General features: G+C 49.9%; 831 protein-coding genes, 5 tRNA genes and 7 pseudogenes (2 of these 843 running past the window's edge). 450 read left to right on the top strand and 393 right to left on the bottom strand.

The window, feature by feature from the left end:
- The 4 genes in view from ACS18Q_RS15585 to ACS18Q_RS15600 are tightly spaced (at most 41 nt apart) and all read right to left on the bottom strand, a layout consistent with a single transcriptional unit that may run on beyond the window.
- A protein-coding gene (locus ACS18Q_RS15585; RefSeq protein WP_441257956.1) for a fimbrial protein crosses the window boundary here: on the bottom strand, positions 1 to 540 show its 5' portion. Its footprint begins 3 nt before the window's first position; 540 of the gene's 543 nt are visible here — the first part of the coding sequence; its start codon is at positions 538 to 540; its stop codon lies off the left edge, out of view.
- Entirely contained in the window at positions 482 to 1195 is a 714-nt protein-coding gene (locus ACS18Q_RS15590) for a fimbrial biogenesis chaperone (protein WP_441257957.1), read from the bottom strand. Before ACS18Q_RS15590 ends, ACS18Q_RS15585 begins: the two co-directional genes overlap by 59 nt.
- On the bottom strand, positions 1188 to 3635 hold the full coding sequence (locus ACS18Q_RS15595; protein WP_441257958.1) for a fimbria/pilus outer membrane usher protein: 2448 nt from the start codon (positions 3633 to 3635) through the stop codon (positions 1188 to 1190). The genes ACS18Q_RS15590 and ACS18Q_RS15595 overlap by 8 nt, the downstream gene beginning before the upstream one ends.
- A gap of 41 nt (positions 3636 to 3676) precedes the next feature.
- Positions 3677 to 4228 carry a fimbrial protein gene (locus ACS18Q_RS15600; RefSeq protein WP_148228015.1) on the bottom strand — a complete coding sequence of 184 codons (552 nt, stop codon included), beginning with the start codon at positions 4226 to 4228 and terminating at the stop codon, positions 3677 to 3679.
- A gap of 231 nt (positions 4229 to 4459) precedes the next feature.
- On the opposite strand from ACS18Q_RS15600, the gene ACS18Q_RS15605 reads away from it, so the two are divergent.
- Positions 4460 to 5410, top strand: coding sequence for an OmpA family protein (locus tag ACS18Q_RS15605; RefSeq protein ID WP_441257959.1), 951 nt, complete (start codon positions 4460 to 4462; stop codon positions 5408 to 5410).
- 11 nt (positions 5411 to 5421) lie between these two features.
- Here the strand turns inward: ACS18Q_RS15605 and ACS18Q_RS15610 are convergent, their stop codons facing one another.
- The gene (locus ACS18Q_RS15610; RefSeq protein ID WP_004727224.1) at positions 5422 to 5796 is read right to left on the bottom strand and encodes a rhodanese-like domain-containing protein; all 375 of its coding nucleotides are present in this window, start codon (positions 5794 to 5796) and stop codon (positions 5422 to 5424) included.
- 87 nt (positions 5797 to 5883) lie between these two features.
- Positions 5884 to 6675 (bottom strand): AraC family transcriptional regulator, encoded by a 792-nt coding sequence (locus tag ACS18Q_RS15615; protein WP_075989818.1) that lies wholly within the window; start codon positions 6673 to 6675, stop codon positions 5884 to 5886.
- A 104-nt stretch (positions 6676 to 6779) separates the two neighbouring features.
- On the opposite strand from ACS18Q_RS15615, the gene ACS18Q_RS15620 reads away from it, so the two are divergent.
- Positions 6780 to 7733, top strand: coding sequence for a DMT family transporter (locus ACS18Q_RS15620; protein WP_172562763.1), 954 nt, complete (start codon positions 6780 to 6782; stop codon positions 7731 to 7733).
- 52 nt (positions 7734 to 7785) lie between these two features.
- On the opposite strand, the gene ACS18Q_RS15625 is transcribed toward ACS18Q_RS15620, so the two are convergent.
- Both ACS18Q_RS15625 and ACS18Q_RS15630 read right to left on the bottom strand, forming a co-directional pair.
- Positions 7786 to 8331 (bottom strand): nucleotidyltransferase family protein, encoded by a 546-nt coding sequence (locus tag ACS18Q_RS15625; protein ID WP_441257960.1) that lies wholly within the window; start codon positions 8329 to 8331, stop codon positions 7786 to 7788.
- A 101-nt stretch (positions 8332 to 8432) separates the two neighbouring features.
- Positions 8433 to 9614 (bottom strand): MFS transporter, encoded by a 1182-nt coding sequence (locus ACS18Q_RS15630; RefSeq protein ID WP_154179339.1) that lies wholly within the window; start codon positions 9612 to 9614, stop codon positions 8433 to 8435.
- A gap of 140 nt (positions 9615 to 9754) precedes the next feature.
- On the opposite strand from ACS18Q_RS15630, the gene ACS18Q_RS15635 reads away from it, so the two are divergent.
- From ACS18Q_RS15635 to dkgB, 3 genes are all read left to right on the top strand, one after another.
- The gene (locus ACS18Q_RS15635; RefSeq protein WP_441257961.1) at positions 9755 to 10636 is read left to right on the top strand and encodes a LysR substrate-binding domain-containing protein; all 882 of its coding nucleotides are present in this window, start codon (positions 9755 to 9757) and stop codon (positions 10634 to 10636) included.
- A 149-nt stretch (positions 10637 to 10785) separates the two neighbouring features.
- On the top strand, positions 10786 to 11886 hold the full coding sequence (locus tag ACS18Q_RS15640; protein WP_158141547.1) for an alkene reductase: 1101 nt from the start codon (positions 10786 to 10788) through the stop codon (positions 11884 to 11886).
- A 38-nt stretch (positions 11887 to 11924) separates the two neighbouring features.
- A complete protein-coding gene (dkgB, locus tag ACS18Q_RS15645; RefSeq protein ID WP_004727217.1) occupies positions 11925 to 12725 on the top strand; it encodes a 2,5-didehydrogluconate reductase DkgB in 801 nt (266 codons plus the stop codon).
- Positions 12726 to 12763: 38 nt separating this feature from the next.
- Here dkgB and ACS18Q_RS15650 read toward each other — a convergent pair whose 3' ends face one another.
- From ACS18Q_RS15650 to ACS18Q_RS15680, 7 genes are all read right to left on the bottom strand, one after another.
- On the bottom strand, positions 12764 to 14296 hold the full coding sequence (locus ACS18Q_RS15650) for an EAL domain-containing protein (protein ID WP_441257962.1): 1533 nt from the start codon (positions 14294 to 14296) through the stop codon (positions 12764 to 12766).
- A gap of 133 nt (positions 14297 to 14429) precedes the next feature.
- Entirely contained in the window at positions 14430 to 15089 is a 660-nt protein-coding gene (locus ACS18Q_RS15655) for an HAD family hydrolase (protein WP_238770466.1), read from the bottom strand.
- A complete protein-coding gene (locus ACS18Q_RS15660; protein WP_441257963.1) occupies positions 15090 to 16109 on the bottom strand; it encodes an ABC transporter ATP-binding protein in 1020 nt (339 codons plus the stop codon).
- Complete coding sequence (locus ACS18Q_RS15665) at positions 16106 to 16891, bottom strand: ABC transporter permease (protein ID WP_441257964.1); 786 nt, start codon at positions 16889 to 16891, stop codon at positions 16106 to 16108. The genes ACS18Q_RS15660 and ACS18Q_RS15665 overlap by 4 nt, the downstream gene beginning before the upstream one ends.
- A complete protein-coding gene (locus ACS18Q_RS15670; protein WP_041943453.1) occupies positions 16878 to 17777 on the bottom strand; it encodes an ABC transporter permease in 900 nt (299 codons plus the stop codon). Before ACS18Q_RS15670 ends, ACS18Q_RS15665 begins: the two co-directional genes overlap by 14 nt.
- Positions 17777 to 18583: an alkaline phosphatase family protein gene (locus ACS18Q_RS15675; RefSeq protein WP_158108336.1), complete on the bottom strand. Its 807-nt coding sequence runs from the start codon at positions 18581 to 18583 to the stop codon at positions 17777 to 17779. The genes ACS18Q_RS15670 and ACS18Q_RS15675 overlap by 1 nt, the downstream gene beginning before the upstream one ends.
- Positions 18584 to 18592: 9 nt before the next feature.
- Positions 18593 to 19645, bottom strand: coding sequence for an ABC transporter substrate-binding protein (locus ACS18Q_RS15680; protein WP_004727210.1), 1053 nt, complete (start codon positions 19643 to 19645; stop codon positions 18593 to 18595).
- Between the two features lie 211 nt (positions 19646 to 19856).
- Between ACS18Q_RS15680 and ACS18Q_RS15685 the strand changes: the two genes are divergently transcribed.
- A complete protein-coding gene (locus tag ACS18Q_RS15685; protein ID WP_014257984.1) occupies positions 19857 to 20576 on the top strand; it encodes a UTRA domain-containing protein in 720 nt (239 codons plus the stop codon).
- Positions 20577 to 20602: 26 nt separating this feature from the next.
- Here ACS18Q_RS15685 and ACS18Q_RS15690 read toward each other — a convergent pair whose 3' ends face one another.
- Positions 20603 to 21259, bottom strand: coding sequence for an HAD family hydrolase (locus ACS18Q_RS15690; protein ID WP_158141540.1), 657 nt, complete (start codon positions 21257 to 21259; stop codon positions 20603 to 20605).
- A 282-nt stretch (positions 21260 to 21541) separates the two neighbouring features.
- Here ACS18Q_RS15690 and ACS18Q_RS15695 point away from each other — a divergent pair, with 282 nt between their 5' ends.
- Entirely contained in the window at positions 21542 to 23281 is a 1740-nt protein-coding gene (locus ACS18Q_RS15695) for a SulP family inorganic anion transporter (RefSeq protein ID WP_014257985.1), read from the top strand.
- 58 nt (positions 23282 to 23339) lie between these two features.
- Here ACS18Q_RS15695 and ACS18Q_RS15700 read toward each other — a convergent pair whose 3' ends face one another.
- The 5 genes from ACS18Q_RS15700 to ACS18Q_RS15720 form a co-directional block, all read right to left on the bottom strand.
- Positions 23340 to 23960: a glutathione S-transferase family protein gene (locus tag ACS18Q_RS15700; protein WP_222735801.1), complete on the bottom strand. Its 621-nt coding sequence runs from the start codon at positions 23958 to 23960 to the stop codon at positions 23340 to 23342.
- Positions 23961 to 23970: 10 nt separating this feature from the next.
- Positions 23971 to 25005 carry an NADP-dependent oxidoreductase gene (locus ACS18Q_RS15705; RefSeq protein ID WP_206981134.1) on the bottom strand — a complete coding sequence of 345 codons (1035 nt, stop codon included), beginning with the start codon at positions 25003 to 25005 and terminating at the stop codon, positions 23971 to 23973.
- Between the two features lie 89 nt (positions 25006 to 25094).
- A complete protein-coding gene (locus tag ACS18Q_RS15710; protein ID WP_055464963.1) occupies positions 25095 to 25694 on the bottom strand; it encodes a TetR/AcrR family transcriptional regulator in 600 nt (199 codons plus the stop codon).
- Between the two features lie 136 nt (positions 25695 to 25830).
- A complete protein-coding gene (locus ACS18Q_RS15715) occupies positions 25831 to 27507 on the bottom strand; it encodes a pseudouridine synthase (protein ID WP_441257965.1) in 1677 nt (558 codons plus the stop codon).
- Positions 27508 to 27585: 78 nt separating this feature from the next.
- Positions 27586 to 28431 (bottom strand): DMT family transporter, encoded by an 846-nt coding sequence (locus ACS18Q_RS15720; RefSeq protein ID WP_441257966.1) that lies wholly within the window; start codon positions 28429 to 28431, stop codon positions 27586 to 27588.
- 133 nt (positions 28432 to 28564) lie between these two features.
- Here ACS18Q_RS15720 and dmeF point away from each other — a divergent pair, with 133 nt between their 5' ends.
- Together dmeF and ACS18Q_RS15730 are read left to right on the top strand one after the other, a co-directional pair.
- Complete coding sequence (gene dmeF, locus ACS18Q_RS15725) at positions 28565 to 29509, top strand: CDF family Co(II)/Ni(II) efflux transporter DmeF (RefSeq protein ID WP_441257967.1); 945 nt, start codon at positions 28565 to 28567, stop codon at positions 29507 to 29509.
- Between the two features lie 10 nt (positions 29510 to 29519).
- Positions 29520 to 29936 (top strand): MarR family winged helix-turn-helix transcriptional regulator, encoded by a 417-nt coding sequence (locus tag ACS18Q_RS15730; protein WP_154179316.1) that lies wholly within the window; start codon positions 29520 to 29522, stop codon positions 29934 to 29936.
- Between the two features lie 7 nt (positions 29937 to 29943).
- On the opposite strand, the gene ACS18Q_RS15735 is transcribed toward ACS18Q_RS15730, so the two are convergent.
- Positions 29944 to 30531, bottom strand: a complete 588-nt coding sequence (locus ACS18Q_RS15735; protein ID WP_004727199.1) for a LysE family translocator — start codon at positions 30529 to 30531, stop codon at positions 29944 to 29946.
- Positions 30532 to 30640: 109 nt separating this feature from the next.
- On the opposite strand from ACS18Q_RS15735, the gene ACS18Q_RS15740 reads away from it, so the two are divergent.
- The 20 genes from ACS18Q_RS15740 to ACS18Q_RS15835 all read left to right on the top strand — a co-directional run bounded on the left by ACS18Q_RS15740 (position 30641) and on the right by ACS18Q_RS15835 (position 57687).
- Positions 30641 to 31084: an Lrp/AsnC family transcriptional regulator gene (locus ACS18Q_RS15740; protein ID WP_014257992.1), complete on the top strand. Its 444-nt coding sequence runs from the start codon at positions 30641 to 30643 to the stop codon at positions 31082 to 31084.
- Between the two features lie 423 nt (positions 31085 to 31507).
- Positions 31508 to 31792, top strand: coding sequence for a type VI secretion system PAAR protein (locus tag ACS18Q_RS15745; RefSeq protein ID WP_004727197.1), 285 nt, complete (start codon positions 31508 to 31510; stop codon positions 31790 to 31792).
- Complete coding sequence (locus tag ACS18Q_RS15750) at positions 31776 to 32783, top strand: sel1 repeat family protein (protein ID WP_055465185.1); 1008 nt, start codon at positions 31776 to 31778, stop codon at positions 32781 to 32783. Before ACS18Q_RS15745 ends, ACS18Q_RS15750 begins: the two co-directional genes overlap by 17 nt.
- A gap of 404 nt (positions 32784 to 33187) precedes the next feature.
- Positions 33188 to 33697, top strand: a complete 510-nt coding sequence (gene tssB / locus ACS18Q_RS15755; RefSeq protein WP_004727195.1) for a type VI secretion system contractile sheath small subunit — start codon at positions 33188 to 33190, stop codon at positions 33695 to 33697.
- A 46-nt stretch (positions 33698 to 33743) separates the two neighbouring features.
- Positions 33744 to 35219, top strand: a complete 1476-nt coding sequence (gene tssC / locus ACS18Q_RS15760) for a type VI secretion system contractile sheath large subunit (protein ID WP_004727194.1) — start codon at positions 33744 to 33746, stop codon at positions 35217 to 35219.
- A gap of 2 nt (positions 35220 to 35221) precedes the next feature.
- On the top strand, positions 35222 to 35659 hold the full coding sequence (gene tssE / locus ACS18Q_RS15765) for a type VI secretion system baseplate subunit TssE (RefSeq protein ID WP_004727193.1): 438 nt from the start codon (positions 35222 to 35224) through the stop codon (positions 35657 to 35659).
- A 5-nt stretch (positions 35660 to 35664) separates the two neighbouring features.
- Positions 35665 to 37434 carry a type VI secretion system baseplate subunit TssF gene (gene tssF, locus ACS18Q_RS15770; RefSeq protein ID WP_014257993.1) on the top strand — a complete coding sequence of 590 codons (1770 nt, stop codon included), beginning with the start codon at positions 35665 to 35667 and terminating at the stop codon, positions 37432 to 37434.
- Entirely contained in the window at positions 37398 to 38414 is a 1017-nt protein-coding gene (tssG, locus tag ACS18Q_RS15775; protein ID WP_086027303.1) for a type VI secretion system baseplate subunit TssG, read from the top strand. Before tssF ends, tssG begins: the two co-directional genes overlap by 37 nt.
- 3 nt (positions 38415 to 38417) lie before the next feature.
- Positions 38418 to 39905 carry a type VI secretion system-associated FHA domain protein TagH gene (gene tagH / locus ACS18Q_RS15780; protein WP_143679849.1) on the top strand — a complete coding sequence of 496 codons (1488 nt, stop codon included), beginning with the start codon at positions 38418 to 38420 and terminating at the stop codon, positions 39903 to 39905.
- Positions 39906 to 39907: 2 nt separating this feature from the next.
- Positions 39908 to 40384 carry a type VI secretion system lipoprotein TssJ gene (gene tssJ, locus ACS18Q_RS15785; protein ID WP_004727189.1) on the top strand — a complete coding sequence of 159 codons (477 nt, stop codon included), beginning with the start codon at positions 39908 to 39910 and terminating at the stop codon, positions 40382 to 40384.
- 6 nt (positions 40385 to 40390) lie between these two features.
- Positions 40391 to 41725, top strand: a complete 1335-nt coding sequence (tssK, locus tag ACS18Q_RS15790) for a type VI secretion system baseplate subunit TssK (RefSeq protein WP_004727188.1) — start codon at positions 40391 to 40393, stop codon at positions 41723 to 41725.
- A 2-nt stretch (positions 41726 to 41727) separates the two neighbouring features.
- Positions 41728 to 42501, top strand: a complete 774-nt coding sequence (gene vasF / locus ACS18Q_RS15795) for a type VI protein secretion system protein VasF (protein WP_004727187.1) — start codon at positions 41728 to 41730, stop codon at positions 42499 to 42501.
- A gap of 26 nt (positions 42502 to 42527) precedes the next feature.
- Positions 42528 to 45140, top strand: a complete 2613-nt coding sequence (gene tssH, locus ACS18Q_RS15800) for a type VI secretion system ATPase TssH (RefSeq protein WP_441257968.1) — start codon at positions 42528 to 42530, stop codon at positions 45138 to 45140.
- Positions 45141 to 45142: 2 nt separating this feature from the next.
- Positions 45143 to 46732, top strand: coding sequence for a sigma-54 interaction domain-containing protein (locus ACS18Q_RS15805; protein ID WP_004727185.1), 1590 nt, complete (start codon positions 45143 to 45145; stop codon positions 46730 to 46732).
- Between the two features lie 44 nt (positions 46733 to 46776).
- Complete coding sequence (gene vasI / locus ACS18Q_RS15810) at positions 46777 to 47388, top strand: type VI secretion system-associated protein VasI (RefSeq protein ID WP_441258205.1); 612 nt, start codon at positions 46777 to 46779, stop codon at positions 47386 to 47388.
- 9 nt (positions 47389 to 47397) lie between these two features.
- The gene (tssA, locus tag ACS18Q_RS15815) at positions 47398 to 48798 is read left to right on the top strand and encodes a type VI secretion system protein TssA (protein ID WP_441257969.1); all 1401 of its coding nucleotides are present in this window, start codon (positions 47398 to 47400) and stop codon (positions 48796 to 48798) included.
- A gap of 63 nt (positions 48799 to 48861) precedes the next feature.
- Entirely contained in the window at positions 48862 to 52362 is a 3501-nt protein-coding gene (tssM, locus tag ACS18Q_RS15820; protein WP_441258206.1) for a type VI secretion system membrane subunit TssM, read from the top strand.
- A 52-nt stretch (positions 52363 to 52414) separates the two neighbouring features.
- Entirely contained in the window at positions 52415 to 53692 is a 1278-nt protein-coding gene (locus tag ACS18Q_RS15825; RefSeq protein WP_441257970.1) for a type VI secretion system ImpA family N-terminal domain-containing protein, read from the top strand.
- 186 nt (positions 53693 to 53878) lie between these two features.
- Positions 53879 to 57100, top strand: a complete 3222-nt coding sequence (gene tssI / locus ACS18Q_RS15830; protein ID WP_441257971.1) for a type VI secretion system tip protein TssI/VgrG — start codon at positions 53879 to 53881, stop codon at positions 57098 to 57100.
- A 5-nt stretch (positions 57101 to 57105) separates the two neighbouring features.
- Positions 57106 to 57687: a hypothetical protein gene (locus tag ACS18Q_RS15835; protein WP_441257972.1), complete on the top strand. Its 582-nt coding sequence runs from the start codon at positions 57106 to 57108 to the stop codon at positions 57685 to 57687.
- 103 nt (positions 57688 to 57790) lie between these two features.
- On the opposite strand, the gene ACS18Q_RS15840 is transcribed toward ACS18Q_RS15835, so the two are convergent.
- Positions 57791 to 58054, bottom strand: coding sequence for a DUF3012 domain-containing protein (locus ACS18Q_RS15840; protein ID WP_038152245.1), 264 nt, complete (start codon positions 58052 to 58054; stop codon positions 57791 to 57793).
- Positions 58055 to 58462: 408 nt separating this feature from the next.
- Between ACS18Q_RS15840 and rbsD the strand changes: the two genes are divergently transcribed.
- The 6 genes from rbsD to ACS18Q_RS15870 all read left to right on the top strand — a co-directional run bounded on the left by rbsD (position 58463) and on the right by ACS18Q_RS15870 (position 64447).
- Complete coding sequence (gene rbsD / locus ACS18Q_RS15845; RefSeq protein ID WP_055465188.1) at positions 58463 to 58882, top strand: D-ribose pyranase; 420 nt, start codon at positions 58463 to 58465, stop codon at positions 58880 to 58882.
- 31 nt (positions 58883 to 58913) lie between these two features.
- On the top strand, positions 58914 to 60419 hold the full coding sequence (gene rbsA, locus ACS18Q_RS15850) for a ribose ABC transporter ATP-binding protein RbsA (RefSeq protein WP_441257973.1): 1506 nt from the start codon (positions 58914 to 58916) through the stop codon (positions 60417 to 60419).
- Complete coding sequence (rbsC, locus tag ACS18Q_RS15855; RefSeq protein ID WP_014258007.1) at positions 60416 to 61399, top strand: ribose ABC transporter permease; 984 nt, start codon at positions 60416 to 60418, stop codon at positions 61397 to 61399. The genes rbsA and rbsC overlap by 4 nt, the downstream gene beginning before the upstream one ends.
- A gap of 62 nt (positions 61400 to 61461) precedes the next feature.
- Positions 61462 to 62340, top strand: a complete 879-nt coding sequence (gene rbsB / locus ACS18Q_RS15860; protein WP_004727175.1) for a ribose ABC transporter substrate-binding protein RbsB — start codon at positions 61462 to 61464, stop codon at positions 62338 to 62340.
- Positions 62341 to 62508: 168 nt separating this feature from the next.
- Entirely contained in the window at positions 62509 to 63426 is a 918-nt protein-coding gene (rbsK, locus tag ACS18Q_RS15865) for a ribokinase (RefSeq protein ID WP_158108354.1), read from the top strand.
- Positions 63427 to 63442: 16 nt separating this feature from the next.
- A complete protein-coding gene (locus ACS18Q_RS15870; protein ID WP_441257974.1) occupies positions 63443 to 64447 on the top strand; it encodes a substrate-binding domain-containing protein in 1005 nt (334 codons plus the stop codon).
- Positions 64448 to 64476: 29 nt separating this feature from the next.
- Here the strand turns inward: ACS18Q_RS15870 and ACS18Q_RS15875 are convergent, their stop codons facing one another.
- Positions 64477 to 65397: a LysR family transcriptional regulator gene (locus ACS18Q_RS15875; protein WP_441257975.1), complete on the bottom strand. Its 921-nt coding sequence runs from the start codon at positions 65395 to 65397 to the stop codon at positions 64477 to 64479.
- Between the two features lie 107 nt (positions 65398 to 65504).
- On the opposite strand from ACS18Q_RS15875, the gene xapA reads away from it, so the two are divergent.
- Positions 65505 to 66335, top strand: a complete 831-nt coding sequence (xapA, locus tag ACS18Q_RS15880) for a xanthosine phosphorylase (protein ID WP_185962449.1) — start codon at positions 65505 to 65507, stop codon at positions 66333 to 66335.
- Between the two features lie 119 nt (positions 66336 to 66454).
- Here xapA and glpQ read toward each other — a convergent pair whose 3' ends face one another.
- The 3 genes from glpQ to ACS18Q_RS15895 all read right to left on the bottom strand — a co-directional run bounded on the left by glpQ (position 66455) and on the right by ACS18Q_RS15895 (position 70564).
- Positions 66455 to 67510, bottom strand: coding sequence for a glycerophosphodiester phosphodiesterase (gene glpQ, locus ACS18Q_RS15885; RefSeq protein ID WP_014258011.1), 1056 nt, complete (start codon positions 67508 to 67510; stop codon positions 66455 to 66457).
- A gap of 167 nt (positions 67511 to 67677) precedes the next feature.
- Positions 67678 to 69048: a glycerol-3-phosphate transporter gene (glpT, locus tag ACS18Q_RS15890; RefSeq protein ID WP_004727169.1), complete on the bottom strand. Its 1371-nt coding sequence runs from the start codon at positions 69046 to 69048 to the stop codon at positions 67678 to 67680.
- Between the two features lie 310 nt (positions 69049 to 69358).
- Positions 69359 to 70564: a diguanylate cyclase domain-containing protein gene (locus ACS18Q_RS15895; protein WP_014258012.1), complete on the bottom strand. Its 1206-nt coding sequence runs from the start codon at positions 70562 to 70564 to the stop codon at positions 69359 to 69361.
- Between the two features lie 305 nt (positions 70565 to 70869).
- Between ACS18Q_RS15895 and ACS18Q_RS15900 the strand changes: the two genes are divergently transcribed.
- Positions 70870 to 72435: a methyl-accepting chemotaxis protein gene (locus tag ACS18Q_RS15900; protein ID WP_441257976.1), complete on the top strand. Its 1566-nt coding sequence runs from the start codon at positions 70870 to 70872 to the stop codon at positions 72433 to 72435.
- A 136-nt stretch (positions 72436 to 72571) separates the two neighbouring features.
- Here the strand turns inward: ACS18Q_RS15900 and ACS18Q_RS15905 are convergent, their stop codons facing one another.
- Complete coding sequence (locus ACS18Q_RS15905) at positions 72572 to 72919, bottom strand: DUF3316 domain-containing protein (protein WP_143679862.1); 348 nt, start codon at positions 72917 to 72919, stop codon at positions 72572 to 72574.
- Between the two features lie 555 nt (positions 72920 to 73474).
- On the opposite strand from ACS18Q_RS15905, the gene ACS18Q_RS15910 reads away from it, so the two are divergent.
- The gene (locus tag ACS18Q_RS15910) at positions 73475 to 74596 is read left to right on the top strand and encodes a lytic polysaccharide monooxygenase (protein ID WP_441258207.1); all 1122 of its coding nucleotides are present in this window, start codon (positions 73475 to 73477) and stop codon (positions 74594 to 74596) included.
- A 114-nt stretch (positions 74597 to 74710) separates the two neighbouring features.
- Here the strand turns inward: ACS18Q_RS15910 and ACS18Q_RS15915 are convergent, their stop codons facing one another.
- Together ACS18Q_RS15915 and ACS18Q_RS15920 are read right to left on the bottom strand one after the other, a co-directional pair.
- Positions 74711 to 76783: a sensor histidine kinase gene (locus ACS18Q_RS15915; protein ID WP_441257977.1), complete on the bottom strand. Its 2073-nt coding sequence runs from the start codon at positions 76781 to 76783 to the stop codon at positions 74711 to 74713.
- Positions 76784 to 76846: 63 nt separating this feature from the next.
- Complete coding sequence (locus ACS18Q_RS15920; protein WP_014258017.1) at positions 76847 to 77566, bottom strand: GntR family transcriptional regulator; 720 nt, start codon at positions 77564 to 77566, stop codon at positions 76847 to 76849.
- Between the two features lie 241 nt (positions 77567 to 77807).
- Between ACS18Q_RS15920 and mngA the strand changes: the two genes are divergently transcribed.
- From mngA to manA, 4 genes are all read left to right on the top strand, one after another.
- Positions 77808 to 79745 carry a PTS 2-O-a-mannosyl-D-glycerate transporter subunit IIABC gene (gene mngA, locus ACS18Q_RS15925; RefSeq protein ID WP_238770560.1) on the top strand — a complete coding sequence of 646 codons (1938 nt, stop codon included), beginning with the start codon at positions 77808 to 77810 and terminating at the stop codon, positions 79743 to 79745.
- Positions 79746 to 79880: 135 nt separating this feature from the next.
- Positions 79881 to 82520: a mannosylglycerate hydrolase gene (mngB, locus tag ACS18Q_RS15930; RefSeq protein WP_441257978.1), complete on the top strand. Its 2640-nt coding sequence runs from the start codon at positions 79881 to 79883 to the stop codon at positions 82518 to 82520.
- A gap of 43 nt (positions 82521 to 82563) precedes the next feature.
- Complete coding sequence (locus tag ACS18Q_RS15935; RefSeq protein ID WP_441257979.1) at positions 82564 to 83727, top strand: glycerate kinase; 1164 nt, start codon at positions 82564 to 82566, stop codon at positions 83725 to 83727.
- Positions 83714 to 84901, top strand: a complete 1188-nt coding sequence (gene manA, locus ACS18Q_RS15940; protein WP_441257980.1) for a mannose-6-phosphate isomerase, class I — start codon at positions 83714 to 83716, stop codon at positions 84899 to 84901. Before ACS18Q_RS15935 ends, manA begins: the two co-directional genes overlap by 14 nt.
- 97 nt (positions 84902 to 84998) lie before the next feature.
- Here the strand turns inward: manA and ACS18Q_RS15945 are convergent, their stop codons facing one another.
- The 9 genes from ACS18Q_RS15945 to ACS18Q_RS15985 form a co-directional block, all read right to left on the bottom strand.
- Positions 84999 to 85319, bottom strand: a complete 321-nt coding sequence (locus ACS18Q_RS15945) for a heavy metal-binding domain-containing protein (protein ID WP_004727621.1) — start codon at positions 85317 to 85319, stop codon at positions 84999 to 85001.
- 137 nt (positions 85320 to 85456) lie between these two features.
- Positions 85457 to 86620: an oligogalacturonate lyase family protein gene (locus tag ACS18Q_RS15950; protein WP_041943313.1), complete on the bottom strand. Its 1164-nt coding sequence runs from the start codon at positions 86618 to 86620 to the stop codon at positions 85457 to 85459.
- Between the two features lie 62 nt (positions 86621 to 86682).
- Positions 86683 to 88452 (bottom strand): sodium:solute symporter family protein, encoded by a 1770-nt coding sequence (locus ACS18Q_RS15955; protein ID WP_143679571.1) that lies wholly within the window; start codon positions 88450 to 88452, stop codon positions 86683 to 86685.
- A 377-nt stretch (positions 88453 to 88829) separates the two neighbouring features.
- On the bottom strand, positions 88830 to 90290 hold the full coding sequence (locus ACS18Q_RS15960) for an EmmdR/YeeO family multidrug/toxin efflux MATE transporter (protein WP_140209454.1): 1461 nt from the start codon (positions 90288 to 90290) through the stop codon (positions 88830 to 88832).
- A gap of 33 nt (positions 90291 to 90323) precedes the next feature.
- On the bottom strand, positions 90324 to 91961 hold the full coding sequence (locus ACS18Q_RS15965; RefSeq protein ID WP_441257981.1) for a pectate lyase: 1638 nt from the start codon (positions 91959 to 91961) through the stop codon (positions 90324 to 90326).
- 137 nt (positions 91962 to 92098) lie between these two features.
- Positions 92099 to 93385, bottom strand: a complete 1287-nt coding sequence (locus ACS18Q_RS15970; RefSeq protein WP_004727626.1) for an ABC transporter substrate-binding protein — start codon at positions 93383 to 93385, stop codon at positions 92099 to 92101.
- 22 nt (positions 93386 to 93407) lie between these two features.
- The gene (locus ACS18Q_RS15975) at positions 93408 to 94550 is read right to left on the bottom strand and encodes an ABC transporter ATP-binding protein (RefSeq protein WP_014258025.1); all 1143 of its coding nucleotides are present in this window, start codon (positions 94548 to 94550) and stop codon (positions 93408 to 93410) included.
- Between the two features lie 33 nt (positions 94551 to 94583).
- Positions 94584 to 95495, bottom strand: a complete 912-nt coding sequence (locus tag ACS18Q_RS15980; RefSeq protein WP_143679565.1) for a carbohydrate ABC transporter permease — start codon at positions 95493 to 95495, stop codon at positions 94584 to 94586.
- Between the two features lie 2 nt (positions 95496 to 95497).
- Positions 95498 to 96382 (bottom strand): carbohydrate ABC transporter permease, encoded by an 885-nt coding sequence (locus ACS18Q_RS15985; RefSeq protein WP_004727629.1) that lies wholly within the window; start codon positions 96380 to 96382, stop codon positions 95498 to 95500.
- Between the two features lie 630 nt (positions 96383 to 97012).
- On the opposite strand from ACS18Q_RS15985, the gene ACS18Q_RS15990 reads away from it, so the two are divergent.
- The 4 genes from ACS18Q_RS15990 to ACS18Q_RS16005 all read left to right on the top strand — a co-directional run bounded on the left by ACS18Q_RS15990 (position 97013) and on the right by ACS18Q_RS16005 (position 104901).
- Entirely contained in the window at positions 97013 to 97741 is a 729-nt protein-coding gene (locus ACS18Q_RS15990) for an oligogalacturonate-specific porin KdgM family protein (RefSeq protein ID WP_004727630.1), read from the top strand.
- 88 nt (positions 97742 to 97829) lie between these two features.
- Positions 97830 to 100067 carry a right-handed parallel beta-helix repeat-containing protein gene (locus ACS18Q_RS15995; protein WP_004727631.1) on the top strand — a complete coding sequence of 746 codons (2238 nt, stop codon included), beginning with the start codon at positions 97830 to 97832 and terminating at the stop codon, positions 100065 to 100067.
- A gap of 132 nt (positions 100068 to 100199) precedes the next feature.
- Positions 100200 to 102227, top strand: coding sequence for a methyl-accepting chemotaxis protein (locus ACS18Q_RS16000; protein ID WP_441257982.1), 2028 nt, complete (start codon positions 100200 to 100202; stop codon positions 102225 to 102227).
- Between the two features lie 121 nt (positions 102228 to 102348).
- Positions 102349 to 104901 (top strand): pectinesterase family protein, encoded by a 2553-nt coding sequence (locus tag ACS18Q_RS16005; protein ID WP_441257983.1) that lies wholly within the window; start codon positions 102349 to 102351, stop codon positions 104899 to 104901.
- Between the two features lie 243 nt (positions 104902 to 105144).
- Here ACS18Q_RS16005 and ACS18Q_RS16010 read toward each other — a convergent pair whose 3' ends face one another.
- From ACS18Q_RS16010 to kduD, 16 genes are all read right to left on the bottom strand, one after another.
- Positions 105145 to 105768 (bottom strand): bifunctional 4-hydroxy-2-oxoglutarate aldolase/2-dehydro-3-deoxy-phosphogluconate aldolase, encoded by a 624-nt coding sequence (locus ACS18Q_RS16010; RefSeq protein ID WP_000854585.1) that lies wholly within the window; start codon positions 105766 to 105768, stop codon positions 105145 to 105147.
- Positions 105769 to 105778: 10 nt separating this feature from the next.
- Entirely contained in the window at positions 105779 to 106705 is a 927-nt protein-coding gene (locus tag ACS18Q_RS16015; protein ID WP_004727634.1) for a sugar kinase, read from the bottom strand.
- A 143-nt stretch (positions 106706 to 106848) separates the two neighbouring features.
- The gene (locus ACS18Q_RS16020) at positions 106849 to 107655 is read right to left on the bottom strand and encodes a helix-turn-helix domain-containing protein (protein ID WP_172562797.1); all 807 of its coding nucleotides are present in this window, start codon (positions 107653 to 107655) and stop codon (positions 106849 to 106851) included.
- 168 nt (positions 107656 to 107823) lie between these two features.
- A complete protein-coding gene (gene rhaD / locus ACS18Q_RS16025) occupies positions 107824 to 108648 on the bottom strand; it encodes a rhamnulose-1-phosphate aldolase (protein WP_014258031.1) in 825 nt (274 codons plus the stop codon).
- Positions 108649 to 108670: 22 nt separating this feature from the next.
- Positions 108671 to 109000 carry an L-rhamnose mutarotase gene (rhaM, locus tag ACS18Q_RS16030; protein WP_232281722.1) on the bottom strand — a complete coding sequence of 110 codons (330 nt, stop codon included), beginning with the start codon at positions 108998 to 109000 and terminating at the stop codon, positions 108671 to 108673.
- A 6-nt stretch (positions 109001 to 109006) separates the two neighbouring features.
- On the bottom strand, positions 109007 to 110272 hold the full coding sequence (locus ACS18Q_RS16035; protein ID WP_004727638.1) for an L-rhamnose isomerase: 1266 nt from the start codon (positions 110270 to 110272) through the stop codon (positions 109007 to 109009).
- 10 nt (positions 110273 to 110282) lie between these two features.
- Complete coding sequence (rhaB, locus tag ACS18Q_RS16040; RefSeq protein ID WP_441257984.1) at positions 110283 to 111725, bottom strand: rhamnulokinase; 1443 nt, start codon at positions 111723 to 111725, stop codon at positions 110283 to 110285.
- Between the two features lie 213 nt (positions 111726 to 111938).
- Positions 111939 to 113081 (bottom strand): beta-galactosidase BglB, encoded by a 1143-nt coding sequence (gene bglB, locus ACS18Q_RS16045; protein ID WP_004727640.1) that lies wholly within the window; start codon positions 113079 to 113081, stop codon positions 111939 to 111941.
- 19 nt (positions 113082 to 113100) lie between these two features.
- Positions 113101 to 114408, bottom strand: a complete 1308-nt coding sequence (locus ACS18Q_RS16050; RefSeq protein WP_004727641.1) for a TRAP transporter large permease — start codon at positions 114406 to 114408, stop codon at positions 113101 to 113103.
- Complete coding sequence (locus ACS18Q_RS16055; RefSeq protein WP_238824682.1) at positions 114401 to 114934, bottom strand: TRAP transporter small permease; 534 nt, start codon at positions 114932 to 114934, stop codon at positions 114401 to 114403. The genes ACS18Q_RS16050 and ACS18Q_RS16055 overlap by 8 nt, the downstream gene beginning before the upstream one ends.
- Before the next feature lie 39 nt (positions 114935 to 114973).
- On the bottom strand, positions 114974 to 115966 hold the full coding sequence (locus ACS18Q_RS16060; RefSeq protein ID WP_004727643.1) for a TRAP transporter substrate-binding protein: 993 nt from the start codon (positions 115964 to 115966) through the stop codon (positions 114974 to 114976).
- Positions 115967 to 116221: 255 nt separating this feature from the next.
- Positions 116222 to 117121, bottom strand: a complete 900-nt coding sequence (locus ACS18Q_RS16065) for an alpha/beta hydrolase (RefSeq protein WP_441257985.1) — start codon at positions 117119 to 117121, stop codon at positions 116222 to 116224.
- 113 nt (positions 117122 to 117234) lie between these two features.
- Positions 117235 to 117870, bottom strand: coding sequence for an RpiB/LacA/LacB family sugar-phosphate isomerase (locus ACS18Q_RS16070; RefSeq protein ID WP_000684798.1), 636 nt, complete (start codon positions 117868 to 117870; stop codon positions 117235 to 117237).
- A gap of 49 nt (positions 117871 to 117919) precedes the next feature.
- Complete coding sequence (locus tag ACS18Q_RS16075; protein ID WP_004727645.1) at positions 117920 to 118243, bottom strand: cupin domain-containing protein; 324 nt, start codon at positions 118241 to 118243, stop codon at positions 117920 to 117922.
- Positions 118244 to 118257: 14 nt separating this feature from the next.
- Positions 118258 to 118779, bottom strand: coding sequence for a YgjV family protein (locus ACS18Q_RS16080; RefSeq protein WP_004727646.1), 522 nt, complete (start codon positions 118777 to 118779; stop codon positions 118258 to 118260).
- 22 nt (positions 118780 to 118801) lie between these two features.
- A complete protein-coding gene (gene kduD / locus ACS18Q_RS16085; protein ID WP_004727647.1) occupies positions 118802 to 119563 on the bottom strand; it encodes a 2-dehydro-3-deoxy-D-gluconate 5-dehydrogenase KduD in 762 nt (253 codons plus the stop codon).
- Positions 119564 to 119822: 259 nt separating this feature from the next.
- Between kduD and kdgR the strand changes: the two genes are divergently transcribed.
- From kdgR to ACS18Q_RS16105, 4 genes are all read left to right on the top strand, one after another.
- Entirely contained in the window at positions 119823 to 120605 is a 783-nt protein-coding gene (gene kdgR / locus ACS18Q_RS16090; RefSeq protein WP_004727648.1) for a DNA-binding transcriptional regulator KdgR, read from the top strand.
- Positions 120606 to 120687: 82 nt separating this feature from the next.
- Complete coding sequence (locus tag ACS18Q_RS16095; protein WP_004727649.1) at positions 120688 to 122559, top strand: DUF294 nucleotidyltransferase-like domain-containing protein; 1872 nt, start codon at positions 120688 to 120690, stop codon at positions 122557 to 122559.
- A 4-nt stretch (positions 122560 to 122563) separates the two neighbouring features.
- Complete coding sequence (locus ACS18Q_RS16100) at positions 122564 to 123280, top strand: exonuclease domain-containing protein (protein ID WP_004727650.1); 717 nt, start codon at positions 122564 to 122566, stop codon at positions 123278 to 123280.
- Between the two features lie 111 nt (positions 123281 to 123391).
- A complete protein-coding gene (locus ACS18Q_RS16105; RefSeq protein ID WP_441257986.1) occupies positions 123392 to 124000 on the top strand; it encodes a 2OG-Fe(II) oxygenase in 609 nt (202 codons plus the stop codon).
- A gap of 60 nt (positions 124001 to 124060) precedes the next feature.
- Here ACS18Q_RS16105 and ACS18Q_RS16110 read toward each other — a convergent pair whose 3' ends face one another.
- The 4 genes and pseudogenes from ACS18Q_RS16110 to ACS18Q_RS16125 all read right to left on the bottom strand — a co-directional run bounded on the left by ACS18Q_RS16110 (position 124061) and on the right by ACS18Q_RS16125 (position 126839).
- A complete protein-coding gene (locus ACS18Q_RS16110) occupies positions 124061 to 124312 on the bottom strand; it encodes a Rho-binding antiterminator (RefSeq protein WP_004727652.1) in 252 nt (83 codons plus the stop codon).
- A gap of 3 nt (positions 124313 to 124315) precedes the next feature.
- Positions 124316 to 124849 carry a spermidine N1-acetyltransferase gene (gene speG / locus ACS18Q_RS16115; RefSeq protein ID WP_014258038.1) on the bottom strand — a complete coding sequence of 178 codons (534 nt, stop codon included), beginning with the start codon at positions 124847 to 124849 and terminating at the stop codon, positions 124316 to 124318.
- Between the two features lie 94 nt (positions 124850 to 124943).
- Positions 124944 to 125345 (bottom strand): annotated as a pseudogene (locus tag ACS18Q_RS16120) (DUF2391 family protein); the annotation flags it as partial.
- A gap of 72 nt (positions 125346 to 125417) precedes the next feature.
- Complete coding sequence (locus tag ACS18Q_RS16125) at positions 125418 to 126839, bottom strand: PLP-dependent aminotransferase family protein (RefSeq protein ID WP_441257987.1); 1422 nt, start codon at positions 126837 to 126839, stop codon at positions 125418 to 125420.
- Positions 126840 to 126936: 97 nt separating this feature from the next.
- Here ACS18Q_RS16125 and ACS18Q_RS16130 point away from each other — a divergent pair, with 97 nt between their 5' ends.
- On the top strand, positions 126937 to 127842 hold the full coding sequence (locus ACS18Q_RS16130) for a DMT family transporter (RefSeq protein WP_038151867.1): 906 nt from the start codon (positions 126937 to 126939) through the stop codon (positions 127840 to 127842).
- 94 nt (positions 127843 to 127936) lie between these two features.
- Here the strand turns inward: ACS18Q_RS16130 and ACS18Q_RS16135 are convergent, their stop codons facing one another.
- From ACS18Q_RS16135 to ACS18Q_RS16145, 3 genes are all read right to left on the bottom strand, one after another.
- A complete protein-coding gene (locus ACS18Q_RS16135; protein ID WP_004727657.1) occupies positions 127937 to 128770 on the bottom strand; it encodes a CsgG/HfaB family protein in 834 nt (277 codons plus the stop codon).
- An 18-nt stretch (positions 128771 to 128788) separates the two neighbouring features.
- A complete protein-coding gene (locus ACS18Q_RS16140; RefSeq protein WP_143680084.1) occupies positions 128789 to 129151 on the bottom strand; it encodes a curli assembly protein CsgF in 363 nt (120 codons plus the stop codon).
- Between the two features lie 94 nt (positions 129152 to 129245).
- The gene (locus ACS18Q_RS16145; protein ID WP_238529605.1) at positions 129246 to 129662 is read right to left on the bottom strand and encodes a curli production assembly/transport protein CsgE; all 417 of its coding nucleotides are present in this window, start codon (positions 129660 to 129662) and stop codon (positions 129246 to 129248) included.
- Positions 129663 to 129973: 311 nt separating this feature from the next.
- Here ACS18Q_RS16145 and ACS18Q_RS16150 point away from each other — a divergent pair, with 311 nt between their 5' ends.
- From ACS18Q_RS16150 to ACS18Q_RS16160, 3 genes are all read left to right on the top strand, one after another.
- Positions 129974 to 130624, top strand: coding sequence for a curlin subunit CsgB (locus tag ACS18Q_RS16150; RefSeq protein WP_238795955.1), 651 nt, complete (start codon positions 129974 to 129976; stop codon positions 130622 to 130624).
- A 70-nt stretch (positions 130625 to 130694) separates the two neighbouring features.
- On the top strand, positions 130695 to 131609 hold the full coding sequence (locus ACS18Q_RS16155; protein ID WP_441257988.1) for a curlin: 915 nt from the start codon (positions 130695 to 130697) through the stop codon (positions 131607 to 131609).
- Positions 131610 to 131635: 26 nt separating this feature from the next.
- A complete protein-coding gene (locus tag ACS18Q_RS16160; RefSeq protein WP_441257989.1) occupies positions 131636 to 131992 on the top strand; it encodes a hypothetical protein in 357 nt (118 codons plus the stop codon).
- A 37-nt stretch (positions 131993 to 132029) separates the two neighbouring features.
- Here the strand turns inward: ACS18Q_RS16160 and malK are convergent, their stop codons facing one another.
- Complete coding sequence (malK, locus tag ACS18Q_RS16165) at positions 132030 to 133154, bottom strand: maltose/maltodextrin ABC transporter ATP-binding protein MalK (protein WP_014258045.1); 1125 nt, start codon at positions 133152 to 133154, stop codon at positions 132030 to 132032.
- Positions 133155 to 133892: 738 nt separating this feature from the next.
- Between malK and malE the strand changes: the two genes are divergently transcribed.
- The 3 genes from malE (at position 133893) to malG (ending at position 137632) form a co-directional block, all read left to right on the top strand.
- The gene (gene malE / locus ACS18Q_RS16170; protein ID WP_038152314.1) at positions 133893 to 135074 is read left to right on the top strand and encodes a maltose/maltodextrin ABC transporter substrate-binding protein MalE; all 1182 of its coding nucleotides are present in this window, start codon (positions 133893 to 133895) and stop codon (positions 135072 to 135074) included.
- A gap of 81 nt (positions 135075 to 135155) precedes the next feature.
- Positions 135156 to 136727, top strand: a complete 1572-nt coding sequence (malF, locus tag ACS18Q_RS16175; RefSeq protein ID WP_038151870.1) for a maltose ABC transporter permease MalF — start codon at positions 135156 to 135158, stop codon at positions 136725 to 136727.
- 14 nt (positions 136728 to 136741) lie between these two features.
- The gene (gene malG / locus ACS18Q_RS16180; RefSeq protein WP_004727667.1) at positions 136742 to 137632 is read left to right on the top strand and encodes a maltose ABC transporter permease MalG; all 891 of its coding nucleotides are present in this window, start codon (positions 136742 to 136744) and stop codon (positions 137630 to 137632) included.
- A gap of 336 nt (positions 137633 to 137968) precedes the next feature.
- On the opposite strand, the gene ACS18Q_RS16185 is transcribed toward malG, so the two are convergent.
- Both ACS18Q_RS16185 and ACS18Q_RS16190 read right to left on the bottom strand, forming a co-directional pair.
- Positions 137969 to 138220 carry a hypothetical protein gene (locus ACS18Q_RS16185; RefSeq protein WP_004727668.1) on the bottom strand — a complete coding sequence of 84 codons (252 nt, stop codon included), beginning with the start codon at positions 138218 to 138220 and terminating at the stop codon, positions 137969 to 137971.
- A 201-nt stretch (positions 138221 to 138421) separates the two neighbouring features.
- Positions 138422 to 138913 (bottom strand): acyl-CoA thioesterase, encoded by a 492-nt coding sequence (locus tag ACS18Q_RS16190; protein WP_014258046.1) that lies wholly within the window; start codon positions 138911 to 138913, stop codon positions 138422 to 138424.
- 337 nt (positions 138914 to 139250) lie between these two features.
- Here ACS18Q_RS16190 and ACS18Q_RS16195 point away from each other — a divergent pair, with 337 nt between their 5' ends.
- On the top strand, positions 139251 to 139832 hold the full coding sequence (locus tag ACS18Q_RS16195; protein ID WP_004727670.1) for an acyl-homoserine-lactone synthase: 582 nt from the start codon (positions 139251 to 139253) through the stop codon (positions 139830 to 139832).
- A gap of 1 nt (position 139833) precedes the next feature.
- On the opposite strand, the gene ACS18Q_RS16200 is transcribed toward ACS18Q_RS16195, so the two are convergent.
- The 3 genes from ACS18Q_RS16200 to ACS18Q_RS16210 form a co-directional block, all read right to left on the bottom strand.
- Positions 139834 to 140556, bottom strand: a complete 723-nt coding sequence (locus ACS18Q_RS16200; RefSeq protein WP_154179238.1) for a LuxR family transcriptional regulator — start codon at positions 140554 to 140556, stop codon at positions 139834 to 139836.
- A gap of 144 nt (positions 140557 to 140700) precedes the next feature.
- Positions 140701 to 141462, bottom strand: a complete 762-nt coding sequence (locus ACS18Q_RS16205; RefSeq protein ID WP_441257990.1) for a DeoR/GlpR family transcriptional regulator — start codon at positions 141460 to 141462, stop codon at positions 140701 to 140703.
- Between the two features lie 163 nt (positions 141463 to 141625).
- On the bottom strand, positions 141626 to 142525 hold the full coding sequence (locus tag ACS18Q_RS16210) for a DMT family transporter (RefSeq protein WP_154179236.1): 900 nt from the start codon (positions 142523 to 142525) through the stop codon (positions 141626 to 141628).
- Between the two features lie 99 nt (positions 142526 to 142624).
- On the opposite strand from ACS18Q_RS16210, the gene ACS18Q_RS16215 reads away from it, so the two are divergent.
- Entirely contained in the window at positions 142625 to 143413 is a 789-nt protein-coding gene (locus tag ACS18Q_RS16215; RefSeq protein ID WP_014258049.1) for an AraC family transcriptional regulator, read from the top strand.
- 59 nt (positions 143414 to 143472) lie between these two features.
- Here ACS18Q_RS16215 and ACS18Q_RS16220 read toward each other — a convergent pair whose 3' ends face one another.
- Positions 143473 to 144393, bottom strand: a complete 921-nt coding sequence (locus ACS18Q_RS16220; protein WP_441257991.1) for a M14 family metallopeptidase — start codon at positions 144391 to 144393, stop codon at positions 143473 to 143475.
- Between the two features lie 177 nt (positions 144394 to 144570).
- On the opposite strand from ACS18Q_RS16220, the gene ACS18Q_RS16225 reads away from it, so the two are divergent.
- Positions 144571 to 145479 (top strand): DUF808 domain-containing protein, encoded by a 909-nt coding sequence (locus tag ACS18Q_RS16225; protein ID WP_441257992.1) that lies wholly within the window; start codon positions 144571 to 144573, stop codon positions 145477 to 145479.
- Positions 145480 to 145571: 92 nt separating this feature from the next.
- Positions 145572 to 146705, top strand: a complete 1134-nt coding sequence (gene rlmC, locus ACS18Q_RS16230; protein ID WP_441257993.1) for a 23S rRNA (uracil(747)-C(5))-methyltransferase RlmC — start codon at positions 145572 to 145574, stop codon at positions 146703 to 146705.
- Positions 146706 to 146782: 77 nt separating this feature from the next.
- Here the strand turns inward: rlmC and pyrC are convergent, their stop codons facing one another.
- The gene (pyrC, locus tag ACS18Q_RS16235; protein ID WP_055465010.1) at positions 146783 to 147811 is read right to left on the bottom strand and encodes a dihydroorotase; all 1029 of its coding nucleotides are present in this window, start codon (positions 147809 to 147811) and stop codon (positions 146783 to 146785) included.
- A 255-nt stretch (positions 147812 to 148066) separates the two neighbouring features.
- On the opposite strand from pyrC, the gene ACS18Q_RS16240 reads away from it, so the two are divergent.
- Complete coding sequence (locus ACS18Q_RS16240; RefSeq protein WP_441257994.1) at positions 148067 to 149887, top strand: MOSC N-terminal beta barrel domain-containing protein; 1821 nt, start codon at positions 148067 to 148069, stop codon at positions 149885 to 149887.
- Positions 149888 to 149939: 52 nt separating this feature from the next.
- Here ACS18Q_RS16240 and ACS18Q_RS16245 read toward each other — a convergent pair whose 3' ends face one another.
- Complete coding sequence (locus ACS18Q_RS16245) at positions 149940 to 150548, bottom strand: AraC family transcriptional regulator (protein WP_238771252.1); 609 nt, start codon at positions 150546 to 150548, stop codon at positions 149940 to 149942.
- Between the two features lie 251 nt (positions 150549 to 150799).
- Between ACS18Q_RS16245 and ACS18Q_RS16250 the strand changes: the two genes are divergently transcribed.
- Complete coding sequence (locus ACS18Q_RS16250) at positions 150800 to 151906, top strand: 1-acyl-sn-glycerol-3-phosphate acyltransferase (protein WP_004727681.1); 1107 nt, start codon at positions 150800 to 150802, stop codon at positions 151904 to 151906.
- 66 nt (positions 151907 to 151972) lie between these two features.
- On the opposite strand, the gene ACS18Q_RS16255 is transcribed toward ACS18Q_RS16250, so the two are convergent.
- Positions 151973 to 152572: a hypothetical protein gene (locus ACS18Q_RS16255; protein WP_041943319.1), complete on the bottom strand. Its 600-nt coding sequence runs from the start codon at positions 152570 to 152572 to the stop codon at positions 151973 to 151975.
- Between the two features lie 160 nt (positions 152573 to 152732).
- Positions 152733 to 153035 carry a YfcZ/YiiS family protein gene (locus ACS18Q_RS16260; RefSeq protein WP_004727683.1) on the bottom strand — a complete coding sequence of 101 codons (303 nt, stop codon included), beginning with the start codon at positions 153033 to 153035 and terminating at the stop codon, positions 152733 to 152735.
- 608 nt (positions 153036 to 153643) lie between these two features.
- Between ACS18Q_RS16260 and ACS18Q_RS16265 the strand changes: the two genes are divergently transcribed.
- Positions 153644 to 154105, top strand: a complete 462-nt coding sequence (locus ACS18Q_RS16265; RefSeq protein ID WP_004727684.1) for a TetR family transcriptional regulator — start codon at positions 153644 to 153646, stop codon at positions 154103 to 154105.
- A gap of 80 nt (positions 154106 to 154185) precedes the next feature.
- On the opposite strand, the gene ACS18Q_RS16270 is transcribed toward ACS18Q_RS16265, so the two are convergent.
- Genes ACS18Q_RS16270 through ACS18Q_RS16295 form a run of 6 tightly spaced genes read right to left on the bottom strand, consistent with a single transcriptional unit; the run spans position 154186 to position 158756 of the window.
- A complete protein-coding gene (locus ACS18Q_RS16270) occupies positions 154186 to 154968 on the bottom strand; it encodes a heme ABC transporter ATP-binding protein (protein ID WP_232659421.1) in 783 nt (260 codons plus the stop codon).
- On the bottom strand, positions 154968 to 155963 hold the full coding sequence (locus tag ACS18Q_RS16275) for a FecCD family ABC transporter permease (protein ID WP_441258208.1): 996 nt from the start codon (positions 155961 to 155963) through the stop codon (positions 154968 to 154970). The genes ACS18Q_RS16270 and ACS18Q_RS16275 overlap by 1 nt, the downstream gene beginning before the upstream one ends.
- 42 nt (positions 155964 to 156005) lie before the next feature.
- Complete coding sequence (locus tag ACS18Q_RS16280) at positions 156006 to 156860, bottom strand: heme/hemin ABC transporter substrate-binding protein (RefSeq protein ID WP_014258059.1); 855 nt, start codon at positions 156858 to 156860, stop codon at positions 156006 to 156008.
- A gap of 8 nt (positions 156861 to 156868) precedes the next feature.
- The gene (locus tag ACS18Q_RS16285) at positions 156869 to 157288 is read right to left on the bottom strand and encodes an ExbD/TolR family protein (protein ID WP_441257995.1); all 420 of its coding nucleotides are present in this window, start codon (positions 157286 to 157288) and stop codon (positions 156869 to 156871) included.
- A complete protein-coding gene (locus ACS18Q_RS16290; protein ID WP_238820340.1) occupies positions 157285 to 157977 on the bottom strand; it encodes a MotA/TolQ/ExbB proton channel family protein in 693 nt (230 codons plus the stop codon). The genes ACS18Q_RS16285 and ACS18Q_RS16290 overlap by 4 nt, the downstream gene beginning before the upstream one ends.
- On the bottom strand, positions 157977 to 158756 hold the full coding sequence (locus ACS18Q_RS16295; RefSeq protein WP_441257996.1) for a TonB family protein: 780 nt from the start codon (positions 158754 to 158756) through the stop codon (positions 157977 to 157979). Before ACS18Q_RS16295 ends, ACS18Q_RS16290 begins: the two co-directional genes overlap by 1 nt.
- Positions 158757 to 158922: 166 nt before the next feature.
- On the opposite strand from ACS18Q_RS16295, the gene hutW reads away from it, so the two are divergent.
- The 4 genes from hutW to ACS18Q_RS16315 all read left to right on the top strand — a co-directional run bounded on the left by hutW (position 158923) and on the right by ACS18Q_RS16315 (position 163805).
- Positions 158923 to 160278 carry a heme anaerobic degradation radical SAM methyltransferase ChuW/HutW gene (gene hutW / locus ACS18Q_RS16300; protein WP_172562811.1) on the top strand — a complete coding sequence of 452 codons (1356 nt, stop codon included), beginning with the start codon at positions 158923 to 158925 and terminating at the stop codon, positions 160276 to 160278.
- Between the two features lie 14 nt (positions 160279 to 160292).
- Positions 160293 to 160796, top strand: a complete 504-nt coding sequence (hutX, locus tag ACS18Q_RS16305) for a heme utilization cystosolic carrier protein HutX (RefSeq protein WP_004727692.1) — start codon at positions 160293 to 160295, stop codon at positions 160794 to 160796.
- Positions 160797 to 160819: 23 nt separating this feature from the next.
- Entirely contained in the window at positions 160820 to 161350 is a 531-nt protein-coding gene (hutZ, locus tag ACS18Q_RS16310) for a heme utilization protein HutZ (RefSeq protein WP_014258063.1), read from the top strand.
- 331 nt (positions 161351 to 161681) lie between these two features.
- The gene (locus ACS18Q_RS16315; RefSeq protein WP_238771241.1) at positions 161682 to 163805 is read left to right on the top strand and encodes a methyl-accepting chemotaxis protein; all 2124 of its coding nucleotides are present in this window, start codon (positions 161682 to 161684) and stop codon (positions 163803 to 163805) included.
- Between the two features lie 65 nt (positions 163806 to 163870).
- Here the strand turns inward: ACS18Q_RS16315 and yjeH are convergent, their stop codons facing one another.
- Complete coding sequence (yjeH, locus tag ACS18Q_RS16320) at positions 163871 to 165130, bottom strand: L-methionine/branched-chain amino acid transporter (RefSeq protein ID WP_038151884.1); 1260 nt, start codon at positions 165128 to 165130, stop codon at positions 163871 to 163873.
- Between the two features lie 307 nt (positions 165131 to 165437).
- Here yjeH and ACS18Q_RS16325 point away from each other — a divergent pair, with 307 nt between their 5' ends.
- From ACS18Q_RS16325 to ACS18Q_RS16335, 3 genes are all read left to right on the top strand, one after another.
- Entirely contained in the window at positions 165438 to 165887 is a 450-nt protein-coding gene (locus tag ACS18Q_RS16325) for an Lrp/AsnC family transcriptional regulator (protein ID WP_004727696.1), read from the top strand.
- An 86-nt stretch (positions 165888 to 165973) separates the two neighbouring features.
- The gene (locus tag ACS18Q_RS16330) at positions 165974 to 166900 is read left to right on the top strand and encodes a LysR family transcriptional regulator (RefSeq protein WP_143679521.1); all 927 of its coding nucleotides are present in this window, start codon (positions 165974 to 165976) and stop codon (positions 166898 to 166900) included.
- A gap of 72 nt (positions 166901 to 166972) precedes the next feature.
- Positions 166973 to 167587 (top strand): LysE family translocator, encoded by a 615-nt coding sequence (locus ACS18Q_RS16335; RefSeq protein WP_014258067.1) that lies wholly within the window; start codon positions 166973 to 166975, stop codon positions 167585 to 167587.
- Positions 167588 to 167717: 130 nt separating this feature from the next.
- On the opposite strand, the gene ACS18Q_RS16340 is transcribed toward ACS18Q_RS16335, so the two are convergent.
- Positions 167718 to 167942: a hypothetical protein gene (locus tag ACS18Q_RS16340; protein WP_004727700.1), complete on the bottom strand. Its 225-nt coding sequence runs from the start codon at positions 167940 to 167942 to the stop codon at positions 167718 to 167720.
- Positions 167943 to 168224: 282 nt separating this feature from the next.
- Between ACS18Q_RS16340 and hcp the strand changes: the two genes are divergently transcribed.
- Positions 168225 to 169886 (top strand): hydroxylamine reductase, encoded by a 1662-nt coding sequence (gene hcp / locus ACS18Q_RS16345; protein ID WP_004727701.1) that lies wholly within the window; start codon positions 168225 to 168227, stop codon positions 169884 to 169886.
- Between the two features lie 48 nt (positions 169887 to 169934).
- Positions 169935 to 170978, top strand: a complete 1044-nt coding sequence (locus ACS18Q_RS16350; protein WP_441257997.1) for a 2Fe-2S iron-sulfur cluster-binding protein — start codon at positions 169935 to 169937, stop codon at positions 170976 to 170978.
- 80 nt (positions 170979 to 171058) lie between these two features.
- Here the strand turns inward: ACS18Q_RS16350 and ACS18Q_RS16355 are convergent, their stop codons facing one another.
- The 5 genes from ACS18Q_RS16355 to ACS18Q_RS16375 all read right to left on the bottom strand — a co-directional run bounded on the left by ACS18Q_RS16355 (position 171059) and on the right by ACS18Q_RS16375 (position 179908).
- The gene (locus ACS18Q_RS16355) at positions 171059 to 172555 is read right to left on the bottom strand and encodes an EAL domain-containing protein (protein WP_148228019.1); all 1497 of its coding nucleotides are present in this window, start codon (positions 172553 to 172555) and stop codon (positions 171059 to 171061) included.
- A 429-nt stretch (positions 172556 to 172984) separates the two neighbouring features.
- Positions 172985 to 176164, bottom strand: coding sequence for a DUF748 domain-containing protein (locus ACS18Q_RS16360; RefSeq protein WP_441257998.1), 3180 nt, complete (start codon positions 176162 to 176164; stop codon positions 172985 to 172987).
- A gap of 468 nt (positions 176165 to 176632) precedes the next feature.
- The gene (locus tag ACS18Q_RS16365) at positions 176633 to 178069 is read right to left on the bottom strand and encodes a glyceraldehyde-3-phosphate dehydrogenase (RefSeq protein ID WP_143679513.1); all 1437 of its coding nucleotides are present in this window, start codon (positions 178067 to 178069) and stop codon (positions 176633 to 176635) included.
- A gap of 355 nt (positions 178070 to 178424) precedes the next feature.
- Complete coding sequence (locus tag ACS18Q_RS16370) at positions 178425 to 179468, bottom strand: hypothetical protein (RefSeq protein ID WP_004727706.1); 1044 nt, start codon at positions 179466 to 179468, stop codon at positions 178425 to 178427.
- Positions 179465 to 179908, bottom strand: a complete 444-nt coding sequence (locus ACS18Q_RS16375) for a hypothetical protein (RefSeq protein WP_038151894.1) — start codon at positions 179906 to 179908, stop codon at positions 179465 to 179467. Before ACS18Q_RS16375 ends, ACS18Q_RS16370 begins: the two co-directional genes overlap by 4 nt.
- A gap of 116 nt (positions 179909 to 180024) precedes the next feature.
- Here ACS18Q_RS16375 and ACS18Q_RS16380 point away from each other — a divergent pair, with 116 nt between their 5' ends.
- Positions 180025 to 182685, top strand: a complete 2661-nt coding sequence (locus tag ACS18Q_RS16380; RefSeq protein WP_441257999.1) for an ATP-binding protein — start codon at positions 180025 to 180027, stop codon at positions 182683 to 182685.
- Here the strand turns inward: ACS18Q_RS16380 and ACS18Q_RS16385 are convergent.
- Both ACS18Q_RS16385 and ACS18Q_RS16390 read right to left on the bottom strand, forming a co-directional pair.
- The gene (locus ACS18Q_RS16385; protein ID WP_441258000.1) at positions 182663 to 184477 is read right to left on the bottom strand and encodes a putative bifunctional diguanylate cyclase/phosphodiesterase; all 1815 of its coding nucleotides are present in this window, start codon (positions 184475 to 184477) and stop codon (positions 182663 to 182665) included. The two genes, ACS18Q_RS16380 and ACS18Q_RS16385, sit on opposite strands and share 23 nt — an antisense overlap.
- A 271-nt stretch (positions 184478 to 184748) precedes the next feature.
- Positions 184749 to 185213 (bottom strand): dCMP deaminase family protein, encoded by a 465-nt coding sequence (locus ACS18Q_RS16390; RefSeq protein WP_004727710.1) that lies wholly within the window; start codon positions 185211 to 185213, stop codon positions 184749 to 184751.
- Positions 185214 to 186037: 824 nt separating this feature from the next.
- On the opposite strand from ACS18Q_RS16390, the gene ACS18Q_RS16395 reads away from it, so the two are divergent.
- From ACS18Q_RS16395 to ACS18Q_RS16440, 10 genes are all read left to right on the top strand, one after another.
- Complete coding sequence (locus tag ACS18Q_RS16395) at positions 186038 to 186682, top strand: exopolysaccharide biosynthesis protein (protein ID WP_238529607.1); 645 nt, start codon at positions 186038 to 186040, stop codon at positions 186680 to 186682.
- 34 nt (positions 186683 to 186716) lie between these two features.
- Positions 186717 to 187121 (top strand): OsmC family protein, encoded by a 405-nt coding sequence (locus tag ACS18Q_RS16400; RefSeq protein ID WP_014258077.1) that lies wholly within the window; start codon positions 186717 to 186719, stop codon positions 187119 to 187121.
- Between the two features lie 101 nt (positions 187122 to 187222).
- The gene (locus ACS18Q_RS16405; RefSeq protein WP_441258001.1) at positions 187223 to 187828 is read left to right on the top strand and encodes a DUF1294 domain-containing protein; all 606 of its coding nucleotides are present in this window, start codon (positions 187223 to 187225) and stop codon (positions 187826 to 187828) included.
- Between the two features lie 82 nt (positions 187829 to 187910).
- The gene (locus tag ACS18Q_RS16410; protein WP_238771223.1) at positions 187911 to 188483 is read left to right on the top strand and encodes a sugar O-acetyltransferase; all 573 of its coding nucleotides are present in this window, start codon (positions 187911 to 187913) and stop codon (positions 188481 to 188483) included.
- A 52-nt stretch (positions 188484 to 188535) separates the two neighbouring features.
- Positions 188536 to 189459: an aromatic amino acid DMT transporter YddG gene (gene yddG, locus ACS18Q_RS16415; protein WP_412497415.1), complete on the top strand. Its 924-nt coding sequence runs from the start codon at positions 188536 to 188538 to the stop codon at positions 189457 to 189459.
- 557 nt (positions 189460 to 190016) lie between these two features.
- Positions 190017 to 190403, top strand: coding sequence for a fimbrial protein (locus tag ACS18Q_RS16420; RefSeq protein ID WP_231623321.1), 387 nt, complete (start codon positions 190017 to 190019; stop codon positions 190401 to 190403).
- 79 nt (positions 190404 to 190482) lie between these two features.
- On the top strand, positions 190483 to 191205 hold the full coding sequence (locus tag ACS18Q_RS16425) for a fimbrial biogenesis chaperone (RefSeq protein ID WP_238771217.1): 723 nt from the start codon (positions 190483 to 190485) through the stop codon (positions 191203 to 191205).
- 9 nt (positions 191206 to 191214) lie between these two features.
- Positions 191215 to 194094 carry a fimbria/pilus outer membrane usher protein gene (locus tag ACS18Q_RS16430; protein ID WP_441258002.1) on the top strand — a complete coding sequence of 960 codons (2880 nt, stop codon included), beginning with the start codon at positions 191215 to 191217 and terminating at the stop codon, positions 194092 to 194094.
- Positions 194095 to 195390 carry a fimbrial protein gene (locus ACS18Q_RS16435; protein WP_238820352.1) on the top strand — a complete coding sequence of 432 codons (1296 nt, stop codon included), beginning with the start codon at positions 194095 to 194097 and terminating at the stop codon, positions 195388 to 195390.
- Complete coding sequence (locus tag ACS18Q_RS16440) at positions 195356 to 196075, top strand: fimbrial biogenesis chaperone (protein WP_049781854.1); 720 nt, start codon at positions 195356 to 195358, stop codon at positions 196073 to 196075. Before ACS18Q_RS16435 ends, ACS18Q_RS16440 begins: the two co-directional genes overlap by 35 nt.
- A 109-nt stretch (positions 196076 to 196184) precedes the next feature.
- Here the strand turns inward: ACS18Q_RS16440 and lhgO are convergent, their stop codons facing one another.
- Together lhgO and glaH are read right to left on the bottom strand one after the other, a co-directional pair.
- Entirely contained in the window at positions 196185 to 197420 is a 1236-nt protein-coding gene (gene lhgO, locus ACS18Q_RS16445) for an L-2-hydroxyglutarate oxidase (RefSeq protein WP_143679501.1), read from the bottom strand.
- A 105-nt stretch (positions 197421 to 197525) separates the two neighbouring features.
- Complete coding sequence (gene glaH / locus ACS18Q_RS16450; protein WP_004727728.1) at positions 197526 to 198482, bottom strand: glutarate dioxygenase GlaH; 957 nt, start codon at positions 198480 to 198482, stop codon at positions 197526 to 197528.
- Positions 198483 to 198896: 414 nt separating this feature from the next.
- On the opposite strand from glaH, the gene ACS18Q_RS16455 reads away from it, so the two are divergent.
- Positions 198897 to 199232, top strand: coding sequence for a hypothetical protein (locus tag ACS18Q_RS16455; protein ID WP_441258003.1), 336 nt, complete (start codon positions 198897 to 198899; stop codon positions 199230 to 199232).
- Between the two features lie 106 nt (positions 199233 to 199338).
- Here the strand turns inward: ACS18Q_RS16455 and ACS18Q_RS16460 are convergent, their stop codons facing one another.
- A complete protein-coding gene (locus ACS18Q_RS16460) occupies positions 199339 to 200253 on the bottom strand; it encodes a LysR family transcriptional regulator (protein WP_004727731.1) in 915 nt (304 codons plus the stop codon).
- A 335-nt stretch (positions 200254 to 200588) separates the two neighbouring features.
- Here ACS18Q_RS16460 and arsB point away from each other — a divergent pair, with 335 nt between their 5' ends.
- Positions 200589 to 201614 carry an ACR3 family arsenite efflux transporter gene (gene arsB, locus ACS18Q_RS16465; RefSeq protein ID WP_441258004.1) on the top strand — a complete coding sequence of 342 codons (1026 nt, stop codon included), beginning with the start codon at positions 200589 to 200591 and terminating at the stop codon, positions 201612 to 201614.
- Positions 201615 to 201697: 83 nt separating this feature from the next.
- Here the strand turns inward: arsB and ACS18Q_RS16470 are convergent, their stop codons facing one another.
- The 14 genes from ACS18Q_RS16470 to ACS18Q_RS16535 all read right to left on the bottom strand — a co-directional run bounded on the left by ACS18Q_RS16470 (position 201698) and on the right by ACS18Q_RS16535 (position 213121).
- The gene (locus ACS18Q_RS16470) at positions 201698 to 202138 is read right to left on the bottom strand and encodes a F0F1 ATP synthase subunit epsilon (protein ID WP_004727733.1); all 441 of its coding nucleotides are present in this window, start codon (positions 202136 to 202138) and stop codon (positions 201698 to 201700) included.
- Positions 202139 to 202153: 15 nt separating this feature from the next.
- Positions 202154 to 203536 (bottom strand): F0F1 ATP synthase subunit beta, encoded by a 1383-nt coding sequence (atpD, locus tag ACS18Q_RS16475; protein WP_004727734.1) that lies wholly within the window; start codon positions 203534 to 203536, stop codon positions 202154 to 202156.
- Positions 203537 to 203558: 22 nt separating this feature from the next.
- Positions 203559 to 204419 carry a F0F1 ATP synthase subunit gamma gene (gene atpG / locus ACS18Q_RS16480; RefSeq protein WP_004727735.1) on the bottom strand — a complete coding sequence of 287 codons (861 nt, stop codon included), beginning with the start codon at positions 204417 to 204419 and terminating at the stop codon, positions 203559 to 203561.
- Positions 204420 to 204449: 30 nt separating this feature from the next.
- Positions 204450 to 205985, bottom strand: coding sequence for a F0F1 ATP synthase subunit alpha (gene atpA / locus ACS18Q_RS16485; RefSeq protein WP_004727736.1), 1536 nt, complete (start codon positions 205983 to 205985; stop codon positions 204450 to 204452).
- A gap of 12 nt (positions 205986 to 205997) precedes the next feature.
- Positions 205998 to 206540: a F0F1 ATP synthase subunit delta gene (locus ACS18Q_RS16490; protein WP_004727737.1), complete on the bottom strand. Its 543-nt coding sequence runs from the start codon at positions 206538 to 206540 to the stop codon at positions 205998 to 206000.
- A gap of 8 nt (positions 206541 to 206548) precedes the next feature.
- Entirely contained in the window at positions 206549 to 207019 is a 471-nt protein-coding gene (locus ACS18Q_RS16495; RefSeq protein WP_038151913.1) for a F0F1 ATP synthase subunit B, read from the bottom strand.
- Between the two features lie 44 nt (positions 207020 to 207063).
- Positions 207064 to 207300 (bottom strand): F0F1 ATP synthase subunit C, encoded by a 237-nt coding sequence (atpE, locus tag ACS18Q_RS16500; protein WP_004727739.1) that lies wholly within the window; start codon positions 207298 to 207300, stop codon positions 207064 to 207066.
- Positions 207301 to 207354: 54 nt separating this feature from the next.
- Positions 207355 to 208125, bottom strand: coding sequence for a F0F1 ATP synthase subunit A (atpB, locus tag ACS18Q_RS16505; RefSeq protein ID WP_014258092.1), 771 nt, complete (start codon positions 208123 to 208125; stop codon positions 207355 to 207357).
- A complete protein-coding gene (locus tag ACS18Q_RS16510) occupies positions 208126 to 208524 on the bottom strand; it encodes a hypothetical protein (RefSeq protein WP_004727741.1) in 399 nt (132 codons plus the stop codon).
- 559 nt (positions 208525 to 209083) lie between these two features.
- On the bottom strand, positions 209084 to 209800 hold the full coding sequence (locus ACS18Q_RS16515) for a carbonic anhydrase (protein WP_441258005.1): 717 nt from the start codon (positions 209798 to 209800) through the stop codon (positions 209084 to 209086).
- A gap of 304 nt (positions 209801 to 210104) precedes the next feature.
- Positions 210105 to 210719, bottom strand: a complete 615-nt coding sequence (locus ACS18Q_RS16520) for an outer membrane beta-barrel protein (RefSeq protein ID WP_143679496.1) — start codon at positions 210717 to 210719, stop codon at positions 210105 to 210107.
- A 251-nt stretch (positions 210720 to 210970) separates the two neighbouring features.
- The gene (locus ACS18Q_RS16525) at positions 210971 to 212035 is read right to left on the bottom strand and encodes an NAD(P)H-dependent flavin oxidoreductase (RefSeq protein ID WP_441258006.1); all 1065 of its coding nucleotides are present in this window, start codon (positions 212033 to 212035) and stop codon (positions 210971 to 210973) included.
- A 51-nt stretch (positions 212036 to 212086) separates the two neighbouring features.
- The gene (locus ACS18Q_RS16530) at positions 212087 to 212713 is read right to left on the bottom strand and encodes a LysE family translocator (protein WP_286281059.1); all 627 of its coding nucleotides are present in this window, start codon (positions 212711 to 212713) and stop codon (positions 212087 to 212089) included.
- 219 nt (positions 212714 to 212932) lie between these two features.
- Positions 212933 to 213121, bottom strand: coding sequence for a hypothetical protein (locus ACS18Q_RS16535; protein ID WP_441258007.1), 189 nt, complete (start codon positions 213119 to 213121; stop codon positions 212933 to 212935).
- A gap of 12 nt (positions 213122 to 213133) precedes the next feature.
- Here ACS18Q_RS16535 and ACS18Q_RS16540 point away from each other — a divergent pair, with 12 nt between their 5' ends.
- Positions 213134 to 214372 (top strand): DEAD/DEAH box helicase, encoded by a 1239-nt coding sequence (locus tag ACS18Q_RS16540; RefSeq protein ID WP_441258008.1) that lies wholly within the window; start codon positions 213134 to 213136, stop codon positions 214370 to 214372.
- Between the two features lie 139 nt (positions 214373 to 214511).
- Here the strand turns inward: ACS18Q_RS16540 and ACS18Q_RS16545 are convergent, their stop codons facing one another.
- The 3 genes from ACS18Q_RS16545 to ACS18Q_RS16555 all read right to left on the bottom strand — a co-directional run bounded on the left by ACS18Q_RS16545 (position 214512) and on the right by ACS18Q_RS16555 (position 218325).
- Positions 214512 to 215144, bottom strand: a complete 633-nt coding sequence (locus ACS18Q_RS16545; protein ID WP_004727747.1) for a response regulator — start codon at positions 215142 to 215144, stop codon at positions 214512 to 214514.
- Entirely contained in the window at positions 215141 to 216526 is a 1386-nt protein-coding gene (locus ACS18Q_RS16550) for a sensor histidine kinase (protein WP_158164164.1), read from the bottom strand. The genes ACS18Q_RS16545 and ACS18Q_RS16550 overlap by 4 nt, the downstream gene beginning before the upstream one ends.
- A gap of 254 nt (positions 216527 to 216780) precedes the next feature.
- The gene (locus ACS18Q_RS16555; protein WP_441258009.1) at positions 216781 to 218325 is read right to left on the bottom strand and encodes a methyl-accepting chemotaxis protein; all 1545 of its coding nucleotides are present in this window, start codon (positions 218323 to 218325) and stop codon (positions 216781 to 216783) included.
- Between the two features lie 453 nt (positions 218326 to 218778).
- On the opposite strand from ACS18Q_RS16555, the gene ACS18Q_RS16560 reads away from it, so the two are divergent.
- Both ACS18Q_RS16560 and ACS18Q_RS16565 read left to right on the top strand, forming a co-directional pair.
- Complete coding sequence (locus tag ACS18Q_RS16560) at positions 218779 to 219756, top strand: DUF1852 domain-containing protein (protein ID WP_014258100.1); 978 nt, start codon at positions 218779 to 218781, stop codon at positions 219754 to 219756.
- A 28-nt stretch (positions 219757 to 219784) separates the two neighbouring features.
- Entirely contained in the window at positions 219785 to 220819 is a 1035-nt protein-coding gene (locus ACS18Q_RS16565) for a methionine synthase (protein ID WP_014258101.1), read from the top strand.
- Between the two features lie 93 nt (positions 220820 to 220912).
- On the opposite strand, the gene ACS18Q_RS16570 is transcribed toward ACS18Q_RS16565, so the two are convergent.
- From ACS18Q_RS16570 to ACS18Q_RS16580, 3 genes are all read right to left on the bottom strand, one after another.
- Positions 220913 to 222571: a putative transporter gene (locus ACS18Q_RS16570; protein ID WP_004727753.1), complete on the bottom strand. Its 1659-nt coding sequence runs from the start codon at positions 222569 to 222571 to the stop codon at positions 220913 to 220915.
- A gap of 428 nt (positions 222572 to 222999) precedes the next feature.
- A complete protein-coding gene (catB, locus tag ACS18Q_RS16575; RefSeq protein ID WP_004727754.1) occupies positions 223000 to 223635 on the bottom strand; it encodes a type B chloramphenicol O-acetyltransferase in 636 nt (211 codons plus the stop codon).
- A gap of 75 nt (positions 223636 to 223710) precedes the next feature.
- Complete coding sequence (locus ACS18Q_RS16580; protein WP_283513616.1) at positions 223711 to 224661, bottom strand: ketopantoate reductase family protein; 951 nt, start codon at positions 224659 to 224661, stop codon at positions 223711 to 223713.
- Between the two features lie 122 nt (positions 224662 to 224783).
- Here ACS18Q_RS16580 and thpR point away from each other — a divergent pair, with 122 nt between their 5' ends.
- From thpR to ACS18Q_RS16625, 9 genes are all read left to right on the top strand, one after another.
- Complete coding sequence (gene thpR / locus ACS18Q_RS16585; protein ID WP_441258010.1) at positions 224784 to 225365, top strand: RNA 2',3'-cyclic phosphodiesterase; 582 nt, start codon at positions 224784 to 224786, stop codon at positions 225363 to 225365.
- A gap of 144 nt (positions 225366 to 225509) precedes the next feature.
- Positions 225510 to 225926 carry an Rrf2 family transcriptional regulator gene (locus ACS18Q_RS16590; RefSeq protein WP_081454243.1) on the top strand — a complete coding sequence of 139 codons (417 nt, stop codon included), beginning with the start codon at positions 225510 to 225512 and terminating at the stop codon, positions 225924 to 225926.
- A gap of 98 nt (positions 225927 to 226024) precedes the next feature.
- A complete protein-coding gene (locus ACS18Q_RS16595) occupies positions 226025 to 226459 on the top strand; it encodes a DUF1360 domain-containing protein (protein ID WP_014258105.1) in 435 nt (144 codons plus the stop codon).
- 122 nt (positions 226460 to 226581) lie between these two features.
- On the top strand, positions 226582 to 227082 hold the full coding sequence (locus tag ACS18Q_RS16600; protein WP_441258011.1) for a hypothetical protein: 501 nt from the start codon (positions 226582 to 226584) through the stop codon (positions 227080 to 227082).
- Between the two features lie 128 nt (positions 227083 to 227210).
- Positions 227211 to 227549 (top strand): hypothetical protein, encoded by a 339-nt coding sequence (locus tag ACS18Q_RS16605; protein WP_441258012.1) that lies wholly within the window; start codon positions 227211 to 227213, stop codon positions 227547 to 227549.
- A 76-nt stretch (positions 227550 to 227625) separates the two neighbouring features.
- The gene (locus ACS18Q_RS16610) at positions 227626 to 228213 is read left to right on the top strand and encodes a DUF1294 domain-containing protein (protein ID WP_004727761.1); all 588 of its coding nucleotides are present in this window, start codon (positions 227626 to 227628) and stop codon (positions 228211 to 228213) included.
- Between the two features lie 100 nt (positions 228214 to 228313).
- Positions 228314 to 228589 carry a hypothetical protein gene (locus ACS18Q_RS16615; protein WP_014258108.1) on the top strand — a complete coding sequence of 92 codons (276 nt, stop codon included), beginning with the start codon at positions 228314 to 228316 and terminating at the stop codon, positions 228587 to 228589.
- 189 nt (positions 228590 to 228778) lie between these two features.
- Complete coding sequence (locus ACS18Q_RS16620) at positions 228779 to 229315, top strand: DUF3750 domain-containing protein (RefSeq protein WP_441258013.1); 537 nt, start codon at positions 228779 to 228781, stop codon at positions 229313 to 229315.
- 97 nt (positions 229316 to 229412) lie between these two features.
- Positions 229413 to 229934 carry a DUF2058 domain-containing protein gene (locus ACS18Q_RS16625; RefSeq protein WP_038151923.1) on the top strand — a complete coding sequence of 174 codons (522 nt, stop codon included), beginning with the start codon at positions 229413 to 229415 and terminating at the stop codon, positions 229932 to 229934.
- A gap of 65 nt (positions 229935 to 229999) precedes the next feature.
- Here the strand turns inward: ACS18Q_RS16625 and ACS18Q_RS16630 are convergent, their stop codons facing one another.
- Entirely contained in the window at positions 230000 to 231001 is a 1002-nt protein-coding gene (locus tag ACS18Q_RS16630; RefSeq protein WP_158141474.1) for a phospholipase A, read from the bottom strand.
- A gap of 292 nt (positions 231002 to 231293) precedes the next feature.
- On the opposite strand from ACS18Q_RS16630, the gene ACS18Q_RS16635 reads away from it, so the two are divergent.
- Positions 231294 to 231860, top strand: coding sequence for a hypothetical protein (locus tag ACS18Q_RS16635; protein ID WP_370447179.1), 567 nt, complete (start codon positions 231294 to 231296; stop codon positions 231858 to 231860).
- A gap of 86 nt (positions 231861 to 231946) precedes the next feature.
- Here ACS18Q_RS16635 and ACS18Q_RS16640 read toward each other — a convergent pair whose 3' ends face one another.
- Together ACS18Q_RS16640 and ACS18Q_RS16645 are read right to left on the bottom strand one after the other, a co-directional pair.
- Complete coding sequence (locus tag ACS18Q_RS16640; RefSeq protein ID WP_004727768.1) at positions 231947 to 233611, bottom strand: BCCT family transporter; 1665 nt, start codon at positions 233609 to 233611, stop codon at positions 231947 to 231949.
- Positions 233612 to 234240: 629 nt separating this feature from the next.
- The gene (locus ACS18Q_RS16645; protein WP_441258014.1) at positions 234241 to 235167 is read right to left on the bottom strand and encodes a WYL domain-containing protein; all 927 of its coding nucleotides are present in this window, start codon (positions 235165 to 235167) and stop codon (positions 234241 to 234243) included.
- A 233-nt stretch (positions 235168 to 235400) separates the two neighbouring features.
- Between ACS18Q_RS16645 and ACS18Q_RS16650 the strand changes: the two genes are divergently transcribed.
- Genes ACS18Q_RS16650 through ACS18Q_RS16665 form a run of 4 tightly spaced genes read left to right on the top strand, consistent with a single transcriptional unit; the run spans position 235401 to position 241896 of the window.
- Positions 235401 to 239159, top strand: a complete 3759-nt coding sequence (locus tag ACS18Q_RS16650; protein WP_441258015.1) for an ATP-binding protein — start codon at positions 235401 to 235403, stop codon at positions 239157 to 239159.
- Positions 239156 to 239797 (top strand): condensin complex protein MksE, encoded by a 642-nt coding sequence (locus ACS18Q_RS16655; RefSeq protein ID WP_045401984.1) that lies wholly within the window; start codon positions 239156 to 239158, stop codon positions 239795 to 239797. Before ACS18Q_RS16650 ends, ACS18Q_RS16655 begins: the two co-directional genes overlap by 4 nt.
- Positions 239798 to 241039 (top strand): hypothetical protein, encoded by a 1242-nt coding sequence (locus tag ACS18Q_RS16660; RefSeq protein ID WP_065546502.1) that lies wholly within the window; start codon positions 239798 to 239800, stop codon positions 241037 to 241039.
- Entirely contained in the window at positions 241036 to 241896 is an 861-nt protein-coding gene (locus ACS18Q_RS16665) for a DUF7281 domain-containing protein (RefSeq protein WP_441258016.1), read from the top strand. The genes ACS18Q_RS16660 and ACS18Q_RS16665 overlap by 4 nt, the downstream gene beginning before the upstream one ends.
- Positions 241897 to 241988: 92 nt before the next feature.
- Here ACS18Q_RS16665 and ACS18Q_RS16670 read toward each other — a convergent pair whose 3' ends face one another.
- From ACS18Q_RS16670 to ACS18Q_RS16695, 6 genes are all read right to left on the bottom strand, one after another.
- The gene (locus ACS18Q_RS16670; protein ID WP_129147636.1) at positions 241989 to 242180 is read right to left on the bottom strand and encodes a hypothetical protein; all 192 of its coding nucleotides are present in this window, start codon (positions 242178 to 242180) and stop codon (positions 241989 to 241991) included.
- Positions 242181 to 242185: 5 nt separating this feature from the next.
- Complete coding sequence (locus ACS18Q_RS16675) at positions 242186 to 244027, bottom strand: patatin-like phospholipase family protein (protein WP_129147635.1); 1842 nt, start codon at positions 244025 to 244027, stop codon at positions 242186 to 242188.
- A 289-nt stretch (positions 244028 to 244316) separates the two neighbouring features.
- Positions 244317 to 245449 (bottom strand): IS3 family transposase gene (locus ACS18Q_RS16680; protein ID WP_441258017.1). Its coding sequence is split into 2 segments (ribosomal slippage): positions 244317 to 245212 and positions 245212 to 245449, totalling 1134 coding nucleotides; the frame shifts between segments, so codons are not numbered across the junction.
- Positions 245450 to 245732: 283 nt separating this feature from the next.
- On the bottom strand, positions 245733 to 248597 hold the full coding sequence (gene gcvP / locus ACS18Q_RS16685; protein WP_441258018.1) for an aminomethyl-transferring glycine dehydrogenase: 2865 nt from the start codon (positions 248595 to 248597) through the stop codon (positions 245733 to 245735).
- Between the two features lie 53 nt (positions 248598 to 248650).
- Positions 248651 to 249031, bottom strand: coding sequence for a glycine cleavage system protein GcvH (gene gcvH / locus ACS18Q_RS16690; protein ID WP_004727770.1), 381 nt, complete (start codon positions 249029 to 249031; stop codon positions 248651 to 248653).
- 96 nt (positions 249032 to 249127) lie between these two features.
- Positions 249128 to 250435 (bottom strand): serine hydroxymethyltransferase, encoded by a 1308-nt coding sequence (locus ACS18Q_RS16695; protein WP_004727771.1) that lies wholly within the window; start codon positions 250433 to 250435, stop codon positions 249128 to 249130.
- A gap of 438 nt (positions 250436 to 250873) precedes the next feature.
- On the opposite strand from ACS18Q_RS16695, the gene ACS18Q_RS16700 reads away from it, so the two are divergent.
- From ACS18Q_RS16700 to ACS18Q_RS16710, 3 genes are all read left to right on the top strand, one after another.
- Positions 250874 to 251497 (top strand): helix-turn-helix domain-containing protein, encoded by a 624-nt coding sequence (locus ACS18Q_RS16700; protein WP_238820475.1) that lies wholly within the window; start codon positions 250874 to 250876, stop codon positions 251495 to 251497.
- Positions 251498 to 251799: 302 nt separating this feature from the next.
- Positions 251800 to 252933 carry a glycine cleavage system aminomethyltransferase GcvT gene (gcvT, locus tag ACS18Q_RS16705; protein WP_392442534.1) on the top strand — a complete coding sequence of 378 codons (1134 nt, stop codon included), beginning with the start codon at positions 251800 to 251802 and terminating at the stop codon, positions 252931 to 252933.
- Between the two features lie 154 nt (positions 252934 to 253087).
- Entirely contained in the window at positions 253088 to 254194 is a 1107-nt protein-coding gene (locus ACS18Q_RS16710; protein WP_441258019.1) for a S1 family peptidase, read from the top strand.
- Here the strand turns inward: ACS18Q_RS16710 and ACS18Q_RS16715 are convergent.
- The 4 genes from ACS18Q_RS16715 to ACS18Q_RS16730 all read right to left on the bottom strand — a co-directional run bounded on the left by ACS18Q_RS16715 (position 254121) and on the right by ACS18Q_RS16730 (position 259506).
- Positions 254121 to 255344, bottom strand: a complete 1224-nt coding sequence (locus ACS18Q_RS16715; RefSeq protein ID WP_441258020.1) for a diguanylate cyclase — start codon at positions 255342 to 255344, stop codon at positions 254121 to 254123. The genes ACS18Q_RS16710 and ACS18Q_RS16715 overlap by 74 nt on opposite strands.
- A gap of 223 nt (positions 255345 to 255567) precedes the next feature.
- Positions 255568 to 257283, bottom strand: coding sequence for a sensor domain-containing protein (locus ACS18Q_RS16720; protein ID WP_004727776.1), 1716 nt, complete (start codon positions 257281 to 257283; stop codon positions 255568 to 255570).
- A gap of 321 nt (positions 257284 to 257604) precedes the next feature.
- On the bottom strand, positions 257605 to 258909 hold the full coding sequence (locus ACS18Q_RS16725; protein WP_143679475.1) for an inosine/guanosine kinase: 1305 nt from the start codon (positions 258907 to 258909) through the stop codon (positions 257605 to 257607).
- 120 nt (positions 258910 to 259029) lie between these two features.
- Positions 259030 to 259506, bottom strand: coding sequence for a CreA family protein (locus tag ACS18Q_RS16730; protein ID WP_014258119.1), 477 nt, complete (start codon positions 259504 to 259506; stop codon positions 259030 to 259032).
- A 168-nt stretch (positions 259507 to 259674) separates the two neighbouring features.
- Between ACS18Q_RS16730 and ACS18Q_RS16735 the strand changes: the two genes are divergently transcribed.
- Positions 259675 to 260181, top strand: coding sequence for a hypothetical protein (locus ACS18Q_RS16735; RefSeq protein ID WP_441258021.1), 507 nt, complete (start codon positions 259675 to 259677; stop codon positions 260179 to 260181).
- A gap of 166 nt (positions 260182 to 260347) precedes the next feature.
- On the top strand, positions 260348 to 261004 hold the full coding sequence (locus ACS18Q_RS16740) for an HAD family hydrolase (protein ID WP_441258022.1): 657 nt from the start codon (positions 260348 to 260350) through the stop codon (positions 261002 to 261004).
- Positions 261005 to 261082: 78 nt separating this feature from the next.
- Here ACS18Q_RS16740 and ACS18Q_RS16745 read toward each other — a convergent pair whose 3' ends face one another.
- Positions 261083 to 261298: a hypothetical protein gene (locus ACS18Q_RS16745; protein WP_038151933.1), complete on the bottom strand. Its 216-nt coding sequence runs from the start codon at positions 261296 to 261298 to the stop codon at positions 261083 to 261085.
- Between the two features lie 416 nt (positions 261299 to 261714).
- Between ACS18Q_RS16745 and cutA the strand changes: the two genes are divergently transcribed.
- Positions 261715 to 262050, top strand: coding sequence for a divalent-cation tolerance protein CutA (gene cutA / locus ACS18Q_RS16750; RefSeq protein ID WP_441258023.1), 336 nt, complete (start codon positions 261715 to 261717; stop codon positions 262048 to 262050).
- 148 nt (positions 262051 to 262198) lie between these two features.
- Here the strand turns inward: cutA and ACS18Q_RS16755 are convergent, their stop codons facing one another.
- A complete protein-coding gene (locus ACS18Q_RS16755; protein ID WP_232659465.1) occupies positions 262199 to 262807 on the bottom strand; it encodes a DUF2238 domain-containing protein in 609 nt (202 codons plus the stop codon).
- A gap of 230 nt (positions 262808 to 263037) precedes the next feature.
- Here ACS18Q_RS16755 and ACS18Q_RS16760 point away from each other — a divergent pair, with 230 nt between their 5' ends.
- Positions 263038 to 263877, top strand: coding sequence for an isopenicillin N synthase family dioxygenase (locus ACS18Q_RS16760; protein WP_441258024.1), 840 nt, complete (start codon positions 263038 to 263040; stop codon positions 263875 to 263877).
- 173 nt (positions 263878 to 264050) lie between these two features.
- The gene (locus ACS18Q_RS16765) at positions 264051 to 264674 is read left to right on the top strand and encodes a DNA-J related domain-containing protein (protein ID WP_143679472.1); all 624 of its coding nucleotides are present in this window, start codon (positions 264051 to 264053) and stop codon (positions 264672 to 264674) included.
- Positions 264675 to 264838: 164 nt separating this feature from the next.
- On the opposite strand, the gene ACS18Q_RS16770 is transcribed toward ACS18Q_RS16765, so the two are convergent.
- The 4 genes from ACS18Q_RS16770 to tesA form a co-directional block, all read right to left on the bottom strand.
- Positions 264839 to 266488 carry a P-loop domain-containing protein gene (locus ACS18Q_RS16770; RefSeq protein WP_441258025.1) on the bottom strand — a complete coding sequence of 550 codons (1650 nt, stop codon included), beginning with the start codon at positions 266486 to 266488 and terminating at the stop codon, positions 264839 to 264841.
- A 153-nt stretch (positions 266489 to 266641) separates the two neighbouring features.
- Complete coding sequence (locus ACS18Q_RS16775) at positions 266642 to 268558, bottom strand: sensor domain-containing diguanylate cyclase (protein ID WP_158108807.1); 1917 nt, start codon at positions 268556 to 268558, stop codon at positions 266642 to 266644.
- Positions 268559 to 268753: 195 nt separating this feature from the next.
- A complete protein-coding gene (gene fabV, locus ACS18Q_RS16780) occupies positions 268754 to 269938 on the bottom strand; it encodes an enoyl-ACP reductase FabV (RefSeq protein WP_014258128.1) in 1185 nt (394 codons plus the stop codon).
- A gap of 166 nt (positions 269939 to 270104) precedes the next feature.
- Positions 270105 to 270704 (bottom strand): multifunctional acyl-CoA thioesterase I/protease I/lysophospholipase L1, encoded by a 600-nt coding sequence (gene tesA, locus ACS18Q_RS16785; protein ID WP_041943342.1) that lies wholly within the window; start codon positions 270702 to 270704, stop codon positions 270105 to 270107.
- Here tesA and ACS18Q_RS16790 point away from each other — a divergent pair.
- The 3 genes from ACS18Q_RS16790 (at position 270703) to ACS18Q_RS16800 (ending at position 275619) form a co-directional block, all read left to right on the top strand.
- On the top strand, positions 270703 to 271380 hold the full coding sequence (locus ACS18Q_RS16790) for an ABC transporter ATP-binding protein (protein ID WP_014258130.1): 678 nt from the start codon (positions 270703 to 270705) through the stop codon (positions 271378 to 271380). The genes tesA and ACS18Q_RS16790 overlap by 2 nt on opposite strands.
- A complete protein-coding gene (locus ACS18Q_RS16795; protein ID WP_441258026.1) occupies positions 271377 to 273818 on the top strand; it encodes an ABC transporter permease in 2442 nt (813 codons plus the stop codon). Before ACS18Q_RS16790 ends, ACS18Q_RS16795 begins: the two co-directional genes overlap by 4 nt.
- A 355-nt stretch (positions 273819 to 274173) precedes the next feature.
- Positions 274174 to 275619, top strand: coding sequence for an FAD-dependent oxidoreductase (locus tag ACS18Q_RS16800; RefSeq protein WP_441258209.1), 1446 nt, complete (start codon positions 274174 to 274176; stop codon positions 275617 to 275619).
- 113 nt (positions 275620 to 275732) lie between these two features.
- Here the strand turns inward: ACS18Q_RS16800 and ACS18Q_RS16805 are convergent, their stop codons facing one another.
- Entirely contained in the window at positions 275733 to 276662 is a 930-nt protein-coding gene (locus tag ACS18Q_RS16805; protein ID WP_004727793.1) for a biotin-dependent carboxyltransferase family protein, read from the bottom strand.
- Positions 276659 to 277378, bottom strand: a complete 720-nt coding sequence (locus ACS18Q_RS16810; protein WP_441258027.1) for a 5-oxoprolinase subunit B family protein — start codon at positions 277376 to 277378, stop codon at positions 276659 to 276661. Before ACS18Q_RS16810 ends, ACS18Q_RS16805 begins: the two co-directional genes overlap by 4 nt.
- Positions 277379 to 277448: 70 nt before the next feature.
- Here ACS18Q_RS16810 and ACS18Q_RS16815 point away from each other — a divergent pair, with 70 nt between their 5' ends.
- The 4 genes from ACS18Q_RS16815 to leuE all read left to right on the top strand — a co-directional run bounded on the left by ACS18Q_RS16815 (position 277449) and on the right by leuE (position 281325).
- A complete protein-coding gene (locus ACS18Q_RS16815) occupies positions 277449 to 277676 on the top strand; it encodes a hypothetical protein (protein ID WP_441258028.1) in 228 nt (75 codons plus the stop codon).
- Positions 277677 to 277754: 78 nt separating this feature from the next.
- On the top strand, positions 277755 to 279059 hold the full coding sequence (locus tag ACS18Q_RS16820; protein ID WP_038152347.1) for a TRAP transporter large permease: 1305 nt from the start codon (positions 277755 to 277757) through the stop codon (positions 279057 to 279059).
- A 32-nt stretch (positions 279060 to 279091) separates the two neighbouring features.
- Positions 279092 to 280048, top strand: coding sequence for a TRAP transporter substrate-binding protein (locus ACS18Q_RS16825; protein ID WP_232281729.1), 957 nt, complete (start codon positions 279092 to 279094; stop codon positions 280046 to 280048).
- A gap of 635 nt (positions 280049 to 280683) precedes the next feature.
- On the top strand, positions 280684 to 281325 hold the full coding sequence (leuE, locus tag ACS18Q_RS16830) for a leucine efflux protein LeuE (RefSeq protein ID WP_041943353.1): 642 nt from the start codon (positions 280684 to 280686) through the stop codon (positions 281323 to 281325).
- Positions 281326 to 281400: 75 nt separating this feature from the next.
- Here leuE and ACS18Q_RS16835 read toward each other — a convergent pair whose 3' ends face one another.
- The 10 genes from ACS18Q_RS16835 to proC form a co-directional block, all read right to left on the bottom strand.
- A complete protein-coding gene (locus ACS18Q_RS16835; RefSeq protein ID WP_441258029.1) occupies positions 281401 to 282009 on the bottom strand; it encodes an alpha/beta hydrolase in 609 nt (202 codons plus the stop codon).
- Positions 282010 to 282071: 62 nt separating this feature from the next.
- The gene (locus tag ACS18Q_RS16840; protein ID WP_158108742.1) at positions 282072 to 283031 is read right to left on the bottom strand and encodes a glutathione S-transferase family protein; all 960 of its coding nucleotides are present in this window, start codon (positions 283029 to 283031) and stop codon (positions 282072 to 282074) included.
- A gap of 124 nt (positions 283032 to 283155) precedes the next feature.
- Entirely contained in the window at positions 283156 to 284058 is a 903-nt protein-coding gene (locus ACS18Q_RS16845; RefSeq protein WP_055465158.1) for a LysR family transcriptional regulator, read from the bottom strand.
- Positions 284059 to 284274: 216 nt separating this feature from the next.
- Entirely contained in the window at positions 284275 to 285729 is a 1455-nt protein-coding gene (gene panF / locus ACS18Q_RS16850) for a sodium/pantothenate symporter (RefSeq protein ID WP_441258030.1), read from the bottom strand.
- On the bottom strand, positions 285722 to 286003 hold the full coding sequence (locus tag ACS18Q_RS16855; protein ID WP_004727901.1) for a YhdT family protein: 282 nt from the start codon (positions 286001 to 286003) through the stop codon (positions 285722 to 285724). Before ACS18Q_RS16855 ends, panF begins: the two co-directional genes overlap by 8 nt.
- Positions 286004 to 286182: 179 nt before the next feature.
- Complete coding sequence (locus tag ACS18Q_RS16860; protein WP_441258031.1) at positions 286183 to 287142, bottom strand: ornithine cyclodeaminase family protein; 960 nt, start codon at positions 287140 to 287142, stop codon at positions 286183 to 286185.
- Positions 287143 to 287217: 75 nt separating this feature from the next.
- On the bottom strand, positions 287218 to 288546 hold the full coding sequence (locus ACS18Q_RS16865; RefSeq protein WP_172562896.1) for a TRAP transporter large permease: 1329 nt from the start codon (positions 288544 to 288546) through the stop codon (positions 287218 to 287220).
- A complete protein-coding gene (locus ACS18Q_RS16870; protein WP_004727904.1) occupies positions 288543 to 289046 on the bottom strand; it encodes a TRAP transporter small permease subunit in 504 nt (167 codons plus the stop codon). The genes ACS18Q_RS16865 and ACS18Q_RS16870 overlap by 4 nt, the downstream gene beginning before the upstream one ends.
- Before the next feature lie 68 nt (positions 289047 to 289114).
- The gene (gene dctP, locus ACS18Q_RS16875; protein ID WP_143679405.1) at positions 289115 to 290173 is read right to left on the bottom strand and encodes a TRAP transporter substrate-binding protein DctP; all 1059 of its coding nucleotides are present in this window, start codon (positions 290171 to 290173) and stop codon (positions 289115 to 289117) included.
- A gap of 174 nt (positions 290174 to 290347) precedes the next feature.
- Complete coding sequence (proC, locus tag ACS18Q_RS16880) at positions 290348 to 291178, bottom strand: pyrroline-5-carboxylate reductase (protein ID WP_238771035.1); 831 nt, start codon at positions 291176 to 291178, stop codon at positions 290348 to 290350.
- A gap of 235 nt (positions 291179 to 291413) precedes the next feature.
- On the opposite strand from proC, the gene ACS18Q_RS16885 reads away from it, so the two are divergent.
- The 5 genes from ACS18Q_RS16885 (at position 291414) to ACS18Q_RS16905 (ending at position 296018) form a co-directional block, all read left to right on the top strand.
- Positions 291414 to 292175, top strand: coding sequence for an AraC family transcriptional regulator (locus ACS18Q_RS16885; protein ID WP_232281731.1), 762 nt, complete (start codon positions 291414 to 291416; stop codon positions 292173 to 292175).
- Between the two features lie 113 nt (positions 292176 to 292288).
- Positions 292289 to 293116 (top strand): hypothetical protein, encoded by an 828-nt coding sequence (locus ACS18Q_RS16890; RefSeq protein WP_441258032.1) that lies wholly within the window; start codon positions 292289 to 292291, stop codon positions 293114 to 293116.
- A 29-nt stretch (positions 293117 to 293145) separates the two neighbouring features.
- Positions 293146 to 294216 carry a hypothetical protein gene (locus ACS18Q_RS16895; protein WP_441258033.1) on the top strand — a complete coding sequence of 357 codons (1071 nt, stop codon included), beginning with the start codon at positions 293146 to 293148 and terminating at the stop codon, positions 294214 to 294216.
- 157 nt (positions 294217 to 294373) lie between these two features.
- Positions 294374 to 295378, top strand: coding sequence for a 5'/3'-nucleotidase SurE (locus ACS18Q_RS16900; protein ID WP_143679402.1), 1005 nt, complete (start codon positions 294374 to 294376; stop codon positions 295376 to 295378).
- Between the two features lie 10 nt (positions 295379 to 295388).
- Positions 295389 to 296018, top strand: a complete 630-nt coding sequence (locus ACS18Q_RS16905) for a hypothetical protein (protein WP_441258034.1) — start codon at positions 295389 to 295391, stop codon at positions 296016 to 296018.
- Between the two features lie 130 nt (positions 296019 to 296148).
- Here the strand turns inward: ACS18Q_RS16905 and alr (ACS18Q_RS16910) are convergent, their stop codons facing one another.
- Positions 296149 to 297312, bottom strand: a complete 1164-nt coding sequence (alr, locus tag ACS18Q_RS16910) for an alanine racemase (RefSeq protein ID WP_441258035.1) — start codon at positions 297310 to 297312, stop codon at positions 296149 to 296151.
- Between the two features lie 707 nt (positions 297313 to 298019).
- Between alr (ACS18Q_RS16910) and ACS18Q_RS16915 the strand changes: the two genes are divergently transcribed.
- The 3 genes from ACS18Q_RS16915 to ACS18Q_RS16925 all read left to right on the top strand — a co-directional run bounded on the left by ACS18Q_RS16915 (position 298020) and on the right by ACS18Q_RS16925 (position 300889).
- Positions 298020 to 298958, top strand: a complete 939-nt coding sequence (locus ACS18Q_RS16915; RefSeq protein WP_143679400.1) for a helix-turn-helix domain-containing protein — start codon at positions 298020 to 298022, stop codon at positions 298956 to 298958.
- Positions 298959 to 299125: 167 nt separating this feature from the next.
- The gene (locus ACS18Q_RS16920) at positions 299126 to 300010 is read left to right on the top strand and encodes an arginase family protein (protein ID WP_172562902.1); all 885 of its coding nucleotides are present in this window, start codon (positions 299126 to 299128) and stop codon (positions 300008 to 300010) included.
- A gap of 297 nt (positions 300011 to 300307) precedes the next feature.
- Positions 300308 to 300889, top strand: a complete 582-nt coding sequence (locus ACS18Q_RS16925) for an MCP four helix bundle domain-containing protein (protein WP_238771021.1) — start codon at positions 300308 to 300310, stop codon at positions 300887 to 300889.
- Positions 300890 to 300957: 68 nt separating this feature from the next.
- Here the strand turns inward: ACS18Q_RS16925 and ACS18Q_RS16930 are convergent, their stop codons facing one another.
- The 21 genes and pseudogenes from ACS18Q_RS16930 to ACS18Q_RS17030 all read right to left on the bottom strand — a co-directional run bounded on the left by ACS18Q_RS16930 (position 300958) and on the right by ACS18Q_RS17030 (position 311721).
- Positions 300958 to 302112: a phage integrase Arm DNA-binding domain-containing protein gene (locus tag ACS18Q_RS16930; protein ID WP_441258036.1), complete on the bottom strand. Its 1155-nt coding sequence runs from the start codon at positions 302110 to 302112 to the stop codon at positions 300958 to 300960.
- A complete protein-coding gene (locus tag ACS18Q_RS16935) occupies positions 302102 to 302326 on the bottom strand; it encodes an excisionase (RefSeq protein ID WP_441258037.1) in 225 nt (74 codons plus the stop codon). The genes ACS18Q_RS16930 and ACS18Q_RS16935 overlap by 11 nt, the downstream gene beginning before the upstream one ends.
- Before the next feature lie 47 nt (positions 302327 to 302373).
- A complete protein-coding gene (locus ACS18Q_RS16940) occupies positions 302374 to 302760 on the bottom strand; it encodes a Lar family restriction alleviation protein (protein ID WP_441258038.1) in 387 nt (128 codons plus the stop codon).
- A gap of 45 nt (positions 302761 to 302805) precedes the next feature.
- Positions 302806 to 302982 (bottom strand): DNA translocase FtsK, encoded by a 177-nt coding sequence (locus ACS18Q_RS16945; RefSeq protein ID WP_238779872.1) that lies wholly within the window; start codon positions 302980 to 302982, stop codon positions 302806 to 302808.
- Positions 302983 to 303042: 60 nt separating this feature from the next.
- Positions 303043 to 303936, bottom strand: a pseudogene (gene rdgC / locus ACS18Q_RS16950) (recombination-associated protein RdgC); the annotation flags it as partial.
- Positions 303937 to 304118: 182 nt separating this feature from the next.
- Positions 304119 to 304403: a hypothetical protein gene (locus ACS18Q_RS16955; RefSeq protein ID WP_441258039.1), complete on the bottom strand. Its 285-nt coding sequence runs from the start codon at positions 304401 to 304403 to the stop codon at positions 304119 to 304121.
- 22 nt (positions 304404 to 304425) lie between these two features.
- Complete coding sequence (locus ACS18Q_RS16960) at positions 304426 to 304749, bottom strand: hypothetical protein (RefSeq protein WP_441258040.1); 324 nt, start codon at positions 304747 to 304749, stop codon at positions 304426 to 304428.
- Positions 304746 to 305339 carry a hypothetical protein gene (locus ACS18Q_RS16965; RefSeq protein ID WP_441258041.1) on the bottom strand — a complete coding sequence of 198 codons (594 nt, stop codon included), beginning with the start codon at positions 305337 to 305339 and terminating at the stop codon, positions 304746 to 304748. Before ACS18Q_RS16965 ends, ACS18Q_RS16960 begins: the two co-directional genes overlap by 4 nt.
- Positions 305336 to 305734 carry a zinc-finger-containing protein gene (locus ACS18Q_RS16970; RefSeq protein WP_441258042.1) on the bottom strand — a complete coding sequence of 133 codons (399 nt, stop codon included), beginning with the start codon at positions 305732 to 305734 and terminating at the stop codon, positions 305336 to 305338. The genes ACS18Q_RS16965 and ACS18Q_RS16970 overlap by 4 nt, the downstream gene beginning before the upstream one ends.
- Positions 305731 to 306381, bottom strand: a complete 651-nt coding sequence (locus ACS18Q_RS16975) for a phage N-6-adenine-methyltransferase (protein WP_441258043.1) — start codon at positions 306379 to 306381, stop codon at positions 305731 to 305733. The genes ACS18Q_RS16970 and ACS18Q_RS16975 overlap by 4 nt, the downstream gene beginning before the upstream one ends.
- 2 nt (positions 306382 to 306383) lie before the next feature.
- Positions 306384 to 306638, bottom strand: coding sequence for a hypothetical protein (locus tag ACS18Q_RS16980; protein ID WP_254413758.1), 255 nt, complete (start codon positions 306636 to 306638; stop codon positions 306384 to 306386).
- A gap of 39 nt (positions 306639 to 306677) precedes the next feature.
- Positions 306678 to 306887, bottom strand: coding sequence for a hypothetical protein (locus tag ACS18Q_RS16985; protein WP_441258044.1), 210 nt, complete (start codon positions 306885 to 306887; stop codon positions 306678 to 306680).
- A complete protein-coding gene (locus tag ACS18Q_RS16990; RefSeq protein ID WP_441258045.1) occupies positions 306880 to 307044 on the bottom strand; it encodes a hypothetical protein in 165 nt (54 codons plus the stop codon). Before ACS18Q_RS16990 ends, ACS18Q_RS16985 begins: the two co-directional genes overlap by 8 nt.
- A complete protein-coding gene (locus ACS18Q_RS16995) occupies positions 307034 to 307636 on the bottom strand; it encodes a 3'-5' exonuclease (protein ID WP_441258210.1) in 603 nt (200 codons plus the stop codon). Before ACS18Q_RS16995 ends, ACS18Q_RS16990 begins: the two co-directional genes overlap by 11 nt.
- Positions 307633 to 307902 (bottom strand): hypothetical protein, encoded by a 270-nt coding sequence (locus ACS18Q_RS17000; protein ID WP_441258046.1) that lies wholly within the window; start codon positions 307900 to 307902, stop codon positions 307633 to 307635. Before ACS18Q_RS17000 ends, ACS18Q_RS16995 begins: the two co-directional genes overlap by 4 nt.
- Before the next feature lie 38 nt (positions 307903 to 307940).
- On the bottom strand, positions 307941 to 309053 hold the full coding sequence (locus ACS18Q_RS17005; protein WP_441258047.1) for a hypothetical protein: 1113 nt from the start codon (positions 309051 to 309053) through the stop codon (positions 307941 to 307943).
- Between the two features lie 6 nt (positions 309054 to 309059).
- Positions 309060 to 309983 (bottom strand): Rad52/Rad22 family DNA repair protein, encoded by a 924-nt coding sequence (locus tag ACS18Q_RS17010; protein ID WP_441258048.1) that lies wholly within the window; start codon positions 309981 to 309983, stop codon positions 309060 to 309062.
- Positions 309984 to 309994: 11 nt separating this feature from the next.
- Positions 309995 to 310381 (bottom strand): hypothetical protein, encoded by a 387-nt coding sequence (locus tag ACS18Q_RS17015; protein WP_441258049.1) that lies wholly within the window; start codon positions 310379 to 310381, stop codon positions 309995 to 309997.
- A 134-nt stretch (positions 310382 to 310515) separates the two neighbouring features.
- Complete coding sequence (locus ACS18Q_RS17020; RefSeq protein ID WP_441258050.1) at positions 310516 to 310818, bottom strand: hypothetical protein; 303 nt, start codon at positions 310816 to 310818, stop codon at positions 310516 to 310518.
- A gap of 69 nt (positions 310819 to 310887) precedes the next feature.
- Positions 310888 to 310972: transfer RNA gene (locus ACS18Q_RS17025), tRNA-OTHER, on the bottom strand.
- 302 nt (positions 310973 to 311274) lie between these two features.
- On the bottom strand, positions 311275 to 311721 hold the full coding sequence (locus ACS18Q_RS17030; protein WP_441258051.1) for a hypothetical protein: 447 nt from the start codon (positions 311719 to 311721) through the stop codon (positions 311275 to 311277).
- A 1339-nt stretch (positions 311722 to 313060) separates the two neighbouring features.
- On the opposite strand from ACS18Q_RS17030, the gene ACS18Q_RS17035 reads away from it, so the two are divergent.
- Complete coding sequence (locus ACS18Q_RS17035; RefSeq protein WP_441258052.1) at positions 313061 to 313705, top strand: Rha family transcriptional regulator; 645 nt, start codon at positions 313061 to 313063, stop codon at positions 313703 to 313705.
- 47 nt (positions 313706 to 313752) lie between these two features.
- Here ACS18Q_RS17035 and ACS18Q_RS17040 read toward each other — a convergent pair whose 3' ends face one another.
- Together ACS18Q_RS17040 and ACS18Q_RS17045 are read right to left on the bottom strand one after the other, a co-directional pair.
- Complete coding sequence (locus tag ACS18Q_RS17040; protein ID WP_441258053.1) at positions 313753 to 314310, bottom strand: hypothetical protein; 558 nt, start codon at positions 314308 to 314310, stop codon at positions 313753 to 313755.
- A gap of 22 nt (positions 314311 to 314332) precedes the next feature.
- Complete coding sequence (locus ACS18Q_RS17045; RefSeq protein ID WP_238770985.1) at positions 314333 to 314998, bottom strand: LexA family protein; 666 nt, start codon at positions 314996 to 314998, stop codon at positions 314333 to 314335.
- A gap of 114 nt (positions 314999 to 315112) precedes the next feature.
- Between ACS18Q_RS17045 and ACS18Q_RS17050 the strand changes: the two genes are divergently transcribed.
- From ACS18Q_RS17050 to ACS18Q_RS17250, 41 genes are all read left to right on the top strand, one after another.
- Positions 315113 to 315322: a helix-turn-helix transcriptional regulator gene (locus tag ACS18Q_RS17050; RefSeq protein WP_158142205.1), complete on the top strand. Its 210-nt coding sequence runs from the start codon at positions 315113 to 315115 to the stop codon at positions 315320 to 315322.
- 12 nt (positions 315323 to 315334) lie between these two features.
- Positions 315335 to 316054 carry a helix-turn-helix domain-containing protein gene (locus ACS18Q_RS17055; RefSeq protein WP_441258054.1) on the top strand — a complete coding sequence of 240 codons (720 nt, stop codon included), beginning with the start codon at positions 315335 to 315337 and terminating at the stop codon, positions 316052 to 316054.
- On the top strand, positions 316051 to 316776 hold the full coding sequence (locus tag ACS18Q_RS17060) for an ATP-binding protein (RefSeq protein ID WP_441258055.1): 726 nt from the start codon (positions 316051 to 316053) through the stop codon (positions 316774 to 316776). The genes ACS18Q_RS17055 and ACS18Q_RS17060 overlap by 4 nt, the downstream gene beginning before the upstream one ends.
- 12 nt (positions 316777 to 316788) lie before the next feature.
- A complete protein-coding gene (locus tag ACS18Q_RS17065) occupies positions 316789 to 317010 on the top strand; it encodes a hypothetical protein (protein WP_441258056.1) in 222 nt (73 codons plus the stop codon).
- A 7-nt stretch (positions 317011 to 317017) separates the two neighbouring features.
- Positions 317018 to 317221, top strand: a complete 204-nt coding sequence (locus ACS18Q_RS17070; protein ID WP_238770979.1) for a hypothetical protein — start codon at positions 317018 to 317020, stop codon at positions 317219 to 317221.
- The gene (locus ACS18Q_RS17075) at positions 317221 to 317403 is read left to right on the top strand and encodes a hypothetical protein (protein ID WP_441258057.1); all 183 of its coding nucleotides are present in this window, start codon (positions 317221 to 317223) and stop codon (positions 317401 to 317403) included. The genes ACS18Q_RS17070 and ACS18Q_RS17075 overlap by 1 nt, the downstream gene beginning before the upstream one ends.
- A complete protein-coding gene (locus ACS18Q_RS17080; RefSeq protein ID WP_441258058.1) occupies positions 317396 to 317713 on the top strand; it encodes a hypothetical protein in 318 nt (105 codons plus the stop codon). Before ACS18Q_RS17075 ends, ACS18Q_RS17080 begins: the two co-directional genes overlap by 8 nt.
- Positions 317706 to 318221, top strand: coding sequence for a hypothetical protein (locus ACS18Q_RS17085; protein ID WP_441258059.1), 516 nt, complete (start codon positions 317706 to 317708; stop codon positions 318219 to 318221). The genes ACS18Q_RS17080 and ACS18Q_RS17085 overlap by 8 nt, the downstream gene beginning before the upstream one ends.
- The gene (locus ACS18Q_RS17090; RefSeq protein ID WP_441258211.1) at positions 318179 to 318613 is read left to right on the top strand and encodes a DUF1367 family protein; all 435 of its coding nucleotides are present in this window, start codon (positions 318179 to 318181) and stop codon (positions 318611 to 318613) included. The genes ACS18Q_RS17085 and ACS18Q_RS17090 overlap by 43 nt, the downstream gene beginning before the upstream one ends.
- A 249-nt stretch (positions 318614 to 318862) precedes the next feature.
- A complete protein-coding gene (locus tag ACS18Q_RS17095) occupies positions 318863 to 319153 on the top strand; it encodes a nuclease domain-containing protein (protein ID WP_441258060.1) in 291 nt (96 codons plus the stop codon).
- The gene (locus ACS18Q_RS17100) at positions 319150 to 319557 is read left to right on the top strand and encodes an antiterminator Q family protein (RefSeq protein ID WP_441258061.1); all 408 of its coding nucleotides are present in this window, start codon (positions 319150 to 319152) and stop codon (positions 319555 to 319557) included. The genes ACS18Q_RS17095 and ACS18Q_RS17100 overlap by 4 nt, the downstream gene beginning before the upstream one ends.
- Before the next feature lie 189 nt (positions 319558 to 319746).
- Positions 319747 to 319941, top strand: coding sequence for an HP1 family phage holin (locus tag ACS18Q_RS17105; RefSeq protein ID WP_441258212.1), 195 nt, complete (start codon positions 319747 to 319749; stop codon positions 319939 to 319941).
- On the top strand, positions 319928 to 320518 hold the full coding sequence (locus ACS18Q_RS17110) for a lysozyme (RefSeq protein WP_441258062.1): 591 nt from the start codon (positions 319928 to 319930) through the stop codon (positions 320516 to 320518). The genes ACS18Q_RS17105 and ACS18Q_RS17110 overlap by 14 nt, the downstream gene beginning before the upstream one ends.
- A 61-nt stretch (positions 320519 to 320579) precedes the next feature.
- Positions 320580 to 320936, top strand: coding sequence for a lysis protein (locus ACS18Q_RS17115; protein ID WP_441258063.1), 357 nt, complete (start codon positions 320580 to 320582; stop codon positions 320934 to 320936).
- Between the two features lie 342 nt (positions 320937 to 321278).
- Positions 321279 to 321902 carry a putative metallopeptidase gene (locus ACS18Q_RS17120; protein WP_441258064.1) on the top strand — a complete coding sequence of 208 codons (624 nt, stop codon included), beginning with the start codon at positions 321279 to 321281 and terminating at the stop codon, positions 321900 to 321902.
- 31 nt (positions 321903 to 321933) lie between these two features.
- On the top strand, positions 321934 to 322413 hold the full coding sequence (locus tag ACS18Q_RS17125; protein WP_441258065.1) for a DUF2280 domain-containing protein: 480 nt from the start codon (positions 321934 to 321936) through the stop codon (positions 322411 to 322413).
- On the top strand, positions 322400 to 323878 hold the full coding sequence (locus ACS18Q_RS17130) for a phage terminase large subunit family protein (protein ID WP_432594195.1): 1479 nt from the start codon (positions 322400 to 322402) through the stop codon (positions 323876 to 323878). Before ACS18Q_RS17125 ends, ACS18Q_RS17130 begins: the two co-directional genes overlap by 14 nt.
- Before the next feature lie 229 nt (positions 323879 to 324107).
- Positions 324108 to 325493 carry an anti-CBASS protein Acb1 family protein gene (locus ACS18Q_RS17135; protein ID WP_441258066.1) on the top strand — a complete coding sequence of 462 codons (1386 nt, stop codon included), beginning with the start codon at positions 324108 to 324110 and terminating at the stop codon, positions 325491 to 325493.
- Positions 325456 to 326388, top strand: a complete 933-nt coding sequence (locus ACS18Q_RS17140; RefSeq protein WP_441258067.1) for a phage minor head protein — start codon at positions 325456 to 325458, stop codon at positions 326386 to 326388. The genes ACS18Q_RS17135 and ACS18Q_RS17140 overlap by 38 nt, the downstream gene beginning before the upstream one ends.
- On the top strand, positions 326376 to 327734 hold the full coding sequence (locus ACS18Q_RS17145; RefSeq protein ID WP_441258068.1) for a hypothetical protein: 1359 nt from the start codon (positions 326376 to 326378) through the stop codon (positions 327732 to 327734). Before ACS18Q_RS17140 ends, ACS18Q_RS17145 begins: the two co-directional genes overlap by 13 nt.
- Positions 327735 to 327750: 16 nt before the next feature.
- Entirely contained in the window at positions 327751 to 328179 is a 429-nt protein-coding gene (locus ACS18Q_RS17150; RefSeq protein WP_441258069.1) for a hypothetical protein, read from the top strand.
- A 13-nt stretch (positions 328180 to 328192) separates the two neighbouring features.
- Positions 328193 to 329263: a major capsid protein gene (locus tag ACS18Q_RS17155; protein ID WP_441258070.1), complete on the top strand. Its 1071-nt coding sequence runs from the start codon at positions 328193 to 328195 to the stop codon at positions 329261 to 329263.
- A gap of 11 nt (positions 329264 to 329274) precedes the next feature.
- Positions 329275 to 329544, top strand: a complete 270-nt coding sequence (locus ACS18Q_RS17160; RefSeq protein ID WP_441258071.1) for a hypothetical protein — start codon at positions 329275 to 329277, stop codon at positions 329542 to 329544.
- A 43-nt stretch (positions 329545 to 329587) separates the two neighbouring features.
- Positions 329588 to 329983: a DUF7370 family protein gene (locus ACS18Q_RS17165; RefSeq protein WP_148497431.1), complete on the top strand. Its 396-nt coding sequence runs from the start codon at positions 329588 to 329590 to the stop codon at positions 329981 to 329983.
- Positions 329983 to 330303 carry a hypothetical protein gene (locus tag ACS18Q_RS17170; RefSeq protein WP_222792902.1) on the top strand — a complete coding sequence of 107 codons (321 nt, stop codon included), beginning with the start codon at positions 329983 to 329985 and terminating at the stop codon, positions 330301 to 330303. The genes ACS18Q_RS17165 and ACS18Q_RS17170 overlap by 1 nt, the downstream gene beginning before the upstream one ends.
- Entirely contained in the window at positions 330303 to 330572 is a 270-nt protein-coding gene (locus ACS18Q_RS17175; protein ID WP_254413724.1) for a hypothetical protein, read from the top strand. The genes ACS18Q_RS17170 and ACS18Q_RS17175 overlap by 1 nt, the downstream gene beginning before the upstream one ends.
- On the top strand, positions 330569 to 331411 hold the full coding sequence (locus tag ACS18Q_RS17180; protein ID WP_441258072.1) for a hypothetical protein: 843 nt from the start codon (positions 330569 to 330571) through the stop codon (positions 331409 to 331411). The genes ACS18Q_RS17175 and ACS18Q_RS17180 overlap by 4 nt, the downstream gene beginning before the upstream one ends.
- Positions 331412 to 331414: 3 nt before the next feature.
- Complete coding sequence (locus ACS18Q_RS17185) at positions 331415 to 331852, top strand: hypothetical protein (protein WP_441258073.1); 438 nt, start codon at positions 331415 to 331417, stop codon at positions 331850 to 331852.
- Entirely contained in the window at positions 331845 to 332216 is a 372-nt protein-coding gene (locus ACS18Q_RS17190; protein ID WP_441258074.1) for a hypothetical protein, read from the top strand. The genes ACS18Q_RS17185 and ACS18Q_RS17190 overlap by 8 nt, the downstream gene beginning before the upstream one ends.
- Positions 332217 to 332954, top strand: coding sequence for a phage tail tube protein (locus tag ACS18Q_RS17195; protein ID WP_441258075.1), 738 nt, complete (start codon positions 332217 to 332219; stop codon positions 332952 to 332954).
- A 58-nt stretch (positions 332955 to 333012) separates the two neighbouring features.
- Positions 333013 to 333618, top strand: coding sequence for a DUF6246 family protein (locus ACS18Q_RS17200; RefSeq protein WP_441258076.1), 606 nt, complete (start codon positions 333013 to 333015; stop codon positions 333616 to 333618).
- A 67-nt stretch (positions 333619 to 333685) separates the two neighbouring features.
- Positions 333686 to 334219, top strand: a complete 534-nt coding sequence (locus tag ACS18Q_RS17205) for an Ail/Lom family outer membrane beta-barrel protein (protein WP_441258077.1) — start codon at positions 333686 to 333688, stop codon at positions 334217 to 334219.
- 60 nt (positions 334220 to 334279) lie between these two features.
- On the top strand, positions 334280 to 336493 hold the full coding sequence (locus ACS18Q_RS17210; RefSeq protein ID WP_441258078.1) for a hypothetical protein: 2214 nt from the start codon (positions 334280 to 334282) through the stop codon (positions 336491 to 336493).
- A gap of 7 nt (positions 336494 to 336500) precedes the next feature.
- Positions 336501 to 336857 (top strand): phage tail protein, encoded by a 357-nt coding sequence (locus ACS18Q_RS17215; protein WP_441258079.1) that lies wholly within the window; start codon positions 336501 to 336503, stop codon positions 336855 to 336857.
- Positions 336854 to 337588 carry a phage minor tail protein L gene (locus ACS18Q_RS17220; RefSeq protein ID WP_441258080.1) on the top strand — a complete coding sequence of 245 codons (735 nt, stop codon included), beginning with the start codon at positions 336854 to 336856 and terminating at the stop codon, positions 337586 to 337588. Before ACS18Q_RS17215 ends, ACS18Q_RS17220 begins: the two co-directional genes overlap by 4 nt.
- Positions 337588 to 338364, top strand: a complete 777-nt coding sequence (locus ACS18Q_RS17225; protein ID WP_441258081.1) for a Mov34/MPN/PAD-1 family protein — start codon at positions 337588 to 337590, stop codon at positions 338362 to 338364. The genes ACS18Q_RS17220 and ACS18Q_RS17225 overlap by 1 nt, the downstream gene beginning before the upstream one ends.
- On the top strand, positions 338354 to 338914 hold the full coding sequence (locus ACS18Q_RS17230; RefSeq protein WP_441258082.1) for a tail assembly protein: 561 nt from the start codon (positions 338354 to 338356) through the stop codon (positions 338912 to 338914). The genes ACS18Q_RS17225 and ACS18Q_RS17230 overlap by 11 nt, the downstream gene beginning before the upstream one ends.
- The gene (locus ACS18Q_RS17235; RefSeq protein ID WP_441258083.1) at positions 338911 to 342630 is read left to right on the top strand and encodes a host specificity protein J; all 3720 of its coding nucleotides are present in this window, start codon (positions 338911 to 338913) and stop codon (positions 342628 to 342630) included. The genes ACS18Q_RS17230 and ACS18Q_RS17235 overlap by 4 nt, the downstream gene beginning before the upstream one ends.
- Position 342631: 1 nt before the next feature.
- Positions 342632 to 342814 carry a hypothetical protein gene (locus tag ACS18Q_RS17240; protein ID WP_148497416.1) on the top strand — a complete coding sequence of 61 codons (183 nt, stop codon included), beginning with the start codon at positions 342632 to 342634 and terminating at the stop codon, positions 342812 to 342814.
- A complete protein-coding gene (locus ACS18Q_RS17245) occupies positions 342796 to 344205 on the top strand; it encodes a hypothetical protein (protein WP_441258084.1) in 1410 nt (469 codons plus the stop codon). The genes ACS18Q_RS17240 and ACS18Q_RS17245 overlap by 19 nt, the downstream gene beginning before the upstream one ends.
- A 408-nt stretch (positions 344206 to 344613) precedes the next feature.
- Complete coding sequence (locus tag ACS18Q_RS17250; protein ID WP_238770945.1) at positions 344614 to 345669, top strand: methyl-accepting chemotaxis protein; 1056 nt, start codon at positions 344614 to 344616, stop codon at positions 345667 to 345669.
- A 127-nt stretch (positions 345670 to 345796) separates the two neighbouring features.
- Here the strand turns inward: ACS18Q_RS17250 and ACS18Q_RS17255 are convergent, their stop codons facing one another.
- Positions 345797 to 346657, bottom strand: a complete 861-nt coding sequence (locus ACS18Q_RS17255) for an AraC family transcriptional regulator N-terminal domain-containing protein (protein WP_441258213.1) — start codon at positions 346655 to 346657, stop codon at positions 345797 to 345799.
- A gap of 466 nt (positions 346658 to 347123) precedes the next feature.
- Here ACS18Q_RS17255 and ACS18Q_RS17260 point away from each other — a divergent pair, with 466 nt between their 5' ends.
- The 6 genes from ACS18Q_RS17260 to ACS18Q_RS17285 all read left to right on the top strand — a co-directional run bounded on the left by ACS18Q_RS17260 (position 347124) and on the right by ACS18Q_RS17285 (position 352715).
- Positions 347124 to 347762 carry a carboxymuconolactone decarboxylase family protein gene (locus ACS18Q_RS17260; RefSeq protein ID WP_014258222.1) on the top strand — a complete coding sequence of 213 codons (639 nt, stop codon included), beginning with the start codon at positions 347124 to 347126 and terminating at the stop codon, positions 347760 to 347762.
- A 55-nt stretch (positions 347763 to 347817) separates the two neighbouring features.
- Entirely contained in the window at positions 347818 to 348261 is a 444-nt protein-coding gene (locus ACS18Q_RS17265; protein ID WP_004727921.1) for a cupin domain-containing protein, read from the top strand.
- A 76-nt stretch (positions 348262 to 348337) separates the two neighbouring features.
- The gene (locus ACS18Q_RS17270; protein ID WP_441258085.1) at positions 348338 to 349213 is read left to right on the top strand and encodes a DUF3737 family protein; all 876 of its coding nucleotides are present in this window, start codon (positions 348338 to 348340) and stop codon (positions 349211 to 349213) included.
- Entirely contained in the window at positions 349213 to 350382 is a 1170-nt protein-coding gene (locus ACS18Q_RS17275; protein ID WP_441258086.1) for a MalY/PatB family protein, read from the top strand. Before ACS18Q_RS17270 ends, ACS18Q_RS17275 begins: the two co-directional genes overlap by 1 nt.
- Before the next feature lie 115 nt (positions 350383 to 350497).
- Positions 350498 to 350848, top strand: a complete 351-nt coding sequence (locus ACS18Q_RS17280) for a cyclophilin-like fold protein (protein WP_143680072.1) — start codon at positions 350498 to 350500, stop codon at positions 350846 to 350848.
- A 271-nt stretch (positions 350849 to 351119) separates the two neighbouring features.
- On the top strand, positions 351120 to 352715 hold the full coding sequence (locus ACS18Q_RS17285; RefSeq protein WP_441258087.1) for an ABC-F family ATP-binding cassette domain-containing protein: 1596 nt from the start codon (positions 351120 to 351122) through the stop codon (positions 352713 to 352715).
- Between the two features lie 262 nt (positions 352716 to 352977).
- Here ACS18Q_RS17285 and ACS18Q_RS17290 read toward each other — a convergent pair whose 3' ends face one another.
- Complete coding sequence (locus ACS18Q_RS17290) at positions 352978 to 353967, bottom strand: integron integrase (RefSeq protein ID WP_441258088.1); 990 nt, start codon at positions 353965 to 353967, stop codon at positions 352978 to 352980.
- A 681-nt stretch (positions 353968 to 354648) separates the two neighbouring features.
- On the opposite strand from ACS18Q_RS17290, the gene ACS18Q_RS17295 reads away from it, so the two are divergent.
- From ACS18Q_RS17295 to ACS18Q_RS17550, 52 genes are all read left to right on the top strand, one after another.
- Positions 354649 to 355152, top strand: a complete 504-nt coding sequence (locus ACS18Q_RS17295) for a DUF4236 domain-containing protein (protein WP_206982408.1) — start codon at positions 354649 to 354651, stop codon at positions 355150 to 355152.
- A gap of 559 nt (positions 355153 to 355711) precedes the next feature.
- Positions 355712 to 356647: a hypothetical protein gene (locus tag ACS18Q_RS17300; protein WP_114806963.1), complete on the top strand. Its 936-nt coding sequence runs from the start codon at positions 355712 to 355714 to the stop codon at positions 356645 to 356647.
- A 137-nt stretch (positions 356648 to 356784) separates the two neighbouring features.
- Complete coding sequence (locus tag ACS18Q_RS17305) at positions 356785 to 357537, top strand: hypothetical protein (RefSeq protein ID WP_441258089.1); 753 nt, start codon at positions 356785 to 356787, stop codon at positions 357535 to 357537.
- Between the two features lie 235 nt (positions 357538 to 357772).
- On the top strand, positions 357773 to 358192 hold the full coding sequence (locus ACS18Q_RS17310; RefSeq protein WP_441258090.1) for a hypothetical protein: 420 nt from the start codon (positions 357773 to 357775) through the stop codon (positions 358190 to 358192).
- Between the two features lie 998 nt (positions 358193 to 359190).
- Positions 359191 to 359601 carry a hypothetical protein gene (locus tag ACS18Q_RS17315; protein ID WP_238849052.1) on the top strand — a complete coding sequence of 137 codons (411 nt, stop codon included), beginning with the start codon at positions 359191 to 359193 and terminating at the stop codon, positions 359599 to 359601.
- Between the two features lie 117 nt (positions 359602 to 359718).
- On the top strand, positions 359719 to 360174 hold the full coding sequence (locus ACS18Q_RS17320) for a GNAT family N-acetyltransferase (protein WP_441258091.1): 456 nt from the start codon (positions 359719 to 359721) through the stop codon (positions 360172 to 360174).
- A 139-nt stretch (positions 360175 to 360313) separates the two neighbouring features.
- Positions 360314 to 360772: a GNAT family N-acetyltransferase gene (locus ACS18Q_RS17325; RefSeq protein WP_062907575.1), complete on the top strand. Its 459-nt coding sequence runs from the start codon at positions 360314 to 360316 to the stop codon at positions 360770 to 360772.
- A gap of 575 nt (positions 360773 to 361347) precedes the next feature.
- The gene (locus ACS18Q_RS17330; RefSeq protein WP_062907575.1) at positions 361348 to 361806 is read left to right on the top strand and encodes a GNAT family N-acetyltransferase; all 459 of its coding nucleotides are present in this window, start codon (positions 361348 to 361350) and stop codon (positions 361804 to 361806) included.
- A 161-nt stretch (positions 361807 to 361967) separates the two neighbouring features.
- Positions 361968 to 362540, top strand: a complete 573-nt coding sequence (locus ACS18Q_RS17335) for a hypothetical protein (RefSeq protein WP_441258092.1) — start codon at positions 361968 to 361970, stop codon at positions 362538 to 362540.
- Between the two features lie 109 nt (positions 362541 to 362649).
- A complete protein-coding gene (locus ACS18Q_RS17340) occupies positions 362650 to 363240 on the top strand; it encodes a hypothetical protein (protein ID WP_158108707.1) in 591 nt (196 codons plus the stop codon).
- Positions 363241 to 363818: 578 nt separating this feature from the next.
- Positions 363819 to 364148 (top strand): DHCW motif cupin fold protein, encoded by a 330-nt coding sequence (locus ACS18Q_RS17345; protein WP_441258093.1) that lies wholly within the window; start codon positions 363819 to 363821, stop codon positions 364146 to 364148.
- Positions 364149 to 365148: 1000 nt separating this feature from the next.
- Positions 365149 to 365664, top strand: a complete 516-nt coding sequence (locus tag ACS18Q_RS17350) for a hypothetical protein (protein WP_441258094.1) — start codon at positions 365149 to 365151, stop codon at positions 365662 to 365664.
- A gap of 171 nt (positions 365665 to 365835) precedes the next feature.
- The gene (locus ACS18Q_RS17355; RefSeq protein ID WP_441258214.1) at positions 365836 to 366432 is read left to right on the top strand and encodes a class I SAM-dependent methyltransferase; all 597 of its coding nucleotides are present in this window, start codon (positions 365836 to 365838) and stop codon (positions 366430 to 366432) included.
- 528 nt (positions 366433 to 366960) lie between these two features.
- A complete protein-coding gene (locus ACS18Q_RS17360; protein WP_441258095.1) occupies positions 366961 to 367488 on the top strand; it encodes a hypothetical protein in 528 nt (175 codons plus the stop codon).
- An 895-nt stretch (positions 367489 to 368383) separates the two neighbouring features.
- A complete protein-coding gene (locus ACS18Q_RS17365) occupies positions 368384 to 368914 on the top strand; it encodes a GNAT family N-acetyltransferase (protein WP_441258096.1) in 531 nt (176 codons plus the stop codon).
- Between the two features lie 153 nt (positions 368915 to 369067).
- Positions 369068 to 369445 (top strand): hypothetical protein, encoded by a 378-nt coding sequence (locus tag ACS18Q_RS17370; RefSeq protein WP_441258097.1) that lies wholly within the window; start codon positions 369068 to 369070, stop codon positions 369443 to 369445.
- A 1846-nt stretch (positions 369446 to 371291) separates the two neighbouring features.
- Positions 371292 to 372248, top strand: coding sequence for a hypothetical protein (locus ACS18Q_RS17375; protein ID WP_441258098.1), 957 nt, complete (start codon positions 371292 to 371294; stop codon positions 372246 to 372248).
- 2214 nt (positions 372249 to 374462) lie between these two features.
- Positions 374463 to 374900: a hypothetical protein gene (locus ACS18Q_RS17380; protein WP_025553793.1), complete on the top strand. Its 438-nt coding sequence runs from the start codon at positions 374463 to 374465 to the stop codon at positions 374898 to 374900.
- Positions 374901 to 375089: 189 nt separating this feature from the next.
- On the top strand, positions 375090 to 375866 hold the full coding sequence (locus ACS18Q_RS17385) for a hypothetical protein (RefSeq protein ID WP_148494284.1): 777 nt from the start codon (positions 375090 to 375092) through the stop codon (positions 375864 to 375866).
- Positions 375867 to 376455: 589 nt separating this feature from the next.
- A complete protein-coding gene (locus ACS18Q_RS17390) occupies positions 376456 to 377316 on the top strand; it encodes a hypothetical protein (protein WP_441258099.1) in 861 nt (286 codons plus the stop codon).
- A gap of 639 nt (positions 377317 to 377955) precedes the next feature.
- Entirely contained in the window at positions 377956 to 379296 is a 1341-nt protein-coding gene (locus ACS18Q_RS17395) for a DUF6602 domain-containing protein (protein ID WP_140147868.1), read from the top strand.
- 602 nt (positions 379297 to 379898) lie between these two features.
- Positions 379899 to 380822, top strand: a complete 924-nt coding sequence (locus ACS18Q_RS17400; RefSeq protein WP_441258100.1) for a hypothetical protein — start codon at positions 379899 to 379901, stop codon at positions 380820 to 380822.
- A gap of 561 nt (positions 380823 to 381383) precedes the next feature.
- Entirely contained in the window at positions 381384 to 382190 is an 807-nt protein-coding gene (locus ACS18Q_RS17405) for a DUF5677 domain-containing protein (protein ID WP_441258101.1), read from the top strand.
- A gap of 144 nt (positions 382191 to 382334) precedes the next feature.
- Positions 382335 to 382865, top strand: a complete 531-nt coding sequence (pyrE, locus tag ACS18Q_RS17410; protein ID WP_140250807.1) for an orotate phosphoribosyltransferase — start codon at positions 382335 to 382337, stop codon at positions 382863 to 382865.
- A gap of 142 nt (positions 382866 to 383007) precedes the next feature.
- A complete protein-coding gene (locus ACS18Q_RS17415; RefSeq protein ID WP_441258102.1) occupies positions 383008 to 383862 on the top strand; it encodes a DUF2971 domain-containing protein in 855 nt (284 codons plus the stop codon).
- A gap of 129 nt (positions 383863 to 383991) precedes the next feature.
- Positions 383992 to 384543, top strand: coding sequence for a hypothetical protein (locus tag ACS18Q_RS17420; protein WP_441258103.1), 552 nt, complete (start codon positions 383992 to 383994; stop codon positions 384541 to 384543).
- Positions 384544 to 385122: 579 nt separating this feature from the next.
- A complete protein-coding gene (locus tag ACS18Q_RS17425; protein WP_238809296.1) occupies positions 385123 to 385542 on the top strand; it encodes a GFA family protein in 420 nt (139 codons plus the stop codon).
- A 161-nt stretch (positions 385543 to 385703) separates the two neighbouring features.
- Positions 385704 to 386336 (top strand): hypothetical protein, encoded by a 633-nt coding sequence (locus ACS18Q_RS17430; RefSeq protein WP_021448823.1) that lies wholly within the window; start codon positions 385704 to 385706, stop codon positions 386334 to 386336.
- Positions 386337 to 386339: 3 nt separating this feature from the next.
- Positions 386340 to 387047 carry a PIN domain-containing protein gene (locus tag ACS18Q_RS17435; RefSeq protein WP_021448822.1) on the top strand — a complete coding sequence of 236 codons (708 nt, stop codon included), beginning with the start codon at positions 386340 to 386342 and terminating at the stop codon, positions 387045 to 387047.
- Positions 387048 to 387193: 146 nt separating this feature from the next.
- Positions 387194 to 387691, top strand: a complete 498-nt coding sequence (locus ACS18Q_RS17440) for a hypothetical protein (RefSeq protein WP_441258104.1) — start codon at positions 387194 to 387196, stop codon at positions 387689 to 387691.
- A 155-nt stretch (positions 387692 to 387846) separates the two neighbouring features.
- Positions 387847 to 388347 carry a hypothetical protein gene (locus ACS18Q_RS17445; RefSeq protein WP_441258105.1) on the top strand — a complete coding sequence of 167 codons (501 nt, stop codon included), beginning with the start codon at positions 387847 to 387849 and terminating at the stop codon, positions 388345 to 388347.
- Positions 388348 to 388493: 146 nt separating this feature from the next.
- On the top strand, positions 388494 to 388847 hold the full coding sequence (locus ACS18Q_RS17450; RefSeq protein WP_025555140.1) for a glyoxalase/bleomycin resistance/dioxygenase family protein: 354 nt from the start codon (positions 388494 to 388496) through the stop codon (positions 388845 to 388847).
- 565 nt (positions 388848 to 389412) lie between these two features.
- Positions 389413 to 390138: a hypothetical protein gene (locus ACS18Q_RS17455; protein ID WP_441258106.1), complete on the top strand. Its 726-nt coding sequence runs from the start codon at positions 389413 to 389415 to the stop codon at positions 390136 to 390138.
- A 548-nt stretch (positions 390139 to 390686) separates the two neighbouring features.
- Positions 390687 to 390959 (top strand): hypothetical protein, encoded by a 273-nt coding sequence (locus ACS18Q_RS17460; RefSeq protein WP_441258107.1) that lies wholly within the window; start codon positions 390687 to 390689, stop codon positions 390957 to 390959.
- A 170-nt stretch (positions 390960 to 391129) separates the two neighbouring features.
- The gene (locus tag ACS18Q_RS17465) at positions 391130 to 391555 is read left to right on the top strand and encodes a bifunctional diaminohydroxyphosphoribosylaminopyrimidine deaminase/5-amino-6-(5-phosphoribosylamino)uracil reductase RibD (protein WP_441258108.1); all 426 of its coding nucleotides are present in this window, start codon (positions 391130 to 391132) and stop codon (positions 391553 to 391555) included.
- Between the two features lie 573 nt (positions 391556 to 392128).
- The gene (locus tag ACS18Q_RS17470) at positions 392129 to 392317 is read left to right on the top strand and encodes a hypothetical protein (protein WP_441258109.1); all 189 of its coding nucleotides are present in this window, start codon (positions 392129 to 392131) and stop codon (positions 392315 to 392317) included.
- Complete coding sequence (locus tag ACS18Q_RS17475; RefSeq protein ID WP_441258110.1) at positions 392317 to 393156, top strand: LPO_1073/Vpar_1526 family protein; 840 nt, start codon at positions 392317 to 392319, stop codon at positions 393154 to 393156. Before ACS18Q_RS17470 ends, ACS18Q_RS17475 begins: the two co-directional genes overlap by 1 nt.
- Positions 393157 to 393306: 150 nt before the next feature.
- Positions 393307 to 394872 (top strand): endonuclease NucS domain-containing protein, encoded by a 1566-nt coding sequence (locus tag ACS18Q_RS17480; protein WP_441258111.1) that lies wholly within the window; start codon positions 393307 to 393309, stop codon positions 394870 to 394872.
- A 119-nt stretch (positions 394873 to 394991) separates the two neighbouring features.
- Positions 394992 to 395333 carry an SH3 domain-containing protein gene (locus ACS18Q_RS17485; protein ID WP_069509599.1) on the top strand — a complete coding sequence of 114 codons (342 nt, stop codon included), beginning with the start codon at positions 394992 to 394994 and terminating at the stop codon, positions 395331 to 395333.
- Positions 395334 to 395479: 146 nt separating this feature from the next.
- The gene (locus ACS18Q_RS17490) at positions 395480 to 395905 is read left to right on the top strand and encodes a hypothetical protein (protein WP_031856367.1); all 426 of its coding nucleotides are present in this window, start codon (positions 395480 to 395482) and stop codon (positions 395903 to 395905) included.
- Positions 395906 to 396051: 146 nt separating this feature from the next.
- Positions 396052 to 396957, top strand: coding sequence for an AbiTii domain-containing protein (locus tag ACS18Q_RS17495; protein ID WP_206981329.1), 906 nt, complete (start codon positions 396052 to 396054; stop codon positions 396955 to 396957).
- 518 nt (positions 396958 to 397475) lie between these two features.
- A complete protein-coding gene (locus tag ACS18Q_RS17500) occupies positions 397476 to 397931 on the top strand; it encodes a GNAT family N-acetyltransferase (protein WP_441258091.1) in 456 nt (151 codons plus the stop codon).
- Between the two features lie 639 nt (positions 397932 to 398570).
- Entirely contained in the window at positions 398571 to 399044 is a 474-nt protein-coding gene (locus ACS18Q_RS17505; RefSeq protein WP_140150224.1) for a GNAT family N-acetyltransferase, read from the top strand.
- Positions 399045 to 399156: 112 nt separating this feature from the next.
- On the top strand, positions 399157 to 399591 hold the full coding sequence (locus tag ACS18Q_RS17510) for a hypothetical protein (RefSeq protein WP_287591786.1): 435 nt from the start codon (positions 399157 to 399159) through the stop codon (positions 399589 to 399591).
- Positions 399588 to 399950, top strand: a complete 363-nt coding sequence (locus ACS18Q_RS17515) for a hypothetical protein (RefSeq protein ID WP_287591788.1) — start codon at positions 399588 to 399590, stop codon at positions 399948 to 399950. The genes ACS18Q_RS17510 and ACS18Q_RS17515 overlap by 4 nt, the downstream gene beginning before the upstream one ends.
- Before the next feature lie 511 nt (positions 399951 to 400461).
- Positions 400462 to 400887: an N-acetyltransferase gene (locus tag ACS18Q_RS17520; protein WP_158141991.1), complete on the top strand. Its 426-nt coding sequence runs from the start codon at positions 400462 to 400464 to the stop codon at positions 400885 to 400887.
- 135 nt (positions 400888 to 401022) lie between these two features.
- Positions 401023 to 401760: an SDR family NAD(P)-dependent oxidoreductase gene (locus ACS18Q_RS17525; RefSeq protein WP_441258112.1), complete on the top strand. Its 738-nt coding sequence runs from the start codon at positions 401023 to 401025 to the stop codon at positions 401758 to 401760.
- 236 nt (positions 401761 to 401996) lie between these two features.
- Positions 401997 to 402353: a DUF6404 family protein gene (locus tag ACS18Q_RS17530; protein WP_038152052.1), complete on the top strand. Its 357-nt coding sequence runs from the start codon at positions 401997 to 401999 to the stop codon at positions 402351 to 402353.
- A gap of 91 nt (positions 402354 to 402444) precedes the next feature.
- On the top strand, positions 402445 to 402660 hold the full coding sequence (locus ACS18Q_RS17535) for a DUF6434 domain-containing protein (protein WP_055466952.1): 216 nt from the start codon (positions 402445 to 402447) through the stop codon (positions 402658 to 402660).
- Between the two features lie 173 nt (positions 402661 to 402833).
- Complete coding sequence (locus ACS18Q_RS17540; RefSeq protein ID WP_441258113.1) at positions 402834 to 403355, top strand: GNAT family N-acetyltransferase; 522 nt, start codon at positions 402834 to 402836, stop codon at positions 403353 to 403355.
- 129 nt (positions 403356 to 403484) lie between these two features.
- On the top strand, positions 403485 to 404408 hold the full coding sequence (locus tag ACS18Q_RS17545) for an arginase family protein (RefSeq protein ID WP_395212804.1): 924 nt from the start codon (positions 403485 to 403487) through the stop codon (positions 404406 to 404408).
- A gap of 135 nt (positions 404409 to 404543) precedes the next feature.
- The gene (locus ACS18Q_RS17550) at positions 404544 to 404993 is read left to right on the top strand and encodes a GFA family protein (protein WP_441258114.1); all 450 of its coding nucleotides are present in this window, start codon (positions 404544 to 404546) and stop codon (positions 404991 to 404993) included.
- Between the two features lie 47 nt (positions 404994 to 405040).
- Here ACS18Q_RS17550 and ACS18Q_RS17555 read toward each other — a convergent pair whose 3' ends face one another.
- Complete coding sequence (locus ACS18Q_RS17555) at positions 405041 to 405559, bottom strand: RrF2 family transcriptional regulator (RefSeq protein ID WP_441258115.1); 519 nt, start codon at positions 405557 to 405559, stop codon at positions 405041 to 405043.
- 163 nt (positions 405560 to 405722) lie between these two features.
- On the opposite strand from ACS18Q_RS17555, the gene ACS18Q_RS17560 reads away from it, so the two are divergent.
- Positions 405723 to 406925: an NAD(P)/FAD-dependent oxidoreductase gene (locus ACS18Q_RS17560; protein ID WP_441258116.1), complete on the top strand. Its 1203-nt coding sequence runs from the start codon at positions 405723 to 405725 to the stop codon at positions 406923 to 406925.
- A gap of 92 nt (positions 406926 to 407017) precedes the next feature.
- Here ACS18Q_RS17560 and pdxR read toward each other — a convergent pair whose 3' ends face one another.
- Positions 407018 to 408397, bottom strand: a complete 1380-nt coding sequence (gene pdxR / locus ACS18Q_RS17565; protein ID WP_441258215.1) for a MocR-like pyridoxine biosynthesis transcription factor PdxR — start codon at positions 408395 to 408397, stop codon at positions 407018 to 407020.
- A 109-nt stretch (positions 408398 to 408506) separates the two neighbouring features.
- Here pdxR and ACS18Q_RS17570 point away from each other — a divergent pair, with 109 nt between their 5' ends.
- From ACS18Q_RS17570 to ACS18Q_RS17580, 3 genes are all read left to right on the top strand, one after another.
- Complete coding sequence (locus ACS18Q_RS17570) at positions 408507 to 409124, top strand: FMN-dependent NADH-azoreductase (RefSeq protein WP_143680833.1); 618 nt, start codon at positions 408507 to 408509, stop codon at positions 409122 to 409124.
- 44 nt (positions 409125 to 409168) lie between these two features.
- Positions 409169 to 410248 (top strand): redoxin domain-containing protein, encoded by a 1080-nt coding sequence (locus ACS18Q_RS17575; RefSeq protein WP_441258117.1) that lies wholly within the window; start codon positions 409169 to 409171, stop codon positions 410246 to 410248.
- Between the two features lie 94 nt (positions 410249 to 410342).
- Positions 410343 to 412412: a protein-disulfide reductase DsbD family protein gene (locus ACS18Q_RS17580; RefSeq protein WP_441258118.1), complete on the top strand. Its 2070-nt coding sequence runs from the start codon at positions 410343 to 410345 to the stop codon at positions 412410 to 412412.
- 19 nt (positions 412413 to 412431) lie between these two features.
- Here ACS18Q_RS17580 and ACS18Q_RS17585 read toward each other — a convergent pair whose 3' ends face one another.
- The 3 genes from ACS18Q_RS17585 to ACS18Q_RS17595 form a co-directional block, all read right to left on the bottom strand.
- A complete protein-coding gene (locus ACS18Q_RS17585) occupies positions 412432 to 412833 on the bottom strand; it encodes a hypothetical protein (RefSeq protein ID WP_441258119.1) in 402 nt (133 codons plus the stop codon).
- 90 nt (positions 412834 to 412923) lie between these two features.
- On the bottom strand, positions 412924 to 413457 hold the full coding sequence (locus tag ACS18Q_RS17590; protein ID WP_441258120.1) for a phosphoribosyltransferase: 534 nt from the start codon (positions 413455 to 413457) through the stop codon (positions 412924 to 412926).
- Positions 413454 to 414065 carry a sugar O-acetyltransferase gene (locus ACS18Q_RS17595; protein ID WP_441258121.1) on the bottom strand — a complete coding sequence of 204 codons (612 nt, stop codon included), beginning with the start codon at positions 414063 to 414065 and terminating at the stop codon, positions 413454 to 413456. Before ACS18Q_RS17595 ends, ACS18Q_RS17590 begins: the two co-directional genes overlap by 4 nt.
- 350 nt (positions 414066 to 414415) lie before the next feature.
- Between ACS18Q_RS17595 and ACS18Q_RS17600 the strand changes: the two genes are divergently transcribed.
- Positions 414416 to 415189, top strand: a complete 774-nt coding sequence (locus ACS18Q_RS17600) for a DeoR/GlpR family DNA-binding transcription regulator (RefSeq protein WP_441258122.1) — start codon at positions 414416 to 414418, stop codon at positions 415187 to 415189.
- A gap of 263 nt (positions 415190 to 415452) precedes the next feature.
- Here ACS18Q_RS17600 and ACS18Q_RS17605 read toward each other — a convergent pair whose 3' ends face one another.
- The 5 genes from ACS18Q_RS17605 to ACS18Q_RS17625 form a co-directional block, all read right to left on the bottom strand.
- Positions 415453 to 416022 carry a PqiC family protein gene (locus ACS18Q_RS17605; RefSeq protein WP_154179960.1) on the bottom strand — a complete coding sequence of 190 codons (570 nt, stop codon included), beginning with the start codon at positions 416020 to 416022 and terminating at the stop codon, positions 415453 to 415455.
- Positions 416022 to 417668 carry an intermembrane transport protein PqiB gene (pqiB, locus tag ACS18Q_RS17610; RefSeq protein ID WP_038152070.1) on the bottom strand — a complete coding sequence of 549 codons (1647 nt, stop codon included), beginning with the start codon at positions 417666 to 417668 and terminating at the stop codon, positions 416022 to 416024. The genes ACS18Q_RS17605 and pqiB overlap by 1 nt, the downstream gene beginning before the upstream one ends.
- Positions 417661 to 418983 carry a PqiA/YebS family transporter subunit gene (locus ACS18Q_RS17615; RefSeq protein WP_441258123.1) on the bottom strand — a complete coding sequence of 441 codons (1323 nt, stop codon included), beginning with the start codon at positions 418981 to 418983 and terminating at the stop codon, positions 417661 to 417663. The genes pqiB and ACS18Q_RS17615 overlap by 8 nt, the downstream gene beginning before the upstream one ends.
- 230 nt (positions 418984 to 419213) lie before the next feature.
- Positions 419214 to 420833: an acyl-CoA synthetase gene (locus tag ACS18Q_RS17620; RefSeq protein WP_441258124.1), complete on the bottom strand. Its 1620-nt coding sequence runs from the start codon at positions 420831 to 420833 to the stop codon at positions 419214 to 419216.
- A 335-nt stretch (positions 420834 to 421168) separates the two neighbouring features.
- Positions 421169 to 422131, bottom strand: coding sequence for a LysR family transcriptional regulator (locus ACS18Q_RS17625; protein ID WP_014257171.1), 963 nt, complete (start codon positions 422129 to 422131; stop codon positions 421169 to 421171).
- Positions 422132 to 422282: 151 nt separating this feature from the next.
- Here ACS18Q_RS17625 and ACS18Q_RS17630 point away from each other — a divergent pair, with 151 nt between their 5' ends.
- The 6 genes from ACS18Q_RS17630 (at position 422283) to gabT (ending at position 428830) form a co-directional block, all read left to right on the top strand.
- Positions 422283 to 423722 carry an NAD-dependent succinate-semialdehyde dehydrogenase gene (locus ACS18Q_RS17630; protein WP_441258125.1) on the top strand — a complete coding sequence of 480 codons (1440 nt, stop codon included), beginning with the start codon at positions 422283 to 422285 and terminating at the stop codon, positions 423720 to 423722.
- Positions 423723 to 423993: 271 nt separating this feature from the next.
- Entirely contained in the window at positions 423994 to 425028 is a 1035-nt protein-coding gene (locus ACS18Q_RS17635; RefSeq protein ID WP_238772610.1) for a TRAP transporter substrate-binding protein, read from the top strand.
- 102 nt (positions 425029 to 425130) lie between these two features.
- Positions 425131 to 425706, top strand: coding sequence for a TRAP transporter small permease subunit (locus ACS18Q_RS17640; RefSeq protein ID WP_232659570.1), 576 nt, complete (start codon positions 425131 to 425133; stop codon positions 425704 to 425706).
- Complete coding sequence (locus ACS18Q_RS17645; protein WP_055466970.1) at positions 425703 to 427025, top strand: TRAP transporter large permease; 1323 nt, start codon at positions 425703 to 425705, stop codon at positions 427023 to 427025. Before ACS18Q_RS17640 ends, ACS18Q_RS17645 begins: the two co-directional genes overlap by 4 nt.
- A 1-nt stretch (position 427026) precedes the next feature.
- Positions 427027 to 427479, top strand: a complete 453-nt coding sequence (locus ACS18Q_RS17650; RefSeq protein ID WP_441258126.1) for a universal stress protein — start codon at positions 427027 to 427029, stop codon at positions 427477 to 427479.
- Positions 427480 to 427558: 79 nt separating this feature from the next.
- Positions 427559 to 428830, top strand: a complete 1272-nt coding sequence (gene gabT, locus ACS18Q_RS17655) for a 4-aminobutyrate--2-oxoglutarate transaminase (protein ID WP_441258127.1) — start codon at positions 427559 to 427561, stop codon at positions 428828 to 428830.
- Positions 428831 to 428886: 56 nt separating this feature from the next.
- Here gabT and ACS18Q_RS17660 read toward each other — a convergent pair.
- Together ACS18Q_RS17660 and ACS18Q_RS17665 are read right to left on the bottom strand one after the other, a co-directional pair.
- Positions 428887 to 428977: transfer RNA gene (locus tag ACS18Q_RS17660), tRNA-Ser, on the bottom strand.
- 185 nt (positions 428978 to 429162) lie between these two features.
- The gene (locus ACS18Q_RS17665) at positions 429163 to 430419 is read right to left on the bottom strand and encodes an adenylosuccinate synthetase (RefSeq protein WP_014257177.1); all 1257 of its coding nucleotides are present in this window, start codon (positions 430417 to 430419) and stop codon (positions 429163 to 429165) included.
- Positions 430420 to 430583: 164 nt separating this feature from the next.
- On the opposite strand from ACS18Q_RS17665, the gene ACS18Q_RS17670 reads away from it, so the two are divergent.
- Together ACS18Q_RS17670 and ACS18Q_RS17675 are read left to right on the top strand one after the other, a co-directional pair.
- Positions 430584 to 431471, top strand: coding sequence for a LysR family transcriptional regulator (locus ACS18Q_RS17670; RefSeq protein ID WP_004727965.1), 888 nt, complete (start codon positions 430584 to 430586; stop codon positions 431469 to 431471).
- A gap of 327 nt (positions 431472 to 431798) precedes the next feature.
- Positions 431799 to 432470: a MaoC family dehydratase gene (locus ACS18Q_RS17675; RefSeq protein ID WP_014257178.1), complete on the top strand. Its 672-nt coding sequence runs from the start codon at positions 431799 to 431801 to the stop codon at positions 432468 to 432470.
- A 51-nt stretch (positions 432471 to 432521) separates the two neighbouring features.
- Here the strand turns inward: ACS18Q_RS17675 and ACS18Q_RS17680 are convergent, their stop codons facing one another.
- Entirely contained in the window at positions 432522 to 433346 is an 825-nt protein-coding gene (locus ACS18Q_RS17680) for a phosphate ABC transporter substrate-binding protein (RefSeq protein WP_158108677.1), read from the bottom strand.
- Between the two features lie 216 nt (positions 433347 to 433562).
- On the opposite strand from ACS18Q_RS17680, the gene ACS18Q_RS17685 reads away from it, so the two are divergent.
- Positions 433563 to 433916, top strand: a complete 354-nt coding sequence (locus tag ACS18Q_RS17685) for a DUF3024 domain-containing protein (RefSeq protein ID WP_014257180.1) — start codon at positions 433563 to 433565, stop codon at positions 433914 to 433916.
- 70 nt (positions 433917 to 433986) lie between these two features.
- On the opposite strand, the gene rnb is transcribed toward ACS18Q_RS17685, so the two are convergent.
- Positions 433987 to 435993, bottom strand: a complete 2007-nt coding sequence (gene rnb / locus ACS18Q_RS17690; RefSeq protein WP_395212813.1) for an exoribonuclease II — start codon at positions 435991 to 435993, stop codon at positions 433987 to 433989.
- A gap of 375 nt (positions 435994 to 436368) precedes the next feature.
- Here rnb and ACS18Q_RS17695 point away from each other — a divergent pair, with 375 nt between their 5' ends.
- The 5 genes from ACS18Q_RS17695 to rplT all read left to right on the top strand — a co-directional run bounded on the left by ACS18Q_RS17695 (position 436369) and on the right by rplT (position 441672).
- A complete protein-coding gene (locus ACS18Q_RS17695; RefSeq protein WP_014257182.1) occupies positions 436369 to 438267 on the top strand; it encodes a DEAD/DEAH box helicase in 1899 nt (632 codons plus the stop codon).
- Positions 438268 to 438486: 219 nt separating this feature from the next.
- A complete protein-coding gene (gene thrS, locus ACS18Q_RS17700; RefSeq protein WP_014257183.1) occupies positions 438487 to 440415 on the top strand; it encodes a threonine--tRNA ligase in 1929 nt (642 codons plus the stop codon).
- A 3-nt stretch (positions 440416 to 440418) separates the two neighbouring features.
- Positions 440419 to 440970, top strand: a complete 552-nt coding sequence (infC, locus tag ACS18Q_RS17705) for a translation initiation factor IF-3 (protein WP_081454227.1) — start codon at positions 440419 to 440421, stop codon at positions 440968 to 440970.
- 111 nt (positions 440971 to 441081) lie between these two features.
- A complete protein-coding gene (rpmI, locus tag ACS18Q_RS17710) occupies positions 441082 to 441276 on the top strand; it encodes a 50S ribosomal protein L35 (protein WP_004727973.1) in 195 nt (64 codons plus the stop codon).
- Positions 441277 to 441318: 42 nt separating this feature from the next.
- Positions 441319 to 441672, top strand: a complete 354-nt coding sequence (rplT, locus tag ACS18Q_RS17715; RefSeq protein ID WP_004727974.1) for a 50S ribosomal protein L20 — start codon at positions 441319 to 441321, stop codon at positions 441670 to 441672.
- 317 nt (positions 441673 to 441989) lie between these two features.
- Here the strand turns inward: rplT and ACS18Q_RS17720 are convergent, their stop codons facing one another.
- The gene (locus ACS18Q_RS17720) at positions 441990 to 442808 is read right to left on the bottom strand and encodes an FTR1 family iron permease (RefSeq protein ID WP_441258128.1); all 819 of its coding nucleotides are present in this window, start codon (positions 442806 to 442808) and stop codon (positions 441990 to 441992) included.
- Between the two features lie 13 nt (positions 442809 to 442821).
- Positions 442822 to 443145, bottom strand: coding sequence for a cupredoxin domain-containing protein (locus ACS18Q_RS17725; RefSeq protein ID WP_441258129.1), 324 nt, complete (start codon positions 443143 to 443145; stop codon positions 442822 to 442824).
- 366 nt (positions 443146 to 443511) lie between these two features.
- On the opposite strand from ACS18Q_RS17725, the gene ACS18Q_RS17730 reads away from it, so the two are divergent.
- From ACS18Q_RS17730 to ACS18Q_RS17760, 7 genes are all read left to right on the top strand, one after another.
- A complete protein-coding gene (locus ACS18Q_RS17730) occupies positions 443512 to 443730 on the top strand; it encodes a VF530 family DNA-binding protein (protein WP_004727977.1) in 219 nt (72 codons plus the stop codon).
- A gap of 157 nt (positions 443731 to 443887) precedes the next feature.
- Positions 443888 to 444688: a 2'-5' RNA ligase family protein gene (locus tag ACS18Q_RS17735; RefSeq protein WP_441258130.1), complete on the top strand. Its 801-nt coding sequence runs from the start codon at positions 443888 to 443890 to the stop codon at positions 444686 to 444688.
- Between the two features lie 85 nt (positions 444689 to 444773).
- Positions 444774 to 445241 carry a pyrimidine dimer DNA glycosylase/endonuclease V gene (locus tag ACS18Q_RS17740; RefSeq protein WP_004727979.1) on the top strand — a complete coding sequence of 156 codons (468 nt, stop codon included), beginning with the start codon at positions 444774 to 444776 and terminating at the stop codon, positions 445239 to 445241.
- A gap of 124 nt (positions 445242 to 445365) precedes the next feature.
- On the top strand, positions 445366 to 445539 hold the full coding sequence (locus ACS18Q_RS17745; protein ID WP_004727980.1) for a hypothetical protein: 174 nt from the start codon (positions 445366 to 445368) through the stop codon (positions 445537 to 445539).
- A gap of 110 nt (positions 445540 to 445649) precedes the next feature.
- A complete protein-coding gene (locus tag ACS18Q_RS17750; RefSeq protein ID WP_014257189.1) occupies positions 445650 to 446066 on the top strand; it encodes a GNAT family N-acetyltransferase in 417 nt (138 codons plus the stop codon).
- Between the two features lie 5 nt (positions 446067 to 446071).
- The gene (locus ACS18Q_RS17755; protein WP_082469539.1) at positions 446072 to 446269 is read left to right on the top strand and encodes a DUF1289 domain-containing protein; all 198 of its coding nucleotides are present in this window, start codon (positions 446072 to 446074) and stop codon (positions 446267 to 446269) included.
- 100 nt (positions 446270 to 446369) lie between these two features.
- Positions 446370 to 446645, top strand: a complete 276-nt coding sequence (locus tag ACS18Q_RS17760) for a DUF4242 domain-containing protein (RefSeq protein ID WP_032080379.1) — start codon at positions 446370 to 446372, stop codon at positions 446643 to 446645.
- A gap of 197 nt (positions 446646 to 446842) precedes the next feature.
- On the opposite strand, the gene ACS18Q_RS17765 is transcribed toward ACS18Q_RS17760, so the two are convergent.
- Positions 446843 to 447025, bottom strand: coding sequence for a hypothetical protein (locus ACS18Q_RS17765; RefSeq protein ID WP_004727983.1), 183 nt, complete (start codon positions 447023 to 447025; stop codon positions 446843 to 446845).
- Positions 447026 to 447240: 215 nt separating this feature from the next.
- Here ACS18Q_RS17765 and ACS18Q_RS17770 point away from each other — a divergent pair, with 215 nt between their 5' ends.
- The 6 genes from ACS18Q_RS17770 to ACS18Q_RS17795 all read left to right on the top strand — a co-directional run bounded on the left by ACS18Q_RS17770 (position 447241) and on the right by ACS18Q_RS17795 (position 450736).
- The gene (locus ACS18Q_RS17770; RefSeq protein ID WP_014257191.1) at positions 447241 to 447654 is read left to right on the top strand and encodes a GFA family protein; all 414 of its coding nucleotides are present in this window, start codon (positions 447241 to 447243) and stop codon (positions 447652 to 447654) included.
- A gap of 217 nt (positions 447655 to 447871) precedes the next feature.
- Positions 447872 to 448228 carry a MerR family transcriptional regulator gene (locus tag ACS18Q_RS17775; protein ID WP_238820246.1) on the top strand — a complete coding sequence of 119 codons (357 nt, stop codon included), beginning with the start codon at positions 447872 to 447874 and terminating at the stop codon, positions 448226 to 448228.
- A 56-nt stretch (positions 448229 to 448284) separates the two neighbouring features.
- Positions 448285 to 448668: a carboxymuconolactone decarboxylase family protein gene (locus tag ACS18Q_RS17780; protein WP_154179951.1), complete on the top strand. Its 384-nt coding sequence runs from the start codon at positions 448285 to 448287 to the stop codon at positions 448666 to 448668.
- Positions 448669 to 448696: 28 nt separating this feature from the next.
- A complete protein-coding gene (locus tag ACS18Q_RS17785; protein WP_004727988.1) occupies positions 448697 to 449092 on the top strand; it encodes a GFA family protein in 396 nt (131 codons plus the stop codon).
- Between the two features lie 60 nt (positions 449093 to 449152).
- Positions 449153 to 450058, top strand: a complete 906-nt coding sequence (locus tag ACS18Q_RS17790) for an EamA family transporter (protein ID WP_441258131.1) — start codon at positions 449153 to 449155, stop codon at positions 450056 to 450058.
- Between the two features lie 276 nt (positions 450059 to 450334).
- Complete coding sequence (locus ACS18Q_RS17795; RefSeq protein WP_049781836.1) at positions 450335 to 450736, top strand: hypothetical protein; 402 nt, start codon at positions 450335 to 450337, stop codon at positions 450734 to 450736.
- Positions 450737 to 450866: 130 nt separating this feature from the next.
- On the opposite strand, the gene ACS18Q_RS17800 is transcribed toward ACS18Q_RS17795, so the two are convergent.
- Positions 450867 to 451340, bottom strand: coding sequence for a peroxiredoxin (locus tag ACS18Q_RS17800; RefSeq protein ID WP_004727991.1), 474 nt, complete (start codon positions 451338 to 451340; stop codon positions 450867 to 450869).
- Between the two features lie 261 nt (positions 451341 to 451601).
- Between ACS18Q_RS17800 and ACS18Q_RS17805 the strand changes: the two genes are divergently transcribed.
- From ACS18Q_RS17805 to ACS18Q_RS17845, 9 genes are all read left to right on the top strand, one after another.
- Complete coding sequence (locus ACS18Q_RS17805) at positions 451602 to 452015, top strand: GNAT family N-acetyltransferase (protein WP_441258132.1); 414 nt, start codon at positions 451602 to 451604, stop codon at positions 452013 to 452015.
- Between the two features lie 42 nt (positions 452016 to 452057).
- Positions 452058 to 452687 (top strand): class I SAM-dependent methyltransferase, encoded by a 630-nt coding sequence (locus ACS18Q_RS17810; protein WP_441258216.1) that lies wholly within the window; start codon positions 452058 to 452060, stop codon positions 452685 to 452687.
- A 235-nt stretch (positions 452688 to 452922) separates the two neighbouring features.
- Positions 452923 to 453393 (top strand): GNAT family N-acetyltransferase, encoded by a 471-nt coding sequence (locus ACS18Q_RS17815; RefSeq protein WP_014257198.1) that lies wholly within the window; start codon positions 452923 to 452925, stop codon positions 453391 to 453393.
- An 83-nt stretch (positions 453394 to 453476) separates the two neighbouring features.
- The gene (locus ACS18Q_RS17820) at positions 453477 to 454013 is read left to right on the top strand and encodes a DUF924 family protein (RefSeq protein WP_004727995.1); all 537 of its coding nucleotides are present in this window, start codon (positions 453477 to 453479) and stop codon (positions 454011 to 454013) included.
- A 262-nt stretch (positions 454014 to 454275) separates the two neighbouring features.
- Entirely contained in the window at positions 454276 to 454752 is a 477-nt protein-coding gene (locus ACS18Q_RS17825) for an HAD family hydrolase (RefSeq protein ID WP_154179948.1), read from the top strand.
- 9 nt (positions 454753 to 454761) lie between these two features.
- On the top strand, positions 454762 to 455304 hold the full coding sequence (locus ACS18Q_RS17830; protein WP_158108665.1) for an isochorismatase family protein: 543 nt from the start codon (positions 454762 to 454764) through the stop codon (positions 455302 to 455304).
- Between the two features lie 71 nt (positions 455305 to 455375).
- A complete protein-coding gene (locus ACS18Q_RS17835) occupies positions 455376 to 455858 on the top strand; it encodes a GNAT family N-acetyltransferase (RefSeq protein ID WP_441258217.1) in 483 nt (160 codons plus the stop codon).
- A 132-nt stretch (positions 455859 to 455990) separates the two neighbouring features.
- Complete coding sequence (gene cyaB, locus ACS18Q_RS17840; protein ID WP_143680806.1) at positions 455991 to 456551, top strand: class IV adenylate cyclase; 561 nt, start codon at positions 455991 to 455993, stop codon at positions 456549 to 456551.
- A gap of 32 nt (positions 456552 to 456583) precedes the next feature.
- A complete protein-coding gene (locus ACS18Q_RS17845; RefSeq protein ID WP_143680805.1) occupies positions 456584 to 457315 on the top strand; it encodes a glucose 1-dehydrogenase in 732 nt (243 codons plus the stop codon).
- Here the strand turns inward: ACS18Q_RS17845 and ACS18Q_RS17850 are convergent.
- Positions 457312 to 457998, bottom strand: a complete 687-nt coding sequence (locus ACS18Q_RS17850; protein WP_143680803.1) for a tRNA (adenine(22)-N(1))-methyltransferase — start codon at positions 457996 to 457998, stop codon at positions 457312 to 457314. The two genes, ACS18Q_RS17845 and ACS18Q_RS17850, sit on opposite strands and share 4 nt — an antisense overlap.
- Positions 457999 to 458191: 193 nt before the next feature.
- On the opposite strand from ACS18Q_RS17850, the gene ACS18Q_RS17855 reads away from it, so the two are divergent.
- The 18 genes from ACS18Q_RS17855 to ACS18Q_RS17940 all read left to right on the top strand — a co-directional run bounded on the left by ACS18Q_RS17855 (position 458192) and on the right by ACS18Q_RS17940 (position 468888).
- Complete coding sequence (locus ACS18Q_RS17855) at positions 458192 to 458623, top strand: VOC family protein (protein WP_143680870.1); 432 nt, start codon at positions 458192 to 458194, stop codon at positions 458621 to 458623.
- Positions 458624 to 458725: 102 nt separating this feature from the next.
- On the top strand, positions 458726 to 459235 hold the full coding sequence (locus ACS18Q_RS17860) for a YbaK/EbsC family protein (protein ID WP_143680801.1): 510 nt from the start codon (positions 458726 to 458728) through the stop codon (positions 459233 to 459235).
- On the top strand, positions 459235 to 459615 hold the full coding sequence (locus tag ACS18Q_RS17865; RefSeq protein ID WP_014257207.1) for an STAS/SEC14 domain-containing protein: 381 nt from the start codon (positions 459235 to 459237) through the stop codon (positions 459613 to 459615). Before ACS18Q_RS17860 ends, ACS18Q_RS17865 begins: the two co-directional genes overlap by 1 nt.
- Before the next feature lie 45 nt (positions 459616 to 459660).
- Positions 459661 to 460017, top strand: a complete 357-nt coding sequence (locus ACS18Q_RS17870) for a hypothetical protein (RefSeq protein WP_143680799.1) — start codon at positions 459661 to 459663, stop codon at positions 460015 to 460017.
- Complete coding sequence (locus ACS18Q_RS17875; RefSeq protein ID WP_055466990.1) at positions 460005 to 460439, top strand: MazG nucleotide pyrophosphohydrolase domain-containing protein; 435 nt, start codon at positions 460005 to 460007, stop codon at positions 460437 to 460439. Before ACS18Q_RS17870 ends, ACS18Q_RS17875 begins: the two co-directional genes overlap by 13 nt.
- Positions 460440 to 460573: 134 nt before the next feature.
- Complete coding sequence (locus ACS18Q_RS17880; protein WP_158141950.1) at positions 460574 to 461212, top strand: alanine--tRNA ligase-related protein; 639 nt, start codon at positions 460574 to 460576, stop codon at positions 461210 to 461212.
- Between the two features lie 104 nt (positions 461213 to 461316).
- Positions 461317 to 461667 carry a GlpM family protein gene (locus tag ACS18Q_RS17885; protein WP_004728009.1) on the top strand — a complete coding sequence of 117 codons (351 nt, stop codon included), beginning with the start codon at positions 461317 to 461319 and terminating at the stop codon, positions 461665 to 461667.
- Positions 461668 to 461705: 38 nt separating this feature from the next.
- Complete coding sequence (locus tag ACS18Q_RS17890) at positions 461706 to 462113, top strand: NUDIX hydrolase (protein ID WP_232659588.1); 408 nt, start codon at positions 461706 to 461708, stop codon at positions 462111 to 462113.
- 142 nt (positions 462114 to 462255) lie between these two features.
- Positions 462256 to 462885 (top strand): LysE family translocator, encoded by a 630-nt coding sequence (locus tag ACS18Q_RS17895; protein WP_014257211.1) that lies wholly within the window; start codon positions 462256 to 462258, stop codon positions 462883 to 462885.
- A 17-nt stretch (positions 462886 to 462902) separates the two neighbouring features.
- The gene (locus ACS18Q_RS17900) at positions 462903 to 463370 is read left to right on the top strand and encodes an OsmC family protein (protein WP_143680791.1); all 468 of its coding nucleotides are present in this window, start codon (positions 462903 to 462905) and stop codon (positions 463368 to 463370) included.
- Positions 463371 to 463387: 17 nt separating this feature from the next.
- Entirely contained in the window at positions 463388 to 463969 is a 582-nt protein-coding gene (locus tag ACS18Q_RS17905; RefSeq protein WP_441258133.1) for a DJ-1/PfpI family protein, read from the top strand.
- A 94-nt stretch (positions 463970 to 464063) separates the two neighbouring features.
- Positions 464064 to 464612: a cysteine hydrolase family protein gene (locus ACS18Q_RS17910; RefSeq protein WP_004728015.1), complete on the top strand. Its 549-nt coding sequence runs from the start codon at positions 464064 to 464066 to the stop codon at positions 464610 to 464612.
- A 170-nt stretch (positions 464613 to 464782) separates the two neighbouring features.
- On the top strand, positions 464783 to 465217 hold the full coding sequence (locus ACS18Q_RS17915; protein ID WP_158141947.1) for an excinuclease: 435 nt from the start codon (positions 464783 to 464785) through the stop codon (positions 465215 to 465217).
- Positions 465218 to 465280: 63 nt separating this feature from the next.
- Positions 465281 to 465814, top strand: a complete 534-nt coding sequence (locus ACS18Q_RS17920) for a GNAT family N-acetyltransferase (RefSeq protein WP_038152099.1) — start codon at positions 465281 to 465283, stop codon at positions 465812 to 465814.
- A 31-nt stretch (positions 465815 to 465845) separates the two neighbouring features.
- On the top strand, positions 465846 to 466460 hold the full coding sequence (locus ACS18Q_RS17925; RefSeq protein ID WP_014257217.1) for a LysE family translocator: 615 nt from the start codon (positions 465846 to 465848) through the stop codon (positions 466458 to 466460).
- A 23-nt stretch (positions 466461 to 466483) separates the two neighbouring features.
- Positions 466484 to 467170, top strand: coding sequence for a DUF4336 domain-containing protein (locus ACS18Q_RS17930; RefSeq protein ID WP_441258134.1), 687 nt, complete (start codon positions 466484 to 466486; stop codon positions 467168 to 467170).
- Between the two features lie 27 nt (positions 467171 to 467197).
- On the top strand, positions 467198 to 467839 hold the full coding sequence (locus tag ACS18Q_RS17935; protein ID WP_441258135.1) for an O-methyltransferase: 642 nt from the start codon (positions 467198 to 467200) through the stop codon (positions 467837 to 467839).
- Between the two features lie 80 nt (positions 467840 to 467919).
- Entirely contained in the window at positions 467920 to 468888 is a 969-nt protein-coding gene (locus ACS18Q_RS17940; protein ID WP_441258218.1) for a D-2-hydroxyacid dehydrogenase family protein, read from the top strand.
- Here ACS18Q_RS17940 and ACS18Q_RS17945 read toward each other — a convergent pair whose 3' ends face one another.
- A complete protein-coding gene (locus tag ACS18Q_RS17945) occupies positions 468889 to 469446 on the bottom strand; it encodes a TetR/AcrR family transcriptional regulator (protein ID WP_441258136.1) in 558 nt (185 codons plus the stop codon). It lies immediately after the preceding gene.
- A gap of 100 nt (positions 469447 to 469546) precedes the next feature.
- Here ACS18Q_RS17945 and ACS18Q_RS17950 point away from each other — a divergent pair, with 100 nt between their 5' ends.
- The 3 genes from ACS18Q_RS17950 to ACS18Q_RS17960 all read left to right on the top strand — a co-directional run bounded on the left by ACS18Q_RS17950 (position 469547) and on the right by ACS18Q_RS17960 (position 472291).
- Positions 469547 to 470014, top strand: coding sequence for an HPP family protein (locus tag ACS18Q_RS17950; protein WP_004728023.1), 468 nt, complete (start codon positions 469547 to 469549; stop codon positions 470012 to 470014).
- 161 nt (positions 470015 to 470175) lie between these two features.
- Positions 470176 to 471090 (top strand): LysR family transcriptional regulator, encoded by a 915-nt coding sequence (locus ACS18Q_RS17955; protein WP_441258137.1) that lies wholly within the window; start codon positions 470176 to 470178, stop codon positions 471088 to 471090.
- Between the two features lie 154 nt (positions 471091 to 471244).
- The gene (locus tag ACS18Q_RS17960; RefSeq protein WP_014257224.1) at positions 471245 to 472291 is read left to right on the top strand and encodes an AbrB family transcriptional regulator; all 1047 of its coding nucleotides are present in this window, start codon (positions 471245 to 471247) and stop codon (positions 472289 to 472291) included.
- A gap of 105 nt (positions 472292 to 472396) precedes the next feature.
- Here the strand turns inward: ACS18Q_RS17960 and tkt are convergent, their stop codons facing one another.
- Positions 472397 to 474388: a transketolase gene (tkt, locus tag ACS18Q_RS17965; RefSeq protein ID WP_158141943.1), complete on the bottom strand. Its 1992-nt coding sequence runs from the start codon at positions 474386 to 474388 to the stop codon at positions 472397 to 472399.
- 109 nt (positions 474389 to 474497) lie between these two features.
- Positions 474498 to 475448: a transaldolase gene (gene tal / locus ACS18Q_RS17970; protein WP_014257226.1), complete on the bottom strand. Its 951-nt coding sequence runs from the start codon at positions 475446 to 475448 to the stop codon at positions 474498 to 474500.
- Between the two features lie 452 nt (positions 475449 to 475900).
- On the opposite strand from tal, the gene ACS18Q_RS17975 reads away from it, so the two are divergent.
- Entirely contained in the window at positions 475901 to 476890 is a 990-nt protein-coding gene (locus ACS18Q_RS17975; protein WP_143680407.1) for a sugar-binding transcriptional regulator, read from the top strand.
- Positions 476891 to 476956: 66 nt separating this feature from the next.
- On the opposite strand, the gene ACS18Q_RS17980 is transcribed toward ACS18Q_RS17975, so the two are convergent.
- From ACS18Q_RS17980 to moeA, 3 genes are all read right to left on the bottom strand, one after another.
- Positions 476957 to 477787 carry a sulfurtransferase gene (locus ACS18Q_RS17980; protein ID WP_441258138.1) on the bottom strand — a complete coding sequence of 277 codons (831 nt, stop codon included), beginning with the start codon at positions 477785 to 477787 and terminating at the stop codon, positions 476957 to 476959.
- A 92-nt stretch (positions 477788 to 477879) separates the two neighbouring features.
- Complete coding sequence (moeB, locus tag ACS18Q_RS17985) at positions 477880 to 478632, bottom strand: molybdopterin-synthase adenylyltransferase MoeB (protein WP_055465333.1); 753 nt, start codon at positions 478630 to 478632, stop codon at positions 477880 to 477882.
- An 8-nt stretch (positions 478633 to 478640) separates the two neighbouring features.
- Positions 478641 to 479876 (bottom strand): molybdopterin molybdotransferase MoeA, encoded by a 1236-nt coding sequence (gene moeA / locus ACS18Q_RS17990; protein WP_441258139.1) that lies wholly within the window; start codon positions 479874 to 479876, stop codon positions 478641 to 478643.
- 149 nt (positions 479877 to 480025) lie between these two features.
- Here moeA and folE point away from each other — a divergent pair, with 149 nt between their 5' ends.
- Positions 480026 to 480679 carry a GTP cyclohydrolase I FolE gene (folE, locus tag ACS18Q_RS17995; protein ID WP_038152105.1) on the top strand — a complete coding sequence of 218 codons (654 nt, stop codon included), beginning with the start codon at positions 480026 to 480028 and terminating at the stop codon, positions 480677 to 480679.
- A 264-nt stretch (positions 480680 to 480943) separates the two neighbouring features.
- On the opposite strand, the gene msrB is transcribed toward folE, so the two are convergent.
- The 5 genes and pseudogenes from msrB to ACS18Q_RS18020 form a co-directional block, all read right to left on the bottom strand.
- Complete coding sequence (gene msrB, locus ACS18Q_RS18000; RefSeq protein WP_441258140.1) at positions 480944 to 482074, bottom strand: peptide-methionine (R)-S-oxide reductase MsrB; 1131 nt, start codon at positions 482072 to 482074, stop codon at positions 480944 to 480946.
- A 133-nt stretch (positions 482075 to 482207) separates the two neighbouring features.
- Complete coding sequence (locus ACS18Q_RS18005) at positions 482208 to 483956, bottom strand: formate--tetrahydrofolate ligase (RefSeq protein ID WP_441258141.1); 1749 nt, start codon at positions 483954 to 483956, stop codon at positions 482208 to 482210.
- Between the two features lie 213 nt (positions 483957 to 484169).
- Positions 484170 to 484820 (bottom strand): isoprenoid biosynthesis glyoxalase ElbB, encoded by a 651-nt coding sequence (elbB, locus tag ACS18Q_RS18010; protein WP_055465329.1) that lies wholly within the window; start codon positions 484818 to 484820, stop codon positions 484170 to 484172.
- Between the two features lie 19 nt (positions 484821 to 484839).
- Entirely contained in the window at positions 484840 to 485025 is a 186-nt protein-coding gene (locus ACS18Q_RS18015; RefSeq protein ID WP_014257238.1) for a hypothetical protein, read from the bottom strand.
- 101 nt (positions 485026 to 485126) lie between these two features.
- A pseudogene (locus ACS18Q_RS18020) lies at positions 485127 to 486044 on the bottom strand (LysR family transcriptional regulator).
- Between the two features lie 98 nt (positions 486045 to 486142).
- Between ACS18Q_RS18020 and yjjG the strand changes: the two are divergent.
- On the top strand, positions 486143 to 486817 hold the full coding sequence (gene yjjG, locus ACS18Q_RS18025) for a pyrimidine 5'-nucleotidase (RefSeq protein ID WP_143680414.1): 675 nt from the start codon (positions 486143 to 486145) through the stop codon (positions 486815 to 486817).
- Between the two features lie 45 nt (positions 486818 to 486862).
- Here the strand turns inward: yjjG and rnk are convergent, their stop codons facing one another.
- Positions 486863 to 487270 carry a nucleoside diphosphate kinase regulator gene (gene rnk / locus ACS18Q_RS18030; RefSeq protein WP_004728045.1) on the bottom strand — a complete coding sequence of 136 codons (408 nt, stop codon included), beginning with the start codon at positions 487268 to 487270 and terminating at the stop codon, positions 486863 to 486865.
- Positions 487271 to 487654: 384 nt separating this feature from the next.
- On the opposite strand from rnk, the gene ACS18Q_RS18035 reads away from it, so the two are divergent.
- A complete protein-coding gene (locus ACS18Q_RS18035; RefSeq protein WP_143680415.1) occupies positions 487655 to 488248 on the top strand; it encodes a DUF1294 domain-containing protein in 594 nt (197 codons plus the stop codon).
- Positions 488249 to 488313: 65 nt separating this feature from the next.
- On the opposite strand, the gene phnX is transcribed toward ACS18Q_RS18035, so the two are convergent.
- From phnX to phnW, 3 genes are read right to left on the bottom strand one after another with little or no spacing between them, the layout of a single operon-like run.
- Positions 488314 to 489129 (bottom strand): phosphonoacetaldehyde hydrolase, encoded by an 816-nt coding sequence (gene phnX / locus ACS18Q_RS18040; RefSeq protein WP_441258219.1) that lies wholly within the window; start codon positions 489127 to 489129, stop codon positions 488314 to 488316.
- A 37-nt stretch (positions 489130 to 489166) separates the two neighbouring features.
- Positions 489167 to 490558, bottom strand: a complete 1392-nt coding sequence (locus ACS18Q_RS18045) for an aspartate aminotransferase family protein (RefSeq protein ID WP_441258142.1) — start codon at positions 490556 to 490558, stop codon at positions 489167 to 489169.
- Positions 490555 to 491661 (bottom strand): 2-aminoethylphosphonate--pyruvate transaminase, encoded by a 1107-nt coding sequence (phnW, locus tag ACS18Q_RS18050; RefSeq protein ID WP_441258143.1) that lies wholly within the window; start codon positions 491659 to 491661, stop codon positions 490555 to 490557. Before phnW ends, ACS18Q_RS18045 begins: the two co-directional genes overlap by 4 nt.
- A 256-nt stretch (positions 491662 to 491917) precedes the next feature.
- Here phnW and ACS18Q_RS18055 point away from each other — a divergent pair, with 256 nt between their 5' ends.
- The 6 genes from ACS18Q_RS18055 to ACS18Q_RS18080 all read left to right on the top strand — a co-directional run bounded on the left by ACS18Q_RS18055 (position 491918) and on the right by ACS18Q_RS18080 (position 498939).
- Positions 491918 to 492925 carry a putative 2-aminoethylphosphonate ABC transporter substrate-binding protein gene (locus ACS18Q_RS18055; protein ID WP_315917481.1) on the top strand — a complete coding sequence of 336 codons (1008 nt, stop codon included), beginning with the start codon at positions 491918 to 491920 and terminating at the stop codon, positions 492923 to 492925.
- A gap of 186 nt (positions 492926 to 493111) precedes the next feature.
- A complete protein-coding gene (locus tag ACS18Q_RS18060) occupies positions 493112 to 494212 on the top strand; it encodes a putative 2-aminoethylphosphonate ABC transporter ATP-binding protein (RefSeq protein ID WP_441258144.1) in 1101 nt (366 codons plus the stop codon).
- A gap of 18 nt (positions 494213 to 494230) precedes the next feature.
- Complete coding sequence (locus ACS18Q_RS18065) at positions 494231 to 495937, top strand: putative 2-aminoethylphosphonate ABC transporter permease subunit (protein ID WP_441258145.1); 1707 nt, start codon at positions 494231 to 494233, stop codon at positions 495935 to 495937.
- A gap of 66 nt (positions 495938 to 496003) precedes the next feature.
- Positions 496004 to 496708 (top strand): phosphonate utilization transcriptional regulator PhnR, encoded by a 705-nt coding sequence (gene phnR / locus ACS18Q_RS18070; RefSeq protein WP_004728053.1) that lies wholly within the window; start codon positions 496004 to 496006, stop codon positions 496706 to 496708.
- 64 nt (positions 496709 to 496772) lie between these two features.
- Positions 496773 to 497681, top strand: a complete 909-nt coding sequence (locus ACS18Q_RS18075; RefSeq protein ID WP_441258146.1) for a multidrug transporter — start codon at positions 496773 to 496775, stop codon at positions 497679 to 497681.
- 133 nt (positions 497682 to 497814) lie between these two features.
- Complete coding sequence (locus ACS18Q_RS18080; protein WP_014257249.1) at positions 497815 to 498939, top strand: M14 family metallopeptidase; 1125 nt, start codon at positions 497815 to 497817, stop codon at positions 498937 to 498939.
- A gap of 170 nt (positions 498940 to 499109) precedes the next feature.
- Here the strand turns inward: ACS18Q_RS18080 and ACS18Q_RS18085 are convergent, their stop codons facing one another.
- The gene (locus ACS18Q_RS18085; protein WP_143680424.1) at positions 499110 to 499889 is read right to left on the bottom strand and encodes a siderophore-interacting protein; all 780 of its coding nucleotides are present in this window, start codon (positions 499887 to 499889) and stop codon (positions 499110 to 499112) included.
- Between the two features lie 277 nt (positions 499890 to 500166).
- On the opposite strand from ACS18Q_RS18085, the gene ACS18Q_RS18090 reads away from it, so the two are divergent.
- From ACS18Q_RS18090 to ACS18Q_RS18120, 7 genes are all read left to right on the top strand, one after another.
- The gene (locus tag ACS18Q_RS18090) at positions 500167 to 501024 is read left to right on the top strand and encodes a YdcF family protein (RefSeq protein ID WP_441258147.1); all 858 of its coding nucleotides are present in this window, start codon (positions 500167 to 500169) and stop codon (positions 501022 to 501024) included.
- Positions 501025 to 501212: 188 nt separating this feature from the next.
- Positions 501213 to 502145, top strand: a complete 933-nt coding sequence (locus ACS18Q_RS18095) for an exopolyphosphatase (RefSeq protein ID WP_014257252.1) — start codon at positions 501213 to 501215, stop codon at positions 502143 to 502145.
- 116 nt (positions 502146 to 502261) lie between these two features.
- Positions 502262 to 502780, top strand: a complete 519-nt coding sequence (locus ACS18Q_RS18100) for an NUDIX hydrolase (RefSeq protein ID WP_004728059.1) — start codon at positions 502262 to 502264, stop codon at positions 502778 to 502780.
- Positions 502781 to 503068: 288 nt separating this feature from the next.
- On the top strand, positions 503069 to 504886 hold the full coding sequence (locus ACS18Q_RS18105; protein ID WP_441258148.1) for an extracellular solute-binding protein: 1818 nt from the start codon (positions 503069 to 503071) through the stop codon (positions 504884 to 504886).
- 9 nt (positions 504887 to 504895) lie between these two features.
- Positions 504896 to 505984 (top strand): microcin C ABC transporter permease YejB, encoded by a 1089-nt coding sequence (locus ACS18Q_RS18110; RefSeq protein ID WP_004728061.1) that lies wholly within the window; start codon positions 504896 to 504898, stop codon positions 505982 to 505984.
- On the top strand, positions 505985 to 507028 hold the full coding sequence (locus tag ACS18Q_RS18115) for an ABC transporter permease (RefSeq protein ID WP_441258149.1): 1044 nt from the start codon (positions 505985 to 505987) through the stop codon (positions 507026 to 507028). It abuts the gene before it with no gap.
- Entirely contained in the window at positions 507028 to 508620 is a 1593-nt protein-coding gene (locus tag ACS18Q_RS18120) for an ABC transporter ATP-binding protein (protein ID WP_441258150.1), read from the top strand. Before ACS18Q_RS18115 ends, ACS18Q_RS18120 begins: the two co-directional genes overlap by 1 nt.
- Before the next feature lie 59 nt (positions 508621 to 508679).
- Here the strand turns inward: ACS18Q_RS18120 and ACS18Q_RS18125 are convergent, their stop codons facing one another.
- Complete coding sequence (locus ACS18Q_RS18125) at positions 508680 to 509084, bottom strand: PPC domain-containing DNA-binding protein (RefSeq protein WP_441258151.1); 405 nt, start codon at positions 509082 to 509084, stop codon at positions 508680 to 508682.
- A gap of 30 nt (positions 509085 to 509114) precedes the next feature.
- Positions 509115 to 509693 carry a TetR/AcrR family transcriptional regulator gene (locus tag ACS18Q_RS18130; protein WP_158141924.1) on the bottom strand — a complete coding sequence of 193 codons (579 nt, stop codon included), beginning with the start codon at positions 509691 to 509693 and terminating at the stop codon, positions 509115 to 509117.
- A gap of 99 nt (positions 509694 to 509792) precedes the next feature.
- Between ACS18Q_RS18130 and ACS18Q_RS18135 the strand changes: the two genes are divergently transcribed.
- The 6 genes from ACS18Q_RS18135 (at position 509793) to ACS18Q_RS18160 (ending at position 519122) form a co-directional block, all read left to right on the top strand.
- Positions 509793 to 510404 carry a glutathione S-transferase family protein gene (locus tag ACS18Q_RS18135; RefSeq protein ID WP_004728066.1) on the top strand — a complete coding sequence of 204 codons (612 nt, stop codon included), beginning with the start codon at positions 509793 to 509795 and terminating at the stop codon, positions 510402 to 510404.
- A gap of 219 nt (positions 510405 to 510623) precedes the next feature.
- Positions 510624 to 514298 (top strand): ATP-binding protein, encoded by a 3675-nt coding sequence (locus tag ACS18Q_RS18140; RefSeq protein ID WP_441258152.1) that lies wholly within the window; start codon positions 510624 to 510626, stop codon positions 514296 to 514298.
- Positions 514288 to 515466 carry an EAL domain-containing response regulator gene (locus ACS18Q_RS18145; RefSeq protein ID WP_014257259.1) on the top strand — a complete coding sequence of 393 codons (1179 nt, stop codon included), beginning with the start codon at positions 514288 to 514290 and terminating at the stop codon, positions 515464 to 515466. The genes ACS18Q_RS18140 and ACS18Q_RS18145 overlap by 11 nt, the downstream gene beginning before the upstream one ends.
- The gene (locus ACS18Q_RS18150) at positions 515459 to 516073 is read left to right on the top strand and encodes a response regulator transcription factor (protein ID WP_014257260.1); all 615 of its coding nucleotides are present in this window, start codon (positions 515459 to 515461) and stop codon (positions 516071 to 516073) included. The genes ACS18Q_RS18145 and ACS18Q_RS18150 overlap by 8 nt, the downstream gene beginning before the upstream one ends.
- Before the next feature lie 8 nt (positions 516074 to 516081).
- Entirely contained in the window at positions 516082 to 517458 is a 1377-nt protein-coding gene (locus tag ACS18Q_RS18155; protein ID WP_004728070.1) for a sensor domain-containing diguanylate cyclase, read from the top strand.
- Positions 517459 to 517466: 8 nt separating this feature from the next.
- Positions 517467 to 519122, top strand: coding sequence for a response regulator (locus ACS18Q_RS18160; RefSeq protein WP_256619523.1), 1656 nt, complete (start codon positions 517467 to 517469; stop codon positions 519120 to 519122).
- A gap of 11 nt (positions 519123 to 519133) precedes the next feature.
- Here the strand turns inward: ACS18Q_RS18160 and ACS18Q_RS18165 are convergent, their stop codons facing one another.
- Positions 519134 to 519739: a response regulator transcription factor gene (locus ACS18Q_RS18165; RefSeq protein ID WP_004728072.1), complete on the bottom strand. Its 606-nt coding sequence runs from the start codon at positions 519737 to 519739 to the stop codon at positions 519134 to 519136.
- A 253-nt stretch (positions 519740 to 519992) separates the two neighbouring features.
- Between ACS18Q_RS18165 and ACS18Q_RS18170 the strand changes: the two genes are divergently transcribed.
- Together ACS18Q_RS18170 and ACS18Q_RS18175 are read left to right on the top strand one after the other, a co-directional pair.
- The gene (locus ACS18Q_RS18170; RefSeq protein ID WP_143680431.1) at positions 519993 to 520538 is read left to right on the top strand and encodes an RNA-binding S4 domain-containing protein; all 546 of its coding nucleotides are present in this window, start codon (positions 519993 to 519995) and stop codon (positions 520536 to 520538) included.
- Positions 520539 to 520815: 277 nt separating this feature from the next.
- Positions 520816 to 522684, top strand: a complete 1869-nt coding sequence (locus tag ACS18Q_RS18175) for a methyl-accepting chemotaxis protein (RefSeq protein ID WP_441258153.1) — start codon at positions 520816 to 520818, stop codon at positions 522682 to 522684.
- A 75-nt stretch (positions 522685 to 522759) separates the two neighbouring features.
- Here the strand turns inward: ACS18Q_RS18175 and brnQ are convergent, their stop codons facing one another.
- The 4 genes from brnQ to ACS18Q_RS18195 all read right to left on the bottom strand — a co-directional run bounded on the left by brnQ (position 522760) and on the right by ACS18Q_RS18195 (position 528813).
- Entirely contained in the window at positions 522760 to 524061 is a 1302-nt protein-coding gene (brnQ, locus tag ACS18Q_RS18180) for a branched-chain amino acid transport system II carrier protein (protein WP_394625226.1), read from the bottom strand.
- Positions 524062 to 524541: 480 nt separating this feature from the next.
- A complete protein-coding gene (locus ACS18Q_RS18185; protein WP_158108632.1) occupies positions 524542 to 524730 on the bottom strand; it encodes a hypothetical protein in 189 nt (62 codons plus the stop codon).
- A 39-nt stretch (positions 524731 to 524769) separates the two neighbouring features.
- Positions 524770 to 527133, bottom strand: coding sequence for a fatty acid cis/trans isomerase (locus ACS18Q_RS18190; protein WP_441258154.1), 2364 nt, complete (start codon positions 527131 to 527133; stop codon positions 524770 to 524772).
- Positions 527134 to 527196: 63 nt separating this feature from the next.
- Positions 527197 to 528813, bottom strand: coding sequence for a VRR-NUC domain-containing protein (locus ACS18Q_RS18195; RefSeq protein WP_441258155.1), 1617 nt, complete (start codon positions 528811 to 528813; stop codon positions 527197 to 527199).
- 275 nt (positions 528814 to 529088) lie between these two features.
- On the opposite strand from ACS18Q_RS18195, the gene ACS18Q_RS18200 reads away from it, so the two are divergent.
- The 11 genes from ACS18Q_RS18200 to ACS18Q_RS18250 all read left to right on the top strand — a co-directional run bounded on the left by ACS18Q_RS18200 (position 529089) and on the right by ACS18Q_RS18250 (position 537449).
- Positions 529089 to 529631 (top strand): DUF3332 domain-containing protein, encoded by a 543-nt coding sequence (locus ACS18Q_RS18200; RefSeq protein WP_172563001.1) that lies wholly within the window; start codon positions 529089 to 529091, stop codon positions 529629 to 529631.
- Between the two features lie 291 nt (positions 529632 to 529922).
- Positions 529923 to 529997, top strand: a tRNA-Gly gene (locus tag ACS18Q_RS18205).
- A gap of 951 nt (positions 529998 to 530948) precedes the next feature.
- The gene (locus tag ACS18Q_RS18210; protein ID WP_441258156.1) at positions 530949 to 531440 is read left to right on the top strand and encodes a hypothetical protein; all 492 of its coding nucleotides are present in this window, start codon (positions 530949 to 530951) and stop codon (positions 531438 to 531440) included.
- Entirely contained in the window at positions 531437 to 531793 is a 357-nt protein-coding gene (locus ACS18Q_RS18215) for a hypothetical protein (protein ID WP_441258157.1), read from the top strand. The genes ACS18Q_RS18210 and ACS18Q_RS18215 overlap by 4 nt, the downstream gene beginning before the upstream one ends.
- Positions 531784 to 532476, top strand: a complete 693-nt coding sequence (locus ACS18Q_RS18220; RefSeq protein WP_441258158.1) for a hypothetical protein — start codon at positions 531784 to 531786, stop codon at positions 532474 to 532476. The genes ACS18Q_RS18215 and ACS18Q_RS18220 overlap by 10 nt, the downstream gene beginning before the upstream one ends.
- A 65-nt stretch (positions 532477 to 532541) precedes the next feature.
- Positions 532542 to 533411, top strand: coding sequence for a viperin family antiviral radical SAM protein (locus ACS18Q_RS18225; protein ID WP_441258159.1), 870 nt, complete (start codon positions 532542 to 532544; stop codon positions 533409 to 533411).
- Between the two features lie 89 nt (positions 533412 to 533500).
- A complete protein-coding gene (locus tag ACS18Q_RS18230) occupies positions 533501 to 533704 on the top strand; it encodes a ParE family toxin-like protein (RefSeq protein ID WP_420794686.1) in 204 nt (67 codons plus the stop codon).
- A 393-nt stretch (positions 533705 to 534097) separates the two neighbouring features.
- Positions 534098 to 534820 carry a carboxymuconolactone decarboxylase family protein gene (locus tag ACS18Q_RS18235; RefSeq protein ID WP_441258160.1) on the top strand — a complete coding sequence of 241 codons (723 nt, stop codon included), beginning with the start codon at positions 534098 to 534100 and terminating at the stop codon, positions 534818 to 534820.
- 81 nt (positions 534821 to 534901) lie between these two features.
- Positions 534902 to 535372, top strand: a complete 471-nt coding sequence (locus tag ACS18Q_RS18240; RefSeq protein WP_441258220.1) for a (R)-mandelonitrile lyase — start codon at positions 534902 to 534904, stop codon at positions 535370 to 535372.
- 124 nt (positions 535373 to 535496) lie between these two features.
- Positions 535497 to 536606 (top strand): alpha/beta hydrolase, encoded by a 1110-nt coding sequence (locus ACS18Q_RS18245; protein WP_441258161.1) that lies wholly within the window; start codon positions 535497 to 535499, stop codon positions 536604 to 536606.
- 219 nt (positions 536607 to 536825) lie between these two features.
- Positions 536826 to 537449, top strand: a complete 624-nt coding sequence (locus tag ACS18Q_RS18250; protein WP_441258162.1) for a winged helix-turn-helix domain-containing protein — start codon at positions 536826 to 536828, stop codon at positions 537447 to 537449.
- 75 nt (positions 537450 to 537524) lie between these two features.
- On the opposite strand, the gene ACS18Q_RS18255 is transcribed toward ACS18Q_RS18250, so the two are convergent.
- On the bottom strand, positions 537525 to 538043 hold the full coding sequence (locus tag ACS18Q_RS18255) for an RNA methyltransferase (RefSeq protein ID WP_004728082.1): 519 nt from the start codon (positions 538041 to 538043) through the stop codon (positions 537525 to 537527).
- Positions 538044 to 538268: 225 nt separating this feature from the next.
- Between ACS18Q_RS18255 and ACS18Q_RS18260 the strand changes: the two genes are divergently transcribed.
- The 4 genes from ACS18Q_RS18260 to ACS18Q_RS18275 all read left to right on the top strand — a co-directional run bounded on the left by ACS18Q_RS18260 (position 538269) and on the right by ACS18Q_RS18275 (position 542103).
- A complete protein-coding gene (locus ACS18Q_RS18260; protein WP_441258163.1) occupies positions 538269 to 539381 on the top strand; it encodes a Fic family protein in 1113 nt (370 codons plus the stop codon).
- Positions 539382 to 539629: 248 nt separating this feature from the next.
- Positions 539630 to 540469: a class I SAM-dependent methyltransferase gene (locus ACS18Q_RS18265; protein WP_441258164.1), complete on the top strand. Its 840-nt coding sequence runs from the start codon at positions 539630 to 539632 to the stop codon at positions 540467 to 540469.
- Positions 540470 to 540818: 349 nt separating this feature from the next.
- Entirely contained in the window at positions 540819 to 541262 is a 444-nt protein-coding gene (locus ACS18Q_RS18270; RefSeq protein WP_441258165.1) for a DUF2000 domain-containing protein, read from the top strand.
- Between the two features lie 427 nt (positions 541263 to 541689).
- Complete coding sequence (locus ACS18Q_RS18275) at positions 541690 to 542103, top strand: GNAT family N-acetyltransferase (RefSeq protein WP_441258166.1); 414 nt, start codon at positions 541690 to 541692, stop codon at positions 542101 to 542103.
- A gap of 76 nt (positions 542104 to 542179) precedes the next feature.
- Here ACS18Q_RS18275 and ACS18Q_RS18280 read toward each other — a convergent pair whose 3' ends face one another.
- Complete coding sequence (locus ACS18Q_RS18280) at positions 542180 to 543328, bottom strand: aminotransferase-like domain-containing protein (protein WP_004728089.1); 1149 nt, start codon at positions 543326 to 543328, stop codon at positions 542180 to 542182.
- 110 nt (positions 543329 to 543438) lie between these two features.
- Between ACS18Q_RS18280 and ACS18Q_RS18285 the strand changes: the two genes are divergently transcribed.
- A complete protein-coding gene (locus ACS18Q_RS18285) occupies positions 543439 to 544308 on the top strand; it encodes an AraC family transcriptional regulator (protein ID WP_038152372.1) in 870 nt (289 codons plus the stop codon).
- A 221-nt stretch (positions 544309 to 544529) separates the two neighbouring features.
- Here the strand turns inward: ACS18Q_RS18285 and ACS18Q_RS18290 are convergent, their stop codons facing one another.
- The 5 genes from ACS18Q_RS18290 to ACS18Q_RS18310 all read right to left on the bottom strand — a co-directional run bounded on the left by ACS18Q_RS18290 (position 544530) and on the right by ACS18Q_RS18310 (position 549115).
- Positions 544530 to 545012 carry a peptide-methionine (S)-S-oxide reductase gene (locus ACS18Q_RS18290; RefSeq protein WP_143680441.1) on the bottom strand — a complete coding sequence of 161 codons (483 nt, stop codon included), beginning with the start codon at positions 545010 to 545012 and terminating at the stop codon, positions 544530 to 544532.
- Positions 545013 to 545139: 127 nt separating this feature from the next.
- Positions 545140 to 546525, bottom strand: a complete 1386-nt coding sequence (locus ACS18Q_RS18295; RefSeq protein ID WP_441258167.1) for a uracil-xanthine permease family protein — start codon at positions 546523 to 546525, stop codon at positions 545140 to 545142.
- A 234-nt stretch (positions 546526 to 546759) separates the two neighbouring features.
- The gene (puuE, locus tag ACS18Q_RS18300) at positions 546760 to 547686 is read right to left on the bottom strand and encodes an allantoinase PuuE (protein ID WP_172563010.1); all 927 of its coding nucleotides are present in this window, start codon (positions 547684 to 547686) and stop codon (positions 546760 to 546762) included.
- A gap of 22 nt (positions 547687 to 547708) precedes the next feature.
- On the bottom strand, positions 547709 to 548440 hold the full coding sequence (locus ACS18Q_RS18305; protein WP_441258168.1) for an aspartate/glutamate racemase family protein: 732 nt from the start codon (positions 548438 to 548440) through the stop codon (positions 547709 to 547711).
- Between the two features lie 3 nt (positions 548441 to 548443).
- On the bottom strand, positions 548444 to 549115 hold the full coding sequence (locus ACS18Q_RS18310; protein WP_441258169.1) for a GntR family transcriptional regulator: 672 nt from the start codon (positions 549113 to 549115) through the stop codon (positions 548444 to 548446).
- A gap of 553 nt (positions 549116 to 549668) precedes the next feature.
- Between ACS18Q_RS18310 and ACS18Q_RS18315 the strand changes: the two genes are divergently transcribed.
- The 10 genes from ACS18Q_RS18315 (at position 549669) to ACS18Q_RS18360 (ending at position 559800) form a co-directional block, all read left to right on the top strand.
- Entirely contained in the window at positions 549669 to 550460 is a 792-nt protein-coding gene (locus tag ACS18Q_RS18315; protein ID WP_441258170.1) for a transporter substrate-binding domain-containing protein, read from the top strand.
- Between the two features lie 15 nt (positions 550461 to 550475).
- Complete coding sequence (locus ACS18Q_RS18320; protein ID WP_441258171.1) at positions 550476 to 551144, top strand: amino acid ABC transporter permease; 669 nt, start codon at positions 550476 to 550478, stop codon at positions 551142 to 551144.
- A 12-nt stretch (positions 551145 to 551156) separates the two neighbouring features.
- Positions 551157 to 551807, top strand: coding sequence for an amino acid ABC transporter permease (locus ACS18Q_RS18325; RefSeq protein WP_004728098.1), 651 nt, complete (start codon positions 551157 to 551159; stop codon positions 551805 to 551807).
- Entirely contained in the window at positions 551794 to 552522 is a 729-nt protein-coding gene (locus ACS18Q_RS18330) for an amino acid ABC transporter ATP-binding protein (protein ID WP_441258172.1), read from the top strand. Before ACS18Q_RS18325 ends, ACS18Q_RS18330 begins: the two co-directional genes overlap by 14 nt.
- A gap of 19 nt (positions 552523 to 552541) precedes the next feature.
- The gene (locus ACS18Q_RS18335; protein WP_143680447.1) at positions 552542 to 553360 is read left to right on the top strand and encodes a MurR/RpiR family transcriptional regulator; all 819 of its coding nucleotides are present in this window, start codon (positions 552542 to 552544) and stop codon (positions 553358 to 553360) included.
- Between the two features lie 46 nt (positions 553361 to 553406).
- A complete protein-coding gene (locus ACS18Q_RS18340) occupies positions 553407 to 554405 on the top strand; it encodes a bile acid:sodium symporter family protein (protein WP_441258173.1) in 999 nt (332 codons plus the stop codon).
- A gap of 100 nt (positions 554406 to 554505) precedes the next feature.
- Positions 554506 to 555687 (top strand): amidase, encoded by a 1182-nt coding sequence (locus tag ACS18Q_RS18345; RefSeq protein WP_441258174.1) that lies wholly within the window; start codon positions 554506 to 554508, stop codon positions 555685 to 555687.
- 11 nt (positions 555688 to 555698) lie between these two features.
- Complete coding sequence (locus ACS18Q_RS18350) at positions 555699 to 557264, top strand: gamma-glutamyltransferase family protein (RefSeq protein WP_441258175.1); 1566 nt, start codon at positions 555699 to 555701, stop codon at positions 557262 to 557264.
- 1 nt (position 557265) lies between these two features.
- Complete coding sequence (locus tag ACS18Q_RS18355) at positions 557266 to 558498, top strand: pyridoxal-phosphate-dependent aminotransferase family protein (RefSeq protein ID WP_004728105.1); 1233 nt, start codon at positions 557266 to 557268, stop codon at positions 558496 to 558498.
- A gap of 63 nt (positions 558499 to 558561) precedes the next feature.
- Positions 558562 to 559800 carry an allantoate amidohydrolase gene (locus ACS18Q_RS18360; RefSeq protein WP_441258176.1) on the top strand — a complete coding sequence of 413 codons (1239 nt, stop codon included), beginning with the start codon at positions 558562 to 558564 and terminating at the stop codon, positions 559798 to 559800.
- 83 nt (positions 559801 to 559883) lie between these two features.
- Here ACS18Q_RS18360 and ACS18Q_RS18365 read toward each other — a convergent pair whose 3' ends face one another.
- The gene (locus ACS18Q_RS18365; protein WP_172563018.1) at positions 559884 to 560168 is read right to left on the bottom strand and encodes an EF-hand domain-containing protein; all 285 of its coding nucleotides are present in this window, start codon (positions 560166 to 560168) and stop codon (positions 559884 to 559886) included.
- A 478-nt stretch (positions 560169 to 560646) separates the two neighbouring features.
- Here ACS18Q_RS18365 and ACS18Q_RS18370 point away from each other — a divergent pair, with 478 nt between their 5' ends.
- Complete coding sequence (locus ACS18Q_RS18370; RefSeq protein ID WP_167498033.1) at positions 560647 to 560817, top strand: hypothetical protein; 171 nt, start codon at positions 560647 to 560649, stop codon at positions 560815 to 560817.
- A gap of 114 nt (positions 560818 to 560931) precedes the next feature.
- Here ACS18Q_RS18370 and ACS18Q_RS18375 read toward each other — a convergent pair whose 3' ends face one another.
- From ACS18Q_RS18375 to ACS18Q_RS18425, 11 genes are all read right to left on the bottom strand, one after another.
- On the bottom strand, positions 560932 to 562167 hold the full coding sequence (locus tag ACS18Q_RS18375) for a urate hydroxylase PuuD (protein ID WP_441258177.1): 1236 nt from the start codon (positions 562165 to 562167) through the stop codon (positions 560932 to 560934).
- Positions 562113 to 563495 carry a guanine deaminase gene (gene guaD / locus ACS18Q_RS18380; RefSeq protein WP_441258178.1) on the bottom strand — a complete coding sequence of 461 codons (1383 nt, stop codon included), beginning with the start codon at positions 563493 to 563495 and terminating at the stop codon, positions 562113 to 562115. The genes ACS18Q_RS18375 and guaD overlap by 55 nt, the downstream gene beginning before the upstream one ends.
- Before the next feature lies 1 nt (position 563496).
- Positions 563497 to 563820, bottom strand: a complete 324-nt coding sequence (uraH, locus tag ACS18Q_RS18385; RefSeq protein WP_075989436.1) for a hydroxyisourate hydrolase — start codon at positions 563818 to 563820, stop codon at positions 563497 to 563499.
- Positions 563817 to 564308 carry a 2-oxo-4-hydroxy-4-carboxy-5-ureidoimidazoline decarboxylase gene (locus tag ACS18Q_RS18390; RefSeq protein WP_441258179.1) on the bottom strand — a complete coding sequence of 164 codons (492 nt, stop codon included), beginning with the start codon at positions 564306 to 564308 and terminating at the stop codon, positions 563817 to 563819. Before ACS18Q_RS18390 ends, uraH begins: the two co-directional genes overlap by 4 nt.
- Complete coding sequence (gene xdhC / locus ACS18Q_RS18395; protein ID WP_441258180.1) at positions 564305 to 565186, bottom strand: xanthine dehydrogenase accessory protein XdhC; 882 nt, start codon at positions 565184 to 565186, stop codon at positions 564305 to 564307. Before xdhC ends, ACS18Q_RS18390 begins: the two co-directional genes overlap by 4 nt.
- The gene (gene xdhB, locus ACS18Q_RS18400) at positions 565170 to 567548 is read right to left on the bottom strand and encodes a xanthine dehydrogenase molybdopterin binding subunit (protein WP_441258181.1); all 2379 of its coding nucleotides are present in this window, start codon (positions 567546 to 567548) and stop codon (positions 565170 to 565172) included. Before xdhB ends, xdhC begins: the two co-directional genes overlap by 17 nt.
- Complete coding sequence (xdhA, locus tag ACS18Q_RS18405; RefSeq protein WP_441258182.1) at positions 567541 to 568953, bottom strand: xanthine dehydrogenase small subunit; 1413 nt, start codon at positions 568951 to 568953, stop codon at positions 567541 to 567543. The genes xdhB and xdhA overlap by 8 nt, the downstream gene beginning before the upstream one ends.
- A gap of 96 nt (positions 568954 to 569049) precedes the next feature.
- Positions 569050 to 570126, bottom strand: coding sequence for a BMP family ABC transporter substrate-binding protein (locus ACS18Q_RS18410; protein ID WP_441258183.1), 1077 nt, complete (start codon positions 570124 to 570126; stop codon positions 569050 to 569052).
- 396 nt (positions 570127 to 570522) lie between these two features.
- Entirely contained in the window at positions 570523 to 571452 is a 930-nt protein-coding gene (locus ACS18Q_RS18415) for an ABC transporter permease (RefSeq protein WP_020328574.1), read from the bottom strand.
- The gene (locus ACS18Q_RS18420; RefSeq protein WP_154179891.1) at positions 571452 to 572558 is read right to left on the bottom strand and encodes an ABC transporter permease; all 1107 of its coding nucleotides are present in this window, start codon (positions 572556 to 572558) and stop codon (positions 571452 to 571454) included. Before ACS18Q_RS18420 ends, ACS18Q_RS18415 begins: the two co-directional genes overlap by 1 nt.
- Positions 572551 to 574080: an ABC transporter ATP-binding protein gene (locus ACS18Q_RS18425; protein ID WP_441258184.1), complete on the bottom strand. Its 1530-nt coding sequence runs from the start codon at positions 574078 to 574080 to the stop codon at positions 572551 to 572553. The genes ACS18Q_RS18420 and ACS18Q_RS18425 overlap by 8 nt, the downstream gene beginning before the upstream one ends.
- Positions 574081 to 574297: 217 nt before the next feature.
- Between ACS18Q_RS18425 and ACS18Q_RS18430 the strand changes: the two genes are divergently transcribed.
- Together ACS18Q_RS18430 and ACS18Q_RS18435 are read left to right on the top strand one after the other, a co-directional pair.
- On the top strand, positions 574298 to 574939 hold the full coding sequence (locus tag ACS18Q_RS18430; RefSeq protein WP_004728128.1) for a TetR family transcriptional regulator C-terminal domain-containing protein: 642 nt from the start codon (positions 574298 to 574300) through the stop codon (positions 574937 to 574939).
- Between the two features lie 25 nt (positions 574940 to 574964).
- Positions 574965 to 575825, top strand: coding sequence for a DUF5718 family protein (locus ACS18Q_RS18435; protein WP_441258185.1), 861 nt, complete (start codon positions 574965 to 574967; stop codon positions 575823 to 575825).
- Positions 575826 to 575969: 144 nt separating this feature from the next.
- Here the strand turns inward: ACS18Q_RS18435 and ACS18Q_RS18440 are convergent, their stop codons facing one another.
- Positions 575970 to 577418 carry a sensor domain-containing diguanylate cyclase gene (locus ACS18Q_RS18440; protein WP_238770910.1) on the bottom strand — a complete coding sequence of 483 codons (1449 nt, stop codon included), beginning with the start codon at positions 577416 to 577418 and terminating at the stop codon, positions 575970 to 575972.
- A 268-nt stretch (positions 577419 to 577686) separates the two neighbouring features.
- Here ACS18Q_RS18440 and ACS18Q_RS18445 point away from each other — a divergent pair, with 268 nt between their 5' ends.
- A complete protein-coding gene (locus ACS18Q_RS18445) occupies positions 577687 to 578667 on the top strand; it encodes a Solitary outer membrane autotransporter beta-barrel domain (RefSeq protein WP_004728131.1) in 981 nt (326 codons plus the stop codon).
- On the opposite strand, the gene ACS18Q_RS18450 is transcribed toward ACS18Q_RS18445, so the two are convergent.
- Positions 578664 to 579899 (bottom strand): GGDEF domain-containing protein, encoded by a 1236-nt coding sequence (locus tag ACS18Q_RS18450; RefSeq protein WP_038152123.1) that lies wholly within the window; start codon positions 579897 to 579899, stop codon positions 578664 to 578666. The two genes, ACS18Q_RS18445 and ACS18Q_RS18450, sit on opposite strands and share 4 nt — an antisense overlap.
- Positions 579900 to 580206: 307 nt before the next feature.
- Between ACS18Q_RS18450 and ACS18Q_RS18455 the strand changes: the two genes are divergently transcribed.
- The 10 genes from ACS18Q_RS18455 to ACS18Q_RS18500 all read left to right on the top strand — a co-directional run bounded on the left by ACS18Q_RS18455 (position 580207) and on the right by ACS18Q_RS18500 (position 589884).
- Complete coding sequence (locus ACS18Q_RS18455) at positions 580207 to 580581, top strand: late competence development ComFB family protein (protein WP_055465275.1); 375 nt, start codon at positions 580207 to 580209, stop codon at positions 580579 to 580581.
- A 24-nt stretch (positions 580582 to 580605) separates the two neighbouring features.
- A complete protein-coding gene (locus tag ACS18Q_RS18460; protein WP_004728134.1) occupies positions 580606 to 580884 on the top strand; it encodes an HlyU family transcriptional regulator in 279 nt (92 codons plus the stop codon).
- Positions 580885 to 581180: 296 nt separating this feature from the next.
- Entirely contained in the window at positions 581181 to 582728 is a 1548-nt protein-coding gene (locus ACS18Q_RS18465; RefSeq protein WP_004728135.1) for a Re/Si-specific NAD(P)(+) transhydrogenase subunit alpha, read from the top strand.
- Between the two features lie 11 nt (positions 582729 to 582739).
- Positions 582740 to 584116, top strand: a complete 1377-nt coding sequence (gene pntB / locus ACS18Q_RS18470; RefSeq protein WP_014257312.1) for a Re/Si-specific NAD(P)(+) transhydrogenase subunit beta — start codon at positions 582740 to 582742, stop codon at positions 584114 to 584116.
- Positions 584117 to 584246: 130 nt separating this feature from the next.
- Positions 584247 to 585722 (top strand): sensor histidine kinase VxrA, encoded by a 1476-nt coding sequence (gene vxrA, locus ACS18Q_RS18475; protein WP_014257313.1) that lies wholly within the window; start codon positions 584247 to 584249, stop codon positions 585720 to 585722.
- Positions 585697 to 586356 (top strand): response regulator transcription factor VxrB, encoded by a 660-nt coding sequence (gene vxrB / locus ACS18Q_RS18480; protein ID WP_038152126.1) that lies wholly within the window; start codon positions 585697 to 585699, stop codon positions 586354 to 586356. The genes vxrA and vxrB overlap by 26 nt, the downstream gene beginning before the upstream one ends.
- A 3-nt stretch (positions 586357 to 586359) precedes the next feature.
- Positions 586360 to 587238 carry a DUF2861 family protein gene (locus ACS18Q_RS18485; RefSeq protein ID WP_014257314.1) on the top strand — a complete coding sequence of 293 codons (879 nt, stop codon included), beginning with the start codon at positions 586360 to 586362 and terminating at the stop codon, positions 587236 to 587238.
- Positions 587239 to 587298: 60 nt separating this feature from the next.
- Positions 587299 to 588471, top strand: a complete 1173-nt coding sequence (locus ACS18Q_RS18490) for a conjugal transfer protein TraF (protein ID WP_014257315.1) — start codon at positions 587299 to 587301, stop codon at positions 588469 to 588471.
- A gap of 43 nt (positions 588472 to 588514) precedes the next feature.
- A complete protein-coding gene (locus ACS18Q_RS18495) occupies positions 588515 to 588673 on the top strand; it encodes a YoaH family protein (RefSeq protein ID WP_004728141.1) in 159 nt (52 codons plus the stop codon).
- Positions 588674 to 589266: 593 nt separating this feature from the next.
- Complete coding sequence (locus tag ACS18Q_RS18500; protein ID WP_206981887.1) at positions 589267 to 589884, top strand: hypothetical protein; 618 nt, start codon at positions 589267 to 589269, stop codon at positions 589882 to 589884.
- A 964-nt stretch (positions 589885 to 590848) separates the two neighbouring features.
- On the opposite strand, the gene ACS18Q_RS18505 is transcribed toward ACS18Q_RS18500, so the two are convergent.
- Complete coding sequence (locus ACS18Q_RS18505) at positions 590849 to 591808, bottom strand: hypothetical protein (RefSeq protein ID WP_441258186.1); 960 nt, start codon at positions 591806 to 591808, stop codon at positions 590849 to 590851.
- A complete protein-coding gene (locus tag ACS18Q_RS18510; RefSeq protein WP_100268101.1) occupies positions 591808 to 592014 on the bottom strand; it encodes a hypothetical protein in 207 nt (68 codons plus the stop codon). Before ACS18Q_RS18510 ends, ACS18Q_RS18505 begins: the two co-directional genes overlap by 1 nt.
- 235 nt (positions 592015 to 592249) lie before the next feature.
- On the opposite strand from ACS18Q_RS18510, the gene ACS18Q_RS18515 reads away from it, so the two are divergent.
- Entirely contained in the window at positions 592250 to 593221 is a 972-nt protein-coding gene (locus tag ACS18Q_RS18515) for a hypothetical protein (protein WP_441258187.1), read from the top strand.
- A gap of 36 nt (positions 593222 to 593257) precedes the next feature.
- On the opposite strand, the gene ACS18Q_RS18520 is transcribed toward ACS18Q_RS18515, so the two are convergent.
- The 3 genes from ACS18Q_RS18520 to ACS18Q_RS18530 form a co-directional block, all read right to left on the bottom strand.
- The gene (locus ACS18Q_RS18520) at positions 593258 to 593680 is read right to left on the bottom strand and encodes a DUF3653 domain-containing protein (protein ID WP_441258188.1); all 423 of its coding nucleotides are present in this window, start codon (positions 593678 to 593680) and stop codon (positions 593258 to 593260) included.
- Positions 593681 to 594101: 421 nt separating this feature from the next.
- Positions 594102 to 594413: a stress response translation initiation inhibitor YciH gene (yciH, locus tag ACS18Q_RS18525; RefSeq protein WP_143680482.1), complete on the bottom strand. Its 312-nt coding sequence runs from the start codon at positions 594411 to 594413 to the stop codon at positions 594102 to 594104.
- A gap of 8 nt (positions 594414 to 594421) precedes the next feature.
- Positions 594422 to 594796 (bottom strand): DUF3319 domain-containing protein, encoded by a 375-nt coding sequence (locus tag ACS18Q_RS18530; protein ID WP_038152387.1) that lies wholly within the window; start codon positions 594794 to 594796, stop codon positions 594422 to 594424.
- 101 nt (positions 594797 to 594897) lie between these two features.
- On the opposite strand from ACS18Q_RS18530, the gene ACS18Q_RS18535 reads away from it, so the two are divergent.
- Positions 594898 to 595866, top strand: coding sequence for a tyrosine-type recombinase/integrase (locus ACS18Q_RS18535; RefSeq protein WP_441258189.1), 969 nt, complete (start codon positions 594898 to 594900; stop codon positions 595864 to 595866).
- Here ACS18Q_RS18535 and ACS18Q_RS18540 read toward each other — a convergent pair.
- Together ACS18Q_RS18540 and ACS18Q_RS18545 are read right to left on the bottom strand one after the other, a co-directional pair.
- Positions 595850 to 596854 (bottom strand): D-alanine--D-alanine ligase, encoded by a 1005-nt coding sequence (locus tag ACS18Q_RS18540; RefSeq protein WP_055465272.1) that lies wholly within the window; start codon positions 596852 to 596854, stop codon positions 595850 to 595852. The two genes, ACS18Q_RS18535 and ACS18Q_RS18540, sit on opposite strands and share 17 nt — an antisense overlap.
- A 159-nt stretch (positions 596855 to 597013) precedes the next feature.
- On the bottom strand, positions 597014 to 597598 hold the full coding sequence (locus ACS18Q_RS18545) for an SPOR domain-containing protein (RefSeq protein ID WP_004728146.1): 585 nt from the start codon (positions 597596 to 597598) through the stop codon (positions 597014 to 597016).
- Positions 597599 to 597814: 216 nt separating this feature from the next.
- Between ACS18Q_RS18545 and ACS18Q_RS18550 the strand changes: the two genes are divergently transcribed.
- Entirely contained in the window at positions 597815 to 600502 is a 2688-nt protein-coding gene (locus ACS18Q_RS18550) for a bifunctional acetate--CoA ligase family protein/GNAT family N-acetyltransferase (protein WP_441258190.1), read from the top strand.
- A gap of 50 nt (positions 600503 to 600552) precedes the next feature.
- On the opposite strand, the gene ACS18Q_RS18555 is transcribed toward ACS18Q_RS18550, so the two are convergent.
- Entirely contained in the window at positions 600553 to 601449 is an 897-nt protein-coding gene (locus ACS18Q_RS18555) for a LysR substrate-binding domain-containing protein (protein WP_370447175.1), read from the bottom strand.
- Between the two features lie 244 nt (positions 601450 to 601693).
- On the opposite strand from ACS18Q_RS18555, the gene ACS18Q_RS18560 reads away from it, so the two are divergent.
- Positions 601694 to 603796, top strand: coding sequence for a TonB-dependent hemoglobin/transferrin/lactoferrin family receptor (locus ACS18Q_RS18560; protein ID WP_038152135.1), 2103 nt, complete (start codon positions 601694 to 601696; stop codon positions 603794 to 603796).
- Between the two features lie 371 nt (positions 603797 to 604167).
- On the opposite strand, the gene ACS18Q_RS18565 is transcribed toward ACS18Q_RS18560, so the two are convergent.
- The 4 genes from ACS18Q_RS18565 to ACS18Q_RS18580 all read right to left on the bottom strand — a co-directional run bounded on the left by ACS18Q_RS18565 (position 604168) and on the right by ACS18Q_RS18580 (position 606880).
- On the bottom strand, positions 604168 to 604419 hold the full coding sequence (locus ACS18Q_RS18565) for a hypothetical protein (RefSeq protein WP_441258191.1): 252 nt from the start codon (positions 604417 to 604419) through the stop codon (positions 604168 to 604170).
- Between the two features lies 1 nt (position 604420).
- Positions 604421 to 606112 (bottom strand): SgrR family transcriptional regulator, encoded by a 1692-nt coding sequence (locus ACS18Q_RS18570; protein WP_154179882.1) that lies wholly within the window; start codon positions 606110 to 606112, stop codon positions 604421 to 604423.
- Between the two features lie 81 nt (positions 606113 to 606193).
- Complete coding sequence (locus ACS18Q_RS18575; protein WP_004728152.1) at positions 606194 to 606427, bottom strand: DUF3389 domain-containing protein; 234 nt, start codon at positions 606425 to 606427, stop codon at positions 606194 to 606196.
- On the bottom strand, positions 606428 to 606880 hold the full coding sequence (locus ACS18Q_RS18580; protein ID WP_154179881.1) for a hotdog fold thioesterase: 453 nt from the start codon (positions 606878 to 606880) through the stop codon (positions 606428 to 606430).
- Between the two features lie 172 nt (positions 606881 to 607052).
- Here ACS18Q_RS18580 and ACS18Q_RS18585 point away from each other — a divergent pair, with 172 nt between their 5' ends.
- Positions 607053 to 607841: a M48 family metallopeptidase gene (locus tag ACS18Q_RS18585; RefSeq protein WP_238770901.1), complete on the top strand. Its 789-nt coding sequence runs from the start codon at positions 607053 to 607055 to the stop codon at positions 607839 to 607841.
- Between the two features lie 141 nt (positions 607842 to 607982).
- Positions 607983 to 608549 (top strand): PhnA domain-containing protein, encoded by a 567-nt coding sequence (locus ACS18Q_RS18590; protein ID WP_038152145.1) that lies wholly within the window; start codon positions 607983 to 607985, stop codon positions 608547 to 608549.
- 85 nt (positions 608550 to 608634) lie between these two features.
- Here ACS18Q_RS18590 and ACS18Q_RS18595 read toward each other — a convergent pair whose 3' ends face one another.
- The 3 genes and pseudogenes from ACS18Q_RS18595 to ACS18Q_RS18605 all read right to left on the bottom strand — a co-directional run bounded on the left by ACS18Q_RS18595 (position 608635) and on the right by ACS18Q_RS18605 (position 612364).
- Positions 608635 to 608826: a hypothetical protein gene (locus ACS18Q_RS18595; protein ID WP_004728156.1), complete on the bottom strand. Its 192-nt coding sequence runs from the start codon at positions 608824 to 608826 to the stop codon at positions 608635 to 608637.
- A 403-nt stretch (positions 608827 to 609229) separates the two neighbouring features.
- Positions 609230 to 610189, bottom strand: coding sequence for a TerC/Alx family metal homeostasis membrane protein (locus ACS18Q_RS18600; protein ID WP_041943141.1), 960 nt, complete (start codon positions 610187 to 610189; stop codon positions 609230 to 609232).
- Positions 610190 to 610640: 451 nt separating this feature from the next.
- A pseudogene (locus ACS18Q_RS18605) lies at positions 610641 to 612364 on the bottom strand (bifunctional metallophosphatase/5'-nucleotidase).
- A gap of 266 nt (positions 612365 to 612630) precedes the next feature.
- Here ACS18Q_RS18605 and ACS18Q_RS18610 point away from each other — a divergent pair.
- Positions 612631 to 614262: an ATP-dependent endonuclease gene (locus ACS18Q_RS18610; RefSeq protein ID WP_004728159.1), complete on the top strand. Its 1632-nt coding sequence runs from the start codon at positions 612631 to 612633 to the stop codon at positions 614260 to 614262.
- 244 nt (positions 614263 to 614506) lie between these two features.
- Here ACS18Q_RS18610 and ACS18Q_RS18615 read toward each other — a convergent pair whose 3' ends face one another.
- Complete coding sequence (locus ACS18Q_RS18615) at positions 614507 to 615001, bottom strand: DUF1097 domain-containing protein (RefSeq protein ID WP_158141889.1); 495 nt, start codon at positions 614999 to 615001, stop codon at positions 614507 to 614509.
- A gap of 184 nt (positions 615002 to 615185) precedes the next feature.
- Positions 615186 to 616091: a LysR substrate-binding domain-containing protein gene (locus tag ACS18Q_RS18620; RefSeq protein ID WP_038152153.1), complete on the bottom strand. Its 906-nt coding sequence runs from the start codon at positions 616089 to 616091 to the stop codon at positions 615186 to 615188.
- Positions 616092 to 616307: 216 nt separating this feature from the next.
- On the opposite strand from ACS18Q_RS18620, the gene focA reads away from it, so the two are divergent.
- Positions 616308 to 617759, top strand: coding sequence for a formate transporter FocA (gene focA, locus ACS18Q_RS18625; protein WP_441258192.1), 1452 nt, complete (start codon positions 616308 to 616310; stop codon positions 617757 to 617759).
- Positions 617760 to 617854: 95 nt separating this feature from the next.
- On the opposite strand, the gene ACS18Q_RS18630 is transcribed toward focA, so the two are convergent.
- From ACS18Q_RS18630 to ACS18Q_RS18640, 3 genes are all read right to left on the bottom strand, one after another.
- Entirely contained in the window at positions 617855 to 618424 is a 570-nt protein-coding gene (locus tag ACS18Q_RS18630) for a YceI family protein (RefSeq protein WP_004728163.1), read from the bottom strand.
- Positions 618421 to 618960: a cytochrome b gene (locus ACS18Q_RS18635; protein ID WP_014257336.1), complete on the bottom strand. Its 540-nt coding sequence runs from the start codon at positions 618958 to 618960 to the stop codon at positions 618421 to 618423. The genes ACS18Q_RS18630 and ACS18Q_RS18635 overlap by 4 nt, the downstream gene beginning before the upstream one ends.
- Before the next feature lie 162 nt (positions 618961 to 619122).
- Positions 619123 to 619371, bottom strand: a complete 249-nt coding sequence (locus ACS18Q_RS18640; protein WP_004728165.1) for a DUF2164 domain-containing protein — start codon at positions 619369 to 619371, stop codon at positions 619123 to 619125.
- A 197-nt stretch (positions 619372 to 619568) separates the two neighbouring features.
- Between ACS18Q_RS18640 and ACS18Q_RS18645 the strand changes: the two genes are divergently transcribed.
- From ACS18Q_RS18645 to ACS18Q_RS18655, 3 genes are all read left to right on the top strand, one after another.
- Positions 619569 to 620204, top strand: a complete 636-nt coding sequence (locus ACS18Q_RS18645; RefSeq protein WP_041943411.1) for a hypothetical protein — start codon at positions 619569 to 619571, stop codon at positions 620202 to 620204.
- Positions 620205 to 620370: 166 nt separating this feature from the next.
- Complete coding sequence (locus ACS18Q_RS18650; protein WP_014257338.1) at positions 620371 to 621159, top strand: lipase family protein; 789 nt, start codon at positions 620371 to 620373, stop codon at positions 621157 to 621159.
- A gap of 355 nt (positions 621160 to 621514) precedes the next feature.
- Positions 621515 to 622324 (top strand): EAL domain-containing protein, encoded by an 810-nt coding sequence (locus ACS18Q_RS18655; RefSeq protein ID WP_441258193.1) that lies wholly within the window; start codon positions 621515 to 621517, stop codon positions 622322 to 622324.
- Between the two features lie 165 nt (positions 622325 to 622489).
- On the opposite strand, the gene ACS18Q_RS18660 is transcribed toward ACS18Q_RS18655, so the two are convergent.
- From ACS18Q_RS18660 to ACS18Q_RS18690, 7 genes are all read right to left on the bottom strand, one after another.
- On the bottom strand, positions 622490 to 624442 hold the full coding sequence (locus ACS18Q_RS18660; RefSeq protein WP_441258194.1) for a 7TM diverse intracellular signaling domain-containing protein: 1953 nt from the start codon (positions 624440 to 624442) through the stop codon (positions 622490 to 622492).
- A 239-nt stretch (positions 624443 to 624681) separates the two neighbouring features.
- Positions 624682 to 624996, bottom strand: coding sequence for a cupin domain-containing protein (locus ACS18Q_RS18665; RefSeq protein ID WP_004728170.1), 315 nt, complete (start codon positions 624994 to 624996; stop codon positions 624682 to 624684).
- Positions 624997 to 625138: 142 nt separating this feature from the next.
- Positions 625139 to 627448 (bottom strand): FdhF/YdeP family oxidoreductase, encoded by a 2310-nt coding sequence (locus ACS18Q_RS18670; RefSeq protein WP_441258195.1) that lies wholly within the window; start codon positions 627446 to 627448, stop codon positions 625139 to 625141.
- A 10-nt stretch (positions 627449 to 627458) separates the two neighbouring features.
- Positions 627459 to 628349 (bottom strand): formate dehydrogenase accessory sulfurtransferase FdhD, encoded by an 891-nt coding sequence (locus ACS18Q_RS18675; RefSeq protein ID WP_441258196.1) that lies wholly within the window; start codon positions 628347 to 628349, stop codon positions 627459 to 627461.
- A 325-nt stretch (positions 628350 to 628674) separates the two neighbouring features.
- Positions 628675 to 631098: a sensor histidine kinase gene (locus ACS18Q_RS18680; protein ID WP_441258197.1), complete on the bottom strand. Its 2424-nt coding sequence runs from the start codon at positions 631096 to 631098 to the stop codon at positions 628675 to 628677.
- 35 nt (positions 631099 to 631133) lie between these two features.
- Entirely contained in the window at positions 631134 to 632246 is a 1113-nt protein-coding gene (locus ACS18Q_RS18685; protein ID WP_004728175.1) for a response regulator, read from the bottom strand.
- Between the two features lie 270 nt (positions 632247 to 632516).
- On the bottom strand, positions 632517 to 633914 hold the full coding sequence (locus ACS18Q_RS18690) for an SLC13 family permease (RefSeq protein WP_154179875.1): 1398 nt from the start codon (positions 633912 to 633914) through the stop codon (positions 632517 to 632519).
- 91 nt (positions 633915 to 634005) lie between these two features.
- Here ACS18Q_RS18690 and ACS18Q_RS18695 point away from each other — a divergent pair, with 91 nt between their 5' ends.
- Positions 634006 to 634806 carry an AraC family transcriptional regulator gene (locus ACS18Q_RS18695; RefSeq protein WP_014257346.1) on the top strand — a complete coding sequence of 267 codons (801 nt, stop codon included), beginning with the start codon at positions 634006 to 634008 and terminating at the stop codon, positions 634804 to 634806.
- A 119-nt stretch (positions 634807 to 634925) separates the two neighbouring features.
- Here the strand turns inward: ACS18Q_RS18695 and ACS18Q_RS18700 are convergent, their stop codons facing one another.
- From ACS18Q_RS18700 to ACS18Q_RS18710, 3 genes are all read right to left on the bottom strand, one after another.
- Complete coding sequence (locus ACS18Q_RS18700; RefSeq protein WP_441258198.1) at positions 634926 to 635975, bottom strand: NAD(P)-dependent alcohol dehydrogenase; 1050 nt, start codon at positions 635973 to 635975, stop codon at positions 634926 to 634928.
- 193 nt (positions 635976 to 636168) lie between these two features.
- Positions 636169 to 636909 (bottom strand): SDR family NAD(P)-dependent oxidoreductase, encoded by a 741-nt coding sequence (locus ACS18Q_RS18705; protein WP_441258199.1) that lies wholly within the window; start codon positions 636907 to 636909, stop codon positions 636169 to 636171.
- Between the two features lie 115 nt (positions 636910 to 637024).
- A complete protein-coding gene (locus ACS18Q_RS18710) occupies positions 637025 to 637486 on the bottom strand; it encodes a MarR family winged helix-turn-helix transcriptional regulator (protein ID WP_154179872.1) in 462 nt (153 codons plus the stop codon).
- Positions 637487 to 637705: 219 nt separating this feature from the next.
- Between ACS18Q_RS18710 and ylqF the strand changes: the two genes are divergently transcribed.
- Complete coding sequence (gene ylqF / locus ACS18Q_RS18715) at positions 637706 to 638650, top strand: ribosome biogenesis GTPase YlqF (RefSeq protein ID WP_038152161.1); 945 nt, start codon at positions 637706 to 637708, stop codon at positions 638648 to 638650.
- Between the two features lie 180 nt (positions 638651 to 638830).
- On the opposite strand, the gene ACS18Q_RS18720 is transcribed toward ylqF, so the two are convergent.
- Entirely contained in the window at positions 638831 to 639826 is a 996-nt protein-coding gene (locus tag ACS18Q_RS18720) for a CobW family GTP-binding protein (RefSeq protein WP_441257653.1), read from the bottom strand.
- Positions 639827 to 640296: 470 nt separating this feature from the next.
- Here ACS18Q_RS18720 and clcA point away from each other — a divergent pair, with 470 nt between their 5' ends.
- The 3 genes from clcA (at position 640297) to cqsA (ending at position 644213) form a co-directional block, all read left to right on the top strand.
- Entirely contained in the window at positions 640297 to 641694 is a 1398-nt protein-coding gene (gene clcA, locus ACS18Q_RS18725; RefSeq protein WP_004728183.1) for a H(+)/Cl(-) exchange transporter ClcA, read from the top strand.
- A 160-nt stretch (positions 641695 to 641854) separates the two neighbouring features.
- The gene (locus ACS18Q_RS18730; RefSeq protein WP_004728184.1) at positions 641855 to 642814 is read left to right on the top strand and encodes a TDT family transporter; all 960 of its coding nucleotides are present in this window, start codon (positions 641855 to 641857) and stop codon (positions 642812 to 642814) included.
- Between the two features lie 217 nt (positions 642815 to 643031).
- The gene (gene cqsA / locus ACS18Q_RS18735) at positions 643032 to 644213 is read left to right on the top strand and encodes an alpha-hydroxyketone-type quorum-sensing autoinducer synthase (RefSeq protein ID WP_238810687.1); all 1182 of its coding nucleotides are present in this window, start codon (positions 643032 to 643034) and stop codon (positions 644211 to 644213) included.
- Positions 644214 to 644358: 145 nt separating this feature from the next.
- Here the strand turns inward: cqsA and ACS18Q_RS18740 are convergent.
- The 4 genes and pseudogenes from ACS18Q_RS18740 to cra all read right to left on the bottom strand — a co-directional run bounded on the left by ACS18Q_RS18740 (position 644359) and on the right by cra (position 651903).
- Positions 644359 to 646409 (bottom strand): annotated as a pseudogene (locus ACS18Q_RS18740) (ATP-binding response regulator).
- Positions 646410 to 646548: 139 nt separating this feature from the next.
- Positions 646549 to 649590, bottom strand: coding sequence for an AAA family ATPase (locus ACS18Q_RS18745; protein WP_441257654.1), 3042 nt, complete (start codon positions 649588 to 649590; stop codon positions 646549 to 646551).
- A gap of 3 nt (positions 649591 to 649593) precedes the next feature.
- Entirely contained in the window at positions 649594 to 650736 is a 1143-nt protein-coding gene (locus ACS18Q_RS18750; RefSeq protein WP_441257655.1) for an exonuclease SbcCD subunit D, read from the bottom strand.
- A gap of 186 nt (positions 650737 to 650922) precedes the next feature.
- Positions 650923 to 651903 (bottom strand): catabolite repressor/activator, encoded by a 981-nt coding sequence (gene cra, locus ACS18Q_RS18755; protein ID WP_441257656.1) that lies wholly within the window; start codon positions 651901 to 651903, stop codon positions 650923 to 650925.
- A gap of 335 nt (positions 651904 to 652238) precedes the next feature.
- On the opposite strand from cra, the gene fruB reads away from it, so the two are divergent.
- Genes fruB through fruA form a run of 3 tightly spaced genes read left to right on the top strand, consistent with a single transcriptional unit; the run spans position 652239 to position 656097 of the window.
- Positions 652239 to 653372: a fused PTS fructose transporter subunit IIA/HPr protein gene (fruB, locus tag ACS18Q_RS18760; RefSeq protein WP_441257657.1), complete on the top strand. Its 1134-nt coding sequence runs from the start codon at positions 652239 to 652241 to the stop codon at positions 653370 to 653372.
- Between the two features lie 10 nt (positions 653373 to 653382).
- Entirely contained in the window at positions 653383 to 654336 is a 954-nt protein-coding gene (pfkB, locus tag ACS18Q_RS18765) for a 1-phosphofructokinase (protein WP_004728191.1), read from the top strand.
- Positions 654337 to 654354: 18 nt separating this feature from the next.
- Positions 654355 to 656097: a PTS fructose transporter subunit IIBC gene (gene fruA / locus ACS18Q_RS18770; protein WP_441257658.1), complete on the top strand. Its 1743-nt coding sequence runs from the start codon at positions 654355 to 654357 to the stop codon at positions 656095 to 656097.
- A gap of 170 nt (positions 656098 to 656267) precedes the next feature.
- Here the strand turns inward: fruA and ACS18Q_RS18775 are convergent, their stop codons facing one another.
- The 4 genes from ACS18Q_RS18775 to nrdD form a co-directional block, all read right to left on the bottom strand.
- Positions 656268 to 656918, bottom strand: a complete 651-nt coding sequence (locus ACS18Q_RS18775; RefSeq protein ID WP_158108577.1) for an ATP-dependent zinc protease family protein — start codon at positions 656916 to 656918, stop codon at positions 656268 to 656270.
- A gap of 30 nt (positions 656919 to 656948) precedes the next feature.
- Positions 656949 to 658130, bottom strand: a complete 1182-nt coding sequence (locus ACS18Q_RS18780) for an amino acid aminotransferase (protein WP_014257360.1) — start codon at positions 658128 to 658130, stop codon at positions 656949 to 656951.
- 72 nt (positions 658131 to 658202) lie between these two features.
- Entirely contained in the window at positions 658203 to 658670 is a 468-nt protein-coding gene (gene nrdG, locus ACS18Q_RS18785; RefSeq protein ID WP_004728195.1) for an anaerobic ribonucleoside-triphosphate reductase-activating protein, read from the bottom strand.
- 1 nt (position 658671) lies between these two features.
- Positions 658672 to 660792, bottom strand: a complete 2121-nt coding sequence (nrdD, locus tag ACS18Q_RS18790) for an anaerobic ribonucleoside-triphosphate reductase (protein ID WP_004728196.1) — start codon at positions 660790 to 660792, stop codon at positions 658672 to 658674.
- 293 nt (positions 660793 to 661085) lie between these two features.
- Here nrdD and ACS18Q_RS18795 point away from each other — a divergent pair, with 293 nt between their 5' ends.
- On the top strand, positions 661086 to 661988 hold the full coding sequence (locus ACS18Q_RS18795; RefSeq protein WP_441257659.1) for an endonuclease/exonuclease/phosphatase family protein: 903 nt from the start codon (positions 661086 to 661088) through the stop codon (positions 661986 to 661988).
- 125 nt (positions 661989 to 662113) lie between these two features.
- On the opposite strand, the gene ACS18Q_RS18800 is transcribed toward ACS18Q_RS18795, so the two are convergent.
- From ACS18Q_RS18800 to ACS18Q_RS18820, 5 genes are all read right to left on the bottom strand, one after another.
- Positions 662114 to 665275: an efflux RND transporter permease subunit gene (locus ACS18Q_RS18800; protein WP_441258221.1), complete on the bottom strand. Its 3162-nt coding sequence runs from the start codon at positions 665273 to 665275 to the stop codon at positions 662114 to 662116.
- A gap of 1 nt (position 665276) precedes the next feature.
- Positions 665277 to 666281, bottom strand: coding sequence for an efflux RND transporter periplasmic adaptor subunit (locus ACS18Q_RS18805; protein ID WP_441257660.1), 1005 nt, complete (start codon positions 666279 to 666281; stop codon positions 665277 to 665279).
- A gap of 147 nt (positions 666282 to 666428) precedes the next feature.
- Positions 666429 to 666887 carry a DUF6691 family protein gene (locus ACS18Q_RS18810; protein WP_441257661.1) on the bottom strand — a complete coding sequence of 153 codons (459 nt, stop codon included), beginning with the start codon at positions 666885 to 666887 and terminating at the stop codon, positions 666429 to 666431.
- A 21-nt stretch (positions 666888 to 666908) separates the two neighbouring features.
- Entirely contained in the window at positions 666909 to 667328 is a 420-nt protein-coding gene (locus tag ACS18Q_RS18815) for a YeeE/YedE family protein (RefSeq protein ID WP_154179863.1), read from the bottom strand.
- 35 nt (positions 667329 to 667363) lie between these two features.
- A complete protein-coding gene (locus ACS18Q_RS18820) occupies positions 667364 to 667666 on the bottom strand; it encodes an ArsR/SmtB family transcription factor (RefSeq protein ID WP_004728202.1) in 303 nt (100 codons plus the stop codon).
- Between the two features lie 154 nt (positions 667667 to 667820).
- On the opposite strand from ACS18Q_RS18820, the gene ACS18Q_RS18825 reads away from it, so the two are divergent.
- The 4 genes and pseudogenes from ACS18Q_RS18825 to ACS18Q_RS18840 form a co-directional block, all read left to right on the top strand.
- Positions 667821 to 668006, top strand: a complete 186-nt coding sequence (locus tag ACS18Q_RS18825) for a YgaP family membrane protein (RefSeq protein WP_004728203.1) — start codon at positions 667821 to 667823, stop codon at positions 668004 to 668006.
- Between the two features lie 56 nt (positions 668007 to 668062).
- Positions 668063 to 669766 (top strand): FAD-dependent oxidoreductase, encoded by a 1704-nt coding sequence (locus ACS18Q_RS18830; RefSeq protein ID WP_441257662.1) that lies wholly within the window; start codon positions 668063 to 668065, stop codon positions 669764 to 669766.
- Between the two features lie 315 nt (positions 669767 to 670081).
- A complete protein-coding gene (locus ACS18Q_RS18835) occupies positions 670082 to 670588 on the top strand; it encodes an N-acetyltransferase family protein (protein ID WP_441257663.1) in 507 nt (168 codons plus the stop codon).
- A pseudogene (locus tag ACS18Q_RS18840) lies at positions 670578 to 670667 on the top strand (GNAT family N-acetyltransferase); the annotation flags it as partial. The gene ACS18Q_RS18835 and the pseudogene ACS18Q_RS18840, both read left to right, overlap by 11 nt.
- Before the next feature lie 31 nt (positions 670668 to 670698).
- On the opposite strand, the gene ACS18Q_RS18845 reads toward ACS18Q_RS18840, so the two are convergent.
- From ACS18Q_RS18845 to ACS18Q_RS18875, 7 genes are all read right to left on the bottom strand, one after another.
- Positions 670699 to 671589: an AraC family transcriptional regulator N-terminal domain-containing protein gene (locus tag ACS18Q_RS18845; RefSeq protein ID WP_441257664.1), complete on the bottom strand. Its 891-nt coding sequence runs from the start codon at positions 671587 to 671589 to the stop codon at positions 670699 to 670701.
- On the bottom strand, positions 671576 to 672280 hold the full coding sequence (locus ACS18Q_RS18850) for a flavodoxin family protein (RefSeq protein WP_441257665.1): 705 nt from the start codon (positions 672278 to 672280) through the stop codon (positions 671576 to 671578). The genes ACS18Q_RS18845 and ACS18Q_RS18850 overlap by 14 nt, the downstream gene beginning before the upstream one ends.
- A 75-nt stretch (positions 672281 to 672355) precedes the next feature.
- On the bottom strand, positions 672356 to 673294 hold the full coding sequence (locus ACS18Q_RS18855) for an alpha/beta hydrolase (protein WP_208136966.1): 939 nt from the start codon (positions 673292 to 673294) through the stop codon (positions 672356 to 672358).
- Positions 673295 to 673354: 60 nt separating this feature from the next.
- On the bottom strand, positions 673355 to 674269 hold the full coding sequence (locus tag ACS18Q_RS18860) for an alpha/beta hydrolase (RefSeq protein WP_441257666.1): 915 nt from the start codon (positions 674267 to 674269) through the stop codon (positions 673355 to 673357).
- Positions 674270 to 674678: 409 nt separating this feature from the next.
- Positions 674679 to 675812, bottom strand: a complete 1134-nt coding sequence (locus tag ACS18Q_RS18865; protein ID WP_441257667.1) for an NADH-dependent flavin oxidoreductase — start codon at positions 675810 to 675812, stop codon at positions 674679 to 674681.
- 95 nt (positions 675813 to 675907) lie between these two features.
- Positions 675908 to 676546 carry an SDR family oxidoreductase gene (locus ACS18Q_RS18870; RefSeq protein WP_158141867.1) on the bottom strand — a complete coding sequence of 213 codons (639 nt, stop codon included), beginning with the start codon at positions 676544 to 676546 and terminating at the stop codon, positions 675908 to 675910.
- 50 nt (positions 676547 to 676596) lie between these two features.
- Positions 676597 to 676884 carry a DUF1330 domain-containing protein gene (locus ACS18Q_RS18875; RefSeq protein ID WP_222790420.1) on the bottom strand — a complete coding sequence of 96 codons (288 nt, stop codon included), beginning with the start codon at positions 676882 to 676884 and terminating at the stop codon, positions 676597 to 676599.
- Positions 676885 to 676991: 107 nt separating this feature from the next.
- Here ACS18Q_RS18875 and ACS18Q_RS18880 point away from each other — a divergent pair, with 107 nt between their 5' ends.
- From ACS18Q_RS18880 to ACS18Q_RS18900, 5 genes are all read left to right on the top strand, one after another.
- A complete protein-coding gene (locus ACS18Q_RS18880) occupies positions 676992 to 677915 on the top strand; it encodes a LysR family transcriptional regulator (RefSeq protein ID WP_441257668.1) in 924 nt (307 codons plus the stop codon).
- A 175-nt stretch (positions 677916 to 678090) separates the two neighbouring features.
- Complete coding sequence (locus ACS18Q_RS18885) at positions 678091 to 678555, top strand: MarR family winged helix-turn-helix transcriptional regulator (RefSeq protein ID WP_004728216.1); 465 nt, start codon at positions 678091 to 678093, stop codon at positions 678553 to 678555.
- On the top strand, positions 678552 to 680483 hold the full coding sequence (locus ACS18Q_RS18890; protein WP_441257669.1) for an FUSC family protein: 1932 nt from the start codon (positions 678552 to 678554) through the stop codon (positions 680481 to 680483). The genes ACS18Q_RS18885 and ACS18Q_RS18890 overlap by 4 nt, the downstream gene beginning before the upstream one ends.
- Positions 680476 to 680706: a DUF1656 domain-containing protein gene (locus tag ACS18Q_RS18895; RefSeq protein ID WP_038152173.1), complete on the top strand. Its 231-nt coding sequence runs from the start codon at positions 680476 to 680478 to the stop codon at positions 680704 to 680706. The genes ACS18Q_RS18890 and ACS18Q_RS18895 overlap by 8 nt, the downstream gene beginning before the upstream one ends.
- Complete coding sequence (locus ACS18Q_RS18900; protein ID WP_232658945.1) at positions 680703 to 681578, top strand: efflux RND transporter periplasmic adaptor subunit; 876 nt, start codon at positions 680703 to 680705, stop codon at positions 681576 to 681578. Before ACS18Q_RS18895 ends, ACS18Q_RS18900 begins: the two co-directional genes overlap by 4 nt.
- 271 nt (positions 681579 to 681849) lie before the next feature.
- Here ACS18Q_RS18900 and ACS18Q_RS18905 read toward each other — a convergent pair whose 3' ends face one another.
- The gene (locus tag ACS18Q_RS18905; protein ID WP_441257670.1) at positions 681850 to 682752 is read right to left on the bottom strand and encodes a LysR substrate-binding domain-containing protein; all 903 of its coding nucleotides are present in this window, start codon (positions 682750 to 682752) and stop codon (positions 681850 to 681852) included.
- A 118-nt stretch (positions 682753 to 682870) separates the two neighbouring features.
- Here ACS18Q_RS18905 and ACS18Q_RS18910 point away from each other — a divergent pair, with 118 nt between their 5' ends.
- A complete protein-coding gene (locus ACS18Q_RS18910; protein ID WP_441257671.1) occupies positions 682871 to 683482 on the top strand; it encodes a LysE family translocator in 612 nt (203 codons plus the stop codon).
- Positions 683483 to 683486: 4 nt separating this feature from the next.
- Here ACS18Q_RS18910 and ACS18Q_RS18915 read toward each other — a convergent pair whose 3' ends face one another.
- A complete protein-coding gene (locus ACS18Q_RS18915; protein WP_014257371.1) occupies positions 683487 to 684452 on the bottom strand; it encodes a GGDEF domain-containing response regulator in 966 nt (321 codons plus the stop codon).
- 139 nt (positions 684453 to 684591) lie between these two features.
- Here ACS18Q_RS18915 and ACS18Q_RS18920 point away from each other — a divergent pair, with 139 nt between their 5' ends.
- Both ACS18Q_RS18920 and glpD read left to right on the top strand, forming a co-directional pair.
- Positions 684592 to 685029 (top strand): DUF3069 domain-containing protein, encoded by a 438-nt coding sequence (locus ACS18Q_RS18920; RefSeq protein ID WP_004728222.1) that lies wholly within the window; start codon positions 684592 to 684594, stop codon positions 685027 to 685029.
- Between the two features lie 374 nt (positions 685030 to 685403).
- Positions 685404 to 686954, top strand: a complete 1551-nt coding sequence (gene glpD / locus ACS18Q_RS18925; RefSeq protein ID WP_014257372.1) for a glycerol-3-phosphate dehydrogenase — start codon at positions 685404 to 685406, stop codon at positions 686952 to 686954.
- A gap of 76 nt (positions 686955 to 687030) precedes the next feature.
- Here glpD and ACS18Q_RS18930 read toward each other — a convergent pair whose 3' ends face one another.
- Both ACS18Q_RS18930 and ACS18Q_RS18935 read right to left on the bottom strand, forming a co-directional pair.
- Positions 687031 to 688593 (bottom strand): methyl-accepting chemotaxis protein, encoded by a 1563-nt coding sequence (locus ACS18Q_RS18930; protein WP_441257672.1) that lies wholly within the window; start codon positions 688591 to 688593, stop codon positions 687031 to 687033.
- Positions 688594 to 688804: 211 nt separating this feature from the next.
- Positions 688805 to 689419 carry an OmpA family protein gene (locus ACS18Q_RS18935; protein ID WP_038152398.1) on the bottom strand — a complete coding sequence of 205 codons (615 nt, stop codon included), beginning with the start codon at positions 689417 to 689419 and terminating at the stop codon, positions 688805 to 688807.
- Positions 689420 to 689572: 153 nt separating this feature from the next.
- Between ACS18Q_RS18935 and ACS18Q_RS18940 the strand changes: the two genes are divergently transcribed.
- Both ACS18Q_RS18940 and ACS18Q_RS18945 read left to right on the top strand, forming a co-directional pair.
- Positions 689573 to 690199 (top strand): thioredoxin domain-containing protein, encoded by a 627-nt coding sequence (locus ACS18Q_RS18940; RefSeq protein WP_014257374.1) that lies wholly within the window; start codon positions 689573 to 689575, stop codon positions 690197 to 690199.
- A gap of 15 nt (positions 690200 to 690214) precedes the next feature.
- The gene (locus ACS18Q_RS18945; RefSeq protein ID WP_004728228.1) at positions 690215 to 690688 is read left to right on the top strand and encodes an FKBP-type peptidyl-prolyl cis-trans isomerase; all 474 of its coding nucleotides are present in this window, start codon (positions 690215 to 690217) and stop codon (positions 690686 to 690688) included.
- Positions 690689 to 690782: 94 nt separating this feature from the next.
- Here the strand turns inward: ACS18Q_RS18945 and ACS18Q_RS18950 are convergent, their stop codons facing one another.
- Entirely contained in the window at positions 690783 to 691376 is a 594-nt protein-coding gene (locus ACS18Q_RS18950; RefSeq protein WP_014257376.1) for a beta-phosphoglucomutase family hydrolase, read from the bottom strand.
- Positions 691377 to 691517: 141 nt separating this feature from the next.
- Here ACS18Q_RS18950 and ACS18Q_RS18955 point away from each other — a divergent pair, with 141 nt between their 5' ends.
- Complete coding sequence (locus ACS18Q_RS18955) at positions 691518 to 693278, top strand: methyl-accepting chemotaxis protein (protein ID WP_158141861.1); 1761 nt, start codon at positions 691518 to 691520, stop codon at positions 693276 to 693278.
- A gap of 59 nt (positions 693279 to 693337) precedes the next feature.
- On the opposite strand, the gene ACS18Q_RS18960 is transcribed toward ACS18Q_RS18955, so the two are convergent.
- Together ACS18Q_RS18960 and ACS18Q_RS18965 are read right to left on the bottom strand one after the other, a co-directional pair.
- Entirely contained in the window at positions 693338 to 694507 is a 1170-nt protein-coding gene (locus tag ACS18Q_RS18960) for an MFS transporter (RefSeq protein ID WP_441257673.1), read from the bottom strand.
- A 104-nt stretch (positions 694508 to 694611) separates the two neighbouring features.
- Positions 694612 to 695142, bottom strand: a complete 531-nt coding sequence (locus ACS18Q_RS18965) for a GNAT family N-acetyltransferase (RefSeq protein WP_004728232.1) — start codon at positions 695140 to 695142, stop codon at positions 694612 to 694614.
- Between the two features lie 163 nt (positions 695143 to 695305).
- Here ACS18Q_RS18965 and ACS18Q_RS18970 point away from each other — a divergent pair, with 163 nt between their 5' ends.
- Positions 695306 to 696427 carry an acyl-CoA desaturase gene (locus ACS18Q_RS18970; RefSeq protein ID WP_004728234.1) on the top strand — a complete coding sequence of 374 codons (1122 nt, stop codon included), beginning with the start codon at positions 695306 to 695308 and terminating at the stop codon, positions 696425 to 696427.
- A 295-nt stretch (positions 696428 to 696722) separates the two neighbouring features.
- Positions 696723 to 698090, top strand: a complete 1368-nt coding sequence (gene dcuC, locus ACS18Q_RS18975; protein WP_041943151.1) for an anaerobic C4-dicarboxylate transporter DcuC — start codon at positions 696723 to 696725, stop codon at positions 698088 to 698090.
- Positions 698091 to 698198: 108 nt separating this feature from the next.
- Here dcuC and ACS18Q_RS18980 read toward each other — a convergent pair whose 3' ends face one another.
- Positions 698199 to 698831, bottom strand: coding sequence for a response regulator (locus ACS18Q_RS18980; protein ID WP_041943412.1), 633 nt, complete (start codon positions 698829 to 698831; stop codon positions 698199 to 698201).
- A complete protein-coding gene (narQ, locus tag ACS18Q_RS18985) occupies positions 698818 to 700575 on the bottom strand; it encodes a nitrate/nitrite two-component system sensor histidine kinase NarQ (RefSeq protein ID WP_441257674.1) in 1758 nt (585 codons plus the stop codon). Before narQ ends, ACS18Q_RS18980 begins: the two co-directional genes overlap by 14 nt.
- Before the next feature lie 221 nt (positions 700576 to 700796).
- Between narQ and napF the strand changes: the two genes are divergently transcribed.
- From napF to ACS18Q_RS19015, 6 genes and pseudogenes are all read left to right on the top strand, one after another.
- Positions 700797 to 701279 carry a ferredoxin-type protein NapF gene (gene napF / locus ACS18Q_RS18990; RefSeq protein ID WP_004726694.1) on the top strand — a complete coding sequence of 161 codons (483 nt, stop codon included), beginning with the start codon at positions 700797 to 700799 and terminating at the stop codon, positions 701277 to 701279.
- Positions 701280 to 701294: 15 nt separating this feature from the next.
- On the top strand, positions 701295 to 701600 hold the full coding sequence (locus ACS18Q_RS18995; RefSeq protein WP_004726695.1) for a chaperone NapD: 306 nt from the start codon (positions 701295 to 701297) through the stop codon (positions 701598 to 701600).
- Positions 701597 to 704085, top strand: a pseudogene (gene napA / locus ACS18Q_RS19000) (periplasmic nitrate reductase subunit alpha). Before ACS18Q_RS18995 ends, napA begins: the two are co-directional and overlap by 4 nt.
- Positions 704086 to 704162: 77 nt before the next feature.
- Positions 704163 to 704618, top strand: coding sequence for a nitrate reductase cytochrome c-type subunit (locus ACS18Q_RS19005; RefSeq protein ID WP_004726697.1), 456 nt, complete (start codon positions 704163 to 704165; stop codon positions 704616 to 704618).
- A gap of 30 nt (positions 704619 to 704648) precedes the next feature.
- Positions 704649 to 705224 (top strand): NapC/NirT family cytochrome c, encoded by a 576-nt coding sequence (locus ACS18Q_RS19010; protein ID WP_014257386.1) that lies wholly within the window; start codon positions 704649 to 704651, stop codon positions 705222 to 705224.
- 12 nt (positions 705225 to 705236) lie between these two features.
- Positions 705237 to 705371 carry a TIGR02808 family protein gene (locus ACS18Q_RS19015; protein ID WP_004726699.1) on the top strand — a complete coding sequence of 45 codons (135 nt, stop codon included), beginning with the start codon at positions 705237 to 705239 and terminating at the stop codon, positions 705369 to 705371.
- An 82-nt stretch (positions 705372 to 705453) separates the two neighbouring features.
- On the opposite strand, the gene ACS18Q_RS19020 is transcribed toward ACS18Q_RS19015, so the two are convergent.
- The 10 genes from ACS18Q_RS19020 to ACS18Q_RS19065 form a co-directional block, all read right to left on the bottom strand.
- Positions 705454 to 707124 (bottom strand): ABC transporter substrate-binding protein, encoded by a 1671-nt coding sequence (locus tag ACS18Q_RS19020; RefSeq protein ID WP_441257675.1) that lies wholly within the window; start codon positions 707122 to 707124, stop codon positions 705454 to 705456.
- 63 nt (positions 707125 to 707187) lie between these two features.
- The gene (locus ACS18Q_RS19025) at positions 707188 to 707805 is read right to left on the bottom strand and encodes an outer membrane beta-barrel protein (protein ID WP_154179845.1); all 618 of its coding nucleotides are present in this window, start codon (positions 707803 to 707805) and stop codon (positions 707188 to 707190) included.
- Between the two features lie 202 nt (positions 707806 to 708007).
- Complete coding sequence (gene phaC, locus ACS18Q_RS19030; RefSeq protein ID WP_441257676.1) at positions 708008 to 709786, bottom strand: class I poly(R)-hydroxyalkanoic acid synthase; 1779 nt, start codon at positions 709784 to 709786, stop codon at positions 708008 to 708010.
- Between the two features lie 56 nt (positions 709787 to 709842).
- Positions 709843 to 710190: a phasin family protein gene (locus ACS18Q_RS19035; RefSeq protein ID WP_004726703.1), complete on the bottom strand. Its 348-nt coding sequence runs from the start codon at positions 710188 to 710190 to the stop codon at positions 709843 to 709845.
- A 41-nt stretch (positions 710191 to 710231) separates the two neighbouring features.
- On the bottom strand, positions 710232 to 711437 hold the full coding sequence (locus ACS18Q_RS19040) for an acetyl-CoA C-acetyltransferase (RefSeq protein WP_441257677.1): 1206 nt from the start codon (positions 711435 to 711437) through the stop codon (positions 710232 to 710234).
- Between the two features lie 12 nt (positions 711438 to 711449).
- Positions 711450 to 712190 carry an SDR family oxidoreductase gene (locus ACS18Q_RS19045; RefSeq protein ID WP_004726705.1) on the bottom strand — a complete coding sequence of 247 codons (741 nt, stop codon included), beginning with the start codon at positions 712188 to 712190 and terminating at the stop codon, positions 711450 to 711452.
- Positions 712191 to 712925: 735 nt separating this feature from the next.
- Positions 712926 to 713828, bottom strand: coding sequence for a protein translocase subunit SecF (gene secF, locus ACS18Q_RS19050; RefSeq protein WP_004726706.1), 903 nt, complete (start codon positions 713826 to 713828; stop codon positions 712926 to 712928).
- A 3-nt stretch (positions 713829 to 713831) separates the two neighbouring features.
- Complete coding sequence (secD, locus tag ACS18Q_RS19055; protein ID WP_004726707.1) at positions 713832 to 715667, bottom strand: protein translocase subunit SecD; 1836 nt, start codon at positions 715665 to 715667, stop codon at positions 713832 to 713834.
- A gap of 72 nt (positions 715668 to 715739) precedes the next feature.
- Positions 715740 to 716195 carry a hypothetical protein gene (locus ACS18Q_RS19060; protein WP_004726708.1) on the bottom strand — a complete coding sequence of 152 codons (456 nt, stop codon included), beginning with the start codon at positions 716193 to 716195 and terminating at the stop codon, positions 715740 to 715742.
- Between the two features lie 91 nt (positions 716196 to 716286).
- Positions 716287 to 716955: a hypothetical protein gene (locus tag ACS18Q_RS19065; RefSeq protein WP_238770858.1), complete on the bottom strand. Its 669-nt coding sequence runs from the start codon at positions 716953 to 716955 to the stop codon at positions 716287 to 716289.
- Positions 716956 to 717053: 98 nt separating this feature from the next.
- Between ACS18Q_RS19065 and ACS18Q_RS19070 the strand changes: the two genes are divergently transcribed.
- The 3 genes from ACS18Q_RS19070 to glgC all read left to right on the top strand — a co-directional run bounded on the left by ACS18Q_RS19070 (position 717054) and on the right by glgC (position 721118).
- The gene (locus ACS18Q_RS19070; protein ID WP_441257678.1) at positions 717054 to 717617 is read left to right on the top strand and encodes a hypothetical protein; all 564 of its coding nucleotides are present in this window, start codon (positions 717054 to 717056) and stop codon (positions 717615 to 717617) included.
- 209 nt (positions 717618 to 717826) lie between these two features.
- Entirely contained in the window at positions 717827 to 719710 is a 1884-nt protein-coding gene (locus tag ACS18Q_RS19075; protein WP_441257679.1) for a diguanylate cyclase, read from the top strand.
- Positions 719711 to 719891: 181 nt separating this feature from the next.
- Positions 719892 to 721118 carry a glucose-1-phosphate adenylyltransferase gene (gene glgC, locus ACS18Q_RS19080; protein ID WP_055465214.1) on the top strand — a complete coding sequence of 409 codons (1227 nt, stop codon included), beginning with the start codon at positions 719892 to 719894 and terminating at the stop codon, positions 721116 to 721118.
- A 166-nt stretch (positions 721119 to 721284) separates the two neighbouring features.
- Here glgC and ACS18Q_RS19085 read toward each other — a convergent pair whose 3' ends face one another.
- Positions 721285 to 724431, bottom strand: coding sequence for a chitinase C-terminal domain-containing protein (locus ACS18Q_RS19085; protein ID WP_441257680.1), 3147 nt, complete (start codon positions 724429 to 724431; stop codon positions 721285 to 721287).
- A 354-nt stretch (positions 724432 to 724785) separates the two neighbouring features.
- Positions 724786 to 725673, bottom strand: a complete 888-nt coding sequence (locus ACS18Q_RS19090; RefSeq protein ID WP_004726716.1) for an AraC family transcriptional regulator — start codon at positions 725671 to 725673, stop codon at positions 724786 to 724788.
- Positions 725674 to 725905: 232 nt separating this feature from the next.
- On the opposite strand from ACS18Q_RS19090, the gene ACS18Q_RS19095 reads away from it, so the two are divergent.
- Both ACS18Q_RS19095 and ACS18Q_RS19100 read left to right on the top strand, forming a co-directional pair.
- Positions 725906 to 727054, top strand: coding sequence for an iron-containing alcohol dehydrogenase (locus tag ACS18Q_RS19095; protein ID WP_441257681.1), 1149 nt, complete (start codon positions 725906 to 725908; stop codon positions 727052 to 727054).
- 105 nt (positions 727055 to 727159) lie between these two features.
- Entirely contained in the window at positions 727160 to 727789 is a 630-nt protein-coding gene (locus ACS18Q_RS19100; RefSeq protein ID WP_004726719.1) for a lysoplasmalogenase, read from the top strand.
- A gap of 36 nt (positions 727790 to 727825) precedes the next feature.
- Here the strand turns inward: ACS18Q_RS19100 and torS are convergent, their stop codons facing one another.
- Positions 727826 to 730771: a TMAO reductase system sensor histidine kinase/response regulator TorS gene (gene torS / locus ACS18Q_RS19105; RefSeq protein WP_441257682.1), complete on the bottom strand. Its 2946-nt coding sequence runs from the start codon at positions 730769 to 730771 to the stop codon at positions 727826 to 727828.
- 87 nt (positions 730772 to 730858) lie between these two features.
- Between torS and torT the strand changes: the two genes are divergently transcribed.
- Entirely contained in the window at positions 730859 to 731857 is a 999-nt protein-coding gene (gene torT, locus ACS18Q_RS19110) for a TMAO reductase system periplasmic protein TorT (RefSeq protein WP_441257683.1), read from the top strand.
- Positions 731858 to 731911: 54 nt separating this feature from the next.
- Complete coding sequence (locus ACS18Q_RS19115) at positions 731912 to 732367, top strand: methylglyoxal synthase (protein ID WP_004726723.1); 456 nt, start codon at positions 731912 to 731914, stop codon at positions 732365 to 732367.
- Positions 732368 to 732430: 63 nt separating this feature from the next.
- On the opposite strand, the gene pncA is transcribed toward ACS18Q_RS19115, so the two are convergent.
- The 3 genes from pncA to ACS18Q_RS19130 form a co-directional block, all read right to left on the bottom strand.
- Complete coding sequence (pncA, locus tag ACS18Q_RS19120; protein WP_441257684.1) at positions 732431 to 733057, bottom strand: bifunctional nicotinamidase/pyrazinamidase; 627 nt, start codon at positions 733055 to 733057, stop codon at positions 732431 to 732433.
- Between the two features lie 30 nt (positions 733058 to 733087).
- Entirely contained in the window at positions 733088 to 735151 is a 2064-nt protein-coding gene (gene helD, locus ACS18Q_RS19125) for a DNA helicase IV (protein ID WP_004726727.1), read from the bottom strand.
- 206 nt (positions 735152 to 735357) lie between these two features.
- Positions 735358 to 769413: a VCBS domain-containing protein gene (locus tag ACS18Q_RS19130; protein ID WP_441257685.1), complete on the bottom strand. Its 34056-nt coding sequence runs from the start codon at positions 769411 to 769413 to the stop codon at positions 735358 to 735360.
- A 422-nt stretch (positions 769414 to 769835) separates the two neighbouring features.
- Between ACS18Q_RS19130 and ACS18Q_RS19135 the strand changes: the two genes are divergently transcribed.
- From ACS18Q_RS19135 to ACS18Q_RS19180, 10 genes are all read left to right on the top strand, one after another.
- A complete protein-coding gene (locus ACS18Q_RS19135) occupies positions 769836 to 771149 on the top strand; it encodes a TolC family outer membrane protein (protein ID WP_441257686.1) in 1314 nt (437 codons plus the stop codon).
- Between the two features lie 31 nt (positions 771150 to 771180).
- The gene (locus ACS18Q_RS19140; RefSeq protein WP_370447180.1) at positions 771181 to 771777 is read left to right on the top strand and encodes an OmpA family protein; all 597 of its coding nucleotides are present in this window, start codon (positions 771181 to 771183) and stop codon (positions 771775 to 771777) included.
- Between the two features lie 271 nt (positions 771778 to 772048).
- Positions 772049 to 773440 (top strand): HlyD family type I secretion periplasmic adaptor subunit, encoded by a 1392-nt coding sequence (locus tag ACS18Q_RS19145; protein ID WP_055465610.1) that lies wholly within the window; start codon positions 772049 to 772051, stop codon positions 773438 to 773440.
- Between the two features lie 53 nt (positions 773441 to 773493).
- A complete protein-coding gene (locus ACS18Q_RS19150; RefSeq protein WP_441258222.1) occupies positions 773494 to 774156 on the top strand; it encodes a transglutaminase-like cysteine peptidase in 663 nt (220 codons plus the stop codon).
- A gap of 5 nt (positions 774157 to 774161) precedes the next feature.
- Entirely contained in the window at positions 774162 to 776072 is a 1911-nt protein-coding gene (locus ACS18Q_RS19155) for a bifunctional diguanylate cyclase/phosphodiesterase (protein WP_004726738.1), read from the top strand.
- 11 nt (positions 776073 to 776083) lie between these two features.
- On the top strand, positions 776084 to 778198 hold the full coding sequence (locus ACS18Q_RS19160) for a type I secretion system permease/ATPase (protein WP_041943164.1): 2115 nt from the start codon (positions 776084 to 776086) through the stop codon (positions 778196 to 778198).
- 186 nt (positions 778199 to 778384) lie between these two features.
- On the top strand, positions 778385 to 780538 hold the full coding sequence (yccS, locus tag ACS18Q_RS19165; RefSeq protein WP_014257408.1) for a YccS family putative transporter: 2154 nt from the start codon (positions 778385 to 778387) through the stop codon (positions 780536 to 780538).
- Positions 780539 to 780735: 197 nt separating this feature from the next.
- Entirely contained in the window at positions 780736 to 780897 is a 162-nt protein-coding gene (locus ACS18Q_RS19170; protein WP_004726743.1) for a hypothetical protein, read from the top strand.
- A gap of 57 nt (positions 780898 to 780954) precedes the next feature.
- Positions 780955 to 781239 (top strand): hypothetical protein, encoded by a 285-nt coding sequence (locus tag ACS18Q_RS19175; RefSeq protein WP_441257687.1) that lies wholly within the window; start codon positions 780955 to 780957, stop codon positions 781237 to 781239.
- 121 nt (positions 781240 to 781360) lie between these two features.
- A complete protein-coding gene (locus tag ACS18Q_RS19180; RefSeq protein ID WP_441257688.1) occupies positions 781361 to 782623 on the top strand; it encodes a hydroxymethylglutaryl-CoA reductase in 1263 nt (420 codons plus the stop codon).
- Positions 782624 to 782728: 105 nt separating this feature from the next.
- On the opposite strand, the gene modC is transcribed toward ACS18Q_RS19180, so the two are convergent.
- From modC to ACS18Q_RS19200, 4 genes are read right to left on the bottom strand one after another with little or no spacing between them, the layout of a single operon-like run.
- Positions 782729 to 783838, bottom strand: a complete 1110-nt coding sequence (modC, locus tag ACS18Q_RS19185; protein ID WP_441257689.1) for a molybdenum ABC transporter ATP-binding protein ModC — start codon at positions 783836 to 783838, stop codon at positions 782729 to 782731.
- Positions 783835 to 784545, bottom strand: a complete 711-nt coding sequence (gene modB, locus ACS18Q_RS19190) for a molybdate ABC transporter permease subunit (RefSeq protein WP_004726752.1) — start codon at positions 784543 to 784545, stop codon at positions 783835 to 783837. The genes modC and modB overlap by 4 nt, the downstream gene beginning before the upstream one ends.
- Complete coding sequence (modA, locus tag ACS18Q_RS19195; RefSeq protein WP_014257413.1) at positions 784535 to 785320, bottom strand: molybdate ABC transporter substrate-binding protein; 786 nt, start codon at positions 785318 to 785320, stop codon at positions 784535 to 784537. The genes modB and modA overlap by 11 nt, the downstream gene beginning before the upstream one ends.
- Positions 785317 to 786801, bottom strand: a complete 1485-nt coding sequence (locus ACS18Q_RS19200) for a cobyric acid synthase (protein WP_441257690.1) — start codon at positions 786799 to 786801, stop codon at positions 785317 to 785319. The genes modA and ACS18Q_RS19200 overlap by 4 nt, the downstream gene beginning before the upstream one ends.
- A 165-nt stretch (positions 786802 to 786966) precedes the next feature.
- Between ACS18Q_RS19200 and ACS18Q_RS19205 the strand changes: the two genes are divergently transcribed.
- The 3 genes from ACS18Q_RS19205 to ACS18Q_RS19215 all read left to right on the top strand — a co-directional run bounded on the left by ACS18Q_RS19205 (position 786967) and on the right by ACS18Q_RS19215 (position 788819).
- Positions 786967 to 787338, top strand: coding sequence for a YgiW/YdeI family stress tolerance OB fold protein (locus tag ACS18Q_RS19205; RefSeq protein WP_441257691.1), 372 nt, complete (start codon positions 786967 to 786969; stop codon positions 787336 to 787338).
- A 151-nt stretch (positions 787339 to 787489) separates the two neighbouring features.
- Positions 787490 to 788014: a hypothetical protein gene (locus ACS18Q_RS19210; RefSeq protein WP_004726759.1), complete on the top strand. Its 525-nt coding sequence runs from the start codon at positions 787490 to 787492 to the stop codon at positions 788012 to 788014.
- A 124-nt stretch (positions 788015 to 788138) separates the two neighbouring features.
- Positions 788139 to 788819, top strand: a complete 681-nt coding sequence (locus ACS18Q_RS19215; protein ID WP_004726760.1) for a PilZ domain-containing protein — start codon at positions 788139 to 788141, stop codon at positions 788817 to 788819.
- Here the strand turns inward: ACS18Q_RS19215 and luxQ are convergent.
- The 5 genes from luxQ to ACS18Q_RS19240 all read right to left on the bottom strand — a co-directional run bounded on the left by luxQ (position 788816) and on the right by ACS18Q_RS19240 (position 794107).
- The gene (luxQ, locus tag ACS18Q_RS19220) at positions 788816 to 791392 is read right to left on the bottom strand and encodes a quorum-sensing autoinducer 2 sensor kinase/phosphatase LuxQ (protein WP_441257692.1); all 2577 of its coding nucleotides are present in this window, start codon (positions 791390 to 791392) and stop codon (positions 788816 to 788818) included. The two genes, ACS18Q_RS19215 and luxQ, sit on opposite strands and share 4 nt — an antisense overlap.
- Before the next feature lie 20 nt (positions 791393 to 791412).
- The gene (locus ACS18Q_RS19225) at positions 791413 to 792510 is read right to left on the bottom strand and encodes an autoinducer 2-binding periplasmic protein LuxP (RefSeq protein WP_004726763.1); all 1098 of its coding nucleotides are present in this window, start codon (positions 792508 to 792510) and stop codon (positions 791413 to 791415) included.
- A gap of 419 nt (positions 792511 to 792929) precedes the next feature.
- A complete protein-coding gene (locus ACS18Q_RS19230) occupies positions 792930 to 793220 on the bottom strand; it encodes a GIY-YIG nuclease family protein (RefSeq protein WP_238820806.1) in 291 nt (96 codons plus the stop codon).
- A 10-nt stretch (positions 793221 to 793230) separates the two neighbouring features.
- Positions 793231 to 793866 carry a YceH family protein gene (locus ACS18Q_RS19235; protein WP_004726766.1) on the bottom strand — a complete coding sequence of 212 codons (636 nt, stop codon included), beginning with the start codon at positions 793864 to 793866 and terminating at the stop codon, positions 793231 to 793233.
- 43 nt (positions 793867 to 793909) lie between these two features.
- A complete protein-coding gene (locus ACS18Q_RS19240; protein WP_014257418.1) occupies positions 793910 to 794107 on the bottom strand; it encodes a hypothetical protein in 198 nt (65 codons plus the stop codon).
- A gap of 189 nt (positions 794108 to 794296) precedes the next feature.
- Between ACS18Q_RS19240 and ACS18Q_RS19245 the strand changes: the two genes are divergently transcribed.
- The 3 genes from ACS18Q_RS19245 to ACS18Q_RS19255 all read left to right on the top strand — a co-directional run bounded on the left by ACS18Q_RS19245 (position 794297) and on the right by ACS18Q_RS19255 (position 796917).
- Positions 794297 to 794614 (top strand): DUF496 family protein, encoded by a 318-nt coding sequence (locus ACS18Q_RS19245; protein WP_004726770.1) that lies wholly within the window; start codon positions 794297 to 794299, stop codon positions 794612 to 794614.
- 1228 nt (positions 794615 to 795842) lie between these two features.
- Positions 795843 to 796079: a hypothetical protein gene (locus ACS18Q_RS19250; RefSeq protein WP_238819918.1), complete on the top strand. Its 237-nt coding sequence runs from the start codon at positions 795843 to 795845 to the stop codon at positions 796077 to 796079.
- 577 nt (positions 796080 to 796656) lie between these two features.
- Entirely contained in the window at positions 796657 to 796917 is a 261-nt protein-coding gene (locus ACS18Q_RS19255; protein WP_004726851.1) for a YgjV family protein, read from the top strand.
- A gap of 116 nt (positions 796918 to 797033) precedes the next feature.
- Here the strand turns inward: ACS18Q_RS19255 and glpK are convergent, their stop codons facing one another.
- Together glpK and ACS18Q_RS19265 are read right to left on the bottom strand one after the other, a co-directional pair.
- Entirely contained in the window at positions 797034 to 798554 is a 1521-nt protein-coding gene (gene glpK, locus ACS18Q_RS19260; protein ID WP_143680017.1) for a glycerol kinase GlpK, read from the bottom strand.
- 51 nt (positions 798555 to 798605) lie between these two features.
- Positions 798606 to 799460 (bottom strand): MIP/aquaporin family protein, encoded by an 855-nt coding sequence (locus tag ACS18Q_RS19265; RefSeq protein WP_004726853.1) that lies wholly within the window; start codon positions 799458 to 799460, stop codon positions 798606 to 798608.
- A gap of 534 nt (positions 799461 to 799994) precedes the next feature.
- On the opposite strand from ACS18Q_RS19265, the gene glpA reads away from it, so the two are divergent.
- From glpA to glpC, 3 genes are read left to right on the top strand one after another with little or no spacing between them, the layout of a single operon-like run.
- Positions 799995 to 801665, top strand: a complete 1671-nt coding sequence (glpA, locus tag ACS18Q_RS19270) for an anaerobic glycerol-3-phosphate dehydrogenase subunit A (RefSeq protein ID WP_441257693.1) — start codon at positions 799995 to 799997, stop codon at positions 801663 to 801665.
- Positions 801662 to 802987, top strand: a complete 1326-nt coding sequence (gene glpB, locus ACS18Q_RS19275; protein ID WP_394625120.1) for a glycerol-3-phosphate dehydrogenase subunit GlpB — start codon at positions 801662 to 801664, stop codon at positions 802985 to 802987. Before glpA ends, glpB begins: the two co-directional genes overlap by 4 nt.
- Positions 802984 to 804210 carry an anaerobic glycerol-3-phosphate dehydrogenase subunit GlpC gene (gene glpC, locus ACS18Q_RS19280; RefSeq protein ID WP_004726856.1) on the top strand — a complete coding sequence of 409 codons (1227 nt, stop codon included), beginning with the start codon at positions 802984 to 802986 and terminating at the stop codon, positions 804208 to 804210. The genes glpB and glpC overlap by 4 nt, the downstream gene beginning before the upstream one ends.
- 166 nt (positions 804211 to 804376) lie before the next feature.
- Here glpC and ACS18Q_RS19285 read toward each other — a convergent pair whose 3' ends face one another.
- The 14 genes from ACS18Q_RS19285 to ACS18Q_RS19350 form a co-directional block, all read right to left on the bottom strand.
- The gene (locus tag ACS18Q_RS19285; RefSeq protein WP_143680014.1) at positions 804377 to 805852 is read right to left on the bottom strand and encodes a DUF4832 domain-containing protein; all 1476 of its coding nucleotides are present in this window, start codon (positions 805850 to 805852) and stop codon (positions 804377 to 804379) included.
- A complete protein-coding gene (locus tag ACS18Q_RS19290; protein WP_014257462.1) occupies positions 805849 to 806256 on the bottom strand; it encodes a hypothetical protein in 408 nt (135 codons plus the stop codon). The genes ACS18Q_RS19285 and ACS18Q_RS19290 overlap by 4 nt, the downstream gene beginning before the upstream one ends.
- On the bottom strand, positions 806257 to 807357 hold the full coding sequence (locus ACS18Q_RS19295; protein ID WP_014257463.1) for a glycosyltransferase family 4 protein: 1101 nt from the start codon (positions 807355 to 807357) through the stop codon (positions 806257 to 806259).
- Position 807358: 1 nt separating this feature from the next.
- The gene (locus ACS18Q_RS19300) at positions 807359 to 808570 is read right to left on the bottom strand and encodes a glycosyltransferase family 4 protein (RefSeq protein ID WP_143680013.1); all 1212 of its coding nucleotides are present in this window, start codon (positions 808568 to 808570) and stop codon (positions 807359 to 807361) included.
- Positions 808567 to 809565 (bottom strand): glycosyltransferase, encoded by a 999-nt coding sequence (locus tag ACS18Q_RS19305; protein ID WP_014257464.1) that lies wholly within the window; start codon positions 809563 to 809565, stop codon positions 808567 to 808569. Before ACS18Q_RS19305 ends, ACS18Q_RS19300 begins: the two co-directional genes overlap by 4 nt.
- On the bottom strand, positions 809558 to 810937 hold the full coding sequence (locus tag ACS18Q_RS19310) for a capsular biosynthesis protein (protein ID WP_206980666.1): 1380 nt from the start codon (positions 810935 to 810937) through the stop codon (positions 809558 to 809560). The genes ACS18Q_RS19305 and ACS18Q_RS19310 overlap by 8 nt, the downstream gene beginning before the upstream one ends.
- Entirely contained in the window at positions 810930 to 812162 is a 1233-nt protein-coding gene (locus ACS18Q_RS19315; RefSeq protein WP_154179794.1) for a lipopolysaccharide biosynthesis protein, read from the bottom strand. The genes ACS18Q_RS19310 and ACS18Q_RS19315 overlap by 8 nt, the downstream gene beginning before the upstream one ends.
- A 4-nt stretch (positions 812163 to 812166) precedes the next feature.
- The gene (locus tag ACS18Q_RS19320; RefSeq protein ID WP_441257694.1) at positions 812167 to 814311 is read right to left on the bottom strand and encodes a GumC family protein; all 2145 of its coding nucleotides are present in this window, start codon (positions 814309 to 814311) and stop codon (positions 812167 to 812169) included.
- A gap of 1 nt (position 814312) precedes the next feature.
- Positions 814313 to 814888 carry a polysaccharide biosynthesis/export family protein gene (locus ACS18Q_RS19325; RefSeq protein WP_143680008.1) on the bottom strand — a complete coding sequence of 192 codons (576 nt, stop codon included), beginning with the start codon at positions 814886 to 814888 and terminating at the stop codon, positions 814313 to 814315.
- Positions 814889 to 816175: an outer membrane beta-barrel protein gene (locus tag ACS18Q_RS19330; protein WP_286281891.1), complete on the bottom strand. Its 1287-nt coding sequence runs from the start codon at positions 816173 to 816175 to the stop codon at positions 814889 to 814891. It lies immediately after the preceding gene.
- Positions 816159 to 817574: an undecaprenyl-phosphate glucose phosphotransferase gene (locus tag ACS18Q_RS19335; RefSeq protein ID WP_441257695.1), complete on the bottom strand. Its 1416-nt coding sequence runs from the start codon at positions 817572 to 817574 to the stop codon at positions 816159 to 816161. Before ACS18Q_RS19335 ends, ACS18Q_RS19330 begins: the two co-directional genes overlap by 17 nt.
- A gap of 230 nt (positions 817575 to 817804) precedes the next feature.
- Complete coding sequence (locus ACS18Q_RS19340) at positions 817805 to 820957, bottom strand: efflux RND transporter permease subunit (protein ID WP_441257696.1); 3153 nt, start codon at positions 820955 to 820957, stop codon at positions 817805 to 817807.
- Positions 820958 to 820966: 9 nt separating this feature from the next.
- Positions 820967 to 822088, bottom strand: a complete 1122-nt coding sequence (locus tag ACS18Q_RS19345; protein ID WP_038151608.1) for an efflux RND transporter periplasmic adaptor subunit — start codon at positions 822086 to 822088, stop codon at positions 820967 to 820969.
- Positions 822089 to 822263: 175 nt separating this feature from the next.
- Positions 822264 to 823355, bottom strand: a complete 1092-nt coding sequence (locus ACS18Q_RS19350) for a ketoacyl-ACP synthase III (RefSeq protein WP_143680004.1) — start codon at positions 823353 to 823355, stop codon at positions 822264 to 822266.
- 266 nt (positions 823356 to 823621) lie between these two features.
- Between ACS18Q_RS19350 and trxC the strand changes: the two genes are divergently transcribed.
- Together trxC and ACS18Q_RS19360 are read left to right on the top strand one after the other, a co-directional pair.
- Positions 823622 to 824056 (top strand): thioredoxin TrxC, encoded by a 435-nt coding sequence (gene trxC / locus ACS18Q_RS19355; protein WP_004726871.1) that lies wholly within the window; start codon positions 823622 to 823624, stop codon positions 824054 to 824056.
- Positions 824057 to 824253: 197 nt separating this feature from the next.
- Positions 824254 to 825408 carry an MFS transporter gene (locus ACS18Q_RS19360; protein ID WP_441257697.1) on the top strand — a complete coding sequence of 385 codons (1155 nt, stop codon included), beginning with the start codon at positions 824254 to 824256 and terminating at the stop codon, positions 825406 to 825408.
- 122 nt (positions 825409 to 825530) lie between these two features.
- Here the strand turns inward: ACS18Q_RS19360 and ACS18Q_RS19365 are convergent, their stop codons facing one another.
- Positions 825531 to 825926 (bottom strand): nitrous oxide-stimulated promoter family protein, encoded by a 396-nt coding sequence (locus ACS18Q_RS19365; protein WP_238770069.1) that lies wholly within the window; start codon positions 825924 to 825926, stop codon positions 825531 to 825533.
- A 106-nt stretch (positions 825927 to 826032) separates the two neighbouring features.
- Here ACS18Q_RS19365 and ACS18Q_RS19370 point away from each other — a divergent pair, with 106 nt between their 5' ends.
- On the top strand, positions 826033 to 826212 hold the full coding sequence (locus tag ACS18Q_RS19370) for a DUF2986 domain-containing protein (RefSeq protein ID WP_158141805.1): 180 nt from the start codon (positions 826033 to 826035) through the stop codon (positions 826210 to 826212).
- Here ACS18Q_RS19370 and ACS18Q_RS19375 read toward each other — a convergent pair.
- Positions 826201 to 826674 carry a LabA-like NYN domain-containing protein gene (locus tag ACS18Q_RS19375; RefSeq protein ID WP_004726875.1) on the bottom strand — a complete coding sequence of 158 codons (474 nt, stop codon included), beginning with the start codon at positions 826672 to 826674 and terminating at the stop codon, positions 826201 to 826203. The genes ACS18Q_RS19370 and ACS18Q_RS19375 overlap by 12 nt on opposite strands.
- 200 nt (positions 826675 to 826874) lie before the next feature.
- Here ACS18Q_RS19375 and ACS18Q_RS19380 point away from each other — a divergent pair, with 200 nt between their 5' ends.
- A complete protein-coding gene (locus ACS18Q_RS19380) occupies positions 826875 to 827306 on the top strand; it encodes a DUF4174 domain-containing protein (protein ID WP_154179787.1) in 432 nt (143 codons plus the stop codon).
- Here ACS18Q_RS19380 and cobA read toward each other — a convergent pair whose 3' ends face one another.
- The 4 genes from cobA to nirB form a co-directional block, all read right to left on the bottom strand.
- On the bottom strand, positions 827307 to 828029 hold the full coding sequence (cobA, locus tag ACS18Q_RS19385) for a uroporphyrinogen-III C-methyltransferase (RefSeq protein WP_441257698.1): 723 nt from the start codon (positions 828027 to 828029) through the stop codon (positions 827307 to 827309).
- A 258-nt stretch (positions 828030 to 828287) separates the two neighbouring features.
- The gene (locus ACS18Q_RS19390; protein WP_004726878.1) at positions 828288 to 829100 is read right to left on the bottom strand and encodes a formate/nitrite transporter family protein; all 813 of its coding nucleotides are present in this window, start codon (positions 829098 to 829100) and stop codon (positions 828288 to 828290) included.
- A 161-nt stretch (positions 829101 to 829261) separates the two neighbouring features.
- On the bottom strand, positions 829262 to 829585 hold the full coding sequence (nirD, locus tag ACS18Q_RS19395; RefSeq protein WP_004726879.1) for a nitrite reductase small subunit NirD: 324 nt from the start codon (positions 829583 to 829585) through the stop codon (positions 829262 to 829264).
- A 13-nt stretch (positions 829586 to 829598) separates the two neighbouring features.
- The gene (gene nirB, locus ACS18Q_RS19400; RefSeq protein WP_158141803.1) at positions 829599 to 832160 is read right to left on the bottom strand and encodes a nitrite reductase large subunit NirB; all 2562 of its coding nucleotides are present in this window, start codon (positions 832158 to 832160) and stop codon (positions 829599 to 829601) included.
- A gap of 740 nt (positions 832161 to 832900) precedes the next feature.
- On the opposite strand from nirB, the gene ACS18Q_RS19405 reads away from it, so the two are divergent.
- A complete protein-coding gene (locus ACS18Q_RS19405; RefSeq protein ID WP_041943187.1) occupies positions 832901 to 833086 on the top strand; it encodes a hypothetical protein in 186 nt (61 codons plus the stop codon).
- Between the two features lie 139 nt (positions 833087 to 833225).
- Positions 833226 to 835040: a hypothetical protein gene (locus ACS18Q_RS19410; protein WP_441257699.1), complete on the top strand. Its 1815-nt coding sequence runs from the start codon at positions 833226 to 833228 to the stop codon at positions 835038 to 835040.
- A 120-nt stretch (positions 835041 to 835160) separates the two neighbouring features.
- Here the strand turns inward: ACS18Q_RS19410 and ACS18Q_RS19415 are convergent, their stop codons facing one another.
- The gene (locus ACS18Q_RS19415) at positions 835161 to 837179 is read right to left on the bottom strand and encodes an Ig-like domain-containing protein (RefSeq protein WP_441257700.1); all 2019 of its coding nucleotides are present in this window, start codon (positions 837177 to 837179) and stop codon (positions 835161 to 835163) included.
- A gap of 1509 nt (positions 837180 to 838688) precedes the next feature.
- Between ACS18Q_RS19415 and ACS18Q_RS19420 the strand changes: the two genes are divergently transcribed.
- Positions 838689 to 840275 (top strand): BCCT family transporter, encoded by a 1587-nt coding sequence (locus ACS18Q_RS19420; RefSeq protein ID WP_014257483.1) that lies wholly within the window; start codon positions 838689 to 838691, stop codon positions 840273 to 840275.
- A 59-nt stretch (positions 840276 to 840334) separates the two neighbouring features.
- On the opposite strand, the gene artM is transcribed toward ACS18Q_RS19420, so the two are convergent.
- The 11 genes from artM to ACS18Q_RS19475 all read right to left on the bottom strand — a co-directional run bounded on the left by artM (position 840335) and on the right by ACS18Q_RS19475 (position 851273).
- Positions 840335 to 841003 (bottom strand): arginine ABC transporter permease ArtM, encoded by a 669-nt coding sequence (gene artM / locus ACS18Q_RS19425; protein ID WP_004726885.1) that lies wholly within the window; start codon positions 841001 to 841003, stop codon positions 840335 to 840337.
- Entirely contained in the window at positions 841000 to 841689 is a 690-nt protein-coding gene (artQ, locus tag ACS18Q_RS19430) for an arginine ABC transporter permease ArtQ (protein WP_004726886.1), read from the bottom strand. The genes artM and artQ overlap by 4 nt, the downstream gene beginning before the upstream one ends.
- Position 841690: 1 nt before the next feature.
- Positions 841691 to 842422 (bottom strand): arginine ABC transporter substrate-binding protein, encoded by a 732-nt coding sequence (locus ACS18Q_RS19435; RefSeq protein WP_004726887.1) that lies wholly within the window; start codon positions 842420 to 842422, stop codon positions 841691 to 841693.
- A 49-nt stretch (positions 842423 to 842471) separates the two neighbouring features.
- A complete protein-coding gene (artP, locus tag ACS18Q_RS19440) occupies positions 842472 to 843200 on the bottom strand; it encodes an arginine ABC transporter ATP-binding protein ArtP (RefSeq protein ID WP_086027315.1) in 729 nt (242 codons plus the stop codon).
- Between the two features lie 313 nt (positions 843201 to 843513).
- Positions 843514 to 843587 (bottom strand) — tRNA-Cys (locus ACS18Q_RS19445).
- 22 nt (positions 843588 to 843609) lie between these two features.
- Positions 843610 to 843696: transfer RNA gene (locus ACS18Q_RS19450), tRNA-Leu, on the bottom strand.
- 198 nt (positions 843697 to 843894) lie between these two features.
- Positions 843895 to 846051, bottom strand: coding sequence for a TonB-dependent receptor (locus ACS18Q_RS19455; protein WP_441257701.1), 2157 nt, complete (start codon positions 846049 to 846051; stop codon positions 843895 to 843897).
- Between the two features lie 396 nt (positions 846052 to 846447).
- Complete coding sequence (locus ACS18Q_RS19460) at positions 846448 to 847413, bottom strand: GntR family transcriptional regulator (RefSeq protein ID WP_286281870.1); 966 nt, start codon at positions 847411 to 847413, stop codon at positions 846448 to 846450.
- A gap of 186 nt (positions 847414 to 847599) precedes the next feature.
- Positions 847600 to 849564 (bottom strand): Fe(3+)-hydroxamate ABC transporter permease FhuB, encoded by a 1965-nt coding sequence (gene fhuB / locus ACS18Q_RS19465; RefSeq protein ID WP_441258223.1) that lies wholly within the window; start codon positions 849562 to 849564, stop codon positions 847600 to 847602.
- 30 nt (positions 849565 to 849594) lie between these two features.
- Positions 849595 to 850488, bottom strand: coding sequence for an iron-siderophore ABC transporter substrate-binding protein (locus tag ACS18Q_RS19470; protein ID WP_441257702.1), 894 nt, complete (start codon positions 850486 to 850488; stop codon positions 849595 to 849597).
- Between the two features lie 17 nt (positions 850489 to 850505).
- Positions 850506 to 851273, bottom strand: coding sequence for an ABC transporter ATP-binding protein (locus ACS18Q_RS19475; protein WP_004726895.1), 768 nt, complete (start codon positions 851271 to 851273; stop codon positions 850506 to 850508).
- Between the two features lie 623 nt (positions 851274 to 851896).
- Here ACS18Q_RS19475 and ACS18Q_RS19480 point away from each other — a divergent pair.
- Both ACS18Q_RS19480 and alr (ACS18Q_RS19485) read left to right on the top strand, forming a co-directional pair.
- The gene (locus ACS18Q_RS19480) at positions 851897 to 853528 is read left to right on the top strand and encodes a methyl-accepting chemotaxis protein (RefSeq protein ID WP_014257492.1); all 1632 of its coding nucleotides are present in this window, start codon (positions 851897 to 851899) and stop codon (positions 853526 to 853528) included.
- A 94-nt stretch (positions 853529 to 853622) separates the two neighbouring features.
- Positions 853623 to 854852 carry an alanine racemase gene (gene alr, locus ACS18Q_RS19485; protein ID WP_441257703.1) on the top strand — a complete coding sequence of 410 codons (1230 nt, stop codon included), beginning with the start codon at positions 853623 to 853625 and terminating at the stop codon, positions 854850 to 854852.
- A gap of 43 nt (positions 854853 to 854895) precedes the next feature.
- Here alr (ACS18Q_RS19485) and ACS18Q_RS19490 read toward each other — a convergent pair whose 3' ends face one another.
- The 8 genes from ACS18Q_RS19490 to dalD all read right to left on the bottom strand — a co-directional run bounded on the left by ACS18Q_RS19490 (position 854896) and on the right by dalD (position 864245).
- Positions 854896 to 855828 carry a LysR family transcriptional regulator gene (locus ACS18Q_RS19490; RefSeq protein WP_004726898.1) on the bottom strand — a complete coding sequence of 311 codons (933 nt, stop codon included), beginning with the start codon at positions 855826 to 855828 and terminating at the stop codon, positions 854896 to 854898.
- Between the two features lie 116 nt (positions 855829 to 855944).
- The gene (locus ACS18Q_RS19495; RefSeq protein WP_441257704.1) at positions 855945 to 857468 is read right to left on the bottom strand and encodes a BCCT family transporter; all 1524 of its coding nucleotides are present in this window, start codon (positions 857466 to 857468) and stop codon (positions 855945 to 855947) included.
- A gap of 4 nt (positions 857469 to 857472) precedes the next feature.
- Positions 857473 to 858318 (bottom strand): SDR family oxidoreductase, encoded by an 846-nt coding sequence (locus tag ACS18Q_RS19500; RefSeq protein ID WP_441257705.1) that lies wholly within the window; start codon positions 858316 to 858318, stop codon positions 857473 to 857475.
- Between the two features lie 123 nt (positions 858319 to 858441).
- Positions 858442 to 859101 carry an NAD(P)H-dependent oxidoreductase gene (locus ACS18Q_RS19505; RefSeq protein WP_014257496.1) on the bottom strand — a complete coding sequence of 220 codons (660 nt, stop codon included), beginning with the start codon at positions 859099 to 859101 and terminating at the stop codon, positions 858442 to 858444.
- A gap of 193 nt (positions 859102 to 859294) precedes the next feature.
- The gene (gene hxpB, locus ACS18Q_RS19510) at positions 859295 to 859954 is read right to left on the bottom strand and encodes a hexitol phosphatase HxpB (protein ID WP_222726693.1); all 660 of its coding nucleotides are present in this window, start codon (positions 859952 to 859954) and stop codon (positions 859295 to 859297) included.
- 63 nt (positions 859955 to 860017) lie between these two features.
- Positions 860018 to 861292: an MFS transporter gene (locus ACS18Q_RS19515; protein ID WP_004726903.1), complete on the bottom strand. Its 1275-nt coding sequence runs from the start codon at positions 861290 to 861292 to the stop codon at positions 860018 to 860020.
- Positions 861293 to 861407: 115 nt separating this feature from the next.
- The gene (xylB, locus tag ACS18Q_RS19520) at positions 861408 to 862868 is read right to left on the bottom strand and encodes a xylulokinase (protein WP_441257706.1); all 1461 of its coding nucleotides are present in this window, start codon (positions 862866 to 862868) and stop codon (positions 861408 to 861410) included.
- Positions 862869 to 862877: 9 nt separating this feature from the next.
- Positions 862878 to 864245 carry a D-arabinitol 4-dehydrogenase gene (dalD, locus tag ACS18Q_RS19525; RefSeq protein ID WP_441257707.1) on the bottom strand — a complete coding sequence of 456 codons (1368 nt, stop codon included), beginning with the start codon at positions 864243 to 864245 and terminating at the stop codon, positions 862878 to 862880.
- A 235-nt stretch (positions 864246 to 864480) separates the two neighbouring features.
- On the opposite strand from dalD, the gene ACS18Q_RS19530 reads away from it, so the two are divergent.
- The gene (locus ACS18Q_RS19530; protein WP_055465656.1) at positions 864481 to 865422 is read left to right on the top strand and encodes a sugar-binding transcriptional regulator; all 942 of its coding nucleotides are present in this window, start codon (positions 864481 to 864483) and stop codon (positions 865420 to 865422) included.
- Between the two features lie 51 nt (positions 865423 to 865473).
- Here ACS18Q_RS19530 and cydB read toward each other — a convergent pair whose 3' ends face one another.
- From cydB to ACS18Q_RS19545, 3 genes are all read right to left on the bottom strand, one after another.
- Complete coding sequence (gene cydB / locus ACS18Q_RS19535) at positions 865474 to 866490, bottom strand: cytochrome d ubiquinol oxidase subunit II (protein WP_441257708.1); 1017 nt, start codon at positions 866488 to 866490, stop codon at positions 865474 to 865476.
- A gap of 11 nt (positions 866491 to 866501) precedes the next feature.
- On the bottom strand, positions 866502 to 867866 hold the full coding sequence (locus ACS18Q_RS19540; protein WP_441257709.1) for a cytochrome ubiquinol oxidase subunit I: 1365 nt from the start codon (positions 867864 to 867866) through the stop codon (positions 866502 to 866504).
- A gap of 85 nt (positions 867867 to 867951) precedes the next feature.
- Positions 867952 to 870276, bottom strand: a complete 2325-nt coding sequence (locus tag ACS18Q_RS19545; RefSeq protein ID WP_441257710.1) for an FdhF/YdeP family oxidoreductase — start codon at positions 870274 to 870276, stop codon at positions 867952 to 867954.
- A gap of 751 nt (positions 870277 to 871027) precedes the next feature.
- On the opposite strand from ACS18Q_RS19545, the gene ACS18Q_RS19550 reads away from it, so the two are divergent.
- The 3 genes from ACS18Q_RS19550 (at position 871028) to fdhD (ending at position 873892) form a co-directional block, all read left to right on the top strand.
- Entirely contained in the window at positions 871028 to 871927 is a 900-nt protein-coding gene (locus ACS18Q_RS19550) for a bestrophin family protein (RefSeq protein ID WP_014257506.1), read from the top strand.
- Between the two features lie 187 nt (positions 871928 to 872114).
- On the top strand, positions 872115 to 873017 hold the full coding sequence (locus tag ACS18Q_RS19555) for a LysR family transcriptional regulator (protein ID WP_143679985.1): 903 nt from the start codon (positions 872115 to 872117) through the stop codon (positions 873015 to 873017).
- Between the two features lie 14 nt (positions 873018 to 873031).
- Positions 873032 to 873892, top strand: a complete 861-nt coding sequence (gene fdhD, locus ACS18Q_RS19560; protein ID WP_441257711.1) for a formate dehydrogenase accessory sulfurtransferase FdhD — start codon at positions 873032 to 873034, stop codon at positions 873890 to 873892.
- A 278-nt stretch (positions 873893 to 874170) separates the two neighbouring features.
- Here fdhD and ACS18Q_RS19565 read toward each other — a convergent pair whose 3' ends face one another.
- Together ACS18Q_RS19565 and ACS18Q_RS19570 are read right to left on the bottom strand one after the other, a co-directional pair.
- On the bottom strand, positions 874171 to 874320 hold the full coding sequence (locus tag ACS18Q_RS19565; protein ID WP_004726923.1) for a DUF2474 domain-containing protein: 150 nt from the start codon (positions 874318 to 874320) through the stop codon (positions 874171 to 874173).
- Between the two features lie 204 nt (positions 874321 to 874524).
- Positions 874525 to 875436: a LysR family transcriptional regulator gene (locus ACS18Q_RS19570; protein ID WP_441257712.1), complete on the bottom strand. Its 912-nt coding sequence runs from the start codon at positions 875434 to 875436 to the stop codon at positions 874525 to 874527.
- A gap of 103 nt (positions 875437 to 875539) precedes the next feature.
- Between ACS18Q_RS19570 and ACS18Q_RS19575 the strand changes: the two genes are divergently transcribed.
- Positions 875540 to 876526, top strand: a complete 987-nt coding sequence (locus ACS18Q_RS19575) for an LLM class flavin-dependent oxidoreductase (RefSeq protein ID WP_286281851.1) — start codon at positions 875540 to 875542, stop codon at positions 876524 to 876526.
- An 89-nt stretch (positions 876527 to 876615) separates the two neighbouring features.
- Here ACS18Q_RS19575 and ACS18Q_RS19580 read toward each other — a convergent pair whose 3' ends face one another.
- The 10 genes from ACS18Q_RS19580 to ACS18Q_RS19625 all read right to left on the bottom strand — a co-directional run bounded on the left by ACS18Q_RS19580 (position 876616) and on the right by ACS18Q_RS19625 (position 885893).
- Positions 876616 to 877041, bottom strand: a complete 426-nt coding sequence (locus ACS18Q_RS19580; RefSeq protein WP_441257713.1) for a VOC family protein — start codon at positions 877039 to 877041, stop codon at positions 876616 to 876618.
- Positions 877042 to 877167: 126 nt separating this feature from the next.
- Positions 877168 to 877965, bottom strand: a complete 798-nt coding sequence (locus ACS18Q_RS19585; protein ID WP_004726927.1) for a slipin family protein — start codon at positions 877963 to 877965, stop codon at positions 877168 to 877170.
- A 10-nt stretch (positions 877966 to 877975) separates the two neighbouring features.
- Entirely contained in the window at positions 877976 to 879310 is a 1335-nt protein-coding gene (locus ACS18Q_RS19590; RefSeq protein ID WP_441257714.1) for an NfeD family protein, read from the bottom strand.
- A gap of 68 nt (positions 879311 to 879378) precedes the next feature.
- On the bottom strand, positions 879379 to 879789 hold the full coding sequence (locus ACS18Q_RS19595; RefSeq protein WP_441257715.1) for a DUF2000 family protein: 411 nt from the start codon (positions 879787 to 879789) through the stop codon (positions 879379 to 879381).
- Positions 879790 to 879826: 37 nt separating this feature from the next.
- Positions 879827 to 880426 carry a LysE family translocator gene (locus tag ACS18Q_RS19600; RefSeq protein ID WP_441257716.1) on the bottom strand — a complete coding sequence of 200 codons (600 nt, stop codon included), beginning with the start codon at positions 880424 to 880426 and terminating at the stop codon, positions 879827 to 879829.
- A gap of 57 nt (positions 880427 to 880483) precedes the next feature.
- Complete coding sequence (locus tag ACS18Q_RS19605; RefSeq protein WP_004726931.1) at positions 880484 to 881317, bottom strand: helix-turn-helix domain-containing protein; 834 nt, start codon at positions 881315 to 881317, stop codon at positions 880484 to 880486.
- Positions 881318 to 881501: 184 nt separating this feature from the next.
- Positions 881502 to 881873, bottom strand: coding sequence for an acyl carrier protein (locus ACS18Q_RS19610; RefSeq protein WP_417870422.1), 372 nt, complete (start codon positions 881871 to 881873; stop codon positions 881502 to 881504).
- Positions 881874 to 882091: 218 nt separating this feature from the next.
- A complete protein-coding gene (locus ACS18Q_RS19615; RefSeq protein ID WP_004726934.1) occupies positions 882092 to 883282 on the bottom strand; it encodes an acetate/propionate family kinase in 1191 nt (396 codons plus the stop codon).
- A gap of 275 nt (positions 883283 to 883557) precedes the next feature.
- Positions 883558 to 883860: a DUF2218 domain-containing protein gene (locus ACS18Q_RS19620; protein ID WP_004726935.1), complete on the bottom strand. Its 303-nt coding sequence runs from the start codon at positions 883858 to 883860 to the stop codon at positions 883558 to 883560.
- A 41-nt stretch (positions 883861 to 883901) separates the two neighbouring features.
- Entirely contained in the window at positions 883902 to 885893 is a 1992-nt protein-coding gene (locus ACS18Q_RS19625; RefSeq protein ID WP_238819782.1) for a TonB-dependent siderophore receptor, read from the bottom strand.
- 178 nt (positions 885894 to 886071) lie between these two features.
- On the opposite strand from ACS18Q_RS19625, the gene ACS18Q_RS19630 reads away from it, so the two are divergent.
- Positions 886072 to 887019 (top strand): helix-turn-helix transcriptional regulator, encoded by a 948-nt coding sequence (locus tag ACS18Q_RS19630; protein WP_441257717.1) that lies wholly within the window; start codon positions 886072 to 886074, stop codon positions 887017 to 887019.
- A gap of 31 nt (positions 887020 to 887050) precedes the next feature.
- On the opposite strand, the gene vctC is transcribed toward ACS18Q_RS19630, so the two are convergent.
- From vctC to ACS18Q_RS19655, 5 genes are all read right to left on the bottom strand, one after another.
- Positions 887051 to 887812 carry an iron chelate ABC transporter ATP-binding protein VctC gene (gene vctC, locus ACS18Q_RS19635; RefSeq protein WP_004726938.1) on the bottom strand — a complete coding sequence of 254 codons (762 nt, stop codon included), beginning with the start codon at positions 887810 to 887812 and terminating at the stop codon, positions 887051 to 887053.
- Between the two features lie 2 nt (positions 887813 to 887814).
- Positions 887815 to 888765, bottom strand: coding sequence for an iron chelate uptake ABC transporter permease subunit VctG (gene vctG / locus ACS18Q_RS19640; protein WP_004726939.1), 951 nt, complete (start codon positions 888763 to 888765; stop codon positions 887815 to 887817).
- Positions 888755 to 889693 carry an iron chelate uptake ABC transporter permease subunit VctD gene (gene vctD, locus ACS18Q_RS19645; protein WP_038151623.1) on the bottom strand — a complete coding sequence of 313 codons (939 nt, stop codon included), beginning with the start codon at positions 889691 to 889693 and terminating at the stop codon, positions 888755 to 888757. Before vctD ends, vctG begins: the two co-directional genes overlap by 11 nt.
- A 59-nt stretch (positions 889694 to 889752) precedes the next feature.
- Positions 889753 to 890664: a siderophore ABC transporter substrate-binding protein gene (locus tag ACS18Q_RS19650; RefSeq protein ID WP_014257517.1), complete on the bottom strand. Its 912-nt coding sequence runs from the start codon at positions 890662 to 890664 to the stop codon at positions 889753 to 889755.
- 178 nt (positions 890665 to 890842) lie between these two features.
- Positions 890843 to 891619 carry a class II glutamine amidotransferase gene (locus ACS18Q_RS19655; protein ID WP_158164544.1) on the bottom strand — a complete coding sequence of 259 codons (777 nt, stop codon included), beginning with the start codon at positions 891617 to 891619 and terminating at the stop codon, positions 890843 to 890845.
- Between the two features lie 578 nt (positions 891620 to 892197).
- On the opposite strand from ACS18Q_RS19655, the gene ACS18Q_RS19660 reads away from it, so the two are divergent.
- Entirely contained in the window at positions 892198 to 892470 is a 273-nt protein-coding gene (locus tag ACS18Q_RS19660) for a hypothetical protein (RefSeq protein WP_392441833.1), read from the top strand.
- Between the two features lie 82 nt (positions 892471 to 892552).
- Positions 892553 to 895309: an immune inhibitor A domain-containing protein gene (locus tag ACS18Q_RS19665; protein ID WP_441257718.1), complete on the top strand. Its 2757-nt coding sequence runs from the start codon at positions 892553 to 892555 to the stop codon at positions 895307 to 895309.
- 124 nt (positions 895310 to 895433) lie between these two features.
- Here the strand turns inward: ACS18Q_RS19665 and ACS18Q_RS19670 are convergent, their stop codons facing one another.
- The 4 genes from ACS18Q_RS19670 to ACS18Q_RS19685 form a co-directional block, all read right to left on the bottom strand.
- Positions 895434 to 896288 carry a lipase secretion chaperone gene (locus ACS18Q_RS19670; RefSeq protein ID WP_441257719.1) on the bottom strand — a complete coding sequence of 285 codons (855 nt, stop codon included), beginning with the start codon at positions 896286 to 896288 and terminating at the stop codon, positions 895434 to 895436.
- 9 nt (positions 896289 to 896297) lie between these two features.
- Positions 896298 to 897236: a lipase family alpha/beta hydrolase gene (locus ACS18Q_RS19675; protein WP_441257720.1), complete on the bottom strand. Its 939-nt coding sequence runs from the start codon at positions 897234 to 897236 to the stop codon at positions 896298 to 896300.
- 284 nt (positions 897237 to 897520) lie between these two features.
- Positions 897521 to 899521 carry a methyl-accepting chemotaxis protein gene (locus tag ACS18Q_RS19680; RefSeq protein ID WP_014257523.1) on the bottom strand — a complete coding sequence of 667 codons (2001 nt, stop codon included), beginning with the start codon at positions 899519 to 899521 and terminating at the stop codon, positions 897521 to 897523.
- Positions 899522 to 899645: 124 nt separating this feature from the next.
- The gene (locus ACS18Q_RS19685; RefSeq protein ID WP_038152219.1) at positions 899646 to 900101 is read right to left on the bottom strand and encodes an Lrp/AsnC family transcriptional regulator; all 456 of its coding nucleotides are present in this window, start codon (positions 900099 to 900101) and stop codon (positions 899646 to 899648) included.
- A gap of 174 nt (positions 900102 to 900275) precedes the next feature.
- Between ACS18Q_RS19685 and ACS18Q_RS19690 the strand changes: the two genes are divergently transcribed.
- Positions 900276 to 901205 (top strand): DMT family transporter, encoded by a 930-nt coding sequence (locus ACS18Q_RS19690; protein WP_441257721.1) that lies wholly within the window; start codon positions 900276 to 900278, stop codon positions 901203 to 901205.
- 16 nt (positions 901206 to 901221) lie between these two features.
- Here the strand turns inward: ACS18Q_RS19690 and ACS18Q_RS19695 are convergent, their stop codons facing one another.
- Positions 901222 to 901476 (bottom strand): hypothetical protein, encoded by a 255-nt coding sequence (locus ACS18Q_RS19695; protein WP_004726950.1) that lies wholly within the window; start codon positions 901474 to 901476, stop codon positions 901222 to 901224.
- A 158-nt stretch (positions 901477 to 901634) separates the two neighbouring features.
- Here ACS18Q_RS19695 and ACS18Q_RS19700 point away from each other — a divergent pair, with 158 nt between their 5' ends.
- Complete coding sequence (locus ACS18Q_RS19700) at positions 901635 to 901943, top strand: cysteine-rich CWC family protein (protein ID WP_055465711.1); 309 nt, start codon at positions 901635 to 901637, stop codon at positions 901941 to 901943.
- A 193-nt stretch (positions 901944 to 902136) separates the two neighbouring features.
- Entirely contained in the window at positions 902137 to 903342 is a 1206-nt protein-coding gene (gene emrD, locus ACS18Q_RS19705; protein ID WP_055465712.1) for a multidrug efflux MFS transporter EmrD, read from the top strand.
- A 138-nt stretch (positions 903343 to 903480) separates the two neighbouring features.
- Here the strand turns inward: emrD and ACS18Q_RS19710 are convergent, their stop codons facing one another.
- Positions 903481 to 903825: a HopJ type III effector protein gene (locus tag ACS18Q_RS19710; RefSeq protein WP_014257527.1), complete on the bottom strand. Its 345-nt coding sequence runs from the start codon at positions 903823 to 903825 to the stop codon at positions 903481 to 903483.
- 339 nt (positions 903826 to 904164) lie between these two features.
- On the opposite strand from ACS18Q_RS19710, the gene ACS18Q_RS19715 reads away from it, so the two are divergent.
- Entirely contained in the window at positions 904165 to 906162 is a 1998-nt protein-coding gene (locus tag ACS18Q_RS19715; protein ID WP_441257722.1) for a methyl-accepting chemotaxis protein, read from the top strand.
- A 135-nt stretch (positions 906163 to 906297) separates the two neighbouring features.
- On the opposite strand, the gene ACS18Q_RS19720 is transcribed toward ACS18Q_RS19715, so the two are convergent.
- Both ACS18Q_RS19720 and ACS18Q_RS19725 read right to left on the bottom strand, forming a co-directional pair.
- The gene (locus tag ACS18Q_RS19720) at positions 906298 to 906795 is read right to left on the bottom strand and encodes a hypothetical protein (RefSeq protein ID WP_231623377.1); all 498 of its coding nucleotides are present in this window, start codon (positions 906793 to 906795) and stop codon (positions 906298 to 906300) included.
- 35 nt (positions 906796 to 906830) lie between these two features.
- On the bottom strand, positions 906831 to 907343 hold the full coding sequence (locus tag ACS18Q_RS19725) for a nicotinate-nicotinamide nucleotide adenylyltransferase (protein ID WP_004726956.1): 513 nt from the start codon (positions 907341 to 907343) through the stop codon (positions 906831 to 906833).
- 103 nt (positions 907344 to 907446) lie between these two features.
- Between ACS18Q_RS19725 and nadE the strand changes: the two genes are divergently transcribed.
- Both nadE and ACS18Q_RS19735 read left to right on the top strand, forming a co-directional pair.
- Complete coding sequence (nadE, locus tag ACS18Q_RS19730; protein ID WP_055465714.1) at positions 907447 to 908277, top strand: ammonia-dependent NAD(+) synthetase; 831 nt, start codon at positions 907447 to 907449, stop codon at positions 908275 to 908277.
- Positions 908278 to 908560: 283 nt separating this feature from the next.
- A complete protein-coding gene (locus tag ACS18Q_RS19735) occupies positions 908561 to 909886 on the top strand; it encodes an anaerobic C4-dicarboxylate transporter (RefSeq protein WP_038151633.1) in 1326 nt (441 codons plus the stop codon).
- Positions 909887 to 909984: 98 nt separating this feature from the next.
- Here the strand turns inward: ACS18Q_RS19735 and ACS18Q_RS19740 are convergent, their stop codons facing one another.
- The 3 genes from ACS18Q_RS19740 to ACS18Q_RS19750 all read right to left on the bottom strand — a co-directional run bounded on the left by ACS18Q_RS19740 (position 909985) and on the right by ACS18Q_RS19750 (position 912991).
- A complete protein-coding gene (locus tag ACS18Q_RS19740) occupies positions 909985 to 910755 on the bottom strand; it encodes a LytR/AlgR family response regulator transcription factor (protein ID WP_441258224.1) in 771 nt (256 codons plus the stop codon).
- Positions 910745 to 911797, bottom strand: a complete 1053-nt coding sequence (locus ACS18Q_RS19745) for a sensor histidine kinase (RefSeq protein WP_441257723.1) — start codon at positions 911795 to 911797, stop codon at positions 910745 to 910747. Before ACS18Q_RS19745 ends, ACS18Q_RS19740 begins: the two co-directional genes overlap by 11 nt.
- Positions 911798 to 912082: 285 nt before the next feature.
- The gene (locus ACS18Q_RS19750) at positions 912083 to 912991 is read right to left on the bottom strand and encodes an aldo/keto reductase (RefSeq protein ID WP_158108458.1); all 909 of its coding nucleotides are present in this window, start codon (positions 912989 to 912991) and stop codon (positions 912083 to 912085) included.
- A 97-nt stretch (positions 912992 to 913088) separates the two neighbouring features.
- Between ACS18Q_RS19750 and ACS18Q_RS19755 the strand changes: the two genes are divergently transcribed.
- A complete protein-coding gene (locus ACS18Q_RS19755) occupies positions 913089 to 913508 on the top strand; it encodes an XRE family transcriptional regulator (RefSeq protein ID WP_143679970.1) in 420 nt (139 codons plus the stop codon).
- On the opposite strand, the gene ACS18Q_RS19760 is transcribed toward ACS18Q_RS19755, so the two are convergent.
- On the bottom strand, positions 913477 to 914025 hold the full coding sequence (locus tag ACS18Q_RS19760; protein ID WP_441257724.1) for a hypothetical protein: 549 nt from the start codon (positions 914023 to 914025) through the stop codon (positions 913477 to 913479). The two genes, ACS18Q_RS19755 and ACS18Q_RS19760, sit on opposite strands and share 32 nt — an antisense overlap.
- A 287-nt stretch (positions 914026 to 914312) precedes the next feature.
- Here ACS18Q_RS19760 and ACS18Q_RS19765 point away from each other — a divergent pair, with 287 nt between their 5' ends.
- Complete coding sequence (locus ACS18Q_RS19765) at positions 914313 to 916358, top strand: alpha-amylase (protein WP_432581817.1); 2046 nt, start codon at positions 914313 to 914315, stop codon at positions 916356 to 916358.
- A gap of 77 nt (positions 916359 to 916435) precedes the next feature.
- Here the strand turns inward: ACS18Q_RS19765 and ACS18Q_RS19770 are convergent, their stop codons facing one another.
- Both ACS18Q_RS19770 and ompW read right to left on the bottom strand, forming a co-directional pair.
- Positions 916436 to 918262 (bottom strand): M4 family metallopeptidase, encoded by a 1827-nt coding sequence (locus ACS18Q_RS19770; protein ID WP_441257725.1) that lies wholly within the window; start codon positions 918260 to 918262, stop codon positions 916436 to 916438.
- A gap of 350 nt (positions 918263 to 918612) precedes the next feature.
- Positions 918613 to 919257, bottom strand: coding sequence for an outer membrane protein OmpW (gene ompW / locus ACS18Q_RS19775; protein WP_004726967.1), 645 nt, complete (start codon positions 919255 to 919257; stop codon positions 918613 to 918615).
- Positions 919258 to 919696: 439 nt separating this feature from the next.
- Here ompW and ACS18Q_RS19780 point away from each other — a divergent pair, with 439 nt between their 5' ends.
- From ACS18Q_RS19780 to ACS18Q_RS19790, 3 genes are all read left to right on the top strand, one after another.
- Entirely contained in the window at positions 919697 to 920041 is a 345-nt protein-coding gene (locus ACS18Q_RS19780) for a DUF3316 domain-containing protein (RefSeq protein ID WP_004726968.1), read from the top strand.
- Positions 920042 to 920290: 249 nt separating this feature from the next.
- Entirely contained in the window at positions 920291 to 921694 is a 1404-nt protein-coding gene (locus ACS18Q_RS19785) for an HD-GYP domain-containing protein (protein ID WP_441257726.1), read from the top strand.
- 103 nt (positions 921695 to 921797) lie between these two features.
- Positions 921798 to 922136 (top strand): cytosolic protein, encoded by a 339-nt coding sequence (locus ACS18Q_RS19790; protein WP_441257727.1) that lies wholly within the window; start codon positions 921798 to 921800, stop codon positions 922134 to 922136.
- A gap of 317 nt (positions 922137 to 922453) precedes the next feature.
- Here ACS18Q_RS19790 and ACS18Q_RS19795 read toward each other — a convergent pair whose 3' ends face one another.
- Positions 922454 to 922746, bottom strand: the end of a protein-coding gene (locus ACS18Q_RS19795; RefSeq protein WP_441257728.1) for a cellulase family glycosylhydrolase. Its footprint extends 913 nt past the window's final position; 293 of the gene's 1206 nt are visible here — the last part of the coding sequence; the start codon falls outside the window, past its right edge; its stop codon occupies positions 922454 to 922456.

Here is a 922746-nt window from a genome sequence, read left to right on the forward strand (position 1 = left end):
CTTATACTCTATTACAAATGTGAGTGATGAAGTAAATTCACCACCATGAAAATCACCATTTTTTATGCGTTCAATGTAAGCCTTGTAAAATAAGATATTTGATTGAAAATCTGTTAAATCATTAGGAGTGTTAAATATCACTTCTGATCCGTCGATGTTTTCTAATCCAATCGCTAATCCCTGTAAAGACGTCTCAATCAACTCTGCTGTTTCATTTAAAGTGTTTCCATAAAATATAATATTATCTATGGATTTAGTGTGTTCACAGTTTTGAAATTTTATCTCTATAATTTCAGAATATATTTTTTCTGAATATTCAATTTTTGTATCGGTAAATGGTATATTAATATTCTCACTTTCAGAAAGTAAGGCGCACGTTTCAACAGTGAATTTTCCTTTGAACTCAATCTGAAAATATTCTGTGTCGGCTAAGCATAGATGACTAAAAAAAATATAAATTGAATATATGAAGAATGGAAAATTATTGGACAATTTTGCATTTCCCCCAATTACAAGAAAAAGTCTCTTTTCTTTTTCCACCCCAATCATCAATATAAGTAATAAATAATGTTTTTTTGCTGTCAATGGTTTTCTCTATATCTATAGAAATATTTTCAAATGGTTTTATCATTAAAGCCTTGTCATAAATTATTTTATTTTCATCTTCAATTGAACTAATTGTTATATGAAACGGAGAATTATCTTCTAGCAACATTTTTTGTTCACTAAAATATACGGTGAGTTCATTTAATGGACTATAGTTATCAGTCATCAAACTAGAGATTGATTTTGGTCGATAAAATAATTTTATTCGACTTTGTGTGGATATTTGAAGTACGTTTTCATTTGATGATTTTGGCGGAATTTCCCGAATACTAAGGTACTGAACACTTTCACGATCATTTGGTAAAGATTGACTGTTGATGTCCACAACTCTAAATTTCGTGTCAGATTTTTCGTTAACACGCTGAATTGGAGGGATTGCTGTGAAATAGCGATCTTTTTTAGCGTTTCCATCATCCACCCATGCTTGAACTAAATATGGTGCGTTTTCACTATAATTGTGGATCTTTAAGCTGATGGATTTTTCTCCCTCTAAAAATATAGCTCTAGTTCGATCTATCGCAATCGCTGAATATGAGCAAGGAGAGAAAAATATAGCGCCACACAGGGTGGACATAAATAATTTATTCATGGTTGTTATCTACCTTTCTACAAATATAATATTCTGTAAATATGTTCTCATCCAAATAGATGCGACATCTATTTGTGTTATCTAGATTAACGTATGCATATTCACCAAAATTTATACCAGATACATACGCATTGCCATTCTCAGTAAACATACCCATATATTGACCTTCACCATTTTCAATCACTGATGAAAACGGAACATATGAGCCATTTTCTAGTCGAATGTTGATCATGCCTTTTTGACCATGTAGAACGTCAAACTTATGGTAGGCAATTGCACCATCTGTGAGCGTAAACGTAGATACAGAATTGCTTAATATCTCCGTATTGTCTGGTAAATTATCGACATCGACTGACACTGAACTTCGTTTATAAGCATTGATATTACTAACGATGGCATTTCCTTTTCTATTTGTTGGATTAGATATGCCATTACCATCAATATGAACGTCTTTGCTTTTAGGTGTCGTTACAAAAATTCGACTACTGTTTGCTACGGAATTATTGTGTAGAACTGCCCCATACTTAGTTGCTGTTAGTCCACCTTGAATGTTTATATTCTCTGTTCGAGAATGGTCAGAGTAAGAACTACCATTTATTGCGACTTTGGCCATGGTTGAATCATGTGTGTAGTAACCGGAAATTCCGTTGATATCTCGATTTTTGTTGAGTGTGATGACATAGTTGTCATTATTGTTCCTACTGGAATAACTCGCATTATGTGTCATCTTCCCTGCGTACGAAGAGTTATGGTAAGACATTCGAGCCTTTCCTAGTGGCACAGAGATATTCAAGTAATACCCATTTTCTGAATTTATATCGCTATATGTTCGATAACCAATTAGTGACCAGTTGATGTTTTTTACATCGAACATCTCGGTATAACCAGATATAGAAACACTATATCTTTCATTGGAATCATTATCCCAATATGAGTTTTTGGTATAATCTATAAATGTTGAAAGATTGGATTGATCAAACTGTTTACTTAGCACGATCACATAAGTCTCTTTCTCATTTTTATTGATAATATCTTTGCTTTTTGCACTGATAGCATCAGGCATTGACATGTAGTTCTTGTCTGAAAATTTGTAACCTGCAAATGTTACTTGGCTAGATAAGTCGCTAAATTCTTTTGAATAGTTAATTTTATAAGAATTTCCTTGAGCGTGGGAATGCTGATTAAAAGAATATTTAGAATTTGAATGACTCCAGTCAAAGGAGACCGCTCCTAAATTATCTAAGTCCCAACCAGTGCCAATCGCAAAATTACTATAGTAGTCACTAGCGATGATACCATTGTAAAGTGACCAACCATTGTTAACTCCCCAAGATGTCTCACCAAATAAAAAACCAGATGCTATCTTATTATGCTGATTATCATTGGGTTGCCCCACAGTTAGGTTGTATCGTAGTGTTCCTGGTCGAGTTAAATAAGGTATTGATGATGTATTGTAGGTGAATTCTTGTACACTCCCATCAGCCTCTTCAATTCGAATATCCAGTTTGCCACTGATTTGCCTATCGAGGTCTTCTATTCTAAAGAATCCTTGTGGTACGGTCGTTTCGTAGAGAATTCGATTGTTTTGTGTCACGATCACTTTTGCGTTTGTTTGCGCAAAACCCGATATCACAGGTGCGTAACCACGAAGGTGCGGTGGAATCATGGATTCGTTCGTGGTCAGGCTTATGCCTTGATATAAAAAGTTGTCGAATATTTTTGATGTGAGCGTTGATTCACCAATTGTTACTCGACTTTCAAGTGTTTTGATGTCGGTATAAGCATAATATCGGTTGGCAACTAATCCAGTGTGTTCGCTATTGCCCGAGTTACTGCGTGTTGAAGTTTGCCACTCCGTTCTGAATCGCCAACGGTCGAAATTTAGCCCGGCAACACCATAAGCAGAAGAATTTTTTGATGTTCCGTCGGTGGATTTACGATGGCTAAAGTTAGTATTGTAATCAATGATTAACCCTGTCTCTCCGGTAACCCAGCGTTCCGACGGGTCCCAGTAACTATCACTGTATTCCAAGTTTTGCTTTGGTATCGTTACAGTCAGGCTGTCGTTGACTAGAGATACGTCGGTATGTATATCGAATAGTTCGGAATTCATACATCCTTGCTCATCAAAGATGATCGCATCTTTAATTGTTGTTTTCATTCCAATTAAATCAACGAGTTCATTATCAATGCATACGTAAGTACCCGATATCAATGATTCATAGATATTGATATTAAGCATTCTGGCAGTATTAACATTATTGACATATATACTGAGTTCGTATTTACCAGGAAATATGAAGTTATCTGATTCAAATTTTGAAAAATCAATAGACTGCTTTTCTTCAGTACTGAGCAGATCTAGATTGAACTCAGTTGCCTGAATTATTGGAGCCAATAACGCCAGTATTAGTAACAAACGTGGGTGAATATGTGTCATTGTATAACTCTTATTTATCTGACATCCCTGTCATTTTTTTATTAGTTATATTCTAAGATGAAGTCGGTTACTGCAGTAAAGTTACCGACATTAATTGGTGCAAGTTCAACACCTTCACCGTTAGGGATTTGTACACCTGTCATTTTTGCTTTGAACTTCAGTTCATTGGATCCATCAACAAGATTAATGTTATTGGTCGGCTGACCAAGTGTAATTCTGTCACCTTCAAATTCCATCAGTGCAACGGCAGCGCCTGATGCTGTTCCATTAATTGCGAGAGATTTTTTAGATGTGTCTGCAGGTTCACCCTTAAATGTGACCGTTACATTTTTTATCGTGTCTAGATCACAGCCCTCTAATTTAATAGAAAATGGCACATCCGCTGTTTCACCACCTGACGCCAGAAGTGATTTATTGACCTGACCGAGTGAAATTGTTTGTTCGTCACTTCCTGGTGCGATATAGCAAGGTGCATCAATAATTGCACCAGAGAATGTGATTGTACCCGTTCCCGCGCTTGGATCTGCGACCGCAGTGGTGGATAAAAACACTGAAATAATTGCTGGTAAAATTAATAATTTAGTATGAGTCATATTTATTTTTCTCTAAACACAGTACACATTTTTTGTTGCTTGACTGCTTCCAATTTTAAATTATGTTGTTAAGTGTCTGCCTAACGGTTTTTCATATCCTTACTGGACGAGGATGAATCTTACTGATTGATCTTTGGAAAGGTAGTTAAAGAAAGTTACTTTAAATTATTCAACAAAATCAACTAGTTACGATTTGAATTAATAGTGTATTACTATAGGTAATTTGGTTTTATGTTCCGTTTAGTTTTTTGTTTTTTGTTATTTACATCTTTTTATGTTGAATCTAATACATATATTGGAGGATATGCAGGAAGAAATGCTTCATCTTTTGATGATTGTATTGATTGTGGGAATAGCGGTTATTTACAAGGCGTCGTTGGTGAAGAGTTTTTAGGGTATCTTTCTGCAGAGTTAGGTTTTCATCATTTCAGAAATACCAGTGTTGAATATTTGTCTAATTTGGTGAGCTTTTCAGGAAAAATGTCTATACCTATCAATGATTATATGGACTTCTACACAAGGTTTGGTGTTTATGAACATGACATGGATTTTTCGAAAGGGGGTAGTATTGGACTCGCCTTAAATGTTGATTCAAATGTTAGGTTACATCTTGATAATCAGTACATATTTAAAGGTGATGCTGTTGATGGTCATAAAATGAATATGATATCACTTGGTGTGAATTACTATTTCCCGGTGGACAATCAAGTTGTTACTAGTGATATATTGCAATCGAGACCAGCTGAAATGGTTATTGATAGTAGTCAGGTCGAATTGATGATGAATAATAGCCCCATTGAATATCATATTCCCAAAGATATGTGCGCTGAAAGTATAGAAAACATGCTCTCTGGACAGTACGCCTTCCACTTCGGATTTGATATTCACTATGAGGCACTGGATGATGTTTTTGTTTATTCTAAGGTGATCGATTGTATTTCTAAAGATAGCCGTATAAAAGTGCTTTTGGTCGGTCATGCTGATAATCAAGGCTCAAACCAATATAACTATGCTTTGTCTCTCAGAAGGGCGGTGACTATTTCAAATATTTTAGTGGAGTTAGGTGTCGACCCAGAGCAAATCGTCATTGAAGCCAGAGGCGATTCTGAGCCCATTGCGAATAATGCGATTTTGGAGCAACGGAAGAAAAACCGTAGAGTGGAGATGATTCTGAGTATATAACCACATATGCTTTAATTAAGCGGCGTCAGCTCTAAGCGGGTGTTTTGCATTTCGGTTAGGCCGCCGCCGTTGTGCACGTTGGTAAAGCCTTGTTCTAGCAGCGCTTGCATCGCCATGGCGGAGCGGTTTCCGCTGCGACAATAGACCACGATCGGTTGGTCTTTATCAATCGCCGCAAACCCAGTCGCGACATCACTGAGCGGAATATTGTGGGCGTTCTCCACATGGCCTTCGGCAAACTCATCCGGCGTGCGCACATCGACCACCAAAGCGCCGCTATCAATCATTTGCCATGCCAGTTCAGAGCGCTCAGATGCCAGCAATGGCGCCGCGGGCAGGGCCAAAAGCAGCGCTAAACACGCCGCTTTCCAGTGAAAGGTTGACATACTCTTCTTCCTTGTGAGGTTTCCGATGAGCTGATTATGGGCGATAGCGCGCGGTTTCTCCATGATGCCGATTCCAATTTAGGTTCTTCAGGCCCCGAGATTGCGCCGGTATTCGTCGGGCGTGACGCCCATCAAACGGCGGAACATGGCAATGAAGGCGGACGCGCTGGCGTAGCCGAGATCATGAGCGATGTTCTCCACTTTATCGCCTGCTTCGAGCATTGGCATGGCTTTCACCACGCGCAGGCGCTGACGCCATTCCGACACCGAGATGCCTAAATCGCGCTGAGCGCGGCGCATCAGGGTGCGTTCCGTGGTATGGGCTTGCTTGGCCAATGTTTGCAATGAGGCGTTGCTGGCGGGATCTTGCTCCAGCCACGTCAGTACTTTGCTAAGCAGTGGGTCGGTTGAGGTGGGCAGGTAGCTGCCAATCGGTGTGGCGTGGGTCAGCTGTTCGACCAACACTTGCAACAAGCGAAACTCCTCGTCACGGTAGGGCGGCGTGATTGGCGTTTGACGCAGATGCTCCAGCAGCGCGATCACCAACGGACTGATTTCCAGCGCGCAGGTGTGCTGCGGCATGTGATGGCACAAACTTTCATCCACATACAGCGAACTGTGGCAGGTTTCGTAGCGGTTGAGCCCTTGATGTTCAACATTCGGCGGCAGCCACAAACCATATTGTGATGGTGTCAAATACTGGCGGCTACCCACTTTCACTTCCATCACCCCGCTGAACGAGTAAACGAATTCGCCCCAAGGGTGGCTATGGCGCGGATAGGCCGCATCGGCAGGCATACAAGCAGTGCGAAACACCAATGGCGCAGGCAATGTGGTGCTGAACGGTGGGGTATGCAGCTGTTTGGTTAAAATACTCATGGGTCACTCTGTCACATCAACGCTATGCGTTGTCAGATTCTAGCTATATGTCTGAATCACGACAACGCATAATGTAGCCATCATCAATCATATGGATAACAAGAATGACGTCGCGCAAACCAATCGATGGCATGGCGCTCGGCATCATGGTGGTGTTCTGTTTCACCATGGGCTTGCAGCAAATTGCACTAAAATCCACCGGCAACGACATTGCCCCGATCTTGCAAATTGGGATGCGCTCGGGCATTGCGGCTGTTTTGGTGATGGCGTATGTGTTGCTGCGCGGTAAAAAACTGGTGTTTGCCGATGGTAACTGGAAGCCCGGATTGGCGGTGGGCACCCTGTTTGCACTCGAATACCTGTTTCTTGGCGAAGCGCTGCGTTACACCTCGGCATCGCACGCAGTGATTTTCCTCTATACCTCGCCGGTGTTCAGCGCGTTGATCCTCCATTTTCTGATTGATTCGGAGCGTCTGTCGCCCGTGCAATGGTGTGGCATTTTGCTCGCATTTGCCGGGATTGCGGTGGCGTTTTTGTGGCATCCGGGCGCAGCGGTGTCCACGCAGCCCGACATGCTGTGGGGCGATTTTTTGGCGCTGCTGGCGGGTGTCTCATGGGGATTGACCACGGTGCTGATTCGCAGCTCGAAACTGGCCAATGTCTCTTCCGAGCAAACCTTGCTTTATCAATTGGTGGTGGCGTTTGTGGTGCTGATTGGCGCGGCCATTTGGATGGATCAAACGGCCATCAATCCAACGCCATTGGCGCTCGCCAGTGTCGCGTTTCAAACCTTGATTATTTCGTTTGGCGGCTTTCTGGTTTGGTTCTGGATGCTCAATACGTACATCGCCTCGCGCCTTGGCGTACTGTCGTTTATGACCCCGCTGTATGGCGTGGTGTTGGGCGCATTGATTCTCGGTGAGAAAATCGAAGCGGGATTCTTGTATGGTTCCGTGATGGTGATTGGCGGCATTGTGCTGGTCAGTGGTCATGGCTGGATCAAGCAGCTGCTGACGCGTCGCCGAGTCAGCCTCAACCCCACCATCAAACCCGATTAAGGGATAAACCCGATGAACGGATTGCGCGGCTCACCCATGAGGTGGGCCGTTTTTACTTCACACGCAATTTTGGCCAAATCGTCAGCCAGCGCTTGGTCGCGATTCGCCGCTGAAAGACCTCAGGCTGGGGAAAATCGGGATTGATGCGCACCTGCAACGACCAGTTTTCTTCCAGGCCAAAGGGTGCAAAAAAGTGCAGGTGGCCATCGGCTTCCAGTCGCACGCCGACACACGTTGGCACTTCCACCCAACGGGCAATCCCATCGCCGCAACTGACGTACGGTGCGTACCCCTGTTTGAGGTGCATGCGCGCCTGATTACGCACTTCCCAGCGAATCTCGGGCACCAAGTGATGGAGTTGACGTTGCCACTGCTGCTCGGTATCGAGTGAGCAATCATCACGGTCAAAGTAAACCACATCCACATCGTTGAGTGGCGTCATCTCACGCTTGTCATGCAGCGCATCCCAGATGGCGTTGCGCAGAAATCCGGCGCCGAGATAAGCATCGGGCAGATTGAGCGATTGCACCGCACGCAGGCAGCGCATGCGCAAGTCGTCTTGGCGCAGCAGAGTGTCGGTTCGGCAGAGAGCATTCATCGGGGTAGCCAGTAAAAATACAGAGTGACATTGTAAAACGACGTGGCAGGAAACCAATAAAAAAAGCCCTCAAATGAGGGCTTGGGTTTGATGAATGACCGTTACAGTGAGCGAGCAATCTCGGGTTGACGTTGGTCCAAGCGATGGCTCCAGCGGGTGAGCAGCAACGCGACGGCGACAATGATTGCGCCGACCCATGGCGTGCTCATCAATCCAGATTGTTTCACCACAATACTGCCGCCCCATGAACCGAGCGCAATGCCGACGTTAAAGGCAGCGATGTTCAATCCCGATGCCACATCAACGGCTTTCGGTGTGTAGTGTTCCGCCAGTTTCACCACATACACTTGCAAGCCAGGGACGTTACCGAAAGCGAAAGCACCCCAAATCAGGACCATCAGCACGGCAGCGACAGGGTGCGGCGCAGCAAAGGTGAACAGCAGTAGAATCAGGCTCAAGCCAGCAAAAATGATGGTCAGCGCGCGAGTCGGACCATGTTTGTCGGCCAGTTTGCCACCCCAAATGTTACCCACCGCAACGGAGGCGCCGTACACCAGCATCAAAATACTGATGGTGGTTGACGCAAAACCAGAGACGTTTTCTAGAATTGGCGCGATGAAAGTAAAGGCTGTGAAGGTGCCGCCGTAACCCAGTGCGGTGATGGCAAACACCAGCAGAAGGCGAGGCTGTGCCAGTACTTTGGCCTGCTCGGTCAATGAAGTTCGTGGTGGCTGCGGCAGGTTGCTTGGCACCAAAAATGCGCTTCCGATCAAAGCCAATAGACCCAAAATCGCGACGATCAAAAAGGTGGTTTGCCAACCCAAGGTCTGGCCGATGTAAGTTCCCAGTGGCACACCGGTGACGAGAGCGACGGTCAGGCCGGTAAACATGATTGCAATCGCGCTGGCGGCTTTGTCTTTGGAGACCAGTCCGGTGGCGATGGTGGAACCAATCGAGAAGAACACCCCGTGCGCAAGGCCAGTCAAAATGCGGGCCAGAATCAAGGTGGAGTAACCCGGAGATTGCCAAGCAAGCACGTTGCCGACCACAAATAGTGCCATGACAGACAGCAGGACACGTTTACGGTTCCAGCTACCGGTTAAGGCGGTGAGCACGGGCGCGCCGATGGCGACGCCCAACGCATATAGGCTGACCAGTAAACCGGCCGAAGGGAGTGAGACATTCAGATCATGGGCCATGGTCGGGATCAAGCCGACGATGACAAACTCAGTGGTGCCGATGGCAAACGCACTGAGCGTAAGAGCTAATAGAGCAATGGGCATAACAGTTTCCTCGTTGTGCTTCAGCGTCAGTGACGTGAAGCGAGCTGTGCGATGGCGTGCATTATTCATGAGCTTTTATTTGCGAAAAACGCTAGTATTGGCAAAACAATTTTGTGATTTTTGCAATAAATGGAGTGCGTATGCTGACTCGTTCGGACGATTTGGAAATTCTCATCACGGTGGTAGATAGCGGCAGCTTTTCGCAAGCGGCGGAAGTGATGGATGTGCAGGTGGCGAAAGTGTCGCGTGCCGTCAGTCGGTTGGAGCAGCAACTGAGCATCACGATTTTAAATCGCACCACGCGGCGGCTGGAGCTGACCGAAGAGGGTAAGCGCTTTGTGGAATCGGTACGCGCCGGGTTACAACAGTTGCGTCAGGCCGAAGAGGACATCGTCTCTCGTGGCGAGTTGCCCAAAGGCAAACTACGCGTTGATGCGGCCAGCCCATTTATGCTCCATCAGCTGGCACCCTTGGTGCGTGAATTTCACGCCGCGTATCCCGATATTGATCTGGAACTGACCTCCAACGAAGGCTTTGTCGATTTGTTGGAAAAGCGCACCGATGTGGCGATTCGTATCGGGAAACTCAATGATTCGACTTTGCATGCACGGCCGTTGGGGAAAAGTGCTTTGTATGTTGTGGCGTCGCCGGATTACCTCGCTCAGCGCGGGTTCCCAACCACGCCGCAAGAGTTGCATCAGCACGATATCGTTGGCTTCACCGCGCCACGCACCTTGAATATCTGGCCGCTCAATGGCACCGAGTTTATCGAACCAACGATTGCATGTAGCAGCGGCGAAACAGTGCGTCAGTTGGTGATTGCCGGCAATGGCATTGCCTGTTTGTCGGGCTTTATGGTCAAAGAAGACATCGCCGCCGGGCGTTTGGTGGCGCTGTTGGATTCGCACCGCAAGCTGAATTCGGATCGCGAATTCATCAATGCGGTGTATTACAAATCGTCTAATGTGGCGCGTCGCATTTCGGCCTTCATCGACTTCATTCAACCCAAATTCAACCTCTGACCGCCACTTTTGCAAATCGGACAAAAATGTTTTGTCTGTTTGCGACTTAATTTCATGCTATCAGGCGATTAGCATGGTTCCATCGCTGAGTGACTCTGGTGCGTGACAAACCATCCGAGCCTCTCGCCTGACTCATGAAGGGGAACCGTATGACTAACGCTCTATTCCAACCACTGCAAGTGGGCCGTTTTCGTTTAGCAAATCGCATTGTGATGCCGCCGATGACCCGTTCGCGTGCTTCGCAGCCGGGTGATGTTGCCAATGATATGATGGCAACATACTACGCCCAACGTGCCAGCGCCGGATTGATCATTGGTGAAGGCACCCAAATTTCACCGATGGGCAAAGGTTATGCTTGGACACCGGGGATTTACAGCGACGAGCAAATCGCCGGTTGGCGCAAAGTGACCGACGCCGTGCACGCCGAAGGCGGCTTGATGTTCGCGCAATTGTGGCATGTTGGCCGCGTGACGCACCCTGACAACATCGGCGGCGAGCAGCCGATTTCGGCCTCGCCCATCAAGGCGGAAAACGTCAAAGTCTTCATCGATAACGGCACCGATGCACCGGGATTTGTCGATGTGGTTGAACCGCGCGAAATGACCCATGACGACATCCAACACGTGGTGGCTCAGTTTGGTCAGGCGGCTAAAAATGCGTTGCTGGCGGGCTTTGACGGTATTGAACTGCACGCGGCGAACGGCTACCTGATCAACCAATTCATTGACTCACAATCGAACCATCGCACCGATGAATACGGCGGCAGCTTAACCAACCGCCTGCGCTTTTTAGACGAAGTGGTGACCGCGCTGTGTGACGCGATTGGCGCGGATCGCGTCGGCGTTCGACTGGCGCCTCTGACCACGCTCAATGGTACGGTGGATGATCACCCAGAAGAGACGTACGTGGCGGCAGCCAAACTGCTTAACCAGCACGACATTGCCTATCTGCACATTGCGGAAGCCGACTGGGAAGATGCGCCGCTGATGCCTCAAGACTTTAAACGTGCGCTGCGCGATGTGTTTTCTGGCGCGATTATTTACGCCGGTAAATACACCGCCGAACGCGCTGAACAAGCAGTGCAATCGGGCTTGGCTGATTTGATTGGCTTTGGTCGTCCGTTTGTCGCCAACCCCGATTTACCGGCGCGCATTCAGTTGGGCCAACCGTGGGCAAAACACGACCCAGACACCCTGTTCGGCGGCGCAGAGAAAGGGTTGATCGACTACCCAACCTACAGCGCTGCGTAACGTATACCCATAAAAATGAAGAGAAAGGAAAGTTAACCATGAAGATACCTCAGCTTGGTGCGGGCACCTTCCGCCTGAAAGGGGAAGACGCGTTTCATTCGGTCACCATGGCGCTGGAGGCGGGTTACCGCCACATCGACACTGCGCAGATTTACGGCAACGAAAAAGAAGTGGGTGAAGCGATCGCCGCTTCCGGTGTGGCACGCGAAACGCTGTTTCTGACCACCAAAATCTGGACGGATAAACTGGGTCAAGCGTCCTTCTTGCCAAGCTTGAAACAGAGCCTGAGTGACTTGCAAACCGATTATGTCGATTTACTGCTGATCCACTGGCCGCTCAAAGACAACGCCGTGGCGATGGACGAGTACCTGCAATGCCTCAAAGCTGCGCAGGATCTGGGCCTAGCAAAACAGATTGGTGTGTCGAACTTTACCGTTGCGCAGATGCAACAGGCGATTGAGATCCTTGGTGAAGGCGTGATTTACACCAACCAAGTGGAAGTGCACCCTTACCTGCAAAACCGTGCAGTGGTGGCGTTTTGCCGCGCGCACAACATCATCGTGACTGGCTACATGCCATTTGCTTACGGTGAGGTGCTAAAAGACGCTGTGATTCAAGAGATTGCCGCCGCGCATCAAGCCACACCAGCGCAAGTGGTGCTGGCGTGGATGGCAGCCAACGCGTTTGTCACCATTCCATCGTCGACCAAACGTGCCAATATCGAGAGCAATCTGGCGTATGTGAACGTGACGTTGAGTGACGATGACATGGCGCGCATTGCGACGCTGGATCGCAACCATCGTTTGGCTAATCCAGACTTTGCGCCTGAGTGGGACTAAGCCGCTTGGCAAAAAAACCGGCGTTCTCGCCGGTTTTTTTATGCCGAACGTTCAGGGGCTGCGGACTCAGGGCGCTGAATGTAGTGCAACACTTGCGCAATCGGCATCGGTCGATAATAGACAAACCCTTGAATCAGATAGACGCCCCGCTTGGCTAAATAGGCCACTTGGCTGGTGGTTTCCACGCCTTCGGCAATCACCTCGACGTTGGCTTTGTGGGCTGAGGCGATAATGGATTCAAGGATGTTGCGTTTGATGTCGGTGGTGTCAATCGTATCGATGAACATCTTGTCGATTTTGATGCTGTCGATTTGCAACTGTTGCAGGTAGGAAAACCCGCCGTAGCCCGTGCCGAAATCGTCGATCTTAAAGTGGTAACCGCGTTGAATCAGACGCTGAATCATGTCGTCTGCCATCAGCAGATTTTTGATGGGCTCACGTTCGGTGATTTCAAATTGAATCTGATGGGCATACGGCCAGTTCAGTGCGTTCAACGTGTCGTGCAGGGCGACGGTTTCCACGTGTTCAGCGACCAGATTGATGCTCACCCACTGCTCAGGCTGCAATTTGGGGATGTCCTCCACCACCTGTTGGATCAGCTGTTGGGTAATTTTCATGATCAGCCCAGAGCTTTCGGCAACATGAATAAACTGGCTCGGCGCAATCCATTCATGGCCGCGCTGCCAGCGCAGCAACACTTCAAACCCCACGATGTGCCCTGTGCGGCTGTCAACCACCGGTTGGTAAAACGGCACGAATTCGTCATCCCGAATCGCCATCTCAATCAGCCCTTCAATCGAGTTGCGGTAATGGCGCACCATGAAGTAACCAAACCCCATGACCAGCCCAGCCAGCAGCGACAGCGGCAGCCCCCACATGACCAAACGATGACGCACATACGCGTGCAGTTGCTCGGCGGCCGACAGCGTCATTTCACTGTTCAGTTGGGTATCGTGATTGCTCATGGTCGCGATGATGCGGTTGGATTGCGTGGCGATGGCGGGATCGCCGCGCTCAATGCGCATGTGTTCAAATGCCGAGTCCATAAAACGAAACGTCATATAAAAACAATCGTCACAAGGCGTTTTTAAGAGCTCGCGTCCCCAGCCGCCATACAACACCCAGTAGATGAGGTTGCCGCCTTTTTTGTACATCACCAGCAGTTCGCTCTCACTGTGTTCGTAGGCGGGCGTGGTGGCCATGTAAAATCCCGTGGCGGGAATGCGTACGCCTTCGAGCTCATCGGCAACCAGAGACACGCCCACGGTCGAACAGCTTTTGCCGTTTGCTGTGATGACGCCAATCAGGCGCACATAATGATTGTAATATTTCGGCGCACGCATCAGGTACATGTCGTCCTCGCTGCAATCAAATTGCAGTTGGTCTGCTTGTTCGATCATCATGTGATTGAGCACACGCCCGCGTTCGGCCAGATAGCGACTGACTTCGTCCATTTTATGGTTGAGCAGAAACAGGGAATATTGACGTTCGAGCAGGGGCAGCAGCAATGAAAACATCATCACTGGCAGTAAAATGAGGACGATCACGATTTTCTTTGGCGTGCGCAGCATGCAAAATCTCACCCATGCGTGTGGAATGCTCTCCACTTTAGCACTCAAGAAGATGCATAGGTGAGATTTATGACAGAGAAATGGGCGGCTTTTACCTCAATGTCACGGATGCCGTAACATTGAGGTGGCGGCATTAACCCCAGCGCAACACTTGCCAGTGGGGCTGATGCGCATGCTGCGCGAGGCGTTCACAGGGATTCACCAGATAAGCGAAATCTGCATGTAGGCACAGCGGCAGGTCGTTAATCGAATCGGTGAAAAAATGCAGTTTACCCACGAGCTCGGGATGAGTCAGCAGCCAGTTTTCAAGGCGCGTGACTTTGCCTTCACGATAACTCGGTACGCCGACTATCTCGCTGGTGTAGCGGCCATCACGCACCGCCATATCAATCCCCAACGCATGCTCGACGCCAATTTTGCGTGCCACGGCTTCAACCAGAAAACTGACGGAAGCGGAGATGATCAGCATCGGGATGCCGTCAGCACTTAGCTGCTCAATCAGCACCTTGGCCTGAGGAAACAGGCGCGGCAGAATGCGACTGTCGACGCACGCTTCGACCAGCGCGTGCACTTGTTCGACTGGCAGCGCAAATAGCGGCTGCATGACGTAATCTAGATAATCTTCCATGTCCATTTCGCCGCGTGCATACAGCGACATCAGGTGGCGATCCTGCGCGAGAAAATCTGGGTCGGTGGCAATGCCTTGGTCGACCAGAAATTCGTTCCAGATCATGGCGCAATCGCCGTCAATTAAGGTGTCGTCCATATCAAAGACGTACAGAGGTTGAGACATTTAGGCACTCACAGGTTGAATTTCATTCAGATTAAAACGTAGCTCCAGCGCACTGCCGCTGGGCAACAGACGCTCGGAGGAGCGGTTCAGGGTATCGACCGTCAGTTCGCACGTATCTACAGTCACATGATAACGAATCACGTTCCCCAGCAACTGATGACTTTTGATCACCGCGCGCTGCGGCGCTGAGATGTGCGCGCCATAGTGACGGCCTTGCTCGGCGACATAAATCGACTCGGGACGAATCGCGACTTTCCACGGCGTGTCCAGATTCAATAGCGTTTTCGCCTGCGCGGCATCGACCAGATTGTAGTGACCCATAAAGCCGGCGACAAACTCGTTCGCCGGTTGAGTATAAATCGACTCCGGCGAGCCTTGCTGGACAATTTTTCCCTGATGCATCAGAAAGATGCGATCCGACATCGTCATCGCTTCTTCTTGATCGTGGGTGACGAAAATCGTGGTCAGGTTGAGCTCTTTCTGAATGTCACGAATCTGCTGGCGCAGGTGTTTGCGGATTTTGGCATCCAGCGCGGACAAGGGTTCATCGAGCAGTAAAATCCGCGGTTTCACCACCAACGCGCGCGCCAGGGCGACGCGCTGACGCTGGCCGCCGGAGAGCTGGTGCGGATAGCACTCTTCTTTGCCTTGCAAGGCGACCAGCTCAATCACTTGAGCAACTTCACGGGCCATGGTGGCTTTATCGCATCCTTGCATTTTGAGGCCAAAGCCGATGTTGCCCGCCACAGTCATATTCGGAAACAGCGCATAGGATTGGAACACCATGCCAATGCCGCGCTTTTGCGGTGCGGCGTGGGTGATCTCTTCGCCGCCGACGAAAATCGAGCCGCTGTCGACCGGATTGAGGCCGGCCAGGCTGCGTAGTAGAGTCGATTTTCCACAGCCACTTGGGCCGAGTAGGGTAATGAATTCGCCTTGTTGAATGTCGAACTGAATTGATTCAAATACGGTGTTGTTGCCAAAGCGTTTGGTGAGTTGCTGAACAGAAACGTCACTCATGGTTTTGCTCCCAATCGGCTTGCTAGCCAAGTACAGAAAAAGATAAACAGGAAGTAAGTCATCACTAACGCGGACGTGAAGTGGCCGCTGGTCTGGCGCATGTTATAGAGATAAATTTGCAGCGTTTCATAGCGTGTGCCAACCAGAATATTGGCAAACACAAATTCGCCCAGCAGGAATGAAAACGACAGAAACAGTGACGCCATCAGACCTTTGCGTACATTGGGTAACACGATTTGCAGAAAGGCTTGGGTCGTGCTCGCACCGAGCAGGTGTGCCGCGTCCATCAAATCGCGCAGGTTAATCGCCGAAAAACTGTTGGCCAGCGCGCGGTACATAAACGGTAGCGCGATGGTGAAGTAGGTGCCAATCAGAATCCACGGTGTGCCGACAATTGGCACGGCGCTGTCGGCGTAGAGCTGCAACAGGCCCACTGAAGAGACCACGGGCGGGACGGCGAACGGCAGCAAGATCAGCAGGTTCATCACGCGGTCCAGCTTCGGAAAGTAGTAAAACACCACAAAAATCGCCGGCAAGATCAGCAGCGTGCTGAGCGCTAACGCGGCCACGCACACCAACAGTGAGCGTCCGAAGGCTTCGATAAAGCGGGCATCGCTGAGCAGTTTGAGATACCAGTCGAGGGTAAAGCCGTCTGGCAGAATGGTTGCGCCCCAGCGAGAGGAGAGCGAGTACACTAGCGTAGCGATAATCGGTACCAACATGATGCCGACGATGCCGTACACCACGGTTTTATGATAGAGGCTGTGGTTAGCGTGTTGCATGGTAACTCCTTGCAATCAGCCATTGGTTGATCAGCGTGATGAACGCCAGCAGTGCCATCAACACCACTGAAATTGCGGCCGCAAGATTCGGTTCCAAAAACAGATCGCCTGACACCAGGCTGGCAATGCGCACGGTGATCACGTTGTAGTTGCCGGAAGTGAGTGCATACACACTGGCGTAAGCGCCCATGGCGTTGGCGATGAGAATAATAAAGGTGCCCAGTAGTGCCGGAGACAGCACAGGCAGCGCGATTTTGACCCAATATTGCCAGGTTTTGGCGCCCAGCAGCGCGGCGGCGGCTTGCCAGTCGTCGCTCAACGCATCAAAGGCTGGGTAGAGGAGCAACACCGCCAGCGGGATCTGAAAATAGATGTAAATCGCCATCAGCCCGGATTTGCCGTACAGGTTGAAATCGTCAATCAGGCCGTATTGTTTGAGCAGCAACGTCAGTGCGCCGTTGGTGCCGAGAATGATGATGAAGGCAAACGCCAGCGGGACACCCGCGAAGTTACTGCTCATGTTGGTAAAGGCGATCACTGCATCGCGCAGACGGCCACTGACGCGGCGCAGCGAACTGACCAGCAGCGCCGCAATCGCCAGTCCGACCAGACTTGACCAGACTGAGAGCCATAGACTGTTGCCAAAACCTTGTTGAATAAAGCCGGAATCGAGGATTTCGCGGTAATTGTCCAGCGACCAGTCATCGTCGACCTGAAAGCTGTTGACGCCAACCCAGACCATCGGCGCCAGTTGAAACAGATAGAAAAACAGCGCGAATGGCGAGAGCCACGCCAGCGGCTTAAAACGCTGCCAGGCGTGACGCGGCTGCGATGCTCTGCTGGCGCCATGACTAGCCGCGCGTGAAGAGAGGGTGGAACTGCTCATCATGCTAATACCTGCTGGGCCACGGGCTTGTCGTGTTCAAGGCGCAGCAATTCACACACCGTGCCGCAAATCTCCGTTTGTGCGAGGGTGGCGTCGGCGTGATGGGAAAAGTGTTCGCCGATGACAAACAGCGGTACCTGACGCTCTTCAGCCAGAATTCCGCCGTGTGACAGGTCGTTGTTCATGCCGTGATCGCTGGTCACCATCACCTGATAGCCATCATCTATCCAGCCTTGCAGATAGTTGGCGAGAATCACGTCGGCATGGCGGGCGCTGTTGCGATACTGACGTGAATCGAGGCCAAATTTGTGTCCAGCATCATCGATGTTCATCGGATGAATCAGCAAAAAGTCCGGCTGATGAGACAGGCGCAGATGCTCGGCATCGAGAAATAGCGCTTCATCGGGATAATGGTCCCAGTGGTAAAAGCAGCCGTGCTGAATGTTGAGCGATTCATCATGAGTAAAACGGTCACGCACGGCATCAAAAGGCGCGCGGTTATACAATTCACTGACCCAGTGATACGCGGCCGCGGCGGTGGTTTTGCCCTGCGATTTGGCGAGGCTGAAAATCGAGTCGAAATGCGACAGGCGCACAATCTGGTTGTTGACGATGCCGCTGTCGACCGGACGAACCCCGGTCAGCAAACACTCGTAGAGTGGGCGTGACATCGACGGCAGTTCACATTGTAGGGAGTAAAGTGTGGCGCTTTGCTGCTCAATTAAACCGTTGAGGTAGCCCATGCAATCACGGGCTACCTGATAATTGAGTCCATCAAGCACAACAAGGATCACCTTATTGTTCATGGTCACCTCTTACTGCTGGTGGATGAGGACGTTTTCTTGCCACTGACGCGGCAGTTTACGGGCGGATTTTTCCCAGGCATTGAAGTCCGTGACCGGGTGAACATTCTGGTACTGATCGTTGGCCAGCAGTTTCGCTTTGACTGATTCTGGCAGCTCAATGTTGCTGCGAATCGGACGTGCGTAACCTTGTGCTAGGTTGATTTGGCCTTGGTCACTGAAGATGTACTCACGCGCCAGCTTGGCCGCATTCGGATTCTTCGCATATTTATTGATGAGGGTGGTGTAGCCCGAAATCACCGAACCGTCTTGCGGAATGGTGACCGTAAAGCGGCTGCGATCAATTTGGTCGCGGTAGTTCAGCGCGTTAAAGTCCCACATGATCGCGACTTCCACTTCGCCTTTTTCTAGATTGGCAAGGCTTGGGTCGGTGAACGACAGGCGGCCTTGTTTAGCCAGTTTCGAGAAGAAATCCAGCGCTGGTTTCAGGTTGCTTTCATCACCGCCGTTGGCAAATGCTGCCGCGAGTACCGCGTTGTTGGCCTGAGCCGCGACACCGACATCACCTACGGTCACTTTGTATTGGCCGTTGAGCAGATCTGCCCAAGAGGTTGGCGCTTGCTTGACCAAATTGTTGTTGGTGATAAACGCAATTGTGCCGGTATAAGCGAGTGCCCAGTGGCCATCTTTATCTTTGGCCCAGTTGGGAATGTCGCTCCACGTGGTCGGTTTATACGGCTGAGTGACGCCCTTTTTGACCGCAACGCGGGCAAACGCAAAGCCCACATCACCGATATCGGCGGTCGCGTTTTTCTTTTCCGCTTCGAACTTGGCAATTTCCTGCGCTGAACTCATGTCGGTGTCCTGATGGGTCAGGCCGTAATGGGTGTTCAAGTCATTCCAAGTGTCTTTCCAGTTTGCCCAACTTCCCGGCATGCCGACGCTGTAAACAGCGCCTTCTTTTTTGGCCGCGTCGATCAGCGATTGAATATCGCCGTCTTGGGCGAAAGCGGGCATTGCGAGCGTGGTCGCAAGCAGCGTTGCACTGGTCAGTAACGTTTTCATGGTCTCCATCCTTCTGGACTAGGTCAGTAAGTTTGATTTTTATCCTAGGCAGCGAATGTGACGTTTTGGATGCATCCAGATGACGCTTTTTCGTTAGTTTTATGGCAGTTATGTTTCAGTTGTCTTTGATTAACAGCGGGTTAGCTGTAATAAATTTGTTATGTGCGTTGATTAGTCTGAAAAAAGAGAGACCGTATTGGACTAGATCAGGATGAAGCTACAGGCGACGACCCAACTGGGAAAAATAAAATCCACCCTGCGCGAGCAGATTTGCGGCGGCATCATGAACGACCGGCAAAAATTGCCGTCGGAGCGTGAATTGAGTGAGCTGTTCGAAACGACGCGCATTACCATCAAGGACGCGTTGGTGTCGCTCGAAACCGAAGGGCTGATTTATCGAGAAGAGCGCCGCGGTTGGTTTGTATCGCCAGAACGGGTGCGTTACAACCCGTTGTCGCGTTCACATTTTCATCAGATGGTGCGCGAGCAAGACCGCATCGCGGAAACCAAAGTGCTCAATGTGCGCAGTGTGATGGCCTCGCGCGAGTATGCCAAAGCGATGCAGATCGAACGCATTACGCCGATTCATATTATCGAGCGCTTGCGCTACATCGACGGGCGCGCGGTGTTGTTTGTCGAAAACTGCCTGATTGCGCGTCTGTTTCCCAACATTTTGCAGGAGAATCTGCACGGGTCTTTGACTGGTCTATACGCGGAAAAATATGGTTACCGCACTCAGCGTTCGCGTTTTGACGTCATTCCGACCGCCGCGCCATCACATGTGGCGAAAGCGCTCAATCTTGCCACGGGACAGCCGGTGCTGAAAATTTGCCGAGTGAATTACAAACAGGATGGGGCGATCATGGATTGTGAATTTGAATATTGGCGACCCGATTCGGTGGTGATCACCATCGACAGTTGTGGCGACTGAACATCGCCACACATCGCCAAGGCAAGTTAACGACTCGCTTTTAGCTCCTCTAGCACGTCGCTGAGGGTTGGGCGAATGCGATGACCCAAGGCCACCACGTCGTCACTGGGCATGACCAAATCCGGAATTTGATAAGCAATCATCTTCGCGGCGACTGCCGAGCGCACGCCATTGTTAGAATCTTCAAATGCCAGACACTGCGCTGGTGCAACGTCGAGGCGACTGGCCGCCAGCAAATAGATTTCTGGGTGCGGTTTGCCTTGGCTGACTTCGCAACCGGTCGCCACGGAATCGAAATAGCGATCCAGCCCCGAAAGGCGCAGCTTAATGCTCGCCACATCCCGCTGAGTAGAGGTCGCCACAGCGGTTGGAATGTGCTCCGCTTTGAGCCATTCAAGCAATTCAATCACGCCTTGTTTGACGGGAATCGCTTGATGTTTCACCACGGCGTTATAGCGAGTGCGCCACTCATTGTGCAGTTGCATGTAATCGAGATCCGGCCCGTATCCCGCGCGCAGCGTGGCTTCAATCCCGGCGGCATTGCGACCAATCACCGACAAATATAAATCACGTAAAAACGGTACGCCGACCGCTTGGCAGGCTTGTTCAAAAATTTCTATACAGACGCGCTCGGTGTCGAGCAGCAGCCCATCCATGTCGAAAATAGCAGCTTGGAAGTTCATGGGGTTCATATCGTTGAGGGGCGAATTAGCGGATCATTGTCACACAAAGCGCAGGGGTGCGGCGACTTTTTTCTTGTTTGACGTCACTTTTCTCACGTGGCCAACATGGTAAAAATGCACGACTGTGCTCATTCGCTGAGCGAAAATCAATCCTTTGTAAAATCAGCAAATTAGCAGCGAGAGTTTGCGGTTCTTGAGTTATGCTTAAGTGAGTCGTTTTGCAGGCGCAAAACATGAGTTAGAGGTGATGTGAAGTTGAAATCGGCGTGGATTCGGCAGTGGATGCCGGGATTGTATCAGTTTAAACACTATGAGCGCGCTTGGCTGGTCGATGACGTGCGAGCGGCATTTTCTGTGGTGGCAGTGGCCCTGCCCGTGGCGATTGCGTATGCGCAATTGACCGGGGTATCGGCGATTGTCGGGTTGTATTCGTGTGTGGCACCGATGCTGGTGTACGCGCTGTTTGGTACCTCGCGCCAGTTGATTGTCGGCCCCGATGCTGCGACCTGTGCGGTGGTTGCGGCGGTGGTGGCACCGTTGGCCGCGGGCGACCCAACCAAGCATTGGCAACTGGTCATGACCATGACCGCGATGATGGGCATCTGGTGTATTCTCGCCAGTAAGTTTCGTCTCGGTATTTTGGCGGATTTTCTTTCGCGTCCGATCCTGATGGGGCTGCTCAACGGGGTGGCGTTGACCATCATCGTGGGGCAGTTGAGTAAAGTGTTCGGCGTGAAGTACGAGCAGAGCTACTTGTTGGAACGTTTGGCGGAAGCGCCGCAGCGCTTATTTGATGTGCATTGGCAAACCGTGGTGGTCAGTGTGCTGACGGTGGCAGTCTATTTTGCCTCCAAACGTTTTCGCCCGTCGTGGCCGGCGGCGATGCTGGCGATCATCTCGGCAGGCATCTTGGTGTGGGCGACCCAATTGGATAGCCAAGGCGTGAACGTGGTTGGCCTGATTCAGGGCGGCTTACCGGCGTTTCAAACCCCGACCTTTGACATCGGGATCAGCCGTGAATTGGTGGTTCCTGCACTCAACTTAGCGATGGTGAGCTTTGTGAGTATGATGCTGACCGCGCGCAGTTTTGCGGCCAAAAATGGCTACGATATCGATGCGGACAAAGAGTTTCGAGCGCTGGGGATTGCCAACTTAGCGTCGGCATTTTCACAAGGCTTTGCTATCAGTGGGGCCGATTCCCGCACCGCGGTAAACGACGCCAATGGCGGTAAATCGCAGTTGGTTTCGGTGATTGCGGCAGTGGTGATCGGATTGGTGGCGATCTTCCTTTATCGTCCGCTGCAGTACATTCCAACGGCTGCATTGGGTGTGGTGTTGATCATTGCCTCGACCTCGCTGCTGGATCTCAAAGGGTTGTGGGGGCTGAGAAAGCGCGATAAAGATGCGTTTTATCTGGCGTCGGTGACCTTTATTGCCGTGCTGATTGTCGGCGTGATCCCCGGTATCACGCTGGCGGTGTTGCTCGGATTGTTCCAGTTCTTACGCGTGGTGATGCGACCGAGCGATCAACGCTTGGGGCTGGATAAAGACGGGACGATTCGCACCGTGGATGGCACCGGCAAAGCCACGCCAATTCCTGGCTTGATGCTGTATCGTTTTAACTCGCCGCTGACCTATTTCAATGCGCCGTACTTCAAGCGTCGTCTATTGGAATTGGTGGAAACCAGCGATTCCAGCGTCGACTGTGTGGTGATTGATGCGGTGGCGAGCTTTACGCACCTCGATTTGAGCGTGATGGCGATGTTGGCGGATGTGCAGAACATCCTGAAAAAACGCGGTATTCGTTTAATTCTGGCCGGACGTAAGCGCAGCATGCGTCAATGGTGTGAGTTGAGCGGTGTGCCTGTCGGCGACGGCGGTTTGGTGCTGCGTGCTGATATGTATTTGGCGATCAAACTCAGTGGATGTTACCAACAAGCGGTGGAAGAGGGGCAAGTGCCGCCGGTTCAGAAAGAGCCGGAAGCCGACGCGCTGCCCAAACCGGTGCCCGAAGTGGCGTAAGTTCAAGCATCAAAAGCCTGCCGATTGGCAGGCTTTTTTCATCGCGCTGGTTTCATCATCAAACGCTGAGCGACGCTTCCGTATGATTGGCTTTTTGATAGCCCGGCAGCGTTGCCAAGCCCGCCCAATAGGTTTTGATGTGAGGGAAATGCTCCAACATGCCGCTGGCGTGGACACCTTCGGCAATAAACGACATCATGATGTCTGCGCCGGTCAGTTTGTCGGCCACCAAGTAGCGTTTGCCTTCGAGCTGCGCATTCACATAGCCCAAGACTTTTGCCGCTTCACTGTTGGCATAGCCTTCTAAAAACTGCGTTTTGGCCCCGTCTTTGGCTAAGAACAGTTTGAGCAGCAGCGGCAGGATGCCTGAGCTTTCGGCAAAATGCAGCCATTGCAGGTAGTCGATGTACTCGGCGCTGTCCCGTGCGGGGGCCAGACGTTCCGCGGCAAAGCGTTCAATCAGGTATTCCGTGATCGCGCCTGATTCGGCGATCACGCGTCCGTCGATTTCAATCACCGGTGATTTGCCCAGCGGGTGAACCGCTTTGAGCTCTGGTGGTGCCAGAAAGGTCACGGCATCGCGTTGATAGGGAACAACTTGATAGTCGACGCCCAGCTCTTCTAGCAACCAGATGATGCGCTTGGAACGTGATTGGTTCAGGTGGTGTAATGTGATCATTGTGGGCTCCTTATGATAGCGGTGTGTTGACTTCGATCACCAGCTTGCCGAAGTTTTTCCCTTCCAGCAGACCCATGAACGCGGTTGGCGCTTGCGCCAGTCCTGGTACGATCTGCTCGCGGTATTGCATTTTGCCCTCAGCCAACCATTGGCTCATGTCTTGGGCAAACTCGTTGTAACGATGGCCGTAGTCATCGAAAATAATAAAGCCCTGCATTTTGATGCGTTTGACCAGCAGCATGCCCATGAGGCTCGACAGGCGATCGGGGCCTTCCGGCAACGCAGTAGCGTTGTATTGCGACACCAAGCCGCACAACGGAATACGTGCTTTGGTGTTGAGCAGCGGCATGACTGCATCAAACACTTTGCCACCCACGTTTTCAAAGTAGACATCAATGCCTTGCGGGCAAGCTTGTGCCAACTGCTCAGCGAAATCATCGGCTTTGTGGTCAATACAGGCATCAAAGCCCAGCACGTCAACCGCATGGCGACATTTGTCTTCGCCGCCCGCCACGCCAACCACGCGACAGCCTTTGATTTTACCAATTTGCCCCACGGTCGCCCCGACCGGTCCTGTGGCGGCCGCGACCACAATGGTTTCTCCCGCTTTGGGTTGGCCAATATCCAGTAGCCCCATGTAGGCGGTAAAGCCGGGCATGCCCATGATGCCAAGCGCAAACGAAGGGTGTGTCGGTTGAGTGCCCAGTTTTAACAGGCCGTCGCCGTTGGAAATGGCGTAGCGTTGCCAGCCGGTGTAAGCCAATACCCATTCACCCACGGCAAAATCAGGGTGATGGGACACTTCGACCTGACACACGGTGCCGCCAACCATCACGGCATTGAGCGCGACGGGATCGGCGTAAGACTTGGCATCGCTCATGCGGCCGCGCATATACGGATCCAGTGACAGATAAATGGTGCGCAGCAATACTTCACCCTCACCCGGCTGCGGTTGTGTGACGGTTTCCAAGCGGAAGTCCTGCTTTGTTGGGGCGCCAACCGGACGTGAAGCAAGCACGATGCGTTGGTTCATCAGTTCAGTCATTTCTGGTTTCCTTTTGTGTTTCAATTAGACCAGTCGTCTAGTGTTCGTTGCAAAAAATCCGCTATCGAGATAGCGGTCTTGAATGGTGTTTATCCGTTGAGCGGATTGCCTTTCAGCAATTGCTCGGTGGCCAGTAACGCCTGCTGTAGACTGACGTCATCTTGGCGAATTTTGTTCAGCAAGCTCGCCCCAATCCATAGATTGTAGAGTAACTCGGACGTGAGCTGGCTGTTTTGTACGTGCAATTCACCCGTTTGGATCCCTTGCTCAATACATTCGGCCACGCGGGCCGTGATGGCGTTGGTGCCTTTGAGCAGTGCCAGACGCATCGGTTCAGACAGATCGGCGACTTCTCCTGCCAATTTGACCACCAGACATTTTCCGGCGGAGCAGTTGCAGCTGTTTTGCTCTGTCCAGAAATGCCAGTACCGCATCAATTTCTGATAGTGAGTCCCGCCACTGCCGTTGAACAGGGCGTCGAGTTTGTCGAGGTAATGGGCAAAGTAGGCCTCAATCAATGCCTCGCCAAACTGCTCTTTGGACTTGAAGTAATGATAAAACGACCCCTTAGGCACATCGGCGCTTTTCAGCAGCTCCGACAAGCCGACACAGGTAAAGCCTCGGTTCACCACCAGTTGGTAACCGACTTCTAGAATATGTTGCCGTGTATCGTGTGTTTTTGCGTTCATGAGGTGAAATATAGTGATAATTAGACCAGTCGTCTAGTGTGGGTTGTTGGCATGAGGATGCGCGTCGTGTCAGTGGCGGAATCGCCGCGCAAAAAGGCGGGCGATCACGTCACGAACGACGATGCTCGCGCTGAGATCAGAAATCGGGATCGACCTGAAATGTCATACGCTGCTTGGTGTAGGGGTGATCAAAACTGAGGCTTTCTGCATGTAGATGCAGGCGATTGGCTTTCTCGCCGTACAGATCGTCGCCCAAAATCGGCGTATTGAAGCCTTGCGCATGCGCGCAATGCACGCGCAGCTGATGGGTGCGGCCGGTTTTAGGGGAGAGGTAGACGCGCGTGCGTCCTTGCTCGGTGCCGATCGTCTGCCAGTAAGTTTCGGCGGCTTTGCCGTGCTCAAAACAGACCATTTGACGCGGACGATCGTCTAAGTCTGGACGCAGCGGCAGGGTAATAATGCCTTCACCATGAGCGATTTCACCACTCAGTAGCGCGACATAACGCTTCTCTACACCGCGAGTAATAAACTGTTTCTGCAGGCTTTTATTGGCGCGACGTGTGAGTGCGAAGACCAGTAACCCCGAAGTCGACATATCCAAACGATGCAGCACAAACGGGCCTTCCACCTCGGGAAACTGCTGCTCTAATCGCGTCAGTGCTGAGTCTTTGACGTTCACGCCGGGCACCGAAAGAAACTCCGCCGGTTTGTTGATCACCACAATCGCTTCATCCTGATACACAATCTCGATCTCTTGACCTTCGGCGGGATTGTCCAGCAGCGGATTGTCATCCAGCGCCATGCCACTCAACATGTGACCGAGGATCGGGTGACACTTATTTTGGCAGGCCGGATAGAATTTCTTGTGTTGGCGAATCTCTGATTTGGGAGAGCGTCCCCACCAGAATTCCGCCATCGCAATTGGGGTCAGTTGATGCGTAAACGCATATTGCAGTAGCTTCGGCGCTGCACATTCGCCAGAACCCGCGGGGGGAATTGGATTTGCGGCCAGCGAAAAAATATCATTCAACGATTGCACCTCACCGCGCTGGTTTAAGAAACGATATTGGCCAAACAGCTTTTTCTGCAGTGCTGCCGAGAGCTGCTTGCGCTGCTCTTGCAAGGCGTGCAGCTCGGCGTTTTGCGCCGCTAAGTCGTCCTGTAAGGTGCGAATGCGTTGCTCCCATTGTAGCTTTAATTGCTTGAGCTGGTTTTTCTCCGCCACGCTCTCTTTGGCCAAACGTTCCAGTAGGGGGGTTGAGTCGTTCGAATGGGCGTCGGCATCTGCACGCAACTGTTTACGTTCAGCGCGCGTGTCAATCATGCGCAGGCGCAGCGCTTCTATCTCGGCGTCCGCTTGCTGTTGGCTCTCGGTAAGGCGGCTGCGCAGTTCATCGGCTTGTGTGTTCTGTTTCAGCTCGCGTACTTGCTGATTGATGGCCGCAATCTGGTTGGCTTCGGTGCGAAAGAACGCGTCGTCAGCAAAGCGATCAAACACGGGCGGCACAAAGCCCGGCAAGTGATTTTGCTCGGCCAACTGACCAGAAAACGCCGAGAGATAACCGAGTGCTCCCGTTGGGTTTTTGACCACCAAGACGCCAAACATTTTGCCGTGCGCTCCGGTTTCATCGCCGTCGAGACCAAAAGGGTGCGACCATGCTTGTTGAGTGCTGATGTGGTGCTGTAGCTCCTCGGCGGCAATCACACACAAAGGATGCGGCTCGTAACAAAACGGAAAGGTAAAACGATCCGGCAAAGCGATGGCAGAAACGTCGGCCTGAAAAGGCGTGAAGCAGCGGTTGGTGTGTGACATAGCAAAACAATCGAGTGGAGTAGACGGGCTGAATTGTACTGAGCTGACCTAGAAAAGCCAGCGCAGAATCATCGAGGCTTATTCAGGCTTGCGGGCGACAAACACCAACAAGATGCCGCCGAGAATCATCAGGCTCACCAGTATCAAGCGCAGTGTCATCGGCTCGTTCAATAGCAGGCTGCCCCCGATCAAAGCGATGGCGGGCACCGATAACTGTGCAACGGAGGCTTGCAGCATGGTTAAGCGGCTGATGACCCGATACCAGAGAATATAACCTGCGGCGGATGCCAGACTGCCCGACAACAGCGCAAGCACCACGCCGCGTGTTGAGAGGGCGTCCAGATGAATCATCCAGGGAGACACGAGTAGACACAGCAGGCTTGCTGCCCAAAACCCTTGAGCAATCGCGTGGGTTGGATTGCCGCTGTTGCGCCCAAGTAGCGTGAACACCGCCCATGCAAGGCCAGCGATGATCATCAGCAGTGCGGATATCCAACCGGGTTGTTCAGCGCTGGGCAGCATCAAATAGATAAAGCCGGCGATAGAGATCGCCAGCCCCAGCCATTCCAACGTTCGAATCTTATTGCCTTGCCAACAGTGCGCAGCGAGCAGTGAGAGTTGTACTGTGCCGAAAAGCAGCAGCGCGCCAGTTCCGGCGGATAAGGTCAGATAAGCGATGGAAAAACAGAGCGCGTAGATAAACAGCGATGCGCCGGCTTTGAGGGCGAACGGCAACGAATAGCGACGATGTTCGCGGCGCACGACCATGGCGTGCAAGGCGACTAATGTGATTCCTCCCGAGATCAAGCGCAGCGCCGTGAACGATCCGGCGTCAATGGCGTGTGTTTGTAATGCCAGTCGACACAGAATGGAGTTGGCCGCAAAGGCCATCATGGTGATGACAGTGAGCAGGGCTGGATGCACAGGGAATCCTTGGGGGTTTGGGTGAATGATCTTCACTCCATTTAAGGCGAAAAAACAAAATGGGACAAATGTGTTTTACTTTGATAGTCAAACTAATTACTATTTTGAAAATTTGATTATCAAAGTATCTATCATGCAAACACCTCATTGTCCTCACACTCACACCTTTTCTTATGCCAATGAAAAAGGGGAAAAACGCACGTTGTACGTGCTGTTGTTAACGTTAATCACGATGGCGGCTGAAATCAGTGCTGGGTCGATTTATGGTTCGATGGCGCTGTTGGCAGACGGTTGGCACATGGGCACCCACGCGGCAGCATTCTGCATTACGCTGTTTACGTTTCGCTATGCCCGCAAACATCAGGACTCACGTCAGTACACGTTTGGGACGGGGAAAGTGGGCGTCTTGGGGGGCTACACCAGCGCCATTGGTTTGGGGCTGGTGGCACTGTTTATGTTCGGTGAATCGCTGCATCGCCTGTTCAATCCGTTGTCGATTCAGTTTAATGAAGCGATCGTCGTGGCGGTGATTGGCTTGCTTGTGAATGTCGCCAGTATGTTCTTATTGCACGACCATCACGACCATCACGACCATCACGACCATCACGACCATCACGACCACCATCATCAGCATGACCATGACCATGACCATGAGCATGTTCATGATCATAACCTGACCGCGGCATACATGCATGTGCTGGCCGATGCATTGACTTCGCTGCTTGCCATTGCGGCGTTGATTGTGGGCAAGTACCTCGGCTGGGTGTGGTTAGATCCCATCATGGGGATCGTCGGCGCATTGGTGATCACCAAATGGGCGGTGGGATTGATGAAACAGACCGCCCCGATTTTGCTAGATGCGCACATTGAACGGAATTATGAGCAAAAGCTGTTGACCAAGCTGGCACAAAGCGGCGGCGAGGTGATGGACATTCACATGTGGAAAGTGAGTTCGAGTCACTACGCGGCGACAATCCGCTTGAACAGTGAGGCGAACAAAGATGCGGCGTACTTTAGACAGCAACTGGCCGAGTTTGATAAACTGCACCACCTCACACTTGAGGTGAATTCGAAGTAAAGGCAAACACATGCAACATCTGACTGAACTCAACAACCTGATCACCGAGTTTTACGACAAAATGTCGTCGTGGGAACTGTCGGTGGTGAAAGAAACCGGTTATTCGCTGGCGCAGATCCACACGCTGGAAGTGTTGGGCAGTCATGGTGCCATGCGCATGAAAGAGTTAGCCAATCGCCTGAGTATTACCACGGGTACACTCACCGTACAGGTCGAAAAGCTCGTTCAGGCCGGGTTGATTGAACGTCAGTCTCTGGAAGGAGACCGACGTTCGATTGTGGTCGACTTAACGGCGCAAGGCCACAATGTTTATCGTGAGCACAACGCACTGCACCTTGCACTCACGCAAGAGCTCACCCGTCATTTCTCCGAGCAGCAACATCAGGCGTTAGTCGAGATGCTGACTCAGATGAATCAAGAGTTCTGACCTCGTCTTACCCTATCATCGGGACGGTGGAGAGCAGCAATAAGCCGCCCATGGCGCCGTTAAACCAACGAACATACTTGGGGTGGGTCATCCAGTGACTCAACTGTTTACCCGCCGCCGTCCAAATGCTCACGGATGGAATATTCACGATCGCAAAGACCAACGCGATGAGCAGTAATTGCAGCCAGCTTGCGCTTTGGTTGTAAACGCTGACCGCCGTGAGTGCCATCGACCAACCTTTTGGATTGACCCATTGGAACATCGCTGCGGCCAAAAACGACATCGGCTTGTATTGATGTTCTGGATTGGCTGGCTTGCTGAGTGCGATCTGAATCGCCAGATACACCAGATAGGCCAGACACACGACATGTAGGATCTGTTGCAACAAAGGTGAGGTTTGAAACAAGCCCGTTAATCCAACACCGACCAGCAGCACCATCGCGCTAAACCCAAACGTCACGCCCAACATATGGGGCAACGTGCGCCAAAATCCCACGTTGGCCCCGGATGTCATCAACATGATGTTATTGGGCCCAGGGGTAAAGGTTGAAACAAAAGCGAAAGCCACCAAAGGCCCCCATTGACTGTAATCCATTTGCGGTTACTCATTCCTCATTAAACATGCAAAGATAGTAATGGCCATGAGGCGCAATTTTATGTTTATATTTGTGCTTGAATGAGTTTATTAGCAATGAATGGTGGTTATGGATAAGTTTGACGAAAGAATATTGCGTGAACTGCAATTGGATGGACGAGTCTCAAACGTTGAGTTGGCAGAGCGGGTCGGTTTGTCGCCCTCAGCCACGTTGCGCCGAGTGCAGGAACTTGAACGCCGAAAGGTGATCAAAGGATATCGTGCGGTGTTAGACAAGCCACAACTCAATGTTGGATTTGTCGCCTATGTCTCGATTGGGCTCAATAACCACACGAAAAAGTCACAACGCAGCTTCGAGGAGCATGTGCGCTTTGCGAATGAAGTGGTGGAATGCCACAACATCACCGGCATGAACGAATATTTGTTGCGCGTCGAAACGCAAGACCTCGCGGCGTACAAACGTTTTCATGAAGATGTATTAGGTGAGTGTCAATATGTGCAATCGATTACAACAATGGTGGTTATGGATTCACCCAAAGATGAGCGCCAATAATATTTAGATATAGATTAAGAAGATAATAAAAGAAATTTATATTCAACTGAATGAATTCAATAAAAACGCAGTCATATTATTTTCTAAAAATAATATTTAATGTTCATTCTCAAAAATAAGAAGTTATTAATCGCGATATAAATTCAATCCAGTGACATTTGTTCCCATAAAACGACGATTAAGTGATAGATGTGTTGATTGTATTTATAAATTAGAGTTTTTACTTTATTAAATGTCATTGCTCTGACATTTGTTGCGATGTGAGCAAATTTTCGCGTGGTTTAAGGTAATAAGTTGCTTGCTCTGGGCAAGTAGTTGCCTGGTTTTATGCTGGTTTAACCAGTGACTGGGCTTAAAACAGGTATGTATTTTGCTATTTCTCATATCAGGCGTGTTTAATTATATTTCAGAGAAGAGTTTGTTATGGGAAATGGTATTGTTGTTGGGCATATAGGGACAGCGCATGATGGATTCCCACCGACGCCGGTCACCGCAGGTTCGGGCTCGGTTAAAATCGATGGGATTCCCGCGGCCCGTCAAGGCGATCCGCTGGCTCCGCATGATAAACCTAAAAATCCTTCTCATCCGCGCAGTATTGCCGCGGGCTCTTCAAGTGTCATGATTGATGGCAAACCAGCCGCAAGAGCGGGTGATGCAGTTGACTGTGGTGGCGTGTTGCAAGGTGGTAGCAGTGTCAACATTGGTTAAGTCTTGCCTTGTCTCGCTGGCACTCACTCTTGGCGTCACGAGCTTTACCGCCTTGGGTGAAGCGTACGATGCATCCGCATTAACGGCGCAACAGGCGTTTGAAAATGGCCGTTTGTTGCGTGCTCAATTCAAAAATGTCGAATCAAGACCGTTTCTCAAACATGCCGCCGACAGCGGAAATGCCGATGCGGCTTACCTTTATGCGATGGAGTTATCGAACTACAAAACCACGATCCGTACGCCGCAAGAAGCCCGTGATTACTTGCTTCAAGCTGCGCAAGGCGGTAATCGCCATGCGATGCAGCACCTCTATTTGAATGGGCAGTGGTTGAGTAAAAAAGATCGCCTTGATTGGCAGCAGCAGTATCACGATGCCTTGATTCGCTTAGGGCGCACTGCGCCGGCACAAGCCTTGTTCGAGCTGGCTCAGTATTATCACGCACGCGATAAAGCACTGTCAGAATATTATCTCACCAAGGCGGCTGCCTTTCGTCATCCTCGCGCGTTAATGGAACAGGCGAGGCGTATCGAGCGTGGTGCGGGAACCTATGTGATGCCGGGTGAGCGTGAAACGGTTGTGCGTAAAACGTATTTGGCCGCAGCCGAAACCGGCTATGTGCCTGCGATTCGTGCTTACATTAATTTGCTCGAAGACAAAGGGCGCTACAAAGAAGCGTTTGATTGGCGTAGAAAGGCGTTACAAGCCGGTGATCTGACGTCGCTCGCTGCGCTGGGCTTTATCTATAGTGGCCAAAGTGAAGGGTATCCCTTCATCGAAACCGACTTGGTTTTGGCGAAGGCTTACTTGGATTTGTATATGGAAATGGCTGGAACGGATCGCCTCGAAACCCTTTATTCGACGGTGGCTGAGAGCTACCAACAAATCACACCACGTATTAATGCTGAGCAAGAAAAAGCGGCAGATAAAATTGAATCTTCCCTGAAAAATAGTGTGGATTTTTATAACCATGATCTTTTTTGGGATATTTAGAATTATTTAATATTAGCTACCGATAATACGTGTGAGAGAAGTAAGTATTTTTTGGGTGAAGATCATGTTTTTGCGTTTTTTTGTACAACAAACGCATATTAAATGAATAGAATGTGCCCGCTTCATAATAATTAAAATAAAGAGAGTGGCTAATCTCTTTATTTATCATTTTATAAATAAAAAGTTTAAATGTGAATTTAACTTGCATTCTTTTCGGGCGATTGTGTGGCTGTCATCCAGCGATGCTTCAATTGCCTGCTATCAAGAAGTTATATTTACTCAAATTAAAATAAGAAAATTTAGATATTTCTAATGTGTCGATATTTCTGATAGTTAAAGCAAATTCAGATATTGACGCAGCTATTTCAACGACAACGACTGGCATAGGTATTTGGAGACGTTATATGTCTAAAGAAGGAAGTGTAGCTCCGAAAGAGCGCATTAATATTAAGTATATTCCTGCGACTGGGGATACACAGGCTGAAGTGGAATTGCCATTGAAAACCTTAGTGGTTGGTGATTTCAAAGGTCATTCAGAAGAGACGCCAGTTGAAGAGCGCTCAACCGTTTCTGTGGATAAGAACAACTTTGAAGCGGTGATGCGTGAAAGCAATCTGAAACTGACCACCACCGTGAAGAACAAACTGGGTGAAGATGAGACTGCCGATTTACCGGTTGAGCTGAACTTCAAATCCCTTGCGGATTTCTCCCCAGATTCTGTCGCTTCACAAGTTCCTGAATTAAAAAAATTGATTGAGTTACGCGAGGCGCTCGTCGCGCTGAAAGGCCCGCTGGGTAATATTCCTGCGTTCCGTGAGCGCCTGCAAGATCTGCTGAACTCGGAAGAGTCACGCGAGAAACTGCTGGCAGAACTCAATCTTGTTAGTGAATCAGAAGAAGAAACTCAAGCCTAAGTTGACTTGATACTTTTGTCATTAAATCTTAATCAGGAACAATAAGATGTCTACGACTGAAACGGTACTGGAAAGACCGCAGCTGGCTGAAGGAAGCTTGCTGGACGAAATTATGGCGCAAACCCGAATCGCTCCTAGCGAAGAAGGGTACGATGTTGCGAAAAAAGGGGTGGCTGCATTTATCGAAAATCTGATTGGTGGCAACCAATTGGATGAAGCGGTGAATAAGTCTCTGGTTGACCAAATGTTGGTTGAGCTGGACAAGAAAATCAGCGCACAGATGGATGAAATTCTCCACGATCAGCAATACCAGCAAATGGAATCGGCTTGGCGTGGTCTGAAACTATTCGTGGATCGCACCGATTTCCGTGAAAATAACAAAGTTGAACTGCTGCACGTCACCAAAGAAGAGCTGCTGGAAGACTTTGAATTTGCACCGGACACAACGCAATCTGGCTTGTACAAACACGTTTATTCCTCCGGTTATGGCCAGTTTGGTGGTGAACCGACCGGCGCGATCGTGGGTAACTTCGCATTTACCCCTTCGACGCCAGACATGAAACTGCTGCAATACATGGGTGCCCTCGGCGCGATGGCGCATGCGCCGTTCATCTCCAGCGTGGGCCCCCAATTCTTTGGCATCGATTCATTTGAAGAATTGCCAAACATCAAAGACATCAAGTCAACGTTTGAAAGCCCGAAATACACCAAATGGCGTGCGCTGCGTGAGTCAGAAGACGCGCGTTACATTGGCCTGACGGCGCCTCGTTTCCTGTTGCGTGTTCCTTATGACCCAACAGAAAACCCAATCAAATCATTCAACTATTCAGAGAACGTGAGCCAATCACACGAGCATTACTTATGGGGTAATACGGCGTTTGCATTCGCAACTCGTTTGACAGATAGCTTCGCGAAATACCGCTGGTGTCCAAATATCATTGGTCCACAAAGTGGCGGCGCGGTGGAAGATCTGCCAGTGCACGTATTTGAATCTATGGGTGCGCTACAAAGCAAGATCCCAACGGAAGTGTTGATTACCGACCGTAAAGAATTTGAACTGGCGGAAGAAGGCTTCATTGCCCTGACGATGCGTAAGGGCAGCGACAACGCCGCATTCTTCTCGGCAAACTCCATTCAGAAAGCCAAAATCTTCCCGAACACCAAGGAAGGCAAAGAAGCTGAAACCAACTACAAGTTGGGCACGCAACTGCCTTACATGATGATCATCAACCGCTTGGCGCATTACGTGAAAGTGCTGCAACGTGAACAGATTGGTGCATGGAAAGAGCGCCAAGATCTGGAACGCGAGCTGAACTCGTGGATCAAGCAATACGTTGCGGATCAGGAAAACCCGCCGGCAGACGTACGCAGCCGCCGCCCACTTCGCGCCGCGAAAATCGAGGTGATGGATGTGGAAGGCAATCCAGGTTGGTACCAAGTGTCTCTGGCTGTTCGTCCGCACTTTAAATACATGGGTGCGAACTTCGAACTGTCGCTGGTAGGCCGTCTGGATCAAGCATAGCCATGACTTACATTGCACCTGAAGAGAGTGCATTTGGTGTTGGCTTCTTTGAACGTTTAGAAGCCAATGCTAAACCCATGTCTCTGACCCAAGGGCCAGATGCATGGGATGTACTCGAATCCGTTAAGCGTAATGTGTCCAATATCCTCAATACACGAATCGGTGGTGCGCAAAGCGCGCCGCATCTCGGGTTAGTGGATTTTAACGACGCCACCTTAGAAACCATGGATCTGTCGCTGCGTATCAAACTGGCGATTCAGCATTGTCTGGAACGCTATGAGCCACGTTTAAAGCAGGTACTGGTGCGCGCCGATTCGGACCATTTCAATCCTTTAACGCTGCGTTTCCACATTGTGGCCAGCATTAACTGCGATGCATTGCACAAGAAAGTTCAGTTCAGTCTGTTACTGGATCAAAACAGAAAGTATCGAGTGTTTTAATCACCATGACTCAAGACAAGTATTTCAGGGAAGAGCTCGCTTTTCTTAAAGAGCAGGGGAGAGAATTTACCGAAATTCACCCTCAGCTGTCGCGCTTTCTGCATGGCAGAACAACCGACCCAGACGTAGAGCGTCTGTTGGAAGGCTTTGCGTTCCTGACTGCGCGTCTGCGTGAAAAAGTCGAAGATGAGTTCCCTGAACTGACGCACTCGATCATCAATATGCTGTGGCCGAACTATTTGCGGCCTGTGCCGAGCATGAGCGTGGTGGCCTTTACACCGGACAAAAGTGTCAGTGAAAGACAGACGATTGCTCGCGGCACTCAACTGGATAGCAAACCGGTGTTTGGCACCAAGTGTCATTTCCGAACCTGCCGCGATGTGGCGCTCTATCCGCTTCATTGTCTGGATGCCAACGCGGAACACACGCGTGAAGCCACCATCATTAAGCTGACAATGAAGATGAATGGCGACATCTCAATTGGTGATGCCGAGCTGGGGGATTTGCGTTTTTACCTCGGCGGAGACAAGTACAGTTCGCAAATGTTGTATCTGTGGCTCAATCACTATTTGGAAAAAGTCAGTGTTGAAGTGAATGGGGCCGTCTTTACGCTGCCGCGCAATGCGTTTGCAACCGTGGGCTTTCACAGCGACGAATCGTTATTGCCTTACCCAACCAATGTTTACGAAGGCTACCGCATTTTGCAGGAGTACCTGTCATTTCCGGAAGCGTTCCACTTTTTTGATCTCAAGGGATTGGGGCAAGCACTGCCAAAATCGGTGCACGGCGAATTCACGCTGCACATTCATTTATCCAAAACGTTGCCTGCCGACGTTCGCGTGCGTAAAGACAACTTTCAGCTCTATTGCACGCCGGTGATCAACCTCTTCGAGCATGATGCCGACCCCATCGATCTCAATGGTCGTAAATCGGAATACCGCATTGTGCCATCCAGCCGCTATCCGGCGCATTACGAAGTGTTTAGCGTCGACAGCGTGGTGGGTTGGCAGGACAACAGCCAAGCGGGTCAACGGGTACGTGGCGAAAAGCGCGTGTACTCCTCGTTTGAAAGCTTTCAGCATGAAGTTGAACGCGTGCGCCATCGCCAAGCGCTGTATTACCGCACACGGATTAAAGAAAGCATTCGCGGTGATGGGTTTGACTCGTTTGTGTCCTTTATTCGTGGCGATGAAACCCTGTCGGTTGATGTGGATGAAGCGGTGTCCATCAAACTGACCTGTACCAACCGTTTGTTACCGTTGGAGCTGGGTGTGGGCGACATTTGTGAGCCGACTGACACCTCACCGCCTTACGCGACGTTTCGCAACATCACCGTGCCGTCGCAGTCGCTGCGTCCGGTGCTTGATGGCAGCCTGCTGTGGACACTGATTTCCAACTTGTCACTCAACTACTTGTCGTTGCTATCTAAAGATGCGCTTAGCTGTGTGCTGCGGGCTTACGATTTCCGCGCGTTGGTGGATCGCCAAGCTGAGCGTGTGGCGCGTCTGCGCATGGATGGCATCAGTAAAATCGAATCGCAACCGGTAGACAAAATGCTGCGCGGCTTACCCGTACGCGGCCTGCAATCAACCCTCTACATTGACCAAGCAGGGTTTGGTTCGGAAGGCGATTTGTATCTGTTTGGCACGGTGCTGAGTCATTTCTTTGCGCTCTACGCCAGTATCAATTCGTTTCACGAATTGGTCGTCATCAACGTGAGTAACCAAGAGAAGTACACATGGGGAACACAGACCGGAATGCAGCCGTTGATATGACGGCTGACGGCCAGCTGGTGCCCCAATTGCACTTGCCTGGTGATGTACGTGCTTACAACTTTTACCAGTTGGTTGAGTTGTTGCAAAAACTGCAGCAATTCAACCCTGAATCGGAAGAGTGGGAGCGTCAGTGTCAGTTGGTGTTTAGTGCCAACCCAAGCTTGGGGTTTTCGCCGTCTGATGTGAATTCTCTGCATGAGCGTGACGATGAACGTTTGGTGATGCTGACCAACTTTTTTGGTTTGTCTGGCGCGCAGTCGCCGCTGCCCGGGTTCATCATCGAACAATTGGTCAACGAAGAACCGGGCGGGTTCAAACAACCATTTTTTGACTTTTTTAATAACCGATTGATCAACTTGGTGTACCGCATCTGGCGCAAATATCGTTACTACGTGCGTTTTCAGCCAGATGCGCAAGATGCGTTTTCTACCCAGTTGTTCGCGTTGGTGGGATTGGGTGATACCGACCTGCGCGGCGAGACGCCCATCAACTGGTGCAAGATGCTGGCTTACGCCGGTACCTTGGCAGGACGCAGCCGCTCACCGCAAGTGGTGGCTGGCATCATCGCCCACTGTTTCGATTTGCAAGACGTGAGCATTCGCCAGTGGGTGCGCCGCAAGGTGCAGATCGACAAATCCCAGCAACTGTCGCTGGGACAACAGAATGCTCAACTGGGCGTTGACAGCATGGTGGGTGAATCGGTGATGGACTGCAACGGTAAGTTTGTCATCTGCATTGGAAAGTTATCGCGCGAGCGTTTCGCCGATTTTCTTCCTTCCGGTAAGGAACACCAACCGCTGTGCAAATTAGTCGAATTTATTTTGCGTGAGCAGATGGCCTACGACGTCGAGCTGACCCTAGATGAAGATGAAGCGCCCAAATTGAGCTTGGCGGCCGATAGTGGCGTAGCTCTGGGATGGACTTCGTTTCTGGGAGACAACGCGCAAGACCAACACGTTCTGATTCAAGTGAGGCAATAACAGATGAACGCAATGACTCAGACGTCACTGATCCTTCAAGTGGCCAACGTACAACTGCTCGAATCGGGTTTAACCGCCCAATCGCACTGGACGCCGGATGGCGGCAATATTGGCTCCGAATCATGGGCAACTTGGCGACTCAAAGACGCGCAAGGCCGCGTGAAACCGCAGCATTGTGCCATTGTCTCGATTGATGGCGCGTTTTGTGTGCGTGATTTGTGTGGTGACACCTATGTGAATGGTTCACACATGCCGCTGGGTAAAGATCAGTTGGCAAAGCTGGAGCATCGAGACGAAATCACCGTGGGGCCTTATCAGCTACGAGTTTCGTTTGGTCATGCGGATGAGCACGACCGCAATGCAGGCCCATTGGATGCGATGTTTAAAGCGGATCAGGTCGATCTGCTGGCGGATGACCCCTTCGATGATGAAGCACTAGAAGACGAGGCACCGCTTGCGGCGAATGCTGATCCGCTCTTGGCACTGGATGCGCTACTTGAGGCCAAAGACGACGCCGAAGCGCTGCTGCGCGATGTGGAACGACTAGACGACAGTGACCAGTCGCATGCATTGGTGCCGGAAGAGAACTTGGTGCTTCATGATTTGAAATTTACCCCGCAGGCAGACAGCGAGTACGAAATGACGTCATCCATTCGATTGAAAAAAATTCTGGGCTTTGGCCCGCGTAAAGACGATGCCGCGCAACCGGACATCGCGCCAGCGCATCAGTCTCAGTCACCACAACAAACAACAACAGCACCATCATCACCAATCAACACTCACAACGTATCAGAGGGCTTAACAATGGATGAAAAAGTATTGGATCTTCTTGAAGAAGAAGTCGCCAGAAGTCTGCAACCTGCCAACGCCGACACTGCCACAAGTTCTGCGGGTGGCAAACATTTGCTGACCGGCCCAATGCTGCAGGGGCTGGGGATCGATCTCAGTCAGGACACTGACATGGAACGCATGCACTTCTTGTCTCAGGAATTGGGTGAGTCGCTGCAGGCGTGTGTGAAAGGCTTGCTGGAACTGCATCAACAAGTGAGTGACGGTCGCTTCGGAACCATGAACCGTAACCTGCAACCCATTGAAGATAACCCGCTGCGCTTGGGTCTATCTTATGAACAAACTATTCGCACCATGTACGATGCCGACAAGAGTTTGGTCCACCTCTCTGCACCGGCGGCGATTTCAGAAAGCCTGAAGAACGTCCGCGACCACAACGAAGCGATGCAACACGCCACCTCGGAAGCGCTGAATCAGATTCTGAACGCATTCTCTCCACAAGTGTTGCTGCGCCGCTTCCATCACTACAAACGCAATACAGACACCAGCGCCACCTCGGATGAAGCGTGGGCGTGGAACATGTACTGCAACTACTACCAAGAGCTGACTTCCAACCGTCAACGCGGTTTTGAAAAGCTGTTCTGGGAAATTTTCGAACAGGCTTACGACAAGAAAATTCGTGAGAAGCAACTGGAGCTCTAATCGTGAACAAACTGCTGTTTATGCTGCTTTCGTTGCTGGTATTGACCGCTTGCAGTTCGACGGAACCGTACGAGCCAGCGAAACAGCCGACGAAAGTCACGTTCAGTCTACTCGCTGATGATGGCGTCAACCCCAGTATTTGGGGAGAAGCGTCTCCGGTCGAAATTCAGGTGTTTGAACTCAAAGATGATTCGATGTTCATGTCCGCCGACTACGACCAACTGAAAGCGGATTATAAAAAATCACTGCGCAGCAACTTCGTCAAAAATTACGACTACGTGCTGATGCCGGGCCAGTTCAAGTTTGTGAATGCGTTTGAAGTGGATGAAGAAACAAACTACATCGGTGTGATGGCGCACTTTTCTGATCCGGAAATTAGTGAATGGAAAAAGGCCGTCAAAGTGCTGAACAAAGGCAGGGAATACCACTTGCTGATGTTTTTCAAAGATTACGATGTGAAATTGGATAGGGTGGAATAACAAAAGATGTTTGCGCGTAACCGAGTCATTTGGAATGAGGGGCTATTTATCAAGCCGCAACATTTCCAGCAGCAGCAACGTTATGTGGAGTACCACATCGACGAGCGCATGACCGCTGTCAGCCGTTATCTGTATGGCGTGTCTGAGCTGTCACTCAATCCTGAATATCTGTCGTTTGGTCGCATCGCCATTGAACGCGCAGTCGGCATCATGCCCGATGGCACCGCGTTTCGGATTCCGCAAGAAGATGCGATGCCAGACGCCTTAGAAATCGACGATGCGTCGCTGGCGAACCAACTGGTGTATCTGGCGGTGCCGCTACGCAGTGAATCGCTGATGGAGGTCAACTGGCCGGAAGAGCGAGGCACCGGGCGCTATGTCAGTCGCCGCTTAGAAGTGCGTGACGTGCACACCGTGCAGGGCGATACCACGACCATCGATGTCTCGCCGGTGCGCATGCAACTGATGCTGGAAAAAGAAGATCGCAGTTCATTTGCCTCCATCGCCATTGCGCGCATTTTGGAAAAACGCCCGGACGGCAGCGTGGTCATGGACCCGGATTTCATCCCTTGCCACCTCAACGTGGTCGGCAATGCTGCGCTGCACCGTTTCATCAATGAAATGTCGGGCTTGATGCGCGAGCGCGCCAAGAACATTGCGCAGCGGATCAGCGCGCCATCGCAAGGCGGCGTTGCCGATGTGTCGGACTTTATGTTGTTGCAAGCCCTGAACCGCCTACAGCCACAGATGCAACATCTGGCAGAGCTGCGCAGCCTGCATCCCGAACGTTTGTTTGAATGCTTGGCGTCCGTGTGTGGTGAGTTGGCCACATTTACAGACGAAAGCCGTCTGCCGCCAACGTTGCCAAGTTACAACCACGACATGCCCAGTCAGTCGTTTGGTCCCTTAATTCGCAATCTGCGTCAGAGTTTGAGCGTGGTGCTGGAGCCTCGCGCCGTTTCGATTCAACTGGACAAACGCAAGTACGGCCTGATGGTCGCGCCGGTACACGATCCGCAGTTGATGGACAGCGCCGAATTTATTATTGCGGTGAAAGCACGAATGCCGCTCGACGATCTGCGTCGCCTGTTTACCCAACAGACCAAAGTGTCATCGGTGGAAAAAATTCGCGAACTCATTTCCCTGCAATTGCCAGGTATCCCGTTGATTTCATTGCCAGTGGCGCCTCGTCAGTTGCCATATCACGCGGGATACACCTATTACCAGCTGGATAAAACCAGCCCCGCGTGGGCGATGCTGAATCATTCGAGCGGCTTTGCGTTCCACGTCGCAGCAGCATTTGATGATCTCGACCTGCAATTCTGGGCGATTAGGAGTTAATCATGGCGTTAAGTAAAAAAGAGACCCAATACAGCAGCTTGCTCTTCGATGACGTGCAGCAGATCAACCATGATCAGGACTTCTGGTTCCAGCTGCGTGGCGATAATCCCAATGTGTTGATCGACGCAGCGACGCCGCTGTTTGGCTTGTCACTGCGCGTCCGTTCTTTGGCAGCCTGCGACAACATTGAGCAAATCTACAACCAGACCATTGAAGAGATCAAAGCGATCGAGATTGAGCTGGCTGAACAAGGCTTTGAGCACGCGATTTTGATGGCGTATCGCTACATCCTATGTGCGTTTCTGGATGAAGCGGTGATGGGCACCGAATGGGGTGCATCCAGCGTATGGGCGGAGCATTCCATGTTGTCGCGTTTTCACAATGAAACGTGGGGCGGCGAAAAAGTATTCACGATTCTGAGCCGTTTGGAAGGCGAACCGAAGCGTTATCAGGCGCTGCTGGAATTCATTTATCAATGTTTGGTGTTGGGTTTTGAAGGCAAATACCGCGTGATGGATGGTGGCCAACTGGAACGTGAAAAGGTCATTACCCGTTTGCATGATGTGCTCGCGAGTCTTGAAGAGGAAGAACCGCAGGATCTCACGCGTGCCACCGACCATGTTGTGCGCGCCAAATACAAACTGAGCCGTCAGTTGCCGATTTGGTCGATTTTTGCCGGTTTTGCCCTGCTGTGGGTCGGACTCTTTCTCGGCTATACCTATTTGCTGCACAGCAAATCAAGCGACGTGTTAAATCAACTCAATCAAATACTTTAAAACAATTATAAGGCTAGGTAATCGCTGTGATTCGTATTGAACTACCCACTCTGATTTCAAAATTAAACGCCCAAAGCAAGCTGGCTCTTGAGCAGGCGGCCTCGCTGTGTATCGAACGTCAGCATCCGGAAGTGACGTTTGAACATTATTTGGATGTGCTGACGGACAACCCGTTGTCGGATGTGCGCTTGATTCTGAAACAGGCCAATCTGGAACTGGATACCGTAAAACAAGCTTTGGCCGCCAGCTATGCGCGCGAACAAGTGCTCGATACGTATCCAGCATTTTCCCCCTTGCTGGTCGAGCTGTTGCAAGAAGCATGGCTGCTTTCCACCACCGAACTGGACCAAAGCGAATTGCGCTCGGGTGCAATTTTTCTTGCGGCAATCACACGCGCTGACCGTTATCTGCCTTTCAAACTGATCAGTCTGTTTGAAAGCATTAACCGTGAAAATCTGAAAAAACATTTTGATGTGATTGTGGCTGATTCGGCAGAAACTGAAGTCAGTAAACCCACAGCAACGCAGGGCGCCGCCAATCGTCTGGAAGGGAACAATTCTCCGCTCACCAAGTACTGCACCAACGTGACCGAACAGGCGCGCAATCAAGAACTGGATCCGGTGCTGTGTCGTGAGAACGAACTCAACCTGATGATCGATATTTTGTGCCGCCGCCGCAAAAACAACCCGATTGTGGTCGGGGATGCGGGTGTCGGTAAAAGTGCCATGATTGAAGGTTTGGCGCTGCGTGTGGTCGCAGGCACCGTGCCGACACAGCTCCAAAACGTTGAGCTGCTCTCACTGGATCTCGGTTTGCTGCAAGCGGGTGCTTCGGTGAAAGGGGAGTTTGAGAAACGCTTGAAAGGCGTGATCGATGCGATTAAGAGCTCGCCAAAGCCGGTCATTCTGTTTATCGATGAAGCGCACACCTTGATTGGCTCCGGAAATCAGGAAGGCGGCAGTGACGCGGCAAACTTGCTGAAACCCGCTCTGGCGCGTGGCGAGCTGAGCACCGTCGCGGCGACGACGTGGAAAGAGTACAAAAAATACTTTGAAAAAGATCCGGCACTGACGCGCCGTTTCCAACTGGTGAAGTTAGAAGAACCGACGATTCCCCAAGCGGTCGACATTTTGCGCGGCCTCAACAGTGTGTATGAAAAAGCGCATAACGTGCTGATCACCGATGATGCGTTAAAAGCGGCGGCAGAATTATCCGCGCGCTACATCTCAGGTCGTCAGCTGCCAGATAAAGCGATTGATGTGCTGGACACCGCTTGTGCCCGTATCGCCATCAACATGACCACGCCGCCCAAACGTCTGGCGCTGCTCGAAACTGCGTGTCACCAACGTCAGTTGGAAATTGACATGCTGGAGCGCGCGCAATACCTCGGTCGAGACGTTGATCATGCTCGTCTGGATGAGCTGCGCACTCAGGAACAGGCAGATGAAGCGGAAAAAGCCGCGCTGACCGCAAGCTGGCAGCAACAAAAAGAATTGATTGAGTCGATCATCAGCCTGCGAGCGGAACTCATGGCCATGTCTACGGCAGATGATGTGGAAGAGGATGCCCACGCGGCGCTGCAAGCTGAACTCAACACGCAATATCAAACGCTGGCGGCGATTGCGCACCATGAGCGTTTGATGCACCCCCAAGTCGATGCAGAGCAAATCGCCGAAGTGATTGCCGATTGGACGGGCGTTCCGGTTGATCAAATGAACACCGATGAGCTGCATAAAATTACCCACCTGACTGACATTCTCGGTGCAGCCATCAAAGGCCAAGATACTGCGATTGAGCGTGTCCATCGCCATCTACTGACGGCGCGTGCGGATCTGCGCCGTCCGGGACGTCCGAAAGGCGCTTTCTTGCTGGTGGGGCCGAGTGGCGTGGGTAAAACTGAAACGGTGGTGCAGCTTGCTGAGCAGCTTTATGGCGGCAAGCAATTCCTCACCACCATCAACATGTCGGAATATCAAGAGAAGCATACAGTTTCTCGCCTGATCGGGTCACCGCCAGGCTATGTGGGCTACGGCGAAGGGGGCATCCTGACCGAAGCGATTCGCAAAATGCCGTATTCCGTTGTGCTGCTGGACGAAGTGGAAAAAGCCCACCCTGAAGTACTGAACATCTTTTACCAAGCGTTTGATAAAGGTGAGCTGGCTGATGGCGAAGGACGCTTAATCGACTGCCAAAATATTGTGTTCTTCCTCACCTCGAATCTTGGTTATCAAACCATCGTGGATTTTGCGGACGATCCCAAGGCTCTGGATGAAGCGCTGTACCCCGAATTGGCCGCATTCTTTAAACCTGCGCTGTTGGCGCGTATGGAAGTCATTCCATATATGCCACTCAACAAAGCGATTCTGGCGCTGATCGTCAAAGGCAAACTGGCACGTCTGGAGAAACTGTTCCGCGATCGCTACAACGCTGAGGTGGTGATTGAAGATCGTCTGATTGAAGAGATCTTAAATCGCGCTACGCGCAGCGAAAATGGTGCTCGCATGCTCGAAGCCATCATTGAAGGTCAACTGCTGCCGCCTGTGTCGCTGGCGCTGTTGAATAAACTGGCAGAGAAGCAACCCGTGCATCGCATTCATTTGGATGCTCAGGACGGTGAATTTAAAGGAGAGGTGGCGTAATCATGAGTAACTGGCTCGCGTTCACTGCCGATCTGGTGGGCCTTCGAAAGCCGCACCAGTTGGCGACCCGGTTTGTTGACATCATCGCGCAGGAGCTTGGGCTTTCGAACGCGATGTTGTTGATGCCCAGCTCTGATGGTCGTCTCTTGGTCCCTCATGATGAACGCCTGACCTATTCATGGGCGGTCACCGATTTTGATAATCCGTTTGCGCATGTGCTGCAATCGTCAAAAGCCATGCATCTGACCGCGGAAGAGCTGGTGTTTTGGCAGTCAAACCGCACATTCAGCCAACTGGTGTCAAAAGTGGGAATGTTTGATTCCGTGTGGATTCAACCGTTGCCGATGGGGCATCGCCATGTGCAATCGATTTTGCTGTTGATTGGCGAAAGCCATGTGGTGGCGAACATTTTCCAAGATGATGCCTTCCTGAAATTCATCGATGTGTTCTCGCAGCAGTGGTCACTGCTGCATGACATGGAACGGGAAGAACAAAACCGCCGCGCGCTTAAAGAGTCGCTGTGTGACATTCAACGTGATTCCGTGCAGCGTGTATTGGTGAGCGACCTGTCGCGCAAACTGATTGGCGACAGTGAGGTGATGCAGAAGCTGCGTGAGCAAATCGTCAGTGCAGCCAGCTCTAATTTGTCGGTGATGGTGCAGGGGGAAACGGGTACGGGGAAAGAACTGGCGGCTGAAGCGGTACACGATCTTTCATCACGCAAACATGCGCCGTTTGTGGCCATCAACTGTGCCGCCATTCCCGAAAATTTACTTGAAAGTGAACTGTTTGGGTATTGCAAAGGCGCCTTCTCGGGCGCAGACAGCGATAAGCAAGGACTGATCGCCCAAGCCAACGGTGGCACCTTGTTTCTCGATGAAATCGGCGATATGCCACTGGCGCTGCAAGCAAAGTTGCTGCGGGTGCTGGAGTCGAAAACCTTCCGTCCGGTCGGGGGCAAGCAAGAACTGACATCAGATTTTCGCTTGGTGTCGGCAACGCATGTCAACTTGCTGGATCAGGTGCGTCGCAAAGCGTTTCGTCAGGATCTTTACTATCGTCTGTTCCAGTATCCGATCACCTTGCCACGCCTTGCTTCCCGTCTGGATGATGTGGATTTGCTGGCACAACATTTTGTGCGTGTGTTCAATCAGCAGCACGGCAAAAACATTCGTGGCCTGCACTACAGCGCGATCGATTGCCTCAAACAACATGATTTCCCGGGCAATGTCCGTGAACTCAAGCATCTGATTGAATTTGGCTGCGCGCAAACAGCCGATGGCACGCAGGTTGAAGAGCACTGTTTTACGCACCGCATTGCTTCGATGGCGATGCTATCGCCAGCGGTGTCTGCTCACGATGAGCCCATTATGCCGCAGGCGACTCAACCTCAGCACGCCCGAGCAACGACGGGACAAAACTACTCGGTGATTCACGATCTCAAACAAGCACTGAGCGACTTTGAAGAAAAAATCATTCGCGAACGCCTCAATCACTTTTCGGGTGACCGCGCCAAAGCGGCGCAGAGCCTTGGCATTCCGAAGCGCACCTTGGCGTACAAATGTCAGAAGCTGGAGATTAAGGCGTTATGACAAGATCGCGATATGCATTTCCCTGGGCCAGTGCACTGCTATTGATGCTGTCGGCTTCGGCATGGGCGCAAGAGTCTAATGCGTTGGTGATGCAGGCGGAGCAATGCCGCGCCATCACGGGGCGCTTAGAACGTTTGGCCTGTTTTGACCACGTTTTTCAAACGCCCGTGGATGAAGTGGCGAGCGCCCCTAAGCAGAACGTGCCACCTTCTTGGCAGCGAGCCATGCAAGCCGCTGCAGGCAGTGAAGCGGCGATGGTATTAGTGACTGAAGGGGAAGGCAAAGGCAGCAACGCTTGGATTGCTCTCAAAGCACTCAATCGCACCACACGGTTTGAGCATGATGCAAAACCCGTCCTGATGGTGAGCTGCATTGATAACCTGAGCCGTGTGGAACTGGCGCTGCCAAGCAGTGTGGAAGATGCGCGCATTCAGATATCGGTCGCCAATGCGCCGCCGGAGTATCTGCGCAGTGATGATAACGGTGTCCTGATGTCGTCGGCACGCGGCATTCCTGCCATTGAAATGATGAAATCGATGGCAAGAGAACCGCGTCTGGTACTGCGCTCCAACGCGCCATTTGCGGACGGTTTGCAGTTTGATGCGAGTGAACTTAATGACGCATTGTCAGCACTGCGTGAACGCTGTGGTTGGTAGGAGGCTTGAATGGAATTAACCGAATACCGCCGCTGTGTGGCACTGCCGATTAGCGGAGATAATCCGGTCGGTGAACGTTTGATTGACGATCCCCTGTTCGACTTCATTGAAGATCAGATGATGAAAGTCGGCTCACTGTCGCACAGCAGCGTGCAGTGGGACGAAGTGGAACACAGCGCGCTGAAATTGCTGCAGGACAAGACCAAAGACATCAAGCTGATGGTGTATCTGCTGCAATGTCTCCACAACCAACTTTCGCCTTCCCGCTTTATTCTCTCATTTGAACTGATGAGCGATTTTATGGCGTCTTTCTGGGAAGAGAGTTACCCCGCACCGGGCAAGCGCGGCAATCTGCCAAGACGCAAATTTTTCAGTCAGATTGCGCAGCGTTTTTCGATGGCGACTGAGAAAATCGATTTTAATCAGTTTGATGCGCAGGACCGCCAAGCATTAGGTGAGGCGGTGGATGCGTGGCAAAAAGTCATTGAAGCGCAGGGGCTGAGTTCGGATGTGGTCGAAGCAGTCGCTCGCTCGGTTCAGAGTGAACTGAATAAAGTGGAAGCGCGTCAGCAAGCCGAGCAGCAGCAAACGGCCAAGCCTGCAGATACGCCACGCCCGACCACGGCCAACTCAGCCTTGTCGGTGGATAATTCCAGTGACAAAGCGGCCAAGCAAACGCTGCTCAAAGTCGCGGATTTTCTTGCTGAGCAGGAGTTTGGCATTGCGCTGTCGATTCGCCTGCGCCGCTATGCCGTGTGGGGGACGATTACCACGTTGCCGGATCACAAAGCCGATGGTGAAACCATGCTGCGCGGCATGCAGCAAGACCGAATGAAAGATTATCAGGATCAGATGCGTCATGCGGATCTGACGCTTTGGCGTAAGGTCGAGCAGAGCCTCACGCTCTCCCCGTACTGGTTTGACGGCCAACTGATGAGCTTCACCATTGCACAACACTTGGGTAAAGAGAGCTGGTGCCTAGCCATCACAGAAGAAACGCAGCAATTTCTCGCCCGGATGCCTTCGCTGCTGGAACTCAAATTTAAAGGGGGCGAACCGTTTGTTTCCGACAGCGTGAAGGAATGGCTGGCATCCGCCAACGGCTCGACTGGCGGGCAAAGTGTGGGCGGTGATTGGCAGGAAAAACGCAAAGAAGCGATGGCTTTGGCAAAAGAAGGCGGCATCGCGGTCGCCTTGTCGATGCTCAATGACGGCCTGGTGGCAGCCACGGAGCCGCGCGACAAATTTTACTGGCGGATGCTTTCTGCCGATCTGCTTAACGCCAATCATCTCGATGCGATGGCGAAAGCGCAGTATCAAACCTTACATCATCAAGTCACCACCATGCAGGTTACCGATTGGGAACCGTCGCTGGTGGAACAATTAGAACGATATACAACGTCAGAGTAAACGAAGGACACAATTCACATGTGGAAATTTATTGTTGGAATAGTGAGAAAGCTCAAGCCGGGAATGATGGCTGCTTTGCCGATTTTGCTATTCACCACGTTCATTTTGTTGAACGTCGCAATTTGGTGGGCGGGCCCTTGGCTAGAGGTTTCCGGTCACAAGCCGCTCGAGTCTGTGGGGGCTCGTGCGGTCGCAAGCAGCCTGTTTACTCTGGGCGCATTCGCCGTTTGGGGCTTTTGGCAATGGCGTAAACTGCAAGGCTATCAAGCGCAGCAGAAACGTGATGAGCAACTGCGCCAAGACCCGATTCAGTTATTCGAGGAACGTCAGGAAGTCGAACTGAATCAGGTCATGGTCAACATGAAACAGAACCTCAATAAGCGCAATTATTTGTATGCGCTACCATGGTATCTGGTGTTGGGGCTAGAAAATGCGGGTAAAACCAGCCTGATTAACCGCTCCGGCCAGAAATTTGTGTTCTCGTCGGTGATGCGTGCTTCAGGACAGAAAAGCGAAAACCCATACTCGTTTGATTGGTGGATTGGCGATGAATCGGTGTTGATTGACCCGGATGGTGAGCTGCTGACACAGGGCAATCGCAGTGAAGACAACGACGGAGCGATGGAGCGCCGTTTGTGGCTGCATTTTGTCAATTGGCTGGAGAGAACTCGCAGTCGCCGTCCGCTGAACGGTATTGTATTGGCGTTGGATGTGTCGCACTTGGCGACGGCAACGGCATCGGAGCGTAAAGCCTACGCTAGCCTGCTGCGCGCTCGTCTGCGTGAGCTGATGGAAACTCTTTCAACGCGTTTGCCGGTGTACATTGCGCTGACCAAACTTGACCTTCTGTATGGCTTTGAACCATTTTTCAAACACTACACCAAGAGCCAGCGTGAAGAAGTGCTGGGCTTCACCTTCTCACTGGATTCAATTGATAACTTGGATCACTGGTTGGAAGAGTTTGCCAAAGAATATGCCGAGTTTGTCGAGCGGATTCATGGGGTCTTGCCCCATGCGGTTTCGGCGCCAATGTCGCTGGATGAACGCAATGCCATCTACAGTTTCACGCGCCAGATCTCCGGTTTGAAAGAGATCCTGACGCAATTTTTCCAAGATGCTTTGGCGAGTGATCAGTTCTCCACCTCGGCACTGGTACGTGGGGCTTACTTTACTTCGGTGTATCAACAAGGTGTGCCGACCAACGCGTTCGATGATGCGGCGTCGCGCCGTTACGGGTTATCGCATGCGGTCAATACTGCTCAGCGCGCGAAAAACTCAACCATCTATTTCACCCAAAAGCTGTTCAGTAACATCATTTATCCGGAAGCCGGACTGGCGTCGGATAACTTTCGAATTGCGCGCCAAAAGCGCCGCTTGATTGCGTTGTCGTTCCTCACTTGTTCGATTGCGACTATGCTGCTTGCCGGGACTTGGCATCGTAACTACTTGGCCAACATCAAGCATTCCGATGCGGTGCTAGCGAAGGTGAATCAGTATAACGATCAATACCCGTCCAATGTGTATCTGGCGTCGCAAAAAGATGTGCTGGAGCCGCTGAACAAAATTCGTGAAGCCACGTTGGAGTTTGGTTTCTTCCGTGAAAAACCGCGCTTTATTTCTGATTTTGGCCTGTATCAGGGCCATACCATCGGGCCGATGGTGGAAGCGACGTATTTGAACCTGCTGGAAAGCCGTTTTCTGCCGCTGCTGATGGCGGATGTGGTGGTTGACTTGAATCAGGCGCAAACGGATGAAGAAAAACTGGCGGTGCTGCGCGTGTATCGCATGATGGTAGATAAAAGCGGTCGCTACAAAGATTACGTGATGGATTACTTTGCCAAATATTGGCAGCAGGAGTTCTCAGGTCGCCGTGAAATTCAGGAAGAACTGTTGGGTCACCTCGATTACGCCATGCGTCATACCGATTTAGCGGGTGAGCGTGCGCGCGGCGATAAAGTCGCCAATCAGGTGATGAAGCCGTATGACAATACCATCGCGAATGTGCAACGTGATTTGGGGTCAATGCCAAACGATCAACGTGTTTACCGTAACCTGAAGCTGAATGCGCAAACGGTGCTTGGCCCGGCGATCAACCTGCGTAATCTGGTGGGGCCGGTATTTGACGTGGTGTTTGAAGAGCGCGTGATGAACAGCAGCACGCTGTACATTCCGCAAATGCTCACCAAGCGCGGCTTTGAAGATTACTTTATGCCGCAGTCTGAATCGGTGTCGGAACTGGCATTGATCGACAGTTGGGTTTTAGGGCAGTCGAAGTCGGCGCAGTTCAGTGAAGCGGACAAACAAGCGCTGCGCGATAAGATTCGAAATCTGTACGTTGCGGATTACACCAACACTTGGCGTGCGGCGTTAAATGAAATCGACATGAAATATTTCAGCGATATCAATGATGCCGTCACGGTGCTGGACAACCTGACGGGCAACATCGAACCGCTGCAACGTCTGCTGCGTACACTCGACGATAACACCAAGATGTTTGCCGCCTTGCCAAAAGACGACAGCGCGCAGAAAGAGCTGCTCAAGAGCCCTAAATATAAAGTGGCCTCGATGATCGAAGCGCCGTTCTCCGATTTGAACAACATGATCAAACCTGTTGGCGATAAGCCTGCGTATCTTCATGAAGTGTTGGCATCGGTGGAAGATCTGAAGAATTACCTGAAATCCATTCAGGATGCGCCGGATGTTGGCATGGCAGCACTTGATGCGACTAAGGCGCGAGTGAAGCTCGTCAATGCCGACCCAATCTATACCTTGAAACGCATCGCGTCTGGCCTGCCCAAACCGCTCGATACGATGGTCGCCAAACTGGCGGATGAGAGCTGGTATGTAGTGAAACAAGAGGCGATCAAACACCTCGAAGTGCGTTGGCATGAAGATGTCTACAAGACGTTCGAAGAGAAACTGGCGGGGCGTTATCCGTTTAATGCAGCGTCGAAAAAAGATGCGTCACTGGAAGATTTTGAATCGTTCTTTGCTCCGAATGGTACGTTGGATAGCTTCTACAACAATCAGTTGCGCATGTTCATCGAAGAGAACATCACGGTGAATAACGACGACACCTCGCAGTCGATCATTCGCAAAGACGTGCTCAGTCAGATCAAACAGGCGCAAAAAATCCGTGAAGCCTTCTTTAACCGCAAAGGCATTTTGGATGTCAGCTTCTCAGTTGAACCGCTGCGTTTGAGTGGCAATAAACGCCGCAGTGTATTGAATGTCGATGGTCAATATCTGGCGTATAGCCATGGTCCGCGCGATAGCGTGGAGCTGATTTGGCCAAACACGCTACGGGACTCGGCTGTGTCGAAAGTGACGCTGGTTCCGACCAAAACCAACATGTCACCACGCAGCATCAATATTCAGGGGCCGTGGGCATTCTTCCGCCTGCTTGACCAAGGGGACGTCGTGGCCGCGAGTACCACGTCGGTGGATTACAAATTTGCGGTGGATGGCGGCGATATGATTTACCGCATCAACGCTGAAGCCGATGCCAACCCATTTACGGAACGTCTGTTCAGATCGTTCAAACTGTCTAAAACCTTGTATTAAAAAAATAAAGGAGCGGGTTTCCCGCTCCTGTTGATTTAGGACGACGTTGTACATGTCCAACATTTTATTTATTGATAACGCTTACTACCGTTTGACCAATGACACCGATGCCATTCGTCAACTGGATGTTTACCAGAAAATCAGAGATGAGATTAACCGTCGATTTAATCCGTTAGCGGGGGGAACCGATTGGGAAGTCGTGCGCGAATCTTGTGACGCGTTGGCAAAGCGTGTCGGGCTGGACCTGTTGATGTGCGGTTACTTTGCGGTCGCCAATCTAAAAACGGTGGGATTAGCGGGGTATGCCAACGGGTTGGAATTGCTGAGTGTCAGTTTGAGCAATCAAAGTCAGCCGGATGTGAAAACTGCCAAGATGCGCAAAGAAGTTTTGGATTGGGTCAATGCCCGAGTGGTGCAGGAGCTCAAAGACCTGAAGCCCAACTACGAATCGCTACGCGATTTATATCGTTGCGAACGTTTTTGCGAACGTATCCACCATCAGCTTGAGCGGCAGCAACCGGAGTACTTGGTGGATTTCGAAGGCGTCGGGTTTGCGCTCTTTGAACACATCGACCGCATTGAAACCCAATATCACAGCCTAGTGAAACGGCAACACCAACAGGCGGGGGACGCAGAGCCACAAGTGCTGAGACGAGTGCATCGCATGCGATTGTCGTTGGCCTTTGTGACGGGCTGTATTTTGTCTGTGGGCGTGGCGTGGGGATATCAGGTGATTACGTGGTTCCACACCAGCGATTACGCCACGCGTGTTGAGGTCGCGACGCTGAGCAGTGACGATGCGCGCCGCCATTTTCAACAGTCCGTGTCTGACAATCAAATTGCACGTTGGAAAAACGATCTGGTGCCACTTTATGAGCAATCAATCCGGCAAAAAAGCGCTATTTCGATGGAACAGAGCAAACGCGAAGCGATGCATGAAATGGCAACACTACGCACACTTTATCCAGACGATGAGCAAATTAAAACAAGCGATGAAGCGTTTAGTGCAGCGCAGCAAGCTGCACTGGAGCAAACTGAATTGTTTGTGCAGCGATTTGGTGAAATTCGTACTAAGATGGCCAATATTTCGCTGTTGGCCAAGCGCGAAAAATGGAGTGATTTACAGCGCCAGACCAAATCGTTGGAAGATTTTGCTGTGAGTTTGTCGCCGGTCTATGGCCGGGTCGATTATGTGCAGAATTTGATTAAGCAAGGCGAACTCGAATCGGCGCGCAAAGAGTTGGAGATTCTGAAAACTCGTCTCAATAATTTGAGCTGGACGATGGCTCAACTGGAAGAGTCGTTGAGTGGGCAGCCAATCGCGCAATAGTGCAACAAGACCAAGAAGCAAGAAGTTGCGATAAAAGCAGCTTCTTGCTTGGGGCAGGCAGATAGTTGCCTTAATGAGTGAAGAATCCATTTTAACTCATTGAATATCAATAAAAACAAACTGGCACTGCGCTTGCTGACTATTCGGCGCATCAAGTGAAATCAGTGACATCATAGGAATGGCAGGATGGCGACGTTAAAGTATCAGTTTCATGTGGAAGGTCTGGAGGACGACACGCTGGTGGTGCGTGGGTTCGAGGGGCAGGAGACGCTTTCCAGCGAACGCATGAATGAGCAGTTATTGAATGAACAACCGTGCCACGGGTTTCGTTATGAATTGGCGCTCGCCAGCCGGCTTGCCAATTTAACGCCGGAGATGGTGGTGGATAAAGTCGCGGAGCTGACGCTCTATCGCGACGATGTGCTGGTTCAGCGCGTGAACGGCATCGTGCGCCGCTTTACTCAGGGCGATACCGGCCATCACCACACCTTCTATTCACTCACGTTGGTGCCTGCTTTAGAGCGTTTGTCTCTACGCCACAACAGCCGCATCTTCCAACTCAGCACCGTGCCGGAAATCATCTCCATCCTGCTGCAGGAAATGGGCATCAACGATTACGCCTTTGCGCTGACTCGCGACTGCGCGCAGCGTGAATTCTGCGTTCAGTACCGTGAAACCGACTTAGATTTTCTCCATCGTTTAGCGGCCGAAGAAGGGTTGGTGTACAGCTTCATTCATGAAGAAGGCAAACACACGCTGATATTCAGCGACGCCTCCGACAGCCTACCGAAGCTCGGTGAGCCAATCCCGTATAACACGCTGGCAGGCGGCATGATTGAATCGCCCTACATCTCGGCGCTGAGCGTGCACACCCAATCTGAGGTGAGCCAAACGGCGTTGCAGGATTACAGTTTCAAAAAGCCGACATACGCATTTGCCCAGCAAGCGGTCGGGACCGAAATGGACTACCAGCAGCCAGACTACGAACATTTCGATGCACCGGGGCGGTATAAAGACGATGTTAGCGGTAAAGCATTCGGCCAGATCCGCCTTGATTACCTGCGCCGCAACGCGCACACCGCAACGGGCAAAAGCAACCAGCCGCTGCTGCGTCCGGGCGTGAAGTTTGACCTACAAGAGCATCTCGATGACACCTTAAACCGAGATTGGTTGGTGGTGCGTGTCACCTGCCAAGGTACGCAGCCTCAGGCGCTAGAAGAAGCTGGTGGCAATGGCGCGACCACCTACGCGAACCAATTCTCGCTCATCCCGGCGCATCGCACATGGCGCGCCACGCCGCAAGCCAAACCTCAGGTTGATGGCCCGATGATTGCCACAGTTGTAGGCCCGCAAGGCGAAGAGATCTTCTGTGATGAACACGGCCGCGTCAAACTGCATTTCCCTTGGGATCGCTATTCCAACGGTGATGAGCATAGCTCCTGCTGGGTGCGTGTCTCGCAAGGGTGGGCGGGTAGCCAATACGGCATGATTGCCATTCCGCGCATTGGTCATGAAGTGATTGTGTCGTTTCTCAATGGCGACCCCGACCAACCAATTGTCACCGGTCGTACCTATCACGCCACCAACACTGCGCCGTATACGTTGCCAGACAACAAAACCAAAACTGTGCTGCGCACCGAAACCCATCAAGGGCAGGGCTATAACGAACTCAGTTTTGAAGACCAAGCGGGCAGCGAACAAATTTACCTGCACGCGCAGAAAGACTTTGATGGCCTGATTGAAAACGACCACACCAGCGTCATAAAGCACGACAAACACCTCACGGTGGAGAACGATCGCTTTACTCAGATCAAAAACAATCAACATCTGACGGTGGGCGGCGAAAGCCGCACTAAAATCGTAGCTGACCGTAGTGTTGAGATTGCTGGCGCTTCACAAAACAAAGTCGCGAAGCTGATTGCGGTGCAAGCTGGGCGTGAAATTTCACTGAAAGGTGGCACCAAAATTGTGGTCGAAGCTGGTGCAGAGGTCACCTTAAAGGCTGGAGGAAGTTTTGTGAAGGTCGACGCCGGTGGCGTCCACCTTTCAGGTTCCGCGATTAACCTTAATGCCGGGGGAAGTGCAGGCAGTGGGAGTGGTTATGGCGGCAAGTCCGCCCTGCTTGCCAAGAATCTTGTCAGTTTGGAATCGCCAGCAGAATTGCAACTGGCGGCAATTCAATCCACCCAAGTCGCTGGTGAGGCAAATGTCGTGACCGTGTCTGAACTGGTGGCCCCCGTCTTAGGCGAGGGCGTTCAACAGCAGAGCGCATCATCTCAGGCAGCATCGGGTTCAGCGGTAAATTCAACGCAAGCTGAGCCGCAAGCGGAGAACGACGTTGAATCAACGAAAGAACCTCGACTGAAATCTGATGTGTTGAAACCTTCCGAAACGCTCAATCAATTGGCAGACCGTGAAGTTGCTTCCTACAAAACGGGTTCAAAAGGTCAAGAAGTTGAATTGATTCAGAAGGCACTGATAAAACTGGGGTTTGATCTCGGTACCTACGGCGCCGATGGTAGTTTTGGCAGTACTACGGAACGTCAGGTCAAAATGTTCCAGCAAAGCTATACGCCGTCCCATTCAACACATCCCGACTATAAAGTCGGCAAGGCTGATGGCATTGTGGGTCAAGGAACCTTGCTGGGTTTGGATGAGGCATTGGTTGATGGGTGGGTTTGTGAGCTGATTACTAAAGGTATGTTGGACACTGTTTGTCCAGGTTCGGGAAACGATCAGAGCTTATTGGCAGCATTAAATAAATATTGTCCATTGTACGAGATCAATACGCCTGTTCGAATTAGCCACTTTCTTGCTCAGGTGGCCCATGAAAGTGGTTGCTTTAGTAGTCTTGTTGAAGGCAGCAACTATCAACATATGGCAGCAAAAATCAAATTTTCAAAGTATAGCGCTTACGTAAATTCATTGAAACCTGGATCAGTAAATCGATTTTTACGAGAAGATAATCCGTCAAGATGCAAGCAACCAGATCTGTTTAACTTTGTCTATTCAGATAGCAATGGGAATGGTGATGAAAGCTCAGGGGATGGGTACAAATATCGAGGTAGAGGGCTGATTCAGATTACAGGTAAAGGAAAGTATGAAAAGTTCACGACTACGCACAACGCTAAAAGTACAGATGATCTTCGAGATTTTTCAACGATGCCAGAGTTAGTGTCGGATAATATTGATTATGCTGTAGAATCTGCATGTATGTATTGGCGAAATTGGGGTGCTTTATCTAAGAAGTTTAATGCGAATGGAGACATCAATGTTCTGATAGATAATGCTCCGGATGATATAAAGTTGGTAAGCCAAGCGGTAAATGGTGGAAATTACGGAAGTTCTAATGGATTAGAGGACCGTATGAACAAGTTTGATAAATTAAAAATTTATTTTGGATTGTGAATATTATGAGATATTTATTGCTTTTTATGTCGTTTTTTTCGCCTCTAGTTTTTTCTCAACCTAGTGAAAAAAGTGTTCATAGTTTGATCCAAACATCTTATTTGGAAACAGAACACGAAAATATATCGTCATTTAAACATAATGACTTTGAAGTTTCTTTCGAGAAAAATGGTTTTATCAAAAACGAAGAAGGATTGAATAACGAATCTTTGTCAGTTTTCTACGTTATCGATGGGAAGCAATCTCTCCTATTTCGTCAAGAAGAGTTTAACCCTTATGGACAGAGCGCGTTAGTGCTTACATGTAAAAATGGTGATAAGACAATTTTGTTTGTTCAAACGAGATTTTCTAGCTCCAGTAATATATATCCTTGGTATATTCAATTTACGCCATATATATATGAATATATGAATGGAAAGTTCGAGAGAGATGAAATTAAAGAAAATAAATACTTTTACGGTGATGATTATTTCAATCGCTTAATCATTGACGATGAGCCACCAAAAGTTAATTACCCTTACTATGATGAAAAAAGGGTTTATAAAAGACTTTTTGAAACCCAAGTATGCAATGATTTCGACGACTAAGAATTCCTCCTAGATCTGCGAAGATCGAAGATCCAGCGTGACTCACTCCAAAAAAATCAGACCAATCGGCCTGATTTTTTATTACACGAACGATCTGAATTGATTAAAAGATGCAGTGCTTAGCGTAGGAGGTGGCTTCGTTTGCGGTCCAGTCGCCTTTCGGTTTGGCATCCATACTTTCACACCATTGGGGAGTTCCGATTTCTTCTTGGAACAAGCAGTGTTTCGCAAAATCGACGGCGTTTTGCGCGCTCCATTCATTCTTTGGCTTTTCACGCATATCCTGACACCAGCCAGCGCTGCCGACCTCATTGTCACACGCGGTGAGGGCGAGTGCGCTTAGCATGACCAGTGCAATTTTCTTCATCATAAACAATCCTTTTCCGCTGCAAGTGCTTAATGCGCGTCACTATACCCAAATTGGTTGGAGCTTTGTTAAATCTAGGCCAAATATATGCGCTCGACCAGAGTTTATCGCATGAGGCAGTGGCGGGCTGGAGTGCATGTGAATGCTTATTGGATGTCGGATTCTCCGTCATCGATGCCGATCAAAAAGCGGTCTTGATGATAGAAAACTCAGTGATCACACTCACCCTTTGTTGGCATTGTGAATCAATTTCGGCGATCGAACTCACACTCTGATTTTTACCTTAGTGCAAATCAAAAAACTTGCGTTAGGATTTCATCGAAACGTTTCGATGAGTGTTTTTCTTACTTTTCTGCCCTAGAAAATGCTCGGAAGAAGTCGAACGTGAGCGAACACGAAGGTAAAACGATGAAAAAAAGTACCCTACTTAATGCCGACCTCTCTTATTTGGTCGCGACGCTTGGTCATACCGATGAAATCACCATTTGTGATGCGGGTTTGCCGATTGCTGAAGAGACACAACGTATTGATTTAGCCCTCACACATGGGGTGCCCAGTTTTATGGACACCGTACGCGTGATCTTGTCGGAATCACAAATTGAAGGTGTGGTGCTGGCGGAAGAATTTGCCAAAGTTAGCCCCGCACTACACGCTGCGCTGCTTGACGAGCTGAAAGCCGAAGAAGCACGTTGCAACAAATCCATCGCCATCGCTTACGTCTCTCACGAAGAGTTCAAAGCTCGTACTCATTACAGCCGTGCTGTTGTGAGAACCGGAGAATGCACGCCTTACGCAAACGTGATTTTCCAAGCTGGCGTGGTGTTTTAACGCCACGCTCACACTCGATTGAGGACTGATTATGACTCAACCAATTCTAGCTCTCAGCAACATTGAAAAAGCGTTTCCGGGCGTGAAAGCGCTGGATAAAGCGAGCTTGAACGTCTATCCGGGCCGCGTGATGGCGTTGATGGGCGAAAACGGCGCGGGTAAATCGACGCTGATGAAAGTGCTGACTGGCATCTATACCAAAGATGCTGGCAGCATCGAGTATCAGGGCCAACCAACCAGCTTTAAAGGTCCGCGTGATTCGCAACACGCAGGCATCAGCATCATCCACCAAGAGCTGAACCTGATCCCGGAACTGACGATTGCGGAAAACATCTTTCTGGGGCGTGAAAAAACCAGCGCGCTGGGGCGCATTTTGTGGTCACACATGTATGCTGAAGCCGACAAACTGTTGGCACGTCTGAACGTGAAACACAGTTCGAAAACGTTGCTTGGTGAGCTGAGCCTGGGTGAGCAACAGATGGTGGAAATTGCCAAAGCACTGTCGTTTGAATCCAAAGTGATCATCATGGATGAACCAACGGACGCGCTGACAGACACCGAAACCGAATCGCTGTTTAACGTGATCAACGAATTGCGCGCGCAAGGGTGTGGCATTGTTTACATCTTGCATCGCCTGAAAGAGATTTTTGAGATTTGTGATGACATCACGGTGCTGCGTGATGGCAAATTTATTGGCCAGTGCCGCGTCGCGGATACCAATGAAGACGGCCTGATTGAGATGATGGTCGGCCGCAAGCTCGAAGAACAGTACCCACGCGTCGCCGTGAAACATGGTGACGTGTGTCTTGAGGTGATTGGTCTGACGGGCTCGGGTGTGCACGATGTCAGTTTCACACTCAATCGCGGCGAGATCTTAGGGGTTTCCGGATTGATGGGTGCCGGCCGTACCGAGTTGATGAAAGTGATTTATGGTGCGTTGCCTTCTGAACGGGGCGTGATCAATCTCAACAACCGAACCATTAACCCCGTCAGCCCACAAGATGGACTGGCCAATGGCATCGCGTATATCTCGGAAGACCGCAAAGGCGATGGCTTGATCCTCGGTTTGTCGGTGAAAGAGAACATGTCGCTGTGCGCGCTCGATCAACTGACCAAAGGTGTGCAAATTCAGCACAGCGATGAAGTGATGGCGGTGGAAGATTTCATCAAGCTATTCAACATCAAAACGCCAAGTCGCGATCAAATCATCGGCAATTTGTCTGGCGGTAACCAACAGAAAGTGGCGATCGCCAAAGGGCTGATGACACGTCCAAAGGTATTGATTTTGGATGAACCGACCCGCGGTGTGGATGTCGGCGCGAAGAAAGAAATCTACCAACTGATTAACAAATTTAAAGCCGATGGCATGAGCATCATTTTGGTGTCTTCTGAAATGCCAGAAGTGCTGGGCATGAGCGATCGCATTCTGGTGATGCATGAAGGTCGCATTAGCGGAGAATTCGACGCGAAAGATGCCAACCAAGAAAATCTACTGGCGTGTGCCGTTGGCAAAACGCTGAACGAGGACGCAGCATGAGTACAAAAAGCATGACCAACCCAACCCAAACTGGCGGCAGAAAGCTGCTGAGTAAAGAGTGGCTGATTGAACAGAAATCATTGATTGCACTGCTGTTTCTGATCGTCGTTGTCTCGTTTCTAAACCCGAACTTTTTTACCTTCGATAACCTGATGAACATTCTGCGTCAAACCTCGGTGAATGCGATCATCGCCGTGGGGATGACGCTGGTCATTTTGACTGCGGGCATTGACCTGAGTGTGGGCTCGGTATTGGCATTGTGTGGCGCGTTTGCCGCCAGCCTGATTGCGATGGAAGTGCCCGTGTTGGTGGCAGTACCGACGGCACTGCTCGCAGGCGCGGTACTTGGTGGGATCAGTGGCATCATCATCGCCAAAGGGAAAGTGCAGGCGTTTATCGCCACGTTGGTGACCATGACGTTGCTGCGTGGCGTGACCATGGTGTACACCGATGGTCGTCCTATTTCGACCGGCTTTACCGATACGGCGGATGCATTCGCTTGGTTTGGTACGGGCTACGCGCTGGGCATTCCTGTGCCGGTGTGGATCATGGTGGTGGTGTTTGCGGCGGCTTGGTATCTGCTCAACCACACGCGCTTTGGCCGCTATGTGTATGCGCTGGGCGGTAACGAATCTGCGACACGTTTGTCGGGCATCAACGTGGATCGCGTCAAGATTGGTGTCTACGCCATCTGTGGTCTGCTCTCTGCACTGGCGGGCATCATCGTGACCTCTCGTCTCTCTTCTGCGCAGCCAACTGCGGGGATGGGGTACGAACTGGATGCGATTGCAGCCGTTGTTCTGGGCGGCACCAGCTTGATGGGCGGTAAAGGTCGCATCATGGGCACCCTGATTGGTGCGCTGATTATCGGCTTCCTCAATAACGCATTGAACCTACTCGATGTGTCTTCTTACTACCAGATGATTGCAAAAGCCGTCGTGATTTTGCTCGCGGTACTGGTAGACAACAAAAACAAGTAAACAGTGAAACCGCCGGGTTCAGGATATCCTGACCCGGTCCCCTACAATAAAGGACGATGAACATGAAAAAACTCGCAACTTTAATTTCCGCTGCGCTGCTGTCTACCACCGTTTCTGTGTCAGCACAGGCTCAGGACACGATGGCAATCGTGCTGTCGACGCTGAACAACCCATTTTTTGTGACCATGAAAGACGGCGCTGAAGCGAAAGCGAAAGAGTTGGGGTACAACTTGATCGTGCTGGATTCGCAAAACGACCCAAGTAAAGAGCTGTCGAACATTGAAGATTTGACCGTACGTGGCGTGAAAGCGATTCTGATCAACCCAACCGACTCCGATGCAGTCTCGAACGCGATTCGCATTGCCAACCGCTCGAACATCCCTGTGCTGACACTTGACCGCGGTGCAAGCCGTGGCACCGTGGTGAGCCACATTGCATCTGACAACGTGGTGGGCGGCGAAATGGCCGGTCACTTCATCATGGAAAAAGTGGGCGAAAAAGCCAAAGTGATTCAACTTGAAGGCATTGCCGGTACATCGGCCGCGCGTGAACGTGGTGAAGGCTTCATGAACGCAGTGAAAGGCAGCGAAATGCAACTGCTTGCCAGCCAACCTGCGGATTTCGACCGCACCAAAGGTTTGAACGTGATGGAAAACCTGCTAGCCGCGAACCCAGATGTTCAAGCCGTATTTGCCCAGAATGATGAAATGGCGCTGGGCGCACTGCGTGCAGTTCAAGCATCCGGCAAAAACGTGATGATTGTGGGCTTTGATGGCACAGATGACGGTATCGCTGCCGTGAAACGTGGCAAACTGGCAGCCACTGTGGCGCAGCAACCTGACTTGATTGGTGCGCTGGGCGTGGAAACCGCAGACCACATGCTGAAAGGCGAAACCGTGGATGAGTACATTCCCGTTCCGCTGAAAATTATCGCTGAATAAGCGTCATTTACTGCTCTCTCCAGAGGCTCAGGAGAGAGCAGCGCCTTGCGCCACGCAGGTTGCGCAGGATGATACAGACAGCTTTGACGCTTTGCGTCTCGCGTGAGGCGTCAAATCTCTCTCTATTTCCGTTCCCAATCGATTTTATTCAAACTGAGGATAACCCTTATGAACAAGTTGGTGGTATTAGGTAGTGTCAATGCTGACCATGTTCTTCAAGTGCCTTCTTTTCCTCGCCCCGGCGAGACGCTGCACGGTCGCAACTACCAAGTTATCCCAGGTGGCAAAGGTGCCAACCAAGCGGTCGCCGCCGCGCGCTTAAATGCCGATATCGGCTTCATTGCCTGCGTCGGTGATGACTCATTTGGCATCAACATTCGAGAAAGCTTTAAGCTCGATGGCATGAACATTCGCGGTGTGAAAATGCAGCCGAACTGCCCAACTGGCATTGCGATGATTCAGGTCTCGGACAGCGGCGAAAACAGCATTTGCATTTCTGCTGAAGCGAACGCCAAACTGACCGCTGAAGCAATCGACCCCGATCTGCAACACATTCGTGACGCCAAATACCTGTTAATGCAACTGGAAACGCCGCTTGATGGCATCGTCAAAGCGGCGCAAGTGGCCAAAGAAGCCCGTACCAATGTAATTCTGAACCCTGCGCCCGCACGTGAACTGCCGGATGCCTTATTAAGTTGTGTGGATGTGATCACGCCTAATGAAACCGAAGCGGAAGTGCTGACGGGCATCACGGTGACCGATGACGCGTCTGCGCAATTGGCAGCGGATGCACTGCACCTTAAAGGGATTGAAATTGTCATGATCACGCTGGGTGCAAAAGGCGTGTGGCTGAGCCAGAATGGCCGTGGCACGCTGATCCCGGGGTTCCGCGTTCAGGCAACGGACACAACCGCCGCAGGCGATACCTTTAATGGGGCGCTGGTCACTGGTTTGTTAGAGGAAATGCCTTTAGAATCAGCAATTAAGTTTGCTCATGCGGCGGCAGCCATTTCGGTCACTCGTTTTGGTGCCCAAACTTCCATCCCGAACCGTGAGGAAGTGGACGCGTTTTTGGCCGATCATTAATCAAGGAGACCATGACATGGCAACCATGAAGGATATTGCACGACTTGCCGGCGTATCGACGTCGACCGTCAGCCATGTCATCAACAAGACCCGTTTTGTCAGCGATGAGATCGCCGAACGGGTCAACAAAGCCGCGCAAGACCTCAATTACGCACCGTCTGCACTGGCGCGTAGCCTCAAAATGAACCGCACCAAAACCATCGGTATGCTGGTGACGACCTCCACCAACCCGTTTTTCGGCGAGGTGGTGAAAGGGGTCGAACGCAGTTGTTATCACCAAGGGTACAACCTGATTTTGTGCAATACCGAAGGCGATCACGAACGCATGAAAGCGTCCATCAATACGTTGCTGCAAAAGCGCGTGGATGGGGTGATTTTGATGTGTTCTACGTTGGCGGGCGAGCGCATCGACATGTTCGAGCGTTACCCGGATATTCCGGTGGTGGTGATGGACTGGGGGCCGATGCTGTTTGCCAGTGACAAGATTCAGGACAACTCGCTGCAGGGCGGTTATATGGCAACCAAGCATCTGATTGCCTGCGGCCACACACAGATTGGCTGTATCACGGGGCCGTTGATTCGCCAGCAGGCGCAAATGCGTTATGAAGGCTACAAGCGCGCCATTTTGGAAGCTGGGTTGGCGATTAATCCGCAATGGATTGTCGAAGCCGACTTTGAATGCGAAGGCGGCTACGACGCCATGAACGCCATGATTGCCCGAGGCCCGCTGCCGAGTGCGATTTTTGTCAGCAACGACATGATGGCGATGGGGGCAATTAATGCAGCCAATGAGCAGGGGGTGAGTATTCCCGACGATGTCTCGTTGATTGGTTACGATGACATTCACATCGCAAAATTCATGTCACCTGCGCTGACTACCATTCACCAACCGAAGTATCGTCTTGGCAAGGCGGCGGTGGAAACATTGCTGAAAAAACTCGATAAAGTGACCAATGAGCCGCAAGTGGTGCAATTGGAACCCACGTTGGTGGTGAGAAAAAGCGTGAAACTGCTCAACTAACCGTTCAACCGTTCAACCGTTCAACCGTTCTACAGTTCGCTCGTTCGAGGGGTGAGTAAGGCCTGACTCAACTGGTTTAGCAGCGCGTTCGTCAGAGGGTGTGACGCTTTGGCAGACAGCGCGCAGATATCGGCGCGAATGGTTTCTTTCAATGCGACAAACCGCACGTGCGGCCAAGCTAAGTTGGCGTAACTGGCGGGCACAATCGACAACAATCCGCGGGTGGAAATGACCGCCAGCAGCGTATTGGGCTCCACCACTTCTTGTAAAATTGTCATCTCAAATCCCGCCTGTTGACAGTGCTGACGAATCAGCGCGGTCGAGGCGGAATTCTCTTGGCGCAGCATCACAAATTCTGCATCGCGCAACTCTTGTAGTGAGAGCTGCTTACGTGCTGCCAGCGCGTGCTGTGTCGGCAATGCGACCACCATTTTCTCCTGATACAAACTGCGCGCATGCAGCGGCGCGATCTGCATGGTGTCGGCGTAACGCACCAGTCCGATGTCGATGTGGTGTTGCAGCAGTGCCTGTTTTTGTTTCTCTGGCGACAGCTCCAACAGATTGAGCGTCAAGGTTGGGTGAGTTTGCTGCAACTGATGCAGTGCATCGCCAAATCCTGCCCAGAAAATCGAGCTCATCAAGCCGAGATTCAAGGTCGCCTGCTCTTCGCGCGCACTTTGCGCCACGCGATTGAGCGAGGTTTCCAGCACGTCAAAAATACGCTCACACTCTTGATTGAGCTGTTTGCCCGCGGTGGTTAAGCGCACATTGCGCGTATCGCGTTCAAACAGTATCACGCCCAGCGCTTGCTCCAGCTCTTTAATCTGCGCACTGAGTGGCGATTTGGTGATGTTGAGTTGTTCTGCTGCTTGACTGAATTGTTGGCACTGCGCGACCTGATAGAAATAGCGCAGCATTTTCAATGTAATGCGTTGACTGAGTGGCAACATGACGGGGCTCTGATTGTGCTGAATAATCACATAATTGTGCCAAATTTTGTGATTTTGTCAGCACAGTGATTGCGTTAGAGTGATGCAAACAACATAACGAGGTGAACATCATGTCTGATCCGGTGAATCAAGCTCTGGAAACGATCTACGCGCATAAGCCTGGCTTCAAGCCTCAGGCTGCATTCATTCTTGGCTCTGGTCTTGGCGTGATCGCGGACGAGCTGGAAGACAAAGTGGTGATTCCTTACGAGGCGTTGGCGGGCTTCCCCGTCAGCACGGTCGAAGGACACTCTGGCGAATTGGTGCTGGGCACACTGTTTGGCACACAAGTGGTGTGCATGAAAGGTCGGGGTCACTACTACGAGCACCAAAGCATGAAAGTGATGACCAATCCGGTGCGTACCTTTAAGCGCCTGGGCTGTGAATTCATGCTGGTGACCAATGCTGCGGGCTCACTGCGCCCAGAACGCATTGATGTCGGTTCGCTGGTGGTGTTTACCGATCACATCAACACCATGCCGGAATCGCCAATGACAGGCCCGAATGATGACGCCTACGGTCCCCGCTTCTTTAGCCTTGCCAATGCGTACGATAAAACGCTCCGTGAAGAGGCGCTGGCGGTGGCCAAGGCGCAGAATATTCATCTCAATGAAGGGATTTTTGTCTCTTACACCGGCCCGAACTTTGAGACTGCTGCGGAAATTCGCATGATGCAAATCATCGGCGGAGATGTCGTCGGCATGTCGGTGGTGCCGGAAGTGATCTCGGCCGCGCATTGTGGCTTGCCAGTGCTGGCGGTGTGCGCCATCACCAACATGGCAGAAGGGCTGGGGGATGTGGCGCTGTCTCACGAGCAAACACTGCGCTGCGCAAAACTGGCGGAGAAAGACTTCATCACGTTGATCCAATCTTTTATGCGCCATCATTTTGCCGCGTAATCATCACAGATCGCTTGAAAACGAAAGGGACGATCCATGATCGTCCCTTTTTCTATCCCCAACCCACTTGCTGTGCCGATGGGTTTTGGCTGTCTTTTTTACATTCAGTGCAACGTCAGTTACTGATGATTCAGGAACGACACCGCTTTGTCCGGGAAGTCGGTAAACAGGCCATCGACTTTCACTTGGTTGTAGAACACATCCAGCATGCCATCGAAGTTTTGCGCATACGGTGCGATGCGGCCTTTATCGGCGCGGAAAGTATACGGATGCACCACGAGGCCAGCAGCTTTGGCTTCACCCATCAACGGTTTGATGATGATGTTGTCTTGGGTGCTCTTGTCGTCCACCAGCATCGGTTTCCAAGGGCCGATACCATCGGCGTATTGCGCGACTTGCTTCATGCCGCCCGGCTCAAACATCCAATCGTAGCTGTAAGGTGTCGCGGTATCGCCTTGGTAGGTCATGGTTTCATTCCAGTCGGTGTAAGCCATCAACTGTACCAGATTGAGATCCATTTTCATCGATGGCAACAGCTCATCGTGAATGCGTTTCAGCTCGTTGGCATCAAAACATTGCAGGTAGACTTTGTCGTCTTTGCTGTCGTAGCCGTATTGTTTGAGCACGTTCAATACCGCTTTCGAAATGTCTTTGCCCTCATGGCGATGGAACCACGGCGCTTTGATTTCAGGATAGATGCCGATGTCATAACCGAGCGATTTGTTCAGCCCTTGGATCAGCTCAATCTCTTCTGCAAAGGTGGGCACGGTAAAGCTCGATTTCCACATCGGGAAACGGTCGGGGAATCCAGCCACTTTGTTGCCTTGGTCATCAATGTTGAACCCTTCGGTCACGCGCAGGCTTTTGATTTCGGCCAATGTAAAGTCGATGGCGTAGTAACGGCCATCAGCACGTGCGCGATCTGGAAAACGTTCGGCAACATCGGTGACGCGATCGAGGTAGTGATCGTGCAGCACCACCAATTGGTCATCCTTGGTCATTACCACGTCTTGCTCGATGTAATCGGGTTTCATGCCGTAGGCCAGCGCTTTGGCTGCCAGCGTGTGCTCCGGCAAATAGCCCGATGCGCCACGGTGCGCGATCACTAAAGGGTTGGCGTACACACTGGCACTGCAGGCCAGAGAGAGCAGAGAAAGGGAAAGCATCTTGTTCATGTGGAATCCTTGTGTTTTGTCGAGCGTGGTTAGAAAAAATCGCGCTCTGAATCGGGGGGAAGAGCGCGATGAATGGGGGAGTTAACCACACCGAAATGGAGATAAAATGACACGTTCAAAAACGGGCACCTCAGATGTCGTGCCCGTTTTGCGTGAGGAAGCGTGACTTACGCGACAGCTTCCTTGGCTTCTTTTTCTGCTTTCGCTTTGTGGTGAGCGCGCTCGCCAATCAAAGCGTAAATCAAACAGATGATGGCCGTGATACATGAGCCGACGAGGATAATAAAGCCGCCGTCCCAGCCGAAGTGGTCCACGGTGTAACCCAGAATCGCGTTCGCTGCCACAGCGCCGCCGAGGTAACCAAACAGACCGGTCAGGCCAGCCGCAGTACCGGCCGCTTTCTTCGGAGCCAGTTCCAGCGCGTACAGACCAATCAGCATCACCGGGCCGTAGATCAGGAAGCCGATCGCAACCAGTGCTGCCATGTCAATCGCTGGGTTGCCAGCCGGGTTGAACCAGTAGACAAGAACGGCCAGCAGAACCAGTACCATGAACAGAATGCCCGCAGGTGCACGGCGACCTTTGAACACTTTGTCCGAAATCCAACCACACAGCAGTGTGCCCGGAATGCCTGCCCATTCGTACAGGAAGTACGCCCAAGACGATTTATCCACGGTGAATTCTTTCGCTTCACGCAGGTAGACCGGCGCCCAGTCCAGCACGCCGTAACGGATCAGGTAAACGAACGCGTTGGCAATCGCAATAGACCACAACAGTTTGTTTGAGAACACGTACTTAAAGAAGATCTCTTTGGCCGTCATCTCTTTTTCGTGAGAGGTGTCGTAATCGTCCGGGTAATCGTTTTTGTACTCTTCGATTGGTGGCAGACCACACGATTGCGGCGTATCACGCATGGTAATCCAGATGAAGACTGCAACCAGAACCGCGAAGAAGGCAGGCACGTAGAACGCAGTGCGCCAGTCGTCGTTGAACATCCACAAACCCAGCAGGAAGATAGGACCGATCAGACCGCCACCGACGTTGTGCGCGACGTTCCATACCGAAACGATTTCGCCACGTTCTTTACGCGACCACCAGTGCACCATCGTCCGCCCACAGGCTGGCCAACCCATGCCTTGGAACCAACCGTTCAGGAACAGCAGGATAAACATGGCCGTGATGCTGCCGGTTGCCCATGGCATAAAGCCAAAGCAGAACATGACCAGTGCAGAACACAGCAGGCCGGCACTGAGGAAATAACGAGGATTAGAACGGTCAGACACGCTGCCCATTAAGAATTTAGACAAGCCGTAAGCGATTGAAACCGCGGCCAGTGCGACACCGAGATCGCCGCGGCTGTAGCCTTGCTCGATCAGATATGGCATCGCCAAGCTGAAGTTCTTACGAACCAGATAGTAACCTGCATAGCCTACAAAAATACCGATAAAAAGTTGCCAGCGTAGACGTGTATAAGCGCCCTCAACCCGATCCGGCGATAGCCGTTCGATGTGAGCTTGTGGTTTGAAAATCCCAAACATTGGTGACCTCATTTATTTTGCGATGGTTTTGAAGTGCGAACGAGAAAAATTAGTTTCGTTCGAAATTTCGTGAATTGTTGTTCGAAAGTATTCTTATTTCTGTGATAAATGTTGCATGTGAATTAATTTGAACATAAAAACAAATGATTAGTTTGCAAAATTATTGAGTTGCTTCAAACTTTTTACATAAATTGTGTTTTAGTGAACGCTTATAAATGATTGTTTTTGCTCGAAAAGGCGTAAGTGAAGTGAGGGTATTTTGCTAAAAATACCCATTCGAAAGTTCGTTGCGGGGATAAACGGCGAAAAATTATTCGATGACGAAACCACCTTTGCCGCCAGTTTTGGCTTTGTACATGGCCGCATCGGCGCGCGCTAACCAAGTTTCTTCAGACAGGTGCAGGGCATGATCAAGCAACGTCGCGCCAATACTGCAACTGCATGGAATGGCGTGTCCCTCAATCTCGACGCTGGCTGGCAGGCGATCGAGGATGCGCTGACACACTTCGCGCATGTTCGCGAGCGGATCGTCTAATTCCGTCAGAATGATGGTGAACTCATCGCCCGCCAGGCGTGATACGAAATCTTGCGGGCGAATTGCATCTTGCAGCACGTGGGCGAAAATTTTCAATAAGCCATCGCCGATATGGTGCCCATAACGGTCGTTAGCCAGTTTCAGACCATCCAAATCTAGAAATAGTAACGCTGAGCCGTGCTGTTTATAGCGCAGCACATTGGCGAGCGATTTCATGAAAAAGCTACGGTTGGGCAGGCCAGTGAGCGCATCATGGTAGGCCTTAAATTCTAAGCTGCGCTGAAAGGCGCGCAGTTCAGTGACATCTTGACCGAAGATGTAAAACCCGCCGCGATTCATTTCATCCGGAACCAATTTAAGGTGCAAGACACGCAATTCGTTGGTGAAGAACAGTGTGTTGTCGAAGGTGACGGTTTCGCCTTGGCGTACGCGTTCAATAAACGGGGCACTGTGTGAAAACGATTCGTCGCCAATCAGGTTTTCGATAGTTTCACCAATCACCTGATCCAACGTGGTGTGAAAGTACGCTTCATAGGTTTTATTGGCGTACAGGTAACGATTGTGCGCATCAATCTGGGCAATCAACACCGGCAAGCTATCGACAATGGTGTTGAGGTGCACATTCATGCGCGGGTTGAGTTGTCGGTTGCGACTGATATCTTCGATCACAAATGAGACGTGTTTTTTCTCGTTCTTGTCCACCAAGCTGACTTTGATGATGCACCAGTTGAGGGTATCGGGCGTAAAGCCGTGTTTGATTTCAAAGATGTGCATGACCTGTTTGCCCTGCACCAAATCATCAATGATTTGGGGTACGCTCAATGGCAACGCGAGGTTCATCATCGGGGTGATGTTGTGCTGTTCGTGAAGATGAGTCAATTGGTGAAAACGCTCATTCGCGAGTTCGATCAGGCCATCGAGATCGGTAATCGCGATGCCGGCGGGGGATTGGTCAAAGTAGCACTGTTTCAGCTGATCCATTGGCGCATCCTGAAATGGGTCGTGTGGCATAGGTCAATCACGTCGTCTTTGATGTTGTTTTTGAGGCGTCATCGAAGGACAAGATTGAGTTAAGTTTAATTGATTTACGCTCAGCGCCTGCATTCGTCGGATCGTGCGGCCTGTTTTCTCAAATTAATGTGAGCATATCGCTATAAAAATGTAACATGAAAATAACATGTCTCGTATTTGGTATTAGTGTGACAAGGTATTGATAGAATTGATGTGTGTCAAGATGGCGACAAATTGCGCGTGTTACACCTTTGTTTACGACTCACTTCCGATAAATGAAGAACTTACTCAGCATGGCCGCGACCGAGAATAAAGATTATCCGGAGAATATCAGTTTTATCTCTACCACCCAGCCTTCCAGCCACATTACGTATGCCAACGAGGCGTTTTGCGATATCGCCGAATATTCACTTGATGATCTGCTGACGCAGCCGCATAACATGGTGAGGCACCCAGACATGCCCAAAGCGGCGTTCGAGCAATTGTGGCATTACCTCAACCAAGGACACAGTTGGATGGGGATTGTTAAAAACCGCTGTAAAGGCCCGCGGCACTATTGGGTGTCGGCCTTTGTGACCCCGATAAAAGATACCCAAGGCAACATTGTTGAGCATCAGTCGGTGCGCTCCAAACCCAGCAAAGAACAAATCGCGCGCGCCGAGGCGCTCTATGCCAAACTCAATCAAGGCGAATCGGTGTCCGTGCGACGTTGGCCTGTGATGCGCCTCATGCAAGGGGCAGCGTGGCTTGGCCTGCTGGTGAGCGCCGGTTGGATGTGGCAGCAACATGCTTGGTTGCCGGGCAGCGTGTTGTTGGGCATTCAGCTGAGTGTGTTGCTTGGGCTGAGGCATTTGCACAAACGCCATGCGCAGTTGTCTCAGTTGGCTCGCGAAGCTTACAGCAACCCATTGATGGAAAAAGTGTATACCGGCCATTGCGATGAATGCTCGCCAGTTGAGCTGGCGCTGATGATGCGTAAAGCGGAGCTACGCGCTGTGGTGGCGCGCAGCAGCGAAACTTCGGGACAGATTCTCAAAGATGCGCAGCGTGAATTGGGCAATACGCGGGATATCGAGCAAGCACTGGTGCAGCAATTGCAGGAAACCGAGCAGGTTGCCACTGCGGTGGAAGAGCTAACGCATTCTATCAACGACATTGCCAACAGCGCCTCGGCGGCATCGCAATTGACCGAGATTGCCCAACACGATTCGTTGTGCGGACTGGCGCGGATCCGCGACACCGTGGTGCAAGTGAATGCGCTCGATAGCGAACTGGCCGACAGCCAGACCATTTTGACCACGCTCGCCAAGCATAGCCAGCAAGTGGAAACCATTTTGGATGTCATTTCGGCGATTTCAGAACAGACGAATTTGCTGGCACTTAACGCGGCCATTGAAGCCGCGCGCGCTGGTGAATCGGGGCGCGGGTTTGCGGTGGTGGCGGATGAAGTGCGCCAACTAGCGGCGAAAACAAGTGCGTCAACCAGTGAAATACACACCATGATCGCCGAGCTGCAATCGCTCGCAACCCAAGCGGTGGCTTCCATGCAGCGTGGTTCCGCGCTCTCTTCGGCCTGTAAGCAGGCTGCCGATTCGACGGGTGGGGTGATTCAAGACATTGCGGCCAAGCTGGGACAAGTGACGCTTGAAAGCCAGCAAATCGCGGCGGCGGTAGAGCAACAAGCCAGTGCGACGCGTGAAATTACCGCCAATGCGGTCAACATCAAAACGCTGACGCAGCAGAATTCGGATGCATCGTCGTCATCGGTGCAGCGCACGCATCATCTAGTGCACAATCTCGAGCAACTGCAGCGGTTGATTCATCAGTTTGAGCGCCACTAACTTGAGCGCCATTAGCTTGAACACGATTAACAGCTGATGCCGTGAGGGCGTTCCCACGCGGGGACGTTCGTTGGCAGGCAAACAGGGTGAGCGTGTCACTCACCCTGTTACCTGAACGATGGCGCGGATTGAAGGATTAACTGTTTTTCCCTTCACGCACGGTGTATTGGTAGTCCACATCCACCACGGCGCGATATTGAACTTGACCATCCTGCTTCGCAAAGGATTCAACCTTCACTTCGGCGTCGCTCACTTTCAGTGTGTTTTGGACCAGTTTGGCGTCATACACATTGAGCGCGTTGGCCAGCTCGTTCGACGGCATTTTCTTCAGCGCATCCACCTTGGCAAAGCCGGCATCATACGCTTGTTGTTCCGAGGCATACGCGTGGGTGGTTAGCGTCGTTTCGTGCTCAGTGGTGCCAATGGATGCCCATGCACCAGCACTAAGGGTCATAGTCGTTAAGATCACAAGTGCTTTCTTCATAACTTTTCTCCTGTTGTTGTGCGATATGCACGCATTCATCTTATGAAATCTTCTGTGAGGAGTCCGTCAGCGTGCGTCAGTCTTTGGATAACGTCTGTTTAAGATTTCTGACAAACGCGGATTTGGTGGTGGATTTTTCAACAGTGTGAATTTAATGACCAAAGATTGAACGGCGATTGACCTGCCGCCGACAGGCGAAAGTTTGAAGTGACTCGAAGCGAAATGTGATGACAAGAAATCGCAGACGCCGCTTTGGAAACGACCCATCAGTTTGACGTTCAAATCATGCGAAATCGCCATGGCATGGCCTGTGTGATGACAAATCCTTGCTAGCTTTGTTGAGCCCCTGCGGCGTTCGCATGGGGTCGCTTCAACGTCAGTGAAAAAGGATAAATCATGCAAAAGATGCTTCAACACCATCGTTTACAACACAATCGTTTTCAACACCATCGTTGTAAAAACAACAATCTTCAAAACCATAGGTTTCAAAACAACAGGTTTCAAAACAATCGGCTTCAAAACAAGGTGCTTCAATGCGGGGCGCTTAGCGCCATGATGCTCGCAAGTACGGTTTCGCTGCCGGTTGCCGCCCATGGTTGGGTGGAGTTTCCCAGTGCTCGCCAGAATACTTGTTATCAGGATGGCGGCTTTTGGGACAACACCATCCCTAATGCGGCGTGTCAGGCCGCGTTTGATGAATCGGGCGCGTTTCCGTTTGTACAGCGAAATGAAATTTCAGCCAACGTGCCTAACTATCAGGATATGGCGCATGTGCAAGCCATTGTGCGCGATGGTTCATTGTGTTCGGCGGCGGATAGTGCCAAATCGGGCTTAAACGTTGCGTCACCGGATTGGCAGAAAACCGCCATCACGCTAGATGCAAATCAGCAGATTGAACTGGTGTTCAATGCCACCGCGCCGCACAGCCCGTCCTACTGGCAGTTCTATTTGACGACGCCGGAGTACGATCAGGCGGCCCCGCTCACCTGGGCGGATTTAGAACTGATCGACACCGCAGGCAATGTCGCGGTCGGCGACGATAAAAAATACCGCATTGCGGTGACTTTCCCTGCTGGGCGTAGTGGTGATGCGGTGCTGTATACCCGCTGGCAGCGTGAAGATGCGGCGGGCGAAGGGTTTTACAACTGTAGTGATATCACTTTTGATGGCGGCACGGCACCCACAGATCCGACGCAACCGGCGGATCTGACGGCGCTGGGCTATTTCATTGCGCAGGGTTTCGGCCCGATCGAATCGGGGGATAGCGTGCGTTTTCGCACCTTTGATGCCAATGGCAATGAACAGGTTGACCTCAGCCTCGCCATCTCGGCCAACAACACCGCGACTTGGGCGGCGGAACTGGCAGGGCAATTTAATCAATTGACGAATGGGGCATGGTATATCGGCATCTGGCATGAGGCGATGGGCCACTACATGTTTGACACCACCAACATCTACGCGAATCAGGTGTTGGCGCCGAATGCCACCTTCAGTTATCAGTTATCTCTGATCAAAGGTGAAACGACGCCGCAGACCGGCCCGGACAACGCGTGGCGCAGCGATGCCATCTATAATGCGGGCGATGTGGTCAGCCACAATGGCCGCGAATGGACAGCGCAGTGGTGGACGCAAGGGGATGAACCGGGCACCACCGGCGAGTGGGGCGTTTGGCGTTAACCCAGCCTTGCGTGTTTGATGGATGAAAGAGGTTTGATGAATAAAAAGAGGCGTGAGTGCCTCTTTTTTATGGCCTGATGTTACGTGATGGGAGGTGAGTGCATTTTAGCGGGGTCATGCCGGACCCGGCGGATTGAGGGTCAGCATCACTTCAAACGTCATGCCGCCTTCCGGGTTGTTGACTGCGCGAATGGCGCCTTGCATATCGCGCACGCTGTTGGCGGTGATCGACAGCCCCAAGCCCAATCCTTCGCCCATTTTTTTGCTGGTTTGGAACGGCTCAAAGATAGTGGTGAGTTGCTCTTCTGCAATGCCGCAGCCGTTGTCACGTACACGCAGTAACACGGTGTCTGCATCGACCACTGCACTGATGATCAGTTTGGGGGCTGGCTGCTCTTGCATCGCGTCGAGCGCATTGGTGACTAAATTGCCCAGCACTTGGCGCAGGCGTTGGGCTTCGCCGCGTACCAATGGTAGATCGGATGACATTCGTACGCGCACATCCACGCGTTCCAGACGCGCCTGATGAACGCGCAGGATCTCTTGCAGCGCATCCGGAATGGAGACGGGCGCCAGCGTTTCGGGGCGATTAAAAGCAAACGATTTGAGCTGTGTGGTCATGTTCGCCATGCGATCGATCAGCGTGTGTACCAGCTTCATGTTGGCTTGAGCCAATTGGGTTTCACCGCGCGCCAGCAGCAATTCATTGCTCGACAGCAGGGTGCGCAGCCCCGTCAATGGCTGGTTGAGTTCGTGGGTGATGGCGCTCGACATGCGCCCGAGCGCCGCCATTTTACTGGCCTCAATCAGCTCTTGCTGGGCCGACTTCAGTTCTGCGGTGCGCTCTTCCACTCGGTGTTGCAATGCTTGGTTCGCCGTTTGCAGCGCGATTTCGGCTTTTTTGCGCTTACTGATGTCGAGGATCGTCACCAAATAGTGGCGCTTGTCTTTCCATTGCACGGAGGTGAGCGAGAACAAAATCGGAAACAGGCTGCCGTCGCTACGCCTTGCCATGGTTTCGACGGAGGTGATGTCGGCCAGCTCCTGATTGCGCGCCAAGTTCTCAAGCAGCAGCGGAATGGTGGCATTTGGGTTGCCAATATCAAATAGCTCCCATGCGCGTACGTTTTTCACCATCAACTCCGACAGGCTGAAGTAGCGTTTCGCCATCGGGTTGATCTCTTCAATACGGCCCGTTTCATCGAGCAACAACAACCCGACGTGGGTTTTCTGAATCATGTTGCGTTGGCGCTGCTCAGACTCTTGGACAATGTCTTGCAGTTTGCGCTGGCTGAGCTGTTTTTGGTACTGCTCGTAACGCAGCGTGCCAAGCAGCATCAGCAATAACACCGCCACCACGCAGCTCATGCTGAGCCAATTGACCGTTTGATAGAGCGATTTCATCGGTGTCAGATAGGTCAGCGTCCAGTTTAAATCATCCAACGTGACGGATTGTGCGAGGTACGGATCCGATTGCAAATGCCACTGCACCAAACGCGCGTCGTTGTAGAGATGAATGGGCTGGGCGGCATTGGTGATGTGCGGATGGGCGTTCAGCCAGTCGGCATTGTATTGCGGGCTGCTGGAAAGAAAGTATTGGCCGCTGGCGTTTTGAAATAGGATCAGTTCATCATTGGCAAACCATTGGTCGGCCAGCACGCTGAGGTCAATCTGCACCGCGACGATACCGACAATGTCCAGATCGATGTAGATTGGCGCTGCCAAAAAGTAGATCGGCGTGGCTCCGATGGCTTTGGTGACAATCGAAATCCCTTCGCGTTGCTGGTGAATTTTTGCCACGATCGCATCGCCGTCATGGCCATTCCAGTTTTCGGCGTCTTTGCTCGACACCAACACGTCACCACTCGGCGAGAGCACGTACCACCCTTTGGTGTTGGCGGCTTTATCGAGTTGGCCCAGCGTGGTTTGCATCTCCTCAATTACCGACGCATCGCCGCTGAGCAAGCGTTGGCTGATGGCCTCATTGGTGATGAGATAGGGCAGATGGTAAAAGCGGCGCAGCGTTTGGCGCACATCGCCAATGTAATCCAGCAAGCGCTGCTCACCGTGGCTTTGGGCCTGTTCCAACTGCCACTGCTTGGCAATCGTGGTCGATGCCGTTTTCACCCCCAGAATCAGCAACAGCGCCAATATCACCCATCCCAACTTCTTCTGCGCTAGCGTCATGTATTCACCTGTACTTTCCTTTGTCTTCGGTGTGACAACGTCCAGCGTTCCGCCACACATGCGTCATCCGTGTTTGCGCTTCGCCACTAACGTAAACTTGTATTCTGTTGGGCTGGTGTAGTTTCGGCTGTATTCAAATACCGTTGCATCTTCTAAATATCCGATGGTGCGTTTCTCTATGATGGGAGTGGCAGCATCGATTTTTAACAGCTCTGCGATTTCTTTGGGGGGCAAAATTGGGATGATCTCCTGTTCGCTGCGATCAATGACCAGTTGTTTCTGGTTTTCGATATAGTCGTACTTAGAACCTTGCATCACTTGATAAGTCAGATCGGGAAACAAGTTGGTCGGCATCCAAGTCTCTTCAACGGTGATCGGCGTGTCGTCGATGTAGCGAACTCGTTTGACAAAATAAACGCGCTCACCTTCCCTTATATTGAGATGTTCTGCGATATGCAGAGCTGCTCGTTGAATCTCAAAAGCCACAACGTCACTGTGGGTCACTTTGTTGAGGTGCTCCCACTTTTCAGAAAAGCTACTTTGTTGGTAAATGTCGTAATTGACCTTGTTGGCTTTCACGTAAGTACCGCTGCCTTGCACACTTTCCAGTTCCTCGTTTTCCACTAGCAATTTGATGGCTTGGCGAACGGTTACTCGACTGACTGAAAATGCTTCACGCAACTGTGCTTCTGTTGGCAGGGCTTCACCTACCTTATACTCACCCGAACTGATCTTTTTTCGAATCGCATCAGCGATCTGCCGATACATGGGTAATCTGGCCATACTTTCTCTCAGTAACTGTATGCTTAACAGGGATTTTAACGCGGTCTATCGTCATTTGTATGATACGAAAGTGATTCAATATGACAAGCACGCATTGCGACTTCTGTGATAAATTAAAATACAAATATAATACATATATTAATACAACTGAGATCTTGATCATGGTATCGATGTATTTAAAAGGTATTATTCCATTGTTGTTGGACGGACAACGAATGTAAACGTGACAATGGGACAAATGATGAAACTTACCTCTCTAACCAATCCGTCGCTGATAACATTACAAACGACCTTTGAAAGTCGTGACGCAGCGATTCGTGCACTTGCTGAGATGTTGGATCAGCAGGGAAAATTGCATAACAAAGACGAATATCTACAGGCGGTTTTCGCTCGTGAAACCCAAGGGCCGACAGCACTTGGGGAAGGTTTGGCTGTACCTCATGGTAAAACCGATGCGGTAAAAGAAGCGGCCTTTGCGATAGCGACACTGAAAGATGACCTGAAATGGCAAGGCATAGATGATGAGGAAGATGTCAACCTTATCTTCCTCATCGCGATTCCTAACGCCGAAGCAGGTTCGACCCATATGCATCTGCTGACTGAACTGACCACAACCTTGGTGGATGATGAGGTTCGAGAAGCGGTATTGAATGCTACAAATATAGAACAAATTTTTGAGTTACTTGATAACCAAGCAGAACAGAACAAAGAATCAGAGACTCATCAACTCAAAGATGCGCCTACGATTGTCTGTGTGACAGCGTGTCCGGCAGGGATCGCGCATACCTACATGGCCGCGGAGTATCTCGAAAAAGCAGGTAAAAAGCTGGGTTACAACGTCTCGGTAGAAAAGCAGGGCGCGAATGGTATTGAAGATCGACTGACTGCTGAACAGTTAAATAAAGCAACAGCAGTCGTGTTTGCAGCGGAAGTGGCGATCAAAGAACTGGAGCGTTTTCAGGGTATTCCTCGTGTCGAAGTGCCTGTGGCGGAGCCGATTAAACACGCCGAACGTATTTTGCAAGAAGCGGTTGAAGTGGGCAAATCAGATTCAGGTGCGAATCGCACGGTTGCGAATGACCATCAGCCGAAGAAACTGCCATTAAAAACAGAACTCAAACAGGCGCTGTTATCCGGCATTTCTTATGCCGTCCCGCTGATTGTTGCTGGTGGTACTGTGTTGGCTGTGGCGGTGCTCCTTGCGCAAATGCTTAATTTGCAGGATCTGTATGCAGAGCAAGGCTCGTGGTTATGGATGTATCGACAATTGGGTGGTGGCCTACTGGGGACGTTAATGGTTCCTGTCTTGGCTGCATACACCGCGTACTCTTTGGCGGATAAGCCGGCATTGGGGCCAGGTTTTGCGGCGGGGATTGCTGCCAACCTGATTGGTTCAGGCTTTTTGGGTGGGGTTGTCGGTGGGTTGATCGCTGGTTACGTTATGCGTTGGGTGAAACAAAATGTGCGTTTGACCCCTGCATTCAACGGTTTTCTGACTTTCTATTTGTATCCGGTGATCGGCACTTTAGTGGCTGGTTCGTTGATGCTGTTTGTGATTGGTAAACCGGTTGCTTGGTTGAATCAAGGCCTAACAGACTGGCTAAACAGCATGTCGGGAACCAATGCCTTGTTGCTAGGCGCTGTCATCGGCTTTTTTGTCTCATTTGACCTTGGTGGCCCAGTCAATAAAGCGGCTTATGCTTTCTGTTTGGGGGCGATGGCAAATGGCGTGTATGGCCCTTATGCCATCTTCGGCTCGGTGAAAATGGTGTCCGCGTTTACTGTGACAGCTTCCACTTTACTGGCACCTAAACTGTTTAAAGACTTTGAAATCGAAACGGGCAAATCTACATGGTTGCTCGGTTTGGCGGGGATTACTGAAGGGGCGATTCCTATGGCAATTGAAGACCCTATCCGCGTCATCGGTTCATTCCTATTGGGGTCGGTGGTGACAGGGGCTATGGTCGGTGCGGCTGGCGTTGGTTTGTCTACCCCTGGTGCAGGTATCTTCTCTATCTTCTTGCTTCATGATGCCGGTGTCGGCGCGTTTATGGCGGCGGCCATCTGGTTTGGTGCGGCTATCATCGGTGCCACGATCTCGACATTGACTCTGATTGCATGGCGGGCTCATGCAGTAAAAAAGGGCAAGTTTGCCACTGAAGCTGTCACTCAGAACTAATTGGAGCATGGATTCATTCGCTCAATACCACTGTTGGGCGCAGGATTTCTGCGCCCTAAAATTCGCTCGTGCGAATAGAACAACTCAATTTTTTAATTCATTGATGGCAAGTATTGCCGACTAGGGTAAACCGTTATGACTACATCTCGCGTTCATATCACACCTCACATGCACTGGGATCGTGAATGGTATTTCACGACCGAAGAGTCACGCATTTTGTTGGTGAACAACATGGAAGAAATCATGACTCGTCTGGAAAACGATCCGGACTACAAATATTACGTGCTTGACGGTCAGACCGCTGTACTTGAAGACTACTTCGCGATTAAACCGGAACACAAACAACGTGTAAAATCCTTGGTTGAAGCGGGAAAACTCATTGTTGGGCCTTGGTATTCACAAACCGACACCATGCAAGTGTCTGGTGAGTCGATTGTGCGCAATATGTTGTATGGATTGCGAGATTGTCTGGCATTGGGTGAACCGATGAAAATTGGCTATCTGCCGGACTCGTTCTCAATGAGTTCTCAGCTGCCGGCCATCTATAACGGCTTTGGCATTCAGCGTGCGATGTTCTGGCGCGGTTGTTCTGAGCGCCATGGCACAGATAAAACGGAATTTGTGTGGCAGTCAAACGATGGCAGTGAAGTGACAGCGCAAGTACTGCCGCTCGGGTATGCGATTGGTAAATACCTGCCACAAGATGAAGCAGGCCTGCGTGCTCGCTTGGACAAATATTTCCCTGTGCTGGAAAAACCGTCGGTAACCAAAGATATTTTGCTGCCGAATGGCCATGACCAGATGCCGATTCAAAAAGACATTTTTGAAGTGATGGCAACATTGCGTGAAATCTACCCAGACAAAACATTCCAAATGAGCCGTTTCGAAGAAGTGTTTGAACGCATTGAAGCTGAACGCGAACAACTGGACACCGTGAAAGGTGAGTTTAACGATGGCAAATACATGCGTGTGCACCGCACGATTTCTTCGACTCGCATGGACATCAAGCTGATCCATGCCCAAGTAGAAAACAAGATCGTCAATATTCTTGAACCGTTGGCGTCGATTGCCTGGACTCTGGGCTTTGAGTATCACCACGGTTTGATTGAGAAGATGTGGAAAGAGAGCATGAAGAACCATGCGCACGATTCAATCGGCTGCTGCTGCTCAGACAAAGTGCATGCGGAGATTCTCAATCGTTATATTCTCGCTGACGATATGGCGACCAATCTGATTAATTTCTATAAGCGTAAGATTGTTGACCACATGCCTGCTCGCGAAGGTTGCGATAAATTGGCGCTGTTTAACTTGTCTCCTTATGCTCGCGATGAAGTGATCAATACCACCATTACCATTCGCGCAGAAGATTTCAATCTGTTCGATGAACACGGCACGCCCATTGAATACTTCATTCAGGATCAACGCGTCATTGACCCGGGGAAAATTGACCGCCAGATCGTGCATTACGGAAATTATGATCCGTTCATTGAATATGACATTCAAATCAAACACGCAGTCCCTGCGATGGGCTTTACCACTTTGCATATTCAAGCGCATGAAAAAGGTGTGAAAAAAGTCGCAGAGCAAAAAGACGTTCTGCTGGAAAACGAATATTACCGCATCCATGTGAACAACAACGGCACGTTGAATATCTTCGATAAAGAGACCAAGCATACCTACGCGCAAGTGCTGCGTATTGAAGATGGCTCCGATGATGGTGATGAGTACGATTATTCTCCATCTCGTCACGAATGGCTGTTGTATTCAGATGAATTTAAAGCTGACGTGACTGTAAAACATGAAGGCTTCCAATCTGTTGCAAGCATCATGCTGCGAATGAATGTACCGCAGGATTTGATCGAACGAGAAGCGCGTAGCGGTCAAAACGGTTTCGTGGATGTTGATTGCCAGGTGGTTCTCAAACAGGGTTCGCGCCGCATTGAAGTACGGATGGTGCTGGATAACCAAGCCGATGACCATCGCGTTCGTGTGCTGGTTCCTACGCCGTTTGTGTCTGAAACAGTTGTGGCTGACAACCAATTTGGTTTGATCTCGCGTCCTACCAATGATCCGGAAATGGCCAACTGGGAAGCCGATGGTTGGAAAGAAGCGCCAGTTCCGGTTTACCAACTGATGAACTTTGCTGCACTGGAAGATGCTCAAGGTGGAATGGCAATTATGAGCAATGGTCTACGTGAATTTGAAGTGATTTCCGCTCAAGGTAACGAACAGCGCGATACGTTTGCGCTCACGTTATTGCGTGGGGTCGGTGTGCTGGGCAAAGAGAATTTGTTGCTGCGCCCGGGCCGTCCTTCAGGGATCAAAATTCCAACGCCGGACTCGCAAGTCAGAGGCAAGCTGGTGTGTGAATTTACGCTGTTTGGTTTTGCGGGTAACCACATTGACGCCAATGTGATGGCGGCTGCCCGTGATAATGTGACGCCGATTCAGTGTTACAACAAAATTCCTTACAACGCGATGAAACTCAATGTTGGTGAGCAGAATTTGCCATTGACCCATAGCTTGCTTCGCAAAGATCAACGCGGTGCGGTATTGAGTGTGCTGAAAAAAGCAGAAGACGAAAATGCCTTAATTTTGAGGGTTTATAACCCATCGGAATCGGCCGTGGTTGAAGATGCCGTGCAGATTCATGGTGGAGTGACCTCTTGGCAAGCAGTGAGTTTGGATGAAAAAGCCATCTCGAACGATGTAGATGCTGAGTCGTTTGGTGTGCTCAAACCTTGTCAGGTGAAATCTTTCCGTTTCACGTTGTAACTTTCTGCAATGCCCGCTCTTCGGAGCGGGTAAGGATCCTTTCATGAAAATCGTTATCGCGCCTGATTCTTTCAAAGAGTCCTTGCCTGCACTGGCGGTGTGTCAGTGCATTCAACATGGATTCTCTGCCGTCTTTCCGAATGCTGACTATCATCTGATGCCTTTAGCCGATGGAGGAGAAGGAACGGTCGATGTGCTGTTGCAAGCGCTCAATGGCGAGAAAATCGTCTCTCGGGTTGAGGGGCCGCTCGGCGACATCATCGCTGCCGAATGGGCGCTTTTGGAGAATGGGCGTACAGCTCTCATTGAAATTGCTCAGGCATCCGGGCTCGATAAAGTGCCTATGCAGCAGCGTAATCCATTGATCGCCTCAACCTACGGTACAGGGCAAATCATTCAGCAAGCACTGGATCTCGGTGTGCAAAAAATCCTCATAGGATTAGGCGGCAGTGCGACCAATGATGCTGGCGCTGGGATCATTCAAGCGCTTGGCGGGGTGCTGCGCAAAGCCAACGGAGAAGTCATCGGCCGAGGCGGGCGGGCGCTTGCTGATGTTGCCGAAATAGACCTGACCGCACTCGATGGTCGCTGCGCTCACGTTGACATGGTGATCGCTTGTGATGTGGCGAACCCTTTGACTGGCCCTACAGGAGCCAGCCATATCTTTGGTCCGCAGAAAGGTGCAACGCCAGAGGATGTCGCACAACTGGATGAGGCGTTGACTCACTTTGCTGATGTTGCCGCGAAAAAGTGTGGCACTCATTGCGGCAACATGCCGGGCTTTGGAGCCGCTGGCGGCACACCTCTTGGGCTGTCACTGCTGTTTCCGATGGCGATGAAACCGGGCATTGAGATGGTGTTAGATGCCCTTGATGCAGAGCGCGTTCTGAAAAACGCTGATCTGGTGATTACGGGCGAGGGGCAGATGGATAACCAGACGCTGCAAGGCAAAACCCCGTTTGGTATTGCGCAAAGGGCGAAAAATTTAGGCATTCCGGTGATTGGTATTGCGGGTTCGTTGGGGGCTGAGACGGATGCTCTGAATCTCCATTTTACCGGGGTGTTTGACTCAGTTCGCGCACCGCAATCATTGGAGCAAGTGCTCTCTGAAGCGAGTGAGAACCTACAGCGTATTGCGCGTAATGTCGCGGCGATGCTGAAACTGGGTGCTCACCTGACAGGAGGCCATCGAGATGACACTGTTTAAGCTGGATAATGTCATTCAGAACTATGCTTGGGGGAGCAAAAGTGCGTTGACGAAGATGTTTGGTATCGCCAATCCACAGCAGCAACCTCAGGCCGAAATCTGGATGGGGGCGCACCCCAATGGTTGTGCCAAGGTGCATGGTACGGGCGAGTCGTTGGCGGATCTTCTGGCGAAGAATAACAAACGCTATCTGGGAGCGTACACGGCAGCAAGATTTGCCGAACTGCCTTTTTTGCTCAAAGTGTTATCCGCTGAGGCACCGTTGTCGATTCAGGTTCACCCCAATAAGCGCAATGCGGAAATCGGATTCGAACGCGAAAATCAACAAGGGATTGCGCTGACTTCGCCACAGCGAAACTACAAGGATGCGAATCACAAACCAGAGTTAGTTTACGCGCTCACTTTTTTTCGTGCGATGAATGGTTTTCGTCCGATTCCGGACATCATCGAATTATTTGGTCAGATGAATATTCATGCGTTAGAACAAGATTTGGCGCGGCTTGAGAGCCAGCCAACCAACGCGGGATTAAACGTCTTTTTTACGACGTTAATGACAATGAATGATGAGAGAAAAGCGGAAATATTACAGCAACTTAAACAGTCTATGTTGCGTCCGGCTAAAACGTCGCAACTGCGTGAAGCTTTGCAGTATATCGCAGAGTTTGAGCAGTTGTTTCCCCATGATATCGGCCTGCTTGCGCCGCTGTTTCTCAATACGGTAGAGCTGGCCCCGGGGGAAGCGATGTTCCTGCATGCAGAAACACCCCATGCGTATGTACGAGGAACGGCGTTGGAAATTATGGCTAATTCCGACAACGTACTCCGAGCCGGGTTGACGCCTAAACATATCGACGTTGCAGAGTTGATTCGGAACACCAGCTTTAACCCGATGCATCCACAAGCGATCAAACTGGCTCCGGTTCACAAAGATGGCAAACAAAGCTATCCGGTGCCGGTGGATGATTTTGCCTTCGATATTTTAACGGTGACCGATGAAATCCGAGAGCAGTACATCCGGAGCGCAGAGATCCTATTCTGCATTGACGGACAAGTGAGTGTGACGTGCGAAGAGCAAGAGATTGTGTTGTCGGCGGGTGAGTCGGCATTTATCAGCAATGATGCGTTACGTTTCAGCTATGTTGGCCAGGGAACGCTTGCTCGGGCATACAACTAATCGGTTTTTGTGGCTCAAATACGCACCTAACCTTCGTTAGCCAAGCCCATCTTCGGATGGGCTTTTTTCGGTGTATGAGGTGTGGTCAATCGTAGCGTTAGTCCACAATCACTGCGGTGCCGCTGACCGACACCATCAACATGCCGTTGGTTTTGCCAAACGTTTCGTAATCGAGGTCAATGCCGACCACAGCATTGGCACCCAATTCTGCCGCCCGCGCTTCTAGTTCCTGCAGCGCGATGGTGCGCGCTTTTTGCAGTTCGTGTTCGTAAGTGGCGGAGCGCCCACCCACGATGTCGCGAATGCCTGCAAACATGTCTTTGAAGATATTGGCGCCCATGATGGCTTCGCCCGCAATCACGCCACAATAGCGTACGATGCGTTTGCCTTCGACGTGAGGCGTCGTTGTGATGATCATAATTCTTTCTCGTGTGAATCAGTGAATGCCTGTTAGAAGTGTAACTCAGGCCAGAGTTCCGTGTGTGGGAGAAAAGTGAATAAAAAAAGCCTTCGCAAGATGCGAAGGCTTGTGTGGAGCATTTGGGGGTGGGGAGATTAACGCAGCTCTGCTGGAACGTCAGCGATGTAGATGGCCGGTACGCCTTCGAAATCACTGGTGAACAGCACGCCGGTATCGCCCGGTGTAAATGATGGGTGTGGGTGGGTGATTTGGCGGTCACCATCAAGCACATCCCATGAGGTATTGTGTTTCGCGAGTTTCGCGTAAGACTTGGTTTTGGTGTTCATGATGTACAAGAACGGGTCGTTTTCGATGTCGTAGCTTTCTGCATCTGCAACGTCGACAGGGGCATCACAACCGTCACCGACCATCAAGGTGCCATCGAAGTTACTCATCAGGTGAGAACAAGGTGGCATCACCATCACTTCTTCGTTTTCCAACGTTTCTGGGTTGGCTTTGTAGATCACGCGCTCAGTTTGGCCTTTGAAGTAAGACACATACGCCATCGCGCTGCCATCTGGAATCCAGAATTCGTGCGTGCACGATTCACCCGGCGCGTGTTCTTTGATCATGCGGACGTTCGTGCCGTCTTCGTTCACCAGCCACATACGCGCGTCAACCAAGTCGTGTGGGCCTTCGTGGCAGAAGCCAACCGTTGAGTCATCGAATGGGCGGTAAATAGGGTGGCCCAGCCAAGCGTTTTCTTGGTGGATTACTTCCAGTTCGCCCGTTTGAATGTCGACTTTAATCAGGCGGCAAGTTGGGTTGGTGTGGTAGAACTCGGCAAATTTTTCCCATGAGGTCAGCGGTTGCCAATCACGTTTCAGGATTTCGATACCAACCAGTTTGGTGCATGCAGAGTTTGCCACCCATGTGCCGTAACCTTTCCATTCCTCGTCAACGGTGTAGATGACTTGCTCTTCCAGCGTTTCTAGGTCCACTTTCATCAGGTTCAGTTCGTTTTTCACGTAGAAGAAAGAACGGTCATCGTCTGAAATGAAACCACCGAAGGTGTTGTCGCCTTTGCCTTCTGTCAGCTGTGTTGCTTGTTGCGTGTTCAGATCGGCCAAGTAGTAGTTACGGTTCCCATCGAAGTCACCTGCAAACAGCAGCTTGCTGCCATCTGTGGTAAAGCATTTTTGATAGAAGTAGTTACGGTGACAAATCACGTCGGTTGGGGTTAGACGAGTCACTTTCACTTGGGTGTCGCTGTCGATGAACGATTCGAACGTCAGCTGAATTACATCACCTTTAGCCATAAACATAGCCTCCGAAATAGCACTGCCAACCGGTGAGGATTGGCAGTGAAAACTTAATGAAATCAGTTAGAAGAAATTACGCATTTGTTGTTTGCGTTGTCTAGGCCTGCACTGCGTTTCAGCGCGTAGCCTACGATGGCAATCACCGCCGCACAGCCCAAGAACAACAGGCGTCCCCACATTGGGTTCGGGATGAGAATCATCAGTGACAAACCTGCTGCCATGTACATCACCAACGTACCCAGTTTGTTGCGTTGCATACGGTCAACGATGTCTTGACCTTCTTCAGCCACACACTCGGTGTCGATGTCTTTAAAGAAATCTTGTGTTGATGCGATGTATGGGTCTTTCTCTTCTTTGTAGAACAGTGTGGTCAGACAGAAGAAACCAGCGGTCAGGAACAGGTGAGCGGCGATGGTGATCATCGTGCGCATTTCACCAATTTCACGGCGAGTTAGTTCTTCTAGGCCGAACCAGCTACCCACGTATTCTGGGGTGAAGATTTTCACAACCGACCAAGATACAGCCATACCGAATACAACCGTTGCCCATGGTGCCCATTTTGGCGTTTTACGAATCAGCATACCCAGGAATAGCGGTACTAGAATTGGCGATTGCAGTAGGGTCGCAACTTGCATCATCAGGTCAAACAAGCTCAGGTGTTTCAGTGAGTTGAAGAACTGTGCCATGAAGATAACCAGCAGGCCGTTGATCAAACATGCGATTTGGCCAGCACGTAGCTGCTCTTTATCAGTCGCTTGACCTTTACGCATGATCGGTGCGTAGAAGCTGCGAACAAAGATGCCTGAGTTACGGTTCAGTGCAGAGTCCATTGACGACATGGTTGCTGCGAACAGACCCGCCATCAGAAGACCAACAGTACCCAACGGCATGGTTTCACGAGCAAACACAAGGTAAACCGCATCGCCAGCTTTCGCGCCCAGTGATGAGTATTGTGTTGCTGCATCTGGGTAAAGAATCGCAGAAGCCCATGGTGGAATGAACCAAATCACCGCGCCCACGACCATCATGCCCAAAGCAAGTAGTGCGGCTTTGCTAGCGTTTTTCGAGTCTTTTGCGTTAAGGAAACGGTAAGATTCCTGCATGTTGTTGATACTTTGTAGCTGTTTCACCACAAAGAAGATGAACGTACATACAAGTAGCAACGGATAGTTCATATCCGGGCCCATCATGAAGCCGCCAGGGAAGTTCTCAACGATCTCGCCTGGGCCGCCCACAACAACCAATGCAACCAATGCACACGCCACGGAAATCACGGCAACAACCAGTGTCTGAATAAAGTCAGACGCCACAACGCCCCATGCACCACTCAATAGCGAGATGGCCAGAACCGCAAGACCGGTAATCCAAATGGTGGTGACGATGTCGGCATTAAATACAGCAGACGCGAACACGCCCAGACCGTTAAGCCATACACCAGCGTTGATCACGCTCAGAGGAATGATCACCCAAGTAAAGAACTGTTCGTTCACGCCGCCAAAACGACGTTTTACCGCTTCAGTTGGTGTGTCGACGCGCATTTGACGGAAACGGCGAGCAAAATAGAAGTATGCAAACACATACGCCACCATGTTACCAACAAACACCGCGAGAACCGCGAAGCCGTCGCTGAACGCTTTACCGGCGGCACCGGTGAATGTCCAAGCTGAAAATTGAGTCATAAATGCAGTGGCACCTACCATCCACCAGAGCATTTTACCGCCCCCACGGAAGTAGTCACTGGTACTGTTGCTCGCCATTTTTTTAAATATCAAGCTGATTGCCACCATCAGGGCAAAGTAGCCTGCAATGACTAGATAATCGTATTGCATGTAAACCTCGAAACGCTGTTTTAATTTTCGTGGATTATATGGAAAGAAGTTGAAATGGTATGTGATAAAAATCGAAACAATGGTTCATTTTTTATATTTTTCTCAAATTAGTGATCTGAGTCATACACAAATGGCGCGACGCGTTTGGGGTGTAAGAATTGTCTGAGCCTTGTGCCCCAAGGTTTACCAGCATTTAACATCCAAGAAAAGTAATCCGTCAGCGGTGATCACAAGCGTGAAAAAATTAGCGAACATTGTACGTTTTGAGCGGGTGGCGTGACGCTTGTTTACGTCTGTGGTGCGGCGCAGCATACGCGATGTGGCGAAAAGTTGTGTGTGGCAATGGTTAAAAATGAGGCGCCCAACGGCGCCTTGAGTCAATTCATTCGTTTTTTCTCAGCGGTGAGATAAGCGGTCAGCCAGCGCTGGCTGATCATGCGGTATAAATAGAGCGCGCCGCGCAACCACCAATCGGCAAACATGCCAAGCCAAATGCCGTAAATGCCAAAACCAAAATGAATCCCGAGTAGATATCCCAGCACAATGCGGCATCCCCACATGCTCATGATCGCGGTCCACATGCTGTATTTGACATCTTTGGCGCCTTTGAAGGCTGCCGGTAAGACAAACGATGCAGCCCAAATCGGCATCATTAGGGCGTTGAGGTAAATCAGGTTCACCACCACATCAATCACCGCCGCATCGTCGCTATAAATGGCGCCGATGTTGTGGGCAAAAGGCACAAATGCGATGCCGAGCACGGTCAATGCGCCAGTGGCGAGCAGCAGAATCAGGTGCATTTCTAATCGCGCCACGCGGGTTTGCCCTTGCCCCAAGCGTTTTCCTATCAACACGGTGGCAGCCATGGCGAGTGCGTTACCGGGAATGTTGACAAACAGCAGCACGGAGAAGGTGATGACGTTACCCGCCATCACAATGGTGCCCATGCCTGCGACCATGATTTGGGTGATGAGTTTGCCGATATTAAACATCAGTGATTCGACACTGGCGGGCACCCCAATCACCAAAATTTCGCGCAGTATCAGGCGATTGAATGGTTTAAGGAACGCATTGGCAGGTACACGCAATGAACCGTTGTGGGTGAGCACAAACAGAATCATGCCTGCGCCAATCCAGCGCGCCGCCGTGATGCCAATCCCAGCGCCGATCATACCCAGCCCTTGCCACTGCACTGCGTCGATACCGTAAATTAACGGATAGCTGATCGCGATATTGAAAATGTTCATCAGAATGTTGGTGGTGGCAGGCGAGCGAGAGTTGCCCACGGCGCGCAAAATACCACTGCCAGAGAGCGTGATGGCCAGCGCCGGATAGCTGAGCGCGATAATTTTAAGGTATTGCGCCGCCAAGTCGATCACCTCGGGCTCTGCGCCGTATGCCACAACGGTCAGCACCGATTCGGAGAACAGGAACATCGCGGCGCAGCAGAGCAGGCTCACCAACACACCCAGGTTCATCACTTGGCTGGCCCCAAACAGCGCTTTGGGGCGATCGCGGCGGCCAAAGGCTTGGGCGATCAGAACGGAGCCGCCGAGTGCAATGGCGGTGAGCAGGGACAAAATAATATAGGTCACGCTGTCGGTGATCCCAACCGCGGCTGTGGCGTCTTTGCCAATCCGGCTAACCAGAATGGTGCTGACGATGCCCATCAGCACCACGCACACCAGTTCGATCAGAATGGGCCAAGTAAACGGAAGAATGCTGCGCTGAATAAGCACCCGGTGGCGATAGCGCAATTGCCAACGGCGCCGAAGATACGGCGGTTCGGAGTCAGGCTGGGCAGCCTGCTCCGGTACAGAAGAACATGAGTCAGACAAAGTTCACTTCCATTATTTCAAGAGACGTACCGGTCAGGCCTCTGCGGTCTGATTGTAAATCACGTCGTAGTCGTACACCGTTTTGATCGTGTCACCGATTAAGCGTTCACCATGCAGGTAGCCACCGGTGGAGATCATGACGGGAATGTCGGTGTACACGCCTTGATGCGCGGCTTCGAGGGCCAGCAAGGCATAAGGCAGTGGATCATCGAGTCGAGCATAACGATGGTGCGGTCCGGGTAAGAAGAAGCCGGCATGATAGTGCTGGCTGAGCAGATTTTCTGCGACGCCGTCGGCTAAATGCAACAGTGGTTCCTCTTGGGTGGCTGCGTGTAATTCGAGCAGCGCCATCAGCAGATACGCCGAAGCCAGCGACGTACGCTCACTCACCTGACTTGGGCGCAGTGTGCGTGGGTCGAGTTCACCCAAACCAAAACGTTGCCACATGCGTGCGGTTAAGTCGCGCAGTTGCGCGTCTTCACTTTGCAAGCTGGCGCGGATCAGCGTGAGCAGATAGGCCGGATCGGTTGGTTGGCGAGTTAATGTGGTGCCTTTGTCGCCGTAATACCCATCGCGCACAAAGGTATAGCCCGTCAGGTCTTCACCGCTATTCCACATGGGGATGATTTCGTTGCGCGCTTCATCCCACGCATGGGCGAAGTAAGCGGTGATGCCGTCTATTGCCCATTGGCGCATTTGCGGTTCATTGAGCAGTTTGGCGCATTCGAGGATCGCCAGTGGGTTATCGACCACCACCGGCCAGCTATCGCGAAATAGCACGTTCGCTTCACGCGCGATGTCACCAAATTCGGGGCCGAATTGGCGTTTTGCACGATCCCCAAACCATGAGTAGGTGAGGGTATCGTCGTCTGGAATCGGTTCTCTTTGCCGCGGTGACGAGAACTGATACACCGGCATGCCCGTTTCGGGATGGCGCGCCAACACAAATTGCTGATAGAGGTGTTTGGCCCACACTTTGGCGTGCGCGTCCCCGGTGTAGTGATAATAGTGGCTCGCGGCGTAGATCAAATCAGTGGACGCGTTGACGAACGTCAGCCCAATGGTTTCGGGTAGCGCGGGCCAGCGCGTGGGGTCGACCACAGGTTTGGGCTGATGACGTGCAAACAGATCGGCGGCGTACGGCTGGCCGTATTCACCGTGGCGACTGAGGTCGAGCTTATCCCAATCCGACACATGCGCCGCCCAAAACCCTTTCAGGAAGGTTTCGGTTGTGGCGGGGCTGATCTCATGCAAGAAGGCATAAAACGGGAAATGGTGTTTGAGTTCATGCACGCACTCCTTGCTGGCTGGCCCTTCAATGTTGCCATTTTCCCAGTGTACAAAGCGGTGACCGCCCCAATGGAACAGGCCGCTGGCGTCATCGACATAATGCTCCAGAAAATAACGCGTCACCTTGCTGGCGTGTTCGCGATACTGGTCATCGCCGGTCAGCGTGCTGAGCGCAACGAGGCCACGCAGGAAGTTTTGTTGGCTGGCGAAGTTGCTCATCGGCACGCGCGTGCTATCGGGATACGTCCACGCGACCGGTTTCAACGTTTGGGTGTCGATGCCGTCTGCGAGCAAAGGAGAGGTTGGCGATTGAGCCAATGCACCGAGGCGCTGATAGTATTCGGTTAATAAAGGCAGGTAGGATTTGCGTGTGTACGCCATGACATCACCCCATATTGAAAATAAAAAGGCCCAACATTGGAGATCGGGCAAATAAACAAGGTTAAGCGCCGGGCTTAGCGTTGATTACTTCGTGAAAACAATTCAGCACCCCTTGCGGGGTGCTGGTGGTTGGGTTGTTAGTTCATACGGTTCAGTACACGGTTACCACGACGCAGGAAGTTTTTCGCTGCATCTTCAACCGAGGCACGGCCGTAGTCGAGGCGTTGCATCTCTTCACTAAATAGTTCCATCAACTGTGCGTTGTCGGTGTATGTGGTTGGCATGATCTTCTGTGGAAGCTCTTTTGCCTGCTCATAACCCAGGAACGACAAGCTGTTTGGATCGATGTGACCGCTCTCTTGCAGCGTAGACAGACCCGCGTGGCTCATTGGAATACCACGGGTCAGCCCCAGCGCTTCAATACCCACAGGATCGTTGAGCAGGAAGTTCACCAGTTTGGCCGCTGCATCTGGGTTTTTGGTGTTACGACCGATAGATAACATCATGGATGGGCGTGCCAACAGGCCTGCTTCCACGGCGTTTTCACTCATTGGGTAAGGACCTAACTCCAGTGACATTGGGGGTTGTAGGTTGTCGGCGTATTTCTCAACGGCGGTATCCCACATGTAAAGACCACCGAAACGACCGTCGATCCAAGGGCGCATTTCGTACAAGTTCCCTTTCCCGTAAGAGGCGAACTCTTTGGTTGATGGGAACACGTGGCTGTTGACTTGATCCACATACAGCTGGAAGAACTCCGTCATCTCTTTTTCGTTGAACGCCAGCAGGTTGGTGTCGTGATCGATAATGTCTCGGCCATGTTTTTGGATGTACAGCGAACGGTTCATCGCAAACACGTCACGGGCTTCAATCACCAGTGGGTAATAACCATTGCCCAAGTTCTGTTTGAAGGCTTGGCCTGCTTTCATCAGATCATCCCAAGTTTTTGGATAATCCACGCCTGCTTTCGCCCAAATGTCCTTGTTGTAGTAGAACACGCGTGACGTCATGCTCACCGGCAAACCGTTGATCTTGCTGTTGACGGTGGTCATGTTGATCGCTTGTTGCGGGAACTCGCTGAGCTGCAACGCATCTTTCTTCTGGGTCATGTCATAGAAGCCGCCGCCATCGCGAGAGAAGATAGGCAACCAGTTCCAGTTGGTCTGCATGACGTCTGGCTCAGTGTTCCCTGCGATTTGCGTGGTTAGGCGCGACAAGTGACCATCCCAACCGGTGTATTCCCCTTTCACGACGATGTCTGGGTATTTCTCATGGAATTTTTCCAGCGCTTGTAGGGTTGCTTGGTGGCGGGCGTTGCCACCCCACCAAGACATACGCAGTTCCGTTTGTGCGTAGGCACTGGCAGCCATACCACCTAGCGCAAGCGCAGTCAGCGTTGATAGCAGCGTTCGTTTCATGTTCATAGGGTTTAGCCTCCAAGCTAATTTATTTTTTTAGGGAGATGTTCTTTTCAGTTTCTTTATCGAAAATGTGTGCTTTGTTCATGTCCACCATGAAGCTCACACCGCGTTTCAATTCCATGTTGAGTTTCGCTTTCACATCGTCGATTGGCACACGCGCCGTGAACTCTTCTTTACCCACGCGGAAGTAAACAAACACTTCGTGGCCCATGTTTTCCATACGAATCACGTCACCGATGAGCGATTGCATGCCTTCTGGCACTTCGTCAGTCAGGTTCAGTGTGATGTTGTCTGGGCGAATGCCCAGCACGGTTTTGTTGTAACCGTGGGCTTTGATGTTCGCTGCTTTCTCTGCCGAGATGGTGAGGCGCTGGCCTTCGATCTGCACCGCCAATTCGCCGTCGATGTCTTCGAGTGTGACATCGCGTAGGTTCATTTCTGGTGCGCCGATGAAGCCGGCCACGAACATGTTGACCGGGTTGTTGTACAGCTCATCAGGGGTGTCAACTTGCATGATTTCACCCAGCTTCATGACACAGATGCGATCACCCATGGTCATGGCTTCGGTTTGGTCATGCGTGACGTAAACCGCCGTAGCGGGACGATTTTCCGCTTTCAGGTGCTTGTGCAGATCCGAAATGCGCACGCGCATGGAGGCACGAAGCTTAGCGTCGAGGTTCGAAAGCGGTTCGTCGAATAGGAATACATCCGGTTTTTTCACGATGGCGCGGCCCACGGCCACACGCTGTGCCTGACCACCAGACAACTGGCGAGGCAGACGCTCAAGCAGCTCTTCGATCTCTAGGATCTTGGCGGCTTCGTTCACACGTTGTTCAATTTCTTCTTTAGGCAGCTTTTGCAGCTTCAGACCAAACCCTAAGTTTTCACGCACGGTCATGTGCGGGTACAGGGCGTAGTTCTGGAACACCATCGCGATACCGCGATCTTTCGGTGGCAGGTTGTTCACCACTTTGTTGCCGATGGTGACTTCGCCACCGGTGATGTTTTCCAGACCAGCGAGCATGCGCAGTGTGGTCGATTTCGCACAGCCCGATGGGCCAACGATCACCAGGAATTCACCTTCGTTGATGGTCAGGTCGATGCCGTGTACGGCTTTGAATCCGTTGGAATAGACTTTTTCTAATTTGTTGAATTTCACTTCAGCCATTGTTTTAACTCCAAAACTTGTTTAATTCCAAAATCAGCCTTTAATGCCGCTGCTGGTCACGCCTTCAACGAAGTATTTTTGAGACATAAAGAAGACGATGATTGATGGGATGATGGCGATCGATGCCATGGCCAGAATCTCGTTCCATCGTGCGCCTTCAGTGACGTCGATAGACATTTTCAGAGCCAGTGCAATCGGGTACTTCTCTACGCTCGATACGTAGATCAGTGGGCCAAGGAAGTCGTTCACTGACCACATGAACTGGAACAGTGCAACTGAAATGATGGCCGGACGAATCACCGGAACCACGACGTACCACAACACTTGGAACGAGTTGCAGCCGTCAATCATTGCCGCTTCTTCCATGTCTGTTGGTACGCCACGTAGGAACTGCACCAACATGAAGACGAAGAAACCTTGCGTTGCAAATGCCAGTGGCAGGTACAGCGGTAAGTAGCTGTCTAGCAGACCCATCTCACGGAACATCAGGTACTGAGGAATCAGTAGGACTGACTGAGGTAACAAAATGGTGGCGATCAAAGTCGCGAACCAGAACTTTTTCCACGGAATATCAAAGCGGGCAAAAGCGTAGGCCACGATGGTTGAAGACACCACGGTAAAGAACACTTTTGGCAATACATACAAGAAGGTATTCATGATGTAGTGGCCGAAGGTGTATTCCGTACCGGTTTTCCAACCGTTGATAAAACCTTCCATGCTCCATTCGCTTGGAATGAGGCTCATGGAAGAGAAGATCTCGTGGTTGGGTTTCATTGCCGCAGAGAACATCCACAACAATGGGTAAAGCATCATAATGCCGACGCTGATCAGCACGACGTAACGGATCGTGGCGTTGATCTTCTCGCGGCGCAGTGTACGTTCGTTTTCAACGTTACTGGCGTTAACTTCATTCGCCCCGTTTTGGGCAGTGATGGTTGTAGACATGATTATTTGCCTCCCTTGTCACCGGAGTAGAACACCCAGTATTTTGAAGAACGGAACGTGATGGCGGTGAAAATCGCAACAACGATGAACAACGACCAAGCCAGCGCACTGCCGTAACCCATGTCGAAGAACTTAAACGCGGTTTCGTAGATGTAGAGTGAAATCAGGTACGTTGACTTCATTGGGCCACCACCGGTGACGACATACGGCGCGGTAAACTCTTGGAATGCCTGCGTGGTTTGCATGATGAAGTTGAAGAAAATCACTGGCGTAATCAGTGGCACGGTCACTTTCATGAACATCTGCCATTTGCTCGCACCGTCGATCATCGCGGCTTCATACTGAGATTGCGGTACGTTTTGCAACGCAGCCAAGAAGATCACCATCGCTGAACCGAACTGCCATGCACGCAATAACGTGATAGAGAACAGTGCGAATGCAGGTTCACCCAACCAGTTCACTGGATCAAAACCAATAAAGCCCAGCATGCCGTTCAAGACACCATCGATGGCAAACAAAGCGCGCCATAGAACAGCGATCGCGATACTGCTGCCGAGAATGGAAGGGATGTAGTAAGCGGTGCGGAAAAAGCCGATGCCTTTGAGCTTGAAGTTCAAAATAAAGGCAATAAATAACGCAAACGCCAGTTTGACTGGAATGGTCAAGAAAACGTACGCAAACGTCACGCTCATTGATTTCCAGAATAAATCATCCTCTGTGAGCATGTATCGATAGTTCTCAATGCCGACAAATTCAGGTGCGGTCATTAAGTCGTAATCGGTAAAGCTCATCAGAAATGACGAAACGAAAGGAAAGGCAGTAAACACAATCAACCCGATAATGTAGGGAGAGAGGTATGCCAATCCTAGCTTACGATTTTCATACATTTTCTTGTCCTCGTTAGTTTTATTCACCGAAAAGTAGAAAGCATCGCTCCGAAATCACTCCTCGGTTTCGGTTTTTATTTAACGCCGATAAAATTTTATTTGCCACATGACGTTTTGATAAATGTGATCGGATATTATTATTTTTAAATAAATTAAAATAAAAATGTGAAACAACGTTTTGTTTTGGTGCTGTCATCCTTTTAGATGTGATGTTTGTCGCGTTGTTTGATGGAGATGTGAGAGTTACTTATTTTTATCTATAACTTTTTGTTTTTTATAAGATTAACTTTCGGTCTAAATGGGAGGGATGGGTGTCGGTTTTGATTAAGCGAGTTGAGTGCACTATTGATAAATTTGTTTTTTGATTTAAATCAATATAATTATCATTTTTAAGATTTTGCCGATTTTATTTGTCAGGCTATTCTTACGTTTATTGTGATTCTAAAATTAAATAGATATTTATTTGAACTTAAAAATAAAACGTTATTTCAACTTTGATCACACATATTTGACTCTTTGGCCTTTGCGCAGTTTCATCGATCACACTTTGTCTATTTCTCACTTTTACAATGGAACAGGATTTATAAAATGAAACTCTAAATCCAACAAAACAAAACGGTGTTTCAAATTATGAAAGCTAAAATCCTTACCACTGCCGTCCTTCTTGCACTTACTTCTGCGGCAGCAAGTGCAGCCACCATTAACATTCGTCATGAGTTCTCGCCAGAGCACGGCGATCGCGCTAAGGCCCAACATCGCGACCGTATCGCAGTGAGCCATCGCTTTGACAACGGCATTGGCTTTGAAGTGGAAGCGAAATGGCGCTCCAACCAAAAAGCCAGTGATGAAAATGAGAAAGCATTTGATGAATTCGCAGGTAACGGCCAACAAGCAAACGTGAGCTACCGTTACCGCCTGTCTGACTCATTCACACTGACCCCGCAGTACAAATGGGAATCGAACGACAGCAAAATGGGTAACCAGTTCAACCTGACACTGGGCTACAAAATCAACAGCGACTGGAGCGCGTCATTCCGTCACCGTTACCACTACGAAACCAAACCAAACGTCGATGAAAGCTCACACTACAACCGCTGGACATTCGGCGCGGGCTACACCGGCTTTGATCTGTGGTCACTGGGTGCATCACTGGATTACACCTGGAAACAATCGTCAGACATCGTCTACAAAGATGACAGCCATGGCATCAGTGAAGTGAACTTCACAGCGGAATACCGCGGCCTTGAAAGTGGTTGGCGTCCATTCGGTGAGTTCGGTATGACGCCGTCTCGCAAAGATGATGCCGATGTTGATTCTTACCGCCCACGTTTCCGTGTCGGCATGAAGTACAACTTCTAACACATCGAATTAATCAAAACCTGTCCATAACTCCTCTGGCTCTAAGTGTTCACTCTGAGCCAGCTTTTTTTCTGCTAAAGGTGCTCTGATGAAAAAAACACCCATTGCATTATGCATCGCTTCTGCGCTGGCGCTGTCTGCCTGTTCGACGACTTCTGTTTCACCGGTTTCAAACCTCGATGGTAGCCAGGCAGTTTGGCAAGCGATCACATTTGGTCAGTCGACCGATTTGAACTTCGGTTCGACGATCTTGCCGGAAAAAGTGGGCTTGAACCACGTGGTGGCCAATGGCCAAGAGGTTCAGCCGGGGCCGGTTGCGTCTCAGTTCACCATTGAAAGCCGTGGCGGCAAAATTGCGAACTCGCATGAAGGCGGCACGTTCTATTACACCGAATTACCGACCGATGTGAACTTCACCTTGTCTGCGAACGTGACCATCGACCAACTGGGCCCTGAAACCGGATCAACGCCGAACCGCCAAGAAGGTGCAGGCCTGATGGTGCGCGATATTCTGGGTGAAGCGCGTTTGGATCCACAGCCGCAAGGTTTGGAAGAGTTTCCGGCGGCATCCAACATGGTGATGAACCTCGTGCGTGCGAACAAGAAAGAGCACAACGGGTTAGCCAACATCAATGCGTCTTACCGCGAAGGGATTTACCAACCGTGGGGTACTGCAGGCAACCGCATGACCCACAACGAATTTATCAAAGGCGTGCAGTTTGGCCCGGGTAAAACCTACCACATGACGCTCACGCGAACCGATGACGGCTATGTGGTGAGTTACGATGACGGCACCGTGAAGCAAACTCAGGAAGTGCGCGGCGCGAATGCCAACATCGTGCAGATGCAAGACGGCAAGCACCAATACGTGGGCTTCTTTGCTTCACGCAACGCCAAAATGACAGTCACCGACGTGGCACTGACTTTGTCAAATGCCAACACTGTGGATGCGCCGCGTTACCAAGCGCGCTTGGACAACCCAGTGTTGCAACAAGCTTCGGCGGATCAATCGGCGATCGACAACTACACCGTACAAGCGCGTGCCAACTACAGTGGCACCTTCAGCGTCACGCAAAATGGCCAGCTCTTGGCGGACAAACAAGCGGTATCAGCGGGTGAAATGTTTGGTTTCCCGACCACGCTGACGCAAGCTTCAACCCAATTCAATGTCACGTTTACCCCAATCGAAGGCCCGGATCTTCAGCCGCTCAGTTACCAGCAGAGCGTCGAGAAAGTCGCGGTGAACAACCCGATGGAAATTCGCGTGAATCCAAACGGCACGGATGGCCGCATGACGCTCGATGCTGCGGTGAAACTGCTGCCTCCGGGTGGCACGATTGTGCTGGAAGATGGTGATTACGCCGGTCTGACGCTGCCAGTCTCGGCCAGCGGCACACCAGAGGCGATGAAAACGCTGAAAACTGCGGGCGATCAGGTGCGTTTCGTGGGTGATTACCTTCACCAAGCCAACTACTGGAATGTGTCGAACATTGAAGTGTTTGGGGCGCGCACCATCGTGCATGGCAGCCACAACCACTTCTCCCACATGGTGACACATGGCGCGCCAGACACCGGCTTCCAAATCTCGTCGCCAGAGAAAATCGGCCGTGCGCTGTGGGCAAGCCACAACACAGTGACTGACAGTGAAAGCTTCAACAACATGGATAAGTCACAAATCAACGCCGATGGCTTTGCGGCCAAGATGCGTATTGGTGACGGCAACACCTTCATTCGCTGTGCGTCGCACCACAACATCGACGACGGCTGGGATCTGTTTAACAAAGTGGAAGACGGCGCGAACGGCGTGGTGACCATTTTGGATTCTGTGGCGTACATGAACGGTCAAACCATGGATGTCGAAGCGAAAGGCGGCACTCGCGGAAACGGCTTCAAACTGGGTGGCGAAGGTCTGCCGGTGGCGCACATCGTGAAGAACAGCTTGGCTTACCACAACAACATGGACGGGTTTACCGACAACTTTAACCCAGGCGCGTTGACGTTGGAAAACAACGTGGCGATCGACAACGTACGCTTTAACTACCTGTTCCGTAAGAGCCCTTACGAAAAAGCAGGCAAGCAAGGCACGTTTACGAACAACCAGTCTTACCGCTTCCATGTGACCAGCCAATACAGCGATGTGGTCAACGGTGACACCCTGAAAAACAACCGCTTTATTCGCGATGGCATCACGGTGGATGACCAAGGCAAGGCTGTGGATCTCTCACCGCTAGCAGAGCTGAAAGCGGCTGCGCTGCTAACGGAGACTGAATCGCATCCGGGTCATCAGCAAGTGGAACAGATTCGAAATATCTTAAACATGGACTAATCGTCCTTTTGGAGTGGCTTTCTGTCGGGAGCCACTCTTTTTTTTCGCTTGATTTTTCTTTTGGGTCTTCTGCTCGACGCGTGTTGAGCGGTGAGACACGTATCGCCGTACGTGACGGCGACAGGGACGACTATGAACGCCTTTTTTACGCACCGCAGTGTCGGATTCCAGCTCAAACTGATCATCATGCTCTGCTTGCTGATCGCCTTTAGCGCGATTGCAACACTGGTGTATCGCACCGCCTCTGACATCTTGCTCGACACCCGCTACGACGAGCAACGCTCCAAACTCGAAGCCGTCGCACAAACCATCGGCGGCCAATTCAATGCCTATGTCAACACCACGCATGTGCTCAGTTCAACGTTTGAAAACGGCTATCTGGCTGGGTATGAGATCAGCAATGACGTGATGGCGTTTGCCGGACAACCGATTCGTAACATCCACCTCTACGGGTTACCGCTGGTCAACAATACCGACATCGTGGATATGTTCACGCGCGATACCGGTGCATTTGTCACCCTCTACAGCGCTTCCAACGATCATTGGCTGAGTATCGCCAGTTCGATGCTCGCCAGTGACAATCGCCGACTGATTTTACAACCGCTTGATGCCAAGCATGCGGCCTATGCTGCGCTGCGCCAAGGCAAAGATTTTGTCGAACTCACGCCGGACAACGGGCGTGATTACATCAACTATTACTCGCCATTAAAGGACTCGCAGGGCGATGTCGCGGGGGTATTGAGTGTGGCGCTGCCGGTGGATCAAGCCACGGTCAGCATTCTGACGTCGCTCAAAGCCATTCATTGGGGCACGAGCGGTGAAACTTGGGTGGTGAATGGCGCGCGCGATCGGTTTGGCGAGTTTTTATTGGGCAGCGTGGATGCCCGCGCAGCTTCTCGTTCCATCGTGGCCTATCGCGATGCAAGTGGCGCGATGCCCTTTGCCAATTTGCGTGATGCGCCCCAAGGCCGCGTCAACTTTACCGTCGACGGCGTTCAGCATTATCGACTCTACACCACGGTGCCGGGCTGGAACTGGCTTGTTTTGGGCGGCACTCAGGTGGATGAAATTACCCAAAGTAGTCAGCAGTTACTCACGTTGATCGCCTTGATTTCTTTGCTGGTGGGCGCGCTGACCTATGTGGTGATGAGCGGCGTGATTCATCGCGTGTTGAAACCGCTGGGCCCATTGCGCGTCACGATGGCGAAAATGGCGCAAGGCGAAGTGAGTCTTCATTTGGCGGCGCCCAGTGGCACGTCTCATAACGAAATGGTGTTACTCACTCAAGGGGCCGGGCAGATGGCCCAAGCGCTGAACCAATTGGTGGCGCAGATTCGTGAGACCAGCCAGCGCATCACCGCGCAATCGGTCAGTGTCGCGCGCGACGCGCACACCAATCTGACGCAATCGGAAAGCCAGCAACAGCAGATTGAACAAGTGGTGGCGGCCATTGAACAGATGGCGACCTCCGCCCGCGATTCTGCCCAGCAGATCGACGTGATCGCCGACAATGTTCAGCATGCCAACCGCGATACGCAGCAGGGGCTGGCGGTGGTCGCGACGGTGGGCACGCACGTTGACGAACTGTTGGCGCAATTGACGCGCTCGACCGAGGCGATTCGCCAAGTGGACGAGAACAGCGAGCGGATTCAACAGTTAACCCAAATGATTGATGACATTGCCGAGCAGACCAACTTGTTGGCGCTGAATGCGGCGATTGAAGCCGCGCGCGCCGGTGAGCAGGGGCGCGGCTTTGCGGTCGTGGCCGATGAAGTCCGCACGTTGGCGCATCGCACCCAAAGCTCGGTGCAAAACGTGGTCACCATCATTGATGAATTACGCCGCTCCACGGCGAGTGCTGTGACGCTCACCGAGCAGAGCCAGCGCAAAGTGAGCGAAGTGCAAACGCACTCGGCGCAGGCCGGAACCGCGCTACAGGCGATTGCGTCGCAAGTGGCGTCCATCGCCCAGCAATCGGAGGCCATTGCGGCTGCGGTGGAAGAGCAAGCGCAGGTGTCATCGCAGGTGGCTGACAACGCCAGCCAGATCAGCGAACTCAATGCATTGGGGCGCAGCAGCACGGAGCAAACCGCGCAAAGTGCCGAGCGTTTGCAGCAGGATGCCAGCGCGCTGGAAGCGCAAGTGGCCTATTTCCATTGATGGCTTTGCGCCGATGGAGGCACCTGCATCGTTTTTGATTTCTGTACCACCGCCCAGGTCGGTGTTGTTTGTGAATTTCAACGCCTGTTGGGCGTATCATTCAAATGAAAGGAAGAGAACCATGAATCGTATCAGTCGGTTAGCTATTGGGATTTCGTCGCTGATGTGTGGCAGCGCCAGTGCCGCTATCCCTTTGTATGACGTGGTGGTGGCGAAAGATGGCAGTGGCGACTTCACGTCGGTCCAACAAGCCATTGACGCGGCCCCGCAGAATAATCAGCAATACGTCATCTACATTCGCAAAGGCATTTACCCCGAGCGACTCAATATCACGCGGAACAACCTCTATTTGATCGGCGAAGATCGGGATCGCACCATCATCACCGCATCGTTTGCCAATGGCACGCTCGATGCCAATGGCGTGCGAACGGGCACCGCGGGCAGCCGCACGGTGTACGTCAATGCCCTCGATTTTAAAGCGCGCACGGTCACGATTGAAAATGGCTTTGATTTCAACGCGAACCAAGCCAAAGACGCCAACGACCCCACCAAGTTACGCGACACACAAGCCGTGGCGTTGATGGTGGCGCAAAAAGCAGATCGCGCCCAATTTAAAGATGTGAATCTGGTCGGCTATCAAGACACGCTCTATTTGCGCGGGGGACGCAGCGTGTTTGAAGAATCCGTGATTAGCGGTAACGTCGATTTTATTTTTGGCCACGGCACCGGGTTGTTTAAGTCCACCGAGCTGGTGGCGCGCAACCGCTTTGACGTTGCGCCGGGCACGCCGTATGGCTACATCACCGCGCCGTCCACCAACATTGAGCAACCCTTTGGCTTGGTATTTAAAGATTGCCGTTTGACCAAGGAAGAGGGCGTGCCAGCAGACAGCTACGGTTTAGGGCGTCCTTGGCACCCCACCACCACGTTTGCTGATGGCCGTTACGCGGATCCGAACGCCATTGGTCATGCGGCGTTTATTGATTGCGACATGGACGACCACATTTACGGCTGGGACAAGATGAGCGGTCGCGATATCGATCAACAAACCATCTGGTTCTATCCGCAAGATTCCCGTTTCTGGGAATATGAAAGCCGAGGCCCGGGCGCGGCGTTGGGTGAACAACGCCCACAACTGAAAACGGCGGCACTGAGTCAATACAGCGACGACAAAGTGCTCTCGGGCTGGCAAGCGGATCTGTCGCTGGGGCAAAACAGTGAGTTACACGGCGAAGTGCTACACAACCTGATGCGCTTCCCTGCACAGGTAACCGTGCGTGACAGCGCGGGCAAGCAGCGCCAAACACAAACCGATGCCAAAGGGCGATACCAACTGTCGATTGCGGGCATGACGGGACCGCTGCTGGTCAGTGCCGATGATCGCAGTGGGTCATCGTGCTTGCACAGCGACCAAGTGCGTTCGGTGTGTGCAACGGCGTTGGTGGTGGATTTGAATAACAATGCTGTCTCGACCGGTAACATCAACCCTTTCAGTGATTTACAAGTCTCCAATCTGGCGACGCGAGAAGGCATCGACGGCCCGCAGCATCTGCTGGAACTCGAACGCCTGCCCGCGTTCTCTCGTCAAATCTGGCTTGAGACCAACCAGCAATTTCGTCAGTTGAACGGCGGGCAAGACGCCCTGAATTCCCCCGTGTCGTATGCGCCTACCCTGCATCCACAGATGAAAGCGCTGGCGGACAACGTCGTGCACAACCGCGGCTACAACAGCCGTACGGGGCTGGCGAATCAAGTGGCGTTAACCGACGCTGCATTTCAGCCGATCATCAACCTCAATGCGGTGTCGCAGTATTTGGTGACCGCCGATCAGCTCGCCATGCAGCGTCAGCGCGTTCAAAACGCCGAAACGCGCCTGTTTATTGTTGGGGATTCCACCGCCTCGAATTACGAGCCGGATGTGTTTCCGCGCATGGGATGGGGCCAAGCGTTGGCGGAAAAATTGAGTGACATGCCAAATTTGGCGGTGGTGAATGCGGCGCGCTCTGGGCGCAGCTCGCGTGATTTCATCAACGGCCTGTGGTTAAGCCATCTTGAACCGATGGTGAAAGCGGGCGATTACCTGTTTATTCAGTTTGGTCACAACGATTCGAAGTGTAATCGCGCTGCCAGCGGTCGCGGTGAGGTCGATGTCCTCAATTTGTGTACTTATCCCAACGATACCAATGGTCAGGTGCAGTTTCCGCAAGGCGAAGAGGCTTTGTCGTTCCAACGCTCTTTAGAGCGCTACATTGAGTTTGCGCTGGAACACAACATGCAGCCGGTACTGCTCACTTCTGTGCCGCGTGTGCGTAACGACAGCAATCGTCCCGAGTTACCGCTGACGACGCAGCAGCATGTGACGCGCCAAAACAGCCAACATGGCTTTGAGTTTGTGGGCAGTTACTATCAAACCGTGCTTGATACCGCGCGCTTGCATCAGGTGCCTGTGCTCGATATTCAACAACGAATGATTGAAGCGACAAACCAACAAGGCGATTGGCGTCACCTGTGGTTGGCGGTCGACCCGAACGATTACCCGTATTACCAAGGGCGTACCGGCAGCCTCGATAAGCCCGATACCACGCACTTCCAGCAAGCGGGCGCGCAATTGGTCGCGGAGCTGGTATGGGATGAAATGCGCGCTCAAATCGCCTCGTTCACTGAGAACATCTAAATCGTTGTATCAGCTCAATCGCTGCACCAGTTAGATCGCAGCATCAAATAGTGTCGGGGCTTTGGCCCCGATTTTTTTACCCGTTCGACAGATAAAAAAAAAGCCCATACCGAAGTATGGGCAAACACCTATGCATTCTGACCGCAAACTGGCAGGCATGGATTTCTACCAGTTCGCGAGCAGTCTTGGGCTGCAGGAGTAAAATCAAGGTCGAGATGATGGTCTCGAAAGGATCGGTAAGGATTAAGCGATGATACCGGCGACTTCTTTGACCAGCGCCGCCAGTTCGTCCCATTTTTCGTTGTCGATGAGATCGTTCGGTACCATCCACGTGCCACCACAGGCCAGTACGGCTGGGATCGCAAGGTAATTTTTCACGTTGTTTGGATTCACGCCGCCTGTTGGCATGAAGTTCACTGGGTAAACCGCCGTCAGGGCTTTAAGCATCGCCACGCCGCCTGATGGTTCTGCTGGGAAGAATTTCACTGTTTTCAGGCCCAGTTCCATCGCTTGTTCAACCAAGCTTGGGTTGTTCACGCCAGGGACGATTGCCACGCCACGTTGCTGACAGTATTTCACGGTCGTTGGGTTCAAACCTGGGCTGACGATGAAGTCCACGCCTGCGTCGATCGCTTGATCAACTTGCGCCGTGGTCAGCACGGTGCCTGCGCCAATCAGCATTTCTGGGAACGCTTCGCGCATGTTTTTCATGGCTTGTGCTGCTTGCTCAGTACGGAATGTCACTTCAGCGCATGGCAGGCCGTTTTCAACTAGCACTTGGGCCAGTTTGACGGCTTTGTTTGCATCTTGAATTGCAATCACGGGAACGACTTTGATGTCGCTCAGTTGCTCGTTAAGAGTTTTCATGTGTTCTTCCTTAAATGAGAGGCATAGCATCGCGCGGGATAATGGCCCCACGATGTTGAATGACGGTGCCTGCCAACGTGTGGCCAGCTACCGCAGAGTCGACAGTGCTGCCGCCTGTCAGACGTTTTGCCAGATAACCGGCACTGAATGAGTCGCCCGCTGCGGTGGTATCCACCACGTTGCTGACTTTCACCGCAGGGACGGCGATGAAATCATTGGGGGTCACAACATAGCACTCTTGCGCGCCACGTTTCACGACAATTTCTTTCACGCCGAACGCTTGCGTGCGTTCAATCGCTTGCTGTTCTTCGCTGTCGCCGTATAGCATCACTTCGTCGTCAAATGTCAGGAAAGCGATGTCGGTTAAACGCAGAATGCTGGCGTACATGTCACGTGCTGCATCGAGCGATTCCCACAAGGCTGGGCGGAAGTTGTTATCAAAGGCGACTTTCACCCCATCTTTGCGGCAGAGCGTCAGCAGTTCAACCAATTTTTCGCGGCAATCGGTCGGCAGAATCGCCAAGCTGATGCCACTCAGGTAAATCACTTGGTTCTGGCTCAGCGCGGCTGCAAAGCTTTCCACGGAACCGTCACGCAGCCAGTATTTCGCTGCAGAATCGTTACGCCAGTAGAAGAAGCTGCGTTCACCATCGGGTGCGGTTTCAATCGCGTAAATGCCGGGCAGCTTGTTGTCTGAGATCTGCACCAAGTCGGTATTGAGACCTTCTTGCTGCCAATTGGCCAACATCTCTTTGCTGAACGGATCTTTACCCAGCCCAGTGACGTAAGCGGTTGTGACGCCATGTTGTTGCGTTAAGCGAGACAGGTACAGCGCTGTGTTCAGCGTGTCGCCACCAAAACTTTGCTTGAGTTGATCGTCGGTTTTTTGCAATTCAACCATGCACTCGCCGATAACCGCGACTCGATTCACCTTCATTGGGGTACTCCTCAAAATAATCTGGCGCCATTATGGCAATAAACAAAGACTGAAACAATAAAATTAAAACGATGGTTCATTTAAATTGTGAGTTCAGTCTTTGTTTGCGATTATTCATCGAAGAAAAACCGTTTGAAGGTCGTTTAACGAAATTCAGTGGGGGTTTTGTTGGTGAATCGCTTGAATTTGGTGCTGAAGTAGTTGCTGTCTTTATACCCAACTTGGAATGCAATGTCCGTGACCGAAAGGTCAGAATAGTGCAGCAAGTTCATGGCGTGGTTAATGCGCACGCGATGCACATAGTTGTTGAATGACAAGTTGGTGACTTGTTTGATCCGGCGGCTGAGCGTGCGCGAGGAGATCTCAAATTGATCGGAGATATCGCCCACGTTGAACTCTTCCGCGTAGTTGTTTTGGATCCAATCGATGATCTTCAAAATGCTGTTGTCGGACGCATTGTTGCTTTGCGAAGTGAGGCGTCCGCGAGAAATTTCGACCACCAATTGTTGAAACAGCGCTTCGGTCATCAGGCGAGATTCCACCGAATGCAGGCTGGATTCGTGCTCGATCTGCGCCATCAAGGTGCACACTTTTTTCATGGTTTCGGTACTGATGTACCAACTTTGCTGCGCATCGCTCTCTTTCGGGAGCACGCTTTTCAGCAGGGGAGAATAAGCCAGTTTGTTTTTTTGAAATAAAATATTGGTGAGATGCAGATTGTCCGATTGCTCGAACAAGTGGCGATCTTTGGGTGAAATATAACAAATATAGTTTTGAGCCAAGTTAATCGGGACGTCGTTAAGAATATGCTGACCCGCACCTTTGGTGACGATCATCAGCTCATGAAAGTCATGGCTGTGCTCGGGAAAATCTTCCTGAGGCGCACGCACCTCGGTGCAAATAGTCGCATCTGAATTATTGAAGAAATCATTACAATTTAATTGAAACATAATTTCATTTTCCTTTCTATGCGAAGTAGAAAGTAATGAAAATGCGCATCAAACTCAAGTGAGCGGGATCATAGATATGCCGTTCAATTCGGCCAAGTTTGATAAACGTGATCGGCTTATATGTTTCGCGCCCGTTGAGGTCGGGGGAGGCAACGGGCGCGCATGGGATCAGAGGTTAAACGTCACTTTCAGGTCGTGCATTTGCGCTTCACTGACGCCTTCTGGCACAAAGCCACTGGCCAGACATTTGAGGAACAGCTTCGCGCCTTTATTGGCCACGTCGATGTAATCGAAAGCCGTTAGCGCATCACGTCCGGTTGCCACGGCGCCGTGTTTTTCCCACACCGCCACATCAAACGTGGCCAGTTTGTCACGTGTGCCATCGGCCATTTGTTTGCTGCCGGGCATGCAGTACGGCACGATGCCAATGCCTCTTGGGACGAAGGCGCGAACCTCCGGCAACATTTGCCAGCAAGCGTGCGTGTACGCGAGTTCATTGTGGGCGTAGTCGGCGTGGTGCGACAGCACAATCAGCTCCAGCGGGTGCGTGTGCACCACGCAGCGATCAGGTGAGCCGGCACGCTGTTTGGCCAGAATGATCTCGACGTGCGAAATGAATTCGCTGGTTGGCGCGAAGTTTGGATTGCCGCGGCCACCCCACAGCAGGTGATAGCCTTTCGCTTCATCATCGATGCGCAGCACGCAACCGGCTAATTCTGGGTCACGCAGTTCGCGAATGCGCTCGCCGGTGCCTTTGACGTAGAAGATGTGGCCGGCCGCTTCAAGCGGGAACACATCATCGCCCACCATGGTCAGCGAGCAGTGTGGAAAGTCGTTGAGGTTGGCTGGTACCGGGCCAAAGATTTCGGTGATGTCGACCGAAATGTTGCCGCCGTTGCGCTCTGCCCATTCGCGTTGCCACAAATATTCGGCCACTTCGGAGACTTTGCTGATTTCACGCAGCACCGCTGCGTTAAGGGTAAGTGTGTGCATTTTCTCGTTCCTGAATCGTTGCTTATGCCAAATAGAACATGTCGGTTAATGGGGTCGATTGTGGTGAGCTGTCGTCGTTCACTTCCATCAGCTCTGCCATAAACGACCACCAACGTTGGCAGACTTCGGTGTTTGCAATGGTTTGCCAGCGCGCTTGCGACTCGACTTCGACATACCCGAACAACTGCAAGGTGTCGGGATGAAGGAAAATCGAATAGTTGTGGGCGCCGTGGGCTTTCAGGGTTTGCGCCAACTCCGGCCACAGTTCGTCGTGACGTTGTTGGTACTGCGCCTCAAAGCCCGGCTTTAACTGCATCACAAAGGCCAATCGAGTATGTGATGGGTTCATCATGCGTCCTTAGTCGCGGCCTTGAAGCACAGTCGTTTCGTAATGTTTCACTTGGTTGAGCCAATCTGCGCCCACCGGCACATCGTTGATCAAGCAGTAGTAATCCCACACCGCCGCCCACTGGCTTGAGCGAGATTCTTCCATCAGCGCCAAACGTGAGGTGAAGTCGCGTTGATCTTCGGCTTGCTTGAGCTGTGCATGCGGCTCCAACAGGGCTTTCAACAGCGCTTTACGCATGTTGCGTGTGCCAATTACCCAAGCGGCGATGCGGTTGATGGAGGCATCAAAGAAATCGAGGCCGATGTTGACGCGATCCAGCATTTGATGACGCACGATCTCATTGGCGATGGCTTGTGTTTCATCATCCAGCAGCACCACGTGGTCACTGTCCCAACGAATCGGACGGCTGACGTGCAGCAGGAACTCATTCACGTACAGAGAACATGCGCTGATCTTGTCGCTGATCACTTCGGTTGGGTGGAAGTGGCCGGCATCCAGACACAGCAGGATGTTACGTGTCGCCGCGTAGCCCATGTAGAACTCGTTGCTGCCGACGGTGTAGGCTTCGGTGCCAATGCCAAACAGCTTGCTCTCAACGGCGTCTTTGTGGAAACGAGTGTCGATTGGCTCGGCGATGATTTCATCCAGCGATTCCATCAGGCGTTTGCGTGGACCAAGGCGGTCAAATGGCAAGTCCTTCATGCCATCTGGAACCCAAATGTTCATCACCGATGGGGTGCCCAGCTCTTTGCCGAAGTATTCCGACACGCGACGGCTGGCTTTACAGTGATCAATCCAGAACTGACGAATGGCCGCGTCAGGATGCGACAGCGTCATGCCATCTTCGCTCAATGGGTGAGAGAAGCACGACGGGTTAAAGTCGAGGCCCGTTTGGGTTTGTTTCGCCCATTCCACCCAGTTCGCGAAGTGTTTGGGTTCGATTTTATCGCGCGACACTGGCTGCTCGGCTTCCAGGTAGATGGCGTGCAAGTTCAGGCGTTTTTTACCCGGGATCAGGCGAAATGCCATGTCCAGATCTTGACGCAGCTCTTGCGGCGTTCTGGCGCGGCCAAGGTAGTTGCCGGTTGCTTGAATGCCGCCGCTCAGGGCTTGCTCTGGGTTTTCAAATCCACGGACGTCGTCGCCTTGCCAGCAATGCACGGAAATCGCGATGTCGTTGAGTTGTGCCAGCACGGCCTCGGTGTCGATCCCTTGGTGAGCAAATTGAGTCTTCGCCAATTGGTAAGCGTCATGGATATGTTGAAAGTCTGACATAGTGAAATTCCTAGTAAGTTAATTGCTGAAAGCGCGCGTAAATTTGAGCCATGCCTTTGATTGGCTTTGGCTGGTACTCGTGACAGGTGAAAGAGCGGCGAACGAGGGCGCGTCCTTCTTCGACATGAGCCAAGTCACCATGAGCAATAAGCTGCCCGATCAGATTTCCGATGGCGGATGCTTCAGCCGGGCCTGCGGAAACTGGGGTTTGACATACGTCTGCTGTCAGTTGATTAAGAAACGTGTTGTTGGAACCGCCGCCCACGACCTGAATATGCGTTAACGGGTGTGGGGCCACGCGGTTGAGTTCTTGGAAAACATTGAGGTATTGCAGCGCCAAACTGTCGTAAATGCAGCGAACAATGGCCGCCAGATCCGGCGGTGTGCCCTGACCGGTTTGTTGGCAGAACGCGATGATTTCCGCCTGCATGTCCTCTGGGTTGAGGAAACGAGCATCGTCTGGGTTAATCAGGTACGCAAATGGCGTCGATGCAGCGGCCAGCGTGGCCAGTTCGGCGAAGCTGTAGCTTGGGTTTTGGCGCTGAACGTTTTGAACCAGCCAAAGTCCCATGATGTTCTTCAAAATGCGGTAACGCCCTTCCGCGCCACCTTCGTTGGTGATGTTGGCTTCACGAGTAAAGGTGTTGATGACCGGGCTGTGATGCTCAAAGCCCATCAAAGACCATGTGCCTGAACACAGATACGCGCTGTGGCTGTCTAGCAGCGGCGCGCCAATAACGGCCGAGGCAGTGTCATGGCTGGCAACGGAAACCACTGGAATCGCGTGGTCGCGTACGGTGTACTCGCCGATGACTTGGAACGGTTGCTCGGTTGGGCGAATCCAGTTGCGGTCGATGTTGCAGCATTCAAGCAGCAATGGGCTCCATTGCTGCTGCGCCGCGTTGAGCAGTTGCGTGGTTGATGCGTTGCTGTACTCGAAATGCATGTTGCCAGTCAGGCGGTAGTTGAGGTAATCCGGGATCATCAGCAAGCTGGCGATCGCGTCGCGCTCAGGGCCTTGCAGGCGTTTGTCGACGCTCAATTGGAATAGGGTATTGAACGACAGGAACTGAATACCCGTTTCGGCATACAACTGCTCTTTGGTGAGCGTGTGGGCGAAAAAGTCATTCATGGCATCGCTGGTGCGCGGGTCGCGGTACGACACGGCTTCACCAATGCGTTCGCCTTGGTTGTCGAGTAACACGTAATCGACGCCCCACGTGTCAATGGCCAGTGAATCTGGCACTTGTCCGCCAGCGACCAGTTGGTCGACGCCGTATTGAATTTGGCCGAGCAGTTCGTCGAGGTTCCAACACACCTGCTGGTCGCGTTCAACCAATGTGTTGTTGAAGCGGTGGACTTCGGTCAGTGTGAGCTGCTCAGCGGTGTACTCACCCGCCATCAATCGGCCACTGGATGCGCCGATGTCGACGGCGATAAATAGCTTTGCCATAAATGGCTCCTATCCGTTTCGTATAGGCAAATTATCGGGAAATCGCAGCGGTGAAGACTTAAAAAAACCGCACCCAGACACGCTTGTCTGTCCGTTTTTTCTTAGTGGCGGTGAGTGATATCACACTTAGAGAAACTCAGGTGTGGCGGGGATTTCGCATAAAAAAAGCCCCACCGAAGTGGGGCAAAGCGCGTATCGAGGTTGAACGCAATTTTACAAATAAGTACGGAGGTATTCAGACAAGCAGAGGATGGCCATCGCTTGTCCGTAAGGCATTGATGTCAGTGGGATCTCACGGTAGTAATCGAGGTCAGATCCCATCGCGGTACCGAACGAGACGTTGATCAATTCACCCGCATCGTTGATGTAGTCGCTGATCAGCGCATCGACCGCTTTGTGCGCCATGTCGGCGTATTTCGCATCGATGTAGCGCATGCGTACGGCCTTCAAAATACCGTAGGCAAATCCAGCAGTGGCTGATGCTTCAACGTACGAGTTGCTGTCGTCGAGTAGGGTGTTCCACAAACCGCCTGGCTGTTGGTATTGGGCCAGCGCTTCCACTTGACGATTCAGAATGTGAATCAGGTGGCGGCGGTACGCATCGTGCTCTGGCAGGTTCAGCAGCTCTAGGAAATCAGGAATGACGATCGTCACCCAACTGTTGCCACGTGCCCAACGTGCGTTGGCAAAGTTGTGGTTGCCTTCAAATGTCCAGCCGTGGAACCACACGCCTGTTTCGCGATCGGTCAGGTATTGAATGTGCGTTAGGAACTGGTATTTCGCTTCTTCCACGTACTCTGGGCGATCCAGCAGCAGGCCGATTTTCGTCAGCGGCATCACGCTCATCATCAGCGTGTCATCCCACATTTGCTCTGGGTTTTCGCTGTTGTAGACGATGTGCTGAATACCACCACTTTGGGTGCGCGGCATCTGGTACATCACGTAATCAGCCCATGTTTCCAAGTAAGGAATCAGGGATTGGTCGCCCGTCTCTTCGTAGCGGTACGCCAGCGTTAGGAACGGACACACGGTGTTCACGTTCTTGGTTGCTTGCTCTTCAGCGAAGCGGTCTTCAAACCACTCGTCGATGATGTTTAGCACGTTCAGGTCGTTGGTTTGCTGGTAGTACTTGTACATGCCGTACAGGCCGATGCCATGTGTCCATTCCCAGCCTGCCCAGCCTTTGGTATCAATGGTGCGACCGTCATCCAAGTGCAGCAGAAATTCGCCCGTGTGGTCCTGAATGTTGATCAGGTTATCAATCAAGTTTGTAATTTTATCCACGACAACATGGCGAGGATGAGTGCGCTCTACGCGGCGCAATAGTGAGCTGTGTTTTACTGGAAAAACTTTCATGTTAAATCCTCAAATTCAATTACATGACGCCAAGCAGTTTTGGCAAAAACAGTGTCAGTTGCGGTATGTAGGTGATGAGTAACAGTACGGCGACAATGGACACGTAAAACGGGATCAGGGGTTTAATCAGATTCTCGACCTTCACTTGACCCACGCTGGCACCGACGTACAAGCCGCTCCCCACAGGAGGCGTGATGGTGCCAATCGCCAGGTTGTAAACCATTAGGATGCCGAAGTGGACTGGGTCAACGCCGATCTTTTGCACGATAGGCAGCAGAATCGGGGTGAAAATCAGAATCGCAGGGCCGATGTCCATGAAGGCGCCAACCACCAACAAGAACAGCGTCACGACCAACAGAATCATGGCTGGGTTGTCAGAGATCCCCAGAATCATCTGGCTGAGCGCGGCAGGGATACCGGTCATGGCCATCGCGAACGACATCGCCGAGGAGGTCGCCAGCAAGAACATGATGATGCCGGTCATGACAAACGTTTGGGTCAGCACTTTCGGCATGTCTTTGAGGGTCAGCGTTTTGTACAGGCCCAGTGTCAGGTACACGGTGTAGATGACCGCCACGGCCGAGGCTTCAATCGCAGTAAAGATGCCTTTGACAATACCGCCCACGATGATCACCACCAACAGCAAGCTTGGCAGCGCATCACGCGTTACTTTCCAAGCCACGCCTTTTTGTAGTGAGAAGAAGTTGGTGTAGTTGTTTCGTTTCGCCACGATGTAGGTGACGATCATGCATCCGATGCCCCAAAGGCTACCTGCGACCAAACCGCCCGCAAACAGCGCTGCGATGGAGGTGCCGCCACTGGCCAGCGCATACAGAATGAACGCCGTGGTCGGTGGAATCAGCATGCCGGTCGGCGCCGACGCGATGTTTACCGCAGACGCAAAGTTACGGTTGTATCCTTCTTTGGCCGACATTGGGATCATCACGCCGCCAATCGAGGTCGACGCGGCAATCGCTGAGCCAGACACCGCACCAAACATCATGTTCCCGGCGATGTTGGTGTACGACAGTGAGCCCGGAATGCGACCGGTAAACAACTTCGCAAAGTTCACCAGACGGGTCGCGATGCCACCGTTGTTCATGATCACGCCCGAAAGAATGAAGAACGGGACGGCGAGCAGGGCAAAACTATCCAAACTCGAGAAGACTTTTTGCGCCGTGGTAAACATCGAAATATCAAATGGCAGCACCAACATGATGGTGGCGCTCGACGCCAGCACGATACACAGACCGATAGGGGTGCCTAGGACAAGTAGGACGACAAATATACCAACCAGCATACTGGCTGCAATGATGGGATCAATCATGCTGACCTCCGGCAAGTTTTTGGTTTAGATCGTGATGTTCATCGTGCGCGTGACTGTGTTGCGGTTTACGCACCAAATCGATGATGTTCAACACGCTGTAGACGATGGTGAGCACCCCTGCGATTGGCAGCGCGTAATACACTTTGCCCATCGGCAGTTGCAGCACCGGCGAAATCTGTTGCATCGCGTTGGAGGAGACTTTCCAGCCGCCGATGATCAGCACGTAGATGGAGAACAGAATAAACACCACTTGAATGATGATGTGCCACGAGCTGCGCAGTTGCGGCGGGCATTTGTCAAGAAACAGCGTTAGGGCGATGTGTTCACGTTTGCCGGACACATAGGCCAGACCAATCAGCGACAGCCACACCAGCGCAAAGCGCAGGAACTCTTCTGAAAATGTGCTGGGTGCGTTGAAGATATAACGGCTGATCACCTGCCAACAGGCAACCAAGACCATCACAATCATCAGTCCGCAGCCAAATACTTCTATGGTTCTATCCAACCAGAGTCGAATGTTACGCATGTAGACCTCACAGAAGGTAGAGAGCGTACTCTCTGCCTGTTATTCGTTAGTTAGTTGGTTGATTTGCTGATACAAGGCATAGATTTGCGGCTTGTTTTTCAGCTTGTCGTAAATGGGTTGAACGGCGGCTTTAAAGGGCGCGAGTTCGACCGTATTGAACTGCACGCCAAATTGCGTTTGTGCCAGTTCACGGGTTTTTTCCATTTCGACTTTCCACGCTTGTTTTTCCACTTCGACCGATTCTGTGATGGCCTCTTTTAGGGCCACCAGTTGGTCGGGCGTGAGCTTGCGTTTGGTCAACGTACTCATGATCACGATGTCAGGAATGCGTGTGTGCATGTCGTAACTGTAGAATTTGGCCACTTCACCGTGGCGGGCGATGGTCAGCGCGAATTCGTTGTTTTCTGCGCCGTCAATGATGCCTTGTTGCAGTGAGGTATAGACTTCTGCCTGACCCATGGCGATTGGCGATGCGCCCAGCAGTTTCATGGTTTCAATCGAGGTTTCACTTTGCATCACGCGAATCTTTTTGCCGCGTAGATCCGCCACCGTATTGATTGGGCCGCGCGTCATGTAGAAGCTGCGTGCGCCGGAGTCATACCAACCGACACCGGCAAAGCCTTGTGATTCCGTCGAGCGGTACACTTGGCCCATGATGTCTGGGTTGTCCATGACTTGGTAAAAACGCTCTTCGCTTTCAAACAGGTAAGGGAGGGAAAAGACACCATAAAGGGGTGAAAAGCTTTCAAGTAGACCCGAGGAGACTTTGGTGAGGTCGATGGCGCCGACTTGCGTCATCTCGACCAGTTCACGTTCCCCGCCTAACTGGCCATCGGGGAAAAACTGCACTATGACGCTGCCATTGGTTTTTTCTTCGACGGCTTTGCCAATGTAGTGCAAAGCTTCTTTAACGGGTTGACTGTTTTCTGCGTACGCCAGACGTAAGATCGTGGTGGCATAAGCGGACTGCGAAAAGGGTACCATGATGGCCGAAGCCAATAACCACTTTAAAGCGCTGTGAGGTTTGGACATAAATCCTCCATACACTTGCGTGTGATGTTCCTTGTTATTGAGTAATGACGTCTGTCAGTAGCAGCGTCTGAGTGTTCTTGTAGGGCAGGGATATCTTGGCAGTTTGGCCACTCAGGCACCTTTAAAAATGCGCCAACTTCGTTCAAGAAACGTCGCTTTAATCGTGGAGAGTACGCAGAAAATCACAGTTTTAAGGATTGCATGGCGAAGGTGGGAATTCGGCGCCAATCCATGAATGTGCGCCGAATCAAACCGTTAAGAAAACTGGCTTTGTAACCAACTATCAAGCAGTTGTGGCCAATGCTGCGCGGGGAGTTGCTGCGCGCCGCGTACGCCGAACCCGTGACCGCCGCGTTCAAAAAGATGCAGCTCGGTGGGCACGCGATGCGACTTCAAGGCGTGCCAAAACACCACGCTATTTTCAACCTTGACCGCGGCGTCATCGCTGGCATGCAGTAAAAAGCAGGGGGGCGTGTCGCTGCGCACTTGGGTGTGCAGCGAGTAGTGCTGGCGCGTCTCAGGATTCGGATGTTCGCCCATCAGCTCATGACGTGAACCGGGGTGACCGATGTCATCGTCCATGCTGATCACCGGATACATCAAGGCGGCAAAATCGGGGCGCGCGCTGAACTCATCTGCGGCGTCTTGCGCGGGGTAGACGTTTTGGGTGTGATGGACCGCCAAGGTGCCCGCTGCGTGGCCGCCGGCCGAAAACCCGACGATGCCGACATGGCGCAATCCCCAGCGATCTGCGTGGGCGCGAATGAGCCGAATGGCGCGCTGCGCATCTGCCAGCGGCGCGTGAACACCTTCGGCATGTCCATCGCCCGGCATTCGGTAGGTCATGGCAAACACGGTGTAGCCTTTCTCGCTCATTGCCACCGCGGTGTCCATGCCTTCTTTATCGAACGCCACACGCTGGTAACTGCCGCCGGGCATCACCAACAAGCCAATACCGTTAGATTGCTGCGGTGTGACCACCACCATCTCTGGCATCACAATTTGAGAGACTTCGCGATCGCGAATCACGTCATCGCTGCTGCGCTCGCTAAAGCGCGGTGAAAGCGGCGGCGCCGCGTGAACCGATGGCCACAGCGCCATGACATCGTGGTCGGGAAACCACTGCGTCAGCGAGGTAAATGAAAAATCAGACATATCCAATCCTTGCCGTGTTGAAAGATGATTGATTGTGCCACGAATGGCATAAAAAAAAGCCAGCGAAATCGCTGGCTTTTTGCTTAGTTCCCGATAAATGAGTCAATCAGTGCTTAGTCCAGCAGAGATTGAACGTATTCTGCGATTTCTGGCACTTGGCAGTTGCTGAAGAAACACTCTTGGAAGCGAGCGCCGCCAACAGCGGTTTTCACCAACTCTTGGTCGATTGAACGCAGTGCTTCAACCACGTCTTTTGCGACAGCAAATTTCACTTGAGTCAGGATACCTGCGTTGCGTTGTTGTGGTTCAGCGCGCTCGATTGGGTAACCTTGACCACGTTCACCTGTGAACGCTTTTTCAAAGATGTAACGAACGTTCAGTTCACCCGCCCAGCCGAAGCCTTTTGCGAATGCCAGAGACAGTGCGTTACCGTTGTTGATTTGGTTGAACAGGAATGCGTCTGATGGCTCTAGGCAGTAACCACAGACCACGCCTGGGTGCAGGTTCAGAGACATCATTGCGCCTTGGCCTGTACCACAACCTGAAACCACGAAATCTGCTGCTTTTGAGTTCAGCAGAATGCTTGCCATGATGCCAAGGTGGATGTAAGTCAGGTGATGGTCGTTTTCGTCAGACATACCAACGTTGAAAACGTCGTGACCCAGTGGCGCCGCTACGGTGTTCAGTTCGTTCAGAACCATTGCGTTTTTGCCAGCTTGGCTGTTTTCCATCATCAGTGCAATTTTCATGGAGTTTCTCCTGCGGGGTGACCGCAACAAATAAGTTAAAACAAAATCTTTATTGAATAAAATCTTTGCGCATTGGGGTGAAGTTATCGAGTAACACACCCGCTTTTAGGCAAACGCAGCCGTGCATCACGTTTGGCTCTTTGTACAGCGCATCGCCTGCTTTGACGATTTTGGTTTCATCGCCAATGGTAAATTCGAATTCACCCGACAGCACGTAAGTGAGCTGCTCGTGGGGGTGACTGTGCATCGCGCCAACTGCGCCATCTTCAAAATGCACTTCAACACTCATGATGTTGTCGCTGTAGGCTAGGATCTTGCGTGATACGCCAGCGCCCAGATCTTCCAGTTTTACATCTTGGTTATAGACAAACATAGTGTCCTCTTTGGTTACAGAGTCTGATCAGCCAGTGCGCGTTTTTGTTCACGCACCATACGATAGATGGTCAAGCAGTTCACGGTAATCACCGTCATTTCCAGCAATGTACCACCAATCGAGCCCACCAGAATATTGTTGGTCAGCCAACAACATGCGCCGACAAGAAACGCAATGCGCATCTGAATACCGCGCAACATGAAGATAGCAAATGTACCAATCATGGTGCCGATAACCGGCCACAAATCCCACCAATGGTCAGCAATCGCTAACCCCAATCCCGCTCCAGCGAGCAGGAACAGTGCCGCCACATATTTTGACGAGGTGTAAATGGAGCTGGCTGTCCGCATGGCCGACAGTGCCGCGCTGAGCGCTGACACGGCCGAACCAAGCAAAATAAAATGGAGCAGATGATTGAGATTGAAAACGAACATGACTATTTTCAAACGTCGGTCGTTTTTTTGGTAGAACGTGGAGATGCCTAAACCAAAGCTGACAAAGCCTAATGCTTGCGCCAGAGATAAATCTGCAATCATCGTCTCGGATACTTCTTCGTGATTAACGTGCTAACCAGCCGCCATCCACAGCAATGGTGTAACCATTGATGTAATCAGACGCTTTTGATGCCAAGAACACCACTGGGCCAGCCAAGTCTTCTGGTGTACCCCAACGGTCTGCAGGGATACGCTCAAGGATCGCTTGGTTACGCTCTTCATCAGCACGCAGTGCTGCGGTGTTGTTGGTTGCCATGTAGCCCGGTGCAATCGCGTTCACGTTGATGTTGTGTTTCGCCCATTCGTTTGCCATCAGACGAGTCACACCCATCACGCCGCTTTTTGATGCGGTGTAAGACGGTACACGGATACCACCTTGGTAAGACAGCATTGACGCGATGTTGATGATCTTGCCGCCTTCGCCTTGAGCCATGAACTGTTTCGCCACAGCTTGAGACATGAAGAACACAGACTTGATGTTGATGTTCATCACATCGTCCCAGTCTTTTTCACTGAAGTCGATGGCGTCGTTACGACGAATGATACCTGCGTTGTTCACCAGAATGTCGATACGACCCAGTTCAGTCACCGCGCGGTCAACAATGGATGGGATGTCGTCCAGTGCCATCAGGTTGGCGCGAACGTCGATGAATTTACGACCGGTTTCTGCCATTTTTGCGATGGTTTCAGTTGGCTCAACAATGTTGACACCCACGATGTCACAACCTGCGTTGGCTAGGCCAAGTGCCATGCCCTGACCAAGACCAGTGTCACAACCAGTCACGATAGCAACTTTGCCTTTCAGGTTGAATGAATCAAGAATCATAACGTTTTCCTCAATGGTAGCTGGTATTTGAGTGGCAGCGGATTGGCCATCTCACTTCGTATGTCTGTATCGTGGATCAAAAAGAAACTGAAGGCAATTATTTTTGAAAAGGTGTTTTAAAAATATTGATGGTGATCGTCTTTTTAATGCTCGCAATACTTGCGCGGTTTCAAAATTTTGAAAAGGCTTTTTAAAAATTGTGGTACGAAGAAAGTGAGTGGTTATAATAGGCGGCAATAAAAGATACAAAGGATCAACCATGGAAAAGTCAACTCAACCGGAAGCAGTCTCGTCGGTTTTAAAAGTATTCAGCATTCTGCAAGCGCTGGGTGAACAGAAAGAAATCGGAGTCTCCGAACTGTCTCAACGATTGATGATGTCTAAAGCCACCACTTATCGTTTTCTGCAAACCATGAAATCTATGGGCTATGTGGCTCAGGAAGGGGAAGCGGATAAATACAAACTGACGTTGAAACTGTTTGAACTGGGCGCAAAATCGCTGGAATACGTCGATTTGATTGAACTGGCTGACAAAGAGATGCGCTGCATTTCTGAACAGACCAACGAAGCGTTGCACCTTGGGGCGTTGGATGAAAACGCCATCATTTACGTGCACAAAATCGATTCAGGGTACAACCTGCGCATGCAATCGCGCATTGGTCGTCGTAACCCGCTCTACAGTACCGCGATTGGTAAAGTGCTATTGGCTGAACGTGAAGAACAATTTGTGCGTCACACTTTAGAAGACGTTGAGTTCATCAAGCACACTGACCGTACGCTAGAAAATGTCGACCAACTGTTGGAAGAACTGGCACTGGTTCGCGAGCAACACTACGCGGAAGATAACGAAGAACAAGAACCAGGCCTGCGTTGTATCGCAGCGCCAATCTACGACCGTTTTGGCCGCGTGATTGCCGGGGTTTCGATCTCCTTCCCAACCATTCGCTTTGAGGAAGAACGCTTGCACGAGTACGTGAGCATGTTGCAGACCGCTGGTCGCAATATCTCGCAGCAACTTGGCTACAACAAGTATCCCGCTTAGTCTGAAGTATGAGCAGCCGCAGGGCTGCTTTTTTTAGTCACACTTTTTGTATTGAAACAGCGTTTTGAATTTGGAGGGCATTTTGGGCTCATCATTAACTCCTAACATTTATGACTTTCTTATCAAGCTCGATCCGTTTGATAAGCTGCCCTCCACGATCGTTGCGTCGCTGGCCAATCACGTCAAAGTGCGCTACCTCGCCAAAGGGGAGAAGATTGAATTCAGCGCCCTGTGTGACGACCGCTATCTCTACATTATTCGCACGGGTGCGATTGAGCAGCGCCGCCGCGACGGTGAGTTGCGTGCCCGATTGGGCGAAGAAGATCAGTTTGGCTTTACCTTCTTAGCGCCGCTCAAAGATGCCGAAGACGGCTATCAGGCCGAGGCGATTCAAGACTCGCTGCTCTACCTTGTGCCGCACCGCGATGTGTTGACGGTGTGTCAAGAGCACCCGGAGTTTGCTGATTACTTCGCCTCGCAAGCGCAACTGCGTTTGGTGTCGGCGGTCAACAGCGTGTGCCGCGAAGAAGAGAAGGGCTTGTTCTTTCGCCGTGTGGGTGAAATTGCCAGTGAAAACATCGCCATTGTTGATGAAAACACCGCCATTCAAGAGGTCGCCAGAATCATGTGTGATGATGAGCGCCGCCGCAGCTCGTGCGCGGTGATCACGCGGGGCGGCGACATTGTGGGCATCGTGACCGACCGCGACATGACGCGCAGCGTGGTGGCGTCTGGCATTGATATTCAACAACCCATTCAACGGGTGATGACGCAAAACCCGCAGCTGATTCAGGCTGATGACAAAGTGATTCAGGCCATCTCCATCATGCTGCAATACAACATTCGCTGCCTGCCGGTGGTGCGTGGCAACGACGTGGTGGGCTTGCTGACTACCTCGCATCTGGTGCACAACCATCGCACGCAAGCGCTGTTTTTGATTGAGAAAATCAAATACGCCAGCTCGGTTAATGCGCTGGCGGCGCTGAAAGTCGAGAAACAATCGATTTTCGAATCGCTGGTGGAAAGCGGGGTCAGCGCCGAAATCCAAGGGCGCGTGATGTCGATGATCATGGATGCGTTTACACGCCGTCTGCTGCAAATTACCGAAGAGTTGCTGGGGCCGCCGCCGTGCGAATACGCGTGGGTGGTGGCGGGCTCACATGCGCGCAATGAAGTGCACATGCTGTCTGACCAAGACAGCGCGTTGGTACTGTCGGATGATGTGAAACCCGAACACATGCTCTATTTCACGCATTTGGCGATGCGCGTGTGCAACGGCTTGGCCGCATGCGGTTATCCGCTGTGCGACGGCAAATACATGGCCGCTTCGCCGAAATGGTGTCAGCCACTGAGCGTGTGGAAAGAGTATTACCGCAAATGGGTTGCTAGCCCGGAATACAACAAACTGCTGAGCATCAGCGTGTTTTTAGAAGTGCGTTCAATTTACGGTAACAGCGAGCTGGTTGACCAAATGCAGGCGCATCTGCATCAGTGCATTCAAAACAGCCCGAACTTCTTGCCTGCTTTGGTGACTGACGCCATTGATACGCAGCCGCCGCTCGGGATCTTCAATAATCTGGTGCTGGAAAAGGGCGGCGACAACAGCAACACCCTTAACATCAAAAAGTACGCGCTCAATCTGATCATCGACTTAGCGCGCATTTTCAGCTTGGCGGCGGGCGGCTCGATGACGGGCACCGAAGAGCGTTTTCGTTACGCCGCGCAGCAAGGCAGCATGTCGGAAGACAGCTGTCAGAACATCATCGGCGCCTACAAGTTCATTACCCAAGTGCGTTTCCAACATCAGTTGCAGGCGATTCGGGAAGGAAAAGAGGCAAACAACCACATCGCGCCGGACACGTTTAGCAGCTTTGAACGGAAGCACCTGAAAGATGCGTTTAAGATCATCAGTGAGCTGCAAGACGTGGCGAAATTACGGTTTGTGAAAGGGTAAAACCATGTTGGAAACCATCAAGCGCCACTTTGGGGGCGGCCTGCCCAAATTACAGCAGCAGCATGACGCGCTGGCCGCTCGCGCCGATTGGACGCCGGGGCTGGCGAACTATTTCAGCCAGCCATTACCGGATGTGGACGCGTTGGTTTACCAGCACGATTTACTGGCATTTGATTTTGAAACCTCCGGCGTGGATGCCGGGCACGATCAAATTCTGAGCTTGGGTTGGGTCGGCATGACGCTGGACCAAATCGATGTGGCCGCCAGCGAAGAGATATTCGTGCGTCACCCGGAATTTGTCACCGCTGACTCGGCAGTGATCAACCACATTACGCCGCAAGTGTTGGCACATGGCGTGACGCTGGATGAGGCGATGGATCGGTTGTTTGGTCAATTGGCCGGTAAGATTGCGTTGGTGCACGGGGCGTGCATCGAACGGGCGTTTGTGGCGCAGTACATGCGTGAACGCTTTGCAATCGAACACTTTCCGTGTGTGTGGGTCGACACCTTGCAAATAGAAAAGCAGATGACCTATGCCGGTAAAACCGAGTGTGGCACCAGTTTTCAGCTCAACGATGTGCGCACGCGTTACGCGTTGCCGCAATATAACGCCCATTCCGCAGCCATCGATGCGCTGGCGACGGCGGAATTGTTCACCGCGCAGATGAAATCGCTGTTCAAAAACCACCCGCCCAAAGTATCGAAAATCATGATGCCGTAATGGCGAATTGATTGTTGATAATTATTCTTGTCCTTTAAGACAAACAATCCGATTTGCGGCTTTTTCGCCAGACCTCTATAACGCCTCTTTTTGTCAACGTGCATAACAACTATGGCATTAGATGCGTTATTAGACGCCATCGCGGATCAAGGATGGTTTATTTGGGACGACTTTTTGGCACCCAAGCAGGTGCAGCGTCTCGGCGAATGTGTGCCGGAAACGTGGCATCGTGCTCGCATCGGTCGCCACGACGACGTGCAGCGTGAGGCCACCATTCGAAGCGATAAGATCCAGTGGCTGAGCCAAACCATGGGGCAGCCGATTCAGGATTATCTGGAACGGATGGAGCAGATTCGTCAGACGGTGAACCGCGATTTTTTCCTCGGCCTGTTTGAGTATGAAGCGCATTTTGCCAAATATGAGCAGGGCGATTTCTACAAGAAGCATTTGGATGCGTTTCGCGGCCAAGAAAATCGCAAGCTGACCACGGTGTTCTACATGAATTCTGATTGGCAACCGGCGGATGGTGGCGAGCTGAAACTCTACGATCTCGATGACCATTTGATTGAAACGATTGCGCCTGTGGCGGGGCGTTTGGTGGTGTTTTTGTCGGAGAAATTTCCCCACGAAGTGTTGACCACCAACGCTGAGCGCATCAGCATTGCAGGTTGGTTTCGAACCAATGGTGTGACGGAAAACAAGCTCGACATCGCCAACTGAATCTCGGTGATCACACCCAATACAACGACCGCGATACGGCTTAGCCGTAGCGCGGTTTTTTTATTGCTGCTGAAAGTGAATGTCGCTGAGATGCGGGTTTTCAATCAGAACTTGCATGCGTCGCAGCGTGGCGGTTTCAACCCAACGCTCGCATTCGGCTTGCTGCAGCACCAAACACTCTTGGCGCTCGGCATTGTACCCGGTGCCTTTGGCGATGCCTTGCACCACGTCGCCGTTGAGCAGCGTTACAGCAACCGGAAATTGGTAGACGCAGGCCAGTTCAATGGCGTCGTATTGGCTGCAGGAAATCATCGCTTATTCGTCTTTGTTGATGACTTTGTTGATGTAATCTTCTTGCAGAATGTACATGCGTTTCACGTCGCGGTAGCGACCGTTGATGAAGAACTCCTGCACCAAATGCCCCTCTTCCACAAAGCCGCACGATTCATACAAATGCACCGCTTTTTCGTTCTCGATTGCCACATGCAGGTAGATTTTGTGCAGGTTCAAAATGGTGAACGAATAGTCTAGCGCTTTATTGATCAACGTGCGCGCAAATCCCTTGCCTTGGTGATCCGGCGTGATGATGATTTGAAATTCGGCGCTACGGTGAATGTAGTTGATTTCGATCAGCTCGACGAGGCCAACCAGTTCTTTGTCGTCATTTTCGACCACAAAGCGGCGCTCTGCGTTGTCGTGAATGTGTTTGTTATACAACTCTTCCAGCTCATCAAATGATTCGTAAGGCTCTTCAAACCAGTACGACATGATGTTGCGGTTGTTGTTCAGGTTATGGATAAAACGCAAATCGCCGCGTTCAAGCGCTCTGAGGCTTAATTGATGTTTCATAACGATTCCTGATGTTCTCATCCTGACTCATGATGGGGCGTATCGGATAACGAATATAGCGCCGATTGATGGCAAAACAAGCCGTTACCACGAATTATTCTTTGTCGAAACTGTCGACCACAATGGCGCCCATCGAGGCTGGCATGGCGATGACGATAATGCGCTTGAGCGACACCAGCGGTTCATCCAGCAGCGGCAGTTTATCCAGCGCCAGCAGCACAAACCCGACCACCAAAGCGGTGATGACGTAGGCAATTAAGATGCGAAACACGAACACCGGAATGCGCGCGCGAATGTTGCTTTGAAAGACGCTGCCATAGGCAAAGACGCCCAAGAAACCCAGCGATAGCGTCAGCAATAACAGGAGGTTGGGCAGCGGTAGCGAGGTGCCCAGTTGCCACGCTTCTTCTGAAAACGAGATGGGTACGGCAAGCGCAAATGCGCCCACGCAAACTTGTCCTGCATCTTCCAAATTAAAACTGAATTTCATCGATGTTTTCCCAGGCTGCTGATTCTGTTGCTCTTTTCACTGTACGCTGACTCGGCGCATTTGGCGAGCTTCGCCACGTCAAGATTGCAGTTGCTCGGCGATGAGCGCCGCGAGCACCGTCAAGCTGCGCAGCCACGTTGCGTCATCGTTGAGGGTCGCGACACTAAAGCGAATGCAGTGATTGAACTGGCCTTGGGTGGCAAACAAATGACCGGGTAACAGGCTGATTTTCTTTGCCAAGCAGGCGTGATAAATGTGGTAGGTGTCCACCGTGTGCGGCAACGTCAGCCAACACAGAAACGAGCCGTCCGGGCGCGACAGATGATAGCGCCCGGCCAGTGCAGGCCGTTGCTGAAACGCTTGGTGCAACAAGCGCGCAAAACGCTGTTGCCGTTGCTGATAGACACGGCGCATGCGGGCGAGGTGCGTGCGGTATTTGCCTGTGGTGAGAAATTCGGCCACCGCTGATTGCATTAAATTGAGGCTGCCCATGTTTTCACTCAGCAGTACCTTTTCGATTTGCGGCAAGTAACGACCAGCCACAATCCAACCGATGCGCAGGCGCGAGTCGAGGGTTTTAGACAGCGAGTTGAGGTAAATCACGCGCTCTTCGGTATCAAGCGCTTTGAGGCTGGGAATTGGCTCATCAAACCCTAGGCTGCCAAACACATCATCTTCGATAATGGGCAGCGTGCGCGTCACGGTAAGCAGCGCTTGGCGGTGGCTCAAGGGCATTTGCGCCCCGGTTGGGTTATTGAAATTGGGCGTGACCAACAAGGCCTTGATTGGCCAGCGGGTCACGGCATCTTGCAGAGCGTCGATATCGATGCCGGTGGCGGGATGGCACGCAATTTCAATCACACGCAATCCCAATGATTCCAGCAGCAATAAGGTGCCGAAGTAGCAGGGCGATTCCACCGCGACAATATCGCCGGGCTGCGTCAAGGCGCGCAGTGCCAAACTGATCGCTTGCTGGCCGCCGTGCGTGATGGCGATGTCACTCCGCTGGGCATCGATGCCGAGATCGCGCGTGATTTTGCGCAGTTGGCGCACCAGTTGATCGTGACCCGGTGGCAATTGATAGTGGCAGGGCATGTGGGTTTGTAGGCGACTGTGGCGGCCAATTTCTGCATACAAACTGCGAATGGCGGGCGAATCGGTGTCGGGATGCGCCGAGCCGGCTGGCATGTCGTGTTGAATGATCGGCTGCGTCAAAATGGATTTCGACATCGATAACAAATCAACGCGCGATGGCGCATGGGAAGGTGTCTCGGTTTTCAAGGCCCGTTCAGCTACGCGATACCCCGAGCGCGGCACGGCATAGACCCAGCCTTGCGCTTCCAATTCTTGATACGCACGAATGACGGTGTTTTTGCCAACCCGCTGGCGCTCACTCAATTGCCGAATCGAGGGCAGCTTGTCGTGGGCTTGAAACAGGCCATCTTCCATCGACTGGCGCAGCTGCGCTTCCACATCACTGTATTTGCAATCGTCTTTCATTCTGTACCCATTAAAACGCTATCAACTGTGCCTTTTTAGTTTTTCTGTACCCAACTAAAGTAACGTCATTGTGACTCAGAACTCCAGAGATTTTTCCATGCTTGTCAAAATGATTCCGTTCCTGTTTGTGGTGCTTTGGGCGTCCGGCTTTGTCGGCGCTCGCTTTGGGTTGGCGTACGCGGAGCCCATGACGTTCTTAACCTTGCGGATGGTGTTTAACGTGTTGCTGTTTGCCGGGCTGATTGCTGTGCTCAAACGCCGCGTGCCGACGGGCAAATCGTTCTGGCACTCTTGCGTGACGGGGCTGTTGATTCACGGCCTTTATCTGGGCGGTACGTATCAGGCGATTTACTGGGGCATGCCCGCGGGGCTGACGTCACTGCTGGTGGGCATTCAACCGATTTTGACCGCGCTGCTTTTGGTGTGTATGGCGACCGAGCGTTTGAATCTGGCGCAGTGGGTGGGGTTGGGATTGGGCTTTGCGGGAATTAGTTGTGTGCTGCTGGGGAACATGGAGTGGCAATCGGACGCGCATCAATGGGCGGCGATTGGCATGTGTCTCATCTCATTGACGGGCATTACGCTGGGGACGTTGTATCAGAAGAAGTTTTGTCAGGGCGTAGACTTGATTGGCGGGGCTTTGGTGCAGTATGTGGCGGCGGCCGCGCTACTGATTCCTGCGGCGTTTAGTTTTGAAACCATGCAGGTGGATTGGACGCCAACCTTTATCATGACGCTCGCGTGGCTCGTGGTTGTGTTGTCGTGTATCGCCATTTTGCTGCTGTTGTACATGGTGGAGCACGGCGCTTCATCAAGCGTTGCTTCTGTGTTTTATCTGGTGCCACCGACCACGGCGCTGCAGGCGTGGCTCTGCTTTGGCGAATCGTTTGATGCCCTTGGCGTGCTGGGGTTTGCGATGGCGGCGATGGCAGTCTATCTGGTGGTGAAAAAACCAGTGTTGCTGCGCCGCAACATGCCAGTTGCGCTTCGCCAAGACAGTTAACCGCGGTCGAACACGCACCATTGGCGACTCGATATTCAAAAGCCCCGTGGATACGGGGCTTTGTCGTGATGACTGCTCAAAGAATCGCGGCGGCTTAAAGGATCGCGACCGTTTCATCAGAGTAGCGCTGAATGATCGGGTTCTTGAGCTGCGCTTCATCTGCCGGTTGCCACAAGCCGCGCTTGATGCCATTGACCACCATGTGAATCACCGCGGAATCGATGGCCGACATGATGGCGATATTGACCGGTTCGTTATTGGTGTAGCCTGATTCGAGTTCCAGCAGATCTTGATAAGCGATGTAGCGAAAGACGCTGGCAGAGACCTCTTGCGAAAAAATGGTTTTGCTGGTGGTAACGCTGAGTACGATCTGGCCGGTGCGCACATCCACGGCGCGCAAATTGACCGTCACCTGATCCATGCGATATTGACCGTAAGCCGCAAAGCCAAGATAACCTGCGCCATGGCCACCGGTTTTGAGGTCCGATTCATAGCCGATGATGCCGCCTTCAATCACCAGATTGGCCGATTTGAGCGCCGGTAAGTCGTCGCCAATGTTGGCGGGTGTTTGATCTTTTTTCTGCGCCGCACGAATGATTTTGCGTTCGGTGAGCAGGTTTTGCAGCCCCTCCCGCTCTAAAGGCAAGAACCAACCTGAATCAAGCAGCGCCGTGGTCAACATGGAGGTACCGCCTTGTGGAACCGCCGTAGAGAAACTGCTGTTGGGCGACGATTTGTATTGTCCGGTTTGATCGCGGAAATCGTACACCGACACCATGATTTTGCCTTTGGGCAGTGGTAGCTTCACCAAGTCGTTGTACGTGGGGCCACGCGGTGTCAGGGTCGGTGATTCATCGGCATCGGGAATCGACATCGAATTTGAACACCCCGCCAGCAGCGCAACACACAGCATCAATCCTGTTTTCATGGTCCATGTCATCCTGTGTTACAGCCCAGACACTTGAATGTCGGTGGACTCACCCGTCGCCTTGTCGGTGATGGTGATGGTCAGATAGCCGTCGTTATCGGTGATCACCAAAGAATAATCATTGGTTTCTAGGCTGCCGGCCTCTCCGGTCGCCAAAAGTTGGCTGATGAGGCGCGATTGCAAGCTGGAAGTGAGTGATGAGAGCACCGACGAGGAGCTGGAAGAGCCTGAGCTACCCTCGTAATCGTTGATGGCTTCCGCGCGTGAAAACAGGTGTGTGGTATTGAGCGGGTTACCACCAAAGGTTGGATTGACGGGCTCATAAACCAGAGAAGAGCTGAACGCGGGGGCAGATAGAGTCGTGGCGAACAAGCTGACCATGACTGCGTGAGTCACTCGTGGTGGGAGAACGCGACACCGCGCGCGGCATCCATGTTTTACGCTATTCATTGTGATGTCCTTGTGTGCTTCACTGTTACTGCAATTCGTCGTGGTCGAGATCAAACGTGTCTGAATAGAGCCGTTCTATTTTCCAGCGCAATAAGTAATTACTCACGGTCGCAACGGCGGCTTGTGCTTTCTCTCGGGCTTGTCTGGCGCCGGGCGACAACGTGGTGCGATACACCACTTTCTGTGAGTGCCAAACCGTGATAATGCTGCCTTGTGAGGCGGTTGCTCGCTCCTTCACCGTGAAGTTTTCATTCAGGTCGGGCTGGCTTTCATTCATGTATTTGGAAAATTCCGTATAAAAATTGCTGCCGATGCCTGTCATGGTTCGGTCGATAATGAGGCCGTTCACATCATTCAGATTCAACGAGTCATTACTTTCCAGTTGCTGGCCATTTTCCAAGCTCGCCTGATCCTCAGGATTGGCATGACTTGGAGAACTCATTAACAGAAATATGGCAGAACAGAAGAAAAATACAGAACGTAATATTCTATTTCTCATTGTTGATACCATTATTATTAATGTATTTTATTCAGCGCTAATCATAGGTTTTTATTGCCTGATTAGATATAAACTAAAGTCGTGGTTTTAATATTATTCCTATCATGCGAATGAGTGTTTATTTCCTCATTTTTGAATAACTAAATTATAAAAAAATACTTTCAAATATTAATGTAAAGTTGATGGCTGGATCTCGGTATCGCGATTAATCTATTTCTTCGAGAGCACAATGTTCTCTGCGTAAGGGAGGAAATATGTTCGTCCGTATAACTGCCTACGTCATGATGCTGTTGATGGAGGTCATCGTGTTATTGATGATGTCCAACATGGCTTGGTCGCAAGACCGGAATAATCAAACACACGACGATATTGACACATCCGTCGCGTATTCGTGGGGTGGCACGGCGATCGGTCGCTTCGGTACTGGCATGGGTGATTTAAGTCCTTTCAATGAGTTGGAGGATGTTATCACCGCCGATAACTACGCTGAAGTCTCCATGGAGAATGCGATCGGTGGCGAGGTCACCATTGAACAGTATGGTCGTCAGGCTGGCAACAAAGCGAAAGTTATTCAGCACGACAGCAGAAGAAGTCAGGCAACAATTTGGCAAGAAGGCTCGGCGAACACGGCGTTAATTACCCAAACCGGAAACCAGAATAAAGCAGTCATTGGTCAGAGTGGTTATGGGCATGAAGCGTGGATTAATCAAAACGGGAACTTTAACGTGGCGGCTATTATTCAAACCGGTGCAGCGAGTTCGTTAAGTATTAATCAAACCGGACATAATAACCAAGCTTATATTGTCGATAAAGGTGGCTCTAATTATGGCATCAGTCAAAATGGTAATGACTATCTCGCCATAATTGGTGGTTCAGGGATTAATGTGTACGTCACGCAATACTAATAATAGCGTACGACACGTGTTGTCATTCCCGTCTATTCAAAAGTAACAATATGATATCAAGGAAAATGTCATGAAAACAAAAATTGCTCTATTCATCACCGCAGCGTTGGCATCAGGCAGTGCTTTGGCAAACAATGATGCAACGGCCAATCTTTATTTGACCAACGACTCGGCTGTTACGATTACGCAAGTCTCCTCATCTCAAGGTAACTCGGCGCTGATCGACTCCAGCTTCTCGTCTGGAAACACGCTGTCTGTGTATCAGAATGGCGGTGACAATGCGGCAACGATTCGCGCGTTTGACGTCGACGGCTCTACGCTGGCCATCAACCAAACGGGTGACACCAACACCGGCAGCATCACTGCATTGGGCGCGAAGAACGCGAACTTTTCCATCAATCAAGGCGGTGATTTGAATGATGCCTCGATCAAAACCGACAACTACCATCGTGGTCGCGCATACTCTTACGACAATGACACCGTTTCTGTGGTCCAAAATGGTACGGAAAACACCACCAGTGTTGAACTGAAACGTGGCACCGATGACAGCAACGTCTCATTGGCGGCGTCGGGTTCAGGCAACCAAGCTAACGTGGTGCTCGATTGGGCTGACAGCAGCATGGTGACGGGGAATGTTCAAGGCACTGACAACGTGGCCGATGTGCTGATTGACAGCGGTTACGGCAACGAAGTGGCATTTACGCAAAACGGCACCGCGAACCAACTGGATGTAGACGTGCTTTACAGTGACATCAACACCGTTCACGTCAATCAAACCGGTTCAAATAACGCTGCGGATGTCGACCTGATTGCCAGTGACGACAACGACATTTACGTGACACAAAGCAGCGCCAATGCCGATGCGAACGTATACGTGAACTGGAGTAGCAACAACACCATCAGCGTGGTGCAAACCTACGGGGATACGGCGAACGTGAATCTGGGCTTAAGCCACAACAACACGGTCGCGATCAGCCAGTACTAACGCAGCGCGACAACGGCACGTTGGCTATGACACATCACGAGACAGCGGCGCTATGCGCCGCTTTTTTGCTTCTCTCAACCGCCGCGATGGCGCAAGGGCATGAGATGACACATGTCGCCTTACTGGAGGGGCAATTGCAGGTGGACTGCACCCTCGACGACGAGCACACATTGCACCTGACGGTCGAAAGTCAGGCCAGTTTTTCTGGTTCGGTGAGTGTGGTTTCGGCGTCTGGCAGCCGGATTTTGCATCGCTTGCAAGGGCAAACAACGCTCACCTTAGGCCTTGGGGCGGAGCAGTTACCGCTCACGCTGACGGCGGGCACGATGGCAGGCGAAAGTGAATCCCTCACAATTGGCGCAGAATGCAAAACGGCCCCTTGATGCAAGCGGCCGTTTTTTGTGTGTTGAAAGGTTGCGCTTATTCGCTCAGGAACTCGACGCCTTTCTCTTGGAACAGACGTTGGCACGCGCGGCCATCGCTGTGGAATAGGTGACAACGGTGCGCTGGAATACCGATAGTCAGTGTATCACCCACTTCGATATCGAGCGTGTCTGGTTGGCGGTAGATGATGTCTGAATCAGAACCCTTCACGTTCATGTACACCTGAGTTTCGTTGCCCAGTTTCTCCACAATCATCACTTTGCCTTCGATGCGTGCATCGCCGTCGTCGGCTTCAACCAAGTGTTCAGGACGCACGCCCAAAGACATGCGAGAGCCCGGTGTGACCGTGGTGCCATCCACAGGAATCCAGAATGAGAAGCCATTCGACAAGCTCACTTTTACGCGCTCTTTCTCGGCTTCATCAACCGTCACACTCATGAAGTTCATTTTCGGAGAACCGATGAAACCTGCCACGAAGCGGTTTTGTGGGTAGTGGTATAACTCAAGCGGTTTACCCACTTGTGATACAAAGCCTGCATCGAGGACCACAATCTTATCGGCCATGGTCATCGCTTCGACCTGATCGTGGGTAACGTAAATCATGGTGCAGCCCAGTTTACGTTGCAGTTTGGTGATTTCAGAACGCATCTGAACACGCAGCGCCGCATCCAAGTTAGACAGCGGTTCATCCAGCAGGAAGACATTCGGTTGCGAGACCAATGTACGGCCGATGGCCACACGTTGACGTTGGCCACCAGACAGCGCTTTCGGTTGACGATCCAGCAGGTGGCTCAGTTGAAGAATTTCGGCGGCGTGTTCAACGCGTTTGCTGATTTCTTTCTTATCGGCTTTTGCCAATTTCAGGCCAAACGACATGTTATCGTGCAGGTTGAGGTGCGGGTAGAGTGCGTAAGATTGGAACACCATGCCCACGCCACGTTTGGAGGGTTCGATGTCGTTCATGCGTTGGTCGCCAATGAACAGGTCGCCGGAAGTGATGTCTTCCAAGCCCGCGATACAGCGCAGAAGGGTCGATTTACCACAGCCTGATGGACCGACGAAGACGACAAACTCACCCTCTTTGATGTCCAAATCGACATTCTTAGAAATCAGCACATCGCCGTAAGCTTTACATACATTTTTTAACGTGACACTCGCCATCTAGCTCGTCCTCGGATCAAGATTTTTTAATGATTACTGCTCGTCATTATATGAACTTTTTATAAAAAATGTCTGCGAGCAATAACAGTAGGAATACGTTTTAGGTGAATCAACGCTCTGGTGAGTGTGAATGATTCCGCGGCCAGGCCGCACATACCTTTTATGTTGATGCATCAAAGAGCTGGCAAGTAAGAAAAGAAAGGGTGATGCCTCAGACAAAGGATCTGAAGAAACCATCACCCATCAAAGCCAAGAATCGTTTGCTTCCCCCGACACAGATGCACGTCTCCCCCGTACAATAATTACCACGAACGCACCCTCTGTGACAGCAAACCAATTCGGCGATGCAAGCCAGTATTATCTGACATACTGGAAAGGTTCTTACCATCCACTCTTGGATGTATGCAGTTTCTGTGAATCAGGGAGTGAATACATCCTCCTAATCACTTTTTTTGCAGGGGGAGTAGTCAAGGAGGAGGTGGAGGGGTGAGAGAAACACCAAGTCTGATCGAGTTCAAATTATTGATTGCCATCAACTTGATAATGATCACAAACCTTGTTTTTTTTGTGACTTTTGTCTCGAACTCTCAACGATAGAGATCACGAAAATACGCCATAATGCAAAGGGCGTAGGGAGTAGGAGGATGAGGACGAGCCCGTTTTTTCTGATGATATATGGCGAAATACGGCGAAACCTCATCTGGTGAGCCCTACAACACTAATAAAAAGGATATGAACATGAAAAACGCCCTAAGCACGGTAGCGCTAAGTACTATGGTCGCTCTTGGTTCTTTTGGTGCACACGCTGCTATTCAAGAAGGACAACTGACTATCTGGATCAACGGTGACAAAGGTTACAACGGTCTTGCAGAAGTTGGTAAACAGTTTGAAGCCGACACGGGTATCAAAGTGACCGTGGCGCATCCTGATGGACTACAAGACAAGTTCCCACAAACCGCTGCGACGGGTGATGGTCCTGATATCGTGTTCTGGGCTCACGACCGTTTCGGTGGTTACGCTGAAGCTGGCCTGCTGGCTGAAATCAAGCCATCTCAAAAAGTGAAAGACGGCATCGTTGATTTCGCGTGGGATGCTGTGAAATACAACGGCAAACTGATCGGCTATCCAGTTGCGGTTGAATCGCTATCTCTGATCTACAACAAAGACCTTGTGCCAAACCCACCAAAATCTTGGGAAGAAGTGGCTGCGCTTGACGCGAAACTGAAGAAAAACGGCAAGTCTGCAATCATGTGGAACCTGAAAGAACCGTACTTCACATGGCCTCTGATGGCTGCTGATGGCGGCTACGCATTCAAATACACCTCTGACGGCTACGACGTGAAAGACGCGGGTATCGACAAGAAAGGCGTGAAAGAAGCGATGAGCTTCGTGAAAGGCTTGGTGGACAGCGGCGTGATCTCTGCGGACATGGATTACTCAGTGTCTGAAGCGCAGTTCATCAAAGGCAACACGGCGATGACCATCAATGGTCCTTGGTCTTGGAGCAACATCGACAAATCAGGCGTCAACTACGGTGTCACCACGCTGCCGAAATTCAACGGTCAGTCTTCTAAACCATTCGTGGGTGTATTGACTGCGGGTATCAGCACAGCGTCTCCAAACCGTGATTTGGCTGTTGAATTCATCGAGAACTACCTGTTGACTAACGACGGTCTGCGTGCGATGAACAACGACAAGCCACTGGGCGCGGTTGCACTGAACTCATTCCAACGTGAACTGGATGCAGATGCACGTATCGCAGCGACCATGGATAACGCCATGAACGGTGAAATCATGCCGAACATTCCACAAATGAACGCATTCTGGGGCGCAGCGAAAAACGCCATTATCAACGTCGTTGATGGCCGCCAGACTGTAGACGCTGCTCTGGCAGACGCAGAAAAACAAATGACGAAATAAACCATCCTTCGTCAACTATTTTGAGGAGGGGGCAACCTCTCCTTATTTTCCCATTTTTTTATTTCGCTAGCAGGTTGTTCTATGCAGTCAATTCAAGGTACAGAGGCGATGTCAGCACCAGCAACGACACTCCCGGCCAACAAGCGCGCATTCATCAAATGGGCCGTATTAGGCGCAGTGGGTATCGTGAATGGCTATGCAACGATTCTAATGTATTCCCGCGGTGAGCTGGCTTTTGCTTTGCTGACCCTGATTCTAACCGCTCTTGCGCTCTACATTTTCGGCAGCAAGAAAACATACGCGCATCGTTATATCTATCCAGGTGTCGCCGGGATGATCCTATTCATCCTTTTCCCATTAGCCTATACGGTGAACCTGGCGTTTACCAACTACAGCGCCAAAAACCAACTCTCCTACGAGCGTGCACAATCTGTCCTGATGGACCGTACGTTCCAAAGCGGAGAAAGTTATTCATTTCATCTCTACAGCACAGAAGATGGTTACCGCATCTCGATTGAAGATGGTGACAAACTGTACGCAACCCCGGCGTTCTCTATTACCAATGTGCCTTCGGATCTAGACCTTGCTCCGATTGACGCCATGAGCGGTGAGAAAGAACCGATTAAAACCATCATCAGCAATCGTAGTGCGCTGGGCGGATTGGACTTGCACTTCCCATCGGGCGATGACATTCGCATGAGTGGCCTGCGTAAGTTTGCGGCGGTCGTTCCGCTGTACACCATGCAAGAGGATGGTGAAACGCTTTACAACAACCGCACCGGTGAAACGCTGCGCCCGAATATGGAACTGGGTTTCTACCAGCCAATCGATGAAAACGGCGCGTTTGTGGGCAACACGGTGTCGCCAGGTTTTGTGGTCTCTATCGGAACACACAACTTCGAACGTGTGTGGAAAGATGATGGCATCAAAGAGCCGTTTATCAGCATCTTCATCTGGACGGTTGTGTTCTCCGTGCTGACGGTGATCTTTACGCTCATCATCGGTCTGATTCTGGCGAGTGTGGTGCAGTGGGAAGAGCTGAAAGGCCGCGCGGTATACCGTGTGCTGCTGATTCTGCCTTACGCGGTGCCGGCGTTCATTTCGATTCTGATCTTTAAGGGCTTGTTCAACCAAAGCTTTGGTGAAATCAACATGGTGCTACAAGCGCTGTTTGGGATCAGCCCAGCTTGGTTCTCAGACCCATTCTTGGCGAAATCCATGGTGATGATCGTCAACACGTGGCTGGGTTTCCCTTACATGATGATTCTGTGTATGGGCCTGTTGAAAGCTATTCCGGAAGATTTATACGAAGCGTCAGCGATTGACGGCGCGAACTTTGTGCAGAACTTCAAGAAGATCACGCTGCCTCTGATGATTAAACCGCTGACACCGCTATTGATTGCAAGCTTCGCGTTTAACTTCAACAACTTCGTGATGATCCAATTGTTGACCGCTGGTGGCCCGAACATGATCGGCACCTCGGAGCCAGCAGGTTATACCGACCTTTTGGTGAGCTATACCTACCGTATCGCGTTTGAAGGCGCAGGTGGTCAAGACTTCGGTCTGGCAAGTGCGATTGCAACGCTGATCTTCCTGTTGGTCGGTGCACTGGCACTCATCAACTTACGTTTCACTAAAGTCAGTCAGAATTAAGAGGAGCGACGACGATGGCAATGGTTCAAGGTAAATCGCTCAAGTACCGTGTGTGGGCCACACACATCGCATTGTGGGCATTTTTGTCACTCATCATCTTTCCACTGTTGATGATTGTCGCTATCTCATTTCGTGAAGGTAACTTCGCAACGGGTAGCCTCATTCCAGACAACCCGTCTCTGGAACACTGGAAACTGGCGCTGGGCTTTTCGGTCACCAACGCGGATGGTAGCGTAACACCGCCACCTTTCCCGGTACTGACTTGGTTGTGGAACTCGGTGAAAATCGCGGCAATCTCATCCGTGCTGATTGTGTCGCTGTCGACCACATCGGCTTACGCGTTTGCTCGTATGCGCTTTAAAGGCAAAGAAACCATCCTGAAAGCGATGATGATTTTCCAAATGTTCCCAGCGGTACTGGCGCTGGTGGCTATCTACGCACTGTTTGACAAGCTAGGACAGTACATTCCGTTCCTCGGGTTGAACACGCATGGCGGCCTGATCTTCTCTTACTTAGGCGGTATTGCGCTGCACGTATGGACGATTAAAGGGTACTTTGAAACGATTGATAATTCGCTGGAAGAAGCGGCGGCACTGGATGGTGCAACCCCTTGGCAAGCGTTCAGACTGGTCTTGTTACCGTTGTCTGTGCCGATTCTCGCCGTGGTGTTCATCCTGTCGTTTATCATGGTGGTGGGTGAAGTTCCGGTAGCATCGTTACTACTTTCTGATGTAAACTCGTACACACTCGCGGTTGGTATGCAGCAGTATTTGTACCCTCAGAACTACTTGTGGGGCGACTTCGCGGCAGCGGCAGTCTTGTCTGCACTACCAATCACTATCGTATTCCTGCTTGCACAACGCTGGTTAGTCGGAGGCCTGACAGCTGGTGGTGTCAAAGGATAACAACGATAATGGCGACCGCAAGGTCGCCCATTTTGTCCACCCTTAACACTTTTGGTTTGGCCGCCGATCAGTTAAGAAGGAGACAATTCTGGCGTTACGCATAGCTGGCTGTTAGCTCTATTCCTTACGTATCATGACTAACAGTTTTTGTAACCAAAACCTGAGCTGAGCTCAGGTTTTTTTATGTCTGCCGTTTGGGGTTGGCCTCTTGAGATGACCTTCCATACGGAAACCGATTCAGTATATAGACGGTGTGAATGGACAAAAGGTGAGCGGAAAAGGAGTGCGAGTCAGATCTGAATTGTTGGTGTAAGCGGCGCAAATCCTGCAGAAAAATCAGAACTCACGACTGGACGGCGCGCATCCGATGTATTGCAGCAGTACGTACAGGCTCTCTTGCTGTAGCGCGACTTTACGAAACAGATCGGCAAAGGTGTCATCCCCGCCAAAGCAAGCGTTAATGTAGTGGTTGATTTCGGTGGGTTGATACCCTTCAACATACAGGGTGCGAACCCATTGGTACTCGACGGCTTTTGGATTGGATAAGGTTGTTTCACTGAGAGTGATATCGCTGAGCGTTAATGCCATGGGTCTGTTTTCTCGGTCGTGTCAGGCACACGTTTGCCTGATCATCGCGCATTAAAGCAGAGAAAAATGAACGTTCGATGACAGTGGCCGGTGATTGGCTGCAACAGCGGTTGATTCGAGGGCTGCAGTTGATGGGAAGACTGAGGTTGACAGGAACACAGCGGCTGAAGCGCCGCTGTGACGTAAAGCGGTGCGAAAGGGCTATTTGGCTTTAAGGTATTTCACGTGCGCTTCCATCTCTTCGCCGATCTCGGTGCGCATATTCATCAATCGGACGGCGGAGTTGTGCAGTTCGATGTCTTCTTGCGTGGTGGGGATCCATTCCGGTACTGCGGTGGGTTTACCACTTTCATCCACAGCGACCATGATCACGATGCAATGCGTGGTCAGACGGTTTTTCAACTCTTTTGGATCGCTGGCCTGAACATCAATCGCGATGTGCATGGAGGTTTTGCCGGTGTAAATCACTTTGGCACTCACTTCGACCAAGTTGCCGACATGAATCGGCGCCACAAAACGAATGCCCCCGGCGTAAGCGGTGATGCAGTATTTGCCACTCCAAGCCGCCGAACAGGCGTAGGCCGCCAAGTCGATCCATTTCATCACGGCGCCGCCGTGCACTTTACCACCAAAATTCACATCACCGGGCTCTGCTAAAAAACGCAGAGTAATATCTCGTTTGCCACTGCTCATAGGCTGATCCTTCATTATTCAACACGGACAAGGGATTGTTCTGTACTAATAACGAATCTATAACTTATTCGCAATGTTTTGTTCATTTTGTTTCGCTTTGCCGGTGAAAAAGGCAAGAAAAAACCCCTTTTGCGTGCAACAAAAGGGGTCTCATGTCGGAATGGTACGATTAATTATATTCGGGTGTACCTTAATTTTTAGCCAACTGATTGCTAGTAAATCAGAGGGCCTGATAATAATGTAAACAAGGCTAAGACGTAACTGTTCGATCGGACAGGTTTCCTCATTTAAGAGATTGTTTAGCGTGATTTCTCCATTAACCAATAGGAGAAGTCCGATGAGTATCTCAATCCACAGTTATCAATTCACTACCGTTCCAGCACACGACTACCTGGCGCTGCTTAAACTGCGCTTTAAGGTGTTCTCTGAACGTTTGCATTGGGAGCTGGAAACCCATGAAGGGTTAGAAAGCGACGAGTACGACATTCCAAGTGCCCATTACCTCTATGCAAAAGGGGATGAAGGGCACCTGATTGGCTGCTGGCGCATTTTGCCAACCACAGACAACTACATGCTCAAAGATACCTTTCCGGAGCTTCTGGGTGACGTACAGGCCCCGAAAGGCAAGCGTATTTATGAACTGAGTCGTTTTGCGGTCGACAAAGAGTTTTCGGCGCAATCCGGCGGGGTGAGTAACGTGACGATGAAGATGTTCCAATCGCTCTATCATCACGCGCAGCGTCAAGGCATTGAACGGTATGTGACCGTCACCTCGACTGGTGTAGAAAAGTTGATTAAGCGACTGGGCATTCCGTGTGAGCGGGTGGGGGACAAGCAGGTACACATGCTGGGCGATACGCGCTCCGTGGCGCTGTTGATCCCCATGAACGACCACTATCGCGAGAGTGTGGGCGCTTGATTCAAATGTAAGGATTGATATAGCCACCTAAGATGGCTTTAGTGATAGCTTGGTAGCGATTCGTCGCGCCAAGCTTTTTACAGGCATTGGCGATATGAAATTTCACCGTGCGCTCAGAGGTGTCGATGATCTTGGCAATCTCCCACGCACTTTTCCCTTCTGCTGCCCAAGTGAGGCATTGGTTTTCACGGGCGGTCAATTCAATACGCGGCGCCGCATCTTTGTGGCAGCGTGCGATGTTATGAATGTTGTGCGACAGCAGTGGAATGATCAGTTGCGAGGTTTGAATCGCTTCACTGTTGAGCTCGTAATGGCGCGTATCCGAGGTGGCGAAACTCAACATCCCAAACTCACCGCGCAGGCCGTGAATCGGAATCGAAAACCCTTCTTTTAAGCCGTTAATTCGCGCTTCTTCAAACATTTCGTGCGCTTGATTGGATGCCACGGGAATCTGCGACCATTTAATCGGTAAAAAGTTGGTCATGCTGTATTGCACGATCGGGTCAACGTGCATGAAGCCTGCTTCATCGTATTGTTGACGCCAACTGGCTGGGTAGTTATCCGTGATTAAGGTTTCACTGGTGGTCAGTGTCGGTTGCAATGACAGCCCAAACAAGAAGTATTCGTGGTCGATAATATTATTTAGCGCCGCCAGCGTGCTCTCCAAATTTTCGTAACTGGTGATCACTTGGTTTTCTTGAACAAGGCGGAGAATCTTCTGCATTTAAGGATAATAATCTAAGAGCAATAATGAGATAGTGATATTAATATCAGATAAGCGCGAAAGGCAAGATGACATTAGTCTGATGTCCGGATTTTGTGCGCGGGTGGGCGAAAACGAAAGAAAGCGCGGACTCGCGCTTTCTAATTAAGCCACTTGAATGGTGACTTCGTGCCCTTTCGCAAAATTCGCGATTTCTTTTGGTGGTTCTTGATCGGTGATGATCAAATCCACATCGGCCAGCGTGCCGAGCTTCACCATGGCGTTGCGGCCAAACTTACTGTGATCGACGGCGAGAAAGACACAGCGGCTGTTTTCGATAATGGCACGTTTCACTCGCACTTCATGGTAGTCGAAATCGAGCAGCGAACCGTCGTAGTCGATACCACTGATGCCGAGAATGCCAAAATCAAGCCGGAATTGAGAGATGAAATCGAGCGTGGCTTCCCCCGTGACGCCGCCATCTTTGTTGCGCACTTCACCGCCGGCCAAAATGATACTGAAATCCGGTTTCGCCATCAAAATGGTTGCGACGTTGATGTTGTTGGTCACGATGCGCAAGTTATGGTGTTCGTCCATCAAAGCGCGAGCCACCGCTTCGGGGGTGGTGCCGATGTCGATAAACAGCGTGGTACCGTCGGGAATGTGTTTGACCAGCGCGGAGGCCACTTTCTCTTTTTCGCCTTGCGACGTCACCTGACGTGTGTGATAGGACGAGTTTTCAGAACTGGTTGCAATGGTGGCGCCGCCGTGGTTGCGACGCAATTTGTTGTCATCCGCCAGCTCATTCAGATCACGACGAATGGTTTGTGGGCTTACATTGAATCGTTCAACCAGTTCGTCGGTGCTGACAAACCCTTGGCTTTGAACCAATTCGATGATTTCTTGATGGCGTTTTACCGCTTTCACAGGCATGTCCTTATACATTGAATTGCTACAAGTGTACGGTTTAGCACACTAAATTCAATTGATTAGCGAGAGTTTTACAACGTTGCTGTTCGTTTTAAGCTTCGTTTCACATAAAACGAACATGACCTGCCGTGGCATTTGATGCTCATATGAGCATTCATGCTTACGCCTGCGCTGCGTTTTCAACGGGTTTGATTACTCTGCGACGTACTTTCAGTTGCGACAGAATCACCCCACTGACCACCATCACGCCGCCCAAGACATGATAAACGTGAATCTGTTCGCCCAGCAGCGTGGCCGCTAAGCTGACCGCAACCACGGGCAGCAAGTTCATAAACATAGCGGTGGAATCTGCGCCAATCGCATCGATGGCTTTGATCCACATCCAAGGTGCTAGCAAAGAGGCCGCCACTCCAGCGTAAGCGATCAGCGGCAGTGACCCTTCGGTTGGAAGCAAGTGGTCGCTGGTTAGCCATAAGGGCACCAGCATAATGACCGCACACACGCCTTGCAGGTAGATTAACGTCCAGTTGCTCAATGGCATTTTCCAGCGTTTTAATAGCACGCAGTAAATCGCGTACACCAGCGCCGCCAAGACCATCAAGCCGTCGCCTTGCGTCACGTCTTGGTTGAGAAAGAACAGCACATCGCCCTGACCCAGCATAAATGCCAGCCCTGACAACGAAATCACGCCGCCAACAATACTCAAACCGGAAATGCGTTTGTTCAGCAGCGGCACGCTGATGAACACGCTCATCAATGGCACCAGCGAGGTGATGAGCGACATGTTAGACGCGGTGGTGGTCAACCCAGCGTAATAGCCGAGCGATTGGTTCAGCACCATGCCGAGCAATGCCAAGAAGGCCAATTTCGCTAAATAGGGTTTGATGATGTGACGCTGACGAATCACCGCTGGCAAACAAAACGGCGTTAAAATCAACATGGCTAAAAACCAGCGATAGAAGCTCATCGCACTGGGTTCGATGGTGCTGGCTGCAAGTTTATTGACGATGGAGTTACCACCCCAAATCAGCACAGTAAACAGTGGAAGAAGATAAATCATGTGCGCCTCGTCTCAATTTGCGTCATGGAAACTAGTTTGACAGGTCTATATAATTACATATATCTCTAAAACGACATTGCGAGCGATAGGAAGACAAGTTTGAAAAAACGCGCCAGAAACCTTCATCCATCATTATCAATCGAGCGTGCACCATCTGACGTATTTATGAATTTCGAGGCGTTTTTGTCTAATACCGAAACGCGCGAACACAGCCACCCCTGGGGGCAGGTTCAGCTCATCTCGGGGGGGATTTTGGAGATGGAAGCGGAAGACACGCGCTTTCTGGCGCCGCCACATTTGGCGATTTGGGTGCCAGCCGGTATTCGCCATCGCAGTTACAATCGCAAACCAATCGAGTATTGTTCCCTCAACATTGCTGCGGCGATGACCACCGCTTTTCCCAGCAAAACCAGCCTGATCAAAGTCACGCCAATTGTTTCAGCGATTATTGATGATTTTCGTCAACGGGAAATCAGCGTGGCGGAGGCGCCGCAGGATCTGCGTTTGGTGCAAGTGCTGCTCGATCAGTTGGCAACCCGTGAAACTCAGCACCATTTTCTGCCATCAAGCAGCAATAAGTATTTAGCGCCGATTTTGTCGGCGGTGGAAGAGAACCCGACCGATGACACCAGCTTGCAACAGTGGGCGGAGCGCGTGCACACCACGGAGCGCACCTTGGCGAGGCACTGTCAGGCGGAGTTGGGCATGAGTTTTACCGAGTGGCGACTGCGTGTGCGCTATCTGTATTCGATGGATTTACTGCGCAACGGGCATTCGGTGAAAGAAGTGGCGCTGACGTTGGGGTACAACCAAGCCAGTCCGTTTATTGCGATGTTCAAAAAATACTCCGGGCAGACCCCGGAGCAGTATAAAAACCGTTTGTTGTGATCGCCATAAGGCGCGATACACGGCGGTGTTGGCGTTAAACCTCAGCCAGCACACTCAACTCACTTAATCTGAGTTAACACATAGTCCAGCGCGCCAACAATCGCAGCCACTTGCGCATCGTTACACTCTTCATCGGTAACGCTCGGGCTGTCTGGGTACACTTCGGTGGTGGAGCCATACACACAATTGGTTACGCCGCCGCACAGACCCAGAGCCTTCATCGGATAAAGAATCACGCCGTCTTGCACCACTGCCGAGCCAATGATTTCACCGTTGTTATCAGCTGGCGCGATATGGGTCACTTGGCGCACCGATTGAATGATTGCCGCCTGAAATTCAGGTTGTGGGTTGTCGCTGTCGCCAACGGTGTAAAAGCCATCCGGAATGATGCCGGCGTCATAGGCTATACCATCGCGCGCCGCCAATGCTGGGCGAAACTCACTTTCGTCAGTATCGGTGGTTTCGTGCAAATCAATGTGCATCAAGACGTTTGGTAGCGTCGCCACGAGGGCCATCAGATTCGCGGATTCTTCAGCCGGGGTTTCGGCATAAAACGATCGGTTGGGATCAATCGCATTGGGGTTCCAGCGATTGATCGTCTCGTAACCCCATGGGCTGATACAAGGTGCGGCCACAATATTGACATGAGATTCGTAGCGTTTGGCTTCCGTCGCGAGAAATTTCAGTGCGCCGTGAACGCCACTGGTTTCGTACCCGTGCACGCCACCGGTGATCAAAATGGTCGGCTTATCGGCTTGCCAATCGCGGGTTTTGATGCAAAACAGCGGGAAACGTGCCGGATCGTACGACAGTGCGCCATATTGTTCGACCTCAAAAGCTGAGCGCAATGCTTCAATTTTGGGCACCACTTCACGTTGGTATTCTCGTTTGACGGTGGTTTGTGCGCGCCAAGCTTGGCGTTCAGATTCACCCCAAGGTTGGCCTGGCGTGCCAATGGGGTAGGTGTATGCAGAGTTCATGGACTTTCCCTGTAAGTGGAACAAGCTATGCAGAGTAATCCGCCAACGCCCGGTGTGCAACTGTGGCTCAGGGTGTCGGCGTGTTTTGCGACTTTTCTTGTGGTTATGACTAACCGATTCACCGGGTTAGTGTTACATTTCGTTTCATCGATTCCTGATAACAAAAAGAGACTGTTCATGGCTGGAGCGAGCTTACTGACTTTGTTGGACGATATTGCGACGGTGCTGGATGATGTTGCCGTGATGTCGAAAGTAGCGGCCAAAAAAACCGCAGCGGTACTGGGTGATGATTTGGCGTTGAATGCCCAGCAAGTGTCGGGTGTGACGGCAGAGCGAGAGATCCCGGTGGTGTGGTCAGTGGCCAAAGGATCGTTTCGCAACAAATTCATTTTGGTGCCGGCAGCGCTAATCATCAGTTCAATTGCGCCTTGGCTCATCATGCCGCTACTGCTGCTGGGTGGGTTGTTCCTCTGTTTTGAAGGCGCAGAGAAAGTGCTGGAAAAGCTGTTTCACACGCAGCCGGAGACATCACCGGAAGAAGCCCTAGAAGCATTGGGGCAGCTCAGTTTGGAAGAGTACGAGCAGAAGAAAGTGAAAGGGGCAATCCGCACCGACTTTATTCTGTCGGCCGAAATCATTGTGATTGCGCTGAGCACCGTTCAAGGCAAAGAGATGATGACGCAAATTGTGGTGGTGAGCTTGATTGCCATGATCATGACCGCTGGGGTGTACGGGCTGGTGGCTGGGATCGTCAAGTTGGATGACTTAGGCTTTTATCTTGAACGCAAGTCCAAAGGCCAAGGGTGGCTAGCAAGCGTGGGCGGTGTGTTAGTCAGTTTTGCGCCGAAGTTGATGAAAGCGCTCACCGTGGTCGGCACGGCGGCGATGTTCTTGGTCGGCGGTGGCATTGTGGTGCACAACGTGCCGATGATCCATCACTGGATTGAACCCGTGTTGATGGATTTGCCGAATCTGTCATTGGTGAATTCACTGGTTCCGGTGGTGCTCAATGGCTTGATTGGTCTGGTTGCAGGCTTGGTGATTGTGGCCGTGATGGAAGTTGTGCACAAAGTACGCGACCATTAAATAAATCGTTGTCGTGAAGATAAAACATTTCAATGGTGATTTGTCAGTGAAGGAATAGACTAGCGCTTTTCTTTTTCCGGCAGTCACCCTTTATGCATTGTGAATTCTTTGAACAGCAACGCTGCACGTCTTGCACGCATTGCGCCACGCCTTACGCTTCTCAGGTTGAGATCAAAGATAACCAACTCAAAGCACTGCTGACGAACTTGGCGCCACAACAATGGCTGGCGCCCATGCGCAGTCAAGAAACCGCATTTCGCAATAAAGCCAAAATGGTGGTGCTTGGCGCCGCACATGCGCCGATTCTGGGCATTGAAAGTCAACTTGACGGCGCTGTTTTGTCACTCACGCAGTGCCCACTCTATCCGGCACCCACGCAAGCGTTGCTCGAATATCTGCAGCAATGGATTCGCATTGCGGGAATTCCGCCCTACAACAAAGCCAAGAAAAAGGGCGAACTCAAGTTCATCCTGCTGACTCGTAGCGAACACAACGGCCAGTTCATGCTGCGCTTTGTCAGCCGCAGCTCAGCGGTGCTGCCGCGAATTGAACGCAATTTGCCTGCATTGTTGGCGGCGTTCCCGGCGATTGAAGTCGTATCGGTCAATATTCAGCCCGTGCACATGGCAAGGCTTGAAGGTGAGGAAGAGATTTTTCTCACTGACACGCAAGTGTTGATGGAGCAGTTCAACGATGTGCCGATGGTGATTCGTCCGAAAAGCTTTTTCCAAACCAACCCGCAGGTCGCGTCATCGTTGTACGCCACCGCGCGTCAATGGGTGCGCGAGTTAGCGCCGGCGCACATGTGGGATCTGTTTTGTGGGGTGGGTGGCTTTGCACTGCATTGTGCATCACCCAGCACGGCAGTCACCGGGATTGAGATTGAGCCGGAAGCGATCGCCAGTGCCAAGCGCTCGGCCAGCGCGATGGGGATTGATAATCTCAGCTTCGCGGCGCTCGATTCGGCGCAGTTTTCATTGGGGCAGGACGTGGCGCCGGATTTGGTGTTAGTGAATCCGCCTCGCCGCGGTTTAGGGGATGCGCTGACCCAGCAATTGGCGATGTTGGCCCCGAAACACATCATCTACTCCAGCTGCAATCCATTGACGATGAAAAACGATGTGGAACAACTGACGGAGTATCGCGCGGTGAAGCTGCAATGGTTTGATATGTTCCCGCACACCGATCATGCTGAAGTGTTGCTGTTGCTTGAACGCACTGCCTGAAACGGATTAAAAAAGGAGAGGTGAGCCTCTCCTTTTTTGTGTTTGCCATGCAGCCGTTAACGTCGTGGCTTAGCGGGTTATTTCACCGTCCACTGCACGGCTTCACCAGCGCGGATTGGCACAACGGTTTCGCCGCCAAATGGCATGGATGCCGGGACGTCCCACGCTTGTTTGGTCAGCGTCACGGTGTCGCTGTTGCGCGGCAGGCCGTAGAAATCTGGGCCGTTGTGGCTCGCAAAAGCTTCCAGTTGATCCAGTTTACCTTCCAGTTCAAACACTTCTGCGTACAGTTCTAGCGCGGCGTGCGCTGTGTAAGAGCCCGCGCAGCCACATGCAGCTTCTTTCTTACCTTTGGCGTGTGGCGCCGAGTCGGTGCCGAGGAAGAATTTCTTGCTCCCTGACGTTGCAGCAGCAACCAGCGCATGCTGATGCGTGGCACGTTTTAAAATAGGTAAGCAGTAGAAGTGTGGGCGAATGCCGCCAACCAACATGTGGTTACGGTTAAACAATAAGTGGTGCGCGGTAATAGTCGCGGCCACGTTGTCGCCCGCGTTTTTCACAAATTCGACCGCTTCTGCAGTGGTGATGTGTTCCAACACGATTTTCAGATTGGGGAAATCGTTGACGATGGGTGCCAACACGGTCTCCAGGAACGTCTTTTCACGGTCGAAAATGTCGATGTCGTGCGTGGTCACTTCGCCGTGAACCAGCAGCAACATGCCTTCTTCTTGCATGGCTTGCAGCACTGGGTAGATATTTTTTGCAGACGTCACACCTGAATCTGAGTTGGTTGTGGCACCCGCCGGGTACAATTTCGCAGCAACCACAGCGCCAGAGGCTTTGGCTTTGCGAATCTCTTCAGGGGACGTGTTGTCGGTGAGGTATAGCGCCATTTGAGGTTGAAACTGGCTTTGTGGTTTGGCCGCCATGATGCGTTCGCGGTAGGCGAGGGCCATTTCCGTCGTGGTCACCGGTGGGACAGTATTGGGCATGATTAGCGCGCGTCCGTTGTAACGGCTGATATCGCGCACGGTGTCAGTCAGCACTTCGCCATCGCGAAGGTGAACGTGCCAGTCGTCAGGACGTGTGATCGTTAGAGTTGTCATGAATTGCTCCCACCATGGATTTGTTAAGTGATTGGAGCCAAAACGGCCAGCGATGTCTTCTGCGCAAACGCTTCCGTTTAGGCGACAGGATGATAGAGGAAAAGGGTCGTCATTTCACCCTTTTCTTTGAAAATCGCACCAAATCGCCATTTTCATTAGTTTTGTGTGAGGTGCGGGACGATTGGTATCGCGATTAGTCGCCTGACGATTTTTGTTTTATCATCGTCGAATCATCATCATGCGTAAGGAATTGCAATGTCGTCAGCTCATCTTTCTCAAATTAACGTCTATCCGGTCAAATCCGTCGGAGGCATTGCGCTTTCGAATGCTTGGGTTGAAAAACAGGGCCTGATGTTTGACCGACGCTTCATGGTGGCATTGGCCGACGGCAGTATGGTGACCGCGCGTAAATACCCGAGCATGGTCAAGGTGCGCTCCACCTTAACGCCGGATGGCTTGATTTTTTCTGCGCAGGGGCAGCCGCCTTTGAAACTGCGCTACCAAGATTTCAAAATGCAAGAAGCGCCCGCGCAAGTGTGGAAAGACAACTTCACCGCATACACCACCACCGATGACGCCGATGATTGGTTTAGCGCTGTGTTGGGGCAGCGCGTTGAGCTGCTGTTCAGCGGCGAGCAATCCAACCGTGTGCGTGAGAAAGTGGGCGGCAATGTCAGCTTTGCCGATGGCTACCCACTGCTGGTGATCAGTGAAGGCTCGTTGCAAGAACTCAATCGTCGCAGCCCAGAACAGCACAGCATGGATCAGTTCCGTACCAATTTGGTGGTGTCGGGCACTGAACCGTTTGGCGAAGATGGCTGGAAACGCATTCGCATTGGTGAGGTGGAGTTCGAAGCCGTGAAACCTTGCGAGCGTTGCATTTTGACCACCGTCGACGTACAGAAAGGTGAGTTTCGTCCAACCAAAGAGCCGCTGCGAACCCTATCTCAGTTTCGTGCCAATGAACGCGGGGGCGTATTTTTCGGCCAGAACTTAGTGGCTAAAAATGAAGGCATGATCCGCACGGGTGATGTGGTGGAAGTGCTCGAATATAAAGAGAAAGAGTATTACCCCGACCATGGCCAAAGCCATTACCTGATGACGTGTGTTGAGCGAGAAGAGATTGCGCGAGACTTTGTGACCTTCTGGCTTGAACCGCAACACGGCCAAGCACCGAGTTACCAACCGGGTCAGCACCTGCCGATCGAAGTGGTGGTGGATGGCGAAAATGTCGCGCGCCGCTACACGCTCTCATCCAGCCCCTCACGCCCCGGACGCTTGGCGATTTCGGTGAAACGCATTGATGGCGGGCGAGTGTCCAATTGGTTGGCGGAAAACCTGCAAGTGGGCGATACGCTGTCCACCCAACTGCCGGATGGCAGCTTCCATCTTGAACAAGCGCTGCACCAGCAACCCTTGTTGCTCCTGTCTGCGGGCAGTGGCGTGACACCGATGCTCTCGATGTTGCGTTATTTGGCCGACCACCAGCAAATCAACGATGTGGTGTTCTACCATCAATGCCGCGCGGTGGAAGACATTCCCGTTCGTGAAGAACTGGAACAGCTCAATCGCGAGTTTGACGGATTGAAAGTCTTTATCTCATTGACGCAGCCCCCGGTGGATTGGTTTGGTCTTAAAGGGCGCTTTTCACTGTCGCACTTGAAGCAAGTGCCCAATGTGGCCGCTCGCCAAGTGTTTGTCTGTGGCCCGGATGGGTTTATGCAAAAAGCTAAAAATCTGTTGTTGAAACAAGGATTGCCAGAAGCGGCCTATCATCAGGAAGCGTTTGGTGTGGCGCAGAACGTGACCAAGGCATTTAAAACCCTGCAATTGAGCGTGAACGGCAACGTGTTTGAAGGCAACAACCAAGCGACTTTGCTCGATCAAGCGGAAGCGGCGGGGATTGCGATTGCCAGCAGTTGCCGTGCAGGCTTCTGTGGGTCATGTAAAGTGACCCTCGAATCTGGCCAAGTGCATCAACCGGATGTGCCTGCGCTCCAAGCGCATGAGCGCAACATGGGGGTTGTGCTGGCTTGCTGTTGTATTCCGGAAACGGATATCGAAGTGGTGGACTAATCGTCATAAAAAAAACACCTCCCAATGGGAGGTGTTTTTTTATCAAATCGTCTTATTGGGCGTCGCCTAATACCAGTTGGCACATTTGCTGATATTGCGCGTGATTGCCGGCAAACAGCTCCGCGACAATGGCCTCTTCTTTTCCGCCGGACAAACGGCGTTTCATCGCCTCGCGCACCAACAGCACCCAATGCTGCTCTTTGCTGATGCCGACGTGTTCGGTGACCGACCAATTTGCCAGCGCCTGCATAAACGGCGTGGTGCGCAGCGTCGGTTCAAAGTTTTGCACTTCGGCTTTTAAGACTTGCAGCAAATGCGGATACACTGCGTCTTCGCGTTGAGTGCGACGTAAACGTTCCAGCACGGCCAAACTCAGTGCACTATGGTGTACGAAGCCCGCTTGATGCGGAAAAACATCACGCAAACGGACAGAAAAATCGACGCGGCTGATTTGGGTGTTCGGGAAGAAGGTCAACGCGCATAAACAATCGAGGGGAATCCACACCGCTTGATTCGGTTCCACGGCGTATTCCTGTTTCCCCAATTTGATCAGCACCAGTCCTTGCTCCACATGAATCAAGCTGTGCTTGGTGGCCCGTTTGCGAGACGTGGCTTCTAAATAGGGAAATAAGCACGTTTCTGACTGGATAGCGTAATTCATGGATGGCCTCGAGATAATTTGGGACGCTAAGGGTACCGCTTTCACTCACAAAAGCCAATTCTCTCGCGCTGCAAACAGGCACGTTCAATGCATTACTCAATGGGTTGCATTGAAACACGCGTCGATGTGACGCGTATGGAAACCTTTTTCATTAAAGCTGGTCTGACCTTATGAATTATGTGGTAACGATAGCTGCGACGCTCGATGAGTATGCGTAGAATAGGCCAGCTTTTTATTTGACGTATAAGTATATGACTTCAACAACTGATCCTTTTGTAGACATTCGTCCATACAACGACGATGAGATTCCTGCGGCCCTTGATCGTTTGATCAATGACGAAGAGTTTATTGCTGCCATTTTGCAGCACCGGTTTGAGCGCCAGCCGTCTTGGCTAAAATCTCTGATGGGGCCGTTTGTTAAAGCCTACCTCAAATTTAAATGGGCCAAGCTGACTTCGGTGGAAGCAATTCAACTGGAAGTGAAAAAATACCTCGACCAGACGCTGGAACACACCACGCGTGGCGTGACGTACAGCGGTCTGAATCAGCTCGACAAAAACACCGCTTACCTGTTTGTATCGAACCACCGCGATATTGCGATGGATCCTGCGTTGGTGAACTACGGTCTGCACATCAGCGGTCACCGGACGGTGCGCATCGCCATCGGCGATAACTTACTGAAAAAACCGTGTGCCACTGAGCTGATGAAGCTCAACAAAAGCTTTATCGTTAAACGTTCGGCCAAAGGCCCGCGTGAAATGATGAAAGCACTGGGCACGCTGTCGGGTTACATCAAACACTCGCTCGAAACGGGCAACTCCATCTGGATTGCACAGAAGGAAGGCCGCGCGAAAGATGGCAACGATTTTACTGATCCAGCCATTTTGAAGATGTTCCATGTGGAAGGTCGTAAACAGAAGATTGAGTTTGCGGACTACATTAAGTCGCTGAAAATTGTGCCAGTGTCGATCGCCTACGAAAACGACCCGTGTGACATCGCCAAAGCGCGCGAACTGTACGAGAAAGCCACGCACGGCAAATACGAAAAAGGTGAATTTGAAGATATCGAAAGTATCATTCAAGGCATCGTCGGTGACAAAGGCCGCGTACACGTTGCCTTTGGCCATGTGATTGATCAAACCTTTGACACGCCGGAAGCGTTGGCCGAAGAGATTGATCGTCAGATCCATGAAAACTATCTGCTGTACCCCATCAACCTGTTGGCTGCCGGTGAAGAGAGTGATGAGATCACGCCTGCTGTGCGCGCGAAACTGAATGAGAAATTGGCGCAATTGCCAGAAGGGGCGCACGCGTACTTGCTTGATAGCTACGCCAACCCGGTGCGCAATCGTAAATAACGCGCAGCGTCAGCCTAAAAAAAGAGAAGCCTTAGCTTCTCTTTTTTGTCTTTGGGAACTGGGATGTTAACGGGCGACAGCGCCGCCAAGGGTTAACTTTGTTGGCCATTGGGTGATCTGATTGCCGCCCAGATAGATATTGCCGTGGACGGTCATGGTTTCGGGGAAGGTGGTGATTTGCGAGCCGCCGATAAACAAACTGCCTTGTACGACCAAGCCTTCGGGCAACTTGCTTAATGGTGTGCGAATCACGCTCAGATCGCCTTTTACGGTCAAACGCGGTGGCAGCGTCGCAAGGGGCGTGTCGGTAAAGTTGAGGTAGCCGCCGACGTTAATGCCTGCTGGCCAATTGGTGATCTTCGACCCAAGCAAATTGGCGTAACCACGAATGAATGTGCCTCGTTGGACGCGTGCCAACTGGCTGTTTGATGCATCGAGGCTGCCATTGACTTTGAGCCCGCTGGGCAGGCGGCTAATGCCGGTTTTGGCGATGTTGAGGTTGCCTTTCACCTCCAGACCATCGGGCAGGCTGGTAAATGGCTTATTGCGCAGATCCAAGTTCCCGTAGTTATCGAGATAATTGAGGATATGGTATTGATCCAGCGGGGTTGCCATCAGCGGTATGCTGGGCAAGCACAACATTAAACAAAGCAGCAGTCGCGGCATAGCGGCTTCCGGTAGTTGTCACAATCACGTTGGTTAGTATCGCCAGCATTGCGCGCGGCTTCAATCCCTGTTGCGCGAAAAGGCGAGCAGCGTGGGAAAAGGTCACAAAAAAACGGGCCAGGTCGGCCCGTTCCACAGCATCGGATGCTTGAACTTCGAATTAACGCGCCAGTGAGCGAGTTTTCAATTCGAAAATCAGTTTTTCAGCGCTCACTTCAAACTGAAAGCGGGCGTGCAATTCTTTTGCGTCATCGGCGAGGGGCAGAACTTCGTGTTGCACGTTCTCGTTCACCTGTTTGGCAACAGCGAGGTATTTTTCTAGCTCAGCATTCAGTTGTTCACGGCTGTCAGCGAAGATAGTCACTTCTGCCACATCATCGCCCTCACGGATGATATAACCCATTTCACCGGCCACACCACACGCTTCACACACTTCGGTTTCTACGTAGCTTTCGTTACTCATCTCATAATCCTCTTACAAAAGTTATGGTCATTCTAACCCTGTATGCAACCGTATTCCAGAGTCAGAGCTTGCTGTTTTTGCACTGTTTTACAGTGTGATATTTCGTATCGGGTCACATTTCAATTCTTGCATCATGGCGAATCTCTGGCGGGGAGATGTGATGTGAGTCAATTTTTTGTGAGTTTTAGTGCCATTATTTTGTCATACTGCCACCAATTTCATTGCTATAGCTTATGGATTGTAAGATTATCCTCAATCCAGTTAGCAATATTTTGTCGTCGTTTGATGACGTTTGTTCGGGTGTTTTCATCCATTCAATGAACCCATTCGTGTCGGTCATGGTTCGCATGCGGTCTGTCACGCGGGTGGTCTTAGGGCGCTTGTGTGTTGTCTTGGCAGCAAGGTATAGGGCATTGATAAATAATAAATGATGAATCGACCTCGCGATGTAGCCTGCCACTGTACAGTCATGTTCGTGCAACCATGGCCGTACAGCTATGTTCGTACAGTTATGTTCGTATAGTTAGTAGTCGAGTGCTGGTAGGCTTGTTGCGTGATTTGTCAGCGAATAAAAAACAATATGGGATTACATAAGAAGAGCTTTAACCATGCCAAAGCGTAGTAAAGAAGATACAGAAATCACAATTCAAAAGATCATGGATGCCGTTGTTGATCAACTGTTGCGACTTGGATACGACAAAATGTCATATACCACGCTAAGCCAGCAGACGGGTGTGTCACGCACCGGGATCAGTCACCATTTTCCGAAGAAAACAGATTTCGCCTCCGCGCTCGATGGACGTATTTTTAAAATGTTTATCGATCATCTGGATTTTGATAATGGCACAGACTCGTTCTCATCCAGTTGGGTGAAAGCGTTAGATAACTCGGAATTTATCGCCATCCTTCGTCTGCTGTTCCATCACATTGTGACCACGGAACGTGCAGAGAGCTTTGCATCAAACGGCATTGAACGTTTGTACCGCCTTGCGGATGAAAAGCTGGGTGATGGCAGTGATAAACAGGTTGAGTGGTTGATCGGCAAATCGCTGGTCACCATGAGCCAGTAACCGACCCCATAACTCAAAAGGCCAACTGATGTTGGCCTTTTTCATTTCTGAAAGGTGTCGCGATGAAGAAGGTGTCGCGATTAAGCCGCTGGATAAACCATCGGAAAATCCAATTGCGGATGCGGTGCCACCATTGCGTGATAGCCGTACACCCGTTCGATGAGGTCGCTGCTGAGCGCTTGCCAGGGCGGTGCATCGCACACTAGTTTTCCCTCGTGTAACAGCACCAGACGGTCTGCGTATTGCGACGCGAGGTTGAGGTCGTGCAGCACCACAATCACTGCGCAGGCTTGGGTGCGTGCCAAATCACGCGCAATGCGCAGCGTGTTGTGCTGGTGGGCCAGATCAAGCGCCGAGGTTGGTTCGTCCAACATCAGCACTTTTTGTTCGCCGCTTTGATGCAATTGTGTCAGCACGCGCGCCAAATGCAGCCGCTGCTTTTCACCGCCGGAAAGCGCCGGATAGACGCGCTCGGCAAGATGCACCACATCGGTTTGCGTCATGTAATGACGGGCGAGCTGACGTGTCTCTTGCTTGCTGGCATGGAGAGGAATGGCGCCCAGCTCTACTACTTCTTGCGCGGTAAATGGAAAACTTAGGCTGCTGCTTTGTGGCAGTAGCCCTACATGACGGGCAAGTTCTGCGGGCGACCATTCATGGCGCGCGCGGCCAAAGAAGTGGATCGGTGCGGCGCTGTCGAGTTCGCCGCTGAGCAGTTTCAATAGGGTACTTTTCCCGGCGCCATTAGGGCCGAGCAGCGCGGTGACTTCACCTGCTCGAATCTCAAGATCAATCTCATCAAGCACGGTGCGAGCACCAAACCGAGCGGACAGGCCATGCGCCTGAATGGCAATCGACGACATCAGAACATCTTCCCTTTTTGCTGAAATAGAAGGTAGAGGAAAAAAGGCGCGCCGACCAGAGCGGTGACAATGCCAATCGGCAGTTCGGCTGGTGTCGCGGCAACCCGTGCGACCATATCGGCGATGGTCAATAGCAGCGCGCCAAGCAATGCCGAAACGGGCAGCAGATAACGATGATCCGGCCCCACCAACATGCGCCCCAGGTGCGGGACAACCAAGCCAACAAAGCCAATCATTCCGGCGGCACTGACCGTGACGCCCACACCAACGGCACTGAGGACGATCAGCGCGCGTTTGAGGCGCTGAATTGGAATGCCGAGGTGACGCGCTTCGGATTCGCCAAGCAGGAGCGCGTTCAGCGCCATCGCTCGGCGTGCAAAGTAGAGGTATAGCCCCAGTAACGTCAGTGCGCACAAGGTGATGCTTTGCCAGTTCGCTCCGGCAAAGGAGCCCATGGACCACAAGGTCAAATCGCGCAGCATTTGATCGTCGGCGACATAGTTGAGGTAACCGATGCCCGCTCCGGACACAGCGCTGATCGCGACGCCAGCCAACAGCATGATGGTGACGGAAGTGCCGAATTTATTGGTGCCCAAGCGATAGACGATGATGGTCGTCAACGCGCCGCCGAGAAACGCGCACAAGGGCAGCGTGATTGCATTCATCCAGCGTGCGTCAAAATTCAAGCTGCTGAGGAAGACGATCGCCAGTGCCGCGCCCAGTGACGCGCCCGCCGAGACGCCGATGATGCCCGGCTCTGCCAATGGGTTGCGAAACAGCCCTTGCATCACGGTGCCGCACAGCGCGAGGATTGCGCCAACCAACAAGCACAACAAGGTGCGAGGGAAACGGATTTCGTGGATCACCAAATTGATATGATTGGCGATGGTGTCACTGCGCAGCAGCAAGCTGTGCAGACTGTCGCTGAAACTGATGTCCATTGGACCGACGGTGATCGAATAAAGGGTGGCGATCGCGACGATCAGCCCCAACATCGATGTGGTCACATAAAGCGGAACCTGTCTTAACACGATTGATTAACCTTGTGGGTAGAGCAACGCTTGCAGGCGCTGTGCTTCTTCCAAGCTTTTCAGCCCCAAACCGCCCACGAGGGCATGACCATCGACAGTGACGATGCGTTTGCTTTGGCCCGCGGGTGTGGCGGCCAGCATGGGCATCGCTTTGAGAATGGCGTCCGCGCCGCCCATCTTGTCGTAGCTGCGACCGCTCACCAGAATCACATCCGGTTGCATTTGAACCATGGCTTCCATGGACAGCGGTTTGTAAGCGTTCAAAGTACGAGCCGCCGGGTTCACGCCGCCAGCGAGGGTGATCATCGCATCTGGCACGGTGTCACGCCCGGCCACATTGGCTGCACGTCCTTCGTGGATCAGCAAAAATAGTACCTTTTTGCGCGCAGCTACCTCTGGTTGGTGTGCTTGCAGCGTTTGCAGGGCATCGTCGACTTGTTGTTTCAGCGGCACGGCTGCGTCTTCGGTGTGCGTCAGGCGGGCAATCTGGTCGATACGTTGCAATAATCCCTGCGGCGTTGAATCACTGTTGATGACTTTCACCGCAACGCCAGCCGATTTCAGTTGGTTCAATGTGGTGTCCGGGCCCATTTCGTTGGAACCCAACACTTGCGTCGGCTCAAGCGCCAGCAGCCCTTCGGCGGACAATTGACGATGATAGCCGACTTTCGGCAGCGCCAAGGCGGGCGGTGCAACGCTGGTGACATCAATGCCGACCAATTGCTGCTGTGCACCGAGGGCTAAAATCAGTTCGGTCACGCTGCTGCCAGCGCTGATGATGCGCTCTGCGGCCAAAGTGGGAGTAGAAAAGACGGTGAGTGCCGTGGCTGCCAGCCACACGGCGCGAACAGAGGTTTTCATAACAAATCTCATTCTGTTGAAGGTTTTTCGGTTAAGAGTTGTGTGGCTGGAATGCCGTTGTCTTGTAAGAAGGCCAGCAGCTTGACCAGATGCTGGACTTGCGCATGTTTATCGGCACCAATCACGATCGGGCGCTGATGGTGTTGATGGGCTTCCCGCAAAGCGAGCGTGAAGTTGTGCCAGTCCAGATATGCCTGACCGTCGATGGCCCAATACGGCGCTTCGGCGGTGATGTTGATGGTGAGAGATTGCGACGCCACCGTGGTCACTGCCGCCGAATCGCTGGTGGGTAAACTCACGTCCAGCGAGTCGAGCTTCACCGCGGCGGTGAGCATCAAAAACACCATCACGATGAAAATGATGTCGAGCAGCGGCGTGAGATCCGGCGTTAATCCAAAATCACGTTTATAGGGCGCGCTTTTGATCATGGTGTACTCACTTCAGGTGAAGTGGCGTTGCTGTCTTGCGTGCGGCGCGCATCATGGGTATTGAGGCTGATGCCTTCCAGCCACAGATTGACGTAGTTGAGCGTGTGTTCAAGCTTGGCCATCACTTTGTCGGCCCATAAGCTCAGTAACTGCGCGCCGGCGATGGCGGGCAGCGCAATCATCAACCCCGCAGCGGTGGTGCGCATCGCAATGCCAAGGCCATCGGCCAGATCATTTGGGGTAATGTTGCCACTTGAGGCGGCGACGCCTTTGAACATTTCAATCAGGCCCAGCACAGTGCCGAGCAGACCAATCAACGGGCTGATGACGCCAATGAGCGTCAGCAGACGCAATCCGGCGTTGAGTTGATGACGCTTTTCTTGCAACCAAATGCCCGCCGCATCTTCGCGTAATGCTTTGGGAAACGCATGGTGCGCCAATAGCATTGCGACGGAGCGATATAACAATGGACGCTTGCCTGCCAACGCCTCGGCAAGCGCTTCAAGTTGCGTGGCGTTGGTGGGGGAAATGCCATTCAAGTGACGACGAATCGCCCCTTTTCCGACGCCCAAGCTCAAGATCACCTGAAATGCGCGTTCAGCCAGAATCATGACCGTCAGCGCGGAGCAGATCAGCAGTGGCCAAGTCATCAGGCCGAGTTGTTGTTGTAATTGATGTAGCGGTTCCATTATCCATCCAACCTAAAACGAACGGGGATTTGCACTCGGTGAGCAAGCGCTTCACCGTTGATGATGTGCGGAGAAAACTTCCACTGTTTGATGGCATCCAGAGCGGATTGGTCCAACATCGCAGTACCGGAAGACGAAATTAAAATCTGTTTGATTTGGCGGCCGTGTTCATCGAGCCACACTTCATACGTTGCCACGCCCTCAATGCCCCGTTTTTGCGCCAAGCGCGGATAGCTTGGACGCACCGGGCGAGAGACAAATGACGGGCGATCCACCATCATCGGTGTGGCATTGGCGCCTTGGCTGCTGACGATGGGGGCGGGTTTGCTCGCAGCTACCGGTTCGACGGGCTTTGCGGCGGGCTTGGGCTTCACCGGTTCAGGTTTGGGCGCTGGTGTGGCGATGGGGGCGGTCGATTTAGCCACGGTGTCGGCCGTTGGCTTCGACGGCGTGGGTTTGACGCGCTTCGGCGTGATTTTGGGTGTCGCTTTAGGTATCGCTTTGGGCACTGCGGTGTGTTTCACCACCTTGGCGGGGGATTGCGGCGCAGGTTCCGGTGCGGCTTGCGGCGTTGTTTTGTCTGGCACTGTTTTTTCGACAACGCGTTCCTTCGCTTGCTGCGGTGCGGGCTGCGGGGCGGCGACGAAATTAATGGCGACGGATGTGGACTGATTGCCAGCGGGCATCGCCAGCGCAATGGATTGGTTTGCCACCAACATGAATGCGGCATGCAGTGCAAGAGAAACGCCGCCTGCGACAACATATCTTGGAAAATTCACGTTCAGCTCCAAAGCCTGTGGGTTAGTAAGTTTCAGAATTATCACCCAACATGCAAATAAGATCAATTATCAATTGCATTCTCATTTATCTGTATCTATCATTTTGTCACTTTGTACAGAAGGATGCTCGAGACCAGTCGTATCAAGCATTCGCTAGAGATAATGTATGTTGGATTTAAATAATTTTGATGAATCAATTCTTGGGTTAGAGACCCCAGATCCGCTGCGTTTCGCATTCAAGGCTAAACACTCCGCACACGCGGGTGGCGGCGTGGTGCCTGTGCCGCCGCCATTGGCCCAATCGACGTGGGATCGCATCGCGAATCAAACCACCCACGCCACTCAGCGTTGTTTGTACATTCACGTGCCGTTTTGTCGCGTGCGTTGCACCTTCTGTAACTTTTTTCAGAATGCAGCCAGTCGTGAACTGGTGGACGGCTATTTTGCCGCCTTGATGACCGAGCTACGCGCCAAAGCAGCGTTGCCGTGGACCCAATCGGGCGTGTTTCACGCCGTGTACGTTGGCGGCGGCACGCCGACGGATTTGTCCCCTGCGCAAATTCGTCAGCTCGGACAAGCCATTCGTCACTACTTCCCCCTCAGCAGCGATTGTGAAATCACCCTCGAAGGGCGCACCAACCGCTTTAGCGATGAAATGTTTGATCACGCTTTGGAAGGGGGCTTTAACCGCTTTTCGTTTGGCGTGCAGAGTTTCAATACCTTGGTACGCCGCAGTGCCAAACGCTTGGATGAGCGAGAAACGGTCTTGCAGCGTTTGAGCGACCTCAGTGCTACGCAACAGGCGCCCATCGTGATCGATTTGCTGTACGGCTTGCCGCATCAAACACTGGACGTCTTCGAGCAAGATTTACGTGATTATTTGCAAACTGGCGCGCATGGTGTCGACTTGTACCAACTGGTTGTGGGCGGCTCAGCACCGATGCTCAACTTGGTGGAAAAAGGGCGTTTGCCACCGCCAGCGACCACGCCAGACAAAGCGGCGATGTATGAGCTGGGCGTGAACTTTTTCGCGCGTCATCACCTCAAACCATTAAGTGTGAACCATTGGGCGCGTGACAATCGTGAGCGCAGCCAATACAACTCGCTGGCCAAAACCTATGCGCAAGTGTTGCCGATTGGCTGCGGCGCGGGCGGGAATGTCGGTGGGTATTCACTGATGCAACATCGCCAACTGCCAGCGTATATGGACGCGGTGAAACGAGGCGAAACGCCCATCGCGATGATGTTCGCGCAGCATGCGTTGGAACCGGTATTTGCGACGTTGAAAGCCGGATTTGATGCTGGCGTGGTCGCGCGTTCTGCGTTCCAACAGATTGATGGCGGCGACAGTTTTGACCGGCTCAAACCGCTGTTTGCGCATTGGGCGCAGCGCGGGCTCGTCACCAATGACGATGCGTATCTGGTTCTGACACTGGCGGGGCGCTTTTGGTCCGTCACCTTGGCGCAAGCCTGCATTCAGGTTTTACAAACCAACACGGCGCAACATCGTATTGCGCAATAACCTCGGATAGAACTATGGAATCTCTACAACAGCAAGTGGCGCAGCTACTTGAACAAGAACCCACATTGTTACCTGCGGCGATGGCTGAACGTCTCAATGTGTCTGAATTTGATGTGGTCAACGCGCTGCCAGCAGAGATGGTCGCCGTGTTGGCGGGCAGTGACGCTGAAACCCTGCTGAGCGACATTGCCGATTGGGGCACCGTGACCACCATCGTCCAGTCGTTTGGTTCGATTTTTGAGGTCAAAGCCCCACTACCGAAAGGGAAAATGGCGCGCGGCTACTACAATTTGATGGGGCGTGACGGTCAGCTGCATGGCCACTTGAAGCTCGATACCATTGCGCACATTGCGTTGGTCAGCAAGCCGTTTATGGGACGTGAAAGCCACTACTTTGGCTTTTTCAGCGCGCAGGGCGACAACATTTTTAAGGTGTATTTGGGACGGGACGAAAAGCGTGAGCTGTTATCCGACCAAGTCACTCGCTTTAAAGCATGGCAACAACAACTACAAAAATAATGATCGGTTTGAGGAGAAAGTAAATGGATCAGCAAGTAAAGCAGGAGCGCCTGCAAGGACGTCTGGAGCCGGAAATCCAAGCGTTTCGTCAGGAACGTGCCACGCTGCAACTGGCCACTGTCGATGCAGACGGTCGCCCGAATGTCAGTTACGCCCCGTTTGTGCAAAACCAGGAAGGGTACTTCATTCTGATTTCCCACATTGCCCGTCATGCCCGTAACCTGGATATCAACCCTCAGGTGTCGATCATGATGATCGAAGACGAAAGCGATGCAAAGCAACTCTTTGCGCGTAAACGTCTAACGTTTGATGCGGTTGCCAAAAGTGTTCCTCGTGATGCGGCGTTGTGGCAACAGGTGATTGGTCAAATGAAAGATCGCTTCGGTGAGATCATTGATGGCCTGAGCCAACTCGAAGATTTCACCCTGTACTGCCTAAAACCAGAAAAAGGCCTGTTCGTGAAAGGCTTTGGTCAAGCGTATCAAGTATCTGGCGATGATTTGGTGGACTTTGTTCATCTGCAAGAAGGGCATCGCAAGATCTCAAACGGCTGATCGCGTTGCGCGTCACGGCATCAAAGTAAATCTAAGGGCTGCACATCGCAGCCCTTTTTCATGCCAGATTCACCTGTGGATGTGGGTAAGAAATCGGCATCATCACCAATATAGTGCATTGTGGTACATCATTGTGCATATGATGCATTGGTTTGGTGCAAATTTAAATGAAACAATTCAATAACATAAGAGAGTTGTCCTAGTGACGACGTCAGGATTAGTGAAGTCGTTTTTCGCAGGCGTGAAATTCAGCACAGCGTATTGTTTCTCAATTTTTGGAACGTGCTTTGCATAGTTTAATTGAATAATAATACACATGGATGGTGGATTTATGCAGTTAACGTCGGCGGAGCGAGGATGGCTTCCATGGCTGGGTCAGACCGGAAAATTGGCGATGCGCAAAGCGTGTTTTATGAACCGGAAACGCACCGGATCGCTACAGCAAACCTTTGAAAACATTGCCAACACGCGGGTTCAGATTCTCACCACTTGGGCGGAGAATGAATGGTCATTTCTACACGATGCCGCGCTTTATGTCGCGACCAAATCCCCTCAAGAATATCGAGACACACTCAATCGGTTGCTCAAACGCAGCAGCGACTTGTCTGAGTTGTTTATTGTTTCGCCCGAAGGAAAAATTGTGGACTCCACTTATCCGCCTCAGCAGGGAAAGTCGGTCGTGTCGATGTCCGCGTTACGCACCGGATTGACGCAACCGTTTTTGCACGGGCCTTATCGTGACGATGTTACGTTAGCCATCGGGCCGTCGAGTTCGCTGTTCCATGATGAAGTGACGCTGATGTTCTACCAACCTCTGATCAACGATGGTGTGCAGATTGGCTGTTTGTGTGGCCGCGTACCCAATGATGTGATTGGGGATTTGATTCAACGGGAAGCGGGGCACATCTACAGCGAATCGGGCGATAACTACCTGTTTATGGTGCAATCGCAGTTTGACCCGTCGATTCAACAGGGCGTGGCGCTGTCGCGTTCGCGCTTTGAAGACAACCGTTTTTCTCATGGGGAAAACCTCAAGGAAGGCGTGAACACGCGTTGGGGCGTGGTGAAAGTGCAGCGTCACACTGAATTTGAAATTGTGTTTAACGATCCGGCCACCAACCAATTGCATCCCGGGGTGCGTGAAACAATTAAAAACGGCAGCAACTTGTTTGTCGAATATCCGGGGTATTCGGACTATCGCCACATTCCCGTGATTGGTAAAGGGGTGACGTTCACCATGCCGGGTTCGGTGGATCGTTGGGGCATGATGTGTGAATCGGATCTGGAAGAGGTCTATCGCCATCGCTCGTTGGCACAAACACTCGACCAACAGTTCACGCTGAGTATCTTCGCGCCATTGTTGCTGCCCTTTCTAGTCAGTTACGTGTATCCGCTACAAGAGTGGCAGTTGCTGCTCTTGTCACTGCTGATGGGCGCGCTGGCGGTCGGGCTGTTCCATGGTTTTACCTCGCGGCCGATGGCCAAGCACCTTGAAAGTATGACGCAAGTGATGCAGGTTCTGGCGGAAGGGGATGGCAACTTAACTCGGCGATTGGATGCCAGTCGGTTTAAAGCCGATGAAACAGGCGATTTGGGGCGCTGGACCAACAGTTTTATCGACAGCCTTGAAGGCATCATCAAAGAGTTGGTGTTTGCCAGCCGCGAAGTGCAAAGCGTGTCAGAGTCGATGTTTCGTCGCAGTCAATTGTTGCTGTCGACCAGTGACACCACCGCGACCTCGATCACCGACATGCTGTCTCTGGCTGGGATTCAAAGCCAGGAGATCAACAATGCCAACGACACGGCCAATGAAATGAATGTGTTGATGCAGGAAACGGTCGAAGCGGCGCAGTTGGATTATCAAAAGGCCGCGGAAAGCGCACACGACATCAAAACCATTGTGCAATCGTCGGCGCAGACGGTGAACGAAGTGAACAGCGAAATGCAGAAAATCGGCGGCATTGTCGCGTTGATTACTGAAATTACTGCCCAAACGAACCTGTTGGCGCTCAATGCGGCCATCGAAGCGGCGCGCGCGGGTGAGCACGGTCGCGGATTTTCGGTGGTGGCCGATGAAGTCCGCGTGTTGGCGAATAAAACCTCACAGGCGGCCAACAACATTGGCGACTTGATGAAAGCGCTGCACAGCCAATCGGAGCTGGCGGTGCGTTACATGCAAGAAGGCATCACAAACGTCGAAAATAGCACCCAAATCGTCGATGATTCCGCGCGGAGTGAGCAACTGCGTTCGTCCGTCACGGGGTTGTTTACCTTGATTCAAGGCATTGCGCGCAACAGTGAAGAGCATCGCCAAACCGCCGATTCGGCGCAGCACACCGTGGTGAAATTGCAGGAAGCCTCATCCCAGTTGGCGCGGCGTACCACGTTGATGCAAAACTCATTGCAGCGACTCGACCAACTGGTTGGGCGATTTGAAGTGAGCAAGGCGTCGTAACGGACGCTTCTGGCGCGATCAAAAAAGGCGGGGAGACCCGCCTTTTCACGTTGAATGAGGTTGGCTTATTTCGAGGTTGGGTGCGGCGTGCGCGCCGATTTTTTCCAAGGCACGGCGAGCAGCGCGAAGATGCCGAGCGCATAAAACATTGACCAACCCAAACAGATAAATACACCGGTACACAGCAGCAGCGCGATGGCGGCCAGTACTTTGGCAAAACCGTGCAGCAGTTTGTAGGCGGCGAACATCGCCAACAGGTAAACCAGCACAAAAATGCTGTTGGCCAGTTTCAGGAAGAATTCCAGATTCAATCCAGACCACTGGGCGACGACACAAGAGACCAACAAAATGAGGCCGACGATCCACGTGGCGTGCGCGGGCACGCCGCGGCGTGACAATTTCGCCACAGCACTGTTTGGACGATATTCACGCGCTTGTGTCCACACCATACGCGACAGGCTTTGCGTGTAGAGGTTCACACTGGCAAAGCAGGCGAAAAAACCCACTAGGCTGATCAAAATGGCAGCGTTGGCGCCGAACAGTTGATCGCTCAGCCATGGAATCGATGCGCTATCAAATTGGGGGCTGCCGTAGGCGCCAAATTTCAGGATCACCACCGAGCAGACCCAATAGGTTGCACCGGCGACAAAACAGCCCACCAGAATCGCAATCGGAAAATCGCGTTGCGGATTCTTAAACTCTTCTCCCATGTGCGCGAAAGCTTCAATGCCGACAAAACACCAGAACATGACCCCCAGCGCGGCGCCGATAGGCCACATCGATGCTTGGGTTAACGGTGGCATCTTCAGATCGTCACTGCTGACATCACCGACCACAAAGAAAGAGGCGATCAGCACAAAGATGCTTAACGCGATGACCGTTTGCAGACGGCCGGAGGATTTGGTACCCGCCAAATTGACACCAATCAGCAGCGCGATGGTCAGCGCCTGTGCCAATAAAGGGTGGTCAATCGGAGCGGGTAACAGCTGCTGTAAAAACCCGGCAGCCAAAGCAATTGCTGCGGGAACGCCTACAGGAATGACGCTAACAAAAAGCCAAGCGACCGCGCGCTCTAAGCGGGCGTTAAACGCTTGTCGGACGAAATAGGCTGTGCCACCGGCGTTTGGGTAACGTTTACCCAAGGCGGCAAAGGTCAGGGCGATCGGGCAGATGGCGACAAACAAAATCAACCACGCCCACAACGAGAACTCGCCCGCAATCCCAGCCGCAATGGCAGGAATCATGAATAAGCCCGTCCCCATTAATGTTGTTGAAAGCTGCCCGATACCGGACAAAAGAGTGATGTCTTGTCTGAGTTGCTGCACGTTCTCGTTCCCTGATCTTTATTATGATTCCCTGTCCATTTGGCATTGCACCAACATAGGGCTTATGGGAAAAAGGATACGCTTAAGTTGTTGTTTATGCATCTGCCAAAGTGGCTGGCTTTCACGTCAAATTGACGCATTTTCTTGGCTTTACCGTCATTTTGACGGTTAAAGTATGCGGAAAGTGTGAGAACAAGTAGTCTCACTGGGAAATTTATGTCAAATTAGCGAGGAATCAACAGGATAAGTTGGTGGTTTTTCACCGTGACTGTGCGACGAAAAACCTATTTGTGTGGAAATTATAAAAATGGATAAATTTGACAACCAGATCATCAACTTACTTCGGCGTGATGCGCGAATGTCTGTGAGTGACATCGCACGTGAAGTGAGTCTTTCCCGTTCCGCCATTACGGCCCGAATCAAGAAACTCGAACAGGATAAAGTCATTTTGGGCTACCACGCTCAAGTGGCGCAGCCCGAAACAAATAACAATGTGTGCGCTTACTTCGCGCTGAAGTTTGATACCTCGGCCAGTTTGCATTCGTGTGAGCGGTATGCCGAAAAACTGTATCAACTGCCGGGGATCAAATGGTGCCATGCCATCAGCGGGGAAACCGATTTGATGCTGTATGTGGAAGTGGAGAGCATGGCAGAGCTCAATGCGATTCGCGATGAATTGCAGCTCAACCCGCAACTGCGGAATTTGATGACGCACGCGGTACTCAAAGAGTTTTTCAATACCAAAAAGCAGGTGTGAATGAACGCACAACCGAGTGTGGAACAAGGTGAGCAGGCGATGGCCCGCAACGATGTCTTACCAACCAGCCGACAGGTGAGTGACGTATGAATCACATCAACCTTAATCTACTGCGCTCGCTCAAAGTTCTGCTGGATGAGTGCCACGTTAGCCAAGCCGCCCATAAACTCAACATCACGCAGTCTGCGGTGAGTCGGCAGCTCAGTCAGTTGCGCGAGCTGTTTGCCGATCCGCTGTTGGTGCGTGATGGCAATCAGTTGATCCCGACACCGAAAGCGTTACAGCTTCAAGCCAAACTCGAGCATTGGTTTCTCGAACTCGATGAGCTGATGGTGGAGGCTGAATTTGAACCAGCACAGTGGAAAGGGGAGTTTGTGTTGGCGTCGAGTGACTACGTGGCGCAATTTATCTTGCCAGAGATTGTTGAAGCGATGGCGGTGCAATCGCCGCAGGTGTCGGTCAAATACTCTCTTTGGCAGCCCGACTTACTGCCGCAGATGGCAGAATCCGACATTCAACTTGCCTCCACCATGTCGCCAGAGCCGCCGGTCGGCGTGTCGTCGTTGCTGATTGGCGCCGATTATCCGGTGGTGGCGATGCACAATCAGCATCCGTTGGCCGCGCAAGCCACGCTCACGGTCGACGATTTGCTCGATTACGCGCACATCAAAGTGATTGGCGGCGGCGATAAAGACACCTACATCGATGAAGCGTTGGCCAAATTAGGCCAGCGACGCCGAGTCGCCTTGAAAGTCCCGTTTTTCTCCGCGGCGTTTCGCTCCTTGTGTCTTAGTCAGCATTTGATGGTGGTGCCGGAGCACATTGCCAACAACCTTCAACACCACTATGACGTGGTGTACAAACGCTTGCCCGTGACGACGCCACTGCACAAGTATTGGCTGTTGTGGCATGCCAAATACGACAATCAAGCTTCCCATCAGTGGGCGCGAACGTTAGTCCATGCCATCATGACCGAAACCTCTTATTCGATTGGGTATGATTACAAATCATAGCTTTCATGAGAATTGTTGATTTCAATTAATACGCAAGGCTTGTTAATGTCGTGACTTCACTAAGGAGTTTCTATGACATTCACGGTTTGGCTTTCCCTTCTTACTATCTCAATTTTAGGTGCGATGTCACCGGGCCCAAGCTTGGCAACTGTTGCCAAACATACGCTGGCGGGCGGCCGAAAAAATGGCCTCGCAGCGGCGTGGGCGCATGCGTGCGGGATTGGTTTCTATGCGTTTATCACCTTAATTGGTTTGGCGGTGGTGTTGCATCAATCGCCATTGGTGTTTAAGACCGTGAGTTACGCGGGCGCATTTTATCTGGCGTATTTGGGATTAAACGCCCTGCGTTCGAAAGGCGGTGTGGCAGCGAAATTGGAATCGGGCGAGCGGGTGACGGTGTGGCAATCGGCGCAAGAAGGCCTGATGATTTCACTGCTTAGCCCAAAAATCGCATTGTTCTTCATCGCACTGTTCAGTCAGTACGTGGCTGTTGGCAGCGGTGTGGGCAGTAAAGCGGCGATCGTGATGACGCCGTGGGTCGTTGATGGCCTTTGGTACACCTTGATCACGTTCGTGCTGTCGAGCCCCAAACTGCTGAACAAGTTGCGCGCGAAAGCGGTGGTGATCGACCGTATCTCCGGCGTAGTTTTGATTGCATTGGCTGTGCGTGTGGTGATGACGGTGTAATTGCCCTGGGGTTGCCTTGTCTCGGCACGACCTCCGTTTATCCCAAAGAAAAATTTATTCCAAAAAAATAAGTGATCCCAAAGAAAAAGCCGCTGAGCATGTGATGCCAGCGGCTTTGTTGTGTCTGTGATTACGATGATCGGTGATGGCCGCCGGATACGTCTTCAAACTCGCCATCAATGACATGGCCTGGGTTACCCTGCGCCTGATAAAACGGGCGACGTTTCAGTTGCTTTTCCAGACGTTTTCCTGTGATGACGGCGGCGATAGCCAAGGGAATTGCCAGTAACAGGCTAAACATCAAAGCGAAGAATCCGGTGATCAGAGCCAGTGTGGTGACTAGAAATCGATACATGTTCTGCTCCTCTGTGTCATGAGTGGTTACTCTAACTGGGTCAAGATGAATCAAACATGAACAAGATCATCAAGATATTCAGAATAGGATTCGAGTCATAATGACCTGTTTGAGTGTTTTTACCTGATTTTTGCGTGGTCGAAATGACCTTGTAAAATGTAATGAATATGATAAATAACATATAAATCATATAGATAAAAATTGGCACGCAATATGCCATAAGAGCTGCGGAAAGCATAAATAAGCGAGATAAACTCGCCCTCATCACTCTGGAGCTTCAATATGTTCTGTATTCAATGCGAGCAAACCCTATCTACCCCTGCTGTGAAAGGTTGTGCCTATGCCCAAGGCATGTGTGGCAAAACAGCAGAAGTCTCAGACCTGCAAGACGTGCTGGTGTATTCATTACAGGGTGTCTCATTTTGGGCCAATCTGGGCCGCGCATGCGGTGTGACGATCGACGCGATCGATCAGTGGGCGCCGAAAGCCTTCTTCGCGACGTTGACCAACGTCAACTTCGACCCTGACCGCATTATTGAATTTGCTCAGTTATCTCATCAATACAAACGTCAATTGGAACAACAGGTCCGTGCAGCGGCGACGTTGACTGGCTTTGAGATTCCAACATTGTCAGCGGCGGCTGAGTTTGAACTGCCACAGGACAAAGCGGCGCTGCTGGCATTTGCACCGACGGCGGCGGTGAACCGTGGCAAAGAGAGCCTGCACGAAGACATCATTGGCCTGCGTTTGCTGTGTTTATATGGCCTCAAAGGTGCTGCGGCTTACATGGAACATGCGCGCGTGCTGAGCCAAACCGACGATGCAGTGTACGCGGAATATCACCAGATCATGGCGTGGTTGGGTACGGATCCAACCGACATCGACGCGCTGCTGAAGACTGCGATGCAGATCGGCATGATGAACTACCGCATCATGGAAATGTTGGATAAAGGCGAAACTGAAACCTTTGGTCACCCAGCGCCCAACCAAGTGAACGTGAAACCGGTCAAAGGCAAATGTATTTTGGTGTCTGGCCACGATCTGCATGATCTAGAAAAAATCCTGCAACAAACCGCTGGCAAAGGCATCAATGTGTACACCAATGGTGAAATGCTGCCTGCGCACGGTTATCCAGAATTGAACAAATACCCGCACTTGGTGGGGAACTACGGCAGCGCTTGGCAGAACCAACAAAAAGAGTTTGCTAACTTCCCGGGTGCGATTGTGATGACGTCAAACTGCCTGCTGAACCCGAATGTGGGTCAGTACGCGGATCGCCTGTTTACCCGCAGCATTGTGGGCTGGCCGGGCGTGGCGCATGTGGAAGGGGACGACTTCAGCGCCGTGATCGCGTGTGCGCTGGCGCAACCGGGTTTCCAATATGACGAAATTGAGCACTACATTACCGTTGGTTTTGGTCGCAACGCATTGATGGCGGCAGCGCCTGCGGTGGTTGATCAAGTGAAACAGGGCAACATCAAACACTTCTTCCTGGTCGGCGGGTGTGACGGCGACAAAGCAGAGCGCAGCTACTACACCGACTTTACCGCACAAGCCCCACAAGACAGCGTGATTCTAACGCTGGCATGCGGCAAGTTCCGTTTCAACAAAAATGAATTTGGCGACATCAACGGCATTCCACGTTTGCTCGATGTCGGCCAATGCAACGATGCGTATTCGGCCATTCAGTTGGCATTGGCGCTGGCAAACGAATTTGACTGCGGCGTGAATGACTTGCCGCTGACGTTGGTGCTGTCTTGGTTTGAACAAAAAGCGATTGTGATTTTGCTGACCTTGTTGGCACTGGGCGTGAAAGGCATTTATACCGGCCCAACGGCGCCAGCGTTCCTGACGCCGAACCTGATGGCAGTGCTGCAAGCGCAGTTTGATATGCGCAGCATCACCACAGTCGAAAACGATCTGGCGACCATTCTCGCCGCGTAATCACAATCAGGCCCTGCGTGCAGGGCCTGACAACAAGAGGAGAGCATTATGTCTGCTTGGGCAGAACAGGACATTCTCGAATTGGTGTGCGCGCGTAAATGGATGGAAACGCCAGACTGTGTCAGCTTTGAGCTGGCCTCACCCGATACGGTGGCATTTGATTTCAAACCGGGTCAATTTGCCAGTTTGGGGTTTGAGATTGCCGGTCAAACGGTGTTTCGCGCCTATTCCATCAGCTCGATGCCAACGCAGTCGGTATTGCAATTTACCGTCAAACGCGTGGCGGGCGGTCAAGTGTCGACCCACGTGGTGGAGTCCCTCACTGCGGGGGATGTGATTCGCGTGATGAAGCCGCAAGGGCAATTCAACACGGTCGATTGCCCACCGCGCGAGAAAGTGGTGTTGATCAGCGCTGGGTGTGGCATTACGCCCGTGATGTCGATGGCGCGAACGTGGCTTGCGCAGGGCAACGTGGCGATTGATTTTCTGCATGTGGCGCGCAGCCTCTCGGAAACGATTTATGCGCGCGAATTGCAACAACTGGCCGCGGCTTATCCGCAGTTTCATCTCAAATTATTGCTCAAAGATGCCAGCGGCACTGAACATGCGCAGGGGCGTTTGGATCAAGCGGGGCTGCAACATTTGATTCCCGACCTGCATCAGCGCACGGTTTATTTGTGCGGGCCAGTGGGCTTTATGCAGGATGTCGAGCGTTACTTACAGGCGCTTGAGTTTGACATGCAGCATTTCTACCAAGAGAGCTTTACACCAGTTTACCAAGAGAGCTTGACTTCAGCGGTGACCGAGCCCGTGCCAGTGGGCAATGCGTCGGTTCGAGTACGCGTGGCGGCGTTTGACGCGACAATCGACGCGCCCAGTGAAAGCCTATTGCTCGAAGCGCTGGAAACGGGTCAACTGCCGATTATCGCCGCGTGTCGCAGTGGCATCTGCGGATCGTGCAAATGCCGCGTGACCTCGGGAACGGTTCGCAGTCACAGTCAGGACACCTTAACGGTTGACGAGATTGCGCAGGGATACGTGTTGGCCTGCTCCACGGTGATTGAATCGGACGTTGATGTTGCGCTCAACTAATCAATGTTGTGTCAACTCAAGTCACGCCTACTCAAGTCGCGTCAACGCAATGCGGCGCAGTGACGCCATCAATCGCTGAACTATTGGAGGGCCAGTGACAGCTGGCCTTCATCGCACTGCGTGTGTTGATTCAAAAAGGTGATAAACGCGCACACCGGCAGCGGTTTTGCGTAAAAATAGCCTTGAATGTAGTCCACGCCCAGCTCGCGCAAAATATCGAGCTGTTCCTGTGTTTCCACCCCTTCCACAATCACCTGCATATTCAAGCTCTGTGCGAGTTGCAGCATCGACACCAACAAGTTGTTGAGATGCAGCTCGTGGCCTAAATTCTTCACAAACACGCGGTCGATTTTTAACGTGTCGAAATGGAACTGACGCACGAAATTGAGCCCGGAATACCCCGTGCCAAAATCATCCACCAACAAGCGAATGCCAGACTGAGTCAAACGCTGAAAATTACGTTCAACGATTTTGAGTTCCTGTTCGCTGAAATCGCCATTTTCTGTAATTTCAAATGCGATGTATTCCGCAAAGCTTGGGTTTGCATTCACGCGCTCCACCATGCGATAGGTGAACGCTTCATTGCACATCAAGCTGCGATCAATGTTGACGCCAATGTACTTGCCTTGCATCAGTTCGGCGTTGTTGTCGACCAGTGCCAACGCGCGGTCGATGACAAAATCTGTCAGTTGTTCAATAAAACCCAATCGCTCGGCGAGGGGGATAAATATGGTGGGCGGAATTTGCCCCTGCGTCGGGTGGTTCCAGCGCAGCAAGGCTTCACAGCCAATCACGTGTTGGGTGGAGGCTTTGACGATCGGCTGAAAATAGACATCAAATTGGCGTTCACGCAGTGCATGCAAAATAGAACTTTCTAAGCTTTGTTTTTGCAGCAGTTTTTTGCGCTTGTACAGATATGCAGACAACATCACAAAGTAGATACACAGTAATATCCACGCTTCACTGACAATAAAATGCAGGTAGGTTTTCGGCGTAATATAAAATTCAAGGACCAAAGGAAATACCGAAGACTTAAACTGCAGTGTATTTATTATCTCTTTGATTTCTTTATTTAAAATTTTGTTTTCATAAACTTTAATTTCAAATGGCAGTAGATCTTCATCAATCACATCACTCACAATACGTGTGAGATAACGAGGCGGTATCAACATACTGATACCTTTTAAATCGCTGTTGGCGAAAATATAGATCAGCGAATACGTTTTGGTGATCGCGGTTTTGGTGTACGCCAGTGTTTCGTGTGAAGGGGAGTGCAGGACTCGCTCAAAAATAGACGGATAGATGTTGACGGCGGAATAGCCTTGCGTGCTGGTGCAGTAAATCATCGGTGAATGGTTAAAAATACCGATCTCTTTGGCGTAGTCCGATTGGAACACGCTTTGTCGCAGATGCCCTGCGACCTCTGAACACGGTCGTTCATGTTGCACCAGCGTGATTAACGGTTCTGTTTGCTGACGCGTGTGTTGCAGTGCCTGTTCAATAAATTGGATGGATTCTTTACCTAATCGGTCAAACCGTTGATGGCTATATAAGGCACAAAATAAAGCGTAAGCCAATAAAGCAATCCCGAGCAAAATAACCTGATGTATTAAAGATTGGCGGTCCAATCGTTTTAGGAAATAACTCAGTTTTGTTCGAATTAATTGCATACAGTATCGAATTCCAACTCAGCCTCGTTGCCATGGCGAGTATGTTTGTGTGACGGATGGTTTGACCAGTAACTATTTGCCATATTAGGTATTTTTAATCCGTTAAACGAACGAACATCATCGTCGATACCCATGAAATAGTCAATGTTTCTACTTATTTCTGTTGATGAGTATGCGAGGTAATTAATCAGGATATACTGATATATAATTTATATTATTCTGACATTTTAATAATTATAACATTCAGGTTTTAATTCATTTATTAAATAATATAAACAAAAACTAATAATAAAAACGCCCCGAATGTTCGGGGCGTTTTGTCAGGTTTTACCGGGGTTATTGAGCATCGACCGTGAGGTCTACACCGCTGCTTTCTGTTTTGAGCTGCGTTTTGCTGTCAAGCAGGAACACACGCTCAGGCGCGATGTGTGCTTCATCCACCAGATAGGTTTTCACCGCTTTGGCACGCGCTTCAGCAAGGTTGCCCAACTGCTCTGGTGTGATGGTGGTCGCATTGACCAGTTGGTTGTAGAGTCCCAGCAGCAAGGTGGTTTGGATTTGTTCATCCGTGACCTCTTTGCCTTCTGCGCGTTCGATCAACTGTTGCTCCACTTTGTTTCGCTCTTGGCGAATGCTGAGATCCAGTTGTTTTTTCGCCAACGTTTCTACGGCGTCTGCCAACGGCTCAGAATCGGCAATGCGGCTCGCACTGAAGTTGTCAGGAATGGCTTCAAGGCCACTCTCTTCCAACATCGCTTGCTGCACTTGTTTCTCTGCCAACGCTGTACTGTCGTCGTTTGCAGACACTGACGCCGCAATGCTCAGTTTCAGTTGCGGGCGTGAATCCAGCGCTTGCGCCAGTTTCAGCAAGCGTTCTTGCTCTTCTTTGGACAGTTCATTGTCACCAAATGCAAACGCAATGTGGTTGAGTTCTTCGTCCGAGCCCACCAAGTTCGCCAGCAGTGAGAACGGCGCAGTCACCGCTTTGACGATGATGTTGCTTAGCGCTTTTAGAATCACGCTACCGAAGCTGAAGCTTGGATCTTCGACATCGCCAGACACTTGTACGCCCAAGTCAATCACGCCGTCTTTGTCTTGCAAAATGGCGATCGCAAGGGTCAGCGGCAGGCTGGTGGCCAGATCGGATTCACTGGGTTTACCCAGTTTGAGCTGGTCGATCACCAAATGGTTGTTGCCTTCCAGTTGGTTGTTGTCCAGCTTGTAGTTCAATGCGAGAGACAACTGGCCTTTGTCGATGTAGTAGCCCGCATACGTGCCGGAATATGGGTTCACGGAGGTTAGTTCTACGCTCTTGAAGACCAAATCCAAGTCCAGATACGGTTTTTCAATCAGTGGGTTAATCTCACCTTTTAGCGTCACAGGCGCGTATTTGTCGATTTTACCTTTGATGTCCACTTGCGCTTTGGTGCCCGGTGTGGACGACAAGTGACGGACTGAGCCTTGCAGCGACTCAATGCCAGATGCGAAGTTCGGCGTCAGCGAGTTATCCGCAAAGAAGGCCGACCCGTTGACCAGTTTGACGGCGGCAATATCAATCGCCAGCGGTTTCTGGTTGGCTGGGCTGGTTTTCGTCTTCACCGCCACCGATTTGGCTTGTGGGGCCGACTTCGCTGCGGGCGCTTTGTTTTCTACCACAAGGTTGCCAATGTTGGTGCGTTTATCTTTGGCAATCATCACTTTCGCATAAGGCGCATTGAATGTGATGGTGTTGATTTTGAGCGTATTTTTCTTGGCATCGAAGTTGAGTGCATCGATGTTCATCGCCTGCCATTTGACCAGCGGTTGGTTTTGTACCGTGTCGCGGATCAGCAGGGTGTTGATCGCCGCTGAGCCTTGGTAGCTCGCTTGACCGTTGGCGTCACCGGCATACTTGCCTTGGGTCGAGAACTTGCCTTTGGCCAGCGTGAGGTTCACATACGGCTTGAGGTAAGGCTGCAATTGTGTGAGGTCGAGATCGGTGATCGCCAATTGACCCTGGGCGCTGAGCGCTTTGGCATCGACGCTACCTGAGGTTTTGATTTCGCCACGCGGAGTCTCTGGTTGCGCGCGCGTATTCGAACTGACGGCCAGTGACACATCGTAATCAATGGGCGTGTTGAGATCGCTGATCACCGGACCGGTTTTGATCGACAGCGGGAACACGCGCCAGAAGACGCCGCTACTTTGAACGCTTTCTTTCACGTTGATGTCGGTGTCGGTCATCGCAAATTGGTTTAGGCGCACCAACCAACTTGGCGCGGTGTCATCAGTGCTATTCGCGTTGTCATCAGTACCATTCGCGGTGCCGTTTGCAGAGTCATCGGTGCGAGCCGTGCTCTCCGTGTCGGACTTAGGTTGCGCTGGCGCGTCAGGGGTTTTAGTGCTTGTCGCTTGTTTCGGTTGAAACAGCGTTTGTAGATCCAACCCTTGGCGATCCATTGCTGCATCGACCCACAGTCCGTTGATCTGCACATCGGCAATGTCTACGGTTTGGGTTTCGCTGCTCACCCCAATGCCATGCACGGCCAATGACGGCAGTTTCACCTTCGGTGTTTGCCCATCGCTGATGGTGAGATGATCAAGGTTAAATTGACCGTTGCTCACTTGATAACGCAGCGCGTCGGTTTCGCGATCCAGCTGATAATGAGCGGCGAAGCCAATCGCCCCGTCGGTCACGGACGCTTGCATTTGATCGGCGGTAAATGGCCAGAAGGGCGGTAGTGTTAAACCTTGCAATGCCACGTCACCTTCAACTTTCAGTGGTGCCAATTGGAACTGGCCTTTGAGGGTGAACTGGCTGTTATCCACGCCTCGAATCATGAAGTTGTAATGGTTGGCTGCTGAGGCGAGTTGCAGATTCTTGTCTTGCGCATTTTGCGGCAATGCGAGGCTGTATGCTTGGCTGTCAAACTGTGACAGGTTCAGATTCAGGCCGTCGTAATTGAGCGCTGCACCCGTCACTTCGTCTTTGAAATGAAATTGGCCTTGTGCAATTTCAATGCTGCCGATGCGAAACGCAGGAATGCCAGCATCGTGAGTGTCGGCTTCGTCTTTCGGTGGGTTTTGCGCCGCGTTGGCCTCGACGGTATCAAGGATATCGCTGAAGTTGAATCGCGCGTGTTCTCCTGCGCTCAAACGTTGCAGTGCGATTTTCGGCCCGGTCAAGGTGACGTGATCAACGGTTGGCGTGAATGTGAACAGACTTTTCCAGAAGCTAAATTCGAGCTCCAGACGATCAAATTGCGTGAAAGCGCTCTGCTCATCTGCTTCTTGAATGGCAAACCCATCGATGCGAGCGCGCAATAAGAATGGGTTGATGCTGACCTGCTGCAACACCACGCTACGACCGGTTTGTTGCGTGATGATTTCAGGCGCTTTCGCTTTGAGCACGGCAGGGGTGATTAAACCTAAGGTGACGGCGTAAACGGCATACGCAGACACCGCATAGGTGCCATAGCGTATCGGTTTGGGCGCTTGTTTAAAGCGCTGAGCAAAATGTGACAAGGCGTTTGACATAACAGGGGAGATCCCTTTGTTAACTTCAGTATTTGTCCGTCGCGCGGGCCTCATACCTACAGGCAATACAAAGGCAGTGGGTCAGGCCGGTTGGATGATGCGTCACCACCTTTGCGCGACTGCCGAATGAGGCGTTCCGAACGAGGGCTTCGTTATGATTGTATATCCTAACCCGAGGCTTGAGGAGTCGAGCCAGATTGTGGTCAATCTAGGGGATTAGAACAGCGGTGTTCAGTGTACCTAAATTTGACGCGTATGAATAAGATTCAACACGAATTTATTGTGTATCCAGAGGCAGAGAGTCGCAAGGGAGAGAAAAAGGGCCGCCCACATCAGGTTAGGGCGGCAAGCACGGGGGTGTGTATGCCGTCAGAAGGCGTGTGTCACGCGAGGTATCTGTCGTGAACCGCCTTCTTCAGGATTGGTTGTTATTATGTTGTGGAGTTGAATGTGTTTGTCTTGCGGTGATTAAGCCGCTGGGTACGTTTTGTAGCGCACGCCCATCATCTGTTCCATACAGTGAACCACTTGGCAGCTGTAGCCAAATTCGTTGTCGTACCAAACGTACAGGACGCAGCGATTGCCTTGCGCGATGGTGGCTGCGCCATCGACCACGCCAGCGTGGCGAGAGCCAACCAGATCGGTCGAGACAATTTCAGTGGATTCGGTGTAGTCGATTTGCGCGGCCAGTTTTGAGTTCAGCGCCATCTCACGCAGGTAAGCGTTCAATTCTTCTTTATCGGTCTCTTTTTCAAGGTTCAGGTTCGCCACCGCCATGGAAACGTTGGGTGTCGGAACGCGAATCGAGTTACCCGTCAGTTTGCCAGCCAGTTCAGGCAGCGCTTTGGCAACCGCTTTTGCCGCACCGGTGGACGTCAAAACCATGTTCAGAGATGCTGAACGGCCACGGCGATCGCCGCTATGGAAGTTGTCGATCAGGTTCTGGTCGTTGGTGAACGAGTGAACGGTTTCGATGTGGCCGGAGACCACGCCGTATTTGTCGTGCATTGCTTTTAGCACTGGCGTAATCGCGTTGGTAGTACAGCTAGCGGCAGAAATGATGGTGTCTTCTGGCTGAATGACCGACTCATTCACACCAAACACGACGTTTTTGATGTCGCCTTTGCCTGGCGCCGTCAACAGTACTTTTGCCGCGCCTTGCGAACCCAGGTGTTGGCCCAATCCTTCAGAATCACGCCAAACGCCAGTGTTATCGACAACCAAGGCATCGTGGATGCCGTACGCGGTGTAGTCGACGTCTGCTGGTGAGTTTGCGTAGATGAACTGAATGTAGTTACCGTTTGCAATCAGCGCTTTACGTTCTTCATCGATGATGATGCTGCCATTAAACTGACCGTGTACAGAGTCACGACGCAGCAGGCTAGCGCGTTTTTCGAGGTCACCTTTCTTACCACCGCGAACCACAATCGCACGTAGGCGCAGTGGGTAACCCGGACCGCTTTTTTCGATCAGCAAACGCGCCAACAGACGACCGATGCGGCCGAAACCGTACAGAACCACGTCTTTTGGCTCATTCATGACATCGCCATTCAGCGCGCCTTGCAGCGCCGTGGCGAGAAAATCTTTCAGACCGTGCGCGTCATCATGCGATTGCCAGAATTGGTGTGCCATTTGACCGATATCAACACGACATGGCGACAGGTTCATCTCAGCAAGTTGTTGCACGATCGGCATGGTTTGTTCGAGGGAAAGCGGGGAGCCGGTGTAACGGCGAGCAATACGATGAGTTTTGATGATGTCGATGGTGTCAGCGTTGATCAGTGTTTTACCGAACAGGATCACTTCCACCCCTTTTTGACGATAAAGCTGACCGATGAGGGGAGACATGGATTCAGCAATCGTTTGGCTTGTTTGCCATTCTAGGAGATGTTTCTCTGGACTCATTTTTACTCGGGACCTTTCACGTTTCGTTGAGCTTTTTTGTCCATCGGTAGGGAGATGAACAACAGCGGTTTTGCCCGCAGTTTGGACTGCGTTTGGCATAGGGGGAGTTTGTTATTTTTATGTGGCCGGATTGTAATGGCTAACTGGTTATTCTGCTAGGAAAAATAATGACCAAATTTTTTGCTTTAATTTGGTGATAAACCAGTCAATATATGGGGTGGAGGCCGGTATTTTCACCGATTGACAAATGCAGATAGGCCGACTTATTTCGTGCTAATTTGGTTTCATATCTAGCTTGTCGGTCTTGTTTGCATTATTTGTTTCACAAAAATGTAATATTCATCAAGTTACCCCCTTAAAAGGTAAACGAGATCGCCAAGGAAATAATGTGTGCTTGGGTTTCGATGCCGGTTGCTGGGTTTTGCGCTTTGGTGAAGTGGCCGCTCAACGCATTTTCTGTGCTATTGACCACTTGCCACTCTCCATTGAGCGCGACATTGGGCACAATGTTGTAGCGCAGCCCCACCAGATACGAGTCGTTGTCATACAGTTTTCGCCGTTGTCCGTATTGTAGATAAGGCTGCCATTTCCCAAATTGGCGTGCCAATCCCACGTACCAGTTTGAGTAGAGTTGATCGTCGTAGATGTATTCGGCAAACAGGTGATACGGACCGAGCGCATAGTTCATGCCCAGCGCCAACAAATCCATATCGTAATGCGAGACGTTGTAACCGCCGGTTTGCAGATCCGCTTCACTGGTGAGATACGCCAAACGGAACACGTTATCATCGCGATACCAGTCGACCGTCAAGCCGTAAGCCGCATCAGCATCCAGCGTGTATTGCATGTCGTAAATCTGGTAATCATTTTTACTCGGCAGCGCTGCAAAGGTCGATACCCGCAGTTGTGAGGTGTCGGTGAGCATGGTATTCCACTCAAACGATGCGCCATCATAGTGGGTAATGCCCAGCAAACTGTCGTACACATCTTGGGGTGGCCGAATCCACGGGTAGGCGACCGAGACATAATAATATTCCGACATCATAAACACCGGCAGGCGCAAGCGACCGACTTTCGCGCTATAAGCGCCCCACGCCGATTCCAAATAGGCCCACTCGAGTTCGGGGCTGGAAAAATGATCTTGCGGGCGTTTGACGCCTTGCACCGACGCGCGCCAGCGATCATTGAGGATCCAATCCACTTGCAATCCCAGCGTGGTATCACAATCAAAACACCCGTCGTCATCAATATCCCGATGCACAAAAATCGGCACGGATGTGTCAGATTTGGCGGCAGACACGTTGCCAAACCCACTGACGCGCAGATGTTCCCCGACGTTGATTTGACTCATCGCCAGTGGAGAAAAAAGAATGAAGCCAATGAGAGACGTTGCGTTCATAGTGGTTCCTCACTATTGAAGACATAGATGACATGGACGGAGCCTGTCACCCAACTTGCGGGGATATAAGCGATGCCATTTTTATTGTGGGTGAGCCAAGCGATAACCTCTTGGATGTCGCTCTGTTTCGCCTCGAAAGGTGCTTTGCTGCGGCCAGAAAAAGTCTGCCGCGCCCAGATCGCTTGCATCTGCGCCGGGCTTTTACCGAGAAGGCCGTAATAAAACTGCTGACGCAGGGGGGAGTTCTGCGGCAGGTCGAGCAAGGAGATGTTGATGTCGTCGATGTGGCTCAAGCGGCCGCGGTACAGCATCTTGACTTGGCTGGCTTTGAGGGGCGGCAGGTTGGGATTAAGCGTCACAATGGCGTACGACTCCGGGTACGCGGCGGTACTCCAGAACAGCACAAGGGATGTGATAACCAACCAGACTCGTTTCAGCAAAAACGGTTTTCCTTCACCTAACTGACTCAACTTTCTTGAAATTATGGGCGCAAACGGCACAAACACTGTCTACTCTTTAACCATAGGCTAGGTCTCTTCACATTCAAGGTTAAGGAATGCGCACTGTTTCTCGTTTCTCAATAAAAGCTCGACTGATGCTGCTGTGTCTCATGCCGATGCTGGTGATTGGTTGGGGAACTTGGAATCTGTTCAGCCAATTCCAAACGCAATTGGTCGCTTACCGTGTGATCACCAAAAAAATCGATGCGTTGAATCATCTGACGAACGCGACCCATCTGGCGTACGACATGCTGATCGGGCGCATTCATCAAAACGACGTTCAGCGCTTGCGGATTGCTCTCGACAACGAATTGACCCTCGTTGGCGCCAACATCGATGATCAAAATCTCATGCGCGTGTCCGGGAATTCGGCCTCACTAAGTAGCAGCAACGTCGCAGAGCTAAAAAGCCTCGCCAGCGAAATTGCTTCGGCGACGGTGGCCGAGACCCACGAATACGGCACCTGGACGTTTGATTTGATCTACGAATTGCTCACCGACATTCAAAAGCGTAGCAATCATGAAGCGCCCACCGACATTCATACTTTGGATGTGGTGTATGACGATTTGAGTTGGTTTTTGTACTGGATGCAGCGTGAGGCGTGGTTTATCCGCGACTTATCTCAGACGGACACGCTGACGCCCCAGCAGCTCGGTCAGTATTTCCAAATTGCGGAACGTGAACAGCAGCATCTTGAACGCTTTATTGATACGGGCGCCAGTTCGGTTCAGTTGGATCAGATCGTTAAGCTATTCGCCCAACAAGACTTTCGCCAAGGCGCCATTCTGCGCGACAAGATCCTGCGCCAAGAAGTGACGCCCAGTGAGTTGAGCGGATATGTGCAGACGCTGGAGAATCGCCAAGCGGCGGTGCAGAAGCTGTTTTTGGGCTTTTCCGAACATTTGTCGCAGCAAATTGATCAACAGGTTCGTCAGGAAAGTCAGCGGATCGCCGTGATCAGCGCTGTGGTGGCGGTGGTGTTTGTGCTGCTATTGGTGCTGGGCCTTGGGACGTTTTATCGCATTTCATCCAAGCTCAATCGGATCCTCGCCACCATGGGGCAGCTACGGGACAAGCGCGATAGCGTGAAGCAGATCGCCATTGATGGGAACGATGAGTTCTCCGATTTCGTCGGTAGCCTCAACCACATTATTTTGGAACTCAAAGCGCATGAAGAGCGTTTGATTCACGCCAAAGAAGAAGCGATTGCCGCCAACCGGGCCAAGAGTTCGTTTTTGGCCAATATGTCTCATGAAATTCGCACACCGCTCAACGGCATCATTGGCATGACTGAAATTTTGGCCTCTTCTGGATTAAACGTGAACCAGCAGGACATTTTAGATGACATTGATACCTCATCCCAATCGCTGCTGATACTGCTCAATGACATTCTCGATCTGTCCAAGATTGAGGCGGGCAGCCTGACGTTAAATCCCAATGCGTTCAATTTTGCTGAAATGGTGTACGACACCGTGAATTTGGTGAATGTGAAAGCGATCAGCCAGCACATCGAGTTGGCGATTCAGCTGGACCCTGAGCTGCCGGTGATGGTGGTGGCGGATGAGTATCGGGTGAAACAGATCCTGATGAATTTACTCTCCAATGCGGTGAAGTTTACCCAAGACGGGTATGTGAATGTGGAAGTGAATTATGTCAGTCAAGACACGCCGCTGATTCGCTGTAGCGTCACCGACACCGGTAAAGGCATCGACAAAGACAAGCTGAGCACCATTTTTGACCCCTTTACTCAGGAAGATGGCAGCATTACCCGCCGCTTTGGTGGCACGGGGTTAGGGCTGGCGATTTGCCGCCAGTTATTGGAGTTGATGGATGGCTCGATTCAAGTGCACTCCACCAAAGATTTGGGGAGCCAATTTGAATTCACGGTTCCCGTGACGCTGCCACTCGAGCAGCCAACGCAGCAACCGATGAATCAAACCACGCTGTTTATCTCCAATAATTCCAATTACTCCGCGGCCATTCGCCGAGAGTGCACGCGTTTGGGACTGACCGTGGTGGAAGCATCGACCATTGCTCATATCGAGGACGCTTCAGTAAATCAAGTGGTGAATGTGCTCTATTGCCACAGTTTGACCCACGGCAAGTTATCCGATATCGATGATTTAAAGCAGCGCTTCCCGCACGCTCGGCTCATCATGTTGCAACACCATCTGTTCACGAATAAAGCCGTCGCAGATGCCATTCATGGTCGCATTACGTTGCCATTTTTGGGTCTGAGATTTGAAAAGCTGTTGCGCGAATCGTCGCCAAGTGCGCAGCTCGCGCCCGTGCAGGATGCTCGCCACCCTCGGCCAGCGCAAGAAGAAGAGGAAGCGACAAATCCCCGTATTTTGATTGTCGAGGACAACTTGATGAATCAAAAAATCGCGACCTTCTTTTTAGAAAAAGCCGGGTTAGCCTACGTGATTGTCAGTAACGGTCAGGAAGCGGTGGACATTGTGACCCAAGGCGGCCAGTTTTCTGCGGTACTGATGGATTGCATGATGCCGGTGATGGATGGCTTTACCGCAACACGTAAAATTCGCGAATGGGAGTCGGCGCAGGGGCTGAAAAACATTCCCATCATTGCGCTGACTGCCAGTGTGTTGGATGAAGACATTGCCCACTGTTTTGAAGCGGGCATGGACGCTTATTTGCCGAAGCCGTATAAATCGAAGCAGTTGTTTGACATCTTTACTGAGCTAGAAGTCGCGTAGGTTCGGGGTAATCCATCTGCTCGATGCGTTCAATAAACGCTTTGGCAGGCAGGGGTTTTGAATAGTAATACCCTTGGTACTCGTCGCAGCCTTCAATGGCTAACAGATGCAGTTGATTGTGGTTATTCACCCCTTCTGCCGTCACCACTTTTCCCATATTGTGCCCAAGCTGAATAATGGTACGCACCAGCATGTGATCGTCATGGTTGTTGACACAATTGTCGACGAATGACTTGTCAATTTTCAAGACGTCAATCGGAAGCTGGCTGAGGTAGTTCAGTGAAGAATAAGCCACGCCGAAATCATCAATCGCAATGCGAATTCCAAGGGTGCGCAAGTCCTGACAAGTTTCACTCACGTTCTGTGGTTGCTGCATCAATGTGGTTTCGGTGATCTCCAGTTGCAATAATTTCGGATCCAGATGCGTTTCTCGCAGCGCTTTGGTCACCACATTAAAGATATCGTCGTAGAGAAACTGCACGGTGGAAACATTCACCGCGATGCAGATGTTGTGTCCGGTGATCTGCCACGCTTTGGCTTGCTTGCAAGCTGTCTCAATCACCCAGCGGCCAATCGGAATGATCTGTTGGCTTTTCTCGGCCAAGCCGACAAATTCCTCGGGCGAGATCAATCCTAAATCGGGATGGTGCCAGCGAATCAGCGCTTCGGCGCTGTGTACTTCGCCGGTTTTAATGTCGACTTTGGGTTGGTAGTTCAGGGTTAACTGCTGCTTTTCAATTGCATTGCTGAGTTCGCGTTCCAACTGATAGTTGCGAATGGTTTCACCAATCAGCTCTTCGTCGAAATGTTGAATGATGTTGTTGCCTTTTTGTTTGGCGCGCAGCACGGCAATATCAACGTTACGACACCAAATATCGCTGTCGTGCATTGCATCTTCAAACAGTGCAATCCCGATGCTCATTGTCATGTGGTAGCTGCGGTTGTCGAGCTTAAAGCCTTGGCTGCATGCATCCAAAATGTAATGCGCCACCTGATCCGCGTAGAAACGAATGTCGTACTGGTCTTTCAAAATAATCGCGAACTCATCACCGCTCATGCGGTACAAATCCACCCGTGAAAAATCGAGTCCTTTCAGGCGTTTCGCCAGTTCAAACAGCAGCTTATCGCCTTGCTGGTGGCCCAAGCTGTCGTTGATCAATTTGAAATCGTCGATATCCAGTTGTAGCAGGGCGTAGTGTGTCTCGGTGTCACGCTGACGTTCAAGTGCTTTGGTGTCACGGGTAAACGCCTTGCGGTTTGCCAGTTTGGTGAGAAAGTCGGTGTAGCTGTCGCGGCGATAGCGCTCCAGTTGACGCTGCAATTTCTGTTTGTAATAGACGCCGACGGTCGCAAAAAAGGCAATGGCTGCCAGCTCGACGGCATCTTCTGTAAATTGATAAAACGGCGGCGTGCCGATTTTCTGATATTGCAGGTAACTCCCAATCAGCAAAATGGCAGACATAAATGGCCACAGTGAGCCAGGAAACAGCACCAAATAGGTCAACGGAATCAGAAGAAATGACTCTTCTATGGCGTCGAGCGTGAGCGGCTCAAAATAGCTGCCCACTAAAATGACCGCAATAGACCCCATCGCCGCCAACCGTTTCGTCCAACGATGACGGCTGATCAGCGCGATCAACATCAAGGCCGGGTAGGCATAGTAATATTGCACCGCAGTGTGATGCTCGGTGAGCAAGGTGTAGCTAATGACGGAAACGGAGAGCAGATACAACAACGTAATAACGAAACGCGTACCTAATCCCGAACCTGACTGAATTGACGTCGATGCCATATGGATCCCGTGTGAGTCGCGTTTACGCCGCAAATGAAACCATGTGCAGCAATGATTTTGGATTATGTTTGGAATTGTAGTCCTAGTTCTGTAGGGGCAAAGCCGACTCAAGTCAAAAGCCATCGCTTTATGGACAAAGTTGTGAGGCATTCTCACTAAAGAGACGTATTTAAAAATTCGTTAACTTTTGATGTAGTTCAAAAGGTTGAAAAGTGAGCGTTTTTCGGCGGGATCATGCGCAGTAAAAAGCCCTCCGAATGGAGGGCTGATATTATTTATGGATTTCACTGATGGGTTGAAGCTCGTGAACGGGCAGCCAGTTCACCTTCACGCCCGCTTGCAGGAACATATCCTGACTCACTTTAATTTTGTCCCCCCAGCGAGACAAAAAGTCTGCCGATTGCTCTGGGCAATGCACCGCAGAAATACCAGTTTGAATGATCTTGGCTGCGCAGTTGGGACAAGGGAAATGAGTGACGTAGATTTCACAGCCATCTAGATCGCGCTTGGCAAACAAGATGGCGTTCTCTTCCGCATGCAAGGTTTTGAGATATTTCATATCACGATCGTCGGTGTTGGCACTATCGGAAATGCCATGTGGATAGCCATTAAAGCCGACGGAGACGATACGGTTCTGTTTGGTAATCACGGCCCCAACTTGCGTGGAAGGGTCTTTACTCCACGAGCCAACAAGTTCTGCCATTTGGTAAAAGCGTTGTGCCCATTTAGAAATCATAGGATGGTTTCCTCAACAGAGTTAGCGGTCTATTTTGCCGATTGTGTGATCAAGATGGGTCCTAATATCCTTAATTTACCAAGGTGAGTCTAGGAAAATCTGGGCTTTATCCGCCAATGGAACCCAACTGCTTCCTGATTGCTCGGATTGGGGTGAGATCTGCATCAAACTTTGTGGACTGGGTGTATTTTAGCAATAGGGAATATTTGAGATTCGCTTTGTGAGATGTTTCTTACACGTGTTGTAAGACATTGTCCATTTTTAGTGAAGAGAAAAACGAGTTTGTTTTATTAACCTATTGAAATATATAAATATGATAAAATTTCGCCCACTTTCTTGCTCAGTTGGATGTTGTGAGCCGCTTGCTGAAAATCTCCGATGTCGTAATCTCAAGTTGTCAGCAGGAAGCAGACACGGAACAGGAAAGACCCAAGGACAGGTCATCTTCAGGACGAAGATTCGATGATTCAGGATGAATGATCGGCATGGAAAGTGAAGGACATTAGCTGGAAGCTTGGTAACTAGGATGGTTACAACGGATGGTTAATGGACAACTTAAAGGAATAAGGCGTGAATCTGTCAGGATGACGGATAAGGGACACCGCTAGGAAGGCGATGAAACGGAATGCGCTGAAGGATACAGCAGACTATCAAGGAATAGATGCAGGGAGCACCTATTAGTAGCCGGATTGCTGCGAGTAAGAACTGAACCCCACTAAGCGAAAGCTTAGTGGGGTTTTCTTTTATCTGCGCTGACATAACGTGTGGTTCCTTGTGGCACGTTGTCGTCATGACAATAATCTCGATTGCGTGAGGCGAGAAGGATGAATGATAATGTGCCCATCCGCCTGACGGCGTCAGGCCAACCGAATAATGAGAGCGAACACGACGTGGAGAAAACCTCTGAGTTCTTGCTGAAATCCCTAAAAGGCCACCCCGAACCTTACCTGTCGATAGGCACTTTACTGGAGTTGCTGAGACGACGCTCTTACGGGGCGCTGCTGATCATGCTCAGCTTGGCAGGGCTGATTCCGGGTATCTCTTTTTTTGCCGGATTTGCGATTTTCCTATTGGGGTTGCAGCTTGCTTTGGGGCTACAAGCGCCGCGTTTGCCGCGCCTCATTCAAAAGCGCAAACTGCATCGCCAGAAAACCATTCGCTTCATTGAAGAGTTATTGCCGTGGTTTGAACGTGTGGAACACTACATCAAACCGCGTTGGGCGCCGCTTTCCAATGCGTTGGCGCGCCGCGTGATTGGTCTCATCATCTGCGTGCTGGCGGCGGTCGCTGTACTGCCACTGCCGTTTGTGAACTTTCCACCGAACATTGCCATTATCTTTTTTGCGCTTGGCATCATTGAGCGCGATGGTCTGTTTTTGGTCATTGGTAGCGCGATTAGCGTCCTTGCGTTGTGGGTTGGCTATCTTCTGGTACGTATAGCGATGAACTCGCTGATGCTGGTATTATGACGCCACAATCTTCTGGTTAAGATGAGTAGTCAAAATGGAAGCACAAGTTAAGTGGGTCGAAGCGTTTAAATTTATCGGACAATCTCAATCGGGTCATTCCATCGTGATGGATGGCAGCGGCGGCGCAACAGCGCCAAGTCCGATGGAGATGGTGTTGATGGCGGCAGGTGGTTGCAGCTCGGTTGACGTGGTGGATGGTTTGAAATCAGCGGGCGAGAAAGTGCGCACATGCACGGCGAAGCTGACCACAGAACGTCGCGATACGGCGCCACGGATTTTCACCAAAGTGAACATTCACTTTGCCGTTTCGGGCGACAACCTGAATGAAGCGGTGGTGGCGCGCGTGGCGGCAGATTCGCTAGAGAAATACTGTTCGGTGTGCTTGATGCTGGGCAAAGGGGTCGAGATGACCCACAGTTGGGAAATCATCACCGACTGATGGAAACCGGGCTAACGCCCGGTTTTTTATTGGACGCAATTCGCTGTTCTTGTTGCCTTGGCTATGCTTATAGCACCGTTGATAGAAAACTCAGCAACAACATGGCGATCAAAGGACGAATCACAGAGTGGTATGCCGATAAAGGGTACGGTTACGTCACCTCGGAGGTGGACGCGTTGCGAATCAAATTTTATCAGCGTGATGTGTCCAACTCTGTCGACTTGAGCGGGCATGCCGGGCAAGCCGTACGGTTTCGCCTTGTGCAGGATGATGCCGGGAATCGCCGCGCGACGCATGTGGATGGTGTGCGTGCTTTTCCTTGGGCGTCGCTGTTGGCGATGTGGTTTTTGGCCGCGTTGGTTGGCGGTGTGGTGTATTGGCGTTACCCCGCTGAAGTGGCGTATTGCTATGGTGCGATGAGTGCCGTGCTGTGGTGTATCTACGGCTTCGATAAACGAGCGGAAAAGCGAAAAAAACCGCGCACTGGCGCGTCGGCATTGTTGAGCTTGGCGCTGCTGGGCGGTTGGCCTGGCGCGTTGCTGGGTCAATACCATTTCAACCCACCTCATCGCTCACTTCTTTATCAAATCGTATTGTTTTTCATTGTTTTAGGACATTTTTTCTTGTTGCTCTGGACGCTCACGCCGACGGGAATTCAGGGGCTAGAAAGCGTTATCGCTTCGCTCCTCGCCTTGCGTTGGAAATAGGGGAAAGTCAATTTGAGGCTTTTACTCTTTTTTCTACTAAAAAAGTCGGTACGCTGTGCGAATAGAATGACAGGAGAACACGATGACCGAATTTGAAAAAATGATTGCCGGCCAAGTCTTTGACGGAGAAGACCCGTCGATCGTCACCATTCGCCAACGCGCCACAGCATTGAAACTACGCATCAACCAGTGCATCGATGACAACGAGCGCAACGCGTTGCAACAACAGTTATTCGGCTCGTTTGGCACCGACAGTGTTGTGCAGCCGCCTTTCCATTGTGAATTTGGCCAAACCATTCGCATCGGCCATCACACCTTTCTGAACATGAATGTGGTGATGCTCGACAACGCGCCGATTACGATTGGTGACAACGTACTGATTGGCCCGAGCTGCCAGTTCTACACCGCATCCCACTCGCTGGATTACCGCAGCCGCCGTTTATGGGAGACTGAATCGAAACCGATCGTCGTCGAAGATGATGTGTGGATTGGCGGTCATGTGGTGATTAACCAAGGCGTGACGATTGGCGCCCGTTCTGTGGTCGCAGCCAATTCTGTGGTCAACCAAGATGTGCCACCAGACACGCTGGTGGGCGGCACACCGGCGAAAATCATTCGTCACTTAGCGCGAGAAGAGGACGCTTCTTTCTGCTGACGTTTTCCGCTACAGTGTTGATTCCTTTCATCATTTTTTAGTGGAGTCTGCTTTGTCCCGTCATCGGTATACCCTGTTTGGTATTGCAGCGATTTTGTTATGGGGTTGCCTGATGGGGCTGACTCGCACGGTCGCAGAACAATTCGGCCCGATTGGCGGCGCCGCACTGATTTACAGCGTGGCGTCGCTGTTTCTGCTGATCGTGATGGGCGTTCCTAAAGTTCATCAATTCTCTTTGCGCTATGTGTTGATTGGCGGCGCGCTATTCGTCAGCTACGAAATCTGCTTGGCGCTGGCCCTGGGAATGGCAAACTCCCGCCATCAAGCGCTGGAAATGGCGGTGATCAACTACTTATGGCCAGCTTTGACGGTATTGTTTGCGGTATTGACCAGCCGTCAGCCCGTTAGCGTGTGGGTGTATCCGAGTATTGCGCTCGCCTTTGTTGGCGTGGCTTGGACGATTACCGGCGATCAAGGGCTGTCGTTTACGCTGATTGCAGACAACGTGGCCACCAACCCACTGACGTACGCCATGGCGTTTTTCGGTGCCATCATTTGGGCGGTGTATTGCAACGTCACCAAAATTATTGCCAAAGGCCAGAATGCGATTGGCCTGTTTTTTATCGCGACGGCCAGCGTCTTGTGGTTTCAATATGCCATGAGCGATGAAGGCCCGTTGGTATTCACCGCCTCGGGAACGCTCAGTTTACTTTTGACGGGCGTGGTGATGGGCAGTGGTTATGCCTTGTGGAACGTGGCGATTTTACGCGGCAACATGCTGCTGCTCGCCACCTTATCCTACTTTACCCCCGTGATTTCAACGCTGTTTTCCTCCATGATTCTAGGCGTGATGCTGGGGGCGAGCTTCTGGCAAGGTGTGGCGATGGTGACCATCGGCTCGCTGGTATGCTGGTGGGTCACGCGGGAGCGCGCGACGAAAAAACGCCTCGCGGTGCCACACGAGTCAGCGCTATAAAGCGACTCCTGTGGCTTCAAACTGCGCTGAGCCTTTGCGCAGTTTGCGTCATTCTTCACTGTCTAAATTGCAACGCCATGAAACGTTCAATCACGCGAAAATTATTCGGCGTTGAGGCCTTGACATTTATTGACTCGCTTTGTAAAAAAATAACTTCTCCTCGCTAAATCTATATTCCTCTTTATATTCATTTTTAAACGCCACCCCAATTAAAAAGCCTTATTTATCCTGTGGGAATCGTCTTACACGTTCGCAGGAAGCGGATGACATTATTATTTCTGATTTGTTAATAGACTGTCCCTGTCGCTCAAGTTGTCCCACCTGATTCAGGTGAAGATATTAAAAAATAAATTTAAGGGTCAATTGTAGGACAAAGTCAAAGTCAACCTTCAAATCGGAGAATAGTTATAATGAATAAGGCACTCACACTAACAACACTTGCAGTATTATTCACGCCATCTCTTGTTATGGCAGAAAGCGCAAACACAATTACTTTCCAAGGAGAAGTTGCTGACCAAACTTGTTCTGTCTCAGTGAACGGCAATGCTGAATCTCCTGTGGTCCTGCTACCAACGGTTGCTGCAACAGATTTAACCGATGGTCTTTCGACAGGTACTACAAACTTTTCTCTGGGTGTGACGGGTTGTACTGCGCCAGCATCCAGCCTAAACATCGGCACGGTGTTTGTCGGCAACAACGTTACCGCAGCGGGTAACTTGGGCAACACCGGTACAGCAACCAACGTTGTGCTGCAACTTTTGGAATCTGATACAGCCACTGACGCACTGGATCTAACATCAACGGCCACTGCTGCGGGCTTAGTCCTTGCTGCTGGTGAAACTGAAGCAAGCCACAACTTTGCAGTTCGTTACTTCGCTGAAGGTGGCGATGCGACTGCGGGTACCGTCATCAGCTCGGTGCAATACGCGCTGACTTACCAATAATAATGGTTCTTTGTAATCATTGATAATAATGGCGGAGTGTATATACCTCCGCCAAATAATACTTATCGTGAGGGGATATATGTATTTAGCTCACCGAATAGGTCTAATTATACTGTTGGTTTTTAGCTTTAATTCAGTCGCCAGTGTCGTGATGACAAATACGCGTGTGATTTATTATGAATCGCAGTCTGATAATGGGATGCAATTTTCAAATAAAGATGATTTCCCTTATCTTGTTCAAGTCTGGGTCGACGAAGGCAACCCAAGTTCCACTATCCAAACGCAATCCGATAAATTTTCTGTTGTCCCACCTATCTTTAGAATTGAAGCCAACTCAGGCCAAAGAATCCGAGTATTTAATACCAACAAAGCATTACCCAAAGACCGAGAAAGTGTTTTTTACCTGAATATGGTTCAAATTCCGCCAACCAGCAAAGCGGCGGAAAAAGAAAATAAAATGCTCATTGTTTTAAAAAATAGGGTGAAACTTTTTTATCGTCCGACTGATCTTCAAGATTCGGTCGAAGAGATTGATCGCAATTTATCGTTCTCCGTCAGCAATACCAATGGCTGGCAAGTGGTGGCTCAGAATAACAGTAGCTATCACGTGACCATCAATAACATCGTGCTGAAGTCTGGCGACAAAACGTGGCCAATCGAAAATAGCATGTTGACGCCCAAGTCGATGTTGCATTGGACACTCAACGATTTTGATCCGTCTTTGACGAATTACGAAGTGGACTTTTACCTAATTAATGACTTTGGGGCTCATGTAAAGAAAAGTTACGCCATCAAGTTATAGAAGACAATTATGAAAAAATTGACAAGTCATTTGATCATCAAGGCTGCTATAACATTCTGGGTGCTGACTCCGATTCACTGCGTGGCGGCTGAAACGTATTTCTTTGATGAAAACCTGTTGCTTGGGGATGGTTATAACAGTGAATTGCTGAAAAAAATCAGTAATGGCCCTCAGGCGGAGCCGGGTGTTTATCAGCTCGACGTGTACATCAACGCCTCATTTTATGGCAGCCATGATGTATATCTATTTGTGAGTGATGAGAGCGAGCATGCCCTCAACGCGTGTTTAAGCGGTGAGTTTTATCAACAGGCTGGCGTGTTGCCTGACGTTGTGCGTCAGTCGCAAAGCGCCAATTGTGAAAGCGGCGTGCAGATCGAAGGCGTCACGGAGCACATTGATATCGCCAAATTGAGGCTGAATTTAGGCATTCCCCAAGCTTATTTAGTTCGACATCCACGTGGTTATGTGGATTCATCGCAATGGGATGCGGGTGAACCGGTCTTTTTTAGCAACTACACCTACAACTATTACCATGCCAATTCCAACCATAGTAATGGCCAGGAATTTCGTTCCGATTCCCAATATCTGGGGCTGAGCAGCGGGTTAAATTTAGGGTTGTGGCACCTACGAAATATCTCCAACTATCAGCGTGCCAACAATTCAGGGCAAACGAAAGAGCAGTTCAACTCGATTCGCACTTATCTCTCTCGCCCGGTGTCGCGTTTGAATGGCGAAGTGATTGTCGGGGAAAGTTACACCAGTGGCACATTCCTAGGCAGCATCGGATTTGTGGGGTTGCAGTTTAAATCCGACAGTCGCATGTTGCCGGAATCTCAGCGTGGTTATGCGCCTGTGGTCAATGGGGTTGCTAACTCAACGGCGAAAGTGATTGTTCGTCAGAACGGTCGCGATATTTACCAAACCACAGTGCCAAGAGGGCCTTTCAGCATCAGTGACTTGTATCCCACAAGTTACGAAGGCGACTTAGATGTCGAAGTGATCGAAGCGGATGGATCGAGCAGTCATTTTCAGATTCCATTTAACGCGGTCCCCGGGTCATTGCGCCCTGATCTGCTTCGTTACGACATTTCGGTCGGCCGAACGGACGACACACAAGTCGAGAAGCTGTTTGCGGATTTAACGCTGGAACGGGGTATCAGCAACACCATTACCGGCAACACCGCAGTGCGCCTTTCGGATCACTATTTGGCGATGTCGTTGGGCGGCGTGTATGGCTCGTCATTGGGGGCATTTGGTTCCAACGTGGTGTTTTCGCACAGCGACACGCCCAATGAAAGCGCGGAACAAGGTTGGCGTTTGGGGTTGAACTATAGCCGTTCATTTGGCAGCGGGACGTCAGTCACGCTGGCGGGGTATCGCTACTCAACCGAAGGGTATCGTGAATTGACGGACCACCTCGGGTTAATGGCTTTGGACAGCGACAATACAACGTACGCGTCGACGTCGTTTAACCAGAGTCGTCAGTTTACCCTGACCATGAACCAGAACTTTGGCACCGGAGGGGTTCTGTATCTGTCCGGTTCTAAGACCCAATATCGCGACAATCGAAAGGACAACGATCAGTTCCAAATGGGGTTTTCAAGCCGACTGGGCCGTGTGAACTATGGAGTGACGTATGCGCGCCAGTACATGAGCCGTGGCATTGATCCTTTTTCGGGAGAGAGTTTAGGTCGTGAGAAAGAGGACATTGTCTCATTGAACTTGTCGTTTCCGTTGGGGGCCGCACATGAACGCAATGCGCCAAATATCAACGCCGGTTACACGCATAGCCAGAGTTCTGGCAGCTCGTATTACATGGGCGCATCTGGCGTGCTGGATGACGACGCGACGCTGAGCTACGGGATTTCTGCATCTCACGATGAAAGTACAGATGACACAAACTTAGCCATTTCTGGCCAGAAACGATTGTCGAAAGTGCAGCTGGGCGCGAGCTACAGCCATTCGGATCGCTACCGTCAGTTTGGTGCCAGTGCTCGCGGCGCCTTGGTGCTACACAGCGGCGGTGTGACGGCGGGTCACACGCTCGGAGAGACGTTTGCGATCGTCGAGGCGGAAGGTGCTGAAGGAACCGAAGTGCGTAACTCACAAGGGACGCAAGTCGATAGCCACGGTTATGCGTTGGTGCCGTCTTTGACGCCGTATCGTTACAACAAGGTGACGCTTGGCGCCAGTGGCAGTGAGCAAGTGGAAATTTTGACCAGTGAGAAACAAGTCGCGCCATATGCGGGGTCGGCGGTCAAAGTGACTTATCAAACGCGTTACGGCCAAGCGGTGCTGTTTACGGTCGACGGCGAGCAGGAGATCCCCATGGGGGCAGACGTTTCCAGCCCGTCCGGGCAGAGCCTCGGCATGGTCGGGCAAGCGATGCAAGCCTATGTTCGTCTTGAACAGTTGCAGGGCACGCTACAGGTGACATGGGGTAAAGCGAAAAGCTGTCGCTTTGATTACGACATTCGCGACATCGAGCCTGCCAGCATTCTGTATCAAGACGTGCGTTGTGAGGCGGAAACATCTCCCCTGAACGAGCCACAAGTGAAAGAGCTACAAACCAGCGCCTCTGACACGTTGACGATGATGGCGCCAGCGGCTTCGCTGGCTCCATTACCAGCAGTGACACCGGCTGTCACACCAACACGGATGCGCGGTCAATATTGGGTGGTCGCAGGTGTTTTTGATGAGCTGACGAATGCCAGCGCCCAACTAGAACGATTGTTGGATTACGGATTTTCAACGACCCAGTTAGTTGGTTATCGCAACCGCCATTGGATCATCGTCAATAAATTCTCTGACCTGAAATTGGCGTTTCAACACAAAAACGACGTGCAAAGGTTTGGGGTGGAATCGTATATCAAGGTAGGAGGGGAATAAATGGGAAGCAAACATGTCTATTATTCGGTCTGTGCGTTTGTCTTGCTGTTTTTGGCTGTGGTTGAAGATAGTAACGCAGCCAGTTGTACTCGAATATCCAAGGTTCAGACCGCAGATGAATATGGCAGTTATGGCGCTTGGATTGGTGCTAATGACGTAAATAATGGCCCCCTAAACTTGCCGAGTACAATCAATATTACCGATGAAAACTTCCAATCTAACGGCACCTTGTTGGCGTCTTCGGTGGCGGATTTTGTCACCTATGGCAAACAAAATGGTTACGAGCCAGAGCAGATTTTATTTTCTTGCACGGCAGACAGTGCGGGTCAGTTGTACGAAATATATGCGACGAACGGTGACAGTTCTTACGGCGGGAAATATGAAGATGGTGCTAACTATGGTCTAGATTACGCCTACGCGACTCGCATTGAAAACGTGGTTATTCGAATTACCAATAATGAAACAGGCGAATATTTTAAGAAGAATTGGCAATATCGTGCACTAACCGATCTGGATACCGATGCGTCAGGCAATATCTTGGTCAAGGCGAAAAATTTTGCTGGTGTGACGGTTGAACTTTATCGGATTGGTGAGGAACGTGGTGTCACGGGCACTGGACAGTATACCTACACCCAGCCAGCAGGTTACATTGCGTTTGGTGGCCCGGGTCTCTCTTACCCGGCCGAAGGGTCAGACAGTCAAACGTCCTATCTAGGGTTTTATCAGAATTGGCCAGGAAGTATTAGCTTGTATAAGAATACAAATATACGTCGCTCCAAAGCGTGCCGCTTCAACAGTGTGACGCCCACTGTGTTGTTTCCGACAATTTCCACCGAAGAGATCAACAATGGCGGTTCGCGAACCGCTAACATCGACATCACGTATCAGTGTCAGTCGGGTTACACTGCTGGTGTGAGTGAGGGGCAGAACGCCGTTGGTTTTCAAGTCAGCAGTGGTAGTTATTCGGCGGCGCTGGCCGAAGGGTTGACGACGACAGGTTCAGGCTTAACGTACCTATTGAGCAACCAATATGGCGTGGACAGCAATGTGGCAACGGGCGTGGGGATTCGTTTGGAGCGTGAGGGCACAACCTTAAACTGGTTGAGCGACGCCAACGTCATGACCGGGGGCAATGCCGACGGTTGGTACACACTCAACGGAACACAAGTGGCAACAGGCGATGTGGCAGATAGCTATCAAGAGAGTTTTTCGGCCATTTTGGAAGCGTTACCGGGTCAAACGGCGACCCCAGGGAAAGTCTATGCACAAGCTCAAGTTTTTATTCGCGTTCAGTAGCCTCACCTTGTGGCAAGGCTTGCTGTTTGCCCTGCCTGCGCATGCGGGCGTGACGGCTGAAACATCGCGGGTTGTGTTTAACAGCAGCAAGAAAGAGCAATCGTTGCAGTTGGCCAATCTCAACGCTTATCCCGTCATTGTCCAAACATGGATTGATGACGGCAGTCCGCAATCGACGCCGTCAGATGCTCAATCGCCGTTGATCACCATTCCGCCAGTCTTTCATTTGGCGCCGGGGGAAGAGAAGCCACTGCGAATTATCAACGTCAATCAAGCGCCGCAGGCGGTTCACGATCGCGAGCAGTTGTTCTGGCTGAATATCTATGAAGTGCCGCCCTCGGAAAAGGAGATGGCGTTTCGCTTGCAACTGACGATGCGCACGCAAATGAAAGTGTTCTATCGTCCGCCGGGGCTGAAAAGTAAACTCGCCTCACTCATTGACGAACAAGCGTTTTCGCTGCAACGTCAGCACATGACGATCGACAATCGCTCGCCCTTCTTTGTGACTTACAGCCAATTTGTTTTTGAGCGTGGGTTGGTGCTGCCCGGCGTTATGGTGTCGCCATTTTCGCAAGCCGATGTACTGTTGCCGCCAGCCCATGGGTTAACCGCAGGCGATAACCTCACGTTTTCCTATATTGACGATTGGGGCGACGTCAACGAAGCAACTGCATCACTCAAGTGACGCAGTGAACGCTTCTGCCCTCGACATCAAAACCCCGCGGTCAACGTCACGTTGCGCGGGGTTTTTTATGCTGCGCTTGAATTCACGGAGGTTTCACGTGAGCCGCATTTTAGGCCGCGTCAGACCATGAAGTGCCCGTTTTTTCGGCGACTTTATCGCAAATGTAATGGCCGATGGGAATGGCAGAGGTTGCGGCGGGCGATGGCGCATTGCAAACATGCAGTGAGCGCGGGCTTTCTGCAAACAGAAAGTCATGCACCAGTGAACCATCTTTCATCACGGCTTGGGCGCGAATGCCAGCCGGATAAGGTTGCAAGTCGCTGACCTTCAAGGTGGGGCAATATTTCTGCACCATTTTTAGGTAGCCCGGTTTCCACCACGAATTGAACGTTTCAACCAATCCAGTTTTCAGGTGCTTGCGGGTGACTTTCCAAAATCCGGGGAAGGTGAGCATGTCTTTGATATCCCGCAGCGACAGGTTGATTTTGCCGTAACCTTCTCGCTTCCAGCCTTGCACTGCATTCGGCCCGACCGTGACGCTACCATCAATCATACGTGTTAAATGCACGCCAAGAAACGGTAGGTCAGGATCGGGAATCGGGTAGATCAGGTGATTGACGATGCGGTTGTGTTTCTCTGGTAAACGGTAATATTCGCCGCGATAGGGCACGATCTGAAAATCGGTATCGATGTTGAGCATGCGCGTGATGCGATCGGCCATCAAGCCTGCGCAACTGATTAAGAATTGCGTGCGGAACGTGTGAGATTGATTGCCGATTTGGCAGCGAAGCCTGATCTGCTCGGGAGTTTCTTCGATATCGAGCACTTCGGTTTTTAAGCTCAATTCGCCCCCAATGGCGGTGTATTCGTCGGCCATTTTTTGCGTCACCAAGCGGTAATTGACGATCGCGGTCGATTTGACATAAATCGCGCCGTTGCCGGTGATGTTGGGCTCACGTTGACGCAGTTGTGCTTCGCTCAACAGCTCCGCTTCAATGCCGTTCTGCGCGCAGCGTTCATAGAGTGCTTGCATGCGTTGATATTCCACCGGATTGGTGGAAACCAGCAACTTCCCACACTGTTCATACGGAATGTGGTGTTTTTGACAGAATTGAATCGTCTTTTCGACCCCTTCGCGGCAAAAGCGTGCTTTCAGACTGCCGGGTTGATAATAAACCCCCGCATGAATCACGCCGCTGTTGTGCCCAGTTTGATGCATGGACACGTCATATTCTTTTTCGACCACCAGAACACGCGCGTGGGGATGACGTTGTTTGAGTTGCCACGCGGTGGATATCCCTACAATGCCACCGCCAACAATGACATAGTCGTACGACTGCTCCATGTACAAATCTCCAAATAGCTTGGCCCGTGTCGGACCACGGGCTGATAATTATCGTTGGGTTTGAACAGGCTCGGTATGAGCCTGTGTGCTGCTTGAGGCGGTTGATTAGCGCGAGAAATAACCGCGTTGGCGAAGTAATTCGCGGCTCAGCTCTGGATGCGGCACAAATTTGTCTCGCCCATGCAGCCAGCGATGGTTATGGATCACCAGCATCGAACCGACGTTCACGCGCACATTAAAACATGCGGGATCGTGCTCAAGTGATTCGCCCATTTCATACAGGTACAAGCCTTCACGCACATTTTTCGGCTTGGCAAATTGGTCGATGAACAGCATGTGCGGTTTGCCGTCGGCATCCTCTTCAAAAAAGACGGGGTGCGCAATGTCATAGCCCGTGTTTTTGCTTGGCGGCGCGCCCCACGTGATGTCTTGTTTCGCCATCGGATGGTTGTAGAACTTGCCCAAGTCTTGCCAGTCGTCGAGGTGCAGAAGGAGCGAATCGCCGCCTTCCATGTGGCTTTCATGCATTTTCATCATGAGGACAAAATCAGTACGTTCATTGACGTACGTGCCGTCGTTGTGCAGTTCCATTCGGCGATGTGCTTGGCGTAAATAGCTGTCGCTGTTGTCGACGTTCTTCACCGTGAATCGCGCGTAATACTTGCCGTACATCGCATCGAAGTTAGGCAAACCAATCAGGTGCGAAATAGCGGTCGAGAGTTTGACGAAATAACGGCGTTGCGTTTCGGTATCTTCAAATTCTGCTTGCACGTCTTTGTCGGCTTCCAGCAGAAACGCCCCTTGGTCACGGTCATCAATGATGCGCTTGAGCTGCGAACCCAGTTGGTAATCCGACGCTTTGTCGAGCGCATCGGCGACTGCAAAGCGAAGAAACGGTTTGTATTCGATCGATTGAAGATCCCACTCACACGTCAGGTCATTAAACTTTTCCAATAAGCTGCGTGCCAGTGTTACCACTTGCAGGCGTGGATTGGTTGGGTGCGGTTGTACGGTGAATGCGTGTTGTGCGGTCACTTCGGCGTCTTTTGTTTCCAGTCTCATAGAGTGATTCCTATCCTTTCATGTCAAGAGGGGTTCCGTGTTCGCCTTGTGCTGGAATGAGCTTTCAGCCGTGCAGGCAATTGGGGTAAGCACGCTGCTTTCTTGTTGCGGTTGCTGTTATGAAAAGGTAACTGAATTGTTGTTATATAATCAATATATCGAAAATATAATTTCAATCTATTTAATTGATGATAAATGGCGATGTTGAGGATGAATACGTCGTTTACTCACCATTTATTAATAAAATCGATGTGTTTCATCATCGATTGATATTGAAGCTGCCTGTTTGCAGCTTTTTTTCATCGACATTTATTTGTTGGTCTCTCAAAAGCAGAGATTCGGTTTGTTAGAGTTATTAATGCTGTGTAAAAGCTTTTTTGAGGAACCATACCGATAAAAAATGTGAGGATGAGAATGAAGAACACCATTAAACTGGCGCAAGGCTTCTTCTTAATCCCCATCATGATGGCTCATGGATCACTGATCTGGATGCATGAGTTTGCGTTGGTGCCGTTCGTCCTCTCGGTGGTTTATACGTTGGCGCTCATTGTGTCCTTTGCGGGTAGCATTGAAGGTCGCTTGTTTCATCCCTTGTCCGTTTGGGCGCGAGCGATGTTGTTTATTGGCGCGTTGGCATTGGCCTTGCTCGATAGCGATATGATCAATATCGCTGCAACGATCGGGATTGCGATGATTGCGGCGCTCAATCAACTCAAAGGTCGGCAAGTGCTGAACGCTCGCACAGATTAACGAGCGCCCGAAATAAACCGCAGCCCCTCCGTGTGCTTCACCGAGGGGCTGTTTTTTTTGTGTTGGTTGATGACAGCAAGCTCGCCAGAATCCCGTGCGAGCGGCTTCAAGAAAGCTTGGTGTCTTGAAGGTGGGTTTGATGATGATTCGTCTTGTGCCAATCTTCCATGAATTTCAGGAAAGCACGCGCGGCGTTGGAGAGGTAATGACTGCTTTTCCAGCCGATGCCAAATTCAACTTTGATTGGCGGATTAAACGGCACGCACACCAAGGGTTCATTGTCGTGAATAATGCGTCGCAGGCAGGTGCTAATGCCGATGTCTTTTTTCAATAACGCTTTCACCAATTCAATCAGGTTGGTTTCATAGCGGATATCGGGCGTGATGTTATTATTTCTGCAATAACGACTGATGGCTTCTCGCAATAAATAACCATCCCGAAACAGGATCAGCGGCTGCTGACAAAATTGCTCCAGCGACACTTCGGAACGCTGCGCAAAGGGGTGACTTTTATTCACGCAGGCGACGATTTCTTCCGGGCACAGCGCCACATAGCGAAGTTGCTCGAGGGGTTGGTCGGTTCGAACAAACGCCAGATCCAACGCACCCTCTAGCAGCATTTTTTCCAGTGTCGCCGTGCCATGTTCTTGAATATGGATGCGAATGTTGGGGTAGGTTTCCGTAAACGCTGCTAATGCTTCGGGGAAAAAGTAGGAGCCGAGCATCGCCGACACGCCAAAGTCGATTTTGCCGCGCTCGAGCCCTTTGAGTTCGTCCATTTCAATTTCGGCTAAGGCGACATCTTCCAAAATGCGTCGCGCATGGAATAACAATCGCATGCCATCGGATGTGAGCTGAATCTGGCGATTGGTGCGATTAATCAGTTTCAGGCCAATCTCTTTTTCTAACTTTTGCATGCTGACGCTCAGCGCCGATTGGGCAATATTGAGCTGATCGGCGGTTTTGGTGAAATTGCCATTGGCCGCGAGCGCAACGAAGTATTGAAGGCGTTTCAGTTCCATAATTATATTTTTCGATGAGTAGGGCTATTTTAATCTAATTTATAGATACATCGTCGCAATTCAAACGCGATGAGGCATTTCATGCGCTTAAATGCTCAAGATCAGTGGAGGCTCACAGTTTAGGGGCATCGCTCAAATGTCTTCGGACCCGCATCGAGTCGTTTTACATGCAGCATTTATCGCCTACACGAATGGTGGATTTTAAATATATGAATTTTCATATATATGGCTTTCCATATATTTAAATCGGCGTTAAAGTAGGGCCATGATTGCGATGGCTGTGAACGTCTTTTGGCGTGGTTTCACCGCCAACATCAAGGGGTTTGGAGGATAAAATGGGATTGTTTGAACGGTATCTCACCGTGTGGGTTGGGCTCGCCATTTTGGGCGGGATTGGATTGGGCAGCGTGGCGCCACAAGCGTTTGCGACCCTTGCCAGTGTGGAATGGGCGCACGTGAACATTGTGATGGCGGTGCTGATTTGGTTGATGATTTTTCCGATGATGGTGCAGATTGATTTCTCATCTTTAAAGGATGTGGGCAAGAAACCCAAAGGTTTGGTGCTGACGCTGGTCATCAACTGGCTGATCAAGCCGTTCACCATGGCGTTTTTAGGGTGGTTGTTCTTCAAAGGGCTGTTTGCTGATTGGGTCGACCCGCAAACCGCCAGCGAATACATCGCGGGGATGATTCTACTGGGCGTCGCGCCGTGTACGGCGATGGTGTTTGTGTGGAGCCAACTGACCAAAGGTGATGCGAATTACACCTTGGTGCAGGTGTCCATTAACGACATCATCATGATCTTTGCGTTCGCGCCGATCGCGGGGTTCTTGCTGGGCGTCACGGACATCACCGTGCCATGGAATACCTTGCTGTTGTCGGTGGTGCTGTATGTCTTGATCCCGCTGGTGGCTGGGGCGATTGTGCGACGTCAACTCGAAAAAGGCGGCGATCACACTCGCTTGAACCAGTTCCTTGCCACCATGAAACCGTGGTCGATTGTTGGCTTGTTGGCGACAGTGGTGCTGCTGTTTGGTTTGCAGGCGCCGACGATTTTGGCGCGTCCGGAAGCCATTGCGCTGATTGCCATTCCGCTGCTGATCCAAACCTACGCTATTTTTGCGATTGCGTATTGGGCGGCCAAACGCATGAAGCTGCCTCACAATGTGGCGGCGCCTGCTTGCATGATTGGCACCTCGAATTTCTTTGAATTGGCGGTGGCTGTGGCGGTATCGCTATTTGGCTTGCATTCGGGAGCCGCGCTGGCAACGGTGGTTGGCGTGTTGGTGGAAGTGCCGGTGATGCTCTCACTGGTGTGGTTTGTGAACCGCACGCGCGGCTGGTTTGACGTTGCGGCGTAGTCAGAATGGCGGGTAATAAAAAAGGCACGTCACTCGATGATTCGAAGTGCGCGTGCCTTTTCAGTTGGCTTCCAGCGTTTCGCTTAGCGTCGTGTCTGCATTGCCAGTTCAACGGCGCGTAGCTGTGCCAGCGCTTTGGTCAGTTCAATCTGCGCTTGCGCGAAGCTGATATCATCACCGTGGTGACGAATATTCTCTTCTGCGGCTTTGCGTGCTGATTCAGCACGTGCGCGGTCGATGTCTTTCCCGTGCAATGCGGTATCGGCCAGAACGGTCACGGCATCCGGTTGGACTTCCACCAAACCACCAGAGACATAAATAATCTCTTCTGGTTTGTGCAAGTCACCGACAATACGTGCCACGCCCGGTTTGATCTTACTGATCAGCGGAGAGTGGCCCGGGCGAATGCCGAGCTCACCGTCAGCACCGGCGATGGCCAGGCCATGGGCTGGGCCAGAGTACAACGTGCCTTCGGCACTCACTACGTTCAGTTGAAACGTGTTTTGTGTAACAGCTATCGCCATGTTGCCTCCTGCCAATTAAACTGTTTTGGCTTTTTCAAGTACTTGTTCGATCGTGCCGCAGTACAAGAATGCTTGTTCTGGGATATCGTCGTACTGGCCATCCAGCAACGCTTTGAAACCAGTAATGGTGTCTTTTAGCGGTACAAACACGCCGGATTGACCGGTAAACACTTCCGCCACGTGGTAAGGCTGAGTGAGGAAACGTTCCACTTTACGTGCACGAGACACCAAACGTTTGTCTTCTTCAGACAGCTCATCCATACCCAGAATCGCGATGATGTCTTTCAGCTCTTTGTAGCGTTGCAGCGTCATCTGCACACGTTGAGCCACATCGTAGTGCTCTTGACCCACAATTTGTGGATCCAACTGACGTGAGGTGGAATCCAATGGGTCAATCGCTGGGTACAAACCCAGTGCTGCGATATTACGTGACAGTACAACGGTCGCATCCAAGTGCGCGAAGGTGGTGGCAGGTGATGGGTCGGTCAAGTCATCCGCAGGAACGTATACCGCTTGGATAGACGTGATCGAACCGCTCTTGGTTGAGGTGATGCGTTCTTGCAGCACGCCCATCTCTTCCGCCAAGGTGGGTTGGTAACCTACTGCAGAAGGCATACGACCTAGCAGCGCTGATACTTCGGTACCCGCCAAGGTGTAACGGTAGATGTTATCGACGAACAGCAGCACGTCACGGCCTTCATCACGGAAACGTTCCGCGATGGTCAAACCGGTCAGCGCCACACGCAGACGGTTGCCCGGTGGCTCGTTCATTTGGCCGTACACCATGGCCACTTTGTCCAGAACGCCAGCTTCTTTCATTTCGTAGTAGAAGTCGTTCCCTTCACGGGTTCGTTCACCCACACCGGTAAACACAGACAAACCAGAGTGCGCTTTGGCGATGTTGTTGATGAGTTCCATCATGTTGACGGTTTTACCCACACCCGCACCACCGAACAGACCGATTTTACCGCCTTTAGAGAACGGGCAGATTAAGTCGATGACTTTGATGCCGGTTTCCAGCAGGGCAGTGCTGTTGGCTTGTTCTTCGTAGCTTGGTGCAGCGCGGTGAATGCCGTATTTTGTTTCTTCACCAATCGGACCACATTCGTCGATTGGGTCACCCAGCACGTTCATGATACGGCCAAGTGTTTTTTCGCCAACAGGCACGGTGATTGGGCCGCCAGTGGTTTCACACTGAATGCCACGTTTCAAGCCGTCTGATGAACCCATGGCGATACAACGTACGATACCGCCGCCCATTTGTTGCTGAACTTCCAGTACCAGTGACGAGTTGCCGCCAACCACTTTCAGCGCGTCGTAGACTTTCGGGCCTTGATTCTGCTCGAACTCCACATCAACAACCGCGCCAATCACTTTGACGATTTTGCCAATACTCATAATAAAAACCTCAAATTTCTCTCTAAACCGCCTGGGCGCCTGCAACAATTTCGCTCAGCTCTTGGGTAATCGCAGCTTGACGCGCTTTGTTGTACACCAGTTGCAGGTTCTCAATCAGTTGGCCCGCGTTATCTGTCGCAGCTTTCATGGCCACCATACGCGCGGCCTGTTCACAGGCGATAGTCTCAACCACACCCTGATACACCAGCGATTCCACGTAACGGTGAATCAAATGGTCAAGGATGTCTCGAGGTGATTGTTCGTAGATGTAATCCCAACGACTGTGTTTATCGCGCTCAATATCCTCTTTCGGAAATGGCAGCAGTTGCAGTACGTTTGGTTTTTGCACCATGGTGTTCACAAACTGGTTGAACACCATATACAAACGATCGATTTTGCCTTCGGAGTAGTGCTCCATCATGGCGTTCACGGTACCCAGCATATCTTCCAGTTTTGGCTTGTCGCCCAGACCGGAAGTCTGTGCGATGGATTTACCCATCGATTGGAAAAAGCCAATGGCTTTTGAACCGATCAAGGTGGTATCCACTTCCACGCCTTTGGCGCGCCAATCCTGCATCTCAGTCAGCACCTGTTTGAACAGGTTGGAGTTCAAACCGCCGCACAAGCCGCGGTCTGAAGAGATGATGATGTACGCCACACGTTTGATTTCCCGCTCTTGCAGGAACGGATGGCTGTACTCCAGCGTGCCGGATGATACGTGGCCGATCACTTTGCGCATGTTGATGGCATAAGGACGCGATGCTTCCATGTTGTCCTGTACCTTGCGCATTTTACTCGCGGCCACCATCTGCATCGCGCTGGTGATCTTCTGGGTATTTTGAACACTGGCAATCTTGGTGCGGATCTCTTTCGTATTTGCCATAAAGGCCTCCTACTGAGTGATGCAATACCCTTATTGCAGTGCCATGAACGCTTCCATCAGCGCAAACAACTGACTTTCAATCTCGTTGTTGTAGTCACCGGTTGTATTGATGGTTTGCAGTAGTTCAGCCGCATTGGAGCGAGCGTAAGACAGCAAATCGTCTTCAAACTTAGCGATGTCATGTAGCGCGATGTTGGTCAGGAAACCTTTCTCTGCCGAGAAAATCACTACGGCTTGCTCTGCCACACTCATCGGTGAGTACTGTTTCTGCTTCATCAGCTCAGTCACTTTTTCACCGTGGTCAAGTTGACGACGTGTGGTTTCATCCAAGTCGGAAGAGAATTGAGCAAACGCGGCCAGTTCACGGTACTGCGCCAGTGCGGTACGAATACCACCAGACAGTTTTTTGATGACTTTAGTTTGCGCTGCACCACCCACACGAGATACAGAGATACCTGGGTCAACCGCTGGGCGTAGGCCGGAGTTGAACAATTGGGTTTGCAGGAAGATCTGACCATCCGTAATCGAAATGACGTTGGTTGGTACGAACGCTGACACGTCACCCGCTTGGGTTTCGATGATTGGCAGCGCAGTCAATGAACCGGTTTTGCCTTTCACTTCACCGTTTGTTGCACGTTCTACGTATGCTTCGTTCACGCGTGCTGCACGTTCGAGCAGACGAGAGTGGAGGTAGAACACGTCGCCCGGGAATGCTTCACGGCCTGGTGGGCGTTTCAGCAGCAGGGAGATTTGACGGTAAGCGACCGCTTGTTTAGACAAGTCATCGTAAACGATCAGTGCATCTTCACCACGGTCACGGAAGTATTCGCCCATGGTACAACCGGCGTAAGGTGCCAGGTATTGCAGCGCCGCCGCTTCAGAAGCAGAAGCCACCACGATGATGGTGTTGTCTAACGCGTTGTGCTCGTCAAGTTTACGAACCACGTTGGCAATGGTGGAGGCTTTTTGGCCAATCGCCACGTAGATACATTTCACGCCCAGAGATTTCTGGTTGATGATGGCGTCAATGGCCATCGCGGTTTTACCTGTTTGGCGGTCACCGATGATCAGTTCGCGCTGACCACGGCCGATTGGCACCATGGAGTCCACGGCTTTGTAGCCCGTTTGAATCGGTTGGTCGACCGATTTACGGTCAATAACACCCGGTGCAATCACTTCAACAGGTTCCATGCGATCGAATGTGACCGCACCTTTACCATCGATGGGTTGACCCAGTGTGTTCACCACGCGACCCAGCAGGCCGTTACCCACAGGCACTTCCAGAATGCGGCCGGTGCCTTTGACTTTCATGCCTTCACATAGGTCCGCATAGGGGCCCATGACCACCGCGCCAACTGAGTGACGTTCAAGGTTAAGCGCCAGTGCAAAGCGGTTATCTGGCAGTTCCAGCATTTCACCTTGCATCACGTCAGACAGGCCGTGAATGGTGATGATACCGTCGCTGACAGAGACAATAGAACCTTCGTTACGTGCTTCGCTTTCTAGATCGAAGTTGACGATACGCTGTCTGATTAATTCACTGATTTCGTTTGAATTTAATTGCATTTCTTTACCCCATTACACATGTAGGTTGGTCGAGAGGCGGCCGATATTTGAGATGACGCTGCCATCAAACACGGTTTGGCCGGCTTTAATCACCACACCACCTACCAGGGATGGATCCAGTTGTTGTTCCAGCGTGATGGTTTTACCAAATCGCTGTGTTAATGCTTGAGTCAGCTGTAGCGCTTGCTCATCATCCAACGGCTCGGCCGTACACACTGTCACATTCATGGTTTGTTGGAGTTCCGCCACATAATCACGGAACTGGCTCAGGACTTCGCTCATCGCTTTGAGCCGATGATTCTCTGCCATCACTTTCAGAAAGTTTTGAAAGTACTGGCTCATAAACTCACCGCCCACTTGCAGCATCATCTCCAGCAGCGGCTGTTCAGAGCTGTCATCATCCATCTCATTGAGGATCAGGATGGTGTTGGGTTGAGTCAGAATCATCTCGGCGATGGACAGCATTTGCTGCCATTCGTCCAGCGCGTCGGTTTCTTTGGCGAAATCAAACGCGGCTTTGGCGTAAGGTTGAGCGACGACAGTTAAGTCAGACATGCGTCCTCCTACATTTCACTGATGAATCGGTTCACAAGATCGCGATTCGCAGTGCTGTCGAGATTGCGGCTAATCAGCTTGCTGGCACTTTCGATCACCAAGTCAGCCATTTCCGCTTTCAGTTCCTGACGCAGACGGTTACGTTCGTTGTCGATTTCCGCCTTGCCCTCCGCAATGATGCGGTCTTTTTCTTGTCTGGCGAGTTCCACCGCTTCAGCGACCAATTGGTCCTGACGCTGCTGACCTTGCGCGATGATGGCCTGCGCTTTTTCGCGCGCTTCGGCAATCACTGTGGCGCCGTTGGCTTTCGCCAGCTCAAGTTCTTTTGCGGCTTTGTCTTTCTGAGCCAGACCTTCAGCAATTTCGGCGCGGCGCTCATCCAGTAGTTTGACGAGTGGTGGCCATACGTATTTCATGCAGAGCCACGCGAAGATCACGAACGAAATCGCTTGGCCGAGCATAGTGGCATTGATATTCATAGCACCCTCACATTCATAACGTGTTTTTGACGATTAATTTCGAATTACGCTACGGCGAAGATGATGTATAGACCGATACCGACACCAATCATTGGTACCGCATCCACAAGACCCATCATGATGAAGAACTGGGTACGAAGCATTGGGGTCAAGTCAGGTTGACGCGCGACACCTTCCAGATATTTACCTGCCAGGTTACCGATACCTGCGGCTGCACCCGCGGCACCCAAACCAATCAATAGTGCACCGGCTACATAGAGAACTGCGCTAACGATATCCATAACAACTCCTAGAATTGAATCAACAAGTTAAAATTAAATAAATTAAGAAATAAATTAGTGGTTTTCTTCAACAGCCATCGCCAAATAAACAACGGTCAAAACCATGAATATGAAGGCCTGAAGAACGACGATTAAAATATGGAATAATGCCCATGGAACACTCAGTGCCCATTGCATCCACCATGGCATCAATGCAATCAGAATAAATATCATTTCTCCTGCGTACATGTTGCCGAATAATCGCAAACCTAGTGAGATAGGTTTTGAAATTAACGTTACCAGTTCTAACACAAAGTTAACTGGATATAACAAAGGATGAGAAAAAGGTTGCGTTGTTAACTCTTTAATAAACCCTTTCAGACCTTTGTTTTTTAACGTATAGAAGATCACTAAAACGAATACACCCAAAGCCATCGACATCGTAATATTTACGTCGGCTGACGGTAGGTCTCTAAAGTGACTAATTCCCATCATTCGTGTGACTGCTGGAACTAAATCGACAGGTAATAAATCGATCGCATTCATCAGCAGAACCCAAACAAATATCGTCAGAGCGAGAGGACCAATCAACTTGTCTTTGGCCAGAAAAATCTCACTCACCATGTTGTCCACGAATTCAAAGATTAATTCGATTAAACATTGGAAACGACCCGGTACTTCTTTAGTTCCTTTGCTAACCGCAAAGCGGAACGCCAGAATGAAGGCGAGACCCATCACCCAAACCACGATCATGGAATCGATATTGATGCCCGACCAACCCTCGCCAGAGGTAAGAAAGGTCAGGTGGTGCTCAATGTAATCATGAGCAGATTGAACCTTCTCCATCTATGCTTTCCTTTCGGCCTTGTCTTTGAACATCGGTGTGAAAAAATGCCCAAGCATCGTGACACAGAACGCCAGCAAGACCACAATGTTGCGTAGAGCCATGAATCGAAAGGTCAATACAAACATCAGGATGGTGTATATCACTTTGATATTGCGGCTTAAGTTCATTAAGTCGCGCAAACTCTCCGTAGGTTTGAACTTCGATTTAATGGATGCCAGTAACATTCCGATCAAGGACGGGACCACCGCGATCACGACACCCACAAACGCAGATTCTGCGCTTAATGTGCCGTATCGCACGTACTCAAATCCGATGAATAACAACCCTAGGGCTGCTTGAGCACACAGTATCCGCTTGCCTGCCACCATAATGGCATTGCTGGTAATACTTGCTTCCATAAACCACCTTGTTAATTAAAATTACACTTCAAATTGATAATTAAAATTCACAAAAACCGTTATTTTGTTGAATTTAAAATATTTCGATAATTAAAATTCACAGATTTAAATTTCCGATGATAAATATAATTCACAGAATAATGGTAACCCGAGAAAACAACCTTCTCGTGAGTCCGAAAAAATATACACCCATCATTCGAAAGGTTTGAAGCCTAATAAGCTGAAAATTATCATTTCATTTTTGACGGTTATATTTATTTGTTTTTCAGAAATTTTGGGGATAGATTAAAAAGCAAGTTTGTATCGCAACACAAACATAGCTCTTCACAAGGACGCGACCCCATCGGCTCGAGTTATTATGTGTTGGCAATATGAACCCAAATAAAAGCTAATTTTTTGATTTACCAGAATCCCACTCTAGACCCGTTGTCTAGAGTGGTTTTTTTTATTTGTGTATTTATTAAATTGGTGATTATTTAAACGTAATAAAAATTAATCCCGTGTTTTTATTCACGAGGTTATTCATATTTTTGGATTATTTTAGATTTTTTACCAGCAACTAATTGCTTAATATCAGTCGTGCATGATGCGGCTGAATTGGGCGGTTATTGTGGCCCATGTAGGTGGTCAGCACTGCCTCTTGCTGAGCCGACAAAACTTGCGGCTGTTTCAGCACCAACCAACGAACCCCTTCAGTGCATGGCGGCGTAGTTAACGAGCCATTAAATCGATAATAATCAGCTGCTTGTGGCAATAGTTCACCCACTGAGAATGTCGTACTCAGCGGCTGTAATTGACCCGGTTTCGGCAATGTCGCCGTCAGTTGATTCAGTGCCGTATTCGCTTCACCCACTTCAAACATCACCGCCAACACTGCCAAGTGGCCTTGTGCGTCCGCATTCACAAAATGTGCTTCCATTGGGTATTGATGACTGTTGATGAGGTTTTCAGACGGCGTGTGGAAATGGAACTGCTGCAACGTGAACGTTTTGCCATCCACGGTCAGCGTGTTATCGCCGCTGACACTGGCCTGCAAGGTGTGCCCATTGTTGGTTAACGCAGTGACCGTACCGGTATAATGCACCGTTAACGGGGCCAGTTTGGCGCTGACCGTCTGCGTGATATCGATGGGGCTTTGATTGACCCCAGCGGCGCACACAGACGACACGTTCCCCCAATGCGTCGGGCCATGCTCGCCCTCATATCCCCACTCTGATGCATGCGCATTGACTGCGCACAGTGCGCTCACGGCCATCGCCAGACCTAATGTTTTCATGATACCTCCTTTTATGTGATTGAATTGCCTCGGGTGATTGCGTGATCCCGTGGGCAAACGCTGCATAGTAATGCCCCTTTTTATGCAGGGCGTATGCTGAAACATTAGATTGAGGCGTGAAATTGGAAGGGTGTTCTCAAAGCTTCAAAGATGGGCTGATTTTGGCAGGTTAACGGCAGTTTTTTTATGAATTGTTATTATTTATCAGTGAGATAAATATAAATAAACCTCAAGTTATCGGTTGGCGCGCGTGATGTGTTCATTTTTTGTGTTCGTTTTCTGCGCGCCAAGTCGGTTCACGTGATTAAAAGTGGTAACGGATGCCGGCGTAACCGGTGCTTAATGTGACGTCAAAGTCTTCGACATCGACTTGTGCCGCGCGATAACCCACGTGCAGATCCACATGTTCGTTCAATAACACGCCAAATTCAGCGCCGTATTGGAACGCAGCTTCTGATTTTGAGGCTGAAACACCGTACTGCGTGGCGGTTGCATCCAGATCGATGGTACCCAAACCGGCAATGAGGGCGACGTACAGATCGGCATGATCATATGAAACGATGAATTTTGGACGCACGTTGATGAAAAATGCATCGCCTTCCACGTCAAGTTGGTCGGCAAAATTCACTTCACCGAAATGGCGGTACTCAAGTTCGACCCCCAATTTCACCACTTTGTGGGTGTTAAATTCATAGCCAGCAAGCAGGTTATAACCAAAATCACCGAAATCTCCGGTTTCGTTGGTCGACAAACTGCCGTATTCGATCTCTGCATTGTTGTATACGCCCAGCCCAGCGCCGACGTAAATGGTGCCGTTGGATTTTTCTTTCGTGCGCGGGGTGTCTTCGGTTTGAGCGATGGCGGCAGAGCTGATGCTCAGCATCGCCAGAGCAGACGCGAACCATGGATTGAAGTGCATAGTTTCCTCTGAATAGATTGTGTTTTGGGTGACGACGATGGCGTCATCTATGAAGTGGCGTAACGATAGCATAGCTCTTTGTTGAGTATGCAATTGATTGTTATAAGAATGACTAAGGCAACAGATGGGGTGAACGTCCACGTGGCGTTACAGTGCGTTGTTTTGTAAATAGTGCGTTGTTTTGTAAATGATGTGTGATGGCGATGAGGCAAACAGGTGCAATGCCTCATCGCGGGAGGTGGTTTGGCGCGTTATTGGAGGGGGCACATGCCGCTTTCACTGGCCAGCAACAACGTCAGTTCGGCGGCAGAGATCGCGACGCAGCCTGAGGTGTTCTGACCACACCACAGCGGTGAGAAATCGTCACGGCCGTGAAGTTCGGCCAATGCACGCAGCGCCGACATCTCGGCTGAAGCATAAGGAAACTGCGGTGCCAGCGCAGATAGATAGCCCAAGTCGCGCATGGCTCGGTTGACAATGCCGCGTGCTGGTCGTCCGGAAAACAGATTGGTTAAGGCGGTGTGCTCAGCGCGAGGTGTGGCAATCGCTTGGCGATGGAGTGGGGACGTCTTGGCTTCACTGCACAGCAGATACGCTGTGCCCAGTTGCACCGCTTCAGCGCCCAGTGTCAGCGCTGCTTTGATCCCTCGGCCATCGGTAATGCCCCCAGACGCGATGACCGGAATCCGCACGTTGTGGGCAATTTGTGGCACCAACGCCAAGGTGCCAAGCTGGGTGGTGACGTCATCGGTTAAAAACATACCGCGATGGCCGCCCGCTTCAATACCCTGCGCGATAATGGCATCCGCGCCATGTGCTTCTAGCCACAACGCCTCTTGCAATGTGGTGGCCGAAGACAACACTGCGCAGCCCCACGATTTCACGCGCGTCACTAATTCAGGGCTGGGCAACCCAAAGTGAAAGCTGATCACGCGAGGGTGATACGGCTCAATGGCATCGGCGATGTCATGGCTAAACGGTAAACGGCTGGCGCCGCCGCTGTGATGTTCGGGCGCGCTGCCGAGTTCGTCAAAGTAGGGACGTAGCGTCTCGCGCCACACGCCCTGCTGCTCAGCATCGTGTGGCGGCATGGTATGGCAGAAAAAGTTGAGGTTGAACGCTCTGTCGGTTGCCGCCTGCATCATCTTGATTTCGCTCTCGATTTTATCAGCGCTCAGCATGCCGCAAGGCAGCGAACCCAAGCCTCCGGCGTCACACACCGCGATGGCCAACATGCTATCTTGCACGCCTGCCATCGGGGCTTGAATGATCGGAAACTCGGCCCCTAACAACTCAGTGATCTTTCCTTTATACATCGTGCTTCCTTGATGAAATCGTTAAACGGCAATAGTCAGTCGGGGAGGGCATCAGCGGTCGCTAACGGCGATTTTTCCTGCCAAACCAATTAACAGCACTCCTGAGACACCTTCCAACGTGCGTGAATAACGACTGGCTTTCGGGCTGCTCAGTAACCAGCTTCCGACCGTGGCATACAACACATTGCACAGCGTCGCCAGTAGGCTAAACACTAGGCCGAACGTGAACAGTTGTAGGCTGGCCGAACCGGCCGCAAGGTCGATAAACTGAGGTAAGAAAGATAAAAAGAACAGCGCCACTTTAGGGTTCAGCACGCTGACAATCATGCCTTGCATGAAGATGTTCTGTGGTGCTTGGCTGTGTGTGTCGACGTTGAGCTGGCTGCCGCCTTTCCACATCGCGAGGAGCGATTTCACGCCGAGGTAGATCAAATAAGCAGCACCGAGCCATTTCACGACACTAAATGCCAGCGCAGAGCTTAAGATCAATGCCGACAATCCCAAACAGGCTGCCAGTGTGTGCACCACATAACCGACCCCGAGGCCGAGCGCCGCTTTCATCCCTGCGGCCATCTTGCCTTTCATGGTATTGGATACGATATAAATCACATCGGGGCCGGGGATCAAATTAATCGACAGACAGGCGATCGTAAATAGTAATAACGTGTGGTGTTCCATTCCTAAGCTCCATGTGGTTTGACACCGATTAACGTTGCGTGATGACTGGAAATGAGTCAAATAGATTGTGATTTAGGCGATTGAAACTTTGATAGCAACGACAACATGGTGCATAAAATACGACGCATTGCAGCGCAAAGATCAACGGCTTGCGCAGATGGTTTGGTGTTCGCGGCTGAGAGATGGCTTTGAAGTGCGCTTTCTACCTCAAGGCACAATTTACAATGTAAAACGTACTTGAAAGCGCAGCATTTCGGCGCTGCGCTGTTTTGCTTTGTCACGAATGGCATCGGCGCCGCTGCTTTCAGCGCCTAAAATAGGATGGTTCACCCCATAGATTGTGGTAAAGTCCGCGCCTGCGTTATCCCGCATTTTTATTGTTTCTATTGCCTCTTCAACCCAAAGCACAAGGTGTCGCCAATGCCATTTTCTACTCTCTCATTGAGTTCTGAGCTGATTCACGCACTGCCAAAAGACGTCAAGCAGCCGACCGATATTCAAGCGCTAGCGATTCCCGAACTGCTGGCCGGCAAAGATGTGTTGGCACTGGCGAATACTGGCAGCGGCAAAACGCTCGCTTATGCTTTGCCGTTGTTAGACAAACTCCACGCAAATCCTCAGCAAAAAGCGCTGGTCCTTGTGCCAACGCGTGAGCTGGCAATCCAAGTGAGTGAAGCGATCAATCAAGTTGGTCAAGCATTTGAACTCAACGCCGTGTGTTTGTGTGGCGGCGTTGATAAAGCGCTACAACAGCAGGCGCTCGCGACAAATCCTCATATTTTTGTCGCGACGACTGGTCGTTTGGTTGATCTGGTGAATCACGGCTTGGATTTGAGCCATATTCATACCCTCGTATTGGATGAAGCGGACCGTTTGCTAGACATGGGCTTTTGGCCGGATGTACAAAACATCGCGATGCAAACCGCCAATCAGCGCCAAACGGCAATGTTCTCAGCGACCTTTTCTGAAGCGTTGAAGGAAAAAGCGAAGCAGTTGATGCACGCACCCAAACAGGTGGCCGCGCATCAAGAAAATAGCACCAATCAAGACATCACTGAAACGCTGTTTTTAGTCAATAAAGGTAGTAAAACCAAAGTGTTGATTGAACTTATCCAACAAAATGCTTGGACGCGAGTGTTGGTCTTTATCGGTGCGAAAGAGAACGCCGATGGCTTAGCGAAAAAGCTCAATAAAGCGGGGGTGTCGACCACTGCGCTGCATGGGAATAAGAGTCAAGATGAGCGAGAAGAAGCGCTGGCTCAATTTAAATCCGGTCAGGTCAACGTATTGATCGCCACGGATCTGTTAGCGCGTGGCATTCACATTGAACAGCTGCCGGTTGTGATCAACTTTGAACTGCCCATGCATGCTGAAACATACGTTCACCGAGTGGGGCGTACCGCCCGCGCTGGCGAGCAAGGTGTGGCGATGTCGTTGGTCTGTCATGGTGAAATGAACGCACTGAACGCGATTCGTCATCTCACTCAACGTGCATTACCCGTGCAAGATTTAGCAGGCTTTCCTGTAACAGACAAACCGTCAACAGGTGAGAGCAAACGCGCGCCACGTGATAAAAAGGCCAACCGCCGCACCAACAATAAGAGCAGCATTAAACAGTTTCAGGGGAAGGTGAAACGCCCAGCGCCGAAAAGCAAATAAACGAACAGCCACGCCGCTATGTTTCTACACCTCGAGCTGCCATGCTTCTCCACCTCGAAGTGAGCTGCGTGGCTCTGACTCGGTGGCGATTCAAGTGTCCGGTGCACGGGCACCGAACCACTCAATCGACGGGGATGGGTTATTTCAGCAAGCTGGCGTAGATCTGCAAGCCTTGCGGGGTGAGTGAGTACACTCGGCCGTCTTCTTTGGCAACCAAGCCGCTGTTCACCAATTGACGCAGGTGGAAGTTAAATTTGGTGTGATCTTCAATGCCAACCATGCGGCACAGATCCATAAACTTCACTTTACGATGCAATTTGAGCTGTTTGACCACCGTGCGGCGAATCGGGTTCGACAGCGCGCTGAAAATCTGATCGTGCTCGCTTTCGGCGATGTCCGCTTTCGGTGCGTGCTCTGCGTGGACGCGCTTCAGAGTGACCGATAAAGCCGCGAGATTAAATGGCTTAGTCAGAAACTCATCGGCGCCTTTTTTCATCGCATCAACGGCGATATCGACAGTGGCAAATGCGGTGGTGATGATGATGCCGATGTTTGGCTGCAAACGACGCAGCGACGTTAACGCATCAATGCCCGTCATGCCGCCCATCACGACGTCGAACAGCGCCAAATCAAACGGCTGTTTAGCGGCGATATCGAGCGCGTCTTCGGCGTTGTCACAGGCCGTGACAGCGAACGATTCTAACGTCAGCGCTTCGACCAGCACTTCGCGTAGCTGTGGATCGTCTTCTGCGAGTAACAGTTGTAACGTCATTGCATTTTCCTCGGGATACGAACTTCAACGGTCAGTCCATTATCATGGTTATACAGTAAGAGTTCGCCGTTGTGTTGCGAAATAATTTGTTTGCATAGTGCCAATCCCATGCCCGTACCTTCGCCTTTGGGCTTGGTGGTGAAAAAAGGCTGGGTCGCTTTAGCGAGTAGTGCATCGGGCATGCCGCCACCGCAATCGGTCAACGTCAGGATGGCATTGAGCTTATTTTGAAAGCCTTGAATACGCAGCGATTTGTGGGTTGTGCTCGCATCCACACTGTTGCCAATCAGGTTGGTGAACACTTCTTCGAGCAGGCCTGCATCACCATAAACGCTCAACGTGCTGTCGACATTCACCAAGACATCAAAGCCTTCCAAACGATATTGATTGAGCGACAGCGCTTGATCGACGATTTCGGCCAACCGAACCGGTTGACGATGGATCGCTTTGTGGTGCGCGTAATTGAGCACTTCTTGGCTGATCTCCGCCGCGCGTCCTAAACCGTAACGAATGCGGTCGATTTGGCGTTTGTGATTGCTGTCGTGCGCCAGTTGATGTTCGAGCAAATCGCAGCTCATCAGCGCACTGCTTAAAGGCGTTTTGATCTCATGGGCGATGGCGGAAGTCAGTTCGCCCAACTCGCGCAGTTTGGCATCTTGCAGCGAGAGCTGCAGCGCGGATTGCAATTGCTGATCGTGCTCTTGATCGAACACGCGCATCGCATTCCACAAACTGAGCAAAATCCCATATCCGCACAGCAATCGAATGATCTGCACCCACAACGCCGCGTCGTCGGTCAAAAAGCCGGTGCTAAAGGCATAGGCAATCAGCGCCACCCCCAGCAATTTAAACGCGCCGGGTGAGCCAAATCCTTCAAATTCAACTCGGTCGGCATAACTGTAAACCGCAAGCCCCGCCAATGAGCTAAAGCCCAGCCCCAACACCCAACGAATGTGGTTGCTGGCGTAATGGATAAACACCGGATACGCATAGTGATGATGCAGCCAGTACACACTGACCACAAACACGAACAGAAACAAGACGATGGCTTTTTTGATCAGCGTGATTTGGCGTTGCGACCACATACTCAAAGGCAACATGCGCCAAGCAAAATAGGCCAAAGGCAGAAACGATAAGCCCAGTTTTAACACACGAAAGGTGTCGATGCCGCGTGTCAGAATGAATTCATGTTGATAGAGATCGAAATAAAGTTCAGACCAAATATGAAAGGCGTGGACCAAGCCAAACAGGGCAAAAATAGGCAGTAATTGGGCAATTCGATTGCTACTGTTTTTTAGGTTTCGCGAGAATATGGCGAAAGCGGCGGCGAAAAAAGCCAGCCCTGAAAGCAGATAGAGTTTGAAAATGATGAGCATGTCCATTGCGCGAGTCTAAATGACATAAATGCGACTATCAATTGAGGAAATTGCTCAAAACATCACAGTTAGATTGCAGGAATCGGTATTGTAGCACGCCGCTTGCACAGGCTTGGGGAATTGAGGGGCGGGCAGGGAATTGACCCAGCGGCGTTCGTGACAATCCGCGAGTGGCCACGAACGCTCATGTGTTGCTATCGGTGGACGGGTTCTATCAGGCATCGCGGTGGCACCAAGTCTGCTGCGATGCCAAGGACGTTTTACTTGGGTGGATAGTAGCCAAGGCGCATGCCGCCCCAATGGCGTCCATTCACCATCACCGGCACCGAAATATCATGCATCACTTCGCCCGTGTCGCGTTTATAGGTTTGCAGCAACATGGTTTGCGTGTGCTTGCCGCAGCGCAGGCCGACGCGGTCACCAAAAATTCGTTTGGTGCGATTGCGCGCCATGTCGACTTTGGGATCGCCCGTCAGGGCTTGGCAAAATTGGTTGTTGTGGGTGGGCACGTAACCGTGATCGTCCGTGGCAATGGCGTAAACCATTTCGCGGCGCTGTTGGATGACTGGTTCTTGCAGCTCAGGCAACACGGCATCGCAGTATTGATCAAATGCGGTGTGATATTTGGCCGGCGAAGTATTGGCGATGGGTTGGTGCTGGCGGTCAAACAGTGCCTGTTCGGCGATTTTGCCAGATGCAATATCGGCTTCAAAACGCGCGCCCACGGCTTTCGCCAATCCGGCGGCTAAATCGTAGAACGGACGATGAATACTCTCCTCGAAATGTTCCACCAACACCGCATTGCTGTGTTCGGCGATCTGCATTAATTGCTCGGCTTCGCTTTGTAAATCAGAGAGTTCGTTGTCGCTGTCGGACAGCTCGCCCTGAATGTGTTCAATCGATTCAGCGATTTGGCGCAAGCTGCGTTCGTTGGCAATCACATCCTGGCTGATGCCACTCATTTGCGATTCCACTTCTTGCGATTGGTGGGCGATGCTGTGCAGCCGCTGATTGACACTTTCGACTCGGGTGACACCTTGCTCGACCTTATCGGACAGCGCAGTGATGGTGGCCGTCACTTCCTGCGTCTCATCGAAAATTTGCTGCACAATGCCTGAGACTTCTTCGGTGCTGCGCGAAGTCCGTTCGGCAAGGCTGCGAACTTCATCGGCTACCACCGCAAACCCGCGGCCACTTTCACCAGCCCGCGCCGCTTCAATGGCGGCATTGAGCGCCAAAAGGTTGGTTTGCGCGGCGATGTTTTCAATCACTTCGGCTACCGTTTTGATGCGGTGCACTTGCGCGTCCAACGTTTGAATTTGGGTCACGGACGTCGCCGTTTGCGCGCTGATTTGTTGCATGCCCGCGATGGCGGATTCGAGCTCGCCGCGCCCCGCTTCGCTGGTGTCGCGCATGGTTTGCGTCGCGCTAAGTGCTGATTGCACGCTGGTGGCGGTCACGGCGAGGGTTTCGGTGATCGCATTGGAGGTGTCTGCAATGGTTTGAATGGAGTCGACTTGGCGTGAGGTTTGCGTTTTCACCACATCAATCGCGTACGAGACCTTGGCCGCACTCACGGCGTTGGTGTTGAGTTCGGCGGCAATCAAGGGGGCAATCACCTCCGCCTCGGTTTGAGCTATGTCAGCGTGGGCAGTTGTGTGCCCAACCCGTTGCAACAGCCCCATGATGACGCCGGTGAGAAGAATCAGAGCAGCACTTTCGATGCCGAGCCAAGCGCCACCTGCGGCTGCCAAAATGGCGCAGGCAGCGAGGTTCAAGCCAATACGTTGTTGAGCGGATAGCATACGTTGTCCTAGTCGTTATTATTGTGATTTTTATCCCTGCAGCTCCGTGTTGACGACAACCGTGCCAGCGTTGAAACAGCAGAGTAGCGCCTAAACTATAGCGTGATTTTCATCTGTAGAACGTTGAGCTTGTGCTGCCTTTCACTAAAGTCTAATTGCGCCTCAAAGCAGATATGTTAGGTCGCGATTTGGCGTGCCACCCGCCATTCCGTCTTGTATGCAGACCGTCGAAAACCCAATCATTAATTATTTTCATGTTGAACATGAAGTAATGCCACTTTTATTCATATAACCGCACATGTATAAAAAATACAGCGCTCATAACTCTAAATAATATTGATGGGCTGGTTCATCCAACCCAATCACGCCGCCCACATCGCATAACAACCGTGAAATGGACGAAGCGCAGAAAAGTCACTCAGGTTTAGCTCAGCAATAGGAAGGATGATTACCATGAATACAGGCTTTAAATTTACGATTAACAGTGTGGTCTTTGATGAGAATTATCATCCTTCTGATAGCACACGTATTACCACGAACTTCGCCAACTTGGCGCGCGGCGAAAGCCGTCAGTCGAACCTGCGTAATGCGTTGAAGATGATTGATAACCGCTTCAACGCACTGGCGAACTGGGACAATGCCAGCGGCGATCGTTACTCTGTTGAGCTGGAAATCATCTCGGTAGATTTGGATATCGAAGGCAGCGGCCAAGCATTTCCATCGATTGAAATTCTGAAAACCAACATCCTTGACCACAAAACCAACGAGCGCATTGAAGGCATTGTGGGCAATAACTTCTCCTCTTACGTGCGTGATTATGACTTCAGCGTATTGCTGCTAGAGCACAATAAGAACCAACCGACATTCTCGATTCCAGAAGGCTTTGGCGACCTGCATGGCAAGCTGTTTAAAACGTTTGTGGATTCGCCAACCTACAAAGAAGCGTTTGCTAAACCGCCAGTCATTTGCCTGAGCGTGTCAGACAGCAAAGTCTACGAGCGCACGGAAAATCATCACCCGATTCTGGGCGATGAATACTTGCCAAATGAGTCGTCGCTGACTGAGCAATACTTCAAAAAAATGGGCTTGCAGGTGCGTTACTTCATGCCTGCGAACAGCGCCGCGCCTTTTGCGTTCTTCTTCTTTGGCGATCTGCTGAATGATTACACCAATCTAGAGCTGATCAGCACCATCAGCACCATGGAGACGTTCCAAAAGATCTATCGCCCGGAGATCTACAACGCCAATTCGTCGGCAGGACAACGCTACCAGCCGAACTTAAAGAACCTCGATCATTCCATTACCCAAATCGTGTATGACCGTGCCGAGCGTAGCCAGTTAGCGGTTGAGCAAGGGAAGTTTGCGCACGAACACTTTATCAAGCCGTATCAAACCATTCTTGAACAGTGGTCTGCCAACACACCTTTGTAATTCACTCACATTGATAGAAGCATTGATTATGAAAAAACTACTACCGACTTCAACCGCTGGCAGCCTACCGAAACCGACATGGCTGGCTCAACCGGAAACACTTTGGTCACCTTGGAAACTGCAAGGTCAGGAACTCACCGATGGCAAGCACGACGCACTGCGTGTGTCACTGCAAGAGCAACAACAGTCGGAAATCGACATCGTCAGCGATGGCGAACAGACGCGCCAACACTTTGTGACCACCTTTATTGAACACCTGAGCGGCGTTGATTTTGAGAACCGCAAAACGGTCACCATTCGTAATCGCTATGAGGCGAGTGTGCCAACCGTGGTGGGACCGGTGTCGCGTCAGAAATCGGTGTTTGTTGAAGATGCGAAGTTCCTGCGTCAGCAAACCGACAAGCCGATCAAATGGGCGCTGCCTGGGCCGATGACCATGATCGACACCCTTTATGATGATCACTACAAGAGCCGCGAAAAACTGGCGTGGGAATTTGCCAAAATTCTGAATGAAGAAGCCAAAGAGCTGGAAGCGGCAGGTGTAGACATCATTCAGTTCGATGAACCTGCGTTTAACGTCTTCTTTGATGACGTGAACGAGTGGGGCATTGCGGCGCTGGAGCGTGCGATCGAAGGCCTGAAATGCGAAACCGCGGTGCACATCTGCTACGGCTACGGTATCAAAGCCAACACCGATTGGAAAAAGACGCTCGGGAATGAATGGCGTCAATACGAGGCAGTGTTCCCGAAATTGCAGCAATCGAACATCGATATCATTTCGCTCGAATGTCACAATTCCCGAGTGCCGATCGAACTGCTGGAACTGGTGCGCGGCAAGAAAGTGATGGTGGGAGCGATTGATGTGGCGACCGACACGATTGAAACCCCCGAAGAAGTGGCCGCTACGCTGCGCAAAGCGCTGCAATTTGTTGATGCAGATAAGCTCTACCCATGCACCAACTGCGGCATGGCGCCTTTGTCACGCGACGTTGCTCGCGGCAAGTTAAGCGCACTTAGCGCTGGCGCGGAGATCATTCGCCAAGAGATTTTGGCCAAATCATAAGCGCCTTTGCACGCTGGGATTGAACCAGTGGCTCCGGTGACTGGACATCTCTAGACTGACGACAAAAAAACGGGCCGAAGCCCGTTTTTTTATCTACATACTCCACAGAATCAGTGCGAGGATTTGCGGCGAGAGGATCCTCAAACACATCACCAATGGGTAGACGGTGGCGTAGGCGAGGGCAGACGCACCGCTCTCTTCGTGAATGGCGTTGGCAAAGGCCAGCGCTGGTGGATCGGTCATCGAACCGGCCAGCATGCCGCAGATGGTCAGGTAGTTGATGTGGCCAAGCACGCGAGCGAGAATACCGACGGTAATGAGCGGAATCGCGGTGATCAAGACGCCATAACCCATCCAACTCACGCCGTCGCCTTGCACCAGCGTTTCGACAAAGTTACCGCCGGATTTAAGCCCGACCACGGCCAGAAACAGCACAATGCCGATTTCACGCAGCGCTAAGTTGGCGCTCGGTGGCATAAACCAATACATCTTCCCGATGCTGCCAATCCGAGCGAGGATCAGCGCGACAATTAGCGGGCCGCCCGCCAATCCCAGTTTGATCGCGGCAGGGAAACCCGGTAGATAGAACGGAATCGAACCCAGCAAAACCCCTAAACCGATCCCGACGAACACGGGTAGCATTTGCACCTGTTGCAGCTTTTGGTGGGCGTTACCCACCATGCCGCTAACCGCTTCAATTGCTTCCTGACGGCCAACCAGATTGAGAATGTCACCAAATTGCAGGGTTGAATTGCTGGTGGGCACCAGTTCGATACCCGAACGGTTTAAACGGGACACGACCACGTCGTATTTTTCTTTCAAATCCAGATCGCGCAGCTTCTTGCCGAGCACAATTTCATTGGTGACGACCAAACGTTGCACGCGCAGCGCTGTGCCACGAGTCGACAGCGACGCATCAACTTCTTCCCCAATCACCAACCGCGCTCTTTCGAGGGCGTTTTTGTCGCCTACTAAGTGCAGTAAGTCGTTCACTTCCACGCGTGAATCCGGTTTGGGAACGTGCAGTGTTTCACCCCGTTTGAGGCGCGAACATACAATGTCACCTTCGCTCAGCGCCGGAATATCTTGCAGTTGCAAACCATTCAGATTGGGGTTTTTAACGGCGACGTTGATGGTGTGCAGATTCTCTTTTTTGTGGCCGTTGTGGGTTTCAAACTCGTCCGCTTCACTGTTGACGTTGACGCGGAAAATCATGCGAAGCAGCCACATGGTGATCAAAATGCCGCAGATACCAAATGGGTAGGCGATGGCGTACCCCATGCCGGTGAGGTCGAGTAAGTTGCTCTCTGCACCCAGTTCGGTGAGGATTTGTTGGCCAGCACCGAGGGAGGGCGTGTTGGTGACTGCTCCGGAAAAGACGCCTAACATGACGGGCAGTGGTACATCAAACAGGTAATAAAGCGCAACGCTCACCACGCAACCGAGCAGAACAATGAGGGCCGCAAAGCCGTTGAGTTTGAGCCCGGAACTTCTCAGTGAAGAAAAGAAACCGGGGCCGACCTGAATTCCGATGGTGTAAACAAACAGAATGAGGCCAAACTCCTGAATGAAGTGTAAGGTTTCGTAGTTGAGTTGAACGCCCCAAGAGCCGGTAAAGTGACCGACCAGAATGCCGCCAAACAGCACCCCACCGATCCCCAAACCGACGCCATACACGCGCCAATTCCCAATCCACAGACCCAACACCGCTACCAGCGCAAGAATACTGATAGAGAGTGCGATATCACTCATAGCGAGTCTCCTGATCAATTAAAAATCATGGCGGGCAAACGCGATTGAACAGCAGACAGGGGTAGGCGTAAGAACTGCGAGAGTAAAACTGCAAGCGTGGTTAGGTCTACAGCTGAGGGGTTCAAATACGGAGACTCAATGGCTGTCGTCCGTTTTGTTGTTGCCCTGAACTGATTACCAGTAATACTGCAATGGTGCATAAAAGTTAACCGTGGTTATGCAAAATTGTGCACCTTGGCGGATATTGGTTCGCTGTGATAAATCTTTGTTAATTATAGGTAAATGGCGTTTATAAAAAGGGATGAAAGTGAATAAAATGCGACGTGAATGCCAGCCATAATTAGACAACGAAGTGTGTGAGCGATGACGGTTTTTACGCCGTCATGCGCCGTTGAAAATTGGAAAATTAGAGACAGGTTTTGCGCGGCTTAGTGGTTGCGGATCTTACTTTGCCAGTAGTGGTACAACCCGTCGATGTCGCCGGACGTCAGCAGTTTCATCGCCCCCTTGAGCTGCGCATCTGGCCAATGCCACCATTGCATCTCCAAGAGTGTTTCGATCTGTTCGGGCGTGAAGCGGAAACGAATGTGTTTCGCGGGATTGGAACCGACGATTTCATACGGCGCGACGTTTTTAGTCACCACCGCACGGCTGGCAATTACGGCACCATCGCCAATGGTCACGCCGGGCATGATCATCGCTTCTGAACCAATCCACACATCATTACCAATCACGGTATCGCCAGCGCGAACAAACCCATCGTCGGCATCGGTAAAGGCATCGTCGTCGACATAAAAGAACGGGAAAGTGCTGACCCAATCGGTGCGATGGCCTTGATTGCCTGCCATCATAAAGACTGCACCGGAGCCGATGGCGCAGAACGCGCCGATGATCAGCCGATCCACATCTTCGCGATCGGGGTTTAAATAGCGCACGCAATCGTCGAAGCTGTGGCCGTGATAATAACCGGAGTAATAGCTGTGGCGACCCACGTGAATGTTAGGATTGGTCACCTGTTCGGTGAGCGGTTGACCTGAAAATGGGTTGTCAAAGTAGTTACTCACAACGATTCCTTAAGACGGTTTTAGACGACGGTATTGCGTGGCCGTGCCACTTAACACGTCGGAAAGTGTAAACGATTAAGCTGGCCGTTGACCACTGGCGTGCTGCAACAGTTGGCTTATCAGTTCTGTGGTGACCGCCGGTTCGCCCAATTGGCGACAGTTCTCAATCACTGGGCCACAGATTTCGTGAATCTCCATCGGGCGGCCTTTTTCACGATCGACCAGCATAGAGGTTTTGATCGCATCAAACTGACAAATGAGATCGAACATCGCATCGACGTCTTGCTCGGTCATGGTTACGCCAGCCACACTTGCCGCGCGTGCCGTTTCCTGCATGATGGTGTGAATGGTACGGCGCAGCACCGGATCGCGCGTTACCACGCCAGTGTCTTGCATGGTCAGCGCGGTGATGGGATTGACGGCGTTATTAATCATCAGCTTGCGCCACAAGGCGTAACTCACGTCGTCATACAATTGGTTGGGAATACCCGCGTCAAGGAAGATGGCCGCAAGCTGTTCCAGCCATGGTTGTAGGGCCGGGTTGTGTTGTACGTTGGGCCAGGCGCCAAAATCGATTTGTGCAATGCCTGTCGCTTCCACCACACCGGGGCTGAGCACATGGGCACCAATTTTCACCGCCAAGCCACCAATGGTACGTTCGACGCCGAGCGCCTCGGCAATCACTTGTTCGTTGGTCACGCCGTTTTGAATCGACAACATCGGCACTGAACTGCCCGCCAACCAAGGCTGCATTTGCGCCAAAATCGGTGCGGTTGTGCTGCCTTTTGATGCGAGGATTAGCAGATCGAAGTCCGCTGCGTTCTCCTGCTTGCAAAGGCCCGCGACGTCGGTGGCGTTCACGCGGCCGTCAAACGAGAAATCAGGATGGCTGAGCGACAAGCCTTGGCTTTGCAAGGCATCAAGGTGAGCGCCTCGGGCTACCAAAACCACATCGTGACCAGCATGTAGTAAACGCGCTGCGTAGTAACATCCAATGCCGCCAGCGCCTAAAATCGCGAATTTCAAGGTTCTCCTCCTGAATGACCTTATTTATATTAGAGTCAACAGGTTACCCCTTATCGGAGTATGCGGCCAGCGGTTTCAGTCGACAAAATCTGCTTTAAAACGCCGCAGAAAGGGAGAATAATTTGTCGTCTCTCATTCAGGATCTCAACCCACAGGAGTGGATGATGAATTCGGACTTGCGTTGTTTCTTTGCACTGACCTTTGCAGCCGAGGAAAAAGCCCAGCTTCGCCGCGAGCGCGAGCGGCTCAAAACTCATGCCACGAAAGGGACGTTTACGCACAGCGATAACTTTCATCTCACATTGGAATTCATTGGTGAGGTCGCAAGTGAGCATTTACCCACGCTGAAAGGCTTATTGCATGAGCTTGAATGCGCGCCGATGACACTTCATGTCGACCATCTTGGCCATTTCCATATCAAAGGTCGCCAACTGATTTGGCTGGGTGTGACCCAACAACATGACTTGATGGCTCTGCAAGCAGCGCTACGCATGAAGCTCGCTGACACCCCCTTTCTCCCAGAAAATCGACCTTATGTGCCGCACATTACGTTGGGACGGCACGTGATGCTCGATACCCGTTTGAGCGACATACCGATGGCGCCGTTGACGCTGGTGGTGCATTCCGTCGCATTGATGGAAAGCAAGCATGTTGACAACAAGCTGATCTATGACGTGCTAGAGGAAATTCGTTTGGTCGACTGAGCCGCCCGTATGTACCATGGGTGGCGGTGTGCTGCTTAGTTCTCGCCCTTAGTTTGAGTGCGGCGTCGCTGCAATTGGCCGTTGGTCTTCGTGCGTTGGCTTGTTAAGATGACGACCTCAACCCTGTAACCGATATCCGACCCCATGAGACTAGACAGCCGCCTTTCCCGTGTTTTGCACATCCTTTTGCATTTGGTGAAACAACCAATGACGTCGGAGCAATTTGCGACCATGCTTGGCACCAACGCGGTGGTGATTCGTCGCACAATGGCGGGGCTGCGAGATGCGGGGTATGTGACCTCAACCAAAGGGCAGGGCGGCGGCTGGACATTGTCGTGCGACCTCCAGCGCGTGACCTTACTCGATATCTATCAGGCGGTTGGCGAGCCGAAGATTTTTTCGATCGGCTTTGACAACGTCAACCCCAATTGCGTGGTTGAAAAAGCGGTGAATGCGTCGTTGCGTGATGTGTTGCACGAAGCGGAAGTGCTGCTGCTGACTCGCTTTTCTCAAATCTCTCTGGCGGATCTCAGTCAAGAATTTATCGCGCAACTGGAATAATCCCCGCATCCCCTCTGTTTAAAAAATAACCTTAATTTTTTTGGCGTTGATCTCGTTTATCTCCTAACGTAACATTTTGAGTTACATTAGGAGGCGTCATGATGAATACACTATTTGATCAAGAACTGTTACACGGTGTTTGGGTTTGTTTGGTGCTGGCGATCAGTGCATCGAGCATTTCCATCACCATCACACAAACCGAGTTGTTTGCGCCGCTGCGCGCGTTCACTGAGCGTTTGGGGCACATGATCGGTTACCTGTTTCGCTGTTTTTACTGCATGAGCCACTGGGTGGTGATTGCTGGCGTTGTGGTTTATCAACCGGTGGTGGTGCAAAGCCCGTATTGGCCAGTGGATCTGGTGGTTTCCACGTTTTTTGCCATCACGCTGAGCAGTTTTTTCAGCGGTCTGATGTTTCAGGTGTTTCAGGCGGCGATGGGTAAAAAAATCAAAGAGCTTGAAGTTCAAGCGCTGATGGCGGCTGCGGCCAGCAATACATCCTCGGCCGTCAAGGCGGAGAAGGCTAAGGCATAAATCTGCCTGTTGTGAAAGGAGGCTGTGAGTGCTGTTGAAGCGCGACACGGCCTCCTTGCGTCTCGCGAGTGGTGATTGAACTACACTGTAGAAGGGATTCACCGAAACAAGTGAGAAAGACGATGAACAATTGGATCATGGCAGGGTTGATTGGCTTAACCTGTAGTTTCTCGACGTTGGCCTTGGCAAACCACCACGAAAAAACCGAAGGGATGATGGATGACGACGACATGGGCGCCATGCATCAAACCATGGGCATGTCTGCTGAAGAACGTGAAGCGTACAGGATGAAACTCAACGCGTGCGAAAAAGAGGGCCACAGTACCCAAACGTGTGAAGCGAAGTTAGATCGCAGCCTTGGCAAAGCGGGTTCGATGCATCAAATCGACGAAGACAAAGCCAAATCGATGGACAAAGGAAAGTCCATGGAAAAGGCCAAGTCGATGGATAAAGCGAATGCCAAAGGCATGTCCGCAGAGGAGCGTGAAGCGTACATGACGAAACTCAAAGCGTGTGAGAAAGATGGCCGCAGCGCAAAAGAGTGTCAGGCGAAACTCGATAAACAGATGAACAAAGACAAAATGATGAAAAAAGAGAAGGACAAAAAAGACAAAACCTATTGAGTGTCCATCGGCATCTTGAGGGCGAACATTAGGTTCGCCCTTTGTTTTTCAGTGGCTTAACAATTCATGGATGCCTCATGTCGCCAAGCATGGCACAATGGCGCACTCCATTTTAGGATCACGAGCTCATGAACGATCTCCACCTCTACGTGGCGGCGATGTTGGATTCAACGCCAGCGCTGACGATTGCCGAACGCACCACAAATGAAGACACCACGCAAGACGACCAAGGTGAGCGACTTTACACGCGCGAACAAACCGTGACGTTTACCAATGGTGTGGTGATCCATCAATCGATTGAACAAGCATTCGATGTGCAGCCCAACGATGCCGTGTGCGCCGAATGTTGGATCAGCTATCGTGTCGTGAGCGAGCCGGAAACGATGAATATTACGCCGAAGCGAAAGCATTTTATCAATGCGTGTCAGCAGGCGTTTTGGCTCAACATTCGCAGTGCTCAGCAGTAGTTGCGGGCTGCACTAGCGTTCGAGACGAACTGGTTTAAGCTTATAAAAAATAATCACCGACAGAGAATAAGAATCAGTGAAAGGCAAAATTACGCGTTGGCATGATGACAAAGGGTATGGCTTTATTACGGCGCCGGATGGCAAGAGTAAAATCTTCGTCCACATTTCGGCAGTGAAACATCGCGCCAAACGACTGGCGAAAAACGACACCGTGTCATTCGATGTAGAGCAGGATCGCAAAGGCCGATTGAACGCCGTGAATGTCGAATTGACTGGGGTTAAAGGGCTGTCAGTCACCGCGTTGTTTGGTGGCACGTTTTTGGTGTTTGTGTCGGGTGCCACCGTTCTATTGGGTGGTTCGGTGCTGTTTATTCCGCTTTATTTGGTGATGAGTGTCCTGACGTACATGGCGTATGCCGGCGATAAACGGGCCGCACAGTTGGGCAATTGGCGCACATCAGAAAATACCTTACATGTGTTGGCGCTCGCTGGTGGTTGGCCCGGTGCGTTAATGGCACAAAGCCAGTTGCGGCATAAATCGAAAAAGCAGCCGTTCAAAACCATTCTGTGGCTGACCATTTTCATCAATATGGCCGGCTTTTTCTGGACGTTCTCTCAGCCCGGACATGACGTGATGAACCGTTTGACCCATTTGATTCTCTAGCGCATCGCGCTTAAAGAATGTGCAAAACGCCCGCGCGATATCAATGCAGCGGGCGTTTTGCGTTTGTAGACTGGTGTTTCGATGACCGAGGATCGAAACCGTGAGCGACAACACTATTCAAGACATCATTGCCAGCTTTACTTCCATTGAACAGGCACTGACCTACTTTGAAATCGACTTTGATAGCCGATTTATCGACGAGTATCGTGAACCTCTGGCCAAACGTTTTTATGGCTATTTACTGCTCGAAAAACCGCAGGATTGGTTTGCAGCGCGACGTGCACTGAAAAACGCTTATTGTAAAATTCAACGAGGGCGGTTGGATCCTCACACGCGTTCGGCGTGCCGTGGCTGCACGTCATGCCAGCGTCGCTGAGTGATTTTTCTGCGGAAAGAATGCGGGGGCGATAGACAAGTGACTGGATTGCATTTGCCTTCATGTCCCTCGCGCTGCGTATAGAGTTTGTGGTGAACGTTTTCTCAATCGCTATCGGTTTGATACAGTGACGCGAAGCCAACCAATAGCCAACTAATAGCCAAGCCAAGAATGACAGGGAGTGTGAATATGAAGCGATCGGTCAAGTGGATGTTGCTCGCCACAGGCGCGCTGTTAGGCGCGTGCACGCAGAGCGATTGGCGCACCGCAAGCCGAGAACCGGCAGGCATTGCGCCCGATCCGCAACACAATCGTCAAGCAGTGATTGAATTTTACGCCGCCGATGCGTTTAGTTGGCGCGGTTGGTTTGCTGTGCATACGTGGGTGGCGGTGAAGCCGCACGATGCCGAGCAATACACGGTCTATGAAGTGATTGGCTGGCGAGTGGATCGCGGTCAGCCTGCGCTGTATCAATATCAAACGGCGACGCCGGATCGTTACTGGTATGGCGCGCATCCTGAAAAAGTGTTGTCGATTCAAGGTGAAAAAGCCGAGCAATTAATCCCGAAAGTGCAGGATGTGGTGGCGCTGTATCCGTGGGCCAACGAATACACCTTGTTCCCAGGGCCAAACAGCAATACGTTTCCGGCATGGGTGGGGCGGCAAGTGCCAGAATTGGGGCTAAAAATGCCGTTTCGCGCCATCGGCAGTGGCTATGGCGAGTAAGAATTTCTCCCGAGTGTGAAAGCGGTTCATCAGGCGACTTTATTTGCGTGAGCGGAGCCGATAGAATGCGCAAAAAGCACAGAAAAGTAGACATCTCATGGCAAAACTTACGCTCCAGGAGCAAATGTTAAAAGCGGGCTTGGTGAACGAGAAGAAATTCAAGAAAGTTACCAAAGGCGCGAAAAAATCTCGCGTTCAATCACGCGAAGTCAAAGCGGCGGTTGAAGAGCAAAAGCGTCAGCAGCAAGAGCGTGACAAAGAACTGAATACGCAAAAGAACGAAGCGCGTCTAAGCAAAGAAATTCAGTCGCAAGTGAAGCAACTGATTGAGTTGAACAAGCTCAACACCAAAGATGGCGACATCAAATACAACTTTACCGACGGCACGCTGGTGAAATCGTTGTATGTGACCTCACTGCTGCGCGAGCAATTGATCAAAGGCATTGTGGCAATTGCGCGATACGAAGACACATACGTGATTATTCCAAGCGTTGTCGCCAATAAAATTGCGCAACGTGATGAGCAAACCATCATCGAGCAACAGGTTGCTTCAAGCGACACGGTGGATGAAGACGATCCGTACGCCGACTTCGTCGTACCAGACGATCTCATGTGGTAATTCACCGCATAAAACAGACAGAAGCCCGAGCAATGCTCGGGCTTTTTTATCTTCGTAAAACGGGATTACAGCAGATCGGTAATGGCAATGCCGACACCAAAGCGCTGCTGATTGTGGTTGTAGTCAATCAGGTTTTCGCCATACCCCGTGGAGTATTTCGCGTAGCCGCGCACTTTACCCCAAATCGGGAAGGTCAACCCCAACTCGGCGTAGCCTTTGTGGGTGGCGAAGTTTTCACGTCCGGTAAAGTTCAGGGTGAGGTTGTCCCATTTATACGCGCCCATCAGCTCAAAGTGCCCCATGTAATCCGTGATGTCTGGGTTGTCATCGCCGTTGGGATCATCAGCGCTGGTTTTGTCATTTTCGGGAATGCGCCACCACGGACGCAGGTTGAGCGCCAAACGATTTTTCTCGTAGGCAAATGAGGCATATACGCGGTTCCAACTGCGCGACAAATCTTGTCGTTGGCCGTTGGACTGATGCTCAATACCAAATCCTAACCAGGTGTTCCCGCCCAGCGGTTTCCAACGGGTGGGCGTGAAGTAAAACAGTTCCGGTTGATAATCGGTTTCGCGGAATGGGCGAGAAATCGATTCTGCATACACCTGCCAGTACGAGCGCAGTGTGAAGCCAAAGAACAGGGCATCATCTTCAAACAGCAGATCGGTATAATTGAGTGGCACTTTAAAACTGATTTGAAACTCCGATTCTGCTTTGCGCAGGCCATCTGCCCAACCCGATTCTTCATACGCTTGTCGGTTGATACTATCGGTGTAGACGATGGGTAAAATGTAGTTCATGCGATGCGCGGTCATCACAAAAGGACGAAATTCGGTGCTTTTTTCTGATTCGCGGCGTTGGCTCAATAGGTCTTCTTTCTGCATCTCGGACGGGGTTTCGCTCATCGACTGACAACGCTGACGCACTTGGTTGATGGTCATTTCACCGCTCTGCGATTGGGTGGCCGTCAACAGACATCGGTCATAGTCACTGAGTTCTTGCGCCTTCAATAAAGGCGACGAGAGTAGCGTTGCCGCTAGCAGTGTCGTCTTCATGGTTGCATCCATGTTGCTTCCTTCGCATTCAATTAAGTTCAACCTCGCTATTATAAAGGCGCTTTGAAAGTAGGACGTAAGAGAATTGTTATTCGAGCGCTAAAAACGATAACTGTGCTGCTTTGCCCCGTGATCATCGATGCATGATGTCGCGTGAGGAAACGGCCATCCACAAAAATATCCTGATTGACATCGAGGGTAACCTGCTCGCATCATGCCGGATTACATTTAGCGAACACGTTCAAAACTTCATCACAATGGTCATGTTAGAATGGTGCGCTTGCAGTGGGTTTGAGAAAAAATGATGTCTAAGTTGTTTAAAATAATGGTTTCGGTGAGCGCGGTATTTTTGGTGGGCTTTGGTGTGCTCGCCTTTCATTCCTACCAGTCGCTGACGTTCATGAATCACGGGTTGCGGTGGTTTTGGGTCGACAGCCAACTGATCAGCTTCAACGATCACGCCATGCAAAGCGCCCGTGAACATCATTCCAATCAACTGATTTATCGTCAGGTGGATATCGGCCATCATCTGGCTGTGTTCCTCAACACCACCAACAATGGTTTCTTTTTGTTTACCTTCGTGAAAGATGCGCCGTGTGATGAAAAGTCACCGATTCAAGCCACGTTACAGGTGAATGAGGCGCCCAGCGAAACGGTGAAGTTCATCTGCCAAACAGCCAACAGCGCTGTGTATCGAATTGCCAAACCTGATTTTCATCAGTTGCAGTTAGCCAACAACGATTTTCAGTTTGATCTCAGCGGGGAGTCTTGGGATTTTGACGCGTTGAAGAAAGATGACTACATGCAACGCAATTATCGTTTCTTTCAAAAACACAGCGGTGAAACGGTGTCCCCATGGGATCGGGACTGAGGGCGTTTGATCCTGCGTCTTCGCAGTAGCGCGTTCTCTAGATAAAAAAGAACCCCAAATATTGGGGTTCTTTGCATTAGGGCCGGTTATTTCCCGGGGCGTAGCACCGCTTTTTTCGGCACTGACCGGGGTTCGTCCAGCAAGCCAATGATCAGCGATGCCGTGGCGATCAAAAGCACGATCGTAAATGGGAAGCCCGTGGTTACCGCCATCGCTTGCGCGGCAGCAAGCCCGCCGCCCAGCAACAAGGCAATCGCCACCAAGCCTTCAAACGTACACCAGAAAATACGCTGCGGTGTTGGCGCATCCACTTTACCACCCGCGGCGATGGTGTCGATCACCAGTGAGCCGGAGTCGGCAGATGTGATGAAGAACACCACGACCAGAACGATACCCACGATCGAGGTGATGCTCGACAGCGGCATGATTTCCAGCATTTCAAATAGCTTCAGTGGTAAATCGGCGTTTTTCACCGCTTCGTAGCCTTCATTCACGAATTGGCTGATGGCGGTGCCGCCAAATGCGGTCATCCAGAATACACACACGGCGGATGGCACCAACAGCACACACACGATGAACTCACGCACGGTACGGCCGCGAGAGACGCGAGCGATGAACATGCCAACGAATGGTGACCATGAGATCCACCATGCCCAGTAGAATGATGTCCAACCTTGTGAGAAGTTGACATCAGGTCGTGCGAACGGATTCGACAACGCAGGCAGATTCGTGAGATAAGCGCCGATGTTGTCAAAGAAACCAAGCAAAATCGCCGCCGTTGGGCCTGCAATCACGATAAACAGCAGGAGCAGTGCCGCCAAGCCCATGTTGATTTCAGACAGCAGTTTCACGCCGCCATTCAGGCCAGCGACCACCGAGATCAAGGCAAACGCAGTGATGACCACAATCAACACGATTTGCGTGGTGTCGGTGAGTGGTACACCAAATAGGAAATTTAAGCCTGTTGCTGCTTGCGACGCGCCGTATCCCAACGAGGTGGCAAGGCCAAAGACCGTTGCGATGATCGCCAAAATGTCGATGATATGACCCGTCCAACCCCACACGCGTTCGCCAAACAGCGGATAAAAAATGGAGCGCATGGTCAGGGGCAATCCTTTGTTAAAGGAGAAGATGGCTAAACCCAGAGCCAATAGCGCGTAAATCGCCCACGGGTGAAGTGCCCAGTGGTAAATGGTGGCAGCCATGCCCAGTGAGCGGGCTGCTTCCACATCGCCAATTGCACCTGCGAGCGGCGCCCAGTCGGTGCGTACGCCGTTTTCAAACACCGGACCTGCCAGTGATGTACTGAAGTGCGACATTGGCTCAGACACGCCAAAGAACACCAGACCAATCCCCATGCCAGCGGCAAACAGCATCGCCAACCAGCCCATGTAGCTGTAATCTGGAGTGGCGTCGGTGCCGCCAATGCGCACGCGACCCAATGGTGAAATGGCTAAACCCAAGCAGACGATGACAAAAATGTTGCCGGAAAGAAGGAAAAACCAATCTAAGCTTGAGGTTAACCAAGAGCGCATGTGAACAAACAGAGGCTCTACTTGTTCACGGAAGATTAAGGTTGCGAAGACGAAAATCACGATCGCCAACCCAGAAACCGCAAACACGCGGTTATGAATATCAAGACCAAATGGCCCTACGGACACAATGACATTGTCCTGTCCGACGGTATAGTCGGTGTCTATGGGCGTTGCTTTTCCGCTTGGATGCGGAATGCCGCCATTATTATCACTCATAGTCCTTCCTATTGCTTTGAATGCATTTACATCACATCGTGACCCGTTTGCTGGCCGGGCATGATGCCCCGGTTTTGTGCCACATCTTGGGCAAAATTCAACGAGGGTTCCATGCAGTGAATGAACGCGTAAGCGTTCGTCCAATGTGCACAAATGTGATATTCAACACGGTATTATATAGAATTTCTGAACTTATTTTGAGGGGGAAATGTTTCAGGAGTGTCATTTTATCTTCTCGATACAAGAATTTATCGTTTTCTCGCACGTCGATAACAATCCATCAGGTTGTGTAAAACAACCCATCAAAAAGGCGAACCCTGAGGTTCGCCTTTTGCGTGTACGTGAAAAACTGATCACAGATAACTAATATGGAAACTAGCTAGCTTTCTAAATCAGCCATCTGGAATACTTCTCAAAAATAACCAAGTTGCAAACTCCCACCGCTTAATGGCAAATGAAGCCATCAGGTTTGGTTAACTAAGTTGAAAACTCTCTTTTCAATAGATCTCTCTCATTTAGAGTGATTGTTCAGTTCGTAAAACCCGAACCGTACTTTGCGAACCGCGAATTTGTAATGAGTCAGCCGCTTGTTTGTGTAAACAACTCAATATGCTCAGGGCTCACTTACCTCAAGCTTTATCATCTTTGTTCTGTATAAATCCAGGAACTAAGGCTCGAATAGAGTCAACATGCTCTAGCTCGTGTCTATTCATCAACTGCAAGTTGAAGGCATGCGGCGGCAAAGAAGCGTTAGGCGTACAGTCTACGTGGAGATCATTGAGCACGTAACCAGCTAACGCTTCATTGGTTGTAATGTTTCGCACGTATTGACCCTCCATACCTAGATCAATAGCTAAGTCATTTCTATTTTCATGCTTAGAGTGCGGTGCAACACTTAAGACAACGTCACGGTTCCAAAGAGTATCGTCCTTTATAGTCTTGTCGTATGAGCTGTCAGTTTGCTGAGCCTTAAGAATTCGACTGATTCTAAAGCACAGGAATTTACGTCTTTTGCTGTCCCAAGCACGGATGTGCCAAGCCCCAAGTCCTTTGAATAGAGAATGAGGCGTCAGGGTTCTAGTCTCGGTGCTAGTTGAGGAACTATACAGGACAGAAATACAGCGCTTATTCAGAATCGACCTTGTGACTTGAGAGACGATATCAATAGATAGTGAGTCCAACACTGTTGCAAAGCTGCTTACACCATAAGTTGTAACTGGAATGGAGTTAAGCTCCTGACCCCATGCTATTAACCTCAGAGCTGCTTCTGGGTCATGCTCAAAAGCTGGGCTAAACGATGCTGACCTCATGTATGCTCGCAGGCTTTCGTTGAAAACCGTGTTGTTGGGAAAACGTTCTTTGTAAGCATTAAAAGAGCGGCTTGCTGTTGCAACGGCAATATCACCGTGCTGAATAAGGTCGGAGCGATTCACTTTCCCAAAGAAGCAGAGATAGAAATCAATAAGCCTTAGTCGTTTGGTTTGTGGAGATTCGACACAACGCACAATGATTACCCTTATCAAAATGAACTGTACTAATTTACTATAACGAATCATTTGATTCCAGTGTAATATGATACTAGTTGATTCTTTGACCGCTAGTAGACATGACACATTTGGCTTTTTTGGGTGTTGAGGCATTTCTATCTTAAACGCAGCCTCTTAACTCTGGTGGAAGTTGGAAGCACAAATAATGGACTTACTTAGTGGCAGCCGAGTCAGTAAGTTTGTTGTAGATCATTCACTAACCGAGGGGTTGAGAATATCTCTACCGCACTGTGATGAAAGAAATGAATAAATCTGAAACAAAAAGCTCAAAACTACTAGGGATCGTACTTTTCCACTCCTTTATCCCTGGGAAACTATTCAAGGTCAAGGCTATCGGGCATAGCAACAATACGGGTGATAACGGAGCTGGTAAATCCACGTTGTTAAGCTTACTTCCAGCGTTCTATGGAGCCGATCCGAGTAAGCTGGTGGATAGACAAGCGGATAAAGTTTCCTTTGTTGATTACTACTTGCCCACCCCAAAATCTGTCATCGTGTTCGAATATGAAAAGCTTGGTGAGAGAAAGTGTTCTGTAATGTATCGAAATGGCTCCAGTGTCGCTTATAGGTTTTTGACAGGAGCCGCTGAACAATTGTTTTCTCAGTATTTGTACGACGAGCTAATTAAGCAAGGAAGTGAAGCTCGAACATGGCTTAAAAACCTTGTGTCTCAGTCAATGTCAGTAAGCGCGCAAATTGAAACTAGTGTCGATTACCGCTCAGTAATTCTAAACAATAAAAAGCGTTTGGCCCAAAGACGTAGTACGGGTAAAAACTTAGTTGCAATCGCCCATGAGTACTCGTTGTGTTCTGCGAGCCATAACATGAATCATATCGACATTTTGACGGCGACAATGATGCGCCACAAGAAAATGTTGAGTCGTTTTAAGACGATGATTGTGGATTGTTTCTTGAACAATACATCGATGGACGATGTCCCATACAAGAAAGAGTATATCAACCTAGCAAATAGCCTAGATGTGTTTGTTCAACTAGACACTAAAAAGAGCAAGTTCGATGAAGCAGTTGCAAGTAAAGACAGCCTTGATGAGTACATAAAGCAACTAAACTCCTATCGAGCTCAAATAGCTTCTTATCTGCGTCAACTGGCACTAAATGACACTCAGTTGTCTGACAAAATTCGTTCGCAGAAGGAGTTGCACGGCTCCCTAGTCAGTGAGAGGAAAGATAGACTTCAAAAGCTTGATACTGAGTTAAGCATTCATCGGACTGAGTTTGAAAGGAAATCCAAAGTAGTTGATGCTATTTACAATAAGCGTGACAAGTACGAGAACGAGGATGATATTTTAGAAAAAATCACGCTTTACAATAGCTTGAGTGACTTGCTGAAGGAAGCAGAATCTGCGAGGAAACATTACGACAACTTACTGGAAGATGTAGAAACCGAAGAAAGTACGTTTAACAGTCAGGTACAAAAATTGGAACTCGAATGTGCTAATTTCCGCTCCAGTAAGCAAAAAGAGATCAATAACATACTTAACACTAAGGAAGAGATATTCGAGCAAAAAAACGACCGTTTAGAGGCGATGCAGAGTGACCTCAACCTTCAAAAGAAAAAGTTGCAAGATGAGTTCGATGAACAGTCTGACAAGATAAGACAAGAACAATTCCGACTTGCAATTCTAGAAGGGCAGTCTTTAGAGTTCACACCAGAACAAAAAGGCGAATTACGTAGTCTGGAAAGTGATCTTGAGAGTAAGCGTGAACAACTTAACGCTTCCCACAATGCAGTAATTCATTTGAATGAGCAACTACGTCAGGCAGAGAAAAATCATGAGAGCAGTCTTTCTACTTACCACACATGTACTAGCGAATTAAAAGAAATTTCAGATGAAATAGTTTCTGTTAGTCGTGCATTATTGCCAGCAAAAGGATCGCTCAACGAGTACCTAGATCAAAAAGTGCCTGATTGGCGCGGCAATATAGGCAAAGTAATCACTCCTAGTTTGTTAAATGCGAAAACCTTGAAACCATTTTTCGACCCAGAAGCTACGGAGTCGATTTTTGGTCTTTATTTGGATCTGGATTCAATCGCACTTCCTGATTTTTGTCTGAGTGAAGAGAAGCTTTCAGAGCGATTAGAGACTCTAAAAATCAAGGAGTCAGAAGTAGAAGTTCGACAAGGTAAAGCGAAGAACAGGGCCAAAAGTGATGAGCAAGAAGCAGATAAGCTTCACAAAGAAATAAAAATTCAAAGTCAAAGAACAAAAGTCTTTGAGGAAGAACTGAGCAAGCTCAATCTCCTGAAAGATCAAAAAACAGTCCAGTTTGAAAGTGATGCTGAAAGTCGTACATCTGAAGTTAAGAAACAGAAAAGCGTACTAGAGTCTGAACTTTTTACCATCAAGTCTGAGCTGAAAGAAAAACTTGAAAACGAAGAACAGCGCCATCAACAAGAGCGTGTTCAGGTGAAAGCTAACTTCGATTATCGCTTGTCAGAAGAGGACGCGAAAAAAAGTGCTATTGATGAGCTGATCAAAAATAAAGAAAAGATAACTTCAGACAGAGTTAGTGACTACAAGTTAGCGTTCAACCAAGCCTTGATGAGTAAAGGAGTAGATCCAGTCAGTATCGAAAGAGCCAAGTCGAAGTGGGAATCTCTCGAACGCCAATGTGAGGAAATAAAAACATTTCAAGCTTTAATTCACGACTATGACACTTGGCTAGAATCAGAATGGAAATATATTGATAGCTACAATTCTGAAATTTTGGTTTTAGATCGACAGATCAAGGGAGGTGAAGCGAAGAGAGACGACTATGAGAAGTCGGTAAACAAAAGAATTGATGAAGTATCGTCTTCAATCAAATTAGATGAAGACGATCTCATTACAGTCAAGGAGGCCATAGCGCAGCTTACTACTTGTACTAACAGTTTAGAAAAAGCGGTCGATGAATCAGATTTAGCTAACGTAGAGGATGTCTCTGTAGATTCGGAATTTCATTCTGTTGAGCACGCAGTGAGTCTAGTGACGGATAAAATCACTGCGATTAACACTCTTAAGAAAGAAATCGTTAGTAAAGTAAAAGACGTAAGTAACACAATCTTAGGGTTGGACGACAACAATGAAATAAAGATGATGTGGGAACAGATGCGCTCTGCCACCATGACGAAGCTTTCAGAAAATTATGACTATGCTATCAACTACGATAGTCCTCAATTTTCCCTTGCTTGCTTGGGAGATCTTGAAGAGCTTGTCCTTAACGTGATTCCAGATGTTAAGGATGTTAAAATCGAGACACTTCGTTCAATAGCAACTCAGATTTCTAACTATCACCAAACCCTTAAACAGGTGAATAGTAAAGTAGATTCAGTTTCGAGCACTTTGGACAAGTCGATTGAAACGGGCAATCCTTTCCCTGCTATCGACAGCATACACATCAAACTATCAAGCAAGATACATACTTTTGATCTTTGGAAAGACCTTAATCTATTTAGTGTTGAATTGGATAGATGGTCAGGTGAAACCTCAAGAGGTCTACCTTCCAAAGCGTTTCTTGCTTCCTTCAAGCAACTGTTGTCTTCATTTAAAGAGGCTCAGATATCTAAAAACCTAGAGTCTTTGGTCGAGATGGAGATAACGATTGTTGAGAATGGACGCCCAGCAGTGGTTCGAAATGATGAAGATTTAGAAAAGGTTGGCTCCGAAGGGATTTCCAAACTAGCTATTATCGTTGTTTTCTGTGGGATGACTCGATTCTTGTGTCAGGATGAAGATGTTGCCATTCACTGGCCGCTTGACGAATTAGGGAAAATCTCTATTTCTAACCTGGCTATTTTATTCGACATGATGGCTCAAAAAGGTATTTGCTTATTCACCGCTCAGCCAGATCTGCATCCAGCTACTTATAAGTACTTCGCGACTAAAAATCACATCGTAAAGAATGTAGGTGTCAAATCATTTATTGGTGGACGTAGAAGCAGAGTCAATCCATTGCTTTCTGAGTCGAAACAAAATCAGTCTACGGAGGTGGTTGAATGAATAAGTTTGAATCGGTTTTCCGAATGCTCATGAGTAAAAAAGTGATATGTGAATATGCATCTCCTATTGAGTACACATACTTATCCGATACCAGAAATCGAAGTGACATGAACCAATACTTGTCTCGAATAAGCATGACAACAGTCGAAACACAAGACGGCCTAGGTTTTTACTGTGGATACGAGAACATCGATAACACTCGAAAGAAAAACGAAGTTCTCAAAGACTTTGAAGTTTTTTCGCAGACGATGGAAGGAATAATCGCTTGGCTCAAACTAGCCCGAAATATTGATTCAGACTCCAGACCTATCATGGCTGGTGGTAAGCTTTCGGAGTCAGAGTTACTCGCAGCAATAGAGGAAAGTAACTCACTTCAAAATCAGCTTGATCATATTGCACACAAGCTTAAAAGAGCCCATAAAAGCAAAGAGAGTAAAACGAAGCTGAGGTCGATCTTAGATTATCTTGTCCAAGAAGGATACTTTGTATCTCCATCATCAACTGGTTCTCTCTTTATCGCTACAGCGAAATGGTCATTGCTTTATGAAACTTTGGAGTTTATCGCTATTAATGAAGGGATGCTGGAAAGTGAAGCTGATGGTGGAAATGAATTAGATACTCAAATGGGGTTGATTTAGATGTCTCGACAAGTGGAGTCAAAAGAAGCTGTGCGAGCTTTAAGCACTCATACTGAGGTAGTAGACGAGGCTTGCTATGAGCAAGCTGGAGTACTTCACCATAGTGAAAGCAATAAAGCTGCAATTGCAGCACTTACAAAACATCAGTTGGCATATCACTTAGATGATGAGCATGGAGTCCAAGTTCATTCGTCTGTTAAACGTTTACTCGATAGGGTAACTAGTCGTTATAGATTCAGAGAACGTCATGGTGAGTTTTCTAATCAGATTGAAAACTTGGATTATGCCGTTGACAGTTACCGACGAGTTAAGGACTTCAATGACGATAAAAAACAACACTACTTAGATGAAATTCGAGAGATAACAGTCGAGATAAATGACGCCTTAGTTGAGACCGTATCTTCTTTTCATAGGATCGTTGCGGATGAATTTAGCATGGTCACTGATGTTGATGACAAAATTCGCCAAATCGGTCGATGCAAACGTGAGATCGGTAGAATCAATAGTATCTTCGAGCATTTAAGTGTGAAAAAGCTAAGGGAGTGGGTACAAACTGACATTCACCTTGAGCGAATTCTTTTGAAGCTACTTAAATCTAAAATCGATATAGCATTGAAGGACTTAAATGTATCAAACAAAAAAATGGTCGATATGTTGGCAAAGCTTCAGCGAGATAAGAAATCTTCCAAGCTTAATCGCATTATTGATGTTTTTGCAGCTAAGTTCCAAGATGACAAAACCTTTTCGCCATCTATAGATTCCATTGAATGTTTGCCTGACTGCTTGTCTCAGGTTTCGGAAACAGAAGTACGAGCCTACGGAAATACTAATAGTGACATTCAAGCTGATGACTTAATTGATTTGGCTGTAAGGGCTCTTGCTAGCTGTGAGAGGAAAAAAGGCAGAGCTTCAGATTTAGACAGTATCGAAGTTACGGATGTCCGTGAAGATGAAGAAGAGTTTGAACTAAACGAGGTAGATGAGGCGCTAGAGTTAATGTTTGAGGCAATAAAATCCAACCCTAACATTCTCCCTCTATCTGCTGCGCAAAGCTATACACTGTTTGATCTCGATATAGAACTGGAGGACTGGCTTTTACTGGTCGATGGTTACATTAGTGCGCAAAAAGTCGGTTTGAAGAGTATCGTTCAAGTTAAGGAAGAAAGAGAAGTCGTATTACCTTATGACGGTAATGTGATTATTAGTGATATTGTTTTTGAAACAATCGGAGGTGCTAAATGACGCTACCTCTATCGCTAATTAATGCTGCTAAGAGGATTGTTGTTAATTCGAGGGAGAGGATTCCTGCCAACAAGTCCAATACTGAAGTTTGCAGGCTCGTAGAAGTCGGGGCTGTTAGTGGCAATTCAATTGTTTTATCCCGTTCAGAATTGAGGGAAATTGAAAAGTATTTTACTTCGACATTGGGACAAAATCTTCTGACCTTTCATCAGAGTAGCAACTCTCGGATGGATACTGCACGCCCTGGTATTAGCGAGAAGTCTGCAAAAGGTGGTGTGTTTCAGCAGCTCATTAGCTTAGCTGGTAATGTGAATATCCCTTTAAAGAACCAGCCAGATGTACCAAAAGAAGCTAGGTATGTAGCCTCTGTACAGTTGGATGATCTAGATTTTCCGCGTTTTAGCCGAGTACTTATTATCGAAAATGGCGAGCTAATGGTTCGATGGAAAGACGTTGTACTCTCTTTGCCAGATGAATGGCAATCCGCTGTGCTCGTTTACCGTGGTCACGGAAAAAACCAAAAAGACCTACCGACTCTGATTGAATGCTTTGACAACAATGCCGTTGAAGTAGGCTTTTTCTATGATTACGATCCAGCAGGCTTAGATATGATCGACCAACTAAGTAATGATAAACACTATTGGGTTGTCCCTGACCTAAATCTGGAGTTATTTCGAGGTATCAATAAGCTCGATGAATTTTTGAAACAACTAGATCAGCTTGATAGGCTCAAGAGCAGAGATGTCAGCGCATCAATGCGAGAGCATTTAACCTTCATTGAGAAGAATACACTGGCTATTACGCAAGAGCACTTGATTAACAATGACAGCGTTTTAGTAGTCGAACATATGACCTAGTGATTTTATTGGGCCACTCTGTGGGAAGACGAGGGTGAGGGCTCACCTTCGTCCTTCCGTTAAAACGTAAACAGATAGAGGAGCGACTAAGATTAGCTTTGCTTATTGTTAACGTTTTGAGTTTGGTTGTTAGATATATGGATGATTTCTGGGTTCTCGTCTACTTCTGTTTGTACCAACTCTATTAGTTCATCCAGATTTATTTTTAAATTTTTGATTTTACGGTTGTTTTTAGGTGGAGTCGTTTTTGTTTTCTCTATGCGTTGCATTTCAATACATGTCATAATGATTACTCCCCATTGCTTCCAATTTGAGCCGAAAATTCACTGATCGCAGAGGATGCGATATAACTAAACAAAGATAGCATAGAATCATTGAAGTTATGTTTGTAAAGTGCATCGATCACGTTTCTGTTTTCATCGTACAAAAAATAGTCATCAAAATCAATTGCGAGGACAGCTTTGGGCTTGATCTTGTACTTTTGGGTTTCAGTAAACTTAAATATATGTTCATCCAGCTTTTTGCTACTTCCACGAATCACTCCTTTCTCATTTAGCTCTCTAATGCTAAAGATAGGAATTGTGATGATAACCTTCAACCCTTTCTTTACGAGAGCTTTTCGATTGGAGGTCATGGATAACGCGGACTTCATTTTGCTTGTTAAGTGAGTGCCACCAGGGACGTAATTTTGGTTCAACTCAGGTAAATATATCATAGGTATGCCCGTATTAAGACAAATGCCTGACGCACCTTCATGGTTGTCAAATTCAAGGTGGCGATCTAAGTCACTATCCATATTATAGTGGTAAACGATTTTACTTGTATTCAGATTTTGGTCTACAGAAGCGATTAGACAGGCTCTAGAGTTATCTAGGTTACCTATTTGAGCACCAAGTTCAGCGAACTGATTAAGGACTTTGGAATAAGAGGTTATGAACGATTGACTGACCTTTTGTAACCAATCTTGTGCGTTGGGCTTTGGAAAAAGAGCATAGTTATTTACAAGCGAAAAGCGTGTTTGCTCAAAAGACTTTTCATACAGACTTAATACGTCACTTTTGTTTAGAGAAAACGACAGGGTTTTGACTGTGCCTGTATCAATTTTTATGAGGTTTAGCCCCTTTACACTTATGTTTTCTATAGGGCTTGCCCCCCACAAAGCAGTAATCGCTAAATTCTTGAAGTAAGTTATTGGATTATCTACGTCCTTTCTAACACGAAGAGAAGGGGACAGTTTAATGCCAATGGTGTGTTTCAAGTCATCTAAGAGTAGGTGTTTGCGATAGCTCCAAGCAGGGAAGTTACTTAACATTCCACCATCAACAAATTGGTAAACATTGCCATTGATCTGAATCTTCTTACATTTAAAAAATAGTGGTATAGAAATACTTGCTAAAATACCATCAATTACCTTTACATCTTTAGTTAATTCATTCTCATGAGAGAAGATTGTAATTTCACGAGTACCAATATCTGATGATATAAGCTTGAGGTGTAGATTACTCATTTCGAATAGTTGAGCGAATGTTAAATCTCTGGCTTTAACATTAGTATTGGAAGAGTTGATGAGTGGAGAGTCTTGAATTATTGTTTCAAGCCACTGCTCTATGGACTTGGTGGGTATTAATCCAAACCCCCACATGACAAATGTTGCGGGAATGACCACTGGAATCAGAAGTAGCAAGAATGTCACAATGGTCACGGAGGCAAGTGTAGCTCTTATTACTTTTCTGATGCCTGAATATGGAATTTTTTTACTTAGATTGAACAAAGTCAATTTAGTAAAGAACGCAGCTATCAAGTAAAGTGGGAACGTGAACGATACGAAGTATCCCAAAATTACATACGGCACGATTAACATTACTACTAATTTGATAAACAATGATATATAGCAACTAGTTGAGCTAAGAATTATCGTCTTCAAATTATGTGGTAGTTTACCTGTTTGCGTTTCTGGGTTGTATAGCTCGTCAGCACTATACCCTAATGCAATCATGGTCGCTATGATTGACCCAGCAGATGTCCCTGCTAATTTGTCAATTTTCAAATTATATTGTTCTATAGCCTTGAGTGCGCCGATGTGGGCAATACCTTTTGCTCCACCACCTTCAAAAACAGCATTACATAGCATTGGTTGAATTAACTTCTTGTTACTAAGCCTAATAAGTTGGGGGATGGTACATTGATATGTTATATGTTGCAAAGTGAAGTTGGCGATGTGAGATTGCAATCGAAAGGAACAAGTCGAAAGAGCTACTGATAACTACACCATTGACTTTTGGCTAATTTTTCAAGTTGATATACTGTGTTTGGTTCTGAGAAAAATATTTCAACTAGGTTTTTGTAGCTTTGATGTTCTTAAGCTCTGAACTCAACCAGTCATTGGTGAGTAACTGTCTCTATATTGTTGTGAATCGCCACTACTTCAGTAGACGACTTTTAGACGCTAACGGTGATAGCCCATCATTAGAACTATGCTGTCGTTTCGGGTTGTAAAACATCTCTATATAATTAAACACATCCATCTTTGCGTCGTCCCTGGTCGCATAGATTTTTCGCTTAATTCGTTCACGTTTCAGCAGTTGAAAGAAACTCTCTGCTACCGCGTTATCATGGCAGTTGCCTCGACGGCACATGCTACCTTCCAAACCATGAGCGCTTAGAAACTCACTCCAATCATGGCTCGTGTATTGGCTTCCTTGATCTGAATGAACCAGCACTTTGCCAGCAGGTTTACGACGCCATACCGCCATTAATAAAGCATCTAACGCAAGCTCTTTGGTGATACGACTGCCCATTGACCAACCAATAATTCGTCGTGAGAACAAGTCCATTACAGCGCCAAGATAGAGCCAGCCTTCATGCGTTTTGATGTACGTAATATCCGTTACCCAAGCCGTGTTGGGCGCTAATGGATCGAATTGCCGCTCTAAACGATTTGGCGTAACAACGTGTTGCTCACCACTAGGAGCTCTCGGGTTTCGATAGCCAACTTGCGCTCGCAATCCTGCTCTCTGCATCAAGTGATGCACACGATTAATACCGCATTGCTCGCCAAGATCACGCAGATCTCGATGGAGTTTTCGGTATCCATAGACGCCACCAGACTCAAGCCAACATTGTTTGAGTTGGCCTGTAAGTCGTTCATTGTCACGTTGTCGCTTCGACTTTGCGCAGCTCCTCCACGCGTAATACCCGCTCGGATGAACATCAAACAACTGACACAGATGTCGCACAGAGTGACTGTGATGATGCTCTTGGATAAAGGCGTATCTTACTCGGGGTGGCTTGCGAAGTACGCCGCGGCTTTTTTTAACAGGTCACGTTCTTCAGTAACACGCTTAAGCTCTTTTTGTAATCGTCGAATTTCTGCGGACTCAGCAGACTGCTGAAGGTGTACCTCAGAGTCAGGGCCATAGCGCTTAATCCAGGCGTAAAGACTATGTGTGGTGGTACCTAAACGCTGAGCAACATCAGCAACAGAATGGCCGGCAACAGTGACTTGTTTCACTGCTTCGATTTTGAATTGTTCGGGGTAACGTTTATGGCTCATGGACACCTCTTTTTAGCTAGTTTATCTAACTAAAAGGCGTCTAGGAAATCAGTGGCGATTCAGAGTTTAGAGTCTGGCTGGTTTACTCAAGATGAAATTGAAATGATGTAGCGGGGTTCTATCTACTTGTAATTTGGTGACAGTGATTTCTAGGTGATAGTGACGTGAAAAAGGCGAACCAAACGGTTCGCCTTTTTAATTCAAGTTAGTTTCCAATTTAGTTATCGGTTTCCAACTCGGTTATCACAGTTTCCAACTTGGTTATCTGTGATCAAAAGCGTCATTACTCTTCGTAATTTTCAATGCTCGGGCAAGAGCAAATCAGGTTACGGTCGCCGTAGACGTTGTCGACACGATTGACCGTTGGCCAGTACTTCGAGGCTTTCGCTTGCGCGGAAGGGAAGCAGGCGATCTCGCGCGAGTACGGGTGAACCCATTCGTCGCTTGAAAGGTCAACTTGTGTATGTGGCGCGTTTACCAGTGGGTTGTCTGCCAGTGGCCATACACCCGCATGAACTTGGTTGATCTCTTCGCGAATCGCGATCATCGCATCACAGAAGCGATCCAGCTCCGCAAGATCTTCCGATTCTGTTGGCTCAACCATCAGCGTGCCCGCAACCGGGAACGACATAGTTGGCGCGTGGAAACCGTAGTCCATCAGACGTTTTGCGATGTCTTCTTCGCTAATGCCGGTTTCTTCTTTCAGCGGACGAATGTCGATAATACATTCGTGCGCAACACGGCCATTCGCGCCACGGTACAGAACAGGATAGTGAGGACGCAGACGCTCCATCACGTAGTTCGCATTCAGAATCGCCACTTCAGTCGCGTTGGTCAGGCCTTCTGCGCCCATCATTGCGATGTAAGCCCAAGAGATAGGCAGAATCGAGGCGCTACCCAGATCTGCGGCAGAAACTGCGAAATCTGTGCCTTCCAGGCCGCCTTCAATGTGACCTGGCAGGAATGGCGCCAGATGCGATTTCACACCGATAGGACCCATGCCCGGGCCGCCGCCGCCGTGAGGAATACAGAACGTTTTGTGCAGGTTCAGGTGCGAGACATCAGAGCCGATAAAGCCTGGCGACGTCAGACCAACCTGAGCGTTCATGTTCGCGCCGTCTAGGTAAACCTGACCGCCAGCGGCATGAACCATGTCGCACACCTGACGCACCTGTTCTTCATACACACCGTGTGTCGACGGGTAGGTGATCATGATGGCCGACAGGTTATCTTGGTGTTTCTCGATTTTCTCTGCAAGGTCAGCGATATCTACGTTACCGTTGTCATCACATTTCACCACCACGACTTTCATCGATACCATCGATGCGGTTGCCGGGTTCGTACCGTGCGCAGAGCTTGGGATCAGGCAGACGTTACGATGGCCTTCGCCACGGCTTTGGTGGTAGCGCTGAATCGCAACAAGACCTGCGTATTCGCCAGACGCTCCCGAATTGGGTTGCAGTGAGAACGCATCGTAACCTGTGATTTCACACAGTTTCGCTTTCAGGTCGCTAGCCAGAGCCGCATAACCTGCCGCTTGAGCTTTGGGTGCGAATGGGTGAATGCAGCCAAATTCTGGCCAAGTCACCGGAATCATTTCTGCCGCTGCATTCAGCTTCATGGTACAGCTGCCCAGTGGGATCATGCCGTGCGTCAGAGAGAAGTCTTTGTTTTCCAGTTTTTTCAGGTAACGCATCATTTGCGTTTCGCTGTGGTGCGTGTTGAAGACCGGGTGAGTCAGGTATTCAGACGTACGACGGCAGTTTTCTGGAATCGCAGCAAACTCGTTCGTTTCAATCGACGCCGACAGCGTTTCAACGCTTTCGCTGACGCCGAACACGCCAAACAACGCTTCGATATCGGCGATGCTGGTGGTTTCATCTAAGCTGATGCCCAGTTGAACAGGCAATTTACGCAGGTTGATGTCGGCCTGCTGTGCTTTCTGGTACAGCGCGTCAGTGTTGGCACCTGAATTGATGGTGATGGTGTCGAAGAAGCTGTTGTGCGCCAGTTCGAAGCCCGCTTTGGTCAGGCCAGCGGCCAGAATTGCAGTCAGGTGGTGCGTGCGGCGAGCAATCGTGCGCAGGCCTTCAGCACCGTGGAATACGGCGTAGAATGAGGCCATGTTTGCCAGTAGCGCTTGAGCGGTACAGATGTTGGAGGTCGCTTTCTCGCGGCGAATATGCTGCTCACGCGTTTGCATCGCCATACGCAGGGCTTGGTTGCCTTTGGCATCGATAGATACACCGATGACGCGGCCTGGCATGGTACGTTTGTACGCATCACGCGTTGCCATGAACGCTGCATGCGGACCGCCGTAACCCATCGGCACGCCGAAACGTTGCGCAGAACCGATCACCACGTCTGCGCCCATTTCACCGGCAGGTTTCAGCAGCGTGCTGGCCAGCAGGTCAGTCGCGACTGTCACCAAGGTTTTGTTGGCGTGCGCTTTGTCGATGATGTCCGTCAGATCGCGTACTTCGCCTGTGGTGCTTGGGTATTGCAGTAGCGCACCAAACACGTCTTGTTCTACAAGGCAATCGATTGCGCCAACCTGAACTTCAAAACCCAGGAAAGCCGCACGAGTCTTCACCACTTCGATGGTTTGCGGGTGAACGTCGTCTGCCACGTAGAAGACATTGCTCTTACTCTTACCCGCGCGGTGACACAGTGCCATCGCTTCGGCAGCCGCGGTCGCTTCGTCTAGCAAAGAGGCGTTCGCGATTTCCATCCCGGTCAGATCCATCACCATTTGTTGATAGTTCAGCAGCGATTCAAGACGACCCTGAGAAATTTCTGGTTGGTAAGGCGTATAAGCCGTGTACCAGCCCGGGTTTTCCATCACGTTACGTAGAATGACGTTGGGCGTGAAGGTGTTATAGTAACCCTGACCGATGAAAGTGCGTTTGATTTGGTTTTGTTGTGCGAACGCTTTCATGGCAGTCAGCATGTCGGCTTCGCTTTTCGCTGGCGCAAGGCTCATTGGCTTTTCCAGACGAATGTTCGCTGGAACGGTTTCTGCAATCAGCGCTTCCAAAGAAGCCGCGTTGATTGTGTTGAGCATTTTCGCTTGGTCAGCGGTGTTAGGCCCGTTGTGGCGAGCAACGAACTCATTTTGAGTGCTTAGGCTGTGAAGTAATTCAGTCATTTTCCTTTCCCTTGAAAAAAAGCCGCCCGCAAGGGCAGCTTTATTCTGAGACATTAGTCTTCTTCGATAGAGCTCAGATACTCTTCGGCGTCTTTCAGATCGTCGAGTTCAGCTGCATCAGACAGTTTCACTTTCACAATCCAGCCGCCGTCGTATGGCTGTTCGTTGATTAGCTCTGGGCTATCCTGAAGGTCTTCGTTCACTTCCACAATCACACCAGATACAGGCGCGTAGATGTCAGAAGCTGCTTTTACAGATTCAACCAGTGAGAAGCTTTCGCCTGCATCGCATTCGCTGTCGACTTCGGGTAGTTCAACAAACACAACATCGCCCAGCATTTCCTGAGCGTGCTCAGAGATGCCGATTGTTACTGTACCGTCACCGTTGTCGCGCACCCATTCATGGCTGTCTGTAAACTTCAGTGTTTTGTCCATTGCATAATCTCCAAAATGTATCGAATTTGCTGCTTAAGGTGGGCATCAACGTTGAATTGGGTTTGACGTTGATGCGCCTTGAGCGTCATTAACTGTTTATTGGTAAAGCGGGAAGCGCTGGCATAGCGTCTTCACTTGTTTGCGAACTTGTTGTTCCACATCCGGGTTACCTTCAGGGCTTTCAACTAAGCCATCCAGCACGTCGCCAATCCACTCACCAATGAGTTTAAATTCTTCACGACCGAAACCACGGCTGGTTCCAGCGGGCGTACCTAAACGAATGCCCGAAGTAATCATAGGCTTCTCTTCATCAAAAGGGATGCCATTTTTGTTACATGTGATTCCCGCGCGCTCCAGTGCTTGTTCGACCACGTTGCCTTTCAATCCTTTCGGACGCAGGTCAACCAGCATCAGGTGCGTGTCGGTTCCGCCAGTCACAATGTCACAGCCGCGAGTTTGCAATACTTCAGCCAGAACTTTTGCGTTCTCGATCACCGAATCAATATAACTTGAGAACTCAGGGCCTAGCGCTTCACCAAATGCAACCGCTTTTGCCGCGATGACGTGCATCAGTGGCCCACCTTGCAGGCCAGGGAATACCGCTGAGTTGATCTTCTTAATGATCTCTTCGTGGTTGGTCAGAATCATGCCGCCGCGTGGGCCGCGCAGGGTTTTGTGTGTGGTGGTGGTCACGACATGGGCGTGTGGCAGTGGGCTTGGATGAGCGCCTGTGGCAACCAAGCCGGCGATGTGCGCCATATCAACCATCAACAGCGCGCCGACTTCGTCAGCGATGTCGCGGAATTTTTTGAAATCAATGATGCGTGGAATGGCTGAGCCACCGGCAATAATCAGCTTTGGTTGGCTTTCCAGCGCCAGTTTGCGTACGTCGTCGTAGTTGATTTCCAACGTTGCGCGGTCGACACCGTACTGCACGGCGTTAAACCATTTGCCCGATAAAGCAGGGCGCGCGCCGTGCGTTAAGTGGCCGCCAGCGTCTAGCGACATCCCCATGATGGTGTCGCCCGGTTGCAGCAGCGCCAGCATCACTGCGCCGTTCGCTTGTGCGCCAGAGTGCGGTTGAACGTTGGCATACTCGCAGCCAAACAGCGATTTCGCGCGTTCGATGGCAATGGCTTCAACGCTGTCGACGTGCTCGCAGCCGCCATAGTAACGACGACCCGGATAGCCTTCCGCGTATTTGTTAGTCAGGCAGGTGCCTTGGGCTTGCATGACGGCTTTCGACACGATGTTCTCGGAAGCAATCAGTTCGATTTGTTCGTTTTGACGGGTGTATTCGGCTTGAATGCCGGCAAATACCGCATCGTCCGTAGCAGCGAGGTTCGTGGAGAAGAAGCTCTCCAGGCTGTGATTTTGGTAAGCTTTGTTCACGTTTGCGTTCATGGTAGATGACCTTCCCATAATCTGACGAGCGTTTGAGCGTCTTGCGGCTCGTCGGTCCTTCTTCTTCGATTCTGCCAAAGCAAAATCGTGCATGTGTTGGTTGTTCCTTAATCACGGCTATCGGTTCAATCGCGGGTGAGCCACTGAGGTGACTCGTGGTGATTGCACCGATAACTGACCCCAAAAACAGGGTCCAAACCCGCAGCCAAATGTTAAATCCTTGCCACTTGAACGCGGTAACTTGCATCTCTTCATCTAACAAGGACGTAACATACTCCCTGTGATATGAACAATCAATCAAAAATTTCCTATAGGAAACACGGTTTCGGTTTTTGCTACCTAAAGCACGCTTTATTTCCGATTGTGCTCTTTAATCAATCTGTCGCTTCGTGCAACAATGTTTTTTACGACAGGAAGAATAAATATTCGAGGGAAAGCATGTCAGAAGACATTTATGATGAGTACCCATCATTGACGCTCGCCAAGGAATCCGGCGACCAAACGATCGAACCGCTTAAACTCGGCCAGCGCATTAAAGACATTCGCGCCAAGCTTGGCATCACGCTGGAAGAGGCCAGTCAACGCACGGGGTTGGCACGTTCTACACTCAGCAAAATCGAAAATGAACAGATCTCGCCAACGTTTCAAGCCATGCAGAAACTGGCGCATGGTTTGCAAATTGATATGCCTCAACTCTTTGAGCCGCCTAAAAAAATAATGGCAAGCGGCCGTCGTGATGTGACCAAGAAAGGGCAGGGTAAACCGCATCCAACCCAAACTTATGAACACGAATTGCTAGCGACGCAACTGTCGAATAAAAAGATGATGCCGTTTAAAAGCCGAGTTCGAGCACGTGCATTTGAAGAGTATGGTGACTGGGTTCGCCATGACGGTGAAGAGTTCCTGTTGATCCTCGAAGGTGAGGTGATGTTCTACAGTGAGTTCTATGAACCGGTGTTGCTGGTCGAAGGTGACAGTGTGTATTACGACGCCAACATGGGGCATATGTTGGTTTCGGTGAGTGATGAAGATGCGCTGATCTTGTGGGTCACGGCTAAATAAAGTGAAAAACTGAAAATTTCCTATAGTGAAAGCAACCGTTTGCTTTTTGTTGCGAATTGAAGAAAAATGCGCCGTAGTGATGAGAATGTCGTCAGTGCGGCGTTTTTCTTTTACCGCTTTAAATGTGATTGAGTTGTTAATTATGACAATTCTCACTGTTTTGAACTTGTTAATCCGCTAAAACAAGGGCATCTTTGTTCACTATTGGAAACATGGTTTCCTGATGCGCACTTTTGCGACAGTTTTTGCTAAACACTAGCGGCTACACTCAAAAGACGGAGTCTGGCTTAATGGAGAAGAAAATGACTCAAGAACATGCGACACAAGAACTCCTGATCACACCATTGCACGCGCTTCACGTGGAAGTTGGCGCAAAAATGGTGCCTTTTGCGGGGTACGACATGCCGGTGCAATACGCCTTGGGCGTGAAGAAAGAGCACTTGCACACACGCGAAGCGGCGGGTCTGTTTGACGTTTCACACATGGGTCAGCTTCGTCTGCACGGTGAAGGGGCGGCTGCCGCACTGGAAACGCTTGTTCCGGTTGATGTGGTTGATTTAGCGGAAGGCAAACAACGTTATGCATTCTTCACCAACGAGCAAGGTGGCATTCTGGATGACCTGATGGTGGCGAACTTGGGCGATCACCTGTTTGTGGTGGTGAACGCGGCCTGTAAAGACCAAGACATCAATCACCTGCAGGCGCATTTGCCATCAGGTGTCGAGCTGGAAATCATTGACGACCGCGCGCTGCTGGCGCTGCAAGGCCCGAAAGCGGCTGACGTGCTGGCTCGTCTGCAACCTGCGGTCGCGGATATGCTGTTTATGGATATCCAGCAAGTGCAAATCGATGGCATCGACTGCATCGTAAGCCGCAGTGGTTACACCGGCGAAGATGGTTACGAAATCTCAGTCCCTGCTGACCAAGCCGAAGCGTTGGCTCGCACCTTGACGGCGTTTGAAGAAGTGGAGTGGATCGGCCTCGGCGCACGCGACTCGCTGCGTCTGGAGTGTGGCCTGTGTCTGTATGGTCACGATTTGGATGAAACCACCACACCGGTTGAAGCCAGCCTGCTGTGGGCAATTCAGCCAGTTCGTCGCACGGGCGGCGCGCGTGAAGGTGGCTTCCCAGGTGCGGATATCATTCTGTCGCAAATCGCGACAAAAGATGTGTCGCGCAAACGTGTAGGTCTGGTTGGTCAAACTAAGGCGCCTGTGCGTGAAGGTACCGAACTGTTTGATGCTGATGGCGCAAAAATTGGTCTCGTGACCAGCGGCACTGCCGGGCCAACTGCGGGAATTCCGGTTTCTATGGCGTATGTGCGTGCCGACTTAGCGGCCATTGGGACGGAAGTGTTTGCTGAAGTGCGCGGTAAAATGCTGCCGATGCTGGTGGAAAAAATGCCGTTTGTGCCGCAACGTTACTACCGCGGCTAAGCGATTGAATTTGCGACAACAGCTCCTTTTTAGGGGCTGTTTTTTTATTTATCATGCATACTTTTATTGACGCTTTGACTGGCGCGTAAGGCCAGTGTTGCTGAATGGTACGTATCAAGTACTATCTGAGCAGGTTTACTTTAAGGATATCGACATGACGACATGGAAGGCGTTGGCGGCGCTCACCAGTTTCTTTGCTACTGTACCCGCATTTGCAGCCACGACGGACGTGACCACATACATCGTTAACGGCACCACGACCTCGGTGACGACGTATGACTCGTTTGTCAGCCTGTATTACGACCGCATTGAATACGATGGCGTCTATGGTGTCGGCAGTTATTGCGGCGGCACCATGCTGGATGAGACGCATGTGCTTACGGCCGCACACTGCATCTTTGATGGCTCCGGCAATTTGGATGAAAACTACAATTTGTTTACGGTGGTGGCGCAAACTGACAGTGAATCCGCCTTCCCGAACGGCAATATTGAAACCGTGCGAGCGTCGGAGTTCTATTATCATCCCGGGTATGAAGACTCTTCCACCAACCTGTGGCCGAATGACATTGCGATCATCAAGTTAGAATCGACCCTGAACGTGATTGGCTATACTGATATCCCCAGTGATGACACTTATCGCTTGGGAACAGATAACACAGATAATAATACCAACGACAATGTGTTTGAAGCCGTCGGCCATGGCAATACCAGTACCGGCACCGATGACAGCGACGACCTGCTGGTGACCGACATGAACTATGTTTCGAACGCGACGTGTCAGCTGGATTTGACTGCGCTGACCAGCAAACAGATCTGTTTTGGTGGTGATACCAGCGTGACCACGGGGCTGGACAACGGCACCTGTCAAGGTGACTCGGGCGGCCCTATTTATTGGAATGACAGCGGCACATTAAAACAAGTGGGCATTGTCAGTTTTGGCCCCACCACGTGCGGCAACCCGTGGACCATGTCCAACGCCGATGCAGTATTTACCGAAGTGGTTGACTACACCAGTTGGATCAACAGCGTGCTGGCTGGCAGCGAAACGCCAGATTTTGTGGCCACGGATGACAAACGGGTCGCTTATCTCAATGGAACGACAACATCCGACAGTGGCGGCGGCGGTTCGCTGAACATGGTGAGCTTTGGTGCATTATTGGTTCTGGGATTGTGGCGTGCGCGTCGGGTTAAGCGGCTTCACTCAAAATCGTATTGCGGCCCTGTTCTTTCGCCATATACAACAAACGGTCGGCGTGTTTGATTGCGGCATCCACCGATTCGGTGACGGGCCAAACACCGCCTGAAATCGTCACTTTCGGCGCTTGTACATACAGCGCCACATCCTCGCGAATCCGGTCAAAAATACGCACAGCTTGTTCGGCAGAGTCGGTTTTGATCACTACCACAAACTCTTCACCGCCAAAACGAAACGCATAATCCGATAAGCGAATGCGGCTTTTGATCACAGACGCCACGCGCTTAATCACTTGATCGCCAATGTCATGGCCATATTTATCGTTCACCAACTTGAAGTGATCGATATCCAGAATACACAAATGATACCGGTGATGCGGTTTGAGCTGACGACTGACTTTTTTCAAATAGTGGCGATTGTGCAGCCCGGAAAGCTCGTCGGTGAAGGTGATTTTCGTCAGTTCCTGTTTATCTTTGCGAATGCGATACAGGTAGAGGCTCACGCCCGCTGTGATGCTGCCGAACATCAAAATTAAGTAGAAGTAGGGCGGTACCAGTTCATGGTTATCGACCACTTTGACCAAGTAGGTTTTGCCGTCATTCAGCAGATCGAGTTTGCGGTAGATAAAGCTAAAATCATCGTATTCAAATAAACCGGCAAAGCGGTTGGAGCGTTGTAAATCCTGCCATACATGGGGCAAGCTATCACCCAAATTGCTCAGGCTGTCGATTCCGGTGCGAGAGCTGGAATAGACGGTGCCGAGTTGATTGATGAGCAGGATGTTGTCGCCGCCAATTTCAGAAAATTCATTGAGATCGATCTCCAACACCAGATACCCGATGTGGCGCTGATGGCGATAGATGGCCTTAAACTCGGTGAATACGCCCCATTGCGGCGAGAGCAGCAGTTGCGTTTGCTGGCGATTGAGGCTGCTGTTGTAAAACCGGTTGTAGGTGGTGATCCAACGTTGGTAGCGATACCCCACGGGCGGCGTCTTCGCCACGATCGTCATAGATTTGATCAAGGATTGGGTGGCGAGCAACTGATTGGTGAGATCCAAAAACGGCGCTGGATCGTCAAAATAATGGGTGGCAATGTGCGAGTCACCGATGGCGAGGAAGCTCGACGCTAGGTTGCGTTTGAGGATCAGGGTATTTTCTAACGTTTTGAGTTGCGCGGCGAAGTCGGATTCTTTGTCAGATTTTACGTAGCGCATCGGCGTATTAATCAGGAACACGATGACGAGCGTAAACAGAAGGCATTTAACCTCCAGTTGAAAGGATGATGAGCTGGATATTGGGGTTTGATTGAGGATCATGCGCCTGAAACACTTCCGTATGTTTCGGCGATATTATGGAGCAATCTCACTAAAATCCAGTCACTTAGATGAAGGATTTATGAACATCGCTTTGAATCAGAGCGAGTTCACATCGTGTGGTTTAACCAGTGGTGAGGTTGCTAGACAGTGTGTAACGGCTGGCGCTGGCAAGCGACAGCGGTTTCGAGAACCAGTAGCCCTGCAAATAGGACGCGCCCATTGCGCGAAACTTCCTGAACATGTCACTGTTCTCAATGCCTTCAATCACGATGTCGACGCCTTTGCTGCGACTGAGCTGAATGATGAAGCTCAGGTACTCTTCGGAGGCTTGGTTGGTCAAAGTTTTGGTGGCCATAGAACGATCGATTTTAATTTGATTCAACGGCAAATCGAAAAAGCTGTGAATGGAGCTAAAGCCGGTGCCAAAATCATCCAAAGAGAGCTGAAAGCCCATTTTGCTCAGTGTTTCTAATTGATTGAGCGCATTCTTGTTGCCATCCAAAATCACGGTTTCCGTCAGTTCTAACACGATGGATTGAGGATCAATGCCCGCTTCACTGGCCATCATTTTGATGTTGGAAGGGAAGGTACTATTGAGCAGTTGCAACACCGAAACGTTGATGTTGACGCGAATGTTCACGCCGTTGACTTTGTTGTAGCGGCTGATGAATTCACATGCTTTTTCAAAGACTTGATAACCCAAGTCGGTAATTAACCCCTTCTCTTCGGCCACGGGTATGAATTCGTCGGGGAAAATTTCGCCAAACTCTTTGGAACGCCAACGTACCAGCGCTTCAAAGCTCGATACTTGGCCGCTTTGTGCATTTAAAATGGGTTGGAATTTGACGGAGAGTGAACGCGATTGCAGCGCTTCTTTGAGCCCGCGCTCGATATAGAAGAAGCGATCAACCGCTCGCTGCGTTTTGCCGTTGTAGATTTCAATCCGCGAGCGCTTTTTCTCACCTGCGTACTGACAAGTGCGTGAGGCAATATTGATGATCTGTTCGGCGCTGTACGCATTTGAAAATTCAGGATAGACGCCGATGCTCATGCTGTCGCCAAACAAGTGCCCATGTTCTTGCGCTGATTTTGCGTAGCGATCCAAGATGTCGTGACACAACGCGGTCAGTGCGTCATGGCTGATGTTTTGGCTCAGCAATAGGGCAAAGTCATCGGAGCGAACGCGATAGAATTCGGTGTCAGGATTGGTCACGCTGTTTAGCGCGGAGATCAAATGATGCAAGATGTGCTGCACCACTTCCGTACCGTATTGGTTCAAGTAGGATTTGATGTCGTCAATTTGGATGTAAAGCAAGGTGCCCGACTTTTGGTCGTCGAGTTTAATTTGATCAATATCTTTGAGCAGTTTGGTCGCGTTGGCTAAGCCTGAAACGTTATCGTAAAACGCCGCCTGATTGAGATAAGACTCCATCAACTTCTGATCAGAGATATCCCGATGGCTGCCGACCATAAACGTTTCGCCATCCCGCTGGCAGGTGACGGCGGTGCCTTCAATCCAAACATACTGCCCATTGCTTTTACGTGCTCGGTACTGCGCGGTGGCTCGGCCGATACTCGCAACATGGTGATGCACCCGCGCTTCCAGATCCTCACGATCCTGCGGGTGAACGACAGTGAACCACTCATTCAAAGTGATTGTGGAAGCATTGAAACCAAATTGTTGATAAAAGCCAGGGTTGTAAAATGTCATACAGCCCTGCTCATCCATGTGAAAAATCCCCTCGCTGAATACGTCAAAGATATGCATCAAACGTTTTTGATAGACGTCTGAAAACATATTGATCACGTCTGCGGGTTTTTCCTGCGTCAATGACATATCAATGCACCTAGCTCTACTGAACCATACGGATTCTGAGCACTAAAGTTAAAGCAACAACGTTAAAAAATAAAAGGCGTTGATAACAAAGTTATTAATTTAATTTTCTTTTAGGCGTCAACTATATCTTTTATGAAAGAATGTCTCAATTATGAAATTCCATGTAAATGATAAGCGTGCGTACACCCATACTTTTCAACACATTGAATATCTATTGAGAATGATTTGTGTTAGTCGACTATGTTGAAGCACAAAAAAAGCGGCTTACAAGCCGCTAATCTAATCCATATGAGTGGTGGAATGCCAGTCTTCGTGAACGATTTATCGATCCCAGTAGGTTTCTTCTAGGCTGTCTTCTCGTTCAGGCAGCGCACGTGACAAACGTGGCGAGTGCTGCGTTAACACTTCGTAGCTGACGCGGTTGGCATATTTGCACACTTGCGATAGCGACGAGTAGGTCAAATAGTGTCGATCGTGCTTGGCCGAATTGGGTACATTGCGCAAGTGGTAGCTGTTGGCCGCCATGTCGTGCAGCAATGCCGACAGCGCGCCATCGCCAGCACCGTTGGTGTTTTTGATCTCTAAGGGGCCGCCAAGGTATGGGCCGATGTGAGAATAAACACGCAGTGGCTGCTCGCAGTCTTGCTGACGCATTGCGCGGCTGAATTCGTATTTGTTGAACTCAGCAATATTGCCCGGCAGCAGCGGCAGTTCGGTTTCGCGTTTAGCGGCTTCATCGACATAACCGGCCATGTATAGGCCAACTGGGCCAGCGGTACACAACACCAAATCGACCCATTCGAGCGCTTTATCGGCAGCGAGAAGCGGATCTTTTTCGCCGGTCAGCGCTTCACCTTCTTCTTCATTCATCGCCAAAACGGTGACGTGTTCTTTGAGGTAGTCTTGCCACCATGTTTCATTGCCTTCGATCACGTACTTCGTGCCCAGCGTGAGTACCACCGGCACCGATTTCGCTTTGGCAATTTCAATGGCGCGTTGTACGGCTTGAGGCATCGGATCGTTTGGCTTACCGCGCATCAGATACGAAGAGACCACCAAAGCAGACGCCTTGTCGAATACGTCTTCAGGAATGCTTTCAGGATGCAACTGGTTCATGTGACCTTCGTTGATCGCAAAAGTACGTTCACCATTTTCAGAAATGAGGGTGTAACAACGGCCAATCGGGCCATCCACGGTTTGAAGATGGTTGAGGTTCATGCGTGACGACGTGCGGCACAAATAGCGATACGCGTAAGAGCCAACTTCGACGTTTTTCGACATTACGCCGAGCAGGACCGATTTGCTGTCCGCCAGCACGGAATAGTTGTGCAGGGTGTTGCCAATGGTGTCACCCGGGTATTGGTGTGTGATCAAATTCCGTTCGACCAGTTCTTGGTAAAGCGCGTCGGCTTGACTCTCTTCCAGTACCAGAGAATGTCCTTTACTCAGGCTGTATTTGTCTAAGAATGCATTATCCACGCGCGCTTCAATATCAACGATGGTCTGACCGACACCGACGATCGTAGGGCGATGGAGTAGTGGGGTTTGTTGGATTTGGTTGACCAACGGATCACGGGCGTGCGTCGGAAAATAATGCTTAGATTTGCGCTGTCCAGGAAACTTCATGTGTTAAGTGGGCATTGTGAAAGAATTTTCGCGGATGATATCACAAAAATTTATGCAAAGTTTCATTTTAACGACATAAAAAAGCGACTCAGAACGAGTCGCGGGCATTCATGATGTGCGCTATTTCTCAGCAGTCGCGGGGAAGGCGTTGTAAGCCTTTGTTCCCCAAAGCGGTACAGTCGACAAGCTGTGCTTGAAACTGCCTTCGGTTTCTTTGGTGGTGTAAGAGAGGTAGAGCAGCGTTTGGTTCTCAGCATCGTAGATGCGGCGTACTTTCATGGTTTTGAAGAAAATACTCTTTGATTTCTTAAAGACCACTTCACCTGATTTGCTCTTATCAATCTGCGCGATCATCTCTGGCGTAATGTCGCCGGTTTGACGGCAAGAGATGGAGCTGTCGCTTGGATCTGCAAAGCTCAGATTCGCTTCAATGGAAGCGATGTGACATGTCACACCCGTGACCACATCATCTTTGAGCGAGCCAATCTTAATATCTTTCATGGTAAACATACCCAAGCTGACGTCGCCCACTTCGGAGTTATCACACCCGGCAAGGGCAAGCGCGCTTAAAGAAATTACGGCTAATTTCTTGATCATTTTATTATTCCAACTGTTCACGTTGAGTCCATGATAGCAGTATGTTACGAGAAAGACAGAACCGAATTGTGGTAGACTCTAGGTTTTCGGTGCTGTGACACGATTTCGCCTGCGCGCAATCATCGCCATCTGCACCTGATATTTTGCTAACGATAAGAAGTACGCCTTATGACACCGTCATCTCATGCGATTGTTGAAATCAAAAATCAGTGGCTCTGGAGCCAAGTTGATGTCGAGTATCCGACACCGGAAAGCCTCAAGGGGCGTGCGCTCTATCAAGCCCACACCGCATCTCGCCAGGTTCAACCCTTTGCCAGCCAACCGCAGGGTTCAACGGCACTGGATGACATCTTTCTGGTCGATTTTCACCGCCTGACCATCATGTTTGCACTGCTACAAGCGGCGCAGATGGAGACGGAAGCTGAGCAGAATTTGCTGGTCGAATTCTTCACCCAAATCATCTTCTCCGAGCCTTGCTCGCTGTATGTCGGGTTTGAAAACTCACAGCCAGTGGCGGCCGCGATCGTCACCGCACACGACGACAACGTGTTGGTGTCGGATATCGCACTGAATGCCAATCAAACCTACGCCGATGCCCCTCAGTTTGCCGCGGCCGTGCTGGCGAAGTGGTGCCAAGCCCATGCGTTCGATGGCGAGGCGTTCCTCGAAGTATAAACGTCAATAATGTTGCAGCTTTAAGACAGCTTAGGCCACTCACGTTCAGAAAAGTGATGTTGGTTGGGAAATTGTTTTTCACCATGTGAGAACGGTTTCATTTCCTTCGTTGTGTTATTTCGTCGTGATTGTATGCGTATACACTGCTCGAAAAGGGGGAGCGTATATGACTAACAAAAAAACAAACTGCGTTATTTTTGACTGTGAAGGGACGTTGGTTGACAGCGAGCGTCTTTGTTGCGAAGCCCTTGTTCGAATATTCAATGAGTTAGATGCAAATCTGACGGTGGACGATGTCGCGGATACCTTCGAGGGCGGCAAGATTGCGGACATTCTGACCGCCACATTAGAGCTGGCGTCCATGACTGCGGATTTAGATGTTTTGGAAGCGCGCTACCGCGATGTGTTGGATACGCTGTTCGCTCATGAACTGAAACCGATGGAAGGTGTGTTGTCACTGCTGGAGACGCTGACGCGTCATAATGTGGAGTTCTGCGTGGCCTCAAATGCGCCGCGCAATAAAATCGAAACCACGCTGCAGTTGGCCGGTTTGCTGCCGTATTTCAATGGCAAAGTCTTTTCGGCGTTTGAAGCCAACAGTTGGAAACCTGAACCGGATTTGATTCGCTATTGTGCGATGAATATGGGCTTCATGTTGGATGAGTGCGTGTATGTGGATGACACCGCAAAAGGGGTGGAAGCGGGTGTGCAAGCGGGCGTGACCACGTATCAGTTGGAACCGTTGAGCCCGGCCAACCGCACCACGCACGACGACGTGGTGATCCTCAGTAAATTAGAACAACTCACGGACTATGTCTGTTAAGCGAATGCGACGTGTCAGCGAACAGAGCGACTCGGTGAACACATCGGTTTGTTGAACACTAATAAACGCCGCGCTAGTTTAGTGCATGGTTGGGCGAAGCGAGTGCGTGCGATGTAATGCAGATGAATGATGCAGCAGCATCAATTGCAGTTGAATGCTTTTCAGATGGTCGGTTTTAAATCCGCACTGACCGCAGATAAACTTTTCCCCATCCTCCGACATCAGGTATTCGTCATGTTGGCAAAGTGGACAGCAATCGAGCGATAAAGCATCGGTATGGTTTGATTTTGTCATAATGAACTTACTCAGCAGCGATAAAAGCGTGAATGTTGACCCTTATGGATGAAGCCTTGGCTGCTCGCCGGTGGCGCCATGATGTTGGGTTTCATTTGTTATGCTTCTAGAATAATCGGAATCATGAATCCGTACTGTTACAGTGTTGGGTTTTGTGCTGGTTTTGAGAGTGAATTCATAAATAAATCTGTCATCACACTGAAAAACAACATAGAAATTTATTCTATTTCTAAGGCTGATGGCACTTTTAAAGTTCTGAATGAAAATCATACTGATTCTCAGTGAAAATGACCGCATCGTTGAATGGGGGGATTGAGATCGCAGCGTGGTGGTATAGCACTCTCCGCACTGGCGATTTCGGTATATGCTTTGTGAAGTGATGAGGTTTCGATTGAACTCGATGAGAGGAGAGCACGATGGATAAGCAGGCATTCTGCATGGTTTTGACCACCACCAATCGTCCGGAGAACGCACAGCAAATCACACATAGCCTGCTGTCAAAACAACTGGCGGCGTGCGTGCAGTCCATGCCGATTCAAAGCCACTATCTGTGGAATGGCGAAGTATGCTGTGATGCCGAAATTTTGCTGATCATCAAAACGCGCCAAGCGTGTTATGCCGAGCTTGAACAGGAAATCGCGCAGCTGCATTGTTATGAAGTGCCACAAATTGTCCAAGTGCCGATTGTCGATGGCTTCAATCCATATCTGGCATGGATTGAGCAAAATACACCGACGACAGAAAACCGGTAGCAGGCGAGTCACCCGAACCGATCAGGTCACGTATACAAATCGAGGGGCTCAAGCACATCGAATCACCCAAATAAAAAAGGAGCTTCAGCTCCTTTTTCTATATGCGTTCTATGCGTGTGATTTTCTACACCATACGAGGTATAACCGGTTAAGCCACGGAAAAGCGCTGCGGTTGCATTCGGCACTGCACGCTCATCACGCACAACGCGGTGATCGCCCCCAGTGTGTCGCACAGCATGTCTTTTTGAGCATCCCAAATGTCGCCTTGTGATCCCAAAAACGCGATGCCTTCCTCGCCGCCCGCCAAATCGGCATACCACCATTCGATGATTTCATAGCCAGCGGCAATACTCATGATGCAAAACAGCGCAAACGCTCCTGCGATCCAGCGGTTCGCGAGTTGGCGGCGAATGAGATATTCCGCGATGGGATAAGCATATAAGCCGATCGCAAAGTGTGCGACGCGGTCAAAATTATTGCGTTCAGAGCCAATCAGTTGGTTGAACCAGTTAAACGGGACTTCTGCGAATGTGTATTTTGCGCCAATGGTATGCAGGGTTAACCAAATAAACATCAGCAGGTAGGCCGTTTTACTTAACGTTTGATGGGTGGATGCCCACCAAATGCCGACCAAAATCAGTACGGCGGGCAGAATTTCGGCGATCCATACCGCGCGTGACGATGGGGCAATGGCCGAGAACACAAAGACCACAGCGTAGGCGAGCGTAAAGCCAATCAAACTTTTGGGAAAATTCATTGGGTGATCAATCCTTTTTTAAGTGCTGAGCCTATGGTGCCACTATTATGAACGCTGTTCAATTGTGTTTTTACGCGGGAAAGTCATCTGACGTAAACGTTTACTGTTGAAATTGGCGTGGTTCGCTCAGATTCAGCGCATTCAAAACCGATCATTTCATTAAAGTTTGATTTACCCCATAGTGACTTTTAAAATCCCGCGTTCAATTCTCATAACAAAAAAGTAAAGTCATGAAACTGGACACTGTCGATTATCTTGCTCCGGATGCTGCCGAGCAATTTGTAAAGTCACTGCGCGAAACGGGCTTTGGTGTGCTCAAAAACCACCCGATTCCCAAAGAGCTGGTTGAATCCATCTACGAAAATTGGTACCAATTTTTTACCTCCGCACGTAAAAATGAGTTCCAGTTTAACGTCGATACACAAGACGGTTATTTCCCTCCCAGCGTCTCGGAAGTGGCGAAAGGTCACACCGTGAAAGACATCAAAGAGTACTTTCACGTCTATCCTTGGGGTCAGATCCCGCAAGAGCTGAAAGAACAGATTCTGGACTACTATGACCGTGCGAATGCATTTGCCGCAGAGCTACTGAGCTGGGTGGAAGCACATGCTCCGGCAGACGTGCAGGCGCGTTTTTCGATTGCTCTGTCTGAGATGATCAATGGCAGTGAGAAAACCTTGCTGCGTGTGCTCCATTACCCGCCAATGAGTGGTAATGAAGAGCCGGGCGCAATCCGCGCGGCAGCGCATGAAGACATCAACCTGTTGACGGTGCTTCCTGCGTCGAACGAGCCGGGCTTGCAAGTGATGGGCAGCGATGGCAACTGGATCGATGTTCCTTGTGATTTTGGCAACTTGATCATCAACATCGGTGACATGTTGCAAGAGGCATCGGGCGGTTACTTCCCGTCGACCACGCACCGCGTCATAAACCCAAGTGGTGAGCGCCAAACTCAATCGCGCATTTCTCTGCCGCTGTTCCTGCACCCGAAGCCAGAAGTGGTGTTGTCTGAGCGTTACACAGCGCACAGCTACCTGATGGAACGTTTACGTGAACTGGGCGTGATTTAACCGCGCTCGGTTATCTACCTCAAGGCCAGCCACGTGCTGGCTTTTTTATTGTGTCAACGTTACATCAGAAACAGACGCTAGTTCAAAAACTTGCATCGTGAAACGGAGTGCGACTCGACAAATCGGTCAATTTGGATTTGAATTTAATGCAGGGATTGAAAAACGAGCATCGTATGTCTGATACACAACCGCTGAGCGCGACCTTCCAAACGTACATGGAAAATCCGCTGCTTTGGCCGATTCTGGAAGTGTTGAAACAACAGCCATCGGGCTGGAAAGTTCACACGTTGGCCGCCCATTTGAGCGAACTTGAATTGGTGCCAGTACTCGATGATGCGCCAGAGAAAGACTTGTTTAAACGTAACTTTCTGATCATGAACGCGCTCTATCAGTTGCAGGAAATCTTGTATCCACAAAAATGGTTGCAAGTGGAAGCGATGGACATTGTGTTGATGCCGATGTTTCGCAATGCCAACCATGTTATCGACCCGGATGAGCCTTTGCGCGATTACTACACCAACTGGACCCATTATGAGGCCAGTGAAGGGGAAGTGAAGCGACTGTTGAACGAGTTTTGGACCCGCTATCGTCGGTTTGTCGGGGGGGAAACGGTCAGTCACCTCAATCGTCATGAGGCCTTGCGCTTGTTTGACTTACCGAGCGACGCAACATCGTTTGAGATTCGCAAAACATGGCGCAAACTGGCGCTGCGTTGGCATCCGGACCGTGACAATGGCAACGCCGAGCAGTTTCGTATTTTATGCGCTGCATGGAATGTGTTGCGTCAAGAGTATTAATCTGCTGATTTGAATACCAATCAAAACGCCCGCGACAAGATCTGCGGGCGTTTTTATTGTTTCTCAGCGGCTCTAACGGCTCAGCGGCTCTCGCTTCTCAGCTTTTCGAGGGCACACGTTGGATGCGCTAACGCATCAAAGGCCAGCCGATTTCGCTGAGGCGTTTACGCTTTGAATTGCGATTTGCGCATGCGGTTCAATGCAGCCATGGCATCCAGAATACGTGGCTTGGCCAGATCGCCGTGATTTGGCATCGCGGTGTACCACTGTTCGGTGAGCATTTCTGCCATCTCTTTGGCTGGGTTTTTTGACCAACCTGGCAACTGTGCCAACTGGAACCACAGCCAACCAATTGCGTTCACTTCAGACGCTGATTCCAACTGCTCTAGCGCTGAAATATCTGCAAACTCTTTCCCGAAGCGCAGCGCATCAACGCCTTTTGCGGAGACGCGGAACTTCCCTTCAACCAGCAGTTTTTGTAGCGCGGCACGGTTAAACGAGCGCGGAGGGAAAGTTGCCAGTGGCGTTTCACATTCGTTACGACGGGCCGTTGGGTGCTGAGCGATCACTTGTTGTGCTTTCTCGGTAACGTCGACGGCTTGGTAATCGTGCATTTGAATCACGGTGTCCGCCACATCTAGATAATCGCCTGAGCCGCCCATGACCACCAAAGTTGAAATACCGAGTTCATCACGCAATTGACCGATACGGTCGACTAGCGGCGTGATGGGTTCATCGCCTTTGCTCACCAGCGCTTGCATGCGTTCGTCGCGAATCATAAAGTTGGTGGCAGAGGTATCTTCATCAATCAGCAGCGTGGTCGCGCCAGCTTCGATGGACTCTTGCAACCATGCCGCTTGCGATGTGGAGCCCGATGCGTCTTGCGTGCTGAAATCGCTGGTGTTTTTGCCCATGGGCAGGTGGTTGATGTAGTTGGCCAAATTCAGGTTGTGCACACAGCGACCATCTTCGGCACGAATCTTCATCGCATTGCCATCGGTCACGATGCGCTCACGGCCATCTCCCGGAATGTGGTTGTAAATCGAGCGCTCTAGCGCAGTCAACAGCGTTGATTTCCCGTGGAAACCGCCGCCCACAATTAAGGTGATGCCTTGACGAATCCCCAAACCACGAATCTCACCTTGGTTGGGTGTGGTCAGCGTCACTTCCAGTGCGCTTGGCGCAGTGAAAGGAACGGCGTCTTTCATCGGCAGGTCACAGTTACCAGCAAGGCGTGGTAGCACACTCCCGTTGGCAACAAACGCGACCAAGCCTTGGTCTGCCAGTTGATCGCGCAGAGCGTCCTGATCTTCGATGATCTCACAGTGGTGGATCAGTGCGTCTTTATCCAGCTCACGTTCAATGGTGGCGCGGCGAATGAATTTTGGCATGTGGAACGTCAAGATATTCAGCGCTTTCTTGGCCAAAATATCACGCCCCTCTGCCGGTAAACTCATGCGAAAACGCAGTTCGATTCCGTCATCGGTAAACACCACGGAAGTGCTGTCGAGCACCGTCTGGCCACTGAGCGAAATGGAAATGGAGTTCTCTTGTTTGGCAAATTCAGCAAAGGAACGAGCGATAAAATCACGCGCCGCACGTTGGTAAGACGGCGATTTCTCGCGCAACCAATCAAGGCCGGTGAGCGACCAAGCACGAGTCGCGCGAAGACGAGAGGCCGAAGCGTAAGGATCCGACTGAACGTGATCGATATACAGGGTGTAGTCACCAAAATCATATTGGCCTTTAATTTGCTGATACGCTCGGTAGTTCTGTTTTTCGAGTTTTTTCAGTATAGATGTTAATAGATCCATCTCGTTTATCGCTCATTGAGAAAGAGAAAAGGGGGCGATTATAGGGAGCGCCCACCAGAGAGTAAAGGGATGATAAGCAATTCAAAGCAGTGGGGAAACCTTTAATTGGCTTCCCCCTTGCGTGCGCGAGGGGAACCGAGGCGAGCTGCGAAACTACTTTGATGCTAAATGGGTGTTGCCGCCCAATTTGGCAAAGGAATAACTTTGATTGAGCATCACCAGTTCAAACTCTTCGGTTGGCAATGGGCGTCCGTACAGATACCCCTCAGCGATATCGCACCCCTCTTCAATGAAAAACGTGTCTTGCTCTGGGGTGTCGACGCCTTCAACCCCAACTTGCAAATGCAGTTTCTGCGCAACGTGAATGACTGAACGCAGAATCTCTTCGTCTTCGTCGTTATGGGTGAGTTGCTGCACAAAGGTTTTGTCGAGTTTGATCGCATCAAATGGGTAATGTTTTAAGTGATGGAATGAAGCAAATCCCGATCCAAACTCGCTCAGTGTCAGGTGAACCCCCAGTTGATGTAAGGCGCTGAGTGTGTTGCGCGCGACGACTTCATCGGACAACAAGGCATTTTCGTTGATCTCCAAATCAAGTTGCGCGGGCGGTACATCATGCGCGTTAAGCAAGGCTTCGATCTGTTGGGCCAACTGACCATTTTGTAGCTGACCCGTCGAAATTGCAGCGGTGAGTCGTAGCGAGGGGAAGGAGTGACGCCAGCGGCCGGCCATTTCAATGGTGTGGCGCAGCACAAAGTTACCCACTTCAAACATCAGCCCGTTTTGTTCGGCCATGTTGATGAGCGCTTCATGTGTGACGTCGCCCAGCAGTGGATGGCTCCAACGCAGGACGGTTTGCGCGCCTAACCAACGGCGTGAACGGGGATCCACTTTGGGTTGAAAATAGAGCGCTAAGTCATCATTTTGCAACGCCTGCAACAGGTAACTTTCCAGTGCATTGGCGGACGCCAATTGATCCGCGCTGGATTGAGAATGGTAGTGGAACTGATAGCCGGAATCTTTGCAGGCCAACATGGCTTCGGACGCAAAGTGGATCAGTTCTCCGGCATGAGCGGAGTCGGCATGGGTCGCAATGCCAATGTAGGCGTTGAGGTGAAAGCGTTCTTGCTCAAGTTGAAACTCGGCTTGGTGAATGCCGACCAACCGATGGCACAGCAGCTCCAAACTGTTCTCTAAGGATGGCGCTTTGACCAACAGCACCAAATCGTTGGCGGTGGGGCGCGCCGTGAGGATTTCAATGCCTTCAAAATGCCCAACGCGTTCGCGGTAGCGCTTCAGCACTTTCTCCCAATTTTGATACCCCAAGCGCGATTGCAGATGACGGGCGTTGGCAAAGCCAACATACAGCAGTGCCAAATCGTGATCGCCACGCGTGAGTGCTTTGTCGACTTCACGCTCCAAACCGGAATGATTGAAGAAAGCGGTGCTGGTGTCGTGGTGCAATTGGAACGCGACTAACTGTTCCGCCGCTTTACGCTTGTCAATTTCCTGATTGAGGGAGTAGTTGAGGTCGGCTAAATCTTGGGTGCGAATTTGAATGCGCGCTTGCAGATCATCATTGAGCAGTTTGAGCTTCTGATGTTGGTAAATCACAGTGAGTTGCGATTCGAGCGAAACACGAAAACTTTGCAGCAGCTTGCGATACGTGGGCGTGAAGGCATTCGCTTTATTGTCCAGCACACAGATGGTGCCAAACAGGTCGCCATTGGGCCAACAGACCGGAATCCCGCAATAGGCCACCATGCCGTGAGAAATATCGGGGTTATGACGCCATTTCATGTCGGTTAAGGCATTTGGGATGAGCAGTTCTTGACGTGTTTTGGCCACTGTTTCGCAATACAGGCCTTGGCCGAGGGCTTCGGTATCGCCGCTGCGATACGGCTGTTTGACATTGGTGTTGGCGCAGAAAACTTCGATTTCTTCATCGTGCAGACGCATGATGAGCGCGGCGGGAACCTGGAGGATATCGGCCAACAGATTGACGATGGTTTGCCAGCCACTCAGCATCTCTTGAGGAACAGTTAATGACTGTGTATTGATTTTCGACATACAGCCCATCCTTTGAACGTCGGCGGAACCGCTGAGCGATCCGTGCTCAGCCTTCGTGCGCTGCGTTGTTGCAGCACGTATTTACAGTATATGAACGGGTTGGCAAATCGACAAAAAAAGTCCCGGCAAATGCACGGGACCTTCACAAATTGACAGAAATTGTCGCCGATTCGACATTCGGCTCTGGCGAAGCGTCTAAAAGCGTTCTAGGTCGACGTCAGCATCGTAATCGATGCCGTCAAAACCAAATCCATTCAAACGCAGGAACTCGGCTTTAAAGCCCGCGTAGTCGCCCATTTGTTGGAAGTTGCTGCCATTCATTTCAGCAAGCACTTCGCGCACGCGCTGTTGCGTGTCAGGGTTCAGTTCCCAGTCATCCATACGTACCAGACGCTCACCATCAACAGGCACGCTGGTGTGACTATAGAGTTTGTCACTGAACAAGCGATGCATTTGTTCGATGCATCCTTCGTGTGTGCCTTTTTCTTTCATCACGCGGTACAGCGCCAACATGTATGGGCTTAAGCCGGGAATGAAAACGCTCGCTTTGGTGACCAAGGCTTTACACACGGTGGCGTAGGCACCGCCGTCAAAGTTTGCCAGTTTCAGGTTGAGTGAATGGCTGGTTTGATGCAGATCGATTTTTGCGCGGCCGAGCGTACCATCGAGATAGATCGGGTGCGTGATTGATGGACCCACATACGAAAATGCGATGGTTTTACATCCTGGCGCGATGGACTCGTTGTTGATCAGCGTATCAATCCAGCTTTCCCAATCTTCACCTCCCATCACATGCAGCGTGCTGTCGATCTCTTCATCGTTGGCCGGCTCCAAGGTGGTGTCGACCCATGTGTCGTTTTCCAACACAATCGTCGCGCCAGAAACGGCGTCACCAATCGGTTTGATGGCGGAACGCCAGAATTCATCGCTGCCCGGTTTGCGGCGCATGCCACTGGCAATACTGTAAATCACCAGATCCACTTCACCTTCAAAGTAGGTTTCGATCGCTTCAACGACTTGTTCTCGCACGGCATCGGAAAACACATCGCCGTTGATGTTGACCGCGATGTGGCCTTCACGTTCAGCAAATTTCTTGAACGCCAGATTATTGAAATAGCCAGCGCTGCCCACCCCTTTCTCAGAGGGGCCGCGTTCAAAAGAGACCCCAATCGTGTCGGCGTTGGCACCACCAAACGTGAGTGCAATGCGTGCCGCCAAACCAAAGCCAGAAGAGGCGCCGAGGATCAGAACGCGTTTGGGCCCCTGTGTGATCGGTTTTGCCGATTTAACGTACTCAATTTGTTGTAAAACCGCTTGTTCACAGCCAAGTGGATGAGCGGTGCGGGCCACTACACCCTGAATCACGGGCTCAATGCGCATTGATGATCACCTTTTAAACATTACAGTAGGGGGAGTGTTAACAATATCGTAAAGCTGCGTAAATTTTATTGAGCTAGACCATTAAAAACTGGGATTTTAAGCAGGGAAGGCCAATTCCGCATGGTGTGAACGCCGCGGAATCGGGGAAGAAAAGGTGAAAATAAGATCAGAGCAATGGCGCGAGTTGTTGCGCCATAAAATCGGCGATCCAAGGCTGTGCTTCCGGTTTAGGGTGCAAACCATCGTTCATCATCCATTCGGGTTTAACGATGACTTGTTCTAGAAAAAACGGGATCAGCGGCACGGATTTTTCGTCAGACAGGGTGGGGTACAGTTGGGCGATCGCATCGCTGTAACGCTTGCCATAATTGGGCGGAATGCGAATTTGCATCAGAATAACGTGACTCTTACTGGCCTGAATTTGTTCGATCATCGCGCGTAAATTGTTTTCGACCACTTTGGGAGGAAAGCCGCGTAAACCGTCATTGGCGCCCAGCTCGATCAACACGGTGTCGGGTTGATGTTGTTTCAACAGGGATGGCAAACGGTCAAGGCCATTGCCTGTGGTATCGCCGGAAATACTGCCGTTAACAACCGATACATTTTTGCCGTTTCCCGCCAACGCACTGCTGAGTAAACTGGGCCAAGCTTGCTCAATCGGCATCTGGTAGCCAGCGCTTAAACTATCGCCAAGTATTAAGAGTGTGTTACTACTAGCGCTAGCAGAAAAGAAAAGAACAAGAATCAAGGAAAGTCGTCTCATCATGCAAACACCTGTTATTTCAGCTCAATCGTTATCCAAAGTAGTCTCCACCAATCAGGAGCAATTAACAATCCTTAAAGAGGTGAATCTGCAGATTCATCAGGGGGAAAGTGTTGCCATCGTCGGTACCTCTGGCGCGGGCAAGTCCACGCTGATGACCCTGCTTGCCGGGTTAGATACACCAAGCCACGGAGAAGTTCATCTGCTGGGTAAAGCGCTCTCCGCGTTGGATGACGAAGCGCGCGCGGCCATTCGCAGTGAATCGGTCGGGTTCGTGTTTCAGAGTTTTTTGTTGATCCCGAGCCTGTCGGCTTTGGAGAACGTGACGCTGCCCTGTTTGTTGAAAGGGGAAGCGGAAGATCGCGAGCGAGCGACTGCGCTGCTGACGTCTGTCGGATTGGAACATCGGATTCATCATTCGCCGAGCCAACTGTCCGGTGGCGAGCAACAACGCGTCGCCTTGGCGCGCGCATTCATGATTGGCCCGCAAGTGCTGTTTGCTGATGAGCCAACCGGTAACCTCGATCAAGAGACGGCGGCGAAAGTGATTGATCTGCTCTTTGAACTCAACGCGAAACATGGCACCACGCTGGTGCTCGTCACTCACGATCCAAAACTGGCAGCGCGTTGTGACCGTCGTTTTCACATGCAAGCGGGCATGCTGGAGGAGCGCACATGAGTCAGCATTCGGCCCCTGCGCTTAATCGACGTCTCATTCGTTGGAGTTTGAGCGAGATTCGTCACGGCCAGTTGTGGCCTATTTCTGTCGCGCTGACGCTGATCATCGCATGCGTGTTTGCGCTAACGGCGCTGGCTGGTCGCATGGAACAAGTGGTGGTGAAGCAGGGCAAAGATGCCTTAACTGCGGACAGCGTGTTCGTTTCTGCCAACCCGATTCCGCCCGCGCTGCAAGCGCTGACTGAGCAGCAAGCGTTGACCACATCCACCATGACCCGCTTTGCGACCATGGCCTTTAGCGACAACGGCATGCAGTTGGTGACGGTCAAAGCCGTCGATAGCCATTACCCGATTCGCGGTGAGATGCAGCTTTCCGACGGTCAAACCATCGTTAATCATCTTCAGCCTGGTCAACTGTGGCTCGATGAACGCATTTTTGCTCAGCTTGATGTCGCGATAGGAGACAACGTGACGATTGGCGATGCCGACTTTACGGTGAGTGGACGTATTGTCGAAGAGCCGGGGCTGAGTTTTAACCCCTTTCAACAAATGCCGTCGGTGTTGATTCACCAACAGGACGTGGCCAAAACCGGTGCATTGCAAGTGGGAAGCCGAGTCAGTTACCGCTTGTTTATCAATGGGGAACCGGCGCAAATTGAGGCCTTGAAAAAAGCAACCGAACTGACGCCGAGCGACCGTTGGCGCGATCAAAACAGCGCCAGTCGCACCAACGAGGTGTTTGAACGCACTCAGCAATACCTTTCGCTGACCGTCGCCATCGTCATCATTATGGCCGCGACCACCTTAGTGCTGACGTGTCAGCATTATGTGTCTACGCGTCAACGCACCAGTGCGATGCTCAAAAGTTTGGGCGCCAGCAAGCGTTGGATCTTCCGCTGGTTGGCTGTTCAAGTGTTGATGCTGCTGGGGTTTGCTGCTCTTGCTGGCATCGTAATTGGTGTGGGGCTGGAATATCTGCTGCGGGTGCCGCTGGTGGATCTGCTGCCCAATCCGCTGCCGGGTTATGGTTACAAACCGGTGATGGTTGCGTTGGCATCAAGCGTGTTGATTGCGGTGCCCGCGTTGGGCATTCCGCTGGGGCATCTGCTGAATGTGAATGCCGTGAGTGTGATGCAAGCGACGCAACAACAGCGTCGTCACCGCTGGAATGTGGCGCTGATTCTGGTGCCGCTGGTGCCGATGCTGGCGGTGTACTGGCAAAACCGTTTGGTGTGGATTGTGCTCGCTGGCATCGTGGTGCTGTTTGTGGTCTTGGCGCTGCTGAGTGTGGCGGTGACCAAAGCCCTTGGCCGCCTGCCGTTGAACACCTCGATGAAACTGGCGCTGAGCCGCATCAATCGTTCGAGTGTCGCGACCGGTATTCAGTTTGGCGCGTTGTCGCTGTCGTTGATGCTTTTAGCCGTGATGTGGCTAGTGCGTACTGATCTGCTGTCGGATTGGCAACGCACATTGCCGCCAGATGCCGCGAATGCGTTTGCGCTGAATATTGCATCGTATGAAAAAGAGGCTTATCTCAAAACGCTTGATGACGCTGGCATTGAGCGCTCTCAGGCATTTCCAATCATTCGGGGTCGATTGGCTGATATCAACGGTGTGGATGCCAAAACCCTGACTCAGGGAGAAGAGGGCACTGATGCGTTACGCCGAGAGCTCAACTTCACCTGGGGGGAAACGCTACCGAGCTACAACGAGGTGCTGGATGGTCAATGGACCACGCACGATGGGGTGTCGGTTGAAGAGGATGTGGCGCGCGATCTGGGCTTGAAGATTGGCGATACACTGACGTTTGTGATCAACAGTCAAAAGATTGAAGCGACGGTGAACACCATTCGCCACGTGGAATGGCGTGAAATGAAGCCGAATTTCTATTTCATCTTTACCCCAGATGTCATGAAAGACATCACCGGCAGTTGGCTGGTGAGCTTTCGGGTTGAACCCCAGCATGATGCATTGCTCAACCAATTGTCGCGTAACCACCCGACTGTAAGCTTGATGGATATCCGCTCGATGGGGGCGAAGATCCAAACCTTGCTGACGCAGATCGTTTGGTCGATCACCGTGTTGGCGGCACTGGGCGTGGTGGCCGGTATCTTGTTGATCTTCACGCTGCTGCGCTTGAGTTTGAGCCAGCGCCAGCAAGAGATTCAGCTCTATCGCACGCTGGGGGCGAGCCGTCGCCGCGTCACACGCACCATTTGGGCAGAGTACGGCTTAATGGCACTGATCGCAGGTTTGGTCGCGAGCCTCGGTGCGGACGCCGTGGTGGCAAGCGTGATGAAGTTTGGTTTTGAGCTCACGCCATCTGCGCATTTTGTGATGTGGTTGACGCTTCCTGTGGTGACGTTTTGCACACTTGCTGTGGCTGTGAGCAGTCTCATCAAACGGTTATTAGTTCCTATAAATAAAGCGTTTAATTAGACCTCACTTGAGTAATTAGTTTAGTTATCCACAAAAACAGTGGATAAAGTTTGGGATAACTCAGCCTGTTAATAACTCACAGTTTCGCGCCAGCCCCGTGCCGCCGTAGGATCCAGACCCTGCGTTATGCACAAGGGGCTGAAAACGCGGTTTTGGCAATAATGAGTCAAGCTTTTTTTTGCTTTTTTTGTCTTGATTTGTTCAGAGAGTGATCCAGCTCTATTGATGGGTAGTAACAAAAAAATTGACGACATAAATGAGTCGTTATTGAATGAAGACCGCGTAAAAAATGTGATTTTCATAGCGTTTTACAAGCATTAGAATAAGCAGCGAATAAATGACGATCGGCAGCGACATGTTACAAACAACGCCAAATACCGTGTCACCCAGCGTCGCTATCATTGGTGGTGGTGTTGCGGGGGCGACCGCAGCAGTTCACATGAGTGAGTTAGGACTCAATGTGCTGCTGTTGGAAAAAGGGCCGGGTTTAGTCAATGGCCCTCCTATTTGTCACTTGCATGCAGGCGGCAACTTGTACCGCGAAATTTCTCAGCAGCAGTGCATCGAATTATTAAGACAGTCGATCGAAACCGTTCGGCTGTATCCTCATACGTTGAATAAACGCCCGACAGTGATTGCGGTGCCACATTCGGACCCGGGTCAACCGCAGGACATTTTGCCTCGGCTGGTGGCGATTCAAAGCGCGTATCAGGCGCTGGTGAAAGACGATCCTCGCAATGAGATTCTGGGCGCGCCGCAAGATTACTATCAAACGTTTGAACGTGCGGAGCTGGAAGCGTTAGCAACCCAGGCGCAGCCACACAACCCGACCACCATGGCAGAGTGGTTGATCCCGTTTGCGCAGCATGCGGATCTTTCCGCGCTGAAGTATCCGGTGGTTGCGGTGCAAGAGTACGGCTGGAGCGTGTTTCGCTTAGCGGCCAGTGCGGAATTGGTGCTGGCGTCGCTGAGCAATTGTCAGGTTTTGACCCACGCGACCTTGATCGCATCGGCGTTTGTGGATGGCCAGTGGCAACTGACGTATCAGGATGCCGACGGCCATCAACACCAGTTGGTGTGTGACTATTTGATCAACGCGTGCGGCTTTGAAACTGGAACCGTGGATGACATGACCCATTTCCAGCGTCAGCGATTGGTGGAGTTTAAGGCCGCTTACGTGACGCACTGGCCGCAATGTCAGCAGCAGTGGCCGGAAGTGATCTTCCACGGGCCACGCGGCACGCCGCAAGGTATGGCGCAGCTCACCCCGTATGCAGATGGTGTTTTCCAATTGCACGGCATGACGCAAGGTATCACGCTCTTTGATGATGGCTTGGTGGCGTCCAACGGCATGTCATCACAGCCAGAATTGCCCGAATACTTGACTCACAAGATCACGCAAGGCTGGCAAGCAGATGCGACGCGTGAGCGTACGCAGCGCGCCATTGAACATATGAGTCAGTTTGTGCCCGCGTTTGCTCGAGCCGAAGTGGGCGGAAAGCCGCTATTTGGCGCGCAGCAGATCCCGGGCGATGACGCCACGTTGCGAGCCGCTGATGTGACCTTTGAAGCCCATCATTATGCGCGCATTGAAGTGGTGAAAGGCTCCTCTGCACTTGAAGCGGCGAGAAAAATTGTCTCTGAGTGGCAACTGGCGAATGAAGATGCCACAGCGTCTATTGAGGCGCAGCATCCAGTCAGCATGAGCCTGTCTGCAGCGCAGGTGGAGCGTAAAGCGTTGCAACTGGCGCAAGAACGTGGCTACCCAGCCGCGTTGGCGAAAGTGGTCGGCATGGCGTAGCTTTGCGAGACAAGCTGTGAGAAATATATATAAAAAGCCCTGATTAATCAGGGCTTTTTTGTCGATGTCATGCCGATGTCGCTGTCACTGGGTCGCCAGTCACCGTGAGCCGATCAGTAACCAAAGAAGCGCGCCCATTGGCACCACACATCTTGCAGACCTTCTAAATCTCCTTTCACAAAGCGCACGCTTTGCCCGGGTTTGGCTTGCGCCAATCGCGGCAGATCGATTTTCGCCACGCAGCCTATTTTCGGGTAGCCGCCGAGGGTTTGGCGATCATTTAATAGCACGATGGGTTGTCCGTCGGGAGGAATTTGAATCGCACCCAGCGCAATTCCCTCAGACAAGATCGGTTCGGTGGGCGGAGGCACTTCTGGGCCCGTCAAGCGATAGCCCATGCGGTCGGCGTGCTGACTGACGGTGTAAGTGCGTGTAAAAAAGGTGTGCAAACTCTCTTTGTCAAACCAGTCATTCTGATAGCCTTCAATGACCCGTAACCGCAGCGGCAAGTTGTAATCCGGTTTGAGACGAAACGTCATTTGCAGCGGCTTATTGTCCAACGGATGCGAGTCGAAATAGAGTGCATCACCGGCCAATAGGGCACGCCCGTCGCGATGCAGACCGCCCAAAGTCTCTTTTTTCACCGTCGATACACTGCCCAGATGTTGTTCAACCAAGAAGCCACCGCGCACCGCCAAATAAGCACGCAGGCCATTGCGCGGCAGGGCAAACTTCAGGCGTTGCCCTTTTTGCGCGCGAAATGTACACCAGTTCGTCAACGGTTCGCCATCGAGGGTTGCGGCCAAATCCCCGCCAGTGAGGGCCAATTGACACGGGTGTTGAATCTCAAATTCGGCTTGGCCTAAGGTGATTTCTAAAGTGGGCGCGTTTACCGGGTTACCCAATAAATGGTTCGCCCAACTGTAGGCATAATCATCCACTGGCCCTGATTGCGAGATGCCCAAATGGCTGAGGCCAAAACGGCCGAAATCATGAATCAAACTCAGTTGCCCGGGCTTGATCACGTGAATGCAGGCGTTCATCGTTCACCTCCCGCTTGAAACTGTGCTGGCGCAATGATGCCGCCGAGTGCTAAAAACTCATCACGCGCAATGGCGCGGAATGTCACTTGGCTGCCGATTTCCCAAGGCAGCATAGGTGAGTGGTTGGGCGTGAACAGTGGCAGTGGACAGTTGCCGATGACATTCCATCCGCCCGGTGAAGCGTTCGGGTAGACGGCTGTTTGCTGCTCGGCAATGGCGACGCTACCGGCGGGCAGCGAAAGCCTTGGCGTCGCATGGCGTGGGCGGCGTAATGGCTCGGCCACATCGGTCATAAATGCAAATCCCGGCGCAAATCCGATGGCGCACACGGTATACGTTGGGCGGGTGTGTAGGGCAATCACGTCGTCGACGCTTAACCCTTGCTGCTGATACAGCGCCAAATCCGGGCCAACCTCTGGGTGATAATATACGGGCAGTTCCACCGGCGCCGAAGGTTGCGCATCCGTAAGGCTGGCTTTTTCGACGCACTGAATCACCCGTTTCACGAATGAACTTGGCGCGATACGGTAGGGCAAGTAATCAATCAGAATGGTGGTGTAGGAGGGCGTCACGTTCATCACGTAATCCCCCAGTGTCAGACGAATTCGTTTGGCGATTTCTCCGATGGTGACGGACAACGCGGCATGCGCTTGATGCTCAAAACGAATCAGCAGGCTGTTTTCCGCAACCGGCTCAATGGCGTAATTCAGTCGCAATTAAAATCCTTTTTTTATCTCTCAAGTTGATCGCGAATCTTCGCAATGAGGGCAATGGCTTCGTCATTGGATGCTCTCAACCGTGGCCTTTATTTACGGCGGCTATTTATTGGTGAGTTCGACCATCGCAAACGGGCAAATTTCGCCGGGCATTGTGATTGGCGGTCATCATCTGTTAATTGGCTATGTCTATTTGGTGGTGCCAATTTCTGGCGTGTTGATTACCTATTTTGGTGTTCTGGATATTTTCAGATCGATTTATTTTCTGACTCAAACTCGCAGCGACCACCGCGTATAAAGTCTCGCGTTAGGAACAGACATCATGACATTAACGGATTTGTTATTTTCACAAGAATTCCTGATGAACGCGTCGGATATGTTTTACGATATTTTCCCGGTGATCGTTTTGTTCGGAACATTGGCCGTATTACTGATCTTGGGCGTGCCCATCGCCTTCTCGATCGGACTGGCTGCTTTTCTCACGGTATTTGTCGATTTCCCACTCGATAAAACCGCCATCTTAATTTCCCAAAAACTGGCGAACGGGTTGAACAACTTTGGTTTGTTGGCGCTGCCGTTCTTTATTGTCGCCGGTAACTTAATGAACCGAGGCGGGCTCGCTAGTCGTTTAATCAACTTCGCGATGTTGTTTGGTGGGCGACTGCCGGGCGCACTGTCGCACGTGAACGTGATTGCCAACATGATGTTTGGTGCATTGTCGGGTTCTGCGACCGCATCGGCAGCCGCGGTCGGCGGCATCATGCGTCCCCTGCAAGACAAGCACAAATATCCTGCCGATTTTTCCACCGCGGTGAACGTGTCATCGTGCCCGGCAGGGCTTTTGATCCCGCCATCCAACATTTTGATTTTGTATGCGTTGGTCAGCTCGACCTCGGTGCAGTACCTCTTTATTGCCGGTTACTTGCCCGGCATTTTGATGGGGCTTGGCATCATGGTGGGTATTTTCTTGCTTGGTTCGAAATACAACATTCCGCGCGAAAAATACGAGTTCAACGAAAAAGCCAGTAAGGTCATTTTGGATGCGCTGCCAAGCCTTGGCCTGGTGGTGATCATCATGGGCGGGATTCTGGCGGGGGTGTTTACCGCGACGGAAGCCTCGGCGATTGCGGTGGTGTACAGCTTACTGCTTGGCTTTGCTTATAAAGAGCTGAAAACCGGTGACATCTTTCCGATTTTGGTCGACAGCGTGGTGACGACGTCTATCGTTCTGCTGATGGTGGCCACTTCGTCTGCGATGTCCTGGTCAATGGCGAACGCCGACATTCCCACCTTTATTTCCGACTTCATTTTAGAAGCATCGGAAAACCCAATCATGATCATTTTGCTGATGAACATCATTCTGCTCATCATCGGCACCTTTATGGACATGACGCCGGCGGTTCTGATTTTCACGCCGATCTTCCTGCCTATCGCAACGCAGATGGGCATCGACCCGATTCACTTTGGCATCATCATGGTGTTCAACCTGTGTATCGGGATCTGCACACCGCCAGTTGGCACGGCGCTGTTCGTCGGCTGTAGTGTGTACGACACGAAATTAGGGCAAGTGGTGCCGAAGATGATTCCGCTGTTCCTGATCATGATCATCACGTTAGCGATTGTGACGTTGATCCCTTCTCTTTCTTTATGGTTGCCGCATCTGGCTGGATATAACTATTAAAACCAATAACATAGGACTGTGAAATGAAAACGATGAACAAACTTCTTTTGGCGTGCACGGTATCAACCCTGCTGGGGAGCAACGTGTATGCTGCCACTCTGAAACTGTCGCATGCGCTGCCAACCGAGCACCCGGTTCACCAATCGCTGGAGTATTTTGCGAAAGCGGTGAAGAAAGAGGCCAATGTACGTGTGAAAGTGTACCCAAATGGCACGTTGGGTGATGAATCTGAAGGCTTGCAGATGGTACAAAACGGCACAGTGGCGTTCACGAAAGCCAGCGCGGCGACGCTGAACACCTTTGCGCCGGACTATAAACTGCTGTCGCTGCCTTATCTATATAAAGACCGCGCACAATACGATGCGGTGCTCAACGGCCCGATTGGTGAGGAGATTCTGGCCTCGTCACGCAATGCCGGTTTCATTGGGCTGGCTTTCTTGGATGCGGGCTCGCGCAGTTTCTACACCAGCAAACCCATCAAAACGCCAGATGATTTGAAAGGGATGAAGATTCGCGTGCAGAACTCGGCGCTGTCTATCGATACCATCAAAGCGCTCGGTGGCACGCCGGTGCCACTGCCATACGGCGAGCTATATTCTGCGATGCAACAAGGCGTGGTGGATGGGGCAGAGAACAACGTGCCGTCCTACTACTCATCACGTCACTATGAAGTGAAGAATGTGTTCTCGCGCGACAACCACACCATGGTGCCGGACGTGCTGGTGGTTTCAACCAGCGTGTGGGATTCACTGACCGAGGCGCAGCGTGAAGCCGTGCGCCATGCCGCGAAAGAGACGGTGAAAGTTCAGGAAGAGAACTGGGCGAAATACGTCGAGAAAGCGACGCAGGATTTAACCAATCACAACGTGACGTTTGTGGAGAGCGATATCGCGAAGTTCCAAGCGGCAGTGCAACCGGTATACGACAAGTTCAAGAAAGACAATCCCGATTTGGTGCCATTGCTGGAGCAGATTCAAACCATCAACTAAGAGACCTCGATCTCCTGAAACGAAAAAGGCACTGCAGAGCAGTGCCTTTTCTTTGCGCGTTATTCCTGAATTTAGAAATTAACCCAGGTCAGGCTGAGCATCAGAACGACCAAAGAGGTCGCGGAGAACATTGCCAGCATGCCGAATAACTCGCGAAGGTTGATAGACCAAGATTGTTTTTTATCGTACATAACGTCACCTTAATCGACATAACTAAATGAGATTTCGGTCACACTTTACTCCTCGAAATGATTCAGATCAATAAAATTGCGTAAGTTTCCAACAAAAAGAAGAAAAATCGGCCAATCATTGGCAATAAAGTGTAATTAACTTACGTGAAATCTCCGTCAGTCTGTTGTCCTGTTCCTGAAAACCGGCGTGCCATAAACGGGGGCAAGATGCCGATCAGTGAGCGGAGCGTATGTGTGAGAGGGCATCAGCTAGTCGATAACGGGTGAGCTAGAATGGGGGATTGGGCAAGGTTTTATGACCGATTAAGGCATCACTGGTAGTGTATTTGTCTACGCTATTGGTTAATTGTTTCGTGGTTATTTCTTGTACTCGACTTCATTGAGTATTTGCGTTATACACGATCTTTCAGTTGTAGAATTTGCTGCGGTAATGCGAGGGATAGCATGTTAGAGAGTTTTGGCGTCATTAATATTTGGACCTATATGGTGGGATTAACGATGATTATTCTTGCGCCGGGGCCGAACTCTTTATATGTCCTGAAATCAAGCTCTTCGTTTGGCGTCAAAGCGGGTTATAAAGCGGCATCGGGCGTATTAATTGGCGATGCAGTGCTCATTTTATTGTCATACCTTGGCGTGGCGTCTTTAATTCAAACTTCCCCCGTGTTGTTTACCGTGATTCGTTATTTGGGTGCGGCGTATTTGTTGTATCTCGGCTTGAAGATCCTGCACTCTTTGCTACGTAAAGACGGTGAGGATGAATCGGGCGTGGAGCGTCCGAAGAAAAGCGAACACGTGTTTGCGAAATCCTTATCGTTAAGCCTGACCAATCCGAAAGCGATTCTGTTCTACGTGTCGTTTTTCATCCAGTTTATCGATTACACCTATGATCACACGTGGATTTCATACCTCATTCTGGCCGTGATTCTGGAGATTTTCAGTATTGCCTACTTGAGTGCGCTGATCTTCTTGGGCACATCGCTGACGCAGATGTTTAAGAATAATAAGCGACTGGCACAACTGGGGAACGGTTTATTGGGGATGTTCTTTATGGGCTTTGCGGCGCGACTTGCTAGCCTGAGTTAACGATAGCGAGCGTGTCACGATAAACGACGGGCCTGATGATTTCAGGCCCGTTCTGTTTTTAAGTGCTGGCGATGATCAGGCAAAGCCAAACTGTTGGCGAATAAATGCTGCCGCTTTATCGGCGCCTGCTTGAGAAATCGTGTGTGGAATACCGGGTTCCAAGAACGTGCTGACTTCAACGCCGGCGGCTTCCAGTGTGGCGGCGGCTTTCTCCGTTTCTGAATACGGGATCACCGGATCGCCTTGCCCGTGGATCAGCAGCACCGGCACGTCGCGGTCGATGTCGTAGGGTTGCGGCGAGGACAAACGACCGGAGAAGCCGACAATGGCGCGAACCGGCAGGCGACTGCTGGCCAATACATCCATCGACATGATGGTGCCTTGAGAGAATCCGACCAGAATGATCTCGTCGGTTTGCCAAGAGCCACCGTGTTGCAGCAGCAAATCATTTAACGTTTTATCTAGGGCGACACGGGCATCTTGCACGCGGCTTGGGCGGTTAATTTCGTTGATGCCATCCAAGCTGAACCATTGATAGCCGCCACCGTGATCAAACGGAAAAGGTGCATTCGGCGACAGAAACATCACGCCCGGCATCGATGGCGCCCAGTAATCCCCCAAGCGTTCAAGATCGCTACCGGAGCTGCCAACACCATGCAGCAGAATTACAATTTTCTTTGTCATGTTCATTCCTTACTGACTCACCTTACTGACTCACCTTACTGACTTACGTTGCCACGTGGACCTTACAAACCATACGCTGACATGTCCGGGCCCACCGGCACAATGCCATTTGGGTTGAGCGCTTTAATGGAATAGTAGCCTTGTTTGATGTGGTCGAGGCTGACAGTGCTGCGCACGCCCGGCAAATCCAGCAGGCGTTTGACATACGCGTTTAAGAACGGGTAGTCACGCAACTGGCGTAAGTTACATTTGAAAATGCCATGATACGCAGGGTCAAAACGAATTAACGTGACGAACAGACGAATATCCGCTTCCGTAACGTGTTGACCAGAAAGGTAATCGCGCCCGTCGCTCAGACGATGTTCCAATTGATCGAGCATGCCAAAAACATCGTGGAACGCTTCTTCATAGCTCTCTTGGGTGGTCGCAAAGCCTGCGCGGTACACGCCGTTATTGAGCTTTGGATAGATCTCCGCATTCAGGGCGTCAATCTCTTCACGCAACGCAGACGGATAAAGGTCAACATTTGGGTTAGCCAGTTCTCCGAAGCCGCTGTTGAACATGCGTACGATGTCGGCGGATTCGTTGTTGACGATGGTGCGCGTTTTCTTGTCCCACAGCACAGGCACGGTTGCACGGCCGGTAAAGTGTGGATCGGCATGGGTATAGAGTTGGTGCATCCACTCAAAACCGTTCAGTTCGTCGCGGTCGGCACCCGGGTAATCGCCAAAATGCCAGCCTTCGTCGAGCAGTTGCGGTTCAACCACAGAAACGCTCACGACGTCTTCCAGCCCTTTAAGTTTGCGAGCGATTAAAGTGCGTGATGCCCAAGGACAAATCAAGGCCACGTAAAGGTGATAGCGACCGGGTTCGGCGATAAACTGGGCGCTTTCGCCTGCAGCTAACGATTCCGGGGCAACCACCCAATCACGAAAACTGGATGTTTGGCGCACAAAACCGCCTTTTTTATCTGTCGCTTGTACTGGATGCCACTCTTTTGTCCATTGACCATTCACCAACATGTTTCACCTCAAATCTGTTTTCTTTGCGATGTAGAGACTGTAGCTTACTTCCAAATGAATGATTAGATGGCGATAGTGAAGTTATTTCCTTCCAATATGGAAGAAATGGTGCATACGTCGCTGGTTATTCCCAATCTGCGCCGTTGGCAAAACGGTTAACCAGAAAATCGATGAAGGCTCGGGATGACTGAGCGAGATGTTTGGCAGGCGGGTAGAGCGCATACAGGCCGAGCGGCGGCACTTCGTATTGCTGCAAGATGGCGACCAGTTGTTGCTCTTTGAGCGCTTGGGCCGCAACAAATGTTGGCAGACGCGTGATGCCGAGGTCGGCACAGGCCGCTTTCAAACACACTTCGGCATTGGAAAATTTGAGCCGACCATTCACGGCAAAATCGTGCACATGACCTTGCTCGTTGAGATAGGGCCAATGGTAGGGATCGCGAAAGTTGGTGTCGATAATACAGTGATGCTGCGCTAAATCGCGAATGTGCGTGGGTGTGCCGTGTTGGCTCAGGTAATGAGGGGATGCGAGCGTGATGACGCGCACGTCGCACAGCTTACGTGCAATCAGGCTGCTGTCGTCCAACTTGCCGATGCGCAGCGCCAAATCAAAGCCTTCGTCTACCACGTTCACGCTGCGATCGGAGAATTTGACATCAAGCGTGATGTCGGGAAATTGTTTAGAAAAATCAATCAGGCTCGGTGCCAGTTGGCTTTGGCCAAAGGTCACTGGCGCAGATATACGCAGCCGACCCGAAGGCAAGCGCGAGGCATTGCGAATGGCGTCGTCGAGCGCATCGAGATCGTCCAACACGCGTTTGATGCGCTCGTAATACGCTTGACCGACTTCTGTGGCGGCCAGTGAGCGGGTGGAGCGTTTGACCAGTTGCACGCCCAAGTCTTGCTCTAAGCGTGAAATTAACTTGGATGCCTGACCGCTGCTGATCGCCAAACGTTCAGCCGCTTTGGCAAAACTACCGAGTTCCATGACCGCAACAAACATGCGATCGCATTGCAGCCTATCCATTGTTTATCCTGATTGTTTTCGTCACGAACAGCGTTCATCGCTGCCTGTTTTTATCACTGACTGTTTTCATCATTGATCGGTTTCATCACTGACGGTTTTCATCGCCAGACAGCAAGCTTATGGAGCGCGCGCCGTAAAGGCAATCCGTTTGCAACGATTTGTCTGGGCGCTTCAATAAAAAAGAGCGGCTGGTGGCCGCTCTTCTCAAGGGGGAGTTTAGGATGGCATGGCATCCGGTTGTGGTCTTGGTTTCAGCACACTGCCCGCAATAAATGCCAACAAACCCACCACCAGCGTGGGTACGATGGGGTGCACGCCGCCCAGATTCGGTTTCATCAGCATCAGGCCGATGTAAACCGCAAGCCCGGCCACCATGGAACACAACGCGCCGGCGGCCGACGCTTTTTCCCAATACAAACCGAGCACTAGTGGCCACAGGAATACCGCTTGCAAGCCACCCAATGCAATCAGGTTTAACCACACAATCATGTCCGGCGGGTTGGTTGCTGCAAAAAACACGAGCAACGCAAAAATACCGGTGATCCAGAGCGACATGCGGCTGAGTTTGCGCTCGGCGTGATCTTCTTTCACCACCTGTGGATTGATGTAGTTGATGTAAAGATCTTTGAGTAAGGTTGCAGACGCCTGAATCAACTGCGAGTCAATGGTCGACATGATCGCCGCCATTGGGCCTGCAAGGAAGATGCCTGCGACCATGGGGGGTAAGACAGTCATCATCAACGTCGGCATGATCTGATCTGGGCTGCCCACATCCGGCACAAGCGCGCGCCCCAATGCGCCCGCCATATGAGTGCCGAACATCAGCAGCGCCATCATGATGGTGCTGATCACCATGCCTTTGTGTAGCGACGGACTGTCTTTGTACGACATGCAGCGCACCGCCGCATGTGGCAGACCAATCACACCAAAACAGACCAATACCCAGAAGCTGAGAATAAACGGCTGGCTGAGGAATTGATCGGGGCCATACGGCGTCACCAACGCAGGATCGATCGCATGCAAGCTGGTGATGAGTTCGCCGATGCTCCCCCCGGCGTGCACCACACCAACCAACAAAATGATGGTGCCGATGAGCATCATGATGCCCTGAATGGTGTCAGTGAGCACCACGGCGCGAAATCCGCCAATGGTGGTGTATAAACCGACGGTGCAGGCAAACAACAACAAGCCTTGTTCGTAGGGTAAGCCTGTCACGGTTTGCAGCAAGCGCGCGCCGCCAACAAACTGCACGACCATGGTGCCGAAGAAAGCTAATAGTAACGACAGTGAGGCCAAAATGACCACTGAGCGACTTTTAAAGCGTGCATACAAAATGTCATTGAGGGTCAGCGCGTTGTGTCTGCGTGCTTCTATTGCAAACTTTTTGCCCAGTACGCCCAGTGTCAGCCAGGTTGCCGGTAACTGGATCATCGCCAGTAACACCCATCCCAAGCCCATTTTGTATGCCGCTCCGGGGCCGCCAATAAAGCTGCTGGCACTGGCATAGGTTGCGGCAAGCGTCATCGCCAGCACAAATCCGCCCATGCTGCGGCCGCCCACAAAGTATTCGCTGAGAAAACTGCCATTGGCATAGTGGCGGCGCGTAAAAAATGCGACCGCAAAGACGCCAATCAGGTAAATAACTAAAGGGATAAGAAGTTGACTATTCATTGGATTCGTCAGGATTTACATCTAAGGGAATATCGCGATAAAACACTTTCACCATCACTGCGCACAGCACCGTGAAGACGATTGGGCCAATCACACATGAAAGCAGGAACCAAAGCGGCATGCCGAAATAGAGTTCTGGCATGCTGGTGTCTTGCGGCGGCGCCGAAAACCCGTAGGCGGATACATACCACCAGATGAAATAGCCCACTGCCAGCGCAATGGCTAAAAAAGCCTCACGATGCGCCTGACGATACCTGTTTTTTCTGTTGTCCATAAGTTGTCTCTTGGTCTAGGTACCATACGGAGGTGGGTATGGTATACAAATGTGCCGTCGGGCACAAAAGTTTACTAAACCAAGGTGTTCAGGTTCGGTGAGTGCGAACCGAACCTAAACCAAAAGTGCCACAACAAACACGTACGTCAGCGCATGTGAGGAAAGGGACGGAAGGAAAATCAGTCTTGCGGTAAGTCTTCCCACAATACGATGGCGGCGGCGAGATCTTCCAGTGACGCGCCGACGGATTTAAAGAGGGTTATCTCGTCATCGGAACGGCGACCAAAGACCTCTTGGCGAGTGAGCTGTTCCAAATCACCGTGAATGTCTTCCATCGAGAAATGGCCTTCAGCCATCGCCTGATGCAGATCGCCAGCTTCGCCTTTGGCACCCGCCCAGGTATCGACAAACACCTGACTGCGCGATACGGCGTCGCCATCACATTCGCGCATGTCTTTACGAAAGGCGCCAACTAAATCTAGGTGGCAGCCCGGTTTTAACCATTCACCCTTTACGATCGGTTCTTTGGAGAGCGTCGCGCAACTGATGATGTCAGCCTGTGCGCAGGCGCTGGCCAGATCGCTGACGGCCTCAATCTGCGTGATGGTGGTCGCGGCGCCTTGATAACCCTGATACTCATCAACCATTGCTTTCACTTTGTCAGGATTACGCCCCCAGACCAGCACGCGTTGAATCGGGCGCACAGCCGCGTGCGCTTCGATGAGCATTGGCGCAACTTGGCCGGTGCCGACGATCAATAAAGTTTCTGCATCCGCTTTCGCCAGATAACGCGCCGCCAATGCCGATGCGGCGGCGGTGCGGCGGCGTGTCAGCTCATTGCCAGCAATGCACGCCAGCGTTTGACCATGTTGGCCTTCCGATAACAGATACAAACCGGTAATGGCCGGTAAGCCCACCGATGAGTTTTGGGGAAACACGTTGAGCATTTTCATGCCGATGTACCCCTGCTGCTCCCACGCGGGCATCAGCAACATGGTGGCTTCGCCGTCGGGACGTTCAATGGTGTGATGGTGGCGCGCTGGGGCATTGACCCCCATGCGAAACGTATCATCCAGTTTGTCGATGAGTGTTGTCCACGGCAAATGGCGAGCGACAACGTCGGCTGAGAGAAACTTCATAAAACCTCACAGAGTTAGAACGACTGGCAGCCAGAGCCGCCAGTCAGGGAGAACGCGATTTCTACGCGAGACATCTTATTCCCACGCAGGGCCGCCCATCACATCCGGTAGCCACAGCGCGGTCGCGGGGAAGGCGAGAACTGCGGTGAGCACCAGAAGCTGAATCACGATAAACGGCACCACGCCTGCGTACATGTGACGCAGAGAGATGTCCGGTGGCGTGATGGCGCGCAGATAGAAAATCGAGGGCGCCAGCGGCGGTGTCAGGTAACTGGTTTGCAGAACCACGAGGAACGCCACACAGAACCACACTTCGTCAAACCCAAGCAAGCGTACCACAGGCATGGCGACAGGAATCACGATGAGCACCACTGACATCATGTCGAGTACAAATCCGGCGAGGAACGCGATGATGAGGATCAGTGCCAAAATCGCCCAAGCTTCGAGGCCAGTGCCAAGCAGAACCGATTGTACGGTTGCCATACCCCCTGCGGCGAAGAACACGCCTGCGAACATATTCCCGCCAAGTACAATCAGCAAGATCATCGCTGAGATGTTGACGGTGCTCATCAGCGAGTTCCACATGACTTTAACCGTCAGGTTACGGTAGCTGGCGGCCAGCAGAATCGATCCGAGTGCGCCGCACGCAGCAGCTTCAGTTGGCGTGGCAAGGCCCATCAAAATGGTGCCCAGTACAGCGAAAATGAGAATCGCAGCGGGCAGCAGCGCAGTGAACGTCGCCACCAGTCGGTCTTTGAGGCTGTAGCCTTCGCCATCTTCCACCTGACGCGGCGCCACGGTGGGTTTCAGCCATGACAACATCACCACGTAAAGGATAAACAGCGTGGCCATCATCAAGCCGGGAAGCAGCAGGCCACTAAATAGCTGACCGACGGATACGCCCGCGACAGGGCCAAGTACAATTACGGTAATGGAGGGGGGGATCGCGGTACCCAGTGAGCCACTGGCACAGATCACGCCGGACAACAAACGTTTGTCGTAAGCGTGTTTCATCATGATGGGGATAGCCAGCATGCCAATCACGGCTTCGGTTGCACCTACCACGCCGCTTGCCGCCGCGAAAATGGTGCCCAGCAGAATTGCACCAACCCCAAGGCCGCCGGGCATGCCGTGCGTCCACATGTGGATGGCTTTAAATAGCCGTTCGGCAATGCCGGATTTTTCCAGCATCGCACCCATAAAAATGAACAGGGGAACGGCGGCGAGAATTGAGTTGGTGGCGGTTTCTTCAATTTTGCTCAATAGCTGATATGCCGTTACGTCGCCGAACTGCATCAGGCCGAAAATGGTGGCCACCAAAATCATGGAAAACGCGACCTGAAAACCCGCAAAGATAAACAGAATTAGCAGCGGGAACATCAACAGGGATAAATAATCACTCATACATTTACCTCGTGGCCCAGCGCAATGCGTGCGGACTTCAGCAGTTCCGCCAACACTTGCAGGCTGAGAACAGCCAGACCAATAAACCAAACGCCATACACAGGCCACATCACCGGGTTCCACGCAGAACGGCCGGAACGTTCGCCACTGTCAAAGGCTTCGTAGAAGTAGTGGTACAGCTCCAAGCTGATCCAGCTCACGATGGGTAAAAACATCAAATAGCACAGGCTGCGAATGGTTGCAGTGGCGCGAGGTTTGAGCTTCAGTGTCACCACATCGACACTGACGTGCTGGCCAAGGCGCAATGCATTGGCAAGGCCGAGCATAAAGATTGCGCCCATGACCATGTAACTGATTTCAAACGCCCACAGGGTCGGAGAATCAAAGATATAGCGGCTGAAGACTTCAGTGACGAGCGCACCGATCAGCGGCAATACCAACAGAGCGGCAATCAGCCCGGCAAAGCGGGTAATGGCCTCGATACTGGTAATCAACTTCATAGTGTTAACCTAATTACGATCGAAAAAGAGACCAGACAGCCGCCTTGCGGCGGCTGTGGCAGAGGAGATTAACTTTCGGTCACACCGATTTGCATACGGTATTCAGGCCACAGTTTGATCTGCTCTTTGAACTCACGTTGAGAGGTCAGCACGCGCTTGAACCATGCATTATCGGCTGCATGATCATTTTCCCATTTCTTGGTCTCTTCCAGAATTTGGCTAATGAATTTTGGATCAAGACGAACGATTTCGTTGCTGCCGTTCACCAGTTCTTTGTACGCATCAAGGTCGGCGTAAGACGCAGATAACCATGAATCGAACATAGACAGTTTTGCTGCCTGACGAATCAAGTCTTGTTCTTCAGCGGGCAGTTTATCCCACGCTTTTTGGTTGACCTGACACTCCAGGACGCCACCTGATTGGTGAATCCCTGGCAGGATCACGTATTTCGCCACTTCTTGGAAACCCGTTGGACGGTTCATCTCTGGGCTGCCCCATTCGGCTGCGTCAATCACGCCGCGTTCTAGTGCCGAGTAGATATCGCTGCCCGCCATCACCACGGTCGATGCGCCTAGGCGAGAGGCGATCTCTGCCCATGCACCAGAGGTACGAATGCGCAGACCTTTGAAGTCTTCCAGGGTGCGAACGGGTTTGTTGGAGTGAAGGAAAATTTCGGTGCCAAGAATGGAACAAGGGAAAGCGACCACACCAAATTTCTCTTTACGGTACTGTTCGTATAGCTCGATACCGCCGCCTTTGTACATCCACAACATGAACTCTTCTGGCGTCAGGCCGCTCGAGTGACCCGCCAGCAGCGCTGTCGTTGGATCTTTACCGTAGTCGTAGTTGATGTAGTTGTGGCTGACGGTTGCGACGCCAGATTTCACGGTGTCTGTCACTTTCAGCGCGCTACCCAGAGTACCGCCAGGGAAGACTTTCACCGTGATGTCGCCGTGGGTCAGCTCGCTCACGTTATCGGCGAAGAACTTGGCATCACGTTCTAGCCAAGGGCCACCTGACCACGGTGTTGCCATACGCCATTCATCGGCGTACGCAGCTGACGTCGCCAGTGAAACGCACGCAGCCAGCGCCGCGGTCTTCATGATTTTACGAAGATTTCCTTTCATCTTTACTTAGTCCTTTTACGGGTTGTTGTTTTACCTCGGTTACCGAAGGTTGCGGCATTGGGGCCGCATCTCCCCACTCGTATACAACGCCACTGCAAGTGGGGGAAAGCATGCTGCCTGCCGACGGTGTCGGGTACGTCGGTTATTGGAATACTATTCTGTGAACTATTTCTTTTATTTTTCGCCAAAGAGCGATTGCATCTCTCGGGCGCGATCGGCACAGTCCTGCATGGCTTGTGCAACGATGTCACGAAGCCCTGCAGCTTCGAAAGAGGCGATAGCACGCTCCGTTGAGCCTTGTGGCGACATCACATTACGCATCAATTGTTCCGGTTCATCCTCACCGGTTAATGCCATGGATGCAGCGCCAAGGCCGGTTTGCAGTGCCAGTTTACGCGCGGTGGAACGAGGCAGGCCTTGCTTCACGGCGGCATCTTCCATCGCTTTGAAAAAGAGGAAAAAATATGCAGGTGCGCTGCCCGCGACGGCGGTGGCCGCGTCCATTAAATCTTCATCGGAAAGCCATTCGACAATGCCGGTGCTCGACAGCAGTTGCTCAATTTGCGCGCACTGCGCATCGCTCACCAACGCATTGGCTTTTAATGCGGTCGCGCCGCAACCAATCATGGCAGGGGTGTTTGGCATGGCGCGAACCACCGGTACTTGCTCACCTAACCATGATTGCAGGGAGTCAAGTGGAATCCCTGCCGCGATAGACAGCACCAACGGCGGCACGTCTCGAGCGTCAAGGGTTGGGCGAAGTTCGTCGCACACCATGCGCAGAATTTGTGGTTTTACGGCCAACACCACGATATCGGCTTGCTGGATGGCTGCACAGTTATCGCTGGTGACTTGAATGCCGAAACGGGTGTTGACGGCGTCAAGCATGGCCGTGTCGGGGGATGTCGCGGTGATGTGGTCGGCTGGGTATCCTTGACTGACCAAGCCGCCGACAATTGCGCTGGCCATATTTCCCGCACCAATAAAGGTGATTGTTGCTGTCATTGTTCTTTTTCTTCCTGATTAAAAGCGGTCTCAGCGCATTGTTTCCCTACGCTTGTTCCATTTAAGCAGCTCGGAATGTTGGATTCTTGTTTAAAACTCCTGAGTTTTTGCGCAAATTGCAGCACTTGTTTAACATTTGAAACGCTTCTGAAATATTACTTGTCTTTTAAGTGAGATTTTTGTTATAAGAGAATTATTCTTATTTAACCTGGTCGGACATGTCTCCACGCTCATCATGGCTATTCGCATACGGACGCAAGCACTACAGAACAGTTGCCTTCATCATGACCACGATTACCATCAAATTGTGATTGCGTATCGTGGTGGCGCAGCGTTTGAAGTTCAGGGGCGGGGTGGCCAGGTTGACCCGTTCCACGGTTGCTTGGTTCCCGGAGGCGATGAGCACTTTTACGAAGGGATCGGCGACAACAGCCACATTATTCTCGACATTCCAACCGAACACGTTGGCGTGAAACTCGAACGCCTGTTCGATTCCGCGCAATATTTTGATATCGATTCCGGCCTGCGCTATTTATTAGCGTACATGTACCGTGAGAAAGATGTCTGGGATTCCTATCCCGAAGCCGCGGAAGGGATCACCACCACCTTTCTTTCTAGTTTGCATCAACGCATGTTCAATCAGCAGGACGTCAATTACCTCCATCGTGGTCGTCTCGATTTAGTGGCGATTGATGAATACATTCAACAGCACATTGATGAAGCGTTGCCCACGTCGCGCTTGGCGTCGGTCAGTAACGTCAGCGCCGGGCACTTCCATGAACTGTTTCGTGAAGCGGCAGGCATGACTCCGGGGCAATACCTATTTACCGCGCGCATGAAGCGTGCCCGTCAGATGCTGCAGGACACGCGCCTTCCGTTGATCGAAATTGCCGAAAAAGTGGGCTTTTCCAGCCAAAGTGCATTAACCCACGCGTTTCGCCGTTTTTTTGGTGAAACCCCGGGGCAGGTGCGACGCAAAATGTCGGCGAAGAAATAATCGCAGAACATGCCTCTATTTGCGGTGAACGTCTACAAATTATCGAGGATTGTCATATTAATTTCATAAGCTTGGCGTAATTTCTTCACAAAAAGAAGGAACGTATCGCCGTTATGAATGACGTCATGACGCGGCTCTGGCACCATCCCGCTGCGCCGCGCTGTTACACCCTCGTGAGCTTGCTTTTGTGTGTCGGGCTGATGGCTTGGTTGCAAGCACCAACATTCACCATGCCCCAAACTCTGGCTTTTAATCAGCTATCCTGTTCCGCGGTGCACACCGAACAACGCGCCGACCCAGCGCTGCCCAATTTAACCATATTGATCCCGGCGCACTTCATGGCAAGACCGCTGCTGTCAACGCTGTGCAGTGATCCTATGCTCAATCACCGCTTTCGTGATGTGACCGTGCAGTGGTTGCCACGTGGTGAACTAACGCCACGCATGATCTATCAGCAGGATTTTGATGTGATGTGGGGGCGCGATTATCATCTGGCTGGATTGAGCCCAGACTATCAGCGTTACTACGAGATCCTGCTACGCATGCCTCAATATGATGCGCTGTGGTTTGCCCGCGAGCCCATCACACCGCAATTTCTTGCGACGCATCGTATCGGTCTGCTCAGTGATACCTTCAGTCGCTCTGGCTATCAGTTGCCGGTCCAAGTGCTGGCGCAACTGTCTATTGATATTCATGCTGCCCGTGTCACCCGTTATCCGTCGCGTCAGGCGATGCTTTCTGCGCTCACGAAGGGTGAGGTTGATGTCATTCCGGATACCAATTATAGCCCGCTGTATCAGGGCGATACGTTTTATCAAACGACGATCGCACAGGGCATTTCCGCTGGTGGCTGGTATGTCTCTCGCTCACTGCGCGATGAACCTGTGCTCCACCAATTGAAGTCTCATCTTCACCACGTATTGGCTGCTTTTTCCTCATGATGACGATTCCTTTTTTCCACCGAATGCAGATGGCTCAACTGCTCGGTTTGATTGTGTGTTATTTGCTTTTGTCTCTATTGTTCAGTGCAGTGCTGACTCAGGCTCGCCTGCAACGGGTCATCGATGGGCCGATCCAGTCGGCCCGTAACCAGATTTGGCAAGACAGCGCCGAATTGGGCGAGCAGGCTGAAACCCAAGCGCTGTTTGCGCTGCGAAGCCAAGAGGTACTGAGCCATCTGCAATGGCACAACCCGTTGCAAGTGCTGGCAACGTGCGGGTTCGAGTCTTCAAACTCGGCAACAAACGGGCTGCGATTCCCGATTACGCTTCAGCTGCCATCGCAGGGTGGGGCGCTGCGCCTTGCCATGCAGTGCGATGTGCAGTGGCTGCCATGGGGCTGTCTTGCGCTGTTGGCGGCGGGGCTGACTTCTCTATTGATGCGTTGGCGGCCGCAACCTCTCAGGCCGAGCGATCAGCGTTTGCTGCATCAGTTGTCTCAGCAAGGTGTCGATACCAAGCTCTGGAAGCAAGCGTTGCAGCACTTTCGCGGCTCGGCGCCGAGCGCTGAACCTGATGGCAATTATTTGCTGGCGGTGCTCGCAAGCCGTCAGTCTTCCTACAATATTGAAGACGCGGTTGAACAGCTCAATCAAGCCTCGCAGCCGTTGGCGCTCAAGTTCATCACTCATGACGGTCAACTCCAAGTGCGCCTGAATGCGTTGATGATCCCTTTGTCGGTTACGCCGGCAATTTACTGGTTGTGGTACGCGCAGCGCCGCAAGTGCGAGAGCGATGATGGTTGGGTAAGCAATCCGCCTGCTAACCGTCCGGATGTGCGCAGTGCGCAAAGTTTGATTGCGTTGATGGAGCAATTTGGTGGTCATGGCCGCGCGATCAGCGAGCTTAAACAACATGGTTTGCGAGCCAAAACCCTCGATCAGAACCGTAATAAAATCAAAGAAGCGCTGCTGGGTGTGGTTGGGGAGACGCTTACGGAAGCTTGCGGTTTTGAAAATGGCCGCAAAGATCAAAACGCACAGTCCTGCTACCGTTTAAAGATATCTCCAAATCGGATTAATATTGCTGTCGAAGATTTTTAACTATTTGAAATTTATTGGAAATATTTTAAAGATATCTCTGTCTTGAACCACTAAAAAGTTGTAACCGAAGCGTCATGTTTTTTCGCAAAAGTAACGTCCAGACCGCTCGAACACGGCGTTTGAGCGGAAGACAACACAGTGAAAAAATGGATCAATCATGAAGCAATTCTCAAAAGTCTGCCTGGCGATGGCAGCGTGTGGCGCCCTGACGCTTTCTAACCCATCTTTTGCGCTCAATATTCTGCTGACGAATGACGACAGTTGGGAGACCACCAACATTCAGGTGATGAAAAGTACGCTCGAAGCGGCGGGTCACGATGTGATTATGTCGGCGCCTTGTACCGGACAAAGTGGCAAAGGCGGCGCGATGACGTTCCTCAAACCCGTGTCGGTTGATGAGACCCAGTCGGCGGATCAGGAATATTGTGTCGGTGACACCGATACCTCGGTGGCGTTTTCCAGTTTCGCAGAAGGAACGCCAGTGATGGCGGCGATCTACGGGATTGATGTCGCCGCGCAGGCCGTGTGGGGACAGGATCCAGATCTGGTGATTTCGGGGCCGAATGAAGGGAACAACCTTGGTTATATGAACAACAACTCCGGCACGCTCGGTGCGGCGATGATTTCACTCAGCCGTGGCATTCCGGCTATTGCGGTTAGTGCCAATTCCAATACCGCGTCAGACGCAGAGCAATCACAACTGGTGGCGAACGTGGTGGTTAAGATTGTCGCGCAATTGGTGGCCAATCAACCTTCGGGCCAACCGCTATTGCCTGCTTACACTGGGTTGAACGTCAATACCCCGGAAGAGATGAACAGCACCATGGGCTACAAGTTTACCGATGTGGGCTGGAACGGCGGCGGTGCGCTGCTTAAATTCAGTGATGATTTGTCTACCGATTCTACTGCCCTGTATTACACCATGCAGAGCCTGATTGCGGGCGGCATGACTTCAGAAGAAGCGCAAGCGGCGGCAACGAGCGCCTTATCTGGTAAGCAAGGGCTGACTTTCACCACCGGTGACGCTGGTGACACCAGTGAAGATTCTGAAGGTATCGCGGTTAACGAAGGTTACATCACCATCAGTACCATTGATGGCAACGTGCAGGCGGCGCGCGGCAAAGTCGCGTTGGTTAGCCAGCGCTTGATTGGCTTGGAATAGGGAAGTGGTGATGAAACAGCAACAATGGATGATGGCACTGTGCTGTGTGTTTGCCTTGTGGGGGTGTAAACCCACCGACGACACCATACAAGTGGGAACGTATGAAAGTGTGGTGTGGCGTGATGACACGGTGCCGCTCTCAGCGCAGATTGTGGTGCAGAATTCTACGACGTTACTGACGCTGTGGGATGAACGTGAGCATCAAGCTTCGTATGTGGGTAGCAGCAGTGAAGGTCTGCTGGTATTTTCTGCGGTGGGGTTAAGCTGCGAAATGAGCGCCGCTGCGCTGGTGTGTACCAACAGCAATGGTGAAACGACGTTGTCTCTGGTCTTTGCTGAGAGCGTTGATATTGCCAGCTTTACCGGTACTTATCAGGCGCGTTACAACGACGCACTGCTGCAAATGAACATCGATGACAGCGGCGCACTTACCGTCAGTGGCGCAAGTTGTGAAAGCTTCGGCAGTCTGACCGCGACGACTGAGGTCAATGGCCTGGTGGAGATGCAACTGACGGATGATCAATGCGCTGCAGCAGGGCATGTGAATCTGGTGACGCTGGAAACCGAGAACGAATCGCTGGTCAGCTTGAACATTCAAACCAGTAGCGAGACGTTTCCTCAAGTGTGGGTTCAGATGTAACCTCTTCCCCAAAATGAACGAAAGCTCCCAAATGAACGAAAGCCGCTGGGCAGCGGCTTTCATGGGGTGAGCATGCTTCGTTGGCGATGATGCTTATGGGACGATGAGTGAATTGGGACAGATCGCCTCGCTACAACGAACCTTTCTGATTCAACATACGGGCGGGCGGTGTTTCGCGTTTTGACAACGCTTGCGTCATGTCGATCACCACGCCGTGCGCTTGGTGATAATGGCGGTGGACGCGCGGTGTCAGCTTGATGGTTAGCTCGTAAGGAATGGTGCCAACGTGGTTCGCGATGGTTTCAATGGGCAGGTTTTTCCCCCACATCTCCACCACATCTCCTACTTGATCGGTTGCATCTGGACCTAGGTCGACGGTGATCATATCCATAGAGACACGCCCGACAATAGGCACCAGCCGGCCATTGACAAAGACCGGCGTACCACTTGGTGCGCTGCGTGGGTAACCGTCGCCATACCCCATCGCAATCACACCGATGTGGGTATCTTGTTGCGCGTGCCAAGTTTCGCCATAGCCCACTGGGCGACTGGCCTGATGTTTGCGCACGGCAATCAACCGGGTATTGAGTGTCATGACAGGCACCAGCGCGTGATCGCGGCCCGTGTGTTCGGCACTGGGTGAGATCCCAAACAGGGCAATGCCCGCACGGGCAACGTCGAATTGCGATTCTGGCCAAAACAAAATGCCAGCAGAGTTTGCGATAGTTTTCGGACCATCGTATTGCGCAGTCGCTTGATTGAAACAGGCCAATTGGCGCTGCGTGGTCGGATGGTTGATATCATCAGCGCAGCTAAAGTGGCTGATGAACCCTAACTTTTCGCTCAGCTTGCGCGTACGTTCGATGCGCGATACATATTCGGGCACTTGAAAGGGCTGCACGCCCAAACGGTGCATGCCCGTATCGACTTTCAGCCATACATGAATTGGGTGTACCAGCGTGCTGGTTTCGAGATCGTGTAGCTGTTCTTCACAATGAATGGTGGTGTCGAGTTTGAGCTCGGCGGCGCGTTTCAAATCGTCTGCGCAAAAGCAGCCTTCCAACAACAAAATAGGTTGAGTGATGCCCGCTAGGCGCAGTTCTTCTGCTTCTTCTAAACGTGACACGGCAAAGCGATCAGCATCTGGCAGCGCGCTGGCCAGTTGCACGGCACCATGGCCATACGCGTCACCTTTGATGACCGCCACCACTTGTTGCGAACCGCTTAATGCTTTCAAGCGACGATAGTTGTGTTGGAGCGCGTTGAGATCAATGTGGGCTTGGGCGGTTATCATATGGCTTCCTGCGATTGATGTTGTCTTTAGAACATAACTCCTAGTTGCTGGCTATTATGTAGCAAATTCATTGCTTGTGTTAGTTATTTGTAGATTATGTAACTGTGATGTTGGTGTAATTCTGATTGATTATTCTGTTAAATTTATGTTGATCAATATGCTGTTCTTTGGATGGAATCGGTGCTTATATAAAATTCTAGTGATGGATGAAAAAAAGGAGTTTCATAAATTCCGTGCGGTGAGGCGTTGGCGAATGACGCTTCAACATCTTGGTCTAAGGCATTTGCGCTACTTTGCCGTCTTTTTGCGCAAGGCGTGCATCATTCGAACGTTGTTGGTGATTATTTGTTCTGAGCGAGCGGGCAATGGATCGATTGAATGAAATGAGCGTCGCTGTCGGGCATCGTTTTGTGGTGGGGGATTGGGCTTGAAGATAGTGAAATACGCTGTAAATTGAACATTTCATGAATTTATATAAACCCATGACGAGCACAGATTTGACGTGATTTTCTGCGTGAATTGATGAATGCAGACAAATATGTTGTCAATATGTCGCCTCGCAGCATGAGCGCCAACCTGCTTTGCGCCGCGTAGGTCGATGGAACGATGAGACACACTGGCATATCGCACGAGTAGGACCATCGTTTGGTTCGCGTGCGGCTTAAGGTATTATCGACAGCACACAGGATAAGGGGAAGGAATCGCACGTGGGCAGAAGTTTTTCGACACAAGATGTGAGAGCACAAGAAGGGTTTGCCTACTGGCAACACAACGTGGAACGAACCTTTGCCTCGCCCACCCACAACCGAATGTTGTCTGAGGAGGCGTTCCATGGCGAGCTAGATGTTAAAAGCTTAGGGCGCAGCGCTTTGATCTCGCGCATTCGTTCGACACCGATTGAATATGGCGAGATGGACGACGTCGAATACAGCGACGATTATTTCATCTGTTTATCACTGTGTCCGTTGGCACGCTTGACGCAAGCTGGCGTGACATCAGAGCAGCACGCGGGTGATATCGTGATGTACGACAATCATCAGCCATTTCGTTACACGTTCCCTCAAGGTGACAACCAGATTGTCATTTCCGTGCCGCACGCCCTGGTGCGTGAGCACATCAAGGATTGTGAGGCATGGTTGAATGTCACCTTAAAGCGGGACGCGCCGTTGGTCTCGTTTGTGGCCGCCATGCTTGAACAGGCTTGGTTGACCGAAGAGCAAGAAGAGGTGTTTGGTGATCAAATGTTGCGCGCCATTTTGATGATGCTGGGCACGGCGTTTCAGGCCGCGTCGGGTGACGCCAGCGCATTGGTGCAACGCGACAAGCGAAATAATTTGGCACTTGCGCAGCATTATATTGAGCAGCAGTTGGGCGATCCCGCGTTGAGTGTCGTATCGATTTCAAGCCATTTGCACATGTCGGCGCGCACGCTCAGTCGCTTGTTTGCCAAGCAGAATACGTCGGTGATGCGCTGGGTTTGGCTGCAACGATTAAAAGCGTGTCGTCGTATGTTGCTTACCCATCAAGAGATGGCCATCAGCGATATTGCCTATCAGCAGGGATTTTCAAATCTGCCTCATTTCAACAAACTGTTTAAGGAAAAATACGGCATGACGCCCTCACAAATGCGTGATTCAGCCGCCTAAATTGTCCGTATCAGCACATCGGTTGTCCGGCTCAGAATAACGCACGCCCCCGCAGCGCTTGCATAATTCCTTGTATCGCACCGCACGCAGCTTTTGCCAAATCGTGACGTTCATCTCCGCAAAAACAAACAGCGCGTGTGGCTTTCATATTTATGCAAGGAGTCAAAATGAGCCAATCCAATACGTTGAGACTAATTTTTCCACAGTGGCAAGGGGGCAACAACGAACCCTATTTCTTGGGCGCGCAGTTGTTAAATTGGTTAGCGCCACAACATGACGGGCCGGTTGAAACTGTCGACGTGGCGTTGCCGCAAGGCCAAACGCTGGCAGTGGTGGATGGGGTGCTGGCACGGCCGCAACTGATCCAACAACTCGAAGATGCTCAAGCAAAAATCCAGCGCCATCAACCCGAGCGCATTGTTGTGCTGGGCGGTGATTGCTTGGTCGACTTGGCCCCATTTGCCTACCTGAACGAGAAATATCAGGGCGATTTAGCCATTTTGTGGGTCGATGCGCATCCCGACATCATGACGCCGGCGCAGTTCAGTCATGCGCATGCGATGGTACTGGGCAACCTGCTTGGCCTCGGCGACGCTCAATTTTGTAGTTACGTGGCAAAACCGGTGAACGCTCGCAATGTTTGCTATTTGGGGGTCAATGAGCCGACCAGTTGGGAAGCGCAACAAATGAACGCGTTGGGCTTAGCGAATGTTTCTCCGCAGCAACTGCAAGCAGAGGGGAGCCAGCCGTTGGTTGATTGGTTCCGTTCAACGGGCGCGAAGCATCTTGCCATTCACTTGGATTTGGATGTGCTTGATCCGAATTTGTTCCGTGCGTTGCTGTTCTCCAACGTGGCTGATGATCCGGCGTTATTCGATGGCGTGGCGAAAGGCAAACTGAGCATGACACAAGTGATTGACGCATTGACAGACATGGCGGGGGTGGCTGATGTGGTGGGGTTAGGTATCGCAGAACATCTACCATGGGATGCTTTGGCGCTGAAAACCATGATGGCGCGCTTGCCTCTATTGGGGAATAATGGCTCGCGCTAATGTGGTGTTTAGCATCCATTTGATAGGGTGATAAGACCTGTTCCGTGAGGTGTGACAGTAACACTGCGATCTCGCGCTTCAATCCCTTTTGGCGTGCTTCAAGCCTTGGAATACAAGGGCTAAAGGCTATTGATAATCCACACAATTTGTGAGGTGAAACGAAGTTTCATTATGAAACGTATGTATCTTTCATGAAGTGTGGTTTGCGCAAAAGATTCCCCAAAAAATTCCTTTATAAACTCGGTTTTAGAAGGCGTGCACCGCGCCTTCGCTTAACTGACTTTTGTAAGGGAATATATGATCAGAAACATTCGCATCGGATTAAGAAGTGCCTTGGCGTTTGGTGTGCTAGGTGCTTGTACGCTGATATTGGGGTTATTCTCGGTTTCTCAGCTTTCTCGTCTCAACGACTCAACAGATCAACTGACATTACAACGCATGCCTGCCGTTGCGACGGTAGCCGATTTGCGTCGTGGTATTTTACGAACCCAAGTTGCGGTGAGTGAGCTTTCTGATGCTAAAACTCAGGCGCAGCAAAGTGCAATTCAAACGCGCATGAAAGCGATCATTAAAGATTACGACGCCGCTGAGCTAAAAATGTCGCAGTTGGCGAGTAATGAAGATTCCAGAAACATCTTGAAGGAAGTGACCTTATTGCATGGTCAGTTGACCGATGCGCTGCCACAACTGTTCACGCTGACCGAACAGGGCCTGCTGGACGCCTCTGTCCGTTATCGTGAAGATGTGGTTGTGCCACTGATCGACAAAATTGAAGCGGTACTAGATCGTTACGCACAGTTTCAAATCAAGATGGTCAACATCGACAACGATGCCGCGACCGATACATACCTTGTGGCTCACAATGTAGCTTTGTTTTAACTGATTGATTTAAAAACGGTTATTTTCTTCCCCAAAATCTCCCCAAAATACTTCCCCAAAACTGCGCGTTAATTCGCCGCTTTTGGTGCCACGATGTACGTGTAACTATCCGAGCGATCGTCATTGTACTTGTCGGTCATCGCTTGGTGTTTGTGGCCGAGTATCACCTTAGTGTCGTAGCCAGCATCTCGATAAGTTCGCTCGGCAAATGAACGTAGCTCATGAAACGAAAAAGACGATTCAGCCACTGACTTGCTGCACCCCCGCTTTGCTTCCATGAATGACTTACTCAGCGTTGATAGCGATATCTGATCGCCACGTTTCGCACGCCCGACGTTCTCCGATGAGTGCACCATGTGCTTCGACACTATCCGACTTGATCGGCATTCCTTGATGATTTCCCCAAGCGACTGCCCAAGAAACGGATTAGTCAACGTAAGAGGGAAGGCCAGCTTCGTTTTACCTACTGACTTTTTGAGCGATACGAACAGGTGATCGCCTTTCACGTCACTGAATTTCAGATCGGCAATGTCAGCCCGGCGCAATCCCGTTGTTATGGCCAGCTTAACCGCCATGCGCAGATAGTGCCGAGACTTGAACAGGTCGGTATCCATCAGCTCAATCAAGTCAGATTCGCTCACTCGTTGGCGCTGTGGAGTGAGTTTGATGTTTCGCGTGTGAATGGCAGGGTTAAAGCCCGGTTCAACTTCTCCTGCGTACTGGGCCTCTTTGTACAGGTCAACCCATAGGCTTTTGATATTCGATGCCATCGCCGATTTACCTTCTGATTTGTAAGCGTCGATAACATCAACAATGTCCTTGGTCGATATGTCCTTTATGCCGCGGTTACCGAACCGATCGGCAAACATCTGCGCCAGGTAGTTTTTGTTTTTCAACGTCGATTCTGTCAGTTCGCCAGACTTTGCGCGTTCCTGCTGAATTTTCTGGTACCGGGAAACCCATGACTTAGCCGACAGGCCGACAACCTTAACCGCTTTCGGGTTCTGCTGAATTGTAAAGTTGAGCTGTTCAAGCTTCTGTTCTGCGATCAAGATATTCGCCTGTCTCGCCGCTTCAAATGCCTTATCTCTGTCGCACCCGAGGCCAATCATTTTCCCGGTCAACGGGTGCTTGTATGTGAAATAGGTCTTGCCGTTCCGCTTGTCTGTTTTTTGGTATAGGTTTGCGACATGCTGCTTGTACTTTCTTGGCCTAGCCGCCATTTAAGATCCTCCCCAGCAATGGATTTGATATGTCATGATTGGCCGGTTGCAGTTCCAGAAATTGAGCCTCTGGATCAACTCGCCACCGACCGCCGAACTTAACGGGCTTAGGGTATATCTGGCCGTTTCGTGCGTACAGTGAAAGCGTTGCAGGAGTAGGCACGTATCCAAATTTACTTTGGGCCCATTCTTTGAGTGAAACGTAGGTTGCCATTTCGCCTCCGATAAAAAGGACGCCGAAGAGCCCTATGTTTGATTGGTTTAATTTGAGCTTTTTTGTTTGTCGATCTCCGACAGAAGAGCAAGATATTCATTTCGAAATCTGTGCAAACACTCAGCTTCACCGATGTGTTCATTATCAACATGGGAAGGAAGCCAGATGTCGGTTACTCGCTCAAGGCCTTCAAACAATTTTACCAACTCATCACGTTGCTTAGTGATGGTGGTTGGTTGAACGCCGCCTGCTCTGGCATTCCACTTCTCGAAAGCCTCAATCTTAATCCTGTTAATCTGACTCGTTGTCATCGCTGATAATGTGGATCGCATTACGTCTGCGCCGCAATTAGAGCAGTAAACATGGTACGCTTTTGCTGTTCTACAATGGACTGCCTCACCACCACAAAACGGACACGGTTTTAAATCACTCATCGGCCATTACCTCAAAACAAAGGGCGCATACAGCGCCCGTGGTCGTTACATTTGCAGAACTTCTCGAACACCATTGTGGCCGGGCTTTGAAACCACGCCCATCGATTCCATAGCATCCATGAATCTCGCCGCTTGGTTGTATCCGATCTTGAATTTGCGTTGCAGCGCTGACACCGAGGCTCGGCGGGTTTCTTTGACGAATTCGATAGCCTGTTCGAGCATAGCGGCATCTTTCTTGTGCAAACGCTGTTCGGATTGCTCAATCTCATCATCTACAGAACCAATTCCGCCAAGCACATCAACAAGCGAATTGATAAACGCCAGTACTTCACCGGATGCAAGCGCAAAATCAGCATCCAGACGCGCGGCGCGGTCTTCTCGTGGGATATCTTCGTTTTGGTCAAGAAGCTCATCACAGAACGATACGCGCGCGATTTGCATGGAGTCTTTCAGGACGAAATTGATTCGATCCTGCCAGTTTAATTCAAGCGCGGTGATCACCTTGTTTTCTTCGATGTGCTGGTGGACTGCATCAGAGGTTAACTCTTCGTTTTTGAGTTTAACCGTGCCGCCATCATCAAGGATGGATTTCAGTTCTGCGATATTGCCGACGGTGTATCCGGCCGGAACTTCGCCAGACTTCACCCATTCAGTGAGAGTGGTTTCAACCGCCACTTGCGGAATGAGCGGAACCACTGGCAGGCTACCCATCGTTTTGCGCAGCAGAGCAAGAACATCTTCGGCTTTCTTGTGGCTGGATGCATCAACAACGATAAAGCCACTTTCAGGATAGATAATCACGCTTGTGAACGATTCGCGGACAAATGCGGTTGGCAACTTATCCATAACCACTTCATCGCGAATGTCGTCATTTTCGCGCTTCTTAAGCGGCCGACCTTCTTCCGCTTCCATCACTGCAACGCGCTCATTGACCAGTTTTTTGATGCAGGGTGTCGGAAGTATCTTTTCCTCTTTGCCTGCGCGGATTAGAATTCGGTCACCGCATACATGCGTGAACATTTCACAAGCCGGAAGCGCCGATACCCAGCCGAACTTCTGCTTGTCCTGACTACCGCATGGCGTTAGATTGAATTCGGCCAGTTGTTGCTCAAGCGTGGCAGGGTCGAATTTGATGTCGCGGTTAACGCGATAGATGATGATGTTTTTCGGGAACATGGGTCGTTACCTTCTAAGTTCGCTCAAATCCAGTGCAACGAACAACGATCATTCCATCGCTGTCTTTGCCGATTTGAGGCATGGTTTTAAATTCGGACGGGAAAGGGCAGGTGTGTTTGAATTGAGAGTTCAGGCTTTTGCATGCTGCGCACATGCTGCCCTTTGGTCGGTATGCTTGCTTACTATTCATTTTCCCACCTGTGAGGTGGATTGATGTTTTCAAGGCCGTCTATCTGCATTGAGAGCTGACTGGCATCTTCACGAGAGAACCCGATCTTATTCAGATATTCTGCATTGATGCATTCATCATGATCCCACAGGATTTTGCCAAGCAAGTGCGAAAGGCGCCGAGTGACGTTGTTTTCGTGATAGATTGATGCGGCAACAATTTTCACTTCCTTTCCATTTGCGATCAGCTTTGGGTTAAATGGAAGGTCATTGCCATTTCTTTCTACGATGTAGGTCATGTAACCTTCTGTTGAGTATGGATTAGATTCGCTCATAGAACCCCGCATAAATTTCAGGATGATTGTCAAAAAGCCAAGCGATTGCCGCTTCGCTTACCGCTTGCATTGGCTTGGTTTCTTCATCGCCGCAATCGAGAAAACCATTGTCATGAAGATGATCAATAGCCTCATCAATCGCAATTGAATGCGCCATAGCGCCGTTCTCACGCGCTGCGTTAGACATACCTTCCAAGTATTCACGCAACTCTGCGCGTTTCGATTTAAGAAGGTTGTTTTCGCGCTCAAGCATGGAGGCGTATTCATGCAGCGACTTACAGCCGCGCATGTCTGATAGTGGTGTTGTCATAGCGTCTTGCCTTTTCTTTGTTCTTCGTATTGGTCCCAAGCATCCATATCGCCACCAGCAATAAAGAATTCAATGTTTCCATCGCCTTTATGATCTCTTGCGCTTCCGCCGTATTTGGCGCCGGGAAAGGTGAATTTCGCTACGTTCGTTATCCAAGGATGTCCGCCCTGAAACTCGGTGAATTCCAAATCAGGTCGCAATGATTTTACTTTGTCCTTGAATAGCTCGAACTTATGGTTCCGGTCAGAAACTTCTTTGTCGTGTCCGCACTTGCACTTTTCATTGCAGTACACGCGATCGCCATCAATAACGAGATTTTCCATTGGTCGAAAATCTTCATCTGGAATCCGCTTTCCGCAATGATGGCATTCAAACCACCAGCCAGCATCTAATAGCGCCTGAGTTGGAACCTTTCCAGCTTCCGCGAAGTGGTCGAATTCTGGCGAGCGTTTGCATTCAAGATCTTCGAAATCTTCACCGAGTTCACAGGAACCAAGGCGGCGCGCGGCCAATCCGTGATGGTGAAAAACGACACATGCTTTTGGCGTGGAATCGTCAGTTACCGTCCACGCAACTTGTTTTTTGGTCATAGCGTAATCATCCCTACTGATTGGCGAATTTCTTTCACCTTGTCGATAATCCGATCTGCTTCTTCGGTCGTTTTGATGTGTGCCGTGTGATATTCACGACCAAGAGACTCGCGCAGCATCTTGTAGATGTCACCGCGACGAACTCGGCCTGTTTGCCATATCGGATCAATTAGCTTGTGTATTTGCTGGCGCTTATCTTTTATCGCTGGCGATGGGATAACCCCAAGCGGCTTGGTTCTGTCGGATGTCTTGTGGTGGCACCCAACGCAATGTCCGCAGCTATCACATTTCCAAAATGGAAGGTCGTAAAGGTCAGATCGGTGTGGGTAAATCTCGGAACCGTCCGTTAGTCGAGCTTCGATATCTCGCTCGCAGTTACAGCAGTAAATCTTCATGCCGTCACCTGCTTATTCATCATTTCCAACATAACGTTACCCTGTGCCAATAAGTCGTCACGACTCAGGCGCTCAACAGGGCGTCGTTCCCACTGCCATTCACAGTCAAAAATCATCACAGCCGAAGGGAATCCGGCAGAGCTTGGTTTATCTTTGTCAGTCGCTGGCTTGTACCAGTCCGGCGCTTCAAACGCGACTCGGCCTTCGATGTACTGGATAAAGTCAGCTTTGTCCGTAAACCATTTCTCAGATGTGGCCGCTTTAATCAACAGCATGATTTTTGCGCCTTGGTCGCGCTGTTTTATGCACCATTCAATGATGTGCGTCATGCCAGTGATGTACTGCTCATCATCCATGAATGGTCGGGAGTAGGGAGGGTTACCAAATGCAGCGCTTCCGCCAATGCGCTTAAGGTCGGCCGCAAGGTCTTGCGCTAAGGCGTTATCGCTTGCGGTGTAATAGTTAGGAAGCAGGGCGTTGCAATCGTCAGCAAAGATATCGAGAACGATTGAACCAAGGCGTGGCGAGAAGTAGCTAAACAACCCCCACGCGAGCGCTTTTGGTGTTTGCCACTGGTCGCCTATTTGCTTCAACTGGTGTGATTCTTGGCTCTGAGTTTCAATCAGAGCTTTGGCGTATTGGTTCATTCTCACTCTCTCCCGCGCTGATTAAACTGCGGGTTCTTTCTTCCGCCTTTCGTTGCGTCAGTATTGTGGAAGTAATGAACCGGATGCGTTTCGAGTTCTCCGCGATCAAGTTTTGAATCTTCGATTGCGTTTTCCGCCTGGCGTCGGCGTCTTGCAACATCAATCCGGCGGCGATCTGATGCTGAAACAATCTCGCCAGATTTCGGACGCAGCGCCATAACGCCATCAACTGCATTGGCGATTTCTTCGTTAGTCATGGTCGTTACCTCAAAAAGAAAAGGCGCTGAATGCGCCCGTTAAATTACCTGATAGCCCTGACTTTCCAGCCAAGCCGTCACCGTATCTTTCCCGATGGCACCAAGCAGGAGCCCAGTATTCATATGCTCGGCGGCGTCGTATTCGTTGATAGACTTAACGATGTCCTCAACCGGAACGCCTTCGGCTGAAACTTCAACGCCTTGATGAGTCACTTTGTCAGCAGTGAAGTTGATAGTTTTCTTATTCATGGCTGTATTTCTCCAGTACTTTTCTCGCGTTGGATACTGCATTGCGGGATAGGGTGCCATTCAGCAGAGATTTGAGAGCGGAAACGAGTTCCGCTTTATCACCTTCTGATTGGCTGAGCTTTTTGGTCAGGTTGGCGATAATGTCTTCATTGCTCATCGTTGCCATCCAGATCTTTAATTGCCCAATACACCTCCATGCACGCACGAGCATCTGCCATGGCGGTGTGAGCGTTTTCTAATTTCTTACCAGTGAAGTGCTCATAGGCTTCTTCTAGCTTTGGACTTTTGTAGCCGTAGCGGTTTTTTGGCTCCATCTTCATGATGGGCTTAGCGAGAAGCATGGTGTCGTGATGGTCGTCTTTGTCGGCCCACATATCCATTTTCTCTTCGCTGAAACCGTGGCGTTTCAATCCAATACGGACAATGCGCTGGTCGAATGTTCGGTTATGAGCAACGCGCTCGCCGATACCGCAGCACTCATCAAGCAGCATCTTGATCGCATCTGTTTCCGGAATGCCTTTCTCAAGAGCAATTTCAGTAGTGATGCCGTGGATCGCAGCAACTTCATCAGGAATAGTCCAGCCGTCAGGCTTAACAATTACGTCAATTTCCTTGATGATTTCGCGCGTTTCTGCGTTGCAGACGATGGCACCAAGCTGAACGATATGCGGCTGACTTTCGTCATCGCTAGGGACTTTCCAGTTCGGTAGGCCTGTTGTTTCTGTGTCGTAGAATGTGATTGTTTTTATTGGTCGTTACCTTCGTTAAAAACTTTCTTTTCCCAATCGCTAACGTATTGAGAAAGGTTGTTTGCATTAGCGCATCGTTCAATTTCAGTTCGCTTTGCTCCGGCGTTGAATGCTTCTTTTAGCCATCCAACAAACTCATGAGGCGTTCTGCCGATCAGTGTCGCGTCCCATACGCGTTTAACGAATGAGCTATTTGCTTGAACTCCACCGTGAGGCTTGTAAATCAAGCTTCCGTTTTCGTGTAAATAATATTCACCTTGGACCATGGTCGTTACCTACTAAAGAGGGGCCGAAGCCCCTGTTGTTATTCAGCGATCATTTTCATCGCTTCGCTGTATCCGTCCCAGTTATCAACACCAGCTGCGTAAAGAGCATCAAGCAAGTCAGATTTACGCAATAGCTCGTCGTATTCTGACTTTGCAATCGTGATGGTTTGTTCTGCTTCTGGCTGGAAGGCTTTCACCGGTGCCGATTCAGCTTCGGCCATGACTTGGCGAGCTGTTTCAATTCGTGACGGCTGAGTTTTTACCGATTGGGGTTCCGGCGCTTGAGTTGACTCCGGCTTGCTGATTGCTTCAAGCTGCTTCGCTTGGCTGGACATTACAGAAAGCTGAGAAATGACAACCTTTACCTTTTCCTTTGCCTCTTCTGTGCGGTCCTTAAATTCGCTCTCGTTGATGTCGAAACTTTCAAGACTTGAAATTTTGGCCTCAATCTCTGCTGACGATTTGCCCATGAGGTTCAGTGGGATCATTTGAAGCTTGTTCAGTCGATTATCAATCTCTTGGGACTGTTTAATCTCTAATAGCTGGGCTTCTTGCTTTTTACGCTGTTCTTCCTGAACCAAGAAGATGACGCGATCGTTAAGTGCTTTGATTGCGTCTTTGATTGCTGTCGCGGCGTCTTGAGCGAACTCATCGAAGCCAGACGAAACATCCATGGCTTCCAGCGCTTCAATTTTGCTTGAGCATTCTTCAACTGAGTCAGTTTCAGAAAATTGACCAAGCTGGCGAATGTTCTGGATGCGCAAGTTGATTTCGTCCTTTCGCTCTTGCTCGATGCGGTCTTGTTCTTCCTGCCACTCTTTTCGAGGTTGCAGAACTTCATCACGGGTTACGTCAAGCTTCTCTGTGATGGTTTTTTTGGTCTCATTAACCTTGCTGATCTTGTCTTTGTACTCTTTGACTGCGTCATCACAACATTTCGTTAGAAACGTTTTTGAGCGAGACACCTTGTTGGCCACGCTTCCGATCTCTTTTCGACCTTTGTCTGTCGAAACGTCTGGAATGTGAGACAATGCCAACTTCTGCACTTCTTCAATGATGTGCTCAATGTTGCCGTAGTCGCTTAAAACCTCAATGGCCTTATTTGGCTTCATTGATTCAATCTGTTCAATGGTGATTAGTTCTGTGTTCATTGGTCGCTACCTCTTGGATTTCACTTTTGCAATTCGTTCTTTTGTTAGGCGATCCAGTTCGTCGAATGCTTGCTTGCAATCAAAGTCAAACTGGCTGGTTTTTTGGGTAAGCTCGTTCCTTATCTTCAAAGAGAAATTATTGATCGTGCTTTCCGTTGGAAGCTCAGCAAACATTTTTGCTTCGTTGGTAACCCAAGTTGTTAGCTCAGTAATCTTTCCATCTCGATACTGAGTCAGGTTTGCTGCAATTTCTTCTTTGCGTTTGTCCTTGGCCTTTATGGCTTGTGACTCAAAATCGTCATCCCGATTCACTTGGGCTGCTTGGTATGCGTTTTTGAATGCGGCTCTTAAGTCGTTCATCGTTTCAGATGATTGGATTGCACTGAGGAAAGGCGTGTAATCTTTTTGAGGCACTGCCCATGGCGGAAGATCGGGAGTGCACCAAGAAATGTATCTGGCGTTTTGCTTGTTGCGCTTGTCTGGGTAATGAACGTGCAAGTTTACAGCGTCACGCCGTGTTTTCACCTCTTCACAAACAGCAAATACGGCGTCAAGTTGATAGAGGTAACGACCAATCCCAAGCTGAACCGCTGCGCGTTTCATCGAGTCGGATAGGGCACCCTTTAGTGCTTCGATGTTTGTGTATTCGGCGCCGTCCCACTTTGTGACACTCTTTTCGCCAATAGTAACCGTAATACCGCACAAATATCCCTTTCCGTCAGGGCTTGGTTTGTATGCGTTCTCCCACCCGAATACGCCAAAAACGTCATCAAGGCGTTTCTGAACTGCTCGGCTGGTAATGTATGGGATAACCATGCAGTAAGGGTTTCCTGATGCTGGGAATCCGGCTTGCTGAACTCGCCATTCAACTTCGTCAGGATGGAACGGTTCGGCCAGCTTCCGTTGAACGTCATCAAGTGTTGTGCTCATTGGTCGTTACCTCAGTGGTTTGAGATTTTTAGGTTTTCAAATAGGGTGGCTAAGTGATCTTCGAATTGCTGTTTTTTTTCAGCGAGATATTCGTCTTTTACCGCCGACTCGTGTTCTTGAATAAACCGGTTAAGCAGTTCATGAAAGTTGCTTTGAAAGTTTTCAAGCGGCATGAGCTTGTGACTGCTCATCAATGGATCGAATTGTGTAGCCATAACTTCACGAACTAGGCCTACAATCATTCGGCGCGGCAAGTCTTGCTCAAACATCCAGTCAACAAATGCTGAAATCGTCAGGCCGCAGAAATCACGGTTTGATTTGATGCGGATTAAACCGTTATCGATGTAGGCGTTAAATGCGGATTCTTCGCTTTCTGGAACTAGACTAAGAATATTCATCTGATGTATCCTTTCGGTGTGAGCTGCTTGGTCGCGGCTCGCAGACTGATGACAGTGTTCATTGGTCGTTACCTCTGCCGCTTAGCGGCATGGAGGTTGTTTCTTGGTCGTTACCGCCTCCCCGATAACCCCGCTTATGCGGGGTTTTTGGTTTCTTCGCTATCGTACTTATTGCCACAGAAAGGGCAGTGAGACATTTTGAAGCCGTTTTGCAGGTGCTTCACGTTCTTTGCTGGCTCGCCGCTCTTTTTGAGTGGTCGATACTCTGTGTTCACATAGAGCGCTACTGGTGCTGATGGCTTTCCGCCAAGAAAGAACACGCGATTTTGCCAGTCAACTTTAAGAGAGCCGCTAACCATAGGCGTGTCTTTCATCTGTTCCTTTACTGCTACTTCTACTTTTTCAAGCATTTCATCAAAGCAATTACATTGACTCATTGTCGTTACCTTCTATCTGGTGAAATAAACCCCGCACAGTGGCGGGGTGGTTTGGTCGTTACCCGAATGTGGCACCCCGTAGAGGAATCGAACCTCTCACGTCCTTCCAGCTTTTTACGTACCGACTTAGAAGGTCGGTGCTGGTTTACGGGGCGTATTTTGAAAGCAAACTCTCGTTCCCCATCACCCGATACGTCGGTAAATGGCAGCTATCTAAGTTTGCTTTGAAAATGGTGATACCAGCACCCTGTTAGAACAACTGTCGTCACGTTAGCGCGAGAAGGTGTGTTCTGGTATCGGTTTACTCGGTCTACACAAGGCGGATATTACACATCGTTATTAGAGTTCAGATGCTTTTCCCCAGCCAATCTGGTACTTGCTCACAACAGGATTACTTAGCTCTACCTGTTCGTCCAAATGAGCGTTTCCCTTCGAGGTTCTAACTTACAGACTCGGTTAATGCCCCCACTTTTTGCGCATTGCGCTCCAGCGTGGACTCTTTGTTCTCTTGTCCTTAAGATGATCGCTTATTCTTTTGTTTACCATCGTGTTCGAATCTGGAAAGCGACCACTTTTGTAATGCTTCTTGATGCCTCTAATGCCCATTGGCTTGCGAGATATTGACGTCGGTCTAATCTTCGGTTGTCGTGATTCTTGATAGAAGTTCAACCACCAATGATCGCGCTTCAATTCCCACTCATCCAATATTTCCCAAGGCTTCTTGTTTAGTGCGTGAGCATAATGAACGCAGCGATTAACAACCCATTGGAAGTGCTTATAAAACTCTTCTTTGCTGCGCATTGGTCGCCTTTCGTTTCCAGCTTGTTTAACGTCACGCATATACGCTGCTTTCAGCGATTTGTAGCCATCAGTTTGGCTGAAATATTTCCAATCAACTTTCATGATTTACCTCACATGGCGCAGCGCTTAAAGCGTAGTCTTTCCCACTGTCGTAATGGTCACGAGGTTAAGGAGAGCCTCGCCCATTCCGTCGCATTATTGCTGCCCGTCTACGGCTCAGGCGAATGGATTATTACCTGAGCTTACAGCTTCCAGTCTGGTGAAACTGGCGCGGATTGGCATGGCGACACACCGTTCCCGTCTTGATGCACAAGCATGTCCAGATGCTTTGGTTGAGCTGCCACCATCATAAAAAACACCAGATTCGTTAATTAAGATTAAGCAGCTCACCAAAGAACCCGTTCAACTTGAAACGCCTCTGACCGTCATTACAAGAGGTCAATCAGCTCTATGGGTAGCCAAAGGCGTTTCAAATTGGCTCTGTTTCCAGAGCGAAAAATAATCCGAGATATGTCGTCGTCCTAGTTCGGGATGCCAGCTCTTTTTCAGCGCACTGCCAATGCACTTCACCTGTATGTGATTACTGGACTTACTCCCAACTGAGTAAGTGTTTGCATTTGTACGTGTCGGCTTCACGCCCGATTTATCGGAGTCAGATTTGTTTTCTATCCGCTTATCACAGCAAGAAAACTCGGATTATTGGTTATTCTTTTCTGTCTCTACCACACCGCCGAGACTGGCGGGGCTTATTCACTTATCGGGTCATCCTCTCGGTTAAGCCATCCAGCATGCGCGCTTCCGTTATCTATAGGTTGCGCTGCCCGGTCGCCGCATCGGTGAATAAGGTCTGTTTCAGTGAATTTCTGTCCTCCGTCACTGGTTTACTCGGAGTGACCTAGCCGACAAGTCGGGTAGTCGGGTAGTCGTTCATGGTTCGTGTTGTTAAAGAGCGTATCGGCTAACCGATGAGTCAAATATACGAATCGTACATTTCACTGTCAATACAAAATGTACATTATTTTTTCGATATATACGCAATGTGATGATTCTCACAAATTAAAGGAAATAAAAAACCCGCCGTAGCGAGTGTTTAGATTAAGCAATGCGTTGTAATAACAACTGCCTTTGAGTAATATTGACGAGTGAGTTGCTTGGTCGCGGCTCACAGACTGGTAAATGTGAATTTATTGGTCGTTACCTCTCGGAGGTTGTTTCTTGGTCGTTACCACCTCCCCATCTAGCCCAGCCTCGTGCTGGGCTTTTTGGTTCTTATGGTCGAAAATTGATCATACCTGTTTGCATAGACAGTGATCTGATCTATGATTATCTCTGCCTTTCGGCAACCAGATTCTGAATAAGGGAAACGACCAATTTGCCCGGTGTTCACTTTCTGGAGGTAACGAAGCCAAAAAAATTCACTCAACCAATGAGAGGTGCGATCATGCACATAACAACACGCGACCAAAATCTAACCATGAGCAGCCGCGAGATTGCGGAGTTGACAGGAAGTCGTCACGATAATGTGAAGATTTCCATGGAGAGGATGAAAAATTCAGGTGTAATAGGTTTTACTGCAACGCAGGAAAAGCCCAGCGCACAAGGCGGCAGGCCGCTCACTGTATACAATGTAAACAAGCGTGATAGTTATATCGTCGTAGCCCAACTATCACCAGAATTTACGGCTCGTCTCGTAGACCGATGGCAAGAGCTTGAAGAGGCCAATCAACTACATCTACCTAAAACCTTTTCTGAAGCTTTACAGCTGGCCTCAGATCAAGCGAGACAACTTGAACTAGCAGCTCCAAAAGTTAAGTTTGTAGAGAGTTTGGTTGAACGAAAGTCTTTAATGAATGCCACCCAAATTGCTCAGCAGTTTGGTAAATCTGCTGTATGGCTAAACAAGCAGCTTGAAGATCTTGATGTATACAACAAATCAGTAAAACGCGGGAGAACGTTTCAAAAGTGGTTTGTTGATAGGGGATTTGGTGAAATGAAGCAAACTGAAGTTGGTTATCCTCAAGCTTTGTTCTCTCCGGCTGGTGAAATATGGATTCACCAAAAGTTTGTATCTGAAGGTATTTTATAATTTAGATAGCCTCCCTTCACTCGGGAGGCTGTTTTATTCTATATCCATTATTGGTAGACGGTTCCAGACAATTGGTATTCGCCATTTTTAAACTTAACAAGCATTTCCTTGTATTTCATGGCGTTTTCTCTATCGAAGTAGATAGCATACATGCCCCTTGTGGCAAAACTAGTACCATGATCAACTGAAAGGAAGTGATTAGTCTCGTTTCCACTATGAAATGAATATTCGATGTTGTAGCTCAAGTATTTAGACGGTATTTTGTCAATTTCCTTATCGACCAACTCTCTCCTCTTACTGGCCAACTTCTCCCATTTTAGATATTTATCAACCGCCCCAATGTGCCTGTCTATATTGTCGAGATCTATATATAAAAAATTACTTCCGCTACCATATCGATCAACTCTGACTTCAACTAGTTCAATTCTACCGCCCTCATCATGCGATGATATTTTCGCCCATGTCATTTGAGGCATATATTGATTCGTAATGTCATTATAAACGGCTCCCTGAAAATCAACCCCCATTCTCTGAGTAACACTTGGTACTGAAGAGCAGCCGGAAATCACAATAGAAAGTAATAAAAAAACGAAAAAATTTTTCATAAAATCCCTGTTTTTATGATTGTTAAAACAACTTCAGCTTCGCATCAACAACGACCCCGATAATCTTGCAGTTACCGTTAATGGCTATTGGGAGATAGGTTGGGTTAAGCGGCCTTAGATATTTTTGTCCGGCATCGATGACCAGCTTCTTGAATGTCGCCTCATTCACATCAGTAAGCTTAGCAACAACAAGCGATCCGTTTTGGTGATCTCTCTCTGTATCAACCAAGACCATCGTTCCTTCTGGAAAGCTGACTCCGGTAGCGGATGTCATTGAGTCGCCTTCCACTCGCAGCCAGAAACAGCGCTCACTTGTCCTTTCAGTCGTCTCATACCATTCGCTTATCTCATTGAGCGTGTACGGCTCACAGGCCTCAGTCCAAGCGCCAGCTTGAACAGAACTCAGCACAGGGAACGATTTCTGGTACGTAGGTTGAATGTCAATCTTTGATAGGTTAGACCAACCTTCATCTGGATATTCTAGTGTCCCATCTGAATGCAGAGTTAGCGTATCGAGGTTGAGAACGCTCAATATTTTAGCGATTTGAGTTAGTGACGGCTCTCGTCTTTGATTTAACCAATGCCCCATCCCGCCGGGAGTTACTTCTACCAGCTCAGCGAGTTTTTCTTGGGTCATGCCCACGTCTTTTAGTCTGGCTTTAACCAGATCAGTCCAATTCATCTTCATAACAACCAATGTACAAAATGTATAAAATCAATCAACGCACATTTTGTACATTCTGTTGCTATATATCTATACGTTATGTATATTGATGGTACGGAAAAAATCTGAGGTTTGACAATGCAACAAATTAGAAAGGTAAGAGAGGCTGCGAATATTTCAGTCAAAGACCTTGCGGAAATCATCGGCACGGAGACCGCAGCGGTTTACCACTACGAGTCTGGCCGTAGGACTCCCGATTTCAATCAGTGCTGGAACATCGTTAACGCACTGAATCAGCTCGGTGCAGGTTGTTCTTTTGATGAAGTATTTCCAAACCCAAAGCAGTAGGGGTAACGACCAATGAGCATGGAGTTAATGGTCAAGGCTATGAAGTGCAAAGTGGGGAATCCGCTTAGAAAGCTGGTGCTCATTAAGCTTGCAGATAACGCAAATGACCAAGGCGAGTGCTGGCCTTCATATCAGTACATTGCCGATCAGTGCGAAATAAGCAAGCGCTCTGTGATTAGCCATATTGACGCACTGATAAAGTCCGGATTACTTCGCAAGGAGATTAGAAAAGGCGGCGCTAAAGGTAATGCTTCGAATATCTACATCATCAATTTTGGTGGTGCAGGAGATTCACTAGGGGTAGTGCAGGAGATTCACCACCCTAGTGCAGGAGATGCACTACCCCCTAGTGCAGGAGATGCACCCAGAACCAGTCACTCTATTGAACCAGTCAATGAACCTTTAAAAAGTAAACCAAAAAGTTCAAAGCTGGATTTCTCTGCTTGGCCTTCAGAACCAAGCGAGCAGATTTTCAAAGACTGGAAAGCCATGCGAGACAAAAAACGCGCCCCGATCACTCAGACGGTGATCAATCGCCTTGCATCGAAGCTGGTGGCCGCTGGTAAGCAGTTCGGCATGAGCGTTGATGATGTACTTGGCCTTTGCGTTGAGCGTGGATGGCAGGGGTTTGAGATTGAATGGCTGGCGAATGTGAATCGAGGGAAGCCTCAGGGCGTTAACTATGTCGGCAGCGACTTCACTGGGCCGAAGGGTTGGGAGGAATTCAGGTGACGAGACTGGAAGAAATCAAGCGCCGCGCAGCAACTGGCAACCACAAATACTCGTGGGAAGACCTGAAGCGACTGCGCGAACAGGACGAATCGAAACAGCCGGAGATATTCAAGAAACAGTTTGAAGAACACCGCGCATCACGCACTGTCGGGCGCTCAGGCATCTTGCCAATGCATCAAGGCTGCACGGTTGAGAACTTTGAAATACTCACGCCGGAGCATGCCAAGGCTGTGAAATTCGCAAGATGGTACATCGACAATTTTCACATAAACAACGGGGGAGGGTTCATTTTCGGCGGCAACTCGGGAACGGGGAAAAACCACATGGCCTCAGCAATTTGCAATCAGCTGATGAGCAAGGGCTATTCCTGTTTGGTCATCACGGTAAACGAGCTCATGCAGAAACTTCGCGCTTGCTACAAGAAGGACAGCGAGATAACCGAAGACCAGTTTATTCGCTCCATGATCGGCTTTGACCTGCTGGTACTGGACGAAATCGGGCTTCAACGAAACTCAGACGCAGAAAAGCTGACGCTAAACCAAATCATCGATCAGCGCATCTGCCGATTTAAACCAACTGGCATGCTGACCAACTTGCCAGCCGGTTCGGACAATCCGGACGACCAATCACTCAACTCAGTGCTCGGCGTCCGAATCATGGACCGAATGAGAACCAACGGCGGGAAATGGATCCCGTTCGAATGGCAAAGCTACAGAAAATAGGGGTAACGACCAATGGGTAAACCAATCATCCCAACCAAAAACATCGAAGTCACGACAATGAGCGAAGCTATGCCGTTCTACTACGGCAATCAGTCGAAAGCTTCTCGCATGACGGGAATCAATCGCCGAGTGATCGCCAAGTGCTTGGACAAGCATTCAGATTACGACATCAAACTGCTCGTTGTTCGCGGTGAGGATGGCGAAATCATCCGTTTCGAACCAATTAACTGGTAGGTGCGCTATGAACAAGATTAAAACCCTATCCCTGTTTTTCACGTTCGCAGTCGTTGCTATGACGATCGGTGCCTTTGTTAACAAGCTGGATATTTCGGGCGAATACAAAACGGTCACGGCATACGTTATCGCATGTGCTGTTGCCTATGTGTTTTACGTCATTTCCGGTGAATCAAAGCGCGATGATGCGGATAAGTGGGAGGATGAGTGATGAACAAGGCGCTGAAAACCCTATGGTCTGCTCTGTTGTACGCATTCTGCATTGTTGGCATGTCCGCACTGGTTGGCACTGGATTGATGTATGGAGCATCAAAAGCCAGTCATTTCACAGCGTTACTTGAAGGGAAAGCGCTGGTTATCACTGTGGTTGATTTGGGTGGTGAAGATGATTGAACATTTTCTCTCTGACTACCAATCGCAAATCGAAGCGCTGCAATGGTGGCATGTCGTATTGGGATATCTGTTTGTGTCTGTCGTGAATTCAATTGTAGACAACCGACTCATCGCAATGAAAGAAATTGCAATTGCAGAAGCCGAAAGAGAGCAATCGAAAATATCAGACGCTATTTCGTTGACGCTATTGAACGTATTGCTCGACACCATGGATTACTCATGGCCTACAGTTGGCGCATGGTGGGAGAAAGCAGAATACCGACGCTCTCTTGTGATGGCCAATAGATATCGGAAATCGTGCTATGAATAACTACACCATCGGAATCGATCCGGACTCCAACAAATCAGGCATTGCCGTTTACAAAAACGGCAAGCTCATCCACTGCAAATCCATGACGCTAATGAACTTCATGGATCTGCTTATCGGAATGAAGAAGGAAGGCCATATTCACGCACATATCGAGAACGTGTGCGGAAACAATGCGCGGTTTGCCAAAAGCGGCGTGAAGAACGCGAAAGCAGCGACGGCGGTAAACCGTTCTATCGGCATGGTTCAGCAAGCTCAGCAGGAATTAGAGCGCATGCTTGACCATATTGGGATTGGATACACTCGGCACCGCATAAGCAGCGCTTGGAAGTCTCAGGCTGAAAAGTCTCTGTTTGAGAAAGCAACCGGATGGACAGGGGCAAGTAACGATGACTCTCGATCGGCGGCGTATTTCGGCTTCATCGGATTGGGGGGGGCGCAATGGCAACGCTACACCTTGTTAAAGACATGGGCGGCTTTAAGCCGCTCGGGACTGACGACTCCGACCTGATGAAAAAAATTCCGCTCGGATCTCTTATCGAGTGCGAATACAGCAAGAAGCGCAATCCTAAATTTCATCGCAAGTTTTTCGCGCTATTAAATCTTGGGTTTGAGTATTGGTCACCACCAGAAAAGCAGTGGAAAGGATTCAAAGCTGTGAAGAACTTCGACGTATTTCGTGAGCAGATCACCATCTTGGCTGGTTTCATGGATGTGACCTATAACCTCGACGGAACCGTGAAGGTCAAAGCGAAATCAATCAGCTTTGCCAGCATGGACGACAACGAGTTTGAGCAAGTCTATTCGCGCGTTCTTGATGTTATCTGGAACAAAGTATTGAGCACGGTATTTGAAGACAAGCGCCAGCTTGAGAATGCCGTCAATCAACTGATGGGGTTTTGAGATGAATATGCGAAATATTATCGAAGATGTTTGCACTTGTGGCGAACCGATCAGTGTTGAGATTGGCTGTCATCGAAGAACATTAAGGACAGATGGGAAGCGGCCTTTCTATCCTGATGAAAAGTTACCGGAGGGTTTGGATCCTGAACGATACGATGTTGATGGAATGAGTGTTTTCCGCTGCCGAAAATGTGGGGAGTGTGTTGATGAAACAGTTCCGTCAGCAGCATTCGGAGAGAGGTTGAAAAAATGACGCTGGCCAGAAGTCGTAAAATCATGAACTCAGCCCGTGGCGAAGATTGCACCCTTCGCCTTGTCGGGGTCTGTAATTTCAATCCTGAAACAACTGTCGCTGCGCATGTTGGCGTCCGTCGCGGTATGGGCATCAAGTGCGGAGACAACATGATTGTTTACGCATGCTCGAACTGTCACGCAGTTATTGACTCAGCAGGTCGTGAGCAATACGCCGCAGACAAACTACGTGGAATTGAAGAGACTCAGGAAAAGCTAATCGAAAAAGGACTGATGGTGATCGCATGAGAGACTTATCGACAACACGCAAAATTCTCAGAGCTTGGGGGAGCTGGTCACATAATCACACAAACTGCGATTGGTACCGCGAAGCGCCAGGTATGTCGAATGTGATTCCAGAAGAAGCGAAACCATACTTCGAGACGCTGACGGATGACGACGCGCTGGCCGTGGATAAGATCGTGATGAAGATGTACGACGAGAAGAACCCGCGCCCAATGTCATTCTTCATTCTGAGTTACGTGTACGGCATGAACAACTGCGAAATAGCACGGCGAGCGACTAAGGCCGACAGGAAGAAGTGTTCTGAGGGGAAAGTGCGCAATGCCCTGATGCTGATGGAGACATTTGTTCAAGGGGCTTTGGCTGCTCAAGAAGAGGTTGGGGCAAAGCTAAAATTCTGCTCAGATTGATAAAAAAGCCAAAATAGCTCTATTCGTTACGAATTTTTTGTCATAGTCTGACAGTATCAAAGCTACGGCGGTCGCACTGTCCCGCTGCTATCAAATAAAACAAAGCCCGGCGTTTTCGCTGGGCTTTTTCTTTTTCTCGTCAGTTAATTTTCAGAATAAAGGGCACTCCGACAGGGGGTGGGTATGCGTATGAATGAAAAAATTTCCAGTTCTCTGTCGTATGCGTGGGCGTGGTTTTGCGGGTTATTCGCATGGGTGTCCGGAATCTCTCCGGACTGGTGGACGGTAATCATCGGCGCAATAGGTATGATCATCACTGCGGCGATTAACTGGTACTGGCAGAAGAAGCGATTCAGCGAGGATTACGGAAGTGGGCAAGATTAGCAGCACAGTTAGAGCCTTGGTCGCGTCCGGCGCTTCCGCTCTTGCTATCGCGGCTGCAATGGTGATGCCGTTTGAAGGCGTTGAATACAAACCCTATTACGACGTAGTTGGCGTTCTTACCGTGTGTTACGGGCACACAGGCTCTGACATCATTCCAGAAAAAATATATACCAAGGCAGAGTGTCATCAGCTTCTCGAAGAAGACTTGGCGATTGTTCAGAGAGGTGTCGATCCTTTAATCAAGCCTGCGCTTCCGGAATCGACCAAAGCTGCGCTTTACTCATTCACGTACAACGTCGGTGTTGGTGCGTTTTCTCGATCGACACTGCTGAAAAAGCTAAACGCAGGGCAGATTACTGGAGCCTGCGAAGAGTTACGACGGTGGGTTTACGCTGGTGGCAAGAAGTGGAAAGGCCTCATGAATCGCAGAGAGATTGAGGAAGAGGTGTGCAAGTTTGCGTTTACATCGGTCGATGTCAGGCTTGGGCACTACATTAAACTGAAGGACGCCGGTGAAAATGTTGACGCAATTGAAATCTACACTACTGGCAGTCTTAGCTCTTTTGTTTATCACTAGCGCAACCCTTTACTTGGTTGAGCGTGAACGACTCAAGTCAGCAAGGCTGGAACTTAACCAGATGACAACAGAGCGCGATTCACTCATCGACCTCAACAACAAGCAAATCGCTCAAATCAAATCGTTCAACGAAATCGGGGCAAGGCATGCAGAAGAACTCACAGCGGCGCAGGAAGAAATTGATAATCTGCGCGATCGCCTCGGCTCTGGCCCTGAGCGGGTGTACGTCAAAGCAGATTGTCCAGCAGCAATGCCCGACAAGCCCGGCACCGGAAGCGTGGGCGATGCAACAGCCGCACGACTTACCGAAGCAGCTCAGCAAGATTATCTACGTCTCCGACAAATGATGACGGAGAACCTGCAACAGACCAGATATTTGCAGGACTACATCAAAACCCAATGCCTGGTGAATCAGTGAAAAAGCAGAACCAGAACAAAAAGCACATCAGAGACATGAACCTGCGCAAGCGCGGCAACTCATTCAAGAATCTCCCATGGAGACGCTGAGAGCTTTTCCTTTCGCTACCGAAGGGCTTTCGTTCAATCACTTCTGATAAAGGGGGGTGATCTATCTTGGCAGCTCGGAAATAGACGAGAAGTGCATTAGGCCACGCCGTGAGGTGTCGCCTTGTGTGCGATTTATAAAATTCTGCAAACTGCATTCGTTGAGTGTGTTTTTCAGAGATTTATTCCAGTTTCAATAGTGTGCAGTCTCGGCGCTATCGGGTGTTATACAAAAACGACCAGAGAATTATTCTAAATGACGACCATTGCTAGGCCACTCCCGCCATCGTCGCTGGTTGATGAGCTCAATATCTACACCAAGATAGAGCCAGCCAACGACGTGATGGAATGGGTATCCAGCCAGATACTCAGTCAAGGCGGCGAGCTCTACAACGAAGATCACTTCCATCTCATCGATGCTGATATCAAATTCATGTGGGCATCAAGCACATTCGAGAAGAAAGGGCGGCATGTTCTCGGGCAGTGTGAAGAGGTGATGATTCGCGCCGGCGGCTGGCAAAAGGCCAGAGCAGAGCAGCAGATGGTCGAATGGTTCGGCCATGTCCCGCAATTCATCATCACACTCGCTGCGGATTATTGCTCAGTTTGCACAGACACTGATTTTTGTGCACTGGTTGAACATGAGCTCTACCACATTGCGCAAAAGCTAGATGAGTTCGGAGCGCCCAAGTTCACGCAAGAAGGCCTACCTAAGCTTTGCATTAGAGGCCATGACGTCGAAGAGTTCCATGGAGTTGTAAGGCGTTACGGTGCAACTAGCGATGTGAAAGAAATGATTCAGGCTGCGAGCAAAAGCCCAGAGGTTGGCAAAGCAAACATCGCCAGAGCGTGCGGAACCTGCATTATGAAACTGGCTTAAACGATAGATTGACATATACGGTAATAATTTTATGGCTGCACTGAACAACGAGGTCAAAGCCTTTATCGTGCAAGCCTTGGCTTGTTACGACTCTCTTGAAACAGTCTCATCGTCCGTCAAAGAACAGTTCGGATTAAGCCTAACAAGACAGCAAATTCAATCATACGACCCAACGAAGGCCGCTGGTAAGTCGCTTTCGAAAAAATGGGTTGAGTTGTTCGAAGTCACAAGAGATCGGTTTCAAAACGAAATTTCAGACATCCCGATCGCCAACAAGGCGTATCGACTGCGAACGCTTGATCGCATGGCCGCTCGCGCTGAGACAATGAGAAACTACAATCTCACGGCTCAGTTGATAGAACAGGCCGCAAAAGAGTGTGGCGACTCTTATACGAACAAACAGAAGCATGAGCATTCTGGTGCTGGCGGTGGCCCAATCGAAACACTAACCCTAAGCAAAGACGAATATAAACAAGCTCGGCGGGAGATGTTGGAGGATGACGACTGTTGAGCAAAGGAATTACGCGAGAAAATTAGAGTGCGAAGAAGACGGGCTTTATTTCTCACGGTATTTCTTTAAACAACGCACTGGCGGCAAGATGATTGTCGCGCCTCACCACGAAGTCATTCAAAGAACGCTTGATCGCGTTATCGATGGTGAGATTAACCGCCTGATTATCAACGTTCCGCCCGGGTACACAAAAACAGAGCTGGCAACCATCAATATGATGGGCCGAGGAATAGCGCTTAACAATCGCGCTCGATTCATGCACCTGTCCTACTCGCACAACCTGGCGCTGCTTAACTCATCAACCGCAAGGGGGATGATTAAGTCAAAGGCGTATCAGGCAATGTGGCCGATGAGCTTGCGAGATGACGCAGACAGCAAGGCGATGTGGTGGAATGAGCACGGCGGCGGTGTTTACGCGTCTTCCGCTGCTGGTCAGGTTACTGGCTTTCGTGCTGGACATATGGAGCCAGGTTGGCAGGGTGCGCTAATTATCGACGATCCGGTAAAGCCGGATGATGCATTCTCTGAAGTTGTCAGGGATGGGGTAAATAATCGATTTAACGAAACCATCAAGTCTCGCTTGGCGATAGAAACCACGCCAATGATAGTGATTATGCAGCGCATTCACTACAACGACCTTAGCGGTTATCTGCTGCGTGGCGGATCTGGCGAGGAATGGCATCACTTGAATCTTCCGGTGATTATCGATAACAGCTTGCCTTACGAGGTTATGTACCCGGAGAACACGCACGCGATACCAATAGACCACGGGCTTGATGATGGATGGCTTTGGCCGTTTAAACACAACGAGTCGCACAGGACTGCGCTGTTTTCTCACCGAAGAACTGCAGAAGCGCAGTACATGCAAAGGCCTCGCCGGTTCAACGAGGAAGGAGCGCTTTGGAACGAAGCAATGATCGCGGCAGCACGTGAGCTTCAGATACACCTTGAAAGAACAAGAACCGTCGTCGCAATTGACCCGCAAGCATCAAACAGCGATGAAAGCGATGAAACTGGGATTTCTGTGGCCAGTGCGTACGGCGCAGGCGACAAATCACTGTTTAGTGTTGATGCAGACTACAGCGGTAAGTTCTCTCCGGCGGGGTGGGCTAAAAAAGCGATATTCGCCTACGAAACGCATAATGCTGATTCCATAGTCATTGAAACCAACCAAGGCGGCGACATGGCAGAGGACACGCTCAAGAATGCAGGGTTTAAGGGGCGAATCATCCGTGTCCACGCGAACAAGGGCAAGTTTGCACGCGCTGAGCCAATATCAGCACTGTATGAACAAGGACGCGTCGCGCACTGCGGAAATCTTTATACCCTTGAAAACCAGATGATGGAATACGTTCCAACCACCGCCAAGAAGTCACCAGACAGACTTGACGCTACGGTTTATGCATTGACGGCGCTGGCACTACCACAGGCGCTCGGAATGATGATCCCAAAACGATTGAGATAACCATGGCTTTATTCAAAGTAAAATCGCGCGACGGCTCCGTCTCGCTGATTGTGCGTGCGCGCTGCATTACTTGCGCGAGAGAAACTGCGGTAAACACCTATCCAGCGAGTGAAACACTTCTTTGGCGCGATCCCAACTTATCGAGTGTCGAAGTCATCTATGACACAAACAAAACACTGTATGAACCCAGTGGAAAGCGATGCGTACTTGAACGGACGGAATACAAAACATGAGCGAAAAGTTAGAAATGGCAGTCAATCATGCTCGTATGCTTGCCGCGAATAGCTACCAAAGTAATCCGGTTTCTCGTGCGCGTGAGGCATTGCTTGCGCCGATGGGGATGGACCATAAGCGGTCGTCGGCTTGGTGTGAGTATGGATGGAAGAAAACCATAGACTTTCATGACCTTTACGGCGCATATCGACGCGGTGGTCTGGCGTTCTCTGCCGTAAACAAGCTGGTCAATAAGTGCTGGTCATCTTTCCCCGAAGTTATCGAAGGCGAAGAAAAGGACGAGTCATCGAAATTGACCACGTGGGAGAAGCAGACCAAGAAGGTTTTGACTAAAAAACTATGGTCCGCATTCGCTGAAGCAGACAGGCGCCGACTTGTAGGCCGATATGCTGGCATCTTGATTCACGTTCGTGATAGCAAGAAGTGGAGTGAACCAGTAGGCAGCAGCGGCCATGGTATCGAGAAGTTCACGGTTGCTTGGGCAAACTGCCTGACGGTGAAAGAGTTCGACACCGACATTAACAGCGAGAATTACGGACAGCCAAAAATGTGGTCATATACCGCCACATTGCCCAGTGGCGGAAAACAGTTGTTTGACGTCCATCCGGATCGTGTATTTATCGTCGGTGATTACACGATCGACGCTATCGGGTTTCTTGAGCCGGGATATAACGCACTAACCAATATCGAGAAGGTAGAGGGCGGTTCCGGTGAGTCATTCCTCAAGAATGCTGCGCGCCAGTTAAACGTCAACTTCGATAAAGAGATCGACTTCAACAACCTCGCATCTCTGTACGGAGTCAGCGTTAGTGACCTTCAGGATAAATTCAATGAGGTCGCTGTTGAGGTAAACAAGGGCAATGATGTTCTGATGACAACGCAGGGGGCAACCGTAACGCCTCTTGTCGCCAACATCCCAGACCCAACGCCAACTTATGACATCAACCTTCAAACATTCGCGGCGTCGGTTGATACCCCTAGCCGAATTATCGTTGGTAATCAGCAGGCAGAGCGGTCAAGCACCGAAGATAACAAGTACTTCAACGGAAGATGCCAGTCGCGCAGAGAAATGGATCTGAGTAGCGAAATTGAAGGGCTGGTGGATAAGCTCATTGGCATGGGATCAATCAAGCAGATTAGTGACTTCTCAGTTATTTGGGACGATCTGAATGAGGCGACGCAGAGTGACAAGCTGGCAAACGCAAAAGTCATGACTGAAATCAACGACAAGTCAACATCAAGCGGCGCGCCAATTTTCGGCGATGACGAAATCAGAAACGCTGCTGGGTTTGAGTCGATGGAAGATACCGGCGCTTTGCCAGATACCGACCCGGAGTTAGACAATGGCAACGAAACCGAAGGGGCCGATACTTCCGCGTAATATCGAAGACCCGACTGGAGTCGATCGGCTAGAGCGTGGCGCAATGCTTCGTTACAAGGAAAAGCTATCGAGAATAGGTAGGGAGTACCCAGCGTTAATTCAGAGGCTAAACCCTCAGCTTTCGGTTAATGCTAGGTACACATACGAACTCGATGAAGCAACTCTCAACTACATCTTGTCGCAAGGCAACTTGTTGATTGATGAGATTCTCCTTGAAGGCGGTCAGCAATCACCTTGGCTCTATGAAAAGTACGTGTCAGTAGCTTACCAGCGCGGAACCGGTCAGGAATTCGCCAACCTATCCGCTCAATCACCAGCTTACGCAGCAGAAGTAGAGAGCCTGAGAGAGCTGATTAATTCAGATCCTTACCGGCTTCGCATCGGTTTGGTTAAGTCTCGCGTATTCGAAGAGATGAAAGGTCTGTCGGCAACGGTTAAAGCCGACATGGCCAGAGTTTTAACTGACGGCATCGCGAGAGGCCTGAACCCATCAGAAGTTGCTAGGGCGCTGAAAGTCAGAGCGGGACTTGAAGAGTATCGGGCAAATCGTATCGCTCGGACTGAAATTACCACTGCGTTGCGACGGGCAAGGTGGGATGAATCTGAAAGCGCGCAAGAGCGGTTTGGACTGACGACCATGCAATTACATTTATCAGCCCTGTCACCGACGACGCGAATAACTCATGCGCAGCGGCACGCGAAACTATTCACTGTTGATGAAGTGAGGGATTGGTACGCAATGGGGTCAAACTCGATTAACTGTAAGTGCAGCCAAGTTGCGGTTCTGGTTGACGATGAAGGCAACCCAATCAATGAGAGCATCATTGACCGAGCAGAGAAGATGCTGAAGAAATCAAAATTCGCAACCAATAAAAAATATTCATGCTGCCACTGATGCAGTTAGGGGATGAAATGAAAAAGTCAAAAGTTTCACTTGTCGTTAACTCATCACTCGCGGTCAATCGTGAGTCATGCATTCAAGTGAATGTAACCACTCGCGTTAACAGTCAATCAATCCGTCGAGAGACATACAACAATCGTGAACACTGGGTACTGCCGAGTTACACACTTCCTGCAAACGTGATCATGAATGGCGGCTTATACACGGCAGAGCAAATCGACAAGCACTACCAAGGCCTTGAAGGTACGCTTGCCCCGCTTGGACACCCGACACTTGATGGCGCTTTCATTTCTGCATTTAGCGCAGAAGGCATCAATCAAGGCCACGTCGGCGCGTGGAACCGAAACGTGAAGAAGTCCGGCAACCGCGTCTATGTCGAAAAGTGGGTGGATATTGAAGTCGCCAATCAAAGCGAAAAAGGCAAAGAGCTTATTGAGCGCGTCGAAGCCATTGAGCGCGGCGATGATGTTCCACCGATTCACACCAGTATCGCCGTTTTCCTTGAACAACTTGAGCCAAATGAAGAACAGAAGCAAGCCGGTGCCGAGTGGGTCGCAGACATCAAGGCAGTTGATCATGACGCAATTCTTCTGAATGAAGTTGGCGCAGCAACACCGGAGCAAGGCGTTGGCTTAATGGTCAACGCAGACAAGGCGAAATCACTAAAGCTATCTGCAAACTCTGGTGTGCTCGTCGGTGAAAGCTTTCGAGAACTTGAGCGTCGATTAGAGAAAGCGGCCAAAGATAAATTTGCACCGGGCAATGATGAATACGCATGGGTGGCAGACTTCACAAGCTCTCAGGCGATTGTCATCACCAACGGCGGCAAGGCGAAAGTTTACGGATACAAATCCGAAAGCGGGAAGATTATTTTTGACGACGAAGGCACTGACGTCCAGCGAACTGAATCGTGGGTAAGTGTCGTCGCCAACAAAGTAAAAGGCTTATTCAATCCGCAGGAAAAACCTGCAACAAACCAACAGGAGGGCGACATGCCTTTGACCACAGAAGAGAAACAAGAGCTGATCAGCGAAATTGGCAAGGGATTGGCGGCGAATGTTGCAGAAGCTCTGAAACCAGTTAACGACAAGATCGACGCTCTACAGGCCAACACCGAAAAGCAACTTAAGGTTCTGACTGCCAACCACGACGCAGAAGAAGCGCGCAAGCGTGACGCTGTCTCAAAGCAGTTCGGTGAAGTTGTCGCCAACTCACTGCAAGGTGATGCTCTTGACGAAATGTTCAAGAAATGTGGTTCTGCTGCGCCGCTTGGCACCAATGCGGCAACAGAGCAACCAGAAACCGGCGCTCCTAAGGCCGACGAATACTTTCCACAATAAAAAGGGGTGGTGAACAATGCGCTATCGTCGTATTAACCTAGACGGAAAGTCCGTCACAGAAACGCGCTTGGTTGCTGCTAACACGCTTCCTGGCACTCTCGCAACTATCGACTCTAACGATGCCTTTGCTGTTGCATCGGTTCTGTCTGGTCGAATTTATCTGATGCATCCGGCTGCGCATCAAGGTTTGGGTGTTGCCGATGAAATCCCATCCGGTGATTCAGGTGTCGGTGAGTACGTAGAAGAAGGCCGCGAACTCGGCTTGCTATGCCCTGCAGGCGCGTACAAGAAAGACACGCCGATCAAGCTTGGTACATCTGGCAAAGGCGCGATCGGCGTTGAAGGTACGGACGTCATTATTGGCTACTCTCAGGACGAAGTTACCCTGACAGCCGACGACATCATCCGTGTTCGTTTCCGCAGCGGCGTTGCCGTTACCGCATAACAGGAGAAGGTAAATGTTTTTTACTCGTGAAACACTAGCGGCTAACCGCAACGTTCAAGGTCACTGGGATGACCTGTGGGCGACTCGAAACATGATGAGCGCCAATATGCGATCCATGATCGCAGCCAACCAAGCGCACATGACACCTGAAATGCTTCAAGCTAACGCTGCGGCCGGTTACGCCCGTGAGTTCTGGCAAGAAGTTGACCGCATGGTCGTTCAGTCTCGTGAAGAAACTATCGGCATGGAAATGCTGATGGATTTGCTTGCAATCCAAACCACACTGCCGATCGGGAAAACCGTGAAGTCATACAACATCGTTGGCAACATCGCGGATGACGTTTCAATCACTATCGACGGTCAGGCGCCATTCAGTTTCGATCACACCGATTACGATTCTGACGGCGACCCGGTGCCAGTGTTCCTTGCTGGTTTCGGTGTTAACTGGCGTCACGCTGCTGGCCTAAGCTCAGTTGGCCTTGATTTGGTGCTTGATTCTCAGGCTGCAAAACTCAAGGTGTACAACGAGAAGTTGGTCAGCTATGCGCTTGACGGCGCAGAAGGCGTTAAAGTTGATAGCAAGGCTGGCCAAGGTCTTCGCAATCACCGCAACACCAAGAAGATCAACCTTGGCGCGTCAGGAGCAAATATTGACCTTGTTAATGCAACTGATGCAGAGCTCATCTCTTTCTTCACTGAGGGCGCTTTCTTTACCAATGCTACAGCAAACTACGTAAGCGTATATGATGTGGTATGGGTATCAAATGAGCTTTTTGCTCGCCTTGGTCGCCCATATATTGTTAGCGGCGTCCGCATGGGTACAGTGATGCAAGAAATCCTTTCTCGCAGCAAGATTCGAGAGTTTCGTCCTACCTATGCAATGAGCGGTAACGAGTTCTTGGGCTATGAGCGCAAGCAATCGACGGTGACTCCGCTGATCGGCATGACAACCGGCATTACTCCGCTTCCTCGCCCAATGCCAAACAGCAACTATAACTTCCAGATTATGGGCGCTATGGGTATGCAGGTGAAGAAAGACAACGCAGGCCGTTCAGGTGTTGTCTATGGCGCGGACATGGGCTAAGGGGATAGGCAATGAAATACATCGTTGAAATCCCATGGGTAGGCGTAAAAAAAGGCGATGTCGTTGAATTCGCCAAACTTCACCCTGCGCTGAAAGCTAACGTTAAACCATTGCCCGAAGAGTTGGCTGCGCAGTTGACACCAGCAACGACAGGTGCAACATCTGAAAAGGTCAACATTGATACTTCAGACAAGAAACAAGTAAAGGCAAAGCTTGAAGAACTCGGCATCGAGTTTGACGGACGAGCATCACTTGAAGACTTGGTGAAACTTCTGCCATAACGACTATTGCCCCACTCCGGTGGGGCTTTTTATTGAGGTCATCATGATCACATCAGAACAAGCAAAGCAGTATTTAAAGTCCCAAGGCATCGATACCGATTCAACACCGGATTTCATTATTGATGCATGGGTTGAACAGGCAAACTCTATCCAAGATTGCCTTGATGCAAATTACACCGTGAATACCGCTTTGCTTATTCAATGCTACCTCATCTCACTGCTTGCGTATGCGCAATCAGACCAGATGCTATCTAGCCAAACGGCACCAAGCGGAGCGTCACGCTCGTTCAAGTACAAGAACTTCGCAGACCGTTGGAAAGGGCAATTAAACCTCCTTCGGTCTTTGGACAAAAGCGGGTGCGCTGTTGATTTAATCCCATCGGATCCTACGGTAAGTTCATTTGGTGGGCTATGGGTTGGCAAAGGGGGCTGTCACTAATGTCAAACACTGCCAATTGGTCATACACCAACACAGCGATTGTTCGGCCTCTTGTCAGCTTTGACCAGTGGACGCAGCAGTCAATCTATGGCGATGAATACGAAATAGCGTGTACTTGGGAAGCAAAGTCCGAACAGATGCGAGACAGCAATGGCGCTGAGTTTGTGACTAAAAACATCATCTACACCGAAGATGCTCGGCCAAAACACTTAGACCTCATCAAGCTGAATGGCAAAGACAACTTTGAAGAAATCAGAGATGTCACAGAGTGGGATATGAGCTTTTTTGGTGAGACGCCAGATTACAAGGTGGTGACGTAATGAATGCAAAACACGTTATTGAAGAGGCTATGAACAGGCTTCTCGATGAGCACGACGAAGATCCGCGCTCTCCGCTTATCAGAAATCTTAAACAGATACTCGATGAGCCAGACGTTATTCCCGACACCGAAATCGAACTGACAGCCATCTTGCAGCCGGGTGGCGTTTACAAGGTGCATGATCAGCATGGACGAACGCTAAAAGGCGTCAAGTCGGTCGCAGTATTTCCAGAGCAGGGCGGTCAGACCGTATTTCAGGTGAATCTATGACGCTAATTGTCAATCTTGTTGGTTACGAATACCGGCAGGTTAACTCTGGCCAGCACGGCTCTTTCGTCAACCGAAGCAAGTCGAATACTGTTGAGTTTATCGTCGCAGATTCAAAGCCTGCGCCAGATGAGAAAGGCGATCCGCTTTATCCTATCGAGAAGCAGCGATACCACTTAAACACTGGCGACACTCTTTGGGCACGCTCTGTTTCTGGCGTTGTTCAGATTGGAGTAATTGCCGGCCTTCTGCCAGATGAACAAAGCGGCGACGTTTTCGAGAAAATGAAAACGGGTCAGGGTGCGGTCATTGCGCAGTTTTACCCAGAGGTAAACAAAAAGAAAAAGCTTGAGTGGGAAGCGTCGCGAATTGTTCAGGCCACCAGCGCAGGCGATAAGTTTTACTCGATTATCAAAGTCGGATCTCAATACATCGATCTGAAAGCGCGAGAACTCGGTGCAACCGGAGGCGGGCTAATCGGTCGCGCCTATAAGATTCAGGCGTCTGACGTAACCCTTGGAACGCCGGATAAATGGTACAACTTTCATTCTGCTGGATTTGGTGAGCAGCCAGAAACCGAGTTGTATTCTGGCGCGCAAATAACCTTTGTCACGCCGGTTGCAAATCTTGCTATCGAAACAAACAAGATCACGGCAAACATCAACGCCATCACAAACATTCAGAATCAAGGGAAAGGAATTCCAATCCAACCAATGGGCGGTAACCACATCTATGAGCCTGAGCTTTATATCCTCCTTGAACTTGAATCCTTCGATGCATCCCAGTATCTCGCTGCTAGGCTTGAGATTTACGAGGGACCGCTCGATTACTATCCGGACTGAGTTATGACGATAAAAGGCATTGACGCCGTAAAGGCTGGCTATCAGAGAATCATCGGCACGATTGAAGATGAGCGCACTGAGGCGGCGATATACGCCATTCTTAGCGAAGGCGGTGCAATTGCTCAAACGATGGTGCCAGTTGATACCAGTACGCTAATTAACAGCCAGTACGCGCCGCAATTTGAAAGGCAAGCTGGCGGAATGATTGGTTACATCGGGTATACGGTCAAATACGCCGGTTGGGTTCACGAAATGCCGGGCAAGTTGAAAGGCCTGCCACGCGCTCACTTTGGCGTAACCCGTGAAGGGGTTCAGTTTGGTGGCGGAACGCTACAGGGAAATTACTGGGATCCGGATGCTGAACCGCAATGGCTGACAAAAGGGTTCCAGCAACTGCAACCAAAAATACCGGCGATATTGAAGAGGGTATACCGTGTTTAACGATCTAAAGGCTTGGATTGAGGCGCTGCTCGGAACTGACTACCAGTACTCACAGGGCGCTTGGGTTGAAACCGAATCTCTCGGCTTTGTTTGCTGCATCTTTGGCATGGGTGGCGCTGGTGTTGACATGGATATTCGCAGGCCACGATTCAAAATCATGCTTCTCGGCCATCGGGGCGAAAGAAATCAAGCCAGCAAGCTGCTTGCAGACATTGAAAGCATCATTGATATGTCGATTAATTCCGACCCGCCGTGCGGTGCCGCATCTATAAGAGCAATCACTGAACCGACGGGCCGGGGTACACCGAAGAAAACAGGGCTTGGGTCTCTGTCGATTTTCAAATCATCTACTAGGAGGCCATAAATGGCTTGTAATAAAACGAAATACGTTGGCCGCGACGTAGTGCTTGAATATGCGATTGCTTGTGGCGACGCAGTTCCGGCTTCTGCCGACTGGAAAGTTTTTGGCTCGCTGCGAACCAAAGAATTTAACCTTTCTTGGGACAACACAGACGCCACAGACTCAGACTCTGTTGGCGCGCTGCGTGAAAACTTGGCAACATTCCAAACCTTGACCATTTCAGGTGACGGCGTGTGTAAGGCGTCGGGGGCAAATTCGGCTAACCTAATTGAGATCACTAAACACGTTGCAAAGCCAGACGCAACAGGCGGTCAACCGGTTGCTTGGATGCGCATGACATTCCCTGATCTAACGTTCACCTGTTTCATGCTGTTTTCAACGATGAACCGATCGGCGCCATACGACGACGTAGTTACATTCAGCTTGGAAGCGGCTGCAACTGCTTCTGACTTCGGCTTGATGGTTGAAGATACGCCAGACGTAGACGCGTCAGATCCGGTTTCAGTTGCTGCTTACCCAGAAACACTATCTCTGGCTGTTGGTGAGACGGCGGGTCTTGCTGCGGTGGTTTCCCCTACCAGTGCGCCACAAAGTGTGATTTACGAAACTGATGACCCTCTGATCGCCACCGTAACTCAAAACGGCGTAGTTACTGCAATCGGTTCTGGATCGGCGACCATCACTGTCAAGTCGCCAGTCGATACGCTAATCACTGACACGGTGGCAGTTACCGTCGCCTAATCTCAACTGAAGCCCCGAAAGGGGCTTTAATCAACCAAAGCAGACAGGAAGGTATTAAGTGATACTGACACAGATCGGCGAAATTGGTGTTCATTACAAAGGTCAAACGTTCATTCTAAGACCGTCACTATATGCAATGTCTCAGATTGGTTCGCCGAGAGAGATTATCGATTCGTACGCATTGGTGATGTCAGAATTTTCAGACAAAAAAATGCGATGGAAGCAATTCAGAGAGGCGCTTGCCGTCGTTAACTGTTGCACTGATGATGACTTGTCAGATGTTTTTGGATACCTGAATGAAAAGCGTAAATACGTCAAAAAATCCGCCGCGATGAGCGATATTCTGGCGATTGCTCGCTCTCTTTTGGCACACGGGATTACAGGCGCACAGGAGCCGATAAGGCGGGAAGAGGAAGATCAAAGTACATACACCAGTGAGTTTAAGTCTGATGTTCACGTTAACCTGGCGATGGCGCACCTCGGCGTCTCAGAAAGAGAGGCGTGGAATATGACAATGACCAGTCTGATTGGCGCGATGCGTGCCAAGTTTCCTGAGCCGGAAAGCAACAAGCCGGGAGCGAAAGCTCCGACCAAAGAACAACACGACGCAACGATGGATTGGTTTGAGAAAATCCAACGTAAGCGCGGTCATAAATCAAATTAATTACTCTTCTCTCTGTTAATTCTTGATGTTAGCCTTTATGCATATAAATTTGAGCATGGGAAAATAAATGAAAACGATATCAAAATTTGCGGTGCTTGTTGCTGCATTGGCTAGCCTCTCTGTAAATGCTGAAGAATTCAAGCAAACTGTATCTGCCGGCTATGCGCATTCAAGCGTTGAATGCCTTGGGTATGAGCTTGATGATGATACTGGCGGCTTCAACGTAAAATATCGCATGGAGTTTAATGAAGAGTACGGTTTCATTATTTCGCACACAAAAACCGATTACAACAAGAGCGGAACCTATAGCGGCGTCAACATTGGCGCGTCGCTTGACTATATGTCATTTATGGTCGGCCCAACGTTCAGAGCTAACAAGTACTTTAGCGTTTATCTGATGGCTGGTGGAGCAAAGGGAGAAGCAGAAGCATCAGTGTCATATCTTGGCTCAGCCAAAGATTCTGATACGTCATTTTCTTATGGTGGCGGGCTACAGATCAATGTGAACGAATATTTTGCCATCGATGGTTCGTATGAGTATTCAGAATTCAACGATGTAAAAGTCGGAACGTGGGTTGTAGGAATGGGATTCTCGTTCTAACTAGAACTAACGATTAACAAACCCTGCTTCGGCGGGGTTTTTTTATTGCCCGGAGGGGTCATGGCAATTGATGCAGGTACGGTCTACTACACAGTTGACGCAAAAACACAAAAGGCGATCGACTCTGCGACTGAGATGAAAGACTCACTTGAACAAATGCAAACATCTATGGCTAAGACTGATCTTCAGGCAAGGCAATATACAAAGTCCTTGATTGAAGCGGGCAATAGCGTATCAAAGGCTGGCGTTGTCATCGATCAATTTGGCAATGTGAATGCGGAAGCGACCGCAAAAATGCAAAAGCTGATGGCCATGACCGACTCGCTAAATCAGCGACACATTCAGCTTTCAAAAACAGCTACAGGCGTAAGAGCTGGCCTTGCAGGCATGGGGCGCGGAGCTGGTCAGGCTGGTATCCAATTCCAGCAACTAATCGGGCAGATTCAAGGCGGGCAAGACGTCATGCTTGCGCTTTCACAACAATCTGCCGACTTAGGCTTCGTCCTTGGCGCGCCGCTATTAGGTGCCGTGGTTGGTATTGGCGCTTCTTTGGCTGGGATGCTGCTGCCAAACCTATTTGAAAGCAAAGATGCGATGAAGCTGCTTGAGGATGCCACGGAAGGTGTGCGTGCAGCTATGACGCTATCTGCAACCGGAGTTGACGGCTACTCTCAGAGCATTCAAATACTGGCCAATGCATCTGAAAAACTGGCAAGGATTCAGCTTGCCAACCTAATCGCAGAGCAAGAGCGAGCAATCAGCATCTCAGGTAAAGGCATTACTGATGCGATCAATGACGCATTTGGTGTCGGCGCCAATGTGTATGGGTCTGACATTAAGAACACATTCGGCCAGTATTCTGACGGCTTCGCAAAGCTCGCATACAATGTCAAAAAGTCTGCCATGGACATGGTAAATGCTAACTTCTCGCCAGAAAGCGTTGACGCTTACTCTAAATCACTTAATGAAGCGCAAGCTGCTGGGCTGAGCAATTCAGAAGCAGGGCAAGCGTTAATTTCAACAACAAACAAATATGTCACTGCCGTGCAAGAAGGGAAAATGCGCATCGAGGACATGACAAAACAGCTTGAGTCAAACGCCCTTGAGCTTGATAGCAATGTAAAGTCTATCGACAAATGGACTGAGGCATCTCAACGCCTCGCCGTGCAGTCAGAATCACTCCGCTCTAAGCAACTAGAACTTGAAAAAGCCATTGCGATCAAAAAAGCAACAGAAGAAGGAGCGACTCCAGAAACGATCAAGTCTATGGAGACCTCTTACAACAAGATGATTGCCAATGCCAAAGAGGCCGAATCTGAAAAGGCATTAGCCAAGTCAAAAAGAGACAGAGCCGCAGCAGAAAGGGATTCCAAAAAAGCGTCAAAGGATTTCATCAAGAATTTTGGTGATGAAGATTTCTCAACAAATGCGGATACCGAAGCAACTGGGTTTAGCCGAACCATAACGAGCACATACGACGAAGAAACCGCGCTTGAGAGGCTTGACCGAGAGCGCAACCTGATTCAGATGTACCAAGAGCTTGAGATCGGCGACGCACAAGCACACGCCGATGCAATCAAAGCTATCGATCAGGAAATTGCTGACGAGAAGAAAAAGGCGCTAGATGACCAAGTCAAAGAGCAGCGTAACGCGACAAACGCCCAGTTAAATATTTACAGCCAGTTGTTTAGCGGCATGCAGTCACTTACGTCAAACATGCTTGCCTCAATGGACGAACAGTCAAGCGGTTACAAAGCCATGTTTGCTGTAAATAAGGCGTTCGCAGTTGCTCAGGCAATTGTGTCAGCTGAATTAGCGGCAGCTCAGGTTTTGGCTCACGACGCCGGGATTATGGGGATGAGTGCTGCGGCAACATCAAATGCAATCAGGGCTATGGGTTACGCCTCAGCTGGTGTTATCGCAGGTACGGCGATTGCTGGTGGGCGCTTGTATGGCGGCGCAGTTCAAGCCAACGACATGTACCGAATTAACGAGAACGGGGCGCCGGAAGTGTTCAACGCGGCGAATGGCCAGCAGTATATGTTGCCGAACACGCGTGGCGAAGTCGTGAGCAATAAGGATGCCTCTGGAAGTGGCGGCACCGTCATTCAGGTCAACATTTCAAGCGACGGGTCAGTTTCCACGGACGGCGGTTCGATGATGGCACAATTCGGCAAAGAGATCGGCCAGTTCGTCGATGCCAAGTTCAAGCAACTGCAATCACAGTCAATGCGCCAAGGTGGCGCTCTTTGGCAGTACAAACAGAACGGATGATTCGACTATGCCACAAATATTTGAATGGGCCCCGCTGATTGAAATCTCGGGGTCTTCTTCTTTTCGCGTCTTGTCTGCGCAATTTGGTGACGGGTATTTGCAAGAAGTAGGCGATGGCATCAACACCAAGTCAGATTCATATTCTCTTCAATTCAAAGGCGACTACAGCAAGATAAAGGCGATCATGGACTTTATCGACCAGCATGGCGGATTTATTCCGTTCCACTGGACGCCGAAAGACTATGACGGAGAGATGCTTCTCTGGACATGCCCCGGTTACAGTAAAAGCAACATTTCACACAACGGTCGCTCAACGGGGATTTGGTCGCTGGATTGCACATTCAATCAGAGGTTTGAGCCATGATTCTAGAAGACGTTCAAAAACTTGTGCCGGGAAATCTCATTACGCTTTATGAATTGGATATGACCGAACTTGGTGGCGATATCCAGCGTTTTCACAATTATGACCATTCGATCATCTATTGGCAGGGTAGCGCCTATTACCCATGGGCTATTGAATCGTCAGGATTTGAGCGCACCGGTGATACTCAGCAACCAAACCCCTCTTTATCCGTTGGCAACATTGGCGAGGATGGAGTCGGTAACAAGGTGACAGGCGTTGTCACAGCGCTGTGCTTGGCATTTGATGATCTGGTTGGTGCGAAACTTATTCGTCACCGGACGTTTGCGAAATACCTCGATGCTGAGAACTTTGGCGGCGTGAATCCAACCGCTGACCCTGATGAGCATTTCCCAGTTGAGACGTGGATAGTTAGCCAGAAAGAGCGAGAGACGCCAGAAGCTGTATCGTTTGTTCTTGCCTCCCCGATGTCGCTCGATGGTGTTCAATTGCCTCGCAGGCAGGTGATTGCCAACGTATGCGGCTGGCTTGTGATGGACTCGGCTGGTTACGGCGGATACCGCGGCGCCGGGTGCGGATATACCGGCACGAACTACTTTGACAAAGACGGCAACCCAGTCGCCGATCCATCGCTTGATAAGTGCGGCGGTCGCGTTTCGGATTGCAAGAAGCGCTTTGGTGAAAACTCACCTCTTTCTTACGGGTCATTCCCATCTGCTGACAGGTTAAGCTAATGCGAAAGCACATCAAGAACGCTATCGAGAAGCATGCTATTGCCGATTATCCCCGTGAATGTTGCGGGGTAATTGTTGCGATCGGCGGAAAGCAAAAATACATACCGTGCCGAAACGTTGCTGAAAACAATCTTGATTTCAGACTCTCGGCAGAAGACTACGCCAACGCGTCAGATTTAGGCCAGATTTTATCCATCGTTCATTCGCATATTGATCGCGATGCGCATCCATCTGAGGCAGACAAGGTCAGTTGTGAGCAAACGCAACTACCATGGCATATCGTGTCGGTTAGCCGGGATGCTGCCGAAGAACGCCCAAGCGTAACTCAATGGCATTCATTTGAGCCATCTGGCTATGAAGCGCCGCTCGTTGGTCGCGAGTTTTTCCATGGTTCGCTGGATTGCTACGGCCTAATCCGTGATTTTTACAAGCGCGAGATGGGTATCGACATTCCTGATTTTGAGCGTGATGACTTCTGGTGGCAGAAAGAGCCATCACCAGAGCTTTATCTTGAAAACTTTGGGAAGGCTGGCTTTTACCAAGTTACTGGCCAGCCTAAATTTGGCGACGTAATACTGATGCAGTATCGCAGCGAAAAGACAAATCATGGCGGCGTGTATATCGGCGATTGCACATTGAATACGCAATCTGACCTTCATCAAGTACCAAACGCTATGCTTCACCATCCGATGCCTAGATTATCAGAAAGGGTGGTTTATTCTGGCTATTGGCAGGACGTCACAAGAATGATAGTGAGGTACAAAGATGCAAAATGAAACACCTAGAACAGTGCGCCTTTATGGAAAACTCGGTGCGAAGTTTGGACGTGTTCACCGGTTTGTGTGCAACTCTCCTGCTGAAGCTGTAGCCGCTTTATCTTCAATGATCCCCGGATTCAAGCAAGAGATGATGGAGAGTCGAGATCATGGCGTTGATTACGCCGTATTCATTGGGAAAGAAAATATCACCGAAGACTGCTTGGATGCGCCTGCCGGTGGTCAAGATATTAGGATTGCCCCGATTATTTCCGGCTCAGGCCGCGGCATTCAAGTCATCGCCGGTGTTGCGCTTATGGTTGCATCAATTTGGTATCCGCCACTATTTGCGCCGGGCTTGGCTCTTGCGGTCGGCGGTGCAGTGCAGTACATGGTCAAAGTGCCTGACGGAAACACAGGCACAGAATCAGCAGACAACGGCGCTTCATACAACTTCAACGGCCCAGTCAACGTCACAGCGCAAGGTAACCCCATCCCGGTGCTATATGGCGAGCTAATTACTGGATCGGTAACTGTTTCTGGCGACATGTATTCAGAGAGTCAGCAATGATAAAAACAGAACCAAGAAAAGGCGGCTTTAAGGTATTCGGATCTGGCGGTGGCGGTAAGTCTGGCGGAAGCTCCCGCACGCCAGTTGAAACGCCAGACAGCCTGCACAATATTTCTTACGCGGCTATTCTCGATGTTATTTCCAATGGTGAAGTTTACGGCCCTGCACATCCAAGTCAGCCACTTCGTGATATCTATCTCGATGGAACACCAATCCAAAACGAAGATGGGTCACTGAACTTTCAGAGCGTTGAGTCAGATTACCGAGTAGGCACAATTGACCAAGAGCACATCGCAGGATTTCCCGCATCTGTCAGCGTGACATCTGTTGGAACAGAGATCACCACGTCAACGCCGTGGACGCAGCAGATCAACGGCTCTGAGCTTTCTGCAGTTCGAGTCAGTATCAACGTGCCTCAGTTGCTGAAAACGTATGACTCTGGCGACAACGCTGGCGACCGCGTTGGATACAAGGTTGAATACGCCATCGACATTTCAAGCGGTGGCGGTGCGTTTGAAAACGTGATTACTACCAGCTTTAACGGTAAGACGGTGAACGGGTACACGCGAACTCACCGCATTGAACTCCCTTCTGGAAATTCATACTGGACGGTTAGAGTACGAAGAATCACGGCAGAATCAACCAGCACCACAATACAGGACGCCATCTACCTTGATTCGTATGCAGAAGTCATCGACGGAAAGTTTCGACACCCGATGACAGCGCTGATCGGTGTAAAGATTGATGCGGAGCAATTTCAAAGCATTCCGACCAGGGCGTATCACTGGAAGGGCCGTATTATTCGCGTGCCTTCAAATTACGACCCTGAGACGCGCACCTATTCCGGTGTGTGGGATGGCACATTCAAAAGTGCGTACAGCAATAACCCAGCTTGGGTTTTTTACGACATGCTTACCAATAATCTTTACGGATTGGGCGAGTATATTTCCATAACAGTTCCAAACCGCTATGCTCTATATCAAATTGGAGCCTATTGCGATCAGATGGTCGATGATGGACAGGGCGGTTTAGAGCCAAGATTTGTCTGCAACTGCTACATTCAGTCGGCGCAAGATGCGCTTCGCGTGCTGAACGACTTGTCCAGTATATTCCGCGGCATGGCTTACTGGTCTGATGGTCAAGTAGTCCCAGTGGCTGATATGCCGAGCGATCCGGTTTACAACTACACAAACGCCAACGTCATTGACGGCAAATTCGAATATGCCGGTTCGGATTTAAAGACGCGAAAAACGGTTGCGCTTGTATCGTGGAATGACCCATCGAACTTCTACAAGTCAAAAGTTGAAGTTGTTGAAGATTCAGACGGGATCGCCAGGTATGGAATCCGTAAAACGGAAGTCATCGCTTTTGGTTGCACGTCACGCGGCCAAGCGCAGCGCATAGGGCTTTATCTTCTCTATACATCGAGAATGGAAACTGGCACCGTAGCATTTAGTGTCGGTCTGGATGGGATTATCCCACAGCCGGGCTCTATCATTAAAATTGCCGACAGAAACCGCGCTGGCAGGCAGATCGGAGGGCGAATTAGCCAATCCGGTGCAAACTTCATCGTCACCGATCGGGAGCATCCTGCCAAGATTGGCGACACGATTAACGTCAACCTTCCTTCCGGCGCCAATGAGTCAAAGCTTGTTTCTGGCATTGATGGGAGAAAAATAACCGTTGATTCGGATTTCTCTTCTGAACCGTCAAAACAGTCGGTTTGGTCGATAGACGCCGATGACTTGGTGACGCAACAAGCTCGCGTTATTTCCGTGTCTGAATCTGGTGGCATTCAATATGACGTTAACTGCGTATTCCATCACCCCGGAAAGTTTGCGGCGATTGATAATGGCGTGAGGATCGACCCGCTGCCGGTATCCGTCGTACCGCCAAGAACGCAAAATGCGCCAACCAACATCCAGATCGCACAATTCAACACATTCAAGCAAGGCACCACGCGCCAGAATGCAGAGATTACTTGGGATGCTCCTGAGTATGCAGTTCAGTATGACGTGCAATGGAAGCGTGACAACGGTGATTGGGTGTCAGTTACTCGCACTGGTACGCGCACAATTCAATTGAGCGACATCTTTGCCGGTGAGTACATTGTAAGGGTTCGCGCGATTAACTCTCTCGATGTGCCATCGTTGTGGGCATACTCATCAGCAACTCAGCTTGATGGTATTGTCGGCGCGCCGCCGGCGGTAACAACGCTGTCCGCTACTGGCCAAGTCATGGCAATTACGCTGGAATGGTCTTATCCAGACACGGCAAACATTATCAGCCAAATTGAGATTCGCGCTAGTCTGAACAATGATTTTTCGGCCAGCTATCCTCTGACATTCGCAGCTTACCCGGCAACAACATTTACCGTGAATGGCCTAGGGTATGGAACTGAAATGTGGTTTTGGGCGCGGTTGATTGATAAGAACGGGCTCGCTGGCGAGTGGATGCCACTATCTACCGGTGCGGGAACCTACGGCAAGTCATCAGAAAGCGCATCTGATATCCTTGATTACTTACAAGGGCAGATTAGTGAAAGCGAGTTAGCTCAAAGCTTGACTGATACTATTGATGGAATTGAAATTGACGTTTCAGATCTGTTCGATTCGGTTGCTGCCATAAACTTAGATATCGATGGGGTAAATACTCAAATATCCACAGAAATCCAAGAGAGAACTAGCGCTGACTCAGCCTTAGCAAGTCAAATTGACACGGTAGCCTCTGTAGCTGACGGAAATACTGCCGCTATCCAGACCGAAGCCACAGCGCGAGCCGATGGTGACAGCGCTCTGTCTCAGGAGATCACAACGCTTGCGTCTACTGTTGACGGAAATACTGCCGCGATTCAAACGGAAGCCACAGCGCGAGCCGATGGTGACAGCGCTCTGTCTCAGGAGATCACAACGCTGCAATCTGTAGTTGATGACAATGAAGCGCTAATCCAACAAACGTCACAAGCATTTGCTGATATCGACGGCGCTCTAAACGCAAACTGGCAGGTAAAAACAGAGGTAAGAGCTGATGGGAAAGTAGTTCAGGCTGGTATTGGTCTTGGTGCGTCAATTGGCGCCGATGGGCAAACGCGTTCTGAATTTCTTGTTATGGCCGACACGGTTGGTTTTCTCAATACCATTGATGGCGAAATCCATGCGCCGTTTATTTTCGATACAGTCAATGATACTGCGATTTTGAACGCCGCGATCATTGGTGATGCAACAATTAATTTCGCCAAAATCACTGACACTCTGCAATCTGACGACTGGGATTGGAACGGCGGGGACTTTATTGGGTGGAGGATTGAAAAATCTGGCGACGTCTATTTTGACTCGGGAGTATTTAAAGGGCAAGTTTATGTAGATAACCTAATCGGTGACGTCGTAAAAACTTACGCGTACGAAACAACTCAAACTTCGGCTGCCACGATTACTGCTTACTCAATAGCAATACCTGCAGCAACATATGATAGAACCGTTGTTTGGGGTGAGGTTTTGGCTGGAACTACTGGGTATGCCGACTTCATTCTAAATGGCTCTGTGATTAAAACGATAGCGTTCGGCGGCCTAATTGGGTCATTTTCAACACCCAAGTGGGCTGTAGTTCTTTCGGCAAATACAACGAATACCATAGAGTTAAGGCTTAGAGCAGATCCGTCAGTAGGAACGATGAATATGACTGATTATGCGGGAGTGGTTGTCACTTATAAGGAGTAGCATGAAAACACCACAACAAGAAATCACTGAAATGCTTCTGTCTAATGCTGGCAATCGACTCACCAACGAGCTGATTGCTGGAATGCAAGCAAGAATATTCAAAGTGCTTGACGCCAACAAAATTAAACCGTCGGATCATCCAGACAATAATCAGGAGAGTGAAGAATGTCTTCAATCAGAGTAGTTGGAACATTGGAAGACCCAACCGAAGGCGTTGGGGCCAACGCTGAAATTCGAATTGTTTCAAGAATTCCTTTTGGCAGCACAACAAAGGGTTTCAACAAATCAGAGGTTACAGACGCCAGCGGGAGCTATGACTTCCAGCTTGTCTATGGCCAGCATTTGATTGCCATAAAATACGAGAACACCAGCACGTATGTTACGCAAGGTACGGTATCAGTCGGTGACGGATCTCCAGTTGAGATTGACCTGATTTCCTTGCTCCTTCTTTCGTCTACAGAGCCAACGCCGGATCTTGTTAACCAACTGCAAGAAATCGCAGCAGAGGCTGCATCATCAGCCGGTGAAGCTGAGCAATATAAAAATGACGCCCAGACATCAGCCAGCGAAGCAGCCGCATCAGCGATTACCGCAGCCTCAAACGCTGCGTATATTCAAGCTTTAGAGAATATTTCTGGGTCAAAGTGGACAATCATCATTGATAATTTTGGTAATTCACAAATTGTTCGCAGGATTCCAATCCACACGTTTGAAGATCTGAACATTACAGATTGCCCGTTCACAGGGCCGCTTGATTGCTTCATTCGACAAGACCTGACGTTAAGGCCATATGTTGATGTTCCTGTTTATGAGGCAAGCAATAGCGGGGGTAAAGCAGTATCACAGGCTGGGAAAACTCCGTGGACTAGTATCAATGCGGACAATGCAAGGGCCAGAAGCGAAGAGCTAAACTCAAATTCAGTCATGATCAGCCAAGAAATTTGGGCAATGCTGTGCTGGAATATGATCGCTGGTGGATTCCAACCAAGAGGAAATACTGAATATGGCCGATCTCACTCGAATCCTGACGAATTTGGAAGAAGAGCGGATGGAAGAGTGCCAAATGACAGAAACGGGTCAGCATATACGTTGACAGGAAGTGGCCCTATGGAATGGAGCCATGATGGCACGCCATTTGGCGTAATGGACTTAGTGGGGAACGTATGGGAATGGGTTGATGGCATAAAGATGGTTGACGGCCAATTCATCGTTGCTGAGTATACAGGACAACCAGAGGCAGAGTGGTCTGCAACAGGTGTGTACATTAGTGAAGCGGGGCAATTTACCAACGTTGCGCCATCGACGTTAATCCCAGGAAACCAGATCTGGGGCAGTATGACGAAAGAATCTGGCTATGCTGGCAACGAGCGCTTGCAAAAATTGATGATTGAGCCGATTGCTTGTACTAGCGTGCTAGGCGGTCGTTTTTACTGGAATCTTGATGGCGAGCGCCTCATGATCCGTGGTGGCTACTGGGACGGTGCGCCCGATGCTGGACCAGCGGCGCTGAACTGCAACACTCTTCGTTCGCACACGAGCAGCGGCCGCGGGTTTCGCTCCGCCTTCGTGTCTTGAGTCTTGAGTCTTGATATTTAGTGTTTTGTGTTCTGCGCTATAGCGCAGGTTAATCAGTCGAGTTTTTTATGAATGAATTTAATTACTACTTTAACGGCGTTCGACACACTAGTGTTGATGTTGATTTTTTGAATAAACTAACCAAAAACTGTGAAGATCCGAAAGGCGTCATCGACGGAATATTAGAAAGCAAAGCGCGATTTGATGAGAGTATTGGTGATAACTGATTTCCATTGGTTGCATCAATTTCATCAAATTTAATATTCCCAAAAACTAAAATTAAGCCACCGAAATCATTAGCATTAGACGTCGGTGGCTTAATGTTTAATTTCTACATAAAATCAATACTAACTATTTGTTTTAAATGATAATTCATGAGTTTTTAGTCATCTTCTGGCTCAAAAGCTGGTGTACATCGGCATTGCGCTGACCATTTTGGTGATTGTTGTTCTAGCATACGTTTACAGCCGCAGCCTGATTGTACCTTTGAGCTATGCCGTTGAGGTGGCCAAGCGAATCGCTTCGGGAGATCTGACGCAGCAACTGTCTGATCCACACCGCGATGAAGCCGCGGATATGCTGCGCGCATTGGCCGACATGCAACAACAGCTTGCTAAAGCGATGTCGATGATCGGCGATTCTTCCACTCAGCTTGCCGCGACATCAGAAGAGTTGAGTGTGGTGACGCATCAATCCTCCGTGATTGTGACCCAGCAAAGCGATCAATTGAGCCTGGCGGCAACGGCCGTCAGCGAATTGACTTCGGCGATTGAAGAAGTCGCTCGGACCGCCAGCGCGACCAGTGCGAACGCGGAAGTAATGGACGATAAAACGCAGATCGGCAAATCGAAAATCGTAGAAACGATCAGCGCGCTAGAACTGCTGAAAATGGACATGCAAGATGCGGAAAACAGCGTGTTGGCGCTCTCCGATAACGTAGCCAATATCAGCACCGTGCTGGACGTGATTCGTGCCATTGCTGAACAAACCAACTTGTTGGCACTGAACGCAGCGATTGAAGCGGCGCGCGCCGGAGAAAATGGTCGTGGCTTTGCTGTGGTGGCAGACGAAGTGCGTGCGCTGGCTCACCGGACGCAACAATCCACAGCGGATATTGAAACCATGATTACCGCCGTGAGCTCGGAAACTCGCCAGACTGTGAGCAAAATGGGACACAGCAATGAGCTGGCTAACTCAACCTTAACGGTGGCGAACGATGCCAGTGTGGCATTCGAAGAAATTTCGGTGTTGGTGAGTGAAATCAACGGCCAGAATGCGACCGTCGCCAGTGCTGCTGAAGAGCAAGCTGTCGTGGCACGGGAAGTGGATGAAAACTTGGTGCAGATTAAAGATCTGTCGGTGCAGACCTCGGCGGGGGCGGATCAAACTAAAGCTTCCAGTGAAGAGCTAGCCACTCTGGCTGAGCACCTGAACGAGTTGGTGAGCCGCTTTAAAATTGCTTAATCTGTACGCCTTGTCTCTCTGACATTCTCTCTAAAAGCGGTGGCCTCGCTGTGCTTTTTGGGGAGAATAGATGAGTCAAAAAAGCCGCTGATTGTTCAGCGGCTTCGTGTTGACGGTAGGCGAGAGGTCAGGCGATGTCTGCTTCTCGCAGCGCTTTAATGTCTTTTGAGGGTGGCGCACCAAACAGGCGACTGTATTCTCGGCTGAATTGGGAAGGGCTTTCATAGCCGACGCGGAATGTGGTCTCCATCGCATCGAGATTTTCAGTCAACATCAAACGACGGGCTTCACTCAACCGTAGTTTCTTTTGAAATTGCAGCGGTGTCATCGATGTCATGGTACGAAAGTGGGTGTAAAACGCTGACTTGCTCATTCCGGTGTAAGAGGCCAGCTCACTGACGCTGAGCGGTTTGACGAAGTTGTGTTTCAACCAGTCAATCGCTTTAGAAATTTGATGGCTGTGGCTGCCCGCGGTCACGATCTGGTTGAGACGTGCGCCTTGTTCGGAGGTGAGCAGGCGATAAAAAATCTCTCGCTTAATCACTGGCGCGAGAATCTTGATGCTCGCCGGGTCGTCTTGCAGTGCCATCAGGCGTACAAACGCATCCAATAAGGGTTCTGACAATTCCCCCACCGCAATGCCTTTTTGTGCCGCTTTACTGTGCGGAAAGGCGAGTTCGCTTTCGACGATCAATTGCGAGATCTCATGCAAGTCGATTTCCATCACTAACCCAAGGTACGGCGTCTCTTCTGTGGCTTCAATGATATTGGCGATGATGGGGAGATCAACGGATGAGATCAAAAAATGATTGGCATCGTAAACAAAGTTTTCTTCGCCGAGTAGGACTCGTTTTTTCCCTTGAGCAATCAAGCAGATACTTGATTTGTGCGTGTAGCTGGTTGGCGGTGTCGGGGCGTTCCAATGGCTCAGTCGTACACCGGGAATTTCCGTATCAAACTGATTGGTGTTGTGAGTCCATTTGTCGATTTAGCGAGCAAAAGTTTCGATAGTTTTTGCCATGGAATGGGGTTCTTTCATTGCGGCTCCCGAGATGACCTTGGCGGTCTTTGGCGCGAATTGAATGCTGTAGTTATAACATCAAATCACTTCATGTAAAGAATATCAGGCAAGCCCCTTGGCCGGTCAGAATGCCAGCGATGCCTCACCTGTCTAGCGTGTTGATTCGGTCAAGGCGTGATGCTTTCAATAATATTTAATTATTTATCAACGTATTAAGTTTATTGCTCTCTTGTGGTAGCGGTGGTTTTTCGGTCATCCATTTTCCCATGGCTTGAAGATTGATTGGAGGAATGGGCAATAAATAGCGTTGAATAGGCTAACGTGAAGTCACGAAGAAGGCGTAAATTAGCCTCACGGTTTGGCGAGACACACATCGCTTGTGTTGCTTCTCGCAAACCGATGCCGTGTTTTACCTGCCATACCGGAGATGCCGATGAACCATCCAACTGAACAAGCATTAACAAATCAAGAACGCGCCATACTGCCGATCGCGGCGTTTACCGCCAGCGGGCAGATCGAGTGCCTCAAAAACAGTCTTGAACACGGGTTGGATGCGGGGCTGACGGTCAATGCGATCAAAGCCGTTTTAGTTCAGCTTTATGCATACGCAGGATTTCCACGCAGCCTGAACGGATTAGGGGCGTTCATGGCGGTGCTGGAATCACGCAAACAACGCAGCATTGTGGATGAAAACGGCGAAGACGGCTTGGCGATGGTTCCAGGCGACAGCTTGGCCGTGGGCACGCGTCATCAAACGCAACTGGTGGGTCAAGCGGTCACGGGCGCCTTGTTTGAGTTTGCACCGGCAATTGATGCGTATTTGAAAGCTCACTTGTTTGGCGACATCTTTCAAAGCGATGTATTGAGTTGGAAAGCGCGCGAATTGGCGACCATTGCTGCGTTGGCGAATATGAGTGGCGTGAATGCCCAGCTTCAAGCGCACTATGGCATTGCGATGAACAATGGTGTGACAACGAAGCAACTTGACGAATTTATCGATGTGATTCGCGATACATGCGGAGAACGGGTTGCTGCAAATGCTGCCGACGTGCTCAACGCGGCACGACATTAAACCCGGTATCCCACGCAGATGCGATGAACACAACAAAGAATGATTGGAGTTTACGATGAGTCATGAAGCAAAAACATTGATCCCAGAAGCACTGAAAGCCGGCAATTTTAACGGCAAAGGCATTTTTGATTTTGGTGAAGAGAACGTGGCGTATGCCGACTACTTTACGGGCACCAGCTACCTTGCTTTGCTGAATATCCCGGGGGTGGTTGTGGCCAATGTGACCTTTGAACCGGGTTGCCGTAACTTTTGGCATATTCATCACAAAGGCGGCCAAATCTTGCTGGCGACCGGTGGTCGCGGTTGGTATCAAGAAGCCGGTCAACCAGCACAAGAACTGAACCCTGGCGATGTGGTTCACATTGCACCGGGTACGAAACACTGGCACGGCGCGGCCAAAGACAGCTGGTTTGCTCATGTTGCGGTAGAAATCCCAGCGGAAGGTGCCAGCAACGAATGGTGCGCTCCCGTTTCTGATGAAGAATACAACGCACTGTAAGCGTTAAATTCACATCCCAGCGCCAGCATCCGCCTGGCGCTTTTCTTTCCGAACTCTCGCTAAGCTCAGGTTAATTATGAAAAACGTCATTCAGACTCAAGAGAAAATCTCCGACCGTTTCTACGAAGGCGAACGCCCTTTGTATGCAGCGAGCAACACCTTTTTGCACAAGGTGCGTTTCTATCCGGGCGAATCGGCGATGAAGCACACCCACCACATGACAGCGATGCAGTGCGAATTTATGGGCAAATACCCATTCTGGCACAGCAACCACGTTTTGTTGGAACAAAGTCTGTTCACCGTCTACGCGCGTGCCGCGATTTGGTATACCGACCATCTGACTATGAAAAACTGCGTGGTGGAAGCGCCTAAAATGTTCCGTCGCGTTTCCCATTTACATATCGAAAACTCGCGCTTCCCCAATGCCGGTGAAACGTTGTGGATGTGCAATGATGTGACACTCAACAATGTTGAAATGCGTGGCGCCGATTACGTGTTCATGAACTGTGAAAATGTCGAGATCGACGGTTTTAAATTGCAGGGCAACTACTCATTCCAAGATGCCAAAAACGTCACGATTCGTAACGCATATCTGGATTCAAAAGATGCATTCTGGGGTTCTGAAAACATCACGGTGTACGACAGTGTGCTTGATGGTGAGTACTTGGGCTGGCATTCGAAAAATCTGCGCTTGGTGAATTGCACCATTCGCGGTGAACAACCTTTATGTTATGCGCAGGATTTGGTGATGGAAAACTGCGTGATGGAAGAGACTGATCTCTGTTTTGAGTATGCCACGCTGCACGCGGAGATCGTTTCTGACATGATGAGCGTGAAGAACCCTTTGTCGGGTTACATCAAAGCACGTTCGATCGGCGAAATCATCATTGATGAACATAGCCGCGATCCAAAGGCGTGTATTATCGAAACGCAAACCAAGGCAGGCGCGTAATGAGCACATTCGATTTTGATACCATCATCAATCGACATCACACCGGTAGCGCTAAATGGGACAGTCCCCATGATGAATCGGTGTTACCGATGTGGGTTGCAGACATGGATTTTCGCACCGCTCCGCCCATCATTGATGCGCTGCAACGCCGAGTCGCCCATGGCATCTTTGGGTACGCGAGTGTACCAGATGCGTATTTTCAGGCGGTGATTGACTGGTTTACACGTCGTCACGGATTTGCGATGCAGCGTGAATGGATTTTATACACCTCCGGTGTTGTGCCTGCGTTATCGGCGATATTAAAAGCAGTGACACAGCCCGGCGATGGTGTGATCGTGCAAACGCCTGCGTACAACTGCTTTTTCAGTTCAGTGCGTAACATGCAGTGCCAGCTGGTGGAGAATCCGCTCATTAATCGTGATGGTTTTTATGAAATGGATTTTGATCATCTGGAGAAAGTGGCTGCGCAACCCCACGTAACGGCGATGATTTTGTGTAATCCGCACAATCCGGTTGGCCGTGCGTGGCGTGAGCAAGAGCTACGACGAGTGGGCGAGATCTGCTTTCAACATGGTGTGATGGTGATCAGTGATGAAATTCATTGCGACCTGATGTTCCCGGGGCAAACGCATCAACCGTTTGCAGCATTGGGGGAGGCATTTCTGCGTCACAGTGTCACGACTCATTCACCAAGCAAGTCATTCAATATTGCTGGGCTGCAAATCGCCAATATCATCGCAGCGGATGATCGTATCAGAGCCCGTGTGGATCGCGCGCTTAATATTCACGAAGTGTGTGATGTGAACCCGTTTGGTGTCACCGCATTGATCGCGGCCTACAACGACAGTGAAGCTTGGTTGGATGCGCTGACTGGGTATTTGCATCAGAACTACGAACTGGTACGCGATTTTATCGCCACGCATTTACCGAAGCTTCAACTGACTCAGCAACAAGCGACTTACCTAGCGTGGATTGATTGTCGCAGCCTCGCAATGAGCTCAACACAACTGACGGAAAGACTACGCCGAGAAGGTAAACTGATGCTCAATGCGGGCACGGTGTATGGCGACGCCGGTGAGGGGTATTTGCGCCTCAATATGGCCTGCCCACGTGAGCAATTGATGGATGGACTGAACCGACTGCGCGCGGTGATCAGCCAATTGAACTAGGTGACATTGAATGAGAAAACGCTCACGTTTATTGCGATTTGGGTTGTTTCTACTCAGTACATTGACAATCAAAATGGCGAGCGCGAACATTGCGCTCGGCCAAGGATAACACACCATGAAGATCCGTTTCGTGTTTGACGATCGCACCGTGACCGCAACACTCAACGATTCACCCTCGACGCAGGATTTCCTTCGTCAACTGCCGTTGACCTTTGAACTGGAAGATTACGCGCGTACGGAGAAAATTGCCGATTTGCCCCGTAAACTCACCACCCAAGGCGCGCCATCGGGCACCGCATCTAAAGCTGGTGACATTGCTTATTACGCGCCGTGGGGAAACTTAGTCATATTCTACAAAGACTTTGGTTATGCTTCCGGACTGATCAATTTAGGTCAACTGGATGGTGGCCTGGATCGCTTGACCAGTAACGGCTCAATGAGTGTCACTATCGAACGAGCCGATTAAGGGCACGATGGTATCGGCTTTCAATCGATAGGCACGAAAATCAACTTGACGCAATGACGGCAAGTTGGTTAAGGTTTCGCCATCATTTCTTTCGGAGTTTACGCCAATATGAACAACTAAACCTGTCATCCATGTTTGATTTTATTTTTTGGATACACAGGGTTAGTAGGCGTAGCTCACTTTCCGACATTGCTTGTCATTGCGCGCATCGATTGATGTGTTCAACCGCATTCCGCTACGGCTATTGCCCCTGTCACACAGGAGGCAAACGATGCCATTTTTACAAGCCACTCAAATTAGCTATCAATTCGATAACGGCGACACGCTGTTTCAATCCATCTCGTGTTCTATGACTCAACGCCGTGTGGGGTTGGTCGGGCGAAATGGCGTAGGGAAATCGTTGCTCGCTGCTTTACTATGCGGTGAACGTCAACCTTCAACGGGCCACGTCGTACGGCCCAATTCGGTCGCGTTTTATCGTCAACTGCCGTCTGAATTACGATCAGGCACTTGCACGATTGCGGAGTTTCTCGGGTTGCAAGCCGTTCTTGATGCGCTCAAACGAATTGAATCGGGTGATTGCTCTCAACATGGGTTTGATCTCGTGGGAGATGCGTGGGACCTGCCTGCGAAACTGAACCAACAACTGGTTGCCATGAACTTGCCACCCGATCCAGCCTTTTTATGCGCCAAACTCAGTGGTGGGCAACTTGCTCGGCTTCAATTGTGGCAACTGCTCACGAGCGACGCAGCGCTGCTGATCCTTGATGAGCCATCGAACCACCTCGACACTCAAGCCAAGCAGTGGCTGGTGGATACCATGCGAACATTTTCGGGCGCCATATTGCTTATTAGTCACGACCGTCAGTTGCTGCGTGATATGGACGAAATCTGGGAATTGTCTGGCCTTGGCTTGCGCGTGTTCGGCGGTCATTACGAGAAGTATGCCGAGCAAAAGCGTAGTGAGGTGCAGGCGGTTGAGCGTCAGTTGGCTTGCGTGAGCAAGCAGCAAAAACAACTCGAAGCGCAGGCACAGCGGAATCGCGAAAAGGCAGAGCAACGAGCCGCGCAAGGAAACAAATTGCGCAAAGCGGGCAGTCAGGCCACCATTTTGCTCGATGGTAAAAAAGATAAAGCAACAGCGCGAGCGGCCAATCGCCGCCAGAATGAAGAGCGACGGCAAAGCGATTTGCACGCCAAAGCGCAACGGTTACAGGCGCGAAAGGAGCAACTGAAAGGCCAAATACTCTATTTGACAGGACATTCGCCACAACCCCGCAATGTGATCACGCTTATCGGCGCCGAGTTGATGTTTGGCAACGTGCCCCCTCAAACATTTACGCTGCATGCGAACGACAAAGTTCACCTGACTGGCCGCAATGGTTGCGGCAAATCCACGTTACTCAAAACCTTATTGGGTGACCTCCCGCTGGCAAGCGGTGAGTTGCGATTAAATACCGCGTTGTATTACCTCGACCAACATTTTGGCGCAGTTCGAGACGAGTTATCGGTGTTAGACAATCTGCTGCAACAGTGCGCGGGAATGAAAGAAGGTGATGCGCGTACCGTGTTGGCCGGCATCGGCTTTCGTCATGATCGTGTCTTTTGTCAAGGCAATGTACTGAGTGGTGGCGAGAAGATGAAACTCACGATGCTCATTGCCAGCCATCAGCCCACGCAACCATTTCTGTTGTTGGATGAGCCGGATAACCATCTCGACCTTGATTCCAAACACATGCTAGCACAAGCGCTACAACACTACGCCGGCGGCTTTATTCTGATTAGCCATGACGCAACGTTTGCCCAAGAATCGGGTGTACAACGCGAGATTGTGATGACGTCATTGAGTGAAAGCAGGTCGATTTGAGCGGGTGTATTCATGCGCGATTAGTTATACGCCTCAAATATTCAACGTCGCGGCTCAAACCGCCAATGGACGTTTAGCGTATGCAATCATCTAATTTTAGGTTGCATCGCTTTTCGTTAAGTTACCGCAGGATTGAGGTCGGTATTGTGAGATACACTATGCAGGTAATTGCAACTGTATGGCTTTGGCTCCGGACAAGGTGTGGCGGTAGCGTGCCTAAAATCAAGCAGTCATACCATCAAGTATACCGTTAATCATGCCGTTAAACATTGGGCGATGTGTTGCCAATGAACAAGTTGGATAATGGACTTCTGACGCCGCTGGCCCCGCGTTCGATCACATGCGTGTAAATTTGTGTTGTTTTGACATCAGAATGGCCCAGTTGCTCTTGCACGGTTCGAATGTCGGCCCCCGCTTCGAGTAAGTGTGTGGCAAATGAGTGTCGTAAGGTATGACACGACAACGGCTTCGCAATTTCAGCAGTAAAACGAGCTTTGATTATCGTCTTTTGCAGCGTGGTTTCATGTAGATGATGGCGATACCAAGCCGGCTCGTCGCCATATCGACACAACTGTTTGGCTGGAAAGAGGAATTGCCATTCCAAGCTCTTCGACGCAGACGGATATTTCTCGGCGAGTCGGTTTGGCATTTGGACGCCATCATAATTTGGGTTCAGTTGATCTTGAGTATATAAATGCTTCACGGTCTCGATTTGGAAGCGAAGTAGGGGATGAAGCTCTTTCGCCAGTGTGACGATGCGGCTCTTTCCGCCCTTACTTTGCCAAACCCTGATGGCACCATAGTCGAAATCAATATCTTTAACTCGTAATCTGATGGTTTCCATCAAACGTAACCCGGAACCATACATCAATTGATAAGGCAGTAGTGTCTGCGCTGGAATGGCCGCGAACAGCTTTTTGATCTCCGTTGGTGTGAGAACAACTGGCAGTTTCCGCTGCTTTTTCGAATGGCGGAAGCGCAAATCGATGTCGAGCGGCTTTTTCAAAAACTCTTTATAGAGAAATACCAAAGCGTTCAACGCTAAGTTTTGGGTCGATGCCGCAACTTGTTTGCTGACCACTAGATCTGACAAGAAGGCTTCGACATCGCGGTTACCAAGTTTGTTTGGATGTTGGTTACCATGAAAACGAATGTATTGAACCACCCAGTACAAATAACTTTCAATCGTTTTACGCGCGTAGTGACGTACTTGCATGAACTCAGTCAAACTGGTCAAAAACGGTGATTTCATCTTTATCTCGAATACTGTTTTAATATACAGTTTATTGTAAGCCGACGCGGAAAGGATATTAAATAGACAAAGGCAGCATTTCGTGACTTGTGCAATCCAAAATCAAACTTCTCTCATGCTTGGTTTGTTGGGAGTTACGCATGGTTTGTGAAGTTTGGAAAGAGTAACTTATATAGACAAGTTCGGGGTGAAGCTGTCTGTATAATAATTGTTATGTAGCTTTATAAATTTTGGTGTTTATATCTAGTTGTCTTAGGCAAATGGTTCGCGGATAGTTCATCTATCGCAAAGTGTGGCGAGCATTATATTATCGAAACGTCTGTGTGCAATGTCGGTTCCGTTCGTTAGGTTTTCTCTGCTTAAAAGCGACCTTTGTCGCTGGTCGATTTGAATCCACGGTCGCTGGCCTTTTTGTCTGCCCAAGTTCGTGAACCATTTCAGGTAATTTGTCTGCGGTAAGATTTGTTGCTTGTTCGGCTTTTCTTGGGTGGAAAATTGAAGCTGGAAGGAAGGCTATATAACAAAGCGTTCAAGCGGGACTCATGCCGCGTGGCATTTTTGGTATGCGTTGAGTTTTTGTGGTGAAAGTGGTCTGCGGAAGGTTGGTTTATGCGGCATTCACCCCTTAACGCGGCGTTATGGCTCACACGATATTCAACGTTTGGCTGTCGAGAGGGAATTATGGGATTCAAATTTCGGAAACGTATAAAAATTGCACCAGGACTTCATGTTAACGTTAGTAAAAGTGGTGTTAGCACCTCAATCGGAAAGCCGGGTGCTACGGTGAATGTTGGCAAAAAGGGAGTGAAAACAACGGTAGGAATTCCCGGTTCCGGTCTTTCATATAGTCAGAATTTAACGGGTAGCAGTAATACAAAGGAAGTCTCGTCAAACACTGGTAAAGGTAGTTCCTTATTAGGTAAAACGTTACTAACTATTGTAGCTTTCTTATTAATAGCTAACTTTTTTAGTTCTCCTCCTGAAACAGTCACCTCGTTTAGTACCGTTGAAGTTAAAAGTTTACGTGTAAGAGCTGAACCAACGGCTAACTCACAGGTAATCAATCAAGTGGTTGCTGGGGACAAGGTTGAGGTTATTCAAACAAGTGGCAGTTGGGTGCTTATTAAAGGTAATGGGGCTAAAGGTTGGGTTGCTGCAGAGTACCTTTCAAGTCCAAAGCCATAACAAACGCTTTAAGACGGATTCGCAACGCTCGGCGGTTTTGGTTTGATTTAGCTTTTGTGTTTACGGTGTATTAATTGAGTGTCGTGGTAGCGTTGCTCACCACTTAAGCGGGCGTTATATAGCTTTATAAATTTTGGTGTTTATATCCAGTTGTCTTTGGCAAATGGTTCGTGGACAGTTCGTTTAGCGCAAGGTGTGGCGAGCATTATGTTATCGAAACGTCTACGTGCAATGTCGGTTCTGTTCGTTAGATTTTCTCTACACAAAAGCGATCTTTGTTGCTGGCCGATTTGAATCCACGGACGCTGGTCTTTTTGTCTGTCAAAGTTCGTGAACCATTTCAGGTAATTTGTCTGCGGTAAGATTTGTTGCTTGTTCGGCTTTTCTTAGGTGGTAAATTGAAGCTGAAAGGCAGGCTATATAACAAAGCGTTCAAGCGGGACTCATGCCGCGTGGCATTTTTGGTTTGCGGTGATTGTTGTGGTGAAAGTGGTCTGCGGGAGGTTGGTCTGTACGGCATTCGCCCCTTAACGCGGCGTTATAAACCTATGGAGGAATAGTGGGTAGCAAAATTCCAGAAGCGATTCGAGCGAATGGCACTTTGGTGTCCGCTTTAGGCTTTGAACAACAGCCTTTTGGTAAACTTTATTGCTGCATCGATGGGTGCAGCGCAGAACTTAGCTTTGTCAAAAGGCATAACAGGAAGTATGAGTCAAAAACGGTAGAAATCGCACCTTGTTTTAGACTAAAGAGATATGAGCAACATAGCTTAGGTTGCAAATTTGATTTATCTGGAAGATTAGAACTTGTTGCTAAAAGATCGGACTCTGAAGTATTCAGAGCCGTTTCAGCATCTCAATATGAGTTTCGGTTACACATACTATTGAAAGCCCTATGGGAGTTAACAGATCATCAGGTGAAACGTAAGGGAGCCAGTTGGGGATCTGCAGGTGAACAAGACAAAAAGTATTCAAACAAAGGACGCTTAACAAATTATTTGCGCACACTAAAACAGATACTAGAACTAAGAGAGTTATGTGAAGAAAAAGAAGAACTTTCTTCTTTAGTGACACTTGATTTTAAGGGGCACAAAATACCTTGGAATCAGTTCTTCTTTGATGTCAGTAATTTGTTTGAGTTTTTGAAATTCTATAAACCTGAGCAAACAACACCGCCTTTGGCGATATCAGGGCACATAAAAGAAATTAGCCCACCAACAGAAAAATTTCGATACTATCAAATCAAGTTAGAATCTCCATTCATTGAAGTGAATGAGCAAGGTGTCATAAATAAACCAACACCTGAAATTACAGTTAAAGATCCACGGCTTTTGAAGTACTTTAAAGTTGGGGCTGAGTATATATTTTTTGGTATATGGTACGTTCGAAAAAGATCCAAAAAAGGACGAGGTGAAAATTCCCATATCAAGTGGGTATTTAATAATATAGTTCTCAATATGGCTTATAAAGATCACTTCATCGAAATCGGTTTATAACAAAGCGTTAAAGAGGGACTTGGCACGCGTGGCATTTTTACTATGCGTTGGTTTTTGGTGATTAGGGTGGTATGCGGCAGCTTTGGTATTGCGTGCCTGCGCCCCTTAACGCGGCGTTAGGCCTCTATGGGATATGTATGGAAAAACAATTTACTACTCTTGGAATTTGCCAAGAAAAAGCCCGCAATAAATGTGTAACTCGATCAGAACACGAGCTTTCCGATCTAAATAGGACTTACATTGAAGTATTTCATGCTGTAAGTAATACTTTACATCCAATATGGAATAATTTCGAGCTAATGACTACTACTGATTGGGAAGGTCATGGTCATTTAATTTTAAACAACTCGGGTCTGCCAGGAGTTAGCAACAGAGAAAAATTCGAATCTATCCTATCTGTTTTTACATTGGGTTTGAGTCCAATTAAAACAATGATATTTGAAGGTTCCTATGTTCAATCATGTATATTACTTCGTTCAAGTATAGAAACGATGGTTCAGCTTAAAAAGATCTTAGAAGATAAGTATATAGATAAGCAAACACCTAGAATTTCTAATTTAGATGAAAAACTTCGAAGAATTTATAGTGATTTAACAGGGTTGGCTCACTTGTCTGATAGTGAGTTTCTATCTCATATCACGAAGGGAAGTTATGATAATGGCGAAGCATTGCTGACGCCGTTACTAAGAACTCTTACGCCCCAATTCAACAGTGGCTTGAGTCAATTTCTATTTTCGATTCATATAGTTTGTTCAATAGAAACAATTTTACTGATTGACGAGTATCTAAATGCAAATGTACCTGAGAAGGCAATTGACAGCAGTGTGTTATGTCGTCTGAAAGATCAATGTGTAACAATATGGGTGAAGCACCTCGCGGATGAGGCCTAACAAAGCATTTAAGAGTGATTCGCAACGCTTGGCAGTTTCGCTTCGCTCAAGTATAGCCAAGCGCCGCTCACACCTTAATGCGGCGTTATGTTCACCTAGTACTTTGAATATCCTCACAATTTCTAATGAAAGCATTGAGTTGCGTCCTATATAAGCTTTAGTTTCTGTATTGATATTAGTACTTTAGGCTTAGTTCTAGTGAAGTGTATAAATGTTCATGTATTGGAGGTTACAAATGGAATGGTTAGTGGGCTTAGGCGTTGTTATTTTAGTCGTGTTTATTATTTCATCAGAATTAAAGGCGCGTAAAAAGCGTGCAGCATTGATTGAAACTCTTAAAAGTGAAGGTTTCTCTGAAGATTATAAGATGGTTGGTAGACCTTATGTTGTCTTAGTTGATAAATCTAACCAAATGCTCGCATTTGTAGGTGTGGAAGTTAGTAAAAAAATTGAATTTAGTAAAGTGATCAGCTGGCAGCATACATATACAGAACAGAATAAAACAGTTAACGGGAGACACAAGCACTCACTAATCAATAACAAATTAGAGTTCACGATTAGCGACCCTGATACACCTCTAATTCAAGTGTCGGTTGGTAACTACGAATATGCTAAACAATGGTCAGCAAGATTCTCAGCTTTATTCCAATCCTAGAAAATGAACATAACAAAGCATTTAAGAGTGATTCCCAACGCTTGGCATTTTTCATTCCATCGTTGGGTTTTGTGTTTAAGGTGCTTTGGTTTAGTTTTGTGTTAGCGTTGCTCACACCTTAATGCGGCGTTATGTAGCTTTATAAATATTGGTGTTTATATCCAGTTGTCTTTGGCAAATGGTTCGCGGATAGTTCATCTATCGCTAGGTGTGGCGAGCATTATGTTATCGAAACGTCTGTGTGCAATGTCGGTTCCGTTCGTTAGGTTCTCCCTACGCAAAAGCGATCTTTGTTGCTGGTCAATTTGAATCTACGGGCGCTGGTCTTTTTGTCTACTCAATTTCGTGAACCACTTCAGGTAATTTGGCTGCGGCAAGGTTCGCTGCTTGTTCGGCTTTTCTTGGATGGTAAATTGAAGCTGAAAGGCAGGCTACATAACAAAGCGTTCAAGCGGGACTCATGCCGCGTGGCATTTTTGGTTTGCAGTGATTTTTGTGGTGAAAGCGGTTTGCGGAAGGTTGGTTTTGCGGCATTCGCCCCTTAACGCGGCGTTATATAGCTTTATGAATTTTGGTGTTTATATTCAGTCGTCTTTGGCCAACGGTGCGTAGACGGTTCGTTTGGCGCAAGGTGTGGCGAGCATTATGTTATCGAAATGTCTGCGTGCAATGTCGGTTCCGTTCGTTAGGTTCTCCCAGCACAAAAGCGATCTTTGTCGCTGGTCGATTTGAATCCAAGGGCGCTGGCCGTTTTGCCTACCCAATTTCGTGAACCATTTCAGGTAATTTGGCTGCAGCAAGATTTGCTGCTTGTTCAGCTTTTCTTGGGTGGTAAATTGAAGCTGAAAGGCAGGCTATATAACAAAGCGTTCAAGCGGGACTCATGCCGCGTGGCATTTTTGGTTTGCGGTGAGCTTTGGTTGTGAAAGCTGTCTGCGGAAAGTTGGTTTATGCGGCATTCACCCCTTAACGCGGCGTTAGCTGAAAGAAGATAGAAAATGAGAAACTTAGATATATTTAACTGCGCTGCGCTAGAAATCATGCACACTAGCTTGGAACATTTTCCGAATACTGCAAGCGTAGATCCGAATCTGATTGCAACACGAGTTAGAGATTATTTCACAGATGGCGAAGATAGTGATCTAACAGATAGGGCTTTGTTTACCACTTGCCATGCAACCATAAAGTGGTTAAACCAAGAACGATTTATAATTGTCGAACATGAGTTACTAAGTGGCGTATGCCACATAGTTCTTACACAAAAAGGCTTAAATGCACTAAATTCTGTTCCAAAGTTTGCTGACAGTGAAAGGAAGTCTTTTGGTCAATACTTTATTGAAGGCATAAAGCCTATACCATTTTCCTTAATGGGCAACTTAATGGCTGATTTCTTCAAATCTATCAGCTAACAAAGCGTTCAAGCGGGACTCATGCCGCGTGGCATTTTTGGTATGCGTTGAATTTTTGTGATGAAAGTGGTCTGCGGAAGGTTGGTTTATACGGCATTCACCCCTTAACGCGGCGTTATGAGGCATATGGATATTCAATTAATACAAATAGAAAGTGATGAGTTTGAAAGTCTATTTTCTGTTGTGAAACAGGGGATTTATTCGCATGTCGATGCCGTCTTTGGTTGGTGTGACGAGTTTCAGGCCAATCGTTTAAAAAGTGACTATGAGCCGCATTGGTTTCATTGGGTTTATCTCAATAACACACAAGTTGGAATGCTATGCTTCAAGCCTTACGACAATGCATTTCATGTACATTTACTTATTGTGTTTCCAGAATTTCAAAATCAAAAACTGGGTGAAAGGGTCATGAATATGGTTCAAGAAATAGCGCGAGAGCAAGGGCGTAGTTACGTAACCTTATCAAGCTTTACTCGAAATGAGTCAGCGGTAAGGTTTTATAAATCTCTTGGATATGAGGTGACTGAAAGCGATGAAAACTTCCTTTCTCTGTCGCTTCGAGTTGACTCATAACAAAGCGTTTAAGGCAGATTCGCAACGCGTGGCATTCTCAGTTTAAACTGGCTTTTGTGTTTAAAGTGCAGTGGTTTGGGTCAGGTGGTAGCGTTGCTCACTACTTAACGCGGCGTTATGTGCTTTGGTGGAAATGAATATGGAAATCACAATCAGGCGTATTGAAACAGAAAGCATTGAGGACAAAAGTATATTCGAGACTCTGTTCAAAGAGTATCTGTCTGGATTCTCAGTTGAACTAGATCTCTCAGTAATTGCTCAGCTATTTGCGTTGCCTTATTTCCACGGATTTATCAGTTTTGTCGACAATAAGCCTGCTGGTTTTGCAGTTTGCTTTGAATCGTTCTCAACTTATCGTGCGCAAAGAGTGATGAATATCCATGATTTTATGGTGTCGGACAACTTTCGTGGTAAGGGTGTTGGCAAGGCGCAACTGAACGGTATCGAACAGTATTGTAGTGATAATGATTACCTCAAAATCACATTAGAGGTCGGTGATGATAATTTTGCAGCTAAAAAGCTCTACAGCTCATTGGACTACGAAGATTACAGAGTAGTTTTGAAAGGGCAGCAGCATTGGCAAAAGTACCTCAATTAGCACGCACATAACAAACTGTTCAAGAGGGATTCGCAACGCGTGGCATTTTTACTATGCGTTGGTTTTAGTGTTTAAGGTGGTATGCGGCGGCTTTGGTATTGCGTTGCTCACCCCTTAACAGGGCGTTATATAGCTTTATGAATTTTGGTGTTTATATCCAGTCGTCTTTGGCCAACGGCGCGTAGACGGTTCGTTTGGCGCAAGGTGTGGCGAGCATTATGTTATCGAAATGTCTGCGTGCAATGTCGGTTCTGTTCGTTAGGTTTTCCCAACACAAAAGCGGATCTTTGTTGCTGGTAGATTTGAATCCAAGGGCGCTGGCCGTTTTGCCTACCCAATTTCGTGAACCATTTCAGGTAATTTGGCTGCGGTAAGATTTGTTGCTTTTTCGGCTTTTCCTAGGTGGTAAATTGAAGCTGAAAGGCAGGCTATATAACAAAGCGTTCAAGCGGGACTCATGCCGCGTGGCATTTTTGGTTTGCGGTGAGTTTTGGTGGTGAAAGCGGTTTGCGGAAAGTTGGTTTATGCGGCATTCGCCCCTTAACGCGGCGTTATGTGCTTTGGTGGAAATGAATATGGAAATCACAATCAGGCGTATTGAAACAGAAAGCATTGAGGACAAAAGTATATTCGAGACTCTGTTCAAAGAGTATCTGTCTGGATTCTCAGTTGAACTAGATCTCTCAGTAATTGCTCAGCTATTTGCGTTGCCTTATTTCCACGGATTTATCAGTTTTGTCGACAATAAGCCTGCTGGTTTTGCAGTTTGCTTTGAATCGTTCTCAACTTATCGTGCGCAAAGAGTGATGAATATCCATGATTTTATGGTGTCGGACAACTTTCGTGGTAAGGGTGTTGGCAAGGCGCAACTGAACGGTATCGAACAGTATTGTAGTGATAATGATTACCTCAAAATCACATTAGAGGTCGGTGATGATAATTTTGCAGCTAAAAAGCTCTACAGCTCATTGGACTACGAAGATTACAGAGTAGTTTTGAAAGGGCAGCAGCATTGGCAAAAGTACCTCAATTAGCACGCACATAACAAACTGTTCAAGAGGGATTCGCAACGCGTGGCATTTTTACTATGCGTTGGTTTTAGTGTTTAAGGTGGTATGCGGCGGCTTTGGTATTGCGTTGCTCACCCCTTAACAGGGCGTTATAACTCATTGTCTATTTCGAGGAAGGTATTAAGTTGGATTGGAAAACATTCACAGTTGAAATCGTAAAGGCAGTAGCTTGGCCTTTAGTCGTAGCAGTAATCGCTTTTCAACTGAAAGATAAAATATCGGAGTTGCTACCTCGAATTAAAAAGCTAAAGCATAAAGATACGGAGTTAGAGTTCGCAGAAGGCGTAAGTAAGCTAGTCCGAGAACAAGAAGCTGAAGGCAATAATCAACCAGAGGCCCCCGTAACTAACGAAGTTCAGGAGCGGTATAATTTCTTGTTGAAATTAGCTGATATTTCTCCACGCTCGGCAGTACTAGAAGCATTTCGGGAAATAGAGCATGCATCCGCGTCTACGATATCCAAATTATCAGCAGAACAGTCCGAACACGGTGGTAAATCACCTTTAAGTATGCAAAGACAGTTGTCCGAATTAGCATTGACCAAAAATGAAGTCAAAATGTTTAATCAGCTCAGAGTGTTAAGAAACAAGGCGGCACATGATCGAGATTTTAATCTTCATGGGATGCCTATTGAGGCTTATATAGATCTTTCCTTAAGCTTGGCGAATAGAATTAGTTTGGCGGGAACTGAGTTATAACAAAGCGTTCAAGAGCGATTCCGCAACGCGTGCCAGTTTCGCTTCGCTCACAGTATGGCACGCATTACGTCACGCCTTAACGCGGCGTTAGGTTTTTAAGGAGAGTAAGTTGAGTTCATCTTTTGAGGATTTGGTTGAGCAGTATATATCCACTCTAGATACAGAGATTATCCACTCCTTTAGGAAAATTTTTTCCAGTGCTGTGGACAACGAGTTTTCGAAAATTGATCAAGCACGTGCTGTACACGACGACATGCAATTTATGTCTAAAGAACATAAGCATATGCACAGTTCATGGATTGAAGATGATGCAATTTATATGTTTAGTGTTGTCGACTTGGCTAGCGAGTTGTGCATTTTGGCTCTTTATAAGAAGCTTGAACTTAAGCACAAAGAACTGGTGAGATTTTTCAATCTTACAGATAGCGCAAGAAAAGCCTCTAATTGGGATGTACTAGTGAAATTATTGCCACAAGAGGTAAAAAATCTGCCGGAGTTCGATGCAGTAAACGAGTTGCGGTTGATAAATAATGCCATTAAACATGAAGGTGTAATTAGTCAACAGTTAGCAGAAAATTATCCAGAACATGGTCAATGTGGTGAAGAGTTAACAGACTTAACTGCTTCTTTTGAGCGGTTAGAGCCGGTAGTTTGTAGGTATGTAAATGAACTACATGCAATCTTGAAGTCCAAAACCTAACAAAGCATTTAAGAGGGACAGCCAACGCGTGGCATTTTTATTATGCGTGAGTTTTTGTGATTCCGCTGTTATGCGGTGAGTTGGTAGTAGCGTTGGCTGCCCCTTAATGCGGCGTTATGTAGCTTTATCAATCTTGGTGTTTATATCTAGTTGTCTTTGGCCAACGGCGCGTAGATGGTTAGGTTGGCGCAAAGTGTGGCGAGCATTATGTTATCGAAACGTCTGTGTGCAATGTCGGTTCCGTTCGTTAGGTCTTCCTTACACAAAAGCGATATTTGGCGCTGGTCGATTTGAATCCACAGACGCTGGTCTTTTTGTCTGTCAAAGTTCGTGAACCATTTCAGGTAATTAGGGGGCGGCAAGATTCGCTTCTTGTTCAGCTTCTCTTGGGTGGTAAATTGAATCTGAAAGGCAGGCTACATAACAAAGCGTTCAAGCGGGACTTGGCACGCGTGGCAGTTTTGGTTTGCAGTTTGTTTAGTGATTAAGGCGTAATGCGGTCACGTTTGTAGTGCGTGCCTGCGCCCCTTAACGCGGCGTTATGTGATTTTAGCAATCAATAGGAATGAGTGGGCAATATGGATATTGAGAATATTCCTTTCGGAGTAACTGATTGGAGTAACGTAGAAGCTACGGAACATTTAGGTGAAATGGGAGTTGCCTACTGGCGTACCAAACATTTTGGTCAACTTCGTGTACGGATGGTTGATTATTCTGAAAACTATCTGGCAGATCACTGGTGTTCGAAAGGGCATATTTTGTTTTGTTTGTCAGGTGAACTAACCACTGAACTTGAAGATGGGCGTGTTTTTGTTCTAAAGCCAGGAATGAGTTATCAAGTTGCTGACAACGCTGAGGCTCATCGTTCTTCTACAAAATGTGGGGCTAGGTTGTTTGTAGTTGATTGAAACTACGCACATAACAAAGCGTTCAAGCGGGACTTGGCACGCGTGGCATTTTTGGTTTGCAGTTTGTCTAGTGATTAAGGCGTAATGCGGTTACGTTTGTAGTGCGTGCCTGCGCCCCTTAACGCGGCGTTATATAGCTTTATAAATTTTGGTGTTTATATCCAGTTGTCTCTGGCAAATGGTTCGCGGATGGTTCATTTATCGCAAGGTGTGGCGAGCATTATGTTATCGAAACGTCTGTGTGCAATGTTGCTTCCGTTCGTTAGGTTTTTCCTACTTAAAAGCGATCGTTGTCGCTGATCGATTTGAATCCACGGTCGCTGGCCGTTTTATCTGTCAAAGTTCGTGAACCATTTCAGGTAATTTGGCTGCGGTAAGATTTGTTTCTTGTTCGGCTTTTTTAGGTGGTAAATTGAAGCTGAAAGGCAGGCTATATAACAAAGCGTTCAAGCGGGACTCATGCCGCGTGGCATTTTGGGTTTGCAGTGATTTTAGTGGTGAAAGCGGTTTGCGGAAGGTTGGTTTACACGACATTCGCCCCTTAACGCGGCGTTATATAACTTTATAAATTTTGGTGTTTATATCCAGTTGTCTTAGGCAAATGGTTCGCGGATAGTTCATCTATTGCAAGGTGTGGCGAGCATTATGTTATCGAAACGTCTGCGTGCAATGTCAGTTCCGTTCGTTAGGTTTTATCTGCACAAAAGCGATCTTTGTTGCAGGCCTATTTGAATCCACGGACGCTGGTCTTTTTGTCTGTCAAAGTTCGTGAATCATTTCAGGTAATTTGGCTGCGGCAAGATTCGCTGCTTATTCAGCTTTTCTTGGGTGGCAAATTGAAGCTGAAAGACAGGCTACATAACAAAGCGTTCAAGCGGGACTCATGCCGCGTGGCATTTTTGGTATGCGTTGAGTTTTTGTGGTGAAAGCGGTTTGCGGAAGGTTAGTTTATACGGCATTCACCCCTTAACGCGGCGTTATGTGAAATTTAAGGATAGTTATGAACCAAATTGCGAAGAAATGGGCTGAAATATGGCTAAGCCACTTTCAGATAATCGACATTGATGAAAAAACAAAGCTTTACCATGGCGCACGCTCAGATAGTAAAATAGAGGGACTCAGACCAAATGCGATGTTCACAAGTGGCTTGTTTCGAGCTATAGATTACGCATTTATCCGTGATAATAAAGACTATATAAACAATACAGTTGTTTATGAAAATCGTTTATATCGTTCACTTTTTTGTGTAAGACCTAAAAAGACACTAAGAGTAGTCGAAACTGTAGATTTTAGTTTCCTGAAACTATGTGAAACTTTAAATAAATTAGATCCAAATATTCCAAGTAATGATACTTGGGTTCAAGATGAAAACGGTTTGCTTCTGTGTTTGCAAGGTATTTACGGTTCATTTGATGGAGTGATTTTTAAGTCTACGAAGAAAAGCATGTTACCTTTCGATGAATATATATTTTGGAATGCAACAGAGATGTTTGATGTCACTAGAAGGATAGACTAAATAGTCAACATGGATAATTACACATAACAAACTGTTTAAGAGTGATTCGCAACGCGTGGCATTTTCACTATGCGTTGGTTTTAGTGTTTAAGGTGGTATGCGGTGGCTTTGGTATTGCGTTGCTCACACCTTAACAGGGCGTTATGTACTTTTACGGAAAATCAGAAATTTATGGATGAAAATGCTGAAATTTGGCGTCAGTACTACGAAAAGGCACTATCTCGCCCACATTCAAAACGTACTGAATTTGCTGTCAGACTCAATGAATCAAACCTCAAAGTAGCCACTGACTGTGGTTGTGGAACCGGCAGCGATATCGAATACCTCGTTCAACAGGGTTATCAAGTTCATGGCTTCGATATTAATCCTGATTCAGTCGCTATTTGTAGAGATAGGTTCGGGTCAATGTCATTAGTGGATATTTCAGCGTCCTCGTTTGAGTCGTTCGACTATCCAAAGTCTGGTGTAGTTATCGCAAACTCAAGTTTATTCTTCGCTGACCCAAACCAATTTGCATCGACTTGGAGCAACATCAGATCTTCAATTGAAATCGGTGGGGTGTTTGCTGGTGACTTCATGGGTTTCAAAGACAGTTGGGCTAACAACTATCGTAGCCCTACAACATCGTTGTCGGAATCAGAAGTAAAGGCTCTGTTCTCGGATTTTGAAATAGTTAGGTTCTTTGAACGTGATGAAACAGCGAAAACTTCATTGGGTAGAATGAAGCATTGGCATACATATTCCGTGGTCGCAGTGAAACGTACATAACAAAGCGTTCAAGCGGGACTCATGCCGCGTGGCATTTTTGGTTTGCGGTGAGTTTTGGTGGTGAAAGTGGTCCGCGGAAACTTAGTTTGTGCGGCATTCGCCCCTTAACGCGGCGTTATGTTTAATCACTTAAAATCAATAGCTTGTGTCTTTTCTTTGCTCCCAAAGTCATTCTGTTTTGGTCTTTTAGCAAATTAGTTTCGTTTGACGCTGTTTTCCGAACATTTTCCTCAATCTTTAAGTTAGAACTTCAGTTTTTGTGTTGCCTGTTTTCAAAGTTTAATTTAGTCAACTTTATGATTTGATGCGGTTTTTTAACTTTTGGTTTTGTTTACAAATGTAAGTAGGGTTAAACTTCGGTTCAGTTAAACGTAAGGTGTTGAATCTTAAACATAACAAACAGTTCAAGAGGGATTCAGCACGCGTGGCATTTTTGGTATGCGGTGGTTTCGGTGTTGAAGGGCTATGCGGTAACATCGGTATTGCGTGCTTCACCCCTTAACTGGGCGTTAAATGCTAGGAGGAAAATTGAACATCAGTAAACTAGCAGTAAGTATCTACACGATAGCGAGCATTTTAATTTATGGTGAGATCGTCAACCCTGATTTATTTAATGCTATCGACATAAACTTGGGTATTGTAACTATCAACCAAAATGAGGGTATGGAAGTTACGGAAATTCTGCGGCACCTTGTTGGAGTTCTTTGTATTGCTTTATGCCTCATCAACTTGAAGCTATTTTTATCAAGCTTAAAGCAAGGCTTTAAGAAACATCCCCTGCTAGTTGGCGAAATTAATAGAAAGTTGCAAGCAAAAACGGGGTCAACGACAGATAGAGTTTCAGAAGCCGATATAAAAGGCTTCTTAACTCCAACGGCAAGCACTGGAGCTTGGACCTCCATTGGTGTCGGACACGGAGATATTGGTGTGAAGTTAAGTCGAGCCAATATCTTATTCTGTTTTCTTACTACGCCGATCAGTACACTTTGGCTGTTAAAAGCTGAGTTGCTATTTCCATTATTAGCGGCTTTGTGTGCGTGGTGGGTTAGCATTTAACAAACTGTTCAAGAGGGATTCGCAACGCGTGGCATTTTTACTGTGCGTTGGTTTAAGTGTTTAAGGTGGTATGCGGCGGCTTCGGTATTGCGTTGCTCACCCCTTAACAGGGCGTTATGTAGCTTTATCAATCTTGGTGTTTATATCTAGTTGTCTTTGGCCAACGGCGCGTGGACGGTTCGGTTGCGCAAGGTGTGGCAAGCATTATGTTATCGAAACGTCTGTGTGCAATGTCGGTTCCGTTCGTTAGGTTTTAGCTACACAAAAGCGATCGTTGTCGCTGGTCGATTTGAATCCACGGTCGCTGGTCTTTTTGTCTACCCAATTTCGTGAACCATTTCAGGTAATTTGGCCGCGGCAAGATTGGCAGCTTGTTCAGCTTTTCTTGGGTGGTAAATTGAATCTGAAAGGCAGGCTACATAACAAAGCGTTCAAGCGGGACTCATGCCGCATGGCATTTTTGGTATGCGGTGATTTTTGTAGTGAAAGCGGTCTGCGGAAGGTTGGTTTGTGCGGCATTCACCCCTTAACGCGGCGTTATGTAGCTTTATAAATTTTGGCGTTTATATCCAGTTGTCTTTGGCAAATGGTTTGCGGTTAGTTCGTCTAGCGCAAGGTGTGGCGAGCATTATGTTATCGAAACGTCTGCGTGCAATGTCGGTTCCGTTCGTTAGGTTTCCCCTACACAAAAGCGATCTTTGTCGCTGATTGATTTGAATCCACGGTCGCTGGTCTTTTTGTCTGTCAAAGTTCGTGAACCATTTCAGGTAATTTGGCCGCGGTAAGATTTGTCGCTTGTTCGGCTTTTCTTGGGTGGTTAGATTGAAGCTGAAAGGCAGGCTACATAACAAAGCGTTCAAGCGGGACTCATGCCGCGTGGCATTTTTGGTTTGCGGTGAGTTTTGGTGGTGAAAGTGCTCTGCGGAAACTTGGTATGTGCGGCATTCACCCCTTAACGCGGCGTTATGTGACAGGTATGAGATTCGAACACAAGAAAGTAGAACCAAGCAATATTGATTTTCAGTCACTCGTGGCTGAATTGAACTCATCACTTAGCCAGATCACTAATGATTCTGGCGAAAGCTCGTTTTCATCTGATGCTTTCGATTCGTCGAAAGATGGATGTATTGTGGTCTACCTAAACAAAGTTGCTGTAGCGTGTGGGGTTTTTAGGCACCATCAAAATGAAGTCTGTGAATTAAAGCGAATGTACTCAAACAAACCTGGCGCAGGTAGTTATTTACTCAAACAACTAGAATGTTATGCGGTTGAAAAAGGTTATAAAAAAGCCGTCCTGTCTACACGTAGAATTAACTCAAAAGCGGTGAACTTCTATAAACGTAACTCTTATTCAGAGTCAGGTGCATATGGAAAATACGTTGGTGTAAAACGGTCAATTTGCCTATCAAAGGCTCTAGTCACATAACAAAGCATTTAAGAGGGATTCACAACGCTTGGCAGTTTTGGTTTGAATCAACTTTAGTGTTTACGGCACAATAGCTTAGGTTTGGTCGTGGCGTTGTTCACCCCTTAATGCGGCGTTAGCTGTCATCAGAGTTTTCGTAACAAGGAAAGTATTATGAATCAGATTGAAATCGTTAATAGTCTGTGGTCAAAATTTAGCTCTGGTGACTATGAAGGGGCTAAACCATTATTTAGCAACAAACTGAAAGTTATCTGGCCAACAAGTCGAGAATACTATGAAAGCGTGGAAGAGTTTATTGCTGTAAACGAGGTCTTTGGCAAGGACTGGACGTTTGAAGTTAGGCACATTGAAAGTACGGGTTCGAATAAAGTCATAAGTATTGTTTACGTGGTGAGCCCGTCTTGTCCAAATAGTTTTTATGCCACAAGTGTATTTACATTCACATCTAATCAAATAGATAAAATGGAAACGTACTGGGCATTTGAGGACAGTCAGCCTGAGTGGCGCAAGGAGCTGAGCAAAGTGTACTAAGCAGCTAACAAACTGTTCAAGAGGGATTCGCAACGCGTGGCATTTTTACTTTGCGTTGGTTTAAGTGATTAAGGTGGTATGCAGCGGCTTCGGTATTGCGTTGCTCACCCCTTAACAGGGCGTTATGTAGCTTTATCAATCTTGGTGTTTATATCCAGTTGTCTTAGGCAAATGGTTCGCGGATAGTTCATCTATCGTAAGGTGTGGCGAACATTATGTTATCGAAACGTCTGAGTGCAATGTCGGTTCCGTTCGTTAGGTTTTCGCTACACAAAAGCGATCGTTGTCGCTGGTTGGTTTGAATCCACGGACGCTGGCCGTTTTGCCTACTCAATTTCGTGAACCACTTTGGGTAATTTGGTCACAACAAGATTTGCTGTTTGTTCGGCTTTTTTGGGGTGGTAAATTGAATCTGAAAGGCAGGCTACATAACAAAGCGTTCAAGCGGGACTCATGCCGCGCGGCATTTTTGGTTTGCGGTGAGTTTTTGTGGTGAAAGCGGTTTGCGGAAGGTTGGTTTATACGGCATTCGCCCCTTAACGCGGCGTTATGTAGCTTTATAAATATTGGTGTTTATATCCAGTTGTCTTTGGCAAATGGTTCGCGGATAGTTCATCTATCGCTAGGTGTGGCGAGCATTATGTTATCGAAACGTCTGTGTGCAATGTCGGTTCCGTTCGTTAGGTTCTCCCTACGCAAAAGCGATCTTTGTTGCTGGTCAATTTGAATCTACGGGCGCTGGTCTTTTTGTCTACTCAATTTCGTGAACCACTTCAGGTAATTTGGCTGCGGCAAGGTTCGCTGCTTGTTCGGCTTTTCTTGGATGGTAAATTGAAGCTGAAAGGCAGGCTACATAACAAAGCGTTCAAGCGGGACTCATGCCGCGTGGCATTTTTGGTTTGCAGTGATTTTTGTGGTGAAAGCGGTTTGCGGAAGGTTGGTTTTGCGGCATTCGCCCCTTAACGCGGCGTTATATAGCTTTATGAATTTTGGTGTTTATATTCAGTCGTCTTTGGCCAACGGTGCGTAGACGGTTCGTTTGGCGCAAGGTGTGGCGAGCATTATGTTATCGAAATGTCTGCGTGCAATGTCGGTTCCGTTCGTTAGGTTCTCCCAGCACAAAAGCGATCTTTGTCGCTGGTCGATTTGAATCCAAGGGCGCTGGCCGTTTTGCCTACCCAATTTCGTGAACCATTTCAGGTAATTTGGCTGCAGCAAGATTTGCTGCTTGTTCAGCTTTTCTTGGGTGGTAAATTGAAGCTGAAAGGCAGGCTATATAACAAAGCGTTCAAGCGGGACTCATGCCGCGTGGCATTTTTGGTTTGCGGTGAGCTTTGGTTGTGAAAGCTGTCTGCGGAAAGTTGGTTTATGCGGCATTCACCCCTTAACGCGGCGTTATGTAGCTTTATAAATTTTGGTGTTTATATCCAGTTGTCTTAAGCAAATGGTTCGCGGATAGTTCATCTATCGCAAGGTGTGGCGAGCATTATGTTATCGAAACGTCTGCGTGCAATGTCGGTTCCGTTCGTTAGGTTTTCCCTACACAAAAGCGATATTTGTCGCTGGTTGATTTGAATCCACGGTCGCTGGTCTTTTTGTCTGTCAAAGTTCGTGAACCATTTCAGGTAATTTGGCCGCGGTAAGATTTGTCGCTTGTTCGGCTTTTCTTGGGTGGTTAAATTGAAGCTGAAAGTCAGGCTACATAACAAAGCGTTCAAGAGGGACTCATGCCGTGTGGCATTTTTGGTTTGCGGTGAGTTATGGTGGTGAAAGTGGTCTGCGGAAGGTTGGTTTATGCGGCATTCACCCCTTAACGCGGCGTTAAGCGCTTCACATAGGAGTTAGAATGCAACTTTATCATTATGAACCGTATTATAAGTTCTACCTCGGTACAGAGGAGAGGAATGATATAGATGAAGAAAATGCCAAGAAAGGGTATGGAATACCAGCAGGTTCAACTGTTAAGAAACCACCATTGGAACAGTGCAATGCTGATGAAATTCCCATCTTTGAAAATGATGAGTGGAAAATAGTCAAAGATGATTTTTGGCGACCTACTGTAGAAGAAATTAATTATGATGCAGGACGAAAAATGGACACGTTCCAATATATCGAGCCTAACATGTATGATTTCATGAAATACCCAAGTATGCCTCAACTATGTAACACTGGTTTAGTTGGCATGAGAATTCATCAATCTCTAATTATTATTAACAAAAAATTCCACCAGTGCGTAGAAATGCATCGCCTAATATTGCAAGGTGGCGGGAATAATACTGTTTTTTCGCCAGCTAAGGGGACAGCAACATTTAGCCCTTCGACGATGCATGAGTTTAAGACTGAGATGGAATCAATTATCTTTATCATGCGTAGGGTATTGGATTCATTAGTCCAACTCACAGATCTAATGGTGAATTTTTCATCATTTGAAAAAACTAAAACCCTTGGTCATGAATCCATCGGTTCAGTGCTTTCACCAAAAGCAAAGAGTACACCCGTTAAGGGCATCATTATGGGTAATGAAGAATATGAACAGGACACAACAAATTTCCTAGAAATCTCAAATGATCTGTTCAATGGCTTCAAACATTCACTAATGCATGATGAGTCATTCAGCCAAATTGGTGCTGAACATCCTACATTTGTAGGTTTCCTTGTTAAATATGCAAATCATAAAAAAACTATACATTACCATAATCACAACGCTTACCACCTTATGATGGGATTCCAGGATTGTATCGCTCGGATTTTACGCAACCAAGAAACCTATAGATATAGAACAGCCAAAAAAACCAGCGCTTAACAAAGCGTTAAAGAGGGACTTGGCACGCGTGGCATTTTCAATTTGCGTTGGGTTGAGTGGTTAAGGCGTAATGCGGTCACGTTTGTAGTGCGTGCCTGCGCCCCTTAACGCGGCGTTATATAGCTTTATAAATTTTGGTGTTTATATCCAGTTGTCTCTGGCAAATGGTTCGCGGATGGTTCATTTATCGCAAGGTGTGGCGAGCATTATGTTATCGAAACGTCTGTGTGCAATGTTGCTTCCGTTCGCTAGGTTTTCCTACACAAAAGCGATCTTTGTCGCTGGTCGATTTGAACCCACGGTCGCTGGCCGTTTTATCTGTCAAAGTTCGTGAACTATTTCAGGTAATTTGGCTGCGGTAAGATTTGTTTCTTGTTCGGCTTTTTTTAGGTGGTAAATTGAAGCTGAAAGGCAGGCTATATAACAAAGCGTTCAAGCGGGACTCATGCCGCGTGGCATTTTTAGTTTGCAGTAATTTTAGTGGTGAAAGCGGTTTGCGGAAAGTTGGTTTATACGGCACTCACCCCTTAACGCGGCGTTATGTAGCTTTATCAATCTTGGGGTTTATATCTAGTTGTCTTTGGCCAACGGCGCGTAGACGGTTAGATTGGCGCAAGGTGTGGCGAGCATTATGTTATCGAAACGTCTGTGTGCAATGTCGGTTTCGTTCGTTAGGTTTTCCCTACACAAAAGCGATATTTGTCGCTGGTCGATTTGAATCCACGGGTGCTGGTCTTTTTGTCTGTCAAAGTTCGTGAACCACTTCAGGTAATTTGGACGTTGCAAGATTCGCTGCTTGTTCCGGTTTTCTTGGATGGTAAATTGAAGCTGAAGGTCAGGCTACATAACAAAGCGTTCAAGCGGGACTCATGCCGCGTGGCATTTTTGGTATGCGGTGATTTTTGTAGTGAAAGCGGTCTGCGGAAGGTGGGTTTGTGCGGCATTCACCCCTTAACGCGGCGTTATGTAGCTTTATAAGTATTTGTGCTTATATCCAGTTGTCTTTGGCAAATGGTTCGTGGATAGTGCATCTCTCGCAAGGTGTGGTGAGCATTATGTTATCGAAACGTCTGCGTGCAATGTCGGTTTCGTTCGTTAGGTTTTCCCTACACAAAAACGATCTTTGTCGCTGGTCGATTTGAATCCAAGGGCGCTGGCCGTTTTGTCTCCCCAATTTCGTGAACCACTTTGGGTAATTTGGCTACAGCAAGATTTGCTGTTTGTTCGGCTTTTCTTGGGTGGTAAATTGAATCTGAAAGTCAGGCTACATAACAAAGCGTTCAAGCGGGACTCATGCCGCGTGGCATTTTTGGTTTGCGGAAGGTTGGTTTATACGGCATTCGCCCCTTAACGCGGCGTTATGTAGCTTTATAAATTTTGGTGCTTATATCCAGTTGTCTTTGGCCAACGGTGCGTAGACCGTTCGTTTGGCGCAAGGTGTGGCGAGCATAATGTTATCGAAATGTCTGCGTGCAATGTCGGTTCCGTTTGTTAGGTTCTCCCAACACAAAAGCGATCTTTGTCGCTGGTAGATTTGAATCCACGGTCGCTGGTCTTTTTGTCTGTCAAAGTTCGTGAACTATTTCAGGTCATTTGGCTGCGGCAAGATTCGCTGCTTGTTCAGCTTTTCTTGGGCGGTAAATTGAAGCTGAAAGTTAGGCTACATAACAAAGCGTTCAAGCGGGACTCATGCCGCGCGGCATTTTTGGTTTGCGGTAATTTTGGGGGTGAACGCGCTCTGCGGAAGGTTGGTTTAGGCGGCATTCGCCCCTTAACGCGGCGTTATGTAGCTTTATCAATCTTGGTGTTTATATCTAGTTGTCTTTGGCCAACGGCGCGTAGATGGTTCGTTTGGCGCAAAGTGTGGCGCGCATTATGTTCTCGAAACATCTGCGTGCAATGTCGGTTCCGTTCGTTAGGTTCTCCCTACACAAAAGCGACATTTGTCGCTGGTCGATTTGAATCCACAGGCGCAGGTCTTTTTGTCTACTCAATTTCGTGAACCACTTCAGGTAATTAGGGTGTGGCAAGATTCGCTGCTTGTTCAGCTTTTCTTGGGTGGTAAATTGAAACTGAAGGTCGGCTACATAACAAAGCGTTCAAGCGGGACTCATGCCGCGTGGCATTTTTGGTTTGCGGAAGGTTGGTTTATACGGCATTCGCCCCTTAACGCGGCGTTAAGCCTAATTAGATTAAGTTAAATAAGGAACATTTATGTCAGATTTTTTCAACAAGCTCGATCAAAAGATAAATGAACAGAAACAAAGTCAGCAAAATGCTAAATCAAGGTTGGAAGAACTTAAAGACTTTTTCAAAGTTCAGATTTCAGAACTTGAACCTAGGTTAAATGACTATGTCGAACAGTGTAATAAACGAGATATCAATGCATCGTGTAGCGTTAATGACTATAGTTTTTCTTTCACTTTAGAAAACGCAAATGGTTTTTTCTATACAATAATTTTCCACCAAGATTTTAGTTCTGATCGTTTTCAGTTCACAAAAGAATTTATGAATGATGACCGTAAAAAATATACATCTACAGACGGTATGTCGTATGTAGAAAGTAGTTGGACACAAGAATTGGCAATAAAAAAGGTTGAACAAACGATTGACGACTTTGTGTTCTATGCCCAAAGACATGGTGGTATCTAAAAATTAGGCTTAACAAACTGTTCAAGAGGGATTCGCAACGCGTGGCATTTTCGCTATGCGTTGAATTTAGTGATTAAGGTGGTATGCGGCGGCATCGGTATTGCGTTGCTCACCCCTTAACAGGGCGTTATGTTTTGACGTGGCGTGTTATCTTCATAAAATATAGGAAAAATTTTAGCTGATTGAATTATGAAAGAAATAATTAAAGACTTTGTAAAAGGAAGTCCAACTGAAAAACTCGCAATTGCCTCAAATCTGTCGACTATTTTAGGGGTGTCTATTGCAACTTTTGTTGCCGGCCCATTTCTAAGCGAGTTCGCCAATATGGAGTTTGTGATTAGTGATTTTATCATTGCCATCCTGTTCTACTTTATCTGTTTATGGATTGCTGCTGACTTTGCTTATTCCAGTATTCGGCAATTAATTAAGTATACAGGGGAAAAGAAAACGACTAGTGCTATAGGTACAGTTGTACTTGCTCTTTTCTGTTCATGGCTAGCATTGGTTATCTTCCCTTATGCGAAGTATTACACGGGAAATTTGTTTAATAACAGCTACCTTTTGCCTGCTCCTGCTCAAGATGCAATATTTAATATTTATGATTTTCGTGTTATTGAAGTGGATGATATTTTTACTTATAAAGGTAACGTTAATTTTGAAAAAGGTATCGATGGTTCTGATTATGAACTTGTTGTTTACTCTAAATCGAGTTCAGGTTTCTATGAAATAAAGAATTTAGCAAACAGAGATATCTCTTTTAAATTGAGCACAAGTGGGGATTTTACAATTCCAATTAATGTTAAGTACGACAAGATTAATGAGCCGATTCTTGTTATTTATAGGAATTCTGATTGGTCTCTGTTTGAGTTTTTGAGATCAAATGATGGTTTTCCTCAAAAAATGACTCAGCTACCATCTTCTCAAACTGAAAAAATAAAAGCTTTTGTGTACGAACCTAAAACATAACAAACGCCTCAAGCGGGACTGTCAACGCGTGGAGTTTCTAGTCCCATTGAGCCGTGGTGTTTACGGCTGTTGTGTTTGAGTTTAGTGTAATGCGTTGCCAGCCCCTTAGGCGGGCGTTATGTAGCTTTATAAGTATTGGTGTTTATATCTAGTTGTCTTTGGCCAACGGCGCGTAGATGGTTCGTTTGGCGCAAAGTGTGGCGAGCATTATGTTATCGAAACGTCAGCGTGCAATGTCGGTCCCGTTCGTTAGGTTTTCTCTACACAAAAGCGATCTTTGTTGCTGGCCGATTTGAATCCACGGACGCTGGTCTTTTTGTCTGTCAAAGTTCGTGAACCATTTCAGGTAATTTGTCTGCGGTAAGATTTGTTGCTTGTTCGGCTTTTCTTAGGTGGTAAATTGAAACTGAAGGTCGGGCTACATAACAAAGCGTTCAAGCGGGACTCATGCCGTGTGGCATTTTTGGTACGCGGTGATTTTTGTAGTGAAAGCGGTCTGCGGAAGGTTGGTTTGTGCGGCATTCACCCCTTAACGCGGCGTTAGCTGTCCGAGCCACCCAGCGTTTAGCTCGTAAAATATGGAATGATTATGAATCAAGAAGATCTATCTGTTGGAATTACAGGTTTTATTGACATCCTAGGGTTTGGTGAAAAAGTTAAAAATGCCGAGACAGTAGAAGATATTGAAAATATACGTTCGAGTATCAAGAAGATTCAAAATGAGTTCGACTTTGAAACTGAGGACGAACTAACAGCGGAAGTACAACAACTTAACAGTGCAACTGTCCTCGCTTTTTCTGACTGTGTAGTTGTAAATCTTCCCTTAGAGTCCGAGTCTACAAAATACTCAGGGACTTTTGATCCCATTATGAGTGAGTTAGCTGGTTTTGCATATGCTCAAGGAAACTGTGTTCAGGCCTCACTATTCATCAGAGGAGGGTTAGAGTTAGGATGGTGGTATCAAGAAGGGCATACTCTAATTAGTCAAAGTATGGTTGGTGCAGTTAAGAGAGAAGAAAGCGCTTGTGTTCCAGTGATTGCACTTTGTGAGGAAATATATAAATACTTCTCGGAACATAGTCACAGAGACTTATATAGTGAAGATTATGATCCTATTAGAGGCATGTTTAGAAAGTATACATCAGACAAAGAAGATTTCTTCTATATAGACTACATATCAATATGTGTTGAAGCTTTGGACTGGCATCGATCAACAGAACAAATGAACGCATATCGAAAGGCTTCTCCTGATGAAAAAGATGAGATTATGGCTGCAGGTTATCGTGAAAACGTAGATATATGGCTTTCCACACATGCGAGAAACATCGAGTCTGCGGCCAAATCAGCACCGAATGATAAAGTAAAAGATAAATATAAATGGCTGGCTTCCTACCATAATGATGTAGCTAAAGGTTACAGTACAAATGAAGAGTGTATCTGCCAATTATGAATCAGCTAACAAAGCGCTGCTGACGGACAAATTCTTCGCTACGCTAAAAATTTGCCGCAGAGCGCGGCGTTATATAGCTTTATGAATTTTGGTGTTTATATCCAGTCGTCTTTAGCCAACGGCGTGTAGACGGTTCGTTTGGCGCAAGGTGTGGCGAGCATTATGTTATCTAAACGTCTGTGTGCAATGTCGGTTCCGTTCGGTAGGTTTTCTCTACATAAAAGCGATCTTTGTCGCTGGTCGATTTGAATCTACGGGCGCTGGTCTTTTTGTCTACCCAATTCCGTGAACCACTTCAGGTAATTTGGCTGCGGCAAGATTCGTAACCTGTTCTGCTTTTCTTGGGTGGTAAATTGAATCTGAAAGGCCGGCTACATAACAAAGCGTTCAAGCGGGACTCATGCCGCGTGGCATTTTTGGTATGCGTTGATTTTGTGGTGAAAGCGGTCTGCGGAAGGTTGGTGTGTGCGGCATTCACCCCTTAACGCGGCGTTATATGGTGTCATAAAATAATCAGAAGTATTTAATATGAGAAAGTCACATAAAAATCAGAATATTAGACGGAAGTATTTTGGGGTAACTACTATTCGAGCAGTGGTTCGATCTAAGCGTAATAAGATAATAACGAGAAAGAAAAAAATGGCTGTTCCACAAAGAAGTAATGTAGCAAGTCTATCGGACATTTTGTTAGATATTATTAAGGTAGAAAATGCGAAATATGAAGAGTTTGACTACAATCACAACCCAACTTTGGGTGATATGTATGAGTCGCTAACTGAGCATGTAGTAAAACGGATGTTGCCACCTAACCTAGATTTAAAGATGGTTGGTGGATTTATTTATGACGATAATGGGTACAAGTCAGGTGAAATTGACAGAATGCTAGTCCATGGTGAGGGACGTCAATTTGGGTTCACTGGAAAGTATGAGTACCACATTAAAGATGTACTGGTCGTTTTTGAAGTTAAGAAAACTTTAAACAAAGATGCATTTGAAGATGCGTATCAACATTTGTCTGGGATTACTAGTTCATATTCACAATACTTCGAAAATCATTTAGAAAATGGTGGTAGTATAAATATTGATTATGCTGCTCGTTCATTTGCTCAGTTGACAGGCAAGCCGGCACCTAGTCAGTACTCTGACATTCACTCGATGACTGATGAAGATGCGCTTATCTTTTACACATTGGTTCAAGATACATATTCACCAATTAAAATAATCCATGGTTACAATGGCTATAAGACAGAAAGTGGCCTAAGAAACGTATTTTTGAATTACTTGGAAGACAAACTTAAAGTTCCTGGTTTTGGGGTTCCATACATGCCAAACCTTGTTACTAGTGATAGCTTTTCACTAGCAAAAACGACCGGTATGCCCTTTAAAGCGCCAAGATTTGACGATGGTTTTTGGCCAGTTGTTTGCTCTAGTAGAGATAATGTTGTGTATCTGATGATTGAGGTGATTTGGACCAAAATATCGATCTATTACAATCTAGCTATGCCTTGGGGAGATGACATGGATGCAGATGTTATGGTGAATTTGCTGTCAGGAAAGCTAGTAAAAGACCAAGCTTCTGGTATGTCAGGATGGCAATACTCATCTTTAGACTTAAAGGAAAGTGAACTACGTGACGTGGAAAGGCTAGTACCTTGGGAGCCAGTAATTGTCGATGACTTATTTCACAGCGTCATCCTACAGATAGGAATGTTTGGATACATTGATTCTAATGGAGGCTATGTAGAAGAGCTCAGTACAAGAGCAGGTTTAACATTAGATGATTTTAAGAAAAATTTGGTCGGTACAAATCTAGTTACTATTGACCAATCGGGGAACATACAGTTCATATGGCCAACTCTAATTGTCGCCGATTTAGGCAACAACACTTATGCAATATCGCACGAACGTGGGAAGTTAGAATTGTGGTGTGACAGAAACGATGTTGAAGCCACCTTTTCTTCTTTTATTCGTGTGTCGTAAACACCATATAACAAGCAATTTAAGATGGATTCACAACGCTTGGCACTTTTGCTTCTACTCCAGTTTTAGTGTTTATGGCACAACGCTTTAGGTTTGGGTGGAGGCGTTGTTCACCCCTTAATTGGGCGTTATGTAGCTTTATCAATCTTGGTGTTTATATCTAGTTGTCTTTGGCCAACGGTGCGTAGACGGTTAGGTTGGCGCAAAGTGTGGCGAGCATTATGTTATCGAAACGTCTGTGTGCAATGTCGGTTCCGTTCGTTAGTCTTTCTCTACACAAAAGCGATATTTGGCGCTGGCCGATTTGAATCCACAGGCGCTGGCCGTTTTGCCTGTCCAATTTCGTGAACCACTTCAGGTAATTTGGCTGTGGTAAGATTTGTTGCTTGTTCGGCCTTTCTTGGGTGGTAAATTGAATCCGAAAGGCAGACTACATAACAAAGCGTTCAAGCGGGACTCATGCCGCGTGGCATTTTTGGTGTGCGGTGATTTTTTGTGGTGAAAGTGGTTTGCGGACACTTGGTTTATGCGGCATTCACCCCTTAACGCGGCGTTATGTGCTAGGTCACAATGTATTATAATTAATGAGATAGATAAACCACATGCTTAATTGGTTAAAACTAAACCCTAATTTGGGATTGGATAAACAGCCATTATTTTGGATATCAGTGCTACTGCCTCTTGCGATAGCTGTAGGTTTAGGATTGCCTATTTGGCTAAATTATACACTCGAGTTTTCAGAGGCTGCGTACGTGAGGTTTATGGATATAAGCCGGTTGCCTCTTGCCGTAAGTACTTTATCAATCCCATTAGGTGTACTGATTGGCAGAATTCATGGTACGAAACAAACATCTTTACAGATAGAGAAAGCGAATCTTCAACTTGAAAAATCTCAGCAGCAGTTAGAGCTGACATATAGTGAAAATAGGAAGAAAAATTACCTTGATCACTATGCGCATTTTAAAGAGTTTGTCATCAATATTGACGCTAGTATTTCTGTAGATCGTTTATATCGCCAAATATTTCCCTCTGCCTCATTAACAAATGGAAACCTAGAAGTAGAAAAAGAATACTTCAGTGAATTGTTGTCAAACCTTAGTCGGTCTGTAGGGTTATATAGAAGATTGCGAGAAACAACATTTGAACTATATGACGATGGAGTGCGTGAACTTGCACCGGATGTGCAGCGGGAGTCAGAAGAGCTTGCTATGCAAGTAAACCTAATGTGTATGCTCACCTTTGTTCAAATGTCTGCAATTGATAAATGGGACCAACTAGATTGCAGTGACAAAGCAAAGTCAATAGATTCAAACATTATTTCAACTTTTAGTTATTTACATGCAGCTAATAATGGGCATATGAAAGCAATTAGTCTTCTGTCTAATCTTCTTTTGTTTGTCAATACTCATCACTCAGTTTCTTTTGAATCATGCACTGAGTTTATTGATAAGCTTATCCGTGAAGAAGAAAGCAAAATAATAGATTTTGATGTAGAACATTCAGGTGAGATTTTTGGTTACACTTAATTTTTTGGATTCAAAGCACATAACAAGTTGTTCAAGTGGACGCTAGAGGTGTGGTCGTTTGGATTTGGAAGTTCGGTGGGCTTTGTGAGTTGGTCGAAAGCGCCACTTAACAAGGCGTTATGTAGCTTTATAAATTTTGGTGTTTATATCTAGTTGTCTTAGGCAAATGGTTCGCGGATAGTTCATCTATCGCAAGGTGTGGCGAGCATTATGCTATCGAAACGTCTGTGTGCAATGTCGGTTCCGTTCGTTAGGTTCTTCCTACACAAAAGCGATATTTTTCGCTGGTCGATTTGAATCCACGGACGCTGGTCTTTTTGTCTGTCAAATTCCGTGAACCACTTCAGGTAATTTGGTTGCGGCAAGATTCGCTGCTTTTTCAGCTTTTCTTGGGTGGTAAATTAAAGCTGAAAGGTCAGCTACATAACAAAGCGTTCAAGCGGGACTTGGCACGCGTGGCATTTTGGGTTTGCAGTTTGTTTAGTGATTAAGGCGTAATGCGGTCACGTTTGTAGTGTGTGCCTGCGCCCCTTAACGCGGCGTTAGGCATCAGGAAGTGATATGGACCAATACAGAACGATTGAAGAATATAACGATGTTAAAGATGCTCTGGTAACTATGTGCGGTATGCTACTTTTTGAATTCGCAAAAGAACCTGATCTAAGTATCAAAGATACAATGTTGCGTAACTTTCTTGCCAAAACATCTATGAGTTTGAAGGGCATTTTTGCTTTATGGGAAATCGAAAATTATCAAGATTGTTGGGCTATTTATAGAGCACAAATGGACCGGTTTTTTCATTTAGAGCACATTGCTAAACACGATGAATTTGAGTTATTTGATGATTGGTCTATATACAGGCAATTTCAAGCGCACAACTTAGCAAAAAGTGACAAGAGATTTCCAATTGAGCAAACATCCCAAGTGTACTATTTTAATGACAATTTTGCTGCAAAGGTTAAGTCTGTACAAAAAGCAAAACCTAAATGGAATCGCCCGAAGGCAGAAAGTGTTGCAAAGGAAATCGGAATGGATTTCTTATATAAATTTGGTTATGACCTTGCATCTATGCATGTTCATCCGATGTCAAACGACGGGCAACAAGATTTTTTCACTATTACCGGAATTGAATCCGCAGATAAATTCCCCTCACAAATCGCCGTAATTCACAATTCTATTTTGACAACAACAATGATTGCTCAAAATGTATTCAACTATAGTTCATTTCAATGGCGTGCTGTTCTTTATGATTTTATCGACCACATTAGGGATGCTATTTGTACAGGTGACAAAGAGTATATGTTGACGTATATGAAAATTGTAAAATTCAAACAAGATAGTCAGAGTTTAGCGGTAAAAAATGCCTAACAAACTGTTCAAGAGTGATTCGCAACGCGTGGCATTTTCGGTACGCGTTGCGTTTAGTGTTTAAGGTGGTATGCGGCGGCATGGGTATTGCATTGCTCACACCTTAACATGGCGTTATAACTTATCAACAAGTATGGAGGAAAAATGAACAGGGAAGAGTTGGCTAAAGAAATCTATAATATTTCAAACATTAGAGGCGAGTTTCTACTTCGTTCTGGAGTAACAGCAACAGAGTATTTTGATAAATACCTATTTGAAGCAAATCCGAGAGTATTACGTTCAATAGCGCAGCATCTATCAGCATTGTTACCACAAAAGTTCGATCAACTAGCGGGCCTCGAAATGGGTGGTATCCCAATTGCTACAGCACTTTCGCTTGCTACTGACAATCAAGTGTTGTTTGTTCGAAAAGAAGCTAAATCATATGGTACTTGTAAGTTAGCAGAAGGCGGCGACATTAATGGCAAAGAAGTTGTCATCGTCGAAGATGTTGTTACATCAGGTGGTGCAATTATTGACGCTGTCAAAGCACTTCGCGAGCTAGGAGCGCTGGTAAACCATGTAATATGCGTAATCGACCGAGAAGGTTCAGGGCGATCTAACTTGGAGTCTCTAGGTTTAAACTTTCTCCCGCTTTTCTCAAAGTCAGAGTTAGAGCGAGCAGCTAAGTTATAACAAAGCGTTTAAGAGGGACTTGGCACGCGTGGCATTTTCAATTTGCGGTAAGTTTAGTGGTTAAAGTGTGATGCGGTCACTTTTGTATTGCGTGCCTGCGCCCCTTAACGCGGCGTTAGTTTCTAAAATTGGTACTAAGATTATGGATTCCGATAAGTTTAATAATATAAACTTTGTATATAGGTTCTTTGGAAAAGAGAGACATAACCTTACTGGGTTTAAAGAAGAGTATTTATGGTGTAGTAGACTAGAAGCCTTTAATGATCCATTTGAGAATGTAATTTCAAAGGAAGACTTTGATTTTAAAAATTTCTCCCTTGAGGAAATTAAGGCATTTCTAGAATCCAACCCGCAGATTACATATCGAGATGAAAATAGCAAACAAGAAGCTGATGTTTCATGTTTAGACTTAAGCAAATTGTTAGATAGCCAAATTGAAAACGTATGCAATGACTTGAACGAAGTAACAGTATCAAGTGCAAATACTATTCAAACGTCTAAGTTTCATTGCTTATCGCATGATGCATGCGATCCCAAGCCACTGGATAATCGCTTGCTTTGGTCGCACTATGCAAGTGGTTTGCGAGGTTTTGTAATAGAGTTTGAACTTGACCTGCTATTGAATTCAATGAGTTATGAAAATGGGGATAATTTCTTTGGTTGTCATTTAATTGATTATATGAATACTGACTTTGAAACATTTATTAAGTCAACTATTAAGGATAGATCGACGTTGACGCTTAATGACTTTCTATTTACTAAACATGTTGATTGGGAGTACGAAAATGAATTGCGCCTGATCTCACGTGAAAACAAGCTTAACTACAGCAAGTCGTGTATAAATAGAATTATAGCTGGTGAAAAAATGAGCCTAGGAAATAAAGTCAGGCTTCATAAGATAGCAAAGTCTAAAGGGTTGGACGATAGGCTATTTACTGCATCTATCAGGAGAAGTGATTTCTCGATACAACTTACCCCGTGCAAGCTAAAAAACTAACAATCGCTTCAACCTGACTGCCAACCTATGGCATTTTGGTTCGGTTTGGCTTTTGTGATTACGTTGGTCCGTTTGAGTGCAGTACAGTTGGCAGCAAGTTAAGCGGGCGTTAGCACGAACGAGGAAATAATGAGTTTTCAGACATTTATTAAATCAACCAAAGCGATAATTTCACTTGGAGCATCTACAAATGCTTCTTGTAGAAAAGAAATAATCGACGTAGTCGGTAAATTGAGCGAAGAATTAGTTAGGGCACTGGATTTAGCTGATTCATATCTCGTGGGTGCAAAGTTTTCAATCGACGATAATGAGCTTGCTAGATACTTGGCTGATCTTGATGGTACTCTTATGAATAGTTTCAAAGAACATCATATATGTGCGGGGTTATATCATCTAGCTGACAAATTTGATCAGGTATTTGATCCGACAAGGTTTTCAGTTTCACTATCAAATTACCAAGAGTTGCCCGACCTTATAAATGAACTAAAAAATGGCGAGCAAGTGATCATTGATGACTTGCAAGATTTATCTCACGAATTGAGAAATTACTCTAATGATATTAAGTCTCTCGCTTCCTCTCGTGATGATGTATTGAATGCCGTTGAGTATCATCGAGTTCAATTATCTAAGTACAAAAACCAAGTTAAGACGCAAAGTAGAAATATAATCAAGAAACTTTGAGGTCTCGTGCTAACAAGTTGCTTAAGAGTGATTCGCAACGCATGGCATTTTTACTATGCGTTGGATCATGTGTTTAAGGTGTATGCAGAGGCTTGCTCGTTGCGTTGCTCACACCTTAGCAAAGCGTTATATAGCTTTATAAATTTGGTGTTTATATCCAGTTGTCTTTGGCCAACGGCGCGTGGACGGTTCGGTTGGCACAAGGTGTGGCAAGCATTATGTTATCGAAACTTCTGTGTGCAATGTCGGTTCCGTTCGTTAGGTTTCTCTACGTAAAAGCGATCTTTGTCGCTGGTCGATTTGAATCCACGAGCGCTGGACGTTTTGTCTGTCCAAGTTCGTGAACCACTTCAGGTAATTTGCTTGCGGCAACATTCACTACTTGTTCGGCTTTTCTTAGGTGGTAAATTGAAGCTGAAAGGCGGGCTATATAACAAAGCGTTCAAGCGGGACTTGGCACGCGTGGCATTCTTGGTTTGCAGTTTGTTTAGTGATTAAGGCGTAATGCGGTCACGTTTGTAGTGCGTGCCAACGCCCCTTAACGCGGCGTTATGTGTAATCGAAAGAAAGGAGGCTTTTATGACGAATAAACATCGAGGTTCATGCCTTTGTGGTAGTGTGAAGTATGAGCTTTTAGGTGAGTTCCAGTCTTTCTTTTTATGCCATTGTACTCGTTGCCAAAAGGGTACAGGCTCGGCTCATGGTGCAAATTTGTTTGCTAAAGCTGGCACCTTAACTTGGTTAAACGGTGAAAGTGATGTCAGAACGTATAAGCATCCAAATTCATTTCATGCAAAAAGTTTTTGTTCAAAATGCGGGTCTGCAATCCCAACGTTTGCAGAAAGTATTAACAGCGTAATGGTTCCGGCTGGTAGCCTCGATAGTCCAGTTCCAATTCCGCCTACTGCTAAAATCTTTGTTGGTAGTAGCGCTAAATGGTCTATGAAATTGTGTGATGTACCTAGTTACGAAAGGCTTCCAGAACAAGCTAAGAGCTAAACACATAACAAAGCGTTCAAGCGGGACTCATGCCGCGTGGCATTTTTGGTTTGCGGTGAGTTTTGGTGGTGAAAGTGGTCTGCGGAAGGTTGGTTTATGCGGCATTCACCCCTTAACGCGGCGTTATGCCTTTTGTGGAATTATTAACATTTGGAGTGAAAATGGAAACATTTAAAGATGTCTTTATAAAATTAGGAGATAAATCAATAGTAGAATTTATCTCAAAATTGACAGATAGAACTCAAACCTATTGGAGTCGCTCATATGAAAGTGAAGAAAACTCAAAATATTTAGGGGAAATTGCTTTTAGCTTTAAAAGAGCCGGTGATACCGCCTTGCCTGATGCTGGGTTGAGTATTTTCCAGAAAAATGAAAATACTTGGTATATCCCTAACGTAGTACCTTTAGAAAAAGGGCAGTTAAGCTATAAAGAATATAATGAAATAATTACTGATTTTTATGATTCATGTTTAAAACCAGTAGCTATCGAATTCGATATTGATATTGAGATAACCTCTGATTCGTTAACAGTAGAAGATGTTGTTGGGAAGAACGCTGGAAATTTACTTGAGAGTTTCTCGTTATTAGCAAACAAATCGACAGGAAGCTCACATCCTTGCGATCAGAATAGATGGTTTGCATTTATTGTTGAAACATGTAAAAAAAATCAGTACGTAAATTCATCTGATCTAATTCGTGTGTTATGTAAGCAAGGTTGGAGCGAGAGTTCAGCACAAAAGTTGGTTATAGAATATGAATTCGCAAGAGACTTAATCAAGTACATGGAGCAATGATTCATGTATTTATCAATAACCCAAATCGTCACTGAACTGTTAAAAGACGAACATCCAGTGTTCTTCTTTGATACATGTTCCATACTAGATATTTTAAACTCTCTTCACTTGCAGGGGCTGTCCGACTCCTACGCAAGCAATATGCTAGATCTCATGAAAATTGATGGGGCTTCATGTTGGTTAGTATCTTGCCAGAATGTTCAAGAAGAATGGCAGGATAATATTGAGGTTGTTCTTTCAACTATGGACAAAGAAATCAGAAAGTTAGATCGTAGTGTAAGTTCAACGATTAATGTTACTAACTTAGTTTTAAGCACTAATTACTCTTTACCACCAAAGTTTGCATCTCTTGATTTATCGACGAAAGTAAAATCTTTGTCAGAGAGCTTTCTAAATTCTTGTCGCTGTATTGAAAGGACTAATGATCATACTCTTAAAGCAATGCAACGGGTTCGTAAACTAGAAGCTCCTGCTCGAAAAGGCAAACTTGAGCCAAAAGACTGTGAAATAGTCGAGTGCTTTTTAGAACTATCTAAGGAGTTAAGAGCTCAAGGGTTTAATGACAAAATTATATTTGTTACAGCAAACAAAGATGACTTTGGAACATATAACAACTTGAAGGCACCACTTGATACCCAATTTTCAGTGCATCAAGCATCATTGATAAATAGTATTGAACATGTACTTGCGATAGCAAAGGGACAGGCATAACAAACAATTTAAGAGTGATTCAGCACGCTTGGCATTTTTGGTTTGGCTTTAGTTCAGTGTTTACGGTGGTTAAATGAAGTTCTGTGGTCGCGTGCTTCACACCTTAATTGGGCGTTAGCCTTACATATTAAAACTTGGAGTACATAATGGATTTAGTCGCAATACAGGGAGCAATATCTAGCTTAAAAACGGCAGTAGAGATATCCAAGAGTATCTCAGAAATGAAGTCAGAAGCCGATATACAAAATAAAGTAATCGCTCTCCAAACAGCTCTACTAGAAGCTCAAAGTAATGCTCTGTCGGCAACTGCTGCACAGTTTGAATTACAGGAAAGAATTCGTGAGTTGGAAGGACAGTTACAAGATAAAGGTGACTGGAATCAAACTAAAAACAAATATGTTCTTGTAGCTCCTTGGCGAATTCCATCACAGGTTTACGCTCTAAAACAATCCGAATCGGATGGTGAGCCTGCACACTTCGCCTGTGCTAATTGCTTCTCAAATGGGAAAAAATCGATTCTGAACGCTGTTCAAGGTAGTAGCTTTATCCAATATGTGTGCCCATCTTGCAACGCAAAGTCTGATACAGGGTACAGAGGCATTGGCTCTCCAGAATATGCAGAGTCCTATGCGAATGAAGGCTAACAAAGCATTTAAGAGTGATTCCCAACGCTTGGTAGTTTTCTTTACGTCGTTGGGTTTTGTGTTTACGGTGGTATGGTTAGTTTTAGTGGGAGCGTTGCTCACACCTTAATGCGGCGTTAGCTTTCAAACTCGTTTGTAGTACTAACGAGGCAAATTTGAAGTGGTATTTGTTGGGTGTCAGTGGTGCTTTATTCTCATCGCTGTCGATTTCGGCAAGTGAAAATATACATAGTGTAAATTTTGATCTGTCGTTTTTTTGGGTGACAAAAACCTGTGAAATCACTACAAGCCAAGTGGATGAAATCTCAGATCCTAAGTTGCTTAGTCAGACTCAATCTGGAATAAAATATTTCTCAAAAATTCTCAATCCTACCGTCGCTTGGAAATCAGGTGATACTTATATAACAAATTGTATCGCTGAGTTACCGAATACAATAATCAATAGTGAGTTTGTTGCGTGTTACTCACGTGAGGCACCTATTCGAAAATATGATAAATCAATGTTGCTAAATGCTGAGTTTATCGATGAGTTTTGTTATTCGGAACCGAGTAAGGGTGGCTATTACTTTGAGTATAGAATTGAAACTGACAATGAACAGATTGCCATTGACGCATCTGAACGTGGTCGTTGCAGATATACCTGTATTGTTAAGTAAAGAAAGCTAACAAACAATTTAAGAGGGATTCCCAACGTTTGGCATTTTTGCTTCTACTTCAATTTTAGTGGTTACGGCACAATGCTTTAGGCTGGGTGGTAGCGTTGCTCACCCCTTAATTGGGCGTTAGGTGACAGGAGGAAAACTTGAAACCAATTGCGATTCTTATCCATGTCCCAAATGTCGAAAAGGGACTTGCTTGGTATCAAAATGCGTTTCCTTCTGCGAAACCCATTTACCATCCAGATTCTGACTTTACAGTGCTTGAACTTGAAGGTTTTTCAATCGAAATAGTTCAAGCTGATTCGAAGGTTGGGGTAGGCAAAAGTGGAACAGTTTTATACTGGTCGGTAGTCGAACTTGAGACGTCACTGCAACATTTCCAATCTCTAGGGGCTAAACTTTATCGCGGCCCAATGGCTATTGAAAACGGCTTAGTCATGTGCCAATTGGAAGACCCGTTTGGTAACTTAATTGGCCTACGTAGCACAGTCACCTAACAAAGCGTTCAAGACGGATTCACAACGCTTGGCAGTTTTGGTTTGAATCAGCTTTAGTGTTTACGGCACAATAGTTTAGGTTAAGTGGTCGCGTTGTTCACCACTTAACGCGGCGTTATGTAGCTTTATAAATATTGGGGTTTATATCCAGTTGTCTTAGGCAAATGGTTCGCGGATACTTCATCTATCGCAAGGTGTGGCGAGCATTATGTTATCGAAACTTCTGTGTGCAATGTCGGTTCCGTTCGTTAGGTTCTCCCTACACAAAAGCGATCTTTGTCGCTGGTCGATTTGAATCCACAGACGCTGGTCTTTTTGTCTGTCCAATTTCGTGAACCACTTCAGGTAATTTGGGCGCGGCAAGATTCGCTGCTTGTTCAGCTTTTCTTGGGTGGTAAATTGAAGCTGAAAAGTAGGCTACATAACAAAGCGTTCAAGCGGGACTCATGCCGCGTGGCATTTTTGGTTTGCGGTGAGCTTTGGTGGTGAAAGTGGTCTGCGGAAACTTGGTATGTGCGGCATTCGCCCCTTAACGCGGCGTTAGGTTTAGTTCAAAGGATTGTTAATGAACAAGGTATTTGGAGTTATTTCTTTAGCAGTGGTGGTGTCATTCTTTTTTTTAGTAAGTGTTGCTGGTGAAAACAGTCGTGCAGACGAGATTATAGGTGAATTATTTATCAAGCTTAAGAATGAAGACTTCTCAAGTGAATGCATTAAGGTTGTTGCTGGTAACGACCCAAACTTCGATTCACAGTGTGATCAAGATATGTTTGTTTTCACTGTTAGCTTGCTGAAAAGATTTGATTTACTTGACGGTGGCAACTTTTCCATCAATCTCAAAAAAGAAAATTACTGGTTCCCTTTTACCAATAATCAAGGGATAAGGGTTAGCTTAAACCTGTCACAGACTGAGAAAAGTAGTTTTTTTAAGCTATTAAATGACTTCGACTATGTAACAGATCTATTTGTGATCAAACGGACAGGTTTTAAGTGGCAGATAGATTCAATTACTATAAATGAACCCGAGCTAGCGAAAATTTTCATCGACACTAAGAAGCAAATCGATTTCAAAAAATACCTTGTCCAGTTAGATTCTGGCTACCAGCTAAATGAAATAATCATACATGAAGGGGAATTTACTGATATAGACCGGTTATTACTTAAATTCAGCGTAGAAAAACTACTCAAGTACTTCGAGTCCCAAAAACCTAACAAACTGCTTAAGAGGGATTCGCAATGCGTGGCATTTTCAGCATGCGGTGAGTTTCGTGACTACGATGGTATGCGGTAGCTTTTGCAGTGCATTGCTCACCCCTTAGCAGGGCGTTATGTAGCTTTATAAATTTTGGTGATTATATCCAGGTGTCTTTGGCAAAAGGTGCGCGGATAGTTCATCTATCGTAAGGTATGGCGAGCATTATGTTATCGAAACGTCTGCGTGTAATGTCAGTTCCATTCGTTAGGTTCTCCCTACACAAAAGCGATCTTTGTCGCTGGTTGGTTTGAATCCACGGACGCTGGCCGTTTTGCCTACTCAATTTCGTGAACCACTTTGGGTAATTTGGTCACAACAAGATTTGCTGTTTGTTCGGCTTTTTTGGGGTGGTAAATTGAATCTGAAAGGCAGGCTACATAACAAAGCGTTCAAGCGGGACTCATGCCGCGCGACATTTTTGGTTTGCAGTGATTCTAGTGGTAAAAGCGGTTTGCGGAAGGTTAGTTTATACGGCATTCACCCCTTAACGCGGCGTTATGTGCATGAGCCAAGCTTGATTAAACGATATGTGAATCTATAAGTCTCTGTTTTTATGAATTAATCACGATCATACAGGAAGTGAAATGGACAACTTATTTGAAAGTGTATGGCTTAACTTCGGTGTTTCTCTTCTGATAGCACTTTCAGTGGGCTTTGCCATTGAAGTGTTTTTAAAAAAGGTGTTAAAGCCGAAAGGCTTGTGGTGGGTGTTTATACTGCTCTTTTCAGCATGCATTTTTTTAGTTGCTTCTACTTTGAGTTCCAATGAAAACTTTTTCTATTGGTTTATTTCATCGGCCAAGTGGGCGTTGGCAGGCATTGCAGGTCTTTCGATAGCAAAACTGAGAGAAAGTTAGCGTAAACGTCGCCGATATGCACATAACAAAGCGTTTAAGACGGATTCACAACGCTTGGTATTTTTAGTTTGAATCGGCTTTAGTGTTTACGGCACAATGGGTTAGGTTGGGTGGTTGCGTTGTTCACCACTTAACGCGGCGTTATATGTCCGAAGGAGGAATACGGAAAAATGTCGGAAAAATATATGCTTAGAGCGCTGGAATTATCTAGGAAAGCATTACCTGATTGTGTTCCCAACCCGCCAGTTGGCTGTGTCTTAGTCAAAGATAGCCTCGTGATCTCTGAAGGCTTTACACAAGCTATAGGTGGAAACCATGCAGAAGTTGAAGCACTAAATGGTTACGAAGGTTCAATGGACGGTGTAACAGCTTATGTGACTTTAGAGCCTTGCTCTTTTGTTGGTAGAACTCCGGCTTGTGCAAATACGTTGGTAAAGGCGGGCATAAAGCATGTCGTTGTGTCATTGCTTGACCCCGATGAGCGAAATAGTGGTAAGGGTATTGCTATTCTTGAGCAATCGGGCGTTAAGGTCGATGTGGGTCTCTGCCAAGAGCAAGTTAGTGGTTTCTTAACGCAATATTTGGGTAAGTCGTAAAGGCATATAACAAAGCGTTTAAGACGGATTCACAACGCTTGGCATTTTTAGTTCGAATCAGCTTTAGTGATTATGGCACAATGGTTTAGGTTCAGTGGTCGCGTTGTTCACCACTTAACGCGGCGTTATGTAACTCTATGAATTTTAGTGTTTATATCCAGTTGTCTCTGGCAAATGGTTCGCGGATAGTTCATCTATCGCAAGGTGTGGCGAGCATTATGTTATCGAAACGTCTGCGTGCAATGTCGGTTCTGTTCGTTAGGTTTTCCCTACACAAAAGCGATCTTTGTCGCTGGTCGATTTGAATCCAAGGGCGCTGGACGTTTTGTCTGTCCAAATTCGTGAACCACTTCAGGTAATTTGGTTGCGGCAAGATTCGCTGCTTGTTCAGCTTTTCTTGGGTGGTAAATTAAATCCGAAAGACAGGCTACATAATAAAGCGTTCAAGCGGGACTCATGCCGCGTGGCATTTTTGGTTTGCGGTGAGTTTTGGTGGTGAAAGTGGTCTGCGGAAGGTTGGTTTGTGCAGCATTCACCCCTTAACGCGGCGTTAGCACTCAAGGAGTAATAAATATGATCGAGTTTTTACAAAATAACTATGAGTGGGTCTTTTCTGGCATAGGTTCGAGTATTTTATTTTGGTTTATTGGCTACAAGCAGGGTTATAGCAAAGCTCTTACCCAGAAAATGAAAGTGGGTGATGGTAGTACAGGTATACAAGTCGGTGGCGACATGAATGGAAATATAGGACAAAATAAATAATGTTTGAAAAACAGAAACTAGATGTTGGAGAAAACTCCTCAGCTATTCAAGCCGGTGGTAATGTAACCATTACCCCTTATCAAGAATTGCGAGCAATCTTCTTGGACTTGTTTGAACTTAATTTTCCTAGAATCCAACAAGAAGCGAAAGAGATCGCCGATAGTCGTGTTGAAGCGATGCTCAATCAGCTAAAAAATTCGTTTGAAAAACATAAGGCTGATATTGACCCTAGTAAGTTTTCAGAACCAGCTATGCAGTATGAAATGCAAGCGATGGCTGTTGATGTAGCAAGAAAAGGGGAAAAAAGCAACGTTGATTTATTGTGCGAGTTGTTCTGCACAATGATGGCTAAAGATTGCCCTGAGTTAATTGAACTGATTGCTGCGGAAGCAAGACGGATTTTGCCAAATTTGTCTCAAAAACATGTTAGTTATTTGAGCTTAGAGGTGTTAGTTAATGAAGTTGCTTTTAACGTGAACAACTTGAATGTTATAAACCAAACGCTTACTCAAACTCTGAATCATATTAGCGATTGTTCTCAAATAACTTCGGGAGATTTACAATATATTTCGGTTTCTGGTGCTATAAATACAAGACAAATTAGGCACGTGGGGGTAACTCCTTCATTTTTAAAAGATGTTGTTGAACTGAAAGGCAAAGATGGTAGACAGTTAATTAGTTATGCAAAGGACAATAATTACCATGGTATAGCTCAGCTACAAGAACTGATAGATAAATGTGGAATTGGTCAATTCCATCTGACTGCTGTAGGTAGATTGATTGGCTGGCTTAACCTATCGAAGTTCTCTCAAGTCGATATAAAACAACTCTTCAAATAGAGTGCTAACAAACAATTTAAGAGTGATTCCCCACGCTTGGCATTTTTCGTTTGGGTCTAGTTTAGTGTTTACGGCGCTCAATTTTAGTGTCGTGGTAGCGTGGCTCACACCTTAATTGGGCGTTATATCACATCGTGGCTAGGAAATATCATGAAGATAAAAGAATCAGAAATAAGAGAAAACATAGCAGAATATATAAAAACCCTTGATCCCAACTTAAAAGTTGTGGCGCAGGAGCATTACATAAAAATGCCGAATGGTCGAACTGCTTATGTTGATATATTAGCGAAAGATGAGTTTGGTTGTTTTACTCTAATTGAATTGAAAAAAAGTGATCAGACGGCTAGATCTGCTATTCAACAGTTAATGAAGTATGCAAACATGCTTAAAAACAAGAATAGATTAGAAGAAAGTCAAATTCGATGTGTAGTAATCTCAACCGTTTGGCGAGAACTTGAAGAAGCATTTGATGAATACTCACGGGTTTCTCAATATGAATTTAAAGGCTATAGTATAGTGTACAAGCCTAATGAAGAACCTATATTTCAACAAATTGTCCCTAAATATAATAGTGGTGATCTAAGCCCTTTAAAAAACTTTATTTTCTTTGAGTTCAGTGAACAGAATGAACGTGATAAAGCATATGCTGATTTTACGTCAACATTGGAATCATTACCTTCTTGTAATAGTGTTATTATAAAAATGGACTACACGGGTGGTGATAATAATATTATCCACCCATATGGGTTCTCTTGGTCTATGTTTACGACTGATACCGATAGGTTATATAACGAAATATCTTCACTGCCAGTAAGGGAGCTAAATGACAATCACTTCGATATTGAAGGTATATTGAACTTATGGCAATTGGATGGAGCTGAGTATGAATTAAGAAGTAAAATTTTGCTCGAACAAGTTAGATTGAACTATGGTGTTGGTGAATATACAGGTCTTGCATTACATAGTTTAAATAACACCTTAAGTACATGGAACCATGGTGAGCCTTTAGGCGTTGGAGACATGTTTTCAGATGCTTTATTTGATAGTGATGATATGCTATCGATGGCGTGTGGTTTTACAGGTGATCACCCTTACGGGTTTAACATTAAGACTACGCCATGTAGAGAGTATCAGTTTAATATGGTTAGGAAAAAGCTTAATAAATTTTTATCTGCCAACTATCGATGGTGCAACCAAGTAGACTATATATTAAATACGTTACGAACAAAGGATGTCGCGGATATTAATGTATATAATCCTTTGAATTTTTTTGGCTTAATGTATGACCTTAAAAAACACTCATCTTCTCAAAGGATTCCATATCTTATCATCACAATCGACCGCGAAAATGGCGATAAAGAAGTTTACCAAGGCTTATTGGCTTGGACAGATAAAGAGAGAAATCCTAATAGCGCTAAAGAGGCTGTAATTACAGCCTATGATAGCATCGACAGTTTAAAAGCTCGAATGATATCTCAAGAACTAAATGATTATGATGAGAAATTATCTGAATCATATGGTTTAACGTATGAAGTGGTTACAGAAAAAAATAACACTTTATATAGAATTCAGAATGATGAAAATTCAGGGTACATGGAAATTATTGGCTCTATTAGTACTTTAAATGACTTTGTTAGGGATAATGACAACCTTATTGAAGAGGTTGATTACTTACTTAATAAAGATCCCAGTTCAAATGTAAAAATTACATTTTAGTGCATGTGATATAACAAAGCATTTAAGAGTGATTCGCAACGCTTGGCATTTTCGCTTCGCTCAAGTATAGCCAAGCGTCGCTCACACCTTAATGCGGCGTTATGTACTTTGGAGAAAATATGGAAGTAGTAGCTACTGAAAAACACGTCTCAGAATATCCTAATCCGTTTTATCTAAAACAAGGTGATAAAGTAGCTCTTGGTGCAATTGACGACGAGTTTCCCAATTGGATCTTTATAACCAGTAGCGAAGGGGGGCGGGGTTGGGCTCCAGTTCAATATATCGAAAAGATTGAAGGAATCTCAGAAGGTATTTTGCTTAAAGACTATGACAATGTTGAGCTCAATACAGTCATTGGTGAAAAGCTGTTAGTGCTGTTTGAACTCAATGAGTGGTATCGAGTTTCGAGGTCAACGGGTGAAATTGGTTGGGTACCAGTGCGCTTGGTACAACGTACATAACAAATTGTTCAAGAGGGATTCGCAACGCGTGGCATTTTCACAATGCGTTTGTTTTAGTGTTTAAGGTGGTATGCGGAAGCTTGTGTATTGCGTTGCTCACCCCTTAACGCGGCGTTATGTGCTATCGATAAAAGGAGGTATTGAGTATGAACTCATCTTTAAGTGTGCCAACTGACAACCCGTATAAGTTAATGGCAATTGTTGGTGCTGTTGTTTTCGTATTCAGTCTTTATTTCTTACTTAGCCAAACTTACACATACAACGATATTGTCTTCCAAGCAGCTGAGAAAATTTCGATTATTGAAGCTCAAGATGACTTGCCCGACAGTGTTAAAGAAGACCGTATTGCTATTGAAAATCGGAAAATTGAGATTGTGAGTAAAGATAGGAAATATTTTCCTTATCTTTGTGGCGTGATCGCAGCATTGGGTGGGCTGCTTTGTGGTATTGGGTTCCGGCACTGGATACTTGAAGTTTATCCAGACGAAGAAGCAATGCGAAAAGAGCAGTTGAAAAGTTTACGTTTAGCCAATAGGGCAGCATCAAGAGTTAAGCTGGGAAAACGCACATAACAAAGCATTTAAGAGGGATTCACAACGCTTGGCAGTTTTGGTTTGAACCGGCTTTAGTGTTTACGGCACAATGGCTTAGTTTGGGTGGAATGCGTTGTTCACCCCTTAATGCGGCGTTATGCATTAAATTTAAATTTGGTAGGTGTATGAAATTAATTCAAGAAATTATTGATTTATTAAGTTCTAGTGAAAGAAACTTAAATGTTGCCCTATTAAAGACAAAAGTATTACTTCATCAACTGGGTGAAAGAGAGCTTTCTGAATGGGTAGATAGTGAATTAAAAGGATATAAAGAGCGAAATTTATTACCTGAATATCGAGTACTTCATCTTACCGTAAAAGGAAATGTAACCAATGGGGTATATCGGTATACAAATCAACAAATTCCACTTATGCACTTGGATGAAAAAATTCGAAAAAGGTTAGAAACTAAGTATTTAATGGATAGTATCGCAGTGATTGAACAATATGCATTGCAGTCGGATTTAGGAGTTACAATAGCACCTGAATTTTGTTCCCTATTATCTAAAGGGTTAGATTCCAGTTATGGTGTTGAAAGTGCGTGGGGAGTTCATTCTGCAGGCGCAATGACTCAGGTTTTAACAGAAGTTACGTCTCGGTTATTAGATTTTGTATTGGAACTATCTGAAAAATTTCCGAATGACATGAACTTAGATGAAATGAAAATGAGAGCAAAAGAGGTTGGTGTGTCGGATCTATTTAATAATGCAGTTTTTGGTGACAACGCGACTATTGTTGTTGGTGATTCTAATACTCAGAATGTCAGAAATAATGTTAAAAAAAATGACTTCGACTCACTAGTCAGGGTATTAAAGCACCATAAAGTGAGTGAGAGTGACATAATTTCTCTGCAAAATGCTATAGAAGACGATCGTGAAAGTGTTGAAATTCAATCAGGTTCGTTTGGTAAGTCTGTTTCGAATTGGATCGGTGGAATGGTAACTAAAGCAGCGTCTACGGCATGGGATATTAATATTGGAATCGCTGGTAGTTTACTTGCTACAGCAATTGGTAAGTACTATGGATTTTAATGCATAACAAGGCGAAGCAATTGACAAAATATATGTCACGAATTTTGGTTCCCAAAATATAGCGCCATATATTTTGCAACTGTTCTAAGCGTTATGTAGCTTTATAAATTTTGGTGTTTATATTCAGTTGTCTTTAGCAAATGGTTCGCGGATAGTTCATCTATCGCAAGGTATGGCACGCATTATGTTGTCGAAACGTCTGTGTGCAATGTCGATTCCGTTCGTTAGGTTTTCTCTACGCAAAAGCGATCTCTGTCGCTGGCCGATTTGAATCCACGGACGCTGACATTTTTGTCTACCCAATTTCGTGAACCACTTCAGGCAATTTGGCTGCGGCAAGATTCGCTGCTTGTTCAGTTTTTCTTGGGTGGTAAGTTGAATCTGAAAGGTAGGCTACATAACAAAGCGTTCAAGCGGGACTTGGCACGCGTGGCATTTTTGGTTTGCAGTTTGTTTAGTGATTAAGGCGTAATGCGGTCACGTTTGTAGTGCGTGCCAGTGCCCCTTAACGCGGCGTTATGAGGCATATGGATATTCAATTAATACAAATAGAAAGTGATGAGTTTGAAAGTCTATTTTCTGTTGTGAAACAGGGGATTTATTCGCATGTCGATGCCGTCTTTGGTTGGTGTGACGAGTTTCAGGCCAATCGTTTAAAAAGTGACTATGAGCCGCATTGGTTTCATTGGGTTTATCTCAATAACACACAAGTTGGAATGCTATGCTTCAAGCCTTACGACAATGCATTTCATGTACATTTACTTATTGTGTTTCCAGAATTTCAAAATCAAAAACTGGGTGAAAGGGTCATGAATATGGTTCAAGAAATAGCGCGAGAGCAAGGGCGTAGTTACGTAACCTTATCAAGCTTTACTCGAAATGAGTCAGCGGTAAGGTTTTATAAATCTCTTGGATATGAGGTGACTGAAAGCGATGAAAACTTCCTTTCTCTGTCGCTTCGAGTTGACTCATAACAAAGCGTTTAAGGCAGATTCGCAACGCGTGGCATTCTCAGTTTAAACTGGCTTTTGTGTTTAAAGTGCAGTGGTTTGGGTCAGGTGGTAGCGTTGCTCACTACTTAACGCGGCGTTATGTAGCTTTATAAATATTGGTGTTTATATCCAGTTGCCTTTGGCAAATGGTTCGCAGACAGTTCATCTATCGCAAGGTGTGGCGAGCATTATGTTATCGAAACGTCTGCGTGCAATGTCGATTCCGTTCGTTAGATTTCTCTGCGTAAAAGCGATCTTTGTCGCTGGTAGATTTGACTCCAAGAGCGCTGGCCGTTTTTCCTGCCCAATTTCGTGAACCATTTCAGGTAATTTGGCTGCGGCAAGATTCGCTGCTTGTTCAGCTTTTCTTGGGTGGTTAAATTGAAGCTGAAAGGCAGGCTACATAACAAAGCGTTCAAGCGGGACTCATGCCGCGCGGCATTTTTGGTTTGCAATGTGTTTTGGTGGTGAAAGTGGTCTGCGGAAACTTGGTATGTGCGGCATTCACCCCTTAACGCGGCGTTAGGCATCAATATGCGATTCACTTGTATCTGGTTGTTCTCTGAAAAACAAAGCCAAGGTAGTATGATGAACAAAGTTCGTTAATCATGGGAATACATGATGAATATAGTGAAAGTAAACAATACCAATGCTCATGTTTATGCCAACCTTTACCAAGCGTATGGTGCTGAATTCTCTAGAATCATAGATGATAAGCCTGATGAGAATGGGCTGTTCGAGATTTATCCTCAGCTAAATGGAACAGTCACAGGCTACTTACTCTACATTGATGGACTTCCTGCTGCTTTGACAGCAATAGACGAGAAGTTAACAAAAGAATTCGAAATCTGCGATTTTTATGTTTTACCTTGCTTCCGCAAAAACAAAGTGGGTAAACATTTCATTTTCAGTTTGTTTGAACAACTCGGTGGTTCATGGGAAATCAAGCAGGTCGCTGGTGCCGATCATGCTATCAGTTTCTGGCGTGATGTAGTTGGGGATTACACGTCTGAAAACTATATTGAAGATGTATATGAAGACCACAAGTGGGGGACAGTGACAAGGCAATGTTTCTCGCACGATAAAAATGCCTAACAAAGCATTTAAGAGTGATTCGCAACGCTTGGCAGTTTCGCTTCGCTCAAGTATAGCCAAGCGCCGCTCACACCTTAATGCGGCGTTACAACCACACAATAAGAGAGCCACGATGAATAGCGATCAAGATTTAGAGCCACAAGAAGATGCTCCATCCGCAGGAGGGGATGAAAGTGGTTCTCTTAAAGGTAGTAAGAGACGCAGCTTTACAAAATTAAGGCGAGAGCTCGAAGAAGAGGAGCTGAACTCCCCCGCGGTTCAGAAGCTACTGATCGATGAGATAGAAAGACTTGAAAGAGAAAATATTGACTTGGTCAATTATCAGGATAAGTATTATCAAGTAGACAAAGCTAAGGCAGTTCTTGACCAAAAGCTGAAAACTAGCATTTCACAAGAAATAATATCTGGTGTCTGCATGACGGTTGGAGCAGCATCACTAGGCTACGCTCCTACATTATGGGCTCACCAACCTTCAGGCTGGATTGCGATTATTTTTGGTGGTGTGCTTATTGTAGGCGGCATCATCGCTAAGGCGGTGAAGTCATGAAAATTAAAATACAGTCTATTGCAGACAAAGGTATTTACGAAAAAGAACGATTAGTTATGAAAGTTATTGCGGACTGCGATGTAGGCGACTTTCTCCTTTTGAGGGCTGGCTATCGTGAAGGTTCTGTTACTACTGGTGTTCATAATACATTCTGGTTCCCAGATGAATACGTTGAGGCCGGAGATTTAGTTGTCGTTTATTCGAAATCTGGAAAACAGAATACGAAGCAGCTGAATAGTGGCAAAACTGCTCACTTTTTCTACTGGGGTAGAGATGCCGCGTTATGGAATACCAAATCCAAAGCTCCAGTTTTAATGCACTGTCCGGAATGGGAGAGTGCTGACCCAGAAGAGTTGTAACAAGGCAAGCAAGAAGGACGCGCTAACGCGCGCCTCTTCTTGCGGCGTTATGTAGCTTTCTCAATCTTGGTGTTTATATCTAGTAGTCTTTGGCCAACGGCGCGTGGACGGTTCGGTTGCGCAAGGTGTGGCAAGCATTATGTTATCGAAACCTCTGTGTGCAATGTCGGTTCCGTTCGTTACGTTTTCCCTACACAAAAGCGATCTTTGTCTCTGGTAGATTTGAATCCCAGGGAGCTGGTCTTTTTGTCTACCCAATTTCGTGAACCACTTCAGGTAATTTGGCTGCGGCAAGATTCGCTGTTTGTTCGGCTTTTCTTGGGTGGTAAATTGAAGCTGAAAGACAGGCTACATAACAAAGCGTTCAAGCGGGACTCATGCCGCGTGGCATTTTTGGTATGCGTTGAGTTTTTGTGGTGAAAGCGGTCTGCGAAAGGTTAGTTTGTACGGCATTTACCCGTTAATTGGGCGTTATATTGCCCCGATAAATTCGGCTATTTAGAGCTTTAAAATGATAAGAAAGTACAACGAAAATGACATGGATTCAGTTCTTGAAATTTGGCTTAGTGCGTCAGTTCAAGCTCACGATTTCATCTCGCCTGAGTTCTGGGAATCTCAAGTAGAAAACATGCGTAATATCTACATTCCAGCTTCAGAAACCTACGTTTACGAAGTTGAGTCGAAAGTAGTCGGCTTTTACGCACTATATGAAAATAGCCTAGCTGCTATATTTGTCTCTCCTGAGCTTCAAGGCAAAGGCATTGGTAAGCAACTATTGAGTCATGCTAAAACTCAGAGGGCTGAATTGAGTCTCGCTGTATACAAGGAAAATCAGGCTAGTTATCAATTCTATTTGTCTCAAGGTTTCAAAGTCTTGAGCGAGCAATTGGATGAGCACACTGGACATCCAGAATACACAATGAGTTCGGGCATATAACAAACAGTTCAAGAGGAATTCACAACGTGTGGCATTTTTACTATGCGTTGAATTTAGTGGTCAAGGTGTTATTACGCGCCTCCCCCCTTAACGCGGCGTTAGCTGTCAGTCAGTAAAACAAGAAAGGAGTCTAAAGTGAAAGTAGCATTGGTCACAGGAGGCTCTAGAGGTATAGGGCTGAAAGCTGTTCTGCGATTCGTGGACTTGGGCTATCAAGTGATAACCTGCTCTCGTGCTGAACAGTCATGGATGGAGTCTGTGCATGAATTTCCACAATTAAGCGTTGTGGACTATCAAATTGTAGATATTTCCTCAGAATCTGAGCTTGAAAAGCTATTCGACCATATCAAGAATCAATACGGCTTTTTGGATATCGCGGTGAATAATGCGTCACCGGCTTTGGTATCCGGTGGTCAATTTAAAGAAGTTGACGTTTCTTCTTTACAGGAAACATTGAATGTCGATTTTTGGTCTCATGCCTTGTGCTTAAGGCATGAGTTAAAACTGATGAATGCGGGTTCCGCCATTGTTAACGTCAGCTCTGTGAATGGCCTAAGACCGACACCGAATGCCTCAATGTACAGCGCGTCCAAGCACGCGCTTGAAGGGTTAACCCGTTCTGTTGCTTTAGAATGTATTGGCTCTGGAGTTCGTATTAATGCGGTAGCTCCAGGCGTGACATGGACACCACGATGGGAAAGCAAGCAATTGGACTCACCAAACATTCGCAGTGAAGTTTCAGAGGTGGTACCTATCAAACGCTTTGGTCATGCAGACGAAATCGTTAATGCCATTGAGTTTCTGGTCTCAGACAAAGCCAGCTACATCGTTGGCCACACGCTTGTGGTTGATGGTGGGCTATCCTTGGCATAAAACGAAACGGCTAACAAAGCGTTCAAGCGGGATTGCAACGCTCGGCGTTTTCGGTTTGATTCAGCTTTAGTGATTACGGCAAATGATTTAGGTTGGGTGGTCTGCGATGCTCATTACTTAACGCGCGTTATGGCGCAGTCAGGTTTTGAAGTCAGTCGCAGCACTTCAATCATCATTCTCGATAAATTTTGATAACGCCATAGAATTCCAACTAGCGTATGCATAGTGAGGCGAAGATGGAAAAGGCTGAATTCATTCAAAAACACCTAATTGAAAAGGGTGTCCCAGCAGATTTAACTAAGCCAACAGCGTTTATTTGGTCTAGGTATAAAGACCCTTCCCAAAAGCCTCTAGTTTTTCAATCTCCTGCAAAAATACTCATTACATATGGTTTATTTATGGGGTTATTATGGGGAGCTTTGATGTGGGTATTTTTTTGGCATTCAGAGCCAAATAATTGGGTAGCGTATCTTGTTTCAGCATCTCTATTTGGTCTTTGTATGGGATATATCAACGTATTTCGCACCATGAAGGCTCGAAAGCTTTTGGGCGAAACAAACTGGGAAAATTGGTGTCAGCAACACTACAGGTAAAGTGCCATAACAAAGCGTTCAGCGGAAGGTAGCTTTATACGGAATTCCCCCCCCCTTAACGCGGCGTTATACCAAATGGAGAAATCAGACTATGGCAAAGGTTGATTGGCATAAAAATGACATTGATGACGATACAGTCATTACAGATAGTTACAAGACAACTCAAAACGTTCGTCGTTATTTTAAATCTAAATTTGGTGAGCAATTTAAATTCGACCGAGATTTCATGCAATGGATGAAAAGTTCGGTGGGTTTAACAATGAGTGACGCTTGCCATGAGTGGATGAGGAGACAACATTCAAAGTAGGTCGTGTGAAATTTTGTATAACAAACTGTTCAAGCAGATTCGGTACGCGTGGCATTTTGGGTTTGCAGTTTGTTGAGTGGTTAAGGCGTAATGCAGTCACATTTGTATTGCGTTGCTCACCCCTTATGCGGGTGTTAGTTTGCTACCAAGAATCAAGAGGTTTAGTGTAAGAAATGAAAGTAAGTATTAGACCTGCAAGAGAAAATGAGCTGGATTTTATCCATGCTTTGGTTATCTCAAATGACGAATGGACTAAGTTCAATGGTCCTTATTTTCCATACTCACATCCATCCTTAGAACAGTTTGAAAACGCTTCATTTCAGCGTCTTTTATCGGGCTTAGATTCGCAATTGATTACAGTCGATGATATTCCAGTGGGAATGGTTAGTTGTTACTGGGAATGTGAAGAAACTCGTTGGCTTGAAGCTGGTGTTATTCTTTACGATAAAGAGTATTGGGGTAAAGGCATTGCTGCGTTAGCGATTCCGTTGTGGGTTTCGTATCTGTTCAAAAGTAAGGAAATTGAAAGGGTTGGTTTTACGACTTGGTCGGGTAATCCTCGAATGATGTCATTAGCTTTAAAATTAGGCTTTCAGCAAGAAGCTAGGCTACGAAAAGTCCGCTATTACAATGGCGAGTATTATGATTCCGTCAAATATGGAGTGTTACGTTCTGAGTGGTTAGAACGCAACTAACAAAGCATTCAAGAGGGATTCACAACGCTCGGTGTTGTCAGTTTGAATTAGCTTAAGCGTCTACGACACAATGGTTTCGATGTCCCTTAATGCGGCGGTATACGAAATTAGGTAAGTACAGGAGTACACATGAAAAGACATTTCGACATCATCGGAGCACCTTTCAATCAACTGGGTTTTGTGACAACTCAAGAAAATACGGTTGATGGTCTGCGACGAATGGATGAAATGTCATGGGTAGGCCTTACGGACTGGATCAAAGTTAGAAATGACCGATGGGGTGCTGACATCATTGACCAAGGCGATGTTGTCATCTCCGATGAGGTTCATTCATTGATTTCCTGCGGGAACAAAGATGAAGCATTGCGAGTTTACGCGCACGACCTAACGATAAAGGTGCTGGCAAGTTATAAGAATAATCGGGTCCCCATAACAATTGGTGGCGACCACTCGATAGCGATGGGTACAATTCAAGCAGTGCTAAGCCATTATCAAAAGGGCAAAAATAAAAAAATTGCAATTGTTTGGGTTGATGCTCACGCTGATTGCAACAACACTCGCGACAGCAATTTGCACGGTAAGCCGTTAGCATTATTAATGAATCAATATCCGCACAATGGTTGGTCAATACCTTCTGATATCACTTTAAACCCTCAAGACGTGTTTTATGTGGGCGTCAGAGATTTAATGCCATGTGAACATCAACTCATTCAAAAACTCAATATGACCAGCTTCGACATGATGTGTATCGAACAGCAAGGGTTTCATGTTGTCGTTCGAACCTTAATGGAAAAATTGGAGCGAGCGTATGACGGTATTTACCTGTCATTCGATTACGATGTCTTAGATGGTTCTCTATTTCGAGCATGTGCTACGCCGAATGTTGGTGGTTTAACCGCAAGAGAGGCCCTGTATTTAGTTCATTCAATCGCCTCGAGTGACAAGTTTATTGGAGCAGAGTTTGTTGAATACATGCCCGAACGAGACAGTAGTGGGGTATCCAAGGAGTTGATGGTGAAGCTTGTTGATGCGGCTTGGGGATTTAAGTCGTAGTTTCGTATAACGAATGGCTCAAGGGACTGTTAACGCATGGTGAGTCCCTATGAACTGAGGTCGTTACGGCTGTTGTGGTTGAGTTTTGTGCCCCTTAGGCGGGCTTTATTTACTAGTTAACAAGGATTTATTCAATTGAAAGGAAATTGTTTGTGCGGAGAGATCTCATTTGAGTTGTCAGGCGAACTACCACTCATTTATCAATGTCATTGTTCATTGTGTCGAAAGGTGTCGGGTTCTTCATCCAATTCGGCTTTGATTGTCAAAGCATCAAATTTTAAATGGTGTACTGGCGAGCATCAAATTAAGTCTTTTTCTACTAATTCGGGGTTTAAATCTGAGTTTTGTTCTCAATGTGGTAGTCCTGTACCCAATATCAGCTCGAACGGTGATTCATATTGGGTACCTGCTGGTTTGCTGTCTGACCCTGCCGATACAAAAGTTGCTGCTCATGTGTATGTCGGTTGTCATGCAAGCTGGGATGTGGGGTTCTTAAACGACGGAATTCCGCAATTTGAAACAATGCCAAGTGAACATATGCTCACCGCGTGCTGCGCACGGACACAACACACGACGGAAAGGTAAACACTTGATGAGGTTTAAACGGAGCGCCAAGGGGTTGGGCTCGATGATCAGCCCTTCGTCTCTGTTTTTCGATTCGCACCAATCCACTCTTTGATCTCAACGGCATAGTTATTGTGTGCCTTCACATACATTTGTTTTGAAAGCATTAAGATGGATTGTTCAGCCAAGACTTGCTGCATCTGGTTTTGAGCTTTTCTCATGACCGCATGAATCCCGCACATTCCTTCGCACGCCCATTGGGGCACGTCATCCGTGAAGATATTCATCCGCTGGCGAATTTCTTTACAGTCGAAAATCGACTTCTCACCATCAATCGCAATCGCAATATCAAGCACGCTGATCTCTGCTGGCGACTTGGCGAGCTTATAACCGCCTTTGCGACCTTCAGAACTCTCGACTAACCCCGCTTTTGAGAACTTGGTAAAGATTTTGCCCAAATAATCATACGGGACGCCTTGTAAGTTGGCCGCTTCGCGAACGGACATTTCTCTTGGTTCGCCGTCTTCATCAACCATATTCACCAAACAGTGAATCCCATACTCAACGCCTGAGCTGTAAAAAGCCATGAGTTAACCTCTGATTCTAATGACTTGGCAGTGTAAATCACTCTCTTGCGACAAGCATAAAGAAATCGAGCAAAAAAATAAACTGCGACCAATGTTGTCGCAGTTTATTTTTTCTTGTATGCTGCGCCGAAATGATGAGTCAGAAGTGAACGAGGAATCTCACATGAGCAAAGAAATAGTGATTATTGGCGCCGGTTTTGCGGGCATGTGGGCAGCGCTCAGTGCTGCGCGTTTGGCAAAGTTGAAGCAAGCGGAAGATGTCAGTGTGACGGTCATCGCACCTGTTGCAGAGCTGCGTGTTCGCCCGCGCTTTTATGAATCAAAAGTACAGACACTGGTTTCTCCGTTGATGCCAGTATTTGAGACGATGGGCGTGAAATTCGTTGTTGGGCAGGTCACCAACATTGAATCGGATACCCAACAAGTGGTTTATGTGGATGAAAATCAGCGCTCAGTCACCAAGTACTACGACAGACTTGTGTTAGCTGCTGGTTCGAATCTACGCCGAGATATGGTGAAAGGCATTGCAGAACATGCGTTTGACCTTGACCAAATCGACAGCGCCGCAGTTTTGGAACAGCACATCAACGGCCTGGCAAATCAGCCGTCTTCTCAGGCTCGCAATACCGTTGTGGTTTGTGGTGGGGGATTTACCGGGATTGAAATCGCGACAGAACTGCCTGCCAGACTGAAAGCGCTGTTGGGGGAGAGTGAGCCAGTTCGAGTCATCATCGTGGAGCGCAATGGCCAGATTGGTACCAATTACAGTCAAGCGTTGCAAGATGTCATCAAACAAGCGACAGACGAGCTGGAGATTGAATGGATGCTGAATGCACAGATTGAAGAAATCACTGCACACGGCCTACGACTCTGTTCTGGTGAAGAGATTCAATCCAAGACCGTCATCTGGACCGCTGGCGTCAAAGCGAACGATTTGACGAACGTGTTCGAAAAACAGCAAGGCCCACAGGGCAGGCTACATGTTGAGTCATCGTTGAAAGTGATCAATCAGCCGAACATTTTCGCCACTGGTGATGTGGCTTATGCTGCAACGGATGATAAAGGCAATCATGCATTGATGAGCTGTCAGCATGCGATATTAATGGGTAAATTCGCCGGGCATAATGTCGCCGCGAGCTTACTCGATTGTGATTACTTGCCTTACAAACAAGAAAACTATGTGACGTGTTTGGACCTCGGTTCATGGGGCGCGGTGTTTACTGAAGGCTGGGATCAGAAAGTCAAATCCATCAAAGAAGACGCCAAAAAAATCAAAATCGCCATCACCAATGAACTCATTTACCCGCCAAAAGCAGAACTGGACCTGATCATGGAACAGGCCGATCCGCTTGCCCCTTGGGTATAAGTCACGTTACTACATGGTAAATCACGCAGACAAAACGCCGTGTACGCGTTTTGTCTGGTTTATATTCGATAAACTGAGATAGATGGGGCAGGTTAAAGCAGTGCTTTGAGTCTGAATATCAGTGCGGTGCATTCTTCTTCTGTTTTGATATTGGTGAAGCCGATAATTAGGCCGGGATGAATTGGCGTTGAAGACCACTGCGACAGCGCCTGAGAATAGAGCCCATTACGCAACAGTGTTTTGGCTATCTCGACGTCATCGCAGCTGGAATCGTTGAATTTCAATATCATGTGCATGCCGCCGGGTTGAGGCTCGATGAACACCTTATCTCCCAGATATTGAGCAAATAATCTGGCCGTGAACTCTCTGCGTTTGCGATACAACTTGCGCATCCGTTGAATATGACGACTGAAGTGTCCTTCTTGCATGAAGTTGGCAATGCAGAGTTGGGTTAAGCCAGCGACATTGCCGGCATACAAATCGGAGAGTTGCTCAAAGCGATCCACCAAGTTTTGCGGAACCACAATATAGGCCGTTCTGAGGTTAGGGAATAACACTTTACTGAATGTCCCCGAGTAAATGACCCGGTCTTGGCTATCTAAACTCTTTAATGCGGGCAGCGGCAGGCCGGTGTGGCGGTATTCGCCGTCGTAGTCGTCTTCAATGATCCAGCTGTTCTGGGTGATTGCCCAATCCAATAACATCTGGCGTCGTTGCAGTGACAGCGAGACGCACGTTGGGCTTTGGTGTGCTGGCGTGACAACGAGCGCTTTGATGCCACGATCTTTAGGAATGGTGACGCCGCTGTCATCGACGGGCACAAACGCGGGCGTCAGGCGCTCATTTTCCAGTATCAACTTGGTGAACGGATAACCCGGGTCTTCAACCCCCACTTTGTCATTGACAGAGAGCAAGGCCTTCGTGATCCACTTTAATGAGTTCACATAGCCGGACGTAATAAACACCTGCGTCGGCTGACATTGCACACCGCGATACACGTTCAAATATTGGGCAATCGCAAGTCTCAGTTCTGGCAAGCCATATACAGAAGGATACGTCAGGTTCTCTATCGCGGTATGACGCGCATTTCTTGCGGCCATGCGCGCCCAGCTTTTAAAAGGGAAAGCATCCAGAGCAGGAATGCCAAGCTGAAAAGGGAGGATATCCGTTGTTTGCGGGTCGGCAGAAAAGCCAGGCTGACGCACCGTCACTTCGCTTAAAGACGGCCTCGGTTGTTCGATAACGCTTTGGCTGACTCGTGTTCCCGCTTGCCCGTTGGCTTCGATAAAACCTTCGGATTTCAGAAGGGCGTAGCCTTCTTCCACGCTGCCACGGGATAGTCCCATCTCCTTGGCGAGAGCTCGTGCCGATGGGATTCGCTCACCGGGTTTGAGTACACCTTCTAAAATCGCGCTGTGAATCCGCTTGTAAACCAGCTTGTAGGCAAACAGTTTGTTCTGGCCTTTTTGCATATCCAATTATGGTCCATAAAAATCTTAAACTTATGGCTCTTATTGTAAGCCATATTAGCTTGTAACATCACTACCAATACGGCGTGACTATCGAAGTTTTGGAGACAATATGAAAATACTATTGATTAACAGTAGCCCGAGGCAACAAACATCCTCGACGTATGCCCTTGCGCAATCACTGCTTCAGCGTGTGTCGACGCTGACGCCTGTGAGCGTGACGGAAGAAAACGTGACGCGACTGGCACAGGTGGATAGCGAATATTCGATCTCCGTGGCGAGCATTGAACAGCAGCACGATGAGTCGACGGGCAGCCTGGCTGTATCGAATCGATTGATTGATGATTTAATTGCAGCCGACTTGGTGATCGTGGCGTCTCCGATGCATAACTTCTCTCTGCCTGCCGGGTTAAAAAGCTGGGTGGATCATGTAGTGCGCGCTCAAAAGACGTTCGCCATCACGCCAACCGGAAAATTGGGATTATTAGATGATAAACCGGTGTATGTGCTTATTTCTTCCGGTGGGACGTTTTCAGGAAATAATGCGTATCAACCTGATTTTTTCACACCGTATATGAAAGAAATACTCAGCACGATTGGCATCAACAGTGTCAGTTTCTTTGCAATTGAAAGTACCGTGTCTTCTCATGAGGTGATCGAAAATAATATTGAATTCATTCGTCAAAAACTATTATCGCATCTAGAAGAACACGTCATCAAAACCCAATGATTATCAATTTTCTTACTTAAACCTTTAAAGTCACTTTAAATAGGATGCTCAACATGAAGCCTATACACAAAAAATATTTAAACCTCTTTGTGACGGCGGTATTCAGCCTCGCGCCTTTCTATCAGCAAGCACACGCGGAAGAGATCGACTATGCCGCTGACGGTCAACGTCGTGCTCAGTCGGCGGGCGAATTTTTGGTTGGTAAACCGGCGCCCGAAATGAAAATCACCACTATTGACGGCAGTACGATTGACTTGAGCGAGATGTATGGCAAGAAACCGGTCTATATCAAATTCTGGGCGACATGGTGCATCCCTTGCCGTGAGCAAATGCCCGGGTTTGAAGCCATATACAAGCAATATCACGATCAAATCGAAGTGATATCGGTCAATACGGGCATCAATGACAACCAGCAGTCGGTGAAACCGTTTTTGAAAAAAATGGGGCTGACGATGCCGACGGTGATTGATGATGGAACACTTGCTCGAGCCTTTCAACTGAGAGTGACACCGCAACATGTGTTGATTGATAAACAAGGCCGATTTTCTTACTTTGGTCATGTCGATGACGAAAATTTTCACAACCAACTTGAGCGTGTCATTCACCAGTCTACCGTCCACCAGTCCACCGTCGACAAGGTGAGCATCGCTCACTCGTCGGCACCGGATGCGCATATGTATCAAGTTGGCGACACGCTAAAAAATTTAGCGTTCACCACGATCAATGACAACAACATCGAGTTGAAGTTTGGCGAGGACAATAGCGCCAAAGTCGGGCTGGTCTTTTTTGGCCCCTGGTGCGAATGGTATTTGGAAGAGACCGCGCCGGAATCGTCAAAGGCGTGTACTCAGGTCCGCGAACTGCTAGAGGAGAAATCCAAATCAAACAATATGAAGTGGGTTTCGATCTCTACCAATGTTTGGTCTTCTGTGGCTGAATTGCACGAATATAAAAAGAGTTATGGAACCAGTTTGCCGATTGTATTTGACGGTGATGGGAAACTATTTGAAGCATTTGGCGTGAACCAAATCCCAACCATTATTTTAATGGACAAAAGTGGACGTATTGAATCGAAAGTTTCAGTGCAAGATAGTGAATTTGAAAATGTTTTAACTTCATTGTGAAATTCTAAAATATAAAGTACCCCAAAAAAATGGCTGTTATTTTTATTCAAATGAATCATAACAGCCATTCGTTGAATTATTAGAGATGAAAACCATGAAGTATATTGCTCTTTTCGTCCGTATCATCACGTTTTCCGCTTGGATAATGGCTTCATTTCAAGCGTTGAGTAACCCGAATGATGGCCAAAACTATTTACTGTCTGCTGCCATTATGACGGCGTCTGAACATCCGTCCGCGGGTCAAACACAAACATTAGCGTTAAAAATGACACCACAAGCAGGCTGGCATGGGTATTGGGAAAACCCAGGTGACGCTGGTTTTGCCAATCATTTCAAATGGTCTTTACCGAAAGGCGTGACCGTTGGCGAATTTGCCTACCCGGCGCCAAGCCAACTGCTCACCAGTGGTTTAATGAATTACATCTACCACGGTGAATACGTGTTGTTGGCGCCGCTGACGATCAGTAACGACTATCAAGCTGGCGACTCGGTCGATTTAGCGCTTGAGCTCAATTACTTGGTATGTAACCCAGAAAGTTGTCTACCGGAAAGTCAGTCACTAAGCGTGACGTTGACGGTTGGTGATGGCACGGCAGCGAGCGCCTTGCAAAATCGATTGAATCAGTGGCAAGCGAAAATCCCCAAACCCATGCACGAAACCGGGCAGTTTTACACCAGCAACGAGACGTTGACATTGCGTTTGCCATTACCCGGTTCTTTTTATCTGAACAACGTCGATATGAAGAACGTGCACGTGTACCCAATCATCAACGATTTGATGTCTAACAGCGCCGTTCAACACTTCACGTTAAATGATGATCGCCTGATGATGAGCACGGCGAAAGGCGACGCGGACGGCGATCTGTTTGAAGGCGTTCTCGTGCTCAATAGTGACATATCGTTGCGGTTCAAGGCCGAACGCATCGACGCGTCAAGTGCGTTGTCCGGTCAGCCAGATTCATGGATGAACAATGACATCGCGCTCTCGATGATTGCATTTCTGGGCGCTGTGGCTGGTGGCTTGTTGCTCAACATTATGCCGTGCGTCTTTCCAATCTTGAGCCTGAAAATTCTCAGTATCGCGCATCAGGGTTCTGAAAAAGAAGCCAGAGCCGGTGCACTCGCCTATACGTTCGGCGCGGTCTTGGTGTGCGTGGTGCTGGGGGGCGTCATTCTGGCGCTCAGATCGCTGGGTCATCAAGTCGGATGGGCGTTTCAATTGCAAAGCCCGGTTGTCATCGCGGCGCTGATTCTGTTGATGAATGCGATCGGCTTTAACTTGGCAGGGTTGTATGAGATTGGAACGCTCACTTCGGGGTCGCGCTTGCAAGACGCCAAAGGACCCAAAGGCGATTTTTGGACCGGTGTCCTTGCGGCATTTGTCGCGACGCCTTGTACGGGGCCATTCATGGCCACCGCATTAGGTGCCGCCTTGGTGTTGCCGCTGGTCAGTGCATTGATGATTTTTGCCGGATTAGGTTTTGGTATGGCGTTGCCATTTTTGTTGGTGAGCTTTGTGCCAAGGTTGCGCACAATGCTGCCAAAACCGGGGGGGTGGATGGTCACCGCAAGACGCATTCTAGCACTGCCTATGTTTGTCACGGTGCTGGGGCTGTTATGGATATTGATGCGCCAGACCAGCAGCGATTTCATCTTGTTGGTCATTGCGGCGACTATGCTGTCTACCTTTGGCTTGTGGCTTACCGGTTTATGGCAGGTGTCACAACGCAAAATGCGCTGGTGGCCAGCGATTGTGTTGAGCTTGATGTCGCTGTTGGTGATGGTCTCGTGGGATTCAGAGCCTTTGGCACAGTCTTCTCATCTCGAATCCAATGCTCTACCGTTTGAGCAAGCCAAGTTGGATACGATAAAAGCGGAACACGATGTATTTTTATACTTCACGGCAGATTGGTGTTTGACGTGCAAAGTGAATGAAAAAACCTCGATAGCGCGAGACAGCGTGCAAGCAGCGTTGAAGCAACAGGGCGTGGTCACGATGGTCGGCGATTGGACCCATGGCGACAGTGTCATCACGCAGTTCCTGACACAGCACAAGCGTTCGGGCGTGCCGCTCTATCTGTGGTATCGAAAAGGGGTCGATGCACCAGAGGAGCTGCCTCAGATCCTCACGCCGACAATTCTTCTGAATCAGTTACCTGACTAGCCAAGATGCCAGCGATGGGCTAAACCGGTCTGGAATAGTGTTCTGGCAAGAACCCGTGCCCTTGTTTTTCTGAAAGGTAAACGAGGGCATCAATCACGCGAAGCGGCGTTAACCGCGTTTCTTCTCCGCAGCTTTCCAGTTCAAATGTCAGGTAAAGTTGGTCACGTTCCACTTTGAAAAATAGGTTTCCTTGCGGCGGGCGCTCTTGGGTGAGCGAAAAAACGCCCATGCCAATAAAGTGCGAGCTGCTTCGATTGTCAGTCGCGTAGATATCGCTCTGCAACTTGTGGGCGAGCGTTAAGACATCCAGAAGTAGGTTGATCTGATCGTCAGAAACATTGTCGAGCGCTTGGATATGCGGTTCCTTACAGAACCGCTCTAAATAGCTCATCATTTCATCTATATCGTTGTTAAATAACATGATTGATCGCCTTGAGGGTGAGAGACGCGATTGTAGCGTCAGTTGCCCCACATCTCAAAGCATTCAACGACAACGAGAGGTCAGGCCATTTCACCCCATCGTGGTCTGCTTCACTTTGGCAATAAAAGGCAAGTTTCGCGAGTGGTCATGCCACGGTAAGCCGTAACCCACCAACAGTTCATCGCTATCCATGTCGTACGCAAAATACTGTGACACAGGAATCTCAACACGACTAGGTTTCACAAACAGTGTCGCAATGGCGAGCGATTTTATCGGAAAATGTTCAATGAGGTATGTGCTGAGGCGTTTCATGGTGCCTCCGGATTCAATCGCATCATCGACCAAAATGACATGCTTCCCCGCGATTGGGACATTTTGGTGATACTCAATTTTGGAGCGGTTGTTTCGCTCTCCCGGCGTGTGTGGGCAAGAGATGTAATCCATGCTGATAGGGAAGGACAGTTGTCGCACCAGATCCGCTGTAAATAAAATACCGCCCGGTACCACGGTGATGATCACAGCCTCATCAAATTGTTGATTGAGCTGCTCAGCAACGCGTGTGACGCCAGCTTTGATCTGCGCTTCGCTCAACACCAAGTCACCGATGTAATTATCGTGTGTCATTGCGGGCTCCCAGTTGCTGTGGTGCCAGCGGTCGCATCTTGGGATGTTTGCGTGCATGGAATGTCACGAAGAATGCGAGCTGGATTGCCACCAATCACCACGTTGTCGCCAAAACTCTTGGTGACGACACTGCCCGAGGCGACCACGACGTTATTGCCCAACGTGACGCCGGGATTGATCGTCGCATGCCCACCAATCCAGCAGTTATCGCCGATGTGAATGGGTTTTGCCGATTCGACACCGCTGGCACGTTCAATGGGATCGAGTGGGTGAGTCGCAGTGTAAATGCCAACTTGTGGCCCGAGCATGCAGTTGTCACCAAAATGGACTTCAGCGCAATCTAGAATTACACAGTCATAGTTTGCAAAGAAGTGATCGCCTACCGAGATATTGCAGCCATAGTCACAATAGAAATTTGGATGGATCGAGATATTGCTTCCCACATGACCCAGTAAGTGGTGCAAGATGTTCGCTCGAGTTTCGGCGTCCTCAGCGGAGGCGTGGTTGAATTGATGAAGCCAATTGCGTGCCTGCTCGCGCAGTTGACTCAACTGTTGATCGGCCGGATTGTACAGCGCTCCGGAAAGCATTTTTTCATACTCAGTCATGCTCGATGCCCTTACTTAACCATAAAACGGACGGGTGACATGATGAACGCGTCACGCGAAATAAAGCGTGATTGAGTATACAGAAAAAACAACAAATGAACATAGATAAACATTTTAATGTCCATATGTGTTATTTTTTGATGCGGCGATTGACGCTGATGAGCAAGGAACGACATACAAAAACGCGAGCCGCTACCGTTCGTAGAACGGACGAAAGCAGAATGGACAAAACACGCTGGTCATAGGAACCGCTTGAGGGACGAAAAAGAGATTGTTCACAAGTGAACAGATATGAACATCCACCATGTTCGTTTATACTGGGTCAACTTGCGGCCGACTCGATAACAATTATGGAAAAATTTTCACCAGAAGAACGTCATCAGCTCATTCTCAATTTACTGAACGCGCATCATAAAGTGATGGCAACTGACTTGGCCGCGCAATTGGGCTCAACCGAAGCCACGATTCGTCGGGATTTGCGGTTTCTGGCCAATGAAGGATTGTGCAAGCGCATTCATGGTGGGGCGCTTTCGCTTGTGCCCGCAACGGGGACGCAAGAGCAGCGGTTGGAAAATCGCCATAGCGAAAAGCAGGCGTTAGCACTTGCTGCATTATCCATCATCAAAGCCAATCACGTGATTTTCCTCGATGCGAGTAGCACCCACATGTTGCTCGCCAGTCTGCTGCCCAATACCATGGGCCTGACTGTGGTGACCAATAGCCCGGCGATCGCCATGCGATTACTAGCGCGACAATCGATTCGCACCATCTTGCTTGGGGGAGAGCTGGATGACAGCGTCGGCGGCGCCGTGGACATTACGGCGGTTGAAGCTTTGCAAAAGTTTCGCTTTGACCTCTGTTTCATGGGCATTTGTGGTTGGTCGTCGGAAACCGGATTTAGTGCCATTCATTATCAAGATGCCGAATTTAAACGCCATGTCACCTCGATAGGTGGCGCGATGGTGGCACTGTGCACAGAAGATAAAGCGGAAGCGTTAGCGCCGTACCCGTTTTTGCCATCTGAACGCCTTGATTACCTAGTGTGTTCTCCCAATAGCCACACCATCAGTGACCATTTTCATCAACTCGATTGCACGGTCATCACCAGTCAGCCGGTTGAATAGAATCGGTAAGCGTCCATGCCGCTTCATCCGTTTTTCTAATCAGCCTTGTTATCAATGCATGCGCCGCGAAAATGCATGTGTCGAGAGTGGATTCGGCGTGACAGTGTGACGTGAATGCTTTATGAAGCTCCCACAGCGGGGGATTGAATGTGACGGCAAACTTTGCTGGCAGATCGTTTCGACAATCCGTTACGACAGAAAGGGTGACAAACAAAAAAGGGGAGCATGGCGCTCCCCTGATTGATCATGGTGATGTGGCGATATTATAGCTGTTGCGCGATGGCATCGGTGAGGTCATCGAGACTGGCGGCTAACGCTTCAACCAGCGCATCGTAGCCTTCATCTCGCAGCGGTACGGAGATTTTCACCGGAGCGCGGCGCTTCACTTTGCCATTGGTTTCAATCAACATCCATTCGCCTTCCACTTCTGTATTGCCTTGATAGTTGCCATTAAACTTATTCAAACTCAGTTGCAGTTTGTCGTCACTACTTTGGTCGAGCAGGTTATGAACCGTGACTGGCCAATAATGAGTCTGTTTTTGACGCAAGTCGGCAATGACCCGTTGAGTAATTTGTTCAGACAAATTTTGCGCCCATTGATTGTGTTTGGCCTGAATTACTTGGGATTCTGACGTGCGATATACAATGCCACGATTATTGAGGTAGCTGGCCAATTCGACCGGGCGCACCACCAGTAGTGGACGTTCGGTGACCGCTTCAGCCGTTTGCGTTTGCGATTCCGGTTGCGGTAAAAGATAGAGCGCGCTGGTGATCTCCGGTGCACTGCTGCAGCCTGCCAGCAACGCAGCTGCTAAGAACATGATTCGTCTCATTATTTCTTCCCTCCCACGGGAACCGGATCGTTGACGTCATCCACCCCGAACACCAAGGCGTTTGGTTTGTCGTTCAATTGTTTTAGCACCGGTTTAAATTCAGTCATCACTTTTTCTAGCTCTTTTAATGTCGATTCCATGTCGCTATACATGGTGGAGTTCGGGCCGTAGCCGTCCAACGTTTTTTGCAGTTGTTGCAGGCTTTGGCGAATGTCCGCTGGGATCTGCTGCGTTTCGTTTTGGTTCAGCAGTTTATTGATACTGTTAGCCATTCGTTCCGCCGACGCCAAGGTGCGTTCAGAGGTTTTTAGGGTTTGGTTGAGGGACTCAAGTGTATCTTCCATTGGCAACTTGTTGATCTTGTATAGGAAGTCGTTCACTTGTTTTTGAACCTGCGCAAATCCGCCCCGCATGGTCGGGAAGACAGACAATCCCAAAAACTCACTCGGCTCGTATTTTGCGGCATCAGGATAGAAATCGGTGTCGATATACAGCGCACCGGTAATCAAACTGCCGGTTTTCAATGTGCCCCGCAGGCCTCGTGCAAACTCCAGTTTGAGTTTTTCGCTGTACTCATCCATTGAATCGGTGTGGAAGTGATCGAACAAGCGGCCCAACTCGATACGCACCAAGACCGGAATGCGTTTGACCGAAAAGCTCTCTTCTTGAGTCGGAAAACGCAGAGGCACTTTCATCACCGTACCAATCCGCAAGCCGCGGTATTCAACTGGCGCTTTCTCTTTCAGGCCGCGAATGGATTCATCAAACAGCATCACAAAGTCGATGTATTCATCATAAATTCCTTCACGTAACTGCTTCACATCATCGTAGAGGCGGAAGTTGGTCATATCTTCGGTGAGCGGATCGCCAGAATCCATGCCCGGTACGGAATCAAATGTGACGCCGCCGGTGAGCAGGCTTTCCAGTGAGCCTAATTTGAGCTCAAAGCCTTCCGTATTGAGTTGGAGATCAACGCCAGAGCTGAGCCAAAACTTCGAACGGGTGCGGATTAAACTGTCATAAGGTTTAAAGATAAACAGTTGATACAACGCCTGACGGGTTTCCACATCAAAACTGGTTTTCTCGACGCGTCCAACCGTAAAGCCTTTAAATATAACGGGATCACCCACGCCGAGTTTGCCTGCTTCTCGGTGCGTCAAGACAATACGGCGACCTTCCGCATCCGGGGCGGCGACAGGTGGGACATCCAACACCGTGAAGTGTTCTTTTTCTTCTGCCGACTTACCCGGTTGCAACTGAATGTACGCGCCCGATAGCAAGGTTTCCAAGCCCGAAACGCCATCGCGGCCAATGCGAGGTTTCACGACCCAAAACATGGAATCTTCCCTCAGCATTCGCTCGGCATCTTTGTTCATTTGCGCTTTGGCGATGATGTGGTCGTAATTCTCGCTGAGCGTCACTTGGGTGATAACCCCAACTTTCACGTTCAACGCGCGAATCTCGGTTTTCCCCGCTTCAATCCCATCGGCTGTTGGCAATTGCAACGTGATTTGCGGGCCTGTGCTGCTGATGTACTGAAATAGCATCCAAGCCCCCATGACCAATGCCAGGATAGGAATGATCCAGACAGCAGATATCTGCCGTTGTTGTTTTATTTGAGCGGTTGTTTTGTTCTCATCACTCATAATTGGCTTTCTCTTGTAGGTGTTCAGGCATCGCTTCTGGGACATCACTTTGTGGCTGTTGCCACAATAAACGCGAATCAAAAATCATGGCCGAAAGCATGGTGAGTATGACCACTGCAGCAAACGATAACGCAGCGGGCCCCGGATAAATCGCCATTAGATTTTGCAATTGCACCAGGGCAACCAAAATGGCGACAACAAAAATATCGATCATCGACCAGCGGCCGATAAACTCGGTTAAACGGTATATTTTCAAGCGAGTAATGCTTTCTTCCGGCGGCAGATATTGTGCTTTTTGTGCTTGGAAATAGAGCCACGCAAGGGTCAGCATTTTAGCCATCGGAATAAACACACTGGCAAAGAAAATGACCATGGCGATGGGATACGAGCCCAAATGCCAAAGTAAGATAACCCCTTCGATGATGGTTGACCCTTCGGCGTGCCCCAAACTGACGGTATACATCATTGGATAGAGGTTGGCGGGAATATAGAAAATGACGGACGCAAACAGCAACGCCCATGCTTTTTGTAAGTTGTCGGTTGGGTTGTATTTGTGGAGTGGACTTTGGCAACGCACACAGCGTTTGTCGTCAATGTGGTTGATTTGATGACACGTATGGCAACCGACATGGTTGTGGCTGTGGTGCGTGTCGCCTTCTTTGACATCCGGTAATTCGACGACGGGAATAAAGTGGCCCCACAACCAACTTTTGTCCACCATGGCGATACACTTCACCACCAACAGCGTGTAAACACAAAACGCCCAGAATGAACTTCCCATACCAATATCCGCAAGGGACGCTATTTTGATGAGGCTCACCAATACGCCAATCAAGAACACATCCACCATCAGCCAGGGTTGGACGCGAAACAGAATCCGACACAGGATCTTCGCCATTCGCTGCTGCTTTTTCGATGACACATGGTTGCGTGTTTTCAGCGCTTCAAGGTGGAGAAACAGAATCAAACCGACGTAAATCGCTGGCAAGATGATCACCGTGGCCAGTAGCAGGCTACCCAGCAACACATTTTGAAATTCGGCCAACATTTTTGCAGCATGCAATAAGGTGATCTCTTGAGACAACCCTTTGACACTGAACGACATAAATGGGAAGGAGATGCTCAGTACCAGCATGATCAAGCACGCCGAAGAGACAGCAATGACACTTTGGTAAGGTTTGGCGTTCACTTTTGTCAGCGCATGAGCACAGCGCGGGCATTGCGCTTTTTGCCCTGGTTCAATGTCAGGGATGCGAACCACAAGGCCACACTCTTCACATGAAATCAGCTGACGTGCATTCGGTTGATTACTCATAGAAATGAATCGTAACGCATTAATCCTAAGGATACTCCGCTTTTTACCGCAGAGCGCTCTTCAAAGCAAAGTATTAGACACATTTTGCTTCGGTTTTACCCGTCTTATTAATCTGGGTTATTTGAGAATGGAAAGCGATATTTGGCGGGAATTTATTTCGAGGCGGATGTTTTGTGATGGCTTATTGTTCAGATTCGCGGGAAGCAAGGCTTCCCGCATTGCGTTTGGCGTTAGATGGCTTTTGCCCAGTCGCGAAGGACGTACTTCTGGATTTTCCCGGTCGACGTTTTGGGGAGGTTGGCAAAGACAATCGTCTTCGGTACTTTGAATCCTGCTAAATGTTCGTGGCAGTAATCGATGATCTCTTGTTCTGTTGCGTATTCTGTTTCCTTCAACGTGATAAAAGCACAGGGCGATTCACCCCAGCGTGCATCGGGTTTTGCGACCACGGAGACTTCAAGAATGGCGGGGTGTTTATAAAGCACATCTTCCAGTTCGATGGTGGAAATGTTCTCACCGCCCGAGATGATGATGTCTTTCAAGCGATCTTTGATCTCGATGTAGCCGTTGGGGTGGCAGACGCCTAAGTCACCAGTGTGGAACCAACCCCCGTCAAAGGCTTCGGCGGTTGCATCGGGGTTTTTGAGGTAGCCTTTCATCACGGTGTTGCCGCGCATGAAGATTTCGCCGATGGTTTTGCCATCTTTTGTGACCGGTTGAAAGGTTTGAATATCGGCAACCATCACACCTTCAAGTGTGGGGTAGCGTACACCTTGACGCGATTTCAGCGTGGCTCGCTCTTCAAGGTTGAGGCTATCCCACGCTTCATGCCATGCGCAAACCGTCACTGGGCCATACACTTCCGTTAAGCCATAAACATGCGTGACCTTGATGCCCATTTTTTCGATGTCACCAATGACTTTTGCTGGTGGTGCGGCGCCGGCAACCATGGCATTGACGGGATGGTCAATTGAAGCTTTGGCATCTTCTGGCATGTTGATCAGCCCATTGAGCACAATGGGCGCGCCGCATAAGTGGCTGACTTGATGTTCGCGGATGAGCGTGAGAATTTTCTGCGGGTCCACTCGGCGAAGAAAGACATGTACACCCGCCAAGGCGGTGACTGTCCAGGGATAACACCACCCATTACAATGGAACATGGGCAGCGTCCAAAGATAGACAGGATGATTGCCCATGGACCACGTCATCTGATTTCCGAGTGAGTTTAAGTAAGCACCGCGATGGTGGTAAACCACACCTTTCGGATTGCCGGTGGTTCCCGATGTGTAGTTCAGCGAAATGGCTTGCCATTCGTCCTCGGGCCACTGCCATTCATATGCTGGGTCGCCTTCGGCAAGAAAGGCCTCGTAATCTAACTCGCTGGTGGCTTGTCCTTCACCGTATTCTGGATCGTCCACATCAATCACCAACGGCGGGGTGTCCATGAGCGCCAATGCATGTGCGATCACATCATGGAATTCACGGTCACAGATGAGCACTTTGGCTTCACAGTGGTTCAACATGAACGCGATGGTTTCTGCATCTAACCGAATGTTCAACGTGTTCAAGACAGCGCCGATCATCGGCACTCCAAAGTGGGCTTCCAACATGGCGGGAATATTAGGCAGCATGACCGAAACGGTGTCGCCTTTGCCCACCCCACGGCCTGCAAGCGCGGATGCGAGTTGGCGGCAGCGTTGATACGTTTCGGCCCATGTGCGGCGAATCGTGCCATGAATCACGGCAGGATAATTCGGGTAGATAGCGGCGGTTCGTTCCAAAAAACTCAATGGCGTGAGGGCAATATGATTCACTTCACATTGAGCAAGACCATTCTCGTAGATCGACATTTAAACTCCTTTTCACCCAAAGGGTATTCCATTCCACAATATTGATTTCCAAACAATACCTGCCTGAAAATAACAATTTGTTAACGCGTAATCGGTTATAGCATGTTCATTCGGCGCGGAGTAATAGCCGATAGTCGTAGGGTCGGGGTTGTTGTGTCGGAATGGCTGAGTGGGTGGGCGTATTATTTGGGTGAGTCGTCACGTACAAGCAGCAATTAAGGTGAAAACATCATGCTGAACTGGGGCGTACGACTTAAGACGAAAGGGGGGAGTAAATTTCATCCATCACGTCATAAGCAACGCCCGACAAATCGTTCTATTTTTGTGTTTATTTTTTATATCGATGACGATATTTTCGTGCTATTCATGACACCCCGTGTGTTTTTATTAAGATAAAAGTCTCGCATTGTTTTAATAAATAACGATCGAATTTTATTGGTTGAGTTTGTTTTCTTGGTAATGGCCATGATTTCCAGATGGTAATATTGCGTGGCTGGTGTGATAGCAATCAGTTGGCCGGAATCGACATAGGATTGCGCGTAGTTCTCAGGTAGATAACCAATGAATTTAGAGGACAAAATCAGCGCTAAACGAGATTCATAATTGTAGGCGGTTGCTTTTAAATTCATTTTCGGAAGTTGTGCATTGAGTAACTCTTGGCTTTTGATACCGGCATAAACAACTGGGAAGGCGTTGATGATGTCATCATTCAATTCCTTTTGGGGCATTTGGGCGAGAGGATTGTCGCTGCTTGCATAGAGATAGCAAATATCCGTATAAATGTGCTCATATTCTAAGCCTTCCAGTTCACGGTGAAAGGGGATAAAACCAATATCTGCTTCTTCTTGCAGAACTTTACGTTCTATTTCGGTCATTTTAGCTACGTCAGCATTTAAATAGACCTCGCGAGCGACCTTTGTGAATTGACGAATGACTTCTGGCATATTTGCCCGCGCATCCAAACTGATATTATCACTGAAAAGAACGGTGAGACTTCCCGAAAGTTGTACATCCAAGTGACTGATAATATTTCTAAATCGTTCAAGTTCGCCCAAGAGCTTGACGGTCGCCTCGTACACAACAGCACCTTCTTCCGTTAGCGCAAAGCCTGAGCGCCCACGGCGACATAACGTAAGGTTTAGACGCGATTCTAAATTAGAAATATGAATACTGATTGTAGATCGGCTGATATTGAGTTCAGTCTCTGCTGCGGAAAAACCACCACAATCGGCAACCACTTTAAAAATCTTTAATTGTTTTATTTCATAATCACCGATAGGTGCTGCGTTTTTCATCATTGTTTTATACTCGTAAAACCTTACGTTTATAGAGGTATATTTATATGCCTCAAGAGCTTGTTATGATTTTTGTATCTCGTAGTTATTGTACGCGATGTGTTCTTTTTATCTTTGACACCGTTAATGTTTATAACTTTTAGGAATAAAAATCATGGCAGATTTGGTTTTATCTCGTGGCTTGATCAATGGCGAATGGATTGAAGCGATCGATGGGAAATACGTTGACGTGATAAACCCTTCCACAGGGCAGGTGATCACATCGGTTCCGGATATGGGAGAGAAAGAGTCCGAAGCGGCGGTGATGGCCGCATATAATGCGTTTCAAGATTGGCGCTCGACAACGGCGAAGTATCGCGCTGGGCTGATGAAAAAATGGTTCGACTTAATCGTTGAACATGCCGACCAACTTGCCAAGCTATTGACCACGGAGCAAGGTAAACCCTACAAAGAAGCGTATGGTGAAGTGCTTTACGGCGCTTCGTTTATCGAGTGGTTTGCCGAGGAGGCAAAACGAGTCTACGGCGATGTGATTCCGGCGGCGAACCCTCACAACCGATACATGACGATGAAGCAACCCATCGGCGTGGTCACGGCCATCACGCCTTGGAACTTCCCGGTGGCGATGATTACGCGCAAGGTGGGCCCAGCATTGGCAGCGGGCTGTACGGTGGTGATAAAACCCGGTGAAGACACGCCGCTGTGCGCCTTGGCCATGGCGAAACTTTCAGAGCTGGCTGGTATTCCCAACGGCGTGATTAATGTTGTGACAACGGCGCGTCCCTCGGTTGTCGGCAATGTATTGTGCAGCCATCCATTGGTGCGAAAAGTCTCATTTACCGGCTCGACAGCCGTTGGAAAACTCATTTTGCGACAGGCGGCCGATACGGTGAAAAAGGTCTCTTTAGAGCTGGGGGGAAATGCGCCTTTTATCGTCTTTGATGATGCGGACATCGATAAAGCTGTGTTGGGCGCGGTGATCTCAAAATATCGCAATGCAGGCCAAACGTGCGTGTGTACTAACCGTTTCTACATTCATGAGAAGGTCTACGATGAGTTTATGGACAAATTCACGCGTGCAGTTCAAGCATTATCGATTGGCGATGGACTTCGTGACGGCACAGATATTGGCCCGCTGATTAACCAAAAAGCAATGGATAAAGTTTCAGCGCTAGTCACGACTGCCATTGAACAAGGGGCGAGATTGGTGCTTGGGGGGGAATGTTCCGAATACGGCCGTCAGTTTTACAAACCGACCATCTTGGCGGATGTCACAGAGAACATGGCAATTGCTCATGAAGAACTGTTTGGCCCGATAGCGACCGTGTTTCGCTTTCGTGATGAAGAGGACGTCATTCGCCGTGCAAATGATACGCCCTATGGCTTGGCCGCTTATTTTTATACCCAAGATCATGCAAAAGTATGGCGGATGAGTGAGGCGCTTGAGTATGGCATTTTGGGGATCAATGAAGGCATTATTTCCACAGAAGTTGCGCCGTTTGGCGGTGTGAAAGAATCGGGAAGTGGTCGAGAAGGCTCCAAATATGGCATCGACGACTACTTGGAAATCAAATATTTATGCCATGGCATTTAAATCGGTGTCGTGCCGTTTTTGATATTCATGCTTTCTTAAAGCAGCACCGGAGTGCTGCTTTTTTTGTGCCTAACACAGGCCTCAAGGGGAGTCACATGATGGCTCCCCACTTAGTTTGATGCCAATAAACCTTTAAGTAGAAAAGTTTGAATTTAAAACATGTAAACGAAATGTGATTGTTGTTAATGCAATGACAACTAAGGACGAATCGGTCATCGCTTGTTGTTACTGGCTTAGCCGGAGCAAACAGAATAACGAAAGGAGAAAGTTCATGTTTAAAACCTTAAATAAGTTAAAACAGCGAAGCTTGATGAAAAACATCGCAGTTGGCGCGCTTGCGATATCGAGTACTTTTTTTACTGTTTCTCACGCATACGCAGCAGAGCATAATTGGCGCTTTGTTAATTTATATCCGCGTGGAACCGCATATGGTGAAGTATACAAAGGCTTCGCTGACAACATCGAAGCGATGTCAAACGGACGGATTTCTGTTCAAGTGATGTATGCCGGTGAAGGTGTTGGACAAACAGGCGTATTGGGTTCGGTTAAATCCGGATTGATGACGATGGGGGCGCCTTTTCAACCGATGCATGCCGGAGAGTTTCCCGCCGGTGTGGTTGAAGTCGGTTTACCTGGAATGACCGATGATGTGGGTGAATTAAGTGCTCTGTTCCACGAAAGAGGCTGGGGAGACGTACTCAAAGAAGCCTATGACAAGCAAAATCTCGTTTGGCTCGAACCTTATATTCAACTCCCCGTCTATGTGCTGACCAAAGCGCCGATTAACTCACTTGAAGACTTCAAAGGCATGAAAATTCGTGCACCGGGAGCCTACGGCAAGTTTTTACGTCAACTCGGAGCATCTCCCGCTTCGCTATCGTACAGTGAAATTTATACCAGTTTGGCGACTGGGGTGATCGATGGTTCGATTGGTAGCAATATTATCGACCACCGTGATGGAAACCATGTCGAAGTGGCCAAATACATGTATCGCCTGCCTATCGCGGGTGCACAAACCCTGCCTATCGTCGTCAATAAGAATGCGTGGAATAAACTCAGCGATGACTTGAAAGCAATCGTGCGTGCTGCGAGTGCAGTCCATGCTCGTGAACAGATGACGAAGTCACGTCTGTGGGAATCACAAGCCATTGCAGACATGGAAGCCAAAGGCATGTTATGGAGCCCAGAACCCAGCGAACAGGATGTTGCGACATGGAAAAAAGCGGCTTCAACGCTTTGGGCAGAATACGCAGAGTCCGATCCTTACAGCCAACGCTTGGTGAAGATTGTTCAAAATTCTCAATGAGCCAGTGAATCTGATGATCGACAGCAACCTATCGCGCTCGATCATCAATCAGAGAAGGGGCATCGCCCCCTCTTTCTTGTAACTCTAATAGAGATGGAACTTATGCTGAGTGCTTTACTTGCCAGTTATTGCCAAGGTGTAAACAAAATAGTGCATTGGATAGGCCTTTCAGCGTCTTTTCTGATGCCAATTCTTGCTGCAACTGTTGCCTTTGAAGTTTTCGCGAGGTACGCCTTGGGAAAGCCAACCGTTTGGGCGTATGACGTTTCCCTTTTCTTGTTTGGGTATATCGCGGCTTTAGGTGGCGCTCTGGCTCAACAAAACAAAGCACATATCAATGTGGATGTGTTGTATCTACAGGTCTCTGTGCGTGTTCGTTCGTTGTTTAATCTTGTGTCGTATTCGTTAGCGATCTTTTTTCTTTGGGTTGTGTTGAGTATGGCCATCGGCAAATTGGATGAGGCGATAGAGTTTAATTATCGTCGCCAATCGGAATGGGCCCCTTCAATGGCACATTTCTGGGTCATGCTCGTCGTCGCTTGCAGCTGTTTTATCGCGCAATTGTCCAGCGATATAGTCCAAGATTTATATTACTTAGTGAAGGGCAAATCACTACTCGAACACGAGTCCAATGCGCGCCAGAATTGTGAAACTTTCGTTGAAGTGGAGGACGCATGAGCATTGAAGTCTTAACTTTGTTACTCATTGGATGTGTCATGACCTTCTTTCTGCTCGGGGCGCCTGTGGGGCTCGCGTTAGGCGGCATCGCCATGGGAATGGGGTATATGACGTGGGGGGAAGGCATATTTAACTTAGTTCCCACGACAATAGAGAGTAACTTTTTCAGTTTTGTTCTGCTGGCGATCCCACTCTACATTTATATGGGACAGCTGTTAACGCGTTCAGGGATTGGCGATGCAATGTTCAATGCCAGCCAAATGGTGATTGGCCGCATTCGTGGTTCACTGGCGGTGAGCGTGATCGGGGTGTGCTCCATGATCGGCGCCATGGTTGGCATCATTGGTGCTGGAATCATGACGTCAGGCAGTATTGCGCTCAAACCGATGTTGGAGCGGGGCTATGACAAACGTTTAGCGTTGGGTGTCATTATGGCTGGTGGGGGGCTTGGCATCTTGATTCCACCAAGTATTCCAATGGTGATGTATGCCGCCACAACACAGAATTCCGTCGGGCGTATGTTCTTAGCTGCGATCATTCCTGCCCTAATTTCCATTTTGCTATTGATGGCGTATGTCATTATCAGCTGTAAGATCAATCCCCAAAAAGCCCCGCTTCATACTGGGCATGAAAGTACAATGTCCGGAAAAGAAAAATTGATTACGGCCCGTGATGGATTGTTTTCTCTACTTTTAATTGTGGCGGTACTGGGGAGTATTATTGCGGGTATTGCAACGCCGACGGAGTCGGGCGCTATTGGTGTCGTTGGCGCTATCTTATTGGCGTTCGTTTTTAAGCGTTTTCGGTTTGAAATGTTTAAATCGTCTGGTTTTGAAACAGCGATGCTCGTGAGTGTGTCGATGTGGATCATTTTAGGCGCATCTTTATTTAGCAATTTCCACATGTTGAGTGGGGTGCAAACCATGGTTTCCGAACTCACGGAAGATCTTGGTTTACCACCACTGGGCGTCATTATTCTCATGCAAGTGATTATGTTGTTGCTTGGCTTTATTATTGATGAATTAATCATCGTTTTAATGTGCGCGCCGCTGTTTACGCCAATTGTCGTGTCGTTAGGGTATGATCCAATTTGGTTCGGTATTTTAATGATATTAAATATTGAAATCGCTGTTCAAACACCGCCTTATGGTTTTGCACTGTTTTACCTTAAGGGGATTGCTCCTCCGGATGTGAGCATGATGGATATCTATCGTTCTATTTTGCCATTTATTGCATTAAAACTATGCGTGTTAGTTTTCTGTATGGTATTTCCTGAAGTTGTTATGTGGCTACCCAATATGGTTATGGGAGAGAATTAATATGATATTTAAACGTGTATTAATTCCCATTGATCTTTCCTTCACTGATATGGTGAAGCAGGAAGTGGAGGTGGCCCTTGCGCTCATCGAACCTAGTGGCGTGATCGACATCGTCTATGTCGATGATGCTAAAACGCATCACAGTTTGGCACCAACGGTGTCAGACAGCGTTTTTTCTAAACAACATCAGCATGCATTCGATAGCTTAAAAGAAATACTCAAGCACTGTGTTCCAAGGTCCAATCGGGGATCCGCAATGATTCGCAATGGTGTCGTCGCGGATGAAATATTGAGACAAGCGAAAAAATCCAGTGTTGATGCCATCGTTATGGTCTCAAAATCGCCAAAGCTCAGTTCATATATTAATGGTTCGACGGCTGCAAAAATTGTACGTCACTCAGACTGCTCTGTGTTCGTATTAAAGCATCATGCGGCAACCATGATTGAACGATAAAAGATAAATAGAAATTAATGTATATCTGCTAAATAAAATGGATTTAGTGGAGGGTACTCTCACGTGAAAGGAATGAATCATGAATAATCAGCAATTACATCAAAGAAGAAACCAAGTATTTTCAAATGGGATGGGCGCCTTATATCCCATTTACGTTGCCAAGGCAGAAAATGCTTTAATATGGGATGTGGAAGGAAATAAATACATCGATTTTGCATCGGGTATTGCCGTCAATAACACCGGACATTCCAATAAACGGATTGTTGAAGCCGTCAAAGCGCAACTCGACAATTTCTCGCATACCTGTGCCTTAGTCACGCCATATGAGTCATTTGTGGCGCTGGCAGAAAAACTGACTCAAATTGCGCCCGGGCCTTCAGAGAAAAAGGCCGTCTTTCTTACAACCGGTGCTGAAGCGGTAGAGAATGCGGTAAAAGTTGCGCGGGCCTATACCGGGCGTAGTGGTGTGATTGCGTTCAAAGGTGGATTTCATGGCCGGACGAATTTAACCATTGCACTAACTGGGAAAATTGCACCCTACAAAGCCAGCTTTGGCCCATTTCCCGGTGAGATTTTTCATGCACCATATCCCAATGAACTGCATGGCATTTCGGTTGAACAGAGTTTGCAAGCGCTTGAAGACCTCTTTGCATGTGACATTGAAGCCACGCGCGTTGCGGCAATCATTTTCGAGCCAATTCAAGGGGAAGGTGGATTTTATCAAGCGCCTAAGGCATTTGCGCAGGGCTTACGCGCGCTTTGCGACAAGTATGGCATCATGCTGATTGCGGATGAAATTCAATCAGGCTTTGCTCGTACTGGGAAAATGTTTGCGACGGAGTATTTGGATATTGAGCCGGATCTGATGACCATGGCGAAGGGGATTGCTGGTGGCTTCCCGCTGTCGGCCGTGGTCGGAAAAGCCGATGTCATGAATGCAGCACCTGCGGGTGGCCTTGGTGGAACTTATGCAGGTTCTCCGATGGGATGTGTCGCAGGGCTTGAAGTCTTAAAGATCATTGCAGAAGAAAATTTATGCGATAAAGCACTAAACATTGGTGAAGTTGTGCATGCGCGATTAACAAAGTTACAAACGCTGGTTCCTCAAATCAGTGAAGTTCGCGCACATGGTGCGATGATGGCAATTGAGTTTTCGGACCCTTCATCGGGTCAACCGTTGCAACAGTTCACGAAGTCGATTATTGACAACGCGCAACAACATGGCGTGATCCTTCTCTCTTGCGGAGTGAAAGGCAATGTCATTCGATTGTTACCACCGTTGACCATTGAATTGGATGTGTTGAATGAAGGTCTGGATAAGTTAGAAGCGATTATCAAAGCGCTGGCTTAGTCTTCTTTACGTCGCAAAAAAAAAAAGCCGCTGACGAATCAGCGGCTTTTCGAATGTGGCGGAGAGATAGGGATTTGAACCCTAGGATAGCTATTAACCATCGCCGGTTTTCAAGACCGGTGCTTTCAACCACTCAGCCATCTCTCCGTAAGTGCGAAGAACTATACTCGCGGATAACCATGTTGTAAATACGTCATTGTGCTAACTGACTAGTCTATAACCATTTTTACGAATTTTGTTTTGAAAGCAAGGTTGGCGCGAGGCCGGTGGGGCTGAACACAACAAAAAGGCCGACGTCATCGTCGGCCTTGGCTTGGTTCTTTTGGGGCAGATTAACGCAGAATCATCTGCGCGCGTTCTGGACCCACTGAAATCATTTTCACGGGCACACCCATGAGTGCTTCAACACGCAGTACGTATTTTTGCGCTGCAACTGGCAAGCTTTCAAAGGTGCGACAACCGGTGATGTCTTCGCTCCAGCCTTCCATTTGTTCGTAAACTGGCGCAAGGGCAGACGTTTGTGGCCAAATTGGGTTTTCGCTATGGTCGCCGTCGTAGTTCACGCAGATTTTCAGATCTTGCATGCCGCTTAGGCAGTCCAGTTTAGTCAGTGCAACTTCTGTTGCAGCTTGTAGTTCAACGCCGTTACGTGTTGCCACTGCATCGAAATAACCCATATCACGTGGACGACCCGTGACCGCGCCATATTCATTCGCAGCTTCACGGAAGCTGTCTTGCTCTTCCATGGCGGTGATCAAAGTGCCTGTACCGACAGAAGAGCTGAATGATTTGGCAACCGCAATGATGCGCTCTGGGCGAAGTGCTGGTAAACCACTACCCAAACCTGCGTATGCTGCTGTCACGTTTGAAGAGGTTGTCCATGGGTATTCACCGTAAACGAGGTCACGACCCGCGCCCAATTGGGCTTCAAACAGTAGATTTTCGTCTTTTGCTTGCAGCGCTTTCAATGGCTCGCTGACGTTACAAATCGCATCGCGCCATGGGGCAGAAACTTCCAACAACCAGTCTGTCATTTCTTGTGCGGTTTGCGTAAATTCGAAAGTTGGGTAAAGCGCTTTTAATTGCGGCAGTTTCCAGTCCAGCATGAATTGAATACGTTCACGCAGTACTTCAGGTTGTTTCAACCAACCAACCAGAATCCCTTTCTTCATGACACGGTCACCGTATGCAGGTGCGATGCCTTGACGCGTTGAACCGTAAGCGCCATCACCAAGGCGTAATTCTTCTAGCGTATCTTCCAGTGCGTGAATAGGCAGACACAGCGTGGCGCGGTCTGAAATGCACAGGTTGACGTTCACGCCAGCTTCTTTGACTTCTGCGATTTCTTGAGACAATGGCGCAGGGCTGATCACCATGCCAGGGCCAAGCACCGCAATACAGCCTGGGTTGAACACGCCGCTTGGCAGTTGGTGCAGTTTGAATGTACCAAAATCATTCACAACGGTATGACCGGCGTTATTACCGCCTTGGAAACGGATGCTGGCTGCGGCGCTATCTGCTAAATAGTCCACGATACGGCCTTTACCTTCATCACCCCAGTTAGCACCAACTACAACGATAGACGACATGTTTTGATCTCCTTAAAAGTTACCTTTTTATCCTATGGGGGGATCGGGAATAAGAAAAATTAATAATCATTATGAGCTTGATAAGGAACTCATATCGAGATAATTTGACCGCGTTCAATGATCACACCACCATTTTCGGCATCATAGATGGTTAAGGAGCGGATATGCTGGATCTCAACTGGCTCAACACGTTTGTCACGCTGGCTCGTTTGGAGCACTTTGGCAAGGCGGCCAACGAACTGCACATGACTCAGCCCAACGTGAGCTTACACATCAAACAGCTGGAACAAAGTACGCGCGTCAAACTGATTGAACGTAATCCGTTTCGTCTGACGCAAGCGGGTGAACGCTTGTTGCAAAGTGCGCAAAATACATTGATGGAACTACAAAGCTGTCAGTCGGACCTCAATGCGATTAACGATTTGTGCCAAGGCACGCTCACGATTGCTGCGAGCGATATTATTTCGCGTTGGTTACTGATTGGGCCGTTTCAATCATTTAAAGCCGAGTTTCCCGGTATTGATTTAACGTTGCTGAATACTACATCGACACAGGCGTCAGATTCCGTGAAGAGTGCGAAAGCCGATCTCGGTTTTGTGATGGCGCAAAAGGAGAGTCAACCGCTGCATTTTACGGAGCTGAAACAGGTCACATGGTGCGCGTTAGGAAACGGCCTTGAAGCGTGGCAAAAAGGGGAGCAGGTCGATAACCTTGAAGCGCCGACATTGATTCTTCTGGGTCACGATACGCGAACGCGGGATTTGATGGATCCTGCGCTGCCTGATCTAAAACTGCCCAAGTATCGCATTATGGAAGTCGATAGTGTGGACGCACAGATTGATTGGGCAGAAGCCGGCTTTGGCATCGCGATTGTGCCTGACTTTTCGCTCCATCCGAAGCTCAACCTGCAATCGACGATCACGCCGTTGCCGACATTTCCTTCTGCGAGTTTGGGTTACATTGTGCGCCAAAACCAAGTGTTATCGAAAGCGATTAAGAAGTTACTGCGTTGGGTGGAAGAAGAAATTGTGCGCTCGCCGCATGTTCAGTAAACCAGCAGGTGCGTCAGTGTTGAGCGTGTCATCGACCAACAAAAATAAAGGGCAAAAAATGCCCATTTGGCCAATGTTTGCGCAGTTTTAGCCATCAAAATGCAGAACTTGGGTCGTTAACTGTGTCGAAACTTTGCACAAAAGAATGGTGTATTTACTCTAATTTGTGAAGTGCTAATAAAATAATGTTTTATTGGTAATGTATTGATATATAAAAATAAATTAAGGTTGAGAATACGACTGTACGCCCGAAAGTGTTTGCGACTTACTGTGAAGTACTTCAAAATTAGGACATTAGCATTTCTTCTTAGTTAAGAATGAGGTTTTATGAAAGTCGCGGATCTATTTAAACATCGTGCAGAAAATCTTGTTAAACACGCTGAATTTAAGCAGTGGGTTTCTCCTGCTATGCGTGAATACTGGGACGAATTCTTAGGCAAAGCCAATAATCGCCAGCTGTTCACTTGGGTGAAAGATTTCCATCAGCCGGCAAATGAAGACGTACAAATCCCCGAGCCTATCGTGTTAAAACCCGAAGCGCAGGTGGTGTACGATGAATTGGTGCCACAAATTGGTGACGTGATCCATACCGGTGACTGGATTCTCGTTGATCAGGATCGTATTAACCAATTTGGTGCTGTCACGGAAGATATGCAATGGATTCACACTGACCCAGACAAAGCACAAGCTGAGTCACCATTTAAAACCACCATCGCACACGGTTTTTTAACCTTGGCGTTACTGCCTAAGTTAACCGATAGCGTGGATGCGGATAACTCACTGTTCCCGACCGCAAAGCTGGTAGTGAACATTGGCCTCAACTCTGTACGTTTCCCTTATCCGGTGAAATCTGGCAGCCGAGTTCGCGCAGTGAGTACGTTGTCTAAAGTCACACCGATTAAGAAAGGCCTTGAGATTGAACGTGAAATCAAGGTTGAGATCGAAGGTGTTCGCCGCCCTGGGTGTGTTGTGGTCTCAGTGATTCAACTGCATTTTTAAGTGTGTCGAGCATTAAAAAAGGAGAGCATTGGCTCTCCTTTTTTGTGCCTGTTATTTGTATTCCCCAACGGGAATGTAGCCGTATTCAACGATCAATGCTTTCGCGCGTTCAGAATGCAGAAAGTCGAGGAAGGCTTTGGCTTCTTTGCTGGCTTTCTCGCTGTAATGCAACACCAAAAATGGGCGAGACAAAGCGTATTTGTGTTCGGCAATCGTTTTTGATGTCGCATCGATGCCCTCGAATTGGATCGCTTTGACCGATTTATCGACAGATCCTGTGGACACAAAACCGATGGCTTGCGAGTTGTGATTAATTAGCGTTTTGACCATGCTGTTACTGTTCACCACCAAGTTGTTTGGACTGATATCAGACACCAAACGGTCTTTGATAATTTTGGTCAGCCCCAGTAGGCTTTCGAAACTGTAACGCGTGCCAGAAGAGGCTTCACGCGTAACCACTGCGATTTTTTGGTCGCTACCACCCACTTGTTTCCAGTTGGTTATGGTTCCTTTGTAAATCTCATACAACTGTTCACGCGATAAGTTATTGACAGGGTTGGCGCGGTTAACGATCACGGCGAGGCCATCGTAGGCGAGTAGGAAAGAGTTGAGCGATTCCTCCTCTTCACTTTCGGTGAGGTAACGTGAACTCATGGCGATTTGAGCAACGCCTTTTTTCAGCAATGTAATTCCGGCTGTGGAGCCAACACCTTGAACAGCGACGTAGCTGTTCGGATGAGTGGCATTGTATTCCTCAGCCAATACATCCATGATGCGAGCAACAGATGTAGAACCGGAGACATTAATCTCGCTCGCTTGCGCAAAAGAGGTCAAAAGTGAGAGTGAGCAAAGAGCAGCAAGCGCGACCCGTAGCATAAGTGAACTCCAAAATAGGTAATCGAACAAAGCATTATGTTATGTCGCTTAGATTACAATTTTGTGAATCGTCGTCTTGTGCAAGCCTGATAGTGTGAAATGCCTCCAGTTTAAACGGGATGGGTTATACTCAAAACACATTGAGATCATAGAAAATTCAGTTCTTTCAGGAGATACTGAGTCGGTTAGCTGGTTGAGAAAGGCGTTGAGGGAGTTATGGCGGTCATTAGTTTACTGCAGCGTCAGATAGAGCGAAGAGCGGCACTGGTGTGCGACAATCGAAATCAGAGCTTGCCGGCTGAATTGGGTAAGTCCGGTTTTGAATCCATCGAAAATGGCGTCCAGTTTATGCAGAGCCACTTTAAGTTGGACTCTGCGCATTGCGATTACACCAGCCCAGTGGCGAAAGTGATCTGGGAAGAAGAGTCGAACTTGTGGGCGTTGTATGTGCCATCGGGTTCGGGCGAAACGCCGGAATGGGTTCCGTATCCGTATCTATCCAAAAGTGGTGATTTAACCGCGTTGATTCGAGAAGTGGAAAAGGACCCGAAAGCGTACTTTTGGTCTTGAGGGTTTACGAATCTATTTCAGGCAATAAAAAAGGCATTCATCATGAATGCCTTTTTTGATCGTGTCGCGCTTACGCTTGGCTTGGCTCTTGTGAAGCTTCTGGCGCTTTCGGCGCTTCGGCAAACACTTGCGTTGGTTTGGCCACGACACTGCGGTTTTCTTGGTTCACTTCGGTCAACACGACTTCCAGTGTGTCGCCCAGTTTGTAAACCACATTTTTATCGATAGACACCGTGCCATCTTCGCCGTTGCACTCGATACGTTCTTTGTTGTTGACAATCAATGCGCCAGGAATGAAGGCCATTGCACCGTTCTCAAGCAAACGTACACGCATGCCGGCGCGGTTGATGTCGAAGATTTCCGCAGTAAAGCGTGTCTCTTTTACTGGCTCTTCTGCCAGCGTGCGTGCATACAACCAGTCTGCAACGTTGCGTTCAGCAATCTTGTGGTGTTTACGATGCAGAGCCAACTCTTCGCCCACAGTTTCGTCTGGCTTTTGGACCGATTCTTTACCCAGAATGTGTGCTTTCAGCATTCGGTGGTTGATCATGTCGCCGTATTTACGAATCGGCGACGTCCACGTGGCGTAAACATCAAGGCCCATAGCGAAGTGTGGCAATGGTTGATTGCCGATTTCGCTGTAGCTTTGGCTCTTACGAATGCGGTTGTCCAAGTAAGATGTTTCTTGAGTCGATAACCAACGACGCAGCGCGGCGAAACCTTCTACGGTATTCACGCTCTCTTCGCTGCATTCCGCGCCATGCGAATTCATCAGCGCAACGATATCGGCAACTTTTTCTGGCTTAAAGCCTGCGTGTGTGTTGAATACACCCGTGCCAAACGCCGCTTGCAGTGTTTTACCGGCGCAGATATTCGCGGTGATCATCGATTCTTCAACCAAGCGATTTGCGGTGCGACGCGAGTCGGCATGAATTGCCACTACGTCGTTGTCTTCGCTCAGTTCGAAACGGTAGTCGGGACGATCGGGGAAGACGACCGCGTGTGTTTCACGCCAGTTGGCACGCGCTTGAGAAAACTCGTATAGGTCGCGTACCACTTGCGCGATCTCATCAGTCGGTTGCCAAGCGTCGCTTGAACCGGTTTCTAACCAATCGGATACGTGGTCGTAAACCAGACGCGCGTGCGATTTAATGTTGGCAGCAAAGAAACGAATGTCGTCGCCAATCACGCCATCTTTATCAACGGTGACGGTGCAGCACAGGGCAGGGCGAACTTCGTTTTCGATCAGCGAACAGAGTTCGTCAGCCAGATCGCGTGGCAGCATTGGAATATTGCGCCCCGGTAAATAGATAGTGAAGCCGCGCTCGCGCGCTACTTTGTCCATATCATCTTCTGGGGTGATGTAGGCGGTCGGGTCGGCGATAGCAATGGTCAGGGCGAAGCTGCCATCGTCCAGTTTTTTCGCGTACAGCGCATCGTCCATATCTTTAGTCGATTCGCCATCGATGGTGACAAATGGGACATCTGTCAAATCGACACGCGTGAGATCAGCGTCGTCTTTTAATTCCCAGTGTTCGATACCGGCCGGTTCGCAGTTTGGCAAATCGTTTTCTGCCAGCGTGACCCACCAAGGTGCAATCTTGTCATCGGCGTCAGTGATTTTCTCTGAAATTTCAGCAAAGAAACCATTGTCGTCTTTCAGCGGGTGACGAGTCAGGTGAGCAACGACCCAGTCGCCGTCTTGAAAGTGTTCTGGATTCAAACCCTTTTTCGTTTTTGCCTTGATTGGCATCTTTTTCAATTGTGGGTGATCCGGTGCAACGTTCAGTTTGCCTTTGTGAAGTTTTACGCGGCCAATAAAACGTGTCAGAGATTGTTCGATTAGTTCTTGAGGTTCCGCTACTTCACGCTCTTTCTCTGTGCGGATGATGGCAACCACTTTGTCACCATGCATGCATTTTTTCATGTACGGTGGTGGAATAAAGAAGCTGGTTTTGCTGTCAACTTCGAGGAAACCAAATCCTTTATCGGTCGCTTTAATTTGACCTTCTTTTTTCGGCAGGTTTTCTTGAATCTGTTGCTTTAATTGGGCAAGTAGTGGGTTATCTTGAAACATCTTTTAATATCTGACTCGATTAACTGGGCACACTATAATCATTGACTATGATTATTACTACCGGAAACGTGTATAGCAGTGCCAAATAGACCAGGCTAAATTGCTGATTAAATCAGCGAATTTCTTGGAAATAAGGTGTTTAGCACGTTATTGAGGCGGCATTTTATCACTACTGAGAAAAAATTGTGATGAATTTCAATTTTTTCTAGCTTTTTTTATGTGTTTAGGGAATAATCCGCCTCCCTTAGATGTCCCTAGTGGCTTGATGCTTTTTGATACTCGTCCGCATCTGAACGGATTCAGCAACTTTCTTGGATTAGTTGGAATGGTAAAGCACGTGGGACCTTGGTTATTCATTATTTTAGTGGGATCCCCATGCAAGAATCTGTCATTCAATTCAGTGACTTAGCACTTAACAGTGCCATCCTTTCTGCCCTAACCGATATGGGCTTCGTTTCTCCAACTCCAATTCAGGCTGCTGCAATTCCTCTTCTTCTGGAAGGCCGCGACGCACTAGGTAAAGCACAAACAGGTACGGGTAAAACTGCAGCGTTCTCGCTGCCACTACTGAACAAATTGGATTTGAATCAGTACAAACCGCAAGCAATCGTAATGGCTCCAACTCGCGAACTGGCTATCCAGGTTGCGGCAGAAGTTAAAAATCTGGGCCAAAACATTAAGGGCTTGAAAGTTCTAGAGATCTACGGTGGTGCATCTATCGTTGATCAAATGCGCGCTCTGAAATCTGGCGCACACATCGTTGTGGGTACTCCAGGCCGCGTAAAAGACCTGATCAGCCGTGAACGTCTGCACCTAGACGAATGTCATACATTCGTACTGGATGAAGCAGATGAAATGCTGAAAATGGGCTTCGTTGACGACGTGACTTGGATCATGGAACAAGCACCAGAAACAGCACAACGCGTTCTGTTCTCTGCAACCATGCCACCGATGGTAAAAGACATCGTTGATCGTTTCCTACGTGATCCAGCACGCGTTGACGTTGCCGGTTCAAACCAAACTGTTGCAAAAGTAGAGCAGCAGTACTGGGTTGTAAAAGGCGTAGAGAAAGATGAAGCAATGGCTCGTCTTCTTGAAACTGAAGAAACGGATGCATCAATCGTATTCGTACGTACTCGTCAAGACACCGAGCGCCTAGCGGATTGGTTGTGTGCACGTGGCTTTAAAGCAGCGGCACTGCACGGTGATATTCCTCAGTCTCTGCGTGAGCGCACTGTTGATCACATCAAACAAGGTGTGATTGATATTCTGGTTGCGACTGACGTTGTGGCGCGTGGTCTTGATGTGCCACGTATCACGCACGTATTCAACTACGACATTCCGTTCGATGTAGAATCATACATTCACCGTATCGGTCGTACTGGCCGTGCTGGTCGTAAAGGTAAAGCGATCCTGTTGGTTCGTACTAACCAGATCCGCATGTTGCGTACCATCGAGCGTGTGACACGTTCTTCAATGGAAGAAATCCAACTTCCACACCGCGATAAAGTGGCTGAAGCACGTCTAAGCCAACTGGCGATTGAGCTGGAAGCTGAGAAAGAGCACGCTTCTCTAGAGAAATTTGCTGAGTTGGTTGAGAAACTGCAAGCGTCTCTGGAAATCGATGCAAACACGCTGGCTGCGATTCTGCTGAAACGTCAACAAGGCAAACGTCCTCTGTTCTACGTGGGTGAAGATCCAATGATCGAAGCTGTAGAGCGTGACAAACAGCGTCGTCGTGAACGTCGTGAAAACGGTGGTGATCGTCGTGATGGTCGTCGTGAATATACTGCAAACACAGACTGGGAAACTTACCAGCTGCAAGTAGGCCGTGATCAAGGCGTACAAGTGAAAGACATCGTTGGCGCACTCGCGAACGAACTGGGCCTGACAAAAGGTTCTATCGGCGCGATCAAACTGGCGCAAGGCCACACGTTTGTTCAGCTGCCTAAAACAATGTCTGCAGACGTGACTGGCAAACTACGCAAACTGCGTATTCGTCAGAAAGAAGTTGGTGCTGTTGTGTGTGACTTCGATGACTTCCGCGAATCACGTGGTCGTCGTGATGGCGGTAACCGTCGTGACGGTGGTTTCCGTGGCAACCGTGAAGGCGGAAATCGCGAAGGCGGCCGTCGTGAAGGTGGCTTCCGTGGTAACCGTGAAGGCGGTAGCCGCGAAGGTGGTGAACGTCGTTTCGACCGTAACCGTGGTGGCGATAACCGTGGTAACCACCGTGGTGAACGTGGTCACAGCCGTCGCCGCACTGAAGCATAATTTGCTTGTATCGCGATAAATAAAGAGAGCCCGCATTGTTGATGCGGGTTTTTTCTTTCTCTTGAAATATTCTTACTTTACATTCGTTATGTGAGCTAGGTACAATTCGTTCTCCGTCGATAATCCGGTATTCGTGTTACCGAGTGATCATCGACGGCTCACACTTAAATAAACTGAACATGTGTTGCTTAGTGTGCAACACCACTGTAAGGATATCTCATGCCTATTATTACTCTTCCTGACGGCAGTCAGCGTCAATTTGACAACCCAGTTTCTACTCTAGAAGTGGCACAATCTATCGGTCCTGGTTTGGCGAAAGCCACCATTGCAGGTCGTGTAGATGGTGTTCGTGTTGATGCGTGCGATCTGATCGAAAACGACGCAAGCCTTGAAATCATCACCGCGAAAGACGAAGTAGACGGTTTGGAAATTGTTCGTCACTCTTGTGCTCACTTGCTCGGTCATGCACTGAAGCAACTTTACCCACAAGCGAAAATGGCGATCGGTCCAACCATCGACAACGGCTTCTACTACGACATCGATCTTGAAGAATCTCTGTCACAAGATGACATTGAGAAAATCGAAGCTCGCATGAAAGAGCTGGCGAAAACCAAGTATCAGGTTGTTAAAAAGAAAGTCAGCTGGCAGGAAGCGCGTGACACATTTGAAGCGCGTCAAGAACCATACAAGATGGAAATCTTGGATCAAAACGTCGCTCGCGATGATCGTCCTGGTCTTTACCACCATGAAGAATACATCGACATGTGTCGTGGCCCGCACGTACCACACATGGGCTTCTGCCAACACTTCAAACTGTTGAATGTGGCAGGCGCATACTGGCGTGGCGACAGCAACAATAAGATGCTACAACGTATCTACGGTACAGCTTTCCACGATAAGAAAGCACTTCAAGCTCACCTGACTCGTCTGGAAGAAGCTGCGAAGCGTGACCACCGTAAGATCGGTAAGCAACTTGACCTGTTCCACATGCAGCAAGAAGCACCGGGTATGGTGTTCTGGCACCATAATGGCTGGTCTATCTTCCGTGATTTGGAAGTGTTCATTCGTCACAAACTGAATGAATACGGTTACCAAGAAGTGAAAGGTCCTCTGATGATGGATCGCGTTCTGTGGGAACGTTCAGGTCACTGGGACAAATACGCAGATGCGATGTTTACAACATCCTCTGAGAACCGCGATTACGCGATTAAGCCAATGAACTGTCCAGGTCACGTTCAGATCTTTAACCAAGGTCTGAAATCTTACCGTGATTTGCCGCTGCGTATGGCGGAGTTCGGTTCATGTCACCGTAACGAGCCATCAGGTTCTCTGCACGGTATCATGCGTGTTCGTGGCTTTACTCAAGACGATGCACACATCTTCTGTACTGAAGATCAAATTCAAGAAGAAGTCACATCATGCATCAAGATGGTGTACGACACATACACCACATTTGGTTTTGACAATATCGCAGTGAAACTGTCTACTCGCCCAGAAAAACGCGTAGGTAGTGATGAGATTTGGGACAAATCTGAAGAAGCACTGAAACACTCTCTGGAAGCGATGGGTATCGCATACGAAATCCAAGAAGGAGAGGGTGCATTCTACGGTCCTAAGATCGAATTCACACTGTATGACTGTTTGGACCGTGCATGGCAATGTGGTACTGTACAGCTCGATTTCAACCTGCCAACGCGCTTAGGCGCAACTTACGTCGGTGAAAACAACGAGCGTCTTGTACCTGTGATGATTCACCGTGCGATTTTAGGCTCACTCGAGCGTTTCATCGGTATTCTTATCGAAGAATACGCAGGTTTCTTCCCGACTTGGTTGGCTCCAGAGCAAGCAGTTGTCGTAAATATTACTGACAAACAAGCTGATTACGCTCAGGAAGTGGCTCAAAAGCTACAAAAATGTGGTATTAGAGCAAAAGCGGACTTGAGAAATGAGAAGATAGGCTTTAAAATCCGCGAACACACTCTAAAGCGTGTTCCGTATATGCTGGTTTGTGGCGACCAAGAAATGGAAGCCGGAGAAATCGCAGTACGTACACGTAAAGGTAAAGATCTTGGTAAGTTTAAACTGGATGACTTCGTATCGCATATCCAGACCGAGATTGCTAGCCGTAAGTTAAATCTGGAGGAATAAACTATTAAAGGCGGAAGACGTGGCCAAGTACCGGCCAAACAAAACCAGCACCGTTTGAACGGTGAAATTCGTGGCGTTCGTGAAGTTCGTTTAACAGGCGCTGATGGTGAATCTGTTGGTATCGTTTCGATCCAAGAAGCACTAGCAGCAGCCGAAGAAGCTGGTATGGATCTTGTCGAGATCAGCCCTAACGCCGAGCCACCAGTCTGTCGTGTGATGGACTATGGCAAATTCCTCTTCGAAAAGAGCAAAGCTGCTAAAGAGCAGAAGAAGAAGCAAAAGCAGATCCAGATTAAGGAAGTTAAATTCCGTCCTGGGACTGATATTGGAGACTATCAGGTAAAACTACGCAACCTGACTAGCTTCCTTGAAGAAGGCAACAAAGTGAAGGTAACAATTCGCTTCCGTGGCCGAGAGATGGCTCACCAAGACATCGGTGTTGACGTTCTGAATCGTTTGAAAGAAGACACAGTAGAATTTGCTGTTGTGGAATCTTTCCCAACGAAGATTGAAGGTCGCCAGATGATCATGGTTCTAGCCCCTAAGAAGAAGTAATTAACGGCTTGCAAGTAATCAACCTGGCCGAGTTACTTGAAGTAACGCGGTTGGGTTTATTCGCCCTAATTACGTTGTTTATTAAACTACTACAATGCGGAGTTATTCATCATGCCTAAGATGAAAAACAACAAAGGTGCTGCTAAGCGTTTCAAGAAAACTGCTGGTGGTTTTAAGTTCAAACACGCTACCAAACGTCACATCCTGACTAAGCGTACAACTAAGAACAAACGTCAACTACGTCCAAACTCAATTCTTCCTAAATGTGAAGTTGCGGGTATCGTTCGTTGTCTGCCATACGCTTAATTTGTTTTTAGTTTTTAATTCGTTTAGTTTAGGAGAAGCATAATGCCTCGCGTAAAACGTGGTGTACAAGCTCGTGCACGTCATAAGAAAGTTCTGAAACAAGCTAAAGGTTACTACGGTGCACGTTCACGTGTTTACCGCGTAGCTTTCCAAGCAGTTACCAAAGCTGGTCAATACGCTTACCGTGACCGTCGCGCTAAGAAACGTCAATTCCGTCAACTGTGGATTGCACGTATCAACGCAGCATCTCGTCAAAATGGTCTATCTTACAGCCGTTTCATCAACGGTCTTAAGAAAGCATCTATCGAGATCGACCGTAAGATCCTGGCCGACATCGCAGTATTCGACAAAGCAGCATTTGCTGTTCTTGTAGAAAAAGCGAAAGCTGCTCTGTAATTAGCAGTTCAGGTTTAAGAGGAAGGAGAGCATCTGCTCTCCTTTTTTCTTGCCTGCCATTTCCTCACACACGTGTTTTTGGCCGCCTTGTCATGGACCTTCGTGGTCATCGACGAATCTCGCCCCATTGTTCTGTTTGCCCCATTGTTCTGTTCAAAGTCATGTCTTAAAGTGAGCCAACCCACCTTCAGTTTTTCTGTGTTTGACCAAGGTTTTCGTCCAACCGATTGCACATTCAACGCCCTCAAGATATATACGCTAGCAACAAAAATGGCCCCTCAATCAGGAGCCATAAACATGTGATAAATCGTGAAGCGTTATGCTTTGCTTTGGGTTGGAGCCGAGCGGCTTGCCCAGCGCATGCCTACAGCAATGACGAGAATCGTCACCACATAGAACACTAATTGAATTGCGGTTGGGCGGGCTTGATAACCGACTAAGATATGCAGCAATTGGCCCAGCATTGAACGCTCCGACAAAATCGCATTCGAATTCCACAGTGGCGCCTGCGCGGTGAGGATTCCTGCTTGCATCAAATAACCGGCTGCAGAAGCGGCTAGGCCTGCGGCTAAGAAAAGAATCATCCAGCCTGTGACTCGGAACAACCAACGTGTCGGAATGCGGAGTAACCCAAAATAGAGTAGGGAACCGGCAATTACACCGGCAATGACGCCCAATGCGCCGCCCGTTAGCATGGATAAACCGGAGTCACCTCCCGCGGCAATACCATACAGGAACAGAACCACTTCCGAGCCTTCACGCAGCACCGCTAATCCTGTTGCGACGGAAAGAAAATACAATGGCAGTGAGCCGTCGTTGATTTGCGAACTGACCTGTTTCAAATGGGCAACCAGCTCGCGTGCGTGTTTCGACATCCAGATGTTGTGCCAAGCGAGCATGAGAACTGCGGTGAGCAAGATCCCAGCGTTAAATAGCTCTTGGCCCATGCCTTCGAACGTCGATGCAATGGCGCCAGCAGAAAATGCGACGATCAAAGCACCAAACAAGCCGGCAGTGACACCACCGAAAATCCAACGCGTACGACCGGGTAAGCCTTTTGTTGCGGCCATCAGAATGGTCACAATCAATGCCGCTTCCAACACTTCACGAAAGACGATAATGGCTGAACTCAACATGAGTTGTCCTCGCTTATTTTACAATCAGTGAACCTTGAGCGGTGTCTTCATGGAACTCACCAAAGAATTCGAATTCGCCTGGGCCGAAAGGTCCCACTAAGACGGTGATTTGGCTATTGCCCGCAACCACTTTTTCCGCGTGAAAATCTTCGCCTTCAAACTCTTCGGCCGTATCATCGAGGTTTTTAACGACCAGCTTGACCTGTTGATGCGCTGGAATTTCGAGGTGCACCGGGTTGAACTGATGATCTTTAATGGTGATTTCAAACGTTGGGGTATCAGCCAAAGCCGGTAGGCTCGCGCTCAGCAGAAGTGGGAGAAGAAGGAACTTTTTCATCAATGAATATCTCTGTTACATCAAATAAGAATGGTTATTATATTTATTGTTAGTAAATGTAACAAATGATTTAATTTAGTAAATGCATGGATAAGAGTATGGATGTGCTGAGTTGAATTCGCTGATGCCAATACTGGAGTGACGTGATGTGCGCAATGTGTCGCTTTGTACTGATGCCTCGGCACTGGCACTGGCACTGGCACTGGCGCTGTGGTTTGGTCGGGGCCGCTCTGTTTGAGTCAACGAATGTCGTTACGCCCGTTGGCCGCACATAAAAGACATGGGGTGGACGCGAGGGATCTGTTAGACTGCCGCCTTGCTCCGTAGCATTGCGCTGCGGCTGATTTGACGATTGGAATAGAATTGATGAACCAAGCACAACCGAACAATCCATTGCATGGGTTAACCCTTGAAAAAATCCTCACGCGTTTAGTCGAGCATTATGGTTGGAGCGGGTTGTATCGCGAAGTCCGTGTTAACTGTTTCGATAACGATCCATCAATCAAGTCGTCCTTGAAGTTTCTACGTAAAACGCAATGGGCCAGAGACAAAGTTGAAGCGTTGTACATCAATACGTTCTCCTGATCACGCCCCTGACCTGATTGGTTCAGGCGCGTTGTGGTCTGAATACGCACTTGGTGATGGGGTGGCTGAAAACGATGGCAGTTTGCCGTACAGTTAACGTTGTTGGCTCGTTTGCTTTGTTATGATGACGCCCCGCGAGACGATCTATTGGTTTGTCATGATTGAATCTATCTACCAACACATGTGGGACAACTTTTGTGACGCGATGCGTCATAACCGCTATGTCCAAGACCCTTATCTGACTCATCAAAGCGATACGCGCCGAGGTATAACGGCGTTGGCGTATTTGCACTCCAACAGTCAGTTTCATCACCGACGGGCACCACATGATGAGTCACGACATTATCAGTTAGGGCAGAATCGATTACGGAACGTGTCGCCACTTGAGTGCCTGTCTTTAACGGCAAATATCGAGGCGTTTCTTGACCAAGTTAGAACGCAGGAACCTGAGCAGTATTATTATCCTCAAAATGAACTTCATATCACGCTGTTGTCGGTGATCTCTTGTGTGGCGGGCTTTCAGCTCGCCGATATTGACGTTGCCCGTTACGCTGCGGTTTTTCAACACGCCTTACGTGATATCGAACCCATCGACATTGAATTTCGTGGGGTGACCGCCTCGCCTGAATGCATTGTGATTCAAGGGTTTCCGCAAGGAAACGGGCTGAACGCCTTGCGCGAACGCCTTAGAGATGAACTCCAGCGTTCAGGGTTACCAACGACGGCTGACAGCCGCTACAAACTTGTGACGGCCCATGCGTCTGCTGTGCGTTTTCGCGCGCCTCTCAACGATACCGAGGCGTTGCTTCAACTTTGCCAGCGCTATCGTCACCATGTGTTCGGCCGAATGACACTGTCTGCGTGTGAATTGGTGTTTAACAATTGGTATCAACAGCGCTCCGTCACGCAATCACTCGCGCAGTGCGTGTTGCTGGCTCCCGTTGGCGCCGAAAAATAGAGCAATCAAACTGACGGAGCGATCCCATACGCTGGAATGACGTATTAAGAACGTTTGTAGCATCGGCCAATATGGGAGCCCAAGCGTGAATATCTTTATTTTGGATAACGACATCAAATTGTGCGCGCAATATCATTGCGACCAACATGTGGTGAAAATGATTCTTGAGAGCGTGCAATTGCTATGTACCGCTTTGAACAAGAAGGGATTTGAAACGCCTTATAAATCGACCCATATGAAACATCCGTGTGTATTGTGGGTTGAAGAGTCTTACGACAATTTCCTATGGTTAACGGAGTTAGTGCGCGAGCTGAACGCAGAATATCAGTTCCGGTATGATAAGTCAGCAGACCACAAATCCATGGCAGTATTAGCGCAGATACAGCAGCACACCTATCCGGCGTTGGGCTTGACTGAGTTTGCTCAAGCCATGCCGGATGAATACAAAATACCGGGTGATGCCGTTCATGCGTATCGACGATTCTATGCGGGAGAGAAAATGGGCTTTGCACGTTGGACCAAACGCGAGTTACCGGCGTGGTTGAGCGTGTAAATGCCCGGACGTGAGGAGCATGTTTACCAAAGCGCTAACGTCACGTGAACATTCACCGGACTTTCATTGGTTATAGTTTTCAATATCAAATATCGATATAAAACTCACTAGCGAGTCAGGTCCGATGAAAAACTATCTTTTAATTGCTGCTGTGTCTTTCACCCTGTTTGGCTGCCAACTCACGCGTGTTGAAGGGCGCGTTGATGACGTCGACGTGAAAGTCCATTCTGGTGATTCACACAGCAAGGATCGTGGTCATTTTTGCCCGCCAGGTCAGGCCAAAAAAGGCAACTGCTAAATTGATTTACTCTCAAAAAGCCAGCGTTGATCGTCTGGCTTTTTTTATACGCAGGTGGCATGGTATCTCGATGAATTGCAACGCGAATATAACGTGACCAGGAAGTGAATATGCCAGTGACCATCACCACCACACCAACGGAAGCCGAAATAGAGATCATCCGAAATGGCTTACGTGAACACAATTTTCCTCATTTAGGCGATGTGTACCGTACCGATATTGCCTGTTTCACAGAAGATGAACACGGTGTCAAAACGGGAGGGCTTTATGGTGAAATTTTTGGCCATTGGCTGATGGTGAAGTTTCTTTGGGTCGACAAAAACGGCAAAGGTCGCGGACTGGGCAGCCAATTGTTGTTGCAAGCAGAAGCGTTTGCCCGCGAGAAAGGGTGCCACGCTTGTCTGCTGGATACATTCAGTTTTCAAGCCAAACCGTTTTATGAAAAGCTGGGTTACGAAGTGCAGATGATCCTACACGATCATCCGGTGTCCACTGAACGCTATTATCTGACCAAATCGCTGGTTTAATCGCCATGGCAAACACTGAGCCCGAATCGGCTGTTCCGTCTCCCTGTATCCGTAACTGTTGCCTGGATGATAACGATGTCTGTCTGGGCTGTTTTCGTACACTAGAAGAAATTTTGGCCTGGAACCGATCAAGCGAGCCTGAAAAGGCGGAGATTTTATTGCGCTGTGCTGCCAGGAAACGCGCCAAATTCAACCGCCGTTGAACTATGCCACTATGCGCTCAAGCCTTGCCGTGACTGGTCTGTCAACTGATGAACACGGGATCGCTGGTCTATACTTACCGGGTACAAACAGGAGGTAAGTATGCCTAAATATGTTATTGAACGGGATCTTGCGGGGGCGGGTAGCCTGACGCAGGACGATCTCAGAGCCATTTCACAGAAATCATGTAACGTATTGGAAGTTTTGGGCCCGAGAATTCAGTGGGTTGAGAGCTACGTGACGCCGGATAAAGTGTATTGTGTGTATATTGCACCTGATGAAGCGCTGATTCGCAAGCATGCGGAGATGGGAGAGTTCCCGGTCAGTGCAATCTACCCGGTGAATGCGGTAATTGACCCTACCAGTGCGGAAGCCTGAAAAAAACAGCGACTCATGCAGTGTAATGAGTCGCTGCTATTGAATTATCCATGAAAACCTTACTCCTGTTGGTGTGTTCCGGTTTAGCGCCGATATCATGGATTCCCTAAGAGAGCACCAAGTGCGTTGAGCGTAGAACTTGGTACTCTGTACATCGTGATTTGCAATCATTCCCCGAAGGCAATAAACCCACGTCATCATGAGTCGATGACGAGATTGTTGTTCTCATCTGTGTACAGGCATGCCTGATTGCGTTGGATCAACTGAACGGCATACGAAGGCGACACAGCGTGTAGCTGGCCTTTCATATGAAGTGCTGGTGATTCCCAAGCATCATCTTTGTACATGCCGGTTTGTGTGTACTGAATCAATACTTTCATGGAACTTCCTTACATCATTATCATTATTCGCATTTTTAAAATATGGCGAGAATTTAAGTTGTGCATCTGTTAAAAATGAAACATTATTTTTACCAATTGGCCGTCGCTCATTTTTGTAGGGTGAGTAATGATGACGTGCTACACACTTTCTTTGGTGTTTGAGCTCCGCTTAAACATCGAAAATGCGCTTTAACCTTTATCGATAGGAAATACGTATGGACTACCCAATTGAAGCGTCTTGTCAGTGTGGACAGGTAAGCTACAAACTCTTTACTGCGCCCAAAAAAGTGATCGCGTGTCATTGCCAGGAGTGTCAGAAACTCTCGACGGCACCTTTTAGCGTAACCGCGATGGTTCCTGCAGATGCCATTGAATTTAGTGGCGAGATGAACAAATGGGGGCGAGTTGCGGCCAGCGGAAATCAAAATGACGGCTATTCGTGCAGCACCTGTGGGAATCGCATTTATCAAATCAACCCGGCGCAACCTGAACTGATCAAACTCAAGCTCAAACCGGTGGGTCTCAAAGACGATGCGTTGTTTGAACCCCAAGCTCATGTTTGGGTGAGTGAAAAGCTCAGTTGGGTCGTGCTCCCCGAAGGGGTTCCTGCGTTCGACAAGCAAGTATGAAGCAGGTTGGTTGAGTGACAACGGCGAGGTGAACCGTTCGGTTCACCTCAATGTACGCCGATTCGAAATCATGACCACCAATTCGACGATAAACAACGGTCGCGCTTCTGTCAGGCATCGCGCTCTCGATACCGTGCATTCACAGACCATCGTTGTTTTTCTCACCTCATCTATGAGCAGTGACACTGCGCCCACGATCCGATTGAACGAGGCTCCCATGAATATCAAAGCATTTTCCGAACTCACGGGTTTGAGCGCCTACACGCTGCGCTATTACGAAAAAATCGGACTACTAAAAAATGTCCAGCGCACACCAAGTGGCCGACGTGCCTACACCACGAAAGAGGTTGAATGGGTGCGCTTTATTGTGCGTTTGAAAGAAACTGGAATGCCATTGAGTGACATTTTACGGTATGCAGAGCTACGCGCTTGTGGCACAGTAAGCCACTTTGAGCGCCAACACCTGTTGGAAGAGCATCGAAAACAACTTAAAGCGCATCTTGATGTGCAGCTGAATCACCTGAAAGCGCTGGATACCAAAATTGAATGGTACAAAACGCAGGATGGCCATTGACTTAGAGTGAACTCTAACATGTAAGGTTCTTTTGTTGTCTACACAGGAGAATCAACATGGAACATACACGCTTTGCGGCCGGTTTGGCCAAGCTCAAAGAGATCGATGGTGAAGCTGGTCAGAAGGTGATGGAAAGCTTGCAGGACATCTGCCCGGATTTGGCGCGCTACACGGTTGAGTATCCGTTTGGTGATATTTATCGTCGTGACGGTTTGGATCTGCGGTCGCGTGAAATTGCCACAGTGGCGGCACTCACCGCCCTTGGGCATTGCACGCCGCAATTAAAGGTTCATCTGAATGCTGCATTAAATGTCGGATGTACCGAAGATGAGCTCAAGGAAGTGATTGTCCAGATGTCGGTTTACGCGGGTTTCCCGGCAGCGCTCAACGGCATGTTTGCGTTCAAGGACGTACTGGCGGAGCGAGCATCGCCTCAATAAGCAAGATTTTGGTTCTAAGGAAGGAACAATGATTAAACAAGTTGGCCCAACAACGATTCAGGAAAAGCACCGCGCGACGTGCCATTGTGGGACGGTAGAATTGGAACTCAGCTTACCGAATGGCATCGTGGATCCACGTCGCTGTGATTGTTCGATTTGTCGACGCAAAGGCGCGATTGTCGCTTCCGTCACTTTGGATGCAATACGCATTGTGAAAGGGCAGGAAGCGCTGCGCTTGTACCAGTTCAATACGAACACGGCCAAACACTATTTTTGCTCGGTGTGTGGCATCTATACGCATCATCAGCGCCGGTCTAATCCTCACCAATATGGGTACAATGTCGGTTGTTTGGACGGCGTCAATCCATTCGATTTAGGGGATGTTGTCACCAATGATGGTGTCAACCATCCTGCTGATCGCTAAGTCATCGCGGTGACCCACGTTAAGCGTCACACGCATCTGTTGTAAAGGGACGACACAACTATGGATAGTCGAAGTGTTTTCGCATCACTGCTGGTGGTGCTGATTTGGGGACTCAATTTCTCTGTCATTAAATTTGGCCTAGATGAGTTGCCGCCGATTATGTTTTCGGGGTTACGCTTTCTCATTGTCGCGATTCCAGCGGTGTTTTTTATTCCGTTTCCGAAAACCTCGGTATGGAATGTCATTGGCGTGGGTGTATTTCTCGGCGTCCTTAAATTCAGTTTCTTGTTCGTCGCGATGAAAAGTGATGCTTCTGCTGGCATTTCATCTTTGCTATTGCAGGCGCAAGTGATCTTTACCGTCCTCCTGAGTGTCTTGCTGCTCAAAGAAAAAATCACCAAAGCGCAGTGTTTGGGGATCGCGATTGCGGCAATCGGATTTAGTCTGTTTTTCTTCGCTGCAAACGGCAATGTGACGATGACCGGCGTGACCATGATTTTGTGCGCAGCGCTGTTTTGGTCGATTTCCAACGTGATCATGAAGCGAATTAAAAACGTCAATCTGCTGCATTTTATGGTGTGGGCGAGCCTTGTACCGCCTTTGCCGCTGTTTGCTATTTCGTATCTTCTGGAAACACGTGACCCGTTGGCAGTATTGGCGGCAACCACGGCGCAATCCTGGTGGTCGGTGATCTATGTCGGCTACATTTCCACCTTGGTGGCCTTTGCGATTTGGGGATGGCTTCTCAACCATTATCCTTCGGCTTCGGTGACGCCTTTTGCGTTGCTGATCCCGGTCGTTGGCATGGTCAGTTCTAGCATGCTACTAAATGAAACCATGAGCCATTTAGAAGTTTTAGGGGCGCTACTCATCTTATGCGGGTTATCGGTGTCGGTGCTGGGTGGCATCGTACTGAAAGCCGTTAAACGTGCAAACGCTCAATCGTTATCGAGCGAAAATAATTAAATATTGGGAGATTTAAAGTAAACTTTCTTATTTTTGACTAGACTTAAAACGATGTCTTGTTTCGTATAGGAAATATGAAATAGAGGCACGTTTTTTCTGCCAAAATAATAATAGGACGGCGTTATTTTTATTATCTCTTGTCTTAAAAACAACATGAGTCAAACTTTCTGATAAGGATGTCAATTCAAAATGATATTTATTGTTTCAAATCAAAGTCTATCTACGCTATTGGACTACTCTTTAACCATGTCTTACAGAGATATCCTAGGAGATAGCATGAACATTAAATCAACTTTGCTCTTAGTGGTACTTTTACTTTCTTCTTCAATGGCTTGGGCTGCTAGTTTTACTGGTAACACCGCTGGAACGATTCAATTTCGTGGCGCAGTGAATGAGCCCACTTGCAATGTAACGACGAATGGAATACGTGACTTAACCGTGACGCCGAATGGTATTACGACGAAAGGTGAAGTTGCATATCGCTTGAACAATCATGATATAACCCAATTAACAATGGGGGTATCGGATTGTCACGGATATAAAAGAAATTCAGAAGGTGCTGATGCGTTAACAATAACTGCGCGGCAATCTCAATCCAATAATCTTGGGTATGTTGCCGGAACCGGAATGGTCGTCAGTTATGATGGAAAACACATTGTCACAATCGATTATGAATAATAGGAATTGAACGAGATATACATTTAATTTACTATCTCGGTGTATTATTTAGCATGAGTTATTTATTCAGCTAATAAAAAAAGGAAGGCAGTCAGCCTTCCTTTTTTGTCTCAATTTTTTGTTTCAACGATTACAGCGCTGCAAGAATAGCTTCTGCTTTGCTGACTTCAAATGATTTTGGTGCTTCGACGTTCAATGTGGTGACGACGCCGTTGTCGATGATCATGGCGTAACGCTGTGAACGCACGCCGCCAAATCCAGCGGTGTCCATTTCCAGACCCAGTGCTTTGGTAAAGCTTGCATCGCCGTCCGCCAGCATCATCAACTCAGAGGCATTCTGTGCTTCGCCCCAAGATTTCATGACAAACGCGTCGTTGACTGCAACACATGCGATGATGTCGACGCCTTTGGCTTTCAGTTTATCGGCTTGAACGACGTAACCTGGCAAGTGCTCTTCTGAGCACGTTGGGGTGAAAGCACCAGGTACGGCAAACAGCACCACTTTTTTACCTGCAAACAGTTCGTTCACGTTGTGGTGAACCATACCGTCTTTTGTCAGTTGGCTGAGTGTTGCTTCTGGCAGGTGTTGTCCTTGCTTGATCATGATATTTCCTTCATTTGGATGGAAGTGTTTCCCCGTTCTAAATGATATAGCCACTGGCAGTGCGACGACGTGCCGCACCATGCCGATGTGTTGGGGGAGAGATGGAAGTCTTCTTACAGTCTAGTCTGAATTCATCAATCTAAAAACAGAGAAACATTGGGGATATTGTGATATTTCTTCGATCCTTGGTTGTATGCGCATGGAAGCGGCGCTATGTTGGTAACTCACTGACATAACGCGACTTATCACAAGGAGTGACCCATGCACGTCGACTATCAAACCGGGCGTCCAATCAGCGCTGTTCAATTTATTGCACTGCTCAATGAAACCACGTTAGGGCCACGCCGACCAACGGACGATCGCGCGTGCATTGAAGGCATGTTGGCGCATGCGGATTTGCTTGTCACGGCGTGGATAGGTGAACGATTAGTGGGTGTTGCTCGTTCGGTGACGGATTTTTGCTATTGCTGTTATTTGTCGGATCTTGCCGTGTCGGAGCACATTCAAGCGCAGGGTATCGGCAAGCAGTTGATTGAGCATACGTTTGCCGCGCTAAAGCCCGGTTGCAAACTGATTTTGCTGGCGGCGCCTCAAGCGGTTGAGTATTACCCCAAGATTGGTTTCACTCAACATCACAGTGCATGGGTGATGTCGTCTGCTCAAGAACTGAAATAAAACGGAGGGACAACGTTCGTCAATGAACGGTCTGTGAAGAACATGTACGTACCAACCCCAAAAGCGGATTATGACCCAATTGCTGAAGCGTGGCACCGACTCCGCACGCAACTGCCTCCGCCTGATCTCGCACTGTTTGAGTTATTTCGCTGCTATATTCCGCCACATGGCTGCATCTTGGATTTAGGGTGTGGCCATGGCGTACCGATTGATACCATGATGAACGCGCGTGGTTTTGAGGTAACTGGCGTGGATCGCTCCGAACGGTTGCTCGATCTTGCGCGTTCAGCCATGCCGCAACACCAATGGATTTGCAGCGAGTTGGAATCCTTTGAACTGACCGAACGCTATCATGGTGTGATTATCTGGGACAGCTTGTTTCATCTTTCGCGTCAGGAACACGTGCCACTGCTGCGCAAAGCGTTTCAAGCGCTTGAGCCGGATGGTGTGTTGATTCTATCGAGCGGTGGCAGCGACGATGATCTACCGCCGTTTACGGATGTCATGCTCGGCCATGAGTTTTTTTACGATGCATTTCCTGTTGCCGTGCTGCTGCATCACTGCCGCGAAATAGGATTTCGTATTTTGCGCCATGAATTGGTCAATGAACCCGATGGCGGCCGCGATAAAGGGCGACTGGGCGTCGTGTTGCAAAAACCAGCCACGCCTTGATTGTTCGGTAGGCATGGGGCGGCCTAAAGCGTCCGTGGCTTCGCCTTTTCCCGCACACGGTCTCGGGAGGCTAAGGTAAAGATCATTCTGATGAAAGTGTTGTTTATTCGCTCTCAATCTGTTGGAGCGTCGTAAATTCCCCGCATCGTTTGCCGCAACCTGAGCATTCGGGGTTAATTTAACATCTTGCTTACGTTAGGATATTCGCCATGATTCACCGCGAAAGGACGCGAATATGTTGACGCTCCAGCCCATGTTGCCACAACACCTTGAACAAGTTGCCGAGTTGAAGGTGGCCGATGACCAACTCAAATTTGTCGGTACCATTGACGAGATTCTCGTTAATATCGACGACCAAATTCATCCTCACGTCTTGGTTGCCAATGGCAACGTGGTCGGTTTTTTCCTTATTGATACGACGTACAGCCTGCAATACGACTTTGCTGGTGCGCACAATCTAGGACTGCGTGCGTTTTTTGTGTCGCAACAGGCGCAAGGGAAGGGCTATGGCAAGCAAGCGGCGGCATGCATGAAAACGTATCTGCACAGCAGCTATCCGCAATTTTCGCGCGTTTATCTGACCGTCAATTGCAAAAATCCCGGAGCCCGTCACTGTTATCTTCACGGTGGTTTTGTCGATGACGGCGAATTGTATCTCGGCGGCGCTGCTGGCCCACAACACATCATGCATCTTGATCTATCATGAGAATCTCCGCCGATTTTTCGCGTTTCTTCAATCACTTCCGTCGTCTGCGTATATACTTTTAATTCAACCATAAGGAGCGTGGCATGTATCAAAGTGTTCTGACGTTTTGGTTCAACGAACTGACCCCAGAGATGTGGTGGAAAAAAGAGGTGTCGCTTGATGATCAAGTGCGCGATCGCTTTACGCCGCTGCATGAGCAGGCGGTAAAAGGGGAGCTATTTCATTGGCGACAATGTCCACAGGGGGCTTTGGCGGAAGTCATTGTTCTCGACCAGTTCTCTCGCAACATGTTTCGAGACACGCCCAGAGCATTCGCTCAGGATCCACAAGCGCTCACTTTGGCGCAGTTTGCGATTGAAAAGGGTTTTCACAAGCAGCTCAACAAAACGGAGCAAGTTTTCCTTTATTTGCCATTCATGCACAGTGAATCGCGGTTGATCCACGCCGCCGCGATGGATCTTTACAGTGAATTGGGCGAGCAAGTGAATCTCGATTTTGAAATGCAGCACAAAGCGATCATTGAGCGTTTTGGCCGTTATCCCCATCGAAACGCCATTTTAGGCAGGCCATCGACTGAAGAAGAGCTGGCGTTTCTCAAACAGCCCAACTCCGCATTTTAGGTGGCACCGCGATCGCAATCGGTTCTAGGAAAACAGAAGATTGCTACGCACAAACGAAGCTGGCGTACAGCGAATATAGCCCTGCGGCAATTTAACAAGCGTTCAGTGTGGTTGAGGACGTGGCTTTTGCTGAACTGATGGGGGCGCGGAACGTACAAAGCGATATGGATTCGTTCGAGAAGTCTCTCGATCAGAAAAAATTACAGACGCTGAGCGAGTAAGGGATGCATTGGGTTCAGCGCTCAATTAAGGAAAGGCAAACATGACCTCCATTTATCTATTTGATTGGGGTGATACCTTGATGGTGAACATGCCATCATATCAGGGCAAAATGTGTGATTGGCCGAGTGTGGAAGCTATGCCACAGGCGCTTGAAACCTTAAGAATGCTTAGCCAACACGCGCAGGTTTATGTCGCGACCAATGCTGATGATTCGACCGAAGCGGATATTCAACAGGCGTTTGCACGGGTGGGGTTAGATGACTTCATACAAGGTTATTTTTGCAAACAGACGTTGGGTTTTGCGAAAGGAACGCCCGAATTTTTTGCCACCATTCTTCATCATCTCAACGTACGTGCTGACGCGATCACCATGGTCGGCGATACACTCGAAAAAGACATTTTGCCTGCGTTAGATGCTGGCATGCAGGCGGTTTGGTACAACCCGTCACATCAAATGGCCAGCAAGCCCTATTCAGGGGCGGTCATCCACTCATTGGCAGAACTCATTGAAGAGTAGGGATTCGCGATGCTAGGGAAACACAATACGGGATTGATTGTGGTCGACATTCAGGGCAAGTTGGCGCAAATCGTTCATCAAAGCGAGGCATTGATCCGCAATGTTCGCGCGCTGATTCAAGGCGCGCAGGTGTTGGAACTCCCCATCATTTGGCTTGAGCAAAACGCGGCCAAATTGGGGCAAACGCATCCTGACTTGGCCGAATTGCTGTCGCGCAGCGCCCAACCGATTGAGAAGTTTCATTTCGGCGCGGGTAAAGAGCGCCTTTTTGTGGAAGCGATTCAACAGGCTGGCGCGATAAACTGGTTGGTGTGCGGCATCGAAACGCACATTTGTGTGTATCAAACGGTGTCGGGGCTACTCGCAGAAGGGTTGCATGTTGAAGTGGTACAGGATGCTGTTTCTTCGCGAAGTGAGGCGAATCTTGCCTTGGGGCTGAAGAAAATGGTTCACCAAGGCGCGCAGTTAACGTCGGTGGAAATGTGTTTGTATGAGCTGGTGGAGGATTGCCGCGCCGCAGAATTTAAACCGATTTTACAATTGATTAAGTGAAGCGCGCTGGTGAACATGATGCTTGACGGGATGGATGTTGCGATAAAGAATGTGACCTTCTTTTCGAAGTCATCAAGGACACATCAGCAATGGACATTGCAGTCGATAATCTACAAGAATCTGGCGTTATTCGTTTGTTGGAAGAGCATCTGGCGGACATGTACGCCACATCGCCTCCAGAAAGTGTACACGCGCTGGATGTTGAGGCACTGAAGCACCCATCGATTACATTTTGGGCCGCGAAAGATGATGGCGAAGTGCTTGGTTGCGTCGCGCTGAAAGAGTTGGACGCACAGCATGGAGAAATCAAATCGATGCGAACGGCATCTGCGGCGCGTCATCGCGGCGTGGCCTCGCAGCTGTTGTTACACTTGATCAACGAAGCCAAGGCGCGTGGATATCAAACGTTGAGTCTGGAAACTGGTTCTGAAACGTTTTTTCTGCCAGCGCGCACGCTGTATGAGAAAAACGGTTTTCGCTATTGCGAGCCTTTTGCCAATTACAAACCCGATCCCAACAGCAAATTTATGACCCGTGATCTGACCGAGCAATAAGGATAAGAAGGCTGCAACTCATGCGGCCTTTTTGTTAAGGTGCTGTATTCCTCGGACGCGCGTTTCCTCAATTCTCTCGTTGTACGCACTCAGCCGCGCCGGCTTGCCCGAGTGTGATAGGAGCTTTCATTGATGAGTCAATCCCATTTTTCCGGTCGTTATGAAGTGGAGCTGAAATATCGCATCGCTTCCAAAACGCAGTTTCTTCATCAGCTCAGCCAGATGCCTCATGACGTGATGTTGGAAGACAATCACGAACGTGATGATTATTTCGATACGCCGCAGCGCACGTTGCGTGAGCAACACAAAGCGTTGTGCATTCGTGACATGCAGCCATCAGGCATCCGTTTGTGGATCGTCAAAGGCCCGGGGGATGATTGTTGCCAGGCGACCAATATCACCGATGTGGATACGGCGAAAAACATGCTCATCACCATGGGGTATGAGTGCGTTCTGACAATGCAAAAGACGCGCAGTATCTATTTTGTCGGCGAGTTCCATATCACCGTGGATGTGTTGCCGGGAATTGGCGAGTTTGCTGAGTTTGCAATCATGACCGACGATGAAAGCGCACTTGCGATGTATCGCGCGCAATTGGTTGAGCTGGCTGCGCGGTTTGGTTTAGCAGAACAGGATCGAGAACATCGCGCGTATCGCACGCTGTTTGAACAACATCAAACCCACATGTCCTAGCAAAAATAGAGGGACGAGTTTCAAGGATGAGTATGAATCAAGTCGTTATTGTCACCGGCGGAAGCCGAGGAATTGGTGCCGCAACGTCGCTGTTGCTGGCACAACAAGGATACGCGGTCTGCGTGAACTATCGCGCCAATCGCGCCAGTGCCGACAAGGTGGTCGAAGCCATTACGCAAGCGGGTGGCCGCGCTTTTGCTATGCAAGCGGATATTGCCAAGGAAGAGGACGTTATCGCCTTGTTTACGGCGACGCAGCAGCGTTTTGGGCCTGTGACCCATTTGGTCAATAACGCTGGCATCTTGGACAAACAGAGCCGTTTGGTGGAGATGAGCGTCGCGCGGTTTCGTCATGTGCTGGACACCAATGTCACCGGTTGTTTTCTCTGTTGCAGAGAAGCGCTCAAGCAAATGCCATCCGGCGGTGCAATTGTCAATGTGTCGTCTGCGGCCTCCCGCAGCGGTGCGCCGTTTGAATACATCGACTACGCAGCCTCAAAAGGGGCGATGGATGCTTTGACCAAAGGGTTGTCGCTCGAAGTTGCAGAACAAGGCATTCGCGTGAACGCGGTGCGGCCGGGCTTTATCTATACCGAGATGCACGCCGATGGCGGTGAACCGGGACGCGTGGATCGCTTAGCGCCCAACATTCCGCTTCAGCGTGGTGGTACGCCGGAAGAAGTTGCCAACGCCATCGCATGGTTGTTGTCGGATGAAGCCTCGTATGTGACCGGCTCCTTTATTGATCTGGCGGGTGGACGTTAATTGCCGAGTTGAACGGCCTGATAGGCTGCCAAAATTGGCGCTACTTTTTCAGGCGTGCTCTGCTGCATGCGCGCGTAATGCGCCAGCAACTTGGCATGATAGCGTTGAGCAACGTCGCGATATTCGTTGTTGGGTCGCCAAATTTGCGAGCCGACCATCGAGATTGGGTCATTCACTGGGCTGTCGCTGTTGACGGCCACGTGCAGCACTTCGTAGTAGCGTCGGTTATCTTCCAGCAGCGTTTCAGTGATGCACTGCGCGCCGAGTTGATGTAACTGCTGACGCAACGTGTAAACATGATGCACCGGACACAGTAAAAATTCGATGGACGTGTTGGGGTGGTCGGTTGTCACGCGACTGACCAGCTCCGACATCAAATCACCGCCGACACCGGCAATGATCACTAAATGGGTTCCGGCATAATCAGACAACGGCAAGGCGCCGACATCTTGGCAGTGGGTTTGCCAGTGAAAACCGCTATCTAGTGGAAAATAGTACTCAAGCCGCTGCTGCACCAATGCCATAAGATCGGGCACGATATCCACAAAATGCACATGAGTCTCTGCCATGCGTTGTAGCAATGTCATTCCCAAAAATCCGTGGTCACAGCAACAATCCCAAATGTGGTCATAGTGTTGCGTCACAAGCTTTTCAATGGTCTGCAGGCGTTTACTCAGTTTCATTCATTCACAGCAAAGTCGTTCAAGAGGCGCTATTGTAGAGATTAGTGTGACGTTGGCGAAGTCATTTCTGCTCAAATCAAAAGGATGGTGACAAAGGAGGCCTACGTCGTGGCGATAACTGAGCGAAACGGTCCGCTGCGCTCGTACAAGCGGTTATCGCGAACATGGGAAGCGGAAGTTCTGGAGGCAAATGATGATCAACATTCGTGGCTTGGATCATGTGGTGCTGCGTACCACCAAGCTGGATCAAATGCTGCATTTTTATCAAACCTTACTTGGCTGTCAGCTGGAACGCGAATTGGCGCAGGGGCTTACTCAGCTTCGCGCTGGCAATGCGTTGATCGACATTGTGACGGTGGACAGTGAACTCGGGCAATTGGGCGGCCAAGCGCCACAGCAAAATGGACGCAACGTCGATCATTTCTGTTTGCAGATTACGTCCGTCGATGAAACTGAACTGACGGCATTTCTCGACCGTCACCACATTCCCCATTCTGATTTCGCCGAACGTTATGGCGCGCAAGGCTTTGGTCGCTCGGTGTACCTTGATGACCCTGAAGGCAACGTCGTGGAGCTCAAACCCTATGTTGAAACAAGTGAAGCCAGTGCGATAAACGTTCAGTGACCGATGCGCATTAATCAACGCGAAGCGTACGTTAAACGGGTTGCGGCCGAGTGAGTGGCACGTTATGTTGGTCATTCAATACTAAACAAGGAAGTCAACGTCATGAGTCAGGAACTGAAATCCTCGTCGCAACGTGTGCAGGATTTTCTCTCTCGCCACGGTCAACAATTTGTGGTCAGGCAAATGCCGGCATCCACCCGCACCGCAGCCGAAGCGGCTGAAGCCGTTGGATGCAACATCGGGCAAATTGCCAAATCGCTCATTTTTAAAAACAAAGCGACTGGTGAACCGGTGTTGATCGTCGCCTCGGGTGCAAACATGGTGTGTACACGCAAAGTTGAACAAGCGACGGGCATCAAATTGAGCAAAGCGGACGCGGATTTTGTTCGCGAGAAAGTCGGGTACGCCATTGGTGGTGTGCCGCCGGTCGCCCATCATGCGCAAGTGACGACCATCCTTGACCCATCACTCAAACAGTATGATGCAATTTGGGCGGCCGCTGGCACGCCGAACTCCTTGTTTGAACTACACTCAAACGAGTTGGAACTGCTCACTCAGGGGACTTGGGTCGAACTGGCCAAGTCGCCCCATATTCAGCAAGAGGAGGTGTGATGAGTGTGCAACGACACGGCATTTCGATTGGGTTAGACAGAATCGACGATCAGTTTTTCGTGGTCATCAAAGCGGTGGGAACCCTGACGCATCAAGACTATGAAATCATGACGCCGATGCTTGAGGCGGCGCTGGTCAAAGTGAATGAACCGAAGGTGAAAGTACTGTTTGATGCCACAGCGCTGCACGGCTGGGAACTGCGTGCAGCGTGGGATGATTTTAAGCTCGGCCTCAAATACGGTTCTGACTTCGATAAGATCGCGCTGTATGGTAAGCCCGGTTGGCAAGAGTTAGCGGCCAAGATTGGCAGTTGGTTTATCTCAGGCGACATTCGTTTTTTTGAAGATGAGGCGCAAGCACTTGCATGGTTGGCGTTGTGAATGCAAATTAGCTATGTTCAACCCCAAGCAAAGAGTAGATATTGAGTGAAATTTCAACGTTTTTTAGGGTGTACTTTTCTGGCGCTGATGGCGATGCCAGCATTCAGCGCCACGTTAGAAACGCCGCATTATGTCATCGAAGTGACACCACAATGCGAAGAAGGTAATGTTTCTTGTGACAATGTCACTTACGTTGGGCGTGCAAAAGAGAGTGGTAAGCTGATTGCTCTGAAAGGCGAGACGCTGCACATGATGTGTCAAGATGGCAAAACGCCGTGTCGTTTTCTCGGCTATCACTTTGTGAACGGCAATACCGAATACCAAGTGTTGGAAAACGGTATTTTACGCGTGGTACAAAATGCCAAAGTGATTCTTGAAGAGAGAGGTCAATGGCAACACTAACACAGACGCTGGGCTTGAATGTTGAAGCGTTATTGGCGATTGCGCAGCGTAAAAACCGCATCGATCAATCCAGTGATTGGTTTCATGGCGCGCAAACGTATCTGACGGAAATACATTCAGAACTGCAAGAAGTGCAGGATGAGATTCCGCATCAACGGCGCTGCTTTTTGGAAGAAGAACTGGGGGATGTCTTGTGGGATTATCTCAATCTGTTGCTGTCGCTAGAGCAGGAGAGCGAGATTCAAATGGAAAGCGTGATTGCTCGTGCGTGTCAGAAATATGAGCAGCGCGTGGGAGCCATTGAACAGGGCATTTCCTGGGATGATGTTAAAGCGCAGCAGAAAATGACACTGCAAGCGGAACAGGATGCGTGGGATGCAAAAACAACGTCCGCCGTCGCCGCGACGGTGGAAAGCCGCTAAAGTAAGACGTTGCGAGTCATGATTGCATCACCGTTTTCTAACCCCTATTTTTTCAAAGCATTTTTATCACGCTTATTGATGAAGTATGTTTCATTAAGCATAAGCACAGAAGCGTAACAGAAGAGACACAAGGAATGTGTAAGAAGCAATTTTGGGTCAACCCCTATCAAACGGCGCATTTGACCAAAGTGAGTTGGCTCGAAGGCGATCAGGTCGAGCTGGAAGAAACCATTTTCTATGCTGAATCGGGCGGGCAAGAGAGCGATACGGGCACCATTGCCGGGATCGCTGTACTCAAGGCTGAAAAACAAGGACGCACGATTCGTTACACGCTCGAGCAAACGCCAGCTTTCTCCGTGGGCGAAGAAGTGTGGGTCAAGATTGATTGGCCGCGTCGCTATCAGCTCATGAAACTGCATTTTGCCGCCGAGTTGGTTCTGGAGCTGTTTTACCAGCAGTTTTCAAACGTTGAGAAAATTGGCGCGCACATTTCCCAAGATAAAAGCCGTATCGACTTCTATTGGCCGGAGAGTATTGCGCCGCTGTTGCCGAGTGTGACAGAGCAAGCCAATCACCTGATCGCGCAAGATACGCCAATTCTCAGCGCCTTTTCCGATGAAGCCGAAGAGCGTCGCTATTGGCAAGTGGAAGGCTTTGCCAAAGTGCCGTGTGGCGGGACGCACCTCAAAAGCACCGGTGAAGTGGGGCCGATTCGCCTCAAACGTAAAAACATCGGTGGGGGCAAAGAACGCGTCGAAATCTATCTGACATAAAAACAAAATTCTCACATGATGATAATTTTGTTTTTACATCGTGTCTCATCCCCCTATAGTGAGGTCATACGAATTCAACGCTACTCGGTTATCAGGGATGAACCATGGTCGCTCTATTTTTTAAATGCCTACTTGGCGCATTCGCGGTGTTGCTGATTGCGCTGTTGTCGAAAAGTAAAAGCTTTTTCATTTCCGGTTTGGTGCCGTTGTTTCCGACCTTTGCGCTGATCGCGCACTACATTGTCGGTACCGAGCGAACCATGGATGAACTGCGTGTCACGGCGTTGTTTGGGTTGTATTCGTTGATCCCTTACGGCGCTTATTTGCTCTCGGTGTACTATTTCAGCTACAAATTTAATTTGGTGTGGACGCTCAGCTTAGCCACGCTGGTCTGGATTGCGTTCGCAGGCTTACTGCTGTTGAGCTGGAGTCGTTTTCATCCCAGCATGGCGTGATGGGGCAGTCCCGCAGTCAATCGAAGAAGGAAGTCTCCATGGACGTGTTTGAGTGTGTGTCGTTTATGCTGGTCAACGATGGAAAAATCCTGCTGGAAAAGCGTTCAGCCAGCAAAACGCATGATCCCAATATGGTGGCGATTCCGGGCGGGCACATTGAGGTTGGTGAAAGCCAAACGGATGCTTTGCTCCGCGAGCTGGATGAAGAACTCGCGGTATTGCCACAACAATCGGTCTATCTCTGTTCGTTATATCACCCAACCGGAGAATTACAGTTGCTGCATTACTATGTGATTCCGCAATGGTGCGGCGAGATCGCCTGTCATGAAGCGGAAGCGGTGTTTTGGGCAGACATTGACCCAAGCGCCGTTGAAACGGATGCGGACCGATTGGCAATTCTGGAGTACCAACGCTTGTATGCCAGTGGCGTGTTGTCGCTGCCTTGATGCAGCGTGCGGTATAAATGAATTAACATGGCATCATTTTATGCGTATGGTTGAATTTGCGCGCGTGAATGATTCACCGCATCACATCGGCCATGCCGGCCGAATGAACGTTTGTTAAAACAGACTGGAAAAGGAGTTTCCTATGTCACTCGAAACCTGGATGGTTTTTGCCTTGGCTGTGCTTATTCTCACGGCATCGCCGGGGCCAAGTTCGCTACTCTGTATGACCAAAGGTGTTGTGTCTGGCTGGCGACGGGCGTTTGCTACCGCGCTGGGCAGTTTGACGGCGATTACCGGCATCATGACCTTGTCATTCACCGGCCTTGGGGTGCTCATCGCTTCGTCAGAAGTGATCTTCAATGTTGTTAAATGGTTCGGTGCCGCTTACTTGGCTTACCTTGGCGTGAAAGCGCTGACGTCAAAGCAAGATCAATACGATATGGTCAATGGTGAAGCGAACCAAGTTGCCGGTTACCGCGCGCATTATGTCAGCGGTTTTATTGTCGGTGCCAGTAATCCCAAAGCCATTCTGTTTTTCACTGCACTGTTTCCACAGTTCATTGACCCTCACGCAGCGCTGCTGACTCAATACCTTATTTTTGCCTCAACGTTCATGGTGATGGAGCTATCTTGGCTCTGTGTTTACGCGTATCTCGGGGCAAAATCCTCCACATGGATCCTAGCCAAAGGGCGCGCCAAACTGTTCAACCGCCTTACGGGCGGGGTGTTTGTTGGCGCCGGTGCGTGGCTCTCCACTGTTTCAAGAACCTAAATCGATAGGAGCAATGCATGTCGCAGTACGGCGCAACCGTGAAATGGCAACGTCAGCCAAGCGAAGTGTTTCATGACAACCAATACAGTCGAGGCCATGAATGGCAGTTTGATGGTGGTGTCACGGTACCTGCTTCGGCATCACCTCATATTGTGCCGTTGCCCTTGTCGGTGGCTGAGAATGTCGATCCGGAAGAAGCGATGATTGCGGCATTGTCGAGTTGTCATATGTTGGTGTTTTTGTCGATTGCGGCGAAAAAGCGTTATGTGATCGAATCGTATGAAGATCAGGCCATCGGTACATTGGCGCCCAATCAAGAAGGCAAAACGGCACTCACTCAGGTGGTGTTGCGACCCAAAGTCATCTTCTCAGGAGAGAAGCAACCCAGCGTGGAGATGCTCGAAAAAATGCATCATCAATCGCATGAAAACTGCTTCATCGCGAATTCGGTCAAAACTGAAGTCACCACGCAAATCGTGCTGTAACAGACAAGGATTCAAGGATGAATATCGCCATTTACATTTATGACGAAGCGGAAGTGCTCGACTTTTCTGGTCCATTTGAAGTGCTGAGTACGGCGAAGCGTTTGGCTGGCAACGATTGGCGTGTCTTTTTCGTGGCTCAGCACGACACGTTGGTGAACGCGCGCGGTGGCTATGGCGTCAATCCGCATTACTGCTTCCAGAATCATCCGCCAATTGATGTTTTGATTGTGGTAGGTGGCGTGCACACCGCGGAGTTGAACAAGCCCGAGGTGGTGGACTGGATCCGCGCGGTTGCACGTGACGCAAGCGAAGTGGCCTCGGTGTGTACGGGGGCCTTTCTGCTTGCCAAGGCCGGTGTAGTGACCGATCAATCGGTTACCACACATTGGGAAGATATTGCTGATTTAAAAGCGATGTTTCCAGCGCTGGATGTTCAGGCGGATGTGCGTTGGGTGCGCAGTGGCCACATCACCACGTCGGCTGGCATTTCCGCAGGGATCGACATGAGCCTGTATTTGGTCTCGGTGCTCGACTCAATGGCATTGGCCGAGCGCACGGCGAACCAGATGGAATACGATTGGAACAAAACTCAACAATGAAGGATCGCTTTCGGTGAATTATGCTTGTTGAGAGAAAGTTTCGTCATTTGAACTGCTGTTAGAATGACGACAAAACGAGTCAGAGAGATGTGGTATGAAAAATAAAGCGTTACTGATTATTGATGTTCAGGAATCCCTTTTTGAGCCGGTGCCAAAGCCCTACGCGGCAAAAGATGTTGTGCACAACATCAACACGCTGAGTCATTGGGCAAGGGAGAAAGGCTATCCGGTGATCTTCATTCAACACGAAGAGCCAGAATACCCAGAGCTGAAATACGAGAGTGAAGGGTGGCAACTGCAACATGATTTGAACACCGAAGAGGGGGATCTGTTTGTGCGTAAAACCACGCCGGATTCGTTCCACCACACAGATTTACGTTGCTTGCTGGAAGAGCAGGATATCGATGAATTAGTGATCTGTGGGTACGCTTCTGATTTTTGTGTGGACACCACCACACGTCGCGCTGCGGCATTGGGTTATGCGATTCAACTGGCTACGGATGCGCACACCACGCATGACAAGCCCCATGCCTCTGCCGAACTGATTCGTCATCACCATTCGTTTGTGCTGTCTCATATTTCCAGTTTCCGGGTGCCGATCAAGGCGATGACCACCCTAGAAATTTGCCAAAGTACAGACTAATTCAGGCGTCTTCGTCACTCACGCCGCGTCACGAAAGTGAGACGCTTAGCCTGTCAATGATTTGTCTCATCAATAAGTTGTTTGCAGGCTGGACATTAAATCGATATGGTAGAAGTTTCTTAAGACAACAAGTTTGTTGCCGTTCTACATATTTCATTTCAGGATAAAAAATGAAAAAGATCCTTCCTGCGATTTTATCGACGTTAGTGCTTTGTTCCGCTTCTGCTGTTGCTCGTGATGATGTGGGCAATTACTCGATTCAAGATGCTTTAAACCAAGAGGTTGCCCAAACCAAATTGGGTGATGACGTTCAATTTTTCTTTGGTGATCAAGTGCATCCAGCGGTACTGAAAACGATGGGTGAGTTCAAAACCAACAAGAAAACCAACGCCTTTAACAAAAGCGATGAAGAAGCGTGCCAATGGGTCTTTCTCTCAGCCATGATCGCGCTGAAAGACCGCGCCATCAAAGAAGGTGGTAATGCTGTCGTTAACATCAAATCGAACTACAAAAATAATCTCACGTCCAGTGAAGATACTTTTCAATGTGGTGCTGGCGCTGTGATTGCTGGTGTCGCGCTCACGGGTGAAGTTGTCAAACTGTAACCCGATACGATTGCGAAAGGTGGAGCCCGAATTCGGGCTCTTTTTGTCGCCCAAGGGGGTCTTTTGAAGTTAGTTGCGCCGCACCCGTGCTACGAATCTGCATTTCATATTTTCTATCAAGATTTTGTGCATCATGACCCGGAAAATTCGGCTTACTATGAGCCGAGTCAGCATGCATTTGCTCAATACGTTCAACGGCTCAATGATGAAGCACAAGGGATTGGCTTGCCGACCGGATACGTGCCTTGCAATCATTTCTGGCTGGTGGATGATGCGCATCAAATCTTGGGGGCGATTCGTGTGCGGCACCATATAGAAAATGACTTTCTGCGTGTTGAATGCGGGCATATCGGTTATGACGTTGCTCCATCACAACGACGACAAGGGGTTGGTAGCCATATGCTATCGCTCGCGCTTCGCCAAGCACACGCCTTAGGGATTGAGCGGGCCTTGTTGGTCGCCGATTCAGACAACTGGGCTTCCAGAGGCGTCATCGAAAACAATGGCGGTGTATTTGAAAGCTTGGTTTGGGGAAAGGTCTTTGAGTGCGAATTGGCTCGGTATTGGATTGAAACCTCTGGTTCCGCACCCAACTGATGGATTGATTGACGACGAAGGAGAGGCTGCAATGGAGTATGTATGGGCGACTATTTTGTTTGCGATCGCCTCGTCGGTGACCCCCGGTCCCAACAACATCATGGTGATGACATCAGGACTCAACTTTGGGGTGAAGAAGAGTTTACCTTTGCTGACGGGCATCTGTGTTGGCTTTACCGTCATGTTACTGCTGGTCGGGTTGGGATTTGGCCAGTTGTTTGATCGCTTTCCGCTGTTGCACGTGGTGATTAAATGCGTTGGAACAGCTTACTTGCTCTATCTTGCGGTGTTGATTGCCCGCGCTTCGAATACCATTCAAACCGCTCCCCAAACCCAGCCGTTCGGCTTTCTTAAAGGTGCACTTTTTCAATGGGTGAATGCCAAAGCATGGGTTGTTGCAACCGGTGCAATTGCGGCATTTACCACCGTTGGCGCTAACTTTGTAACTCAGAATCTCATGATTGCTGCGACGTTCTTTGTCGTCTCTTTTCCGTGCGTGGGTGTGTGGTTGCTGTTTGGTTCGCTGTTGAAAAAGTGGTTGCAATCACCAAAGCAAAGACAATGGTTTAACTGGGTCATGGCGGCGTTGCTCGTCGTTTCTGTGATGCCGGTTGTGAGAGAAATTGTGAATCAACTGACGGCGTAACACGCCAACGGAGAGATGCCTGCATGCAAGCCATCGGTGAACAAATTTGGATTGTGGACGGCGATGCCGTGCCTTTTTTTACCTTGCCTTATACCACGCGCATGACGGTGGTTAAACTCAGCAACGACCAACTCTGGATTCATAGCCCGATTCGACTGACGCCCGAGCTGCAACGCGCCATTGATGCTTTGGGCGATGTGGCATTCCTCATCGCGCCCAATCATCTGCATCATTTGTTCGTGCAGGATTGGCAGCTCGCTTATCCTCATGCGTTGACCTACGGCACGCACCAGGTGATCGCAAAACGTCCTGATTTACGCTTTGATGGCGTTTTGGATGCCCAGTTGGACAATCCGTGGGATTCGGACATTCATTACCTGCTGTTTACCGGTTCAAAGGTAATGCAAGAAGCGGTCTTTTTTCATCGTGCCAGTTCAACCCTCATCGTGACCGATCTGATTGAAAACTTTTCACCGCAATCCTTTGGCGGCTGGAAGATGACCTTGGCAAAAGCAGCGGGCGTGGTGGCGCCACACGGCAAAATGCCGCTCGATTGGCGTTTGAGTTTCACGTTCCACAAACGTGAGGCCAAGCAGCACCTTGAGACCATGCTCGCGTGGCAACCGGAGCAAATTGTGATGGCGCATGGTGAATGGATTACTGCGAATGGCTGCGCGTTTTTAAGCCGTTCATTTCATTGGTTGCAATAACGTCAAGCACAATCAGGGAGGTTCACGATGCAAAATAAACTCAGCCCAGCGATGCAAACACTGCTTTGCGAGCTGGAGCAAAAAGGGGCAGACAATGACGCGACTCAAACGGATCGCCAATTCAAATACCTCAATATCACGCGTGATACCGGCGAATTGCTCTATTGGTTGGTCAAAAGCGGTGGGGTAAAGCGTGTTCTCGAACTTGGCACGTCAAACGGCTATTCCACGTTGTGGCTGGCTGCAGCGCTGCCGAATGATGGGCAGATCTTTACGATTGAGCGCAGCGAACACAAGGTGGCGGAAGCACAAGCCAATTTCGCACGAGCTGGTGTTGAGCATGTCATCGACATCTTGGTGGGCGATGTGCTTGAGCAAATCCACAACGTGCCACACGAGCTTGATTTGGTGTTTATGGATACACAGCGCAGCGTCTATCTTCAATTGATTGCACCGGTGCTGGCGCGCTTAAAACCGGGAGGCGTGATTGTGGTGGATAATGCTATTTCACATGCCAGCGAAATCGAATCCTTTGTCGATTATTTTGAGCAACGGGATGAATTTACCACCAGTTTGCTTACCGTTGGCAAAGGGGAATACCTGATCCACAAATCGGCCGATGTATCACCGCATGAACCGATGTCGGCTGAACACGAGCAGACCCGATAACGATCATCTGCTGATCATGACAACGCCAATCTCCACCCTCCAATCATAGGGCGTAGGGCGACACAAACGGATATATGATGATGAAAATCGCGATTCTAGACGACTATCAAGATGTCGTGCGTGAGCTGAAAACCTTCCAACAATTGGCGGGTTATGAGGTGACGGTGTTTAATCACACGTTCGAGAGTGAAGAGGCGCTGGCTTTGGCGTTAGCGCCATTTGATGCTGTGGTGTTGATCCGCGAACGAACGGTGATCACTGAATCGCTGCTTGCGCGTTGTCCGAACTTAAAACTCATCAGTCAAACGGGCAAAGTGAGCAATCATATTGATGTTGCGTTGTGCCACCGATACAACGTTGAAGTGGCGGAAGGGGTTGGCTCGCCAACCGCGCCCGCGGAGCTGTGTTGGTCGCTGATCATGGCTGCTTCGCGTCATCTGCCGCAGTACATCACTCAGTTGCAACAAGGCCATTGGCAACACAATGGGAACTTGGGATTGGGACGGGTGCTTGCAGGGCAGACGCTTGGGCTTTGGGGCTACGGCAAGATCGGCCAAATGATCGCACAATACGCCAAAGTGTTTGGCATGCAGGTTCTGGTGTGGGGCAGTGAGACGTCATGCGCGCTGGCGGGTGAACACGGATTTGTGGCAGCAGAGAGCCAAGCGACGTTCTTTGCGCAATCAGATGTCATTTCGCTCCATTTACGACTCAATGAGGCAACTCGGGGTATTGTGACGTATTCGGATCTCGCGCGAATGAAACCCAATGCACTGTTTGTGAATACCAGCCGCGCTGAGCTGGTGGCACCCGATGCGTTGTATCGTGCAATGACCCAGTGTCCAACTCGGCGAGCCGCGGTGGATGTCTACGAACAAGAGCCATGTGATGCCACGATTCAACCTTTGATTGCGCTCAGCAATGTTCTGTGTACGCCCCATTTAGGATACGTGGAGCGTGAAAGTTACGAGCTCTATTTCAAGCATGCGTTTGCGAACGTAATTGCGTTTGCTCAAGGGCAACCCACCAATCTGGTCGCACACTCGTGATCAACCTAACAACCTAGGCAACATCGTGAGGATCGGTCTGGCGGCGTTCATGTCGCCATTGACCTGCGCTGTCACGATCGCCCCTTCCTTCAATAAGCACACCGTGTCCAACAAATCGGTTTGACGCGCTTGTTCGCCTGTCAGGCAGTGACGCACGATACTTCTAACCTTGGCTTTATGCGCTTGGCAATACGCTGCGAGGGTGGGGTTGTCGTCGCGGTATTCGACAGCGGTATTGATAAAAAAACAGCCGCGAAACGGTTGCAGCGCTGGCACATCGTCGTGAAACCAGCGATCAAGCGCGTGAAACAAGCCTTGCAACGCTTCGATACCCGGGCGCAAATGGGTGACTTCGTGACGTAGCCAATCAAGAAAAATAGTATCTCGGTACTGCAAAGCAGCCAATACCAACTCGTCTTTGCTGCTGAAGTGATGATAGAGCGTTTTTTTCGCAATGCCCGATTGTTTCAATACTTCGTTAATCCCAATCGCTCGAATGCCATGTTGGTAAAACAGCATCAATGCGGTTTGAATCAACTGTTCACGTTTATCACTCATGCTTTGCTCCTGTGTCGACAAAATTGATGTTGACACAGGTAGACAGACTTGTCTATTTTAATTGGGTAGACAGAGTGGTCTACCCACAAGGAGAAATAGAATGAATCATTTGAAGTCCGCTTTATTGGCAGGGTGTGCGGCGACGTGCGCCATCGGGTTACTTTCGTATGCGGATGCATGGAGCAGTGCGGGTTTGTGGTTGATGGCGCCATTCGGAGCCACGGCTGTGTTGGTGTTTGGCGTGCCAGACAGCCCGCTAGCGCAGCCGAAAAATGTGATTTTTGGTCACTTGATTACCGCGACTGTCGGATTGGCGTTCGTCCATGGATTGCCAGTGGAGCCGTGGAGTTTGGCATTGGCAACGGGGCTTGCCATCAGTTTAATGCTCGCCACCAAAACGACGCACCCGCCTGCGGGGGCGAATCCGCTGCTCATCATGCTCACAGCGCAAAGTTGGTCGTTTTTGATCACACCGGTATTGATTGGCGCGGTCGTCATCGTGCTGTGCGGTCAATTGAATCAAGCGTGCAACCGAAAATGGTTGGCTGCTCGTCAAAGCCGTGCTTAAACAGCGCAGTCACCGGGTATGGCCAACCGGTGACTGACGTTTCTTGCGTCGTTGCAGGTCATCCAAGGGGAATTGAAGGCGGTTGATGACTAACTTACGCCTAAAACGTAGAATAATTATCATATATTCTTCGTTTGATAATTTATTGTTATGGTGAGTACATGTTGAATCCTAACTGGCTGATGACGTTTAAAACGTTGATTGAAACCGGCCACTTTACTCAAACCGCTGACAAATTGTTTATGACGCAGCCAGGCGTGAGTCAGCACGTTCGCAAGTTGGAAGAGGCGTGTGGACACGCGTTGATCAAACGCATCAATAAGACGTTTGAAATCACCGAGCAAGGACGGTTGGTGTACGAATATGCCTGCCAGCAAGCGCAAAGCGAGCGGAATCTGTTGATTCAATTGGGTGAAGATGATCCCTTTTCTGGGCGCTACAAGTTGGCGTGTTCCGGTGCGATGGCGTTAACGCTATACCCGCAACTGCTCGATATTCAACAGCGTCATCGCGGCTTGTCGATTGAAGTGGAGGCGGCGCCGAATCAACGCATTATGCGTCAGGTCGAAAGCGGTGAGGCGGATGTCGGTATCGTGACGCACGTACCCAATCAAAGTTTGTTGCAAGTGGAAGAAATAGGCCAAGAGCCGCTGTTCATTGTGGTGCCCAAAGCGTATGAACAAACGCCGAACCTTGCAGAAACGCTGTTGGAACTCGGGTTAGTGAGCCATCCCGATGCGGAACATTATTTGTCGCTGTACTTGTCTCGTTGTGATGACGAGCAGTTGCGACAAGTCGATACTGCCAAGCTTCACGTGAGTAGCTACGTCAATCAGATTAACCAGATTTTGGTGCCAGTGGCGCGAGGCCTTGGCTTTACGTTGTTGCCTAAATCTGCCGTGAGTAGCTTTGTGGATGCAGACCGTATCGCTGTTCTCCAGCGCGAGACGCAGGTGTATGAAACACTGTATCTGATTCACAAACGCCATCGCGTTTTGCCGCAACGGACCACGTATCTTAATCAGGCGTTAAAAAGCTTGCTGTCACCGTGCTTGAGAGACTCGGGGCCAGCATAGTTGTGCCATCGCGATGCAATGTTGCGCTGTTCGGCGTAGAATGACGACGCTGTCTCGCGTCGCCATTGTTCATGCCATGGATAACAGACGCCCATTCTCACCATTGTCTAAGCGGCGGCGCAATCGTTGCCGGTAGTATTAACAAGAGCGAATCATGTTCAAACGATCTTCTATCACCAATCTGGGGCAGATCCTTGTGGTTGCTGCGATGGGTTCCTTGGCTGCACAGTGCTTTACCTTGCCGCTAACGGGGCTATTTTTATCTGCTTTTGTCGTGATTCTTTTGCGAAAGCGGTTTAACCATGCGTTGCGTATTCCACAAACCTTATTGATGTTTATCCAAGTCGTGTTGGGCATCAGTGTTGGTGCGACGATCTCGATTGCCGAGTTAGCTCACACCATCAGCTTGCCGGTCATTTTGGGGTTGATCGTGTGCCTCATGTTGCAAACTGGCGGCAGTTTTTGGTGGTTGCATAAGCGCGAAAAGTGGAGTCCGTTTGAATCGCTTTTGGCGGCAGTACCGGGCGCAATGGCAGCCATTCTGGTGATCAGTGAATCGGAGAGTAAACCGTCACCGAAAGTGGTCTATGCCCATTCGGTACGTTTAATCATCTTGATTGTTCTGGCTGGGGTCATCTCCAGCAATACCGCTGAAGTCGTCAAAGAGAGTGTTGCGCTGAATTTGGAACAATGGAGCGTGCTGGCCGGGATTGTGGCCATCAGTATGGTGAGTGGCAAACTCTCAGTACGTTTCGGCGTGCCTGCGCCTTATATGATTGCTTCCTTGGTGATTGCTGCTGCGTGTAACGGCATCATGGCGCCGGTGACATTAGCGGTTCCAGTGTGGTTGGTGCTGTTTTCTACCGCGTTGCTGGGCGTGTTGATCGGTGCTCGTTTGGCGGAAACCACGTTGCGAGAAGCCGTCTCTTATTCAAAAGCAGGTGTGATGGTGACATTCATTGGCATGTTAGTGGCTGTGATTACGTCTTATATTGCGTCGATTGCGCTGGGGATGCCTTGGTTGGTGATGTTGCTATCTTGGGTGCCGGGCAGCGTGGAAGCCATGACGGCTGTGGCATTGCTGTTAGGGCTGGAGCCTGCGTTTGTGATGGTCAATCACGCGATCCGTTTATTGTTGCTCTATACGTTGCCTGCGTTGTTGAAAAACCAGCTTGAGGCGCTTCGTGACAGCGGACATTAATCGGCTGAGCTATCACACTGCACATAACTAATCCACATACTAAAAAAAACCAGAAAAAAAGCCCCGCTCATTGAGCGGGGCTTTCTGTGTGCGAAATGCTTGAGCTTATGCCAGCAGTTCTTTGGCAGTGTTCACGACGTTTTCAGTGGTGAAACCGAACAGTTTGAACAGCTCGCCAGCCGGCGCAGATTCGCCGAAGGTGGTCATACCGATGATGCGGCCACCAAAGCCAACGTACTTGTACCAGAAGTCGGCAATGCCAGCTTCGATAGCGATACGAGCAGTCACGTCTGCAGGCAGTACGGATTCACGGTACGCAGCGTCTTGTTTGTCGAATGCATCGGTCGATGGCATCGACACCACGCGCACTTGCTTGCCTTCGGCAGTCAGTTGCGCTGCAGCTTCCACCGCCAGCTCGACTTCAGAGCCAGTGGCAATCAGGATCAACTCAGGTTTGCCTGCGCAATCTTTCAGGATGTAGCCACCTTTGGTGATGTTCGCCAGTTGCTCGGCATCACGAGGTTGCTGCGCAAGGTTTTGACGCGAGAAGATCAGTGCAGTTGGCGCGTCTTTACGTTCAATCGCCAGTTTCCAAGCCACGGCTGATTCAACTTGGTCACATGGACGCCATGTGTTCATGTTTGGCGTCAGGCGTAGAGAAGCGATTTGCTCAACCGGTTGGTGCGTTGGGCCATCTTCACCCAGACCAATCGAGTCGTGCGTGTAGACTTGGATGTTTTGAATCTTCATCAGCGCAGCCATACGCATTGCGTTACGCGCGTATTCCATGAACATCAGGAAGGTGGCGCCGTAAGGCACGAAACCGCCGTGCAGTGCGATACCGTTCATGATGGCGGTCATACCAAATTCACGCACGCCGTAGTGGATGTAGTTGCCTGAGAAGTCGCTTGCTTCCAGCGATTTCGAGCCAGACCACATGGTCAGGTTTGACGGTGCAAGGTCTGCAGAGCCGCCCATGAATTCTGGCAGCAGTTTACCAAATGCTTCCAGTGCGTTTTGCGATGCTTTACGTGATGCAATGTTTGCTGGGTTCGCTTGCAGTTCAGCAATGATCGCGCTGCTGGCTTCTTCCCAGTTGGCTGGCATTTCACCCGCTACGCGGCGTTGGTATTCTGCAGCTTCTGCTGGGTAAGCAGCTGCGTAAGCGGCAAATTTCTCATCCCATGCTGATTCTTTGGCTGCGCCAGCTTCTTTGGCATCCCACTCCGCGTAGATGTCGGCAGGGATTTCAAAGGGTGCGTATTCCCAACCCAGGAATTCACGCGCGGCTTTGATTTCGTCAGCGCCCAGAGGAGCACCGTGACAATCGTGTGAACCCGCTTTGTTTGGTGAGCCGAAACCGATGATGGTTTTGGTACAGATCAGCGTTGGACGCGGGTCTGCTTTTGCTGCTTCAATCGCTGCGTTGATGGCATCTGAATCGTGACCGTCAACTGCAGGAATCACATGCCAACCGTAGGCTTCAAAGCGTTTTGGTGTGTCGTCTGAGAACCAGCCTTCTACGTGACCGTCGATCGAGATGCCGTTGTCATCCCAGAATGCGATCAGTTTGCCAAGGCCCAATGTGCCAGCCAGAGAACACGCTTCGTGTGAGATACCTTCCATCAGACAGCCGTCACCCATGAACACATAAGTGAAGTGGTCAACGATGTCGTGGCCCGGTTTGTTGAATTGTGCTGCCAGTGCTTTTTCAGCAATCGCCATACCCACAGCATTGGTGATGCCTTGGCCCAGTGGACCTGTGGTGGTTTCAATGCCCGGTGCGTAACCGTATTCTGGGTGGCCAGGGGTTTTTGAGTGCAGTTGACGGAAGTTTTTCAGATCGTCAATCGACAGATCGTAACCGCTCAGATGCAGCAATGAGTAAATCAGCATCGAGCCGTGGCCGTTCGACAGCACGAAACGGTCGCGGTCTGACCATTTTGGGTTTTGTGGGTTGTGGTTCAAGTGACTGCGCCAAAGTACTTCAGCGATGTCAGCCATACCCATTGGGGCACCCGGGTGGCCAGAGTTAGCTTTTTGTACACCGTCCATGCTCAGTGCACGGATTGCGTTAGCCAGTTGTTTGCGGTTCATAATAGATTCCGTAGTCGTTAGGATTTAAAAATGAATAGTCGAAAATAAATCGGGGAAGCGGGCGCTTCCCCTTGAATTTGATTTCCCTGTACGGGAAGTTGTCGAGCGATTAAAGTTTCGCTGCGATCATGGTTTCCAGTTTGCCTTGGTCTACTGCGAAGTTACGGATACCTTCTGCCAGTTTTTCTACCGCCATTGCATCTTGGTTGTGTTCCCACAGGAATTCAGAGTGAGTCATCGCTGCTGGACGTTCTTGTGTACCTTTCGAATCAACCAGTTTCTCAACCACGTCGCCTTCAGCCGCTTCTAGCTCAGCCAGTAGTGATGGCGCGATAGTCAGGCGGTCACAGCCAGCCAGTTCTAGGATCTCGCCGATGTTACGGAAGCTTGCGCCCATTACTACAGTTTTGTAACCGTGTTGTTTGTAGTAGTTGTAGATTTTAGACACAGACAGTACGCCTGGATCTTCTTGCGCTTCGAAGTCACGACCTTCTTTTGCTTTGTACCAGTCCATGATACGACCAACGAATGGTGAAATCAGGAACACGCCGGCTTCAGCACAAGCACGCGCTTGGGCGAAAGAGAACAGCAGAGTCAGGTTACAGTTGATGCCTTCTTTTTCCAGCACTTCCGCTGCGCGGATGCCTTCCCAAGTAGAAGCCAGTTTGATCAGGATGCGGTCGTTTGAGATGCCTGCATCGTTGTACATTTTGATCAGTTTGCGAGCTTTAACGATGCTGCCTTCAGTATCGTAAGACAGACGTGCATCAACTTCAGTCGAGATACGGCCTGGGATGGTGGTCAGAATTTCTTTACCGATGTTCACTGCCAGCATGTCACACGCTTCTTGAACTTGTTCTGCTTTGTCGCTGGTTTGTGATTTCGCGTATTCGATCGCTTGATCGATCAGTGGGGCATATTCTGCAATTTGAGCGGCTTTAAGAATTAGAGAAGGGTTGGTTGTTGCATCTTCTGGCTGGTATTTTTTGATCGCGTCAATTTCACCAGTATCAGCCACAACAGTTGTTAGTTTACGTAGTTGCTCTAATTTGTTGCTCATTTCGATCGTCCTATTCTTTGGGCTAGGCCAGCGATTCGCTGGGCATTTGCATGCAGGTTAGATAAGCGAATTGCCATGAGATGGCAAGCCTACTTATGACTAACACAATGTTTTTCAGCGACCGAGCAACTGTAGCGAACATTTGCTCGTTCGTTGAGTAAATGATGCATCCATATTTATCCTATCTATGCTGAAAGTCAATCGTGATTTGCCCTTTCTGCCGACTTTTACCCACTAATTTTATCTGACGCCAGCCAAGGCAAATAAAGAAACGTTTGCCTAAGTCTTACCGCACTTTGACAGGCAAAAATATCAGCGAGAATCATGGTGAGAAAATGTATTGGTTGTGAGCAAATGTTGCATTCATTTGGCGCTATAACATATGCTACGTCAATGAGCAGATGCTCAGTATCCGATACCATGCTGAGCAACGTAATGATTGAGAGCGTGACATGAGCGGTTCGAACCAAGATATTTCGGTGGAAAACACCGATTTGCTGACGGAGATTTCCGTTGCCTACTATCAAGATGGGGCAACTCAAGAAGAGATCTCGAAGAAGTTTGCGATTTCGCGTGCCAAAGTGGGGCGCATGCTGAAACAGGCGCGTGATGAGGGCATTGTCGAGATCACCGTGAAATACCATCCGGTGTTCAGTGCCAAGATTGAACAGCGTTTGATTGAACGCTTTGGTGTGAAGCGGGCGTTGGTGGCGCTAGACCAGCCCAACGAAGAGTTGCAGCGCCAACAAGTGTCGGGGTTGGTGTCGAATTACCTTTCCAGCACACTAAAGAATGGCATGGTGGTGAGCATCGGCCAAGGGCGCAACGTGTCTTCGGTGGCGCATCATGTGGGCGTGATTACGCCGCGTGATTGTAAGTTCGTGTGCAGCATCGGCGGCATTCACCCACGCGGGGGGATGTTTAACGCCGACCACATTTGTCGTCAGATGGCGAAGAAGTACGGTGGTACCTCAGAAACCTTGTACGCCCCAGCGTATGCCGAGAACCGCGCGCAGAAACTGGCTTTCATGCAAAACGCCACCGTCAAGCAAACGCTCGATCTGGCGCGCAAAGCAGACATCGCCTTGGTCGGCATTGGTGATATGAGTGAAAACAGCTACATGGTCGATTTGGGCTGGTTTACGCCGGATGAAGTGGTGCAGTCGCGTCTTAAGCAAGGCGTGGTCGGCGATTTCGCAGGATACGACTTCTTTAATGTGCATGGCGAGATTGCCAACACCGTGATGAGCGATCGCGTGATTGGTTTGGGCATTGAAGAATTTCGCCGCATCGCCGAAGTGATCGCGATTGCCGCCGAGAACAGTAAGCCGTTGGCATTGCTTGGTGCACTGCGCACTGGCGCCATCGATGTGATAGCGACCAGCGTGACCAACGCGCTGACGGTGCTCAACTTAGATGAACAGATGCGTGATACTCAATAGTGTGCTGCTATATTCGTCGCGAAATGAAAAGGCCACATGAACGTGGCCTTTTTGCTGTTTGAGAAGTTACTTCTCAATCGGTAAGTCGTGGCGCTGACCCCATTCCGTCCAAGAACCATCGTAGACGGCCAGATTCTGGTAGCCGCAGAGGGTGGCAGCGAGTAATACGATGCAGGCGGTGACACCGGAGCCGCAACTGAACAGATACTCATCGGCTGGACGAATGAGCGCTTGTTGCAAAATTGGTTTCAGCTCCGTTGGTGATTTCATCTGATGACCGTTCATCAGCTCAGCAAACGGCAGACAACATGCACCGGGAATATGACCGCTGCGAATTCCCGGGCGAGGTTCGGCCACTTGTGCCAGAAAACGGGCTTTGGATCGCGCATCGACAGTCAGGCTGCTGTCGTCATCGATTTTGCTTAACACGTAGTTCGCATCGACAAAGAAACGCGGGTCGAGTGTACCGGCAAAGTGACCGGGCGCATATGAATTATCGTAACTTTGGGTGACAGTGTAACCTTGGGCTTTCCATTCAGTCAGTCCGCCATCGAGAATGTAGACGTCATTGTGACCAAATGCTTTAAACATCCACCATGCGCGAGGCGAAGCAAATGTGCCGCTGTTGTCGTACACCACAATAATGGAATCTTGGTGGAGTCCCAGTTGCTGCGCCAGTTCATTAAAGCGCGCTTCCGTGGGCATCATGTGGGGAAGGTCGCATTCAGTGTCGCAAAACACGCTGTCGTAATCGAAACGGCGCGCGCCGGGAATCTTATTGACTTTGTCCTTTTCGGTTTCGCTCGGAATTTGAAAATCAATGCTGGCGTCGAGCACGACTAAGCGTGGATCGTTTTGTTTTTCTGCGAGCCAAGCTGGGGTAACTAATGGCGACATTCCACTTCATCCTGTATTGGGTGTGATGAGTTACGTTACTCAATTCTGGCAAAGAATCCAAATAAAAACAGGCGCTTCATTGCGCCTGTCGATTAGGAGTGACACACCGGACAAGTGGGCAGCTTCATCAGCTTCATTTCACGCCAAGACATGCTCATGGCATCTAACATCAGAATTTTACCGCGAATCGGTGCGCCGTAATTGGCCAGCACTTTGATCGCTTCCATCGCTTGCACGGCGCCAATGATGCCAACCACGGGCGCCATCACGCCAGCTTCGACGCAGCTTAACGCAGCGTTGCCAAACAGGGCGCTCAGGCACTGGTAACAGGGTTCGTCTTCGCTTTGGTAAGTAAACACGCTCACTTGGCCTTCCATACGAATCGCGGCGCCGGAAACCAGTGGGGTTTTGGTTTTAAAGCACAAGCGGTTCAACTGATTACGCGTGTCGACGTTGTCCGAAGCGTCCAACACTAAAGTATGTTGTTCAATCAGGGCTTCCAGCTCGTCGTCGCTCAGGCGCTTGGCGACGGTTTCAATGGTAATGTGCGGGTTGAGTTCTTGCAGCGATTGAGCCGCTGATACCACTTTCAACTGACCGATATTGGCATCATGGTGCAATACCTGACGCTGCAGATTGGAGAGCTCCACGGTGTCATTGTCAATCAGCGTGATTTGACCCACGCCCGCTGTGGCCAGATATTGGCTGGACGCGCAGCCCAAGCCGCCTGCACCGAGGATCAATACGGCACTCTGTTTCAGCGCTTCCTGACCATCAAAATCAAACTGTTTGAGAATGATTTGACGGTTGTAACGCAGCATTTCTGAGTCGCTGAGAATATCCACACAAGCTCCTAGTATAAGGTTGCGTTAAACAGCTGAATGTTGACGGTTTCGCCAGCTTCGACTCGGCCGCGTTCGCGTTCGAGCACCACAAAGCAGTTCGCCAAGCTCATCGAGCGGAATGCGCCGGAGCTTTGGTTTCCAGTGGTTTCAACCACGAACTGACCGTTTTCGATGCGGTAAATGCCGCGTTGGTAATCGGTGCGCCCAGGGGCTTTCTTGAAGGTGGTGCGGGTGATGGCCGGAATTGACTCAGGCGCTGTCCATTCGGAGTGCCCCGACAGTTTTGCCAGCATCGGTTGCACCAGAACGTACATGGTCAGAACCGCGGAGACTGGGTTACCCGGCAGGCCGCAGAACCAAGCGTTTTCCAGTTCGCCAAATGCGAACGGTTTACCCGGTTTAATCGCCAGTTTCCAGAAGCCGATTTGCCCCAGTTGTTCCAGAATATCTTTGGTGTAGTCCGCTTCGCCCACGCTCACACCGCCAGAGGTGACCACCACATCCGCCAAGCTTTGGGCTTTCTCAAACGTGGCTTTTAACGTCTCAGGGCAGTCAGGAATGATGCCGAGATCAATGGCTTCGCAGCCGAAGTTTTCAATCAGCGGCTTAATGCCGTAACGGTTACTATCGTAGATCTGACCTGCATCCAGCGGTTGACCCAGTGGTTTCAACTCGTCACCGGTTGAGAAAAATGCCACTTTCGGTTTGCGATAAACGGTCACATTGGCCACGCCAAGTGTGGCGATCATCGGAATGTCACGGGGTGTGAGGCGCGCGCCTTGATTCAGAACCACATCGCCTTGGTGAATGTCGTCACCGGTCGGACGAATGTTGTCATTCGGTTTGATGTCGGTGTGGCTGAAGGTGACGCCTTGTTCCGACACCGTGGCTTGCTCTTGCATGATCACCGCATCGCAACCGTCCGGAATTTTTGCCCCGGTCATAATGCGCACACAGCTCATGGCTGGCCATTCACCGTCAAAGGGTTGGCCAGCAAACGATTTGCCCGCGACCGGCAGTGGCGTTTGGGTGGCCAATTCGGCGCGGCGCACGGCATAGCCATCCATCGCGGAGTTATCAAACGGCGGCACGTTAATCGGAGAGAGAATATCTTCAGCAAGGACAAAACCGAGTGCGTCGGCAAGGGGAAGCGTCAGTGTGGTTTGAATCGGAGTGATGCGCGAGAGCATTTTGTCCAGCGCGTCTTCAATTGGCATTAAGCCGGGAGCGTCACAACAGCCCATGATGAAATCCTATGGTCTTCATTTTTGAGGAGTACTTTAGCACACAAAGCCCAGTGGCAATAATGTCCACCGATAAAATATGGGTGTAATTATTAAAAAATCCGAGTATCCTTGTCAGCCATCCGAAAGGGTTAATATGAGGTAAGGTAATGTCAGGTTTGAGCGAATCCGCGAAGTTAGTAAAAGATGCGCTGGAACGTCGTGGTTTGGAAACACCAATGCAACCAAACACGATCAGTCGAGATGAGAAAAAAGAACGCATTGAACACCATATGCGTGAAATTCTGACTCTCTTAGGACTGGACCTCACTGACGATAGCCTTGAAGAAACCCCGCATCGAATCTCGAAGATGTACGTCGATGAGATCTTCTCTGGTCTGGATTACCACAACTTCCCGAAAATTACGGTCATCGAAAACAAGATGAACGTGAGCGAAATGGTGCGTGTGAAAGACATTACCGTGACCAGTACCTGTGAGCACCACTTGGTGACCATCGATGGGAAAGCGGCGGTGGCGTATATTCCGCGTGGCAAAATTATCGGCCTGTCGAAAATTAACCGCATTGTGCGTTTCTTTGCGCAGCGCCCGCAGGTGCAAGAGCGTATGACGCAACAAATTCTGGTTGCGCTGCAAACCCTGTTGGAATCAGAAGACGTGGCCGTCACCATCGATGCGACGCACTACTGCGTGAAATCACGTGGTGTGATGGATGCAACTAGCGAAACCACAACCACGGCGCTTGGTGGCATTTTTAAGTCTAACCCCGCAACCCGCGCTGAATTTCTGCACGGCTTGCGGTAAGTACACAAATATTCAATGAAAAAGGACATCCGAGGATGTCCTTTTTTGTCTCTGATAGTCAAGCGAATGGCGCTTTTTACGCTTCACTGGCTTGTGGCATCAACAGCATGTCATGGCCTTCCTGCATCGAGCTTTCATCGTGTGTCGCTTTGAAGTAGATATTACAAGTGCAAGTTGAAACGCCCAGTCAAACACGTGACCGGGCGCTTAGGTATCAACATGCTGCGGTGGTCAATTCATTTGTCACCACATCACGTTCAGTATTTATTTGAACAGTTTCAAGTATTCCCCATAGCCTTGGGCTTGCATCTCCGCTTTAGGCACAAATCGCATCGCAGCGGAGTTCATACAATAGCGCAAACCTGTCGGCGCAGGGCCGTCATTAAACACATGGCCCAAGTGGGATTGACCAAAGCGGCTGCGCACTTCGGTGCGAGTGTAAAACAGGGTGTTGTCGTCTTTGGTCACGATATACGCTGGGTTAATTGGCTTGGTGAAACTGGGCCAACCCGTGCCGGATTTATATTTGTCCGTGGATGAGAACAGCGGCTCGCCGGAAACGATATCGACATAAATGCCTTCCGCTTTGTTATCCCAATACTCGTTTTTAAACGCGTGCTCGGTGCCTTCTTCTTGCGTGACGTAGTACTGTAAATCCGTCAGTTTGGCTCGAATCTCTTTATCCGACGGGCGAGTGTAAGCTTTCGCACTGCGGATGCCTTTGCTTTCATCGATGATTTGGCGCAGCGTTTTGGGGTGTTCAACGCGATCTTCACCAAAAATCGTATCTAAGTACTGATCGCGGCCAGAGGCGTAGCGATAGTATTTGTAGCGCAGGGCGCTCTTTTTGTAGAAATCCTGATGGTACTCTTCAGCAGGCCAGAACTGTTTAAAGGCGATCAGTTCGGTTTTGAGCGGTTTTTTGAAGACACCAGACTCGTCGATCGCTTTCATAAAGCGTTCAGCAATCTGTTTTTGCTGCGCGTTATGATAGAAAATCGCCGGGCGATATTGGTTCCCTCGATCAACAAATGAACCTTGATCGTCGGTGGGGTCGATATGGCGGAAGAAATGGTCCAATACCTGTTCATAGCTGACTTTGTCGGCGTCATACGTGACCTGAATTGATTCAATGTGACCGGTGGAACCTGACGAGACTTGCTTATAGGTCGGATTATCGACATGGCCACCGGAATACCCTGAGACAACGGTAATCACGCCGTCGAGTTTTTCCATGTCAGATTCAGTACACCAAAAGCAGCCACCGGCCAGTGTTGCGACTTCTTCATGACTGGCGTGTTTGCTGGTGGCAGACGTGTCTGCTTGGGAGAAAAACGATACAGAAAGTGGTACGGCGACCAGTAAGGCAAACAAAAATAACGTAATGCGTTTCATGGCGGTTCTTACTCGTTTTGTTGAACGGATATACGAAAAGAACGGCACACGGTCGGAAAAATTTCAAATCGAATGCAAAGAAAAAAGCTTCGCGGTGGCGAAGCTCTTCAATGGGGTGATGTGGCCTGAGTGTTTAACTCAAGCCGATGATGCGGCCTTGGTTGTCGATATCTAGCCCCATAAACGCTGGTTTCTCGGGCAGCCCCGGCATGGTCATCACGTTGCCGCATAAGGCATACACAAATTCCGCGCCTGCGCAGAGTTTCAGCTCGCGAATGGGAACATCAAATCCGCTGGGCGCACCCTTGTGCGCCGAATCTGTGGTGATCGACAGCGGCGTTTTTGCCAAACAGACGGAGAGGTGACCAAACCCGCCAGTTTGTAGCGCTTCAAGCTGTGCATGCGCTTTGTCGCTCAATGTGACGGAGCCTGCGCCGTAGCCCTTTATTGCGACCGCTTTGAGTTTCTCAAGCAACGGGGCGTCGGGTGCATACAGCGGCGTAAAGTGTGCGGATTTACTGCACTGCGTGACCACGTGTTCGGCCAGTTCGCGTGTGCCTTCTCCACCTTTGGCGAATCCTTCCGACAGGGCCACCAGCACATCGTTGGGCAGCGCTTCAATCATCTGTTTGAGCTGCGCCAGCTCTTCATCACTATCTTGCGGAAAGCGGTTAATCGCCACGACCGCAGGAATGCCGTATTTGTTGACGTTGTTGATGTGCCATTTGAGGTTTTCAAAACCCGCGATTAAAGCGTCACGGTCGGGTGTAAACAGGCTTTCAGGGACTGGTTGCCCTGGGCGCAGATCATAATGGCCGGAGTTGGCTTTCAAGCCGCGCAATGTTGCAACGATGACTGCGCAATCAGGCGTTTTGCCCGACGCGCTGGCTTTGATGTTACACGCTTTTTCAAAGCCCATATCAGAGCCGAAACCACCTTCTGTTACGGTGTAGTCGGCGAGGCGTGTGGCGATGTCATCGGCAATGATGGAAGAGTTGCCGTGCGCGATGTTGGCAAATGGACCGGCGTGAATCAGCGTCGGCACGCCTTCCAGAGTTTGCATTAAGGTGGGTTGAATCGCCTCTTTCATGCTGACGGCCATGGCGCCTGCAACTTTCAGATCTTCGGTGGTCACCGGTTGACCATCTAGGTTGTAGCCGACCACGATGTTGCCGATGCGGCGACGCAAGTCTGTGAGATCTTTTGCCAGTGCAAGAATCGCCATCAATTCCGAAGCGGCCGAGATATCAAAGCCGTCTTCACGCTCGTAACCGTTGATGGTTTTGCCGGCTTCATTGCGTCCGACAGTGACCATGCGCAGCGCGCGATCGTTGTGATCCATCACGCGCTTCCAGACAATGCGTTTGGGGTCAAGACGCAGGGCAGGCATGCCTGTTCTTGCTGCAAAATCGTCATACCCGTGGCGCTGCTCGTGGTAGATGCGCGCATCAATCGCTGCGGCGGCGAGGTTGTGCGCGGCCGTCACGGCATGAATATCGCCGGTTAAGTGCAGATTCAGCTCTTCCATCGGTGCAACCTGTGAATAACCGCCACCGGCAGCGCCCCCTTTAACGCCGAAAATCGGCCCCATCGACGGTTGACGAATACAGGCCATCACCGAATGTTGTAAACGAGCCAAACCTTGCGCCAGACCAATCGTGGTGACGGTTTTGCCTTCGCCCAGCGGCGTTGGCGTGATGGCGGTGACCAAAATGAATTTTCCGGCAGGTTGATCGTGTAGGCGGTCGAGACAGTGAAGCGAGACTTTGGCTTTATAACGGCCTTGGCTTTGGAACTCTTCAGGGAGCAGTCCGGCTTGATGGGCGATCTGCTCAATAGCAGTCAACGACGTGGAGCGACAAATTTCGATATCTGGCAGCATAAAACCCTCATCATGGCGATGAAACTGGTTAGGAAAACGTTTGCGTCGCGATAATAGCTTTAAATATGAGCTTGTAAAGGGGAATTATCGAGACGATTGTTTTGCAAGGCCGGAATTCTAAACCATTCCTGATGTTGATCAAACGTCTGCAACGGAATTTGCTGGGGAAGGGTGTAAAGAAAATAGGCGCTGAGCGTCAGCGCCTGCGTGGGATTAGGCAAGCTTGATTAACGCTGCGACAAGGCGATCAATGCCCGCTGCGGCTTGAGAGATGTTTTCAGCCAGCATGTACGCGGGAGTGGACAGGACGTTGTGTTTTTGGTCGAACACAAAGTCGTCGACCGGGCAGGTGACGTGCTCGCCGCCCATTTTACGGAACGCGCTGGCGGTGTCTGGATCGCTGCCGATGGTGCCTTCCACACCATGTTCGTAAATCATGGGAATGATGGTGGGCGCAATGCAAAGGTATGCCGCAGGTTTACCCGCTTGTGCGAAGGCACGACACGCCGTGGCAACGTGGGTGTTGATACTGCATTCAGACCCTTTGAGCGCAAAATCGGTGAGGTTTTTCGCTGCGCCAAAACCACCCGGTAGCAGCAGCGCATCGTAATCGTCCACTTTGAGTTTAGCCACATCTTCAATGTGACCACGGGCAATCCGAGCGGCTTCAACCAACACGTTGCGTTTCTCATCCGTGGCTTCGCCGGTGAGGTGGTTGACCACGTGCATTTGATCAATGTTGGGCGCGAAACAGTGCCAAGTGGCACCATGTTTTTCAATCGCGTGGAGGGCAAGCACCGATTCATGAATTTCGGCGCCATCGAATACACCACATCCACTCAATATCACAGCTACTTTTTTCATCGGTCGGTTCCTTAATCGTCTAAACGGCGGCGTCTTTCTTGCGCTTTCGGCCTGATTCTGCAGGTGATGTTTGCTTATCTTCTAAGTCTAGTTGAGGTGATGATTCATGTTGTTGTTCGTCGTCGCGAATTTCATCATCCGTTTCGGGATAATGCTTCACCACGAAAGGCATCAGCATGACTGAGGAAGGCAAGAAGTGTTTCATCGATGACTCCGACGTTGGGGAAAACACCCGTTATAAGCCCAGCATGAGCCTCGGTCTTTGCGCTAAATCACTGTCCCTTAGTGTTTTCTGAGATTGACTGCTCAGAAGATGCGTTGATCCCAATACGGCTGATCGGTGCCTAGTTTTTCGCTAATGAACTCCATAAAAGCGCGCACTTTGTGCGGCAGATGTTTGCGTTCGGGAAACACGGCGTAAATTGCGTGCTCGGGCAGCGGGTAATCGGTCATGATGGCGTGCAGCTTACCAGCGCGAATGTCTTTACTTACCAAAAAAGTTGGCAGTTGGCCGATGCCCAATCCATCAAGCAGGGCGCGGCGAATCGCTTCGCTGTTGTTGACGCTGAGGTTCCCGGTTGGAATCACTTTGAAATCCGACCCGTTTTGGGTGAAGGTTCATTCGCTGCCCCCTCGAAAGTACGAGTACACCAAGCAGTTGTGTTGCAGTAAATCCGCTGGTTTCTGCGGTGCAGGGTGCCGGCTGAGATAATCAGGTGAGCAGCACAACACGCTACGACAGCGCACTAATCGTTTGGCTACGAGGTTAGAGACTGGCAAATGGCCGATACGAATGGCGAGGTCAAAGCCGCCTTGCACTAAATCGACCATCTGATCTTCCAATTGCAGATCGATTTCGACTTTCGGGTAGCGGGTGAGAAACTCGGCAATGAGGGTCGCGACATGCAACACGCCAAACGACATGGGCGCTGTGATCTTCAGTTTACCTTGGGGTTCACCTTGTAGTTCAGTGACCGCGTCACTGCCTTGCTGTGCAAAGCTCAGTGCTTGGGACACATGGTAATAATAGCGTTCGCCCGCTTCAGTGAGGCTCAGTTTACGCGTGGTGCGGTTGAGCAGGCGAATGCCCAACTCATCTTCAAGTTGCGTCACGCGTTTGCTCACGGCAGACTTGGTGATGCTGAGTTTCTCGGCGGCGCTGGAGAAACTGCCGCATTCTACGACGGCAACGAAAATCGGAATGGCGGCAAATGTGTTATCCATCATTGTTGAGATATTCTTAACAAAAAGTTTCCATTCACAGAGATTAACATCTAACGGAAAACAATCTAGACTGAGCGCGACATTTTGAGGAAACCAACATGAAGTACGATTGGATCTTATTTGACGCTGACGAGACCCTGTTTCATTTCGATGCCTTTCAAGGGATGCAGCTGATGTTCGCGCGCAAAGGCGTGGATTTTACTGAACAAGACTTTCACCACTACCAACAGGTCAACAAGCCGTTGTGGGTGGATTATCAAAACGGCACCATTACCGCGGCCGAGCTCAAGCACATTCGCTTTGAGTCTTGGGCACAAAAACTGGAAACGACCACCGCAGAACTCAATAGTGCGTTTTTGAGCGCAATGGCAGACATTTGTACCTTGCTGCCCGGCGCCAAAGAGCTGATGGAAGCCCTCAAAGGCAAAGCCAAATTGGGCATTATCACCAATGGGTTTACGGAATTACAGGATGTGCGTTTGACCAAAACGGGCATGAAAGACTATTTCGACCACATTGTGATCTCGGAAGAAGTTGGCATTGCGAAACCGGACGCAGGGATTTTCGCACATGCGATGGCGGTGATGGGCAACCCGGAAAAAGCGCGCGTGCTGATGGTGGGGGATAACCCGCATTCAGACATTTTGGGTGGGCTGAATTTTGGGATTGAAACATGCTGGTTGAATGTACATCAGCAGCCAAAACCCGAAGGTATCGATGCACATTATGAAGTGCGTTCACTGCATGAATTGAAAGAGATTCTGATTGCTTAAATCGCTCCTGGTGCAAAGCGAACACTTTGCACCGGATTCCCGCTGTTAACGGTTGAAATCGCCTTCACGTTCAGGCTGATACACCACTTCGATAATCTCAATGGTCTTCTCAGCGCCGCCAGGCATTGGCCATGTTAACGTTTGACCGGCCGCTAATCCCAGCAATGCGCTGCCGACAGGGGCAAAAATCGAAATATCGTCACTATTTTTCACTTCGTGTGGGTAGACCAGATTCTTCTGAATGATCTCGTCTTTTCCGGTGAACTTAAAACGCACCGTTGAGTTCATGCTCACAACATTGTCTGGCATGTCCTGCGGTTCGTTGATGGTTGCTCGGTCGAGTTCATCTTCCAGCTTTTCCAATTCGGGTGACAGTTTGGGCATCTTCTCCAGCAGAGCGCTGATGCGGTCCATGTCCAGAGTTGAAACCACGATGGTATGGTGATTCGGCATTTATTTTCTCCAAAAAGAAATACCGCCCTGACAGGTCAGGGCGGCATAAAACCAACAAGGGTTATCGAATTCATAAGGTGGTAGCTCAAACCTTAGTCTTTGTAATTTAAGAATTCAATCGATATGCACACAGTTTTTAAGTAATAAATTGTGTATGTTTGTAAATAGTGATGTTCTTTTATCCACCCCTTCAGCCCCCCAGCAGAGTGAAGAAAAAGGTGATCCTTGGCTTGATCTTCGTTCTGAGTACTGACTACGCTTTACTTGAGGTCGTGTGAGCGCCCTCAGGAGCTTTGCATCAAACCAATGACTATTCAGCAAAGTGACGGCTAGGCGAAATACGTGCTGCCCTAGTAGACAGGGCGGGATGAGTATGGGTTTAACATGGCTATTTCAGGCAAAATTTCAGAATGGAATGACGCGAAAGGGTACGGCTTTATCACGGTCGATAACTATCGCGGCAAAATCTTCTTTCACATTTCCGATGTGCAAGGTCATGGCCGACGGCCAAAAATCAACGAAGCGGTTCACTTCAAATTGGCAAAAGAGTCCAACGGTTCTTTGCGTGCGATCGACATTGAACGACCGATGGTTTACGGGTTATCTCTCGCTTTGTCAGTGTGGTTCATCACCGTCCTTTTTGCCAGTATTTATCTGGTGAACTACCCGCCAATCATTGTGCTGTTTTACATTCTGATCAGCGCCATCACCTATGTCGTGTATGCGTTTGATAAAAGCGCCATGCTCAACAATGAATGGCGCATTTCGGAATGGTTGTTGCACGCGTTGTCGTTACTGGGAGGCTGGCCGGGCGCGTTGATGGCACAGGCCTTTTTGCGTTTCAAAACGTTAGAACAGCCATTTCGACTGATTTTTTGGCTGACGGCACTGGCGAATTTTTCCGTGTTTTTGTACACCTTAACTGGGCACGGTGCTGCCACGCTCGCGCAGCTGATCGTGCGTTTGCAAGTGTTCTAAGCATAAAGTCTGCGCTTCACATCAACGCGGTTGTGGAAACAAAAAACGGGCCAAGGCCCGTTTTTTTAGGGGCGTTCACCCGCGAGTAATCGGCGTTCGATATCCGCTACCACGGCCGGAAAATCGGCGATGGTGTCAATCAGGTAATGGGGATTGGCTTGTGAGAGTTTGTCGCGAGCGCGAACGCGGGCGGCGTTGAGTGTGGCTTCGTCGGCAGAAAGATACGCTTGTTCGGTGAGTCCCGCTTCGTTGCCCGACAGCAGCAATCCGACCGTCCACATACCGGCGTTGTGGCCTTCATCAATGCCGGGCACCGCATCATCGACTTTGATGCAGGCGCGCACATCCGTCACGCCAAGTTCAATCACATTTTTGAGTGCCATGAACGGCGCAGGGCGACCCCCTTGCGGCAGATCATCGGTTGCGACCACATAATCTGGTTGATAACCGTATGCCTCTGCTGCTGGGATCAACACATCCATCACTTGGCGCGGATAGCCGGAGCAAGAGCCGATTTTGATGCCACGTTGCTTAAGCGCGTTCACCACTTCAATTGCGTGTGGAATCGGCGCGGCGTGATCCGCCACTTTGGCAATTTGCAGCGGCATAAACGCGGCGTAAATGGCATCGATGTCCGCGCTACTCATGGCGCGGCCCATTTGCTGCTCCCAGCGTTGCGTCACGTCCGGCAGTCGGCCAACGGCCTGAATGTGATCCCATTTGCCTAATCCCATGGGCACGCGGGCTTCATCGAGTGAAATTTCAAAATCAAAACCTTGCTGAAAGGCTTCGACGAAAATCGTTGTTGGGGCGAAAGATCCGAAGTCGACAATGGTGCCAGCCCAGTCAAAAATAACGGCTTGAATTGGTGAATGCATGATGGTTTCCTTAAACGGTTTGCTTTATGAACGGTTTGCTTTACGAATGCTTGATGGCGTAGCCAAATGTGGCGCTGATTTCTTGGAGTGCGGATTCGAAGATCGCGAGTGCGTCATCAAGTTCAGCACGCTCGATGACCAGCGGAGGGCTGAGTTGAATCACATTCCCCTGCGACACCTTAAAGCTCAATCCGTGGTTGAGGCAGTGATAGAGCACCGCTTCGGCTTCATCGTATGCGCGCTGTTGGCTGGTGAGGTCTTTCACCAGCTCCACGCCCCACAATAAGCCGATGCCGCGCACATCGCCGATCAACGCATAGCGCTGCTTCATCGCGTGTAGGCGTTGGTGCAAATAGTGGCCGTCGCGTTGTATTTTGCTCAGTAGCTGTTGCTGTTCAATGACTTCGATGGTGGCGAGCGCAGCGGCGCAGCCCAGCGGGCTTTTTTCGTGTGTGTAGTGCCCCAATGACACCGCAGCAGCGGTGTTGTATTGGTCTTTGGTGATCAGCGCCGCCATGGGCATGATGCCGCCGCCCAAACCTTTGCCGATGCACAGGATGTCCGGTTCGATATCAAACGCCTGATGAGTGAACCAGTGGCCGCTGCGTCCCATGCCGTTGGGAATGTCATCAATGATGAGCAACACGCCGTGTTTGTCGCAGATTTCACGCACGCGCTTCCAGTACGCGCGGCTGGGCACTTGCACGTCGGTATTGCGCACCGCTTCAGCGATAAACGCGCCAACGCCGCCTTCTTTTTCAATCACATATTCCAAGTAGTCGGCGTAGTGAACGTCGCTGCCGTCTTCGCGAGGGAAAGCGCCACGGTAGCTCACCGCTGGAGGAATGCGCTCGACGCCCGCCAGCAACGGCCCCATGTTGTGGCGAAAACAGGCTTCGCCGCCAACAGAAATGGCATCCAGTGACGCGCCGTGAAACGCATCCCACAGCGACACGACTTTAAAGTTCTGTGTGACGTGGCGAGCGAGTTTCAGCGCCATGCCAATCACCGAGGTGCCACCAGGGGCAAATAGCACGCGATTGAGTTCACCGCCGCAAATCTCAGTCAGTTTTTCGGCGCATGCCACCGCAATCGGATTGGTAAATCGGCGCGGCGAGAACGCCAAGGTTTGCATTTGCTGAGTCACTTTTTCGAGTACATGCGGGTGGCTATACCCCAGCTGATGCACGTTGTTGCCATGAAAATCGAGATAGCGTTTGCCAGCCAAGTCGTCTAGGTACACATCGCGCGCGGCACCCAGCGCGTTGAGGCACGGTGTCGACATCGCCTGATGAAGAAACACATTCGCATCGCGCTCAAGCAGCGATCGCGTGTCGGGGTGTTGCAGGTTGCGACCCCATTGCTCGCGTGCGGGCGTGGTGTTGATGTCGCCCTCGCTGCGCCAATGAGTTTCGGATTTCGCGTGGCTCATGAGGCTACGTTCCAGTACATGGCGTTTTGCACGGCTTCAATCAGGCGCTCAATGTCGTGTGGATGAACATCCCCGATATTGCCGATGCGAAAACAGTCGGCATGGCTCACTTTCCCCGGATAGATCACAAACCCTTGCGCTTTCAGGCGCTGATAGAATTCGGCAAATTGGTAGTCCGGATGCGTGGGGGAATAGAATGAGGTGATGATGGGCGAATGCAGCGACACATCGAGTAGGGGCGTAAAGCCAAGGGATTGCATGCCGCGCACCAGCGTGGTTTGGTTGGTTTGATAACGCTGGTGACGCGCAGCGATGCCGCCTTCCTGTTCCAGTTCAAGCAGCGCCTGATAAAACGCGCGCACGGTATGAGTTGGCGACGTAAAACGCCATTTGCCGTGGTTTTTCTCCATACACTGCCATTGGTCGTACAAATCGAGGCTCAGTGAACGGGCTTGGCCTTGGCATTGTTCCAGTTCACTCTGCTTGGCAATCACAAATCCAAATCCCGGCACACCTTGAATGCATTTGTTGGCTGAGCTGATCATAAAGTCGATTCCAAGCTCGCCGATATCCATCGGAATGCCACCAAAGCTCGACATCGCATCCACAATCACGGTTTTGCCGTACCTTTTTGCCAGCGCGACGACCTCCGCGATGGGGTTCAACATGCCGGTGGTGGTTTCACAATGCACGATGGCCACATGGGTAATGGTGGCATCTTGCTGAAGGCACGTTTCGATGTGTTCAAGAGACGGTTGCGCAGTTTCACCGGGTGAGACGATGGCACAATCAATGTGCAGGTATGCTGCAATCTGCGCGATTCGGGTGCCGTACGCACCATTATCAACGACCAGCAGCTTGCCGTGTTGGCCTAAGGTGCTGCCGATGGTGGCTTCGACCGACGCGGTGCCGCTGCCTTGCATTAACACTGAGGTGTATCCGCTGTGACGGGTCGCCAACGCCACCAATTTTTGGCGAATCACTTCCACAATGTCTTTGTTGTATTCGTCATCCCACGTACACCAGTCTTTTAACATGGCTTCGCGCACAGTTTCTGTGGTCGACAGGGGGCCAGGGGTGAGCAGCAAGTAGTCGTTTTTCATGTGAACTCCGTTTTGGACTATACCAATAATTTGACGTTACTCTAACAAGGAAAAATCGCTTCGGTAAAGGCAACCAACTCGGATTTCATAAAACTTTAACATCTTCCGTCACGGCTATACGGATCGCCATGCCGCGAATGTAAGTATGAAATGCTCACAAAAATGCCAAATGAACGTCATTGAATCGTCACATAACAGGATTAGCGTAGAAAATAAATCTGGTACATACCAAATTAACTACAACTTGGAGATAACGATGAAAACCCGTTTTATGAAAGGAACTCTGGCTTCACTGGTCGCGTTGTTTGCGGCGCAAGCGTACGCAGCGCAAGAGGTGACGGTGTATACCGCGTTCGAAACCGACATTTTGGCGAAATACAAAACTGCATTTGAAAAAGAGAACCCAGATATCGAAATTAAGTGGGTGCGTGATTCGACCGGTATCATGACGGCCAAGCTATTAGCTGAAAAATCAAACCCACGCGCCGAAGTGGTTTGGGGGCTGGCGGGCTCGTCGATGGCACTGCTGAAAAACGAAGGCATTTTGAAGCCATACACGCCGAAAGGTGCGAATGAACTGCGCGCTAACCTGAATGATCCGCAAGGTCAGCAGGCGTGGTACGGCAATGACGCGTTCTTCAATGCAGTGTGTTTCAACGAAGCGGTTGCCAAACAGTTGAATCTGCCAAAACCAAAAAGTTGGGAAGATCTGACCAAGCCTATTTATAAGGGCCACATCGCGATGCCAAACCCAGCATCTTCGGGCACAGGTTACATGCAGGTGTCGGCTTGGCTGCAAAATATGGGAGAAGATAAAGGTTGGAACTATATGCAGCGTCTGGACCAAAACATCGCGCATTACACCCATTCGGGTTCAAAACCGTGCGTTCAAGCGGGCATGGGTGAAGTGGCGATTGGTATTTCGATGGCAAGTCGCGGCGCGAAGTTGAAAACGCAAGGCGCGCCACTGGATGTCATCATTCCTCAAGGCATCGGCTGGGAATCGGAAGCGGTCGGTCTGGTGAAAGCATCGGATGCGGCAAAACGCGTGGTGGATTGGTCCATCTCCAAAGCAGCCAACGAACTGTACATTGATATGTATCCAGTTGTGGGCCATAAAGATGTCAGCAAAACCGTGGCGAACTATCCGAACGTCGAAAAAGCGATGGCGAAGATGGACTTTGCGCAGATGGGCAACGAGCGCGCCCGCGTGCTAAAAACGTGGTCTGAGAAGTTTGATGCGAAGTCTGAACCTAAATCTTAATGGGTTCGTCAACGCATGATTGAGGAGGCTTTGGCCTCCTTTTTTCGTTTTTTGCGTCACATGTACGGCAATCTTTTGGCTGAATAATCGACTGACACATTCCTGTCATCTCACGTCTATAAAATCGTCACCACAGTGTCATATAGGGATTCTATATTTGGACTATACCAAATTAAGGATCTTGTTATGACCTCACAGCCTTATTTAGAAATTCACAACGTCATCAAACAGTTTGGCCAGTTTACGGCGCTCAAAGGTATCGACCTTCACATTCAGCAAGGAGAGTTTGTCTGCTTTCTTGGCCCCTCGGGCTGTGGCAAAACCACATTGTTGCGTGCCATTGCCGGATTAGACTTACCCACATCGGGCGCCATTTTTCAAAACCAGCACGAGATGACCTTTTTGCCGCCTGAAAAGCGTGATTTCGGCATCGTCTTCCAATCTTACGCGCTGTTTCCCAATTTAACCGTGCAAGAAAACATTGCTATCGGCCTGAAAAATCAGGGACTCTCGACGCGCGAGGCGTTAGAAAAAGTCGATGAGTGGCTGGATACCATCGGTTTGCCAATTTCAGGGCAAAAATTCCCCAATCAACTGTCCGGCGGCCAGCAACAACGTGTCGCGTTGGCGCGTGCATTGGCGCTGTCGCCTGGGCTATTGCTACTGGATGAACCTTTGTCGGCGCTGGATGCCAAAGTTCGCGCCCATCTGCGCGATGAAATTTGCCGTCTGCAACGCAAGCTTGGGATCACCACCATCATGGTGACGCACGATCAGGACGAAGCGTTAACCATGGCCGACCGAATTGTGGTGATGAACCACGGCGTCATTGAGCAGGTTGGCTCGCCTCAAGAGATCTACCAGCAACCGGCCAGCCGATTTGTGGCGCAGTTTGTTGGTCACATGAATTTCATTCCGGCGTCGATGACCACGCCGCTACAAATGCGCGTTGCCGAGTCGCTGATTAGCTTGCCTGCGATTGGCAATGCCAGTGTGCAGCAGGGCGATCACTTTGAACTGGCCGTGCGGCCAGAACAGTTGGCGTTTGTGGAACGCAACAGCAACGCCATGCCGGTGAAGATTGTATCGCTGGAATTTCTGGGGGCATTTTATCGTATTGAGTGCCGTTTTCAGGATGAACCGTCGTTACCAGCGGTACATGTGGACCTCTCGGTGCAACACGTTGTCGATAGCGCGATTCAAGCCGGTGATGTGCGTCATTTGGCGATTCGCGACACCGTGGTTCAGGTCTATCCAACCCGCATGACAACGCGCGATGCTGCCTAAGGTGAGAAAGTGAACGCTATGATTTTATCCAACGCAACCGCCGCCACATCAAGTCGCTGGTGGCAACGCATCAGTCGCGACAACTTGATTTTGGGCGTGACACTGACCGCGCTCTTGTTGTTTATGTGGCTATTCATCTTGATGCCGTTATGGGCCATGTTGGTCAAATCGGTACAAAACCGCGCCGGTGAGTATGTCGGTTTGGCAAACTTTGCGACGTATTTCTCCTCCAACGCTTTGTGGCAGTCGATGGGCAATACGTTCACCGTCGGTGTGCTGGTAACGGTGGTGGTGTCGACGTTGGCATTTGGTTATGCCTACGCGTTAAGCCGTTCGTGCATGCCGATGAAGGGGCTGTTTCAAGTGCTGGGCAGCGCGCCGATTTTGGCGCCTTCGTTGTTGCCCGCGATAAGCCTGATTTTTCTGTTTGGCAATCAGGGCATCTTCAAGTCTTGGCTTGGCGGTGAATCGGTGTATGGATTGATGGGGATTAGCCTTGGGTTGATCTTCTGGACCTTTCCCCATGCCTTGATGATTTTAAATACCTCATTGCGCACGTCTGACGCGCGTTTATACGAAGCGGCGCGCGCGCTGAAAACGCCCGGTTGGAAAACCTTTCTGGTTGTGACGTTGCCCGCCGCCAAATACGGTTTGATCAGCACGCTCATCGTGGTGTTCACGCTGGTGGTGTGTGACTTTGGGGTGCCGAAAGTCATCGGCGGCAGCTACAACGTTTTGGCCACCGACATTTTCAAACAAGTGGTGGGGCAGCAAAACTTTGCCATGGGCGCGGTCACCAGCTTGTTGTTGCTGCTTCCGGCGGCGTTGGCGTTTATCGCCGATCGTTGGGTGCAGAAAAAGCAGAAGACTTTGTTTGATACCCGCTCCGTCGCGTATGTCCCGAGCCCAAATCGCGTGCGTGATTCACTGTGCTTTCTCTATTGCCTGACGGTGTGTGGCGCGATTGTGTTGGTGCTGGGCATGGCGGTGTACGGCTCATTGGTGACGTTCTGGCCATGGAACAAAGCGCTGACGCTCAATAACTACAACTTTGCGGAGATGAGCACCTACGGCTGGAGCCCATATTTCAATTCGCTGATTCTGGCGACCTTTACCGCATTGATTGGCACGGTGGTGATTTTTCTTGGTGCGTATGGCATCGAAAAAGGCCGCGCCTTTGCGCCGGTGCGCCAACTGATGCAGATGCTGAGTGTGGTGCCGATGGCGGTGCCGGGCATGGTGCTGGGGTTGGGATACATTTTCTATTTTAACGATGCCGCCAATCCGCTCAGTGTGCTGTACGGCACCATGGCATTTTTGGTGGTGAACACCATCGTGCATTACTACACCGTGGGGCACATGACGGCGCTGACCGCCCTTAAACAACTGCCCGGGGAAATTGAAGCGACGGCCGCATCGATTAAACTGCCGCAATATCGTTTGCTGTTTAAAGTGACCCTCCCGGTGTGCTTGCCTGCGGTACTGGACATCGCTAGCTATCTGTTTATTAATGCATTGACCACCACTTCTGCGGTAGTATTTCTTTACTCAACAGACACCATCCCGGCATCGGTCTCGGTATTGAATATGGACGATGCAGGGCAAACGGGCGCCGCAGCGGCGATGGCCGTGATGATCATGGGCTCAGCGGCAGGGGCGAAAGTCGTGCATCTGGTGACCGAAAGGCTGCTGACCAAACGCACCCAAGCTTGGCGCAAACGCTAAGCGCTAAGCCCAAAGTTCAAGGTTCAATGACCGCGATTGAGTGATAAACGAGTAATAAGGAATCACGTGCAATACGTAAAAATTAAAGATGCCATCGTGGAGCAAATCGACGCGGGCATGCTCACCCCAAGACAGAAATTACCCGCTGAGCGAAAGTTGGCCGAGTCGTTCGATACCACGCGCGTCACGCTGCGCGAAGCGCTGTCGCTGTTGGAAGCGGAAGGGAAAATTTACCGAGAAGATCGCCGCGGCTGGTTTATCTCACCAGAGACGCTGCGCTACGATCCGTCCCAAACGCTCAATTTCACCAACATGGCATTGGCGCAAAATCGCCAACCGAACACGGAACTCTTGAGCGCCAAAGCGGTGATCGCCAACAAACAGGCGACCAAGTTACTGAACCTCAAACCATTTTCAGATGTGTATCGCGTCGATCGAGTGCGGTATCTGGAAAATCGTCCTGTGGTGTATGTGACCAACTACATTCGCCCGGAACTGTTTCCCAATTTGCTTGATTTCGATTTGTCGAATTCACTGACGGATATCTATCGCGAGCACTTTGGCACCCAGTATCAAACCATTCGTTATCGCATCACGACCAGTTCTTTGTTGGGCGAGACTGCGCAGGCGCTGCGGGCCACCGCGGGCACCCCCGCCATGGTGGTGGAGCGTGTGAACTACAACCAAAATGGCGACTTGATTGACTGCGACATTGAGTATTGGCGTCATGATGCAATTAGCATTGAATCGGTCGCGCAGTTGAGCCGTTAAAAGCAAAACGAACAGGTCTTAGGGCTCCGCACGGAGCCTTTTTCTTCGAAGTAAGGAAGCTGCCATGGACGTCCTAGCGATAGGGTTAGTGGTTTTTTCAGCTGTATTGCACGCAGGCTGGAACATTCTGGGCAAAAGTCACGCTGGTTCAGGCGTCGCGTTTACCATGGCGGCCAGTCTCTCCGCGTGTTTGTTGCTGACGCCGTATCTCATTTGGTATCTCGTGACCGTTGGCTGGACAACGCTACCCCCGGCATTTTGGGGCTTGCTGCTCATCAGCGGCTTGGCGCAGATGGTCTATCTGGTAGGACTGATTGTGGCGTATAGACACGCCGATGTGGGCGTGATTTACCCCATCGCACGCGCACTGCCGGTGATGATGGTCGGCGCGCTCAGCATGTGGCTTGGCCACACCTTAACGCAATTCCAATGGCTTGGTTTTGTACTCATCACGTTGGGATGCATGCTGGTGCCGCTCACGGGGTTTCGTCAGTTTACGCCGCGCTCGTACTTCAATGTCGGGGTGTTGTGGGCCTTGGTGGCGGCACTTGGCACGACGGGCTATTCCGTGATTGATAAAGAGGCACTGCTTTTACTGACTCAAGCCGCAGGCGAAGTGCTGGGCAACTCCTACAGCGCGATTTTTTATCTGGGGGTTCAATTCTGGGCCATGGTGCTGCCGGTGATTTTGTGGTGTGTGGTGACGGGCAACCGTAAAGAGCTACAGCGCGCATGGCAAATCCGTAAAGCCGCGAGTATGGCCGGAGTGATGATGGCGTCGACCTATGGATTGGTGCTGTTTGCCATGACCATGACCGACAACGTCAGCTTAGTCGTGGCGCTGCGCCAAATCAGTATCGTGATGGGCTTGTTCATGGGCGTGTGGTTTCTGGCAGAGAAATGGCACTACACGCGCGGCGCGGGCGTGGTGTTGATCCTCTCCGGGATCGTTTTGACACTGGGCAAAGTATAAACGTCCTCAAAGCGCGTATTCAAACAGTGATTCCTGCCAGCCACCGATTGGAAATGTGCGCAAAGTAATAGGGACGTATTCTCATTTGTGATAGCCTCTGCGCTTCAGTTCAGATTCAATAGGTGAATCCCTCATGAAAATATTCAGCAACTTCGACAGCGGCAGCATTCACGTTGTCAGCGCGGACAACAAAGACGATATTCAACTGAAGATCCCGAACGATAACATGTCGGAGTTCTATCAATGGTTCCACTTTCGTCTCGAAACACAAGCCGAAGCATCGCACACCATCAAACTGCTCGATCTGGCCAAATCGGCGTATCCGGAAGGCTGGCAGGGCTACGATGTGGTGGCGTCTTACGATCGTGAAGAGTGGTTCCGCATTCCGTCTGAATTTGATGGCGACACCCTGACATTCACGGTGATCCCTGAGCGCAGCTCTATCTATTTCGCGTATTTTGCGCCGTACAGCTACGATCGTCACCTTGATCTGCTGCACATGGCGCAAAGCGCGCACTATTGCCAGTTGGAAACGCTGGGTCATACACTCGACGGCAACGACATGAGCTTGCTGACGTTTGGTGAGCCAGATGAAGGCAAAAAGAAAATCTGGGTGATTGCACGCCAGCACCCAGGTGAAACCATGGCCGAATGGTTTGTGGAAGGGATGATTCAGCGTCTGTTGGATGACAACGACACCGTGGCGCGCGCATTGTTGGAAAAAGCGGTGCTGTACGTGGTGCCGAACATGAACCCGGATGGCGGGGTGCGTGGTCACCTGCGCACTAATGCGGTCGGCGTGAACCTCAACCGCGAATGGCAAACGCCATCGATGGAAAAGAGCCCGGAAGTTTACTTGGTGCGTGAGCGCATGCTGCAAACCGGCGTCGACATGTTCCTTGATATCCACGGGGACGAAGCGATTCCATACAACTTTGTGGCTGGTTCTGAAGGCATTCCTTCTTACAATGAAGAACTGGCGGCATTGGAAACGGCATTCAAACAAGCACTGCTGACGATTACGCCAGAGTTTCAAGATGACATCGGCTACGACAAAGACGAAGCGGGCAAAGCGAATCTGACGGTTGGCTCGAATTGGGTTGCCGAGCAATTCCACTGCCTGTCTTACACCGTCGAAATGCCATTTAAAGATCACAATAATCATCCGGATCCGCTATACGGATGGTCGCCAGAACGCAGTGTGCTATTTGGTCAGGACATGCTGGCAGCCGTTCTTGCTGTATCAGATAAGATCTAATTCAAGCCAAATGTTGATATCGAAAGCCAGCGCCATGTCGCTGGCTTTTTTGTCGTTGTTCCTGACATCAACAGGAAGCAGACATAAAAATTAATCGGTAGCAGACATAAAAAATGGCCCGAAGGCCATTGAGGGGGGAAGTGTTGTGACACTTCTTAAGGTTCGGTTGCCTAGCTGTTGGCTTCTGCGTCTTCGCGTTTAATTACTTTGTGACCATCTTCGCTGACGCCGTTTTTCCAGTAGCTGCTGATGTAGATGTGTTCGCGGTCAATCTCTTTCTCATTGCGGAAGTATTGACGCAGCGCGCGCATCGATTCAAATTCACACGCACACCACACCGAACATTGTCCATCAAGCCAAGGCTGCGCTTTCACCGCTTCAACTAACGGCGTGCCAACACTCCAAATGACCTTGACGCCCGCTGGTGCGTTGAGTGCTTGCTTGTCGTCTTCATCGTCGATTTCAATCACTGCGTAACCTTGCGTGTTGGCGCTTAAGTTTTCGAGCGTGACGGAAAGTGCAGGCAGGGCAGTCATGTCGGCTGCCATAAAGACCCAATCTGCTTCGGTATTGAGGCCTTGGCTTTTCCCTGGGCCACCGAGCGAAATGGTATCACCCACTTGAACTTGCTCGGCCCAGCGCGCTGCAAAGCCGCACGATTGGTCTTCTGTAATATGGCGCACAAAGTCGACCACAATGCTGTTGGTTTGTGGGTCAAACTGACGAATGGTGTAGGTGCGCATCAGGGGGCGAGCCTCATCGCCTAGAGTGCTGATATCCGTGCCGCCATCGGGCGTAAACAGCAGTTTGATGTAGCCGCCTTCACTCTCTTTACCAAAGTGAGCGATGGCATCGCCTTGTAGCGTGATGCGTTGGAAATGCTTAGAAATGGTTTGGGAATCTGTGACGGTTAGAGCATGGAAGCTTCGTTTTTGTGGTTTATTTTGCATAGTAGCTCATCAATGTAACGACTTTATATTGGCTGTAACCTTAACGTTAATTGCTGACTTCGGCAATGATAATTGTTGTCATTTACCTAAATTTACACTTAACACCAAATGACCCATTAACAGTCGATATATGACCCATATCGTTTCCATCATTGAACACAATGACACAGCGACTCAACAAGAATTATCTCACAGTGCGCTCGCCAACACGCTGAATATGTTGCACTATCTCAAGGTCTCTACGCCCTCAACGCCTGAAAGGAAGGAAATCGAACCCATGCAACACTCGCTGATTCTGGTGCTCGGAAAACGTTTGGTGAACAACCAGTTAACTGCGGAAGGAGAAAGCCGCGTCCAAGCGCTGGTGGCATGGCTTGCCGCGAAGCAGTTCGCTCATCCAATCATTGGGTTTTGCGGGGGATGTACCGACGGGCAGCAGGTGTCAGAAGCCTCTGCCATGGCTGAAGCCTTTATTCAGCAAAGTCAAAAATTCGGTTTGAACCCGAATGAGATGACGCTGGTGTTGGAGCAAGCATCAACCAATACCATTGAGAACATCGAATGTATGGCGCAAACCCTGAGGGAACAAGGGATCTTTGCCGCAGGCAGTGAGATTGATGTCATTTTTGCCTCGAACGATTATCACCTCAAACGCATTTTTGAAATTCAACGTTTAATGGATGAGCAAGGGTTGCTGCGCGTGCTCAAGCAGCGCTGTGCGGCGCAAGGTTTGACGCTTCATATCGATCCGCAGCTTGAGCATCACATTTTGGCACCGTATCCCCACTGCAGCGATCGCGCGGCGCTGTTTTTATTGATGGACGAAATCACCACCTATCGTGTGTATCTCGAAGGGGTGGTTCGTGGTGTGTTTCAGCGCCCACTCGCTCAGGTTCGTGAGGTGCCGTTCAGCATTGCGGAAAACGCCATCAGCTTGGCACAAACGGTGTGCCAACAACGCGGCGAACACCCTGAGGTATTAACTGCGCTGTTTGATATCGAGCGCGCGATGTTAGACACCGCCCCCGATGCATCAGCAGATGTGGTGCAGCATGCCTTAAGCACGTTGCATCAGAACTTAACCGCTCTCAATCGTCACTTTGACCCCGAGCAGTTGCCTCGAACAACTGTTTAAGGTGTGATCAAGGTTTCAGCTTGTCGAAATTACCCCTTTTGTGACTATTTTCAAATTTGTCAAAAGCGGGATGCTGTCTAGAATTATTTCATGAGGCACTTTGATCTTGGTGCCAAATTTTGACCTTGTTTTTGGTTTCCGCATTGTTTTCACGCGGCAGTGGTGCATGCATTTTAGGGGATCAGCCCATGACAGAGAAACAGTATCGATTGGTGACACGCAGCGATTTCGACGGACTTGTGTGCGCCGTATTACTTAAAAAACTTCAACTCATCAACGACATCAAGTTCGTCCACCCCAAAGACATGCAAGACGGGAAGGTGGAGGTGACGCAGAGTGACATTGTCACTAATTTGCCGTATGTCGGCGATGCTTTCTTGGTGTTTGATCACCATCATTCTGAAACACTGCGCAATGCCGGTGAACGCCATAATCACATTATCGACCCTGACGCGCCATCGGCGGCACGGGTGGTGTGGGAATATTATGGGGGGCTGGACGTGTTTCCCGACCAATGGTTGGAAATGATGGAAGCGGTCGACAAAGGGGATTCTGCGCAGTTTAGCCGCGATGAAGTGTTGGATTCGACAGGCTGGAACCTGCTCAATTTCTTGATGGATGCACGTACCGGGCTGGGGCGGTTCCGCGATTTCCGTATCTCCAATTACAACCTGATGATGGACTTGATCGACTATTGCGCCAATCACACGATTGACCAGATCTTGTCGCTGCCGGATGTGCAAGAGCGCATTGGCTTGTATCGCGACCATGAAAACTTGTTCAAAGAGCAAATTCAACGCTGCGCACGTATTCACGATAACTTGGTGCTGCTTGATTTGACCGATGAAGAGGTGATTTACGCGGGCAACCGCTTTATGGTGTATGCGCTGTTTCCGCAATGCAATATCTCAATACATAAAATGTGGGGCTTTCAAAAGCAGAACATCGTGTTTGCAACCGGAAAATCAATTTTCGATCGCAGCTCGCACACCAATATTGGTGAATTGATGCTGCAATACGGCGGCGGTGGTCATGCGGCGGCGGGAACGTGTCAAATTCCGGTCGAGAAAGCCGAACAGGTGGAGCGCGAATTGATTTTGCAGATCACCAAAGATGGTTAAGCGATCATCAATCCATCATTGGCATGAATACGAATGATGAAAAAAGCCTGCGGCGGCAGGTTTTTTTATGCCTCACTTTGATAAAGTAAGCGCCGAAATTTCTAGAGGGACGCCATATGAGACATTTACATATTGCTACGCATCCGGAAGTGGGGCCACTGAGTCAACACCATATTCTGCAACGCAAAGCCGCACGCGCCATTGTTCTGGATGGCGAAGAGATTCTGATGCTCTATACCGAGCGCTATCACGATTACACCTTGCCGGGCGGCGGCGTGGATGAGCACGAAGACATCCTGCAAGGGTTGGTGCGCGAACTACGAGAAGAGACGGGCGCGCAAAACATTCACAACATCAAAGCCTTTGGCCTCTATGATGAGTTTCGTCCTTGGTACAAGGATGATGCGGACATCCTACACATGGTGTCGTACTGTTTTACCTGCAAAGTGGACCGTGAATTGGGGGAGACCAATTACGAAACCTATGAGATCAATAACGGCATGAAACCGGTTTGGATCAACATTCGTGACGCGATTGCGCACAACGAACAGACCATGGCAAACAGTGACAAAAAAGGCATGAGCATCGAACGCGAAACCTTCTTGCTGCGTTTAATTGCCAAAGAACTGCTCTGATTTTCCCCGCTTTACCCCCATCAACTGCTGAAATCTTTGAACTATGCCGCCGCTTGGCGTGTCTATAAGGTTTCAGCAGTTTCGTAATCGATAAATTTCTCTATACTTACCCAAGTAGCTGAATTATTAATAAGAAATGTACCCGTAGAACCGAGGTGACGATGCGTCGCGCTGTCGGTTCAGTGACGGGAACAAAACCGATGACTTCTCCATCTTGCCAGATTTGTCGCTGAGTCTTGAATTGGCCGCACGGTGGAGCAGCACGACGTTAAGTAGAAGGATTCTTTCATGGGCAAAATCAAACCAATCGCGTTGGGTGTGGCACTCTCTGTCTTTAGCCACGTTTCTCTCGCCAACGTCATCGAAACCACCAGTCTGGTCGGTTTTGGTCAAGCCAAGTACCCCGCTAACTTCACTCACTTTGATTACGTGAATCCCGATGCGCCGAAATACGGCAAAGTCACCTACGGTCAGGTGGGCACGTACGATAACTTTAACCGTTATGCCTCACGTGGTGTGGCGGCCGCAGCCAGCGGCGAACTCTACGATTCATTGATGTTTTCGCCCTCTGATGAAATCGACTCTTACTACCCGCTGATTGCAGAAAAAGTACGCTATTCCGACGATTACACTTGGCTTGAGCTAGACATCAACCCGAAAGCCCGTTTTCAAGATGGTGTCCCTATTACGGCGCACGATGTGGAATTTACCTTCAACAAGTTCATGACCGAAGGCGTTCCGCAATATCGCGTGTATTACAAAGAGATCAAATCGGTGAAGGCGCTGAACGATAAAACCGTGCGCATTGAAATGAGAGAGCCGAACCGAGACAAACTCTTTAGCTTTGCGCAGCAAACGCGTGTGCTGCCCGAGCATTTCTGGAAAGACAAAAGCTTGTCTGAGCCGCTGAATCAACCACCGGTCGGCAGCGGCCCATACCGCGTTGCGGATTTCAAACCGGGGCAGAGTATCACCTACACACTTGATGATAACTATTGGGCAAAATCGCTGCCTGTCAATGTGGGGCGCAATAACTTCAAACAAGTGCAATACGATTATTACCGCGACGATACTGTGATGCTTGAAGCGTTTAAGGCGGGCGAGTTTGATATTCGCCAAGAGAGTCAGGCCAAATTCTGGGCAACGTCTTATACGGGGGTCAACTTCAACAATGGCTTTATCAAAAAAGAAGAGATCCCTCACAACGCACCTGCCGCCACGCAAGGGTTTGTGTTCAATATTCAACGTCCGGTGTTTAGTGATGTACGCGTACGTGAAGCGCTGAACTACGCGATGGATTTTGAATGGATGAACAAAAACATGTTCTACAGCCAGTACACGCGCACACGCAGCTATTTCCAAAACACCGAGTACGAAGCCAAAGGATTACCTGATAAAGCAGAGCTTGCGGTGCTGGATCCGGTCAAAGATAAGATTCCGCCGCGCGTGTTTACCACCGAGTTCCAGCCACCGGTGACCGATGGCAGCGGGCGTATTCGTCCGCAGATGCGTGAAGCGTTTAAGCTGCTGAAAGAGGCGGGTTGGGAGCTGAAAAATAAAGTGATGACCAACGTCCAAACCGGTGAGCCGATGACGTTTGAACTGCTGATTTACAGCCCAACCTCCGAGCGTATTGCAATTCCACTGCAAAAGAACCTCAAGTTGATGGGGATCGACATGAAGATTCGTACCGTCGACACCACTCAATACATCAAACGCCTGCGTGATCGCGATTTCGACATGGTGTCGTCGGCTTATTCTGCCAATCCGTTCCCAAGCCCGAACCTGATGATTGTGTGGAACTCACACTACATCGATTCGACGTACAACACGGCTGGCGTGACCGACCCCGTCATTGATGAATTGACCTTGCAGATTGCGCAGCATCAAGAGGATCCAGAGCAACTAAAATCGCTCGGTAAAGCGTTGGACCGCATTCTGCAATGGAATTTCTACATCATCCCGCAGTGGTACACCAGCATGTACCGTGTTGCCACATGGGATAAGTTTGAACGCCCGGCTAAAATGCCAACCTACGATTTGGGCATTGATACCTGGTGGATCTCACAAGAGAAAGCCCAGAAGTTACCTGAAAAACGTCGCTAAGAGGCAGTTATGGCAGCGTATATTCTTCGCCGTTTGTTGTTGGTGATCCCAACGCTGTGGGCGATCATTACCATTAACTTCTTTATCATTCAGATTGCGCCGGGAGGCCCAGTTGAACAGGCCATCGCCAATCTGGAAGGGCATTCCAACGGCATCATGGAACGCTTTTCGGGCGGTGGTCAGGAAGTCGATATGTCGAAAATCGACAACGGCAGCCCGTCGGGTTACAAAGGTTCGCGTGGGTTGGATCCCGAAGTGGTCGAGGCGATCAAACGTCAGTTCGGGTTTGATAAGCCATTGCATGAACGCTACTTCGACATGCTCAAAAACTACGTGACGTTTAACTTCGGTGAAAGCTTGTTTCGCGGTGGGAACGTCATTGATTTGATTGTCGAGCGCCTGCCGGTCTCCATTTCCCTTGGGTTATGGAGCACGCTCATCATTTACCTGATTTCGATTCCACTCGGCATCATGAAGGCGATTCATCACGGCTCGCGCTTCGATGTGTGGTCGAGCGCGATGGTGATTGTCGGGTACGCGATTCCCGGTTTCTTGTTTGCCATCATTCTGATCATTGTGTTTGCCAGCGGGAACTACTTCAGTTGGTTTCCGCTGCGCGGTTTGGTGTCGGACAACTTCGCGCAGCTGAACTGGTATCAACAGATCATCGATTATTTCTGGCATCTGGCGCTGCCGATTTTCGCCATGGTGATCGGCGGTTTTGCGACCTTGAGTATGCTGACAAAGAACTCGTTTCTGGATGAAATCAACAAGCAATACGTTGTGACCGCGCGCGCCAAAGGGCTCGACGAGCGTCAAATTCTGTATAAGCACGTGTTTCGTAACGCCATGTTGATCATCATTGCTGGTTTTCCGAGCGCGTTTATCAGCATCTTCTTCACCGGTTCGATGTTGATTGAAGTGATGTTTTCGCTCGAAGGCATTGGCCTGCTTGGCTTTGAATCGACCATTCAACGTGATTATCCGGTGGTGTTTAGTTCGCTGTATATCATGACGTTATTGGGCTTGTTGCTCGGCATTATTTCGGATCTCACCTACACCTGGGTTGATCCGCGCATTGATTTTGAGGCCCGTTAAATGGCGCTGTTAAAGAAGAAAGTGAATCCGCTGAATGCTGCGCGCTGGCAGCGGTTTAAATCGAATCGGCGCGGCTTTTATTCGTTGTGGATTTTTGCCCTGCTGTTTTTCATCAGCTTGTTTGCCGAAGGCATCGCCAATGACAAACCGCTGTTTATTTCCTACGACCATCACTGGTATTTCCCGGTGATGGAGCAGTACGCGGAAACCCGTTTTGGCGGCGAGTTTGAAACCGAAGCCGATTACACCGATCCATACGTCGTCGACCTGATTGAAGAGAAAGGGTACATCATTTGGGCGCCGATTCGGTTTAGCTACGACACCATTAACTATGACATCGTTGGCTCTGTTCCTTCGCCCCCCGATGCTGTGAACTGGTTGGGGACCGATGACAAAGGGCGCGATGTGCTGGCGCGTATCATCTATGGTTTTCGTATTTCGGTGTTGTTTGGTTTTGTGTTGACCATCGTTTCGTCGTTCATTGGTGTGGTGGTCGGTGCGACGCAAGGCTATTACGGCGGTTGGTTGGATCTGTTTGGCCAACGCTTTATCGAAGTGTGGTCTGGCATGCCAACGCTGTTCTTGTTGATCATTTTGTCGAGCTTTGTTGAGCCCAATTTTTGGTGGTTGCTGGGCATCATGGTGCTCTTTAGTTGGATGAGCTTGGTGGGCGTGGTGCGCGCCGAGTTTCTGCGTTGTCGTAACTTTGATTATGTTCGCGCAGCGCAAGCGATGGGCGTGAGTGATTCCCGCATCATTCTGCGTCACATGTTGCCGAACGCGATGGTCGCCTCACTGACGATGATGCCGTTTATTCTGTCCGGTTCGGTGACCACGCTGACCTCGCTTGATTTCCTCGGTTTCGGCTTGCCTGTAGGGGCACCGTCGCTGGGGGAACTGTTGGCACAAGGGAAGGCGAATTTGCAGGCGCCTTGGCTTGGCATTTCGGCTTTTGTCGTTTTGTCGTTGATGTTGACGTTATTGGTTTTCGTTGGTGAAGCGGTTCGCGATGCGTTTGACCCACATTTGCAAAGGAGAGGTTAATGAGCGACACATTACTCACGATTGACAACCTCTCGGTCGGTTTTGGGCGCGCTGGCGCGATTGAACCGGTGACGCATCAGGTGTCGTTATCGATTCGAAAAGGGGAAACATTGGCGCTGGTGGGCGAAAGTGGTTCAGGAAAATCGGTGACGGCGAACGCGATATTGAAATTGCTACCCAAAGGTTCGGCGCATTATCTGGCTGGTAAAATCGATTTTGCAGGCATTGACACGCTGGCATGCTCTGAGCGTCAGCTGCGCGGCATTCGCGGTGGCCGAATCGGCATGATCTTCCAAGAGCCGATGGTGTCACTCAATCCGCTGCACAAAATTGGCAAACAGTTGGTGGAAACGTTGGCAATTCATCGCGGTATGCGCCAGAAAAAAGCAGAATCGCTGGCCATCAGTTGGTTGGAAAAAGTGGGGATTCGTAACGCCCACATCAAGATCAACGCCTATCCGCATGAACTTTCTGGCGGTGAGCGTCAACGTGTGATGATTGCGATGGCGCTGATCAACGAACCTGAGCTGCTGATTGCTGACGAGCCGACTACCGCGCTCGACGTGTCGGTGCAGGCGCAAATTCTCGATTTGCTCAAATCACTGCAACACGAATTGGGCATGGCAATGCTGTTTATCACGCACGATCTCAGTATTGTGCGCCGGATTGCTGACCGTGTCGCGGTGATGCAAGACGGGCGTTTGATTGAAGAGAACGAATGCAAAGCGTTGTTTGCGTCGCCGCAGCATCCTTATACCAAACTGCTGATTGAATCGGACCCGCGGGGTTTGCCTGTTGCTGCCGATCATCAAAGCCCAGTGCTACTGAAAACTGATCGGTTGAAAGTGTGGTTTCCCATCACTGGCGGCTTATTTAAGCGTACCGTGAGTCACATCAAAGCCGTGACCGACATGCAGTTTGAGCTGCGCCAAGGGCACTCTATTGGCTTGGTTGGCGAAAGTGGTTCGGGGAAATCCACCACCGGCATGGCGATTTTGAAACTGGTGCACTCAGAAGGCGTGATTGATTACGCAGGGCAGGACATTCAGCAACTTGATCGCAAAGGCATGTTACCGTATCGCAGCAAAATGCAGGTGGTGTTTCAAGACCCATTCTCAGCTTTGAATCCAAGAATGTCGGTTGCTCAGGTGATCGGTGAAGGGCTGCATGTGCACACCGATTTCAGCGATGAACAGATTGATGACGCGATTTGTGAGGCGATGCGCGAAGTGGATTTGGATCCCGAGACGCGTCATCGCTATCCGAATGAGTTTTCTGGTGGCCAGCGCCAGCGCATTGCAATTGCCCGCGCATTAGTGCTCAAACCCGAATTTATTTTGCTGGATGAGCCGACCTCGTCGCTGGATCGCACGGTGCAAGCACAAGTGTTGGATCTCCTAAAATCACTGCAAGAGAAATATGGCCTGACCTATCTGTTTATCAGCCACGATCTGAATGTGGTGAAATCACTGTGCCATTACACCATCGTGATGAAGCAAGGGCAGATTGTCGAACAGGGCGCGACGCAAACCCTGTTCCAGCATCCTAATCACCCTTATACCCAAGAGTTGGTGCGACTCTCGTCGTTCTAATGCTTCGTGTTCAGCCAAAGAAAAGCCCGGTTAATCCGGGCTTTTTGCTGCATGTGACATCAGGTTGACTTGGGGTGAATGGTCAACTCGGTAAAACCGGTGTGCGCATCGTACTCGCGATCAAACGCCAAATCCGGATAGTCGTGCACAATCAACTCCGCCGTGGTGTTGACGAGATTGCCGTCCAGCAAATGACCGCCCAAAACCTTGCCTTGTGAATCAGCGACTGCAATGTGCAGGTGCAGATGATGCGGCGTTAAGGTGCCCATCAGGGAGACAATTTCAAACGGGGCTTGCAGCGATAACGTTGAGGTGCTGTCGGCGAGGCGAATGTTCAGGTGCGATAAACACCCCGCGCATGAGGCAATTGAACCTGCGGTTATACCGTGCGTCTGCACCAATGCTATGATCGATTGTTTTAAATCTGCGCCTTGTGTGAGGCGTGTGGCCCGCACTTTTACCATCTGAATGCCCCTTGGATTGATGAGATTGAATCAGTTGAGTCGAATTAATTGAAGTAGCGCGGCAGTCGCTTGGTCCAAGTCGTCAAAGCGTTTGGCTTTACCCAGCACGCGCATGCCTTGTAGTTGGGTTAGGATCAATTGGGCAAGCGCCTTAGGTTCGACAGCAGGGGAGATCTGTTGGTCGCGCTGCGCATTGTCGATGGCGTGAGCGAGTAGTGCAAGCAGCTCATCAAACAGCATTTGTCCTTTATCCAACACTTTGTCGTCATGGCCTGCATGTTCAACCAGCGCGTTTTGAATGAAGCAGCCGCAACTGCGTTTGCGTTGTAGCGCGGCAAACTGATTGAGGAATGTCTCAATGGCGCTTAGCGACGCACCATCTTTCCGTAACGCGCTCAACCCCGGCAAGGACACGGTGTTGAGGTATTGATCCAACGCTTCGTAGTAAAGGTTCTGTTTATCGCCAAAGGTGTTGTAGAGGCTGAAGCGGTTGATTTGCAGTGCATCCACCAAATCGGAAATCGCCGTATTGGCGTAGCCGCGCTGCCAGAACAGCTCCATGGCCTGAGTCAGTTTCTCATCGCGGTCAAAATTACATTTTCGAGCCATGGATTATTCCCTACAAATTCATTCTTGACTGATCGTTTAGTTAACGGGTAGAGTCTAACCTAAACGATCGTTCTGAAAAAGAGATAAAAGGGAAGTTTTATGAAGCTATACGAAACTGCCGTCACGCCAAGTTGCCGTCGCGTCAGCATTTTTCTTAAAGAGCTGGGTGTGGAAGTTGATCGCGTTGCAATGAATGTACGCGACGGAGAAAATTTGACGGATGCGTTCAAAAATAAGAGCGTGAATGGCAAAGTTCCGATGTTAGAACTGGATGATGGCACGACCTTGTGCGAGAGTGTCGCCATCTGCCGATACTTCGATGAATCGACGCCCAATGAACTGCATTTATTTGGCCGTAGCGCATTGGATAAAGCGCAAGTCGAAATGTGGCATCGCGTGACCGAATTCCAAGGGTTGTATGCGGGTTTTCAGGCGTTTCGTAATCTGTCTGGCATCTACAAAGACCGAGAGCAGTGTGTGTTTGCGTGGGGCGAAGAGAGCAAAGCGCGTGTCGCCAGTTTTCTGCCGCAATTGGATGCGCGTCTCGCGGTATCAACCTATGTGGCAACTGAATACTTCACGATTGTAGACATCACGGCATTTATCTTTATTGGTTTTGCCGAAAAGGCGTTGGAACTCAACCCGTTAGCGCAATACCCAAATATCGCGCGCTGGTTTGAGCAAATTCAACAACGTCCAGCCTTTCAGTAATCTTCTGTCAGAGGTTGTAAGTCGTGTCCTACGGCTTATGACCTTGATCAATGAAACACCGTTTTAAGTCTGAACTTTCTATCAGAATAGTCCTACATTCAAAGAAAATATCCTGTAAATACAGTGCATTAGTCTTTTTGTTTATGGGTACCCACATTTGACATTCTTTCCGTAAATTCTATTCTTGCGCCGTCTGCCAGTTACAACATCGAGACGGAAGTGAAACAACTACTTATCTCCTTAATCATCTCTGCTTTTTCAAGTTCAGCATATTGTTTGAGTATGCCTGCGCTTGCGTTTTCTGCTGGGCAGACGGGAGCGAATTCACTGACCGTGGCGATGTTACAGCATCAATTGGATGGACAAGACCCCTTAAAAGACATCAATACCGATTATATTGAAGCATTAGCGCGCGAGATCGGGTTTACGCCCAAGTACAAGCTGTTTTCGGACATGGCGTCGCTTGAGCGTGCCATCGAGAGCCAAAAAGCGGATGTCGCCGTCGGCGTTTTTGCAGGTGATCGCAGTCATTTGGTTTACAGTGAGCCGCTCTATGCCAGCTCGACCGCCGTGTGGTATCGCAACCAGAACCTTAGCCATTGGGCGCCCGATTCATTGACCTGGGGCTGCATCAAAGGTGCGGTGTATTGCGACCAACTGGCCGACATGGGCTTTTTACACGTCATTGAAGTGCCAGATTTCATTAGCCTGTCGAATGACCTAGAAGATGGCAAAATTGATGCGGTGCTGGAAAGCTACAGCTCGTTGCTGACATCGGTCAAGCATCCGCTGAATACCTTGGGTCAGATTGACCTGCCTGCGTGGGGCAAACCACAGCAGGTGCGTATTGCGGCGTCTTCTCATTTCAAAGCGTTGGTTGAAGAAATCGACAACGTTCTCAGTCGTCAGAGCGAGCAGTCGCTGATACGTTCGTCGAACCCTTATCACCAAGTAGACATGGCGGCGCTGAATTACAAAGACGCCGGCCTGAAACCCATTCGTTATTCCGCGTGGAACGACGCGTATCCGCTGTTTTATCGCAATCGTGATGGCCATTACGGTGGCTACCTGAATGACATGTTGAAACTGATTGAAGCAAGAACCGCGTTCAACTTCGATTACGTGCCTGCAACCGAGGGGTTAGGCCCTGTCGAGATGCTGAAATATGGCGAGATTGACGTGTTACCAATGGTGGTCAAAGGGGTAAACAATCCGAGCTGGATGTATGTGACCGACACCATGATGTCGATCACGTATAACCTCATCGAACTACCGGGCGTGAAGAAAGCGAACGACGCAGAGGTCGGCGTGCTGTTTTCAGACAGCCCGACGTATCAATATGTGAAAGATCAAGTGTTTGGTGAGCATTTGGCGACGTACACCAGCGTGATCTCGCTGATTCACGATCTGGAAGATGGCAAGCTCACTGGTGCGTACATTCGCCACGACATCCTTGAATACCTGCTGTCGCAGCGCGGGGAAGATCGCTTTGTGGTGCACAAAGGCAAAGACAAGGTGATCGAAATCGCGATGGCGATTCGCGGCGACAACACTGAACTCAAAGGCATTCTGGCAGGCATGCTGGCCTCGGTGGATGCCAACGATATCATGCGTCTACAAAACAGCTACAGCCCATTCAACATCGTGTATGGAGTGGATAAATCGCTGGTGGTAACCGGCTCAGCCATTCTGACATCTGTTTTGATGCTGCTAGGGTTCATCGGGTTTCTTTGGAGCAAAAACCTGAAACTGAAAGTCTCGATTCAAGAGCGAGATGCACTGCACAGCAAAGAGCAGTTGGCACTGTTGCAACACGTCATTAATGGGTTACCTAATCGAATTTTTATTCATGACGCAAACTATCAATTGCTGCTGACCAATTGTCAGGGCGCGGGGCCGGGGGCATGTTCACCGTGCAGCATGCGCGCCGATGCAGCGAATGCGGCGTGTTTGGTTGAAAACGTGGCCGAGTTTAATACGGTTCTACAAGGGCAAACGGTGACACGACATGACGTCGATGTGACAGATTGTCCAAGCGGTATGAACACCGTGAATTATCGTCGCACGCAGCTACGAGGCGGGGAAAATGATGAGAAATTCATTCTGACTGTGGTGAACGACATTTCGGCGCAAAAAGAGCAAGAGCGTCATCTGCGTCAGGCAAAAAATGTGGCGCAAAAAGCAGTGCTGTCTCGCGAACGGTTTTTGGCCAGCATGAGCCATGAGCTGAGAACACCGATTGCAGGCATGGTGGGCTTGTTGGAGATGCTGAAAATTCGTGAAACCAATGAAGACACACGACTGATTCTTAATAACGTCATGTCATCGGCGCATCACTTGCACCTGTTGGTCAACGATATTCTCGATTTCTCGAAACTCGAAGCGCAGCAACTCGAACTTGATTCGGTGAAGTGTTACTTGCTGCATGAGATTGGCGAGTTATTGCGTGTGCATTGTACGGCGGCGCGCGAAAAATCACTGGATTTTCACGTGAACTGGACACCGGGCCGAGTGAAGACCGTTATCGTCGATTCGCTCCGCCTGCGTCAGATCATCAATAATTTGCTCTCAAATGCGATCAAATTTACCCAGTCAGGTTTTGTCAGTGTCGATATCGATGTGACAGAGCGTGACATGGTGATGAATATCAGTGACTCCGGCGAGGGCATGTCTCCTGAATTTCTAAAAACTGTCTTCGATCCCTTTGTTCAGGCTGACTCCACGATTGCACGCCGATACGGTGGCACAGGCTTGGGGCTGGCGATTGTGCATGACCTCGTGAAAGTCATGAAAGGGGACATCACCATCGACAGTGAACAAGGAAAAGGCACCAGTATTCAGGTGACCATTCCGATTCAAGTGGAAAGCTATTTTAAAGCACCGTTGTCAGAGACGCCTGTGCACTACCACGGAAGCCATCCTTTGATTGAACAGTGGCTGCGCGCGTGGGGTGTGAAAGCAGAGAACAATGCGTCATCAGGCGGTATTGATGTGTATGACGACGGACAAACCGTGTCGAACGATCGTCCTCGTGATATGACGGTGATCCTGCGCAACAACATGAATGGATTCAGTTTACGTGCCAACAATGTGGTTGAACTGAGCGTGAGCCCATTCTTCCCCGATTTACTACGGAATGTCCTCAAAAACGTCTCTGACAATGAACCCGACGAAGAGGTCGTAACCGGCCAATTGGTCGGCCATATCCTTGTCGCCGAGGACAACCCGATTAACCAACTGGTGATTAGCCGTCAATTGGCGTCTTTTGGCCTGAGTGTGGAGGTGGTGAGCAATGGTCAAGAAGCGTATGACCAAATCAAAAATCACCCTGACCACTTCGATTTACTCCTGACGGATTGTCACATGCCGGTGATGGACGGGTATCAATTGGCAAGTTTAGTGCGCGACCATTTTCCGCAGTTTTCCAACAAAGCCATTATTGGCTGTACCGCGGAAGACTCCCGTGTCGCCAACGAACGTGCATTGCTTTCCGGCTTCGACACGGTGCTTTACAAGCCGTACGGGCTAAATCGCTTATATCAAATTTTGGCGGAATTTCTGCCCAATCGCAGTGACGAGAGCGAATCAAGCTGGTGGCAAGCCTATGAGCCTCAAGACGCGAAAATGTTAGTTGAGGTTTTTATTAGCAGTATGCAAGACGACCTGGGTTCATTGCTGTCCCAACGCATGGATCCCAAACAGGTCAAAAGCTTAGCCCACCGCATTAAAGGTGGCGCGGGCACCGTTGGGGAGCACGACATTCGTTTGGCTGCAGAGCACTTAGAACAGTGCGCGAGCCGTGGTGCTCAAGCGTACGAGACTGAATTGGACCAACTGGTTCAGATCATGACATCGGCGATTCATCGCGCGGAGGAGTGGCTTCATGAACATTGATTCTGCATCTCAACTGGTTTTAGTTGTTGATGATTGCCAACTTCATTGTGGTGTGCTCAAGGTGGTGATCAGCCAGCTTGGCGTCACTCAAATTCATGTGACTCACAATGGCCGTGATGCGCTGGCGCTGTGCGAAAAATTCAATTTCGACTTGATCATTTGTGATCTGGAAATGCCGGAAATGGATGGCTTGGCGCTGCTGAGTGAATTAGCGGAGCGTCAGTATACCGGACGGTTGTGTTTGCTGAGCGGACATGACGAAAACATCCTTAAACTGGCAGCGATGATGTGCCAGCAACTGGGACTGGATTTGGTGGCATCGCTACCCAAACCGGTCACATCGGAGTGCCTGAAATCGGTGTTACAAACCGTAGGTTCCCCAAACACTGAAAAATATTGCCCCAAAACGCTGCCCTCGCTATTTGTTGACGATTTGGATGAGGCATTTGAGCTCGGGCATTTGCGCAATGTGTATCAGCCGCAATGCCGCTTCAAAAATGGTGTGGCTGGTGGCTATGAAGCGCTTATTCGTTGGTATCACCCGGAATATGGCGTGTTAACACCGTATTTGCTGTTGCCACTGATCGAGCAAGCCAATTGGCATAACCGCTTGTTCTTTTATGTATTGCAGCAAGCGCTGAATGATTTTTCGAAAGCGAAGTTTCTCGGAACGGTATCGGTGAACGCAACCCATACAAATTTTGCTGACCCCCAATTTGCAAAACGCGTGTTGGAATGCTGTCGCGAGCGTGGATTTAATCCCAGTCGCCTGATTATCGAGCTGACAGAAATGGAGGTTTATCAATATGACTCGGTCATGGTGGAGAACTTTGCCCGTTTGAGACTCAACGGTGTAGAGCTGGCCATCGACGATTTCGGTGCCGGTTATTCATCGCTGCTGAAATTGGCGGATTTACCGTTTACCGAGATGAAGATTGACCGCGCACTGATTGTGTCTAGCCATAAAGACACACGGAAACGCGCGATACTGAATGTCATCGTGAGAATGGCAAAACAACTAAACATGCGTCTTGTTGCGGAAGGCGTTGAGGATAGTGATACATGGAGGTTTTTGAACCTGCTGGGCATCGACCTATGTCAGGGCTATTACACTGGGAAGCCGCGTCCCATTGAGCATTTTAATGGTAGTGAATTAAGTCATGTATAAAACAACAAAATCTGGTCTTACTGGTTTGGTTCTTGATGACCACCCTTTGGTATGTATGGCGATGAAGCAGATTCTAGACCGCAATCCCCGTTTTACGGAAGTGCTGGTGGAAAGTGATCCTTTCGTTGGAGTTAAAAAACTGCGCCAAACACAAGTAGATTTTCTGATTTTGGATGTCAATCTGGTTAAGCTGGACGGTTTCGAAGTGCTACGCCGGCTGAAACTGCAAGGATTCACAGGTAAGACATTATTTGTATCAGCGAGTGAAAGCCGTTTGTATTCTGAAACCGCAATGCGCGTCGGCGCGGATGGCTACATCAGTAAATCTGAGGATTTATCGATCTTACAAGATGCCGTGGAGTGCATTCTAAATGGTTATAGCTTTTTCAAAGTGACCACCGATACGAAATCCATGGATGTTGAACTGTCGAAACAAGAACTCGCGGTGTTCCGTTTTCTTGTCGATGGTAAAAGTAATAAAGAGATCGCAGAAATATTATCGCTCAGCCCCAAAACGATCAGTACGTATAAAAGCCGTATTCTTGATAAATATCAGGTGAATTCGATTGTTGAACTGATGAGTTTGAATGATAGCGTTATTAACTGAGTTTAGTCATGAAAGACATCAACCGTAAGTATCTTTCAGATATTATAATTCATAGCTTTACGATTAGTCTCGTGGCTTATTTAGTGACTCTGATTATATTTTCAGAGTCCTATTTAGACCGTCGTAATCATGAGTTTGAAAATTTTGTCAATGTGATGGAACAGTACAAACAAACGCTGTTCCTAACCAGCCGTATATTGGAAAATAAAATCCAAGAAACCGACTCGATTAAAAAAACCGATTTAAGTGCATTGAAAGATATTGAAAACCGCAAATACAATCTTCATAAGAATCTTAAACCGACCAACATTGATATTGAATTAGCAAACGAATTTCAATTTCTTGTCTCCACGATGCCGGCCATTTTGCCTCAGGTGGATGTCATGTATTACCGGTCCTATTTGAGCGATATGACATCATCGGACAAAGACGAAGTGTCGATCGTCAAAGAGTGTGGTAGCGATTACGTGTGCACGATCAATGCGCCTGAACGCCGGTTATCAGACCGGATTTTGGTCTCACGTGTTTATCACAAAAAGGGTTCGGATAATCTCTATGTCACGATTTCTAGCCCAGTGTTTTTACACAATTTAATTGTGGGTGATTTAAATATTGACGTGGGCCTCACCCGATTTTTCGATTTGAGCCAGTTAGGAATCAGTTCGCATGTTTTAAATGCGGTCACTTTCAACGAGTTGACTTACGGCAACTCGTTGATGGACCATATTGCGTCGACCAAGGAATACATCGCCGACAATTCAACGGTTTATGTGTATAAAGTGCCATTTGTCTGGATCGTTTTCCGACTCATGTGGTTGTTTGTTGTGATGTGGGTGGGCGTTGCTTACGTCATCTACCTGTTCCGAACACTCAAAATGAACAGGAGCAAACTGTTTGAAGTAGAGTCAAACGTGAAACTGGATGATTTGACCGGTCTGCTCAACCGAAATGTGCTCAAAGATCAGAAATTTTCGGAAGATCTCAAAGCTTTTGGCGCCGCGATCATGGCCATTGACGGGAATAAACTCAAACAAATCAACGACACATACGGCCACCATGTGGGAGACGACGCGATCAAGCAGATTGCTTATGGTATGCGCCAAGTCTTTCGCGAGAACGATTATCTGATTCGAACGGGTGGGGATGAGTTTGTGGCAGTGCTGCCCGGATGTAATCTGGATAACGCAATTATTCTGGCCGAACGTTTGAAAGAAGCGGTCATGGGCACCACGTTTTCGTCATATAAATTAAATGTCAGTATTTCTGTAGGCATCACACTATTAATGAACTCTGAAACATTTGAAGAAGCGTTAAAACGCGCTGATTCTAATTTGTACTCTGAAAAACAATCTAATCCAATACATGCACAAGTGAGCGTTGTGTAAGGGAAGCTATGAATCTGACACCGCAATTATTAAAAGATATTAAAGTACTCGTGGCCGATGATTCCCCTTTGGTATTGTCTAATATTCGACTATTACTGAGAGAAATGGGTTTTGTTTCTGAGAACATATTTACTGCCAAAGATTCAAAAACATTAATTAAGTTATTGGGTGAGGAGACTATCGAACTCATTATTTGCGACTACAATTTTGGCGATGACCTGAATGGAAAGCAGATTTTTGAGGAAATCGAATATCTCGACCTTGTTCCGCCTTGGTGCACATTTATTATGTTGACCGGGGAAAAGCAAATGGAGCGCGTCCGTTCGATTGTTGATTTGGAACCCGACGAATACATCGTTAAACCGTATTCGGTGTTTCTGGTTAAAAATCGAATCTTGCGCGCGTTCGCGCGCAAACTGGTGCTACGTGAACTCTACGAGCTGGATGGATCGAAAGATTATGATGACATTCAGCGCGCATTTGAGTTTGCAGAACAAACGCACCCACAATACAGCTCATTTTTGAAACGCCTGCAGGGCAGTACTTACATTAAGAATGGCTTTGTCGAAGAGGCCAAAACCTTATATGAGCAAAGTTTGAATGAGCAACTTACCATGTGGGCGATTTCCGGCTTTGTTTCTGCCTGCCTGATTTTAGGTGACTACGACAACGCCGCCAAATACATCGCCTTGTGGGACCGCTACAAATTCAATCGCAGCCCCGTTCTGCATGAATGCATGGCCAAGTTGTGTTTGCTCAAAGGGCAGAAAGTCAATGCGCTGAATGAAATCAAATCGGCGTATGATAAAGCGCAGAACATGGACAGGCTTCAGAACTTTGCGCGCGTGTGTGAGTTAAATGGTCAATTCGATAAGGCGCACGAGCTGTTTTCGCAGTATCGCATGATGGCTCAGCGTACGTATCGGGATAGTCTGGTGAACCATGTGCCGGTGATTCGTAATGCGTTATTGAGCATTCAAGAACTCAACGAACAATCGCTACGCAATCTGCGTAACATCAAGCAGGACATGAAACGCTTGGAAGGGCATGAAGAGGTGTTGCCTGAATTGCCGGAATATCTGAACTTGTTTGACATGCATTACGACCTGAATTCTGGCAGTTATAAACTGTTTCGCACCAAGCTGTATCACACGGCCAAGCGCTTTCCGAGTTTTAGTCTTGAGTTGCAACTGTACTGCGCGCAGCTCGCATTGCTGGGGCAACAGGTGGATTTATGTCGATCATTATTGGCAAAAATTCCGGTTCAGCCGATTGATCAAACGGAGTTTGCCTATCTGGTCACTCGCACGCAGCTCCAAGTTTTAAACGAGCAGTGCCAGGCGGAAACCAATCGTTTGGATAACGTGCGACACACCTGGAGCACGCTGAACGAAGATAACCGGATTCAGGGCATCGAGATGGCGTTTACGCAGTATCAAGAGCGCCGACAGTGCCCAAGAATGGCGGTAACGATGCTCAAAGCGATGGAGTTTGGTTTTCCGGTGTCTCTATCGGCAGTGAGCATTCGTAAGTTGATCTTTGAATGTGAGCAGGTTGTGCAAGAGTCATTTGTGTTTAGTCGAGAAGAACGTGCGGATGTGTATCAATCCGCAAATACCGTCAAGAAGCTGTTTAATGATCGTTTGGCGAACGCTGCGCTCTAGCATGTTCGCGATTAAGCCGCAATTTTGGCTTGATTAATCAGCTCGATGACTGATTTCACACCGTATTTAGTAAGAATGCGTGTTTTATACGTGCTGACCGTTTTGCTGCTGATCGACAGCAGTTCCGAGATCTTTTTGTTGGTCATCCCGGCCAGCAAATAGTGGTACACCACGGTTTCTCGCTTAGACAGCTCTGTGCCATCTCTTTCTTTGTTGCGGCTTTCATGTTTAAACACATTGTAGCCGCGCATCACGCTGGTGATTGCTTCCTGAATCACGGGCAGTTCTTCACTTTTCAACAGATAGCCATTCGCACCCAGCTTATGGGTTGCGTTCGAATACATGGCTTTATCGATTGCGCTGATAAACAAAATTTTTCCGGTAAAGCCTTTTGCTCGCAGGCGACGCAAAATGTCGAGCCCGCTGGCATCATATGCTTCGACTTCAAGTAGAACAAAGTTTACTGGGACTTGGCTCACCACGCGATACGCTTCTGCAGCGGACGTCGCAAAGTGAATGTGTTGGAACAAGTTCGTGGATTTCACGATATCTTCAAGAGCGTGCTGCTCTAGGGGATACGGATTGACGATAAGTGCGCGGTTTATAACGTTAGGCATATTAGACTATCCTAGTTATGTTTTCTGATTATGATTGATATGGCACTCCTTCCATTAAACAAAATATTATCCGTGTGCATGCATAGTAATTGGTGAATTGATAAATGAAAAGTCTTGTATATAAGAATTATGTAATTTAGCTACAAATTAGCGAAAACGTTTGTCTGAACGCAAATCGTTCAACGCAAAGGATTACGTTTATTAATCATCGACTGCACGTTACACTAGCGCCAAATGTTGTTGAGACACCGAAATGAATGAATTTGAAACCCCACAGTGGGACGATGAAGAAGTTGAAATTGAAGCGATTGGCATCGAAGTTGATGCTCAGCCGGTTGAATTGTACAAAGTATTAAAGATTGCGAACGTGGTCAGCGGTGGCGGTGAGGCGAAGTATGCCATTGCGGAAGGCTACGTTGCCGTCAATGGTGAGCTTGAAATGCGCAAGCGCCGTAAGCTTTATGATGGCGATTTAGTGGAATTCAACGAAGAGTACTACTTGATTATCTGCGATGCGCCCGTCACTGAAGTGGTAGAGAAGCCCAAAGCGGCCACGCCGCCTGCAGCAAAGAAAGCTTCCGCACCAAAGAAAGCGGCATCACAGAAAGCATCGGCATCTAAGAAAAACGCGCCGAGCAAAAAGTCCAAGAGTCAATCGTCAAGCGGGAAACAATCGAACCACAAATTGTCCCAGTCCGCTCGCAAAGACCCCAAAGCGAAAGGGGCGTCGCAATCGAATGGACAAGATGACACGCCAAAGCACGAGAAGGGCGGTCGCAACGCAATCAGCTTCTTCTAAGCTGCATGCCCGTGACGATCGATATTGTGACGATCAATATTTGATGGTGAACGATAGAAACGTGTAAACGCAGAAAAGAGCCGAAAGGCTCTTTTTTTTCGCCAAGATGAAGGATTTGAGGTAATGCGTATTACCTTGCTTGTAGGGTAATTCTGATAATTTGGTAACACTTGATTGAGAACAATAATTGAATGTGGCGAAGCTTTAAGCTGCGCCCTCTTAAACGGTCTGCTCGTACGTTGTGGCCGTTTTGTATGATCTCAACTTAAGGCATCGAATGAAATTTCAACACAAAATTGTAGCCGCTTCTTCTTTGTTGCTGCTGGTGACCGTCGGACTGATGAGTACCCAACAGTACTTTTTAGTCAAAAAGGAAATGACTTCGCAATACGAACGTAGTGTGAATGAAATTGTGGGGGGGGTGAAAAACACAACCCAGGAAATCTTGGATGCCAAACAATCGTTAGTTAATTACAGTGTCTCGTTGATGGAGCAAAACTTCGACAAAGACGCGATCCTCAATGTGCTGATGCAACCGCAAATCACTCGCACGTTCGGTATTGCGGGCGCTGCATTTGAAGCTGACGGCAGTTATATTTTTAATAACAACAGTCTTAAATTGCCAGCGGCATGGGATCCGAGAACGCGTCCTTGGTATCGCTTGGCGAAACGTGAAAACCGCCTGGTCTTCACTGAACCGTACTTGAATCTAGAAACCCAAGACATGGTGGCATCCATTGCTGTGCCGTTGCGCCAGCAAGGCCATTTTGTCGGCGTAGCCGTGTTTGATATGAATTTGTCGAGCTTGGCTGAGATGATCAACAACGTGGATCTGTTCGGTGCTGGTTACGTGTTCCTTGTGTCGTCGAATGGGATGACCGTGACTCATCCTGAGCAGCAGTACACTGGGCGTCCGATGTCTGAATTTCTGGGTGGCGTCGATGTCACGCAAAATGTGCGTCACGTCATGCTTAACCACGTCAGTCACACGCTAGATTTCAGCAAAATTGAAGGCCATGATTGGTACGTCGGTGCGATTCTGAATGAGCAAATTGCTTATCAACCCGTGCGTGCATTATTGAGCCGCTCACTTTGGTTTGCCGTGTTGGCGGTTGTCGTCAGCATGGGATGTTTGATGATGGTGTTGCGTGCGCTGATGAAGCCGCTTGCTCAAGTTAATGATGCGATTGAAAACGTCGCATCGGGCGAAGGAGACTTGACGCAGCGTCTTCCTACCGATACTGATCAGGAATTTGCTGAGCTGGCAAACAGCTTCAACTTGTTTACCGCGGATCTGCAAAAACGCATTCAAGATACACAGTTGATTGCGCAAGACATTCTAAGCGGCGCACGTATCTCTTCGGAAAACAGTGAGAAAACCGAAACGTCCATTCATTCGCAATTGATCGAACTGGAACAACTGGCGACGGCGATGAATCAAATGACGTCGACCGCGCAGGATGTAGCGAGCAACGCCCAGAACGCAGCAACATCTGCCCGAGAAGCGAAACAAGCGGCTGAACACGGATCAAGTGTCGTGGTCGCCACCACTGAATCGATTGATGAGTTATCTTGCCGTATTGATTCTGCAGTGAACGAAGCGCAGCAATTGGCGATTGCCGCCAATAACATTGAATCGATTTTGAAAGTGATCAGCGATATTTCTGACCAAACCAACTTGCTGGCACTGAATGCGGCGATTGAAGCGGCACGTGCCGGTGAATCTGGCCGCGGCTTTGCGGTGGTTGCTGATGAAGTCCGTTCGCTGGCGCAACGGACACAGCACTCAACGCTGGAAATTCAAGACATGATCTCGCAACTGCAATCAGGCAGTAGCGCGGTGTCTGATGCGATGCGATTGAGCAAAGTGACGGCGGAATCTGCGGTGAAACATGCGCATGAAGCCAATGCGGAAATCAAACGCATTCAGGGGGCGATTATGCAAATCAACGACATGAACACCCAAATCGCGGCGGCGGCGGAAGAGCAAAGCTCGGTGGCGGAAGAGATCAATAACAACACTTATCGAATTAAGGATTTGTCGTCGCAGATTGTGGTTGGTTCGCAAGATGTGCGCACCGCAATGAAGTCGCAGATGGAAAGCATCCATCAACAAGAAGATATTCTGAGCAAATTCAAAGTTTGAGTGCTGCGCTGAACAGAAAAAAGCCCCGAAATTCGGGGCTTTTTGCGTTTTGATAGCGAGCGTTTCACTCAACGATTAGTTGTCGGTGACTGCGCGGGCCATGGCAGGGCGAGCCAATGCACACAGGCCGCTTGCCAGTGCGAGAACCACGGCAGTCGGAACAATCCACCCCGCGTAGTAGGTGTACAGCGGTAAGTATTGGCTCAACACCGCGTCAACGTTGGCAGGCATACTTCCCAAAATATGCAGTGCGTCTAAACCACCAAAAACCAATGCGGTTGCCACTGTTGCCAACACGCCTGACATCGACACCATGCGTTGCAATGGCGCAATAAACAGCAGGGCAATCGCAATCGGGTGCAGTGCGACAACCGCTGGCAACGTAATCGCCAATAGTTGTTCCAAACCGATGTTGGCGACTAAAGCCGAGATGATCATCGTCACCAAAACGCTATTGCGGTACGACACGTTCGTAAACGTACGGCTGTAGAATTCACTGCCCGCTGTCGTTACACCGATGACTGTTGTCAAACAAGCCAAGACCATCACGGCGCCGAGTAACAGTGTGCCAAAGACGCCGAAGTGCTCAGTGGTAAACGTGGTTAAAATGTCACCGCCATTGGTGAATTCACCGCTGCTGGTTGCGCCGATGTAAGCCAAGGCAATATAAACCAGCGCCATCGCAACGGCGTACATCAACGCGGCAATTAAGGTGTACTTGGTGATGGCTTTAGGGTTGTTCACGCCCATGCTTTTAATGGCGCGGAAGATCACCCAACCAAACCCGATGGAACCCAATGCATCCATGGTCATGTACCCTTGCGTCACCCCTTCAGCAAACGCCCCTTTGACATAAGCGCCTGTCGCGGCCGACACACCTTCATTAGGGAAGAATAGGGCAGCCATCGCCATCACAATCAGAATCGTTAACAGTGCAGGCGTTAAGAACTTACCCAAGTTGTCGACCAATTTCCCCGGATACAGCGAGAACAGCACCGCAACCACGCAAAAGACAATCGAAAATGGCACGAGCGCGTGGTCGCCAAAAAATGGGCTGAAACCGAATTGGTACGCCACGGTAATTGCACGGGGAATCACAAATGCAGGACCAATGACGATGAACACCATGATCCAGAATGCAGTGGCTAAGCGGCGCGGCAGCACGGCAGTGAGGTTATCAGAGCCGCCGACCAGAGCGACGATCACCAACGCGAAGGCGGGTAAACCGACACCGGCTAATAGGAAGCCAGCCATGCCTTGAAACAGGTGTTCACCGGCTTGATAGCCCAAAAACGGGGGAAAGATAAGGTTGCCGGCGCCTAAATACATGGCGAAGGTCATAAAGCCCAAAGCGGCGATGTTGCGTGCACTTAACATAGTCTTCCTCAAAGATGTCAGCTTTGAAGTTTCCAGCAAGTGAGTAGTTGAAGACTCTGCCAGTTACTTCTCACTGACAGAAAAATAAAATAGCCTGTCAGCCCCGGTTGAGTTCCAGAGAGAGCAGGAGGAGTAGGTCGGCTGCGATCACTTGTCGGCGACGGTGCTGCGAACAAATTGTGGATGCGATGGCTGACATACAAAATCCTGACTGACAGAAAAATCGGGAGGTGAATCCGCCCTGTGTGAAACTGTTATAAACGGATGCCCTATAACATGGCAACCCTTTAATCAGTGAATGGTGGATATTTCTATTTTTGAGGTTTTATTTGGTATTATCATCTAGAAAACAAACTTTGAAACAAAATGAACCACTTAACATTATTGCAATACAGTGTGTTTTTGGGTCAGGTGATTTCGTTGTGATGTCGGCGCGCAGAGCCGCGAGGGATGAAAAAGGGAGCCATCAGGCTCCCTTCGTTAACGCCAGTCGTCATCCATAAAGGTGCGACCTTCAAGCGAATAGGGGTCTTCGTCAAACGGATGCTCTATTTTTCCCCGTAGGCGTTCGAGCTTTTGCTCCAGCATGTTGACGGTGTCGTAGTCCCCTTCAGAGCAAGCGATATAAATTTGTTGCTCCAATGCATCAATGTTTTCTCGAATGTTCATCTCGCACCTCCTGATGACTAAACGTGAAGTTGAGCGTTTTTATCGATTCTCAAATCTATTGTAGTCAAGTAGACCAAATTCGATAGGTTGATCGTGTCGATACCAAGCGTGAACCTGATCGCTGAACGGCCAGAATTGCGGTGAACTGCGGCGAATCGCGAATCGATCCAATAGCTTGACGTAATCGTCTTCACTGTCGAGGGTTTGCAAACGTTCAACCAATTCCGGAATGTCCTGCTCTTTGAGATTTAGGTACGCAGCCGGATAGCTTCCGATCACCCCGCGAACGATCGTGAGATCATCGTTTTTATAGTCCCGATTGTTCTCTTCATCAAACAAACTCGAGATATTGGTGTGCGCATTTTTGTGCAGCAACGTGAACAGTTGAGGTTGTCCTTGATCCGATTCGATCATGATCATGAGGATTTGCGGAATCGCACGCAGGCCCTCGCCTTTGATTCGGCTGATACTGGCCAGCGCCTGCTCATGTGTTGGCGTGAAGCCTGTATCCACGATGTCGTAGCGCGGCGTCAGAATGGGGGAAACATGCTCACGCAGTTTATCAAACAGCTCTGATTTGTAATCGGTGGTTTGATAGTGCACTTGCGTGGGTTGGTCGAACGGTTTCACGTTGCGCAGCAGATAATCAGAAAACTGCGGGCTTTGATCCGCATACCAGCTCGACATCTCTTGGTGGCGCACATCGCGCGGCAGCAAGGCGACAAAGTTACTTTCACCTTCCATACGCAAGAAGTCCATGAACATACGGGTAATCAGCTGATGACCGAAGTTACCGTAGACATCGAATCCGGCCACCAGCAGGTAGTGAATGCGCTCTAGGAGCGCGTAATCGATCACCCAAGCGGTTTTCGGCTTTTCGCCCACTAAGCCTTGTACCACGGAGGCACTGTCGAAATGGCGGAAAATCGTTAGTGCCGCGCTGTGATTGGTGCCATTACCATCCCAAATCACGTCTGTGGAAAGATGCGTTCCGTTTTTGAACCAGCGGTTTGTGAATTCAGATTTTGCCTCTAGATAGCGCGCCTGCTGCTTCGAAAAGCGTACCCAGTTGCTCAGCGGCAGCGTATTGCTCTCCAGTTCGCCGGGCAGTTTGAGGTTTTCGGCCTGTGAATGATAGAACTCGTTCACTTCGGGCAAATCAGCTTTATCGGGATCAAGGAAGAACACCCAGAAGCGATCGTTGATCACATTCAACGCCAACTGACCACGACAGACCGGCCCTTTGATGTACGCCATGATGGTGTTTTGGGCGTTATCGAGCATGAACTTAAAGCGGGCTTTGACCGGCAGCTCAATGAAGGCGGTCATCGGGTTGGCTGACACTTGTGGATCGTAGCTTGGTAATGCATCAACCGCGTATGGGGCATCGATAAACCACGCTTTCCAATCGTGCATCCGCTTCATGTTGAGCGCAAACGGCATGTGCGTCTTATCGACGATTGTGCCTTGTTCTGGAATCAGGCGATAGTACACGCGATCAACGCCAGGATCATCGTATGGACGGCGCGTGGTAATGCGTTGCACAGGCTCGCCGGGTGGCGTTGCCGAGCGCACCATGCTAAAGAAGCGTGGTCGACCATCGTCGGTCTTGATGTCCGAAAAATAGAGGTGTGACAGGAATAAATGTTCGTAGATGTAGCGCGATGCGAGGCGGTTTTTCAACGCATCAGCATTAAACAGCGCTTCATATCGATTCACCAACGACTGCTCTTCTAATGTTAACGGTACGTGTTCGTTCATCACGGCACCATTTTCAAGCCACGTCATCAGCGTGTTGTATTCGCCTTTCGCTAAGTTTGGCATACCAAAGGGCATGCCCCAATTCGGGTAGTTATGTTGGTATGATTCGTACTCTTCAATTGTGATGCACTGTTGTTCACGATCCGTCGAGAAATCAAAGCCTTCCAATTGATCTTGTTGCGGCAATGGATGCGCTTCTTTCTGTGCTAACAGGCGCGCCATTAACCCCGCTTGCAGGTTGGCTTCTGGCGTTTGGTCGCGTTCATTCAGTACCGGATGAAAATTGAACTTGCGCCACTCTTCGGTCAACTGAGCGTCTTCAAACAGGCGAGTGGGCGTTGCCGCGGTCAAACGGGTGCCTTGGTAGACCATGTCTTTGCTACCGCCCCGATCGATGCCTTCCACCGAGGACATTTTTAACTGACACGGCGCATCATAACAGGCGTGACACACCACGCAGCGTTTGTCGATAATGGGTTTGACTTGGTCGAGAAAGAAGTGGGCTTGTGCAGATGCGATCGGCGCTTGACGATCGCGAACCTCAGCTTTACCAAAGATCTGGTCATAGTTCAGACCCGCGAGAACGGCACAACCCGAGAAGAGGGTGACCAAACCAACAACGAATAATTTACGGAACTTCATTCAGTTATCTTATTGATTAAATTTGCCCTAATTAAAGCAAAGAGCATCGCAGATCACCATCTTTTAGGTGGAATGATTCACGTAACAGACGGAAAAAGGCACGTTTAAGCGGGTAAATTGCGCCATCCAACGCCACTGATTGTCTTGTAATTTATCGCCCGGGCCTTTGACTTCTATCCATTCAAATTGCCCGTCTTTGAACACAATCAAATCGGGCATGCCGTTGCGATAGAGTTTGAGGTCGCTCAATTGAACGCGAAACAGTTCGGCGAGCAGTAACCTTGGCAGCGCTTGGTCGGTTAACGTAAACAAGGTTTCATCACAGTCGGCCCACAACACGAATGGGTTTGCGAAGGCGTATTTTTCTTGCCAGCGTGCCCACAACGGTGCAACGCCACTGCGCGCCAATTGTTCAAAGGCGGCTTGAATCCATGGTTCGCGTTTGGCGATGAAATCGTCGTGATACAAATCCAGCGGTGCGTGTTGATAGCGGTTGAGAAAGGCGCCTTCCACTGGTGCGAATATCGCGTCCCAAAAACAGAGGCCGAAGAGGGTATTGAGAAACTGATTTTCCAGGTAATAGACCTGATAACCCTGTTGCTCGAAGTGAGATTTCACCGCCAGTTCGACCCGCTGCTGAGATAGATCCAGCGTAAGATGCCGCGTTTGATGATTTGGCTTGGCGCTGCGAGGTACGGTTTGACCTTGTAAACGCAACACGCGCTGCTTGAGCTTTTCGGCCACTTCAAATTCGGAATGATTACGTGGCTGAGACAACATATTCGTGACAATGTCACTCATGGTATCCACATCTTGCAGTTTATCCAGAATTCGCGCTTGTCGTTCACGAGTGGGCATGACTTCGGTTTGGCGATAGAGCGCCAAGGCAGCGTCAAACGCACTGTGCCGTTCGTAATCGCGCGCTAACTGATTTATGACATGCTGACGCTTTCGCTCCACATAAGGGTGGTCACAAGCGCTTGGTAGCAACGTCACCCAATCGTCTAGCTCGGAGGGCGTCGGTTTGGGACAGGTTTCGTAATGCGCTTGAATGTGGGTTAAGCGCCGCAGGACATCCACTTGGTCGCGATGCTGAAAGAAGCGGCGTTCGCGGCTGAGTTGATAGTCTTCGAATTGATTCAGGCCAAGGTCGTCGAGTACAAACTGTGAAAAATCTTGATGTGTGTTGGCAAAAAATAGGATCAACAACAGTGCAATCATTTCGCCTTGATTGAGATAGATGACTGTAAACGGCAGTGATACCGGCTGAGTGGGTGGCTCGTCTTGCAGCGCGGCAATCAGGGCCTCTTTTTTCAACTGCTTGGGCAGGTGGGGATAACTGGTGAGGAGCTCAGCTTTGGTCAGTAGCTCACGGGCTAACGTTGCCGCATCGATGTCTGGGTTCAACACCACAAAACCGCTCTCGGACAACTCTTGGCACGCTTGGGCTTGATGGCGGATTTCCCGATATTCAGTTTTGTCACTGCGAAACCAATTGCCTTTGCGTGACAACAAGCGAACCAGCAGACACTGCGCATCGTGGGACAGGCGATCAAAATCGTGCAACCAGCGCTGCTCATCACTGTGCAATAAATCGAAATACCACTCTGTTGCATGAGCGGTCAGCTTCTTAAAGTTCGTCAGGTAATAGTCGTCGGGCAAAACGGGCAGTGTGGGCATGAAGTCTCTGTTGTTCGGCATTGCGCTTAAGGGGTCAGTCATCATAGCGCGTCAGAAGAAGAAGTTCAGCGTGAAATGAGTCGATGGTCTTTGATTTGAACGATTGAAGGTGAGGGCGGTGAACGCCGCACTTTTCATCACCAACACGTTGCATTTGTTCTCAAAGCAGAACCACGGTTCAAAAAAAACACGATTTTCGTGGAAAAACCAAACACATGTATACCTATGGTCTACCTTGAATAAGGGAAACAACAACAAAATCAGTGGTGAAGGATATGAAACGTAAATCGTTAGTGATGGCAATGGCTGTCGGCTTAGGCATTAGCTCTTTAACCGGTTGTATGGGACAAATGGCAACAACGGGTCTTGTGACCAAGTTTAACTTGGAAGTGGTGGATAACCGCTACGGCCGTGAAGGCTTGTTCTTGTTACTCTCGCCGGTGTACGGTATTGCCTCAATTGTCGACCTCTTTATCGTCAATGCCGTGGAGTTCTGGACCGGTACCAACCCCATCTCAGGTAAATCACCTGCAGTGGTCGATAAACCGGCTGATACCATGTTAAAAGTGAACGACAAATTGGATAGCTCGTTGACGGAGACGCCACTCGGCAATCACTCCACCATCAAAGACACCCAATGGAAACAGATTGACGAACACACCATTGAGATGGATGTGACCTACCTCGATGGCACACAAGAAACACTGCGCGGTAAGAAAATGGAAGCGGGCGTGGCGTTTTATGTGAATAACGAATACGTCACGACGGTGTCCAATCAAGAGCTAGAGAACTACGTCGCGACGACGCGTCTGCAATAAACAACGCAGATCATACAGCGAACCCAAAGCCTCCCTGTGGAGGCTTTGATGTTTTTTGAAGAAATAAACAATTTGCCCTGTTGGTGAATGTGGCCGCCATTAGTTGACTAGTTGATGTTGGTGGATGTCGGGTGATGTTGGTTGATAAAACACCAACGTTTCCGCGAAAACGTCCAATTCCTAACTCGCTGATGTACAATTGTTTATTAACTATGCAAACGAACGCAATTTAGTAAAAAAACGGTTTTCTTTTTCTGAGCCTGTGGCATATTAGACCCATCGCTTCGATGCGCGGGCATCGTATAATGGCTATTACCTCAGCCTTCCAAGCTGATGATGCGGGTTCGATTCCCGCTGCCCGCTCCAAGTGCTTTCCTTGATACAACATCCCTAAGTTTTAATCAGTCCCCTCACGCTTCATGGCGTGTTTTGTCGTGTTTAGAGTTCAAGCTATGGGACATCGCTTATTTTGTTGATGGCTAAGTGGCGTTTAGGGGTTAGATGCCGATAAACGAATGCTTTGGCTACTTAACTCGATTGAACTAAGCCAAAATCTACGATTTAACCTGGCCAACACTCTGCTAGTTTGTCCAAACTATAGTTTTATGAACCGTCAAGATAAAGATGTTGAGGTTTTACTTAAAACTAGAATTAGGCGCGATACTGCGTCTAGTCATTGATGTGATTGGCCTCAACGTTGATGGAAGGTCAAGGGATACTGACTGGAAACATAAAGGTTGGCGCGAGCTACATATCGCAGTCGATACTAGTACCCACAAATATTTGTAGTATAGATGCCTAAGTAAAAGAGATACGTCGCAAAATCATGAAGATATAAGTTGATGGTGCTTATTATACAAAGAATTGCCATGATACCATTTGGTTTAAGTGAGCTGTTCGAGTATTTCGCGAAAGAACAGCATTTGGGGAGCTAGAGAATCCTCATAACGACTCCATACGGGATTATTATTTTAATCACTCTCTATCAGAGACGGAAATGTATCTAGCAAAACAGCTACTAGGTGGAAAACTAATCCAGGGAAGTTGATATGCCTAAGCCTCGGAATAAATTTACAACACTTGGACTATCTTTTGTTTCAGGTTTAATCAACATATTTCAGCCATGCATCCTCTCAGAGGTAAGTAACAAAGCCTACGTGATGAACTTTCTCGTAGAATGATACGATGATTCTGCCGAAACTTTGCTAGAACCAATTGTTTAGGTTCGTTAAGAGGCTGTCGATTGGCTAATTTTGCAAAGAAGAATGGAGAGGAAAATGTAGGGTGTATTACTAATAAAATAGTTGGATAGATGATATGAAAAACAATAAATACATAGGTGCGTTAATTTGGAAATGGTTAAAATTCACCGTTAAATGGGTTTGGTTATTAAGTATGTTTGCTCTGGGGGTATCGATATATAAATTTTTGCCACCAGCAATGTTTGAATATTCATATTCAGTGTCAGAATTGGATTTGATCGAAACTCTATTTATTATTTCATTGGTGATGTTTGTATATCACTATATAAAACTTTGTTGCTGCACCGATGCTCCTTTTATTCGTAAACTCATCAGCCCCTGGGTGCATCAAGCTCATGTGATATTAGTTTTTTTTCTTGTAGGGGTGGTCGCAGTTCTGCTTTTTGAGTTCAACATTGATGATTTTAATAAAATGCCATTGATTGATTTAGTCAGTTATGTGCTCATGTCTACGGCACTCCTATACAGCTATAGTCGTTTGAGAAAATATCCACAAAAGGCCGTTATGAAAGTAGCGCCCGTTGTTAATGAAGGGGCAGCGGAATGAAACGTATCCATCTTTTAGCTGGACTTTCTTTGTTATCGGTAGGGCAAATGAGCTATGCCTTTGAACACTCTTCTGCTAAGCCAGGAGATGTTGCGTTTTTAGTATCGTCATGCCAGGAATACATAGAGTTATATAAAAAGAAAGATGAACCACGTTTTGCAGCTTACCTAACTACCTCAAAAGAGGAAAGCTTTCGTGCTGGCTACTGCCTAGGATCTGTAATGCATGCCAATAATACTTGTCGTTATGGGCATAGTACTAATTCAGTCTATCGCTCAGCAGAAGTGATTGCTTCGATTAAAGATAGTTACTATTCAGAAACAAAATTATTGAAAGATATTGTATGCCGTTAGTCAATACCAATCAGGCGGTTCAACAGCTATTTGGGGTTGATGGTAAGCATCTCCGTTCCAAAGCGAACAGTTATTTACGCAATGGTACGATTCCATCATCGGCAGTGGTTGATGATGGATTTTCTGATTCTGAACTGGGGAAGAGAGGTAAAAATCTGCTCAAATCACAAGCAGTTGATTGTTTATTTAATGCCTTAGTCTTGGATGCTTTTTTCAATGATACCAAGTATGTAAAAGATATCTTTGAAAACGAAAAAACGAGAACCAAAGCCGCTAAACTGTGTGAAGAAATCTTATTTGAAGCGCAATCTGTGAATGAAAGAGCAAAGTTGATCAATGAATCACAGCTTTTTCTAATTCAACTTAGTGATGAAAAATTTGAATTACGTGAGAAAAGAATCACTAGCCCGTTTACAGAGCAGCGATTACCGCAGATGGATATCGCAAATACGGGGCTATTGTACCGGTTACTTCGTTCTCAGCGTTTAGCCCTTACCTATAAAGAGTCATTGCTTCTTTGCCTATTGGAAAACGATTTTGTTGGGGCAGTGAATGTTGCTGACCAAATAGATTCGAGACTAATGGCTGAGGACCATCTGTTAGCTACGCTCGTTATACGAGTTCGCCAAGACTTTCAGGAAGCCGAATCTTTTCATTCTTTATTAAGTATCCTGCCTGACTAAATAAACGCTTTTTTGTGCAGTGCACAAATCAACACTACTCCTGACAACCAGAAGGAGTAGTGATTATGAATCATGCAAAACAATTAGTTATCAACTATCACATCACAGAAAAATGTAATTACGACTGTCATTACTGTTACGCAAAGTGGGCAAAACCAAACGAGCTTCATCGAAACATGGCTGACATGAAGTTAATGCTAAGCAGATTAGCCGACTACTTTCTTTCCCCCAATTCCATTCAGCAACAATTGGGTTACCAACGCGTTAGATTGAACTTTGCGGGTGGTGAGCCATTACTGCTAAAGCAACGTTTTATTGAGGCGTTAGACTATGCAAGAGAGCTAGGTTTTGATGTGTCGATAATTACTAACGCTCATTTAATTACTGACGAATTTATTGCTCAGCATTCTCATAAACTTCAAATGTTGGGTATTAGTTACGATGCTTGTAATCCAGAGGTTCAGCAGCAATTAGGGCGTTCGACATCATCAGGTAAGATATTATCTGCAGAACGTCTAGGATCAATTTTTCAGCAAGTAAGAGCGGTTTCCCCTCAGACAGAACTAAAAATTAATACGGTCGTCAATCAATTTAATACTAAGGAAGACTTCAACACTTTAATGGAAACTATTCAGCCTGATAAGTGGAAAGTTTTGCGAGTTTTACCTGTTTTTGATTCTATCCAAACCATTCGCGACGAGCAGTTTGATGCTTTCGTTGAACGTCACCAATCTATATCGCATTTGATGTCAGTTGAGAGTAATGACTCAATGACGAACTCCTACCTAATGCTTAGCCCGGACGGCTCTTTTTTCCAGAATGGTAACGGTTCAGATGGCTATTTTAAGAGTCGTCCTTTGATTTTTACAGAAATAGAAACAGCCTTAGCAGAGACGGGCTTTGACGTTACCAAGTTTGCGCAACGTTATAAGTAGGAGGTGATATGATCTCGAAATATGTAAACGTTAATGGCGACGTTGAAATAGAGCTCGTTGCTTCTAAGGCATCTCCAGTTACCATGGAAATGGCAAAGTTATTGATCATGAAAATATTTAAAGGTGAGGTTCGTCAAGGCACCAGAACTAAAGTGCTACAACGAAATAAAAGGTGGTTGAGCTATAGGATTAACCGACGTTACCGCTTATTAGTTAAGCGTAAGTATTCAATGGTCGGCCCGTACTACTGTATGAGTCATAACGAGTTCGATAAGTGGGTAAATCACCATTAGCTAATGAGAGGTGGAGCAATACTATTCAACGCTCCCTAAACTAATAGATCTCTAAGGTCTGTCAGTAGATCATGGAACATGATTTCTTAGCCAAAGTGTTCGGTCGTTAGGCCGAGCACTTTGAAAGAAAGACTGATTCTATGCTTCATTCAGTTTGGAGTTTTGCTCAACGGGCTCGTATCTGCATCGTTTCCCGTTCGATAGGCTTTCAATGTGCAGGATGTTTATGATTGTAACTTTGTGTTTGCGTTGAATTCATGATTCTCAAAAAAAGATTTGCTCAGGAAGAATAGGCAATAAATAGAAGTTTCTAGGCAATGGTTAGCGCGACCTGCCTTGGTAAATTGGATCACTCATTTCCCGATCCACATTTACTCATGGAAGGTACTTAGAATGTTGAAGCTCACCGGTTTTCGAAAGTTCTGCTCGCTCCTCATGCTGACATTGGCCTGGTGGTCCGCTACCACAAACGCCTCGGCCGCAGATGCGTTGAGTCCCAAAGATCGCGCCTTGATCCCTGTTGCGGCATTTACCGCTAGCGGTGATATCGAACAGCTCAAAGTCAGTTTGAATGAGGCGTTAAATACAGGTTTAACGGTTAACGAACTCAAAGAAGTGTTGGTTCAGTTATACGCGTATGCGGGCTTTCCTCGCAGTTTGAATGGCTTAGCTGCCTTTATGACGGTGCTCGATGAGCGTCAAAGCCAAGGCATTACCGATGTGCAAGGCAAAGCGTCGTCCCCGTTGCCAACCGATGTCTCGTCCTTGGCATTTGGCGCTGCCAACCAAACTCGATTAGTGGGTGCCGAAGTCAAAGGCCCGTTGTTTGATTTCGCGCCGCAAGTGGCTGACTACCTCAAAGCGCATTTGTTTGGCGACATTTTCGAGCGCGATGGGTTGAGCTGGAAACAGCGTGAACTGGCCACCATTGCTGCGTTGGCCAATATGAGCGGCGTCAATAGCCAACTCGCTGCGCACTACACCATCAGCATGAATAACGGCGTGTCACCAGCCGAATTGACGGATTTTATCGCCGTGCTGGATGTGTTGTGTGGTGCTGAGATTGCAGCAAACGCTCAACAGGTTCTGGAACACGTCTTAAAAAACACACCTTAATCGAATCAATCCCAATCCAATGACATCCCCAGTTCAATGATATCCCCAAAGGAGCAGATGATGAACAAAACAACCTCGCTGATGCTTGTGGCAGCAACGACCGTCGGAAGTTTCACGTTCAACAACGCGTATGCTGCAGATGACAATGCGCAGCACGTGTATCGCGCGCAAGATTTGCAATCGTTTGAAGGGCCAGAGAACTTATTCACTGGCAAAGTCCGTGTCGACATACTGTTTCCTGAGAATGAAACCGCTCATTACAGCGCGGCATACGTGACGTTTCAACCCGGCGCTCGAACCGCTTGGCACTCGCACCCGGCCGGTCAGCACATGATTGTGACGCAAGGCGAAGCCTTAACGGGAACACGCGATGGCAAAGTTATCCACTTTCATCAAGGTGAAAGCGTGTGGTGTCCGCCGAATGTTGAACATTGGCACGGCGCAACACCGAATGCGGCCATGACGCACCTGGTGGTGACCGCTTCTGCGGACGGGAAAAATGTGGTGTGGAAAGAGAAAGTCACTGACGAGCAGTATTTGAGTTGGCAATAAACCATAAAGCAAGTTTGGAAGAATAGGCAATAAGTCGAGACAATCTTGCTACAGGTTCAGGGGATTCCTTTGACACAATAGCGCTATCGAAACGCCAATTCACTGTTTTACGGAGACGTTAATCATGACAACACAACGCGAAATGACCGCCGCTGCCAATGCAGAAAAAGCGCCAAATGAAGGACGTCGTGACGTACTCAAATTAACCGGCGCAGGCTTAGTTGCATTAGGAGTAGGCTCAATGACTTCACACAAAGTAATGGCACAAACTGAACTCACCTTAGGTGACGAATGGGATAAAACTTTCGTGAAAAGCGACAAAGTTGACCACAAGAAAGTGACCTTCAAAAACCGTTATGGCATTACGCTCGCGGCCGATGTGTATCAACCGAAACAAACCCATGGCAAACTGGCGGCATTGGTCATCAGTGGCCCCTTTGGCGCGGTGAAAGAGCAGTCTTCCGGTTTGTATGCACAGACCATGGCTGAGCGTGGCTTCCTAACCATTGCCTTTGACCCGTCTTACACTGGTGAAAGTGGCGGCGAACCGCGCAATGTGGCGTCTCCAGACATCAACACTGAGGATTTCAGCGCTGCTGTTGATTTTGTGGGGCTACTGCCGAATGTTGATCGTGAACGTATTGGCGTCATTGGTATTTGTGGCTGGGGTGGCATGGCTCTGAACGCTGTTGCCATCGACAAACGTGTGAAAGCCGTTGTTGCGAGCACCATGTATGACATGACACGCGTGATGTCTAAAGGCTATAACGACAGCGTGACGCTGGAGCAACGCACACAAGCGTTAACGCAACTCGGCCAACAACGTTGGGCAGATGCCGAGCAAGGTGAACCCGCTTATGGCCCAGTATCGCTTGAGTTAAAAGGGGGAGAGCCACAATTTGTGGTGGAGTATGCAGCGTACTACAAATCGCCTGAACGTGGCTTCCATCCACGCGCGGTGAATTCGAACGCGGCTTGGACACTGACCACGCCACTGTCGTTTATGAACATGCCGATTTTGACTTATATCGCCGAGATCTCACCGCGTCCGGTGTTATTCATTCATGGTGAAAATGCGCATTCTCGCTATTTCAGCGAAACCGCGTACGAAGCGGCCGCCCAACCGAAAGAACTGATGATCATTCCGGGGGCAAACCATACCGATTTGTACGATCAAATGGACGTGATCCCGTTCGATAAAATGACGTCATTTTTTCAATCGCATCTTGCATAAAAAATAGGTTAAACTATTGCCAGCTCAAGGCTAGTCAGGTTTTGGCTGGCAATAGTACGAAAGTACCAAATCTAACTCTAATAAAAATAACCTATTCATTTTTCTAATAAAGTCATTCAAGATTCTACACAAATAGCGATATTCTCAAATGGTATGATTCAGTGAATCAAACCTTGAAACAACTTTATGAAAAATACGGTTAGTTGAGGTTGCTATTCAATGGAAACACCTAACGACAAAGTCGTCATCAACTCTCGCTTTCTGTTCGATGCGGTCGAAAAAAGCTTAACGGATGCGTACGACGAAAAAATCATTATTGGCGACAATGAATCCAGAATTCTGACGCTACTGACCAGCCATCCCAACGCGGTGCTGAGTCGAGAAGATATCTATCAACAGGTGTGGGTTGAACGCGGCAATAAAGTTGATGATTCCAGCTTAACGCAGTCTATTTCGTTACTGCGTAAGGTGTTGGGAGATAAGGCCACAAATCCCGAATACATTAAAACAGAAGCGCGCATTGGTTATCGTTTCATTGCGCCAGTCGATCCGGTGTATTCAGTCATTCCACTGGAAGAGTTGGTGGAAGTGGCGGAGCAAAACGTGCAGCCTGCGGCGAATACGCATCAAACGCCGGCTTATCCCGAACAGCGCTACATCAATAGTGAATTTCATCGTGAATTTCGGTTGAACGATGACGAGATGCAGCGTTTTCCGTCAACCCGTTGCTTGTCACAGCTCATCACGCCACTGATGGTCACCTTGATCACGGCGTTATTGCTGCTGGATTTTAATGGCGCGCAAAGCATGCTCTCTTTCCTTTATCGTCGCATTCTTGAGTAGCCATGCAGCAAGTGAAATGAAATCCGCTTGTGTTGATAGCAGATAAACAAAAGGGCCTTTCGGCCCTTTTTCGCTTTACGCGAGCGTTTTGACTTTTAAACGGTTTTTGTTGTCGCGATTGGCCGTGATTTGCGCTTGATCGTCGATCGTACCGAGCGTTTTCGCTAATCGGTCGTACATCACCACATTGACTGTTGCCGCAAGGTTCATGCAGCCGTTTGTTGGAACGTAAACCACGTGATGCGCTTGGTCGACCACGTCTTGTGGCAGCGATCCGTCCTCTGGGCCAAACAGATAAATCGCGTTTTGCGGATGAACAAATTGGGGCAGTGCGGTTGCACCAACCACCAACTCGACACAGACGATCTCAACATCGGGAGCAAGGTCTGCGGTCAGGTCTTCCATTTCCACAAGGGCGATCCGTGCTTTGCTGTTGTGCGTGTCGGTCTGAAATTTCACTGCGCGATTATAACGTGTGCCGTTGTAACGCACTTGTGTTGCGTTGTAGCAACCGGCAGCGCGCATCACTGCGCCGACATTGGTTGGACTTTTCGGATTGCTCAATCCAATGATGACCGTTGATTGTGTTGTCATGACGGGGTTCTACTTCTGTATTGCAATTGGAGCGATTGCTCGCGAATGGCGGGATTATCGCTCTTACGCCCGCGAAGTGCTAGGCCAGATGGCGTTTTACTCATTTGAGAGAGTGAATGAGGCGAATAAAACGACTAAACGAATCACATGATGATTTGATTAAGTGATTTAATCGCATTATATTTTGATGTGAATAACGATAACTTTCGCATCAGAGGTCGCATTATGTGGATTTGGCAGCAGGACAACTGGCCGCACTTCACCTGGGATTCCAACACGATTGCCCCGATGGTGAGACAAACACGTCTGAATCAAGGCATTCTGCTGGGCAAAATCACCAGCCAGTCGCCTGATCAAAAACAGAGCATGCTGGATACCTTACTGGCGAACATCGTGCATTCCAGCGCGATTGAAGGGGAGACCCTCAACGCTTTCTCCGTGCGCTCCTCATTGGCTAACCGACTCGGTTTGACGGAAGAAAGACCGTTTCCTACGACAGAACAAACCGATGGTTTGGCGGAAATCATGCTCGATGCGGTGGAAAATTTGGATGCACCGCTGACATTAGAACGCCTATTGCACTGGCATGATCGATTGTTTCCCGAAGGCTACACGCTGTTTAATCCTGTCGTTGGCGGCCAACTCCGAGGTGATGCGCCGATGCAGGTGGTGTCTGGACGCATTGATAAGCCGACGATCCATTTTGAAGCGCCGGCTCGGGCGCGTTTGGACCAAGAGCTGGCCACGTTCATCGCGTGGTTTAATGACTCAAAACACGAAGCGTCGCTTGATCCACTGATCCGTGCTGCCATCACCCATGTATGGTTTGTGACGCTGCACCCGCTAGATGACGGTAACGGCCGCATCACGCGGTTGCTGACTGACTTGGCGCTGGCGCAAGCTGAACAACAATCGGTGCGCTTTTACGCCATGTCGGTGTGTATTCTTGCTAACCGTAAAAGTTATTACGACATCCTAGAGCAAACGCAAAAAGGCGACTTAGACATCACCGCTTGGCTGGTGTGGTTCTTCAATACATTGGACGAAACCTTTGCCGAGGTACTGAAAGAGATCGATCAAACCCTATTTAAAACTCACTTTTGGCGCAACGTGGATCAAACCAAATTAACCGCCGAGCAAGCCAAAGTGCTCAATCGAATGCTGGATGGCGATTTTGAGCAGGGCATCAACACCTCGCAATACCACAAAGTAGCAAAAGTCAGTAAACCCACCGCAACCCGTCATTTGGCCGCGCTGGTGGAATTGGGTTGCTTAGTCAAATCCGACGCCGGAGGTCGAAGTACTCGATACCAATTAGCGACCTCATACCCAATATAAGTCTTATTTCATTCAATTATATGCCTTGAATTTGATATAGCGTCGACTATTCAAAAGTGGAACTCTGTATAGTAAATGCAAGTGAAAACATGCAGTTAACTATTAAGGTTCTCAATGAATCTCGAGCAATAGGACGCGATGATCAATGAAATGAAAGGTATGAGAGTGTTTGGTCACATCCAAGCGTCGAGGAAACTTTCCTTTGTGCGTGTATGGATAAACAATCGATCAAAATCGGAATGACAAACATGTTTAAAAGAATGAATGAGGCCACTGCGAAACCTAACGTTTGGTCTCAATACACGGCTGACGTGCTGTGGACCGATCGCCATATCGCGCAAAATATGCTTGAATGCCACCTAAACCCGGATCTAAACCTTGCTTCCAGAACGGCGGCTTTCATCAATGACTCTGTGGCGTGGTTGATGCAGGAATTTTTGCTCGATGACTCGTCTCAGGTGATCGATTTTGGCTGTGGTCCGGGGCTGTATACACATCGCCTCAAAGCCAATGGTATTGGAACGGTGGTTGGATTGGATTTTTCTCAAAATTCACTGAACTACGCCATTGAGCAAGCCGAAAAGGCACAGCTCAATATTGAATACCACTACGGAAATTATCTGCAATACCAAGATGCGCGTCAGTTTGACTTGATTACGTTAGTGATGTGCGACTTCTGCGCGCTCAATCCAACTCAGCGGTTGGCTTTACTGCAAAAATTTAAATCGCTACTGAAGCCGAATGGTTCTATTGCGCTTGATGTCTACACAACGACACGTTTTCTAAAACAGCGTGAGTCGTTGTTGCTTGAGAAAAATGCCATGCAGGGCTTCTGGAGCCACAACGATTACTGGTGTATTCAATCTTCCTTCAATTATGACGATGAATCGGTGACGCTTGATCAATATGTCATTGTTGAAGAGGGTAAGACTTGGACTGTTTACAATTGGCTTCAGCATTTTTCAGTTGAGCGCTTGAGTGAAGAATTAGAAGCCGCAGGCCTTGAAATCAAAAAACAGTTCAGTGATTTGAAAGGCACGCCGTTTAGTGACGGCGATGAAATGGCTTTTGTCATCGGTCACAAGTAATTCGTTCTTAGCGGTTTCACGTGAAGGGGCTTTTGGCCCCTTTTTCACGCCGGATTCTATACATGGTTTTGACAAGGGGAAAGATACATCACGTGATAGACTTTCGCTTTAAACCTTGGATAAACTACTGCGATATCAATGTCTCATCGCGTTATTGATGGCATGCTGCGCAGCCGACGCATACCCGTGCCTCAAGCGAATGTCACTCAACCAAGCGTTTTCGGCGGCGGCTTGCACAATTTTCAACGGCGACCCACCATGCAGTTGGCCGTGTTCTCAATACGGGTCTTTTGGGTCGCATATGGTTTCACACCCTTGTGGTGTTCATTGAAAAGAATTAAGGATCGTTATGATTGATTTTTCTACGTTACCTGATGAAAGCTCAAAACGTTTTATCGCGGTATTGAATAAAAAAGTGGAGATGGGACGCCTGTTTAACGCGCTGGGCCACATGACAGCGGGGCTAGTCGGTCAAATTGAAGCGGTCGATGACCTTTGTTTTCTACAATATCAAGATAAAGATGGCGGCACGCATCCGTCCATTTCTCATTATCCTTTCATCGTCTTGAAAGCAGACAACTCTAATAAAATTCGAAAAGTGCGTGAAGAACTACTGCAACGCGGTCTTCCATTCACGGATTTTACAAACACCATGATCGTCGGCTCGTCTGAAGAACAAGTGAATGCGACCGCAGAAACTGCAGAACAGGATCTCGAATACTTTGGTATCTGTATGTTTGGTGATGCCGCTGAGCTGAAAGAGTTCACCGGTAAGTTCAGCTTATTTAAGTAAGGGTGACTGAATCTCGTTGCACCCAAAGCCCGGCATTGACCGGGCTTTTTTACGCGGATAAATCAGCCATTTTAGTATCTGATATCGAAAAAATGGTGATTCCGAAAATTAGCAGACAACATCGTCGAATGGCTTCACAACCTGGCGAGTTAAAGGCGCTGTAAACGCGTTCGCCTTGTGAGATTTCAAACCGTTAGCACGGTGTCACACCAAGCGTGACCGTTTAAGAATCGTTACAAACAATGCGGCATTCTGCGTTCGATGAACATTGACCTTGTTACCACAATCGTTAACTATGTAATTGATTTTACGTCATAAGGAAGTCAATCGTCATCAACAGGTTCAATGGAATTCATGGTGACATTGTCACGTTTCGGTTGTTCACGGGTAACCGGGTTTCGAGATTCAACACAGAGCGAGTAAAGGAATGGCCATAACATACGAAGAGAAAGTCCCAAGCCCTGCAGAATTTTGCGAGATGCGCGTCAAAGCAGGCTTATCCCCAAAGTCGTTACAAGCGGCCACCACTGCACTACCGAATAGTTTGTACGCCGTTGTCATTCGAGATGGCGACGAGTTGATTGCCATGGGGCGCGTGGTCGGTGATGGTGCGTGTAATTTTGAGATTGTCGATGTTGCTGTGGATCCGCATTACCAAGGCAACGGATTTGGACGAGAAATCATGGAATACATCGATCGTTATCTCGCATCCGTGGTGCTGGAAGGATCGTACGTGTCGATGATTGCCGACCGCCCCGAGTTTTATGAAAAACTCGGCTATACGCTGGTGGCGCCGGCAAGTCATGGTATGACGAAAAAGTTTACGCCCCGCACCGCTTAAATCGAGTCTAACACAGACGTTTTGGCACAAAAAAGCCCGGCATTGTCCGGGCTTTTTCATGTGTCATCGCGAACGGTTATAGCGTGCGCAGGACCGACGTCAGGCGCTCGGCGGCATCAGCCAGCTCTTGAGGTGTGGAGTTGGTAAAATTCAAACGTAGTGCGGAAGGGGCGTTATCCGGATTCGGATAGAATACGGGGCTTGGCACCACCGCCACGCCTTTCGCCAGCAGCTGTTTAGCCAGTTCAAACGTGTCGCATTGTGGGATCGTCATCCACACGAACATGCCACCGTCCACCGGGTACACCTCACAGCCAGCCGGCAATTGTTTGTTCAACTCATGGCACAACACTTGGCTGCGAGATTGATACAATTCTCGAATGCGCGTCAGGTGCTCAGGAAACTGCGGATGTTCCAATAGCGCATGCAACAATGCTTGCATCGGTACGCTGGAGTGCAAATCTGCGCCTTGTTTCACTTTGATCATCGGCGTCAGGTATTCGCTGCGGCCAGAGACCGCGCCCAAACGCAGGCCTGGTGATGCAATTTTCGAGAAAGAACGCAGTACGATCGATTTGTTTGGACAAAAATCAGAAACGAGCGGGAAAGCATTACCTTGGAAACGCAACTCGCGGTAAGGCACATCTTCAACCATCACCACATCATATGCTTCGCACAGTGCTGCCACTTTTTGGCGTGTTTCTAACGCCCAGCTAATGCCGGTTGGGTTGTGAAAGTCGGGAACCGCATAGAACATTTTCGGGTGTTGATTGCGGAACACATCTTCCAATTCAGCCAAATCAGGGCCTTGCGGCGTCTGTGTTACCGTCACAATTTCGGCTTCCACCAAACCAAACACCTGCATTGCGCCCAAGTAACTCGGGGCTTCCATCACGACTTTATCGCCAGGGTTGATGTAGGCGCGAGCAATCAAATCGAGGCCTTGTTGAGAACCGGTACACACCATGACATCGTGGGTTGCTGGCAAATCAAAGTACTGTTTCAAAAACGCAATCAGTGGACCATAACCTGCGGTTGCACCATATTGAAAAACCTCAGGTTTTTCTGCAAGACCGGCTAAAGTGTCGCGCATCAGATCGATGGGGAATGTTTTTTCATCTGGCAAACCGCCAGCAAGAGAAATGACGTTTGGATCACTTGCCGCAGCTAAAATTTCACGGATGTAAGAGGACTTGATCTGTTGCAGTGAACGGGCGATTTCCATATGTGCTTCCTGTATTTATGCTTTTTTTATCTTTCGAATAGTACGACTCGTTGCGTATTTTTGTTTGTCCATTTATGCTCAAATACTTGTCCATTTATGCGATCTCAGCGATGAATCAACAGCACGTCTCTCGAATTAACGATATTTTGTATTATATCCATCAAGACATCACCAATGACTTATCCGCTCGACGTCTGGCGGACTTAGCGGCCTATTCAGAACAGCATTTTCATCGTGTATTTAAACAGGTTGTCGGTGAGTCGATTCATCAATACATTCGCCGTACGCGCATGGAGTACGCGGCCAATCAATTAATGTTTGATGACAGCGCCTCGGTGATTGATATCGCCAACAAGTGCGGGTTTAGCTCGCTTTCCTCATTCTCAAAAGCGTTTAAGGCAACGTTCCATATGTCGCCGGGCAATTGGCGACTGGGTGAGCAGCACCTCGACAGTCAACCTTATTTGAAGGATCCCGAAGTGGCGGCGGGCTACAATCGCGTTGCCAACCTCGATCTACCGACACCGAAAATAGTGGAAACCAAAGAGCGTTTCACGGCATACGTGCGCCATCAAGGCTATAACCGTTCGATCCAGCGCGCGTGGTTGGTATTGAAAGCGTGGGCGAAAGAAGAGGGGCGCCCGTTTGATCAGCATTTTGGCCTGCATCACTCCAATCCCGCTTGGGTTGAATTGAATCAATGTCGATACGTGGCATGTTTGGCAATTGAGGAACCACTGAAAGTACGTGGCGTGGTGAATCAAATGACGATTCCGGGCGGGTTACATGCCATGTTCCGGCTGCATGGCGTGTATGGTGAGTTGCTGCCACAAGTGAGCAAAATCTTTGAGCAATGGCTGCCCACCTCGGGTTATAAGCTGCGTTCGACACCCGCTTATGTCCACTATCACAAGAACCATTTTCTGGCTGAAGATGAGCGGTTTGAAATTGACTTCTATCTTCCCATCAGTTTCTTCTGATTCAATTCGCACCTGATTCAATGCGTCATCGACACGCAAAAAAACACGCCAGGGGGCTGGCGTGTACCTAAGAGAAGCGGTGTAAGAAAAGGACATGGACCTTAAATGGAGTAATGCGTAAACAAGACTCGTGTTTAAGCCTTTGTACAGTAACGTCGCCGTCTTACAGAATTGTTGCGGAATGAAGAAGATTTGGATCTCCCTTCGTCGCTAACCAGCTGTTATTGCTTCGGATTGCGATATTTGTGCAGCACATCGAGTGGAATGTGGCAATAATCGCTTGGGAAGCGCGTCAGGCGATCCTGATGTTCATCATCGCTTTTTACGTAGTTTGTCAGCGCCAGCACTTCAACCGCGATGCGGTCGGCATCCGGGCGTTTGGCGATATACTCGGCGGCATGTTTTAGGTGCTGCGGGTTGTGGCTGTAAACGCCAGTGCGATATTTCGGGCCAACATCGATACCTTGTTTGTTGATGCTGTAAGGGTCGATGATTTCAAACAAGTAATCCATCAACTGCGCAATGCTGACTTGCGCGGGATCGAATTGGATGCGCACGCATTCGGCGTAGCCGTCATATTCGCTTTGTGTGGTCTCGGTGGTGCCATTGGCGCGTCCGGCTTCGGTCAGTATCACGCCTGGCAAATGGCGCATAAATTCTTGAACGCCCCACAGGCAGCCGCCCGCAAAATAAATCTCTTCCATTGTTCACATCTACAACGTCATGAATGTGGTGCGACTCTAGCAAATTGACGCGGCGGGAGAAACCCGATCAGACGCAATAAAAAGCCTGCTTGAACGCAGGCTTTGGCAGTATGGGAATCAGGCTGGATCAGCGTTCGCTGACGGCAGCCACTGATGACGCTGATGTGGACGCTGTTTTTGTCTCGTGTTCAGGCAGCACTAAGGTCATTACAATGGCAGCAATGCCACTGGTGGTCACCGGAGAACCAAACACGCTTTGCAGCAACTTGGGCATCGCTTTCATCACATCTGGTACCAGCATCACGCCCAAACCGATCCCGAACGACACAGCCAGAATCATCAGATTACGGCGATCCAAACGCTCACGCGCGATGATTTTAATACCTGCCGCCGCGACGGTACCGAACATCACCAAGGTTGCGCCCCCAATCACGGGTTTGGGAATGGTGGTGAGAATCGCGCCAATCATCGGGAACAACCCCAATACGCACAGGATGAGCGCGACAAAGTAACCCACATAACGGCTGGCGATGCCCGTCAGGTGAATCACGCTATTGTTCTGACTGAACGTGGTGTTTGGAAAGGTGTTGAATACCGCGGCCAGCATCGAGTTCACGCCATCGCCGAGAATGCCGGATTTCACGCGGCTTAAATACGCCGGGCCAGTGACGGGCTGTTTGGTGATCATGCAGTTGGCGGTGATATCGCCGGTCGATTCAATCGCCGTAATCGCATAAATCACGGCAATTGGCACAAACGCGTACCAGTCGAAGTCAAAGCCATATTTGAATGGCACCGGAATACTGACCAACGGCTGCTGAAATGCATGACCCAGATGCACCATGCCCGTGCTGGCGGCGGCCACATAACCCAACACCATGCCGACCAGAATCGAAGAGAGGCGCACCATCAAATGACGAGAGCGGTTAAGCGCAATGATGGTGACTAACACGACGGCGCCGAGCGCTAAGTTGTGCCATTGGCCAAAATCGGGTGCGTTGACGCCGCCGGCTAAATCCGTCATGCCGACTTTAATCAGGGAAATACCGATTGTGGTGACCACAATGCCCGTAACCATCGGCGTGATGATGCGGCGTAACTTGCCAATGCATTGCGAAAGCACAATTTCGATAAATGCCCCAACGAAACAGACGCCAAAGATCAGCGCCAGGATCTCTTCCGGGCCACCGCCTTTGGCTTTGGCGATAAAGCCTGCTGCCAGTACCGAGCTTAAAAACGCGAAGCTGGTGCCTTGCACACAGATCATGCCTGCACCAATTGGCCCAATGCGGCGCGCTTGAATAAACGTCCCGATACCGGACACAATCAGCGCCATGCTGATGAGGTAAGGCACATGATCGCCCAATCCCAACACACCGCCGATAATCAGCGTAGGGGTGATGATTCCGACAAAACTGGCCAGCACATGTTGCAGGCCTGCGTACAGTGCTGCGCCGGGCGTTGGCTTATCGTCGAGCCCGTAAATCAGGTCGTGACTTTCCTTGTGAGACATACTGACTTCCTTGTATACAATATTGTTGACATATTTTTCATCAATACAGCAAACACTATGCCAGTAAATTTCTGACCAGTTAGTCAAGGTAATTCAGCGAGTTAGGCTATCACGCACGAATGTTGGCGCTGAAATGTTGTTCGATTGTGGTGCACTTGCATTAAATTGGGTTGCATAAAAAAACCGCCGGACAGGAAGGGCGTCGCGGCGGTTTGTAAAAACAGAATCAACGGGTTAAGCCGGGTGATGCGCAATCCAGTGACGAGCAATTTGTTCGCGAGTCGCCACCCAAACACCCTCATGCTGCGCGACGTAATCGAGGAATTTCTTTAACGCCATAAAACGACTGGGCTTACCAATGACGCGGCAGTGTAGACCGATCGACATCATTTTGGGTTTCTCGGCACCTTCTGCGTACAAACAGTCAAAGTTCTCCTTGAGATACTGAAAGAACTCTTCCCCGTGACTAAACCCATAAGGGGAGGAAAAACGCATATCGTTGGTATCCAAGGTGTAGGGCACAATCAGATGCGGACGCGTTGAACCGGGATGCTTGTTGTCTGGCACTTGGGTCCAGAACGGCAGGTCGTCCCCGTAGTAATCTGAGTCATACAGCAAACCGTCTTGTTCCGCGACCAATTCGCGGGTGTTGGGGGAATCGCGGCCGGTGTACCAACCGATTGGGCGTTTCCCCGTGAGGGATTCAATCAGCTCGAGCGCCTGATGCATGTGCTGGCGCTCTTGCTCGATCGGCATGTTCTGGTAATGAATCCATTTTAAGCCGTGGCATGCGATTTCGTGCCCGTCTTCTATGAAGGCTTGTGTTACCTCCGGGTTACGCTGTAACGCAGTAGCAATACCAAAAATGGTCAGCGGTAATTCCCGATTTTTAAATTCGTTAAGAATGCGCCACACCCCAGCGCGCGATCCGTATTCGTACAGGGATTCCATGCTCATGTGGCGAGCGGGGAACGGCTCGGCGCCCGCAATTTCCGATAAAAAGGTTTCGGCGTGCGGATCGCCGTGCAAGACGCAGTTTTCTCCGCCTTCTTCGTAGTTCAAGACAAATTGCAGCGCGATTTTTGCGCCGCCTGGCCAGTTGGCATCCGGTACATTGTCGCGGCCGTAGCCGATGTAATCGCGAGGATTTGAGATTTCCATATCGAAGTTCCTTGTCACTGACTTAACGGCTCCAATGTTGATAACGGCCGTGAAATGATTTGTGAAGTGGCGCGGCGTAGTTGCCGCTTTTGGATGTCGTGAGTTTGAGTACGTGTAATGATTCGGCCAATTTGACGGCGGCCGCCACACCATCAATAACCGGCACATTGAGCGCCGCAGAGAGTTCAGCCGCTAAATCAGACATCCCGGCACAGCCGAGCACAATCGCTTCCGCGCCATCTTGACTGATGGCTGCCCGGCACTCTTGCAACAACTGTTGATAGGCCGATGCCTGAATCTGCTCCAGATCCAGCACCGCGATGTCGGTTGCGCGAACGCCTGAGCACAGATGATGGTAGCCGTAACGATGCAGCAGATGCTCCGCTGCGGGCAGCGTGCGCGACATGGTGGTCACCACTCCAAAGCGGTGTGACACTAAGCTTGCCAATTGAAATGCTGCGCCCGCGATGCCGATGACAGGCACTGAAGCCAGTTCGCGCGCGGCATCTATCGCCGGATCGCCAAAACAGGCGATGATATGGGCGTCAACGCCCTCTGCTTCACCTTGTGCAATCACATCGAGCAGCGCGGCGGCGGCAATGGTTTCATCCAAGGCGCATTCGATACTTTCCGGGCCATGCGCTGGATTGCGGGTGATGATCTCACTACTGTATAAACATACAGATTGTGCAGAAAGCGCTATTTTGTCGGTCATGCCCTGACATGTATTGGGGTTGATCAGTTGAATTTTCATTGATTAATCCATTTGCGCGAACAGCGAGTTAAAGTCCACTTGAGCATCCTGTTTGCCGGTTAACGAGATCGACTGTTTGATGTGAAGTAGGTGGTGGCGCATCCACTCTTGTGCTTGGCTGACTTTGCGTTGGTCGAGTAGATCAATCAGCTCAACATGATCGCCACAATCGCAGCTCACACTTTCACGCGTGCCGTAGGCGGCTATCACGAGCGATGAGCGGTAGCACAACTGCTCAATAAACTCTGCCAGTACCTGATTGTTTCCCATACGCGCCAGTTCATAGTGGAACTTCGCCGTCAGTTGAATCGACTTAGAGAGATTGCCTTCATCCTCTGCCTGTTTTTCCAGCGCCACCATGTCACGAAAATGCTGCGCGACTTTCAGATTCCAGTTTTCACTGATTTCAGGCACCAGAAGCGGCTCCAACATAATGCGGCTATCCAACACTTCTTCCGCTTCTTGGCGGCTAGGGCGGTTCACCTGCGCGCCTTTATTGGGCTGAATGACCACAAACCGCTCCAGCGCCAAACGTTGCAGCACTTTTCGAATGCCCGTCCGGCTCACACCGAACGCTTCTGAAAGTTTATCTTCTGGCAGTCTTTCGCCTGGGGGAAGCTGGTGCTCGACGATCGCTTTCAGCATCTTTTGATAAATTTTTTCGTCGTTAGACATACGCACTCTCTTTACTGTTGTATACAACTTACCGTTGCAATATGTATACCATGTTGTGAAAGGTCTACAGGCCAATCAATCCGTCATTCTCAACTTCGAATCGCCAATTTGCTGAAATTTTATGCACTAACATGTGGCGCGCTGAACTTTCGTGGTGCATTCTAAGTCTAGTTCAAAGTGGCTATCATCACCGAAAGCCAGTGATTTCAATACATTTCGATTTTGGCACGCTCCTTGTATTTACGATTGTATACAATGTGAAAACAAGGATGCGACGTGATGAAAAAGGAATTCCCAGTCAGCGATAGACTCGCTAACGCAGATTTGCTTCCGGATAAAGAACAGAAGTGGGGCTGAAACGATTGCACCACCATTGATCGATTTTGCACCAAAAGTTCCACCATAGACGTCATTCTTCAAGGCGTAAACGCCGATGATTATTTCTAAGTTAATAAAATCGTTACGGTTTTTATTTTTATCTTAAGTTGGCGCAATCGTTGCAAATGACTCGATAGATGTTTCAAACGTTTCATTATCGATAAGGAGATTCACAATGAAAATAGTTGCAGCAATGTCGAGTGTGCTCATGTCTGCCAGCCTGTTGTTCGGTGCGACCACCGCGCAAGCCGACCAACTGGAGTCTGTCCAACAGAAAGGGGTGTTGAAAGTTGCGGTTCCCCAAGATTTTCCGCCTTTTGGTTCTGTGGGGACTGACCTCAAGCCTCACGGATACGACATTGATATGGCCGGGTATCTGGCCCAAAAGCTCGATGTCAAACTGGAATTGGTGCCGGTCACCAGTGCGAACCGAATTCCTTACCTGCAAACCGGTAAAGTGGATTTGGTGATTTCGAGCATGGGTAAAAATGTGGAACGTGAAAAAGTGATCAACTTCAGTGCGGCGTATGCGCCTTTCTATCTCGGCGTATTCGGCTCATCGGATGAAGCGGTGACCAGCGCGCAGGATCTGAGCGGCAAAACCATCGGTGTGACACGCGGCTCAGTGGAAGATTTGGAACTGAGCAAGATTGCGCCGAGCGATGCCACGATCAAACGTTTTGAAGATAACAACGCCACGTTGTCCTCATTCCTGTCTGGTCAGGTGAGCCTGATTGCGACCGGTAATCTGGTGGTGACAGAAATCGCAACTCGTTATCCGGCCAAAGCGCCACAAACGAAGTTCCTGCTGAAAAACTCACCGTGTTATGTGGGTGTGATGAAGGGCGAAGACGCACTGCTAAAAGAAGTGAACCGTCTGATCACCGAAGCGAAACAAGACGGTGTGTTGGAAGGCTTCTCGCAAAAATGGCTGAAAGCACCGTTTCCTGCGGATCTGGGTGCGTAACGTGAAGGACGAAGCATGAGCTATCAGTTGGACTTTAGCGGTTTGACGCCTTACCTGCCACAGTTTGTGGCAGGGTTGGGCACCACCGTAGAACTGACCATCATCTCAACCGTTGGCGGACTGTTGCTCGGTACATTGTGTGCGGGCGCAAAAAACAGTCAGGCCAAATGGCTGAAGTTTGTTTGCACCTGCTACATCGAAGTGATCCGTAACACCCCGTTTATCGTGCAGTTGTTCTTTATCTTTTTTGGTCTGCCGGCACTCGGTATCAAACTCAGCGCCTGGCAGGCGGGCGTGATTGCGATGGTGATTAACTTGGGTGCTTATTCGGCGGAAATCATTCGCGCTGGTATCGAAGCGACACCAAAAGGGCAGTGGGAGGCAGGGAAAACTTTGGGATTGACCCGCATGCAGATTTTTACTCGCATTGTGATTCCGCCTGCGTATCAACGTGTTTATCCGGCGCTTGTCAGCCAGTGCATCATTGTGATGTTGGGTTCTGCTGTGGTGTCACAGATTTCGGTGGAAGATCTGACGTTTGCGGCCAACTTCGTCCAGTCGCGCAGTTTTCTGAGTTTTGAATCGTACATGCTGACGGCGGCAATTTATCTGGTGCTTGCGATTGTGATGCGTCAGATGTTTGCGTTCGTGAAGCGTGTCGCGTTTAAGAACCCGTCGTTGTAGGAGAGCGCCACCATGATGCAATTTACCGATTGGGATATTTTTCGCAGCCTATTGATGGCCGCTCGCTGGACCGTCGCACTGTCGCTGATCGCTTTTGTCGGCGGCGGGTTGCTCGGACTGTTGATTACCTTGTTGCGTAGCACGCGACACTCCGTGTTTACCGGCGTCATCAAGCTGTATGTGGAATTGTTTCAGGGCACGCCGCTGCTGATGCAGCTGTTTCTCGCCTTCTTTGGTTTATCCCTCGTGGGCGTGGAAGTCAGTGCCTGGACAGCCGCCGTGTTGTCATTAACGTTATTCAGCAGCGCCTTTTTTCACGATATCTGGCGCGGCTGTATCGAATCACTGCCGAAAGGCCAGTGGGAAGCGTGCCGCACTTTGGGGCTGAGCTATCTGCAAACCATGCGTTACATCATTGCGCCGCAAGCCGCGCGTCTGGCCATTGCGCCAACGGTCGGATTTTCGGTTCAGATTGTTAAAGGCACTGCGCTGGCATCCATCATCGGATTCGTTGAACTGACCAAAGCCGGCACCATGCTCAACAACGCCACATTCCAGCCGTTCAAAGTGTTCGCGCTGGTTGCACTGCTTTACTTTGCCATTTGCTTTCCGCTTTCTGCGTTAGCCCGATATTTGGAGACTCGAAACCATGTCGCTCGTTAGTGTTGAACAAGTCCATAAATATTATGGCGAAAACCACGTCCTGAAAGGAGTCGACTTAAAAATCAACCCGGGTGAAGTGGTGTCGATCATCGGCCGCAGTGGCTCGGGGAAAAGTACGCTGCTGCGCTGTATGAATGGCTTGGAAGATTACCAGGAAGGCGTGATCATTGTAGATAGTCAAGCGGTAGAAAACGACGATTACAAATTGCGCCTTTTGAGCCGCAGTGTGGGCATGGTGTTTCAAAGCTTCAACCTGTTCCCGCACATGACTGTCGGCGAAAACGTGATGCTAGCACCAAAGCTGGTCTTAAAGAAAAGCAGTGAAGCGTGTGAAACACTGGCCCGTGAACTGCTCGAAAAAGTCGGTCTGGCCGATAAGTTTGATGCCTATCCGACCAATCTGTCCGGCGGCCAGCAACAACGCGTGGCGATTGCACGTTCATTAGCCATGAATCCGAAAGTGCTGTTGTGTGATGAAATCACGTCAGCGCTGGATCCGGAGCTGGTTGGCGAAGTGCTGAAAGTGCTAGAACAACTGAAAGCGGAAGGGATGACACTGATTCTGGTGACGCACGAAATGAACTTTGCCCGCGATGTGGGCGACCGCGTGGTGTTCATGAATCAGGGGAAAGTGTGGGAAACCGGGCCGAGTGAAACCGTGTTTGCAGCGCCGCAAACCTCAGAGCTGCAAAGCTTTTTGTCCGCCGTTCGTTAATCATCTTGATGGAGTCAGCATGACCAATACTCACCACTCACTCAGTGAACGAATTACCCAGCAATATTCACGCTTGACCGAAAGCAGCCGTCGAGTGGCAGACTATCTGCAACTGAATCCGGAAAAGATTTTGATGCTGTCGACGGCAGAAATCGCTGAAGCCTGCTCGGTATCGAAAACCAGTGTGAGTCGCTTTATTCGTCAACTGGGTTATGAGGATCATGTTGCACTTCGTCAGGAACTGATGCAGGAGCGAGAAAAGGGGATTCCGGTATTAACATCCAACATCGAAGACCCAGAAATTCAACACGATATGCGCGCCTTAGAACAACTATGGGCACAATTAGCGACGTTGGATGTCTCGGAACTGGTTGAGGCCATCGCCAACGCCAAACGGGTGAAAATCATCGGCTATCGCAACAGTTACCCGCTGGCGATGCATTTTCGTCAGCAACTGATGCAGTGCCGCGCTAACGTGGAACTGCTGCCGTTGCCGGGCCAGACCTTGGGAGAAGATTTGGTCTCGATTGCGGACGACGATTTTGTGATTGTGATTGGTATCCGCAGACGCGTTGCACAGTTTGAAAAGATCATTCATCACCTGAGCGGTAAGCCGTGTTTACTGATCACCGACCAATCCGGTCAGAAGTATGCCGATGCTGTGGCACATTTTTTAGTGTGTCATATGAATAATCAGGCACCTTTGGATAGCTATGCCGTGCCTATGAGCTTAATATCCTATTTGGTTAACAAAGTGTATCGTCACCTCGGACAACATGCCGCCCAGCTGAGTCGCCATATCTCGCACAGTTATGCGCAATTGAACGAAGTGGAATAATTCAAACGTAACATCACACAACATAACAAAGAGCAAAAATAACGACATGAATGTATTAGCAAAAATCAAAAAGGAATGGTTTCTGGTCGGGATGGTGGTTGCCATTCTGCTGGCGACTGTGACGTCTGAATTTGGCCGTTCCGGTGGCATGATCCACTTGGATCAACTGACGGGCGTCGGTGTCGCCATTGTCTTCTTCCTCCACGGTCTTGGGCTTTCGCCTCAAGCGATCAAAGCAGGCGTGACCAACTGGCGTCTACACATTTACATTCAAATCGCGACATTCGTGGTTTACCCGATCCTGTGGGTCATTTTTGGTGAGGCGTTCCTCGCTTATATGCCTGCGGCGCTGGCATTTGGCTTCTGTTATCTACTCGTTCTGCCAAGCACCATTTCGTCATCAGTGGCGATGACCAGTGTCGGCAAAGGGAACGTTCCGGGCGCAATCTTTAACGCATCACTTTCCAGTATTCTTGGCGTGTTCATCACACCACTTTTGATTCAACTTTTTATGGGATTTGAAGGCGTACAACTGGATTTGCTGGACTCGGTGGTCTCGATTTCCAAACTCTTGCTGTTACCGATGATTGTGGGCCAACTCATGCGTCCTTATTTAGTCGCTTGGGTGGATCGTCATAAAGCGGTGGTCAATAAGGTCGACAAATACGTGATTCTTCTCATCGTTTACAACGCCTTCTGTGATTCCGTGGTGAATGGCATTTGGAGCGAGTTCTCGATGGGGTTGCTGATCAGCTCTATTGCGATTTGTACCGTGATTCTGCTGTTTATGGTGCACCTGATTCAATGGGGCGCACGCCGCACCAAATTTACGCTGCCGGATGAAGTGGCGGCTGTGTTCTGTGGGACGAAGAAAACACTGGCCGCGGGCATTCCGATGGCGAAGGTGATTTTCGGCGCGGATCCATCGCTGGGGATGATTTTGCTGCCCATCATGCTGTATCACCCGATTCAGATTTTCTACTGCGCAGTACTGGCGAACCGTTACGCGCGCCAAAGCGAATCCCTGAAGACGGTGACCAACTAAGCAGCATCAGTCGATTCGCTGCAAATCGCTTCAAAAAATCAACAAAAGCTTAGGCGCTGCGGATTCAGCGCCTAAAAGGAACACCACGGAAGGATACAGAATGAGTAAGGACGCTCGTATTTATTGCGCTCAGGGGCCAGACACGCTGCCCGCCACCGCGCAGGGAACGCTCTCTGGCACCCGATTTGTCTTCAAAGATCTATTTGACGTCGAAGGCTACGCCACAGGCGCTGGCAATCCCACTTGGCTGAAAACCCATCAAATTGCGACGGCCACGTCACCACTGATCACCGCGCTGCTCGGTCAAGGCGCTGAATGCGTTGGCCGTGTTCAAACCGACGAGCTGGCATACAGCCTCAATGGTCAGAACAGTCATTACGGCACGCCCATCAATCCGAAAGCGCCGAATTGTATTCCCGGCGGTTCATCCAGTGGCAGCGCGGTCGCAGTGGCGAACAACGATTGCGACTTTGCTATCGGCACCGACACGGGCGGCTCAATCCGCGTGCCGGCCAGCTATTGCGGCTTGTTCGGCTTGCGTCCAACCCTCGGCACGCTTGATCTGTCCCACTGTTTTGAATTAGCGAAAAGTTTCGATACCGCCGGCATTTTCACGCGTGACTTACGCTTGATGCGCAATGTGTGGTCGGTGCTGGCGGCACGTCGTCAATCCGGCGAACGAGTGACGCGCGTTTATCTCGATGCGCAGTGCCAAGCGGTGATGAGCGCCGCTCGTCTTGAACGTTTGAGCCAGCAGTGTCGACGCGCGGGGATTGAGATCATTCAAGGCCATATTCTGGCACAAAATGGCTGGTCACTGACGGACCTGAGCTTACTGTTTCGCACCATTCAAGGTTTTGAAATTATCGAACATCACGATGCGTGGCTCACGCAGTATGGCGACAGTCTGGATCCGGCGATCGGGGAGCGCGTGACATGGGCCAGAACTATCACTTGTGAGCAGTATGACCACGCGAAAGGACGACAACAGGATTTTCAGCAACAGCTACTGACACACCTGAAACAACAGCGTTGCTTGTGGGCAATACCGACCACGCCATCGGGCCCGCCGTCACTGACGATGCCGGCTGATGAACTGGCGGTCTATCGCTCGCAGTTGATGGGGCTGACCAGCCTTGCAGGACTGTCGGGATTACCGCAACTCCATCTGCCCATGGAAGAATTATTAGAAGGCCCGTGCGGTATCTCACTGATGGGTTTGCCTCATCAGGAAGAGACGCTGCTTGTCACGGGTGAAGCCGTTCACAACGGCGCATGTTAAGGAGAACGTGAATGAAGCATCAAACGGCATTTACTGCCCCGCACTTTAAGGCCGCGCAAGTCGGTCAGCAAATTCTCGACGCTGGCGGCACCGCCAGTGAAGCCATGGTCGCTGCTGCCGCGATGATTGCAGTGCAATACCCGCACATGAACGGCATCGGTGGCGACAGTTTTTGGCTGATCGCCAAAGCAGGCCAGACACCCGTTGCCATTGATGGCTGCGGCGCCGCGGCGTTGAATGTGGATGTTGAACACTATCGCGCGCTGGGTGATGAACTGCCATTCAGCGGTGGGGCCTCGGCGATTACTATGGCCGGCACCATTGCAGCGTGGCAAAAAGCGCTGGAAGTAGATGCGGGGACATTGACGTTAACCGAACTGCTGCAACCTGCAATTGATGCCGCCCGTGACGGTGTGGAAGTGACGCAAAGCTTAGTCAACGCCAGCGAAAAAACCTTTGAACGTCTAGCCTCATTGCAAGCTTTTGCGCAGAACTTTCTCAAGCAGGGGCAAACACTCAAAGTCGGCGATACCTTGGTGAACGAGGCGCTGGCCAACACATTACAAGCGCTGGCTGAACGTGGGTTGGATGATTTCTATCGTGGCGAGATCGCCGCCTCCGCAGCGAAAGAGCTGCAAGCCGCAGGCAGTCCGTTGACGTTGGACGACTTTCACGCTCATCAGGCAAAAGTGATGGCTCCGCTCACCGTTAATACCGCAAAAGGGCGCCTATACAACTTTGGCGCGCCCACGCAAGGTGTGGCATCACTGCTGATTCTGGCGATTTACGATCGGCTGGCGTCGCAAGCGCAAAGCGAAGTCGACCACATTCATCTGCTGGTTGAAGCGACCAAACAAGCCTTCATCATTCGCGATCGCGAAGTGTGCGACGAAGAATTTTTAAGCCAGCCGTTGCAGGAATGGCTCATCGACGCCGTTGTCGAGAAATGTGCGGCCAATGTGTCCTTAAATGAGGCGTTGCCTTGGCCGCATCAGGCCAAACCGGGCGATACCATTTGGATGGGCGCCAGCGATCAATACGGCACCATGGTGAGCTTCATTCAAAGCGTGTATTGGGAGTTCGGCTCGGGTGTGTTTTTACCAGAAACGGGCATTTTGTGGAACATTCGCTCGAAGAGCTTCTCGCTCGATGCCCGTCACCACAATGTGTTGGCGCCGGGTAAAAAGCCGTTCCATACCTTGAATCCGGCCTATGCCGAACTCGCCGATGGCCGCCGCATGAGTTACGGCACCATGGGCGGCGAAGGCCAACCACAAACGCAAGCGTGCCTGTTTAGCCGCTACCACTATCAAAATTTCTCGCTCAGTGATGCGATTGCTGCGCCGCGCTGGCTGCTTGGCCGCACATGGGGCAACAGCACTAACAATTTACGACTTGAACAATCGCTGTATGAGCAATATGGCGATGCCTTAAAACAACGTGGCCACGACGTCACCTTTGTGGCCGATTGCAACGAACTCATGGGACACGCTGGCGCAATCATTCTCGATACGCATGGAAAGGCGTGTGCGACCAGCGATCCTCGTAGTGATGGAACCAGTTTACTTGGAGAATAACATGACCGCCCAAAACGAACTTTTTGAAACCTTGAACCCACCACAGCGTCTGCTGATGGGCCCGGGACCAATCAATGCCTACCCACGCGTTCATCAGGCCATTTCTCAGTCTCTGATTGGCCAGTACGATCCGGTCATGACCGGCTACATGAACCAGGTGCAGTCCCTGTATCGCGGTGTTTTCCAGACCCAAAACCAGCAAACCTTGTTGGTGGATGGCACGGCGCGCTCCGGCATTGAAGCGGTATTGGTGTCTGTGTTACAGCCCGGCGACAAGGTGCTGGTGCCGGTGATTGGCCGCTTTGGTCACTTGCTGTGTGAAATAGCACAGCGCGTTGGCGCTGAAGTGAAAACCATCGATATCGAATGGGGGGAAGTGTGCCCGCCGGAAAAAGTCGAAGCGGCAATCAAAGCGTTTCAACCAAAGCTGCTCGCGACCGTGCAAGGCGATACCTCCACCACAATGAATCAGCCGCTCAAAGAGATGGGCGAAATCTGTCAGCGTTATGGCGTGCTGTTCTACTGTGATGCTACCGCGTCAATTGCGGGGAACGATCTTAAAGTCGACGAATGGCATCTGGATGCGGTGTCGGCTGGCTTGCAGAAATGCCTTGGCGGGCCTTCCGGTTCAGCGCCCATTACCTTAAGCGATCGCTGCGCAACCGTGATTAATCGCCGTAAACACGTCGAAGCGGGGATTCGTGCTGACCACCACACTCAAGGCGAAGAGGCGATGATTCAGTCCAACTACTTCGATTTGGCGATGATCATGGATTACTGGGGCCCGGAACGGTTGAACCACCATACGGAAGCGACGTCGATGCTCTATGCCGCACGTGAATGTGCGCGCCTTTTCCTCGAAGAAGGCGCAGACAAGGTGATTGCACGCCATCAACAAGCAGGGGATGCGCTGGCGGCTGGCTTGCGTGCCATGGGGTTGGAATTGTTCGGCAACCAAGCTTACAAAATGAACAACGTGGTCGGCGTCTACATTCCGGCCAATGTGAATGGTGATGCGATTCGTCTGGAGCTGCTGCAACGCTTCGGGATTGAAATTGGCACCTCGTTTGGTCCGCTGCATGGCAAAATTTGGCGCATCGGAACCATGGGATACAACGCCCGCCAAGAATGCGTGCTGGCAACGCTTGCAGCGCTGGAAGCGATTCTGATCAAACACAAAGCAGCGATTGTGCCGGGGCAATCCGTCGTTGCGGCAATGGAATTCTATGCCTAATCACACCAGTCAGGTGGATACAAAATACAACGTGAGTTTGGCGAATCAACGCAAGGAGCGCTGATGATTACAGCAGAAAAAAATACCATGGCGCAGCAGGCGAAAAAGCTGATGGAGCAAGCAGACACGCTGGCTCAATTCAGCGCTGACGAGGGCGCAATCACGCGCGCCTATCTGACGCCTCAGCATCGCGCCGCCCATGACCAGTTGGCGCAATGGATGCGTGATGCGGGCCTTGAAACCTGGCAAGACAGTGTCGGTAATCAGTGGGGGCGTAAAGTGTCCGCCAATCCGACCCAACCGACGCTGATTCTCGGCTCTCATAGTGACACCGTCACTAATGCAGGCAAATATGACGGCAATTTAGGCGTACTGTTGGCCATCGAAACGCTTGCTCAACTGGCGGATGAAGCGTTTCCATTTCATATCGACGTGGTTGCGTTTGCCGATGAAGAAGGCTCCCGTTTTAACACCACGTTAATAGGTTCCAGCGGCGTGGCTGGATGCTTTCATCCGCAATGGCTGGACGTGAAAGATGCTGATGGCATCTCGATGGCAGATGCGATGCGTACGTTTGGCCTGGATCCACAACTGGCTGGCTGCGATGCGCGTTTGGCGGAAGATACGCAGGCGTATCTGGAAGTGCACATTGAGCAAGGCCCAGTATTGGAAGCGGAGAATCTGCCAGTCGGCGTGGTCACCGGGATTGCTGGTGCGAAGCGCTTTCAATGCCAAGTGAAAGGTATGGCGGGCCATGCGGGCACTGTGCCCGTTGAGTTGCGCCATGATGCATTGTGCGGCGCCGCGGCGATGATCACCTGCATCGAGACGTTCGCGCAGCAGCATGGAATTGTGGCGACCGTGGGGCAATGTGACGTGTTGCCGGGCGCAGTGAACGTGATTCCTGGCGACACCCGTTTCACGATTGATATTCGCAGTTTGTCGCAAGCCACATTAGAACTATGCACAGTTGATTTGTTGGCACAGCTTGCAGACATTGCCCGCAATCGCAACTTGGGGTTTGACTACCAAACCATCTACCAAGCGGAAGCGGTGTTGTGCAGTGAGAAGCTTCAGCAACAATGGGCGGATGTGGTCGAAACCGTCACTCAGATCGCGCCCCGTTTTCTACCGAGTGGTGCAGGGCATGACGGGCTGGCGATGACCAAACTCACCGACATTGGCATGCTGTTTGTGCGCTGTGAAAAAGGGATCAGTCACCATCCGCGAGAGCAGGTGATGGAAGCTGATGTGCTGACCGCACTCAACTGCTTTGTTGAGATGGTGAAACGCTTTCGCTAACCGTCATCATCGGATAATTCAACTGAAAGCCCGGTAATAACCGGGCTTTCTCTTTCTCTTTCTATTTCTCTCGCAATCCGATGTCATTCATCGTGGTTTGGACGCTGTGGTGGTCGATGGTTCTTCATAAACGTATCCACTTCGGTTTCGGTTAACTGACCATCACTATTGCTATCCATGTCGCTGAAATCACGCTGCATGGGGCCTTGCACTTCATCTTGTGTCAATACGCCATCGCCGTTGCTGTCCATATCCGAAAAGCTCGGAGGCGGTCCCATCTCCGGGCGATCGCTCGGTTGGTTTTGAGCCATGGCCGACGCCGACAACAAAGTGCAGCCCAATAAGGCAAAAAGCGAAATAGATTTCATGTGTTCGTCCTTCATTGATTGGAATATTGAATGTCGTTCTTATGATTGAACCCAGCATTGGAGCGATGACTGGACAAAGGGTTCGGGACTTTACATTGCTTTACACTTCGCTTAGCCACGCATTGTGCGTGAACATTGAATGCAATAATTCTCAAAACTGATAAATCGTAAATAAGAATGGATTCTATTTGTATTTAGTGGAAAGCCCACAAATATGCGCTAGAGTTTATATCATTCTTCAACAGAGAAGATGAGGGACGGTGGTCACCCGGTGTGAGCAGCACGATGAATTCGTCACGCACTCAAACGATCACGGTGCTCAGTGTGGTTGAGTCACTCTATGAAGCGGGAAAGGCACGAAATTGACACAGTTCAATCGTCTTGATGGGTGTTTTTGAGTGGCAAGCGATCACCATGCTTGAAACGAACGCAACAACGTCAACTGTCTCCATTGGCAATGGAGCGCGAGGCTAGAGTGATGAAAAAGACATACTCCTCTTCAGATTACAGTGAAGGCTTTCTGTTTTCCTACTTTATGCAGTTATTTCCAACCTTCATGATCATTGCGTTGGTGGTGATCGCGCTGTCCAATATGCCGGATTTGTCTCTGGCAGCATTGATTCAGCAGGTCTCCTCGGTGAGCAATTAAGTCACTATTCTGGTCACTTAATTTCTCCTTGAACCCGCCCCGTGGGTTGTCCATCAACGATAAAAAAGCCACTTGGTTCCTCCAAGTGGCTTTTGTTTATCTTCGTCTTTTCAATTAGTTGAGTGCGGACAATGCCTGCTTAAGCTGCTGGCGTTCTTCGTCCGTCATCTGGGTTTTATTGAGAAACGGCATATCTGCGCTGTCTACGGCGCGAGCAATGATGCGTGATTTCCAGCGATCAATGTCCTGCCAGCTATCAAACACCGCGCCACTCGGCGCCACTTTGAAGATGTCGTCCGTTGGCGTGGCACTGTGACACTGGCTGCACCGCTGTTCGATGATCTGCTGCGCAATGTGTTGATCCGCATTGAGCGACGCTGTGATCGTCGCACTGGCAGGCGCAGCTTCACGCGCATTTGATTTCGCCATATGCATCTGTTCGGTCGCTTGCCAGCTAATCACGACGGCCAGAGCAAACATCGCGGCCGCACCAGAAAACATCACGAACGGTTTTTTCTCACCGGCATGTTTGAGGTTGAAGTAGTGACGAATATACGCACTGATCACCAGAATCAGCATTCCCACCAACCAGCTGTGCGCATGTTGATACACCATCGGGTAATGGTTGCTGATCATCAGGAAAATCACCGGCAGTGTGAAGTAGTTGTTGTGAATCGAGCGGCGTTTACCTTCCAGTCCGGGCGCAGGATCGACCGGTTCACCCGCGGCTACTTGCGCAACCATTTTGCGCTGACCCGGAATAATCTTGTGGAAGACGTTATTGACCATAATGGAGCCAATTAATGCCCCCATATGGATGAACGCGCCGCGGCCGCTGAACAGGTGCGTAAATCCATAGAAAAACAGCGCGCCAAAGGCGATTAACGCGCCACTGAACAGCAGCGTATTGCGGCCAAACGGAGAGCGCATCAAGCCCTCATACACCACGACGCCAAGCAAAATACCGCCCACACCCACACCAACCGCTTGCAGCGAGGTGAGTGCCATCACACGTGGGTCGACCAGATACGCTTGCGCGTTGAAGTAATACATCCAAATCAGCAATGCCGAACCCGTCAGCCAGGTCGAATAGGCTTCCCATTTAAACCAATGCAGTTTCTCCGGCATTTTTTCCGGGCCAACCTGATATTTGGCCACTTCATAGAAACCGCCCCCATGTACAGCCCAAAGATCGCCTTTAATACCTTTGTCTTTTTTCCATTGCGGCGGGGTTTCTAAGCTGTTGTCCAGCCACGTGAAATAGAAGCTCGCACCAATCCATGCGATGCCACAAATTACATGAAACCATTTGATGAATAACGCAAACCATTCGTAGAGTTGTGGCCACATAACACCATATCCTTTTGATAGACTAATTTTCCATGAACGTAAGTTCTCTCGATCACTCGCTCATCGCCAAGGGTGATCAGGGCGAAAAGCTGCTCAGACAAATCCTGACAACGCAATGTGCGCTGTTTGAGCATTGGAAATGCAGTGAGATCGAGTTCGATGAAGTCGGCTTCAGTGCCGATGTTAAAATTCCCAATCAGGTGATCGAGTCCCATTGACGCGGCGGCGCCTTGCGTGCAGAGGTAGAGCGATTCAAACGCATCGAGGCTGACGCCTTGCAATTGACAGATTTTGTAGGCATCTGCCTGATTGCGCAGCAGGCTCAAACTGGTGCCGCCCCCCACATCACTGGCAATCGACACCGGAATCCCGGCATCTTTCGCTTTGTCATACGGAAACAGGCCGCTGCCGAGAAAGAGGTTGGAAGACGGGCAGAAGGCGATAGACGCGCCGCTACTGGCCAGCGTTTGTTGTTCACGCTCGCTCAGATGAATCGCATGGCCGAACAGCGCACGGTCGCGTACCAGATGATTGCGTTCATACACCCCCAAATAATCAGCATCGTGCGGATAGAGCTCTTTCACCCACGCCACTTCGTTGATGTTTTCGCTCAAGTGAGTCTGAATGAAGGTGTCCGGATGCTCATCGGCCAACTGTCCGGCTTTTGCCAACTGTTGCGGCGTGCTGGTTGGCGCAAAACGCGGCGTAATTGCGTACAGGGCACGGCCCTGATTGTGCCAGCGTTCGATCAGCGCTTTGCTGTCGCGATACGACGATTCAGGCGTGTCTTGCAGCGCGTCAGGACAGAAGCGATCCATCATCACTTTGCCGCAAACCATGCGCGCATCATATTGCTCGGCTGCTTCAAAAAAGGCGTCCACCGATTGCGGATGCACCGTCGCGTAAACGCTCGCCGTGGTCGTCCCATGCGCAAACAATTGTTGCAGGAAAAATTGCGCCTGAACTTTTGCGTAGTCGTAGTTGGAAAAGCGAAGTTCGGTCGGGAACGTGTAAGTGTTGAGCCAGTCGAGCAGTTGTTTGCCGTAGCTGGCGATGATTTCGACTTGCGGAAAATGCACGTGCGAATCAATCATGCCGGGGATTAATAAGCCGCGATGCTGGACCACGTTGCCCTGGATCAGCAACGCTTTATTGGCCGACACCGAGAAGAACGCTTTCGCATCACCCACATGCCGTATGCGACCATGTTCAATGACTAAAACACCGTCGTTCCAGTATTCATAGTTGTCTTTTGGTGACAATGTCACTTCAGGAAAGTGCAGAATGCTTCCCCGGTGAACTTGCCATGCTGAATTGTCTTTCACCATATTAACTGCCTCGGTAACTCGAGTAGGAATAAGGCGAGAGCAGCAATGGAATGTGATAGTTGCGCGTTTCACTCACCGTGAAATGAACGTCGATCATCGGGAAAAATGCCTGTCCAAATTGCGCCTCACAGTAGGGTTGCACCAAAAATCGTAGCGTGTAGTTGTGCGTATCGAGTGCGACCTCGGCAAATTTGACTCGGCCATCCTGGTCGGTTTGTGCTTCAGCAAGGCACTCAAAACTGCCCAAGCGAAACAGCTTGACGGTAATGTCTGCGGCCGGGCGGCCATTGGCGGTGTCGAGTACATGACAACTTAATTGATTCATAGATACGCTTCCATTCTGATATGACTGATTTTTTGTTGTTCAATTGCAGCTTGTTGCAGCTCTTGTTGGTATGTTCGGTGAATGCGCGCCTTCAGAAGGCCCAGCATGTCGTCGGCACTTTTATTGGTCGCGCAGACAATGAAAATAAAGCCAAACTTCGCGCGGTATTGTTGATTCAACGCCACCAGTTCTTGCAGCGTTTCATTGGACGCCAGCTGAACCTGACCTTGTTCCTTGGCACTCAGCGCTTTACCCTGCGCGTATTTCTTCTCAAGACTTGCCATGTCGCCGATCATCGGGTGTCCGGCAAAGGCTTCCAGCCAATCGGCTTCATCAAGCTGGGCAAACGCGGCATCTGCGGCATCGTTCAATGCCGCGGCCGACGCAAACGGCATCGCCGCCTGCATAAGTTGCTGCCAACGTCTGCTGGTACAAATTTGTGCCAGCTGTTCTTCACTCAAATCGAGTTGATTCAGGGTGGAGTTCATTCGTGCGTTTCCTTGAGTGATTTGCGCGCTTGGTTGGCTTGCTGCCACTGCGCATCACCATTTGATGGCGCTGGTGTTTGATTAGCGAACAGGCCAATCAATTGCGCCGCGATAGATACGGCCACTTGCATTGGTAACTTTCCTTGTACATCTGGGAGGCCGATTGGGCAGGTCAGGGCATCAATCCATGCCGGATTGCTCAGCTGTTCTTTGAGACGAAACTCAAACCGTTGACGCTTGCCTTGCGAACCAATTAAACCCACAAACGCAAAGCGCCGTGCTTCTAGCGCAGACAGCGTTAATTCGAAATCCAACGCGTGATCTTGGGTCATGATGATGAGATAGGCGTTATCGTTCAGGCTGGTCATCGCCTGACGCGGGTCGTCGCAATGGTGTGTTTCGACGCCAAGTTGAGCGAGCGGCGTGAGCCACTCAGCACGGTTATCTACCACTTTCACGTGACACGGTAACTCTGAGAGCACACTCGTCAACGCCCGGCACACATGGCCTGCACCGAAGATGACCACCTGCGGCGTTTGCGTTTGAAAGTACTCGAACATCACTTGCACCGCGCCACCACAACATTGCCCCAAATCTGCTGCGAGAGAAAAGCGTTCAATCGTGACGTCGCTGTGCTTGGCTTTGAGATGTTCACGCGCCAGCGCAATGACTTGAAACTCCAGATTGCCACCGCCTAGGGTGTCAAACTGCGCCGTCTCTGTGATCACCATCTTGGCACCGCTGGTACGTGGCACGGAACCGACATAAGCGACAACCGTTGCGATGCAGTACGCTTCGCCGCGCTGTTCGAGTTGCTGACATGCCGCCAGCCAATTGAGGCCCTGACTTGCCAAAAAGGCGTTATGAGAGAATGACATCGGCGTTCTCCTTCACTGGATGGCTTTCAAGCCACTGCTGTTGATGCTCACAGGCGCTCAAAATCATTTCGCCTGTTGCCGGCGCATGCAGGTGCGGCGCGCAGCGATGCTCAGAAATGGACGCCACTGCATCGTAAATGGCACACCAAACACTGATCGCATGCATGAACGGGGGCTCACCAACGGCTTTCGAGCGATAAATGCTGTGCTCCGGATTGGCTTTGTCATACAGCGCAATCTGCATCTGTTTTGGATAATCGCCAATGGTCGGAATCTTGTAATTCATCGGACTGTTGCTGAGCAGGCGGCCGTCTTTGGCCCACACCAATTCTTCGGTTGTCAGCCAGCCCAATCCCTGAATAAACGCGCCTTCGATCTGGCCGCGGTCAATCGCCGGGTTAAGGCTGCTGCCCACATCATGCAGAATGTCCACGCGATCCACGTGCTGTTCACCCGTCAATGTATCAATGGTGACTTCTGAGCAAGAGGCCCCGAGCGAGAAGTAGAAGAACGGACGACCCGTCGCGGTGGCACGGTCGTAACCGATTTTTGGTGTTTGATAAAAGCCACTGGCCGAGAGCGACACGCGATGCATGTAGGCTTGTTGCACCAGTTCCGCCCAAGAAACAGGGGTCGCGGCACCGACTAAAGTGTCGTTGACGATATCTAGGTCATCGCTGTGATAATGTTCGCGAGCAAACGTCAGTAAACGTTCCTTGATGGTCATCACCGCATTGTGAGCTGCCATCCCATTGAGATCAGCGCCTGAAGAGGCGGCGGTTGGTGAGGTGTTTGGCACTTTGTCGGTGCGCGTTGATGTGACGAGGACTTTATCAAGCGAAATCCCCATCGACTGCGCCACAATCTGCTGAACTTTGGTGTGCAGACCTTGGCCCATTTCCGTCCCGCCGTGCGACACCTGCAACGTGCCATCGGTGTAGATGTGAATCAGCGCGCCCGCTTGGTTGAGGTGAGTAGCGGTAAACGCGATACCGAACTTGATGGGGGTAAGCGCCAGACCTTTTTTCAGCACCGGATTGCGCATGTTCCACTGTTCGATTTCTAAGCGGCGCGCGCGGTAGTCAGCATCAGCTTCTAACTGCTCGATGATGCCGCGCATCTCGTCATACTGCTCCACTTCCATCCCGTATGGCGTGATGTTCTTGCCCGCGCGATACAGGTTGTTCAGGCGCACATCCAGTGCATCGAGTCCGGTGGCTAGCGCCAGTTCCTGCATCGCTTTTTCAATCACGATCATGCCTTGTGGACCACCAAAGCCTCGAAACGCAGTGTGAGAGACCATGTCGGTTTTAAGACGATTACCAACCACCGTGGCCTTGCCGAGGGAATAGGCATTGTCGGCATGGAACATCGCGCGATCGACAATGGCATCCGAAAGATCCGGCGAGTGACCACAGATGCCGTTCACTTCAATACTGGCGGCTTGGATCACGCCTTGTTGGTCCGCCGCAAGTTGATAGCGGTTATAGAAGGGGTGGCGTTTACCCGTAGTCGTCATGTCCACGGCGCGTGGTAAACGCATTTTTACCGCACGTTTGGTGTGAAACGCACCCAGCGCCGCCATACATGCCCATTGCGCAGCCTGACTCTCTTTACCGCCAAATCCGCCGCCCATGCGGCGCATATCGACGGTGACTCGGTTAAAATCAACCGCTAGCACTTCGGCAACCAGCTTTTGGACTTCCGACGGGTTTTGGGTTGAAGAACGCAGAAAGATGCCGCCATCTTCAGTGAGTTCAGCAAGGCTCGCTTGGCCTTCCAGATAAAAGTGCTCCTGACCGCCCACATGTAGGTCGCCATCAAGGTGAATGTCGGCTTGGTCGAACAGCGTCGTATCGGGATTGGGGCCCATTTGATGGCGAGCCAGTAAAGGTTCGTGAAGGCTTGCTTCCGCATAACTTAGAGTGACATTGTCACTTTTTGTGTATTCGACGTTCGCCAGACGAGCCGCTTTCCAGGCCAGTTCATGACTGGTTGCCAGCACCAAAGCGATGGGTTGACCGAAATAACGAATCTCGCCGTTCAGCATCAGCAACGGGTCACCTTTAAAGATGGTTCCGATGTCTTTTTCGCCCGGAATATCATCCGCCGTCAGCACTCGAACAACACCGTCGGCCTGACTGACAGCACTCAGATCCACCGAGCTGACTTGGCCTTTAGCAATCGCGCTGGTGACGACGGCTGCGTGCAAACAACCGCGCGGCGTGGCGTAGTCATCCAGAAACTGCGCTTCACCACTGACTTGTTTTTCGGCACTTTCGTGCTGGTGAGAACGCCCAACCACCTGGAACGCGGGGTGCGGCTGCGTGTGTGAGGATTCAATCGACGTTAACTTACGCATGTTGCACCAACCTTGTTTCAACGTGTTGCGATTCCAGATAAAAGCGTTGCAGCAGGTTTTGTACCAACTTCACTCGATAGTCAGCACTGCCGCGCACATCACTCAGCGGCTGAATGAGTGTGGGGACCAGTGCTTTTGCAGCGTGTACGATGGGCAGTGACAATGGGCGGCCAACGAACACTTTTTCCAGCTCATGCAGTCGCACCGATTTCGCGGCAACCCCGCCTGCTGAAATGATGCAGTGCTTCACTCGTCCATCGGTGGCAATGGTCATATTGATGCCCAGCGTCACGGTCGCAATGTCGTCTTCGTAACGCTTACTGATTTTGTAGATCGCATGATGCTGATTCGGCGCCAAACGCGGCAAGTGAATCGCGCTGATCCATTGATTGGGTTTCAACACCGTTTCGCGATAGCCGGTAATGTAATCTTCGGGTGCAAACAGAATGCGAGTTTCACCATCATCGACTTCAATGCGACCATTGAGGCTGATCAGCAGCGGGGCGATGTCGCCAATCGGCGAGGCATGACCAAGGCTGCCACCGAGCGTTGCGCGGTGACGAATGGTTAAACTGCCCAAACGTTCAATGACTTCATCAGCGGTTGGGAAATGCGCTTTGGCGAACTCGTGAACCTGATTCATCGGCACCGCAGCGCCAATTCGCCAGCCTGACGTGGTTTCAGAAATCCCCAGCAGATCATCCACATGTGAAATATCGATGAGTTTAGGCAGCGACTTCATGTGTTGGGTCACTTCGAGCGATAAATCGGTCCCGCCTGCGATAATTTTGGCATCCGGCATGGCGGCAATCGCTTCAGCCAACGCTTGACGGTTAGCTGGACGCGCGTAATGCGGCTCACTACTTTCGGCCACAGAACCGAGCCAGAGTTTCACGGTTTCGTCATCACGGCTGAGTGGGTCTTCAATTTGGCTGTGAGCAATGGTGTTCGCGGCGTCAATCAGCGGGCCATAGCCTGTGCAGCGGCATAAATTTCCGGCGAGAAAATCGCTGGGGTTTTCGGGAGCCGTTTCTTGTTTTGAAAGGGCGTACAACGACATCACAATCCCCGGCGTGCAAAAGCCACATTGCGTGCCGTGTTTATCGACCACCATTTGCTGAACCGGGTGCAACGCGTCACATTGTTTGAGATGTTCAACAGTCCTGATCTGTTTGCCATGCAGTGCATGAATTGGTGTAATGCAGGCGTTGATCTGACGATAACGAAGGCGCTCAGATTCATCCAGATCGACCATGACGACGGTGCAGGCACCGCAATCGCCACTGGCGCATCCTTCTTTAGAGCCTGTCATCTGTTTTTGTTCGCGCAAATAGTTGAGCAGCATGGTATCCGCCTTGGCCGATTCCACTCTGATCACCTCGCTGTTAATCATGAGCTCTAACATAACTTCCTCTGTCTTTAAAACTTGTCCAATTGGTCAACTTGCTAGGTAAAAAACGGCTCGCGCACCGTGAGCAGGAGACGCGAGCCGGAAGTGAGATTAGTTAGGGATCTTGGCGTCGATACCTTCGACGTACCAGTTCACGCCTGCAAGTTCTTTATCGGTTAGAGAATGACCCGCAGCGATCACGGAATGGCCTTGGTTGTCATTCATCGGGCCGGTAAACGGAACGATAGCGCCAGACTTAATTTTGTCCTCTGTACTGAGTATAGCTTGTTTGATTTCAGCAGGGAGGTCAGGGTTGATTGACACGATCTGCAGTACGTCATCTTTCAAGCCGCCCCAGTAATCCTGTGGCTTCCAGTTTTTATCCATCACACCTTCGACGGTTTTGATGTAGTGCGGCGCCCAGTGGTCACGCACGGAGAACATGTGCGCTTTCGGCGCAAAATGGCTCATGTCAGACGCTTGGCCGATCCCCATCACACCACGTTTTTCAGCGGCAATCAGTGGCGCTGGGCTGTCGGTGTGTTGAATGATGATGTCTGCGCCTTGGTCAATCAGTGCGTTCGCTGCATCCGACTCTTTGCCTGGGTCATACCAAGTGTTGACCCAAACAATTTTCAGTTTGATGTCTGGATTGACGCTCTTCGCGCCCAGATAGGTGGCGTTGATGTCACGAATCACTTCCGGAATCGGGAATGTTGCGATGTAGCCCAGCGTGTTGGTTTTGGTGGCCATCCCCGCAGCGACACCAGAGACATAACGACCTTCATAGGTGCGCAGCACGTACGTGCCCAAGTTTTTATCCATCTTGTAACCGGTGGCGTGCTCAAAGGTCACTTTCGGAAAACGTTTCGCCACTTTCGCCGTTGGGTTCATAAAGCCAAAAGAGGTGGTGAAAATCACGTCATTGCCCGATTTTGCCAACTGCGTGATCACGCGTTCTGCATCCGCGCCTTCCGGTACGTTTTCAACAAATGTGGTTTTGACCTTTCCGCCGAAGTACTTTTCCATTTCGATACGGCCTTGGTCGTGCTCATAGCTCCAACCATGGTCACCAATCGGCCCGACATAGACGAAGCCGACTTTCAGCGGATCATCCGCCAGCGCCGAAGTTGAGAGCAGTGCAGACACAGAAAGTGCCGCAGCCGTCATCCACTGATTTAGTTTCATGAAATTCTCCGTTTTCATTTTATGGTTTGAGTTGAGATTGTTGCTGTTTGAATTAAGGCTTTCGGTTTGCAACGCATCGTTATGAATGGATAAAGCAAAAACTTGACCAATTGGTCGTGTTTTGAAAATTTATTTTTCATTGATAAGAGAAAGCCTTACACAGCAAGGCATCGAAAGAGAAAGACGTGCTTCAAGCAGGGACAACATGCGTTGGACATGATGGGAGAATGCGTAATTTTGGTGCTTAGTGATTCATGATGTGCACACATTTGATGCAGCTTAAATCAGCCGCGATAAAAATAAAAAAAGCCCGCAGTGCGGGCTTCCTCATGTCGTGACGTTTTGGTTTCAATGACAATGGAACGTCATGACGATGGAAACTTCTTGACGATACAACTAGTGACGTTTGGGATCGAATGGCTTGCCTAAACTCATCGGCGTCGCTAGCTTCTGGCGCAGCTCATTTGAACTGAGCAGTACCATCACCACAACTGTTGCCACATATGGCGTCATCGCTAAGAGGTTCGGTGAAATATCCACGCCCACACCTTGCATCATCAAATGCATGATTGAAGTGAAGCCGAACAGATACGCGCCCAAAACCAGATAGCCAATTCGCCACGACGCGAACACTACCAAAGCCAGCGCAATCCAGCCGCGGCCTGCGGTCATGTTCTCCATCCACATTGGCGTGTAGGCGAGGGACATATACGCGCCAGCCAAACCTGCCAGCGCGCCTCCGATTAAGGTGACAATGTAACGAACTTTAATCACCTCAATGCCAAGCGCATTGGCTGAGTGAGGATTTTCGCCAACCGCGCGAATAATCAGCCCCGCACGCGTCTTGTGCAGCACCCACCAAGCGCCAACGACCAACACGAAGCTGAGGTAGACCAGCAAGTCATGATTGAACAGCAATGGGCCAATGAACGGAATGTCACTCAGCAGTGGGATCGGCATCGCTTTGAAGCCGACGATTGTCGAACCGACTAAGCTGCCGCCAAGAAACGCACTGAGACCCGTGCCAAAGATGGTTAATGCCAGCCCAGTCGCCACCTGATTGGTGCTCAGAGTTAAGGTCAGGACGCCAAACAGCAACGCCATCAACATACCAGCCAACATGGCAACCAGAATGCCAACTAATAAACTGCCGGAGAAATAGGCGCCCGCGAAGCCTGCCATCGCGCCCATCAACATCATACCTTCTTGGCCTAAATTCAATACGCCCGTTTTTTCACAAATCAACTCGCCCAATGCGATGATGAGTAACGGGGTTCCAGTTTTCAGTGCCGCAATACACAGCGATTGAATCAATAACGCATCCATTATGCAGCTCCTTTTTCGTCAACAAGTGTGGTTTGAGCGGGCGCCCGTAACGCGCTTTTGGGGACAAAGCGATAGTGAATCAGAAAATCACACGCCAGCAGGAAAAACAGCAGCGTGCCTTGGAAAAGCCCGGTGACCGCAGTTGGTAGTCCGAGTTCGATTTGTGCCAGATCGCTTCCCATATAGAGCGCGCCCATAAATAGCGATGCGACAATCACACTGATCGGATTCAAACGCCCCAAATAGGCCACGATAATGGCTGCGTAGCCATAGCCCGGCGAAACGGACGGCACCAGTTGACCAATCGGGCCCGCGACTTCGGCAGCGCCCGCAAAACCTGCCAATGCGCCAGCAAACAACATCACGCCCCAAACGAGGCGATGCTCTGAAAAACCGGCGTATTTGGCAGCCGCACGCTCAGAACCGAGCACGCGTAATTGAAAGCCGGGCAGGGTTTTGAACAACACAACACCCGAAACCAAAGCAATCACGACCGCAACAATGATCGACGCTGATGCGCGTCCGCTGTCAAACAACGGATGTAGCAGCGCTGCATCGGCAAACATTTGGGATTCAGGAAAGCCAAACCCTTGTGGATCGCGAAGCGGGCCATGCACCGCCCACAGCAGCACATACAAACCGATATAGTTGAGCATGATGGTGGTGAGAATGATGTTGGTGTGAAAACGGCGGTTCAGCCATGTCGGGATTGCAGCCCAGCCAGCGCCTGCAGCCATGCCCGCAATTAAGGTCGCCAGCAGCATACCAATTCCTGAGGTGTCATCGGCGTTCACCGCGACCGCACTTGCCGCCACGGCGCCAATCAATAACTGGCCTTCCGCGCCAATATTCCAGATGTTGGCACGATAACAGAGCGCTAAACCCACGGCACACAGCATCAACGGCGCGGATTTCACCAGTAATTCGCCCAAGTTGTAGCTGTCGGAAAAGGGCATCATCACAAACACTTGAAACGCTTTCACCGGGCTGACGTCTAGCCACACAAACAGCACACTGGAAACAGCGAGCGTTAAGGTCACAGCGATGAACGGCGAGAGCCACATCATCAACTTTGAACTTTCCAGACGAGGTTGCACGTTAAGCATGGGCCACCTCCTGCGACGCCATAAAGCCGCCTGCAATCCACTCACCGATTTGATCAATGGACGTGTCCGCCGTTTTTACCGCCGACGAAACGTGGCCCTCATAAATCGCGGCGAGGCGATCGCAAAGCACGAACAGCTCATCAATATCTTCAGACACCACCAGAATGGCAGCACCTTGGTCGCGCAATGCAATCAACTGTCGATGGATCGCGCTGGCCGCACCAATATCGACGCCCCAAGTCGGGTGCGCACAAATCAACACACGCGGCGCTTGTGCCACTTCACGCCCCATGATGAATTTTTGCAGATTCCCGCCCGACAAACTTTTCGCTTGCGACTGCTCATTGCGACACTTGACCTGATTGGTTTGAATCAGTTTTTGGGCCATGGCTTTGAGTTTGGGAAATTGAATCACACCGCTGCGACAAAGTGAGCGCGCATGCGTCAGCAGGGTATTCTCTTCTAAACTCATCTCCGGCACGGCACCTTGTCCCAAGCGATTGGCCGGGACATAGGCTAAGCCCAGTTGGCGGCGGCGTCCTGCATGCAAATGTCCAATCGGCGTATTTTGCCACTGGATCGCGTCTTTATCGGCGCGCGTGTCTTCGCCGCTCAGCACGGCCAACAAGTCTTCCTGACCATTGCCCGCCACGCCCGCCAAACCAAAGATTTCGCCACTGCGAAGCTCAAGATTAATGTGCTTTAAGCTGCATCCAAACGGATGAGACGGCGCGAGTGACAGATCGACTGTGCGCATCACCACCGCTTCACTGGCAGTTTTTGGGTACGTTTCTGACAATTGGGTTTCATCGCCAACCATCATGCGCGCAATTGAATTGGGCGTTTCGCGGGCAGGGTTGCATTCCCCCGTCACTTTGCCGCCACGCAGTATCACAGCGCGATGACAAAGCGTGGTGACTTCCTTTAGCTTGTGGCTGATGAACAAAATCGCGCAGCCTTCAGACGCCAGTTGATTGAGCACGGTAAACAACCCTTCGATCTCCTGCGGGGCCAGTACCGAGGTTGGCTCATCGAGGATCAGCAGTTTTACGTTCTGAATCAAACAACGCAAAATTTCAACCCGTTGGCGCTCGCCGATACTCAGGCTGTGAACGTAACGATCCGGGTCCACGTGCAACTGATATTGTTCGCTTTTTTCGATAATGGTTTGGCGTAAATCATCCAAAGAGTCGAGAAATTCTTTATCTAGCCCCAACTGGATATTTTCTAACACCGTCAGGGTTTCAAACACAGAGAAGTGCTGGAACACCATGCCAATTCCCATGGCGCGGGCCTGATTGGGGGATGTCATGCTGACTTCATGATTGTTCCATAAAATTGCACCTTCACTGGGTGCGTTGATCCCGTAAATCATTTTCACCAGCGTGGACTTGCCAGCGCCATTTTCACCCAGCAACGCAAGAATTTCGCCGGGAAACAGTTTGAGATTCACTTTGTCATTCGCCACGACACCCGGGAAAAACTTACTGAGATTCCACAGTTCGAGAAGTGGTGTAGTCATGTTGAGCAGATTCCTTTCTATTTTTTTTCGAAAGGGTAAATGCAAAAACTTGACCAAGTGTTCAAATCTTGTCGGGATAAGGCGTGAGGGGGATGGCGTATCACGGTACTGACCCATAAATGTGCAACTGCTTAAAAAGAGTGCATATTTCGACGCTTGACAAGCGGTGCATAAGCATTGATTACTGTAATAAAGGGCCAATATGAAAGGAGTTCACTTGGATACGGAACTGAGACCGCAGAAACGCTCAATCTCCGGAGAAATTCGCCGCCGCAATCAGGAATTAATCTTGCAGGCCGCCGCTGATGAGTTCGTCAAACATGGTTACAAAGGCACATCAGTTCAGGCGATTGCTGACCGAGTGAATTTGCCCAAAGCCAACATTCTGTATTACTTCAAGTCCAAAACCGGGCTGTATAAAGCGTTATTGCAAGACATTCTCACGCTGTGGAATGAAGGTTTTTCAGAAAGTGCCATCGACAGTTCGCCACAAGCGGTGCTGCGCAATTATATCGTCGGCAAAATGCGCTACAGCCGAACGCATCCTCAAGAGTCGAAGATCTTCGCTCAAGAGATTATTCAGGGCGCGCCGGTGATTCGTGATGAAATTCAGTTTCCGGTCGTCAACTGGGCAGCAGGCAAAGCGAGTGTGATCAACGCGTGGGTCGAACAGGGCTTAATTCGCCCGGTTGATCCGTTGCATTTGCTGTTTTTGATTTGGGGCGCGACGCAGTTTTACGCAGACTTTGATACCGAAATTCAGCTCATCAAAGGCGCGCCGATGTCTGAAGAAGAGTTTGAACAGGCGCAGCAGTTTCTGGTTGATGTGATTTTACGCGGCTTAGCCGTGACGTCGTAACGTATAGAACTTCATGGAGGAAGCATTGAGTTCAAATAGTCATCAAAAAGTCCCGTTATTCGGGCTCGGGATCGCCGGTAATTTCGCGGGTCATTTACAGCAAACCGGGGAGGCTAATGCGTTGCAGGGCGCGGTGGATGCCAGTCGCCCGCAGGCACTGTTTCCCTTCTTTGTGCCGAATGCCACGGAACCTTATCTTGCTGTTAATCCGTACTCGTTTGATACCGTATTATTTCCATCGGATGTGAATGCAAAAGTGCAGATGGAGCCCGAAATTGCGCTGGTCGTGACGGTGAAATATCTCGGCACGTCGGTGCTGGGCTTGGTGCCAGAATCGATGACGTTACTCAACGATTTAACCCATCGCAATGCCGTTGTGAGCAAGTTGGCTGAAAAGAAAAACTGGGGCATGGCGTCAAAAGGGATTGCGCCCAACGCTTGGCCATTGAGCAGTTTCAGCGCTGCGGACGGTTTGGGCAAATATCGGTTTTGTAGTTTTCATGCTCGCGATGGACGTTGGGCTGCGTGTGGCCATGATGTGTCGCTGAGCGACTACAGTTATTGCTATGAGCAGTTGATTTCTTGGCTGATTGAACAGATCAATCAGCAGAAAAACGAAGGTGCCTTGCACAGCATCGCGGCGTTACTTGCAGAGGCAGGTTACCCCAAGCGTATGTTGATTTCGTTGGGTTCATCGCGTTATACCGACTATGGCGAGCAACATCACCTGTTGGCTGGTGACGCGTTGTGCGCCGTGTTATACGATTCCAGCCGCATTGATTTGTCGCAGGTGACCGAATTGGTCAAGACAGAGCAGTTTGACGCTTTAAACCAACACCACATCGTGTTGTCACAGCGCTGCTTTGCCAAGGGTGATTCGGATTAACGCCGCCGCGAGCACTGCATCCAAACAACCCTTCAAAAGCAAAGGAGCCAAATGGCTCCTTTTTTACTGCTGCAATGATGTTTACTGCTGCAATGATGTTTGCTACGGCGATAATATTTATGACGGCATCAGATAGCGTTGTGCTTAGGACTTCACGCGATGGCGGCCTTCTTTTTTCGCAGCCAACAGCAGCTTATCGGCCTGTTCAAACGCGGAAACAAAGTTGTCGTTGCTTTTCATTTCGGTCACGCCAAAGCTGCACGTGACAATGTCACCAAAATCATCGATATAGAGATGCCCAATGGCCTGACGCAAACGCTCGGCCACTCGAATCGCACCTGATAAATCATCGCCGGGCAAAAGCAACATGAATTCATCACCGCCAAAGCGACCAATTTTGTCTGACGGTCGAATTTCTTGTTTGACCAAGTTGGCTATCGCAATCAACACTTTGTCGCCGACAATGTGGCCATGGTTGTCATTGATTGCCTTAAAGTTATCGACATCAAACAGCACCATCGAGACCGGCTGGTTGTAGCGGCGCGCGCGTATCACTTCGTCATGCACATTGCGAATGAAGAATTGGCGCGTTTGTACATCCGTCAGAATGTCTTGCTCTGAAAGGCGACGGAGTTTCTGGTTGTCCACCAGAATGTGGGGCACCCACAACCCAAAATAGGTATTGGCGGCGAGCAAATAGATGGTGAATTGATACACCATGGCGCGATCGGAAAGCCCCAAGACATCGACAAACACGGCCGTAAGCGTGCTCAACAGCGCTAAGCTCACGAATGAACGAGTTGCGGTTTCCGTAAACACAATCCACATTTGCGCAATGCCGAGGAAGAAGACCATAAAGACGATTTGCGATGTGGGGTACGCACTCACCAGAATGCTGATCACGAACAATATCGCACTGGCTGTCATCAGTTTATAGATAAACGGCGCTTTGGGCGCATCATCAATCAGCGGTTTGAAATGTTTGGTAATCCAGCGACCTTCTGATGGATAAAATGCCCCCAGCACAGACACTACAATCGGGGTAATCACCACAACGCCAATCAAATCGCCCACCCACCAAGGCACCCAAAGGTCCATGATGTCGCCATACTCAATAATGCCAGTGATCGCGAGCGCCGTAGAACCGCCGACCGCCGCAACCAACGATGAACAGACCGACAGGATCAGAAACGTCAGAATCAGATTGGGGATTTTCACACTATCTTGCTGCGAACTGATCTGTTTGAGGAGCGCAGCGCCGAGCCAATAGGAAAAACTGTGGATCGCGGCAAACAACAACCCGGTTGAAACGAGGGTAGTGAACGGTTGTTGCGAGCCGTACATGCTATTTTCCCAAAAGGTGGCCGCAATCGAACAGAACATGAGAACGGGAAGATAAGACCAGCCCAGGACCAGAAATATCGCAAATGTCACCCCAGCTGGCGGAAACCAAATACTCACGTGGGGTTCATATTCCATCAGCGCAGCAGCGCGCCAAAGGATCAGCCAGGCGAGGGCAATGACAATCGGGCGAAGTGATACAAAGCGCATCCATTTACCATATATCGACGGAACATCTTGATTAACAGCCAAATGTCCTCCTTGACACTCACAACTCAGAGACGGCTTATTTAATACTAGTACTGAACATTCACTCAGTAACTACTTATTGCGTTTTTATTCATTTATATACAAGTTGATTAAGGAAATTTGACACAAATCAAAAGATTGAAGCGATGAATCATATGGAGTGGATCGAGTTCTCAACTGGGCGACATACGGATAAACTTTGATACCGCCCGTGCTCGGGATGAACTAACATAACCGATATATTCAACCGAAGACTGATCACTGGCGACGTATGCTCAATTCCCTTTATCGATTCACCGCAATTAGCGCCCTGTGTTTGTATTCGTCGTGGGGTCATGCCGGGTATGCGTCGATTCAGAATTTTTTGGAAAACAGCTTCGCAGCCACGATTGTGCTGAGCGACAGTGATGTGTTTACCGTGGGGATCAGCGATTTTGACCCCAATGAGTTTCTCAATACGGACAACGAAAACTGGGGCACGGAAGATTCCATCGACAACCGTAAAAAATATGCGGTCTCGACATTGCCGTATACCTTTGAACTGAGCGATCCAGACGCGATAAATCAGCACAGTGTATTGCTGCGATTATCCGGCATGGTGACGGAAGAGACGCTGCAGTTTGCCGCCGATGAGCCCAAAGATGACTTTCGCCAAGTGATTGTTGATTTGTACGCGGCGTATCGCTTTCGCCACACATTCAATGAACATTGGTCGTTTGAACCGGGATTTGGCGTGCATCTGCTGCGCTACGAGAACACGCTTGATTACAACAGCCCGACGGGCAAGCAAGTGGCGCCATATCTCGATAATCTGCTGTTTAACACCACCGCATGGGCGAATGTTTACGAACCGCACTTTAAACTCAAATATCAAGCCGAAGAAAGTTGGGGGCGCTGGAATGTCTCTTCCTCATGGCACTATTTTTACGGCTATGGCTGGGGCGATGCGAACCAAGGGGACATTGGTCATCCAGAAGGGTGGTATATCGCTAACACCATCACAGGCGTCTACGACTTTTCTCAAGTTGGCCGCTCAGTGCAGTCAATCTATTCCAGCTTAAGACGTGTGGATGTAGGGAGTGATATTCAACAACCGCTGGGTACGTCCATGTACTACGAAGCGAGTGTGGGTTGGTTGATGACGCCGCCGTTTGAAATCAGCTTTATCGATAACATCGGGATTGGGTTGTCTCTGAATTACGGCAGTGCATTCAAAGGGGGCAGTATTGTGCTGTTCTTTAATCAGGATTAACCGGCATTTTTCACGCAGTTTCGGCCTGCTTTTTTCGCGGCGTACAAAGCTTGGTCAGCGAACTTCAACGCTTCATTGGGGTCTCGTTGTAAGGTGCTGTCGCACAAACCGATACTCACCGTGATGTTGACCGACATGCGCTTTGAATCCGAGCGCTGTTTGGCGCCATCTTTGTCATTTTTAGGACGAGATTCCAGATTACGAATCACCAAGTCGTACGCTTCGATATCCGCACGTAATAGCTCGAGATAATCCATCGCTTGTTCCGCGGTTTTACCTTTGAACAGCACTGTAAATTCTTCACCGCCGTAGCGATACACCTTTGCACGCCCTTGCACCATGCGCAAACGAGCCGCAACCAACTTCAATACATCATCACCCGTTTCGTGGCCATACGAATCGTTAAAGCTTTTGAAATGGTCCACATCCACCATCGCCACGGTGAACTTGCGGCCTAAGTGGCGCATATCCAATTCTAGTGCATGACGCCCCGGCAACTGCGTCAGTCGGTCGTTAAACGCCATCTCATAGCTGGCCGACAGCAAATACAGGATCAGTAACACACCGGCGAGCGAAAACATCGTGCTCGACACATACTGAATCTGGAAAAATATGAAGGTGTTGGCGGCAAGCAGAATCGAGGTGTAGATCACCACATCCATCAAGCGATTTTTGGTCAATACAAAAATGCTGGTTACCCCGACCAATGCCGCGAGATACAACACCAAAATGAAGGGCAGTTTCGAGACCTGATCGACGGAATAAAGCAGACCTTCACTTAATTGTGCGAAGCCGCCCGATTCGTATTGCGTGATGATGAGAAAACACCACACACCAAACATGGCAAGAATACCCAGATACGTAGCAAAACCACGGCTGAATAAACCGCCATTCTTGAATGCGTAGCTCAACAAACACGCCACGGGGAGCAAAATCGCCAACAGCGATAACTCCAGCAACGTCGATCCTGAGCTGAGTGGGGTTTGTAACCGGTACTGAATGACCCAATAACAGATCAACATCGCGCTGGCGACCATCGCCATACGACTCTGTTTGAACAGATGGGCAATCGCAATCGCCGCGATAAATAGCACGTAAGGAAGATTGCCCGCAAAACCCAAGTTTGAGCGGGTAACCAGAATGACGTTATTCATTCCAAACCACAATGCGCACAGCAAAATGATCGGGAACGCAAACCGAAACCAATACGAGGTAACTAGACTCGATGACATGTTCTAACAACTAGCCATTTGACATAATGACAATTTAAAAAATAGTTATGTGGGCTAGCATACTTCGATTTAATGATTTTCCAAGCCTTTTGCTAAACTTAAGGCGTAAAAGCGAGCGGTTAGCCATAGATTTTATCTAGGATATACGACATTCATTGCCTATCCATTAACTGTTGGCTAGTGTAGCCAGATACCTTATCAGGCCTTGAATACCCTTCAAACCGCTTCATACAGCGAATGCGTTGAGTAATGATGCTGTTGAAGTGGGGGAAGAAAACCGCGAGACTTCGCGATCAGGAGAGTAACGATGCAAATCAGCGTTGATGTTCACAACTACATGGAAACTCTGGTTGGCCAAGTGTTGGCCCAGGACCAATACGTAGACAACTATTCCAACGAGCAACTGGCGGATCTCGCCTGCTTGGCGCTCAGTCAGATTCGTCCGATCTACATTCGTCATGATGTCGATTTCCTGTCGGCACTGCCGGAAGCCCGTTTGGTGGTATTGAAGAAACGGGCGCAGACTGCCGTGCAAGCCGCCGAGTCAATGATCGTGGACGATCGTCGTAAAAATCGTGATGATGACGAGGTTCCGGTGGTGATTGCCCAAACGCGTTTTGATGAAGACGCGGAACTTGAATGGTACGAAAAGCCGATTATCGGGCATAAAAACCAGCATTAAATTGAATTACCCAAAGGAGTTATTGTGGGACTGTTTTCTCGTTTATTTGGCGGTAAGTCAGAAAATCAAATCGAAGTGGTTCAACCGGTTGAATACAAAGGCTTTCTCATTTACCAAGAGCCGATTTCAGAAGGTGGCCAGTATCGCATTGCCGGACGCATCACCAAAGAGGTTGATGGCGAATTGCAAACCCATCGCTTCATTCGTTCAGACGTCGTGCCCAGTAAGGACGACGCCAAAGAATTGATGCTGAAAAAAGCGCAAATGTTCATTGATCAAATGGGTGGAAAGATCTTCTCTTAACTCATCCAGTCGTTGACAGAAATCATAAATAAAAGGGCCATAAGTCGATATGCTGATGGCTCTTTTGTTTTTTTGTGTACTTTGCAAATTCCTGTTTTTATAGATATTTGTCTATACTGGTTTGACCTCTGCTGAGTTGATGTGCTGTTGTATTCCGCGCCTCGGTTCAACAGAATCCTTTACTACCTCACGTAGTAAGCAAAGAAAGTGTGTATTTATATAACAAAGAGCTTGAAGTTAGGTGAGTCGTTAGATAAAAACAGAATAATCATTGTGCCAATAGTCAAGGAACTGCTATGCAAATTGGTGTACCAAAAGAAATACTCGCAGGAGAAACGCGAGTCGCTGCTTCCCCCTCGTCGGTTGAACAGCTCATTAAGCTAGGGTTTGAGGTCGTTATCGAATCTCAGGCAGGATCGCTGGCCAGTTTCGAAGATGCTGCTTATCAAGCAGCGGGCGCGACCATGGCGAGTAAAGATGACGTATGGCAATCGGACATCGTCTTAAAAGTGAATGCACCTGTCAGCAACGAAGAAGTTGATGAAATTTCTTTGCTCAAGGAAGGCGCAACACTAATTAGCTTCATCTGGCCGGCGCAAAATGCTGAACTGATGGAAAAACTCACCGTGAAAAGCATCAACGTGATGGCGATGGATTGCGTGCCACGTATTTCACGCGCTCAAGCGCTGGATGCTTTGTCTTCCATGGCCAATATTGCCGGGTATCGTGCGGTCGTTGAAGCGGCGCATGAATTCGGTCGCTTCTTTACCGGCCAAATCACTGCGGCAGGTAAAGTCCCACCGGCGAAAGTATTCGTTGCGGGTGCTGGCGTTGCTGGCCTTGCGGCGATCGGCGCTGCCGGTAGCCTCGGTGCCATTGTTCGCGCATTCGACGTTCGTCCAGAAGTGAAAGAACAAGTACAGTCGATGGGCGCTGAGTTCCTTGAAGTGGATTACAAGGAAAACTCTGGCTCTGGCGACGGTTACGCAAAAGAGATGTCGGATGACTTCAACAAGAAAGCGGCTGAACTGTACGCCGCGCAAGCGAAAGACGTTGATATCATCATCACCACGGCACTGATCCCTGGCAAACCTGCGCCAAAACTGGTGACCAAGGCGATGGTCGACAGCATGAAGCCGGGTAGTGTGATTGTGGATTTGGCCGCAGCCAACGGCGGTAACTGTGAATACACCGTCAAAGATGAAGTGTTTGTCACCCCCAATGGCGTCAAAGTGATTGGCTACACCGACATGGTTGGTCGTCTGCCAACGCAATCATCTCAGTTGTACGCAACCAACCTTGTAAACCTGCTGAAACTGCTCTGCAAAGAGAAAGACGGCAACATCGATATCAACTTTGATGATGTCGTGTTGCGCGGTGTCACCGTGGTGAAAGCGGGTGAGATTACTTGGCCTGCGCCACCGATTCAGGTGTCAGCGCAACCTCAGCAGCAAGCGAAAGCACAGCCGGTAAAAGAGAAGAAAGAAGAGAAACCTGTTTCACCGGTGAAAAAACTGGTGGGTTTGGCTGTTGGTGTCGGCGCATTTGCGTGGATTGCATCAGTCGCGCCAGCTGCGTTCCTCGGTCACTTTACCGTGTTCGTATTGGCTTGTGTGGTGGGTTACTACGTCGTTTGGAACGTCACGCATTCATTGCATACGCCGCTGATGTCAGTAACCAACGCGATCTCAGGCATTATCGTAGTAGGTGCACTACTGCAAATCGGGCAAGGAAACGGTGCTGTCACTTTCCTTGCATTTATCGCAGTGCTGATTGCAAGCATCAACATCTTTGGTGGCTTTACCGTGACCAAACGTATGCTTGAAATGTTCCGTAAAAACTAAGGGAGTACACAATGTCTGCAGGATTAGTACAAGCGGCGTACATTGTTGCTGCTCTGTTTTTCATTTTAAGTTTGGCAGGTCTGTCGAAGCAGGAGTCTGCGAAGGCAGGTAACTATTACGGTATCGCGGGGATGACCATCGCGTTGCTGGCAACGATCTTCAGCCCAGGTGCTTCAGGCCTCGCGTGGATCATTCTGGCGATGGTGATTGGTGGCGCGATCGGGATGCATTTCGCGAAGAAAGTTGAAATGACCGAAATGCCAGAATTGGTCGCTATTCTTCACAGCTTTGTGGGGATGGCTGCGGTTTTGGTTGGTTACAACAGCTATCTGGATGCGCCAGAAGTGGCCACCCATGCTGAACATGTCATTCACCTTGTTGAAGTCTTTATCGGTGTGTTCATTGGTGCGGTGACGTTTACCGGTTCCATCGTGGCCTTCGGTAAACTGCGTGGCATCATCAAATCATCACCTTTGAATCTACCCCACAAGCATAAGCTGAACCTTGCAGCGCTGGTGATCTCAGCCTTGTTGCTGACTCGCTTTGTTAACGCTGACGGCAGTATGTTTGCGCTGATCGTGATGACACTGATTGCGTTCGCGTTCGGTTACCACTTGGTGGCTTCAATCGGCGGTGCCGATATGCCAGTTGTGGTATCGATGCTGAACTCGTACTCAGGTTGGGCGGCCGCGGCAGCAGGCTTTATGCTGGCAAACGATCTTTTGATCGTGACCGGTGCGCTGGTTGGTTCTTCAGGTGCAATTCTGTCTTACATCATGTGTAAGGCGATGAACCGTTCGTTCATTAGCGTGATCGCAGGTGGCTTTGGCCAAGAAGTTGTGATTAGTTCAGATGAAGAGCAGGGTGAACATCGCGAGATCAACGCTGAAGATGTGGCGGATATGCTGAAAAACTCGAAGTCTGTGATCATCACTCCGGGATACGGTATGGCGGTTGCGCAGGCTCAGTACCCAGTCTTTGAGATCACTGAAAAACTTCGTGCCATGGGTGTTGAAGTGCGATTTGGTATTCACCCGGTAGCGGGCCGTCTGCCTGGTCACATGAACGTACTGTTGGCGGAAGCGAAAGTGCCTTACGACATCGTGTTGGAAATGGATGAGATCAACGATGATTTCTCAGACACCGATACCGTGTTGGTGATTGGCGCGAACGACACCGTGAACCCAGCGGCGCAAGAAGACCCGAACAGCCCAATCGCGGGGATGCCCGTTCTGGAAGTGTGGCACGCACAAAACGTTATCGTATTCAAACGTTCGATGAATACGGGTTACGCGGGTGTGCAAAACCCACTGTTCTTTAAAGAGAACACGTACATGCTGTTTGGCGATGCGAAAGATAGTGTAGACGCCATTTCTAAAGCACTGTAATCTCCGATTCTCAAGACACAAGAAGCCAGCATTTAGCTGGCTTCTTTATTATTCGATGATGCATTATTGACAGCAATATAACACGCCAAATGTATCTTTCTAAGAGAATACGTTATAGTTTTGTAACCCTATGATCTGCCGAAGATTCAAATTGATTAAAGCGATACTAAGAACCCTAGCAGTTTTAGGGCTATTCACATCAACCTCATCTTATGCAGATTCGCTGCCTGAGCGCATCGATCTGTTTGTATCGCTATTTGACTACCAATCGGCCGTTGTATCGTACGACATTCGCGAAATCCAGAATGACTACCCAACACGTCTTCTGACGCCCGATACCATGTTGCCGCAAACCTCCGCTTATCCATTAAAAGATATCCAGCAACTGTATAGTCTGGCTCAAACCTGTACCGGGAAACTACCGCTCAACCCACTGGTCACCGAACCGCTGGTTTTTACACGCGCCATCTGTAAAGGCACGCAGTTACCCATGCGTTGGTTTGCCCGCAGTGCGTTGATTCACCCTGGCGGTGGGACATACGCTTCGCGCTATGCGGAAGTTCACACCGACAAAACGAGCGACCTGCAACAATACATGCACATTCAGGAACGCCCGCAAGCCGAAACCAACACTTTATTGGGCCGTTTACAGAGCATGAATGAAGACACGATGACGGCATTGATCGCCGGCGCCGTTATGTTTGGGGACGATACGGAACTTTGGCTGAGAAAAGGGGACGAATATTACGTTTTCGATGAAGAAACTTGGAATCGAAACGCCAGCAAAGCCGGATTATCGTTTAACATAGTCACTTCAGACAGCACGTGCTTTGTGCAGCGCGGCAACATCTGTTGGGACATTGAAGATCATTCTGATTTGTTACGAATTAGTATGGTCGCTTTGGTGATTGCCAACATACTTTTGGTATTTGGTTGGTCAATTTACCGTTGGAATTCAAAGCGTCAGGACATGAAGAGCCGAATGCTCATTCTGCAAATCCTTACGCATGAGCTACGCACACCGATCGCAAGTCTGTCGTTGACAGTCGAAGGCTTTCGTCGCGAATTTGAACATTTGCCTGAGTCTGTATACGATGAGTTCCGTAGACTGTGTGAAGATTCACGTCGATTAAGGCAATTGGCAGAGGCAAGTAAGGATTATTTGCAATCTGATAACAAACCTCTTGCAACAGACTGGGTTCCGTCCGTTGAAGAGTGGTTACAATACAAGGTTGAAGAGGAATTCGCCGAGCCGGTAGAACTCAAAATTAACGAAGACATTGCAGCCAAACTGAATGTCTACTGGCTGGGGACTTGTGTCGATAATTTAATACGCAACGCGGTCAAATATGGCGTTGCGCCCGTGACATTGGAAGTAATTACTAAATCTAACGCTGTCACAATCAAGGTTACGGACCAAGGAACGCTTACAAATAAGGATTGGCGTCATTTACGCAAGCCATTTGTCAGTAAAAGTGGCTTAGGACTTGGCTTAACTATAGTAGAATCGATGGTCGGGCGAATGGGTGGAACAATGACCCTAATCGGACCGCCGACCACTTTTATATTGGAGATACCCTGTGAAACAGACATTGCTTCTCGTTGAAGATGATAAAAACCTAGCTGACGGACTTCTAGTTAGTTTGGAGCAAGCAGGATATGACTGTTTACATGCAGAGACGATTGCTGGTGTAAAGCAATATTGGGAAAAAGCCGACTTGGTGATTCTTGACCGTCAGTTACCTGATGGCGACTCAGTGCAGCACCTCGCGGATTGGAAGAAACTGAAAGACGTGCCGGTCATTTTGCTGACTGCGCTTGTCACCGTGAAAGATAAAGTGACCGGTTTAGATGCAGGCGCCAACGACTATCTAACAAAACCTTTTGCCGAAGCCGAATTATTTGCCCGCGTGCGCGCTCAGCTTCGTTCTCCTGAAAATGAAGATCAGGATGACAGCAAAGTCGTGACTGCGAATTTAACCATCGATAAAGCCACTCGCGAAGTGTTCTTTAATGGTGAATCGATCACGCTTACACGAACTGAATTCGACCTGCTGCTGTTTTTAGCAAGCAACCTTGGCCGCGTATTTACACGTGATGAACTGCTGGATCATGTGTGGGGTTACAACCATTTCCCAACCACACGTACCGTGGACACCCACGTTTTACAGCTACGCCAAAAACTACCAGGTTTAGAAATTGAAACGCTGCGTGGTGTTGGCTACAAAATGAAAGCGTAACGAATGCGAACAACTGCGTTACTGATGGGCACGCTGCTATGCGTGCCTCTTTCAGCACAAAGTGTAGAGTGGTTTGAGAACAACACACCGCTTACACAAGCTCATCAACATCTGCTCAATAACGATTTAGAGAGCATGTTTGCCTCTCTGGTTGAAGTGTGGCAGCTTGAACACAACAAAAATATCAAATCCCATCTGAATGATCTTCTCGTTCAGTCACTGACGGTCGATTGCGGTAAAGGGTTGGACAGCAAACCTTTTCCAGAATGGATTAAATCGGTGTTGATTCGTCGTATCGACATTCAAAGTCCAGGTCGTGATGCTTACCAAGTTCTTATTGATACCAAAGCGAAGAAGGCGATTGCCGACATTCGTTTAACGCAATGGGTTGATAAACCACTGTCCAATGACAGTACGTTTACTCGCACTGACCGTGACAACGTCACAAGTCAAAACATCTCGTATCTCAAACGCTACAACCTCAATACCAAATTGAACATGGGTCTGTATCGTTTAGACATTACCGCCAACGACCAAGAATCGTGGAGCGCTTGGGTGATTTTTGGTGAACCCAAAGCGAAACAAACCGTACGTTGGGCGTCGAAAGATCAGTGGGTGGTTGAAAAGAACGCGCTGCTTAATCGTTTCTGCCCGCTGCCTAAATTGGGCGTGTCGGTTTTCGATTATGTGGATGGTAAATACAAAGAGATTTGGAATCAGAGCTACGAATCCGATTATCCAACCTCATTGGAACTGAACAATCTTCCTTCCGATCGTTATGTTTTAGCCGTCTCGATGACGCATCAACGGTGGCAAGGGCCCATCACAATTGAGCAATCTCAAGTTATCAGCAAAACATATGACGTTTCTCTAGAGGAATAGCTAAAGATAATAGAGAATATGCCGCTATAAAACGAAACGGAACTTACGGTTTATATCGGCATGAATAACAAACTCAAATTTCTTGCGCTGTCAGTCGCGATTGCCGCGCCCAGTGCCTTTGCAGCAAACTACGCCGTAGAAGCTCGCGGTGATGCCATGGGCGGCGTTGGTGTCGTCTCCGCCAACTACCTCACAGCCCCATTTTATAACCCTGCGATCGTTGCCATTTACCGACGCAATGACGATGCAGGCATGATTCTTCCCAGTATCGGCTTTACCTACAACGACCCCGATCAAATGGTCGATGGCATGGATAACATTTCCAGCATCATCGACAGTGGCGATCTCAATCGCGCTGGCGAATTGCAAACAGCCATGAACGACGTCAGTGGTGACGTTCTTAGCGCCCATCTTGGTGGCGTTGTCGCATTTGGTATCCCAAACCGCTATCTTGCTATGAACATTTTTGGTAAGGCGTATACCGAATCTTTTGCCACCACGAACATCGCAGATTCCTGCCCGAGTTACACAGAAGGCTCGGATGAATGTACCTTTGAGAAAGCGCAAAACAGTACTGTTAACGCAGTGTCCGTCGCCGTGACTGAAGTCGGCATCACGTTTGCGAAATACCAAACGTTCATGGGACAACACATGTCCTTTGGTATCAGCCCGAAACTACAACGCATCTATACCTACGTCTACGAAGCCAGCCTCAACGATTACGATATCAAAGATCTGCGCGAAAACAGCAATGGCGAAACCACGTTTAATATCGATGCCGGTGCACTTTGGTTCTACGGGCCGTTCCGCATCGGTGTGGCCGCGACCAACTTGATCAGCCGAGACATCGAAACGAAAAGCGTCGCGTCTAAAGTGTCAGGGAATCCCAACCTACAATACGCTTATCAAATTCGTCCACAATTTACAGTCGGTGCCGGTTTAGTTGCAGATTACGTCACTTTAAGTGTCGACTACGATATCAATGAAGATCAACGCTACAAAAGTTTTGCCGACAATACACAAATGATTCGTGTTGGTGGCGAAATCGATTTGATGCGCCAACTGAAACTGCGGGCAGGGTATTATAAAAACTTAGCCTATAGCGGTAGTGAAGGGACGGTTACGGCCGGTGTGGGGATCTCGCCACTGAACCTGTTCCAATTGGATATCGGTGCCAGCTACACCAACGAAGATGCCATGGGCGGTTTCATAAACTTCCTTGCGAGTTACTAAACGAACCACTATAGTTGGGCTCCTTAAACAAGGAGCCTTTTTTATGTTTGATGATTTACCCACGCTATCACACGCCGAGCAACAAGCTGCGGTTGAAAAGATTCAGGCCCTGATGTCGCAAGGCATAAGCACCGCAGAAGCAATCAAAATCATTGCTCAGGAAATACGACAACAACAAGCAGAGCAACAAACCAAAGAATAGGGCACGTCAGTGCTCTTTTTTTTTGCCTTTCATTTAGACTTACAACCGCATCCCAACCCCTAGAAACTCCCCATAAAAAATCAGTTAAAGGTAAATAAATCATTTAAAACAATATGTTAATGCAGGATAAAATACTGCATCTAGACTAATTTTACTTGTTGTTGTAATTTTATTACACGTCAAATTACACACCCAAATGGTGCCAGTTTATTATTCTGTCACGTTACGGTGTGATTACTTACTGTTGCCATATCTGCTGTAGTTACTTGTATTGAATTGAACACCAGAGAAATAGCAGCCAATCCAACCGCCAATCGAAAGGCACAACATCAAGAATTGATTTGGTTCAGAACAACAGCGCCATACAGCACAAAATATATGAGGTAACTCCTAGTGACGTTGTCACTCAAGTGAGCTTTATGGATTGAAATCAAGAAGGTTTTGAATCGAGAGAATCTCTGCCTCAGAGTGCGCAATCTGAGGGTTAGCAATAAAAAACACAGTAACTTGCGCCATAAACCGGGAAAAGATCGCGGTCTAACTTAGCGCGACGCCGTAAAGTGGCTTGTTGAGAAATGACAAGAGGAAAGTCAGTGAAATTTGTATCTATGGGCTTTGGTTTATGTGCAGCGCTGATCTCAATCAGTTCCCATGCTTCATTTCAGAAGAACGAATACTTCGATTCAATGTACAATAAGAACGTCTATGAACGTTACGTAACTAGCGGTGGTAATCACTTAGGTTTTCGATGTGATTCTGATACCTACAAGCGAACCATGTACCTAACATTTGGATCGCAGAACGCTATCGGTTCACCGAACCAAGAAATGAAATTGCGTATTAAGATTGATGGCGGGAACATTTACGATCTTGATGGCCGAATGTACTCATCAAGTTATGAAAGTGGAGTCGTCGAAAACTATCCTAAAGAGCTGCTTTACTCGATTAAGCAAGGTCGCACAGCCCATTTAGAGGTATACAGCTATAACGCTAGAAAGATTCGCGCATCATTCAACTTATCAGGTTCAAGCAACGCGGTGAATGATGTTAGCAGCCGTTGTGATATAACTTTTCAAGCTGACCCTTACACCAATTACAACGAAGAAATCATGCGTTTACAACAAGAGAGAGACCATAAGATTTATTTGCTAGAGCAAGAGTATGCGAAGAAGATTGCTGAGATTCGCTCAAAAGCCTATGGAAGATATTGACACACAGTGCGATCTATCCGTTTCATACCTGATTTATTTGAGACGCGATGCGTAGCTGATACTCATCGTTTTAATCATGTTAAGGATTCACAATCGAAAGATCTTTAGTGGTGAAGCATTCGCACTGGGAGCATATTGCAAAAAAAGTATAACGGACTGGGATTACAAGGATTATCAATGGTTGTGGGCAGTTTGACGTTATATGCGACCGAGGTTAAAGCATTACTATTACGGTTGCGCATATGGTATTGAGTTATGTTGAGGCTCTGCCGCAGGACTGAGAGCAGTCAAAGGTGGGCGAAATCCGGCCAGTGCAATGCTGGCCGTGATGACTAGGAGGGAGAATCCCTTTACGGTTCGAAGCCCGTAAGACAACTCACATAATACGCATCCCAACTTCTACAATACGTTTCTAGTTTACATGTTTACTTCTGTTTTAAAATATAACCCATGTGCTATATTTACCTTGTCAACAGGCTTAATCATACTCGGTATGTTTAGGTCCGTATGAAAAACCCTGAAGCGACGGCCATCGCTTCAGGGTTTGGGGGTTAGCTTTTATCTCTAAAAGCTTTTACTAATGTTGCTAGCGCAATTAGAACAGCCGCAACAGCTTGGAGCAAGTCTGCATCCATGTAGCCTCCGTATTTTTGGAAGCCCTGAGCCCTTCTCAGGGCTTCTTGCTATCTATTACTAATCAGATAGTTTTTTTAGTATAGCAGCGCCTTTATCGAGAAAGAAAGCCGCTCAACTTTTCCCCTCTAACTTATGAGCAAAATTGTGCAAATATCGCACTCCAGCCTGTGTATAACTTCCCCCTTTACTCTTAACCTAATGTATTATAACAATTTTTAATTTAAGTCATGAGAGTGGTATAAATCACCCTCGCACTTGGTTCTGTCTGCTATACGCTTGCGTGTAGAGACAAAACCAAGTAGCCAAGCGTTCGAGTTATTGAATTGCCTCACAAATGTATATCGCGCGGCAGTTTCTCTGGTCCTATATGTACAATACTTTTCTCCTTTCTCCTCAATCGCATGCGCAACTGAAGTCTCAGTAAATCATAAATTGGCCAGCTTGCAACTGATGGGGGCGCTAATTGCGCCCGTCTCGCTTTCTTATTTAAAAACGTGTGGTGAATCCCTTCTGTTTTTTTCAAATCCGACAGATGTCTGATTCTTCTATAGGGTAATTTTATTGTTGATGTTCCACAGTGTGGGACACGACCCAGCGCGGGAGGCTCATCAATCGATGAAATTGAGACATTGCCTTGCAAGTCATCAAGTGCAAGGTCAACACGGGTCAGTTTGGTTCCAGCCATCTGTTTTAAGGCGTAATGCAGCTTTTCAAAATTTAGTGCTTCGCAGCCTTTACCGGAAAAAGACACGTAATAACCGAAGTTCGACGCGCCCCAAGCGACCATTCCTGCCTGAATTCCGTTACACAGTAACTTTGCAGAATAACGATAACCGGAGAAGCCACCACGACGTTCGGTTGTCCAGATATTTCCGTCGTAGCTAAGTTCATGTTGCAGCAGCTCAAGAAACGATTCGACTTCGCCATGGCAAAGCACATCGAGCATATCAATCCCAAGGTTGGCGATAAGCTCTTGGTAACAGTCGTTAAACGATTTGTCCTGAGCAATGTGTAAGTCAGCGTCTTGAAGTTGGTCGGCCAGTGCTTCAAAGTACAAATCTTTGTTGGCGTAGTTTTCAGATTCAACACAGCCAAGAACCTGCGCGAGGTTTTCCGCAAAGTGATTAATTTGGTCGCGTTCGCGGCCAGCAACGGCCACGTCATTGTAAGATTGGAACTGATAAGGCGAGCGGCCAATCATGAATCGTTGTTTCGCCATGTCTTTGCAGCGCTCAAGGATAAGCGGCGAGCCAGAGAAAGAAACGTAGTCAATCAACGTGCGAGACATCAGAAATCTCCCTGATTGACAAAGGCACCAGCGGCGCGCAGTTCGGATTCGTTTTCGTCGGTGACTTCGATGAGATCGCGTTCAGTGTCGCAAGCGTAGGCGTACAGTTCAGAGCGAGTACGGAAATACTCCGGTTGTCCGTCAACCGAGCAGTAAAAGCCGTCTTCGTCATTCCAGTAGTAAACAGGCGATTTCTTCGAGCACATGATGCAATCCAGCGCGTCAGGTGGTTCAGTACGGTAATTTTCGTAGAGTAAATACGAAATTCTCCGTACTGTAAATACGATAAGTTTCGTACACCACAGTTCGCCGGGGGGAGCCCCGAAGCCCTTCGCTTATGCCAACTAGAAGCCAGACATTCGGTGTCTGGCTTTTTGTTTAGCTTTTCTTTTCCCGTATTTTTTTTCATAATCGTATCCAGTTGCATTTGGATATGAAGACATGGACAAGAGAAATAATCATTTTGACCCGGAAATAAGCTTTTTGGATTTAAAAGTAGTTCGATTCACCATCGGAACAATGTTATTGACATCCATACTTATAGCTTTAATTATATATACTCAAACAGGATTGGAGTTTAGATTTGACTACGAAGGTTTCAATAATCTACTCAACATTTTTAAAGTTCCCCTTGGATTTTCAGCACTAATTATTCCAATCGTAGCATTACTTGCTGCAAATCATCGTTCTGAGCAGACTAAGAAACAAATAGAAGTAACTAATAAGCAAAATTGTTTTTCAAACCACTACAAACACTTAGAAGAGTTTGAGAAATATTTCAAAAAATACGAAAAAGTAGATGAATGCATGTCGACGTTAGACTCAAGACACATGCACGGCCTTATATTTCCAAAGTCATTAGAGGGAGAACTTACGATTAGTGATAACTATTTGAATGTATTTGACTTTATTTATGACACATTAGAAAAACTGTCATACTCATGTCGTAATAAAACTCTAATAAATCATCATGAACTAAACAAAGAAATTTCCAGTTTTCTAGCAGAAAAAGGATTTAGAAACCTTGGAAACTCTGCAGAATTAAGTATATATGATTTGGAGCATGAGTTTAAACTCTATGTCGATAACCACAAAGAAAACGATTTATCTATACATATATTCAATTTTAACTGCTGCGTTTCTTATATCGAACTACTTAGAGGGGTAATAATAAGTTTAAATATTTTATGTAGATTTGATACCAGCTTTGAAAAATACCAATGGACAGAAATACTTGAAAAAACAAAGAGTAGAAGCTTGGTCGAACCTAGCGAGTATATTCAATGCAATAGATCTGAGTTTGAAAACGATATTGACTTTATGAGCTCTAATTTTTTCAGCCTAAAAACCTTAGAACAGTTGATGATTGACATTGATAATATATTACATAGTAGCTCTAGTGACATCTCTTAGTAATATAAAGAAAGCCCTTAAACAGAGGGCTTTTGTTTACTTAAACTTTGTTGGGATCCAAGGTGCAGCGGTCATGCGGCGACCACCTCGAAACGGTAGTACATTTTCTTTGGCCGGGTAATACTTGGGTGACGGAATGTGACCGTATAGCTCTATGAAGTTCAAGTGTTCATCACGCCAATGAACGAAGCTCTCAAGCTCCTTGGGGCTAAATTCGCGTCCCGATGGTGTGATAAACAGCGCACGTTGCTCACAGATTCTAAAGCCAGCCCAACGGATGTCATTGGGTAGATAGCCAAGAGACTTAATGAGCAACAGTTTTTCAGCCATGGGGTTAATCGGGATCTTACCGGTGAGCCAACGTCGAATGGTGGCCGTTGTCACGTGAAAGAATTCCGCGCCTTGTTGATAGGACGAAAATTCACGCCAATAGAGTTGTTTGAATGAATAGTGAAACATGAGCTAACTCGCAAATCATAGAACTGACGAAAATTATTTTTTTAGTGTGTTTTGAGTGAAAATCAGCGCGACAAAATGATCATAGAAAAAAATCACTTAAAAACGCTGTGTGCCGATTAGCAAGCGTAGCGATGATAACTATCAAAAACACGACTAAAAGCCCGGTAAACTAGAAATACGATTCAGATATCAAGGGTTTAGGCAATGAAACCAGACACAAAGAGCTAAATGTTAAATTCATCATCCACAGTGCGCATTATGTACGTTATGTTAAATGATGTTCGCTAATAAGAAGAGCACGTTCTTTGGTGCTCTTCTCTGCTGTGTTTATTTGGTTATCTAGCGATGGGATTCAACATAACTGGATTTACCATAAAATAGCTAATAACTACTTTGCTATCTAACGATATCAACCCGGTTATTAGCCACCAGCCAGTTTGACTTTAAAGCCTTTCTTTTCCAGTAACGCTTTAATTTTGTCTCTCATGTCGCCTTGGATTTCAATTTCGCCATCTTTAACGGAACCGCCGCAACCACACACTTTTTTCAGTTCTGCAGCGAGCAGCTTTAACGGCGCATCATCTAAGTCTAATCCCTTAACGATGCAAACGCCTTTGCCTTTACGTCCTTTGGTTTCTTTGTGGATACGGACAATGCCGTCGCCTTTAGGACGCTCAACTTTCTCTGGTTCCTGTTTAATTCGGCCGACTTCTGTCGAATATACAAGTGTCATGATTTCTACTACTTCTTCTGTTGTGCTTCCGCTCGCTGTTTGGCGAGTAAGAAGGCTTCGATATGTTTTTGAATAGCAACTTTAGAACCTTTGATTAAGCGGCCATTAAAAAAACAATACCATCCGTTCGCTTCACCGGTGTCGTTCTTTATCGTGAACCCGTTGAAGTTTTCGTGTGCGCCCGCAGCGACTTCGCGTTTACGGCCCACCGACTCGAATTCTCTCGGGTCGATAATCGATGCCGTGTCACACCACCAATCAATGCTTTTCTTTACGGCGGCTAAGTTGCCCGTTAACACATGGTTCTTGATCTGAACTTGCCACACTTCGTTAGAATTTGGCGCAGATTTAAGGGTAAACCCTCGATAAGTAGCTAAAGCCATACGCATCTGGTTCTTCTAGTTGCAGTTACCTAAATAATAATTGTATATCCTGTGTTAGCAAGTATATTTATCACTAAAACCGTAAGTTATAGTGCGCTAGGATGAAAAAAAACCTTACTATCATCACAGATCAAAGTATTTTAAAACATAAGCTTAATGAGTTTGGTCGTCTTGTCACTCTAGAGCAAGTTGATCAGCTCACGCAGCATCAGTACACTCGTAACTCGCTGCTCGCCTTCACAAAAGATTGGAATCTGTTCCTCAATTTCTGTCAATTACGCGCCGTGCGTGCGTTGCCTGCGTCGGTCACCGCCGTCAGACAGTTTCTTGAACATGAGGCTCGTTCGAGAAAATTCAGCACATTAAAACGTTACGCGGTCACTATTAGTTTAGTCCATACCCTACTCAACCAACGCGATCCAACCGCTAACAGCCAAGTGCGTACCGCCCTTCAGCAACTACGGTTAGACAAACATGGCGATGCCACTCAAGCCTCGAGCTTTGAATCTCATCATCTTCATCAGCTGTTTGAACAATTGAAGAACAAGCAGTCGCCCAAGCCGGTGCGCGATCTCGCCATTTATCATGTGATGTTCGAATGCGCACTCAAACGTGCGGAGCTGAAAGCGCTGCACGTTCATCAACTTGTCATCAATGAGAGTAACGAAGAACAATACACGCTGACGCTTGCTGATTCTCACTATGTGTTATCGTCGCAAGCGAGCCGATGTATCACAAAATGGTTGAATTGCATTGGGGAACACGATGGTGTGCTATTTCGCGCCATCGACCGTCACGGAAACGTGTCTTCATCGGCGTTGGATGATTCGTCAATCTTTCGAATCTTACGCAATGCCGGCGCTTATTTGGGAGATGAAACGCTGAAGTTTTCCGGACAATCAACACGAATTGGCGCCGCGAAAGAGTTGGCCAAACAAGGCTACAAAGCGAAAGATATACAGGCGTTTGGGCGTTGGCTCAGCCCCGCAATGCCTTATCAATATATGGGTAATGACCACACTGCGGAGCGAGAGAAGCTAAAATTTGTGAAATTTAAGCCTTGGGAGTAAGAGAACGACGCACGCAATCTGCGAGGAATTCATCGAATTGATGGCCATTGTTCGCCAACATTTTCGGGAACATGGAAATTGGTGTCATGCCGGGAAAGGTATTCACTTCATTCAGATAAACGTGACCTTCTGGCGTCAAGAAGAAGTCAATGCGTGACAAATGACGCAGTTTCATGTGCGTAAACACCTTCTGTGCCACATGATGAATCAACGCTTGTTGTTCATCGGTTAGGTTGCCAGCTTCCACTTCCGTACGAGAATGGCTGTCGGTGCTATACTTCTCTTCGTAGCTGTAAAACGCATCTTCTGGCGCGATAATTTCACCTGGTTTGGTAATGAACAGCTCGCCATTCATTTCATAAGCTGCAACTTCCAGCTCACGAGGTTTCACCGCTTGCTCGACCAACACTTGCTCTGAATAGCTAAACGCCGCATCAATCGCCGCCGCAATTTGGTCTTCTTTTGTGACCTTGTAACAGCCAACCGAAGAGCCTTGGCGCGCCGCTTTGATAAACAAGCTGCCCCATTTCGCAAATGCGTCTTGCGTGTTTTTTAGCGCCTGTGCATTGTTTTCAGACAGGAATAAATAAGGCGTGTTTGGAATATCTAACGCGTCGTACCACAGCTTTGAGGTGATTTTGTTGAAGCTGTTGGAACTGGCTTCAGGGCCACAACCCAAGTAAGGAATGCCTGCCAATTCAAACATAGATTGGATGTCGCCCGTTTCACCCGGGTAACCGTGAATACATGGAATAACGAAATCAATCTTGAGCGACAAACCTTCGCCATTCAACGTGGCTGAGTTCGTATCTAAATACACGATCTCACCCGTATCGGAGAACCATCCCTCTTTTTTCATTTCCACCCTGACCACATCGAAGTCAGGCGTCAGTGATAATTGCTGCTGTAGATAGTTCGCAGAAACCAGCGAAACTTCATGTTCTGAAGAGCCGCCGCCACACAAAAGTAAGATAGTTGTTTTTGTCATTAGATCTTTCCGTGACACCAAATAGGAATTGCCCACTATGATAGTCAATTCGTCATGAACTTACACTGTTCGAGACAATTTCTCACACAATCATGGTTTAAGTGGTTAGAGAACAAACAACAAAGGGGCTAAATAGCCCCTTTGTTGCGTCAGTCAGAGTTAGTTCAACTTGTTTAATGTTGGGAACTCTGAATTCTTGATGGAGTCGATGCTCTTCACGAATGGTTTCAGAGATTGGAACTCACCAGGCAGCGTGCTGATCGCTTCTGCAGCCTCTTTGCGCGTTGCGTAGTCACCATAAAGCACGGTGTACCATTTGGTGCCGTTCACGACTTTGTAGTTTTCCCAAACGGGCTGGCCATCTTTTGGAAGTTTGTTGGCAAACTGATCTACTTTAGTTTGTGTACCCACCGCGACAACTTGAATCGTAAAGCCGTAACGAGGATTCATTTGAACTTGTTTGGCTGTTGGCGGAGTGATTGCAACCGCAGGTTTCGCTTGAGTCTGAGGACTCATCTTGACCACTTTCTTCTCGTTGTCAGCCGGCGTCATCTTAATAACGTTCAGCTCAACGTTTTTCTCGGTCACACCTTCAGCCGTGCCTTCATCAGACACAACAGGTTGCGGAACTTCAGCAACGGCAAACTCTTCCGTATGACTTTCCGTGGTCACATCAGTGATGTAGCTTCCCGAGGAACAAGCAGCGAGGACCGCTGACAAGCCAACAATTGCAACTTTTTTCATGGATTCTTAAACACTCTAAGTAGAAAGTAATTAAATCATGCCGATAGCGGCGCTGAGAATCAAGCACAGCAGCCGAATTATCACCGATATCCTGTGATTTGTGACACAAAGTGGACTCACTTCGCTGCTGACAGGATCACAACCGCATCAAATACACGAACAGTTTAATCCGGAATTGGTTAGGATATAAACAGGTCAACCTGTGGCGCAATAATTATGAATAATTTAAGTCAGTTACTGAAGCCTAAATCCGTTGCGGTGATTGGGGCGTCGATTCGCCCGTTCCGTGCCGGAAACATCGTCATGAAAAATCTGCTTCAAGGTGGATTTGATGGCGCCATTATGCCCGTGACGCCTTATTACCCTTCGGTATGCGGCGTGCTGGCGTATAAAACCATTGATGCATTGCCCTTAGTGCCCGACATCGCCATTTTATGCACGCACGCCTCACGCAACGTCACCATCTTTCGGCAATTGGCGGATAAAGGCGTCTCTAACGTCATTGTACTCTCGTCAGACATGTACACATTAGATGCACAAGGCCGTGAAATTCAAGAGCAATGTACCGCGATTGCCAAAGAATCGGGCATGCGCGTGCTTGGCCCTAACAGCTTAGGCTTGATCCTACCTTGGATCAATTTCAACGGTTCGTTCTCTCCAGTCACCGCATCACGCGGGAACATTGCGTTTATCTCCCAATCGGCAGCAGTATGTACCACCATTCTCGACTGGGCGAACGACAAACAGATCGGCTTTTCCGCGTTTATCTCGTTGGGCAATGCCAGTGACATCGATTTTTCGGATCTACTGGATTGCCTCAGTACCGACAAACACACCGACGCGATTTTGCTCTATGTCGATACGATTAAAGACGCGCGGCGGTTTATGTCTGCAGCGCGTGCAGCCTCACGTAACCGACGCATTCTGGTGTTAAAAGGCGGTCGCACAACCGCAGGTCGCAAAGCAGCGCAAATGCACACTGGGGGCGATGACACGCTCGACATCATTTACGACTCAGCAATTCGCCGCACCGGTATGCTGCGCGTAAACAACACGCACGAACTATTTGCCGCGGTAGAAACCTTAACCCATTCCGTACCACTGCGTGGTGAACGCCTTGCGATCATCACCAACGGTGGTGGCCCGGCGATTATGGCAATCGATACCTTGCTTGAACGTGGCGGGAAACTTGCTGAACTTGAAGCATCGGTGTTCGAGACGCTCAATCAATGCCTACCGCAAAGTTGGTCGCACAGTAATCCCATCGATATCGTCGGCGATGCCGACCACACACGGTACGTGAACGCGTTGAATGCCGTGCTAGACAGTGACGACATTGATGCCATTCTGATCATGCACAGCCCGTCTGCCATTGCGCATTCTGAACAGACCGCGCAAGTCATTGTCGATGCGATCAAAGCACATCCACGCTCGCCACGCTTTAACATTCTCACCAACTGGTCAGGAGAACTCACGGCGAAACCGGCGCGTCAGATCTTCAATCAAGCCGGCATTCCAACATACCGAACGCCAGAAAGTGCGGTGGTTGCGTTCATGCACTTGGTCGAATACCGACGAAACCAAAAGCAACTGATGGAGACGCCCACCACCGCCGAATCCGTGCACGTGTCTGAAGTCAACAGCGCCAAACAGTGGATTAATGAACACCTAGAACAAGCGAACTTGGCACATTTGGATACCCACCAAATCGGGACGTTATTGAAATGTTTTAACTTCAATGTGCTACCGACTTGGATTGCGTCCGATGCCAGTGAAGCGGTTCATATTGCCGAAACCATTGGTTATCCGGTGGCGGTGAAGCTGCGCTCACCAGACATTGCACACAAATCTGACGTGCAAGGGGTCATGCTCAACCTGCGTAACAGCGCTGAAGTGGCGAGCGCGGCGCAAGCGATTTTGGATCGCACCCAAATCTCCTACCCGTCTGCCAATATTCATGGCCTGCTGGTTCAAGGCATGGCAAAACTGGCTGGCGGTGAAGAACTTCGTATTAAGGTTAAACACGACACCACTTTTGGCCCGGTGATTTTGCTGGGACAAGGCGGCTCAGAATGGAATGAATCGATCGATGCCGCGGCAGCGCTGCCGCCGTTGAACATGACACTGGCGCGCTACCTGATTGTGCGTGCAATTCGAAGCGGCAAGATTCGCCTGCAAAAATTGCCCGTCCCGATCGACATTGAGGGCCTGTCTGAATTCTTAGTTCGAATCTCGCAAATGGTGGTAGAGTGTCCGCAAGTACACGAACTGGATATTCATCCAGTCCTTGTCAACGGCAGCCAATTTACCATCCTCGATGCCGACTTAACCTTGAAGCGTTTCGAAGGCGATGCCCAAGGCCGCTTGGCAATCCGCCCATACCCTGCAGAGATGGTGGAAGATGTGGAAGCCAAAGATGGCGAACGCGTCACGATTCGCCCCATCCTGCCTGAAGATGAACCCGACCACGCAGCGTTCATTAAAAAAGTCAGCAAAGAAGATCTCTACAAACGATTTTTCTCGGATGTTGGGGAATTCCACCATGAAGCCCTCGCCAACCTGACGCAAATTGATTACGACCGTGAAATGGCGTTTGTGGCGGTCAGCCACCAAGGAGACAAAGAGGAGATCATTGGCGTCTCACGCGCGCTGATTAACCCAGAAAATACCGATGCCGAGTTTGCGATTTTGATTCGCTCAGACCTAAAAGGAAAAGGCTTAGGCAAGATTTTGATGGGGAAAATCATCGATTACTGTCGCAACAAAGGCACTGCGCAAATTTCAGGGATGACCATGCCCACCAACCGTGGCATGTTGACATTGGCACAACGGTTGGGGTTTGCCGTCGATATCCATTTTGAAGATGGCACCGCCGACATGGTCTTGCCGCTGAACGGTCAGTGAGCTGAAAAGCCACCGCCGGATCTTGACGATCGAGCGGTGGCTTGTTGATCTTAAACCAAATGCCAATTTTTCTTGAGGTATTGAATACACCAAGATTTTGCTTCACCAATCTTGTTTCGGCGCCAGGCCATGATGATTTCCATGTCAATTCCCTGGCTGCCTTCAATCTTCTTGAGTTTTCCCTCAGCAATCAATGGCTCAGCCACATGCTTTGGTAACGTACCAATGCCGAGGCCATTCACCAGTGCTTGGCATTTCGCATTGAAGTTGGTCACTGTCAGGCGCGGTTGCTTTTCCAAAATATTCACGCTCATAGCCGGTTGATCGCGCGCGGTATCGGCAATGGCAATCGCACGGTATTTTTGACGCGCTTCATCATCAAATTCACCGCTGCGTTTATGAACGTAATGATCGCTCGCAGCCACCCACATCATTTCCATGGTGCCCAGCGGTTCCGCTTTCACATCTTGCGGCAAGGTGTCGATTTTCGGACAAATCAACAAATCCGCGCGATCAGCGGCTAACGATTCCCAGCCCCCTGCCAGAATATCTTCTTGAAGGCGCACACGTGTCTTGCTCACATTGCCTAACGCTTCGACCAGCGGGAAGAAGTTGGCAATCGGAATGATGCCATCAAACGCCAACGTGATGTCCAGCTCCCAGCCGTTCGCCAATAAAGTTGCATCGTTCACCAGTTTCTCCGTCGCAGAAAGGATGGCACGTCCCCGCTCCAATATCAGCTTGCCTGCATCGGTGAAGTTCGCTTTATGCCCTGAGCGGTCGAAAATCATGATATCCAGATCCTGTTCCAACTTTTGAATCTGGTAACTCAACGAACTCGGCGCACGATTCAACTCATTCGCCGCCGCTGCAAAACTGCCACGACGCTCAATCGCATCGAGTATGTGTAACGCCTCTAACGTAATTGGACTTTGCAAAACCAACATCCTTATATTGATAGAACGCCCACTAAGCGTGATTCAAATCACACTTATTTAATAAAGTAAAAACTTTATTTCTAGCGTTATTGTGGATTAACTGATTGATTAAATTACTTTAATTGACCTAATTATGACATTTTTAATAGAAAATTGACCGCAACAACACAAATGCAAATGATAGTAATTATTATTTAGATCCAATACACTCTGCCGCGAACATACTTATATGGACTTACTAAGGTAAAAGCAGATGTATAACCGATCCTTACTATCGATGGCGATTGTCCTTGCTCTCTCTCCTTCCGTCTATGCAGACGATTATGCCTCATTCGACGAAGTCGTGGTATCCGCGACCCGCACAAATCAAACGCTCGGTAACACCGCCGCAAAAGTTGACGTGGTGAGTGAGAAAGACATTGAGAAAAACATGTCGAAAGATATCGGCGAAGTGTTTGAATATACGCCAGGTGTCACCGTCAATGGTTCGAATCGTCAAGGCATCCAAAACGTGAATATTCGTGGTGTTGAAGGCAACCGTGTGAAAATCCTGGTTGATGGCGTAGCACAAGCGCAAGCCTTTGACGGGCAACCGTACGACTTCATTAACTCCAGTGCAGTGTACATTGAACCAGACATGGTCAAAAGTGTTGAAGTGGTGAAAGGTGCGGCGTCGAGTTTGCACGGCAGTGACGCCGTAGGCGGTGTTGTGGCATTCGAAACCAAAGATCCGCGTGATTTCTTAAAAGACGGCGAATCCTTTGGCGGCCAAGTGAAGCTCTCCTACTTTTCAGAAGACAAATCATTCAGTGAGCACGTCGCGCTGGCCAACCGTATCGGCGATTTAGAAACCCTCGTGGCATTCACCCGTCGTGATGGCGAGAAAATCGATAACTTCTCAAACAACACCCATGAAAACTACTCCGTCACTGACCAAGATACGTCGAAAAACGATCTGTTGATTAAGCTGCAATATCAGCTCAATCCTGCCCATCGCCTTGAGTTACTGGGGGAAGTCATTCATAACGAATCGGATTCGGACATCTACCACGCCACTTATACGCAATACAGCGGTGAAGACACCACGAAGAAAACCCGCATTGGCTTGAAACATATCTGGAACGCTGATTTGGGCATGGCGGACACCATCACCAGCAAAGTGACGTGGCAGAAGAAAGATGACAACGGCATCACCCACCGCACCAGCTCAACGGCCAGTGAACGCAAAGACTACGTTTACAAAGACAACCGTTGGGATGTCGAAACTCAGTTCGACAAACTGCTGACCATTGGCAGTGTTGAACACAACTTCATTTACGGTGTCAGCCTGACGGCGGCAGACATTGAAAACACCAACATGACCTACAACCTGCTGACCAACACCAGCAGCCAGACGGTGTACACGCCAGACTCGACCGAGCGTAAAGTGGGCGTATTCTTGCAAGATGAGATGGCGTTCATGAACGGCAGCCTGATCATCACTCCGGGAATTCGTTACGACTGGTTTAACACCAATCCGGACGACATTGATGGCACCAGCTACGAGACGTACAAAGATTCCGCTGTCACAGGTCGTGTGGGTGCGGTTTATCACCTCAACGACCAAAATACCGTCTTCTCTCAAGTGAGCCAAGGCTTCCGCGCACCAACCTTCAGCGAACTGTACTACGTGTATGGTGGCGGCTGTTACTACGGCTTCTGTTATGAAAACATTCCAAACCCGGATCTGAAGTCGGAAGAAAGTATTTCGTACGAGCTGGGCTATCGTCATCGCACCGCGGCAACCCGTTCTGAGATTTCGTTCTTCTACAGCGATTACGACAACTTCATCGATCAAACCAGCAGCAACGATGGTTCGATGACCTCGTATTACTACACCAACATCGATCAAGCGACCATTAAAGGTGTGGAACTGAGCAATACCCTATTGCTGGACAAACTGATCAACGCGCCACAAGGGATGAGCACTAAATTGGTTGCCGCCTACACCGAAGGTGAAGATGGCGAAGGAAACCCACTCAACAGTGTTAACCCTTGGAACGCAGTTGTTGCGTTGAACTACGACGCGCCAAGCACACAATGGGGTTCAAGCCTGAAAGTGAACTACACCGCGAAGAAATCATCAAGCGACATCAATAGCGACGATTCTTCACAAACCGAAATGCCAAGCGCGACCATCGTGGATATCACCGCGTATTACAAACCGATCAAAGACGTGACATTGACAGCCGGTATTTTTAACGTGACGGATAAAGAGTACTACAAGTGGAATGACGTGCGTGGTTCCAGCGAACTGGATCTCGATAAGTCTCAGCCAAAACGTAACTTTGCAATCACGGCGAAGTACGAATTTTGATTTCAGAGCTTCCATGATCAAAAAAGCCAGCGAAAGCTGGCTTTTCTTTTATTTAAAACATTCAAAAGGAAAAGAAAAAATGAGAATGAAGTAAATTATTTGTTTTCTGCCATTTCTTTTTTAACCATAACCACAGCGGCTACGATAAAAGTAATAACTAGCGCAAGTTCCATAGTTTCCCCTTATTTTTTAGCAACTTCTCGCTCCAATTCGGAACAACTGCAGTGTATCACTTCCAAAACTTATTGGTAGCCCGAGGCATTAAAATTCTGATTTTTATCGATCGAGATCAAAATTAGACCTAACCCCATGAAATTTTAAGTTTTCTGAACCGATTTTCCAATAATTTCAAAAGATAACTTGGAGAGCGTTCATTTTACCACCACCTTGCCACCCGCAATTTTCCACGCTGGCGCACCGCGAATCATGGCTTCGCGCGCAAACTCGCTCCCACAATTCGGACAACGCCCATCGCCCTGCGTCGCATCTTGAGCGATGCGAGCGTTGAAGCATTTGATGAGCGCGCCCTTGCCGCCTTTATGGTATTTGAATAACACCGTGCGACACTTCGTGCAGGAAATGTCGACCGTCTTCTCAGGCAGTTTTTTTCTCGGTTTTGCCATCTTAATCGAACTCGGGTTTCACCCACACTTGCGCGAAATCAAACCAGCCCAGCGCGTTGCATTTGGCATTTTGCAACGAACCACACTGATCTTTGGAAACACCCAGCCAGCAATGGAACATCGGAATAATTTGATGTTGCTCAACCAACGACTTACCAAGCTCTTTCGCCGGAAAAACCGCCTGTGAGTCAGCACGCCATTGATCCACCAAACTGCACCAATAGTTGAAGTCGTCACCGCGGCTTAAATGCTCGACATCAGAATAATTTAGCAACCAGCCCGCCAACGCATCATCGCGGTGGTTGGCGATGCCCATGGCTTTAATCCAAATATCTACCGCCGTTTCTTCCGTCAATGACAACTCGTATTTAATGAATTCAACATGGATGCCATCTTCATTCAGTACCTGTTGAATCACTTTCGCGAGTGTCGGAAACATCGGATGCTGCGCATGATAAGCGACCGTCACTGAACGTTGCGCCGGCGGTGTGAGGGTAAAATCGCTCGGCGCCTGATGATACCAACCCGGTTTAAGGCCATAAGCGGGTAAAACGCCCAATTCCACCACTTTTTCTTCCGGGATGCGGCGAAACAGATTCAGCGTACTGAGTTTGTTGTGAAAATAGGTGGCCCATTGAGAGTCTTTCGCTAAGCCATTCTTGCGGTTTAATAGCAAGTAGGTACAGCCGGGATCGAGGTCGACGTCTTCGGTCGAAGAACCCCGCGGAGTTTTAATGGGATGCGATAGGCTCGGAAACACCATGGAGGAATGCGCTTCATCAATCACCCACACTTCCACGCGATCAAGCAGCGGCCGAAACCCGAAGTAGCCATCAAAAGCTTGCAGCACCAAACGTTTCTCATCATTGACGATCACTTTGTATGGGCCGCTCCCAATCGGCATCAAATCGAAATCGTCACCGCGCTGTGATTCTGGTAAGAGAATTTTGGCACACGCTTCCGACAGCAACAGCGGCAAACGGTGATCTGGCTTTTGCAGGTGGATATCCACCACGCAGTCACCCGGTGACATCACGGTATCAATGTGAGAGAACAGATTCACAAAACGTAGTTGCCACAAACTTTGGATCACAATGTCGGTGGTCAGTAGTTCGCCATTGTGAAAACGGACACCGGGACGAATGTAAAAACGCCAATGGGTTGGCGTGATAGCTTCCCACGTGTGTGCCAAATCGGGTTGCAGTTGTTCGTCTTCATCAAGACGCGTCAAACCGCTGTAGATTTGGCGAGCGATGTGCAATTCAGAGCGACGCATGGGCTTGAGCGGATTGAGCATCGACAACGGTCGATAGTACGGCAAACGAACCACCTGCAAGCCTTCTTGATGCTGCACGCCTAAGTAACTCTGAATCACTTGCGTGAGCTTGGCAGCATCTTGGTCAAGTACCGACAACGCCTGACCAATTTTTCCCTCTTCAAGATAGCGCCGTGCGAGATTCTCGCTCACATCCGACCGGCTGCGTTTAAACAACAATTGCGACAGTTTGCCTCGGCCAGCGGCGGGATGCCATTCGATCCACCCTTCTTCTTCCATTTTATTCAATACAATCCGCGCGTTACGCCGAGTACAGAACAAAATTTCTGTGACATCTTCAAGTTGGGTGTCTGTGTCCTGACCATTGAAGTGTTCGAACAGGGTTTCGAACTGGACACGTAAGCGAGGGCTACTCATAAAGGGGAAATCTCATTTGAACGACTACGCCAATGAGTTTCCCTATTTTCAAGAGATTTGACAAGTAAGAGCTGGGAATCTTTAAGCGATGTCACAGCCTAATTCAGTGGCGAGCAAACGAAGTTGCGCTTCGTTATCTAACTTCAATGACCATTTCGCTTCAGAGCCGTTCACCGCAACCACATTTGCGCCGCGGCCAATCAGTTCAACGGCATCACTTTGCGCTTGCAACGTGACGTGATGCTCCCCTTGCAAACGAATCACCAACTCATGCGCCGTCACGATGATTTTTCCGCTTTTAAATTCGATGACCATTTACGCCTCAGTGCTCAGTTTTTGTTTGTTGTTCTTGGCTTTCTTCACCGCCATCGTTAAACGGCTGGTACACACCAAACGGCCACGTTCATCGGTGATGGTGATTTGCCATACCTGTGTTGAAACGCCCAAATGAATTGGAGTCGCAGTGCCTACCACATGTCCTTCTCGCATCGAACGGATGTGGTTGGCGTTAATGTCTAGCCCGACACAGTATGACTCATCGTCAACACAGAAATTGGCCGCAATAGATCCCAAGGTTTCCGCCAGTACCACCGATGCGCCACCATGCAACATGCCAAGCGGCTGATGGGTAAAGTGACACACTGGCATCGTCGCAGAGATTGAGTTCTCGCCAATCTCGGTATAAATAATTTGGAGATGATCAATCAGCGTATTTTTTGAGGTAGCGTTAAGAATCTCTAAGCTGATCGGCTTTTTCCAAATGTCCATGTGAATATCCTTACGTTAAGCGGCTGATTGACCCGCCAAAAAAGTGTGAGTTGGCTCTATTGTAACGTGCTGAATGGCAATGACAAAACGACATTCGTCGTCAATTCAGCAAGAGCCATGATATGATTTCAACGTTTTTATCACGCCACCTTATGCTCGACCGGAGATCTCAATGCGCCCATGGTTTAAAGCTTCTTGCATCCTCACAGTAATCGGCCTAACGGCTTGTGCAGCGTCCCCCACGGGTCGCAATCAGATCCTGCTGTTTTCCAACAAAGACATGAGCAGTTTAGGCGCGCAGTCTTTCGACCAAATGAAACAGGAAACGCCGATCAACAAAGACGCAAAAACAAATCGTTACGTGCAATGTGTCGCTAACGCGATTACTGCGCAGATTCCACAGCAGGCAGGTTATGACAGCTGGGAAGTGGTGGTATTTGAAAGCGATCAAGTCAACGCATTCGCGCTTCCAGGCGGCAAAATTGGTGTCTATACCGGCCTGCTCAACGTTGCCGTGAACCAAGATCAACTGGCCACGGTGATTGGCCACGAAGTAGCGCACGTACTCGCCAATCACAGTAATGAACGGTTATCGCAAAGCCAATTAGCCAGTATGGGGCTGCAAGTCACTGACTTGGCGATTGGGTCCTCGGCATACGCACAATATAAAGATATCACCATGGCCGCGTTGGGTGTGGGCGTTCAATATGGGGTGATCCTGCCTTATGGCCGCTCTCAAGAATCCGAAGCGGATATTGTGGGCTTAGAACTCATGGCGCGCGCTGGGTTTAACCCACAGCAAAGTATTGATTTGTGGCAGAACATGGCCAAAGCTTCTGGAGGAAGTCAACCGCCGGAATTGCTCTCCACCCACCCGTCACACAGCACACGCATTCATGATTTAAGCGCAAAGATCAAAACATTACCGACCTCTTCGACGCCACGTCCACAGTGCGGCTGATACAAATCACACAATTTGGGGTTGTTTGTATCAATTCAATACAAATAACCCGTTGATTTACCGTGTTTGATGCAATATCCCTTTAAATCTTGTGCGTAAAGTGGATAATACGCGCCTACGAAATTTTACAAGGTGGGTTTTATGTCTACGGAAGCAACGCTACTTACACGCTGCGAATCTAAATGTGAACTTTGTGCTGCAGAGTCACCTCTATCTCCTTTCGTGGTTGCACCACATACACAAGTGACTGTGGACCACGCAGTGATGCTATGTGATACCTGTAAAGGTCAGATTGAAGACCCAGACACCGTAGATGCCAACCACTGGCGCTGCCTCAATGACAGCATGTGGAGTCAGGTAGCACCTGTTCAGGTGTTGGCTTGGCGTCAACTGAAGCGTCTGGCAACCACTGAAGGTTGGGCGCAGGATCTGGTCGAAATGATGTACATGGAAGAGGAAACTCAGAAGTGGGCAGAAATCGGTATGGATGACGATGCAGACAAACCGCTGGATGTGAACGGCGTTGAGCTGAAAAAAGGCGACGACGTGACCGTGATTAAAGACCTTCCAGTGAAAGGGTCAAGCATGGTGATCAAACAAGGTACTGCGGTACGCGGTATCGCGCTGACAGACGACCCAAAACACATTCAGGGTAAAGTCAACGGTCAGACCATGTACATCATTGCGGAATATTGCCGCAAGAAGTAATTGAGATAAAGCGCGGCTTCGGTCGCGTTTTCTTTATGCCATAAAAAAGCCGACACGAATGTCGGCTTTTTTGTATCACTTTTGCTTAGCGTGACAAACCAATGTCACGTTGCATGTGGCTAGATAATTCTGCACTGTGGTAAGTGCGCGTTTGTTTGTCATCAACAAACAGAATATCAACCAAATGTTTCATCAATCCTTTGAAGTTAACCGCGTAGGTTTTTTTATCCATAGAGGTTGGTGCTGTAACAGTACCCAAACGCATTGCTTGTGCCATGTGAGCCTCTCTTAAATAAATCGGTAACTTACTGTGTTGGCACGAATATTAGGCAACTTCGGAGGATTAAAAAAATGACAAAATTTGGCCATTCGGATTAGTTTAACTTATGAAACAATCCAGCAACAATCGCTAAAATATCCATGCTTAAACACCGCATGATTAGTCACTTTATACTCATTGCTGCGCATAAATAATGAGCAGCAATTTCACGCGTCACAATGACATACAATTTATTTACACAACAAAAAAGCAAATTATTGTGAGCGTGGTTTATACACATGAGATGTACACATGAGATGTACACATGAGATGTACACATGAGCTATACATATAGCCTGTACACATGCTCTGTACAGAAGTGTGCTACGACCGACCCCTGTCAATCGCAGCACATCGTCACCTACTCTTCTGATTTAACGTGACTTAACGTGGCGTGGCGTTGGCCTTTGATCACCGACGCAATCACCGCCGTCAGCATGGTCAACAGCAGTACCAACAGCGAAACTGGGGTTGGAATTTCCCACGCCGATCCCACCAGTAACATTTTGACGCCGATAAACATCATAATGAACGACAGTGCGGGTTTGAGATAGATAAACTTATCCATCATGCCTTGCAACACAAAGTAAAGTGAGCGCAAGCCGAGTAACGCGAACACGTTTGCCGCCAGCACCAAGAATGGCTCACGTGTAACGGCGAAAATCGCCGGGATCGAGTCCAAAGCAAACATCACATCCATAAATGCGATGACGCCCACGACAATGAACATCGGAGTCGCCCACCAACGGTGGTTCTGACGTACCCACAAGGCATTGCCAGCAAACGAATCTGTCACCGGGACAAATCGGCGAATGAGTCGCTCTGGCGCTGGGTTAATTTCCTCATCGCCTTTGTCACGTGCCAGTTGAATCCCCGTCCAGATCAGAAACAGCGCAAACACGTACAGCAACCAGTGATACGTTGCGAGCAGCTCAGCACCGACGAAAATCATCACCGCACGCAGTACCAACGCACCAATCACCCCCCACAATAGCGCGCGAGGACGTAAATGCTCAGGAACGGCATATTGATGAAAGATGATGGCAAAGACGAATAGGTTGTCGACGCTCAACGACTTCTCTAACAGATAGCCAGTGAGAAACGACACGGTCGCTTTTTGCGCGCTATAGTGGCTGTCGGGCGCGTACACGTCCCAGAAATAATAAATGCTTGCAGCAAAAACGAAGGCCAAAGCAAACCAGAACACACTCCAGAGGGTTGCGCGCTTGAGCGTTACATTCCCCCCTCGGGTTTGCCAAATATCGAGAGTAACTAAAGACAGGGTTAGGACAGCAAATCCTACATAAGTTATTGGGGCCATAAATCCTCCATAGGCGGAAGGATTGAAAACCGTCACGTTTCGAAACCTTCCGCATAGCAACGACTACTGCCTTGATTTCAAAGCAGCGTTGAATGCGTTGGTCTCGTCGAAGTGATTGATCTGTTGTTCAACAGTTCAGGCACTCATACTTGCCGGATAAGCCGAAGCTCAACGTGATGACGACAAGTAAACCGATGGCGACTACTCCCCAAACGGCCCCATTTTATGTGCTGGGTTGCATTCAGTCCAGATCTGGATCAAAAAAGGAGCGAATCACGCTCCTTTTTATCAGATCCCGGCAAACGGTAGTACATACACCAATGCCGACCATACGCTCACCCATGCGACAACCACTAATGTGTCTAGCCAGTCTTTGCTCCACATATTTTCCCCCTGCAATTTCCGAGTTGAGAAACTGAGACAGAAAAGACTAAGCAAAGACCGAGCCACTTTATTGCATTGAGTTCATCACTTGAGTTTTGTGACGAGCCAGCAGTGCTGGTTGGTCTGATAACGCTTCGATAAACGCATCGGCCATCGACACCGTACTGACAAAACCTTCCCCTTGCATGTTGATGAGCGCATCGTATCCTTCTTTACCTTTCATGGTATAAGCCGACGACGTTCCGCAATAAAGTCCTTTTGGATCAACAGGTTGCCATTGATTGTCGATGAAAACACGCAGGTTTTGAATGCGTTGTCCCATCGGTTTATCTGCATCGTAATCAAACGATAAATGACTGGTGTAGGGGTAGCTGCCCGAACCCGTTCCAGCCACACCATTATTGGTCGCATTATTGATCGCGCCCTCTAACGTGGCGGCAATCACCTCGCCTTTCACGTGATACACACCGATCGGAACGGCAAACGGAAGTAATTTTCCGGCAATGTCGGCAACAGTCACTTTCCCCGGCAAAATCGAGGTTCTCACGCCACCCGCATTGTGGATCGCGAACTGAACATCGTGACCGCGCTGCCGCATGGCATGAATGAAAGATTGTGCCACCAATGGTGCCAATTCACTCGGGCCTTCTTCATCCGGGATCCGCACATGGCGCAGTTTCTCCGGCGCGTTGGCGATGACTTGACTTTGCAGTTCACGCACACGCGGAATGTATTTATTGAGCAGCAGCCCCTGCACTTGCGGATCTTTCTTACATACCACCACATTGGGATGATTATTGACGTACTCACACGCCTGCAAATGAGCGGTATCACTGCCCGCTTCATTCATACTGGCGTCCAAGAATAGTCGACGTCCCAATAGCAGCTCGTTACGCCCTTCAAAGTTCACCACGTGGCCATCTTGGTCAAAATCGATATGGCAATGACCGAGCGCCAGCGCGTACAAACCCGCTTGAACCACATACGTACCGTTGATGAACTGGCCGTATTCCTCTTCGTTCGACAACCCCAAAGCGCTGAAGTCGCCTTGCAACACGTGGCTGTGGCCTCCCACAATGACGCTGATGCCGTCCACCTGCTCTGCGAGTTCTTTGTCAACGTCGTAGCCTAAGTGACTGACCAAGATGATCTTGTTGATGCCAGCCCGTTGAATTTCGGTCACAGTGTGGCGTGCGGTTTCGAGCGAGTCCACAAACGGAGTGTCGCAATCGGGGTTGGCAATATCCGCCATTTTATCCAGCGACAAACCAAATATCGCCACTTCACTGCCATCAACCGACTTGGTGATCCAGTTCGCGCAACGTCATACGCTTTCACGTTTGCGTTGTCCGATAGGCGATGCGCTTTATTCTGACGCTCCGCCGATAAATCCCAGTTGCCCGCCAACAGCGGGAAATGAATGCGTTTGGCAAACTGCGCCACCGGCTCGTTGCCCATATCCAATTCATGATTGCCCAGCGCCATGGCGTCGATGTTCAACGCATTCAGCATGTCGGCGTTTGCCTTCCCTTTAAACAGGGAAAAGTACAGCGTGCCCTGGAAGCAGTCTCCAGCATGCACAAACACGAAACCCCGTTTCATGCGCTCGGCATCGTCTCTCAATTGTTGAATGCGGGTTGCGATGCGGGCAAATCCACCGGCACTAACAAAAGGCGTCAGCGTTTGGCCGTTCATATCCAGTGTCAGTTGCAGCGAAGTCGGTTCGAAATAGGAATGGGTATCGTTGATGTGTGCCAGAGTGATGGATGTAATCTCTCTCTTTCTTGTCATATATTCTTCTCTTCTCTTTCACTCTCATCCTAGCCCACCGATCATGACAGAATCGTGACTTTTATGAAATGGCTTTGAAAAGAAACTTATCGCATTTGATGTTTGTCACTCTTTACGCCGCCGGAATTTCGTGGCAATTAAAGGGTTAAGTGACTGAATTTGTGATACACACACCTGTTTCTGTGAGTGAACATTCTGCTTAATCTCATGTTTTCCTTTATCCTTAAATAAAACTCAACACAGCGAACAAAAAGGAAGTTGAGCCTATGCATTTAGAGCGAATTGAAGTATCAGGTTTTCGTGGCATTCGTCGTTTATCGCTCACTTTAGATGAACTCACAACGTTAATAGGTGAAAACACTTGGGGTAAATCATCCCTGCTGGACGCCCTGTCTGTCATGTTGCCGTCCAACGGCCAGCCCTATCAATTTGAGTTGCAGGATTTCCACGTCGACTATTCGATCTCCCACCCACAAACGCAGGATATCCAAATCATCCTGAGTTTTGTCGCCTCCGACACCAAAGAGCATCGCGCTGGGCGATATCGCAATCTCAAACCCGTTTGGCGTGAAGATGAGAATGGTCAGCATCGCATTATTTATCGGGTCAGTGGTTCTCGGGTGCAATACGACATCACCACGGAATATGCTTTCCTTGATCTCGATGGCAATCCGATCCCCATTCATCACTCAGAGAGTTTGGCAAAAGAATTGATGAGCTTGCATCCGGTGATTCGTCTGCGCGACTCACGCCAGTTTGATCGACCGTTTGATGGCAAAAATGGTGTGAACTCACGCGTGGAGAAACGCATCAACAACACGGCGCGCCGTTTGATGGCCATTCCCGGTCACGTGAACAAAGGCGAAATGCGCAGTAGCCTAAACGCCATGCATGCGCTGGTGGAACACTACTTCTCGTTTAAAAGTCAGAGCCGTAAAAACCCACGTCGAGAACGTGAAAGTTTGGTGTATGGCTCGCCTGCCAATGAAAAGAGCTTGACCCAAATTGTTGATGAAACCAAGAATCGGCAAACTCGATTACTGCTATTAGGATTATTGAATGCCTATTTGCAGGCCAAAGGCCCGAACGAGCTTCGCCGTTTTGCTCGGCCAATCTTAATCGTGGAAGACCCGGAAGGTCGTCTGCATCCGACACATCTTGCGCGCGCGTGGAGCTTGCTTGAAATGTTGCCAATGCAGAAGATTTTAACCACCAACAGTGGCGACTTGCTGGGTTCCGTACCGCTGCACTCCATTCGCCGCTTAGTGAGAAAGTCGGATAAAACTGTCGCCACCAGCGTACCGGTGCGAGGTTTGAGTCGTGATGAGTTGCGGCGTATCGGCTTTCATATTCGCTTCCATCGTTCCGGCGCGCTCTACGCACGTTGTTGGTTGCTGGTTGAAGGCGAAACGGAAGTGTGGCTCTTTAGTGAGTTGGCACGTCAATGCGGCTATAACTTAGCGGCAGAAGGCGTGCAAATCATTGAATTTGCTCAATCAGGGTTAAAATCACTGATCAAAGTCGCCAAAGCGTTTGGGATTGAGTGGCATGTGGTAACAGATGGCGATGCCGCGGGTAAAAAATACGCGGCCACAGTGCTGGGTATGCTGGGACACGACCAAGAGCGTCACCGCTTAACCGAACTGCCCGACCGCGATATCGAACACTTCTTGTATTCCCACGGCTTTGAAACGTTCTTCAAGGATATGGCGAAGATCCCGTACGATCATCCGATCCCGGCAAAGAAAGTCGTCACCAAGGTATTGAAGAAACATGCAAAGCCCGATTTAGCGCTGGCGATTGTCTCGCACTGTGAAGAGAACGGCATCGACTGCATTCCGGTCTTGCTGCGCTGGACGTTGAAACGTGTCATCACCATGGCTAATGGCAACACATGATGACTCAACCGTGTTTGATATGAATGGCGACACGATTTCGCAGCAGCAACGCATGATGCTGAGGCTTATAAATACAAGCGTGTCGCGGATAAAAAAGAAGGCACACATTCCTGTGTGCCTAGTATCAATGCGGTTCAGCGAAAAGGGACCGTCAAACTGAACGCAAATATCAAATAAACTGATAATTCGATACAAATTAATCGGGGGTGTCTTTTCTCAGAAGCGAGAGCTCTGCGGGGCGTGATTAGGCGATCCGCTCCGCGTCGTTCAACTCTTTTTTCAGATCAGACCGTTTTGATCGCTGATGCAACCAGACTCCGCTTGATTTCATGAGGTAGCCGAACAAACCACCGATGAACAATGAAGGGATCACAAGCTTCCAGTCGCCACTGGCGGCAAATGTCGCACATGAACCAATGAAGGTACCAGGAATGTATGCGAGCCACTGTTTACTGGCTTGAATGCACATAAAAAATGCCACAATCGCAGTAATCACATAACCGAGAATATCAATGCCAACGTAATTGGAGGCTTCGATGATCACCATCGCCCAAAACACGCCGCTTAGATTGGTCAGCAGGCTCTCTCCTAGCCCTCGCAACCCGTCTTTTGGTGAGGCGAAATAGCTGGTACATCCTAAGAAGCCAGCCCAGGACAGTAGTCCAAGTGTCACGGCTACCCAGCCCCAAATACCCGACAGAATTCCCGTAGTCAGTGAAATAGCGAACAGTGTGCTCATAATGCCCTCTACGAAGTCGCCAACCCATCGGGCTGACCACATCAGTGAATCAAGCGAGAATACTAAGAGCTAAATTGTGCCTTTACCAGTGATTTAGATCACAATAAAAATGTATGCGATAAACAAATATCATAAAAATCGTGACGCAAACGGTAAATCAACAGATTTAGGAAATATAAAACGGCTATAAAACAGAAGGTCTTCCTTTCATCATTCGCAACCCTTCGCGCTTGATGCACTCCACCAATGGGTTTTCTGCCATGTCCGCACGCCACACGAATGACAAAGTACGCTCCATATTTAGTTCAGGGACGTTGAGTGCAACCAATTGGCCATTCTGAATGAACTTCTCCACATCTAAATACGGCAGGCAAGTCAGGTAAGACCCATTCGCCACCAACGTACGTAGTACAGGCACGTGCTCGTATTCTCGCCACACATCCAGATCGGCAATCAATTTATGAATGGAGCTATCAAAGGTTTTGCGTGTGCCGGAGCCGTGTTCACGCAGCACCCATTTGGCTTGTTCTAATTGCGCCAAACTCACCACGTCACGCTTTGCAAACGGATGATGAGCCGATGCCACCACGGTCAAGTGATCGCGACACCACACTTCTTGGTGAATTCGGTTGTCGTCACAGCGACCTTCGATGATGCCCAAGTCATATTTGTAATCCAGGACGCCCTCAATCACCCCTTGGGTACTTTTGACACCAAGGTCGATTCGAATTTCTGGAAAGTCACTATCAATAATACTGATAAGGTCTGGAACAAGGTGTTCTGCGGGGGTTTGACTGGCGCCCAAACAGAGTTCACCACTGATGAGGTGCTGATCGTAAAAGCCCATTTCTATCTGTTGTGCATCCTGCAACAGCTTTTTGGCCTTTGGGCGCAGCCACATGCCCCAATGCGTTAACGCCATTTGCTTCCCCTGTCTTTCAAACAAAGGACGGCCAAGCATTTTTTCCAACTGGGCTAAAGACATGCTTGTCGCCGACTGGGTCAGAGCAAGCTTATCTGCTGCTGTACTGACGCTTCCACAATCGGCGACCGCATCAAAAACGGCTAATTGTTTTAGTGAATATCGCACTGCTTATCCTATGTGTTCTGTGAGTGAACAACTTGCTTATGAGCAAGCGGTTTCATTGTACTTGTTCATTTTGCTATATCAATACAATTGATAGGGATAAAAAAAATTATCAATTTTACCTGTGAATGTTCCGCTCGTAATCTGATCTCGAAACAGCACATAACGTGTTGTTTTCCATAAGGCGCTATTACATGAACATTCATTTGAGGAACAAATATGTCTGCAACAGGTGCTGAAAACCTAAACCATTTTTCGCCATACGAAATGATGGCAGAGGCGGAAAAGTTCGCACTCAGTAAGATAAAGAAGAACAGTAGCATGACGCTGAGTCTTGCCGTGATGGCAGGCGCGTTTATTGGTCTGGCTTTCTTATTTTATATCACCGTCACCACAGGCAGTGAATCTGCTGGCTGGGGACTGAGCCGCTTAGCGGGCGGGATTGCGTTCAGTATGGGATTGATACTGATTGTGATCTGCGGCGGTGAGCTGTTTACCAGTTCCGTCCTGTCGAGTATTTCCTGGGCGAACAAACAGATCAGTTTCGGCAAAATGCTCGCCATTTGGGGCAAAGTCTACATCGGCAACTTTATCGGTGCGATGTTTTTGCTGGCTTTGGTCTGTGCAGCCGGTCTGTACCAGCTTGATCACGGCCAATGGGGACTGAATGCCCTCAACATTGCCCAACACAAACTGCACCACACCCTACTTCAAGCATTTGCGCTGGGCGTGCTGTGTAACCTACTCGTCTGTTTGGCGATTTGGCTGACCTTCAGTTCAGCCAACGCGATGACCAAAGCCGTCATGACCATTTTGCCGGTGGCGATGTTCGTCTCCAGTGGTTTTGAACACTGTGTCGCCAACATGTTTATGGTGCCACTGGGCATTGCGATCCACACATTCGCACCAGAGTCGTTCTGGCAACAAACCGGCGTGACGGCTGCGCAATATGCGGATCTGAATGTCATGCAATTTATTACCGCCAATCTCATTCCAGTCACACTCGGCAACATCGTCGGCGGTGCCGTACTCGTTGGACTGGCGAATTGGGCCATCTATCGTCGTCCCCAATTAAAAATGGCCAATGTTCGTGCAATTACGGAAACAACAACTATCACGTCAGTGAAGGAAGCTACTATGAAAAATACTCTTAATGTCAAAGATATGATGAACACTCAACCTATCACCCTAAGCGTTGAGCAAACCACCGCGATGGCCATCGACACTTTGGTCGAACACCGTTTGAATGCAGCGCCTGTTTTAGACGTCGAAGGTCGCTTGGTGGGCATGTTATCTGCACACGACATTATGGTGGATTTGTGGTGCCAAGATTACATTCCAGACGGCGAACAAAAGGTAGTCGATTTGATGACGCGTGACGTGATTGCCATTGATGTTAACGACAAGCTAGTTGATGTAGCCGAGTTCTTCTGTATCGACAAAGACCAATTGTTCCCAACCACCAGCATGGGAATCGCGACACGCTTTAACTCACTGTCGCTAGAAGAACGCGCGAAAAGCATGAAAGTCAGCAAACCGCACACATTGCCTGTGCTGGACAACGGCAAGTTTGTCGGCCTGCTGGAACGCAACCATGTTTTAGCTGCATTAAGACCCATTTACGGCGAGCGCCTCAGCGTAGTTGAAGAACAAGAACTCGCGCGTGCTTAATCAAAAAAAACGAATAACGCAGATGGCTAACTAAAACAAAGCCCCCGTATCTCGAGGAGACCACGGGGGCTTTCTTTATTGAGACGCGCTGAAGGTTACTTCTTCACGCCTTCAATATACAGTTGCATGTCGGCGTAAGACGTTGGCCCCATCACCGCAATATTAAAGTCTTTCAACTCAAGACGCGTGGTACCGCTAAAGCCCGCGCGCTCACCGCCCCACGGATCTTTACCTGCGCCAATGAATTCAGCGTCAATCGTGATTGGTTTCGTTTGTCCGTGCAGCGTTAAATCACCCAACACTTCCAATTTGCCGTCCCCTTTATCAATCACTTTCGTGCTGGTAAAGGTTGCTGTAGCATATTTTGATGCGTCGATGAAGTCTGCACTGCGAATGTGTTTGTCACGCTCTGCGTGGTTTGAGTCGAGGCTTGTCGTATCAACAGTGACGTTCACTTTCGATGCGGCAATGTTCGCTGGGTCGTAAGAGAATTCACCGCTAAACGTGTTAAAGCGACCCATGGTGAAACTGTAGCCGAGGTGGCTAACTTTAAAGTTAACCGATGCGTGCGCACCTTTGGTGTCGATCACATAGTCCGCTGCGCTAGCGCCGAATGGCATTACCATTGCCAATGCTAAGCCCGATGCCAATAACGTCTTCTTCATTTTGATGCTCCTATCATTTTGCGTAGCGTATTATCTTGGTTAATAAAGTGGTGCTTCAAAGCAGCCGCAGCATGCAGTACTGCAATGGCAATCAATGTCCATGCAGCATACTCGTGAACCAAACCTGCTAAGTCGGATTGCCCTTCAAACAGCGCGCCAGCGCCAGGAACGGTAAACCAGTTAAACACGTCAATCCCACGGCCATCTTCTGTCGAGATCAGGTAACCTGACACAAACAGAATCATGAGGTCTAAGTAAATGAAACCATGAGCCAATTTTGCTGATACTTTTTCCCAGCTTGCCCCTTCCACCTTGGGTGACAACGTCACGACTTTCCACACGATGCGGAACAAGGTTAAGGCCAGTAATAAGATGCCAACCGATTTATGCCAATGCGGTGCCGTTTGGTACCATTGGCTGTAATACGATAAATCGACCATCCAGACACCGGCTGCGAACATGCCAATCACAACAATGGCAGACAACCAATGAACACACTGAGACGTTCGGTTGTAATGGGTGACTTCTGTACTCATGATATTTCTCTCACTGGTAGTCAGAACAACAATAATCAACCGCAAGAATATCGGTTCCTACATATTCGTAACAGAGTATTTACCAAGATTTACGCAGCGAATAGACGGCAGGATTGATGAAGACGTTCGAATAATTTGAAGACGTAGGTCAAAACAGGCGTTTTAGAATTCACTTTCTTTTTCAATTTGATAGAGCTCATCAGCGATATCAAGCATTTTGCGCTCCATCACCGACTGTGCATCTGCCAGCCCCTTATTGTAGTAAAATGGGCCGATCTTATTTGTAACAAAATCTAACAAGAACCACGCATCAAACTGTTCCAGTTCAACATCCAGTTCATCGGCACAAAATTGCTGTAACGCTAAAGCCAATGCTTCACGCTGTTGTTGTGTAAACGATACGTCACTCATGGCAGGTTTCCTTTTTATTAGGGCATTTTTTATTGCAAGTTATCCTGTTCTCCAAATTCACCATTGCGCATTTATTCGCCAACCCGCTCGTTGGATGAATGAGAACAGTGCAAAAGATCAAGAACTGGTGATTTGCTGCTCGTAGCAAGCAGCAACTGTGATAATCTTATCGAGCTTTCGTAATGGAGAACAACGCGTTGTTACTGGACATCCTCACTCAAAGTGTCAATGAATTCCAGGCGGATTGCTTAAAGCTGTGTGAAAAGCACTACCCGACGATTCATAATCAGGGCATGAGCGAACATCACCTTGGTTTGGCATTTGCCCGGCGTCTGGCACGCACACTGACCGAATTTGGCCATCGCTGTGAATACGCACCGATTGAATCTGTCTCTCAAACCGAACAGCCACATCACTATCGCATCAGTAGCGACGCAGGGACAGTTTGGGTGCTCACGCATCATATGGTCAGCGCGGGGAAAACTTGTCGTGACAAATTGATGCGCGACATCACGCAGTGGAAGCAAGAATACGGGTATGCCATCCAACCCAACGATTTGCTGCTTCTGCTAACCGACCACTGGATCAGCCGCAGCCACAAAAGCCGCGAACTCCTGCATTGGTGGACCGGCCAACTCCCGGACGAAATCGATGATTACAACGCTCAAGGTATCACGCTGTACGAAAGCGAATCCCAACTGACGCAAGCTTTAGACACCTTTTTCCATATCAGCCCTTGTTATATAAAGTTTGGTCACCCACTTAAGCGTTCGAAGAATCAACAACTGGTCCGCAAGTACATTCAGTTGTACGCCGTGTTGCAATGGGCCTAACCCAATATAGCGTCGTAATCCTTACAACCCGATTGCGACGCCATCTTATCTAGCCGTATCAATCTGATCCAACTCTATCAGTCCAACCCTATCAGGGCGATTTCGTCACATAAGGTTCATCTTTATCTCGCATAGTGGTCACCAAAGCCACTCATCCTGCATCCATGTGAAAAGCCTCAAGCGCTATCAATATGAACGCTATGCCGTTTTATGTAATTTGGCCTATCCGCGTGTGTTCAAACAAACCAATTATGGGTTTGATCCCAACGGGCAGCGGATCGTCTACAACCGATTCGGCAAGATCATGATGCGTGTGTTGTGGAGCAAACGCGACGATGAAGTGATTGTGGTGATCAAAGGCTCGCACTCTTTAGCGGATTGGGCACTCAATTTAGCCCTGTGGAAGCGTTCGACGCCGCAACTTGGGTTGCCGTATCCAATTCATGCCGGGTTTCATTACTTAATTCATCAAGAAAGCTTGCCCGGTTACAACAGCGATACGCTGGGATTGTGTGTTTTTGAACGCCTGCTGAGTTACGTTGAACCGCTGATCGCTCAGGGTAAACATGTGACGATCACCGGTCATTCATCCGGCGGTGCGGTAGGCTGCGTTCTGGCCGATCTGCTAGAAACGCGCCACCCGAAATGCATCAAACGCGTGGTGACCTTTGGCCAACCGGCGATTGGCGGGTATCGTTTTCATCAACGTTACCAGTTGTCACACCGTACCTACCGCGTGTGTTGCGATCTGGATGTTGTGACCTTTCTGCCCCCTATTCCACTCTATTATTGGCATGTGGGCAAACTACTCTGGTTACACAATGGCAAGATCTATGAAAACACCCCGACGTTTATTCGTTTGGGTCGCTCATTGGTATCGTGGCTGATTCGCCCATTTTCTTACCATTTGATGAGTCGTTACATTCGCAACAAAGATTTTTTTGATGAGCGCTAAACGCAAAGTTTGACGTCGGTCGACATTTTCCCGCAAGAAGAGACGCGCTTACATAGTAACGGTGGTGTCATGCCACAGATAAAATGCAACAAAACATTGAGACGATAAATATGTGATGTCACTCGGGTAGATATAACCTCATGTAAATTAAAGTGTTATTTAAATCATGAGCATAACGTTGATCAAAAATAGATCAAAATGAACGCTTTAAGCTCGGAATCATGGATCGGCCCTGAATTTAAAAGTTTTTATCCGATTGACATCGAACCCAGTTCGTCAATATTATGGCTATTGTCAAAATAAACACGGCATGGACGCAAAAGCACCGTGATTAATCAAGGATTACAAAGATTGTATGATTCTCTCTGACCCACAGCAGTATCAGCAATACGTCACATTCGATCCGGATGGACAATACATTGCTCATTATAAAGGTCTAACGTTACGCAGCGTATTCCAACCCATTTTCGCACGCGAACAACGTGTGGTTGGCGTCGAAGCCCTCGTCCGCATTTATACGCATTACCACACGCAGATACGCCCCGATCGCTTCTTTCACTCTGAACTGTATGGCTTGATCGACAAACTCAATGTCGAATACCTGAGCCGCTTGATTCATCTGCGTAACTTCGCTCTCTCTCATTACCGTCATCTCAAACTGTTTCTCAATGTATTGCCGCTTAGTGGCCATGCCGTCAATCAACACCTCAGTGATAGCCTGTTGTCACACCGCTTAGATGAATTGTCGTTAACCCATGATCAAGTCGTGATGGAATTGGTGGAGCTAGAATCGGACGACGATGCGCAGCTTAAAATCGCCACACGTTCACTTTCCGGCCAAGGGTATGGCATTGCGATTGATGATTTCGGATGCCGCGCGTCCAACCAAGCGCGTGTCGATTTACTGCAACCGGATATCATTAAGTTTGATCGTCACTTGCTGACTGAATACATGCAAGGCAATACGCGTTTGCTGCTCAATGCGATTGACGTCGCCAAACAAGCGAATGCTCAAACCGTGGTGGAAGGCATCGAAACCGCGCAGCAGTTGAGCGCGATGCAAGCGCTGGATATCACCATGTTTCAGGGCTATCACCTCGGTATGCCAGAAGCGATCGTGCCAACAGAGACTCAAAGCGGCATGAAAATGGCGATGGGGCAATAACAAACTATTCGATTTACAGAACGTTCGATTCACAAACCGTTCGATTTACAAACCATACGATTGAGAAACAAGAGATCAGAATGCAGCTGATCTCTTGTTCGTTTAAGCACAGTCCTTTTTGCGCGATGGCCCTTTTGAACGCTTATCCATTGAAAGGGGGATCATTTACAGCGTGGCGTGCTCTGGAATGGGCACGTCAGACACCACCACCACACCATTTTTACCATTGTGCTTGATGTCATACATGGCCGTATCGGCCGCACGGAGCGCCGTTGCAAACGAATGAGGCGCAATGGTACAGAGCGAAACCCCAATACTGGCCTGAACATGAACCACCACATCCGAATGAAGCGCAATCGGCTCGGAGATAGCCGCCAGCAATTGTACGCCAATCTGTTCTAATTCGTGTTTAGAGCGTTCCGTTTGCCCAGCAAAGAGCGCGACAAACTCATCGCCGCCCAAACGCCCCAATCCAGCATGCTCCGGAAGTCGTGACCTCATGCGCTGTGCCAATGTCTGCAGCAACATGTCACCCGCTTCATGACCATACTGATCATTCACCGGCTTAAATTCATCAAGATCGATCAAGACCACAATGGCGGTGTCGTCCGCACTGCTTGCTCGTGACTTGAGCGTTTCAAAGTAACGGTTAAGTCCGCGGCGGTTCAAAATCCCGGTCAGCGAATCAACGGTGACATGCATTTCGAGTTGGCTTTTAGCCTGCTCTAGTTCCGCCGTGCGCGCCGCGACGCGAGTTTCCAACACCTTTTCTTGCTCGATCAGTGTGTTGACTAAATCGGCCTGGGCCTTTTCTTTCTGACGTTTGAGATCATTAAACTTCGCCACCAAGGCAAACGACAGCAACAGCATCTCGACTGCCGAGCCAATTTGCATGCTATATACCGTGAAGAAATTCGAGGGCAACAAACCGGCATTGCGTATTGAGAGCAGCGATGTGCCCACCAGCAGCAACGACCAAGCGAGCACGAAAATCTTCGCCGCTGGGATTTTCAAGCGCACCGCAGCAATCCCAACCGTGAGCAGGCTGATGGTGGTTAACACCGCTTGAATCGACATGATCTTGAACGCGAGCGGAATATCGGTAAACCATGTTGCGACCACGCAAGCGCCCCACACTGCAATGGCCGACAGCACAAACTTGTCCCAACGCGGCGCATGCGTTGCTAGGTTCAAGAATCGGCGCGCAAACATCAATGCGAGCGTTGCGGCGATGCTATAACCGGTCGGCACCACGCGATCTGACGCGTGTGTGATGTCCGGCCACAGCAACAATGGGCCAATGCCATTCATGCTGGATGCGGCCAGCGCAAAGGTGAAAACAAAGCTGGCGTAGAGCAAAAAGATTCGTTGACGCAAGCCAATAAACAGCAACAAGTTATAACTACCGAGCGCAATCAACATGCCGTAGTAAAGCGATAACACCACCAATGTGCGCGTGTCCGATTTGGCATACGCCTGCTGCGTCATCAAATTTACGCTCATCGCCAGCGCTGCGTGGCTTTCACCGCGCACATACAGCGTGACCGCTTCACCGGGATGGAACATAATCGGAAATGCCGGTTTACGGCTGGCGAGCGGCCATTGATTCACAGGAACATTGCGCCCAGAGTAATAGGTTTCGATCCCCTGATTCGATACCACATAAAAACGCACGTCATCTAAATAGGCGTATTGAAACTCCAAAACTCGGTTTTGAATGTGCGTGATGTCGGACGTAACAGCCAGCTTTAACCACACCGCACTTTGGGTGTAGCCAAAATTCATCTCTTGCGTGTGTGCCGTATTTTGGAAATCGTCGCTGCGGGCGATGATGTCTTGTATCGTCAGCTGTGCCGATGTGTCGCGAAAGTACTCCGCTTTACCACTCAGCGGAATCACCGCATCACTGCGATCGGTTAACACCAAAGGCGATTGGGCAAACGCAGGTAATGGGCCAACCACAAAGAAAAGCAGCACAAGCCACATCAGGTGATGGAGCGTCAGCCGCCCACGTTGCACGGATTGGGTAACTTGATGAAGTAAGGACGTCGAATAGACGCGAGCTGACGCCAACTCGTCTTGTTGGTGGGCGTTCTGTTGATGTGGTAACGGTGCCACGTAATATCTTCCGCTCTGATGATGATCGTTGTGTTTGAAGTGCGCAGTATACCGAACTTCCAAAATCATGCCGAAGCGTTTTTATGATAATCTGGCATTTGGCGCATGATGTCGGCACGTTCGCTACAAAAATCGCACACTTTTACGAACAGCATGCGTTAAATCAAACAATAATTCACATCAATACATCAAATTACGTCTTTTTTGACGTGACATTGTCACGTGACGAGCATCATACGTCATGCGGGATAAAACACCGCCAACCAAAGTGTCACATCATCTGGGTCGGTGTATGTGACGCGATGTCGAGTATGGGCTGGAATATTCAAGTAGTCGCCCACGTGCAAGGTCTGTGATTCGCCGTTGTCAAACTCAACCGTCCCGCAACCTTGTAGCACCAACACCCATTCATGTTCCTCTTGATCGTACCAACCCTGTTTGGGGGATGTGTGCCCATGAGACAAGATACGTTCGATACGAAGGTTCGGCCGTTGTAGCAACGCCTTAAATTGCTCATCCGGGAGTGCCGTTGGAATTGCTTCAAATAGATTCATGTGCTCACCGTTCCTATGACATGGTCGTGCCACAACACATTGTGGCATTCTTTGTGATGTTTGTTGGTGATGTTGATTTGTGACACTTATTAGTGACATTGTCACCTAAAACAAAGCCCACTGAATCAGTGGGCTTCGGCGATTATTGGGCGGTTGCGAGTAACGGCGCGACTTGGGTTGGCGTGATGACCACCGCAATCGACTTCGACGTCGGTGTATCACTCAAGTCCCCTTTGCTGCTGAGGGGAATCAGCGCATTGGCTTCTGGGAAATACGCGGCCACGTTTCCTTTTGGAATATCAAACGCCACCACTTTGAACCCAACAATTTGACGCTTCACGGCATCGGTCCACAACGTTTCGATATCAACCAAATCGCCCGCTTGCAAACCTTGCTGCTCGATATCTTTCGCATTCATAAATACCACATTGCGCTCGCCAAATACGCCACGATAACGATCATCAAAACCGTAAACCGTGGTGTTGTATTGATCGTGAGAACGCATGGTTTGCAACACAAATACCGGTTTTTGGGTCATTTGTTCCGCTTCAACCGGAATAATCGACGTAGGTAGCGCGTTGTTAGTGAACTGCGCTTTGCCACTCGCCGTTTTCCAGTTCAATTCGCGCGCTGAGTTGCCAAGGTAAAAACCACCGGGGCCCGCAATGCGCTGATTGAACTGATCGAACCCCGGAATGATCTGCTCGATCAAGTCGCGAATGTTGTCATAGTTATCCGCCATCGATTGCCAATCAACCGGATTGTTGTCGCCCAGCGTTGCTTTGGCCATGCCCGCAATGATCGCCGGCTCAGAACGCATCAGTTCACCGGTCATGTCGACGCGGCCTGATGAGGCATGCACCATGGAGAACGAATCTTCAACCGTCACTTTTTGTGGCCCTGCGGCTTGAATATCGATATCAGTGCGCCCCAGACACGGCAGAATCAGTGAATCTTTCCCCGGATTGACGTGGCTGCGATTGAGTTTAGTTGCGATATTCACGGTGAGCTCGCAATTGCGCATCGCTTTCGCCACCAGCGCGGTATCCGGTGCGGCAGCAACTAAGTTACCCCCCAAGCCGATAAACACTTTGCTTTCACCGCGACTCATAGCCTGCAGTGCGTTCACAACGTTATGTCCGTGCGCTTTTGGCGGCACAAAGCCAAGGGCTTTCTCAATATTTTCCAGCAGCGCAGCCGGCGGTTTTTCATTGATGCCCACGGTGCGGTCACCCTGCACGTTGGAGTGACCACGTACCGGACACAATCCTGCGCCATCTTTACCTACCTGACCAAACAACAGTTGCAAGTTCACCAGTTCCTGAATGGTGGCCACCGAGTGTTTATGCTGGGTGACACCCATGGCCCAAGTAACAATCACGCGTTGAGCGTTTTGGTAAATATCGGCCGCTTGCGTCAGTTCTGCTTGGCTGAGACCCGATTGCTGTTCGATCTGTTCCCATGGCGTGGTACGTACAATATCCAGATACGCTTCCATGCCTTCGGTGTGCTGTGCGATAAATGCCAAATCAAATACAGATTCGCCGCGCGCTTGCGCGTTCTCGTGACGCGCCAACAGAATTTTGACCAGCCCCCGCACCGCCGCCATGTCGCCACCTAATTTTGGCATGAAATAATCACTGGTGGTGGGCGTTGAGCCATTGCTGAGCATTTCAAATGGGTTCTGCGGGTTGGTAAAGCGCTCCAATCCCCGCTCTTTCAGGTTATTGAACGCCACCACACGCGCGCCACGTTTGTAGGCTGAGGCCAAAGTTTCCAACATACGTGGGTGGTTCGTCCCCGGATTTTGGCCAAACAGGAAGATCGCATCAGCTTCTTCAAAATCATCAATCGTCACGGTGCCTTTACCAATCCCAATCGTGCGAGCTAACGCAACGCTGGTGGCTTCATGGCACATGTTGGAGCAATCTGGAAAGTTATTCGTCCCAAAGCGGCGAGCAAACAATTGATAGAGAAAAGCCGCTTCGTTGCTGGCACGGCCAGAGGTGTAGAACTCCGCTTGATTCGGATGTTCGAGCTGATTGAGATGCGTTGCCACCAATGCAAACGCATCGTCCCAGCTGATCGGTTCGTAGTGATCCGTTTCGGCATTGTAGCGCATCGGTTCAGCCAAACGTCCTTGATATTCAAGGAAATAGTCGCTTTGCTTGTTCAGCCAACTGACGGAATATTGCTCGAAAAATGCAGCGCCAACGCGGCGTGTGGTGGCTTCCCAGTTCACGGCTTTTGCGCCGTTTTCGCAGAAACGAAAACGCCCTGGTACATGTTTTTCACCCCAAGCACAGCCCGGACAGTCAAACCCATGATCTTGGTTGGTTCTCAATAGGTTAGAGATATTTTTGGCAACGTTGTGACTTTTGAACAGATGATGCGCGGTACTTTTCAGTGCGCCCCAACCACCCGCTGACCCGGTATATTCTTTAATACTCATTTTATAATTCTCACTTTCTCACTGACTGCAACCGCGAATGACCGTGGTAAATATTGAACTGCTGACGTTTGGTAAAACCGATGAGTGTGATGTCAAATTGGCGCGCCATATCGACGGCCAGTTTTGAAGGTGCGCCAACGGCGACCACCACCGGAATACGGGCAATCGCCGCTTTTTGCATGAGCTCAAAGCTGACACGTCCACTGAGGATCAACACCCCTTGCGGATGCCAGCGTTGCTCTCCAATCACTCTCCCGATCAGCTTATCGACGGCGTTATGACGTCCAACATCTTCCGCCGCCGCAATCAATTTTCCCTCAGCAAAATAACCCGCGCCATGCACCGCGCCTGTGTCTGCAAACAGCGGTTGAAGGGACGCAAGCGTACTTGGCATTTGCATGATTTGGTCTGAAGTTAACCACGCTGACTCGCTATCGACATGAATATCCTGGTGCAGCGCCAGCGCCTTCACCGAGGTTAATCCACAGAGGCCACAACTCGATTGACTGACATAACGACGCTCTTGGGTTTGAATACGTGACGCTTGTTGATAAGGCAGCGTAACAACCCAATGATTGGCCGCATGACGCGTTTCGTCATCAGCGAGGTTGAGATCGAGTATTTGATCGAATGAATCAATGATTTGCTGTGACAACAACAAACCACGAATCAAATGCGCATCTTCACCCGGCGTACGCATGGTCATGCTCCACTCTTGAATGTGGCGACGATGTGTGACGGGATCGTGCCATTGCACACTGATCTGCAACGGTTCTTCGATGGCGAGCGCATCGCGTTCAAGCGTCAGTCCCATTTCGCAATCGAAACGTTGACGATGAACACGAACAACCCCCTCAGATTGAGCGCGCTGAGGGGGCGAGGTGGTGGTTTCTTCTAACATGATTCTTATTATTGGCTGACTGACTTTCACGATAAGCATAGCAAGTCGCACCGTCGGCGATACTTCGATCCGATGCTTGTCGTGTAAAGTGGGAGCTGTGTTTACACACGTTGAGCGGAAAACTACTCCTCACTTTGCGTTTGGTCAACAAAACCATATTTTAGCCATGGTTTATTTAACCCACTTTTCGCAACCTTTCGATACATAGTTCTATCATTTCGACCCCAATAACGCGCAATATGCACAACTAGTCATAATGATAAAATAATATTCCATTAATGAAAGGTCGCATTCAATTGCCACCATTCGGGGAGATGCGCCGCATTTATCCCGTCGTTTCGTTGATGCGATCCAACAAAAACTCACGAAATTCCCGCGCGAGCTGCAAGGCGTGGTCAAAATCATACGCCGACACCGCCGTTTCCAGTTTCATACTGAGTTCGGGATTGGCTTTCTCAAAACAAGACTTGTTTTGCATGAAGTCATACACCGCTTCAAGATCGTTCTCTGCGAGCAGTTCATACAAGTGTTGTAACTTGAACTCCAGCACGGAGAAATCCAGTTGGTCGCAACTTTGCTGACTCGGTTCGACCAGCATCTCGTGCGCATCCTGCGCTTCTTCGCGTCGGCGAAGTGCTACACGCTGTGTGGTATCGATGTTCAGATCGAGCGTCAACCAAAATGTGCTGCCGTCACCGAGTCGGCTCTCGACCCCGACTTCGCCCCCCATCAAATGCGCAATCCGTTTACAAATGGCGAGTCCCAATCCGGTACCGCCGTACTTACGCGTGGTTGATGCGTCTGCTTGTTGAAAGCTCTCAAACACTTTCATTTGATCGTCAGCGCTTAAGCCAATGCCGTTGTCTTCAACACTCAAACGTAATGCGAACACCGATTCCGACGTCACCGCACCTTGAACGCGAATGGTCACATCCCCTTGTTCGGTAAACTTAATCGCATTGCTGACAAAATTGAGCATGATTTGTTTGATTCGGAAAGGATCGCCCAACAATGGCGGCAATGATTTGTCCAAATCCAGATGCAGTTTCACGCCATGTTTTTTGGCTTTGTACTCGAAAATGTCATGCACATCGTACACCAACGCGGCGAGATCAAACGGAATCTCTTCAATGTCAACTTTGCCCGCATCGATTTTCGACATATCCAAAATATCGTTGATCAGCGACAACAGATGTTTCCCCGATTTATCGATGGTGATCAGATGATTGCGCTGATCTTCGCTCAAGTTCGATGTCATCAACAAATGAGACATGCCGAGAATCGAATTCATCGGCGTGCGAATTTCATGGCTAATATTAGAAATAAACTGACTTTTGGCCATGTTGGCATTCTCAGCTTGGAGCTTGGCGTCTTTTAGCGCGCCCGTCAGTTTGTCGAGCTTGTCGCCCATGCGCATCACCGAATCTGCGGTGTCATCTAACTCTTTGAGTCGGAAACGGCGATGAGAGACGTTGAAATCACCCAGACTGACCTTGTGCACCATGTCCTGAATCGTCGCCAATGGCTGCGCAATGGCTTGACTCATTTGCTTCGAAGACAGCCAAATGAACATCAAAAACAGCGCATAGAAGCCAATCAAACCGACAATCAGAACGTAACCAATGCGTTGGTATTTGTGTTCGAGCAGCCTAGATTCTGCAAACATCTTGCTTTCATCCACAATCATCAACAGCTGCCATTTCGTTTCAGGAATCGTCGCCCACGCCACGAGTTTCTTCGCACCCTGTAATGTCATCTGGGTAATACCTTGCGCGTTCTGGCTCAGTTGTTGACTCAAGATGGCCGTGTCGGGACGTTTGTGCAGGTTAAATTGATCCGGCTTAAACACCTCTTGTGTGATGGCTTGTTGATAGTTGTGCTCTGTCAGCTCCTGCATGCCAAAATCCTGCTCGCCCTGTGGCGGCAGCGCCATCATGGTGCCCGTATTGCTTGCCAGCACCGCGTAGCCATTCCACGGCACCGACAAGTGTTGAATGCTTTCGACAATGGCGCTCACGGTGATGTCCAGCCCGACCACGCCTTCCAAAAATCCATGGTGATACACCGGTGCGATGGACGATGCCATCCAGCCCAAACCGGCGGGATCAATGTACACATCCGTCCACACCCCCGTTTTTTGAGGATTGTAGGGATAAGTCGCCAAGTAGTAGAAATTGTAATCCGGGATATTCATGTCAGGCGGGTACTGCGCCAAGGTCGAAAACCAAGGATAAATTCGATTGTAGGAGTCCCAACTGTTGAAATAGACCGCGGCCACCAGATCGTTGTTCTCTTTGATCTGTTTCATCAACGGATCCAAACTCGCCAGTTGGTAGACCTTTTCCATCTGTTTGTTTGTCGTCAACCCCGAATAATAGGATGCCGCCCCGCCCTCATCGCGCAATGAATACAGTACACCGCTTTCGCTGAGTTGAAGGTTGGCTTTTTCAGTGTCGATTTCGCCGACAGGCGTAGCAAAAATGCGCTCTGTTTCGTGGCGGTATAACGCCGTTAAGCTGGCGATGTTTTTCAGCTTTTCACCGATGATTTCGGTTTCTCGCTGCGATGAAAGTTTGAGTTCGTTGTTCACTTGCTCGTTGATATAACGCATGTTATCGGCGCTGATAAAATGGTGACTGAGCAGATAAACCGCGATCAATACCGACTCCACCAAAATCAGCGGAATGATCCCGGTTTTCACCATGGAACGCCAGACCCACGCTTGTGTCGTGATGGTGTTTGATTTCATCGTTCTACCACGCTGCTTCCAGTGTATTTGATGCGCTAATTGGCATAGCGAAGCGCAACAGCGTACAACTCTTCATTGATCGCCATAAACACATCCACGATGTCCGGATCAAAATGAGTTCCACGCCCTTCCCAAATCAACTGCACCGCATCTCGATGAGTGAATGCTGGCTTATACACACGCCGACTGATGAGTGCATCGTACACATCGGCGATAGCCATCAAGCGCGCCGCAAGAGGAATATCGTTTCCTGCCAGTCCAAGCGGGTAGCCGCGCCCGTCCCAATGCTCATGATGGGCATACGCGATGTCTTTGGCATAACGCAGGAATTCGATCGATTTTCCCGTCACCAGTTCCGCTTTTTGAATCGCTTCATAGCCAATCGTGGTATGCGTTTTCATGATTTCAAACTCGTCTTCGGTCAGCTTGCCTTGCTTGAGTAGAATGGTGTCGGAAATGCCAATTTTACCGATGTCATGTAACGGCGCGGATTTGTACAGCAGATCAATGGTGCGATCGTCGAGTTGCAAGGCGTAATGTGGATTGTTGCGCAGGTTTTCCGCCAACAGTTTAATGTAGGTTTGCGTCCGGCGAATGTGGTTGCCTGTTTCGTTGTCGCGTGTCTCGGCCAGCGAAACCATGGCATAAAACGCGACGTCTTGAATGGTGTGCAGTTCCTCGCGTTGTCGAACGAGTTCTTGCGTCCGACGCGCCACCTCATTTTCCAGAGAGGCTTTTTCACCCCGCAGAATGTCATGGGCAAGTTTGAGTGACACATGTGCTCGCACCCGCGCTTTGACAATGTCGGGATGGATCGGCTTGGTGATGTAATCCACCGCGCCCAGTTTGAGCCCTTTGTATTCGTCGAGTTGTTCTGATTTGGCGGTGAGGAAAATGACAGGAATATGCGCCGTGGTCGGATTGGCCTTGAGTTGTTCACACACGGCAAAACCATCCATATCCGGCATCATGATATCGAGCAGAATGAGATCAGGGCTGGTGCTTTCAGCAATGCTGATCCCTTTCAAACCACTGTTTGCACCTTTGATTTTGTATTCCTCCTTGAGCAGTTGATACATCAGCGTCAAGTTCTCAGGAATATCATCAATCACAAGCAACGTCGGTTTAGACGACGACACATCAAACATCGGGAGACTCCTCTTCACTGCGAACGAACCTTGTCGTCGCATCAACACACGGTTGATTTGCAATCACACTTTCTAAACGTGCTGAGCCTGACTGTTGGTGTCGTAAACCCCAACAAACCATTCAGTTTCTTTTGATATTAGTCGCCGCGTGAATACAACGGAGTGATAAATGTCTATTTCTTATGCACAAACCAGAATTGGCGGCCGATTGGCGAGTTGCACGATATTCCGCGCCACGCTGAGCCAAAGATGCCGCCAGATTCAGCGTGATTACTGCATCCAACCCAATACAATCCACCACACGTAATCGAGTGGCATCAATACCATGATGGTGATCGCCGCCAAAGGCAGGGTCACTTTCACCAGTTTGGACAAGGGTTCTTGGGACAATTGCATCGCCACAATGAGTGGCCCCACTTGGTAGGGGAAAATGACGGTCGAAAACCCGATCACTTGTGTCATCAACACCGCAGGCACAGAAAATCCAGTGGCGTTCGCGAAATCAGCCGCCATCGGCGTCAGAACCGTTGGAACACCGGGGATGGTGGCAACCAAACCGGTTAGTGTTGAAATCAGTGACAATGCCATAAAGCTCAGAAATGGCGTATTCGGATCCGAAGGCAACATGTGGCTAAACAAAGCGCCCATTTCGGTGCCAAGCCCCGATGCATTCACCAACGCACCAAGTCCCAGCGCCGATGCCACAAACACCACAGTGCCAAAGTCGACCGAACTGTTGAACGCCTTGGGTTCAACCACGCCCCATTTGGGTAGTAATAAGATGACTGCCGTGACCAAGCCCACCCAAGCAGGGTTGACGCCATGAATGGTGTCGGTCATCCAGAACAACAGCGTGATGGCGAGCAAAATCGAGACTTTCTTTTGCATCGCTTGTGTCGACGCAAATCCATCACTTTGCGGTTCGGGAACTAAACATTTGGGATCGATCTCCGCGGGGAAAATGCGCACCACCAGCCAAACCAACACGATTGATTTCACAATCCCCAACACGGGGAAATGCAACAGCAGGTATTCGGTGTAACCAAAATGGATGTCAAACAGCGTTTCGCTCGCCCCCGCCAAAATCATGTTGGGAATATTGGCCGGAAGCACCGCAAAGCTTGGCATATTACACGCAATCGCCAGCGATGTTGCGATGCCCAAACGCCCGTGGCTGCCTTTGGTAAATCCCACCGCATCGGCCAGAGCCATACCGATCGGAATAAGCACCACGGCTCGGCCAACAGACGATGGCATCACAAACCCCAACAGCGCCGATGTGAACACCAAACCACCAATCAACCGCGGGTAACTCGCCGTCAGATGCGGTGCGATAAACGACGCTAGGCGTTTCCCCAACCCGGAGACGGAGATGGCCGAACCAATCACAAAGCCTGAAATGATCAGCCATACGGCGGTGGACCCGAACCCTGCGAACAGCAGCGTAGGTTCGATTAAGTGGAAGACCGTGGCCAGCGCGAAAAACAATAAACCGGTCAGAAATGGGGGAAACAGCCCAGTACTCCAGAACACCAAGGTCAACAGCACCACAGCCGCACTTTGAGAAAAATTGGCCGTTTGGCCCGCAAATGGATAAAACGCCAGCGCCGCCGCCAGCAGAATAGCCACTGCAATGATCACCGGTTTAGCACGCAATTGATTGGTCATAACGACTGACTCCACAGTCCAAGAAAGTTTGCATAAAACGTAAGCAGGGTTTTAAGATACCCGACATTGTGTGACGTTTTAAGGCGCTGATATGCCAAACCATATTCCTGATACGACAATGCAGTCCCCCAGCGACGTTGCCTTCACTTGTGATGCATCCCAACCGGTGCTCACGCACAGTCGCAGTATGCAGGCGGAATCAGGCATCGTGCCGCATTCACACCCGCGCGGTCAGCTATTGTGGGCCACCACTGGCATTCTTCGCGTCACCAGTGAACACGCCGTTTGGGTGGTGCCGTCTACGCACGCGGTGTGGATTCCCGGCGGCATGTTGCATCAGGTGAACAGCGAAACGGCGGCGCAAACGCGGAATATATACATCGACCCGTCGTTTGCGGTTCGCCAAAATGAAAAAGCGGTCGTCATGTTGAAAATGAGTGCGTTAATGCGAGAAATTGTGCTGACGTTGACGGAAAGCGCCAACCGGTTATCAAAAGAGCGAATTCAGCGATTGGGATTGGTGGCGTTGGATGAACTCGACGCGCTGGAACCATTGCAATTGTATATTTCGTCGGGAGAGGATCCGCGCCTGAAAAAGCTCATCCGTCACATTGTGAATCATGCAGAGCAAAACGAGTCGCTGGCGGATTTGTCTCGCCAAGTTGGCGCAAGCGTTCGCACGATTGAACGTCTGTTTAAGGCAGAAACCGGACTCACCTATCGTCAGTGGCGCAGCCGATTCAGGTTGATGAGTTCGCTCGAACATATTGTCAATGGTGCCAATACCACCACAGTCGCACATCAACTGGGGTATCAAAGCGTGAGCAGTTTTATCTCGGCGTTCAAAGCGTTGTTTGGTTGCACGCCGCAGGAATACGCCAAACAGCGTTAACGCGATGGCACATTTTCCGCCTCAAAAACCAAACGCGCCAATGCAAAAAGCGAACAGGAATGCAAAAAAGCGAGCAGGAATGCTGCTCGCTTGTGTTTCACTTCATTTGCCTATTGGGCTTATTTCGCTGATAGCGATGCCATATCAATCACGAAACGGTGCGCTAAGTCACCGGATTCCAACTGTTTGAACGCATCGTTAATTTGATCCATGCGGATCATTTCACATTCTGGGTAGACATCATGCTCTGCACAGAACTCCAGCAGCTCTTGTGTTTCAGCAATCCCACCAATCAATGAGCCAGCAATGCGGCGACGACCAAAGATCAGCGGTGTAGTCATCGGTTCAGCCAATGGGCCGACTTGACCCACGATGACCAGTGAGCCATCTAGATCGAGTAACGGCGTATAGATGTTCACGTCGTGTTTGGTTGGAATGGTATCGATAATCAGATCAAATGATGATGCGGCTTTCGCCATCGCATCGCTGTCGCTTGATGCCAGCAGTGATTTTGCGCCTAGCGCTTTTGCTTGCGCTTCTTTGCTGTTACTGCGGCTAATTGCAGTCACGTCTGCACCCATCGCGACCGCCAGTTTCACGGCCATGTGACCAAGGCCACCGAGACCAATCACGCCCACGCGCGTGCCCGGTTGAACATCCCATGTGCGTAGTGGAGAATATGTCGTAATGCCCGCACAAAGAATGGGCGCAGTTCGCGCAATGTCTAGTTTTGCTGGAATACGCAAAACAAACTCTTCGCGAACAACAATGTGTTTTGAATAACCACCTTGGGTGGTTTCACCGGTATGGCGATCCGGGCTGCCATACGTTGGTGTCATCCCATTACGGCAGTATTGTTCTTCGCCATGGTGGCAGTGATCACACTCTTGGCAGCTATCAACCATACAGCCGACCGCTACGCGATCGCCCACTTGATAGGTCAAAACATCCTGACCCACCGCAGTCACAATACCCACGATTTCATGACCTGGAACCAATGGATAAGGTTGCGGGCCCCAGTCGCCGTTTACAGTGTGTAAATCGGAGTGACAAACACCGCAATGGGTAATTTCAATAGCGACATCGTTACTTCTGAGATCTCGACGTTCAAAATGATAAGGGGTAAGTTCTGCCTTTTCTGCATGCGCAGCGTAGCCAACGGTCTTCATAACACAATGTCCTTAACGTTTACTATCGATGGAAAATGGAACGGCATGCGAAGCATGCCGTTTACTACCGTGTATTAATGTACCGTTCAAAGCGCGGCGTTGCTTGCCCAATCGTCCATCATTCTTGCCCGATTTTCATGCGATCCAAGAAATGAGAGCATTTCACCACCAGGTGAAACCAGCCGCCTGCACATTATTGCAAGTAAGCCCCACCACACACCGGATTGTATGTGCCAGTAATGTGAGAACTTTCTTCACTCACGAGGTAGCGAACCGTATTGGCCACATCCTCTGGCTTGGCGATGCGCTGCGTGGGCGTAAACGCACGGATCATCTCTTTGAATTCTGCGGGTGCATCTTTGGTTGCATCGGTTTCCACCATGCCCGGCGCCACGATGTTCGATGTGATGCCAAACGGGCCTAGTTCCTGCGCGAGGTACTTGTTAAAGCTGTCTAGAGCCCCTTTGGCGGTGCCATGTGCAATAAACAGCGGCGCTGGCGCTTCAGATAACGTACTCGAAATGAATACCAAGCGACCATAGCCTTTGTCTTTCATAACTTTCGCTGCCCATTGCGCGGTTTGATACGCAGCATGCATTTCGTCATTTAACTTTTGCGAAAATTCTTGCCAGCTTTGTTCGATAAATGGCTTTGAGGTAAAACTCATATTGGCGTTCGACACCAGCACATCCACACCGCCGAACTCCTGAACCAACGCAAACATCGCTTCAATTTGGCGGTCATCACGAACATCTGCTTTTATCGTGTGCGCTTCGCCGCCCTCAGCGCGAATTTCCTCTGCCAACGCATCGGCCACAGCCGTGCTGTTAACGTAGTTGATGAACACACGAAATCCATCTTTCGCTAACACTTTAGCCGTCGCTGCGCCAATGCCACGCGCGCCACCGGTAATCAATGCATTACGTTTTGTCATTGCCATTCCTCTTTACAACGATTGATTTTGTTTGGCGATACCCCTATCGATGTATCTGCACGGGTATCGGTTCGTATTTCTATCTGCCTGGATGGATATTTGTATCTCTGGCCAGTTAGTGGTTGAGCTGCCTTAATTGGCGCACAACCTGAGCAAGGTGCTGTTTCGTGCGCTCTAATTCAGCCTCTTCAATGCCCTGCTGCGCATCGGCAAGTACCGTGGCAGCAATCTCAGAACAGCGTTCAACCACAGCCAATGACTGTTGGGTTAAGCTGACGAACTTACTTCGACTGTCCGAGGGAGAACGTTGGCGCTCGATCCATCCGCGCTTCTCTAATCCATCAATAGACCGGCTGACGCTGGATTTTTCCAGATACAACAACTCACTGATTTGGCTCTGCGTCATCGGCTCACTGTTTTTTGACTCGTGGTTTTTTAAAACCAAGATGACGCCCCATTGCTCGGCAGTCATATCGATGCTGGCCTGCTTAAAGCGCTGCGTCAGTAACCGGTTAAACAAGCGGCTGGCTAACCCTGTCAGATGACCGAGTGATTGCTGATGGCGGTGTTGAGTCATGTGCTCTCCACATTCGATAATTGATTTAGTTGTATACACAACTATCATTCGATCTGTCAAATGCTCTTGCATCATTCTGTGGGCTGCCAGCGCGCCATTTCCCTCGCTGATTGGCTACACTGAACGATCTAGCGTACAATGCTTCCCATTTCGTATTCACGTCTAATTGCTGGTGACATTTACTGGTACATTAGACCCAAAATAAGACTTATTTTTCAAATGGTTAACAACAATATCCAATGGTTTCCTGGCCACATGCACAAAGCGCGCAAGGAGATCGAAGAAGCGATTCCTCAGGTCGATGTGATCATCGAAGTACTTGATGCGCGCATTCCTTTCAGCAGCGAAAACCCCATGATTTCACAACTACGTGGCGAAAAACCCGTGGTGAAAGTGCTGAACAAACGCGACCTCGCCGATCCGGAACTGACCGAACTTTGGATTGAACACCTAGAAAAAGAAAAAGGTGTGAAAGCGATGGCGATCACCACGTCCAATGCTCAGGAAGTGCATAAGATCCTCGACTTGTGCCGTAAATTGGCACCGCATCGCGAAGAGATTGGCAAAAATATTCGCACGATGATCATGGGCATTCCAAACGTGGGTAAATCGACCATCATCAACACGTTAGCGGGTCGTGTGATTGCCCAAACCGGCAACCAACCTGCGGTCACTCGTCGTCAACAACGCATCAACCTGCAAAACGGCATCGTGCTGTCTGACACACCGGGAATTCTGTGGCCAAAAGTTGAAAACCCACACAGTGGTTTTCGTTTAGCGGCAACAGGCGCGGTCAAAGATACGGCCATGGAATACGATGAAGTGGCGTTCTACACCGTGGAATATTTGGCGGCGCACTACCCTGAGAAACTCAAAGAACGCTACCAAATTGACGAGTCACCAGAATCTGATGTGGAATGGATGGAAGCCATCGGCCGCAAACGTGGCGCATTGCGTGCTGGCGCGCGTGTTGACCTGCACAAAGCATCTGAAATTCTGCTGCACGAACTTCGCCAAGGCATCATCGGTCAAATCACGCTGGAACTTCCTGAGATGATTACACAAGAGCTGATCGAAGTTGAAATCGAAGAAGCACGTAAAGCCGAAGAGAAAGCGAAAATTAAAGAAGAACGTCGTAAGCGCTACTTGCGTAACAAGCGTTAATCACGCAGCTTTATGTGCCCCTCATCGAGCGGTACATCATGGGTTGAAAAAAGGGCGATGTGAAATCGCCCTTTTTGTTTGCTGTCGCCCTTTTTGTTTGCTGTCGCCCTATTTGTTTGCTATCGCTCAGTTTGATTCCTAAAGCTCAATCTTGTTGCAGGCATTCAACCCTGTTGATGCTCAGCAGGACGATTTTTCTATGCCCGCCAGTTGCAGCAAAATGTCTTCCAGCTGTTGCCACGGCATAGGCTGTGAATCAATCACTTCAATGCGGGATTCAAAACCATCTAAGCTCATTTCGTTCACCGACACCACGCGATTGGCGACGTTAAACGCATAACACCCACGCTCGGTGTTGACGACCGCTTTGATGCGCTCTGCCGTCAGATCACTGAACAGTGAAAACAGATCGTCAAATGGGAATTGGTATTCCGCGCCAAACAACCATCCACAACTGAAATAGCCTTGACCTTTGTTCTCACGACGTAGGTACGCTTGTTGTGGCGCCAATTGGAATTGCGGTTCCAATGCGGCATGGTGATGATGGTGCGATTCTACATGGCTCGATGCACCGTTTTCCAATCGCTCAATGTCGAGCACTTCTAAAGGCAGTTGTCCTTGCGTCACCAATTGATGGAACACTTTGGCGGGTGTTTGATCGGTGACCCAGTCGTTAAAAGCATCGATATCGTCGGCGTTGCAGGCATCGACCTTGTTGCCAATGACAACATCCGCACAGCCGAGTTGGTCGTTGAAATTCTGATTCGAGGTGTATTTTTCATCACGCAAATTGCGTGGGTCCACCAACACAATCGTTGCTTTTAAATCCACATGGTCTTGATATTGCGCCGAGGTCAACGTCGCCACAACTTGTTTCGGGTGGCCAAGCCCGGTCGGTTCGATGATGAGACGATCCGGCTTTTGACGCAACAATGCGTTGATGCCCACCGACATTGGCACGCCCGCCGTACAGCACATGCAGCCGCCCGGCACTTCTTTGATCAATGCCCCTTGGTCAGACATCATGGCGCCATCAATGCCGATTTCGCCAAATTCATTGACCAATACCGCCCAGTTTTCATGCGACGGTTTATTCTTGAGCAGGTTGAGAATCGTTGTCGTTTTCCCCACACCGAGGAAACCCGTAATGATATTGGTAGGAACTTTTGTTGTCATTGGTCACTCCTTTTCACGGAGTATACCGAGGAAGATGTATCAGAGTACACCCTGGAAATGCGGAGACGTCAAAACAACAAAAGGCGCACTACAATGAGCGCGCCTCGATCCTCGTCACTCAATCGTGAGTCTGCGAGTCGGGATGTCTATAGATGCAAGCCGACCATGTACGAGGTTATTTGATTTGAATTATTTTTGATTCCATCCAAATTGTAGGTAAGGCATTCATATCCTCCATAAGAAATGTTCAAATCTGCCTTACCACTTAACTATGGTTCATTTCGCTCAGAAAACAAGTTTTCATAGCAACTTTTTAATGCAAATCACGAATTAGTCAGAACATTCAATAAATCAATCATATGTGAAATTCAATATTGCAACTTTGTCGCTATAGTTGGATGATGTGGCGCGTATAATTCTAGGCCATCCCCCCTATATCATCCCATATCGAATCCTGAGGCCCTTTTTACATGACCAAGAGAGAGAAATTTAAACACAGTTTACTCGCCAAAGTACCCAAAGACGCCATCAATCAATTTCTCTCTAAAGACAAAACCCCCATCTCAGTCCTCTTCATGGCTTTGATCGTCGGTATTCTGTCCGGTCTGGTTGGCACCTACTTTGAACACGCCGTACATTTGGTCTCAGAAACACGTACTGAATGGCTGAAAAGCGAAATTGGCAATATGTTGCCCTTGTGGCTCGCTGCATTTTTGATCAGTGCCGCGCTTGCTTTCATTGGTTATTTTTTGGTTCACCGTTTCGCGCCAGAAGCTGCCGGCTCCGGGATCCCGGAGATTGAAGGGGCAATGGATGGCATGCGTCCCGTGCGTTGGTGGCGTGTACTGCCGGTCAAATTCTTTGGTGGGATGGGCGCGCTGGGTTCTGGTATGGTACTTGGCCGTGAAGGGCCAACCGTGCAAATGGGCGGCGCCATCGGTCGCATGGTGACCGACATCTTCCGCATTAAGAACGAGGATACTCGTCACTCATTGCTTGCTTCTGGTGCAGCAGGTGGTCTATCGGCGGCTTTTAACGCCCCGCTGGCTGGCATCATGTTTGTGATTGAAGAGATGCGCCCCCAGTTTCGTTATTCCCTGATTTCCGTGCGCGCCGTCATTATCTCTTCTGTTGCCGCAAACATTGTGTTTCGCTTGGTCAACAGCCAAGATGCTGTGATTTCAATGCCGCAATATCAAGCGCCCAGTTTGCCTACGTTAGCGCTGTTTTTGTTGCTTGGCGTGTTGTTTGGCATCTTTGGCGTGCTGTTCAACAGCATGATCACGCGCGCGCAAGACATCTTTGTGAAAATTCACCGCAACGACCGTAAACGTTACTTGATTACTGGTTCGCTGCTGGGCGGCTGTTTTGGCCTGACGCTGCTTTACATTCCTGAGCTGACTGGCGGTGGTATCTCATTGATTCCAACCATCACCAATGGGGGCTACAGCGCAAACATTCTATTATTGCTGTTTGTCGGCCGTGTCCTCACCACCCTGCTCTGTTTTGGTTCTGGTGCGCCGGGCGGCATCTTTGCGCCCATGTTGGCACTTGGTACCCTGTTTGGCTATGCGTTTGGTTTGATTGCCAAAAGCTTGTTGCCAGAATTGGACATCGAACCGGGCATGTTCGCTATCGCGGGTATGGGTGCCCTATTCGCCGCAACCGTTCGCGCCCCAATTACCGGTATTCTGCTGGTGATTGAGATGACCAACAACTACTACCTGATCCTACCGTTGATCATTACCAGCTTGGGTGCCGTGATTTTTGCGCAGATGTTTGGTGGCCAGCCAATTTACAGTCAGTTGTTGCATCGAACACTGAAAAACGAAAAACTTCGACAGCAAGATTTGCCCCAGCAGGAATAACTTTGTTCACTATTTTGTGACTGTAACGCACCGAATTGTTGAACAAAATTATCGAAATCTTGTTAGAATCGCCGCGGACTTAAGATTGAGTCCGCGGCGATTGTTTTTTCGACATTTAGAACCTTTTCGCCGCTGATAGACATCATTAAAAAGGAGTTTGATGTTGAACTGGAAAAGGCTGATTCAGGTACAAAATGTTCCTCCGTCGCAAGCTGCGCTGGCGCTCGGTGTCATTGGTCTGGGCCAAGCGTGGGCGCTCTATTTGCCGCAAGTCGGCCTTGTTTTGCGTCCTTACATGGTCATCGCCGGTGCCATTCTTCTTCTGCCTGTTCTCGCCCGTTATCTCACCAGTTATTCAACGTTCATCAACGACATTCGTCATCCGCTTTCGGGTAGCCTGATGGCACCGATGAGCATGGCACTCTTGATCCTGTGTGACTATTTGGCCGTCATCTCCCCGACTATCGCTTACCCCATCTGGGCGATTGCGCTGCTGCTGCACTTCACCATGATGATGCTGTTTTTCAGCTTTCAGTTACTCGATTTTAAAATGTCGAACATAGTACCCAGTTGGTTTCTCTATCCGGTCGGACTGATCAGCAGTTCGTTGGCGGGCACCCAGTTTGGTCACACCGTGTTTTCAGAAACCTTGGTAACCGTATGCATCGGCATTTACTTTTTTATGTTACCGCTGGTGCTGTATCGTTTGGTGTTTGAAGGCATGTTACCTCGGCGTGCTCGACCGACCTTGGCCATCATGGCCGCCCCCATCAACCTCACCCTTGCCAGCTACCTGGTGAACTTCCCCAACCCCGACCCGATTCTAACGGGCGCATTGGCAGGCATTGCCATCACCATGACCTTGCTCATCTACCTCTGCTACATCCGTCTGCTGAGACTCAAGTTTCAACCGTCCATCGCCGCGGTCACTTTTCCATCCGTGATCAGCGCCATTGCCATGCATCGATTGACCAGCTTTTTCCACGATCAGTTTCCTCACTGGCATTGGCTGCATCACTTTGGCTTATTCGAATTAAGCGTTGCAACAGGATTGGTTATTTGGGTTTCGTATGGTTACGTTAAAATGTACTGGCCAGAGATATTCCCAAAAGCGCAATAATAATTCTTCGTTAGATTTATTTACTATTAAAAATCAATAGAAATAAATGTCTCAGTCTCGCCGAGCGTAATGTTTATGGAAAAATAGCAAATCCAATATAACTCAATTTGTCGTTGCTCCCAAAACAATCAATTTTGGCAGGTGAAATTTAATTTAAACGCATCAATATATCCTTTGTCAGCTGGCATTAATGTTTAATTAGAAGGATATTTTCACCATGAAATCTGATGCCAAAAATAATCGGTTACCTGACTCGATTCAGGACCGTTTGAATTTCTTCGTTCGCGATTTAATTGAAAGCAATCAAAACGGTAAACATCTGGTATTAGGAAAACGCCCCTCCCAAGGTGATATTGTTTTACAAAGTAACGATTACCTCAGCCTTGCCAACCATCCATTGATCAAGGCGCGTTTAAAACAGGCTATTGATACCACGCACGACAGTGTGTTTATGTCGGCTATTTTCTTACAAGATGATGAAACCAAACCTAGCCTAGAGCACCAACTGGCTGAGTTTGTCAATTTCGACTCGTGTCTGTTGTCTCAGTCGGGTTGGAATGCCAATACGTCGCTACTGCAGACCGTCTGCGCACCGGGCAGCAATGTCTATATCGACTTCTTTGCGCACATGTCGATGTGGGAAGGTGCGCGTTATGCCAATGCGAACATTCATCCGTTCATGCATAACAATTGTGACCATCTGCGCAAACAGATCCAACGTCATGGCCCTGGGCTCATTGTGGTCGATTCCATCTACAGCACCATTGGTACGCTTGCGCCGCTGACTGAATTGGTTCATATCGCCAAAGAGACTCAGTGCGCCATATTGGTCGATGAATCGCATTCACTCGGTACCCATGGCGATAACGGCGCTGGCTTACTGGCGGAATTGGGGCTCTCCGATCAGGTCGATTTTATGACCGCGAGTTTGGCAAAAACATTTGCATATCGTGCGGGGGTTATTTGGGCAAATAACAACGCGAATCAATGTATTCCTTTTGTGGGCTATCCGGCGATATTCAGCTCGACGATATTACCGTATGAAATAGCCGCATTAGAAGCCACATTAGAGGTCATTAAATCGGCCAACGATCGTCGCAAGAGTTTATTTCACAATGCACAACTATTATCACAAGGATTAAATAAAATTGGTATTCACATTCGTAGCCAATCCCAAATTATCGCATTAGAAACAGGCGATGAAAAAAATACAGAAAAAGTCCGTGATTATTTAGAAGACAATGGCGTTTTCGGCGCCGTATTTTGTCGACCGGCCACCTCGAAAACGAAAAATATTATTCGCTTGTCGTTAACCAGTGCCGTCACGGAACAACAGATCGACCGCATTTTGTCGGTGTGTCACAGCGCGGTAAAACGGGGGGATATGATCTTTAAATAAATTGGCCCATCCAATGCTGAGGAGACTTTTCGCATCGGCGGCGTTTTGAATCGACAGGATTTCGAATCAACCCACAACATGACTGTCTTTCAAATGGTCTCTCTGCAACGGATGCCCATCTCTAGCTCTGAGCTTCGGCTCAGAGCTAGATCCAATTGGCCAGTTTGCCCAGCAGCTTGTCTTTATCGGCCGGTTTAACGATGTAATCGTTCATGCCAGATTGGTGAATTTTCTCAATTGTCAGCGGGCTGTTATCCCCGGTATGGCCAACAATCGGAATGTGGCAGTACGGCTTATTGGAATCCCGAATCACGCGCGTCGCTTCAATGCCATCAATGATCGGCATTTCAATGTCCATCAAAATCAGGTCGAACTCGTTGTGCTCCATTGCATCCAACGCTTGTTGACCATCATTGGCCTGCACCACTTCATAGCCCTGCTTTTCAAGCAGCAACGCCGTGAATGTGCGCAGTGATTGGTTGTCATCTACCACCAGAATACGGCGTTCATATTTCGGTTGTTTGATCGGCACAACATTGTGATCCGGTGCAACGTCATCCACCTCAAACAGCAGTTGATCGAGTTCTTTGTCGGTATCGAGCAGCAGTTGACGAATTTCTAAAGGTACGATCCGCAAATGGCGCTCAATATTGATGGGGTATGCGCGTTGCTTGTCGTAAAGGTAAACAATTTTGGCTTCGGTAAAATGCAGCTTGGTTTCCAGCTCGACCAATGACTGCCACTGATCGCCGATCTGCTCTAAATCCAGCAGAATAATGTCGTATTCAAACTCGTACTCTTCACGCGTTAACGCCTCGCTCAGCGTTGCGTGATGTAGGCGAAATCCTTGGTAGAACGCTTTCTCGCTCAGATGTCGGCTCATCAGCCCTTGCGTACCAACATACAACACCGATTTATTTTTCATTAAATCCAGTTTGATGTGTGAGACGCGTTCAGAGTGATATTGAGGAAAACTTAACGTGAACTCCGTCCATTCCCCCAGCACGGAGGCACAACGGATGTTGCCACCGAACGACTTCATCACCTTGCGACAAAACGGCAAACCCAAACCGTAACTGCCATTTTTACCAAAGGTATAGAAGTCCTTAAAGATGTCATCCAAGCGGTCTGGGGCGATGCCCACGCCGTTATCTCGCACGATGATGAGGTTTTCTTGGCCCGAGTGATGAGCGTCACTTCGATATGAAAATGTTCACTGTTCTGATAGTAAAAGGCATTTTTCAATAAGTTGTAGAGGGCAAATTTCAGCAGGGTTTCACTGCCGAAATAATCAAAATCGTTGATGGCGTTGAGTGTGACGGCCTGACGATCTAACGCGCGCTTGTACGAGAAGGAATGCAGGGCATGGTCAACCACCTCTTTGGCCGACAAACGCTTGAATGTTGAGGTCGAGACGCGGTTTTCATCGATAGATGTCAGTAACAGGTCGATGGTTTCGTTCCCGGTGTGGATCACTTCGTCAGCGTTGCCCAAAATTTCATGCAGCAAAGTCAGATCCTGTCCGTCGATGTATGCACCTTGGGTTGGATTGACCGGCTGCGCGGGCAAAATCGAACGCAGCACATCAACCGACGATTTCAACGCACTGAGCGGGTTACGCATTTCATGTGCAATCCCGGCGCCAAAGGATTTCGCGATCGACACCTTCGATTCATGCGAGCTTTGGTTTCTGAAATAGAACAGATTACCGAACACGTATGTGAACAGAAAAATCGGCACATAAGGCCACAAAATGACATGCTGTGGTTCGTAATGTTGCAGCCAATACACGGCGCCATACGCCGCCGCGACGGATAACGCAGCTTGCGCCAGCATCACTTTGGTCTCATGAACCAGCAGAATATGTAGGAAGATGGACGCCATGAATGACATCGCCCACACCGTGGACCAATCGTTCATCAACATCATATAGGCAAAGAAGAACGGCAAACAGAAGCCGATCATAAACAGGTAATAGTAAGGTAAGTAGCGCTGCCACAACTTCGGCACTGCGTTTCGAAACACAATGCCGCCAAACAGGCACGAACAGAAACCGCGCAGCAGCAGCGATTCATAGGGCTGAGGGAACACATGCGCCCACACATAGTAGTAAAACGGAAAACCAATAAACCCCATCCACCCCACTAACGTGAGGTTCGGTTCAGCATATTGGTATATTTTCTTTACGACTTCCATGTGCTCTTACCAAACTCGACTCTAATAATTATTCGTATAATTGCATAGTATGATGCAAAACGTATGACGGTAAGTGACTTTTTTCATGCTTTCTCATAAACAAGTAGCACAAAGCAAACCACATGCCTACTACAACCAGTTAGGCCACCAATTTGATCGAACTGCCACGACCGCTGGTTTCCACGTCCAACCTGAGTGCAATTTGTTCTTTCAACTCAGTCACATGCGAGATAATGCCAATCGTTCGGCCGCCCTGTTGCAGATCAACCAACGTTTGAATCGCCAGATCGAGTGACTCCGGATCCAAGCTCCCAAAGCCTTCATCAATAAACAGCGTGTCGAGGCGAATACCCCCGCTGTACGACTGCACCACGTCCGACAGCCCCAAAGCAAGCGACAACGCAGCCATGAATGATTCACCGCCCGATAGCGTTGCCACATCGCGCCACTTTCCGGTGTAACCATCTTCAACCATCAAATCGAGGCCAGACCCTGCATTCCCTTTTGCGCGCTCTTCCTTACGTTTAAGCAAATAGCGGCCTTTACTCATTCGCTGCAAACGTTGAGAGGCTTGAATCAACACGTCATCAAGCAAGACGCCGAGTACAAAACGGTGCAAACTCACTTTCGCGCCGGTGCGACCATTGGCAATGTCACTTAACGTGCCGTAGACCTGATACGCTTTATCCAGTTCTGCATTTTTCGCGTACAACTGCGCCAGCTTCTGCTCGACCTGATTGAGGCTGTCCATGCGAGAAAGATGCACTTTCAACGCGTTAAACGCGCTATTCACCGCATCCTGTTGCGCAGTAAGCGACGCTTCCAATTGCGCCATTTGTGGTGGCGTTTGGTCTGCCAGTGCCTGTGTCAGGCTGTCCAATTTGCCTTTCAACGTGGCCAAGCTTTCATCGTAACGGCGCACTTGTTCATCCAACGCCGCCAATGCGGCTTCATCCAACCTTGCGGCCAGATACGCTTCAGGATCGGCAAACGCCGTTGCACTGAGCGCCTGTTGCCATTGCTGTTGCGTGCGTTGCTGCTCTTTATCCCACGCTTGGTGCTGCTCGTTTGCGCTGCTCAACGCCGCCAGCGCCGACGCACGTTGGTTCTGCGCTGTATTGAGCGCCGCGCGAGTTTGCTGCTCCGCTTCCACCAACGCTTTGACTTGTTTTTGAACCTGGCTGTATCGCTGGCGCACTTCGTCCACGGTCTTGAAATCGGATGTAATGTCGCGTTGCAGATCATCCACACGCGTTTGCGCTTCCGTCATCGCTTTCTCTGCTGTTTGACGTGCGGCATGGTGCGAATCCAAGGTGAGCTTCGCAGCGGCAAGGTTTGCTTCCAATTGCAGCAATTGCTGTTCAATCTGCGCAGGATTGATCGCGGACAAACGCGCGATTTCATCCGTCAATAGTTGTTGCTGATGCTGCAGTTCCGCCAGTTCCGCAATCGACTTTTCTTGCAGCGTGGTTTCTAACTGCGTCACATCTTGTTTGAGATGATGGTGCTCTGCGGCCATGGCCTCGTGCTGCTTCAACGCTTGCGTTTCCGCATTTGCAGCCACTTGTTGACGCTCACGCGCCTGTTGAACCTGTTCTTTTGTGACAACGTCACCAGAAAACTGTGCCAGATTCGGATGTGAATGACTGCCGCATACCGGACAAGCATCGCCATCCTGAAGAATTTTTGCGAGTTCCGCCGCTTGATTGGTGTGCCACACGTATTCGCACTGATCCGCTTGTTGTTTGGCCAAGCGCGTCTGCTCCGTCGCCTCACGATACGCCGTTTCAGCGCGCGCCAACAGTTTGGCTTTCTCGCCCAGTTGTTGAATAAGCTGGTTCAGGCGTGTGCGTCGTTCAATATGGTCATTGACCAGATTCAAACTGGCGCGCTTGCTGTCGAGTGACGCAAACTGCAGTTGCGCCGCTTCTTTCTCGCTACGCTTCGTCACAATCTGCGCTTCAAGCGATTTCAGCGCTTGCTCCGCCTGTTGAAACGCTTGTTGAATCCCGGTTAACGTTGACGATGCCTGACTCAACTCTTTCTGCCACTTATCCAGCTCGGCAAACTTTTTGCCTGTGATTTCAAGTTGATGAAGCTGCGTATTGAGCGAATCCACTTGCTCGGCATTTTTCAGCGCAGCCTGATAAGCCGCGTCCGCGTTCGCAACCTGTGTTTCCGCCAGAGCAACAGCGTTGGTTTTCTCCACAACAGCGGTTTGCGCCAACGTAAACAGCTTTTCAGCACTGCGCAGTTCGTTAAACGGCGAATCGAGACGCGCCGCCTGCAGCGCCTGCTGTTTGCGAGCGCGAATCGCATCCATCTCACTTTGCTTTGCTAATTCAGCGTGCAACGTGGTATCGAGCGTCGCTTTCTGGCTGAATTTTTGTTGCAGATCTAATGCGGCCGTGTGTTGCTGCTTTAATGCGTCCAGTGCTTTTTGCGCCGTTTGATACGCCTCATCCGCCGCTTTCAGCACAGGGGCCAGCTTCGTCTTTTCTTCTTGCAGCGCTTCTTCCGAGCTGACCGAGACTACATCTAGCGCGCCTTTGATCTGATTATCAAATTCGTCTTTTTCTTTGCGAATGCCCGCCGCACGCTCAAACAAGGTGCGTTCAATTTGCGTATAAATGTGCGTTTGGAAAAGCTGACCAAAGATCTGCTCACGCTCTTTTGAATTCGCAATCAACAGTTCACGGAATTTGCCTTGCGGAATCACCATCACTTGGCGGAACTGTTTCACGTCCAAACCAATCAGATCCACCATGGCTTTCGCGACCGGATTGGGGCGATTCGCAATCAGCTTTTCTTCCCCATCCACCCACTCACACAATGTCGCGCTGTGGGCTTTTTTGGTGGTGCCTTCTCCGCGTTTTTTCGGCACGTCTTGATCCGGGCTACGAGTCACGTTAAACACACGCCCGCCCAGTTCAAAGCTAAATTGAATTTCGGTGATCACCCCTTCGTCGGCGTAGTCACAACGCATTTGGTCGCCCGTACGTTCGCTGCCAGTCGTCTCGCCATACAAAGCGTAACAAATAGCGTCGAGAATCGAGCTTTTACCAGCGCCCGTTGGGCCATTGATCAAAAACAGCGGCGCGTGCCCCAGTTGGGTAAAGTCGACCACTTCTTGCGACGCAAACGGGCCGAATCCTTGCAAAGTCAGTTTAATCGGGCGCATAAATCAATGTTGCTCCGCTTGCTTGAGAGACTGAATCACGTCGGCCATGGCCGATTCTTGTTGCTCAGTGAGCGCTTCTTGTTTTGCTTCAAGGAAGAAATCGCGGAACATGTCCATTTCACCGCGTGCCAAACGTGCGCGGCCCATTTCCTGATCCACACCAATCAGCATGCCCGGTTTTTCGAGGTGCAAGACGTTGGGATAGACCTTTCGCAACTTATCCATCGGATCCAAAATCGCGTGTTTGTCTTGCAAACGCACTAACAGATAGTCGTGATGGTGAGGGTCAGTTTTCCCCTGCGCCAGCAAGTCATCCAGTTCACCTTCGATGATGCGCATGTCGTGTGGCGCATTCAGAGGAATCTGCTGCGCAGACACAAAACCGGCGTCGTTGAGTTCCACCAATGTCATGCCTTTTTTCTGATGCTGTTCGGAGAAACTGTATTTCATCAACGAGCCAGAATAGCGGATATGCGCTTCACCTTTTTGCTGTGGCTGATGCAAATGCCCCAACGCCACGTAGTCAAAGCTCGAAAAATGTTCATGATTGACCCGATCGGAACCACCAATCGACAGTGGTCGCTCTGACTCGGATTCCATCGCCCCATCCACAAAACAGTGACTGATCAATACGTGACGTTGTGACGGATTCAGTGCCGCTTTGATTTGCTCGCACAGAAACTGATGCGCGTCATCATGGGTGGTGACGCTGGTTTGGTAGTGATGACGAACCTGCTCTGGGTCGTTGTAAGGCATGCCATAAAACGCCACTTCACCCGCCTGTGGCGAGGATAAAACCACGGGCGTCATCATCTGTTCAAAATCGCTGATGATGTGCAAACCCGCATTTTTCATCTGTTTAGCAGCAAAACCAAGGCGCTTGGCACCATCGTGGTTACCCGGAATCACAATCATCGGAATCGACAATTCCGTACAAATGCGGCTGACTACGTCATCCAACAGTTCAATCGCAATGGTCGGCGGTACAGAACGGTCATACACATCCCCCGCCACAATGACGGCATCAACGGGATTATTTTCTAAATAATCAATTAATTGATTGAGGACGTAACGCTGATCTTCTAGAAGAGACACATTGTGAAATTGACGACCTAAGTGCCAATCAGAGGTGTGAAGAAACTTCATTCCTAGCCTGTTGAACGAATATCTATGAGTAATTTGTGCTTATGATACTCGTTTTGACTGGAAATGCGATGCATGAAGGGAAAAGATTGAAGATAGATCGTCCCCTGCGGCACTAGGTGTCACCGGGCTTCAATGCTCAAGGGGCGTCAATGACTAAACATTCACGCCCAAGGTTGCGCGATGTGATCAAGCGCGAACTTTTAAGCGACGCGGCACCAGTTCCACCCCCGTCTGATAACGTTTTGCAGAAGCGTTCAGCGCCAGCGCTAGCGCACTGTCCGCAATGACTTCAAATTGCTGTGGCAGTGAGTTGATTTTAAGCGGCAGAAAATCAAGCAAGCGATTATCACCAAAGGTTGCTAAGCGGACGTTTTGCATTAATGCCGGATGTGCCAACAGTACATCTAAAATCCCCTCAAGCAGCGTGTAAGATGTTGCCACCACCGCATCAGGTACATCACCCGCAGCCACCCATTGTTCAAACACGCGGCGGCCTTCGTTCCGGTTAAAGTGCTCCCCATAACCCACTTTCGCGGCGATTTGATTAACCTTTAACGCAGACTCAAACCCCAACTGACGTTCTTGGGAGATATTCAGTTCAGGAAGTGCGCCCACCAACCCGACCGTTTTGACGCTGGCATTGAGCAGTGAATTGGTCAGCTCAAATGCCGCACCAAAATCTTCGCTAATCACACAGGCGAAATATTCATCATCCAACGGACGGTCAATGGCGATCACCGGCGTCCCTGAGTTTTGCATTTTCAGATAGAACTCGCTGGCATTGGGCATCGTGCTGGCGACAAACAACGCATCGATTCGACGCGACACCAAGGCATCCGCGACACTCATTTCGGTTTCAGGGTCGTCATCGGAACACGCAATCAGAATTTGATAACCAGCTTTGCGCGAATTCTGCTCGAGCAATTTCGCGAGTTTGGCGTAACTGGTGTTTTCCAAGTCGGGAATAATCAAACCAAAGGAGCGACTGTTTCCTGCCCACAACGCTGATGCGGCGTGATCGGGGCGGTAATTGTGCGCATCCACCACCGCCATGACCTTTTGCTGTGTCTTTTCGCTAATTCGATATTTATGTGCCTTGCCGTTGATCACATAGCTTGCGGTCGTTTTCGACACACCAGCCAACTTAGCAATTTCATCTAGTGTCATATCCAGTACTCAGGTTATGTGCGGCGGATCATAGAAATAACCTTTCGATCCTTGATGGTGTTGAATTATACGCTGAATCGATTCAGTATTGAAGCTGAAAGGATTCAGCAAAATCTCAAATTGATAGCGATGTCGAGTTTTTGGAGCTTTTAGCTTTTTTAAACTACACCTATAACAGCAAATGATTTCGCCAGTTGGTGGTTTTGCTGAATTTTTTGAACTAAATGCTGAACCGATTCAGCAAGTATTATAAAGCAGGGTAACACCTGACACCGCAATTGCCATGCGGTGACAACAAAAAACGCCGTCACATGGCGTAATAAAAGGGGCCAAACATGCTGCAACTCTCTCAAAACGACATCCAACTGGCGCAAGCACAGTCAAACAAGTTGGATGCCATCCGCTCAATCGCTGCTGATCTCGCGGCCAAAGGTTTAGTCGAGGCAGGCTACGTCGAAGGCATGCTTAACCGCGAAGCACAAAACTCAACCTTTTTGGGCAATGGTATTGCCATCCCCCACGGCACAACCGACACCCGTGATCTCGTGAAAGAAACAGGCGTCGCTGTACACCACTTCCCTGCGGGGGTGGATTGGGGCGACGGCAACACGGTTTACGTGGCTATCGGCATCGCTGCAAAATCAGATGAACACTTGGGCATTCTGAAACAGTTGACCAAAGTTTTGTCTGCAGATGGCGTTGAAGAGAAGCTGAAACAAGCGAAAACCGAAAACGACATCATTGCCCTGCTGAACGGCGACGTGCAATTTGACGCTGATTTTGATGCGTCGTTGATTCAATTGCTGTTCCCTGCAAGTGACATGGTGCAAATGAGCGCCGTGGCTGGCGGCCTGCTGAAAAACACCGGTTGTGCTGAAGCAGAATTCGTTGCGGATTTGGTCACCAAAGCGCCGACACATCTGGGTAAAGGCTTGTGGCTGGTCAGCAGCAATAAAGCAGTCAAACGCACCGGCATGTCTTTTGTTTCCACGGCGAACGATTGCGAGTACGACGGCGTTGCAGTGAAAGCGCTGATTGCGTTTGCAGCATGTAACAGTGCGCACCAAGCGTTCCTCAACAAAATCTCAGACATCGTGTTCAAACAACAGCAAGAAAAACTGCTGAGCGCCTCAGCTGAAGCGCTGGTTGCTCTATTCACACAAGATGAACAAGACGCCCCTGCAGTTGCCGGTGAAGGCAATGTGGCCGTCTTCAAAATCAAAAACTCGCACGGCCTTCATGCTCGCCCAGGCGCGATGTTGGTGGCTGAAGCGAAGAAATTCGAATCAAACATTAAAGTCTCTAACCTGGATGGTGACGGCAAAGCAGTGAACGCGAAGAGCTTGATGAAAGTGATCGCGCTCGGTGTAAAACACGGTCACCAACTGCAATTTATCGCAGAAGGTCCAGATGCAGCACAAGCGCTGGAATCGATTGGCGCAGCCATCAATTCTGGCCTCGGTGAGTAAGGAGCGCGACATGACAAATAAAGTCGTCACCATCACGCTGAACCCAGCGCTGGATCTAACCGGTAGCCTAAGCACGCTCAACGTTGGCTCCGTCAGCTTGGTCAAAGAAGGCAACCTTCATGCCGCGGGTAAAGGGGTGAACGTTGCCAAAGTGCTGAGCGATCTCGGTGCAGAAGTCACCGTGACCGGTTTCCTAGGCCGTGATAACCAAGAAATGTTCTGCCAACTGTTTGCTGACATGGGCGCAAATGACCAATTCGTGCGTATCAATGGCGCAACGCGCATCAACGTCAAACTGGTAGAAGCCAGTGGTGAAGTGAGTGACATCAACTTCCCCGGCATTCAAGTGTTGCCAGAAGACATTGCCGTGTTTGAACGCACACTGATGGCATTGGCCGAAGAGCACGAATACTTCGTCATGGCCGGTAGCTTGCCGTCTGGCGTGTCGCCTGAGTTGTGTGCCTCGTGGATTGAAAAACTGCACAGCATGGGCAAAAAAGTGTTGTTTGATAGCAGCCGCGATGCATTGGCCGCTGGCCTCAACGCGCAACCTTGGTTGATTAAACCAAACGACGAAGAGCTTTCTCAATTCGTGGGGCGTGAACTGCATACCCCACAAGAATGCCGCAGCGCCGCCGAACATCTGGCCGACAAAGGCATCGAGAATATTGTGGTATCCATGGGTGCAGACGGCACCATGTGGTTCAACCAAGGCGTATGGCTTCATGCGAAGCCGCCTCGTATGTCTGTCGTCAGTACCGTAGGTGCGGGCGATACACTGGTGGCCGGTTTATGCTGGGGCCACATGCAAGCGATGAATAAAGAAGAACTGATCACGTTTGCCACTGCCCTCTCTGCCCTTGCGGTTACGCAGGTCGGCGTCGGCGTGCCAAACGCTGAACAATTAGTCACCCTACAACAACAAATCCAATTACAACCCGTTAGTGTTGCCGCTAACGACTAAGGACAGAAGGTCGCATCTATGAATATTGCCATTATTACTGCATGCCCGAGCGGCGTTGCAAATAGCATTATCGCTGCTGGTCTACTAGAACAGGCAGCCAAATCCCTGAACTGGACAGCCGCGGTGGAATGCCATTCATCCGTGCTGGAAGGACACACCCTCACTGACGCTGAAATTGCGGCAGCGGAACTGGTGATTATCGCGGCAAACACGCCCGTCGACACCACACGCTTCGTGGGCAAAAATGTCTACCAAAGCGACATTTCAGCGTGCACCAGCGATCCCGTCGCGTACCTGAAAGCTGCAGCGGAGCAAGCCAGCGAACTGTCTGCTTCGGCGGCAACCACGTTTGCAGCGCCAGCAGCGTCTGCGCCGGAAAGCGCCAAGAAGATCGTCGCCATCACCGCTTGTCCAACGGGTGTCGCGCATACGTTCATGGCGGCAGAAGCCCTGGAAGAAGAAGGCAAACGTCGCGGTTACCAAATTAAAGTGGAAACTCGCGGCTCAGTTGGGGCAAAAAACCAACTGACTGACCAAGAAATTGCCGATGCTGATTTGGTCATCATCGCAGCCGACATCGAAGTTCCTCTGGATCGTTTCAACGGCAAGAAAATGTACCGCACGAAAACAGGTCCTGCGCTGAAGAAAACTGCTGAAGAGATGGACAAAGCGTTCGTACAAGCCACAGTTTATCAACACGCGGGTTCAGCCAATGCGTCTGCTGCAACTGAAGAGAAAAAAGGCGTCTATAAACACCTGATGACCGGCGTGTCACACATGCTACCTGTGGTGGTTGCTGGTGGTTTGATCATCGCACTCTCCTTCGTATTCGGTATCGAAGCGTTTAAAGAAGAAGGCACACTGGCTGCTGCGTTGATGTCCATCGGTGGTGGCTCTGCTTTCGCACTGATGATTCCGGTGCTTGCTGGTTACATTGCGTTCTCCATCGCTGACCGTCCGGGCCTTGCTCCGGGTTTGATCGGCGGTATGTTGGCAAGCTCCATTGGCTCTGGCTTCTTGGGTGGTATCGCAGCAGGTTTCATCGCGGGTTACTCTGCAAAATTCATTGCTGATAAAGTACAACTTCCACAATCTATGGAAGCATTGAAACCTATCCTGATCATTCCGTTCCTCGCCAGTTTGGTCACAGGTTTGGTGATGATCTACGTTGTCGGTGGCCCGGTTGCAGGCATCATGTCTGCCATGACCGAGTTCCTCAACAACATGGGTTCAGCGAACGCGGTGTTGCTGGGTGTGATTCTTGGCGCCATGATGTGTTTCGACTTGGGTGGCCCAGTAAACAAAGCAGCATACACCTTTGGTGTGGGCTTGCTGGCATCACAAACTTACGCGCCAATGGCTGCCATCATGGCTGCTGGTATGGTGCCTGCGCTGGGTATGGGCTTAGCCACCTTCTTGGCTCGCGATAAGTTTGAACCAAGTGAACGTGAAGCGGGTAAAGCCTCTTTTGTTCTGGGTCTGTGCTTTATCTCTGAAGGCGCGATTCCATTTGCAGCGAAAGACCCAATGCGCGTGATTCCATCGTGCATGGTGGGTGGTGCACTGACTGGTGCGTTGTCTATGCTGTTCGGCGCCAAACTGATGGCACCACACGGCGGCCTGTTTGTACTGCTGATTCCAAATGCGATCAGCCCAGTATTGATGTACTTGGTGGCGATTGCCGCAGGTACGGTAGTGACTGGTGTCGGTTACGCATTCCTGAAGTCTCGCGCTCAAGCCAAAGCCGCAGTGACTGCATAATCTTGATGAATTAAGCCAATTACCGATCTTGGCTAGCCAGTGAGTGATGCTCCTCTCACTGGCTTTTTTATTGGTGTCAATCCCCCACGCCGCCCCCTCACGTAAATGGCGGCCATGAAAAAGCCAGCATCTCTGCTGGCTTTTCTTTTTGCTTCGCGTGTATCGCTCGCTTATTTGTGTTTCGGCTGCACGTATTGACGGCCAACATCTACCACCGCAACGTCTTTAAAGAAGCTACGTCCCAACAAAACTGGGAAGGTTAAGTGCGTGCGGTCGGCCAGCGTGAATTCGGTTTTCTCTTTCAGGTCACCAATTTCAATCCATGCCATCACAATGGCGCGGCGCTGTGTGCTGTCGGAGCTCGACTGACGAATGTGCACCCAACGCTCAACAGGCAGGCTCACTTCTTCACTTTTAATGCCGTCATGTTCGATACGGAATTTCACCCAATCTTTACCATCGCGCTCAAATGGCGTGATATCGACGGCACTGATGGACGATGTGGTTGCGCCTGTATCAATGCGTGCACGAAAGGTTTCTTTCAACCCCGGAACATAGACCCACTCTTTTTCACCTAAAATGAGTTTACCATCCGATGTTTTCGTCGCTTTCAGCACCACGACTTCTTTCTTCACTGATTGGGTTTCTGATTTCTTACCGGCCTTATCCTTGGCGCTCTCGGTTGCTTCCTGCTTAGGTTGTTCAACTTGAGTCTGTTCCTTCTTCTCTGCATCCGCCGTACGCTCGGTTGGTGTTGTCGCACACGCAACCAGACCGCCACTCAGCATCAAAGGAACCAGGAGTTTCCATTGTTGTTTCATTCATTCACCTAATCAAACTGCTAACTAACGTTATGAGACTTTAACTATCGCATCCGCCACATAAGGAATGTCTTTCTCCGTCAGACCTGCAATATTGATGCGGCCATCTGCCACACCGTAAATACCGAACTCTTCGCGTAAACGTGCCATCTGTTGTGGCGCGAAACCGAGGACAGTAAACATGCCCTTATGGCTTTCGATGAAGTCAAATTGTGACGTATTATGTTGATTTCTCAACTCTTTACATAAGGTTTGACGAAGGCTTAACAAACGTTGTTGCATTTCACTCAGCTCTTGCTTCCAGATGGTTGTTAGCTGTTCGTTTTGTAACACCGTTTTGACAAGCGCCGCGCCGTGGTCCGGTGGCATGGTGTAAGTCGAGCGAGCCAGCGTCAACATTTTACCGCGCGCATTGGCGACATCGTTGGCCGTTTTGCCCAGCACGATCGCCACACCCGTGCGTTCACGATACAAACCAAAGTTCTTCGAACACGATGACGTCACCAACATCTCTTCGACATGGCTCGCCATGTGACGTAGCCCTTTTGCATCGTCGTCCAGACCATCACCAAATCCTTGATAAGCAATATCCACAAACGGAATGAACCCGTTTTTCTGCGACAGCGCGGTGATCGCTTGCCAAGCAGCAAAGTCGATATCCGCACCGGTTGGGTTGTGACAACAGCCGTGCAACAGCACCACATCTTTCGGGCCCGCGTGCGCGAGATCCGTCAACATGCGTTCAGTGTCGACCATCTTGGTCTCGCGACTGAAATAAGCGTAGTACTTCACTTTCAAGCCTGCCGCTTCCATCACCGGTTTGTGGTTCACATAACTCGGATCCGTGAGCCAGACCGTTGTTTCAGGTTGTGCCACACGCATGAGATCGCCCAACATACGCAGCGCACCACTCGCACCTGGGGTTTGAATGGCAGTCACACGTTCTGTGACTAACGATTCCCCCAGCACAAGATTGAGCATGCTGCGGTTAAACTCTTCACAACCGGCAAGGCCGACGTAGGATTTGGTTTTCTGCGTGGCGACGACCCTATCTTGCGCTTGTTGAACCGCGCGCATGATGGGCGTTTCGCCTTGGCTATTTTTGTACACACCGATGCCGAGATCGACCTTTTCAGGACGAGGATCGTTTCGGTAAGCAACGGAAAGAGAAAGAATGGGATCTAACGTTGGTGTTGGTAAATGGGAAAACATGAAAGTCACAACCCTTTGAAATTCATCGTGACTTTCAGTAAACACTAGATAGGTAAAAACCTAAAGGTTTTTTTACAATTTGAAGTGGTGGATCACCTGATTGCTGCTGCCACGCCAGTGAAGGCTTGGGTCAGCCAGCTCTTTTTCGAACTTACCATCAATCAGTACGTCGATCAGGTCAACCAGCTCACGCTGTTCTGCACTCAATTCTGCCAACAGGTAACCCGTCCAGAGCCAGATATCTTTGCCCGGACACTCGCTTTTGACCCGCTTGACCAACTTCAACACCGATGCCACGTTTTGCGGATGCAGTGGATCGCCACCAGACAGCGACAAGCCACGACGTGGAATGCGGGTATCGTTGAGGTCATGGATGATTTGGTCTTCCAATGCTTGCGTAAATGGATGACCCGAATCCAACGACCAAGTACTTTGATTGTAACAACCGCGACACTGATGAACGCAGCCGGAAACGAACAGCGTGCAGCGCGTTCCCAGCCCGTTAACCACATCAATCGGATAGTATTGATGATAATTCATATTACAGATGTTTCACTCGACGTTTCACTTCTTCTTGTTTGCCGACGTTGAATGGACGTGCATCCGGGCTACCCAAGTAACCGCATACACGACGAATCACCGACACTTTGCTTGGCTCATGGTTGCCGCATTTCGGACACACAAAGCCTTTGCTGGTACAGTCGAATTCACCGGTGTAACCACACTCGTAGCACTCATCAATCGGCGTGTTGGTGCCGTAATAAGGAACGCGGGTGTAGCTGTAATCCCAGACGTTTTCCAACGCTTCAACGTTACGTTGCATGTTCGGGAACTCACCGTAACAAATGAAACCACCACTTGAGATGTGTGGGTACGGCAATTCGAAATCGATCTTGTCGTATGGGTTCACTTTTTTCTCAACATCCAAGTGGAAGCTGTTGGTGTAGTACCCTTTATCGGTCACACCAGGAATCACACCGAACTCTTTGGTATCAATGCGGCAGAAGCGGCTGCACAAGTTTTCACTTGGTGTACCGTACAAGCTAAAGGCGTAGCCTGTTTCTTCTTTCCATGTGTCGACCGCTTCACGCAGTTTACGAATGATGTTCACCGCGTGTTCACGCAGTTCGCTGTCATCAAACACGTGTGTTCCTTGGCCAAACAACGCGTTCATGGTTTCATGCACACCGATGTAGCCCAATGAAATCGACGCACGACCGTTTTTGAAGATGTCCGCAATCGAGTCATTCGCATTCAAGCGCACGCCACACGCACCTTCCATGTACAGGATTGGCGCCACACGGGCTTTGACATTTTCCAAGCGGTGGATACGGGTTTCCAATGCGCGACGTGCCAGTTTGAGTTTTTCATCCAACAGTTCGTAAAACTTGTTGAGATCGCCTTTCGCACGAATCGCAATACGCGGTAGGTTCAAACTCACCACGCCCAAGTTGTTACGGCCTTCATGAACCAATTCTCCGTTCTCTTCAAACGTGTTCAAGAAGCTACGACAACCCATTGGCGTTTTGAATGAGCCAGTGACTTCGACCACTTTGTCGTAGTTCAGAATGTCTGGGTACATGCGTTTGGTTGCGCAATCTAGTGCCAATTGTTTGATGTCGTAGTTTGGATCACCCGCTTTATGGTTCAGACCATCTTTGATGGCAAAGACCAGTTTAGGGAACACAGCCGTTTTACGGTTTTTGCCCAAGCCCGCAATGCGGTTTTTCAGGATCGATGTTTGGATCAAACGCGATTCCCAGCTGGTGCCCAAACCAAAACCCAGTGTCACGAATGGCGTTTGGCCGTTCGCGGTGTGCAGGGTGTTCACTTCGTATTCCAGTGATTGGAACGCGTCGTAACACTCTTTCTCAGTGCGCACTTTGGCAAACTCTTCCGGATCGCGAATGTCCCACTCTTTCGCAATCGCCAGATGTTTTTGGTAGCTGGCAGAGACGTAAGGTGCCAGCACTTCATCAATGCGGTTGATGGTTGTGCCGCCGTAAATATGGCTCGCCACTTGTGCGATGATCTGCGCAGTAACAGCCGTTGCGGTCGAAATGGATTTAGGCGTGTCAATTTCCGCGTTACCCATTTTGAAGCCGTGTGTCAGCATGCCTTTTAGATCAATCAACATACAGTTGAACATCGGGAAGAACGGCGCGTAATCGAGATCGTGATAGTGCAGGTCGCCCTCTTCGTGCGCTTGAACGATGTCACGCGGCAGAATGCGAGTTTTCGCATAGTGCTTGGCCACGATACCCGCCAGAAGGTCACGTTGAGTCGGGATAACTTTACCGTCTTTGTTCGCGTTTTCGTTGAGCAGATCCGCATTGCTCTCTTGAATCAGGCCTTCGATCTCCTGCGTCAGTTTGCTCTGCTTCTCTCGTGCCACGTCGCGGTCATGTCGGTACTCGATGTATGAACGAGCTAATGCTTTGTACGGCCCTTGCATTAGCTCGTTCTCTACCAGTGTCTGAATTTCTGCGATTCGAACTTCTTCGTACTCTTTGAGTTTGAGTTCGACTGCCAATGCAACATTCAATGCGTAAATCGCGATTTCACTGTTGACTTCTTCCGCTGCACTTTCGACTGCAGCTTGGATACGATCTCGGTTAAACGGGGCTTTTGAGCCATCACGTTTGATTACGATAGGTTTCACCTTTTCTCCTTACCCCAGCATATTCACAGGATTATCCACAAATACACTATATAGGGCTTACCTTTATCCAAACGACACTATATGTTGTGTCGTATTAAACGAGATGACCCAATGGAAAGTATTGATTTAGATCAACGAATTTGGGGCTATGGACAAGAACAAATCGATCTTATAGCTTGAAGTCTCAAAGCGAAAAGAAACCCTGCAAACGCCATTTTTTGTGATAAAAATTATTGCTTTTTGTGGAACACTGTCCGCACCTGACCTCAACGAGATCGACGAGAAGAGCCATCATGAAAACGAACAAAATTGCCACAGTTTTAGCGTCCGCCATACTGCTAATTTCCTCTCACTGTGTGTCCGCGCAAAGTTTGTCAATCAGTAGTTGGAATATTGAATGGTTGACGTTGAATACGTCCGCACCTGTGGATAAAAGCAAACGCACCAGCGAAGATTTTGCCGCGCTGAGCAAACATTTCCACACGGTCAATAGTGACGTGTTGGCGTTTCAAGAAGTCGACAGCGTGCAGGCCATCCAGAACGTGGTGGGCTCGGCGTATCAAATCGTGCTCTCGGATCGCGCGCAGCCTGCGCACGAACAGCATCAATTTAAAGACCTTAATCAGTACACCGGCTTTGCAGTGCGCAACACCGTGCCGTTTAGCGACCCAGCCGATGTCGACCTGTATGGCAAACGACACCACAAATTGCGCTTTGCAGCTTATATCGTGTTGTACCCAGACTCGCCGCAGCCCGTGCATACGTTGTCAGTGCATTTAAAAGCGGGTTGTTCCGGGAAATTTCGCGCCAACCAAACCAGTTGCCAAACATTGCTGACACAAGGCAAAGCACTCAATGCGTGGATCAAACAGCGGGAAGCCAAGCAGCAAGCGTATGTCATTCTGGGCGATTTCAACCACAACCTCGCCTACCGCGGGGATTGGTTATGGCAAACCATGACGCAAGGCACCCTCATTGAACCCACGCTTGCCAGCCGCCAAACACCCGCGACCTGTAAAGTGCGCTCACGCCAGCAACCGAATCAACTGCATCAATTTCGTTCGTTGATCGACCACATCATCGTCAGCCCAACGCTTAAAGCAAGCACCACGAAACAAGTGAATTTCGAGAGCCAAGACGTATTGCGTTACGCACTGAGTGACCATTGCCCATTGCGCAGTGAACTACAGTGGTAACCAGCGCTTACCGATTCAACGCTATACATCCAAGGCTCTACCTAAATCCAAGACAAAAAAAGCCCCACCGTTGACTGGCGGGGCAAGACACAAGTTACTTGAAACTTTCGTTGTGGCATTGAGCCTCATGATTGAGGTTCAATACGTTTTTTCATCACCACAAAGTATAGGACGGGAATCACCACCAAGGTTAATATTGTTGAGATAAATATCCCAAAAATCAAACTGATAGCCAATCCGTTGAAGATCGGGTCATCCAGAATGAACATTGCACCAATCATCGCCGCCAATGCGGTCAGCATAATCGGCTTTGCCCGCACCGCCGCCGATTGAATCACCGCTTCTGAAAACGCCACACCCTGCTCGACCTGTTGATGAATGAAATCCACCAGCAAAATCGAGTTACGCACGATGATCCCCGCTAAAGCGATCATGCCAATCATCGACGTTGCCGTGAACTGTGCGCCAAGCAGCGCATGCCCCGGCATCACACCAATGATGGTCAGCGGAATCGGTGCCATGATGATCAGCGGCACCACATAGGATTTAAACTGCGCAACGACGAGCAGATAGATCAGAACCATCCCCACCGCATAAGCGATGCCCATGTCACGGAATGTTTCATAGGTGATGGTCCATTCCCCATCCCACAAGACCGCGACGCCACTCAGGCCATCCGGTTGGTGAATGTAGTTCTGGTCGAGGTTCATCTGCCCCTCAAGCGCAGACCCAATGTTGAACATGCCGTACAGCGGGCTGTCAATGGCGCCGGTCATGTCGCCCACCACCATCACCATCGGCACCATGTTTTTGTGCACGATGTAATCTTCCATTCGCGTCTGCGTGACGTTGACCAGTTCAGATAGCGCGTAAGCCTGCCCGCTTTGGTTGGACACATTCATATTCAGCAGTTGCACCAAACGTATTTTGGCGGTTTCACTGGCTTGGATCTGCACCGGAATCGGGTATTTGTTGTGTTCACTGTGCAGGTAAGTCACCGGCTTTCCGCCAACGGCCGTGGCTAAGGCATCCACAATCGATACATACGGGACGCCCAATCGCGCCGCTTTGCTGCGGTCGATCGTCACCTGCCATTTCTGATGCGATTCTGGCAGATACATATCGACGTCAACAATATCCGGTGTTGCCCGGAAAATTTCACGCACCTGACGCGCCGCTTGATTGCGAATTTCCGGGGTTGGGCCATACACTTCAGCCAAGATTGGCGACCATACCGGCGGCCCCGGCGGCACTTCAACCACTTTCACCTTCCCGCCAAACTTCAGAGCAACTTGGCTTAGCACAGGGCGAATGGCGCTGGCGATCGCATGACTGTCGCGATCCCGCTCCTTACGTCCCACCAAATTGACTTGAATGTCGCCCTGATTGGCTTGTTCTCGCATAAAGTAATGACGAACCAGTCCATTAAAGTTGATCGGCGCCGCTGTCCCGGCATAAATCTGGTAACCCGTCACTTCAGGGACCTTGTTCAGTTCCTGTCCCATGTCGAACAACACGCGCTGGGTACGTTCAAGCGACGTCCCTTCCGGCATATCCAACACCACTTGAAACTCCGATTTGTTATCAAACGGCAGCATTTTCAGCACCACCGCCTCAAACACCGGCAGCAAGACCGAACCGATGATCAACGCGAACACCGCGAGCAGCAGCATCAAGCGGTTACGAGTTTGATGTTGGGCAGTCACAAACGGCGTCATGATGCGGTGGAATACGGAACTCGCCGCGGTTCCTTCATCCTTGTGGTGGGTGGGTTTGAGCAGATGCCCAGCCAACCAAGGGGATATGACAAATGCCACGGCCAGAGAAATGAGCATCCCCATCGACGCGTTAATCGGAATCGGGCTCATGTACGGCCCCATTAAGCCGCTGACAAACGCCATCGGCAGCAACGCCGCGATCACCGTGAGCGTGGCCAGAATGGTCGGCCCGCCCACTTCATCCACCGCAGATGGAATCAATTCGGCCAGTTTGCGTTTGCCCATCGCCATATGACGGTGAATGTTCTCCACCACCACGATCGCATCATCGACCAATATCCCAATGGAGAAGATCAACGCGAACAGCGACACGCGGTTGAGGGTAAACCCCCACGCCCATGACGCAAATAAGGTGATCATCAAAGTCACCATTACCGCCAGCCCCACCACAATGGCTTCGCGCCACCCCATGGTCAGCAACACCAGAATCACGACCGCAGTGGTGGCAAAGGCCAACTTGCCGATCAGGGTGTTACTTTTATCGGCGGCGGTTTTTCCGTAATCACGCGTGATGTCAACATGAATGCCATGCGGGATCAGTTGATTTTGCAATGCTACCACGCGGGCTTCCACCGCTTTGGCCACATCGACCGCGTTTTCACCGCTCTTCTTGGCAATCGCTAGAGTGACGGCCGGATAGATCCCGCTTTTGTCACTGGTCCAGACATTCTGGGTTGCAGTGTCAACGCCAAGTTCAATGGTCGCAATGTCTTCCAAATACACAGGGAATCCATTGTGCACACCCACCACCAACTGTTTGACGTCCTCGACATGCGTTAAAAACTGGCCAATTTGTAGTGGCAGGGTTTGGTTGTCACTGGTCAATGCGAGCATGGAAGAGCGACGATTGGCAGCGGGCAAGCTTTGATTGAGTTGATCGATGGTGATACCAAAACCGTTCATTTTGGCAGGATCCAGCCGCACATCAACGATGGTGTTGTGCCCACCCACGGTGTAAATATCGCGCGTGCCTTGAATGCGCTTGAGTTCGGTTTCTAACCCATGCGCAACTTGAGTGAGTTGCTGTTGATCAGACTGTCCGCTGCGGTCCGACAAGGTAATCGTGACGATCGGAACATCTTCAATCCCTTTGGGTTTGATAATGGGTTCCCCGACGCCAACCCCCGCAGGCATCCAATCTTTATTGGAATAGAGCTTGTTATAGATGCGCACCACGGCATCGTTGCGTGAGACACCCACTTTAAAGATCGCGACGATCATCGCGCCATCCGGCTGGGAAAAGGAATAGAGCTTATCGATGCCTTGGATTTCAGAGATCACCTGTTCAGCCGGCGTCGTCACTAAACTCTCAACTTCGGCAGGCGTCGCGCCCGGAAAAGGAATATAGACATCAGCAAATGTCACATCGATTTGAGGCTCTTCTTCTTTGGGGGTGATGATGACTGCAAACAGCCCCATCAGTAAGCCAACCAACGCCAGTAAAGGCGTCATGGCCGAATTTTGAAAGGCCGCAGCAATGCGACCCGAAATACCGAGTCGTTTGTCCATCTCATTGCCCTTCTGCTGGAAGTAACGTGGTCGCAATGACATCACCGATTTCCAAACCCGACAGTACTTCCACCGCATCGCCGTAGGTTTGACCCAAACGAATCGGATTCAGGATTCGCGCCTCATTGACGATGCGATACACCGCACTCAGTTCCGCACGGCGAATAACCGCAGCGCTGGGGATCAACAGCACGTCCCAGCTGCTGTACTGAAAATCAGTTTTGACCCACATTCCCGGCATCAACAATGGCGTGTTGTCTGGCAACGATAAACGAATGTTGAAATTGTGAGATTGAGGGTCAGCGTAACGAAATAAGCTGTAGTTTGTTGGTGTGACAACGTCACCAGAAGGTGACCGTACATGGAACTGCACCACCGCTTGCACTTTATCCTGATAGCGCTGCGGAATGTCCGTTTCAATTCTAAGTTTTTCCAGTGAAAAACCACTCACCAACGGCGTTCCCGGCGCGACCGTTTCACCCAGTTCCACATGACGCTGCGTGACCACGCCGGCATACGGTGCTGTGATATTGGTGTACCCCAGCGACTCTTTGGCTTGAGCCACCGCAGCCTGAGCTGATTTGACGGATGCTGCTGCGCTGCGAGCACGCGCTTCAGCCGAATCCATTTGATCGCGCGAGATCGCACCTTTAGGAAACAACTGGCGATAACGGCTCACTTGAGCCTGCGCTTCGCGGTTTTGCGCCAACGCACTGGCCAATTGCGCCTGTGCGGCGTCCAACGATGCCGATTGCTGCACATCACTGATTTCAAGCAGCACTTGGCCTTGCGCCACGTGATCATTCACGTCCACAAACACGCCGATCACGCGACCGGATGTTTGCGCCGCTACCGTGCCTTGATTCACCGGCGCCACGACGCCATCCAACTGAATGACCTGCGGCAGACGTTCTGTCTTCACCGTGTAAAAGCCAGTCCCCTCGGTGGCATGCACCCCACTCACAAAGCTCAGTGCCGCCAGAATAGACAAAGTTAACCCTTTCATCGTGTCAATCTCCTTTGACATTCAGCCCTTTAAAGCGCAGAGATGGCCTATCATCTCCCTCGCGAGATCACGTCATGATGTTCGCAATCATCCGTAGAATCACTTTGCGGCGAAAACAAGACACGATGTCGGGAAAGGTTCGTGTGTTTACGCCGTTTGTGTGTGATGCTCTGGATGTTGTTTGGCGCGCAGCACCAGATTAGTCAGGCCGAGGCCAACCATCATGCACGCGAAGAACACCCACACGCCTGAATTGCCCAACGCCAAACTCGACACCGCAGGTCCTGGGCAAATGCCTGCCAATCCCCAACCCACCCCGAAAATTGCTGCGCCACTGAGTAGACGTGAATCGATCGCGGTGTTCGTCGCGAGACAAAATTTCTCGGCATTCACGGGTTTACGTTTCGGTTTAATCAAGAAAAAATACGCTGGCATAAACACCAGTAACGCGCCACCCATCACAAACATTAAGCTCGGGTCCCAGTGACCTGTCACATCCAGAAAGCCTGTGACTTTCGCAGGATCCGCCATACCTGAAATCACCATGCCCAAGCCAAATAATAGCCCAGCCACCAGAGACGTTAATCGAAACAAAGCCTGATTCATTCTGATTCCCCACCAACGCTTTTAAATAAGATGCAAACGAACAAATACCGTCATTGCGGCAACAACCATAAAGACACAGGTGGCGACTATTGAACGTTTTGACAATCGACCGATGCCGCAAATGCCATGTCCACTGGTGCAACCATTACCCAAACGTGTGCCGACGCCAACGAGCAAACCCGCCGCCGCTAACCACCACACATGAGTGTCAAACTGTGCTGGCATCTGCTTATCAAAGGCCATCACACCGAAGACGCCGCCACTAATCATGCCGACCACAAACAACAACCGCCACGCAAAATCACGTGATTTCGGCGTCATTAACCCCGTTAAGATGCCGCTGATACCGGCAATTTTTCCGTTCATCAGTAACAAAATGGTTGCCGAAATCCCTAACAACACGCCGCCAAACAAAGATTCCCAAGGCATGGTGAACGTCATAATGTCCTCTTTTTATTTCTCGAAATTTGAAAGACTTAACCACAAAACACGGTTTGTAAGCTCTGAATCAACTGCGCCACGCGCGTATCGGCCAACGAATAGAACACCTGTTGCGATTCCTTGCGCGCTTCAATCAATCCATGCTTTCGTAATACCGTTAAATGTTGAGAAAACGCTGACTGGCTGAGTGCTGAGCTTTGTTGTAATTGCCCCACACCCACCTCGCCTTTTGTCAATTGACAGAGCACCATCAAACGTTCCGGATGCGCCAAAATTCTAAGTAGTTCAGACACTTCTTCCGCATTGGACTTCATTTGATCAATATTGACGGCTTCCATCACTTTCCCCTTCGTAACCTTGTTTTTTAGATAATACTAATAAACATAATTTAGTCAAACCTTATTTAGTTATATCGAAATTAGCTCAATTAACATTAGACAACTCTAATTTATGTAACTATAGTAAATCCAACATCCAACGGAGGGTATTCTCATGACCATTGAAAATGGCGTACGAATTGTCGCGGGCAGCATGGTCTTGCTGTCGCTACTGTTAACAGTGTTTGTTCATCCGAACTTTATCTGGCTCACCGTGTTTGTTGGTGTGAATCTCATTCAAAGTGCGTTTACCGGGATTTGCCCAGCAGCCTATTTTTTGAAGAAACTTGGGTTTAAATAGTCAGTTCACACTGAAATTCGATACATCAGTTGAGCTAGAAAAATTTGGAGTAAACTATGACTAAGATTGTGATTATCGGCGGTGTTGCCGGCGGGGCTTCTGCGGCAGCGCGTGCGCGTCGTTTGAGCGAAGATGCGCAAATCATTATGTTTGAACGGGGCCCTTTCGTCTCGTTTGCCAACTGCGGCTTGCCCTATCACATCGGTGGTGACATCAAAGAACGAGCCAATTTGCTACTGCAAACGCCAGAAAGCTTTTTGGCACGCTTTAATGTCGATGTCCGCGTCATGAATGACGTGGTTCGCATTAACCGTGCAGACAAAACCATCACCGTTCGCAACCTGCTGGATCAATCTGAGTACGAAGAAAGCTACGACTTTCTACTGTTGAGCCCAGGCGCTGGCCCGATTGTGCCGCCAATCCCAGGGTTGGATAACCCACTCACCCATTCGCTGCGCAACATTCCAGATATGGACCGTATTTTGGAAACCATTCAGATGAACCAACCCGACCATGCCACCGTTATTGGTGGTGGCTTTATCGGTTTGGAGATGATGGAAGCGTTCCACCAATTGGGCATCAAAACCACGCTGATTGAAATGGCCGATCAAGTGATGACACCCGTTGACCGAGAAATGGCAGGCTTTGCCCACGCAGAAATTCGCGCTAAAGGCATCGACTTGCGCCTCGGTGTGGCGCTGCAAGCGGTCGAGTTCAAGCCAACGACCTCAATGCCAAGCATCGATTCTGGTGAGAATACCGAGCATCAACACATGAATGGTGAACTCGATCTGACGCTGAGCAATGGCGAAACACTGACCACTGATATTCTGATCATGGCAATTGGTGTGCGCCCAGAAACCAAACTCGCAGCTGAAGCAGGCCTGCACATCGGTGCGCTGGGCGGGATTGAGACCAACGAATCCCTACAAACTAGCGATCCAAGCATTTATGCAGTGGGCGATGCGATTGAAGAAAAAGACTTTGTGACGGGTCAATCGACCTTAGTACCACTGGCTGGCCCTGCCAACCGTCAAGGTCGTATGGCCGCAGACAACATGTTGGGTCGCAGCGAAACCTATCAAGGCACGCAAGGCACCGCGATCTGTAAGATCTTCGACTTGGCTGTGGCTTCTACTGGTAAAAACGAGAAGCAACTCAAACGTGCGGGTATCGCATACGAGAAAGTCTACGTTCATACCGCGAGCCACGCGAGCTACTACCCGGGGGCTGAAATTGTGTCGTTCAAAATGCTGTTTGATCCAACATCAGGCAAGATTTTCGGCGCTCAGGCCGTGGGTAAAGATGGCATCGACAAACGTATCGACGTTATGGCAGTTGCGCAGCGTGCTGGCATGACCGTTGAACAGTTGCAACATCTTGAACTGACGTACGCGCCACCTTACGGCAGCGCAAAAGACGTCATCAACCAAGCCGCATTTGTCGCCACCAACCTCATGAAAGGTGATGCAAAAGCGATTCACTTTGATGAAATCGACAGCCTTACCGATGACCAACTGTTGCTCGATGTACGTAATCCGGGCGAACTGGACAACGTCGGTTATCTGCCGGGCGCCATCAATATTCCAGTCGACCAACTGCGTCAGCGCATGAACGAATTGCCAAAAGACAAAGAAATCATCATCTATTGTCAGGTCGGTTTGCGCGGCAATGTCGCCTATCGCCAGCTCGTCAACAACGGCTACAAAGCACGCAACTTGCTCGGTGGTTACCGCACTTACGCGTTTGCCAGAGCCTAACATTTTCCGCTTTCTCGCAAACCAAAACAGCCAGCATCAAGTGCTGGCTGTTTTGGTATTCAGAACAATGCACCGATGTACAGTACTCCTAAATTTGCTCTGAACTTGTATCTGATATGCGAGTTCATGTATTGCCCGCAAAAGGCTTCGGCAATATCGCCTAAGTTTTTAACGCCTATGCGTCTCTCCGATCGGATAAAACCACTCACATTGTCAGACACATATTGATCGTCAAAGACGGATTTGTGTATCTGGCACCATGGTTTAGTATATGAAGCACACCTTCACACGCGTAAATCAATTGGCATAAATAGCATGATCACCATTCGACACTACAAAGCCTCCGATGCGCGGGCGCTTTGGACGCTTTTTTATCACACCGTTCGCAACATTAACGTGCGCGACTACACTCAAGCGCAAGTCGAGGCATGGGCGCCCGCTGAGATTGACGCTGCCATTTGGCAGCAACGAATGCGAGCCATTGATCCTTTTGTCGCGGAGTTGGACGGCGACATTGTGGGCTATGCCGATCTGCAAGCCGACGGGCTGATTGATCATTTCTTTTGTCATCACCAGCATCAAGGCAAAGGGGTCGGCCGCAGCCTAATGGAACATATACTGAATATGGGTCGCCAGCGTGGCATCACCCAGTTTCATGCCGAAGTCAGCATCACCGCTCGCCCATTTTTTGAGCGTTTTGGATTCACCGTGGTTCACAAACAAACGGTAGAAGTTCGCGGGCAAACATTGCGCAATTTTGTGATGAAACGCTCCGCAAAAAATCCTTTGAATCGCGATACACAGCATGTCAAAAGCGCATGAGTTTTACACACGGTTGGGCGCCGAAATTGAGCGCATGGATGGCCAGCGCCCCTACTTTCGTTGGCCGCTATGTGGCTAACGAAGCATGAAACCCGCTCGCTCTCGCTGGGTTAAATTTGTCGCAGGCGCTGAATGTCTTTTTGAGGCGGTAATCCAAATAAACGACTGTATTCGCGACTAAATTGAGAGGCACTTTCATAGCCCACCAGATTACTGGCTTGCGTCGCATCAAGACCATTTAACAGCATCTGCTCGCGCGCTTCTTGCAGCCTTAGGTTTTTCATGTACTGCAGCGGGCTGCTGCCAGTCAAGGCTTTAAAGTGCACTCGAAAGCTTGAAGCGCTCATGTGCGCCTGCCCCGCTAGCTCATTCATGCCAATGGTTTCGGTGAAGTTCTTCTTCATCCACGTCACGATTTTCAGAATGTGATTGCTGGGCGAACCAACAGAAGCAATATGGCGCAGTTGCGTGCCATGCGGCCCATGAAGCAAACGAATCACAAGTTCTTTTTTTATCAATGGCACCACACTCGCGAGATACTCAGGCTCTTGCTCCAACGCTAACAAACGGCTCATCGTCCGGTATATACTATCGTCCGTATTCTGAATGGAAATCGATTGATACTCAAAGTGACGATCGGGCTTGTCGAGCTTCAGCTCCGTGCACGTTTGCATGATCAGGTCATAATCTAATTTCAGGACGATCGCCAAAAATGGCTGATGGCGCGTCGCCTCCGTCACATGCGATACAATCGGTGTGTCAAAGGTGGTCAGCATCGACTGCCCGGCTTCGACAGGGACTTGCCTGTCATCAATCGCCAGTTGCTTGCTCCCTTGTAAGATCAGCGAAAACCCAAGGCTATAAATGCAATGCAGCGGCGCTGTCGGCGTATTTCTAATGTGAACTTCAAGCCCGGGAATGTCAGTGATGTAGCTGCCCTCTTTACTGCTGTAGGCGCGCACTTGATCCACCAGCGCTTGATTGGCGTTATTGCTGTTCATCACTCTCACCTGCTCTGTCGTTGATTCTTTTCGTATTGTATTTTTCATCGAATCGTTGGATTAACTCTTGCGAGGACACCTGGCTTCCCATTCTTCCCCGCTTCACGTATTGATGAGCAAAACTGATCGCGCCTTTCGAACGCACGAGTGCTTCAAATTCATCAATAAAATGCTGCTTAAATTGACTGTTAAACGTATTCACCAACACCACGTGCTTGTTGGTGAAATCGGTATTGTTCGCAAATTGCCAGATCGGTGGCGCTGGGCTGTATAACCAGATGGGCGATCCCAGATACACGGTGTCATAGCGCGAAACATCGATATGATTCGGTGTGATGTCCGCGAAATCGTTCCGAGCATCGCTCAATGCGTTTATCCAGCCAACCATTCCAAGCTGATAGTCGTTTGCCACTAATTCATGGACATCCGCATCCAACGTTTCAGCAATGTGATCGGCTAAAACGCCCGTGTTTCCTGAACGAGAAAAGACCACAACGGCCACGTTTTGAGGCTTTTCCGAAGCGCGGTGATGTTTTAAATCATCGAGCTTGGCATCATTGTGCTTTAACGCGTGATTTCTTAACACCTGATTGGCCGCATCTTGTGCATTTTCAATACGCGTGACCACAAATGCAACCACGAACAAGATGAGAGCGAGCGCCAACAGCAACATCAGGAACAAACGGATCATCAGTGCCATCCCTTACGATTTCAAACAAGGTGAATGATGCGTTCTTTACTCACGCGAAGAACGCATTGAAGTCACTTATTGGAGATATTTCGCCAAGAATGGCGCCACGCGTTCCATGGCCAAACTCACCGCCTCGGGATGGTCATACAGCTCGTAGTGCGACCAATTCTCTAGATCCACCAATTGACGATCTTTCGAAGCCACCGCTCGACCATAAATTTCTTGCCCATCACGGAACGCGCCAAACGCGCCCACTTTCTGGCCAACCACCGCCATCATCGGTTGTGTCATCAAGGTTTCTGCAAATGCGAAGGCATCCCAGCTTAATGTTTTTTGAGCGTGAGAAAAGACCATGCGCGTTGCGCCGCCTTCCGACTGTCCCCGCGGTGTTTTGTAGTACTCTGTGGCTTCAAACACATCGCGATCGGTCAAACCGTTTTCTTTTGCAAATTCGAGGCTTGGTGGCAACAGTTCATTCACTTGTAACTCAGCACCACGAGCTTCAGCCGTGCGTTGCGTTGCCATGGCTTCCAATGTGCCGATGGGGTTGTACAAGCTAAACCCTTCGCGGAACAAACGCCCCACATTAACCGGTGTAATGCCCACGACGGCTTTCAGACGTTTCTCGGTCAGGGCAGAATTGAGAATGTAACCGCCACCACCACAGATACCCAATCCACCAATGCGGGTCTCATCCACATACGGTAAGGTCACGGCATAATCGATCACGCGGCTGATGTCTTCGACGCGTTGCGTAGGATCTTCCACATAACGGGGCATACCGCCCGACTCACCTTGAAAGCTGGCGTCAAAGGCAATCACGACATAACCTAATTCAGCCAACGCCTTCCCATAAACTGCACTGGAGGTTTGTTCTTTGCAGCTCCCAAATGGGTGAACACTAACCATGGTCGGATAGCGTTTTGCTGCGTCAAAGCCGTCTGGCAGCAAGATGAATGCGGCCATATCCCAAGCCATATCGGCGTTTCGGAACGATACTTTTTTAATATCCATCATTTTTATCCTCGTGGAAGGCTCAACGCATTGAGCCTTCGTTGATATTCATCGTGCGTGTTACAACGTGCGTTGGAAGAATGGGGCAAGTACGCCAATGGCTTCAGCAATCGGTGACTCGCCATCGTAGAGGTCCATGTGGTTGGCACCATCGACAATGTACATCTGTTTGTCGCTGCTCGCCGCACGCGCCATCAGATCATCACTCATCCATTTGCTGCCCGCATTGCTGCCGACCACGGTTAAAAGAGGCTGCGTGAGGAACGCTTCCGCTTTAAAGAATGCATCATACGAGATGATTTGAGTCAGGCTGCGAGCCGTCGCAAAACCCGGAGCGGTGCAATACGCCGCGCGATCGGTATGGTAATACTCCCAAGCCTGACGCAGCTCTTCATTCGGTGCATCTTCTTCCTTCATCGGCGCCATTGGCATGGTTGCAGACTCCGCGCCACTCGCATCAGCGGTGCGCGCACCAGAACCGGCTTCAAGGTAAGGAATCGCATCGCTGTCTTTGACGTTGTTGTCCCAACCGTTGCGGAACATTTGGCCGATGTTCACCATGCTGACCGTTCCCACAGCTTTGATGCGACGATCATTGATGGCGGCATTGGCGGTATAACCCGCACCCGCACAGATCCCCATCGCACCAATGCGGTCGTTGTCGACGTAATCCAGTGTGGTGAGGTAATCAATCACGGCACTCACATCTTCCGTACGTACGTGTGGGTTTTCCAACTGGCGCGGATTACCGGTACTTTCACCTTGATAAGACGCATCATAAGCAATGGCAACAAACCCGTGCGCTGCAAGTTTTTTTGCATATGTGCCCGCGGTTTGCTCTTTCACACCACCACCCGGGTGTGACACCACAATCGCAGGGTAACGCTTAGTCGCATCAAAATTGTCTGGGAAGTTAATCAGCCCAGCGAGCGTAATGTCCAGACCGTTGGTATTAGGAAAGTAGACTTTGTTCATTTGGATTGCTCCTCAGTAGCGTACGTCATTGTCTTAGAAAGCTGTGCGCCAGTTCGCGGTTTGCTCCTGACTTGAAACCAGTATAGGCAGATCATGGCGTGTAAGTTTGCCTAAAATGACGAGTTATTTGCCTGTTTTGTTTTTTATGCCTGAAATGATGAAACCAAAACGAGTACGAGTTCAACACACTGCACACAAAACAAATAACTTATTGATAATAATTAAATTTAAAATATCACCGCATTTATGCCACACTGTGTAATTCAACAAAATCATTGTGTTAAATTTGCACTCATGCGGCCAATCAGCGACGCTTGTCGCCGTCAAAAATCGCAAAACAGGCAAACAAAAAAACAATGGCCCTCATGATGAGAGCCATTGGCAGAACGTGACACAATTCGTGTTCAAATTACGACTGAACAGGGAACCATCCCGGGGTGGACTTGATGATGTTCCACAACTTGGTCGGCACTTGCAGATCATCGGCACTGTGAGACAAATCCAACGCGGCACAAATCTCTTGGTCGCGGCCATCTTGAGCCATTTCGACCCAAGTCGGGTTCATCACCAAACTGCGTCCGACCACCACCAGCGGTATGCCTGTTTCAAGTACGTGACGCGCTTGATTCGGCGTACGCACTTCTCCTGCCGCCATGAGTGGCAAGCGATCAGCCACACGTTCGATAAAGCGTTGCGCCGTGGTTTTACCGCTGGTGTCATCCTGAGATTGACCCGCAAGGATGTTGTACAGCGACGTATGCAAGTAATCGATATTGCCCGCTTGCGCCAAGGTTTCAGCCAGCGCCAGCGCGTCATCAATGCGTAACGCGCCCTCTCCTGGTTCTTCCGGCGAAATACGATAGCCCAGCAAGAAAGGACGGCTTGCGTGTTCATCGATCACGCGGCGCACTTCACGCACGACTTCCAACGGGAAGCGCATGCGGTTTTCCAGTGAGCCTCCCCATTGGTCTTGGCGTTGGTTAAAGAGCGGCGACAGGAAATTCTGAATCAAGAAACCATGCGCGCCGTGCAATTCAATACCATCAAATCCCGCGTCAATGGCTCGGCGTGTGGCTTGGCCAAAATCATGGATCAGCTCGAAGATTTCGGCTTCGGTTAATTCACGACTTGCGAGTTTGCCATCGTTAAATGGCCCTTTCGGCGCGGCCATTGCACTGGCGCTCACCAATTCACCGTTCGGAATCAGATCGGGAACCGCTTTGTTCCCAGCATGGAACAGTTGCAACACCGCGACTGCGCCGCCACTTTTGGCTGCATCCGCAAGCTTCGTTAAGCTAGGAATAAAGCGATCGTCATATGCTGCAAACTCATCCGTAAATCCAATCCCGCTCGGCTGAACGTGGCTGCATCCGGTCAACAGTAAACCCACCCCTTGTGCGCGCGCACGGTAGTAACGGAGTTCTTCATCAGAAATGGTTTCATCCGCGTTGGACGACCATGTGGTCATCGGAGCCATCACAACTCGGTTGCGTAATGTCACACCATTTTTAAATGTAAATGGTTGGAATAATAGATCTTTCATGTGTATTCATTGCCTCTAAAAACATGTTATGTCTAACCCGCTCGGGTTAGTAATCGGTTGATGCCGTTAAGCTGGCAGCGCGTTGAAAAGACGTTCTACATGAAATAAGGCTTATCACCGTCGGTATTGGGTTTATTCACACCGAGGTTTGCGCCGACATATTCCGATGGGTTAAGAATGACCTGCGTGATCAGGTCTCCGACACTTTTTCGAGACACCACAGTCCCTTTGAACGCTTCATCTTTGGCCGTGATTTCGTAGTCCACTTCATCTTCATCCGTCAGCCATGCCGGACGCAAAATGGTGTAATCCAAACCCGAGGCTTCGATAGCATCAGCCGCGCGACGATAATACTTCAGCGGCTCACCAATGATGGCATCGTTCCACTGACCAAATTTGCCGGGGATTTCATCGTAGATTCCTAAAGAGAGCACAAAGATCAGACGTTTCACGCCCGTTGCTCGCATCGCGTCAATCACCGCGACAGTCTGCGCTTCCAGATCGTCGCCCGCTAAGTTGGCATAAACCACATCTTGGCCAGCCATCGCAGACTTCAGCAGTTCCGGGTCAAGCACATCGCCAACCACCACTTGCGCTTTCGCCGAAATAACATCCGCCAGCTTTTTCGGGTTGCGCAGCAACAAGGTTTGATGCTGGGTGTTGTCTTCATTCAAAGCCTTCACCACCCACTGCGCAATTTGGCCACTGGCGCCGAGAATCAGTACGTTATTCATATCATTTGCCTCTTTTTAATCGTTTCAATGTCGATGACTCAACCGAGGTCTCAATGACCATCAACCATGACCGCCCGGTACTTGGCACCTTGAAATCGGTGCTGCGCAACCGCTTGATAAGCTGGGCTGTCATACCAAGCACGTGCTGCGGCTTGATTGGGAAATTCCACAATCACGACACCTTCAGGTGCTTCACCTTCCAGCGTTTCCATCGCACCGTAGGATGACAATATCTTGATCGGATGCCCGGCCAGCGTTGCAGCAACTCGCTCCATATAGGTATCCAGTGCCGCTTGGTCTTGGGTGCTTTCTCGGGTAAAAACAATGAATGCTGCCACGTCATCGCCCTCTCATTTGGTGTCTTCAACGTGAAGCCATCTTAATGATCGAACTGTATCGAATAAATATCGTTTTACACACATGAGTGTTAAGTTAAACTAAACAAATGCCTATTGAACCTTCTCTTATCTCGTCACTGACGTGGTTTGCGCACATTGCCCGCCACCGAAGCTTTACCAAAGCCGCCTCAGAAATGGGGGTGACGCGTGCTGCGTTGTCGCAGCATCTCAAAGCACTGGAGCAGCAGCTTCAGGTGCGGTTATTGAATCGAACCACGCGAAATATGTCGCTGACCGACGAAGGCCAACGCTTGTTGGACATTCTTCATCCATCGCTCACTAACATTGAACAAGTCGTCAGCGAGCTCAATGAATCCCACATTGAACCCTCTGGGCTGATCAGAATTAGCTCCTCCCGAACCGCGGCAAGGTTGTTGATTGAACCGCACTTGGGGGAATTTTTGGCGCGTTATCCAAAAATACGCTTGGAATTGATGATGGACGATGGGTTCACCAACATCGTGGCGGAAGGGTTGGATGCGGGCATCCGATTGGGCGTGAGTTTGGATGAGCACATGGTGGCCGTCCCGATCACACCGCCGTTGACCACAGCCATCGTTGGCTCTCCGGCATACTTCAAGCAACATGGAATTCCCCAACGCCCGAAGGATCTGGAAGCGCATAACTGCCTTGCATATCGCTTTACGTCCAGTGGCACGCTCGATCATTGGTCGTTGACCGCGCCCGATTCAGATCAGCACACCGTGGTGTTTGAACCAAAAGGCAATGCCGTCTTCAATGATGATTACAGTATGCTCCAAGCGGCCATTCAAGGTGTCGGTTTGGTCAAACATATTGATTTATGGGTACACGAGGCCATTCAGGACGGGCGGTTAACGCGAGTGTTAACGCCTTGGTGCAAACCCTTTCCGGGGTTCTATCTCTACATCCCGTCTCGAGAACATATGCCGAAAAAGATTCGGGTTCTGATGGATTTTTTAATCGAAAAACGAGAGCTTCTCAGCCGCTAAGCATAGCCCCACAACGTTGGGGCTATTTTTTTGTCCTGCCTTTTCATTTTGCCTTACTGGGAACTGCTCATTATTTAAGTTGCCTTTAAAACAGTTGCCAAAGCAACTTAATTTAATTAATATCCGCCGCACACCACCATTCTCAACACACAAACCTTTGATGTGAGGCCAGACTATGCAAGACAAAATCAACCTGCTTCATGAACTCACGAACAGCCTTCAACCCGTACGACGGGCATGGAAACGGGCGGTTTCGGAAGTGATTGCGGAGCACGGTATCTCCATGTCATTGGCCACCGCGGTGGTACTTGTTTATCGCAATCCACAGGGGCTGAACCAAAAATTGCTTGCCGAAGAAATTGGTATCAATCCCGGCGCGTTAGTGCGCCTGCTGGATCAAGCCAGCCAAGAAGCGTTACTTGAACGCCGTGAAGATACCGTGGACCGCCGCATCAAGAATTTACACATCTTGCCCAAAGGAACCGAAATCGCGATCAGCATCGAACGCGCAGCCGACGAATTGCGCCTGGAACTCATGCGTGATGTTGATTTGGCCGCCATTGAGCAAGCCACCCAAGTGCTGCGACTTTTTGAAAAACGATCCATTGAGTTCGTACAGCAGTACAAATCGAACAAATGAACATTTCGCGTCAACAGTGGTTATTCGCCGCCAAGGTCTACATTTCGGCGATGCTTGCCTATTTCGTCGCGGTAGAGATGGGATTGACCAATCCCTATTGGGCGATGGTCACCTGCTGCGTGCTCAGCAACCCATTATCTGGCGCCGTTCGTGCCAGAGCCACCTACCGATTTGCAGGCACACTTTTCGCGGGATTCATCTCGCTGCTACTTTCGGCGTGGTTCGTGAACGAGCCGCTCATTTTGGTGATGGTGACGGGGTTGGTTTCGTCTGTGATTTTGGCGTTATCTTATGCCGATCGAACCCCGAGGGCTTACAGCCTGCAACTCACTGGCGTGACGATTATGCTGGTTCTGGTGGCCTATCTGAGCCAGCCAGAAAACATGTTTACCATGGTGGTGACACGCGTGGTCGAAATTTGTATTGGTATTTTGTCGGTCACCTTTGTGGATGCATTGGTTTTCCCGGGGACTACGCAGCCAATGCTTCAATCGCGCGTCGATAACTGGATGCGCGATCTCAAAGCATGGCGTGATGATTGCTTGACCGGCATCACCAATCACACCACAGAATCGGATCGACTGGCCATACTTGCCGATGTGTCATCGCTGTCTCAGTTGGTTTCGACCATGAAGTTAGACCACGCTGTCGACCGACAAACTCGCCAAGCCATGATCGCGCTGCAAAGACAGATTATGGCAATGATCCCGACCTTGTCTGCGCTGGGACATGCCATGCATAGCTTGTCGCCAGAAACACGCGAGCGCCTGTCGCCCAGTGTCGAAAGCTGGACAGCAAACAACGAGGTCATGCAACCCATTGTAATACCCAAAGCGGTTGTGCAAGACGCATCACCTTGGGAAAAACTGGTTCTTGAACGTGTGCAGCGACTGCTCAATCAGCACCTCACCGACTGGGAATCGGTCACGGCGCTTCAAGGTCTTGTGGTAGGGAAACCGACGCACGCCTATACGCGCTATGCCGCGCTCAAAGCCAAGGCATTTCCACTGCCACCCGATACTGGATTAATGCTGCGCATGTTCATGGGGATATTGCTGACCTACTCGCTGCTCAGCGCGATCTGGTACTTCACCGGATGGAACCAAGGCCCCAATATGGTCTTGATGGGAGTTGTTGCCATTAGCTTTTTTGGTGGCAGTGATGAACCCGGCATCGCGATCACGCACTTTGGGCGCTTTGCTTTTATCTCGGCATTAACGGCATTTACCTTGGGCTATGTGTTATTACCGCTGGCCAATAGCCAAACCAGCTTTCTGCTCATCATGGCGACTTTTATGTTGCCAATGGGCCTATGGGCCTCGAAGAATCCGTTGGCGATGTTGGTACTGGCCTTGAGCCTGAGTAACGTCAACTTTCAGAATCATTACACCCCATTCAACATTGGGTTCTTTTTGGATGGCTCTGTCGCGACGTTGGTGGGCGTGTTTGTGGCGTTTGTGGCCATTGCCGTCTCAAGACGTTGGGGCGCGCAACATGCCCTACAGCACCTGCTCAAGCGCGAATATCGGGATCAACAAACATTGGTTCACACCTTCGATGATGTCGCGATTGAAACCTACGCCACACGTTCTTTAGACCGCATGGCCTTACAGGTCTCAAGACTCGGTGCGTCGCTGGGCAAAGAGAGCCTGATTCTGCTGAATCAACTGAAAGCCAACATCACGATGGCCAAGTTGAGGCAGTTGAGCAGCGCTCACCCGATGGCGTCGACACTGCAACCGCTATTGCAAGCGCTGAGTCAGCGAGACAAACGTCCTGTGCAATCGAGCGATGAATTACGCCATCAACTCGATCGCGCCCTTGAGCGAGCAAACCACGAACACCAAACGGACGTTGTCCACCTATTAACTGGATTGAGAATCGCGCTCTATCCAACGGCACCCCATTGGACACCTTTGTATGCTTAACGAACTTGATATTTTGGGGATATACATTTCACCACTGCTGATGTGCATGGTGCTGGCTTTCTTTCTCCGCATCCTCCTCTCGAGCCTGTTCGTCAAGGCCGGAGTGTATCGGCTGATCGCACAAAGACCCATTTTTGATTCCGCTTTATTTATTTCGCTCACCGGTTTGCTCTTTCACCTGTTTGCGATCATTACCACACCAATAGGTCACTCATTCTCATGATGAAACACAAAATGATGTCGAGTTTTAAGATCCTGATCACAACAGGTGCCGTGTTACTGGCGGGTTTCGTCGTATGGAACCTCTACAGTTATTACCATTATGCGCCGCAAACTCGCGACGGAAAAATCCGTGCTGACATCGTGCCGCTTGCCACCGATATTTCTGGCAATGTTGACGCGGTTTACGTGCACGACAACCAGATTGTTAGCAAAGGCACGCTCCTGTTTAGCTTGGATAAACAGCGCCTGAGTAGCGAAGTCACACAAGCCAAAGCGATGGTGAAGCAAGCGCAGGCGACCCTTCACGCCGCCGATCGCGAATACAAACGCTATCAACGCTTGAATAGCGCCGTTTCCGCGCAGCAACGAGACGACAAACGCGACGCACGCATTTTGGCACAAGCCAGCTTGGATAAATCGTTAGCGGATCTAGAACTGGCGGAAATCAACCTCAATCGAGCCGACATTTACTCACCCGTTGATGGCGTGATCACCAACTTTTCGCTCAGACCGGGCACCTTCGCCTCGGCAGGCGTCCCTGTGATGGCGTTGGTTGATCAAGACAGTTTCTATGTGTCTGGTTATTTTGAAGAGACCAAGTTGAGCCGTATTCGAAATGGCGCTGTCGCCACCATCCATGTGATGGGCGAACATCAACCGATTTACGGGCATGTGGAAGGGTTATCGGCCGGTATCAATGACAGCGAGAGAACCACCGCCTCCGGGACGTTACTGGCCAACGTGAACCCAACATTCAGTTGGATTCGACTCGCACAGCGCATTCCCGTTCGTATCAAAATCGACACGATTCCAAAAGGCTTCACGCTGATTGCGGGGCGCACGGTTTCGGTGTCTTTAGAAGAATTTCACTAAACGATTTTACGATTGTCCATTTTCGTCGGCGTTTCATCAGCGTCGGGGCCTCGCCCCTATTAATCCACTGCCAATTGTTAATAGACGAGTTATTCCGTATGTTCGGAAGCACGTCATCTCGGGGATATTCAAGTCCTTCCCCGCGATGACTTTTTTTCACACAGCTTTCTTATTCACACAGCTTTCGCTTTGATAAAGCTCTCATTTTTACATCGCTTTCGTTTGAACAGCGCCTGCGACCTTGATGGGGACTTACCAAGCGCTTCCTTCATCAGAACGAAACCCCATCCTCCCTTGGCACCGATAACGCCATGGTCTGTTTGAGCCATGCGATAAACTGGCGCTCTAATTCGGTTTCTTCACGCTGCTGACGCAATAACACATAATCGTGACCGGACGGCTGAAAGCCAAACGGCGCGACTAAGCGGCCGCGTTCAATCTCATCCATCACCAACGGATACGATCCGATGGCGGCGCCTAACCCATCCTGCGCAGCTTGCAAGCAAAAATAGAAATGTTCGAACGTTTGCGCTGCGGCGTCGGGAAATTCAAACGCCTGCTGATGATCGCACCGCTTTTGTTGACTCTCTTGCCACGCTTGCCAAGCGAAGGGACGGGTTTGACTGTGGAGTAATGTCATTGGCAGTTGCAGGGTTCGAACACGCTGCCAATAGTCCGGCGACATCACCGGCCCCACCCACTCAGCCACCAGCGTTTGTTTCTGATAGGGCTGCGTTAACTCGAAATCATCGCGGCGAATCGCTAAATGGTAGCCTTGCGCGCCGAGATTGACCGCGCCACCGGCCGTCGACAGCCGCACATCGCCATGGGCTTGCTGATGAAATTGGCTCATCCGCGGCATGAGCCATCGCATGGTCAACGTGGGTTCACAAGAAACTTCCAGATGCGGCGACCGTGCGGTGCGTAGCTGCTCCACCCCTTGTTCAAGTGATGCAAAGGCCTGACGGGTATAGGTTCGCAAGGCGATGCCCTCTTCCGTCAGCACCACATGACGTCCCTGCTTTGCAAACAACGAAACGCCCAAATAGGTTTCCAACGTTTTGATCTGTTTGCTGACTGCGCCGTGGGTGATAGTCAGCACGTCGGCCGCCTGCGTGAAACTTGCGCTGTGCGCCGCCACATGAAAAACGTGAAACGCTTTGAGATGCCGCATATGTGAATTTTTCTCACTCAACTAGGTCATTTTTATCGATTATAAGCGGCGACTAGGCAACGTACAATTCATCCCACACTTTCGTTCAATAACTCATTAACTGAAAAGGAAAATTGGAATGGATATCGTCACACTCGCTATTGTTGGCTTACTGATTGTGATCAGCCCCGGGGCGGACTTTGTTTTGGTGTTAAAAAACAGCCTGTCACATGGCCGTCGCGCCGGCCTGTTGAGCGCGCTGGGCATTAGCCTCGCCATCACCGTTCATATCGGGTATTCCTTGCTTGGCATCAGTTACCTAATCTCACACAATGAACTACTATTTAACCTCATCAAATACGCTGGTGCCGCCTATTTGGTCTATCTGGGAATCAAAGGCATCTTTGCGGCAAGTGCCCAGACGGTCATCACCGCCGAGCAGGACAACTCGCTACCCAGCTATCGTTATTTCGCGCAGGGATTTTTGTGCAATGTGCTCAACCCGAAAACCATGCTGTTCTTTCTGAGCATTTTTAGTCAGGTGATTTCTGAAGACGGCGCATCATCCACCCAAGCGCTCATTTATGGCGGATACATGGTTGTGCTGCACGGGGTATGGTTTGCATTGGTGGCAACCTTATTGACCTCAACGGCGCTGCAACATAAGCTCGAGCGCGTGAAACCGCTGATCAATAAAGCATGTGGGGTGGGATTGGTGTCGTTTGGTGCGGCGTTAGCGCTGAAAGCCTAACAGGCTACAAACCGCTTTCAGAGATGACGTAACGATTTCGGCCGTGACTTTTCGCCTGATAAAGCGCATTGTCGGCTTGCTCATACACTTGCGCCAGCGTTTCATGGCCATCTGGCGTGATTGTCACCACACCCTGTGAAATCGTAATGTGATCGGCAACGGCACTGAACGCGTGCGGATAATGGATATGTTCGATGGAATCTTGGATGCGTTCTGCGGCGGCGCGTGCGCCTTCCACGTCGGTATTGGTCAGCAGAATGAGGAATTCTTCACCGCCGTAACGCCCCACAAACTCACCGCTGCGACAGAACAATTTATTCGCAGCTTGCGCGATGGTGTGCAGGCAACGATCGCCTTCAATGTGGCCGTAGTTGTCGTTAAAGGGCTTGAAATGGTCGACGTCAAACAGAATGACACTCAACGCCATCTCATGGCGACCGTGCCACGAAATCATTTCACGCAGCTTCTCATCCATAAAACGGCGGTTAAACACTTGTGTGAGGCCGTCTTCGTTAGCCTGATGCTGCAAAATACGGTTGAGTTCTTCTAGTTTGGCACTGGTACGTTTGAGCTCGCGACGCATATTGGCAATACGCTGCATCGCCAACAGCTTGGAATTGAGCACCATTTTATCAACCGGCTTGATCAAATAATCATCGCCGCCCGATTCAATCGCACGTGCGATCATCGACGGTTCATCGTGACTGCTGAGGAAAATGATTGGAATCCACTCTTCGTCGTAGCGGCGGCGAATTTCTTGAGACACTTCAAAGCCATCCATATCCGGCATCGACACGTCCAACAAAATCAATTCCGGCTCAAAACGTGGATACAGCTCCAACGCCTCACGCCCGCTGGATGCGACCTCAACAGAATGGCCTAATTGCTTGAGGCGAATGGCGAGTTGCATCCGTTCCAGTTGAATGTCATCAACCAGTAAGATCCTCATGGATGAGCCAGAACCTAACATCACCACCTCTTTGCAAGATAATCATATGCTTACCTATAGCATAACTTTCTCACGCTTTCACTGCTTTATTTCGCATGTTGTATTGACTTTTCGGTGGAAGTTTTTAGCATTGCCTTTTTCATTGATGGAAACTTTTTTCATGTCAGACACTACACAAACTGAAGCTCCGAAAGTGGACTTAGAAGCCATTTCTCCAGAACTCCGCCAGGTACTTGAATTCGACCAAGTGCCAGAAGAGATGTTCCTGATGGTCACCTCTATTCACGAAGTCTCTGAAGAAGCGGTCCGTGAAGCTTGGGATAGCCTGCCTGCCAGCGCTCAAAACGTCCTGGACAACTTCGAACAGTTCCACGCGCTGATTTCTGTCAGCCAAGCATTTGCTGGCCTAAACGTCATGGAAGAGTTCCCAACGCTGAACCTTCCAAAAGAGATGACTGAGCAAGATAAAGAAGAATACCGTGCTCAGCTTCTGGATCAGGTTCTGCACAGCTGTGTGAAAGACATGGTGAAGCAAATTAAGAAAGCGCGCCGCGACGCGATTCTTAAGCGTGATTTCAAAGACGTGTTCCAAAAGTAAGTCACACGTCCAATAACGAGAAGCCCGTGGCCTGAGGTCACGGGCTTTTTTTGTCACCGTTCCCCTTTCTCAATCGCATATGCCGTCGCACCCTCAAGTGTTTGCCTAGAAATCGCACACGTTGCGCTTCATCTTCACTAGCGGCCCCCGCTTATTTTCACCGTTTTCGCTTTCACTTCATCAAGTCGTCACCTTTCGAGTGCAAAATTTCGCTCCATTTTGGACTTTTTGCACAATAAAAGTACAACTTGACGCTCGAACGCTCATTTATTATGATCAAGATCAAAATTGCTTGAGGGAAAACTCCGCTTTTCTGTGGTTTGATGTTTTCATACGAGCATTAAGATACAAAAACGAAAATCAAGGCCAATAAAATGAAACAGAACTTAAGCTCAACACGTTTTTCTGAAAATGAAGTGCTCGACATCATCATTGTTGGTGGTGGTATCAATGGCGCAGGGATCGCAGCAGACGCTGCCGGTCGTGGACTGAAAGTGGGTATGTATGAAGCGCAGGATTTTGCGGGCGCGACGTCATCGGCCAGTTCAAAGCTGATCCACGGTGGCTTGCGTTACCTTGAGCATTATGAGTTTCGTTTGGTCAGTGAAGCCCTTGCTGAACGTGAAGTTCTGTTGAAAAAAGCCCCTCACATCGTTAAACCGATGCGTTTTCGCTTGCCACATCGTCCATTCTTGCGTCCTGCATGGATGATTCGTACTGGCCTGTTCTTGTACGACAACTTGGGCAAGCGTACGTCTCTGCCCGCCAGTAAAAAAGTCGCTTTAAAAGCTGGCGACGTGACCAAGCCAGAAATGAAGATTGGCTTTGAATACTCCGATTGTTGGGTGGACGATGCGCGCTTGGTGATCCTCAACGCGATTCAGGCGCAAGAGCTGGGTTCAGAAGTGATGAACTACTGCCGCGTTGAACATGCCAGCCGTGACGGCGACATTTGGACGGTCACCCTGTTCGATGAACGCACCCAACAACGTTTCGAGCGCAAGAGCCACGCTTTGGTGAACGCAACCGGCCCTTGGGTGAAACACTTCCTAGATGAAAACGTTCACGTACGCTCCCCTTACGGCATTCGTTTGATCAAAGGGTCACACATCATCGTGCCTAAAATTCACCACGAAGAGCAGGCATACATTCTACAAAATGAAGATAAGCGCATCGTGTTCGTGATTCCGTATCTGGGCAAATATTCGATGATCGGCACCACCGACGTGGAATACAAAGGCGATCCTCGCAAAGTGGCGATTACCCAAGAGGAGCGTCAGTACTTAGTCGACATCGTCAATAAACACTTTGTGCGTGAAATCAGCACCTCAGACATCGTTTCGGAGTTTAGCGGTGTGCGTCCTTTGTGTGATGATGAATCCAACTCACCACAAGCGATCACCCGTGATTACACCTTGTCACTGGATCAACACGGTGAAGAAGCGCCGCTGCTGTCGATTTTCGGCGGTAAACTGACCACGTATCGCAAGCTGGCGGAATCGGCGATGAAACATTTGTCACCGTTCTTCCCGAACATGAAAGCAAGCTGGACCAACGAATCCACACTGCCCGGTGGCGAAGATTATGTGTATGGCAACATTCGTAACGAACTGAAACGCCAATATCCATTTGTCAACGATGCCACGCTGGACCGCTGGCTAACCTGTTACGGCAGCCGCACTCGTGCGCTGTTGGCAGGCGTGACAACCATTGACGATCTCGGCACGCAGTTCAGCGATACCCTGTTCCAACGCGAAGTGGATTACCTGATCGACCACGAATACGCGTTCAAAGTTGACGACATTTTCTGGCGTCGTAGCAAGCTGGGCATTGATCACGACAGCGCAACGATGGCGCAAGTGGCGCAATACCTCGCGCAGCGCCAAGCGTCAGCCGTTGAGCCAGCGCTTAAGGCAGTGATTTAGTCGCAGCATCGCTCCGGTTCTGAATCGAAAAAAAAACCACCGACATTCGGTGGTTTTTTTGTGGTACTTTTGACGATTATTTTTCTTCAAATCGCTTGGCCAGCTGCCTGAAATCATCGACGCGTGCGTTCATGTCTCTGCTGTACTCTTCGACCATGTTGGTTGCGGCCAAATTCTGTGTCGCCATCGACGCAATCGAATGCACGTGTTGGTTCACTTCACTGGTCAGTTCACGCTGCGCCGTGGCCGATTTTGCCATGTCTGCCACGATGCTGTGCATGTCCACCAGCAATTGCTCGACTTGATGCAAGCGCGTCGCACTTTCTTGCGCCACACTGCCGCAGGCTTGCGTCTGCTCTTGGCTATCCATGATTTCGCTTTGCCACGCTTCAATCGTGCTCAGCATTTTATCAATGCTCTCTTTGATATGGTGAGTCGCTTTCTGCGTACGACCAGAGAGCGCGCGAACTTCATCTGCCACCACCGCAAAGCCGCGACCTTGTTCACCGGCTCGTGCGGCTTCAATCGCAGCATTGAGCGCCAATAAGTTCGTTTGATCAGCAATGCCGCCAATCTCTTCCATCAACTGACTCACATGCTGCGCTTGGTCGTTGAGCGCATACGTGGTGCGCGTGGCGCGTTCAGCCTGATCGCACAACGCTTCAAGGTTATGATGTGTTTGATCAATGCTTTGTTTGGTTTCCAAGCATTGCGATTTCGCTCGATCAATCAGTTCGTAGGCAGAATGCGTGTTGCTCGATACCGAATCAGCCGCCGCTTCCACGGCATCAGTCGCTTGCATCACGCTACAAATATCTTGATTTTGCTGTTTCAGCGCCTGCACCACTTCCGCACTGGTTTCATTCAATTTGGCCGACATGTCGCGCAGTGGGCGCGCTGAATCCACCATGCGCCCTAGCACGGTACGAATCCGTGCTGACGACATTTTTAGGTGGTAATCAGCCACAGAAAACGCATCGTTCCCCGAATAGATCAATCGGCTGATGCTGTCGTATTGAGATTGTAATTGGCTGAGCTGTTTGGGCGTGGCAATCAGCTCTTGACGGAACAGCAACGCCAGCGACGCGGCTGGCAGTAGGCTTGCCAACAGTTGCATCGAATCACTCAGTGAAGCAACGTGCGCTGCAACTGGCGCCGCCAACGCGCCAAGCAACACGGCGTAACGCACCGATGCTGGCATGCTCAATGAGAATGAATGACTGTTTTGCTCAGCCGCACGCAACGATTGATACGCTTTGGCCGCGATCTCGACCCATTGGCACTGCGCCTTGACGCGCACCGATTGGTAGCCGCACATTTTGCCGTTTTCATAAATCGGCGTGACGTAGGCATCAACCCAATAGTGACCATTGGTTTTGGTCCGATTTTTGACAATGCCGCGCCAAGCGTGCCCTTGTTTGAGGTGTTTCCACATATCGGCAAATGCCGCTTTCGGCATATCGACATGGCGAACAATATTGTGATTTTGACCAAGAAGTTCCTGTTCCTGAAACCCTGCAATACGACAAAATGTCTCGTTGCAGTATGTAATGACACCGTTGAGATCCGTGGTAGACACCAGTTGATCGTGTTCGCCAACAGGCACTTCTTGTTGCATAGATGATTGATTAGCTGACATGTTTTGATTAGTTGTTATAGATTTTGGGTGATTGTATACATAATTCAGCGTCGTGTTTCCATACAATGTACCGATAAAAAATCATATCCGTGAGAGTCGTCAATATCCTTGAAGACGATATGGATAAAAAATATCCCAGCCATGGCTGGGATAGTCAGAATGAATAGAATGTGGCGATGCGCTGTTGGGCGATCTTGGTGATTGGAAATGGCTAGTTATTGGAGACAATGAACAGCAATTCAACGCGGCGATTGCAAGCTCGCCCTTCGTAAGTGCCATTGTTACACGCAGGCACATATTCCCCGTAACCACGCGTATAAATCGCATCGCGAGCAACGTTTTTATTGATCAGTGTGTTTTTCACCATCTGCGCGCGTTTGACAGACAATGCATCATTGAATCGAGGTTTGCCGGTATTGTCGGTGTGACCATCAATCACAATGTCGATGCCACGTTCACGGGACAAGAAGCTGCCCATCACACTCAACCAGTAGGCTGAATCTTGAGACACATTGGACGAACCTGTATCAAATTTCACCGTGTCTTTAAGCTTCACCATCACGTGGTTGCCGGGCATCACTTCATAATCGATGCCGTTATCGAGCAGAAAGCGTTGCAATGCGTCGTAGCTTGACGTGCGCGTCTGCCCCATCGGGCCTTGAACGTTGGTCGACACCGGCGAAGGCGTGGTTCCCCAGTCGGGATAAATGACATCGAAATCGCCCTTGGGCGCCGTGTCTAACATGTTGCCGCCGATCATCTTCATCGGAGACATCGACCCACAACCGGTCAACAGCAATACTAGGGAGAGCGCGAGAATTCTCATGTAACCATCATCCATTCATCAAACGACTCTTTATTTATCGGGCAAAAGTGGCAAAACTTTATGGGGAATTGGTAACAAATCGCTTTTTCTCTGTTTGCCTCACAAAATGAAGTCGTTAAAATTAGCGCATTCCTATTCAACTCTTGGTTTTCAATGAAAAAGTTTATTCAACGCACATTGGGTGTCATGGCCGTGTTACTGGTTATCGCTGGCTGCAGCGACGATTCCACGCCCAAAGAAGGCGCTCAATATCAAGCCCTGCCCGTCAACCTCGCCACATACCGTTTAGCACCCGTGACCGAAGTGTTCTCGCTGACCTGTGGCCATTGCCGCAGCATGGAGAGCGTTCTGCCGGAACTGGAGAAAATCACGCAGCAGGAGTTTGGTCGACTGCACGTGACGTTTAACCAAGGCGCACAAATTGGCGCGATGATTTACTACAGCGCCGTGATGCAACTGGGGCACATCCCAGACCACGACATGATGGAAGAGCTGTTCGCGGCAGTGCAAATGGCCGAAGGCAGCACGCTGACCGACCAAAAAGCAGCCATCGATCAAGCGTTCCACACGCGCAACCTAAAAAGCCCTTACGAATTCGATGAAGCGCAACAAAAAGAGTTGTTTGTTTTCCTAAAAACAGCAGACGAAATCTCGCAAAAAGGCCAAATCAATGCTGTACCGACCTTTATCGTGAAAGGCAAATACATCGTTCTGACGGCTGGTCACCAAGATGCCCAAGGCATCGGTAAAACCATTTCTTATCTTCTAACCCAACCTTAATTGAGTGTTCTGACCATGTATAAAATTGTGTTACCCATTGTTGTTTTTGTGCTGGCTGCGCTGTTTATCTACCGCACCTGGAATAACCACAAAGCGGCAGAACAAAACATCGCTATCGGACAAGCGTTCATGATGGAGAATGCGAAGAAGCCAGGCGTGCAAATCACCGAAAGCGGCCTGCAATATGAAGTGCTGGAACCGGGCACGGGTGCGGAACATCCAAAAGCCAACAGCCGCGTTAAAGTGCACTACGAAGGTCGCCTGCTAGATGGCACCGTCTTTGATAGCTCTTACCAACGCAACGAGCCGATTGTATTTGGCCTCAATCAAGTGATTAAAGGGTGGCAAGAAGGCGTGCAGCTCATGACCGTGGGTGAAAAAGCGCGTCTGTATGTTCCGGCAAACTTAGCGTATGGCAAAAATGGCGCGGGCCCGATTCCCCCGTCATCAACACTCATTTTCGAAGTCGAGCTGCTGGAGATTCAGTAAGCGAACTGCTTTGGAATCAAAAAGAGCTGCTTAGGCAGCTCTTTTTCTTTATCGATGATGGGTTAAATCGATAAGCGATGGAAACGCTCGCGAATTATGGCAGCGGGAAAAACTGTAAGCCGGTTTCGGTAACCATGATGCAATCCATTCCGCCAGCGTGCGCCGCTTGTTTGCCTAACTCGGTGTCTTCAAACACCACGCACTCACTTGGAGAGAGACCAATCAAATCACACGCACGCAAGAACGTTTCGGGGTGCGGTTTGTGGTTTTCAACATCGGTCGCTGTCACCACGGCATCAAGCTTATCCAGCACTCCCACGCGAGCCAGTAAGGTCTCGGCGCTTTGTCTTTGGCTGCCGGTGCCTATCGCCATTTTTTTATTGCCGAGGCAATCTTGAAACACGGCGTAAGTTGCCGGGATCAACTCCCCTTTGTCATCTAATGCAGAAAACGCCTGCATTTTGTATTCAGCCACCTCTTTGGCCAGTAAATTGGTGCCAAATTTGCGGTTGATCTCGCCAACAATCTTAAAACTCGGCATGCCCCCCAAACTGTTGAGCCACGTGGCTTCAAATGGGAAATCATAAAATTCTGCCGTCGCGCGCCAAGCTTCGATATGGGCCGGCATGGTGTCGATCAACGTACCGTCCATATCAAAAATCAGCCCCTTATAGCGCTCTAAGTTCATAAAAACTCCATATGACTGTGCTAAAGATGGAATGAGCCTTACACAACCCATTCTATTAATTATTGCTGGCGATGCAATTGCCATCTAAACTTCACGAATAATAATTACATTTATCAATATATCTCATTCATTGGTCAGCATATGAATATTAAACAGAAGCTTTATTTATTGGGTTTTATCGCCGTCATGGGTATTCTCTCATTGGTGATAACCACAACACACTTTGCCCGTCAAACCAACGAACTATCCGCTGCGATTGGTCTCGTGGATAAACTGGAAATCCGTCTACTCAACATGCGTCGTAATGAAAAAGACTTTTTGCTCAGAAAAGATGCTAAATATCTGGAGACTTTCAAAGACAACAGCGAACGATTCCTCACGATGGAAGCGGAACTGTCCGTGATCCTCAATGATCATCAACTGGCCTCTTCCGCCGCGTTAAAGTCCGATCTGATCAAATACAAAGGCGGCTTTGAGCAACTGGTCAATGGTTACCAAGTGCTTGGCCTGAGCGATAAGTCAGGCATGTGGACAAATTACCATGCCCTACTCGCTGACGCATCGAAAGGCGTCGATGCCGAAATGTTGCTCGCACTCGACACGTTTGACGAGGCAGTCAAAGCTGGCCAGATGATTGACTCACCCGTCACTCGCCAATATCCGGCACTGGCGAAAGCCGCTCAAGCTATCGTGCAGCAAGAAAAGCAAATTGGCTTGGCCTACAACGAAGGCTTTTTGGGGAACACCCGCAGCCTATCGCACAACGTTGAAGAACAATTCAAAACCTTTTCAGAAACCTTGGTGTCTGAAGTCAGCAAAATGCGCGCTGAACTCGACCTCATCAAACAGATTGTGACGGCCTTGGTCGTGCTCATCATCGTTGCCTTCATCTGGCAGATCTCTCGCTCGATCAACGTGCAGGTGCAACGCTTATTGACGGTCATGCAGAAAATCTCCAGCACCAACAACATCGGCTTGCGCGCCGATCTGAAAGGTCGCGACGAACTCACCTCAATCGGCACCTATTTCAACCAACTGTTGGACAAATTCGAAGAGTTGATTTCCGGCTCTCAAGCCAAATCACACCAGCTCACCAGCAGTACCACCAGCATGCACAATGAACTCGAAGAGGTGATTAACCAGTTCTACGTGCAAGCCGATCACACCACCATGATGGCAACCTCGGTACAAGAAATGGTGGCAACCATTGGTGAGATATCTGAAAGCACCAACGTGGCCGCCGAAGGCGTGCAACAAGCGGTGAACAATGCCGAGAATGGCCGCAATGTGGTCGAGTCGACACTGAAAAACATCGATCAATTGTCCAGTACTTTGCAATCGAGCCAACAGTCGATTGCCTCACTCAACGATCACGTTGAAAAAATTGGCGGCGCGGTCACCATCATTCAAAGCATCGCAGAGCAAACCAATCTGCTAGCTTTAAATGCGGCGATCGAAGCGGCGCGCGCGGGTGAACAAGGCCGCGGATTTGCGGTGGTGGCCGACGAAGTGCGTTCACTGGCAACACGAACCCATCAATCCACCGAAGAAATCACCAAAGTGGTGTCTGCAATTCAATCACAAATGAATTTGGTGATTAGTGACATCGACCAATGCAACGCGCAAGGCCAAGAAACCCTGCACGCGTCGCATCAGTTGGATGAAAGCTTGCGCCAAATCATCCATGACATGTCGACTATCCAAGCCAACTCGGAACGCATTGCGTCCGCGATTGAAGAGCAAGGCATTGTGATGAATCAGGTCAGTGGTTCGATTGCTGAACTCAATACCATTTCAGAAAACAACATGCATTCGGCGCAGGAAGTGTTGTCTGAAGTCGATAGCGTGTCGCAGCAAGCACGCCAAATGGACGAAGCGGTGTCTGAGTTTCAAACGCGATAACAGCCCTCACAAAGATAACAAAGCCCGGTTTGACCGGGCTTTTTCTATTCACGGCACGCTTAATTGACAGCGAGGCGACTGTTCTTTGCATGCAGCGCAAAAATGCCAATCACGACCAACACAAACGGCAACACATAAAGATTGAGCGACCGCCAACCGACCGTCGATTCGAGCCAGCCCGACAGCAGCGCAGTCAACGTCACGCAACTGAATACGGAAAATTCATTGAAGGCCTGCGCTTTGGGTTTGTTGTGCTCTTGATAAGATTGACTGAACAATCCGGTTGCCGCGATGAACATGAAGTTCCATCCCACACCGAGCAGCACCAACGCCGCGCGAAAATGCCAAATCGACTGACCATGAATGTTGATGGTGATGCACAGAATAAACAGTAATCCACCGGCCAGGATCATGCGCTGCGGCCCGAATTTTTCAATCAAACGACCAGTGAAAAATGCCGGTACGAACATGCCGAGCACATGCCACTCAATCACGCCGGCCGCTTTGGTGAAATCAAACCCGCAACCAATCATCGCCAGCGGCGTCGCGGTCATCAGAATATTCATCACCGCATACGACACCATCGCCGCAAAAACAGACGCTTTAAAGTTTGGGCCTTTGGCGATCACCGACAGTTTATCGGTCGAAGGTTGCGATTCATGATGGATGGGCTTAGGAAACTGAATGGTTTGCAGCAGTATCAGCGCCAATAGGTTCAAACCAATCAACGCGGCAAATGCACCGATGTACAACCCACCGTCGCTCCAGCGTTGTGACAAAATCGCCAAGTTTGGCCCCAGCACGGCAGCCAATACGCCACCGGCCATGGACACCGAAATGGCGCGATGGCGAAGATGCGCATCGCACACTTCAATGGCCGCAAAGCGATACAGCGTGCCGAAACCAATGCCGATCCCCAGCAGAAATGTCGCGACACAAAACAGCCAAAACGCTTGTTGATAGAGCGCGTAAGTCGCCAATGACGCCCCAACAATGCCCACGCTGTTGCCAATGCTAAAACCCAATCGACGGCCCAATTTCCCCATGATCAACGACGCCGGAATGGTCGCCGACATTAAGCCGAGAAATTGCAGCGCAACGGGCAACGTGATCATACTGCTGCTTGGCGCAATCACTTTTCCAATCAAACCAATCACTGAAATGAGCAGGATATTGCCTGTCATTAAAAGTGCCTGACACAAAGATAACAGCCACACGTTGCGGTTCATGATTCATCCCTTTCCGTTGAATCGGGTTACTACACCAGAATGCGCCATGGCATTCAACGCCAAGAAAAAAAGGGCTATTCGCCCTTTTCTTTCGTTCCTTGTTTTTAGTCCATCGCCGTCATCAAGGCTTTGGGTGTTTTCCAGCTGTAAACCCGTTCAGGCACTTCGCCGCCACCGGGAGCATGCCACATTTTTTCGGTCAGCAATTCCCCGCCAATGTGATCGTAAAAATCAATCGCCTGCTGATTCTGCTCCAACACTTCCAAATACACCCCATGGTCTGGGAAATAGCGTTCAATCCAAACCGCCATCTCTTTCACCAGCAGACGCCCTAATCCGCGACCGCGGTATTGGGGGGCCATATGTAGCGATTCAATGATGGTACCTTTTTCAAAATCGTGATTGCCAAAGGCACAGATAAAGCCGCACAACACGCCTTCATCTTCTATAAGCAGAATATGTTGATTGAAAGGAGGATTGGTGAGGCGCGTTTGCCAGATCAACAAACGGTCTTGCAGTGCCTCATTGTCGAGATAATCTTTGTCCAAAATATTCGCGTAATTGATCTGCCAACTCAGTGCATGCAGATGGGCAATTCGCTCAAAATCGCTATATTCAGCTACCTTAATTTCCATTTAATAGTCCTTACAACTTCCTGTCGGCTTTTTAAGCACTCTTCATACTATGCATTTCGAGAAAAAACGCAAAACATTCTGATCACAATTCAGCTAAACATATTTGACTTACACGTGTTCGCTGATATTCTGGCGCACAGTTGTAAGCCTAAAGGAACTTTACATGGCAAATAAACCGCCTTTAATTTGGTTGAACATCACGATCTTCACCGTGAGTTTCGTTCTGGCCGCTGTTGTCGCGCCTTGGTATGGCTGGCAGAACGGCTATGGATGGGAGCATCTGATCTGGCTCATTGTCTGCTTTTCGTTTTGCAATTTATCCATTACAACCGGGTATCATCGCCTGTGGTCTCACAAAGCGTTTGAAGCACACTGGTCCGTGCGTTTCTTGTGCGCACTGGGTGGCGCGTTCGCGGTACAAAACAGTGCTCTGCATTGGGCATCGGATCACCGCGTGCACCACAAGTTTGTCGATCAAAATGACAAAGATCCTTACTCGGCCAAGCGCGGGTTCTGGTTTTCACATATGGGCTGGATGTTAAGAGATTATCACCCCGCCACGTATGACGATTACAGCAACTGCCGCGATCTGCACAAAGATAAGATTGTGATGTGGCAACATCGCTTTTATGTCCCATTGGCACTGCTGATGAACTTCGGTGTCCCGATTGCGCTGGGTTGGTACTACAACGATGTTTGGGGCATGTTGTTGATTGTTGGCGCAGTGCGTTTGGTGCTGAATCATCACACCACATTCTTTATTAACTCGCTGGCACACATTTGGGGCAAACAGCCTTACACCAACAAAAATACGGCGCGTGATAACGGTATCTTGGCCTTTTTCACCTTTGGCGAGGGTTACCACAATTACCACCATATTTTTGAAAATGACTATCGCAACGGCATTTATTGGTGGCAATACGACCCAACCAAATGGTTGATCAAGACCTGCGCGTGGCTTGGCTTGGCGAAGAAGCTGCGTACTGCACCGGCGATTAAAATCGAAAAAGCGCGTGCGGAGATGAGCTTGAAATATGCCACCGAACGCGTGGCGTTGCTGCCGAATCACCTGTTGATTCTGGCCAATGTTCAAGCGGAGTTTGATGCGTTTATTCACGAACTGCACAATTACTACGATGTGAAAAAACAACTGTTGGAAAGCAAGAAGAGTTCAGCGCTAAAGCGTTATGAACATTCGGTGCTCAAAGCACGTTATCAATCTGTAAAAACAGAATTGATGGAAAAACGACAACGTTGGCAGCAAACGGTTGCTCAATACGCATAAACTCAAAAATACTAAAAAAGTGACGTTTCAACGTCACTTTTTTTATGCCTTTCGCGCCCGTAATTGAATCGACAAGCCATTCAATAACACTGAGCAATTCATTTAACACGGCATTTACCGCTAATGTGTATTTAATTCAACAGAATTTTACTCCGTAAAACTAATTAACAGTTTTGTTTGTTTTAGATCATGAGAAGCTCAAGTTGAACTCGTGCTACAGGGCAGTTTTCAGTAAATTCCCTGTCATACATTGACATACTTTTTGACAACTCAAAATAATTGATTGGAGACAAACATGCTCGAGCTCTTCATAGGTGTGGTGGTTACGATTGTAGTAGGTTACTTCATCGTAAAAGGCTACAAACCTGCGGGTGTTCTGCTGACCGCAGGGATTGTGTTACTGCTACTAACCGGCGTGCTTGGTCACACCGTATTGCCCGCTAAAATGACGTCAACCGGCAACATGCTGACCGACTCGCTGGAATACGTGAAATACATGCTGCAGTACCGTGGCGGCGGTCTGGGTATGCAAATCATGCTGCTGTGTGGTTTTGCGTCTTACATGACGCACATTGGCGCAAACAATGTGGTGGTAAAACAGTTCTCAAAACCACTGTCTGTCATTAACTCGCCTTACATCCTGTTGGTTGCGGCTTACATTGTGGCGTGTTTGATGTCTCTGGCAGTGAGCTCTGCAACTGGCCTTGGCGTGCTGTTGATGGCAACGCTGTTCCCAATGATGACAGCCATGGGGATTTCTCGCCCAGCGGCGGTCGCGGTGTGTGCTTCACCTGCGGCGATCATTTTGTCGCCAACGTCTGGTGACGTAGTGATTGCAGCGGAGAAATCTGGCCTGCCTCTACACGTATTTGCTGTTGAAACGGTTCTACCCGTCTCAATTTGCGCCATTATCGTGATGGCGGTAGCGGCGTTCTTCTGGAACAAATACCTGGATAAGAAAGACAACACCCCGATGGAACGCATTGACGTTTCAGAGATTGAAGTGAATGCCCCTGCCTACTACGCAGCGCTGCCATTCTTGCCAATCATTGGCGTGTTCTTGTTCAACGGTGAAACCATCGAAGGTCTCTACCTAGATATCTACACCATTGTGGTGCTGTCGATCTTCATCGGCGCGTTGGTTGATTTCGTCACCAAACGTTTTAAAGGCAGAGAAACACTGGAAGACCTCGAAGCGTGTTACGACGGCATGGCCGATGCATTCAAAGGCGTGGTGATGTTGTTGGTTGCGGCGGGCGTGTTCGCTCAAGGCCTGATGTCGATTGGCGCCATTGATAACTTGCTGCACCTTGCTGAAACAGCGGGCGCTGGCGGCATGGCACTGATGCTGATCCTAACCGGTCTGACCGTTGCAGCTGCAATTGCAACCGGTTCTGGTAACGCGCCATTCTACGCGTTCGTTGAACTGGCACCGTCACTGGCAGCCAAAATGGGTATCAACCCCGCGTTCCTGATCATCCCAATGCTACAAGCCTCGAACCTAGGTCGTACCATTTCTCCGGTTTCAGGCGTGGTGGTTGCAACGTCAGGTATGGGCCACATCAGCCCATTTGAAGTGGTTAAACGTACTTCTGTACCGGTTCTGGCAGGTCTAATCACCGTGATCGTCGGCACCATGGTGCTGGTTCCTATGTACGCATAATCTCAACAAAGAGCCCGCCGTGTTCACTGGCGGGTTTCAAATCAAATATACAAAGGGCGCTGATATCAGCGCCCTTTTTTCATCTCGAACATGGGAAATTGAAAAGGATTATTTGAGATCGCCGTAACGTTCTAGAAACAGGACGGTCGCGGCGGTGCGAGAAGGCACACGCAGTTTTTTCAGTAAACTCTTCATGTGAACTTTCACGGTCGATTCTGAGATAAACAGGCGGTCGGCGATTTGCTTGTTGCGATACCCTTTCGCCACTTCACCCAAGATCTGCGCTTCCCGATCCGTCAGTAAATCAAACACATCTTGTTGATCTTGGCGATCGCGTAGATACGCAGCCACCACATCGCTGTAGGCTTTATTGCCATGCACCGCTTCTTTGAGTAGTTCAACCAGTTGATCAGGCTCGGTGTCTTTCAGTAAGTAGCCATCGGCACCGGCACGTACAATCGCCTCAATATCTGCCGCGCTGTCAGACACCGTCAGGATCACAATGGTCGCGCTGGAGCCATCAGTGCGCAGCGCTTTGAGCGTATCTAAACCAGACATGCCCTTCATGTTCAGGTCGAGCAGAATCATGTCCGGTTCCACTTCATGGGCCAACGCAATGGCATCGGCACCATTGCTGGCCTCGGCGACCACGTCAAATTCGTCTTCTAAACTTAACAGCTGGTTGATTCCTCTGCGCATCAAAGGATGATCATCCACCAGCATTACTCTACATTTCGTCAACATGTGTATCCTTCGATCGTGTGTATTTGAGTGTGACTTTACAGCCCGTTTCCGGCGACGCATCAATCGTCAGCTCGCCGTTCAGTCGGGCGGCTCGTTCCTGCATGATGCTCATTCCGTAGTGATTCAATTTGGCATTGCTGTGCTCAAAGCCCACGCCATCGTCTTCAATCGTCACCACGACGTCACCATCGCTTTCGTTACATTTGATGCTGATCCGCGTCGCATCCGCATGCTTAATCGCATTGATGGTGGCTTCACGAATCAGTTGTATTAAATGCACCTGCTGATGCGCATCCAGCGCCATCGACGACAGGTTGTTGTCGAGCACAATCTCTGCGCTCGTTTGCTCCCCCAGTTGGTGGAGCATTTCGATTAACGCCTGACCAAAGTTACCCTCTCGAATGGTCAGACGGAATGTGGTCAACAATTCACGCAATTGCGTGTAGGCACCGGATAGTCCTTGATCAATATCGATGATGATCTCATCAGTTTTCTCGGAGTATTGATTGTGCTCCAGCTTGCCGATCACGCGTTTGAGCAACGACACCTGAATTTTGAGGTAAGAGAGCGATTGTGCTAAGGAGTCGTGCAATTCACGCGCGATGGTGGCGCGTTCTTCCATCAACAACAGTTGCTCTGCATTTTTCTGCGCGCGATTGTAATACACGGCGCGCGAAAGGATCTGCACAAAGTTGTCGATCAGCGCTTTATCCGGACATGGCAAGCCCGCTTCCCAATGCAACTGTCCAAGAGGGATGCCATCGAGCATAAGCGGTTGAAGGTTCGAATTTTCGCCACAGAAGTGACCTTCGGTGAGCAGCAAACCTTTGCCCGCCACTTCTTCAATTTCCAGTTGCGCCGCCGTGATGCCTTCAATGCTGACAATGTGTTTTAAAATTGCCTGAAAGTTATCTTGACTGATGCGCGATGCAGTCAGCTCTTGCGATGAGTCATACAGCACGCGTAACGACTGGTTGGCGTGTTGCAACTTGCGCGTTTTCTCATTCACGGCCTGTTCCAAGCCGCGATACAACTTACCCAACTCGCCCGCCATCACATTAAAAGTGCGCGTCAAAATGCCCAGCTCATTTTGGCTATTGGTACTGAGTGCAATATCAAACTCGCGATTCTGGATCTGTTCGCTCGCGACCACCAATGCTCTGAGTGGGCGCACGACCTCTTTGCGAATGTAATGAATGACAAACATTGAAATGAAGAGCACCGCGCCTAATCCAAGGCCACCGACGCAAGCGAGGTTGATGAGCTTCTGCTCCGAAAAACGTTGTAACTTGAAGACAAAACTGTCGATCTGGCTGACAAAGCCCGCCACCAGCGTCAAGTAGTCGCGGTTGTCATCGCTGCGTAAAACCTGTTTTAGCTCGTGCCAGCGCGCGATCAAGGTGTAGTAATCATGGGTGATGTCCGCAGGCACGTTCCACTTTTGCAACGCCTTCATCGATGGCGAATAAAGTGAATGCTCAAACGCGGCGATGTGTTCGGCATAATTGACAGATTGGGATTGAATGTCGTGCGCGAGGCGGTAGCTCTGCATCCGCATTGAACCCGCCACGTTCACGGCTTCTGCATCGTTAAGCGAAGAAGCCAGAGTGATGATGGCAAAGCCAGTCGTCGCAATCGAAAGTAATAAAATCAACAACATCGACTTTGCAATCGTGCTGGTTACCGATTTTTCGACTCGTTTTCCCAATTCATCGTCCCCAACCGTGCGTTTTACACGCATTTTGAATGCTCTAGCCTAGCTTTTTCACCATGGTATCAATATGTGATCATACTCGCTCGAATTTATTGATCCAAAACAATATTCCATCCCAATTAACCCCTAAGGGGTATTTATACAAATATGACAAAAACTACAATTTGTGTATGAATAAATGACAGTTTATTAATAAAAATTGTGAACTACGCTTTATTAATACTCTTTCAGCATGCTGGGTGAATTCAGTGGTAGATCTTTCCAAACGACGTTTGTTTGCACGCCGCGCCGTCGATAGCTCAAAGGTGCGCTTGCCTTGGATAGCCAATCCAGCGGCGTTTATCGACGATTGCACGCGCTGCGGCCGCTGCCGCGACGCCTGTGAGATGAGCATCATCGTCAATGGCGACGGCGGGTTTCCTACGGTCGATTTTCAAATTGATGAATGCACCTTCTGTTACCAATGTGCAGAAGTTTGCCCAGAACCGATTTTTTTACCGCAAACCGACACCGCATGGCAGGCCAAAGCCGCCATCAACGACCAATGCCTGGCTAAGCAGAACGTCGAGTGTCGAAGCTGCGGCGAAACCTGCGACCCAATGGCCATTCAGTTCCAGCTGCAAGCCGGACAGGTTGCACAGCCGATGATCCACCTTGATGAATGTACTGGCTGCGGCGCGTGTGTATCGCTCTGCCCCACATCAGCCATCAGTGTGAGCAATATTGAATAATAACGAGAGAAAAGTATGTCACTCAATGAAGTGCACATTTCAAGTTTAGTGGTACATGCCCTTCCCGAGCATTTAGCGACCGTGAAAGCGCAGATCGAACAATTCGAGAACGCAGAAATTTACGGCGACAGTCCGGAAGGCAAAATTGTGGTGGTGCTGGAAACTCAGAACCAGGGGTTTGTCACCGACACGATTGATGCCATCAACAACTTGCCAAACGTCCTGAGCGCGGTTCTGGTGTATCACCAAATCGAAACAAATCTGGACGACTTAGATTCAGACACTGGAAATCAACATTCCCAACTCGAGGGTGAAGTATGAAAATGACAAGACGTGCGTTTGTGAAAGCAAACGCGGCAGCATCAGCGGCGGCGGTAGCGGGGATCACTCTGCCAGCCTCTGCGACCAACCTGATTGCCAGCTCAGACCAAACCAAAATCACCTGGGACAAAGCACCTTGTCGTTTCTGTGGTACCGGCTGTTCTGTGTTGGTCGGCACGCAAGATGGCCGCGTTGTGGCCACGCAAGGTGACCCGGAAGCACCCGTCAACAAAGGTCTGAACTGCATCAAAGGCTACTTCCTCTCGAAAATCATGTACGGTCAGGATCGTCTGACTCAGCCCCTGCTGCGCATGAAAAATGGCCAATACAGCAAAGACGGCGACTTCACCCCCGTCTCTTGGGATATGGCTTTTGATGTGATGGCAGAAAAATGGAAAGCCTCGCTGAAGAAAAAAGGCCCGACCAGCGTTGGGATGTTTGGCTCAGGTCAATGGACGGTGATGGAAGGTTATGCCGCTGCGAAAATGATGAAAGCAGGCTTCCGTTCAAACAACATCGACCCGAACGCACGTCACTGTATGGCATCTGCAGTTGTCGGCTTTATGCGTACCTTTGGTATCGATGAACCGATGGGTTGTTACGATGACTTTGAAAACGCAGACGCTTTTGTGCTGTGGGGTTCAAACATGGCCGAAATGCACCCAGTGCTGTGGACACGTATCACGGACCGTCGCTTGAGCCATCCGCACGTTAAAGTGAATGTGCTGTCGACTTACTACCATCGTTCTTTTGAATTGGCGGATCACGGTTACATTTTCCATCCTCAGTCTGATTTAGCGATCGCCAACTTCATCGCGAACTACATCATTCAAAACGATGCCGTGAACTGGGACTTCGTGAACAAGTACACGCACTTCAAACAAGCCGTGACTGATATTGGTTATGGTCTACGTGATGATCACCCGCTGCAGAAAAAAGCGAAAAACGCGAACTCCGGCGACATGACCAACATTTCGTTTGAAGAATACAAAAAATCGGTAGCGGAATACACGGCTGAAAAAGCGTCTGAAATGTCTGGTGTGAGCGTTGAAAAACTGATCACATTGGCAAAACAGTATGCCGATCCAAACACCAAAGTGATGTCACTGTGGACCATGGGGATGAACCAACACACCCGTGGTGTATGGATGCAAAGCCTAGTGTACAACCTACACTTGCTGACTGGTAAAATTGCCACACCGGGCAACAGCCCATTCTCACTGACAGGCCAACCGTCAGCGTGTGGTACTGCGCGCGAAGTCGGTACATTTGCACACCGCCTGCCTGCAGACATGGTGGTTGCCAACCCGAAACACCGCCAAATCGCCGAGAAAATTTGGAAACTGCCAGAAGGCACGATTCCGCCAAAACCGGGCTTCCACGCCGTGCTGCAAGACCGCATGTTGAAAGACAGCGTATTGAACTGTTACTGGGTGCAATGTAACAACAACATGCAAGCTGGCCCGAACATCAACGAAGAGCGTTTGCCAGGTTATCGTAACCCAGAGAACTTCATCGTGGTGTCTGACCCGTATCCAACAGTGACTGCGCAAGCCGCCGACTTGATTCTGCCAACCGCGATGTGGGTGGAAAAAGAAGGCGCTTACGGTAACGCGGAACGCCGCACGCAAGCGTGGTACCAACAGGTGAAAACCGTGGGTGAAGCGAAATCGGATCTGTGGCAAGTCATGGAATTCTCCAAACGCTTCAAAATGGAAGACGTTTGGCCAGAAGAGCTTTTGGCTAAATCCCCAGAATACCGTGGCAAAACCATGTACGACATGCTGTTTCGCAACGGTCAAGTGACCAGTTCCCAATCGCTGAAGCACGTGAGCTAAACGATGATGCGCACCACTTCGGCTACTACGTGCAAAAAGGTCTGTTCGAAGAGTATGCGAGCTTTGGGCGCGGCCATGGTCACGATTTAGCACCTTACGATGTGTACCACACCGTGCGTGGCCTGCGCTGGCCTGTCGTGAATGGCAAAGAGACCCAATGGCGCTTTAAAGAAGGCTCGGATCCTTATGCGAAAAAAGGCAGCGGCTGGGACTTCTACGGCAAACCAGACGGCAAAGCGTGGATTATCTCTTCGCCTTACGAAGCGCCACCGGAAGTGCCGGACGAAGAATTCGACTTATGGCTCTGTACTGGCCGTGTGCTGGAACATTGGCACACCGGCACCATGACTCGCCGCGTACCTGAGCTGTACAAAGCGTTCCCAGATGCAGTCTGCTTCATGCATCACGACGATGCACAAGCGCGTGGCTTGCGACGTGGCGATGAAGTGGTGATTGCCAATAAACGCGGTGAAGTGCGCGCCCGCGTAGAGACTCGGGGCCGTAACAAGCCGCCAAAAGGTCTGGTGTTTGTGCCGTTCTTTGACGCGCGCATTCTGATTAACAAACTGATTCTTGATGCGACGGATCCCCTGTCGAAACAAACCGACTTTAAGAAGTGTCCGGTCAAGATCACCAAAGTGGCGTAAGCCGTTAACAGAATGTTCGGGGCAGCCGTTTGCTGCTGCCCCAGTCAGGAATTGAGCCATTAGGCGGAGAATGAACAATGAAAAAATTACTTATTGCACTGCTGTCTGTCGGTGCTCTCATCACCGGAGTTGCGCAAGCTGAACTCGATAATCCAGGGGGTGTAGGTGGTGTTGAATCACTGCGGGGCGCAACCCTGATTGAATCCACTCGCCCAGCCGATGAGATGAAAAAATACCCGCGTGAACAGGCCTTCGACAGCGATTACGTGTATCAACCACCATTGATTCCACACAATATTCGCAACTACGAAGTGTCGCTCAATGCCAACAAGTGTCTGTCGTGCCACAGTTGGAAAAATGCCAAAGAGATGGGTGCAACCAAAATCAGCGTGACTCACTTTATCAACCGTGAAGACGCCGTGTTAGCGGATGTCTCGCCACGCCGCTACTTCTGTTTGCAATGCCACGTTCCTCAGGCAGAGGCCAAACCTCTGATTCAAAATGAGTTTGAACGCGTTAACTCGCTTCGCTAATCAGGCACCGCATACTTTAAGAGGCGATTTATGAAACTACTAAAAGCGTTTTGGGAAAGACTTACCCGCCCAAGCAAAGCCGCCGTTGGTGTGGTTCTGTTTATGGGATTCATCGGTGGTCTTCTGTTTTGGGGCGCATTTAACACAGGCATGGAAGTGACCAACACCGAAGAGTTTTGTTCGGGCTGTCACGCACCTATCGTGGCTGAAATTCAGGAAACGATTCACTATTCGAACCGTTCCGGTGTGCGCGCCATCTGTTCAGATTGTCACGTTCCGCATCAGTGGACAGACAAAATTGTGCGTAAAGTGCAGGCTTCCAAAGAAGTCTTCGCCCATATGCTCGGCACCATCGATACACCGGAAAAATTCCAAGCTCGCCGCGCTCATTTGGCCGAGCGGGAATGGGCCCGGTTGAAAAAGAACGATTCGTTGGAATGTCGTAACTGTCACCAGTTTGAGTACATGGATTTTTCAGAGCAAAGCGAGCGCAGCCGTAAGCAGCACTCCACCGCGCTGGCTTCCGGTGAGAAAACCTGTGTGGATTGCCACAAAGGTATTGCACACAACCTGCCGGACATGCACGGCGTTGAAGGCTGGCAATAAGGAGCGTATGACATGAGTACACTTGAATCTGTTATCTGGCACATTCTGGGTTACAGCGCGATGCCAGTGATCATCCTGAGTGGATTTTTGGCCGTGGCCGTGCTCTGCATCTGGCTGCTGTCACTGACCAAAGACAAAGAGTCGTGATGGGCTAAGCGCCCCACGCACAAAAAGCAAAAAAGCAAAAAAGCAAAAACCGGTGATCATTCACTGGTTTTTTTTATGTGCGTTAGTCACCCATCCACAACTTATAAAAATCGCTGTAACCGGTACTGTTGACTTGAATGCCCTGCACTTGCTGCGTGCAGGTGATTTCTTCTCGCCCAACAAACAGGGGTAAACAGCGCCGCTGATCGTAAAGCTGTTGTTCCAACAGCTGCAAGCGTGCATACGGATTGGTATCGCTCACCGCTTGCGCGAGCGCCTGCTTGTGCTGCGCCATTTCCGCTTGCGAGAAGGTAAAACGCAACCCGGTCGACACCAACAGCCATTCATATAAACCGTACGCTTTGGGTTGTTCCACCACTTCCTCAATCAGCATCAGATCTGCCAAATGCGCAACGCTTTGTGGTTCGCTGATCGCCTTGAGTTCAATCACCTTCACAATCAACCCCGTGCGTTGAATGGCTGCGTGCAGCCAATCCGCAACCGCTTGAAGATAAGGAATGGTCCACACCGGTTCGGCCAACACGATCGTGCCTGTTAGTTCGGGGACAACGTGATTGGCTATGCTGCGCTCATCCTTGTCGTGTGGGCATTCAAACGCTAAATTCTCGACGCAGTTGTGGGCATCTACGTGATACTTTTCCTGCGCCAAGAACGCGTACAACTGCGCCAAAGTGTGCGTATCCACATCACTGGTTTCTCGCACATTAAACGTCAGATACGACAAAGCGCTGATAACGGAACTCTCCGTCGCGCCGGTTTTTTGGTTAAAACTCATGGCGCGAATTACCTGCTCATCACCGTGTGACAGTGTGATTTGCTCAATCAACGCTTTGCTAGCGTAGTAATGTTGATGGCGAATAAGAGTCAGTTTTTCTTCATCCCAGTTGCCCACGCTAAATGGCCCCGTGCCGACACATTTCCGTGGCTGAACGCAATGCGGTTCCGGGCGACACAAAATGGCGCTATTAGCCATGGCCAGCACATACGGAAAGAAAGCATTGGGCGCATTGAGTTCAATCACGATTCGGTGCTCAGATTCGGCCCTCACCGCGCGCATGCTGTCGAATAGGTGCTGCACAGGCCCAGCGATGTGCTTTAAGCGTTCCAAACTCCACACCACATCGTCTGCCACCAGCTTTTGACCATTGTGCGCAAGGACATCTGGCCGAAGCCAGAGCGTTAACCAGCAACCGTCCAGTTTCCAAAAATGCGCTAAAGCGGGGATCAAATTCCCCATCGCATCTTGGTTTAACAGCGTGTCATAGACGCTTTTAATCACCTGAAGCTCTGCCAATCGCAGAGTTTTCAAAGGATCCAAAGTATCGACGGCTGGGTATCGGGTAATGAGCAGGTGATTGTTCGATTCATTCCATTGGTTTTGTTGTGCCGTGGCACCGGCGAGCGCCAATACAGTGTCATCCCCGTACAGTGCCAACAGGCGCGTGATCAGCGCAAAACGGCCTTTACTGAGCTCTTGCCTCACCACTTGGGTTAACGCCGCTGAAAACGTCAGCGACACCACCAACTGGCTGGTTTTGCTGCGCCCCACGGCAGGGTGCCACCGCACCCAACCCAGATCAGCCAACTGTTTGAGAATGAGCGACGTATTTCGACGCGAGGTCGCCAAAACCGTTTCGAGCGTGTCAATGCTTAAGGAATAAGCGACGCCTGTTTGATAATGTTGCAGCAACTGGCTGAGTCGTCTGAGGTGCGTGTCGTTCATGGTTGCCATCGGGGAAATACGCTCACAGGAAGCAAAAACAACCAATGCCCGACATGGGCATTGGTTCAAGCATTAATTGAAATGATAGCTGACACCGAGGGAGAAAACATTGATATCGGTTTCAACCGAGGCATTCGCGTAGCCCACGTTGACCACATCAAGCTCTGGTCTCAAATAATCCCATGATGCGCGAATATGCCAGTTATCCGTGGCGGCCACCTCGACTCCTAAGCCCAAAATGCCCGTCACATCGGAATCTGAAAATGTGCTGTAACCTGAGTACCCAGCGACGGCATTGCTGACTTTGATTTCAGCGTTAAAGTAGGCGACACCCGCTTTTGCAAACAGGCTGACATGGTCTGTGACCGGCAATGAGACTTTGGGCTGAATGGCAATGTAGCTCATGTCCCCCACCGTTACCACCGAACCATCGAGTGCATCAATCCCGGTCACCGAGCCTTCCAAGGCAAAGTAACGGTTGAATTGATAGCCACCAAAAATCGAGGCGATGGTCGATTTGTCATCTTCTAAAGACAGATCTTGCGTGGTGGAATACCCCATGACGGTACCGCTCACACTGGCATCATCAAAGCGTGCCTGACCGAGCGCGCCGCCCACATACCATTCGGCGTGCGCGGACACAGAAAAAAGACCTGCCGTAGCGGCAAGTAGAACAAATTTTTTAGACATATATGCATTCTCAGGTGAATAAACAACGGCGTTATCTTGCTCAAACCCTGAGTCTTTATGCGTTCCCTGCCACCCCGATAACCCTGCGAATCATGCACCATCGCACGGCGTTAAAACAGGAAACAATGTGAGAGATTATTGCTTGATTTAATGAAGAGAAAGAAGCGCCACGAGGGGGATTCGATGGCGCATTCACGTTCAACTAATCCACATCCGCAATGGGTAGAACTTGTTTGACGTATTGCCCTGGCGCGACATCAATCACCGGATATTCGTCATTCCCAATTGGATATGGCGCGACTTGTTCTTTGGTACTAAACGCGGTGAGCCACGTATCCCAATGTGTCCACCATGAGCCTTCGGTACGTTGCGCACTGTCTAACCACTCTTCGGCCGAGTCTTCCAGCGTGTCATTGGTCCAAAAACCATATTTGTTTTTGTCGGGATGATTCACGATACCCGCAATGTGGCCGGACTCTCCCAGAACAAACACTTTGTTACCGCCCGTTTTCAGGGCGCCACGGTAAGTGCCCTGCCACAGCGCAATATGGTCTTCTTTGGTCGAGATGAAATAGCTTGGAATTTTGATCTTATCGAGATCAATCCACACCCCACCGACTTTCACGCCTTTATCCTGCACTAGCTTGTTGTCCAGATAAAGTTCGCGCAGCAAGAAGTTGTGCGTGGCTGCGGCAACGTTGGTGCTGTCGCTGTTCCAATACAACAGGTCGAAATCGACCGGGCTGCTGCCCTTGAGGTAGTTGTCGACGTAGTAGTTCCAATACAAGCTGTTTTCACGCAACAAACTGAACGTCACACTTAACGAGCGACCATCCATGTAGCCTTTGACGTTATTTTGCATTTCAATCGCGCTGATGATGGTGTCGTTGATGTAGGCACCGACTTCACCCGGTTGTGAAAAATCGAGCAACGTGGTGAAGAAACTGGCGGATTTAATGCGTTTTTTCATACGTTTTGCCGCGTAATACGCAATGGTCGTCGCCAAAACGGTGCCACCAATGCAATACCCCGCGGCATTGATTTGCTCTTGACCCGTAATCGACTCAATGGCGGTGACCGCTTTTACCACGCCGTCGAGGACATAGTCTTCGAAGTTGACATTGGCTTGCGCTTTACCGGGATTCCGCCAAGACATCATAAACACCGTATGCCCCTGCTCCACCAACCAGCGCACCAGCGAATTCTTTTCGCGCAAATCAAGAATGTAGTACTTATTGATGAATGGCGGCACAATCAGCAATGGCGTTGAATGCACGGTTTCCGTCAGCGGTTTGTATTGAATCAGCTCAAACAGATCATTTTTGAACACCACCTCGCCTGCCGTATTGGCCACATCTTCCCCCAAACGAAAGGCATTGTTGTTGGTCATACGAATTTTGAGGATTTCGGCGCTCGATTCGACATCTTCTTTCAGCAGTTCCAATCCTTTCAGTAGATTCTCCCCATTTTGTTCCACGGTCAGTTTCAGCAGCTCGGGATTGGTAGCAATGAAGTTGCTTGGTGACAGTGCATTGATGGACTGACGCGAAAAGAACAAAATGCGTTCTTTGGCTTTCTCATCCAAGCCTTCAATCGAGTGAATGGTGTCCAGATAGGTTTTGCTGTAAAGCAGATATGACTGCTTGATGAAGTTGAAAAACGGGTCGGACTGCCACGAATCATCAGCGAAACGCTTGTCACCGAGTTCGCTGTCGACAATGGCTTCTTTCTTACCTTCCAGCACCACCGTTTGCCAAATTTTTAGTTGTTGCTCCCACCATTCGGTTTGCAGTTGCAGTAGCGCTGCCGGTTGATGAGCAGCCTTTTCTAAAAACTGCACTGAATCATCCCAGTTCACTTCCTGCAACGCTTTGTTCAGTGGGGTGTTAACGGCTGCCTTGTTCACTTCGAAGTCTTGCCACCAGCGGTGGTTGGCCTCTTGCAGTTGTACAAGATAGTCCGTAAAGACATGTTGAAACATAGACTTACTCCTTAAACAGAAAAAGCGCCGCCCGAGGGCGGCGCGAAAGTACAGTGTTATGCGGGGGTCACTGACTTAAGGTTTTCTGAAGCAAGTTTGTCGATGTCTTCTTTAAACTCTTTCGCAATAGATTGCAGCTTGTTGCTGTCATCCATCATTTGCTGAGACAGCTTGCTCAGCACGCCCATTTGCTGGGAACTGAACGTCGTCAATGTGGCCGTGTCTTTCACTTCGCTGGCCGCCTTCATTTGCGCCAAACCCATTTCGCTATATGTGCGAATTGAGCTCAGTTGCAGCTCAGTCAACACTTCAACATTTTTAGCCACCAACTTGTTGAATTTTACATAGGGTTCCAGTGTCTTTTCAGTTTGGTCCGTGAACGTTTTAAAAAAATCCGTGTACATGACGTATCTCCTAGTGATTGAAGTAAATATCTGAACTGTGATTACAACGCTTTAATAACGATCGCCGTACCCATGCCACCACCCACACACAGGGATGCTACACCGTAATCGTTACCGCGACGTTTTAACTCGTGAACTAACGTAACCAGAATGCGGTTACCTGACGCGCCCAGCGGATGCCCGAGGGCGATTGCGCCCCCATTGACATTCGACTTGGCCAAAATGGAATCGGTTGACACGTTATGTTCCGCCGACAACCCGTGAACCACTCCTAATGCCTGAGCGGCAAAGGCTTCATTGAGCTCAAATAGGTCAATTTGATCGATGCCCAGCTCTGCTTTTTCCAGCGCTTGTGTCACCGCACTGACAGGACCAAGCCCCATGACGCGCGGATCGATACCGGTTTGGGCATAACCCAAGATTTCCGCCAAGGGTTCAAAACCATACTCGTCAACCGCCGATTGTGATGCGACGATGATTGCACTGGCACCATCATTGATGCCCGACGCATTGCCAGCCGTCACCGAGCCTTCTTTATCAAACGCAGGACGCAACCCTTGCAGACCAGCGAGCGTTGCACCCGCTTTGGGGTACTCATCGACGGAAAAAGTGATGGTGTCACGGCGCTGTTGCACGGCGATGGGGACAATCTCATCGTTGAACTTGCCCGCCTCAATGGCTGCGACTGCTTTTTGCTGGCTCTCTAGCGCAAACGCATCTTGCGCATCACGCGTGATCTCAAATTGCTTGGCGATATTCTCTGCAGTCACGCCCATGTGGTATTGGTTGAACACATCGGTTAAACCATCATTGATGAGCAGATCTTTCATTTCAAAGCCACCCATTTTTTGGCCATCACGCAGCGCACTCGGTGTCACAAACGGGATTTGCGACATCACTTCCACACCACCGGCGACGGCCACCGAAATGTCGCCAGCACGAATATGCGCCACCGCATCCATGACCGTTTTCATGCCACTGCCACACACCATATTGACGCCATACGCTGGGACTTCCTCGGGAATACCGGCAAACATGGCAGCTTGACGCCCCACGCCCATTCCTTGACCGGCACTGATCACATGCCCCATGATCACTTCATCAACGTGATTCACATCGACATTGCCTGCCTGTAGCGCGCCTTTGATGACATCGGCGGCCAACTTGCCAGCGGAGACATTTTTTAACGTGCCACCAAAGGCACCAATTGGGCTGCGTTTGGCAGCAACAATAAATACTTTTTCCATCTTTCCGCCCCCTTAACGCATGTATAAGCCGCCGTTCACCGACAGCGTTTCACCAGTGATATACGCGCCCGCGTCACTCACCAAAAAGCTCACTGCAGACGCAATTTCTTCTGGCTTAGCCAAGCGTTGCATGGGGATAGTTTGCACAATGGATTCCAGCACTTCTGGACGCATTTGTTCGACCATGGGCGTTGCGGTGTATCCCGGCGCGATCACGTTCACGGTCACACCACTGCGCGCGCCTTCTGCGGCCAGTGCTTTTGAAAAACCAATCATGCCAGCTTTCGCCGCAGAGTAGTTGGTTTGACCAAACTGCCCTTTAAGCCCATTCACGGAAGAGATGTTGACGACACGGCCTCCCCCTTTTTCGCACATGGCGGAGAACAAAGGCTGTGTCACGTTAAACAAGCTGTTAAGGTTGGTGTCGATCACTTCCTTCCAAGAAGCCGCCGACATTTTTTTGAATACGCCATCACGCGTAATACCCGCGTTGTTCACCACGACGTCGATGGTGCCTTCTTCTTCAAGCAAAGCACTGAGTCGTTCTGCACATTCTTGCGTGTTGGTCACATCGAGTTCGAACAGGCGAACTTGGTCTTCGGTGAACTGTTTTTCAGTAAACCAGTCCAGAGCACATTGATAGTTTCCAGTAAAGTAAGTAGCGATGACGCGATAACCGTCATCGACCAACTGTGTTGAAATGGCCGAACCAATTCCACCTTTTGACCCTGTGATCAAAGCGACTTTTTTCATTTATGACTCCATTCAAAAAATAACAGTAGGTTGAAAATCTTTTTTGAACTTGATGCCAACAGCAAAAATAACATCAACCGACGAAATATATATTCCTTTGCAAAGAAGAATTGTTTGTCGCTCTTTATTTAAACTAATCGGTGATTGTGACAATTCAAATTAAAGTTTAGCGTTTTCTAATAAATTTGATTTAGTTCTCACAAGTCATGAAATGTTGATTTATTGTTAAATAAACATAGGTCATTGATTTCATAACCTTTCTCGCTGAAAGAAATCAAGACCAAAAACCATAACCAATTGAAATAAATAGAAAAGTATAACATTACATTCATTTCACTCAAGACTTCGAATGTATCAATGTAATCAACAACGTGCAGCAGTTCTAAATAACCATTGTGGGTCACCTGCACCAATAAATTGCATTCTGATTGCACTTTTATGGTGATCAAAATAATTATCACGCACGAAATAGGTGAGAAAATAATAAATAACTTTCATTTTTAATTAAATAACAATGTTATTAATTATCTCTGTTGGTGAAGTTAGAATAACAAAATGGGCTTATTTGAATTCATTGATAGCGAAATAAACTAATAATATCTGCTTATTCATCACTTTATTGTGGTCAGACCTTCGCGTTTATTTGAGTGCACACATCGTGAATGCCACCGATGATCCCTGCGATTTCAGTATAAAAAAGGCCGGCAAAGCCGGCCCTAAACGAGGTGGTATCAATTATGGCGCTAAGTCCACTTCCACGGGTAAATAGTGTTTCGGTTCGAGTTTGAGCCATTCCGGTAACACAGTACCGATCGAGATCGATGACCAAGTCCCGGAAATAATGCCGATGAACATGGCCGTCGCGAATCCTTCCAAGGGCGCGCCCCCCATCAACCACAGCGCAGCAACCGTGATCAAGGTTGTACCTGAGGTCACCATGGTGCGCGAAAACGTCGCAATAACCGCTTGGTCATTGATGTCTGGCGTAGGCGTTTTTTGTTTCGCCAGCAACAATTCACGAATTCGGTCCGCGATAATGATGGAGTCATTGAGCGAGTAACCCAATACCGCCAAAACTGCCGCAAAGACCGTTAAGTTAAACTCCATTTGTGTCAGCGCAAAGAAGCCCAGCACCAAAACAACGTCGTGAACCAGCGCCAGCAAAGCACCGCTTGCCAAACGCCATTCAAAACGGAAACACAAATATCCCAAAATACAGATCATACACAGCATCAGCGCCAAGCCGCCTTGGTCAACCAAATCCTGACCCACTTGAGAGCCAACCATGCTGTTGCTGATGATCTCCACGTGGTCGGAAATTTGGTTGAGCAGATGATCCATATCCGGCGCATCATGCCCTTCTTCCGCCAGTGGGTAACGAATCACCCAGCGGCCATCCTCACCCGATTTGGTCACGGAGACAGAATCACCGAGCGTCGGTTTCAGCGCATCCAGCAGTTGATGGTTAGTCACTTCACTATTCACCACCGCTTCAGTCACCATCCCGCCGGTGAAATCAAGGCCCATGTTCAGGCCGCGAATCGCCAACGCGGCCAGCGAGATCACCATCAACGCAATCGACAGAACGCTGGTGATATAACGGATTTTGCGCATGCGCGCTTTTAGAAATTCAATCATGATTTACACCCTTACATCACGACGATTGTCGCGTCCCCAAACCAAGTTAATAATCGCGCGTGAAGCAAATACGCCGGTAAACATACTGGTTAACAGACCCAGTCCCAATGTCAGAGCGAAGCCCTGAATTGGCCCGTTACCGATGGAGTACAGGATAAGCGCCGTAATCATGGTGGTGATGTTGGCATCAAGGATGGTGCTAAATGCACTGCTAAAGCCCAAATCAATCGCCTGCGCGAAGCTGCGACCTTCTTTCAATTTATCTTTGATACGTTCGAAAATCAGTACGTTGGTATCCACAGCCATACCGACCGTCAGAACCAAACCGGCAATCCCCGGCAGGGTTAATACTGCGCCAGGTAGTAAAGCGATCAAACCCAGCAAGCACACCATGTTAGCCAGCAACGCTAAGTTCGCCACCCAACCCAAACGGCGATACCACAACGCCATAAAGGTCAAGGTCATCGCCATACCCAGTGCCAACGCCGAGAAACCATTTTCGATGTTCTCTGCACCCAGTGATGCACCAATGGTACGTTCTTCAACAATCGTGACTGGCGCGGTCAATGAACCGGCACGCAACAGCAGCGCCAGTTGTTGCGCTTCATCAGCAGACCCTGCGCCTGTGATGCGGAATTGGCTGCCCAGTTGAGACTGAATCGTTGCCACGCTGATCACGCGTTCACTACGTTCGGTTTCGCCGCGAGCATTGGTTTTGTACTCGCGATACACCGTGGCCATCGGCTTGCCGATGCGCTTACCGGAGAAGTCGCTCATGATCTTGCCGCCAGCATGGTCAAGCGAGATGTTGACCTCCGACAGGCCCATGTTATCGACGCCAGCGCGCGCATTCACGATGTGATCGCCAGTGAGAACTGGGCGTTTATTCAACACCACGGTTCTGCCGTTGTTGTCTTTCAATACCAGCGAATCGTTAGACATCGCGTCAGAGCCTGTTTTCGCTTCGTAAAACGCGAGGCTTGCGGTCGCACCAATCACATTTTTCGCCTGAGATGGATCTTGTACGCCAGGCAGTTCGATACGAATGCTGTGCTCACCTTGACGTTGCACTAAGGCTTCGGTGATCCCCAATTCCTCAATACGATCACGCATGATCTTGAGGTTCTGTTGCAAGGTAACAGATTGGAATTCCAATTTGTTTTGTTTGGTTGGCGTCACCACCAGCTTGTCAGAGCTGCGTTTCACTTCCCAACCGGAATAATTTTGTTTGAAATAGGTCGCCACTTTGGTCAATGCAGCATCCGATTTGGTATCGACGCTCAGGCCATCGACCCCTTGAGACAGCACGCGCACGCCGCGCAGATGTTCACGACGCAACATGTCTTTGACTTCATCAACCATGGTGTCACGCTGCTCTTGGAATGCTTTATCAACATCAACATTCAACAAGAATTGCACGCCCCCACGCAGGTCAAGGCCAAGTTTGATGGGGTTTAGACCCAGCTTGCCATACCACTTCGGCGCAACAGACACATAAGAGTAAGTGATGGTGTCGCCTTCATCGACCAGTTTGTCGAGCGCTTCACGTGCCAAGGTTTGTTCGGCTTCGTTTTCGAACACCAGCACCATTTGATGGTTTTGCTGGGTGATCTCTTGCGGCACAACCCCTTGCTGTGTGAGGTAGCGGTTCACGCTCACCACATTCGCCAGTTCGCCACTGTTGCCTGATGATTGAATTTGAATGGATGGCTGTTCGCCATACCACGTTGGAATGGCGCTTAACGCCAGCACCACAACGGTGACCACTAACACCACGTATTTCCAGGTTGAATAGCGGTTCAGCACGCGCGCGGGTGCTTTTGATTTGGTTTTCTTCATAAATATCCCCTCAGCGATGCGCCGAGTTTTAAAACAAGAAATGTGACAACGTCACCTTAAATTTGTGGAATATTAATGAAAATACTGGCTGTTCAACGCCACATACATCGCGTTGGTCTCTTTCCAGCCGGAAAGACGATAAGAAGGATGGAAATCTTGATAGGACGCCAACACCGTGCGTTCAACAAAACGCAGCGCGAGGCTTGAATCCATCAATGGGTAGAAAGGCGGAACCGTATCCAGAGGATCGGCATCAGAATCACTGAGTTGATAACGCTCGCTGGCGTGCCAACGAACAGAATTCAGAATCGCAACCGCTGACCGTGCGTATTCGGTATCAGTGGCAGGCGCTTTGCTCAGGGGTTGTGGGTCGCGCTCGGTGGATTGATGTAACAGATCCTGAATCAGAGCGGCAGGTGCAGTCACTGGTGAATGGGCAGGCTTCGCATCGAGGCATGCCAATGCCTGCATCGGTAAAACCAACGCAAACAAAGAAAGCCAGAAAATACGAATTACATGCCAAGACATACAGTGCATACCCTAAGAATTTCCGGCAGTGTAAGTCTGAGTATGCATCTGCTCAAGTAAAATTTTGGACAACTGCGCCTTTCCACGTGGTTTAGCGATAAAAAATTTCACCGGTTTGCACATTGAGATAGATCTTGTTGGCTTGTTTCATGCCACCACAATAGACGAAATACACATCGCGTTCCTGATACTTCACCGAACGAACCCAACCGCCCAGCTCTTCAAAATCATCAGGAGAACAGGTGCCATCTTTCAGTAACTGATCGGTTTTTTGCACGAATACGCTTTCAAATTGCAGCAAATCGTCCGATTTTTCGATGTAGCCCAATAAGGTTTTTTTACGCTCCTCTGGCGTAATGACCGGCGCTTCCTCAACCAATCCAGACAGTGGGACCCATTCTGCGACTTCAGGCCCGCCCTCTTTGTACACGAAATATTGAGTGATCCGCCCCCAGCCCTCTTTTTTCTCGAACAAGTGAACTTTGTCACCGCGATACAGCAAGCGCTCGATAAACGCCGCGTCACTCGGGGCTTCACGCACACCCAGCTTCGGTAAATCGACAAAATAATCCCAAACTTCCGGCTTTTCAGGCTCGGGGGCCGTACTGCCTTCGGTCATCGCTGGCGAAGTCGACACGCCATCCACGCTAGCATCAGCGTTGTGCGCTTCATGTTGCGGTTGATAATAGAATAGATAATAACCAGCTCCCGCCCCGCCTAAGCCGAGGAGGAGAAGCACAATCATCAGCACTTTTTTCATTGATGGTGTTACTCCGATGTCTTATGACATGAAAATGAGGCATGGTGTTTTGTGCTCATTTTCTATACTAAAGCTAGACTCACGAACGGTCTTCGACAATGACAACAACACGAGCGCGCTTACTTCTGTTAACGGCCATCATCGGCCTGACTTTACCTCACGCCAGTCAGGCGGCCCGTTGTACAGAACAAGATTGGAATAAGGCGCTCATTTCGCAACAGATTTTAGACCAGCACTACAATTTACTGGCCTCTCAATATAACCACTGGCTTCCCAATTTCAAACACGCAATTTTCTTGCACCAAGAGTTTTTCCGTGCCGAGCTGCAATTTCTGTGGCGTCGCAACAAACAGGATTTTCAAGCCGCCGTCACTCAACAACTGGGTAGCGTCAAGCGGGCGATTCAAGAGATTCAACAACTGCAACACCAACTCGATGACATGCCCACTGACGTCGCCAAACAATGGGAAACGTGGTTTAACATCAGTGAAGCGTGCAAGCAAGCGGGGTTGATGAGCAATGCATTCGCCACGGAACTCTATCTGAAATCTAACAAAGAGTTGAACGATCAGCTTGATCTGTTGCATCAGCAACTGGCAATGATGCGCCTGCGCTATGAGTATGAACTTCAAATATTAACCCAAGTCATGAGCATGCCTTAATGGCACTCAAGCCTTGGCTTTACATTGTAAATTGCTGTTTGAATCAGCAACCAACACAAGTGATCATCTGCCCAAATTGCATAGGCACCCGTGAGAAAATACCAAAACTCACCCAGTAAGTTTGACCTAAGCCACGATCCTATAAATTTGGAAGCGAAATCTCATTTACACACGATATACTGTTTGCCTGATCATTTTGCTAAGCCGTCATGTCTTCATCATTTACTAAGTCCTTCAGTCAATTTCTCATTGTGCTGTTTATTATTGGGTTTGTTCCCTCGCTCTACTTCATCCAGGAATTCAACAAACTGGATGAACGCGCGATCGCCCTCATTGAACAAAAGCACCGCGTGAAATTGGAATTTAGTAAGCATGAATTGATCACGACGCTCGATGAAGCCTATACCTCCATCGCCACCTTAGCCAACAACGGCATGTTCCATCAGACCGTGCGTCACCCGACCCCAATCAATATTGCCAATGTCGAAGATTTTTGGTTGCTCATCTCGCGAACACAAGGTGTCTATTCCTGTTTAAGGTTTATTGACCCTCAAGGCCAAGAACAGATCCGCGTCGACTATCAAGCAGGGAAAGCGCAAATTCTCACTCGGGATGAGTTGCAAAACCGCGCGCTGCAAGATTACTTTCTCTACGGACAAAGCTTGTCTGCGGGGCAAATCGGCGTGTTTGGTGTGCAATCGACTGGCGACGACATGACGCCCACCAAACCATCGCTCTATTTTGTCTCCCCAATCGAACTTGATGGCGAGCGCAAAGGCTATTTCGTCGCAAACATCAATCTGAACTACATTTATCAGCAAATTGCTGGCAGCAATCGCGCAGCCATGCTGCCCGATATTCTGAACCTCAACGGGGATGTGTTGATGAGTCAGCGGCTGGAGGAATCAAACGATCGTACCGCGCTCACTAATTTGGCGCAGCGTTTCCCGCAGCTTTGGCATACCATTCTTTCTGACGAACAAGGCACCATTTCCGAAAACGGTCAATGGTTCAGTTTTGTGAAGATTTCGCCAAACGCATCGTTGGTCAACGTGCCCTCGGTGGTGTTATTGGAGCGTGTTGAGAATAGCGAAATCCATGCCTTGATGCACAACAGCAAAAACACGTTAACCCTACAAATGGTTGCCCTGTTTGCGCTGATTTGCCTGATTGCCTCGATCTTCGTGCTGTGGAACAACAACCATCAGAAAAACAGCATTGAGAGTAAATTGGCGCGCGCGGCGATGAATGGCATGTCGGCGGTGATCATCACCGACCGCAATAATCGCATCATCAAGGTCAACAATGAGTTTACCCGCCTGAGTGGCTACAGCTTTGAAGAAGTGAGCGGGCAACAACCATCGATGTTTGCCTCTGGAAAACACACGTCAGAATTTTATGTCGAGATGTGGCAGGCGCTGCAGAATGACGGCTTCTGGGAAGGCGAAGTGATCAACCAACGTAAAGATGGCTCGATGCTCACGGAGATCTTACGTATTCAGACCATTTTGGATGATGACGACATCATTCAGTTCTACGTGGCGTCGTTTGTTGACATCACTGAACGCAAGTTGCTGGAAGACCAATTGCGTGACCAAAGTGAAAAAGATGGATTATCCAACATCTGGAACCGACGTAAATTTGATCAAGAATTCCGCTCGGAATGCATGCGTGTCAAACGCTATCCGGCACACGAGCAATCGTGCTTGGCGATTCTCGATATTGATCACTTCAAGCGCATCAATGACAAATATGGCCACGCGCGCGGCGATAAAACCATTCGTGCCGTTGCCCAATGTTTGCGCAATGAACTGCGCGAATCAGACTTTCTTGCACGAATTGGTGGCGAAGAATTTGCCATCATTTTGCCTCACACACCAATCGATGAAGCGGAAACCGTCCTCAATCGGCTTCGCGTGGCGGTGTTCGATCTCCATCAAGGGGATTTATCCGTCAGCGGCGGCCTGACGGATATCACTGAAGTGCCTGAAGAAGTGTATCAACGTGCCGACATGGCCTTGTACGAATCCAAAGAGTCAGGCCGAAATGTCGTCTCCGTGCTCACCAGCGCAGAAATGGTTCACTTCGCTTAATCATCCTCTATTTTCACAGCACCAACACGGTGCAATTTTAACGCACAAGATGCCTTGTTTTAGTGCATTAGTAACAACTAAACTACGCACATCCCATATTTGACGGTCATTCCAATTGTGGCGTGAAACTTGTACTACTCTCTAAAGTGGTTATGAATTGCACATGATTAGGGAGTAAAAGATGCAAGATACCTTAGCAGTCGTGTTGGCCGGCGGTATGGGCTCACGACTTTCCCCCCTCACCGATGATCGCGCAAAACCCGCCGTACCATTTGGCGGCAAATATCGCATCATCGATTTTACCCTCACGAACTGTCTGCACTCAGGCTTACGCCGCATTTTGGTGCTGACACAATACAAATCGCATTCATTGCAGAAACACCTGCGTGATGGCTGGTCCATTTTTAACCCCGAATTGGGCGAGTTCATTACTGTGGTCCCCCCACAAATGCGCAAAGGTGGCAAATGGTACGAAGGAACAGCCGATGCGCTGTTTCACAACATGTGGCTACTGTCACGCAGCGATGCCAAGCACGTCGTTGTGCTGTCCGGCGATCATATTTACCGCATGGATTATGCGGCGATGCTGGAAGAGCACATTGAGAAAGGCGCCACGCTGACAATCGCTTGCATGGATGTGCCACGCGAAGAAGCCAAAGCGTTTGGCGTGATGGCCATTGATGATGAACACCGTATTACCTCATTTGTTGAGAAGCCAAGCGATCCCCCCGCGATGCCTTCACAACCTGATCGCAGTTTGGCCTCGATGGGCATCTATATTTTTAATATGGAAACGCTCCAACAAGCGCTGAATGAAGACTCAGAAAACAGTGGTTCAAGTCATGACTTTGGCAAAGACATCATTCCAAAACTGATCCCAACCCAAAGCGTATACGCATATCAGTTTGGCAATGACAAAGGGCGCGTCGCGAAAGATTGCTACTGGCGCGATGTAGGCACGATTGACTCATTTTATGAAGCCAATATGGATTTACTTGAGCCGGTTCCGCCCATGAATTTGTACCAAAAAAACTGGGCGATTCGTACGTACGAACCACAGCTTCCGCCAGCACGTACGGTGTCATCGGCCACGGGGAATGAAGGAATCTTTATCAACTCCATCATTTCCAACGGCGTGATCAACTCGGGCGGCTCGGTGCAGCACTCGATTGTCTCTTCCGGTGTGCGCATCAACGACGGCGCCACCATTGTCGACAGCATTTTGTTTGATGATGTGGAAGTGGGCGATGGTTGTCAGTTGGTCAACTGCATCATCGACAAGCACGTTAAAATTCCGCCGCACACGCAAATTGGCTTAAACCGAATTGAGGATGCCAAACGCTTCCAAATTTCTGAAAAAGGGATTGTGGTGGTGCCGGAAAGCTATCAATTCACGCCTCCTTCGTGAGCCATGCATGAGTCACGCCGACGCGAAGCCTTCACTCCTATCAGCGAGTTAAGTATCATGCGAGTTAAGGCTTCGCATTCGACACTATTGTTCTGAGCGCGTTGTATCGCTTATCCGTCACACAAAAAACCGCCCCGAAGGACGGTTTTTTCACAGTGGCTTCCCTTTACGGGCAGGTCACTTCCTCCCAGAACCAATTGGTCTGGGTTGGGCTTTCCCACACGCCTGGGCTGTTTTGCGCCACAAAGCACTTGCCGTTGTAGGTCACCGTCGTGCCATCGCTCACTTGCGTCGAACCGGGTACCCATTCCACAACATCACCCGGCTCAGTCGTTCCGCCGCCAGTGTCGCCACCGCCGGTGCCCCCCCCATTTCCTGACGAGAGATCCGCGAGCGGCAAATCAGGTTGTTCAAACTTAAAGGCATAATCCACGCCGTTAATGTTCACGCTGTAGTTTGCTGGCCCTGAAATCGGCAAGTAGTACACCATGTCCAACTCGTAGCTGTCGCCCGCTGGTAGCGTTTTCCACGCAGGCAGCGAGAACGCGACGCGGTGCATTGTGCCATCCAAACCGCCGATGTTATCTGCACGCGTATGACCAGAGGCAATCACGCTCAAACCACCACCCGATTGGTCTTTGGCATTATCTGGCGCAGAAACCGGAATGTCGAACTGGAATGCCGTGCCACCGGGAATATCAACGCCCGTGTTGTTGGTAAAGGTGACTTTCGGATTGATTGGGTAGTTCTGGTCGCCCACTTTAAAACCGCCAATCGACACAGCGATATCGACGGTTTCAGACGGAACCGCGCCCGTCGCCACGGTGTTGCCATATGGCGTCGCCGCTTTGAACTTGTCGTAAATGGCTTTGGTCATGGTGTTCCCCATGTGGTATTCACCTTGACCGCTTTCACACGCCTGTTCCGTGCTATCAATGCTGGTGCGTTGGCCGTTGGCATCGAGCACGTAGCAGTTGTAGTCTCCCGCGAGTTCCCAGAACATGATGCCGCCGATCTCTTTATCGATCACGTAATCTGCTTTTACATCAATGGATTGCTTGTCTTCCGTCGACAGGAACACTTTCTTCTCTGCGTTCCAAAGCCATGGCGCAATCGCCACACTGTCGTAATTACGGGCATACGTGCCAACCAACGGTGCGGTGGTTGGATCCAAACCATAGACCGCTAAATAGGAACCCCAAATGCCGTGCTCCAAGTTTTTAGCATGCCACATTGGGTTAGAACCTGCGCCCATCTCATCACCAGCGGCGTTGACATCGTGCCACATGTTATCTAGGCCCGTCGCGCCGTAACCGCAGTTGTTTTTCTCGCCCTCGCCCGTACCGGTTGGACACTCGCTTTGATTTGGCAAGGCCGCGCGGCCCCAAAGGCCATTATCACCACCAGTGACGCCCTGCCAACCGCGGGTGTAGTAAGGCACGCCAATGTTGATGCGACCCGCTGGCATTGAACCGCGGAAATAGTGGAATGCCCAATCGGTGTTGAGGTAACCAATACCGCCATATTGCGCCGTGCCGTACACATTCCATTGTGCCAGTTCAGAATCCTTCCCGGTGTCGTACAGTGCTGCGTTGTGACCGACATGATCGTTCCACGCACCATGTAAGTCGTAGGACATGATGTTCACGTAATCAAGGTACTGAGTCACCGCCATGGTTTCCATACCACGTAGCAGATAAGCCGATGATGGCGCGGCAATGGTCAGCATGTAATGCACACCATCTTGAGCGCTCGCTACATCCAGTTTTTCACGCAGCACACGCATCAGTTCGTGATAAGAATTCATCAGGTAAGCACGGCGTGATTCAGAGAATGCGGTGTCGTCAGGATTGCCCGCTCCCGCCATCGATGTTGGATATTCGTAGTCAATGTCCAATCCATCGAAACGGTATTTTCGCATCATTTCAACTGCGGAATCAGCAAAGGTTTCAATGCCTTGTTGATTAATCGAACCGTCTGCGTTGGTGGTCATGGTATAGAAACCGCCATCCGCAACACGATTGCCATCATTGTCAAAATGCCCGCCCGTTTCGGCCCAGCCGCCAATCGAGATCAGCGTTTTCACACCATATTTTTGCTTGTAGGTTGCCAGTGCGCCGAAATGGCCTTTAAAGCCCAGCGTTGGGTCAATTTCAACGCCATCCCACTCTTTTCCAACCGCCGCGTTATTGGCATCGTTGACATCACCGACATTGACTTTGCCATCAGAACCAATGCTGACAAACGCGTAGTTGATGTGCGTAAGCTGTTCCCAAGGAATGTCTTTAACCAAGTAAGCGGTCTGATCATCGTCTCCCGCTCGCCAACTGGTGAAATACCCAATGACGCGACGGGGGTGATCGGCACCCATTTTCTCGCGGCCATCTTCATCGTACACCGTACAATACGGCACACTGACCCCTTCGGTTTGATACAAACCATCAGGACGACAGGTACTGACCACGGGACCAGCAGCCACCGTCAGCGTCGCCGCGGTCGAATCCGTTGTCGCGCCGACGTTATCAGTCGCGCGCGCAAACACAGCCAGCGCCCCCGAACGGGTGGTGGTGTAATCCAAAGTGTAAGGTGTAGAAGCGACTGTTCCCACAAGAGAGCCGGCCACGTAAAAATCAACTTTGTCGACACTGCCATCAGCGTCTGCAGCATTGGCCGTGAGCGTCACCACGTCCCCCACATCCACTTGGCTGGCAGACAACGTGATGTCTACCGTTGGCGCTTCGTTGCCCGGTTGCGTGCTGTCTGTCACCGAAACAGAGACTTGACTCGCCGTGCTGGCAAGTGCCTTGTCATCATAAGCAATGGCGCTGATTTGGTGTGTTCCGGCGACCGCCGTCCATGTGGCGCTGTAGGGTGCACTGCTCGCTTGGGCAACCACCACACCATCAACCAGAAAATCGACACGTGCGATCGTCCCGTCGTTGTCTGACGCGCTGGCCGCCAGCGTCACCACATCTCCGGTTGTCAACACATCCGACGCCGACGGAGAGGTCAATGTCGCATTGGGAGCCTGATTGTCATCGCCACCGTCGGTCGTACAAGCATCTAGCAGTTTCCACTGCGCGTAATCACCGGAGAACTGCTCCGGATCGTTATTCTGCGTCCAATAATTGGCCTGATACGCAGACCCGTTGTATTGAACCTGATCGCCGCCAGTATAAATTGTGTCAGATTGCCACTCCGCCAGAGCAGAACAATCCACCGCTGCATAGCTGTTGAACGCCATGAGGCACGAAGCCGTCAAAGTGCTGAGCGTAAAGACACTCTTCGACACTTTAGCTCGATGTAAGCGCATTTTTATTTCCTTAAGTTATTGTTTTACGGGAATAAAGCTTTCAGTCCTTACGCTGAAAACTTTAATTTTTTTCGTAAAACAACTTTAGGTGACTTGGTAGAATTCACATCGACTAAAGTGCAAAACTTCAAAATCACTCGCAAACACAAACGTTCATCACGCAAATGTCACAAGGTTAATTTGCAGCAACAACTAATTTATGACGCCGGTGAACAGGCGAAAAAAAGCCCACACCAAATGACGGCGTGGGCATCTTTAAACAGGAGCATACCAAAATGCTCTTTAGGGGACTGTCAGTATCCTCGTTCTGCGAATGAGATAACAGAGTAAACAATCACCTTTCGACTTCCTCTTTTACGCAGCTTTTGCGCCCCGTGGGGTTTCGTTGAAGTGACGTTTGTATTCACGACTAAATTGCGATGGACTGGTGTAACCCACCAAACGCGCTGCATCGTTCACCCGCTTACCTTCTATTTGAATCAATTCTTTGGCTTTATTGAGACGCACTTTCTTCAAGTACTGCAGTGGCGATTCCATCGTGACGCCTCGAAAAGCTTGATGGAAGGATGAAATACTCATGTTGGCCTCTTCCGCCAGTTGCTGAACCGTGAGCTGCTGATCGTACTCGCGGTGCACTTTACTGAGCGCCTTCGCCACACGCGCGTAATGCCCTTCATGATGCGCCAAATCAAATAACACGTGCCCTTCGCAACTGGTCAATGCACGGTAGACCATCTCTTCCATGAGCGACGCTCCCAAAATCTGTGCTTCTAACCCATCGTTCAGCGCATGCATTAATCGTTTACAGGTGTTGAGCATCTCTTCACCCATATTGACTGATTTGAGGCCGCATTGATTATCTTTATCCTGCTTGCAAGGCTTGAACCCAGCCTGTTCCAACAGGTCGACTTGTTTGAGCAAAATCGAATGATCGATATCGATGCTCAACCCAAGTAACGGTTTACCGGCTTCGACAATCGCTTCACATTCAAGGGGCATCGGCACCCCCACCACCAAGTAGTCATTCGGACCGTACTGCACTGGATTGGGACCAATATGAATGTTTTTTTGTCCTTGCCCCAAGATGATGATACCCGACTGGTAAATAAACGGACGACGCTGATTGCCCGCGCCACTGCGATAAAACCAAACCCCAGGAATGGCGGTTTCTGCAATGCCTTCTAATTCATGCAATGAATGATGTTCAACATATTGTTGCATCAGCTTTGCCAATTCAGTCATCTGTTCACTCCGTATTCAAACCTCGCTCAAACTGCCATAAATTGTAGAATTAGGCAATTTAATTGCACGAATAGCCCTACAAAATCGGATTATTGAGGACTATTATGCACCCCATGACTTCCTGAATCGGTGGAACGCGTGATTCAGGACACTCTGGATTCTAGACATACTGGATTCAAGAAATACTGCCTTTGGGGGATTTCCCCCTTTTTTAAAGCAAGAGGTGAGATCAATGCTATTTACCTACGTTAACCCAACACGTATTCACTTTGGCCAGGCTCAAATCGCCCAAGTTAAAAACGAAATTCCTCAAGATCAAAAAGTTTTGGTGATCTACGGTGGCGGCTCCATCAAGCGCAACGGTGTATACGACCAAGTGGTTGCCGCGCTGAGCGAGCACACTTGGGTGGAGTTCTCCGGCGTTGAACCCAACCCAACCAAAGAGACTTTGGACAAAGCAGTCGCTATCGCAAAAGAGCAAGGCATTGATTACATTCTCGCCGTCGGCGGTGGTTCAGTGATTGACGGCTCTAAATACGTTGCCGCAGCAGCAAAATATGACGGCGACGGTTGGGACATCCTGACACGTAAACACGCCGTCACTGAAGCCACACCGATTGGTGCAATTTTAACATTGCCAGCGACCGGTTCTGAGTCCAACTCTGGCGCGGTGATCACCAAAGCAGAGACGCAAGACAAACTCTCGTTCATGACGAAGTTTGTTCAGCCTAAATTTGCAGTGATGGATCCTGATGTGATGAAAACACTGCCAGAACGTCAACTGATCAACGGCATCGTGGATGCTTGGGTTCACGTATGTGAGCAGTACATCACACGCCCAGTCGGCGCCATGGTGCAAGACGGTTATGCTGAAACATTGCTGAAAAACCTACTGATTCTTGGCCGCAACTTTGCTGGTCGTGACAACGATGCATGGCGTGCAAACCTAATGTGGAGTGCAAACCAAGCGCTGAACGGTTTGATTGGTACGGGCGTACCACAAGACTGGGCAACCCACATGATTGGTCATGAACTGACTGCCCTGTGGCATGTTGACCACGCACGCTCTTTGGCGATTGTTCAGCCATCGCTGCTGCGTAATCAGATTGAAGCCAAACGCGCTAAACTAGAACAGATGGGAACCCACGTCTTTGGTTTGGAAGCTTCAGCTGACTTGGCAGAGCGCACCATTGATGCGATCGAAGCGTTCTATCACCAGTTGGACATCGCAACTCAATTCGCCGATCACGGCTTAACTGCCGCAGCCGCTGTCGATGCAGTTGTGAACCAGTTGGAAGCACATGGCATGGTGACACTGGGCGAAAACCAAGCGATCACACTGAAAGAATCTCGTGAAATCTTAACCAACGCGCTCGTGTAAGCCTTTGACATATTTACTAATAAGTTAAAGCCCTACTCTCAGCCTGTTAATCCTGTTAATATTTGGCAGCGCCTTTCGCGCTGCCTTTATTTTTTGGGATATCACATGTGGCCAAGCATTTTGCTGTTTTCTTGCATTCATCTGTTCTCGATTGAGCGCGGGCCACGTTGGCTATTCTACCTTTCCAAACCGCTGCCCGTTTTACTGATGGCGGCGTTGATCCCGTTCTCTTCCAGCGTGGATACCAATCTTGCGTTTTGGATATTCAGTGGCTTAATTCTTTCCGCCATTGGGGATGTGTTACTGTCGCTCCCCAAAGATAAGTTTGTCAGCGGCTTAAGCAGTTTTCTGTTGGCGCACATCTGTTATGTGCTCGGTTATTTGGGAATGGTCAGCACCATCACGTGGTGGACACCGGCGGTGATTCTGGCTCTGGGAATTTTGGCTTTTTTGCTGCTACTGCCCAACCTAGGCACCATGACATTGCCCGTCGCGATTTACATTTTGATTATCGTTGCCATGGGCTCAGCAACCGCTGAATATTGGCTGAGCTACAACAGCACCTCGGCCAAATTGGCCTTTACCGGCGCTTGCATCTTCATGCTCTCCGATCTGGTGTTAGCCATTGACCGCTTTCGCTCATCCTCCAAATTTTCCCGCCACGTCGTGATGTTTACTTACTACACCGCGCAGGCGCTGATTACGCTGTCGGTACTCAATTCGCGGCTGTTTTAGCGATCGCACGGCATCTTTAACGCTCACGCGACATCTTTAACGGTCACGCGACAACAGTGCGTCCAGCTCTACCAACGAAGCAGCGATCGTCGTTTCCAGCTCAACATACAGCGATTGCGCACTGGCTTGCGGTGAATCCGCTTGTTCAATCGATTGACACAGTGTCATCGCTTGGGTTAAACCCAAGCTGCCAGCCGAACCTTTGAGTTTGTGCGCGGCTTGTTTCACAGCTTCTTCACTACTCGTTGACGCAGAAAAGATCGCCAAGGCTTGGCGCGCGCCATCGGCAAAGTAAGTCATGATTTCACGCATTTTATCTCGGCCCAACACTGCGACATCCTCTTCCAGCTGCGCCACGTTGACTAATGCCGTGTTTGATTGATGTGGCATTGATTGGTGTGACATTGATTGATGGTGCATCAACTGAGGTTGAGATTGAATCGAGTGCATATTGCGCGCTGTGGTTTCTGGTAACTTGGGCGTTCCCATGTGCGCTGCAAGGGTGTTCGCCAACGCCGATTTCACCAGCGGTTTAGGCAGATAGCCATCAAATCCTGAAGCCAAATAACGGCTGACATCTTCAGTAAAGACATGAGCTGACACGGCGATCATCGGAATCAGCGTCTGTGCATGCTGTTGCTCTATCGCTCTGAGCTGTTTGAGCAAGCTGACGCCATCACCATCTGGCAAATTGATATCCAAAAGCGCCACATCAAAACGCTGCTGGGCAAAAAGACGCAGCGCTTCTTTCACGTTCGATGCCATCACCGCATGGTGCCCCAAACTCGTTAAGAATCCTTCGGCAACCAGTTGATTGACGTCATTGTCTTCCACCACCAACACGGTCAGCGCAGCGGTTTGGCCAAGTGAGACCTCGTTGATACGATTGCACGCATCTCCCGCAGCCAAAGCCAATGAGAAATAGAACCGACTGCCTTCGCCCACTACCGATTCGCAACGCAGTTCGCCTTGCATGGCCGCCACTAAGCGATGGCTGATCGCCAGCCCCAATCCGGTCCCGCCTTGCGTCGCAAGCCCAGCCTCAGCTTGAGTAAAAGCATCAAATAGGGTCTGCTGATCGGTTTCATGAATCCCAATGCCCGTGTCACACACTTCAAACAGCAGCTTTTGTTCGTCGTCGGGGTCCGCGTACACCGCCAGGTCAATGTGACCGTGCGGCGTGAATTTGATCGCGTTGCTGACCAAATTATTCAGCACCTGTTGAAGACGCGTTTCGTCCCCTTGCCAATCCTCCGCGAGATCCGAATCCACGTGCAGATTGAGCGTGACACCTTTTTCGATGGCGCGACTTTCCATCAACTGATAGACATGACGCAACATGTGACGCAGGTTGAAATTGGCGTGACGAATCTGCAAATGGCCCGCTTCAATTTTGGAGTAATCGAGCACATCGTTGAGAATCGCGAGCAGGTTTTGGCCACTTTGATCAATCACGTTCACGTAATGACGCTGCACATCAGACAATGGCGTGTCTTGAAGCAGATGCGCCGTGCCCAAAACACCATTCATCGGCGTGCGAATTTCATGGCTCATGGTGGCAAGGAATACGGATTTGCTGCGGCTGGCCTGTTCTGCATCCAAACGAGCTTTGGCGTGGTTGAGCACTTCTTGATTGAGTTTGTGGTTGGTTTCTCGCAGTTGCGTGGTGCGCTCTTCCACCACATCTTCTAGGTGCGCTTTATGCTCTTGCAGCTCTCGCTTGGCTTTAACTTCGCTTTCGGCCACCACGTTCAGCGCTTTGGCGGTATCTCGGGCGGTCGCGATGGCTCGTCCCATCTCCGCCAGTTCATCATGACCTTGCGTGTCGACCTCAACGTGTAATTGCCCTTTGGCAACGGAAAGGAGCGCCGCAGTATGACGTGCCAAGCGTTTCACCACCGATTGGTACACCACGCGCCATACGATTAACGTTGTGGCGATCAAACCCATCACACTGAGAACGGACAGTGTCCACTGCGCTAGGCTCAATGTTCGCGACAGTTGCACCACCGCCGCAGTTGCTGATTGGTTAGACGCATCGACCAACTGATTGACGCGTTGGTTTAACGAGGCAAACTGGTCCAGCGATTGTGTGGCCAATTTTTGCGCGCGCAACGTGCTGTCATGCCGGGCAATCAAATTTTCAAATATGGTTTGCTCTTGCGCCAATGCGGCGAGCAATGTCGCCATTTGTATGGAGCGTGTGGGATCTTCAACCGCCTGAACACGGCGTTGCATGACATCGATATTGCTGACAAATTCCTGTTGCAGCGCGACGATGCGTTGAATGTCGGTAACGGTGCGCGTCTCTTCGATTTCATTGAGCACTTTATACGCCAAGAGATGTAGCTCGTGTAGGCGCTCCGACAAGTCCAAATCGACTTCAACCAACGTATCGAGCGCTTGGTACACCTGATCATTTCGTTGTTCTTTGAGCAAATCGTAAATGTGGGTGACATTCGCGACCGCCACGGTGCTGGTGTTGAGGACTTGGGTGCGGGTGAGCTGTTCTAGCTCTTGCGCCGAGGCGCGCATGTGAAGTGCTTGGTCAACGAGTGAGTCAGCCAACTGTAGCTTTCGCTCTACCTCTTGCCCCAGCAGCCCCAACGTATCAATCACGCTTTGTACATCCGCCTCAAGCGAGCTAAGCAGTTGCGTATCGGAGGAATCTTGTCCCAACGTTTTCACATGCCCCAGCAACTGATCGAGCTGATCAAACAGCAGCTTGCCCACGCGCTTGCGCTGAGTTTCGTCGGTGGCATTCGACAACGTGTGAACGGATGCGATGATGCGATTACTCAGTTCGGCCACTTGGCGCGCTTCCAGCATGGCAGGAATGGCGCTGTTGACCACTTGGCGCTCCGTTTTAGAGACCTGCGAAAAGCCCAACATGCCAATGATGGCCGAAGACAGCACCAGACAAGCCATCGCGATAAACGATAACAATAGTTTATGTCCAATACTGGTTTTGCTGATTCGCATACGGATGACCTACTAAGTCGCTTCTTTAACGGCTGAAATTGGGCTATATTTTGCAGTGTTTATCCCTATTCGCCAATGAATAACCTCATGCTTTGTCTGAATTTGTCACGCTGGTTCTCCACCTTATTGATTTTGTCCTCTTCGATGCTGAGTTTGATGGCCGTGGCGCAGCCCAAAGTGTGCGCGCTTTACCCACACCTCAAAGACTCGTATTGGCTCTCCGTCAACTACGGCATGGTCGATGAAGCGCGCAAACAACACCTTGAACTCAAAGTGCTTGAAGCCGGCGGCTATCCCAGCCAGTTGAAGCAACAGCAGCAAATCAAAGACTGCATCGCTTGGGGGGCACAAGCCATTCTGCTCGGTACAGTGTCACCCGATGGCTATCACAATGATTTGAGCCAACTAACTGGCGATGTCCCCGTTTTTGCGATCGTGAATGAACTCATCTTAGACGATGATCAGCGCGCGCACCTCAAAGGCGGTGTCGGCGTAGATTGGTATTGGATGGGCTATTACGCAGGAGATTACTTGGCTCGGCTTCACCCAACAGGTAGCGGTCTAACCCCGATTGCCCTTCTACCGGGGCCAGAACAACGCGGCGGCACCAAACCCATGGTACAAGGCTTTTATGATGCCATTGGGCACAGCGACATTCGCATCGCCATCACCTTGTGGGCCGACAATGACAAAGAGCTGCAACGCAATTTAGTGCAACAAGCGGTTGAACAACCACGCATTCAATATATCGTCGGCAGTGCTGTCGCCATTGAAGCGGCGATCAGCGAGCTGCGAAACGCCAACAAGCAACATCAGATTCAATTGGTCTCAACCTACTTGAGTCATGGCGTTTATCGCGGTCTACTCAGAGAACGCGTGGCGTTTGCGCCAAGTGACAAGATGGTCGAACAAGGTCGTTTGTCGATTCGTCAGGCAGCTCATTACTTACGGGGAGAAGCGTATGAGCGCCACGCGGCTCCCGAAATAGCAAAACTCACACCGGAAACGCTCGACGAGCAAATTATTGCTGAATCGTTATCTCCATCTGAATTCAGACCGACTTTTGAAGTAAAAGTCGTTGAATAGACAAGCGCTTTTGGTTATTACACATGAAGCTTAGACACATTAGGATAAGAACCAATGAAAAAAACAACGCGCACCATGGCGGCAAGTAAACACGTCGCATTAGTTGCTCACGATAACTACAAAGGCGAGCTGCTGCGCTGGGTCAAAGAAAACCTCGAAAAGCTTCAAAAGCACTCACTTTACGCCACAGGTACCACCGGCCACATGCTCAGCAAAGAGACTGGCCTTGAGATCACCAGTATGATCAGTGGCCCGATGGGCGGCGATCAACAAATCGGTGCCATGATTTCGGAAGGGAAAATCGATGTGATGATTTTCTTCTGGGATCCGCTGAACGCAGTACCGCACGACCCGGATGTGAAAGCCCTGTTACGTATCGCCAGTGTGTGGAACATTCCTGTCGCAACCAACCGCGCCACCGCGAAGTTCCTATTTAACTCAGAGCTGATGGCACAACCAGTAGACATTGAGATCCCAGACTACCAAGCCTACCTTGCTGAACGCACCTAAATGGCCCTAAAAAAATCCCCTCTGATGAGGGGATTTTTGATTGAATAAGGTTGGCCTCGCGGCTTAGCCGATTGATGCCAAAAATTCATCGGAGGAGATCACGCGGCATCCGGAAGCCTTCATCGCTTCGAATGCTTGATGGAAATCGTCCGGAGACAGATTCACACCACGACACGCATCGGCAATCACTATGGTTTGAAGCCCCAACGATGCGGCATCGAGTGCGGTAAATTTCACGCAGTAATCCGTCGCCAAACCGACAATGTAAACCTCGTCAATGCCTTTGTCTTTCAAGTAATCGGCCAGTCCGGTACTTTGCTGGCGTTGGTTATCAAAAAAACCGCTGTAGCTGTCGATCGCCGAATGGGTGCCCTTGTACACCACATACTCGATCTCGTCGGTGTTTAAACCGGGAATAAACGCCGCACCATCGGTATGCTGCACGCAGTGATCCGGCCACATGATTTGGCTGACCCCGTTGAGATCCACCATATCGCCAATCGATTTACCTTGCACTGAAGCAAAACTCGCATGATCCGCAGGATGCCAATCCTTGGTCGCAATGACATGATCAAAATGAGGGAGAAGTCGATTAATGACCGGAACAATCACATCACCTTCCGGTACCGCCAATGCGCCACCCGGTGCAAAATCATTCTGCACATCAACTAAAATTAGCGTCTTGCTCATCCATTTGTCCTTATCCGATAAAGGGAGTCGTTATTTCTGTTTCACAACCGGATAGTCGCCGGCCAGCAATTCCTGCACAAATGCCGAACCATTCCCGCTGTGCGTGATCCATACTTTGTCTTTCGCCCGCGTCATCGCCACATAAAACAAGCGGCGCTCTTCAGCGTAAGGGAAACGATCAGACGACTGCGTCAAGGCGCTGTCTAAATGCAAACTCTTCACGCGTGCCGGGAACTGCCCTTCATCCACAGCCAGCACAATCACGTAGTCCGCTTCTTTCCCTTTACTTGCATGACAAGTCATAAACTCGATACGCAGTGACAAGTAATGATTCTGCCAATCGCGCAAAAGTTCTGGCTTGTGATAATGATTTCGGCCAAGTAACAAGACCGTTTTCATGCCACTGGCCTGACGGTTGAGTTGATCCAGCACTTTTTCCACATGATTACTTGGCGCCACATAAACCGCTTTTTGTTTTTGAGTTTTGAAGCTGTTGAGAGCTTTGGGCACCTGACTTGGGTTTTCCTGCACAAATCGGTTGGCAACGCTGCCAATTTGATCATTGAATCGATACGTCGTATCCAAGTAATGGACTGTGGAATGCGGGAAACGCGCGGAAAAATCGGTCGTGAGGTTGACATCCGAGCCAGCAAACTGATAGATGGACTGCCAATCGTCGCCCACGGCAAACAAATTGGTGTGATTGGGTTTCTGTTCACACAAAGACTGAATCAGTTCCAAACGCTGCGGCGAAATATCCTGATATTCATCGATCATGATGAATTTCCACGGGCTATCGAATTTACCTTTTCTGACATAATCCGTCGCGCGACTGATCATGATGTTGAAATCAATCTGATTGCTCTCTTTTAGCATTTGTTGCCAAGCTTGATAACACGGCCAAGTTAGCGACAGTTCGCTATTTAAACGCGCGTAATCCGGATGCTCAACCAAACGCTGTTGAATCTCTTTTTTGCTGATGCTGAGCTGTGCGAGCTGATCCAGCTGTTTTTCCAGCCAAGCGATGAGTTTGGGGTTTTCCACGTGGCTGCCCAGTTCATCATCTCCTGCCAAATAGGCAATCGGCCATTTCGCCAAATGTTTCTGCCAACGTTTGAAGTTGGTCGGCGTCATCCAATGGCGTTTGAGCCAGTCGATACACCACGCTTTCTTGAGTTTGTCATCCAGCGCAATCGGCGAAATCACCACGCTCTGACCTTCTACCTGATTGAGAATATACAAGCCCAATTGATGGAAAGTGTTCACGCGCGCCTTTTCCGCCGCAAGACCGATTTTGTCGCTCAGGCGTTGCTCCATCTCTTTTGAGGCATCACGACCAAATGCGACCAACAGAATATCTTCTGCATTGGCCAGATGGCTTTGCAGCAAGTACGCGACACGAGCGGTCAACACACTGGTTTTACCCGAACCCGCACCAGCCAAGACTAAGTTGTGATCATCGTTGAGCAAAACGGCTTGTTGCTGCGACACATTCAGCGGAGACGATTCTAATTTAGAGAACAAGACTTCCCAGTTCAGGCGTTCATTTTCGATCCACTGGTGATTGCGTTCCAACAAGGATTCACTGGTATCAAGCAACCAAGGGGACAAGAGTTCGATATGCTCAGGTAAGCGCTGATGCGCCTCTTCCAGCGTCATGCCCATGCTTGAAAGATCATCAAACACAGACGTGACCCAGTGATCAACCAAAGAGTGTGGCAAAAATGACGGTAAACGCTGCAAATAACTCAGTTCATTTTGCCATTTCGGCAGGTAGTGACTGAGTTGGGCACATTGACGATTGTGCCATTCCTGATAGATCGCGACCAGTTTATGCGCAAATTGACGACATTCCGGCCAAGGCAACCCTTGAACCAACCAAGACCGCTGCACGCCCTGTTCTTCATGGGCATAAAATTGAAGCGCTCCCCAAACCAAGCCACGATGAATTTTAATCTGACCATTCCAGACATTGAACGGAATGCGTTCTTCACTCAGATGCGACGAGAGCACAACCCGCTCATCTTCAAGTCCAACTTGATGATATTCGTTAGATATAAAAAATTGTGCAGTCTTTTTCGCACTTAGCTGCATTGATCATTACTCATCGATTTCGTTGCCGACAATCATAACCTAAACGACCGTGGCTATGAAAAAATAATGTCAATTGTTTGCGTAGATAACACCCACAACCTGCGATTAAACAAGGTGTTAAGTCTAACGAATGCACCGTATGTTTATACGTTCAAAAAGTATACGTTCAAAAAGAAAAAAGCCCATCAATTGATGGGCTTTATCAGTTAGTTGTTATCCACTTTTATAATGTCATGTAACAGCGTGGTGATGTCTGCACTGGTTGATTGGCTATTAATATCGAACTCAACGGCCCCATCATTCAACACTATGGATTGCGTATAATTGTTCGCGGCAATCGTCAGCTCAAGCTCCGAACCATCCACTGTCACTTCAATGTTTTCCAATAGATCTTCCATCGAACTGTAAGACGTCTCGTCGAGCATGTGTGACAAATCAATCTTATCGCCTGCATGGAAGTCAGTAATGACATCCATGTGGTTCTTAAACTGACCATCGACGGCAGCGTTGAGGGCGCCTTCACCACCGAAGACAAACAGGTCATGGCCATCACCACCGGTCAGAATGTCGTTGCCATACCCGCCAATGAGAATGTCATCCCCCGCACCACCATTGAGCGTATCATCACCACCTTGGCCATAGAGGATGTCGTCCCCAGCGCCGCCATTGAGGATATCGTCACCACCACGAGTATCACCCGCGACGTTAAATAACTCATGGTTGTCTTTGATGAATTCATAGATATCGACCTGAGACGGTGTTACCCCATCACGCAGTTCTAGGAATTCAACCAATCCGTTGTATCCTGCACCAATTTTCGAGTCAGCATCAACGCCCACATCTGCCCATGGTAAACCATCCGTGTTAATTGAATCACCAAACAGGATATCGTTGCCTTCATTGCCGTTGACCGTATCGTTGCCCATCTCCGCAATGTCAGTGATGGTTTCAGCACCTTGCAGTGCGGCTTTTAGTTCATCAGCTGAATTTACAATTTGGACTTCGCCAGCTTGAGCATAGTAAGGGATGTAAGTATCAATTGATCCGACTTCTGCCCACGCCTTACTACTTCCATTATACCCATCGGTATCTCTATCACCTTCAAAGTTGAATTCAAAGTAGTACGTACCTGCGTTCGCTACGTCAATGTTGATAGTTTCCGAGTGGCCCGTTGATCCACTCGCAGCAAGTGTTCCATCAGCATGGTATAACTCCCAGAAAAAATCGCCTCTAGAAACACGAACATCAAACTTAATAGTTGAATGATCATCGACAATTGAGGTCATTTCAGAAACGTATCTAGTCGATAATCTGTTATCACTCCATTTATAATCGGGATCAGTCATCACCAATTTATCGTCTGTATAGTACACGCTGCCTGAACCATCGGTTTGTGTTAGCTGAGCGTGAGTGCCATCATCAAAATGCAAGACTTTATTCGAAACATACAGGCCTTCAACAGCTTGCAATGACGTTTCTGATGTATTGTCAAAGAACATCAACCGGCCTTCTGTAATACCACTACCGATACCAATCGCATGTACGGCGCTCTGACTGCTCAAGTCTTTGAATGCCTCTAACGCGTCATACATATCCCGGTAATCCGTTTGATTGCCCGCACCGTTATCACCACTATTACTAAAGGTTGGATCCCCATCCGTTAGGAAATAAGTTAAATTCTCATAGCCCTCTGTTGGCTGATGACTAAACCAATTACTTGCTAAATCAAACGCCGCTTCGTAGTTAGTGCCCCCTTCGGCATCCATATCTTGAATTTCTGTCAGCAATTGCTGCAAGTTATCAGAGGTGAGTTGAAGTGTTAGCGCTGAGTGAGCACTAGATTCAAAACCAATAAGATTAATATTGATAACACCATCATGATTCACTAAATCTGTAGCAAGGTTTGTGAGAGCATCGATGACTAGTTTCATTCGCGAAGCATTATACTGTGACTGGCTTTGGTAACTATTGCTGAAACCATTGTCATTGCCAGCTAAGTCAAACTTCATCGAACCTGACGTATCGATAATTAGAGCAATATTGTAATTGACACCCGGTTGAACACTGACAACATAGCCGCCAATATCGCCCATCAACACATCGTCGCCTTTTCCACCTTCCACTGTGTTGTCACCGTTAGGTGCGCTGTCCGGCAGACCAACAGAACCAATGTCTGTTGATGCGTATTTAGGGAGATCCAACGCTTCACCGTTGAGGTCAACTTCTTGTGCGCCAACTGTCACTGATAATTCTGGTGATGTACCTGTCGGCGCTTCAACCACGACGGTTGCTTTGCCATCAGAATCCAGAGCGCTGACCGGAATACTCCAGCGTCCGTCACCAAGGTTGGTACCAACAGATAATGTCGCATCATCTGGCACACCGGAGACAATGACCTCTGTAACGACTTCGCTGCCATCAGCATCGTTGAGATCAACGTCGATATTGAGTTCAAATAAGTCGGCAGTCTTAACGAGCTTGCCATCACTGATCTCGTACTTGCCATCATTCAAATACAGCGTTTCGATACTGTAAAAGTCATGGAACGCGCCGGTAACCTTATCTTTCAAACGCAAGTCAAACGAATCACAATCGTCTCGCTGGATCAGTTCAAGATCAGCAAGTGAACCAGGTAAATAGGCAACATCGGTCCCACCTTCGCCGTAATATGCTGTCGTGACCGAAAGCGACGTTGAAATCAGGGTGTCGTTACCATTACCGCCAGTATCATCACCGTAAAGATCCAACGTACCGTTCGTCACGTTGCCACCAATCAGAATATCCGAACCACTGCGACCGAATATTTGCTGAACGGATTCATCGCCAATCAGGACATTGTTTTCACTGTTACCCCAAAGGCGTGCACTTTCTTGATAACCGTCATTCACGTGGTTCTCTTCAAGCTGTTCCACGAAATCAACCACATAATTATCAACGCTATTAAGCGAAGCCGTCACAGACAGACCATCCGACACGGGTTCAACGTGCACAGTCACAGTGGCTGAATCCGTTAATCCATCGCTGTCTTGCACCGTGTAGGTAAAGGTCGCATCGCCATTAAAGCCAGCCGATGGCTTAAAGCTGATCGTCCCATCCTCGTTCAGAGTCACCGTCCCAGTCGACGGAGAATCGACAGAGATAATGGTTAATGTATCACCATCTGGATCAGAGTCGTTTGCCAGCACAACAGATGGGTCAATCGTGAGACTGCCATCTTGCACCATGCAGAGTTCATCGCCCAGCACTGGCGCATCAAGCAGTGGAGAGAAGTTCCCCACAAGGGTTCCGTCTTCATATTGGCCAATGGCGATATCCAAAACGGCATTGCCACCTTGGTCCCAATAGACAATTTCGACACTGTGGTAACCATCTGAATCTAAGGTAAAGGTGTCATGAACACGTTCAGTCGTGGACTGGATACCGTCGTACTGAGCAACCACTTGACCATCGACTTTAATAAAGTAACCGTCGTCCGCATTCACTTTCAGCGAATAAGTCCCTGCTGCCAAGAACACTGCGCCAGTCAACAGCATCACACCATCGGTGGTGGAGCTCGGCACAGACCCTTTCATCGAGCTCGCATCAGAACCCAAGAAGTCTTGTAGCTGCGACTCGGACGTCAAACCACCATATTTATTACTATTGCTTAACTGGTAATCGATGTTAGACACATCAAACGTCACGTTCGGCTCATTTTGAGCAATAAGCGCCAGAGCATCTGCAACTGAATCCATGTTCCCCAAACCACCCGAATGCTCGTTATAAGCATAATATTTGCCCGAGAAGCAGTGATTGCTGGTTGATGTGTCGTCTTGGGCGATAGGCCCGTCGTTCGCACCATTGATGGTGATCGTGATGGTTTGTGTATCTTTGCCATCCGCCGTCGCAACCGTGTAGGTTTCCACGATTGTCTCGCCTGCGTTCAGGCCTTGGACGGTCGCGTTGTCGTTGTCCACCACGTACGTCCAGTTGCCCTCGGCATCGATGGTCAACGTACCCAGTTGAGCTCCGCCTTCCACTGTGCTGCTTGTGAACGTTGGCGTGGTGTTGAACGCGCCATCGCCATCCGCATCTGTCACGCTCAAGCGGCCGGTCACTTCAAGCTGAACACCCTCTGTCTCGGCATCGGTATCCACGTCTTCCGTCACGCTGCCTGTCGCGCTGTCGCCAGTATCGAGGGTGATCGAAGAGTCGTCTGCCGCACCATTGATGGTGATCGTGATGGTTTGTGTATCTTTGCCATCCGCCGTCGCAACCGTGTAGGTTTCCACGATTGTCTCGCCTGCGTTCAGGCCTTGGACGGTCGCGTTGTCGTTGTCCACCACGTACGTCCAGTTGCCCTCGGCATCGATGGTCAACGTACCCAGTTGAGCTCCGCCTTCCACTGTGCTGCTTGTGAACGTTGGCGTGGTGTTGAACGCGCCATCGCCATCCGCATCTGTCACGCTCAAGCGGCCGGTCACTTCAAGCTGAACACCCTCTGTCTCGGCATCGGTATCCACGTCTTCCGTCACGCTGCCTGTCGCGCTGTCGCCAGTATCGAGGGTGATCGAAGAGTCGTCTGCCGCACCATTGATGGTGATCGTGATGGTTTGTGTATCTTTGCCATCCGCCGTCGCAACCGTGTAGGTTTCCACGATTGTCTCGCCTGCGTTCAGGCCTTGGACGGTCGCGTTGTCGTTGTCCACCACGTACGTCCAGTTGCCCTCGGCATCGATGGTCAACGTACCCAGTTGAGCTCCGCCTTCCACTGTGCTGCTTGTGAACGTTGGCGTGGTGTTGAACGCGCCATCGCCATCCGCATCTGTCACGCTCAAGCGGCCGGTCACTTCAAGCTGAACACCCTCTGTCTCGGCATCGGTATCCACGTCTTCCGTCACGCTGCCTGTCGCGCTGTCGCCAGTATCGAGGGTGATCGAAGAGTCGTCTGCCGCACCATTGATGGTGATCGTGATGGTTTGTGTATCTTTGCCATCCGCCGTCGCAACCGTGTAGGTTTCCACGATTGTCTCGCCTGCGTTCAGGCCTTGGACGGTCGCGTTGTCGTTGTCCACCACGTACGTCCAGTTGCCCTCGGCATCGATGGTCAACGTACCCAGTTGAGCTCCGCCTTCCACTGTGCTGCTTGTGAACGTTGGCGTGGTGTTGAACGCGCCATCGCCATCCGCATCTGTCACGCTCAAGCGGCCGGTCACTTCAAGCTGAACACCCTCTGTCTCGGCATCGGTATCCACGTCTTCCGTCACGCTGCCTGTCGCGCTGTCGCCAGTATCGAGGGTGATCGAAGAGTCGTCTGCCGCACCATTGATGGTGATCGTGATGGTTTGTGTATCTTTGCCATCCGCCGTCGCAACCGTGTAGGTTTCCACGATTGTCTCGCCTGCGTTCAGGCCTTGGACGGTCGCGTTGTCGTTGTCCACCACGTACGTCCAGTTGCCCTCGGCATCGATGGTCAACGTACCCAGTTGAGCTCCGCCTTCCACTGTGCTGCTTGTGAACGTTGGCGTGGTGTTGAACGCGCCATCGCCATCCGCATCTGTCACGCTCAAGCGGCCGGTCACTTCAAGCTGAACACCCTCTGTCTCGGCATCGGTATCCACGTCTTCCGTCACGCTGCCTGTCGCGCTGTCGCCAGTATCGAGGGTGATCGAAGAGTCGTCTGCCGCACCATTGATGGTGATCGTGATGGTTTGTGTATCTTTGCCATCCGCCGTCGCAACCGTGTAGGTTTCCACGATTGTCTCGCCTGCGTTCAGGCCTTGGACGGTCGCGTTGTCGTTGTCCACCACGTACGTCCAGTTGCCCTCGGCATCGATGGTCAACGTACCCAGTTGAGCTCCGCCTTCCACTGTGCTGCTTGTGAACGTTGGCGTGGTGTTGAACGCGCCATCGCCATCCGCATCTGTCACGCTCAAGCGGCCGGTCACTTCAAGCTGAACACCCTCTGTCTCGGCATCGGTATCCACGTCTTCCGTCACGCTGCCTGTCGCGCTGTCGCCAGTATCGAGGGTGATCGAAGAGTCGTCTGCCGCACCATTGATGGTGATCGTGATGGTTTGTGTATCTTTGCCATCCGCCGTCGCAACCGTGTAGGTTTCCACGATTGTCTCGCCTGCGTTCAGGCCTTGGACGGTCGCGTTGTCGTTGTCCACCACGTACGTCCAGTTGCCCTCGGCATCGATGGTCAACGTACCCAGTTGAGCTCCGCCTTCCACTGTGCTGCTTGTGAACGTTGGCGTGGTGTTGAACGCGCCATCGCCATCCGCATCTGTCACGCTCAAGCGGCCGGTCACTTCAAGCTGAACACCCTCTGTCTCGGCATCGGTATCCACGTCTTCCGTCACGCTGCCTGTCGCGCTGTCGCCAGTATCGAGGGTGATCGAAGAGTCGTCTGCCGCACCATTGATGGTGATCGTGATGGTTTGTGTATCTTTGCCATCCGCCGTCGCAACCGTGTAGGTTTCCACGATTGTCTCGCCTGCGTTCAGGCCTTGGACGGTCGCGTTGTCGTTGTCCACCACGTACGTCCAGTTGCCCTCGGCATCGATGGTCAACGTACCCAGTTGAGCTCCGCCTTCCACTGTGCTGCTTGTGAACGTTGGCGTGGTGTTGAACGCGCCATCGCCATCCGCATCTGTCACGCTCAAGCGGCCGGTCACTTCAAGCTGAACACCCTCTGTCTCGGCATCGGTATCCACGTCTTCCGTCACGCTGCCTGTCGCGCTGTCGCCAGTATCGAGGGTGATCGAAGAGTCGTCTGCCGCACCATTGATGGTGATCGTGATGGTTTGTGTATCTTTGCCATCCGCCGTCGCAACCGTGTAGGTTTCCACGATTGTCTCGCCTGCGTTCAGGCCTTGGACGGTCGCGTTGTCGTTGTCCACCACGTACGTCCAGTTGCCCTCGGCATCGATGGTCAACGTACCCAGTTGAGCTCCGCCTTCCACTGTGCTGCTTGTGAACGTTGGCGTGGTGTTGAACGCGCCATCGCCATCCGCATCTGTCACGCTCAAGCGGCCGGTCACTTCAAGCTGAACACCCTCTGTCTCGGCATCGGTATCCACGTCTTCCGTCACGCTGCCTGTCGCGCTGTCGCCAGTATCGAGGGTGATCGAAGAGTCGTCTGCCGCACCATTGATGGTGATCGTGATGGTTTGTGTATCTTTGCCATCCGCCGTCGCAACCGTGTAGGTTTCCACGATTGTCTCGCCTGCGTTCAGGCCTTGGACGGTCGCGTTGTCGTTGTCCACCACGTACGTCCAGTTGCCCTCGGCATCGATGGTCAACGTACCCAGTTGAGCTCCGCCTTCCACTGTGCTGCTTGTGAACGTTGGCGTGGTGTTGAACGCGCCATCGCCATCCGCATCTGTCACGCTCAAGCGGCCGGTCACTTCAAGCTGAACACCCTCTGTCTCGGCATCGGTATCCACGTCTTCCGTCACGCTGCCTGTCGCGCTGTCGCCAGTATCGAGGGTGATCGAAGAGTCGTCTGCCGCACCATTGATGGTGATCGTGATGGTTTGTGTATCTTTGCCATCCGCCGTCGCAACCGTGTAGGTTTCCACGATTGTCTCGCCTGCGTTCAGGCCTTGGACGGTCGCGTTGTCGTTGTCCACCACGTACGTCCAGTTGCCCTCGGCATCGATGGTCAACGTACCCAGTTGAGCTCCGCCTTCCACTGTGCTGCTTGTGAACGTTGGCGTGGTGTTGAACGCGCCATCGCCATCCGCATCTGTCACGCTCAAGCGGCCGGTCACTTCAAGCTGAACACCCTCTGTCTCGGCATCGGTATCCACGTCTTCCGTCACGCTGCCTGTCGCGCTGTCGCCAGTATCGAGGGTGATCGAAGAGTCGTCTGCCGCACCATTGATGGTGATCGTGATGGTTTGTGTATCTTTGCCATCCGCCGTCGCAACCGTGTAGGTTTCCACGATTGTCTCGCCTGCGTTCAGGCCTTGGACGGTCGCGTTGTCGTTGTCCACCACGTACGTCCAGTTGCCCTCGGCATCGATGGTCAACGTACCCAGTTGAGCTCCGCCTTCCACTGTGCTGCTTGTGAACGTTGGCGTGGTGTTGAACGCGCCATCGCCATCCGCATCTGTCACGCTCAAGCGGCCGGTCACTTCAAGCTGAACACCCTCTGTCTCGGCATCGGTATCCACGTCTTCCGTCACGCTGCCTGTCGCGCTGTCGCCAGTATCGAGGGTGATCGAAGAGTCGTCTGCCGCACCATTGATGGTGATCGTGATGGTTTGTGTATCTTTGCCATCCGCCGTCGCAACCGTGTAGGTTTCCACGATTGTCTCGCCTGCGTTCAGGCCTTGGACGGTCGCGTTGTCGTTGTCCACCACGTACGTCCAGTTGCCCTCGGCATCGATGGTCAACGTACCCAGTTGAGCTCCGCCTTCCACTGTGCTGCTTGTGAACGTTGGCGTGGTGTTGAACGCGCCATCGCCATCCGCATCTGTCACGCTCAAGCGGCCGGTCACTTCAAGCTGAACACCCTCTGTCTCGGCATCGGTATCCACGTCTTCCGTCACGCTGCCTGTCGCGCTGTCGCCAGTATCGAGGGTGATCGAAGAGTCGTCTGCCGCACCATTGATGGTGATCGTGATGGTTTGTGTATCTTTGCCATCCGCCGTCGCAACCGTGTAGGTTTCCACGATTGTCTCGCCTGCGTTCAGGCCTTGGACGGTCGCGTTGTCGTTGTCCACCACGTACGTCCAGTTGCCCTCGGCATCGATGGTCAACGTACCCAGTTGAGCTCCGCCTTCCACTGTGCTGCTTGTGAACGTTGGCGTGGTGTTGAACGCGCCATCGCCATCCGCATCTGTCACGCTCAAGCGGCCGGTCACTTCAAGCTGAACACCCTCTGTCTCGGCATCGGTATCCACGTCTTCCGTCACGCTGCCTGTCGCGCTGTCGCCAGTATCGAGGGTGATCGAAGAGTCGTCTGCCGCACCATTGATGGTGATCGTGATGGTTTGTGTATCTTTGCCATCCGCCGTCGCAACCGTGTAGGTTTCCACGATTGTCTCGCCTGCGTTCAGGCCTTGGACGGTCGCGTTGTCGTTGTCCACCACGTACGTCCAGTTGCCCTCGGCATCGATGGTCAACGTACCCAGTTGAGCTCCGCCTTCCACTGTGCTGCTTGTGAACGTTGGCGTGGTGTTGAACGCGCCATCGCCATCCGCATCTGTCACGCTCAAGCGGCCGGTCACTTCAAGCTGAACACCCTCTGTCTCGGCATCGGTATCCACGTCTTCCGTCACGCTGCCTGTCGCGCTGTCGCCAGTATCGAGGGTGATCGAAGAGTCGTCTGCCGCACCATTGATGGTGATCGTGATGGTTTGTGTATCTTTGCCATCCGCCGTCGCAACCGTGTAGGTTTCCACGATTGTCTCGCCTGCGTTCAGGCCTTGGACGGTCGCGTTGTCGTTGTCCACCACGTACGTCCAGTTGCCCTCGGCATCGATGGTCAACGTACCCAGTTGAGCTCCGCCTTCCACTGTGCTGCTTGTGAACGTTGGCGTGGTGTTGAACGCGCCATCGCCATCCGCATCTGTCACGCTCAAGCGGCCGGTCACTTCAAGCTGAACACCCTCTGTCTCGGCATCGGTATCCACGTCTTCCGTCACGCTGCCTGTCGCGCTGTCGCCAGTATCGAGGGTGATCGAAGAGTCGTCTGCCGCACCATTGATGGTGATCGTGATGGTTTGTGTATCTTTGCCATCCGCCGTCGCAACCGTGTAGGTTTCCACGATTGTCTCGCCTGCGTTCAGGCCTTGGACGGTCGCGTTGTCGTTGTCCACCACGTACGTCCAGTTGCCCTCGGCATCGATGGTCAACGTACCCAGTTGAGCTCCGCCTTCCACTGTGCTGCTTGTGAACGTTGGCGTGGTGTTGAACGCGCCATCGCCATCCGCATCTGTCACGCTCAAGCGGCCGGTCACTTCAAGCTGAACACCCTCTGTCTCGGCATCGGTATCCACGTCTTCCGTCACGCTGCCTGTCGCGCTGTCGCCAGTATCGAGGGTGATCGAAGAGTCGTCTGCCGCACCATTGATGGTGATCGTGATGGTTTGTGTATCTTTGCCATCCGCCGTCGCAACCGTGTAGGTTTCCACGATTGTCTCGCCTGCGTTCAGGCCTTGGACGGTCGCGTTGTCGTTGTCCACCACGTACGTCCAGTTGCCCTCGGCATCGATGGTCAACGTACCCAGTTGAGCTCCGCCTTCCACTGTGCTGCTTGTGAACGTTGGCGTGGTGTTGAACGCGCCATCGCCATCCGCATCTGTCACGCTCAAGCGGCCGGTCACTTCAAGCTGAACACCCTCTGTCTCGGCATCGGTATCCACGTCTTCCGTCACGCTGCCTGTCGCGCTGTCGCCAGTATCGAGGGTGATCGAAGAGTCGTCTGCCGCACCATTGATGGTGATCGTGATGGTTTGTGTATCTTTGCCATCCGCCGTCGCAACCGTGTAGGTTTCCACGATTGTCTCGCCTGCGTTCAGGCCTTGGACGGTCGCGTTGTCGTTGTCCACCACGTACGTCCAGTTGCCCTCGGCATCGATGGTCAACGTACCCAGTTGAGCTCCGCCTTCCACTGTGCTGCTTGTGAACGTTGGCGTGGTGTTGAACGCGCCATCGCCATCCGCATCTGTCACGCTCAAGCGGCCGGTCACTTCAAGCTGAACACCCTCTGTCTCGGCATCGGTATCCACGTCTTCCGTCACGCTGCCTGTCGCGCTGTCGCCAGTATCGAGGGTGATCGAAGAGTCGTCTGCCGCACCATTGATGGTGATCGTGATGGTTTGTGTATCTTTGCCATCCGCCGTCGCAACCGTGTAGGTTTCCACGATTGTCTCGCCTGCGTTCAGGCCTTGGACGGTCGCGTTGTCGTTGTCCACCACGTACGTCCAGTTGCCCTCGGCATCGATGGTCAACGTACCCAGTTGAGCTCCGCCTTCCACTGTGCTGCTTGTGAACGTTGGCGTGGTGTTGAACGCGCCATCGCCATCCGCATCTGTCACGCTCAAGCGGCCGGTCACTTCAAGCTGAACACCCTCTGTCTCGGCATCGGTATCCACGTCTTCCGTCACGCTGCCTGTCGCGCTGTCGCCAGTATCGAGGGTGATCGAAGAGTCGTCTGCCGCACCATTGATGGTGATCGTGATGGTTTGTGTATCTTTGCCATCCGCCGTCGCAACCGTGTAGGTTTCCACGATTGTCTCGCCTGCGTTCAGGCCTTGGACGGTCGCGTTGTCGTTGTCCACCACGTACGTCCAGTTGCCCTCGGCATCGATGGTCAACGTACCCAGTTGAGCTCCGCCTTCCACTGTGCTGCTTGTGAACGTTGGCGTGGTGTTGAACGCGCCATCGCCATCCGCATCTGTCACGCTCAAGCGGCCGGTCACTTCAAGCTGAACACCCTCTGTCTCGGCATCGGTATCCACGTCTTCCGTCACGCTGCCTGTCGCGCTGTCGCCAGTATCGAGGGTGATCGAAGAGTCGTCTGCCGCACCATTGATGGTGATCGTGATGGTTTGTGTATCTTTGCCATCCGCCGTCGCAACCGTGTAGGTTTCCACGATTGTCTCGCCTGCGTTCAGGCCTTGGACGGTCGCGTTGTCGTTGTCCACCACGTACGTCCAGTTGCCCTCGGCATCGATGGTCAACGTACCCAGTTGAGCTCCGCCTTCCACTGTGCTGCTTGTGAACGTTGGCGTGGTGTTGAACGCGCCATCGCCATCCGCATCTGTCACGCTCAAGCGGCCGGTCACTTCAAGCTGAACACCCTCTGTCTCGGCATCGGTATCCACGTCTTCCGTCACGCTGCCTGTCGCGCTGTCGCCAGTATCGAGGGTGATCGAAGAGTCGTCTGCCGCACCATTGATGGTGATCGTGATGGTTTGTGTATCTTTGCCATCCGCCGTCGCAACCGTGTAGGTTTCCACGATTGTCTCGCCTGCGTTCAGGCCTTGGACGGTCGCGTTGTCGTTGTCCACCACGTACGTCCAGTTGCCCTCGGCATCGATGGTCAACGTACCCAGTTGAGCTCCGCCTTCCACTGTGCTGCTTGTGAACGTTGGCGTGGTGTTGAACGCGCCATCGCCATCCGCATCTGTCACGCTCAAGCGGCCGGTCACTTCAAGCTGAACACCCTCTGTCTCGGCATCGGTATCCACGTCTTCCGTCACGCTGCCTGTCGCGCTGTCGCCAGTATCGAGGGTGATCGAAGAGTCGTCTGCCGCACCATTGATGGTGATCGTGATGGTTTGTGTATCTTTGCCATCCGCCGTCGCAACCGTGTAGGTTTCCACGATTGTCTCGCCTGCGTTCAGGCCTTGGACGGTCGCGTTGTCGTTGTCCACCACGTACGTCCAGTTGCCCTCGGCATCGATGGTCAACGTACCCAGTTGAGCTCCGCCTTCCACTGTGCTGCTTGTGAACGTTGGCGTGGTGTTGAACGCGCCATCGCCATCCGCATCTGTCACGCTCAAGCGGCCGGTCACTTCAAGCTGAACACCCTCTGTCTCGGCATCGGTATCCACGTCTTCCGTCACGCTGCCTGTCGCGCTGTCGCCAGTATCGAGGGTGATCGAAGAGTCGTCTGCCGCACCATTGATGGTGATCGTGATGGTTTGTGTATCTTTGCCATCCGCCGTCGCAACCGTGTAGGTTTCCACGATTGTCTCGCCTGCGTTCAGGCCTTGGACGGTCGCGTTGTCGTTGTCCACCACGTACGTCCAGTTGCCCTCGGCATCGATGGTCAACGTACCCAGTTGAGCTCCGCCTTCCACTGTGCTGCTTGTGAACGTTGGCGTGGTGTTGAACGCGCCATCGCCATCCGCATCTGTCACGCTCAAGCGGCCGGTCACTTCAAGCTGAACACCCTCTGTCTCGGCATCGGTATCCACGTCTTCCGTCACGCTGCCTGTCGCGCTGTCGCCAGTATCGAGGGTGATCGAAGAGTCGTCTGCCGCACCATTGATGGTGATCGTGATGGTTTGTGTATCTTTGCCATCCGCCGTCGCAACCGTGTAGGTTTCCACGATTGTCTCGCCTGCGTTCAGGCCTTGGACGGTCGCGTTGTCGTTGTCCACCACGTACGTCCAGTTGCCCTCGGCATCGATGGTCAACGTACCCAGTTGAGCTCCGCCTTCCACTGTGCTGCTTGTGAACGTTGGCGTGGTGTTGAACGCGCCATCGCCATCCGCATCTGTCACGCTCAAGCGGCCGGTCACTTCAAGCTGAACACCCTCTGTCTCGGCATCGGTATCCACGTCTTCCGTCACGCTGCCTGTCGCGCTGTCGCCAGTATCGAGGGTGATCGAAGAGTCGTCTGCCGCACCATTGATGGTGATCGTGATGGTTTGTGTATCTTTGCCATCCGCCGTCGCAACCGTGTAGGTTTCCACGATTGTCTCGCCTGCGTTCAGGCCTTGGACGGTCGCGTTGTCGTTGTCCACCACGTACGTCCAGTTGCCCTCGGCATCGATGGTCAACGTACCCAGTTGAGCTCCGCCTTCCACTGTGCTGCTTGTGAACGTTGGCGTGGTGTTGAACGCGCCATCGCCATCCGCATCTGTCACGCTCAAGCGGCCGGTCACTTCAAGCTGAACACCCTCTGTCTCGGCATCGGTATCCACGTCTTCCGTCACGCTGCCTGTCGCGCTGTCGCCAGTATCGAGGGTGATCGAAGAGTCGTCTGCCGCACCATTGATGGTGATCGTGATGGTTTGTGTATCTTTGCCATCCGCCGTCGCAACCGTGTAGGTTTCCACGATTGTCTCGCCTGCGTTCAGGCCTTGGACGGTCGCGTTGTCGTTGTCCACCACGTACGTCCAGTTGCCCTCGGCATCGATGGTCAACGTACCCAGTTGAGCTCCGCCTTCCACTGTGCTGCTTGTGAACGTTGGCGTGGTGTTGAACGCGCCATCGCCATCCGCATCTGTCACGCTCAAGCGGCCGGTCACTTCAAGCTGAACACCCTCTGTCTCGGCATCGGTATCCACGTCTTCCGTCACGCTGCCTGTCGCGCTGTCGCCAGTATCGAGGGTGATCGAAGAGTCGTCTGCCGCACCATTGATGGTGATCGTGATGGTTTGTGTATCTTTGCCATCCGCCGTCGCAACCGTGTAGGTTTCCACGATTGTCTCGCCTGCGTTCAGGCCTTGGACGGTCGCGTTGTCGTTGTCCACCACGTACGTCCAGTTGCCCTCGGCATCGATGGTCAACGTACCCAGTTGAGCTCCGCCTTCCACTGTGCTGCTTGTGAACGTTGGCGTGGTGTTGAACGCGCCATCGCCATCCGCATCTGTCACGCTCAAGCGGCCGGTCACTTCAAGCTGAACACCCTCTGTCTCGGCATCGGTATCCACGTCTTCCGTCACGCTGCCTGTCGCGCTGTCGCCAGTATCGAGGGTGATCGAAGAGTCGTCTGCCGCACCATTGATGGTGATCGTGATGGTTTGTGTATCTTTGCCATCCGCCGTCGCAACCGTGTAGGTTTCCACGATTGTCTCGCCTGCGTTCAGGCCTTGGACGGTCGCGTTGTCGTTGTCCACCACGTACGTCCAGTTGCCCTCGGCATCGATGGTCAACGTACCCAGTTGAGCTCCGCCTTCCACTGTGCTGCTTGTGAACGTTGGCGTGGTGTTGAACGCGCCATCGCCATCCGCATCTGTCACGCTCAAGCGGCCGGTCACTTCAAGCTGAACACCCTCTGTCTCGGCATCGGTATCCACGTCTTCCGTCACGCTGCCTGTCGCGCTGTCGCCAGTATCGAGGGTGATCGAAGAGTCGTCTGCCGCACCATTGATGGTGATCGTGATGGTTTGTGTATCTTTGCCATCCGCCGTCGCAACCGTGTAGGTTTCCACGATTGTCTCGCCTGCGTTCAGGCCTTGGACGGTCGCGTTGTCGTTGTCCACCACGTACGTCCAGTTGCCCTCGGCATCGATGGTCAACGTACCCAGTTGAGCTCCGCCTTCCACTGTGCTGCTTGTGAACGTTGGCGTGGTGTTGAACGCGCCATCGCCATCCGCATCTGTCACGCTCAAGCGGCCGGTCACTTCAAGCTGAACACCCTCTGTCTCGGCATCGGTATCCACGTCTTCCGTCACGCTGCCTGTCGCGCTGTCGCCAGTATCGAGGGTGATCGAAGAGTCGTCTGCCGCACCATTGATGGTGATCGTGATGGTTTGTGTATCTTTGCCATCCGCCGTCGCAACCGTGTAGGTTTCCACGATTGTCTCGCCTGCGTTCAGGCCTTGGACGGTCGCGTTGTCGTTGTCCACCACGTACGTCCAGTTGCCCTCGGCATCGATGGTCAACGTACCCAGTTGAGCTCCGCCTTCCACTGTGCTGCTTGTGAACGTTGGCGTGGTGTTGAACGCGCCATCGCCATCCGCATCTGTCACGCTCAAGCGGCCGGTCACTTCAAGCTGAACACCCTCTGTCTCGGCATCGGTATCCACGTCTTCCGTCACGCTGCCTGTCGCGCTGTCGCCAGTATCGAGGGTGATCGAAGAGTCGTCTGCCGCACCATTGATGGTGATCGTGATGGTTTGTGTATCTTTGCCATCCGCCGTCGCAACCGTGTAGGTTTCCACGATTGTCTCGCCTGCGTTCAGGCCTTGGACGGTCGCGTTGTCGTTGTCCACCACGTACGTCCAGTTGCCCTCGGCATCGATGGTCAACGTACCCAGTTGAGCTCCGCCTTCCACTGTGCTGCTTGTGAACGTTGGCGTGGTGTTGAACGCGCCATCGCCATCCGCATCTGTCACGCTCAAGCGGCCGGTCACTTCAAGCTGAACACCCTCTGTCTCGGCATCGGTATCCACGTCTTCCGTCACGCTGCCTGTCGCGCTGTCGCCAGTATCGAGGGTGATCGAAGAGTCGTCTGCCGCACCATTGATGGTGATCGTGATGGTTTGTGTATCTTTGCCATCCGCCGTCGCAACCGTGTAGGTTTCCACGATTGTCTCGCCTGCGTTCAGGCCTTGGACGGTCGCGTTGTCGTTGTCCACCACGTACGTCCAGTTGCCCTCGGCATCGATGGTCAACGTACCCAGTTGAGCTCCGCCTTCCACTGTGCTGCTTGTGAACGTTGGCGTGGTGTTGAACGCGCCATCGCCATCCGCATCTGTCACGCTCAAGCGGCCGGTCACTTCAAGCTGAACACCCTCTGTCTCGGCATCGGTATCCACGTCTTCCGTCACGCTGCCTGTCGCGCTGTCGCCAGTATCGAGGGTGATCGAAGAGTCGTCTGCCGCACCATTGATGGTGATCGTGATGGTTTGTGTATCTTTGCCATCCGCCGTCGCAACCGTGTAGGTTTCCACGATTGTCTCGCCTGCGTTCAGGCCTTGGACGGTCGCGTTGTCGTTGTCCACCACGTACGTCCAGTTGCCCTCGGCATCGATGGTCAACGTACCCAGTTGAGCTCCGCCTTCCACTGTGCTGCTTGTGAACGTTGGCGTGGTGTTGAACGCGCCATCGCCATCCGCATCTGTCACGCTCAAGCGGCCGGTCACTTCAAGCTGAACACCCTCTGTCTCGGCATCGGTATCCACGTCTTCCGTCACGCTGCCTGTCGCGCTGTCGCCAGTATCGAGGGTGATCGAAGAGTCGTCTGCCGCACCATTGATGGTGATCGTGATGGTTTGTGTATCTTTGCCATCCGCCGTCGCAACCGTGTAGGTTTCCACGATTGTCTCGCCTGCGTTCAGGCCTTGGACGGTCGCGTTGTCGTTGTCCACCACGTACGTCCAGTTGCCCTCGGCATCGATGGTCAACGTACCCAGTTGAGCTCCGCCTTCCACTGTGCTGCTTGTGAACGTTGGCGTGGTGTTGAACGCGCCATCGCCATCCGCATCTGTCACGCTCAAGCGGCCGGTCACTTCAAGCTGAACACCCTCTGTCTCGGCATCGGTATCCACGTCTTCCGTCACGCTGCCTGTCGCGCTGTCGCCAGTATCGAGGGTGATCGAAGAGTCGTCTGCCGCACCATTGATGGTGATCGTGATGGTTTGTGTATCTTTGCCATCCGCCGTCGCAACCGTGTAGGTTTCCACGATTGTCTCGCCTGCGTTCAGGCCTTGGACGGTCGCGTTGTCGTTGTCCACCACGTACGTCCAGTTGCCCTCGGCATCGATGGTCAACGTACCCAGTTGAGCTCCGCCTTCCACTGTGCTGCTTGTGAACGTTGGCGTGGTGTTGAACGCGCCATCGCCATCCGCATCTGTCACGCTCAAGCGGCCGGTCACTTCAAGCTGAACACCCTCTGTCTCGGCATCGGTATCCACGTCTTCCGTCACGCTGCCTGTCGCGCTGTCGCCAGTATCGAGGGTGATCGAAGAGTCGTCTGCCGCACCATTGATGGTGATCGTGATGGTTTGTGTATCTTTGCCATCCGCCGTCGCAACCGTGTAGGTTTCCACGATTGTCTCGCCTGCGTTCAGGCCTTGGACGGTCGCGTTGTCGTTGTCCACCACGTACGTCCAGTTGCCCTCGGCATCGATGGTCAACGTACCCAGTTGAGCTCCGCCTTCCACTGTGCTGCTTGTGAACGTTGGCGTGGTGTTGAACGCGCCATCGCCATCCGCATCTGTCACGCTCAAGCGGCCGGTCACTTCAAGCTGAACACCCTCTGTCTCGGCATCGGTATCCACGTCTTCCGTCACGCTGCCTGTCGCGCTGTCGCCAGTATCGAGGGTGATCGAAGAGTCGTCTGCCGCACCATTGATGGTGATCGTGATGGTTTGTGTATCTTTGCCATCCGCCGTCGCAACCGTGTAGGTTTCCACGATTGTCTCGCCTGCGTTCAGGCCTTGGACGGTCGCGTTGTCGTTGTCCACCACGTACGTCCAGTTGCCCTCGGCATCGATGGTCAACGTACCCAGTTGAGCTCCGCCTTCCACTGTGCTGCTTGTGAACGTTGGCGTGGTGTTGAACGCGCCATCGCCATCCGCATCTGTCACGCTCAAGCGGCCGGTCACTTCAAGCTGAACACCCTCTGTCTCGGCATCGGTATCCACGTCTTCCGTCACGCTGCCTGTCGCGCTGTCGCCAGTATCGAGGGTGATCGAAGAGTCGTCTGCCGCACCATTGATGGTGATCGTGATGGTTTGTGTATCTTTGCCATCCGCCGTCGCAACCGTGTAGGTTTCCACGATTGTCTCGCCTGCGTTCAGGCCTTGGACGGTCGCGTTGTCGTTGTCCACCACGTACGTCCAGTTGCCCTCGGCATCGATGGTCAACGTACCCAGTTGAGCTCCGCCTTCCACTGTGCTGCTTGTGAACGTTGGCGTGGTGTTGAACGCGCCATCGCCATCCGCATCTGTCACGCTCAAGCGGCCGGTCACTTCAAGCTGAACACCCTCTGTCTCGGCATCGGTATCCACGTCTTCCGTCACGCTGCCTGTCGCGCTGTCGCCAGTATCGAGGGTGATCGAAGAGTCGTCTGCCGCACCATTGATGGTGATCGTGATGGTTTGTGTATCTTTGCCATCCGCCGTCGCAACCGTGTAGGTTTCCACGATTGTCTCGCCTGCGTTCAGGCCTTGGACGGTCGCGTTGTCGTTGTCCACCACGTACGTCCAGTTGCCCTCGGCATCGATGGTCAACGTACCCAGTTGAGCTCCGCCTTCCACTGTGCTGCTTGTGAACGTTGGCGTGGTGTTGAACGCGCCATCGCCATCCGCATCTGTCACGCTCAAGCGGCCGGTCACTTCAAGCTGAACACCCTCTGTCTCGGCATCGGTATCCACGTCTTCCGTCACGCTGCCTGTCGCGCTGTCGCCAGTATCGAGGGTGATCGAAGAGTCGTCTGCCGCACCATTGATGGTGATCGTGATGGTTTGTGTATCTTTGCCATCCGCCGTCGCAACCGTGTAGGTTTCCACGATTGTCTCGCCTGCGTTCAGGCCTTGGACGGTCGCGTTGTCGTTGTCCACCACGTACGTCCAGTTGCCCTCGGCATCGATGGTCAACGTACCCAGTTGAGCTCCGCCTTCCACTGTGCTGCTTGTGAACGTTGGCGTGGTGTTGAACGCGCCATCGCCATCCGCATCTGTCACGCTCAAGCGGCCGGTCACTTCAAGCTGAACACCCTCTGTCTCGGCATCGGTATCCACGTCTTCCGTCACGCTGCCTGTCGCGCTGTCGCCAGTATCGAGGGTGATCGAAGAGTCGTCTGCCGCACCATTGATGGTGATCGTGATGGTTTGTGTATCTTTGCCATCCGCCGTCGCAACCGTGTAGGTTTCCACGATTGTCTCGCCTGCGTTCAGGCCTTGGACGGTCGCGTTGTCGTTGTCCACCACGTACGTCCAGTTGCCCTCGGCATCGATGGTCAACGTACCCAGTTGAGCTCCGCCTTCCACTGTGCTGCTTGTGAACGTTGGCGTGGTGTTGAACGCGCCATCGCCATCCGCATCTGTCACGCTCAAGCGGCCGGTCACTTCAAGCTGAACACCCTCTGTCTCGGCATCGGTATCCACGTCTTCCGTCACGCTGCCTGTCGCGCTGTCGCCAGTATCGAGGGTGATCGAAGAGTCGTCTGCCGCACCATTGATGGTGATCGTGATGGTTTGTGTATCTTTGCCATCCGCCGTCGCAACCGTGTAGGTTTCCACGATTGTCTCGCCTGCGTTCAGGCCTTGGACGGTCGCGTTGTCGTTGTCCACCACGTACGTCCAGTTGCCCTCGGCATCGATGGTCAACGTACCCAGTTGAGCTCCGCCTTCCACTGTGCTGCTTGTGAACGTTGGCGTGGTGTTGAACGCGCCATCGCCATCCGCATCTGTCACGCTCAAGCGGCCGGTCACTTCAAGCTGAACACCCTCTGTCTCGGCATCGGTATCCACGTCTTCCGTCACGCTGCCTGTCGCGCTGTCGCCAGTATCGAGGGTGATCGAAGAGTCGTCTGCCGCACCATTGATGGTGATCGTGATGGTTTGTGTATCTTTGCCATCCGCCGTCGCAACCGTGTAGGTTTCCACGATTGTCTCGCCTGCGTTCAGGCCTTGGACGGTCGCGTTGTCGTTGTCCACCACGTACGTCCAGTTGCCCTCGGCATCGATGGTCAACGTACCCAGTTGAGCTCCGCCTTCCACTGTGCTGCTTGTGAACGTTGGCGTGGTGTTGAACGCGCCATCGCCATCCGCATCTGTCACGCTCAAGCGGCCGGTCACTTCAAGCTGAACACCCTCTGTCTCGGCATCGGTATCCACGTCTTCCGTCACGCTGCCTGTCGCGCTGTCGCCAGTATCGAGGGTGATCGAAGAGTCGTCTGCCGCACCATTGATGGTGATCGTGATGGTTTGTGTATCTTTGCCATCCGCCGTCGCAACCGTGTAGGTTTCCACGATTGTCTCGCCTGCGTTCAGGCCTTGGACGGTCGCGTTGTCGTTGTCCACCACGTACGTCCAGTTGCCCTCGGCATCGATGGTCAACGTACCCAGTTGAGCTCCGCCTTCCACTGTGCTGCTTGTGAACGTTGGCGTGGTGTTGAACGCGCCATCGCCATCCGCATCTGTCACGCTCAAGCGGCCGGTCACTTCAAGCTGAACACCCTCTGTCTCGGCATCGGTATCCACGTCTTCCGTCACGCTGCCTGTCGCGCTGTCGCCAGTATCGAGGGTGATCGAAGAGTCGTCTGCCGCACCATTGATGGTGATCGTGATGGTTTGTGTATCTTTGCCATCCGCCGTCGCAACCGTGTAGGTTTCCACGATTGTCTCGCCTGCGTTCAGGCCTTGGACGGTCGCGTTGTCGTTGTCCACCACGTACGTCCAGTTGCCCTCGGCATCGATGGTCAACGTACCCAGTTGAGCTCCGCCTTCCACTGTGCTGCTTGTGAACGTTGGCGTGGTGTTGAACGCGCCATCGCCATCCGCATCTGTCACGCTCAAGCGGCCGGTCACTTCAAGCTGAACACCCTCTGTCTCGGCATCGGTATCCACGTCTTCCGTCACGCTGCCTGTCGCGCTGTCGCCAGTATCGAGGGTGATCGAAGAGTCGTCTGCCGCACCATTGATGGTGATCGTGATGGTTTGTGTATCTTTGCCATCCGCCGTCGCAACCGTGTAGGTTTCCACGATTGTCTCGCCTGCGTTCAGGCCTTGGACGGTCGCGTTGTCGTTGTCCACCACGTACGTCCAGTTGCCCTCGGCATCGATGGTCAACGTACCCAGTTGAGCTCCGCCTTCCACTGTGCTGCTTGTGAACGTTGGCGTGGTGTTGAACGCGCCATCGCCATCCGCATCTGTCACGCTCAAGCGGCCGGTCACTTCAAGCTGAACACCCTCTGTCTCGGCATCGGTATCCACGTCTTCCGTCACGCTGCCTGTCGCGCTGTCGCCAGTATCGAGGGTGATCGAAGAGTCGTCTGCCGCACCATTGATGGTGATCGTGATGGTTTGTGTATCTTTGCCATCCGCCGTCGCAACCGTGTAGGTTTCCACGATTGTCTCGCCTGCGTTCAGGCCTTGGACGGTCGCGTTGTCGTTGTCCACCACGTACGTCCAGTTGCCCTCGGCATCGATGGTCAACGTACCCAGTTGAGCTCCGCCTTCCACTGTGCTGCTTGTGAACGTTGGCGTGGTGTTGAACGCGCCATCGCCATCCGCATCTGTCACGCTCAAGCGGCCGGTCACTTCAAGCTGAACACCCTCTGTCTCGGCATCGGTATCCACGTCTTCCGTCACGCTGCCTGTCGCGCTGTCGCCAGTATCGAGGGTGATCGAAGAGTCGTCTGCCGCACCATTGATGGTGATCGTGATGGTTTGTGTATCTTTGCCATCCGCCGTCGCAACCGTGTAGGTTTCCACGATTGTCTCGCCTGCGTTCAGGCCTTGGACGGTCGCGTTGTCGTTGTCCACCACGTACGTCCAGTTGCCCTCGGCATCGATGGTCAACGTACCCAGTTGAGCTCCGCCTTCCACTGTGCTGCTTGTGAACGTTGGCGTGGTGTTGAACGCGCCATCGCCATCCGCATCTGTCACGCTCAAGCGGCCGGTCACTTCAAGCTGAACACCCTCTGTCTCGGCATCGGTATCCACGTCTTCCGTCACGCTGCCTGTCGCGCTGTCGCCAGTATCGAGGGTGATCGAAGAGTCGTCTGCCGCACCATTGATGGTGATCGTGATGGTTTGTGTATCTTTGCCATCCGCCGTCGCAACCGTGTAGGTTTCCACGATTGTCTCGCCTGCGTTCAGGCCTTGGACGGTCGCGTTGTCGTTGTCCACCACGTACGTCCAGTTGCCCTCGGCATCGATGGTCAACGTACCCAGTTGAGCTCCGCCTTCCACTGTGCTGCTTGTGAACGTTGGCGTGGTGTTGAACGCGCCATCGCCATCCGCATCTGTCACGCTCAAGCGGCCGGTCACTTCAAGCTGAACACCCTCTGTCTCGGCATCGGTATCCACGTCTTCCGTCACGCTGCCTGTCGCGCTGTCGCCAGTATCGAGGGTGATCGAAGAGTCGTCTGCCGCACCATTGATGGTGATCGTGATGGTTTGTGTATCTTTGCCATCCGCCGTCGCAACCGTGTAGGTTTCCACGATTGTCTCGCCTGCGTTCAGGCCTTGGACGGTCGCGTTGTCGTTGTCCACCACGTACGTCCAGTTGCCCTCGGCATCGATGGTCAACGTACCCAGTTGAGCTCCGCCTTCCACTGTGCTGCTTGTGAACGTTGGCGTGGTGTTGAACGCGCCATCGCCATCCGCATCTGTCACGCTCAAGCGGCCGGTCACTTCAAGCTGAACACCCTCTGTCTCGGCATCGGTATCCACGTCTTCCGTCACGCTGCCTGTCGCGCTGTCGCCAGTATCGAGGGTGATCGAAGAGTCGTCTGCCGCACCATTGATGGTGATCGTGATGGTTTGTGTATCTTTGCCATCCGCCGTCGCAACCGTGTAGGTTTCCACGATTGTCTCGCCTGCGTTCAGGCCTTGGACGGTCGCGTTGTCGTTGTCCACCACGTACGTCCAGTTGCCCTCGGCATCGATGGTCAACGTACCCAGTTGAGCTCCGCCTTCCACTGTGCTGCTTGTGAACGTTGGCGTGGTGTTGAACGCGCCATCGCCATCCGCATCTGTCACGCTCAAGCGGCCGGTCACTTCAAGCTGAACACCCTCTGTCTCGGCATCGGTATCCACGTCTTCCGTCACGCTGCCTGTCGCGCTGTCGCCAGTATCGAGGGTGATCGAAGAGTCGTCTGCCGCACCATTGATGGTGATCGTGATGGTTTGTGTATCTTTGCCATCCGCCGTCGCAACCGTGTAGGTTTCCACGATTGTCTCGCCTGCGTTCAGGCCTTGGACGGTCGCGTTGTCGTTGTCCACCACGTACGTCCAGTTGCCCTCGGCATCGATGGTCAACGTACCCAGTTGAGCTCCGCCTTCCACTGTGCTGCTTGTGAACGTTGGCGTGGTGTTGAACGCGCCATCGCCATCCGCATCTGTCACGCTCAAGCGGCCGGTCACTTCAAGCTGAACACCCTCTGTCTCGGCATCGGTATCCACGTCTTCCGTCACGCTGCCTGTCGCGCTGTCGCCAGTATCGAGGGTGATCGAAGAGTCGTCTGCCGCACCATTGATGGTGATCGTGATGGTTTGTGTATCTTTGCCATCCGCCGTCGCAACCGTGTAGGTTTCCACGATTGTCTCGCCTGCGTTCAGGCCTTGGACGGTCGCGTTGTCGTTGTCCACCACGTACGTCCAGTTGCCCTCGGCATCGATGGTCAACGTACCCAGTTGAGCTCCGCCTTCCACTGTGCTGCTTGTGAACGTTGGCGTGGTGTTGAACGCGCCATCGCCATCCGCATCTGTCACGCTCAAGCGGCCGGTCACTTCAAGCTGAACACCCTCTGTCTCGGCATCGGTATCCACGTCTTCCGTCACGCTGCCTGTCGCGCTGTCGCCAGTATCGAGGGTGATCGAAGAGTCGTCTGCCGCACCATTGATGGTGATCGTGATGGTTTGTGTATCTTTGCCATCCGCCGTCGCAACCGTGTAGGTTTCCACGATTGTCTCGCCTGCGTTCAGGCCTTGGACGGTCGCGTTGTCGTTGTCCACCACGTACGTCCAGTTGCCCTCGGCATCGATGGTCAACGTACCCAGTTGAGCTCCGCCTTCCACTGTGCTGCTTGTGAACGTTGGCGTGGTGTTGAACGCGCCATCGCCATCCGCATCTGTCACGCTCAAGCGGCCGGTCACTTCAAGCTGAACACCCTCTGTCTCGGCATCGGTATCCACGTCTTCCGTCACGCTGCCTGTCGCGCTGTCGCCAGTATCGAGGGTGATCGAAGAGTCGTCTGCCGCACCATTGATGGTGATCGTGATGGTTTGTGTATCTTTGCCATCCGCCGTCGCAACCGTGTAGGTTTCCACGATTGTCTCGCCTGCGTTCAGGCCTTGGACGGTCGCGTTGTCGTTGTCCACCACGTACGTCCAGTTGCCCTCGGCATCGATGGTCAACGTACCCAGTTGAGCTCCGCCTTCCACTGTGCTGCTTGTGAACGTTGGCGTGGTGTTGAACGCGCCATCGCCATCCGCATCTGTCACGCTCAAGCGGCCGGTCACTTCAAGCTGAACACCCTCTGTCTCGGCATCGGTATCCACGTCTTCCGTCACGCTGCCTGTCGCGCTGTCGCCAGTATCGAGGGTGATCGAAGAGTCGTCTGCCGCACCATTGATGGTGATCGTGATGGTTTGTGTATCTTTGCCATCCGCCGTCGCAACCGTGTAGGTTTCCACGATTGTCTCGCCTGCGTTCAGGCCTTGGACGGTCGCGTTGTCGTTGTCCACCACGTACGTCCAGTTGCCCTCGGCATCGATGGTCAACGTACCCAGTTGAGCTCCGCCTTCCACTGTGCTGCTTGTGAACGTTGGCGTGGTGTTGAACGCGCCATCGCCATCCGCATCTGTCACGCTCAAGCGGCCGGTCACTTCAAGCTGAACACCCTCTGTCTCGGCATCGGTATCCACGTCTTCCGTCACGCTGCCTGTCGCGCTGTCGCCAGTATCGAGGGTGATCGAAGAGTCGTCTGCCGCACCATTGATGGTGATCGTGATGGTTTGTGTATCTTTGCCATCCGCCGTCGCAACCGTGTAGGTTTCCACGATTGTCTCGCCTGCGTTCAGGCCTTGGACGGTCGCGTTGTCGTTGTCCACCACGTACGTCCAGTTGCCCTCGGCATCGATGGTCAACGTACCCAGTTGAGCTCCGCCTTCCACTGTGCTGCTTGTGAACGTTGGCGTGGTGTTGAACGCGCCATCGCCATCCGCATCTGTCACGCTCAAGCGGCCGGTCACTTCAAGCTGAACACCCTCTGTCTCGGCATCGGTATCCACGTCTTCCGTCACGCTGCCTGTCGCGCTGTCGCCAGTATCGAGGGTGATCGAAGAGTCGTCTGCCGCACCATTGATGGTGATCGTGATGGTTTGTGTATCTTTGCCATCCGCCGTCGCAACCGTGTAGGTTTCCACGATTGTCTCGCCTGCGTTCAGGCCTTGGACGGTCGCGTTGTCGTTGTCCACCACGTACGTCCAGTTGCCCTCGGCATCGATGGTCAACGTACCCAGTTGAGCTCCGCCTTCCACTGTGCTGCTTGTGAACGTTGGCGTGGTGTTGAACGCGCCATCGCCATCCGCATCTGTCACGCTCAAGCGGCCGGTCACTTCAAGCTGAACACCCTCTGTCTCGGCATCGGTATCCACGTCTTCCGTCACGCTGCCTGTCGCGCTGTCGCCAGTATCGAGGGTGATCGAAGAGTCGTCTGCCGCACCATTGATGGTGATCGTGATGGTTTGTGTATCTTTGCCATCCGCCGTCGCAACCGTGTAGGTTTCCACGATTGTCTCGCCTGCGTTCAGGCCTTGGACGGTCGCGTTGTCGTTGTCCACCACGTACGTCCAGTTGCCCTCGGCATCGATGGTCAACGTACCCAGTTGAGCTCCGCCTTCCACTGTGCTGCTTGTGAACGTTGGCGTGGTGTTGAACGCGCCATCGCCATCCGCATCTGTCACGCTCAAGCGGCCGGTCACTTCAAGCTGAACACCCTCTGTCTCGGCATCGGTATCCACGTCTTCCGTCACGCTGCCTGTCGCGCTGTCGCCAGTATCGAGGGTGATCGAAGAGTCGTCTGCCGCACCATTGATGGTGATCGTGATGGTTTGTGTATCTTTGCCATCCGCCGTCGCAACCGTGTAGGTTTCCACGATTGTCTCGCCTGCGTTCAGGCCTTGGACGGTCGCGTTGTCGTTGTCCACCACGTACGTCCAGTTGCCCTCGGCATCGATGGTCAACGTACCCAGTTGAGCTCCGCCTTCCACTGTGCTGCTTGTGAACGTTGGCGTGGTGTTGAACGCGCCATCGCCATCCGCATCTGTCACGCTCAAGCGGCCGGTCACTTCAAGCTGAACACCCTCTGTCTCGGCATCGGTATCCACGTCTTCCGTCACGCTGCCTGTCGCGCTGTCGCCAGTATCGAGGGTGATCGAAGAGTCGTCTGCCGCACCATTGATGGTGATCGTGATGGTTTGTGTATCTTTGCCATCCGCCGTCGCAACCGTGTAGGTTTCCACGATTGTCTCGCCTGCGTTCAGGCCTTGGACGGTCGCGTTGTCGTTGTCCACCACGTACGTCCAGTTGCCCTCGGCATCGATGGTCAACGTACCCAGTTGAGCTCCGCCTTCCACTGTGCTGCTTGTGAACGTTGGCGTGGTGTTGAACGCGCCATCGCCATCCGCATCTGTCACGCTCAAGCGGCCGGTCACTTCAAGCTGAACACCCTCTGTCTCGGCATCGGTATCCACGTCTTCCGTCACGCTGCCTGTCGCGCTGTCGCCAGTATCGAGGGTGATCGAAGAGTCGTCTGCCGCACCATTGATGGTGATCGTGATGGTTTGTGTATCTTTGCCATCCGCCGTCGCAACCGTGTAGGTTTCCACGATTGTCTCGCCTGCGTTCAGGCCTTGGACGGTCGCGTTGTCGTTGTCCACCACGTACGTCCAGTTGCCCTCGGCATCGATGGTCAACGTACCCAGTTGAGCTCCGCCTTCCACTGTGCTGCTTGTGAACGTTGGCGTGGTGTTGAACGCGCCATCGCCATCCGCATCTGTCACGCTCAAGCGGCCGGTCACTTCAAGCTGAACACCCTCTGTCTCGGCATCGGTATCCACGTCTTCCGTCACGCTGCCTGTCGCGCTGTCGCCAGTATCGAGGGTGATCGAAGAGTCGTCTGCCGCACCATTGATGGTGATCGTGATGGTTTGTGTATCTTTGCCATCCGCCGTCGCAACCGTGTAGGTTTCCACGATTGTCTCGCCTGCGTTCAGGCCTTGGACGGTCGCGTTGTCGTTGTCCACCACGTACGTCCAGTTGCCCTCGGCATCGATGGTCAACGTACCCAGTTGAGCTCCGCCTTCCACTGTGCTGCTTGTGAACGTTGGCGTGGTGTTGAACGCGCCATCGCCATCCGCATCTGTCACGCTCAAGCGGCCGGTCACTTCAAGCTGAACACCCTCTGTCTCGGCATCGGTATCCACGTCTTCCGTCACGCTGCCTGTCGCGCTGTCGCCAGTATCGAGGGTGATCGAAGAGTCGTCTGCCGCACCATTGATGGTGATCGTGATGGTTTGTGTATCTTTGCCATCCGCCGTCGCAACCGTGTAGGTTTCCACGATTGTCTCGCCTGCGTTCAGGCCTTGGACGGTCGCGTTGTCGTTGTCCACCACGTACGTCCAGTTGCCCTCGGCATCGATGGTCAACGTACCCAGTTGAGCTCCGCCTTCCACTGTGCTGCTTGTGAACGTTGGCGTGGTGTTGAACGCGCCATCGCCATCCGCATCTGTCACGCTCAAGCGGCCGGTCACTTCAAGCTGAACACCCTCTGTCTCGGCATCGGTATCCACGTCTTCCGTCACGCTGCCTGTCGCGCTGTCGCCAGTATCGAGGGTGATCGAAGAGTCGTCTGCCGCACCATTGATGGTGATCGTGATGGTTTGTGTATCTTTGCCATCCGCCGTCGCAACCGTGTAGGTTTCCACGATTGTCTCGCCTGCGTTCAGGCCTTGGACGGTCGCGTTGTCGTTGTCCACCACGTACGTCCAGTTGCCCTCGGCATCGATGGTCAACGTACCCAGTTGAGCTCCGCCTTCCACTGTGCTGCTTGTGAACGTTGGCGTGGTGTTGAACGCGCCATCGCCATCCGCATCTGTCACGCTCAAGCGGCCGGTCACTTCAAGCTGAACACCCTCTGTCTCGGCATCGGTATCCACGTCTTCCGTCACGCTGCCTGTCGCGCTGTCGCCAGTATCGAGGGTGATCGAAGAGTCGTCTGCCGCACCATTGATGGTGATCGTGATGGTTTGTGTATCTTTGCCATCCGCCGTCGCAACCGTGTAGGTTTCCACGATTGTCTCGCCTGCGTTCAGGCCTTGGACGGTCGCGTTGTCGTTGTCCACCACGTACGTCCAGTTGCCCTCGGCATCGATGGTCAACGTACCCAGTTGAGCTCCGCCTTCCACTGTGCTGCTTGTGAACGTTGGCGTGGTGTTGAACGCGCCATCGCCATCCGCATCTGTCACGCTCAAGCGGCCGGTCACTTCAAGCTGAACACCCTCTGTCTCGGCATCGGTATCCACGTCTTCCGTCACGCTGCCTGTCGCGCTGTCGCCAGTATCGAGGGTGATCGAAGAGTCGTCTGCCGCACCATTGATGGTGATCGTGATGGTTTGTGTATCTTTGCCATCCGCCGTCGCAACCGTGTAGGTTTCCACGATTGTCTCGCCTGCGTTCAGGCCTTGGACGGTCGCGTTGTCGTTGTCCACCACGTACGTCCAGTTGCCCTCGGCATCGATGGTCAACGTACCCAGTTGAGCTCCGCCTTCCACTGTGCTGCTTGTGAACGTTGGCGTGGTGTTGAACGCGCCATCGCCATCCGCATCTGTCACGCTCAAGCGGCCGGTCACTTCAAGCTGAACACCCTCTGTCTCGGCATCGGTATCCACGTCTTCCGTCACGCTGCCTGTCGCGCTGTCGCCAGTATCGAGGGTGATCGAAGAGTCGTCTGCCGCACCATTGATGGTGATCGTGATGGTTTGTGTATCTTTGCCATCCGCCGTCGCAACCGTGTAGGTTTCCACGATTGTCTCGCCTGCGTTCAGGCCTTGGACGGTCGCGTTGTCGTTGTCCACCACGTACGTCCAGTTGCCCTCGGCATCGATGGTCAACGTACCCAGTTGAGCTCCGCCTTCCACTGTGCTGCTTGTGAACGTTGGCGTGGTGTTGAACGCGCCATCGCCATCCGCATCTGTCACGCTCAAGCGGCCGGTCACTTCAAGCTGAACACCCTCTGTCTCGGCATCGGTATCCACGTCTTCCGTCACGCTGCCTGTCGCGCTGTCGCCAGTATCGAGGGTGATCGAAGAGTCGTCTGCCGCACCATTGATGGTGATCGTGATGGTTTGTGTATCTTTGCCATCCGCCGTCGCAACCGTGTAGGTTTCCACGATTGTCTCGCCTGCGTTCAGGCCTTGGACGGTCGCGTTGTCGTTGTCCACCACGTACGTCCAGTTGCCCTCGGCATCGATGGTCAACGTACCCAGTTGAGCTCCGCCTTCCACTGTGCTGCTTGTGAACGTTGGCGTGGTGTTGAACGCGCCATCGCCATCCGCATCTGTCACGCTCAAGCGGCCGGTCACTTCAAGCTGAACACCCTCTGTCTCGGCATCGGTATCCACGTCTTCCGTCACGCTGCCTGTCGCGCTGTCGCCAGTATCGAGGGTGATCGAAGAGTCGTCTGCCGCACCATTGATGGTGATCGTGATGGTTTGTGTATCTTTGCCATCCGCCGTCGCAACCGTGTAGGTTTCCACGATTGTCTCGCCTGCGTTCAGGCCTTGGACGGTCGCGTTGTCGTTGTCCACCACGTACGTCCAGTTGCCCTCGGCATCGATGGTCAACGTACCCAGTTGAGCTCCGCCTTCCACTGTGCTGCTTGTGAACGTTGGCGTGGTGTTGAACGCGCCATCGCCATCCGCATCTGTCACGCTCAAGCGGCCGGTCACTTCAAGCTGAACACCCTCTGTCTCGGCATCGGTATCCACGTCTTCCGTCACGCTGCCTGTCGCGCTGTCGCCAGTATCGAGGGTGATCGAAGAGTCGTCTGCCGCACCATTGATGGTGATCGTGATGGTTTGTGTATCTTTGCCATCCGCCGTCGCAACCGTGTAGGTTTCCACGATTGTCTCGCCTGCGTTCAGGCCTTGGACGGTCGCGTTGTCGTTGTCCACCACGTACGTCCAGTTGCCCTCGGCATCGATGGTCAACGTACCCAGTTGAGCTCCGCCTTCCACTGTGCTGCTTGTGAACGTTGGCGTGGTGTTGAACGCGCCATCGCCATCCGCATCTGTCACGCTCAAGCGGCCGGTCACTTCAAGCTGAACACCCTCTGTCTCGGCATCGGTATCCACGTCTTCCGTCACGCTGCCTGTCGCGCTGTCGCCAGTATCGAGGGTGATCGAAGAGTCGTCTGCCGCACCATTGATGGTGATCGTGATGGTTTGTGTATCTTTGCCATCCGCCGTCGCAACCGTGTAGGTTTCCACGATTGTCTCGCCTGCGTTCAGGCCTTGGACGGTCGCGTTGTCGTTGTCCACCACGTACGTCCAGTTGCCCTCGGCATCGATGGTCAACGTACCCAGTTGAGCTCCGCCTTCCACTGTGCTGCTTGTGAACGTTGGCGTGGTGTTGAACGCGCCATCGCCATCCGCATCTGTCACGCTCAAGCGGCCGGTCACTTCAAGCTGAACACCCTCTGTCTCGGCATCGGTATCCACGTCTTCCGTCACGCTGCCTGTCGCGCTGTCGCCAGTATCGAGGGTGATCGAAGAGTCGTCTGCCGCACCATTGATGGTGATCGTGATGGTTTGTGTATCTTTGCCATCCGCCGTCGCAACCGTGTAGGTTTCCACGATTGTCTCGCCTGCGTTCAGGCCTTGGACGGTCGCGTTGTCGTTGTCCACCACGTACGTCCAGTTGCCCTCGGCATCGATGGTCAACGTACCCAGTTGAGCTCCGCCTTCCACTGTGCTGCTTGTGAACGTTGGCGTGGTGTTGAACGCGCCATCGCCATCCGCATCTGTCACGCTCAAGCGGCCGGTCACTTCAAGCTGAACACCCTCTGTCTCGGCATCGGTATCCACGTCTTCCGTCACGCTGCCTGTCGCGCTGTCGCCAGTATCGAGGGTGATCGAAGAGTCGTCTGCCGCACCATTGATGGTGATCGTGATGGTTTGTGTATCTTTGCCATCCGCCGTCGCAACCGTGTAGGTTTCCACGATTGTCTCGCCTGCGTTCAGGCCTTGGACGGTCGCGTTGTCGTTGTCCACCACGTACGTCCAGTTGCCCTCGGCATCGATGGTCAACGTACCCAGTTGAGCTCCGCCTTCCACTGTGCTGCTTGTGAACGTTGGCGTGGTGTTGAACGCGCCATCGCCATCCGCATCTGTCACGCTCAAGCGGCCGGTCACTTCAAGCTGAACACCCTCTGTCTCGGCATCGGTATCCACGTCTTCCGTCACGCTGCCTGTCGCGCTGTCGCCAGTATCGAGGGTGATCGAAGAGTCGTCTGCCGCACCATTGATGGTGATCGTGATGGTTTGTGTATCTTTGCCATCCGCCGTCGCAACCGTGTAGGTTTCCACGATTGTCTCGCCTGCGTTCAGGCCTTGGACGGTCGCGTTGTCGTTGTCCACCACGTACGTCCAGTTGCCCTCGGCATCGATGGTCAACGTACCCAGTTGAGCTCCGCCTTCCACTGTGCTGCTTGTGAACGTTGGCGTGGTGTTGAACGCGCCATCGCCATCCGCATCTGTCACGCTCAAGCGGCCGGTCACTTCAAGCTGAACACCCTCTGTCTCGGCATCGGTATCCACGTCTTCCGTCACGCTGCCTGTCGCGCTGTCGCCAGTATCGAGGGTGATCGAAGAGTCGTCTGCCGCACCATTGATGGTGATCGTGATGGTTTGTGTATCTTTGCCATCCGCCGTCGCAACCGTGTAGGTTTCCACGATTGTCTCGCCTGCGTTCAGGCCTTGGACGGTCGCGTTGTCGTTGTCCACCACGTACGTCCAGTTGCCCTCGGCATCGATGGTCAACGTACCCAGTTGAGCTCCGCCTTCCACTGTGCTGCTTGTGAACGTTGGCGTGGTGTTGAACGCGCCATCGCCATCCGCATCTGTCACGCTCAAGCGGCCGGTCACTTCAAGCTGAACACCCTCTGTCTCGGCATCGGTATCCACGTCTTCCGTCACGCTGCCTGTCGCGCTGTCGCCAGTATCGAGGGTGATCGAAGAGTCGTCTGCCGCACCATTGATGGTGATCGTGATGGTTTGTGTATCTTTGCCATCCGCCGTCGCAACCGTGTAGGTTTCCACGATTGTCTCGCCTGCGTTCAGGCCTTGGACGGTCGCGTTGTCGTTGTCCACCACGTACGTCCAGTTGCCCTCGGCATCGATGGTCAACGTACCCAGTTGAGCTCCGCCTTCCACTGTGCTGCTTGTGAACGTTGGCGTGGTGTTGAACGCGCCATCGCCATCCGCATCTGTCACGCTCAAGCGGCCGGTCACTTCAAGCTGAACACCCTCTGTCTCGGCATCGGTATCCACGTCTTCCGTCACGCTGCCTGTCGCGCTGTCGCCAGTATCGAGGGTGATCGAAGAGTCGTCTGCCGCACCATTGATGGTGATCGTGATGGTTTGTGTATCTTTGCCATCCGCCGTCGCAACCGTGTAGGTTTCCACGATTGTCTCGCCTGCGTTCAGGCCTTGGACGGTCGCGTTGTCGTTGTCCACCACGTACGTCCAGTTGCCCTCGGCATCGATGGTCAACGTACCCAGTTGAGCTCCGCCTTCCACTGTGCTGCTTGTGAACGTTGGCGTGGTGTTGAACGCGCCATCGCCATCCGCATCTGTCACGCTCAAGCGGCCGGTCACTTCAAGCTGAACACCCTCTGTCTCGGCATCGGTATCCACGTCTTCCGTCACGCTGCCTGTCGCGCTGTCGCCAGTATCGAGGGTGATCGAAGAGTCGTCTGCCGCACCATTGATGGTGATCGTGATGGTTTGTGTATCTTTGCCATCCGCCGTCGCAACCGTGTAGGTTTCCACGATTGTCTCGCCTGCGTTCAGGCCTTGGACGGTCGCGTTGTCGTTGTCCACCACGTACGTCCAGTTGCCCTCGGCATCGATGGTCAACGTACCCAGTTGAGCTCCGCCTTCCACTGTGCTGCTTGTGAACGTTGGCGTGGTGTTGAACGCGCCATCGCCATCCGCATCTGTCACGCTCAAGCGGCCGGTCACTTCAAGCTGAACACCCTCTGTCTCGGCATCGGTATCCACGTCTTCCGTCACGCTGCCTGTCGCGCTGTCGCCAGTATCGAGGGTGATCGAAGAGTCGTCGTTTACACCGGTAAATGTAACAACTGCTGTTGCTTCAGCAGAATCGGTAGATCCATCGTTTACCGTCACACCGATTTGATAATCCGTCGTGACCAACGCATCGTTAGCCAACGCTGCTTCACCGGCTGCAGTGAGTGTTACAACACCAGTGTCTGCATCAATTTCAAAGTAACCTTGTTCGTTACCGCTGGTAATACGATAGGTGAGGCTGTCACCATCGACATCGCTCGCGTTAAATGTCGCGACAACATCACCTTCTAGGCCCACATTTTCGGTCTGCGTACTTCCGTTGACTGTATCAATCGTCGGCGCCGTGTTTACTGATGTAGATGCAGCAGTCTCATTCGTCACCAATACGCTCGACAGCGCCAAACTTTGTGTTTGAGAAAGGCCTAGGCTTTCGAAGCCGGTGGTGTCGAAGCTGGTGATCGCGATGGTTTCTGAGCCAATGCGCTCGACCGTGGCGGCGGCGGTGAGTGCCGAACCTTGGCCTCCGCCGGCTGCGGGAGCAAGTTCTTCGTCTACTTGGGTGGGATCCTGCCCCTCTTCTAGGGCGGCAAAAATACGCGCAACGTCGTCGGTGATGTCTTGTGGGTTGTTATTGGCGTCAATGATCTGCGTTTTGAGTGCAGCCTCATCACTGATGTCATCACCGCGTTGCACGATCACCGTTCCTTGCGGCAATTTCTCCCCGATGAGCGCGGTTCGAATATTGCCATTCACGTCGATGACGATCATTTGGTTTGCAGACAGAATCCCACTAAACACAAGAGAGTTAACACTCATAAAAGACAACCCCAGAAACTTTTTTAGTCATTTTACCGCACAACATTCACACATTGACGGCATTTATTATTTAGGAAAATTTGTCGAAAGATATCACTAAACCTTAGTTAAACAAAGGTTAAAACGACGTACTGTTAACGTTTTTTTGACGCATTCAATAATTTTTGACCACAAATCATTGGAACGAACATCACATTAAAAATGTGACAATCCTGCCTTTATTTTGAGGATACATGTAGGTAGAATCCGCGCCTTATTAATGAGTTAACGTCATAGCACCCTTTTACTGCGCAACAGGTTGATAATTTATCGCCGTTTCCCGTCACATTTTTGACACTTCAACTCATTCGTCCAATTAATGAGACAGGTTCTAGATTAGACTCTGCGCTCATTTATTTTTTACCTAACATGGGAGTTTGATTTTGAAAGGGTTTTCCTTAAGTACTCTGGTATGTGCCCTTGCGATAACCAGTCCTGCACTTGCTCAAACGTTAGAACAAGCGGTGTCGTTAACTTTGGCATCAAATCCTGAACTCAAAAGTGCATTTAACCAGTACAAAAGTCGCGTATCTGAATCTAATGCGGTTTCAGGTGCTTACCTTCCACGTATCGATCTCGATGCCGGAATTGGGTATGAAGGAATCAACCCAGCAGAATCAAGCAGTAGTGAAAATACGGACATGACACGTAAAGACGTCACGCTGACCTTCAATCAGTTGATTTGGGATGGCTCTGCAACGTTGAACGACATGGACCGTACGGCCGCAGAAGCTGAAGCCGATCGCTATCAATTGTTGGCCGATGCGTCGGACAAAGCCTTGGAAGTTGCCAGAATCTACTTGGAAGCCACGAAAGCCCATGACGTGTTAGTTCTCTCTGAGAATAACTTAGCAACGCACAAAGAAATCTACCGCGACATTAAGAAGCGCTCAGAATCCGGTATTGGCTCAATTGCAGATGTGACTCAGGTGGAAGCGCGGATAGCAAAAGCGCACGGAAATCTCTTGGCAGCTCAAAACAACCTTTTCGATGCTTATACCCAGTTTCGCCGTCTAGTCGGTCAGGAGCCATTGGGATTATTGTTCCCACGCGCCGATAGTACAGCCCTGCCTTTAACTGTTGACGATGCCATCGAACGCGCTCAGCAATCTCACCCGGTCATTAAAGTTGCGCAAACCGACGTGGATGCTGCTCGTTCGCAGTATAAACAGTCGAAAGCGCCGAATTATCCAACGGTGTCCTTTGAAGCCTCTCAAACCTGGCTCAATGACGCCGGGGGCTATAAAGGCAGTAGTGACGAAACCACGGCCATGATTCGCGTGCGTTATAACCTGTTTAACGGGGGTTCTGACCGACACAGAACCGAAGGCGCCGCCTATCAGCTCAACCAAGCCAAGGATCTACGCGAAAGCACGTTCCGCACTGTAGAAGAAGGACTTCGATTGTCGTGGAATGCATTGGATTTAACGCTGCAACAAAAAGAGTTTTTGGCAGATCACGTTGATTCTGCGTCAAAAACGGTCATTGCTTACCGCAAACAGTATTTGATTGGTCAGCGCACCCTGCTGGATTTGTTGAACACCGAAAATGAACTGTTTGAAGCACGTAAAGACTATTTGGATGCGAAATACGCGGAACAATACGCCAAATACCGATTAATGAATGCGACTGGTAATTTGTTGGATGCATTGCGCGTTGACGTGCCAGCTGAATGGATGGAAAAGGTAGACTATTAACATGAACATTCGCACTTTGTTGCTGGCTGTAATGGCTGTGTCGTTATCACGTCCGCTATTGGCAAATGAAGAGCCTAATCCCGACGTTTACGACTATATTCAAACCCCGGTCGCAAACCAGATGGATGATTTGTTGGATGACGATAATGACGGCGTCATCAACGCACGAGATAAATGCCCGGACACGCCCGCAGCATCGCAGATCGATAATGAAGGCTGCGGCACCGCGATCAAATCGTCGCATTTACAAAAACTGCATATTCTGTTTGCGAACAATTCGAGTACGATTCCACCAGTATTTATGAATCAGATTCGCCAGATGGCTGATTTTCTTAAGCTTTATCCAGAAGCATCCATTGAACTGCAAGGCTACGCCAGCAAAGTCGGTAAAGCTGACCACAACTTGGCGTTATCAAAGCAGCGTTCTGAAGCTGTACGTCTGCAACTGCTGCGTTTCGGAGTCACGCCAAAGCGCATTCGCATCGTCGGCTATGGCGATACGGTGTTAGCCGTCAACGGCGAAGATCAGGTCAGTCACGCACAAAACCGCCGCGTCACTGCGAGTGTGGTTGGGTTTAAAGGTGAAATCGTGAAAGAGTGGACAGTGTTCACGACGCTACCGCGATAAGCTGAATTCCACCGCCCCCGTCAAATGGTGATCGCGTCAACACCCAGTCTTCATACCGATAAAGTCCCGAACACTTTTGCTCGGGACTTTGGTGTTTTGTCACGTTGTTCCATTGATGACCATCAGAAAAACCATAAATATCTGCACCATGTATAAAAAATTCCCATGCATCATAGTCAGTTATAAAAATAGCAGACATAATTAAGCTACGCTTTATCTTATACACGATGTCATTGTTCCAGGCTCCATTAAACCATCGCAGGATCGCACCATGAGTCAACGCAGTTACCACCAGCTCTCGCCCGGCGAACTTGAATTTGTCGACGACCAGACCGCCGCACTGCTGCTCAATACACCCAGCAGTGCTCGGATTATGTTGTGGGTCATGGTGCTATTTTTCATTCTGGCTGGCGCGTGGGCATCGTGGGCACAAATCGACAAAGTCACGGTAGGCCAAGGCAAAGTCGTTCCCTCGTCGCAAATTCAAGTGGTGCAAAACCTTGAAGGCGGCTTGGTCAAACAGATTCTGGTTCGTGAAGGCGAGCAGGTCAAAAAAGGTCAACAGTTGCTGCTGATTGACGACACCCGCTTTCGTTCCGATTATCGCGAGCGCGAACAACAAGTGGCCAACCTCACCGCCAACGTCTTGCAGCTTTCTGCGTCCATCGCCAGCGTGGTGGTCAATGATGAATTCACGGAAGCCGAATGGGAAAAAAGCGTTCGTATTGATTACACCAAGCTTGCGTTTCCGCCCGCGTTGGTGGAATCCCAACCCGATTTGGTTGAACGTCAGCGCGCTCAATATCGCCAAGATTTGGATAACTTGCGCAACCAGCTGTCGGTTATTTCGCAGCAAGTAAAACAGAAACAACAAGATTTAGTTGAGATTCAAGCGCGCGTGCGTAACTTGCGCCAGAGCTACAGCTACGCCAATAAAGAGCTGGAAATCACCAAACCACTGGCGGATGAAGGCGTCGTGCCACGCATCGAATTGCTGAAGTTACAGCGTCAAGTGAACGATACTCGCCGCGATCTCACCTCTAGCGAACTCAAAGTACCGGTATTGAAATCCGCGCTGCGTGAATCGATGCTGAGCCGTATCGATGCGGCACTGAAGTTCCGTTCCCAACAACAAGAAGCACTCAACCAAACTCAAGACAAACTCTCAGCGATGACGGAATCCACCGTCGGCCTTGAAGATCGAGTCAACCGTACTGTGGTGCTCTCCCCTGTGACAGGCACCATCAAAACCCTGTACGTCAACACTGTTGGTGGCGTGATTCAACCGGGGATGGACATTGTCGAGATCGTCCCCACAGAAGATACCTTGTTAGTCGAAGCGCAGATCGCACCGCAAGACATCGCATTTTTGCGGCCAGATCTCCCAGCGATTGTTAAGTTCAGCGCCTATGATTTTACCAAATACGGCGGGTTAGAAGGCACGTTGGAACACATCAGCGCCGACACGTCCCAAGATGAGGACGGCAACAGTTTTTATCTGGTGCGAGTACGCACCAAAGAGACGTCTCTCGGTCACGATGAAAGCTTGCCGATCATTCCCGGCATGACGGCCTCGGTCGACATCATCACTGGTAAGCGGACCGTGCTGGACTACTTACTTAAGCCCATCCTCAGCGCCAAAAACAACGCACTGCGGGAATAACGGAGAAGTGGCAACCTCATGAGAACGGATGAGCCGCAGTGGCGACACGTAATGTGAAGCGTTGGCTGGCGGTGCTGGCTGCGTTGGCGGTTTCTTCGCTGGTCGGCGCCTTGAATACCCAAGAGCAACAGTGGGTGGATGCCGTAAGCGCCACCTACGGCGAACGTGCGGGTAAACGCGTTGCCACGTGGCGCAGCGAAATGGCCCGTTATCACGAGTTGCCGGAGCGTGAGCAGCTCACCGAGGTGAACCGGTTCTTTAATCAGCTCTACTTTGTCAATGACGATGTGCTGTGGGGAAAAAAAGATTATTGGGCGACGCCGCTGGAATTTTTGGGCAGTAACGCTGGCGACTGTGAAGATTTCACCATCGCCAAATATTTTTCACTGCTGGAACTTGGGGTTTCAGACAAAAAGCTGCGCTTGGTGTACGTCAAAGCCATTGAGTTGAACCAGTTTCACATGGTGTTGGCCTACTACCAAACCCCAAGCGCGCAGCCGTTAATCTTGGATAACATCAACCCACAAATCAAACCGGCATCACAACGTCGGGACCTGCTGCCGATTTACAGCTTTAATGGTCAACATTTGTGGTTGATGAAATCCAAAAATGGCGAACTCGCAGGCAACTCTTCACGACTCAGCCTGTGGAATGACTTACGTTCACGCGAACGCTCGCTGAACTTGAATAAACCGTTGGTCAATTACGATGAGTAGGTAAGATGACACTATACAAACAACTGGTCGCCGGCATGGTCACGGTACTGATTCTGTTGATGATTTGCGTATTCATCATCGAATTTAAGACCACCCGCAACAGCTTGGAGCAGCAGCAACGCTCAGAAGTCAGTAACACCATCAACACGGTGGGTTTGGCGCTTGCGCCGTATCTAGAGAACAAGGACACCGTGGCGGCCGAATCGGTCATCAACGCATTGTTTGATGGCAGTACCTATTCGGTGGTTCGCCTGACCTTTCTGGATGACGATGCAGAAATTGTTCGTTCCTACCCAATCAAACCAAGCCAAGTCCCTGACTGGTTCACCAATCTCGACCTGTTTGAACCTATCCATGATCGCCGCGTTGTGACCAGCGGTTGGCTACAACTAGCAGAAGTGGAAATTGTCAGCCATCCGGGCGAAGCGTATGCGCAATTGTGGCAAGCCCTGATACGCCTCTGCCTTGCATTCGGTTCCATTACCCTTGTTGGCCTGATTGCCATTGCGCTCATCGTGCGCCACGCGCTCAAACCGTTGCAAATGATTGTGCAGAAGATGGAGCAAATCGCCCGCAACCAATTTGGGGAGCCGCTGCCTTTGCCTGATACACGCGATTTAATCGCTGTGGTGGATGGCATCAACAGCATGTCAGCTCAAGTGGAAAAGTATTTCAAAGCGCAAGCGCAAGAAGCGCAGATGCTGCGTGAACGCGCCTACATCGACCCAGTGTCTCAATTGGGTAACCGCGCCTACTACATGAACCAGTTGAACGCTTGGCTCAGTGACAATGCCATCGGCGGTGTCGCCATTTTGCAAGCGCAGTTCATTAAAGATCTTTATGAAGAGAAAGGTTACGAAGCGGGTGATGGCATGGTGCGCGATCTCGCAGCGCAACTGAAAGCCACCATCACCACGCCCAATGCCACCATTTCACGCATTTCGACCGAAGAGTTTGGTTTGATCTTGCCTAACTTAGATGAAAGCGAGCTACGTCTGGTCGCCGATGGACTCATTAACGCCATTCAAGTGGTCAACCCCGATCCAACCGGCATGGCGGCGGCAGACGCTGCATTGGGCGTAGTACACAACAAAGACAATAAGACGTCGACCGAAATGTTGTCGCTGCTCGATAACGCCGTGGCAACGTCGAAAGCCAATCCAGAGATCAAATACGGTTTTGTCACCAGCGCCACCAACCAAGTGGTCATGGGTAAACAGCAATGGAAAGCCTTGGTGGAAGAAGCCATTCATCACGATTGGGTCACATTCCGCTTCCAAGCGGCAAATAACAGCTGGGGTCAAACGTTCCACCGCGAAGTGTTCTCTGCCATTGAAAAAGACAACGAGCGTTACAGCGCCAACCAATACCTGTTTGCGTTAGAACAACTGCACGCCAGCCACCTGTTTGACCAATACGTCTTACAAACCATGGCGGAGAAACTTGAATCAGGCGAACTCACCGACACCCTCGCCATCAACATCGCGCAAAGCAGTATCGAGCAACCGAGCTTCATTCGCTGGGTGACGCAGTTGCTGGCGCGTCACAAAACCGTGTGCGACAAGCTGCATTTTGAAATTCCAGAAAGCTGCTTTGTCAATGCACCGCACCACACTGCGCTGTTCTGTCATGCGGTGCGTAGCGCGGGCGCGGGCTTTGGGGTCGACAACTACGGGCGGAACTTCCAATCGCTGGATTACATCAATGAGTTCCGCCCCGATTACGTCAAACTCGATTACCTCTTCACCCACCATTTGGATGATGAGAAGCAGAAATTTACCCTCACTTCCATCTCGCGCACCGCGCACGATTTGGGCGTCACCACCATTGCGTCACGGGTGGAGACACAAGTGCAGCTTGATTTTCTGTCGGAGCATTTTATCGATGTGTTCCAAGGTTTTATTGTGGATAGATAAGGATGCGCGCGATGCAAGATACGCTGCTCAATTCCCTGATATACGTCAGCCGCTATTACGGCCTCGCCAATTCGCCGGAGGCGTTGGTGAACGGCCTGCCGCTTTCCGACGGCAAGCTGACGCCATTTTTATTCCCGCGTGCTGCCGAGCGTGCGGGGCTGGTCGCCAAAGAAAATCGTGCTGAACTGAGTGCGATTCCACATTTGGTGTTTCCGGTCGTCCTGCTGCTCAAAAGTGGCGAAGCGTGCGTGCTTAGCAGCATCAACGAAGAGAAACAGGAAGCAGAAATTGTCACGGCCGAATCCGGCATGGTGCCCGTCGCCTACCCTTTGGCAGAGTTGGCAGAACGTTACATTGGCCGCTATTTCATGGTCAAAAAGCAATTTCGTTACGACGAACGCTCGCCAGAAGTGCTCAAAACGCGCCACGGCCACTGGTTTTGGGGCACCATTTGGCAATCCAAACGCATCTATCGAGACGTGTTGATCGCCTCCATTCTGATTAACCTGTTTGCGATTGCGGCCCCCATGTTTACCCGCTTGGTCTACGACAAAGTGGTCCCCAACCTTGCGTTTGAAACCCTGTGGGTACTAGCCAGCGGCGTGTTCATCATCTTCTTATTTGATTTAACCCTCAAGCTGCTGCGCAACTATTTCATCGACGTGGCGGGGAAAAAGTCCGACATTCTGATTTCATCCAAACTGTTTGCCAAAGTGATGGGCATTCGCATGGAATCTCGCCCACCGTCGGTTGGTGCATTTGCGCGTCATTTGCAGGAATTTGAATCGATTCGTGAATTCTTTACCTCAGCGACCATCGCGTCTCTGATCGACCTGCCATTTGCGCTGCTGTTCTTAACGCTGATTTGGCTGATGGCCGGCAATCTGGTGCTGGTGCCCGTCGCAGGTGTGGTGATTTTGATCGCCTATTCGCTGCTGATTCAAGCACCACTGCGCCGCGCGATCGAAGAAGGATCGCGTCTGGCATCGCAAAAATATGCCAACCTGATAGAGAGCTTAGCGGGGTTAGAAACCCTGAAATTGTTTGGGGCGCAAAGCCAATTTCAATATCGCTGGGAAGAAGCGGTAGCGCACATGGCCAACTGGAACATCAAAAGCCGCCGCATCACCGATGGCATTCAAAACACCGCCGGTTTTGTCCAGCAGGCGTCGAACGTCGGCATGATCATTCTCGGTGTCTACCTGATTGCGGAAGGCGAACTCACCATGGGTGGCTTGATTGCCGCTACCATGTTGAGCGGCCGCGCTATTGGCCCGCTGGTACAGCTTTCGTTGCTTTCCACCCGTTATAACCAAGCCAAATCGTCGCTGACCATTATTGAGCAAGTGATGAGCATGCCGGACGAACAGGAAGAAGGGAAACGCTACATCCATCGCCCGATGATTCAGGGCAAAATTGAGCTGGATAAAGTAACGTTCCACTACCCAAATTCGCCAGTGGCTTCGATTCGTGACCTGAGCGTCACCATCAATCCGGGCGAGAAAGTGGCGATTATCGGTCGTATCGGTTCAGGGAAAACCACTTTAGAACGCCTCATTATGGGCCTCTATCAGCCAACCGAAGGTCACGTCCGAATTGATGATACCGACATCAAACAGCTCCATCATATTGATGTGCGACGCAACATTGGCTGTGTGCCGCAAGAGAGCGTGCTATTTTACGGCACCATCCGTGACAACATCACGCTAGGTCGTCCATTGGCGGACGATCGCGATGTGATGGATGCTGCCAACCGCGCCGGTGTCACCGTGTTTACCCAACAAGATCCAGCGGGGCTTGAGCGCCAAGTGGGTGAAGGCGGTTTACTGCTGTCGGGAGGACAACGTCAAGCAGTGGCCATTGCCCGTGCACTGCTTGGTAGACCACCCGTACTGCTGATGGATGAACCCACCAGCGCGATGGACAACCGCTCCGAAATGCAGATTAAGCATCAGCTCAGCCAACTCACCTCGAGCGAAACCTTGGTGCTCATCACCCACAAAACCACCATGCTTGATGTGGTTGATCGGGTAATTGTGATGGAGAAAGGTTGCATCATCGCCGATGGCCCTAAAGAGATGGTGCTGAGCGATCTGCGTCATGGGAAGGTTCGTGCCGTCAATTAATCGCACCATCTAATCGCGCCATCGCCACATCATAACGAGCGCTTCAAAGCGACAGCCCTTCCGCTGTCGCTTTTTGTTTGCCCCGATAAAATCACGCAACGATTTAAATATTTTTTATTCTCGATCAGACTCTTACAGCGCACTTCTGCTAAACTCTCACTTTTCAGTCTGGCGTAAAATTTCACTGTGCAGCTACTCAATCAACTTCGACTCTATTGGGCCAATAAAACCTTCAATTATTGTGTTCTGATCCTGATCACCTTGCTTGGTGTGGTTATCCCTGCCTGGCATTACAACCTCAATACGTGGGTCACGCCGCTGATTCTTGGGGTGATTGCAGCGGCATTGGCAGAGCGCGATGATAGTTTTACCGGCCGCCTCAAATCCATCACGCTGACGTTTATCTGTTTTGCGATCGCCGCATTCTCGATTGAAATTCTATTTCGCACGCCGATCCTGTTTGCCATCGGCCTGTTCATCTCGACCTTTGGGTTTATCATGCTCGGCGCAATGGGTTCCCGTTACGCCAGTATCGCCTTTGGTTCGCTCTTGATCGCGATTTACACCATGTTGGGTGCCCACCAAAGCACCAACATTTGGTTCCAGCCACTCCTGCTGCTCACGGGGAGTGCTTGGTATTATTTGGTGTCGATGCTCTGGCATGCATTTTGGCCCATGCAGCCGGTACAACAAGATCTCGCCAACGTGTTTGTGCAATTGGCCAACTACTTTGAAGCGAAATCGAAGCTCTTTCATCCGGTGTCCAACCTCGTACCTCAGCCACATCGGATTACCGAAGCCAATTTAAATGCCGCCACGGTGAACGCGCTCAACCAAGCGAAAGCCACGTTTTTGACCCGTTCCAAGCGCGGCCATGTCGACAGCACCAGCGACCGATTCCTGAAAATTTACTTTTTAGCGCAAGACATTCACGAACGCGCCAGCTCAACCCATTATCGTTACCAAGATCTTGCCGATAACTTTGGCCGTACCGATGTGCTGTTTCGTTTTAGACACTTACTGGAAACGCAAGCCAAAGCGTGCCGCGAAATCGCGCACTCCATCCGCATTGGCCGTAGCTACCAGCACGGCAGCGAATCCGTCCTCGCCTTGGATGAATTGCAGCTTTCCCTGACGTATTTGCAAGAGCAGAAGCGCCCGGAATGGAAGATGCTTCTCGCTCAATTGGGTTATTTATTCAATAACTTAGCCACCGTCGAGAAGCAGTTATGTAACGTCAGTAACCCAGATGTTTCCAAACCAGAAGAAGACGTACTGGACGATACCGAAGCCCACACGCTCAAAACCTTGTGGCTACGAATTAAAGCTAACCTCAATCAAGATTCGTTGCTGTTTCGCCATGCCGTGCGCATGTCGATCGCCCTCACCTTGGGTTATGGGATCTTGCAAGGGTTAGGGCTAGAGCGCGGCTATTGGATTTTGCTCACGACACTGTTTGTCTGCCAGCCCAACTACGCCGCAACGCGCCAGAAGCTGACTTCTCGTATTATTGGGACACTGGCGGGGTTGTTGATTGGTGTGCCGCTGCTGACATTCTTCCCTTCTCAGGAAAGTCAGTTGGTGCTGATTGTCTTTTCCGGCGTGATGTTCTTTGCCTTTCGTCTCAACAATTACGGTTATGCCACCGGTTTTATCACCCTACTGGTACTGTTCTGCTTTAACCAATTGGGCGAAGGGTTTGCGGTTGTTCTACCCCGCCTTGCCGACACATTGATTGGCTGCGCACTGGCCGTTGGCGCGGTGATTTTCATTCTGCCCGACTGGCAATCAAAACGCCTGCACAAAGTCATGGCCGACGCCATTGATGCCAACAAACAGTATCTTGGGCAAATCATTGGCCAGTATCGAATTGGCAAGAAAGACAACCTCACCTATCGCATTGCCCGCCGGAATGCGCACAACCAAGATGCCGCGTTGGCAGCGGCAGTCAGTAACATGTTGGCCGAGCCCGGGAAATATCGCACAGCGACGGATGAAAGCTTCCGCTTCCTGACGCTAAATCATGCGTTGCTGAGCTACATTTCCGCATTGGGCGCGCACCGCACGCGCATCGACGATGAAACCGTGCACCAATTGGTGCTCGATTCCCATCGCGTCATTCACCAACATCTGGATATTCTGTATCAGCAACTCTTCACGCATTGCGGCGACTGCGATACCAGCACGATCGAAGATGCGGGCCTCGAAAAACGACTGGCAGAATGGCGTGAAGAAGACGACAGTTCCGCTCGTATGGTGCTGCAACAACTTCACCTGATTTATCGCATGCTTCCCGAACTTCACTCGCTCGCCAGCAAGTTTGCCGTACGGGTTGGTTAAATATGCAACACGTTTAAAGAGGGCGAATTCGCCCTCTTTGACGTTTTACTGGATATATCCTGACAATTTTCGGACAAAAAAACATCGTTCAAATACTAATTTTGTAGTCAGAAAAGTCCTACACGAGTAAGACAATCATGGGATACGAATACGAAAGGTTGTTTCTGAGTCATCGGAACACCATTCAAGGTATGAGAATGAACAGCGCTCAGTTTGAACAATTAAAATCACAATTAAAGTTAATGACCCCCCAACAACTCAAGTCGTTGCAGGGTGAAATTCGTCATTCATTGGAGCAAGAACAAACCACGTTGCTCACCGATGAAGAGATTGATGTGATTGCGAGCTTGTTTTCCTGAGCGACTTGCACTTTTGAATCTCCGGACGTAAGCTTTTAACAGTCAAGAGGAAAGCCAATGCCTGTTTCAGCCGTACAACCAGGGTATTCAATCATCCAACAGTCATCAAAAATGGCCGAGGATGCTGCGCGTGAAATTCAGCAAAACAAAGCTTTCGAACCCACCCAACTGTCTGATAAAACCCTCGAGTTCAACAAAGTTGAGATCGATAAACCGCGTCGTTCTGATCCCATCGATCCGTTAGTCAAACTCAACCAATCCCAACAGTACGCTCGAATCGGCACCAACGTGTTGCAACGCGATCAGGACATGATCGGCAGCCTCCTTGATATCAGCGTCTAATTTGACACCGAACATTTAATGCGCGCGCTGACATCACGCAAATTGTCAGTGTGTGTGTCGACGTATTGAGTTTGTACCCTGCCCCGGTACAATGCCCCCAAATTTTTGAATCCGTATCCCTATGCCAAAACTAAATCTGCATCGTCGTGAAGGTGCCACTGCCCTTCAGCATGCCTTGACGACCGACCAGTTCACGTCTGCGTTAGAACCCAAACACACAAAACCTGCCACCAAGCTGACGGCCAGCCCTGCCTTAACGGAAAAGCACGTGCAGCAGCGTTGGGAAAAGTTGGCACTCGACAGTGCACAAAGCGTGTTGTTCGATCCGGTGACTGAGCAGCACATGGCGGCATACGACAAAAACATTGAATACTTTATCGGCACAGTGAAGGTGCCTGTGGGCGTGGCAGGTCCGCTACGTGTGAATGGCTTGCACGCCAGCGGCGATTACTTGATCCCGCTGGCCACCACCGAAGCCGCGTTGGTGGCGTCTTATCATCGTGGGAGCCGGTTGATCACTGCCGCCGGGGGCGCCAGTGCCATGCTGCTCAACGAAGGCGTCACACGCACTCCTGTGTTTGCGTTTTACAACCTCGCGCAAGCGGGGCAATTTGTCGCTTGGGTTACCACACAGTACGACGCGTTTAAATCGCTGGCGCAATCAACAACTGCGCACGGTCAATTGCACGACATCAATGTCACCCTGGAAGGTAATCATGTCTACTTGGTATTTGAGTATTTGACGGGCGATGCTTCCGGGCAAAACATGGTGACGATTGCCACCAACGCAGTATTTGACTTCATCATGCAGCATTCCCCGATTGCGCCGGAATACGCGTTTCTCGATGGCAATTTGTCTGGCGACAAAAAAGCCAACAGCCATGTGTTGCGCAGCGTACGCGGCAAGAAGGTGACGGCAGAAGTTCATTTAACGGCTGATTTGGTTAGAAAATATCTTCACACCACCCCCGAAAAAATGGTGCAGTTTGGTCACATGACAACGTTGGGCGGCGCGCTGAGTGGCAGCATCGGCGTGAATGCGCATTATGCCAATGCGCTCGCAGCGCTGTACATTGCATGCGGCCAAGATGCTGCGTGCGTCGCGGAGTCAGCGATTGGGATCACGCGAATGGAACTCAACAAACATGGTGGTTTGTATGCCAGCGTCACCCTCCCCAACCTGATGGTGGGCACCGTAGGCGGCGGCACAGGTTTACCGAGCCAAAAAGCGTGCTTGGACATTCTGGGACTCGCGGGGAATGGCAAGGCCAGAGCCTTGGCTGAAGTCGCAGCTGCGTTGTGTTTGGCTGGCGAACTATCCATCGTTGGCGCATTCAGCGCAGGGCACTTTTCTCGTGCGCATCATAAGCTGGCTCGCGGATAAGTGTTCAACGCTGCGCGTTAAGTGCTGGCTTCACAAGGTCAACGCATTCAAAATGCCTAAAACATTCACTCATGAAAAAGCCTTCTGTGAGAGAAGGCTTTTTTGTCACACGTGGCTGAGTACCACATCGCGCTGGGACACACTCACCCCTTTGATCTGCGCGTAAACTTCCATGCCCGGCTGTAATGCCAAATCTTGCAGCGCCCACTCGGTAATTGTCGCCCAGAGGAAAATATCGGGGGCCAACGCCAACTTTAAAGCGATGCTCTTCTTATGTTCGCCCTGTTGATGGTGTTCAATCTCAGCAATGCGCGCCGACAAAATATTTCGAATTGAGGTTTTACCCGGTTTTTCTAAGGTCACCGATACGTCGTTGGCTCGAATCTGCAAGCGAATCGGCGCATTGAGTTCGCCATCAACCTGCTGAACCCAAAGCCCAACGTTGGGCGCCAATAACACTTGGGTCAAACCAAATTGATCATGATGCTGCGCGATGGTGCCGGAGAACAGCGTGCTCTGATCGCTGAAAGATTGCCAAGGGCGCATACTTTTAGATGACCACACCTGTTCAATCGGCCCAGACGCCACCACGCTGCCCTGATCAATCACCACCAGATGATCGGCCAAACGCAGGATCTCATTCATGCTGTGCGTCACATACAGAATGGGGATTTCGACTTGTTGCGCGAGCTGTTCAAGAAACGGCATCACTTCGCGTTTACGCGGCATATCAAGCGATGCAAGTGGCTCATCCATCAACAATAAATCCGGTTGCGATAACAATGCGCGGCCGATGGCCACACGCTGTTTCTCACCACCAGACAACGCATTGGGATAACGTTCCAGCAACGGCTCTAAGGCCAACAGCGACACCACCGAAGCAAAATACGCTGCATCTTTTCGCCGTACGCCATAATTTAAGTTGCCGCGCACCGTGTAGTGCGGAAACAAGCGCGCTTCTTGAAACACATACCCAATACGGCGGTGTTCAATCGGCAAGTTGATGCGCTGCTTGGTGCTGAACAACACGCGATCTTGAATCGCGATTTCACCGCTGTCCGGTGCAATCAAACCACTAATCACGTTAATCAGTGAGGTTTTGCCTGCGCCTGAGCGGCCAAAAATCGCGGTGATCCCTTTGCTGGGCAGCGCCAGTTGCACGTCAAACTGAGTTGCGCCTAAAGTTTTCGTAAACTGAACTTGCAACGCACTCATCGGCTGACTCCCAATTTATGTTTCATTCGTCGGCTCACCCACTCGGAAATAAACAAGGAGAGCAACGCAATGACGATGGAAATAACGCACAGCCTAGCCGCTTCCATCTCCGCCCCTGGCGTTTCCAAAAAGTTATACATGGCAAGGGGAATGGTTTGCGTTTCACCCGGAATGTTCGACACAAAACTGATGGTGGCACCAAACTCACCGAGGCTGCGCGCAAACGAGAGCATCACCCCCGTGATCACACCCGGCAGCGTCAGCGGCAATGTGATGGTCACAAACACTTTGAGCGGCGACGCGCCCAATGTGCGAGCGGCTTGCTCAAGTTTCGGATCCACGCCTTCGAGGCTCAGACGAATGGAGCGCACCATGAGTGGCAATGCGATCACCACGCACGCCAACACCGCGCCGCGCCAACTGAAGCTAAATGAGATGCCAAACCACGCATTGAGCCACTGGCCAATCGCGCCTTGTTTGCCCATGGAAATCAGCAGCAAATACCCCACCACCACCGGCGGCAGCACCAATGGCAAGTGCACCAAACTGTCCAGCGCACTTTTGCCGAAGAACTCTTTGCGCGCTAACAACCAACCGATGCCCAACCCGATGGGGAGCAGCCACAACACCGCATACCCAGCCACTTTCAGGCTGAGCAGCAATGCCGTGAGTTCGTAGTCGCTCAGGAGCGTGATATTACTCAGCAAACGTCTCAGTTCCCATATCGGTACGGAAGCCGTAGTGTTCCATCACCGCTTTCGCTTTGTCTGATTTAAGGAAATCCACAAAGGCGCGGCTCGCATCTTTGTCGGTAATTTGCACCAATGGGTAATGAATCGCGCTGTGCAGCGCTGGATCGAATGTCGACAGGATCGCCACGTTATCAGTCAAAGCGGCATCAGTTTTGTACACCATGCCCAATGGCGCTTCGCCACGTTCCACCAATGCCAACGCAAGGCGAACGTTGTTGGTTTGAGCCAGTTTAGGTTGCAGCGTATCCCACACACCCAAATGAGTCAGCGCTTCTTTGGAGTACATGCCCACAGGCACGGCATCGGTGTTACCCACCGCCATGCGGGAATCTTTCAAAACGTTTAACCATGCCTGTTTGTTGGCAACATCAAACGGCTGTTGTTCAGAGGCGCTTGGCTTAATCAAAACCAGCTGGTTACCCGCCAAAAGAGTGACATTGTCACGGCTAACAATGTTGTTTTTAATCAGGTGTGATACCCAAGTTTCATTGGCAGACAAAAAGACGTCTGCGGGCGCACCACGTTCAATCTGACGTGCAAGCGAAGAAGAACCACCATAAACCGGAACCACATCCACATCGTGATCCGCCTCATACGCCGTAATCAAATCATCGACAGCGTTCGTCATCGAAGACGCCGCGTAGATATTGACGGTATCTTTTGCCCAAACCGAGGTGCTTGCCAACACAGCACCAAGCAAAACGGCGATTTTTTTCATTTTATTGTTCATGATGAGAGTCCATAGATTTCTGGCCATAATAAAGCAAGATCGAGATGCTGCTCGATAGCGTCGGCGATACGATCGATCGCCTGCTCTTTTGCAGCAACATGATCATGCACTTGAATCGCGTCTGCGCCGGCCCATTGACAAATTAAGTCAGCGGCAGAAAAAGTATCAAATACACCGTGTAAATACGTGCCAACGATGTGATTGCAGGGACTGACCAAGCCATCAAACGCACCGTCGTGAAGTTGAATGGGTGCCACACCCGCTGAATTTGGCGAGGCAACACTTCGGCCAACATGAATTTCGTAGCCGGAAACAGGCGCGGATTTGCCGTTGAGTCGCAATGTGCCGGCCACATTGGTGAGTTGCTTTTCGCCGGTTAGCGTGGTTTCCATCGCCAATAGCCCAAGGCCTTGCGTGCTGCCAGGTTGGCCTTCCACGCCATCCGGGTCATGCACCCAGTCTCCCAGCATCTGATAACCACCACAGATGCCCATCACTTTGCCGCCAAGGCGCAGATGACGCTGAATATCTTTGTCCCAACCTTGCTGCTTCAGGTATTCCAAATCGGCACGTGTCGATTTACTCCCCGGCAAAATAATGAGGTCCGCACGGTCCAAACGTTCACCTTTGCCGACATACCGCAGGTTGATGTCTGGGTTGAGTCGTAATGCATCAAAATCGGTGTGATTACTGATGCGCGTGAACACAGGCACCACCACATTGAGCTTCACCGCTGCGCCCACCACTTGGTTGGCGGTAATCGCATCTTCCGCTTCGAGATCAAAACCGTGTAAATAAGGCAACACGCCGATCACCGGTTTGCCGGTTTTCTCTTCCAGCCAATCGAGCCCCGATTGCAGCAAGCCAATGTCCCCTCGAAAACGGTTAATCACAAACCCTTTCACTCGCTGTTGTTCCGATTCCGATAACAGCGCCAGCGTGCCATACAGGTGAGCAAAAACACCGCCGCGGTCGATATCTGCGACAATAATCACCGGCACGTCCGCTGCTTCAGCAAAGCCCATGTTGGCAATATCATTTTCGCGCAGGTTGATTTCAGCTGGGCTACCTGCCCCTTCAATCATGATGCTGTCGTAGTCTTGTTGCAGGCGGGAGAACGAATCGAGCACAGTGTGCATCGCCACTTTCTTGTAATCGTGGTAGCCATTGGCTTCCATGTTACTCAATGCGCGCCCTTGTAAAATCACTTGGGCACCGGTATCTGAATTGGGTTTGAGGAGCACGGGGTTCATGTGCACGCTCGGTTCAATGCCGCACGCGAGTGCTTGCACAGCCTGAGCACGGCCGATTTCACCACCATCTGACGTCACGGCACTGTTGAGTGCCATATTTTGCGGCTTGAAAGGGGCAACTCGAATCCCCTTACGGGCAAGCACACGGCACAGACCTGCCACCAACACACTTTTACCGGCGTCAGAAGTTGTGCCCTGTACCATCAGAGCGTTTAGCGACGATTCCATAATTCTGCTGATTGTGAAGTTTGTCTCATTGTATACCTGTTGAATATAAAGAAAAGTGGCACGTTAAATGAACCGAAGATTAATGGTTAAATCAGCCTTGATTCAATGTGATCGTGTTGAAATCCCCTTATTGAACCAATAACCGCAAACAATAAGGAAACTCCCATGAAAAAATCCAACGTACTTTTCGCTGCATCCGCACTGGTTTTGGCTTCCACCCTGGCATTCGCCGGTGAAAAGCACCACGGCAATACCGTGCAGTTTAACGGTCCGGTTGAAGTCACTTCCGTCCAATCGTTACTCGATGAAAGCACATGGTTTGGCGACAAAGATGTTGTGGTTGAAGGGCATCTGCTGCGCCAAGTTCGTAAAGACACCTTCGTATTCTCCGATGGCAGCACCGAGATTCAAGTTGAATTGGATGACGACATCACCCTCAATCAACCCCTTGATCCTCAGACTAAAGTGCGCTTGTACGGCGAATTTGAGAACGGTCGCACGCCGGAAATCGAAGTCGATCATATTCAACTTCTTTAGGCCTCACGGGGTAAAATTTGTCCTGATGCTCATTTTTGCCGCGCCAACCCCGGCAAGTGACGTTATAAGATTGAATTATTTGATGAAATGGCCTGTAATTTGCAGGCCATTATTCTATATTTGAAATCTATTTGATTTAGGACGAACACCCATGCTTAAAAGAACCTGCCTGGCTGGCCTTATCGCAATTGCCAGTGTCCTGCCAACCACGGCATCAGCCAATAACTTTAACTACAACTTTTTGGAAGTGAGGACCGCGCTGAGTCCTGAATCATTTGGTGGAGAATTCAGCACGTTTTTTACCGAGAACTCCCATTTCGTTGGCCGTTTAGATTCCCGCTTTGAAGGCGATTGGGATTTGGCGGGCGGCATTGGCTTCAATGGCCCATTGAACCAATTTGCTGACGTGTACGGCCAAATGCTGATCCACAGCATTCGCGGCAACAGCGACGAAAACCACGAAACCGAAACCAACATGGAAATCAACATCGGCACACGCATTTGGCTCACCAGCCAAATCGAAGGTCATGCTCGGATTGGCCGCAACGATGACAACTCCGTGTTCATCGCCGGGGTTCGCTTCCATTCCACGCAGCAAATGGTACTCAATGCCGAAGCGCGTAACGCAGGCGTTTGGGGACCACAGATCAGCATGGGCGTTCGTTTCCAATTCTAAATCCTGACTTTCGCTTAACGCTTTTCACTCATTCTGATCAATGAGAACGATGGTAAATGTAATATAATCTATCGGGTCAGGTCGTTTTTCTGATCTGAACCGATAGATTAGGACAAGAAACCCCATGGCGACATCAAGCTCCACTGAACCTGCCGATCTCACCAAATTCCTCAAACCCGGAATGAAAATTTCCGCCACCATTCAATTTGGGCCGGATGACAGCTTTGCATTCTCCACCACACTGATTGGTTTTAAAGGTGAGCAATTTCTGATTCTAGATATGCCCCACAAAGTCCATGAAAGCTTGGTGATGCGTAAACTCTCGAATGTCCAGATTGTGCTTCGTGGTGTATGCGACACGGAGCTGGGCCATGTGATTGCATTTAAAACGTCGATTCTGCAGGCGATTTCGTCACCACACACGTTGTTTTTCCTGCGCCCGCCCAAGCATTTCGTCACGAAGACCATTCGCGAGCATGAGCGTTATAAGATTTCGATGCCGGTGACCTTAACCGAGCAAACCGATCAGCTAGAAAAATCGTTCAACGGCACGCTGGTCGACTTTTCCGTCTCGGGTTGTGGCATCTTTGTTTTAGGGGAAAACGAGTTGACACTAAACAATGCCGTTCGCTTTAGCTGTGAGCTGGATTCGTTGCTGCCCGAAGACCTAACGAGCCACATTGCCAACATTCGTCGTCAGCATAAAGGGCACATGATCGGCGTGCAATTTGATACCCCACTCGCGATGTCGGATGAATTGAAGATGGCGATGTTTGACCAAACCTTCAAACATGCCACGGTCTAACGTTCGGTCACCGCAAGCTTGGCGGCATGCGTTTTGAAATTCACCAATGCTTGATGCAAGGTCTCTTCTTTGATGGGTTTCACAATGACGTATTCCGCACCTGCCGACATAAATGCCTCTTGCGTTTCCGCCATACCATCGGCAGTACACGCGTAGACCGGCATCGCCAGCCCCATGTCATGTTTGATGATGCGCGTGGCATCCACACCATCGAGATACGGCAGTTGGTTGTCCATTAAGATCAGATCGTAGGGCTGGTGTTTCACTTTCTCGATCGCTTGCAATCCATCAGTCACCCAATCCACATTCATGCCGTATTTTTTGCAAAACGCACGTGCGATGAAGGCATTGGTGTGATTGTCTTCCACCAAGAGTACGTTGACGACTCCGTCAAACAACTCATAGCGTGACTTGCCGTCGTTGTGTGCGACGGTTTGCGTTTCGGCGGTCACAATCTCCAACGGCAATTCGATGGTAAACCGCGTGCCAACGCCAAAGCTCGACTTCACTTCAATCGAACCGCCAAGCATTTCAATTAAGCTATGTACGATCGCCAGCCCAAGGCCGCTGCCGCCATATTCACGCGTGTTGGTCGATTCCGCCTGCACAAACGGTTCAAAAATGAGTGCTAAATCTTGCTCACGAATCCCAATGCCGGTATCTAAAACGGTAATCTCAAGTTTCGCGCCCGCTTCAGTCTCGATAAGATGAAGCTGAATATTGATGGCGCCCTCGTGGGTGAATTTCACCGAATTGTTGAGCAGATTAAACAGGATTTGATTGAGTCGCACTTGATCGGTACGCACCACCAAATCATCGCCAATATTGGTATTAAGAGTCAGCGTTAAGCCTTTTTCACGACACAAAGGCCGATAGATGCGCTCAATGGCAGACACCACATCCACCAACGGGAAATCCGCTTTCTGGATGCGAAATTTACCTTGCTCAATCTTAGAGAAATCAAGAATGTCATTCAGCACCGCCAAAAGATGCTCACCACTGCTGCACAGCACGTTGACCTGTTCGGCCTGCTCTTTCTCCGTGACTGTGCGTTTCAGCAGTTGCGAAACGCCCAAAATGCCATTCAACGGCGTGCGCAATTCATGACTCATTTTCGCCAGAAAATCAGCCCGAACGCGCGCCGATTCTTCCGCCTCTTTACGCGCAATGCGGCTTTGCTTTTCGGCCTCAGCAATAGAAGTGACGTCTTGACCTTGCGTGATAATCGATTCAATGCGGTTTTCAACCACAATGGGAGACAAGTTCCACAAGATCACTCGACCATCCACTTCCGTATTCACTTCTTTGAGGATTTCCCCTTGCGCCGCCAATTTAATTTGTGGAATCAGTTGGCGTTTCAGCACTGAAAATAGCGAATGATCGTCGGCGTTATTGCGCAGGAAGTGCGAATGTGCTGACGGGTTCATACGAATCAATTCGCCCTCAGCCGTCCATAAAATGGTGGGTGACAGCGCAAAGTTAAACAAATCTTCGAACTGTTTCTCTTGATCGGATAAGCGTTGAAAGGTGTGTTCCAACGTTCGGCCAAAGTGGTCGAATTCATAGATTTTCGAGCCGGGGAAGAAGTCATCCAAGCCCCGCTCCGCCACTTTGTGGGTGTAGGTCATCAAACCATCGATTTCAGATTCAATCCTACGCTGCAACCACCAGCGCGTGAGAATGGACACCCCAACCATCGCCACCAAAGCGAACACCATCCAGAAATAGTAGTTGTTGCGCAGGCTCAGGGCGTTTTCGTTGCTCTGAACGGAATAGATGCTGAGATAGGTCGGCACCCCTTCCACTTCCAGTGCCGTTTTGGCCACCATATTTTTGTCGTACAAGGCATCGCTCAGGCCATCTTCCAGCACATCAAAGGTCGAATAGGATTCATCGCCATTGAGTGTTGAGGCCAACACCTCAGAGCCCACCGTTAAAATCAGGTTTTGCGAGTTACTGCTGTCGCGGATGGTTTCAATCAGCGTGAAGTTGTTGTTGAGCACGGTACTGACATACAAAAAGCCAATCACTTCACCCGTTGCCGTATCCACAATCGGCGAGCGGCGAACCAATAAATACGCCGTACCCAGCACCGATGGCGTTTGAATCAGATGCCAGTTGCTGCTGATCGACACTTTGCGAATGATCTTATTGAGCTCTTTGGGGGGAACGCCGTAAAACTGCGAATTGCCATCTTCCCATACCATCTCTTTGAGGTCGGTGATAAAACGAATGTCCGGTGTATTGTTGAGTTCGAGCTGATCGACGCTCAAGAAATACTGATCCAACGCAGCGCCGCTGTCGCTGTTTAACGCTTGAATAAGACTGGCATTTTTCGCGCTGCTGTCTTGGTGAATTTGCAACGTGGCGAGACGATAATTAAACAGGTTTTGAATCAGGCTGGAGGTTTGGGTCGAGGTGCGTGCCACTTCTTGTGAAATCAAGCGGCTGCTAATTTGATAGCTCTGGAAAAGCACCGTCAACGTGAGCGCGCCGAGCACAGTGACAATGGCTCGGCTGATGAAGGTTGCTATTTTTCTTTTCTGTTTGACTGTACTAGCCCTGATGCTCACTCAGTGTTCCCTGTTGCCGACTAACGGTCGGAATAACGAAAGGCGCGTTGCTTAAACAAACCAATTTTTTTCGGCTGATCGTCTTTGGTCACGATCTCAAAGTCACCGGAATACACCACGGGCACGGCCAAACCTTCCAAATCACGTTTGATCGCTTCCGCCATCGCAATGCCGGTATCATCATTGATTCTCATGACAGTAACATCAAGATGACCTTCATCCAAGGCTTCTAGTTCTGCCGAGCCGCCACCCCAGCCATTCACCTGAATATCTTCACGTTTTAATGCTTGTAGCGCCTTGGCTGCGCCCAGTGCCACATCGGTGGAACAGGCGTAAATAAATTTAATATCCGGGTCATTTTTGACAATGTTAACGGTAGCTTCATAGCCACTTTCTTGTGTCGCTTTAGTGTAATACGACGAGGCCAACTGATAATCGCCCGTGCTTTCCATCTGCTGAATGAAGGTGTCGCCACGCGCATCGCTGACGTATCCTTCAGAGAAATACAGCACCGAATACTTGCTACCTTTGGGCACATGCTCGCGATAATACTGCGCGAGTTGCTGCGCACCGAGTTCATGGTCAAACCCAACGTACATCATCGGCTGGCGTTCATCCCAGTCTCGAACCGGCGTGGTGATATTCTGCAAAATCAATTTGGTCGGTGACGAATTCAGAACGTGTTCAATAAACTTGCGGTGGCGCGTTGTATCCAGCGTGAAAATCAAATAATCCGTGTTGTTCTTCACCGCTTCCATCAACGACAAGCTTTGTTGGCGGGTGTCTTGGTTCGGGCGCGTAAACACCTGATTAATCTGGTATTCAATGCCTAACTCTTCCAATCGCATTTCAAACGCTTTGATGTTGCGCACCCAGTAATCGGAGATCTGCTGCCCCGGATAAACCACCGAAATGGTCACCGGCGTTTGTTGTTTGACCGTCAGCCGCTGAGACGATTGACGCACCGCATCAGACAACGACTCAGTCAGTGCCTTTTGTTGCGGATTGGCATTCAGAAATTCCTGATAATGCCAGTAACCATTCAGCACTTGTGATGAATACGAAGAGGCAAAAGGAGTGAAACCAAGTAAAAGAGAAAGAAAAAGCGTTTTCTTCATTCCACACATTCCGTCGTTCTGTTGATCATGTCCATCAACAAAGTTTATGAACTGCTTGGCATAACAGGGAAAGAATTCCCTAAAATATCAAGCAAATAATAACGTTTAAGATTATTAAGCATACGGCCCGCAATTAATAGCGCGTAGCACGAAAAAATCATAAAAACATTCAGCAAGTGACTAAATTAACAGCAATTTCTTTAAACCGCATAACATATTTCATCTATCTTATGACCGAATATTATGTCAGCCAGAGAAAATACAGCGCAGCCGAACGCCCGAGCAATGCTTCACCCACAACCCATTAGCTAGGCTAATGGATTTTATTATGAAACTTCACTCTTAAAACGATTGATATGGATAAAGATTAATACAGAGAATCAAATTTCGCCTGTCAAAAGGCAAAAATGATTGGGGACTTAATTCAGTGAAGGCAGTGGATGCTGATCCAAGATCAGACGCTCTTTTTGTACTTTAGAGAGCTGCTTGATGCGGTACTCCAGTTTGAGCGCCTCACCTTTGCTTGGGCCAATTTCATGTTGCCAAGCCAGCGTCAACGGTCCTTTGCCCCGCAGCGCTTTGGCACCTTGCCCTTTTTGATGCTGAGTAAAGCGCCGTGCGACATCCGTCGTGATGCCGCAATACAGCGCGTTACTGGAAGTCCGAACCAGATAAATCCACCAGCACGGACTCGAGATGTCTTCGTTCATGCCGAAGCGGTTACAGCTTTTGTTCGATCAACGCGCGCAGTTCCGCCACTTCGTCTCGCAGCGCCGCCACTTCTTGCTCTAACGCTTCAAGCTGTGAGTTGGACGGTTCGCTGTCGGCAAAGCTTGCCAATGCATCAACATCCACATCGCCAGAAAACAGGTGCTGATAACGTGACTCACGCTTGCCCGGTTCACGTGGCAATTTCACCACCAATGAGCGATTGGCCAGCGCTTCCAGCACCGCTTCGGTTTCTTTTACGTCAGTAAAATTGCATAAACGGTTCGTGCGCGTTCTCAGCTCACCCGGCGTTTGCGCGCCGCGCAGGAGCAAACAGCAGACCACGCCAAGCTCTTGCTCATTCAATTTCAAGTCGCCAAATTCGGTATTGCAAAAACGGTGCTGGTATTTTGAGGCGCGGCTATTAAACGCACTTTCGTCACTCACCAAACGACGCGCGATCAACGCTTCAACCGTATCTTGCACATCCGCGTCCGATAACGACAACACAGGTTCGCGATTGCTCTTCTGATTACACGCAGTGGTCAAGCTGTTGAGCGTGAGCGGGTAATGATCTGGGGTGGTAATTTCCTTTTCAATCAGGCAACCAATGACACGGGCCTCTAGCGGGGAAAGTTCGTTACTCATTTTCGTTTCCTTCTTTTATCGAGGCTAGCCTCGTCTCCCATTCTTAATGTTCTGAAGTCGGTGAAAATCGCACAATGCGTCCGTTTTCATCAATCATGACAACTTTAGAACGGTTTAATTCAATTTCTACTAATTCAAGGCGTTGCCGTTCGCTGATATAGGCTTGACGCAGTTTTGGCCGCAAATCTGGCTCGGCCGATTGCTCGTCGAGTTGAGGAACAACAATTTCTGAAGGTTGCATGCTCGAATCATTGTTTCGTCATCAATGGAGCCCATGATATAGCGCAATTTCAGGCAAGTACAATCTCTGCGAAGACCGAGTGACTATTTATTGGTCAAGGTGTCGTCAGGTTTGATCTAAAGGCTGTTATGAGCCTTGATGTTGTGTTTTAATCATTGACAGTTGCATTCATTTTAGGAAAAGGGACCTATGAACAGCGTATTTGAAATCGTGAGTCTGGCTCGCCGCAAAAACAAACTAAAACGTGAACTTCTAGACAACGAGAAGAAAGTTCGTGACAACCGTAAACGTGTTGATTTGCTAGAAAACCTAGTGGATTACATCAAACCTGACATGACTCAGGAAGAAGTGATCGCGATTGTGAAAAACATGAAAGCGGATTACGAAGATCGTGTGGACGACCACATCATCAAAAGTGCAGAAATCTCAAAAGAACGCCGTGAGATCAGCCGTCGCATTCGCGAGCTGACCGAACAAGACAAACTGATTCATCAAGGCAAAAAATAAGCCTGATGCTTGAGTTTAAAACCCGCCCATTGGCGGGTTTTTCTTTATCTGTACGAATTCAGACCTGATCTGACAGTGACCGACTTTTTGCCCTCTTTTTTGATGTCCACCTTCTGTTCAAGCAAAACTAAAGTGCACATTGATGCGTAGTAGTTACGATTACACCAAACCGATCACACTTAAGGACACACTCGTTTGTTACTGTTGACGTGTTTCACTTGCCAATATGATCACATAAATCCATCAAAGCGTGTGTGCCCAATTTGGTATGGAGTATTAGATAGACTCTGTCTGCATTTTACTCTGGATTTATACCAACAAAGTCTAGTTAAAAGAGACTTTTATGTTTTAATGTCTCGTGTCATCAATGAAAACAACTTAATATTGAAAAATTTCTCGGTTCGAAAATAAGAAATGGAAAATTCATACAAATACTATAAAGCATTCTTGATTCAATGGCTTACGTTTGGTTGGCTTTGCGGTGTCTTGCTATCAGTCTGTTTAGTTTTCTATACGCCAGTTTTTGATAGTACTCTGTATCCAGTAAGTTCCAAGTGGGGACTAGTTGCCGTACTATCTTTGCTCTTTGTTGCAATATTGTACGAATGGTCATCAATAAAGAACAATGGCCGTATGCAGCTTTTACATGACCAAATTTATAGCAAGTTTTTACCTAGAATAAGCTTTCTTTCGCCAAAAGCTGCCGTTTTTGATTCGTGGGTCTTAGTTGGTTTAGTTCTTACAATTATCTTTTTTTCGGTATTGTCGTGGGTTTATCCACATGTTGTTACTTGGAGTAACTGGTTTATAGGAATATGCGCAGCCTCACTTGGAAACTTTGCACTGAGAGAACAAAACCAGGTATCACAAAGTAGGGTTAACTCATTGATATTTTATGCATCTACAACAGTCTTTCTCATTACATTGTTAATTTTCTTTGTTTCGACTATATCGGGATATTCGTACGATCAAAGCAATAAGGAACCACATATATTTATCATTACTGCATGTGCATGGTTTTCTTTTGGTATATTGGGAGCATTAATACCCGGACTATTAAATCGGTTGCGCGACAGGTATTTAGCACAAACATAACAAACGCTTTAAGACGGATTCGCAACGCGTGGCATTTTTACAATGAGTTGGTTTTGGTGATTAAGGTGGTGTGCTGAAATATCGTATTGCGTTGCCCACCACTTGAGCGGGCGTTATATGCTTTGAGGAATGAATGCAAATATTAGACTGTGAAATTAAAGTTCTTGAGCTAGCTCATCCCGTGGATCAAAAGAGATTTCGAGGTATAGCATATGAGTTTTGTGTTGATGAAAAATTGCTAGAACCACAGCTATCAATTAATGAAGTTTTGGCAGCAACGCAAGATGAAGCTAAAAAACTCATTGAACTAAAGGTAAAGAAAGTGGCTGAGGAATATGGCTATGTTTATCAACCTATTAGTGACGTTTAAGTTTTGTAAATCTCTCACCATACATATAGCAAACTGTTCAAGAGTGATTCGCATTACATATTACGTATAAATGGTAACCATCCCCACCAAGGAATCCAGCCGAAAAAAAAGCCACCTAACAGGTGGCATCTTCTTTTTTAAAAAATCTTCTTAAACACTGGCGCGATGGCTTTGCCGATCATCTTAAAGTTGCGCCCGTTCTTGTGGTTGATCTCGAATGACTCGTAGGTCGTATTGTCCGAAATCACCTAGTGAATATCCCTTTCCGAATGCCCACTTCAAACGTTCTACGGACACGCATCGTCACTTTTACCCGCTTCCTCGCCCTGCCCTTTTGCTTACTTTTTGTACCAACAGAATTGGGTAATGACAAAACTGTGAACAGCATTAAACGTTTGCGTAATCGCTAACCTTCACCGAACTCGTTTTTGAGGGTTTTATCACAATAACCCTGTTGTTATAGTAATCATAGAAAACAACCGAACCATTCGAGGCATGGAGCATCCTCACTTATCTCACGACGAGAAGATTGGTACCGACACTGACACTGTTCGGCAAACTTAAAGAGGGTCAAAAAATGGACATGAACATGGTTGAAATCATGGGTTACGCAGCATCAATCGGCGTGGCTATCTCACTTACGATGAAAGACATCGTCAAACTTCGCGTTTTGAACTTTATCGGCTGTGCACTATTTGTTGTGTACGGTTTGATGATTAACGCATGGCCAGTGGTCGCGACCAACGCGTTCATTGCGTGCGTTAACGTATATTTCCTGTTCAAAATGCAGCAAGAAAAGAAGGCTGACAAAGCCGAAGGCGTGCAAAACGCCGCTTAAATAAAAATAAAAAAAGACGTGTAAAAAAAGCCCGGGCAATTGCCCGGGCTTTTACTTTTCCCCGATAACCGCTTCCCCCCTACGAAGAAACGGTCATTCACACCATGGTTGTTACATTACTCTTCTTCGTGATGTAACTCAGCCCATGCTTGCGCACATTTCACCGCGCGTTTCCAACCTTTGTAACGACGTTGACGTTTCTCTTCATCGTGGTGAGGTTCAAAACTGCGATCAATTTCGGCTTTATCTTTCAGTTCTTCCAAGTCATCCCAGAAACCAACAGCCAAGCCCGCCAAATAAGCTGCACCCAGTGCTGTGACTTCGGTGACTTTTGGACGATGTACTTCGGTATCCAACACATCAGATTGGAACTGCATCAGGAAGTTGTTGGCAACGGCACCGCCATCCACACGCAGTGCAGACAGGCGAATGCCGGAGTCTGCTTGCATCGCATCTAGGACGTCACGAGTTTGGTAAGCAATACTTTCTAACGTTGCACGGATGATATGGTTTGAGTTCACGCCGCGAGTCAGGCCCACAATGGTGCCACGTGCGTAAGCATCCCAATATGGTGCGCCAAGGCCTGTAAATGCAGGCACCACGTACACACCGTTTGAAGTATCTACTTTGGTGGCGAAGTATTCTGAGTCATGCGCATCAGAGATCAGTTTCAGCTCATCACGCAGCCACTGAATAGAAGCGCCGCCCATGAATACTGCACCTTCCAGTGCGTAAGCCGGTTCGCCTTTCGGACCACAAGCCAGAGTCGTCAGCAGACCATTTTTTGACGTCACTTTTTCCTGACCGGTGTTCATCAGCAGGAAGCAGCCTGTACCGTAGGTATTTTTCGCCTGACCCGCTTTTACACACATTTGGCCGTACAGCGCCGCTTGTTGGTCACCCGCAATCCCTGCGATTGGAATACGCGTACCGCCTTTACCACCGATGTTGGTTTGGCCGTACACTTCTGAAGAGCGTTTCACTTCTGGCATCATCGCCAGCGGAATGCCGAACTCTTTCAGGATCTTCTCATCCCACTGTAGTGAATTGATGTTAAACAGCATGGTACGCGATGCGTTGGTGTAGTCAGTCACGTGTACGCGACCTTGGGTCATTTTCCACACCAGCCATGTATCGACGGTACCAAACAGTAGTTTGCCCGATTCAGCGGCTTCGCGTGCACCTTCAACGTTGTCCAGAATCCACTTGATTTTGGTGCCAGAGAAGTACGGGTCAAGCACCAAGCCGGTGTTTTCGCGAATGTACTCTTCTAGCCCGTCACGCGCTTTCAGCTCTTCACAGATTTCAGCCGTACGGCGACATTGCCAAACAATCGCGTTGTAAATCGGTTTGCCTGTTTCTTTGTCCCAAACGATGGTGGTTTCACGTTGGTTGGTAATACCAATCGCCGCGACTTCATCACTACGGATCCCCGCTTTGCCCAGCGCTTCAACCAGCGTTGAACTTTGCGTCGCGTAGATTTCCATTGGATCATGCTCAACCCAACCCGCTTCTGGGTAGATTTGAGTGAATTCACGCTGAGAAACGCTCACAATATTTGCATCGTGGTCGAGTACAACAGCTCGCGAGCTGGTGGTGCCCTGATCTAATGCAACCACATATTTCTGCTCAGTCATGGTTTATTCCTTATAGTTTCACGTTCTTGCTAACTTCGAATTACTTTCATTTTAGACGTGTGCTTGTTCACTTTCTTCCACGTCATCACACTGGTTCGGGATAGTACAGCCCGTTCCCACGGTTGGAAGATAAACCGCGATAAATTTCGGATATGCCCACGCACCAAAACATGCACCTAAAATTGGCGCTGCAATCGGGACGATGAAATATGGGATGTCTTTGGCGCCGCTCAGTGCATAGTCCCAACCGGCCAGGTAAGCGAACAGCTTCGGACCGAAGTCACGCGCTGGGTTCATTGCAAAACCAGTCAGTGGACCAAGAGAACCGCCGATGATTGCAATCAGAATACCGATCAACAGTGGGTTCAGCGCATTACGGTGTGCACCGTTGTTTTCGTCGCCCAGAGCCAAGATCGCAAACATCAGTACGGCTGTAATGGTAAATTCGACCGCGAACGCACCACCAAACGACAAGGCAGCATTCGGATACGTCGAGAAGATACCCGCAGTGGCCAATGCTTCTTGGCTGCTACGTACAAAATTGTGCGCGATTTCGTAATCGGTAAAAAGGTTGCTGTACAAGCCGTAAACCAATGCTGCCGAGCAGAAGGCACCCAGCACTTGCGCCACAATATAAGGAACCACTTTCGCTTTATCAAAACCATGGAAAGCGGCCAGAGCGATCGTTACCGCGGGGTTAATGTGAGCCCCTGAGACACCAGCTGTACAGTAGATGGCGATGGCAACGCCCATGCCCCACATGATACTGATTTCCCATTGACCAAATTGTGCGCTAGTCAGCACGAGTGCTGCCACACAACCCACACCGAAGAAAATCAGCAGTCCGGTGCCGATAAACTCCGCGATACACTCTCCTAAAAGAGTATGTTGTTTTGTTCGAGTCATAAGTAAGAGTCCTGTTTATAGTTATGTACACAAACTTTGTGTGAGGCAAATCTGACACAGAAGAGCACTCTCGAAAATCGAATAAGGAAATTTATGAGCGTTCGAGCACAAATTTGTTAATGTCAAACTCGTTTTTTGTTAATTGGCGCATCATTTTGATCATTTCATCAGTAGGGTTAGTTTTTATCGCACCATTTTCTAATCAAGAAAACCCTAATAAATTGAGCAATTGCTTATTAAACAAGGCATCATACGTTTTCATTTACCAACAACGTTCTTGACTCCGCTTGCACATCAGACCAGCTCGTTAGCGCATTTATTCTTGTTTTCATCGATTTACATGTAACAAATATGTGCCTAACCCTGTTAAATATCAGCAACATTGTTGGTTAATTTCTCCACACCTACACGAAACAATCACCAAAACTATCAATTTAACGCTCGTTCGCGCTTTTGTGAGCAATATATCGAACGTAAATGATAAAAAAAGACATACTAGTTGTAAGTTTATTAAAGTTGCATAAGGTAAAGGTCATGACGGCTTATCAACGAATGGAAACCGACGTTGTCATCATTGGCGGCGGCGCGACTGGCACAGGCATCATGCGAGACTGCGCATTGCGAGGCATCGCGTGCATTCTGTTAGAGAAAGATGACATCGCCTCCGGCACCACGGGTCGTAACCACGGCTTGCTGCATTCAGGCGCACGCTATGCCGTCACTGATGCAGAATCGGCCAAAGAATGCATTCAGGAAAACCAAACGCTCAAACGCATCGCTCGCCATTGTGTGGAAGCGACCGATGGCCTATTCATTACCCTGCCTGAAGACGAACTCAGCTTTCAAGACACCTTTATTCAGGCTTGCGGCAATGCCGGTATCGAAGCGACCCGTTTAACGCCGAAAGAAGCACTCGCGCTTGAACCGAACGTGAACCCGGCGCTAATCGGCGCTGTAAAAGTACCTGACGGCACGCTGGATCCGTTCCGTTTATGTGCCTCGAACGTCCTTGATGCCAAAGAGCACGGCGCGCGCATGTTCAACCGCACCATCGTCACCAGTTTGATTCGCCAAGGCGATACCATACTCGGTGTACGCTGTTTGCAATTGGGCACCAACCAACAGTTTGAAATCTTTGCCAAAGAAGTGATCAACGCCGCGGGCATTTGGGGACAACATATCTGCGAATATGCCGACCTCAACATCAAGATGTTCCCTGCCAAAGGCTCGCTGTTGATCCTCGATTACCGCATCAATAACTTGGTGATCAACCGTTGCCGTAAACCTTCTGATGCCGACATTCTGGTGCCCGGCGACACCATTTCACTTATCGGCACCACGTCCGAACACATTGATTACGACCAGATCGATAACTTGCACGTGACCGAACGTGACGTGGATGTGCTGCTGGCAGAAGGCGCGAAACTTGCGCCGATCATGGCCAATACGCGCGTGCTGCGTGCCTACGCGGGGGTACGTCCTTTGGTATCGGTAGATGACGATGGCAGTGGCCGGAATATCAGCCGCGGCATCGTTTTGCTCGATCACCAAGAGCGCGACGGCCTCAAAGGCCTCACCACCATTACCGGCGGCAAACTGATGACCTACCGCTTAATGGCGGAATGGGCGACCGACTTAGTGGCGAAGAAACTGGGCAACACGCAAGCGTGCGAAACCCACACGCGCCCACTGCCGGGGTCAAACGAAACGCCAAAAGCCATCAAGAAAACCGCCAGCATCGCCAAGCCGGTGTATGAATCCGCCATTTATCGCCATGGTGAACGCGCCACGCAATTCTTGTCTGACGATGCCAAGAGCCAAGCGATTATTTGTGAATGTGAAATGGTCACCGCGGGCGAAATTGAATACGCGATTAAACAGCTCGACGTCAACAACTTGGTCGATCTGCGCCGCCGCACTCGCTTAGGCATGGGCCCTTGTCAGGGCGAACTGTGCAGCTACCGTGCGGCCAGCCTGTTTTCCGAATATGGTCAGGTCGACGGCTGTCAATCGAGCGAATTGTTGGTCGATTTTCTGGAAGAGCGTTGGAAAGGCATCAAACCCATTTTCTGGGGTGATGCGCTGCGCGAAGCGGAATTCAGCTATTGGATTTACGAAGGATTACTCGGTGCCAGCGACCTGCCCCAGCCCGATCAATCAGAACACCCTCAAGCAGAACAACAAAAACAGGAGGCGGAATTATGATGCATTATGATGTGGCCGTGATCGGCGGCGGCATTGCGGGTTATACCGCTGCAATTCGCAGCCTGCAAGCTGGCAAAAAAACCGTGCTCATCAATCAAGGCCAAAGCGCATTGCATTTCTCTTCCGGCTCCATTGATGTGCTGGCGAAATTGCCAGATGGCAGCGCGGTCACCCACCCGTTTGATGCCCTCGACGCATTGCAGCAACAAGCGCCGTCCCATCCGTACAACACGGTGGGTCGCAGCACGCTGCAAAAAGGGCTGGAATGGTTTCGTCAAACGCTCGCCTCTGCGAACGTACCGCTATCACATCAAGATGATTTGGCCAATCACGGACGCATCACGCCGCTTGGCACGCTCAAAGCGACTTGGCTGTCGCAGCCATTTGTTTACCAACACCGCCAAGAAGTTTCGTTTGAGCGTATTGTGGTGGTTTCAATCGATGGCTATCGCGATTTTCAGCCACAAATGCTGAAAGATAACCTTCACCAGCATCCCGATTTTCAAGGTGTGCCGATTCACACGGTCACCCTGTCGATTCCGGGGTTTGACGGATACCGCCGCAACCCAAATGAGCTGCGCTCAATCGACATCGCACGCTTGCTGAAACACGATGCCGCGTGGACTGCGCTATGCGATGGTTTGATGCGTGCAGCCAATCGCAACGACTTGGTGATCATGCCCGCGATCATGGGCAACGGCGATGGCCTGACGCTGCTCACGAAGCTACGCGACACCACGCAACTGCAATTTCACGAAGTGCCGACCATGCCGCCATCGCTGCTGGGTATTCGCATTGAAGAGGCACTCAGTCGCACCTTCCTGCTGCTGGGTGGCATTCATCTCAAAGGCGACAAAGTGGTCAACGGCACGTTTGACGGCGAGCGTCTGGTCAGCCTGCAAACGCAAAACCTGCGCGACATGGCCATCAGCGCTGACAACTACATCATGGCAACCGGCAGCTATTTCAGCCAAGGGTTGCATGCCGAGCAACACGCCATCCAAGAACCGATCTTTGGCTTGCAAGTGACGCATAAACCAGCGCGCGTTGATTGGCGCAATCCGGCCTTCTTTGCCGACCGTTCGCACCCCTTTATGGCATTCGGCGTCGAAACCAATGCGCAATTGAACCCCCAGCGCAGCGGCGTCACCATTAAAAACTTGTACTGCTGCGGCTCCATGTTGTCGGGTTACGATCCCGTGTTTGAAGGGTGTGGTGGCGGCGTCGCGATTGGCACCGCCTACCACGCCATCATGCAATGCCTAGAACCTCAATTGTCAGCGTCTCACCCTAACCCATTCGATCAGGAGGTGCTCGCATGAACGCGCCATTTTCAAAAGCTGCTCCTCTGAATACCAGCTTTGACCAATGTATTAAATGCACCGTCTGCACGGTGTACTGCCCCGTGGCAAAAGCCAACCCAGATTACCCAGGCCCGAAACAGTGCGGGCCGGATGGCGAGCGCCTGCGCATTAAAAACCCGGAATATTACGACGAAGCGCTTAAATACTGCACCAACTGCAAACGCTGCGAAACCGCGTGTCCTTCTGGGGTGAAAATCGGCGACATCATCGCCGTCGCGCGGGGTAAACATGGCAAGAAACCGCTCAATCCGAAACTGATGCGTGACTACGTGCTGAGCCACACCGACCTGTTCGGCTCACTGGCCACGCCATTTGCACCAGTGGTGAACTTCGCCACATCGATGCCATTGGTGAAAAAAATCATGCACAAAACCATCGGCGTGCATGACCACAAAGCGTTGCCGAAATACTCGCACGGCACGTTCCGTCGCTGGTTTAAACAAAATTGCACCAGCCAGCCGCTGTATCAGCGCCAAGTCACTTACTTCCATGGCTGCTACGTCAACTACAACCACCCACAATTGGGCAAAGATCTGGTGAAGGTGTTGAATGCGATGAATATTGGCGTGCGCTTGCTGAACAACGAGAAATGCTGCGGCGTGCCTTTGATTGCCAACGGTTTTCATGACAAAGCGCGTAAAAACGCATTGCTGAACGTGAAGAACATGGAAACTGCGGTCAATGAATATCACACCAAAGTGATTTCAACCTCCTCAACTTGCTCGTTCACGCTGCAACAGGAATACCCGCATGTGCTCGGCGTCGACAACAGCCAAGTGTCCAACGACATTGAATACGTCACGCGCTTCCTGCTGAAAGAGTTTATGAATGGCAATGCGCCGAAAATGAAACCGGTCAACCTCAAAGTGGTTTATCACACGCCTTGTCACTTGGAACGCAGTGGCAACGTGATGTTTACCATTGAGTTGCTGCGCATGATTCCGGGCCTAGAACTGATTGTCCTCGATAGCGAATGCTGCGGTTTAGCGGGCACCTATGGCTTTAAAGAAGAGAACTATGACGTGTCGATGAAAATCGGCTCGCACCTGTTTGACTCGATCAAAGCCTCCGATGCAGATTTTGCGATCACCGACTGCGAAACCTGTAAATGGCAAATCGAAGAGAACACCGCGCTGGAAACCATTCACCCCGTCAGCTTGCTAGCGCAAGCACTGGCTTAGTCTTCCAACCCCAAAAAAGCGTCTTCAAAAAAAGTCGTTTCAACGCTCAACGTACAAAAAAGCGGGCATTGCCCGCTTTTCTTTTGTCACTTTCGCTTTTCTTCTGCCACTTTCGTTTTTCGTTTGCTGCTGTATATCGCACCACAGCATGGCGAAGGCTGTCGACCTAACGAATGGTTACGTCAGATAAGCGATACCAGCCCGATGCCTGCAACCCTTCATTGGCCAGATTCACTTCTGCCTCAGCATGGCGATCGACCAAGGCCAACTCAAGGTAGTAATGGCCGGTGGGGATCGTTTCAGGCAAAGTGAAACTGCTGGAGGTCGCGTGTTCACCCGGCAGCCAACGCATGACATCTGCGGTTGAGACGTTGAAAAACGCGGTTTCTTCGTCCTCATTCACCAATCGATACGCCAGATAATGGTGCTGATACGGTGGCGCATTCCCTTCGTTCACAAGCAAGGCCTGAACCGTCATGGTCGCGCCCGGAGTCAATTCAGCAGGGTGCACCAGTGTGTCCACACGCAGACGATAGCCAATTTGAGCCAACGCATCGTCCAACAAGTCACGATACTGAGTCGGCACCACGTGCGATTTCAGGTTCAATGTCGAAGCGTGCTGCGCAATCGCCCAATCCAAGCTCGCTTTCACTTGCTCACGGGTGTAATTGTACTTGCTCCACCATTCCGACATATTGCCGCACGTTTCCAAGGAAATTGGCGCGGTTTGCCATGCCTGATTGAACTTGGCATAGGTTTGCTGAGCCATGGCAAGACGATAAGGATAGTCGTCAACCATATGGCTCCATGTGTCGGAGAAGTTATGCCAGTCGCCCCAGCAGTCTGCGCGCCAACCTGCGCCCTTCTCAACCGCGTAAGCCAAGCTGTTTTCGCCGCTGATTAACATCACTTTAGGCGTGTTGGGAAACGCCGCAAAATGCATGTCGATCAACTTGTTCAAATCATTGTCACTGTAGCGCTGATGCAACGGCTCCAGCTCAGTAAAGTTACTGTTGTGCCATTCCCCCCAAGAGCCAACCATGCCGATATCGATGTGACTCAAGTTGGTGTTGCCGTCGTAACGCTGACCAAACGCATTGAGCAGTTTTTCCACATAATGCAGATACAAGCTGTCATCGAGATCCGGCACGAAGGTTTTGCCATCGGACGTCCAGTTCCCGCGAATGCCTTTTTTAATCAGCCAATCCGGAATTTTGCTGCCGCTTTCAGGGCCATCTGCCGTCATAAAACGCAGCGCCACCATTTGTGATGGCAACGCGGCACGGTTTTGCGCTAACAAACGGTCAACCATACCAAAGGCGTACTCGCCCTCTTCCGGCTCCAAATCGGTCCAGTAAAAACGAAAGTAATCCACGCCAGACTCGGGATAAAGCTCCAGCGGTAGTGGCACTTCCCAGTTGTTATGAAACGTTTCAACCCCGATGCCCGGGTTGGTGATCGGCCCCGACAATGCCGCCGGATGCACGGTGATTTTCTGCTCATCACGCGATACCGACGCAGTCGATGACGACGACGCATTCTTGCTCTCCGCCTGACACGCTGAAAGCGGTAACATCATCAGCAAAACCAAACCCGCTTGACTGGCCAAATTCAGCCGACACGCTGCTGTTCGTTGTTTCATTGCATTAACCCTTTAAACCAATCCCAAATCCCGAGTGAGTAGTTGGGAAAAATATCAATGCCCATGGCGGATTTGATCAAATACAGCGCAAGGAATGACAAACCTAACAGCGCGAGCAGCCCGACAATCATCAAGGATGTCACGACAAAATTCGCCCATTTGGATTCCGACGGGCGCAGTTGATGACGGCGATCGCGCCCCATCAACAACACCAGGTAATACCGTTTACCAAACCAAGGTAAACTCTTGCGTACATCAACGCCGTGACGATGTACCAAGCCCACGCTTTTGATCGCGTGTTCAATCGCTTGTTTCTGTGTATCGGTGAGCTCTGCTGCCACTTGTTCATCAAGCGCATGATAGAACTGCGTCACCGTTTTGTTCTCTTTTACGGGTGTTGACACTTATTGCCCCACAACTTTTTGATACACCTGCATGGTTTGCTGCGCGATTTTTTCCCAGTCGTATTTGGCTAGGTACTCGGCGTAGTCCACACGGGCTTCTTCACTTAATGCACTGAGTTTTTCACCTAATGCAGCCACATTGCCAACCGGGAAATAACAGGTTGGATCCAAGGCCACTTCCGTGTTCGCCGGAATGTCACTCACCAGCGCAGGCAGCGAGAAGGACATGGCTTCAAGCAATGCAATCGGTAACCCCTCGTGATAAGACGGCATCACAAACAGTCGCGCTTGCGAAAATACCGCTTTGAGTGCGTCCCCTTTGAGAAAACCGGTCATGATCACGCCCGGCGTGCTGCGCGCTTTCTCTTTCAGCGCAGCGCTGTAAGGGGTTTCATGGTCAGTATCGCCCACCAGCACCAAAGGCATGCTGAGTCCGGATTCACGATAGGCATCAATCAAATCATGAAAGCCTTTTTCCTCGACGAAGCGGCCCACGGCCACCAAGTAGTTTTGCGCCGTCAACTGATACTCACCCAACGTGGCGTTGATACTTTCGGCGCTGAGTGCCTCGGGCGCAAGCACACCGTTGTAGATCAAGTTGGCGTCGAAACGCTGATATTTTTGCTGCAAAATGCGATTAATGACTTCAGAAATCACAATCACTTCATTGGCCCATTTTGCGGCAAATTTTTCGCCAAGCATCAAAATTTTCTTGGCAAATCCGCCCCATTTCTGACGGTCATAATCTGGGCCGTGATGGGTAAACACCACTTTTTTGCCCAACAAACGCAGCAGCGGCACGACTAAACCCGGGCCGATGGCGTGTACATGCACCACATCCGAACCATCAAACAGAGTCGAAAACGCAGCCAAGGTCGAGTGCACAATCGCTTCCAGCGACTTTTTCTTCGGCGCCCAAATGGCTTTGGTTTGCACGCCCAAATAACTGGAGCGTTTGTATGGCACATACGGCGAACGCGCGATCACACAAACTTCCACCCCAAACTGTTTCACCAATTCAGGATAAAGATGCTGACAATGGGTTTCGACGCCCCCCAACACATCGGGAATGCCCCGCGTGCCCAATACAGTAATTTTCATGTTAAGCGGCCTCACCAACGAGTTGCTGATACAAATCTAATAAACGTTGTTCATGGGTGGTCAGTGAGTATTTATTCAGTAGTCGCTGACGTGCGTGACGCCCCATATCAACCGCGGCGTCTTTCTGGATGGCAAACTGATCCATCACCTCGGCCAACGACGCCGGGTTACCCGCTTCAAACAAACGGCCTTCCACGCCATCTCTCACCTGCTCCGGGATCCCGCCGATGTTGGCGCCGATCACGGGTTTGCCATACGCCATTGCTTCTAATACGGACATGGAGCAGTTTTCATAACACTCTGAGGGCACAATCACCGCACTGGCTTTTTTGATCAAGCTGTGCAGCGCGTCGCCACTTTGAAATCCGAGAAAATCGATGTCGCTGTGCGCAGCCTTCAATGGTTCATACAACGGCCCGTCACCCACCACTTTCAGTGGCATGCGCTTTTGCGATTGCTGATAAGCCTTCGCTAAGGTCGCCACGCCTTTTTCTTGGCTCAGACGGCCCAGATACAAGAAATAACCCTCATCGCTGCAGCCGGTGGTGTCGACGTGTTCATCAATCCCATTGACAATCACATCGATACGATTGTTCGGTAACTTTTGGCGAATGATGTTGGCCAGAAACTCACTGGGCGACACAATGACATCCAGCGCTTGGTAGTTCCCAGCCATTGATTGATATACCGCCTCCAGCGACAACAGTGCGCTCTTAAACAGTGATCCTTGCTGACAGCGGTAACGGCACGCATTCCACACCGAACCATGCAGACACGCTTCACACGTGTGACCATCGCGATACATGGTGTAACTCGGACACGCGATTTTGGTGTCATGCGCAGTCAACACGGTTTTGCAGCCTAAAGACTTCGCCACTTTGATGATCGACGGTGTCAGTTGGTGGTAAATGTTGTGAAAATGCACCACATCCGGGCGTTCTTGTTCAATCAGCACGCGAATTTTTTCACACGCTTCGCGATTGTGAATGAAATCCAACGCGGTACGTAGGCTGCCCATCAAGCCGTGACCATCGTAGTAATCAACGTTGGAGACAAAGAAATCTTTGTACGCAGAGTCGAGGTTTTTCTCATGTTGCATAGAAAAATCGACGATGATAGCGCCAGATTTCATCAGCATCTCACGCTCTTGGAAAAAGACGGTTTCAGCGCCCCCTTTCAAAAAGAAGAACTTATTGACCAACAAAATTTTCATTGCTCTTCTCCTCGAATCACACGATTTTCCGGTGCGACCGCGGGATCTTTGAGCGACACGCCCAAGCCCCGCATAAACCCAATCGAAAACATGGTGAGGTTAATGACACTCATGGCCGCATCTTTCAGTGAGCGGTTTTTAACGGTTTTCAGCGCAAAGAAGGCGACCAGTGGCAGCAACGCAATGCCAAACCACATCCACGGCAAGCACAGCAACGCAAACAGCACACCCAGCAAATACACGGCGAAAATCACTTCGTTCTTCACTTCTTTCACCGCATGCATGAAATGCGGTTGCCCCCATGACGATTTAAGCAGCTCACCCGACGCGCACAGGTAACGGCTGCGCCAGCGGTGTCGCAACAACGCAAAGGTCGACATCACGTGCGAGGTGTGGTGGAAATAAGGCACGTCCAAACGGCGCAATTTAAAACCGGCATGAATCAGGCGCATGCCGAGTTCCGCCTCTTCGTAAGCGTGCAAATTGCGGTTGGTGAGGTAGCCGATTTCGTCAATCGCCGATTTACGATACAGGCCACCGCCCGCCAAGTGATCATCATCCCCCAGCGGGTAGATCAGGTGCAGACGCTGCTTACGCGATTTGAATTCGTAACTCACTGCTTCATCCATTTCGACTTCGCCTGCAACCCCAGCATAATCTGGATGGGTGTGCAGAAATTCGATGCCTTTTTCGATGAACCCCGGCGCCAATTGCATGTCACCATCCAACAGCAACAAGAATTCACCCTGTGCATGCAAATAGCCGAGCTGGTGCCCAACGCCACAACAGCGTTCTTCCCCATTCACTAAAGTCACCACCGTCGCACCCAGTTCCAGCGCAATGTGTTGGGTGTTGTCACTCGACAAACTGTCGGCGACGATAATTTCATGCGGGTACGCATGCAGATTTTCACGAATACTGTTGATGGTCTTCGCGATCCCTTTGGCTTCGTTGTAAGTCTTGATAATGACGGAGACGGTAGGAATTTCACTCATAAGAACGCTCTCCCAGTGTGAGTACAGACTTGCGGATCACTAAAGCTGCACCTAGAGAAAAGAAAAACATAAATTGCATCATCGGAACCAACATTAAGATCTGGCTATAAGGAATACTCATTAATCCTGCAAGACCAAACGCAATGTACGCCGGTTGGTAGGCCACAAGTTGGATATCGGCCAAATCCATGTTGGCCCCATGCAGCATCGGTTTCGGAATACACACCCAAACCACCATACCAACCACCAACAGAAACAAACATGTGCCAATTAAACCGATTTCCCACAACAACATGCTCATGGAGGTAGAATCTAAAAGCACATTAAACACATTGTTGAGGAAACCTGGCGCGACCGAACTACCATGGTTTGTGGCATTCAGCCCATAGCCGAACAATAGACTCGGCAGACCATATAAATCACTGTTTTTCAGCCAGAAAAATACGGTGGTCATGCGGCCTAACTCACCATTTTCCATGATGAAGTTCGGGTCAAAAATATATTCCATCGATTCAATGAACAGCTCAAACGCGCCTTTGCTCGGGTCAGCACCAAACGCCGATGAATACGACGAGGCAAGCGCAAAGACCGCCAACACCAGCAAGGCCACCGAACCACCGATCATGATTAAGATGATTTTGGCGTTATACCGTTTCATGCCATGCATGTAGCTCGGTACAAACCAAACAAATGCCAGCAAGATAGGCGCAATGAGAATGACGAATTTCACCTCGCCCAAAATGCACATGATGAATGCGGAAATCACGTGAAACGCGGTGCTGGTTTTACTCGCCACCCCGTGGCGGTATTCCGACACCTTCAACAGCATGATAAGCAAACAAAACAGACCGAGCGCGGCGGTATTCCCCCCGCCCATCGGATCGCCGCCAAAAGTGCCCACCACCGAGTCCCACATTTCGAACTCGCCTTTGATGGCAACACGTTTGGGCACCACCACCATGAGCTGGTAGAGCATCACCGGAAACTGGGCATAGAAAATCCAGTACATTGTGCGAGTCAGGCGGTGGATCTGCGACTCGCGGCAAAAGCCCATCAACAAACAAAACATCACCAGTGCAATCGCCAGTTCATTTTTCAAACCAACAATCGTGACCACCACGCCGTTTTGCAGCACGGTGGAGACCGTGGCCATTGCAAAGAAAGCGACAAACACCACAGCAATGATCCGCTCGCGATGATCAAGCACAAACGGCGTGTAGCGCGTTTGCAACATCATCAGCAATAACATGGCGCAGGCCAGCACAAACGGCAGCCACAACACCGCGCTGATCCCTGTGAAATATTGCACCATGCCGCAGAGCACCAGTGTGACCCACAGGTAAATCTGCATGTAGAAACCGTTATTAAGCATCCGAGCCGTCCATTGACTCACGCATCTCGCGCGCACGTTGATTGACTTTCAGATAGATGAAGCCGTAACGCACGGCCGAAAGCACCGCAAACGCCAAAACCGACATGCCATAATCTGGGTGGAAATATGGCAACACCACAAACGCCAGCACAACGGCCGCTAATTGCTCAATTTGGATGCGCAAAAAGTAGCGCGGCGAGCCAAACACCAGTTCAATCACAGTTAGCGGACACACGGCCAACGCCGGAAACAGATAGGGCAACATGTAGCGCGATGTCGGAACCGATTCGACCCATTCATGGCTCACCCAATGCTGCGCGTAGGCAAATTCCATCACCAAAGGATAAAAGAGGAATACGCCCGCAGTGGCGACCAAACCCAGGACAAACAGCAGCTTGCGAACCTTAATGAATTCCGGATAGTTGAAACGCTGATGACGAAAATCAATCGACCATTTGGAGAAAATCGAATTGCGCACGGCGTTGCCGACGATCACCACTGGCGACAAACAGAACCGGCTCACCACGGCAAAATAACCCGCAGTGACTGACGAGAACCAAAAGTTAATCAGCACCATCGGCAAGTTGTTATTGGCCATCGCCAGCACTTCAGCACTGCCCACTTTCGAGATGTGATGATGATTGGCGCGATAGAAGTGACTCAACTGTGTCCAAGAAAAATGACTCGCGCGCACTTGTTTGAGCGGTGTGGAATAACCCAACCACACAATGATCAAACCAAACGCCAGCGATGCCCACGCCCAGTAAAACCAGATCGCCACATCAGACAGCGCAATCATCGAGATCACAACGATCGACATCGAAATCCGTTGCAGCGCCAGCAGCGCCATTTTTTCATCGCGCATCAGCAAGTTTTCAGAAATCAGCACCCACGCGTGAACCACAGTTAACAGATAAAACAAGCCAAACGGCTTATCAAACAGCACCACCACGACCGCGGTAAACGGCAGAGCGAGAATCAGGCTCTGCAATAAGCAAAACACGATATTCTGCACCAGCAGGTCATCGTGCTGCTTAGGCAGGAGCAATTGGGAGGCGAAGGTACACACCTGCGCCCCAATCAATACGATGCTGTAGGTCAGTGCGTAGATCCCAACCTCACCCATGCCGTAGCGATGAGAGATGAGCCACAACGATGCCGCGCCAATCACTTGCGACAGCACCGAAGACCCGGCGATGGTTGAGATGCTTCTAAGCAGACTCATAGGTTTACTCCGCCGTTGCGAACGTCGTGAAACTTCCCTGAGTGATAAATCGCTTGCTCTCCTCGCCTTGCAGGTTTTCTGCATTCACTTGGTTGAGCACTGCGCCGACCACATCAATGTTGTCGCTGTGTAGCTTACGCAAATCATGGACAATCGCAGGTGCCTGACGTTGCTCTGCGCGCACCACCACCAACACCGTATCCACCGCTTGCGCCGCCAATTGGCTATCTTTGCTATCGCTCAATGCGGGCAGGTTGACGATCACACAATCGTATTGCCCTTTGAGTTGGTTCATCAAGGCGCTGTAACGCTCGTGAGCAAACAGCACCAACGGTGATGCGGTCCACTCGCCGCGTGGCAAGAAATCGCATTGCGGACTCAAGGGTTGAATCAGCGTCTCAAGGTCATGCTGATTGTTCACCCACTGCGCCACACCATGGGGTTCGGGTTGCGGGTTCGCGACCACGCTAAACGACAAGGCGCCGGTGCCACGATAATCTAGATCCACCAGCAGCGTCCGCTCATTTTGGCTCCACGCTTTTGCCAGCAGTTGCGCCAGCATTGACGCCCCTTCTTGCACCGTACTCGATGCAACCCCAATCACACGCGCTTGCGGCGCAGCCAGTCGAATGGCAGTTTTCAGCCCCAGAATCGTTTCCATCGCATACGGATTGGACTCAATCAGATTGACCAAATGTTCGCGCGGCTCTTCGCCATCAAAGCGCGGAATATCGGCCAGCGGTTGCAGCCCCAGTTTCGGCTGCACTTGGCTGAGCATATAGATCTTGCGATCCAGCCCGGCGCGAATGATCAAATACAGAATGCACAGCGCAGGCGTTAGAATGGCGACCATCGCCAACAACAACGCTTTGTTTGGTTTTTGAGGACGTTCTGCCGCTGCAGCGGGGTCATAAAGCACCGCATCCGCTTCGCGGTATTGCGAGGTTAAGCTTTGCTCTTTGCTGCGCAGGAACAGTTGACGATACAAGTCTTCCGTTTTGTCCAAATCGGTTTTCAAACTTTCATACTGGTCACGTTTGGCAACTAAGGTTTTGAAATCATCTTTTTGTACTTTAGCCAGCGCTTTGTAGCGGTTTTCTTTCGCTAAATCGGTTTGGTACTGTTTCAACAAACCTTCTTTTAATTCTTGTAGCAGCAAGCGAGTTTGATCTTCAATCGCTTGAATTTGCGCTTTGGCTTCCAGCACTTTGTTGTGTTTTGGACCGTAGCGCAGCCCCAAGTCAGCCAGGTGACGTTTGGCTTGGATCAGCGCGATGCGCAGATCTTGCATCTGTGGATGGCCCGAAACTTCCGGCATCGACGCAATATCTTCAATCGGCGCATCCATGTTACGCGCCACGATTTCATATTGTGCTTGAGACGCTAAACGACGCTCTTTGGCATCGGCGAGCTTGTTGGTCACAATGCCCAGTTCTTCGGTTTCATACCCGTCAATACCGCGAAACGTCAGCAGCCCATTCTTATCAAGAAAACGCTCCATCTCTTTTTTCTTCGCTGTCACTTGCTGGCGCAGATCTTTCATCTGCTCTTGGTTCCAGCGCAGCGCATTTTCAGTTTTCTCTACTTTTTGATCGACGGTGTAGTCGATAAACGCTTTCGACACGCCGTTCGCAATGCGCGCGGCTTCTTGCGGCTCTTTGGATTCAAATGAGACGTACACCAGTTGCGTTTGACGCACCACCGTAAACGTGATGTCTTCACGCAGCACTTTCAGTGCTTTCTCCATACGCTCTGATTCAGACAGCGTCCACTCTGGATGAGACTCATCCAATGGCTTATCCCCGTTGTAACGGGCATCTTCATCCATTTTGAGCATTTTGATGGCGCGTTCGAGCACCACGCGGGATTGCATCAGGTTGTATTGCGTTTCGTAATAGGCACTGCGCGTTGAATCGTAACCGTCGACTTGCTCAATCGGCGTCGCGTTGTCTTCCTGTGCTTTAATCAGCACTGTCGCGGTCGAAATGTATTTCGAACTCATCGACATCACCAACGGCACGCATGCGCCCGTCACAAGCACAGTCGCCAGAATGACTTTCCATCCATGTTTTTTTAGCGATTTAACCAGCGGCGCGAAATCAATGCTGCTTTCCATTTTCTTGCCGCTTTCTACCATTCCTACTGACATATTAGAAAAAACTCTGTTCGACGATGATGGTGTCACCGGGTTGAATAAGGTGCGTTAACTCGACTTTTTTTATTAGTTCATGGTTTGAAGCAACGCGGATATTGATGTCTTTGCGATCGGCCCGATCGGTGAAGCCGCCCGCTAACGCGATGGCTTGTTCAACCGTTAAATTCGGCTGGTATTCGTACCCGTTCGGTTGTTCAACCTCGCCTGAGACGTAAATTTTTCGAAACTCGGCCAAGTTCACGGTCACCATTGGGTTGAGCAAATAATCGCCCCGTAAACGGTTTTCGATGTCCGCTTCCACTTCTGACGGCGTTTTGCCAGTCAGCGTGATTTCACCGATGTACGGGAAGTTGACCACGCCCGCTTTCGATATTTTCAGCTTCATCGACATGTCCGGTTCACCGTGAACAATAATGTCGATCATATCGCCCGTCCCGAGATGGTAATCCTGCAGCTCACGTGCTGGGGCATCATCCACAGATTGTGCTGAGGGTGACGGCGTCTCTTGAGCCGACACAGGCGATACCACCAGCCACATCAAACTCAACCATGCAATAACTAATGCTCGCATCTAAATCTGTACCTTTAATTGCAACTGAATCAGAGATTGTTCATACCCCAAGTGTCGTAGCACCTGAGTGTTTCCGTTATTAATAAAGAATGCGTCCGTCTCTTTATTGGAACGCATATCGCTCCATTGATAATTCATTTCAAGACGTATCGAGGGTCGGAAATCGTATCCAATCGTCACTTTCGCAACTTGGTTTTTATCAAAACGGTCTTTGTTAGGAATACGATAATCATCGGTTTGATAACCGTAATCTAACGTGGTGGAAAAGCGATCAACCCACCAATAATGCGTCCATGCGATGCCATATTTGTTATCCAAAACATAGCCGCCTTCCTGCTCGGGATCTTTCACTTTTTGCCAGGTGTAGAGTGTAAACTCAGAATGCTTGACTGGCTTCCAGTTTGCTTCGATATCCCAGTTAAAACCTTTAAAATCCTCGGCATTCTCATCATTGGGAAACTCCTTGTAGAGCAAGGCAACGTTCCCCTCGATGGTGGTCTTGCCGGTACGCTCACTTTTTAACCCAAACAGCAAATAGTATTCATTACTGCGCTTGTTGCTGGCGTGCTCGTAGTGGCGTCGGTTGGTAATAAAACTGTAGCGAAAACGGCTTTTGCTGCTGTATTGGTCAAACAAATCAACCACTAAACTGTCTTCCCGCCACTCCTGCTCCAGCAAGTAGTCGTAAAACGCTGGCGATGCCTGTTCGATGTCGTCAGTGTCGCGAAAATGGAGCTGCTTGCGTTGCAGTAACACTTCCAATTTACCGCGACCTTCTGGCGCGCCGTAACTGTAACGAACGCTGGTATCAAGCAGCGAATTTTTCAATCCTTGTTCGTCAAAGCCATATTCAGTGAATTGACTGTCGGTAAAGCCTTCCGACATGTCCTGACCACGCTTTTCTTGGCCTAACGTTTGCGAGATGTTGAGCGTGAATCCGTGCATACGCCCAAAACGCCACGCGTTGTCCATCATGAAAAAATGGCGATCGTAATCGTCCGCCGCAGAGTCGTCATAGCGACGAAACTCGCCGCTGTACATCAGGGTGTATTTGTCTTCGCCCCGTTCCCCCACCGCTTGCAAGGTTGGGGTGACGGTCCAGAAATCCGAAGCCACGGCCGGTGCAGCGTTTTGTTGGTAGGTCACGTTGTCGTCGTGACCATAATCCACACCCACTTGGCTTTGGAAATCAATGCCCGCCGGCCCAATATGGGACTTGGGGGTTAACTCTGCGTGCGCGGCCGGAACCAACGCCGCAATGCATAACGCACTAGTAAGCCGTCTCACTCACAAAGCCTTTAAATACGGTCAAAAAGATAATTTTGATGTCGAGCCACAGGCTCCAGTTTTGCATGTATTGAATGTCGTAACGCACACGTTTTTCCATTTTGTCGACCGTTTCCGTTTCACCACGGTAACCGTTGATTTGCGCCCAACCAGTAATGCCCGGTTTGATTTTGTGGCGAATCATATAGTTATCAACAATCTTACGGTACTGCTCATTGTGTGCGACCGCGTGTGGACGCGGACCAACGATGGACATTGAGCCCTGCAGCACGTTGAGGAATTGAGGCAATTCATCGAGCGATGTCCGGCGAATGAAAGCACCAAACTTGGTCACGCGTGGATCGTTTTTGGTCGCTTGGGTCACCACCGCATCGTTTTCCATCACTTTCATCGAGCGGAATTTCCACACTTTGATTTTCTTACCGCCCAAACCGTAACGGTCTTGCTTAAACAGCACTGGGCCTGGTGAGCTCAGTTTCACGCCAACCGCCACCGCAATGAGAACGGGAGAAATCAGCAATGCAATCATCGAACCAATCACAATGTCTTCGATACGTTTGATCACTTTACCCATGCCATCAAATGGCGAGCTGAAAATACTGAAGGTTTGTACGCCGCCAATGCGTTTCAACTGCGACACATTCAGATTGTAGGTGTAAAGGTCTGGCACCAGATAGGTATCCACTGTGCTGTCTGACAATTCATCCAGATAGTGACGAATGCGATCGCGTGCCACCATCGGCAGCGCAATGAACACTTCGTCGATCCCGCCCTCTTTGGCCAGTTCAATCAGTGGCGCGACTTTGCCTTTCATCGGCGAGCGAATCGGATACGTAAAGCGGTTTTCGTTGCGATCATCGTAGAAGGTGATTTCGAGATCTTGCGGGCGATGCGCACGCATCAAGGCACGTTCAATGGTCAAACCGCCGGGGGTCAAGCCAATCACTGCCACGCGGCGCTTTTTATTCATCGATTTACGCACCAAACGCACGATTGAGATGGTGACCATGCGCACAGCAGCCAAACACACCAATAGCAGCACGTACCATTGATAAAAAATGGTGTTGTTCAAGTTGGTGATGGTGTAACCATCCAGATTGCGGAAAGTGTATTTCACCACCTGCATCGCCAAGGCGGCAACAATCAACGTACACACTAAACGAACGAATGAGCGACGAACTCGGCTCAGCACACTGTGTGCATACAGGCTGATGTATTCGCCGGCAAGAAGAAAGATAACAGAGAACAGGAAAGCAGCCGTCGCATCGATGGCGGTTTCTTTTGCACCAATCAAACGAATGATAAAGGTCAGAGAAATATTAATGATCAGAAAATCGACGATTTTGAGTAAAGTCGCATAGCCATCGTCTGCCAATTGCAACGCTTTTCTTGATTTCATGGATGAATCGCCTAGTTAGAGGTGCTCTACAACTACAACATGTTGCAGATAAACATACTACAGATGATTTGTGACTACCATGTTCCTGCGGCGAATTTCAGTCTCCATCCCAAAAATCACGGCGATAGATTAGAAGATTATTGAAAAGCAAAATGTCAATTTTGAGTCAGGATTAGAGTAGAAGCACTACCACCACGGAACTCGGCGGTAGTGCTTTGATCTACGACAAATTATTCGTCATCTAAATCCACTAAACGTGTGTTTCCATGATGAATTTTCTCACGTTGGCGTTGCACCAATGCATAAAATCCAGGAATCAAAAACGTACCGGCAAGCAGCACACACAACAAGCCGCCGACCAGCGAAATCCCCAGCGAGTTTTGGCTGACATGACCTGCGCCAGACGCGAAGATCAGCGGGAAAATGCCGAGGATAAACGACCAAGACGTCATGTTCACCGCACGAAAACGCAGTTTGCCGCCATCAATCGCCGCTTGTTCAATCGGCAAGTCTTTCTCTTCACGTTCCATCTTGGCAAATTCTACAATCAAGATGGCGTTCTTCGCCGCCAGTGCAATCAATAACACCAAACCAATTTGCGCGTACAAGTTCAGCGCGGTTCCGGTCAGGGTCAACGCAATAAACGAGCCCAACGTCGCCACTGGCACCACCAAAATGATCGCCAGCGGAATACTCCAGCTTTCATACTGCGCCACCATGAACAGGTAGATGAAGATCAGCGCCAGTGCAAACGCGTAAATCGCTTGGTTGCCCGCCAAAACTTCCTGATACGCCATTCCGGTCCACTCATATTGGTAACCTTGTGGCAGCGCTTGCGCGGCAACACGTTCCATTGCAGCCAGCGCATCACCACTGGAGTAACCCGGCGCAGGTTGACCTTGAATGATCGCGCTGCGGTACATGTTGTAACGCCACGCCACATCCGGCTCAAACACTTCGCTGTAGCTGACTAAGGTGCTGAGGGGAATCATGTCCCCAGACGCCGAGCGCACGTGGAAATGGTTCAAATCGTCCATTGAGTTTCGATGTTCGCTGTCGGCTTGCATCGTTACGCGGAAGTTTTTACCGAACATGGTGAAGTCGTTGACGTACATCGACCCCAAATTGCCTTGCATGGTTTGGAAGATGTCCGATAGCGAAATCCCCAGCTGTTTGGCTTTTTCACGGTCGATATCGACGTAGTAATGCGGCACGTTGGCACGGAAGGTACTGAATGCGTAAGCGATTTCCGGCTGCTGCATCGCAGTGCGAATCACATCATCCATCACCATGGCCAAATCGTTTCGGCTTCGGCCCAGTGCATCTTCGAGCACAAATTCAAACCCGGAAGCAGCCCCCATGCCCGGTACGGCCGGTGGCCCCATGGCAAATACGATCGCTTGCGGCAAGGTTTGCGCCGCATGGCCGTTGATGCGCATGGAAATGGCGTTCGCCGAGTGATCGCCCGGCAACGCGCGGCGCGTTTCCCAATCATGCAGTTTGATAAACATCGACGCACCGTTCGACGCCGCGGCCCCCGTCATAAACGAGTAACCGTTCGCCACGGTCACGCCATCCACGCCCGGCTCTTTCTCGACCATCGCCATCAGTTGCGCAGTGGTCTCTTCAGTGCGAGACAACGACGCCGAATCCGGCAACTGAACGTTGACCAGCAAAATGCCTTTGTCTTCTTGCGGTACAAACGCGGTTGACGTGTTTTTCGCCATCCAGCTCACCGCACCAACGGCAACCACAAAGAACACGATCAGCATCAGGCTTTTCTTCACCAGAATGCCAGCAATTTGGCCGTAGCGATTCGTCACGTGTTCAAGGCCGCGGTTAAACGCTTTGAACCAACGCGCAGTGTTATCACCGCCCTGCTTCAGCACCATCGCACACAACGCTGGCGATAGCGTTAACGCGTTGATCGAAGAGATCACCACCGAAATACAGATGGTCAGGGCGAACTGGCGATACATGATGCCGGTGATGCCCGGTAGCATGGCCACAGGCAGGAACACCGCAAGCAGAACCAGGGTTGAGGTGATGATGGGGCCGGTCACCTCTTTCATCGCCATCAAGGTGGCTTGGCGCGGGCTGAGCGTTGGGTCTTTGGCCATCGTGGTATCGACGTTTTCGATCACCAGAATCGCATCGTCCACCACGATACCAATCGCCAGAATCAAACCAAACAGTGTCACCGTGTTGATGGTGAATCCGGTCATCAACATGACCGCAAACGTGCCGATCAACGACACCGGAATTGCGACCACCGGAATCAAGGTCGAACGGAAGCTACCCAAGAACAGGTACGTGACCGCAATCACCAGAATAATCGCTTCCACCAACGTTTTGACAACGCTTTTGATCGACTCAGCTACGAAGAGTGTGGTATCATAACTGGTCTCATACACCATGCCGTCCGGGAAGTTACCGCTGAGGGTTTCCAGCATGTCCATCACGGCTTGGCCACTTTCCAGCGCGTTCGCATCCGATTGCAGCGACAAGGCAACAATCGAGGAATCACGGCCACGGAATTTACCATTGCCATCGTAGAACTTCTTGCCCAGCTCAATGCGAGCAATGTCTTTCAGGTAGATGCTCGAACCATCGTTATTGGCACGCAGCACGACATTTTCAAACTCTTGCACCGATTCCAAGCGACCTTTGGTCACAAGGTTAAACTGCACGTCCTGCGCATGGTTGTAAGGCGCCGCACCAATACGCCCAGCGGCAACCTGCACGTTCTGTTCGGCCAACGCCGCATACACATCCGAGGTGGTCAGTTTCAGACTGGCCATTTTCTTCGGATCCAGCCACACGCGCATCGCGTATTCACCGCCGCCAATCACGTTGACTTCACTGATACCTTTAACGCGCGCCAGTTGGTCTTTGACGTTCAAGTTCACATAGTTGGTGAGGAACATGTCGTCGTAACGGCCATCGGGTGAGAAGAAGTTCAGCACCATCAGCAAATCTGGCGAACGCTTTTTCACCGTCACGCCAACCATGCGCACTTCTTGCGGCAGTTTCGATTCGATCTGCGCCACACGGTTTTGTACGTTGACCTGAGCCATGTCCGGATCTGTGCCGACATCGAACGTCACCGTCAGGTTATACGATCCGTCATTGGCACTTTTCGACGACATGTAGATCATGTTTTCGACGCCGTTGACCGAGGTTTCAATCGGGTCGGCGACCGCTTGTTCAACCACCTCCGCGCTGGCGCCGGTGTAGAATGCTGTAACGCTCACCGACGGCGGACTGATTTTAGGATATTCCGCAACCGGCAGGATCGACAACGCGATCGCGCCCGCCAGCGTCAGAATAATCGAAATGACCAGCGCAAATTTGGGGCGCTGAATAAAGAAACGACTGAGCATAACGTCCCCTTACTCTTGAGTCGCAGGCTGAGGACGCACCGTCAGGCCGTTGCGCACACGTTGTAGCCCTTGGGTGATCACCACGTCGTCGCTGCTAATGCCAGACTTAATCACGATGCCTTGCGGCAGTTGCGTGCCCAGTTCAACATTGCGGCGCTCCGCGACATTGCCTTCGCTCAGCACCATCACATAATGACCTTCCAAGTCCATTTGAACCGCTTTGCGCGGGATCACCACCACGTCGCTGGCATGCTTGCTACGCAGCATCACGTTGACATGCTGGCCTGGCAAAAGGCGATGCTCAGGGTTAGGCACCAAGGCGCGCATGGCAATTGTTCCGGTGTTGACGTCGATGCGGTTGCCGAGAAAATCCAGTTTCCCGAGGTGGGGATACAGTTCGCCATTTTCCAGCACCACTTGTACGTCTACGCCGTTCGCTTCGCTCGATCCATCGCCCTGCACTTTGTCCATGGCAAACGCCAAACGCTCACGTTCACTGATGTTAAAGCGGGTACGAATCGGGTCTAGGCTCACCAATGTGGTCAGCACGCCACTAGAGGGCGACAGCAGGTCACCTTGGCTCACTTTGCTGCTACTGATGCGGCCCGTAAATGGCGCGCGAATTTCGGTGTACGAGAGATTCACTTCCGCCAAGTTAAGCTGGGCGCGAGCCGCTTCTACCGCCGCTTCTGCGCCGAGTAAATTGGCGTTCAAGTTATCAAATTCAGACTGAGAAATACTGCCGCGCGGCAACAGAGTTTGCGCACGTTTAAAGTCCATGTCGGCTTTCTTTAGCCCGGCCTGAGCCTGAGCGAGCGCGGCTTTTGCGCTGGCAACTTGCGCCGTAAATGAGGATGGCTCAATGCTGTACAGTAGTTGGCCTTTTTCAACAATTTGACCTTCCGCGAAATGACGCGCTTGCAAATAACCCGTCACCTGCGCGGTGATGGCCGTATCTTCCATCGCTTCCGCGCGGCCAATGTAGGTCGTGCTCGGTTGATACGCCAAAACATCAACGGGCGCCGTCACCACCAACGGGGCGTTGGCCGGGGCAGCAACCTGGGTTGCATCCTGACAACCCGCTAATAAAAAAACCGCTGTCGTAGCGGCGAATAGAGTACTTTTTTTCATGACAAACCAATTTATCGATCTTGATGCATGCAATCTAGGAAAAGGGTTTGCAAGAAATGTCCGAGGATTATCAAGAGAATCGGGGGAATTGTATCAGTCTGTAAGTTCTGAAAATGGCGTGTAAAGGCCAATAAAAAAGGGCGATGAACGCCCCTTTTTCAATAACCTGCACCAATCAATCAGCGGCGTGATGACGCTTGCAGTGCTCGATTGCATTTTCCAACAATTGCAATGCGGTTTGCTCGCATGCTGGCAACGTGGCCTCGCTACGCGACAGCGGTGTGACACGTTCGCCCCATTTAATGTGGCCAGCGCCCCATGTCAGCCCAGCGCCAAACGCTGCCAACAGAAGGTTATCACCCGGTTTGATTTTGCCAAGCTCCAATGCTTCACACAGCGCAATCGGCACCGTGGCCGCCGACGTGTTGCCGTAGTTCTGAATGTTCACAAACGCTTTGGCTTGATCGATGCCCGACAAATCACACAAGGTTTGAATAATGCGGATGTTCGCTTGATGCGGGATCACCACATCAATATCGTCTTTGCTTAGGCCACTGCGCGCCAGCACTTGCTGCGCTGCGGCGCCCATGCCTTTCACCGCACGTTTGAAGATTTCTCTGCCGACAAAATCAAACGTCCAGTACCCGTTCTCTTCATCAAAACGATCCATCGCGGTACCAAATTTTGGCACGGCCAGAATATCACGCCCCGCCGCATCACAGCCGATTTGCGCATCTTGCAGGCCAACCGGCGCTTCTGTGCGGCTCAATACCGCAGCGCCCGCGCCATCACCAAACAGCACGGCAGTGTCACGTTTAGTCCAATCCAAATAGAATGACAGACGCTCTGCACCAATCACCAGCGCATGGCGATAGTTGCTGGCTTGAATCAAGCGTGTCGCGGTTTCCAGGCCGTATACGAAGCCGGTACAGGCAGCATTGAGGTCAAACGCTGCCGCCGCGGTAATCCCTAAGTTCTGTTGCACTTTCGAGGCAATATTTGGGATTAGAGAATCCGGTGAGCAGGTCGCCACAATGATAAGGTCAATATCGTTGGCATCAAGGCCGGCACATGCCAGCGCATGTTTTGCAGCCACAGTCGCAAGATCGGAGGTGTTCACATGGCTAATGCGGCGATTTTCAATCCCGGTACGCGAGCGAATCCACTCATCGTTGGTTTCAAGAAAGGTACCCAGATCGTCATTGGAGAGCGTCGCGGGTGGCAGGCACTTACCCCAACCCGTGATTTCGGCATAAAACTTAGTCATTGTAATCCTGTTTTTTGTTGTCGTTATCTATTGTAATCGCGCAACCTGCCCCCACATGTTGTATTAGAGAAAGTGAGAATGAGCAGGCGAACTGTGTCTCTTCATAACATCACGCACAAAAGAAATACACAATTCGACGACCATTGAAATTTGCGCAAACGCGTAAATTATACGCTGATTTGCCCCCGAACGTTAAGGGTTCAGCCCAACAACCCGCCGTTTCGAAGCCTCGGGGACGCAACCCAGCAACAGATTGAGAGGAAGTTATGACCACATTCAACACACGTTGCCCATCTTGCCACGGCCTGAACCGTGTCCCGACTGAACGCATCTCAGAAAGCCCCAATTGCGGCAAATGTCAGGCCTCGTTGCTTGATGGTGCACCGATTGAAGGCACCGAGGCCAACTTTGACGCCTTATTGCAAAGCGCACAGCCGGTAGTGGTCGATTTTTGGGCGCCGTGGTGCAACCCGTGTGTCGGTTTCGCGCCCATTTTTAGTGACGTGGCGGAAGCTCGCAAAGGCCAAGTTCGCTTCGTGAAAATCGACACCGAAAGCCAGCAGAATTTGGCGGCAAAATTTCAGATTCGCAGCATTCCAACCATTATGGTCTTCAAAAACGGTCAAAGAGTCGATGTGATCAATGGCGCGTTGCCAAAATCCCAGTTTGATCAATGGCTCAACCAAGCGTTAAATAAATAACTCCAGAGCAAAAACAGACAATAAAGTTGGCATTTTTTACTGAATTATGCCAACTTAACCCCTCATTTCACTGCTTGGCAGATTGATAAAATTTGTTAATCGTCAAGACCATAATTTTTCGTTTTACCTTTCCTGTCTTTAGTTCCATATTCGCCGCGAAAATCCCCTGTTCTTCCACTTGATTTCGAGGCTACGCCGTGAATACGTCCGCTGTTCCTGCGCAACGCATTTCAGTGCCAGTCATTGCTTTGGCGCTGTACGCGATCGCGTCTGGCTACTTGATGAGCTTGATCCCGCTCATGCTTTCTCACTATGGACTAGAAGAATCGTTGGCCAGTTGGCTGGCGAGTGTGTTCTATGCAGGTTTACTGCTGGGCGCGATGATCATGGAACCGTTTGTCAATCGTCTGGGTCACCGGATGGCATTTATTTGGTGTTTGGCCATTTTGCTGCTGTCGATTGTGGCATTGCCCTCAATGCCGTTTGCCTCGGCATGGCTGATCACACGCTTTATCGCGGGTGTCGCGGTTGCTGGCGTATTTGTAGTGGTGGAATCTTGGTTGTTGCACGGTAACGAATCTGGTCGTGCAAAACGTTTGGGCATCTACATGGCGTCGCTGTACGGCGGCACCGCAATTGGTCAATTGGGCATCGGCGTACTGGGCATCTCTGGTGGCGTGCCGTTCATTGCCATCACCACACTGCTGCTGTTGGCGTCTGTGGTTTTGATTTACGGTGAATCCGATCAACCGCCAGCACAACATTCTGCCAGCTTGTCGTGGAAACAGATGAGCAAATTGAGCCACGCAGCCATTATCGGTTGTTTGGTGTCGGGCCTCACCTTGGGTGCCATCTACGGCTTAATGCCGGTGGAATTGGCATCCCGTGGCATCGGCAACACACAAATTGGCACCTTGATGGCCTTGGTCATTTTGGGCGCGATGGCGGTGCAACCGATGGTGCCTTGGCTGTCTAAATTTTTGGGGCGTAAATTGCTGATGGCGATGTTCTGCCTTGTGGGCGCAGGTGCAACCGCACTGCCTTTGATTTACTCAGGCCTCAATATGTTGGCGGCCGGTCTGTTTTTGCTGGGCATGGCGACATTCGCGATTTACCCAATTGCGATCAACCTTGGCTGTGACAAACTGGATGCAAGCTACATTGTTTCCGCAACCCAAGTGATGCTGTTTAGCTACAGCGTGGGTTCTGTGGCAGGCCCAGTATTGGCCGACTGGTTTATGCAAGGCACACAAGGCCTATTGGGCTACCTGTTTGTGACCCTGTTGGCAACGTGTATCTACATGTTGATGTCGAGCGTGAAAACCAAACGCGAATGGGTGGCAGGCGAATAACGCCAGCGCATCAAATACACATATCGTATTCAGAAAAGGCAAGCTTCGGCTTGCCTTTTTTATTGGCATGATTCGTCATTGGCGTGATTTGCGCCTGTGAATTGGTGTTTCGTGGCAGAGATTCATTTCACCTGTTGACGCTGATGACGATTGGACTGGTTCGCCGGAGGCTTGGCCGGCACTCGGCGGCGCTCATGCAGCAAGTGACGCACCGCCAAAATGGGATGATGCAGTAACATTCGCGGCCCCGCGTAGCGCATCACCGCTCGCATCTGCGCTTTGGGTTCGGGCTTATAACAATGAATCGGGCAACGATTGCAAGTTGGCTTGTGCTGACCATAGGGGCAGCGATCAAGGCGCACTTCTGCGTAATGTTGCAGCGCGCGACACGCTTCGCAGAGTCCATCCTTACCTTTGATCTCACTTGGATGATGCGCTTTGCAGTATATCTGCAGCATGCCGTGCACCGTTTTAAACTCCGTCAACAACGCGCCGCCCAGCAGCGATGACAATGCCATGTAGCCACCCTTTCAAACCAATCGAAAACCGTGTACGCGGCTGTTGAGCTTACGGCTGAAAACAAGTAAGCTCCGCACCTCGCAACCTTGACTCCCAGAGCCAGAGATGAACCGTAAAAAGAGAATCAACCAAATTTTAAAAACGAAGCTGAAAAAGCAAAACGCGAAACTGCACAACAGCAACAAGCCTCGTTATATTTCTAAAGCTGAACGCGCCAAGATGGAAGCGGAACAAGCGGCCGCAGACACGACCGTGGACGAAAGCGTCACCCCATCAGAGGAGTAACGCACCTTCAATCGTGACGTAGCGATTGGCGGCGTCAACCAAGCTTCTCGCCGTCAATCCAGGTACACCATACACTTCCACTTGCTTGCCGTATTTATCCTGAATGCGCTTGGCCAGAATATCGAAATCCCCGTCACCCGAGACCAGTACCACCGTATCCACGTCGGGTGCCAGCTCAATCGCATCTAAAGTAATCCCAACATCCCAATCCCCCTTCGCACTGCCATCGGAACGTTGAATGTAAGGTTTCAACATCACTTCAAAGCCGATGCCCCGCAAAATATGGTGGAACTGACGTTGGCGGCTGTCGTTGGAGGCAATCGCGTATGCGTTGGCTTTGACGACATGGCGACCGTTCGTCACCTGTTGCCAAAAATGGTTATAGTTAAAGTGTCGCTGGTAGCGTTCTTTGCAGGTGTAGTACACGTTCTGAACATCCACCAAAATGGCAATCGTTTCCATAATTTTCGTCTGTGCTGCGCGGGCTGGTGAACTCGGGCTCCCGAAGGAACGTAAGAGTAACAAGACCCGAATGTCTTAAAAGGCGGTAAGTGTGCGACCTTACCACACAACTTGCCTTGAACGCGAAAGTTGACGTCACGCGGATGCCTGTCATCCAGCCATTGTGACCCTTGTACATCGCCACAGGAGGACGTATGAGAATGAAGTTATGGGCTCTTTGCCTAAGCGCCCTGCCGCTGCTGGCCTTCGCCTACCCACTTAACTCGAATGCATGGTCACATCGCAGCGTGCTGTTCTTCGCGCCGACGGAAGATGATTATGTGCGTCAGTTCTTACTGGAGACCCTGATGCACGAATGTGAATTGGATGAGCGTGACGTTGTCACTATAGTCATCACCGAAGACGGCTTCAGCTATCCCGCTTGGCTTAAACACGAATTCAATCTGCAAGATGTGTCGATGATTTATCGTGTCCCGACCGGCAGTCACACCACGCTACTTGTTGGCAAAGATGGTGAAGAAAAACTACGTTGGGGCAAAACCACCGACTGGATGCAGGTGAAAAAGACCATTGATGCCATGCCGATGCGCCAACAAGAAATGCAGCGACGCGTTAGCCGCTGCCAAATCTGATCAGCCTTTAAACCATTTGAGCTTCTCGTGCAGGCTGGTCACGCTGCCCACCACAATCAGCGCTGGGCTTTCAGCCTGTTGCGCCAACTGAGGCAAAGTAGCCAGATTGCCGCGGTAAACGCGCTGCTGCGCCGTCGTGCCCCGTTCGATAATGGCGCATGCGGTGTCACCGCTTAGTCCCGCGTTAAGCAGTTGCTCGGTAATGTGCGGGCTCTGTTTGAGGCCCATGTAAAACACCAAGGTTTGGTTGCTTTGCGCCAGACATTGCCAGTTAATGGGTTGACCATCTTTTTGCAAATGACCGGTGATAAACTGCACGCCCTGCGCGTGATCGCGATGGGTCAGCGGAATGCCCGCGTAGGCCGTTGCTCCAGCCGCTGCGGTGATGCCCGGTACAACGTCATACGCAATCTGGTTGTCCGTCAGCACTTCAAGCTCTTCACCGCCACGACCAAAGATAAACGAGTCGCCGCCTTTCAAACGCACCACACGCTTACCTTCGCGCGCTTTATTGACCAGAATCTGGTTGATTTGATCTTGCGGCACGCAGTGAAAATCGAGTTGCTTGCCCACATAAATGCGTTCTGCGTTTTGCGGGGCTAAATCCAGAATCGCTTGAGACACCAAACGGTCGTACACCAGCACTTGCGCCTGCTGAATCACGCGCAACGCTTTCACGGTCAGCAGATCCGGGTCGCCCGGTCCGGCGCCAACCAAAGACACAAAGCCAGCGCATGCCTCTGGGCATTCCTCTGAGCATTCCTTTGTGAATAGCTCAGTAGGAAGCGAGGTCGAGTGAGATGTGGGATGAGTCGTCATAGCAGCATCAATCCATTCAAATTTGAGTATAAAAAGTCACCCTCTGCGCCGCTGGCGGTGGAATGATGACTTGTTATCGTCAAACCCCAGTTGTAGTCTCCTCGCTGCGGGTTTACAGCTCGCGAGGGAAAGGCTCCGCTTGCGCGCGGAGCCTCTGCTCAATTATTTAGTGCTCAACGCTGGTGCTGTTTTGGCGTGAGTCAGGTAGAGCGGAATGGCGGTAAACAGCAGACCACCAACAATGTTACCCAGAATGGTTGGGATCAGGTTGAAGTTCAACCAAGTCGCGATACCAAAGTCAGCGCCAAGCATCATGCCCAGTGGGAACAGGAACATATTCACCACCGCGTGTTCAAATACCAACGCGAAGAAGATGAAGATGGGCAGCCACATGGCGGCAATTTTACCCGCGACGCTGCGTGCGGTCATGTTACCAATCACGCCCAGACACACCATCAGGTTACACAGAATGCCACGCACAAAACAGGTGATCCAACCGTCTACGCCCAGATTTTCAAACCCCACCGTCCGTGCAGTGGCCACTTTAATAAAAGTTTGACCGACGGCGTTCGGCTCAACACTGAAGTTCATGGTCAGTGAAAGCGCAATCAACGCTGCGACAATCAGCGAACCGATCAGGTTACCCAGACCAACCAAACCCCAGCAGCGCAGCACGCGTCCCCACGTAGCCCCTGGGCGGTTGTCGAGTTTTGCCAGCGGCGCCAGGCCGAATACGCCAGTCACCAGGTCATAACCCATGAGGCTCAGAATACAAAAGCCCACCGGGAAGACCAGCGCGCCCACCAAGCCAATGCCGGTTTGAGTAATGGCAGTAATCGCGACGACAACCGCCAAGGAGAGAATGATCCCGGCCATGGTGCCGCGCAAAATCAAATCACGCGCCGCAGTTTTGATTTTGGCTTCGCCAACGTCCACCATGGTTTGAACAAATTCAGCGGGTTTTAATGCAGACATAAGTGTGTCCCTATCTAAAAAGTGAAATTTAAAAGTGAAAATTGAATAGAGAAAGGCATCGAGAACATCGCTATAAACGGGGGCTGATGCGTCAAGAAACCTTTGTCTATTGAATCGTCGATGGAGCGACATCCCTCCTCCGCAGAGGAGGGATGGTCTGATTACGCGGCGATTTCCACGTCACCGTTCACCACTTGGGCGCGGTACGCTTTCACGCTGAACTGTGCATCTTCCATACACAAGCCCGTGCTCAGATTAAAACGCTGCTTTTTCAGCGGGCTGGCGACCCACAGCTCGCCTTGATGTTCACAAATCAAGCCGCGCGACAGCACATTGGACTGAAAGTACGGGTCCGTATTGCTGATCGCCAATACCGCTTCGGCCTCAGTTGGACGAAAGACGGCAACCTGCTCGCCATTGACCAGTGCACATACGCCGGTGCCTGGAATGATGTCGTTGATGTGACAGATTTTTTCAAAAGACATGATCCACCTTCCCTTATGCTTCAGTCGCCGCGACGTGCAGAATGTCGCCTTTGGCTTGCGGATGTTTTTCAGTAAATGTCGCCGGACGATGCTGCGCACGCTCTGGCACAAACACCACGTTGTCATCACGCTGGTCTGAGTTAATGAAGTGCGCGAAACGCGTCAGTTGCGATTCATCGTTAATGGTCGCCGTCCACTCACATTCGTACTCGGCCACCAGTTTGGCAACGTCGGCTTCAAGCTGGTCGTTGATGCCCAGTTTGTCGTCCACAATCACTTCGCGCAGGTAGTCCACGCCACCATCCAGATTGTCCATCCAGACTGAGGTACGTTGCAGCGGCGCCGCGGTGCGAATGTAGAACATCATGAAACGGTCGATGTATTTAATCAGTGTTTCACGGTCAAGATCGCTTGCCAGCAAATCCGCGTGACGCGGTTTCATGCCGCCGTTCCCACACACGTACATGTTCCAGCCCGCATCAGTCGCGATGATGCCCAGATCTTTGCCTTGCGCTTCCGCACACTCACGCGTACAACCCGACACACCAAACTTCATCTTGTGCGGCGTACGAATGCCTTTGTAGCGATTCTCAATAAATGACCCTAAACCGACGGAGTCTTGCACGCCGTAACGACACCAAGTTGAACCGACGCAGGTTTTCGCCATGCGCAATGCTTTGGCATAGGCTTGACCGGTTTCAAATCCAGCTTCAATCAGTTTGCGCCAGATGGCTGGCAGGTCATCTTTCTGCGCACCGAACAGGCCGATACGCTGCGCGCCAGTCACTTTGGTGTACAGGTTGTACTCTGCCGCCACGGCCGCGAGCGCGGCCAAGGCTTGCGGCGTCACTTCACCGCCCGCCATACGAGGAATAACCGAGTAAGTGCCGTCTTTTTGAATGTTGCCAAGGAAGTTGTCGTTGGTATCGTGCAGCTTCACCAGTTGGGGTTTCAGAATGTGCTCGCCCCAGCAAGAGGCCAGAATTGAACCCACCAACGGTTTACACACTTCACAGCCGTAGCCTTGGCCATGTTTTTCCAACAGCTCATCAAAGGTTTTGATCTCTTCGATGCGAATCAGGTGGAACAGCTCTTGGCGTGAATACGCAAAGTGGCCACACACATCGTTTTTCACTTCGATGCCTGATTTCGCCAGTTCCGCATTCAGTACCGACGTCACCAGTGGAATACAGCCACCACAACCGGTGCCAGCCCCCGTCGCCGCTTTGACTTCTGCCAACGTATGACACCCATTGGCCACCGCTTGCGCGATTTTGCCTTTGGTAACATCGAAACAAGAGCAGATCACCGCACTTTCTGGCAGCGCGTCGGCGCCCAGAGCGGGTTTCTCTGCGCCAGCATGGGCGGGCAGAATCAGCGTATCCGGATGTTTTGGCAGCTCAATTTCGTTGAGCATCAGTTGTAGCAAGTCACCGTAGTCAGCGGTGTCGCCCACCAGCACAGCGCCCAGCAGTTTTTTACCATCTTCAGAAACGATAATGCGCTTGTACACTTCCTCTTCTTCGTTCTGGTAAACGTAGCTTTTGCAATTGGGCGTGCGGCCATTGGCATCACCGATGGAGCCCACTTTCACGCCCAATAATTTCAGTTTGGCGCTCATGTCTGCGCCTTCAAAACGGCTATCGTTACCGACGATGTGATCCACCGCGACGGTCGCCATTTTGTAACCCGGCGCGACAAGACCGAAAAATTTCTCGTTCCACGATGCACATTCGCCAATGGCGTAGATATCCGGATCGGAGGTTTGGCAGTGATCGTTGATGGCGATACCACCGCGCGGTGCGATGTCTAGCCCCATTTGACGCGCCAGCTTGTCTTGCGGACGAATACCAGTTGAGAACACGATGAAGTCCACTTCCAGCTCAGAGCCGTCGGCAAACTTCATGGTGTTGCGCGCCGTGGTGCCTTGCGCCACGATTTCTTGCGTGTTTTTGCTGGTGTGAACCTGCACGCCCATGCGCTCAATTTTGTTACGCAGTTGCAGGCCACCTTGCAGATCCAACTGCTCAGCCATCAACACCGGGGCAAATTCAATCACGTGGGTTTGCACGCCGAGCGCTTTGAGTGCGCCAGCCGCTTCAAGACCCAGCAGACCACCGCCGACCACCACGCCACTCTTGCTTTTCTTTGCGCACGCTTCGATTTCTTTCAGATCTTCAATGGTGCGGTAAACGAAACAGTCTTTGCCTTCGTTACCTTGGATTGGCGGGACGAACGGATACGAGCCGGTGGCCAGAATCAGTTTGTCATATTGGACTTCACGGCCCGCACTGGAGTAAACCGTGCGCTGCTCGCGATTGATGTTGATTGCACGTTCACCCATGTGGACTTTGATGCCGTGCTTTTCATAGAAACCCGTTTTAACCAGCGACAGCTCTTCTGCGGTGTGGTGGGAAAAATAGGAGGAAAGGTGCACGCGGTCATAGGCGACGCGCGGCTCCTCACAGAAAACAGTGACGTCGAGTTCAGACGCATCCATCTTCTCCACGAGATCTTCGATATAGCGATGGCCGACCATGCCGTTACCGATGATCACTAGCTTCAACTTGCTCATACGGATTCCTAGATAATTGTCATATTTCGTTAAGCAAGATTGTTAATTATGAAAGAAAATGAATTCATGATGTAAATCAATTACAAAATTAAACTACCCTAAAGGGGTAGCATGGTGATTCACAACTCATTAACAGCAAGGCATTTGCCATCACACCTTCGCCATTGTTCGGGGTCATTCAACCAAGGCAATCATTACCAAATTGAAAGTAGCAGACAAAAAAATAGGTCACCCGAAGGTCACCGATACTTTCTGAACCCAGCGCAATCAATCATGGCTGGATGGATTGCATCTGTTCATCGTGTAAGTTGGCATAAAAGTGAGCATTGATGCCTCACGAGCCCGTGAAATACGGCCTTCGCGCCATAAAAGTGTTTCATGTGTTACATGCTAATGTAACAGTTCACACCACCGCACCCGCGCCGTGGCCTTTTGCTAACTCATTCGTTTATCTCGCGTTTTATACGAAACGATGAGTTTCATGCCACATCCCATCAACCATGATGTGACACCGCAAGTGTCCGCGGACAGTTCACCAAATCACAATCCTCATGATTTTCAATCCATTAAGATCAGGATCGCTTCTTGCCTTTTAACCCGCATCCGCCTTATCGGCAGACCCGTTTCAAACGCTACCAGCAATTTGGCCTTTGAAGCAGATCACGTAGTTTGACCCGGTCATTCAGCCGTATCACACCATGCGACTTGCTCAACGTCGCTGACTCTTTGGAGAAAAAGTCATGAAACACATTCATTTAAAAGCGCTTGTCCTTGCCGCAGCTTTGGCTGCTTCAAGTGTTGGTGTCAGTTTTGCCGCAACATCGAACCACGCAAACCAAGCACCCGGAGCCAACACCATCATCACCATGCCAACCACATCGTACCGGCCTTGTGACGAACCCGATACCTGTCGTGATTTGGGTTAACAGTGCATCCGACAGGCACCGTTTCAATCACTAACCAAGGTGCTTGTGCGCTGGTCATGTTCGGTGCCAAGCCCTGATATGCGGTAAGCGTCATCACTTACCGCCTTGCCTTGTGCGAAAGCACATAAGGAGCAATAAGATGAACATCATACAGGCTCGGAAGTTCCTTCTGGCCGGTATCAGTGCGTTATTTGCAGCGTTACTCAGCTTTTCCGTGATGGCTTCTCTTCCAGGATTGGATCATGAAGAAATGGAGATGGATGGTAACGTTGAAGATACAAACTTTGATGGTCTTCCAGACTGGGAAACCATTAACGACCAAGCCACTTTGGTCGGTATCGCAGAGTTCTTCCAAAAAGATAAAAACGGCACCGACGAAATCTTCTGGAAAGGTAGTTCCAAAGATGAAATCGACATCATCGAATGGTGGTTCCGTTCCGGTTCACCCCAGCCAAAAGATGACTTTACCAACGCTTATGCTGCGGCGTTTTACAACGATCAAGGCGAATTGTTGCTGTACTACGGTGCCGATCGCTACGCCAACAACGGTGATATGTACGTCGGTTTCTGGTTCCTACAAAGTAACGTCGGCATTCCAGAAGGTCAGGCACGGGGCGAGTTCTACGGCGCTCACGCTGACGGCGACATCTTGGTGTTGATCTCGTTTCCGCAATCGGCCGCGGGTAAACCTTACATTCAAGTATTGGAATGGCAAGGCGGCAGTGGTGATGTAGCCACCAACTTAGTTGAACGGTTTGTCACCTTTGGCGATCCGAAAGATCCAAGCTTTGTTGGCGCCAAATGTGGTGAAAGTTTCCTTGGAAACGACTTGGTGTGTGGGATTGCCAATGAAGAACCGGTGCCCTTACCCAATGTGGCAGGCTGGACTTATCAAGCCAAAACCGGGGAAACCAACGAGTTTCCATATGAATCGTTTGTCGAAGGCCGCCTCAATCTGAGCAAACTCTTTTTAGGCCGTGACATTCCTTGTTTCTCCAGCTTCTTGGTGGAATCGCGTGCTTCACGATCCATTGATGCCAGTTTGGCTGACTTCGTCGTCGGTAGTTTTGAGTTGTGTAGTATCGATGTGTCGAAAACCTGTAGCACCGCCAGTTTTAATAACGATGGTACGTTCAATGTGGACTACACCATTCAAGTGAAAAACACTGGCCCAGGGACCATTGATGGCTCCCAAATCGTGACCATTGATGACACCCCAAGTGACGGCACCCCATTTATGCTGACCAATAGCGCGGCAGGTTACGGCGCTGGCTCAGTCTGGGAAGTCAACGAAGTGCTCAACATCATGGGTTCGTACGTGTCTGATGTGAACGGGGGCACCAACTATGTCACCGCCAGCGTCACCACCGGCCCAACGTCATCCATTTCTGATTCGCTGGATGCAGCAGTGCCGTGTGATGCGTTGCAATTGACGCCATTGCTGACCATCAGTAAAGCCTGTGATGCGTACCTCGAAGCCACGGGCGGACTATTGGCCGTCGCGAAACAGTATGAAATCGAAGTGTGTAACACCGGTAACGTCCCATTAGACGTCACCAGTTTGACCGATGACAAAGACGCCTCACTCAATGCCAGCTTCGATCTGGATTATGCACTGAGCTGTAATGACCCATCCGATACCAGTTGTGGGGCGGGTAATGAATGTGCGCTGTTTAATTCAGAAAGCAACCTGTACGCCTGTCGAAATACCGCAACCACGGAGTGGATGCCAGCAGGCAGCGGTGGCGACATTTGTGTGGTCACGTCCGGTTCGTACTACCCAAGTTCACTGGCTGAACTGGTGGGCATGAACGGCACATTGTCGAATCAAGCGACAGTCAAAGCCACATCGCCCGTCGCTGATACAGGCTTGCTGAGCACCGTCGGACAACAATCCGACCCAGCAACCTGTGATTTGTGCCCAGCACCAACCACACCGCCAGCCTCGAATTAATGGGCTGACAAACAGTGAATGAGCTGACACGTAAAAGGGGCGATAAATCGCCCCTTTTTATGCAATGGAGATAACTGATGCAATAGATACCGCGCTGGATGATGGTCTGTTGCGATCCGTTTAACGCGTTTTACCTTTCCCGCCTTTTGACCCCGAAGTGGTCTCTGAACCGGAACCGGTACTGCTCTTTTGCAGCTCGATGTTCACGGTCGCGGTCGCGGTGTCGGTTCCATCAGTGATGGTGTAAGTAAAACTGTCCGTCGACTTGAACGATTTCGCAGGCACGTACGTCAGCGTACCGTCACCATTGGCATAGACCGTTCCTTTGCTGCCTTGACCAACCGACACCAGTTGCAAGTTGTCGCCATCGGCGTCGTAGTCATTACTCAGCACATCAATGGTGACCGCGGTGATGCTGTTGATGATGACCGTTTCACCCATCGCTTGTGGCGCTTGGTTGGCCGTGCCAGTGTCGCTGCTCGTCACTCGCACTTGATTGGTCGCACTGCTTGTGGCGCTACTGCCTGAGCGTTGCGCGTTTGCTTGCACCCAATAGTCCGTTGCGTCTGCGTCGCTTGGCACCATCACACTCATGCTCACTTGCTGCGTTTCACCCGGCTGTAAGGTCAGTTGGGTTTGACTCAAGTCTGCGCTCCATCCGGTGGGCAGCGTGTCACTGAACGTGAACGTTGCCGAGCCACACTCGCTGGTATCATTGTTGGTCACCGAGTACGTGAATTGGACGGTATCCCCCGCCTGAGCATTGACGATCGCGGTGCTGCTGGCCGTCAGTGTCGCCGATTCAACTGTGCACGTTGCTGCGCTTTCATTGCCATACAGCACCTCCAACGTGACACTGGCAGCGTCTGACGACACCACGCTGATGCTGATACCGTTATGTGCATCTTGGTAGGTCTGCCCCGGATGCAAGCTGATGTCATACCAATCCGCCCCTTCATCAGTCGCGCTTTCTGGCGTGGTATCCAGCAACAAACTGCTGCTTGGCGTGTTGTCTGTGCCTTCACGCAAACGCACGCCATCCAGATAGTGCGCATAGTAAGTCCCAAACGCACCATCAAACCCAACCGCTTGACGGTATTCAATGTAGTACCATTCCGCATTGCCGCTGGCATTGATGCCCTTCAACACTTTCAGCGTTTTGGGCGCGCTGTTATCGCTTTCTTCAAACACCGACAACGTCACCAAGCCGCTGCTTTGCAACGTCACCACGCGGTTGTCTAACCAGCCCAACTGCTCTTTGTGGAAGCTGTTGAAATGCGTGGTGTAGGTTGCGTTCCCCATGGCGCTTAAGGTATCGCCATACTCGGTCACGGTGCAATTGCTGCCATCGGTGACGGCCGTGCCACACTCTTTTTTGTTGGCATGATACAGCCCCAAGTTATGGCCCAGTTCATGGAATACGGTGTCGGCGGCAAAGCGGCGAATAAAGGTATTTTTGCCCGACACTTCTGCCTTGCCCGACCAAGAACACGCGCCGTAGTAAGGCATCAGGTACATCACATGATCATAGGCGTTTACGTCGTAGCCACTGCTCGCCAAAACGGTTTGTGCTTTCATCGCCAGATCCGGTGTTTTGCAGCTGGTGGTGTCGTAATCAACCACAATGGAAGGCGCAACCTGCCCTGTCAGGCTCATCGCGCCGTAAGAGGTTTCTTGGAAAAATTGATTGGCTTGGTTGAGCACCAGCTCACTGATCTCCGACGTGGTGTAACGATCAACGTCATAAGATGGCGCATGTACTTCGACGACTAAAATCGTGCGCTCGCCACTGATTGCCGTTGCGTTGGTTGACGTCACTGTGGTTGTGGTTGACGAAGACGACCCCGTAGATAAAAGCGTGATGCCTTCATCGTCGACAGCGAACTTGTCGTTGTTCGCTTGACCGTGCAAACGCACATGCTGACCCGATTTCAACCAACCGGGATTGTGGGCTAAGGCGATTTCACTGCGATTGTTCTGATTGTCGATGAGCCAATATTTCAGCTGACTATGACCTTGAAAATCTTCATACTCGATACTTAACGTCCCTTCCAGAGCAGTGGTTTGTGCTGCGTAAGCGGTATTTACAGACATAAGGACGCCGATGGACGCAAACAGGCCCAGCGAAAATTGGTTCATATCAAACCTCGCGGTAAAGCAAAAACACAGAGAAGAGTCATTCGAGTTTGCGACAGCAAATCGCTGATATAAATAAAATTGCATACCACTGCAATTTTATTTAATGATCAGAGAAATATCTCTACATTTATAGGGTGTATAACAGTTTCATTGCAATCGCGTACATACATTCAATTGCAATGACGATCTTGTGAATTAAATTAAATCTAAATCCCCCTCAATATAAACCAATGAATATTGAGAGCATCACTAAATCATAAAACTCATGTCACTCACGAGATGCTTTATCAGTAACCAGTCGCATATTTCTATTTAGCTTGCCGAATAAAAGACCTCTTGAGCGGTGAGAATACTAACAAAACCACTGGTTAAAATTCAACCAATTTTATTTATAAAATGATAAATAAATAGAAATCAACGGAGAATCAAAAACCTATAAATCAAAATAAATGGTGAGATTTCATTTTCTATCAAATGAAGAAAAATTAGACTAACAGCTCGAAAAAAGACAACATTCCTTTGTCATGAATACAATAAATATCAAAAAGTTGCTTCACGAAATGACAAACTTTTGACAATGACAAAAAAACGTCATCCTATCTGTAGATGATATTTAATTCAGAGAAAGAATACCATTATACGACGATATACACATGGCAACACATCGATCATAAACAGAGAGCATGAATTTTATTAATTGTCGATATCATATTGCCTTTTATAAAATCTAAAAAAATTAAAACCCCGAAGATTAACACACTCAATAAAATACCAGTTATTTAAAAAACAAACTGCATTTAAATGATTCATCAACATTCCAACTTTGATATTTAAATCCGCTACGTCGTTGTTTCTAGCTTCAATTTTTCTCATTCGTACGGCATCATCAACGCAGCAAAAAAAATAAATGCGCTTGCTCATTCATTGCCCTCAGATGGTTTATTTAAAGAACTTCCTCAAGTCGGCTCCCACACCGAAATAGAGCGCGTCGATTGACGTAACAATTCGCGATCATTGTTCATCTTGGTTATTTTATGAACAATATTTGTCATCCGCCGTCACCACATCCACCATGAATCCGCGCTGCTCGGCCGCCAACGTTATCCACCCAAACAAGTGAAACCTGACAGCCTGGGCAGATCGCATGGCGTGGATCACACTGCCAATCAAGCCAATCGGCAGACCATTCCTCTATCGAGCTTATCAATCGCCCTTCGTCGTGAGCCTCGGCCACAACGTCACCGTAACACGTGCGAATGACTGCATTGCTCTCGGCATCAGACCGAACAAGCAAACCTTTCGTACACATAATGATTTACGTTAAAAAGAAAGACATTCAAACCGTCTCAAAAGCCACAAACATTGACAAATTTGACTTTAATGCTCATTTTTAGTTATTATTTCGCCAACAAAAATAATTCGAGTACAAATTAATTTAATTTTTAACCTGCTATCTGGCCTTGTTGAGACAAGCAATTTGGATAGAGCACAAAACATTTGAGCGATTTTATGGAAGATGCTTTAAAGAAATACAGTATAGAAACGACCGACTATCAGGTGGGTCAAGACAACATTCAGAAATGGGGCTTTGACGTCCACAACGCCGTGTTTGGTATCAGTGCAGGATTGATCATTCTGTTCCTGGCTTCACTGCTGATTGTTGACCCGATCACCGCCAAAGACGCACTGAACGCGTTGAAGAACGGCATCATTGACGACTTCAGCGCCTTCTTTATGTGGGTGACCAACTTTTTCCTCCTTTTCACCTTTGCGTTGATGGTTTCTCCTTTTGGTAAAATCCGCATCGGCGGTAAAGATGCCGTGCCGGATCATTCCCGCGTCTCTTGGTTATCGATGCTTTTTGCTGCCGGGATGGGGATTGGCTTGTTGTTCTGGAGTGTTGCCGAACCGACCGCTTACTTCACCGATTGGTGGGGCACGCCATTGAACGTTGAACCCTACACACCGGAAGCCAAATCGCTGGCAATGGGCGCTACGATGTTCCACTGGGGCATTCATGGTTGGGCCATTTATGCGATTGTTGCATTGGCGTTGGCGTTCTTCGCGTTCAATAAAGGTTTACCACTTTCCATTCGCAGTGTGTTCTACCCTATTTTTGGCGACCGCGCGTGGGGCTGGCTTGGCCACACGATAGACATCATGGCCGTGTTGGCCACGTTATTTGGTTTGGCGACCTCGTTGGGCCTCGGCGCGCAACAAGCCACCAGTGGCATTAACTACATTTTTGGTACCGATGGCGGCATCGGCATGCAGCTTGCTGTGATTGTGTTTGTCACCCTCATTGCCATCATTTCCGTGATTCGAGGCATCGATGGCGGCGTCAAAGTGCTCAGTAACGTCAACATGGCGTTTGCGTTTGCCTTGCTCATCTTCATTATCGCCGTCACTTTCGACACAGCCATCACGTCCATTCCTGAGACGTTCATGGCGTACGCGCAAAACATCATTGGTTTGAGTAACCCGCACGGTCGTGAAGACCAAGTGTGGATGAATGGCTGGTCTGTCTTTTACTGGGCTTGGTGGATTTCATGGTCACCATTTGTCGGCATGTTTATCGCACGCGTCTCTCGTGGTCGTACCGTCCGTGAATTCCTGTGTGCCGTAGTGTTCATCCCAACCCTACTCACACTGATTTGGATGGCTGTTTTTGGTGGCATCGCCCTTGATCAGGTGGCGAACAAAGTGGGTGAACTGGGCGCACATGGCCTGACCGACATTTCGCTGACCCTGTTCCACGTGTATGAACAGTTGCCATTTGGTCGTGTGATTTCGATGATCTCGATTGTGTTGATTCTGATCTTCTTTATTACATCGTCTGATTCAGGCTCACTGGTGATCGACAGCATCACCGCTGGCGGTAAAGTGGATGCACCGATTCCGCAACGTATTTTCTGGGCGAGTGTTGAAGGGGCGATTGCAGCCGTAATGCTTTGGATTGGTGGTAAAGAGGCGCTGCAAGCATTGCAATCAGGCGTGGTCGCCACCGCCCTGCCATTCAGCTTTGTGTTGTTGCTGATGTGCATCAGCTTGGTGAAAGGGTTACGCACCGAACAAGCACTCTACGCCAAACCCTAACGCACTCTAAAACGCAAAAAGGTCAGCCTCGGCTGACCTTTTTTAGTTTGTCGCGTCAATTAATACGCTTCAAACGCTAACGCTTTGCGCTCGATCTGGCGGAACACCAACGTCAGCAATCCATTGACGCTCAAGTAGAACAGCCCCGCGACACCAAACACGGTTAATGTATCGTAGGTTTGCGCATTGATGCGCTGCGCATAACCCATCAAATCCATGATGGTAATCGTGCTTGCCAGCGACGTGCCCTTAAACACCAAAATGACTTCATTGGAATATGCTGGCACAGCGCGGCGCAAGGCGTATGGCAGCAACACACGCAGCGTTGCTATTTTATTCATACCCAGCGCGCGGCAAGCTTGCCATTGCCCATCTGGAATCGCGTTGAACGCCCCTTTAAACAGTTGCGAGCTGTACGCGGCCGTGTTGAGCGCCAACGCCACCATGGCACAGAACCAAGGCTTGCTGAGCCACACCCACAGCACGCTTTCGCGAATCCATTCAAACTGCCCCGGCCCGTAATAAACCAAGAAGATCTGCACCAGCAGCGGCGTTCCGGTGAACAGCGTGATCACCGCGCGGCTCACCCAATGCAGCAGCGGCGTGCGCATCACCAAAGATACTGTCATCAGCAATGAGAGCAAACAGCCCACCAACAGCGAGGCCGCCGTTAACTGTAAGCTGGTGCCTAAACCTTCGAAAAGTTGCCAAAGATGCTGTTCTTTCATGCGCTTGCTCCTTCTTGGGAACTCATGCCCTGCACGGCGAATTTCTTATCGATCACTTTCACGGCGCGTTGGGTGATCAACGTGATCACCAAATACACCGCCGCGGCTGTGGCATACCACGTAAAGGCTTCGTGAGTCGCCGCAGAGGTCAACTGCGCTTGCTTGAGCAAATCGGTCACCCCAATCAACGACACCAACGCCGTATCTTTCAGCAGCACCAACCACTGGTTCATCAACCCTGGCAGCGCATGTCGCACCGCTTGAGGCAACACAATGCGAAAAAACGCACGGCCCGGAGAAATACCTAAGGCACTAGCCGCCTCACGCTGACCTCGACCCACCGCTTTCAGTGCGCCACGCAACGTTTGCGCAGCGTACGAGGCAAAAATCAAAGACAGGGCGATAACCCCGGAAATAAACGGACTGATCTCGATAAACTCGCCGGTGATCAGAAACAGCACCTGCGTTGAACCAAAATAGATAAACAGCACCACCAATAGCTCCGGCAGGCCGCGGATCACCATCACCAACAACGTCGTTGGCCATTTGATCAGTTTCATTTTGGCCATTTCGCCACTGGCGAACAGTAACGCTAATAACAAACCGACCAGCAAGCTGGCAAACGCGATTTGCAGCGTCATCCAGCTTGCGTGTACCAGCGATAAAGAGTAGCCCGTTAATGCCATCTTACTTTCCGAAATACTTATTGAAGATCGAGGCGTACACGCCGTTCTCTTTGACTGCGCTCAACGCGTTGTTCAGTTGTTCCAATAGCGCTTGATTGTCTTTGTTGACGGCAATACCAAAGCCGTTGCCAAAGTATTGTGCGTTCGTCACGTGCTCACCAACATAAGTCAGGTTGCTGTCGCCTTTAAACCACTCAGCCACCACCGCAGTGTCCCCGAACACGGAATCAATACGGCCGTTTTTCATGTCGATAAACGCATCTTGATAGCTTGAGTAAGGGACCGCGACCACATCCGGTAACTGCTCAAGCAGGTAACTTTGGTGAGTCGAACCATTTTGTACGCCGACACGCTTGCCTTTCAGCGCCGCTTGATCAGCCACTTTGCCCGACAATGACACGAAAGCAGCAGAGTTATCGTAATAAGGATGAGAAAAGTTCACCTGCTCTAAACGCGCTTCAGTAATGTCCATCGCTGAAATCGCTGCATCGTAGCGCTTAAATTTCAGTGCTGGGATCAAGCTATCGAACGCTTGGTTGTGGAAACTACATTTGGCTTCCAGTTGTTGACACAGCGCATTCGCCAAATCGACGTCAAACCCTTGAATTTGGTTATTTTCATCCACGAATTCAAACGGTGCGTAGGTCGCTTCCATTACGAATTTGATCTCTTGCTGCGCGCTCGCGCTGGCTGAAACCAAACCAATCAAAGATGCTAAAAGGATCTTCTTCATTGCAATACTCCAACTTTTGCAGGACTGGCACGTGAAGCCAGGGGGATAATTAGTGTTTTAGATAATCCGCAAACTGTTGCGTTTGCGGCTGGGTAAATGCTTCGTGAGTGCCGTGTTCAATGATGCGGCCTTTCTCCAGGTACAACACATGGCTGGCGATTTTCTTGGCGAAATCCACTTCATGCGTCACCACCACTTGAGTGATACCTGTACCACTTAACTCTTTGATAATTTTGACCACTTGGTTGGTGATCTCCGGATCAAGCGCTGCGGTCGGTTCATCAAACAACAACACATCGGGTTTCATCATTAATGCACGCGCAATGGCGATACGCTGCTGTTGGCCACCCGACAATTGCAACGGCCACGCATCGGCTTTATCAGCCAGTTGCAGCGTCGTCAGGATCTCAATCGCTTGCTGCTTGGCTTGCGTTTTATCCAGACCCGACACTTTCACTGGGGCTTCAATCAGGTTTTCCATGACCGTCATGTGCGGCCACAAATGATATTGCTGAAACACCATGCCGACTTTGCGACGCAGCGCTAACCCTTGCTGCTCAGAAGGGTTCTGAGAAAAATCGAACGATTGATTGGCGATGTTGAGTCGGCCGCTATCGGCTGTTTCCAGCAGATTCAGCACTCGCAGCAGCGAACTCTTGCCAGCCCCACTTGGGCCAAGCAACACCAAGGTTTCGCCCTTCGCGCACTCAAAACTGATATCGTTCAGTACTTGTGTTGTACCGTATGACTTATTTACACCATCAACCCGAATATTCATGCCTAAATTCTGCATTAATTACCAATTATCGGTAATACTACTACGACCGCGTTTTTATGCAATAAAAATGTATAAAAATGGAAATGATGAGTTTTTTGTATAGATATGTTGCGAGAATGTAGTAAGAACGACTAATTCAAGGCAATGGCAGTAGGATTGAAAAATCACAGCGAGTTCAACACGAATCCAACGATTCACGCGAACAATTGCGAGCTACCGATGAGAGCATCAAACGAAAGATGTAAAAGAGAAAATCAAATGGAAGATCTAAAAAGGAAGTGGTACGAAGAAATCAGATCATGAAGAAGAGAAATGGAGGCGCGTCCCGGAGTCGAACCGAGGTCCACGGATTTGCAATCCGCTGCATGGCCACTCTGCCAACGCGCCTCAATGGATGGTATCTGATTGATGGTGCCCCGGGCCGGACTTGAACCGGCACAACTCGAAAGTCGAGGGATTTTAAATCCCTTGTGTCTACCAATTTCACCACCAGGGCAACGCAATCATGCGATGGTAACACCATCCGTTCCAGCAACATCATTGCGGGAACGGGGCGTACTTTAACGGATTGAATGTTCAGGTCAACAAAATAATTCATATTTATCAACCGAATGAACAACAAACACGCCACGCGGTATATTTTGCGCCCAATGCGGATAATGATTGGGCGCAAATTTGGGTGTGACGGGATGGGTTAGAAGGTCACTTGGTAGTTGAGTGTGTAGGTACGACCGCGGCCTTTGTAGTCATACGCGGCGGCGTCATACTGCGCCGAGTACACGATTTGTGCGCGCTGACCCCAAATGGTGGTGTAATCACGGTCAAACAGGTTTTGAATACCAAAGCCTAAGCTGCCGACAGGCAATTGATAGCTGCCGACCAAATCAAACACGGTGTAACCATTGAGTTTGTTATCCGATGCATCGGTGTAATCAAACATGGTTTGGCTCTGCACTTTAACAGCCAGCGCGTTGTCCACCCAACGGGCCCAAGCGTTCGCTTTTGAGGTGCTGGCTTCACCGGCGGTGTAATCTTCCCAACCGTCGTCGCCTTTGACTTCAGAAATCACATAATGACCCGACGCGCCCAGCTGAATGTTTTGGTGTACCCAATAAGAGGCGAGCGCTTCTAAACCGTAGACGCGTTTCTTATCTTCAATTTCTTCAATCAGCATGGTGGTTCTGTTGTAAGTCACCGATTTATCCGATTGAGAATAGTACGCCGCTGTTTGTAAGTTGAACGCGCCCGTATCGAGGCGGTAACCCAATTCAACACTGTCGGTTTTAATGCCCGACATTTTCGAATTGTTGACGTTGATGCTGTCGTTCAACTGCCAATGATCGCCCACTAATGAATAACTGCCTTGGCCGTAGTATTTGGCCGGATCGGCGAGATCAAAACCTTGGGAGAAACTCGCCCAGATTTGAGAATCGCGGTTGAGGTGATAAATGGTGCCGAGGTTGAACAAGCCCACACTGTAGTCGGTTTCGCCCCCCGGAACGGCATCAGCCGAAGTGCCATTGCCTGCCGCAATTTGGCGTTGCTGGCTGTAACCAACGAAGTCATCAATCTTGTTTTGCAGGTATTGGTAGCGCACGCCCCCATCGACGCTCCAGTCGTCGGTGATGGCATAATCGGCTTGGACAAAACCCGCAACGGAAAGTACTTCGACACCGGGGTAACGGCCGACTTGCGCATAGGTTTTGTTGATCAAGTTACCCGAATTGTTCGCGATGGTGGAATCGTACAGCGCTTGGTTGCTGTCAAGTTTGTCTTGATACGCATCCACGCCATACACAAGGTTTAACTTGTTAAAGCTTTTGGCCAGCGCCGCTTTGAGTGAGATCACATCAGTGATCTGTTGACCCGAAGATTGGTAGTAAGGTGTGTAAGTCTGGTCTTCTTTTCGGTACGACGCTTCAGCGATCAATTGATGGCCAAGGAACTGTTCATCGACATACGATGCGCTCAACATGATGCGTTCGGTACCATGCTCGCGATCTGAATCGAACCCTTTGCGCACATCAACAAATTTGTTGTTCACAATATACAAGCCATACGGCGAATCTTGTTGGCTGTCGTAGTATTGCGCCAGCAAATTCAGCTTCTTGTTTTCCGAGAGATTCACGCCCACCGTGGTGAGGAGATCGACCGTTTCGTTGTATTGCAGCGAGCCTTGCGAAATATCTGGGGTGACGATGGTGCCATTGCCGTCGTAGAACCCTTGCGTTTTGGTATAAACCACCGAAGCGCGCGCTTGAACGGTGTCATTACCGCCGGCAATGGACTGACCGATTTTGTAGTCGGCATCTTCGTTGGAATTAAAACCCGATGTGCCGCCGACGAAGGTTTCCAGCGTCAATTCAGGGCTTTGCGCTTTCTTGGTGATGATGTTGATGACACCGCCGGATGCGCCCGCGCCATACAGCGACGTGGCACCAGACAGCACTTCAATGCGATCGATGTTAAACGGATCAATCGAATCCAGATGACGGCTGATGTGACGTGACGATTGCAGTGATACACCATCAATCATCACCAACATGTTGCGGCCACGTAGGTTTTGTCCGTAGTTGGTGCGCGCGCCACTGCTGACATCCAGTGACGGAATGGCCGTTGCCAAAATTTCGCCAAGTGATTTACCGCCGCGGTATTCCTGTTCAATCTGCGCCGATTCGATGTACCACACCGTGCCGGGAATGTCGCTGATCGCTTTGGGAGTGCGGCTTGCCACCACCACCACTTTCTCTTGCGCTTTAATCTCTTCTGCTTGGGCTGAAAATACGGTCGTTGCAGCGGTGACCGCGGCAGCAATGGTACAAAGTTTGAAACTGCGTGTTAGAAATTCCATTTTATTCTCTGTGTTGAATCTCAGGCAAAGCGCCACGAATTCTGCGACTCATGTGCGTACTTTGACCGTGGTTTGGCTCAATAAGCGCATCGTCCGATGTGAGCTAACTCGGACACGCTTACGCTCGTGAAAAGACACAAAATGCGATGATGCATACGGGCTGACCGTTCAAACCGCACGCTTCAACGCCATGATCAAGCGATGAACGCCACTGCTTTTCTGATTACAAATAAGAATCATTATTATTGTACTTTCGCATTCAAAAAACAATACGCAAGCGTACAATTATTTATAATTTGGATAATTAAAGGGATAACCCATCATCTGGATGAAACGCCTGACGGGGAAAAACGAGAAGTAATTCAGCCGAGATAACCTCGGCTAAATAAAAGAAAGTTATTGAAATGAATGGGATTTGCTTGCGATGCTGTCGATCAGCGCTTCACGTTGAAGCGGCGTGACGTTCATGACGTCGTTATAGGTCCGTGTCATGACACGAATGTCATTCTCCAGCAATTGAACCAGTTTTTTTGCCGCAGCCTGATTCTCTCCATCCAATACAAGCTCGATGATATCCAATCGGCGCTGACACGCTTTGCTCACCGACGACTGCAGATGCATCGACACCAGATCGGTCGCTTTGCGCAACCGGTTATGTTGCTGCATGGTGCCAAGCAAAAAGCGATTTCCTGAACATGCCGCGAGTAACTCATGGAACTCGGCACTGAGGTGAAACAACTGGCTGGCATTGATACTTTGCGGGTTGGCGATCGCCTGCTGATGTTTGTCTCGGCAGCGTTCAAACGCCGCGCGATCCAACTGCCAACTCGGCTCCAGTAAACCTGCGGGTTCAAAAATTAAACGACAGCGATAGCTTTCGGTGTGGCGTTCCAACGTATTAAGCACGCCATCCAAGTGCCATTTATATCCGGGACTGCGGCGCACAATGGCATCGTTTTCCAACAGTCGCAGCACCTGTTGAATCTCGCCGCGATTGGCGTCATAGCGCTGCTGCAACTCCTTTTCGGAGAACGTAGTTTCCATGTCGCCAAAAAACAGGTCGGTCAACAAACGCAGATAGAGTTCATCCAATCGCGATTGCTGACTGCTCACATTGTCGATCGCTTGTATTTCGGAGGCATCCACCAACAGCACAAACCCTTTGTAAGGCACCGCTTTGCAAATGCCCCGCTCACACAAGTGCTTGAGTACCGTACGCACCGGCGTGCGCGATACTTCAAACGCTTGCGCCAGTGATGATTCGTTCAGGCTGCTACCAGCTTTCAACTCGTCCGCTTTAAATCGGGACACCATTTTAAACAGCAGTTCTTGTTGCAGCCGCGTGTTGGCGCTCTTATCCATATCCGTGATCACATCGATTGATTGTTGGCTTTATGGTAAACACAAAGCCGCCCCTTTGCCAAAATTGTATTTTCGCAACCAGAATACAATCTGTTTTTACATACTGTTAATACGCGCCATTAGTACAAGCCAACCACTTGGCAGTCCAACTGAACAATCCAACGGAAGGGGCAAGCTGCGAGCGGGTTAGCGTCTCATGAGGTAGAGGAAGTAGCCACCGCCGATCAGCGATGCGAGTAATCCTGCGGGAAATTGCCAAGGAAACCACAAGGTTCGACCGATCCAATCCGCGCACACCATAATGATTGCGCCGAGCAAAGCGGCGGTCAGCAGTTGAGGCACAGCGCGATATTGATGCAGCGAACGCGCCATATGCGGCGCCAACAGGCCAATGAAGCTCAGGGGGCCAATCACAATCGTGCACAGTGTCGTTAGCCCTGCGACCAACAAAAGCAGTACCAAACGCACCATTTTGACATCAACGCCAATGCTTTGGGCGGTGGTGTTGCCCAAGCCAATCAGTTCAATCCAGCGATGCAGGGTCAGCGCCAATGCGCCGATGATGGTCACACCAACCGCCAGTAAAGTAACATCTTGCGCGGCCACCAGATAAGTCGACCCCGACAGCCAAGTGAGCAGCGCGGTCGCGTTGTCGCCACCCGAACTCATCACCACACGCAGCAAGGCATCCAAGCCAGCGCTCAGTGCAATACCGGTTAACAAGGTTTGCGTGGGCGCAAAATTGTGCTTTCTGCCCATCGCCCACACCAACGCGGTCACAGACACCGCGCCCAAACACCCCAGCAGCATTTGCTGCTCACGGCTCACGGTCAGCCCCAATTGCGTTCCTAACACTAACGCCAGCGCCGCACCAGAGCTGATACCCAGAACTTCTGGGCTCGCCATCGGGTTATTGGAAATGCGTTGAATGATAGTGCCCGCGAACGCCAAGCCGATTCCCGCCCCCAGTGCAACCAGCACGCGAGGCGCGCGCAGTTCAAACAACGAGAGCGTGAGTGCGAGATTCCACCCCGCTTGGTTTTTCCCCACCACTACCGCAAAAATACACAGGCCGATCAACACCATCGCCAAGATCAGCAGCACTTTGCGACAATCAACAAACTGATAATGACTGACTGATTCCGATCGCGCTTTGAGTTCCGATTTCAAATGGGTGCGTTGCAGCAGCCACAATAAAAATGGCGCGCCCAGCAAGGCGGTCATCGCGCCAGTCGGTAGCAGTTCACCGCCCGCGCCAGAAAACGGCTGAACGACAAGATCCACCATTAGCAGCAGCGTGCTGCCGATCACGCCACTCAGCGCAATTTGTTGAGTTAACGTTCTCGCGCCCAGCATGCGCGCAATAGCTGGCGCAACGATGCCGACAAAGCCAATCAACCCCACTTCACTCACCACTGCGGCGGTCATGAATATTGCCAGTGACAAACACAGCAGCTTAATTTGCTTGATATTGACGCCCAACGACGTCGCCACTTGGTCGCCAAACTGCAGTGCTGATAACGGGCGTTGCAGCATGAGCAACAATCCTGCAGGCAAAAACACCGCAGGTAGCAACGTTTGAGTGCTCGACCAATCATTCTGATTGAGCGCGCCAGCGCCCCACACGAATAAGCTGGTCAAGCGCTGTTCATGTAACATCAACATCATGGTATTGAGAGAGCCGAGAAACAGGCTGACCACCATCCCGGCTAACACCATGTGCAGCGGCGAATAGCCTCTAGAAGCGCTGAGCGCAAACACCAATCCGGTCGCCATGCATCCGCCCATGAAGGCCGGAATAAAGCCCGGCACACTCCATTGTATCGGCACAAACAACATGCCAAGAATGATGCCAAACTCCGCGCCAGCCGCGACACCAAGCGTGGTGGGCGAAGCGATCGGGTTGCGCAGTACAAACTGCATCACGCATCCGGCAACCGCCAACGCAAAACCACACAACAGCGCCATGCTCAAGCGCGGTAAATAAGTTAACTGAGTGATCAAATGCTGGTAGTTCGAAGCATCGAAATGAAACAGCGTATCCCAGATCAGGCCGATGCCCTCGGCATACGGCGCGGTTATATGAAGCATTACGCCGATGAACGCGATTACCGCAACCAACGGGAACACGGCGCGACGCAGCGGCAACATTTGGCGAGGCGAGGTTTGTACGCTATCCATTTATTGGCCAATCAACTGCTGCGTAATGTGGTCACTAAAACGCTGCGCTGCGATTAAGCCGCCAAAAGTCCAAATCGCGGGCAGTTCGTAGACTGAATCACTGCGGGTGAATGCCATGGCTTGCCACAATGGCGACTGCGTCAGTTGCTGATGTGCAGTCGGCTCCAAAGGCCCGAAGATCATCACGCGGCTATGTTGGTGCTCAGCCACTTTGGCAATGCCCGCGGTGGTAAAGCCCCACAGGTTCGTGGCTTCCTGCCAGTCGTTCTTGAGCCCCATCGCGCGGATCGTCGCATCCGCCAACGAGCCTTGGCTGTGAATGCGCAGCGTTTTGTCGTTGATAAAACGCACAAACAGCAACGGCTTATCGGCGGCGCCAGCCATGCGGACTTTGTCACCATTGGCCACCAAACGTTGCTTGGTTTGTTCAATCACGTGCTCAGCTTGGGCTTGTTTATCCAACAGTTGACCTAACGAACGCGTCGCAGATTGCGCGGCTTGCAGCGGCGCACGTTTATCGTCATACAAGGTATACACCAACACCGGGGCGATTTTATTGAGCTGCGCGTACGCGGCGGCCATGTGTTTGCTGATCAAAATGACATCGGGTTTGAGCTCGGAGAGTAACTCCAAATTCGGTTCGCGGCGAGAGCCCACATCCGTCACGGCTTGTGGCAATGTCGGTTCTACCACCCACTGGCGATACCCGGCTGCATCGGCCACGCCGATGGGTTGCACGCCTAAACTCAATACGGTTTCTGCCAATCCCCAATCCAAGGCGATGACGTTTTGAGGCGGCGACTCGAACGACGCCACCCCCATTTCATGCGTCACGTCGAAGGCATACGAAGAAAAAGTGAAGATTGAAAGCAGCAATACGATGACTTTATTCACAATGAAGTCCTTGTCATTTAAGGGATATAACTGATGGGCGTGCCGGTTTTCGGATGCGGGAACAGCGCCAATTCCATGCCGTAGATCTGTTGCAGCGTGGCTGGTGTCATTAATTCGTCTGGCGTGCCGGAGGCAATCACCTTCCCGCCCCGAAGCGCGATCAAGGTGTCGCTGAATTTGGCAGCCATGTTCACATCGTGCAGCACCATAATCACGGTAAGATTTAAGGTACGATTCAACTCTTTGATCAGTGCCAGCAACTCGTATTGGTGCGCCACGTCCAGTGCCGATGTCGGTTCATCGAGCAAAATGCATTGGCTCTGCTGCGCCAGTAGCATCGCCACCCAAGCACGTTGCCGCTCACCACCAGACAGCGTCGCCACAAATCGATCCGCAAACGCATTTAACCCCACCTGCGTAATGGCTTGCTCGACAATGTGATGATCGTCTTTGCTATAGCGGCCAAATGCGCCTTTCCATGGATAACGCCCAAAGCGCACCAGTTCACGTACGGTGACACCGTCGGTTATCGGCGGGTGCTGCGGCAAGTAAGCCACACGGTGAGCAAATTCAAGATGAGAGTATGAAGCAACGCTTTGTTGGTCGTAGAACACCTGCCCTTGCGTGGGCGCATTCTGGCGACTCAACAGCTTGATCAATGTCGATTTACCACAGCCATTGTGTCCCAGCAATGTGGTAATTTTTTGGGGCTCAAAGGTGAGCGTGGTCGGCGATAAAATCGTCTTCCCGTCTATATCAAAGGACGCATCGACAAGTTGGTACATGGCGGATTACAACGTGAGTGATCAGTGATGAGCCCAGCATGTTAACAGATGACAATATGAATGATAACTATTTTCATAACTAATCCTTATGCCTCGTACTCACCCCAACCGCCTCATTCGTCGTCCGGATTGCGCAGCACGTCGCTACCCAAATCCCCCCATGTTGAGCAGCGTTCGGCACATTTACGCCAACCATCCCATCACATTCGAGATTGATTTCTATTTTTTCACCAAGATTTGAAGCGTATTCACATGATTTTTTCAGAATAAAAAAACATATTTTCCGCGCACTCGTTTGCGTGATAAAAAATGAATACACCCAAATAAACACCTACCACTTTCGGGTTAGTTTAATTGACGTTTTTATTTAAATTTTGCGTAAATAAATACAATTGCACGATATTTATTCATCGTCATAATTATGACTGCGTCAAAATTTACATGTTTATGGCATGTATCAAATTATTGACATAAATTATTTTGTATTTAATCAATAATCCATATCGAAAATCGAATCGATTAATGGTAACTTGCACGCCTTGCGGTAAAAATACGGATCAAATTTACATATACGGACATGGTTTACTTTGTAATCAAAATAATAAATCAAGGTATATCAAGATATGTTTATCAAGAATCTTTCGATAGCAAAGAAGATTTCTTTTTCTTTTCTGATCATCGCTCTGATTAATATTGCCTTCGGCGTGTTCTTATCGACAGAACTGAAGAGTATTAAGGCAGAATTGCTGAACTACACCGACGACACCTTGCCTGCCGTAGAACGTGTAGACGCGATTCGTGATGATCTTTCGCGTTGGAGACGCTCTCAATTTGTCGCGTATACATTAGATGACGCTGATAAAATAAGTAATCAAATTGCGGGGAACATTCGCAAAAGAAACGAAATTGCTCGTGAATTAGAAGCTTACGGAAAAACTGTTTGGCCGGGAGAAGAAGAGCAAACGTTTAAACGAATCATGCGTAACTGGGAAATTTATCTCGGTACGATGGATCAATATAACGCCGCCATGTTAGCGAACGACAAAGTCAAAGCACAACCTATTCTTGCCTCATCTTTATCTGCTTTCCAAGACCTTGACGCTGAACTGGGCGAACTGATTCAAGTGCTTAAAAAAGCCATGGAAGATAATAAACGTCATATTCTGACCTCGGTAAATGACTTAAGTACGTCTTCAATTACAAGCAACATCATTATTCTCGTCATGATGATTGCAATGACGTTGGTATTAACTCGTCTGATCTGTGGCCCACTTAAATTAGTGGTAGAACAAGCGAACTTGATTGCGAAAGGCGATCTCTCCAGCAGCATCGATCGCGACGCCATCGGCAACGACGAATTGGGCGAACTGGCTGATGCCACCAGCAAAATGCAAGACGACCTGCGCCAAGTAATCGACAACGTGATTGCCGCGGTCACTCAATTGAGCAGCGCGGTGGAAGAAATGACGCAAATTTCCGATTTGTCTGCGGCGGGCATGAAAGATCAGCAACTGCAAATCACTCACATCGCCACCGCGATGACTGAAATGAAAGCTGCAGTAGCCGACGTCGCACGCAACACCGATGAATCTGCCAGCCAAGCCAGTGAAGCCAATGAGCGCACACAGCACGGCGTGCGTGAAACGCAGCACATGGTCGATACCATTGAAGACGTGGCGAACGTGATCGGCAATGCCGGTGACACCGTGACCGAGCTGGAACTGCAATCCAGTAAGATCAACGTGATTGTGGATGTGATTCGCGACATTGCTGACCAAACCAACCTGCTGGCATTGAACGCCGCGATTGAAGCTGCACGTGCCGGTGAATCAGGCCGTGGTTTTGCTGTGGTGGCTGATGAAGTGCGCACACTGGCAGGCCGCACGCAGCAATCGACCGCAGAAATCACCACCATCATCGAGCAGTTGCAAACGCTGGCCAAAGACGCCAAATCAGCGACCGAATTGTCACGCACCAGCATCACAGGGTGCGCGCAACAAGGCCTGCAATCGAAGCAGTTGATGGGTGAAATCGAAAGCGCGATTGCCGACATTTCGGACATGGGCAGTCAAATCGCGACCGCCTGTAACCAGCAAGATTCAGTCGCAGAAGAACTCAGCCGCAGCATTGAAAACATCCATTTTGCTTCGCAGGAAGTTTCGCAAGGCTCAGAGCAAACGGCGCAAGCCTGCCGCGAACTCAGCCAGTTGTCTGTGTCGCTCCAAGAAGTCATGGGACGTTTTAAACTGAGCTGATCGTCACGCACTCCGGCGCCGTCGGAGTGCATGATTTCCGCTGTCTGATCCGTAGATTTACCCAACCACTCACGTATTTTCGTATGGAGACATTATGCGCATTAAACAAACCTTCCTTGCTTTGTCCATCGCTGCCGCCACTTTCGCGACCGCTACACCAGCGCTCAGCGCGCCTTTACATATTGCCAGCGACGACAATCAGCAACAGAGCATCCAAGCAGCGAACGCTTGGCTTGAAATCAACTTGACGCAATTTCGCGACAACATCGAACAGTTCAAATCGAAGATGAACAACCACACTAAAATTTGTGCGGTGATGAAAGCCAACGCTTACGGCAATGGCATTCAAGGTTTGATGCCAACCATTCTAGAGCAGCAAATTCCTTGCGTGGCGATTGCCAGCAACGCCGAAGCGCAAGCGGTGCGCGACAGCGGTTTTAAAGGTGAATTGATGCGTGTTCGTTCAGCCAGCCTGGGCGAAATCAAAGACGCGATGCACTTGAACGTCGAAGAGCTGATTGGTAGCGCCGAGCAAGCCAAAGCGCTGTCTGCTTTGGCGAAAAAGGCAGGTCACGACATCAAAGTACATCTTGCACTGAACGATGGTGGCATGGGCCGCAACGGGATTGATATGACCACCGACGCGGGCAAGAAAGAATCACTACAAATCGCGGCCGCCAAAGGCGTGCGCATTGTCGGTATCATGACCCATTTCCCAAGTTACGATGCGGACGAAGTGCGCCAAAAACTGGCGTCATTCAACACCCATTCAGCATGGTTGATCAAAGAAGCGAAACTGAACCGCGAAGACATCCTGCTGCACGTGGCGAACTCGTTCACCGCGCTGAATGTGCCAGAAGCGCAACTGGATATGGTGCGTCCGGGCGGCGTCCTGTACGGCGATCAGCCAACCAATCCGGAATACCCATCCATCGTGTCTTTCAAAACGCGTGTGGCGTCACTGCACCACCTGCCGAAAAACAGCACCGTGGGTTACGACAGCACCTTCACCACGCAGCAAGACAGCCTGATGGCGAACATTCCGGTCGGTTACTCAGACGGTTACCCACGTAAAATGGGTAACAAAGCGCAGGTGATCATCAATGGTCAACGCGCCAACGTGGTGGGTGTGGCATCGATGAACACCACCATGGTGGATGTCACGCAGATCAAAGGCGTGAAAGCAGGCAGCGAAGTGGTGTTGTTTGGTCATTCACAAGGCGAAACCATTTCTGCCTCAGAAATGGAAAACAACGCTGACGTGATTTTCCCTGAACTTTACACTTTGTGGGGCAGCGCGAACCCACGGGTTTACGTGAAATAAGCTTCCGTTCTCAAGTTAAAAGCGAGCTATTCAGCTCGCTTTTTTAGTTCATATCGACATAGTCGAGCCAGAATGGCCGCTCGCCAAGGTGGTTCAGCAGCAAACTGACAAAATCATCAACCAACAGGCTACGCTGGCGATTGGGATAGATGGCGTAGATGCCGGTACTCATGGTGGAAATCACATAATCCGGCAGCAATTGCACCAACCCCGCCTCTTCTAATGACTCTTCCAAACCAAACATGTCAATCAGTCCATAACCGACACCTTTTTTGATCGACTCCACCACCAGCTTCACATCATTGACTTTGAAGTTGCCTTTCATGGTCAGGTTAAGCATCTCTTGGCTGCTCGGTTCGCAACTGATGGTCAGTTTATCCAACGTCACATCACCATTGGCGTAAATCACCGCAGGTAGCGCAATTAATGCCTCAGGGCTTTGCGGCAAGCCATGTTTCGCCACGAAATCATTGGACGCGATCAGCACAAAATTGGTGTTGGTGATCTTCTTGGCGATCAAGTTGGAATCGGCCAATTTGCCGATTCGAATCGCAACATCAAACTTATCCGCAATGATGTCGGCGCGTTTGTCATCTAAGATCAGCGTCAGTTCTACATCCGGGTATTTGCCAATGAACGCATCCAGCACCGGCTGTAAATAGCGCTGGCCGAAGTAGTTAGGCGCGGCAATTTTGATGCTGCCGCTCGGTGTTAATTGATGCGTTTCGGCAATGCGCTGAATATTGTTGAGCGTGTCTTCCAACACTTGCGCTTGCTGATAGATCTGCTCCCCCACTGGCGTCAGTGAAATGGTGCGGGTTGAACGATTCAGCAGTTGCACGCCCAAGCTCTGTTCCAGTTTTTTGATCTGCTTTGACAGCGCCGAGTTATCCATATCATGCAATAACGCCGCTTTGGTAAATGACCCCTGACGGACCACATCGACAAACAGAGACAACTGGTGACTAATTGACATAGATTATCCAATCAAAAAAGCAATAAAGGGTGAAGCCGTTCTATCTAAACAATGCATGTCTAAACAATGCCTGTCTAAACAATGCCTGTCTAAACAATGCATGGTGAGTGACGGCTTTAGGCAGTCGACGATTGATATTGTTTGACCATATCATTCAACATAGAAACGATTTGCACAATGAGAACAAACGTGAAAGGTAACGCGCCAGCAATGGCGACCTGTTTGTTGAGGTTCACATCGTTGATATAGATCAGACTGAGCGATAAGCCCAGCAGTACAATCGCCCAAAGCATGGTGTTTCTTTTCCCGGTTTTTCCATCCAACATACCGCAAACCAGTAACGCAGAGTCAGCGCTGGTAATGATAAAAGTGATTAACAAAACAATCGCGAGGCAGGCAATCATGCTGCCATGCGGCAATTGGTCCAGAAACAGAAACAAGCCTTGCGTATAATCCAGATCCACAGCATCAATAATTAGATTGGCAGAGGCTTGTTCCAAAGCCGTGCCACCAAACACCGTGAACCATAAAACTGAGGCCAATGACGGTACAAGCGCAACACACAGAATAAACTGACGAACCGTCCGACCTTGACTAATTCTTGCAATGAAAGGGCCAACAAAGGGCGCCCAGGCGATCCACCAGACAATATAGATAATCGTCCAGCCCACACTCCATTGCTCATCGTTGGGCGCAAGTGAAAATGAAACGTCGGGTAAGATTTCGACGTAGCGAGCCGTAGATGACAGCACGCGATTTAGAATCGTGATGGGGTCAAATGACATCACGACAAACATCATCATCACCAATAAAAGCACGATGTTGAGTTGGCTCAGTCGCTTAATTCCCTTGTTTAACCCCAGTAATGATGAGCCTGTAAAGCAGATAGAAATCACAAAGATGATGCTGTACCTAAACAGCACAGAGTCTGCATTGACACCAAAAATATTCTCCACACCCGCCTGAATCAAAGCAATGGTATTGGCAAACGTCCCCGCGACACCAAACAGAATCGCCACAATGGCCAACCAATCCATGGTCACAAATAAGCCGCGTTTAGACTCGGCATTCACACTGGAAGAAATGAACAAAGGTCGCCCGCGATTAAACGTAAACCACGCGATGGTGAGCCCAGCCAACGCATAGATACACCATGCATGTAGCCCCCAGTGGAAATAAGTCAGCGCCAAAGCGTTATCGATTTTATCTGCAGGCGAAATACCAAAAGCAGGCATATGAGCAAAATGTGACGTTGGCTCCGCGACGCCCCAAAAGACCAATCCTGACCCCATGCCACAGGTAAAAAGCATGGTTATCCAACTAAACGTTGAGAATTCAACCTTGGCCGCTTGCCCCCCTAATTTGATATTCCCTATCGGGCTCATTGCAATCAGCAAGCACACAAAAATCGTAGCGGACGAGAACAACAAGAAGCTAAGGCCAAAACGTTCAACGAAGGTTTGCGTGACATGAGAAATCGCGGAAATGCTATAGCTTGGAAATGCGATGAGAACCAGAGATAACAGCGTAACAACGATGAAACCATAGTGTTCATAATGTAGCTGAAAGCTGCGTCGGGTAACTGATGAGTTCATAGTATTGATCTTAAGTTGTTGTCTAAATGCCACTTGTCGTGGCATTTATTTATGATTTCAAACGTTGAAAGTACTCATCCCACGTGATGTGTTGCCTGCCCGCTGCAGCGTAAAACTGACTTTCATTGTTCAGTTGGTTGGTCCGAATGCTCTCATATATGCCACCAACCACATTCCCTAAGAAATCGCCCAATTCAGGAATACGGCTCAATCTAAATGCTTCAGTATCCATTGGAACATAAACTAAGTGCGTATTAAAAGTTTCATTTAAATAACGCACCAATTGATACTGGCTCATTGGCTGACCATTGAGATTGTAAATCTGGCCATTGTGCTTATCGTCGGTCAGGAGTTTCGCGTAGGCATAAGCCAATTCATCACGCGTGGTATAACCACATAAGCCATCTCCGGCACTATTTGCCACTTCACCGGCGGCAACGTATTCATTCAAATATTCCACGTCCGGTTCGATATAAATCCCATTGCGCCCAATAACCCAATCCAATCCAGATTGCTGAAGCATCAACTCGGTTTTTCGGTTACTTTGCACCACAGGAGAAAACGCAGTGTCGTGCTCTGCCCCTTGGATACTGGTATAAACGATTTTACGAACACCAGCTCGCTGCGCTGCCGTAATGACATTGCGATGTTGAATCATGCGTTCATCTGCATGGCTCATACTCGTCACCATCAATAACGTATCAATGCCTTGCAGTGATTTTTCAAGCTGTGCCTGTTGATTGTAATCGCCTGGACGAACCTCAACACCCAACGACATCGCTCTTTCAACGGTACGCGCGAGCGCTACCACTTGATGAGATGGCGTAAACTGAAGCAGTGCTTTGACAACGGCTGACCCTAATTGTCCACTGGCTGCTGCGATGGCTATTTTCATCTTACTTTCCTCGACAAAGCGTAGCATCTCACTACGCTTTGTCACTGATACTCAAAGACCCAATACATGGTTCGATAAAGTGTGAGTCACGTTTTAATGCATGCACTCATCATCTATCTAAAATCAAAGAACAGTCAGAACGTCTTCCATTGGCAAACGCGCTTTTGGCAGGCCATGGTTGTAGTCTTCCAGCTCCAGGTGGTAACCCATTGCGACCGCCACATCACACACATACCCATCCAGCTCTTCACTGAACACTTCGCCAATCAGCGCTTGGTCGACACCTTCCATCGGAGTGGAATCGATGCCCAGACGTGCCAGCACGTGTAAAAGGTTACCCAATGCGATGTAAGTTTGTGCTTTGGTCCAGTGACCGTTGAAGCCGTTTTCGTCGGTGTTGGACTCGGCAAAGGTATACGCACCATTGAGGAAACCGTCGTAACGCTCCGCAGGCAGGTGACCTGAAGAGACTTCAACGTCCGCAACTTTGCGATAATCTTCTTTAGTGAATTTAGGGTTGTATGCTAGCAACACGGTGTGCGACGCCGCTTTCGCGTGCGGTTGGTTGAACTGGTGCATGCGGGCAAATGTGTCGTGGAAACGCTGCTTCGCGGCATCACTCTCAATCACAATGAACTTCCAAGGCTGTGCATTGATGGATGAAGCCGACAGGCGCAGCGCCTCTTTGATGATCGCCATATCGTCGGATGAGATTTTTTTGTTCGCATCATAACGTTTGGCTGTGTAACGTTTAGTTAGGTCGGCAATAATTTGGTTAGACATGGTATTTCCCCGCAAAAATAATGGATGCTTGGCTCTCGCTCAAGCTGGCGACTGAGTCGCTGTGTTTTCAAAGTGATTGCATTATGCGTCGGAATCCGCGGGGATTCGATTGCCAACACTGCCAAACATTGTGGAACTAAAAATCCATAATCAACGCAACCACTGAGGATTATTTAACCACAATCACGCCTATTCATGACGCTCGGCACTGGGTACGCAAGGCGTCAATCACCGCTGTCAGGTTGAAAAATTGAGCGTCGGCAATGGCAAAGCGCGCTTGGTCAGCATGTGGTGATACCAAATACGTGGTCATCTGGGCGCGTTTGGCCGCAGTTAAGCCGGTGAAGCTGTCTTCAATCACCAAGCAATCCGCCACCGCAACGTCGAGTTTGCGTGCAGCGGTCAGGTACACATCCGGTTGCGGCTTGCCGTGCTTTTCATCTTCCGCACTGCAAATCACGCTGAATTTGTCCCACAGCGCTAAACGGTCAAACACCGCTTGGATCACCACATGGTTTGAAGAGGTGGCGAGCGCAATGCGCATGCCTTGTTCGGCAAAAAATTGTAAGGCGTCGTACACACCAGCCATCGCTTCGCCCGTTGCCGAAATGCGTTGGCACAGCTTGGTCAGAATCAGGGTTTCTAATACTTGTGAATCAACCACCAGCGCATACGTTTCACACCATGTGCGCGCAATCTCATCAATACGCTTGCCCATGGTCAGTTGTTCGCAGTCCTGACGGGTGATCGCCACACCAAACCCAGCCAACGATTCAATCTGCGCTTCTTGCCATAGCGGCTCGGAGTCAATGATCACGCCATCCATATCAAAAATTACTGCTTTCTTGTTCATACTTACCTCAAAAAAATAAAAAAAGGGATGGCAATCAAAGCCATTGCCATACCCTAAACCGTGTTATGCAACGGTGACTTTACCTGAATCAACAAATTCGGTTTCAAATCCAGGTTGCTCCACCTTGATGCGATAGGTGAAGAAAAACGCCAGCACGTACAAGGCAGTATAGGCAATCACGACCCCGATGGTGCTGAAGTACGGCAACACGATCACTGCAATCGCTGGCGCCAAAAAGTTCGATAAACCAGCCGACAGGTTATACACCGAAATCGCCGCGCCTTTATGATTCGGCTCCAAGGCCGGAAAAACAGCGGCCATTGGCACAAATGCGGCGACAAAAATACCCAGCGCAATCGCCGGGATCAGCGCCATGGCGAAGTTATTGCCAAAGTGCTGCGGAATGTAATAGAACGCAAGGCTCGACAGCGCCATGCCCACACAACCAAACCAGCGAACCACTTTCAACCAACCCAGTTTTTCGCCCATGATGCCCCAGAAGACATTGGAAAAGATGGTGGTGAAGAAGAAGACCGCCCACACCTGAAGCCATTCGGATGTCGTAAAGCCTAAATCGTCGACAAACATCATCGGCATGATGACCGCAAAACCAAACAGCGATAGCGTATTGATGATGCGAACAAAGCTGGAATAGAGCACATTTTTGTTGGTGTAAAGCAGCGTCACGGCGCGGCTGAGCTCGGTCAGTTTCTGTTTGGTGGTGAGATTGTGCATGTGCGTCGGCGTTTTCACCTTGCGCAGCGCTATCATGGCAATCAAACCGCCAGCGGCACAAAACGCCAATGACAGCCACAAAGTACCCAGCTCGCCAATCCAAGGAATGGTGAAACTTGGAATGTAGCTTCCGGCCACGCCGATGCCGATCGAATACACCGTCCAGAACCAACCCAGCGCGGAACTGACGCCATCACTGCGCACGTTGTGCACGATCACCACAATGAAGGAGTAGAGGAACAGCGGATAAGCAAAGCCGCGAATGCCGTAGAACAGCAAAATGAGCGCGTAGTTTGACTGCCCTAACCCGAAGGTTAAGAACAGAACGTGGAAAGTACACCACAGCAAAAAGCCGATTTTCATCGTTTTCTGCGGTGTGATGATTTCTGCGACCACACCGGACACCCAAGCTGCCAGCGCGGCAGCCAAACCATACAGCGTAAAGGCAAAAGAGGACTGCGCTGGCGTAAAGCCCAACTCCGTGATGTAGTGCGACAGGAATGCCAGCTCAAAGCCATCGCCAGTCATAAAGATGGCAATCGCGATGTATCCCCAGATCAGATTGAGCGGCAATCCAAGCCACTGTTTGCTTACGTTTTCCATATATTCCTCGTTTCGTAGGGTAAAGGAATCCCACGCCCCTTTGCAGGGGCGTAGTCCATGAGGTTGTGATGATTCTTCTAAAAATTCTTTTTAAATAGGCTCTTAATGGCCGAGGTTATGACCGTAAGGCCAAATCGTTTTGATAGAGGGCGCGGAACCGAGCATAGCGCTCACTCAACACGGGCTTACGATCCGCGCAAGGTTGATAAATGCGGTGAATGTCTGGCTTTTTACACACCTGTGCCACGGATTTTCCGGACGCCAAACATGCCAGACGCGCTGCGCCCAGTGCGCCGCCGGTTTCACCGCCTTTGTGCGTCACAATCGGCAGGCCGAGGGTGTCTGCCAGCAATTGCGCCCAGAATGGGCTGCGAGCGCCCCCGCCGACCAACGAACACTGGTCAATCTGGGTGCCGCTGTCTTGCAAGACGCGCAGACCATCGGCAATCCCAAAGCTCACACCTTCAATCACGGCATAACCCAACAACGCGCGATGGGTTGAATGGCTCATGCTGTGGAACATGCCCATGGCTTGCGGGTCGTTGTGCGGCGTGCGTTCCCCAGAGAGATAAGGCAAGAACAGCGGCGCTTTGGCTTTTTCTTCCTCACTCAACTGCTCAATGTCCGCCAGCAGTTCCACCTCGGTCGCTCCGACAATGCGACAGAACCACTGCAAACAACTGGCGGCACTGAGCATAACGCTCATCTGATGCCAACGCTGCGGCAACACATGACAAAACGCGTGCACCGCCGATTGAGGCGCGGGGCGATATTGTTCGTTCACCACAAACAACACCCCGGATGTGCCCAAGGAGATAAACGCATCGCCCGGATTTACCGCGCCAACACCAATCGCACTCACGGCGTTATCACCGCCGCCACCAGCAACAATCACCGATGGACTCAAGCCCCATTTGTGCGCCATCTCCGCCGAGAGCGACGCCGACACATCGCACCCTTCCACCAATTCAGGCATCTGAGCGCGCGTCAGTTGGCATGTATCCAGCAGCGCATCGGACCAATCGCGCTTGGCGACATCCAGCCACAAAGTGCCAGCCGAATCCGACATATCAGAAACTTTGCGTCCGGTCATTTTGAGGCGCAGATAATCTTTCGGCAGCAGCACAGTCTGAATGCGCGCAAAGTTTTCCGGTTCATGTTTGCGCACCCAAATCAGCTTCGGTGCGGTAAACCCCGGCATGGCCAAATTGCCCGCAATGTCATGCAAATTCGGCGCTGCCGCTTCCAGTTCCGCGCACTCTTCGTGGCAACGCGTGTCGTTCCACAAAATTGCCGGGCGAATCACCGCATCGTGGTCATCCAGCAGTACGGCCCCATGCATCTGCCCCGACAGGCCAATCGCTTTGATCGCGCCCCAATGTTCGGTGCACTTTTCTCGCAACGCGCCAATCAGATAGTTGGTGGCTTCCCACCACTCTTGCGGCGCTTGCTCAGACCAATGCGGATGCGGGCGTTGAATCGTCAGCGGCGCGCTGTGTGTGGCGACGGTTTCACCGTGCTCATCAATCACCAGCGCTTTCACTTCCGACGTGCCAAGGTCAATTCCTAAATACATACCTGCTCCTTACTGAATCATGGGGTAGACGGCGGCGATTTTCTCGCGCAGCAGCGCTTCAAATTCAGCGCGCTCAGCCAATTCACCAAACAATGCTTTGTCATGTGCATAGACTGCAATTGGGTCTACCGACTCAAACATCGCATGCACTGCCGCCGCATCCAGAATGCCGTCTTGATACTCATAAGGTAGAACGCCTTGGTGCCACTGCTGCATAAACACGAAGAACAACGCAGGCAACATTGCGGTAGCTTGCGGCGCGACGCCACGTTGGTAACACTCGATCATCGTTGGGGTGATCATCGCCGGAATTTTCGAGAAACCGTCTGCCGCCACACGCTGGTTGGTGTCTTTGATGTATGGGTTGGTAAAACGCTCTAACACCACATCACGATACGTGGGCAGGTCGATACCGTTGTCACCCAAGCAAGGGATCACATCCTGCGTCACGTAATCATGCGCAATTTTGTAGATGCTCTCAGTCAGCGTGCTGTCGTGAATAAACGACTGCCCCAGCAAGGTGCCCGCCCACGCAATGCAACTGTGCGACGAGTTGAGAATGCGAATTTTCGCTTCTTCATACGGGATCACTGAATCCACCATTTCAACGCCCACCGTTTCCAGCGCTGGTCGAGCGTCTTTAAAGTTGTCTTCAATCACCCATTGAATAAAGGTTTCGCCCATCACGGGCGCTTGATCATCAATGCCCGTTTGCTGTTTGATGCGAGCCGGCAGATCAGCCGCTGGGCGTGGCGTGATGCGATCGACCATGGTATTCGGACAGGTGGTGTTCTCTTTCACCCATTGCAACACATCGGTTTTGCCAGTCAGCGTCAGAAACTCCATCAACCCATCGCGAAAACGTTCGCCGTTGTGACGCACGTTGTCACAGTTAAGCAGCGTCACTGGGCCAGCATCGTCTGCCATGCGGCGCTCAAGAATTTTCGTCACAGTGCCGTAAATGGTTTGATGACCACCGTTGAGATCAGCGTTTAAGACCGCACTGTCGACATCCAGCGTGTGGTCAGTTTTGAGGTAGTAGCCGCCTTCGGTCACGGTAAAAGCGATGACTTTCGTCTGCGCCTTCGCCCCTTCGTCAATCAGCGGTGCCAGATCCGCTTGCCAAGGCAGCAGCATTTGAATCGACTTGATGACTTCGTAATGACGCTCACCCGCCGGACTCACGGTTTCCAGCACATATTCGCCGTTTTGCGCTCGCAACGCGTCGACGGTGGCTTCGGCATCGTTGCGAATGTTGCCCGCAGCGATATGCCAGCGTTGATCGCCCGATGCCAACAATTTGTGCAGATACCACGCTTGGTGCGCGCGGTGAAATGAACCCAGACCGATGTGAAGCCACGTGTATTGGTTTGTCATGATGATTCCTCGTTCTTATTGAATGACGCCACTCTAATCGATCAAATTACCAAATAAAGAGCCATAGATCACAAACGAACAAAAGACCATTTATAGGTCTTTTGTTCGTTTGTGGGTAATTGATAGCTATTGCACTCCGCAAGCGTTCGCGAGAAGATACGAGGTATTCGCGCGCCCAAGACGAAAAACCAAAGCTTTAGAACAGGCGCAAGACATTGAATAGTAAGGATGAAATGTGGCAAGAGACGACAGCTTTAAAACCGACCAAATGGTGCGTGCCGCTTGGATGTATTACATCTCCGGCCGCAATCAGAGCGATATTGCGTCTGAACTCGGTTTATCCCGTCCGGTGGTACAACGTTTGATTGCGGCGGCCAAAGAGGAAGGCATTGTTTCAGTTGGCCTGCACCACCCGATTTCAACCTGTTTAGATTACGCAGAACTGCTGAAGGCGAAGTATCAACTGGTGGAGTGCAACATCGTCCCGACCACCAGCGGCGAGGAAACCTTAGATAACGTGTCGTTTGGCTGCTTTCAGTTGATGTCGAAATACGTCAAAGACCAGCAGAATCAAATCATCGGCATCGGCTCGGGGCTGACGCTGAAAAAAGCGATCAACCGGATTGATTTCGAATCGCCCAATAGCCAATGCGTGGCGTTGATCAGCGCGATGGGCGTGAATGGTCAATGTAACTACTACGATGATGTGCCGCTGATCCTGGCGCGGAAAATTCGCGCCAACTATTACCAGTTGCCTGCGCCGCGTTACGCCCTGTCAGCCGATGAACTGAAAGTCTGGACTGGCATGCGTGTGTTTGAGGAAGTCGCCGCCGTTGCCAGCAACGCCAACGTGGTGTTTATCGGTATTGGCTCATTGAGTAAAGCAAGCCCAATCATCCAAGATGGTTTTATCTCCGCCGATAAGGCCGACGAGCTAAATCAACAAGGCGCCGTGGGAGAAATTCTCGGCCGATTCATTAATGCCCAAGGTGACGTGATTGATTGCACCATCAACACCTTCATCACCAGCCATGATATTCGCAGCAACGACTGCCCACGCATCGGCGCTGCCTGTGGTGAAGACAAACGCCCCGCAATTCTCGCCGCGCTGCGCGGTCGCTGGATCAACGGTTTGGTCACCGACGAAACCACCGCCCGCTGGCTGTTAACGCAATAGATAGCAAAAAGGGCTTCAGTCATCTGAAGCCCTTTTATGGGCGGGATGGCGTTAGTGATACGCCTCGCCCACCTGCACTTTGCCGCGAAAGACGTAGTAACCCCACGCGGTGTACGCAAGAATCACGGGCAGGATAAACAGCACGCCTATCAACGCAAACAGTTGGCTGGAAAGCGGTGACGCCGCCTGCCAGAAGTCAACCGATGGCGGAATGATGCTCGGCCAGATGCTGATCATCAGGCTCACATAGCCGAGTGCAATCAAAAACAGCGTGGCAACAAACGGTTTGTAAGAGTGGCGTTTGCGCAGATTACGCAAAATCAGCGCCACGGCAATCACCGCCAACACTTCCACTGACGCCGTAAAGACCCAGTGATGACCGCTCAGCCACAAGTCAGCCAGGTGCGGGTTTAACCACGCGGTCCACACCGCCACCATCGCAATCATCACGATCAACGCGTAAGTCAGCGGGCGGCTGTAGTGGCGCATTTTGCTCTCCAGCATGCCGTCGGTTTTCATCAGCAACCAGGTACTGCCCAGCAGCGCGTAGGTCAGCGTCAAACCCAACCCACACAGCAGTGGAAACGGCGCCAACCAGTCAAAATCACCACCGGCAAACTGGCGGTTCACCACGGGAATGCCCGCGACGTAAGTGCCCAGTGCGACGCCTTGGAAAAACGCCGCCATGATCGAGCCACCAATGAACGCTTTATCCCACCAGTGACGCGATTTCGCTGACGCTTTAAAGCGAAACTCAAATGCGACGCCACGGAAAATCAGCCCCGCTAATACCAACACCAGCGGCAGATACAGCGCTTCCAGAATGACGGAATACGCCAATGGGAATGCGGCGTACAACGTCGCACCGCCAAACACCAGCCAGGTTTCGTTGCCATCCCACACCGGCGCGACCGTGTTCATCATCACATCGCGCTCTTTCGGGTCGGAGATGAACGGAAAAAGAATGCCTAAGCCTAAGTCAAAGCCATCGAGAATCACGTACAGCAGCAAGCCAAACGCGATGATCACGGCCCAAATCACGGATAAATCGATACCTTGAATGGTCATGTTGTGCTCCTCTATTTCGCCAGGCTGAGCGGGTCATCGCTCACGCGTTCTTGCTCAACCGTTGTCGGGCCTTTGCCCACCAGACGCATCATGTAAGTGATCCCGACGGTAAACACCGAGAAGTAAATAATGACAAACAGCGCCAGCGTGATACTCATCTGCAATACATCATGGTTCGATGCCGCATCGCGGGTGCGCATCATGCCGTACACCACCCATGGCTGACGGCCGATTTCGGTCGTGAACCAGCCTGCCAGCAGCGCAATCAGTCCCGATGGCCCCATCAGCAGGACAAAGCGATGGAACAACTTGGTGTCGTAGAGTTTGCCTTTGCGACGCAGCCACAACGCGGTCAGAGCAGACAGAATCATCAACATGCCAAGGCCAGCCATCACGCGGAAACTCCAGAACACGATGGTTGAATTGGGTCGGTCTTCTTTCGCAAAGCTTTTCAGCGCCGGGATCTGTTTATCCAGACTGTGGGTCAAAATTAAGCTGCCCAGATACGGCACTTCAAGGCTGAAGCGGGTTTTCTCCGCGTCCATATCCGGAATCCCGAACAGGATCAACGGCGTCGCTTCGCCCGGTTTGTTTTCCCAGTGCCCTTCAATCGCCGCAATTTTCGCGGGTTGATGCTCAAGCGTATTTAAACCGTGTGCATCGCCCACCACCGCTTGCAGTGGTGCCACCAGCAGAATCATCCACATCGCCATGGAGAACATTTTTTTCACTTCAGCACTCTTGCGACCGCGCAGTAAATGCCAGGCCGCTGAAGCGGCAACAAAGAATGCCGTCGACAGGAAGGCAGCCAATGCCATGTGCGCCAGTCGGTACGGGAATGACGGGTTGAACACGATTTTAAACCAGTCGACAGGCACCACGCGGCCATCTACAATTTCAATGCCTTGCGGGGTCTGCATCCAACTGTTGGATGACAGGATCCAGAACGTTGAAATCAGCGTCCCGATTGCCACCATCACCGTGGCAAAGAAGTGCATGCGGCGGCTGACTTTGTGCCAGCCAAACAGCATGACACCCAAAAATCCGGCTTCGAGGAAGAAGGCCGTCAGCACTTCGTAGGTCAGAAGTGGTCCGGTGACACTGCCAGCGAAATCAGAAAAGCGCGCCCAGTTGGTGCCAAATTCGTACGACATCACCAAGCCGGACACCACGCCCATGCCAAAGTTAACGGCAAAAATTTTGCACCAGAAGTGATACAGGTTTTTGTACACCGGATTGCCGGTTTTCATCCAGCGCCATTCCAGCACCGCGAGAAAACTGGCCAGCCCAATGGTGATCGCCGGGAAAATAATGTGAAACGACACCGTGAACGCAAACTGAATGCGCGCCAGGTCGAGAGCCTCTAAATGAAACATACCAGAATCCTTAATCTTTCAGAGGTCGCTGGCCCCGCCGCATAACACCAAGCAGGGCCAATGAGATAAACAGAAGTAAACCGAATTACAGTGCAGTGGTTGGAATCACGCTGCTTGGTTTGGCTTTTTCCAGTTTGATGGCCACAAACTTGGAGGTCGGCGTAAAGGTGCGATCGCCGTAGCTATCGAGCGGTACCAGCGGATTGGTTTCCGGGTAATACGCCGCGGCCTGTCCGGTTGGCATGTCATACGCCACCAGTTCAAAACCGCTGACACGGCGCTCCAGCCCGTCGTCCCACAAGGTCACCAAGTCCACTTTATCGCCCGGTTCATAACCCAGACGACGAATGTCCTCTGCGTTGACGAACACCACATCGCGCATGCCAAACACACCGCGATAACGGTCATCCAGCCCATACAACGTGGTGTTGTACTGATCGTGGGAACGCAGGGTTTGCAGGATCAGATCCGGCGCATCGCCGCGTTGAATCACGTTTTCGTTCACCAGTTGCTCCAGCAGCGCTGGCGCAGCAAACTGCGCTTTCCCGCTGGCTGTATTCCATTCACGACGGGCCGCCGTATTACCCAGGTAAAAACCGCCCGGATGCTGCAAACGCTGATTGAAGTTTTCAAACCCGGGAATGGTGTCAGCGATCAAATCACGAATGTGACTGTAATCAGCGATCGCCCAGTCCCAGTCGATAGGGAAATTACCCAGTGTCGCTTTGGCAATCCCCGCCAGAATCGCAGGCTCAGAACGTAGAGATGGCGAGCGCGCTTTGAGCTGGCCATAGGAGAGGTGCACCATGCTGAAAGTATCTTCAACCGTCACGCCCTGCGGGCCGTTGGCCTGAATATCGATTTCAGTACGGCCAAGGCATGGCAGGATCAACGCATCGCGGCCAGTCACCAGATGTGAACGGTTCAGTTTGGTGGCTATGTGTACGGTCAGCTCACAATTACGTAGCGCATCATGAGTACGTGGTGTATCCGGCGTCGCTTGCGCAAAGTTACCGCCAAGGCCGATAAACACTTTGGCGCGCTTCTCTTCCATCGCCTTGATGGCAAGCACGGCGTTATGACCATGTTCGCGCGGCACTTTGAATTGGAAGCGTTTTTCCAGCGCATCCAACAGAAACTCCGGCGGCTGTTCATCAATCCCCATCGTGCGGTCACCCTGCACGTTACTGTGACCACGCACCGGTGATAGCCCGGCACCCGGTTTGCCGACGTTCCCGCGCAGCAGCTGCAAATTCACCACTTCCTGAATGGTCGGCACAGAGTGACGGTGCTGAGTCAGCCCCATCGCCCAGCACATCACCACGCGTTCAGCACGGCGATACATGCGCGCCAGCACTTCGATTTCATCGAGTCCCAAACCTGATTGCTGAGTGATGTGTTTCCACGAGGTACGATCGACAACGTTTAAGTAAGCATCCACGCCCGTCGTGTGCTCGCGAATAAAATCGTGGTCGAAAACCGGCGCTTCACCTAATGCTTGCGCTTCGCGCTCCCATTGCAGCAGAAACTTCGCCATACCGCGGAACACAGCCATATCCCCGCCCAAAGCGGGGCGGAAATAAGCACTACTGGTCGGCTCCGAGCCGTTGCTCAGCATTTCAATCGGGTGTTGTGGGTGTTGGAAACGTTCCAAACCGCGTTCTTTGAGCGGGTTCAGACAGATCACCTGTGCGCCGCGTTTCACCGCTTCACGCAAAGGTTCAAGCATACGCGGGTGGTTGGTCCCCGGGTTCTGGCCGATGACAAAAATCGCATCCGCCAATTCCAAATCTTTAAATACCACCGTCCCTTTGCCGACCCCGATGGTGTCGGACATGCCAATCCCACTGGCTTCGTGGCACATGTTTGAACAGTCAGGAAAGTTATTGGTGCCAAACGCTCGCACAAACAGTTGATAAATGTACGCCGCCTCATTGCTGGCACGACCAGAGGTGTAAAATTCCGCTTCGTCCGGAGACGCCAGCGCGTTGAGGTGGCGTCCGACCATCGCAAACGCATCGTCCCAGGAGATTTCGACGTAGTGATCGGTTTCAGAATCATAACGCATCGGATGACTCAGGCGGCCCTGATATTCCAGCCAGTAATCGGTTTGTTTCGCCAGTTCCGAAACGCTGTATTTGGCAAAGAAATCCGGATCCACAAGACGGCTGGTGGATTCCCAGTTGACGGCTTTTGCGCCGTTTTCGCAGAAATTCACCATCCCGCTTTCCGGCGATTCACCCCACGCACATCCCGGACAGTCGAAGCCGCCGTTCTGGTTGGTTTTCAACATCGCTCTCAGGTTACGAAACGCATTCTCACTGCCTAACCAGCTTTTGGTGACCGCTTTGAGCGCGCCCCAGCCTGCTGCAGGTCCGGGATACTCTTTAATGTGTTCCTTTTGGTTCATGACGACACTCCTCTCTAGGAATTTCAATGAACGATGCGTTATTTACCGGTGAGCGATGGCAAATATTATTTCGACCATTTGTGCTGATATTGATGCACAAAGATGCACGAAATAAATAAGGTTCATTGAGTTGTAATTAAACACAACCAACGATATTTTTTGGTCGTGCCTTTTATTTCACTAGAGCGTAAATCGTATTTTTTCTACCGTCCAATTGAACTTATTGAATTAATCATCGACGAAATCTATCACTCAAACAAAGCAGAAATAACCACACAAAAAGTAATTTATTGATTCATTCTTCAATGAAGGCAGACGTTATTTTTAGTCTCGACTTACGCTCCAGACGCATGCATTCCGAATAAGCACACCGATGCATCTGTTCGAGTAACCCACTCTAAATTCGGAACTTATTTTCACTTCAAACACTAAACTGCCCATGAGTTGCTCGTGATAGAAACGCTCTATCACGCGATAAAAACAACTGATTTGACCCGGGGTGTTTTCGATCTTATTCTTGATTCAGATCAAGAAACATGCAGATTTTAATCGCAACCGAGTCAGTTTTTGTATCCATTTTTGTCAGCGTGCTGAATCAGACTTTTGACAAAATAGCGTTTTAAAAAAGCATGTGAGATGCCATTCAACCGGCATCATCAATAGGATTAAAATAGAATATTGTCGCCATTAAACACTTCAACAATAATATTCTACTTAAAGTAACGTTAAAACTATTACTCATGGAAAAATCATGATCGTTCATCCTAAACCTAATTTAACGAATATTTTATTTTCATTAAAAGGTTCCATTGCAAAACGTATTGCTAAACGCAGTTTTATGATCACCGCTCTGGCGTCATTAATTGTGTTAGTGGAAGGGATGTTGCCGACATTTTTTACCCATGTGAATGCCACGCCGTTTACTTTGTTGGGTATTTCGCTGTCCATCTTTATGAGTTTTCGTAACAATGCCTGTTACTCACGTTGGTGGGAAGGTCGTCAGGCGTGGGGACACGTGATTACCGAAGTCCGCTCATTTACCCGCGCCAGTGAAGTGATTGACGATGAAGCGTTGCGTACGTCGCTGTTAAAAGAACTGTGCGGTTTTACCCATGCGTTGGCGGCGCGGCTGCGCAACGAAGACGAGTATCAGGCTGCGAAAGACTGGCTCAGTCAAGGGGCAGAGGCCTACGGACACAACGTCAGCGACGGAATTTTGCGCCATATCAGTCGCGGCTATTCCAAGCTCGCCAAAGCAGGCAGCATCAGTGAGTGGCGTTATGTGATGCTGGAAGAGCGGTTGCAACGCCTGTCTGAGGCACAAGCAACGTGTGAACGTATAAAAAGTACGCCACTACCCTTTCCGTACACCTTGCTCTTTCACCGCACCAACTACATTTTCTGTTTGTTGTTGCCATTTGCGATGGCAGAACCGCTGGGCTGGATTGCGCCGATTTTTACCACCATCGTGAGCTACACCTTTTTTGGTTTAGATGCGATTGGGGACGAACTGGAAGATCCCTTTGGCCGTGATGAAAACGATCTGCCAATGGATGCGCTGGTCAGAATTATTGAACGTGACGTTTTGGACGCGCTCAACGTGGCGGAGCTGCCACCGATTTTGCAACCGGTTGATTATGTGCTCAACTAATCGCAACGCATGACCACCCAGCGGATTTGGCGCAGCGGACACCGCTGCCACTTCAAGTCAGGCGGGTATAAGATAATAAGTACTGAGCACACTCAGTCTGTCAGTCTCAACACAAGTGGCCGAATAACAATACGAGCACGACAACGTGCCGCCCAAGTAAAAAACACCGGCCGCTTAAGGAAGCATTATGGACATTAAGCAATTGAAATATCTCATTGCGCTCGACGAAACCCAACACTTTGGGCAAGCCGCTGCAATGTGCCACATCACGCAGCCCACCTTGTCGATGCGCATTCGCAATCTGGAAGATGAGCTGCAACTGACCCTGATTAACCGCGGTCAGCGTTTTGAAGGGTTTACTGAAGCGGGCGACCGCATTCTGGCCTGGGCGCGCAGCGTGCTCGCTGCCCACGATGGGTTACAGGCAGAAGCGGCCAATTGCCGCGGCCAGTTGGTGGGCAGCCTACGTTTTGGCATGGTGCCGCTGGCGAGTCTGAATCCCATGGCGCTGCTTGAGCCGCTGTCTAAACGCTACCCTGAACTGCGGTATCAGTTGTGCTCGGTGACGTCTGAACAGGTGATTGACGGCCTCAACCGCAATCAGTTGGATTTGGGCTTGTGCTATCTCGATCAGGTCGATACCACCCATTTTGAAGTGATTGAACTGGCGGCCACCAGCATGGGGCTGCTGCACGATACCCGTCATTTCGGATTTGCTGACACGCAGATGGATTGGGAAAGCCTCGGCCATATTCCGCTGGGTTTGCTGACCAAAGGGATGCATTACCGCCAGTCGATTGACATGAGCTTTAGCAGCAAAGGGATTGATCCACATATTCAGGTGGAGAGTGATTCCACCTTTCAGTTACTGCAAGCGGTCCATGCCGGGTTGTGCTGCGCCATCATGCCACTGAATAGCGGCATGGAGACCATGAACGAGCACCTGCGCATGATTCCGATTGCACAGGCCGAAGTGCATTCACGCATCGGCTTACTGATGCGCAAAACCGAGCCGCGCTCCGCGTTGGCTGAGCGTTGCTTTGCCAAAGCACAGAAAATTTTTGCTGCCGACCACAACGTGTCGGATTAAACCGGGAGATCACCATGACGTGCACTGTGACTCAACTGACCGAACTGGCTGAAGCGAATTTCGCTCCGCCCGCCCCTGATCAATATGGCTATGTCGAAATGAATGCCGAACACACCCAAGGCGTCAATGCGCTAGCCAGTGAAACGGCGTTGTCGATCAGTTACAACGGCATCAGCCACGCAGTCATGATGGTGACGCCCGGCAACCTTGAAGATTTCGTCAAAGGATTCAGTATCAGTAGCGGCGTCGTCGAGGCTGCCAGCGAAATCCACGACGTGCAATTGAGCATGGGAGAAGAGTCTCATCATGCCGCCGTCGACATCGCCAATCGCGCCTTCTGGTCGCTGAAAACCCAGCGTCGCCAACTGGCCGGCACCAGCGGTTGTGGCATTTGTGGTGTGGAAGCGCTGGAGCAAGCGCTGCCATCGTTAACACCGCTGTCTCCCGTTGCACCGCCGAACCCAGTTCTGTTCAACGGATTGCGCGATCGTATTCAACAAGCACAGGTTCTGGCCCGTCATAGTGGCGCGTTGCACGCGGCTTTGTATGCCAACGATCGAGGCGAAATCACGCTGTGCCGCGAAGATATTGGCCGCCACAACGCATTGGATAAATTGATTGGTGCGATGGTCAATGACAAAGTGAATCCACAACACGGCTTTGTGGTGATGACCAGTCGCTGCAGCTTGGAACTGATTCACAAAGCGGTGCGCGCCAAAATTGCCACCTTAGTGACTTTGTCGGCGCCGACGGCGCTGACCGTGCAATGGGCACGTCGCCATCATCTGAACCTGATTCACCTGCCAAAAGGCAGCGCACCGCGCTTATACAGCCCGGCCCCGGTCAGCAGCAATATTGTCGATCTGCACCGTTAATTTCTACTGCGGAGACAACGTGCTCCGCGATTATTTTCACTTTCTCGATTATTTTTACTTTCTCGATAATGGATACCCCAATCACCTTGGGTCACAAGGGTATGTTTACGTTGTTCCTCTTCGCAACGACTTGAGATAAATCATTCCTTTTCCGACGGAATGATTTATCTCTTTTTTTTACCCCGACGACCAATCATAAAAAAAGCGAACAACGTCATCGTCATTCGCCTTATTTCTTCTCGCACAATTGAAACATTAAAATCTGCTTTGCCAACGATTCAGTGGCTACTCATCCCTGCAGCAGACATCAGGGCACGAAAGCCCATGGCGACAACGCCCAGCGTAAGCACACTGCCCGTCCAGATGGCGCCCATCCACAGCAGGTCCATCGCTGTTGAACGCGGTTTCTCTTTCAAATGATGATTCATGATCGACTCCCAATAATAGATTCACCAACGGAAAGTTATTTCCGTCAGCCGAATCAATACAGACTTGATTCATCCATATTAATCCTCGCGTCACTTGGGTCAAATCGGTTTAATTAATAGACTCATCGATACTATCAATCACTAAAAATAATGCATTGAACCCTCAATAAATTTATTCATTTTTCATCACGAACGTCTGACGAATTAATCGAATTGGCCTCGCTGCGCGAGCTCCACCAGCTGATCAATTACAAAGCGGACTTTCGGCAATAAATGGCGGTTCTTCGGCCATACGGCGTGAATCGGCGATGAACCTGCACAATGGCCCGGCAAGACCTCCTGCAATCGGCCCGCTTGCAAATCATCACGAATCAGCCACAGCGGCAACTGCGAAATTCCGCAGCCCGCGATCACGGCTTCACGTATCGCGTCTCCGTCACTGAATTCATGGGTCGCTGGCGGCTTAAAACGCACGGTTTCGCCGTCGCAGTTTTTCACCACCCACGAGAGCGGCTGATTCTGCTTTAAACTCACCACGCAGTCGTGATTTTTCAGATCATCAAAACTGGATGGCACGCCGCGGTGCGCCACATAATCCGGCGCAGCACACATCACCATTTTTTGTACCGTCAGATGACGCGCCACCAGCCCGCTGCTTTCCTGCAGCTCACCAATGCGCACCACCACATCCAACCCTTCTTCGACGATATCGACAAAGCGCTCGTTGAACGTCACTGCCAGCGACAGTTCCGGATACTGTGCGCTCATGGCCAAGAGCAAAGGCAGCACCTTTTTGCGCCCGAATGCCGCAGGAAGATCAATCCGCAGCTTGCCCGATGGCTTGTCGACTTTGGCTTGCAACAGCGCTTCAGCGCACTCAAGTTGACCCAGAATATCGAGGCAGCTTTTGAGGTACGCTTCCCCTTCCGGCGTCAGTGTCAGTTGGCGAGTGGAACGATGCAGCAGCTTGACGCCAAGGCGCTCTTCCAAGCGCGACACGCTTTTCGCCACCGCGGATTTAGTCAGGTTGAGCCGCTCGGCAGCGGCGGTGAACGTTTTGTGCTGAGCGGTGCAGACAAACGCTGTGATGCCGCTGAAATGATCGTCTTTACGCATAATTGTAGAATTGAATTCAACATAGAATCGATTTGAAGGCAGTTTATCTTAGTTAAAGAAACAGGCATAGTCTCATCATTACTGATAACAAGAATGAGTCGTCATGCCTTTACCTCCGTTTTCGATTCTGGATTTGGCTCCGGTTTCAGAAGGTTCTGATTTCCATCAGACATTTAAACAGTCCGTTTCGTTGGCTCAACACGCCGAAAAGCTTGGCTATCAACGTTTCTGGATGGCCGAACACCACAACATGCCAGACATCGCCAGCGCCGCGACCGCTGTGCTGCTCAGCCACATTGGTGCGCAAACCGACACCATTCGCCTGGGTTCCGGCGGCATTATGCTGCCCAACCATGCGCCGCTGATTATTTCAGAACAATTCGGCACGCTGGACGCCTTGTATCCGGGCCGGATTGATTTGGGACTTGGCCGCGCGCCGGGCACCGATTACCCGACCATGCATGCACTGCGCCGCGATCCTGAGCGAATGGATCCTGATTTTGATGAACTGCTGGAAGAGCTGCAGTTTTTTATGGGGCCGATTTCTGATAACCAGCCGGTCCGTTCGTTCCCGGGTAACAATGCCAAGGTACCTTTGTGGCTATTAGGGTCAAGCACTTACAGCGCGCGCCTTGCCGGTATGAAGGGACTGCCTTTTGCTTTTGCGGCTCACTTTGCACCGGATGCGATGCTGCGTGCGCTGGAGATTTACCGCGAACACTTCCGCCCGTCGGAACAACTCGACCAACCTTACGCCATGATTGGGGTGAACATCATTGTGGCGGAAACCGACCGTCAAGCGCAGTATCTGGGCACGACGGAGAAACAGAAGTTTCTCAAGATGATTCGTGGTGGGCGCGACAAGCTGCCGCCACCGGTGATGAGCATGGATCCACTGTGGCTGCCCCACGAACAGCGTCAGGTGGAAAGTCAACTGAGGGAATCGATTCACGGCAGTCCAGACACGGTGCGTCGTCGCATTGAAGCACTCGTTGAACGCACAGGCGCTGATGAGATCATGGTCAACGCGATGATTTATGATCATCAGGAGAAGCTGCGTTCTTACGAACTGCTGGCGGAATTGCGCTAAACGCTTCCAGCACACCCCGTGTCAGGGGAGTCAGCATTCAACGTCAAAAGCCGTGTGAACACACGGCTTTTTGTTTGTTGCGAGCAAAACTATTTGGCAAACAGCTGGCTCATATCTTTGAACGCTTTGAATTCCAGCGCGTTGCCACACGGATCGAAGAAAAACATCGTGGCCTGCTCGCCAACCTGCCCCTGAAAGCGAATATACGGCTCAATTACGAACTCGACCTGATGCGATTTCAACCGCGCTGCCAGCGCTTCCCAATCGTTCCACGCCAAAACCACACCAAAGTGCGGCACTGGCACATCATGGCCATCGACGGGGTTGGTCACTGCCCGCTCCTGATCGGCCGTTTTCGGGTGGTAGTGAATCACTAACTGATGACCGAAGAAATTGAAATCGACCCAGCTCTCAGCCGAGCGCCCCTCTTCCAGACCAAACACCTGATTGTAAAACTGACGTGCGAGCGAAACATCGTAAACCGGAATGGCCAAATGAAACGGCTGTAAACTCATGCAAACTTCCTTGGTTATGAATAGCATTATGGGGATGCGGTGACTTGCGCTATCTCATTGAAAAAGCGCAAATCACCACACTTAAAGATAGGCGATTTGCGCCAAGTTGCACGGCAGAACATCTCGTTATGACTCGGGGTCTTTTTTGTCTGGCTGATTGAGTTTCTGAAACAAGCCTTCCATCAATGTCGTTGGCATGGGAAACAGAATGGTCGAGCTTTTCTCACCCGCGATTTCCGTCAGCGTTTGCAGGTAGCGCAGCAATATCGCGTTCGGCTCTGCCGCCAAGCGATTCGCCGCTTCCACCAGTTTTTCAGACGCTTCCATTTCCCCCGAGGCGTGAATGACTTTCGCACGACGTGTCCGTTCCGCTTCAGCCTGACGGGCAATGGCGCGAATCATCGACTCGTTCAAATCAACGTGTTTGATTTCTACATTCGACACCTTAATGCCCCATCCTTCAGTGCGCGCATCCAGAATCGCCTGAATATCCGCATTGAGCATTTCGCGGTTGGCCAGCATTTCATCCAGCTCATGTTGACCAAGTACCGATCGCAAGGTGGTTTGCGCCAATTGAGACGTCGCTTGGAGATAGTTTTCTACGTTGATGATCGCCTTTTGCGAATCGACAACGCGAAAATAGATCACGGCATTGACGCGCACCGAAACGTTGTCACGGCTGATGACGTCCTGACTCGGCACATCCATCACAACGGTGCGCAGATCCACCCGCACCATTTGTTGAATGACCGGAATGACGATAATCAACCCCGGACCTTTAACCTTCTGGAAGCGACCAAGAAAGAAAATCACGCCACGCTCATACTCGCGTAAAATTCGAAACAGCCGCACAGCAATCAGCACGATCAACACCAGAAGTAGAATGGGTGTCAGCAGCTCAGTGTTTACAGGAATAGCCGGCATAGCCGCCTCCTTATTTTTTGGTCACTTGTAAGGTCAACCCGTCTACGGCAATCACCCGAATCAGGTCACCTTTGCGCAGCGGGACATCGCTCAGCGCTTCCCAGCGCTCCCCATCAACATGGACAAAACCTTGGCCTTCAAAGCTATCGAGCGCCATGCCTTCCATCCCCAACATCGCTTCCTGGCCGCTCACCACCTGTTTTCGTCTCAGCTCCATCACTCGGCTGAGAACGAAGATGATCAGCGCCGCCGAGACGGCCGCGATGCTGTAAATCAGCCCCAAGGACACTTGCAGTTCCGGCAAATCGCTGTCGATCAAAAACACAGAGCCGAGCACAAATGCCACGATCCCACCGATGCCCAGTAAACCAAAACTCGGCAGAAACGATTCGGCAATAAACAGCGCAATCCCGAGCAGCATGAGTCCCATGCCGACGTAGTTCACCGGCAGCAGTTGGAAGGCATAGAGCGCAATTAACAATGAAATCGCCCCGGTGATGCCGGCAATGCCGAAACTTGGGCTGTAGAACTCAAGCAGCAGACCGTATACGCCGATCATCATCAGGATATAAGCCACATTCGGGTCGGTGATGGTGGCGAGAAATTGATTGCGCAGATCCGGTTCGCGAATCTCGAGTTGTGCCTTGTCGACATGGAGACTGACAGCGCGGTGATTCACATCCAGCGTTTGTCCGTTCACGGCATTGAGTAAATCCTGCGGCGATTCGGCCATCACATTGATGACATTCATCTCCAACGCTTCAATCGCAGACAACGTCGCCGCATCGCGCACCGCTTTTTCTGCCCATTCCACATTGCGCCCGCGCAGTTGTGCCAGCGAACGAATGTAGGCAATCGAATCATTGAGTACCTTTTTCTCCATCGCGGTCGGTTCGCTCGGCTTATCCTGCTGCTCACCGCCAGACGGGCCACCAATTTGAACCGGGGTTGCAGCGCCGAGCGTAGTCGCTGGCGCCATCGCAGCAATGTGGCAGGCATAGAGAATGTAGGTACCCGCACTGGCGGCGCGTGCGCCCGGCGGATACACCAGACACAACACCGGAATGTCGGAGGCGAGAATATATTGGTTAATATCGCGAAGGGTCGAGCTGAGGCCGCCCGGGGTGTCGAGCGTCACAATCACGGCTGGAGTATTCACTTGCTGATTGGCGCGCTGAAGCTCTTTGATGACGTAATCGCCTACAGCAGGGCCGATGGCACCGCTGATGGCGATCACTGGAACGGTTTGAGAAGGCGCCGCTGGCGCATTCGTTGTATCAGCCGTCGCCAGTGTTGAAAAACTCAGAAGGCTGGTGAGCAGCACTTCCATCACCCGACGATACATACGCAGTTCCGATACAAAACTCTACTTTGAGTGTAGTCGAAAATGCGCACTCAGTCGGGCGACGCGATTTAATCGTGCAATTTGGCACCTTTAAACACTTTATCGACTTGCTTCTTCTCGCCAAACATCGCCAGCCCAACCAACGGTAATTGCTCGCTCGTGTATTGGCTGACCGTTTGGCGATTCGCTTCGTCATGACCGGAGGCGAACATGTCTTCGACAAAAATCGCCGTCTCCGCTTGCGCGCGATTGGCGCGTTGAATAAACGTAGCGAGCTTTTCTCGGCTCGCTTTGAGCACAATGATCGGCTGCACGCACAAAGGCAGGTATGCGTTGCCGGAAGCATCGCGATAACACTCCCCGGTTTTCACTTGCGGGCTGCCGGTCACGCCGCCGGACAGAAAACTGACCACATTCAATTTCTGCCAAGTTGGCAAATCGTCCGCCACCGCAATGGCGAATTTGGTATCAAACTGCATGCTCTTTCCCTTTGAATAGACTTGATTCATGATGGTGTTATAAAAATGGGCTCAGCCCCATGCTCACGGCCACGAACATCAGAAACAGCGCCATGAGCTTATTGATGATTGTGAGGTAACTCGCCTGACGAATATTGTTGCCCAGCAATCGGCCGAAGATGAAATAAGACCAAGGCGCGCCAAAGGCAAACACTGCAAGCCCCACACACCAAGCAAACAAGCTCACACCCGCAATCCCCGCCGCAGGAAATTGTACCGTCGCGACAGGCAGCGCAACCGTGATACCTTTGGGATTGAGCAGTTGCATCATCAATCCATCGCGAAATGTCAGCGCGCGCGCCTCGCTATTTTTATCTTCACCGCTGTTGCCTTGACTCACTTGTGCGCGGAAAATTTTGATGGCCAGCCAGAAGATATACAGCCCGCCCAACACTGCCGCGCCTTGCAGCAACGATTCATTCATGATGCGCTCGCCAATCAAGGAAACGCTAAAAAACAGGATGAACATCGCGACGGCAACGCCGAAAAAGAAGCCGAAAATACGTTGTTGTTTTTGAATACCATGATTGAGGCCAATAGCATTCACCGGCCCAGGCGTGTACATCACGCCAAAGGCATAAAGAATTATGTCTGTCATGGGTTGCTCTGAGAGTGGTTAAGATTGACGAATCAGACGATTCGTTGTCGTTAAGAGTCAGCTATCGCTGGCGTGCAGTTGTCGCTGATATTGATGCGGCGTGATGCCAAAAACCCGTTTGAATTTGCGATTGAGATGGCTGACATCCGCAAAGCCTAAGTCGATTGCCACATCCGACGCTTTGTCGCCCACTTCCAGCGCTTGCTTGGCGCGGTTCACCCGGCAATTGAGTACGAACTGATGCGGCGTCATACCGAACTGTTCGTTAAACAGGCGGATAAAGTGGAATTTCGACATGTTGGCAGCTTGGCAAATGTCATCCACACTCAGCTTTTGATCGAGGTTGCTGAGGATGTACTCTTTCGCGCGCAGCAGAAGCGTATCTTTGCGGCCATGATCATGTCCGGCGTTGAGCGAGCCGCCCCCCAAGCGGAGCATCGATTGGGCAATCGCCAGCAGCGCCGCTTCTTCCTCTAATGCAGACAACGTCGGTTGGCGCATCATCTGGCTCAAATTCAGCACTTGATGGCGCAGCACTTCATCATGAAACAGCGATTGCTTGAGGCGTGCCTGATCGGGCGTAATTTGTCCCAAAGATTGCATCATCGCCATCAGCGTGTGCTGCGGAATATAAAGCATCTCGTATTCCAGCGCCGAGCGTTCCCCCGCGCAGCCGTCATGCACCTGCTCCGGGTTAAAGATCATCACATTGCCGACATTGCTTTTGTGATACGCACCGCCGCTGAAAAAATCCTGACGCCCTTTGCGAGTCACACCAATGCTGTACTCTTCATGCGCATGCTTATCGTAGCTGAACTCCTTCATTCGGGCAGAAAAGGCGCTCAGACCATCGGTATGCTGGCTGGGAAGATACTGAAACTGCTCTTGCATGAGGTTCATTCACTCGCGTTCATCAATAGAGCCAGTATAGAAACGCGCGCCGCGATTGAATAGAACAAAATTGCGAACTTTCACGACGAAAAAGCCAGAGACAAAAAAAGCGAACCCAAGTAAAAAGGCCACGCGTGCCGAATCACTTTGTAAGCAGATGGTGAGGTATTCCTAGCAGCCACGCTTAGATGATTGAGTCAACACACGCTTTTCGTACCGTCTTCTGAAACTCTCGGACCGTTACTTCACCTTTTATTTTGGGTTCATCTTCTTCTTCATCGAAATAAACCAACGGGTCGACAACGTCCTCGTCTTTAAGCTCAACATCTATAGCCGCTTCCACATCAACAACCACAAGTATGATGCCATAAACATCCGCTTCAAAATTCTGATCATAGAAGGTCTTATCCAGCTCGATGTCATCCGAATGAACATCAAAAACCTTCGCCATTGCTTCTAATACTTTCGCATTTACTGCATCACAGTTAGCCGCCAAAACAATATTTGAGTACGAAATAGCTAACATTGAGCTGACGATAAGTTTCAGATATTTCATGTTTTCCTCGTTGAGACCTAACCGTGCCTTCAACAGACATTGTCTATAAAATTTGTTCACACAATGCAGATACCGTAGCAGCATACGGCTCTGCCTGTCTTTGCACTCAGGCTGTTATTATGCGCAGGCGTTACGACGGTCTATTCCTTACCAAGCATAAAAAAGCGAACCCGAGGGTTCGCTTAAACATCATACGATGTGTGGAGCAATGCGTGTGATTACAGCAGCGCAACCGATTGTTGAGCAATCACGAACTCTTCGTTGGTTGGAATCACCATCGCCAGTTTAGAGTCGGCTGTTGTCACAGTACCTGACTGACCAAAGCGCGCTGCCGCATTGCCAGCTTCGTCTTCTTGGTAGCCAAATACTTTTAGATACTTCAGGATTTCACTGCGAATTGGCAGTGAGTTTTCACCAATCCCACCGGTGAACACAATGGCATCCACTTCTTCACCAATCGCGACCATGTATGAACCGATGTATTTGGCCACGCGGTAAGTAAAGATATCAAACGCCAGTTTGGCACGTGGGTTGCCGTTGTCCATCGCTTCCAGCACGCCACGAGCATCGCTGGTGATGCCAGACACGCCAAGGAAACCTGATTTTTTGTTCAGCATTTCAAACAGTTCTTCTTGTTTCCAGCCTTTGCGGAACAAGAATTCGATCACGCTTGGGTCCAAATCACCACAACGTGTGCCCATCATCAGACCGGCAAGCGGTGTTAAGCCCATGCTGGTGTCGATGCATTGACCATTTTTAATCGCACTGACTGACGCGCCGTTACCAAGGTGAACCGTAATGAAGTTGCTTTCTTCAACAGGTTTGTTGATGGCTTTCGCAGCTTCACGGCTCACGTAGTAGTGGCTTGTGCCGTGTGCGCCATAACGACGAACTTTATGCTCTTGGTACAGCTCGTATGGCAGCGCGTAAACGAACGCTTTCTCTGGCATGGTTTGGTGGAAAGCCGTGTCGAAAACAGCAAATTGAGGCAGATTCGGGAACGCTTCCATCGCTGCGCGCATACCCGCCGCGTTGGCTTTGTTGTGCAGTGGGGCCAGTTCAGCAAGACGTTCAACGTCAGCAATCACAGACTCATCCACTCGAACTGTTTCTTTAAAGGTTTCGCCACCTGCAACGATGCGGTGACCCACAGCGACAAACTTAGAACTTAGGCCCAGCGTTTCAAGCAGAGCCACCACGCGGTTGACTGCGTATTTGTGATGGTTCCCGCCAGCAGGAATCGCTTCTTCGGTTTTCTCACCTTGATATTTCCAGCTAATGACCGCTTCTGGCAAACCAAAGCATTCACCAAGACCTGACACCAATGCATCACCCGATTGAGAATCGATGACTGCGAATTTAAGTGAGGAGCTACCTGAGTTGATGACCAACACATACGAGTTCGACATGGGTTTGTATCCTGTTTCCGACTGAGAGTTCGAAGCTTGAGCTTCTCCATTTACGGTTACCATTATTCAATAATTTTTGAATCTTTCAACTTTGTTTTAGTCTTTTCTGTGATTGAAACGGTTTTTTGTTGATCTTTGACAAGCATTTATTTTTTTTGAGGGCGGAATTATTTCGACCTGTCACAGATTGGTGCATAAAAAAGGCCCCGACCATCACGGGCGGAGCCTTTGTTTCCTAGCTTTTCTTGATGTTGTTATGAATATTATTTTAGTGTTTATGCAACCAGAATCTCATCCCAGTCGAGTTGAATCGGTTCACGGCGGGCAAACATCACAATATGTTCGTTGATGATTGCTTGCTGCACCGCGACCTTTTCTTCACTGTCGCTCTGGCAAACAAAAGTCAGACACTGCTGCGCGTCGTCGAGTGACAAAGTCGTCACACCGGATGGAAATTCCACACGGCCTTGCACCTCATCCCATTGCGCGGGGACTTTTCGGGCAAAATGGCGGCAAAGTGTCACTAAATATTTGGCGACGTGTTCAGAGTGTAATTCGGCTTTAGCTTGGTATTGCATCACTTATCCTTCATGCTGCCCGCACGCTCGCGGGCAAAGGGTTAGAACTGGTACGAGGCGGAAATTTTCACGCTGCGACCCGGTTCGTAATCATTCATTGTCCCTGCGCGAGCGTTCACCCCGGTGCGGGATGCGTGGGACACATACAGCTCGTCAAAGATATTATCGATACCAAAGGTGACGGTCAGATCAGGCACGGCGTAAGGCATCCACTGCGCGTACAGGTTGTGCGTGTCATACCCTTCTTTCTTATCGCTGTCCTCTTCGACGTTGGTTTCATCCAGCACCACGATAGATGTCCAACCAAACAGTGTGTCGATGGTATCAGCGTGGTAGCCAAGGTTCAGAGCAATGCTATCCCCCATGTCGGCGCTTCGGCCGTTGGCATCCAGCATTGGGCCGCCGTTTGATTTATCACGGGTGTCAGCGCGTGAGTAAGACAGACGTGAGCTAAACGCTTGGTAGGCGTACGTCGCACTGACTTCAAAGCCTTTAATCACCACATCACCAGCATTCTCAAAACGATATCCAGACACTGCACCGTCATAAGTTTGCGTGATGTAGTCGTCGATTTCAGTGCGGAACATGGTCAAGTTCGCGGCGATGAAGTGATCATCAATGCGCTTATCAAAACGCACACCACCTTGCGTGTTCAGACCCGATTCGGCTTTGATGCCGTCTGCCAGATAAGAAGTTTGCTGATACATCACAAACGATTCCAGCAGCTCTGGGGCATTAAACAGCGAACGCGCGTTCGCAAACAGTGTCCAATCGGAATCAACCGCCCATTCGGTGCCTAGCGACCAAGTGACGTCATCAAAGCTCTTGGTTTCGCTCACCGCTTTGCGCTTCACGTCGTCGTAGCGCAGACCTGCCGTGATGTTCCAACTCTCGGTCAATGACAGCGTGTTTTCCGCGAAAATGGCGTTCGACAGGCGAGATTCATCCATGTATGACGCGCCGGCGTACGTGCTCTTGCTGGTTTGGTCGACCACGTCAGCGCCGTAAACCACGCGGTTATCTAAGCTCAGCAGTTGATAATCAGACTGGAACTTGGCACTCAAGCCCACGTTGCGGTTGGTGGCGGTGTTGGTCGCTTTAGGACGCGGCCAACGGCCCGTGATATGGCTTTCATCACGTTCGATTTCGGTTTCGCTGCTGTACAAGGTGACGGTGCCGCTGTGTTTTTCTTTCGTCAGTTTGTATGATGCAGTGACAGTGTCACGATTATATTTGGTTGGCAGCAAGTCATCGGCAGTCAATGTCGTGTTGGCCGTCCCGTTCATGTCCGGACGTGGGCTGTAATCGCCGTCATCGCGGTACACGTCATAGGCCAATTGAAAGCGGTGACCCGGCGCAGGTTCAAAACCAACTTTACCCAAAATGTTATAGGTATCGCCTTCCACACCAAACGTCTTGTCGCCGTCGCCGTTTTCGAAGTCACCGCGAGAGATACCTTGTGCGTAAAGCATGGCGTCGACTTTATCACTCAGTTGACCGTACACGGTCACCGAGCCTTGCTCGCTGTCATTGGAGTTGTAACCGCCAAACACGCGAACCCCGAACTTCTCGTTGCCGCGCAGCAGATCTTTGGCATCTTTGGTTTCGAAATAGACCGCGCCGCCAAGGCCACTTTGCGTCACCGAGTTGTTACCCACTTGAATATCGGCTGATTTTAAAATGTCTGGGTTCAACGTGAGGTTGCCGATGTGGTGGAACATGTTGGCGTGCTGTGATGCGCCATCCAGACGAATATCGAGATCCGTTTCGTTCAGGCCACGAATGTTGATGCGTTGGTTGACCGAGTGTGTACCGCCGACATCCACACCGGGAATGTCGCGCAGTAGGTCGGACATATGATCCGCCTGTTTCAAACTGAGGTCATCTGTGCCCAGAGATTCTGAACTACTTGATACTTTTGTGCCCCAAACCACGACATTGTCGGCCTGAGTCTCTTCTTGTTGGGCAAAAGCCATATTGCTTAGCGCGGCGCCGATCGCCAAACAGACCACTGACTTGTGAATAGAACGCATTTTCTACATTCCTTATGTTTTAGTTATGAAAATACAAATGATAATAATTCGCAAGCATGTTAGAGTGACGCCCATAGAATGAGAAGATCAATAGGTTATGCAAAACCGCATAACACTTATGAGAAATAACCGTATGTCAGTCAGTCAACGTCAGGAAATTCCCCCAAAAAAGGTCACGATGACCCGAAAATTGCAACAGGATGATAAGCAGATTATTGTCAGCCATGGCCAGAGGCACGCTGCGACATTGGCCGAAGGATCGTACATCAGCTATAGCAATGAAGGCGCTTTTCGTCTGCATGGCGGGATCAGCCACGAACTGACGAATTCCAATGTGATCGCCACAACACCGGCGTCCGTGATCATCACCTTGCTGTTGGAAGGTCGTTTGATCTTTGGTTACGACGATCTGGAGTTTGATTTAGATGCCGCCACGCAAGCACAAGGCGTGATTGTCAACTTCAGGCAGCCTGCAAGCTTTCGTCGCCAACTGCAAAAAGACAATCAGGTGGTCAAACTCAACATCATTCTCGAACAAGCCTGGCTGAGTAAACGCATTGGCACCCCCTGCCCGCTGACGCAGTTTATTCAGCAAGACAAAGCGTGTTGTGCGCTGACTTTGAGTGAAGCGATGGTGCAAGGCGTGCGACGTGTGTTGGCCATGCCAAAGCCGCAAACCTTGTTGGAAACATTGCATTTGGAGCATGCGGCCATTGATCTGGTACTGAGCGCGGTTGCGCAGATCCCCCCACAATCAGACGCGGTAATGCCGCCCGCAGAAGTGCGCGGTTACTGCTCGCAAATGGGCCAGATTGTCCACTTTCTGGATCAGCACCTGTACGAGGAATTATCACTCGATGCACTGGCGCAGCATATGGCGATGAGCACCTCGAACCTGCAACGCCGATTCAAGCAGCAAATGGGCATGACGGTGGCAAACTATGTGCGCCAACGACGCCTCAACAACGCCCGTCAACAACTTGAGCGTGGCTACGTAACCATCACCGAAGCGGCGTATGAAGCGGGTTATCATCACCCGTCCAACTTTACAGCGGCATTTAAAAAAGCCTTTGGTGAATCACCGCAGGCTTTTATGACCAACTTGTCTTCGGAAGCGCTGGCCTAAGCACAAGACCAACACGCATATTCAGCAGGCATCAGTGCGTGTGGTACAAACACATGCGCTTGCCTTCAATTTCCAATACACGGAATGGCGTTTCGTAGATATCCCCCAGCACGTCTTCGCGAATCACCTCTTCCACACTGCCCGTCGCTACCACTTCGCCTTTCTTCAGCGCAATGATGCAATCGGAGTAGCAGGACGCAAAGTTGATGTCGTGGATCACCACCACCACAGCTTTATTCAGCTCGTGCGCCAAACGTTGAATCGTCGCCATAATTTGCAGCGAGTGTTTGATATCGAGGTTATTCAATGGCTCATCGAGGAACACATAATCGGTATCTTGGGCGATCACCATGGCAATGAAGGCCAATTGGCGCTGACCGCCGCTCAGCTCATCGAGGTATTTGTGTTGAATGCTTTGCAGATCCAGATAAGCGATGGATTGATCGATCACGTCCTGATCACGCGCATCCAATTTACCTTGTGAATAAGGGAAACGACCAAACGACACCAGCTCGCGCACCGTAAAACGCATCGTCAGTGTATTGGCCTGACGCAGCACCGACAGCTTTCTCGCCAGCGCTTTGGTATCCCAATCCACCAGCTCTTTGCTGTCGATCCACACTTTCCCTTCGTCGCGATTCACCAAGCGGCTCGCCATCGAGAGCAGCGTACTTTTCCCGGCACCATTGGGGCCGATAATGGACGTGACCTTGCCTTTTTCAAACTCAGCGCTGGCGTCTTTCACCACCGCGTGTTGGCCAAATATTTTTGTCAGTTTATCGAGTTGAATCATCGCTAGACCACTTTGTTACGAATCAGAAGAGACAGGAAATAGATGCCACCAACAAAGTTGATGATGACGCTGAGTGTGGTGCCAAAATAGAACACTTTTTCGACGATCCACTGCCCAGCCAGCAGCGCAAATACCGACATCGCCGAGCAGGCAATCAGCAGCACGCGATGCTGATAAGATTTAAACCATTCGCGCGTCAGGTTGGTGACCAAAATACCGAAGAACATGATCGGGCCAATCAGTGCCGTCGAGATGGAAATCAGTACCGCGCTCAACATCAACACATTGCGCGTGGTTTTGCGTACATCCACCCCAAGGCTGACGGCGTTGTCGTTATCCAACCAGAACACATCCAGCACGCGGTGCATGCGAAACAGCAAGTAAGAAACCGCGAGCAGCAGCGGCGTAGCAAAGTACACCAAGCTCACTTTCACGTTGTTGAAGCTGGCAAACATGTTGGCTTGCACCGAGGCAAAATCGTTCGGGTCCATCAGCATAATGAGGAAGGAAGCGATATTGGAGAACAACTGCCCCAGAATCACGCCCAGCAGCAGCAACGCAATCAGGTTGCGCTTCTCTTTGCTGAAATAGAACGTAAACAGCACGGTCGAAAAGCCCAGCATCGCCGCAACCGACAATGAGAAGTTGAGGTAAGCGTTCATCGCAAAGCTGCTCAATCCACCAAACAGCGCCACAATCCCCACCTGGACAAACAGATACAAGGAATCAAAGCCCATGATGCTTGGCGTCAGGATGCGGTTGTGGGTGATGGTTTGAAATGCCAGCGACGACTGAGCAATCGCAATCCCGGCCAACACAATCGCCAGCACTTTGGGCACGCGGCGCGACAAGAAATACTGATAGTTATCTGGCGTCAGGCCGACACCGATAAATGCGGCGGCAAACACCATGGCCAGCACAATCAGCAGGGTGAGTTTGAGTTTATCGTGCATGGCGCTGGCCTCGCAGAATCAGCGCAATAAACGCCACACCACCAAAAATACTGATGATCATAGAAATTGGAACTTCATACGGGAAAATAATCACGCGGCCAATCAGGTCGCACAGCAGCACCAACAACGCGCCGAAAATGGCGGTGCGCGGAATGTTGAGTCGCAAGTTGTCGCCGTAGTAATAGCTCACCACGTTCGGCACAATCAGGCCCAAAAATGGCAGCTGACCAACAATCATCACCACCGTCGCCGACATCACCGACACCAGACAGACGCCAATCACCAACACTTGCTGATAATTGAGCCCCAAGTTGACGGCAAAGTCTTTACCCATGCCGACAGCAGAAATGCGCGCGGCATACAGATAACTGAAGATCGCCACGGGAATGGCGATATACAACAATTCATAGTTGCCTTTGAGCAGGTTGGCGAAGTTGGCCACCGCCCAGCCCGAGAGGTTTTGCACCGCGTCGTATTTGTAGGCAATGAACGTAGCCGCCGAGCTGACGACGTTGCCGAAAATGATCCCGACCAACGGCACAAAGATGGCGTTCTTAAACTGAATGCGCTGGATGAACTGGACAAAAATCAGCGTGCCCGCCATCGAGACAGCGAAAATCAACCACAAGTTGTTGCCATCGCCAAAGATAACAAGGCTTAACACGTAGCCCAACATCGCACACTCGATGGTGCCGGACGTAGACGGCGCGGCAAAACGGTTCTGGCTGATTTGCTGCATGATCAGGCCTGCGATACTTAACCCCGCACCGGCCAGTAAGACGGCAAGAAGACGTGGCGCACGGCTGGTCAACAGTAGGTTCCAACTGTTGGCATCGCCATTCATCAAGGCGATAAAAGACAAATCGCCCACCCCCACAAATAGTGAAGATAGGCTAATCAGCACAAAAACAAGCAATAATCTTTTCAAAACTAACCTCAGCTTGTTGGCTTGCAGCCTGCGCGTTCAGCAGGCTGCGCCATCGCTCATTACAGCAGACCGATCGACTGCTTCATGTCCACCACCATTTGTTCGGTCGCTTTCACGCCGGAAATAGAGATGTACCAAGCATTGAGGTCAAGGTAAGTCATGTGTTGATTTTTGTAAGCGTCGGTCGCTTTCACCAGATCGTTTTCAAACTCGCGATGGGTGTTGCTCTTACCCTTGTTGACCAGTTTGTCGCGGTCGATGATAAACAGCGTTTGCGGGTTGTGTTCACGAATGAATTCGTAAGAGATCAGGTCACCATGACGGCCGCCCTGCTTGACCTTTACATTTTCGTGGAAACCGAAGTCACGATAAATCGCCGAGAAACGCGATTCAGCGCCGAACGTCGTGAGGTTGCCCCCAGAACTCATCACGGTGAGCGCGTTCACTTCATGCGTTTGCGTGTAATCGTTCACCGCTTTGAACTGCGCGTTGATTTCCGCAATTTTGGCATTCACTTGATCTTCGATACCGAAAACCTTGCCTAGGTTTTGCCACTGTTCCTGCGTGCTTTCCCAGTAGCCTTTGCTGTCGTCAGCGGCAAACACGATGGTCGGTGCAATCTTCGACAATTCGCCGTAACTGGTGGCTGCACGTGGGCCGATGATGATGACATCTGGCTTTTGCATGTAGATTGATTCGAAATCCGGTTCAAACAACGAGCCCGCTTGACCGTATTGATTGCCTTTGTATTTCTCAAGATACGGGGGCAACTGAGGAACTTTTGAAACCGCTACCGGCTGAATCCCGAAACTGTCGACGGCATCCAACACACCCAGACCAATCACCACCACGCGTTGTGGTTTCTGCTCGAGCGTGGTTTTCCCCATCTGGTGTTCAATGGTTACCTGCGCCGCATGGGCAGAGAAAGACATCACCAAGGCCAAAGACGTCAAACTGAGAACGGATTTCATAATCTTCCTTTTTATTAATTATTGCGATGAATTTTGATAAGCATTCGCATTAAGATGGCGCAACTATACCCATATCGAAGTGTTGCCGCAACTGAGTTGCGTCACTTCTGTTTGTAAATCTGTGTAAAAGAAGGAAGATGTTGATCTGACGTTAAATAACATCAGATCAACCGGTGATTTATGCAGCTTGAACAGCAGAAAATGTGAACGTTTTACAATGCGTATCGTGGACGTGCGTGATGGTTTGTGGCGCGACGATGAGCCACCCCGGTTCACTGTCGAGCGGTTCCGATGCGAGAATAATGCCGTCGTCCACCACTTTCGTGAACACGGTCGGTGGGTGTTGGTCTGAACTGTAACGCACCAACCAGAACTGCTGACCATCGGAAATACAAATCGAAGCTTTGAACGGCGTTTGTACTCCCTTCTCGCTCATCACTTGTTCAATCTCGGCAATGGTGAGGCGAATCGCTCCCACTGGGTTGTCGATCAATCCATTTTTCATCATCAGCAAAAAGATCAATTCGCTGTCGGTGGTTCCGGTGCGTTTGACGTACAGCGATTCTGGCAACAAACGCTCCAGCGTGTATTTCACTTTGTCATATTCGCCAATCTGACCGTTGTGCAGAAACATCCAGTTATCCAAGATAAACGGATGGCAATTGCGACGCGACACCTGCGTGCCGGTGGATGAACGTACGTGCGCCATAAACCGGTGCGACCGAATATGATGCGCGAGTGAACGCAGGTTTTCGTCGCTCCACGCGGGAAGCACTTCATGAAATTGCCCGGGCGTACTGCGTTCCGTGTACCACCCCAACCCAAACCCATCGGCATTCACGCGCGTTACCGCTTTGCGCGCTTCAATACTTTGATGAACCAAGGAGTGTTCCGGTTGATAAACCAGTTGATCGAGATAGATAGGATGGCCTTGATAGGCGAGCCAGCGGCACATGACAAATACGTCCTCCAGACAGCAAGATGCTTCAATTAACCACGTTTATCAAACGCAGGCAATATCCAGACAAAAATTGTTTTTATTGCCCATCCAAGCGTCAATTTTATCGACCATGGTTGCACTGAATTCGAGCAAGAATCACTGTTCTCATCAGGGTTGCACCACCATAAAGCAAGGTATTCATTTGTTTACATTTTTCACAGGTGGATCCATAGATAATAAATATGAATCGAGTTCAAACTTTCGTCACCCGCGTTTTGCACGCCTTGTTGAGTCAACCGTTAGTTATTTTATCAATCTCACTGAACCCTCAAATTAAAGTAAAAACTCTAAACCACTTGATTGGTCGACGTTGCCACAATCATCCCCGCAGATTAATTAAGTTATTTATCTATTAAATATTTAAACATCATGAATAATTAAATAACTGACTCATCAATATTAATCTTTATTTCATGTTCACTGATTCTGTGTAATTTGGAATGGCTATTTCAGAGATCCATTCTTTCATCTTGTCGATGAAATAACCTCGCTATAAATTGTTACAAATATTTCACACACGTAGAGTTGACTTGATGAAGGTTATTTTTACATCCCTATTCATGCTGGCAACCGTTCAAGCCCATGCCCATGTTAGTACCACCGCACAGCCCGATGACGAACGTTTACTCGCGGCCTTAATTGAGCGTGGTGTGATTTGCCAAGGGCTCACGGCCGAACAACAACAACGTGCGTTAACGATTTATTTAAATAAAAAACACAACAACAAAAATCCCAATAATAAAGAAACCAATTCTTCTTCAGACCCTAACCCGACTGAACACTGTATTTCTCCGGACACCGAATAAATACATAAAAAAGAATTCATGCAGGCAGCGTTTTCTGTCGGCATGTTTGCACCATAAATATGGGAAATAATAAGGAAATAGAATGAAAAACATGAGGAAAACCTTGCTTGCCTCCGCAGTGGCTTCTTGGTTTAGCGTCGGTGCATTGGCACAAACCCCGGTGGACATGGGGGTCGTTAACGAAGACAAATTGATCGACATGTTGGTCCGCAATGGCACCGTGAGCGCAGATGCGACCGCAGCAGAAAAACGTCACGCATTGGATCTTTATCTCGAGAGCAAAATTCGCTCCGGCTTTAAAGGTGACGCTCAGTTTGGCAAAAAAGCACTGGAACAACGCGCAAAAGTGCTGAAGGTGATCAAGAAAGAAAAAGGCATGCACAAAGCCAGTGTGTTCGCGCTGGAAATTGGCCAGCAGCGAACCGATAAAGTGCTGGCGTTGCTGATTGACTTCCCGGATCTGCCGTGGAACGACAACCAGCTCACCAAAGCGCATACCGAAATGCTCTACGACAATTACGATGCCGCGCACTATCAAGATCTGCTGTTTTCAGACACCGGCTACGCCGGGCCGAATGGCGAAAACCTGATCTCGATGCGTCAGTACTACCAGAATGAATCAGGCAAGAGTTATAGCGTGGCAGGTCAAGCCGCAGGCTGGTATCGCGCCTCCAAAAATGCAGCTTATTACGGTGGCAACTCGCCAGCAACCGACAGTGATATGCACGCACAAGAACTGGTGCGTGAAGCGTTGGATCAACTGGCGCAAGATCCCAACATCAACCTTGCTGACTACGATGTCGAAGACCGTTACGACTATGATGGCGACGGCAATTACCGTGAGCCCGATGGCGTAATTGATCACCTGATGGTGTTCCACGCCTCTGTGGGCGAGGAAGCCGGTGGCGGCGTGCTGGGCGCGGATGCAATTTGGTCCCACCGCTACAACCTCGGCCAGTATCATGTCTTAAAAGGCACCAGCAGCACCGTACCGGGACGCTTTAATGGCCAATACGCCGCGTACGATTACACCATTCAGCCGATTGATGCCGCCGCCGGGGTATGTGCCCACGAATATGGCCACGATTTGGGCCTGCCCGATGAATACGACACCCAATACACAGGCAAAGGTGAACCGGTCTCTTACTGGTCCATCATGTCGTCTGGCAGTTGGGCAGGTAAAATCGGCGGCACGCAGCCCACCGCGTTCTCCGCGTGGTCCAAGCAATTTCTACAAACCGCAATTGGCGGCCGCTGGATCAACGACGACCAGATTTCCATCGACGATCTGAAAAAAGGCGCTCGCACCTTTACCCTATTCCAAACCACCGACAACGCACGTCCGAACTTGGTGAAAGTGAATCTGCCGATGAAACGCACTGAAGGCATTCAGCCGTACGAAGGCCAATACGCGTTTTACTCCAACAAAGGCGACAGTCTGAACAACCGCATGAGCCGTCAGGTCTCGATTCCAGCGGGCAGCAGCGCGATGCTGACGTTTAAAGCGTGGTATCAGATTGAACAAGATTACGACTTTGCACGCGTGTTGATTAACGGTCAGCCGATTCAAGGCAACATCACCTCGATGGATGACCCGAATAACACGGGCCTCACACCAGCCATTGGGGGCGAGTCAAACGGTTGGGTGGATGCGCAGTTCGATTTGTCGGCGTGGTCAGGCCAAACGGTTGAGCTGAGTTTTGACTATGTGACGGATGGCGGTCTGGCGATGGAAGGGTTGTACATCGACAATCTGGCGCTGGACGTCGACGGCAACATCACTGCGCTAGATGATGCAGAAAACGGTTCGACGTTTGCGCTCAACGGCTACACCACCAACGACGGGTTCCACGAAGCCAACCATTATTACCTGCTGCAATGGCGCAGCCACAACAACGTCGATGAAGGTTTGGCCAACATCAAACGCATGGGTCAGTTGATCAGCTTCGAACCGGGTCTACTGGTGTGGTATGTGGATGAATCGTACAAAGACAACTGGGTCGGTAAACACCCGGGTGAAGGCTGGCTCGGCGTGGTCGATGCAGACCAAAACGCGATGGTGTGGTTGAACAGCGGTGAAGCGGCGCAAACCCGATTCCAAGTGCGTGACGCTGCTTTCTCACTGTTTGACCAAGCGCCAATGCGCCTAGAAAGTGCCGATGGTGATGTGCTGGAAGATGTGAGCTTGATTGGCAACGCCAACTTCGCCGATGGTCAAGATTACAGCTCGCCGCTCGCACCAGATTCTGGCCGTTTACTGACTGAATTTGGCCTGCAAATCGACATTGTGAATCAGAGCCAAGACAATGAATTTGGTGTGGTTCGTCTGTCACGCGCCAACACGGCCAATGTGCCGCCAACCGCGAACTTCGAACTGGATGTGAATGGTCTGAGTGTCAACGCGCACAACCACAGCCAAGATTCGGATGGCGAACTGGCCAGCTACGCGTGGGATTTTGGCAACGGCGAAACCAGTGATGCTATGGCACCAAGCTGGCATTATGACGCCGCGGGCACCTACACCGTTCGCCTCACCGTCACCGATGATCAGGGTGAGAGCGACACCGTCACTCAAACCATTACCGTCGTACAACCGAACCTGCCGCCACAAGCGAGCGCACGTTATGTCCATTTGGGTCGCTGGGTCACCATGTGGTCAACCAGCAGCGACAGCGATGGTCGCATCGTCGACACCGAATGGACGCTGCCGAACGGCAAAATTAAACGGGGTCGCGTGTTTACCGCCATTCTACCGCGCGCAAGCGAGCAGGCCGTCACACTCAAAGTGATGGACGATGACGGCGCAAGCACCACCACCACCATTTCTCTTGATCTGTAAGTCCCACCTTATGTTTCTTGCATAGAAACAGTTGAGCGCAACGCCCGTTGCGCTCTTTTTTTGCTCATCGCGCTGTACTTTTTTGCGGCCATTCTTTTTGCGGTCATTGTTTTTGCGATCATTGTTATTGCGTTTGCATACGTTCCAACGCTTCCACTCTACGCCATTGCTTGGCATCAAAGCGCGCTTCACGCAACGCAATAATTTGCTGCGCTTTTTGCGCCTCACTCAAGTGACTGTCGGCAAGCAATGCCGCGCGCTCTGCCAGATAAACCGCCAATGTCTGCTGAAACTGCGTGCGCTGCGCATCCAATGCACTCAAACGCTCTGCGCCAGCTTCTCCCACCGCCGCGACGCGAGCAAGATAACGCGACTGTTCATCATCATCGCCATCTGCGTTGTAGAGTCGGTTCACCAGATCGGTATTGTGTTCACTGCGCTGAATATAATCGGCTTGCTCTGCCACAACGCTTTGCCATTGCGATTTGGCATCCGCAGCATCGCTGGCCTCACCAGCAATTCGCAGCTTTTCCATCGCCAGATGCCGGAGCTGATTCTCTTCGCCAAACAAATGCTGTTGTTGCTCCGACGTAAAAAACTGTAATTGCAAGGCGAGGATCTGCTGATTGAGCACCGATAGTGCGGCGTGATCCAGCGCGTTAATGGGCACCGACGGTTCAAGCTTCGCCAACGCCTGTTTATAGCGAACAAATTGCTCAAACAGCGCCCCATCGACCAAAAAGCCGTTGGTTTGCTGCTCGTAATTGGCGACGTGGTGCTCTATCGCCTTTAAATCGCCTTCTCCCAAACCAGACACAAAATAGTCGAGCAGATCTCGCGGTGAAGATTGATCCAACTCAGTATCGCTTTGCGACGCCACCTGCATCGCAGCCGGTGGCGCGGCGTCGGAAGGCCAAAAGGCCGCACTGAGGCTCCCCAATACGGCCACTATTCCTAAACACAGTGCGGTCTTTTGCATGTCGACTCCTTACAAACCTTGCAGTTTCAAACGATTAGCGTGCTGGCGGTACAAAGTAACAGGGTCAGTTTCAAACAGGTGATGAATACCGAGCAAGCCGTTGATTTCATCCAAATGATTCATGGCGTAATCGTCTCGAATCACCTGGCCTAAATGGGCACTGCACGCCCCCACCAAGCCGTCACTCGGGCCATCAAACGCCAGCCCCAACACGGTCATCGCCGCATCGGTAGGATCGAGCGCGTTGGTAAACGTTGATGCGCCAGTCCACGAGTAATAACGCACGCCGTTTACTTCATAATCGCCTTCGCCGCATGCCGTCGCGGGAATGCCTTCCGGGTAGTTTTGGTTGAACGCCAGTGAGCCTTCCGTGGTCAGCGCATCCAGCGATGCCAACGCATCTTGTTCCAGATCGCCACCACCAGAGAGCAGATTGATCAGCGCCACCAACCCATCGGCCAATTTAACCGCCAAGGCTTCCGTGACTGAGTCTTGCGGAATGGTATTGCGCACCAAATCCGCCACCGCCGAGCCTTTATTCACGCCGCCAATACTGGTGGCCGAGGCGACTAAGTCGGGACGAACCGAGGCCACGTAACGCACCGTCGGACCGCCATGACTATGGCCCATCAAGTTGACTTTTTCCGCGCCCGTGGCAGCCAGCAGCGTTTCGACCTGCGCCAAGAGCTGTTCACCGCGTAATTCGGTGCTGTTGGTGGCAGACACCTGCGCGACATACACCGTTGCGCCATCTTTGGTTAATGATTGCGGAATGCCGTAGAAGTAATCCACGCCAGCTAACGTATCGAAACCAAACAACCCATGAACCAGCACGATGGGGTATTTGGTGTGGGTATAGCCTGTTTGATCGAGCGAACTGGCACTGGTGGCGGCCAGTGACAACGAGCTGAACAGGCAGAGAGCAGAAAGTAATAGTTTATTTTTCAAATGATCTTCCTTCTTATTCGGGGATCGGCGCCTGAGAACAAGGCGCAGACATCGGACCTCTGAGGAGCAATCTAACGTTAGAAGAAAGAGACCAATTTACCGATGACTACAAACGCGCTTCGTGAAGCGGAGTCCATATTCAACAGATTCAATAAACATCATCAACGTAATTCCAAGAAAACATAGAATGCTTGAATGAAAGACAGGAAGGGAAAGAGGAAGGGAACGAGGAAGAAAACAAGAAGGCAGCGCTACGTGCCGATCGCACGCAGCGCCTATCGATATTACGCCAGTTTAAACTGCGCCATTTCGTGGTTCAGGTCAGCGACTTGTTCACGCACTTGCTGCGAGGTTTGGTTGGAACGCTGGCTGATCGCCGCCACATCTTCCACCGCGTGCGTCACGCCATGCATCAGGCTGGTGATCGCTTGAGTGGCTTGCGTCTGCTGCTCTGCCGCGCTGGTCAGCTGTGCCATTTGATCGTTCAGCATCGCAATCTGCGCCGTGGTGGATTCCAACTTCACCACCGCTTCTTCGATGTGCTGCGCGCCGACGCCAGCAATTTGTTGACCTTGTTGAATCTCGTTCACCACCGAAGCGGTCGACGACTGAATCGCCTGCACAATCTGGTTAATCTCGGTGGTCGATTGCGTGGTACGCGTGGCCAACAAACGGACTTCATCCGCCACCACCGCAAACCCGCGGCCATAGTCACCCGCACGCGCCGCTTCAATGGCAGCGTTCAAGGCCAGCAAGTTGGTTTGCTCCGCCAAGCCTTCAATCACTTCGGTCACTTTGCCAATCGCTGCACTTTCCTGACTGAGTTGGCTCACCAGCACGTTGGCGTTTTCAATCGTCTCATGCAGCGTCTGCATGGTCTGTTTGTTGCGAACCAGCGACGCTTTCCCCTGTGCAATTTCGCGTTGTGATGCCGACAGCGTGTCAACCGAACGCTGCGCCTGCTCCAATGTGTGCGTGGTCGATTGCGCGACATCAGACAACTCCGCATCCATTTCGGTAATGTGTTGCTGCTGGTTTTTCACCTGCGTTAGGGTCTGCTGGCTGGAATCAAGCAGCGCAGTCATGCTCTCGCTCACCTGATTGGCTTTGTCGGTCACGCCGCGCACAATGCCCGCCAAAGAGGCGTTCATGCGGTTGATTGATTCAGTGAGTGCCGACAGTTCATCATTGCCTTGTACGGCGAGCGGTTGCTGCGACACATCGCCTGCGGCAATGCGCTGCGCGCGCTGTGAAATCTCCGACACGCGGCGGCCAATGCTGCGCCCCATGTAATTGGATATCGCCAATGCCGCGACAATCACCAGCACCAGCGCGACAACCAGAAACGTCAGCACTTGATGAATGGACGCTTCAATGCCCTGCCCACTGCGGTCGGCCTTTTGCTGCTGCGCGGCCACCACGTTGTCTAAGCTCGCTGCCAGTGCACTCGCCGCAGGAAGCAGCTTTTGAGCCATCTCTTGGTTGGCCACGTTCCAATCCGGTGACTGGCGCAGCGCAATGGTTTGATCTGCCAAGGGGAAATAGAGCTGCTGCATCTCTTTGAACAGATCCCACAATGAGCGGTCGCTGTCGTCTAGCAGATCGAGCTTGTCTTCAATCTCACGAACCGACTGATTGTGCGCCTTGATAAAGTCGTGATACTTGCTCAAATATTCCGGCTTGCCATAAAGCAAAAAATCGCGCATCGCCGATAACGCGTTGGCCAGCGAGTTGTAGCTGTCGGCATACACTTTAAACAGGCGCTTGCGGTCATCGCCCTCTTTCTTTGACGCTTCGTCGTTGATCAAGCCTTGAATCTGATCCAGCGCGACTTCTGCAATCGGCGCAGCTTCGTTGATAAAGAGGTTATGCGCTGGCAAGTTTTCCGGGCTGTGCGCCAGTTCGACAATCTGATGGACGGAGGTTTTCACCGCATCCCATTGCTCAACCACCGTTTGATAATCCTGCGCGGCAATCAGCGTTTCGAGCACCGGCAAGCTCTCATCGGTTTGCGCGATAATGGCATTTAACTGCTGTTTGAGCGTTTCACCCGCGGCTTCGTCACTGCCCAACAACATATAGGCGCGCACGCTGGATAACGTGGCTTGAATCGATTGTTGAATGCCGCGACTGGTGTCGACGGTCGGCAAATCAGAATTCAGAAGGGATTGCGTGTGGCGTTCTAATACCGACACACTGCGATAGGTCATCGCGGCAGACGCGACAAATAAAAGGGCCAACAACAAAAAACTGAGCTGCAACTTCCCTGAAATCGTTAGCTTCATCCATAAGCTCCTGTACAACGTTAGGCGGTCACTATAACGTTAAAATTCTGTTACGCAAACCGAGTCACCAGAGATACCGTCACGCGCAACGGACGGATATCAAATCCCATGCACATCCATCTGGTTAACGAAACACGGGCAACGAGCCAGCCTGTTTCACCTGGCGCATCGCCAGATGAGTATGAATGTCTTTGACGTTGTCCAATTGCTGCACTTTGCGAATAAAGCGCTCGTAACCCACCAGATCCGGGCTGACCACTTCCAGCAGATAATCGTACGCGCCCGACACCACGTGCGCACTGATCACTTCATCCATCTCCACCAGCGCCGATTCGAATTCATCAATCGAACTGGCTTGATGATTATTGAGGCTGACTTCGACAAACACCGTCATGCCGATGCCAACCGCTTTGCGATTCAGCGTCGCCTGATAACCATCAATCACGCCTTCATCTTCCAGCCGCTTGATGCGCCGCGCGCAGGGAGAGGCTGACAACCCGACCAGCTCCGCCAATTCAGCCGTCGAGAGTCGGCCTTGTTTTTGAATCAGCGCCAACAAGTGGCGATCAATTCTGTCCATTTTCATCATTTGGTGATTTCCAGCGTCATTTCCATATTTATTGATGGAATCCATCAATAATTCCATACCTATAAACTAAATTCGCCGAATATCAGCGTCAAGTTCTCGTGATAATAAAACCCTCCGCCGATTGTGCGCATGGCACGCGGCACCACCGATCATCAGGGATGACTTATGCTTTCAGGATACTTGGCCATGGTGGCCACACTGCTACTTTGGGCGGGCTTTTTCTTATCACTGCGCGAAGGAGCCATGAGTGCGCTGACACCGGCCGATATCGCGCTGACGCGCTTTTTGATTCCCGCCATGCTGTTGTTGCCGTTTGTGATGAAAGCCAGAGCACAAATAGCGATGGTGCCCAAGCGTTACTTGCTCGGCATGTTTATCGGCTGCGGCTTGCCTTACCTGCTGTTAACCGGCAGCGCGATGCACTTTGTGCCGGTTTCCGACGGCAGTACACTGGTTCCGGGTACCCTGCCGCTCTTTGTCTCCGGCATTGCGGTATGGCTGTTTCATCAGCCGCTGAGCCAGCATCGTATCTTTGGGTTGGTGTTGGTCTTGGGGGGAATTGGCGTGTTTCTCTCCACCAGCGCCATGGATTATCAGAGTGACAAACTGCTGGGCCATTTGCTGTTTCTGCTGGGCAGTTTGATGTGGGCCGTATTTACCATCTGCGCTCGTGTCGCGAACTTGCATTCGCTGGCTGCGGCCGGATTCATTTCCCTGCTGTCCGTCACCTTGCTGCTTGCGCTGATCGCCACTGGCGTGCTGCCGAGTCACTTAGCGCAAACGCAAATCTCGGCTTGGCCATGGCAAACGCTGTTTGGCCACAGCTTAATTCAAGGTTTGGGAGCCGGTGTGATTGCCGCCTTTACTTACCTGCATGCGGTGACCACACTCGGTGCAGAGCGCTCTGCGGCATTTGGTTCAGCCACGCCAGCCCTTGCGACGCTATTGGCGATACCACTCTTTGGCGAGATGCCAAGCACACTCACATGGGTCGGGCTGGGATTGGTCAGCTGCGGCAGCTTAATTGCCAGCAACGTGTTGATGAAATATGACGCGTCGCTGGCGTATCAACCACCGCAACACGGTCGGAATTGATGGAACAGGCACGCCGTTAGCGAACCACTTCCAAAATTAACGGCACCACCACACACAGGCCAAACAGCGTATTGGCCTTATCGCTGTAGCGTAAATGGATCAGAAATGGCGAGGCGACAAACAGCGTCACCAACACTGGCACGGCGCTAATCACGCCCAACAGATAGAGCGCCACCAGCAGGACAGACAAAGTGACCGTCCAGCGCACCGGCACCAGCAGCTTCTTTCCCAATCCAAACATAAATACCAAGGCAGCAAGCAAAGGTAACATCAAAACACCTTTATGATATTAATTCTCATTTAGATTCATCATAGTCACGCGCCGCCACAAAAGCAATAGCCGCACAACGAAAGATCGACCGCCTCCGGTTGGGTCACGGCACAACTTCAGGTATATTTCCGGTTCACTCACTCAAGAAGTTCGCTGTTATGAAAACCCCATGTATCGCCGCCTGTAAAAACAATGGTGGAATCTGCTCTGGTTGCCGCCGCACGATGGATGAAATTATTCAGTGGCGCCATCTGTCCGACGACGAGCGCGACACCATCATGCAGCGATTATCCGGTCAACAATCCACCCACACTTGCCCTGCTTGCGGCGAGCCAGCACATTGCGACATCAGCGCGGGGAAAAGCACCTGCTGGTGTTTTGACGTCGAAAAACGCGACGTGTCTGCCCAGCCAGAAAGCTCGGTTTGCCTGTGTCGAAAATGCTTAGAAAAACAGCCGATTGAATAATAATTTCACATTACTTTTTCTAATTCAAAACATAGATTTTTATCTTGCTTAAGATCACATTTTTCGATTGCTTAAGCACTCCACCCTCACTAATATCTCGCGCCGAGAGCATCGCTTTCCTTCCCGCTCTCATTAGTCATATTTTTGAAATTTATCTTTCTCGCGTTATTGATGTTGTTGGGTGGAGAAAAAGATGTCTGCAACATTTCCGTTAGCTAAACTGACGTTCCTGATCGCCATTCTGACCGCTGTTGGTCAGATGACTCAGACCATGTATGTGCCTTCCATTGGTCACATGGCCGATGATTTTCTGGTGTCTGCCGCATCGCTGCAGGCGGTGATGGCGTGCTATCTGATCCCGTATGGTCTGTCGCAGTTTGTCTACGGTCCGCTGTCCGATCGTTTGGGCCGTAAACCGATCATCATCGCGGGTCTGGCCATTTACATCGTAGGTTCATTGGTCGCGCTATTTGCCCATGACTACGCTTGGTTCTTGGCAGGTAGCTTTATTCAAGGCTTGGGGATTGGTTGTGGCGGTGCGATGTCTCGTACATTAACACGCGACTGCTTTACCGGCGCAGAACTGCACCATGCGAACAGCCTGATCAGCATGTGTTTGATTTTTTCTCCGCTGATCGCGCCAGTATTGGGTGGTTACCTGACTGAATTCTTTGGTTGGCGTTCAAGCTACCTGTTCTTGTCGCTGTTTGCGATTGCCGTGGTCATTACCATGATGACCAGCATGGTCGAAACGCTGCCAAAAGAGCGTCGTAAAAAAGAGTCGGTACTGCACAGCTACAGCTACGTGATGTCCGATCACCGCTTTCAAGGTTACTTGATTTGCCTTGTCGCCACCTTTGCTGGTGTGGCGGTATTTGAAGGCGCGGCCGGCGTGCTGCTGGGTGGTGTTCTGGCGCTGCCAGCAACCACCGTGAGCTTGTTGTTCGTCACCCCAATTCCGGGTTATCTGGCCGGTGCGTGGCTGTCGAATGTGATTGCACAACGTGCCAGTGAAAAACGCGCACTACAAGTCGGCTTGTTCGCGATTATGCTGGGTTCGATAATCGTGTTGATCCCTGGTTTGATGGATCACACCACTGCCCCCACGTTAATTGGCGGCGCAACGGTGTATTTCTTGGGTGCTGGTATTTTGTTCCCTGCGGCAACCACGGGCGCGTTAACACCGCTGCCTTACCATGCCGGTACTGGCGGTGCGATTCTGGGTGGCATGCAAAACTTGGGCGCTGGCTTGGCGACCTTGATGGCATCCATGTTCCCAGCATCCAACCAACTGCCACTGGGCGTGATTATGATGGTGATGTCGGTGCTGGCGCTGCTTGGACTACGCCGCGTTTACAAACGCCACGATCCATCCAAACACATGCCACTGGCGATCTAACGCCACGCATCAATGACCTAACGTCAAAGACCCAACGTCAAAGACCCAACGTCAAAAAGGGAGGCTCATGGCCTCCCTTTTGTTTGTCTGATGTCTTTGTCTTGTGAACCACGTTTCTCGTGGCTCACTTCGTGTGACTTATTTGGCGCGCAGCGCCTCGCCTTCAAAGGTCACGCCATCCCAACCAAAGCGCATGAAGTTGCGAATGTTCTGATGATCCGCATTCTCCGGGTGCTGCAACACATCCTGACGATAAAAATCACCAAAGCAAGCGAGCGTAGCTTGCGGGCTCAGTTGATGAAGCTGCGCAAAGGCAAAAATCTTACATGAACCGTTGTTCTGGTTCGCTTCATTGCGGGTCTCGCCATTGTCAAACGCCGTTGGCGTGAAATCGTAATGCGCATCAATGGTCGCAATGACCTCTGCAAATACAACGCATTCAGGTTGCTCATTCAGTTGCGTCAGTAGCGCGCTCAGTTCCATGTCAGTCTATTCCTGTTGAGATCGAAAACCCGCAGTCTAAAGAAATTTAACTGCAGTGAAAACCGATGCACGGATTGAATCCATCACTGCATTTCCATTCAATCGGATCTAGCGCACAAAATTGAAGCAAAAACAGCGCCCGTATTGCCCCTGTTGCAGCATCAATGGGCTCACAATCAAGTCATGCGCTCGCATGAGGATTCAATTATTGCGTGAATGCATCCGTTGTGTTCTTTAATCCTTGTCTACACTAATGTTTTACATCAGAACGAATGCTTTACCTAAGAACGGATGTTTTACCCAAGAACTCAATAATAAATTAACTCGTCAGAGGGCAACATGAAAAAACTATTGCGGCATTTCCCTGTGTACAGGGTGGTTACGCTGATTGCTGGCCTACCTATCGCCATTGCATTGATACTTGCGACGTTGAACGTGCTCGACCTCAGAAACCATGTGGAAGTCGCTGAGCATGACCAAGAAACCGTCAACCTCATTCTGCTCTACGATAACCTCGCACACAATCTGGCGTTAGAACGCGGCCTCACTGCCGGTGTACTTGGCGCCAAAGGCCAAGGCCCGCAAGTCGAGCAACTTCGTCAGCAGCGCAGCAAAACCGATACGCACGTGAAAGCGCTGCAAAACTATGCCCCCCAAACACTCGATCCACAATTAACGCGCACATTAAAAGCCGATGTCCTCAATCAACTGACACAACTCTCCGACGTACGCAAACAAGTTGATGCCCTCGCGCCCACCATTTCTCCGTTTGCCTACTACTCCAACCTCAATCAACTGGCAATCGATGATGCGCAAGTCCTGCTCTCCACCATCGATGACGTCAATGTGGCTGAAATGGGTAGCTCATTAATTGCCATCGTGATCATGAAAGAGCGCGCCGGACAAGTTCGCGGCGCACTCAATGGGGCGTTTGCGCGCAAAGCATCGACGCCCGCGCAATACACCGCAATCAACGGGTATATTGAATCCGGGAAATATGCAGAACGCATGGCAACCCTGACGATGCCCCCCGCGTTGAACCAGAAGCTGACGCAAGCCAAAAACACCGACATTTGGAAGAACGTGGAAGCGATTCAACGCGCCTATTTGGCCCAAAGTGACACGTTAAATGCCTTGCAAGGCCCTGCGCCGTCGGAATGGTTTGGCGCCGCAACCGAACGCATCAAACTGATTAACCAACTACGAAACGACATTCAGCAACAAATGACCACCCTATCGGCCACGCAAGCAGAACAAGCCATTTGGAACCAAAACATCATCTTGGTGCTCAGTATCATCGTGGGATTTGTGTTGATTTGGAGTTTGGTCACCAGTGTGATGACGCTGCGCGAGCGCGTGGGAAAACTCAACAAAACACTGCACGCCATGGCATCCCAACGCGATTTGAGTGTCTCTTTGGCTTCACCCGGTCAAGATGAAATATCGCAGATCTCGCAGAGCGTGAATGGTTTAACCACCAACATTCGTAGCCTACTGTCCGATGTCACCACCACCAACGAACACAGCGCGGAACGCCTGACCAAAATTGTCCGCAGCGCGCAAGATCTCGGAAAGAGCAGCAGTGCGACAACAGCCAAATGCGAAAACATCGCGGCGGCAATGACTGAGCTGTCGCAATCCAGTGTTGAAATTGCGCAGTCGTCGGAACGAGCGTTGGAAGAAACCCGACAAATGACCCAACGGGTGGTCGAGTGCCAAGATCAAAGCCAATCATCATTCAAAGCGGTTGAAGCCTTGGTGCAGCAAATCGAACAGACGCAAACCTGCATGACCGAGCTGGAAAAAGACGCCATGAGCGTGAGTAAAATCGTCGATACCATCAATGGCATTTCAGAACAGACCAACCTGCTGGCCCTCAACGCCGCCATTGAAGCGGCGCGCGCTGGTGAACACGGACGCGGTTTTGCCGTGGTCTCCTCTGAAGTGCGCGATTTGGCGCAGCGTAGTAAAGACGCGACGGAGCACATCAGCCAACTGCTCGGCAATATCACCAACAACACGGCCACAGCAGTAAACAACATGGAGAAAAGCCGCGAAGCGACTCACGACACCTTTGCGTCCGTATCGACTGTGACCAACAGCGTGGCGGCGCTGGAAAGTGTGATTGAAGAAGTCAACGCACACATCACCAGCATCGCGAACGCCACCATTGAGCAATCCAAAGCCAGCGAAGCGGTCGATCAAGACGTCGACATTCTGGCTGACATTGCCCAGCAAACCGGTGAACTGGCCCAACAAATGAATCACATTGTCAGCAGCTATCATGGTGAAGTGGATCGCGTGAAACAGCAGCTTGGCGCATTCAAACTGGGTTAAGCGGAAATACCAAAGTTCTACGAAAATAAAAAGGACTGCGCAGATAAACCGTCTTAGACAACGCAACACACCATCAGGCGCAGGCACAAAAAAAGGTCATCTCACGATGACCTTTTTTACCATATGCTTCACGGCTCAAAATGGCACTTCAACCTGCATAAACCAATCGGCTTGATACACTTCGTGCCAACGATAATCTAGGCGAACACGCGGTTCTCCCGTTTTCTTCTGGCCAAACCCCAAGCTCAGCTTGAGGCCATGGCTCTTCACCCACTCTTCAGTGGTCATTTGTTCTTCACGTGCAGCCAAATCAGCCGGCATCCAAACGCCCACACCCAGATAACTGTTGTCCATCTGTTGGGTCACAAATGGGCTACTGTCGTTGACATCAGCAGCCAACCAACCATCCCAATATTCACCACTGCTTGGTGTTGCATCCGCTTCGGCATCAAACGTTAGTAGATGCTCTGAGCCCGGTTCTTCACTATTGAGAGAAACGCAAATACCCGCGTTCTCCATGTAGTTGATCTCAACGAGCTCTTCTGAGGGTTGTGTTGCCGAAGTATATAAGTCGCAGTCCAACGCCAAGGTCGGCAGAGAGAAAAGTGCTAATAACAACACACACTTTTTCATGGTTCACGACTCCAGCCCAACACGGGCAAAAATGATTAATACACGCTGAGTTTTTGCAGTAACTGTGCCACTGAAGGGGTTGTCATGGTGGAGATGTCCCCTTTTTCAGCTAAACGCTGGCGAATGTCCGTACTGCGTACTTTGACTTTTTCCGGACAGGCCATCACGGACCAACGCTGTAAAATCTCTTGAGATTTAAAAAACTTACCGAAATTGAACAAATTATCAGGTCCGACCACGAAAGTAATGTCAGCGTGAGGAAAGATTTCCTGTAAACGCGTCAAAACCGCGTAAGTCGTGACACTTTCACCCGGTTGGATCAAATCCTGTTCAACTGTACTTCGTTCTAACTTATGAGATGAAAAATCACCAATAAAAGCATCAATAAGGTTGCAGCGGATCTCATAATTCAGCATTTCCTTGCCCCAAGCATGAGAAATGCTCGGCACGAGTAAAATGCGATCAAAATGTTCAAGTGAGTCAATGACGCTCTTGTGGCCCAACGTGGGTGGGTTAAAAGCGCTGCCAAAAACAGCAATTTTTTCCATCTTTTTCCCGATTAAGAGTGAAAACGGCATTCACGGTTTTCTAATTGAATGTTTGCGGTATGATACTACTAAATGTTTATTGCTTGCAGGAAAAGGAACGCTAATGGAACAAATTATCCGCGAAGAGATGCGAGTGCTACCAAGCATCGATCCAGCATTCGAAATTGAACGCCGTGTTGGCTTTATTAAACGCAAACTGACTGAATCTGGCTGCAAAGCACTCGTTCTTGGCATCAGTGGCGGTATCGATTCCACCACATGCGGTCGTTTGGCCCAATTGGCGGTGGATGCCCTCAACCAAGAGCACGGCACTGACCAATACAAATTCGTTGCCGTTCGCCTGCCTTACGGTGCACAAAAAGATGAAGATGAAGCGCAGCAAGCGCTGACTTTCATTCAACCGACCTTCTCAGTTTCCGTGAACATCAAAGCGGGTGTCGATGGCTTGCACGCCGCATCACATGACGCATTGGCTGGCACGGGGCTGATCCCAAGCGAAGCGGCGAAAATTGATTTCGTCAAAGGCAACGTCAAAGCGCGTGCTCGCATGGTGGCACAATATGAAATCGCCGGATACGTGGGTGGTTTGGTGCTGGGGACCGATCATTCAGCCGAAAACATCACCGGCTTCTACACCAAATTTGGTGACGGTGCGTGTGACCTTGCGCCGCTGTTTGGTTTAAGCAAACGTCAAGTTCGCCAAGTGGCCGCAGCACTGGGTGCACCGGAGCTGCTGGTTCACAAAACCCCAACGGCGGATTTGGAAGAACTCGCGCCACAAAAGGCAGATGAAGATGCGTTGAACCTGACTTACGAACAGATCGATGATTTCCTCGAAGGCAAACCGGTCACTCAAGCGGTGATTGACCGTTTAGTGAGCATTTACAAAGCCACGCAGCACAAACGTCAACCCATTCCGACCATCTACGACTAAACGCGTTGCATATTTTGCGTTGCTTTATGCATCAAATGACATAAGTTCTTGTAAAGCCAAGCCTTCTGCGCTTGGCTTTTTATTCACAGGACACACATTGTGGCACAACATTCTCGCTACAAAACCACTCCCAATATCATTACTTATCAATCAAATACCGTGACTGCCCTCCCATTACTTTCATTCCATTTTTTGTAGCCCAAGTTGTGTGAACCAAGCTTCATATTTTTTGTGAATAGCGTCGGAAAATATATTCATCTCTCATTTCATAAGGTTCACAAATATGTTGTACATGGAGTTCTTGTTCCTCCTAATAATGCTGTACATCGGCTCGCGGTATGGCGGTATTGGCCTCGGCGTTGTATCGGGTATCGGTCTGACGGTCGAAGTCTTTATCTTCAAGATGCCGCCCACGTCACCACCCATCACCGTTATGCTTATCATTCTTGCGGTGGTCACGTGTGCTTCGATTTTGGAAGCCGCTGGTGGCCTGAAATATATGCTGCAAGTGGCGGAGCGCTTGCTGCGTAAAAACCCCAAACGCGTCACCATCATTGCGCCGCTGGTCACTTACTGTATGACTTTCCTGCTCGGTACCGGTCACGCGGTTTACTCCATCATGCCTATCATCGGCGACGTGGCGTTGAAAAACGGCATTCGTCCTGAACGCCCAATGGCGGCGGCTTCTGTGGCATCGCAAATCGCCATCACCGCGTCTCCGATTTCGGCGGCAGTGGTGTACTACTTGGCGGAGCTGTCCAACATCAACCACAACATCACACTGCTGTCGATTCTGATGGTCTCTGTACCAGCCACGCTGTTCGGAACCGTGCTAATGTCGCTTTACAGCTTGCGTCGCGGTAAAGAGCTGGAAGATGACAAAGAGTATCAAGCGCGCCTGCAAGATCCGGTATTGCGCGAAAAGATCTTCAGCACCACGGCCACATCGTTGAATGAACAACTGCCGACATCAGCGAAGAACTCTGTGTTGCTGTTCATCCTGTCGATCATTGTGATTGTACTGGTGGCGATGTTCCCAGAAGTGCGTCAAATCGGTGATGCAAAACCGATTAACATGGCAACCGTCATTCAGATGATGATGCTGTGTTTCGGCGGTATCATTTTGCTGGTCACCAAAGTGAATCCGAAAACCGTGCCGGAAGGTGTGGTGTTCAAATCAGGGATGGTGGCGGCGATTGCGATTTTCGGTATCGCATGGATGTCGGATACCTACTTCCAATACGCGATGCCGCAGTTCCGTTCTGGCATCATTGATATGGTGAACGCCTACCCTTGGACGTTCGCGCTGGCACTGTTCATCGTGTCCGTAGTGGTGAACTCACAAGCGGTGGTGGCAAAAATGATGCTGCCCGTGGGCTTGGCGCTGGGCTTAGAACCTGCCCTGCTGATCGGTTTGATGCCGGCGCTGTACGGTTACTTCTTCATTCCGAACTACCCGTCTGATATCGCCACGGTGAACTTCGATATTACCGGCACCACCAAGATCGGTAAGTGGTACTTCAACCACTCCTTTATGGCGCCGGGTTTGGTGGGCGTGATTGGTGGCTGTTGTATGGGCTACGTCCTGGGTCAAATTGTGATTGGCTAACAACCCAATGCATACAAGAAAAGCGGACTTGAGGTCCGCTTTTTATTTTTGAATCACTTTTGATCTTGAACCAAGCCTATGTGAACGGGATTTAGCCGCTATTTAAATTGGCTTTGCAACGCCCGGCTTACCGCCAGTTTTCGCTCCCCGATATAAACGTACATTTTGCCGGTGAACTCCTTTTTCACTTTATCCACTTTGGCGACATTCACAGCGACTGCGCGATGGATTTGCCAAAACTGATCAGGATTGAGCTGCGCCAACAGCTCCTTCAGCGATGCGCGCAATAGATACGCTTCGATTCCGCGCTCACCTTGCGTATACACCGACAGGTATTTATCTTCGGCCTTGAGATACAGTACATCTGCCGCGGCAATCAAATGAATCTCCTCGCCTTTGCTCGCTTTCAACCAAGTCAAATAACTGGGTTGGCGGTTGAGCTTTGAGAGCTGAGAGAGCAGTTGCGTCATGTCCGGCGCGGTTTGCTCGGCGCTTTGTAATCGCTGCTGCAACCGTTCACAACACTGCTGCAAACGAGATTCGCTCACCGGTTTAAGCAGATAATCTGCCGCGTTGATGTCAAAGGCGCGCAGCGCGTACTCATCAAAGGCCGTCACAAACACCACCAGCGGCGGCTTGACCAGCGCCTTGAGTTGATTCGCTAAAGCCATGCCATCGAGCTTGGGCATTTTGATGTCCAGAAACACAATATCGGGCTGATGCTGATGAATCGCGTCAAGTGCGGTTTCCCCATTGTCCGCCGTCGCTACCACATGGAGTTGTGGCCACAACTCAGCCAACGATTGATTCAAATGGCGGCGCAGCAGCGGTTCATCGTCTGCGATCAGCGCGGTCACATCAGGCCACATCATGCTCTCCTTGTAAGTGTGTCATCGCGTGTTCAGCGATTCGAATCGCGGCAGTCACGCCGCCTTTGGCATTCTGAGTTAGTGTGAACTTAGCATCTCGGCCAAACAAGCCATGAAGACGCTGGCGCACATTCTCCAGCGCGATGCCATTGCCTTTGGGAATTTCACCAAGCCCGGTGCCATTGTCTGAAACGGTCAGCACAATCGCATCCTGCTGGCGTTCAATCGTCACATTCACTTCTCCACCCTCCGCTTTGGGTTCAATGCCATGCTCGATTGCATTTTCCACCAGCGGTTGCAACAACATCGGCGGCAAGCAGAGCGCGTGCCACTGCGGATCGCTAGGTAAGCTGTAGCGCAGACGATTTCCCAAACGAATCGATTGAATCCCCAGATAAGCATCAATCAGTTCCAGTTCGTCTTTGAGGGTCGAAATACCCTCGCGATGGCGCATTGAACTGCGCAATAAATCGGTTAATTTTTCCAGCATACGCTGCGCTTTGTGCGGTTCGCTGGCAATCAGCGCGTTCACATTCGCGAGCGTATTAAACAGAAAATGCGGTTCAATCTGGCTTTGCAACTGTTTGAGCTGGCTCAGCAGCAAGGCTTTTTCCTGTTCACTCTGACGACGTTTCGCCACTTCGAGCGCATTTTCAGCCACCAGCTTTTGCTCATGAGCGTAAAAATAGAAAAAGCACAGCGCGGTAAACATCAACCCCAACATCATCACCGGTTTAAGCGCCGCAAGCGTGTCGAAGCCCGGGTATTGATTCAACCAGATGTACGCGTTGGTGGTGCCAAGCACCATGGCGCCAGCCAACGCAAGCAGGTTCACGTGACGGGTAGAGAGCGAGGGAAACACCGCGCCTAGCACCAGTGCGCACAGATACGCACTCACACCGTAACCAAAGCTGATGATGAGATGGCCGCGAAGCGGACTTGGCCAAATCGCCTGCGTACCGAGCGCAATCACAAAGCAAAACAGCGCGGTGAAGGTCAGGCTCTTGCCATGACGTTTTAGCCAAAGAGTTGTGTCTGTCATAAGACGATTCCTTTATCAATGAGTGGATCCTAAACAGTTCAGGCGGGTTTGCCTATGCACGCCCTGCAATGCCGCTCGTGAAACGTGCGGCACCTCCCTTTTCTGTGTGGTCAGGAATCAGATTAACGCGATTGAAAAACTCATTTGGCGCTTTGCGACGAACGGTCATATGCTGGCATGAACGGTTAACCGCCACCGTCATTGGCGCGGTGAAATCGAACCTGCGACGTAGAGTGACAAAAAAACCAGCCCGAGGGCTGGTTTTTATCTGTTCCGCAGCGTGGCCTATGGCACGCCATGACCTTTCGACGCCACCCAAACGCGATACCACTGTTCGCGAGTCAGCGTCAGATCCAATGCATCCACCGCGGCTTGTACACGCTCGATTTTACCCGAGCCGATGATGGGCAGCGGTTTCGATGGCAGTGCGCGTACCCACGCGTAAATCACTTGATCAATGCTTGCAGCGCCTAACTCTTCACGCAGCGTTTCTAACACCGCTCGCACCCGTTTCGCCTGCTCAGATTCACCGTTAAAGATAGCGCCGCCACCCAAACAAGACCACGCCATCGGACGCGTGCGCAGCATCTGCATTTGGTCCAGCGTGCCATCATGGGCGACGTCAAAGTTCAGCGGGTTGATTTCCACCTGATTGGTTACCAGTGGTTTTCCCAAGCGCGATTGCAGTAAATCAAACTGCGCTGGCGTGAAGTTCGACACACCGAAGTGTTTCACTTTGCCCACTTTATGCAATTCAGCAAACGCCTCGGCCACTTCATCGGCATCCATCAGCACATCTGGGCGGTGAATCAACAGCACATCAATGTCATTCACACCCAAGCGTTCCAGCGAGTTATTCACCGATTGGTAAATGTGCGCGGCACTGGTGTCGTAATGATTGATCGTACGTTCAGGGAATTGAGCGCTGCACAGCTTGATGTCACACTTGGTGACGATCTGCATCTGTTCACGCAAAGACGGTTCCAACGCCAACGCTTCACCGAACAGTTGCTCACACGCGTAGTTACCGTATATATCGGCGTGATCAACTGTGGTGATCCCAAGCTCGAGGTGCTGCTTCAGGAAGGTCAAACGTTCTTGCGGTGTCATCCCCCATTCACCCAGACGCCAGTATCCTTGTACTAGCTCAGAAAATTCCGGGCCTTGAGAGGCAATCGTGACTTTCGCAACCATGGTTTTACTCCTTTTCTCTCTTTGGCCAACATCCTAAGCTTGTTTCCCAGCCACCTCAACGGATAGACTGGAGAAGTTCGAACTGGAGTACGAAGTTGTGAGTTTTGCGACACGTTTACAAATATTAATTGGCGAAGAAAGTATCAGCGGGTTTGCGCGTCGCGTCGAGCTGTCTGAAGGTTTGATTCGCAAATATCTCAAAGGCAGTGAGCCGAGCCTGACTAAAGCGAATCAGATTGCGATGCGCGCCAATTGCTCATTGGAATGGCTGGCGACCGGTTGCGGTTACTTGTATCGCCAAGCTGAAGTGGTAGATATGGACGCCTACGCGCTGGCGCATCAATACGTCACCGGAAATGCGCTGCCTCTTGACCAGCAAGAGCAGCAGCGACTGATCATCTCGGGATATCAATACTTACGCGCGCATAAAAAAGCCGATGGCTATCTCGACGAAGCGGCCATGGCGGCATTTTTGCAGCGCCACCCTAAGGAGCGAACGCCGTCCGCGTCAAAGTAAGCGACATCGCCACACCATCGGTGAACAGCGTGGCTTGCGCGTCTTGATGCTGCCATGTCAGCGTTTTAGGGAACGCCCGCGCCTGTTGGTTGAGAAACAGCACCAACGCTTTATCCGTGTCTTGCCAGCTTTGTGTTTGCCGCTGCTGCGCCACATCAAAACGGGCCTGCGCCAGTTGAGCGTCTTGAAGCTGAAAACCATCTTTGCGTAACCCAAGCTGCAATTGGCTCCAGTGATGCTGGCTGTAATCGGCGTGCAGCACCATCTCACTGCGATGATCGTGGTGAAACGTCACCTCCGCCCACACTGGGGTCGCATAATAGGCAAACGGCTCGCTGCACCACGCATTCACCGACGGCATCGCACTGCATTCCATCCACTCGCTGCGCTCAGAAAGCGCCACCTCAGTTACCGCTTGTCCCGCCAGATAAGGCTGCAGAAAGTCCGGATGCGCCGCGACTGACGTGAGGCTCCAACACCCCATCACCGCCACACTCATCCAGTGCCATTTATTCATGGGCTTCTCCTCTTTGACGCCAGTGTGCCGCCAATCAGACACCAAAACAAGCGCCCGACGATCTACGCCCTAAAACGATAAAACGTGAGTCAGTTCAAGCTCTTGGGGCGTAGGTTTGAGAATGATGTGTCGACAAAATAGACGAGGTAATGTGGAACATGAATAATTCCAACACAGCCCAACCTACTGAATTTCGTGACCTCAACGGCAAAGTAATGGCTACCGCTTTGCGTTGGTTGAGCGAGACCTCTGTAGTCAGGGACGATGAAACAAGGACTTGATAGAGTATGAAACTCAGCACCCTAACACTGGCGTTACTCGCTGTGGCGCCAACCGTCATGGCCTCGCCCAACTTGGCCATATCCACCACCACCAACAGCCGCGATTTTCCGCTCAGTAGCGAAGAGCCGCTGGTCATTCCACTCACCAAAGATGACTACACGCTGCGTATCACCGGCGTCGAGGGGCAGTGTGAAGCGCCCGCCGATCAACGCGTTAAATTCAACTCACCCATCGCGCTCAATTGTGGCAGCGCAACTGAACTGCCGCTAAAGATTCGTTTTACGGGACAATACGCGTTCAGTTATGACGCCAAGGCTCATACGCTGACGTTTGTGCGTCAGGCCACGACCTCGACCAAAACCGAATTCAAACGCCCGATTCCGAATGTCACCTGTGAAGTGTACCAAGGGGGCGATGTGACGCTGGCGCTGGGTAACACCTACGCCGATGGCACCCAACTCAAAGATGCCTTTACCCAACAAGTCGTCACTGTACAGCAGGGCAAAGTCACACTCACCCCATCAAAAACCAGCGGCGGTTTGGTGTTGTTAGAACCGGTGGAAGCCAAAGCGCAACCCTTTACCTATCGGAACGCCAACATTTACTTTGTGATGGTTGACCGCTTTAAGAACGGCGACCCAAGCAACGATCACAGTTATGGCCGCAAAAGCGATGGCAAAGATGAAGTCGGCACCTTTCATGGCGGCGACTTAAAAGGCGTAATCGCCAAGCTTGATTACATCAAGAGCCTTGGCACCGACGCCATCTGGCTCTCTCCGATTGTTGAGCAGGTACGCGGCTTTGTTGGTGGCGGCGACAGCGGCTCGTTTCCGTTTTACGCCTATCACGGCTACTGGACGCGTGATTTCACCAAAATCGATGAAAACTTCGGGGTGGATGACGATCTGAAAACATTGGTCACTGAGGCGCACAAACGTGGCATGAAAGTGCTGCTGGATGCGGTGATTAACCACACCGGTTATGCGACGCTGGCTGATTTGCAATTCGACGGCGTTGACGTGGTCAACCCACGCAACTTACCGAAAAACTGGGCCGATTGGGCGCCTCAAGCCGGTGAAAACTGGCACAGCTTCCACCAAAACATCAACTACCAAAGCAACCATTGGCGCGATTGGTGGGGCGGCGATTGGGTTCGAGCGGGCCTTCCCGGTTATCCCAAACCGGGCTCTAGCGACATCACCATGTCACTGGCTGGGTTGCCCGATTTTCGCACCGAATCGACCGACTACGTGACGCCGCCCAAATGGCTGCTCAACAACCCGGGCACTCGCGTGGTCGCCAAAGACAACTACACCGTATCGGATTACTTGATTGAATGGCAAAGCGACTGGGTAAAACGCTTTGGCGTGGATGGCTACCGCGTGGATACCGTGAAACACGTGGAAGGGGATGTGTGGAAGCGCCTGAAACAGAAAGCGAGTGAAAGCCTCGATGAATGGCGTGCCGCCAATGGCCAGCAAGGCGAACCATTCTGGATGATGGGTGAAGTGTGGGGCCATCGCGCTTACCGCAGCCCTTACTTCGATGATGGATTTGACGCGCTGATCAACTTCGACATTCAAAAACGCATGGATACCGGCGCAGCGTGTCTGAGCCAAATGGCGATGGTGTACCGCGACTATGCCGAAACGCTGGCGAAGTACCCCGATTTCAACCCCGTCAGTTACATGTCTTCGCACGATACCGAGCTATTCTATGGCCGTTTCAAATCGCTCGACATGCAGCGGAACGCAGCCAATGCGTTACTGCTCACCCCGGGCGCGGTGCAAGTCTATTACGGTGATGAAGTCGCACGAGAAGTCGGTCCTTATGCCGATGATTTCCATCAGGGCACTCGCTCTAGCATGAACTGGGATTTGGATGCCGATCGCCAAGCACTGCTGAGCCATTGGCAAACTGTCGGCCAGTTCCGTCACCGCCATCCGGCCATTGGTGGAGGCGAACATCAGGTCATCGAACAAAAAGATGCGTATGTGTTCTCGCGTACGCTGGGCGATGACAAAGTTGTGGTCGCGTTTGTCGGCCGTTAACTCAGCCATCCAAAGAAAAAACAAAGCGCACTCTGGGAGTGCGCTTTTTCTTAAGGGAAATAACAAGGGATCAGTAATTAGTCCAGACGCAGCGTCACACCGGAGTAGGCGCTGTAGCCTTTCAGCATCACGTGATACGTGGTGCCTGCAACAGCCGAGATCGAACACTGCTCGTTATTGCCCGAACGATATGGACGGCAATCCCAAGAATTGGTGGTTGGTTTACTGCCCGCTTTCACGTACAAGTCCACATCACCCGAACCAGAACTGATCGATACCGTCGCGGTTGTGGCGCTGTTCACCGTAAAAGAGTAGAACGATTCAGAACCCGCAGAACCAGAAAGACCAGTCACGGGTTGGCCTTTGACAAGTTCATTGCCAGAATCCACAGAACATGATGAGTTCACGCCAACCGTGGTAAAGGCCGCAGTCACATCATTGACGTTGTAGCCCAAATCTTGCGCAGCTTTCACCACACCACATGCGCCTTCATCAAAGGTGCTATTTGGCGTCCAGTAGAGTTGGTTTGCCACGGCAAATACTTCAAAACCTTTGCGCACATCCCAACCTTGTTTATTCGAAATCAAGTAGAACGCACGGTTGAACACACCGCTTGAATGGTGCACGTCGATGCCGCTGTAGTACTGAGAAGCGTGATCAATCGAGCTGCCATCTTTTGACGGCGTATCGAAGTAGCGCAGGCCGCCGGACGACTTAAAGATGTCGCTGCCGACCACCCAGTCTACCGAACCGCGCATGTAGTATTCCGCCGCTTCGCCCGCGATATCCGAGTAGGCTTCGTTGATACCGCCTGACATACCTTCATATACCAGCCCTGAGTTCTGCTCAGTAAAGCCATGACTGACTTCGTGCGCACTCACGTTGATATCCACCAGCGGATAAAAGGTTGAATAGCCGTCACCAAACGTCATGGCAGAGCCATCCCAGAACGCGTTCTCATAATTGCTGCCGTAGTGCACACGCATGGTTAGCTGAAACGTCAGCGGCGAGGTATTCAGCCAATCATTGTACATGTCGAACACCACTTTGCCGAAGTAGTGGGCGTCATTGAGCGGCGAATAGGCACCATTCACCGCTTTGTAATCGTTGTAGTTACTGCTGTTGTTACAGTCGTAGCTGTAAGCTGTCGTGCCTGATGTTTTGTTCTTTAGGTCTACGGTTTTAACCGCAGAACTCAGCATGGTACAGGTTGAACCGGTTTTACTCACCGCAAATCCCGGATAATCGGTGCCGTATTGATACATGCCCGTTTTCTGGTTACCGCCAGGGCCGGTGCCCGTCGCGTCCGCGTGTGCCAAACCATCCCACTGTTTCACCACGTCGCCACTGTTGGCATCAATGAAGTAGAAAGGACGCGCAGGCGTATCGGACGCCACAAAGAAGTTCACCAGATACACCAGTTGTGCCTGTTGCTGGTCATCCAAGCGCACCATCAATACCGCCGATTGATTTTCCATCGGCAGATCCTGCCCCGCAAATGACGCGTTGGCGGCGCTAAAATTCTCTGCCGCTTTAGCGATGGCCTGCTTCTCATCGAGCGTCGGCTTAACGGTGGCAACATCGGCTTCAATGCCCTGTGCCATCATGCCCTGCACTTTGGTGATCCCTTTACTCGACTCGGTCGAAACCACCGCCGTGTTGAACACCGGGACGCCATGATACAACTGCTGATAACGCACTTTCACTTTTCCGTTGGGCAGTTGAATGGTTTTGATGGCCTGATAGCCATTGGCTGGCGTGACGATGCTGCCTTTTTGTGCCACTAATGTTTGCTGAAACTGACCACTGTCTTCGACGGCGACCCATTGCGCTGCCGAAACCGGGAAAGCCATTACCGTACCGACTGCGAGTAAGCCTTTAACTTGACGTTGTAATGTTTTCATTTCTCATTCCTAGAGAGTGTGAAAATAGGTAGATTGCCTTGATTCAATTGGCATCTGTTGACCTGCGACATTCGTCGCCCATTGAAAGTGGAACAAGAAAATCCAGCTCGCCACTCGGGCAAAAAAATAATTTGCGCCTGATGTTCAAGAAAACTGACAGTCACACCATGGAATGAGGGAGCATTGATAAACCCATCAGGAAAATCCGGCTTATCAATCAAAAGTTTATATTCAATTGATAAATATATGCAAACAAAGGCATACACATCTTTATCAATAAATTTAGTCCCGACAGGCACAAAAAAAGGGCAGCTATCGCTGCCCTTTCCAATAAAAATATCGATTAAAAATCAGAACTTATAACCACCTGCGATCATGAAGACCCATGGGTTGATTTTCACATCAGTTGAGTATGATGTGCCGCCTGCTTTGTATTTCGCGGTGGTTTCGATGTTGGCGTACCACGCTGATGCGTTCAGGAACCAGTTGTCGTTGATCTTGTAGTCCATACCGATGTTCGCCGCCAGACCCCAAGAGTCATCCAGTTTCAGGTCGCTCAAACCTGCGCCTTCACCGGTGCTATTGAATTTCTCGTCGAAGAACACGGTGTAGTTGATACCCGCCCCCACGTATGGACGGAAATCAGACTGAGGCTCACCGAAGTAGTATTGCAGCATGAATGTTGGCGGTAGATGTTTAGTTTCACCGATTTTACCCAGACCGCCTAGGTCCGTCGAAATATCGTGAGAGAAAGGAGACGCGGCCAGCACTTCAAAACTGATGTTGTTGGTGATCATGTAACCCAGCGTTAAGCCTAACTGTGTGTTGCTATCCACTTTCAGCTCTTCTTGGCTACCCAGAATTTTATCACTGCTGTCATTTGGGACGACTGACGCTAAACCAGCACGAACAATAAAGTCACCTTCTTGATGAGCCAGAACGTTTGCTGAAGCCAACGCTGAAAGTACAGCAAGTCCACAAAGTGTTTTTTTCATTATTTGATTTCCTTTTTCTTGGGCTAGAGTTTGTAATTCTTATGTGGCGCACAGTAGCACAGAGAGACCACACATTTTTGATGGAAATCAATTTGTAAAATTTATTGCTACAAATAGTGAGAAAATGCAGGGTTCATCACTTTTTATTGCAATTAAAAAACAATTATCTAATGCAACTTTCGCGTGCGTCACGTGTCCCCATTCGAACCACACTTGACTTGGATCAATTTTGATGAAATTTGTCTGTCAAGAATTTGAACCCATTCTGCACTTATGCCGCCGAATCGCGGGGAATGACGGGCCACATTGAATGTGATAATTATCACAACACCACGCGCTATCTGTGGATAATTTGCTGATCTTTTGACCTTTTGCTAACACCGCCCCAGCGGATCACGAAGACAATAACGACGTAAATTGAAACTTGAATGGAGTAAGTATGAAGAAGATTATTCTGCTGCTTGCCGCCATGTTGTTTAGTAGCGTTGCGCTTTCCGGAATGCGTTTCGGTGCCCCACAAACCAATTTGAGTACCGCCAGTTACCAGACACAACAGCAAGCCGCCGAAGCCGGCGAGGCCATGATGGCCAACCTAAAAGCAATGCCCTCGCAAGAACTGCTCAAAGTGCTGCCCATCTACGATGACAACGTAGACAGCAAAAGCGTGCGGATCAGCCAAATTCGACGCAGCGTTAAACCGGTTGCAGAGCAAAACGGTCAAATTGAATTTCAAAGCGTCTTGACCATCGACTACCGCTATCAATATTACCCACACGACGATTAATCGTTCCCGCCTGATGAGTCCCCTGCTCATCAGGAATTTCTATTGCTTGCCTCTTGACCATCGAGGTCAGCACCCTTTCATCATCAAAGTGGCCAAATGCCTGGCACTTCGCATGCAATCACCCGCTCATCATTCCCGTGACTGAACGCTCAAAATTGCACTTATGAATCCACGACAGCATTTTTATTGTTCGATGACAATTCAAGGTTGCACTATATTTTTTATTTATGTCTTGATGAGTCGCGTGCGATGTTATTACAAGGTTCGAATCTCAATATGCCTTTGGCCGAGCTGATTTCTTCATTGACAGTGGCGCTAGATATGACCGAAGGACAGCCCCCAGAGCACAGTATGCGTTGCTGCTGGATTGGCATGCATATTGGTGAGCGAATGAACCTCTCATCATCGGAGCTTCATGACCTGTATTTCACGTTACTTCTCAAAGATGCTGGCTGCAGCAGCAATGCCGCTCGAATCTGTGAACTCTACGCCACCGATGATCTTACATTTAAACAACAATATAAAACGGCCGGTACGAGCCTGACGAGTGCGATTAATTTCGTCCTGAAAAATGCAGGTTCGGGTGAGCATTGGCGTAAGCGTATCTCTACCACGATTGATATTTTGAAAAATGGGAAAGATTATGCTCAAGAGCTGATTCAAACGCGTTGTACAAAAGGGGCTGAAGTTGCTCGTGAGCTTTTGTTCAGTGAAAGTGTGGCCCAAGGAATTCAACATTTGGACGAGCACTGGGACGGTTCAGGTCGTCCTGATGGATTAGTGCGTGATCACATCCCATTATTTTCAAGAATTGCCCTACTCGCTCAAGTGATGGATGTTTTTCAACGTGAACATGATTTGAGTATCGCATTTTCTGAACTCGAAAGTCGTTCCGGAAACTGGCTAGATCCTCACTTAGTCGTAATGGCTAAGCAGTTGAAAGACAATCCTGAGTTCATCAGCGCACTCAATGCCTCATCCATCGTCCCTTTTGTCCTGTCTATGTCACCCGCCCAAGCGATGATTCCATTAGATGATGATTATTTCGATCGAATTGTGACGGCTTTCGGCAAAATCATTGATGCCAAGAGTCCTTTTACCTCCGGACACAGCTCTAGAGTCGCTATTTTTAGTACGCTCATCGCCGAAGAACTCAAGATAGACGCAGAGGATCGACTATGGCTAAAACGAGCAGCACTCTTACATGATCTAGGTAAACTCGGAGTTAGTAATACGATTTTGGACAAACCTGGGAAGTTGGATGATGACGAGTGGGCGAAAATACAAAATCACGCGGTGTTTACTAGAGAGATCATTGAAAAAATATCCCCGTTAAAACAGTTTGCCAAAATGGCCGCGGCTCATCATGAAAAATTAGATGGCACAGGCTATCCCGATCAATTGGTTGCCGATGAAATCTCGATGATGACACGGATTATTACGACAGCAGATATTTTTGACGCCATTACGGCTGAACGCCCTTATCGAGGGGCGATTCCAATTCCCAAAACTTTAGAAATCATGGAAGAAAATGTGGGGACGGCCATCGACCCATTGTGCTTTAATGCGCTCAAATCGGCACTCAGCAAACTTCCTGAGAAGTACATGAAAGATATTGGTATGAGCGGGGTTCCCGCGTCACCGATGCTCTAAATGCATGCTCAAAAACAAGGATACCGCCGCGCCTGACTAAATCCCTACGACGTTCTCGCCTGATAGTGATAACATCGCCGCATCAGAATGACCGAGAAACACCATGTTTATCCACCACGTGAACGACATCGACTGGCTGGTGATCACAGCCTTTGAAGAACTAAAACCGCTATTCATCGAAGATGCTGGTGCCATCCCCACATACTTCTCGACCACCAGCGAATTAAGCCTCATTGACCAAGCCAAGCGCGCTTACGGATATTTGCCGGCACTGCGCGGCGTCATCACCGATACCGGCACATTTCAAAGCGAAGATAACGACGAAGATTTGAACCCACAACTTGCCTGCCTCGTTGAAGGGCGTGGCCGAGTATTTATCTATCACGGTGGCTTTGTGGCGTTTGTGGACGACGAACAAACCTTCATTACTCGAATGAACTGAACATCATTCAGTCTGTTGAAATCGACGAATAGAACGGTGGTAGCGTTGCGCCACTAAGAAAAGTCATTTTGCGGTTCATTAGCGTGATACATCCCAAACAAGGAGTGGGGCATTAACTCTTGCTTTCCATTCCAGCTAGCCCTCCCGGCCGCTGAATAGTGACCGAAAACACCGCAGTATGAATACTCAAAGCCTATATGAGCATATTCCTAATACATTTCCACAGTCATCGTTGTTGAATGCCTCAGTCCATAAGCATCCTGCATACTTAAAAGGATGCTTATGAACTACAACTAGCCATGTCGAGAATACGCTAATCAATAATCTGCGTTAGAACCTTTCACAACACACGATTCGTTATTTTCCCATCCCCAACCGTCACCATCTGGATCAGATGATTCAGATGAACAATAAGCATAACCATTAGGAGCGGTTTCATTTGAGTCTTGAACGATACAGCTTTGCTCATTTTCCCACCCCCAACCATCCCCATCAGGGTCAAGGGAAGATGAACTACAAATGGGATACTGAGTACTTTCGCCAGAACAATCATCTTTACACGTAAAAACTGTTGCGATCTGAGAAGTCGATTTTATTCCATTTTCGCCAT

The organism is Vibrio sp. Vf1514 (assembly GCF_052076135.1).
Lineage (GTDB): Bacteria > Pseudomonadota > Gammaproteobacteria > Enterobacterales > Vibrionaceae > Vibrio > Vibrio furnissii.

Coding starts and splice junctions, on each gene's coding strand:
- bglB (WP_004727640.1), bottom strand. CDS start 113,081: ATGAAAGTTTTTCCAGTAAAACACAGCTCACTATTGCGCCGCGTAGAG.
- ACS18Q_RS19625 (WP_238819782.1), bottom strand. CDS start 885,893: ATGCGTTCTATTCACAAGTCAGTGGTCTGTTTGGCGATCGGCGCCGCG.
- ACS18Q_RS17010 (WP_441258048.1), bottom strand. CDS start 309,983: ATGAGCACAACACTTGATGACGTTCAACGGAAGCTGGCCGAACCGTTC.
- ACS18Q_RS16975 (WP_441258043.1), bottom strand. CDS start 306,381: ATGAACCAATACGCCAAAGCTCTGATTGAAACTCAGAGCCAAGAATCA.
- ACS18Q_RS18125 (WP_441258151.1), bottom strand. CDS start 509,084: ATGGTAAAAGTGCGGGCCACACGCCTCACACAAGGCGCAGATTTAAAA.
- dcuC (WP_041943151.1), top strand. CDS start 696,723: ATGCTCGAGCTCTTCATAGGTGTGGTGGTTACGATTGTAGTAGGTTAC.
- cra (WP_441257656.1), bottom strand. CDS start 651,903: ATGACACTAGATGAAATTGCTAAGTTGGCTGGTGTGTCGAAAACGACC.
- ACS18Q_RS17325 (WP_062907575.1), top strand. CDS start 360,314: ATGGAAATCACAATCAGGCGTATTGAAACAGAAAGCATTGAGGACAAA.
- ACS18Q_RS18810 (WP_441257661.1), bottom strand. CDS start 666,887: ATGAATCAGGCTTTGTTTCGATTAACGTCTCTGGTGGCTGGGCTATTA.
- ACS18Q_RS19570 (WP_441257712.1), bottom strand. CDS start 875,436: ATGCGTAAAGACGATCATTTCAGCGGCATCACAGCGTTTGTCTGCACC.
- ACS18Q_RS17950 (WP_004728023.1), top strand. CDS start 469,547: ATGAATCATTTGAAGTCCGCTTTATTGGCAGGGTGTGCGGCGACGTGC.
- ACS18Q_RS18485 (WP_014257314.1), top strand. CDS start 586,360: ATGCGAACAACTGCGTTACTGATGGGCACGCTGCTATGCGTGCCTCTT.
- ACS18Q_RS17895 (WP_014257211.1), top strand. CDS start 462,256: ATGTCACTCGAAACCTGGATGGTTTTTGCCTTGGCTGTGCTTATTCTC.
- ACS18Q_RS18120 (WP_441258150.1), top strand. CDS start 507,028: ATGAGCGACACATTACTCACGATTGACAACCTCTCGGTCGGTTTTGGG.
- ACS18Q_RS18390 (WP_441258179.1), bottom strand. CDS start 564,308: ATGAACTCCACCCTGAATCAACTCGATTTGAGTGAAGAACAGCTGGCA.
- ACS18Q_RS17125 (WP_441258065.1), top strand. CDS start 321,934: ATGGCTGCACTGAACAACGAGGTCAAAGCCTTTATCGTGCAAGCCTTG.
- ACS18Q_RS19655 (WP_158164544.1), bottom strand. CDS start 891,619: ATGTGCCGCTGGCTCGCCTATCAAGGCCATCCTATCTATCTCGATCAA.
- ACS18Q_RS18905 (WP_441257670.1), bottom strand. CDS start 682,752: ATGCGGCATCTCAAAGCGTTTCACGTTTTTCATGTGGCGGCGCACAGC.
- ACS18Q_RS16435 (WP_238820352.1), top strand. CDS start 194,095: ATGGGAAGCAAACATGTCTATTATTCGGTCTGTGCGTTTGTCTTGCTG.
- ACS18Q_RS16645 (WP_441258014.1), bottom strand. CDS start 235,167: ATGATTCGTTATAGTAAATTAGTACAGTTCATTTTGATAAGGGTAATC.
- ACS18Q_RS16340 (WP_004727700.1), bottom strand. CDS start 167,942: ATGTATCGATTTCTAGTCACCACACTGGCTCTGATCACCGGATTCTTC.
- ACS18Q_RS16140 (WP_143680084.1), bottom strand. CDS start 129,151: ATGGTCAGCTTGTTCGCCACGACTCTATCTGCCCCCGCGTTCAGCTCT.
- ACS18Q_RS17050 (WP_158142205.1), top strand. CDS start 315,113: ATGCAACAAATTAGAAAGGTAAGAGAGGCTGCGAATATTTCAGTCAAA.
- ACS18Q_RS17440 (WP_441258104.1), top strand. CDS start 387,194: ATGGATTTAGTCGCAATACAGGGAGCAATATCTAGCTTAAAAACGGCA.
- ACS18Q_RS18945 (WP_004728228.1), top strand. CDS start 690,215: ATGTATAAAATTGTGTTACCCATTGTTGTTTTTGTGCTGGCTGCGCTG.
- ACS18Q_RS18155 (WP_004728070.1), top strand. CDS start 516,082: ATGAAAGACATCAACCGTAAGTATCTTTCAGATATTATAATTCATAGC.
- pqiB (WP_038152070.1), bottom strand. CDS start 417,668: ATGAGTGATGAGAACAAAACAACCGCTCAAATAAAACAACAACGGCAG.
- ACS18Q_RS18265 (WP_441258164.1), top strand. CDS start 539,630: ATGTTTAAAAGAATGAATGAGGCCACTGCGAAACCTAACGTTTGGTCT.
- glpT (WP_004727169.1), bottom strand. CDS start 69,048: ATGTTTGGGATTTTCAAACCACAAGCTCACATCGAACGGCTATCGCCG.
- ACS18Q_RS15990 (WP_004727630.1), top strand. CDS start 97,013: ATGAAAGCTAAAATCCTTACCACTGCCGTCCTTCTTGCACTTACTTCT.
- ACS18Q_RS16605 (WP_441258012.1), top strand. CDS start 227,211: ATGAACGATCTCCACCTCTACGTGGCGGCGATGTTGGATTCAACGCCA.
- ACS18Q_RS18900 (WP_232658945.1), top strand. CDS start 680,703: ATGATGAAACACAAAATGATGTCGAGTTTTAAGATCCTGATCACAACA.
- ACS18Q_RS17955 (WP_441258137.1), top strand. CDS start 470,176: ATGTTGAATCCTAACTGGCTGATGACGTTTAAAACGTTGATTGAAACC.
- ACS18Q_RS17850 (WP_143680803.1), bottom strand. CDS start 457,998: ATGAAACTGAGTAAACGCCTGCAGACCATTGAAAAGCTTGTGACGCAA.
- ACS18Q_RS17185 (WP_441258073.1), top strand. CDS start 331,415: ATGACGATAAAAGGCATTGACGCCGTAAAGGCTGGCTATCAGAGAATC.
- ACS18Q_RS17215 (WP_441258079.1), top strand. CDS start 336,501: ATGCCACAAATATTTGAATGGGCCCCGCTGATTGAAATCTCGGGGTCT.
- ACS18Q_RS16900 (WP_143679402.1), top strand. CDS start 294,374: ATGAAGCAATTCTCAAAAGTCTGCCTGGCGATGGCAGCGTGTGGCGCC.
- ACS18Q_RS19205 (WP_441257691.1), top strand. CDS start 786,967: ATGAAAAAATCCAACGTACTTTTCGCTGCATCCGCACTGGTTTTGGCT.
- ACS18Q_RS19210 (WP_004726759.1), top strand. CDS start 787,490: ATGCTTAAAAGAACCTGCCTGGCTGGCCTTATCGCAATTGCCAGTGTC.
- ACS18Q_RS17155 (WP_441258070.1), top strand. CDS start 328,193: ATGTTTTTTACTCGTGAAACACTAGCGGCTAACCGCAACGTTCAAGGT.
- ACS18Q_RS19320 (WP_441257694.1), bottom strand. CDS start 814,311: ATGTCAGTAGGAATGGTAGAAAGCGGCAAGAAAATGGAAAGCAGCATT.
- ACS18Q_RS18355 (WP_004728105.1), top strand. CDS start 557,266: ATGACCGCCCAAAACGAACTTTTTGAAACCTTGAACCCACCACAGCGT.
- manA (WP_441257980.1), top strand. CDS start 83,714: ATGACACTGTTTAAGCTGGATAATGTCATTCAGAACTATGCTTGGGGG.
- ACS18Q_RS18515 (WP_441258187.1), top strand. CDS start 592,250: ATGGACAAGAGAAATAATCATTTTGACCCGGAAATAAGCTTTTTGGAT.
- ACS18Q_RS18130 (WP_158141924.1), bottom strand. CDS start 509,693: ATGGCTCGAAAATGTAATTTTGACCGCGATGAGAAACTGACTCAGGCC.
- ACS18Q_RS16470 (WP_004727733.1), bottom strand. CDS start 202,138: ATGGCGATAGCTGTTACACAAAACACGTTTCAACTGAACGTAGTGAGT.
- modA (WP_014257413.1), bottom strand. CDS start 785,320: ATGAACAATAAAATGAAAAAAATCGCCGTTTTGCTTGGTGCTGTGTTG.
- ACS18Q_RS18145 (WP_014257259.1), top strand. CDS start 514,288: ATGAACATTGATTCTGCATCTCAACTGGTTTTAGTTGTTGATGATTGC.
- ACS18Q_RS15675 (WP_158108336.1), bottom strand. CDS start 18,583: ATGAACAATAAGGTGATCCTTGTTGTGCTTGATGGACTCAATTATCAG.
- ACS18Q_RS17960 (WP_014257224.1), top strand. CDS start 471,245: ATGTTCAAACGATCTTCTATCACCAATCTGGGGCAGATCCTTGTGGTT.
- ACS18Q_RS16155 (WP_441257988.1), top strand. CDS start 130,695: ATGAAAACAAAAATTGCTCTATTCATCACCGCAGCGTTGGCATCAGGC.
- ACS18Q_RS18610 (WP_004728159.1), top strand. CDS start 612,631: ATGCATTTAGAGCGAATTGAAGTATCAGGTTTTCGTGGCATTCGTCGT.
- ACS18Q_RS17825 (WP_154179948.1), top strand. CDS start 454,276: ATGACCTCCATTTATCTATTTGATTGGGGTGATACCTTGATGGTGAAC.
- ACS18Q_RS15970 (WP_004727626.1), bottom strand. CDS start 93,385: ATGAACATGAAACGAACGCTGCTATCAACGCTGACTGCGCTTGCGCTA.
- ACS18Q_RS17205 (WP_441258077.1), top strand. CDS start 333,686: ATGAAAACGATATCAAAATTTGCGGTGCTTGTTGCTGCATTGGCTAGC.
- ACS18Q_RS19045 (WP_004726705.1), bottom strand. CDS start 712,190: ATGAAAAAAGTCGCTTTGATCACAGGGTCAAAAGGTGGAATTGGTTCG.
- ACS18Q_RS15735 (WP_004727199.1), bottom strand. CDS start 30,531: ATGGATTACAGTCAATGGGGGCCTTTGGTGGCTTTCGCTTTTGTTTCA.
- ACS18Q_RS18230 (WP_420794686.1), top strand. CDS start 533,501: ATGGCAAAGTTATTGATCATGAAAATATTTAAAGGTGAGGTTCGTCAA.
- ACS18Q_RS19500 (WP_441257705.1), bottom strand. CDS start 858,318: ATGAAAATAGCCATCGCAGCAGCCAGTGGACAATTAGGGTCAGCCGTT.
- ACS18Q_RS19235 (WP_004726766.1), bottom strand. CDS start 793,866: ATGAGTAACGAACTTTCCCCGCTAGAGGCCCGTGTCATTGGTTGCCTG.
- ACS18Q_RS16440 (WP_049781854.1), top strand. CDS start 195,356: ATGCACAAGCTCAAGTTTTTATTCGCGTTCAGTAGCCTCACCTTGTGG.
- ACS18Q_RS15590 (WP_441257957.1), bottom strand. CDS start 1,195: ATGAATAAATTATTTATGTCCACCCTGTGTGGCGCTATATTTTTCTCT.
- ACS18Q_RS18320 (WP_441258171.1), top strand. CDS start 550,476: ATGAGCTATCAGTTGGACTTTAGCGGTTTGACGCCTTACCTGCCACAG.
- ACS18Q_RS18695 (WP_014257346.1), top strand. CDS start 634,006: ATGCCAAACCATATTCCTGATACGACAATGCAGTCCCCCAGCGACGTT.
- narQ (WP_441257674.1), bottom strand. CDS start 700,575: ATGCGTGTAAAACGCACGGTTGGGGACGATGAATTGGGAAAACGAGTC.
- ACS18Q_RS16125 (WP_441257987.1), bottom strand. CDS start 126,839: ATGAAAGACGATTGCAAATACAGTGATGTGGAAGCGCAGCTGCGCCAG.
- ACS18Q_RS17580 (WP_441258118.1), top strand. CDS start 410,343: ATGAAGTATATTGCTCTTTTCGTCCGTATCATCACGTTTTCCGCTTGG.
- ACS18Q_RS17115 (WP_441258063.1), top strand. CDS start 320,580: ATGACAACAGAGCGCGATTCACTCATCGACCTCAACAACAAGCAAATC.
- ACS18Q_RS18850 (WP_441257665.1), bottom strand. CDS start 672,280: ATGATCCGTTTGTTCCTGATGTTGCTGTTGGCGCTCGCTCTCATCTTG.
- ACS18Q_RS16200 (WP_154179238.1), bottom strand. CDS start 140,556: ATGCAGAAGATTCTCCGCCTTGTTCAAGAAAACCAAGTGATCACCAGT.
- ACS18Q_RS18570 (WP_154179882.1), bottom strand. CDS start 606,112: ATGAGTAGCCCTCGCTTACGTGTCCAGTTCGAAACCCTGTTCGAACAC.
- ACS18Q_RS16760 (WP_441258024.1), top strand. CDS start 263,038: ATGAAACTGGACACTGTCGATTATCTTGCTCCGGATGCTGCCGAGCAA.
- ACS18Q_RS17900 (WP_143680791.1), top strand. CDS start 462,903: ATGTCGCAGTACGGCGCAACCGTGAAATGGCAACGTCAGCCAAGCGAA.
- ACS18Q_RS16225 (WP_441257992.1), top strand. CDS start 144,571: ATGGCTGGAGCGAGCTTACTGACTTTGTTGGACGATATTGCGACGGTG.
- ACS18Q_RS18215 (WP_441258157.1), top strand. CDS start 531,437: ATGAAACGTATCCATCTTTTAGCTGGACTTTCTTTGTTATCGGTAGGG.
- pntB (WP_014257312.1), top strand. CDS start 582,740: ATGTCTGCAGGATTAGTACAAGCGGCGTACATTGTTGCTGCTCTGTTT.
- ACS18Q_RS17180 (WP_441258072.1), top strand. CDS start 330,569: ATGACGCTAATTGTCAATCTTGTTGGTTACGAATACCGGCAGGTTAAC.
- ACS18Q_RS15835 (WP_441257972.1), top strand. CDS start 57,106: ATGAGATATTTATTGCTTTTTATGTCGTTTTTTTCGCCTCTAGTTTTT.
- ACS18Q_RS16070 (WP_000684798.1), bottom strand. CDS start 117,870: ATGAAAATTGCACTGATGATGGAAAACAGCCAAGCTGGCAAAAACGCA.
- ACS18Q_RS18240 (WP_441258220.1), top strand. CDS start 534,902: ATGCTTGTGGCAGCAACGACCGTCGGAAGTTTCACGTTCAACAACGCG.
- ACS18Q_RS16765 (WP_143679472.1), top strand. CDS start 264,051: ATGTCTGATACACAACCGCTGAGCGCGACCTTCCAAACGTACATGGAA.
- puuE (WP_172563010.1), bottom strand. CDS start 547,686: ATGGAAATCTCAAATCCTCGCGATTACATCGGCTACGGCCGCGACAAT.
- ACS18Q_RS18305 (WP_441258168.1), bottom strand. CDS start 548,440: ATGAAAATTCAACTGATCAACCCCAATACATGTCAGGGCATGACCGAC.
- ACS18Q_RS17875 (WP_055466990.1), top strand. CDS start 460,005: ATGGCAACACTAACACAGACGCTGGGCTTGAATGTTGAAGCGTTATTG.
- ACS18Q_RS17765 (WP_004727983.1), bottom strand. CDS start 447,025: ATGAAAGTATTGATTCAGTACACACAAACCGGCATGTACAAAGATGAT.
- fdhD (WP_441257711.1), top strand. CDS start 873,032: ATGACGTGCACTGTGACTCAACTGACCGAACTGGCTGAAGCGAATTTC.
- ACS18Q_RS18280 (WP_004728089.1), bottom strand. CDS start 543,328: ATGGAAATCGCCCGTTCACTGCAACAGATCAAGTCCTCTTACATCCGT.
- ACS18Q_RS18420 (WP_154179891.1), bottom strand. CDS start 572,558: ATGCTTAACGTGCAACCTCGTCTGGAAAGTTCAAAGTTGATGATGTGG.
- ACS18Q_RS16790 (WP_014258130.1), top strand. CDS start 270,703: ATGCAAACACCTGTTATTTCAGCTCAATCGTTATCCAAAGTAGTCTCC.
- ACS18Q_RS18190 (WP_441258154.1), bottom strand. CDS start 527,133: ATGAAGTTCCGTAAATTATTCGTTGTTGGTTTGGTCACCCTCTTCTCG.
- vasF (WP_004727187.1), top strand. CDS start 41,728: ATGGCGTTAAGTAAAAAAGAGACCCAATACAGCAGCTTGCTCTTCGAT.
- ACS18Q_RS16920 (WP_172562902.1), top strand. CDS start 299,126: ATGAGCCAATCCAATACGTTGAGACTAATTTTTCCACAGTGGCAAGGG.
- ACS18Q_RS19140 (WP_370447180.1), top strand. CDS start 771,181: ATGGCTGTGTCGTTATCACGTCCGCTATTGGCAAATGAAGAGCCTAAT.
- ACS18Q_RS19410 (WP_441257699.1), top strand. CDS start 833,226: ATGAACATCATACAGGCTCGGAAGTTCCTTCTGGCCGGTATCAGTGCG.
- ACS18Q_RS17675 (WP_014257178.1), top strand. CDS start 431,799: ATGAAAGTCGCGGATCTATTTAAACATCGTGCAGAAAATCTTGTTAAA.
- ACS18Q_RS15650 (WP_441257962.1), bottom strand. CDS start 14,296: ATGCTGCGCACGCCAAAGAAAATCGTGATCGTCCTCATTTTACTGCCA.
- ACS18Q_RS16065 (WP_441257985.1), bottom strand. CDS start 117,121: ATGTCTGATTTTTCATTTACCTCGCTGACGCAGTGGTTTCCCGACCAC.
- hxpB (WP_222726693.1), bottom strand. CDS start 859,954: ATGAACAAGAAAGCAGTAATTTTTGATATGGATGGCGTGATCATTGAC.
- ACS18Q_RS19035 (WP_004726703.1), bottom strand. CDS start 710,190: ATGTACACGGATTTTTTTAAAACGTTCACGGACCAAACTGAAAAGACA.
- ACS18Q_RS18835 (WP_441257663.1), top strand. CDS start 670,082: ATGATCACCATTCGACACTACAAAGCCTCCGATGCGCGGGCGCTTTGG.
- malK (WP_014258045.1), bottom strand. CDS start 133,154: ATGGCGAGTGTCACGTTAAAAAATGTATGTAAAGCTTACGGCGATGTG.
- ACS18Q_RS15610 (WP_004727224.1), bottom strand. CDS start 5,796: ATGTCAACCTTTCACTGGAAAGCGGCGTGTTTAGCGCTGCTTTTGGCC.
- ACS18Q_RS18260 (WP_441258163.1), top strand. CDS start 538,269: ATGTGGATTTGGCAGCAGGACAACTGGCCGCACTTCACCTGGGATTCC.
- ACS18Q_RS18455 (WP_055465275.1), top strand. CDS start 580,207: ATGCAAATCAGCGTTGATGTTCACAACTACATGGAAACTCTGGTTGGC.
- ACS18Q_RS17310 (WP_441258090.1), top strand. CDS start 357,773: ATGGAATGGTTAGTGGGCTTAGGCGTTGTTATTTTAGTCGTGTTTATT.
- ACS18Q_RS16885 (WP_232281731.1), top strand. CDS start 291,414: ATGGCTATTCGCATACGGACGCAAGCACTACAGAACAGTTGCCTTCAT.
- ACS18Q_RS16135 (WP_004727657.1), bottom strand. CDS start 128,770: ATGAAAACAGGATTGATGCTGTGTGTTGCGCTGCTGGCGGGGTGTTCA.
- ACS18Q_RS18490 (WP_014257315.1), top strand. CDS start 587,299: ATGAATAACAAACTCAAATTTCTTGCGCTGTCAGTCGCGATTGCCGCG.
- ACS18Q_RS16130 (WP_038151867.1), top strand. CDS start 126,937: ATGCTTGTCAAAATGATTCCGTTCCTGTTTGTGGTGCTTTGGGCGTCC.
- atpA (WP_004727736.1), bottom strand. CDS start 205,985: ATGCAATTAAATTCAAACGAAATCAGTGAATTAATCAGACAGCGTATC.
- ACS18Q_RS16145 (WP_238529605.1), bottom strand. CDS start 129,662: ATGAGTTCTCCAAGTCATGCCAATCCTGAGGATCAGGCGAGCTTGGAA.
- ACS18Q_RS17770 (WP_014257191.1), top strand. CDS start 447,241: ATGGACTACCCAATTGAAGCGTCTTGTCAGTGTGGACAGGTAAGCTAC.
- ACS18Q_RS16570 (WP_004727753.1), bottom strand. CDS start 222,571: ATGAGTGATATCGCACTCTCTATCAGTATTCTTGCGCTGGTAGCGGTG.
- ACS18Q_RS19085 (WP_441257680.1), bottom strand. CDS start 724,431: ATGCGCTTACATCGAGCTAAAGTGTCGAAGAGTGTCTTTACGCTCAGC.
- ACS18Q_RS15870 (WP_441257974.1), top strand. CDS start 63,443: ATGGCAACCATGAAGGATATTGCACGACTTGCCGGCGTATCGACGTCG.
- msrB (WP_441258140.1), bottom strand. CDS start 482,074: ATGAAACGCATTACGTTATTTTTGTTTGCCTTACTGGTCGCCGTACCA.
- speG (WP_014258038.1), bottom strand. CDS start 124,849: ATGAAACATCAATTAAGCCTCAGAGCGCTTGAACGCGGCGATTTGCGT.
- vctG (WP_004726939.1), bottom strand. CDS start 888,765: ATGCACGATAAACTCAAACTCACCCTGCTGATTGTGCTGGCCATGGTG.
- gcvT (WP_392442534.1), top strand. CDS start 251,800: ATGACTCAAGAACATGCGACACAAGAACTCCTGATCACACCATTGCAC.
- ACS18Q_RS16325 (WP_004727696.1), top strand. CDS start 165,438: ATGGATAAATTTGACAACCAGATCATCAACTTACTTCGGCGTGATGCG.
- pyrC (WP_055465010.1), bottom strand. CDS start 147,811: ATGACAACTCTAACGATCACACGTCCTGACGACTGGCACGTTCACCTT.
- ACS18Q_RS19540 (WP_441257709.1), bottom strand. CDS start 867,866: ATGTTTCATTTAGAGGCTCTCGACCTGGCGCGCATTCAGTTTGCGTTC.
- xdhC (WP_441258180.1), bottom strand. CDS start 565,186: ATGTCATTCTCTCATAACGCCTTTTTGGCAAGTCAGGGCCTCAATTGG.
- ACS18Q_RS17230 (WP_441258082.1), top strand. CDS start 338,354: ATGCAAAATGAAACACCTAGAACAGTGCGCCTTTATGGAAAACTCGGT.
- ACS18Q_RS18220 (WP_441258158.1), top strand. CDS start 531,784: ATGCCGTTAGTCAATACCAATCAGGCGGTTCAACAGCTATTTGGGGTT.
- ACS18Q_RS17890 (WP_232659588.1), top strand. CDS start 461,706: ATGGACGTGTTTGAGTGTGTGTCGTTTATGCTGGTCAACGATGGAAAA.
- ACS18Q_RS16530 (WP_286281059.1), bottom strand. CDS start 212,713: ATGGAACACCACACGTTATTACTATTTACGATCGCCTGTCTGTCGATT.
- ACS18Q_RS16385 (WP_441258000.1), bottom strand. CDS start 184,477: ATGGCATCGACGTCAATTCAGTCAGGTTCGGGATTAGGTACGCGTTTC.
- ACS18Q_RS17815 (WP_014257198.1), top strand. CDS start 452,923: ATGTTGACGCTCCAGCCCATGTTGCCACAACACCTTGAACAAGTTGCC.
- ACS18Q_RS17385 (WP_148494284.1), top strand. CDS start 375,090: ATGAAAGAAATAATTAAAGACTTTGTAAAAGGAAGTCCAACTGAAAAA.
- ACS18Q_RS19340 (WP_441257696.1), bottom strand. CDS start 820,957: ATGCTCAGTCGTTTCTTTATTCAGCGCCCCAAATTTGCGCTGGTCATT.
- ACS18Q_RS17650 (WP_441258126.1), top strand. CDS start 427,027: ATGATATTTAAACGTGTATTAATTCCCATTGATCTTTCCTTCACTGAT.
- yciH (WP_143680482.1), bottom strand. CDS start 594,413: ATGACACTTGTATATTCGACAGAAGTCGGCCGAATTAAACAGGAACCA.
- ACS18Q_RS17615 (WP_441258123.1), bottom strand. CDS start 418,983: ATGAGTAATCAACCGAATGCACGTCAGCTGATTTCATGTGAAGAGTGT.
- glaH (WP_004727728.1), bottom strand. CDS start 198,482: ATGAGACTGGAAACAAAAGACGCCGAAGTGACCGCACAACACGCATTC.
- ACS18Q_RS18200 (WP_172563001.1), top strand. CDS start 529,089: ATGAAACGTAAATCGTTAGTGATGGCAATGGCTGTCGGCTTAGGCATT.
- ACS18Q_RS15635 (WP_441257961.1), top strand. CDS start 9,755: ATGCTGACTCGTTCGGACGATTTGGAAATTCTCATCACGGTGGTAGAT.
- ACS18Q_RS19770 (WP_441257725.1), bottom strand. CDS start 918,262: ATGAAAACATTACAACGTCAAGTTAAAGGCTTACTCGCAGTCGGTACG.
- cydB (WP_441257708.1), bottom strand. CDS start 866,490: ATGACCATTCAAGGTATCGATTTATCCGTGATTTGGGCCGTGATCATC.
- ACS18Q_RS16055 (WP_238824682.1), bottom strand. CDS start 114,934: ATGCGTAACATTCGACTCTGGTTGGATAGAACCATAGAAGTATTTGGC.
- ACS18Q_RS17390 (WP_441258099.1), top strand. CDS start 376,456: ATGAATCAAGAAGATCTATCTGTTGGAATTACAGGTTTTATTGACATC.
- ACS18Q_RS18285 (WP_038152372.1), top strand. CDS start 543,439: ATGAATCAACAGCACGTCTCTCGAATTAACGATATTTTGTATTATATC.
- ACS18Q_RS19505 (WP_014257496.1), bottom strand. CDS start 859,101: ATGTCTAACCAAATTATTGCCGACCTAACTAAACGTTACACAGCCAAA.
- ACS18Q_RS16050 (WP_004727641.1), bottom strand. CDS start 114,408: ATGATTGATCCCATCATTGCAGCCAGTATGCTGGTTGGTATATTTGTC.
- artM (WP_004726885.1), bottom strand. CDS start 841,003: ATGAAAGAACAGCATCTTTGGCAACTTTTCGAAGGTTTAGGCACCAGC.
- ACS18Q_RS19295 (WP_014257463.1), bottom strand. CDS start 807,357: ATGAAAATTACTGTATTGGGCACGCGGGGCATTCCCGATGTGTTGGGG.
- ACS18Q_RS16800 (WP_441258209.1), top strand. CDS start 274,174: ATGTTACAAACAACGCCAAATACCGTGTCACCCAGCGTCGCTATCATT.
- mngA (WP_238770560.1), top strand. CDS start 77,808: ATGAAACTTACCTCTCTAACCAATCCGTCGCTGATAACATTACAAACG.
- ACS18Q_RS17175 (WP_254413724.1), top strand. CDS start 330,303: ATGAATGCAAAACACGTTATTGAAGAGGCTATGAACAGGCTTCTCGAT.
- ACS18Q_RS18910 (WP_441257671.1), top strand. CDS start 682,871: ATGGATATCGTCACACTCGCTATTGTTGGCTTACTGATTGTGATCAGC.
- ACS18Q_RS17000 (WP_441258046.1), bottom strand. CDS start 307,902: ATGGTCCAAGGTGAATATTATTTACACGAAAACGGAAGCTTGATTTAC.
- ACS18Q_RS17150 (WP_441258069.1), top strand. CDS start 327,751: ATGCGCTATCGTCGTATTAACCTAGACGGAAAGTCCGTCACAGAAACG.
- ACS18Q_RS15745 (WP_004727197.1), top strand. CDS start 31,508: ATGGGAAATGGTATTGTTGTTGGGCATATAGGGACAGCGCATGATGGA.
- ACS18Q_RS16550 (WP_158164164.1), bottom strand. CDS start 216,526: ATGGACATGCTCATCATTTTCAAACTCTATCTGCTTTCAGGGCTGGCT.
- ACS18Q_RS17510 (WP_287591786.1), top strand. CDS start 399,157: ATGAATAGCGATCAAGATTTAGAGCCACAAGAAGATGCTCCATCCGCA.
- ACS18Q_RS16400 (WP_014258077.1), top strand. CDS start 186,717: ATGGAAGCACAAGTTAAGTGGGTCGAAGCGTTTAAATTTATCGGACAA.
- ACS18Q_RS19745 (WP_441257723.1), bottom strand. CDS start 911,797: ATGACAGACACAACTCTTTGGCTAAAACGTCATGGCAAGAGCCTGACC.
- ACS18Q_RS19160 (WP_041943164.1), top strand. CDS start 776,084: ATGCAAGATACGCTGCTCAATTCCCTGATATACGTCAGCCGCTATTAC.
- ACS18Q_RS17480 (WP_441258111.1), top strand. CDS start 393,307: ATGAAGATAAAAGAATCAGAAATAAGAGAAAACATAGCAGAATATATA.
- ACS18Q_RS18885 (WP_004728216.1), top strand. CDS start 678,091: ATGCAAGACAAAATCAACCTGCTTCATGAACTCACGAACAGCCTTCAA.
- xdhB (WP_441258181.1), bottom strand. CDS start 567,548: ATGCGTAAGTTAACGTCGATTGAATCCTCACACACGCAGCCGCACCCC.
- ACS18Q_RS18745 (WP_441257654.1), bottom strand. CDS start 649,590: ATGCGCCCGATTAAACTGACTTTGCAAGGATTCGGCCCGTTTGCGTCG.
- ACS18Q_RS16555 (WP_441258009.1), bottom strand. CDS start 218,325: ATGCTATCCGCTCAACAACGTATTGGCTTGAACCTCGCTGCCTGCGCC.
- ACS18Q_RS17465 (WP_441258108.1), top strand. CDS start 391,130: ATGTCGGAAAAATATATGCTTAGAGCGCTGGAATTATCTAGGAAAGCA.
- rnb (WP_395212813.1), bottom strand. CDS start 435,993: ATGTTTCAAGATAACCCACTACTTGCCCAATTAAAGCAACAGATTCAA.
- phnW (WP_441258143.1), bottom strand. CDS start 491,661: ATGAAAAACGACTACTTGCTGCTCACCCCTGGCCCCCTGTCGACCACA.
- ACS18Q_RS15920 (WP_014258017.1), bottom strand. CDS start 77,566: ATGGCCAGATTACCCATGTATCGGCAGATCGCTGATGCGATTCGAAAA.
- ACS18Q_RS16600 (WP_441258011.1), top strand. CDS start 226,582: ATGAACAATTGGATCATGGCAGGGTTGATTGGCTTAACCTGTAGTTTC.
- fruB (WP_441257657.1), top strand. CDS start 652,239: ATGCTGCAACTCTCTCAAAACGACATCCAACTGGCGCAAGCACAGTCA.
- dmeF (WP_441257967.1), top strand. CDS start 28,565: ATGCAAACACCTCATTGTCCTCACACTCACACCTTTTCTTATGCCAAT.
- ACS18Q_RS18845 (WP_441257664.1), bottom strand. CDS start 671,589: ATGAACAGCAATAACGCCAATCAAGCGCTGGTGGATCAAGTGCGCGCC.
- tssM (WP_441258206.1), top strand. CDS start 48,862: ATGATGGCTGCTTTGCCGATTTTGCTATTCACCACGTTCATTTTGTTG.
- tssC (WP_004727194.1), top strand. CDS start 33,744: ATGTCTACGACTGAAACGGTACTGGAAAGACCGCAGCTGGCTGAAGGA.
- ACS18Q_RS19695 (WP_004726950.1), bottom strand. CDS start 901,476: ATGTTACCTTTGCTTGCTGCCTTGGTATTTATGTTTGGATTGGGAAAG.
- ACS18Q_RS15915 (WP_441257977.1), bottom strand. CDS start 76,783: ATGACGCTAGCGCAGAAGAAGTTGGGATGGGTGATATTGGCGCTGTTG.
- ACS18Q_RS19550 (WP_014257506.1), top strand. CDS start 871,028: ATGATCGTTCATCCTAAACCTAATTTAACGAATATTTTATTTTCATTA.
- fhuB (WP_441258223.1), bottom strand. CDS start 849,564: ATGTTGCCGCTGCGTCGCGCCGTGTTCCCGTTGGTTGCGGTAATCGCG.
- ACS18Q_RS19680 (WP_014257523.1), bottom strand. CDS start 899,521: ATGAAGCTAACGATTTCAGGGAAGTTGCAGCTCAGTTTTTTGTTGTTG.
- ACS18Q_RS16020 (WP_172562797.1), bottom strand. CDS start 107,655: ATGTTTCAATTAAATTGTAATGATTTCTTCAATAATTCAGATGCGACT.
- ACS18Q_RS17805 (WP_441258132.1), top strand. CDS start 451,602: ATGCACGTCGACTATCAAACCGGGCGTCCAATCAGCGCTGTTCAATTT.
- ACS18Q_RS19215 (WP_004726760.1), top strand. CDS start 788,139: ATGGCGACATCAAGCTCCACTGAACCTGCCGATCTCACCAAATTCCTC.
- ACS18Q_RS17375 (WP_441258098.1), top strand. CDS start 371,292: ATGCAACTTTATCATTATGAACCGTATTATAAGTTCTACCTCGGTACA.
- tkt (WP_158141943.1), bottom strand. CDS start 474,388: ATGAACCGCAAACAACTGGCTAACGCAATCCGTGCACTGAGCATGGAC.
- ACS18Q_RS17775 (WP_238820246.1), top strand. CDS start 447,872: ATGAATATCAAAGCATTTTCCGAACTCACGGGTTTGAGCGCCTACACG.
- ACS18Q_RS19665 (WP_441257718.1), top strand. CDS start 892,553: ATGAAAAACATGAGGAAAACCTTGCTTGCCTCCGCAGTGGCTTCTTGG.
- ACS18Q_RS19200 (WP_441257690.1), bottom strand. CDS start 786,801: ATGGAATCGTCGCTAAACGCTCTGATGGTACAGGGCACAACTTCTGAC.
- ACS18Q_RS15840 (WP_038152245.1), bottom strand. CDS start 58,054: ATGAAGAAAATTGCACTGGTCATGCTAAGCGCACTCGCCCTCACCGCG.
- ACS18Q_RS16945 (WP_238779872.1), bottom strand. CDS start 302,982: ATGCTCGAACAGGCTATCGAATTCGTCAAAGAAACCCGCCGAGCCTCG.
- ACS18Q_RS17085 (WP_441258059.1), top strand. CDS start 317,706: ATGAATAACTACACCATCGGAATCGATCCGGACTCCAACAAATCAGGC.
- ACS18Q_RS16080 (WP_004727646.1), bottom strand. CDS start 118,779: ATGATTGCAGATTTATCTCTGGCGCAAGCATTAGGCTTTGTCAGCTTT.
- ACS18Q_RS17425 (WP_238809296.1), top strand. CDS start 385,123: ATGACGAATAAACATCGAGGTTCATGCCTTTGTGGTAGTGTGAAGTAT.
- ACS18Q_RS19605 (WP_004726931.1), bottom strand. CDS start 881,317: ATGCAAGAGCAGTTTCAGTATCTTCCCAGCCAGCATACCGATGGTCTG.
- ACS18Q_RS17820 (WP_004727995.1), top strand. CDS start 453,477: ATGTATCAAAGTGTTCTGACGTTTTGGTTCAACGAACTGACCCCAGAG.
- rbsA (WP_441257973.1), top strand. CDS start 58,914: ATGACTCAACCAATTCTAGCTCTCAGCAACATTGAAAAAGCGTTTCCG.
- ACS18Q_RS16860 (WP_441258031.1), bottom strand. CDS start 287,142: ATGAAGTTTCTCTCAGCCGACGTTGTCGCTCGCCATTTGCCGTGGACA.
- ACS18Q_RS17435 (WP_021448822.1), top strand. CDS start 386,340: ATGTATTTATCAATAACCCAAATCGTCACTGAACTGTTAAAAGACGAA.
- ACS18Q_RS19090 (WP_004726716.1), bottom strand. CDS start 725,673: ATGACTGAATTGGCAAAGCTGATGCAACAATATGTTGAACATCATTCA.
- ACS18Q_RS17635 (WP_238772610.1), top strand. CDS start 423,994: ATGTTTAAAACCTTAAATAAGTTAAAACAGCGAAGCTTGATGAAAAAC.
- ACS18Q_RS18045 (WP_441258142.1), bottom strand. CDS start 490,558: ATGAGCCACGCGAAATCCGAAACTCATTGGCGCAGCGAGGGCGACATC.
- ACS18Q_RS18185 (WP_158108632.1), bottom strand. CDS start 524,730: ATGAACATTCGAGAAAACATTGATGCATTGGAGCAACAAATTTATATC.
- ACS18Q_RS19760 (WP_441257724.1), bottom strand. CDS start 914,025: ATGAATAAATGGCACTGGATGAGTGTGGCGGTGATGGGGTGTTGGAGC.
- xdhA (WP_441258182.1), bottom strand. CDS start 568,953: ATGTTAGAGCTCATGATTAACAGCGAGGTGATCAGAGTGGAATCGGCC.
- ACS18Q_RS15625 (WP_441257960.1), bottom strand. CDS start 8,331: ATGAATGCTCTCTGCCGAACCGACACTCTGCTGCGCCAAGACGACTTG.
- focA (WP_441258192.1), top strand. CDS start 616,308: ATGTCTGCAACAGGTGCTGAAAACCTAAACCATTTTTCGCCATACGAA.
- ACS18Q_RS18235 (WP_441258160.1), top strand. CDS start 534,098: ATGTTGAAGCTCACCGGTTTTCGAAAGTTCTGCTCGCTCCTCATGCTG.
- modC (WP_441257689.1), bottom strand. CDS start 783,838: ATGAGTGCGTTGCAAGTTCAGTTTACGAAAACTTTAGGCGCAACTCAG.
- ACS18Q_RS17105 (WP_441258212.1), top strand. CDS start 319,747: ATGAATGAAAAAATTTCCAGTTCTCTGTCGTATGCGTGGGCGTGGTTT.
- ACS18Q_RS17560 (WP_441258116.1), top strand. CDS start 405,723: ATGAGCAAAGAAATAGTGATTATTGGCGCCGGTTTTGCGGGCATGTGG.
- ACS18Q_RS18640 (WP_004728165.1), bottom strand. CDS start 619,371: ATGAGTGACGTATCGTTTACACAACAACAGCGTGAAGCATTGGCTTTA.
- ACS18Q_RS19490 (WP_004726898.1), bottom strand. CDS start 855,828: ATGTCAATTAGTCACCAGTTGTCTCTGTTTGTCGATGTGGTCCGTCAG.
- ACS18Q_RS18085 (WP_143680424.1), bottom strand. CDS start 499,889: ATGCAAAATAAACCACAAAAACGAAGCTTCCATGCTCTAACCGTCACA.
- ACS18Q_RS18335 (WP_143680447.1), top strand. CDS start 552,542: ATGACCAATACTCACCACTCACTCAGTGAACGAATTACCCAGCAATAT.
- ACS18Q_RS16640 (WP_004727768.1), bottom strand. CDS start 233,611: ATGAGTGATAATAATGGCGGCATTCCGCATCCAAGCGGAAAAGCAACG.
- ACS18Q_RS15630 (WP_154179339.1), bottom strand. CDS start 9,614: ATGCCCATTGCTCTATTAGCTCTTACGCTCAGTGCGTTTGCCATCGGC.
- ACS18Q_RS16630 (WP_158141474.1), bottom strand. CDS start 231,001: ATGGATGCAACCATGAAGACGACACTGCTAGCGGCAACGCTACTCTCG.
- kduD (WP_004727647.1), bottom strand. CDS start 119,563: ATGATTCTTGATTCATTCAACCTGAAAGGCAAAGTTGCTATCGTGACT.
- ACS18Q_RS17730 (WP_004727977.1), top strand. CDS start 443,512: ATGAACCAAGCACAACCGAACAATCCATTGCATGGGTTAACCCTTGAA.
- ylqF (WP_038152161.1), top strand. CDS start 637,706: ATGGTTAACAACAATATCCAATGGTTTCCTGGCCACATGCACAAAGCG.
- ACS18Q_RS18170 (WP_143680431.1), top strand. CDS start 519,993: ATGAATGAATTTGAAACCCCACAGTGGGACGATGAAGAAGTTGAAATT.
- ACS18Q_RS18310 (WP_441258169.1), bottom strand. CDS start 549,115: ATGTCTAACGACGAAAAAATTTATCAAAAGATGCTGAAAGCGATCGTC.
- ACS18Q_RS17275 (WP_441258086.1), top strand. CDS start 349,213: ATGAGCACATTCGATTTTGATACCATCATCAATCGACATCACACCGGT.
- ACS18Q_RS18890 (WP_441257669.1), top strand. CDS start 678,552: ATGAACATTTCGCGTCAACAGTGGTTATTCGCCGCCAAGGTCTACATT.
- ACS18Q_RS19710 (WP_014257527.1), bottom strand. CDS start 903,825: ATGGAACTGAGCGCGCTACTGACGCAACTGAATGAGCAACCTGAATGC.
- ACS18Q_RS17005 (WP_441258047.1), bottom strand. CDS start 309,053: ATGAACACAGAACTAATCACCATTGAACAGATTGAATCAATGAAGCCA.
- tagH (WP_143679849.1), top strand. CDS start 38,418: ATGAACGCAATGACTCAGACGTCACTGATCCTTCAAGTGGCCAACGTA.
- ACS18Q_RS19740 (WP_441258224.1), bottom strand. CDS start 910,755: ATGTGGCCTGATGTGACCGCGCTGATCGCAGACGATGAACCGCTGCTG.
- ACS18Q_RS17535 (WP_055466952.1), top strand. CDS start 402,445: ATGGCAAAGGTTGATTGGCATAAAAATGACATTGATGACGATACAGTC.
- gcvP (WP_441258018.1), bottom strand. CDS start 248,597: ATGACTGAATTACTTCACAGCCTAAGCACTCAAAATGAGTTCGTTGCT.
- ACS18Q_RS17780 (WP_154179951.1), top strand. CDS start 448,285: ATGGAACATACACGCTTTGCGGCCGGTTTGGCCAAGCTCAAAGAGATC.
- ACS18Q_RS17555 (WP_441258115.1), bottom strand. CDS start 405,559: ATGGCTTTTTACAGCTCAGGCGTTGAGTATGGGATTCACTGTTTGGTG.
- ACS18Q_RS19690 (WP_441257721.1), top strand. CDS start 900,276: ATGCTTTCAGGATACTTGGCCATGGTGGCCACACTGCTACTTTGGGCG.
- ACS18Q_RS19345 (WP_038151608.1), bottom strand. CDS start 822,088: ATGAAAAAAAGTACTCTATTCGCCGCTACGACAGCGGTTTTTTTATTA.
- ACS18Q_RS18540 (WP_055465272.1), bottom strand. CDS start 596,854: ATGACAAAAACAACTATCTTACTTTTGTGTGGCGGCGGCTCTTCAGAA.
- glpD (WP_014257372.1), top strand. CDS start 685,404: ATGAAACAGAACTTAAGCTCAACACGTTTTTCTGAAAATGAAGTGCTC.
- ACS18Q_RS19495 (WP_441257704.1), bottom strand. CDS start 857,468: ATGCCACGACAAGTGGCATTTAGACAACAACTTAAGATCAATACTATG.
- ACS18Q_RS18095 (WP_014257252.1), top strand. CDS start 501,213: ATGACAGAGAAACAGTATCGATTGGTGACACGCAGCGATTTCGACGGA.
- ACS18Q_RS18510 (WP_100268101.1), bottom strand. CDS start 592,014: ATGTGCTCGAAGAAATCGCCTGTTTACTACTGGAATGACGAAGACGGC.
- ACS18Q_RS18165 (WP_004728072.1), bottom strand. CDS start 519,739: ATGCCTAACGTTATAAACCGCGCACTTATCGTCAATCCGTATCCCCTA.
- ACS18Q_RS16865 (WP_172562896.1), bottom strand. CDS start 288,546: ATGAGTGATTATTTATCCCTGTTGATGTTCCCGCTGCTAATTCTGTTT.
- ACS18Q_RS17750 (WP_014257189.1), top strand. CDS start 445,650: ATGCCAGTGACCATCACCACCACACCAACGGAAGCCGAAATAGAGATC.
- ACS18Q_RS16545 (WP_004727747.1), bottom strand. CDS start 215,144: ATGACGTTACAACTGTTACTCGCAGAAGACGATCCACAGCTACGCGAA.
- ACS18Q_RS18410 (WP_441258183.1), bottom strand. CDS start 570,126: ATGAAACTAAATCAGTGGATGACGGCTGCGGCACTTTCTGTGTCTGCA.
- ACS18Q_RS17545 (WP_395212804.1), top strand. CDS start 403,485: ATGAAAAGACATTTCGACATCATCGGAGCACCTTTCAATCAACTGGGT.
- ACS18Q_RS19250 (WP_238819918.1), top strand. CDS start 795,843: ATGCAAATATTAGACTGTGAAATTAAAGTTCTTGAGCTAGCTCATCCC.
- ACS18Q_RS17540 (WP_441258113.1), top strand. CDS start 402,834: ATGAAAGTAAGTATTAGACCTGCAAGAGAAAATGAGCTGGATTTTATC.
- ACS18Q_RS19460 (WP_286281870.1), bottom strand. CDS start 847,413: ATGGATAAGAGCGCCAACACGCGGCTGCAACAAGAACTGCTGTTTAAA.
- rbsB (WP_004727175.1), top strand. CDS start 61,462: ATGAAAAAACTCGCAACTTTAATTTCCGCTGCGCTGCTGTCTACCACC.
- ACS18Q_RS19350 (WP_143680004.1), bottom strand. CDS start 823,355: ATGACTAAGTTTTATGCCGAAATCACGGGTTGGGGTAAGTGCCTGCCA.
- ACS18Q_RS17035 (WP_441258052.1), top strand. CDS start 313,061: ATGCACATAACAACACGCGACCAAAATCTAACCATGAGCAGCCGCGAG.
- ACS18Q_RS16715 (WP_441258020.1), bottom strand. CDS start 255,344: ATGCGCTACGTAAAATCTGACAAAGAATCCGACTTCGCCGCGCAACTC.
- ACS18Q_RS15965 (WP_441257981.1), bottom strand. CDS start 91,961: ATGGCGTACACACGCAAATCCTACCTGCCTTTATTAACCGAATACTAT.
- ACS18Q_RS18345 (WP_441258174.1), top strand. CDS start 554,506: ATGAGTAAGGACGCTCGTATTTATTGCGCTCAGGGGCCAGACACGCTG.
- ACS18Q_RS19780 (WP_004726968.1), top strand. CDS start 919,697: ATGAAGAAGATTATTCTGCTGCTTGCCGCCATGTTGTTTAGTAGCGTT.
- ACS18Q_RS16670 (WP_129147636.1), bottom strand. CDS start 242,180: ATGACATGTATTGAAATGCAACGCATAGAGAAAACAAAAACGACTCCA.
- dalD (WP_441257707.1), bottom strand. CDS start 864,245: ATGACAAACCAATACACGTGGCTTCACATCGGTCTGGGTTCATTTCAC.
- ACS18Q_RS19265 (WP_004726853.1), bottom strand. CDS start 799,460: ATGACTCGAACAAAACAACATACTCTTTTAGGAGAGTGTATCGCGGAG.
- ACS18Q_RS15710 (WP_055464963.1), bottom strand. CDS start 25,694: ATGAACGCAAAAACACACGATACACGGCAACATATTCTAGAAGTCGGT.
- ACS18Q_RS17160 (WP_441258071.1), top strand. CDS start 329,275: ATGAAATACATCGTTGAAATCCCATGGGTAGGCGTAAAAAAAGGCGAT.
- ACS18Q_RS17665 (WP_014257177.1), bottom strand. CDS start 430,419: ATGTCGTCTATCGTTGTAGTTGGTGCTAACTGGGGTGATGAAGGTAAA.
- ACS18Q_RS19310 (WP_206980666.1), bottom strand. CDS start 810,937: ATGCTTAATAACGGTTTCTACATGCAGATTTACCTGTGGGTCACACTG.
- ACS18Q_RS16990 (WP_441258045.1), bottom strand. CDS start 307,044: ATGAGCAATGAAGACATTATCGCCAACCTGACCAAAAAGCTCAGCCAA.
- ACS18Q_RS19300 (WP_143680013.1), bottom strand. CDS start 808,570: ATGAAAATTTTGTTGGTCAATAAGTTCTTCTTTTTGAAAGGGGGCGCT.
- ACS18Q_RS18270 (WP_441258165.1), top strand. CDS start 540,819: ATGATTGATTTTTCTACGTTACCTGATGAAAGCTCAAAACGTTTTATC.
- ACS18Q_RS18075 (WP_441258146.1), top strand. CDS start 496,773: ATGGACGTCCTAGCGATAGGGTTAGTGGTTTTTTCAGCTGTATTGCAC.
- secD (WP_004726707.1), bottom strand. CDS start 715,667: ATGAAGAAAACCAAATCAAAAGCACCCGCGCGCGTGCTGAACCGCTAT.
- ACS18Q_RS16625 (WP_038151923.1), top strand. CDS start 229,413: ATGGCAAAACTTACGCTCCAGGAGCAAATGTTAAAAGCGGGCTTGGTG.
- ACS18Q_RS17350 (WP_441258094.1), top strand. CDS start 365,149: ATGAACCAAATTGCGAAGAAATGGGCTGAAATATGGCTAAGCCACTTT.
- ACS18Q_RS17755 (WP_082469539.1), top strand. CDS start 446,072: ATGGCAAACACTGAGCCCGAATCGGCTGTTCCGTCTCCCTGTATCCGT.
- ACS18Q_RS16035 (WP_004727638.1), bottom strand. CDS start 110,272: ATGTCAGACTTTCAACATATCCATGACGCTTACCAATTGGCGAAGACT.
- ACS18Q_RS18630 (WP_004728163.1), bottom strand. CDS start 618,424: ATGAAGAAGACGTTATTGGCATCGGGCTTAGCATTGGCAATGGTAATG.
- ACS18Q_RS16015 (WP_004727634.1), bottom strand. CDS start 106,705: ATGAAGGTGAATCGAGTCGCGGTTATCGGCGAGTGCATGGTTGAATTG.
- ACS18Q_RS18825 (WP_004728203.1), top strand. CDS start 667,821: ATGACCATTGAAAATGGCGTACGAATTGTCGCGGGCAGCATGGTCTTG.
- cyaB (WP_143680806.1), top strand. CDS start 455,991: ATGAGTCAATCCCATTTTTCCGGTCGTTATGAAGTGGAGCTGAAATAT.
- moeA (WP_441258139.1), bottom strand. CDS start 479,876: ATGGGCTGTTGTGACGCTCCCGGCTTAATGCCAATTGAAGACGCGCTG.
- ACS18Q_RS16930 (WP_441258036.1), bottom strand. CDS start 302,112: ATGGCGGCTAGGCCAAGAAAGTACAAGCAGCATGTCGCAAACCTATAC.
- folE (WP_038152105.1), top strand. CDS start 480,026: ATGTCAGGTTTGAGCGAATCCGCGAAGTTAGTAAAAGATGCGCTGGAA.
- ACS18Q_RS17585 (WP_441258119.1), bottom strand. CDS start 412,833: ATGTTATTTAACAACGATATAGATGAAATGATGAGCTATTTAGAGCGG.
- ACS18Q_RS15985 (WP_004727629.1), bottom strand. CDS start 96,382: ATGTATGAAAATCGTAAGCTAGGATTGGCATACCTCTCTCCCTACATT.
- ACS18Q_RS18670 (WP_441258195.1), bottom strand. CDS start 627,448: ATGAGTATTAAAGAATATACCGGGTCAGCGGGTGGTTGGGGCGCACTG.
- pfkB (WP_004728191.1), top strand. CDS start 653,383: ATGACAAATAAAGTCGTCACCATCACGCTGAACCCAGCGCTGGATCTA.
- ACS18Q_RS19115 (WP_004726723.1), top strand. CDS start 731,912: ATGAAAAAAACAACGCGCACCATGGCGGCAAGTAAACACGTCGCATTA.
- hutW (WP_172562811.1), top strand. CDS start 158,923: ATGTTGGATTTAAATAATTTTGATGAATCAATTCTTGGGTTAGAGACC.
- ACS18Q_RS16220 (WP_441257991.1), bottom strand. CDS start 144,393: ATGAACTCTGCATACACCTACCCCATTGGCACGCCAGGCCAACCTTGG.
- ACS18Q_RS18580 (WP_154179881.1), bottom strand. CDS start 606,880: ATGGACATTTGGAAAAAGCCGATCAGCTTAGAGATTCTTAACGCTACC.
- ACS18Q_RS18495 (WP_004728141.1), top strand. CDS start 588,515: ATGTTTGATGATTTACCCACGCTATCACACGCCGAGCAACAAGCTGCG.
- ACS18Q_RS15620 (WP_172562763.1), top strand. CDS start 6,780: ATGACGTCGCGCAAACCAATCGATGGCATGGCGCTCGGCATCATGGTG.
- ACS18Q_RS18665 (WP_004728170.1), bottom strand. CDS start 624,996: ATGAATCTATTTGAAGCAATTCCAACGGCACTCCCGGATGAGCAATTT.
- ACS18Q_RS17165 (WP_148497431.1), top strand. CDS start 329,588: ATGATCACATCAGAACAAGCAAAGCAGTATTTAAAGTCCCAAGGCATC.
- guaD (WP_441258178.1), bottom strand. CDS start 563,495: ATGGTGAAAGACAATTCAGCATGGCAAGTTCACCGGGGAAGCATTCTG.
- ACS18Q_RS17865 (WP_014257207.1), top strand. CDS start 459,235: ATGAGTGTGCAACGACACGGCATTTCGATTGGGTTAGACAGAATCGAC.
- ACS18Q_RS19180 (WP_441257688.1), top strand. CDS start 781,361: ATGCCAAAACTAAATCTGCATCGTCGTGAAGGTGCCACTGCCCTTCAG.
- ACS18Q_RS19580 (WP_441257713.1), bottom strand. CDS start 877,041: ATGAGTTTACAGCCGTTTCATTTGGCCATTCCGGTTTACGATGTTTCG.
- glgC (WP_055465214.1), top strand. CDS start 719,892: ATGCAAGATACCTTAGCAGTCGTGTTGGCCGGCGGTATGGGCTCACGA.
- ACS18Q_RS18350 (WP_441258175.1), top strand. CDS start 555,699: ATGAAGCATCAAACGGCATTTACTGCCCCGCACTTTAAGGCCGCGCAA.
- ACS18Q_RS16660 (WP_065546502.1), top strand. CDS start 239,798: ATGTCTCGACAAGTGGAGTCAAAAGAAGCTGTGCGAGCTTTAAGCACT.
- ACS18Q_RS15895 (WP_014258012.1), bottom strand. CDS start 70,564: ATGGATCAGCTGAAACAGTGCTACTTTGACCAATCCCCCGCCGGCATC.
- ACS18Q_RS16565 (WP_014258101.1), top strand. CDS start 219,785: ATGAAAAAACTACTACCGACTTCAACCGCTGGCAGCCTACCGAAACCG.
- ACS18Q_RS18565 (WP_441258191.1), bottom strand. CDS start 604,419: ATGGCAAAACCGAGAAAAAAACTGCCTGAGAAGACGGTCGACATTTCC.
- ACS18Q_RS19315 (WP_154179794.1), bottom strand. CDS start 812,162: ATGAGTCTGCTTAGAAGCATCTCAACCATCGCCGGGTCTTCGGTGCTG.
- atpG (WP_004727735.1), bottom strand. CDS start 204,419: ATGGCAAATACGAAAGAGATCCGCACCAAGATTGCCAGTGTTCAAAAT.
- ACS18Q_RS17075 (WP_441258057.1), top strand. CDS start 317,221: ATGAACAAGGCGCTGAAAACCCTATGGTCTGCTCTGTTGTACGCATTC.
- lhgO (WP_143679501.1), bottom strand. CDS start 197,420: ATGGAGCAGTCGTACGACTATGTCATTGTTGGCGGTGGCATTGTAGGG.
- ACS18Q_RS17885 (WP_004728009.1), top strand. CDS start 461,317: ATGGTCGCTCTATTTTTTAAATGCCTACTTGGCGCATTCGCGGTGTTG.
- ACS18Q_RS19420 (WP_014257483.1), top strand. CDS start 838,689: ATGGAAGATGCTTTAAAGAAATACAGTATAGAAACGACCGACTATCAG.
- ACS18Q_RS15975 (WP_014258025.1), bottom strand. CDS start 94,550: ATGGCTGAAGTGAAATTCAACAAATTAGAAAAAGTCTATTCCAACGGA.
- ACS18Q_RS17140 (WP_441258067.1), top strand. CDS start 325,456: ATGGCAACGAAACCGAAGGGGCCGATACTTCCGCGTAATATCGAAGAC.
- ACS18Q_RS17285 (WP_441258087.1), top strand. CDS start 351,120: ATGCCATTTTTACAAGCCACTCAAATTAGCTATCAATTCGATAACGGC.
- ACS18Q_RS19720 (WP_231623377.1), bottom strand. CDS start 906,795: ATGAAAAAGTGTGTGTTGTTATTAGCACTTTTCTCTCTGCCGACCTTG.
- ACS18Q_RS19545 (WP_441257710.1), bottom strand. CDS start 870,276: ATGAACCAAAAGGAACACATTAAAGAGTATCCCGGACCTGCAGCAGGC.
- ACS18Q_RS17620 (WP_441258124.1), bottom strand. CDS start 420,833: ATGTCGATCTACGAGAATGGTCTTGCTCAATGTGAAGTGAATCATATT.
- ACS18Q_RS18415 (WP_020328574.1), bottom strand. CDS start 571,452: ATGGATGCGTTATTGATTCAATCGCTGTGTATTGCGGCACTGAAAACT.
- ACS18Q_RS17225 (WP_441258081.1), top strand. CDS start 337,588: ATGCGAAAGCACATCAAGAACGCTATCGAGAAGCATGCTATTGCCGAT.
- ACS18Q_RS19555 (WP_143679985.1), top strand. CDS start 872,115: ATGGACATTAAGCAATTGAAATATCTCATTGCGCTCGACGAAACCCAA.
- ACS18Q_RS18655 (WP_441258193.1), top strand. CDS start 621,515: ATGATTCTCTCTGACCCACAGCAGTATCAGCAATACGTCACATTCGAT.
- ACS18Q_RS16635 (WP_370447179.1), top strand. CDS start 231,294: ATGTCTAAGTTGTTTAAAATAATGGTTTCGGTGAGCGCGGTATTTTTG.
- ACS18Q_RS17210 (WP_441258078.1), top strand. CDS start 334,280: ATGGCAATTGATGCAGGTACGGTCTACTACACAGTTGACGCAAAAACA.
- ACS18Q_RS19070 (WP_441257678.1), top strand. CDS start 717,054: ATGACAACAACACGAGCGCGCTTACTTCTGTTAACGGCCATCATCGGC.
- ACS18Q_RS17945 (WP_441258136.1), bottom strand. CDS start 469,446: ATGAGTGATAAACGTGAACAGTTGATTCAAACCGCATTGATGCTGTTT.
- rplT (WP_004727974.1), top strand. CDS start 441,319: ATGCCTCGCGTAAAACGTGGTGTACAAGCTCGTGCACGTCATAAGAAA.
- ACS18Q_RS15595 (WP_441257958.1), bottom strand. CDS start 3,635: ATGACACATATTCACCCACGTTTGTTACTAATACTGGCGTTATTGGCT.
- ACS18Q_RS15805 (WP_004727185.1), top strand. CDS start 45,143: ATGAGTAACTGGCTCGCGTTCACTGCCGATCTGGTGGGCCTTCGAAAG.
- ACS18Q_RS17100 (WP_441258061.1), top strand. CDS start 319,150: ATGAGAGACTTATCGACAACACGCAAAATTCTCAGAGCTTGGGGGAGC.
- ACS18Q_RS17475 (WP_441258110.1), top strand. CDS start 392,317: ATGTTTGAAAAACAGAAACTAGATGTTGGAGAAAACTCCTCAGCTATT.
- ACS18Q_RS15695 (WP_014257985.1), top strand. CDS start 21,542: ATGCCGGGATTGTATCAGTTTAAACACTATGAGCGCGCTTGGCTGGTC.
- ACS18Q_RS18110 (WP_004728061.1), top strand. CDS start 504,896: ATGGCAGCGTATATTCTTCGCCGTTTGTTGTTGGTGATCCCAACGCTG.
- ACS18Q_RS16620 (WP_441258013.1), top strand. CDS start 228,779: ATGAAGCGATCGGTCAAGTGGATGTTGCTCGCCACAGGCGCGCTGTTA.
- tal (WP_014257226.1), bottom strand. CDS start 475,448: ATGAGCAACAAATTAGAGCAACTACGTAAACTAACAACTGTTGTGGCT.
- glpC (WP_004726856.1), top strand. CDS start 802,984: ATGAACGCGCCATTTTCAAAAGCTGCTCCTCTGAATACCAGCTTTGAC.
- ACS18Q_RS19305 (WP_014257464.1), bottom strand. CDS start 809,565: ATGAGTGAAATTCCTACCGTCTCCGTCATTATCAAGACTTACAACGAA.
- ACS18Q_RS16985 (WP_441258044.1), bottom strand. CDS start 306,887: ATGAATAAGAAAACTATCAACTTCACTGCTGACAAAGTGACTCATCAA.
- ACS18Q_RS17495 (WP_206981329.1), top strand. CDS start 396,052: ATGAAATTAATTCAAGAAATTATTGATTTATTAAGTTCTAGTGAAAGA.
- ACS18Q_RS15825 (WP_441257970.1), top strand. CDS start 52,415: ATGTCCAACATTTTATTTATTGATAACGCTTACTACCGTTTGACCAAT.
- ACS18Q_RS16820 (WP_038152347.1), top strand. CDS start 277,755: ATGTTTTACGATATTTTCCCGGTGATCGTTTTGTTCGGAACATTGGCC.
- ACS18Q_RS16835 (WP_441258029.1), bottom strand. CDS start 282,009: ATGACAAAGAAAATTGTAATTCTGCTGCATGGTGTTGGCAGCTCCGGT.
- ACS18Q_RS18175 (WP_441258153.1), top strand. CDS start 520,816: ATGAAATTTCAACACAAAATTGTAGCCGCTTCTTCTTTGTTGCTGCTG.
- ACS18Q_RS18585 (WP_238770901.1), top strand. CDS start 607,053: ATGCGCCCATGGTTTAAAGCTTCTTGCATCCTCACAGTAATCGGCCTA.
- ACS18Q_RS18080 (WP_014257249.1), top strand. CDS start 497,815: ATGAAAATATTCAGCAACTTCGACAGCGGCAGCATTCACGTTGTCAGC.
- ACS18Q_RS18015 (WP_014257238.1), bottom strand. CDS start 485,025: ATGAAACACTTCTTGCCTTCCTCAGTCATGCTGATGCCTTTCGTGGTG.
- ACS18Q_RS18730 (WP_004728184.1), top strand. CDS start 641,855: ATGTTGAACTGGAAAAGGCTGATTCAGGTACAAAATGTTCCTCCGTCG.
- ACS18Q_RS17880 (WP_158141950.1), top strand. CDS start 460,574: ATGTGTAAGAAGCAATTTTGGGTCAACCCCTATCAAACGGCGCATTTG.
- ACS18Q_RS18595 (WP_004728156.1), bottom strand. CDS start 608,826: ATGGCACAAGCAATGCGTTTGGGTACTGTTACAGCACCAACCTCTATG.
- ACS18Q_RS17930 (WP_441258134.1), top strand. CDS start 466,484: ATGCAAGCCATCGGTGAACAAATTTGGATTGTGGACGGCGATGCCGTG.
- ACS18Q_RS19375 (WP_004726875.1), bottom strand. CDS start 826,674: ATGGAAACGATTGCCATTTTGGTGGATGTTCAGAACGTGTACTACACC.
- ACS18Q_RS16980 (WP_254413758.1), bottom strand. CDS start 306,638: ATGACTAACGAAGAAATCGCCAATGCAGTTGATGGCGTTATGGCGCTG.
- ACS18Q_RS19765 (WP_432581817.1), top strand. CDS start 914,313: ATGAAACTCAGCACCCTAACACTGGCGTTACTCGCTGTGGCGCCAACC.
- ACS18Q_RS16825 (WP_232281729.1), top strand. CDS start 279,092: ATGAACAAACTTCTTTTGGCGTGCACGGTATCAACCCTGCTGGGGAGC.
- ACS18Q_RS18615 (WP_158141889.1), bottom strand. CDS start 615,001: ATGAGCACACTGTTCGCTATTTCACTGACTACGGGAATTCTGTCGGGT.
- ACS18Q_RS18560 (WP_038152135.1), top strand. CDS start 601,694: ATGTATAACCGATCCTTACTATCGATGGCGATTGTCCTTGCTCTCTCT.
- ACS18Q_RS16275 (WP_441258208.1), bottom strand. CDS start 155,963: ATGTTGGGGCTGATCGTCGCGATCGCCACCCTTTATTCGATCACCGTC.
- ACS18Q_RS16775 (WP_158108807.1), bottom strand. CDS start 268,558: ATGTCGAAAATCAATACACAGTCATTAACTGTTCCTCAAGAGATGCTG.
- ACS18Q_RS16735 (WP_441258021.1), top strand. CDS start 259,675: ATGACACCGTCATCTCATGCGATTGTTGAAATCAAAAATCAGTGGCTC.
- ACS18Q_RS19015 (WP_004726699.1), top strand. CDS start 705,237: ATGAGTACACTTGAATCTGTTATCTGGCACATTCTGGGTTACAGCGCG.
- ACS18Q_RS17270 (WP_441258085.1), top strand. CDS start 348,338: ATGAAAAACGTCATTCAGACTCAAGAGAAAATCTCCGACCGTTTCTAC.
- elbB (WP_055465329.1), bottom strand. CDS start 484,820: ATGAAAAAAGTAGCTGTGATATTGAGTGGATGTGGTGTATTCGATGGC.
- ACS18Q_RS16560 (WP_014258100.1), top strand. CDS start 218,779: ATGAATACAGGCTTTAAATTTACGATTAACAGTGTGGTCTTTGATGAG.
- ACS18Q_RS19155 (WP_004726738.1), top strand. CDS start 774,162: ATGACACTATACAAACAACTGGTCGCCGGCATGGTCACGGTACTGATT.
- ACS18Q_RS16265 (WP_004727684.1), top strand. CDS start 153,644: ATGCCAAAGCGTAGTAAAGAAGATACAGAAATCACAATTCAAAAGATC.
- artQ (WP_004726886.1), bottom strand. CDS start 841,689: ATGGCATTAACGGGCTACTCTTTATCGCTGGTACACGCAAGCTGGATG.
- ACS18Q_RS16730 (WP_014258119.1), bottom strand. CDS start 259,506: ATGATCAAGAAATTAGCCGTAATTTCTTTAAGCGCGCTTGCCCTTGCC.
- ACS18Q_RS18115 (WP_441258149.1), top strand. CDS start 505,985: ATGGCGCTGTTAAAGAAGAAAGTGAATCCGCTGAATGCTGCGCGCTGG.
- ACS18Q_RS19650 (WP_014257517.1), bottom strand. CDS start 890,664: ATGAAATCCGTTCTCAGTTTGACGTCTTTGGCCTTGGTGATGTCTTTC.
- ACS18Q_RS19175 (WP_441257687.1), top strand. CDS start 780,955: ATGCCTGTTTCAGCCGTACAACCAGGGTATTCAATCATCCAACAGTCA.
- ACS18Q_RS17320 (WP_441258091.1), top strand. CDS start 359,719: ATGAGGCATATGGATATTCAATTAATACAAATAGAAAGTGATGAGTTT.
- ACS18Q_RS17925 (WP_014257217.1), top strand. CDS start 465,846: ATGGAGTATGTATGGGCGACTATTTTGTTTGCGATCGCCTCGTCGGTG.
- ACS18Q_RS16195 (WP_004727670.1), top strand. CDS start 139,251: ATGAGTATCTCAATCCACAGTTATCAATTCACTACCGTTCCAGCACAC.
- ACS18Q_RS18370 (WP_167498033.1), top strand. CDS start 560,647: ATGAAAAAGACATACTCCTCTTCAGATTACAGTGAAGGCTTTCTGTTT.
- rnk (WP_004728045.1), bottom strand. CDS start 487,270: ATGCCGAATCACCATACCATCGTGGTTTCAACTCTGGACATGGACCGC.
- ACS18Q_RS17830 (WP_158108665.1), top strand. CDS start 454,762: ATGCTAGGGAAACACAATACGGGATTGATTGTGGTCGACATTCAGGGC.
- ACS18Q_RS15910 (WP_441258207.1), top strand. CDS start 73,475: ATGCTCGCAAGTACGGTTTCGCTGCCGGTTGCCGCCCATGGTTGGGTG.
- ACS18Q_RS16665 (WP_441258016.1), top strand. CDS start 241,036: ATGACGCTACCTCTATCGCTAATTAATGCTGCTAAGAGGATTGTTGTT.
- ACS18Q_RS18275 (WP_441258166.1), top strand. CDS start 541,690: ATGGCCATAACATACGAAGAGAAAGTCCCAAGCCCTGCAGAATTTTGC.
- ACS18Q_RS16185 (WP_004727668.1), bottom strand. CDS start 138,220: ATGGCATTAACGCTCAGCGATATCACTCTCAGTGAAACAACCTTATCC.
- ACS18Q_RS19065 (WP_238770858.1), bottom strand. CDS start 716,955: ATGAAAAAAGTGCTGATGATTGTGCTTCTCCTCCTCGGCTTAGGCGGG.
- ACS18Q_RS18315 (WP_441258170.1), top strand. CDS start 549,669: ATGAAAATAGTTGCAGCAATGTCGAGTGTGCTCATGTCTGCCAGCCTG.
- ACS18Q_RS18965 (WP_004728232.1), bottom strand. CDS start 695,142: ATGGAAATTAAGGTAGCTGAATATAGCGATTTTGAGCGAATTGCCCAT.
- ACS18Q_RS19475 (WP_004726895.1), bottom strand. CDS start 851,273: ATGTACCAACTTGTCGATGCGTCCTTTGATATAGACGGGAAGACGATT.
- panF (WP_441258030.1), bottom strand. CDS start 285,729: ATGAATAGTCAACTTCTTATCCCTTTAGTTATTTACCTGATTGGCGTC.
- proC (WP_238771035.1), bottom strand. CDS start 291,178: ATGACAGCAACAATCACCTTTATTGGTGCGGGAAATATGGCCAGCGCA.
- leuE (WP_041943353.1), top strand. CDS start 280,684: ATGTTAGAGAGTTTTGGCGTCATTAATATTTGGACCTATATGGTGGGA.
- ACS18Q_RS15685 (WP_014257984.1), top strand. CDS start 19,857: ATGAAGCTACAGGCGACGACCCAACTGGGAAAAATAAAATCCACCCTG.
- ACS18Q_RS17720 (WP_441258128.1), bottom strand. CDS start 442,808: ATGTTGAGTTCAGCCATTATCGTCTTTCGTGAAGTGTTGGAAGCGGCA.
- ACS18Q_RS16960 (WP_441258040.1), bottom strand. CDS start 304,749: ATGACAACACCACTATCAGACATGCGCGGCTGTAAGTCGCTGCATGAA.
- ACS18Q_RS17405 (WP_441258101.1), top strand. CDS start 381,384: ATGGACCAATACAGAACGATTGAAGAATATAACGATGTTAAAGATGCT.
- ACS18Q_RS16855 (WP_004727901.1), bottom strand. CDS start 286,003: ATGGACAACAGAAAAAACAGGTATCGTCAGGCGCATCGTGAGGCTTTT.
- ACS18Q_RS19455 (WP_441257701.1), bottom strand. CDS start 846,051: ATGGAATTTCTAACACGCAGTTTCAAACTTTGTACCATTGCTGCCGCG.
- ACS18Q_RS18250 (WP_441258162.1), top strand. CDS start 536,826: ATGGAAACACCTAACGACAAAGTCGTCATCAACTCTCGCTTTCTGTTC.
- ACS18Q_RS18940 (WP_014257374.1), top strand. CDS start 689,573: ATGAAAAAGTTTATTCAACGCACATTGGGTGTCATGGCCGTGTTACTG.
- ACS18Q_RS15980 (WP_143679565.1), bottom strand. CDS start 95,495: ATGTCTACAACCATCACTGCCCAAAACGGGGCGAATGAAGTTAACGCC.
- ACS18Q_RS19620 (WP_004726935.1), bottom strand. CDS start 883,860: ATGCAATACCAAGCTAAAGCCGAATTACACTCTGAACACGTCGCCAAA.
- ACS18Q_RS16700 (WP_238820475.1), top strand. CDS start 250,874: ATGTCAGAAGACATTTATGATGAGTACCCATCATTGACGCTCGCCAAG.
- ACS18Q_RS18445 (WP_004728131.1), top strand. CDS start 577,687: ATGCTCAATTCCCTTTATCGATTCACCGCAATTAGCGCCCTGTGTTTG.
- ACS18Q_RS18150 (WP_014257260.1), top strand. CDS start 515,459: ATGTATAAAACAACAAAATCTGGTCTTACTGGTTTGGTTCTTGATGAC.
- ACS18Q_RS18995 (WP_004726695.1), top strand. CDS start 701,295: ATGTCACTCAATGAAGTGCACATTTCAAGTTTAGTGGTACATGCCCTT.
- ACS18Q_RS19415 (WP_441257700.1), bottom strand. CDS start 837,179: ATGAACCAATTTTCGCTGGGCCTGTTTGCGTCCATCGGCGTCCTTATG.
- ACS18Q_RS18805 (WP_441257660.1), bottom strand. CDS start 666,281: ATGAAAGGGTTAACTTTGTCTATTCTGGCGGCACTGAGCTTTGTGAGT.
- ACS18Q_RS17910 (WP_004728015.1), top strand. CDS start 464,064: ATGAAAAATAAAGCGTTACTGATTATTGATGTTCAGGAATCCCTTTTT.
- ACS18Q_RS16895 (WP_441258033.1), top strand. CDS start 293,146: ATGGCTCAACTGCTCGGTTTGATTGTGTGTTATTTGCTTTTGTCTCTA.
- gabT (WP_441258127.1), top strand. CDS start 427,559: ATGAATAATCAGCAATTACATCAAAGAAGAAACCAAGTATTTTCAAAT.
- ACS18Q_RS18705 (WP_441258199.1), bottom strand. CDS start 636,909: ATGACAAAACGTAATGCATTGATTACCGGTGGCGCGCGTGGCATTGGC.
- ACS18Q_RS15950 (WP_041943313.1), bottom strand. CDS start 86,620: ATGGCTAAAGGTGATGTAATTCAGCTGACGTTCGAATCGTTCATCGAC.
- ACS18Q_RS17015 (WP_441258049.1), bottom strand. CDS start 310,381: ATGAATATTCTTAGTCTAGTTCCAGAAAGCGAAGAATCCGCATTTAAC.
- ACS18Q_RS15700 (WP_222735801.1), bottom strand. CDS start 23,960: ATGATCACATTACACCACCTGAACCAATCACGTTCCAAGCGCATCATC.
- ACS18Q_RS19145 (WP_055465610.1), top strand. CDS start 772,049: ATGAGTCAACGCAGTTACCACCAGCTCTCGCCCGGCGAACTTGAATTT.
- ACS18Q_RS17345 (WP_441258093.1), top strand. CDS start 363,819: ATGGATATTGAGAATATTCCTTTCGGAGTAACTGATTGGAGTAACGTA.
- ACS18Q_RS19255 (WP_004726851.1), top strand. CDS start 796,657: ATGGACATGAACATGGTTGAAATCATGGGTTACGCAGCATCAATCGGC.
- rbsK (WP_158108354.1), top strand. CDS start 62,509: ATGAACAAGTTGGTGGTATTAGGTAGTGTCAATGCTGACCATGTTCTT.
- ACS18Q_RS16845 (WP_055465158.1), bottom strand. CDS start 284,058: ATGGATAGGCTGCAATGCGATCGCATGTTTGTTGCGGTCATGGAACTC.
- ACS18Q_RS17355 (WP_441258214.1), top strand. CDS start 365,836: ATGGATGAAAATGCTGAAATTTGGCGTCAGTACTACGAAAAGGCACTA.
- ACS18Q_RS15600 (WP_148228015.1), bottom strand. CDS start 4,228: ATGACTCATACTAAATTATTAATTTTACCAGCAATTATTTCAGTGTTT.
- ACS18Q_RS16695 (WP_004727771.1), bottom strand. CDS start 250,435: ATGAACGCAAACGTGAACAAAGCTTACCAAAATCACAGCCTGGAGAGC.
- ACS18Q_RS17030 (WP_441258051.1), bottom strand. CDS start 311,721: ATGAAAGTTGATTGGAAATATTTCAGCCAAACTGATGGCTACAAATCG.
- gcvH (WP_004727770.1), bottom strand. CDS start 249,031: ATGGACAAAACACTGAAGTTTACAGACAGCCATGAATGGGTGCGCGAC.
- ACS18Q_RS17645 (WP_055466970.1), top strand. CDS start 425,703: ATGAGCATTGAAGTCTTAACTTTGTTACTCATTGGATGTGTCATGACC.
- tssG (WP_086027303.1), top strand. CDS start 37,398: ATGGGGAACACAGACCGGAATGCAGCCGTTGATATGACGGCTGACGGC.
- ACS18Q_RS17680 (WP_158108677.1), bottom strand. CDS start 433,346: ATGCTACGGGTCGCGCTTGCTGCTCTTTGCTCACTCTCACTTTTGACC.
- dctP (WP_143679405.1), bottom strand. CDS start 290,173: ATGAAAGGAAATCTTCGTAAAATCATGAAGACCGCGGCGCTGGCTGCG.
- ACS18Q_RS18105 (WP_441258148.1), top strand. CDS start 503,069: ATGGGCAAAATCAAACCAATCGCGTTGGGTGTGGCACTCTCTGTCTTT.
- ACS18Q_RS18720 (WP_441257653.1), bottom strand. CDS start 639,826: ATGACAACAAAAGTTCCTACCAATATCATTACGGGTTTCCTCGGTGTG.
- ACS18Q_RS19130 (WP_441257685.1), bottom strand. CDS start 769,413: ATGAGTGTTAACTCTCTTGTGTTTAGTGGGATTCTGTCTGCAAACCAA.
- ACS18Q_RS15640 (WP_158141547.1), top strand. CDS start 10,786: ATGACTAACGCTCTATTCCAACCACTGCAAGTGGGCCGTTTTCGTTTA.
- ACS18Q_RS18425 (WP_441258184.1), bottom strand. CDS start 574,080: ATGACTACACCACTTCTCGAACTGTGGAATCTCAGTAAGTTTTTCCCG.
- ACS18Q_RS16940 (WP_441258038.1), bottom strand. CDS start 302,760: ATGAGTGATTTAAAACCGTGTCCGTTTTGTGGTGGTGAGGCAGTCCAT.
- ACS18Q_RS17130 (WP_432594195.1), top strand. CDS start 322,400: ATGACGACTGTTGAGCAAAGGAATTACGCGAGAAAATTAGAGTGCGAA.
- ACS18Q_RS16755 (WP_232659465.1), bottom strand. CDS start 262,807: ATGAATTTTCCCAAAAGTTTGATTGGCTTTACGCTCGCCTACGCTGTG.
- phaC (WP_441257676.1), bottom strand. CDS start 709,786: ATGTTTCAACATGTCTTTACGGACTATCTTGTACAACTGCAAGAGGCC.
- ACS18Q_RS15670 (WP_041943453.1), bottom strand. CDS start 17,777: ATGAGCAGTTCCACCCTCTCTTCACGCGCGGCTAGTCATGGCGCCAGC.
- ACS18Q_RS17290 (WP_441258088.1), bottom strand. CDS start 353,967: ATGAAATCACCGTTTTTGACCAGTTTGACTGAGTTCATGCAAGTACGT.
- ACS18Q_RS18530 (WP_038152387.1), bottom strand. CDS start 594,796: ATGGCTTTAGCTACTTATCGAGGGTTTACCCTTAAATCTGCGCCAAAT.
- ACS18Q_RS18295 (WP_441258167.1), bottom strand. CDS start 546,525: ATGTCTCACAAGGAAAGTCACGACCTGATTTACGGGCTCGACGATAAG.
- ACS18Q_RS19600 (WP_441257716.1), bottom strand. CDS start 880,426: ATGACAGACATAATTCTTTATGCCTTTGGCGTGATGTACACGCCTGGG.
- ACS18Q_RS18675 (WP_441258196.1), bottom strand. CDS start 628,349: ATGTTAGAAGAAACCACCACCTCGCCCCCTCAGCGCGCTCAATCTGAG.
- ACS18Q_RS16190 (WP_014258046.1), bottom strand. CDS start 138,913: ATGAGCAGTGGCAAACGAGATATTACTCTGCGTTTTTTAGCAGAGCCC.
- ACS18Q_RS15945 (WP_004727621.1), bottom strand. CDS start 85,319: ATGATCATCACAACGACGCCTCACGTCGAAGGCAAACGCATCGTACGC.
- ACS18Q_RS19630 (WP_441257717.1), top strand. CDS start 886,072: ATGACCCGAAAATTGCAACAGGATGATAAGCAGATTATTGTCAGCCAT.
- ACS18Q_RS17315 (WP_238849052.1), top strand. CDS start 359,191: ATGAGAAACTTAGATATATTTAACTGCGCTGCGCTAGAAATCATGCAC.
- ACS18Q_RS17570 (WP_143680833.1), top strand. CDS start 408,507: ATGAAAATACTATTGATTAACAGTAGCCCGAGGCAACAAACATCCTCG.
- ACS18Q_RS19170 (WP_004726743.1), top strand. CDS start 780,736: ATGAACAGCGCTCAGTTTGAACAATTAAAATCACAATTAAAGTTAATG.
- nirB (WP_158141803.1), bottom strand. CDS start 832,160: ATGAGCAAGTTGAAGCTAGTGATCATCGGTAACGGCATGGTCGGCCAT.
- ACS18Q_RS18160 (WP_256619523.1), top strand. CDS start 517,467: ATGAATCTGACACCGCAATTATTAAAAGATATTAAAGTACTCGTGGCC.
- ACS18Q_RS18775 (WP_158108577.1), bottom strand. CDS start 656,918: ATGAAACAACAATGGAAACTCCTGGTTCCTTTGATGCTGAGTGGCGGT.
- hutZ (WP_014258063.1), top strand. CDS start 160,820: ATGGATCAGCAAGTAAAGCAGGAGCGCCTGCAAGGACGTCTGGAGCCG.
- ACS18Q_RS15715 (WP_441257965.1), bottom strand. CDS start 27,507: ATGTCACACACCAACCGCTGCTTCACGCCTTTTCAGGCCGACGTTTCT.
- ACS18Q_RS18895 (WP_038152173.1), top strand. CDS start 680,476: ATGCTTAACGAACTTGATATTTTGGGGATATACATTTCACCACTGCTG.
- ACS18Q_RS17330 (WP_062907575.1), top strand. CDS start 361,348: ATGGAAATCACAATCAGGCGTATTGAAACAGAAAGCATTGAGGACAAA.
- ACS18Q_RS19225 (WP_004726763.1), bottom strand. CDS start 792,510: ATGAAGAAAACGCTTTTTCTTTCTCTTTTACTTGGTTTCACTCCTTTT.
- artP (WP_086027315.1), bottom strand. CDS start 843,200: ATGAATATTCGGGTTGATGGTGTAAATAAGTCATACGGTACAACACAA.
- tssE (WP_004727193.1), top strand. CDS start 35,222: ATGACTTACATTGCACCTGAAGAGAGTGCATTTGGTGTTGGCTTCTTT.
- ACS18Q_RS16650 (WP_441258015.1), top strand. CDS start 235,401: ATGAATAAATCTGAAACAAAAAGCTCAAAACTACTAGGGATCGTACTT.
- ACS18Q_RS15955 (WP_143679571.1), bottom strand. CDS start 88,452: ATGCAATACGATTATCTAGTCATTGCAGGCTACTTTGCCCTGATGGTG.
- ACS18Q_RS15875 (WP_441257975.1), bottom strand. CDS start 65,397: ATGTTGCCACTCAGTCAACGCATTACATTGAAAATGCTGCGCTATTTC.
- ACS18Q_RS17975 (WP_143680407.1), top strand. CDS start 475,901: ATGAGCGGTTCGAACCAAGATATTTCGGTGGAAAACACCGATTTGCTG.
- ACS18Q_RS16970 (WP_441258042.1), bottom strand. CDS start 305,734: ATGAAGATTTACTGCTGTAACTGCGAGCGAGATATCGAAGCTCGACTA.
- ACS18Q_RS18860 (WP_441257666.1), bottom strand. CDS start 674,269: ATGAACAAAGTCTACTTTCCTAATACCAACGGTCTGGACATTACGCTC.
- ACS18Q_RS17145 (WP_441258068.1), top strand. CDS start 326,376: ATGCTGCCACTGATGCAGTTAGGGGATGAAATGAAAAAGTCAAAAGTT.
- ACS18Q_RS16655 (WP_045401984.1), top strand. CDS start 239,156: ATGAATAAGTTTGAATCGGTTTTCCGAATGCTCATGAGTAAAAAAGTG.
- ACS18Q_RS17595 (WP_441258121.1), bottom strand. CDS start 414,065: ATGACTGAGTATGAAAAAATGCTTTCCGGAGCGCTGTACAATCCGGCC.
- ACS18Q_RS18575 (WP_004728152.1), bottom strand. CDS start 606,427: ATGGTCATCGAATTTAAAAGCGGAAAAATCATCGTGACGGCGCATGAG.
- ACS18Q_RS16890 (WP_441258032.1), top strand. CDS start 292,289: ATGAATGACGTCATGACGCGGCTCTGGCACCATCCCGCTGCGCCGCGC.
- emrD (WP_055465712.1), top strand. CDS start 902,137: ATGTCTGCAACATTTCCGTTAGCTAAACTGACGTTCCTGATCGCCATT.
- ACS18Q_RS18210 (WP_441258156.1), top strand. CDS start 530,949: ATGAAAAACAATAAATACATAGGTGCGTTAATTTGGAAATGGTTAAAA.
- ACS18Q_RS17380 (WP_025553793.1), top strand. CDS start 374,463: ATGTCAGATTTTTTCAACAAGCTCGATCAAAAGATAAATGAACAGAAA.
- ACS18Q_RS18055 (WP_315917481.1), top strand. CDS start 491,918: ATGAAAACCCGTTTTATGAAAGGAACTCTGGCTTCACTGGTCGCGTTG.
- tesA (WP_041943342.1), bottom strand. CDS start 270,704: ATGATGAGACGACTTTCCTTGATTCTTGTTCTTTTCTTTTCTGCTAGC.
- hcp (WP_004727701.1), top strand. CDS start 168,225: ATGTTCTGTATTCAATGCGAGCAAACCCTATCTACCCCTGCTGTGAAA.
- ACS18Q_RS18465 (WP_004728135.1), top strand. CDS start 581,181: ATGCAAATTGGTGTACCAAAAGAAATACTCGCAGGAGAAACGCGAGTC.
- ACS18Q_RS15690 (WP_158141540.1), bottom strand. CDS start 21,259: ATGAACTTCCAAGCTGCTATTTTCGACATGGATGGGCTGCTGCTCGAC.
- ACS18Q_RS16430 (WP_441258002.1), top strand. CDS start 191,215: ATGAAAAAATTGACAAGTCATTTGATCATCAAGGCTGCTATAACATTC.
- ACS18Q_RS19230 (WP_238820806.1), bottom strand. CDS start 793,220: ATGAACGAAGACATCTCGAGTCCGTGCTGGTGGATTTATCTGGTTCGG.
- ACS18Q_RS19585 (WP_004726927.1), bottom strand. CDS start 877,965: ATGCCGGCTATTCCTGTAAACACTGAGCTGCTGACACCCATTCTACTT.
- ACS18Q_RS15740 (WP_014257992.1), top strand. CDS start 30,641: ATGGATAAGTTTGACGAAAGAATATTGCGTGAACTGCAATTGGATGGA.
- ACS18Q_RS17420 (WP_441258103.1), top strand. CDS start 383,992: ATGAGTTTTCAGACATTTATTAAATCAACCAAAGCGATAATTTCACTT.
- ACS18Q_RS18520 (WP_441258188.1), bottom strand. CDS start 593,680: ATGTTTCACTATTCATTCAAACAACTCTATTGGCGTGAATTTTCGTCC.
- ACS18Q_RS19380 (WP_154179787.1), top strand. CDS start 826,875: ATGAAGTTATGGGCTCTTTGCCTAAGCGCCCTGCCGCTGCTGGCCTTC.
- ACS18Q_RS17485 (WP_069509599.1), top strand. CDS start 394,992: ATGGAAGTAGTAGCTACTGAAAAACACGTCTCAGAATATCCTAATCCG.
- ompW (WP_004726967.1), bottom strand. CDS start 919,257: ATGAAAAAAACACTTTGTGGACTTGCTGTACTTTCAGCGTTGGCTTCA.
- ACS18Q_RS19285 (WP_143680014.1), bottom strand. CDS start 805,852: ATGAAACAACGAACAGCAGCGTGTCGGCTGAATTTGGCCAGTCAAGCG.
- nadE (WP_055465714.1), top strand. CDS start 907,447: ATGGAACAAATTATCCGCGAAGAGATGCGAGTGCTACCAAGCATCGAT.
- ACS18Q_RS16280 (WP_014258059.1), bottom strand. CDS start 156,860: ATGAAAACCTCTGTTCGCGCCGTGTGGCTGGCAGCCACGGCACTCACC.
- ACS18Q_RS18915 (WP_014257371.1), bottom strand. CDS start 684,452: ATGTTAGGTTCTGGCTCATCCATGAGGATCTTACTGGTTGATGACATT.
- ACS18Q_RS19575 (WP_286281851.1), top strand. CDS start 875,540: ATGCCTTTACCTCCGTTTTCGATTCTGGATTTGGCTCCGGTTTCAGAA.
- ACS18Q_RS17455 (WP_441258106.1), top strand. CDS start 389,413: ATGAACAAGGTATTTGGAGTTATTTCTTTAGCAGTGGTGGTGTCATTC.
- ACS18Q_RS18340 (WP_441258173.1), top strand. CDS start 553,407: ATGAATGTATTAGCAAAAATCAAAAAGGAATGGTTTCTGGTCGGGATG.
- brnQ (WP_394625226.1), bottom strand. CDS start 524,061: ATGTTAAGTGCACGCAACATCGCCGCTTTGGGCTTTATGACCTTCGCC.
- ACS18Q_RS15665 (WP_441257964.1), bottom strand. CDS start 16,891: ATGCAACACGCTAACCACAGCCTCTATCATAAAACCGTGGTGTACGGC.
- ACS18Q_RS18710 (WP_154179872.1), bottom strand. CDS start 637,486: ATGACTCAACACCGCCATCAGCAATCACTCGGTCATCTGACAGGGTTA.
- ACS18Q_RS16490 (WP_004727737.1), bottom strand. CDS start 206,540: ATGTCTGACTTAACTGTCGTCGCTCAACCTTACGCCAAAGCCGCGTTT.
- ACS18Q_RS16250 (WP_004727681.1), top strand. CDS start 150,800: ATGACTTCAACAACTGATCCTTTTGTAGACATTCGTCCATACAACGAC.
- ACS18Q_RS17415 (WP_441258102.1), top strand. CDS start 383,008: ATGGATTCCGATAAGTTTAATAATATAAACTTTGTATATAGGTTCTTT.
- ACS18Q_RS16710 (WP_441258019.1), top strand. CDS start 253,088: ATGACGACATGGAAGGCGTTGGCGGCGCTCACCAGTTTCTTTGCTACT.
- ACS18Q_RS16840 (WP_158108742.1), bottom strand. CDS start 283,031: ATGTTGGTGAATGGTCAATGGACAAAAGAGTGGCATCCAGTACAAGCG.
- ACS18Q_RS17305 (WP_441258089.1), top strand. CDS start 356,785: ATGGAAAAACAATTTACTACTCTTGGAATTTGCCAAGAAAAAGCCCGC.
- ACS18Q_RS18290 (WP_143680441.1), bottom strand. CDS start 545,012: ATGGAAGAGATTTATTTTGCGGGCGGCTGCCTGTGGGGCGTTCAAGAA.
- ACS18Q_RS18830 (WP_441257662.1), top strand. CDS start 668,063: ATGACTAAGATTGTGATTATCGGCGGTGTTGCCGGCGGGGCTTCTGCG.
- atpE (WP_004727739.1), bottom strand. CDS start 207,300: ATGGATATCGTTAGCGCAGTTCTCTATGTAGCCGGTGCACTATTGATT.
- rbsC (WP_014258007.1), top strand. CDS start 60,416: ATGAGTACAAAAAGCATGACCAACCCAACCCAAACTGGCGGCAGAAAG.
- ACS18Q_RS15935 (WP_441257979.1), top strand. CDS start 82,564: ATGAAAATCGTTATCGCGCCTGATTCTTTCAAAGAGTCCTTGCCTGCA.
- ACS18Q_RS17490 (WP_031856367.1), top strand. CDS start 395,480: ATGAACTCATCTTTAAGTGTGCCAACTGACAACCCGTATAAGTTAATG.
- ACS18Q_RS17670 (WP_004727965.1), top strand. CDS start 430,584: ATGCTGGATCTCAACTGGCTCAACACGTTTGTCACGCTGGCTCGTTTG.
- ACS18Q_RS18195 (WP_441258155.1), bottom strand. CDS start 528,813: ATGCCCACACTGCCCGTTTTGCCCGACGACTATTACCTGACGAACTTT.
- ACS18Q_RS17695 (WP_014257182.1), top strand. CDS start 436,369: ATGCAAGAATCTGTCATTCAATTCAGTGACTTAGCACTTAACAGTGCC.
- ACS18Q_RS17575 (WP_441258117.1), top strand. CDS start 409,169: ATGCTCAACATGAAGCCTATACACAAAAAATATTTAAACCTCTTTGTG.
- ACS18Q_RS19075 (WP_441257679.1), top strand. CDS start 717,827: ATGTCTTCATCATTTACTAAGTCCTTCAGTCAATTTCTCATTGTGCTG.
- ACS18Q_RS16510 (WP_004727741.1), bottom strand. CDS start 208,524: ATGGAAGCAAGTATTACCAGCAATGCCATTATGGTGGCAGGCAAGCGG.
- ACS18Q_RS15680 (WP_004727210.1), bottom strand. CDS start 19,645: ATGAAAACGTTACTGACCAGTGCAACGCTGCTTGCGACCACGCTCGCA.
- ACS18Q_RS17505 (WP_140150224.1), top strand. CDS start 398,571: ATGAATATAGTGAAAGTAAACAATACCAATGCTCATGTTTATGCCAAC.
- ACS18Q_RS17745 (WP_004727980.1), top strand. CDS start 445,366: ATGAAAAACTATCTTTTAATTGCTGCTGTGTCTTTCACCCTGTTTGGC.
- hutX (WP_004727692.1), top strand. CDS start 160,293: ATGGAATCTCTACAACAGCAAGTGGCGCAGCTACTTGAACAAGAACCC.
- ACS18Q_RS16240 (WP_441257994.1), top strand. CDS start 148,067: ATGTCGTCAGCTCATCTTTCTCAAATTAACGTCTATCCGGTCAAATCC.
- ACS18Q_RS16955 (WP_441258039.1), bottom strand. CDS start 304,403: ATGACCTACATCGTAGAAAGAAATGGCAATGACCTTCCATTTAACCCA.
- ACS18Q_RS18955 (WP_158141861.1), top strand. CDS start 691,518: ATGAATATTAAACAGAAGCTTTATTTATTGGGTTTTATCGCCGTCATG.
- ACS18Q_RS16935 (WP_441258037.1), bottom strand. CDS start 302,326: ATGGCAACCTACGTTTCACTCAAAGAATGGGCCCAAAGTAAATTTGGA.
- ACS18Q_RS17725 (WP_441258129.1), bottom strand. CDS start 443,145: ATGAAAAAGTTCCTTCTTCTCCCACTTCTGCTGAGCGCGAGCCTACCG.
- ACS18Q_RS18555 (WP_370447175.1), bottom strand. CDS start 601,449: ATGTTGGTTTTGCAAAGTCCAATTACGTTAGAGGCGTTACACATACTC.
- ACS18Q_RS17040 (WP_441258053.1), bottom strand. CDS start 314,310: ATGAAAAATTTTTTCGTTTTTTTATTACTTTCTATTGTGATTTCCGGC.
- ACS18Q_RS16260 (WP_004727683.1), bottom strand. CDS start 153,035: ATGAGTAACGAAAGCTACGTAGAAACCGAAGTGTGTGAAGCGTGTGGT.
- ACS18Q_RS15660 (WP_441257963.1), bottom strand. CDS start 16,109: ATGAGTGACGTTTCTGTTCAGCAACTCACCAAACGCTTTGGCAACAAC.
- ACS18Q_RS19595 (WP_441257715.1), bottom strand. CDS start 879,789: ATGCAGTTTGATACCAAATTCGCCATTGCGGTGGCGGACGATTTGCCA.
- ACS18Q_RS16365 (WP_143679513.1), bottom strand. CDS start 178,069: ATGAGTCCAGAGAAACATCTCCTAGAATGGCAAACAAGCCAAACGATT.
- ACS18Q_RS17260 (WP_014258222.1), top strand. CDS start 347,124: ATGAACCATCCAACTGAACAAGCATTAACAAATCAAGAACGCGCCATA.
- ACS18Q_RS19590 (WP_441257714.1), bottom strand. CDS start 879,310: ATGTATCGTCGGGTGATGGAAGTGCTGCTCACCAGCCTTCTGAGTTTT.
- xylB (WP_441257706.1), bottom strand. CDS start 862,868: ATGTATTTAGGAATTGACCTTGGCACGTCGGAAGTGAAAGCGCTGGTG.
- tssA (WP_441257969.1), top strand. CDS start 47,398: ATGGAATTAACCGAATACCGCCGCTGTGTGGCACTGCCGATTAGCGGA.
- ACS18Q_RS19785 (WP_441257726.1), top strand. CDS start 920,291: ATGTTATTACAAGGTTCGAATCTCAATATGCCTTTGGCCGAGCTGATT.
- ACS18Q_RS18750 (WP_441257655.1), bottom strand. CDS start 650,736: ATGAAGTTTCTTCACACCTCTGATTGGCACTTAGGTCGTCAATTTCAC.
- ACS18Q_RS18780 (WP_014257360.1), bottom strand. CDS start 658,130: ATGTTTTCCCATTTACCAACACCAACGTTAGATCCCATTCTTTCTCTT.
- ACS18Q_RS17135 (WP_441258066.1), top strand. CDS start 324,108: ATGAGCGAAAAGTTAGAAATGGCAGTCAATCATGCTCGTATGCTTGCC.
- ACS18Q_RS19390 (WP_004726878.1), bottom strand. CDS start 829,100: ATGTCTGCATTAAAACCCGCTGAATTTGTTCAAACCATGGTGGACGTT.
- ACS18Q_RS16390 (WP_004727710.1), bottom strand. CDS start 185,213: ATGATTTCTAAATGGGCACAACGCTTTTACCAAATGGCAGAACTTGTT.
- rlmC (WP_441257993.1), top strand. CDS start 145,572: ATGCATTGTGAATTCTTTGAACAGCAACGCTGCACGTCTTGCACGCAT.
- ACS18Q_RS16720 (WP_004727776.1), bottom strand. CDS start 257,283: ATGTCATTGACGCAGGAAAAACCCGCAGACGTGATCAATATGTTTTCA.
- ACS18Q_RS16815 (WP_441258028.1), top strand. CDS start 277,449: ATGCTCTCAACCGTGGCCTTTATTTACGGCGGCTATTTATTGGTGAGT.
- ACS18Q_RS18795 (WP_441257659.1), top strand. CDS start 661,086: ATGAAAACGAACAAAATTGCCACAGTTTTAGCGTCCGCCATACTGCTA.
- ACS18Q_RS16595 (WP_014258105.1), top strand. CDS start 226,025: ATGATGAATACACTATTTGATCAAGAACTGTTACACGGTGTTTGGGTT.
- ACS18Q_RS17195 (WP_441258075.1), top strand. CDS start 332,217: ATGGCTTGTAATAAAACGAAATACGTTGGCCGCGACGTAGTGCTTGAA.
- tssK (WP_004727188.1), top strand. CDS start 40,391: ATGTTTGCGCGTAACCGAGTCATTTGGAATGAGGGGCTATTTATCAAG.
- ACS18Q_RS17735 (WP_441258130.1), top strand. CDS start 443,888: ATGATTGAATCTATCTACCAACACATGTGGGACAACTTTTGTGACGCG.
- ACS18Q_RS18100 (WP_004728059.1), top strand. CDS start 502,262: ATGAGACATTTACATATTGCTACGCATCCGGAAGTGGGGCCACTGAGT.
- ACS18Q_RS17905 (WP_441258133.1), top strand. CDS start 463,388: ATGAATATCGCCATTTACATTTATGACGAAGCGGAAGTGCTCGACTTT.
- ACS18Q_RS16000 (WP_441257982.1), top strand. CDS start 100,200: ATGAACGCCTTTTTTACGCACCGCAGTGTCGGATTCCAGCTCAAACTG.
- ACS18Q_RS18820 (WP_004728202.1), bottom strand. CDS start 667,666: ATGGAAGCCGTCAATATTGATCAAATGAAGTCCAATGCGGAAGAAGTG.
- ACS18Q_RS16075 (WP_004727645.1), bottom strand. CDS start 118,243: ATGTTTGTCTATAACCAAGATGTAAAACTGGAAGATCTGGGCGCTGGC.
- ACS18Q_RS19095 (WP_441257681.1), top strand. CDS start 725,906: ATGCTATTTACCTACGTTAACCCAACACGTATTCACTTTGGCCAGGCT.
- ACS18Q_RS18035 (WP_143680415.1), top strand. CDS start 487,655: ATGGCTATTTCAGGCAAAATTTCAGAATGGAATGACGCGAAAGGGTAC.
- ACS18Q_RS16350 (WP_441257997.1), top strand. CDS start 169,935: ATGTCTGCTTGGGCAGAACAGGACATTCTCGAATTGGTGTGCGCGCGT.
- ACS18Q_RS16460 (WP_004727731.1), bottom strand. CDS start 200,253: ATGGAACTGAAACGCCTTCAATACTTCGTTGCGCTCGCGGCCAATGGC.
- ACS18Q_RS17280 (WP_143680072.1), top strand. CDS start 350,498: ATGAAGATCCGTTTCGTGTTTGACGATCGCACCGTGACCGCAACACTC.
- ACS18Q_RS17430 (WP_021448823.1), top strand. CDS start 385,704: ATGGAAACATTTAAAGATGTCTTTATAAAATTAGGAGATAAATCAATA.
- ACS18Q_RS16150 (WP_238795955.1), top strand. CDS start 129,974: ATGTTCGTCCGTATAACTGCCTACGTCATGATGCTGTTGATGGAGGTC.
- ACS18Q_RS19240 (WP_014257418.1), bottom strand. CDS start 794,107: ATGCAACCTTCAGAAATTGTTGTTCCTCAACTCGACGAGCAATCGGCC.
- ACS18Q_RS19725 (WP_004726956.1), bottom strand. CDS start 907,343: ATGGAAAAAATTGCTGTTTTTGGCAGCGCTTTTAACCCACCCACGTTG.
- ACS18Q_RS18935 (WP_038152398.1), bottom strand. CDS start 689,419: ATGAGAATTCTCGCGCTCTCCCTAGTATTGCTGTTGACCGGTTGTGGG.
- ACS18Q_RS18865 (WP_441257667.1), bottom strand. CDS start 675,812: ATGAAAGATCTATTATTCCAACCATTTACATTTAAAAATGGTGTGACA.
- ACS18Q_RS19480 (WP_014257492.1), top strand. CDS start 851,897: ATGTTTATCAAGAATCTTTCGATAGCAAAGAAGATTTCTTTTTCTTTT.
- ACS18Q_RS16380 (WP_441257999.1), top strand. CDS start 180,025: ATGCGCACTGTTTCTCGTTTCTCAATAAAAGCTCGACTGATGCTGCTG.
- rhaD (WP_014258031.1), bottom strand. CDS start 108,648: ATGCACACACTTACCCTTAACGCAGCGGTGCTGCGTGAAATCAGCAAA.
- ACS18Q_RS17070 (WP_238770979.1), top strand. CDS start 317,018: ATGAACAAGATTAAAACCCTATCCCTGTTTTTCACGTTCGCAGTCGTT.
- ACS18Q_RS18135 (WP_004728066.1), top strand. CDS start 509,793: ATGAAGCTATACGAAACTGCCGTCACGCCAAGTTGCCGTCGCGTCAGC.
- alr (WP_441257703.1), top strand. CDS start 853,623: ATGCGCATTAAACAAACCTTCCTTGCTTTGTCCATCGCTGCCGCCACT.
- ACS18Q_RS16740 (WP_441258022.1), top strand. CDS start 260,348: ATGACTAACAAAAAAACAAACTGCGTTATTTTTGACTGTGAAGGGACG.
- kdgR (WP_004727648.1), top strand. CDS start 119,823: ATGGAAAAGTCAACTCAACCGGAAGCAGTCTCGTCGGTTTTAAAAGTA.
- ACS18Q_RS16725 (WP_143679475.1), bottom strand. CDS start 258,909: ATGAAGTTTCCTGGACAGCGCAAATCTAAGCATTATTTTCCGACGCAC.
- yjjG (WP_143680414.1), top strand. CDS start 486,143: ATGAAGTACGATTGGATCTTATTTGACGCTGACGAGACCCTGTTTCAT.
- atpD (WP_004727734.1), bottom strand. CDS start 203,536: ATGAGTATTGGCAAAATCGTCAAAGTGATTGGCGCGGTTGTTGATGTG.
- ACS18Q_RS18060 (WP_441258144.1), top strand. CDS start 493,112: ATGACCTCACAGCCTTATTTAGAAATTCACAACGTCATCAAACAGTTT.
- ACS18Q_RS18930 (WP_441257672.1), bottom strand. CDS start 688,593: ATGTCAGCTAATCAATCATCTATGCAACAAGAAGTGCCTGTTGGCGAA.
- clcA (WP_004728183.1), top strand. CDS start 640,297: ATGACCAAGAGAGAGAAATTTAAACACAGTTTACTCGCCAAAGTACCC.
- glpQ (WP_014258011.1), bottom strand. CDS start 67,510: ATGAACAAGATGCTTTCCCTTTCTCTGCTCTCTCTGGCCTGCAGTGCC.
- arsB (WP_441258004.1), top strand. CDS start 200,589: ATGGGATTGTTTGAACGGTATCTCACCGTGTGGGTTGGGCTCGCCATT.
- ACS18Q_RS16110 (WP_004727652.1), bottom strand. CDS start 124,312: ATGATTTCCTGCAGCCAATACGACGCCATTGAACTGGCCTGCGTCTAC.
- ACS18Q_RS17235 (WP_441258083.1), top strand. CDS start 338,911: ATGATAAAAACAGAACCAAGAAAAGGCGGCTTTAAGGTATTCGGATCT.
- ACS18Q_RS17845 (WP_143680805.1), top strand. CDS start 456,584: ATGAATCAAGTCGTTATTGTCACCGGCGGAAGCCGAGGAATTGGTGCC.
- ACS18Q_RS16410 (WP_238771223.1), top strand. CDS start 187,911: ATGACCGAATTTGAAAAAATGATTGCCGGCCAAGTCTTTGACGGAGAA.
- ACS18Q_RS19370 (WP_158141805.1), top strand. CDS start 826,033: ATGAACCGTAAAAAGAGAATCAACCAAATTTTAAAAACGAAGCTGAAA.
- ACS18Q_RS16870 (WP_004727904.1), bottom strand. CDS start 289,046: ATGAAGTTGATTACCAGTATCGAGGCCATTACCCGCTTTGCCGGGCTG.
- ACS18Q_RS16395 (WP_238529607.1), top strand. CDS start 186,038: ATGAATGATAATGTGCCCATCCGCCTGACGGCGTCAGGCCAACCGAAT.
- ACS18Q_RS16290 (WP_238820340.1), bottom strand. CDS start 157,977: ATGGAACCGCTACATCAATTACAACAACAACTCGGCCTGATGACTTGG.
- secF (WP_004726706.1), bottom strand. CDS start 713,828: ATGATTGAATTTCTAAAAGCGCGCATGCGCAAAATCCGTTATATCACC.
- glpB (WP_394625120.1), top strand. CDS start 801,662: ATGATGCATTATGATGTGGCCGTGATCGGCGGCGGCATTGCGGGTTAT.
- ACS18Q_RS17935 (WP_441258135.1), top strand. CDS start 467,198: ATGCAAAATAAACTCAGCCCAGCGATGCAAACACTGCTTTGCGAGCTG.
- rpmI (WP_004727973.1), top strand. CDS start 441,082: ATGCCTAAGATGAAAAACAACAAAGGTGCTGCTAAGCGTTTCAAGAAA.
- ACS18Q_RS15605 (WP_441257959.1), top strand. CDS start 4,460: ATGTTCCGTTTAGTTTTTTGTTTTTTGTTATTTACATCTTTTTATGTT.
- atpB (WP_014258092.1), bottom strand. CDS start 208,125: ATGGAGAAGGTTCAATCTGCTCATGATTACATTGAGCACCACCTGACC.
- ACS18Q_RS19040 (WP_441257677.1), bottom strand. CDS start 711,437: ATGGAAAAAGTATTTATTGTTGCTGCCAAACGCAGCCCAATTGGTGCC.
- ACS18Q_RS17685 (WP_014257180.1), top strand. CDS start 433,563: ATGGCGGTCATTAGTTTACTGCAGCGTCAGATAGAGCGAAGAGCGGCA.
- ACS18Q_RS19565 (WP_004726923.1), bottom strand. CDS start 874,320: ATGAATCATCATTTGAAAGAGAAACCGCGTTCAACAGCGATGGACCTG.
- ACS18Q_RS18360 (WP_441258176.1), top strand. CDS start 558,562: ATGATTACAGCAGAAAAAAATACCATGGCGCAGCAGGCGAAAAAGCTG.
- ACS18Q_RS19100 (WP_004726719.1), top strand. CDS start 727,160: ATGTGGCCAAGCATTTTGCTGTTTTCTTGCATTCATCTGTTCTCGATT.
- ACS18Q_RS16370 (WP_004727706.1), bottom strand. CDS start 179,468: ATGAACGCAACGTCTCTCATTGGCTTCATTCTTTTTTCTCCACTGGCG.
- ACS18Q_RS17530 (WP_038152052.1), top strand. CDS start 401,997: ATGGAAAAGGCTGAATTCATTCAAAAACACCTAATTGAAAAGGGTGTC.
- ACS18Q_RS17055 (WP_441258054.1), top strand. CDS start 315,335: ATGAGCATGGAGTTAATGGTCAAGGCTATGAAGTGCAAAGTGGGGAAT.
- ACS18Q_RS17045 (WP_238770985.1), bottom strand. CDS start 314,998: ATGAAGATGAATTGGACTGATCTGGTTAAAGCCAGACTAAAAGACGTG.
- ACS18Q_RS17855 (WP_143680870.1), top strand. CDS start 458,192: ATGATCAACATTCGTGGCTTGGATCATGTGGTGCTGCGTACCACCAAG.
- ACS18Q_RS16515 (WP_441258005.1), bottom strand. CDS start 209,800: ATGAAAACATTAGGTCTGGCGATGGCCGTGAGCGCACTGTGCGCAGTC.
- malG (WP_004727667.1), top strand. CDS start 136,742: ATGGCAATGGTTCAAGGTAAATCGCTCAAGTACCGTGTGTGGGCCACA.
- ACS18Q_RS16405 (WP_441258001.1), top strand. CDS start 187,223: ATGGCGATCAAAGGACGAATCACAGAGTGGTATGCCGATAAAGGGTAC.
- pncA (WP_441257684.1), bottom strand. CDS start 733,057: ATGAGCAAGACGCTAATTTTAGTTGATGTGCAGAATGATTTTGCACCG.
- ACS18Q_RS17500 (WP_441258091.1), top strand. CDS start 397,476: ATGAGGCATATGGATATTCAATTAATACAAATAGAAAGTGATGAGTTT.
- ACS18Q_RS16005 (WP_441257983.1), top strand. CDS start 102,349: ATGAATCGTATCAGTCGGTTAGCTATTGGGATTTCGTCGCTGATGTGT.
- ACS18Q_RS19010 (WP_014257386.1), top strand. CDS start 704,649: ATGAAACTACTAAAAGCGTTTTGGGAAAGACTTACCCGCCCAAGCAAA.
- ACS18Q_RS15900 (WP_441257976.1), top strand. CDS start 70,870: ATGAAGAACTTACTCAGCATGGCCGCGACCGAGAATAAAGATTATCCG.
- ACS18Q_RS18325 (WP_004728098.1), top strand. CDS start 551,157: ATGATGCAATTTACCGATTGGGATATTTTTCGCAGCCTATTGATGGCC.
- tssB (WP_004727195.1), top strand. CDS start 33,188: ATGTCTAAAGAAGGAAGTGTAGCTCCGAAAGAGCGCATTAATATTAAG.
- ACS18Q_RS19715 (WP_441257722.1), top strand. CDS start 904,165: ATGAAAAAACTATTGCGGCATTTCCCTGTGTACAGGGTGGTTACGCTG.
- ACS18Q_RS19610 (WP_417870422.1), bottom strand. CDS start 881,873: ATGAAATATCTGAAACTTATCGTCAGCTCAATGTTAGCTATTTCGTAC.
- ACS18Q_RS17980 (WP_441258138.1), bottom strand. CDS start 477,787: ATGTCGCCATTAGTTACCCCAGCTTGGCTCGCAGAAAAACAAAACGAT.
- tssF (WP_014257993.1), top strand. CDS start 35,665: ATGACTCAAGACAAGTATTTCAGGGAAGAGCTCGCTTTTCTTAAAGAG.
- ACS18Q_RS16745 (WP_038151933.1), bottom strand. CDS start 261,298: ATGACAAAATCAAACCATACCGATGCTTTATCGCTCGATTGCTGTCCA.
- ACS18Q_RS16010 (WP_000854585.1), bottom strand. CDS start 105,768: ATGAAAACTCTTAACGAGCAACTGAGCGACATCAAAGTCGTTCCCGTG.
- ACS18Q_RS18375 (WP_441258177.1), bottom strand. CDS start 562,167: ATGTGGCCACAACTCTACGAATGGTTTGCGTTATTCATCAAATGGTTT.
- ACS18Q_RS16330 (WP_143679521.1), top strand. CDS start 165,974: ATGAATCACATCAACCTTAATCTACTGCGCTCGCTCAAAGTTCTGCTG.
- ACS18Q_RS15615 (WP_075989818.1), bottom strand. CDS start 6,675: ATGAGTATTTTAACCAAACAGCTGCATACCCCACCGTTCAGCACCACA.
- ACS18Q_RS18680 (WP_441258197.1), bottom strand. CDS start 631,098: ATGAAATCAAACACCATCACGACACAAGCGTGGGTCTGGCGTTCCATG.
- fabV (WP_014258128.1), bottom strand. CDS start 269,938: ATGCGCATTGAGCCCGTGATTCAGGGTGTAGTGGCCCGCACCGCTCAT.
- ACS18Q_RS19005 (WP_004726697.1), top strand. CDS start 704,163: ATGAAAAAATTACTTATTGCACTGCTGTCTGTCGGTGCTCTCATCACC.
- rhaM (WP_232281722.1), bottom strand. CDS start 109,000: ATGATGAACCCATCACATACTCGATTGGCCTTTGTGATGCAGTTAAAG.
- glpK (WP_143680017.1), bottom strand. CDS start 798,554: ATGACTGAGCAGAAATATGTGGTTGCATTAGATCAGGGCACCACCAGC.
- pdxR (WP_441258215.1), bottom strand. CDS start 408,397: ATGCAAAAAGGCCAGAACAAACTGTTTGCCTACAAGCTGGTTTACAAG.
- ACS18Q_RS17605 (WP_154179960.1), bottom strand. CDS start 416,022: ATGAGACGAATCATGTTCTTAGCAGCTGCGTTGCTGGCAGGCTGCAGC.
- ACS18Q_RS18600 (WP_041943141.1), bottom strand. CDS start 610,189: ATGGCCCCAATAACTTATGTAGGATTTGCTGTCCTAACCCTGTCTTTA.
- ACS18Q_RS19335 (WP_441257695.1), bottom strand. CDS start 817,574: ATGAAATCAAGAAAAGCGTTGCAATTGGCAGACGATGGCTATGCGACT.
- ACS18Q_RS15705 (WP_206981134.1), bottom strand. CDS start 25,005: ATGACTGAACTGATGAACCAACGCATCGTGCTTGCTTCACGTCCGGTT.
- ACS18Q_RS17790 (WP_441258131.1), top strand. CDS start 449,153: ATGGATAGTCGAAGTGTTTTCGCATCACTGCTGGTGGTGCTGATTTGG.
- ACS18Q_RS17395 (WP_140147868.1), top strand. CDS start 377,956: ATGGCTGTTCCACAAAGAAGTAATGTAGCAAGTCTATCGGACATTTTG.
- ACS18Q_RS16965 (WP_441258041.1), bottom strand. CDS start 305,339: ATGACCAAAAAACAAGTTGCGTGGACGGTAACTGACGATTCCACGCCA.
- ACS18Q_RS19735 (WP_038151633.1), top strand. CDS start 908,561: ATGTTGTACATGGAGTTCTTGTTCCTCCTAATAATGCTGTACATCGGC.
- ACS18Q_RS17785 (WP_004727988.1), top strand. CDS start 448,697: ATGATTAAACAAGTTGGCCCAACAACGATTCAGGAAAAGCACCGCGCG.
- ACS18Q_RS16525 (WP_441258006.1), bottom strand. CDS start 212,035: ATGTATAAAGGAAAGATCACTGAGTTGTTAGGGGCCGAGTTTCCGATC.
- ACS18Q_RS17590 (WP_441258120.1), bottom strand. CDS start 413,457: ATGACACACGATAATTACATCGGTGACTTGGTGTTGAGCGAAGCGCAG.
- ACS18Q_RS16455 (WP_441258003.1), top strand. CDS start 198,897: ATGAAGAACACCATTAAACTGGCGCAAGGCTTCTTCTTAATCCCCATC.
- ACS18Q_RS18815 (WP_154179863.1), bottom strand. CDS start 667,328: ATGACGTTCACCATGCCTTGGGAATCTTTGTTTGGCGGCGTGTTGTTA.
- rhaB (WP_441257984.1), bottom strand. CDS start 111,725: ATGGCAAAGCTATTTATCGCCGTCGACATCGGCGCATCCAGTGGCCGA.
- ACS18Q_RS18690 (WP_154179875.1), bottom strand. CDS start 633,914: ATGACCAATCAATTGCGTGCTAAACCGGTGATCATTGCAGTGGCTATT.
- cutA (WP_441258023.1), top strand. CDS start 261,715: ATGGATAAGCAGGCATTCTGCATGGTTTTGACCACCACCAATCGTCCG.
- ACS18Q_RS15730 (WP_154179316.1), top strand. CDS start 29,520: ATGCAACATCTGACTGAACTCAACAACCTGATCACCGAGTTTTACGAC.
- ACS18Q_RS18685 (WP_004728175.1), bottom strand. CDS start 632,246: ATGTTTGATGTGTCGTCGTCTAAACCGACGTTGCTTGTGATTGATGAT.
- ACS18Q_RS15905 (WP_143679862.1), bottom strand. CDS start 72,919: ATGAAGAAAGCACTTGTGATCTTAACGACTATGACCCTTAGTGCTGGT.
- malE (WP_038152314.1), top strand. CDS start 133,893: ATGAAAAACGCCCTAAGCACGGTAGCGCTAAGTACTATGGTCGCTCTT.
- ACS18Q_RS18330 (WP_441258172.1), top strand. CDS start 551,794: ATGTCGCTCGTTAGTGTTGAACAAGTCCATAAATATTATGGCGAAAAC.
- ACS18Q_RS15995 (WP_004727631.1), top strand. CDS start 97,830: ATGAAAAAAACACCCATTGCATTATGCATCGCTTCTGCGCTGGCGCTG.
- ACS18Q_RS16160 (WP_441257989.1), top strand. CDS start 131,636: ATGACACATCACGAGACAGCGGCGCTATGCGCCGCTTTTTTGCTTCTC.
- ACS18Q_RS19365 (WP_238770069.1), bottom strand. CDS start 825,926: ATGGCATTGTCATCGCTGCTGGGCGGCGCGTTGTTGACGGAGTTTAAA.
- ACS18Q_RS17520 (WP_158141991.1), top strand. CDS start 400,462: ATGATAAGAAAGTACAACGAAAATGACATGGATTCAGTTCTTGAAATT.
- ACS18Q_RS16255 (WP_041943319.1), bottom strand. CDS start 152,572: ATGCCGCGACTGCTGCTTTGTTTAATGTTGTGCTTGCCCAGCATACCG.
- uraH (WP_075989436.1), bottom strand. CDS start 563,820: ATGAATCAATTAAGTTGTCATGTACTCGACACCGCCAATGGCCGCCCG.
- ACS18Q_RS19670 (WP_441257719.1), bottom strand. CDS start 896,288: ATGCAAAAGACCGCACTGTGTTTAGGAATAGTGGCCGTATTGGGGAGC.
- ACS18Q_RS18920 (WP_004728222.1), top strand. CDS start 684,592: ATGTCAGACACTACACAAACTGAAGCTCCGAAAGTGGACTTAGAAGCC.
- ACS18Q_RS19790 (WP_441257727.1), top strand. CDS start 921,798: ATGTTTATCCACCACGTGAACGACATCGACTGGCTGGTGATCACAGCC.
- ACS18Q_RS16245 (WP_238771252.1), bottom strand. CDS start 150,548: ATGAATTACGCTATCCAGTCAGAAACGTGCTTATTTCCCTATTTAGAA.
- ACS18Q_RS16360 (WP_441257998.1), bottom strand. CDS start 176,164: ATGTCAAACGCCTTGTCACATTTTGCTCAGCGCTTTAAACAAGCGCCC.
- trxC (WP_004726871.1), top strand. CDS start 823,622: ATGACCACATTCAACACACGTTGCCCATCTTGCCACGGCCTGAACCGT.
- ACS18Q_RS17090 (WP_441258211.1), top strand. CDS start 318,179: ATGGGCGGCTTTAAGCCGCTCGGGACTGACGACTCCGACCTGATGAAA.
- ACS18Q_RS18255 (WP_004728082.1), bottom strand. CDS start 538,043: ATGACAACACAATCAACGGTCATCATTGGATTGAGCAATCCGAAAAGT.
- alr (WP_441258035.1), bottom strand. CDS start 297,312: ATGATAACCGCCCAAGCCCACATTGATCTCAACGCGCTCCAACACAAC.
- ACS18Q_RS17795 (WP_049781836.1), top strand. CDS start 450,335: ATGAACATTAAATCAACTTTGCTCTTAGTGGTACTTTTACTTTCTTCT.
- thrS (WP_014257183.1), top strand. CDS start 438,487: ATGCCTATTATTACTCTTCCTGACGGCAGTCAGCGTCAATTTGACAAC.
- vasI (WP_441258205.1), top strand. CDS start 46,777: ATGCTGTCGGCTTCGGCATGGGCGCAAGAGTCTAATGCGTTGGTGATG.
- ACS18Q_RS16795 (WP_441258026.1), top strand. CDS start 271,377: ATGAGTCAGCATTCGGCCCCTGCGCTTAATCGACGTCTCATTCGTTGG.
- ACS18Q_RS19060 (WP_004726708.1), bottom strand. CDS start 716,195: ATGTCTTGGCATGTAATTCGTATTTTCTGGCTTTCTTTGTTTGCGTTG.
- ACS18Q_RS18590 (WP_038152145.1), top strand. CDS start 607,983: ATGTCTACGGAAGCAACGCTACTTACACGCTGCGAATCTAAATGTGAA.
- ACS18Q_RS18245 (WP_441258161.1), top strand. CDS start 535,497: ATGACAACACAACGCGAAATGACCGCCGCTGCCAATGCAGAAAAAGCG.
- ACS18Q_RS16805 (WP_004727793.1), bottom strand. CDS start 276,662: ATGAACGCCTGCATTCACGTGATCAAGCCCGGGCAACTGAGTTTGATT.
- ACS18Q_RS16210 (WP_154179236.1), bottom strand. CDS start 142,525: ATGATTTATCTTCTTCCACTGTTTACTGTGCTGATTTGGGGTGGTAAC.
- ACS18Q_RS17860 (WP_143680801.1), top strand. CDS start 458,726: ATGAGTCAGGAACTGAAATCCTCGTCGCAACGTGTGCAGGATTTTCTC.
- ACS18Q_RS17625 (WP_014257171.1), bottom strand. CDS start 422,131: ATGATGAAAAACGCAGCACCTATCGGTGATTATGAAATAAAACAATTA.
- ACS18Q_RS18365 (WP_172563018.1), bottom strand. CDS start 560,168: ATGAAATCTATTTCGCTTTTTGCCTTATTGGGCTGCACTTTGTTGTCG.
- ACS18Q_RS17810 (WP_441258216.1), top strand. CDS start 452,058: ATGTACGTACCAACCCCAAAAGCGGATTATGACCCAATTGCTGAAGCG.
- ACS18Q_RS16100 (WP_004727650.1), top strand. CDS start 122,564: ATGTTGGAAACCATCAAGCGCCACTTTGGGGGCGGCCTGCCCAAATTA.
- vxrA (WP_014257313.1), top strand. CDS start 584,247: ATGATCTGCCGAAGATTCAAATTGATTAAAGCGATACTAAGAACCCTA.
- ACS18Q_RS16540 (WP_441258008.1), top strand. CDS start 213,134: ATGCCATTTTCTACTCTCTCATTGAGTTCTGAGCTGATTCACGCACTG.
- ACS18Q_RS19245 (WP_004726770.1), top strand. CDS start 794,297: ATGAACAGCGTATTTGAAATCGTGAGTCTGGCTCGCCGCAAAAACAAA.
- ACS18Q_RS19615 (WP_004726934.1), bottom strand. CDS start 883,282: ATGTCGAACTCGTATGTGTTGGTCATCAACTCAGGTAGCTCCTCACTT.
- ACS18Q_RS18855 (WP_208136966.1), bottom strand. CDS start 673,294: ATGGATATTAAAAAAGTATCGTTCCGAAACGCCGATATGGCTTGGGAT.
- ACS18Q_RS18700 (WP_441258198.1), bottom strand. CDS start 635,975: ATGAAGACCGTTGGCTACGCTGCGCATGCAGAAAAGGCAGAACTTACC.
- ACS18Q_RS19435 (WP_004726887.1), bottom strand. CDS start 842,422: ATGAAGAAGATCCTTTTAGCATCTTTGATTGGTTTGGTTTCAGCCAGC.
- glpA (WP_441257693.1), top strand. CDS start 799,995: ATGACGGCTTATCAACGAATGGAAACCGACGTTGTCATCATTGGCGGC.
- ACS18Q_RS19660 (WP_392441833.1), top strand. CDS start 892,198: ATGAAGGTTATTTTTACATCCCTATTCATGCTGGCAACCGTTCAAGCC.
- ACS18Q_RS19685 (WP_038152219.1), bottom strand. CDS start 900,101: ATGGACAGAATTGATCGCCACTTGTTGGCGCTGATTCAAAAACAAGGC.
- ACS18Q_RS17265 (WP_004727921.1), top strand. CDS start 347,818: ATGAGTCATGAAGCAAAAACATTGATCCCAGAAGCACTGAAAGCCGGC.
- ACS18Q_RS15655 (WP_238770466.1), bottom strand. CDS start 15,089: ATGTCTCAACCTCTGTACGTCTTTGATATGGACGACACCTTAATTGAC.
- ACS18Q_RS17295 (WP_206982408.1), top strand. CDS start 354,649: ATGGGATTCAAATTTCGGAAACGTATAAAAATTGCACCAGGACTTCAT.
- ACS18Q_RS18800 (WP_441258221.1), bottom strand. CDS start 665,275: ATGGACAAACGACTCGGTATTTCGGGTCGCATTGCTGCGGCCTTTCAA.
- cqsA (WP_238810687.1), top strand. CDS start 643,032: ATGAAATCTGATGCCAAAAATAATCGGTTACCTGACTCGATTCAGGAC.
- ACS18Q_RS16675 (WP_129147635.1), bottom strand. CDS start 244,027: ATGCTATGTAATGCTGTTTTTGAAGGTGGTGGAGCAAAAGGTATTGCC.
- ACS18Q_RS18225 (WP_441258159.1), top strand. CDS start 532,542: ATGAATCATGCAAAACAATTAGTTATCAACTATCACATCACAGAAAAA.
- ACS18Q_RS17640 (WP_232659570.1), top strand. CDS start 425,131: ATGCTGAGTGCTTTACTTGCCAGTTATTGCCAAGGTGTAAACAAAATA.
- ACS18Q_RS17020 (WP_441258050.1), bottom strand. CDS start 310,818: ATGAGTCAATGTAATTGCTTTGATGAAATGCTTGAAAAAGTAGAAGTA.
- ACS18Q_RS18880 (WP_441257668.1), top strand. CDS start 676,992: ATGCCTATTGAACCTTCTCTTATCTCGTCACTGACGTGGTTTGCGCAC.
- ACS18Q_RS19750 (WP_158108458.1), bottom strand. CDS start 912,991: ATGGTTGCGAAAGTCACGATTGCCTCTCAAGGCCCGGAATTTTCTGAG.
- ACS18Q_RS19020 (WP_441257675.1), bottom strand. CDS start 707,124: ATGGCAACCATGAACGACACGCACCTCAGACGACTCAGCCAGTTGCTG.
- ACS18Q_RS17240 (WP_148497416.1), top strand. CDS start 342,632: ATGAAAACACCACAACAAGAAATCACTGAAATGCTTCTGTCTAATGCT.
- rbsD (WP_055465188.1), top strand. CDS start 58,463: ATGAAAAAAAGTACCCTACTTAATGCCGACCTCTCTTATTTGGTCGCG.
- ACS18Q_RS17245 (WP_441258084.1), top strand. CDS start 342,796: ATGTCTTCAATCAGAGTAGTTGGAACATTGGAAGACCCAACCGAAGGC.
- ACS18Q_RS16495 (WP_038151913.1), bottom strand. CDS start 207,019: ATGAATATCAATGCCACTATGCTCGGCCAAGCGATTTCGTTCGTGATC.
- ACS18Q_RS16770 (WP_441258025.1), bottom strand. CDS start 266,488: ATGGATCTATTAACATCTATACTGAAAAAACTCGAAAAACAGAACTAC.
- ACS18Q_RS18535 (WP_441258189.1), top strand. CDS start 594,898: ATGAAAAAAAACCTTACTATCATCACAGATCAAAGTATTTTAAAACAT.
- ACS18Q_RS18505 (WP_441258186.1), bottom strand. CDS start 591,808: ATGTCTCGCACGTTGATTGACTACGTTTCTTTCTCTGGCTCGCCGCTT.
- ACS18Q_RS17600 (WP_441258122.1), top strand. CDS start 414,416: ATGGAAAAATTTTCACCAGAAGAACGTCATCAGCTCATTCTCAATTTA.
- tssI (WP_441257971.1), top strand. CDS start 53,879: ATGGCGACGTTAAAGTATCAGTTTCATGTGGAAGGTCTGGAGGACGAC.
- ACS18Q_RS18960 (WP_441257673.1), bottom strand. CDS start 694,507: ATGAACCGCAACGTGTGGCTGTTATCTTTGTGTCAGGCACTTTTAATG.
- ACS18Q_RS17170 (WP_222792902.1), top strand. CDS start 329,983: ATGTCAAACACTGCCAATTGGTCATACACCAACACAGCGATTGTTCGG.
- ACS18Q_RS17370 (WP_441258097.1), top strand. CDS start 369,068: ATGAATCAGATTGAAATCGTTAATAGTCTGTGGTCAAAATTTAGCTCT.
- ACS18Q_RS17220 (WP_441258080.1), top strand. CDS start 336,854: ATGATTCTAGAAGACGTTCAAAAACTTGTGCCGGGAAATCTCATTACG.
- ACS18Q_RS17760 (WP_032080379.1), top strand. CDS start 446,370: ATGCCTAAATATGTTATTGAACGGGATCTTGCGGGGGCGGGTAGCCTG.
- ACS18Q_RS17915 (WP_158141947.1), top strand. CDS start 464,783: ATGAAAAAGATCCTTCCTGCGATTTTATCGACGTTAGTGCTTTGTTCC.
- ACS18Q_RS18970 (WP_004728234.1), top strand. CDS start 695,306: ATGGCAAATAAACCGCCTTTAATTTGGTTGAACATCACGATCTTCACC.
- dkgB (WP_004727217.1), top strand. CDS start 11,925: ATGAAGATACCTCAGCTTGGTGCGGGCACCTTCCGCCTGAAAGGGGAA.
- malF (WP_038151870.1), top strand. CDS start 135,156: ATGCAGTCAATTCAAGGTACAGAGGCGATGTCAGCACCAGCAACGACA.
- ACS18Q_RS16335 (WP_014258067.1), top strand. CDS start 166,973: ATGACATTCACGGTTTGGCTTTCCCTTCTTACTATCTCAATTTTAGGT.
- ACS18Q_RS19515 (WP_004726903.1), bottom strand. CDS start 861,292: ATGGAAAACGTAAGCAAACAGTGGCTTGGATTGCCGCTCAATCTGATC.
- vctC (WP_004726938.1), bottom strand. CDS start 887,812: ATGATTCAACTCGATAAACTGACAAAAATATTTGGCCAACACGCGGTG.
- ACS18Q_RS16105 (WP_441257986.1), top strand. CDS start 123,392: ATGGCATTAGATGCGTTATTAGACGCCATCGCGGATCAAGGATGGTTT.
- helD (WP_004726727.1), bottom strand. CDS start 735,151: ATGCAGCTAAGTGCGAAAAAGACTGCACAATTTTTTATATCTAACGAA.
- mngB (WP_441257978.1), top strand. CDS start 79,881: ATGACTACATCTCGCGTTCATATCACACCTCACATGCACTGGGATCGT.
- ACS18Q_RS17065 (WP_441258056.1), top strand. CDS start 316,789: ATGGGTAAACCAATCATCCCAACCAAAAACATCGAAGTCACGACAATG.
- ACS18Q_RS17095 (WP_441258060.1), top strand. CDS start 318,863: ATGACGCTGGCCAGAAGTCGTAAAATCATGAACTCAGCCCGTGGCGAA.
- ACS18Q_RS18065 (WP_441258145.1), top strand. CDS start 494,231: ATGATTTTATCCAACGCAACCGCCGCCACATCAAGTCGCTGGTGGCAA.
- ACS18Q_RS19700 (WP_055465711.1), top strand. CDS start 901,635: ATGAAAACCCCATGTATCGCCGCCTGTAAAAACAATGGTGGAATCTGC.
- torS (WP_441257682.1), bottom strand. CDS start 730,771: ATGCGAATCAGCAAAACCAGTATTGGACATAAACTATTGTTATCGTTT.
- ACS18Q_RS17080 (WP_441258058.1), top strand. CDS start 317,396: ATGATTGAACATTTTCTCTCTGACTACCAATCGCAAATCGAAGCGCTG.
- ACS18Q_RS17120 (WP_441258064.1), top strand. CDS start 321,279: ATGACGACCATTGCTAGGCCACTCCCGCCATCGTCGCTGGTTGATGAG.
- ACS18Q_RS16060 (WP_004727643.1), bottom strand. CDS start 115,966: ATGTCCAAACCTCACAGCGCTTTAAAGTGGTTATTGGCTTCGGCCATC.
- ACS18Q_RS17470 (WP_441258109.1), top strand. CDS start 392,129: ATGATCGAGTTTTTACAAAATAACTATGAGTGGGTCTTTTCTGGCATA.
- ACS18Q_RS17400 (WP_441258100.1), top strand. CDS start 379,899: ATGCTTAATTGGTTAAAACTAAACCCTAATTTGGGATTGGATAAACAG.
- ACS18Q_RS19325 (WP_143680008.1), bottom strand. CDS start 814,888: ATGCGAGCATTAGTTATTGCATGGTTGAGTTTGATGTGGCTGGTGGTA.
- ACS18Q_RS18870 (WP_158141867.1), bottom strand. CDS start 676,546: ATGAATAACGTACTGATTCTCGGCGCCAGTGGCCAAATTGCGCAGTGG.
- ACS18Q_RS16520 (WP_143679496.1), bottom strand. CDS start 210,719: ATGCACTTCAATCCATGGTTCGCGTCTGCTCTGGCGATGCTGAGCATC.
- nirD (WP_004726879.1), bottom strand. CDS start 829,585: ATGTCTTTTGAAAAAATCTGTCACATCAACGACATCATTCCAGGCACC.
- ACS18Q_RS16270 (WP_232659421.1), bottom strand. CDS start 154,968: ATGTCGTCGATTGCCATTCAGGCGCATGGCCTGTCCGCTCGGTTTGGT.
- nrdG (WP_004728195.1), bottom strand. CDS start 658,670: ATGAATTATCATCAATACTATCCGATTGATGTGGTTAACGGGCTGGGA.
- ACS18Q_RS16925 (WP_238771021.1), top strand. CDS start 300,308: ATGATCAGAAACATTCGCATCGGATTAAGAAGTGCCTTGGCGTTTGGT.
- ACS18Q_RS16905 (WP_441258034.1), top strand. CDS start 295,389: ATGAAACAGCAACAATGGATGATGGCACTGTGCTGTGTGTTTGCCTTG.
- ACS18Q_RS19405 (WP_041943187.1), top strand. CDS start 832,901: ATGAAACACATTCATTTAAAAGCGCTTGTCCTTGCCGCAGCTTTGGCT.
- ACS18Q_RS17460 (WP_441258107.1), top strand. CDS start 390,687: ATGGACAACTTATTTGAAAGTGTATGGCTTAACTTCGGTGTTTCTCTT.
- ACS18Q_RS18090 (WP_441258147.1), top strand. CDS start 500,167: ATGCAACACTCGCTGATTCTGGTGCTCGGAAAACGTTTGGTGAACAAC.
- ACS18Q_RS17800 (WP_004727991.1), bottom strand. CDS start 451,340: ATGATCAAGCAAGGACAACACCTGCCAGAAGCAACACTCAGCCAACTG.
- ACS18Q_RS16425 (WP_238771217.1), top strand. CDS start 190,483: ATGTATTTAGCTCACCGAATAGGTCTAATTATACTGTTGGTTTTTAGC.
- ACS18Q_RS18545 (WP_004728146.1), bottom strand. CDS start 597,598: ATGAAAAAAGTTGCAATTGTTGGCTTGTCAGCGGTCCTCGCTGCTTGT.
- ACS18Q_RS19025 (WP_154179845.1), bottom strand. CDS start 707,805: ATGTCTAAAAAATTTGTTCTACTTGCCGCTACGGCAGGTCTTTTTTCT.
- ACS18Q_RS18450 (WP_038152123.1), bottom strand. CDS start 579,899: ATGTCATCGAGTCTAGTTACCTCGTATTGGTTTCGGTTTGCGTTCCCG.
- ACS18Q_RS16285 (WP_441257995.1), bottom strand. CDS start 157,288: ATGATCAAAAGCGCGCCCTATAAACGTGATTTTGGATTAACGCCGGAT.
- ACS18Q_RS16315 (WP_238771241.1), top strand. CDS start 161,682: ATGCAGTTAACGTCGGCGGAGCGAGGATGGCTTCCATGGCTGGGTCAG.
- ACS18Q_RS18950 (WP_014257376.1), bottom strand. CDS start 691,376: ATGAACTTAGAGCGCTATAAGGGGCTGATTTTTGATATGGACGGTACG.
- ACS18Q_RS16590 (WP_081454243.1), top strand. CDS start 225,510: ATGAGACTAGACAGCCGCCTTTCCCGTGTTTTGCACATCCTTTTGCAT.
- ACS18Q_RS18005 (WP_441258141.1), bottom strand. CDS start 483,956: ATGCTGCCAGATATCGAAATTTGTCGCTCCACGTCGTTGACTGCTATT.
- ACS18Q_RS18635 (WP_014257336.1), bottom strand. CDS start 618,960: ATGAGTACAGAAGTCACCCATTACAACCGAACGTCTCAGTGTGTTCAT.
- ACS18Q_RS17630 (WP_441258125.1), top strand. CDS start 422,283: ATGGCAGATTTGGTTTTATCTCGTGGCTTGATCAATGGCGAATGGATT.
- ACS18Q_RS18550 (WP_441258190.1), top strand. CDS start 597,815: ATGAATAATTTAAGTCAGTTACTGAAGCCTAAATCCGTTGCGGTGATT.
- ACS18Q_RS17515 (WP_287591788.1), top strand. CDS start 399,588: ATGAAAATTAAAATACAGTCTATTGCAGACAAAGGTATTTACGAAAAA.
- pyrE (WP_140250807.1), top strand. CDS start 382,335: ATGAACAGGGAAGAGTTGGCTAAAGAAATCTATAATATTTCAAACATT.
- ACS18Q_RS17940 (WP_441258218.1), top strand. CDS start 467,920: ATGAAAATCGCGATTCTAGACGACTATCAAGATGTCGTGCGTGAGCTG.
- torT (WP_441257683.1), top strand. CDS start 730,859: ATGCTTTGTCTGAATTTGTCACGCTGGTTCTCCACCTTATTGATTTTG.
- fruA (WP_441257658.1), top strand. CDS start 654,355: ATGAATATTGCCATTATTACTGCATGCCCGAGCGGCGTTGCAAATAGC.